At 60.3% G+C, this 922746-nt stretch carries 776 protein-coding genes, 2 tRNA genes and 31 pseudogenes (2 of these 809 only partly in view); 374 read left to right on the top strand and 435 right to left on the bottom strand.

All coding sequences use genetic code 11. The features are described 5' to 3' along the window. The 14 genes from AB4O35_RS24020 to AB4O35_RS23955 all read right to left on the bottom strand — a co-directional run. Positions 1-752, bottom strand: partial view of an AAA family ATPase gene (locus AB4O35_RS24020; protein ID WP_065872294.1) — the 5' end (the start) only. 1081 nt of this gene lie to the left of the window's left edge; only the first 752 of its 1833 coding nucleotides appear in the window; its start codon is at positions 750-752; its stop codon lies beyond the left edge, outside the window. A gap of 401 nt (positions 753-1153) precedes the next feature. Continuing rightward, positions 1154-2101 carry a toll/interleukin-1 receptor domain-containing protein gene (locus AB4O35_RS24015; RefSeq protein WP_065872293.1) on the bottom strand — a complete coding sequence of 316 codons (948 nt, stop codon included), beginning with the start codon at positions 2099-2101 and terminating at the stop codon, positions 1154-1156. Positions 2102-3171: 1070 nt separating this feature from the next. After that, positions 3172-3927 carry an ABC transporter ATP-binding protein gene (locus AB4O35_RS24010; RefSeq protein WP_065872292.1) on the bottom strand — a complete coding sequence of 252 codons (756 nt, stop codon included), beginning with the start codon at positions 3925-3927 and terminating at the stop codon, positions 3172-3174. Beyond that, the gene (locus AB4O35_RS24005; protein WP_065872291.1) at positions 3921-4967 is read right to left on the bottom strand and encodes a FecCD family ABC transporter permease; all 1047 of its coding nucleotides are present in this window, start codon (positions 4965-4967) and stop codon (positions 3921-3923) included. The genes AB4O35_RS24010 and AB4O35_RS24005 overlap by 7 nt, the downstream gene beginning before the upstream one ends. Continuing rightward, positions 4964-6118 (bottom strand): ABC transporter substrate-binding protein, encoded by a 1155-nt coding sequence (locus tag AB4O35_RS24000; protein ID WP_065872290.1) that lies wholly within the window; start codon positions 6116-6118, stop codon positions 4964-4966. The genes AB4O35_RS24005 and AB4O35_RS24000 overlap by 4 nt, the downstream gene beginning before the upstream one ends. A gap of 64 nt (positions 6119-6182) precedes the next feature. Beyond that, positions 6183-8597 carry a TonB-dependent receptor gene (locus tag AB4O35_RS23995; RefSeq protein ID WP_065945940.1) on the bottom strand — a complete coding sequence of 805 codons (2415 nt, stop codon included), beginning with the start codon at positions 8595-8597 and terminating at the stop codon, positions 6183-6185. Positions 8598-8698: 101 nt separating this feature from the next. Next, positions 8699-9676 carry a FecR domain-containing protein gene (locus AB4O35_RS23990; RefSeq protein WP_065872288.1) on the bottom strand — a complete coding sequence of 326 codons (978 nt, stop codon included), beginning with the start codon at positions 9674-9676 and terminating at the stop codon, positions 8699-8701. Then, complete coding sequence (locus AB4O35_RS23985; RefSeq protein WP_065945939.1) at positions 9677-10192, bottom strand: sigma-70 family RNA polymerase sigma factor; 516 nt, start codon at positions 10190-10192, stop codon at positions 9677-9679. A gap of 85 nt (positions 10193-10277) precedes the next feature. After that, positions 10278-11462 (bottom strand): aminotransferase class V-fold PLP-dependent enzyme, encoded by a 1185-nt coding sequence (locus AB4O35_RS23980; protein WP_065872286.1) that lies wholly within the window; start codon positions 11460-11462, stop codon positions 10278-10280. Positions 11463-11477: 15 nt separating this feature from the next. Beyond that, positions 11478-12722: an MFS transporter gene (locus tag AB4O35_RS23975; protein WP_065889286.1), complete on the bottom strand. Its 1245-nt coding sequence runs from the start codon at positions 12720-12722 to the stop codon at positions 11478-11480. 16 nt (positions 12723-12738) lie between these two features. Further along, positions 12739-14589, bottom strand: a complete 1851-nt coding sequence (locus tag AB4O35_RS23970; RefSeq protein WP_065889287.1) for an IucA/IucC family protein — start codon at positions 14587-14589, stop codon at positions 12739-12741. A gap of 37 nt (positions 14590-14626) precedes the next feature. Further along, positions 14627-15775 (bottom strand): NAD/NADP-dependent octopine/nopaline dehydrogenase family protein, encoded by a 1149-nt coding sequence (locus AB4O35_RS23965; RefSeq protein WP_065889289.1) that lies wholly within the window; start codon positions 15773-15775, stop codon positions 14627-14629. Between the two features lie 25 nt (positions 15776-15800). Continuing rightward, positions 15801-16844: a PLP-dependent cysteine synthase family protein gene (locus AB4O35_RS23960; RefSeq protein ID WP_065872282.1), complete on the bottom strand. Its 1044-nt coding sequence runs from the start codon at positions 16842-16844 to the stop codon at positions 15801-15803. A 14-nt stretch (positions 16845-16858) separates the two neighbouring features. After that, entirely contained in the window at positions 16859-18253 is a 1395-nt protein-coding gene (locus AB4O35_RS23955; protein WP_065945938.1) for a Y4yA family PLP-dependent enzyme, read from the bottom strand. Between the two features lie 610 nt (positions 18254-18863). Between AB4O35_RS23955 and AB4O35_RS23950 the strand changes: the two genes are divergently transcribed. The 3 genes from AB4O35_RS23950 (at position 18864) to AB4O35_RS23940 (ending at position 22480) form a co-directional block, all read left to right on the top strand. Next, a complete protein-coding gene (locus AB4O35_RS23950) occupies positions 18864-19754 on the top strand; it encodes an HpcH/HpaI aldolase/citrate lyase family protein (RefSeq protein WP_065879966.1) in 891 nt (296 codons plus the stop codon). 26 nt (positions 19755-19780) lie between these two features. Then, entirely contained in the window at positions 19781-20182 is a 402-nt protein-coding gene (locus AB4O35_RS23945) for a ParB N-terminal domain-containing protein (protein WP_065910684.1), read from the top strand. A gap of 99 nt (positions 20183-20281) precedes the next feature. Beyond that, positions 20282-22480, top strand: coding sequence for a TonB-dependent receptor (locus AB4O35_RS23940; protein WP_065945937.1), 2199 nt, complete (start codon positions 20282-20284; stop codon positions 22478-22480). 292 nt (positions 22481-22772) lie between these two features. On the opposite strand, the gene AB4O35_RS23935 is transcribed toward AB4O35_RS23940, so the two are convergent. Beyond that, positions 22773-23816, bottom strand: a complete 1044-nt coding sequence (locus AB4O35_RS23935) for an LLM class flavin-dependent oxidoreductase (RefSeq protein WP_065872274.1) — start codon at positions 23814-23816, stop codon at positions 22773-22775. Between the two features lie 188 nt (positions 23817-24004). Here AB4O35_RS23935 and AB4O35_RS23930 point away from each other — a divergent pair. Together AB4O35_RS23930 and AB4O35_RS23925 are read left to right on the top strand one after the other, a co-directional pair. After that, positions 24005-25045: pseudogene (locus tag AB4O35_RS23930) on the top strand (cache domain-containing protein); the annotation flags it as partial. A 138-nt stretch (positions 25046-25183) separates the two neighbouring features. Then, on the top strand, positions 25184-25951 hold the full coding sequence (locus AB4O35_RS23925) for a methyl-accepting chemotaxis protein (protein ID WP_371905331.1): 768 nt from the start codon (positions 25184-25186) through the stop codon (positions 25949-25951). Positions 25952-26133: 182 nt separating this feature from the next. On the opposite strand, the gene AB4O35_RS23920 is transcribed toward AB4O35_RS23925, so the two are convergent. Next, on the bottom strand, positions 26134-26619 hold the full coding sequence (locus AB4O35_RS23920) for a flavin reductase family protein (protein WP_065872272.1): 486 nt from the start codon (positions 26617-26619) through the stop codon (positions 26134-26136). Positions 26620-26941: 322 nt separating this feature from the next. Between AB4O35_RS23920 and AB4O35_RS23915 the strand changes: the two genes are divergently transcribed. Beyond that, on the top strand, positions 26942-28348 hold the full coding sequence (locus AB4O35_RS23915) for a purine-cytosine permease family protein (RefSeq protein ID WP_065872271.1): 1407 nt from the start codon (positions 26942-26944) through the stop codon (positions 28346-28348). Here AB4O35_RS23915 and AB4O35_RS23910 read toward each other — a convergent pair. The 7 genes from AB4O35_RS23910 to AB4O35_RS23880 form a co-directional block, all read right to left on the bottom strand. Further along, complete coding sequence (locus AB4O35_RS23910; protein ID WP_065945936.1) at positions 28336-28902, bottom strand: sarcosine oxidase subunit gamma; 567 nt, start codon at positions 28900-28902, stop codon at positions 28336-28338. The genes AB4O35_RS23915 and AB4O35_RS23910 overlap by 13 nt on opposite strands. A gap of 3 nt (positions 28903-28905) precedes the next feature. Then, positions 28906-31803: a 2Fe-2S iron-sulfur cluster-binding protein gene (locus tag AB4O35_RS23905; protein ID WP_065945935.1), complete on the bottom strand. Its 2898-nt coding sequence runs from the start codon at positions 31801-31803 to the stop codon at positions 28906-28908. Further along, positions 31800-32099 (bottom strand): sarcosine oxidase subunit delta, encoded by a 300-nt coding sequence (locus tag AB4O35_RS23900; protein ID WP_065945934.1) that lies wholly within the window; start codon positions 32097-32099, stop codon positions 31800-31802. Before AB4O35_RS23900 ends, AB4O35_RS23905 begins: the two co-directional genes overlap by 4 nt. A gap of 13 nt (positions 32100-32112) precedes the next feature. Then, positions 32113-33354, bottom strand: a complete 1242-nt coding sequence (locus AB4O35_RS23895; protein WP_065881107.1) for an FAD-dependent oxidoreductase — start codon at positions 33352-33354, stop codon at positions 32113-32115. After that, positions 33336-34241 (bottom strand): bifunctional methylenetetrahydrofolate dehydrogenase/methenyltetrahydrofolate cyclohydrolase FolD, encoded by a 906-nt coding sequence (folD, locus tag AB4O35_RS23890; protein WP_065945933.1) that lies wholly within the window; start codon positions 34239-34241, stop codon positions 33336-33338. The genes AB4O35_RS23895 and folD overlap by 19 nt, the downstream gene beginning before the upstream one ends. Further along, the gene (gene purU, locus AB4O35_RS23885) at positions 34238-35104 is read right to left on the bottom strand and encodes a formyltetrahydrofolate deformylase (RefSeq protein WP_065945932.1); all 867 of its coding nucleotides are present in this window, start codon (positions 35102-35104) and stop codon (positions 34238-34240) included. Before purU (AB4O35_RS23885) ends, folD begins: the two co-directional genes overlap by 4 nt. 471 nt (positions 35105-35575) lie before the next feature. Beyond that, complete coding sequence (locus tag AB4O35_RS23880; protein ID WP_027603577.1) at positions 35576-36175, bottom strand: helix-turn-helix domain-containing protein; 600 nt, start codon at positions 36173-36175, stop codon at positions 35576-35578. Between the two features lie 282 nt (positions 36176-36457). On the opposite strand from AB4O35_RS23880, the gene glnT reads away from it, so the two are divergent. The 5 genes from glnT (at position 36458) to AB4O35_RS23855 (ending at position 42207) form a co-directional block, all read left to right on the top strand. Then, entirely contained in the window at positions 36458-37792 is a 1335-nt protein-coding gene (gene glnT / locus AB4O35_RS23875; RefSeq protein ID WP_065945931.1) for a type III glutamate--ammonia ligase, read from the top strand. A gap of 22 nt (positions 37793-37814) precedes the next feature. Then, positions 37815-38723, top strand: coding sequence for a class II glutamine amidotransferase (locus tag AB4O35_RS23870; protein WP_012723550.1), 909 nt, complete (start codon positions 37815-37817; stop codon positions 38721-38723). An 11-nt stretch (positions 38724-38734) separates the two neighbouring features. Next, positions 38735-39409: a GltB/FmdC/FwdC-like GXGXG domain-containing protein gene (locus AB4O35_RS23865; protein ID WP_065872261.1), complete on the top strand. Its 675-nt coding sequence runs from the start codon at positions 38735-38737 to the stop codon at positions 39407-39409. A gap of 14 nt (positions 39410-39423) precedes the next feature. After that, entirely contained in the window at positions 39424-40746 is a 1323-nt protein-coding gene (locus AB4O35_RS23860; protein ID WP_012723552.1) for an FMN-binding glutamate synthase family protein, read from the top strand. Positions 40747-40881: 135 nt separating this feature from the next. Continuing rightward, positions 40882-42207 carry an ammonium transporter gene (locus AB4O35_RS23855; protein ID WP_065945930.1) on the top strand — a complete coding sequence of 442 codons (1326 nt, stop codon included), beginning with the start codon at positions 40882-40884 and terminating at the stop codon, positions 42205-42207. 135 nt (positions 42208-42342) lie between these two features. Here the strand turns inward: AB4O35_RS23855 and AB4O35_RS23850 are convergent, their stop codons facing one another. The 9 genes and pseudogenes from AB4O35_RS23850 to AB4O35_RS23810 form a co-directional block, all read right to left on the bottom strand. Further along, complete coding sequence (locus tag AB4O35_RS23850; protein ID WP_083207134.1) at positions 42343-43305, bottom strand: bifunctional 5,10-methylenetetrahydrofolate dehydrogenase/5,10-methenyltetrahydrofolate cyclohydrolase; 963 nt, start codon at positions 43303-43305, stop codon at positions 42343-42345. Between the two features lie 16 nt (positions 43306-43321). Then, positions 43322-45001 (bottom strand): APC family permease, encoded by a 1680-nt coding sequence (locus AB4O35_RS23845; protein WP_065872257.1) that lies wholly within the window; start codon positions 44999-45001, stop codon positions 43322-43324. Positions 45002-45075: 74 nt separating this feature from the next. Continuing rightward, positions 45076-47385, bottom strand: coding sequence for a DUF1989 domain-containing protein (locus AB4O35_RS23840; RefSeq protein ID WP_065945928.1), 2310 nt, complete (start codon positions 47383-47385; stop codon positions 45076-45078). 2 nt (positions 47386-47387) lie between these two features. Continuing rightward, positions 47388-48755, bottom strand: a complete 1368-nt coding sequence (locus AB4O35_RS23835) for an NAD(P)-binding domain-containing protein (RefSeq protein WP_065945927.1) — start codon at positions 48753-48755, stop codon at positions 47388-47390. Between the two features lie 20 nt (positions 48756-48775). Then, entirely contained in the window at positions 48776-49618 is an 843-nt protein-coding gene (gene purU, locus AB4O35_RS23830; RefSeq protein WP_460149657.1) for a formyltetrahydrofolate deformylase, read from the bottom strand. A gap of 55 nt (positions 49619-49673) precedes the next feature. Then, positions 49674-50805 (bottom strand): annotated as a pseudogene (locus AB4O35_RS23825) (aminomethyltransferase family protein). 30 nt (positions 50806-50835) lie between these two features. Continuing rightward, complete coding sequence (locus tag AB4O35_RS23820; RefSeq protein WP_065872247.1) at positions 50836-51852, bottom strand: heme-dependent oxidative N-demethylase family protein; 1017 nt, start codon at positions 51850-51852, stop codon at positions 50836-50838. An 11-nt stretch (positions 51853-51863) separates the two neighbouring features. Next, entirely contained in the window at positions 51864-52793 is a 930-nt protein-coding gene (locus tag AB4O35_RS23815) for a PDR/VanB family oxidoreductase (protein ID WP_065872243.1), read from the bottom strand. Then, the gene (locus tag AB4O35_RS23810; RefSeq protein ID WP_065910673.1) at positions 52790-53236 is read right to left on the bottom strand and encodes a dimethylamine monooxygenase subunit DmmA family protein; all 447 of its coding nucleotides are present in this window, start codon (positions 53234-53236) and stop codon (positions 52790-52792) included. The genes AB4O35_RS23815 and AB4O35_RS23810 overlap by 4 nt, the downstream gene beginning before the upstream one ends. Before the next feature lie 184 nt (positions 53237-53420). Here AB4O35_RS23810 and AB4O35_RS23805 point away from each other — a divergent pair, with 184 nt between their 5' ends. From AB4O35_RS23805 to AB4O35_RS23790, 4 genes are read left to right on the top strand one after another with little or no spacing between them, the layout of a single operon-like run. Beyond that, positions 53421-53846, top strand: coding sequence for a hypothetical protein (locus AB4O35_RS23805; protein WP_460149321.1), 426 nt, complete (start codon positions 53421-53423; stop codon positions 53844-53846). Continuing rightward, positions 53843-54532, top strand: a complete 690-nt coding sequence (locus AB4O35_RS23800; RefSeq protein WP_460149320.1) for an ATP-binding protein — start codon at positions 53843-53845, stop codon at positions 54530-54532. Before AB4O35_RS23805 ends, AB4O35_RS23800 begins: the two co-directional genes overlap by 4 nt. Further along, complete coding sequence (locus tag AB4O35_RS23795) at positions 54501-55160, top strand: response regulator (protein ID WP_046035758.1); 660 nt, start codon at positions 54501-54503, stop codon at positions 55158-55160. Before AB4O35_RS23800 ends, AB4O35_RS23795 begins: the two co-directional genes overlap by 32 nt. Further along, entirely contained in the window at positions 55161-55901 is a 741-nt protein-coding gene (locus AB4O35_RS23790) for a PAS domain-containing protein (protein ID WP_065881486.1), read from the top strand. 104 nt (positions 55902-56005) lie between these two features. On the opposite strand, the gene AB4O35_RS23785 is transcribed toward AB4O35_RS23790, so the two are convergent. From AB4O35_RS23785 to ribBA, 5 genes are all read right to left on the bottom strand, one after another. Further along, positions 56006-57160: an ABC transporter ATP-binding protein gene (locus AB4O35_RS23785; protein ID WP_065881483.1), complete on the bottom strand. Its 1155-nt coding sequence runs from the start codon at positions 57158-57160 to the stop codon at positions 56006-56008. 17 nt (positions 57161-57177) lie between these two features. Then, complete coding sequence (locus AB4O35_RS23780; RefSeq protein ID WP_065871982.1) at positions 57178-57987, bottom strand: ABC transporter permease; 810 nt, start codon at positions 57985-57987, stop codon at positions 57178-57180. Between the two features lie 6 nt (positions 57988-57993). Then, on the bottom strand, positions 57994-58911 hold the full coding sequence (locus tag AB4O35_RS23775) for an ABC transporter permease (RefSeq protein ID WP_064052598.1): 918 nt from the start codon (positions 58909-58911) through the stop codon (positions 57994-57996). Then, the gene (locus AB4O35_RS23770; RefSeq protein WP_460149319.1) at positions 58908-59933 is read right to left on the bottom strand and encodes an ABC transporter substrate-binding protein; all 1026 of its coding nucleotides are present in this window, start codon (positions 59931-59933) and stop codon (positions 58908-58910) included. The genes AB4O35_RS23775 and AB4O35_RS23770 overlap by 4 nt, the downstream gene beginning before the upstream one ends. Before the next feature lie 228 nt (positions 59934-60161). Then, on the bottom strand, positions 60162-61271 hold the full coding sequence (gene ribBA / locus AB4O35_RS23765) for a bifunctional 3,4-dihydroxy-2-butanone-4-phosphate synthase/GTP cyclohydrolase II (protein WP_065889340.1): 1110 nt from the start codon (positions 61269-61271) through the stop codon (positions 60162-60164). Between the two features lie 69 nt (positions 61272-61340). Here ribBA and AB4O35_RS23760 point away from each other — a divergent pair, with 69 nt between their 5' ends. Beyond that, positions 61341-61634 (top strand): DUF1330 domain-containing protein, encoded by a 294-nt coding sequence (locus AB4O35_RS23760; protein ID WP_065876284.1) that lies wholly within the window; start codon positions 61341-61343, stop codon positions 61632-61634. Between the two features lie 147 nt (positions 61635-61781). Here the strand turns inward: AB4O35_RS23760 and AB4O35_RS23755 are convergent, their stop codons facing one another. Genes AB4O35_RS23755 through AB4O35_RS23725 form a run of 7 tightly spaced genes read right to left on the bottom strand, consistent with a single transcriptional unit; the run spans position 61782 to position 66971 of the window. Next, positions 61782-62345, bottom strand: coding sequence for an NUDIX hydrolase (locus AB4O35_RS23755; protein ID WP_065876283.1), 564 nt, complete (start codon positions 62343-62345; stop codon positions 61782-61784). A 2-nt stretch (positions 62346-62347) separates the two neighbouring features. After that, on the bottom strand, positions 62348-63100 hold the full coding sequence (locus AB4O35_RS23750) for a GntR family transcriptional regulator (RefSeq protein WP_049708916.1): 753 nt from the start codon (positions 63098-63100) through the stop codon (positions 62348-62350). A gap of 23 nt (positions 63101-63123) precedes the next feature. Continuing rightward, positions 63124-63513: a carboxymuconolactone decarboxylase family protein gene (locus AB4O35_RS23745; protein ID WP_065876282.1), complete on the bottom strand. Its 390-nt coding sequence runs from the start codon at positions 63511-63513 to the stop codon at positions 63124-63126. A 13-nt stretch (positions 63514-63526) separates the two neighbouring features. Continuing rightward, positions 63527-64012, bottom strand: a complete 486-nt coding sequence (locus AB4O35_RS23740) for a flavin reductase family protein (protein WP_010567340.1) — start codon at positions 64010-64012, stop codon at positions 63527-63529. A gap of 12 nt (positions 64013-64024) precedes the next feature. Next, the gene (locus AB4O35_RS23735; RefSeq protein ID WP_065876281.1) at positions 64025-65506 is read right to left on the bottom strand and encodes an aldehyde dehydrogenase; all 1482 of its coding nucleotides are present in this window, start codon (positions 65504-65506) and stop codon (positions 64025-64027) included. Beyond that, positions 65503-66336 carry an alpha/beta fold hydrolase gene (locus AB4O35_RS23730; protein WP_065946266.1) on the bottom strand — a complete coding sequence of 278 codons (834 nt, stop codon included), beginning with the start codon at positions 66334-66336 and terminating at the stop codon, positions 65503-65505. The genes AB4O35_RS23735 and AB4O35_RS23730 overlap by 4 nt, the downstream gene beginning before the upstream one ends. 44 nt (positions 66337-66380) lie before the next feature. Next, positions 66381-66971, bottom strand: a complete 591-nt coding sequence (locus AB4O35_RS23725; protein WP_049708911.1) for an amino acid synthesis family protein — start codon at positions 66969-66971, stop codon at positions 66381-66383. A 424-nt stretch (positions 66972-67395) separates the two neighbouring features. Between AB4O35_RS23725 and gabP the strand changes: the two genes are divergently transcribed. Together gabP and gbdR are read left to right on the top strand one after the other, a co-directional pair. Next, the gene (gene gabP / locus AB4O35_RS23720) at positions 67396-68805 is read left to right on the top strand and encodes a GABA permease (protein ID WP_065876280.1); all 1410 of its coding nucleotides are present in this window, start codon (positions 67396-67398) and stop codon (positions 68803-68805) included. Then, a complete protein-coding gene (gene gbdR, locus AB4O35_RS23715; RefSeq protein ID WP_065876279.1) occupies positions 68802-69878 on the top strand; it encodes a choline metabolism transcriptional regulator GbdR in 1077 nt (358 codons plus the stop codon). Before gabP ends, gbdR begins: the two co-directional genes overlap by 4 nt. Positions 69879-69880: 2 nt before the next feature. On the opposite strand, the gene AB4O35_RS23710 is transcribed toward gbdR, so the two are convergent. The 4 genes from AB4O35_RS23710 to AB4O35_RS23695 form a co-directional block, all read right to left on the bottom strand. Then, positions 69881-71224, bottom strand: coding sequence for a c-type cytochrome (locus tag AB4O35_RS23710; RefSeq protein ID WP_065876278.1), 1344 nt, complete (start codon positions 71222-71224; stop codon positions 69881-69883). A gap of 16 nt (positions 71225-71240) precedes the next feature. Continuing rightward, the gene (locus AB4O35_RS23705; protein WP_065946267.1) at positions 71241-73466 is read right to left on the bottom strand and encodes a xanthine dehydrogenase family protein molybdopterin-binding subunit; all 2226 of its coding nucleotides are present in this window, start codon (positions 73464-73466) and stop codon (positions 71241-71243) included. After that, positions 73466-73921 carry a (2Fe-2S)-binding protein gene (locus AB4O35_RS23700; protein ID WP_065876276.1) on the bottom strand — a complete coding sequence of 152 codons (456 nt, stop codon included), beginning with the start codon at positions 73919-73921 and terminating at the stop codon, positions 73466-73468. The genes AB4O35_RS23705 and AB4O35_RS23700 overlap by 1 nt, the downstream gene beginning before the upstream one ends. Positions 73922-74070: 149 nt before the next feature. Continuing rightward, positions 74071-74979 (bottom strand): LysR family transcriptional regulator, encoded by a 909-nt coding sequence (locus AB4O35_RS23695; RefSeq protein ID WP_065876275.1) that lies wholly within the window; start codon positions 74977-74979, stop codon positions 74071-74073. 106 nt (positions 74980-75085) lie between these two features. Between AB4O35_RS23695 and AB4O35_RS23690 the strand changes: the two genes are divergently transcribed. Together AB4O35_RS23690 and AB4O35_RS23685 are read left to right on the top strand one after the other, a co-directional pair. Then, complete coding sequence (locus tag AB4O35_RS23690; RefSeq protein ID WP_065946288.1) at positions 75086-76447, top strand: MFS transporter; 1362 nt, start codon at positions 75086-75088, stop codon at positions 76445-76447. Further along, positions 76444-77718, top strand: a complete 1275-nt coding sequence (locus AB4O35_RS23685) for a glucarate dehydratase family protein (protein ID WP_065876274.1) — start codon at positions 76444-76446, stop codon at positions 77716-77718. The genes AB4O35_RS23690 and AB4O35_RS23685 overlap by 4 nt, the downstream gene beginning before the upstream one ends. Before the next feature lie 55 nt (positions 77719-77773). On the opposite strand, the gene AB4O35_RS23680 is transcribed toward AB4O35_RS23685, so the two are convergent. Continuing rightward, positions 77774-79456 carry an AMP-binding protein gene (locus tag AB4O35_RS23680; protein WP_065876273.1) on the bottom strand — a complete coding sequence of 561 codons (1683 nt, stop codon included), beginning with the start codon at positions 79454-79456 and terminating at the stop codon, positions 77774-77776. Positions 79457-79820: 364 nt separating this feature from the next. Between AB4O35_RS23680 and AB4O35_RS23675 the strand changes: the two are divergent. Continuing rightward, positions 79821-80306 (top strand): annotated as a pseudogene (locus AB4O35_RS23675) (XdhC family protein); the annotation flags it as partial. A gap of 15 nt (positions 80307-80321) precedes the next feature. Here AB4O35_RS23675 and AB4O35_RS23670 read toward each other — a convergent pair. The 4 genes from AB4O35_RS23670 to AB4O35_RS23655 are packed head-to-tail and all read right to left on the bottom strand — an operon-like array spanning position 80322 to position 84980. Next, on the bottom strand, positions 80322-80804 hold the full coding sequence (locus AB4O35_RS23670) for a response regulator (protein ID WP_049708892.1): 483 nt from the start codon (positions 80802-80804) through the stop codon (positions 80322-80324). Beyond that, positions 80801-83134, bottom strand: a complete 2334-nt coding sequence (locus tag AB4O35_RS23665) for an ATP-binding protein (protein ID WP_065876272.1) — start codon at positions 83132-83134, stop codon at positions 80801-80803. The genes AB4O35_RS23670 and AB4O35_RS23665 overlap by 4 nt, the downstream gene beginning before the upstream one ends. Next, on the bottom strand, positions 83131-83784 hold the full coding sequence (locus AB4O35_RS23660) for a response regulator (RefSeq protein ID WP_049708890.1): 654 nt from the start codon (positions 83782-83784) through the stop codon (positions 83131-83133). The genes AB4O35_RS23665 and AB4O35_RS23660 overlap by 4 nt, the downstream gene beginning before the upstream one ends. Next, the gene (locus tag AB4O35_RS23655) at positions 83781-84980 is read right to left on the bottom strand and encodes a sensor histidine kinase (RefSeq protein ID WP_065876271.1); all 1200 of its coding nucleotides are present in this window, start codon (positions 84978-84980) and stop codon (positions 83781-83783) included. The genes AB4O35_RS23660 and AB4O35_RS23655 overlap by 4 nt, the downstream gene beginning before the upstream one ends. Positions 84981-85152: 172 nt before the next feature. Here AB4O35_RS23655 and AB4O35_RS23650 point away from each other — a divergent pair, with 172 nt between their 5' ends. Both AB4O35_RS23650 and AB4O35_RS23645 read left to right on the top strand, forming a co-directional pair. Then, complete coding sequence (locus AB4O35_RS23650) at positions 85153-85671, top strand: SgcJ/EcaC family oxidoreductase (RefSeq protein WP_065876270.1); 519 nt, start codon at positions 85153-85155, stop codon at positions 85669-85671. 202 nt (positions 85672-85873) lie between these two features. Then, positions 85874-86650 carry an ABC transporter substrate-binding protein gene (locus AB4O35_RS23645; RefSeq protein WP_065889343.1) on the top strand — a complete coding sequence of 259 codons (777 nt, stop codon included), beginning with the start codon at positions 85874-85876 and terminating at the stop codon, positions 86648-86650. Between the two features lie 200 nt (positions 86651-86850). Here the strand turns inward: AB4O35_RS23645 and AB4O35_RS23640 are convergent, their stop codons facing one another. From AB4O35_RS23640 to AB4O35_RS23625, 4 genes are all read right to left on the bottom strand, one after another. Then, positions 86851-87477, bottom strand: coding sequence for a helix-turn-helix transcriptional regulator (locus tag AB4O35_RS23640; RefSeq protein ID WP_065876268.1), 627 nt, complete (start codon positions 87475-87477; stop codon positions 86851-86853). Further along, a complete protein-coding gene (locus AB4O35_RS23635) occupies positions 87464-88609 on the bottom strand; it encodes an NAD(P)/FAD-dependent oxidoreductase (RefSeq protein ID WP_065876267.1) in 1146 nt (381 codons plus the stop codon). The genes AB4O35_RS23640 and AB4O35_RS23635 overlap by 14 nt, the downstream gene beginning before the upstream one ends. After that, positions 88606-89550 (bottom strand): ornithine cyclodeaminase family protein, encoded by a 945-nt coding sequence (locus AB4O35_RS23630; protein ID WP_065946268.1) that lies wholly within the window; start codon positions 89548-89550, stop codon positions 88606-88608. The genes AB4O35_RS23635 and AB4O35_RS23630 overlap by 4 nt, the downstream gene beginning before the upstream one ends. 68 nt (positions 89551-89618) lie before the next feature. After that, positions 89619-90557 carry a LysR family transcriptional regulator gene (locus AB4O35_RS23625; protein ID WP_065876265.1) on the bottom strand — a complete coding sequence of 313 codons (939 nt, stop codon included), beginning with the start codon at positions 90555-90557 and terminating at the stop codon, positions 89619-89621. 109 nt (positions 90558-90666) lie between these two features. On the opposite strand from AB4O35_RS23625, the gene AB4O35_RS23620 reads away from it, so the two are divergent. From AB4O35_RS23620 to AB4O35_RS23610, 3 genes are all read left to right on the top strand, one after another. Further along, complete coding sequence (locus tag AB4O35_RS23620; RefSeq protein ID WP_065910669.1) at positions 90667-92166, top strand: CoA-acylating methylmalonate-semialdehyde dehydrogenase; 1500 nt, start codon at positions 90667-90669, stop codon at positions 92164-92166. A gap of 240 nt (positions 92167-92406) precedes the next feature. Further along, positions 92407-93345 (top strand): pectate lyase family protein, encoded by a 939-nt coding sequence (locus AB4O35_RS23615; RefSeq protein WP_065946269.1) that lies wholly within the window; start codon positions 92407-92409, stop codon positions 93343-93345. Between the two features lie 251 nt (positions 93346-93596). Beyond that, complete coding sequence (locus AB4O35_RS23610) at positions 93597-94847, top strand: glycoside hydrolase family 68 protein (protein WP_065946270.1); 1251 nt, start codon at positions 93597-93599, stop codon at positions 94845-94847. Positions 94848-95098: 251 nt separating this feature from the next. On the opposite strand, the gene AB4O35_RS23605 is transcribed toward AB4O35_RS23610, so the two are convergent. The 4 genes from AB4O35_RS23605 to xylA all read right to left on the bottom strand — a co-directional run bounded on the left by AB4O35_RS23605 (position 95099) and on the right by xylA (position 100205). Further along, positions 95099-96235 (bottom strand): sugar ABC transporter permease, encoded by a 1137-nt coding sequence (locus tag AB4O35_RS23605; RefSeq protein ID WP_065881450.1) that lies wholly within the window; start codon positions 96233-96235, stop codon positions 95099-95101. Continuing rightward, a complete protein-coding gene (xylG, locus tag AB4O35_RS23600) occupies positions 96236-97780 on the bottom strand; it encodes a D-xylose ABC transporter ATP-binding protein (protein ID WP_175403056.1) in 1545 nt (514 codons plus the stop codon). 5 nt (positions 97781-97785) lie between these two features. After that, on the bottom strand, positions 97786-98787 hold the full coding sequence (gene xylF / locus AB4O35_RS23595) for a D-xylose ABC transporter substrate-binding protein (protein ID WP_065876259.1): 1002 nt from the start codon (positions 98785-98787) through the stop codon (positions 97786-97788). 101 nt (positions 98788-98888) lie between these two features. Then, on the bottom strand, positions 98889-100205 hold the full coding sequence (gene xylA / locus AB4O35_RS23590; RefSeq protein ID WP_065881449.1) for a xylose isomerase: 1317 nt from the start codon (positions 100203-100205) through the stop codon (positions 98889-98891). Between the two features lie 139 nt (positions 100206-100344). On the opposite strand from xylA, the gene AB4O35_RS23585 reads away from it, so the two are divergent. Beyond that, positions 100345-101517, top strand: coding sequence for a XylR family transcriptional regulator (locus AB4O35_RS23585; protein WP_065876257.1), 1173 nt, complete (start codon positions 100345-100347; stop codon positions 101515-101517). A gap of 88 nt (positions 101518-101605) precedes the next feature. After that, complete coding sequence (locus AB4O35_RS23580; protein ID WP_065876256.1) at positions 101606-102583, top strand: sugar-binding transcriptional regulator; 978 nt, start codon at positions 101606-101608, stop codon at positions 102581-102583. Positions 102584-102768: 185 nt separating this feature from the next. Here the strand turns inward: AB4O35_RS23580 and dhaL are convergent, their stop codons facing one another. The 5 genes from dhaL to AB4O35_RS23555 are packed head-to-tail and all read right to left on the bottom strand — an operon-like array spanning position 102769 to position 107692. Beyond that, positions 102769-103416 (bottom strand): dihydroxyacetone kinase subunit DhaL, encoded by a 648-nt coding sequence (gene dhaL, locus AB4O35_RS23575; RefSeq protein WP_065946271.1) that lies wholly within the window; start codon positions 103414-103416, stop codon positions 102769-102771. Positions 103417-103419: 3 nt separating this feature from the next. Beyond that, positions 103420-104421 (bottom strand): dihydroxyacetone kinase subunit DhaK, encoded by a 1002-nt coding sequence (locus AB4O35_RS23570; RefSeq protein ID WP_065910666.1) that lies wholly within the window; start codon positions 104419-104421, stop codon positions 103420-103422. A gap of 36 nt (positions 104422-104457) precedes the next feature. Beyond that, the gene (locus AB4O35_RS23565; RefSeq protein WP_065946272.1) at positions 104458-105216 is read right to left on the bottom strand and encodes an SDR family oxidoreductase; all 759 of its coding nucleotides are present in this window, start codon (positions 105214-105216) and stop codon (positions 104458-104460) included. A 14-nt stretch (positions 105217-105230) separates the two neighbouring features. Further along, positions 105231-106208 carry an ABC transporter permease gene (locus AB4O35_RS23560; protein ID WP_065881447.1) on the bottom strand — a complete coding sequence of 326 codons (978 nt, stop codon included), beginning with the start codon at positions 106206-106208 and terminating at the stop codon, positions 105231-105233. Next, on the bottom strand, positions 106205-107692 hold the full coding sequence (locus AB4O35_RS23555; RefSeq protein WP_065881446.1) for a sugar ABC transporter ATP-binding protein: 1488 nt from the start codon (positions 107690-107692) through the stop codon (positions 106205-106207). Before AB4O35_RS23555 ends, AB4O35_RS23560 begins: the two co-directional genes overlap by 4 nt. Before the next feature lie 255 nt (positions 107693-107947). Here AB4O35_RS23555 and rpiB point away from each other — a divergent pair, with 255 nt between their 5' ends. Then, on the top strand, positions 107948-108430 hold the full coding sequence (gene rpiB / locus AB4O35_RS23550; RefSeq protein WP_049708865.1) for a ribose 5-phosphate isomerase B: 483 nt from the start codon (positions 107948-107950) through the stop codon (positions 108428-108430). 6 nt (positions 108431-108436) lie between these two features. Here the strand turns inward: rpiB and AB4O35_RS23545 are convergent, their stop codons facing one another. The 5 genes and pseudogenes from AB4O35_RS23545 to AB4O35_RS23525 form a co-directional block, all read right to left on the bottom strand. Continuing rightward, positions 108437-109702: a carbohydrate porin gene (locus AB4O35_RS23545; protein ID WP_065946273.1), complete on the bottom strand. Its 1266-nt coding sequence runs from the start codon at positions 109700-109702 to the stop codon at positions 108437-108439. A gap of 56 nt (positions 109703-109758) precedes the next feature. After that, positions 109759-112167: a glucose/quinate/shikimate family membrane-bound PQQ-dependent dehydrogenase gene (locus AB4O35_RS23540; RefSeq protein WP_065946274.1), complete on the bottom strand. Its 2409-nt coding sequence runs from the start codon at positions 112165-112167 to the stop codon at positions 109759-109761. 346 nt (positions 112168-112513) lie between these two features. Continuing rightward, positions 112514-113050: pseudogene (locus tag AB4O35_RS23535) on the bottom strand (methyl-accepting chemotaxis protein); the annotation flags it as partial. Positions 113051-113374: 324 nt separating this feature from the next. Next, positions 113375-114457, bottom strand: a pseudogene (locus AB4O35_RS23530) (cache domain-containing protein); the annotation flags it as partial. 146 nt (positions 114458-114603) lie between these two features. Continuing rightward, on the bottom strand, positions 114604-115494 hold the full coding sequence (locus AB4O35_RS23525) for a bestrophin family protein (protein ID WP_049708860.1): 891 nt from the start codon (positions 115492-115494) through the stop codon (positions 114604-114606). 261 nt (positions 115495-115755) lie between these two features. On the opposite strand from AB4O35_RS23525, the gene AB4O35_RS23520 reads away from it, so the two are divergent. Genes AB4O35_RS23520 through AB4O35_RS23510 form a run of 3 tightly spaced genes read left to right on the top strand, consistent with a single transcriptional unit; the run spans position 115756 to position 118120 of the window. Beyond that, positions 115756-116634, top strand: coding sequence for a hypothetical protein (locus AB4O35_RS23520; protein ID WP_256532734.1), 879 nt, complete (start codon positions 115756-115758; stop codon positions 116632-116634). Then, positions 116619-117665 carry a GGDEF domain-containing protein gene (locus AB4O35_RS23515; RefSeq protein WP_065876245.1) on the top strand — a complete coding sequence of 349 codons (1047 nt, stop codon included), beginning with the start codon at positions 116619-116621 and terminating at the stop codon, positions 117663-117665. The genes AB4O35_RS23520 and AB4O35_RS23515 overlap by 16 nt, the downstream gene beginning before the upstream one ends. Next, entirely contained in the window at positions 117662-118120 is a 459-nt protein-coding gene (locus AB4O35_RS23510) for a metallophosphoesterase family protein (protein WP_065889366.1), read from the top strand. Before AB4O35_RS23515 ends, AB4O35_RS23510 begins: the two co-directional genes overlap by 4 nt. Positions 118121-118128: 8 nt before the next feature. Here the strand turns inward: AB4O35_RS23510 and AB4O35_RS23505 are convergent, their stop codons facing one another. Further along, complete coding sequence (locus AB4O35_RS23505) at positions 118129-118428, bottom strand: ArsR/SmtB family transcription factor (RefSeq protein ID WP_065876294.1); 300 nt, start codon at positions 118426-118428, stop codon at positions 118129-118131. A 92-nt stretch (positions 118429-118520) separates the two neighbouring features. On the opposite strand from AB4O35_RS23505, the gene AB4O35_RS23500 reads away from it, so the two are divergent. Continuing rightward, positions 118521-119612 (top strand): NADH:flavin oxidoreductase/NADH oxidase, encoded by a 1092-nt coding sequence (locus AB4O35_RS23500; RefSeq protein ID WP_065876243.1) that lies wholly within the window; start codon positions 118521-118523, stop codon positions 119610-119612. A gap of 175 nt (positions 119613-119787) precedes the next feature. Next, the gene (locus AB4O35_RS23495; RefSeq protein ID WP_065946275.1) at positions 119788-121911 is read left to right on the top strand and encodes a TonB-dependent siderophore receptor; all 2124 of its coding nucleotides are present in this window, start codon (positions 119788-119790) and stop codon (positions 121909-121911) included. A 21-nt stretch (positions 121912-121932) separates the two neighbouring features. Here AB4O35_RS23495 and AB4O35_RS23490 read toward each other — a convergent pair whose 3' ends face one another. Continuing rightward, on the bottom strand, positions 121933-122655 hold the full coding sequence (locus AB4O35_RS23490) for a FadR/GntR family transcriptional regulator (protein WP_049708856.1): 723 nt from the start codon (positions 122653-122655) through the stop codon (positions 121933-121935). A gap of 48 nt (positions 122656-122703) precedes the next feature. Beyond that, on the bottom strand, positions 122704-124440 hold the full coding sequence (locus tag AB4O35_RS23485; RefSeq protein ID WP_065946276.1) for an IlvD/Edd family dehydratase: 1737 nt from the start codon (positions 124438-124440) through the stop codon (positions 122704-122706). Between the two features lie 193 nt (positions 124441-124633). Here AB4O35_RS23485 and AB4O35_RS23480 point away from each other — a divergent pair, with 193 nt between their 5' ends. The 7 genes from AB4O35_RS23480 (at position 124634) to araH (ending at position 133056) form a co-directional block, all read left to right on the top strand. Next, positions 124634-125956: an MFS transporter gene (locus AB4O35_RS23480; RefSeq protein ID WP_049708854.1), complete on the top strand. Its 1323-nt coding sequence runs from the start codon at positions 124634-124636 to the stop codon at positions 125954-125956. Between the two features lie 15 nt (positions 125957-125971). Next, the gene (gene araD1, locus AB4O35_RS23475) at positions 125972-126961 is read left to right on the top strand and encodes an AraD1 family protein (protein WP_065946277.1); all 990 of its coding nucleotides are present in this window, start codon (positions 125972-125974) and stop codon (positions 126959-126961) included. A gap of 11 nt (positions 126962-126972) precedes the next feature. Then, positions 126973-128553, top strand: a complete 1581-nt coding sequence (locus tag AB4O35_RS23470) for an aldehyde dehydrogenase (NADP(+)) (protein ID WP_065889372.1) — start codon at positions 126973-126975, stop codon at positions 128551-128553. Between the two features lie 23 nt (positions 128554-128576). After that, complete coding sequence (locus AB4O35_RS23465) at positions 128577-129440, top strand: SMP-30/gluconolactonase/LRE family protein (protein WP_065876237.1); 864 nt, start codon at positions 128577-128579, stop codon at positions 129438-129440. A gap of 37 nt (positions 129441-129477) precedes the next feature. Further along, complete coding sequence (locus AB4O35_RS23460) at positions 129478-130482, top strand: substrate-binding domain-containing protein (protein WP_049708850.1); 1005 nt, start codon at positions 129478-129480, stop codon at positions 130480-130482. Positions 130483-130545: 63 nt separating this feature from the next. Continuing rightward, on the top strand, positions 130546-132078 hold the full coding sequence (gene araG / locus AB4O35_RS23455; RefSeq protein WP_065876236.1) for an L-arabinose ABC transporter ATP-binding protein AraG: 1533 nt from the start codon (positions 130546-130548) through the stop codon (positions 132076-132078). Between the two features lie 9 nt (positions 132079-132087). Continuing rightward, positions 132088-133056, top strand: a complete 969-nt coding sequence (gene araH / locus AB4O35_RS23450) for an L-arabinose ABC transporter permease AraH (RefSeq protein ID WP_065876235.1) — start codon at positions 132088-132090, stop codon at positions 133054-133056. A 72-nt stretch (positions 133057-133128) separates the two neighbouring features. On the opposite strand, the gene AB4O35_RS23445 is transcribed toward araH, so the two are convergent. Beyond that, the gene (locus AB4O35_RS23445; RefSeq protein ID WP_065876234.1) at positions 133129-134277 is read right to left on the bottom strand and encodes an aldose epimerase family protein; all 1149 of its coding nucleotides are present in this window, start codon (positions 134275-134277) and stop codon (positions 133129-133131) included. Positions 134278-134413: 136 nt separating this feature from the next. On the opposite strand from AB4O35_RS23445, the gene AB4O35_RS23440 reads away from it, so the two are divergent. Next, the gene (locus AB4O35_RS23440; protein ID WP_065876233.1) at positions 134414-135181 is read left to right on the top strand and encodes an SDR family NAD(P)-dependent oxidoreductase; all 768 of its coding nucleotides are present in this window, start codon (positions 134414-134416) and stop codon (positions 135179-135181) included. Between the two features lie 134 nt (positions 135182-135315). Here AB4O35_RS23440 and AB4O35_RS23435 read toward each other — a convergent pair whose 3' ends face one another. Further along, a complete protein-coding gene (locus AB4O35_RS23435; protein ID WP_065876232.1) occupies positions 135316-135912 on the bottom strand; it encodes a glutathione S-transferase family protein in 597 nt (198 codons plus the stop codon). A gap of 80 nt (positions 135913-135992) precedes the next feature. Then, positions 135993-136991, bottom strand: coding sequence for an AraC family transcriptional regulator (locus AB4O35_RS23430; protein WP_065910740.1), 999 nt, complete (start codon positions 136989-136991; stop codon positions 135993-135995). A gap of 65 nt (positions 136992-137056) precedes the next feature. Here AB4O35_RS23430 and AB4O35_RS23425 point away from each other — a divergent pair, with 65 nt between their 5' ends. Together AB4O35_RS23425 and yghU are read left to right on the top strand one after the other, a co-directional pair. Then, positions 137057-138280, top strand: a complete 1224-nt coding sequence (locus AB4O35_RS23425; protein ID WP_065876231.1) for an MFS transporter — start codon at positions 137057-137059, stop codon at positions 138278-138280. A gap of 103 nt (positions 138281-138383) precedes the next feature. Beyond that, the gene (gene yghU, locus AB4O35_RS23420) at positions 138384-139217 is read left to right on the top strand and encodes a glutathione-dependent disulfide-bond oxidoreductase (protein WP_065876230.1); all 834 of its coding nucleotides are present in this window, start codon (positions 138384-138386) and stop codon (positions 139215-139217) included. Positions 139218-139331: 114 nt separating this feature from the next. Here yghU and AB4O35_RS23415 read toward each other — a convergent pair whose 3' ends face one another. Genes AB4O35_RS23415 through AB4O35_RS23405 form a run of 3 tightly spaced genes read right to left on the bottom strand, consistent with a single transcriptional unit; the run spans position 139332 to position 142073 of the window. Then, positions 139332-140258, bottom strand: a complete 927-nt coding sequence (locus AB4O35_RS23415) for a sugar ABC transporter substrate-binding protein (protein WP_065876229.1) — start codon at positions 140256-140258, stop codon at positions 139332-139334. Positions 140259-140277: 19 nt separating this feature from the next. After that, the gene (locus tag AB4O35_RS23410; protein ID WP_065876228.1) at positions 140278-141057 is read right to left on the bottom strand and encodes a TIM barrel protein; all 780 of its coding nucleotides are present in this window, start codon (positions 141055-141057) and stop codon (positions 140278-140280) included. After that, the gene (locus AB4O35_RS23405; protein WP_065889382.1) at positions 141054-142073 is read right to left on the bottom strand and encodes a Gfo/Idh/MocA family oxidoreductase; all 1020 of its coding nucleotides are present in this window, start codon (positions 142071-142073) and stop codon (positions 141054-141056) included. The genes AB4O35_RS23410 and AB4O35_RS23405 overlap by 4 nt, the downstream gene beginning before the upstream one ends. Positions 142074-142258: 185 nt before the next feature. Between AB4O35_RS23405 and AB4O35_RS23400 the strand changes: the two genes are divergently transcribed. Continuing rightward, the gene (locus tag AB4O35_RS23400) at positions 142259-144220 is read left to right on the top strand and encodes a sigma-54 interaction domain-containing protein (protein ID WP_065889384.1); all 1962 of its coding nucleotides are present in this window, start codon (positions 142259-142261) and stop codon (positions 144218-144220) included. 13 nt (positions 144221-144233) lie between these two features. On the opposite strand, the gene rtcR is transcribed toward AB4O35_RS23400, so the two are convergent. Then, the gene (rtcR, locus tag AB4O35_RS23395) at positions 144234-145814 is read right to left on the bottom strand and encodes an RNA repair transcriptional activator RtcR (protein ID WP_065881425.1); all 1581 of its coding nucleotides are present in this window, start codon (positions 145812-145814) and stop codon (positions 144234-144236) included. Between the two features lie 213 nt (positions 145815-146027). On the opposite strand from rtcR, the gene AB4O35_RS23390 reads away from it, so the two are divergent. From AB4O35_RS23390 to rtcA, 3 genes are read left to right on the top strand one after another with little or no spacing between them, the layout of a single operon-like run. After that, positions 146028-147254, top strand: a complete 1227-nt coding sequence (locus AB4O35_RS23390) for an RtcB family protein (RefSeq protein ID WP_065876224.1) — start codon at positions 146028-146030, stop codon at positions 147252-147254. A gap of 13 nt (positions 147255-147267) precedes the next feature. Beyond that, complete coding sequence (locus tag AB4O35_RS23385; protein ID WP_065876223.1) at positions 147268-148056, top strand: nucleotidyltransferase domain-containing protein; 789 nt, start codon at positions 147268-147270, stop codon at positions 148054-148056. Between the two features lie 8 nt (positions 148057-148064). After that, a complete protein-coding gene (gene rtcA / locus AB4O35_RS23380; protein ID WP_065881423.1) occupies positions 148065-149090 on the top strand; it encodes an RNA 3'-terminal phosphate cyclase in 1026 nt (341 codons plus the stop codon). Here the strand turns inward: rtcA and AB4O35_RS23375 are convergent. After that, the gene (locus AB4O35_RS23375; RefSeq protein WP_065881422.1) at positions 149087-150130 is read right to left on the bottom strand and encodes a substrate-binding domain-containing protein; all 1044 of its coding nucleotides are present in this window, start codon (positions 150128-150130) and stop codon (positions 149087-149089) included. The genes rtcA and AB4O35_RS23375 overlap by 4 nt on opposite strands. A gap of 162 nt (positions 150131-150292) precedes the next feature. On the opposite strand from AB4O35_RS23375, the gene AB4O35_RS23370 reads away from it, so the two are divergent. The 4 genes from AB4O35_RS23370 to AB4O35_RS23355 are packed head-to-tail and all read left to right on the top strand — an operon-like array spanning position 150293 to position 153755. Continuing rightward, positions 150293-151387, top strand: coding sequence for a fatty acid desaturase family protein (locus AB4O35_RS23370; protein WP_065946279.1), 1095 nt, complete (start codon positions 150293-150295; stop codon positions 151385-151387). A gap of 28 nt (positions 151388-151415) precedes the next feature. Next, positions 151416-151736, top strand: coding sequence for a MocE family 2Fe-2S type ferredoxin (locus AB4O35_RS23365; protein ID WP_032888397.1), 321 nt, complete (start codon positions 151416-151418; stop codon positions 151734-151736). A 2-nt stretch (positions 151737-151738) separates the two neighbouring features. Next, complete coding sequence (locus tag AB4O35_RS23360) at positions 151739-152938, top strand: NAD(P)/FAD-dependent oxidoreductase (protein WP_065881420.1); 1200 nt, start codon at positions 151739-151741, stop codon at positions 152936-152938. Between the two features lies 1 nt (position 152939). Further along, a complete protein-coding gene (locus tag AB4O35_RS23355) occupies positions 152940-153755 on the top strand; it encodes a sugar phosphate isomerase/epimerase family protein (protein WP_065881418.1) in 816 nt (271 codons plus the stop codon). A 73-nt stretch (positions 153756-153828) separates the two neighbouring features. On the opposite strand, the gene AB4O35_RS23350 is transcribed toward AB4O35_RS23355, so the two are convergent. Next, a complete protein-coding gene (locus tag AB4O35_RS23350; RefSeq protein ID WP_065881416.1) occupies positions 153829-154701 on the bottom strand; it encodes an undecaprenyl-diphosphate phosphatase in 873 nt (290 codons plus the stop codon). 179 nt (positions 154702-154880) lie between these two features. On the opposite strand from AB4O35_RS23350, the gene AB4O35_RS23345 reads away from it, so the two are divergent. After that, positions 154881-155387, top strand: coding sequence for a GNAT family N-acetyltransferase (locus AB4O35_RS23345; protein WP_065881414.1), 507 nt, complete (start codon positions 154881-154883; stop codon positions 155385-155387). A gap of 80 nt (positions 155388-155467) precedes the next feature. Further along, positions 155468-155734, top strand: coding sequence for a hypothetical protein (locus tag AB4O35_RS23340; RefSeq protein ID WP_065881412.1), 267 nt, complete (start codon positions 155468-155470; stop codon positions 155732-155734). 5 nt (positions 155735-155739) lie between these two features. Here AB4O35_RS23340 and AB4O35_RS23335 read toward each other — a convergent pair whose 3' ends face one another. Then, entirely contained in the window at positions 155740-156675 is a 936-nt protein-coding gene (locus AB4O35_RS23335; RefSeq protein ID WP_065876214.1) for a GlxA family transcriptional regulator, read from the bottom strand. Between the two features lie 171 nt (positions 156676-156846). On the opposite strand from AB4O35_RS23335, the gene AB4O35_RS23330 reads away from it, so the two are divergent. The 3 genes from AB4O35_RS23330 (at position 156847) to AB4O35_RS23320 (ending at position 159354) form a co-directional block, all read left to right on the top strand. Further along, positions 156847-157476, top strand: coding sequence for a TetR/AcrR family transcriptional regulator (locus AB4O35_RS23330; RefSeq protein ID WP_065881410.1), 630 nt, complete (start codon positions 156847-156849; stop codon positions 157474-157476). Then, on the top strand, positions 157473-158150 hold the full coding sequence (locus AB4O35_RS23325) for a type 1 glutamine amidotransferase domain-containing protein (RefSeq protein WP_065881408.1): 678 nt from the start codon (positions 157473-157475) through the stop codon (positions 158148-158150). The genes AB4O35_RS23330 and AB4O35_RS23325 overlap by 4 nt, the downstream gene beginning before the upstream one ends. 79 nt (positions 158151-158229) lie before the next feature. Beyond that, positions 158230-159354, top strand: coding sequence for an alkene reductase (locus AB4O35_RS23320; RefSeq protein WP_065876211.1), 1125 nt, complete (start codon positions 158230-158232; stop codon positions 159352-159354). A gap of 133 nt (positions 159355-159487) precedes the next feature. Here AB4O35_RS23320 and AB4O35_RS23315 read toward each other — a convergent pair whose 3' ends face one another. After that, positions 159488-160486 (bottom strand): NAD(P)H-quinone oxidoreductase, encoded by a 999-nt coding sequence (locus AB4O35_RS23315; protein WP_065881407.1) that lies wholly within the window; start codon positions 160484-160486, stop codon positions 159488-159490. Next, positions 160483-161715, bottom strand: coding sequence for a YbfB/YjiJ family MFS transporter (locus AB4O35_RS23310; RefSeq protein WP_065946280.1), 1233 nt, complete (start codon positions 161713-161715; stop codon positions 160483-160485). Before AB4O35_RS23310 ends, AB4O35_RS23315 begins: the two co-directional genes overlap by 4 nt. A gap of 112 nt (positions 161716-161827) precedes the next feature. Between AB4O35_RS23310 and AB4O35_RS23305 the strand changes: the two genes are divergently transcribed. Then, positions 161828-162703, top strand: coding sequence for a LysR family transcriptional regulator (locus tag AB4O35_RS23305; protein ID WP_065946281.1), 876 nt, complete (start codon positions 161828-161830; stop codon positions 162701-162703). 77 nt (positions 162704-162780) lie between these two features. Beyond that, positions 162781-163167, top strand: coding sequence for a DoxX family protein (locus tag AB4O35_RS23300; protein WP_065946282.1), 387 nt, complete (start codon positions 162781-162783; stop codon positions 163165-163167). Between the two features lie 55 nt (positions 163168-163222). On the opposite strand, the gene AB4O35_RS23295 is transcribed toward AB4O35_RS23300, so the two are convergent. The 3 genes from AB4O35_RS23295 to AB4O35_RS23285 all read right to left on the bottom strand — a co-directional run bounded on the left by AB4O35_RS23295 (position 163223) and on the right by AB4O35_RS23285 (position 166416). Further along, the gene (locus tag AB4O35_RS23295) at positions 163223-164041 is read right to left on the bottom strand and encodes an alpha/beta fold hydrolase (protein ID WP_049708817.1); all 819 of its coding nucleotides are present in this window, start codon (positions 164039-164041) and stop codon (positions 163223-163225) included. A 90-nt stretch (positions 164042-164131) separates the two neighbouring features. After that, on the bottom strand, positions 164132-165523 hold the full coding sequence (locus AB4O35_RS23290) for an alginate export family protein (protein WP_065876206.1): 1392 nt from the start codon (positions 165521-165523) through the stop codon (positions 164132-164134). Next, on the bottom strand, positions 165520-166416 hold the full coding sequence (locus tag AB4O35_RS23285; protein ID WP_065946283.1) for a glyoxalase: 897 nt from the start codon (positions 166414-166416) through the stop codon (positions 165520-165522). Before AB4O35_RS23285 ends, AB4O35_RS23290 begins: the two co-directional genes overlap by 4 nt. Positions 166417-166556: 140 nt before the next feature. Here AB4O35_RS23285 and AB4O35_RS23280 point away from each other — a divergent pair, with 140 nt between their 5' ends. After that, positions 166557-167624 (top strand): NAD(P)-dependent alcohol dehydrogenase, encoded by a 1068-nt coding sequence (locus tag AB4O35_RS23280; protein ID WP_065946284.1) that lies wholly within the window; start codon positions 166557-166559, stop codon positions 167622-167624. A 159-nt stretch (positions 167625-167783) separates the two neighbouring features. Here the strand turns inward: AB4O35_RS23280 and AB4O35_RS23275 are convergent, their stop codons facing one another. Next, complete coding sequence (locus AB4O35_RS23275; RefSeq protein WP_065881398.1) at positions 167784-168083, bottom strand: hypothetical protein; 300 nt, start codon at positions 168081-168083, stop codon at positions 167784-167786. Between the two features lie 202 nt (positions 168084-168285). On the opposite strand from AB4O35_RS23275, the gene AB4O35_RS23270 reads away from it, so the two are divergent. Genes AB4O35_RS23270 through AB4O35_RS23260 form a run of 3 tightly spaced genes read left to right on the top strand, consistent with a single transcriptional unit; the run spans position 168286 to position 170451 of the window. Then, positions 168286-168945: a TonB family protein gene (locus tag AB4O35_RS23270; protein ID WP_175403057.1), complete on the top strand. Its 660-nt coding sequence runs from the start codon at positions 168286-168288 to the stop codon at positions 168943-168945. Then, complete coding sequence (locus AB4O35_RS23265; RefSeq protein WP_065876202.1) at positions 168942-169487, top strand: RNA polymerase sigma factor; 546 nt, start codon at positions 168942-168944, stop codon at positions 169485-169487. Before AB4O35_RS23270 ends, AB4O35_RS23265 begins: the two co-directional genes overlap by 4 nt. Before the next feature lie 37 nt (positions 169488-169524). Further along, on the top strand, positions 169525-170451 hold the full coding sequence (locus AB4O35_RS23260; RefSeq protein ID WP_065881396.1) for a FecR family protein: 927 nt from the start codon (positions 169525-169527) through the stop codon (positions 170449-170451). On the opposite strand, the pseudogene AB4O35_RS23255 reads toward AB4O35_RS23260, so the two are convergent. Next, a pseudogene (locus AB4O35_RS23255) lies at positions 170448-171069 on the bottom strand (type II secretion system protein GspJ). The gene AB4O35_RS23260 and the pseudogene AB4O35_RS23255 overlap by 4 nt on opposite strands. Continuing rightward, a complete protein-coding gene (gspH, locus tag AB4O35_RS23250) occupies positions 171066-171518 on the bottom strand; it encodes a type II secretion system minor pseudopilin GspH (RefSeq protein WP_460149311.1) in 453 nt (150 codons plus the stop codon). Before gspH ends, AB4O35_RS23255 begins: the two are co-directional and overlap by 4 nt. A gap of 93 nt (positions 171519-171611) precedes the next feature. Here gspH and AB4O35_RS23245 point away from each other — a divergent pair, with 93 nt between their 5' ends. Next, positions 171612-172043 (top strand): type II secretion system protein N, encoded by a 432-nt coding sequence (locus AB4O35_RS23245; protein ID WP_065889397.1) that lies wholly within the window; start codon positions 171612-171614, stop codon positions 172041-172043. Here the strand turns inward: AB4O35_RS23245 and gspI are convergent. Further along, positions 172030-172395 carry a type II secretion system minor pseudopilin GspI gene (gene gspI / locus AB4O35_RS23240; RefSeq protein ID WP_049708806.1) on the bottom strand — a complete coding sequence of 122 codons (366 nt, stop codon included), beginning with the start codon at positions 172393-172395 and terminating at the stop codon, positions 172030-172032. The genes AB4O35_RS23245 and gspI overlap by 14 nt on opposite strands. 148 nt (positions 172396-172543) lie before the next feature. On the opposite strand from gspI, the gene gspG reads away from it, so the two are divergent. The 19 genes from gspG (at position 172544) to AB4O35_RS23145 (ending at position 205372) form a co-directional block, all read left to right on the top strand. Then, positions 172544-172993: a type II secretion system major pseudopilin GspG gene (gene gspG, locus AB4O35_RS23235; RefSeq protein ID WP_049708805.1), complete on the top strand. Its 450-nt coding sequence runs from the start codon at positions 172544-172546 to the stop codon at positions 172991-172993. 8 nt (positions 172994-173001) lie between these two features. Further along, positions 173002-173871 carry a type II secretion system minor pseudopilin GspK gene (gene gspK, locus AB4O35_RS23230; RefSeq protein WP_175403058.1) on the top strand — a complete coding sequence of 290 codons (870 nt, stop codon included), beginning with the start codon at positions 173002-173004 and terminating at the stop codon, positions 173869-173871. After that, the gene (gene gspL / locus AB4O35_RS23225; protein ID WP_065946285.1) at positions 173868-174926 is read left to right on the top strand and encodes a type II secretion system protein GspL; all 1059 of its coding nucleotides are present in this window, start codon (positions 173868-173870) and stop codon (positions 174924-174926) included. The genes gspK and gspL overlap by 4 nt, the downstream gene beginning before the upstream one ends. Beyond that, a complete protein-coding gene (gene gspM, locus AB4O35_RS23220) occupies positions 174919-175431 on the top strand; it encodes a type II secretion system protein GspM (RefSeq protein ID WP_049708802.1) in 513 nt (170 codons plus the stop codon). The genes gspL and gspM overlap by 8 nt, the downstream gene beginning before the upstream one ends. After that, positions 175428-177728, top strand: coding sequence for a type II secretion system secretin GspD (gene gspD, locus AB4O35_RS23215; RefSeq protein WP_065946286.1), 2301 nt, complete (start codon positions 175428-175430; stop codon positions 177726-177728). Before gspM ends, gspD begins: the two co-directional genes overlap by 4 nt. A 727-nt stretch (positions 177729-178455) precedes the next feature. Beyond that, positions 178456-179874, top strand: a complete 1419-nt coding sequence (gene gspE / locus AB4O35_RS23210) for a type II secretion system ATPase GspE (protein WP_065946287.1) — start codon at positions 178456-178458, stop codon at positions 179872-179874. Then, complete coding sequence (gspF, locus tag AB4O35_RS23205; protein ID WP_012723647.1) at positions 179874-181085, top strand: type II secretion system inner membrane protein GspF; 1212 nt, start codon at positions 179874-179876, stop codon at positions 181083-181085. The genes gspE and gspF overlap by 1 nt, the downstream gene beginning before the upstream one ends. A 379-nt stretch (positions 181086-181464) precedes the next feature. Continuing rightward, positions 181465-182649, top strand: a complete 1185-nt coding sequence (locus AB4O35_RS23200; RefSeq protein ID WP_065876194.1) for a substrate-binding domain-containing protein — start codon at positions 181465-181467, stop codon at positions 182647-182649. A 185-nt stretch (positions 182650-182834) separates the two neighbouring features. Continuing rightward, complete coding sequence (locus AB4O35_RS23195) at positions 182835-194885, top strand: filamentous haemagglutinin family protein (protein ID WP_460149308.1); 12051 nt, start codon at positions 182835-182837, stop codon at positions 194883-194885. 443 nt (positions 194886-195328) lie between these two features. Continuing rightward, positions 195329-195922, top strand: a complete 594-nt coding sequence (locus AB4O35_RS23190; protein WP_065876192.1) for a transposase — start codon at positions 195329-195331, stop codon at positions 195920-195922. 59 nt (positions 195923-195981) lie between these two features. After that, positions 195982-197565, top strand: a complete 1584-nt coding sequence (locus tag AB4O35_RS23185) for a ShlB/FhaC/HecB family hemolysin secretion/activation protein (RefSeq protein WP_065876191.1) — start codon at positions 195982-195984, stop codon at positions 197563-197565. A gap of 24 nt (positions 197566-197589) precedes the next feature. Further along, complete coding sequence (locus AB4O35_RS23180) at positions 197590-199389, top strand: DUF2341 domain-containing protein (protein ID WP_065946368.1); 1800 nt, start codon at positions 197590-197592, stop codon at positions 199387-199389. A gap of 11 nt (positions 199390-199400) precedes the next feature. Continuing rightward, on the top strand, positions 199401-199826 hold the full coding sequence (locus AB4O35_RS23175; RefSeq protein ID WP_010211136.1) for an ExbD/TolR family protein: 426 nt from the start codon (positions 199401-199403) through the stop codon (positions 199824-199826). A gap of 3 nt (positions 199827-199829) precedes the next feature. Beyond that, complete coding sequence (locus tag AB4O35_RS23170; protein WP_065910648.1) at positions 199830-200537, top strand: energy transducer TonB family protein; 708 nt, start codon at positions 199830-199832, stop codon at positions 200535-200537. A 43-nt stretch (positions 200538-200580) separates the two neighbouring features. Beyond that, positions 200581-202281 (top strand): putative porin, encoded by a 1701-nt coding sequence (locus AB4O35_RS23165; RefSeq protein ID WP_065910647.1) that lies wholly within the window; start codon positions 200581-200583, stop codon positions 202279-202281. 18 nt (positions 202282-202299) lie between these two features. Further along, a complete protein-coding gene (locus AB4O35_RS23160) occupies positions 202300-202926 on the top strand; it encodes a DNA repair protein (RefSeq protein ID WP_065910646.1) in 627 nt (208 codons plus the stop codon). Between the two features lie 20 nt (positions 202927-202946). After that, positions 202947-203405 carry a YbjN domain-containing protein gene (locus AB4O35_RS23155; RefSeq protein WP_049708791.1) on the top strand — a complete coding sequence of 153 codons (459 nt, stop codon included), beginning with the start codon at positions 202947-202949 and terminating at the stop codon, positions 203403-203405. Then, positions 203402-204343 (top strand): peptidylprolyl isomerase, encoded by a 942-nt coding sequence (locus AB4O35_RS23150; protein ID WP_065946367.1) that lies wholly within the window; start codon positions 203402-203404, stop codon positions 204341-204343. Before AB4O35_RS23155 ends, AB4O35_RS23150 begins: the two co-directional genes overlap by 4 nt. A 51-nt stretch (positions 204344-204394) precedes the next feature. Beyond that, positions 204395-205372, top strand: a complete 978-nt coding sequence (locus AB4O35_RS23145) for a LysR family transcriptional regulator (protein ID WP_065881377.1) — start codon at positions 204395-204397, stop codon at positions 205370-205372. A 245-nt stretch (positions 205373-205617) separates the two neighbouring features. Here AB4O35_RS23145 and AB4O35_RS23140 read toward each other — a convergent pair whose 3' ends face one another. After that, on the bottom strand, positions 205618-206484 hold the full coding sequence (locus tag AB4O35_RS23140) for a LysR family transcriptional regulator (protein ID WP_065946366.1): 867 nt from the start codon (positions 206482-206484) through the stop codon (positions 205618-205620). Positions 206485-206577: 93 nt separating this feature from the next. On the opposite strand from AB4O35_RS23140, the gene AB4O35_RS23135 reads away from it, so the two are divergent. From AB4O35_RS23135 to AB4O35_RS23120, 4 genes are read left to right on the top strand one after another with little or no spacing between them, the layout of a single operon-like run. Next, positions 206578-207120, top strand: a complete 543-nt coding sequence (locus AB4O35_RS23135; protein WP_065946365.1) for a DUF4865 family protein — start codon at positions 206578-206580, stop codon at positions 207118-207120. Between the two features lie 54 nt (positions 207121-207174). Beyond that, complete coding sequence (locus AB4O35_RS23130; protein ID WP_065946369.1) at positions 207175-207729, top strand: histidine phosphatase family protein; 555 nt, start codon at positions 207175-207177, stop codon at positions 207727-207729. Between the two features lie 45 nt (positions 207730-207774). Next, on the top strand, positions 207775-208530 hold the full coding sequence (gene cobF / locus AB4O35_RS23125; protein WP_065876182.1) for a precorrin-6A synthase (deacetylating): 756 nt from the start codon (positions 207775-207777) through the stop codon (positions 208528-208530). 11 nt (positions 208531-208541) lie between these two features. Continuing rightward, on the top strand, positions 208542-209270 hold the full coding sequence (locus AB4O35_RS23120) for an alpha/beta hydrolase (protein ID WP_065946364.1): 729 nt from the start codon (positions 208542-208544) through the stop codon (positions 209268-209270). A gap of 60 nt (positions 209271-209330) precedes the next feature. Here the strand turns inward: AB4O35_RS23120 and AB4O35_RS23115 are convergent, their stop codons facing one another. Together AB4O35_RS23115 and AB4O35_RS23110 are read right to left on the bottom strand one after the other, a co-directional pair. After that, positions 209331-209885 carry a DcrB/PsbP domain-containing protein gene (locus AB4O35_RS23115; RefSeq protein WP_065876180.1) on the bottom strand — a complete coding sequence of 185 codons (555 nt, stop codon included), beginning with the start codon at positions 209883-209885 and terminating at the stop codon, positions 209331-209333. A gap of 72 nt (positions 209886-209957) precedes the next feature. Next, on the bottom strand, positions 209958-211766 hold the full coding sequence (locus AB4O35_RS23110) for a monovalent cation:proton antiporter-2 (CPA2) family protein (RefSeq protein WP_065946363.1): 1809 nt from the start codon (positions 211764-211766) through the stop codon (positions 209958-209960). 246 nt (positions 211767-212012) lie between these two features. On the opposite strand from AB4O35_RS23110, the pseudogene AB4O35_RS23105 reads away from it, so the two are divergent. Further along, positions 212013-212377, top strand: a pseudogene (locus tag AB4O35_RS23105) (type II toxin-antitoxin system RelE/ParE family toxin). Further along, a complete protein-coding gene (locus tag AB4O35_RS23100) occupies positions 212370-212675 on the top strand; it encodes an XRE family transcriptional regulator (RefSeq protein ID WP_049708781.1) in 306 nt (101 codons plus the stop codon). The pseudogene AB4O35_RS23105 and the gene AB4O35_RS23100 overlap by 8 nt, the downstream one beginning before the upstream one ends. A 48-nt stretch (positions 212676-212723) precedes the next feature. Here the strand turns inward: AB4O35_RS23100 and AB4O35_RS23095 are convergent, their stop codons facing one another. After that, positions 212724-213626 (bottom strand): EamA family transporter, encoded by a 903-nt coding sequence (locus AB4O35_RS23095; RefSeq protein WP_065881372.1) that lies wholly within the window; start codon positions 213624-213626, stop codon positions 212724-212726. A 206-nt stretch (positions 213627-213832) separates the two neighbouring features. On the opposite strand from AB4O35_RS23095, the gene AB4O35_RS23090 reads away from it, so the two are divergent. The 3 genes from AB4O35_RS23090 to AB4O35_RS23080 all read left to right on the top strand — a co-directional run bounded on the left by AB4O35_RS23090 (position 213833) and on the right by AB4O35_RS23080 (position 217648). Then, positions 213833-214630 (top strand): AraC family transcriptional regulator, encoded by a 798-nt coding sequence (locus AB4O35_RS23090; RefSeq protein WP_065876177.1) that lies wholly within the window; start codon positions 213833-213835, stop codon positions 214628-214630. A gap of 103 nt (positions 214631-214733) precedes the next feature. Then, positions 214734-216287, top strand: coding sequence for a DUF726 domain-containing protein (locus AB4O35_RS23085; RefSeq protein ID WP_065876176.1), 1554 nt, complete (start codon positions 214734-214736; stop codon positions 216285-216287). Between the two features lie 41 nt (positions 216288-216328). Continuing rightward, positions 216329-217648, top strand: a complete 1320-nt coding sequence (locus AB4O35_RS23080) for an Nramp family divalent metal transporter (RefSeq protein ID WP_065876175.1) — start codon at positions 216329-216331, stop codon at positions 217646-217648. 27 nt (positions 217649-217675) lie between these two features. Here the strand turns inward: AB4O35_RS23080 and AB4O35_RS23075 are convergent, their stop codons facing one another. The 3 genes from AB4O35_RS23075 to AB4O35_RS23065 form a co-directional block, all read right to left on the bottom strand. Then, complete coding sequence (locus tag AB4O35_RS23075) at positions 217676-218053, bottom strand: type II toxin-antitoxin system VapC family toxin (protein ID WP_065876174.1); 378 nt, start codon at positions 218051-218053, stop codon at positions 217676-217678. After that, positions 218050-218409 carry a type II toxin-antitoxin system Phd/YefM family antitoxin gene (locus AB4O35_RS23070; protein WP_175403072.1) on the bottom strand — a complete coding sequence of 120 codons (360 nt, stop codon included), beginning with the start codon at positions 218407-218409 and terminating at the stop codon, positions 218050-218052. The genes AB4O35_RS23075 and AB4O35_RS23070 overlap by 4 nt, the downstream gene beginning before the upstream one ends. Positions 218410-218549: 140 nt before the next feature. Next, the gene (locus AB4O35_RS23065; RefSeq protein ID WP_065876173.1) at positions 218550-219482 is read right to left on the bottom strand and encodes a LysR family transcriptional regulator; all 933 of its coding nucleotides are present in this window, start codon (positions 219480-219482) and stop codon (positions 218550-218552) included. 116 nt (positions 219483-219598) lie between these two features. Here AB4O35_RS23065 and AB4O35_RS23060 point away from each other — a divergent pair. From AB4O35_RS23060 to AB4O35_RS23050, 3 genes and pseudogenes are all read left to right on the top strand, one after another. After that, positions 219599-220086 (top strand): annotated as a pseudogene (locus AB4O35_RS23060) (DMT family transporter). Positions 220087-220090: 4 nt separating this feature from the next. Further along, positions 220091-220543 carry a DMT family transporter gene (locus AB4O35_RS23055; RefSeq protein WP_065876171.1) on the top strand — a complete coding sequence of 151 codons (453 nt, stop codon included), beginning with the start codon at positions 220091-220093 and terminating at the stop codon, positions 220541-220543. A gap of 89 nt (positions 220544-220632) precedes the next feature. After that, positions 220633-220803, top strand: a complete 171-nt coding sequence (locus AB4O35_RS23050; RefSeq protein WP_082224326.1) for a metallothionein — start codon at positions 220633-220635, stop codon at positions 220801-220803. Positions 220804-220923: 120 nt separating this feature from the next. Here the strand turns inward: AB4O35_RS23050 and AB4O35_RS23045 are convergent, their stop codons facing one another. After that, the gene (locus AB4O35_RS23045) at positions 220924-221196 is read right to left on the bottom strand and encodes a hypothetical protein (protein ID WP_065876170.1); all 273 of its coding nucleotides are present in this window, start codon (positions 221194-221196) and stop codon (positions 220924-220926) included. Between the two features lie 16 nt (positions 221197-221212). Then, positions 221213-221455 (bottom strand): DUF6555 family protein, encoded by a 243-nt coding sequence (locus AB4O35_RS23040; RefSeq protein WP_049708769.1) that lies wholly within the window; start codon positions 221453-221455, stop codon positions 221213-221215. 116 nt (positions 221456-221571) lie between these two features. Here AB4O35_RS23040 and AB4O35_RS23035 point away from each other — a divergent pair, with 116 nt between their 5' ends. The 3 genes from AB4O35_RS23035 to AB4O35_RS23025 all read left to right on the top strand — a co-directional run bounded on the left by AB4O35_RS23035 (position 221572) and on the right by AB4O35_RS23025 (position 223590). Next, positions 221572-222336, top strand: a complete 765-nt coding sequence (locus tag AB4O35_RS23035) for an AraC family transcriptional regulator (RefSeq protein WP_065876169.1) — start codon at positions 221572-221574, stop codon at positions 222334-222336. An 89-nt stretch (positions 222337-222425) separates the two neighbouring features. Then, on the top strand, positions 222426-222599 hold the full coding sequence (locus tag AB4O35_RS23030) for a DUF1427 family protein (RefSeq protein ID WP_082224325.1): 174 nt from the start codon (positions 222426-222428) through the stop codon (positions 222597-222599). A 31-nt stretch (positions 222600-222630) separates the two neighbouring features. Continuing rightward, positions 222631-223590: a quinone oxidoreductase family protein gene (locus tag AB4O35_RS23025; RefSeq protein WP_065881369.1), complete on the top strand. Its 960-nt coding sequence runs from the start codon at positions 222631-222633 to the stop codon at positions 223588-223590. 16 nt (positions 223591-223606) lie between these two features. Here the strand turns inward: AB4O35_RS23025 and AB4O35_RS23020 are convergent, their stop codons facing one another. The 3 genes from AB4O35_RS23020 to AB4O35_RS23010 all read right to left on the bottom strand — a co-directional run bounded on the left by AB4O35_RS23020 (position 223607) and on the right by AB4O35_RS23010 (position 226706). After that, positions 223607-224635: a purine-nucleoside phosphorylase gene (locus AB4O35_RS23020; protein WP_065876167.1), complete on the bottom strand. Its 1029-nt coding sequence runs from the start codon at positions 224633-224635 to the stop codon at positions 223607-223609. Between the two features lie 14 nt (positions 224636-224649). Beyond that, entirely contained in the window at positions 224650-225612 is a 963-nt protein-coding gene (locus AB4O35_RS23015) for a nucleoside-specific channel-forming protein Tsx (RefSeq protein WP_065946362.1), read from the bottom strand. A gap of 155 nt (positions 225613-225767) precedes the next feature. Then, positions 225768-226706 carry an AraC family transcriptional regulator gene (locus tag AB4O35_RS23010; protein ID WP_065876165.1) on the bottom strand — a complete coding sequence of 313 codons (939 nt, stop codon included), beginning with the start codon at positions 226704-226706 and terminating at the stop codon, positions 225768-225770. Between the two features lie 210 nt (positions 226707-226916). Between AB4O35_RS23010 and AB4O35_RS23005 the strand changes: the two genes are divergently transcribed. Further along, positions 226917-228227 (top strand): ABC transporter substrate-binding protein, encoded by a 1311-nt coding sequence (locus AB4O35_RS23005; RefSeq protein WP_065876164.1) that lies wholly within the window; start codon positions 226917-226919, stop codon positions 228225-228227. 18 nt (positions 228228-228245) lie between these two features. Continuing rightward, positions 228246-229019: an L-iditol 2-dehydrogenase gene (locus AB4O35_RS23000; RefSeq protein ID WP_065876163.1), complete on the top strand. Its 774-nt coding sequence runs from the start codon at positions 228246-228248 to the stop codon at positions 229017-229019. A 145-nt stretch (positions 229020-229164) separates the two neighbouring features. Here AB4O35_RS23000 and AB4O35_RS22995 read toward each other — a convergent pair whose 3' ends face one another. Beyond that, complete coding sequence (locus tag AB4O35_RS22995) at positions 229165-229857, bottom strand: NUDIX hydrolase (RefSeq protein WP_065876162.1); 693 nt, start codon at positions 229855-229857, stop codon at positions 229165-229167. Positions 229858-230003: 146 nt separating this feature from the next. Here AB4O35_RS22995 and AB4O35_RS22990 point away from each other — a divergent pair, with 146 nt between their 5' ends. The 5 genes from AB4O35_RS22990 (at position 230004) to AB4O35_RS22970 (ending at position 235665) form a co-directional block, all read left to right on the top strand. Beyond that, entirely contained in the window at positions 230004-230651 is a 648-nt protein-coding gene (locus AB4O35_RS22990) for a nicotinamidase (RefSeq protein WP_065876161.1), read from the top strand. An 11-nt stretch (positions 230652-230662) separates the two neighbouring features. Continuing rightward, complete coding sequence (gene pncB / locus AB4O35_RS22985) at positions 230663-231880, top strand: nicotinate phosphoribosyltransferase (RefSeq protein ID WP_065881362.1); 1218 nt, start codon at positions 230663-230665, stop codon at positions 231878-231880. Between the two features lies 1 nt (position 231881). Further along, positions 231882-232691, top strand: coding sequence for an ammonia-dependent NAD(+) synthetase (gene nadE, locus AB4O35_RS22980; RefSeq protein WP_065876159.1), 810 nt, complete (start codon positions 231882-231884; stop codon positions 232689-232691). 209 nt (positions 232692-232900) lie between these two features. Further along, entirely contained in the window at positions 232901-234031 is a 1131-nt protein-coding gene (locus AB4O35_RS22975) for a hypothetical protein (RefSeq protein WP_175403071.1), read from the top strand. A 278-nt stretch (positions 234032-234309) separates the two neighbouring features. After that, positions 234310-235665, top strand: a complete 1356-nt coding sequence (locus tag AB4O35_RS22970) for an MATE family efflux transporter (RefSeq protein WP_065876158.1) — start codon at positions 234310-234312, stop codon at positions 235663-235665. Here AB4O35_RS22970 and AB4O35_RS22965 read toward each other — a convergent pair. Continuing rightward, positions 235649-236236: a TetR/AcrR family transcriptional regulator gene (locus AB4O35_RS22965; RefSeq protein WP_065876157.1), complete on the bottom strand. Its 588-nt coding sequence runs from the start codon at positions 236234-236236 to the stop codon at positions 235649-235651. The two genes, AB4O35_RS22970 and AB4O35_RS22965, sit on opposite strands and share 17 nt — an antisense overlap. A 141-nt stretch (positions 236237-236377) precedes the next feature. Between AB4O35_RS22965 and AB4O35_RS22960 the strand changes: the two genes are divergently transcribed. Further along, the gene (locus AB4O35_RS22960) at positions 236378-237550 is read left to right on the top strand and encodes an MFS transporter (protein ID WP_065876156.1); all 1173 of its coding nucleotides are present in this window, start codon (positions 236378-236380) and stop codon (positions 237548-237550) included. On the opposite strand, the gene AB4O35_RS22955 is transcribed toward AB4O35_RS22960, so the two are convergent. Both AB4O35_RS22955 and AB4O35_RS22950 read right to left on the bottom strand, forming a co-directional pair. Next, positions 237551-237916, bottom strand: coding sequence for a type II toxin-antitoxin system HicB family antitoxin (locus tag AB4O35_RS22955; RefSeq protein ID WP_065876155.1), 366 nt, complete (start codon positions 237914-237916; stop codon positions 237551-237553). Beyond that, entirely contained in the window at positions 237913-238164 is a 252-nt protein-coding gene (locus AB4O35_RS22950; protein ID WP_038846635.1) for a type II toxin-antitoxin system HicA family toxin, read from the bottom strand. Before AB4O35_RS22950 ends, AB4O35_RS22955 begins: the two co-directional genes overlap by 4 nt. 209 nt (positions 238165-238373) lie before the next feature. On the opposite strand from AB4O35_RS22950, the gene AB4O35_RS22945 reads away from it, so the two are divergent. From AB4O35_RS22945 to AB4O35_RS22930, 4 genes are read left to right on the top strand one after another with little or no spacing between them, the layout of a single operon-like run. Further along, positions 238374-243857 carry an amino acid adenylation domain-containing protein gene (locus tag AB4O35_RS22945; RefSeq protein ID WP_460149304.1) on the top strand — a complete coding sequence of 1828 codons (5484 nt, stop codon included), beginning with the start codon at positions 238374-238376 and terminating at the stop codon, positions 243855-243857. Beyond that, positions 243820-249309 carry an amino acid adenylation domain-containing protein gene (locus tag AB4O35_RS22940; RefSeq protein WP_460149303.1) on the top strand — a complete coding sequence of 1830 codons (5490 nt, stop codon included), beginning with the start codon at positions 243820-243822 and terminating at the stop codon, positions 249307-249309. Before AB4O35_RS22945 ends, AB4O35_RS22940 begins: the two co-directional genes overlap by 38 nt. Before the next feature lie 3 nt (positions 249310-249312). Continuing rightward, positions 249313-257094: a non-ribosomal peptide synthetase gene (locus AB4O35_RS22935; protein ID WP_065946360.1), complete on the top strand. Its 7782-nt coding sequence runs from the start codon at positions 249313-249315 to the stop codon at positions 257092-257094. Positions 257095-257104: 10 nt separating this feature from the next. Next, on the top strand, positions 257105-270679 hold the full coding sequence (locus tag AB4O35_RS22930) for a non-ribosomal peptide synthase/polyketide synthase (RefSeq protein WP_460149302.1): 13575 nt from the start codon (positions 257105-257107) through the stop codon (positions 270677-270679). 111 nt (positions 270680-270790) lie between these two features. On the opposite strand, the gene AB4O35_RS22925 is transcribed toward AB4O35_RS22930, so the two are convergent. Both AB4O35_RS22925 and AB4O35_RS22920 read right to left on the bottom strand, forming a co-directional pair. Beyond that, on the bottom strand, positions 270791-273211 hold the full coding sequence (locus AB4O35_RS22925) for a TonB-dependent siderophore receptor (RefSeq protein ID WP_065946392.1): 2421 nt from the start codon (positions 273209-273211) through the stop codon (positions 270791-270793). A gap of 109 nt (positions 273212-273320) precedes the next feature. Next, complete coding sequence (locus AB4O35_RS22920) at positions 273321-274973, bottom strand: cyclic peptide export ABC transporter (RefSeq protein WP_065876022.1); 1653 nt, start codon at positions 274971-274973, stop codon at positions 273321-273323. A 200-nt stretch (positions 274974-275173) separates the two neighbouring features. Here AB4O35_RS22920 and AB4O35_RS22915 point away from each other — a divergent pair, with 200 nt between their 5' ends. After that, positions 275174-276001 (top strand): formyl transferase, encoded by an 828-nt coding sequence (locus tag AB4O35_RS22915; protein ID WP_065876023.1) that lies wholly within the window; start codon positions 275174-275176, stop codon positions 275999-276001. Positions 276002-276136: 135 nt separating this feature from the next. Here the strand turns inward: AB4O35_RS22915 and pvdO are convergent, their stop codons facing one another. From pvdO to pvdM, 3 genes are read right to left on the bottom strand one after another with little or no spacing between them, the layout of a single operon-like run. Continuing rightward, positions 276137-277009: a dihydropyoverdine dehydrogenase gene (pvdO, locus tag AB4O35_RS22910; RefSeq protein WP_065876024.1), complete on the bottom strand. Its 873-nt coding sequence runs from the start codon at positions 277007-277009 to the stop codon at positions 276137-276139. A gap of 34 nt (positions 277010-277043) precedes the next feature. Next, positions 277044-278315, bottom strand: a complete 1272-nt coding sequence (pvdN, locus tag AB4O35_RS22905; RefSeq protein WP_065876025.1) for a pyoverdine-tailoring periplasmic protein PvdN — start codon at positions 278313-278315, stop codon at positions 277044-277046. Between the two features lie 18 nt (positions 278316-278333). Then, complete coding sequence (pvdM, locus tag AB4O35_RS22900; protein WP_065876026.1) at positions 278334-279683, bottom strand: pyoverdine-tailoring dipeptidase-like protein PvdM; 1350 nt, start codon at positions 279681-279683, stop codon at positions 278334-278336. A 142-nt stretch (positions 279684-279825) separates the two neighbouring features. On the opposite strand from pvdM, the gene pvdP reads away from it, so the two are divergent. Then, a complete protein-coding gene (gene pvdP / locus AB4O35_RS22895) occupies positions 279826-281454 on the top strand; it encodes a pyoverdine maturation tyrosinase PvdP (RefSeq protein WP_065876027.1) in 1629 nt (542 codons plus the stop codon). A gap of 47 nt (positions 281455-281501) precedes the next feature. Here pvdP and AB4O35_RS22890 read toward each other — a convergent pair whose 3' ends face one another. Beyond that, positions 281502-282179 (bottom strand): response regulator transcription factor, encoded by a 678-nt coding sequence (locus AB4O35_RS22890; RefSeq protein ID WP_175403074.1) that lies wholly within the window; start codon positions 282177-282179, stop codon positions 281502-281504. A 539-nt stretch (positions 282180-282718) separates the two neighbouring features. Here AB4O35_RS22890 and AB4O35_RS22885 point away from each other — a divergent pair. The 4 genes from AB4O35_RS22885 (at position 282719) to AB4O35_RS22870 (ending at position 286854) form a co-directional block, all read left to right on the top strand. Continuing rightward, the gene (locus AB4O35_RS22885; protein ID WP_065876029.1) at positions 282719-283309 is read left to right on the top strand and encodes an antibiotic biosynthesis monooxygenase; all 591 of its coding nucleotides are present in this window, start codon (positions 282719-282721) and stop codon (positions 283307-283309) included. Continuing rightward, positions 283306-285144 (top strand): amidohydrolase, encoded by a 1839-nt coding sequence (locus AB4O35_RS22880; RefSeq protein ID WP_065876030.1) that lies wholly within the window; start codon positions 283306-283308, stop codon positions 285142-285144. The genes AB4O35_RS22885 and AB4O35_RS22880 overlap by 4 nt, the downstream gene beginning before the upstream one ends. Positions 285145-285172: 28 nt before the next feature. After that, positions 285173-285790 carry an isochorismate family cysteine hydrolase YcaC gene (gene ycaC / locus AB4O35_RS22875; RefSeq protein ID WP_049712843.1) on the top strand — a complete coding sequence of 206 codons (618 nt, stop codon included), beginning with the start codon at positions 285173-285175 and terminating at the stop codon, positions 285788-285790. Positions 285791-285972: 182 nt separating this feature from the next. Beyond that, positions 285973-286854 carry a LysR family transcriptional regulator gene (locus AB4O35_RS22870; RefSeq protein WP_065876031.1) on the top strand — a complete coding sequence of 294 codons (882 nt, stop codon included), beginning with the start codon at positions 285973-285975 and terminating at the stop codon, positions 286852-286854. Between the two features lie 124 nt (positions 286855-286978). Here the strand turns inward: AB4O35_RS22870 and AB4O35_RS22865 are convergent. From AB4O35_RS22865 to AB4O35_RS22840, 6 genes and pseudogenes are all read right to left on the bottom strand, one after another. Further along, a pseudogene (locus tag AB4O35_RS22865) lies at positions 286979-287381 on the bottom strand (NAD(P)-dependent oxidoreductase); the annotation flags it as partial. Beyond that, a complete protein-coding gene (locus AB4O35_RS22860) occupies positions 287378-288547 on the bottom strand; it encodes an acyl-CoA dehydrogenase family protein (RefSeq protein WP_065946391.1) in 1170 nt (389 codons plus the stop codon). The pseudogene AB4O35_RS22865 and the gene AB4O35_RS22860, both read right to left, overlap by 4 nt. A 216-nt stretch (positions 288548-288763) precedes the next feature. After that, positions 288764-290113 (bottom strand): LLM class flavin-dependent oxidoreductase, encoded by a 1350-nt coding sequence (locus AB4O35_RS22855; RefSeq protein ID WP_065881770.1) that lies wholly within the window; start codon positions 290111-290113, stop codon positions 288764-288766. Positions 290114-290125: 12 nt separating this feature from the next. Beyond that, a complete protein-coding gene (locus AB4O35_RS22850) occupies positions 290126-291100 on the bottom strand; it encodes an ABC transporter substrate-binding protein (protein ID WP_065876035.1) in 975 nt (324 codons plus the stop codon). 84 nt (positions 291101-291184) lie between these two features. Then, complete coding sequence (locus tag AB4O35_RS22845; RefSeq protein WP_065876036.1) at positions 291185-292768, bottom strand: rhodanese-related sulfurtransferase; 1584 nt, start codon at positions 292766-292768, stop codon at positions 291185-291187. Continuing rightward, on the bottom strand, positions 292765-293376 hold the full coding sequence (locus tag AB4O35_RS22840) for a cysteine dioxygenase family protein (protein ID WP_065891213.1): 612 nt from the start codon (positions 293374-293376) through the stop codon (positions 292765-292767). The genes AB4O35_RS22845 and AB4O35_RS22840 overlap by 4 nt, the downstream gene beginning before the upstream one ends. 217 nt (positions 293377-293593) lie before the next feature. On the opposite strand from AB4O35_RS22840, the gene AB4O35_RS22835 reads away from it, so the two are divergent. Both AB4O35_RS22835 and AB4O35_RS22830 read left to right on the top strand, forming a co-directional pair. Then, positions 293594-294499 (top strand): LysR family transcriptional regulator, encoded by a 906-nt coding sequence (locus tag AB4O35_RS22835; RefSeq protein ID WP_065876038.1) that lies wholly within the window; start codon positions 293594-293596, stop codon positions 294497-294499. Positions 294500-294869: 370 nt separating this feature from the next. Next, complete coding sequence (locus AB4O35_RS22830; protein WP_065876039.1) at positions 294870-295664, top strand: class II aldolase/adducin family protein; 795 nt, start codon at positions 294870-294872, stop codon at positions 295662-295664. 133 nt (positions 295665-295797) lie between these two features. Here the strand turns inward: AB4O35_RS22830 and AB4O35_RS22825 are convergent, their stop codons facing one another. After that, positions 295798-296880, bottom strand: a complete 1083-nt coding sequence (locus tag AB4O35_RS22825) for an LLM class flavin-dependent oxidoreductase (RefSeq protein WP_065876040.1) — start codon at positions 296878-296880, stop codon at positions 295798-295800. 268 nt (positions 296881-297148) lie between these two features. On the opposite strand from AB4O35_RS22825, the gene AB4O35_RS22820 reads away from it, so the two are divergent. Next, positions 297149-297769: a hypothetical protein gene (locus AB4O35_RS22820; RefSeq protein WP_065881756.1), complete on the top strand. Its 621-nt coding sequence runs from the start codon at positions 297149-297151 to the stop codon at positions 297767-297769. On the opposite strand, the gene AB4O35_RS22815 is transcribed toward AB4O35_RS22820, so the two are convergent. Beyond that, positions 297721-298053 carry a hypothetical protein gene (locus tag AB4O35_RS22815; protein ID WP_065876042.1) on the bottom strand — a complete coding sequence of 111 codons (333 nt, stop codon included), beginning with the start codon at positions 298051-298053 and terminating at the stop codon, positions 297721-297723. The two genes, AB4O35_RS22820 and AB4O35_RS22815, sit on opposite strands and share 49 nt — an antisense overlap. Further along, positions 298050-298289 carry a phosphomannomutase gene (locus AB4O35_RS22810; protein WP_256533248.1) on the bottom strand — a complete coding sequence of 80 codons (240 nt, stop codon included), beginning with the start codon at positions 298287-298289 and terminating at the stop codon, positions 298050-298052. The genes AB4O35_RS22815 and AB4O35_RS22810 overlap by 4 nt, the downstream gene beginning before the upstream one ends. Before the next feature lie 299 nt (positions 298290-298588). Between AB4O35_RS22810 and AB4O35_RS22805 the strand changes: the two genes are divergently transcribed. The 18 genes from AB4O35_RS22805 (at position 298589) to AB4O35_RS22720 (ending at position 317808) form a co-directional block, all read left to right on the top strand. Then, the gene (locus tag AB4O35_RS22805; protein WP_065876044.1) at positions 298589-299029 is read left to right on the top strand and encodes a low molecular weight protein-tyrosine-phosphatase; all 441 of its coding nucleotides are present in this window, start codon (positions 298589-298591) and stop codon (positions 299027-299029) included. 41 nt (positions 299030-299070) lie between these two features. Continuing rightward, complete coding sequence (locus AB4O35_RS22800) at positions 299071-301290, top strand: polysaccharide biosynthesis tyrosine autokinase (protein WP_065876045.1); 2220 nt, start codon at positions 299071-299073, stop codon at positions 301288-301290. 6 nt (positions 301291-301296) lie between these two features. Continuing rightward, a complete protein-coding gene (locus AB4O35_RS22795; RefSeq protein WP_065876046.1) occupies positions 301297-302610 on the top strand; it encodes a lipopolysaccharide biosynthesis protein in 1314 nt (437 codons plus the stop codon). Next, entirely contained in the window at positions 302607-303794 is a 1188-nt protein-coding gene (locus AB4O35_RS22790; protein WP_065876047.1) for an O-antigen ligase family protein, read from the top strand. The genes AB4O35_RS22795 and AB4O35_RS22790 overlap by 4 nt, the downstream gene beginning before the upstream one ends. After that, positions 303791-304954, top strand: coding sequence for a polysaccharide pyruvyl transferase family protein (locus tag AB4O35_RS22785; RefSeq protein WP_065876048.1), 1164 nt, complete (start codon positions 303791-303793; stop codon positions 304952-304954). Before AB4O35_RS22790 ends, AB4O35_RS22785 begins: the two co-directional genes overlap by 4 nt. Beyond that, positions 304951-305502, top strand: a complete 552-nt coding sequence (locus AB4O35_RS22780) for an LbetaH domain-containing protein (RefSeq protein WP_065876049.1) — start codon at positions 304951-304953, stop codon at positions 305500-305502. Before AB4O35_RS22785 ends, AB4O35_RS22780 begins: the two co-directional genes overlap by 4 nt. Continuing rightward, a complete protein-coding gene (locus AB4O35_RS22775) occupies positions 305499-306476 on the top strand; it encodes a nitroreductase family protein (protein ID WP_065876050.1) in 978 nt (325 codons plus the stop codon). The genes AB4O35_RS22780 and AB4O35_RS22775 overlap by 4 nt, the downstream gene beginning before the upstream one ends. 1 nt (position 306477) lies before the next feature. Then, a complete protein-coding gene (locus AB4O35_RS22770; protein WP_065881748.1) occupies positions 306478-307413 on the top strand; it encodes a glycosyltransferase family 2 protein in 936 nt (311 codons plus the stop codon). A gap of 69 nt (positions 307414-307482) precedes the next feature. Then, complete coding sequence (gene gmd / locus AB4O35_RS22765) at positions 307483-308604, top strand: GDP-mannose 4,6-dehydratase (protein ID WP_065891220.1); 1122 nt, start codon at positions 307483-307485, stop codon at positions 308602-308604. A gap of 2 nt (positions 308605-308606) precedes the next feature. Continuing rightward, positions 308607-309584: a GDP-L-fucose synthase gene (fcl, locus tag AB4O35_RS22760; protein ID WP_460149299.1), complete on the top strand. Its 978-nt coding sequence runs from the start codon at positions 308607-308609 to the stop codon at positions 309582-309584. Continuing rightward, positions 309584-310792 carry a glycosyltransferase WbuB gene (locus tag AB4O35_RS22755; protein ID WP_065881743.1) on the top strand — a complete coding sequence of 403 codons (1209 nt, stop codon included), beginning with the start codon at positions 309584-309586 and terminating at the stop codon, positions 310790-310792. Before fcl ends, AB4O35_RS22755 begins: the two co-directional genes overlap by 1 nt. A gap of 4 nt (positions 310793-310796) precedes the next feature. After that, positions 310797-311255 (top strand): GDP-mannose mannosyl hydrolase, encoded by a 459-nt coding sequence (locus AB4O35_RS22750; protein WP_065946390.1) that lies wholly within the window; start codon positions 310797-310799, stop codon positions 311253-311255. 23 nt (positions 311256-311278) lie between these two features. Beyond that, entirely contained in the window at positions 311279-312688 is a 1410-nt protein-coding gene (locus tag AB4O35_RS22745; protein WP_065946389.1) for a mannose-1-phosphate guanylyltransferase/mannose-6-phosphate isomerase, read from the top strand. Positions 312689-312868: 180 nt separating this feature from the next. Next, the gene (locus AB4O35_RS22740) at positions 312869-313108 is read left to right on the top strand and encodes a hypothetical protein (protein WP_065881740.1); all 240 of its coding nucleotides are present in this window, start codon (positions 312869-312871) and stop codon (positions 313106-313108) included. 85 nt (positions 313109-313193) lie between these two features. Further along, complete coding sequence (locus tag AB4O35_RS22735; RefSeq protein ID WP_065876058.1) at positions 313194-314306, top strand: polysaccharide biosynthesis/export family protein; 1113 nt, start codon at positions 313194-313196, stop codon at positions 314304-314306. 12 nt (positions 314307-314318) lie between these two features. Further along, a complete protein-coding gene (locus AB4O35_RS22730; protein ID WP_371905541.1) occupies positions 314319-314972 on the top strand; it encodes a YjbF family lipoprotein in 654 nt (217 codons plus the stop codon). Then, entirely contained in the window at positions 314969-315736 is a 768-nt protein-coding gene (locus AB4O35_RS22725) for a capsule biosynthesis GfcC family protein (RefSeq protein ID WP_065876060.1), read from the top strand. Before AB4O35_RS22730 ends, AB4O35_RS22725 begins: the two co-directional genes overlap by 4 nt. After that, positions 315733-317808 (top strand): YjbH domain-containing protein, encoded by a 2076-nt coding sequence (locus AB4O35_RS22720; RefSeq protein ID WP_065946388.1) that lies wholly within the window; start codon positions 315733-315735, stop codon positions 317806-317808. Before AB4O35_RS22725 ends, AB4O35_RS22720 begins: the two co-directional genes overlap by 4 nt. A 136-nt stretch (positions 317809-317944) precedes the next feature. Here AB4O35_RS22720 and AB4O35_RS22715 read toward each other — a convergent pair whose 3' ends face one another. The 5 genes from AB4O35_RS22715 to AB4O35_RS22695 all read right to left on the bottom strand — a co-directional run bounded on the left by AB4O35_RS22715 (position 317945) and on the right by AB4O35_RS22695 (position 322646). Then, on the bottom strand, positions 317945-319336 hold the full coding sequence (locus tag AB4O35_RS22715; protein WP_065876062.1) for an undecaprenyl-phosphate glucose phosphotransferase: 1392 nt from the start codon (positions 319334-319336) through the stop codon (positions 317945-317947). Between the two features lie 230 nt (positions 319337-319566). Continuing rightward, complete coding sequence (locus AB4O35_RS22710) at positions 319567-320223, bottom strand: winged helix-turn-helix domain-containing protein (RefSeq protein WP_065876063.1); 657 nt, start codon at positions 320221-320223, stop codon at positions 319567-319569. 31 nt (positions 320224-320254) lie between these two features. Continuing rightward, entirely contained in the window at positions 320255-320950 is a 696-nt protein-coding gene (locus AB4O35_RS22705) for a YuxH family protein (RefSeq protein ID WP_065876064.1), read from the bottom strand. Next, the gene (locus AB4O35_RS22700) at positions 320943-321671 is read right to left on the bottom strand and encodes a winged helix-turn-helix domain-containing protein (protein WP_065876065.1); all 729 of its coding nucleotides are present in this window, start codon (positions 321669-321671) and stop codon (positions 320943-320945) included. Before AB4O35_RS22700 ends, AB4O35_RS22705 begins: the two co-directional genes overlap by 8 nt. 432 nt (positions 321672-322103) lie before the next feature. Beyond that, complete coding sequence (locus AB4O35_RS22695) at positions 322104-322646, bottom strand: acyl-CoA thioesterase (RefSeq protein WP_065946387.1); 543 nt, start codon at positions 322644-322646, stop codon at positions 322104-322106. A 108-nt stretch (positions 322647-322754) separates the two neighbouring features. Between AB4O35_RS22695 and AB4O35_RS22690 the strand changes: the two genes are divergently transcribed. Both AB4O35_RS22690 and AB4O35_RS22685 read left to right on the top strand, forming a co-directional pair. Next, positions 322755-323714: a GlxA family transcriptional regulator gene (locus tag AB4O35_RS22690; RefSeq protein ID WP_065891223.1), complete on the top strand. Its 960-nt coding sequence runs from the start codon at positions 322755-322757 to the stop codon at positions 323712-323714. 87 nt (positions 323715-323801) lie between these two features. Beyond that, a pseudogene (locus AB4O35_RS22685) lies at positions 323802-324134 on the top strand (zinc-binding dehydrogenase); the annotation flags it as partial. A gap of 61 nt (positions 324135-324195) precedes the next feature. Here AB4O35_RS22685 and AB4O35_RS22680 read toward each other — a convergent pair. Together AB4O35_RS22680 and AB4O35_RS22675 are read right to left on the bottom strand one after the other, a co-directional pair. After that, a complete protein-coding gene (locus AB4O35_RS22680) occupies positions 324196-324777 on the bottom strand; it encodes a phage infection protein (protein WP_083207209.1) in 582 nt (193 codons plus the stop codon). Between the two features lie 146 nt (positions 324778-324923). Beyond that, the gene (locus AB4O35_RS22675) at positions 324924-325646 is read right to left on the bottom strand and encodes a pirin family protein (protein ID WP_065909592.1); all 723 of its coding nucleotides are present in this window, start codon (positions 325644-325646) and stop codon (positions 324924-324926) included. 181 nt (positions 325647-325827) lie between these two features. Here AB4O35_RS22675 and AB4O35_RS22670 point away from each other — a divergent pair, with 181 nt between their 5' ends. Together AB4O35_RS22670 and AB4O35_RS22665 are read left to right on the top strand one after the other, a co-directional pair. Further along, positions 325828-326778, top strand: a complete 951-nt coding sequence (locus tag AB4O35_RS22670; protein ID WP_065876071.1) for a GlxA family transcriptional regulator — start codon at positions 325828-325830, stop codon at positions 326776-326778. Positions 326779-326873: 95 nt separating this feature from the next. Then, the gene (locus AB4O35_RS22665; RefSeq protein ID WP_065946385.1) at positions 326874-328397 is read left to right on the top strand and encodes a winged helix-turn-helix domain-containing protein; all 1524 of its coding nucleotides are present in this window, start codon (positions 326874-326876) and stop codon (positions 328395-328397) included. Here AB4O35_RS22665 and AB4O35_RS22660 read toward each other — a convergent pair. Continuing rightward, positions 328344-331106: an ATP-binding protein gene (locus AB4O35_RS22660; protein ID WP_065946384.1), complete on the bottom strand. Its 2763-nt coding sequence runs from the start codon at positions 331104-331106 to the stop codon at positions 328344-328346. The genes AB4O35_RS22665 and AB4O35_RS22660 overlap by 54 nt on opposite strands. 56 nt (positions 331107-331162) lie before the next feature. Further along, entirely contained in the window at positions 331163-331561 is a 399-nt protein-coding gene (locus AB4O35_RS22655; protein WP_065876074.1) for a helix-turn-helix domain-containing protein, read from the bottom strand. A 204-nt stretch (positions 331562-331765) separates the two neighbouring features. Here AB4O35_RS22655 and AB4O35_RS22650 point away from each other — a divergent pair, with 204 nt between their 5' ends. Together AB4O35_RS22650 and AB4O35_RS22645 are read left to right on the top strand one after the other, a co-directional pair. Then, positions 331766-332674: a LysR family transcriptional regulator gene (locus tag AB4O35_RS22650; protein ID WP_065876075.1), complete on the top strand. Its 909-nt coding sequence runs from the start codon at positions 331766-331768 to the stop codon at positions 332672-332674. Positions 332675-333143: 469 nt separating this feature from the next. Continuing rightward, on the top strand, positions 333144-333581 hold the full coding sequence (locus tag AB4O35_RS22645; RefSeq protein ID WP_049708741.1) for a carboxymuconolactone decarboxylase family protein: 438 nt from the start codon (positions 333144-333146) through the stop codon (positions 333579-333581). Positions 333582-333585: 4 nt separating this feature from the next. On the opposite strand, the gene AB4O35_RS22640 is transcribed toward AB4O35_RS22645, so the two are convergent. Beyond that, a complete protein-coding gene (locus tag AB4O35_RS22640; protein WP_065946383.1) occupies positions 333586-335730 on the bottom strand; it encodes a TonB-dependent siderophore receptor in 2145 nt (714 codons plus the stop codon). A gap of 193 nt (positions 335731-335923) precedes the next feature. On the opposite strand from AB4O35_RS22640, the gene AB4O35_RS22635 reads away from it, so the two are divergent. Then, positions 335924-336703 carry an acetoin reductase gene (locus tag AB4O35_RS22635; RefSeq protein WP_065946382.1) on the top strand — a complete coding sequence of 260 codons (780 nt, stop codon included), beginning with the start codon at positions 335924-335926 and terminating at the stop codon, positions 336701-336703. A gap of 69 nt (positions 336704-336772) precedes the next feature. On the opposite strand, the gene AB4O35_RS22630 is transcribed toward AB4O35_RS22635, so the two are convergent. Next, positions 336773-338635, bottom strand: coding sequence for a sigma-54-dependent Fis family transcriptional regulator (locus AB4O35_RS22630; protein WP_065876078.1), 1863 nt, complete (start codon positions 338633-338635; stop codon positions 336773-336775). Positions 338636-338945: 310 nt separating this feature from the next. Between AB4O35_RS22630 and AB4O35_RS22625 the strand changes: the two genes are divergently transcribed. Genes AB4O35_RS22625 through AB4O35_RS22615 form a run of 3 tightly spaced genes read left to right on the top strand, consistent with a single transcriptional unit; the run spans position 338946 to position 342070 of the window. Then, positions 338946-339923, top strand: a complete 978-nt coding sequence (locus tag AB4O35_RS22625) for a thiamine pyrophosphate-dependent dehydrogenase E1 component subunit alpha (protein ID WP_065881721.1) — start codon at positions 338946-338948, stop codon at positions 339921-339923. Positions 339924-339950: 27 nt separating this feature from the next. Then, the gene (locus AB4O35_RS22620; RefSeq protein ID WP_049708736.1) at positions 339951-340970 is read left to right on the top strand and encodes an alpha-ketoacid dehydrogenase subunit beta; all 1020 of its coding nucleotides are present in this window, start codon (positions 339951-339953) and stop codon (positions 340968-340970) included. Next, positions 340967-342070 (top strand): acetoin dehydrogenase dihydrolipoyllysine-residue acetyltransferase subunit, encoded by a 1104-nt coding sequence (locus AB4O35_RS22615; protein ID WP_065946381.1) that lies wholly within the window; start codon positions 340967-340969, stop codon positions 342068-342070. The genes AB4O35_RS22620 and AB4O35_RS22615 overlap by 4 nt, the downstream gene beginning before the upstream one ends. Before the next feature lie 58 nt (positions 342071-342128). On the opposite strand, the gene AB4O35_RS22610 is transcribed toward AB4O35_RS22615, so the two are convergent. Continuing rightward, the gene (locus tag AB4O35_RS22610; protein ID WP_065946380.1) at positions 342129-343025 is read right to left on the bottom strand and encodes a helix-turn-helix domain-containing protein; all 897 of its coding nucleotides are present in this window, start codon (positions 343023-343025) and stop codon (positions 342129-342131) included. Positions 343026-343163: 138 nt separating this feature from the next. Between AB4O35_RS22610 and AB4O35_RS22605 the strand changes: the two genes are divergently transcribed. Further along, complete coding sequence (locus AB4O35_RS22605; RefSeq protein ID WP_065881784.1) at positions 343164-344252, top strand: polyamine ABC transporter substrate-binding protein; 1089 nt, start codon at positions 343164-343166, stop codon at positions 344250-344252. Further along, positions 344249-345541, top strand: coding sequence for an NAD(P)/FAD-dependent oxidoreductase (locus AB4O35_RS22600; RefSeq protein ID WP_065946379.1), 1293 nt, complete (start codon positions 344249-344251; stop codon positions 345539-345541). Before AB4O35_RS22605 ends, AB4O35_RS22600 begins: the two co-directional genes overlap by 4 nt. Positions 345542-345569: 28 nt before the next feature. On the opposite strand, the gene AB4O35_RS22595 is transcribed toward AB4O35_RS22600, so the two are convergent. After that, positions 345570-346463: a LysR substrate-binding domain-containing protein gene (locus AB4O35_RS22595; protein ID WP_065946378.1), complete on the bottom strand. Its 894-nt coding sequence runs from the start codon at positions 346461-346463 to the stop codon at positions 345570-345572. A gap of 128 nt (positions 346464-346591) precedes the next feature. Between AB4O35_RS22595 and AB4O35_RS22590 the strand changes: the two genes are divergently transcribed. Genes AB4O35_RS22590 through AB4O35_RS22580 form a run of 3 tightly spaced genes read left to right on the top strand, consistent with a single transcriptional unit; the run spans position 346592 to position 348854 of the window. Continuing rightward, positions 346592-347596, top strand: a complete 1005-nt coding sequence (locus AB4O35_RS22590; protein WP_065876084.1) for an aldo/keto reductase — start codon at positions 346592-346594, stop codon at positions 347594-347596. Positions 347597-347613: 17 nt separating this feature from the next. Next, positions 347614-348411 (top strand): SDR family NAD(P)-dependent oxidoreductase, encoded by a 798-nt coding sequence (locus AB4O35_RS22585; protein ID WP_065876085.1) that lies wholly within the window; start codon positions 347614-347616, stop codon positions 348409-348411. A 26-nt stretch (positions 348412-348437) separates the two neighbouring features. Beyond that, positions 348438-348854, top strand: coding sequence for an SRPBCC family protein (locus tag AB4O35_RS22580; RefSeq protein ID WP_065876086.1), 417 nt, complete (start codon positions 348438-348440; stop codon positions 348852-348854). A 131-nt stretch (positions 348855-348985) separates the two neighbouring features. Here AB4O35_RS22580 and AB4O35_RS22575 read toward each other — a convergent pair whose 3' ends face one another. Next, positions 348986-350377, bottom strand: coding sequence for a sensor histidine kinase (locus AB4O35_RS22575; RefSeq protein ID WP_065891231.1), 1392 nt, complete (start codon positions 350375-350377; stop codon positions 348986-348988). After that, on the bottom strand, positions 350355-351038 hold the full coding sequence (locus AB4O35_RS22570; protein WP_065876088.1) for a response regulator transcription factor: 684 nt from the start codon (positions 351036-351038) through the stop codon (positions 350355-350357). The genes AB4O35_RS22575 and AB4O35_RS22570 overlap by 23 nt, the downstream gene beginning before the upstream one ends. Before the next feature lie 436 nt (positions 351039-351474). Here AB4O35_RS22570 and AB4O35_RS22565 point away from each other — a divergent pair, with 436 nt between their 5' ends. Next, positions 351475-352380 (top strand): hypothetical protein, encoded by a 906-nt coding sequence (locus AB4O35_RS22565; RefSeq protein WP_065876089.1) that lies wholly within the window; start codon positions 351475-351477, stop codon positions 352378-352380. Between the two features lie 158 nt (positions 352381-352538). Here AB4O35_RS22565 and AB4O35_RS22560 read toward each other — a convergent pair whose 3' ends face one another. Beyond that, positions 352539-353783, bottom strand: a complete 1245-nt coding sequence (locus AB4O35_RS22560; RefSeq protein ID WP_065946377.1) for a multidrug effflux MFS transporter — start codon at positions 353781-353783, stop codon at positions 352539-352541. Positions 353784-353875: 92 nt separating this feature from the next. On the opposite strand from AB4O35_RS22560, the gene pdxR (AB4O35_RS22555) reads away from it, so the two are divergent. Continuing rightward, positions 353876-355288 (top strand): MocR-like pyridoxine biosynthesis transcription factor PdxR, encoded by a 1413-nt coding sequence (gene pdxR, locus AB4O35_RS22555; RefSeq protein WP_065946376.1) that lies wholly within the window; start codon positions 353876-353878, stop codon positions 355286-355288. A gap of 6 nt (positions 355289-355294) precedes the next feature. Here the strand turns inward: pdxR (AB4O35_RS22555) and AB4O35_RS22550 are convergent, their stop codons facing one another. After that, the gene (locus AB4O35_RS22550) at positions 355295-356203 is read right to left on the bottom strand and encodes a MurR/RpiR family transcriptional regulator (protein ID WP_065946375.1); all 909 of its coding nucleotides are present in this window, start codon (positions 356201-356203) and stop codon (positions 355295-355297) included. Between the two features lie 283 nt (positions 356204-356486). Here AB4O35_RS22550 and AB4O35_RS22545 point away from each other — a divergent pair, with 283 nt between their 5' ends. The 13 genes from AB4O35_RS22545 (at position 356487) to AB4O35_RS22485 (ending at position 371990) form a co-directional block, all read left to right on the top strand. Further along, positions 356487-358424 (top strand): bifunctional 5-dehydro-2-deoxygluconokinase/5-dehydro-2-deoxyphosphogluconate aldolase, encoded by a 1938-nt coding sequence (locus AB4O35_RS22545; RefSeq protein ID WP_065876093.1) that lies wholly within the window; start codon positions 356487-356489, stop codon positions 358422-358424. 166 nt (positions 358425-358590) lie between these two features. Further along, entirely contained in the window at positions 358591-359499 is a 909-nt protein-coding gene (iolE, locus tag AB4O35_RS22540; protein ID WP_065946374.1) for a myo-inosose-2 dehydratase, read from the top strand. Then, positions 359496-360284 (top strand): 5-deoxy-glucuronate isomerase, encoded by a 789-nt coding sequence (gene iolB, locus AB4O35_RS22535; RefSeq protein WP_065876095.1) that lies wholly within the window; start codon positions 359496-359498, stop codon positions 360282-360284. The genes iolE and iolB overlap by 4 nt, the downstream gene beginning before the upstream one ends. A 23-nt stretch (positions 360285-360307) precedes the next feature. Continuing rightward, a complete protein-coding gene (locus AB4O35_RS22530) occupies positions 360308-361129 on the top strand; it encodes a TIM barrel protein (protein ID WP_065946373.1) in 822 nt (273 codons plus the stop codon). Positions 361130-361278: 149 nt separating this feature from the next. Continuing rightward, complete coding sequence (gene iolD / locus AB4O35_RS22525) at positions 361279-363210, top strand: 3D-(3,5/4)-trihydroxycyclohexane-1,2-dione acylhydrolase (decyclizing) (protein ID WP_065891235.1); 1932 nt, start codon at positions 361279-361281, stop codon at positions 363208-363210. Positions 363211-363229: 19 nt separating this feature from the next. Beyond that, positions 363230-364240 (top strand): bifunctional inositol 2-dehydrogenase/D-chiro-inositol 1-dehydrogenase, encoded by a 1011-nt coding sequence (locus AB4O35_RS22520; protein ID WP_065876098.1) that lies wholly within the window; start codon positions 363230-363232, stop codon positions 364238-364240. A gap of 156 nt (positions 364241-364396) precedes the next feature. After that, positions 364397-365425, top strand: a complete 1029-nt coding sequence (locus AB4O35_RS22515) for a Gfo/Idh/MocA family protein (RefSeq protein ID WP_065876099.1) — start codon at positions 364397-364399, stop codon at positions 365423-365425. Between the two features lie 127 nt (positions 365426-365552). Then, on the top strand, positions 365553-365738 hold the full coding sequence (locus AB4O35_RS22510; protein ID WP_083207208.1) for a hypothetical protein: 186 nt from the start codon (positions 365553-365555) through the stop codon (positions 365736-365738). Between the two features lie 49 nt (positions 365739-365787). Then, a complete protein-coding gene (locus AB4O35_RS22505) occupies positions 365788-366723 on the top strand; it encodes a sugar ABC transporter substrate-binding protein (RefSeq protein ID WP_065876100.1) in 936 nt (311 codons plus the stop codon). Positions 366724-366788: 65 nt separating this feature from the next. Further along, positions 366789-368342 (top strand): sugar ABC transporter ATP-binding protein, encoded by a 1554-nt coding sequence (locus AB4O35_RS22500; RefSeq protein ID WP_065876101.1) that lies wholly within the window; start codon positions 366789-366791, stop codon positions 368340-368342. 26 nt (positions 368343-368368) lie between these two features. Beyond that, positions 368369-369391: an ABC transporter permease gene (locus AB4O35_RS22495; protein ID WP_049708715.1), complete on the top strand. Its 1023-nt coding sequence runs from the start codon at positions 368369-368371 to the stop codon at positions 369389-369391. Between the two features lie 421 nt (positions 369392-369812). Beyond that, on the top strand, positions 369813-370217 hold the full coding sequence (locus AB4O35_RS22490) for a TraR/DksA family transcriptional regulator (RefSeq protein ID WP_003191666.1): 405 nt from the start codon (positions 369813-369815) through the stop codon (positions 370215-370217). A 96-nt stretch (positions 370218-370313) separates the two neighbouring features. Then, positions 370314-371990 carry a methyl-accepting chemotaxis protein gene (locus AB4O35_RS22485; protein WP_371915028.1) on the top strand — a complete coding sequence of 559 codons (1677 nt, stop codon included), beginning with the start codon at positions 370314-370316 and terminating at the stop codon, positions 371988-371990. 221 nt (positions 371991-372211) lie between these two features. Here AB4O35_RS22485 and AB4O35_RS22480 read toward each other — a convergent pair whose 3' ends face one another. From AB4O35_RS22480 to AB4O35_RS22470, 3 genes are all read right to left on the bottom strand, one after another. Then, a complete protein-coding gene (locus AB4O35_RS22480) occupies positions 372212-372448 on the bottom strand; it encodes a DUF2789 domain-containing protein (RefSeq protein WP_049708713.1) in 237 nt (78 codons plus the stop codon). A gap of 68 nt (positions 372449-372516) precedes the next feature. Further along, positions 372517-372747 (bottom strand): hypothetical protein, encoded by a 231-nt coding sequence (locus AB4O35_RS22475; RefSeq protein ID WP_065876103.1) that lies wholly within the window; start codon positions 372745-372747, stop codon positions 372517-372519. Between the two features lie 106 nt (positions 372748-372853). Further along, entirely contained in the window at positions 372854-373135 is a 282-nt protein-coding gene (locus AB4O35_RS22470) for a hypothetical protein (RefSeq protein WP_065876104.1), read from the bottom strand. Between the two features lie 416 nt (positions 373136-373551). Here AB4O35_RS22470 and AB4O35_RS22465 point away from each other — a divergent pair, with 416 nt between their 5' ends. Further along, the gene (locus tag AB4O35_RS22465) at positions 373552-374001 is read left to right on the top strand and encodes a hypothetical protein (protein ID WP_050554011.1); all 450 of its coding nucleotides are present in this window, start codon (positions 373552-373554) and stop codon (positions 373999-374001) included. Between the two features lie 135 nt (positions 374002-374136). After that, on the top strand, positions 374137-375153 hold the full coding sequence (locus AB4O35_RS22460; protein WP_065946372.1) for an ABC transporter substrate-binding protein: 1017 nt from the start codon (positions 374137-374139) through the stop codon (positions 375151-375153). Positions 375154-375291: 138 nt separating this feature from the next. Here the strand turns inward: AB4O35_RS22460 and AB4O35_RS22455 are convergent, their stop codons facing one another. Continuing rightward, on the bottom strand, positions 375292-377418 hold the full coding sequence (locus AB4O35_RS22455) for a TonB-dependent receptor (RefSeq protein ID WP_065946371.1): 2127 nt from the start codon (positions 377416-377418) through the stop codon (positions 375292-375294). A 95-nt stretch (positions 377419-377513) separates the two neighbouring features. Further along, a complete protein-coding gene (locus AB4O35_RS22450) occupies positions 377514-377903 on the bottom strand; it encodes a DUF2946 domain-containing protein (RefSeq protein ID WP_065876107.1) in 390 nt (129 codons plus the stop codon). Positions 377904-377996: 93 nt separating this feature from the next. Between AB4O35_RS22450 and AB4O35_RS22445 the strand changes: the two genes are divergently transcribed. Next, the gene (locus AB4O35_RS22445) at positions 377997-378434 is read left to right on the top strand and encodes a DUF3995 domain-containing protein (RefSeq protein WP_065881684.1); all 438 of its coding nucleotides are present in this window, start codon (positions 377997-377999) and stop codon (positions 378432-378434) included. A gap of 6 nt (positions 378435-378440) precedes the next feature. Here the strand turns inward: AB4O35_RS22445 and AB4O35_RS22440 are convergent, their stop codons facing one another. Both AB4O35_RS22440 and AB4O35_RS22435 read right to left on the bottom strand, forming a co-directional pair. Next, positions 378441-378824 (bottom strand): hypothetical protein, encoded by a 384-nt coding sequence (locus AB4O35_RS22440; protein ID WP_065881683.1) that lies wholly within the window; start codon positions 378822-378824, stop codon positions 378441-378443. A 1-nt stretch (position 378825) separates the two neighbouring features. Beyond that, entirely contained in the window at positions 378826-383535 is a 4710-nt protein-coding gene (locus AB4O35_RS22435) for an RHS repeat-associated core domain-containing protein (protein WP_460149296.1), read from the bottom strand. Between the two features lie 202 nt (positions 383536-383737). Here AB4O35_RS22435 and lexA point away from each other — a divergent pair, with 202 nt between their 5' ends. From lexA to uvrA, 6 genes are all read left to right on the top strand, one after another. Beyond that, positions 383738-384355 carry a transcriptional repressor LexA gene (gene lexA, locus AB4O35_RS22430; protein ID WP_065874700.1) on the top strand — a complete coding sequence of 206 codons (618 nt, stop codon included), beginning with the start codon at positions 383738-383740 and terminating at the stop codon, positions 384353-384355. Continuing rightward, positions 384355-384969 (top strand): translesion DNA synthesis-associated protein ImuA, encoded by a 615-nt coding sequence (gene imuA / locus AB4O35_RS22425; protein ID WP_065880669.1) that lies wholly within the window; start codon positions 384355-384357, stop codon positions 384967-384969. Before lexA ends, imuA begins: the two co-directional genes overlap by 1 nt. A gap of 7 nt (positions 384970-384976) precedes the next feature. Next, a complete protein-coding gene (locus tag AB4O35_RS22420; protein WP_065911047.1) occupies positions 384977-386389 on the top strand; it encodes a Y-family DNA polymerase in 1413 nt (470 codons plus the stop codon). Further along, positions 386365-389457 carry an error-prone DNA polymerase gene (locus tag AB4O35_RS22415; protein WP_218188716.1) on the top strand — a complete coding sequence of 1031 codons (3093 nt, stop codon included), beginning with the start codon at positions 386365-386367 and terminating at the stop codon, positions 389455-389457. The genes AB4O35_RS22420 and AB4O35_RS22415 overlap by 25 nt, the downstream gene beginning before the upstream one ends. Positions 389458-389565: 108 nt before the next feature. Next, on the top strand, positions 389566-391278 hold the full coding sequence (locus tag AB4O35_RS22410) for an ATP-binding protein (RefSeq protein ID WP_065911049.1): 1713 nt from the start codon (positions 389566-389568) through the stop codon (positions 391276-391278). Then, positions 391275-393794 (top strand): excinuclease ABC subunit UvrA, encoded by a 2520-nt coding sequence (gene uvrA, locus AB4O35_RS22405; RefSeq protein ID WP_065874695.1) that lies wholly within the window; start codon positions 391275-391277, stop codon positions 393792-393794. The genes AB4O35_RS22410 and uvrA overlap by 4 nt, the downstream gene beginning before the upstream one ends. Positions 393795-394091: 297 nt before the next feature. On the opposite strand, the gene tkt is transcribed toward uvrA, so the two are convergent. Further along, a complete protein-coding gene (tkt, locus tag AB4O35_RS22400; RefSeq protein WP_065945899.1) occupies positions 394092-396155 on the bottom strand; it encodes a transketolase in 2064 nt (687 codons plus the stop codon). A gap of 175 nt (positions 396156-396330) precedes the next feature. On the opposite strand from tkt, the gene AB4O35_RS22395 reads away from it, so the two are divergent. Further along, on the top strand, positions 396331-396555 hold the full coding sequence (locus AB4O35_RS22395) for a DUF465 domain-containing protein (protein WP_065874693.1): 225 nt from the start codon (positions 396331-396333) through the stop codon (positions 396553-396555). A 156-nt stretch (positions 396556-396711) separates the two neighbouring features. On the opposite strand, the gene hglS is transcribed toward AB4O35_RS22395, so the two are convergent. Further along, positions 396712-398088, bottom strand: coding sequence for a 2-oxoadipate dioxygenase/decarboxylase HglS (hglS, locus tag AB4O35_RS22390; RefSeq protein ID WP_065874692.1), 1377 nt, complete (start codon positions 398086-398088; stop codon positions 396712-396714). A 288-nt stretch (positions 398089-398376) separates the two neighbouring features. Here hglS and AB4O35_RS22385 point away from each other — a divergent pair, with 288 nt between their 5' ends. Then, complete coding sequence (locus tag AB4O35_RS22385; RefSeq protein ID WP_065874691.1) at positions 398377-399786, top strand: OprD family outer membrane porin; 1410 nt, start codon at positions 398377-398379, stop codon at positions 399784-399786. A gap of 69 nt (positions 399787-399855) precedes the next feature. Next, entirely contained in the window at positions 399856-402492 is a 2637-nt protein-coding gene (locus tag AB4O35_RS22380; protein ID WP_065874690.1) for an MGH1-like glycoside hydrolase domain-containing protein, read from the top strand. Positions 402493-402622: 130 nt separating this feature from the next. On the opposite strand, the gene AB4O35_RS22375 is transcribed toward AB4O35_RS22380, so the two are convergent. Continuing rightward, the gene (locus tag AB4O35_RS22375) at positions 402623-402937 is read right to left on the bottom strand and encodes an SCP2 sterol-binding domain-containing protein (RefSeq protein ID WP_049712927.1); all 315 of its coding nucleotides are present in this window, start codon (positions 402935-402937) and stop codon (positions 402623-402625) included. Positions 402938-402993: 56 nt separating this feature from the next. Then, on the bottom strand, positions 402994-403704 hold the full coding sequence (locus tag AB4O35_RS22370; protein ID WP_065945407.1) for a histidine phosphatase family protein: 711 nt from the start codon (positions 403702-403704) through the stop codon (positions 402994-402996). A gap of 193 nt (positions 403705-403897) precedes the next feature. On the opposite strand from AB4O35_RS22370, the gene sohB reads away from it, so the two are divergent. Next, a complete protein-coding gene (gene sohB, locus AB4O35_RS22365; protein ID WP_065945408.1) occupies positions 403898-404923 on the top strand; it encodes a protease SohB in 1026 nt (341 codons plus the stop codon). A gap of 203 nt (positions 404924-405126) precedes the next feature. Here the strand turns inward: sohB and AB4O35_RS22360 are convergent, their stop codons facing one another. Continuing rightward, the gene (locus tag AB4O35_RS22360) at positions 405127-406242 is read right to left on the bottom strand and encodes an MDR/zinc-dependent alcohol dehydrogenase-like family protein (RefSeq protein ID WP_065945409.1); all 1116 of its coding nucleotides are present in this window, start codon (positions 406240-406242) and stop codon (positions 405127-405129) included. Positions 406243-406311: 69 nt separating this feature from the next. Then, positions 406312-407319, bottom strand: coding sequence for a substrate-binding domain-containing protein (locus AB4O35_RS22355; RefSeq protein ID WP_065872036.1), 1008 nt, complete (start codon positions 407317-407319; stop codon positions 406312-406314). A 475-nt stretch (positions 407320-407794) separates the two neighbouring features. Between AB4O35_RS22355 and AB4O35_RS22350 the strand changes: the two genes are divergently transcribed. Next, entirely contained in the window at positions 407795-409363 is a 1569-nt protein-coding gene (locus AB4O35_RS22350; protein WP_065945410.1) for a TerC family protein, read from the top strand. Here the strand turns inward: AB4O35_RS22350 and AB4O35_RS22345 are convergent. Next, the gene (locus AB4O35_RS22345) at positions 409320-409679 is read right to left on the bottom strand and encodes a YbbN family protein (protein WP_065945411.1); all 360 of its coding nucleotides are present in this window, start codon (positions 409677-409679) and stop codon (positions 409320-409322) included. The genes AB4O35_RS22350 and AB4O35_RS22345 overlap by 44 nt on opposite strands. 72 nt (positions 409680-409751) lie before the next feature. Beyond that, positions 409752-410000: a hypothetical protein gene (locus tag AB4O35_RS22340; RefSeq protein ID WP_065872033.1), complete on the bottom strand. Its 249-nt coding sequence runs from the start codon at positions 409998-410000 to the stop codon at positions 409752-409754. Between the two features lie 332 nt (positions 410001-410332). On the opposite strand from AB4O35_RS22340, the gene AB4O35_RS22335 reads away from it, so the two are divergent. The 8 genes from AB4O35_RS22335 (at position 410333) to AB4O35_RS22300 (ending at position 416928) form a co-directional block, all read left to right on the top strand. Continuing rightward, positions 410333-411181: a transporter substrate-binding domain-containing protein gene (locus AB4O35_RS22335; protein WP_049712935.1), complete on the top strand. Its 849-nt coding sequence runs from the start codon at positions 410333-410335 to the stop codon at positions 411179-411181. 52 nt (positions 411182-411233) lie between these two features. Continuing rightward, entirely contained in the window at positions 411234-411896 is a 663-nt protein-coding gene (locus AB4O35_RS22330; protein ID WP_065872032.1) for an amino acid ABC transporter permease, read from the top strand. Positions 411897-411907: 11 nt separating this feature from the next. Beyond that, positions 411908-412570 (top strand): amino acid ABC transporter permease, encoded by a 663-nt coding sequence (locus AB4O35_RS22325; RefSeq protein ID WP_065872031.1) that lies wholly within the window; start codon positions 411908-411910, stop codon positions 412568-412570. Beyond that, positions 412567-413349, top strand: coding sequence for an amino acid ABC transporter ATP-binding protein (locus tag AB4O35_RS22320; protein WP_065945412.1), 783 nt, complete (start codon positions 412567-412569; stop codon positions 413347-413349). Before AB4O35_RS22325 ends, AB4O35_RS22320 begins: the two co-directional genes overlap by 4 nt. A 16-nt stretch (positions 413350-413365) precedes the next feature. Then, a complete protein-coding gene (locus tag AB4O35_RS22315; RefSeq protein WP_010210958.1) occupies positions 413366-413755 on the top strand; it encodes a RidA family protein in 390 nt (129 codons plus the stop codon). A 168-nt stretch (positions 413756-413923) separates the two neighbouring features. Further along, positions 413924-414688, top strand: a complete 765-nt coding sequence (locus AB4O35_RS22310; RefSeq protein ID WP_065872029.1) for an IclR family transcriptional regulator — start codon at positions 413924-413926, stop codon at positions 414686-414688. A 9-nt stretch (positions 414689-414697) separates the two neighbouring features. Next, positions 414698-415906: an amino acid deaminase gene (locus AB4O35_RS22305; RefSeq protein ID WP_460149292.1), complete on the top strand. Its 1209-nt coding sequence runs from the start codon at positions 414698-414700 to the stop codon at positions 415904-415906. A 116-nt stretch (positions 415907-416022) separates the two neighbouring features. Then, a complete protein-coding gene (locus AB4O35_RS22300; RefSeq protein ID WP_065872027.1) occupies positions 416023-416928 on the top strand; it encodes a sugar kinase in 906 nt (301 codons plus the stop codon). 121 nt (positions 416929-417049) lie between these two features. Here the strand turns inward: AB4O35_RS22300 and AB4O35_RS22295 are convergent, their stop codons facing one another. The 12 genes from AB4O35_RS22295 to AB4O35_RS22240 all read right to left on the bottom strand — a co-directional run bounded on the left by AB4O35_RS22295 (position 417050) and on the right by AB4O35_RS22240 (position 432680). Next, positions 417050-417325, bottom strand: a complete 276-nt coding sequence (locus AB4O35_RS22295) for a peptidylprolyl isomerase (RefSeq protein WP_003174397.1) — start codon at positions 417323-417325, stop codon at positions 417050-417052. A 43-nt stretch (positions 417326-417368) separates the two neighbouring features. After that, the gene (locus AB4O35_RS22290) at positions 417369-419864 is read right to left on the bottom strand and encodes a PAS domain-containing protein (RefSeq protein WP_065945414.1); all 2496 of its coding nucleotides are present in this window, start codon (positions 419862-419864) and stop codon (positions 417369-417371) included. Positions 419865-420002: 138 nt separating this feature from the next. Next, positions 420003-421961 (bottom strand): acetoacetate--CoA ligase, encoded by a 1959-nt coding sequence (locus AB4O35_RS22285; RefSeq protein WP_065945415.1) that lies wholly within the window; start codon positions 421959-421961, stop codon positions 420003-420005. A 168-nt stretch (positions 421962-422129) separates the two neighbouring features. Continuing rightward, entirely contained in the window at positions 422130-422903 is a 774-nt protein-coding gene (locus AB4O35_RS22280; RefSeq protein ID WP_065880684.1) for a 3-hydroxybutyrate dehydrogenase, read from the bottom strand. Positions 422904-422910: 7 nt separating this feature from the next. Then, a complete protein-coding gene (locus AB4O35_RS22275; RefSeq protein WP_460149291.1) occupies positions 422911-424302 on the bottom strand; it encodes a GntP family permease in 1392 nt (463 codons plus the stop codon). 286 nt (positions 424303-424588) lie between these two features. Further along, entirely contained in the window at positions 424589-425998 is a 1410-nt protein-coding gene (locus tag AB4O35_RS22270; protein ID WP_065880713.1) for a sigma-54 interaction domain-containing protein, read from the bottom strand. Between the two features lie 101 nt (positions 425999-426099). Next, positions 426100-427671 carry an ABC transporter ATP-binding protein gene (locus AB4O35_RS22265; protein WP_065872022.1) on the bottom strand — a complete coding sequence of 524 codons (1572 nt, stop codon included), beginning with the start codon at positions 427669-427671 and terminating at the stop codon, positions 426100-426102. A 10-nt stretch (positions 427672-427681) separates the two neighbouring features. After that, positions 427682-428704 carry an ABC transporter permease gene (locus AB4O35_RS22260; RefSeq protein ID WP_049712947.1) on the bottom strand — a complete coding sequence of 341 codons (1023 nt, stop codon included), beginning with the start codon at positions 428702-428704 and terminating at the stop codon, positions 427682-427684. Next, positions 428704-429765 carry a microcin C ABC transporter permease YejB gene (locus AB4O35_RS22255; RefSeq protein WP_065880686.1) on the bottom strand — a complete coding sequence of 354 codons (1062 nt, stop codon included), beginning with the start codon at positions 429763-429765 and terminating at the stop codon, positions 428704-428706. The genes AB4O35_RS22260 and AB4O35_RS22255 overlap by 1 nt, the downstream gene beginning before the upstream one ends. After that, complete coding sequence (locus AB4O35_RS22250; protein WP_065908867.1) at positions 429765-431624, bottom strand: extracellular solute-binding protein; 1860 nt, start codon at positions 431622-431624, stop codon at positions 429765-429767. The genes AB4O35_RS22255 and AB4O35_RS22250 overlap by 1 nt, the downstream gene beginning before the upstream one ends. A 130-nt stretch (positions 431625-431754) precedes the next feature. Beyond that, a complete protein-coding gene (locus AB4O35_RS22245) occupies positions 431755-432036 on the bottom strand; it encodes a peptidylprolyl isomerase (protein ID WP_010210937.1) in 282 nt (93 codons plus the stop codon). A gap of 149 nt (positions 432037-432185) precedes the next feature. Next, a complete protein-coding gene (locus AB4O35_RS22240) occupies positions 432186-432680 on the bottom strand; it encodes a DUF1543 domain-containing protein (RefSeq protein WP_049712951.1) in 495 nt (164 codons plus the stop codon). A gap of 106 nt (positions 432681-432786) precedes the next feature. Between AB4O35_RS22240 and AB4O35_RS22235 the strand changes: the two genes are divergently transcribed. Then, positions 432787-433608, top strand: coding sequence for an aldo/keto reductase (locus AB4O35_RS22235; RefSeq protein WP_065872019.1), 822 nt, complete (start codon positions 432787-432789; stop codon positions 433606-433608). 52 nt (positions 433609-433660) lie between these two features. Here AB4O35_RS22235 and AB4O35_RS22230 read toward each other — a convergent pair whose 3' ends face one another. Beyond that, positions 433661-434176: an Hcp family type VI secretion system effector gene (locus tag AB4O35_RS22230; protein WP_012724698.1), complete on the bottom strand. Its 516-nt coding sequence runs from the start codon at positions 434174-434176 to the stop codon at positions 433661-433663. A gap of 477 nt (positions 434177-434653) precedes the next feature. Here AB4O35_RS22230 and tssA point away from each other — a divergent pair, with 477 nt between their 5' ends. The 16 genes and pseudogenes from tssA to AB4O35_RS22150 all read left to right on the top strand — a co-directional run bounded on the left by tssA (position 434654) and on the right by AB4O35_RS22150 (position 454355). Next, a complete protein-coding gene (gene tssA, locus AB4O35_RS22225; protein WP_083213973.1) occupies positions 434654-436207 on the top strand; it encodes a type VI secretion system protein TssA in 1554 nt (517 codons plus the stop codon). Between the two features lie 31 nt (positions 436208-436238). Beyond that, positions 436239-436736 carry a type VI secretion system contractile sheath small subunit gene (gene tssB / locus AB4O35_RS22220; protein WP_065872017.1) on the top strand — a complete coding sequence of 166 codons (498 nt, stop codon included), beginning with the start codon at positions 436239-436241 and terminating at the stop codon, positions 436734-436736. A gap of 28 nt (positions 436737-436764) precedes the next feature. Next, on the top strand, positions 436765-438240 hold the full coding sequence (gene tssC, locus AB4O35_RS22215) for a type VI secretion system contractile sheath large subunit (protein ID WP_065872016.1): 1476 nt from the start codon (positions 436765-436767) through the stop codon (positions 438238-438240). A 14-nt stretch (positions 438241-438254) separates the two neighbouring features. Continuing rightward, positions 438255-438647 carry a type VI secretion system baseplate subunit TssE gene (gene tssE, locus AB4O35_RS22210; RefSeq protein ID WP_065880689.1) on the top strand — a complete coding sequence of 131 codons (393 nt, stop codon included), beginning with the start codon at positions 438255-438257 and terminating at the stop codon, positions 438645-438647. Continuing rightward, the gene (gene tssF / locus AB4O35_RS22205) at positions 438637-440424 is read left to right on the top strand and encodes a type VI secretion system baseplate subunit TssF (RefSeq protein ID WP_065945339.1); all 1788 of its coding nucleotides are present in this window, start codon (positions 438637-438639) and stop codon (positions 440422-440424) included. Before tssE ends, tssF begins: the two co-directional genes overlap by 11 nt. Beyond that, a complete protein-coding gene (gene tssG, locus AB4O35_RS22200) occupies positions 440388-441395 on the top strand; it encodes a type VI secretion system baseplate subunit TssG (protein ID WP_065880691.1) in 1008 nt (335 codons plus the stop codon). The genes tssF and tssG overlap by 37 nt, the downstream gene beginning before the upstream one ends. A 12-nt stretch (positions 441396-441407) precedes the next feature. Beyond that, entirely contained in the window at positions 441408-443840 is a 2433-nt protein-coding gene (locus tag AB4O35_RS22195; protein WP_460149289.1) for an AAA family ATPase, read from the top strand. Then, positions 443837-445369, top strand: coding sequence for a sigma-54 interaction domain-containing protein (locus tag AB4O35_RS22190; RefSeq protein WP_065945341.1), 1533 nt, complete (start codon positions 443837-443839; stop codon positions 445367-445369). Before AB4O35_RS22195 ends, AB4O35_RS22190 begins: the two co-directional genes overlap by 4 nt. 42 nt (positions 445370-445411) lie before the next feature. Further along, positions 445412-445543 carry a type VI secretion protein gene (locus AB4O35_RS22185; RefSeq protein ID WP_065880694.1) on the top strand — a complete coding sequence of 44 codons (132 nt, stop codon included), beginning with the start codon at positions 445412-445414 and terminating at the stop codon, positions 445541-445543. 18 nt (positions 445544-445561) lie between these two features. Then, positions 445562-446734 carry a type VI secretion system-associated FHA domain protein TagH gene (gene tagH, locus AB4O35_RS22180; protein ID WP_065908852.1) on the top strand — a complete coding sequence of 391 codons (1173 nt, stop codon included), beginning with the start codon at positions 445562-445564 and terminating at the stop codon, positions 446732-446734. A 5-nt stretch (positions 446735-446739) separates the two neighbouring features. Continuing rightward, complete coding sequence (gene tssJ / locus AB4O35_RS22175) at positions 446740-447225, top strand: type VI secretion system lipoprotein TssJ (protein WP_065908850.1); 486 nt, start codon at positions 446740-446742, stop codon at positions 447223-447225. 1 nt (position 447226) lies between these two features. After that, a complete protein-coding gene (tssK, locus tag AB4O35_RS22170) occupies positions 447227-448555 on the top strand; it encodes a type VI secretion system baseplate subunit TssK (protein ID WP_065945342.1) in 1329 nt (442 codons plus the stop codon). A 5-nt stretch (positions 448556-448560) separates the two neighbouring features. After that, positions 448561-449424, top strand: coding sequence for a type IVB secretion system protein IcmH/DotU (gene icmH / locus AB4O35_RS22165; RefSeq protein ID WP_175402978.1), 864 nt, complete (start codon positions 448561-448563; stop codon positions 449422-449424). 15 nt (positions 449425-449439) lie between these two features. Beyond that, a complete protein-coding gene (gene tssM, locus AB4O35_RS22160) occupies positions 449440-452802 on the top strand; it encodes a type VI secretion system membrane subunit TssM (protein ID WP_065945343.1) in 3363 nt (1120 codons plus the stop codon). Then, complete coding sequence (locus AB4O35_RS22155; RefSeq protein WP_139113176.1) at positions 452799-453512, top strand: PP2C family protein-serine/threonine phosphatase; 714 nt, start codon at positions 452799-452801, stop codon at positions 453510-453512. Before tssM ends, AB4O35_RS22155 begins: the two co-directional genes overlap by 4 nt. Then, positions 453509-454355: pseudogene (locus AB4O35_RS22150) on the top strand (serine/threonine-protein kinase). Before AB4O35_RS22155 ends, AB4O35_RS22150 begins: the two are co-directional and overlap by 4 nt. A 4-nt stretch (positions 454356-454359) precedes the next feature. Here the strand turns inward: AB4O35_RS22150 and AB4O35_RS22145 are convergent. After that, positions 454360-454689 (bottom strand): DUF6388 family protein, encoded by a 330-nt coding sequence (locus AB4O35_RS22145; protein WP_065872012.1) that lies wholly within the window; start codon positions 454687-454689, stop codon positions 454360-454362. 13 nt (positions 454690-454702) lie between these two features. Continuing rightward, complete coding sequence (locus AB4O35_RS22140; RefSeq protein WP_065880700.1) at positions 454703-454969, bottom strand: hypothetical protein; 267 nt, start codon at positions 454967-454969, stop codon at positions 454703-454705. 308 nt (positions 454970-455277) lie between these two features. Here AB4O35_RS22140 and AB4O35_RS22135 point away from each other — a divergent pair, with 308 nt between their 5' ends. Then, on the top strand, positions 455278-457353 hold the full coding sequence (locus AB4O35_RS22135; protein WP_065872010.1) for an EAL domain-containing protein: 2076 nt from the start codon (positions 455278-455280) through the stop codon (positions 457351-457353). On the opposite strand, the gene AB4O35_RS22130 is transcribed toward AB4O35_RS22135, so the two are convergent. Genes AB4O35_RS22130 through AB4O35_RS22120 form a run of 3 tightly spaced genes read right to left on the bottom strand, consistent with a single transcriptional unit; the run spans position 457350 to position 460624 of the window. Next, positions 457350-458183 (bottom strand): metal-dependent hydrolase, encoded by an 834-nt coding sequence (locus tag AB4O35_RS22130; protein ID WP_065872009.1) that lies wholly within the window; start codon positions 458181-458183, stop codon positions 457350-457352. The genes AB4O35_RS22135 and AB4O35_RS22130 overlap by 4 nt on opposite strands. 15 nt (positions 458184-458198) lie before the next feature. After that, positions 458199-459089, bottom strand: a complete 891-nt coding sequence (locus tag AB4O35_RS22125) for an SDR family NAD(P)-dependent oxidoreductase (RefSeq protein WP_065945344.1) — start codon at positions 459087-459089, stop codon at positions 458199-458201. Further along, positions 459086-460624 (bottom strand): flavin-containing monooxygenase, encoded by a 1539-nt coding sequence (locus AB4O35_RS22120; protein WP_460149288.1) that lies wholly within the window; start codon positions 460622-460624, stop codon positions 459086-459088. The genes AB4O35_RS22125 and AB4O35_RS22120 overlap by 4 nt, the downstream gene beginning before the upstream one ends. A gap of 267 nt (positions 460625-460891) precedes the next feature. On the opposite strand from AB4O35_RS22120, the gene AB4O35_RS22115 reads away from it, so the two are divergent. The 12 genes from AB4O35_RS22115 to AB4O35_RS22060 all read left to right on the top strand — a co-directional run bounded on the left by AB4O35_RS22115 (position 460892) and on the right by AB4O35_RS22060 (position 477141). Beyond that, on the top strand, positions 460892-461890 hold the full coding sequence (locus AB4O35_RS22115) for an alpha/beta fold hydrolase (protein WP_065880703.1): 999 nt from the start codon (positions 460892-460894) through the stop codon (positions 461888-461890). A 294-nt stretch (positions 461891-462184) separates the two neighbouring features. Beyond that, complete coding sequence (locus tag AB4O35_RS22110; RefSeq protein ID WP_065890863.1) at positions 462185-463465, top strand: alkane 1-monooxygenase; 1281 nt, start codon at positions 462185-462187, stop codon at positions 463463-463465. 136 nt (positions 463466-463601) lie between these two features. Further along, positions 463602-464096: an alkane oxidation protein activator PraA gene (gene praA / locus AB4O35_RS22105; protein WP_065872004.1), complete on the top strand. Its 495-nt coding sequence runs from the start codon at positions 463602-463604 to the stop codon at positions 464094-464096. A 131-nt stretch (positions 464097-464227) separates the two neighbouring features. Further along, positions 464228-464722 carry an alkane oxidation protein activator PraB gene (gene praB / locus AB4O35_RS22100; protein ID WP_065872003.1) on the top strand — a complete coding sequence of 165 codons (495 nt, stop codon included), beginning with the start codon at positions 464228-464230 and terminating at the stop codon, positions 464720-464722. Between the two features lie 128 nt (positions 464723-464850). Beyond that, complete coding sequence (locus AB4O35_RS22095; RefSeq protein ID WP_065872002.1) at positions 464851-466305, top strand: outer membrane protein transport protein; 1455 nt, start codon at positions 464851-464853, stop codon at positions 466303-466305. Between the two features lie 641 nt (positions 466306-466946). Continuing rightward, positions 466947-467441, top strand: coding sequence for an alkane oxidation protein activator PraB (gene praB, locus AB4O35_RS22090; protein ID WP_065872001.1), 495 nt, complete (start codon positions 466947-466949; stop codon positions 467439-467441). 101 nt (positions 467442-467542) lie between these two features. Then, the gene (locus AB4O35_RS22085) at positions 467543-468997 is read left to right on the top strand and encodes an outer membrane protein transport protein (protein WP_065872000.1); all 1455 of its coding nucleotides are present in this window, start codon (positions 467543-467545) and stop codon (positions 468995-468997) included. A 198-nt stretch (positions 468998-469195) separates the two neighbouring features. Further along, positions 469196-471721, top strand: coding sequence for an acyl-CoA dehydrogenase (locus AB4O35_RS22080; protein WP_065871999.1), 2526 nt, complete (start codon positions 469196-469198; stop codon positions 471719-471721). Between the two features lie 152 nt (positions 471722-471873). Next, a complete protein-coding gene (locus AB4O35_RS22075; RefSeq protein ID WP_065871998.1) occupies positions 471874-473217 on the top strand; it encodes a 3-oxoacyl-ACP reductase in 1344 nt (447 codons plus the stop codon). Between the two features lie 3 nt (positions 473218-473220). Beyond that, positions 473221-474111: a MaoC/PaaZ C-terminal domain-containing protein gene (locus AB4O35_RS22070; RefSeq protein ID WP_065871997.1), complete on the top strand. Its 891-nt coding sequence runs from the start codon at positions 473221-473223 to the stop codon at positions 474109-474111. After that, positions 474108-475406: an acetyl-CoA C-acetyltransferase gene (locus tag AB4O35_RS22065; RefSeq protein WP_065890866.1), complete on the top strand. Its 1299-nt coding sequence runs from the start codon at positions 474108-474110 to the stop codon at positions 475404-475406. Before AB4O35_RS22070 ends, AB4O35_RS22065 begins: the two co-directional genes overlap by 4 nt. A 31-nt stretch (positions 475407-475437) precedes the next feature. Then, positions 475438-477141 (top strand): AMP-binding protein, encoded by a 1704-nt coding sequence (locus AB4O35_RS22060; RefSeq protein ID WP_065908842.1) that lies wholly within the window; start codon positions 475438-475440, stop codon positions 477139-477141. A gap of 109 nt (positions 477142-477250) precedes the next feature. Here AB4O35_RS22060 and AB4O35_RS22055 read toward each other — a convergent pair whose 3' ends face one another. Next, positions 477251-478366, bottom strand: a complete 1116-nt coding sequence (locus AB4O35_RS22055) for a Gfo/Idh/MocA family protein (protein WP_220074211.1) — start codon at positions 478364-478366, stop codon at positions 477251-477253. A 307-nt stretch (positions 478367-478673) separates the two neighbouring features. Between AB4O35_RS22055 and AB4O35_RS22050 the strand changes: the two genes are divergently transcribed. From AB4O35_RS22050 to AB4O35_RS22025, 6 genes are all read left to right on the top strand, one after another. Continuing rightward, positions 478674-479714, top strand: a complete 1041-nt coding sequence (locus tag AB4O35_RS22050) for a WD40/YVTN/BNR-like repeat-containing protein (protein WP_175402979.1) — start codon at positions 478674-478676, stop codon at positions 479712-479714. Positions 479715-479729: 15 nt separating this feature from the next. Further along, positions 479730-482105 (top strand): efflux RND transporter permease subunit, encoded by a 2376-nt coding sequence (locus AB4O35_RS22045; protein ID WP_065890870.1) that lies wholly within the window; start codon positions 479730-479732, stop codon positions 482103-482105. Between the two features lie 80 nt (positions 482106-482185). Next, entirely contained in the window at positions 482186-482479 is a 294-nt protein-coding gene (locus AB4O35_RS22040; RefSeq protein ID WP_065871991.1) for a DUF5629 family protein, read from the top strand. After that, positions 482469-483641 carry a lactonase family protein gene (locus AB4O35_RS22035; RefSeq protein WP_065880709.1) on the top strand — a complete coding sequence of 391 codons (1173 nt, stop codon included), beginning with the start codon at positions 482469-482471 and terminating at the stop codon, positions 483639-483641. The genes AB4O35_RS22040 and AB4O35_RS22035 overlap by 11 nt, the downstream gene beginning before the upstream one ends. A 157-nt stretch (positions 483642-483798) precedes the next feature. Further along, positions 483799-483978: a hypothetical protein gene (locus AB4O35_RS22030; RefSeq protein ID WP_016980181.1), complete on the top strand. Its 180-nt coding sequence runs from the start codon at positions 483799-483801 to the stop codon at positions 483976-483978. A gap of 159 nt (positions 483979-484137) precedes the next feature. Then, positions 484138-484263, top strand: coding sequence for a hypothetical protein (locus AB4O35_RS22025; protein ID WP_256530428.1), 126 nt, complete (start codon positions 484138-484140; stop codon positions 484261-484263). 162 nt (positions 484264-484425) lie between these two features. On the opposite strand, the gene AB4O35_RS22020 is transcribed toward AB4O35_RS22025, so the two are convergent. The 10 genes from AB4O35_RS22020 to AB4O35_RS21975 form a co-directional block, all read right to left on the bottom strand. After that, complete coding sequence (locus AB4O35_RS22020; protein WP_065880710.1) at positions 484426-485019, bottom strand: glutathione S-transferase; 594 nt, start codon at positions 485017-485019, stop codon at positions 484426-484428. Continuing rightward, positions 485016-488654: an AAA family ATPase gene (locus tag AB4O35_RS22015; protein ID WP_065945348.1), complete on the bottom strand. Its 3639-nt coding sequence runs from the start codon at positions 488652-488654 to the stop codon at positions 485016-485018. The genes AB4O35_RS22020 and AB4O35_RS22015 overlap by 4 nt, the downstream gene beginning before the upstream one ends. Continuing rightward, a complete protein-coding gene (locus tag AB4O35_RS22010; protein ID WP_065945349.1) occupies positions 488651-489892 on the bottom strand; it encodes an exonuclease SbcCD subunit D C-terminal domain-containing protein in 1242 nt (413 codons plus the stop codon). Before AB4O35_RS22010 ends, AB4O35_RS22015 begins: the two co-directional genes overlap by 4 nt. Positions 489893-490305: 413 nt before the next feature. After that, a complete protein-coding gene (locus AB4O35_RS22005; RefSeq protein WP_460149284.1) occupies positions 490306-491946 on the bottom strand; it encodes a BatD family protein in 1641 nt (546 codons plus the stop codon). Then, positions 491943-493682 (bottom strand): tetratricopeptide repeat protein, encoded by a 1740-nt coding sequence (locus tag AB4O35_RS22000; protein WP_065945418.1) that lies wholly within the window; start codon positions 493680-493682, stop codon positions 491943-491945. The genes AB4O35_RS22005 and AB4O35_RS22000 overlap by 4 nt, the downstream gene beginning before the upstream one ends. Further along, positions 493679-494767 carry a vWA domain-containing protein gene (locus tag AB4O35_RS21995; RefSeq protein WP_065872840.1) on the bottom strand — a complete coding sequence of 363 codons (1089 nt, stop codon included), beginning with the start codon at positions 494765-494767 and terminating at the stop codon, positions 493679-493681. The genes AB4O35_RS22000 and AB4O35_RS21995 overlap by 4 nt, the downstream gene beginning before the upstream one ends. Further along, positions 494760-495254 carry a DUF4381 domain-containing protein gene (locus tag AB4O35_RS21990; RefSeq protein ID WP_028616472.1) on the bottom strand — a complete coding sequence of 165 codons (495 nt, stop codon included), beginning with the start codon at positions 495252-495254 and terminating at the stop codon, positions 494760-494762. The genes AB4O35_RS21995 and AB4O35_RS21990 overlap by 8 nt, the downstream gene beginning before the upstream one ends. Continuing rightward, positions 495251-496183, bottom strand: a complete 933-nt coding sequence (locus AB4O35_RS21985; protein WP_065880657.1) for a DUF58 domain-containing protein — start codon at positions 496181-496183, stop codon at positions 495251-495253. The genes AB4O35_RS21990 and AB4O35_RS21985 overlap by 4 nt, the downstream gene beginning before the upstream one ends. A gap of 5 nt (positions 496184-496188) precedes the next feature. Then, positions 496189-497148: an AAA family ATPase gene (locus AB4O35_RS21980; protein ID WP_003174327.1), complete on the bottom strand. Its 960-nt coding sequence runs from the start codon at positions 497146-497148 to the stop codon at positions 496189-496191. A gap of 431 nt (positions 497149-497579) precedes the next feature. Beyond that, a complete protein-coding gene (locus AB4O35_RS21975) occupies positions 497580-497933 on the bottom strand; it encodes a hypothetical protein (RefSeq protein ID WP_065872842.1) in 354 nt (117 codons plus the stop codon). A gap of 491 nt (positions 497934-498424) precedes the next feature. Here AB4O35_RS21975 and AB4O35_RS21970 point away from each other — a divergent pair, with 491 nt between their 5' ends. Further along, positions 498425-503293, top strand: a complete 4869-nt coding sequence (locus AB4O35_RS21970) for an NAD-glutamate dehydrogenase (protein WP_065872843.1) — start codon at positions 498425-498427, stop codon at positions 503291-503293. A gap of 136 nt (positions 503294-503429) precedes the next feature. Here AB4O35_RS21970 and AB4O35_RS21965 read toward each other — a convergent pair whose 3' ends face one another. The 3 genes from AB4O35_RS21965 to AB4O35_RS21955 all read right to left on the bottom strand — a co-directional run bounded on the left by AB4O35_RS21965 (position 503430) and on the right by AB4O35_RS21955 (position 506262). Next, a complete protein-coding gene (locus AB4O35_RS21965; protein ID WP_065872844.1) occupies positions 503430-504116 on the bottom strand; it encodes a GntR family transcriptional regulator in 687 nt (228 codons plus the stop codon). Between the two features lie 17 nt (positions 504117-504133). Continuing rightward, positions 504134-504835: a FadR/GntR family transcriptional regulator gene (locus AB4O35_RS21960; protein WP_065872845.1), complete on the bottom strand. Its 702-nt coding sequence runs from the start codon at positions 504833-504835 to the stop codon at positions 504134-504136. A gap of 101 nt (positions 504836-504936) precedes the next feature. Then, positions 504937-506262: a C4-dicarboxylate transporter DctA gene (locus tag AB4O35_RS21955; RefSeq protein ID WP_175402987.1), complete on the bottom strand. Its 1326-nt coding sequence runs from the start codon at positions 506260-506262 to the stop codon at positions 504937-504939. Positions 506263-506479: 217 nt separating this feature from the next. On the opposite strand from AB4O35_RS21955, the gene AB4O35_RS21950 reads away from it, so the two are divergent. Further along, positions 506480-507109, top strand: coding sequence for a DNA-3-methyladenine glycosylase I (locus AB4O35_RS21950; protein WP_065872847.1), 630 nt, complete (start codon positions 506480-506482; stop codon positions 507107-507109). A 36-nt stretch (positions 507110-507145) separates the two neighbouring features. Here AB4O35_RS21950 and AB4O35_RS21945 read toward each other — a convergent pair whose 3' ends face one another. Beyond that, positions 507146-507547 (bottom strand): cupin domain-containing protein, encoded by a 402-nt coding sequence (locus AB4O35_RS21945; protein ID WP_065872848.1) that lies wholly within the window; start codon positions 507545-507547, stop codon positions 507146-507148. Between the two features lie 84 nt (positions 507548-507631). Beyond that, positions 507632-509065, bottom strand: a complete 1434-nt coding sequence (gene pdxR / locus AB4O35_RS21940) for a MocR-like pyridoxine biosynthesis transcription factor PdxR (protein ID WP_065872849.1) — start codon at positions 509063-509065, stop codon at positions 507632-507634. 154 nt (positions 509066-509219) lie between these two features. On the opposite strand from pdxR (AB4O35_RS21940), the gene AB4O35_RS21935 reads away from it, so the two are divergent. After that, positions 509220-509663, top strand: a complete 444-nt coding sequence (locus AB4O35_RS21935; protein WP_065909530.1) for a carboxymuconolactone decarboxylase family protein — start codon at positions 509220-509222, stop codon at positions 509661-509663. A gap of 30 nt (positions 509664-509693) precedes the next feature. On the opposite strand, the gene AB4O35_RS21930 is transcribed toward AB4O35_RS21935, so the two are convergent. From AB4O35_RS21930 to AB4O35_RS21915, 4 genes are all read right to left on the bottom strand, one after another. Beyond that, the gene (locus tag AB4O35_RS21930) at positions 509694-510461 is read right to left on the bottom strand and encodes an SDR family oxidoreductase (protein WP_049713006.1); all 768 of its coding nucleotides are present in this window, start codon (positions 510459-510461) and stop codon (positions 509694-509696) included. A gap of 9 nt (positions 510462-510470) precedes the next feature. Continuing rightward, positions 510471-511538, bottom strand: a complete 1068-nt coding sequence (locus AB4O35_RS21925) for a phosphotransferase family protein (protein ID WP_065872851.1) — start codon at positions 511536-511538, stop codon at positions 510471-510473. Positions 511539-511667: 129 nt separating this feature from the next. Continuing rightward, a complete protein-coding gene (locus AB4O35_RS21920; RefSeq protein WP_460149279.1) occupies positions 511668-512621 on the bottom strand; it encodes a 2-hydroxyacid dehydrogenase in 954 nt (317 codons plus the stop codon). A gap of 53 nt (positions 512622-512674) precedes the next feature. Further along, the gene (locus tag AB4O35_RS21915) at positions 512675-513199 is read right to left on the bottom strand and encodes a cysteine hydrolase family protein (protein ID WP_065872853.1); all 525 of its coding nucleotides are present in this window, start codon (positions 513197-513199) and stop codon (positions 512675-512677) included. Between the two features lie 384 nt (positions 513200-513583). On the opposite strand from AB4O35_RS21915, the gene AB4O35_RS21910 reads away from it, so the two are divergent. After that, positions 513584-514861: a serine/threonine transporter gene (locus AB4O35_RS21910; protein ID WP_065872854.1), complete on the top strand. Its 1278-nt coding sequence runs from the start codon at positions 513584-513586 to the stop codon at positions 514859-514861. Positions 514862-514912: 51 nt separating this feature from the next. Here the strand turns inward: AB4O35_RS21910 and AB4O35_RS21905 are convergent, their stop codons facing one another. From AB4O35_RS21905 to acnB, 5 genes are all read right to left on the bottom strand, one after another. Then, on the bottom strand, positions 514913-515491 hold the full coding sequence (locus tag AB4O35_RS21905) for an acyl-homoserine-lactone synthase (protein WP_065880651.1): 579 nt from the start codon (positions 515489-515491) through the stop codon (positions 514913-514915). A gap of 28 nt (positions 515492-515519) precedes the next feature. Then, the gene (locus tag AB4O35_RS21900; protein ID WP_460149277.1) at positions 515520-516245 is read right to left on the bottom strand and encodes an autoinducer binding domain-containing protein; all 726 of its coding nucleotides are present in this window, start codon (positions 516243-516245) and stop codon (positions 515520-515522) included. Between the two features lie 118 nt (positions 516246-516363). Next, the gene (locus AB4O35_RS21895; RefSeq protein WP_065872857.1) at positions 516364-517635 is read right to left on the bottom strand and encodes a glycosyltransferase; all 1272 of its coding nucleotides are present in this window, start codon (positions 517633-517635) and stop codon (positions 516364-516366) included. Positions 517636-517660: 25 nt separating this feature from the next. Continuing rightward, positions 517661-518554, bottom strand: coding sequence for an alpha/beta fold hydrolase (locus AB4O35_RS21890; RefSeq protein WP_065945419.1), 894 nt, complete (start codon positions 518552-518554; stop codon positions 517661-517663). 344 nt (positions 518555-518898) lie between these two features. Next, positions 518899-521508, bottom strand: coding sequence for a bifunctional aconitate hydratase 2/2-methylisocitrate dehydratase (gene acnB / locus AB4O35_RS21885; RefSeq protein ID WP_065872859.1), 2610 nt, complete (start codon positions 521506-521508; stop codon positions 518899-518901). Between the two features lie 397 nt (positions 521509-521905). Here acnB and AB4O35_RS21880 point away from each other — a divergent pair, with 397 nt between their 5' ends. Continuing rightward, a complete protein-coding gene (locus tag AB4O35_RS21880) occupies positions 521906-522376 on the top strand; it encodes a DUF1289 domain-containing protein (protein ID WP_065872860.1) in 471 nt (156 codons plus the stop codon). Between the two features lie 68 nt (positions 522377-522444). On the opposite strand, the gene AB4O35_RS21875 is transcribed toward AB4O35_RS21880, so the two are convergent. Beyond that, positions 522445-523308, bottom strand: a complete 864-nt coding sequence (locus AB4O35_RS21875; protein WP_065872861.1) for a universal stress protein — start codon at positions 523306-523308, stop codon at positions 522445-522447. 151 nt (positions 523309-523459) lie between these two features. Between AB4O35_RS21875 and AB4O35_RS21870 the strand changes: the two genes are divergently transcribed. Next, positions 523460-524062: a MiaE family protein gene (locus tag AB4O35_RS21870; RefSeq protein ID WP_065872862.1), complete on the top strand. Its 603-nt coding sequence runs from the start codon at positions 523460-523462 to the stop codon at positions 524060-524062. On the opposite strand, the gene AB4O35_RS21865 is transcribed toward AB4O35_RS21870, so the two are convergent. The 6 genes and pseudogenes from AB4O35_RS21865 to AB4O35_RS21840 form a co-directional block, all read right to left on the bottom strand. Beyond that, positions 524018-525217, bottom strand: coding sequence for an MFS transporter (locus AB4O35_RS21865; protein ID WP_065945420.1), 1200 nt, complete (start codon positions 525215-525217; stop codon positions 524018-524020). The two genes, AB4O35_RS21870 and AB4O35_RS21865, sit on opposite strands and share 45 nt — an antisense overlap. 43 nt (positions 525218-525260) lie before the next feature. Next, entirely contained in the window at positions 525261-525647 is a 387-nt protein-coding gene (locus AB4O35_RS21860) for an ectoine synthase (RefSeq protein ID WP_065872864.1), read from the bottom strand. After that, complete coding sequence (locus AB4O35_RS21855; RefSeq protein WP_460149275.1) at positions 525619-526779, bottom strand: acyl-CoA dehydrogenase family protein; 1161 nt, start codon at positions 526777-526779, stop codon at positions 525619-525621. The genes AB4O35_RS21860 and AB4O35_RS21855 overlap by 29 nt, the downstream gene beginning before the upstream one ends. Then, positions 526772-527764 (bottom strand): hypothetical protein, encoded by a 993-nt coding sequence (locus tag AB4O35_RS21850; RefSeq protein WP_065945422.1) that lies wholly within the window; start codon positions 527762-527764, stop codon positions 526772-526774. The genes AB4O35_RS21855 and AB4O35_RS21850 overlap by 8 nt, the downstream gene beginning before the upstream one ends. A 17-nt stretch (positions 527765-527781) precedes the next feature. After that, on the bottom strand, positions 527782-528198 hold the full coding sequence (locus AB4O35_RS21845) for an AMP-binding enzyme (RefSeq protein ID WP_460149656.1): 417 nt from the start codon (positions 528196-528198) through the stop codon (positions 527782-527784). A 15-nt stretch (positions 528199-528213) separates the two neighbouring features. Then, positions 528214-529317, bottom strand: a pseudogene (locus tag AB4O35_RS21840) (class I adenylate-forming enzyme family protein); the annotation flags it as partial. A 565-nt stretch (positions 529318-529882) separates the two neighbouring features. Between AB4O35_RS21840 and AB4O35_RS21835 the strand changes: the two are divergent. Continuing rightward, positions 529883-530590 (top strand): winged helix-turn-helix domain-containing protein, encoded by a 708-nt coding sequence (locus AB4O35_RS21835; protein WP_049713020.1) that lies wholly within the window; start codon positions 529883-529885, stop codon positions 530588-530590. After that, positions 530591-531868: an ATP-binding protein gene (locus AB4O35_RS21830; RefSeq protein WP_065945423.1), complete on the top strand. Its 1278-nt coding sequence runs from the start codon at positions 530591-530593 to the stop codon at positions 531866-531868. It abuts the gene before it with no gap. 22 nt (positions 531869-531890) lie between these two features. Here the strand turns inward: AB4O35_RS21830 and AB4O35_RS21825 are convergent. Together AB4O35_RS21825 and ampC are read right to left on the bottom strand one after the other, a co-directional pair. Further along, positions 531891-531974 (bottom strand): annotated as a pseudogene (locus AB4O35_RS21825) (MipA/OmpV family protein); the annotation flags it as partial. A 19-nt stretch (positions 531975-531993) separates the two neighbouring features. Next, positions 531994-533136 carry a class C beta-lactamase gene (gene ampC / locus AB4O35_RS21820; protein ID WP_065872869.1) on the bottom strand — a complete coding sequence of 381 codons (1143 nt, stop codon included), beginning with the start codon at positions 533134-533136 and terminating at the stop codon, positions 531994-531996. A gap of 131 nt (positions 533137-533267) precedes the next feature. On the opposite strand from ampC, the gene AB4O35_RS21815 reads away from it, so the two are divergent. Beyond that, positions 533268-534143, top strand: a complete 876-nt coding sequence (locus AB4O35_RS21815; protein ID WP_065872870.1) for a LysR family transcriptional regulator — start codon at positions 533268-533270, stop codon at positions 534141-534143. Here AB4O35_RS21815 and yghX read toward each other — a convergent pair. Further along, complete coding sequence (gene yghX / locus AB4O35_RS21810; RefSeq protein ID WP_065880647.1) at positions 534140-535027, bottom strand: YghX family hydrolase; 888 nt, start codon at positions 535025-535027, stop codon at positions 534140-534142. The two genes, AB4O35_RS21815 and yghX, sit on opposite strands and share 4 nt — an antisense overlap. Before the next feature lie 43 nt (positions 535028-535070). Beyond that, a complete protein-coding gene (locus AB4O35_RS21805; protein ID WP_065872872.1) occupies positions 535071-535565 on the bottom strand; it encodes a PaaI family thioesterase in 495 nt (164 codons plus the stop codon). A gap of 121 nt (positions 535566-535686) precedes the next feature. Here AB4O35_RS21805 and AB4O35_RS21800 point away from each other — a divergent pair, with 121 nt between their 5' ends. Then, positions 535687-536253, top strand: coding sequence for a YceI family protein (locus AB4O35_RS21800; RefSeq protein ID WP_371914448.1), 567 nt, complete (start codon positions 535687-535689; stop codon positions 536251-536253). On the opposite strand, the gene AB4O35_RS21795 is transcribed toward AB4O35_RS21800, so the two are convergent. Continuing rightward, positions 536250-537140, bottom strand: coding sequence for a DMT family transporter (locus AB4O35_RS21795; protein WP_065880646.1), 891 nt, complete (start codon positions 537138-537140; stop codon positions 536250-536252). The two genes, AB4O35_RS21800 and AB4O35_RS21795, sit on opposite strands and share 4 nt — an antisense overlap. A gap of 90 nt (positions 537141-537230) precedes the next feature. On the opposite strand from AB4O35_RS21795, the gene AB4O35_RS21790 reads away from it, so the two are divergent. Next, entirely contained in the window at positions 537231-538556 is a 1326-nt protein-coding gene (locus AB4O35_RS21790; RefSeq protein WP_065945425.1) for an aminotransferase-like domain-containing protein, read from the top strand. 28 nt (positions 538557-538584) lie between these two features. Here AB4O35_RS21790 and AB4O35_RS21785 read toward each other — a convergent pair whose 3' ends face one another. Then, complete coding sequence (locus tag AB4O35_RS21785; protein ID WP_065880644.1) at positions 538585-539016, bottom strand: nuclear transport factor 2 family protein; 432 nt, start codon at positions 539014-539016, stop codon at positions 538585-538587. A gap of 218 nt (positions 539017-539234) precedes the next feature. Between AB4O35_RS21785 and AB4O35_RS21780 the strand changes: the two genes are divergently transcribed. The 4 genes and pseudogenes from AB4O35_RS21780 to AB4O35_RS21765 form a co-directional block, all read left to right on the top strand. Beyond that, complete coding sequence (locus AB4O35_RS21780; protein WP_065872877.1) at positions 539235-540332, top strand: SMP-30/gluconolactonase/LRE family protein; 1098 nt, start codon at positions 539235-539237, stop codon at positions 540330-540332. A gap of 96 nt (positions 540333-540428) precedes the next feature. Beyond that, positions 540429-540647, top strand: coding sequence for a DUF6434 domain-containing protein (locus AB4O35_RS21775; protein WP_065945426.1), 219 nt, complete (start codon positions 540429-540431; stop codon positions 540645-540647). Beyond that, entirely contained in the window at positions 540644-541114 is a 471-nt protein-coding gene (locus tag AB4O35_RS21770; protein ID WP_010210112.1) for a RidA family protein, read from the top strand. Before AB4O35_RS21775 ends, AB4O35_RS21770 begins: the two co-directional genes overlap by 4 nt. 62 nt (positions 541115-541176) lie before the next feature. Continuing rightward, positions 541177-541464 (top strand): annotated as a pseudogene (locus AB4O35_RS21765) (CPBP family intramembrane glutamic endopeptidase); the annotation flags it as partial. Between the two features lie 128 nt (positions 541465-541592). On the opposite strand, the gene AB4O35_RS21760 reads toward AB4O35_RS21765, so the two are convergent. Then, positions 541593-543302, bottom strand: a complete 1710-nt coding sequence (locus AB4O35_RS21760) for an amidase (RefSeq protein WP_083207065.1) — start codon at positions 543300-543302, stop codon at positions 541593-541595. Positions 543303-543356: 54 nt separating this feature from the next. Further along, on the bottom strand, positions 543357-544145 hold the full coding sequence (locus AB4O35_RS21755) for a helix-turn-helix domain-containing protein (RefSeq protein WP_065909511.1): 789 nt from the start codon (positions 544143-544145) through the stop codon (positions 543357-543359). An 83-nt stretch (positions 544146-544228) separates the two neighbouring features. Between AB4O35_RS21755 and AB4O35_RS21750 the strand changes: the two genes are divergently transcribed. Both AB4O35_RS21750 and AB4O35_RS21745 read left to right on the top strand, forming a co-directional pair. Continuing rightward, entirely contained in the window at positions 544229-544534 is a 306-nt protein-coding gene (locus tag AB4O35_RS21750) for a DUF2834 domain-containing protein (protein ID WP_065872881.1), read from the top strand. Next, positions 544527-544967, top strand: coding sequence for an MAPEG family protein (locus AB4O35_RS21745; protein ID WP_065880638.1), 441 nt, complete (start codon positions 544527-544529; stop codon positions 544965-544967). Before AB4O35_RS21750 ends, AB4O35_RS21745 begins: the two co-directional genes overlap by 8 nt. Here AB4O35_RS21745 and AB4O35_RS21740 read toward each other — a convergent pair. The 3 genes from AB4O35_RS21740 to AB4O35_RS21730 all read right to left on the bottom strand — a co-directional run bounded on the left by AB4O35_RS21740 (position 544964) and on the right by AB4O35_RS21730 (position 548680). Beyond that, entirely contained in the window at positions 544964-546124 is a 1161-nt protein-coding gene (locus tag AB4O35_RS21740; protein WP_065945427.1) for a GGDEF domain-containing protein, read from the bottom strand. The genes AB4O35_RS21745 and AB4O35_RS21740 overlap by 4 nt on opposite strands. A 92-nt stretch (positions 546125-546216) precedes the next feature. Beyond that, the gene (locus AB4O35_RS21735) at positions 546217-547347 is read right to left on the bottom strand and encodes a sensor histidine kinase (protein WP_065872884.1); all 1131 of its coding nucleotides are present in this window, start codon (positions 547345-547347) and stop codon (positions 546217-546219) included. 121 nt (positions 547348-547468) lie between these two features. Then, on the bottom strand, positions 547469-548680 hold the full coding sequence (locus AB4O35_RS21730) for an MFS transporter (RefSeq protein ID WP_065880636.1): 1212 nt from the start codon (positions 548678-548680) through the stop codon (positions 547469-547471). A 144-nt stretch (positions 548681-548824) separates the two neighbouring features. On the opposite strand from AB4O35_RS21730, the gene AB4O35_RS21725 reads away from it, so the two are divergent. Next, positions 548825-549598 carry an AraC family transcriptional regulator gene (locus tag AB4O35_RS21725; protein WP_065909505.1) on the top strand — a complete coding sequence of 258 codons (774 nt, stop codon included), beginning with the start codon at positions 548825-548827 and terminating at the stop codon, positions 549596-549598. Between the two features lie 12 nt (positions 549599-549610). Here the strand turns inward: AB4O35_RS21725 and AB4O35_RS21720 are convergent, their stop codons facing one another. From AB4O35_RS21720 to AB4O35_RS21710, 3 genes and pseudogenes are all read right to left on the bottom strand, one after another. Beyond that, positions 549611-552214, bottom strand: a complete 2604-nt coding sequence (locus AB4O35_RS21720; RefSeq protein WP_065872887.1) for a bifunctional diguanylate cyclase/phosphodiesterase — start codon at positions 552212-552214, stop codon at positions 549611-549613. A 33-nt stretch (positions 552215-552247) separates the two neighbouring features. Further along, positions 552248-553454 (bottom strand): annotated as a pseudogene (locus AB4O35_RS21715) (MFS transporter). Continuing rightward, the gene (locus AB4O35_RS21710) at positions 553454-554476 is read right to left on the bottom strand and encodes an alpha/beta hydrolase (RefSeq protein ID WP_065880632.1); all 1023 of its coding nucleotides are present in this window, start codon (positions 554474-554476) and stop codon (positions 553454-553456) included. Before AB4O35_RS21710 ends, AB4O35_RS21715 begins: the two are co-directional and overlap by 1 nt. A gap of 166 nt (positions 554477-554642) precedes the next feature. Here AB4O35_RS21710 and AB4O35_RS21705 point away from each other — a divergent pair, with 166 nt between their 5' ends. Further along, positions 554643-555563 (top strand): AraC family transcriptional regulator, encoded by a 921-nt coding sequence (locus tag AB4O35_RS21705; RefSeq protein WP_065880631.1) that lies wholly within the window; start codon positions 554643-554645, stop codon positions 555561-555563. A 112-nt stretch (positions 555564-555675) separates the two neighbouring features. Here AB4O35_RS21705 and proP read toward each other — a convergent pair whose 3' ends face one another. Then, positions 555676-557148, bottom strand: a complete 1473-nt coding sequence (gene proP, locus AB4O35_RS21700; protein WP_460149655.1) for a glycine betaine/L-proline transporter ProP — start codon at positions 557146-557148, stop codon at positions 555676-555678. Positions 557149-557332: 184 nt separating this feature from the next. Between proP and AB4O35_RS21695 the strand changes: the two genes are divergently transcribed. Together AB4O35_RS21695 and AB4O35_RS21690 are read left to right on the top strand one after the other, a co-directional pair. Continuing rightward, the gene (locus AB4O35_RS21695; RefSeq protein ID WP_460149271.1) at positions 557333-557863 is read left to right on the top strand and encodes a GNAT family N-acetyltransferase; all 531 of its coding nucleotides are present in this window, start codon (positions 557333-557335) and stop codon (positions 557861-557863) included. 143 nt (positions 557864-558006) lie between these two features. Continuing rightward, positions 558007-559410 (top strand): MFS transporter, encoded by a 1404-nt coding sequence (locus AB4O35_RS21690; protein ID WP_065872893.1) that lies wholly within the window; start codon positions 558007-558009, stop codon positions 559408-559410. On the opposite strand, the gene AB4O35_RS21685 is transcribed toward AB4O35_RS21690, so the two are convergent. After that, complete coding sequence (locus tag AB4O35_RS21685) at positions 559397-560374, bottom strand: DMT family transporter (RefSeq protein WP_065909499.1); 978 nt, start codon at positions 560372-560374, stop codon at positions 559397-559399. The two genes, AB4O35_RS21690 and AB4O35_RS21685, sit on opposite strands and share 14 nt — an antisense overlap. Before the next feature lie 93 nt (positions 560375-560467). Here AB4O35_RS21685 and AB4O35_RS21680 point away from each other — a divergent pair, with 93 nt between their 5' ends. After that, positions 560468-561370 carry a LysR substrate-binding domain-containing protein gene (locus tag AB4O35_RS21680; RefSeq protein WP_065909497.1) on the top strand — a complete coding sequence of 301 codons (903 nt, stop codon included), beginning with the start codon at positions 560468-560470 and terminating at the stop codon, positions 561368-561370. A 37-nt stretch (positions 561371-561407) separates the two neighbouring features. Here AB4O35_RS21680 and AB4O35_RS21675 read toward each other — a convergent pair whose 3' ends face one another. From AB4O35_RS21675 to AB4O35_RS21665, 3 genes are all read right to left on the bottom strand, one after another. After that, positions 561408-562700, bottom strand: a complete 1293-nt coding sequence (locus AB4O35_RS21675) for a PQQ-dependent sugar dehydrogenase (RefSeq protein WP_065880629.1) — start codon at positions 562698-562700, stop codon at positions 561408-561410. Beyond that, complete coding sequence (locus AB4O35_RS21670) at positions 562697-563122, bottom strand: DUF2231 domain-containing protein (RefSeq protein ID WP_065872897.1); 426 nt, start codon at positions 563120-563122, stop codon at positions 562697-562699. The genes AB4O35_RS21675 and AB4O35_RS21670 overlap by 4 nt, the downstream gene beginning before the upstream one ends. Positions 563123-563211: 89 nt before the next feature. After that, positions 563212-563535, bottom strand: coding sequence for a hypothetical protein (locus tag AB4O35_RS21665; protein ID WP_065945429.1), 324 nt, complete (start codon positions 563533-563535; stop codon positions 563212-563214). A 239-nt stretch (positions 563536-563774) separates the two neighbouring features. On the opposite strand from AB4O35_RS21665, the gene AB4O35_RS21660 reads away from it, so the two are divergent. From AB4O35_RS21660 to AB4O35_RS21650, 3 genes are read left to right on the top strand one after another with little or no spacing between them, the layout of a single operon-like run. Next, positions 563775-564803, top strand: coding sequence for an apurinic/apyrimidinic endonuclease family protein (locus tag AB4O35_RS21660; protein WP_065872899.1), 1029 nt, complete (start codon positions 563775-563777; stop codon positions 564801-564803). An 18-nt stretch (positions 564804-564821) separates the two neighbouring features. Next, a complete protein-coding gene (locus tag AB4O35_RS21655; protein WP_065872900.1) occupies positions 564822-565301 on the top strand; it encodes a P-loop nucleotide/nucleoside kinase family protein in 480 nt (159 codons plus the stop codon). Further along, entirely contained in the window at positions 565298-566074 is a 777-nt protein-coding gene (locus tag AB4O35_RS21650) for a nucleotidyltransferase domain-containing protein (protein WP_065872901.1), read from the top strand. The genes AB4O35_RS21655 and AB4O35_RS21650 overlap by 4 nt, the downstream gene beginning before the upstream one ends. 293 nt (positions 566075-566367) lie before the next feature. Here AB4O35_RS21650 and AB4O35_RS21645 read toward each other — a convergent pair whose 3' ends face one another. The 3 genes and pseudogenes from AB4O35_RS21645 to AB4O35_RS21635 all read right to left on the bottom strand — a co-directional run bounded on the left by AB4O35_RS21645 (position 566368) and on the right by AB4O35_RS21635 (position 572426). Further along, complete coding sequence (locus AB4O35_RS21645) at positions 566368-567135, bottom strand: methyl-accepting chemotaxis protein (protein ID WP_371905347.1); 768 nt, start codon at positions 567133-567135, stop codon at positions 566368-566370. Positions 567136-567222: 87 nt separating this feature from the next. Next, a pseudogene (locus tag AB4O35_RS21640) lies at positions 567223-568224 on the bottom strand (cache domain-containing protein); the annotation flags it as partial. Positions 568225-568454: 230 nt separating this feature from the next. Next, positions 568455-572426 (bottom strand): annotated as a pseudogene (locus tag AB4O35_RS21635) (molybdopterin-dependent oxidoreductase). A 593-nt stretch (positions 572427-573019) separates the two neighbouring features. Here AB4O35_RS21635 and nirB point away from each other — a divergent pair. Both nirB and nirD read left to right on the top strand, forming a co-directional pair. Next, positions 573020-575560, top strand: a complete 2541-nt coding sequence (nirB, locus tag AB4O35_RS21630; protein WP_065872903.1) for a nitrite reductase large subunit NirB — start codon at positions 573020-573022, stop codon at positions 575558-575560. Then, entirely contained in the window at positions 575560-575901 is a 342-nt protein-coding gene (gene nirD, locus AB4O35_RS21625; protein WP_065945431.1) for a nitrite reductase small subunit NirD, read from the top strand. The genes nirB and nirD overlap by 1 nt, the downstream gene beginning before the upstream one ends. A 175-nt stretch (positions 575902-576076) precedes the next feature. Here the strand turns inward: nirD and AB4O35_RS21620 are convergent, their stop codons facing one another. Beyond that, on the bottom strand, positions 576077-576574 hold the full coding sequence (locus AB4O35_RS21620; RefSeq protein ID WP_225930634.1) for a MarR family winged helix-turn-helix transcriptional regulator: 498 nt from the start codon (positions 576572-576574) through the stop codon (positions 576077-576079). A 49-nt stretch (positions 576575-576623) separates the two neighbouring features. Between AB4O35_RS21620 and AB4O35_RS21615 the strand changes: the two genes are divergently transcribed. Then, positions 576624-578129 carry an FAD-dependent oxidoreductase gene (locus AB4O35_RS21615; protein WP_065945432.1) on the top strand — a complete coding sequence of 502 codons (1506 nt, stop codon included), beginning with the start codon at positions 576624-576626 and terminating at the stop codon, positions 578127-578129. On the opposite strand, the gene AB4O35_RS21610 is transcribed toward AB4O35_RS21615, so the two are convergent. Further along, a complete protein-coding gene (locus AB4O35_RS21610; protein WP_065880623.1) occupies positions 578116-578679 on the bottom strand; it encodes a TetR/AcrR family transcriptional regulator in 564 nt (187 codons plus the stop codon). The two genes, AB4O35_RS21615 and AB4O35_RS21610, sit on opposite strands and share 14 nt — an antisense overlap. A gap of 141 nt (positions 578680-578820) precedes the next feature. Between AB4O35_RS21610 and AB4O35_RS21605 the strand changes: the two genes are divergently transcribed. Beyond that, positions 578821-579513, top strand: coding sequence for a glutathione S-transferase (locus tag AB4O35_RS21605; protein WP_065890903.1), 693 nt, complete (start codon positions 578821-578823; stop codon positions 579511-579513). On the opposite strand, the gene AB4O35_RS21600 is transcribed toward AB4O35_RS21605, so the two are convergent. After that, on the bottom strand, positions 579470-580486 hold the full coding sequence (locus AB4O35_RS21600) for an aspartate/glutamate racemase family protein (protein WP_225930633.1): 1017 nt from the start codon (positions 580484-580486) through the stop codon (positions 579470-579472). The genes AB4O35_RS21605 and AB4O35_RS21600 overlap by 44 nt on opposite strands. Before the next feature lie 405 nt (positions 580487-580891). Between AB4O35_RS21600 and AB4O35_RS21595 the strand changes: the two genes are divergently transcribed. Continuing rightward, positions 580892-581344: an HIT family protein gene (locus AB4O35_RS21595; protein WP_065880621.1), complete on the top strand. Its 453-nt coding sequence runs from the start codon at positions 580892-580894 to the stop codon at positions 581342-581344. Between the two features lie 144 nt (positions 581345-581488). Here the strand turns inward: AB4O35_RS21595 and AB4O35_RS21590 are convergent, their stop codons facing one another. Both AB4O35_RS21590 and AB4O35_RS21585 read right to left on the bottom strand, forming a co-directional pair. Then, the gene (locus AB4O35_RS21590; RefSeq protein WP_065945433.1) at positions 581489-582571 is read right to left on the bottom strand and encodes an NAD(P)/FAD-dependent oxidoreductase; all 1083 of its coding nucleotides are present in this window, start codon (positions 582569-582571) and stop codon (positions 581489-581491) included. After that, the gene (locus AB4O35_RS21585; protein WP_065872908.1) at positions 582568-583128 is read right to left on the bottom strand and encodes a cysteine hydrolase family protein; all 561 of its coding nucleotides are present in this window, start codon (positions 583126-583128) and stop codon (positions 582568-582570) included. The genes AB4O35_RS21590 and AB4O35_RS21585 overlap by 4 nt, the downstream gene beginning before the upstream one ends. A gap of 517 nt (positions 583129-583645) precedes the next feature. Here AB4O35_RS21585 and AB4O35_RS21580 point away from each other — a divergent pair. Next, the gene (locus AB4O35_RS21580; RefSeq protein ID WP_065945434.1) at positions 583646-584515 is read left to right on the top strand and encodes an AraC family transcriptional regulator; all 870 of its coding nucleotides are present in this window, start codon (positions 583646-583648) and stop codon (positions 584513-584515) included. A gap of 197 nt (positions 584516-584712) precedes the next feature. On the opposite strand, the gene AB4O35_RS21575 is transcribed toward AB4O35_RS21580, so the two are convergent. Both AB4O35_RS21575 and AB4O35_RS21570 read right to left on the bottom strand, forming a co-directional pair. Continuing rightward, positions 584713-587247, bottom strand: coding sequence for a GAF domain-containing hybrid sensor histidine kinase/response regulator (locus AB4O35_RS21575; protein WP_371905346.1), 2535 nt, complete (start codon positions 587245-587247; stop codon positions 584713-584715). A 350-nt stretch (positions 587248-587597) separates the two neighbouring features. Then, a complete protein-coding gene (locus AB4O35_RS21570) occupies positions 587598-588278 on the bottom strand; it encodes a GntR family transcriptional regulator (RefSeq protein WP_065872911.1) in 681 nt (226 codons plus the stop codon). 299 nt (positions 588279-588577) lie between these two features. Between AB4O35_RS21570 and AB4O35_RS21565 the strand changes: the two genes are divergently transcribed. The 4 genes from AB4O35_RS21565 to AB4O35_RS21550 all read left to right on the top strand — a co-directional run bounded on the left by AB4O35_RS21565 (position 588578) and on the right by AB4O35_RS21550 (position 593329). Further along, entirely contained in the window at positions 588578-589663 is a 1086-nt protein-coding gene (locus tag AB4O35_RS21565) for a phosphotransferase (protein ID WP_065872912.1), read from the top strand. A 25-nt stretch (positions 589664-589688) separates the two neighbouring features. Then, positions 589689-591044, top strand: a complete 1356-nt coding sequence (locus AB4O35_RS21560) for an aspartate aminotransferase family protein (RefSeq protein WP_065909483.1) — start codon at positions 589689-589691, stop codon at positions 591042-591044. 191 nt (positions 591045-591235) lie between these two features. After that, the gene (locus AB4O35_RS21555) at positions 591236-591904 is read left to right on the top strand and encodes a haloacid dehalogenase type II (protein WP_065909481.1); all 669 of its coding nucleotides are present in this window, start codon (positions 591236-591238) and stop codon (positions 591902-591904) included. Between the two features lie 99 nt (positions 591905-592003). Further along, the gene (locus tag AB4O35_RS21550; protein WP_065945435.1) at positions 592004-593329 is read left to right on the top strand and encodes an NAD(P)/FAD-dependent oxidoreductase; all 1326 of its coding nucleotides are present in this window, start codon (positions 592004-592006) and stop codon (positions 593327-593329) included. A 327-nt stretch (positions 593330-593656) separates the two neighbouring features. Here the strand turns inward: AB4O35_RS21550 and AB4O35_RS21545 are convergent, their stop codons facing one another. Both AB4O35_RS21545 and AB4O35_RS21540 read right to left on the bottom strand, forming a co-directional pair. Continuing rightward, positions 593657-594691, bottom strand: a complete 1035-nt coding sequence (locus AB4O35_RS21545) for a methyl-accepting chemotaxis protein (protein ID WP_437182538.1) — start codon at positions 594689-594691, stop codon at positions 593657-593659. Between the two features lie 255 nt (positions 594692-594946). Beyond that, positions 594947-595222: pseudogene (locus tag AB4O35_RS21540) on the bottom strand (PAS domain-containing protein); the annotation flags it as partial. Positions 595223-595384: 162 nt separating this feature from the next. Between AB4O35_RS21540 and AB4O35_RS21535 the strand changes: the two are divergent. Then, entirely contained in the window at positions 595385-597583 is a 2199-nt protein-coding gene (locus AB4O35_RS21535; protein WP_065945436.1) for an OsmC domain/YcaO domain-containing protein, read from the top strand. 31 nt (positions 597584-597614) lie between these two features. On the opposite strand, the gene AB4O35_RS21530 is transcribed toward AB4O35_RS21535, so the two are convergent. The 5 genes from AB4O35_RS21530 to AB4O35_RS21510 form a co-directional block, all read right to left on the bottom strand. Beyond that, positions 597615-598781 (bottom strand): cystathionine gamma-synthase, encoded by a 1167-nt coding sequence (locus AB4O35_RS21530; RefSeq protein WP_065945437.1) that lies wholly within the window; start codon positions 598779-598781, stop codon positions 597615-597617. Continuing rightward, complete coding sequence (locus tag AB4O35_RS21525; RefSeq protein ID WP_065872918.1) at positions 598778-600154, bottom strand: pyridoxal-phosphate dependent enzyme; 1377 nt, start codon at positions 600152-600154, stop codon at positions 598778-598780. The genes AB4O35_RS21530 and AB4O35_RS21525 overlap by 4 nt, the downstream gene beginning before the upstream one ends. Positions 600155-600281: 127 nt before the next feature. Beyond that, positions 600282-601454 (bottom strand): alpha/beta hydrolase, encoded by a 1173-nt coding sequence (locus AB4O35_RS21520; protein ID WP_083207067.1) that lies wholly within the window; start codon positions 601452-601454, stop codon positions 600282-600284. A 159-nt stretch (positions 601455-601613) separates the two neighbouring features. Then, positions 601614-602462 (bottom strand): 4-hydroxy-tetrahydrodipicolinate synthase, encoded by an 849-nt coding sequence (gene dapA / locus AB4O35_RS21515; protein WP_065880611.1) that lies wholly within the window; start codon positions 602460-602462, stop codon positions 601614-601616. A 292-nt stretch (positions 602463-602754) separates the two neighbouring features. Continuing rightward, a complete protein-coding gene (locus tag AB4O35_RS21510; protein WP_065880609.1) occupies positions 602755-604146 on the bottom strand; it encodes a hypothetical protein in 1392 nt (463 codons plus the stop codon). A 206-nt stretch (positions 604147-604352) separates the two neighbouring features. On the opposite strand from AB4O35_RS21510, the gene AB4O35_RS21505 reads away from it, so the two are divergent. Next, complete coding sequence (locus AB4O35_RS21505; protein WP_065945438.1) at positions 604353-605249, top strand: SGNH/GDSL hydrolase family protein; 897 nt, start codon at positions 604353-604355, stop codon at positions 605247-605249. 114 nt (positions 605250-605363) lie between these two features. On the opposite strand, the gene AB4O35_RS21500 is transcribed toward AB4O35_RS21505, so the two are convergent. The 9 genes from AB4O35_RS21500 to AB4O35_RS21460 form a co-directional block, all read right to left on the bottom strand. Further along, complete coding sequence (locus AB4O35_RS21500; RefSeq protein ID WP_065872923.1) at positions 605364-605756, bottom strand: ester cyclase; 393 nt, start codon at positions 605754-605756, stop codon at positions 605364-605366. A gap of 16 nt (positions 605757-605772) precedes the next feature. Beyond that, a complete protein-coding gene (locus tag AB4O35_RS21495) occupies positions 605773-606492 on the bottom strand; it encodes an SDR family NAD(P)-dependent oxidoreductase (RefSeq protein ID WP_065880608.1) in 720 nt (239 codons plus the stop codon). A gap of 29 nt (positions 606493-606521) precedes the next feature. Beyond that, positions 606522-607142 carry a LysE family translocator gene (locus AB4O35_RS21490; RefSeq protein ID WP_065945439.1) on the bottom strand — a complete coding sequence of 207 codons (621 nt, stop codon included), beginning with the start codon at positions 607140-607142 and terminating at the stop codon, positions 606522-606524. A gap of 199 nt (positions 607143-607341) precedes the next feature. Next, positions 607342-607833 carry a GNAT family N-acetyltransferase gene (locus AB4O35_RS21485; protein ID WP_065890913.1) on the bottom strand — a complete coding sequence of 164 codons (492 nt, stop codon included), beginning with the start codon at positions 607831-607833 and terminating at the stop codon, positions 607342-607344. A 109-nt stretch (positions 607834-607942) separates the two neighbouring features. After that, positions 607943-608485 carry an ATP-binding protein gene (locus AB4O35_RS21480; protein ID WP_065880607.1) on the bottom strand — a complete coding sequence of 181 codons (543 nt, stop codon included), beginning with the start codon at positions 608483-608485 and terminating at the stop codon, positions 607943-607945. An 84-nt stretch (positions 608486-608569) separates the two neighbouring features. Further along, entirely contained in the window at positions 608570-609178 is a 609-nt protein-coding gene (locus AB4O35_RS21475) for a hypothetical protein (RefSeq protein ID WP_225930631.1), read from the bottom strand. A gap of 137 nt (positions 609179-609315) precedes the next feature. Further along, positions 609316-609747: a bleomycin resistance protein gene (locus AB4O35_RS21470; RefSeq protein ID WP_065945440.1), complete on the bottom strand. Its 432-nt coding sequence runs from the start codon at positions 609745-609747 to the stop codon at positions 609316-609318. Between the two features lie 208 nt (positions 609748-609955). Next, positions 609956-610420 (bottom strand): hypothetical protein, encoded by a 465-nt coding sequence (locus tag AB4O35_RS21465; protein WP_065872930.1) that lies wholly within the window; start codon positions 610418-610420, stop codon positions 609956-609958. Between the two features lie 55 nt (positions 610421-610475). Then, positions 610476-610832, bottom strand: coding sequence for a VOC family protein (locus tag AB4O35_RS21460; RefSeq protein WP_065872931.1), 357 nt, complete (start codon positions 610830-610832; stop codon positions 610476-610478). Positions 610833-610995: 163 nt separating this feature from the next. On the opposite strand from AB4O35_RS21460, the gene AB4O35_RS21455 reads away from it, so the two are divergent. Further along, positions 610996-611757 (top strand): pyrroline-5-carboxylate reductase family protein, encoded by a 762-nt coding sequence (locus tag AB4O35_RS21455; RefSeq protein WP_065945441.1) that lies wholly within the window; start codon positions 610996-610998, stop codon positions 611755-611757. Positions 611758-611833: 76 nt separating this feature from the next. Here the strand turns inward: AB4O35_RS21455 and AB4O35_RS21450 are convergent, their stop codons facing one another. Then, a complete protein-coding gene (locus AB4O35_RS21450; protein WP_065872933.1) occupies positions 611834-612112 on the bottom strand; it encodes an isochorismatase family protein in 279 nt (92 codons plus the stop codon). Positions 612113-612155: 43 nt separating this feature from the next. On the opposite strand from AB4O35_RS21450, the pseudogene AB4O35_RS21445 reads away from it, so the two are divergent. Beyond that, positions 612156-612749, top strand: a pseudogene (locus AB4O35_RS21445) (LysR family transcriptional regulator). Positions 612750-612771: 22 nt separating this feature from the next. Here AB4O35_RS21445 and AB4O35_RS21440 read toward each other — a convergent pair. After that, entirely contained in the window at positions 612772-613665 is an 894-nt protein-coding gene (locus AB4O35_RS21440) for a LysR family transcriptional regulator (protein WP_083207068.1), read from the bottom strand. Between the two features lie 94 nt (positions 613666-613759). Between AB4O35_RS21440 and AB4O35_RS21435 the strand changes: the two genes are divergently transcribed. Together AB4O35_RS21435 and AB4O35_RS21430 are read left to right on the top strand one after the other, a co-directional pair. Then, on the top strand, positions 613760-614926 hold the full coding sequence (locus AB4O35_RS21435) for an MFS transporter (protein ID WP_065945442.1): 1167 nt from the start codon (positions 613760-613762) through the stop codon (positions 614924-614926). Positions 614927-615006: 80 nt separating this feature from the next. Beyond that, a complete protein-coding gene (locus tag AB4O35_RS21430) occupies positions 615007-616167 on the top strand; it encodes a saccharopine dehydrogenase family protein (protein WP_460149267.1) in 1161 nt (386 codons plus the stop codon). Here AB4O35_RS21430 and AB4O35_RS21425 read toward each other — a convergent pair. From AB4O35_RS21425 to AB4O35_RS21405, 5 genes are all read right to left on the bottom strand, one after another. Then, positions 616079-616483, bottom strand: coding sequence for a DoxX-like family protein (locus AB4O35_RS21425; protein ID WP_065880600.1), 405 nt, complete (start codon positions 616481-616483; stop codon positions 616079-616081). The genes AB4O35_RS21430 and AB4O35_RS21425 overlap by 89 nt on opposite strands. Next, positions 616480-616932, bottom strand: coding sequence for a thiol-disulfide oxidoreductase DCC family protein (locus AB4O35_RS21420; protein ID WP_065872937.1), 453 nt, complete (start codon positions 616930-616932; stop codon positions 616480-616482). Before AB4O35_RS21420 ends, AB4O35_RS21425 begins: the two co-directional genes overlap by 4 nt. Positions 616933-617153: 221 nt before the next feature. Further along, on the bottom strand, positions 617154-618491 hold the full coding sequence (locus tag AB4O35_RS21415) for an MFS transporter (RefSeq protein WP_065872938.1): 1338 nt from the start codon (positions 618489-618491) through the stop codon (positions 617154-617156). Positions 618492-618633: 142 nt separating this feature from the next. After that, positions 618634-619608, bottom strand: a complete 975-nt coding sequence (locus tag AB4O35_RS21410) for an EamA family transporter (protein WP_065945443.1) — start codon at positions 619606-619608, stop codon at positions 618634-618636. A gap of 263 nt (positions 619609-619871) precedes the next feature. Next, positions 619872-620753: a LysR family transcriptional regulator gene (locus AB4O35_RS21405; RefSeq protein WP_065872940.1), complete on the bottom strand. Its 882-nt coding sequence runs from the start codon at positions 620751-620753 to the stop codon at positions 619872-619874. A gap of 111 nt (positions 620754-620864) precedes the next feature. Between AB4O35_RS21405 and AB4O35_RS21400 the strand changes: the two genes are divergently transcribed. From AB4O35_RS21400 to AB4O35_RS21390, 3 genes are read left to right on the top strand one after another with little or no spacing between them, the layout of a single operon-like run. Next, entirely contained in the window at positions 620865-621353 is a 489-nt protein-coding gene (locus AB4O35_RS21400) for a GlcG/HbpS family heme-binding protein (protein ID WP_065872941.1), read from the top strand. A 57-nt stretch (positions 621354-621410) separates the two neighbouring features. Continuing rightward, on the top strand, positions 621411-622940 hold the full coding sequence (locus AB4O35_RS21395; RefSeq protein WP_065880595.1) for an MFS transporter: 1530 nt from the start codon (positions 621411-621413) through the stop codon (positions 622938-622940). Next, a complete protein-coding gene (locus tag AB4O35_RS21390) occupies positions 622931-623614 on the top strand; it encodes an HAD hydrolase-like protein (RefSeq protein WP_065872943.1) in 684 nt (227 codons plus the stop codon). Before AB4O35_RS21395 ends, AB4O35_RS21390 begins: the two co-directional genes overlap by 10 nt. A 47-nt stretch (positions 623615-623661) precedes the next feature. Here the strand turns inward: AB4O35_RS21390 and AB4O35_RS21385 are convergent, their stop codons facing one another. The 3 genes from AB4O35_RS21385 to AB4O35_RS21375 form a co-directional block, all read right to left on the bottom strand. Further along, a complete protein-coding gene (locus AB4O35_RS21385) occupies positions 623662-625158 on the bottom strand; it encodes a methyl-accepting chemotaxis protein (RefSeq protein WP_065872944.1) in 1497 nt (498 codons plus the stop codon). A 164-nt stretch (positions 625159-625322) separates the two neighbouring features. After that, on the bottom strand, positions 625323-627482 hold the full coding sequence (locus AB4O35_RS21380; protein WP_065872945.1) for a TonB-dependent siderophore receptor: 2160 nt from the start codon (positions 627480-627482) through the stop codon (positions 625323-625325). A gap of 185 nt (positions 627483-627667) precedes the next feature. Then, entirely contained in the window at positions 627668-628162 is a 495-nt protein-coding gene (locus AB4O35_RS21375) for an Lrp/AsnC family transcriptional regulator (protein ID WP_065872946.1), read from the bottom strand. 117 nt (positions 628163-628279) lie between these two features. Here AB4O35_RS21375 and AB4O35_RS21370 point away from each other — a divergent pair, with 117 nt between their 5' ends. Both AB4O35_RS21370 and AB4O35_RS21365 read left to right on the top strand, forming a co-directional pair. After that, on the top strand, positions 628280-629314 hold the full coding sequence (locus AB4O35_RS21370) for a histone deacetylase family protein (protein WP_065945445.1): 1035 nt from the start codon (positions 628280-628282) through the stop codon (positions 629312-629314). Between the two features lie 57 nt (positions 629315-629371). After that, the gene (locus AB4O35_RS21365) at positions 629372-630799 is read left to right on the top strand and encodes an amino acid permease (RefSeq protein WP_049713116.1); all 1428 of its coding nucleotides are present in this window, start codon (positions 629372-629374) and stop codon (positions 630797-630799) included. Here AB4O35_RS21365 and AB4O35_RS21360 read toward each other — a convergent pair. From AB4O35_RS21360 to AB4O35_RS21270, 19 genes and pseudogenes are all read right to left on the bottom strand, one after another. Continuing rightward, a complete protein-coding gene (locus AB4O35_RS21360) occupies positions 630777-631811 on the bottom strand; it encodes an alpha/beta fold hydrolase (RefSeq protein WP_065880592.1) in 1035 nt (344 codons plus the stop codon). The genes AB4O35_RS21365 and AB4O35_RS21360 overlap by 23 nt on opposite strands. A 193-nt stretch (positions 631812-632004) precedes the next feature. Next, the gene (locus tag AB4O35_RS21355) at positions 632005-632766 is read right to left on the bottom strand and encodes a PIG-L deacetylase family protein (RefSeq protein WP_065872949.1); all 762 of its coding nucleotides are present in this window, start codon (positions 632764-632766) and stop codon (positions 632005-632007) included. A gap of 179 nt (positions 632767-632945) precedes the next feature. Further along, a complete protein-coding gene (locus AB4O35_RS21350; RefSeq protein ID WP_065872950.1) occupies positions 632946-633605 on the bottom strand; it encodes a glycosyltransferase family 2 protein in 660 nt (219 codons plus the stop codon). Continuing rightward, positions 633602-634201, bottom strand: a complete 600-nt coding sequence (locus AB4O35_RS21345) for an SAM-dependent methyltransferase (RefSeq protein ID WP_065872951.1) — start codon at positions 634199-634201, stop codon at positions 633602-633604. The genes AB4O35_RS21350 and AB4O35_RS21345 overlap by 4 nt, the downstream gene beginning before the upstream one ends. Next, positions 634198-634955, bottom strand: a pseudogene (locus AB4O35_RS21340) (PIG-L deacetylase family protein). The gene AB4O35_RS21345 and the pseudogene AB4O35_RS21340 overlap by 4 nt, the downstream one beginning before the upstream one ends. Continuing rightward, positions 634952-635950 (bottom strand): acyl-CoA dehydrogenase, encoded by a 999-nt coding sequence (locus AB4O35_RS21335; protein WP_460149265.1) that lies wholly within the window; start codon positions 635948-635950, stop codon positions 634952-634954. Before AB4O35_RS21335 ends, AB4O35_RS21340 begins: the two are co-directional and overlap by 4 nt. A gap of 1 nt (position 635951) precedes the next feature. Beyond that, the gene (gene glgX / locus AB4O35_RS21330; RefSeq protein ID WP_065880589.1) at positions 635952-638111 is read right to left on the bottom strand and encodes a glycogen debranching protein GlgX; all 2160 of its coding nucleotides are present in this window, start codon (positions 638109-638111) and stop codon (positions 635952-635954) included. A 119-nt stretch (positions 638112-638230) separates the two neighbouring features. Next, positions 638231-638503, bottom strand: a complete 273-nt coding sequence (locus AB4O35_RS21325) for a DUF2934 domain-containing protein (protein ID WP_065872955.1) — start codon at positions 638501-638503, stop codon at positions 638231-638233. Between the two features lie 24 nt (positions 638504-638527). Beyond that, positions 638528-641278, bottom strand: coding sequence for a malto-oligosyltrehalose synthase (locus AB4O35_RS21320; protein ID WP_065945447.1), 2751 nt, complete (start codon positions 641276-641278; stop codon positions 638528-638530). Next, entirely contained in the window at positions 641275-643359 is a 2085-nt protein-coding gene (malQ, locus tag AB4O35_RS21315; RefSeq protein ID WP_065909454.1) for a 4-alpha-glucanotransferase, read from the bottom strand. Before malQ ends, AB4O35_RS21320 begins: the two co-directional genes overlap by 4 nt. Beyond that, complete coding sequence (gene treZ, locus AB4O35_RS21310) at positions 643356-645107, bottom strand: malto-oligosyltrehalose trehalohydrolase (protein WP_065872958.1); 1752 nt, start codon at positions 645105-645107, stop codon at positions 643356-643358. Before treZ ends, malQ begins: the two co-directional genes overlap by 4 nt. A gap of 20 nt (positions 645108-645127) precedes the next feature. After that, positions 645128-646682: pseudogene (gene glgA / locus AB4O35_RS21305) on the bottom strand (glycogen synthase GlgA). Between the two features lie 533 nt (positions 646683-647215). After that, the gene (locus tag AB4O35_RS21300; protein WP_065872960.1) at positions 647216-648169 is read right to left on the bottom strand and encodes a D-2-hydroxyacid dehydrogenase family protein; all 954 of its coding nucleotides are present in this window, start codon (positions 648167-648169) and stop codon (positions 647216-647218) included. A gap of 26 nt (positions 648170-648195) precedes the next feature. Then, positions 648196-649197 carry an alpha/beta fold hydrolase gene (locus tag AB4O35_RS21295; RefSeq protein WP_065872961.1) on the bottom strand — a complete coding sequence of 334 codons (1002 nt, stop codon included), beginning with the start codon at positions 649195-649197 and terminating at the stop codon, positions 648196-648198. 45 nt (positions 649198-649242) lie between these two features. Next, entirely contained in the window at positions 649243-649686 is a 444-nt protein-coding gene (locus tag AB4O35_RS21290) for a YqaA family protein (protein WP_065872962.1), read from the bottom strand. Further along, positions 649683-650129, bottom strand: a complete 447-nt coding sequence (locus tag AB4O35_RS21285) for a DUF411 domain-containing protein (RefSeq protein WP_065872963.1) — start codon at positions 650127-650129, stop codon at positions 649683-649685. The genes AB4O35_RS21290 and AB4O35_RS21285 overlap by 4 nt, the downstream gene beginning before the upstream one ends. A gap of 112 nt (positions 650130-650241) precedes the next feature. Next, positions 650242-650700: an SRPBCC family protein gene (locus AB4O35_RS21280; protein ID WP_065872964.1), complete on the bottom strand. Its 459-nt coding sequence runs from the start codon at positions 650698-650700 to the stop codon at positions 650242-650244. An 82-nt stretch (positions 650701-650782) separates the two neighbouring features. Continuing rightward, complete coding sequence (locus AB4O35_RS21275) at positions 650783-652777, bottom strand: methyl-accepting chemotaxis protein (RefSeq protein WP_065872965.1); 1995 nt, start codon at positions 652775-652777, stop codon at positions 650783-650785. Between the two features lie 132 nt (positions 652778-652909). Continuing rightward, complete coding sequence (locus tag AB4O35_RS21270; RefSeq protein WP_065872966.1) at positions 652910-653905, bottom strand: aldo/keto reductase; 996 nt, start codon at positions 653903-653905, stop codon at positions 652910-652912. A 118-nt stretch (positions 653906-654023) separates the two neighbouring features. On the opposite strand from AB4O35_RS21270, the gene AB4O35_RS21265 reads away from it, so the two are divergent. Both AB4O35_RS21265 and AB4O35_RS21260 read left to right on the top strand, forming a co-directional pair. Beyond that, positions 654024-654935: a LysR family transcriptional regulator gene (locus tag AB4O35_RS21265; RefSeq protein WP_065872967.1), complete on the top strand. Its 912-nt coding sequence runs from the start codon at positions 654024-654026 to the stop codon at positions 654933-654935. 103 nt (positions 654936-655038) lie between these two features. After that, positions 655039-655227: a hypothetical protein gene (locus AB4O35_RS21260; protein WP_049713137.1), complete on the top strand. Its 189-nt coding sequence runs from the start codon at positions 655039-655041 to the stop codon at positions 655225-655227. Between the two features lie 15 nt (positions 655228-655242). On the opposite strand, the gene AB4O35_RS21255 is transcribed toward AB4O35_RS21260, so the two are convergent. Further along, positions 655243-655623 carry a fe2+ zn2+ uptake regulation protein gene (locus AB4O35_RS21255; RefSeq protein ID WP_065872968.1) on the bottom strand — a complete coding sequence of 127 codons (381 nt, stop codon included), beginning with the start codon at positions 655621-655623 and terminating at the stop codon, positions 655243-655245. Between the two features lie 238 nt (positions 655624-655861). Between AB4O35_RS21255 and pvdQ the strand changes: the two genes are divergently transcribed. The 3 genes from pvdQ to AB4O35_RS21240 all read left to right on the top strand — a co-directional run bounded on the left by pvdQ (position 655862) and on the right by AB4O35_RS21240 (position 661074). After that, complete coding sequence (gene pvdQ / locus AB4O35_RS21250; protein ID WP_065945269.1) at positions 655862-658147, top strand: bifunctional acylase PvdQ; 2286 nt, start codon at positions 655862-655864, stop codon at positions 658145-658147. Positions 658148-658359: 212 nt separating this feature from the next. Next, positions 658360-658433 (top strand) — tRNA-Cys (locus AB4O35_RS21245). 985 nt (positions 658434-659418) lie between these two features. Beyond that, complete coding sequence (locus AB4O35_RS21240) at positions 659419-661074, top strand: methyl-accepting chemotaxis protein (protein ID WP_065880579.1); 1656 nt, start codon at positions 659419-659421, stop codon at positions 661072-661074. Positions 661075-662288: 1214 nt separating this feature from the next. Here the strand turns inward: AB4O35_RS21240 and AB4O35_RS21235 are convergent. From AB4O35_RS21235 to AB4O35_RS21210, 6 genes are all read right to left on the bottom strand, one after another. After that, a complete protein-coding gene (locus tag AB4O35_RS21235) occupies positions 662289-662552 on the bottom strand; it encodes a hypothetical protein (protein WP_065872973.1) in 264 nt (87 codons plus the stop codon). Between the two features lie 153 nt (positions 662553-662705). Further along, positions 662706-663248 (bottom strand): hypothetical protein, encoded by a 543-nt coding sequence (locus AB4O35_RS21230; RefSeq protein ID WP_139114569.1) that lies wholly within the window; start codon positions 663246-663248, stop codon positions 662706-662708. Positions 663249-663446: 198 nt separating this feature from the next. Continuing rightward, positions 663447-664247, bottom strand: a complete 801-nt coding sequence (locus tag AB4O35_RS21225) for a S1 family peptidase (RefSeq protein WP_083207048.1) — start codon at positions 664245-664247, stop codon at positions 663447-663449. 144 nt (positions 664248-664391) lie between these two features. Then, on the bottom strand, positions 664392-664658 hold the full coding sequence (locus tag AB4O35_RS21220; RefSeq protein ID WP_065872976.1) for a hypothetical protein: 267 nt from the start codon (positions 664656-664658) through the stop codon (positions 664392-664394). 111 nt (positions 664659-664769) lie between these two features. Further along, a complete protein-coding gene (locus AB4O35_RS21215; protein WP_065872977.1) occupies positions 664770-665531 on the bottom strand; it encodes an SDR family oxidoreductase in 762 nt (253 codons plus the stop codon). 29 nt (positions 665532-665560) lie between these two features. After that, a complete protein-coding gene (locus AB4O35_RS21210; RefSeq protein WP_065872978.1) occupies positions 665561-666388 on the bottom strand; it encodes a DMT family transporter in 828 nt (275 codons plus the stop codon). 180 nt (positions 666389-666568) lie between these two features. On the opposite strand from AB4O35_RS21210, the gene AB4O35_RS21205 reads away from it, so the two are divergent. The 4 genes from AB4O35_RS21205 (at position 666569) to AB4O35_RS21190 (ending at position 669885) form a co-directional block, all read left to right on the top strand. Beyond that, positions 666569-666715, top strand: a complete 147-nt coding sequence (locus tag AB4O35_RS21205; protein ID WP_175402973.1) for a hypothetical protein — start codon at positions 666569-666571, stop codon at positions 666713-666715. Between the two features lie 267 nt (positions 666716-666982). After that, positions 666983-667591 carry a LysE family translocator gene (locus AB4O35_RS21200; protein ID WP_065872979.1) on the top strand — a complete coding sequence of 203 codons (609 nt, stop codon included), beginning with the start codon at positions 666983-666985 and terminating at the stop codon, positions 667589-667591. Between the two features lie 339 nt (positions 667592-667930). After that, positions 667931-668911 (top strand): GlxA family transcriptional regulator, encoded by a 981-nt coding sequence (locus AB4O35_RS21195; protein WP_065872980.1) that lies wholly within the window; start codon positions 667931-667933, stop codon positions 668909-668911. A 35-nt stretch (positions 668912-668946) separates the two neighbouring features. Further along, on the top strand, positions 668947-669885 hold the full coding sequence (locus tag AB4O35_RS21190) for an ADP-ribosylglycohydrolase family protein (RefSeq protein ID WP_065945271.1): 939 nt from the start codon (positions 668947-668949) through the stop codon (positions 669883-669885). 141 nt (positions 669886-670026) lie between these two features. Here the strand turns inward: AB4O35_RS21190 and AB4O35_RS21185 are convergent, their stop codons facing one another. The 5 genes from AB4O35_RS21185 to AB4O35_RS21165 all read right to left on the bottom strand — a co-directional run bounded on the left by AB4O35_RS21185 (position 670027) and on the right by AB4O35_RS21165 (position 676466). After that, on the bottom strand, positions 670027-671274 hold the full coding sequence (locus AB4O35_RS21185) for an NAD(P)/FAD-dependent oxidoreductase (RefSeq protein WP_065890934.1): 1248 nt from the start codon (positions 671272-671274) through the stop codon (positions 670027-670029). 3 nt (positions 671275-671277) lie between these two features. Then, positions 671278-672849, bottom strand: a complete 1572-nt coding sequence (locus AB4O35_RS21180; RefSeq protein ID WP_065945272.1) for an aldehyde dehydrogenase (NADP(+)) — start codon at positions 672847-672849, stop codon at positions 671278-671280. 62 nt (positions 672850-672911) lie between these two features. Then, a complete protein-coding gene (locus AB4O35_RS21175) occupies positions 672912-673859 on the bottom strand; it encodes a dihydrodipicolinate synthase family protein (protein ID WP_065945273.1) in 948 nt (315 codons plus the stop codon). A gap of 42 nt (positions 673860-673901) precedes the next feature. Beyond that, positions 673902-674828, bottom strand: a complete 927-nt coding sequence (locus tag AB4O35_RS21170) for a 4-hydroxyproline epimerase (RefSeq protein ID WP_065945274.1) — start codon at positions 674826-674828, stop codon at positions 673902-673904. A 12-nt stretch (positions 674829-674840) separates the two neighbouring features. After that, on the bottom strand, positions 674841-676466 hold the full coding sequence (locus AB4O35_RS21165; RefSeq protein WP_065872986.1) for an APC family permease: 1626 nt from the start codon (positions 676464-676466) through the stop codon (positions 674841-674843). Between the two features lie 190 nt (positions 676467-676656). Here AB4O35_RS21165 and AB4O35_RS21160 point away from each other — a divergent pair, with 190 nt between their 5' ends. From AB4O35_RS21160 to AB4O35_RS21145, 4 genes are all read left to right on the top strand, one after another. Then, complete coding sequence (locus tag AB4O35_RS21160) at positions 676657-677424, top strand: AraC family transcriptional regulator (protein WP_175402974.1); 768 nt, start codon at positions 676657-676659, stop codon at positions 677422-677424. Positions 677425-677723: 299 nt separating this feature from the next. After that, the gene (gene treS, locus AB4O35_RS21155; protein WP_065945275.1) at positions 677724-679787 is read left to right on the top strand and encodes a maltose alpha-D-glucosyltransferase; all 2064 of its coding nucleotides are present in this window, start codon (positions 677724-677726) and stop codon (positions 679785-679787) included. A 273-nt stretch (positions 679788-680060) separates the two neighbouring features. After that, a complete protein-coding gene (locus tag AB4O35_RS21150) occupies positions 680061-680840 on the top strand; it encodes a GNAT family N-acetyltransferase (protein ID WP_065945276.1) in 780 nt (259 codons plus the stop codon). 32 nt (positions 680841-680872) lie between these two features. Next, positions 680873-681991 carry an acyl-CoA dehydrogenase family protein gene (locus AB4O35_RS21145; protein ID WP_139132483.1) on the top strand — a complete coding sequence of 373 codons (1119 nt, stop codon included), beginning with the start codon at positions 680873-680875 and terminating at the stop codon, positions 681989-681991. Here AB4O35_RS21145 and ppk2 read toward each other — a convergent pair. After that, on the bottom strand, positions 681988-682905 hold the full coding sequence (ppk2, locus tag AB4O35_RS21140) for a polyphosphate kinase 2 (RefSeq protein WP_065945278.1): 918 nt from the start codon (positions 682903-682905) through the stop codon (positions 681988-681990). The two genes, AB4O35_RS21145 and ppk2, sit on opposite strands and share 4 nt — an antisense overlap. A gap of 185 nt (positions 682906-683090) precedes the next feature. Between ppk2 and pstS the strand changes: the two genes are divergently transcribed. The 6 genes from pstS (at position 683091) to AB4O35_RS21110 (ending at position 688208) form a co-directional block, all read left to right on the top strand. Beyond that, on the top strand, positions 683091-684119 hold the full coding sequence (gene pstS / locus AB4O35_RS21135; RefSeq protein WP_065909387.1) for a phosphate ABC transporter substrate-binding protein PstS: 1029 nt from the start codon (positions 683091-683093) through the stop codon (positions 684117-684119). 73 nt (positions 684120-684192) lie between these two features. Beyond that, positions 684193-685158 carry a phosphate ABC transporter permease subunit PstC gene (pstC, locus tag AB4O35_RS21130; protein WP_065872992.1) on the top strand — a complete coding sequence of 322 codons (966 nt, stop codon included), beginning with the start codon at positions 684193-684195 and terminating at the stop codon, positions 685156-685158. Next, positions 685158-686054 (top strand): phosphate ABC transporter permease PstA, encoded by an 897-nt coding sequence (gene pstA, locus AB4O35_RS21125; protein ID WP_065872993.1) that lies wholly within the window; start codon positions 685158-685160, stop codon positions 686052-686054. The genes pstC and pstA overlap by 1 nt, the downstream gene beginning before the upstream one ends. A 76-nt stretch (positions 686055-686130) precedes the next feature. Continuing rightward, the gene (gene pstB / locus AB4O35_RS21120; protein WP_010210300.1) at positions 686131-686892 is read left to right on the top strand and encodes a phosphate ABC transporter ATP-binding protein PstB; all 762 of its coding nucleotides are present in this window, start codon (positions 686131-686133) and stop codon (positions 686890-686892) included. A 27-nt stretch (positions 686893-686919) separates the two neighbouring features. After that, entirely contained in the window at positions 686920-687618 is a 699-nt protein-coding gene (locus AB4O35_RS21115) for a hypothetical protein (RefSeq protein WP_065872994.1), read from the top strand. Then, positions 687618-688208, top strand: coding sequence for a hypothetical protein (locus tag AB4O35_RS21110; protein WP_065872995.1), 591 nt, complete (start codon positions 687618-687620; stop codon positions 688206-688208). The genes AB4O35_RS21115 and AB4O35_RS21110 overlap by 1 nt, the downstream gene beginning before the upstream one ends. Positions 688209-688278: 70 nt before the next feature. Here AB4O35_RS21110 and AB4O35_RS21105 read toward each other — a convergent pair whose 3' ends face one another. Beyond that, complete coding sequence (locus tag AB4O35_RS21105; RefSeq protein ID WP_065890940.1) at positions 688279-688884, bottom strand: cysteine hydrolase family protein; 606 nt, start codon at positions 688882-688884, stop codon at positions 688279-688281. 216 nt (positions 688885-689100) lie between these two features. Here AB4O35_RS21105 and AB4O35_RS21100 point away from each other — a divergent pair, with 216 nt between their 5' ends. The 3 genes from AB4O35_RS21100 to AB4O35_RS21090 all read left to right on the top strand — a co-directional run bounded on the left by AB4O35_RS21100 (position 689101) and on the right by AB4O35_RS21090 (position 690778). Next, a complete protein-coding gene (locus tag AB4O35_RS21100; protein ID WP_065872997.1) occupies positions 689101-689700 on the top strand; it encodes an imm11 family protein in 600 nt (199 codons plus the stop codon). A 168-nt stretch (positions 689701-689868) separates the two neighbouring features. Next, positions 689869-690066: a hypothetical protein gene (locus tag AB4O35_RS21095; RefSeq protein ID WP_065872998.1), complete on the top strand. Its 198-nt coding sequence runs from the start codon at positions 689869-689871 to the stop codon at positions 690064-690066. Between the two features lie 625 nt (positions 690067-690691). Next, positions 690692-690778, top strand: a tRNA-Leu gene (locus AB4O35_RS21090). 430 nt (positions 690779-691208) lie between these two features. Here AB4O35_RS21090 and AB4O35_RS21085 read toward each other — a convergent pair. The 3 genes from AB4O35_RS21085 to AB4O35_RS21075 all read right to left on the bottom strand — a co-directional run bounded on the left by AB4O35_RS21085 (position 691209) and on the right by AB4O35_RS21075 (position 693453). Further along, entirely contained in the window at positions 691209-691772 is a 564-nt protein-coding gene (locus AB4O35_RS21085; protein WP_065873000.1) for a hypothetical protein, read from the bottom strand. Between the two features lie 601 nt (positions 691773-692373). After that, positions 692374-693078 carry a tetratricopeptide repeat protein gene (locus tag AB4O35_RS21080; protein WP_065873001.1) on the bottom strand — a complete coding sequence of 235 codons (705 nt, stop codon included), beginning with the start codon at positions 693076-693078 and terminating at the stop codon, positions 692374-692376. Between the two features lie 69 nt (positions 693079-693147). After that, positions 693148-693453, bottom strand: a complete 306-nt coding sequence (locus AB4O35_RS21075; protein ID WP_065873002.1) for an NIPSNAP family protein — start codon at positions 693451-693453, stop codon at positions 693148-693150. A 36-nt stretch (positions 693454-693489) separates the two neighbouring features. Here AB4O35_RS21075 and AB4O35_RS21070 point away from each other — a divergent pair, with 36 nt between their 5' ends. From AB4O35_RS21070 to AB4O35_RS21060, 3 genes are all read left to right on the top strand, one after another. Then, complete coding sequence (locus tag AB4O35_RS21070) at positions 693490-693975, top strand: hypothetical protein (RefSeq protein WP_225930630.1); 486 nt, start codon at positions 693490-693492, stop codon at positions 693973-693975. A 135-nt stretch (positions 693976-694110) separates the two neighbouring features. After that, positions 694111-694350 (top strand): hypothetical protein, encoded by a 240-nt coding sequence (locus AB4O35_RS21065; protein WP_065873003.1) that lies wholly within the window; start codon positions 694111-694113, stop codon positions 694348-694350. A gap of 41 nt (positions 694351-694391) precedes the next feature. Next, entirely contained in the window at positions 694392-694805 is a 414-nt protein-coding gene (locus AB4O35_RS21060; RefSeq protein ID WP_065945279.1) for a hypothetical protein, read from the top strand. A gap of 131 nt (positions 694806-694936) precedes the next feature. Here AB4O35_RS21060 and AB4O35_RS21055 read toward each other — a convergent pair whose 3' ends face one another. Then, on the bottom strand, positions 694937-695719 hold the full coding sequence (locus AB4O35_RS21055) for a hypothetical protein (protein WP_065945280.1): 783 nt from the start codon (positions 695717-695719) through the stop codon (positions 694937-694939). A 252-nt stretch (positions 695720-695971) separates the two neighbouring features. Beyond that, a complete protein-coding gene (locus AB4O35_RS21050) occupies positions 695972-696253 on the bottom strand; it encodes a hypothetical protein (protein WP_065873006.1) in 282 nt (93 codons plus the stop codon). Between the two features lie 216 nt (positions 696254-696469). Here AB4O35_RS21050 and AB4O35_RS21045 point away from each other — a divergent pair. Next, positions 696470-696661 (top strand): annotated as a pseudogene (locus tag AB4O35_RS21045) (GFA family protein); the annotation flags it as partial. On the opposite strand, the gene AB4O35_RS21040 reads toward AB4O35_RS21045, so the two are convergent. Beyond that, positions 696633-697160, bottom strand: coding sequence for a DinB family protein (locus AB4O35_RS21040; protein WP_065873007.1), 528 nt, complete (start codon positions 697158-697160; stop codon positions 696633-696635). The pseudogene AB4O35_RS21045 and the gene AB4O35_RS21040 overlap by 29 nt on opposite strands. Positions 697161-697285: 125 nt before the next feature. Between AB4O35_RS21040 and AB4O35_RS21035 the strand changes: the two genes are divergently transcribed. Next, a complete protein-coding gene (locus tag AB4O35_RS21035; protein WP_065880559.1) occupies positions 697286-697978 on the top strand; it encodes a tellurite resistance TerB family protein in 693 nt (230 codons plus the stop codon). A gap of 151 nt (positions 697979-698129) precedes the next feature. On the opposite strand, the gene AB4O35_RS21030 is transcribed toward AB4O35_RS21035, so the two are convergent. The 8 genes from AB4O35_RS21030 to AB4O35_RS20995 all read right to left on the bottom strand — a co-directional run bounded on the left by AB4O35_RS21030 (position 698130) and on the right by AB4O35_RS20995 (position 706314). Next, positions 698130-698951, bottom strand: coding sequence for a hypothetical protein (locus tag AB4O35_RS21030; protein ID WP_065880558.1), 822 nt, complete (start codon positions 698949-698951; stop codon positions 698130-698132). Between the two features lie 18 nt (positions 698952-698969). After that, positions 698970-699317 (bottom strand): DUF2493 domain-containing protein, encoded by a 348-nt coding sequence (locus AB4O35_RS21025; RefSeq protein ID WP_065873010.1) that lies wholly within the window; start codon positions 699315-699317, stop codon positions 698970-698972. 65 nt (positions 699318-699382) lie between these two features. After that, a complete protein-coding gene (gene mgtA / locus AB4O35_RS21020) occupies positions 699383-702097 on the bottom strand; it encodes a magnesium-translocating P-type ATPase (protein WP_065945281.1) in 2715 nt (904 codons plus the stop codon). A gap of 727 nt (positions 702098-702824) precedes the next feature. After that, complete coding sequence (locus AB4O35_RS21015) at positions 702825-703436, bottom strand: LysE family transporter (protein WP_065880556.1); 612 nt, start codon at positions 703434-703436, stop codon at positions 702825-702827. Positions 703437-703484: 48 nt separating this feature from the next. Then, positions 703485-704171, bottom strand: coding sequence for an arsenical resistance protein ArsH (gene arsH, locus AB4O35_RS21010; RefSeq protein ID WP_065873013.1), 687 nt, complete (start codon positions 704169-704171; stop codon positions 703485-703487). Further along, complete coding sequence (locus AB4O35_RS21005) at positions 704168-704641, bottom strand: arsenate reductase ArsC (protein WP_065873014.1); 474 nt, start codon at positions 704639-704641, stop codon at positions 704168-704170. The genes arsH and AB4O35_RS21005 overlap by 4 nt, the downstream gene beginning before the upstream one ends. Positions 704642-704654: 13 nt before the next feature. Beyond that, positions 704655-705938 carry an arsenic transporter gene (locus AB4O35_RS21000; RefSeq protein ID WP_065873015.1) on the bottom strand — a complete coding sequence of 428 codons (1284 nt, stop codon included), beginning with the start codon at positions 705936-705938 and terminating at the stop codon, positions 704655-704657. Positions 705939-705957: 19 nt separating this feature from the next. Further along, positions 705958-706314 carry a metalloregulator ArsR/SmtB family transcription factor gene (locus AB4O35_RS20995; protein WP_065873016.1) on the bottom strand — a complete coding sequence of 119 codons (357 nt, stop codon included), beginning with the start codon at positions 706312-706314 and terminating at the stop codon, positions 705958-705960. A 176-nt stretch (positions 706315-706490) separates the two neighbouring features. Between AB4O35_RS20995 and AB4O35_RS20990 the strand changes: the two genes are divergently transcribed. The 3 genes from AB4O35_RS20990 to AB4O35_RS20980 all read left to right on the top strand — a co-directional run bounded on the left by AB4O35_RS20990 (position 706491) and on the right by AB4O35_RS20980 (position 707781). Next, entirely contained in the window at positions 706491-706706 is a 216-nt protein-coding gene (locus AB4O35_RS20990) for a hypothetical protein (protein WP_065873017.1), read from the top strand. 71 nt (positions 706707-706777) lie between these two features. Beyond that, on the top strand, positions 706778-707473 hold the full coding sequence (locus AB4O35_RS20985) for an AzlC family ABC transporter permease (RefSeq protein ID WP_065880555.1): 696 nt from the start codon (positions 706778-706780) through the stop codon (positions 707471-707473). Continuing rightward, positions 707470-707781, top strand: a complete 312-nt coding sequence (locus AB4O35_RS20980) for an AzlD domain-containing protein (protein WP_065945282.1) — start codon at positions 707470-707472, stop codon at positions 707779-707781. Before AB4O35_RS20985 ends, AB4O35_RS20980 begins: the two co-directional genes overlap by 4 nt. Positions 707782-707933: 152 nt before the next feature. Here the strand turns inward: AB4O35_RS20980 and AB4O35_RS20975 are convergent, their stop codons facing one another. Then, positions 707934-708149 (bottom strand): hypothetical protein, encoded by a 216-nt coding sequence (locus AB4O35_RS20975; RefSeq protein WP_065873020.1) that lies wholly within the window; start codon positions 708147-708149, stop codon positions 707934-707936. A 243-nt stretch (positions 708150-708392) separates the two neighbouring features. Between AB4O35_RS20975 and AB4O35_RS20970 the strand changes: the two genes are divergently transcribed. Next, positions 708393-708746 (top strand): hypothetical protein, encoded by a 354-nt coding sequence (locus tag AB4O35_RS20970; protein ID WP_065873021.1) that lies wholly within the window; start codon positions 708393-708395, stop codon positions 708744-708746. A 144-nt stretch (positions 708747-708890) separates the two neighbouring features. Here the strand turns inward: AB4O35_RS20970 and AB4O35_RS20965 are convergent, their stop codons facing one another. The 8 genes from AB4O35_RS20965 to AB4O35_RS20930 form a co-directional block, all read right to left on the bottom strand. Next, positions 708891-709595, bottom strand: a complete 705-nt coding sequence (locus AB4O35_RS20965; protein ID WP_065873022.1) for a YoaK family protein — start codon at positions 709593-709595, stop codon at positions 708891-708893. 69 nt (positions 709596-709664) lie between these two features. After that, positions 709665-711287, bottom strand: coding sequence for an ABC-F family ATP-binding cassette domain-containing protein (locus AB4O35_RS20960; protein ID WP_065945283.1), 1623 nt, complete (start codon positions 711285-711287; stop codon positions 709665-709667). Positions 711288-711411: 124 nt separating this feature from the next. Further along, positions 711412-712449 (bottom strand): DNA topoisomerase IB, encoded by a 1038-nt coding sequence (locus AB4O35_RS20955; RefSeq protein ID WP_065880553.1) that lies wholly within the window; start codon positions 712447-712449, stop codon positions 711412-711414. A gap of 78 nt (positions 712450-712527) precedes the next feature. Beyond that, positions 712528-713607: a molybdenum ABC transporter ATP-binding protein gene (gene modC / locus AB4O35_RS20950; RefSeq protein ID WP_065880552.1), complete on the bottom strand. Its 1080-nt coding sequence runs from the start codon at positions 713605-713607 to the stop codon at positions 712528-712530. Positions 713608-713612: 5 nt separating this feature from the next. Further along, positions 713613-714293 (bottom strand): molybdate ABC transporter permease subunit, encoded by a 681-nt coding sequence (gene modB / locus AB4O35_RS20945; protein WP_065873026.1) that lies wholly within the window; start codon positions 714291-714293, stop codon positions 713613-713615. After that, positions 714294-715046 carry a molybdate ABC transporter substrate-binding protein gene (gene modA / locus AB4O35_RS20940; RefSeq protein ID WP_065909376.1) on the bottom strand — a complete coding sequence of 251 codons (753 nt, stop codon included), beginning with the start codon at positions 715044-715046 and terminating at the stop codon, positions 714294-714296. It lies immediately after the preceding gene. Positions 715047-715165: 119 nt separating this feature from the next. Next, positions 715166-716224, bottom strand: a complete 1059-nt coding sequence (locus AB4O35_RS20935; RefSeq protein WP_065880551.1) for an NAD(P)H-dependent flavin oxidoreductase — start codon at positions 716222-716224, stop codon at positions 715166-715168. Positions 716225-716333: 109 nt separating this feature from the next. Next, a complete protein-coding gene (locus AB4O35_RS20930) occupies positions 716334-717212 on the bottom strand; it encodes an alpha/beta fold hydrolase (protein WP_065873029.1) in 879 nt (292 codons plus the stop codon). Positions 717213-717383: 171 nt separating this feature from the next. Here AB4O35_RS20930 and AB4O35_RS20925 point away from each other — a divergent pair, with 171 nt between their 5' ends. Continuing rightward, positions 717384-717962, top strand: coding sequence for a CGNR zinc finger domain-containing protein (locus tag AB4O35_RS20925; RefSeq protein WP_065873030.1), 579 nt, complete (start codon positions 717384-717386; stop codon positions 717960-717962). Here the strand turns inward: AB4O35_RS20925 and ada are convergent. The 4 genes and pseudogenes from ada to AB4O35_RS20905 all read right to left on the bottom strand — a co-directional run bounded on the left by ada (position 717959) and on the right by AB4O35_RS20905 (position 720245). Then, positions 717959-719005, bottom strand: coding sequence for a bifunctional DNA-binding transcriptional regulator/O6-methylguanine-DNA methyltransferase Ada (gene ada / locus AB4O35_RS20920; protein ID WP_065873031.1), 1047 nt, complete (start codon positions 719003-719005; stop codon positions 717959-717961). The two genes, AB4O35_RS20925 and ada, sit on opposite strands and share 4 nt — an antisense overlap. Positions 719006-719094: 89 nt before the next feature. After that, a pseudogene (alkB, locus tag AB4O35_RS20915) lies at positions 719095-719745 on the bottom strand (DNA oxidative demethylase AlkB); the annotation flags it as partial. A 4-nt stretch (positions 719746-719749) separates the two neighbouring features. After that, positions 719750-719917 (bottom strand): hypothetical protein, encoded by a 168-nt coding sequence (locus AB4O35_RS20910; RefSeq protein WP_098467678.1) that lies wholly within the window; start codon positions 719915-719917, stop codon positions 719750-719752. A gap of 25 nt (positions 719918-719942) precedes the next feature. Next, positions 719943-720245 (bottom strand): DUF1883 domain-containing protein, encoded by a 303-nt coding sequence (locus AB4O35_RS20905; RefSeq protein ID WP_027606593.1) that lies wholly within the window; start codon positions 720243-720245, stop codon positions 719943-719945. Positions 720246-720457: 212 nt separating this feature from the next. On the opposite strand from AB4O35_RS20905, the gene AB4O35_RS20900 reads away from it, so the two are divergent. Both AB4O35_RS20900 and AB4O35_RS20895 read left to right on the top strand, forming a co-directional pair. Beyond that, positions 720458-720811, top strand: coding sequence for a hypothetical protein (locus AB4O35_RS20900; protein WP_065873033.1), 354 nt, complete (start codon positions 720458-720460; stop codon positions 720809-720811). Between the two features lie 338 nt (positions 720812-721149). Further along, positions 721150-721380 (top strand): hypothetical protein, encoded by a 231-nt coding sequence (locus AB4O35_RS20895; protein ID WP_065873034.1) that lies wholly within the window; start codon positions 721150-721152, stop codon positions 721378-721380. A 9-nt stretch (positions 721381-721389) separates the two neighbouring features. Here the strand turns inward: AB4O35_RS20895 and AB4O35_RS20890 are convergent, their stop codons facing one another. The 12 genes and pseudogenes from AB4O35_RS20890 to AB4O35_RS20835 all read right to left on the bottom strand — a co-directional run bounded on the left by AB4O35_RS20890 (position 721390) and on the right by AB4O35_RS20835 (position 730228). Continuing rightward, entirely contained in the window at positions 721390-721671 is a 282-nt protein-coding gene (locus AB4O35_RS20890; RefSeq protein WP_065873035.1) for a hypothetical protein, read from the bottom strand. A gap of 168 nt (positions 721672-721839) precedes the next feature. Then, entirely contained in the window at positions 721840-722811 is a 972-nt protein-coding gene (locus tag AB4O35_RS20885) for a fimbrial protein (protein WP_065909374.1), read from the bottom strand. Between the two features lie 100 nt (positions 722812-722911). Further along, complete coding sequence (locus AB4O35_RS20880; protein WP_065873037.1) at positions 722912-723460, bottom strand: fimbrial protein; 549 nt, start codon at positions 723458-723460, stop codon at positions 722912-722914. 11 nt (positions 723461-723471) lie between these two features. Continuing rightward, positions 723472-723951 (bottom strand): fimbrial protein, encoded by a 480-nt coding sequence (locus tag AB4O35_RS20875; protein ID WP_065873038.1) that lies wholly within the window; start codon positions 723949-723951, stop codon positions 723472-723474. Between the two features lie 29 nt (positions 723952-723980). Further along, positions 723981-724475, bottom strand: coding sequence for a fimbrial protein (locus AB4O35_RS20870; protein ID WP_065945284.1), 495 nt, complete (start codon positions 724473-724475; stop codon positions 723981-723983). 10 nt (positions 724476-724485) lie between these two features. Next, positions 724486-725057: pseudogene (locus AB4O35_RS20865) on the bottom strand (fimbrial protein). Positions 725058-725078: 21 nt separating this feature from the next. Continuing rightward, complete coding sequence (locus AB4O35_RS20860) at positions 725079-725822, bottom strand: fimbria/pilus periplasmic chaperone (protein ID WP_139113194.1); 744 nt, start codon at positions 725820-725822, stop codon at positions 725079-725081. Then, positions 725819-728101, bottom strand: coding sequence for a fimbria/pilus outer membrane usher protein (locus AB4O35_RS20855; RefSeq protein ID WP_460149654.1), 2283 nt, complete (start codon positions 728099-728101; stop codon positions 725819-725821). The genes AB4O35_RS20860 and AB4O35_RS20855 overlap by 4 nt, the downstream gene beginning before the upstream one ends. Continuing rightward, entirely contained in the window at positions 728098-728412 is a 315-nt protein-coding gene (locus tag AB4O35_RS20850; protein WP_460149260.1) for a FimD/PapC N-terminal domain-containing protein, read from the bottom strand. The genes AB4O35_RS20855 and AB4O35_RS20850 overlap by 4 nt, the downstream gene beginning before the upstream one ends. A gap of 19 nt (positions 728413-728431) precedes the next feature. Further along, positions 728432-728992 carry a fimbrial protein gene (locus AB4O35_RS20845; protein ID WP_065880547.1) on the bottom strand — a complete coding sequence of 187 codons (561 nt, stop codon included), beginning with the start codon at positions 728990-728992 and terminating at the stop codon, positions 728432-728434. Positions 728993-729041: 49 nt separating this feature from the next. Next, the gene (locus tag AB4O35_RS20840; protein ID WP_065873242.1) at positions 729042-729551 is read right to left on the bottom strand and encodes a fimbrial protein; all 510 of its coding nucleotides are present in this window, start codon (positions 729549-729551) and stop codon (positions 729042-729044) included. A 491-nt stretch (positions 729552-730042) separates the two neighbouring features. After that, entirely contained in the window at positions 730043-730228 is a 186-nt protein-coding gene (locus tag AB4O35_RS20835) for a hypothetical protein (protein WP_049713265.1), read from the bottom strand. A gap of 307 nt (positions 730229-730535) precedes the next feature. Here AB4O35_RS20835 and galU point away from each other — a divergent pair, with 307 nt between their 5' ends. Continuing rightward, positions 730536-731375, top strand: a complete 840-nt coding sequence (gene galU / locus AB4O35_RS20830; RefSeq protein ID WP_046068218.1) for a UTP--glucose-1-phosphate uridylyltransferase GalU — start codon at positions 730536-730538, stop codon at positions 731373-731375. Positions 731376-731480: 105 nt separating this feature from the next. Next, a pseudogene (gene gorA / locus AB4O35_RS20825) lies at positions 731481-732838 on the top strand (glutathione-disulfide reductase). Here the strand turns inward: gorA and AB4O35_RS20820 are convergent. Next, the gene (locus AB4O35_RS20820) at positions 732839-733846 is read right to left on the bottom strand and encodes a DNA-binding protein (protein WP_065945287.1); all 1008 of its coding nucleotides are present in this window, start codon (positions 733844-733846) and stop codon (positions 732839-732841) included. A gap of 170 nt (positions 733847-734016) precedes the next feature. On the opposite strand from AB4O35_RS20820, the gene AB4O35_RS20815 reads away from it, so the two are divergent. The 3 genes from AB4O35_RS20815 to ahpF all read left to right on the top strand — a co-directional run bounded on the left by AB4O35_RS20815 (position 734017) and on the right by ahpF (position 737347). Next, on the top strand, positions 734017-734949 hold the full coding sequence (locus AB4O35_RS20815) for a site-specific integrase (RefSeq protein ID WP_065880545.1): 933 nt from the start codon (positions 734017-734019) through the stop codon (positions 734947-734949). 145 nt (positions 734950-735094) lie between these two features. Then, positions 735095-735658: an alkyl hydroperoxide reductase subunit C gene (ahpC, locus tag AB4O35_RS20810; protein ID WP_003173835.1), complete on the top strand. Its 564-nt coding sequence runs from the start codon at positions 735095-735097 to the stop codon at positions 735656-735658. Between the two features lie 123 nt (positions 735659-735781). Continuing rightward, positions 735782-737347 (top strand): alkyl hydroperoxide reductase subunit F, encoded by a 1566-nt coding sequence (gene ahpF / locus AB4O35_RS20805; RefSeq protein WP_065873046.1) that lies wholly within the window; start codon positions 735782-735784, stop codon positions 737345-737347. Positions 737348-737398: 51 nt separating this feature from the next. On the opposite strand, the gene gloA is transcribed toward ahpF, so the two are convergent. Continuing rightward, a complete protein-coding gene (gene gloA, locus AB4O35_RS20800; RefSeq protein WP_065873047.1) occupies positions 737399-737920 on the bottom strand; it encodes a lactoylglutathione lyase in 522 nt (173 codons plus the stop codon). A 195-nt stretch (positions 737921-738115) separates the two neighbouring features. On the opposite strand from gloA, the gene AB4O35_RS20795 reads away from it, so the two are divergent. Further along, positions 738116-738652, top strand: coding sequence for a DUF4946 domain-containing protein (locus AB4O35_RS20795; protein ID WP_065873243.1), 537 nt, complete (start codon positions 738116-738118; stop codon positions 738650-738652). 112 nt (positions 738653-738764) lie between these two features. Here AB4O35_RS20795 and AB4O35_RS20790 read toward each other — a convergent pair whose 3' ends face one another. From AB4O35_RS20790 to AB4O35_RS20780, 3 genes and pseudogenes are all read right to left on the bottom strand, one after another. Further along, positions 738765-739130, bottom strand: coding sequence for a histone-like nucleoid-structuring protein, MvaT/MvaU family (locus tag AB4O35_RS20790; protein ID WP_065873048.1), 366 nt, complete (start codon positions 739128-739130; stop codon positions 738765-738767). Between the two features lie 198 nt (positions 739131-739328). Continuing rightward, positions 739329-740871, bottom strand: a pseudogene (locus AB4O35_RS20785) (EAL domain-containing protein). 98 nt (positions 740872-740969) lie between these two features. Continuing rightward, entirely contained in the window at positions 740970-741839 is an 870-nt protein-coding gene (locus AB4O35_RS20780) for a LysR family transcriptional regulator (RefSeq protein ID WP_065873050.1), read from the bottom strand. Between the two features lie 77 nt (positions 741840-741916). Here AB4O35_RS20780 and AB4O35_RS20775 point away from each other — a divergent pair, with 77 nt between their 5' ends. Together AB4O35_RS20775 and hppD are read left to right on the top strand one after the other, a co-directional pair. Beyond that, a complete protein-coding gene (locus AB4O35_RS20775; protein WP_065945288.1) occupies positions 741917-742840 on the top strand; it encodes a DMT family transporter in 924 nt (307 codons plus the stop codon). Positions 742841-743085: 245 nt separating this feature from the next. After that, positions 743086-744162, top strand: a complete 1077-nt coding sequence (gene hppD / locus AB4O35_RS20770; RefSeq protein ID WP_065873052.1) for a 4-hydroxyphenylpyruvate dioxygenase — start codon at positions 743086-743088, stop codon at positions 744160-744162. A 55-nt stretch (positions 744163-744217) separates the two neighbouring features. On the opposite strand, the gene rarD is transcribed toward hppD, so the two are convergent. The 3 genes from rarD to AB4O35_RS20755 form a co-directional block, all read right to left on the bottom strand. Then, positions 744218-745099, bottom strand: coding sequence for an EamA family transporter RarD (rarD, locus tag AB4O35_RS20765; RefSeq protein ID WP_065873244.1), 882 nt, complete (start codon positions 745097-745099; stop codon positions 744218-744220). A 291-nt stretch (positions 745100-745390) separates the two neighbouring features. Further along, on the bottom strand, positions 745391-746401 hold the full coding sequence (locus AB4O35_RS20760) for an aldo/keto reductase (protein WP_065945289.1): 1011 nt from the start codon (positions 746399-746401) through the stop codon (positions 745391-745393). An 80-nt stretch (positions 746402-746481) separates the two neighbouring features. After that, positions 746482-747384 carry a LysR family transcriptional regulator gene (locus AB4O35_RS20755; RefSeq protein ID WP_065945290.1) on the bottom strand — a complete coding sequence of 301 codons (903 nt, stop codon included), beginning with the start codon at positions 747382-747384 and terminating at the stop codon, positions 746482-746484. A 101-nt stretch (positions 747385-747485) separates the two neighbouring features. Between AB4O35_RS20755 and AB4O35_RS20750 the strand changes: the two genes are divergently transcribed. Continuing rightward, positions 747486-748190 (top strand): SDR family oxidoreductase, encoded by a 705-nt coding sequence (locus tag AB4O35_RS20750; RefSeq protein ID WP_065945291.1) that lies wholly within the window; start codon positions 747486-747488, stop codon positions 748188-748190. Between the two features lie 27 nt (positions 748191-748217). Here the strand turns inward: AB4O35_RS20750 and AB4O35_RS20745 are convergent, their stop codons facing one another. Continuing rightward, positions 748218-749528: an MFS transporter gene (locus AB4O35_RS20745; RefSeq protein ID WP_065873056.1), complete on the bottom strand. Its 1311-nt coding sequence runs from the start codon at positions 749526-749528 to the stop codon at positions 748218-748220. Between the two features lie 160 nt (positions 749529-749688). Here AB4O35_RS20745 and AB4O35_RS20740 point away from each other — a divergent pair, with 160 nt between their 5' ends. The 4 genes from AB4O35_RS20740 to AB4O35_RS20725 all read left to right on the top strand — a co-directional run bounded on the left by AB4O35_RS20740 (position 749689) and on the right by AB4O35_RS20725 (position 753717). Next, on the top strand, positions 749689-750795 hold the full coding sequence (locus AB4O35_RS20740) for a sugar diacid recognition domain-containing protein (protein ID WP_065873057.1): 1107 nt from the start codon (positions 749689-749691) through the stop codon (positions 750793-750795). Between the two features lie 91 nt (positions 750796-750886). Further along, entirely contained in the window at positions 750887-752026 is a 1140-nt protein-coding gene (locus tag AB4O35_RS20735; RefSeq protein ID WP_065873058.1) for a glycerate kinase, read from the top strand. Between the two features lie 178 nt (positions 752027-752204). Further along, positions 752205-753143 carry a DUF1176 domain-containing protein gene (locus AB4O35_RS20730; RefSeq protein WP_460149258.1) on the top strand — a complete coding sequence of 313 codons (939 nt, stop codon included), beginning with the start codon at positions 752205-752207 and terminating at the stop codon, positions 753141-753143. 61 nt (positions 753144-753204) lie between these two features. Continuing rightward, positions 753205-753717, top strand: coding sequence for a GNAT family N-acetyltransferase (locus tag AB4O35_RS20725; protein WP_065873059.1), 513 nt, complete (start codon positions 753205-753207; stop codon positions 753715-753717). Here the strand turns inward: AB4O35_RS20725 and AB4O35_RS20720 are convergent. The 3 genes from AB4O35_RS20720 to ccoN form a co-directional block, all read right to left on the bottom strand. After that, positions 753714-754406 (bottom strand): aspartate/glutamate racemase family protein, encoded by a 693-nt coding sequence (locus AB4O35_RS20720; RefSeq protein ID WP_065873060.1) that lies wholly within the window; start codon positions 754404-754406, stop codon positions 753714-753716. The two genes, AB4O35_RS20725 and AB4O35_RS20720, sit on opposite strands and share 4 nt — an antisense overlap. A gap of 90 nt (positions 754407-754496) precedes the next feature. After that, on the bottom strand, positions 754497-754706 hold the full coding sequence (locus tag AB4O35_RS20715) for a cbb3-type cytochrome c oxidase subunit 3 (protein ID WP_065873061.1): 210 nt from the start codon (positions 754704-754706) through the stop codon (positions 754497-754499). Between the two features lies 1 nt (position 754707). Next, positions 754708-756135 carry a cytochrome-c oxidase, cbb3-type subunit I gene (gene ccoN / locus AB4O35_RS20710; RefSeq protein ID WP_065880533.1) on the bottom strand — a complete coding sequence of 476 codons (1428 nt, stop codon included), beginning with the start codon at positions 756133-756135 and terminating at the stop codon, positions 754708-754710. A gap of 177 nt (positions 756136-756312) precedes the next feature. Here ccoN and AB4O35_RS20705 point away from each other — a divergent pair, with 177 nt between their 5' ends. Further along, the gene (locus AB4O35_RS20705) at positions 756313-756807 is read left to right on the top strand and encodes a hypothetical protein (RefSeq protein WP_065873063.1); all 495 of its coding nucleotides are present in this window, start codon (positions 756313-756315) and stop codon (positions 756805-756807) included. Positions 756808-756897: 90 nt separating this feature from the next. Beyond that, a complete protein-coding gene (locus tag AB4O35_RS20700; protein ID WP_065873064.1) occupies positions 756898-757569 on the top strand; it encodes a DUF3313 domain-containing protein in 672 nt (223 codons plus the stop codon). A gap of 55 nt (positions 757570-757624) precedes the next feature. On the opposite strand, the gene AB4O35_RS20695 is transcribed toward AB4O35_RS20700, so the two are convergent. Further along, positions 757625-759025 carry a DUF1254 domain-containing protein gene (locus AB4O35_RS20695; RefSeq protein ID WP_065945293.1) on the bottom strand — a complete coding sequence of 467 codons (1401 nt, stop codon included), beginning with the start codon at positions 759023-759025 and terminating at the stop codon, positions 757625-757627. Between the two features lie 156 nt (positions 759026-759181). Then, positions 759182-759547 carry a response regulator gene (locus tag AB4O35_RS20690; RefSeq protein ID WP_065873066.1) on the bottom strand — a complete coding sequence of 122 codons (366 nt, stop codon included), beginning with the start codon at positions 759545-759547 and terminating at the stop codon, positions 759182-759184. 238 nt (positions 759548-759785) lie between these two features. Between AB4O35_RS20690 and AB4O35_RS20685 the strand changes: the two genes are divergently transcribed. From AB4O35_RS20685 to AB4O35_RS20665, 5 genes are all read left to right on the top strand, one after another. Then, positions 759786-763283, top strand: coding sequence for a response regulator (locus tag AB4O35_RS20685; RefSeq protein WP_065873067.1), 3498 nt, complete (start codon positions 759786-759788; stop codon positions 763281-763283). Beyond that, complete coding sequence (locus tag AB4O35_RS20680) at positions 763284-764114, top strand: CheR family methyltransferase (RefSeq protein WP_371914101.1); 831 nt, start codon at positions 763284-763286, stop codon at positions 764112-764114. It begins immediately after the preceding gene. Next, the gene (locus AB4O35_RS20675; protein ID WP_065873068.1) at positions 764111-764716 is read left to right on the top strand and encodes a chemotaxis protein CheB; all 606 of its coding nucleotides are present in this window, start codon (positions 764111-764113) and stop codon (positions 764714-764716) included. Before AB4O35_RS20680 ends, AB4O35_RS20675 begins: the two co-directional genes overlap by 4 nt. Beyond that, entirely contained in the window at positions 764710-765903 is a 1194-nt protein-coding gene (locus AB4O35_RS20670) for a hybrid sensor histidine kinase/response regulator (protein ID WP_065873069.1), read from the top strand. The genes AB4O35_RS20675 and AB4O35_RS20670 overlap by 7 nt, the downstream gene beginning before the upstream one ends. A 78-nt stretch (positions 765904-765981) precedes the next feature. Continuing rightward, positions 765982-766359, top strand: a complete 378-nt coding sequence (locus tag AB4O35_RS20665) for a response regulator (protein ID WP_049713300.1) — start codon at positions 765982-765984, stop codon at positions 766357-766359. Between the two features lie 364 nt (positions 766360-766723). On the opposite strand, the gene AB4O35_RS20660 is transcribed toward AB4O35_RS20665, so the two are convergent. From AB4O35_RS20660 to AB4O35_RS20645, 4 genes are all read right to left on the bottom strand, one after another. Beyond that, the gene (locus AB4O35_RS20660; RefSeq protein WP_139113196.1) at positions 766724-766966 is read right to left on the bottom strand and encodes a hypothetical protein; all 243 of its coding nucleotides are present in this window, start codon (positions 766964-766966) and stop codon (positions 766724-766726) included. A gap of 150 nt (positions 766967-767116) precedes the next feature. Beyond that, positions 767117-768802: an ATP-binding protein gene (locus AB4O35_RS20655; protein WP_065945294.1), complete on the bottom strand. Its 1686-nt coding sequence runs from the start codon at positions 768800-768802 to the stop codon at positions 767117-767119. Positions 768803-768804: 2 nt separating this feature from the next. Continuing rightward, a complete protein-coding gene (locus tag AB4O35_RS20650) occupies positions 768805-770307 on the bottom strand; it encodes an ATPase domain-containing protein (RefSeq protein ID WP_065873072.1) in 1503 nt (500 codons plus the stop codon). Between the two features lie 144 nt (positions 770308-770451). Continuing rightward, positions 770452-771507, bottom strand: coding sequence for a tetratricopeptide repeat protein (locus AB4O35_RS20645; protein WP_065945295.1), 1056 nt, complete (start codon positions 771505-771507; stop codon positions 770452-770454). A gap of 217 nt (positions 771508-771724) precedes the next feature. Between AB4O35_RS20645 and AB4O35_RS20640 the strand changes: the two genes are divergently transcribed. From AB4O35_RS20640 to AB4O35_RS20625, 4 genes are read left to right on the top strand one after another with little or no spacing between them, the layout of a single operon-like run. Then, positions 771725-772492: an SDR family NAD(P)-dependent oxidoreductase gene (locus tag AB4O35_RS20640; protein WP_065945296.1), complete on the top strand. Its 768-nt coding sequence runs from the start codon at positions 771725-771727 to the stop codon at positions 772490-772492. A gap of 12 nt (positions 772493-772504) precedes the next feature. Then, positions 772505-773689 carry an acetyl-CoA C-acyltransferase gene (locus tag AB4O35_RS20635; protein WP_065873075.1) on the top strand — a complete coding sequence of 395 codons (1185 nt, stop codon included), beginning with the start codon at positions 772505-772507 and terminating at the stop codon, positions 773687-773689. Between the two features lie 12 nt (positions 773690-773701). After that, positions 773702-774829, top strand: a complete 1128-nt coding sequence (locus tag AB4O35_RS20630; protein ID WP_065873076.1) for an acyl-CoA dehydrogenase — start codon at positions 773702-773704, stop codon at positions 774827-774829. A gap of 11 nt (positions 774830-774840) precedes the next feature. Continuing rightward, entirely contained in the window at positions 774841-775614 is a 774-nt protein-coding gene (locus AB4O35_RS20625) for an enoyl-CoA hydratase (RefSeq protein WP_065873077.1), read from the top strand. A 138-nt stretch (positions 775615-775752) separates the two neighbouring features. On the opposite strand, the pseudogene AB4O35_RS20620 reads toward AB4O35_RS20625, so the two are convergent. The 12 genes and pseudogenes from AB4O35_RS20620 to arnC form a co-directional block, all read right to left on the bottom strand. Further along, positions 775753-776903, bottom strand: a pseudogene (locus AB4O35_RS20620) (acyl-CoA dehydrogenase family protein). Between the two features lie 3 nt (positions 776904-776906). Then, a complete protein-coding gene (locus AB4O35_RS20615; protein ID WP_065873079.1) occupies positions 776907-778010 on the bottom strand; it encodes an enoyl-CoA hydratase/isomerase family protein in 1104 nt (367 codons plus the stop codon). Between the two features lie 141 nt (positions 778011-778151). After that, positions 778152-778859, bottom strand: coding sequence for an HPP family protein (locus tag AB4O35_RS20610; protein WP_065873080.1), 708 nt, complete (start codon positions 778857-778859; stop codon positions 778152-778154). Between the two features lie 175 nt (positions 778860-779034). Then, positions 779035-779268 carry a hypothetical protein gene (locus AB4O35_RS20605; RefSeq protein WP_065873081.1) on the bottom strand — a complete coding sequence of 78 codons (234 nt, stop codon included), beginning with the start codon at positions 779266-779268 and terminating at the stop codon, positions 779035-779037. Positions 779269-779434: 166 nt separating this feature from the next. After that, complete coding sequence (locus AB4O35_RS20600) at positions 779435-781057, bottom strand: ArnT family glycosyltransferase (protein WP_065945297.1); 1623 nt, start codon at positions 781055-781057, stop codon at positions 779435-779437. A gap of 3 nt (positions 781058-781060) precedes the next feature. Beyond that, a complete protein-coding gene (locus AB4O35_RS20595; RefSeq protein WP_049713316.1) occupies positions 781061-782440 on the bottom strand; it encodes a UDP-glucose dehydrogenase family protein in 1380 nt (459 codons plus the stop codon). After that, positions 782437-782838, bottom strand: coding sequence for a 4-amino-4-deoxy-L-arabinose-phosphoundecaprenol flippase subunit ArnF (arnF, locus tag AB4O35_RS20590; protein WP_065873083.1), 402 nt, complete (start codon positions 782836-782838; stop codon positions 782437-782439). Before arnF ends, AB4O35_RS20595 begins: the two co-directional genes overlap by 4 nt. Next, a complete protein-coding gene (gene arnE, locus AB4O35_RS20585; RefSeq protein WP_065945298.1) occupies positions 782835-783182 on the bottom strand; it encodes a 4-amino-4-deoxy-L-arabinose-phosphoundecaprenol flippase subunit ArnE in 348 nt (115 codons plus the stop codon). Before arnE ends, arnF begins: the two co-directional genes overlap by 4 nt. Then, positions 783179-784834: a lipid IV(A) 4-amino-4-deoxy-L-arabinosyltransferase gene (arnT, locus tag AB4O35_RS20580; RefSeq protein ID WP_065945299.1), complete on the bottom strand. Its 1656-nt coding sequence runs from the start codon at positions 784832-784834 to the stop codon at positions 783179-783181. Before arnT ends, arnE begins: the two co-directional genes overlap by 4 nt. Next, positions 784831-785715: a 4-deoxy-4-formamido-L-arabinose-phosphoundecaprenol deformylase gene (gene arnD / locus AB4O35_RS20575; RefSeq protein WP_065880525.1), complete on the bottom strand. Its 885-nt coding sequence runs from the start codon at positions 785713-785715 to the stop codon at positions 784831-784833. Before arnD ends, arnT begins: the two co-directional genes overlap by 4 nt. Further along, positions 785715-787706 (bottom strand): bifunctional UDP-4-amino-4-deoxy-L-arabinose formyltransferase/UDP-glucuronic acid oxidase ArnA, encoded by a 1992-nt coding sequence (arnA, locus tag AB4O35_RS20570; RefSeq protein ID WP_065945300.1) that lies wholly within the window; start codon positions 787704-787706, stop codon positions 785715-785717. Before arnA ends, arnD begins: the two co-directional genes overlap by 1 nt. Further along, positions 787703-788734 (bottom strand): undecaprenyl-phosphate 4-deoxy-4-formamido-L-arabinose transferase, encoded by a 1032-nt coding sequence (arnC, locus tag AB4O35_RS20565; protein WP_065873088.1) that lies wholly within the window; start codon positions 788732-788734, stop codon positions 787703-787705. The genes arnA and arnC overlap by 4 nt, the downstream gene beginning before the upstream one ends. Positions 788735-789146: 412 nt before the next feature. On the opposite strand from arnC, the gene AB4O35_RS20560 reads away from it, so the two are divergent. Both AB4O35_RS20560 and AB4O35_RS20555 read left to right on the top strand, forming a co-directional pair. Beyond that, positions 789147-789959, top strand: a complete 813-nt coding sequence (locus tag AB4O35_RS20560) for a M949_RS01915 family surface polysaccharide biosynthesis protein (protein WP_065945301.1) — start codon at positions 789147-789149, stop codon at positions 789957-789959. A gap of 108 nt (positions 789960-790067) precedes the next feature. Next, complete coding sequence (locus tag AB4O35_RS20555; RefSeq protein WP_065873090.1) at positions 790068-790982, top strand: site-specific integrase; 915 nt, start codon at positions 790068-790070, stop codon at positions 790980-790982. 125 nt (positions 790983-791107) lie between these two features. Here the strand turns inward: AB4O35_RS20555 and AB4O35_RS20550 are convergent, their stop codons facing one another. Further along, positions 791108-791965, bottom strand: coding sequence for an SDR family oxidoreductase (locus AB4O35_RS20550; protein ID WP_065873091.1), 858 nt, complete (start codon positions 791963-791965; stop codon positions 791108-791110). 114 nt (positions 791966-792079) lie between these two features. Further along, positions 792080-793288: a multidrug effflux MFS transporter gene (locus AB4O35_RS20545; protein WP_460149254.1), complete on the bottom strand. Its 1209-nt coding sequence runs from the start codon at positions 793286-793288 to the stop codon at positions 792080-792082. Positions 793289-793446: 158 nt separating this feature from the next. Here AB4O35_RS20545 and AB4O35_RS20540 point away from each other — a divergent pair. The 4 genes and pseudogenes from AB4O35_RS20540 to AB4O35_RS20525 form a co-directional block, all read left to right on the top strand. After that, positions 793447-794202: pseudogene (locus AB4O35_RS20540) on the top strand (MCP four helix bundle domain-containing protein); the annotation flags it as partial. Then, positions 794197-795060, top strand: coding sequence for a methyl-accepting chemotaxis protein (locus tag AB4O35_RS20535; protein WP_371905344.1), 864 nt, complete (start codon positions 794197-794199; stop codon positions 795058-795060). The pseudogene AB4O35_RS20540 and the gene AB4O35_RS20535, both read left to right, overlap by 6 nt. A 328-nt stretch (positions 795061-795388) precedes the next feature. Further along, positions 795389-795808 carry a hypothetical protein gene (locus tag AB4O35_RS20530; protein WP_065873094.1) on the top strand — a complete coding sequence of 140 codons (420 nt, stop codon included), beginning with the start codon at positions 795389-795391 and terminating at the stop codon, positions 795806-795808. 480 nt (positions 795809-796288) lie between these two features. Then, entirely contained in the window at positions 796289-796759 is a 471-nt protein-coding gene (locus AB4O35_RS20525; RefSeq protein ID WP_460149252.1) for an antitoxin Xre/MbcA/ParS toxin-binding domain-containing protein, read from the top strand. A gap of 181 nt (positions 796760-796940) precedes the next feature. Here AB4O35_RS20525 and AB4O35_RS20520 read toward each other — a convergent pair whose 3' ends face one another. Continuing rightward, positions 796941-797246 (bottom strand): helix-turn-helix domain-containing protein, encoded by a 306-nt coding sequence (locus AB4O35_RS20520; protein ID WP_460149251.1) that lies wholly within the window; start codon positions 797244-797246, stop codon positions 796941-796943. An 83-nt stretch (positions 797247-797329) separates the two neighbouring features. On the opposite strand from AB4O35_RS20520, the gene AB4O35_RS20515 reads away from it, so the two are divergent. The 5 genes from AB4O35_RS20515 to AB4O35_RS20495 all read left to right on the top strand — a co-directional run bounded on the left by AB4O35_RS20515 (position 797330) and on the right by AB4O35_RS20495 (position 801707). Beyond that, positions 797330-797782 carry a hypothetical protein gene (locus AB4O35_RS20515; protein ID WP_460149250.1) on the top strand — a complete coding sequence of 151 codons (453 nt, stop codon included), beginning with the start codon at positions 797330-797332 and terminating at the stop codon, positions 797780-797782. 382 nt (positions 797783-798164) lie between these two features. After that, entirely contained in the window at positions 798165-798356 is a 192-nt protein-coding gene (locus AB4O35_RS20510; RefSeq protein WP_460149249.1) for a hypothetical protein, read from the top strand. 951 nt (positions 798357-799307) lie between these two features. Continuing rightward, the gene (locus AB4O35_RS20505) at positions 799308-799517 is read left to right on the top strand and encodes a hypothetical protein (RefSeq protein WP_170057832.1); all 210 of its coding nucleotides are present in this window, start codon (positions 799308-799310) and stop codon (positions 799515-799517) included. 1397 nt (positions 799518-800914) lie between these two features. Further along, positions 800915-801346: a hypothetical protein gene (locus tag AB4O35_RS20500; protein ID WP_460149247.1), complete on the top strand. Its 432-nt coding sequence runs from the start codon at positions 800915-800917 to the stop codon at positions 801344-801346. A 16-nt stretch (positions 801347-801362) separates the two neighbouring features. Next, positions 801363-801707 carry a hypothetical protein gene (locus AB4O35_RS20495; RefSeq protein ID WP_460149246.1) on the top strand — a complete coding sequence of 115 codons (345 nt, stop codon included), beginning with the start codon at positions 801363-801365 and terminating at the stop codon, positions 801705-801707. A gap of 308 nt (positions 801708-802015) precedes the next feature. Here AB4O35_RS20495 and AB4O35_RS20490 read toward each other — a convergent pair whose 3' ends face one another. The 3 genes from AB4O35_RS20490 to AB4O35_RS20480 form a co-directional block, all read right to left on the bottom strand. Then, positions 802016-802600 carry a hypothetical protein gene (locus AB4O35_RS20490; protein ID WP_460149244.1) on the bottom strand — a complete coding sequence of 195 codons (585 nt, stop codon included), beginning with the start codon at positions 802598-802600 and terminating at the stop codon, positions 802016-802018. 405 nt (positions 802601-803005) lie between these two features. Then, on the bottom strand, positions 803006-805234 hold the full coding sequence (locus AB4O35_RS20485) for a ThiF family adenylyltransferase (protein ID WP_460149243.1): 2229 nt from the start codon (positions 805232-805234) through the stop codon (positions 803006-803008). Continuing rightward, the gene (locus AB4O35_RS20480) at positions 805231-806415 is read right to left on the bottom strand and encodes a ComEC/Rec2 family competence protein (protein WP_020302113.1); all 1185 of its coding nucleotides are present in this window, start codon (positions 806413-806415) and stop codon (positions 805231-805233) included. The genes AB4O35_RS20485 and AB4O35_RS20480 overlap by 4 nt, the downstream gene beginning before the upstream one ends. 135 nt (positions 806416-806550) lie before the next feature. Between AB4O35_RS20480 and AB4O35_RS20475 the strand changes: the two genes are divergently transcribed. Beyond that, positions 806551-807417: a WYL domain-containing protein gene (locus tag AB4O35_RS20475; RefSeq protein ID WP_460149241.1), complete on the top strand. Its 867-nt coding sequence runs from the start codon at positions 806551-806553 to the stop codon at positions 807415-807417. A 455-nt stretch (positions 807418-807872) separates the two neighbouring features. On the opposite strand, the gene AB4O35_RS20470 is transcribed toward AB4O35_RS20475, so the two are convergent. The 3 genes from AB4O35_RS20470 to AB4O35_RS20460 form a co-directional block, all read right to left on the bottom strand. Beyond that, on the bottom strand, positions 807873-808205 hold the full coding sequence (locus AB4O35_RS20470; protein WP_460149239.1) for a hypothetical protein: 333 nt from the start codon (positions 808203-808205) through the stop codon (positions 807873-807875). Positions 808206-808326: 121 nt separating this feature from the next. Then, complete coding sequence (locus tag AB4O35_RS20465; RefSeq protein ID WP_214917768.1) at positions 808327-808809, bottom strand: MFS transporter; 483 nt, start codon at positions 808807-808809, stop codon at positions 808327-808329. A 32-nt stretch (positions 808810-808841) separates the two neighbouring features. Then, positions 808842-809912, bottom strand: coding sequence for a ComEC/Rec2 family competence protein (locus AB4O35_RS20460; protein WP_460149237.1), 1071 nt, complete (start codon positions 809910-809912; stop codon positions 808842-808844). Positions 809913-810286: 374 nt separating this feature from the next. Between AB4O35_RS20460 and AB4O35_RS20455 the strand changes: the two genes are divergently transcribed. Further along, positions 810287-811369, top strand: coding sequence for a ComEC/Rec2 family competence protein (locus AB4O35_RS20455; RefSeq protein WP_460149235.1), 1083 nt, complete (start codon positions 810287-810289; stop codon positions 811367-811369). A 451-nt stretch (positions 811370-811820) separates the two neighbouring features. Further along, positions 811821-812210 carry a hypothetical protein gene (locus tag AB4O35_RS20450; RefSeq protein ID WP_460149234.1) on the top strand — a complete coding sequence of 130 codons (390 nt, stop codon included), beginning with the start codon at positions 811821-811823 and terminating at the stop codon, positions 812208-812210. A 628-nt stretch (positions 812211-812838) separates the two neighbouring features. On the opposite strand, the gene avs1c is transcribed toward AB4O35_RS20450, so the two are convergent. The 4 genes from avs1c to AB4O35_RS20430 all read right to left on the bottom strand — a co-directional run bounded on the left by avs1c (position 812839) and on the right by AB4O35_RS20430 (position 821140). Further along, complete coding sequence (gene avs1c, locus AB4O35_RS20445) at positions 812839-813096, bottom strand: AVAST type 1 anti-phage system protein Avs1c (protein ID WP_052963206.1); 258 nt, start codon at positions 813094-813096, stop codon at positions 812839-812841. Positions 813097-813107: 11 nt separating this feature from the next. Continuing rightward, a complete protein-coding gene (gene avs1b / locus AB4O35_RS20440) occupies positions 813108-818912 on the bottom strand; it encodes an AVAST type 1 anti-phage system protease Avs1b (protein ID WP_460149232.1) in 5805 nt (1934 codons plus the stop codon). Continuing rightward, positions 818912-820096 (bottom strand): AVAST type 1 anti-phage system MBL fold metallo-hydrolase Avs1a, encoded by a 1185-nt coding sequence (avs1a, locus tag AB4O35_RS20435; protein ID WP_460149231.1) that lies wholly within the window; start codon positions 820094-820096, stop codon positions 818912-818914. The genes avs1b and avs1a overlap by 1 nt, the downstream gene beginning before the upstream one ends. A gap of 81 nt (positions 820097-820177) precedes the next feature. Next, a complete protein-coding gene (locus tag AB4O35_RS20430) occupies positions 820178-821140 on the bottom strand; it encodes a DNA-binding protein (RefSeq protein WP_460149230.1) in 963 nt (320 codons plus the stop codon). 78 nt (positions 821141-821218) lie between these two features. Between AB4O35_RS20430 and AB4O35_RS20425 the strand changes: the two genes are divergently transcribed. Then, a complete protein-coding gene (locus tag AB4O35_RS20425; RefSeq protein ID WP_460149229.1) occupies positions 821219-822370 on the top strand; it encodes a site-specific integrase in 1152 nt (383 codons plus the stop codon). A 368-nt stretch (positions 822371-822738) separates the two neighbouring features. Here AB4O35_RS20425 and AB4O35_RS20420 read toward each other — a convergent pair whose 3' ends face one another. Next, entirely contained in the window at positions 822739-823074 is a 336-nt protein-coding gene (locus AB4O35_RS20420; protein WP_460149228.1) for a hypothetical protein, read from the bottom strand. Between the two features lie 91 nt (positions 823075-823165). Here AB4O35_RS20420 and AB4O35_RS20415 point away from each other — a divergent pair, with 91 nt between their 5' ends. After that, positions 823166-823432, top strand: a complete 267-nt coding sequence (locus AB4O35_RS20415; RefSeq protein WP_460149227.1) for a hypothetical protein — start codon at positions 823166-823168, stop codon at positions 823430-823432. Between the two features lie 316 nt (positions 823433-823748). Here AB4O35_RS20415 and AB4O35_RS20410 read toward each other — a convergent pair whose 3' ends face one another. The 4 genes from AB4O35_RS20410 to AB4O35_RS20395 form a co-directional block, all read right to left on the bottom strand. Then, the gene (locus tag AB4O35_RS20410; RefSeq protein WP_460149226.1) at positions 823749-824972 is read right to left on the bottom strand and encodes a phosphorylase family protein; all 1224 of its coding nucleotides are present in this window, start codon (positions 824970-824972) and stop codon (positions 823749-823751) included. Next, positions 824969-825448: a response regulator gene (locus AB4O35_RS20405; protein WP_460149225.1), complete on the bottom strand. Its 480-nt coding sequence runs from the start codon at positions 825446-825448 to the stop codon at positions 824969-824971. The genes AB4O35_RS20410 and AB4O35_RS20405 overlap by 4 nt, the downstream gene beginning before the upstream one ends. Beyond that, positions 825429-829010, bottom strand: coding sequence for a hypothetical protein (locus AB4O35_RS20400; protein ID WP_460149224.1), 3582 nt, complete (start codon positions 829008-829010; stop codon positions 825429-825431). The genes AB4O35_RS20405 and AB4O35_RS20400 overlap by 20 nt, the downstream gene beginning before the upstream one ends. A 244-nt stretch (positions 829011-829254) precedes the next feature. After that, a complete protein-coding gene (locus tag AB4O35_RS20395) occupies positions 829255-829905 on the bottom strand; it encodes a hypothetical protein (RefSeq protein ID WP_460149223.1) in 651 nt (216 codons plus the stop codon). 1284 nt (positions 829906-831189) lie between these two features. Between AB4O35_RS20395 and AB4O35_RS20390 the strand changes: the two genes are divergently transcribed. Further along, a complete protein-coding gene (locus AB4O35_RS20390) occupies positions 831190-832473 on the top strand; it encodes a hypothetical protein (protein WP_460149222.1) in 1284 nt (427 codons plus the stop codon). A gap of 43 nt (positions 832474-832516) precedes the next feature. Here the strand turns inward: AB4O35_RS20390 and AB4O35_RS20385 are convergent, their stop codons facing one another. The 14 genes and pseudogenes from AB4O35_RS20385 to AB4O35_RS20320 all read right to left on the bottom strand — a co-directional run bounded on the left by AB4O35_RS20385 (position 832517) and on the right by AB4O35_RS20320 (position 846654). Next, complete coding sequence (locus AB4O35_RS20385) at positions 832517-833488, bottom strand: hypothetical protein (RefSeq protein ID WP_460149660.1); 972 nt, start codon at positions 833486-833488, stop codon at positions 832517-832519. A gap of 42 nt (positions 833489-833530) precedes the next feature. Next, positions 833531-833941 (bottom strand): annotated as a pseudogene (locus AB4O35_RS20380) (TniQ family protein); the annotation flags it as partial. A gap of 2 nt (positions 833942-833943) precedes the next feature. Beyond that, positions 833944-834930, bottom strand: a complete 987-nt coding sequence (locus AB4O35_RS20375; protein WP_460149221.1) for an ATP-binding protein — start codon at positions 834928-834930, stop codon at positions 833944-833946. A 14-nt stretch (positions 834931-834944) separates the two neighbouring features. Then, entirely contained in the window at positions 834945-836819 is a 1875-nt protein-coding gene (locus AB4O35_RS20370; RefSeq protein WP_460149220.1) for a helix-turn-helix domain-containing protein, read from the bottom strand. Further along, positions 836812-837435 (bottom strand): hypothetical protein, encoded by a 624-nt coding sequence (locus AB4O35_RS20365; protein WP_460149219.1) that lies wholly within the window; start codon positions 837433-837435, stop codon positions 836812-836814. The genes AB4O35_RS20370 and AB4O35_RS20365 overlap by 8 nt, the downstream gene beginning before the upstream one ends. A gap of 888 nt (positions 837436-838323) precedes the next feature. After that, positions 838324-839400, bottom strand: coding sequence for a protein-glutamate methylesterase/protein-glutamine glutaminase (locus AB4O35_RS20360; protein WP_065880512.1), 1077 nt, complete (start codon positions 839398-839400; stop codon positions 838324-838326). Next, positions 839363-839896 (bottom strand): chemoreceptor glutamine deamidase CheD, encoded by a 534-nt coding sequence (cheD, locus tag AB4O35_RS20355; protein WP_065873097.1) that lies wholly within the window; start codon positions 839894-839896, stop codon positions 839363-839365. Before cheD ends, AB4O35_RS20360 begins: the two co-directional genes overlap by 38 nt. Next, positions 839893-840702, bottom strand: coding sequence for a CheR family methyltransferase (locus tag AB4O35_RS20350; protein WP_065873098.1), 810 nt, complete (start codon positions 840700-840702; stop codon positions 839893-839895). The genes cheD and AB4O35_RS20350 overlap by 4 nt, the downstream gene beginning before the upstream one ends. Positions 840703-840711: 9 nt before the next feature. Next, positions 840712-841251: a chemotaxis protein CheW gene (locus AB4O35_RS20345; protein WP_065873099.1), complete on the bottom strand. Its 540-nt coding sequence runs from the start codon at positions 841249-841251 to the stop codon at positions 840712-840714. A gap of 37 nt (positions 841252-841288) precedes the next feature. Further along, positions 841289-842947, bottom strand: a complete 1659-nt coding sequence (locus AB4O35_RS20340; protein WP_065890991.1) for a methyl-accepting chemotaxis protein — start codon at positions 842945-842947, stop codon at positions 841289-841291. 29 nt (positions 842948-842976) lie between these two features. Next, positions 842977-845013: a chemotaxis protein CheA gene (locus AB4O35_RS20335; RefSeq protein WP_065880510.1), complete on the bottom strand. Its 2037-nt coding sequence runs from the start codon at positions 845011-845013 to the stop codon at positions 842977-842979. A 41-nt stretch (positions 845014-845054) separates the two neighbouring features. Next, positions 845055-845342 carry an STAS domain-containing protein gene (locus AB4O35_RS20330; RefSeq protein WP_065873102.1) on the bottom strand — a complete coding sequence of 96 codons (288 nt, stop codon included), beginning with the start codon at positions 845340-845342 and terminating at the stop codon, positions 845055-845057. Positions 845343-845364: 22 nt separating this feature from the next. Then, entirely contained in the window at positions 845365-845733 is a 369-nt protein-coding gene (locus AB4O35_RS20325; RefSeq protein ID WP_065873103.1) for a response regulator, read from the bottom strand. Between the two features lie 9 nt (positions 845734-845742). After that, positions 845743-846654, bottom strand: a complete 912-nt coding sequence (locus tag AB4O35_RS20320; protein ID WP_256534136.1) for a methyl-accepting chemotaxis protein — start codon at positions 846652-846654, stop codon at positions 845743-845745. Between the two features lie 636 nt (positions 846655-847290). Between AB4O35_RS20320 and AB4O35_RS20315 the strand changes: the two genes are divergently transcribed. Then, positions 847291-847917 carry a DUF1349 domain-containing protein gene (locus tag AB4O35_RS20315; RefSeq protein ID WP_065945969.1) on the top strand — a complete coding sequence of 209 codons (627 nt, stop codon included), beginning with the start codon at positions 847291-847293 and terminating at the stop codon, positions 847915-847917. 58 nt (positions 847918-847975) lie between these two features. On the opposite strand, the gene AB4O35_RS20310 is transcribed toward AB4O35_RS20315, so the two are convergent. Together AB4O35_RS20310 and AB4O35_RS20305 are read right to left on the bottom strand one after the other, a co-directional pair. Further along, positions 847976-848488, bottom strand: coding sequence for a GNAT family N-acetyltransferase (locus AB4O35_RS20310; RefSeq protein WP_202895314.1), 513 nt, complete (start codon positions 848486-848488; stop codon positions 847976-847978). A gap of 90 nt (positions 848489-848578) precedes the next feature. Continuing rightward, positions 848579-848827 (bottom strand): CsbD family protein, encoded by a 249-nt coding sequence (locus AB4O35_RS20305; protein WP_065873105.1) that lies wholly within the window; start codon positions 848825-848827, stop codon positions 848579-848581. Positions 848828-849017: 190 nt separating this feature from the next. Here AB4O35_RS20305 and AB4O35_RS20300 point away from each other — a divergent pair, with 190 nt between their 5' ends. From AB4O35_RS20300 to AB4O35_RS20290, 3 genes are all read left to right on the top strand, one after another. After that, a complete protein-coding gene (locus tag AB4O35_RS20300) occupies positions 849018-849830 on the top strand; it encodes a DUF1206 domain-containing protein (protein WP_065873106.1) in 813 nt (270 codons plus the stop codon). A gap of 80 nt (positions 849831-849910) precedes the next feature. Continuing rightward, a complete protein-coding gene (locus AB4O35_RS20295; RefSeq protein WP_065880508.1) occupies positions 849911-851353 on the top strand; it encodes an ATPase domain-containing protein in 1443 nt (480 codons plus the stop codon). Positions 851354-851376: 23 nt separating this feature from the next. Further along, positions 851377-851739, top strand: coding sequence for a response regulator (locus AB4O35_RS20290; protein WP_065873108.1), 363 nt, complete (start codon positions 851377-851379; stop codon positions 851737-851739). Between the two features lie 90 nt (positions 851740-851829). Here AB4O35_RS20290 and AB4O35_RS20285 read toward each other — a convergent pair whose 3' ends face one another. After that, positions 851830-852870 (bottom strand): zinc-dependent alcohol dehydrogenase family protein, encoded by a 1041-nt coding sequence (locus AB4O35_RS20285; protein WP_065880507.1) that lies wholly within the window; start codon positions 852868-852870, stop codon positions 851830-851832. A gap of 135 nt (positions 852871-853005) precedes the next feature. Between AB4O35_RS20285 and AB4O35_RS20280 the strand changes: the two genes are divergently transcribed. The 5 genes from AB4O35_RS20280 to idi all read left to right on the top strand — a co-directional run bounded on the left by AB4O35_RS20280 (position 853006) and on the right by idi (position 858514). After that, a complete protein-coding gene (locus AB4O35_RS20280; RefSeq protein ID WP_065873110.1) occupies positions 853006-853470 on the top strand; it encodes an Lrp/AsnC family transcriptional regulator in 465 nt (154 codons plus the stop codon). 131 nt (positions 853471-853601) lie between these two features. Next, entirely contained in the window at positions 853602-854471 is an 870-nt protein-coding gene (locus AB4O35_RS20275; protein ID WP_065873111.1) for an isocitrate lyase/PEP mutase family protein, read from the top strand. A gap of 432 nt (positions 854472-854903) precedes the next feature. Then, positions 854904-857141, top strand: coding sequence for a cytochrome P450 (locus tag AB4O35_RS20270; RefSeq protein ID WP_065890995.1), 2238 nt, complete (start codon positions 854904-854906; stop codon positions 857139-857141). Continuing rightward, complete coding sequence (locus tag AB4O35_RS20265; protein WP_065873113.1) at positions 857138-857944, top strand: class I SAM-dependent methyltransferase; 807 nt, start codon at positions 857138-857140, stop codon at positions 857942-857944. Before AB4O35_RS20270 ends, AB4O35_RS20265 begins: the two co-directional genes overlap by 4 nt. Before the next feature lie 27 nt (positions 857945-857971). Continuing rightward, on the top strand, positions 857972-858514 hold the full coding sequence (gene idi / locus AB4O35_RS20260; protein WP_065873114.1) for an isopentenyl-diphosphate Delta-isomerase: 543 nt from the start codon (positions 857972-857974) through the stop codon (positions 858512-858514). A gap of 129 nt (positions 858515-858643) precedes the next feature. Here the strand turns inward: idi and AB4O35_RS20255 are convergent. From AB4O35_RS20255 to AB4O35_RS20245, 3 genes and pseudogenes are all read right to left on the bottom strand, one after another. After that, positions 858644-859120: pseudogene (locus AB4O35_RS20255) on the bottom strand (methyl-accepting chemotaxis protein); the annotation flags it as partial. A 111-nt stretch (positions 859121-859231) separates the two neighbouring features. Then, positions 859232-859909: pseudogene (locus tag AB4O35_RS20250) on the bottom strand (PAS domain-containing protein); the annotation flags it as partial. Between the two features lie 213 nt (positions 859910-860122). Then, entirely contained in the window at positions 860123-860611 is a 489-nt protein-coding gene (locus AB4O35_RS20245; RefSeq protein ID WP_065945970.1) for a winged helix-turn-helix transcriptional regulator, read from the bottom strand. 108 nt (positions 860612-860719) lie between these two features. On the opposite strand from AB4O35_RS20245, the gene fabF reads away from it, so the two are divergent. From fabF to AB4O35_RS20230, 3 genes are all read left to right on the top strand, one after another. Further along, entirely contained in the window at positions 860720-861988 is a 1269-nt protein-coding gene (fabF, locus tag AB4O35_RS20240; RefSeq protein ID WP_065945971.1) for a beta-ketoacyl-ACP synthase II, read from the top strand. Between the two features lie 65 nt (positions 861989-862053). After that, a complete protein-coding gene (locus tag AB4O35_RS20235; protein ID WP_065945972.1) occupies positions 862054-862434 on the top strand; it encodes a RidA family protein in 381 nt (126 codons plus the stop codon). A gap of 170 nt (positions 862435-862604) precedes the next feature. After that, on the top strand, positions 862605-864584 hold the full coding sequence (locus AB4O35_RS20230; protein ID WP_065873119.1) for a peptidase U32 family protein: 1980 nt from the start codon (positions 862605-862607) through the stop codon (positions 864582-864584). A gap of 113 nt (positions 864585-864697) precedes the next feature. Here the strand turns inward: AB4O35_RS20230 and AB4O35_RS20225 are convergent, their stop codons facing one another. Continuing rightward, positions 864698-865612, bottom strand: a complete 915-nt coding sequence (locus AB4O35_RS20225) for a DMT family transporter (protein WP_065945973.1) — start codon at positions 865610-865612, stop codon at positions 864698-864700. 109 nt (positions 865613-865721) lie between these two features. Between AB4O35_RS20225 and AB4O35_RS20220 the strand changes: the two genes are divergently transcribed. Further along, positions 865722-866162, top strand: coding sequence for an Lrp/AsnC family transcriptional regulator (locus tag AB4O35_RS20220; protein ID WP_049708345.1), 441 nt, complete (start codon positions 865722-865724; stop codon positions 866160-866162). A 119-nt stretch (positions 866163-866281) separates the two neighbouring features. Here AB4O35_RS20220 and xylB read toward each other — a convergent pair whose 3' ends face one another. From xylB to AB4O35_RS20195, 5 genes are read right to left on the bottom strand one after another with little or no spacing between them, the layout of a single operon-like run. Next, a complete protein-coding gene (gene xylB / locus AB4O35_RS20215) occupies positions 866282-867742 on the bottom strand; it encodes a xylulokinase (RefSeq protein WP_065945974.1) in 1461 nt (486 codons plus the stop codon). 14 nt (positions 867743-867756) lie between these two features. Further along, positions 867757-868749 carry a LacI family DNA-binding transcriptional regulator gene (locus AB4O35_RS20210; protein WP_065873122.1) on the bottom strand — a complete coding sequence of 331 codons (993 nt, stop codon included), beginning with the start codon at positions 868747-868749 and terminating at the stop codon, positions 867757-867759. A gap of 21 nt (positions 868750-868770) precedes the next feature. Further along, positions 868771-869703: an ABC transporter substrate-binding protein gene (locus AB4O35_RS20205; RefSeq protein ID WP_065873123.1), complete on the bottom strand. Its 933-nt coding sequence runs from the start codon at positions 869701-869703 to the stop codon at positions 868771-868773. A 34-nt stretch (positions 869704-869737) separates the two neighbouring features. Then, positions 869738-870715: an ABC transporter permease subunit gene (locus AB4O35_RS20200; RefSeq protein WP_065873124.1), complete on the bottom strand. Its 978-nt coding sequence runs from the start codon at positions 870713-870715 to the stop codon at positions 869738-869740. After that, entirely contained in the window at positions 870708-872240 is a 1533-nt protein-coding gene (locus AB4O35_RS20195; RefSeq protein WP_065873125.1) for a sugar ABC transporter ATP-binding protein, read from the bottom strand. The genes AB4O35_RS20200 and AB4O35_RS20195 overlap by 8 nt, the downstream gene beginning before the upstream one ends. 324 nt (positions 872241-872564) lie before the next feature. On the opposite strand from AB4O35_RS20195, the gene AB4O35_RS20190 reads away from it, so the two are divergent. The 4 genes from AB4O35_RS20190 (at position 872565) to AB4O35_RS20175 (ending at position 877104) form a co-directional block, all read left to right on the top strand. Further along, a complete protein-coding gene (locus AB4O35_RS20190; protein WP_065873126.1) occupies positions 872565-873905 on the top strand; it encodes a sensor histidine kinase in 1341 nt (446 codons plus the stop codon). Next, entirely contained in the window at positions 873890-874273 is a 384-nt protein-coding gene (locus tag AB4O35_RS20185) for a response regulator (protein ID WP_065873127.1), read from the top strand. Before AB4O35_RS20190 ends, AB4O35_RS20185 begins: the two co-directional genes overlap by 16 nt. Positions 874274-874282: 9 nt before the next feature. Beyond that, complete coding sequence (locus AB4O35_RS20180) at positions 874283-875500, top strand: EAL domain-containing response regulator (protein ID WP_065873128.1); 1218 nt, start codon at positions 874283-874285, stop codon at positions 875498-875500. A gap of 251 nt (positions 875501-875751) precedes the next feature. Then, positions 875752-877104: a cation:proton antiporter gene (locus AB4O35_RS20175; RefSeq protein ID WP_065880495.1), complete on the top strand. Its 1353-nt coding sequence runs from the start codon at positions 875752-875754 to the stop codon at positions 877102-877104. On the opposite strand, the gene AB4O35_RS20170 is transcribed toward AB4O35_RS20175, so the two are convergent. The 3 genes from AB4O35_RS20170 to AB4O35_RS20160 all read right to left on the bottom strand — a co-directional run bounded on the left by AB4O35_RS20170 (position 877095) and on the right by AB4O35_RS20160 (position 878079). After that, a complete protein-coding gene (locus tag AB4O35_RS20170) occupies positions 877095-877229 on the bottom strand; it encodes a hypothetical protein (protein WP_256530457.1) in 135 nt (44 codons plus the stop codon). The genes AB4O35_RS20175 and AB4O35_RS20170 overlap by 10 nt on opposite strands. Positions 877230-877240: 11 nt before the next feature. Continuing rightward, a complete protein-coding gene (locus tag AB4O35_RS20165; protein WP_065945975.1) occupies positions 877241-877453 on the bottom strand; it encodes a hypothetical protein in 213 nt (70 codons plus the stop codon). Positions 877454-877533: 80 nt separating this feature from the next. Continuing rightward, complete coding sequence (locus AB4O35_RS20160) at positions 877534-878079, bottom strand: hypothetical protein (protein WP_065873130.1); 546 nt, start codon at positions 878077-878079, stop codon at positions 877534-877536. Positions 878080-878484: 405 nt separating this feature from the next. Here AB4O35_RS20160 and AB4O35_RS20155 point away from each other — a divergent pair, with 405 nt between their 5' ends. Both AB4O35_RS20155 and AB4O35_RS20150 read left to right on the top strand, forming a co-directional pair. Then, positions 878485-879894 carry a circularly permuted type 2 ATP-grasp protein gene (locus AB4O35_RS20155; protein ID WP_065873131.1) on the top strand — a complete coding sequence of 470 codons (1410 nt, stop codon included), beginning with the start codon at positions 878485-878487 and terminating at the stop codon, positions 879892-879894. A gap of 2 nt (positions 879895-879896) precedes the next feature. Then, entirely contained in the window at positions 879897-880847 is a 951-nt protein-coding gene (locus AB4O35_RS20150) for an alpha-E domain-containing protein (protein ID WP_065873132.1), read from the top strand. Positions 880848-880910: 63 nt separating this feature from the next. Here the strand turns inward: AB4O35_RS20150 and AB4O35_RS20145 are convergent, their stop codons facing one another. Continuing rightward, complete coding sequence (locus tag AB4O35_RS20145) at positions 880911-881852, bottom strand: alpha/beta fold hydrolase (RefSeq protein ID WP_065880494.1); 942 nt, start codon at positions 881850-881852, stop codon at positions 880911-880913. Then, positions 881809-882771, bottom strand: a complete 963-nt coding sequence (locus AB4O35_RS20140) for an AraC family transcriptional regulator (RefSeq protein ID WP_065880493.1) — start codon at positions 882769-882771, stop codon at positions 881809-881811. The genes AB4O35_RS20145 and AB4O35_RS20140 overlap by 44 nt, the downstream gene beginning before the upstream one ends. 102 nt (positions 882772-882873) lie before the next feature. Between AB4O35_RS20140 and AB4O35_RS20135 the strand changes: the two genes are divergently transcribed. Next, positions 882874-883833 (top strand): oxidoreductase, encoded by a 960-nt coding sequence (locus tag AB4O35_RS20135; RefSeq protein ID WP_065880492.1) that lies wholly within the window; start codon positions 882874-882876, stop codon positions 883831-883833. Here the strand turns inward: AB4O35_RS20135 and AB4O35_RS20130 are convergent. Both AB4O35_RS20130 and AB4O35_RS20125 read right to left on the bottom strand, forming a co-directional pair. After that, positions 883823-886087 (bottom strand): ATP-dependent DNA helicase, encoded by a 2265-nt coding sequence (locus AB4O35_RS20130; protein WP_460149211.1) that lies wholly within the window; start codon positions 886085-886087, stop codon positions 883823-883825. The genes AB4O35_RS20135 and AB4O35_RS20130 overlap by 11 nt on opposite strands. After that, the gene (locus tag AB4O35_RS20125; protein WP_065945977.1) at positions 886084-887730 is read right to left on the bottom strand and encodes a VRR-NUC domain-containing protein; all 1647 of its coding nucleotides are present in this window, start codon (positions 887728-887730) and stop codon (positions 886084-886086) included. The genes AB4O35_RS20130 and AB4O35_RS20125 overlap by 4 nt, the downstream gene beginning before the upstream one ends. A gap of 186 nt (positions 887731-887916) precedes the next feature. On the opposite strand from AB4O35_RS20125, the gene AB4O35_RS20120 reads away from it, so the two are divergent. Next, positions 887917-888141 (top strand): YgdI/YgdR family lipoprotein, encoded by a 225-nt coding sequence (locus AB4O35_RS20120; protein WP_049708369.1) that lies wholly within the window; start codon positions 887917-887919, stop codon positions 888139-888141. Positions 888142-888292: 151 nt separating this feature from the next. Here AB4O35_RS20120 and AB4O35_RS20115 read toward each other — a convergent pair whose 3' ends face one another. From AB4O35_RS20115 to AB4O35_RS20085, 7 genes are all read right to left on the bottom strand, one after another. Continuing rightward, on the bottom strand, positions 888293-889627 hold the full coding sequence (locus AB4O35_RS20115; RefSeq protein ID WP_065945978.1) for a TolC family outer membrane protein: 1335 nt from the start codon (positions 889625-889627) through the stop codon (positions 888293-888295). Between the two features lie 2 nt (positions 889628-889629). After that, the gene (locus AB4O35_RS20110) at positions 889630-890943 is read right to left on the bottom strand and encodes an HlyD family type I secretion periplasmic adaptor subunit (RefSeq protein ID WP_065945979.1); all 1314 of its coding nucleotides are present in this window, start codon (positions 890941-890943) and stop codon (positions 889630-889632) included. Then, the gene (locus AB4O35_RS20105; protein ID WP_065945980.1) at positions 890940-892691 is read right to left on the bottom strand and encodes a type I secretion system permease/ATPase; all 1752 of its coding nucleotides are present in this window, start codon (positions 892689-892691) and stop codon (positions 890940-890942) included. Before AB4O35_RS20105 ends, AB4O35_RS20110 begins: the two co-directional genes overlap by 4 nt. A gap of 103 nt (positions 892692-892794) precedes the next feature. Next, positions 892795-893163, bottom strand: a complete 369-nt coding sequence (locus tag AB4O35_RS20100) for an AprI/Inh family metalloprotease inhibitor (protein ID WP_065873142.1) — start codon at positions 893161-893163, stop codon at positions 892795-892797. 49 nt (positions 893164-893212) lie between these two features. Further along, positions 893213-894646, bottom strand: coding sequence for a serralysin family metalloprotease (locus AB4O35_RS20095; RefSeq protein ID WP_065873143.1), 1434 nt, complete (start codon positions 894644-894646; stop codon positions 893213-893215). Between the two features lie 366 nt (positions 894647-895012). Continuing rightward, on the bottom strand, positions 895013-896116 hold the full coding sequence (locus AB4O35_RS20090) for a DmpA family aminopeptidase (protein WP_065873144.1): 1104 nt from the start codon (positions 896114-896116) through the stop codon (positions 895013-895015). A 9-nt stretch (positions 896117-896125) separates the two neighbouring features. Then, positions 896126-897490, bottom strand: a complete 1365-nt coding sequence (locus AB4O35_RS20085; protein WP_065873145.1) for an APC family permease — start codon at positions 897488-897490, stop codon at positions 896126-896128. A gap of 199 nt (positions 897491-897689) precedes the next feature. Between AB4O35_RS20085 and AB4O35_RS20080 the strand changes: the two genes are divergently transcribed. Further along, positions 897690-898475, top strand: coding sequence for a helix-turn-helix transcriptional regulator (locus tag AB4O35_RS20080; RefSeq protein ID WP_065873146.1), 786 nt, complete (start codon positions 897690-897692; stop codon positions 898473-898475). A 115-nt stretch (positions 898476-898590) separates the two neighbouring features. Here AB4O35_RS20080 and AB4O35_RS20075 read toward each other — a convergent pair whose 3' ends face one another. From AB4O35_RS20075 to AB4O35_RS20055, 5 genes are all read right to left on the bottom strand, one after another. Further along, positions 898591-899049, bottom strand: a complete 459-nt coding sequence (locus AB4O35_RS20075; protein ID WP_065873147.1) for an REP-associated tyrosine transposase — start codon at positions 899047-899049, stop codon at positions 898591-898593. Between the two features lie 90 nt (positions 899050-899139). Beyond that, positions 899140-900219 (bottom strand): polyamine ABC transporter substrate-binding protein, encoded by a 1080-nt coding sequence (locus AB4O35_RS20070; protein ID WP_065873148.1) that lies wholly within the window; start codon positions 900217-900219, stop codon positions 899140-899142. 60 nt (positions 900220-900279) lie between these two features. Then, positions 900280-900621 (bottom strand): cupin domain-containing protein, encoded by a 342-nt coding sequence (locus AB4O35_RS20065; RefSeq protein WP_065945982.1) that lies wholly within the window; start codon positions 900619-900621, stop codon positions 900280-900282. A 26-nt stretch (positions 900622-900647) separates the two neighbouring features. After that, positions 900648-902054, bottom strand: a complete 1407-nt coding sequence (locus AB4O35_RS20060) for an NAD(P)/FAD-dependent oxidoreductase (protein WP_065880482.1) — start codon at positions 902052-902054, stop codon at positions 900648-900650. A 49-nt stretch (positions 902055-902103) separates the two neighbouring features. Next, on the bottom strand, positions 902104-902913 hold the full coding sequence (locus AB4O35_RS20055; protein WP_065873151.1) for a helix-turn-helix transcriptional regulator: 810 nt from the start codon (positions 902911-902913) through the stop codon (positions 902104-902106). Positions 902914-903170: 257 nt separating this feature from the next. Here AB4O35_RS20055 and AB4O35_RS20050 point away from each other — a divergent pair, with 257 nt between their 5' ends. Then, positions 903171-903443, top strand: a complete 273-nt coding sequence (locus AB4O35_RS20050; RefSeq protein ID WP_049708382.1) for a DUF1652 domain-containing protein — start codon at positions 903171-903173, stop codon at positions 903441-903443. Between the two features lie 73 nt (positions 903444-903516). On the opposite strand, the gene AB4O35_RS20045 is transcribed toward AB4O35_RS20050, so the two are convergent. Then, positions 903517-905964 (bottom strand): UvrD-helicase domain-containing protein, encoded by a 2448-nt coding sequence (locus tag AB4O35_RS20045; protein ID WP_065945983.1) that lies wholly within the window; start codon positions 905962-905964, stop codon positions 903517-903519. Positions 905965-906183: 219 nt separating this feature from the next. Here AB4O35_RS20045 and AB4O35_RS20040 point away from each other — a divergent pair, with 219 nt between their 5' ends. Further along, entirely contained in the window at positions 906184-906879 is a 696-nt protein-coding gene (locus tag AB4O35_RS20040; protein ID WP_065945984.1) for a pirin family protein, read from the top strand. A 109-nt stretch (positions 906880-906988) separates the two neighbouring features. On the opposite strand, the gene pgm is transcribed toward AB4O35_RS20040, so the two are convergent. From pgm to AB4O35_RS20020, 4 genes are all read right to left on the bottom strand, one after another. Continuing rightward, positions 906989-908632: a phosphoglucomutase (alpha-D-glucose-1,6-bisphosphate-dependent) gene (gene pgm, locus AB4O35_RS20035; RefSeq protein WP_065880479.1), complete on the bottom strand. Its 1644-nt coding sequence runs from the start codon at positions 908630-908632 to the stop codon at positions 906989-906991. 105 nt (positions 908633-908737) lie between these two features. Next, positions 908738-910144, bottom strand: a complete 1407-nt coding sequence (locus AB4O35_RS20030) for an aminotransferase-like domain-containing protein (RefSeq protein WP_460149208.1) — start codon at positions 910142-910144, stop codon at positions 908738-908740. Then, entirely contained in the window at positions 910141-911565 is a 1425-nt protein-coding gene (locus tag AB4O35_RS20025; RefSeq protein WP_065873156.1) for a hypothetical protein, read from the bottom strand. The genes AB4O35_RS20030 and AB4O35_RS20025 overlap by 4 nt, the downstream gene beginning before the upstream one ends. Before the next feature lie 705 nt (positions 911566-912270). Then, positions 912271-913293: a zinc-dependent alcohol dehydrogenase family protein gene (locus AB4O35_RS20020; protein ID WP_049708388.1), complete on the bottom strand. Its 1023-nt coding sequence runs from the start codon at positions 913291-913293 to the stop codon at positions 912271-912273. A gap of 247 nt (positions 913294-913540) precedes the next feature. On the opposite strand from AB4O35_RS20020, the gene AB4O35_RS20015 reads away from it, so the two are divergent. From AB4O35_RS20015 to AB4O35_RS20005, 3 genes are all read left to right on the top strand, one after another. After that, positions 913541-914455 carry a LysR family transcriptional regulator gene (locus tag AB4O35_RS20015; protein ID WP_065873157.1) on the top strand — a complete coding sequence of 305 codons (915 nt, stop codon included), beginning with the start codon at positions 913541-913543 and terminating at the stop codon, positions 914453-914455. A gap of 173 nt (positions 914456-914628) precedes the next feature. Next, the gene (locus AB4O35_RS20010; protein WP_371914449.1) at positions 914629-915141 is read left to right on the top strand and encodes a thioesterase II family protein; all 513 of its coding nucleotides are present in this window, start codon (positions 914629-914631) and stop codon (positions 915139-915141) included. Positions 915142-915144: 3 nt separating this feature from the next. Next, positions 915145-915495, top strand: a complete 351-nt coding sequence (locus AB4O35_RS20005) for a hypothetical protein (RefSeq protein WP_083207139.1) — start codon at positions 915145-915147, stop codon at positions 915493-915495. A gap of 32 nt (positions 915496-915527) precedes the next feature. On the opposite strand, the gene AB4O35_RS20000 is transcribed toward AB4O35_RS20005, so the two are convergent. Next, positions 915528-916616 (bottom strand): hypothetical protein, encoded by a 1089-nt coding sequence (locus AB4O35_RS20000; RefSeq protein WP_065873160.1) that lies wholly within the window; start codon positions 916614-916616, stop codon positions 915528-915530. 191 nt (positions 916617-916807) lie between these two features. Here AB4O35_RS20000 and AB4O35_RS19995 point away from each other — a divergent pair, with 191 nt between their 5' ends. After that, on the top strand, positions 916808-917014 hold the full coding sequence (locus AB4O35_RS19995) for an RNA polymerase sigma factor sigma-70 region 4 domain-containing protein (RefSeq protein WP_057010985.1): 207 nt from the start codon (positions 916808-916810) through the stop codon (positions 917012-917014). Positions 917015-917099: 85 nt separating this feature from the next. On the opposite strand, the gene AB4O35_RS19990 is transcribed toward AB4O35_RS19995, so the two are convergent. The 3 genes in view from AB4O35_RS19990 to AB4O35_RS19980 are tightly spaced (each overlapping or abutting the next) and all read right to left on the bottom strand, a layout consistent with a single transcriptional unit that may run on beyond the window. After that, positions 917100-918122, bottom strand: coding sequence for a hypothetical protein (locus AB4O35_RS19990; RefSeq protein ID WP_139114572.1), 1023 nt, complete (start codon positions 918120-918122; stop codon positions 917100-917102). Then, a complete protein-coding gene (locus tag AB4O35_RS19985; protein ID WP_065873162.1) occupies positions 918119-919141 on the bottom strand; it encodes a hypothetical protein in 1023 nt (340 codons plus the stop codon). Before AB4O35_RS19985 ends, AB4O35_RS19990 begins: the two co-directional genes overlap by 4 nt. Further along, positions 919134-922746, bottom strand: the 3' portion of a protein-coding gene (locus AB4O35_RS19980; RefSeq protein WP_083207140.1) for an AAA domain-containing protein. 1544 nt of this gene lie beyond the right edge of the window; the window shows 3613 of its 5157 coding nt (coding positions 1545-5157); the start codon falls outside the window, past its right edge — the gene reads right to left on this strand; its stop codon occupies positions 919134-919136. The genes AB4O35_RS19985 and AB4O35_RS19980 overlap by 8 nt, the downstream gene beginning before the upstream one ends.

Below are 922746 nucleotides of genomic sequence, written 5' to 3'. Positions count from 1 at the left end.
TCGAGCAGCAGCAATCCCTCGGTGTTCTGGACGAAGGCTTCTACAGCCTGATGCATGACCACTTCGCTGGCGCCCTGGCTGCCACTGAGCCCTTTGAGCAACGCCGGTGCCAATGCACGGCGGGACAATTGATCAGGTTTGGACACGGGGATGTGGCGCAGGCGTGGGTTGTCGACCAGCAACCAGTCGGGCAAATCGCCTTCTTTTTCCACCAGCCATAGCAGGGTATTGAAGAACGGTTTGCGCAGCTCCGTGGCCGGACGGCTGCGAGCCTGATGGGATTGCACCAGGGCCTGGGTGAAGAGCTGGTGTTCAGCCGCGCTGAGGGAGTCGTTGCGAACCACCAGGCGCGAGGCGAAGTCGATGATCAGCGCGATAGGTTCGCCAGCACGACCCACCAGTCGTGGCAGGGTGGCGCCCAGCAGATCGATACCTGCGGGTGCTACGCCATTTACCGGAGTCAGGCCAAGTTCCTGAAGCAACGTCTTGCCGGCTTCAGGGGCGGAACCGGGTTTGTCGACTACCCGGAAACCCGACACGGGATCCCAGGCGATGACCTGGGTGTAGCCAGCATCGAGTAGGGCATTACAGAGGGTTTGGTTGAAGCTCTGCGCGGTCACCGTGCCGGGCGTCACTTCACTGGCCTGCAGGTCGCGGATGTTGCCGGACAGGACGAATTGGCTCTTCAGCGGCAAGAAGCGGAGAAGATCTCGTAGCCAACGTGGGCTTTCAAATATGGCAATCCCTGACATGTTTCAGCTCGTAACGTTGGGGCGGTACGGGCAGGGTATTGCTCAATGCGCCCATTTGCCAGTGCGCTGTTACGAAAAGTTGTGTTGAGAGAGCGCGTCTGACGAGGCGCTTGTTTCACTGGGTGCTTTATGCAACTTGATCGAGAGTCCGTCGGCGTACGAGCTGGGCGGGAAGGGTATCGACCCCCGCGATCAGCGTTGACTCGTGCGCAATGCCTGTTGCCCGGAAAAGCATCTTTCGCCTTTGATACTTGGAGGCGCCTACGAACTAAGGGCGAGCTACGCTGTATTATCGCTTCGGGGCTTCTTTTAACGCGTTTAACGTTCGAACTCACGCTGGAGCCCGGCCTACTGAGCGTGAGTGTTTTGATGCAGTGCATACACTCCAATTCGTGTGCAAGTTACCGCTGCAGCGGTCCGATGAGTATTGACCAAAACAGTTCTGCACCGCCTTCCTGAGTCAGTTTTTGTGAGCGTGAGACATGCATAGCCATACCCAGTGACTTAAGAAATAGTGATTGATCATCATGATCCACCGAAAGCATCTCGTTAAAGCCACCACGAGCAGATGCACTGCTGGAGAATTCAATACTTCGTCCGCCCATGCCGCCAAGTGTTACGGAACATTCGCTGGCTTTGTTGCCCTGGCGATAGATCGCGCCGGTGAAGGTATTGCCGTCGATGCGGCGAAACTGACAGCTGATCCCGTCATTGCGAGCTTCCAGCTCCTGCAGCGAACCTTCGAAAAAGCGTGAGATGAAGTCAAACGATTCCTGCAAGTACCTATCAGCATCCAATTCACTGAACGTCTTTTTAAGGGCGAGGTTGCTGGAGCGAGAGGGGGCAACTACCGACGCTGGGAAAGAGGGCGCAGTTGGAACGGCAAGCGGGGTAGGCGAGTTCACTGACGGTGACATGCGTGTCACCACAGCTCGGATCTGCCTCGCGACATCGGTGTAGGCCTCGTCGTAATTCGGCCACGTCGTGATGGCTTTGCCATCCTTGGGTGCAGCGAGCAGATTGCCCAGCGGGGTTGAATGCCAATCGCAGGGTCGGACGATCACCGGGATGATCTGTGCTTCTCCTGCGGCATTTCGCTCCAAGGCTCGTGCCATTTCGATGGAGTAGCAGTAGCGAGAATCGAGAAAGCTTGAGCTGACGAGCAACAGGATGACGTCGGCCGCATTGATTTGTTGGTCTATTTCATTTCCAAGATGCTGTCCAGCCAGAATTCGCCTGTCGTGCCATGATTCGATGAGCCTTTCATGGCGTAACGATGCCAGGTGTTTTTCTAACTGATCACGGTATTGCTCGTCATCGTGAGAATACGAAAAAAAGACCTTTGCCATTGTCACTCCTAACCTGCCCGTTGATGAATATGCGCTTCCGAATTGTCGTGTCGAAATAGATCATGTGACTTGTGACGACTCAAGGCATATTCGCACAAGGCTGCGCCGGGCGCTCATACGCTTAACACATCAAGGTGGTGACTGGAAGGCGAAACAACGGCAGCGTATGCCAGTAGCTGTCTTGACACCCGAAATTTCGGTTATGCCACTTGAGCTGAGCACTCTGCCGGCTTTCGACCCAAGCTGGAGCTGCTGTGCTGTACCCTGTGCGGGAAGCCCTGTCGGGGAGGCGGATGGAAGTAAGCGTCAGGTTAGTTTATATGTTCATGGCTTCTGACAGAGTTTGACGCGCCCAGCCTTGGTCATTGAGTATCCGGCCAGGCAGTTCATCCAAGACCTCAGAGCCTCGCGGGGGCGCCTGCCCCACCAATAAATCATCTGCCCATCGACGTTACCTGGTTCATCTCTGGTGATTGGCAGAAGGCGCGAATCCCTCAGCTTGGAATAAACTCCCTCTTGACCTTTGAAACACTTCAAAAACAAGTCCAGGATTAAGTCCTTTCCTGCATCGGAAAGAAAATAAAACCTTTAGATTTCAATGGGTCGGACGCTAGATACGAGTTTCGTTTCCCGCTCCAAAATTTGATCTGCGGATGTCCATTGGGCACTGGGATCCACGAAATAGACGCTTAGGCGTCTTTTTTCGTTTCTGCGGGAAAACACTGAAATCCAGGGCAATCCAATCCGGTACGTTTAAGTATCGTTTTAAGTACTGTCTAACGGACAGGCTCAAATTTGTATTGTTGCTGGGTCCTCTCAGGTCTTCAGACGAGTGTCCATCGACGACTCCTGCGATATCCTCCCGTGCCAAGACGGCTAAAACGCCTATCGCTGCTGTAGCTCCCCAGAAAAAACAACCGCTGATCACGCCGGCCTCCAGCAGGGGTGCAGGCTTACGACCTTGATGCATTGCCGCGCCCATAATCCGCATGTTGCTGGGGCCGGAGCTCGCCGCTCTAGCGATACTTGCGAGTCGTCTGTCGCGCTTGCTGGCGCGCGTTGGGTTGCTGTCAAGTTATCCCATCGATCAAAATATGTCGTTGCCCACGGCTGCATTGCTCAATCCGCGCCTCAACCTGGTACACCTCGCGAAGCATGTGTTCGGTGATCACCTCATGACTCGCGCCGCTGCCCTGCGCGGTGCCGTCGGCAATCACCAATACCTGGTCGGCAAAGCGCAACGCCTGGTTCAGGTCATGCAGGGCAATAAACACGATCACCTTCTGTTTGCGGGCCAGTGCGCTCATGAAGTTCAACACTTGCACCTGACGATGCATATCGAGGGCGCTGGTGGGCTCGTCCATCAGCAGGATTTCCGGCTCGCGCACCAAGGTCTGGGCGATTGACACCAGTTGCTGCTGGCCGCCGCTGAGTTCGCCGAGGTTGCGAAAGGACAAGTCACTGATGCCAAGGGCCTCGAGCATTTCGTCCACCAGATTCAGTTCGTCATCGTGGACGGTCCATTGCGGCGACAGTTGCTTGCGGGCCAGGAGCACCGATTCATAGACCGTCAACCGTGCACTGGCATTCAAGCCCTGGGGCATGTAGCAGATGCCTTGCTGGCCCTTTTTCGAGTCCTGCAGGATCACCTGTCCAGGCCCATCGATCAGCCCGGCCATGCGTTTAAACAAGGTGGATTTGCCCGCGGCATTGGGGCCCACCACGGCGACCACCTGGCCGCCGTTGAACGCGGCAGTGGTAACGCCGCGGATGATCGTGCGCTGGCCATAGCGGGCACCCAGGTCTTGCAGCTGAATCTTCACCATGAGTTTTTCTTCCCGCTGAGGATCAGAGATATGAAGAACGGCACGCCGATCAGTGAAGTGACCACCCCGATCGGGAAGATGGCGCCGGGGATCAGGGTTTTGCTCACCACTGAACTGGCGGACAGAATCAGTGCGCCGGTCAGCAGCGAGGCCGGCAGGAAGAAGCGCTGGTCCTCGCCGATCAACATCCGCGCAATATGCGGGCCGACCAGCCCGATAAAGCCGATGGTGCCAACAAAGGCCACGGGGAACGAGGCGAGCAGGCTGACCATGATCAGCGTCTGGAAGCGCAGGCTGCGCACGTTGATCCCGAAACTGGCGGCCTTGTCGTCGCCCAGTCGCAGCGCGGTCAGGGCCCAGGCTCGTTTGGCAAAGATCGGCAGGGTGATCACGATCACCAGGCAGATCACCCCCAGTTTGGGCCAGGTGGCTTTGGTCAGGCTGCCCATGGTCCAGAACACCACGGCCGCTACGGCTTGCTCGGTGGCGAAAAACTGCACCAGAGCCAATAACGCGTTAAACGTGAACACCAGGGCGATACCCAGCAGCACGATGGTTTCTGCGGTGACTCCGCGACGCATGCTCAGAAAGTGAATCAGCAGCGCCGAAAGCATGGCCATGATGAACGCGTTGACCGGCACCATGTACTGCGCCGCTAATGGAAACAGCGCCACACCAAACGCCAGCCCCATGGCCGCACCAAAACTGGCGGCGGCGGAAATGCCCAGGGTGAAGGGGCTGGCCAGCGGGTTATTGAGGATGGTCTGCATCTGCGCGCCGGCCAGTGACAACGCCGCACCCACGGCAACCGCCATCAGGGCGATCGGTAGGCGGATGTCCCACATCACCACGCGAACCTGTGCCGGCGCACTGTCCGGCGCAAAGAGTGCACCGAGCACCTCATTGAAGCTGTAGCTCGCCGGCCCCAGAGCCAGGTCAAGCAGCACACTGCACGACAGCAGCAGGGCCAGGCCCGCGAGGATCAGGCGCTTGCGCAGCACCAGGCGCCGGTAGGTGTCGCGTTGAATCACGGCGCTCATGGCTTGAGGCTCACGAAGTACCCAGGCTCATAGGGCACCGGCAGGAATCGCTCGTGCAATTCGCGAAACGAGGCTTCAGGGTCCAGGTCGGTAAACAATGTCGGATGAAACCACTTGGCCAACTGCTGGATGGCCACGAACTGATAAGGGCTGTTGTAGAACTGATGCCAGATCGCATGGAACGCCTGGTCATCCTGCGCCTTGATCCCGGCATAGGCCGGGCGCTGGGTGTACCAGGCCAATTTGCGCCGGGCTTGCGCCATGTCGGCACCGGGGCCCACACCGACCCAATGGCCACCGGGGGCAAAGGCTTCCCAGTTGGCACTGGTGACCACCACCTGCTCCGGGTTGGCGACGATCACTTGCTCGGGGTTCAACTGGCCGAAGGTGGTGGGAATTATGTCTCTGGCGATATTGTTGCCGCCTGCCATATCGACGAAAAGCCCAAAGTTTTCATTGCCGAAACTCAGGCAGCAATCGTCGGTGTAGCCGCCGATGCGCTCGATGAATACGGCGGGGCGCGAAGGGTGCTGCGCTTTGATCACGTCGGTGACACGACGGATCTGCTGGTTACGAAAGTCGATAAAGGCTTCTGCACGTGCTTCTTTGCCGAATAACTGGCCGAACAGGCGCATGGTCGGTTCGGTGTTTTGCATCGGGTGGTTGCGAAAGTCGACGTACACCACCGGAATCCCCAGGGCGTCGAGCTTCTCGATGTATCGCGCATCCTCGGTAGCATGTTGGGCCTCGATATTGAGGATGATCACATCGGGATGCTGGGAGATGGCCTGCTCGATATCGAAGGTGCCATCTTCAAAGCCGCCGAAGGTGGGGATTTTGGCGATGTCGGGAAATTTACGCAGGTAAGCGCCATAGGTGTCCGGGTCGGACTGGATCAGGTCCTTGCGCCAGCCGACGATTCGCTCGATCGGGTTTTGCGTATCCAGCGCGGCAACCAGGTACAACTGACGACCTTCCCCCAGAATGACGCGCCTGACCGGCAGGTGCACCTTGACCTGACGTCCGAGCAAGTCGGTGACGGTGCTGCGTGTTGCCTGCGGCTCGGCCGCCGCTGACGGCAGTGCCCACCCCAACAAACCAGCAAACAGCAACCCGGCGAAGGCGTGGCTGCGTCGAACAATGGTAACCATGGTTAAAGCCTTTGCAGTGGTCGGGCCGGATGGCGGTGCAGCTAGCCGTGCCGGGCCGAAGGTTTCAGAAATCGACCGTGGTCGACAGTAGAAGGGTGCGTGGCGAGCCTTGAGAGAACGCACCATAGGAAGCGACGCCCGACCAATACTCACGGTCGAACACGTTCTGTACCGTGGCGCGGAAGGTCGTCGGCCGCTGGGCGATACGCGTGCTGTAGCGCACGCCCATGTCGAAGCGAGTCCAGGGGTCCAACTGCTGGGTGTTGGCCTGGTTCACATATTGGCTGGCGGTGTACAGCGCCCCGCTGGTCAGCGTCAGCCCCTCGACCCAGGGCACGTCCCACTCGGCCCAGAGATTGGCTTGCACCTTGGGCACCCCCACCGGGGTATTGCCCCGGTTGGCGGCAACCGCGCTTTTGGTCAGTTGTGCATCCAGCAGCGTCACCCCGCCGAGCAGGCGTGTACCTCGGCCGGCCTCGCCGGATACGTTGAGTTCGAGGCCCCGGTTGCGCTGTTCACCCTGTACCGCAAAGGTTGTGCCTGACAGTTCGCCGCTGGGTTTGGTGATCTGGAACAGCGCGAGTGTGGACATAACCGTGCCGTAGTCGAGCTTGACCCCGACCTCATGCTGGCGTGAGACGTAGGGGGCAAAGATCTGGCCCGCATTCGAGGCTGTGGCGGGAGCGATATCGCCTTTGCTCAAGCCTTCCAGGTAGTTGTAGTAGAACGACACATGATCCCAGGGGCGGACGACTGCCCCGAACAGCGGCGTCGTCTTGCCATCGTCGTAAGCCGTGGTCACCGCACCTGCCGCATCATAGTTGTTGGAGCGGATGGTCTGTTTGCGCAGGCCGACAGTCACCTGCAGGCGCTGATCGAGCATCGACAAGGTGTCGGCAACCGCGACGCCGGACAATTCGGTCGCCGAGACTTTCGGCGTGGCAGGCGTTGGAATGTCTACCTCCGGCCGGGAGATAGGGTGGTAAATGTTCGACAGGATCGGCGGGCCGGAAATAATGCCGCGCGACAACTCATCGCGATAGCGCGTGACTTGCAGCGTGGTGCTGTGGCTGATCGGCCCGGTGTCGAAGCGCAGTCTGGCGCCGGTGTCGACCGTGTAGCGCCGGACCTTGAATTTGTAATAGCCGGGAATCGACGAGGTGTCCCCGGCGGTGTTGACGATGGTCGGGGTCTGGTCGGAAAGGCGTGCCACGTTCGACTTCCCACCGCCGGCATGGGCGAACAGGGTCAGTGCGTCGTTCACGTCATACTCGCCACCCAGCAATGCCGACTCGTCGCGGGTTTTGGACCAGCCCCACGCCTGGCTGACGTTGGTACGCCCGTTGGCGGCGTGGGGAATCGGCACACCGGGAGCGATCAGAAATGGCCGTGAAGCCGCGTCAAATTGCTCTTGCTGGGCGATCAGGTCCAGGCTGGTGCGCAGGCGATCACCCTGGTAATCCAGGGAGATGGCACTCACCCCGACGTCTCGCGATTGCTTGTCGATGACGGTGTCACCCTGCTGCGCGCGGCCGTTGACGCGCACGCCGAATCGCCGGTCCTCGCCAAACCGCCGACTCAGGTCGATGTGGGTGCCCAGTTGCAGGTCTTGGCCATAGGTGGCCGTGACGCGGGTCAGGTCCTCGTCCAGGGAGCGCTTGGGGACCACGTTGATCACGCCACCGACGGCGCTGTTCGGGGACATGCCGTAGAGGAGGGCGCCGGGGCCTTTGACCACTTCGATGCGTTCGGCATAGTCGGTGAAGACCCGGTAATTGGAGGCCACGCCGTACACGCCGTCGAACGCCAGTTCCCCAAGGTTGCCTTCGCCCACCGGAAAACCACGAATAAAGAATGAATCGACGATACCCCCCGTCTGGCCGGTGGAGCGGACCGAGGAGTCGCGCTCCAGCACGTCGCCTACGGTTGTCGCCTGCTGGTCTTTGATCAATGACGCGGTATAGGTGCTGATGCTGAAGGGCGCGTCCATCACATCCGTATTGCCCAGTAGGCCGAGACGCCCGCCCTCGGCTACCTGGCCGCCCGGGTACACCGGCGGCAGGCTATCGGTATGTTTTTGCGCCGCCTCCACCGTGGTCGCCGACAACGTTAGCCGGCGCGGTACCAGGGTGTAGCTGCCATCGCTGCGCAACACCATCTCCAGGCCGCTGCCTTCGAGCAAACGCGTGACAGCCTCCTGGGTGGAGTAGGTCCCGCGCAGTTCGGGGCTGATCAGTCCCTCCGTGAGCGACGGCTGGAACGACAGGGCAATGCCGGCGTCCACGGCAAAGCTTGAGAGCGTTGCGCCGAGCGGGCCGGGGGCAATGTGGTAGGCCTGCAAAGCGACCGCGTCCAATTGGGCCGGTTCGCCCGCCAATGCTGCCGGGCAGACGGCACCGGCCAGTAGCAGGCTGAGCACGACGCCGTGCACCATCGGTTTGAACGGACGAGCCGGACGCAGGGGCCGTGCTACAGGCATGAAAGGAGGACCCAATGGACGAGAGGAAAAGGCTGTTCCTGTCTTTGCCAGCCGAGATCGAAAAAAGTATCACCCCGACCGCCGTTTATTTTTGCGTGAAATCAGGCAGGCGACAGGGTGACCCAATAACCGCGCAAATGACTGTTCGCCAGCACGGGGTAGGTGTGCACCAGCATACTCAAAGTGCGATCGGTATCACCGACCGGAAAGGCCCCGGAAATGCGCAGGTCGGCGATGGCCGGATCACAGCGCAGGAAGCCTCGGCGGTAGCGCGTCAGTTCCGCGACGAAATCCGCCAGGCGCATCTTGTCGGCCATCAACATGCCTTGGGTCCATGAGCCGATATAGCGATCGGTCGGCGCCAGCTCACCAAAGGTCTGTGAGGAGAAGTCGGTGCGCTGCCCGGCGTTGACGATCAACGGTGGGGTCTGGCGGTTATCGGCCAATATCACGCTCACCGCGCCGTCGATCACGGCGAGGTGCGTGCGTGGGCTTACTTCTCGTACGGTAAAACGTGTGCCCAGCGCCTGCATGCGCCCCTGGCGGGTGCTGATCAGGAACGGCCGGGGCTGAGGGGCGTTGTCCACGGCGGTCTGCACCAGGATTTCGCCTTCGCGCAGGTGAATAAGGCGTTGGCGGTCGTCGAATACGACGTCGATAGCGGTATCGGTGTTCAGGGTGATACGCGAGCCATCGGCCAGGGTCAGTTCGCGGCGCTGGCCAACGTCGGTGCGGTAGTCTGCTGACCATTGCTGCGATTGCGCCAGCTTCCAGCTTCCCCAACCCACAGGCATCACCGCCAGCAGGATCGCCAGCTTGCCCAGTGCTGCACGACGTTCCGGGCTGTTTGGCCGGTCCAGCGCCGACATCGCCAGGGAGGGTGGCAGGCCGCCGAACTTGCTCTGCAGCAATTGAGCACGCGACCAGGCACGATCACGCTCCGGGCTGCTGACCTTCCAGCGCTCCCATTCGGCACGCTCGTGCTCGCTCAGTTCGCGTTCGTTCAAGCGCATCAGCCACTCGGCGGCTTCTTCGAGTACCTGCGGGTCCAGCGGTGGCTCCCTGCGCAGACCGAGCATTCATTCCACCAGCATCAGGCATTGTACGAAGGCCTGTTTCATGTAGCGCTTGACGGTGATCAGCGATACACCCAGCTGCTCGGCGATGTCGTCGTACTTGAGGCCGTTGATCTGCGACAGCAGGAAGGCCCGCTTGACCAGCGGCGCAAGGCTATCGAGCATGACGTCGATTTCGTACAGGGTTTCCAGCACCATGAAGTGCGCCTCGGGCGACGGCGCTTCGTGGGTGGGCACGTTCGCCAGTGCATCCAGGTAGGCGCGCTCCAGTGCCTTGCGCTGGTACCAGTTGACCAGAATGCCCTTGGCCACGCAGCTCAAGTACGCCCGTGGCTGGTCAATCACCGTGACTTGTGAGGCGAGGATCCGGGTGAAGGTGTCCTGGGCCAGATCCGCCGCATCCATGGCGTTACCCAGTTTTCTCTTCAGCGTGGCGTACAGCCAGCCGTGATGCCCGCTGTATAGGGCCTCGATGGCACGCAGGTGATTGAGATGATTCGCGGAAGAGGTTTCGCTCATGGCGGCAGATTTGTTTGTAATTGAGAAGTATTCCCAATGCTAGTTGACAACCCGACTTGAGCGCAAGCGCGATTGTCTCCCGTGATCAGGCATGTGACAGGCGTATCAAGGCGTCAATCAATGAATCGATTTCGGCTTCGGTGTTGTAGGCATGAACTGACGCACGGCTGACCTCACGCAAGCCCCGATGTTGCATGTCGAGCAGGGTGGAGCCTGCGTTAGAGGTGCTCACGTTGATACGTTTGGGTTGCGTGGCGAGCCACTGCTGCACCTGTGGGGCGCTGCTGTACCGATGACTGAACGTTACGATGCCGGACTTTACAGGTCCCAGGTCCTGGGGAGTGATAGCCGTCACTTCCGTCAGTCGATGGCGTAAGTAGCCTGCCAGGTGCTGGATGCGCTGCCACATCGGTTCGATGCCCTGCGCCAGCGCATACTCCGTCGCTGCCCCCAGGCCCAGCTTGGCCGCGACGTTGCATTCCCAATTTTCAAAACGTCGGGCATCAGTGCGAATTTTAAAGCTATCCGCCGTGAGCAACGAGGCCGCGTGCAGGTCAAGAAAAACCGGCTCCAAGCGCTGGCACAGGGACGGCTCGATGTACAGGAACCCCATGCCCCTGGGCCCGCGCAGATATTTTCGACTGGTGGCGGTGAGCATATGGCAGCCGATCTTTTGCACATCGATCGGTACCTGCCCCACCCCCTGGCAAGCGTCCAGCAGGAACAATACGCCCGCCGCCCGGGCGAGGGCACCGATCTGCTCGACGGGTTGCACAGGCCCGCCATTGGTGGCGATCATCGGCAGCGATACCAGGGCGACGCGCTCGTCTTCAAGCAGGGTCGCCAAGGCCGCGAGGCACACCTGGCCGTGTTCATCGTTGGGGATGATCCGGATCTCGATCCCGCGCTGCTGCCTCAATTGCAGGTATGGGATGTAGTTGCCGGCGTATTCGGTCATTGATGTCAGCACGGTATCGCCGGGCTTGAGCGCCAGTGAATAGAACGCCATGTCCCAGGCCCGGGTGGCGTTTTCGACCACTGCGATTTCATTGGGACGCGCATTGATCAGGCGCCCGATGGCGGCGTAGACATTTTCCAGTTCAGCCGCGCATTGGGCGGCCGCTTCATACCCGCCGAGGCGCGCTTCCTGTTGCAAGTGCCCAGTGATGACCTGGACCACCGGCTCAGGCATCAGCGCCGCACCGGCATTATTGAAATGGATCAAATGCTCGACACCCGGTGTGTCGGCACGCAGTTGTTCAACGTTCACACCCTCACTCCTTGTTCAGTCGCCGTCCGCAACGCGATTGGAAGGCGCGGACACCGACCAGTACCGCAACGCGATCATGGGAATCAGCGCCACTGCATAGGCCAGGCACACGAAAAGATAGGTGTATTGCAGGCCATAGACCTGGCTCAGCAAGCCACCAATGGAGATGCCGGCAATCGAGGCGAACTGCGCCGTACTTTGAGCAATACCCAGTACGTAGCCTTGTCGCGAGCTGTCGGCGGTTTTCGAGACCAATGCCATCAGTACAGGGGTGGTCGCCCCCAGCAGCACCCCCCAAATGAAGTAGGCAACGATAAATACCACGGGGCTGCGCGTTACGCCTGCCACGGCAGTCAAGGCAATGCAGCCCATGACGATATACGTGATGCGTTGCAGGGTTTCTGCCTGGGAACGATGCTCGAAGTAGCGCGACCACGCCGTTGCCGACAGGATAAAGCCCAGGGCCAGCAACCCATAGCACAGGCCGACGACTGAGTTGCTGACCTCGAACGTCGAGCTCACGTACAGCGAAAAGGATGTCTGCGGCAACATGCGCGCCAGCAGCAGGATCCCCATGACACACAGCAGCGACAGCAGGGGAGAGCTGCGCCATACGCTGTCGGTGTCTGCGGCCGGCGTGCGGGTGGCCACCGCCGGTTTTTTCGGTACGGGAGGCACATCCGGCAACGTCACGGCGGCGATGACGGTACAGAGTGCACAGAGCACTGAGGCGACGATATTGATCCAGAAAAACGTCGCGAAATCGAGGATCAGGCCGCCTACGACCGCGCCCAGCAGTGAGCCGACATTGGTCGATATCTGCAGGATCGCAAATAACCGGGCCCGTCGCGACGGGGCTTCGATACTGACCCCGTAAGCCTGCGCCGGGGCTATATAGCCAGCAAAGGCGCCCTGCAGAAAACGCAGGACCAGGATGACCCAGATGTCACTGAAAAACGCCAGCCCGAGCTGGGTCAGGGACAACCCCGCGAGTGCGCGGATCATCATTAATTTGTGGCCGTAGCGATCGCCGATGCGGCCCCAGAATGCACTGGTCAGCATGATGCCCAGCATCGGCCCGACGTACACGGCGATGCTGGCGAAGCTGAATATCGACTCCGAAGAGGCCAGCCCGCGCAGGTGCACGGGCCAGAACGGCCCGCTCATTTCCATCGCGCCCATGGAGACCAGTTGGATCGCGAACAGAAGATAAATAAGGATTCTCACACTTGAACCCTGGATGGCACCTGCTTGGGACATGAGACGGCCTCGATCGTTAAACGGCAGCTAGCGGGTTGGTCAGGGTGTGCTGCAAACGGTAGTTGGAATACTGCATCAGATGCATGCGCAGCAATGAACGGGTAGGCCAAGGATCCTCGACAAAGGCCTGGCGTTCCACTTCCCACACCTGCGGCGAAACCCGATCGCGTACGGCGGCGAAGGCGTTTTCGGTTTCCTCGCGCAATACTGCCCACAAGCGCGTGTTGTCCATGCCGTATTCCTTGGTCAGCCATAGGGCCATTTCATGCAGGTGCGTGAGGAACGCGGCGTCCAGTACAAACATGCGCACCGGTTCGATATCACCGGTAAAGACCGTAGGCAGAATGCCAGGCTGCACGTGTGGCTGTAACGTATAACCGCGTTCCTCCAGCAGCGGGGCGTAGGTCCTGCCATCGCCAAAGTCGCGGATCAGCAGGCTGCGCGGCAAGCCATCGGGTGAGAACAGCACCATGGTGTTCTGCTGGTGCGCTTCGAGCCCGATACCGTACAGCAGGTAGATTGCCACCACGGGGTGGGTGACGACTTTGGCATAGTGGCGAAACCACCGTTCTACGCTGGCGGCGTCGGCGCGCTCCCCGTCGCGTTCGATCAGGTCGGTAAACAGCGGCCGACCGCTGCCCGGCAAACGGGTGAACAACGAAGCTACAGTGATCGGCAGGCGATCATCGTTGCGTTCGAACGCTTGCCGGCTGGCACGAAATACCACGGACAGGTGTTTTCCCGGTACGTCGTCCTGGGTGATCGCGTGTCGGTAGCGCACGCCGATTTCTTCAGGGAAGATTTCCAGTTGCTGGTCGAAACCGTTTTCGGCTTCCAGGATTTGCGTGATCACCGTGCTGATGCGCGGCCCCATATGGATCGACTTGGCTTGCAGGCTGCGCAACTCGCTGGTCATCCACAACGCGATGGGCAATTTGATCAGCGGCGCAGCGTGGTCCAGTACCGGCATCATCGTGCGGTATGACATGGTCGGCAACGTCTGAATATCCGGCCCCTCGGTGATCAGGAGACCTTCTTCGATTTCTGCGGCAAACGTCTTGAGCACATAGGCCTGCAAATGCCAGCCATGAATCGGCAGTGGCAGCCATTGTGTTTCATCCAGTCCCTTAGCGTTCAGCGCCGCCTTCCATTGCTCCCAGTGTGCCGGGAAGTTGCTGGCGAACCAGGCGGGGTAGCTGGTCACGTGGGGCATGCTTTCGCTTTTGGCCATGTCAGCACGCAAGGCGGCAATTCGCAGGGGTACCTGGGCGTTGAACTCCGGAGACAGTTGCTCGACCTCAGAGTCATTCAGTCCGGGGCGGGCTTTCCAGGTCGGGTAGTAGGGGTGACCTTCCAATGAGCCCCACTGGTCCAGCAGGATGGCGGCGTCCTTGGTGCTCGAATGCCGGCGTAAGTAATCGGTAAGGCTGATGAGGCCCTGGCGTTGAGCGGCCTGGGCCAGGCGTGCGTTCCAGTGTTGGCGATACTGGCGTGCATGGGCGTCGTTCAGCAGGCTGTTTTCCATATCCGACTTGAGACCGGCCACGCCTTCGTCGCTGGGCTCAAAGTCGAAACTGTCGCGCAGTACATCCAGCAAGTCTTGATGGCGGGTGATCGCCTGGCGCACGCCTTCGGCCGTCAGCAGCACCACGTCGCCGTCATTGACCAGCGTGTCGGCCGGCCCCAGTGCAATCTCGGAGAAAAACAGCTGCGCGCCGCGCTGCTTGAGCGGGTAGGTGGCCTGGCGGCCGTCAGGGGTAAACGCCAGCGCCGAACGATCCAGGATATTTTCCGCAAACAAGCAACGAATCAGTCGGCGCAGGGCGTTTTTGCGGGAGTAGGCGATCAAGGTGTTGAGGTCATCCATATCAGCTATCTGCTCGTTGAGTCATTCATTAAAAGGGTTATGCCGTGCGAGGCCATTGGCTCGGGAAGTAATCCAGCGCCGAGTCGCGCAGGCCTTGCATGTAGGCAACGCTCCAGTGCAGGACTTCTTCGATATAGGGCACTTTCAGTTCAAACCGCCTGGCCATTTCCACCAGCAACACCAGCCCATAGGCGACGTCTTCGTTGAACGCGCGGCTCTCACGCTCGATCACATACCCGGCGCGGTTATCGCCGGCCGGCACCATGGGGGCGAGGATGTCGTTGTAGGCCTGGTTGGTGCGCAGAATCGACAACATGCTGCTCTGGTCGCGAATCTGATCGCCGTACGCCTCGACGATTTCCTGTTTCAAGGATTTGACGGACGACAGATCGACGCCCATGCGCTCACTGATGACCGCGCACAGTTCCTGGCTTTCCTGATCCATGCGTTCCAGGAAGTAAGCGCCCAGTTCGGGGCACTCCGTCCACCAGCACAGGCGCTGCGGAAAGATCTTGCGGTGCCATTGGCCGTAGGGGCCGATCAACCCGTAGATCACCGAGCTGTGCATGATCGGGTTGCCGGGCGTCAGGGTGATTTCCAGGTAGTGATCGAGCAGCGTGACGCAAGGGCCGTAGAGCCGTTTGAGGATGTCGTGCAGGTGCTGGCGCGACGCCTGGGATTCTCGCGAATGGGTCGCGACATACAACTGGCTTTTGCCGCCGCCCATTTTTATCGACCGGCCGGGTTTGAGTTCGAAGGCGGTATGAGGCACGTCCTTCATGCCCCATATCACCAGGTTCGGGTGATTTGCCAGTGTGGCCTCGGCCAGCCAGTCGAACCCGCAGAAGCCCGGAATCGCCCCGATGTACACCGGTTTACTCGTGCTCAGTTGCGGCGCGATGGCTTGCAGGATTTTGGCGCGGGCATGGGCTGGCACCGTGATGATGACGATATCGGCGTCTTCGACGGCGGGCCTGGCCTCGGCGGTCACCCGGTCCAGCCGGGCGGTCAGCGTGGATCCGTCCGGCAGCACAGCCTGGAGCGGCACCTGCCGGGCGTGGTGGTCGATGACGTCCAGATTGCTGGTCAGCAGCGCAACCTGGACGTCGGGCAGTTGTTTGAACAGGATGGCGTTGAGATGACCGGTCCGGCCACCGCCGCAAATGGCGACTTTCAGCGGTTTCATGAGGCGTTCCTTAGTCGAAAGAGGGTCATGCAACGCTGAGTTGCAGCGGGGCGGAGCTGGACTCCTGCCAATGGTTCTTGCCCAACCAGGCATCCAGCTGCGACGCGACGCCGGGGTCGAGCAGGTCGCGTTCGTCCAGCCACTTATCATCGAAGACCGTGTGCAGGTATTTTTCGCCGCCATCGGCAATCGGCACCACTACGTTGCCGCTCAGTACACCTTTGTGAATCAGTTCCAGGGCCTTGAAAATCGCACCACCGGTTGAGCCGCCTACGAGCAGGGCGAGGTGGCGGGCGATATAGCGGGAGGTCTCGAAGGCTTGTGAGTCGGTAACCTGCACGCCCAGGTCGATGCAGCTGTAATCGAGCACCAGCCCCACTGTGTCCCCGGCAGGCGTGCCGGTACCGGACTGATAATACGGATAGCCGGGGTGCCCGAAGACGATGGAGCCTGCGGGTTCCACTGCCACTGTGACGATGTCGGGGTTGTGCTGTTTAAGGCCTCGGGCAATTCCGGTCATCGACCCGCCGGTACCGACGCAACCGACATACGCGCCGATAACACCTTCGGCCTGAACGATGGTTTCCCGCACAAAGTCGCTGTAGCCGCCGGCGTTGGCCGCGTTATCGGACTGGTTCATGAACACGGCGCCCGGGATCTGCTCGGCGAGTTCGGCCGCCAGGCGCTGGCGCTCTACCACCGCGACTTCATCTTCGCGATAGGTCCCCGCGACAAACCGAATATCCGCGCCCAGTGCCTTCATCACCGCGATCTTGTCCTGCGCCGCGTGATGGTCAACCACCGCGATAAACTGCAGGCCGAATTCAACGGCGGCCATGGCCAGGCCGATGCCGGTATTGCCCGACGACGACTCGACCACCACACCGCCCGGTTTCAGGCGTCCGGATTTGAGCGCGGCGAGTACCATGTTGCGCGCCATGCGGTCTTTGATACTGCCACCGGGGTTATTTTTCTCTATCTTTAATAACAGCCGGGCGTCAGTTCCCGGGATATAAATACCCAACATGGGCGTATTACCAATCAGTTCGGAAACTTTGTTCAGTATCATAGGAAGTACTCCCTCTAGTAGTCAGGTGAAAACGCGTAGTTACCGTGCGTGCAACAGGTCGCCACCATTCGCCGAGGTAAGGGGTGACGATGAAACTCGTTCTCCAGCAAGTCCATTTGGTAGCCGGCGGTATTGGCATAAATCAATAAGTCGCCGGCCTTGGGGGACGTAGTAAAGTTGATCAGGCGCTGGGTGATGACGTCATCATCCAGACAACTATGCCCGGCAATATAGGCTTGCATCGGCGTGGCCGATGTTGGTGCCGCGCTGATTAATATCGGGTCGACCAGGTATTCCGACGCGAACCATGTTTCGCACGCGCTGAAACTACTGCCTTCGACAAACAACACAGTTTTGTTATTTGCCAGTTTTTTGCTGCGTGTAATGCGGAACACTGAAATGGCGGCTTGGTCCACCAGGCTTCGGCCTGGCTCCAATCCCAGTGTGATGTTGTTGGCTTTCAAATACTGGGCAATGTTCTGGTGCGGCGAGTAGGCACTTTCCAGAAATGAATGCAGCCACTGGCTCGCCGTCAAGTTGCTGCCGTAAGGGTAGTAAGAGTTGGGCACGGATTGGTTGTAATAGTGACTGGGTGTATTGTCGTTGTGTATAAAACGATCGTAGGCGTGTGGCTCAATATAGCGAATGGGCAAGCCTCCCCCGATATCGATCATGGTCGGGTTCAATCCCATCTTTCGAGCCTCATCGACGAAATCCGTCACTTCACGAAAGGCCTGTGCTCGGGATTCGAACCCATAGCCACCCAGGTGGAAATGGAAACCCTCGAAGTCAAAAAAAGCCCGAAGCCCGGTCAGTAAGTGCAAACACACCAACACGTCCGAGGCCCCCATTCCGAAGCGGCTGGTCGCACAGTTTTTGGGCCTGTAACGCAATAAAACCCGGGCTTTGATGGCCTTGCTGCGGGCTTCGAGCAGTGTTTTCAAATGGTCGAATTCTTCCAGTGAATCCACGCAGATCAGTGCGCCGGCCTGGACGAGCTGCCGATGAAAATCCTCGGTTTTGGCAGGACCGGTGGCACACAACTGATCGGCTGGCACACCGGCGCGCAGTGCTGCCTGCATCTCGTAAAGGCTGGAAACGTCGACGCCGATACCGGACGCCTTGGCCGCGCCCAGCAAACATTGCGACTTGTTGGCTTTGGCGCCATAGAAGATCGCATGCTGGACTTCATGCTGTTCCAGCACTGATCGCAATGCGCAGGTGTTCAGTGCAAAAGCATGTGGCCATACAAGATTCAGGGGCGAACCGTATTGTGCGACGAGTTCAAGCAGGGTGTCGGGCTGGCTATGTAACAGCTGTGCGATGCTTACATCCAATAATGGATTAAGCATTTTCGAAAGATGAACTTCGGTGCGCACTTTATTTGGGTGCGTTGTTGCAATGGACATAACTATCCCCTGGCGCTTATAGCGTCGTCATTCATATTTTAATCTCTAAAAGAGATCGATGAATGTGGTCTTGTCGCTCGTCGTGTTTTTACGCTTATGTGTTTGGCGGTGGATGCCACACGAATCCTGCAGGCGAAACTGTTGCTTTGACAGTCATAATCGGTTCACAAAACAATTGCATAAGAACCCCATTTCATAAGGTTTATACGAGTGTAGCGATCAGCCACTAACTGCTGATTTTCTTGATCTAATTCACCGGTGAGTGATGGGTAAATGATGTCGCGAGGCCATACTTTCGGTGAACATTAGGATTTGCATGTGCACAAGAAAAGTTTCTCTTGGCGGCGTGAACAATATTGCTACCGAGAATGATTATCAAGTAAGGTTTTCAAATATTTCACATTAATGCCCGCTGAAGATCAGTGCGCGAACCCGTATTTGCACGCTCTTTCGGGCGTTCGTCCCTAGTTTGAAAGCGTTGTTAATTCATTGATCAATAAGGGGTTAAACGTTGATCGGCGAGGGTGGCGCCAGAGGCGCAATTTACCCCCTCGGTGCCCCTGAAAATTTTTTCAAAAACCACGACTGCTGCACGCCAAGGAGAGATGCCATGAACACTGATCGTCAGAGCACGACCACGCTGCTTCCCATCAGCTACCTGTTCGTTCCGGGGAACCGTCCGGAGCGCTTTGCCAAAGCCGTTGAGGCCGGGGCGGATGCAATCATCCTGGACCTCGAGGATGCGGTTCATCCCGAGAGCAAAGCCGCTGCCCGAGCTGCCGTGTGGGCGTGGCAGGAAAGTACGTCGAGCGTTGCGTGCCAGCGGTTTATCCGGCTCAACAGTGTCGGCAGCGCGTTGTTCCGCCAGGACCTGACGTGGTTGGGCGACATGCGTTATCCCGAGCGTTGCACCGGGGTATTCCTGCCCAAGGCCGAGGCTCCCCAGGCGTTGGCGCGGGTGGTCGAGCAGCTGCTGGCATGGCAACCCCAGTTGCACATTGTCGCGATCATCGAGACGGCCAAAGGCTTGCAGCAGGTGGAGGCGATTGCCGCGATTCCCGGCCTGGCGCGCCTGGCCTTTGGCTCGCTGGATTTTTCCCTGGATATCAATTGCGGCCAGGTGCCCGAGGCGTTTCTGTACGCACGCAACCGCATCGTGCTGACCTCTCGCACTGCGGGTTTGCCGGCGCCAATCGACGGGGTAACGCCTGCGATCAACGACCTGGCGGTGGTCGCCCAGGACTCGCTTTACGCGCGCTCCCTCGGGTTCGGGGCCAAGCTGTGCATCCATCCCGCGCAGCTGTCGACGGTGCAGCGCGCGTTCTTGCCCGATGCCCACCAATTGGCCTGGGCGGATCGGGTGATGAGTGCCGTGGCCGGCGGTAGCCACGCGGTGCAAGTTGACGGCGAAATGGTCGATCTGCCGCTGATCGAGCAGGCGCAACGTCTGCTGGATTTGGCCCATCGATACGCAGCGGTCGCCAAGACCGGGACCTGCTGAACATGCTGCCAGGGCAGGGGGGAACCATGGGACAGACCTATCAGATTGCGCTGCGGCCGGTGTGCGAAGTACGGCAATCGGAACAGGTGGACCCGGCCAATGTTCAGTGGCTATGCGACTCGATTATCCGCGCAGGGCATTGGCTGGAACCGATCATCGTCGAGCGCTCGCATGGCATCGTGATGGACGGTAACCACCGCCTGAATGCAGCGTTGCAGTTGGGTCTGTGTCGAGTACCGTGCATCCAGCTCGACTATACGGACCCACGGGTGTGCGTAAGGCACTGGCGCACGGGGCAGGCGTTCGAGGTCGCGCGGATTTTCAACACCATCGCTCGCGGCGAGATCTTTCCGTACAAGACCACGCGGCATGTGTTTGATCCGGCGTTGCCGGTCATCGCGATACCGCTGGATCGCCTGTACGAATGAGCCGTGCAAAAAAAATCATGGGGAGGGTGATACTTTTTCGCACGTCGACTGGCATTAGGAGTGATTCCCATTTTCCCTCGTTGAAAGGATCCTCTCGTCATGCCTGTTGCCAGTCGGCCCTGCGGTGAGCGCGTGTTAACACTCGCCATTCGAACCGCCCTGTTGAATTTTGTCATGGTCGCAGCGGGCGCCAATGCCTGGGCTGAGACACCAACGCCTGCCGCCACGGATGACAGCACGCCCAGCCTGACACTCGACACCACCACCATCGACGGTCGCTACAACGGCCCGACGGCGCTGCCCGACGTTCTCCCCGGTGGGCAGGTAGCGCGCGGCGCGCGGCTGGGCATGATGGGCAACAAAGACGTGATGGATACACCCTTCAGCGTCACCAGCTACACCGCCAAAACCCTCGCCGACCTGCAAACCGTCACCGTTGCCGATGCGCTGGAACGTGACCCCTCGGTGCGCTCCACGGGGCAGACGGGCGGGATCGTCGATTCGTTTTTCATTCGCGGCTTTGCGATTGGCGAAGGCAACCTGGGTGAGCTGGCCTACGACGGCGTGTATGGCGTAGCCCCCAACTACCGGGCCTTTACCGAGTACGCCGAACGTGTCGAAGTGCTCAAGGGGCCGGGCGCCTTGATGTACGGCATCTCGCCCAACAGCGGTGTCGGGGGGGTCATCAACATCGTGCCCAAGCGGCCGCTGGAGCAGGACCTGACCCGTTTTACCGGCAGCTACGCGTCGGACTCCCAAACGGGCGGACACCTGGATATCAGCCGGCGTTTCGGTGAGGAAAACCAGTTCGGCGTGCGCTTCAACGGCAGCCTGCAGGGCGGCGACACGGCCGTGAACGACCAGCATCGCGACGTGGGGATCGGTGCGATCGCCCTGGATTATCGCGGCGAGCGGCTGCGCCTGAACCTCGACTACATCAGCCAGAAAGAAAGCTTCGACGGCGCATCACGCCCGTTTACCATCGCACCGGGCGTTGACGTGCCATCCGCCCCGAATGGCCGCACCAGCCTGCCGCAGAAATGGGGTTGGTCGGATACCAAGGAACAGTCCGCGTTGCTCGGCGGTGAATATGATCTGAGCGACAACCTCACCGTGTTCGCGCATGCAGGGGGCGGCAAGTCGGATGTGAAGCGCATGTCCGACCAGGTGCCGCGCATCCTCAATGATGCCGGTGACACCAGCAACGTCCCGGGTTATTACAAATTCAACGTCGACCGTTCTACCGCCGATGTGGGGATGCGCGGGCTCTTCGCCACCGGCCCGGTCACCCATACCACCACGTTGATGGCGACCCGTTACCAGGATGAGCTGTCGCGGGGCATCAACAACGGCACGACAATCCTCTCCAATATCTACCACCCGGTGGACACGCCCAAGCAATACATCAATACGCCCAAGGTGCTGCGAGTCTCCGAGTCGGAGTTGTCCGGCGTGGCGTTGACCGACACCTTGGGGATGCTGGATGACCGTTTCCAACTGACCCTGGGCGTGCGCCGGCAGTTTATCGAGTCACGTAACTATAATGCTGCCGGCTCCGTCAGCTCTCGTTACAACGCCAACGCCACCACGCCGTTGCTGGGTGTGGTGGTCAAGCCCTGGGAGGACGTCTCCCTCTACTACAACTACGTCGAAGGGCTGAGCAAAGGCGATGCGGCACCGGGCACGGCGAGCAACGCCGGGGAAACCTTTGCGCCGTACGAGTCCAAGCAACACGAACTGGGGGTGAAGTATGAACACGGCACCTTCATGACCACGCTGGCGTTGTTTCAGATCGAGAAACCAGCCGGTGAACTGGGCGCCAATGGCGTGTATTCGGTGCAGGCCGAACAGCGCAACCGTGGCCTGGAACTCAGCGTGTTCGGCGAAGTGGCCACCGGCACCCGTTTGATGGGGGGAGTGACCTTCCTTGATGGCGAGCTGACCAAATCTGCGACTGCCGCTAACCAGGGCAACAAGCCGGTCGGCGTGCCCGACATCCAGGCCAACCTGTGGGCGGAATACGACACCCCCTGGCTGGAAGGTTTGACCCTTACCGGTGGCGCGATCTACACCGACAGCCAATACGTCAACCAGGCCAACACCCAAGCGCTGGACGCCTGGACCCGTATCGATGCAGGCGCGCGCTATGCCACCAAAATTGAAGGGCGGCCGACGACTTTCCGCGCCACGGTGCAGAACGTATTCGACCGTGAGTATTGGTCGGGCGTGGCCTCTTATAGTGCGTTTTCCCCGGGGTATCCGCGCACGTTACAACTATCGGCTACCGTCGATTTTTGACGGGGGCCGTTTGATTTCAATGACTCGGACGCCAGATGCGAGTCTCGTTTCTCGCTCCAAATACAAGAAAAAGCCACTCTGGTGAGTGGCTTTTTTTTGCCTGCGATTTATGAAATGGACGCTTAAATGTCTATTTTGTAAAAACCGTCAGTAGCCTGCTGTGCAGGCGTTTATCCCCAAGCAGATGGATCCTGCCCGAACCCGTAAGAGCGGTGAGGAGCGGGGGACAAGCGTTGCACCCCGGCTTCACCCAGTGTCCGCAGCTTTTCAATCTACGCAGTTCACCGCGTACTCAACGAAACGCCGGCACCACATGCTTGATAAACAATTCCAGGGATTTTTTCTTCTCTGCGTGGGGCAGGCTGTTGTCACACCAGAAGCTGAACTCGTCGACACCCAGTTCCTGGTAGTACTGGATGCGCGGAATGATCTCTTCCGGCGTTCCGATCATCGCGGTCTTATGCAGGCTTTCCAGTTCAAACTCAGGGCGACCGGCGAATTTTTCTTCCGGGCTAGGGTCGAGGAAGCCGTTGACCGGCACGCTCTTGTTACCAAACCAGGCATCGAAGGTGCGGTAGAACTTCGAGATTGCCTTGGCCCCGACTTTCCAGCCTTCCGGGTCGTCAGCCGTATGCACATGGGTGTGGCGCAGCACCATCAGTTGCGGGCGTGGTACGTCAGGGTTGTTGTCCAGGGCGGCCTGGAATTTGTTTTTCAGGTCGAGGACTTCTTCATCACCCTTCATCAGCGGCGTGACCATTACATTGCAGCCGTTGGCGACGGCGAAGTTGTGGGAGTCCGGGTCGCGGGCGGCGATCCACATCGGCGGGTTGGGCTGTTGGATTGGTTTGGGCACGCTGGTGGAGGTGGGGAATTTCCAGATATCGCCGTCGTGGGCGTAGTCGCCTTTCCACAGTGCACGTACCACCGGCACCATCTCGCGCAGGGCCTGACCGCCGCTTGAGGCGGGCATGCCACCAGCCATGCGGTCAAACTCGACCTGATAGGCGCCCCGGGCCAGGCCGACTTCCATACGCCCGTTGCTGATCACGTCGAGCAGGGCGCATTCGCCTGCCACCCGCAATGGATGCCAGAACGGCGCAATGATGGTGCCAGCGCCCAAGTGAATGGTGGTGGTCTTGGCCGCGAGGTAAGCCAGCAGCGGCATCGGGCTTGGCGAGATGGTGTATTCCATGGCGTGGTGCTCGCCAATCCATACGGTGCTGAAACCACCGGCCTCGGCCATCAGGGTCAGTTCGGTCAAGTCTTCGAACAGCTGGCGATGGCTGACACTCTCATCCCAACGTTCCATGTGTACGAACAGGGAAAACTTCATGACGCTTACCTCGGATCTATTGTGATCGGCCTGTCGACTGCGGGCCCTTAAGTGCTCTCGCCACTGTGAAGCGTGCCGGTGATAACGGCTGTTCGGCGGATTAATTGTTGGTATACCATAATACGGAATATCCGCAAAACTTTTCTCTCCAACGGTTGCACCCTCACCTCACAAGGAAGGCGAGCTCGATGAACATAAAACAAAAATTAATCCTGGCCTTTGCGGTGATCGCCAGCCTGCCGGTGATTCTGGTGGCTGTGCTGATCATCCTCAATGTGCGCCATGAGGCCAGGGACGGCTTTGTCGACAGCAGTGGGCGCGAGATCCGCCAGGTGGACAACGCGATGCAGCTGTTTTTTGAAGGCATCAGCCAGAACGTCGCCTATCTGGCCGGACACCCGCAGTTGCAGAGTATCAATGGTGATGTGAAACGCTACTTGGCCAGTGATGCGGCGCAGATCGCTCCCGGCGCGCGTGACGGGCAACTTTTCACGTTGTTCGAGGGCCTGGCCAAGAGTCACTCGGCCTACACCTATCTGTCCCTGGGCACCGAGGACGGCGGTTATGTGTTCTGGCCCGGCGACCCCAAGCTAGCCAACTACGACCCACGCACACGGCCTTGGTATAAAACGGCCATGGCCCAGCCGGGCAAGACCCTGCGCACCGAGGCCTATTACTGGGCCGCCGACGATGTGGTGCTGGTCAGCACCGTGCAAAGCTTCAACGATCGCCAGGGCAAGGCGAGTGGGGTGGTGAACATCGACGTGTCCCTCAAGCAACTGACCGACCTGGTCAAGCAGATCAAGCTGGGCGAGAGCGGCTACCTGATGCTGATGGAAGCCAATAACACCGTGCTGGTGGACCCGAATGACCCGTCCCACAATTTCAAGAAGCTTGGCGAGCTGGGGGAAGGCTATCGGCAGTTGAGCGAAGCCGGCCAGGGGCTTGTGCAAGTCGAATTGGCGGGTGAGCGCTATATGGCCTTGGTATGGCCATCAAAGGCCTTGGGCTGGCGGTTTGTCGGGCTGGTGCGCGAGAGTGAAGTGATGGCCGGCGCAGCACGCCTGACCTGGCTGATTGCGGCCATTGCGCTGGTGTGCGGTGCGTTATTCGCGGTGGCCGGCGCCTGGTTTGCCGGGCTGATCGTCAAGCCGATTCGCGGCGTGGCCAGCGGCCTGGAAGGCATTGCCCAAGGTGAGGGCGACTTGACCGCGCGCCTGGATGTGAAAGGTCGCGATGAAACGGCGCAGCTTGCCGGTTGGTTCAACCAGTTCCTCGAAGCCATCCGCACGCTGATCCAACGTATCGGCCAGGCCGCCGCGCAGATCCACACCAGCTCAGGCAGTGCCACTGAAGTCTCGGTGGAGATGGCCGAAGTCGCCGAGCGACAGCGTGAAGCGGTGGATATGGTTTCGACGGCGTTTCATGAAATGGTCGCCACCTCCAACGAAGTCGCGCGCTCCTGCAGCCAGGCGGCCGACTCGGCCGACAACGGTCAGCGTCAGGCCCATACCGGGCAGCAGCAGATCGACGCGGCGGTGAGCAGTGTCGGGCGCTTGAGCCAGGAAATCGGCCACTCCGCCCAGGCCATGGAGCAGCTGGAAAAAGACAGCAATGACATACAGTCGATCCTCGGCACCATCCGCTCCATCGCCGAGCAGACCAACCTGTTGGCGCTGAACGCCGCTATCGAAGCCGCGCGGGCGGGTGAGCAGGGTCGCGGTTTTGCGGTAGTGGCGGACGAGGTGCGCGCACTGGCCAAGCGCACCTCCGACTCCACCGGTGAAATCGACGGACTGCTCGGCAACCTGGCACGCCGCACTCATCAGATGGGCAAGCAGATGCATGCGAGCTTGGAGGTGTCCCAGGAAACGGTGGTGTCGATCAACGACGCGCGGGCCAGCTTTGGCCTGATCCGCGAGTCGGTCGACGTGATCCGCGACATGAACACGCAAATCGCCACCGCCGCCGAAGAGCAGCACCAGGTGGCCGAGGACATCAATCGGCACATCAGCCAGATTCATGGGGATGCGCAGTTAGTGGCAAGCCTGGCCGACTCCACGCGCCAGGATGCGCAGCAATTGACGGCGTTGTCGCAGACGTTGAATCAATTGGTCAGCCGCTTCCGCACCTGACTGGCACCCTAGCGCAAACATGGACACCGGCAGACACGCTTTGGAATGCAGTCAAAACTGTGGGAGCGGGCTTGCTCGCGAAGGCGGTGCATCAGTCACTGAATCCAACGACTGAAATACCGCCTTCGCGAGCAAGCCCGCTCCCACATTTGATCTTCGGTGTTTTCAGAAAGGGTCGGGGATCAGGCAACCAAGGGCAGGGCGCCCATCTTGCCGTGGCAATACACCAGTGGCCCGGCGTTCTGCTGGGGCACGATCAGGTTTTTCACCGAGCCGACCATGATTGCGTGGTCGCCGCCTTCATATTCGCGCCACAACTCGCACTCGATCACCGCCGTGGCATTGGCCAGGATCGGGTTGCCCAACTCACTGAGCGTCCATTCGATGCCCTGGGCCTTGTCCTTGCCTTTGCGCGCAAAGGCATAGGCTTCGGTTTGCTGCCCCCCGGAAAGCACGTGAATGGCAAAGCGCTTGTTCTTGATCAACACCGGGTACGAGTCGGAGCTGTAGTTGGGGCAGAACAGCACCAGGGCCGGGTCCATGGACAGTGAACTGAAGGCACTGGCGGTCAACCCGACGATTTGCCCCTCGTCATCGAGCGTGGTGATCACGGTGACACCGGACGGAAACGAACCCATCACTTGTTTGTAGATAGCGGCATCAATCATGGGACGGTCCTCTGCGGGTAATGTGGTTTTTATGAGTTTGTAGGTCTGATGGTATACCGTAATACAATCGATGCAACCGCTTTTTCAATCGCCCGATGAACGTCAATTCTGGGGCTTATCATCAATAAATACGGGAGCTATGGCGGGAAATAACAGGGTGCGCTGTGGCACAATTGCGGATCAGATGCGCGCTAAGACTACGGATCAGTCTTGTGAAAATGTTGGAATACCATAATATGGTGTTCATCTGAGGGGCAGCCAGAGAGCTCCCCCGGTTTGGCGTCAAACAACTATAAGATCAGACAAACGCGAGTTCATTTCCATGCCCCAGATGTCCCGGCAAGACCCCCTGATCGAGCATCACACGGTCGATTACGTCCCCCTCGCAGAGCGCCATGGAAAGGCCCGCGACCTGTTCACGTTATGGTTCAGCACCAACATCGCGCCGCTGCCGATCGTCACGGGTGCCATGGTCGCCCAGGTGTTCCATCTCAATCTGGTGTGGGGGCTGCTGGCGATTGCCCTCGGGCACCTGCTCGGCGGCATCGTGATTGCCCTCGCATCGGCCCAAGGCCCGCGCATGGGCATCCCGCAGATGGTGCAGAGCCGTGGCCAGTTCGGCCGTTACGGCGCGCTGCTGATCGTGTTCTTCGCCGCGCTGATCTACATCGGCTTTTTCATCTCCAATATCGTCCTGGCTGGCAAGTCCATCGTCGGCATCGTGCCGTCGGTGCCGGTGCCGGCGAGCATCCTGATCGGCGCCCTCAGCGCCACCGCCATCGGCGTGATCGGCTATCGCTTTATCCATACCCTCAACCGCATCGGCACCTGGGTGATGGGCAGCGCTTTGCTGGCCGGTTTTATCTACATTTTTGCCCATGACCTGCCGGCAGATTTCCTTACCCGTGGCGGCTTCAACGCGGCGGGCTGGTTGGCTACCGTGTCGCTGGGGGTGATCTGGCAGATCAGCTTTTCGCCCTACACCAGCGACTACTCGCGCTACCTGCCGGCGGACATTGGCATCACTCGGCCGTTCCTCGCCACCTACCTGGGCGCGACCCTCGGCACCATCCTGTCCTTCGCCTTTGGCTTGGTAGCTGCACTGGCCACGCCCGAAGGCACCGAAGCCATGGTCGCGGTCAAGCAAGCCACCGGCTGGCTGGGGCCGATCCTGATGGTGCTGTTCCTGCTCAATATCATCAGCCACAACGCCCTGAATCTGTACGGCGCGGTGCTGTCGATCATCACCTCGGTCCAGACCTTCGCCAGCCACTGGACACCGAGCATCAAGGTGCGCGTGGCGCTGTCGGGCGTGGTCCTGGCCGGTTGCTGCGTGGTGGCGTTGGGCGCGTCGGCGGACTTCATCTCGCAATTTATCGGCCTGATCCTCGCGCTGTTGCTGGTGTTGGTGCCGTGGGCGTCAATCAACCTGATCGACTTCTACATCATCAAGCGAGGGGTCTATGACATTGCCTCGATCTTCCAGGCCGATGGCGGGGTGTATGGGCGTTTCAACCTGCATGCGATCGTGGCGTACTTCATCGGCATCATCGTGCAACTGCCGTTTGCCAATACGTCGCTGTATGTGGGGCCGTGGGCCAACCTGGTGGAAGGCGCGGACTTGTCGTGGTTGGTGGGGTTGGTGGTGACGTGCCCGTTGTATTACTGCCTGGCGACACGTCAACACACCCAAAAGGTCAGGGCGGCGCGGTTGGGCTACACCGACTGACCCACGCCGCCGAACTCCTCCAGCGCATCCCGCAACGCGCCCTCGAAGTATGCCTTCGAGGCGCGATCCCAGAGGATATGAAACGCCGGCAGCTCCACACTGCCTGTGTGGATGACAATCGCATTGACCCGCGCCACCGAGGTCTGTGCCACCATCCCCGGCTTGAAGGCCGGGAAACTGAGATCCACCCCGCACAGCTTCGCCATCACCTGCGCAATCACCTCCCCGCTGAGCCGCACACAGGCATGGCTGTCCTGGCGCGGCAGCAGGTAGTTGGCGCGGTGGTCCAGTTCCCAACGCGTTTCTTCATCGGCAATCCGTTGCCCCTGATCCTGCAGGCTGCCCAGCACCAGGTATTCGTTCTGCGACAGGCGCGCCACCCAACTGCCGTCCGCTTGCGCGCAGGCTTGGTTAGGCGCGCCTGGCAACGTGAAGCCGCGCGCCGTGAGGTACTCGGCGCTTTGTGCGCCGCGAAAGCCGACCCGGGGCAGGTCGGTCTGGTCCTGCAGTTGGCAGGGCGGCGTGAACAATTCGTGGGCCTTCAGACTGGTCATGGCTTAACCCTCCTGGCGTTGGTTAGTGGGGTCGAAGAACGGCAGTTGCACCACCTCGGCCTGGACGACGATGCCGCCTTCGACGCGAATCGGAATACGCTGCCCCGGTGTGCTTTGGTCGATCCCGGCGTAGGCCAGCCCGATGATGCGGCCCAGGCTGGTGGAGTATTCGCAGGAGGTGACGTTGCCGCTGATGTCCGCGCCGTTGAGCACCAGGTGGCCTTCCAGCGGTTGCACACTGCCCTTGGGCAGGCTGAAGCCCACCAGTTTGCGTTTCAGCGGCTGGGCTTCGAGGATGTCCACCGAGCGGCGGCCGACGAAGAACGGCTTGTTGCGGCTGACTGCCCAGCCCATGTCGATTTCCGCCGGGTGGGTCATGCCATCGGTGTCCTGGCTGATGATCACGTGGCCTTTTTCCAGGCGTAGCAGGCGCTGGGTCTCGACGCCGAAGGGGCGAATGTCAAAGGCCTTGCCGGCCGCCATCAACGCGTCCCACAACGCCAGGCCGTGGCGTGCCGGTACGTGGATTTCATAGCCCAGTTCGCCGACGAACCCGACCCGCAGCAGGCGTGCCTTGATCCCGGCCACCGTGCCCTGGCGCACGCCCAGATAGGGAAAACCTTCGGCACTGAGGTCGAGATCGCTGCACACCTGCGCCAGCACCTTGCGCGAGTCCGGCCCGGCCACGTTGACCGCACAGATCGCGGCGGTGACGTTGGTCACGTCCACATCCAGGCGCCACTGCGCGTTCCACTTGAGCATCTGCTGGTAAATACGATCGACGCCGCTGGTGGTGGCGGTGACGTAGAAATGGTTGTCGGCCAGCCGCGCGCACACGCCATCATCGATCACCACGCCGTGTTCGTTGGTCATCAGCGCATAACGCGAACGGCCCACCGGCTGCTTGAGGAACGCAAAGGTGTACATACGGTTAAGCAATTCGGCGGCGTCCGGGCCGCGCACGTCGAGGCCGCCGAGTGTGGACACATCGATCAGCCCGACCTTGTTGCGCACGTGCAGCGCTTCGGCCTGCATGCACGCTTCGCGGTCCTGGGCCTTGCCGTAATAGGCCGGGCGCTGCCAGATCCCGGCGGGCATCATCTTCGCCCCGGCTTGCACATGGCGCGCGTGCATCGGTGTTTGGCGGTAGGGGTCGAAGGCGCGTCCGGCGACATGCGCGAGTTTCTCCGCCACGAACGGCGGCCGTGCGGTGGTGACCCCGGTTTCGCTGATAGTGCGCTGGGTCGCCCAGGCCACCAGCCGTGCGGTCGGCAGCGCTGAGTGGCGCCCCTGGGACGGGCCCATGCCGACCGTGGAATAGCGCTTCACCAACTGCACATCGCGGTAGCCAATGCGGGTGGCGTTTACGATGTCCGCCACCTGCAGGTCTTCGTCGAAGTCGACGAAATCCTTGCCCTTGGGGTGCGGGAAGATCGGCCAGGGGAAGTTGACCTGAGCTTCAGGGCGCAGCGCTGCAGGCGGGCTGGAGCTGTTCAATCCGAGGGCGAGCAGGCTGTCGGCGGCGGCGTTGGTCGCATCCGCCAGCACATTGTCCAGTTGATGCCGACCGTGTACGGAACCGGCCACGCCCAGATTGCGCGGCAGGCCACTGAGGCTGAACTCCGCCCGCGAGTCTTCATAGGCCAGCTTGCCACCGGCCTGGCACAGCAACTGATAGACCGGCATATAACCGGCCGACATGCACAGCAGGTCGCAGTCGATCACTTGCCCGCTGGCGCTGACCTGGCCCTGGCCAGTGATCTGGCGCACGTCGACACCCTTCACATGGCGCAGGCCTTTTTCATGCAGGGCCTCGAACACCGTGCTGTTGCTCAGGCACGCGATCTTGCGCTGGGCCAGGGCGCCCGGCAGGGCTTTGTCCGCCGGGGCGTGACGCAGGTCGATCACGGCGGCCACGTCCACGCCCTGGTCATGCAGGTCGAGGGCGGCGAGGTAGCCGTCATCGTTGCCGGTGAGTACCACTGCGCGCTTGCCGGGCTTGACCGCATACAGCTTCATCAGGCGTTGCGCGGCGCTGGTGAGCATCACGCCCGGCAGGTCGTTGTTGCGGAAGACCACCGGTTGGTCGAATGAACCGCTGCACACCAGGCACTGTTTTGCGCGCACTTTGTACAGGCGCTTGCCCTGGATCACCGGCAGGTAGTTGTCGGTGAACCAGGCATTGCAGGTGGCGTCGGTGAGCACCTGGATATTCGCGTGTTGCTGCACCGCGCCCAGCAACTCGCGGCGCAAGGTGTCGGCACGGGTGCCGGCAATATCGAAGCGCGCGTAGGTCAGCGACCCGCCGAGGATCGGTTGCTGCTCGATCAGCAGCACCTTGGCGCCGGCATTCGCGGCGGTCAGCGCGGCCTGCAGGCCAGCGGGGCCGGCGCCGATCACGGCGAGGTCGGTAAACAGGTAGGCCTTGTCGTAGTACTCGGGTTGGAACGTCAGGTCGAGCACGCCCAGGCCGGCCTTTTTGCGGATGATCGGCTCCCAGACTTTCCACATGCCTTTGGGCTTGTAGAACGAACGGTAGTAGAAACCCACCGGCATGAACTTGGAGAACTTGCCCAGGTAGGCGTCCTTGTCGTTGTCCAGCGAGCCGTTGACGTTCTGCGCCGTCACCGCCAAGCCGGCGGACAGCGCGTGGGCGTCGGCTAATACGTTGGGCTCGCGAGGCAGTTGCACCAGGCTGTTGGCGTCCTGGCCGGCCATGGTCAACGGGCCGCGTGGGCGGTGGTATTTGAACGAGCGCGACATCAGGAAACGCCCGTTGGCGAGCAGGGCGCTGGCGATGCTGTCGCCCTGCAAACCTTGGTAGGGCAGGCCGTCGAAGCTGAAGTCGAGTGGCTGGTCACGCTGGATCAGCAGGCCCATGGGGGCGGGGAGGCGGTTCATCCGGCGATCTCCTTGGCGGTGGTGAAGTCGACGCGGGTGATGAACACTTCGCGCGGATCGAAGGTGCGCACGATCTCGTCGGTGACCGTGTGGCGCTCGGCGAGGAACCAGTAGCTGGACGGTGTGTGCATCCACCATTCGCGCACCACGCCGGCAAGGTTGTCGGTGTTGAACACGTAGTCGGCCCATTCGGCATCGCTGCAGGTCAGCGGGTCGGGCATCGGTTTGAATTCACCGCCGTAGGTGAACTCGCTGATATTGCGCGGCCCGTTGAGCGGGCAAATCATGATTTTCATCGTCTGCTCTCCGTCAGTGGCTGGCCGCTGTGGCGCCCATTTCGTTGACTTGCTGGAAGGTTGAAAAGCGCTCGAGGCCGAAGGGTTTGATCAAGTCCGGCACCTTGCCGCCGCTGGCGACCAGCTCGGCCATGGTCTTGCCGCAGATCGGCGTGGCCTTGAAGCCCCAGGTGCCCCAGCCGGCGTCGAGGTAGTAATTCTTCACCGGCGACAGGCCCATGATCGGGCTGTAGTCGGGGGTCATGTCGGTGATCCCGGCCCACTGGCGCATCAACTTGGCGTTAGCCAGGAACGGGAACATCTCGATGGCATGGGCCAACAGGCTTTCCTTGAGGTCCAGGGTCGAGCGCGTGTTGAACAGCGGGTACGGGTCGGAACCGCCACCGAACACCACTTCGCCACGGCTGGTTTGCTGCACGTAGCAGTGCAGCGCCGAGGAACTTACCAGCGGATCGAGGAACGGCTTGAACGGCTGGGTGACCATGGCCTGCAGCGGGAACGTCTGGATCGGCGAGCGGATGCCGGCCTTGGCCATCAGCAGCGAACTGTGCCCGGCAATCGCCTGCACCGCGCAACCACACTTGATGGTGCCGCGATTGGTTTTCACGGCGGTGATAGTGCCGTTTTCGATGACCAGATCCTGCACTTCAGTGAGCTGGTGGATTTCCACGCCGCGCTTGGCCGCCTGCTTGGCGTAGCCCCACGCCACGGCATCGTGGCGCGCGGTGGCGCCGTCGATATGCCAGAGCCCGGCGATCACTGGCAGGTGGCCGGGGTCGAGGTTAAGGCTGGGCACCAGCTCGCGGATCTGCTGGCGATCGATCATCTCGGTACGCCCACCGAAGTGCTTGTTGACCTCGGCGCGCTGGCGGAACGAACGCACGGTGGCGTCGGTGTGGGCCAGGGTCAGTTGGCCGCGCTCGGAGTACATGATGTTGAAATCGAATTCGTTGGACAGCGACTGGAACATCTTCACCGACTCGGCGTAGAACCGGACGCCCTCGCTGGTGAGGTAATTGGAGCGAATCACCGCCGTATTGCGCGCGGTATTGCCGCCACCCAGGTAGGCCTTTTCCAGCACCGCGATATTGGTGATGCCGTGGTACTTGGCCAGGTAGTACGCCGTCGCCAGGCCGTGGCCACCGGCGCCGATGATCACCACGTCGTAACTCGACTTGAGTTCCTTGGGCGGTGGCAGGTCCACCTCCACCGGGTACTCGGAACTCAGCCCGTATTTCAATAGATTGAATGGCATACGGCCTCCGATTGGCTGCGTAGGGCGTGGTGTTGCGCCTGGGCGGCGGCCACGGTGTTTTTCATCAGAAAGGCAATGGTCATCGGCCCGACACCGCCGGGCACCGGGGTGATGGCGGCGACATGGGGCAGGGCGCTGTCGAAGTCGACATCACCCACCAGGCGGCTGCGGCCGTCGTCGTCGATGCGGTTGATGCCGACATCGATCACCACCGCGCCGGGTTTCAACCAGCTCGCGTCAATCAAGCGGGCGCGGCCCACGGCAGCGATCACGATATCGGCCTGGCGGCACAGGGCCTGGGCGTCGTGGCTGCGCGAATGCAGCACGGTCACCGAGCAATCCGCCTTGAGCAGCAGCGCGGCCATGGGCTTGCCAACGATGTTCGAGCGGCCGATCACCACCGCGTGTTTGCCGCGCAGGTCGCCGCAGGTTTGCTCCAACAGGTACAGGCAACCGCTTGGGGTGCACGGCGTGAGCACCGCGCGCCCTTGGCTGAGGCCGCCGACGTTCTGGCTGTGAAAACCGTCGACGTCCTTGTCCGGCGCGATGGCCTCCAGAGCGCGCAGTTCGTCCATCTGCGCCGGCAACGGCAATTGCAGGAGGATGCCGTGGATCGCCGGGTCGGCATTCAATTGGCCGATCAGGATCAACAATTGTTCGGTGCTGGTATCGCTCGGCAGGCGATGCTCCACGGAGCGGATGCCCACCTCTTCGGCGCGCAGGATCTTGTTGCGCACATACACCTGGCTGGCCGGGTCGTTGCCCACTAGGATCACTGCCAGCGCCGGTTGAATAGCCTGCCCATGCAGACGCGCCACGTCCTCGCGCACTTGCAGCAGCACCTGTGCGGCGGCGGCTTTGCCGTCGATCAGTTTATGCGCGCTCACCGGAACACCACCGTTCTGTCCTGATTGAGGAAGACCCGGTGCTCCAGGTGGTACTTGACCGCCTTGGACAGGGCCACGGTTTCGGTGTCGCGACCGATGGCGACCAGGTCGTCGGGCTTGTACACGTGGTCGACACGCTGCACTTCCTGCTCGATGATCGGGCCCTCATCCAGGTCGCTGGTCACGTAGTGCGCGGTGGCACCGATCAACTTCACGCCGCGTTGATAAGCCTGGTGATAGGGCTTGGCACCCTTGAAACCGGGCAGGAACGAATGGTGGATATTGATCGCCCGCCCCGACAGTTGCCGGCACAGGTCGTCGGAGAGGATCTGCATGTAGCGCGCCAACACCACCAGTTCGGTGCGGGTGTCGTCGACGATCTTCATCAACTCGGCTTCCTGCGCGGCCTTGTTGTCCTTGGACACCGGCAGGTAGATAAAGCGAATGCCCTCGCGCTCGGCCATCGGCCGCAGATCGAGGTGGTTGGAGACGATGGCGGTGATGGTCATGTCCATCTCGCCCTTGTGGTATCGGTAGAGCAGGTCGGTGAGGCAGTGGTCGAACTTGCTCACCATCAGCATCACGCGCATCGGCTCGCGGGTGTCGTGCAGCTCCCACTGCATGTCGAAGGCCTGGGCGACATCGGCGAAACCGTCTCTGATCTCTTGCAGGTTGCCTTCGTGGCCATCGTTGAAGCGGAACACCGCACGCATGAAAAAGCGGCCGCTGAAGTCATCGTCGAACTGCGCCATCTCCCCGATGTAGCACGCCTTGTCCGCCAGGTAAGTGGTGACGGCAGCGACAATGCCGGACACCGCGGGACAAGTGACCTTGATGATGAAATGGTTTTTTTCGTGTTGCATGACACGTCCTCGGGATGATGGCGGCAGCTCATCGCATAGCGAAAAAATGTCTGAGGACAGCAGGCTCATTCCTTGAGCGCGTTTTCTTGTGGGGAATAAAATATTCCTGAAGTGGCTTTATAGGGGAATGAAGGCGGGGCGTCCAGGGGTTTTGGGAAAGATTTTTAACTGGGGGGAATTTTTTGCGGGGCGACGGGGAGGTCCAATGCGATCAAAGGTGGGCGCTGGCTTGCCTGCGATGGTCATAGGTCTCTGCAAAAACTGTAGTGAGCGGGCTTGCCCCGCGCTGGGCGGCGAAGCCGCCCCAAACCAGGCGACTTGGTCTTATCTGGAACTCGGCGATGTTTTTACTGGGGCGGCCTCGCCGCCCAGCGCGGGGCAAGCCCGCTCACTACAAGGTGCTCATGTGCCTTTAAAAGATGTGCAGATACCCATCAGGCTCCCACAGCAGAGCCGCTCTCGGTTCGTTCATCACTCTTTGTCGTTACCGTAGTTCATGATCGACAACAACCGAATCGGCACCCGCACCAACTCCTCAGGCCCATGGGGAATCTCGCCCTCAAACGTCAGGCTGTCCCCGGCCTCCATGCGATACAACTGGTTGCCGTGGCGATAAATCAGCTCCCCTTCAAGCAGGTGCAGAAACTCGGTCCCTGGGTGCGCAAACGTAGGAAACTCCTCACTGGCGTCATCCATGCTGACCATGTACGCCTCGAAGCTCTTCTTCGGCCCGCGCGTATGGTTGAGCAGGTGATAGGTATGCCCCTTCTCGGTCCCCCGGCGCACCACTTCCATGCCTTGGTCGGCCTTGACCAGCAAGGCGCTGCCATCCTGCTGGTCGTATTCGCTGAATAATTTCGAGAGCGGCAGACCGAGCACATCGCACAGGCGGCTCAAGGTATCGAGGCTGGTGGAGACCTGGGCGTTCTCGATCTTGCTCAACATGCCCTGGCTGATATCGGCAATTTTTGCCACGTCAGATAGCTTCAGGTCCTGGGCCTGGCGCTGGCGTTTGATCTGCAGCCCCAGGTATTGCTCGAGCTTGAGGCGCGGGGCGGTTTCGGTGGACATGATCATCGGCTCCTGCACGGTTTCCGTTCAGTAATATTATTTTCGCACTGGGAAAGTGCAAAGTCCGGCGCTTAAAGGCCGCCCCGCTGCACGTATTCCTGCGGGGAAAAGAATTTTCCCATATATACAGCACAAAAGCGCTTTCACCGGCACATCAAACAGCCGTCCGCGAATCTGGCAAGGGTATTGCATTCCTGCAAGGAAACTAACTTTCTTTTTAGGAATAAAAAGACAGCCTAGGCCCACCCACACGGTTTTGCCTTTCGCGAGGAGTGACACGCAATGTTGCCAGCAGAAACCCAGCGCATCATCGATAAGCACGGGATCAAGTACGTGCTTGCGCAGTTTGTGGATATACACGGTGCGGCCAAGACCAAGTCGGTGCCCATCTGCGGGCTCAAGACGGTGGCCGAAGAGGGCGCGGGGTTTGCCGGGTTTGCCATCAGCGGCATGGGCATGGAGCCCCACGGTCCGGACTTCATGGCACGCGGCGATCTGTCGACATTGACCCCGGTACCCTGGCAGCCAGGTTATGGGCGTGTGGTGTGTGTCGGCCATGTCGACGGCAAACCCCACCCCTACGACAGCCGCTACGTGTTGCAGCAACAAGTGCAGCGCCTGCAGGACAAGGGCTGGACGCTGAACACCGGCCTCGAACCCGAGTTCAATCTGATGCGCCGTGACGAGCAGGGCACGTTGCAATTGGTCGACCCCAGCGACAACCTCGACAAGCCTTGCTACGACTACAAGGGCCTGTCGCGTTCGCGGGTGTTCCTCGAGCGCCTGACCGAAGCCTTGCAGGCGGTGGATTTCGAGATCTATCAAATCGACCACGAAGACGCCAACGGCCAGTTCGAGATCAACTACACCTACAGCGACGCCCTGACGTCCGCCGACCGTTTCACCTTCTTCCGCATGGCCGCCGGCGAGATCGCCAATGACCTGGGCATGATCTGCTCCTTCATGCCCAAGCCCGACCCGAAACGCGCCGGCAATGGTATGCACTTTCACCTGTCGATCAGCAGCGCCGAGAACAAAAACCTGTTCCATGACGCCAGCGACCCGAGCGGCATGGGCTTGTCGAAACTCGCCTATCACTTCGCCGCCGGCTTGCTCGCCCACGGCCCGGCGCTGTGTGCGTTCGCTGCGCCCACCGTCAACTCGTACAAGCGCCTGGTGGTCGGCAACTCGTTGTCCGGCGCCACCTGGGCCCCGGCCTTTATCGCGTTTGGCGCCAACAATCGCTCGGCCATGGTGCGCGTGCCGTACGGTCGCCTGGAATTTCGCCTGCCGGATGCAGGCTGCAACCCCTATCTGGTCAGCGCCGCGATCATCGCCGCGGGCCTGGACGGTATCGATCGCCAGCTGGAAATCGACCACGCCTGCAACGAAAACCTCTACAGCCTGAGCCTCGAGCAGATCGCCGAGCGCGGCATCAAGACCCTGCCGCAGTCCCTCAAGGAAGCCTGCGACGCGCTGGAAGCCGACGCGCTGTTCGCCGAAGTGCTCGGCCCGCAGATTGTGGGTGAGTTCATCAAGCTCAAGCGTATGGAGTGGGTGGAGTACAGCCGCCATGTGAGCGACTGGGAAATCCAGCGCTACACCGAATTTTTCTGACACCGTGTGACGGAGACTTGTTATGTGTGGAATCGTAGGCCTGTACCTGAAGAATCCGCAGCTGGAACCCCAGCTCGGCAAGCTGTTTGAACCCATGCTGCAAGCCATGACCGACCGTGGCCCGGACAGCGCCGGTTTCGCCATCTACGGCGATGAAGTCGCCGATGGCTGGGTCAAGCTGACCCTGCAAGCCACCACCGAAGCCTTCGACTGGAAAGGCTTGATGGGCGAGCTGGAAGGGCGCCTCGGCTGTTCCCTGGATTGGTTCCAGAACGCCAGCGCCGCTGTACTTAAGATCCACGCCGACGAAGCCCCGGTACGCCTGGCCCTGGCCGAACTGGCGCCGAGCGTGCGCATCATGAGCGCCGGGCAGAGTATCGAGATCCTCAAGGGCATGGGCCTGCCCCAGGAGATTTCCCAGCGCTTCGGCCTGGCCAACATGCAGGGCAGCCACATCATCGGCCATACGCGCATGGCCACGGAAAGCGCGGTGACCATGGAAGGCAGCCACCCGTTTTCCACCGGCGCCGACCTGTGCCTGGTGCACAACGGCTCGCTGTCCAACCACTTCCGCCTGCGCCAGGAACTCAAGCGCGAAGGCATCCATTTTGAAACCGACAACGACACCGAAGTCGCCGCCGGCTACCTGACCTGGCGTCTGCAACAGGGTGATTCGCTCAAAGAGGCGCTGGACCATTCCCTGGAAGACCTCGACGGCTTCTTCACCTTCGCCATCGGCACGCGCAACGGCTTTGCGGTGATCCGCGACCCGATTGCGTGCAAGCCGGCGATCCTCGCCGAGACCGACGATTACGTCGCCATGGCCTCCGAGTACCAGGCGCTGTCGAGCCTGCCGGGCATCGAGAACGCGCGGATCTGGGAGCCGGCACCGGCCACGTTGTACATCTGGGAACGCGAGTCAGCAGCTTAAGGAGCGCACACATGAAAACCATCGATCTTTCCACCGCCACCGTGCGTGACCTCAATCAGGCGTTGCACGCCCAGGCCATCGACAACGAGTGGCGCGTGACCCATTCCAACGGCAAGCACAATCTCGCCGTGGGCGTGAACCAGGCCGTGTCCATCGATATCGAGGGCCACGCCGGTTATTACTGCGCAGGCATGAACCAACAGGCCTCGATCACCGTGCACGGCAATGTCGGCGTGGGCTGCGCCGAGAACATGATGTCCGGCTTTGTGCGCGTCAAAGGCAGCGCGTCCCAGGCTGCCGGGGCCACGGCCCATGGCGGTCTGCTGGTGATCGAGGGCGACGCGGGGGCGCGTTGCGGGATTTCCATGAAGGGCATCGACATCGTCGTCGGCGGCAGCATCGGCCATATGAGCTGCTTCATGGGCCAGGCCGGGCGTCTGGTGGTGTGCGGCGACGCCGGCGATGCGCTGGGCGATTCGCTCTACGAAACCCACATCTACGTGAAAGGCACGGTGGAGTCCCTGGGCTCGGACTGCGTCGAAAAAGAGATGCGCAGCGAACACCTGCACGAGCTGCAGGAACTGCTCGACCGCGCCGGTTTCGCCCACCAGGCGGCAGATTTCAAGCGCTACGGCTCGGCCCGTCAACTCTACAACTTCAAAGTCGATAACGCCTCCGCGTACTGATCAGGAGCTCCACCATGACTGAACAAACCCCTCCGGTCCTGCGCGAGTCGGCCACCTTCGACCGCCTGACCATCCAGGAAATCCAGCGTGCCGCCGAAACTGGCATCTACGATATTCGCGGCGGCGGCACCAAGCGCAAGCTGCCGCACTTCGATGACTTGCTGCTGCTCGGCGCCAGCGTGTCGCGCTACCCGCTGGAAGGTTATCGCGAGAAGTGCGGCACCGATGTGATCCTCGGCAATCGCTTCGCCAAGAAGCCTATCCACCTGAAGATCCCGGTGACCATCGCTGGCATGAGTTTCGGTGCGTTGTCGGCCAACGCCAAGGAAGCCCTGGGCCGTGGCGCGACCATCGCCGGCACCAGCACCACCACCGGTGACGGCGGCATGACCCCGGAAGAGCGCGGCCAGTCCCAGCACTTGGTGTATCAGTACCTGCCGTCGCGCTACGGCATGAACCCGGATGATCTGCGCAAGGCCGACGCCATCGAGATCGTCCTCGGCCAGGGCGCCAAGCCCGGCGGCGGCGGCATGTTGCTCGGCATGAAGGTCACCGAGCGTGTGGCCGGCATGCGCACCTTGCCCATCGGCGTGGACCAGCGCAGCGCCTGCCGCCACCCGGACTGGACCGGCCCGGATGACCTGGCGATCAAGATTGCCGAGCTGCGTGAAATCACCGATTGGGAAAAACCGATCTACGTGAAAATCGGCGCGAGCCGGCCGTATTACGACGTGAAGCTGGCGGTCAAGGCCGGTGCCGATGTGATCGTGCTCGACGGCATGCAAGGCGGCACCGCCGCGACGCAGGAAGTGTTTATCGAGCATGTGGGCATTCCGATTTTGTCGGCCATCCCGCAAGCGGTACAGGCTTTGCAAGAGATGGGCATGCACCGCAAGGTCCAGTTGATCGTGTCGGGCGGGATTCGTAATGGTGCCGATGTGGCCAAGGCCATGGCGATGGGCGCGGACGCGGTGGCCATCGGCACGGCGGCGCTGATTGCCCTGGGCGACAACCACCCACGGCTGGACGCGGAGCTGAAAAAGATCGGCTCGGCCGCCGGCTTCTACGACGACTGGCAGAACGGCCGCGATCCGGCGGGCATCACCACCCAGGACCCGGAGCTGTCCAAGCGCCTTGACCCGGTGGAAGGCGGGCGGCGGTTGGCCAACTACCTGCGGGTGATGGTGTTGGAGGCACAGACCATGGCGCGTGCGTGCGGCAAATCGCACCTGCACAACCTTGACCCCGAGGACCTGGTGGCGCTGACCGTGGAGTCGGCCGCCATGGCCCGGGTACCGCTGGCGGGGACCCGTTGGGTACCCGGTTCCGGCTACTGAGTTTACCCCCTGTAGGAGCGAGCTTGCTCGCGAAGGTCGTCAACGATAACGCAGGCATCCTGGATGCCCACGTTGCCTGCGCGTTTTTCGCGAGCACGCTCGCTCCTACACATTTCTTTTGCAGGAGCTTTGAACATGGTCAATCGTCTTCTCGGCGAATCCCTCTTCGGTTTATTAGTGGCCGGTGCCTTTGCACCCTTGGCGTACGCCGCTGATGCACCCACTTTGAACACCGGCAGCACCGCCTGGATGGTCACCGCCGCCGTGCTGGTGCTGTTCATGTGCTTGCCGGGGCTTGCGCTGTTCTACGGTGGCCTCGTCCGTGCGAAAAACATGCTTTCGCTGTTCACCCAGTGCTTCGGCATCGCTGGGTTGGTGGGCGTGCTGTGGGTGATCTACGGCTATAGCATGGTGGTCGACACCACCGGCATGGTCGAAGGGCAGGTGACCTTCAACAGTTTTGTCGGCGGCCTCAGCCGGGCCTTCCTGGCAGGCATGACCCCGGAGAGCCTGGTGGGGGATATCCCGGAAGGGGTGTTCGTGACCTTCCAGATGACGTTCGCCATCATCACCCCGGCCCTGATCGCCGGCGCCTTTGCCGAACGCATGAAGTTCTCGGCGGCGCTGCTGTTCATGGCCATCTGGTTCACCCTGGTCTATGCCCCGGTGGCGCATATGGTCTGGGGCGGTTCGGGGGCCTTGATGCATAACTGGGGCGTGCTTGATTTTGCCGGCGGTACTGCCGTGCACATCAATGCGGGTGTGGCCGCGCTGGCCGCGTGCCTGATCCTCGGCAAGCGCAAGGGCTACCAGAACACGCCGATGCCTGCGCATAACCTCAGCCTGACCATGGCCGGCGCGGCGATGCTCTGGGTCGGTTGGTTCGGCTTCAATATCGGCTCCGGTGGCGGCCTCAGCGGCACCTCGGGCATCGTCATGCTCAACACTCAGTTGGGCGCCTGCGCCGGGATTCTCGGCTGGATGTTCACTGAGTGGTTCAAGGTCGGCAAGCCCAGCGCCCTTGGCCTGGCCAGCGGTGCATTGGCGGGGTTGGTGGGGATTACCCCGGCGTGCGCTTATGTCGGTGTCGGCGGTGCATTGGCCATCGGCTTGCTGTGCGGGGTGTTCTGCTACCTGAGCGTGACCGTGTTGAAGCGCCGCTTCGGCTACGACGACAGCCTCGATGTGTTCGGCCTGCACGGCATCGGCGGCATGATCGGCGCGGTGTTGACCGGGGTGTTCTGCGTACCGTCCATGGGCGGCCTGGTGGAAGGCGTGACCATGGGCGGCCAGGTAGTCGCCCAGCTCAAGGGCGTGCTGCTGACCACGGTGTACTGCTTTGTGATCAGTTGGATCATCCTCAAGGTGGTCAATGCGCTGGTCGGTCTGCGTGCCCATGAATCGGTGGAAGAGATGGGGCTGGACCTCGCCGAGCATAACGAGCGGGCTTACAACCACTGATCATCCGATTGCATGAATGCAGGTCAATAATGTGGGAGCGGGCTTGCTCGCGAAGGCCGTGGATCAGCCAAATGCATAGGCTGACTGACACGCCTTCGCGAGCAAGCCCGCTCCCACATGGGGTTTGTATCAGGCTCAGACTGCCGCCAGTACCTGGGGCAAGGCGGCGCGCTGCAACTGCGCAGCCACCAGCGTGTTCTTCAGCAAGTAGGCAATCGTCATCGGCCCCACACCGCCGGGCACCGGCGTGATTGCGCTGGCCACGGTGCGTGCGCTGGCGTAATCCACATCCCCCACCAACCGCGTACCGGTCTCGGTCGTGATGCGGTTGATCCCCACGTCGATCACCACCGCGCCGGGCTTGAGCCAACGGGCATTGATCAACTGCGGTCGGCCCACGGCGGCGACGACGATGTCGGCCAAGCGGCACAACGCCGGTGCATCGATGCTGCGCGAGTGCACCACGCTGACCGAGCAGTTGGCTTGCAACAGCAAGGTCGCCATGGGCTTGCCGACAATGTTCGAACGACCGATCACCACCGCGTGCAAGCCGCTCAAGTCGCCGCAGGTTTCGTGCAGCAGGCGCATGCAGCCGCTGGGTGTGCAGGGCGTGAGCACCTCGATGCCTTGCACCAGGCCGCCGACGTTTTCGCGGTGGAAGCCATCCACATCCTTGATCGGGTCGATCGCGTGGATCACCGCCGCTTCGTCGATCTGCGCCGGCAGCGGCAATTGCACCAGGATGCCGTTGACCGATGTGTCGGCATTCAACTGGGCAAGCAGGTCCAGCACCTGCGCCTGGCTGGCATCCTCCGGCAGCCGGTATTCCAGGGAGCGAATCCCGACGTCCTTGGCCCGCAGCAGTTTATTGCGCACGTAGACGTGGCTGGCCGGGTCGTCGCCCACCAGCAATACTGCCAGGGCCGGGTAGATCTGCTGTGAGGCAAGCAGCAGGACCTCTTCGCGAACCTCGTCGAGCACCAGGGCAGAGATGGCCTTGCCGTCAATATCGCGGGCAAGCGTGGGGAGAGAACTGGTCAAAAGCGTCACCGTTGTCTGGGGAATCAAGGCGCTGAGGGATAAGAATCCCTCAGCCATAGGCAGGCCAGAAGGCTCAGGCTACCAGTTGATGGCAGGCATACACCACCAGCACACCGGCGACCAGCGTGGCATAGGGCAGCCAGCCGGCGCGGCGTTGCCCGTCATCGGCCTGGATATACAGGTCCGTGAGCATGGCGGCGGGGAAGCGGCCCTTGTCCTGCACATAGTGGCGGTAGCAGAACACCGGCAGGATCAGCAGCGCCAGCAACAAACCGGTGACCAGCGTGCCCGCGCCCCAGATGTCCGCGCCCAGGCCCATGCAGGCCAGGTTGACGAAACTCAGCACGCCGCCGGCCGCCAGCAGCACGGTGGGGGCCTTGTACGGGCGCACCCAGTCGGGACGGTCCAGGCGGTGGATCCAGCCGGCATTGAGGTTGAGGAAGTTGAAGATGATGTAGCTGACGTTTGAAGCCGCAAGCACGAATACATAGTCCGACATCAGCAACAGCAGCAGGTTGAACGACAGGTCGGTCCACATCGCCGCCGTCGGCGCGCCATGTTCGTTGGTGCGCCCCAGGTACTTGGGCAGCCAACCGTCCACCGACGCCTGGTACAACGTTCGCGACGAGCCGGACATCGAGGTCATGATCGCCAGCAACGTCGCCAGCACCAGCATGATCAATACGATATTGGCCACCACCTTGCCGCCGCCAATGCTGTCGGCCATCACCTGGCCAACGCCCATGCCGCTGTAGATCGCCGGCGAAAGCAGGCCGCTGTACACCGCGGGCGTGACGACTGCGCCGCTGCCATCGAGCACCGCTGGCGTCACCAGTTGCCCCAGCCCGAGGCTGCCTTGAAACGCCAGCGGCACCAGGGTGAACACCAGGATGCACAGCAGGCCGGCGTAGAAGATCGCCTTGAAGGTGTCGCGCTTGGGGTCCTTGAATTCGCGGGTGTAGCACACCGCCGTTTCAAACCCGTAGGTGGACCACGCCGCCATGAACAGCCCGCCGGCCATCAATGACCAGCCGGACATATCCCATGGCCCATCGATGACTTGCCCGGCTGCGTCATGGGCCAAGGGGAACAGCGGCAGGAAGTTGGCCTGGGTCGCATCCCCGGTGAACAACGGCACCACGCCCACCAGCAGCAGCGGAATCAGCGAGGTCACGCCGAGCACCAAGGTCAGGCGCGCCGAGCGCAGGATGCCGCCATGCTGCACGGCAAACACCGTGAGCAGAATCAGCAGGCCAATACCGAACGTCGCGTTGATGCGCAACGACAGACCGCTTTTCACCCAGCCCAGGTCCAGCAGGGTCAGTTGCCAGGTGTTGATCAACGCATCGGCGGGAAACAGCGCCGTGAGGATATACCCCGCCGCCAGCCCCGAACCGATGGACAGCACCGGTGACCAAGCCAGCCAGTTGCACCACACCGACACCGGGGCGATCAGCTTGCTGTAGCGCACCCACGCCACCGCGCCGTACACCGAGGCGCCGCCGGATTTGTGCGGGAACAGCCCCGCGATCTCGGCGTAGGTGAAGGCCTGGATAAACCCGAACAGGATCGACACGATCCACACGATCCACGCCGGTTTGCCCACCGTGGCGGCAATCGCACCGATGGAGAACAGCACCAGCGCGGGTACGCCACTGGCGACCCAGAATGCCCCGCGCCAATCGATCTTGCGGTGCAGGCTGCCCACCGAGCCGGCAGCCTGCGGTACAGCCTCGAACGTCGTCGCTTCCATCTTCGTATTCCCATGTCTGAATAGCGGTTAGGTTGGGGCAGTCAAAATGCGCTGGCACTCCCGTTTCGGGACGATCAGCTGCGCACCCGGCTTTTGTCCGGGTCGTAGAAAATCGCGGCGCTGACCGTGGCGCTGATGCGCTTCTGCAGGCCATCGACTTTGCCGATCTCAAGTTCAGTGCCGGGCTCGGCGCAGCTCACGTCGACCCGGCACAGCGCGATATTGCTGGCCAGCAGCGGTGAGCGGCAGGCACTGGTGATTACCCCGACCTGGGCGCGGCCCTGGTACACCGGGTCGCCGTGGTGGGCGATCTCATTGCCGCTCAGGTGCAGGCCGACCAGTTTGTGGCTGGGGTGGGCGCTGCGCCGTAGCAGGGCGTCGCGACCGATAAAGTCATCCGTCTTGCTCTTGAGCGGCACGCTGAAACCGATACCGGCCTCGAACGGATCGGTCTGGTCGCTGAACTCGTAGCCGGCGAAAATCAGCCCGGCTTCGATGCGCAACAGGTCCAGCGCTTCCAGGCCCAGGGGCACCAGGCCCAAGGGTTGGCCGAGTTGCCAGATGCGGTCCCAGACCTGTACGGCGTCTTCGGGCTGGCACCACACCTCAAAGCCCAGTTCGCCGGTGTAGCCGGTGCGCGAAATCATCAACGGGCAGCCGTCGAAACCGTCCAGCCGACCGACCAGGAAGCGAAACCAGCCGAGGGTCTCCACACTCGGTTGCGTGGGCGGCGTCCAGACCATCTGCTTGAGCAGCTCGCGACTCAGCGGCCCTTGCACCGCCAGGTTGTGAATGTGCTCACTGGCCGACTTGACCCACACCTTCATGCCCAGTTTCTGTGCCTGCTCGCGCAACCACACGCCGGCGTAGTCTTCGCCGCAGATCCAGCGGAAGTTGTCCGGGCCCAGGCGCAGCAGGGTGCCGTCGTCGAGCATGCCGCCGTGGGCGTGACACATCGCCGAATACACCACCTGGCCCACCGCCAGGCGCCGTACGTCGCGGGTCAGGCAGTACTGCAACAGGGCTTCTGCGTCGGGGCCGATGATTTCGAATTTGCGCAGGGCGGTCAGGTCCATCACCGCCACCCGTTCGCGGCAACCGAGGTATTCCTCAGTCACGCCGTAACCGTCGTAGTGCAGCGGCAGCCACCAATTGCGGTAGTCGGTGAAGCTGCCGGTGAGGGCGCGGGTGCGTGAGTGGAACGCGGACTCACGGGTGAGGATCGGGTCGGCATCCGCCGTGGTTCGAGTGCTCATGGCGATGGAAAAACGCTCCTTCTCGCTGTAGATGCGGACATGGATATCGGTCGGGTTCCAGCCGTTGGCCGGGTCAATGTCATCCGGGCACGAGGTACTGCCGCACAGCAGGTCAGTCATTGCCCGCAGCAGCACGTAATCGCCGGGCCGCGACCAGGGTTCATCCAGGGTCATCTGCTGGTGCGCATCGATGCCGGTGTTGAAGAAGAAATTGATCGCCGGCCAGCCGTTGCGCGCCTGCACGCCATGGGGCGCAAGGACGCGGCTGAGGTTGTCGCTGCAGTTGTCGTGCCCGAAATAGCCATGGGTTTCGTAGTAGCGCGCCGCGCAGGCCAGGGCGAATGAATCGTGGCGCCCGACTGTGTCTTGCACCACCTCCAGCATCGGTTGCATATGGCGGTCGAAAAACTTCGAGAACAGCCCCGGTGCCGGGTAGGCGCTGCCGTTGAGCGTACGTGTGACGGTCTGGTCCAGGTCCAGCTCTACGCCGCGATCCAGGGCGCGACGGTCGAGGGCGACGAAGTCCGAACACTGGCGGCCCGCCACGTCCAGCACCTGGATGTACTGCCCCTCGGCGACGGTGTAGCTGCGCGCCGTACCCGCGCGCAGGGTGAATTCGTCCAGCACGTCGCCCAACGGCTCGGGCAGGGCGGGCACCAGCAGCGGCGACGGGTTGGCCCGCGTCACTATCAGGCGCAGCTCGCTGGGCCGGTATTGCCGGTCGACGGCCGTAGCCTCGGCGGGTGCGGCGACAATCACCAGCAGCGCGTCCTCGGCGACAAACTGTCGGCTGTGGCCGGGCGGGCTGTCGGCGTCCCATAGCGAGGCGGCCAGCGGCAATGCCTGTGCGTCGATGCCGCGCCGCTGGAGCGCCTGGCCGATACGCCCAGGCACACGGCAAGCCGTTGACGCGTTCAGCCCCCAGCTTGCCAGGGCGCTGCGACCGCCAGCGTCGAGCGCCAGCAGTGTGCAGGTTTGCCGGCCTTCGACGTCGATCACTTGCAGGCCGTCGCCGGGTTGCAAGTCGACCAGGGTCACACCGCCGGCGGCCACGCGGTAGCGTTCCAGGTTCGGCGCGCGGGCAAACAGCCCGGGCTCTCGGGGATGGGAAACACGCGGTGCATTCATCATCAGCCGACCGACTTGATGGGGGTCGTGGGCGCTCCCAAGTAGGCCGCCATCGAGTCATCCAGGGCCTGCAACCACGGCGTGTGGTGCGGCGGCGACTGGGTGCCGGTCATCAGCGAGCGATAGGACTTGTCGCGATAGCCCATGATGTTTTCCGCCTTGTCGTGCTTCCAGTGCAGAAAGGTTTCGTTGACGGCGGCGATGTCGAAACTCGGGTAGTCGGTGGCGTCCACCAGTTGCTGGATGTAGGCGCCCTGGTACTCGAACATCTGCTGGTTGGTTTCCAGGGCCTGTTCCCGTGCGTGCCACGCTTGGCTGTCGGCGACCATGTCAGCGTGGCCGGGCAGTGGTATGCGCCCGAGGATCACATCGCGGGCATACCAAGCCTGGGCGTCGAACATGTTGAAGGAGTACCACTGGTCCTGCATGCCCAGGTAGATCAGGCGGGGGTTGGGTTCCCAGAACACGCCTTTGTAGAGGTTCATCGGCCACAGGCGGTTGTCGGTCTTGAGGCTCAGTTCGTCCGGCAGGAACGGGAAGTGGTGCTTGTAGCCGGTGCACAGGATCACCGCGTCGATGTGCTTGCTGCTGCCATCCACAAAGTAGGCGCGGTTGTTTTCCAGGCGCTGGAGCAGCGGTTTTTCTTCCCAGTTATCCGGCCAGGCATAGCCCATGGGCGCGCTGCGGTAGCAACTGGTGATGCTGCGCGCGCCGTACTTGTAGCATTGCGAGCCGATGTCCTCGGCCGAATAGCTGCTGCCGATAATCAGCAGGTCCTTGTCCTTGAACTCCAGCGCCTCGCGAAAATCGTGGGCATGCAGGATGCGCCCGGCGAACTGTTCGAAGCCTTCGAAGTACGGCACCTTGGGCGTGGAGAAGTGGCCGCAGGCGTTGATCACGTAGTCGAATGCTTCGCAGGTCAAGGTGTCGCTGGTGTAGTCGTGGGCGTAGACGGTGAAGCGCTGGCTCTGTTCGTCGAAGGTGACTTGGCGCACCACGTTGTTGAAGCGGATGTAGTCGCGCACGCCGGCCTTTTCCACGCGGCCCTTGATGTAGTCCCACAGCACTTCACGCGGCGGGTAGGAACCGATGGGCCGGCCGAAGTGCTCTTCGAAGGTGTAGTCGGCAAACTCCAGGCATTCCTTGGGGCCGTTGGACCACAGGTAGCGGTACATGCTGCCGTGCACCGGCTCGCCGTTCTCGTCGAGGCCGGTGCGCCAGGTGTAGTTCCACATACCGCCCCAGTCCTGCTGTTTCTCGAAGCACACCAGTTCGGGGATGGCGGCGCCTTTGTCGCGGGCCGACTGGAAGGCGCGAAGTTGCGCCAGGCCGCACGGGCCGGCGCCGATGATTGCAACACGTAGGGTCATGAGCGTGCCTCCTGAAGGGTTCAGCGAAAGATCACTGTCTTGTCCTGGTTGATGAACACCCGGTGTTCCAGGTGGTATTTCAGGGCTTTGGAAAGGGCTACGGTTTCAGTGTCACGGCCGATGGCGACCAGCGAGTCGGGCAAGTGGGTATGGTCGACGCGCTGGATTTCCTGCTCGATGATCGGGCCCTCATCCAAGTCGCTGGTGACGTAGTGGGCGGTGGCGCCGATCAGCTTGACGCCTCGGTCATAGGCCTGGTGGTAGGGCTTGGCGCCCTTGAAACCGGGCAGGAACGAGTGGTGGATATTGATCGCCCGGCCCGACAGTTGCTGGCAGAGGCCGTCGGACAGGATCTGCATGTAGCGCGCGAGCACCACCAGGTCGGTCTGGGTGTCTTCGACGATGCGCATCAGCTCGGCTTCCTGGCTGGCCTTGGTGTCCTGGGTGATCGGCAGGTAGATGAAACGAATGCCTTCGCGCTCGGCCATCGCCCGCAGGTCCAGGTGGTTGGAGACCACGGCGGTGATGTGCATGTCCATCTCGCCCTTGCGGTGGCGGTAGAGCAGGTCGGTGAGGCAGTGGTCGAACTTGCTGACCATCAGCAGCACGCGGGTCGGTTGGCGTGAGCTGAACAACTGCCAGTGCATGTCGAAGCCACCGGCGAGGTCGCCGAGGCCGTTGCGCAGGGCACCGATGTCGCCGCTCACGCCGGTGTTGAAACGGAACACCGCGCGCATGAAAAACTGCCCGGTGAACTCGTCGTCGAACTGCGCCAGCTCGCTGATGTAGCACTGCTGTTGGGCCAGGCACGCGCTGATCGCGGCGACAATCCCGGACGCCGCCGGGCAGGTGATCTTGAGGATGTAATGTTCTGCGTGAGGCGTCCATCGAAGGCTCCTGAATTCGGTGAAGGAAGGCTCAGCCCTTGGCCGTGCGCTTGGTTTTTTGCGGGTCGTCGAAGGGCAGGGCGTGGGTGCTGGCGCTGGCCTCAAGGCTGCCGCGAACCTGCAAGGCAATACCGGGTTCGGAACAGGCGACGCTCATGCGCGCGATGGCCATCGAGCGTTTGCTCAGGCGCGAATACATGCCGCAGGTGATCACGCCGACTTGCTGGTTGCCTTGCCACAAGGTGTCGCCAGCCTCGGCGGCGCGGACGCCCTCAAGCAGCACGCCGGTGATCTTGAAACGCTCCTGGCCGCGCAGGCGCAGGTGTTCTTCGGCACCACGGAAGGCGTGCTTGCCAGGGGAAACGGTGAAGTCCAGGCCCATTTCCCAGAGGGTGTCGCCGGCCTTCTGGTCGGCGAAGGGGTACATCTGCGAGTTGTCGTAAGGGAAGAACATCAGCGAGCTTTCCACCCGCAGCCAGTCCAGGGCGGTGAAGGCGCAGGGGATGATCCCCAGGCTCGCCCCTTGTTCAAGAATGCTGTCCCACAGGAACGGCGCATCGGCGGCCTTGCAGAAAATCTCGTAGCCGCGCTCGCCGGTGTAGCCGGTGCGGGAGATCATCACCGGGCGGTCGAACAGGCGGGTTTGCAGGTGATGGAAGTACGCCAGTTGGCGGATGCCGGGCACGTGTTCGGCGAGGAAATCCACCGCCAAAGGACCTTGCAGCGACAGGTCGTGCAGGTCGTCATCGAACAGCACCGCCACTTGCCGGCCCTGGGCCGAGCGCACGAGCATTTCATGCCCGGTGCCAGCGCCATGCACCACCATGAACGCATTCTGGACCGGTGCGATAGACGATGCAGTCATCGACGAACTTGCCGTCCTCGTCGAGCATCGAGGCATACACCGATTTGCCGGGGTAGAGCTTGGCAATGTCGCGGGTGGTGGCCCACTGCAACAGGCTCTCGGCGTGGGGTCCCACGTAGTGGACTTTTTTCAGCCCCGACACGTCCATCAGTCCGGCGCGGGTGCGGATCGCCTGGTGGTGGTCGGCGAGGTCGCTGCTGTAGGTCCAGGCAGTGCCCATGCCGTTCCAGTCTTCGAGATTCGAGCCGAGGGCGCGGTGCCGTTCGGCCAATGCAGAAATACGCCATGAGTGGGTCATGTGAGGTTCCTTGTCGTAGAAGAGGGGGCGTCAGGCCTGTGGGTCGAACTGGCTCAGCCACTCGACCAGCGTGTGGCGGTAGCGGGTCATGCCCTTGTAGTCGGCGATGGGGTCGGGCAGGTCGCGCAGCACACGGTGCAGGCGGCAGCCCCAGCCGGGTTGCGTGACCAACTCGTCCAGGCTGATCAGGTAGGTACGGATGCTGAACATCACCGCGTGGCTGCGCGGCAGGCGCGCCATCACTTGCAGCTCGACCCGCAGGTGTACCTGCTGCCCGACGTTTTGCGCGGTGATCTGGCCGCGATCGGCGCCCCATTCATGGAAGGTTTCCGGCGACGAATCCAGGCGCGGGTTGATGGTCAGGGTCCAGTTCAAGCGCCGTACCGGTTGGCCGACCTGCAAGTTGAGCAGGTACTTCAGTGCCCGCTCGAACACACCCATCTGATGGGCCATGGGCACCGGTGCGTGCCATTGCTTGAAACTCATGCCGGCGTCGAACGCCAACGACCAGTCGGCCGGGCTGGTGACCAGGCCGGCGTCCATGTACAGGTCGCCGTCGCGCTGGTCGAGCAGGGCGAAATCCCCCTGCACCTGGCGGCCGATGTACTCCAGCGGCGCGCAGGGCAGGCTGGTGGTATCGCCGAAGATGAACGGCTGGTCGATGTCCAGCAGGTGGTTGCGCCACTGCCAGCGCTCGCCGTCTTGCACCAGGCTGAACCACTGCGGGTAGTCGGTAGCCAGGTGCTCCATGATCATCTGCAGTGCATCCCAGGCGGCCACTTGCATGTGTGGCATCACCAGGTAGCGGCGCGGGTCCTTGTCCAGCACCAGGGCGCGCTCGGCCATTTCCGAGCGGTAGTGCTCGTCGATGTCGAAGGCGTGCTCATAGATCGAGCCGGGGTCGCGGGAGATGGCCGGTTCGATGTTCACCGAGTACAGGTAGCTGTCCTCGATAAAGGGAAAGGGAAAACGGCGGATCGCTGCCGGGCTGTTGCGAAAACTGAAATCGTCGCGATAGCTCAGCACGGGGCTCGTTTGCAGAGGCATGGCACTCACTCCTATAGGTCCAGCGAAACGCAGGGGCCGCTGCCGCGCGAGACGCAGGGCATCAGAAAGTCGGCCTGCTCGGCCGGGCTGAGGAAGCTGTCACGGTGTTCGATGGCGCCGCCTTGGTGGCGCGTGATGCATTGCCCGCAGACCCCGCCACGGCACAGGTTGGGCACTTGCAGGCCGGCCTGCTCCAAGGCTTCGAGCAGGCTTTGCTCGGCTTCGACCCGCAGTCGTCGGCCGCTGCGCAGCAGCTGCAGGTCGAACGGCTGGCCGGGTTGTGCGCCCTTGAAGGCTTCCGAATGCACACGCTTACTCGGCCAACCGAGGCGTGCGGCGTGTTGCTCAACCGCCTCGAGCAAGGGCTGCGGACCACAGGTGTAGACGTGGCTGCCCAGCGGCCGGTTGTCGAGGATTGGGTTCAGGTCCGGGCGCCGGTCGTAGGTGTGCAGGCGCGGGCCGAGGCGCTGTTGCAGCTCGTCGAGATAGGCGTCGCTGAGGCCCCGGCGGAACAGGTAATGCAGTTCGAAGTCGGCCTGCTGTTGTTCCATTGCGGCGATATAGGCCATGAACGGCGTGATCCCGATCCCGGCGGCGATGAGGATATGCAGGCGCGCGGTGCCATAGGGCGCGAACAGATTGGCCGGCGGCGAAATTTGCAAGGTGTCGCCGACCTGCACCTGCCTGTGCAGGTACTGCGAGCCACCGCGCGAGGCGTCTTGCAGGCGCACTGCGATGCGGTAGTGCTGGGGGTACGCCGGGTCGCTGGTGAGTGAATAGGCGTTGCGCACCGTGCCTTCGGCCAGCGGCAGATGCACCTGCACATGGCTGCCGGGCGAGAAGCCGGGCAGGCTGCCCGTGGCGGGCGTCAGGGTGAATTCGCGAACTACGGGCGTGAGCATGCGTGCTGCGCTGACTTGGACGTTGAGGGCCGCGCTCATGGCTGGAACCCCGCGTAGGGCTGGTCAGGGTTGATGCACACGCCGAGGTACGCCCCCAGGCGCCGGGAAAAATGCGTGCGGACCTCCAGCCCGACGTGGCAGCCAATGCAGTTCAACAGCGGGGCCGGCCCGGCCGCCTGGGTCAGGCCGCAGTGCGCGCAATACACTTGGCGCAGGCCCGGCGTGGTGCAGGTCATGTCGATCTCGTCGTCTTCCAGGCCCGCGGCGCGGGCCTCGCCGTGCACACGCCAGATAAAGGCTTCGTCGCCCAACAGGTAGAGCCGGCACCCCACGGTGGCGCTGGCCAACGCGTGTTGCAGGCGCCGCGCAAAGTCAGGGTGTTCGCCGTTCAACAACACGGGCATGTGCAGTTCACTGATGAACGCTGCGCGGGCGGTGGCGGATTGCATCACCACGATGGGGCGGCTGCGGGTGAACGTCATGCGGGCTCTCCACGGTGCGTTTTTGTTTCCTGTTGGGAGAGATACTTTCCTATGGGGAAAATGTTCTCAATCTGGAAAAAGGGCTATGCCTTTGGAGATAAGCCTTGTGCGCCGGCCATTCGGGGCATGGAAGTTGCTGGGCTTCTTGACCACGCAGAGCAACCGGACGGGGAGTTATCAAAGAGTGCTGACACGACCAAAAGGCTGGCCGCTCTGGTTGGGGCCTGTACGACCCGAACAGGCGCGCAGCGTGCGCAGGTTGTTGGCCGGGTTGCCCCTGCACGCTGACGGTGCCTTGTCGGGTTTCCTGGACCGTTTCGACGCACTGCTGCCGCCTGCCAGGCTTAACCTGATCCTCGGCGGCGAAGACCTGGGCCCGACGCGGCGAGGGGCGGTCGACGGCTGCCAGGCCGTCGCGCGCTGCCCCTGGCGCGACGCCAGCGTGACGGACGCTCCCCAAGCCTGCGGACCTTGCCGGCAAAGGGGCGTGCACCGTCTGGTGTGCGCCTTGCCCGAGGGTGAAAAGGGCGCATTGCTGCTCGACACCCTCGGCGGGCCGGTGCCAGTTGGCGCCGGATACTGGAAGAGGCGGCGCAGGCGGTGGGCGTGACCGTACGCCTGCGCTGCCACAACCGTGAGCAGCAGCGCAAACAGGCGACTTCCCGCCACGGCGCCCTGGCCCGTGAGCTGCACGATTCGGTGGCGCAGCAGTTGGGCTACCTGTCGTTCCAGGCCCATGGCTTGCAGTCGCAACTGGGCGAGCCGGCCCTGCAGGACCTGTGCACCGGCCTGAGCCAACTGCAACGCCAGGTGCGCGAGCTGATCACCAGTGCGCGCCTGACCATGGACGGGCGCTCGCTGCGCCAGGCCCTGGCCGATTCGGTCGCGGAGTTCTCGCGGCGTTGCATCATTGTCTTCGAACTCGACAACCGCCTGGCCGACGACGCCCTGAGCCCGGAAACCGAATTGCAGATCCTGCAGATCATCCGCGAGGCCCTGACCAACGCAGTGCGGCATTCCCACGCGCGCCACGTGCGGATCGAACTGCGCCAGACCCAGGAGGGCGACGCCTCGGTGTCGGTGGAAGACGATGGCATCGGCTTGATCCCGGCCTGCGACGAGCACAACCATTTCGGCCTGGCGATTATCCGCGAGCGCGCCGCCAGCATCGGCGCACGGCTGAGCATAGAGGCGATCCGTCCGCACGGGGTGCGTGTGCACCTTGGCCTGCGTCGCCATCACGATCTGCCACAGGGGAGTCTCGATGGACTGCACGACCTTATTACTGATCGATGATCACCCGTTGTTTCGCAAGGGCCTGGCGCAGTTATTCGATGCCAGCGGCGACTTCGAAGTGGTGGGGCAGGCGGCCAGCGGCCGAGAGGGCATCAACCTGGCCGTGAGCCTGACGCCGCAACAGGTGCTGCTGGATTTGCACATGCCCGGCCTCAGCGGTTTGCAGGTACTGGACGAACTGCGCCAGTTGCGCCTGGATTGCCAGGTGGTGGTGCTCACCGCCTCCATGGACCGCGCCGAGTTGCTCACGGCCTTGCGCCTGGGCGCCAGCGGTTATGTGCTCAAGGAAACCGAGCCGGATGCATTGCTGGCGTATATGCGCAACTGTCACAAGGGCGCGATCGTACTGGACTCGACCCTGATTGCCTTGCTCGCCGACCAGGCTGAGCCGTCGCCGTCGTGCGACCCCATCGACAGCGGCAACCTCACCGAGCGCGAAGGCCAGACCCTGGCGCTGATCGCCGCCGGCATGAGCAATAAACAGATCGGCCGCGAACTGGGAATCAGCGACGGCACGGTGAAGATCTACGTGCGCAGCCTGCTGCAGAAACTCGGCCTGCATTCGCGCCTGGAGCTGGCGGCCTGGGTGCACAGCGGCGCCTTGATGAAACACGAGGAGCGCCACTAGATGAGGGACAGCCCCGAAGCGTTTGCGCCGCCGCCCATGGACGTGATGGATTGCTTTCCCGCCGCCTTAGTGCAACTGCGCGACAACGGCCAGATCGCCCACTCCAACCTGGCCTGGGCCGCGTTGATGGGCCCGCACGGCGCGGAGCGTAACCTGATGGACTACGTGCACCAGGAAGACCGCCCGCTATGGCGCCAGGCCTTGAATGAACTGCGCCGCCGCCCCGACACCTCATTCAACCAGCGCCTGCGTTTTGTGCACCCCAGCGGCGAATTGCGCTGGTTCGAGATCAGCCTCAAGCGCGGCCCCCAAGGCTTCTACCTGGTGGCCGGGGACGTTACGGCCCACAAACGCCGCGAAACCGCCTTGCAGGCCAGCCAGCGCAGCAGCATGAGCTTGCTCGACAGCATGCCGGGCCTGATCTATCGCGGCCGCAACAACCGCGACTGGACTATGGAATTCGTCAGCGCCGGCTGCCTGCAACTCACCGGCTACCCCGCCGAGCGCCTGGTGGACAACCATGAGTTCACCTACAACAGCCTGATTCTCGCGCAGGATGCCGACTACGTCTGGCGTGAGGTGCAAAATGCGTTGTCGCGTCAGGAGCCGTTCGAACTCAGTTACCGGATTCGCTGTGCTGATCAGTCGATCAAGCAGGTGTGGGAGAAAGGCGTGGGGATTTATGCCGATACCCGTGAGGTGCTGGGGATCGAGGGGGCGATTTTCGAACGCACGCTTTAACGGGCAAACGCAGTTCAAAATGTGGGAGCGGGCTTGCTCCCACATTTTGGATCGAGGTGTATCAACCGCCCCGTGCAACTTTAAAAGAGGGACCCAAGGGTGACTCAATGCGCGCCAGCCGCCTTGTTCAGGTCGCTTTCGGCCCACTCCGTATACACACACGCATCCGCCGTCGCCCAGCGCACACGTACCGGGTCGCCGGCCTTGAGCGGCATGCCCGCAGCGGACAACGCCTTGACCGTCATCGACGTGCCACCGAGGGTTTTCACCGTGCAGGTCTGGCTTTCACCGAGGAACAGCACTTCACCCACGATCGCCGATACTTCATTCCAGCCCGCCGCCAACGGCTGCTCGGCGGCCTGTTCGACATTCAGCGCCAGGGCTTTTTCCGGGCGCACCATCAACAGCACATCCTGCTCGGTGTGCAGCCCGATGGTCAGGCGGATCGACAGCGCCTGGCCTTCGAACGACGCCACTGCGTTGCCCTGGGCCTTGAGCTTGAGGAAGTTGGAGTTGCCGAGGAACGAGGCGACAAACGCGTTCGGCGGGTTCTGGTAGAGGTCGAAGCCGCTGCCCAGGCCGACGATCTTGCCGTGGCTGAAAATCGCGATGCGCTGGGACAGGCGCATGGCTTCTTCCTGGTCGTGGGTCACGTAGACGATGGTGATGCCCAGGCGCCGGTGCAGTTGGCGCAGTTCGTCTTGCAGGTCTTCACGCAGCTTCTTGTCGAGGGCGCCGAGGGGTTCGTCCATCAGCAGGATGCGTGGCTCGTACACCAGCGCGCGGGCGATGGCGACCCGTTGCTGCTGGCCGCCGGACAGTTGCGATGGGCGGCGATGGGCGAACTGTTCCAGCTGCACCAGCTTGAGCATGGCGTCGACGCGCTTTTCGCGTTCGGCGCTGGCCAGTTTGCGAATCGCCAGGGGGAAGGCGATGTTGTCGCGCACCGACAAATGCGGGAACAGCGAGTAACGCTGGAACACCATGCCGATGTCGCGCTTGTGCGGCGGCACGTTGACCAGGGATTGACCGCTGACCAGGATCTCGCCGCTGCTCGGCGTTTCGAAGCCGGCCAGCATCGACAGCGTGGTGCTTTTGCCCGAGCCGCTGGAGCCGAGGAAGGTGAGGAATTCGCCGTCCTGGATGTCCAGCGAGATGTTGTCCACGGCAGCGAATTCACCGTAGTGCTTGTTCAGGTTGCGCAGGCTGACCAGGGGGTGGCCGTGGCTCTGTGCGACATCGTTGATCACTGCACTCATGTTCTTCTCCTCGGCGCTCAGGCGCGGGTTTCGGTACGCCGGCGAACGGCGGCGGCAATCACCATGACCAGTACCGACAGGCCGATCAGCAGCGTCGACGCGACGGCGATCACAGGCGTCAGGTCCTGGCGCAGGGTGGTCCACATTTTTACGGGAAGGGTTTGCAGGGTCGGGCTGGCCATCATCACGCTGAGCACCACTTCGTCCCACGAGACCAGAAAGGCGAACAATGCGCCGGCCACCATCCCCGGGCGGATCGCCGGGAAGGTCACCTTGAACACCGCCTGCAAGCGCGAGGCGCCGCAGATCACCGCCGCGTCTTCAATCGACTGGTCGAACAGCTTCAGCGAGTTGATGATCGAGATGATGGTGAACGGCAGCGCAACGATCACATGGCTGACCACAAAGGCGAACATCGTGCCGGTGTAGCCCAGCTTGAGGAACAGCGCGTACACCGCCACGGCGATGATCACCAAGGGCACGATCATCGGCAGGGTGAACAGGCCGTAGAGCAGCTCGCGGCCGGGGAAACGGCCACGCACCAGGGCAAAGGCGGTGGGCAAACCCAGCGCCACCGCGAAGATCGTGGTCAGCACCGCCACCTTGAGACTGGCCATCGCAGCGTTCATCCAATCCGCGTTGGAGAAGAACTGGCCGTACCATTTGAGCGTCCAGCCGGGCGGCGGGAACACCAGCCATTGCGATGAACCGAACGACAGCAGCACGATAAACACAATCGGCAGCAGCAGGAACAGGCCAATCAACCCGGTGGTGGTGTAGAGGCCCAAGCGCATCCTGCGACTCATGGCATTGGGGGTCAGGAGCATGACGGCTTACCTCGCGTTGCTGGCGCCAACCGGGGATTCCGGCTGGAGCTTCAGGTAGAAGTAGAACAGCACCAGCGTGATGAAGATCAGCAACGCGGCGCCGGCACTGGCCAGGCCCCAATTAAGGAACGATTGCACCTGCTGGATGATGAACTCGGGCAACATCATGTTCTGCGCACCGCCGAGCAGCGCCGGGGTGACGTAGTAACCGAGGGACATCACGAACACCATCAGGCCGCCGGAAAACAAGCCCGGCCGGCACAGCGGCAGGAAGACGCGGAAGAAGTTGGTCCACGGGCTGGCGCCGCAGATCGAGCCGGCCTGCAGGATCATCGGGTCGATGGCCTGCATGGTCGCCTGCAACGGCAGCACGATGAACGGGATCATGATGTAGCTCATGCCGATCACTACGCCCGTGAGGTTGTGCACCATCTCCAGGGGCACATCGATGATGCCCATGGCCATCAGCGCCTTGTTGATCACCCCGGAGGCTTGCAGCAAGACCAGCCAGGAGTAGGTGCGGGCGAGCAGGCTGGTCCACATCGACAGCAGCACGATGTTGAGGATCCAGCGTCCCCAGCCGCGTGGCACCAGGGTGATCGCCCAGGCCAGCGGAAAGCCCAGCAGCAGGCTGAACAAGGTCACCAGGCCCGCCACCGAGAACGTGTTGAGCAGCACTCGGGCGTAGGCCGAGTTGGCGAACAGTTGTTCATAGTTGCCCAGGCCCGGCACCGGCTCCAGCACGCCGCGCAGCAACAGGCCGATCAGCGGCGCCAGGAAAAACAGGCCGAGGAACAGCAGGGCCGGGATCAGGTTGCTCGACCCCCGCCAGCGCTGCGCCAGGGACGGCGCCCCGGCCTTGGCCGAAACCGCGCCGGCAGCGCCGAGGGCGCTCCCGGTCGGTGTGGTTGCCGTCATTTTCATTTGACTAGCCATTCATTCCACCGTGTCGCAATGGCCGGGCCGTTCTTGGCCCAGTAGGCGAAATCGAGGGTGATCTGGTCCTTGACGTAGGCGGTCGGCAGGTTCGGCGCGAGTACCGAATCCAGGCGCTGCACACTGTCGATATTCACCGGTGCATAGGCGGTCAGGTTGGAGAAGTCAGCCTGGCCCTTGGCGCTGCTGGCATTGGCCAGGAACTTCATCGCGGCGGCTTTGTTCTTGCTGCCTTTAGGCACGACGAGGATGTCGGCCATCACCAGGTTCTGCTCCCAGCTCACGCCAACCGGCGCGCCGTCTTCCTGCAGGGCGTGAATGCGGCCGTTCCAGAACTGGCCCATGCTGACTTCGCCGGAGGCCAGCAGCTGTTGCGACTGCGCGCCGCCGCCCCACCAGACGATGTCTTTCTTGATGGTGTCGAGTTTCTTGAAGGCGCGGTCCAGGTCCAGCGGGTAGAGCTTGTCGGCGGCTACGCCGTCGGCCAGCAGCGCCAGTTCAAGCACGCCAGGGCTTGGCCATTTGTAGAGGGCGCGTTTGCCAGGGTAGGTCTTGGTGTCAAACAGCGCGGACCAATCCTGAGGCTTGCCAGCGCCGAGCTTGCCTTCGTTGTAGCCGAGCACGAAGGAGAAGAAGAACGAGCCCACACCATGGTCGGAGACAAACCGCGGGTCGATCTTGTCGCGCTGGATCACCGAGAAATCGAGGGGTTCGAGCAGGCCTTCGGCGGCGGCGCGCAGGGCGAAGTCGGCTTCGACATCCACCACGTCCCACTGCACGTTGCCGCTTTCGACCATGGCCTTGAGTTTGCCGTAGTCGGTGGGGCCATCCTGGACCACGGTAATGCCGCTGGCCTTGCTGAACGGGTCGGCCCAGGCCTGCTTCTGCGCATCCTGGGTGCTACCGCCCCAGCTCACGAAATTGACGCTTTCGGCTGCCAGGGCCGCGTGAGTGGCCGTAGCCAATAAACCCGCGAACAGCACCGCGGTTGCACGTTTGTTCAACACCATTTTCACGCCCTCATTTGTTTTGTTATTGAGCGGGCTTGGTAATGCCCGCCTATCGGGAGCAGTAGGTCCATCGGGAGCCTCTAATCGAGACCCCAAAAGGCGACCGTGCCAAGGGCTTTTATTGGTGCTCTCCCTGGCGGGCGCACTTGGCAGAAGCGTTCGGTCTATGGAATATCATATTATGGTATTCCAAACTTTGTGCAAGCATTTTGCCTTACCGGTTATCCGTCATTCGGTGAAGGGAATGCTCTCGATCACCTCCAGGTCGTAGCCGGTCAGCCCGGCGTATTTGAGGGGCGGGCCGAGGTGACGCAGCTTGCCGACGCCGAGGTCCTGCAAGATCTGCGCCCCGGTGCCCACTTCAGAATAGATGCGCGACTGCGAACGGTTGAACTGGCGCGGCGCCTGGGTCAGTTGCGGCACGCGTTCCAGCAGCGCCTGGGACGACTCATGGTTAGCCAGCACCACCACCACGCCGCTGCCTTCAGCGGCGACACGTTGCAAAGCCGCCCACAGCGTCCAGTTGGACGGGCCGCTGTAGTCGGCGCCGACCAGGTCGCGCAGCGGGTCGATCACGTGCACGCGCACCAGCGCAGGTTCATCGCGGCGCAACTGGCCCATCACCATCGCCATGTGCACGCCGCCGTCGATGCGGTCTTCAAAGGTGATCAGGCGGAACGTGCCGTGCACCGTGGGTAGGTCGCGTTCGCCGATGCGCACCACGGTGCGTTCGGTGCTGAGGCGGTAGTGGATCAGGTCGGCGATGGTGCCGATCTTGATCCCGTGTTTGCGCGCGAAAATTTCCAGTTCGGGACGCCGCGCCATGGTGCCGTCGTCATTCATGACTTCTACGATCACTGAGGCGGGCGTGTGCCCGGCCAGGCGCGCCAGGTCGCAACCGGCCTCGGTATGGCCGGCGCGGGTCAGTACACCGCCGTCTTTAGCGCGCAACGGGAAGATATGCCCCGGCTGCACGATATCGGCAGGCCCGGCATTAATATCGACTGCGGCCGCGACGGTGCGCGCGCGATCGGCGGCTGAGATGCCGGTCGTCACACCGGTGGCGGCCTCGATGGACACGGTAAATGCCGTGCTGAACACGCTGCCATTGCTCGGCACCATCTGTTCCAGGCCCAGGCGCTGACAATGTTCATCGGTGAGGGTCAGGCAGATCAGGCCACGGGCTTCGCGGGCCATGAAGCTGATAGTCTCGGCGGTGCAGCACGCTGCGGGCAGCAACAGGTCGCCTTCGTTTTCTCGGTCTTCGTCGTCCACCAGGAGCACCATCTTGCCCTGGCGGTAGTCTTCAATGATGTCTTCGATGCTGTTGAAGGACATGTAGGATGCTCGGTCAGTTGGTTGTATGTATTATGGTATACCACAAAAATACAGCAAGAGGATGTCACGATGAAGGCCTACTGGATTGCCCATGTGGATGTGTCTGATGCAGAGCAGTACACGCAATACACCCAACGCGCGCCGGCGGCGTTTGCCTTGTATGGCGGACGATTCCTGGCCCGGGGCGGGCGCAGCGAGGCGCTGGAAGGCGGGCCGGCACGCCAGCGGAATGTGGTGATCGAGTTCGACAGCTACGAGCAGGCGGTGGCTTGTTATGAGTCGGCGGAGTATCAGGCGGCGAAGGCGCACCGAGAGGGCGTGGGACAGGCGCAGATTATTATTGTGGAAGGCCTGGCACCTTAGATTTTTCGGGTGTAAGCCGATTTAAATGTGGGAGCGGGCTTGCTCGCGAAAGCGGTGTGTCAGATACCGAATGAATCGACTGAAACTCCGCCTTCGCGAGCAAGTCGAACCGCCGCTCCCACATTTGTAACCGGTTCGGCTTGGAGGTCAGCGGATGAAGTGGATTTTTCCGCTGTCGTCATTCCCGATATAAATGCCATACACCCCAGCCTGCCGCTCTTCGATATACCGCTCGAGAATCTGCCTGATCGCCGGGTAGTAGATACTGTCCCAGGGAATATCCTCAGGCGCGAAGAACTTATAGTCCATGGTCTCCGGCCCGAACTCCCCGGTGATCTCCAGCGCAATGGCGCGGAAGATGATGTACACCTCGCTGATCCTGGGCACGCTGAAGATCGAGTAGGGCGAGAGGATCTCCGCGCGTACACCGCTCTCTTCCCAGACTTCGCGCAATGCGGCCTGTTCGGTGGTTTCGCCACCTTCCATGAAGCCGGCGGGCAGGGTCCAGGTGCCGGGGCGCGGTGGAATCGCGCGTTGGCACAGCAGGTATTTGCCGTCCTGCTCAATGATGCAGCCAGCGATGATCTTGGGGTTGATGTAATGGATATAGCCGCAGCCCCGGCACATCAGGCGCTCATGGGTATCGCCCGGTGGCAGCTGGTGACCGAGGTCACTGCCGCCGCATGTCGGGCAAAAGCTGGGGCTGGGCATGGTCAGTGACCTATGCGCGGTTCTTTGAGCGCGATGGGCAGGGTGATCTCGGGGAGTTTGCCGGTCTCTTCCTGTTTACGCTTGAGGTAATCCAGGGCCACGGCGGCGGCGGCGCGCACGTGATCGACACAGGCCTGGTGGGCGGCGAGGGGGTCACCGCTCTTGATCGCCTGGACCATGCGTTCCATTTCCTGGTTGCTGGCGCCACGGCGGTTTTCTTGGGACACCGAGGTCGCGCGCAAGTAGCTGATACGCGCCTGCAACTGGCGCAGCTGGGTGGCGGCCACATGGTTGCCGGAGCCTTCGAGCAGCACGTCGTAGAAACCCTGCACCGAATCGATCACTTGCTGCAATTCGCCTTCCTTGAGGGCCTTGCGGTTTTCCTCGAGGGCTTTTTCCAGGGCCTTGATGTCCTTGGCCTTGGCGCGCAGGGTGAATAACTGCACGATCAAGCCTTCAAGCACGCAACGCAGTTCATAAATATCGACGGCATCGGCGAGGGTAATGATCGCCACCTGCGGACCCTTGGCATCGGCGAACTCCACCAGACCTTCCGACTCCAGATGGCGCAAGGCTTCGCGCACCGAGGTGCGGCTGACGCCGAGGCGGTCGCACAGGTCGCGTTCCACCAGGCGGTCACCGGGCAGCAGTTGGAAGTTCATGATGGCGCTGCGCAGTTTCTCCAGCACGATTTCGCGCAGGGTGACCGGGTTGTGATTGACCTTGAAGCTGTCGTCGAGGGGCGCGCGTTTCATGGGGTCTGCTCTGAATGTAACGGTTAACTGGAGGCCTCGGCATCGGCTTCGGCGAAGGCTTCTCGGGCCAGCCGGAAGCTGTCCACGGCGGCGGGAACCCCGCAATAAATACCGACTTGAAGCAAAATTTCGCGTATTTGTTCACGACTCAGCCCGTTACGCAAGGCGCCGCGTACATGCAGCTTGAGTTCGTGGGGCCGATTGAGGGCCGAAATCATTGCCAAGTTTATCATGCTGCGTTCTTTAAGCGACAAGCCCTCCCGGCCCCACACGTGGCCCCAGCAGTACTCGGTGACCATCTCCTGCAGCGGCCGGGTAAAGTCGTCGGCATTCTCGATCGAGCGCTGCACGTAGGCTTCACCCAGGACCTGAGTACGAATCTTCAGGCCCTGCTCATATTTGTCGTTACGCATGCTTCAGCACTCCTCAGGCCAGGGTGGGCAGCGGGCCCAGCTTGCCTTTGTGATAGATCATCGGTGTGACCGGCTGCTCGGGCAGGATCAGGTTCTTCACCGCGCCGACGATGATCGCGTGATCGCCGCCGTCGTATTCGCGCCACAGTTCGCACTCGATGATCGCGGTGGCCTTGGCCAGCAGCGGGTTGCCCAGTTCGCTCAAGTGCCACTCGATACCTTTGGCTTTTTCCTTGCCCTTGCTGGCAAACGCATAGGCTTCGGCGGTCTGGTCGGCTGACAGTAAGTGAATCGCAAAGCGCTTGCTGTCGCGCAGGATCGGGTAGGTGTCGGAGGCGTAGTTGGGGCAGAACAGCACCAGCGCCGGGTCGATCGACAGCGCGCTGAACGCACTGGCGGTAATGCCGACGATGCCGCCGTCCGGGTCAAGGGTGGTAACCACCGTGACGCCGGAAGGGAAGGAGCTCATGACGTCTTTGTAAATGCCGGGTTCGATCATGGTGGTGGACTCTTAACGCATCACAAAAGGATCAGGCATGGGCGCCTGGGAGAGGTTGATCCACACCGTCTTCAGCTCGGTGTAGGCCAGCACCGAATCGATGCCGCTTTCACGTCCGTAGCCGCTGTTCTTGAAGCCGCCGATGGGCGCCATGGCCGAGACGGCACGGTAGGTGTTGACCCAGATGATGCCCGAACGCACGTCGCGGGCCAGGCGATGGGCGCGGCCCAGGTCACGGGTCCAGATGCCGGCGGCAAGGCCGAACTGCGAGTCGTTGGCGATGGCCAGCGCTTCGGCCTCGTCCTTGAAACGGATGACCGACGCCACCGGACCGAACACTTCTTCCTGCATGATCTTCATCGAGTTGCGGTCGCACTCGAACAACGTCGGTTCGTAGAACCAGCCTTCGCCAAGGTTCTGCGGGCGCTTGCCGCCGGTACGCAGGCGTGCACCTTCAGCGATGGCATCCGCCACCAGGCCTTCGACCACGGCCAGTTGCTGTGCGGTGGCCATGGGGCCCATTTCACTGGCGTCGTCCTGAGGGTTGCCGATGCGGATACGCTGGGCGCGCGCCACCAGGCGCTCGACGAACTCGTCGTAGATTTCATCCTGCACCAGCAGGCGCGAACCGGAGACGCAACTCTGGCCGGACGCAGCATAAATGCCGGCAATCGCACCATTGATGGCGCTGTCCAGGTCCGCGTCGGCAAAGATGATATTCGGTGACTTGCCGCCCAATTCCAGGGACAACTTGGCGAAGTTCTCCGCGCTGCTGCGCACCACATGCCGCGCCGTGGCCGCGCCGCCGGTAAAGGCGATTTTGCGCACCAGCGGGTGGCGGGTCAGGGCGGCGCCGGTACTGGGGCCATACCCTGTGACCACGTTGACCACGCCAGGTGGGATGCCCGCTTCCAGGGCCAGGCGCGCCAGCTCGAGGATGGTCGCCGAGGCATGCTCGGAGGGTTTGATTACGATGGTATTGCCTGCTGCCAGGGCCGGTGCGAGTTTGATCGCGGTCAGGTACAGCGGGCTGTTCCATGGAATGATCGCGGCGACCACGCCCATGGCTTCGTGCACGGTGTAGGCGAAGAGGTCGGGCTTGTCGAGGGGCAGGGTGCCGCCTTCGAGCTTGTCGGCCAGGCCTGCGGTGTAGTGGAAGAACTCCGGCAGGTAGGTGACCTGGCCACGGGTTTCGCGGATCAGCTTGCCGTTGTCGCGGCTTTCCAGCTGGGCCAGTTGCTCTTTGTTCTCGGCGATCAGGTCACCGAGGCGGCGCAGCAGTTTACCCCGCGCGGTGGCGGTGAGGCCACGCCAGGCCGGGCTGTCAAAGGCCGTTTGGGCCGCCTGTACGGCGCGCTCCACATCCGCTTCGTCGGCGTCGGGCAGTTGCGCCCAGGGCTCGGCCAGGGCCGGGTTAAGGCTGTCGAAGGTCTTGCCGGAAAGGGCATCGACCCATTCACCGCCGATGCACATCTGGAAGCGTTCAAGCGTCATGCAACGATCCCCTTTATTGGATTATTTTGGGCGTATACGGTTTCAAGAAACCCCAGCAGCAACTGATTGACCAGGCGCGGCGATTCCACCGGCATCATATGCCGTTGCTCAGCCAGCACCGCAACCGTGGCCCCCGGAATACGATCGGCGAGTTGCCGGGCCATTTCCGGCGTCGAGCCGGGGTCCAGTTCGCCGGTGGCGACCAGGGTGGGGGCGCGCAGACCCTTGAGGTCATCGGCGCGGTACATGTCCTGGGTTGCAAACAGGTCATACGTGGTCAGGTAGCCTTGGGGGTCGTTGCCCGCCAGGGTCTGACGCAGCGCGGCGATCTGCGCCGGGTTGGCCGCCTGGTATTCGCGGCTGAACCAACGCGACAGCGCCGCTTCGGCATTCGCATCCGGCCCGTGTTCGGCGGCCTGGGCGGTGCGTTCGATCACGCCGGCACGCTGCTCGGGGCTGCGGTTGAACACACTGTTGAGCACCACCAGGCTTTTGAGGCGGTCGGGGTAGTGCAGGGCAAACGCTCGCGCCACCAAACCGCCCATGGAAAACCCGATCACAGTGGCCTGGGGCAGTTGCAGGTGGTCGAGCAGCTCCAGCAGTTGGTCGGCATAACCCAGCAGCGGCGTGCCGGCGGCCGGGCGCGGGCTGGCGCCATGGCCGAGCATGTCGTAGGTGATCACGCGGTAGTGTGTGGCCAGGCCAACGACTTGCCCGCCCCACATTTCTTTGTTCAGGCCCACGCCGTGGATCAAAACCACAGGCTGGCCTTGGCCGGTCGCCAGATAACTGGTGCCAGCCGGGGTGCGTTCAGCGGTGAGCCGAATCATGGAGCGCTCCTGCATGCCTTTTTTTATTGGGGGGCTTGCCTGGCTTACTGGGCCTTTTCGGCGGCCAGTTCTTCCAGGTCGATATACCGGTTGCCGATGCGCGGGTGCAGGCGGCCGCCATCGGCGCAACCCAGCACCACGACGATTTCGTCGGCCCGCGGCGCGTCTTCGATCTGCATTTCCAGGGTGATGTAGTGCGAGCGCAGGCCTTCGTCGTCCTTGTGCATCATCGGGATCTGGATCGAGGTGCCCGGGCCGCCGCGCTTGTTGGTGAAGCTCAGGTAGCTTTTGGCTTTGACCGCTTCGCGGTAGTGGTTGCCGAAACGCAGGGTATGGATGATCGCGCTGGCATGTTCGATCTCGCCGTCGGCACCGACCACAGCCGCTTTACCGTAGGCCTCAATGTTCTCGGCACCGCCGATGATGCCCACCAGGCGCTCGACCATCAACGCGCCGAGGTCGGAGCAATTGGCACGGATCTCCGGCTTCAGGTCTTCGACAAAACCACGGCCCAGCCAGGGGTTTTTCAGCACAACGGCCAGGCCGACCATTTTCACGGGGGTGTCGGAGGCTTTGCCGCCTTCGATGAAGGTTTCTTCTACGTAGCTGACGATCTTGCGGATTTCGAAACTCATGGCTGCTCCAACGGGATGCGATTGGTTTGCGTATGATGGTATACCATAATACCAGAAGCGCAAGAGTCAGAAATAAACCGAGGACGCAGTGATGCGATGAAAGGTCCAAGAGATGACTTTTTGTGGCGGGGTGTAAACGTCTGCTCATCAAGGTGAGTGGTGTGGAGCAGGGAGCACCAAGTGGTCATGAACGTTGTCGACAATCAGCAAGGCGAACACGCCGGGGCTCCGCGAGAGTCTGCCCATAACAGAGCGGTATAAACGCAGGCCCCGCACCGATGTCGATATCAGACCAATCCCTGCCGCTTTCAGGCTGTTTTCAGGGAAGTCAGGCCGCGTAAGGTGACCCATCATTAAGAAATGATGATCGCCTGACCCTTCAGTCAGTACGCCCTGACGTCGATCACCGAGAACAACAAAAACAATGAATAGCCTGAATTCCAACGATTCGAACGGCCAGTTGGCGCAGGGCTTCAAGCCGCGTCATGTCACCATGCTTTCCATTGCGGGCATCATCGGCGCGGGGTTGTTCGTCGGTTCCGGACACGCGATCGCCGCGGCTGGGCCGGCAGTGCTGCTGGCCTATCTGTTCTCCGGCACGCTGGTGGTGCTGGTCATGCGCATGTTGGGGGAGATGGCGGTGGCCAACCCCGATACAGGGTCATTCTCGACCTATGCCGACCAGGCCATCGGCCGCTGGGCCGGGTTCACCATCGGTTGGTTGTACTGGTGGTTCTGGGTGCTGGTGATCCCCATCGAAGCCCTGGCCGCCGGGCATATTCTCAACCAGTGGTTCCCACAGATCGACGCTTGGCTGTTTGCCTTGCTGTCGATCTTTTTGTTGGTGGTCACCAATCTGTTCAGCGTGTCCAAGTACGGTGAGTTCGAGTTTTGGTTCGCCATGGCGAAAGTGATTGCGATCATCGGCTTCATCGGTCTGGGCTTCGCGGTGTTGATGGGCTGGATTCCCGAGCGGGAGGCCAGTGGCTTGAGCCGATTGATGGAGGACCATGGCGGTTTTGCGCCTAACGGGCTGTCGGCAGTGGTCGGGGCTTTCATCACGATCATGTTCAGTTTCATCGGCACCGAAGCGGTCACCATCGCAGCGGCCGAATCCAGCAACCCGGCGCAGAACATCGCCCGGGCCACGCGCTCGGTGATGTGGCGCATCGGCGTGTTCTACCTGTTGTCGATTTTCGTGGTGATTTCCGTGGTGCCATGGAATGACCCGCTGTTGGCGTCTGTAGGCTCGTATCAACGGGCGCTGGAGCTGATGAACATTCCCCACGCCAAACTGCTGGTGGATGGGGTGGTGTTGATCGCCGTGGCCAGTTGCATGAATTCCTCGATCTACATCGCCTCGCGCATGCTGTTTTCCCTGGGCAAGCGGGGCGACGCACCCAAGCTGATGAGGAAGACTTCGGCGGCGAGCGTGCCGAGGGCGGCGGTGATTGCCAGCACGATCCTGGGCGCGGGAGTGACTCTGTTCAGCTACTTCGCGCCGGCCGGGCTGTTCCAGTTCCTGCTGGCCAGTTCGGGCGCCATCGCCTTGCTGGTGTACCTGGTGATCGCCATTTCCCAGTTGCGCATGCGCAAGATCCTACGGCAGCGCAACGTCACGCTGACCTTCCAGATGTGGCTGTTTCCGTGGCTGACCTGGTTGGTCATTGCGTTCATCTGTACCGCATTGACGGTGATGCTGGTGACCCCCGAGCACCGTTCTGAAGTGTCCTCGACAATCGGCCTGGCCTTGATAATTTCCCTGATCGGCTTGCTCACCGCGCGGCAGCCTGAACGCGCGCAAAAAACAGTGGCCGCAGCTTCGCAGCCATGAGTGCCCGTCCTGTCAGCAGCATCGTTTTCGTGTTGCTGGACCAGTTCACCTTGATGTCACTGGCGGCTGCAGTCGAGCCGTTGCGCATGGCCAATCAGCTGTCCGGCCAGGAGCTTTACAAGTGGCATACCGCGAGCCCGGACGGCAACCCTGTGTGGGCCAGTGACGGCGTGCCCATCACGCCTGACGGTTCGATACTCGGCGTGCCGCCAGCCGACATTGTGATTGTCTGTGGCGGCATCGGCATCCAGGGCACCGTGACTGGCGAGCTGGTCAAGTGGTTGCGCAGCCAGGCGCGTTACGCCAAGCGACTGGGCGGTATTTGTACCGGTAGCTTTGTGTTGGCGCGGGCCGGCTTGCTGGATGGCTATGAATGCAGCGTGCATTGGGAGTGGTTGGCCGCCATGCAGGAGGCCTTCCCACGGGTGACTGTCAGTTCCAGCCTGTTCAGCCTCGACCGGGACCGTCTCACCAGCTCGGGCGGTACCGCGCCCTTGGACATGATGCTGCACTTGATCGGTCGGGATCACGGGCATGAGCTGTCGGCGGCCATTTCCGACATGTTTGTGTACGAGCGGATCCGCAACGAGCAGGACCATCAGCGCGTGCCCCTCAAGCATATGCTGGGCACCCAGCAACCCAAGTTGCAGGAAATCGTGGCCTTGATGGAGGCGAACTTGGAGGAACCGATCAACTTGGACGAGCTGGCCGCGTATGTCGCGTTGTCGCGTCGCCAACTTGAGCGCATGTTCCAGAAGTACCTGCACTGTTCGCCTTCGCGCTATTACCTCAGGCTGCGGCTGATCCGTGCGCGGCAGTTGCTCAAGCAGACACCCATTTCAATCGTGGAATTGGCCGTGCTTTGTGGCTTTGTGTCCACGCCGCACTTTTCCAAGTGCTACCGCGAATACTTCGGCGTACCGCCCAGCGATGAGCGTTCAGTCACGGACAGCGAGCGATCCGTCGTGCTCAAGCCGGTGCTGCACGCGTTGCCTGCGCCCGCGCCCATGAACGTGTTGGAGCAGGCGCGGGGCGAGGCAACGTTTGCCAGCGTGAAGAACCTGAAGTCCTGAATTCAGCGCATATGCAGGATGATCGGGCTGCTGCTCGCCGGGTCGGTATGCCCGCGCAACTTGCCCACCGCCTTCGCCTCAACCGCACCGCCGTTATTACCCCAGGTGCCGCGCACGTAGCTCAGCACCTCAGCAATTTCCTGGTCGGACAATTGCTCGCGAAACGCCGGCATGCGGTAGGCGTCGGGTACGCCGGCGGCGACCACGCGTTGCGAGCCGTTGAGGGTGATGTTGATCGCGGAGGCGCTTTCCTTGGCCAGTGCCGACGTGGCGCCGGCCAGGGGCGGCATCCACTCGGGCTGGCCCTTGCCGTCCAGGCCATGGCACGAGGCGCAACGGGTCGCGTAAGTGCGGGCGCCGGGGACGTCCTGGTTCGTGCTCACCGCCTGATACTGCCAGGGCGTGCCGTCGCGCTGCGGGTCGCCAGGCAGCGACTTGAGATAGCGCGCGATGGCGGCCAAGTCGTCGTCCTGCATGAACTGCGTGGAATTGTTGAAGGCTTCGGTCATTGAGCCATAGACCACTGCATGCGCGTTACGCCCGGTCTTGAGGAACTGCACGATCTGCGGCTCAGTCCAGCGTCCCAGCCCGGTGTTGGGGTCCTGGCGCAGGCTCGGTGCGTACCAGCCGTCGAGCAGGGCGCCGGCGAGGAACGGCTTGCCGGATTCATCCAGGGCTTTTTCGTTAAAGGCCAGGCCGCGTGGTGTGTGGCAGCTGCCGCAGTGGCCGGGGCCCTGGACGATATAGGCGCCGCGGTTCCACAGCGCGTCCTGGTCTGGCTTGGCTGCATAGGTAGCGGTTGGGGCGAACACGCCGTTCCACAGTGCGATGGGCCAGCGCATATTCAACGGCCAGGGAATATCGCTGGGGATATTCGGTTGGTTGGCCGGCTGTATGCCCTGCATGAAGAACGCGTACAGCGCTTTTATGTCGTCATCGCTGAGTTTTACGTAGGACGGGTAGGGCATGGCCGGGTACAGCCGTCGCCCACCCGGCGCCACGCCATGGCGCACTGCGCGGTCGAAGTCAGCCAGGCTGTAAGTGCCGATCCCGGTGTTTTTGTCCGGCGTGATGTTGGTGGCGTGAATCGCCCCCAACGGCGTGGCCATTTCCAGCCCTCCGGCGAACGGCGCCTTGCCTGCCAAACTGTGGCAGGCCACGCAATCGCTGAGGCGGGCGACATACTCGCCACGGCTGACCAAGGCGGGTTCGAAGCTGGCACCCGCCTGTTCCTGTTCGAACGCAGTAGCAGGTTCACGGGTGACATACCAGGCCAGCAGGCCTGCGGCGACCAGGCAGGGCAGCGCCAGCCAGCCTGCGGTTCTTGCGAATCGACGGTTGTTCATGGGCGTTTCCTGAGGGTCAGCTGAAAGTGTGTCGGCTCAAAGGCAGGCTGCGCACGCGCTGGCCCGTCAACTGCGCCACCGCATTGGCCACGGCCGGTGCCACGGCGGGCAACGGCGGCTCGCCGATACCGCCCATTTTTTCGCCACTCTCGACCACCCGTACATGCACCCGCGCCATCTGTGCGGGCGCCAGGATTGGGTACAGGTCGTAGTTGCGCGCCCGTGGTTTTCCATCCACGTACACCGCTTCTTCCAGCAAGGTCTGGGACAAGCCCAACGCCACGGCACCATTGACCTGCGCCTCGACAATCGCCGGGTTGACGATGCTGCCCGGGTCGATGGCCTGCCAGATATCGTGCACCTTGACCTTCCCATTATCGATGGACACTTCGGCGATCGCTGCCGTGTGGGAGCCGAACGGCGAGGCCATGGCCACGCCGCGAGCGCGTCGGGTGCCGTCCTCGGCGGTGAAGGGGCCACGCTTCCAGCCACCGGACAATTCACCCGCCGCTTGCAGCAACGTGGTCAGCCGTGGGTTGTCGCGCAGCAAATGCAAGCGCAGCTCATAGGGATCATGTCCGCCTTTGTCCGCCAGCTCGTCGAGAAACGACTCATAGAAGAAGTCGTTGAGCGAGTTGCCCACCGAACGCCAATAGCCGAGCATGGGCGCGCCTTTGACGTAGATCTGCGCGATGCGTTTGTTGGGAATGGTGTAGGACTTGCCCGACAACCCTTCGAGGGCCGTGGGGTCGATTTTATCGCCCTGTTTGCCGGCAAGCGCTTCGGTCGGGCCTTCGGTCGCGCTGACCGCTTCGATGGCCACCGGGAAGCCTTTGTCATCCAGTGCGGCACGGAACTTGACCACGGCCACCGGGCGCAGCACGTCGCGCAGGAATTCTTCTTCACGGCTCCAGATCAGCTTGATCGGACGCCCCACTGCCTTGGCCAGCGCAATGGCCTGCGGGTAGGGGTTGGCCGAGTCATACAAGAAGTGCCGCCCAAAAAAGCCCCCCAGCAATGGCGAGTGCAGGGTGATTTTGTCGAGGTCGAGGCCGGTGCGCTTGGCGATGTCGGCGCGGAACATGTCCGGCGCCTGGTTAGGCAGCCAGATCTCCAGGGTGCCATCGGGGTTGAAGCGTGCGAGGGCGGATGGCGGTTCCAACTGGGCGTGGTTGAGGTACTGGTTGTGATACGTCGCTTCGATTTTGGTCTTGGCGCCTGACAGTGCGGCCGCCACGTCACCTTCATTTTCGTCGTCACGGGCCGGGCCTTGCTGAGCGGCGAGGAAGTCGCGGTGCTTGTCGCTGGAGAAGTCCGCCGGCATGACGCGCAGTGTCGAGTCGGCAGCCGCTTCTTGCCAGTCGACCTGGACCGCTTCAACCGCACGCTTGGCGTGCCACCAACGTTCAGCCACCACCGCCACTGCGCCGGGGAGCACGTGCACCGAATGCACGCCTTTCATGGCTTGCACGTGTGACTGGTTACGCAGGCTGCCCACGGTCATGCCCAGGCGTGGCGCATGCTGCACAGCCGCGTGAAGCATGCCGTCGACTTTCAGGTCGATGCTGTATTGCGCCTTGCCGGTGGATTTGTCGTAGGCATCCAGGCGTTTGACCGGCTTGCCGATCCAGCGGAACTGGCTTGGGTCGCGCAGCGTGATGCTGGCCGGGTCGGGCACCGGCATGTCCAGGGCGCGACTGGCCAATTCGCCGTAGCCCAACGAACGGCCGGAAGCCGTATGTACCACCCGGCCAGGCTGGGTGGTCAGTTCGGCAACCGGTACACCCAACTGCGCGGCACCGGCTTGCAGCAGCATCGCGCGGGCGAGGGCGCCCAGGCGGCGCATGGTCGGGTAGCTCATGCGCACCGACATGCTGCCGCCGGTGATGCGCAGGCCGTTGTCCATCACCACATACGCTTCGCCGGGTGGCGCGGCTTCGACGATAAACGTAGCGGGGTCGGCATCCAGCTCTTCGCCGACAATCTGCGCCATGGCGGTGTGGGTGCCTTGTCCGCCTTCCATGAACGGACTGAGCAGGCGCACCGTGCCGTCCGGGCGAATTTCAAGAAACGCCGGCACCTGAGTGCCACGTTCTGCGGCGTTGGCCGTGGCCGCCTGCACCCTCGACGCGCCAAGCGGCAGGCCGAAACCGATCACCAGCGCGCCCACCGCCGTGCTCGCCAGGAAGCGGCGGCGCGACAGGTTTACCGGTGCTTCGAGCAGTTCATTGAGGATGCTCATCAGACGCTCTCCTGCTTGGCCAGTGCGTCGACCGCCGCATGGATGGCGTTATAGGTGCCGCAACGACACAGGTTGATCATCGCCGCGTCGATCTGCGCCTTGCTAGGGGCGGGGGTGTGCTTGAGCAGCGCAGTCGCGGCCATTACCTGCCCGGACTGGCAATACCCGCATTGCGCCACCTGATGCTCGACCCAGGTCGCGACCACACGCTTGCCCACCTCATCGTCTTCAATCGCTTCGATGGTGGTGATTTCACGCCCGACCACGCCGGCCACTGGCGTGACACACGAGCGCACCACATTACCGTCCACCAGCACCGAGCAGGCCCCGCACTGGGCCAGGCCGCAGCCGTATTTGGTGCCGGTCAGGCCCAGGTCGTCGCGGATCACCCACAGCAGTGGCGTGTCGGCGTCGGCTTCGACCTGATAGGTTTTCTGGTTGATTCGTAATTCCATGGCTCACCTGCTGATCATCGGTGTATGCGGCCATTTTTAGTATGAGGTTGCGGCGGCCGCTCACTGTCGAACTCTAGACCACGGTGCAAGGGCTATCTATCCGAAATCCGAGAAGTCGGAGGATCAGGCAAGTATTCAAGAGGATTGAGCTAGCGTGCCTGATCCCATTCTTGACGTACCGCACTGCGAATCCCGTCCAGCAGCATTGCAAACGCCGGGTTGTCGTTGTTCTCGCGCCAGATCAAATGCAGCTCACTTTGCGCCCCTTCGCCCAAGTCGATATCGCGGAAAACCACGTTCTTGAACACCACACTGCTGGCGCAACGCGGCACCAATGCCAGGCCCATACCGGCATTGACCAGCGCCAGGATGGTCAGGGATGACCCCAGCCACTGCACAAACTCCGGAGCAACGCGCGCTGAGCGCAGCAGGCCGGTGAGCAGTTCGTTGAACGGCGGGTAGGCCGAGTGGGCGTACATCAGGAAGGGCTGGGCGTCCAAGTCGTGCACGCTGACCGTCTCGGCATTGGCCAACCGATGGCTGCTGGGAACTGCCAGCACGAAGGGCTCGCGCACCAGGCATTCGGTGGCGTAGCCCGGCTCCAGCAGCGGCGCGCGGACAATCCCCAGGTCGATCCGGCGGGCGCGCAGCGCTTCATATTGCTGGTAGGTGTTCATCTCTGACAGGTCGATCTTCACCTGGGGCTGCCGGAGCCGCGCCTCGGCGATCACGCGTGGCAAAAACTCGTACACCGCGCTGCCGACGAAGCTGATATTGACCGTGCCGATATCGCCCTCAGCGAAGCGACGCGCCGTCACCGCCGCTTGCTGGGCACGTTCCAGCAAGTTCTGCGCCTCGATAAAAAAGGCGCGGCCGGCGGCGGTGAGGGCAACGCTGCGGGTGGTGCGGGCAAACAGTTCGACCCCCAAGTGATGTTCCAGCAATTGGATCTGTCGGCTGAGCGGCGGCTGGGTCATGTTCAGCCGTTCGGCCGCGCGCCGAAAATTCAGCTCGGTGGCCACAGTGGTGAAGCAACGCAGTTGAGTGAGTTCGAACATTGATCTAATCCAGGTATCAATCGGATGCCAAGTTAGATTAGACGGGATCAATGCCCGACGTCCATGATCAACGCGTCCCTAAAAAAACAATGATTGGGAGTTGCCCTTGGACACTGTTCAGAATCCGCCAGACCCGACCGTGCTCGCCCGTGCGGCCACCAAGGTCAAGCGTCATGTACTGCCATTATTTGTGGTGATGTTCATCGTCAACTACATCGACCGGGTCAACATTGGCTTTGTGCGCAGCCATTTGGAGATCGACCTGGGCATTGGCGCGGCCGCCTACGGCCTCGGTGCCGGTTTGTTCTTCATTGGCTACGCGATCTTTGAAGTGCCGTCCAACCTGCTCCTGCAGCGCTACGGCGCAAGGGCCTGGCTGACGCGCATCATGTTCACCTGGGGCGCGGCCGCGATGGCCATGGCCTTTGTCAAAGGTGAAACCAGTTTTTATGTCCTGCGTTTTGTCCTCGGCGCCGCCGAGGCGGGTTTTTTTCCCGGTGTCATCTACTACTTCACGCAGTGGCTGCCAGCCTCCGAGCGCGGCAAGGCCATGGCGATTTTCCTCAGCGGCTCTGCCATTGCCTCGGTGATTTCCGGCCCGGTGTCGGGGGCCTTGCTGCACATCAATGGTTTTAGCCTGCATGGCTGGCAGTGGATGTTTCTGATTGAAGGGTTTGCCTCGATCGTGCTCTGTGGCTTTGTATGGTTCTGGTTGCAGTCCCGTCCCGATCAGGCGACATGGCTCAGCGCAGAGGAAAAACACGCGTTGGTGAGTGCCATCGAGGCGGAACAGCTAGCGCGTGAAGCCGTCCGGATTGTCCGACCCTCGATGTTCAAGCTGCTCGCCGACAGACAAATCGCGCTGTTTTGCTTTATTTACTTTTCCATCGCCCTGACCATCTATGGCGCCACCTTCTGGCTGCCCAGCATGATCAAGAAAATGGGCAACCTGGGCGACTTCCAGGTGGGCTTGTTCAATTCGATTCCCTGGTTGATTTCCATCGTCGCCATGTACGGTTTCGCCGCCCTCGCCAGCAAATGGAAGCACCAGCAGGCATGGGTTGCGCTGATGCTGGTGATCGCCGCGTTCGGTATGTTCATGTCTACCACCGGCGGGCCGGTGTTCGCCTTTGTCGCCATCTGTTTTGCCGCGATTGGCTTCAAGGCCGCCTCTGCCTTGTTCTGGCCAATTCCCCAGGGTTATCTGGATGCCCGGATCGCCGCGGCGGTGATTGCCTTGATCAATTCGGTCGGCAACCTGGGAGGCTTTGTCGCCCCCACCACCTTTGGTTTGCTGGAACAGACCACCGGCTCCATCGAAGGCGGGCTGTACGGCCTGGCCGCTACCTCCCTGGTGGCGGCGGTGGTGGTGTTTTTTGCGCGCACCGCACCACGGGGCACCGTGCCCCCCACACCGACTACACATCAGCACGCTTCGCGTCCAGGCCCACAGGGAGCAGCCTCTTGAAAATCGTCCGCGTTACCGTCACGCCCATTGCCTTTCGCGACCCGCCGCTGCTTAACGCCAGCGGTATCCACGAAGCCTTCGCGCTGCGCTCGATCATCGAGGTCGAGAGCGACACCGGCTACATCGGCCTTGGCGAAAGCTACGGCGATGCCCCGGCGCTGGCGATCCAGCAACAGGTGCAGCCGCAACTGATCGGCCTCGATCCCTTCAACCTGAACGGGCTGCGTGCAATCGTCCAGGCCACGGTGGCCGCGCACAAGCCCGTGAGCCTCAGCGGCGCAGAACTGGCGCCGGGCTCCCACGCCAGCAAGGCCGTGAGCAATGCCTATTCGGCGTTCGAAGTGGCCTTGCTCGACCTCCAGGCCCACGCCTTGAACGTGCCGCTGGTGGACTTGCTCGGTGGGGCGATCCGCGACCGGATCCCGTTCAGTGCCTACTTGTTTTTCAAGTACGCCGAACACATCGACTCGCCCTACAAGCCCGACAGCTGGGGCGAAGCGCTCAACGAAGAGCAGATCGTCGCCCAGGCCCGGCGGATGATCGAAGCCTACGGCTTCAAAAGCATCAAGCTCAAGGCCGGCGCGCTGGAACCGGAACATGAGGTGCGCTGCATCAAGGCGCTGAAAAAAGCTTTCCCCGGCGTGCCGCTGCGCATCGACCCGAATGGCAATTGGTCGCTGGAAACCTCGATTCGCATGGCTGAACTGCTGGGCGATGACCTGCAGTATTACGAAGACCCGACCCCGGGCCTGGACGGCATGGCCGAGCTGCACAAACGCACCGGCCTCCCGCTGGCGACCAATATGGTGGTCACCGATTTCGACGAATTCCGCCGTAGCGTAGCGCTGAACAGCGTGCAGATCGTCCTCGCCGATCACCACTACTGGGGCGGCCTGCGCGACACCCAGGTGTTGGCCAAGATGTGCCAGACCTTCGGCCTGGGCGTGTCGATGCACTCCAATTCACACCTGGGCATCAGCCTGATGGCGATGGCCCATGTGGCTGCGTCGGTGCCCAACCTTGATTACGCTTGCGACACCCATTACCCCTGGCAGGAGCCGGACGAGGAAGTCATCAAGGGCGGCAAGGTGCCGATTGTCGATGGCTGCGTGACGATTACCCGTGCACCGGGCCTGGGCCTGGAACTTGACCATGACCAACTGGGCAAGCTGCATGACCAGTACCTCAGTTGCGGCATTCGCCAGCGCGACGACGTAAAACAGATGCAGCGTTACCAGCCGGATTGGAAGACTGTGAAACCGCGTTTCTGAAGCTTGGTCGCTTCGCTTTGCCCGGTGACACATCCGCGTGTGTCACCGGGCTTTTTTATGCGAAATCTTCCTCGAAGTGTTCCTGCTCGCCGCGTGTATCGCTCTGACGACGCAGTACCTCCATCTGGCGCAGTTCAACGCGGCGGATCTTGCCGGAAATGGTCTTGGGCAGCTCGGTGACGAACTCGATACGTCGCACCCGCTTGTAGGGCGCTAGGTGTTCGCGGGCAAAGGCAAGGATATGCCGGGCCAGCTCGGCGCTGCCGGGGGCATCATGGGCCAGGATCAGGAATGCCTTGGGCACGGCGAGGCGCACGGGATCGGGGCTGGGCACTACGGCCACTTCCATCACTGCCGGGTGTTCGATCAATGCGCTTTCCAGCTCGAATGGGCTGATGCGGTAGTCGGAGGCCTTGAACACATCGTCGGCGCGGCCCACGAAAGTGATGTAGCCGTCGGCGTCGATTTGCGCGGTGTCGCCGGTGCGGTAATAGCCGTCACGCATGACTTCTGCAGTTTTTTCCGGGCTGTCTTCGTAGCCCAGCATCAGGCCGAGCGGGCGCACGTCCAGGGGCAGGGCGACTTCGCCTTCATTGGCGGGGTTGCCATCCGGGTCGAGCAGGGCCACGTGATAGCCCGGCAGCGGGCGGCCCATGGAGCCTGGCTTGAGCAACTGCCCAGGAGTGTTGCCCACCAGCGCCGTGGTTTCCGACTGACCGAAACCATCACGCAGCGGCAACCCCCAGGCCTGCTGGATCTGCTCGATGATTTCCGGGTTCAGTGGCTCACCGGCGCCGACCAGTTCGCGCAGGTTCAGGCGCGATTTGTAGCTGGCCAGATCTTCCTGGATCAGCATGCGCCACACGGTGGGCGGCGCGCACAGGCTGGTTACGCCGTAACGTTCCAATGCACTGAGCAAGGCCGGCGCGCTAAACCGCGCGACGTTATGGATAAAAATGCAGGCGCCGGCGTTCCACGGCGCAAACAGGCAGCTCCAAGCATGCTTGGCCCACCCCGGTGAGGAAATATTTAGGTGCAGGTCGCCCGGCTGCAGGCCGATCCAGTACATCGTCGACAGATGGCCCACCGGGTAGCTCTGGTGGCTGTGCAACACCATCTTCGGTTTTGATGTGGTGCCCGAGGTGAAATACAGCAGCATCGGGTCGGTGGCCAGGGTGCGGCCTTCGGCTTCGAACTGCTCGGGATATTCATAGGCGGCGCTGTGTGCGACCCAGCCGGCAGGCGCCGAACCCACGCAGATGCGGCTGCAGCCTTCAGCCAGCCCGGCGAATTTGCTCACATGTGCCTCGCCGACCACCAAGTGACGAACCTGCCCGCGCTCAATACGGTCACGCAGGTCGTCGGCATTCAGCAGGGCGGTGGCGGGGATGACCACTGCACCGAGCTTGAAGGCGGCGAGCATGGTTTCCCAAAGCGCCACATCATTGCCGAGCATCAGCAGTACGCGATCACCGCGCCCAACCCCGTGGGCGCGAAGGTGGTTGGCCACTTGGTTCGAACGTGCGGCCAGTTGCTCGAAGCTGTAGCGCTGCTCGCTGCCGTCTTCCTCGACGATCCACAGCGCATTGGCCGCATTGCCCTCCGCCATGGCGTCGAAATAGTCCAGGGCCCAGTTGAATTCGCCCAGTTGCGGCCAGCGGAAATCCCGTACGGCGGTGGCGTAGTCGGTGCGGTGAGCGAGTAGAAAATCCCGAGCGGCCAGGAAGGGCTGGGTCATGGTGGCTGTCCTTAATTATTGTTGTGGGACTGGCCCTCGGCTGAACCGAGAGGCTGGGCCGAGTATAGGCACGCATAAATCAGAGCAGAACGCCCAAAAACACCAGAGCGTTGTGCAAAAAAGTCATGCCTGTGGCATTCCTCATATGAGGCCGCGTGTTCACGCTTGTCGTTGGATTGGGCAACAAAATCCCTCGATCAGGCTATTGCCCCAGCGCGTCACCCCACATACTCAAGTCAATACAGTCCGAGTTGAGAGGGCCGGTTCGCAACGCATGAAAAATCTAGACCTTCAGGTAATCCAGCAAGCACTGGCATGGCTCGAGCAAGGCCATAGCGTATGGCGAGGGAGAGCTCGCGCCGTCATTGGCGCTGCCCAGCGCCTGCTGATTGCCGGTCTGTCGCCAGTGGCGGAGTTCTGTGCCAGTTTTGCAGCGGCGTTGGGTTTTGAAGTGATTGTGTGCGACCCGCGACCCGAGTTGACGGACGGTTTCACGATGGCGGGCGTTGAGTTGGTCAAGCTGTTTCCAGCCACCTATATTGCTCAAGGGGGTTGCCACGCCGCCACGGCCATCGTGGCCCTGACGCATGACCCGCGCATGGACGATCTGACGTTGTTGGAGGCGGTCAGGACTCCGGCGTTTTACATCGGCGCCATGGGTTCCAGGCGCACTAGCGAAAAGCGTATGGAGCGTGTCCAGCGTATTGGTGGAATAGGGCAGCAGGACCTTGACCGCATTCATGCACCGATTGGCCTGAAACTTGGCAGCAAGACCCCGGCAGAGATTGCCCTTGCGGTCATGGCGGATATCGTTCGCGTGAGCAACGGTGTCTCGCGTGACCAGTTGTAGACCTGACCTTGTGACCTAGCAGCGGCGGATGTTCGGTGCGGTAGATGTCGAGTCGCGCCGTTGCAGCAATTCAATCTGGTCCGCCGGCACCAAGGTGCGCAGCCGCTTGTAGAGCATGCGGGTTTCCAGCAGGTTCCACACCCGCAGCATGGTTTCCAGCGCGTCCAACGGTTTACTGATGAAGTCCCTGGCGCCCAACGCCAAGGCGCGCAGGCGCGTGTCGCGGGTAGCGTCGGCGGTCAACACTAGGATCGGCAGGTATTCGCCGCTCGGGATGCGCCGGTTGAGCTGTTCCAGCACCGCGAACCCGTCGAACTGCGGCATGTGCAGGTCGAGAATCACCAGGTCCGGCTCGAAGCTGTTGAACAGGTCCAGGGTGCGCAGCGGCTCGGTGCTGCTCAGCACGTTGGTCAAACCCTCGCGCGCGAGCAGTTGCTCGACCAGGTCGAGATTGGGGCGTTGGTCGTCGATGATCAGGATACGCAGGTCGGTGGTCACACGGGCTCCGGGAAGCAGTGGTCAAGGTGGGCGAGAAACGACGGCACGTTGATCGGCTTGCTCAGCACCGCCGTCGCGCCAGCGTCGTGCAAGGCCAGGCGGGTGAGGGTGCTGGCGTCGGCGGTAATCATCAGTACTGGCGTGTTGCGCGTGATCGCGGACTGACGCAGGCGCCTGAGCACGCTCAAACCATCGATGTCCGGTAGCGACACGTCCAGCACGATCAACTGCGGCGCGTGCTGCGCGGCCAGGTCCAGCCCCAGTTGGCCTTGCATGCTGGAGAGCAGCTTTATCCCCGGACGACGTTGCAGCAAGGTTTCGATCAGCGCCAGGCTGGAGAGGTTGTCTTCGATACACAGCACCTTGCCCTGGGTGGCCGGGGAGGCGAGGGCAGGCGCCGGCGTCGGCGTCGGGCTCTCGATGACGGCGACGGTCATGCCTTGAGGCTCTGGCAACCGCGCATACGGTAACGCCAGGGTAAAGCGCGAGCCGCTACCAACCTGGCTTTGCACGTTCAGGCTGCCTTGCATCATCTCCAGCAAGCTTTTACTCAGCGCCAGGCCAAGGCCGCTGCCTTCCACATTGGGGTCGGCCCCCAGGCGTTCGAATGGCTTGAACAACTGGCCCTGGCTATCCAGGGCAATACCGTTGCCCGTGTCGCACACCGATACGCGGAGGTGCGGTGGCTCAACCTCTACCTCAATGCTGACCTGGCCCTGCGGCCGGTTGTACTTGATCGCGTTGGACAGCAGGTTCAGCAGCACCTGGGTCAGGCGCTGCCGATCAGCAACAATCCCGAGGTCGGCGGCAAGGGCGGGCACCGGTTTCAACTGGATTCCCGCGTCAGAGGCCATGGGCGACACCAGTGTCAGCGCCTCGTGCAGCGTGATCGCCAACGGGATCGATTCGATGTTCAACGGCAAGCGCCCGGCTTCGATCTTGGCAATGTCCAACACTTCGTTGATCAGCGTCAGCAGGTGTTGACCAGCACGCAGGATGTGGCCGATCTGTGCCTTCTGGCTGCTCGGTGCGTCCATGTCCAGCAGTTGCGCAAAGCCCAGGATCGCGTTGAGCGGGGTGCGCAGCTCGTGGCTCATACGCGACAGAAACTCGCTTTTGGCCCGGCTCGCACGTTCGGCTTCCTCACGCGCGGTGCCCAGCGCAATCTCGGCCGCACGGCGGTCGGTAATGTCGCGGGTGATCTTCGAGAAGCCGCGTAATGCGCCGGTCGCGTCAAACTGCGCAGTGATCACCACGCTGGCCCAGAAGCGCGTGCCATCCTGGCGGCAGCGCCAGCCTTCTTCCATGTAATCGCCGTTGCGGGTGGCTTCGGCCAACGCCATGGCCGGGTGTTGCGGGCATTCCTGCGGCAGGTAGAACACCGAGAAGTGCTGGCCGAGGATTTCCTCCTCGGTGTAGCCCTTGATCCGCTCGGCACCGGCATTCCAACTGGTGACGTGGCCCGCCGTGTCGAGGGCGAAAATCCCGTAGTCCTTGACCCCGTCGATGATCAGCCGCAGGCGCTCTTCGTTCTCGCGCAACGCGCGTTCGCGCTCGGCCAGCAGCATCCCGGCTTCCACCAGGCGCGTGCCCAGTTGGCCAATTTCATCGTTTTCCGGGGGTTGCGGCAGCAGGGGCTGACCCAATGCCAGGCGTTGCGCATTGCCTTGAACATTCTGCACGCGCGCGACAATGCCCTTGGACAGAAACAGCACCGCAACGATGGCCCCGAACAGCCCACAGATGGCGGCCAGCCAGGTCGACAGCAGTAGCCGCTGGCGCGTTTCGGCCGCGGCTGCGGTGCGCTCGGCGAGCAACGAGTCCTCAAGGGTGAGCATGGTGCCGATGTGCTGACGCAAGGCATCCAGGATGTGCTTGTTGCTGACCAGAATCGTGGTGATCGATGCCTGGTTGGTGGTCGGGTCGCCGAGCATGTCCTCCAGGCCGTCGATTTTGCTGTTGATCAGCGGCGTGATCGCCGCGAGCTGTTCACGCACCCGTTGATCACGAACGTTGCCGTCGAGCCGGCGCAGGGCCGATTCGATCTGCGGCTTGGCGTTGCGGTAACTCGGCAGGAAATCCTCGCGGCGGGTCAGCAGGTAACCTCGCACGCTGGCGGCCGCTTCTGCCAGCAGGGTATGCACGGCGCGGATGTCGCCTTGCACCCGCAGTACACGGCGCACGTCTTCTTCGGCGCGGGCGGTCTGGCGCTCGGTGATGTAGATCAGTACCAGCGACAACAGCAACACCACCAAGGGCAGCGAAATCACCACGAGGGCCTTGCCCCGTAGCGGCAGGTCAGCCCAACGCCTGGCGTAGAAGACCTTCATGCGTGTGTCACCAGGCCCAACGCGATGCCCCGCACGGCCGCCTGGGTGCGATCTGCCGCACCGAGCTTGCCGATGACCCGTTCCACATGGGCTTTGGCGGTGCCGGTGGTAATGCCCAGCTGTTCACCTATCTCGCGGTTGCTCTTGCCGTTCGCCACCAGCCCCAGCACCTGGCGTTCGCGTGGCGTGAGGTTTTCCGTGGGGGTGGCGCCTGCTGCGCTGCGCTCGGTCATGCGCCTCAGCAAGCGTGCGCTGACGGCGCTATTGAGCGCTTCTTCACCCGCTGCGACCTGTTGCAGCGCATGGATCACTTCATCACGGCTGGCGTCTTTGAGCAGGTAGCCCACGGCGCCGGCGTTCATCGCCGCTTCCAAGTGATCAACGCTGTCGTCCATGGTGAACATCACCACCTTCAGCGCCGGCAGCCGTTGTTGCAGCAGGCGCGCGGCACCGAGGCCATTGAGCACCGGCATACGAATATCGAGGATGACGATGTCGGGCAGCAACTGCTCGCACAGGTCTACCGCTTGCTGGCCGTCACGCGCCTGGCCGACCACTTCGAATTGCGGATGACCGGCCAGCAGCGCGACGAACCCCGTGCGCGTGACTTCATGATCGTCCGCCAGTACCAGGCGTAATACGTGGGTCATTGCGGCGCTCCATTCAGTTGAGCCGGCACGCGGGCGTGCAGTTGGGTACCGCAGTCGATTGCACTGGTGCACGTGAGCTGGCCACCCAGCAGGCTCGCGCGTTCCTGCATGGTGGCCAGGCCCAGATGCTGAGCGTCCTGGGTGTCGAGCGGTTGGTCGAAGGCAAAGCCTTTGCCGTTATCGCTCACGCGCAATGAGACAGCGTGCTCGTGCAGTCCCAGGGCCAGTTGCACGTGGCTTGCCTGCGAATGCTTGAGGACGTTGTTAATCGCTTCCTGGCCGATCCTGAACAAGGCGATTTCCACCTGGCTGGGCAAGCGCCCCGTGTAACCTGCGCTCCACTGCACGCTGATGGCGGCGTCGCGCAGGCGGTCGGCCTCTTTGTCGAGCGCTTTGAACAAGCCGAAGTCATCCAGCACGGTGGGGCGCAGGCCGGCGATCAGTTGCCGGCCTTCACCGACCGAGTGCTGGGCCAGGGCCAGGATCGCCTGCAGGTCCGCGTCCAAGGTGCCTGGCAGTGTCGGACAACGGCCGGCAAACCCTTGCAGGCGCTGATGCAAGCCGGCGAGGGTTTGCGCCAGGCCGTCGTGCAGGTCGTAGGCCACGCGCTTGCGCTCGTCTTCCTGGGCACGCAGCAGTTGGTTGACCAGGTCCGACAGGGTCCGGTCGCGGGTCTTGAGGGTGGTCAGCAGCCGGTCGTTTTCCAGGTGCGCGGCCAGCAGCGTGGCGAGCAATTGCAGGGACTCGCTGTCTTCATTATCCGGCGCCCGCAGGCTGACGCTGTTGGCCAGGATCAAGGCGCCGAAGGCATTGCCGTCACCCCCGCGCAACGGCACTTGCAACACACTGGGCAGGGCGCCGTCCGGCAACTCCTGCCAGCAGGGCGTGCGTAAGCGGCGGTCAGCAATGCCGGTCAGGCTGCCCAAGCGCGCCTGGCTGCCGTGGCTGGCGGTGGTGCTGACGTTGCCCTCGGCGTCCCACTCCTGCAGCACGCCATGGTCCATCGCGAGAAATGCGCACGCCCGCGCCAGCACCCTCTCGCGCATGGCGTGTGGGCTCAGTTGGGTTAATTCCTGGCCGGTCTCGACCAACAGTCGCAGGCGCGCAGTGCGGCTCTCGGATTGCCGATAGTGCGCGCGAATAGCCAAGGCGCTGTTGGGATCAGGGGGCGTGGCGTCGTGTGGCGGGTTTTGCATGTTTCGGCTCCGGTACGGGCACACGCTGCGGGCGCAGGCGCGGTTATTAAACCGCGTTAACCGCACGGGGCGCCATCTGCCAAATGGCATAGATAAACGGCCCCGGTTGGCCGATGTCCGGTGGCCGGCGGGTTGGCAAAGTGTGCTCACGGACCACCACTGGAGTATCGCCATGAAGTTCAACACCGCCACGCTTGCCCTGATGTTCGCCTTGAGCGCCCCGTTTGTCCAAGCGGCTCAAACAGTCCCGTACGTGTACCGCGACGTGGCTCAGGCACCGGCCAATGTCAAAGACCGCGAGATTGCCGGTTTGTTTGACCGTTGGAACAGCGCTTTGCAGACCGGTAACGTGCAAACGGTGGTCGACTTGTATGCGCCGGGCGCGGTGTTGCAGCCCACTGTGTCCAACCAAGTGCGCACCACCCCGGATCAGATCAAGGACTACTTTGATCACTTCCTGGCGCTCAAGCCCGTCGGCCAGATCAACTACCGTGAGATCCGCCAACTGGGCAGCAACGTGGCCATGGACAGTGGGGTCTACACCTTCACCCTGACTGAAGCGGGCGGCAAGGTCCGTCATGTGCAAGCGCGCTACACCTTTGTCTACGAGCAGGTCGGTGGCCAGTGGAAGATTCTCAATCATCATTCTTCGGCGATGCCTGAAGCCCAGGCGAAACACGCCAAGCAATAAACGCTTGAGCAAAAATGTCCACGCCCTTTGCAGGGCGTGGACATTTTTTATTTGATTCGGGAGAAGATTTACCTGACAGCCTGGGAGTCGATGTGATTGACGATTAATACATAAAAGTCCAGTATGGAATTATAAGTACAAAAAAGTGACTCATCTTTTTCTTCAATCTTGCCAAACCAACAACAACTTGCGAGAAACCCTCATGAAGAAACTTCCCCTCATCACCGCCCTGGCCCTCGGCCTGATCGCCTCCAGCCATCTACTGGCCGCCGAGAAAACCCTGCGCATTGGCATCGAGGCGGCTTACCCGCCGTTCGCGTCCAAGACCGAGGAAGGCAAGATCGTCGGGTTCGACTACGACATCGGCAATGCGCTGTGCGCGCAGATGAAGGTCAAGTGTGTGTGGGTTGAAGGTGAGTTCGACGGTCTGATTCCTTCCCTCAAGGTGAAGAAAATCGACATGGCCCTGTCGTCCATGACTATCAACGAAGACCGCAAGAAGTCGGTGGATTTCACCCACAAGTACTACTTCACCTCGTCTCGGCTGGTGATGAAGGAGGGGGCGGTGGTGGATGACCAGTACGCCAGCCTTAAAGGCAAGACGGTGGGTGTGCAGCGCGCTACCACCACTGATCGTTATGCCACCGAGGTATTTGAACCCAAGGGCATCAACGTCAAGCGCTACAGCAATAACGAAGAGATCTACATGGACTTGGCGGCAGGGCGGCTGGATGCGATTTTCGCCGACACCATCCCGTTGAACGACTTCCTGCAGATGCCGCGTGGCAAGGGCTACGCGTTTGTCGGACCCGAACTCAAGGACCCGAAATACGTGGGCGAGGGCGCCGGGATTGCGGTGCGCAAGGGTAACAGCGCGTTGGTCAGCGAGTTGAACGCGGCCATCGATGGCATTCGGGCCAGTGGCGAGTACCAGAAGCTTTCGCAGCAGTACTTCAAATCCGACATCTACGGCGATTGATTGTGAGCACGGAATCTTCCGAGGGCACGGGGCAACTGTAGTGAGCGGGCTTGCCCCGCGCTGGGTGGCGAAGCCGCCCCAAATCAGGCGACTTGGTTTTATCTGGAGCTCGGCGTTGTCTTTATTGGGGCGGCTTCGCCACCCAGCGCGGGGCAAGCCCGCTCACTACAGGCAGCAAACCAGCCCCCCAGTTGATTTGTTCAGCCCTTCAATTCCTTCAAATGCTTGTAGACCGTCGCCCGCCCCATGCCCAGCACATTGGCCACATAGTTCGACGCGCTCTTGCCCTTGAACGCCCCTTCGGCATGCAGCGCCAGCACCAGCTCACGCTTGTGGTCACGGTTCAGCAGGTTCAGGCTCAACTGACGCTCGCGCATCCAGGCATGCAGGAAGGTATTGATGCGCTCCTGCCAGTCATCGCGAAACAGCGAGTCCGGTTGCGGGATCAGTTTGCTCGGCGACAGGAACAGGTCCAGCGCCGCCTTGGCGTTTTCAAACAGTGAAATATTCAGATTGATGCACAGTACCGCCAGCCGACGACCTTTATGGTCATGCAGCACCGTGCTCAGGCTGCGGATTTTCTGACCGTCCCAGTTGAGCTTTTCGTACGGGCCGATGTTCACTTCGCTGACGTCATCACTGAGCATGTCCTCCAGCGCCGAGTCATCGCCGATGCTGCGCTTGGACAGGTTGTTGGCAATGTAATCGACTTTTTGCGAGCGCAGGTCATGCAGCACCACTTCCGCATGGGGGAAAAACAGGGTGGCAATGGCGTCGGCCATCGCGCGGAAGTTCTGCATGACGTGGTCTTGTTCAACGGTGTTCATCGAGGGGCTCCAGGCGGGCAGGGGAGAGCATACCAGCGTCGAGGCCGAACCGCGTCAATCCCTCTGGCAGCGGTGCGCCGCGCACCAGTGCCGCACTGGCCTGGCCCATGGCGGGAGAGGTCTGGATGCCATAGCCGCCCTGTGCCGCCACCCAAAACAAGCCCGCTACCCGAGGGTCATAACCCGAAATCAAATCACCGTCGTGCACAAAACTGCGCAGACCGGCCCAAGTGCGCGTCGGGCGGCGAATGGTCAGCGTGGTGGCTTCCTCGATCTGGTAGATGCCCATGGCGATGTCGAGCTCTTCGGGCTGGATATCCTGGGGTTCGACCGGGTCGGCGTTGGCCGGTGAACCGAGGAACATGCCAGCGTCGGGTTTCATATAGAACGACTCGTCCAGCGCCACCAGCATCGGCCAGTGATGGCTGTCGACGCCTTCGGGGCCGGCGAAGATAAACGCCGAGCGGCGCTTGGGTTGCAGCCCGATGGACGCGGCCCCGGCAAGCCCGCCGATGTGATCAGCCCAGGCGCCGGCGGCGTTGATGATGATCGGCGCGGTATAGGTCGTGTCCTGGGTCTGCACCTGCCAAACGCCGGCGGCGTCGCGACTCAAACCGAGCACGTGGCTGTCGGTGCGCACTTCGCCGCCGTTGCGGCGGATACCGCGCAGGTAGCCCTGGTGCAGGGCGTCGGTGTCGATGTCGCTGGCAGTCGGGTCATACAGCGCACCGCGGACTTTTTCGCGGCGCAGGATCGGCAGCTTCGCGCAGGCTTCGTCGGCGCTGAGCAGTTCAACCTGCGACACGGTGGCCTTGGCGCTGAGGTACTGGGCGTTCAACTCGGCTGCATCGCCAATGAAATCCACCGTCATTTCGCCGCGTGGCGTAAGCAATGGATGTTCGCAAAAGCCCGGCGGCGGGTTGTCGAAAAACTCGCGGCTGGCCAGGGTCAACGCGCGCACCTGCGGTGTGCCATAAGCGGCGGTATACAGGGCTGCAGAACGCCCGGTGGAGTGATAGGCCGGGTGGCTTTCGCGTTCCAGCACAATCACCTTGCCGTGCTGCGACAGCCAGAACCCCGTGGAAGCTCCGGCAATGCCGCCGCCGATGATGATGAAGTCTGCGTGGCTCATAGTTGTCTCCAGAGGGCATTGGCCAGTGCGATGTCTTCCAGGCCCAGGCCGATGGAACGGAAAAATACGTGGCGGTCGTAGGACGGGCGCTGGACGTGGTCGCTGAGCAGTTCGGGCAGGTCGCCGACCACAGCGCGCGGGTCCCAACCGTGTTGTTCAGCGGCGATCAGCATTTCACCGGCTGAGCCTGGGGTGGTCTGGCGATAATCGCAGAAAACCTGCATGCCATTGAGGGACTGCGACGGTACTTCATGGGCGCGCGGGGCGTTGGTGCTGATGGAAGTAATCAACGCCGGTTTGCTCAGGCGCGTCGGGTCGAGCACCGGCCCGGCTGACGAGGTGCACAGCAGGATCACGTCGGCGTCTTCTACCGCCTCATCACAGCTCTTGGCGATGACCACACGTGGGTCCAGGCTTTTGAGCTGCTCGATGGTCTCGGCGGGCGCCTTGGCCAGGCTTGGCGAATACACGCTGATGGTCTGCCAATCCCTGAAATCCTTCACATAGTGCAAATGCGCTTGCGCCACCTTGCCACTGCCAATAATCGCCAAACGCCGCGCGGCTAAAGGCGCCAACGCATCCACCGCCAGTGCAGTCGTAGCGGCCGTACGTGCCGTGGTCAGCTCGGCGGCATCGCACAGCAGCAGTGGCTGGCCGGTCTGCATTGACATCAACAAGGTCCATGCGGTCACCAGTGGCCCCTGCTCACGCACGATATACGGCGAGGTCTTGACCCCGTACACCCCATCCTCGGCCAGCACGCCCAGGTAATTGATGAAGTCGCCAGCCGCTTGCGGGAACTCCACCAGTTGCTGCGCCGGCTGTACTGCTTGCCCGGCCGCCAGGTCATGGAACAGCTTGCGCAGGATCTGCGGCACATCGATTTTGGCGAGCAGTTCGCGGGCCTGGGCCTGGTGGATCACGTGAGGTGTGCTGGGCATGAGTGTCTCCGCAGGTAAACTAATTTGTCCATTATGGACTTTTGGTTCTGCTGAGCAAGAGGTAAACCTCACCTCGTAAATCGAAATCCACTCGACAGTTTGTCCTTCAGGTAGCCGACCAACACACTCACCGCCTTCGGCACATGCGGCGAATACGGCCGGATCAGGTAGATCTCATCAGCAAACGCGCCCTTGAGCACCCAGCCTTTGAGCACCTGCACCAATTTGCCGCTGGCCAGCGCGGCGTGAGCGCTGAAATCCGGGAGCAGGGCGATGCCCAGGTGGTTGAGCGCCGAGTCGCGCAAGGCTTCGCTGTTATTGGTGGCGAAGCTGCCGGAGATCGGCACGGTGAGGCGTTCGACGTTTTTAGTGCCGCGCTCGAAGGTCCAGGCGGGCTGGTCGGTGCCGCGCGGGTAGAACAGGCAGTTGTGCGCGGACAGGTCGCCGGGCTCGCGGGGTTCACCGTGGCGTTGCAGGTAATCCTGGGTGGCCACCAGCACCGAGCCGGTATCGCACAATTTCCACGCCACATGGGTTTCCGGCACCTGGAAACCGTGGCGCACGGCCAGGTCGTACCCTTCGGCGGCCAGAGAACTCAGGGCGTCCGACACATCCAGTTGGATGCGCACCTGCGGGTACTGTTGCAAAAACTCCGACAGATGCGGCACCAATTGCTGACGGGCAAACGCCACGGGCGCCGTCAGCCGCACCAGCCCGCGAATCTCTCCGACCGAGTCGCGCACAGACGAGAAGCTGCGGGCGATTTGCTCGTAGGCGCTGCGCACTTCACGGGTCAGCGACAACCCCGCATCGGTCAGCCTGACGCTGCGTGTGGTCCGCGTTACCAGCCGCGTCCCGGTAGCCTTTTCCAGGTCAGAAATGCGCTGGCTCACGGCGGACTTACTGACGCCCAGACGCGCGGCAGCGGCGGTGTAGGTGCCTTGTTCTTCCAGCACCGACAGCCAGTGAATATGGGTCCACAGCCCTTCGATCTCAGCTTTTTCCATAATTGTATTGTTCGCATTAATGGACAATAAGTTCTGGATTCTGCTCTGGTTTGGAACAAATCGAAAGCCTATCGTGTGTCCCAACGCTACCCACCTGGGATTTACTGCCATGACAACCACAATCGAGCACTACATCAACGACCAGCGCGTGAGCCGCGATGATCGCTATCAGGACGTCTACAACCCGGCCACCGGCGAAAAGACTGGCCGCGTCGCCTTGGCCAGCCGCCAAACTGTCTCCGAAGCCGTTGCCGCTGCCCAGGCTGCCTTCGCCGACTGGGCCGACACTCCGCCCATCCGCCGCGCCCGCGTGTTGTTCGAATACCTGCACCTGCTGCGTGCACGCAAGGATGACCTGGCGCGCATCATCGTCGCCGAGCACGGCAAGGTCTTTACCGACGCCCAGGGTGAAGTCGACCGTGGCATCGACATTCTCGAATTTGCCTGCGGCATTCCCAACCTGCTCAAGGGCGAACACTCCGACCAGGTTTCCCGTGGCATGGACAACTGGACGATGCGCCAACCGCTCGGCGTTGTGGCCGGTGTTACACCGTTCAACTTCCCGGTGATGGTGCCAATGTGGATGTACCCGATCGCCATCGCGGCGGGCAATACCTTCATCCTCAAGCCAAGCCCGACCGACCCAAGCGCGTCGCTTTTCATGGCCGAACTGCTGCGCGAAGCCGGCTTGCCCAAAGGCGTGTTCAACGTGGTGCAGGGCGACAAGGAATCGGTTGATGCGCTGATCGAACACCCGGACGTCAAGGCCGTGAGCTTCGTTGGCTCTACCCCGATTGCCCAATACATCTACGAGACCGGCGCGCGTAATGGCAAGCGCGTGCAAGGCCTGGGCGGCGCCAAAAACCACATGGTGGTGATGCCCGACGCGGATATCGAAAAAACCGTCGACGCCCTGATGGGTGCCGCCTACGGCAGTGCCGGCGAACGCTGCATGGCCATCTCCGTCGCCGTGCTGGTGGGTGATGTGGGTGACAAAGTCATCGCCGCCTTGACCGAGCGTGCCAAGCAACTGCGCATCACCGACGGACGCGACCTCAAGGCCGAAATGGGCCCGATCGTATCCCGCGCGGCGCTGGAGCGTATCAGCGGCTACATCGAACAAGGCGTACAGGCCGGCGCGCAACTGCTGCTCGACGGGCGCGACTACGTGCCCACCGAAGCGGGCCTGGAAAATGGCTTCTGGCTCGGCGCGACCTTGTTCGACCACGTGACCAAAGAGATGAGCATCTACCGCGAAGAAATCTTTGGCCCGGTGCTGGCGTGCGTGCGCGTAAATGACTTCGCCGAAGCGATCAAACTGGTCAACGACCACGAGTTCGGCAATGGCGTGAGCTGCTTCACCCGCGACGGCAATATCGCCCGCGAGTTTGCACGACGGATTGAAGTGGGCATGGTCGGCATCAACGTACCGATCCCGGTGCCGATGGCATGGCACGGGTTCGGCGGCTGGAAGAAGAGTCTGTTCGGCGACATGCATGCCTACGGCACTGAGGGCGTGCGCTTCTACACCAAGCAGAAGTCGATCATGCAGCGCTGGTCGGAGAGCATCGAGCAGGGCGCGGAGTTTGCGATGCCTGTGTCCAAGTAACGGCCAAAAGAACACAGCAGGGCAAATGTGGGAGGGGGCTTGCCCCCTCCCACATTTTTTGGCTGCGTAAGGGTTGACGATCCAGTGAATCGAGAATACTGTACATAAACACAGTGTTTAAGCGCTGATCGACCAACACCCGGCAACCTCAGTCCTGCCAAACACTGTGTGCAAGTTAACGGATTAACTTGATGCACAGGCTCGTCTTACCGAGCCATTTTATTGATAGAGAGGGAACTCATGTCCTATCCAGAAAGCAAACTCGCCGGTTTGACCGGTTTCGCCCAAGCGGCAAAAGTGACAGGTGGCTGGTCCGGCCCTGTGGTCAGTATCACCACACTCGATCAACTCAAGGCTAATATCGGCGATACCACCCCACGGGTACTGGTGATCAACAGTAATATCTCGGCGTCGAGCCTGACCAAAGTCAACATGGGCGCCAACAAGACCCTGATTGGCTCGTTCCAGAACCGCACCCTGGAGAATATTCACCTGCGTGCAACGGCGCAGTCGCAGAACATTATTCTGCAGAATCTTATCTTCAAGCATTCGGCAAATATCAAGGCCAATGACGATATTCAGGTCTACTTGAACTACGGCAGCAAGTATTGGATTGACCATTGCTCTTTCGTCGGGCACAGCTGGTCCATCACTGACGGCAGTGAAGATAAACTGCTGTATATCGGTGAAAAGGCCGATTATGCCACCATCAGCAACTGCTTCTTTGGCAGCCACAAGTATGGCCTGATCTTCGGCCACCCGGCCGATGATAATAAAGCAGAGTTCAATGGTTATCCGCGCCTGACGCTGTGCCATAACCGCTTCGACAACATGGAAGTGCGTGCGCCTGGCTTGATGCGTTACGGTTATTTTCATGTGTACAACAACTACATCAATAACTTCCACCTCGGTTTTACCCTGGCACAAAACGCCAATATCCTTTCTGAAAGTAACTACTTTGGCGAAGGCAGCCAAAATAAAGGCATGTTGGACGACAAAGGCACTGGCACGTTCACCGATACCAACAGTGTCCCGCCGATCACCAACCAGAAGTCGCCTAAAGCGCAATGGACGGCCCTTTCCAACTATGGCTATACCTTGAAGACCGCCGCACAAGCCAAGGACTTTACCCAGAAGAATGCCGGCGCCCAGTCGGTAGCCCTGATCTTTGGTAGTTGATTAGCTAGCTTTCTACTTAACGATCATTTAATACGGGTGCCACTGTATTTATATCAAGGATATAAATACAGTGATGGCCTTTGTAATCTAAATAATTCTTCATGTTGCGACAGGTAGGCTTCCATGTTAAACCTTATTTCGCACTTGCAGAGCCAACTATCTCTTGCTCTTTCAGCCACTATTAAGTTGTTGGCTGTCATGTGCTATTTAATCTTCGCTTGTCACTTAAGCGTCAGCAAAAGGACATCATCATGAAACACGCGAATCACACATCCACTCGCTGGACACGGGCCGATGCGCTGAAAGTTAATGAGAATGACCCGACGACGACACAGCCGTTAGTGAGTCCTGACTTTCCTGTCATGAGTGACACGGTCTTTATCTGGGACACCATGCCCTTGCGTGAACTGGATGGCACGGTGGTATCGGTCAATGGCTGGTCGGTGATCTTCACCCTGACCGCCGACCGTCGCCCCCATGATCCACAATTCATCAACGCCGATGGCCGCTACGACATCAAGCGCGATTGGGAAGACCGCCATGGCCATGCGCGTATCTGCTATTGGTACTCGCGCACCGGCAAGGACTGGATCTTCGGCGGCCGGGTCATGGCCGAAGGGGTTTCGCCGACCACGCGTGAATGGGCAGGCACACCGATCCTGCTGAATAACAACGGTGATATCGACCTGTACTACACCTGCGTCACACCGGGCGCCACCATTGCCAAAGTCAGGGGCCAAGTGGTTACGTCGGATACCGGCGTTACCCTGCAGGGCTTTGATCAGGTCAAATCACTGTTTGATGCCGACGGCATCTATTACCAAACCGAAGCGCAAAATTCGACCTGGAACTTTCGCGATCCCAGCCCCTTTATCGATCCCAAAGATGGCAAGTTGTACATGGTGTTTGAAGGCAACGTTGCCGGCGAGCGCGGGACTCACGAAGTGGGCCCGAATGAAATAGGCCTGGTGCCGCCAGGGCATGAAGATGTCGGCGGGGCACGTTATCAGGTTGGCTGCATCGGCATCGCCGTGGCCAGAGACCTTAACGGTGACGAGTGGGAAATTCTGCCGCCCCTGGTCACTGCCGTGGGGGTCAACGACCAGACCGAGCGTCCGCACTATGTGTTCCAGGACGACAAGTATTACCTGTTCACCATCAGCCACAAATTCACTTACGCGGACGGCGTGACCGGCCCGGATGGCGTTTATGGGTTTGTCAGTGATCACCTGTTTGGTCCCTATACGCTGATGAACGCTTCCGGTCTGGTGCTTGGCAATCCGCCTTCGCAGCCATTCCAGACGTATTCCCATTGCGTGATGCCCAATGGCCTGGTGACCTCGTTTATCGACAGCGTGCCCACCAGCGGCGATGACTACCGCATCGGCGGCACCGAAGCACCCACCGTGAGGATTGTATTGAAAGGCGATCGCTCGTTTGTGCAGGAGGCTTACGACTACGGTTACATCCCGGCGATGCGCGATGTTGTGTTGAGCCAGTAACTGACTAAAAAGCCACTCTTCGGAGTGGCTTTTTTACGCCTGTTTTTTATGCCTGCGCTGTTGATGGCTTCAGGCGCGCGAGGGTGGATCGCAGGCTCGCCATTGATTCCTGCAGGCACAAGGCGACAAAGATTGTCTAGGAAACGTCCTGCAATTAAACGCGACACGCCTTGCTGGCGCTTCTCAAACCATGACCAAATGCCGCTAACGCCACCTCTCAAATGTGGGAGCTTCGGTGTTTTTCCGGACCGTTACCGACGACCTGTCCGCGTACTCACATCCACCCACACCGCCAACACCAGAATGCTGCCCTTCACAATCATCTGCCAGTAACTGTCCACATCCAGCATCGACATGCCATTGTCCAGGCTGGTAATCACCAACGCGCCCAACAACGCGCCGTACACCGTGCCCGAGCCGCCACGCATGGACGTGCCGCCGATAAAGCACGCAGCGATGGCATCCAGCTCGCCCATATTCCCCGCCGACGGCGAACCGGCAGCGAGGCGGGCGGTGTTGACCAGGCCGGCGAGGGCGCACATCACGCCCATGATGCCGAAGATCCACAGCTTCACCGCCTGCACGTTGATGCCCGACAGGCGCGTGGCTTCCATGTTGCTGCCCACCGCGTAGACGCGGCGGCCGAACACGGTCTGGCTGGTGACGTAGCTGAATACGCCCAGAAGCACGAGCAGAAGTAAGACGGGGACGGGAATGCCGTCGTAACTGTTGAGCGTGGTGACAAACCCGGCCAGCACGGCGCCGATAAGTACCACGCGCACCAGGTCACGCACGAGGGAATGTGCCGCAAGACCATGCAGCGCGCGATTGCGTCGTTGTTTCCACGTGAGGAACAGCGTCAGTGCAAACAACAAGACGCCGAGCCCAATACCCACCGAATGCGGCAGATACCCCTGGCCCACATACACCAGCGACGGCGAAACCGGCGCAATGGTGGTACCGCCCGTGATCCCCAGCAGAATCCCGCGAAATGCCAGCATCCCACCCAAGCCAACGATAAACGAAGGAATCCGCAGGTACGCGGTCATGTAGCCGTTCGCCAGGCCGATCATCAGCCCACACAACGCCACCAGGCTCAGGTTGGCCAGCAGCGGCACGTGATAAACCACATCGAGGATCGCCGCCAACCCGCCCAGCAACCCGAGCAATGACCCCACTGACAAATCGATCTCGCCGCTGATGATCACCAGCACCATGCCGCACGCCAATATCCCGGTGATCGACATCTGCCGCAGCAGGTTGGACAGGTTACGTGGTGTGAGAAACCCGCCCTCGGTCTGCCAGCTGAAAAACAGCCAGATCACCGCCACGGCGATCACCAGGGCGAGCATTTTGTAGCGGGTAAACAGCTGTTTGAGCTGATTCATCTACGCGGTCTTCCGATCATTATTGTTATGGCTGAGCGCAGCCGCGAGCACCTGTTCCTGGGTGAGGCCGTTGTTGACGAAGTCACCGCGCAGCTGGCCTTCGCCGATCACCAGCACACGGTCGGAGACCCCGAGTACTTCGGCCAGCTCCGAGGACACCATGATGATTGACACCCCTTCGGCCGCCAGGGCGTTCATCAACTTGTAGATCTCATATTTGGCGCCCACGTCCACGCCGCGCGTGGGTTCGTCGAGGATCAACACCTTGGGCTTGGCCATCAGCATTTTCGCCAGCACGGCCTTTTGCTGATTACCCCCGGACAGGCTGGTGATCGGCAAAAACGGGCTGGAGGTCTTCAGGTGCATGCGTGCGATCTGCTGGTCGATGCTGCCCAGTTCGGCTTCGGCATCGATACGCGTCATGTGCGCATAGGTATCGAGCACCGCCAGGGTGATGTTCTGGCCCACGCCCAGGTCGGGAATGATGCCCTGGCGCTTGCGGTCCTCGGGCACCATGCACAGCCCGGCGCGGATGGATTTGAGCGGCGTGCGTGTGTCGATCACCTGGCCGTCCAACCACACCTCGGCGCTGTAGCGCCCTGGGTAGGCGCCGAACAGTGCCGACACCAGTTCCGTACGCCCGGCGCCCACCAACCCGGCAATGCCGAGGATTTCCCCGCGTTTGAGCACGAAGGAAATGTCGTCCACACGCTTGCGCTTGGGGTTGTCGACGTCATAGCAGGTGACGTTGCGCGCCTCGAAAATCACCTCGCCTACGTCATGCGGCTCGGTGGGGTAGAGGTTGCTCATCTCGCGGCCGACCATCTGGGTGATGATCTGCGCGATGTCCATGTCGGCCATGGCCGTGGTCGCGATGTGCTTGCCATCGCGGATCACCGCAATGGTGTCGCACACCGCCGCCACTTCATCGAGCTTGTGGGAGATGTACACGCAGGCCACGCCCTTGGCCTTGAGGCCGCGGATGATGTCCAGCAGTACTTCGATTTCAGAGCGCGTCAGGGCCGAGGAGGGCTCATCGAGAATCAACAGGCGCGCCTGTTTATTCAGGGCCTTGGCGATTTCCACCAGTTGCTGGTAGCCGCCGCCGTACTGCGACACCGGCAGCGCGACGTTCATGTCCGGTACCTTGAGCTCACGCATCAAGGCTTCGGCGCGGTGGATCATTGCCGGGTAGTTCATGCGCCCACCCGGCAAGGTCATTTCGTGGCCCATGAAGATGTTTTCGGCCACCGACAAGTCAGGCACCAGGGTCAGTTCCTGGTGAATGATCACGATCCCCGCCGCCTCGGTCTCGCTGATTGACTGAGCCTCGAGCGGCTGCCCGTCCCAGAGGATTTCACCGTCCCAGGTGCCGTACGGATAAACCGCCGACAGCACCTTCATCAGGGTTGATTTACCGGCGCCGTTCTCGCCGCACAGGCCGACGCATTCCCCCGGCCGTACCTTGATGTCGATGCCGTTGAGGGCGTTGACACCGCCAAAGGTTTTGACGATGCCGTTCATTTGCAGCAGGTAGTCGGACATGGCGGTCACTGCCCGGCAATCTGCTCTTTGGTATAGAACCCGTCTTTCTCCAACAGATCGATATTGGCTTTGGTCAGCGGGGTAGGCGTGAGCAGGATGGTGTCGACCTTCTTGCTGCCGTTGTCGTACTGCGAGCTGTAGGTCGGCTTCTCGTTACGCGCCAGTTGCACCGAGAGCTTGGCGGCTTCGGTGGCGATCAGCTTGAGCGGCTTGTACACAGTCATGGTTTGGGTGCCGTCGATCACACGCTTGATCGCGGCCAGGTCGGCGTCTTGCCCGGAGATCGGCACCTTGCCTGCCAGTTTCTGCGCGGCCAGGGCCTGGATTGCACCGCCGGCGGTGGCGTCGTTGGAAGCCACGATGGCGTCGATCTTGTTGTTGTTCCGGGTCAGGGCGTTTTCGACGATGCTCAGGGCTTCAGTGGGGTTCCATTCTTTCACCCACTGCTGCCCGACAATCTTGATGTCGCCCTTGTCGATGGCCGGTTGCAGCACCTTCATCTGGCCTTCGCGCAGCACTTTGGCGTTGTTGTCGGTGGGCGCTCCGCCGAGCAGGAAGTAGTTGCCCTTGGGCGCCGCTTGCAACACGCCGCTGGCCTGCATTTCGCCGACCTTTTCGTTATCGAAGGAGATGTAGGCGTCGATGTCAGCGTTAAGGATCAGGCGGTCATACGACACCACTTTGATCCCGGCCTTCTTGGCTTCGGCGACGGCGTTGGTGAGGACGGTAGCGTTGAAGGGCACGATGACGATCACGTCGACACCCCGGGAGATCAGGTTTTCGATCTGGGAAATCTGCTTCTGCTCGTTGGCATCGGCGGACTGGACGAAGACCTTGGCATCGAGTTTTTCTGCCGCCGCGACGAAGTAATCACGGTCACGGGACCAGCGCTCCAGGCGCAGGTCATCGATGGAAAAACCGATTTTCGGGTGGGCTGAGTCGGCCATGACCGGCAGGGCGAGCAGGGCCAGGGCAGTGGCGAGCAGGGTACGTTTGAATGACTTCATGGTGGTGCGTCCTTTTATTGTTGTTGGAAAGACACAGCGTGATGCGGGTAAAACTGTAGAGCGTCCTTCGACGCTCTGTGCAGAGATTTGTCGCGCAAATGTCACCGGTAGATAAAGCGATTCACGACACCTTCAAGCATCTCCTGGCGACCACTCACGGCCTGTGGGTTCAGTTCATGGGCAAACGCATGTTCAGCCAGCGACTCCAGGCTGAATTCTCCCGCCAGCACGGCCTGGCCCAACGGTTGCTGCCAACCGGCGTAGCGCTGGTCCTTGAACTGCTGCAATCGATCGTTCTCGACCATAGCCGCCGCGCGTTCCAGGGCCAGGGCCAATACATCCATGGCGGCTACATGCCCATGGAACAGGTCCACATCGTCCAGGCTCTGGCGGCGCACTTTGGAGTCAAAGTTATAGCCGCCGTTCTTGAACCCGCCAGCCTTGAGGATTTCATAGGTGGCGAGGGTCATCTCCTCGACGCTGTTGGGGAACTGGTCGGTGTCCCAGCCGTTCTGCGGGTCGCCGCGGTTGGCGTCGATGCTGCCGAAGATGCCCAGGGACACGGCGGTGGCAATTTCATGGTGAAAGCTGTGCCCGGCCAGGGTCGCGTGGTTGGCCTCGATATTCACCTTGATCTCATGCTCCAGCCCGTATTCATGCAGGAAGCCGAACACGGTGGCGCTGTCGTAATCGTATTGGTGCTTGGTCGGCTCCTGGGGCTTGGGCTCGATCAGCAGGTCGCCTTTGAAGCCGATCTTGTGCTTGTGCTCCACGACCATGCGCATAAAGCGCCCGAGCTGCTCGCGCTCACGTTTCAGGTCGGTATTGAGCAGTGTTTCGTAACCTTCACGGCCGCCCCACAGCACATAGTTGGAACCCTTGAGCCGCAAGGTCGCATTCATCGCGCTGAACACTTGGGCGGCGGCGTAGGCAAACACCTCCGGGTCCGGGTTACTGGCGGCGCCAGCGGCAAAGCGTGGGTTGCTGAAGCAATTGGCAGTGCCCCACAGCAGCTTGATCCCTGTCTGTTCCTGGTGACGCTCCAAGTGATCGACCATCTGCGCAAAGTGGTGGCGGTATTCCTTGAGCGAACTGCCTTCGGGGGCGACGTCCGTGTCGTGAAAGCTGTAGTAGTCGATGCCCAGCTTGGAGAAAAACTCAAACGCTGCGTCCGCCTTGCCGATGGCCAGTTCCATTGGGTCGCCGCTGCGCTGCCATGGCCGTTTGAAGGTGCCGACGCCAAACATGTCCGCCCCTGGCCACACGAAGGTGTGCCAATAGCACGCAGCCATGCGCAGGTGCTCGCGCATGGGTTTGCCGAGGATGATTTTGTTGGCGTCGTAATGGCGAAAGGCGAGGGGGGCATCGCTGCTGGGGCCTTCGAAGCGAACCTTCTCGACACCGGGGAAGTACGGCATGGCGTTTTCCTTATTGTTCTTGGCGGTGTCCCGATACTAGCAACGGCGGTGGGGCTGCCGATTATGAAAATCACCAAGGGAGGGTGCGATTTTGAGTGGCAGGGGCTAGTCTGTGTCCACCGGCCCCAGGATAAAAACAATGAAAACCCTACCGCCCGTGCACCGCATCGCCTTGCTCTTCAACGGCAGCAAAATCTATGACCGCGGCATCATCGCCGGCATTGGCAACTACCTGAGCAGCACCCGCGCGTCCTGGGATTTGTTCCTCGAAGAAGACTTTCTGTGCCGCCTCAAAGGCATTGAGCGCTGGCAGGGCGACGGCATCATTGCCGACTTCGACGACCCGCTGATCGGCGAAGCGCTGGCCGGGAGCAAGGTGCCGGTGGTGGCGGTGGGAGGCTCCTATGAGGATGCGCGCGCCTACCCCAAGGGCATTCCCTACGTGGCCACGGACAACGATGCCTTGATGAAGATGGCGTACGCGCACCTGATCGAGGCTGGCCTGACCCGCTTTGCCTGTTTCAGCCTACCCGAAGCCCAGGCCAATCGCTGGGCCCAGGAACGGGAAAAAGCTTTCAAGCGTTTGATGCAACGGGATGGTTTGCCGGTGCAGATCTATCGCGGCCTGGGCACCAGCGCGCCACTGTGGGACAGCGCGGTTGAGCAGCAAATCGCCTGGCTGCAAAGCCTGCCCAAGCCCATCGGTATCATCGCTGTCACCGACGCCCGCGCCCGGCAACTGCTGCAAGCCTGTCTCACCGCCGGCATCGCGGTGCCGGAAGAAGTGGCACTGATCGGCATCGACAACGACCCGCTGACCCGCACCCTCACACGCGTACCATTGAGTTCGGTGATCCAGGGCACCGAAACCATGGGCCGCACCGCCGCTGCCCTGTTGCATCAGATGCTGCACGGCAAGCCCTGCGAGGGCACGCAGGTGCTGGTGCCGCCGGATGCGATCAACGTGCAGGCATCCAGCCTGCATCAGCCGTTGGGGAATCCCTACGTGATGCAGGCGCTGCTGTTTATCCGCCAATACGCCTGCCAGGGCATCAAGACTGCCCAGGTAGCGGCCTATGTCGGCGTGTCGCGTTCATCGTTGGAGTCGCACTTTCGCAAGGCGCGCGGCTGCAGCGTGCATGACGAGATCCTGCGCTTCAAGCTCGCCAACGCCGCCAAGGGCCTGCAGGGCAACCACCTGGCGATTGCCGATATCGCCCAGCAATGCGGCTTCAAATCCGCGCAGTACCTGCACACCGTGTTCCGTCGCGAGTTCGGCTGTACGCCACGCGAATACCAGCAGAGTCATTAGAAACTTTGCCGGCCAGGCCTATTCGCTGCTGGACTTGCACCGTACAGACTAGGGAGAATGGTTTTTTGTGGCGTAAATGGAAGCTCCCATGACCGACAGTGCCCAGCGTGCCGCCAGCGACATCGACCTGATGACCGAAGTGGCCATGCTTTATTACCTCGACAACATCACTCAGGAAGCCATTGCCAAGCGCTTCGACCTGTCTCGGGTCAAGGTCAGCCGGTTGCTCAAGCGCGCCCGTGATGAAGGGGTGGTGGAGGTGCGGGTGTTGCAACACCCGGCGCTGAACACTGAGCTGGAGCAGGCGCTGGTCGAGCGCTTCCAGCTGGACCGCGCGTTGATCGCGGTCGACCACGGCGACCCCGACACCCAGCGTTCGGCCGTCGCCAGCCTGGTCGCCAACTACCTGAATAAAACCCTCAGTGACGGCATGATCATCGCCGTCGGCATGGGCCGCAATGTCGGCGCGGTGGCCGACAATGTGTTCCTGCCGGTGACGCGCAACTGCACCTTTGTGTGTGCGATTGGCGGCTCGCTCAAGGCCGGCGAATACATGAACCCCGACCATATCTGCCGGCGCCTGGCCCTGCGCTTCGGCGCCGAGAGCGAAACCCTGTACGCACCGGCCCTGGTGGCCAACCCGGAACTGCGCAGTGCGCTGATCAACAACGACACCGTACGCTCGACCCTCGACCGCGCGCGCCGCGCCGATATCGCCTTGATTGGCATCGGTGACATGAGCGAGAACAGCAACATGGTGCGCATGGGCTGGTTCTCGCCCCAGGAAATTGCCCAGGCCCGCGTATCCGGTACGGTCGGCGACATGATGGGCTACGACTTCATCGACATCCACGGCCAGCCGGCGGTCAACGCCATGCAGGGCAGGGTGATTGGCTTGTCGGTGCAGGAACTGGTGCGTATTCCGGATGTAGTGGCGATTGCCAGCGAGAACACCAAGGCGGCGGCGACCCTCGGCGCGTTGCGTTCCGGGGTGATCAACACCCTGGCGACGACCGTGTCGAATGCCTACACGATCCTCGCCCTGGATGATGCGACGCGCCGTTAGGTGCATAGGAGCGCAGCCTTGGCGGGTGCGTCGGATCTTCGCTCCCACAAGGATGGGGGGTGTGCTCAGTTGACCGGCCAGGCGCAGAACCCAATGTGGGATCTGGCTTGCCTGCGATAGCGATGGGGCAGCCAGCATTTATGCCAACTGACACACCGCCTTCGCGAGCAAGCCCGCTCCCACAATTACACCACCAGTCGCGCCTCCACCGAATCGGCGAGGTTGGTGAGGATCAGGCAGCAAGACACCGCGCCTGCGTCCAATACTCCCAGCGAACGTTCGCCCAGACGGCTGGCGCGGCCGATTTTTGCCACCAGGTCGCGGGTAGAATCGCGGCCCTGGGAGGCCGCATTTTTCATCTGGCGCAAGGCTTCGGCAAACGAAGCGCCGCTGGCTTCGGCCCGTTCAAAGGCCTCCACGGCCGGAATCAACGTGTCCATCAAACACTTGTCGCCCACCCCCGCATCGCTGATGTCTTGCAGTGACGTGAGGCCGCCGCGCAGCAGCCTGGCGAAACTCGCCGCGTCAATGCTGTCGCGGCCGCGCACTTCGTCGGCCATGCCGATAAACAGGCTGCCGTAGAGCGGGCCCATGGAGCCGCCGATGCCCTCCATCAGCGCCAGGGTCAGTTCGTCCAGCGCCTCGGCCAGCGACAGTTCGCGCCCTTCCAGGGTCTTGCCGCAGCGCGAGAACCCCTTGGCCATGTTGATGCCGTGGTCGCCGTCGCCGATGGCGCCGTCCACTTCGCTGAGGTATTCGCGGTTGGCAACGATGATCGACACCAGGTTGGTGACGATGGCGCTACCGGTGTTGCTCAGGAAATGCTCGCTCATGCTTCACTCCGACTGTGTCATGCCGATGGAGCGGCAGGGTTGGTCGATCAGGGTGGTCAGCTCGGCATCGAGGCCGAGCAGGGTCAGGGTCACGCCCATCATTTCCAGCGAGGTAAAGTAATTGCCTACGTAGCAGCGGTGAATGCGCAGACCCTTGGCACGCAGTTGCTGCGCGACCTCGGCGTAGAAAATGTACAACTCCATCACTGGCGTGGCGCCCAGGCCCGAGACCAGCACCACGACGCTGTCGTCTGCGCTGAAGTCGCGGTCGGCCAGGATCGGCGCGAGCATGCGTTTAGCCATGGCGGCCGCGGATTCCACCGGCACCACTTCGATGCCGGGTTCGCCGTGGTGGCCTATGCCCAGTTCCATTTTGCCGCTTTCGATCTGGAAGTTGGGTTTGCCGACTGCCGCAATGGTGCAGGGCGTAAGGCCCACGCCGATGGAGCGGCACCGGTCCACGGCTTTCTGGGCCACGCGGATCACGCCGTCGAGGTCGTAGCCCTGGGCAGCGGCGGCTCCGCCGATCTTCCACATGAAAATCTCACCGGCCACGCCGCGCCGCTTGGCGATATCCGCCGCAGGGGCAGAGGCCACGTCATCGTTGGCGACCACGGTGCGGATGTTCATCTCTTTGCTGGCGGCCATTTTCATCGCCAGCTTCACGTTCATATTGTCGCCGGCATAGTTGCCGTACAGGCAGGCCACGCCCGCGCCCTGGTCCGCGGCGCGGAAGGCATCGAAGAAGCTTTTGGCGGTGGGTGAGGAGAAAATCTCGCCGACCGCCACCGCATCCACCAGGCCAGGGCCGACATAGCCGAGAAACGCCGGCTCATGGCCCGAGCCGCCGCCGGTAACAATGCCCACCTGGCCGGCCGGTGACGTTTTACGTTTGCGGATGACCCGTGGATTGCTCTCGTACTGCACCAGCTCCGGGTGCGCCACGAGAATGCCCGCGAGCATGTCCTCGACCACCAGGTCTGGGTCGTTTATCACTCGATTCATGCGCTGTTTCCTTATTCTTATTCGTGAGCAAGCGGATTACTGAATGCTGTAGCCGCCGTCGATCACCACGTTCTCGCCGGTGATCATCTTGGCTGCGTCGCTGACCAGGTAGAGCACCAGGCCGGCGATTTCTTCCGGCTGAGCGAAGCGCCCCACCGGGATCTGCAATTTGGCGCGCTCGCCCAGTTCACCGGCCCAGGCCTTCTTGCCCAAGGCTGTTTCGACGATGGTTGGCGACACGGCGTTGACGTTGATGCCGTGGGGCGCCCATTCCATGGCTAACACCTTGGTCATGCCGACCACGGCGGCCTTGCTGGCGCAGTAGGCCACATGGCGATCCAGCCCGATCACGGCGGCCTGGGAAGCGAGGTTGACGATGCGCCCGCCGCCGCTTTCGATCATGTGCCGGGCACAGGCCTGGGCCACGAAGAAGCTGGCCTTGAGGTTGATGTCGAGGGTGGTGTCCCAGGCGTTTTCGCTGACCTCCAGCGCCTTGTCCAGCAGCGCAACGCCGGCGCTGTTGACCAGGTAATCGATACGCCCGAGCGCGGCGGCAGCCTGGTCGACGGTGGCCTGTACCGAGTCGAGCTGGCGCAGGTCGACCACCAGGCCCAGGTGGCCGGCGCCGAGGCTGGCGGCGACTTCTACGACGGCCGGATCGCGATCCAGCAGGGCCACCCTGGCACCCCGTTCCACCAACAAATTGGCACAGGCCAGGCCGATACCGGCGGCGCCCCCGGTGATCACGGCGCAACGGCCGGTGAGGTTGAACGCCTGGTTCCAGAAATTGGACATTGCACACACTCCACTTAGCGTTTTTTCTTGCGCCAGACATCAATCAACACCGCGAGCACGATGATCAACCCCTTGGCCACTTGTTGGTAATACGACGACACCCCGAGCAGGTTCAAGCCATTGTTGATCACGCCGATCAGCAACGCACCGAACAGCGTGCCGACGATACTGCCGGTGCCGCCGGACAGGCTGGTACCGCCGATCACCACGGCGGCAATCGCGTCCAGCTCATACGACACGCCCGCCTGGGGCAGGGCTGAGGTGGTGCGTGCGGCGAGTACCACACCCGCAAGGCCTGCCAGCAGGCCGGAAATCACATACACCGAGAACGTCACCTTGCGCACGCCGATGCCGGAGGTGCGTGCGCTTTTTTCATTGCCGCCCACGGCGTACACGTAGCGGCCATAGGTGGTGTAGCGCAGCACCATCCAGAAAATCAGCGCGACCACCGCAAAGATAATGATTGGTACGCCAATGGGCCCGAACTTGCCGATACCCAGGGCGAGGAAGCTGTCGGGCAGGTCGGTGACGGGACTGCCGTCGTTCAGAATAAAGGTCATGCCCCGCGCCACGCTGAGCATGCCAAGCGTGGCGACAAACGGCGGGATGCTCAGGTTGGCGACCATAAAGCCATTGACCACACCCAGCATGGCCCCGGCAAACATCCCCGCACTCACCGCTGCCAGCAGGCCATAGCCCTGGGTGGCGACCAGCGCGCTGCACAAGCCGGCAAACGCCAGGATCGAACCCACCGACAGGTCGATGCCCTTGGTCAGGATCACGTAGGTCATGCCCACGGCGAGGATGCCGTTGATTGAGGTCTGGCGCAGGATGTCCATCCAGTTGCGCCACGTCATGAAGTACTCGCTGGAAAACGCCATCACCACGCACAACAGGATAAACACCAGCGGCAGGCCGAAGCGGTCCAGGGATAGGCGCAGGCGATTGCGCGGCGCGGCGGTCACGGGTGCAGCAAGGACTTTGCTATTCATGAGGCAAGACTCAACAAGGCTTCCTGGGAGAGGGCGGTGTCGGTGCTGACGGTCACCAGGCGGCCGCCCTTGAATACCGCGATGCGATCACTCAGATGCAGCAGCTCCGGCGCTTCGGACGAGACCACGATGGCCGCGCCGCCGGCACGCACAAATTCATCGAGCAGGTGATAGATCTCCTGCTTGGCGCCCTCGTCGATGCCGCGCGTGGGTTCATCGCAAAGCAGGCAGATCGGCTGGGTCGACAGGCATTTGGCGAGCACCACCTTTTGCTGGTTGCCGCCGCTCATGGATTCCACCGGCAGGTCCAGGGACGAGACCTTGATCTGCAGGCGCTTGACCATGCTTTGCGCCAGGGCTTGCTCCTTGCGTGCGTTGATCACCGACCAGCTCGACAGCTGCTTGTAGGCCGACAGCGCGATATTCGCGAGGATGCTGGCGCTGAGCACCAGGCCACTGTCTTTGCGGTCTTCGGTGACCAGTGACATGCCGGCGCGAATCGTCGCGGCCGGGGTGCCGGTGGGCAGGGGTTGGCCTTGCAGGGTGGCACTGCCGGCGTCGGGCACGGTGAGGCCATACAGGCAGTTGAGGAACTCACTGCGGCCCGAGCCCATCAGCCCGTAGATACCGAGGATTTCGCCTTGGCGCAGTTGCAGGCTGATGTCCTGGAATTCGCCGTTGCGGCTCAGGCCGTTGACGTCCAGGCAGGTGGCGGCGGCGCATTCGCGGCCGGCTTTGTGGTCGATGCGTTGCAGCTCCTGGCCGACGATACCGCGTACCAGATGAGCGCGGTCGATATCGGCCATGCGCCCGCTTTCGACAAAGGCGCCGTCGCGAAAGATGCTGTAGTCGTCGGCGATCTGCGCCAGTTCGCTGAGGCGGTGAGACACATAAATGATGCCGGCACCGCGCTCGGTGAGGCGGCGGATGGCCTTGAACAGGGTTTGCGCCTCGTGTTCGCCGATGGCCGAAGTGGGCTCGTCCATGATCATCACCTGGCAGTCATGGCTGAAGGCTTTGGCAATTTCCACCAGTTGGATCTGCGCCACGCTCAGGCGGTGCATCGGGCTGGTGGCATCTACGTCGAATTCGAGGCTTTGCAGGAGTTCGCGGGTGCGCCGGTTGAGCGCCTTGCTGTCGACAATGCAGCCGGCGCGCCGCGGCTCGCGACCCAGCCAGATGTTCTCGGCGACGGTCATGTAGGGAATCGGTTCCAGCTCCTGGGTGATCATCGCCACGCCAGCGGCGAGTGCCGCGCTGGGGCGGTCGAACTGCACCGGCTGGCCGTTGAGCAGGATGCTGCCGGCGTCACGCCCGGTGATACCCATCAAGATACTGAGGAAGGTCGATTTGCCGGCGCCATTGCCGCCGCACAGGGCGTGCACGCTTCCGGCACGCAGGGAGAGGCGCCCGTCGCGCAGGGCCGGAACCCCCGCGTAGGCTTTGGAAACGTGTTCAGCGTGGAGCAGTAATGGCGGGGCCATTGGTGTGTCCTCTTGCTGATTTTCTTATTAGGTGTTTTATCCAGTAGCCTGATCATATGATCGGATAGTGATCATATGTTTAAACCGCTTGGGTCGGTTTTGTCAATGGTCTGGCGTAACGTCTTCCGGTGGCATGGCAGTTTTAAACGCTTTGCTCACCAAAATAAGCCTTGACAGCAGCCTGTCAGTCGCCCGCTAATGATTGTGCATAATTTCAGTGAGTGATCATTTGATCGGTCTGGTGGAGAAACAGTAATGGGTGCACAAACGACGTTTTCGGTGGCCGTCGGATGCGACGAGGCGGGCTTCGAGCTCAAGGAATTGCTCAAGCGCTTTATCGAAAGCCTGGGGTACGGGGTTGAGGACTTTGGCTGCCATTCGTCCAGCCCGGTGCTCTATCCGGATATCGCGGCGGCTGTCGCGATGGCGGTTGGTGCCGGTGAGCAGCGCCTGGGTGTGTTGATTTGCGGCACGGGCATCGGCATGGCGATTTCAGCCAACAAGATCAAGGGGGTACGAGCGGCCCAAGCCCATGACACGTATTCCGCCGAGCGGGCGCGCAAAAGCAACGATGCGCAGATCCTGTCGATCGGTGCACGGGTGATCGGGCCCGAGCTGGCCAAGAGCATCGTGAAGGTGTTTCTCGAGTCAGAATTCGAAGCGGAGCGCTCCGGGGCGAAAGTCGAGCGCATCACTGCGCTCGAACGGGCGAACAGGGCGTTGCCGTCAGACGACTGAGCCGGGTCAGAAGACTGCTTTGACCTGCAGGCCCAGCACCAAAGCGTTGTCGATGTTGTCACCGGAAAACGCTCCCGGCTCGATGATGTATTGCACATCCGGGCGCAGGGTCAGCCATGGCGTAGCCTGGTAGCCATAGCTCAGTTCGATCAACTGTTCGGCATTGTTCAGGTTGGGATAATCCGTGCCGGCGTTGACGGCGGCCAGTTCCTGCACGTCACGGCTGCGCGGGTTCGGTACGGCGCGACCATAACCCAAAGCCAGGGTGTCACGCGGCCGGCCTTCGAACGGTTTGTACAGCACCACGCCTGCGCCGTACCACTTGCTGAACGGCGACGCCGCTGCGCTGGCAGCGGAGTATTGGCCGAAGGCGTGTAGCACGCGGCCGGCGGACGAGTCCGACGCCCACACCGCCTGGTCGATCAGCAGGTAGTGACCGCCGCGTCCGCTGACCTCCTTGTTGCTGCCGATGCGTTTCACGTCGGAGCTGTCGTAGTAATAGCCCAGTTTGTATTCGCCCGGCAGGGTGCCCGCGTGTTTGTACACCAGCTCTATCGGCACCACGGTGCCGGTGGTGTGCTTGGGGCTCAAGTGCCAGGCGCGGCTGGAATCGCCATTGCTGTCGGGGTCCACATTGAACGCGGCGACGCGCAGTTGCCAGGACGGCGAGAAGTCGTATTTCACCCGCGCACCCAGGCGCGCGTTCGGGTAGTTGGTCCAGCCGCTGCCGCCGGACATGTTCAGCGGGTGCCCGCAGAAACCGGCGTTCATGAAGTTGCACAGGATGCCGCTGTCCAGGCCGCCGAGGTCATTGCCCATGGCCATGTAGCCGAGCTTGACGTTCAGTGCCGGGGTGAAGAGGGTGCGTTCGTAACTCAGCTCGGTCAGGCGGGTGTAGAGGCCACCGTAGTTTTCCTGGATCGGCAGGCGGTTGCCTACCAGGTCTTCGGAAGCGCTGTTGCCGCGCCGGTCATTGATCGTGACCTGAATGCGGTCGCCATGGTTGAAACCGTAGAGCTTGCCCAGGTCGAACTGCACGCCGAGCTTGAGGTTTTGCGAATAGCGCGCCGAGCGGTGTTGGCCGCCGTGGGCGTTGTAGGCGGTTTCGCCGCTGTAGTCGCCGGTGAAGCGGATGCCTTGCTCGTCGAGTTCGCGGCGCAGGCCGCCCCAGTCGCCGGTCAGGGTGGTGTCACTGGCTTGAGCGGGCAGGGCGGCACCCAGGGTCAGGCCGAGCACCAGGCAGCCGGGTACAAAGTGAGAAGCGGAGGTCATGCGTGGTTTTCCAAAAACAGAAGGCGCGGTGCGGGGAGCACCGCGCTTAAAGGAGGTTATGGCAGGGCGTAAGCGATCACGTAGTCGCCACGGTCAGTGGACTGGCGTGCGCCGCCAGCGGTGACGACCACGTACTGCTTGCCGGTTTTCGGCGACACGTAGGTCATCGGCCCGCCCTGGCTGCCTACCGGCAGACGGGCTTTCCAAATTTCCTCGCCATTGCCGCTGTTGAAAGCGCGCAGGTAGAAGTCCTGGGTGCCGGCGATAAAGATCAAGCCGCCCTGGGTCGACAGGGTGCCGCCGAGGGTCGGCAGGCCGATCTTGATCGGCAGGTGCATGCGGATGCCCAGTGGGCCGGTGTCTTCAACGGTGCCGACCGGCACTTGCCAGGCGACTTTCTGGGTCTTCATGTCGATCGCGGTCAGGGTGCCGAAAGGCGGCGCCTGGCACGGAATGCCGGCCACCGACAGGAAGCGGTTTTTGTTCACCGCGTACGGTGTGCCCTTGAGCGGCACGGCGCCCATGCCGGTGTTCAGCGCTTCGCCACCGGACGCGGCCAGGGCCTTGTTCTGCGACGGTATCATCTGGATCCACAGGCCCAGGCGCATGTCGTTGACGAAGATAAAGCCGTGTACCGGGTCGGTGGAAAGACTGCCCCAGTTCATGCCGCCCAGCGATCCCGGGAAACTCAGCGATTTGTCCGTGCCCGGCGCGGTGTACAGGCCGTCGTAGCGCATGCCTTTGAAGTCAATGCGGCACAGCAATTGGTCAAACGGCGTGGCGCCCCACATGTCCGATTCGGTCAGGGTTTGCGCGCCGATCTGCGGCATGCCGACTGATTTTGGTTGGGTGGGCGAATAGGGTTCGTTGGGGATGTTGGCGGCCTTGACGGGTACTTCTTTAACCTCGGTCAACGGCTTGCCGGTGGCGCGGTCGAGCACGTAGATTTGCCCGGCCTTGGTGCCGATCACCACCGCTGGCACCGCCTTGTCGCTGCCGGGCGGGGTGAAGTCGATCAGGCTTGGCTGCATCGGCAGGTCGAAGTCCCACAGGTCATTGTGGACGGTCTGGTAGACCCATTTTTCCGCGCCGGTGGAGGCGTCCAGCGCCAATACTGAAGCACCGTATTTATGGTTAAGCTCGGTGCGCTCCACACCATAGATGTCGGTGGACGAACTGCCCATCGGCAGGAAAACCGTGTTCATCAGCGGGTCATAGGACATGGGTGCCCAGCTGTTCGGGGTGCTGCGCACATAGGTGCTGCCGTCGGCCGGGGCCTGCTTGTCTTGCGGGTTGCCCGGGTCGAAAGCCCAGCGCATCTGGCCGGTGATCACGTCGAAACCACGGATCACGCCGCCCGGCATGTCGGTCTGTACGTTGTCGGCCACGCGGCCACCCACCACTACAGTGGTACCGGCGATCAACGGAGCGGAGGACAGTTGGTAGTAGCTGTCCGGCACGTTACCCAGGCCGGCTTTCAAGTCGACTTGGCCGTGGGTGCCGAAGTCTTCGCAGAATTTGCCGGTGTCGGCATCTACCGCGATCAGGCGGGCGTCGATGGTGTTGGTCAGCAAGCGACGCTGGCACTGCGCGCCGGCAGGAACGCTGGCGGCGATGATCGGCGAGCTGTTGGGCTGGCTTGGCTGGGCAATCGGCGCAGTGGCGTCGAAATAGGCCATGCCACGGCAGCGCTGCCACACCGCCGATTTGGCGTTGACCTCGTTCTTCCACAGTTCTTTGCCGGTGTCGGCGTCGAGGGCGATCAGGTTGTTGTGCGGCGTGCAGATGAAGACTTTGTTGCCGATCTGCAAGGGCGTCAGTTGGTCTTCGGCGCCGTTGCCGTCGCTGATTGCCACGTCGCCGGTGTGGTAGGTCCACGCCACTTTGAGCTGGTTGACGGTGTCACGGTTGATCTGGTCCAACGCGGCGAAGCGGCTGCCGCCTTCGGTGTTGCCGTAGTGCGCCCAGTCTTTCTGAGCATCGGCGGGGGCTACCGGCGTGATGCCAGGGCCGGTACCGGTCGGAGCCACGCTGGGGTGGGCGACAAACATATTGCCCGCCGCCACGGCCACGCCGACCGCCAATACCGCGGCAACGCCATAGGCACCGCGTGCAGGCTTATTGACGAGCAGCGGGTAGACCAGCGCTACCACCATGCCGATGGCCGCAAACATGAATACACGCGAGAACAGCGGCCAGAACACCAGGCCCACATCCGCCACCGCCCAGATGGCCGTGCCGACCAGGAAAGCCGCAAACAGCCACGCGCCCGCCGGTTTGCGCCGGGCAATCAGCAAGCCGGCAATCGCCATGGCCAGGCCGCCGATCAGGAAGTACCAGGAACCTCCCAGGCTGACCAGTTTGACGCCGCCGATGGCCAGCGCGAGGCCGAGCAGGGCGATGATTACGCCCAGGCCCAGCAGTAAAAATCTAGAGGCGCCAGCGGCGCGCGATGCTCGTTTCATGTCGAAAGGACTCGAATGTGAGAGGGCAAAGACGCGATTTTAGCAACATAAGTAACTAGTTAGTACATTAGAGTCCTGCAATAGACTATTACAGGTGGTGCGATGATGGCGTGTGGCTAAATGTCGCCCAGGATCTGATGTGATACTTATAAGGTGCACGCAACGTGTAGTGAGCGGGCTTGCCCCGCGCTGGGCTGCGAAGCAGCCCCAATCCGGGCACCGAGATCTATCTTGATTAACTCGGTGGATTTATAGGGGGCTGCTTCGCAGCCCAGCGCGGGGCAAGCCCGCTCACCACAGCACGCCCGCTCGCCATAAATTGTTGCTCTGCGCACTCGCCGGCCTGTTAGAACTTGAACCGGCCCACCAACCCCTTGAGCTGACCCGAAATATCCGTCAGTCGCCCTGATCCGGTCTGCGCCGAGTGGGCAAACTCTTCGACCAATTGCGCATCGGCATGGATCTGCGCGATATGCCGGTTGATCTCTTCGGCAACCTGGTGCTGTTCTTCGGCGGCCGTGGCGATCTGGGTATTCTGGTCGCGGATCGAGTCCACCGAGCCCCGGATCTTGTCAAAGCTGTCGCGGGCCTGCTGGATGCGTTCCACGCTGGTGTGGGACACCAGCAGGCTGCCTTGCATCTGCTGCGTCACTTCCTGGGTGCGGCGGGCGAGGTTGCCGAGCAGGCTGTCGATTTCGCCGGTGGAGTCGGCGGTGCGGCGGGCGAGGGCGCGGACTTCGTCGGCAACTACCGCAAAACCTCGGCCCTGGTCACCGGCACGCGCGGCTTCAATGGCCGCGTTGAGCGCCAGCAAGTTGGTCTGTTCGGCAATCGAACGGATGGTGTCGAGGATGGTGTTGATGTTTTTACTGTCCTGCTCCAGCAATTGCATGGTCTGCGTGGACTTTTGCAGGTCTTCGCTCAACTTGAGCACGCTGCCGGTGGCTTCGCCAATGTGCTGCTGGCCGTCGTGCACGTCGCGGTAGCCTTCGTCGGCACTGGTGGCGGCAGCGCTGCAGGAGCGTGCGACTTCGTTGGCGGTGGCCACCATTTCATTGAACGCGGTGCTCACCAGTTCCACGGCTTCACGTTGACGGCCGGCCGCCTGGTTCATGTTGTTGGCGACTTCGCTGGTGTCAGCGGCGGCGGTCTGCAGGTCGGACGAAGCATTGCCGATGCGCTGCACCAACTGGGCGATCATGCCGAGGAACTGGTTGAACCAACCGGCCAAACTGGCGGTTTCGTCCTTGCCTTGTACCTTGAGCTGGCGGGTCAGGTCGCCTTCACCTTCGGCGATTTCTTGCAGGCCCTCGGCCACGCCGCGAATCGGGCGCACGATCACGCTGGCAAAACTGGCGCCGACAATCGCGAACACCAATGCCAATACCGCTGCGATGGCCCCAATTAACCACGTCAGGCGGGTGGCGCCGGCCATCACTTCATCACGCTTGATCAGGCCGATAAAGCGCCAGCCCAGGTCTTTGGAGCTGACCATGTTGGCCATATACGCCACGCCATCAATGTCGATCTGGGTCACGCCGTCGCCGCGCTTGGCCAGTTCGGCATAGTTGGGACCCAGGTCGGCCAGGGGTTTGAAGTTGTGCTTGGCATCGCTGGGGTCGACCAGCACGTTGCCGTTGCCTTCCACCAGCATCAAGTAACCGCTGTCACCCAGCTTGATGTTGCGCACCAGTTCGGTGAGTTGCTTGAGCGATACGTCCAGGCCAACCACGCCGAGGATATTACCGCTGGCATCGGCGACGGTGTGCACGGTGCCGATCAGCGTCACATCATCGGGCGCCCAGTAGTAGGCGCCGGTGCGCACGGTTTTACCCGGCGCGGCGATGGCCGCCTGGTACCAGGGGCGTACGCGCGGGTCGTAGTTATTCAGTTTGGTGTCGTCGGGCCAACTGGCGTAGCCGCCGTCCTTCAAGCCCAGGGACAGGTAGGCCGTGCTCGGATGGCTTTTGGCAAACTGGTCGAAAATCTCCAGCAGCTCTTTGTTGGTCGGGGTCAGCGGGATTTGTGCGGCGTCGGCACCGGCGTAGCTCTTGAGGTCCTTGGCCGCGACAACGCGCGGGTCCTTGGCCACAAAATCGACGTTCTGGCTGATGCCGTCGAAGAACTGCTTCATGCCATTGTCGATCTGGCGGATCTCGCGGCCGCTGCTGTCGAGGAAATTGGCCAGGGCCCCCTCGCGCAGATTCAGTACCACCAACACAGCGACCAAAATGACCGGCACGCACGCGATGGCGGCAAACGCCCAGGTCAGCTTTTGCTTGATATTCATGACTTCACCCGCGGGTATTTATAATTTTGGCAAGGAGAAAACAGTAGCGTCGAGCGTCGCATGTGTTGTTATGACGGAAGGTGTGGACCATGCGTACCCCCTGTATATCGACTGCGGGGGCACGCACTTGAGGCCGAAGGGAGTGTTTAACCGATGCGCTCGCCACCCTGCGCATCACGCTGCATCGACTGCAGGTTTTTCTCGATGGTTTCGCAGATGGTTTCCATCTGGATCTGATGCTCGCTGGAGCTGAACGGGCTTTGCAGGTCGGTGCCGATCCGTTCGATGGCCAGTAGCATAAAACCGACTACCGTCGAGGCCAGCGGAGTGAACCAGCCAAGGGATTCCACCAGGCCCACCGGCACGATCAGGCAGAACAAAGAGATAAACAGGCGCGGGAAATATACGTAGGGGTAGGGCAGTGGCGTGTTGGCGATACGCTCCATGCCGCCCTGGGCGTTGGACAAGTCCACCAGCGTCGACTCCAGCCGCGCGAGGCGGATGCTGTCGAGGTGACCGGCCTTGTATTCCTTGGCCAGCAGCGCGGCCGAGCCGGTGAGGATGTCGTTGGCGAAGTTATTGGTGGCGCCATTGCGGGCGAATTCCTCGGCGGGAATAAACGCGCGCACTTCTTCGGGGCACGGCTCGCCCTTGAGGTGAGCGGCCAGGCAGTTCACGTAGGCCACGTGGCGGCGCAGCAGGGTGGATTTGACCGGGTTCACTTCATGGTCAGGGTCGTCGAGCAGGGTCAGCACCTGACGCGCAAAGCTGCGTGAGTTGTTGACCATCGCGCCCCACAGCGTGCGGGCTTCCCACCAACGGTTGTAGGCGCTGCTGTTACGAAAGCTGATCAGCACCACCAGGGCCGAACCCAACAGAGTGAGGGGCATCAGCGGCAAATTGATCTTGGCGGTGAGAAACAGCATGAAGTCCACGGTGACGGCGACATCCCACAGCAACAGCCAGAACAGGGCCCAGCCCACGTAGCCCATGGTCTTGATGATCAGGCGGTACTTTTTAATGATAGCGGCTTTCAAACGAGGCCCTCGCGGCGAGCAGTAAGCAACAGTGCCTAACTCGGACGTCGGGTTGCGGGGAAGGTTCGCTGCGGCGACTGAAACGGTTAAGCCATCGAGGTCTTTTTGGAACAATTTTGGTAGCGACGGTGTCCTCTGCGCTAATCACGATAGATTGCGCTCAAGGCGAAACGCCATTATCGGTGCTGCAATTGAGATCAGTGAATCCAAGTTGTTTGATCAGGGCTCTTTCTCATGTGCGGTGGTTCGTTGAAGTTGGCGATGGAACAGTCGGCGCGGGCGTTTGAGCGCCATGTGGATTTTGAAGCGTGTATTCGTTCCCATTATTCGATTTTGTTGGAGTCCTATTCAAAAAGACCGTTTTTCTATAAGACCGCACTCAAGTTCAGTCGCTTGATGGTGTCCTATACCTTATTGAGCACGTATTTCTCCAAGCCCGTTCCCTTACTGTCCGAGGTGAAGGCGTTTTGTGTGGCGCGCGGGTTCTGTTCCAGAAACAGCCTGGAGTCGATCTTCCTGCTGTTCAGGGCGCTGGGGTTCATGACGGTATCCAGGCATCCGGATGACAGCCGTTTGCGGGTATTCAGCCCGTCATCCCAAGCCTGCGAGGAGATCCGGCGGATGCTCACCTCCGTGGTCGAGCCGCTGGGTGTGATGTGCTCGGAAACGGCGGTGTGCGGGTCAATGGGCGGGTTGGATGATCGCGCCTATCTGGCACGTTATTTCAAAGGGTTTTCGGTCCTTTTCTCCCATAACGTGACCATCGACCTGTTGATGCCTGATTGTTATTGGCTGGTAAAACGCGATGCCGGGCATATGTTGATGCTGGCGATCTATAACGATGCGTGTGCGCTCGATAATCAAGGGGCAAGTTTCAGGTCTTCATCCTACCTTTCCATCGCTGAGCAACTCTCGGTGTCCAAGACCCACGTTATTCGTCTGGTTCAAGAGGGGGCCGACCGGGGTTATTTCAAGATTCATTCCAAGACATTGCTTGAAGTCCTGCCACCTTTTATGGTGTTGGTCAGGCGGTTTATGGCTTACTCGTTTGCGACCTGCCTCCACAGTCTTCAACTGAGTCATGCCGATAGCACACCGGCCACTCATGCACAGGGAGTGACGGGATGCCGGCTAATGTGAAGCTCAGGCCACGGATGCAAAGACTGTTGTCGCCCGCGATCGCCAAGGCTGAACTGATCGGGATTTTTGCCTGGCTGGCGGTGTTGCTGGTGGACCGCTGGGCGATGTTTGGCTGGCCGGTCGCGCTGGTCACGATGGGGCTGTGCGGGGTGTATGGGGTTCACCGAGTGGTGACTCATTATGTGCTGTGGCGGGCGCTGGGGGTGGCCTACATGGTGCTGCTGTCTGCGGGTTTTGCCTATGTGGTTCACGTCCATCCCGCGCTGCAGGTGTTTGCCTTGCCGCTGGCCGTGACCTTGGTGCTGAGCAGTGCAATCCTGTTTATCGTGGTTCAGGATTTTCTGGTCTGCGCCGCCTTGGTCTGGTTACTGACGTGGCCCAGCATTCAGATGAGCCTTTACGAAGGCGTCGATATCTACGTGTTTATCTTTTGTGCCGCGTCGGTGGCGATCGGTTTTATCTTGAATGTCTACTACCTGAAGAACCTGCGTTCGGTGTTAATGGTGGAGAGTGAGTTTCGAGAGTTGGCCGAGACCGATTACTTGACCTCCATCCTGAACCGGCGGGCCTTCATGGAGAGCTTCGCCAAACTGATTGCGGCCGGCGATACCGGCTACTTCATGATGCTGGATATCGACAGTTTCAAATTAAAGAATGACCAGTTCGGTCATGACGTCGGCGACAGGATTCTCTGCGCCATGGCCGCGTGCCTTAAATCCACCCCAGGCAGCCACAGTTTCGGCAGGATTGGCGGCGAAGAATTCGGGGTGCTGCTGGTGGGCGATGACCCTTGTCTCGCCACCGATTACGCGCTGCGCCTGCTGCAAGCGATCCGCAGCAGTGTGGCGCCGCCCCATGACTACACCTGCAGTGCGGGCATGACGCATTTTGCGCTCGGGGCCGATATGTCGGCGGTCCTCAAGCGTGCCGACCGCAACCTCTACACCGCCAAGGGCAACGGCAAGGACCGCGTGTATCTAGATGGCGCGCTAGTGTCTCACGGTTCGATTTCCACCCCGGAGGCCCTATGAAAGTTGGCGTGATTTCCGATACCCATGGCCTGCTGCGACCTGAAGCGGTCGCAGCTTTGCAGGGATGTGAGCAGATCATTCATGCCGGCGATATCGGCACCTCTGAAATTCTTGAGCAATTGTCACAGATCGCGCCGCTGCACGCGGTGCGTGGCAACAATGACCTACAGGCGCCGTGGGCACGGCAGGTGCCTGATTATCTGATGCTTGATGTGGACGGATGGCAAACGTTGCTGGTGCATGACATCGCCGACGTACCTGCATTAATCGATACGTCTACGCGGCTGGTGATCACCGGCCATTCGCACAAGCCCCTGATCGAATGGCGCGGCGCAACGTTGTACGTGAACCCCGGCAGCGCAGGACGGCGGCGCTTCAAGTTGCCGGTGACGTTGGTGGTGCTGGAGGTGTTGGAGACGTCCATCGAGCCGCGCTTGATTGCGCTGCTGGACTGAGTCGGGTCTTACCGCTGCGCAAGAATGCTTTGCAGCAATCCCGGGAAGCGCTCCTCGAGCAGATCGGCGCGCAACGAGTTCAGATGAGTGGTGCCGGCACTGCGGGTCTGCACCAGCCCGGCATCGCGCAACACGCGAAAGTGATGGGACATGCTCGACTTGGGCCGCCCGCCGTCCAGCTCGCCACACGTGGCTTCGGGCACACCCGCCAGGCAGCGCACGATTTCCAGACGCACCGGATCACTCAGCGCGTACAGCAGGCGCTCGAGAGTCAGGTCTTGAAGAAGGGGATGTTTAAAGGCTCGCATGAAACGAATCATAACAGGGGGGTATCGCTGAATACTATAGTTCGATTACCATCGAACAATCGAATCAGCCATTCACTCCCTGGAGCTCTCTAATGTCCGCTTTGTTCGAACCGTTCAAACTCAAAGACGTCACCCTGCGCAATCGCATCGCCATCCCGCCAATGTGCCAGTACATGGCCGAGGACGGGATCGTCAACGACTGGCACCTCGTGCACCTGGCCAGCATGGCCCGTGGCGGTGCCGGCCTCCTGGTGGTCGAGGCCACTGCGGTCGCGCCGGAAGGCCGTATCACCCCAGGCTGCGCTGGCCTCTGGAGCGACGCCCACGCCGAGGCCTTCGTGCCGATGGTCAAGGCCATCAAGGCCGCCGGTTCAGTGCCAGGCATCCAGATCGGCCACGCCGGCCGCAAAGCCAGCGCCAACCGCCCTTGGGAAGGGGACGACCATATGCCGGCTTCCGACGCGCGCAGTTGGGAAACCATCGCACCTTCGGCCATCGCATTCGGTGCCAACTTGCCCCAGGTCCCGCGCGCCATGACCCTGGACGACATCGCCCGTGTGCGCCAGGACTTTGTCGACGCTGCCCGCCGTGCCCGTGACGCCGGCTTTGAGTGGATCGAACTGCACTTCGCCCACGGCTACCTGGGCCAGAGCTTCTTCTCCGAGCACTCCAACCAGCGCACCGACGCCTACGGCGGCAGCTTCGACAACCGCAGCCGTTTCCTCCTGGAAACCCTGGCGGCCGTGCGTGAAGTCTGGCCGGAAAACCTGCCACTGACCGCGCGTTTCGGCGTGATCGAATACGACGGCCGTGACGAGCAGACCCTCACCGAGTCCATCGAACTGGCGCGTCGCTTCAAGGCTGGCGGCCTGGACCTGCTGAGCGTCAGCGTTGGTTTCACCATTCCCGACACCAATATTCCGTGGGGCCCGGCGTTCATGGGGCCTATCGCCGAGCGCGTGCGTCGCGAAGCCGGCATTCCGGTCACTTCGGCTTGGGGCTTTGGCACGCCACAACTGGCAGAAGGTGCGTTGCAAGCCGGGCATCTGGACGTGGTCTCGGTGGGTCGTGCGCACCTGGCTGATCCACATTGGGCGTACTTTGCAGCCAAGGAACTGGGCGTCGAGAAGTCGTCCTGGACCTTGCCTGCACCGTATGCGCATTGGTTGGAACGCTATCGCTGAGTCGAAATAGCCCAGCGTCAAACATCGAAAGCCACTCCCAGGAGTGGCTTTTTTTCATCTGTCGAAAAGTAACGAATGAGAATACATGTCAATCGTTAATGGGTTGCTATAACATGCGCGCCAAAATAATTGGCAAATATGCCGCTCCATCTGGCTCATTTACTAGGTCATTCCCATGCGTCGTACCCTGCTTTCAATGTGTGTGCTTCAGGCTTTTTCCCCGTTGAGTTGGGCAGCGGTCGAGCCGGTTGAAAAAACCGGCATCGAGCTGCAAACCACCAGCATCACCGGCACTGCCGACTATGAAACCGCCCAGGGGCCGGTGCAGGGCTACCACGCCACCCGCTCGGCGAGCGCGACGCGTACGGATACCTCGATTCATGAAACGCCGCAGTCCATCACCGTGGTGTCCAAAGATGTGGTCGAGGACATCGGCGCCACCCGTTTGCAGGACGCGCTGGACTACGCCGGCGGTGTCGGCCGCGCCAACAACTTCGGCGGGCAGGGCCTGACCACGTTTACCGTGCGCGGCTTTACCACCGGCGAGTTCTACCGCAATGGTTTCCCGATCAACCGTGGCTACCCAAATATGCCAGACGCCAACACCATCGAGCGCCTGGAAGTGCTGCGCGGTCCGGCGACCATGCTCTACGGCCGTGGCGATCCTGGCGGCACCTTCAACGTGGTCTCCAAGCAACCGCTGGCCGAACGCACGGTCACATTAGGCAGCCAGTTGGATGATCAAGGCATGATGCGCGGCACCCTGGATGCCTCCGGCCCGTTGGATGAGGAGGGCCGCCTGGCCTATCGCCTGAACGTGGTGGGTGAGGGCGGTGACACCTTCCGTGACCATGTGGAAACCGAGCGCTACGGCGTGACCCCGGTGATCACCTGGCAAGCCACCGATGACACTAAGCTGATCTTCGAAGGTGACTTCATGCGCAACAACCACCCGCTGGATCGTGGCTTGACCCGCTTCGCCACTCAGAAAGGCACGGCGTCCCGCGATACCTTCTGGGGTGATAAAGACGTTGGTAAATTGCACAACGACAACAGCATGGCACAGCTGCGTTTCGAGCATCTGCTCAATGAAAACTGGACCCTGGGCGGCGGTTTCCAATGGCTCGACGGTACGTTGCAAGGCAACGCGATTGAAGCCAATAGCTTGGCTGCTGACGGGCACACGCTCAACCGCAATTTTAACTACCGCAAGCTGGAGTGGACGGACAAGGACACCCAGCTCAACCTCACCGGGCATTTTTCCACGGGTGGGTTCGATCACACTTTGCTCACGGGCGTCGAGTTTGAAGATTACGACTACAAGTCGATCATCCAGCGTTCGTCCGCTTCCTACACCAGTGATATTTTCAACCCAGTCTATGGAAAGCCGCGTCCTGCGCTCACCAGCACGCCTACCCATGACAAGGAAAACCTCAAGACCTACGCAGCCTTTGTTCAGGATCAAGTCGCCCTGACCGAGCGTCTGAAAGTATTGGCTGGCGCGCGTTTCGAGCGTTTTGAGCACCAGTACGAGAGCTATGTGCCGGGTACAAAAAACTGGGAAGCCAGCGATAACGCCGTAACACCACGGGTTGGAGTGATCTACGATCTGACCGACTCGCTTGCCGTGTACGCCGATGCAGCGCGTTCATTCAAGCCCAATACTGGCGCCGCCCGCACAGGTGAAGGCTTTGAACCGGAGAAAGGCAAGTCGTATGAAATGGGCATTAAGTGGGAAGCGCTGGATCACCAGTTGAGTGTCGACGCTGCGATTTACCAGATCGACAAAAAGAATGTGCTGACCACCGATCCTGCGGACCCCACCGCCACCTTCAAGGTCGCAGCGGGCCAAGTACGCAGCCGTGGTTTCGACTTGAACGTCGCCGGCAACCTTACTCCAGAGTGGCGCGTGATCGGTGGCTATGCCTATGTGGACGCAGCAGTGACCAAGGACAACACCCTCCGTGTTGGCTCGCACCTGGCCAACATCCCGCGCAACAGCTTCAGTCTGCTGAACGTCTACGAATTCCAGGATGGCAGTCTCAAAGGACTTGGGCTGGGCGCGGGAGCGAAATACGTCGATGAGCGTGTCGGCCAGACCTCCAACACCCCGTTTACGATGGACGCCTACACCGTGGTCGATTTGCTCGGTTACTACAAGGTCAACGAAAAAGTCCGGCTCAACCTGGATGTGAAGAACTTGTTCAATCGCGACTTTGAAGAGGGTGCGTTCGGTAACTTCTACGCCTACCCAGGCGCGCCACGCACGGTGCAGGTGGGCATCGCCTACACCTTGTAACTCCTGAGCAACGGCCCCGCTTTAAAGCGGGGTCAATACATTCATCACCGTATCCAACGCCACCCGCGTGTCATCCAACTGCACCAGCGACGCATGCCGCGCCCCAAGGGCGTCGCGGTTCTGGATCGCGGTGAGGATCGCCTTGTGCCGGGGCAGGCTCAAACCCTGGATATCCGGGCGGCGGTTGGTGATGTTGATCGACTCGCGCAGCGGCAACGACAGCATGTTGCACATATACGCGAGCAGGTCGTTGCGGGTGGCGTCGGCAATGGCGCGGTGGAAGTCCAGGTCGGCCTGCAACAGGTCTTCGTGGGTCTTCGCGGTTTCCATGCCTGCGTAGGCTTTTTCGATGGTGGCGATGTCTTCATCGGTGGCGGTAGTCGCGGCCATGGCCGCGATTTCCGGTTCAAGGATGCGCCGCACACCGGCCAACGTGTTGAAGAACTCGCTGTGGGGCGTGGACTGCATCAACCAGGACAACACGTCCGGGTCGAGCAGGTGCCATTTCAACCGTGGTCGCACCACCGCGCCCACCCGTGGCTTGGAATACACCAGGCCCTTGGCGCTGAGTACCCGCGTAGCCTCACGCAACACCGAGCGGCTGACCTTGTACTCCTCGCAGAGCGTGGCCTCCATGGGCAGCCGTTCTTCGGGCTTGAAGCGACCGGAAACGATGTGCATGCCCAAGTCTTGAACGATCTGGGCATGCTGGCTCTTGCGCGGCTTGGGCGGCTGGTGATCCATAACGGGAGAGATGCTCTGACTTAAATTCGCGGCATCATAGCATCCCACTTAGTGGGAATGCCGTGGGACTTCCGCGCCTCGGCAACCTACCAGGAAGTCAAAGTCGCAACCCTGGTCGGCCTGCAGCACATGGTCGATGTACAGCTGGCGATAGCCGCCGACGATGAGCTTTTCAGGTGGCGCAAGGTCTGCCATGCGCGCCGCCAGCTCTGCGTCGGGGATGTCCAGGTGCAAACGGCCATTGGCGCAGTCGAGTTCGATCCAGTCGCCTTCCTTCACGGTGGCTAACGGTCCGCCGGCAGCGGCTTCCGGGGCCACGTGCAACACCACCGTGCCGTAGGCCGTGCCGCTCATGCGCGCGTCGGAAATCCGCACCATATCCGTCACACCCTGGGCCAGCAGCTTGGCCGGCAGGCCCATGTTGCCGACCTCGGCCATGCCTGGGTAACCCTTGGGGCCGCAGTTTTTCATGATCAGGATCGAGTTGGCGTCCACGTCCAGCTCGGGGTCGTTGATGCGTGCCTTGTACATGTCGAAGTTTTCGAACACCACGGCGCGGCCACGGTGCTGCATCAACGCCGGGCTGGCGGCGGACGGCTTGAGGACCGCGCCGAGTGGCGCCAGGTTACCGCGCAATACGCAGATGCCGCCGTCAGCGCGGATCGGGTTGTCGAGGGTGCGGATCACTTCATCCTGGCCGTAGATCGGCGAGTCCTTGGTGTTCTCGCCCAGGGACTTGCCGTTCACGGTCAGGGCGTTCGGGTGCGGGATCAGGTTGGCTTCACCGAGGCGACGCAGCACGGCGGGCAGGCCACCGGCGTAGTAGAACTCTTCCATCAGGAAGCGCCCGGACGGTTGCAGGTCGACGATGGTCGGCATGCCACGGCCCATGCGGGTCCAGTCATCCAGGTCCAATTCAACGCCGATGCGCCCGGCGATGGCTTTCAAGTGAATCACCGCGTTGGTCGAACCGCCGATGGCGGCATTCACGCGGATCGCATTTTCAAACGCTTCTTTGGTGAGGATCTTCGACAGCTTCAAGTCTTCGCGCACCATCTCTACCGCGCGCATGCCCGACATGTGCGCCAATACATAACGCCGCGCATCCACCGCCGGGATTGCCGCGTTGTGGGGCAGGGAAGTACCGAGTGCCTCGGCCATACAGGCCATGGTCGACGCGGTGCCCATGGTGTTACAGGTGCCCGCCGAACGTGACATGCCGCCCTCGGCCGCGAGGAAATCATCCAGCGTAATGGTGCCGGCTTTCACCTGTTCGCTGAGCTGCCACACCACCGTGCCCGAGCCAATGTCCTGGCCCTTGTGCTTGCCATTGAGCATCGGCCCACCGGTGACCACGATGGCCGGCACGTCGCAACTGGCGGCGCCCATCAGCAAGGCTGGGGTGGTTTTGTCGCAGCCGGTCAGCAGCACCACACCGTCAATCGGGTTGCCGCGAATGGCTTCTTCCACGTCCATGCTCGCCAGGTTGCGGGTGAGCATCGCGGTGGGGCGCAGGTTGGATTCGCCGTTGGAGAACACCGGGAATTCCACGGGGAAGCCACCGGCCTCGATCACGCCGCGTTTGACGTGGTCGGCGATCTGGCGGAAATGCGCGTTGCACGGCGTCAGCTCCGACCACGTGTTGCAGATGCCGATGATTGGCTTGCCATGGAACTGATGGTCGGCAATGCCCTGGTTCTTCATCCAGCTGCGGTACATAAAGCCGTTTTTGTCGGCAGTACCAAACCACTGGGCGGAGCGTAGGCCGGGCTTTTTATCAGACATGATCGATTCTCTTATTGTATGACTATATGTTCTATCTGTGCCTAAACATAAGCGCAAAATCGATGCTTTGGAAGAGTTGTTTTGTAAATAGTCCTACTATATAGTCTGGCTTAACTGAGGTATGACCCTGGCGGAATTTCGCGAGAGGCGTCCCCCGAGCTTCTATAAAAACAACAATCGGAGATCGACCCCCATGAGCCAGGAACTGCGGCTTATTCGGCGCATTACGCTGAAACTGATTCCCTTCCTGATCCTGCTGTACCTGATCGCCTACGTAGACCGCTCCGCCGTGGGCTTTGCCAAATTGCACATGGGCGCCGACGTCGGTATTGGCGACGCCGCCTATGGCCTGGGCGCGGGGTTGTTCTTTATTGGCTACTTCCTTTTCGAGATCCCCAGCAACCTGATGCTCGACCGCTTCGGCGCGCGGCGCTGGTTTGCGCGGATCATGATCACCTGGGGCGCCATCACCATCGGCATGGCCTTTGTGCAGGGCCCACACAGCTTCTATGTGATGCGCTTTCTGCTTGGCGCGGCGGAAGCGGGGTTCTTTCCGGGCGTTCTCTACTACATCACCCAATGGTTCCCGGTGCGCCATCGCGGCAAGATCCTCGGGCTGTTCATTCTGTCGCAACCCATCGCAATGATGATCACCGGCCCGGTGTCCGGTGGCCTGCTGGGCATGGACGGCATCCTTGGCCTGCACGGCTGGCAGTGGCTGTTTATCGTGATCGGCAGCCCGGCGATTCTGCTCACCTGGCCGGTGCTGCGCTACTTGCCGGACGGCCCCAAGCACGTCAAATGGATGAGTGACGAGGAAAAAGCCTGGCTCGCCGGCGAGTTGAACAAAGACTTGCAAGCCTACGGCCAGACCCGCCACGGCAACCCGCTGCATGCCTTGAAAGACAAGCGGGTGTTGCTGCTGGCGCTGTTCTATCTGCCGGTGACCCTGAGCATTTATGGCCTGGGCCTGTGGTTGCCGACGTTGATCAAACAATTCGGCGGCAGTGATTTGACCACCGGCTTCATCTCCGCCGTGCCGTATATCTTCGGCATCATCGGCCTGCTGATCATCCCGCGCAGTTCCGACCGTTTGAACGATCGCTATGGCCACCTGGCGGTGCTTTATGTACTCGGTGCCATCGGCCTGTTCTTCAGCGCCTGGCTGAGTGTGCCGGTGCTGCAAATGGCGGCGCTGTGCCTGGCGGCGTTCGCGATGTTTTCTTGCACGGCGGTGTTCTGGACCTTGCCGGGTCGGTTTTTTGCCGGCGCCAGTGCAGCGGCGGGCATTGCGTTGATCAACTCGGTTGGCAACCTCGGCGGCTACATCGGCCCGTTCGTGATTGGCGCGCTCAAGGAATACACCGGCAACCTGGCATCGGGCCTGTACTTTTTGTCCGGGGTGATGCTGTTCGGGCTGGTCTTGACCTTTGTGGTCTACCGCTTGCTGGAGCGCAAGCATGTGCTGCCTGCCGACCAATTCGCCGCCAGTGCCCGTGGCGCGACACGTACTTAATCTGGGAGAAGTTTCATGCGTTTAGTTCAGTTCGAGTTAAGCAATGGCGAGCGTCGGGTCGGCGTTGTAGAGGGCGACAGCCTGCGCGAAGTCCAGACGGCGCGCAGTGTGCGCGAATTGGCCCTGGCCGCCATCGAAGCGGGCGTCGGCCTGGCACAACAGGTGAACAGCCTCGGTCTGGGCGACAGCCACGACTACGTCGCACTGCTGGCCGAGCTGAAAATCCTGCCGCCGCTGGATCACCCGGACCCGGCGCACATGTTGATCAGCGGTACCGGCCTGACCCACTTGGGCAGCGCCTCGGCGCGGGACAAAATGCACCAGGCCGGCGATGACACGGCACTGACCGACACCATGCGCATCTTCAAATGGGGCGTGGAGGGCGGCAAGCCAGCAGCGGGTCAGGCGGGCGTGCAACCGGAGTGGTTCTATAAAGGTGACGGCAGCATCGTCGTGCGCCCAGGCGCCGCCTTCCCGGTGCCACCGTTTGCCGAAGATGCCGGCGAAGAACCGGAGATCGGCGGTCTGTACGTGATCGGTCCGGACAGCAAGCCCTACCGTGTGGGTTTTGCGGTGGGCAACGAATTCTCCGACCACATCATGGAGCGCAAGAATTACCTGTACCTGGCCCACTCCAAGCTGCGCAGTTGCAGCTACGGCCCCGAGTTGCGCGTGGGCGAGTTGCCCCAGCACCTGGCGGGCACCAGTCGCCTCCTGCGTAACGGTGAGGAAATCTGGCGGAACGAATTCCTCAGCGGCGAGGCCAATATGTGCCACAGCCTGGAAAATCTCGAGTATCACCACTTCAAATACCGTCAGTTCCTCAAGCCCGGCGATGTGCATATCCACTTTTTCGGCACCGCCACCTTGTCATTCGCCGACGGTATACGTACTCAACCGGGCGATGTGTTTGAGATCAGCCAAGCCGAGTTCGGCGCGCCATTGATCAACAGCGTCGGCAGCAGCGATGCGGCATTCGAACCCGGCCACGTCATCACCCTTTAATGGAGAACCCCATGACCCAGTTCCTCGGCCACAACTACATCGGCGGCCAGCGCAGCGCCAACGGCAGCGTCAAACTGCAAAGCGTCGATGCTGCCACTGGCGAAGCCTTGCCCCAGGATTTCTACCAGGCGACCCCGGAAGAAGTCGACGCCGCCGCCAAGGCTGCCGCGCAGGCTTACCCTGCGTACCGTGCCTTGAGTGCGGCGCGCCGCGCGCAGTTCCTCGATGCGATTGCCGATGAGCTGGATGCGTTGGGCGATGACTTTGTCGAGCTGGTCTGCCGCGAAACCGCGCTGCCGGCTGCGCGTATCAAGGGCGAGCGTGGGCGCACCAGCGGCCAGATGCGCCTGTTCGCGACCGTGCTGCGTCGCGGTGATTTCTACGGCGCACGCATCGACAAGGCGCTGCCGGATCGCCAGCCGATGCCACGCCCGGATTTGCGCCAATACCGCATCGGCCTCGGGCCGGTTGCTGTGTTCGGCGCTAGCAACTTTCCCCTGGCCTTTTCCACGGCGGGCGGCGACACCGCAGCCGCACTGGCGGCGGGCTGCCCGGTCGTCTTCAAGGCGCATAGTGGGCATATGGCGACCGCCGAGCGGGTGGCCGATGCGATCATTCGGGCGGCCGAAACCACCGAGATGCCGGCCGGCGTGTTCAATATGATCTTCGGCGGTGGCGTCGGTGAAGCGCTGGTCAAGCACCCGGCGATCCAGGCCGTAGGCTTCACGGGTTCGCTCAAGGGCGGGCGCGCCTTGTGCGACATGGCAGCGGCACGTGCGCAGCCGATCCCGGTGTTTGCCGAGATGTCGAGCATCAACCCGGTGATCGTGCTGCCCCAGGCTCTCACAGCACGGGCTGAAAGTGTTGCGCGTGACCTGACCGCCTCGGTGGTGCAAGGCTGCGGCCAGTTCTGCACCAACCCAGGCCTGGTGATCGGTATCGCTTCGCCTGCATTCACGGCGTTTACTCAACAGGTTGCGCAACTAATCGGTGAACAACCGACGCAGACCATGCTCAACGCCGGCACCCTGGGCAGCTACGGCAAAGGCCTGGAAAAACTGCTGGCGCACCCCGGCATCCAGCACCTGGCGGGCAGTGCCCAGGCCGGTAACCAGGCACACCCGCAATTGTTCAAGGCCGATGTGCGCCTGTTGATCGACGGCGATGAAGTGCTGCAAGAAGAAGTGTTCGGTCCCACCACGGTATTTGTCGAGGTCGCCGACCAGGCCCAACTCAGCGCTGCCTTACATGGCCTGCACGGTCAATTGACGGCGACGATCATTGGCGAGCCGGCAGACCTGCAACAGTTCGCCGAACTCACGCCACTGCTCGAACAGAAAGTCGGGCGCATCCTGCTCAACGGCTACCCGACCGGTGTGGAAGTCTGCGATTCGATGGTGCACGGCGGACCGTACCCCGCGACGTCCGATGCGCGTGGCACCTCGGTCGGCACCCTGGCCATCGACCGTTTCCTGCGCCCGGTGTGCTTCCAGAATTACCCTGATAGCCTGCTGCCCGACGCGTTGAAAAACGCTAACCCGTTGCGTATCCAGCGGCTCGTGGATGGCACGCCTTCGCGCGACGCGCTGTAAACAACAATGAACCAGGAGGTTTCATGTCGCTGAGCGCCGTCACCGCGCACCGTGCGCAATTGGGGGAGGGCCCGTTCTGGGACGTGCCCACCCAGGCCCTGTACTGGGTCAACATTGCCGGCAAACAGGCATTGCGCCTGATGGACGGGCAGTTACAGGTCTGGCAATTGCCCGAGCATGTCTCGGCGTTTATCCCGTGTGAAAGCGGCGATGCCGTGGTGACCTTGAGCAGCGGCGTGTACCGCCTGGACCTGGTCACCGAAGCCTTGACCTTGCTGTGTGTGGCCGACCCGCAATCGGGCAACCGTGGCAATGAAGCGCGCTGCGATGCCCAGGGCCGCCTGTGGCTGGGCACTATGCAGAACAACATTGGCGAGCAGGGCGAAGACCTGCCCATCACCCGACGCTCCGGCGGCCTGTTTCGCATTGATGCCGATGCGCAGGTCACGCCGTTGCTGAGTGGCCTGGGCATTCCCAACACCTTGCTGTGGAGTGATGACGGCCGCCATGTGCATTTTGGCGACAGCATGGAGGGCACGCTGTACCGGCATGGGATTCTGCCGAACGGCCAACTCGAGCCCGCACACGTCTGGTTCGGCCCACATGAACGTGGCGGGCCGGACGGCTCGGCCATGGACGTCGAAGGCTGTATCTGGAATGCGCGCTGGGACGGCAGTTGCCTGCTGCGCCTCACGCCCGAAGGTGAAGTGGACCGCATCATCGAGTTGCCCGTGAGCCGCCCCACCAGTTGCGTATTTGGTGGCCCGAACCTCACCACCCTCTATATCACCAGTGCCGCCAGCCCATTGGATCACCCTTTGGACGGCGCGGTATTGGCCATTGAGGTCGACGTGCCAGGCAAACCCTGTCACCGCTTTGCCGGCTAAATCCCGATTTTAAAAACAACAACAAGGAGTCACCCGTATGAATCGTCGTCGAGGTTTGCGTTCCCTGTGCTGCGCCGCTGTGGCGGTCTCGGCCATGAGCCTGAGCGGGCTGCTGCTGGCCGCTGAGGAAGTGAAGATCGGTTTTCTGGTCAAGCAGGCTGAAGAGCCTTGGTTCCAGACCGAATGGGCCTTTGCCGAAAAAGCCGGCAAGGAGCATGGCTTCACCGTGATCAAGATCGCCGTGCCCGACGGCGAAAAAACCCTTTCGGCCATCGACAGCCTGGCGGCCAACGGTGCCAAGGGCTTTGTGATCTGCCCGCCGGACGTGTCCCTGGGCCCGGCCATTGTCGCCAAGGCCAAGGCCAACGGCTTGAAAGTGATTGCCGTGGATGACCGCTTCGTCGACGCCAAAGGCGCCTTTATGGAGGACGTGCCGTACCTGGGCATGGCCGCGTTTGAAGTCGGCCAAAAGCAAGGCGCCGCCATGGCCGCCGAAGCTAAAAAACGCGGCTGGGACTGGAAGGACACCTATGCGGTGATCAACACCTTCAACGAGCTCGACACCGGTAAAAAACGCACCGACGGATCGATCCAGTCCCTGAAAGAGGCCGGCATTCCTGACGACCATATTCTCACCGCTGCGCTTAAAACCCTCGACGTACCCGGCAGCATGGACGCCACCAACTCGGCGCTGGTCAAGCTGCCCAGCGGCGCGAAAAACCTGATCATCGGTGGCATGAACGACAACACCGTACTCGGCGGCGTACGTGCGACCGAAAGCGCGGGCTTCAAAGCCGCCAATGTAATCGGCATCGGCATCAATGGCACCGACGCTATCGGTGAACTGAAGAAAGCCAACAGCGGCTTCTTCGGTTCGATGCTGCCTAGCCCGCACATCGAGGGTTACAACACTGCGCTGATGATGTACGAGTGGGTCACCAAAGGCACCGAGCCGCCGAAGTACACCGCCATGGACGAAGTGACCCTGATCACCCGCGACAACTTCAAGCAGGAACTGGAAAAGATCGGCCTGTGGAAATAAGGCAGTTCGCTTTCCTCGGCAGCCCCGGCAACGGGGCTGCCTGATCGGTGTGATGAGGTGGTTATGCACGCGCAAGTCAATGAACAACAACACACTGCCGGGGCCAGTCTGCGTTTTGACGGCATCGGCAAAACCTTTCCCGGGGTCAAGGCGCTGGATGGCATCAGCTTCACCGCCCACCCTGGGCAGGTGCACGCCTTGATGGGCGAGAACGGCGCGGGCAAGTCGACGCTGCTGAAGATCCTCGGCGGCGCCTACATTCCCAACAGCGGCACGCTGCAGATCGGCGAGCAGACCATGGCGTTCAAGAACGCGGCGGACAGCATTGCCAGCGGCGTGGCGGTGATCCACCAGGAATTGCACCTGGTGCCCGAAATGACGGTGGCCGAGAACTTGTTCCTCGGGCATTTGCCGTCGCGTTTCGGGGTGGTCAATCGGGGACTGTTGCGCAAGCAGGCCTTGGCTTGCCTCAAGGGCCTGGCGGATGAAATCGACCCTGCCGAGAAGCTCGGCCGCCTGTCCCTGGGCCAACGGCAACTGGTGGAAATCGCCAAGGCGCTGTCCCGTGGCGCCCATGTGATCGCGTTTGATGAACCCACCAGCAGCCTGTCGGCGCGCGAGATCGACCGCTTGATGGCGATCATCACGCGGCTGCGCGATGAGGGCAAAGTGGTGCTCTACGTATCGCACCGCATGGAGGAAGTGTTCCGCATCTGCAACGCGGTCACGGTATTCAAGGACGGTCGCTACGTGCGCACCTTCGAGGACATGAGCGCGCTGACCCATGACCAGTTGGTGACCTGCATGGTCGGGCGCGATATCCAGGACATTTACGACTACCGCCCGCGTGAGCACGGCGAGGTCGCGCTCAAGGTCGATAGCCTGCTCGGTCCCGGCCTGCGTGAGCCGATCAGTTTCAACGTGCGCAAGGGCGAGATTCTCGGCCTGTTCGGGTTGGTGGGGGCTGGGCGTACCGAGTTGTTCCGCTTGCTCAGCGGCTTGGAGCGTGCGAGCGCCGGTCAACTGGAGCTCTGCGGTCAAGCACTGCAACTGCGCTCACCGCGCGATGCCATCGCCGCGGGCGTGCTGCTGTGCCCGGAAGACCGCAAGAAGGAAGGCATCATCCCGCTGTCCAGCGTCGCCGAGAACATCAACATCAGCGCGCGCGGCACCCACTCCCGATTCGGCTGGCTGTTGCGCGAGGGGTGGGAGAAGGGCAACGCCGACCAGCAGATCAAGGCGATGAAGGTCAAAACGCCCAACGCGGCGCAGAAGATCATGTACCTGTCCGGCGGCAATCAGCAGAAGGCGATCCTGGGTCGCTGGCTGTCGATGCCGATGAAAGTCCTGCTGCTGGACGAGCCGACCCGTGGCATCGACATCGGCGCCAAGGCCGAGATCTACCAGATCATCCATAACCTCGCCGCCCAAGGCATTGCAGTCATTGTGGTGTCCAGCGACCTGATGGAAGTGATGGGCATCTCCGACCGCATCCTGGTGCTGTGCGAAGGCGCACTGCGGGGTGAACAAACCCGCGAGCACGCGACTGAATCCAACCTGCTGCAACTGGCTTTGCCGCGCAGCCTGGCGAACTGAGAGACGACTATGACAACCCAAGACAACGCGTTGCCCTCGGCACGCAAACCCCTGGACATGCGCGCACTGCTCGACAACTGGGCGATGCTGCTGGCCGCGGTGAGCATCTTCCTGCTGTGCGCCTTGCTCATCGACAACTTCCTCTCGCCGCTGAACATGCGCGGCCTGGGCCTGGCGATTTCCACCGTGGGCATCGCCGCGTGCACCATGCTGTTCTGCCTGGCGTCGGGGCACTTCGACTTGTCGGTGGGCTCGGTGATTGCCTGCGCCGGGGTGGTGGCGGCGATTGTGATGCGCGACACCGACAGCGTCATGCTCGGTATCGGCGCCGCCTTGCTGATGGGCCTGGTGGTGGGGCTGATCAATGGCATCGTGATCGCCAAGCTGCGGGTCAATGCGCTGATTACCACCTTGGCGACCATGCAGATCGTGCGCGGGCTGGCGTATATCTTCGCCAACGGCAAGGCGGTGGGCGTGTCCGAGGAGCAGTTCTTTATCTTCGGTAACGGCCAACTGCTGGGCGTACCGGTGCCGATCCTGATCACCATTTTGTGCTTCGTGTTTTTCGGCTGGCTGCTCAATTACACCACCTATGGGCGTAACACCATGGCCATCGGCGGCAACCCGGAAGCGGCGTTGCTGGCGGGTGTGAACGTTGATCGCACCAAGATCCTGATATTTGCCGTGCACGGTGTGATCGGCGCCCTGGCCGGGGTGATCCTGGCGTCGCGCATGACCTCCGGCCAGCCGATGATCGGCCAAGGTTTTGAGCTGACGGTGATCTCGGCGTGTGTGTTGGGCGGGGTGTCGTTGAGTGGTGGGGTTGGCATGATTCGCCATGTGATTGCCGGCGTGTTGATTTTGGCGATCATTGAGAATGCGATGAACCTGAAGAACATCGACACGTTTTATCAGTACGTGATTCGCGGCTCGATCCTGCTGCTGGCCGTGGTCATCGACCGCATGAAGCAACGCTGAACCCTTGCCATGTGAAGATCCAAATGTGGGAGCTGGCTTGGCTGCGATAGCGGTAAGCCAGCTCCCACAGTTTTAATCGGCGGAGAACTTGAAGACGGTGTTCTGGGTGTAGGTCTGCCCTGGATTCAGGCGGGTTGATGCAAACTTCGGCTGATTAGGCGCATCCGGAAAATGCTGGGTCTCCAACGTGAAACCGCTCCAGTGCAGATACGTCTTCCCAGCCTTGCCCTTCACCGAACCATCGAGGAAGTTGCTGGTATAGAACTGCACACCGGGCTCCGTGGTGTAGAGCTGCAACCGCCGCCCCGACTCAGGATCATGCACCTCGGCCGCCAACTGCTTCACGTCACCCTTGGTATCGAGTGCCCAGTTGAAGTCAAACCCGCCCTGTTTCGGCTCGGCGAATTTGAGCTGTGGATGATCCTCCTTGATGTGCTGACCGATCGGCGTCGGTTTCAGGAAGTCCATCGGCGTGCCTTTCACCGGCGCGACTTCGCCGGTTGGAATCAAGGTGGCGTTCACCGGCGTGTAATGGCTGGCATGCAAGGTCGCCACCTGCTTGAGAATGTCACCATTCCCCGCACCGGCGAGGTTGAAATAGCTGTGGTTGGTAAGGTTGAGCACCGTGGGTTTGTCGGTGGTGGCCTTGTAGTCGATGTGCAGTTCGTTTTTCTCGTTGAGGCTGTAGGTGACCTCGGTTTTCAGGTTGCCGGGAAAGCCCATTTCACCGTCCTTGGACAGGTAGGTGAGGGTCACGCCGACCGAGTCCTTGCCCTTGACCTGTGCGGCCTTCCACACCTGTTTGTCGAAGCCCTGGGCGCCGCCATGCAGTGAGTTGGGACCATCGTTGAGCGGCACCTGGAAGCGCTTGCCGTCGAGCTCAAAGGCACCGCCGGCCAAGCGGTTGCCGAAGCGCCCGATGGTCGCGCCGAAAAACGCCGTGCCGGCCTGGTAGCCTTGCACGTCGTCAAAGCCCAGCACCACGTCGTCGATCTTGCCGGTTTTGTCCGGCACTTTCAGCGACTGCAACACGCCGCCGTAGGTGATCACCGTGGCTTGCATGCCATGGCTGTTGCGCAAGATGTACTGCTCGACGGCGGTGCCGTCGTTGGTTTTACCGAAAGGCTTGTGTTCACTGGAGAGGCCTGCGGCGTGGGCGCCGCCACTGGCGATCAATACGGACATGGCGAGACCTGACAGCAGATAACGAGGGTGCTTCATGGTCGAACTTCCTTTTGTTGTTTTGAGTGGAATAGTTCTACTAATAGCGATATTTTGTCGGTAGGACAGCGAATTTATAGCCTTAAAAGCCGTTTTTGCAAAATAAAATAAGACTAATTGAGCGAGGCAAGATGTTATGAGTACTCAACACGCCGTGTATCCCGACCTTGAAGGCAAAACCGTCCTGATCTCCGGAGGGGCCTCAGGGATCGGCGAATTCATGGTGCGGGCCTTCGCCGCCCAGGGCGCCAAGGTGGGCTTTGTCGACCGCGCGCAAAGCCAGGGCGAACGCCTCGCGGCGCTGCTCAGTTCCCGCGGGCACACGGTGGAGTTCGTGAACTGCGACATCACCGACGAGATTGCCTACAAAGCCGCCATCGCTCGTTTCGAACACTCGCTGGGGCCGATCACCGTGCTGGTAAACAACGCCGCCAATGACGTGCGTCACACCCTGGAAGAAGTCGACTCGGAAATGTTCGACAGGCTGATCTCCGTCAACCTCAAACACGCTTTCTTCGCAGCCAAGGCTGTGGTGCCCATGATGAAAAGCGCCGGTAGCGGCTCGATCATCAACCTCGGCTCGGTCGGCTGGATGATGGCGTCCGCCGGCTACCCGGTGTACGCCGCCAGCAAGGCCGCCGCCCACGGCATGACCCGCGCGTTGGCTCGCGAACTGGGGCCGAGTCGCATCCGCGTGAATACGCTGGTGCCGGGTTGGGTGATGACAGAGAAACAACTGGCGATGTGGGTCGACGATGCCGCCAGGGAACTGATCAGCCGCAGCCAATGCTTGCCGGGCAGTGTGCTGCCTGAACACATCGCCAATATGGCGTTGTTTCTTGCTTCCGATGCGTCGGCGATGTGTTCGGCACAGAACTTTATTGTGGATGGCGGCTGGGTCTAGGCACACGGACCTGGGGACGAAGGAGAGCAATGTGGGAGCTGGCTTGCCTGCGAAGGCGGTGTGTCAGCGACTACAGCGCTGAATGACACACTGCTATCTCAGGCAAGCCAGCTCCCACAGTTGAACGGCGGTGTTTATTCGATCGGGTACTTCTTGAAAACCGGGTGCTGCTCCAGGCGCTCGGCGTGGCGCTTCAAGTTGGGAAACGCATCCGCCTCAACCACCGACGCCACGGTGAACTGGCTGAACGACCAGGCCACCGCCGCTGTAATCGAAGCCTGAGTCAGCGCCTCGCTGTCGGCCAGTTGCTTGTCCAGCAGCGAATAAGCCGCCAGCAATTGCCCGCTGACACGCTCAAGCCAAGGCTCATGCAGCTTCTCGGCCGGGCGCAGGTTGTGCTCATACACGATCTGCACGCTCTTCTCACAGGCCGCCAGCGCCAGCCCAAGTACATGCAAGTCATGGGCGCGCGCGGCGGGCTGCTGGGGCAGCAGCTTCTTGTCAGCCGGGGCGAGGGTTTCCAGATAGTCCAGGATCAGGCTGGAATCCATCAGCACCGTGCCATCGTCCAGCACCAGGGTCGGGGCCTTGACCACCGGGTTGATCTGCGCGAATTCGTTGAAGGTGCGAAACACCGACAGCGGTTCATGCACGAAATCCACGCCGTACAGCTCCAGGGAAATCGCCACGCGGCGTACGTAAGGCGAGTCCAGCATGCCGATCAGTTTCATGAAGCCTCCATTGCTTGCTAGGTGGTGAGCTCAAGAGAGTAAGGGCGCGGGATCAGCCTGCGCAATGGCTTGGCGCTGGTTTATGCCGGGCTTCGGGCGCCCTGGCGGCTGGCGCCAGGCGGCTGGCCGGTGATGCGCTTGAATGCGCGACTGAAAGCTGCCTGGGAGGTATAGCCCAGGCGCAGCGCCACTTCTTCGATGGGCAATCGCTCAAGCGTCAACCATTGGCTGGCCAGGCGCATGCGCAATTGCGTCACGTAGCGCAGCGGCGGAAGACCCAGGGTGGCCTGGAAGCGTTCGGCGAACACCGAGCGGGAGGTATGACTGCGCGCGGCCAACTCGGCCACGCTCCAATCGCGGCCTGGTTGCTGATGCAGGGCAAGCAAGGCACCGGCCAGCCGTGCGTCGCGCAACGCTGCCACCAGCCCCGATGCATTGCCGCAGGCGCATTCCACCCAACCCCGCACGATCATGGCGGCCACCACATCGGCCAGGCGCGCGAGGATGCCCGAATAGCCAACGCGAGCACTGGCGACTTCGCGCTCCATCACCGCCAGGATCGGCATCAGGCCGGGGTAACGCTGGCCCTTGGTGTCGATCAGCATCAAGGCCGGCATGAGGCTGCCGAGCCCCTGGATACTGCCGAGTTCGAATTCCATGCAGGCGCTGAACAGCAACGTGCTGGGGGGCGTGTCGGGCGATGCATCCACGGCGCAGACGGTATCGCCCAGCGGGGTGGCGTCAAATCCATTGATGTCCTGCACAGCGACATCCGCCGTGGACAACAGCGCATGTGCGCCGCCGTGGGAGATGAACACGGCATTGCCCGCCGACAATTCAAACAGGTTGCCGTCGTCGGTGCGCAGGGTGGCCACACCTGCGGCGAGGAAGTGGAAGTAGGCGTGCCCGGGTTTGGCGTTGAAGCCCATGCCGAAGCGGGGTCCGGCTTGGATGCGCTGGTACTGCACCCCGCGCAGGCGCATGCCGCGCAGCAGCTCATCGATAAGGTCGGAGGACAGATTGAACGGGGCCGGTGCAGTCATGTTCGGGGTTTCGGTCAAAAACTCAAGGGTTTGCATCATAGATCATCCGGGTTGGCGAACCTAGACTGGCGGTCGCGCTAATTTCCTGAGGATGTCGTGTAATGAATGATTGTGTAGCTCAAGCCTCTATCTGTTCCAAGGCGGAGCCCGCTGCCCCGGCCTGGATGGCGGTGTTTTCCCTGGCCATGGGGGTATTCGGGTTGTTGACGGCAGAATACCTGCCGGCCAGCCTGTTGACGCCGATGGCGATGGACCTTGGGGTGTCGGAGGCCCTGGCTGGTCAGGCAGTAACCGTGACGGCGGTGGTGGCGTTGTTCGCTGGCTTGCTGGTGCCCGGCCTGACGCGCGGGATCGACCGGCGCGTGGTGCTGCTGGGGTTTTCCATGCTGATGATTGCGTCCAACCTGTTGGTGGCGCTTTCTTCGAGCCTGGCGGTGCTGCTGTTGATGCGCATCCTGCTGGGCGTCGCCCTGGGCGGTTTCTGGAGTATGGCGGCAGCAGTGGCGATGCGCCTGGTGCCGGCGGCGTTGCTGCCCCGTGCGCTGTCGATCATCTTCAGTGGCATTGCGGTGGGCACGGTGGTTGCCGTGCCGCTGGGCAGCTACCTCGGCGATGTGTATGGCTGGCGCAGTGCGTTTGTGGCTGCGGCCGCCGTTGGCGTGGTGACGCTGGCGTTCCAGCTGTTCACGCTGCCACGCCTGGCCCCCACTGGCAGTGCACGCCTGCGCACGGTATTGGATGTGCTGCTGCGCCCTGGCATCGCCATCGGCATGTTTGCCTGCGTATTGGTACACACCGCGCACTTCGCGCTGTTCACTTACATTCGGCCATTCCTGGAAAGCACCACGGGCGTGCAGACTCAAGGGCTGGCCTTGATGCTGCTGGGGTTCGGCGCCGCAAACTTCATCGGCACGCTGCTGGCCGGTTGGCTGCTGGTGCGCTATCCGCTCGGCACATTGGTGCTGATGCCGGTATTGGTCGGCGTCGCGGCGCTCGCCCTGGTGCTGTTGCCTGCCTCTCTGCCAGGCCAGGCGCTGCTGCTGGCGCTGTGGGGCATGGCCTTTGGCGGGGTGCCCGTGGCGTGGTCGAACTGGGTGGCTCGCGCCGTGCCGGATCAAGCTGAAAGTGCGGGTGGCATGGTAGTGGCTTCGGTGCAGTCAGCCATCGCGGCGGGGGCGGCCGGTGGGGGTGCGATGTTCAGTGTCAGCGGCATTGCCGGTGTGTTTCTCGGTGCCGGTGTGCTGATGTTGTTGGCAGCCTTGTTGATTGCGCTGCGGGTACACGTGCCGCGCGATGGCGCCGCTGGCGTACCGTTGCATCTTTAAACCGGCCTTGCAGATTGGCCGGCATTCACGGTGTGACGCGCCATCAACCTTTGGTTTAGTCTGGGGCGCTTCGCTGATCGCAAACGCCTCTGGAGCAGTAAGCATGACCGATTACGTACCCCCGAAAGTCTGGACCTGGGACACCGAAAATGGCGGCACCTTCGCCAGCATCAACCGACCCATCGCCGGCGCGACCCATGATCAGCAACTGCCGGTGGGAGAGCACCCGCTGCAGGTGTACTCCCTGGCCACGCCTAACGGTCAGAAGGTCACCATCCTGCTCGAAGAATTACTGGCCCTGGGGCACAGCGGGGCAGAATACGATGCCTGGCTGATCAAGATCGGCGACGGCGACCAGTTCGGCAGCGGCTTTGTCGGGGTCAATCCCAACTCCAAGATCCCGGCATTGCTGGACCGTAGCGGCGCCACGCCGATTCGTGTGTTTGAATCTGGTGCGATTTTGCAGTACCTGGCGGAAAAGTTCGGCGCATTCTTCCCGACTGAGCCTGCGGCGCGTGCGGAATGCTTGTCGTGGTTGTTCTGGCAGATGGGCAGTGCGCCTTACCTGGGCGGTGGTTTCGGGCATTTCTATGCGTACGCGCCAAGCAAAATGGAGTACGCGATCAATCGGTTTGCCATGGAGACCAAGCGACAGCTGGATGTATTGGATCAGCGCCTGGCGGTGAGTGAATACATTGCCGGGGATGAGTACACCATCGCCGATATCGCGATCTGGCCTTGGTATGGCGGGTTGGTAAAAGGCCGTTTGTATGGCGCGGCGGAGTTTTTGGCGGTGCATGAGTACACGCATGTGTTGCGCTGGGCGGATGCGATTGAAGCGCGGCCGGCGGTGCAGCGGGGGCGTAGGGTGAACCGGGTATCCGGCGAGCCTGCGGAGCAATTGGCCGAGCGCCACTCTGCAAGCGACCTGGACTAAAACTGTGGGAGCGGGCTTGCTCGCGAATGCGGTGTGTCAGTCAACAGATTCATTGGCTGATCCACCGCATTCGCGAGCAAGCCCGCTCCCACATTTGGATTTGTGTACCCAAGTTTATTTGTAGCGCTGCTCAAACACCGCCACCTGTTCCGGCTTGATCAGCTCAAACGGCACCCACACTTCCGATTCAATCGGCTCGCCCTTGATCATCCGGACCGCCGCCTGCACCGCTTGGGTTGCCTGGGCTTTCGGGTCCTGAAACACCGACGCCGTCAGCAAGCCACGCTTGATCGCCGCCAGGCCATCGGGCAAGCCGTCGATGCCGATAATCGCCACTTCGCCCTTGGCTTTCCCGGCTTGCTGCAACGCCATGGCCGCGCCAATCGCCATTTCATCGTTGTTGGCGACGATCGCATCGAACTGTGTACCCGCCAGTAACCAGTTGCTGGTCAAGTCCATGCCCTTGCTGCGTTGCCATTCGGCGCTTTGCTGCTCCACCACCTTGATGCCGGGAAAGTCCTTGAGCACCTGTTTGGCGCCCTCGGTGCGGTCATGGGTGGCGTTTTGCGCAAGGTCACCCATGATAATCGCCACGTTGCCCTTGCCGCCAAGTTTTTCCGCGAGGTAGCGCATCTGCAATTGCCCGGCCTCGATGTCGTTGGAGGCCACGGTGACGACGCCCTTGGGCAGCGTGCGTTCATCCGGGTGGCGGTTGACGTACACCAGTGGCGTCTTCGCGGCGGTGGCTGCGCGGGTGATGTTGGCGGTGGCGGCGGTATCCACCGGCAGCACGATCACCGCGTCGACTTTCTGGTTGAGAAAGCCTTCGACCTGGTTGAGCTGGCGCACCACGTCGCCCTGGGCGTCTTCGAACTGGATCTGCACGTCCTGCTGTTGGGCGGCGGTTTCGAGGCCGGTGCGTACGTAGGTCATGAAGTTGTCGTCGACCCGGGCAATGCTCACGCCGATACGGTAAGCGGCGAACGTCCATTGGCTGAACAGCAGTAACAGCGTGGCAACGAACAACGAATAGCGGTTCATAAGGGTGATCCTTTTATTGTTATAGGGTGAATGCTTGGCGGAAACGCTCCAAGGCCAGTTCGCTGTCGCCGCTGGCCCAGCCTTCCAGTCCGACCACGCCGCTGTAGCCCATGGCGTGCAACGCCCTGGCAATGGCCGGGTAGTGGATTTCTCCCGTGCCGGGTTCCTGGCGGCCCGGCACGTCGGCGACCTGGATTTCACCGATGGCGCTACCGGCGCGCTGGATCAATTCGATCAGGTTTCCTTCGCCGATCTGCGCGTGGTACAGGTCCAGGTTCATCTTCAGGTGTGGGCTGCCCACGGCTTCGATCAGCGCCAGGGTGTCGTCGGCGCGGGCGAATGGGGTGCCGGGGTGATCGACGTCGGTGTTGAGGTTTTCCAGCAGGAACACGCGGCCGGCGTCTTCGCCCAGGCGGGCGATTTTTTCCAGGGTTTTGCAGGCGCTCAGCCACATGCGCGCGGTGGTCCGGGACACCGGCTGCACGGGCAGGCCGCCGTCACCCAGGCCGGTGCCGTGCAGGTTGAGGCTGGGGCAGTTCAATTGCTCGGCTACCCTCAAGGATTCGCGGGCGCTGTCGAGCAATTGGCGGATGCCGTCGGGGTCGGTGAGGGTGCCGGTGATGTAGCCGGTCATCGAGGTGAAATCGGCACCGGTGGCGGCGAGGGCATTGATGTCCTTGTCGGTCCAGTTCCAGATCTCGGCGCTGAACCCCAGCGCGTGAATACGCTGTACGCGCTCGATAAAGGGCAGGTCGAGAAACACCATCTCGGCACTGACCGCCAGTGTGAACGGGATCATCGCTGGGCTCCCTGCACGGCGACGGCCTTGCCCGTTTCGAACGACTCGATGCAGGCGCGCGCAATCGCCAGGGCCGCGCGCGCATCTTCGCCGCTGGCCAGGGGCTTGGCGCCGCTGCGCAGGCAGTCGACGAAGTGGTTGAGCTCGGCAATGTAGGCGTCGCGCAGCAGGTCAGTGTCCAGGCGTAGAGTGTCGGCCTGGATGCCTTGGGCCAGGTAGCGCACCAGGTCGGATTCAGTGACGCTGCCCATGCTCAGCATGCCTGCGCTGCCGAACACTTCGCCGCGCACATCGTAGCCATACACGGCCTGGAAGTTGGCCTCGGCGGTGGCAATCGCGCCATTGTCGAAGCGGATCGTGACCACGGCGGTGTCGAGGAAACCTTTGCTTTTGTATTCCGGAGCGATCAGCGCGTCGGCCATTACGTACACCTGTACCGCTTCGGCGCCGGGGTTGAGGTAGCGCAGGGTGTCGAAGTCGTGGATCAGGGTTTCCAGGAAAATCACCCATTGCGGTGAAGCGGCCGGGTTGTTCAATGCCGGGTCGCGGGTCAGCGAGCGCAACAGTTGCGGCGTGCCGATACGGCCGGCGACGACGTCGAGGTGGGCAGTACGGAAGCTTTTGGCGAAACGCCGGTTGAAGCCGACCTGCAAGGGCACCCGCGCATCGGCTGCGGCGGCGATGGCGCGGTCGGCTTCGTCCAGGGTGATGGCCATCGGTTTTTCGCAGAAGATGCCTTTGCCGGCGCGCGCGGCGCTGATCACCAGTTCGGCGTGGCTGCGCGCGGGGGCGGCGATGAGTACGCCGTCGATATCCGGGTCGTCGAGCAGTTGTTGCGGGTCGGTGTAGACCTTGGCTACCCCCAGTTCAGCGGCAAGGCGGGCGGCTTGGCCCGGAGTCGGGTCGGCAATGGCGGCCAGGCTGGCACCGGGGATGTGTCGCGCAGCCGTGAGTCCGTGGAAGCTGCCCATGCGACCAGCCCCGATCAAGCCCAGGCGGATGTTCTGTGTACTCATGAAATAAACCCCTTTTTATTATTGGCCTCAGGACAGTCCTGATGGGCGAAGAGGTAGGAGCAAGGGCTGTGCCAATTCATAACTTGCTGATATTTATGAATTTATAAATACATATAAACAAAAAGTGTTCATTTTGATGACATGTCTATACTGACATGTCAAAAACATGAACACGGATGCCCCCAATGACCATGACGTTCAGCGTGCAAGACCTCGACTACCTGACGGCCTTGGGGCCTGCCGCGCTGAATGACGGACCTGTGTCCGCGCTGGAGCAGGCGTGGCGGGAGTGCCTGGCCGGCCGGGTCGAGCGCCCTGGCGACGTCCGGCAAGTCATCTGGGATTCCTGGCGGCGCAGCGTCGAGGCCGGTATCGATCCCGATGACAGCGGGTATCGCTTCGTGGCGCCCCGCGACCTTGATGCCACCCTGGCAACTCACCGCGTGCTGATCGCTACCGCCGCGCAAGTCATGCACGGCTTGCTGGCCTACAACCCGCGCGGCCATATCAACCTCACTGATGCCGACGGCACCACCCTGTATTTCTGCGGGCTGGACATCACCCCGGTGGGCAGCCGCCTGCTGGAATCCGTGCAAGGCACCAACTGCACCGGGTTGGCCCTGGCCGAAGATCGCCTGGTGTATGTGCTGGCCGAGGAAAATTTTGGTCGTGGCCTGCGCCAGCGCCGCATGCACTGCGCCGCCGCGCCGATCAAGAATGCCCAGGGTGAAACCCTGGCGATGCTGACACTCACCGCCGAGCCCGGCTGGTTTCACTTTCATACCCTCGGCACCGTGCAGGCGGCGGCCGAAGCCGTATCACGGCAGATGGCCCTGCAAGGCCTGCTGGAAGAACAGCAAACCGTCCTCGAAGTGCTCAACGAAGGCCTGGTGGTGCTGGACGAGCGCGGCTGCATCAAGGCGCTCAACCGCTATGCCCGGCAATTGTTCCGGGTGGGGCTGGAGCTGATCGGTCGCCCGTTCCAGCACCTGGGCCGCAGTGAGTTGGGTGATGCGACGGGGGAGCCTGTGCGCGACCTGGATTGCACCTTTCATCTGCACGACCGCAGCCAGCTCGCTTGCCTGGTTTCAGTCTGCCCGCTGGAGCAGGGCGGGGTGATCGTATCGGTGCGCGAGAACCGCCGTATCCGCGAAATTACCCGGCGCATTATCGGCACCCAGGCCCGCTACACCTTTGAAACCATCCAGGGCCACTCGCGCGCTATCCAGGACGCGCTGCACCTGGGCCGCATCGCCAGTCGCAGTGAGTCCACCACCTTGATCCTCGGCGAAAGCGGTACCGGCAAAGAGCTGTTTGCCCAAGCGATCCATAACGGCAGCGACCGTTGCACTGGGCCCTTTGTGGCGGTCAACTGCGGCGCCATCCCGCGAGACCTGGTGCAAAGCGAGCTATTCGGGCATGTCGAAGGCGCGTTCACCGGCTCAGCCCGTGGCGGCTCAGCGGGCAAGTTCGAACTGGCGGAGGGCGGCACTATCTTCCTGGATGAGATTGGCGACATGTCTTTCGATGCCCAGGTCAGCCTGCTGCGGGTGTTGCAGGAGGGTGAAATCACCCGCGTGGGGGCGAAGAGTTCGCGCCAAGTGAACGTGCGCATCATCGCCGCCACCCATCGCAATTTGAGCCAGGCGGTGGCAGAGGGCGCGTTTCGAGAAGACCTCTACTACCGCCTCAACGTGTTGAACCTGACCGTGCCGCCACTGCGCATGCGCCGCGACGATATACCGCTGCTGGCGCGGCACTTTCTTGCCCGCTGCGCGCGTTCACTGCGTAAATCGGTGCAGGGTTTTTCCCCGGACGCCATGGCGCTGCTCTCGGCCTACGGCTGGCCGGGCAATGTGCGGGAGCTGGAAAACAGCATTGAACGGGCAACCAACCTGGCGACGGGTGAACTGATCCAGCCTGTCGACCTGCCCTTGGAAAGCAAGCCGCGCGCAACGCTGCGCACTGACGAAGCGCAACCGCCCCAGGACCTGAGCAGCCATGAAATGCACGCCATCGTCGCCGCGCTCGAAAGCACCCGCGGCAACATCCGCCTGGCCGCCCGGCAGCTAAACGTGTCGCGGGGCGGGTTGTATAACAAGATGAGCCGGTTCGGCCTGAATGCCACGGATTTTCGTGGCGGCTAACCGCGTCGCAGGGCTAGGGCTTCAACTGCTTCCAGTCAATCGCAAAGCGCGCCAGGTATTTACGCAGGCGATCCGCATCGTTGGGCTGGGCCTTGGCCTGGCGGGATACACCGAACAAGCGGCGGCCGGCGTCGGATAGGCTATCGGATTGCAGGCACACCTCGATGACGGCCTTGAGTTGCAACTGGTCGAACAGGTCCAGGTCGGCGGGCAGCAGGGTGTGTGGCTCGGACAGCCCCCAGGCGTAGCGCAGGCGTTGGATTTCTTCTTCGGCCTGGGCCTCATCGATACGTCCGCTGTCGGCCAGGGTCGCCATGCGCGTGATCGACGCAGACAGCTCGCGAAAGTTACCCAGCCACGCCGCTTCGCTGGAACAGGCGAACGCCAGGTAGCGGCGGCGCGCTTCGAGGTTGAAGCGCACGCGGCGGCCTTGCTCGCGGGCGTGGCGCTCCAGCTCGAAATCGATATTGGGCTCGATGTCTTCGCGCCTCCCCGCCAAGCCCGGCAGATCAAAGGTCCACAGGTTGATGCGCGCGTACAGGTCTTCGCGGAACAGCCCTTCGGCCACGCGCCCGCGCAGGTCGCGATGGGTGCCGGCGATGATCAGGAAGTCACTGGCCACTTCGCGGTCGGCGCCCATGGGGTAGAAGCGCTTTTCTTCGATGGCTTTAAGCAGCATCGCTTGTTCATCAGGGCCCAGTTCGCCGATTTCATCAAGGAACAACATGCCGCCATCCGCCGCGCGCAGCAGGCCGTCGCGCGCGTTTTGTGCGCCGGTGAAGGCGCCCTTGGTATGCCCGAACAACGCCGACATAGCACCATCGCCGCGCAGCGTGGCGCAGTTGACTTCCACGAAGCGCCCTTGCACTTGATGGCGGCTGCGCTTGAGTTCGTAGATGCGGCGGGCGAGGAACGACTTGCCCGCGCCCGTGGGGCCGATCAGCAGCATCGGCGCCGTGGAGCGCACGGCCACGCGTTCGATCTGCTCGATGGAGGCATTGAACGCGCTGTTGCGTGTGGCGATCCCCGACTTGAGAAACGCCAGGCCTTCCAGGCGCTGGTGGGCGAAGCGTGAGGCGATGCGGTCGTAGCGTGACAGGTCGAGATCGATCAGGGTGTGTGTGCCCGTGGCGGGCGCGGTGTCGTCAAGGCGGCGGCTGGGCGCGGTCTGGATCAACCGAGCGGGCAGGTTGCGCGCCTCGGTCAGCAGGAACCAGCAAATCTGCGCCACGTGCGTACCGGTCGTGATGTGGACCAGGTAGTCCTCGTGTTCGGTGTCGAAGCGGTAGTCGGTGGTGAAGTCGTGTAGCGCGCCGTAGACCTCTTCGAAATCCCAGGGGTTGTTCAGCGGCATGGGGTGCAGGCGCACCTCGGTGTGGGGCGAGATCTGCTGGACATCGGCGCGCAGCCGCTCGGCGAGGCTGACGTCACGGGCGTCGATGTCGTGGATCAGCTCCAGGCGATCAATCTGCAGGGTGTCCTGCTGGCACAGGCCGACGCTGGGGCGCCAGTGATTCCAGCGGTTGGCGCCTTTGCCGACGCGATCCAGCTTGGAGCCGATAAACCCGATGGCGACGGTGCGCTTGTGTTTCATGGATAGACCAAAATATAAGTAACGATATGTGAGGATATGAAGTTGGCGATCAGCTTGTCATGGTTTTTTTAGGTGTGAGTTATCCGTTGTTAAAAATAACGATATAAAACAATTAGATATTTATTTTTAGAGCGACTTTTAAAAACCTGGCACGCCCGCTGCTATGTCCCTACCAACGCCGCAGCGCCGGCTTTCAAAAAAAGAATCGAGATCATGCAAGAGAAAACCTACCAACTGCTGGAAGTCGCCGACGGCAAGCCGATCAAACTCTGGACCCAGGGCGTGCCGGTCGAGCCCGAGGCCCGCCAGCAACTGATGAATACCGCCAAGATGCCGTTTATCTTCAAGCACCTTGCGGTGATGCCGGATGTGCACTTGGGCAAGGGTTCGACCATCGGCAGCGTGATCCCTACCGTGGGCGCAATCATCCCGGCAGCGGTGGGCGTGGATATTGGCTGCGGCATGATCGCCGCGCGTACCACGCTGACCGCCAGCGACTTGCCCGACAACCTCCACGGCCTGCGTTGCGCCATCGAGGCCGCCGTACCCCATGGCCGCACTCGCAGCCGTAAGGGCCGCGACAAGGGAGCATGGGAAGACGTGCCGGCCCAGGCCGATCAGGCATGGACGGCGTTGCATCCGCGCTTCAAGGCGATCACTGACAAGTACCCGCAACTGGAACGCAGTAACAACCGCCAGCACCTCGGCACCCTGGGCGGCGGCAACCACTTTGTCGAGGTGTGCCTGGATGAAGCCAACCGTGTCTGGTTCATGTTGCACAGCGGTTCGCGTGGCGTGGGTAACGCCATCGGCAACCTGTTTATCCAGTTGGCCCAGGCGGATATGCAGCAACACCTGGCGAATTTGCCGGACCGCGACCTGGCGTATTTCGAAGAGGGCAGCCAGCACTTCGATGACTACGTGGAAGCGGTGGGCTGGGCTCAGGATTTCGCCCGGCAGAACCGCGAGTTGATGATGCGCGCGGTGGTCCAGGCCACACGCCAAGTGATCAGCAAACCGTTTGAAGTGGCGCTGGAAGCGGTGAACTGTCATCACAACTACGTGCAAAAAGAGCGGCATTTTGGCGAAGACATCCTGGTGACGCGCAAGGGCGCGGTGTCGGCGAAGAAGGGCGAGCTGGGGATTATTCCGGGCTCCATGGGCGCCAAAAGCTTCATCGTGCGTGGATTGGGCAACGAAGAGTCGTTCTGCTCGTGCAGCCACGGCGCCGGCCGCACCATGAGCCGTACCAAGGCGAAGAACACCTTCACCCTGGCCGACCAGATCCGCGCAACAGCCCATGTGGAGTGCCGCAAGGACGCCGATGTGATCGATGAAATTCCGATGGCCTACAAGGACATCGACCAAGTCATGCACGCCCAGCGCGAGCTGGTGGAAGTGCTGCACACCTTGCGTCAAGTGGTGTGCGTCAAAGGATAAGAGGGGAATAGAGATGGAAAGGGAAGAACGCCACCCATTGAGCGACGCCATGCGCGCGCGGGTGCTTCAGGAGTTGGAGCGCATAGAGCGCGAGCGCAATGTGACGGTGCTGTATGCCTGCGAATCCGGCAGCCGGGCCTGGGGTTTTGCCTCCACCGACAGCGACTACGACGTGCGTTTTGTCTACGTGGAAAAACCTGATTGGTTCATGCAGGTGGATACGCCGCGCGACGTGATCGAACGGCCGTTGGATGACGAGTTGGACGTGAGCGGCTGGGAGTTGCGCAAGACCTTGGGCCTGTTGCGCAAATCCAACCCCACGCTGCTGGAATGGCTTGATTCGCCGCTGGTGTATCGCCAGGAGACCGAGGCCACGGCGCAATTGCGTGCCCTGGCCGAGGCGTTCTACAGCCCGCCGGCGGCGCGCAATCATTACCTGTCGATGGCCAAGAAGAACTTTCGCGGCTATCTGCAAGGCGACACGGTGCGGTTCAAGAAGTACTTCTACGTACTGCGACCGTTGTTGGCAGTGCGTTGGATCGACCTGGGGCTGGGGCGGCCGCCGATGACCTTCGCCGATTTGTTGAGCACAGTGGATGACGCACAACTGCTCGATGAGGTCGCAACCCTGCTGGTGTTGAAACGCAATGCCGGGGAAGCGGCCTACGGGCCACGGCGCCCGGCATTGCACGCCTACATACAGCGTGAACTGGAACGCGAAGTGCCGGTATTGCCACGCACCCATGAAGACTCCCAACAACTGGACCACTACCTGCGGGACACGGTCAAACGCTTTGCTTAAGGATAGATATGAAACAGGACCTCATTGAACTCGACGGCGCCATCGGCGGTGGCCAGGTACTGCGCAGCGGGCTCAGCCTGTCGATGGTGACCGGGTTGACCCTGCGCATCAAAAACATCCGCGCCAAGCGCAGTCGGCCAGGCTTGATGCGTCAACACCTGACCGCCGTGCTGGCGGCGGCGCAGGTCTGTGGTGCCAAGGTGCAAGGTGCTGAACTGGGCTCGCAAACACTGGTGTTCGAACCCGGGCCGATTCAAGGGGGCGAATACCGGTTTTCAATTGGCACAGCCGGCAGTTGCACCCTAGTGCTGCAGACCTTGTTGCCGGCATTGCTGCGCGCACCCACGGCCAGCCGCGTGACGATCTGCGGCGGCACCCATAACCCGCTGGCACCGCCGGTGGACTTCCTGCAGCGCGCCTGGCTTCCATTGTTGCAGCGTATGGGCGCGCGCATCGAATTGAGCCTGAACCGCTACGGGTTTGTACCGGCTGGCGGTGGTGAGTTAGAGGCGTTTATCCAACCCAGCGAGCTGATGCCGCTGCAGTTGATGCAGCGCGGAAAACTGCTCGCAGCCCGCGCGGTAACCCTTAACGCAGGGTTGCCCGCCCAAGTGAGCGAGCGCCAGTTCAAGCGCGTGCGCCAGCGTCTATCGTTTGCGGACACGCAACTGTTCCCGGTCGAGATTGACCCGGAACAGGGCCCAGGCAACGTGCTGATGCTGGAGTTCGTCCACGAGCATGTCACCGAACTATTCAGTGCCTTTGGCATGGCCAAGGTGCGCGCCGAAACGGTGGCCGACCAGGCTATCGACCAGGCCAGTGAGTGGCGGGGCACCGACACGGCAGTAGGCGAACACCTGGCCGATCAGTTGCTGTTGCCAATGGCGCTGGCGGGTGGCGGCCATTTCACCACGTCGCACATGAGCGAGCATTTGCACAGCAACATGCTGGTGATCCAGCGCTTCCTGCCCGTGGTGATCGAGAGTCACGTGCTGGAGGCGGGCGGCTTGAAGGTCGAGTGCCGAGCGCGCTAGAGATTCTCCGACGTCACAATCTGCGGCGGTATATGCACCCGATGCCGCACCGGATCGAACCCCTCGGCGCTCTGCAATTCCACCATCAACGCCACCAATGCCACGGCCGTCCGCCCCGGCTGCGAGTCCATCACCACATCAATCAAACCCTGGCTCAGCGCTTGGCGCGACAGCTCGGTCGATTCCTGCAAAATGCAACACAACGTCGGCCGTTTGGGCAGTTGGGCCAGAGCGCTGATGATGCCATCACCGCCGCCGCCCACCACGCACAGCCCGCGCAGGTCACTGTGACGGCTGATCAGGTCGAGTGTGGCTTCTTCGGTGATGTCGCAGTTATCCAGGTTGATCAGCGGCTCCAACGGCTTGAGCCCCGGCGCATGTTCGGCCAGGTAGCTGTGCAGGCCTTCGACCCGCGCCTGGTGGCCGAGAAAACGATGGCCGCCGAGCAAGATCCCCACGCTGCCTTTGCGTGCGCCGCAGGTGCGGGCGAGCAACCAGCCCATGGTGCGGCCGACCACGTGGTTGTCCTGGCCCACATAGGGCTCCTCGGCGTTTTCGTGGATATCCGAAAGCAGGGCGACCACCGGCACGCCGGCTGCGCGGATCTGCGTCAGGCAGGCGTTGATCAGTGGGTGGGCAAAACTGACCACCGCGAGGCCATCGCACTGCACGGCCAACTGTTCGATTTGCGCGACGATGGCGCTGGGCGTGCGATCGATGATGTATTCGAACTGGCATGTGAGGTTGGCACCGGCATGCTGCTCGGCTGCATCGCTGATGGCACGGGCCAGGTTGGCGTAGAACGCCTGGGCGGTGCCCAGCAACAGGATGCCTAGGCGGTAGGTCGGGCGCCGTTCGCGAATGCGCTGGCCAATCAGCCGCGCGGCAAAGTAACCCACGGCTTCGGCGGCCTGGAACACCTGTTCGGCTGTGTCAGGATTGACCGGCGCACGGGCATTCAATACCCGGTCGACGGTGGCCACACTCAGCCCGGCCTGGGCGGCGACGGTGGCAATGGTTGGGCGTTTATTGTTGTTCATGACAAGCCCCTTGAGCGTCTTGATAGAAAACTATCAAGCTCCGCTGGGCCTGGATGATAGCTTGATAGGGAATGGATTCAAGGCCTTGAGGGTGATTTAGGCGTTCTCTATCGTGGGTTTCACAAAGCACCTGAAACCACCCGCTTGCGGAGAACAATAACAATGCCTGAACACACCGCTCATCCCGCCCGCCGCGACTACAGCCTCACCGGCCCCGAAGCCGCCCGCGCTTTTGATAAAGGCCTGGTCTCGGCCAGTTGGTACCAGTCGCCCGTCTCGCGTAAACGCATGAAAGAACTGATGCAGCGCCGCGACGGCCCGGCCTTGCTCGACACCGCCATTTGGGTGACCGCGCTGTTCGCCACCGGTTTTGGCGGATACTGGTTCTGGGGCACCTGGGCCTGCGTGCCGTTTTTCCTGGCCTATGGCGTGCTGTACGGCACCGCGTCTAACCCGCGCTGGCACGAAACCGGCCATGGCACGGCGTTCAAAACCCGTTGGATGAACGACGTGCTGTACCAGGTTGCAAGCTTCATGTGCCTCTTCGAGCCCCATGTGTGGCGCTGGAGCCATGCCCGTCACCACACCGACACCATCGTCGTCGGCCGCGATCCGGAGATTGTCGAGCCGCGCCCACCGCGCTTCTCGATGATGTTCTTGAGCCTGTTCAATTTGCCCCTGGCCTGGAAGACATTCAGCGGCGTGGCGCGCCATGCCATTGGCCGGATGAGTGCCCAGGAGGCAGACTTTATCCCCGAATCCGAATGGCCCAAGGTGTTCCGCGCGGCGCGAATCTGGGTCGGCATCTACGCCGTGGTGATCGGCACCGCCTTGTACCTGCACAGCTGGCTGCCGCTGATGCTGATTGGCCTGCCGAGTATCTACGGCGCCTGGCTGGGCTATGTTTTCGGCCTCACTCAACACGTGGGCCTGGCCGAGGACGTGCTCGACCACCGCAGCAACTGCCGCACCATTTATATGAACCGTGTGCTGCGCTTTATCTACATGGACATGAACTACCACCTCGAACACCACATGTACCCGATGGTGCCGTATCACGCCCTGGCGCAATTGCACGAAGAAATACGCGGCGACTGCCCGCCGCCGTACGCGAATATTTTCGAGGCGTACAAGGAAATCCTGCCGACCATCTGGAAGCAGCGCAGTGATCCAAACTATTTCATCCAGCGCCCGATACACCCGCGAACAGAACCGGCGGCCAATGCCCCGGTGCATGCAGAAGCCGCTGCCGGCTGAACTCCCTCCAAGAACAAGAGAAAACGCCATGAACGATCAATGGATCGACGTCTGCGCCGTGGGCGAAATAGACGAAGAAGACGTGCTGCGCTTCGACCACGGGCCGCACACCTACGCGGTGTACCGCTCGGCCGACAATGAATTTTTCGCCACCGCGGGTCTGTGCACCCACGAAAAAATTCACCTGGCCGACGGCCTGGTGATGGACCACATCATCGAGTGCCCCAAGCACAACGGGCGCTTCGATTACCGCACCGGCAAGGCCATGGGCGCGCCGGTGTGCGTCAACCTCAAGACCTACCCGGTGCGGGTCGAAGCGGGGCGGGTATTGCTCGCCGTCACGGCTTGATGATGCACGAGGCTCTGATTATCGTCGGCGCCGGCCATGCCGGTGGCCGTGCGGCGCTGACCTTGCGCGAAGAAGGTTATACCGGGCGGCTGATACTGATCGGCGATGAGCCGCACGTGCCCTACGAGCGGCCGCCGCTGTCCAAAGGCCTGTTGCAGGGCACAGCGGATTTGGCCGGGTGCAGCCTGTGCGACAGCGCGCGGCTGGCCGAACTGGATATTGAGCATATCGCCGGCAATCCGGTGACTCGCTTGGAGCCGCAACACCATCGCCTGCAACTCGCCGACGGCCAGTGGCTGCCGTATGCCGGTCTGCTGTTGGCCACTGGCGGCAGGGCACGACGATTGCCTCAGGCGCAGGCCAATGTGCTTTACCTGCGCACCCACGATGAGGCGCTGGCCTTGCGCAGTGTCCTGAACCCCGGCACGCGGCTGGTGGTGGTGGGTGGCGGGTTTATCGGGCTGGAAGTGGCGGCGACAGCACGCGGCCTGGGTTGTGAGGTGACGGTGCTGGAAGCCGGACCGCGCCTGGCGGGCCGGGTGTTGCCGGCGGTTATCTCCCAAGCGTTGCTGGATTTGCATCGTCGCCAAGGGGTGGATGTGCGTTTGAACATGGCGCTGGAATCCATCCAGGCCGACGCCGTGCTGTTGGTGGACGGGCAGCGGTTGCCCTGCGACTGGGTGGTGGTCGGGATCGGCATGCAGCCCAATATCGAACTGGCCGTATTGGCAGGGTTGGAAGTAGGGCAGGGCATTCGTGTCGATGCGTACCTGCGCACCAGCGCGCCGAACATTTATGCAGCCGGCGACGTGTGTGAGTTTGAGCGCGACGGCCTTTATCAGCGTCAAGAAACCTGGCGCAACGCCGACGCCCAGGGGCGGCATGCGGCGCTGAACCTGCTGGGCCGCAATGTGCCGTTCGAGACACTCCCCGGTTTCTGGTCCGATCAGTACGATTGGGGTGTGCAGAACGTGGGTGTGATCACGCCGCTTACGGTCAGTCGGCCATTGCCGGGCGGCGGCTTGCTGCTGTTCTACCTGGATGCCGAGCATCATCTGCACGGTGCGTGCGGTTGGGCGCCGGGCAACAGCGTGGCCAAGGACATCAAGCTGTGCGAACGCCTGATCACAGCACGCGTTGCGCTCAATACGACCAGCCTGGCCGACCCCGAACTGTCCCTCAAACACATCCTGCGAGGCTGATATGCGCCAATTCCTGGTGTTCCAATCCCTTTGGGCCATGCAAACCGAGCCCGGCCCCCTCGAAGCCCAGCTCGAGCGCATCAAAGCCGCCGGTTTCGACGGCATCACCGACCATTACTTCAAGCCCGCCGACGTCTCACGCCTGCACGCCGCCGCCACGGCCAGGGGCTTGCAGATCGAAGGCCAGCTGTTTCCGCAATCGGTGGATGATCTGGCGGCGGCACTGGACGTAATCAGCCGCTACGGCTGCCACCACCTCACCCTGCAAGCCGACGTGCGCCCGCGCACCCAAGCCGAGGCCGCGCGGTTGGTCGAAGGCTGGCAGCGCTTGGCCGAGCAGGTGGACTTTCCTGTGCTGCTGGAAACCCATCGTTATCGGCTCACCAATGATCTGTTGTTCACCCTCGACCTGCTGGCACAGATGCCCGATTTGAAGCTGCTGGCCGACCTGTCCCACTACGTGGTTGGGCGTGAGTTGCCGGAGCCAGGGGCCGATGAAGATGATGAACAGATCCGCACGATATTGCGCCACAGCTGGGGTTTCCACGGTCGCGTGGCCAGCAGTGAACAGGTGCAGGTGTCGCTGGACTTTCCCCAGCATCAAGGCTGGGTACAGCGTTTTACCCAGTGGTGGCGCTACGGGATCGAAGACTGGCTGGCCCGGCCCGATACGCCGCAAAGCCTGAGCTTCACCTGCGAATTGGGCCCGCCGCCCTATGCGATCACCGGCGCGGATGGGCGTGAGATCAGTGATCGCTGGGCGGAAGCGCTGAAGCTGCAGGCGCTGATTCGGCAGGTGTGGCAAAGCTGTCAGTGATGACCTTGGACCCGGTGTTCAAGACAAAGCAGCTCCCAGATTAGATTTGTGTTGGTTTTAAGATAGCGTCAGTTCAACTCAACAACCCGGTACTCACCGCCACAATCAGGAACACCCCCAGCAGCGCGCGATAAATCACGAACGGCCAGGTGGAGAATCGCTCCAAAAACTTCATCAGGCCCCAGATCGCAAAAAACGCCGAGACGCTCGCCACCACCAAACCAAAGATCAAATGCGGCCAGGCATGGGCCGGCATATCGGCGTGCAGCAGCACCCACAGTTCTTTCAAACCGGCGAGGGCGATGGCGGGCAGGCCCAACAGGAAAGAAAAGCGCGCCGCTTCCTCACGTTTGAAGTTGAGAAACAGTGCCGCCGTCAGCGTGGAGCCGGAGCGCGACACCCCTGGAATCAACGCGCCAATCTGCGCCACTCCCACGATCAACGCATCCCGCAGGCGCATTTCACTCACCTCCCGGGTGTGGCGTGCACGGACTTCCGCCACCGCCATCAGAATCGCCATGACCACACAGGAAATCCCGATCACCATCAGCCCACGCAACGGCGAGTTGCAGGCATTCAAGGTCGAAGACAGCGCCAGGCCGGCGATGCCGATAGGAAGGGTCGCCAGCACTATTGCCACCGCCAGCTTGAACCACCGGTCGTTGTAGTCACCCCGGCGCACCGCGCTGATGCTGCCGGTGGTCACTTGGCGTACATCGCGCCAGAAATAACTGACCACCGCGGCCAGTGCCGCCAACTGCATGGCTGCGGAAAACGCCGAGCCGGGGTCTTGCCAGCCGAGCAGGGCGGGTACTACGCGCATATGGGCGGTGGACGACACCGGCAGCAGTTCAGTAATGCCCTGGATCACGCCCAGGATGAAGATCTGCAGGTAGTCCAGGGAGGCAAAACCTACATCCAGGCCGGCGGTACAGACGTTTGTCAAAATACGTGTCCTTGAAAAAGAGCGGCAATTTCGCGGAGTTTATTCGAAATGTTTCAAGGTTTCGGAAGGGGTAAGAGCTTTTTGCATTCGGTTCAGCAAGTAGAAAGGTTGGCCACACTATTGGACTGTGCTCAGGTTTTGTGAACAATGGCGCCCTGCGTTTTTTCACTGAGGGTCCCATGCCTGAAACCACCGTCGAATTGATCCAGACCGGCCCTGAAGAAGCCGAGCTGATCCGCAATCTCTACCAGTATTACGCCTATGAGTCCTCGGACTGGGAACAGGAAGATGTCGAGGCGGACGGCCGTTTCTACATTCACGACGAACACCTGGCCCGCTATTGGCAAGACCCGCAATGGAGCGCCAACCTGCTGCTGGTCGATGGCTACATAGCCGGCTTCCTGCTGATCGAAGGCAGCGAACTGCCGGGTATCGACGCTCTGGAACTGGCTGACCTGTTCATCCTCAAGCGCTATCGGCGCAAAGGCATCGGCCGCGCCATCGCCAGCCAGGTGCTGTGCAGCGGCGAGGCGGATTGGCTGGTGCGCTTTTACGACCAGGATGAAGTGTCCCAGGCGTTCTGGCGCACGGTGCTGGACAACCTGCCGCGCCCGGTACAGGCGATTGAGTTGGCGGATGATCCGCAGTTGGTGAGTTACCTGGTGACACGCGCGGTGTTGCACTAAGCGCGAGGTTGAACTTAACGCAGGGGGGCGCCTCAGAGGCTTGTCGGCCGCTGGGGCCCTGAATTTCACAAGGATGCGAAATGAACACGTCTTCTCTGTTCAAACACCTCGTTGGCGCTGCGGTGCTGCTGGCCTTGGGCGGTTGCCTGACGATGTCGGGCGATTACAAGGTCACCGCAGTGGACGCCAACGGCGCCCCGGTCAAAATGGTTTTCACCACCCGTGGCAGCGGCATCTACTCCGTGCGTAACGCGTTCTGCCTGAACTACCCCAAGGGCACGGTGACCATCCGCGACCTGAACACCGGGGAAGAACTCAGCAGCGAAAGCCCTTACCACTGCCGCTAGACGCTCTAGCTCCTGAACAACGCCTGCTGCATCGCCTGCGGCGGCTGCCCGAACGCCCTGAGAAACGCCTGGCGCATGCGTTCGCGGTCACCAAACCCGGTCTCACGGGCCACCACTTCCACGGGATGACGACTGGTTTCCATCATCGCCCGTGCGGCCTCTACCCGCAGGGACTCGATGGCCTTGGCCGGCGTTTGCCCGGTTTCTTCGCGAAACACCCGGCTGAACTGGCGTGGGCTCAGCCGGGCAACATCGGCCAGGGCTTCCACCGAGAGGTCATGGGTCAGGTTCTCACGGGCATAGGCCAGGGCCAGTTGTACGCGGTCTGACTTGGGGTCCAGTTCCAACAGCGCCGACAACTGCGATTGTTCACTGCCCCGACGTTGGGCGATCACCAGCTTGCGTGCAATGCGCCGCGCGAGGTCGCTGCCCAGGTCGTTCTCCACCATTGCCAACGCCAAGTCCACCCCGGCGCTCATGCCAGCGCCGGTCCATACCTGGCCGTCGACGACGAACAACTTGTCCTCTTCCAGGTGGATATCCGGGTAGCGCTTGCGAAAGGCCGGCGCGTGAATCCAATGGGTGGTGGTGCGCTTGCCCTCCAGCAAGCCGGCTTCTGCCAGCACGAAGATGCCCATGCACAACGAGGCGACGCGTCGCGATTGGGCCGAGGCGGCCTTGACCAGTTCCAGCAGGTTCGCTTCCGGCAGGCGAAACTCCAGGTAGCCGCTGACGATCAGCGTGTCGTAGCCCTGCGGCCGTATCGGCATGGTGTTCACCGAGAATCCCTGGGAGGTCATCACCGCGCCGCCACTTTCCGACACCAGGTGAAACTCATAGGCCGGCTCGCCGCGCAGCAGGTTTGCACACTCGAACACCGAGCCCAGGCTGAGGCTCAGGGATTGGAAGTTCGGGTAAACCATCAGCGCAACGCTGTGCATCGCATGTCTCCAGAAGCGTGGGAGGGGGATTGTCGGTGGCTGCCGGAAAAACGGCAACCGACTTTGCCGCATGTCCGGAATCCTTGCGGATCTGACATTGTGCGCGTTTTACCCGGCCCCTAACATTCACTCAACGAACTAGACGACTGGTCTAATCGGACGGGATGAAAAATGAGCCGCGAAACTAAAAGTGCAAGGCAGACGATTCTGGAAAGTGCGCAGCCAATTGTGGGCGCCAAGGGATTTTCTGCCGTGGGGTTGAACGAAATACTTCAAGCCGCCGATGTGCCTAAAGGCTCGTTCTATCACTACTTCAACTCTAAAGATGCGTTCGGGGTGGTATTGCTCGACACCTATTTTGACAACTACTTGAGCGGTATGGAACAGCTGTTCAATCAGCCGGACTTATCCCAGCACGCCAAGTTGATGCGCTATTGGCACCGCTGGATCGACAACCAGACCAGTTGCACCGACGCGGGCAAATGCCTTGCCGTCAAACTGGGTGCAGAGGTGTCAGACCTTTCAGAGCCGATGCGCCTGGCCCTGCAGCGCGGCACCGCACGCACTATCGCGTTGCTCGCAATTGCCTTGCAACGCGGCATCGAAGACGGCTCGCTGAAGGTTGCGCAACACCCTGAAAGCCTGGCCCAGCGCTTGTATGCGTTGTGGCTGGGGACCAGCGTCATGAGCAAGATCACACGTACTTGCGCGCCGTTCGACGAGGCGCTGTGGCTGACCCAACACCTGTTGGGCAGCCCTGGACACACTGACGCTCACACCTATCGAGGCACTGGAAAATGAAAGTATTAATGGTACTGACCTCTCACGACCAGCTTGGCGATACCGGGCGCAAGACCGGCTTCTGGCTCGAAGAATTTGCCGCACCGTATTACGCGTTCAAGGACGCCGGCGCCGAGGTGGTGCTGGCCTCCCCGGCGGGCGGTCCACCGCCGCTGGACCCGGTGAGCGACCAGCCGGACTTCCAGACCGAACAGACCCACCGCTTTGCCGCCGACCCGGCTGCGCAGCAGGCGCTGGCCACCACGCTGAAACTGGACACCGTGAACGCTGACGACTTCGACACCGTGTTCTACCCAGGCGGCCACGGGCCGCTGTGGGACCTGGCGGAGTCACCGGTCTCGATTGCCCTGATCGAGTCCTTCGAACGCGCTGGAAAACCGATCGGTTTTGTCTGCCACGCACCGGGCGCGCTGCGTCACGTCAAGGCGGTCAATGGCGACCCGTTGATCAAGGGCCGTCGCGTCACCGGGTTCTCCAACTCGGAAGAAGCGGCGGTGGAGTTGACCGACGTGGTGCCGTTCCTGATTGAAGATGAGTTCAAGAAACTCGGCGGCCATTACGAGAAGGGCGCCGATTGGCAATCCTTTGTCATCACAGATGGCCTGTTGGTCACTGGGCAAAACCCTGGCAGTTCCAGCGATGTGGCCAACGCCCTGCTGACACTCACCGCTTAATCTAAAAAAACGCTGTATTCATTGGCGACTTTTATAAGTCGCCAATGCTTTAGCACGTCCGCAATTTGGAAAACTTTACATGACTGACAATGTTCTGAGTACGCCGGTAAAACTGGGTCACCACACGTTAAACAACCGTATCGTCCTGCCGCCGTTGACACGCCAGCGCAGCGCTCAGCCTGGCGATATCGCGACCGACCTGATGGCCGAGTATTACCGCCAGCGTGCCACGGCTGGTTTCATGGTCAGCGAAGGTACGCAGATCGAGCCGCGTGGCCAGGGTTATGCGTGGACGCCGGGCATTTACACCCCGGCGCAGATCGACGGCTGGCGCAAAGTCACCGACGCGGTGCACGCCGAAGGCGGGGTGATCTTTGCCCAGTTGTGGCACGTTGGCCGGGTCTCGCATAACGCGTTGCAGCCAGACGGCGCCGCACCCGTCGCGCCGTCGGCGATCCAGGCGCAGCAGGCCAAGGCCTTTATCGAAACCGGTCCTGGCGTGGGCGAGCTCAAGCAGCCGCCGGTACCGCGTGCATTGAGCGCTCTTGAGATCGAAGAGTTGGTCGGGCACTACGCCCAGGCCGCACGCAATGCACTGGATGCCGGGTTTGACGGGGTGGAAATCCATTCGGCGAATGGGTACTTGGTCAACCAGTTCATCTCGGCCCACGCCAATCAGCGTGACGATGAGTACGGCGGGTCACTGCACAATCGCCTGCGCTTTCTGCGTGAAATCGTTGAGGCCGTGAGCGCCGTGGTCGGGCCGGAGCGCCTGGGTGTGCGATTCTCGCCCTTGTTCAGTGGCACTGATCAGGATCGCGTGTACATCGGCCTGGTAGAAGAAGACCCGCATCGCACCTATATCGAAGCGATCAAGGTGTTGGAAGAGTCAGGCATCGCCTATGTGTCCATCGCTGAAGCCGACTGGGACAACGCCCCAGTCTTGCCGGAATCGTTCCGCCGCGCGGTGCGCGAAACCTTCAGTGGCCGCATCATCTACGCCGGTCGCTATACCGCTGAACGCGGCGCTGGTCTGGTACAAGCGGGGTTGGCGGACTTGATTGCGTTCGGGCGGCCATTCATTGCCAACCCGGACCTGCCGCAGCGGATTTTCAACGGATGGCCGTTGAACCCGTTGAAGGCCGAGGGGTTGTATGGCGGGACGGAAGCGGGGTACATCGATTACCCGGTGTACGCCAAATAGCCCTGCGACGCTGATCCATGTGGGCGCTGGCTTGCCTGCGATAGCGTCACCTCGGTTCAACTGAATGACCGAGGTGTCTGCATCGCAGGCAAGCCAGCTCCCACACTGGATCTTCACAAGGCCTGGATCAGCGTCACTCCACCCGCAACACAATCTTCCCAATATGGTCCCCACCCTCCATCCGCGCATGCGCCTGGGCGGCGTCGGTGTAGGCGTACACCTTGTCGATGATCGGCAAGCACCGCCCGGCGGCCAGTACCGGCCAAATGTATTCGCGCAGTTGTTCGGCAATGGCGGCTTTTTCGTCTTTGCTGCGTGCTCGCAGGAGTGAGCCGGTAATCACCGCGCGTTTGCCGAGAATGCTCAGCAGATCGACATCATTGGCCTTGGCGCCGCCGAGGAAGCCCAGCATCACCAAGTGACCGTCCATGGCCAAGGCCTTGAGGTTGTTGTTGAGGTAGGAGGCTCCCATGATGTCGAGGATCACATCGACGCCCTGGTTGTCGGTCTGCTGCGCAATGACTTCGGCAAAATCCTGCTCGCGATAATTGATAGGTTCAGCGCCCAGCTTGGCAATTGCGGCACATTTGTCGGCGCTGCCAGCGGTGGCAAACGCCTGGATGCCAAACTCGCGGCACAGCATCAAGGCGGTGGTGCCGATGCCGCTGGTACCGCCGTGAATCAACACGCGCTGACCGGTGTGTGCATCGCCAAGGCCGAACAGGTTGGCCCACACGGTGAAGAACGTTTCCGGCACGGCGGCGGCTTGAATCCAGTCCATGCCCTCAGGGATCGGCAGGGCCTGGCTGGCCGGCACGCTGCAAAACTGTGCGTAACCGCCGCCATTGGTCAAGGCGCAGACCTTGTCGCCCACTTGGTATTCGCTCACGCCTTCACCCAGCGCCACCACTTCACCGGCCACTTCCAACCCAGGGATCGGGCTGAAGCCGGGTTTCATCGGGTATTTGCCGGCGCGTTGCAGGGCGTCGGGGCGGTTGACCCCGGCGGCGTGCACGCGGATTAGGATTTCGCCGGGGCCTGCGACAGGCAGGTCGGCCTGGCGCGGTTGCAGCACTTCAGGTCCGCCAGGGGTAGTGATTTCGATCAGGGTCATTTCTTGAGGAAGCGTCATTTCAGATTACCTGCAGCGATGAGCGTATGGGTTGGGACCGTACCGAGCGGTCGACGGTTCAGCAGGATCATGCCCAGTTCCAGTGCCAATGCGACCACAATGGCCCCGGCGGCGATCATGAACAACAGCGCATGCTGCCCGCCACTGCTGTTGAACAGTGCCGAATAGGCAAAACCGGACAGCGCCTGGAACGTCGCGAAGGACACCGTGGCGCGGCTCCATGCCACTTGTTGCTGGTGATGGTTGGGCAGCAACTCATGCACCCGCGCCAGTGCCAGCGGCACGATGCCCGGCGGGAAAGAGCCGAGGATCACCGCGAGCGCCGCCAGGGCGGTAAACGAGCCGGCAAACGGCAATAGGCCGACCGCAATCGCCTGCACCACCAGCACCACGCGAATACTCAAGCGGGCACCGAGTTTATCGGCGAGGAACCCGTAAGTCACCGGCCCCACAATCGCGCCCAGGCCGTACATGACCCAGATCATCGCGCCGATATGCGCGCCGTCACCCAGGCCACGGGCCACGTAATCCACCAGGAACACCATCGCCGGCACCAAACCCGCCGCCATAAAAGCGTATTGAGCGAACAACAGGTACACGCCGGAGGGCGTCCGTGCTGAGGTGTCCGAGGGTGCCGGTGCTTCATGCAGCGTGCCGCTGGGCCAGGCGAACCAGCTGGCCGCCGTCAATACCAATGCCAGCAAGCCCAGGCCAAACCAGGTCTGCTGCAAACCCAGGCTCAGCAGCGGCGGCACGATAGTGCCGGAGCCGGCAATGCCCAGGCCGATCCCCAGGAAGATCGCACCGCTGGCCAAGCCACGGCGTGCCGCCGGTACATGGGGCAATACGGTTGCCGCTACCAGCACCATGATTGCGCCACCGGCAATCCCCGACAACAAGCGCCAGGCGAAAAACCACACCACCGACAGCGCAAAGCCACAGGCGAAAAACGCCAGGGTCACCGCCACCATCATGATGCGCAGGGCGGTCTTGTTGGAGGTGCGCTGGGCGAGGGGGCGGCCGATCAGCGCGCCAATCAGGTAACCCACCAGGTTGGCGGCGCCGAGGTAGACCACGTCATTGGCGGAAAACCATTGGGCCTGGATCAGGCTTGGAATCAAAGGCGTATAGGCAAACCGCGCCAAGCCGATGCTGACCAGGCTGGCGCAGAGGCCGGCGAAGATGGGGAGCCAGACTGAGCTGCGGGGTGGGGCGTGAGTGTCGAGCATGATGGCGGTCCTGGGTATTTTTCTCTGGCGCCCAGCATAGCCAGGTTTGTTGATGCAATAATGCTGCGAATACACGGCGCAGCGATGCATATATGCATCAAAAGGGGCAGGCATGAATTGGGATGATGCACGGGTCTTTCTGGCGGTCTGCCGCGAATCAACGCTGCGCGGCGCCGCACGGGTGTTGGGCGTGGATCAGGCCACGGTGGGTCGACGAGTCAACGCCCTGGAAAAGTCCCTGAGCGCCACCTTGTTCCTGCGCACGTCCGAGGGCTATGCGCTGACGGCCGTGGGCGAGGCCGCCTTGCGTTCAGTGGAGAAAATGGAGCGTTCGGCCCTCGACCTGGAACGCCAGATCCAAGGCCTGGACGACCGCCTGACCGGCACTGTGCGGGTCAGCACCACGGACTCCCTGGCCATCGACTTCCTGATTCCGGCCATCGCCTGCCTGCACGACAAACACCCCGACGTGCGCGTGCAGCTGGACGCCTCCACCCAGATCCTCAGCCTGGCCAAGCGCGAAGCCGATATCGCCGTGCGCAACACCCGCCCCGACAATCCGGATCTGATCGCCCGGCGCATTGCTCGTTGGCCGGTGGGGCTGTTTGCCTCGCAGGCCTATATCGACCGCCACGGCGTGCCCGAGCCGGGCAGCCTGTTCGAAAACCATGACTTGGTCGTCTATCAGCCCTACCTGCAAACCCAGAAAGACCTGACCCTGGTTTCCGAACCGCTGGGGCGCGGGCGCATTGTCGCCGCCCTGAGTTCAAGCCTGCTGGTGCGCCGCTCCATTGCTGCGGGCATCGGCATCGGCGAAATTCCGGTGTACACCGGCGAACTGGACGGGCTGGTGCGCCTGTGGCCCGAGCGCACGCGGCCGTTGCCGTACGACGTGTGGCTGGTGACCCACGCCGATCTGCGCCACACCGCGCGAGTGCGGGTGGTGATTGATGAAATCGTCGCAGCATTTGCCGGTACGGGGGAGTGAGGTCAGCACAGGCTTGCAAGCAGGCGGATGGCGCCGTTGACACAATCGACGTTTGTCTCGACCAACAGAGAGCACGTATGAACGAATCAAAACAACAGGACCTGGGGTTGTTGTTTCTACGGGGCAGCGGGGCGCTGTTCCTGCTGTGGGTGCACGGTTTGCCGAAACTGTTGAACTACAGCGAACAGCTGAAGCTGATCGAGGACCCGTTTCACTTGGGCGCTCACATCACGCTGCTGCTGGCGATATTTGCCGAGGTGCTGTGCCCGCTGCTGATCATTGCCGGGGTGCTGGTGCGCCTGGCGTGCCTGCCGATCCTGGCGGTGCTGTTGATCGCCATGCTGGTGGTGCACCCGGAGTGGACGTTGCTGGAAGGGCAATTCGGCTGGCTGCTGTTGATCATTTTCAGCAGCGTGTTGGTCGCCGGGCCGGGGCGTCTGGTCGTGAGCCAACGTTTCTCCTGAGCAAAAAAAGGCCGGGCAAGCCCGGCCGAAATAAGGAGAGGGTGGTTCAGGTGTTTCAGCGGTTCAGGAACGCCAGCAGGTCTTCATTCAAGGCCTGGGCATGGGTCACGGCGAAACCGTGTGGTGCGTCCTTGTAGACCTTCAGCTCGGCGCCTTTGATCGAAGCCGCGGCGGCTTTGCCGGTGGTTTCGAACGGTACGATCTGGTCGCCGTCACCGTGGATGACCAGGGTCGGCACGTCAATCTTGGCCATGTCCGGGCGGAAGTCGGTTTCGGAGAAGGCGGTGACGCAATCCACGGTCGATTTCAGTGACGCCAGCATTGCCACCTGCAGGGTCTGCGTCAGCACGCCTTCGGAGACTGTCTGGCCCTTGTTGATACCAAAGAACGGCGTGTTGAAATCGCTGATGAATTGCGCGCGATCCTTCAACAGCCCGGCCTTGATGCCATCGAACACTTCAGTCGGCACGCCCTGCGGGTAATCCGGTTTCTGGCCGAACAGCGGCGTCACCGCACCCAGCAGTACCAGGCCGGCGACGCGGGCGCTGCCGTGGCGGGCGATGTAGCGCGCCACGTCGCCGCCGCCCATGGAGAAGCCCACCAGGGTCACGTCCTTGAGGTCCAGGTGTTCGATCAACTGCGCGATATCGTCGGCGAAGGTGTTGTAGTCGTTACCCGTCCACGGCTGGTCCGAGCGCCCGAAGCCACGGCGGTCAAACGCGATGGTGCGAAAACCACGGCTGCTCAGGTATTCCATCTGGTATTCCCACATGTCGGCATCCAGCGGCCAGCCGTGGCTGAACAGCACGGGCTTACCGCTGCCCCAATCCTTGAAGTAGATCTGGGTACCGTCTTTGGCAACGAATGTGCTCATGGAAAACTCCTTGGTGAATAGGCTGGAAAACTCAGGATCACTATTGCCCTTAAGCGTTTCGAGGGCTTGTACGGGTGTGCTTGCTTGGTGTTACCAACTGAACTTGAGCTCGACCCCCAGGTAATTGCTGTCATCACCGCCCGCATCGCGCAGGGTCTGGCCGACGTCGTAGTGCACGGCTTCGACGGCGCCGGTGAGGTTGGCGTTGAACACATAGTCAGTGCGCAGTTGTGCGTAGGCGCCGGTCCAGCGATCACCGCTGCCAGCGGTGCCGGCCACCGGCAGGTTGGGCTGGGTGTACACCGCATCGCTGGTGGTTTGCCGCCAGAGCAGGCCGATGGCGGTTTGCACGCTGAGCTTGTCGATCGGCTTGACGGTGATCGACGGCTTGAAGTGGATCAGGTTGCTGTAGCCCGTGTAGCCTGCGAGGGAAAAGTAGTAGCCGTTGGGAAACAGCGGGTTGAATGTGCCGACAGTGCCATCCCCGGTCTTGCGGTCGCCCGAGGCAATGTCCAATTGCAGGCCGAGGCGCGGCTTCCAGGCCAGGCTGTCAAAGGTGTAGCCCGTGCGACTGCCACCGGCCCAGGCGCGGATATCCTTGTTGCCCACCGAGCCACTTTGCAGCATCGCTTCGATGTCCCAGTCAAAGCCCATGGCCGCGCCGCCCAGGCGGGCGTCGAACAGGTGGCGGGTTTCGTCGCCGTCCGCGTCAAGGTAGTGCGCCGCGCTGCGTTCATACACGCCGTAGTAGGCCGACAGTTCGTTTTTACCGCCCACCAGCCGCTCGACCCGCACCATGTGGAAGCGTGCGTCACTATTGGATTTGTCGTCGAAGTGGCGCCCGTCCTGATACTGCACCGGCTGGCTGGCAATTCCGATAAAGCGCCAGTTCGACGTCTCCCAGTCCGCCCACAGCGCATCGAAGGATTGCCGCACGTTCGGGCCATCCCGCGATGAGATGAAGCGCTGCAAGTCGAAAGCGAAATCCTGGCGCCCGACACGTGCTTTCAGCGTGCCGCTGCTGAAGGCATTGACGTATTCGGCAAAGGCCAGGCGCAGGTCGACGCGGTTCTGGTCGGCGCCGCCGATCGTCGTCTTGTCATACGCGCGCACGTCTTCAAGCTGGGTGAACACCCGCCAGTTTTCGTTCAGGTGCAGGTCGGCATGCACCTGGAAGCGTTGGATCAGGTAGCGATCACGCTTCACATCGCGCACGCCAAAACCACTGGCATCGTTCATCTCGAAGCGCTCGCGCAACGTGGCGCCCAGGGACAAGTAGGTGAACGGGTTGGCAGCTGACAATGGGATGTACTTCAAATTGTCCAACGGCTGCGTGCGCAGCGCCGGGTTTTGCAGTACCGACCAGTCTTCCTGCCAGCGGTTGGCCTTGATGGTCGGGCGTGTCGCTTGCTCGTCGGCGTGGACGCCGCCGGCGAGCAGCGGCCACAGCACGGCCAGGCCCCAGCCTGTGCGACGCTTCATTTTGCCGCGTTGAGTTGGTGAATCTCCGCGACATAGCCGCCCGGGAACTCGACCAAAGCGCTGCGACGGCCTTTGCTGTCAAAGGCAGGCACCACTACCTTGGCGCCGGAGCCGGTGGCCTTGCCCAAAGTGGTCGTCAGGTCAGCCACTTGATAGCCGGTGGTTTCGTGGCCGAACGGGTAGGGCAGTTGGCCGTTGGTGACCAGCACCGCCATGCGGCCGAACGGCGACTCGATGTCGACGCGGCGATAAGTGCCGCTGGCTTGACCGATATCCACGCCCGGTGCGTGCCTGTCATCGGCCAGGACTTTGCCGTGGGAGAAGCCCAGGAACGACTTGATAAAGCTGTCGGCACGGTCGGCGCTGAGGTACACGCGGTTTTCCGGCACGGTCTGGAACGCGGCGTAATCCGGGGTCTTGGTGTGCCAATAGAGCTGCATATTCACGCCGCCTGGCCACTGCACCACGGCGTCACGCCCGATCGGGTCGGGGAAGTCACTGACGATCACCGCCGCACCGTTTTCCCGGGCGGCCTTGAGCGCTACGTCCATGTCCTTGACCAGGTAACCGTTGCGCTCCTGGCCGAACGGGTGCGGGATCGGCGTAGTGAAACCAAACAACGACACCGTGCCCGCCGGGGTCTGCAGCAATTGCGAGGTGGTGCTGCTCGGCACCGGCAGCACGTTCACCACCACCTGGGCCGTGCTTTTGCCGCCGAAGGTGGCCAGGAAACTCTGGGCAAAACGGTCGACATCGGCCGGCGCCACATAGACGTGGCTGGTGTCATATTGCGGGGCCACCGCTACCGCGGGTGTTGCCGCAAAGGCACTGCCCATCATGGCCCCGGCCAGCAACGTGACAGCCAGCGATACCGTCCTCACTTTTTTACACATGCCCACTCTCCAGCGTCTTGAGAAAGTCAGGAGCTTAGGGGCCGCGCAGTAACGCGGATTGTATGGACGTGCTCGGTTGAACGATTCAGCGTCTATGCGGGTCATCTGACTTCCAGCATCCGATCACACAGGTGAACGAAATGGCCAAGACTTACAGCTACGCCGCCCAGAACGCCAAGGATTCCCTCAAGCCCTTTACCTTCGAGCGCCGCTCGCCGGGGGCGGATGATGTACAGATCGACATTCTCTATTGCGGGGTCTGCCACTCCGACCTGCACACCGCGCGCAACGAATGGAATAACACCCTGTACCCCTCCGTACCCGGCCATGAAATCGTCGGCCGCGTCACGGCAGTAGGCGCCAATGTCAGCCAGTTCAACGTCGGTGATTTGGCGGGTGTCGGCTGCATGGTCGACAGCTGCCAGCACTGTGCGTCCTGTGCCGAGGGCGAGGAGCAGTACTGCGAGAGCGGCTTTACCGGCACCTACAACGGCCCGGTATTCGGCGGCGAAAACACCTTTGGCGGCTACTCCGACAGCATCGTGGTCAAGGAGAAGTTCGTGCTGCGCATCTCCCACGACGCTTCCAACCTGGCCGCCGTCGCGCCGCTGCTGTGCGCGGGCATCACCACCTATTCGCCGCTGCACCACTGGAAGGTTGGCCCCGGCAAGAAGGTCGGTATAGTCGGTCTCGGTGGCCTGGGCCATATGGCGGTGAAGATCGCCCACGCCATGGGCGCGCACGTCACGCTGTTCACCACCTCACCCAACAAACGCGAAGACGGCCTGCGCCTGGGCGCAGACCAAGTGGTGGTATCGAAAAACCCGGACGAAATGGCCAAGGTCGCCAACAGCCTGGATTTCATCCTCAACACCGTCGCCGCACCGCACGACCTAGACGCCTTCCTCAACCTGCTCAAGCGCGACGGCACCATGACCCTGGTCGGTGCACCCGACAGCCCGCACCCGTCGCCCACCGTGTTCAACCTGATCTTCAAGCGCCGCAGCCTGGCCGGTTCGTTGATCGGTGGTATCCAGGAGACCCAGGACATGCTGGACTTCTGCGCCAAGCACGGGATTGTCTCGGACGTGGAAATGATCGATATCCAAGGCATCAACGAGGCGTATGAGCGGATGCTCAAGGGCGATGTGAAGTACCGGTTTGTGATTGATATGGACAGCTTGAAAAAGGAAAGCCACGCGGCTTGAGATACGCGGCAAGTCCAAACTGTGGGAGCGGCGGTTCAACGCTTCGACTTGCTCGCGAATGCAGAGTGTCAGTCACTGATGATTTGACTGATCCACCACATTCGCGAGCAAGCCCGCTCCCACATTTGTCACATGTGTACTCAGACAATTTCTAACGGCTCAAGGCCGCTGCGGCTTCACCGACGTACCAAACGTGTTGCCCATACGCACACTGGTCGCCGCCGGAGTGGCTAGACCCACTTTATTGGGCTGCCGCTTTTCGACGGAAATGTTCTGTGCCTCCTGGTTCTTCTTCGCCGCCTGTGCCGCATTCGTGTCATTGCCCATCTGCTGGCTCAAACAACCGTAGTCGGGCGCCTTATACCCATCCACCGTGACCTCTGCGCAATTGTCGGCATGGGCACTCAAGGGCAGGGCGACGCACAGCAACAGGCTGACAAGGGACGGTAACACGTTCATTCAGGGCCTCCTGGCAGGCCCGGGAGGTGGGCCGTTATGGCTAGCAAGTCTAGTGCAGCAGGCCTTACGTCACTGTGATGTTTTTTTTGCTATCACCGTAACATCAGGTTCATAAACTGGCCTCAGGATGACGGTTTTCTAGGGCGCGTCGGTCGTGCAGCGATGCAGAGCAGGGGGTGAACAGGGAGTCTGGAGGCGCGTCATGTGCGCCCTGGTCTTGCTGTTGCTGGTGGTCGGTGGTCGTACGGCACTGGCAGCGTCACCCCTGCTGTCGTTGGACCTGCCGGCGCAGGACCTGGAGCACGCACTGCAAGCCTACAGCCGCGCCACCGGGATGGCGGTGCTGGTGGACCGCGAGTTGACGCGGGGCCGGCGCTCGATTGGGGTGCGCGGGCGCTTTACGGCGCAAGAGGCACTGGCGATGTTGCTGACAGGGAGTGGCCTGATGGCACGTTATGCACGCAACGATGCGTTTACCTTGCAGACACCGCAGGTCAGCCAGCCGCCGCCCACCCAGGGTGCGGCTGCACGCAGCGTCGCGCGGATCAACAACAGCTACGCGACGGCGTTGCAACACGCCATCGAAACCAGCCTGTGCCGTTCGCCGCTGACCCGGCCCGGTAGTTTTCGCGCGCTGGTGCAGGTATGGGTCAACCCGGACGGGGTGATTGAACACAGTCGGCTGGTCAGTTCCACCGGCGATGAACAACGCGATGAAGCACTGGTGCGCAGCCTGAGTGCGGCCCGGGTCGAACGCCCGGCGCCGAGCTCACTGCGCCAACCGGTGACTTTACTTTTGATGCCCGACACAACAGGAACGCGCATGGAATGCACAGTAGCGAAAGGAACCTGGGGCGGATGAAAAATACCGGGCACAGTCCGATGGTCAGCTTGTTCCTGGCCTCCTACGAAGACTTCAAGGTGCGTTTGCGCAAGCGCCTGGGCTCGGAGGACCTGGCCAACGACGTGCTGCACGAAACCTACCTGCGGGTCGACCGCATGGACGTGCCGCCGAACCTGCAACAACCCAACGCCTACCTGTACCGCATGGCCTTGAACATCGCCGCCGACCGCCGCCAGGCCGACGCGCGTCTGCTCACCGGCAGCGAAGTGGAGGAACTGTTGCAAAGCGCCGACGAAGCCCAGGACCCGTCGCGGGTGGTGGGTGGCCAGAAAGAAATCCAATCCTTGGTCAAGGCCCTCTACGAACTGCCGGCACGCCGCCGCAAGATCCTCATCGCAGCGCGACTGGAAGAAGCCCCGCACCTGGAAATTTCCCAGCGTTTCGGCATCTCCACGCGCATGGTCGAGAAGGAAATCAAGGCAGCCCTGGGCCACTGTGCCAAGCGCCTGGAAAGAAAAGTGATTCAGCGGTTCGGTCCCGGGGCCGGAAAACCGTCTTAGTGTCGAGTCCCTGATAAATCCGTGAGTACGTGCGCGCTTGAATATTTTTAGCCTCTCCACCGCCCGGCAATCCGCCGCCAGCCCCCTGCACGATGAAGCCCGCGACTGGCTGCTCCTGCTGACCTCGGGCCGCGCCACCGTGGCCGACGCCAAGGCCCTGCAGGCCTGGTGCGCGCAGAGCGCGGAACATGCCCAGGCGTTCGAACAGGCCAAGGCATTATGGCGCGACGTGGTCCCGGCCCTTGAACAGGTGTCGCAACCGCGCAGCTTTGGGCGTCGTGCCTTCCTGGGCGGTGCGATTGCTGCCTCGGCGGCCGTGGTGATGGTCCGTGCCGGCGTACCGGGCGGCTTCGCCGGACTCACGGCGGACTACCGCACCGAAGTCGGCGAGCAGCGCCAGGTGATGTTGAGCGAAGGAATAAGCCTGGAACTCAATACCCAGACGCGCATCAGCCGAGTGGGGCAGGGCATTGAATTGCTTGAGGGTGAAGTCGAGGTGCTCGCCCACATTGCGCAGCCGCTCAAGGTCCAGGCCGGCGAAGGCTGGGTCAGTGCGGCGCAGGCCCGCTTCAATGTGCGCAACACCGACCACAACGTGTGCGTGACCTGTATCGAGGGCTCGCTCATGGTGGACATCGCCGGGCGCAGCGTGCGCCTGGACGGTGGCCGGCAACTGACCTATGGCAACGTCGGGGTCAGCGAAGTGACCACGGTAGACACCCAGGCGGTGGTTGCCTGGCGTGAACAGGTCCTGGTGTTCAACAACGCCACGCTGGCGACGGTGGTGGATGAGATCAACCGCTATCGACCGGGGATGCTGGTGTTGCTGAACAGAGAACTCGGCCAACGCCGGGTGCAGGCGCGGTTCAGCTTGCAGCAGTTGGCAGGGGTGGCGTTGTTGATTCGCGATGCGTATGGGGCCAAATGTACGGAATTGCCGGGTGGAGTGGTGTTGTTGAGTTAGTTCAACGACCTCAACGGCCCCACCACCTGGCGATATTTTTCCACGCCTAGCGGCGTCTGCCGCACCAGGCTGATTTCCAGCCCCAGCGGGTCCTCGCGGCGATTACCACTCAACTGCCGCCATCCCTTATCCGCCTCCCACACCCGCACCTGCAAATCGCTCACGCCGGTCAACACCACCACCGCCATCCTTCGCTGCCGGCAGCGGATAGCGGTCCCGCGCGGGCGCCGCTGCCCGATACAACGAGTCGCCTTTGAGCCACCAGCGAACCCGTTGCAGCCCGTCACCTGCCACCGGGGCGCTGCGGATCACGTCCAGGCGAAAGCCCTTGCTGTCGGAACTGCGCACCGTCACCGCAGCCAGCCCCTCTGTTTTAGCCGCCCCATCTTCCGGCGCGCTGGGGACGGCGAGTTCAACACTGGCCCGCAAGCTGATATCCCGCTGCATCTGATTCAACGCTCTCAGCAGCACCTCTGTTTGCTCGGTGCTCGCCTGCAAATGCTGATCAGCGCGGGTCACGCTGTCGAGGCCGCGCCAGGCGATCACGCTGACCAACGCCATCAGCATGATCGCCACCATCACTTCGATCAGGGTGAAGCCTTGCTGGGCGTTGTTCATGGCTGGTTCACCACGCGCATCAAGCCGGCGGCGTCGCGTTGCAGGCTGAGGCTGTGTTGCCCATCGGACAGCACCACCCGCAGCGGTGGGTTGATCCATTCGGCATTCAGCACCAGGGTTTGCCGGGGTTCGATGTTGATTTGCATTGGCGTGCTTTCCCATAGCCGTGGGCGCAGTTGGTCGTCGTTTTTAAACGTCTCGATACCTGTCCCATCATCCCTTTGACGATTGAAGCGAAAGCCCTTGGCATCGGCCCGCCAGGTGATGGGGCGGCCGTCGGCGTGGGCGTCGGCCTGGGCGACTTGCAGCAGTTGGCTCAGGCGCTCGGCGTCCTTGCGCAGCAGGTGCAGTGGGTCGGGTTTGATCGTGAGGCTGATGGCGGCGCTGGCGATGCCGATGATCACCAGCACGACCATCAGTTCGATCAGGGTGAAGCCTTGCTGTTTCATCGCGCGCTTCCTGGAAAACTGGGGAGTGTGTGAAATAAAAGCGTGCGAATTGACCTGTAGGCTGGTGCGACGGACAAACAGGAGGTCCACCCCATGACATTTGCCCATCGTTTCACCCTGGCCCATGGCGTGCAGGCGCTGGGTGTGTTGGCCGCACTGGCTGGCCTGGCGGTCTGGACGCCGCTGCTGCTCACCAGCGCCGAATCCCATACGCCCCAAGCCACGCCCCAGGCATTGGCGGCGCGCAGCGATAACCCGGCGCTGCAATGGTTTTCCAATGCGCCGACGGCGCTGCAGGTAAAGGTTACCGGCGTGCTGGCGGGCGCCCGTGGTGCGGTGGCGATCCTCAGTCTGAATGACGGCCCGCCGCGCAGTTTTCTGCTGGGTGAGCGCCTCAGCCCCGGCGTGCGGCTGACGGCCATCGAAGGCGATGGTGTGGAGATAGAACGCGGTGGCGAGAAACTGCGCGTCAACCTCGACAAGCTGCCGCAGGGGCCTGCGTTGCCCATGCTCACTCGGCCATGACCTGGGTGTCCAGGCGGGCCAGGGGCGGCGCTTCGCGGCTGGCGTCGAGCACCTGCAGGTTGACCTGAAACAGGCGCCCATCGGCGTTGATGGTTTGCTCGCACCGCAGTTTCAAGCGGCCCTGGTCGCACTCGAAGGTTTTCTTGCCGCTGCGCAGGTGCCCCTCCAGGCGCAACTCCGCCAGGCGACTCTGCGCCGCCAGCAACGCGATCGACTTGTCGCGTAACAGGCCGTTGCTCTGGGCCATCAGCCCGGCCACGCGCACGGCGGCGGCCATGGCCACGGCGATGATCGCCAGCGCCACCAGCACCTCGATCAGGGTAAAACCTTGCTCCTTGCGTCGGCCGTACATGGCGCTCTCAAAGCCGGGAAACAGGCCCGCAGACTAGCGCCGGCAGTTGACCGATTGGCGACCGAAACTCCCGAGGATTTTCAATACGACTGACATGTGTTCTTGCAACACTGCGCCACGAATTGCACTCAAGCCAAGGAATGTCGAGATGGATATCGCGCGCCTAACGTCCCCATTGCCAGGCCCTCGCGGGCAGCGTGGCTTCACGTTGATCGAGATCATGGTGGTGGTGGTCATCCTCGGGATCCTGGCCGCGATGGTGGTGCCCAAGGTCCTCGATCGGCCGGACCAGGCACGGGCCACCGCAGCGAAGCAGGACATCGGCGGGTTGATGCAGGCGTTGAAACTCTATCGCCTGGACCACGGCACTTATCCGAGCATGAACCAGGGTTTGAAAGTACTGGTGGAACGCCCGGCGGATGCGAAGAACAACAACTGGCGCGCCTACCTGGAACGCCTGCCCAACGACCCTTGGGGCCACCCTTATCACTACCTCAACCCGGGCGCCAATGGCGAGGTGGACGTGTTCTCCCTCGGCGCCGACGGCCAGCCGGATGGCGACGGCGTGAATGCCGATATCGGCTCCTGGCAGTTGTAAGGCGCGCCATGAAACGGTATTCGCCCGCAGCGGCGAAGCAGCGCGGCATGGCGATTATCAGCGCGTTGCTGATCGCCGCGGTGGTGGCGGTACTGGCCGGCGCCATGCTCACGCGCCAGACCGTGTTCACCCGCAGCCTGGAAGCCGAGCAGTTGCGCATCCAGGGCCAGTGGTTGTTGCAGGGTGGCCTTGAGCGCAGCCGGCAGATGCTCTGGGACGCCCGCCAAAAAGACGTGCTCACCCGCCTCGATCAACCCTGGGCCCGTGCCCAAGGTGGCGTGTTTGAGGGGCGGATCGTGGACGAGCAGGGCAAGTTCAACCTGCGCAACCTGGTCAATCGCCAGCAGGTGGACACCGAGCAGTTGCAGAGCTTCGAGCGGCTGTGTCGCCTGATCGGTGTCGACCCGGCGGTGAGTCGGCGCATCAGCCAGCGGGTGATCGCCTCTTATGAACCCCCCGCCAAATACCCGATGCTGCGCAGCCTCGATGACTTGAGCGGGATCGAAGGCCTTGACCCTATCGTGTTGCAGCGCATGCAGGCGTACATCAGCGTGTTGCCGGGCCCTACCTGGGTCAACGGCAATACCGCCAGCGCCGAAGTGCTCAGCGCGGTGGTGCCACAGCTCAGCGTGTCCCAGGCCCATGGGCTGGTGGCCGAGCGTGACGGTGGGCACTGGTTTATCAACCGCGGGGATTTCGTCAACCGCTTGCGCTTGCCCCACATCGAGGTGGATTCGGTGCAGGTGGGCATTACCAGTGAGTGGTTCCGCTTGCAGGGCCAGGCTCGCCGTGAACAGCGGCGCGTGACGATTGATGCGTTGTTGCATCGCCCCGAAGACCGCGAGCCACGGGTTATCTGGTCGCGGGTGGGTGTATGAAACGCTTGCGCATTGGCTTGCCGCCGCTGGATCAGCTGACCCTTGAGAGCCAGGTAAAATTTGCCTGGCTGGACCGTGGCGTGGTCATTGAAGAGGGCTACGCAAGCCTGGCGCAGTTGGGCAAGGCCCGCCAGGCCGTGGAGTGTTTCCTGCACCCGCGCGACAGCTTGCTCACCAGCCTGGAGCTGCCACCGTTGCCGGCCGCGAAAACGGCGGCCGCCGTAGCCTGCGTCGCGCAGGCGTTGATCCTGGGCCCGGTGGAACAGATGCAGGTGGCCCACGGCCCGCGTGAAAGCGATGGGCGCGTGCAGGTGGCTTGGGTGCCCAAGGCTGCTCTGGAGCGGCTGGCGCAGGTGCCACTCAAGCTGCGCGGCGTGTACCCGGCGCCCTATGCCTTGCCGGTGGGCACTGCGGCGCTGGACGAAGGTTATCTGTTGACGCGTGACAGCCTGCAACAAGGCGCGGTGCACCCGTTGGGCTTGCAGGCGCTGGGCGTGCAGCGGGTGGATGCGCTGCAACGTTGGAGTGGGCCAGTGCCCACATGGGGGTTGCACGGTCGCCTGCGCCAACCCTCGACTGCCGGATGGGGCAGGGCGCTGGCGTGTGTGGCGCTGGCGACGGCCATCTGGACCGTTGGGCTCAACCTGTACGCCGCGCGCCAAGTGGATGAAGGTCAGCGACTCAAGGCCTTGATGAGCCAGCAGGTGCGCCAGGCGTTTCCCGAATTGCCGGTGGTGCTCAACCCCTTGCAACAGGCCCGTCAGCAATTGGCTGCGCGACAGACCGGCGCGGCCGCAGACCCAGGGCAACGCTTCACCAGCCTCCTGCAACTGGCGGGCAGCAGCCTGCCGTTCATGGTCGGCAGCGTCGACAACCTGACCTTTGAACAAGGCCGCTTGCACGTGGAATTACTCGCCGACAGTCGTAACCCGACGGCTGAGGGTGAATGGCAGGCGGCGTTGGCCCAGGCCGGCTTTACGGCCACCCGCGATGACCATGCCTGGACCATTGGCCCGGCGCCGGCAGCGGAAAAGCCAGGGGCCAGCGATGAATAAAGTACAGCGACTGCGCAGCCAGGCCCAGGTGTTCTGGCGCGGCCTGGCCCTGCGCGAAAAACGCATGCTCGGCGGCGCCGGCCTGGTCCTGGCGAGCCTGCTGACCTGGCTGGTACTGGTGCAGCCCGCGTTGAAGAAGATCGACTACTGGCAGGCCGAAACCCCCAAGTTACGTGCCCAGGCCGCCGCTTTGCAGGTGTTGTTGCAGGACGTCGCTGCGCCTCGCCAGGGCGATGAAACCGCGTTGCGCCAAGCCCTCGATGGCGCCGGCCTGCAAGGTCATTACCAGTTGCAGGCGCTGGAACCCGGCGGCTGGCGCCTGACCTTCGACAACGCCCCGGCCGATGCGGTGGTGGGGTGGCTGCTGGGCAATGCCCGCGCGTTTTCTCTGGAGGTGTCCGAGGCGCGTTTGCAGCGCACCCTCGACACCGTCGATAACTCGGCCGGCACTGTGTCCGGGACCGTTCGCATGGATCAGGCGCTTGGCGCTAAGGAAGCTTCATGAAGTGGTCAGTCCCCCCTTTTCGCATGGTCGCGCCGCTGCTGGTGCTGGCCCTGAGTGCGTGCAGCAGTCAGTCAACCACGCCATTGCTGGTGGACAGTGAACTTGGCCAACCCTTGGCCGACACCCGCCGCAGCGGTGAGACGGTGTTGGATCGCCAACGTGAACCCGCATCCCAACCGCCCGTCCAGCATCGGGTTACCAACAGCGCTCGCAGCCACGCCCCGGCGGTGGTCAAGGCCCGCAACCCACTGGGCGACCAGCCGGTGCAGCTGAACTTTGTCGACGCCGATATCCAGGCGGTAGTGCGCGCGCTGTCCCGTGCGACCGGCCAGCAGTTCCTGGTCGACCCACGTGTAAAGGGCAACCTCACCCTGGTCAGCGAAGGCCAGGTGCCGGCGCATCAGGCCTACGACATGCTATTGGCGGCGCTGCGCATGCAGGGCTTCAGCGTGGTCGATGTGGGCGGCGTCGCCCAAGTGGTGCCCGAGGCCGATGCCAAGTTACTCGGCGGGCCGATCTACACGGCCGGCAGCAGCGGCATGCAAACCCGCACCTTCCGTCTGCAATATGAAAACGCGGTGAACCTGATCCCTGTGCTGCGCCCCATCGTGTCGCCGAACAACCCGATCAATGCCTACCCCGGCAACAACAGCATCGTCATCACCGACTACGCGGAAAACCTCGCGCGTGTCGCGCAGATCATCAACGGCATCGACACCCCCAGCGCCATCGACACCGACGTGGTGAAGGTACAGAACGGCATTGCCGTGGACATCGCCGCCATGGTCGCCGAGCTGCTGGAAACCCAGGGCGCCGACCAGACCCAGAAGATCAACGTGATCGGCGACCCGCGCTCCAACTCGATCATCATCCGCTCCGGCAGCCCGGAGCGTACCGAGCTGGCGCGCAACCTGATCTACAAACTCGACAATGCACAAAGTAACCCCAGCAACATGCACGTGGTGTACCTGCGCAACGCCCAGGCGGGCAAGCTGGCGCAGTCGCTGCGCGGGTTGCTCACCGGTGAAAGCGACTCCGGCGTCAGTGACGATGCCCGTGGCAAGCTCAGCGCCATGGGCGGCAATGGCAAGAACACCGAAGGTGCGAGTAACGCGCAAAACAGCAGCGGCACACCCACTGGCAGTGGTGTGCAGTCGGGCTACGGCCAAACGGCCGGTTCGACCAGCAGCACCGCTAATGGCGGCATCTCCGGCGATGCAGACAGCGCGTTCAGCGCCGGCGGCGTGACCATCCAGGCGGACGCCACCACCAACACCTTGCTGATCTCCGCGCCGGACCCGCTGTACCGCAACCTGCGCGAAGTGATCGACATGCTCGACCAGCGCCGCGCCCAGGTGGTGATCGAAAGCCTGATCGTGGAAGTGAACGAGGACGACGCCACTGAGTTTGGCGTGCAATGGCAGGCCGGTAACCTGGCGGGCAAGGGCGCTTTTGGTGGCGTGAATCTCGGCGGCAGCGGCGTGATTGGCACGCCCACCAGCCCGACCAGTATTGATGTGCTGCCCAAAGGCCTGAATATCGGGTTGGTCAACGGCACCGTGGATATTCCCGGCATTGGCAAGGTGCTCGACCTCAAGGTGTTGGCCCGCGCATTGAAGAGCAAGGGCGGCACCAATGTGCTGTCCACGCCGAACCTGCTGACCCTGGATAACGAAGCCGCGAGCATTTTTGTGGGCCAGACCATTCCGTTTGTCACCGGCAGTTATGTGACCGGGGGTGGGGGCACCAGCAACAACCCGTTCCAAACCGTGCAGCGTGAAGAGGTGGGGCTCAAGTTGAATGTACGGCCGCAGATTTCCGAGGGCGGCACGGTGAAGCTGGATATTTACCAGGAAGTCAGCACCGTGGATGAGCGGGCTTCGGGGACGGCGGGTACGGTGACCAATAAGCGTGCGATCGATACCAGCATTTTGTTGGATGACGGGCAGATCATGGTGCTCGGCGGGTTGCTGCAGGATGGGTATAGCCAGAGTAACGACGCGGTGCCGTGGTTGTCGGATATTCCGGGGTTGGGGGCGTTGTTTCGCAATGAGAAACGCAGTGTGAACAAGACCAACCTGATGGTGTTTTTGCGGCCTTACATTATTCGGGACAGTGGGGCGGGGCGCAGTATTACGTTGAACCGGTATGAGTTTATGCGCCGGGCGCAGGGGGGGTTGCAGCCGGAGCATAGTTGGGCGATGCCGGATGTGCAGGCGCCGCAGTTGCCTTCGGTGGAGAAGGCGATTCCTGGGCAGCAGGGGCCTCGGGCGGTGATTCGGGCGGTGCCTAAGTGAGTGTACATATCCGTTGCTGCGGTCACGGCCGTTTAGGGTTCCGCTCTTACAGCGGGTCACTTTTGGCAAACGCCCCAAAAGTAACCAAAAGGTCTTCGCCCCACCACTCGGCACCTCGCCTAGGCTCGGTGTGCCCTCACTCCGGCTTTGGAGCGTGGGCCGCCGCGATGGGCCATCCTTGGCCCAGCGCGGCTAACCCGGCGTCCTGCCGGGTTACCCACGCTCCAAAGCCTGCGTTCGGCCAGCGTGGTTTTACGGGGCGCCTAAGATCAAAATCAAGAGCAAAAGCAGAGCGCGGCGGCCTTAGAACCGACCGGGTTTTTGAGGCCGATCTCGGTCACCTGTGGGAGCTGGCTTGCCTGCGAAGGCATCAACTGGATATGCCTGATTCACCTGGGCGTCCGCATCGCAGCAATGCGGCGATCCGACAAGCCAGCTCCCACAGAAAAGCAACCTACGGTGCACAAAAAACTGCCTTTGCTCCACACCACTCAAGCCGGCTGTCAGGCCGCTGTGCTTTCGCTTTTGATCTTGATTTTGATCTTAGGCGCCCCCCAAATCCCTGTCGGATTACGGGCACACCGAGCCTAGGCGAGGTGCCGAGTGTTGGGGCAAGAGCCCTTTGCTTACTTTGGGGCTTTTCCAAAGTGAGCCGCCGTAAGGGCGGAACCATAATCAGCCGTTACCGCAGCAACGGATATGTACACCTTCAAAAAGGGCCAACCCCATGAGCCTTCTGCCCTACGCCTGGGCCAAATCCCAACGCATCCTCCTGCGCCCCGGCGAGCAAGGCATGCTACTGACGGTGTGCCCCTCGACCCCAGGCTGGTCCATCAGCGAAGTCCACCGCCAGTTCGGCCAGGCCCACCTCGAACAGGTGCGCGACGACGAACTCGACGGCCTGCTCACCAGCGCCTACGCCGACACCGGCAGCGCCGCCGCTGTAGTGGGCGCCGCCGAAAACGAGGTCGACCTCGACCGTCTGATGCAAGACATGCCCGAAATCACCGACCTGCTCGACACCCAGGACGGCGCGCCGGTGATTCGCATGATCAACGCCTTGCTCACCCAGGCCGCGCGCGACGAGGCCAGTGATATTCATATCGAACCTTATGAGACCCATTCCGTGGTGCGCTACCGCGTCGATGGCACCCTGCGTGACGTCGTGTCGCCGCGCAAGGCGTTGCATGGCGCGCTGGTGTCGCGCATCAAGATCATGGCCCAGCTCGATATCGCCGAGAAACGCCTGCCCCAGGATGGCCGCATCGCGCTGCGTGTGGCGGGGCGGCCGATTGATATTCGGGTGTCCACGGTGCCCACCGGGCATGGCGAGCGGGTGGTGATGCGGCTGTTGGACAAGCAGGCCGGGCGTTTGCAGTTGGAAACCCTGGGCATGGAGCCACAATTGCTCGCCCGCCTGGACACGTTGATCCGTCAGCCCCATGGCATTGTGCTGGTCACCGGGCCCACCGGCAGCGGCAAGACCACCAGCCTGTACGCCGCGCTGGCGCGGCTGGATGCGAGCACCAGCAATATCCTCACCGTGGAGGATCCGGTGGAATATGACCTGCCGGGCATCAGCCAGATCCAGGTCAACGCCAAGATCGACATGACCTTTGGCCTGGCCTTGCGCGCGATTCTGCGTCAGGACCCGGACATCATCATGATCGGCGAAATCCGTGACCTGGAAACCGCACAAATCGCCGTGCAGGCTTCGCTTACCGGCCACTTGGTGCTCGCCACCTTGCACACCAACGACGCGGTGTCGGCGGTCAATCGTTTGATCGATATGGGGGTTGAACCGTTCCTGTTGGCGTCGTCGTTGCTCGGCGTGTTGGCCCAGCGCCTGGTGCGGCGCCTGTGCCCGCATTGCAAGCAGGAAGACTTTGCCGCGCCCGGCATGTGGCGCCCGGTGGGCTGCGCGCAGTGCAACCAGATCGGCTACAGCGGCCGCACCGGTATCCATGAATTGTTTTGCGTCGATGACGACGTGCGCAGCCTGATCCACCAGGGCGCCAACGAACAGGACCTGCGCCTGGCCGCGCGCCGTGCCGGGATGTTCAGCATGCGTGAAGACGGCGAACGCTGGGTGCGCAGCGGCGCCACCGCGCCCGAAGAAATCCTGCGCGTGACACGGGACGCCTGATGAATCGCTATCGCTACGAGGCTGCCGATGCCAGCGGCAAAGTCGAGGCCGGGCATGTGGAGGCCGACAGCCAGAGCGCGGCCTTTGCCAGTTTGCGCAGCCGGGGTTTGACCGCGTTGCTGGTGCAGATCGAAGGCGGCCAGCCCGCGGCGGCGGGCAGCAGCCTGTTCACTGCCAAACTCTCAGACAATGATTTGGCCTGGGCCACGCGGCAACTGGCTAGCCTGCTGGGCGCCAGCCTGCCGTTGGAGGCGGCGTTGAGCGCCACGGTGGAGCAGGCCGAGAAAAAACACATCGCCCAGACCCTCGCCGGCGTGCGCGCCGATGTGCGTGGCGGCATGCGCCTGGCGGAGGCGTTGGCGGCGCGGCCACGGGATTTTCCGTCGATTTACCGCGCGCTGATCGCGGCGGGGGAGGAGTCCGGCGACCTGGCCCAGGTGATGGAGCGCCTGGCTGATTACATCGAGGAGCGCAACAACCTGCGCGGCAAGATCCTCACTGCGTTCATCTACCCTGGCGTGGTGGGGTTGGTGTCCATAGGCATCGTGATTTTTTTGCTGAGCTACGTGGTGCCCCAGGTGGTCAGTGCGTTTTCCCAGGCGCGCCAGGACTTGCCGGGGCTGACCCTGGCGATGCTCAACGCCAGTGACTTTATCCGTGCCTGGGGTTGGCTGTGTTTCGCCGGGATCGTCGGCGGTTTCTGGAGTTGGCGCCTGTATTTGCGCAACCCGGTGGCGCGTTTGAATTGGCATAGCCGCGTCTTGCGCCTGCCGCTGATCGGGCGCTTTGTACTGGGCCTGAACACCGCGCGGTTTGCCTCGACCCTGGCGATTCTTGGCGGTGCCGGCGTGCCGTTGCTAAGGGCCTTGGAGGCGGCGCGGCAGACCCTGTCCAATGACCGCCTGAGCCAGTGCGTCAACGACGCCACCGCCAAAGTGCGCGAAGGCGTCAACCTGGCCCCGGCGCTGGCGGTGGAAAAGGTGTTCCCGCCGGTGCTGATCCACCTGATCGCCAGCGGCGAAAAAACCGGCTCGCTGCCGCCGATGCTCGAGCGCGCGGCGCAGACCCTGTCGCGGGATATCGAACGCCGCGCCATGGGCATGACCGCGTTGCTGGAACCGCTGATGATCGTGGTGATGGGCGCCGTGGTACTGGTGATCGTCATGGCGGTGCTGTTGCCGATCATCGAGATCAACCAGTTGGTCACCTGACTGACGAAACCCACATTTGAACTGCGCCCATTCAGTTGGTTTGCCGACATCCTGGCCGCCACGCCCAACCTCGGGTTCCTCATTCCGTCACATCCCACCCCCCTCGACACACGCCACACCGCCTCCAGCAACCCCGCACTGAAACCTCGCTGTCACCTGCCCCGAAACCGCTCAAAACCATGACCAAAACACCCGAGAATCTTTTTAAAATCAAGGCGTTCCTCCCGAGGTTTTTTCCCATAACCGTCATCGGAAACTGCGACTTTCTCTCCATGGTTTTCACCCCTGGCCACCCCCGCAACATGGCTTGGGACCGAAGCCATGGCGTCATGCAAGAGCCATCTACCCAACGTACAAACACGACGAAAGGAGCTTCTTCATGTTTAAGCGCAACGTTCTCGCGGTATCCATGACCCTCGCTTCACTGTGCTCGGCACAGGCTGCATTCGCTGACGTAAACGGCGGCGGTGCAACCCTGCCACAACCGCTGTACCAGACTGCCGGCGTACTCACTACCGGTTTCGCCCCTTACATCGGCGTGGGCAGCGGCAAAGGTAAACTGGCGTTCCTGAACAACGACTACAGCCAGTTCGGCACTGGCACCAAGAACGTGCACTGGGCTGGCAGCGACTCGAAGCTGAGCTCGTCTGAACTGTCGACCTACGCTTCCGCCAAACAACCTGCCTGGGGCAAGCTGATCCAGGTGCCTTCAGTCGCTACTTCGGTTGCCATTCCGTTCAACAAGGCTGGCGATGCAAACGTTGACCTGAGCGTTCAAGAGCTGTGCGGCGTGTTCTCCGGCCGTATCGTCGATTGGAGCGAAATCTCTGGCGCCGACCGTACCGGCCCGATCACTGTGGTTTACCGCACTGACAGCAGCGGCACTACCGAGCTGTTCACCCGTTTCCTCAACGCCAAGTGCACCGAAAACGGCGAGTTCGCTATCACCACTTCGTTCGGTTCCAGCTTCGCCGGTGGTCTGCCTGCAGGTGCTGTACCGGCCACTGGCAGCCAAGGTGTGATGACTGCCCTGGCAGCTGGCGACGGCCGCATCACTTACATGAGCCCTGACTTCGCTGCTTCCACCCTGGAAGGTCTGGACGACGCTACCAAGGTTGCGCGTGTAGGTAAGAATGAAGAGACCGGTGCTGAAGGTAAGTCGCCAGCTCCGGGCAACGTTTCCGCTGCTATCGGCCAGGTACCGGTTCCTGCAGCCACCCCTGCCAGCATCCGCGCCAACCAGGACAACTGGGTACCTGTATTCGGCAAGAATGGTGTAGCCGGTGTTCAACCTTACCCAACCTCGGGCTACCCAATCCTCGGCTTCACCAACCTGATCTTCAGCCAGTGCTATATCAACGCTGACCAGACCAACCAAGTACGTGGTTTCTTCACCAAGCACTTCGGCGCAACTGCCAACAACGACGCCGCCATTTCGGCCAACCGTTTCGTGCCACTGCCAACTAGCTGGAAAACTGCCATCACCGAAACGTTCGTGACTTCCGGCAGCGATCTGAGCATCGGCAAAACCAACATTTGTAACGGCAAAGGTCGTCCGCTGTAACCCAGGCTTTCAACGACCCGCAACACCTGATCAGCAACGGCCTGTGCCGTTGCTGATTTTTTTGCGTACCAGCCCCATGTGAACTTTCCATGACAGAAGTTCAGTCGCGCCCCTCGCCAACCGCCTAACCCTCATACGTGAGCCTGTCTTGCTCCCTGCGTAATAACAAAGAAGGAAGATTCCCGATGGTCCGCTGCAAATCACCGGTTAACCTGAAAGCCCAAGATACCGTGCTGCGCCTCAAGCCCCTGGCCCACGCCATTGCCTTGTTGATGGTGGCAGGCAATGCGCAGGCGGCTACAGCGTTCAGTTCCAGCTGGTTTGCCGACAAAGGCGCGACCCAGGCGGCGACTGCTGCACGGCTCAGTGCAGGGCAGGTGCCGGGGATTCCGACGCTGAATCAGCAGGCGCGGGTCAATCAGCAACTGGCGCGCTCCATCAGCACGCTGAACACCAGTGTCGCGGCGATTGCAGCGCAGCAGGCGGCGCAGGCGGCGGGGCGGCAAGCGGCGTTTGGCCAGGTTTCGAACATTCCCGACGGACTGGGCAAGGGCGGCCTGCAGGTGGATAACAGCCTCACCCAGGGTTGGCTCAACGCCAACGGGCCTAAGCAAAGCCAGTCGGGCGGCAAGACCACGGTGACCATCGAACAGACCGCCGACAAGGCGATCCTCAACTGGGAGACCTTCAACGTCGGGCGCAACACCACGGTGGATTTCCAGCAGCAGTCCAGCTGGGCCGTGCTCAACCGCGTCAACGACCCCAACGCGCGGCCCAGTGAGATCCAGGGCCAGATCAATGGCGCCGGTACGGTGATGATCGTGAACCGCAACGGTGTGGTCTTCAGTGGCACCAGCCAGGTCAATGTGCGCAACCTGGTCGCAGCGGCAGGGAATATCACCGACGAGCAGTTCACGCAGCGCGGTATCTACGTCGACTCCACCGGCTCCCAACCGACTTTCACTGACGCTGCGGGCAAGGTCGTGGTGCAGCGCGGTGCATTGATCCAGACCCACAACCCCGCCACCTCCACCGACGGCGGCGGCTATGCCTTGCTGCTCGGCTCGGAAGTCGAGAACGCCGGTACAATCATCACCGCCAAGGGCCAGACCACCCTCGCAGCCGGCGACAGCTTCTACATCCGCAAGGGCGTGGGCACCACCGGCAACGATCGTTCCACCACCCGTGGTAACGAAGTGGCAACTAGCCTCAACGCCGGCAGCAGCGCCGGCAAGGTCACCAACAGCGGCCTGATCATGGCCTCTACCGGTGACATCACCCTGACCGGGCATCAGGTGCAGCAAAATGGTGTTGCGCTGGCCAGTACCTCGGTGGACACCCGCGGCACCATCCACTTGCTCAACTCCGCCACCGACGCCACCGGCAGCGTGACCCTGGGCGAAGGCAGCACCACTGCGATCCTGCTGGACAGCAGCGGCAGTACCGCGCTGAACAGCCAAAAGGGCAACGGGCTGGTCAACCTCGACGGCACCCCTGCCAACCTGATCACCGGCCAGTTCAACAACCTCAGTGCCGTGGCTGACCGCACCGACCAGTCGCGTATCGAGATCGTCAGCGGCGGCACCGTGGACTTCCAGAAAGGCTCGATCACCCTGGCCACTGGCGGGCAGGTGGCGGTCAGCGCGGCCGGCCGCAGCCTGGTGCGTGATGGGGCGATGATTGATGTATCCGGGGCTGTCGGCGTCAAGGTGTCGATGGAATCCAACAACATCAAGATCAACGTACAGGGCAACGAGCAGCGCGATGCGCCGGTCAACCGTGACGGCGGCCAGTTGATCAACAATGATGTGTGGGTCGACCTGCGTGAGCTGGTGTTTGTGCCGGCCGGTACCAACGGTTACGCGACGGATCGCTGGTACACCGCCGGCGGCTTGCTGGAGGTGGGCGGTTACCTCGGTACCCAAGGCCACTCGGTAGGCGAATGGATGGCCCAGGGCGGCACCGTGACCTTTACCGGCAAGGATGTGGTGACCCAAAAGGGCGCGCAGATCAACCTGTCGGGCGGCACCGTGGATGTGCAGGCCGGGTATATCCAGCAGACCTGGCTCAAGGGCCCGGATGGGCGTTTGTATGAGGTCTCCAACGCGCCGGGCGACATTCTCTATTCCGGGTTCTACAAAGGTTATGAGGACACCAGCAAGCGCTGGGGCCAGACCGATTATTACTACAACCCGATGATCGCCAAGCAACGCCGTTACGAGAGCGGCTATACCGTGGGCCGTGATGCCGGCAAGCTGGTGATCGGCACCACCAGCGCGGTGCTCGAAGGTCAGGTGATCAGCGACGTGTTCCAGGGCGATCGCCAGACCCAAGCGCCGAACATCAACCTCGACGGTTACCAGCAATCGCAGAAGGCGATGGCCCAGCGCGCGCAGTTGATCATTGGCGGGTACACGCCGGTCTACAACAAGACCACCGGCACCCTGCGCTATGCCCTGACGGGCACCACCGATCAGGTACTGATCGACAGCAATACACAGAAAATCGCCGATGGCCTGGACCTCACCACCGCCTTGCCGGCGGATCGCCAAGGCAAGATGGTGCTCGACAGTGATCAGCTCAATGGCTACCAACTGGGCGCGATCAAGGTCGGTGCCACGCAGCAGATTACCGTCAACGGCGCGCTCAAGGTGGCGGACGGTGGCGATATCACCCTGTTCGGGCCGGGTGTGAATATTAATGCCAACCTCACCGCCCACGGCGGAAGCATTAATGCAGGCAACATTCTTTACCAGGTCGATCCGCTTAAAGGCACAGTCCTTGATGCGATTGTGCCGGGGAATGGCGGTGTCAATGTTGCCTCCGGGGTCAAGCTGGACACCACGGGGCGCTGGAATAACCTGTTGCTGGAACCGACGAACAACAGCGGCGTGGCCTATGTGAACGGCGGCAAGGTATCGCTGCGCAGCACCGGCAACGTGAGCCTGGCGGCCGGCAGTGTGGTGGATGCTTCCTCTGGCGGTATTCTCGGCCTGGATGGCAAACTCACCGGCGGCAAGGGTGGCGATGTGACCTTGGCTTCCCTCAGTAGCCTGGCGCTGGACGGCGAGATTCGCGGCTATGGCGTCAGCGGTGGCGGCACCCTGGCGTTGCAGGCACGCAAGGTGCAGATCGGCGACAGCGCCACCGTGCCTGACGCGGGCACCGTGCAGTTGGCCGCAGATTTCTTCAACAAGGGCTTCTCGGCCTATGACATCACCGGCAACGAAGGGCTGCTGGTCACGGACGGCACCCAGGTAAATGTCACCACGCCGGTCTATCGCTTGGGCGACCAGACCTTCGCTGCGCCCAGTGGCAGCGACCCGGCCACGGCCCTGGAGCGTTGGACGTCAGCGTTGTATCAGGAAGACGCGACCAAAGGCGTGCTGACCCAGCGCCGTGGCGCCAGCCTGACCTTGACCGCCGGCCACCAGGAGTCCACGGCCGCCGAACTGGCCACCACGGCGTTGACCGTAGGCCGGGGCGCGGTGATCAACGTTGACCCTGGCCAGGGCATCAACCTGCGCAGCGTTGGCCAGTTGACCCTGAACGGCACCCTCAATGCCTGGGGCGGGAGTGTCAGCCTGGGTGGTTTGACAGTGACGGTTTCAGAACAGGCTAACGCCGCTGGCCATGGCCGCTCGATCTGGGTGGGCGAGAACGCGCTGATCGATGTTGCTGCGCGTGCGGTCACGGCGGTGAGCAGCCGTGGCGATGTCTACGGCCAGGTGCGTAATGGCGGCAAGATCAGCATCGGTGGCGACATCGACCTGGCCACCGGCATTGCCAAGGCCAGCGACCTGTTTGTGGTCGTACGCGACGGCGCCCGCCTGGATGCTTCCGGCGCCCAGGCGGGCCTGGATATTCCGGGCCAGGGCCGGGTGCAGGTGGCCAGCAATGGCGGCAGCATCAGCTTCGCGTCCAACAACGGTCTGTACCTGGATGGTAGCTTCGTCGCCAGGGCCGGTGGCGTCGGCGCGGCGGGCGGCAGTTTGTCCGTGGCCCTGGAAAGTCCTTACTACGCCAAGAATGCCGTCACTGACCGCGTACTCAACCTTCGCGAACTGGTACTGAGTCAAACCCACCAGGGCAGCACATTGCCGGACACCGCCGACGCGGCGGCCGCCAGCCTGGAATATGGTCATGGTCGCCTTGGGGTGGACCAGGTCAGCGCTGGCGGGTTCGACAACCTCGCTTTGTTGAGCGACGGCGTGCTGGGTTTCGACGGTGACGTATCGCTGAAAATGGGCCAAAGCCTGCGCCTGTACAGCGGCGCCATGGGGCTTACAGAGCAGGCTGCGGACAATTCACGTATCAACCTGTCGGCGCCGTACCTGCTGCTGGCGGGCATCCTTGAACCGTTGGAAGCCAAGGACCAGTACCTGCATCCGGTATTGACCAACGGCACGTCTCAACGCGCCAGCCAGGCGCTGTTTGCAGCCAACGCTAACCTGATTGATGTGCGCGGCAGCGTGCAGTTCGGCAATAACAGCAACCTGCCGCTGAGCGACACCAGCCTGGTAAATGTCGACCGCCGAGGGTTCGATGATGTGCAACTGACCAGCCAGGGCGACCTGCGCTTTCTGGCCGGGGCGGGGGCGGATGCGATCGCCACGGGTATCAGTACGCAACTGATGACCCGGGGGGACATGACCCTGCGTGCGGTGCAGTTGTATCCGGGGACCGAGGTTGGGGCGCGGGTACTGGCTGGCTTTCTGAGCGAACGTGATGGCACCAGCTTCAACTACGATCCAGACCGCACCCTGACTATCGCCCGCACCGGCAACAGCAATGCCCAGATGCCCTACTCGGCGTTCGGCCGCTTTCAACTGGGAGCCGCCACCATCAAGCAGGGCGGCGTGATACGCGCGCCCCTGGGGCTGATTGAGGTTGGCGTTATGGGAGGCAACAGGGTCGAGTTGCTGCCCGGCAGCCTGACCTCGGTGAGCGGCAAGGGCCTGGTGCTGCCATACGGCGGCACGGTTGATGGTCAAGTCTACAAATACAACGGTAAGACCGTGACGTTTATCGGTCTGGGCGGACGAGACAACAACGGCCTGAGTGTCGGGTTGACGTTAGGGGGGCAGTCGGTTGCGGTGCTGCCTGACGCTACGGTGGAACTGTCCGGCGGCGGCGAACTGCTCGGCGCCGGGTTTATTTCCGGGCGCGGTGGTTCTACGGATGCGCGCTACAACCCGTTGGTACAATTCGGGGCGAATGGCGGGTTTGTGCTGCCGGGGCTGGGCACCAACCCGATCTATGCGATCGTGCCGGGTGCGCAACCGGGTTATGCCCCCGTGGCGCCGGAAGGGGGTGCAGTCGATCCGTTGATTGGCCAGCAAATCACGATTGGCGCCGGCGTACCGGGGCTTGCGGCGGGCACCTATACCTTGATGCCGTCCACCTATGCCTTGATGCCGGGCGCTTTCCGGGTGGAAATCAATGGCCTGGCCGGCCTTGGCAGCGACAGCACGACCCAGGCCATGCGCAATGGCTCGTGGTCCACGTCGGGGCGCCTGTCCATCGCCAATACCGAGATTGGCAACAGTATTGCAAGCCAGGTGATTCTGACCTCTGCCGATACCCTGCGCCGCTATTCGCAGTACAACGAAACTGGCTATGCACAGTTCGCCGTAGCCGACGCCGCCAGGCTGGGTGTGCCACGCGCATTGCTGCCGGTGGACGCTAAAACCCTGCAATTGATACTGCGAGCAGGCGCAGGGGAGGACTCCTTTTCGTTCCAGGGTATCGGTCGCTTTGAGGCAGCCGACGGCGGTTACGCCGGCACCGTTTCGCTGAACAGTTCAGGTGGAGGCGCCGGGCGAGACATCGAAATTATTGCGGCGGGCAAGGGCGCCACCAGTGGGTTTGCCGGTATTACCGTAGGGGCACAAAACCTCAATGCACTGGGCGCTGCACGCCTGGTGATTGGCGGGACGATGGTGGTCAATTATGGTCAGGGTGGCAACTACGTCACCCTCAGTGGCGGTAATACGGGGGTCCTCACCCTGCGCGATGGCGCGACCCTGGCCGCGCCGGAAGTATTCCTGGTGGCCTCGACCGGCTCCATCGTGGTTGAACAGGGCGCCTCCATCAATACCATCGGGCGCGGCAAGGCCAGTTATGATGCGCGCGATGGCTTTGTCTACAACTTGGCCAACGTATTGGCAGTGTCTAATGGCTTGCTCAATGTGGTCGCCCAGACGCAACCGCAGGCGGGTAAAGGTATCCAGATAGGGGTCTGCAACAGTGCGCCATGCAGTGGGCAAACTGCTCTGTATTCAGAAGGCAGCATCGTCGCCTTGACTGACAACACCTTGCAGATGAGCGATCAGGTGCGCTACGGCACCCGCCACCTCAACCTGGGGCTGGCCAGCATCAACGTCGGCAGCCCGCAAGCCCTGGCCGATGCGGCGGCGGCCAATCGCCTGCCGGCGGGCCTGACCCTCACCCAGGCAGTGCTCGACCGCCTGCTGCGCGGCGATACCCAGTTCGGCGCACCGGCCCTGGAAACCCTGCAACTGTCGGCACGCGACAGCTTCAACTTCTACGGCACCGCGACCCTGGACACCTACGATGCGGTGACCGGCAAGTCTCTGTTGAACAACCTGATGCTCTCCACCCCGGCCATCTACGGTTCCGGCGGTGCGAATGATGTGGCGACTATCCACACCGCCAACCTGATCTGGCAGGGCGCCGAGGCGGCGCCTGGCACGGTGGTGGCGGGTGGCGCGGGCACCGGCGGCGGGCGCCTGGATATCAATGCCGAGCGCATTGAGTTCGGCTACGGCGAGTTTGCCCAGGCCAGCACCACAGCGACCTTGAACCGCCTGGCCCTGGGCTTTGCCAACGTCAACCTCAAGGCCAGCGACCGCATCACCGCCAACCATAAGGGCAGCCTCTCGGTGTACCAGAACCAGGGCGCCTATGACCCGGTCAAGGGTTTTGCCTACAGTGGCGGCAACCTGAATATCCTGACACCGTTGATGACCGGCGCGGCGGGCTCAGTGAACAAAATCACCGCCGGGGGTGCGATTGATATCAGTGCGTCGGCCGGCCCGGTGGGCAAGATGGATGGCCTGGGCGGCGAGTTGTCGCTGCAGGGCGACAGCATTCGCCTGGCCAGCGCGGTGGTACTGCCCAGCGGCAAGGTGACCCTGGGCGCCCGTGGTGACGTGGTGCTGACCGACAACGCATCGATTGATGTGTCCGGTCGCGCCATCGTGTTCAATGACCTGACCAAATACAGCGCGGGCGGTGAAGTGCTGCTGGAAAGCCGCGCAGGCAATGTACTGCAGGGGGCGGGCTCGACCATCGACCTGTCGGCCAACTACAACCAGGCGGGCAAGCTGCGCGCCGTGGCGGTGGGCGGCGCGGCCGGCACCGTCGACCTGGCGGGCAAGATTCTCGCCGGCAGCAGCGGCTACTACGATGCCGGCGGCACCCTGGTGCCGTACCTGGCAGGTGCGGTGGAGGTCCAGGCGCAGCACTTGGGCGGCAACGGCACCTTGAGCGACCAGTTTGCCGCGCTCAACCAGCGCCTCAACCAGGGCCAGGTGTATGGCACGCGCAGCTTCCAACTGAAACAGGGCGACCTGGTCATCGGCAATGGTGTCAAAGCCAACACCGTGAATGTTTCGGTGGACAACGGCAGCTTGCGCGTGATCGGCCTGGTGGACGCCAGCGGCGAGCGCGTCGGCAGTATCAACCTGGCCGGCAAGAACGGCCTGACCCTGGACGGCAGCGCTGTACTCGACGCCCATGGCACGCAATTGCGCGTGGACAGCTACGGCAAGATCATTGATTCGCCGAACCGCGCCGTGGTAGTGCTCGGCTCCGGCACCGGCCAGTTGACCCTGGCTGGCGGTGCGCGTATCGACCTGCGTCATGGCACCGATACTGCGACTGGCAATGACGGGCGCAACCGTGGCACGTTGGAGCTGAATGCGCCGCGGTTGGGCGCGGATGACATTGCCATCGACGCCAGTGGGCACCTGACCATCGACGGCGCGCGATCGATCGCCCTGAACGGGATGATCACCTACGACGACGCGCCGATCGGGACCAGCCCGACGGCCAGCGGCAGGCCGTATCAGGAAATCACCCAGGATTACCTGAAAGAGAAGCACGACCTGAGCACGACGTTCATCAATGCGGCCTTGAAAAATACCAACCTGGTGCAGAACAAGCTGGCCGGCCTGAACAACGCGACCTACGGTGATACCTTTCACCTGCGCCCTGGCGTGGAAATCATCAGCAAAACCCCGGATGGCGACTTGGTGGTGCAGGGAGACCTGGACCTGTCCGGCTATCGCTACGCGAGCCTGAAATCGCCGACCCAAGCGGTGACCGAGGCCGGCAGCCTGACCCTGCGTGCCGGTGGTGATCTGAATATCTACGGCAGCATCAACGATGGTTTTGCAGAGCCGGCGGCGACCCCGGATGATACCGGCTGGGTGCTGCGCGCTGGCATTGACTACACCGGCGGCACGATAACGGTGCCCGGTGACGGCGTGACCCTGGCGGACGGCACCACGTTCCCTGGCGGCACGATTCTCAATTTCGACCTGCCGATCAAGGCCCGCAGCCTGACTGCCGGTACGCGATTGCCGGTGGCGGTGACCCTCAATTCGACCTTGGCATTGCCGGCCGGTACGGTCCTGGCGGGTGCGGTGCGTAATGCCTCGGGTACCGTGTTGTACCCGGCAGGCACGATATTGACTGCGCGCGTGAGCTTACCGAAAGACAGCATCCTGGATGCCGGTACGGTGTTGGTGAGCCTCACCAGTGTGAAGGCCATGACCTGGCCGGCGGGCGTGCCGTTACCTGGGAAACTGGGCAGCACCGCGATAGTGACCCTCAATGGTCCCAAGCTGCTGCTGCGCGGGGCCTTGTTGCCGGTGGGCACCGACGTCAAGCTGCAGGGTGGCGTGCCGTGGGTGAACCTGCGTACGGGGGGCGAGGGCAAGCTCTGGGCTGTGGCGCCGATGCTGGCCGAGGGCTCGCAGTCCTGGTCGATGCGTCTGGTGGCCGGGGCCGACACACAGGCGGCCGACAGTCGCTTGCTGCAGCCGCATCCAGAGGCGGGTAATCTCCGTTTGGCGGACAGCCACTCCTCGGTCAAGATTATCTCCGCCAATGATATTAGGGCGGGCAGTCCGCGTTTCAGCGTGATCCGCACCGGTGCGGCAGACCTCGAGCTGCTGGCCGGGGGCGACTTGAGCATGGATTCGCTCTATGGCGTCTATACCGCCGGCAGCTCCGCCGCGAGCGCGTCTGGCGAATGGTTCCCGGAAGGCGGCGGTAATTTGCTGGTTAAGGCGGGTGGCAACCTGACTGGGAACATCACCAGTGAAGCCCCGGACATTGATGATCGGCCGGTCGCGGGTGACGTGGGTAATGACTCCGCCAACGTAGGCGCTTGGTTGTGGCGTCAAGGCAATGGCCTGTCTGGTAGCCAGGCCCAGGCGACCAGTTGGTGGATCAACTTTGGCGCCTATACCCCTAACTATTTAATAAAAAATGCACCTGACCAGATGGTTGGCTTTACCGGCTTTGGCACGCTGGGCGGGGGTAACCTGAATGTTGACGTCGGCGGGGATGCCGGGATCCTGAGGCCACTGACATTGAACGGGGCCTTACCTGCGAGCGTTAACGCCCGTAGCCAAGGCCTGGTGTTGGCAGTGGGCAGCACCGGTCGGGTTGGGGCCGATGGCAGCCTGCAACTCACGGGCGGCGGCGATATGAATGTGCGGGTCGGCGGGGCGGTTAACCCTGGCAGTCAAATCACGTCGGGTCACCTTAATGGTGCGGTGGTAGATCTTCGCGGGCATGTTCAATTGACGGGCGGCGCCCTGGGTAGCTTGACCTTGCGTTATGGCAACCGGTCAACGGATCAGAGCCCTGGCGAAGTCCGCGCCTACGATTCGATGCGCTCGACTTCCGCGACGGCGGCCGGGGGCTGGAGCCTGTTACCTGGGGACGCAACCTTCAGTGTGGCCACCCGTGGGGACCTGGTATTGCAAGATGTGGCCGATCCGGGCCGCGCGCCGCAAATGAATGCCTCGGCCTATGTGAAAGGCGCGGATCTTGGTTTTGGTCAGAGCTGGTTCAGTTTGTGGACCGAACGCACTGCGATCGATCTGTTCTCCGCCGGCGGCAACCTCACGCCACTGACAGACACCACAGAGTCGGATATGGCGGCGGTATATCCCGCGACATTACGTGCGGTCGCGGCCAACGGCAGTCTGTATTACGGGCGTGCTTCGGCACTTAACAACAGCCCGCCACCGCCGCTCAAAGCGCTGGTGCTGGCGCCGTCGGCCAACGGTCAGTTGCAATTGCTGGCGGCGGACTCGATCTATGGCGGTGACTTGACCATCAGCCGCTCCAGCGCAGCACCGGATACCCTGGCGACGATCCTGCGCCCAGCGTTCCAAGGGTATGTCAAAGACCCCACGAGCGGAAATTATCAACTGGTTGGCAGTAATACTTCCACGGATTCCGTTCGGGCCGATCTGGGCCGCGTCTCTCCCCTGTTTGCCTTCGGTCCGAATACCGCCAGCACGTCATGGGGCGATGCCTTGGACCCCGCGCGTTTCTATGCTGTAACCGGCGATCTGCTGGGCGTCAACAGCGGGCGTTCGATCACTATTACCACCGCTACCGACCCGCGCTTTGGGCAGACCTATCATGAAGGCGCAGGCGCGGTGTGGATGTTGGCTGGGCGAGATGTCGTCAGCAGCGGCACAACCTTGAGTGGTGCCAGCGGCGGTGACGGTGGGAGTGGGGAATACACCATCGCCGGCAATCTGTTCGTCCACAACAGCCCCACCAATATCTCTATTGTCAGTGCCGGCCGCGACATCCTCTACAGCAGCTTCAACGTCGCCGGCCCCGGCAACCTCGAAGTGACCGCCGGCCGCAATATCCTGATGGATGACAAGGTCGGCATCACCAGCCTGGGCGCCGTGGCCGCAGGCGACAACCGCCCCGGCGCAAGCATCACGATGCAAGCCGGTGTAGGCCCCAACGGCCCGGATTACCTGCGCTTCGTCGAGGCCTACCTGAACCCCGTCAACCTGGCGCAACCGGGCGAATCGATCCAGGGCGGCAAGGTCGCCAAGACCTACGAAAACGAACTGGTCGGCTGGCTCGCCGAGCGCTTCGGTTTTATCGGCAGCCCCGACCAGGCCCGCACCTACTACGCGGCGCTGCCCGCCGAACAACAACGGGTGTTCGCCCGCGACGTGTACTTCGCTGAACTCAAGGCCGCCGGCCGCGAGTACAACCAGGTCGGCAGTGTGCGCCAGGGCAGTTACCTGCGTGGCCGCTCAGCCATCGCCGCACTGTTCCCGGACAAGGACGTGGCCGGCAACCCGATCACCTACAAAGGCGACATCACGATGTTCGGCGGCGCTGGCGTGCACACCAACTTCGGTGGCTCGATTCAGATGTTCACCCCAGGCGGCAGCCAGACCTTCGGCATCGAAGGCGCGGCGCCACCGTCGACGGCGGGTGTGATCACCCAGGGTGCCGGTGATATCCAGCTGTACTCCATGGGCAGCATCCTGCTCGGCCAGAGCCGCATCATGACCACCTTTGGCGGTTCGATCATGGGCTGGACCAGCGAGGGCGACATCAACGCCGGTCGCGGCTCCAAGACCACCGTGGTGTACACGCCGCCCAAGCGTGTCTATGACAACTGGGGCAACGTCGGCCTGTCGCCGTCGGTGCCGAGCACGGGCGCGGGGATCGCGACCTTGAACCCGATTCCGGAAGTGCCGGCGGGGGACATCGACCTGATCGCACCGTTGGGCACCATCGACGCAGGGGAGGCGGGGATTCGCGTATCCGGCAACGTCAACATCGCCGCGTTGCACGTGGTGAACGCGGCGAATATCCAGAGTCAGGGCAAGTCGTCCGGGGTGCCGGTGTCGGCCACGGTCAACACGGGGGCCATGAGCTCGGCCAGCGCGGCGGGGGCAGCGGCATCCCAGGCGGCCGAAGACGCAGCACGCAGCCAGCAGGCGGCGGCCAAGCAGGGCCGGCCTTCGATCATGACGGTGGAAGTGTTGAGCCTGGGCAGCGAGCCGTTGCCGCGTGAACCGGAACCGCAGCAGAAAAATTCCGCCTACAACCCCAACAGCCCGGTGCAAGTGCTGGGCGCGGGGCCGCTGAGCGAACAGGCGCGGGCGCGGTTGACGGATGAGGAGCGCAAGCAGATCAGCTTATAAGGCTTTGGAAAGGACCTCTCGATGTACCGTTCGGGGCGATCAATGATCGCCCCTTTTTTTTGGCGTTTCTCGGTCTGCGGTGGGCGCTGGGTTGCCTGCGAAGGCTATGTGTTAGGCGCTAGAGGGTTTTTGGTTGGGGTACATATCCATTGCTGCGGTAACGGCTGATATTGGTTTCGCCCTTACGGCGGGTCACTTTGGGGCTCTTCCAAAGTGAGCCGCCGTAAGGGCGGAACCATAACCCGCCGTTACTTAAATAACGGATATACACCCCGACCAACCATCAAAAAAATTGCCCCCCTCCCAATCCCAAATGAAGCTTTCATGACAAAAGTTCGGTAGCTCCCGGCCACCCCCGTCTCTCCTATGTAACGCGCTGGAGGCCGCCACAAGCTGCCTCCCCAGCCGTCAGCAAGACGCCAGGAGTGGGGCAAGTGGGAACTATGGAACGTTACTCGAAAGTAGGCATGCAGGAGCTCGACCAGCGCCTGTCGAAGATCGTTGAAGCCGCGCGCAAGAAGCCGGTTTCGGTGTACCGCTACGGTGCGCCGTGGGTGTGGATCGTCTCTCAGGACGACTGGCAGGGCGCGTTGAAGGAAGTGTCCAGCTACATCCCGGCGGGCCATTCCCTGGTGTTGCTGCGCCCGCAGATCGACGAAGTGCTCGACCAGCACCGTGAGTGGCTGGTGGCCGAATCCGCGATGTCGATCGCCCCGCACACTGTGCTGCAAGTCCTCTTGCTGCAACTGCTGTATTCGGTACCCAGCGAGCAGCAACTGCATGAACAGCTGAACTACAACCTGCTGTTCCGCTGGTTCGTCGGCCTGGACCTGAACCAAAAGGTCTGGAGCCTTCATGTCCTCACCCGCGACATCGCCACGCTGCTGAATAACCCGCGTGCGGTGCAACTCATCCAGAAAATCATCGGTGACGTGTTTTGTGGCGCCTTGCTGCACATGCCGGAGTTCTCGCTGAACTTCGCCCTGTTGCACACCTGGCTGGCACGCCACGGCAACACCTCGATCACCAGCAATTGAGCAGGCCGCATGCCGGGCAATCGGTGGCGGCGCAAAAAATCAGAATGTCAGGGGGCGGTGTGGAGCATCTGTTCAAATTAACGCTGGCGCTGTGTTGCGTGACGCTGGGGAGCGTGACGCAAATCGCGTTGGCCGAGGAAGAGCAAGCGGCGCGCAAGGTCGACGTCAACGAGTACTTCGTGCGCGGCAACACGGTGCTCGATGCGGCGACGATCGAGGAGGCTGTGTACCCGTTTCTCGGTCCGCAAAAGACCTTGGGCGATATCGAAGGCGCCCGCGATGCGCTGCAGAAGATCTACCAGTCGCGGGGCTACCAGTCGGTGTTTGTCGAGCTGCCGGAGCAGAAGGTCGACGACGGTATCGTCTACCTGCAAGTCAGCGAAACCAAGGTAGGACGCGTGCGTGTGGTCGGCGCCAAGCACTATTCGCCGGTGGAAATCCGCGAGCAGGTGCCGGCGCTGGAAGAGGGCGCGGTGCCGGACTTTGCCACGGTGCAAACCCAGTTGGCCGGCCTCAACCGCAGTGCCGGGCGTCAGGTCACGCCGCTGGTACGCGAAGGCCAGCGCCCCGGCACCATGGATGTGGATTTGCAGGTGGAAGACCAGAACCCCTGGCACGCCAGCCTCGGCCTGAACAACGACTACAGCGCCGACACCGAGAAGCTGCGCTCGGTGGCAACCCTGGGTTACGACAACCTCTGGCAACTGGGCCACAGCATTTCGCTGACGTACTTCACCGCCCCCCAGGACACTGAGAATGCCAAGGTCTGGTCCGGTTCCTATACCGCCCCGTTGAACGAGCGCTGGACCTTGCAGTTCTCCGGTTACCAGTCCGACAGCAACATCGCCACCATCGGCGGCAGCAACGTGTTGGGCAAGGGGCATTCCTATGGGGTGTCGGCGATCTACAACCTGCCCGCTGCCGGTAACTGGGCCAACTCGTTCTCGTTCGGGGTCGACTTCAAGGACTTCGACGAGGAAATGAAATTTGGCTCCAGCAGCGACCAAGTGCCGCTCAAGTACGCGCCATTCACGTTGGGCTACAACGGCTATCGCTACACCGAGCAATCCCAGCTGGGGCTTGGCTTGAACCTGGTCGTCGGCACCCGTGCGTTCTTCGGTTATGGCAGCGACGCCGAGGAGTTCGACTACAAGCGCTACAAGGCCAGCGCCAGTTTTGCCGTGCTCAAGGGCGACCTGAATTACACCTACACCTTCGCCAACGATTGGCAGTCAGCCACCAAAAGTGGCTTCCAGCTGGCTTCGGGGCCGCTGGTCTCCAACGAGCAGTATTCCGCCGGCGGCGCCACCTCGGTGCGCGGTTACCTGGCGGCGGAGCGCACCGGGGATGAGGGTTACTTGCTCTCCCAGGAACTGCGCACGCCGTCCATGGCCAAGTTTCTCGGCAGTTATGTGCAGGAATGGCGCTTTTATGCGTTCGCCGAAGGCGCGCGCATGCGCCTGCACGACCCGCTGCCCGAGCAAGAAGACGAATACAGCCTGGCCAGTGTCGGCCTGGGCACCCGCGCCAGTTTGAGCAAATGGTTGTCCGGCAGCCTGGATTGGGGCTACCCGCTGCTCGATGGACCGAACACCCAGAAACAGGACTCGCGACTGCACTTCAGTGTGCAGGCGACTTTCTGACTTTTTCTTTCGGAGACTTCACCCATGCAACGCCTATTCCTGAGCCTGTTGATCTGCCTGGGCTTCGCGCTCCCGGCCACCGCCCATGCCTGGTGGCAGGACGATTGGCACTACCGCAAACAGATCTCGGTAGACACCACCGCCCAAGGCGCCGCGATCAACCAGGCCCTGGGCCGCACCGCGCTGCTGGTGCGCCTGCACACGGGCAATTTCACCTTTGACGGGGTGAAGGAAGACGGTGCCGACCTGCGTTTTGTCAGCGCCGATGACAAGACCGTGTTCAACCATCAGATCGAAAGCTTCGACCCGTTGATGGGCATGGCGCTGATCTGGGTCGATGTGCCCAAGGTCGAAGGCGGCCAGCGCCAGGACCTGTGGATGTACTACGGCAATCAGAAAGCCCCGGCCACCGCCAACGGCCAACTGACGTTTGATCCGAACTACACCGCGCTTTACCACTTTGATGGGGCCAATGCGACACCGCCCCGGGACACCACGGCCTACGCCAACACTGCACTGAACGCCACTGGCGCGAGCATTGACGGCGTGATCGGCCGCGCCTTGCAGTTCGGCGGCCAGCCCTTGATGTTGCCGGCCAGCCCATCGTTGCAGCACGCAGCCGGTGGCGCATTCACCTTCAGTGCCTGGCTGCGCCTGGACCAGGCCAGTGGCGAGCAAGTGGTGCTGGCCCGTCGCGACGGCTCTCACAACCTGCTGCTGGGCTTGAACCAAGGTATGCCGTTTGTGGAAATCGACGGCCAGCGCGCCGTGTCGACCCAACCGCTGAACCCCGGCCAATGGCAGCACCTGGCGTTCACCGCCGAGGGTGAAAAGGTCTCGTTGTATGTGAATGGCCGCGAAACCGCGACCCTCGCCGTCGCCTTGCCAGCGTTCAATTCCCAGTTGGCCATTGGTGCCGACCTGCCGGAAGCGGGCAGCACGCACCAGCCATTCGCCGGGGCCATCGATGAGCTGCGCCTGTCCAAGGTGGCGCGCCCGGCCGCGCTGTTGCTGGCCGACGCCAGCGCCCAGGGCGCCGAGTCGAAGCTGGTGGCCTATGGCGTGGATGAAGAACAGTCCGGCATGGGCTTCGGCAGCCTGGGCTTCTTGCTTAATGCCGTACCGGTCGACGCCTGGGTGATCATCCTGGTGCTGGTGGCGATGATGTTCCAGTCGTGGGTCATCATGCTGCGCAAGAACCGTCAGGTCAGCCGCCTCAGCAGTGCCAACGAGGTCTTCCGCGAGCATTTCGCGCAGATCGGCACCCGCCTGGAAATGTACGCCGACGACACGCAATTGGCTGAGCGCCTGACCCATTCTTCGCTGTGGCGCCTGTACCTGGTGGCGGTCAAGGAAATCCGCACCCGTCGCGCCCAGGGCGCCGACACCTCGTCGGTCTCGGCTGCCACCATCGAAGCCATCCGCTGTTCCATGGACGGCGTGCGCACCCGCGAAAACCAGGCCCTCAGCTCCAAGCTCTCGACCCTGTCCAACGCCATCGCCGGCGGCCCGTACATCGGCCTGCTCGGGACGGTGCTGGGGATCATGGTGGTGTTCCTCGGTACCGCCATGGCCGGTGACGTGAACATCAATGCCATCGCGCCGGGTATGGCGGCGGCCTTGCTGGCCACGGCCATGGGCCTGTTTGTCGCGATCCCGGCGCTGTTTGGCTACAACCGCCTGATCACGCGCAACAAGGAAGTGAGTGCGGACATGCGCGTGTTTGTCGATGAGTTCATCACCCGCCTGGCGGAGATGCACGGCGAGAGCCAGCACAGTGAAGCCGCGCACCGCGCACCGCATCACGCACCGGTTCCGGCCTGAGGAGAGTTGCCATGGCTTCTGTAAATGCCTCCCACGACGATGACGATGATGCCGCCGTCGACAGCATCAACATCACGCCCCTGGTGGACGTGCTGATGGTGGTGCTGGTGATGTTTATCCTCACCGCCACTGCCCAGGTCTCGGGTATCCAGATTCACCTGCCCAAGGCCAGCGCTTCGGTGTCGTTGTCGGAGGCCAAGACCAAGGCGATCTCCGTGAACGACGGCGGCCAGGTGTTCCTTGACGCGTACCCGGTGACCCTTGGCGAACTCGAAGAGCGCCTGCGTATCGAGAAAGCGCTGAACCCGGATTTCCCGGTGATCGTGCGCGGCGATGCGATGGTGCAGTACCAGAAGGTGATCGAAGTGCTCGACTTGCTGCGCCGGCTGGAGCTGTCCCAGGTCGGGCTGGTCACCGGCAAGCCGAGCCAGGGCTGAGCCATGACCGCACAGATCCCAATCGCGCCACTGCCCGTGAAAAAGAAGCCGCCATTGCGCCCGTTGAAGTGGGGCGCGGGCCTGTTGCTGGGCGCCGTGGCGGCCTGGTTTTTGTGGCAGTGGGCCAATGACATGAGTGGCGTGCGCCGCGAAGCGCCCAAGGTGCCGACGATTATCCCGTTGCCGCCACCACCGCCACCGCCTCCAGAGAAACCCAAGGAGCCCGAGCCCCAGGTCGAAGAAAAAGTCCCGGAGCCGGTGCCAAGCCCCGAACCCGAAGAGGTCAAGCCGGCCGAGGAAGCGCCGCCTTCGCCCAACGAAGACCTGGCCAACCCGATGCAGATCGATGGCGACGCTCAGTCCGGCAATGACGGTTTCAACATCGGCGCTGGTAAGGGCGGCGGCATGGCCGGCAGCGGTGGCGGCGGCGGGTTGGGTACCGGCACGTACAAGCAGTACCTGGCCGGCACCTATCAACGGCTGATGCGCGAAGACCCGGAATTACGCAAGAAGGCTTTCTCGATACAGATAGACCTGTGGTTGGGCACCGATGGCCAGGTCACTAAAGCGCTGGTGGCCAAGTCCAGCGGGGATGCCGAGACCGATGCCCAGATGCTCGCGCTGATACGTGCACCGCGTTCCACACAGAAGCCGCCGGCCTCGCTGACGCTGCCCATGCGCCTGTCCCTGAAGGGCCGGCGCCCGGATTAATTGAATGCTTTTTTCAACGGTTTTTTACAGGAGTTGCGTACACATGATTTCCCCCGTGAATCGACTGACCCTGGCGGTCGGCATGGTCATCGCGACCCTGGTCGGCCAGGCGACTGCAGCCCCGGTCGCGCCCTCGGAAAACGTCACTATCAACCTGATCCGCCTGTTGGTGCAGCAAGGCGTGCTCAAGCAGGAAACCGCCAATGGGCTGATCGCCCAGGCCGAAAAGGAAGCCCAGCAGGCACGCCAGGCCAATGCCGCGTCGGTGGTTGCCGCAGGCCCGGTCGCCGCGCCCGGCGACGTGCGTGTGCAATATGTGCCGCAGGCGGTCAAGGATCAGATCCGCGATCAGGTCAAGGCCGAGGTCATGGCCACCGCCAAGCAGGAAAACTGGGCGCAGCCCAATACGTTCCCGGACTGGATCTCGCGCATCAGCTTTGATGGCGATATCCGTTTGCGCGACGAGTCGCGCTATTTTTCGGGTAACAACAGCAACAACATCACTGACTTCGCGAAGCTCAATGACACCGGCCCCTACGACGTCAACAAAAACTCCAATACCAAGTTCCCACCCTTGCTCAACACCCGCGAGGACCGTGAGAACCTGTTCCGCCTGCGCGCACGCCTGGGCATGAAGGCGGTGATCTCTCCGGATTGGACAGCCGGCATACGCATCGCCACCGGCTCTGACAATAACCCGGTGTCCACCACCCAAACCCTGGGCGGCGGTTTCGGCAAAAAAGACGTCTGGCTTGACCAGGGTTACCTCACCTGGGCAACCACCGACTACATGAAGTTGACCGCCGGCCGCATCGGCAACCCTTTCTACTCCACCGACATGATGTATTCCAACGACCTCAACTTCGACGGTGTGGCCGCAGTCTTCAACCACGCCCTCAATAGTGAATGGGGCCTGTTCGGCACGCTCGGCGCCTTCCCGGTCGAATACACCTCCGACACTGCCAGCGCCAACGGTATCGACAAGGAAGACAGCGAGACCAAATGGCTGTTCGGTGGGCAGATTGGCGCTGACTGGAAGATCAATCGCAGCAACCGTCTCAAGCTGGCGGCTGCCTACTACCAGTTCCAGGACATCGAAGGCGAGCGCTCCAGCCCTTGCGCGCCATGGGCGGGCGCGGCGGGTTGCGACACCGACGGCACGCGCGTGGCCTTCATGCAAAAAGGCAACACCGTGTTCAACTTGCGTAACAACACCACCAACCCGGCTGATCCTGCCAGAACACCCGACCCGCAGTTCGTAGGCCTGGCGTCCAAGTTCGATGTGCTGGACCTCAACCTGGTCTGGGACAGCGAGCTGCCGAGCGATTTCAAGCTGCGCAGCCAAGCTAACTTCATCCACAACCTGGCTTACGACAAGGGCGAGATGCTCAAGCGCAGCGAGGGCGAGATCGTCAACAACATCAACAGCAAAGGCCAGTTTGAAAGTGGCGGCAATGCGCTGATGGTCTCGTTCACCCTCGGCAGCGCGTTGGAGATGCGCAAGCGCGGCGATTGGAATGTGCTGGCCGGTTACAAATACATCCAGCCCGACGCCTTGCCCGACGGCTTCAACGATTCCTCGTTCCACCTGGGCGGCACCAACGCCAAGGGGTACTTCATCGGCGCCAACTACGGCATCGAAAAGAACATCTACGCCAGTGCGCGTTGGTTGAGCGCGTCCGAAGTGTATGGCCAGCCGTTCGAAGTCGATGTGATGCAACTGGAACTCAACACGCGCTTTTGATGCGCAGGGAGATGCCACATGAACACGCGAATCTGCGGGCTGCTCTTGGTATTCGTTGCCACGGCGGCCTCGGCTGAAGGCATGGAGGAGCGCTTGCGTACGCAATTGCGCAGCACCACCCAGCAATTGCAGGCGCTGCAAAGCGAACAGGCTCAGGCCAGTGCGGCGCGTATCGCCGCTGAAACCCAGGCCAAGCAGGCCCAGGCGCAAATCAAGCAACTGACCGCTGAGCTGGAGAAGACCCGTGGCGTGGCCGAGCAAATGGCCGGCCAGCAACAGAGCCTGCACAGTCAGGCGCAAGCCCAGGTCGCGGCGAGCAATGAGCAGATCGGCAAGTTCAAGAAGGCTTATGACGAACTGCTGGTGCTCGCCAAGGGTAAAGAAGCCGAGCGCGCTCGCTTGCAGGCACAACTGAGCGAACGTGACACACAAGTGCAGCAATGTTCAGTCAAGAATCAACAGATGTACGGCGTGGCCCAGCAACTGCTCGCGGCCTACGAAAAAATCGACGTGGCCGAGGTGATGAGTATTCGCCAGCCGTTCGCCAGCAGCGCGCGGGTCAAGTTCGAGGAACTGGCCCAGGGCTTTGGCGATGATTTGTACAAGAGCCGTTTCGACGCGCCTCAGGCAACTGCCAATCATTGATAGACAGGGAAGAGATCTCCATGAGCGAATTGATCACCAGCGTCACCACCCAGAGCCTCACCGAGCTGTTGCAGGAAGCCGGCTACCGGGTCAATCAGACCGAGCAGAACGGTATCGTGCAATTGCTCAGCGCCAGCCAGGGCATCGGCTTTGCCGTGCGCTTCGGCAACCCGGCGGCGGAGCAGGGCAACTACGTGGATTTCACCTACAGCTGCGCGCTGCGTATCCAGGGCGAGTTGCCTGAAGGCCTGGCCCAGGTGTGGAACGCCTCGCGGCGCTTTGCGCGGTTGTCGGTGCAGGGCGAATTCCTGTTGATGGAAATGGACGTGGTGGTGGCCGGTGTTGGCGCCACGCACCTGCGCAGCCAGCTGGAACTGTGGGATCGCCTGTTGCAGGAGTTTATCGTCTACCTGCGTGAATACAGCCAGCAGGCGGCGCAGTTGCAGGCCCAGGCCGACGTCGAGGCGCCCGTATTGTGAAAAAGCCAACCTTGATGGTCGGCGCGGGTGCGCTGGCGCTGCTGGTGGTGGCGGTGGGTTTGAGCGTGCGACCGGGCAGCGACCCGGTGGCGGCTCAGCAACCGGCACCGGTGCTCAACCTTGCGCCGAGCGGTCCAGCGGTGGCTCGCCTGGGTAATCAGCAGATCGACCTGACGGAACTGAAAAGCGTGCTTGCCAGCCTGCCGGCCGAGTCTCGCGAGCAATTACGCGGCAACCGAGGTGCGTTGGAGACCTGGATCCGTTCACGCCTGGCACAAAAGGCGGTGCTCGAACAGGCCGACGCGCAAGGCTGGCGCCAGCGTCCGGAAGTGGAACAGCAAACACGAGCTGCCACTGAGCAAATCGTGTTTCGCGACTACATGCTCTCGGTCAGCCAGGTGCCGGCCGACTACCCCAGCGCGGCTGAATTGCAACAGGCCTACGACAGCGGCAAGTCGCAATGGATGACGCCGCCGTTGTATCGGGTGAGTCAGATTTTCCTCGCGGTGAATGACCCGCAAACCCTCGACACAGTACGCCGCCAGGCCCAGGAATTGAGCCGCCGCGCCCAGGCGGTACCGGGTGATTTCGCCGCCCTGGCCACGCAGTTTTCCCAGGACACCGACTCTGCCGCGCGAGGTGGGGACTCGGGGATGCAGCCATTGCAGCAACTGGTGCCGGAAGTGCGCACTGCGGTGTCGCGCCTCAAGGTCGGTGCCGTGTCGGACGTGGTGCAGAGTGCGGCAGGGTTCCATGTGCTCAAGCTCACCGGCCAGCAACCGGCGCGCACCGCGACCCTGGACGAGCTGCGCGAACGCCTGACCCAGGCCCTGCGCGCCCAGCGCCAGGAGCAGATCGCCAAGGCTTACCTCGAAGGCATGCTTAACACCGCGACCCTGAGTATCGACGGCGCAGAGCTGAACAAGGTGCTGGAGTAACGCGTTTCAACCCGCATTGGATGCACAGACAGACAAGACAGGGAGTCTCCCATGGCATTTCTAGAACCGTCTGGCCTTCAGGGGCCGTCCGCTTATCGCGCACCGGGCGAGGGGCGTAGTACCTGGCTGGCCCTGGCCAATGAGATTGACCCGGAGGTGGCGCGCTACTTTCTGGTGAGTGCGCGCTGCGGCTGTTTCATGCAGGCGGCGCGCAGTTTGAATATCAAGGCGACGCTGTTGCGCAAGCGCTTGGCGCAGTTGGAAGAGCATCTGCGCCATTCGCTGTTCACCTATCAGGGCAATGGCTTGGTACTTAGCCGCGATGGTCAGCAGTTGCAGGCTCAGTTGATTGCCCTGGCCCATGAGCGGCGCCTGCCGGTCACGGAGCAACCGCTGATTCGGCTGGCGGTGGCTGAGCCGATCCTGCACGACATCCTTGGGCGCGACCTGATTGCCTTGCTGCGACGCAACGCCAGCGTGCGCCTGGAGATCATCTCCATCGACAGCCAGTTGTCGCTGCAAGCAGTGGAGGTAGACGTGGTGCTGTGGTTGTCGGACGCCGACGGCCCGGTGCCGGGCCCGAGCTTTGTCACTGAGCCGCCACGGGCCCTGGCGCGGCTGCAATATTTGCCGCATATCGCCAAGCGTTATTCACGGCTGACAACACGGCCGGACAGCGTGGAAGACCTGAATGACTACATGCTGGTGCAGTGGCAGCCGGATGCGCAGGTTGGCGCGCTGCAGCCGTGGAATCGGGTGGTGGAGCAGCGTTTGGCGGCGGTGGTGCAGGTGCATGCGTATTCGCTGATGCTGGAGATGATTCGTTGTGGCGCCTGTATTGGGTTGCTGCCGCACTACATGAGCAGTTTTGACCGGGGGCTTGTGGCGTTGCCGGGGTTGTTGGCCGAGAGCATGCAGCGCCACGTGTGGCTGGCAGTGAATGCGCAAGTGGGGGATGCGGAGGCGGTGCGGATGATTGTGGCGTTGATCATCAGCACCTTCGAAGGCCGCCGTGAGTGGTTTGATTGACGATGTCATGTCGCCACACATCTTTTGAGAGCACAGAAGCAACCTGTAGTGAGCGGGCTTGCCCCGCGCTGGGTGGCGAAGCCGCCCCAATAAAGACACCGCCGAGTGCCAGATAAAACCAAGTCGCCTGGTTTGGGGCGGCTTCGCCACCCAGCGCGGGGCAAGCCCGCTCACTACAATTGTGAAAATGGCATCACCTGGGCAAGCCAGCTCCCACAAAAAAAGCACACTGGCGGGGGCTGGTTTCAACGTTGCAGCACACCACGAAAGGTCGCGCTCAGGGCGCGCAATGTTTCCCTGGAGCGTGCGTCACTGATCCGGCTGTGAAGCACCACTTCACTCACGGGCAATGCCGGCAACCCATATTGCTCGCTCACCTCAACCGCGCCAGCGGGTGCCACGCGGTGGGCGAGGGCGGCTACGCCGAGGCCGGCGCTGACTGCCGCCCCCACGGCCATCACACCGCCGCCGACGAATACTTCGGTCCAGTCGATGCGCGCCGCGTCCAGTGCGCGTGTGGCCAAGTGGCGAACGCCGCAGGGCGCAGCCATGGTCGCCATGCGCAGTGGCGTGCCGGGGCTGTGTTGCCAGGTGGGCGCAGCGAACCAGCCGAAGCGTTCCACCACCAAGACTTCGCCGTCCTGGCGGTCACCCTCGTTGCGCACGATGACCGCGTCCAGCTCGTTGCGATCGAAGGCGGCGACCAGGTCGCGGGAGGAGGCGATGCGGACTTCGAGGATCACCAAAGGGTCATAGGCGGCCAGGCGGCTGAGCCAGGTCGGCAAGTCCGGGCCGGCGACGTGGTCGCTGATGCCGATCACCAAGCGACGCGGTGCGTGGGTGCCCATGTCGCCCAGCGCGCGTTCATGGGCGTTGAGCAGCGCACGCGCGGCCACGATGAACTGCTCGCCCTTGGGCGACAGCCGCACGTGCCGTGGCGTGCGCTCAAGCAGGCGATAGCCGAGGCGCTCTTCAAGGCGCTTGAGCTTAAGGCTGATCGCGGCCTGGGAGGTGTCGAGGGCCTCGGCGGCACGGGTGAAACTGGCGAAATCCGCCACCAGTACGAAGGCGTGCACGGTGTCGATATCCAGAGGTTTGAGCGCGTCAGTCATATCGGATCCTTATCGCACCTATATCGGCTCATATCTTGTTGAAATCATCACGGGTGCGCAAGCTGGAACCTCATCTTGCCAGGGAGCTTTTTTATGTTCGCCAAACAGTATTCACACCGCTTGCCCGCCGACTACGACATGAACGTGATTCGCCGACGCGCCGCGCAGTTGGGGCCGTTGTGGGATCACGCTGAAGGGTTGCTGTTCAAGGCGTTTATCGCCCAGGAGACTGGCGGCAATGTGTATTCCTCGGTGTACCTGTGGGCCGACCCCTTGCAGGCCGCTGACTTTTTGCTGGGGGAGCGTTTCCAGAAAGTGCTCGACAGCTTCGGTCGTCCGCATATCGAGAGTTGGCTGCCGCTGGATGTACAACGCGGCCCGGCGCAGAACGCGCTGAGTGTGTATCGGGAGGAATGGCCGCTGGCGCCTGGCGCGGACCGCGCGGGCATAGTGGCCGATGAGAAACGACGGAATCAGCACTTGGCGGATAGCAACGACACGTTCGCGGTGTTCCTCGCGCTGGACGTACAAGCGTGGCGCTTGGTGCGGTTTACGCTGTCGGCCAAGACGTTGGACGTCGAGCACCCAGGCACGGGCTACCAGGTGCTCTATCTGGCACAAGGCGTTGCGCCCTAGCGATAACTGCGCCAGTCTTGGTGGCCTTAATCCTTGTCGTTGAAACAATCCGTGATCCAGGCCACCCGTTTGACACTCATCTGCCATGCCGCCACGCCGCTGCAAAAGCGCGGGCGTTTTCCGGACGACGAGGCGGTGGCGATGGATTGGCAGGGGGCGGCGCTGTCCCTGGCCGGGCGCTATAAAAAACCCCGGCGTTTGTTGTGCGGGCCGGAAATGCGCGCACGGCAGACTGCCGGCTTGTTCGGCGGTGACGCAGGAGTCGAAGACGCCCTGCGTGACGCTGATTTCGGCCAGTGGAAAGGCCAGGCCATCAGCCAACTGAATGGCGATCAGTTAAACACCTGGCTCACTGACAGCACGTGCGCACCCCATGGCGGCGAGTCGGTGGATGACGTTTGCACGCGTGTCGCGCAGTGGATGAAATCCCTCGAAACCCAACCCGGCCATGTGGTCGCCATTACGCACCCCTTTGTGATCCGCGCCGCACTGCTGTACGTGATGCGGTTTCCGCTGTCGATGTTCTATCTCATCGACGTCGAAGCGCTGTCAGCCACTGAACTTCGCTTCAACAAGGCTTGGCGCCTGCGCCTGGAAACTCACGCCTAGGCGCCTGAACATGGCAAAATCCACGCCCCGCACTGAGAGCTACCCATGAAACGCATCCTGATCATCGGCATTGGCGCCGGCAACCCTGACTACATCACGATGCAGGCCGTGAAAGCGCTCAACCGCACCGACGTGTTTTTCCTGATGGACAAGGGCCAGAGCAAAGACAAGTTGATCGACCTGCGCCGCGAGATCTGCGAGACCTATATCACCGAGCCTGGCTACCGCTTCGCCGAGGCCGATTGCCCCGAGCGTGTGCGCGGCGATATCGACTACACCACCGCCGTGCAGGACCTCAACCGCGACAAGCAGCAGACTTTCGAGCGCATGATCAATGAGGAAATGGCCGACGGTGAAGTGGGCGCTTTCCTGGCGTGGGGCGATCCTGCGCTGTACGACAGCACCATCCGTATTTTGCAGGCGATTTTGGCCAGTGGCCGCTGCGCCTTCGAGTTCGAAGTCATCCCCGGTATCACCAGCGTGCAGGCGCTGGCCGCACAGCACAAAGTGCCGCTGAACCGCATCGGCAAGTCGGTTGAGATCACCACCGGGCGCCGTCTGGCGGCGGGGCAGGCGAGTGATGCCGACACCCTGGTGGTCATGCTTGACGCCGAAGATTCCTACCGTAGCGTGGCCGATCAGGACCTGGACATCTACTGGGGCGCCTACCTCGGCACGCCGGATGAGATCCTCATCAGCGGCAAGGTGAGTGAGGTGGCCGAAGAAATCCAACGGGTGCGCAAGGCCGCGCGCCTGGAGAATGGCTGGATCATGGACACTTATCTGCTACGCAAACCCTGAGGTAACGTCCCATGCTTAAACTGTTTGCCCTGGCGCTGACCCTGCTAGCCGGTGCCGCTCATGCCGACGATACGCTGCACACCGACTTGCCGCTGTCGTACCTGGAGCAAACCCAGGGCGATGCGCCCAACCAACCGCTGGTGATTTTCCTGCATGGCTTTGGCAGCAACGAGGAAGACCTGTTTGGCATCAAGGACGCGCTGCCGTCCACGTGGACTTATTTGTCGGTTCGGGCGCCCATGCCGGTCGATCCGAATGGATTCCGCTGGTTTACCAAGACGCCGGGTGACGGCGATTACGATGGTGTCACGGCCGATCTTCAGCGCAGTGCGGGGCTGATCAAGGACTTCGTCGGCAAAGCCACCGCCAAGTACCACACCCGGAGCGATCGGGTGTTCCTGATTGGTTTCAGCCAGGGCGCGATCATGTCGTATGAGGTGGCGTTGCGTGACCCGCAGCTGGTGCGGGGGATTGCGGCGTTGAGTGGCAGCGTGTTGCCGGTGCTCAAGGCTGAGCTGAAACCGGATGAATCATTGGGCAAGCTGGCGATCTTTATTGGTCACGGCACCTTGGACCAGGCGCTGCCGTATGCATCGGCGACCCGGGCAAACGAGGTGCTGACGGGGCTGGGGTTGAAGCCGGAGTTTCATGGGTATCCGGGGATGAACCACACCGTCAGTGAGGCGGAAGTGCAGGACTTGAAGATTTGGCTGGAAAAAAGCCTGAGGCAAACGCCGTAAAAAATGTGGGAGCTGGCTTGCCTGCTCCCCCATTGGTTTTGTGTTGCTTGGGAGATCGGGTTACTTACCGCCTGTAATCTGCTTCACCAACGCCGCATGCCCCTTGGCATCATCCGCCCGCGAAATCGCCTGGATCACCAGCAAATGATTGCCCGAACCGCCGAGGAACGTGGATTGCAACGTCTTGCCGCCACCCTGGGTGGCGGTGCTGTCCACTTGGCGCAGGCCCAGGCCCTTTAAGTTCAGCTTCTTCTCGCTCTGCTTCTTGAAGTCAGGCAGCGCTGCGCTCTGGTCCTTGACGAAGCCGGCCACGGCGCCATCGAGGAACTGCGCGTCGTTATCCCCGATGGTTACTCCATCGTTACGCACGGTTTCGGCGACGATCACCACACTTTTCGTGGTTTGGTTGGCGTACATCGTGCCTTGGGTATCGGCGGTGCCATCATCCGCCTTGCCAGCCGGCAAGGTGTCGGCAGCGTAGGCCTTGGGCAGGTTGAAGGTGAACTTGCCGCCCAGGGTAGAGATGGTTTGCGTAGTTGGCTTGGAGGCGGCGAAGACACTGCCGGCAGTAAGCGCGAGGACCAGCAGGGCGGCGGTCTTGGTGAAAGTGGCCATGAAGCGCTCCAGGGATGAACGAAATTGCGGCATATTCTGTCAGAATTTTCGCAAGATCGTTCACCGATAGCCTCACACCTTGTCGGACTCTTCCTCGAGTCGGTCCATCTCAAACAGCCGCGCCAACTCCGTCCGCGCTTCTTGAGCGGTCTGCATCACTTTCGCTGCATCGTCGTACACCGCGTGTTGCGCCGCCAGCACTTGCAGGTCGTGGTTCTTGAAGCGCGTGATGCGCGCATCGGCCTGAGCCTGGCTCAAGCCCAGGCCGACCAGGGTGCGACGGCTCATTTCCAGGCTGGAGTAGAAGGTCTCGCGAATCGGTGAGGCGTCCAAGTCCACCAGGCGGTGCACGTGCTGGCGGTTACGCGCACGGGCGATGATCTTCATGTGCGGGTAGAGGTTGCGCACCAGTTCGGCAGTCTTGATGTTGATCTCCGGGTCATCCATGGCGATCACAAAGAACTCTGCCTGGTCGACCTTGGCCGCGTGCAGGATCTCCGGGCGTTGCGGGTCACCGTAGAACACCGGCATGCCACCGAAGCTGCGGGTCAGTTCGATGGTCTCCACCGAGGTGTCCAGGGCGATAAACGAGATGTTCTGCGCACGCAGGATCCGCGCCACTATCTGGCCCATACGGCCCATGCCGGCAATCACCACGCGCGGTGCATCGCTCTCGATGGCGCGGTATTCCTCCGGCACTTCCACCGGTTTGACCTTTGGCTTGAACAGCTTCGGGCACACCAGCAACAGCAGCGGCGTCACGGCCATGGAGAGGGTGATGGTCAGCACCAGCACATCATAGAGATGAGGTTCGAACAGGCCCTGGTCGCGACCGATCTTGAACACGACAAAAGCAAACTCACCCCCGGCGGCCAGCACCACGCCCAGGCGCAGGGCGCTTTCGCGATTGAGGTCGCCCACCCGTCGGCCCACGGCGTACAGCAGCGGCAGCTTCAAGCCGATCAGCAGCAGCGTCAGCCCGATCACCACCCATGGCGAGCTGAGCAACAGGCTGAGGTTCGCGCCCATGCCCACGCTGATGAAGAACAGGCCCAGCAGCAGGCCCTTGAACGGTTCGATCTGGGATTCCAGTTCGTGACGGTACTCCGAATCCGCCAGCAGCAAGCCAGCGAGAAACGCGCCGAGGGCCATGGACACGCCCACCAGTTCCATCAACCAGGCTGTACCGATCACCACCAGCAACGCCGTGGCGGTGGACACTTCGCGCAGACCGGTCTTGGCGACGATGCGAAACACCGGCCGCAGCAGGTAGCGACCGCCGATGATGACCACGGCGGTGCTGCCGAGGATCTGCAAGACATGCTGCAGGCCCTGGGCTTCGGTAGTGGGGTGATCGCTGCCGGCCAGCAGCGGCACCATGGCGATCAGCGGGATTGCAGCGATGTCCTGGAACAACAGAATCGCAAACGCGAGGCGACCGTGTGGTTGGTTCAGCTCTTTGCGCTCGGCAAGGCTTTGCAGGCCGAACGCGGTGGACGAAAGCGCCAGGCCCAGGCCGAGCACAATGGCACTGTTCCACGACTGGCCAAACAGCCACAGGGCCACCACGCCCATCACCAGGCCGGTGAGCAGCACCTGGGCCAGGCCAACGCCAAACACGGCCTTGCGCATTACCCACAAACGCTTGGGTGACAGCTCCAGGCCGATGATGAACAGCAGCAGTACCACGCCCAGTTCAGAGAATTGCGCGACGCTTTGCGGGTTGCCGATCAGGCCGAGCACCGACGGCCCGATGATCACGCCGGCAAACAGGTAGCCCAGCACCGCGCCCAGTTGCAGGCGTTTGGCCAGGGGCACGGTCAGCACGGCGGCGAGCAGGAATACCACGGCTGCTTGTAACAGGTTGCCTTCATGGGGCATTGCGAACTCCAGAATCTTTAAAGCCAATCAACAGGCGGGTATTAGAGCGCTTTTTACATGTCGAAAATTGTGTTTTTGCAGCGCGTGAGGCTGCATTGGGCGCTTTTCCTGCGGTGGATCGATGGTTTTGCCGGCTGGTCGGAAGGATGTACAAACAATTTCCCGGTGTGGGCGGGTGGCAGCTCATCCAATTCATCTACTAGGTTTTATGCTCTTGAGTTTATATTCCTTGGGTGGCATATTTGCATGGACTGGGACATTGAGTACACGGATGAATTCGGAGCTTGGTGGGAAGCGTTGGGCGCAAAGGAGCAAGTCTCGGTGTCTGCCAGCGTTGATCTATTGGGGCTATTCGGGCCGGGTTTGCGCTTCCCCACAGCAGCGATATCAAGGGCTGCCGGCACGGTAACCTGCGGGAACTGCGCATACAGCACGCGGGTAGGCCTTATCGGGTCTTGTACGCGTTCGATCCGCGACGATGCGCGTTATTGCTGATCGGCGGTGATAAAACCGGGCAACACCGATGGTATGAGGAACACGTCCCAGTGGCAGAAAAGCTGTACGACGTGCATTTGGATACATTGCGTAAAGAGGGCCGTACCCATGGCTAAAAAATTCGCTGAACTTCAAGCCCGCATGACGCCGGAATCCCGTGCCGAAGCGCAGCAGTTGTTCAAGCAGCATCTCAAGGAAATGCCCCTGCATGAGCTGCGCAAGGCTCAGCAGTTGAGCCAGGAAAGCCTGGCCAAAGCATTGAATATCAACCAGGCGGCGGTTTCCAAGATGGAGCGTCGCACCGACATGTACATCAGCACGTTACGCGACTATATCCGCGCGATGGGCGGCGAACTGGAGATTATTGCGACGTTTCCCGATGGCCAGGTCAAGATCGACAATTTCGCGTATTGAGTGCCATGCGGAAGCCTGGCCAGGTGCTGGGCTTGTCTGCTGCCGTTGTTACTTATCAGCCTGCATCACGGCGTGAGGCCCGACCGGCGCCAGGCTCACCGGCCTGCGGTATAACCCCACCGCCAACCCGACGATGATGGTCCCGATCGAGATCAGGTTGGGCGTGGAAATGCGCTCGTCCAGCATCAGCATCGAGCTGGTAATGCCAAACACCGGGATCAGCAACGACAGCGGCGCTACGGTGGACACCGGGTACAACTTGAGTAGGGAGTTCCAGCCCCAGTAGGCGAAGTGCGTGGCCAGGTACACCTGGAAGAGGATGGACAGGATCGCCGTCAGGTCGAGGTTGGCTTGCAAACCCTCGAACGCAGCGCCGCCATGCATCAGCCAGGCGGTGAGGAACAGTGGAATCGGTGGGATCAGGCTGGCCCACACCATGAACGAGAAGATCTCCTTGACCCCGGATTTCTTGATGATCACGTTGCCCACGCTCCAGGCTACTGCGCTGAGTACGATCAGCATGACGCCGAGCACCGCATGGTTGCCGTCCTGGGTGGAAATGATTCCCGCCAAACCGATCAGGGCCAGCACGGCACCGAGCATCTGCGCGCCGCGGATTCTCTCCTTGAACAGCACAACGCCCCAGCCCAGGGTGAAGAACACGCTGAGTTGAATGATCAACGATGCAATACCGGGGCTCACACCCACCTGGATGCCGTAGTTGATCACGCCCCACATGCCCAGCCCGAAAATAATGCCGTAGGCGGTCACATAGCGGAACTTGACGGCAGGGCGCTTGATGAAGAACACCAGCGGCAAGGCGGCAAGGGCAAAGCGGATGCCGGTGAGGACAAACGGATCGATAGCGCGCAGGCCCAGTTTGGTGATGGGGAAGTTGATCCCCCATACCAGGGTGACGAGAACCGCAAGCGACAGATGTTTTTTCAGCATGGACCCTCCTTGGGTCAGGCGGCACAGCGCGATTGCGATGTGTCGCCGGAAATTCAGTTCAAGGCGAACCGTTGCGGGCTGGGAGTTTTTGACACTCATTTTCCGGAAACCCCTTCGATATCAGCCCAACATGGGGAGCAATGATTCTAGGTTGCAGCGTTATGGCCCGCTTGCTATGCCGGGTCATATTTTGACAAAATTGGGCCATGTCGCCGACCTTCACTTACACCCCTTACACACCGGATAGCCCCGAAGCGGTGGTGACGCTGCGCGAGTACCCGTCCGGTACCGTGTTTCCACGCCACACTCACCGGCGCGGGCAGTTCGCCTACGCCTCGGCAGGCGCGTTGAAAATGTTTACTGACCTGGGCAGTTGGGTGGTTCCGCCGCAGCGGGCAATCTGGGTGCCGGGCGGGGTGTCCCACGAGATGCACATGCGCGGCGACGTGGTGATGCTCAATACCTACCTGGACGACGACGCGGTACGGCGCACGGGGTTGTTGGACCATTGCCAGGTATTTGGCGTATCGCCGCTGTTGCGCCACCTTTTGGAAGCGGCGCTGGCGATTGGGCCGTCGGCGTCTCCCGGCGTTCGCGACCGGTGCGTGCTGACCCTGTTGGTCGATGAAATCGGCGCCATGCCCGAGTTGCCCCTTAGCGCGCCGTTGCCTTCCGAAGCCCGGCTGGCCCGCTCCTGTCAGCGCTTCCTCGAAGCGCCCACACAGAGAATCTCCATCTGCGAGATGGCCGATTGGTCGAGCATGAGCCGGCGCACCTTTACCCGAAACTTTCGCGAGTGCACCGGCATGACCTTTGTGTCGTGGCGCCAGCAGGTGTGCTTGCTGGAGGCTACTGCGCGACTCAGTCACGGCTCGTCCATCACCGAGGTGGCGTTCGAGTTGGGTTTCAGCAGTCCCAGCGCATTCACGTCGGTATTTCGTCGTAACTTGGGCGATTCGCCAGCGCGCTACCTGGCCAAGTCCAAGGCCGCTTCCATGTTCTGAAAGGAGGAGGGCGCCAACGTCGTGCCTTTTCCCCCAGCGGTACGGCATTGAGCCTCACCCTTTGTTACTATCGCCGTCCCTTTTCACCAGGAGTCACCGCCCCATGCAGCACCAGTGGGATGAAATGCACCGCACCCGCAAACCCACGTTCGTACTGTGTGGCGAGCCTCAGGGCGATGTGCTCAATCTCTACGTTCACGGTTATTCGGCGTTCTTCAACCGGCAACAATTGGGCAGCTTCAAGGCGCAGTTGGCGGGCATCGAAGGCTCGACCAACCTGATGCTGTTCTGGCCGGCGGGGCATTTTCTGGAAAACTTGTTCGCTCCCTTCAAGGATGTACTGGGCGCGATGCTCAGCGGCGGCAACCTGGGCGCGGCGACTGTGGGGGTGGGCAAGGCGATTGCTTATTTCCTCGATCACTACAAAAGCGTCGAGTCCCGGGTGGACGAAGTCGCCAGGAGCCTGTTACCGGAACTCGCCAGCTACTTGCACGGTGAGTCCCTTGAAGTACGGCGTATCAACCTGATCGGCCATTCCCTGGGTGCGCGCATTCTGGTCAAGAGCCTGTTGGCCAGCCCTGAAACTGCCCGCGAACTGCCATTGGACAACCTGTTGTTGATGGGCGGCGCGATCTGTACGTCGAGCCCGTGGGATGAAGTCTCGGCACCGCTCAAGGGGCGTGTGATCAACTGCCATTCCAGCAAAGACTGGGCCCTGGCGATGAAACCGGATACCGAACGTTGCATCGGCCGCTATGCGATCCCGGTCACGCCAGCGCTCAAGGCCAAGGTTACCAATGTGCACCTGGCGACGTTCGACCACGCCGCCTATTGGCCGCAGTTGCGGACGGTGGTGCAGTACACCGACCTGTTGCACGAGCGACGCGGCATGATCCGTTCCGATCAACGCAGCACTGAGGTACGTTTTGCCGAAGAGGACGCGGAACTGTTCCCGGCGCTGGTGCAGGCACGGCCGGAAGAATTGAAGTTCCTTGCTGAGTTAATGGCGCAAAAGCGCAGCGCTTCAATCGACGCCAGCGTGCGCGAGCCACTCAAATTGGCCATCGAGTTGCAACGCATGGGCGGTGATACTTTTATGAACCTGGCCCGCGGCCATGGCGTGAGTTACCGCCAGATCGCCGAAGATGTGGTGCAACGGTTGGGGATCAAGTTTGACGAACCTCTCGATACCGTCGAATTGGCAGACCTGGAAGCCCAGGTTGCGGAAAAGCTCATCGAACAATACAAAGACAAACTCAGTAACGCTGACCGGCAGGTGTTCGATGCGGAGCTCAAGGCGGCCGCGCAAAAGGAGCAGGGGCTGTTCAGCCGTTTCGATGTTGGCCGATCGGCCACCACTGCGTTGAGTGGTACGGCGTTGGCCGGGCTGACCGGGTTTATCCTGCGCCGTGGTGCCGCCACAGCGATTCCGGTGGTGGGTCAGGCTGTGGCAGCGGCGATGCTGCTGGTGAGCGGTGTACGCGCGTTTTCCGGCCCTGCGTATTCGATCACCACCCTGGCAGTACTGGTGATTGGGTTGATCCGCCAGCGCATGGAGCGCGAAGCGATGAGCCAGGAGATGGACCTGGTGGTGCAAGTTGTCGAAGCGTTCGATCTGCCGCGGGAGACGGTGATGCGCACGGTTGCGTCTGACTGATAAGCTGCGTCTCTATCGAGTGTGTTTGCCTGGGATACCGCGTGAAATTCAGCCTGCCAAAAATCGCTACCGCCCCGTTTTGCCCGCCGGAAGTGGCCGGCTCCGTCGCCGTTGATCCCAAGGCTTCGTTCTTCAAGCGCGTGTTGATGTTCGCCGGGCCAGGCCTGCTGATCTCTATCGGCTACATGGACCCAGGCAACTGGGCCACGGCCATCGAGGCCGGCTCGCGTTACGGTTACAGCCTGCTATTCGTCGTGCTGCTGGCCAGCCTGGCTGGGATGGCGGTGCAATGCCTGTGCTCGCGCTTGGGCATCGCCACCGGCAAGGACCTCGCGCAACTGTGCCGTGAACGCTATAGCAAGCGATCCGCCCGCACCCAGTGGGTGTTGGCAGAAATCTCCATCATCGCCACCGACCTTGCCGAAGTGCTGGGCTGCGCCTTGGCGTTTCACCTGCTGCTTGGCGTGTCGCTGACCACCGGCATTGTGATTACCGCTTTTGACACATTGTTGATCCTGGCGCTGCAAAACCGGGGTTTCCGCCGCCTGGAAGCGATCATGCTGGCGTTGGTGGCGACCATTGGCGTGTGTTTCTTTATTGAACTGGTACTGATCAAGCCTTACTGGCCGGACGTGTTCAGTGGTTTTGCGCCTTCACTGTCGGCCATCAGCGATGCCGCGCCGTTGTACCTGGCGATTGGTATTCTCGGTGCCACGGTGATGCCGCATAACCTTTACCTGCATAGCTCCATCGTGCAAACCCGCATGATCGGCAAGGACCTCGCCAGCAAACAGGACGCGGTCAAGCTGGCGCGCATCGACACCATCGGTTCGTTGGCCCTGGCCCTGCTGGTCAACGCTGCGATCCTGGTACTCGCCGCTGCCGCCTTCCACAAGACCGGCCACACCGACGTAGTCGAGATCCAGGACGCCTACCACCTGCTTGACCCGCTGGTCGGTGGCGCTTTTGCCAGCATCCTGTTTGGTGTGGCCCTGCTGGCTTCCGGTCAAAGCTCTACGTTTACCGGTACCATTGCCGGGCAGGTGATCATGGAGGGCTACCTCAACTTGCGCATTCCTTGCTGGCAGCGGCGCCTTATCACTCGTGGGCTGGCGCTGATCCCGGCGTTTCTCGGGGTATGGCTGATGGGCGACGATGCCATCGGCAAGCTCTTGATCCTCAGCCAGGTGGTACTCAGCCTGCAACTGCCGTTTGCGCTGTATCCGCTGATTCGCATGACCGGCGATAAGCAACTGATGGGGCCGTTCGTGAATCGGCTGCCGACACGGTTGCTGGCGTGGTTCCTGTTTGCGGTGATCAGTGGGGCGAATGCGTGGTTGATTGCGCAGTGGGTGTTTTGATTGGCGCTGTGCAGCCATTGCGAATCTCTACACCAGGATCGCCAACGGCGTGTACTGGGCGATCTGGGGGGCGGCCGTCAATAACTTCATCGGTTCGCTCACGGCCGTCGCAACGATGAGCCGATCAAAGGGGTCCTTGTGATGGTGCTCGAGATCCTTCACCGCAATGGTATGTTCTGAAGTGATGGGCAGTTCGACGAACCCGCTTTCCAGGCAGTACCAACGGATTTCCTCCAGATCGACAGTGAGTTTCCCTAACCCGACCTTGATTGCCATCTCCCAGAATGTTGCAGCGCTGATGTAAATATCTGCAGCATCCTCAATCAGCTTTTTGGCTTTGCTCGATAGCTTGGGATCATCAGTCAGTGTCCAAAGCAGGATATGGGTATCGAGCAGCACTCTCACGCTGGGTTGCCTTCGAAAGCATCCAGTAGATCGTCAGGTAACGGTGCGTCGAAGTCTTCGGGTATGACGAATTTGCCTTTCATGGCCCCAATTCTCCGGCCTTTGGCTTTGCCCACGGGGACAAGCTGGGCCATCGCACGCCCATGCTTGGCAATCGTGATGACTTTGCCAGCAGCGGCCTGATCAACCAGTTTTGACAGATTGTTTTTCGCTTCGCCCAAAGGAACAATAATCATGTGGTTATCCCCATATTTTGGCCACATATAGCCAAAACTAGGTGCGCTATCAGAGACAGCGCGACCGCTGGCTGAAGCGACTCGCTCAGAGCGCGATTTTTTGTTGTAAATGACGTCCATGGCAGGTCTCCAAAAAGATGTCAGCGAAGTCTGCCGCAGCGCGTCTAGCAGAGAAATGCTGGCCCGAAAAATCAGAACGGACCTACTTTTTCCAGTAAGAAAACTTCCTGCGTAGGCACGCTCCTCACGCGCTGTATCGCTCACCGATCCCAATATGGCACGACCCCAAAACACTCCACGAAGTAATCAATCACTGTGCGCACCTTCAGTGACATGCGCCGGCTCCCTGGCCACAGTGCCGCGATCTGCTGCGGTTCCAAGGTGGTAGCCACTTCGTATTCCGTGAGCACCGTCTGCAAGGTGCCGGCACGCAGGCCTTCGCCGATCAACCAGGAAGGAAACACCACCAGCCCGAGGCCTTGCTCGGCAGCGTGGCTCAGGGTGTCGGCGTGGTTGCCAGTGATCGGGCCCTTGACGCTATAAGGCGTCCAGTCGCCTTGGCCTCTGCGGAAGAACCAGCGTTGTTGTCCGGTGATGCCCTTGTAGGCCAGGCACTGGTGGTTGATCAGTTCGTCGGGATGTTGGGGAGTCCCGTGCCTGGCCAGGTAGGCCGGGCTTGCGGCGATGCGAAAGCGTTGGGGCGCGAAGATGCGCGCCTGCATGCTGGAGTCGTTGAGCACACCAATGCGGAACAGCAGGTCAGTGCCGTCTTGCAGCGGGTCGACGAACGTATCGGTTTGCTGGATATCCAGTTGCAGTTTCGGATAGCGCCGGCATAACTCGCCCAGCCACGGTGACAGGTGACGCTGGCCGAATACCATGGGTGCATTGATGCGCACCAGGCCGCTGGGTTCGCTTTCCTGCTCTTGCAGGGCTTGGCTTGCAGCTTCCAACTGCTCCAGCACCAGGCGTGCATGCCGCCCGAGCAGGCGCCCGGCTTCGGTAGGGCTGACCGCCCGGGTGTGGCGGTACAGCAACTGTTGCCCCAACGCCTGTTCCATCAGCTGTATTTGCCGGGAAATAGACGAAGGCGCCAGGCCCTCACGCCGCGCCACTTCGGAAAAGCTGCCGAGGTCCAGTACCGCGACGAAGAGGCGCAGCGCCTTGAAACTCAGTTCATTCAAACCGTGCATCCTGCCTCCAGGCTGTGCGCTGTACGCAAAGGTGTTGTTGGCATACTCCCATTTATCGCACAGGACGGCCACTGGATAATGCGCGCCATGTTTCCCTTTTGAAGCGCAGGTGATGTATGCAGGCAAGTTCTATCGAGGGTGTGGCGCAGGCCACGCCGAAAAAAACGTTCTACGGTTGCTGTTGTTGCCCCTGGTGATCCTGGCGGGCATGGGCCTGTCGGTAGAGGCAGGTTTGCTCGGTCCACTGGGTGTGCAGGTGGGGCATTTGTGGGCAACGTTGAGCATCTTTGGCGTGGGTTCGGCGATTCTGTTTTTGCTGCTGCTGTTCAGTGGCCCGCAAAAGGGGCCGGCGCTGACCGACTTGCCACGCTGGCAGTTGATTGGAGGCTTCCTGGGGCCTATGTACGTCGTCGTACTCACCTTGGCTACGCCGCACATTGGTATCGCCATGACCATGATCGCGATTCTGTCCGGGCAAGTGGGCAAGAGTGTGCTGATCGACCATTTCGGCTGGTTCGGCACCGCGCGCAAACGCGTCAATGGCGAGCGCTGGATAGCGCTGGCGTTGATTGTGGCGGCACTTGTTCTGATTGCGCGAGGGTAAGACGATGAACCTGATTGTGTTATTGGTGCTGGTGATTGCCGCCGGAGCGGTGTTGAGTGTGCAGGCTGCCATCAACGGGCGTCTGGGCCAGGCGGTCGGCGTATTGCGCAGTAGCTTGCTAACCTTCGCGGTGGGTGCCCTGACGACCGCGCTGTTGATTTTCTTCTTCGAACCGGCCCAGGCCGTGAGCTTGCTGGACGTGCCGAAATGGCAATTGACCGGCGCGTTGTTCGGCGTGGTGTACATGATGGTGATGGTCGGCGCGGTGCCCATCGTCGGAACGGCCGTCGCGACGGTGGCGGTGATCGTTGGGCAATTGGGCATGGGTATGCTCATCGATAACTTCGGCTGGCTGGGCAACCCGGCCATCGAGTTATCGGGCAGCCGGATTGTCGCGATGGCGTGTCTGGCTCTGGCCCTGGTGTTCATGTACCGCAGCAATACCCGCACCGACTGATGGTTTGAACCATCGCTGGCGGCTGGCAGTCACTGCTTTAGGTGCTGGCAGTCGCCACACCGCGACGACCATGAAAAAGGAGTCTGACCATGCCAGATAAGACCTGTGCCTGCCCGCACTGCAAGTGCGTATTGGGCGTTGACGCGGTAATGAAAGACGGTAAGGGCTATTGCTGCCAGGGATGTGCCGAGCACCATGCGCATGGTGAACCGTGTGCGGCTGCTACGGGCTGTGAGTGCGCCAAATCAACCCATGGCTGAACTCGGTCGAAACTGTGGGAGCGGGCTTGCTCGCGAAGGTGGTGTGTCAGCCAACAAATTTGCTGACTGACACAGCCTTCGCGAGCAAGCCCGCTCCCACATTGGTCTGCTTTGTTGCGGCTACTGGGTTTCCAGTTCAAGCCTGAGGCTATGATCGGACAGGCGCTGCCTGCCTTTGACTACACCGCTCGTGCGTCGCCCCTCCAACGCAAAAACCACCGTCTGCGCCGAGTGCAAGTCATCCGGCAACGGCTGGAATATCTTCAGCACCATCCGGCCGGGTTGGCGCTGTAGGCTCACTTGGCACTCGACATGCTTGGCCATCGGCCCGAATAGCGTGTCCTGGGTGTAGTCAATGCGTGCTTTGCCACGAACCGGTACAGGTAAAACCATGGTTATCGCTCCTTGATCAAGCCTGGGCGCGCGCGTCCGAGCGGCGCCATTGCACATTAGTGATGCCGTACTTCTCGGCCTGCTCCTGGCTGGTCTTCTTGACGTGCTCGCGCGCGAAACGGCCGATACGCCCAATGCCCGCGTCACAACTCGCCCAGTGCCAGGCCTCCAGGGTATCGAGCTTTTCCAGGCGGATGATGAAGGACTTGGGTTCACCGTGCAGGATGTAGTCGATCACAAACAATTTTGCATTATTCATTGGCCCATTAACCCTCCGTGTATAACCAAGTGATCTCTACTGGCCGCAAAAATTCATTCGGATTGTCGAGCGGTGGTCATTACCATGGTGGCTCACCCTTGATAGATGTGCCCCCCATGGCCCTGGCCGCGCCGCCCGACCTCAGTGATCACGCCGTTCCCGTGCAGCCCCTGGCGCGCACCTATCCGCGTGGGTTGTATGTTGAACCCCATAGCCACGATTGGGGCCAATTGCTTTACGCCATGAGCGGCGTGATGTGGGTCGAGACGCCGCGCGAAGCCTTGGTCGTGCCGCCGCAGCGTGCGGTATGGCTGCCACCGGGGGTGGAGCATGGGATTCGCGTGGTCTCGGATTTGCAGATGCGCAATATCTACCTGCGACCGGCGCTAGCGGCCACGCTGGACAGTCAGGTGCAGGTGATCGAGGTCGGTGGGTTGCTGCGTGAGTTGATCGTCACGCTGGTGGAGGAGGGCGATAGCGGCGATGCGGCGTATTACGACGCCGTGGTCAACCTGGCCTTGCTGGAGCTGCAACGGGCGCGACGCTCGCAGATCCGCATCGCCATGCCGGTGGAGGCAGACCGTCGGCTGATCAACGCCTGCCAGGCGGTTATGGCCGCGCCCTCCCTGGAGATTTCTTTCGAGCAGCATGCGCAAACGGCCGGAGCCAGCGTGCGCACCTTGTCACGCCTATTCCAGAACCACTTGGGTATGGGCTTCGCCGAATGGCGGCGTCAGGTGCAGTTGGCTACGGCGGTGGCGGAATTGATCCAGGGTCAGCCAGTCAGTGCTATCGCACGCTCCCTCGGCTATTCGCCCAGCAGTTTCAGCGATATGTTCCGGCGTGAACTTGGCGTGGCACCCTCGCAGTACGTCGGTTGAAGATTTGGCCGAAAGCCTGAAGCACTTGGCCGATGCTTCAGGAATGTGCTCTCTACACTGAGCGCATCCACTCATAAGGCACCGTCCCCATGAACTACCTGATTTCTCTCGCCATCGGCCTGTTTGTCGGCGTGATCTATGGCGCCCTGGATTTCCGCTCGCCTGCGCCGCCGGCCATTGCCCTGGTCGGCCTGATGGGCATGCTGCTCGGCGAAAAACTCTGGCCCATGGGCCGACAGCTGGTGGGCGCTTGGTTGTCTTGATCTGTTTTTTTCACTTCGATGGATATCGGCTATGAAAGCACTGCAATTTTCCGCCACCGGCGACCTCGCCGCCCTCAGCTTCGTCGACGTCGCCACCCCGGTGCCGGCTGCCAATGAAGTGTTGGTACAGATCAAGGCCGCCGGCCTCAACCCCAGTGACGTCAAAAATGTGCTTGGTCGCTTCCCCTACACCACGCTGCCGCGCATTCCCGGCCGTGATTTCGCCGGTGTTGTGGTGCAAGGCCCGCAGGAACTGCTCGGCCAGGAAGTCTGGGGCACTGGTCGCGACCTCGGTTTTTTTGCTGACGGTTCCCACGCTCAATACCTCACCGTGTCGGCCAAGGGCGTGGCGCAAAAGCCTGGCCATTTGAGCTTCGCCCAGGCTGCCAGCCTTGGCGTGCCGTATACCACCGCCTGGGACGCCCTGGAGCGCAGTGGTGTGACCAAGGGCACACGCTTGCTGGTCATCGGCGCCAATGGCGCCGTGGGCAGCGCGACCCTGGCCCTGGCGAAAGTTCGTGGCGCCCAGGTGCTGGCCGCTGTGCGTCGGCCGGAGCAAGTCCACGTGTTGCAGATGCAGGGCGTTGAGGCGATTGCCTTGGGTCAACCGGAGGCATTGGGTGCGCAGGTCAATGCGGTGTTCAAGGGCGGCGCCGATGTGATCTTCGACACCACCGGTTTCTGGCTACCGCCAGCCGTGGCAGGCCTGGCGCCGTTCGGTCGCATCGCGATCATCGCGGCACCGGTGGATGGCCATGTACAACTGCCGGCCCTGGCCCTGTACCGCAAGGGCGGCTCGGTGGTGGGGATCAATTCGTTGCTCTACAACTGCGAGCAGTGCGCGGTGATGCTGAGGCAGTTCGGGCGCTTTTTTGATGAAGGCTTGCTGCCGCTGCCCACCGGCCTGCGTGAAGTGGCGCTGGCTGATGGGTTGCAGTGCTACGAGGACGTGAACCAAGGCAGTGCGGACAAAATCATCTTCCTGCCCTGACACGGTTTGATCTTTACTAGGCTTCGGGAACACCTTTTTCCCAGGCTGACCAGTTCTTGAGGATTGCCTGTACCAGCGGGTTGCCCGTGCGATACAGGTTCTCCAGCGCTGGCACGAACCCACCCTGATCCGCGTATTTCAGCAGGTTGTCCACTTCGCTGTAGCCAGGATAGGGGCGGTCGAAGTCTGAACCTGCACGCACCACCGCCAAGCGCTGGATATCCACCAACCCCTCACGGCTTGCACGCAACAGCGCTTCATAGGTGGAGTTGTCTTCCTGCTGGGTAGTGCAGTACTCACCTTTGTTGTCCGTCAGCAACTTGGTCCAGACTTCCGCACGTTCGCTCAGGCGCGTGCCGGAAAACCACGTATTACCCGCCAAGGTGTCGCAGCGGGTGACCTGTGGTGGCTGGTTGGCCGGGGCGGCAGGGTAGTGTTTGCGCCAGGCGCTGGACGCTTTGCTTTCAGTCAGTTCAACCGTGTGCGACAAGGCAAACGCCTTGGCCTGCAACTTGGGGTTCAGCTCGAACACTTCGGTCTTGTAGTCCAGCGGTGGTTTCTCGTTGGGCCCCTTGGTGTTGATGCCAATGTAGCCGGTCGGCCAATCCTTGGGTGCGTCCCGCGAATCCAGCTCCCACTGAGTGCCGAACTCCACCAGGTAGTGTGCCCAGGCGGTGGTGCCGATGGTGCCATGCTTGGGGCTGATGCCGGCGATCCCGGCGATCAGGAAATAGCTCTGGCGCAAGTCGAACTTGGGAGACAAGGCCAGGGCCAGCGTGGACGCGGCGGCATTGGTCTGACCCATGCCGGTCACCAGCAGGCACACATCCTGGGTGTTGCAGCGGATCACCGGGTATTCGGCGGACAGCCCCGGTACGCGCACTTCTTGCTTGAGTTCCAGGCGATCGATCCAGGTTTGTGCCTCGGGGGCGAACATGGTGATCAGCATCACTTTGGGTTTGATCGGCGTCGGCGTGTCAGCCATTGCCACGTGAGGCAGTATGGCCAGGCCCGCGGCGATTGAAAATCGAGTCAGCGTATTCATCTAATGCTCCTTTATCAGAATTGGTAGCCGACGCCGGCGTAATAGCCCCAGCCATCGGAACGGGCGCGGAAGTTGCCCTCGCCGAAATTCAACTCACTGCCGTCTTCCCAGTTGCCGCCGTTATGAAAGTAACGGCCAACCAGGGTGAAACGCAGGTGGGTGAACGAGTACTGCAGCACGTTGGTGGCCACCAGGGAATTGGCGGTGCGCGCCGGATTGTCCTTGTGCAGGTCTGAGCCGAAATCGTAGTTGGTGAAGCCGATATAGGTCAGTGAGGCGCCGTTGTCGAACTTGCTGATGGGCACGATGTACTTCATTTGCGCGCGGTAACCGTCCCACGAGTATTCATTGCTGGCGCCGTAGTTCTCCCACTGGTAACGCCCGTAGAAGTTGGCCGACAGGTTCACCCGCGAGTGGGTGTCGATGTCAGTGCCCAGGCCGCTGTACAGCGTGTTGGCGCGGTTTTCCTTACGGCTGCCGTGGTCGTAGATCCAGTCAAACGCCACATACCATTCCTTGAACGGCCCGATGGCCAGGCTGCGGCCTGCCAGGTAGTCGATGGAAATACGCGGCTCGTGCTCCATGAATACCGGCGAGCCGTGGTCCCACACGCCCTTGTCATTGCTGTTACCGATGGTGAGGATCTTCGGCACATCGATGTATCCGTACAGCTCGAATGGCCCTTTGCGGCCGAAATACTCGTATTCCAGGTAGACATCATCCTGTGGCTTGGGGCCGAAGCTGATGTCTTTGCTGCCGATCAATGTCAGGTCCTGGTTGAACCAGTCCGACAGGTACGGGCTATTTTTTGCCGGGCTGGCTTCAGGGCTCTTGGTTTTTGGGCTTAGGGTTTCGCCCTGTGCTGAGTCATCCACGGGTTTTTCCTGCGCCAAAATGGGCACGCTGAGTACTCCCGTAACGGCGGCCAGTAGCAAGGAAACACCAAAGGGAGCAGGACGCCTTGAGGTGGGTTGCATTGAAAATCCCTATTCGTACGCGGTTTGAACCCGATTCCTCGGGTGAGGAAGAACTTGGCTGGCAAGTTCGTTCCGCAAACGTTTGCACAGGCTGTACCAACTTTGCTCAATCAATTGATCAGCCTGAAAAAAACAGGGATTAGTCAACCTTTTGGTCAGAATTGACGGGGTGTCATTTTTTCGATTCGGTTAAACAAATGCATCGCGGTTTCCCTTCGATAGTCACTCGGCGTCTGGTCCATCTCGATACGAAAGTGCCGGTTGAAGTTCGACAGGTTGGCGTAGCCCACTTCAAAGCAGATGTCCGCCACCGACATATCGCTTTGCAGCAACAACCGGCAGGCGCGCTGCACGCGGAATTTACGCATCAAGTCGATAAAACCATGGCCGGTGTTGCGCTTGAAGAAGCGCGAGAAGCCCGGTTCGCTCATTTCCAGCTGCTGCGCGATCACCGAAAGGCGCACATCGCCGGTGAGCTCGCGCATCAAATAGTCGAATGCCTTGTTGATGCGTTCGGCGCTGCGGGCGTCCAGGGTCGGCGCGTAGCAGGGGCTTGCCAGGGCCTTGACCTGCGGTGTCGGGGCGTTTTTCAGGCAGTCCAGCAGTTGCAGGAATAGGATCAACCGTTGCAGGCCATGGGCGCGCCCGATGTCTTCCATTAAACGCGCGGCCTGCAGCGCCGTCTCGCCCGTGAATTCGAGGCCGCGTCGGGCGTGCTCGAACAACGGCTGCAAGTCGCCGAGTTCAGGCAGGGTCTTGCGCAGGGCGAGGAGGGCGGCGCCGTCGAATTGCAAAACCACATCGCGACCGGCCAGGTACTCACCCGGGGCCAGTTCGCCGATCCAGTCGTGGGGCAGGTCGGGGCCGATCAAGGCGACGTGCCCGGCACTGAACGCACCGATGTAGTCGCCGGCGACCAGTTTGCCGCTGCCTTGGCGGATCAGGTGGATTTCAAATTCGGGGTGGTGGTTCCAGCGCGCCAAATCATAGGGGTAGTCGTGTTCGAACCAACGGAAGCAGTGGTCCGGTTCGGGCAGGATCACTTCCAGCTCGGCGGGGCGGTGCTCGAACAGCTTGGCGCGGCTGGCAGGCATGGGAGGCTTCTTGTGATTCTTGGATCGATCCAAAATACGCGCCTCGGTCGTGGGAGCGCTACCCCCGGTTTCGCTTGGCACTGATACTTTTTTAACGTCGAGCCCAAGGTTAAAAAAGTACCAGTCAAGCATTCGTCACGCGTTTGTGGAGGGCTTGGACGAGCTGCTGTAATTGGCCCTCAACAACAAAAACAACAGGTAGAAACCGCTATGTTCAAGCTCCCGCAAGCGTTGTTCCTGCTGTCAGGCCTGGCGCTGGCCATCCCCAGCTATGCCGTCGACACCGTCACCATCGCTACGGTCAACAACAGCGACATGATCCGCATGCAGCGCCTGTCCAAGGTGTTCGAAGCACAGCATCCGGATATCAAGCTCAACTGGGTCGTGCTGGAGGAAAATGTGCTGCGCCAGCGCCTCACCACCGATATCGCCACCCAGGGCGGGCAGTTCGACGTGCTCACCATCGGCACCTACGAAACTCCATTGTGGGGCGCCAAGCACTGGCTGGAACCGCTGACCCAACTGCCGGCCGACTACGACGCCGATGATATCTTCCCCTCGGTGCGCCAGGGCCTGTCGGTCAACAACACCCTCTACGCCTTGCCGTTCTACGGCGAAAGCACGGTGACCTACTACCGCACCGACCTGTTCCAGCAAGCCGGCCTGAGCATGCCCACGCACCCGACCTGGACCCAGCTCGGCGAGTTCGCCGCCAAGCTCACCGCCAAGGACAAAGGCCAGTACGGCATGTGCCTGCGTGGCAAGGCTGGCTGGGGCGAGAACATCGCCTTGCTGAGCACCATGGCCAACGCCTTTGGCGCACGCTGGTTCGACGAGCAATGGAAGCCCGAGCTGACCAGCCCCGAGTGGACAGCGGCCGCCAACTTCTACGTCAACACCCTCAAGCAATACGGCCCGCCGGGCGTCTCCAGCAACGGCTTCAACGAGACCCTGGCGCTGTTCAACAGTGGCAAATGTGCGATCTGGGTCGATGCCAGCGTGGCCGGTTCCTTCACCACCGATAAAACTCAAAGCAAGGTCGCCGACAGCGTAGGTTTCGCTGCCGCACCTACCGAAGTCACGGATAAAGGTTCCTCGTGGCTCTACGCCTGGTCCCTGGCCATCCCGGCTACCTCAACGCACAAGGACGCCGCAAAGGCCTTTATCACGTGGGCCACCTCCAGGGACTACATCCAACTGGTCGCTGACAAAGAAGGCATCACCAACGTACCGCCAGGCACCCGCCAGTCCACCTACAGCGAGGCGTATTTGAAAGCCGCACCGTTTGCCCAAGTAACTTTGGAAATGATGAAACACGCTGACCCCGCGCATCCGTCGGCAAAACCGGTGCCTTATGTGGGCATCCAGTACGTGACTATTCCCGAGTTCCAGGCCATCGGCACATCGGTCGGCAAGTTGTTCTCGGCGGCGCTGACCGGCGGTATGTCGGTTGACCAGGCCTTGCACCAAGCGCAGTCCACTACCGAGCGCGAGATGAAACGCGCCGGCTATCCGAAGTAATTTCTACAGGACATTTTCATGAAACGTCTCGAAGGTAAAAGCGCGCTGATCACCGGATCGGCGCGCGGAATCGGCCGTGCGTTTGCCCAGGCCTACATCGCTGAAGGTGCTAAGGTCGCCATCGCCGACATCAACCTGCAACAAGCCCAGGTCACGGCTGCCGAGTTGGGCCCACAGGCTTACGCGGTAGAGATGGATGTCACCGACCAAGCCTCCATCGATGATGCAATTGCCGCCGTGGTGGCCGAGGCCGGCAAGCTGGATATTCTGGTCAACAACGCCGCGCTGTTCGATTTGGCGCCCATCGTCGACATCACCCGCGAGAGCTTCGAACGGCTGTTCTCGATCAACGTCGCCGGCACACTCTTCACTCTGCAGGCCGCCGCGCGGCAGATGATCAGCCAGGGCCACGGCGGCAAGATCGTCAACATGGCCAGCCAGGCCGGGCGCCGGGGCGAGCCACTGGTGGCGATCTACTGCGCGACCAAGGCCGCGGTGATCAGCCTGACGCAATCGGCAGGGTTGAACCTGATCAAGCAAGGGATCAACGTCAACGCCATTGCACCGGGTGTGGTGGAGGGTGAGCATTGGGACGGGGTGGATGCGCTCTTCGCCAAGCATGAAGGGCTGGCGCCAGGCGAGAAAAAGAAGCGGGTAGGGGATGAGGTGCCGTTTGGGCGGATGGGCACGGCGGAGGATTTGACGGGAATGGCGGTTTTCCTGGCTTCCAAAGACGCTGACTATGTTGTGGCGCAAACGTACAACGTGGATGGCGGCAACTGGATGAACTAAAGCCTGTTCAGACAAAAGGAGATCCAATGTGGGAGCTGGCTTGCCTGCGATAGCGATGGGTCAGGCAATAAGGTTATAGCTGACAGACCGTCATCGCAGGCAAGCCAGCTCCCACCTTGGAATCTCATTGTTCTCGAAAGAGGTGCTACTCGGCAAAACTGCGATCAAAGAAGTAAACCTCCCCAGGCTTCAGATTCTTCAGCGTCGCCTGGGGCCGGCCGCCTTCACCATTCTTCTTGCGGCCCGTCTCGCATAAATACCCTGCCTCAGTCAGCTTCAACAAACGCTGGCGAATACTGGTCTTCAACACCGGCCGTGCGAGCACCAGGGAAAAGATCGTGGTCGCTTCGGGCGCGCTGAATTCATCGCCCAAGAACATCAACGGCAAGCTGCTGTACAGCGACTTGGAGAACAAGCGTTCCTGCACGGCGGCCACGATGTTGTTGTGATCGAACGGCAACTTGATGCTGCCATCGGCCACCGCGCCCAACGAAAACCAGCCCTGGTGCTCACCCAGCGTCACTTCATCCGCGACAATCGCCAGGTAGTACGTGGACGACGACCAGCACCGCGGATCACGAAACGCATCCCCCACCGTGCCCACTTGCTCGCTCCAGGCCAGGTCCAGGCCGACCTTGTCGCTTGCACGCAAACGCTCCACCGCATCCTGGAGGCTCAGATCTTGCACGCCGCCATTCACCACCACGCCGGGTAATGCCCAATGCCCAGCGAACGGTTCGGCTTCGCGCTTGTTCAGCAACAGCTTCAATTGGCCGGAGGTGCGGCAGTAAAACAGCACACACAGGTCGACGGTATGGAGGTAGGCGCTCAGTGTCATGTGACGTCCTTCTAAACAGCGGTGGGGCACAGTCTAACGAATCGAACAGATATGTCATGTACTGGCGTAAAGATAGATAACTAAATGTTTCTTGCAATGAAAGTACATGACGTGTACTTTTGTTTCCAGGCCACAGGAGAGCTGCCATGACCCTCGCGAAAACTGCCATTGCTTCATTCGACGTCGACGCCCAGAAGAGCTTCACGCCGCTGTGCCCCGATGAGTTACCGGTGGCCGGCGGTGACCAGATCGGTGCCGAGCTCAACTTCATGGCGAGCCTCGCCGGCCACCGTGTCGGCAGCAAGGACGCCCACACCCCGCACGCGCCCTGGGTGGTCACCCAGCACAGCGAGATGCTGCGGCCCACCGGCCTGGCCCATGCCGATGTGACGTGGGTGAGCCACTGCGTTCCCGGCACCGAAGGCTTTACCTTGCTCGACGAGCTGCCCACCCCGTATGACTACGATTACTTCATCTGGAAAGGCGTCGAACCCGACCTGCACCCCTACGGCGCCTGCTACCACGACCTGCACGACAAGCTGTCCACCGGCGTGATCGAGTACCTGAACGCCAGAGGCGTCAGGCGTGTGATCGTCGGCGGCCTGGCCTTGGACTACTGCGTCAAGACCACCGCGTTGCAACTGCTCAAGGCCGGCCTGGAAGTGGTCCTGCACCTGCCGGCGTGCCGGGGTATTACCGAGGAGGGCGGCGTACAGGCCGTCAATGCGTTGCTCAAAGCCGGTGCCGTCATCAGCAGCACCCGCGAAGAACTGGCCGCGATGGCCGCGCGTTAAGGAGACACACCATGGAAAGTGCATACGACTACGAATCCCCGGTGATCCAGGGTTTGCTCGACACCGACTACTACACCTTCACCATGATGCAGGCGGTGTTGCACCAGCACCCCAATGTCGATGTGGAATACAACTTCATCGTCCGGTCCAAGGAAAAGCTCGGCCACTTGATCCCGCAACTGCGCGACGAGCTGGAGAAGCTCGCCGGCCTGCAGATGCGTGAGGGCGAGCTGCGCTTCTTGTTCAACCCGCGTTTTCGTGAGTACCTCACGCCGGATTACGAGCGCTTTCTCGGCCTGTTCCGCTTCAACCTGCGTTATATCCACGTCAGTGAGGTCGACGGCCAACTCAACATCCGTGTGGTCGGCCCGATGCTGCATTGCATCATGTTCGAGCAACCGGTACTGGCGCTGGTCAGCGAGCTGCGCAACCGCGATAAATACCCCGACGTGACCCTGGAAGACATCACCCGTAAGCTCTACCAGAAGTTCGACTGGCTGGAGAAAAACCTCAGCCGCGACGAACTGGCCGACTTGCGCGTCTCCGATTTTTCCACCCGCCGGCGCCTGTCGTTCAAGGCTCAGCGCGAAGTGGTCGACATCATGCGCCGCGACTTCCCCGGCCAGTTCGTCGGCACCAGCAACGCGCACCTGGCCTACGAATTCGACCTGCCGCTGATCGGCACCATGGCCCACCAGTGGATGATGGTGCACCAGCAACTGGGCCGGCTGCGCGAAAGCCAGAACGCCGGCCTGGAAAACTGGGTGCGTGAATACCGCGGCCGCTTGGGTATTGCCTTGACCGACACCATCAGCACCGACTTTTTCCTCAAGGATTTTGACCTGTACTTCGCCAAACTGTATGACGGGCTGCGCCAGGACTCCGGCGACCCCATCGTCTGGGCCGACAAAGTCCTGGCCCGCTACAAGCAACTGGGCATCGACCCGATGACCAAGGACCTGATGTTTTCCGATGGCCTGAACTTCGAAAAATGCTTGCCGATATTGCGCCACGTGCGCGGCAAGGCCAAGTTCGGTTTCGGCATGGGCACCAGCCTGGCCTGCGATGTGGAAGGCGTCGAACCGCTGAGCATCGTGATGAAACTGGTGCGGGTGCACGGTGAGCCGGTGGTGAAGTTCTCGGATGACCCGATCAAGAATGTCTGCGAAGACCCCTCGTTTTTGCAGTACGCGGCAAAGGTGTTCAATGTCGGCAGCGTGGAGGTGTGACATGCAAAATCGTATCGCGCAGGAACTGAATATCAATCGGCAACTGGTCAAGGGCGGTGAAGCCAAGGAAATTCAACGGCGCATCGACTTCATCAAGACCACCTTGCGCAGCTCCGGCTGCAAGGCCCTGGTGCTGGGCATCAGTGGCGGCGTCGATTCCCTCACCGCCGGCCGCCTGTGCCAACTGGCAGTCGAGCAGTTGCGGGCCGAGGGCTACGCCTCACGCTTTGTCGCCATGCGCCTGCCCTATAAAACTCAGGCAGACGAAAGCGACGCCCAGGCCTCCCTGGATTTCATCACCCCGGACCACACCGAAACGCTGAACATCGCCGCCAGTGTCGACGGCCTGATGGCCAGCCTGACCGCTACCGAAGCCAACGCCAGCCAAGTTGACTTCATCAAAGGCAACGTCAAGGCGCGCACACGGATGATTGCCCAGTACGCTGTGGCCAATCTGCACAACGGCCTGGTGGTCGGCACCGACCACGGCGCCGAAGCACTGATGGGTTTTTTCACCAAATTCGGCGACGGTGCTTGTGATCTGGCACCGCTGTCGGGCCTGACCAAAACCCAAGTGCGCTTACTGGCCAGCGCCCTCGGCGCGCCGGACAACCTGGTGCATAAACATCCCACCGCCGATCTCGAAGAGCTGGCGCCGGGCAAACTGGATGAACACGCCTACGGCTGCACGTATGCAGAGATCGATGCCTACCTGATGGGCGAACCGGTGAGTGAGCACGTGAGGTCGATTGTCGAGGGGGCGTACAGCAAGACAGCACACAAACGCTCGCTGCCTATCACCCCCGCGTGATCGTTCCCCAAACGACTAAGATCCACCGTGGGCGCTGGCGTGCCTGGGATAGCGGTGGGTCAGCGAACAGTCATGCTTCCTACCGGTGAAAATCGCTCCCAGCCGTCCGCGGGAACTGTTTTTCCGCTCATGACCACAGATGGAATGTTGATCCAGCGCCCAGTCGGTTGGGGTTGGCAGTTATCGATTCCAGTATCTGAGGTCTTGCTATGTCCTATGTAAATCTTCGTCAGGAAACACCTTATTGCGGTGATTTCAGCCCTCGCTGCGAGCAACCCAAGGCTACCTCTGATAATGCTGGTTGGCGTGCACCCAACTCAGTGGTTGCGCGGGACTTCGCTAGAAACTTCGATTACTTCCAGAGTGCTGACAGCGGGTTTGTGACGCAGAAATCCCTTCAGAACGCGGCTAACCGCCCACTGACCGGAAATCCGTTTCATGATCAGATGACGTTTTTGGCAAGGGAGATTCTCCAACGGCCTGAATTGAACGCCATGCTTGACGGAATCAACCATGGCGGTTCATCAGATGGGTTAATCAGCAAGGGCGACGTGGACCGGACCGTTGCTCACATCGATCAGCAAGAAGCACCTCCCATGCGGGAATTTCCAGGGCGGTACAGCGGCGCCATGCAGCGCCAGCGCCTCGAAAACCAATATGCACCTCAGGCTGATTGGCAACAGCCAATCATGTCTGCACCGCACTACGCTAATGAAAACCAATGGGATGGCTCGATGTCAGCGTCGGGGCAGCGTCCTTATGCGAACGACAGCAAGCAAGATCTTCTCAACAAGATACTGGCGCGTTTCAGTTCATTTGAAGATCCAAACTCCCCGGGTTTGATCACCGACAAATCACTCACTGCGGTTGCCAGCGGTTATCACTTGGATGGTCGGCCCGCCACGAGAGCCGAGATGGCGTTGGCCAATGAGCTGCTTGAGCGCGGTGAGGTGTTCAAGGAACTTGATCAAAGCGGCACGGGCGTTCTTGATGGGGCGTTCTCCAGGGATAACCTGGCCTACTCGTCGGACAAGTACCGGAATATGGATAACCACGACCTGATTCAGGGCATAAAGGATAACTTCAGGCAGTTCACCGCTGGCACAAACGACGACTACATTAACGTCAATGAGTTGAAGGAGGCTGCTGGAGTTATTCCGTCGAATCGAATGTTCAGCCCCGAAGCACAGCAACTTGCGGCTGAGCTGCTCAAGCGTCCCGGACTGTTGCGCGAGCTGGATATTGGGACTAACAGCCAGGGCGGGGTGGGCTACGAGGACAATCGTTTCGATATGGCTAACATCGACTACATACTCAATAACGGGCACGCGCCGGCCTGAGCCAGAGTGAGCAACTGCCCCACGGCGGCCACAAAAAAGCACGGGGTTTGAGACGACGGTATTTTTGTAGTGAGCGGGCGTGCCCTAATGCCAGTCAGTCAAGGGCGAAGATGTACCTGTGGCGGGGGAGTTTTGCCGCTCTTCCGACTTCTTAACTGACTGCATTAGGGCACGCCCGGCCACTACAAAGGCCATGTTCAGAATCCCGTCCCTTAACTGATGGGATCCACTTACGGTATAACCTTCGGACGCTTTAGTTATCCGAGGCCCCGTTTTTCATGCAAAGCCCCTTGCAACGCCCGCTCTGGCAGATCTACCTGATCTTTCTGGCACCGATGGTGCTGTCCAACTTCCTGCAAAGCTTTTCCGGCACCCTCAATGGCATCTACGTCGGTCAAATGCTCGGCACCCAGGCGCTGGCAGCGGTGTCGGGGATGTTTCCCATCGTGTTTTTCTTTATCGCCCTGGTGATTGGCCTGGGGGCGGGTGCCTCGGTGTTGATCGGCCAGGCCTGGGGCGCCCAGGAAACAGGGATGGTCAAGGCGATTACCGGCGCCACCCTGACCCTGGGGGCGCTGGTAGGTATGATCGCCGCAGTGCTGGGCAGCCTGTTTGCGCGCTCGGCCTTGCAGGCGTTGGGCACGCCGATTGATGTGCTCGACGATGCGGTCGGTTATGCCCAGAAAATGATGCTGATCATGCCGTTGCTGCTGGTGTTCATTCTCTACACCCAATTGCTGCGTGGCGTCAGCGATACGATCTCGCCGCTGCTGGCACTGATGGTCTCGACCCTGGTCGGCCTGCTGCTGACCCCGGCGCTGATTCGCGGCTGGATCGGCTTGCCGCCCATGGGTATCCAGAGCGCGGTATATGCCGGACTGGTAGGCAACGCCCTGGCAATGCTGTTTTTGATCTTGCGGCTGCGCCATAAAAACCATGTGATGGCGCCGGATCGCGAACTGCTCGCGGCCTTACGCCTGGACCGCGTGATTTTAGGAAAGGTCCTGCGCATAGGCCTGCCTACCGGCTTACAGATGGTGGTGCTGTCGCTGTCAGAATTGGTCATTCTCGCCCTGGTTAACGGTCATGGCTCCCAGGCCACCGCGGCGTATGGCGCGGTGACGCAAATCGTCAACTATGTGCAGTTTCCGGCACTGTCGATTGCCATCACCGCATCAATCCTCGGTGCGCAGGCCATTGGCGCCGGGCGCCTGGAACGCATTGGGCCGATCCTGCGCACGGGCTTGTTGATCAACACCTGCCTCACCGGCGGCCTGATTGTGCTGGGTTATGTGCTGTCCCACTGGTTACTCGGCCTGTTCATCACCGACGACGCGGCACGGATCAACGCCGAACACCTGCTGCACATCATGTTGTGGAGCATCCTAGTATTCGGCTTCCAAGCTGTGATCGGCGGGATCATGCGCGCCAGTGGCGTGGTGCTGATGCCGGTCGCGATCTCGATCTTCTGCGTGCTCTGCGTCGAGTTGCCGATTGCTTACCTGTTCAATGCCCACTTCGGCCTGGAAGGGGTGTGGATGGCGTTTCCGGTGACTTACCTGGCAATGCTGGCATTGCAGGCCGCGTATTACCGGTTGGTCTGGCGGCATAAGCAGATCAAGCGGCTGGTGTGAGGTACAGGCCTCGCAGCAACAGCTCCAGGCCCTGCAAGCCCTGCTCCAGTCGCTCGCCGGGGTGTTCATCGCGGGCGATCCATAGGGCGGTGTTGACCAGGCTGCCATTGATCAATTGCGCCAGCGCGACGCTCGGGGCCTGGTGGATGAGACCGGCCTGCATCAGGGCCTCCAGCAGTTGGCGCAATGATTCAACACACTGTTGCTGAGAGCCGGTATCACCCAATACGGCCGGCGCATCCTGCAACACAATGCGCTGTATTTCATTCTCCTGAGCCATGCGCAAGTAGGCGCGGCAGCGTTCGCAAAAACCACTCCAGGGGTCTGCGGCCTCATCCGAAATGCGCTGCAAGCTGGCGTCCATCTCGCTGTCGAGTTGGGCAACTACCGCAGCCAAGAGCCCTTTTTTGTCACCAAAGTGGTGGTACAACGCACCGCGGGTCAGGCCAGCACGGGCGGTGAAATCATCCATCGAAGTGTTGGCATAACCTTGCAAGGCGAAGGCCTGGCGCGCGCTGGCGATCAGCCGGGCGCGGGTGTCTTCGATCATTTCAGCACGGGCTCGGCTCATGGTAGGACTCACAATGGGCAAGTGAAAGATTGACATACGCTGCGTATGTTACGCATGATTTGACACATACGCACCGTATGTATTTTGCCTTGAGCCTTGCAGATAGCAAGTTCCAGGGCAATCAGGAAGAGGTCAAGCAGGATGGCAAACCCTTACGCCGAGTTGTTCCAGGTCCCTGGCGCCCGAGCTTTTGTGCTGGCGGGTATGCTGGCGCGCATGCCGATATCGATGACAGGCATTGGCTTGATCACCATGCTCTCGCAGGTGCATGGCGGGTATGGTCTGGCGGGCTCGGTGGCGGCGGTATTTGCCTTGGCCACGGCATTTTGCGCGCCGCAGGTGTCCAGGCTGGTGGACCGCCATAGCCAAGGGCGAGTACTGCCGATTGCCGCGCTGATCGGCGGCGGGGCGCTGCTGTTGTTGCTGCTGTGCACCCGCTTGCAGGCGCCGAACTGGATGCTGTTCCTGTTTGCCGCCTTGGCCGGGTGCATGCCAAACATGTCGGCCATGGTGCGGGCGCGGTGGACCGAGTTGTACCGCGGCCAGCCCAAGCTGCAAACCGCCTTTGCCCTGGAGTCGGTGCTGGATGAGGTGTGCTTCATCGTCGGCCCGCCGATTTCGGTGGGCCTGAGCGTGGTGCTGTTCCCGGAAGCGGGTCCGTTGGTGGCGGCGCTGTTGTTGGCGGTGGGCGTCACGACCTTTGTGTTGCAACGCGAGACAGAACCCCCTGTGCATGAGCATCAGGACCATCACGGCCGTTGGCTGATCGCTTCACCCTCCGTGTTGATCCTAATGGTCCTGCTGCTGGCCATGGGCGTGATCGTTGGCGTGGTGGATGTGGTCAGCGTCGCCTTTGCCCAGCATCAGGGCCAGCCGGCGGCGGCGAGCATTGTGCTGTCGGTATACGCCATTGGCTCGTGCCTGGCAGGGCTGGCGTTTGGCACCCTTAAACTCAAGGCGCCGTTGCCCCGGCAGTTCCTGTTCTGTGGCGTGGCTACGGCGTTGACCACCTTGCCATTGCTGCTGGTGACCAACATTCCTGGGCTTGCGGTGGCGATCTTTATTTCCGGGCTGTTCTTCGCTCCGACCCTGATCGTGGCCATGGCCCTGGTAGAGCAGATCGTGCCCGTCAGTCGCCTGACCGAAGGCATGACCTGGCTGATCACCGGCCTCAGCATTGGCGTGGCCATCGGCGCCGCCAGTTCCGGTTGGATGATCGACCACTTTGGCGCCACCAGCGGGTTCTGGGTCGCATTGGTGGCGGGGGCGGTGGTGCTGGGTTCCGCGGTGTTGGGGTCTCGGCGATTGGGGTAATCAGCCAAGCGCCGGGCAAGTATCTGCACTGTGATGCTGTAAAAATTCATTCAGTGCCTGGCGTGTCAGGTCATTGAGCGTCACTTTCTTGCGAGTCGCCGCCAGGGCCGCCGCCAAGTGCAGGTCATGGCCGACCCGGACATTAAAGGAGCCTTTGCAAGGCTTCTCCGGTGTATGCCCAAGGGTCTGGCAGGTGGTGAGATAGTCGTCCACTGCCTCACGAAATGCGGCGTCCAACTCGGCGACGGTTTTGCCTTCGTAGCTCACCAACGCCTTGATGAACAGAATCTTGCCGAACAGGCAGTTGTCTTCGAGGCTGGCTTCAATAGAGCCGATGTAGCCTTTGTGTTTCAGTTGGTTGTTCACTGAATCAGTTCTCCTGATTTCAATTGCTCGATGATCTGGCGCCGAATGTAGTGTTTCAGTTCGTTACCAGGGTGAGGCTTGTGCAAGGTGATCATTGCACTGGGGTCACCGATGTCGAATTTGACGCGGCTTCCAGCCCCTTCAATCTGTGTGTAGCCGAGCCGACGCAGCAGCGTGACGAGTTCGGGCCAGGTAAATGCCATGTGCTCGTTGAGCAGTTTGGCGAGCAGCTTTTCATTTTTGGACACGGCGTTCCCTGCGTGTAACTAAATGTAGTTGCAAAAAGTGGGGTCCGTCAATGCTAGCTCGGGTTCGTGTGGTCTTCCTGAGATTGATGTAACCCCTGATGACACCTCGCGCCACGCCGCCCATCCCCCGCTAATTTTTCCCTCTCCGGTTCGTTTTATAGGGACGACGTGCCTTTGTGCTTCCTGCCTATTGCTCCGGACTCCAAGAAATGAATGCTGAAGACTCCTTGAAACTTGCTCGCCGGTTTATCGGGTTGCCTCTGGAAAAGCGCCAATTGTTCCTGCAGGCCTTGCAGAAAGAAGGCGTGGATTTTTCCCGGTTTCCGATTCCGGCAGGGGTGGCAGTGGAGGATCGCCAGGCGCCGTCCTACGCGCAGCAGCGCATGTGGTTTCTATGGCAATTGGATCCCGCCAGCGGCGCCTACAACCTGCCGGGTGCGGTGCGTCTGACGGGCGCGTTGAACCTGGGCGCACTTGAGCAGGCATTCGCCAGCTTGGTCGCGCGCCACGAAACATTGCGCACGGTGTTCCAGCGCCAGGCTGATGAGCGCCTGTTGCAGGTGGCGGCGCAAACGTCGTTAAGCGTCGAGCAACTCGATCTGAGCAATCTGGCCCACGCTGAGCGCGAACAGGCCGTCAACGAAGCGGCGACCCGTCAATCGCTGCTGCCGTTCGACCTGGAAAACGGCCCGCTGCTGCGCGTGCAATTGCTCAAGCTCGATGCCCAGGAACACGTATTGCTGTTGACCTTGCACCACATCGTTTCTGACGGCTGGTCGATGAACGTGCTGATCGATGAGTTCATCCGCTGCTACGACGCCCATGAGCGTGATGAAACCCCGCAATTGCCGGCCTTGCCGATCCAGTACAGCGACTACGCCCTGTGGCAACGCCGCTGGCTGGAGGCCGGCGAACAGGCTCGCCAACTGGACTACTGGCAGGCGCGCCTGGGCGATGAGCATCCGGTGCTGGAACTGCCCACGGACCGCCCGCGTCCAGCCATGCCGAGCTACCAAGGCACGCGCTATAACTTCGCAATCGGCCCGCAGTTGGCGACACAACTGCGCACTTGCGCACAAAAACACAACGTCACCCTGTTCATGCTGTTGCTCGGTGCTTTCAACGTGCTCCTGCATCGCTACACCGGGCAAGGCGACATCCGCGTTGGCGTGCCCATTGCCAACCGCAACCGGACTGAAGTCGAAGGGTTGATCGGCTTTTTCGTCAACACCCAAGTCTTGCGCACCGAATTGACCGGGCAAACCCGCATCAATGAACTGCTGCAAGGCATCAAAGAGCATGCCTTGGGTGCGCAGGCCCATCAGGATCTGCCGTTCGAGCGTCTGGTAGAAGCCCTCAAGGTCGAGCGCAGCCTGAGCCATACGCCGCTGTTCCAAGTGATGTACAACCACCAGCCGGTGGTCGCCGACATCGCAAGCGTCAGCACCGCCTCCGGCCTGGAGCTGGCGCTGGTGGAATGGCAAGGCCGCACCACCCAGTTCGACCTGACCCTCGATACCTATGAAAAGTCCGGCACACTGCACGCCGCGCTGACCTACGCCAATGACCTGTTCGACGCGTCGTCTATCCAGCGCATGGCCGCGCACTGGATCAGCCTGTTGCAGTCCATGGTGGGCGACGGTGAGCAGCGCATCGGTGAATTGCCGATGCTGGCCGCGCATGAACAGCAGGTGTTGATCCAAACCTGGAACCGGACCGACGAGGCATATCCGACTGAGCGCGGCATTCATCACCTGATCGAAGACCAGGTACGGGCCACGCCCGATGCGCCGGCGCTGGTGTTTGGCGCTGCCACGCTGACTTACGCTCAGTTGGATGCGCGTGCAAACCAACTGGCGCATGCCCTGCGCGCGAAGGGCGTTGGCCCCGACGCCCTGGTGGGGATTTGCGTCGAGCGTTCCATCGAAATGGTGGTCGGTCTGCTGGCGATTCTCAAGGCGGGTGGCGCCTACCTCCCGCTGGACCCCGAATACCCCCCGGAACGCCTGGCCTACATGGTCGAGGACAGCGGCATCCAGTTGTTGCTCAGCCAGCGTAGCCTGTTGCCGTTGCTGCCTGCCGATGGCATTCAGGTGATTGCCCTGGACCAGCCCGCCGGCTGGCTCGATGGCTACCGTACTGAATCGCCAAACGTCAGCCTGCACGCGTTGAACCTAGCCTACGTGATCTACACTTCCGGCTCCACCGGCAAGCCCAAGGGCGCCGGCAACAGCCATCGTGCGCTGGTCAATAGGCTGTGCTGGATGCAGCAGGCCTATGGCTTGGACGCCAGCGATGCGGTCCTGCAGAAAACGCCTTTCAGCTTCGACGTCTCGGTGTGGGAATTCTTCTGGCCGCTGATGACCGGTGCACGCCTGGTAGTCGCAATGCCGGGCGAACACCGCGAGCCGGCTCGTCTGATCGAGACCATCAGGCAACACCGCATCACTACGCTGCACTTCGTGCCGTCGATGCTCCAAGCGTTTATCCATGAGCCAGGTGTGCAGTCTTGCATCAGCCTGCAACGTATCGTCTGCAGCGGCGAAGCCTTGCCACTGGACGCGCAGTTGCACGTGTTCGCCAAATTGCCCCAGGCCGGGTTGTTCAATCTCTACGGCCCGACCGAAGCGGCCATCGACGTTACCCACTGGACCTGCGTCGACGAAGGCGCCGACAGCGTGCCCATTGGTCGGCCCATCGCCAACCTCGGCACCTACGTGCTCGACGCCCAGCTCAACCCTGTTCCCACGGGCGTCAGCGGCGAGCTGTACTTGGGCGGCACTGGCCTGGCGCGCAGTTACCATCGGCGGCCGGCGCTCACCGCCGAGCGTTTTGTGCCGAGCCCCTTCGGTGAAGGCGCACGCCTTTACCGCACCGGCGACCGCGTGCGCCAGCGGGCCGACGGGGTAATCGAATACCTTGGCCGCCTCGATCACCAGGTCAAGTTGCGCGGCCTGCGGATCGAACTGGGTGAAATCGAGGCGCGCCTTATGCAGCACCCATCGGTGCGTGAAGCCGTCGTGCTGGTGCAGGGCGGCAAGCAGTTGGTGGGCTATCTAGTGTTGGAAGGCGCAGCGCCGCGCGACCTCAAGGCCTGGTTGCTCAGCAGCCTGCCGGAATACATGGTGCCCACCCACATGGTGCCCCTGGACAAGTTGCCGGTGACTGCCAACGGCAAGCTTGACCGCAAAGCCTTGCCATTGCCGGACGCCACCCCACAGCAGGCCTATGTCGCGCCGGAAAATGACCTGCAAAAAGCCTTGGCGGCGATCTGGAGTGATGTGCTTGGCACGCCGCAGATCGGCCTGGAAGACAACTTCTTCGAACTGGGCGGTGACTCGATCATCTCCATCCAAGTGGTCAGCCGTGCGCGCCAGGCGGGCATACGCCTCAGCCCGCGGGATTTGTTCCAATACCAGAGCGTGCGCAGCCTGGCGCTGGTGGCCGCCTTTGAGCAGGCAACCGTTATCGAACAAGGGCCAGTCACCGGCGAGGTGATCCTCACTCCTGTGCAGCACAGCTTCTTCGAGCAGGCGATCCCGGCGCGTGAGCATTGGAACCAGTCGTTGCTGCTGACCCCGCGCGAAACCCTGGAGCCCGCGCGCCTTGCAGCGGCCTTGACCCAGTTGATCAACCACCACGACGCCCTGCGCCTGCGCTTTGTGCAACAGGCCGAAGGCTGGCAGCAAACCCATGCCGAGCCGGTGACAACCACCGAGTTGTGGCAAGCCAACGTCGCTGACGACGCCGAGTTGGCCGCACTTTGCGATAGCGCCCAGCGCAGTCTCAATCTTGAACACGGACCACTGGTACGCGCGGTCCTGGTCGCGATGGCCGATGGCACCCAGCGCCTGCTGCTGATGATCCATCACCTAGTGGTGGATGGCGTGTCGTGGCGCATCCTGCTTGAAGATTTGCAACAGGCTTACCGCAACGCCGCACTGCCGCCCAAGACCAGCGCCTACCAGCGGTGGGCGCAGCAATTGCAGGCCCATGCGCAGACGCTGGACGACCAACTGCCGTACTGGCAGGCACAGACTGCGAGCGCCGACTTGCCGTGCGACAACCCTCAGGGTGGCCTGCAGAACCGTCTGGGCAGCAAGCTGGAAATCCGCCTCAGTGCCGAACACACACGCCAACTCCTGCAAGACGCCCCGGCGGCCTATCGCACCCAGGTCAACGACCTGTTGCTGACCGCACTGGCGCGCGTCATCAGCCGTTGGAGCGAGCAACCCGCCGCACTGATCCAACTGGAAGGGCATGGCCGCGAAGACCTGTTCGACACAGTCGACCTGAGCCGCACGGTTGGCTGGTTCACCAGCTTATTTCCCGTACGCCTGCAAGCCGACGGCGAACTGTCGAGTGCGATCAAGTCGGTGAAGGAGCAGCTGCGCGCCGTGCCGCACAAAGGAATCGGCTACGGCCTGTTGCGCTACCTTGGCGCGCCTGACGCCCGCGAGGCCTTGTCAGGCCTGGCCGCGCCGCGCATCACCTTCAACTACCTGGGCCAGTTCGACCGCCAGTTCAACGAATCGGCGCTGTTCGTTCCGGCGACCCAGGGCAGCGGCCAGGCCCAGGACCCTGAAGCGCCGTTGGCCAACTGGCTGACGGTGGAAGGGCAGGTGTACGGCGGTGAATTGGCCCTGCAGTGGGGCTTCAGCCGCGAGATGTTTGAGGTGTCGACCATTCAGCGCCTGGTGGATGACTACCAGCAGGAGCTGCTGGCGCTGATCGAACATTGCGTCGACCCGCAACAGGGCGGCCTGACCCCCGCCGACGTGCCGTTGACCCGCCTGACCCAGCCACAGTTGGACGATTTGGCCTTGCCATGCCGGGGCGTGCAGGACCTGTATCCGCTGTCGCCCATGCAACAAGGCATGCTGTTTCACAGCCTGTACCAGCAGGGGCAGGACGACATTTACGTCAGCCAATTACGCGCTGATATCCAGGGCCTGGATGTGCCACGTTTCCAACGTGCCTGGGCGCAGGTGCTGGCGCGGCATGACATGCTGCGCACCGGGTTTGTCTGGCAGGACGCGCAGACGCAGCCGTTGCAAGCGGTCTACCGCGATGCCGTGTTGCCGTTCGCCGAATACGACTGGCAGGCGCGCCCCGACCAGCAAGCGGCACTCGACGCATTGAGCGAGGCCACACGGGCACAAGGGTTTGTGCTGGAACGGGCGCCGCTGCTGAGCCTGAAACTGGTGCGTACCGGTGCCGAGCGTTTTCATCTGATCTATACCAACCACCACATCCTGCTGGACGGTTGGAGCCGTGCCCAGCTGTTTGGCGAAGTCTTGCAGCATTACGCCGGCCAGCCGTTGCCGGCGATCCAGGGGCATTACCGCGACTATATCGCCTGGTTGCAGGCGCAGGATGTGGCGGCCAGCGAGGTGTTCTGGAAAAGCCAATTGGCGGCGCTGCAAACGCCGACGCGTCTGGCGCGTAGCGTATCGACCCATCCTTCGCCGAGCAAAGGCACGCTGCATCTGGCCCTCGATCAGGCGCAGACCGCGCAACTCAGGGCATTTGCCCTGGCGCACAAGGTCACCCTCAATACCGTGGTTCAAGCCGCCTGGCTACTATTGCTGCAACGTCAGACCGGCCAGGACACGGTCGCCTTCGGCGCCACCGTTTCCGGTCGGCCAGCGGGGGTTGCAGGGCATCGAGCAGCAGGTCGGCTTGTTTATTAACACCTTGCCGATCATCGCCACGCCCAGCCCGCAGCTGTGGGTCGGCGAATGGTTGCAGCAGTTGCAAGAACTGAACCTGAGCCTGCGCGAGCACGAACACACACCGCTGTTCGATATCCAGCGCTGGGCCGACACGGGCGGTACGGCATTATTCGACACCCTCCTGGTCGTTGAAAACTACCCGGTCTCTGCGGCATTGGCACAGGGCGCGCCGGCCGGGCTGGCGTTCAGCAACGTGCAAAATATCGAGCAGACGCACTATCCATTAACCGTGCTGTTGGGTGCAGGTGCAGCGCTGGAATTCGAATTCAGCTTCGATACAGAACTGTTCGGCGAGGGCGAGATTCGCCAACTGGCCGAGTACTACCAGCACCTGCTGCACAGTTTGAGCGGTGCGGCCGAGCAACGCCTGGGCGATCTACCGACCCTGGCGGACGCTGTGCGCCAACACGTGGTCTACGACTGGAATGCCACTGCGCGCGATTACCCGTTGCACCGCAGCGTGCATCAGTTGATCGAAGAGCAGGCCGCGCGCACGCCGGATGCACCTGCGCTGGTCTTCGCGCAGCAGCGTTTGAATTATGCGCAGTTGAACCGCCGCGCCAATCGCCTGGCCCATCGCTTGATCGAAGCGGGGGTGGGCCCGGACGTGTTGGTGGGCCTGGCTGTGGAACGCTCTATCGACATGGTGGTGGGCTTGCTCGCCGTCCTCAAGGCCGGTGGCGCCTATGTGCCGCTGGACCCGGAATACCCGCGTGAGCGCCTGGCCTACATGCTCGACGACAGCGGCGTAAAGTTGCTGTTGACCCAGGCCCATCTGCTTGAGCAATTGCCGCTTCCGCCCGGTGTCGAGAGCCTGGTACTGAGTGACGCGGGGTTCGACGCTTACAGCGAAGCCAATCCAGACGTTGCACTGGATGGCGAAAACCTCGCCTATGTGATCTACACCTCAGGCTCCACCGGGCAACCCAAAGGCGCCGGTAATCGGCACTCGGCATTGGCCAACCGCTTGCAATGGATGCAGGAAGCCTATGCACTGGACGCCAGCGACAGCGTGTTGCAAAAGACCCCGTTCAGCTTTGACGTGTCGGTGTGGGAGTTTTTCTGGCCGTTGATGACCGGCGCGCGCCTGGTGGTCGCGGCGCCTGGCGATCACCGTGATCCGGCCAGGCTGATCCACCTGATCAATCAAGCGCAAGTCACCACGCTGCACTTTGTGCCGTCGATGTTGCAGGCGTTCCTGCAGGATCCGACGGTATCGAGCTGCCAGAGCCTGCAACGCATCGTGTGCAGCGGCGAAGCGCTGCCGATTGATGCCCAGCAGCAAGTCTTCGCCAAGCTGCCCGAAGCCAGGCTCTTCAACCTGTACGGTCCGACCGAAGCGGCCATCGATGTGACCCACTGGACATGTGTCGATGAAGGCTGCGATGCGGTACCGATTGGACGCCCGATTGCCAACCTCGGTTGCTACATCCTTGACAGCAACTTCGCGCCCGTCCCGGTCGGTGTGCTGGGCGAGCTGTACCTGGGCGGTATTGGCCTGGCCCGTGGTTATCACCGTCGGCCGGCACTCACGGCCGAGCGCTTTATCGCGCACCCATTCGTCAAAGGCGAACGCCTGTACCGCACCGGCGACCTGGCACGCTACCGTGAAGACGGCGTGATCGAGTACGCCGGGCGTATCGACCATCAAGTCAAGCTGCGCGGCCAGCGCATCGAGCTGGGTGAAATCGAAGCGCGCCTGCTGGAACACGACTGGGTCCGCGAGACGGCGGTGTTGGCGGTAGGCGGCCAATCCTTGGTGGGCTATCTGGTGCTGCAAAACGCGGGTGATGATTGGCGCGATGTATTGAGCGCCCACCTGGCCCAGCACCTGCCGGACTACATGATACCGGCGCAGTGGATGCTGCTGGCACAGATGCCCCTGAGCCCGAATGGCAAGCTGGACCGCAAGGCGTTGCCTTCGGTCGACGTGCAAACCCGTGAATACGTGGCGCCGCACACCGAACTGGAACGCCGGGTCGCCGCCATTTGGGCCGAGGTATTGGGCGTGGAACAGGTCGGCCTGAATGACCATTTCTTTGAGCTGGGCGGACACTCCCTGTTAGCCACCCAAGCCATATCGCGCACTCGCCATGGTCTTGGCCTGGATGTCGGGTTGAAGGCACTGTTCGACCAGCCGGTCCTCGGTCGCTTCGTGGAGGCGTTGACTGACGCCAGGGTTGAAACCAGCCCGATAGCGCGGGCCGAGCGCAACCAGCCATTGGCGCTGTCCTACGCTCAGGAACGCCAGTGGTTCCTCTGGCAACTGGACCCGCACAGCGCGGCCTATCACGTGCCCAGCGCACTACGCCTCAAGGGGCAACTGGATCACATCGCGTTGCAGCGCGCTTTCGACACCCTGGTCGCACGCCATGAAAGCCTGCGTACTCATTTGCAGCAGGATGCTGACCGTACGGTGCAAGTGGTCAGCCCTGAACTACGCATTGAAATCAGCTTGGCCGAAGCGAATGAGGCGAACCTGAAGGCGTTGGTAGAAGCCCGCATCACCCAGCCGTTCGACTTGCGCCAGGGCCCGCTGATGCGCGTCAGCCTGCTGCGCCTGGCCGCGGATGAGCATGTGCTGGTGCTGGTGCAGCACCACATCATTTCCGATGGCTGGTCGATGCAAGTGATGGTCGATGAATGGGTACAGCTCTACGCCGCCTATAGCCAGGGGCAGCCGCTGCAACTGCCGGCGCTGCCGATCCAGTACGCCGACTACGCCGCGTGGCAACGCCAGTGGATGGAAGCGGGGGAGACCGCGCGTCAACTTGACTATTGGCGTGAACTGCTCGGCGGCGAACAACCGGTGCTTGAGCTGCCATTCGATCACCAGCGGCCCGCGGTGCCGACTCATCGCGGGGCACGGCTGAACATGCCATTGCCTGCGGCGCTGCTCGACAGCCTCAAGGCCCTGGCCCAGCGCGAAGGCGTGACGTTGTTCATGCTGTTGCTGGCGTCCTACCAGGCGTTGTTGCATCGCTACAGCGGCCAGCAGGATATTCGCGTGGGTGTGCCGATCGCCAACCGTAACCGGGTCGAAACCGAGCGGCTGATCGGTTTCTTCGTCAATACCCAGGTGCTCAAGGCCGATATCGACGGGCAGACCACCGTTGCCCAGTTGCTCGCTCAGGTCAAGCAGCGTGCGCTGCAAGCCCAGGCTCATCAGGACTTGCCGTTCGAGCAATTGGTGGAAGCGCTGCAACCGGAGCGCAGCCTGAGCTTGAGCCCGTTGTTCCAGGTCGCGTTCAACCACCATGTCAGCCTGGCGGGCGGGCATCTGCGGCGCCTGGAACAGCTGCAGATCAGTCCGGTCAGCTGGGATGAGGCGGTTGCGCAGTTTGACTTGACCCTCGATATCGAAGAGTCCCAGGACGCATTGCGCGCCTCGCTGAGCTACGCCACTGACCTGTTCGACGCTGCCACCATTGAGCGCATGGCGCGGCATTGGCAGAACCTCTTGCAGGCGATGGTTGCCGATCAGCAACAGAACATTGGTCAGTTGAACCTGCTGGACCGTGACGAGCAACAGCACATTCTCCAACTGTGGGATCGCACCGACTCTGGCTTCCCGGCCACGCGCCTGGTCCATGAACTGTTCGCCGACCGCGCGGCTGAAAACCCCAATGCGGTGGCGGTGAAGTTCGATGCGCAAACCCTGAGCTATGGCCAGCTGGACAGCCAGGCCAACCGCCTCGCACATGCCTTGATCGCTCGAGGCGTCGGCCCGGAAGTGCGCGTGGCGATTGCCATGCCGCGCAGTGCCGAGAGCATGGTGGCGTTTCTTGCGGTGATGAAAGCCGGTGGTGTCTACGTGCCGCTGGATATCGAATACCCGCGTGATCGCCTGCTTTACATGATGCAAGACAGCCGTGCGCAATTGTTGCTGACGCACACCCGTGCCTTGCAGCAACTGCCGATCCCCGACGGCCTGGATAGCCTGGCGATTGATCGCACCGAAGACTGGAGCGATTACAGCGATACCGCACCGCACGTCGAATTGGATGGCGACAACCTGGCCTACGTGATCTACACCTCCGGTTCTACCGGCATGCCGAAGGGCGTGGCCGTCTCCCACGGCCCATTGGTGGCGCACATTATCGCGACCGGCGAGCGCTACGAAACCAGCCCGGCGGACTGCGAACTGCACTTCATGTCATTCGCTTTCGACGGCGCCCACGAAGGCTGGATGCACCCACTGATCAACGGTGCCAGCGTGCTGATCCGTGACGACAGCCTGTGGCTGCCCGAATACACCTACGAACAAATGCACCGCCATAACGTGACCATGGCCGTGTTCCCGCCGGTGTACCTGCAACAGCTGGCCGAACACGCTGAACGCGACGGCAACCCACCGGCTGTTCGTGTGTACTGCTTCGGCGGTGACGCGGTCGCACAGGCAAGCTACGACCTGGCCTGGCGGGCGCTGAAGCCGACCTACCTGTTCAATGGCTATGGCCCCACCGAAACTGTGGTCACGCCGTTGCTGTGGAAAGCGCGAAAAGGTGACCCATGCGGCGCCGTCTACGCGCCAATCGGCACGCTGTTGGGTAACCGCAGCGGCTACGTATTGGACTCGCAACTCAACCTGCAACCTATCGGTGTGGCCGGTGAGTTGTACCTGGGCGGCGAGGGCGTGGCCCGGGGGTACCTGGAGCGTCCGGCACTTACCGCGGAACGTTTTGTGCCGGATCCATTCGGCAAACCTGGCAGTCGCGTGTATCGCAGTGGCGACCTGACCCGTGGCCGTCCGGATGGCGTGGTGGATTACCTCGGCCGTGTCGACCATCAGGTGAAAATCCGTGGCTTCCGCATCGAGCTGGGTGAAATCGAAGCCCGACTGCGCGAGCAGGACAGCGTCGGCGAAACCGTTGTAGTCGCCCAAGACGGCCCGACCGGTAAGCAACTGGTCGCCTATGTGGTTCCGGCAGACGCCACCCTGGCCGACCAGGCCGAGTTCCGCGACAGCCTGCGCCGCGCCCTGAAAACCCGCCTGCCGGACTACATGGTGCCAGCGCACTTCATGTTCCTGGCGCAGATGCCACTGACCCCCAATGGCAAGCTCGATCGCAAGGGCCTGCCCGAACCGGATGCGAGCCTCATGCAGCAGGCTTATGTGGCCCCGGAAACCGAGCTGGAACAGCAGATCGCCGCGATCTGGGCCGACGTGCTGCGCCTGCCGCAGGTGGGCCTGAACGACAACTTCTTCGAGGTGGGCGGCCATTCCCTGCTGGCGATCCAGATCACCTCGCGGGTCCAGGCCGAACTGGGCTTGGAAGTGCCGTTGGTGGAAGTGTTCCAGACTGAAACGCTGCGTGCCTATGTGCAGGCCGCCGCCACCTTCCGCGCCGGCAGTGCGGAAGATTTTGATGATCTTCGTGACTTTTTGAGCGAACTAGAGGCGATTTGAACCATGCTTTCCAACCCTAATATCGATCTGGTTTCGCGCTTTCTTCGCCTGCCTCTGGAACAGCGCCAGCAATTTTACCAACGCCTGCAAAGCCGGGGCATGAGCTTCGCGCAATTGCCGATTGCTTCGATCCGTGAGGATGGCCAGCACCTGCCGCTGTCCTACGCCCAGGAACGCCAGTGGTTTCTCTGGCAGTTGGACCCGGACAGCGCCGCCTATCACGTCCCCGGCGCCCTGCGCCTGAGCGGACGCCTGGACAAGGCCGCCCTGCAACGCAGTTTCGACACGCTCGTGGCACGTCACGAAAGCCTGCGCACTCGCTTGCACTTGGACGGCGAGCAGCGCGCCCAGGAAGTGCTGGCTCATGCACAGGTCAAGATCGCCGAAAGCGCGGTTGATGAAGCCCACCTCAAGGCGCAGGTTGAAGCCGAAATCGCGCGTCCCTTCGATTTGCAGCAAGGTCCTCTGCTGCGGGTCAGCTTGCTCGCGGTGAGTGAAGACGAGCACGTGCTGGTGCTGGTGCAGCACCATATCGTCTCCGATGGTTGGTCGATGGGCGTGATGGTGAAGGAGCTGATGCAGCTCTACGCCGCCTACAGCCAGGGCCAGGATTGTGTGTTGGCGCCGCTGCCGATCCAGTACGCCGACTACGCGCTGTGGCAGCGCAGTTGGATGGAAGCGGGGGAGAAAGCCCGTCAACTCGGATACTGGCGTGAACTGCTCAGCGGCACGCAGCCGGTGTTGGAGTTGCCCTTCGACCAGCCGCGCCCGGCGCAGCAAAGCTTCCGTGGCGCACGCCAGGACATCGCGCTGGAGCCGGCATTGGTCGCAGGGTTGAAGGCCCTGGCCCAGCGCGAAGGCGTGACGATGTTCATGCTGCTGCTGGCCTCGTTCCAGGCGTTTTTGTACCGCTACAGCGGCCAGCAGGATATTCGCGTCGGCGTGCCGATCGCCAACCGCAACCGCGTCGAGACCGAATCGCTGATCGGTTTCTTCGTCAATACCCAGGTACTCAAGGCCGACCTCGATGGCCAGATGAGCTTCGCCCAGTTGCTGCAGCACACCAAGCGCCGCGCGCTGGAAGCCCAGGCCCATCAGGACTTGCCCTTCGAGCAATTGGTCGAGGCGCTGCAACCGGAGCGTAGCCTGAGCCATAACCCGCTGTTCCAGGTGATGTTCAATCACCAGGCCCACTCGCACACTGCCGCGCAGCAATTGCCAGGCCTGCGCGTAGCCAACCTGGAATGGGACAGCCACAGCGCCCAGTTCGATCTGAGCCTGGATACCCAGGAAAGCGGCGAGGGCATCTGGGCTTCGCTGACCTACGCTACCGACCTGTTCAACGCGGCTACCGTTGCGCGCATGGGCGAACACTGGCTGAGCCTGTTGCGTGCCGCTGTAGCGAATAGCGCATTGCCTTTGCAGGACCTGGCGATGCTCAACGCCCATGAGCGCGAGCAAATCCTGCACCAGTGGAACGCCACCGAGCGTGACTACCCGCGAGGGCAGTGGGTGCATCATCTGTTCGAAGCGCGGGCCCTGGCACAACCGGATGCACCGGCGTTGCGCTTCAGCGACGTGTCCCTGAGCTATGCCGAATTGAATCGTCGCGCCAACCGCCTGGCCTATCGCCTGATCGAAGCCGGTGTAGGCCCGGACGTGTTGGTGGGGTTGGCTGTGGAGCGCTCCATCGAAATGGTGGTGAGCTTGTTTGCCATCCTCAAGGCCGGTGGCGCCTATGTGCCGCTGGATCCGGAATACCCGCGTGAGCGTTTGGCCTACATGCTGGAAGACAGTGGCGTGAAACTGCTGCTGACCCAGGCACATTTGCATGAACAGTTGCCCATTCCCCAAGGGCTGGAAACCCTGGTGTTGGGCGAGTCCACCTACGAAGGCTACAGCGATGCCAACCCAGGCATCGCTGTGGACGGCGAAAACCTCGCCTACGTGATCTACACCTCAGGCTCCACCGGCCAACCGAAAGGTGCAGGTAACCGTCATTCGGCGTTGCTGAATCGCCTGCAATGGATGCAGGAAGCCTATGGCCTGGACGCCAGCGACACCGTGCTGCAAAAGACCCCGTTCAGCTTTGACGTGTCGGTGTGGGAGTTCTTCTGGCCGCTGATGACCGGCGCGCGCCTTGTGGTCGCGGCCCCTGGCGATCACCGTGATCCGGCCAGGCTGATCCACCTGATCAATCAAGAGCAGGTCAGCACGCTGCACTTTGTGCCGTCGATGTTGCAGGCGTTCTTACAGGATCCGGCGGTGTCGACCTGCCAAAGCCTGCAACGCATCGTGTGCAGTGGTGAGGCATTGCCGGTGGATGCGCAGCAACACGTCTTCGCAAAGCTGCCGCAGGCCGGGCTTTACAACCTGTACGGCCCGACCGAAGCCGCCATCGATGTGACCCACTGGACCTGCATCGATGAAGGCCGCGACGCCGTACCGATTGGCCGTCCGATTGCCAACCTCGGCTGCTACATCCTCGACAGCCATTTCGAACCGGTCCCGGTCGGCGTGCTGGGCGAACTGTACCTGGGCGGCATCGGCCTGGCCCGTGGTTACCACCGCCGCCCGGGGCTGACTGCCGAACGTTTTGTCGCCCATCCTTTCATCCAGGGCGAGCGCCTGTACCGCACCGGCGACCTGGCGCGCTACCGCGAAGACGGCGTGATCGAATACGCCGGGCGTATCGACCATCAAGTCAAACTGCGTGGCCTGCGCATCGAGTTGGGTGAAATCGAAGCGCGCCTGCTGGAACACGATTGGGTGCGTGAAACTGCCGTGCTGGCAGTCGACGGTAAATATCTGGTGGGCTACCTGGTGCTGCAAAACGCCGGCGATGACTGGCGTGACGTGTTGAGTGCCCATCTGGCCCAACATTTGCCGGACTACATGGTACCTGCGCAATGGCTGCTGCTGGAGCAGATGCCCCTGAGCCCCAACGGCAAGCTGGACCGCAAAGCCCTGCCCAAACCCGAAACCACTCACCACTACGAAGCCCCGCAAAATGGCCTGGAACAGCGGATCGCCGCGATCTGGGCTGAGGTGCTTGGCATGGAACAGGTCGGTTCGAACGACAACTTCTTCGAGCGTGGCGGTGACTCGATCATCTCCATTCAAGTGGTCAGCCGCGCCCGTGCCGCCGGTATCCACTTCTCCGCCAAGGCGCTGTTCCAGCACCAGACGGTGCGCAGCCTGGCCCGCGTGGCGCAGTTGCAGACGGCACAGGTGATTGACCAGGGGCCGGTGCAGGGCGAGACGCCGTTGTTGCCGTTCCAGCAGTTGTTCTTCGAGAGGGAACTGCCGGACCGCCACCACTGGAACCAATCCCTGCTGCTGACCCCCCGCCAGCCCATTCGTGGCGAGCAGTTGGACGCTGCGCTGCAAGCACTCATCCAGCATCATGATGTACTGCGCCTGAGCTTCAGCCAGCAGACCGAAGGCTGGACTGCACGGCATGACGCGCAGCCCGCGACCCTGCTGTGGCAGGCAAGCGTGCAAGATGCCGCCGAACTGCACACCCTGTGCGAGCGTGCCCAGCGCAGCCTCGACCTGCAACAGGGCCACGTGTTACGCGCGGTACTCGTAGATATGGCGGACGGTTCGCAGCGCTTGCTGTTGGTGATGCACCATCTGGTGGTGGACGGCGTGTCCTGGCGGGTGTTCCTCGAAGACCTGCAAAGCCTGTATCGCCACCAACAGTTGCCGGCCAAGACCTCGTCGTTCAAGGCCTGGGCCGAGCGGTTGCAGGCCCATGCGCGCAGTGAAGCGGTGCAACCGGAAAAAGCGTTCTGGCTGCAACAACTCCAGGGCGTGTCTACCGACTTGCCATGCCGTGATCCACACGGCGCGCGCCCTGGTCGACTGGCCCAGACCGTGGTCAGCCGACTGGATGCCGAGCGCACCCGGCAATTGCTGCAACAGGCGCCCACGGCTTATCGCACCCAAATCAACGACCTGCTGCTGACGGCATTGGCGCGTGTCATCTGCCAATGGAGCGGGCAGGCCTCCAGCCTGATCCAGCTGGAAGGTCATGGCCGTGAAGACCTGTTCGACGACATCGACCTGACCCGCACCCTGGGGTGGTTTACCAGCCTGTTCCCGGTGCGCCTGACGCCGGCCGAATCCCTCGCCACTTCGATCAAGCAAATCAAGGAACAGCTGCGCGCCGTACCGGACAAAGGCCTGGGCTTCGGCGCACTGCGCTACCTGGGCGATGACGCCACGCGCCAGGCGTTCAGCCAGTTGCCGGTGCCGCGCATTACCTTCAACTACCTGGGCCAGTTCGACGGCAGTTTCGATCAGCAGGACGGTCTGTTCACTCCCGCTGCGGAAAACCCCGGCGCCGAACAAAGCCCGGAGGCCCCATTGGGTAACTGGTTGACCCTGAACGGCCAGGTGTACGGCGGTGAATTGCAAATGGGTTGGACCTTCAGCCCGCTGATGTTTGATGCGCCGCAGATCGAAGCCCTGAGCCAGGCTTTTATCCGCGAATTGACCGCGTTGGTCGAACATTGCTGCACCCCTGGCAACAGTGGCGTGACGGCCTCCGATTTCCCGCTGTCGCGCCTGAACCAGCAGCAGCTTGAATCCTTGCCGCTGGCCGCAGATGCCATTGAAGACATCTACACCTTGTCGCCCATGCAGCAAGGCATGTTGTTTCACACCCTCTACGAACAGGCGGCCGGCGACTACATCAACCAGATCCGCGTGACGGCAGACGGCCTGGATGTGGCGCGGTTCCAGCGGGCCTGGGACGCTACGGTGCAAGCCCACGACGTGCTGCGCAGTGGGTTCTTCTGGCAGGGCCAACTGGAATGGCCATGCCAGGTGGTGTACCGCGAGGCCCGGTTGCCGATCGAGCACCTCGATTGGCGGGCCATGCCGGAGCGTGAGCTGGAACTGCAAAATCTCCAGCAAGCCGAGCGTCGCCAGGGTTTTGACCTGGCCAAGGCACCCCTTGTACGCCTGGTGCTGGTGCGCACCGACGAGCAACGCCATGAGCTGATCTACACCCATCATCACATCCTCATGGACGGTTGGAGCAATTCGCGGCTGTTCGGTGAAGTGCTGCAACGTTACGCCGGCGTAGAGGTGCCTGAAACGGCCGGACGCTATCGTGATTACATAGGCTGGTTGCAGCAGCGGGATGCAGCGGCGACCGAAACCTTCTGGCGCGAGCAACTGAGTGCGCTGCAAGCACCGACCCGCCTGGGCAGCAGCCAGCCAATGACGGTAGACGGGCAGGGTGAACACCGACTGAGCCTGGATCGCCAACTGACGGCACGCCTTGAATCTTTCGCACGCAGCATCAAGGTCACCCTCAACACGCTGATCCAGGCGGCGTGGTTAATCCTGCTGCAACGCCACAGCGGGCAATCGGTGGTGTCCTTCGGTGCTACCGTGGCCGGGCGCCCGGCAGAACTGGCGGGCGTGGAGCAGCAGATCGGGCTGTTCATCAACACCTTGCCAGTGATTTGCGCGGTGGATAGCCAGCAGCCGGTGGCGGACTGGTTGCAAGCGGTGCAGGCGCAGAACCTGGCCCTGCGTGAGCATGAGCACACCGGCCTCTACGACATCCAGCGCTGGGCCGGGCAGGGCGGTGAAGCCTTGTTCGATAGCATCCTGGTGTTCGAAAACTACCCGGTGTCCAAGGCCCTGGAACAAAGCGGCGGCAGCGGTATCCGTTTTGGCCTGCCGGACTCCCGCGAGCAAACCAGCTTCCCGCTGACGGTACTGGTGGACGTCGGTGACACGCTGTCGGTGCAGTTCAGCTTTGCCCGCGCGCATTTCGGCGCAGGCGCGGTGCACACCTATGGCCGCCATCTGCTCAATCTGCTGCAAAGCATGCTCCAGGGTGGCGAGCAATGTCTGGGCGAGCTGGCGATGCTGGATGTGGCCGAGCGTCAGCAGGTGGTACAGGACTGGAACGCCACTGCACGGGACTACCCGTTGCAGCAATGCGTGCATCAATTGATTGAACAGCAGGTAGCCCGCACGCCGGAAGCAGCGGCCCTGGTGTTTGCCGAGCAGCGCTTGAGCTATGCCGAGTTGAATCGCCGTGCCAACCGCCTGGCGCATCGACTGATTGAAGCGGGCGTAGGCCCCGACGTGCTGGTGGGACTGGCGGTGGAGCGCTCTGTCGAAATGGTGGTGGGCCTGCTGGCGGTGCTCAAGGCGGGTGGTGCTTATGTGCCGCTGGACCCTGAATACCCGCGTGAGCGCCTGGCCTACATGCTTGAGGACAGCGGCGTGAAACTGCTGCTGACCCAGGCGCACTTGCTTGAGCAACTGCCGATTCCGGATGGGCTGGACAGCCTGGTGCTGGGTGCAACCGGGTTCGACGGCTACAGCGACGCTAACCCCGGGGTGGCGCTGGACGGTGAAAACCTCGCCTACGTGATCTACACCTCCGGTTCCACTGGCCAACCCAAAGGTGCCGGCAACCGTCATTGCGCCCTGACCAATCGCCTGCAATGGATGCAGGAGGCCTATGGCCTGGATGTCAGTGACAGCGTGCTGCAAAAGACCCCGTTCAGCTTCGACGTGTCGGTGTGGGAGTTTTTCTGGCCGCTGATGACTGGCTCGCGCCTGGTGGTCGCGGCGCCTGGCGATCACCGTGATCCGGCCAAGCTGATCAACCTGATCAACAAGGAACAGGTCACTACGCTGCACTTTGTACCGTCGATGTTACAGGCGTTCCTGCAGGATCCGATGGTTGCAACCTGTCATACCCTGCACCGTGTTGTGTGCAGCGGCGAAGCCCTGCCGGTGGACGCGCAGCAGCAGGTATTTGCCAAGCTGCCGCAAGCCGGGCTCTACAACCTGTACGGCCCGACCGAAGCCGCCATCGATGTGACCCACTGGACCTGCGTGGATGAAGGCCGCGATGCGGTGCCGATTGGCCGTCCGATTGCCAACCTTGGGTGCTACATCCTCGACAGTAACGTTGAACCGGTCTCGGTCGGCGTGCTGGGCGAGCTGTACCTGGGCGGCATCGGCCTGGCCCGTGGTTACCACCGCCGCCCGGGGCTGACTGCCGAACGTTTTGTCGCCCATCCTTTCATCCAGGGCGAGCGCCTGTACCGTACCGGCGACCTGGCGCGCTATCGCGAGGATGGCGTGATCGAATACGCCGGGCGTGTCGACCATCAAGTCAAGCTGCGCGGCCTGCGCATCGAGTTGGGCGAAATCGAAGCGCGCCTGCTGGAACACGACTGGGTGCGCGAGGCTGCCGTGCTGGCGGTCGATAGCAAATACCTGGTGGGTTATCTGGTGCTCCAAAACACCGACGATGACTGGCGTGACGTGCTCAGCGCTCACCTGGCCCAACACCTGCCGGACTACATGGTCCCGGCCCAGTGGATGCTGCTGGAGCAAATGCCCCTGAGCCCCAACGGCAAGCTCGACCGCAAAGCCCTGCCAGCCGTGGACGCGAGCCTGCAAGCGCGGGAATACGTCGCGCCGCACAGCGAGCTGGAACAGCAGATCGCCGCAATCTGGGCTGAGGTGTTGGAAGTAGAGCGGGTGGGGATGAACGACAACTTCTTCGAACTGGGCGGGCATTCCCTGCTGGCAACCCAGGTGGTGGTGCGCCTGCGCGAGCAATTGCATGCCGAGTTCGACGTCAAATCGATCTTCACCACCCCGACCCTGGCCGATTTCAGCGCGCATGTGGCGGCCCGGCAGACAAATAATTCGCCGGTGCAGGACGCATTGGCTAAATCCTTGGAGGCCCTCAAACGTCTATCAGCAGAAGATTTGGATAAATTGATTTCCTGAGGGGCGTGGCGTGCAAGCATTAATCGAGTCGGTAGGTTCACTTTCTGCGCAACAAAAGAAAGCGTTGGCGGTAATGCTCAAGCAGCAAGGCATCAACCTGTTTGAGATTGCCCCGGTTTTCAAGCGCCAGGAAGGTGAGCCGCTTCGGCTCTCTTATGCTCAGGAAAGGCAGTGGTTTTTGTGGCAATTGGAGCCGCACAGCGCGGCCTACCACCTGCCGCGCGCCCTGCGTTTGAAAGGCCGCCTGGACCGCGCGGCCTTGCAACGCAGCTTCGACAGCCTGATCGGCCGCCACGAAAGCCTGCGGACCTATTTGCATCAGGATGTCGACCACGTGCTGCAAGTGGTCAGGCCCGAGTTGCACCTGGAAATCGCCCTTGAAGCCGGCGACGCCGCGCAGCTGGAAGCGCGGGTGCAAGCGGAAGTCGCCAAGCCTTTCGATCTGCAACAAGGCCCGCTGCTGCGGGTCAAGTTGCTGCAACTGGCGCCCGATGATCACGTGTTGGTGCTCGTACTGCATCACATCGTCTCCGATGGTGGGTCTATGCAAGTGATGGTCGACGAGCTGGTGCAGTTGTACGTCGCGTACAGCCAGGGTCAGGACTTGCACCTGCCGGGCTTGTCGATCCAATACCCGGACTACGCCCTGTGGCAACGCAGCTGGATGGAAGCCGGTGAAAAAGAGCGTCAGCTGGGCTATTGGCGTGAGCAGTTGGGCGGTGAGCAGCCAGTGCTGGAGTTGCCGCTGGATCACCCGCGCCCGGCAGTGCAGAGCTATCGCGGTGCACGGGTCGAGATTGGCCTGGACGCGGCACTGGTGAACGGTCTCAAGGCGCTGGCCCAGCGCGAAGGCGTGACCCTGTTCATGTTGTTGCTGGCGTCGTTCCAGACCCTGTTGTATCGCTACAGCGGGCAGTCGGATATCCGCGTCGGCGTGCCGATTGCCAACCGCAATCGGGCAGAAACCGAGCGCCTGATCGGCTTCTTCGTCAACACCCAGGTACTCAAGGCCGACATCGACGGGCAAATGACCTTCAGCCAGTTGCTGGCCCAGGTCAAGCAGCGTGCACTGGAGGCCCAGAGTCACCAGGACCTGCCGTTCGAACAGTTGGTGGAAGCCTTGCAGCCCGAGCGCAGCCTGAGCCATAACCCGCTGTTCCAGGTGATGTTCAACCATCAGGCCGAAGGCCGCCGGCCGCGTGGCGAGCAGCAGTTGCCGGGCCTGGGCGTGGAGGCGCTGGAGTGGGACAGCCAGAGCGCACAGTTCGACCTGAGCCTGGATACCCAGGAATCGCCCGAAGGCATCTGGGCGTCGCTGACCTACGCCACCGACCTGTTCGACGCTGCGACTGTGCAGCGTATGGCCGAGCATTGGCAGAGGGTGTTGCGGGCAGTGGTGGGGCGTGCCGGCAATCGTATTGCGCAGCTTGGGATGTTGGTTGATGACGAGCAACGCCGGTTGTTGCAAGACTGGAACCGCAGCACGGCGGCGTTCGAAGACGTCGCGGGTGTACACGGTCTGTTCGAAGCCCAGGTGCGGCAACGGCCCGACGCGATTGCCCTGTGTCTGGGCGACCAGTCCATCAGCTACGCCGAACTGAATCGCCAGGCCAACCGCCTCGCGCATCACCTGATCGGCCAGGGCATTGGCCCGGAAGTGCTGGTGGGCGTGGCGGTCGAACGTTCGTTCGACATGGTGGTCAGCCTGCTGGCGGTGCTCAAGGCCGGTGGCGCCTATGTGCCGCTGGACCCGCAATACCCGCGTGAACGCCTGTTGCATATGCTTGAAGACAGCGGCGTGCGCCTGGTGCTGACCCAGTCTCATGTGGCGATGCCATTGCCCGAAGGCATGGCGACGGTCGATCTGGCGGATGCGCACCTGGCGTTGTGCCCTGAAAGCGATCCGCAGATAACGGTTTTTTCGCAGAATCTGGCCTATGTGATCTACACCTCCGGCTCCACCGGCAAACCCAAGGGCGTGGCGATCAACCATGCGGCGCTGACTGAGTTTTCCAGCATTGCTGCTGGCTATTCACGGTTGACCTCGGAAGACCGCGTTCTTCAATTCGCTACCCTGAACTTCGACGGTTTTGTTGAACAGCTGTACCCGGCGTTGACCCATGGCGCCACGGTTGTGCTGCGCGGTCCCGAGCTATGGGACAGTGCGCGGCTGTACGAGGAAATCATCGCCCAGGGCATTACCCTGGCCGACTTGCCGACCGCCTACTGGAACCTGTTCCTGCTCGACTGCCTGGCCGCTGGCCCGCGTGCTTACGGTTCGCTTCGCCAGATCCACATCGGTGGCGAAGCCATGCCGCTGGACGGCCCGGCGCAGTGGCTCAAGGCCGGGCTCGGCCATGTGCGTTTGCTCAATACCTACGGCCCGACGGAGGCCACTGTTGTATCGAGCGTGCTGGACTGCACATCAGGCACCGAACTGATCGGCGCCACCGCCAGCCCGATTGGCCGTTCACTGCCAGGGCGGGCGTTGTATGTGCTGGATCGTGACTTGAACCTGGCGCCGCTGGGCGCCGTGGGCGAGTTGTACATCGGCAGCAGCTGCGGCTTGGCGCGTGCCTATCTGAACCGGGCGTTGCTGACGGCCGAGCGTTTTGTACCGGACCCGTTCGGCGAAACCGGTGAGCGCCTGTACCGCACGGGTGACTTGGCGCGCTACCGCGCTGACGGTGTAATCGAGTACGTCGGCCGGGTCGACCATCAGGTGAAAATCCGTGGTTTCCGTATCGAACTGGGGGAAATCGAAGCGCTGTTGCTGGCCCAGGACGGCGTACGTGAAACCCTGGTGTTGGCTGCCGACAACCAGTTGGTGGCCTATCTGGTCAGCGAGCAAACCGACGCCGAAGCACTGAAGTCGACTCTGCGTGAACAACTGCCGGACTACATGGTGCCGGCGCACCTGGTCTTCCTTGAACGCATGCCGCTGAACCCGAACGGCAAACTGGATCGACAGGCGCTGCCAAAGCCTGACGCCAGCCAATCGCAGCAGCTGTGGGTCGAGCCCGTCACCGAACTGGAGCAACAGGTCGCCGCTGTCTGGGCCGATATCCTGGGCGCCGAGCGGGTAGGGCTGACCGATCACTTTTTTGAAATGGGCGGCCACTCGTTATTGGCCATGCAGGTGGTCTCGCGCCTGCGCCATGTATTGGGCCGTGAAGTCCCGCTGAAGCTGGTCTTCGAGCAACCCAGGCTCGAAGGTTTTGCCAGCGCCCTGCAAGCCTTGGAAGCGCCGGAAGGTGAGCAGGCACCGCCACTTATCGCGGTCGGTCGCGAACAACCGCTGCCGCTGTCTTACGCCCAGGAACGCCAATGGTTCCTCTGGCAACTGGACCCGGACAGCGCGGCGTACCATATCCCCAGCGCCTTGCGCCTCAAAGGTGCGTTGGATGTCTCGGCCCTGCAACGCAGTTTCGACGCCCTGGTGGCCCGTCACGAAAGCCTGCGCACCTGTGTGCAGGTACAGCCGGACGGTGCGCGGCAAGTGATTCAGCCTGACGGCGCCTTGCCGATCAACGTGCGTGGGGTCGACGAAGCTGATCTGCAAGCGCAGGTCGAGGCCGAGATCGCCCGTCCCTTTGATTTGCAGCAAGGGCCCTTGCTGCGTGTGACCTTACTGCGTTTGGCTGAAGACGAGCATGTGCTGGTGCTGGTGCAGCATCACATCGTGTCCGATGGCTGGTCGATGCAAGTGATGGTCGACGAGCTGGTGCAGTTGTATGCCGCGTTCAGCCAGGGCCAGGCGCCGCAACTGCCGGGCATGCCTATCCAGTACGCCGACTATGCCGTGTGGCAGCGCACCTGGATGGAAGCCGGCGAGAAGGCCCGCCAGCTCGACTACTGGCGTGAACTGCTCGGCGGTGAACAACCCGTGCTGGAGCTGCCGTTCGATCATCAGCGCCCGGCGCAGCAGAGCCACCGCGGCGCGCGTCTGGAGGTGCCGCTGCCAACCGCCCTGGCCGCCGATCTCAAGGCCTTGGCCCAGGCGCAGGGCGTGACGCTGTTCATGTTGCTGCTGGCCTCGTTCCAGACGTTGTTACACCGCTACAGCGGCCAGCAGGATATTCGCGTCGGTGTGCCCGTCGCCAACCGCAATCGCGTCGAAACCGAGCGGCTGATCGGCTTTTTCGTCAACACTCAGGTGCTCAAGGCCGATATCGACGGGCACACCACCGTTGCCCAACTGCTCGCTCAGGTCAAACAGCGTGCCCTGGATGCCCAGGCGCACCAGGACCTGCCGTTCGAGCAACTGGTCGAAGCCTTGCAGCCCGAGCGCAGCCTGAGCCTCAACCCGCTGTTCCAGGTGATGTTCAACCACCAGGCCGAAGGGCGCCCGGGCGACGCGCCGCAAGCCTTGGCCCACTTGCGTATTGAAGGCTTGGCGTGGGATCGGCGTACCGCCCATTTCGACCTCGACCTGGATGTGCAGGAGAGTGCGGACGGGCTCTGGGCGTCGCTGGGGTACGCCACCGATCTGTTCGACGCTGCCACCATTGAGCGCATGGCGCGGCATTGGCAGAACCTCTTGCAGGCGATGGTTGCCGATCAGCAACAGAACATTGGTCAGTTGAACCTGCTGGACCGTGACGAGCAACAGCACATTCTCCAACTGTGGGATCGCACCGACTCTGGCTTCCCGGCCACGCGCCTGGTCCATGAACTGTTCGCCGACCGCGCGGCTGAAAACCCCAATGCGGTGGCGGTGAAGTTCGATGCGCAAACCCTGAGCTATGGCCAGCTGGACAGCCAGGCCAACCGCCTCGCACATGCCTTGATCGCTCGAGGCGTCGGCCCGGAAGTGCGCGTGGCGATTGCCATGCCGCGCAGTGCCGAGAGCATGGTGGCGTTTCTTGCGGTGATGAAAGCCGGTGGTGTCTACGTGCCGCTGGATATCGAATACCCGCGTGATCGCCTGCTGTACATGATGCAAGACAGCCGTGCGCAATTGTTGCTGACGCACACCCGTGCCTTGCAGCAACTGCCGATTCCCGAAGGGCTGGACACTCTGGCAATCGATCGCACCGAAACCTGGGCCGATTACAGTGACACTGCGCCCGAGATGAAACTGGACGGCGACAACCTGGCGTACGTCATCTACACCTCCGGCTCCACGGGCATGCCGAAGGGCGTGGCCGTCTCCCACGGCCCATTGGTGGCGCACATTATCGCGACCGGCGAGCGCTACGAAACCAGCCCGGCGGATTGCGAACTGCACTTCATGTCATTCGCTTTCGACGGCTCTCACGAAGGCTGGATGCACCCACTGATCAACGGTGCCAGCGTGCTGATCCGTGACGACAGCCTGTGGCTGCCCGAATACACCTACGAACAAATGCACCGCCATAACGTGACCATGGCCGTGTTCCCGCCGGTGTACCTGCAACAGCTGGCCGAACACGCTGAACGCGACGGCAACCCACCGGCTGTTCGTGTGTACTGCTTCGGCGGTGACGCGGTCGCCCAGGCAAGCTATGACCTGGCCTGGCGCGCACTCAAGCCAACCTACCTGTTCAATGGCTATGGCCCCACCGAAACCGTGGTCACGCCGTTGCTGTGGAAAGCACGAAAAGGTAACCCATGCGGCGCCGTCTACGCGCCAATCGGCACACTATTGGGCAATCGCAGCGGCTATGTTCTGGACTCGCAACTCAACCTGCAACCCATTGGCGTGGCGGGCGAGTTGTACCTGGGCGGCGAGGGCGTAGCCCGGGGGTACCTGGAGCGTCCGGCACTTACCGCGGAACGTTTTGTGCCGGATCCATTCGGCAAACCTGGCAGTCGCGTGTATCGCAGCGGCGACTTGACCCGTGGCCGTCCGGATGGCGTGGTGGATTACCTTGGTCGCGTCGACCATCAGGTGAAAATTCGCGGTTTCCGTATCGAGCTGGGTGAAATCGAAGCGTGCCTGCGTGAACAGGACAGCGTCGGTGAAACCGTCGTAGTCGCTCAGGAAAGCTCAACGGGCAAGCAACTGGTCGCCTATGTGGTTCCGGCAGACCCGCTGCTGGCCGAGAACTCCCCGGCCCAGGTCGAATTCCGCGAAGCGCTGCGTCGCGCCCTGAAAACCCGCCTGCCGGACTACATGGTGCCAGCGCACTTCATGTTCCTGGCGCAGATGCCACTGACCCCCAATGGCAAGCTGGACCGCAAGGGCCTGCCGCAGCCGGAGGAGGCTCAATCCCAAGGGGTGTGGGTTGAACCGGTGACCGCGTTGCAGCAGCAAGTCGCCGCGATCTGGGCCGATGTGCTGGGGGTTGAACGTGTTGGCCTGGCGGATCACTTCTTCGAGCTGGGCGGGCATTCATTGCTGGCCATGCAGGTGATTTCGCGCCTGCGCCAGTTGCTGGAGCGGGAAGTCGCGCTGCGCACCCTGTTTGAACAGCCGCAACTGGAAGGTTTTGTGCTGGCTTTACAGGCCCTGGACGCAACGCCGCTGGCGCCGCCGATGCGCGCGCTGGCACGTGACCGCGCGTTACCGCTGTCGTATGCCCAGGAGCGCCAGTGGTTCCTCTGGCAATTGGAGCCCGACAGCGCGGCCTATCATGTGCCCACTGCATTGCGCCTGAGCGGGCAGTTGGATCGCCCCGCGTTGCAACGCAGTTTCGACGCCTTGCTGGCGCGTCATGAAACCTTGCGCACGGTGTTTGTCAGCGAGGGCGAGCGCACCGTACAGCGTGTCCTGCCGGAGTCTGCGCTGTTGCTGGATTACGCCCGGCTTGAGGACACCTCACCCGAGCAGTTGCAGGCGCGGGTGGAAGCCGAGATCGCCAAACCCTTCGACCTGCGTCAAGGCCCGCTGCTGCGGGTCACGCTGTTGCAGCTGAGCGAGCTGGAGCATGTACTGGTAGTGGTCCAGCACCATATTGTGTCCGATGGCTGGTCGATGCAGGTGATGGTCGATGAGCTGGTGCAGCTGTATGCCGCGTTCAGCCAGGGCCAGTCGGCGTCACTGCCGCTGATGACGCTGCAATACGCCGATTACGCCGTGTGGCAGCGCGACTGGATGGAGGCCGGCGAGAAGCAGCGCCAGATGACGTACTGGCGCGACCTGCTCGGCGGCGAGCAACCGGTACTTGAGCTGCCGCTGGATCATCCACGCCCGGTTGTTCAGAGTTACCGTGGCGCGCGGCTGGATATCGGTCTTGAGGCCGACGTCGTCGCAGCCCTCAAAGCCCTGGCGCAGCGCGAAGGCGTGACCTTGTTCATGCTGTTGCTGGCCTCGTTCCAGACCTTGCTGCATCGCTACAGCGGCCAGTCGGATATCCGCGTGGGTGTGCCGATCGCCAACCGCAATCGTGTAGAAACCGAGCGTCTGATAGGCTTCTTCGTCAACACCCAGGTACTCAAGGCCGACATCGACGGGCAAATGACCTTTGCCCAACTGTTGCAGCAGGCCAAGCGCCGGGCCCTGGATGCCCAGGCCCATCAGGACTTGCCTTTCGAGCAGCTGGTGGAAGCGCTGCAACCTGAACGCAGCTTGAGCCTCAACCCACTGTTCCAAGTGATGTTCAACCATCAATCCGAGGCCCGCGTGCCGCGTGGCGAGCAGTTGCCCGGCTTGCGCGTGGAAGGGTTGGAATGGGACAGCCACACGGCGCATTTCGATCTGAGCCTGGACACCCAGGAGTCCGCTGAAGGCCTGTGGGCCTCGTTGAGCTATGCCACTGACCTGTTCGAAGCCGCGACAGTAGCGCGCTTGGCGCAGCATTGGCAGAACCTGTTGGCCGCCGTGGCCAGCGATGCGCGGCAGCCGATTGCTGCACTCGCGTTGCTTGACAGCGCTGAGCAGCAGCGCCTGTTGCACCAATGGAATGCTGGCGGCGCAGCGGCACCTGTTCAACAGGGCGTACATCGTTTGTTCGAAGCCCAGGTGCGGCAGCGCCCAGACGCGATTGCCCTGTGTCTGGGCGACCAGTCCATCAGCTACGCCGAACTGAACCGCCAGGCCAACCGCCTCGCGCATCACCTGATCGGCCAGGGCATTGGCCCGGAAGTGCTGGTGGGCGTGGCGGTCGAGCGTTCGTTCGACATGGTGGTCAGCCTGCTGGCGGTGCTCAAGGCCGGTGGCGCCTATGTGCCGCTGGACCCGCAATACCCGCGTGAACGCCTGTTGCATATGCTTGAAGACAGCGGCGTGCGCCTGGTGCTGACCCAGTCTCATGTGGCGATGCCATTGCCCGAAGGCATGGCGACGGTCGATCTGGCGGATGCGCACCTGGCGTTGTGCCCTGAAAGCGATCCGCAGATAACGGTTTTTTCGCAGAACCTGGCCTACGTGATCTACACCTCCGGCTCCACCGGCAAACCCAAGGGCGTGGCGATCAACCATGCGGCGCTGACTGAGTTTTCCAGCATTGCTGCTGGCTATTCACGGTTGACCTCGGAAGATCGCGTTCTTCAATTCGCAACCCTGAACTTCGACGGTTTTGTTGAACAGCTGTACCCGGCGTTGACCCATGGCGCCACGGTTGTGCTGCGCGGTCCCGAGCTATGGGACAGTGCGCGGCTGTACGAGGAAATCATCGCCCAGGGCATTACCCTGGCCGACTTGCCGACCGCCTACTGGAACCTGTTCCTGCTCGACTGCCTGGCCGCTGGCCCGCGTGCTTACGGTTCGCTTCGCCAGATCCACATCGGTGGCGAAGCCATGCCGCTGGACGGCCCGGCGCAGTGGCTCAAGGCCGGGCTCGGCCATGTGCGTTTGCTCAATACCTACGGCCCGACGGAGGCCACTGTGGTATCGAGCGTGCTGGACTGCACATCAGGCACCGAACTGATCGGCGCCACCGCCAGCCCGATTGGCCGTTCACTGCCAGGGCGGGCGCTGTATGTGCTGGATCGCGACTTGAACCTGGCGCCGCTGGGCGCCGTGGGCGAGTTGTACATCGGCAGCAGCTGCGGCTTGGCGCGTGCCTATCTGAACCGGGCGCTGCTGACGGCCGAGCGCTTTGTACCGGACCCGTTCGGCGAAACCGGCGAGCGCCTGTACCGCACGGGTGACTTGGCGCGCTACCGCGCTGACGGTGTGATCGAATACGTCGGCCGGGTCGACCATCAGGTGAAGATCCGTGGTTTCCGTATCGAACTGGGGGAAATCGAAGCGCTGTTGCTGGCCCAGGACGGCGTACGTGAAACCCTGGTGTTGGCTGCCGACAACCAGTTGGTGGCCTATCTGGTCAGCGAGCAAACCGACGCCGAAGCACTGAAGTCGACTCTGCGTGAACAACTGCCGGACTACATGGTGCCGGCGCACCTGGTCTTCCTTGAACGCATGCCGCTGAACCCGAACGGCAAACTGGATCGACAGGCGCTGCCAAAGCCCGATGCCAGCCAATCGCAGCAGCTGTGGGTCGAGCCCGTCACCGAACTGGAGCAACAGGTCGCCGCTGTCTGGGCCGATATCCTGGGCGCCGAGCGAGTAGGGCTGACGGACCACTTTTTTGAAATGGGCGGCCACTCGTTATTGGCCATGCAGGTCGTCTCGCGCCTGCGCAACCTGCTGGGCAGGGAAATCGCCCTGCGAAGCCTGTTCGAACAACCGCGCTTGCAGGGGTTTGTTGCTGCCTTGTCGACCGACAGCGGCACACCGCTGGCGCCGCCGCTGTTGGCCGTGGGGCGAGATCAACCCTTGCCCTTGTCCTACGCCCAGGAGCGCCAATGGTTCCTCTGGCAACTGGACCCGGACAGCGCGGCGTATCACGTGCCGGGTGTCTTGCGTTTGAAGGGCCAACTGGACCAAGCCGCATTGCAGCGCAGTTTCGACACACTGGTCGCGCGTCATGAAAGCCTGCGTACCCACCTGCAACAAGACGGTGAGCGTGCGGTGCAGGTTATTGCGGCGAACACATCGGTAGCGATCACCCGTAGCGACGTAGAAGAGGCTGCACTGCGTACTCATGTGGAGGCGTTCATTGCACAACCGTTCGACCTGACCCAGGGGCCGCTCATGCGTGTGGGCCTGCTGCGCGTCGCCGACGATGACCATGTATTGGCGCTGGTGCAGCACCACATCATTTCCGATGGTGGGTCGATGCAGGTGCTGGTTGATGAACTGGTGCACTTGTATGTTGCGTACAGCCAGGGCCAAACGCCGCAGTTGCCGGACCTGCCGGTGCAATACGCTGACTACGCGGTGTGGCAGCGCAATTGGATGGATGCCGGCGAAAAAACACGTCAGCTCGATTACTGGCGCGGCCTGCTTGGCGGTGAGCAACCGGTCCTGGAGCTGCCACTGGATCACCCGCGTCCGACCCAGCAAAGCCATCGCGGTGCGAGCCTGGACATCAACGTTCCCTCGGCGCTGGTCAGCGCATTGCGTACGCAGGCCCAGCGTCAAGGGGTGACGCTGTTCATGCTGTTGCTGGCGTCGTTCCAGACCTTGTTGCACCGCTACAGTGGCCAGCGGGATATCCGCGTCGGCGTCCCCGTCGCTAACCGCAACCGCGTGGAAACCGAGCGCCTGATCGGCTTCTTCGTCAACACCCAGGTGCTCAAGGCCGACATCGATGGGCAGCAGACGGTTGCCCAGTTACTGGCGCAGGTCAAGCAACGTGCGCTGGATGCCCAGGCGCATCAGGACTTGCCTTTCGAGCAACTGGTAGAAGCCTTGCAGCCTGAGCGCAACCTGAGTTTCAACCCGTTGTTCCAGGTGCTCTTCAATCATCAGACGCAGGCCTCTGCCCGCGATGAGCGCCAGCCACTACCTGGCCTGAGTGTCAGTGGGCTGGCGTGGGACAGCCAGACCGCCCAGTTCGATCTGAGCCTCAATACCCACGAATCGATCGAAGGGCTTGCCGCCTCGCTCACCTATGCCACTGACCTGTTCGAACCCGCTACGCTGGCGCGCATGGCGCGTCATTGGCTGAACCTGCTGCAGGGCATGGTGGGTGATGTGCAGCAGCGTATCGGCCAGTTGCCGTTACTTGACCACCGTGAGCAGCAAACGGCGGTGCACGGCTGGAACGCCACGGCCCGCGACTACCCACTGCAACGCTGTGTGCACCAATGGATCGAAGATCAGGCTGCGTTTACACCCGATGCGCCGGCGTTGGCGTTTGCCGGGCAACAGCTGAGCTACACCGAGTTGAATCGCCGCGCCAACCGCTTGGCCCATCGTTTGATCAGCGCCGGTGTAGGCCCGGATGTCCTTGTGGGGCTGGCGCTAGAGCGTTCCATCGAAATGGTGGTGGGGCTGCTGGCGGTGCTCAAGGCCGGTGGCGCCTATGTGCCGCTGGACCCGGAATACCCACGCGAACGCCTGGCCTACATGCTGCAGGACAGCGGCGTGAAGCTGCTGCTGACCCAGGCGCATCTGTTGGAACAGTTGCCGATCCCGCAAGGCTTGGACAGCCTGGTGCTCGGCGAGTCCTGGTTTGAAGGGTATGCCGAACACAACCCAGGCATCGCCCTGGACGGCGAAAACCTCGCCTATGTGATCTACACCTCCGGTTCCACCGGGCAACCCAAAGGGGCGGGCAACCGACATTCGGCGTTGACCAACCGGTTGTGCTGGATGCAGGAGGCCTATGGCCTGACGGCCCGCGACAGCGTGCTGCAAAAGACCCCGTTCAGTTTTGATGTCTCGGTGTGGGAGTTCTTCTGGCCCTTGATGACCGGTGCGCGCCTGGTGGTTGCAGCGCCTGGGGATCATCGTGATCCGGCCAAGTTGGTCAGCCTGATCAACCACGAGCACATCACCACGCTGCACTTTGTGCCCTCGATGCTCCAGGCGTTCCTGCAGGATCCACAGGTCACCACCTGCCGAAGCCTGCAACGTATTGTCTGCAGCGGCGAAGCACTGCCGGTGGATGCCCAGCAACAGGTATTCGCCAAGCTGCCGCAGGCCGGGCTCTACAATCTTTACGGCCCAACGGAAGCTGCCATCGACGTGACCCACTGGACGTGCGTCGATGAAGGCCAGGCCACCGTGCCGATCGGTGAACCGATCGCCAACCTGCGCACCCATGTGCTGGACGCCGGTTTATCGCCGGTGCCTGTCGGGGTGGCGGGCGAGTTGTACCTGGGCGGCCAAGGCCTGGCGCGCAGCTATCATCGCCGTCCCGACCTGACCGCCGAACGTTTTGTACCTTGCCCATTCCATGCCGGTGCCCGCCTGTATCGCACCGGCGACCGCGTACGCCAGCGCGCTGATGGTGTCATCGAGTACCTCGGGCGCCTGGATCATCAGGTCAAGCTGCGCGGCCTGCGGATTGAGCTGGGTGAAATCGAAGCGCGTCTGCTCGAACACCCGGATGTGCGCGAAGCCACCGTGCTGGTGGTGGACGGGCAGCACTTGGTGGGTTATGTGGTGCTGCAACAGGCTGGCGACGACTGGCGTGACCGCCTGGGCGCCTATTTGGGGAATCACCTGCCGGACTATATGGTGCCAGCTCAATGGGTGATGCTGGAACAGATGCCGTTGAGCCCCAACGGCAAGCTGGACCGCAAGGCGCTGCCCAAGCCCGACGCAACGGGCCGCGAATACGTTACGCCGCACACTCGGTTGCAACAGCAGATTGCCGCCATCTGGGCACAGGTGCTGGACGTCGAGCGCGTGGGCTTGCACGACAACTTCTTCGAACTGGGCGGCCACTCGCTGTTGGTGCTGATGCTCAAGGACCGACTCAACAAGGCGTGCGGTGTGTCGCTGGCGGTCAATCAACTGATGCTTCATCCGACGGTAGCCGCGCAGGCGCGCTGCATGGAGGGTAACGGTCCGGCGTCGCTGATCGTGCCGCTCAACGGCCAGACTGAAGGCACGCCGCTGTACTTATTCCACCCAAGTTTTGGCTCGGTACATTGCTATAAAGCCATTGCCCTGGCGTTGCGTGAACAGCGCCCGGTGATGGGTGTGGTGTGCCGCGCCTTGGTGGAAGAGGGCGGCGAAGTGCCGAGCTGGGCGCAAATGGTTGAGGATTACGCCCAGCAGTTGCTGCGTGCCCAGCCGCAGGGTGCCTTTTGCCTGGCGGGCTGGTCACTGGGCGGCAACCTGGCCATGGAAGTGGCCTATCACCTGGAACAGGCCGGCCGTCAGGTTGAATCGGTCGGCTGGATCGATGCGCCGCCACCGGCTCGCTTCACCGCGTTCTGGAATCAGGGCGCGCTGGTGGACGACCGCGCGATCTCTGCTGCTGAGCGGCGTGCCGAGCTGCTGGCGGTGATGTTCCCTCACTATGCCGAACAGATCCAACGTGTCTGGCAAGCGGCTCCCGGCAACGAGGATGAACAATGGCAGTGCCTGTCCGACTGGGCGGAATCGACCCTGGGCGACAGCTTCCGTGTACTCAAGGACGAGCTGCAGGAGGGCGGCGAAACCGAGCGCTCCTGGGCGATCAAGCAACTGCTGGATGAGCGCCTGCAAGACACCGACTACCGTGCGATCAAGGCACCGGTCAACTGCTGGTGGGCGGCGCTGAGTGAGGGCGGTATTCACCAGGCGCTGATCGAAAGCGGCATGCGCGAGGTGATCGGCCAGGCGGGTATCCAGCGCTCGGTGGTGATCGAGACGACTCATCATCGGATCGTGGATAACGCTGAGTTCATCCGCAGCTTTGTGGCTGCCATGGAGTAAGCGGTTGAGGTAAGAAACGCCCCTGATCATCAAGCATGATCAGGGGCGTTTTGTTAGGTCCATGAAAAAGCCCCTGGTCACATGGTGAGCAGGGGCTTTGGGGCTTGCGGATTAGAAGTCGTAGCGGGTGGTGACCATGAAGTTACGTGGGTCGCCAGGGTAGGCGGAGTCATAGAAACCGATGTTGGTGTAGTAGTGCTTGTCGAACAGGTTGTTGACGTTGAGGGTGGCCGACAGGTTCTCGGTCACTTGGTAGCGGGTCATCAGGTCAACGAGCCAGTAGGGTTCCTGGGTGAATTTTTCGGAGCGGCCGCCGCCGGGGTAGCCCCAATTCCGGACAGTCTGCCAGCCTGCGCTCTGCCAGCGTGCGCCGCCGCCGACGGTGAGCTTGTCGAGGCTGCCTTGCAGTTTGTAGGTGGTGTAGAGGCTTACCTGATCCTCTGGTTCCCAAGTCGAGATCTTCTCACCATCGGCATCGCGGGCGACTTTGTGGGTGTAGCCAGCTTGCAACTGCCAGCCTTTAGCGAGCTCGCCGGAGATCTCCGCTTCGTAACCTTTAGTTTTGCTTTTAGTGCCCAAGTACGAGTAATCGACGGCTGGCTGCGAGTTCCAGACAGTATCGGCGATTGGGCGATTAGTCTCGTGTACCTCAAAGTAGGCGAGACTGCTGTTCAGGCGACCATCGAAGAATTCGCCCTTGAGCCCAATCTCGTAGTTTTTGCCCTCGTCAGGTTGAAGCATGGTGTTGGTTCGGTCGCGATACTGAGTTTGCGGCTTGAAGATTTCCGTGTAGCTGGCGTAGGCGGTGAAGTTGTCGTTCAAGTCGTACGTCAGACCGGCGTAAGGCACTACCTTGCCGCTTTCTTCGGTGTCGCTGGTGCCGGTGACCTGATAGTTGGCGACCCGGGTACCGAGCAACAGATGAAGCTCGTCCGTCAGGCTGAAACGACCAGTGACATAGGTGCCGGTCTGGCGGGTGATTTCATCGCTGAACCGGGAAGCTTTGCCCCATGCAGGTTCAATGGCTTCACCGTGCCAGTTGTAAAAATCATAGGAGTTGCTGAAGTAGACCGGATTCCGGTAGTCCTTTCCCTTCCATCGGGAGGTCGATACTGACTGGCCAATCACCAACTCGTGCTCACGCCCGAACAGGTCAAAAGGCCCAGATGCGTAGACATCCAGACTATCGCTGGTCGTTTCTCCGGTGTACTTGGCCGCATAGATCGAACTGGCCGTGGCGGAATCCTGGGAGATATAGCCCAGCGGCGCGTCGTACCCATTGACCTGATGGTTGTACTGGCCTTTGGTGACCCAGCCGTTGTCGAAACTGTGCTCCAGCGTGGCGAATACCGTGTGACTGTATTGTTGCCATGAGCCCCATTTGGGCCCGTTGTTGAATGAGCGAGGCAGGTCCAGTTTGTTGCCGGTGGCGTCGAAGATGGTGCGGGTGCCGGTCCAGCTGGAGCCTTTGGGGTCGCTGTCTTGATAGTCAGCACCCAGTGTGAGTAGGGTGTCCGGGGTCAGGTCCACTTCAAGGATGCCGTAGTAAACGCCGGTCTTGCGGGAGTAGTGGTCGAGGAACGACTTCTTGTCCTGGTACGCCGCCACTGCGCGGCCGCGCACGTTACCGGTTTCGGTTAAGGGGCCGCTGACGTCGACTTGGGAGCGATAGTTGTCCCAGGAGCCTGCGCCCAGTTCGATACTACTTTTGAACTCGGAGGTCGGCTTCTTGCGGATCAAATTGATGGTGCCACCAGGTCCACCGGCACCGGTAAGTAAGCCAGTAGCGCCCTTGAGCACTTCGACGCGATCGTAGATCGCCATGTCAGTCATGGTCTGCCCGGCGGAATACTGAGCATCGCGCAGGGTCGGAATGCCGTCGTACTGGAAGTTCTCGATGGAGAATCCACGGGAATAGTAGTTGGTACGCTCGGTGTCGAAGGTCGACACCGTGATACCCGGTGTATGGCGCATCACATCGTCAATGGATTTGAGCCCAAAATCATCCATCACCTGACGCGTCACCACCGAAATCGATTGCGGCGTTTCCCGTGGCGTCAGCACCAGGCGCGTCGCCGTGGCGATGGTGCCCGGGGTGTACGAACCGGTGCCTTCGGTCACGGTGCCCAATTGGTTGGCCGTCACTTGGGTGGCACCCAGTTCCAGCCCTGAGGTCGCGACCGCACTGATGGTCACAGCGTTGCCTTGCAGCGTGTAATTGATGCCGGTGCCTTTGAGCAGGGTGGCGAGGGCTTGCTTGGGCTCCTGCGTGCCTTTGACGGCGGTGCTGGTTTTGCCCTGCACGTCGGTAGGGCTGTAGAGCACTTGCAGGTTGCTCTGATGGCCAAACGCTTGCAGTGCCGTCCCCAACGGCTGTGCAGGGATGTCGAGCTCGATCTCTTGGGCCTGGACGTACCCGGCAATGGGCATCGATACCGCAAGGGCCAGCGCGCTTGGCAACAGGTTGAAGTTCAGGGCCCGTCGCATCGATAGCGCTTTGCTCAGGGGGCTCAGACCGAGTCGTACTGACATGGATGCTTTCTCTTCTATGTTTTAGTTGGCAGATTCTAAGTGTTTATTGAGTGTGGTTCTCATTCCCACTAGTGAGACGTTCCTACTTGCAGAAACCGGAAAAGAAATTTCACGCAGGCTCCATTTCATGTACCACCTGGCCGGCACGCAGGCGCACGAGCTGGTCGGCGATGTCGAAATAGCGGTCGTCGTGGCTGATCACGATGATGGTCTTGCCCAGTCGCTTGAGGTCCGGCAGCAGTTCGGTATAGAAAATGCGGCGGAAGGCCGGGTCCTGGTCGGCGGCCCATTCATCGAACACCAGCACCGGACGTTCTTCGAGCCAGGCATTGACCAGTGCCAGGCGCTTGCGTTGGCCGGTGGACAGGTCGGTGGTGCTGAACACGCCATCCTTGACGCTGACTTTGTGCGCGATTTCCAGGCGCTCCAGGTAGTTGGCGGCGCTGTCCAGCGACTGTGTGGCACTGCCCTGTACCAAGTCATCGAACAGGTAGTAGTCAGCAAATACCGTGGTGAACAACTGGCGATAGTCGTCGCGGACCGGGTCGGTCACGGTTTCCCCGTTGAGGCGGATTTCACCGGCCTGGGGTTGATACAGGCCCAGCAGCAGCTTGATCAGGGTGGTCTTGCCGCAGCCGTTTTCGCCGACGATAAACACGATATCGCCCTGCTTGATGCTCAGGTTGATCGGGCCCAGGTGGAAGGGCTCGCTGCCTTCCACCGGCGGCGGGCTGTACGTCACGCCGCGCAGTTCCAGGCTGTGCACCAGAGGGTGCGGCGCCTCGGTATCGGCCATCAGCAGGTGCGGTTCCGGTGACGAGAAGCGTTCGGACAGTTCGGTAATGCGCGTAAAGGCAATGCGCGCCTTGCCAATGATCGGCAAGTAACCCACCACATGCTCCAGCGGGCCTTTCATGTACAGCAGCACCAGCACGAAACCGGTGATCACTGCCGGGTCCGGGTTGGGGCTGTAGGCCTGCATCGCCAGGGCGATGCCGATAACCACGAAAAACAGCATCGAACCGAACGTCTTGGCGATGATGTAGATGTTGACCGAGCGCACCTGAATGTCGCTGATCCGGTCGGCGGTTTCCTGGATGCGGTGGGTATTCATCCGATAGCGGCGTGGGCGATGGATGCGCAGCTCCTTGGCGCCCGAGGCAATGGCCGAGTAGTAACGTTGCAGCTCGTCTTCGAGGTCGCGGGCTTCGTCGAAACCGCGAATGCCCTTGGCGCCTGCAATGAACTGCACACTGCTGCCGATGATGATCGCCACGATCATCATCACAAACATCGGCACCGACAGGTACGCCAGGTAGCCCAGGCAACCCAGGGTCACTGTGGCGGCAATGGCCAGCGGGGTGAATGCGAAGGAAAAGTCACTGATGGTGTCGACGTCGTGGGTCAGCACCGGGATCAGGCGGTGGGAGCGGTAGCGCTCGATCTGCTCGATCGGCGCCGACAGCACCTTCTCACCCAGTTCCTTGCGCAACGCCGCGATGATGCGCTGGCCCACGTAATTGGTGCCGATGTCCGACACAATCGAGCTGGTCAGCGCCAGCACGCACAGGGCGGCGAAGGTCAGCACCACGCCTTGAGTCATGCCGGTGGAGGAGTGCAGGGCATTATTGATGGTCGCCAGCAAAAAGGTGATGGCCAGGCCGCCGGCCATGCCCAGGGCGACGGAGACGCTGACGATGGTGCGAAAGGGCCTGAGCAATGCGAGCAAACCGTTGAAGGCGCCGCGCTTGGGGTCGGTCATAAATACTTCCCGGAAAGTGAAAAAGAGGGGGCTGGGCACACAGACCCTTACCCATGACAAACGAAGGATTGGCGCGACTATTTAGCTCGGTGCGCTCGGCGGTGGCGGTGGCGGATAAATTGCGCGGCGGCTGGTTCGTTCTTGTGGTGTAGGCGCACGCGCATTGGCGCGTGCCTGATCTATCCAGCGAGAGCGAAGCAATGACGAAAAAGAATCTGGTGTACGTGTGGTCCCTGCGCAATGCCGCGGCTGACAAGGCCGGGCAGCCAGTGGCCTACAAGGACCACGAGCGCTACATGATGTCGGTGCTGGAATCCCTGGCGGGCGCACTGAACGACACGCCGCTGGGCGAGGCCTACAACCTGGTGGGCGTGGTGTATGACGACGACGAGCAAAACCCACGGGACCAGCAGCTGGTCCGCGATTACGGGTTTGCCTACAAACCGGGTCGCCAATGGCTATACCCGGCCGACCTGCGGGTGCAGGGGCGCCTGGTCAATGATCTGCTGCTGAGCGTGCCGTCTACCTACCGGCGGCTGCCACGCGGTAGCGCGGAACACATCGCCGGCAAGCAGGATTTCGAACGCCGCCTGCACGACACGCTGGTGGAGCTGAAGGCAGATATCGTGGTGCTGGACGGTTTGTTGGTGATCCTCGACGAGCTGGTGCGCCCGGGCGCGCCGTTTGCCCGCCGCATCATGAACATCCACCCGGGGATTACCCGCATCGAATCGCCCTACGAGCGCCGTGGCGCCTACGCCACCTGGAACGCCCTGTACGGAGCGCGTGGGCAAACGGTGGTGGATTGGGCGACCAAGGAGACCCGGCCCTCGGAGCCGCTGTACCTCACCGGCGCTTCGTTCCACTACGTGGACAACGGCATTGACTCGGGCGAAGTGTTCCACGACGTGCTCAAGACTGAGATCGCGCCGGATGACACCATCCTTGAATTGCGCTGGAATAACTTCAACAACAGCCTGTTCCCGGCGTTGCACGAAGGGTTGGCGTTGTTGGCGCAGAAGGGCTGACCGCAATCTTCTTGAGCCTTGCGGTCCAAATGTGGGAGCTGGCTTGCCTGCGATAGCGGTGGGTCAGACACATTGATGTTAGCTGACCTGCCGCCATCGCAGGCAAGCCAGCTCCCACACTGGAGGGTGCCCGTGTTACAGGTCGCGCACTACCCGAAACCCGATCCAGTCCCCGCGCGTCTGCGGGTAGATGTTATTGCGGTTGCCCGAGCGCGAAAACACCGGCGCTTCGCCCCAGTCGTTGCCGCGAATCTGATACAGCTCGCAGGTCGGCTCCACCCAGGCACTGCCATCGGTGGGGGCGCCCTTGTAGTCCGCGTGGTAGCAGTCTGCGACCCGCTCATACACGTTGCCATGCATGTCGTACATGCCAAAGGCATTCGGCGGGTAGCTGCCGACGGGTGACGAGTAGCTGTACCCATCCGCAGGGCCGTAGGTGTTGGCATGCTTGGCGATGCTGTAGCCCTTGCCCTCATCGAACGGGAACGGAAACGGCCCGGTCGAGCCTGCGCGTGCGGCATATTCACGCTGCGATTCGCTGACCATGTGGTACGGCTGCCCAGTCTTTTTCGACAGCCAGGCCACATAGCCTTTGATGTCATCCATGTCCATGCACACCGCCGGCTGGCGTGGGCCCTGGGGGTAGCGCGGCCTGCTGGCGATGCATTCGCGGCCGGGGCGGGTGTCGCCATCGGCGATGGTCACGCCGGTCTGGCGGACATAGCTGTCCCATTCGCCAGCGGTGATGTGAAAACGGCTCATGGCAAACGGCTTGGCGAAGGTCACTTCATGCATCGGGCTTTCATCCGGCTCGCGGCCGACTTCATCGTCCGGCGTGCCCATGGTGAAGGTGCCGGCGGGCAGCACCACCATTTCCGGGCAGTCCTTGCAGTCCTTGAACACTTTGCCGGGTTGCGGCGCGGCGGCTTGGGCCAGGTTGGGCAGGAGTGCGCCGCACAGGGCGGTCAGTGCCAATGCCGTGAGGGGTTTGAGTCGGGATGGATTCATGTGGGCATCTCGTTCAAAGGAAAAAGGGTGGGCGTCACACCTGCTGGCGAAGCAAGGTCATGAAACGCTGGATTTCATCGGAGGAATTGAGCAGGCCAGGGGCAGTGCGAATCACCGGGCCGACATCCCGGTTCACCGCGTCGATCACCACACGGCGTTTCATCATGTTGGCCGCGACGGCATCACAGTCCTTTCCTTTGACGCGGAAGAAGGTGAAGCCGGCCGACAGTTCGGGGCTGCGCGGCGTGACCAGTTCGATCTGCCGCTGCGCCAACAGCTGCTCCTTGAGTTCGGTATTCAGCGCACGAATGCGTGCCTGCACCTGCGCCTTGCCCAGTTGCAAGTGCAGCTTGAACGCCTCATCCGCCGCCCAGCGATGCTCGAAGGCGTGGTAGCCGCCCGGCGTCATGCGGGTGGCGAAGTCTTTGTCTTCGGAGAAGGTTGGCACCATCGGTGTCACGTATCGGTTGTCCGCGTCGCGGGCGCAGACAAGCCCGGTGCCGCGTGGGCCGAACATCCACTTGTGGGTGCCGGCGATAAAGAAGTCGCAATGCATGTCCGGGAAGTCGAGGTTTTCCACGCCGAAACCATGCACGCCATCCACCACATAGAGGATGCGGTCCTGGTCGTCGCGGTTGCGATTGTGTTCGTCCACCAGCGTGCCGATTTCGCCAATGGGCAGTTTCACGCCACTGCCGGACTGCACCCAGGTCATGCCAAGCACGCGGGTGTTGGGGCGGATATGGCGCTGGATGTTGCCCAGCACCTCGTCGGCGGACACGCGGTGGGCGCTCTCGAATAACTTGATCCGGCGCACCTGCGTGCCTTCCTTGAGTGCGCGATAGTCCAGCACATTTTGGGTGGCGTAGTGCTCGTGGACGGTCGTAAGGATTTCCTGGCCTGGCCGTACCTTGATCCCGCCGTAGATCATCGCCAACCCTTCCGAAGTGCTGCCGGTGAGGGCGATCTGTGCAGGCGTGGCCTGCAAATAGCGGCCGGCCCACTCACGTACCTGGCCTTCACGCTTCCAGGTTTCCTGCAGGTCCCAGTCCATCGCCAGCCCTGGGTTGCGGTCGATCTGCGCCCGGTAACGCTCGATGGCCTCGCGTACCGGCTTGGGGTGCGAAGCCACCAGGAAGTTGGAGAAGTGCAGGTAATCCGGGTCTTGGTTGAACAGCTGCTTGAGGCCCGTCCATGGGGCATCTGTGGTGTTGGCGGCGATTGCTTGCGGGAGCAGCGCGGCGCCCAGTGGCAGGCTGGCGGCAAATACACCCGCCTGCTTGAGGAACGTACGGCGGTCGGTCATGGACGTGCTTCTAAGTGATTAGCGGTTGGCCAATGGCTTGGCGGCTTTTTGTACTTGGTCCCACACGCGCAGGAAGTTACCGCCCCACAGTTTGGCGATATCGGCTTCGGAATAGCCGCGCTGGATCAGTTCGGCGGTGACGTTGCGTATCTCGCCGACGTTCTCCCAGCCCTGGATGCCGCCGCCGTCGTTGAAGTCCGAGGAGATGCCGACGTGATCAATCCCGATCTTGCGCACCGTGTAGTCGACGGCGTCGCCCCAATCCTTGAGCGTGGCCTTGGGCTCCTCTTCAAGAATGCCGTACAGGCCTTGGGCATATTGGCCGAACTTCTGCTCGGGCCAGGCGGCAATGATCGCGTCGCCCGGCATCAAGGCCATGGCTAGGTTGGGCAGGGGAGGCAGGTCGAAACGTGCGCGCAGGGCATTGAGCTTGTCCTGGGTCGGCTGGCTCAAGGGGCGTAGATACGCCGGGAACCCCACGACCTGAACCACGCCGCCGCTGTTCTTGATCAGTTGCAGTTCCTTGTCACTGAGGTTGCGCGGGATATCCACCGACGCGCGTGGCGCTGAATGGGAGGCCACCATCGGTGTGCGGCTCAGCTGCGCCACTTGCTCGAGGGCCTTGGTCGACATCTGCGACACATCGATGATCACGCCCAGGTCGTTGAGGCGGTGCACGGCTTGTTGGCCAATCGGCGACAAGCCTTCGAGTGCGTCGGCGGAGTCATTGAAAAACGGCAGTGGGCGCGAAGAATCGGACCAGGCGTTATTGCCGATATAGCTGAACCCGAACATGCGCATGCCGCGTGCGGCCCACAGGTCCAGCTGGTTCAAGTCGTTGCCCAAGGGGTAGGCATTGAGCATGCTGATAAAGATCGCGAACTTGCCCTCGCCATGCAGGCGCCGGAAGTCGTCCGGGGTGTAGGCAATGCCCACCTGGTTGGGAAAGTCGCGGACCATGCCGGAGATGATCTTGAAGCGCACCTCTTGCTCATGGCGCGCCTCTTCGACAAAACCGTCGGTGGGCTTGTGCGGGGCGTTGGGGCCGTTCCAGATTTCCGGCCAGCCAAAAATCGTCAGGGCCGCGCCGGACAAGCGGCCACGAGCCGCCTTGGCCAGGTCGAATTGGCCGTTGCCATCCTTGTCGGCCTCGTTGTCGATGCCGCCGAAATCCAGGGGCACGGTGATATGGCTGTCGAATGACAACAGGCGATCCTGCATTTCATTGGCTTGCTTGATCACTTCCAGCGGGTAGCCGGCATTGCCCCTGAACCAGTGATCCCAGGCCAGGAAGCCGGCTCCGGCGCCAATGGCGAGTGCCAGCGGCAGGCCGATATACAACGCCTTTTTCGAACGTGGTTTTGTCATTGCCATCTCAGTCAGTTGAGGCCTTTGCTATCAGGGAAGAACGAGCGTCGGGCACAGAAATTTAGGCGGCGGGCAGGTCGCGGTAAATTTCCCCGGCCTGCAAACGTTCTAGCTCTGATTAAGCCGTTTCCTAAGGTAGACAATGACGATCTCTCGACGTGGGTTCATCGCAGGCCTGGCGCTGACTGGCGCGGCTGTGCCCGCGGCCTTGTATGCCCATCGCGAGTTGACGCGTGAAGAGTTTCCCATCACCCCTGGCGAAGCCACCGTGGACTTGGCGGATACCGACGGCCAGCACCTGGCGAACACCCTGCGAGGGGTGTGGAACCTGCGCCTGGAAGGTCGCGACGCGGGCCTCAAGGGCTTACCGTTGCAAGGCCTGATGTTGCTGCTCGACATTGCCCCCCGTGGGCGCGGCCTGCGCGGCTACCTGGACACTGCCGCCAACCTGCGCGCCGAGGGTGAGCCTCGTTACCGGGTGCTCGGGGACCTGCTGACGGGCGAGGGTGCCGTGCTGTATTGGCGATTGATCGACCGCGACTCGGCCGACGGCATACCCGCCTACGAATTCAAGATGACCCTTGATGAAGTCTGGGCCAACTTCGCCAATGCCGGCAGCGCTTCCCTCAGCGGGCAGATTCTTGAGCTGGACCGGCCGCTGGCGCTGGTTGAGCGCGACAATCGTTTTATCGCCCACAAGCAAGCGTTTCCTGAAGCGCGCGAACGCATCGGCCTCAACCCAGCCCTGTTGGCCTGGCTGATTGCTCCCGAGCACCGCTTGTTCCACCAACTGTGGCACGCCACCCGCGACCAATGGCACAAACTTTCCGAAGAAAAACGCGAGGCTCTGCGCGGCATCGGCTGGCAACCCGGCCCGCGGGGCCAGGAGCGCGACGCCCGAGGCAAGCGCAAAGACCGCAACGGCTCGGGCATCGACTTCTTCTTCATGCACCGACACATGCTCGGCACCGCGCGCTCCCTGCAGGATTTGCCCTCGTGGCCGCAATTCCCCGAACCGCAGCCGGTGTTGGAACGTGATCGACTGGGCTTCCTGCGTTACTTCGACAACCACGACGGCTTCGCGCTGCCGCCCACGTGGTCGGCGCCGGATGACAGCGCCTACACCCAGTGGGTCAGCGACATCAAGGCCGCCGAGACCTATCACAGCAACTTTCAGGTGTGGGAATCCCAATACCGCGACCCCCGTTATTTGTCCAAACTGACACTCGGGCAGTTGGGTTCAGAGATGGAACTGGGCCTGCACGACTGGCTGCACATGCGCTGGGCCTCGGTGCCGCGTGACCCCTCCAACGGTGCGCCGGTGCCGTTCGCCCGTGACCCGTCGGACTTCGCCCCACGCTGGTACACGGCGGAGAACGACTTTCTCGGCGACCCGTTTTCCTCCCATGTGAGCCCAGTGTTCTGGCACTTTCACGGCTGGATCGACGACCGTATCGAAGACTGGTTTCGCGCCCATGAGCGCTTCAATCCGGGTGAAGTCCGCCGCATGCAAGTCAACGGCGTGGCCTGGTTCGCACCGGGCCGCTGGGTCGAGGTGGGAGACCCGTGGCTGGGCCCGGATACGCATGGCTGCAGTACGACGCCGGGGTTGCAGATGGGGCGGTCGATGGAAATGGACCCGGAGACCATGAAACTGGCGCTGCGGATCACCTTTGGCGAAGACGAAGGCATGTTGCAGGGGCTGTTCAAGCGAGTGCCGAAGCGGCCCTGGTATGCGCGGCACCTGAAGCTGAAGCCGCGCGAGGTTTGAGTGCCCGGCTGCGACCCGACAAGCCAGCGCCACAGGGCGGTGGTGCTTCATGGATGTGCAGCCGTGTCATCCTCCGTCGAATACAGCCACCGCAACAACGAATGCCGCCCACTGATCCCCAGCTTGATCGCTGCGCGTTTCAAGTAACTCTCGATGGTATTGACCTTCAATGCCAACTGCTCTGCCAGCTCCGGCGCCGTGCGCCCGGCCAGCAGCCCCAGGCACACCTCGAGCTCACGGTTGGACAACGTTAGCCCTGACTGTACCAACCGCTCTTCAATGCGCCGGCGCAGGGTTTCAATACCCTGGTTTTGCGGCATCACCGGATCGCTGTCCTGGCGGCACGGGTGGATTGCCGCGATGTGCTTTTCCACCATGGGCAACAGCAGCGTGGAGAAGTCCTGCAGCATGCTGCGTTCCTGCGGCGAGAAGCTGTCTGACGGGTGTGAGCGATACACCGACAGCACGTAGCGTACGTCGTCCTTGTGGCGGGTGAGGTGCAATTGCGCGGCGTGCTGTTCCCCGTCCAGGGTTGCCACCGAGTCGGTATAGACCGGGCTGATCTTGCGGCGGGTGTGCCCGTCGGTACTGACCTGCAATTGGGTGATATGGGTGGCGTCCACTGCCAGTTGGGTGAGGATAAGGTCATGCAGCATGCGTGGGAAATGGCGACTGCCGGTGCTGGCGATGACCTTGCCAATATGAGGAAACAAGTGTGCGTTCATCAATTCGTCCATGAGGCGTGCAGGTGCTCGGCTTTATAGCGGCGGGGATTGAGAGGCTAGCCAATGCGAACAACCTGCCGTGATAGTCCTTCCCGCCGGGACCTATGCTAGTACAGCCTGGCGGCGGGAAGGGGATCCAATCTGAAAAGATCGGCTCAAGCACTCACAAGCTGAGTACGACGCGGCGCGCGCGCACTTAGCCAGCTCCCACAGGAAAGCAGACCTGCGGAGTACCCCAAAACTGCTTTTGATCTGCTCTGCTTTTGATCTGGCTTGTGATCTTGATCTGAGGCGGCCCTGAGGGCACGCCGAGCCTAAGCGAGGTGCCGAGTGGTGGGGCAAGAGCCCTTTGCTTACTTTGGGCTGGGCCGGCATTCCGGCTTTTCCAAAGTGAGCCGCCGTAAGGGCGGAACGCTAAGTTGCCGTTACCCAAATAACGGATATGTACCCCCCCAAACAGCACGTACATCCAATTTTCCCCACCCCAACCCCCTGCAAACTACCCTCATCGCTGAAACATCAAGGCAGAGGGACACCCCATGGACCCAGCACCAAAACCAGGCTCCGACGAAGTCGTCACCCTGGTGGTCAAACACCTGATCAAACAAGGCAGTGAAGCCGATTACGAAGCCTGGCTACGCCGCATCGTGCGCATCGCCGGCGACCGTCCTGGCCATCTGGGCGTCGATGTGGTGCGCGGTAAGCAGGGCAAGCTGGCGTTGTTCACCTGCGTATTGCGCTACCGCTCCACCGATGACCTGAAAACCTGGCTCGACTCCCCAGAGCGCAAAACCCTGATCGCCGAAGCCACACCCATGCTGGCCGACGGCGACAAGACCGAAATCGGCGCCGCCAACGAATTCTGGTTCGCGCCCCTGGCCGACAGCGCCGCCAAGCCGCCGCGCTGGAAGCAGGCGGTGGTCAGCCTGTTCGTGATTCTGCCGCAGACCTTGCTGTTGCCGTTCATCTGGGGACCGATCCTGCGTCTGCACCCGTTCTTGTCCAACTACGTGGTCTCCACCTTTCTGGTCACCCTGACCATCGTCCTGCTGGTGGTCTACCTGCTGATGCCGGCGGCTACCCGCCTGTTCGCTCCCTGGCTTGAAGCCTCTGTAAAGGAAACCCTATGAACGCCGATCTGATTCTGTTCAATGGCCAGTTCCACACCGTGGACCGTGAAAACCCACGTGCAACCGCCGTCGCCATCAGCCAGGGGCGATTTGTTGCCGTAGGCACCGACGGTGAAGCCATGGCGCTACGTGGCAGCGGCACGAAGGTCATCGACCTCAAGGGCCGCACCGTCATCCCCGGCCTCAACGACTCGCACCTGCACCTGATCCGTGGCGGCCTGAACTACAACCTTGAACTGCGCTGGGAAGGCGTGCCGTCCCTGGCCGATGCCTTGCGCATGCTCAAGGACCAGGCTGATCGAACCCCGACGCCGCAATGGGTGCGTGTGGTCGGTGGCTGGAACGAATTCCAGTTCGCGGAAAAGCGCATGCCAACCCTGGAAGAGTTGAACCAGGCCGCGCCGGATACCCCGGTCTTCGTGCTGCACCTTTACGACCGTGCCTTGCTCAACCGTGCCGCGCTGCGTGTGGCCGGCTACACCAAGGACACGCCAAACCCTCCGGGTGGCGAGATCGTGCGTGACAGCAATGGCAACCCCACTGGCATGCTGGTGGCGCGGCCTAACGCGATGATCCTGTATTCGACCCTGGCCAAGGGCCCGAAACTGCCGCTGGAATACCAGGTCAACTCGACCCGTCAGTTCATGCGCGAGCTCAATCGCCTGGGGCTCACCAGCGCCATTGATGCCGGCGGTGGTTTCCAGAACTACCCCGATGACTACGCGGTGATCGAGCAACTGGCCAAAGACGAACAGTTGACGGTGCGCATCGCCTACAACCTGTTCACCCAGAAGCCCAAGGAAGAACTCAGCGACTTCAAGAACTGGACCGGCAGCGTCACCCTGCACCAGGGCGATGACTACCTGCGCCACAACGGCGCGGGCGAGATGCTGGTGTTCTCGGCGGCGGACTTCGAAGACTTCCTTGAGCCGCGCCCCGACTTGCCGCTGACCATGGAGCAGGAGCTGGAGCCGGTGGTGCGCCATCTGGTGGAGCAGCGCTGGCCGTTCCGTCTGCACGCGACTTATGACGAATCCATCTCGCGCATGCTCGACGTGTTCGAGAAGGTCAACCGCGATATCCCGTTCAACGGTTTGCCGTGGTTCTTCGATCACGCCGAAACCATCACCCCGAAAAACATCGAGCGCGTACGTGCCCTCGGCGGCGGGATTGCGATCCAGGACCGCATGGCGTTCCAGGGCGAGTACTTTGTCGAGCGTTATGGGGCCAAAGCTGCCGAAGCCACGCCGCCGATCAAACGCATGTTGGCGGAAGGCGTACCGGTAGGGGCGGGCACTGACGCCACGCGGGTGTCGAGCTACAACCCATGGACCTCGTTGTACTGGATGGTCAGCGGCCGCACCGTTGGCGGCCTGGAGCTGCACGCCGAGGGCCTGCCGCGCCTCACCGCGCTGGAACTGTTCACCCATGGCAGCGCCTGGTTCTCGTCCGAACAGGGCAAGAAGGGCCAGATCAAGGTTGGGCAATTGGCGGATGTGGCCGCACTGTCGGCAGACTTTTTCAGTGTCGATGAAGAAGCCATCAAGTGGATCGAATCGGTACTGACCGTGGTCGGCGGCAACGTGGTCTACGGTGCTGGCGATTTCGAAGATTACGCACCGCCACGGGTTCCGGTGCTGCCGGACTGGTCGCCGGTGGTCAAGGTGCCGGGTCACTGGCGTCCAAGTTCGCCTTTGCAAGCTCAGGTTCACCACTGCAGCGGCCCGTGCGGCGTGCATTCCCACAGCCATGAAAAGGCGCGTCTTTCCAGCGTGCCGGTCAGCGACTTCCAGGGTTTCTGGGGGGCGTTTGGCTGCTCGTGCTTTGCTTTCTGAATCCCATACATCCCACAGGAGTTACCCCATGACTTACAAGCGCTTGAACAAAGATGACGCCGTTGTCCTGTTGGTCGATCACCAGACCGGCCTGATCTCGCTGGTACAGGACTTCTCTCCGAACGAATTCAAGAACAACGTACTGGCCCTGGCCGACGTCGCGAAGTTCTTCAACCTGCCGACCATCCTCACTACAAGCTTTGAAAGCGGCCCTAACGGTCCACTGGTTCCAGAGCTCAAAGCCCTGTTCCCGGACGCGCCGTACATCCCGCGCCCTGGCCAGATCAACGCCTGGGACAACGAAGATTTCGTCAAGGCCGTCAAGGCAACCGGCCGCAAGCAGATCATCATCGCCGGCGTAGTGACTGACGTCTGCGTGGCGTTCCCAACCCTGTGCGCCCTGGATGAAGGCTTCGAAGTGTTCGTGGTCACCGACGCTTCCGGCACCTTCAACGAAACCGTGCAACAGGCTGCCTGGGCGCGCATGACCGCCGCCGGTGCCCAACTGGTGAACTGGTTCTCCGTGGCCTGCGAGCTGCAAGTTGACTGGCGCAACGACATGGAAGGCCTGGCCAACCTGCTGTCGCCACGCATCCCTAACTACCGCAACCTGATGAACAGCTACTCGGCGTTTACGGCCAAGTAACTGTATAAACACCGCACCGCTGAACCCTGTGGGAGCCGGGCTTGCCCGCGAGGGCGGTGTGTCAGCTGACAGCAATGTTGGCTGACACACCGCCATCGCAGGCAAGCCAGCTCCCACATTTTGTTTTGTGGTGTGGCCACTCACAGGCTATAAGTCCGCTAAATGTCCACCGAGAAGCGACAATGAACCCCTTTGAAGACATGCGCCTGTTCTGCCAAGTCATGGAATCCGGCAGTTTTACCGCCGCCGCCGAACAGCTGGGCCTGTCCAAGCAGTTCGTCAGCCGCCGCCTGATCCAACTGGAAGATCGCCTGGGCGTGCGCCTGCTCAACCGCTCCACACGCCGCCTGGATGTCACGCCACTCGGCCAGAGTTATTACGAATCCGCCTTGCGCCTGCTCAGTGAAGTCGAGCAAGTGGAGCAGGGCATTGCCGGGCAGAACAGCGAGCCACGCGGCACCATTCGCCTCAGCGCGCCGTTGTCGTTTGCCATGGCCCATTTGGGCTGCCTGTTGCCGCAGTTTTTGCAGCGCCATCCGCAGGTGTCGGTGGAAGTCGACTTAAGCGATCGCCCCGTGGACCTGATCGGCGAGGGCTACGATCTGGTGCTGCGCATTGGCACCTTGGAAGATTCCACCCTGATCGCCCGCCGTATTGCCAGCATCCCACGGGTGTACTGCGCCAGCCCCGAGTACCTGGCCCTGCGCGGTACGCCGTTGCAGCCCGAGGACCTGGCCCAGCACGATTGCCTGCCTTATGGCCATGGCCGCCAGGTGCAATGGCGCTTCAAGGGCAAGGTGCAGGCGCTGAATGTCAGCGGGCGCATGCGCGTCAATAACGGCGACCTGCTGCGCGATACCGCCATTGCTGGGCTGGGCGTGACGTACCTGCCGACCTTTATCGTCGGCGATGCGTTGAAGGACGGCCGCCTGGTCAGCCTACTGGACGAGTTCGCCCCCGAAGCCCTGACCCTGTCGGCCGTGTACCCGCAACACCGGCAGAGCTCGCGACCGGTGCAGGCGCTGGTGGAGTTCCTGCGTGAGCGCCTGGCGAATGACGGTTAACCAAGTGCAGATGTCCAGGGCTTGTATGGGTTCCTGGATCTTGTTTGTGAAGGCCGCAAGCGAACCCTTTGACGTGGTGACAATGGGGGCTGATGTAACGATTTCCCGCCTGCACGGTTGGCTAAGGCTCGGCCACATCCAGCGACGCCAGCCCTATCTGCCCATTGTCCAGCGCTTCCAGCAGCGCCTCCTGATCCAGCAAACCACCTCGGGCAATGTTGATCAGATGCAGCCCCGGCTTGGCACTGCCCAGCACATCACGGTTCATGATATGCCGCGTGGCCTCGGTCAGCGGCGCTGCCCCGCGAGGTGGTCACCGGGGGCCGTTGAACAGCCATTGCGGATAAAAGTCGATGCCTGACGACACCAGGTGCACCCACTGTGCGCCGTAAGGCCAACCCGGAGGCAGGGTGTCCGGGGCGGTGTAGCCGCGCACGTTGATCGGGCGCAGCAGCAGGATATTCGCGCTCGCGGATCACGTCGTTGTAGTCTTCGTCCAACTGGCTGGCAATCATCACCTGACTCATGAGCGTTCCTTCTGGCGTTGGGCAAAAACGGCTTTGCCGATGCCTTGCAGGGCGGCGTCGTTCTGTGGGGTATGCACGCGACTGCACAGCACGTCACGGTAATGCCGCTGCAACGGGCTATGACGTGACAGGCCAGGGTTGCCCGACGCCTCGATGGCCAGCTCCACGGCGCGGATGGCGTTGTGGGTCACCAGGTACTTCAACTGCGCCGCATTGGCCGCTGGGGTGTGGCCCTCGGCGGCGGCGTCGAGCAGGCTGCGGTTGGCAAACAGCAGGGTGTCGATATGACCGACGGTTTCCTGGAAGCGCGGCAAGGTCGACAGCGCGGCGCCGAGGTTGGACGGTGCGCGCGCTTCCAGCCACGTCACCAACCAGTCCCGCGCGGCCTGGGCCACGGCGTCATACACCGAGGACAGCAACACCGACATCCACAGGAAACCTTCGCCATCCAGCTCCGGCGTCGGCGCGCTCCACGGGCTGACGCTGACGGCGTGGTCCAGTGGCACCAGCACATTGTCGAGCACCACTTCATGGCTGCAAGTAGCACGCATGCCAAGGTGATCCCACGTGTCGATGATGCTGACGCCGGGGCTGTCTTTTCGCACCAGCCAAGCGCCAACCAGCGGGTCGGCGTCATCGCTGCGCGCCCACACGCTGAACCAGCTCAAGCCATGGCTGCCGGTGGAGTAGATCTTTCGCCCGCTGATGCGCCAGCCTTCGGCGGTGCGCACGGCGGTGGTCGCCGGTAGGCCGCCACGCGCCGGGGTGCCGAGGTCGGGTTCGACGCGCAGGGCGTTGATCAAGGCGCCGTTGCGCACCGCGTCTTCGGCCACTTGCGTGCGCAGGTGGGGTGGCCAGGTCTTACTGCCTTGCAGGCGCGTGTGCTGCAGGTACTGCATCACCAGGATCAGCGCGGTGGATGGCTCACCCTTGGCAATCGCACGGATTGCCTTGCGCGCCTGGGGCAGGCTGGCGCCGCCGCCGCCCAAGGATCTGGGCACGGTGAGGGCGACCAGGCCGTGCTCGTGCAGCAACGTGAAGTTGGCGTGGGGGAAGGCGCCGCTCTCGTCATAGACGTGCGCGGTGCCTGCCAGCTCGGCGCTGAGGCGTTCGAGCAGGGCGTCGAAGTTGGCGACTTCCACGGAGCGGAGAGACGGTTGGGTCATAAGCATGTACTCGGTCAACAATGGGGGAGCGGCTTGTGTGCGCTGGTCGTGGGGCATAGGCGTGTAGTGAGCGGGCTCGCCCCGCGCTGGGTTGCGAAGCAGCCCCAAACCAGGCGAATCGGGTCTATCTGGAAATCGCAGTGTCTTTAGTGGGGCTGCTTCGCAGCCCAGCGCGGGGCAAGCCCGCTCACTACTGGTTCTGGCTGCGGGTGGCGGTCATGCCAGCGCCTCTTGTTTTTCTTCAAGCTCGGCGGCGACACTGTAGCGATTGGCCGGCACGTCCAGGCCGAGGTTGTCGCGAAGGGTATGCCCGCTGTAGTCGGTGCGGAACAGCCCGCGCTGTTGCAGCACCGGCACCACTAGTTCTGTGAAGTATTGCAAGCCATCCGGCAGCACCGAGTTGATGATGAAACCATCGCTGGCGCCGCTTTCGAACCAGGTCTGGATGGCATCGGCGACGTGTTCCGGCGTGCCGACAAAATCACGTTTTGGCCGCGAGAAGCGCAGGGCCACTTCGCGCAGGGTCAGGCCTTCGTCCTTGGCCAGTTGCTTGATGCGGTCGGAGCCGCCTTTCTGGCTGTTGGAACCGAGGTCGCCGAGTTCCGGAAAGGGCGCGTCCAGCGGGTATTGACTGAAGTCATGGTCGTTGAATGGGCGGCCGAGGGCGACGATGGCGTCTTCCACGGTGACCAGGTCCACGGCCTGCTGGTAGCGGCTTTCCACTTCTGCTTGATCACGGCCGACAATCGGGCGGATACCCGGCAGGATCGACAGGCTGCCCGCGTCACGGCCAAAGCTTTTAGCGCGGCGTTTGAGGTCTTGGGTATAGGCCCGGCCTTCCTCGATGCTCTCCACATGCACAAAGATCGCATCGGAGTGTTGCGCGGCAAAGTTGCGCCCGTCTTCCGACGTGCCCGCCTGGAAAATCACCGGCTGGCCCTGGCGCGAGCGGGCGATATTCAGCGGGCCTTTGACCGAGAAAAACTCGCCCTTGTGGTTCAGCGCATGCAGTTTGCCGGGGGTGAAAAATTCGCCGGTCTGCTTGTTGTAGGCAAACGCGTCGTCTTCCCAGGAGTCCCACAGGCCCTTGACCGTGTTCAGGTGTTCCTTGGCAATGCGGTAGCGCACGGCATGCGGCGGATGTTCCGCTTTGCCGAAGTTGTCCGCAGTGCCGCTGAGCCACGAGGTGACGACGTTCCACCCGGCGCGGCCGCCGCTGATATGGTCCAGGGACGAAAACTGCCGCGCCACCTGGTAGGGTTCGGTGTAGCTGACGGTCACGGTGGCAACCAGTCCGATATTCGTCGTGATCGCGGCCAGCGCCGAAAGGATGGTCAGCGGCTCAAACCGATTGAGGTAATGCGGGCTGGATTTGGCGTGGATATGCAGGCTGTCGGCGATAAACACGAAGTCGAACTTGGCGGCTTCGGCCAATTCAGTCTGCTGCTTGTAGAAACCAAAGTCGGTGCTGGCATTCGGTTGGGCCTGCGGGTGGCGCCATTCGCCCCAACCGTGACCGACTCCGTGGACCATGGCACCGAGTTTCAATTGACGTGGCTTGCTCATGTTCTGCTCCTTCTAGCGCGATGCTTGGGAAAGTGGGACACGCTTGGCGTTAAAGCTCTTGTCGAAGCCCTGCGACACATCGATGTGCTTGGTCAGCAGGCCTTCTTGTTGATAGGTGTCGGCGGTCGCTTGCAAGCCGCGGATGACCGAGTCGTCGATAGCGACCGGCGTCAGGTGGGTGTCCTTGGCCACTTCTACATGCACTTCCAGCGGCAGGCCGGTGATCTTGGCCTGGGCGGCAGCGTATTCGTCGGGGTGGGTATTGGCCCAGGCGTAGGCACGGTCGACGCGGGCGACAAAGTCGTCGAGTTGCGGGCGCTTGTCGGCGATGGCTTGGCTGGTAGCCGCGAGGTACAGGTGATTGCTCAACAGCTGGCGGCCGCTGACCAGTACGCGGGCCTGGCTTTGCGAGGTGACTACGGTGGTGTACGGGTCCCAGGTGGACCACGCGTCGACGCTGCCGTTATCCAGCACCAGGCGTGATTCGCTGGGCAGCAGGAAAATGAACTGCACGTCCTTGGTGGTAAGGCCGGCGCTGGCGAGCGCCTTGATTGCCAGGTAATGCCCGATGGAACCGCGCCCGGTGACGATTTTTTTGCCCTTGAGATCGGCGACGCTCTTGATCGGCGAGTCCTTGGGCACCAGCAGGGCGGTGGTGTTGCGCCCTTCGGCGTGGATGATGCTGACCACCTTGAGCGACCCACCGGCGCCGAGGGCAAACACGTAAGGCGCATCGCCCAGGGCGCCGATGTCCACCGCATTGGCATTCAAGGCTTCGCCCAGCGGCGAGGCGGACGGGAATTCCGACCACTGGATTGCATAGGGCACGTTTTTGGTTTCGCCGGAGACTTCCAGCAGCGCCTTGATCGTCGATTTCTGATTGGCTACCCGCAGCGGTTGCAGGTCGGCGGCATGGGCGCTGGACATCAGGCCGAGCGCCAGGGCTGTGCCCAGGAACAGGCGCTTGAAGGGTTGGGTGTAAAGCATGGGCAAACTCCAGGCGTTTATTGGACTTGAAGGCATACCTCCGCCTGGAGAAGGGGTCGGTGCCGAGCGTGGTGCAGGGGGTGGTCAGATAACGTGGAAACCGTGGGTGCCGTCGCGAGCCAACTGATCGACCAGGCCGAACTCCCAATCCAGATAGGCCTGCATGGCTTCCTTGGGGTTATCGGTGCCTTCATATGGGCGGCGATAACGGTCGATACGCGGCGAGGCCAGGTGGGTTTCACCTTCTTCCAACGGCAGTTGCGCGTTGATCCAGCCGGTGGTGCCGTCTTGCAGCAGGAACACTTGCTTGCCGGTGATGGCTTCGACTTCGGCCACCGCCAGGCGCGCCAGCTGGCTGCTGCCACAGGTCAGCACATAACGCTGGGCGGCGGGCACCTTGGCCAGGGCTTGGGGCAGTTGTGCACGCAAGGCCCACCAGGCACCGGGGATATGGCGCTTCACGTAGTTGGCGCTGGCGGTGAAATCCAGCACCACGGTGTCGCCATGCTCCAGCCAGTCGGCGAGGGTGTGGGGGCTGATCAGTTCGGCTTGTGGCGGCGTCGGTACGGGGGCGATCCAAGCGCCTTTTTCGCTGAAGTCCGCCGGTTGCAGGTCATCCAGCACATGCACTTCCCAGCCCAGTTGGGCCAGCCAGGACGCCGACATATTCGCGCGCACGCCGTCGTCATCCCCCAGCACCAGGCGGGCGCCGCGCACGCTGGCGACGTGGTCGGTTTCCTGAACCAACTGGCCGCCTGGCGTGGAGCGCGCGCCCGGCAGGTGACCGACTTCGAATTCTTCCGGGGTGCGAACATCGAACAGGTAGGTCGTGCGGGCCGCGTCCTGCCGCCAGGCTTGCAGATCGGCGAGGGTAGCGCGACCCACACGGGCCTTGTCGGCGACGCGGCGCGCATCGACGGCGGCGATTTGCCGATGTTCTTCCGAGGTTGGTGCAAAACGGCGCGATTGGCCGTGGGCGAGTTTCTGCCCGGCGAGGGTCCAGCCGATGGTGCCGTTGCGCAGGGCCGACACCGGGTTGGCCACGCCGGCGTTGATCAGCGACTGCGTGCCGATAATGCTGCGGGTACGCCCGGCGCAATTGACGATGATGCGGGTGGTCGGGTCCGGCGCCAGTTCGCGGGCACGCAACACCAACTCGGCACCGGGCACGCTGATGCCGGTGGGGATGCTCATGGTCTGGTATTCGTCGAAGCGGCGGGCGTCGAGCACCACCACATCGGCCTGGCTGTCGAGCAGCGCTTGCACCTCTTCAGCCGCCAGGGACGGCGTGTGCCGCTCGCTTTCCACCAGCTCGCCAAAGGCTTTGCTTGGCACATTGACGTCGATAAACAGCTCACCACCGGCCTTGCGCCATCCCTGCAGGCCACCTTCAAGCAGGCTGACCTGGCTGTAGCCCAGTGCGATAAGACGCTCGGCGGCGCGGGCGGCGAGGCCTTCGCCATTGTCATACACGGTGACCTGGGTATCGCGCCGTGGAATGCGCGAGTACACCTCCAGTTCCAGCTTGGACAGCGGGATGTTCGCGGCAAACAGCGGGTGGGATTCGGCAAACGGCGCTTCTTCGCGCACGTCGACCAGGGCGACTTCCTGACGGTCCAACAGGGCCTGGCGAATCTGGGCAAAGCTGCGGGTCGATACGGTGGTCATAGGGCAGGGCTCTTTTCTTCGGACAAATCCCAGATATTCGGGAGGAAGGCGTTGGAATAGCCGGAAATGAACAGTTTCTCGCTGCCATCGGGCTGGTACACCGCACGGCGCACCGCACCGATATTGGCGCCGTACACATGAATGCTGATCGACACCTGGTCGCCGTGGGCATTGCTCACTTGATGGATGTCGCCGACTTTGGGCGACACGGCTTCAACCTGGCCCGGCACCAACTTGATCGGCTTGCCTTCGGCGGCCAGGCTGCCATCGGGTGCGCGTTCAAAACCCTGGGAAAACTCTGCCCCGCGCAGCATTCCGATTAACCCCCACACCCGATGATCATGGATCGGCGTGCTTTGCCCCGGCCCCCACACAAAACTGACGATGCTGAAGCGCTGGCGCGAGTCGGCATGCAGCAAGAACTGCTGGTAGCGCTCGGGGTCAGGTTGGGCAAATTCGTCGGGGAGCCAGTCATCATGGCTGACCAGTTGCGCCAGCAGCTTGCCGCCACGATGCAGCAGGTCACCTTCGCGTGGATTGCCGTCAATCAACTCCGCCAGGGCGCCTATAAAGGCTCGAAGTCTCTCGGGGTGTCGGGCCTGGGTCATGGCAGCTCCATCGTGTGGTCGGTTGCGATGGGTTTATATAAGCATAATGTTTATATTTAATATGCTATTTTTTAATGATTAGCTTATAGCTGAAGGTAATTTAGAACCGGCTTGAATAGCGTTAGACGTTATCGATCACAGGGCGGGCTATCCAGATAGCCCGCCTGCAACTATGCTTCGCACACATCTTAATGACTGTTCTCTATGTGCGGCCCAAATGAAAATTGACGATATCGATGCCTTTGTCGAAGTGATTCGTTGCCAGTCCATCAGCCATGCCGCCGAGTCGTTGCAACTGACCCAGCCGGCGATCACCCGCCGCGTGCAGAACTTCGAGCAGGCGTTGGGGGTGGAGCTGTTCGACCGCAATACCAAGCCTCTCAAGCCGACACTGATTGGCACCCGCGTCTACGAGCAGTGTCGGCTGATCCTGCGCGAGATGGATGCCCTGCGCGAATTGGTCGCCACCGACGCACCGCCCACCGGCCTGCTGCGCCTGGGCGTGCCGCAGACCATCGGCGATGTGGTGCTGCTGGACGCGCTCAAGCACCTGCGTACCGAATACCCGGACCTGCGTGCACAGGTCGCCACAGGCTGGGGCAGCCAGTTGGTGGGCAAGATCGAACGCGGCGAGCTGGACGCAGCGGCGGCGTTGTTCCCGGCCGGCAAGATTTTCCCGGACAACATCGTTGGTGAGTCGATCGGCAAGATGGAATTGGTGGTGGTGTGTGCCAAATCCCAGCTGCCGAAGAAGCCCTGCAAATTGGCGGATGTGTATCAGAATGGCTGGATTCTCAACCCGGACGGCTGCGGTTTCCGCGCCGGTTTGCAGCGCACGTTGTCGGATCAGGGCCTGTCACTGCGGGTGAACCTGGAAACGTTCGGTACCGAGTTGCAGTTGGGATTGGTGGCGGACGGTTTGGGGCTTGGTCTGGTGCCGCGCCCGCTGTTGGAACGCAGCGCCCACTTTGAGCAGTTGGCGGTGATGCCGCTCAAGGACTTCAAGCCGGTGATGGATTTGTGGCTGATCTATCCGCACTTCCTCGGCAACCTGCAAGGGCCAGTGGATGCGTTTGGCAAGTTGGTCGCCGCTTCCCTGCACAAAATCCGTAACGCCGCCTGACATTGTGGGAGCTGGCTTGTCGAACCGCTGCGATGGCCATAAGTATCTACACATCTTCAAAGTGAAATTGCGTAGCAGCTGTCGAGCCCTGGCGAGGCTGCGTCAGCGGTGTGTCAGACAGCCCGCAAACGCAGCCTCGCCGGGGCTCGACAGCTGCTACGCAGAAGGCTCCCTCAAGTTGTGTAGATACCTATGGCCATCGCAGCGGTTCGACGATTCGACAAGCCAGCTCCCACATTTGATCTGTGCCGTGACCAATGTAGTTATGAAAAAAAATAATAATTAGCTTAGATTAAAATGTGCTTTTTATTATTTTTTTGCATCCCATAGGCTGCCTGGAAGTCCTTAAGGCCATCCAGGAAGTTTTGCCATGAGCAGCGTCACCTCGATTTCCAGTGTTTCCAACACTGTTCGCAGCCGCGTCACCCCGGAAGAATGGGACGTGCGCGTCAAACTGGCCGCCGCCTATCGCCTGGCGGCCTTGTACAAGTGGACCGACCACATCTACACCCACTTCTCCGCCCGTGTTCCGGGCCCGGAGGAGCATTTCCTGATCAACGCCTTCGGGCTGTTGTTCGATGAGATCAGCGCCTCCAACCTGGTCAAGGTCGACCTCGACGGCACCCTCGTCGACGACCCGACCGGCCTGGGCATCAACTACGCCGGCTATGTGATTCACAGCGCCATCCACGGCGCACGTCACGACCTGCAAGCGGTGCTGCACACCCACACCCGTGACGGCATTGCGGTGTCGGCGCAAAAAAGCGGGTTGTTGCCGATCTCCCAGCATTCGATTGGTTTCTCCGGGCGCGTGGCGTACCACGGCTATGAGGGCATTGCCCTGGATTTGGACGAGCGCGAGCGGTTGGTGGCGGACTTGGGTGACAAGAGCGTGATGATCCTGCGTAACCATGGGTTGTTGACGGCGGGGGGCAGCGTGGAACACGCCTTCCAGCAGCTGCAGCAGTTGGAGCGTGCGTGCAACATCCAGGTCGCGGCGCAGGCGGCGGGGAATGCGGAATTGATCTTTCCGCCAGCGGACGTGGTGGAGAAGGTCGAGCAGCAGGCCAAGGTGTTTGCCAATGGCGAAGGACCGGGGGTGGCGCGGCATTGGAATGCGTTGATTCGGCAGTTGGAGCGCAGCGATACCGACTACAAAAACTGATCTTCAAGCCACTGAAGATCTAACAATGTGGGAGCTGGCTTGCCTGCGATAGCATCAACTCGGTACCGCTGAAACACCGAGGTGTATGCATCGCAGGCAAGCCAGTTCCCACACTGTTTTGTGGTGGTGTTGATTAAGCGACTTGCTGGGCCTGCTCGCGCTCTGCGATCAGTTGGCGGGTGAGGGGGATCAGGCGCTTGCCATAGTCAATCGCATCGTTGAGCGGATCAAACCCGCGAATCAGGAACGTGGTAATCCCCAGGTCGTAGTAATCCAGCAGCGCTTCTGCGACCTGTTCGGCCGTGCCCACCAACGAAGTCGAGTTGCCCTGCGCCCCCAGCAGCCCGGCAATTCCAGTCCACAAGCGCTTGTCCAGGCGCGACCCCTGCGCGGCTGCCGCGAGCAACCGGCGTGAGCCTTCATTCGGCGGTTCACGCCGCACAAAGCCATTTTTTTCTGCCAGCTCGGTCGCCTGCTGCAAGATGCTGTCGGCGCGTGCCCACGCCAGCGCTTCGGTTTCGGCGAGAATCGGCCGCAACGACAAACTGAAACGAATCGTGCGCCCATGCTTGGCCGCTTCAGCGCGAACCTGGGTCACGGTCTCGCGCACCTGCTCGTAGGTTTCGCCCCACAGCGCATACACATCGGCATGCTTGCCCGCGACAGCAATCGCGGCTGCAGAAGAACCGCCGAAATACAGCGGAATATGCGGCTGTTGCGGCGACTTCACTGTGGAGTGCGCGCCTTCGACCTGATAGTAGGTGCCCTCAAAGTCAAAGGGCTGTTCGCTGGTCCATTCCTGGCGCACCACGCTCAGGTATTCGTCGGTACGTGCGTAGCGTTCGTCCTTGCCGATATGACTGCCATCGGCACGCAGTTCGCGGTCGTCGCCACCCGTGATGATGTGCACCGCCGTGCGCCCGCCGTTGAACACATCCAGCGTGGTGAATTGACGTGCCGCCAGGGTCGGCTGGGCAAAGCCCGGGCGGTGAGCGATGAGAAACTGCAGTTTCTTCGTGACGCTGGCGGCATGGGCGGCGATCAGCGTGCTGTCCGGGCTGTTGGAATGGAAGGCTACCAGTGCGCGGTCAAAGCCAGCGTCTTCGTGGGCGCGGGCCACGGTCTCGACATAGTCGGGTTGCAGGGTAGGGCCGCTGCGCGGGTGAATCTCGGAAGCGTGATGGCCGCCAATGTAGCCGATGAATTCGATGCTCATGGTCTGTCCTTGTCGAGTAGGGATCAACACCTCCGCCGAGTAGGGGTCGGTCATGCTCGTCCAAGGTAGGGTCAGCAACAGCCTATGTAAAATGCCGTTTGGTTCTATTCTAATTATTAAAATACAGAATCATGTTTTTGTATTTTTATCAGTAAATCGCATTTTATGCAGGGTGCGCGGTGCAAGGCTGACAATTGATAACGTTGTATTTCGCCTTGGGCTGAGGTCTGATGGGCGCCGAATCAGGCACGTCAACGGTAGGAGATTTATGCGGGCAGAACTTGCGCAATATGGCGGCATCACCGTCATGGTTCCGGCCGCGATAATCATTGCTGTGTGGCTCTGGTATTCCAATCCTCGGGCACTTCGGACCTGGGTGCTGACCGTCGGCGCCACTTACTCACTGGTTGCACTCAGCAAGTTGCTGTTCAAGGGGTGGGGCTTATCGTTTCAACACTTGGACATTGCCGTATTAAGCGGTCATGCGATGAACACGTGCTTGATGGTCACAGTTGGGGCGAGTCTGGTGGCGCGTCAGTTCAACCCGGCTTTACGTTGGCCGGCGGCGCTGGCGGGGTTATTGGCCAGTCTGTGGTTCAGTGCCTATTGCGTCGCGCCTTATATCCATCCGTTGAATGAAGCCTTGGCTGGCGCGGTGCTGGGTGTGGGCGCGGCTCTCGTGTTTCTTTGGCGGATTGAAGCCACCCCTGTCGAGGTATCCCCCTCGTTTATCGGCGGTGGGTTGGTGGTCTTGTTGGCCTGTGCGCTGTTGCCCAAGTACAACGCAGAGTTGCTGCTCAATCGTGTCGCAATCACGCTGTCGGGGGCCGAGCACGCCCATCAAGAACCTTCCTGGCGGTCGGATGCGGCGCACAGGAAGGCCGAGTAAGTCACCAGGTCCAAGGCCCGGTTGCTTTCCACCATAAGCTCCAGCAACACAGTCTGCGCGTTGAAGCGCCGCACATCGCCGCGCCGCCGCGCCTCTTTCATCTGCTTGAACAGCGTATGGGTGACTTCCTGCGGGGAACTGCCGTGCAGTTGTTCAAGCCAGCGCCCGATGGCCTGGGTATTGCGCCGATACTGCGCGCCCATCGCCGGCTCGGCAAAGCCTTCGAACATCCCCGTGAGTTTCCTCAGCGCATAGCTGCGGATCACATCATCCAGCAGGCTCATGGCCGCTCCTCGGTGCCGGAGATGTTCGCCAGCAACTCGGCGGTCTTGACCTGCATGAACTGGCTGTCGCCGCGGCTTTCCACGCACAGGCACACCGACAATGCGTCACTGACCTGCAACTTGAAGCGCCAATCGGCAAAGACCATGGACAGTCCGGAACAGGACTCATCGCTGTCCAGCGAGTTGTCGCCATATAGCAGCTGCATGCGCTCGACGACGCGCGTTGAGTTATTCACGTCAACATGAATATTTCCCGAAGAAGGAAATAGGCCAATACGCTCTACCAATAACTTTGAAGTGTTCATGGCCGTCCCTTCGTTGTTGCAGTCAGGCGGCACTTTATTATGTAGAGGGGGAAAAGTACTGGAATGTTATTTTTCGTCGGTTAATACAACTGTTGTTATTTTTTGTCTTGCGCGATAGATGGTCGCCCTTTATCAGCTGTGGTCATAATTACTCGGAAGTTAGTTGTTGGTTAGTTAATAAGGTCGTCTCTTTTGCCGAAGAATAAGCATGCGGTGCGTGGGAGGTTGCCTTGTTCAAAAAGATATTAATCGTGTGCATCGGCAACATTTGCCGCAGCCCCACGGCGGAACACTTGCTGGGCGTCGCGCTTGCACCTTCCGGCATCCGGGTGAGCTCGGCCGGCCTGGCGGCACTGCGTGATCACCCACTGGAGCCGCTGGCGGGGCAAGTGTTGCAAGAGCATGGGCATGTGCCCCTGGTGCACAAGGCGCGGCAACTCAGCGTTGAAGCGGTGAGCGAAGCCGACCTGATCCTTGTGATGGAGCAACGGCACATTGACGGTGTGCTCAACCTGGCCCCTGAAGCACGGGGCAAGGTGTTCCTGCTGGGCAAATGGCAGCACGACCGCGAGATCACCGACCCCTATCGCCAGGGCAAGCCTGCCTTTGTGCAGGCCTATGCATTGATCGAACAGGCCGCGCAGGCCTGGGCCCAGCGCTTGGCGCGCTGATGCTCCCTCTTTAAATGATTGCAAGGACGAAGACGCGATTTATGTATTCACCCCAGAACGCCTCCCCGGACACCCCCCACCGTGACGAGATCGATGTGCTCGGCATGCTTGGCACCCTGATCGATCATAAGTGGCTGATCGCGGGGATTACTGGCACGTGCATGCTGATCGGCGCGGCCTACGCCATCCTGGCGGCGCCGGTGTACCAGGCGAATGCGTTGATCCAGGTGGAACCGAAAAAAAACGACATGCTCGGTTTCTCCGATGTCAGCAGCCTGCTGGGGAAAGAGTCGCCGGCGGTGACCGAGATCGAGCTGATCAAGTCGCGCACCATCATCGGTAAGACCGTGGACACCCTGGCGCTGGATATCACCATCACCGCGCAGCATTTTCCGTTGATTGGCGGCTTCCTGGCACGACGTTACGCACCGGAGCACAAAGGCGATATTGCTCCGCCGCTGTTTGGGTTCAGCCGCTACTCGGCCGGTGGCGAGCAACTGTTGCTGACCACGTTGAACCTGCCTGCCGGGCTGCTGGGCACCCAGTTGATACTGGTCGCCGGCGCTGACCAGGCCTACACGCTGTTTGATGAGGACGGCAACCAGATCGCCGCAGGCCGCGTCGGTGTGCCATTTGCCGCCGACGGTGTCGAGGTCCTGATCAAGGAGCTACGCGCCAACCCCGGCACGCACTTCAAAATTGTGCGCAAGCCACGGCTGGATACCGTGGCCGACTACCAGGACCTGCTCACAGTGATTGAGCGCGGCAAGGAATCTGGGATCATCAGCCTGTCCCTGGAGAGCACGCGTCCGGCGTTGGCGATTCGCACGTTGAATGAAATCTCTAATCTCTATGTGAAGCAAAACGTCGACCGCACCTCGGCCGAAGCGGCGCAAAGCCTGTCGTTCCTCAACGACCAACTGCCCCAGGTGCGTCGCGACTTGGAAAAGGCCGAAAACGCCTTGAACCGCTTTCAGACTCGCAGCAAATCCATCGATATCAGTCTCGAAGCCAAGGCCGTGCTGGACCAAGTGGTGGCCCTGGACACCGGCATCTCCGAGCTCAAGCTGCAACAGGCCGAGATGGACCGCAAGTTCACTCCGCAACACCCGGCCTATCGCGCGTTGATCGCCAAGCTCGCTGAACTCAACGCCAAGCAAGCGCAGATGACCAAGCGCGTCGAAGGCTTGCCCAGCACCCAGCAGGAACTGCTCAGCCTGACCCGGGATGTGCAGGTGGGTACAGAGATCTACACCCAGTTGCTCAACCGCTCCCAAGAGCTGGACGTGATGCGTGCCGGGACTGTGGGCAACGTGCGTTTGATCGACAGCGCCGACGCCAACCTTGCCAAGCCCGTAGAACCGCGAAAAGTCATCGTGGTGCTGCTCGCCATGGTGTTGGGCGGCATGTTGTCGGTCGGCCTCGTACTGGTGCGCAGCCTGCTCAACCGAGGCCTGGAAAACCCGGATGACATCGAGAAACTCGGGCTACCTGTGTACGCCTCGATTCCTTTCAGCCTGTTGCAGAAGGCCGAGGAAACCAACGCAGCCAAAGGCCGCTCGGCCGCACCGTCGTTGCTGGCGCTCAATCACCCTCACGACTTGGTGATGGAGGCCATGCGCAGCCTTCGCACCAGCCTGCACTTCGCCATGATCGAGGCCAAGAACAACCGATTGATGATCACCGGTCCCAGCCCCGAAGTGGGCAAGACATTTGTCTCGGCCAACCTGGCGGCGATTGTCGCGCAGTCGGGCCAGCGCGTGCTGCTGATCGACGCCGATATGCGCAAGGGCTACTTGCATAAGATGCTTGGCAAGGCAGTGGAAGAGGGTTTGTCCGACCTGCTGGCCAAACGGTGCGATTTGCAGCAGGCGATTCATCCGACGGCTGTGGAGCGTTTTGACTTTATCGGACGTGGGCAGATTCCGCCGAACCCGTCCGAGCTACTGATGCACCCCAATTTTGCCGCTCTGCTGGCTGAGGTCAGCGAACACTATGAGTTGGTGATCATCGATACGCCGCCGCTGCTGGCCGTAACCGACGCCGCGATTGTCGGACGCCAGGCGGGCACCAGCCTGTTGGTGACGCGATTTGGAGTGAACTCGGCGAAGGAAATCGAGCTGACCCTGCGGCGCTTCCACCAGAACGGCATTGAGCTCAAAGGGGCGATCTTCAATGGCGTGGAAAAACGTCGTTCCGCCAGCTACGGCTACGGCGACTACGGCTATTACAGCTATGCCTATCAGTCCGACAAGGCCTGATGAGCTATGAACAAAGTGCTTGAAATGCCCCGTTCGTTGTCGCGTCGTTTTCGCCTCAACGTGCTGAGTTATGGCTACACCCAATTGGTGACGTTGGCGGCGCAACTGGTGCTGGTACCGTTTTTCCTGCATGCCTGGGGCACGGGGCGCTATGCCGACTGGCTGGTGCTCACCGGTATCCCGTCGATGCTCAGCCTGCTCGACTTGGGGGTGGCCCAGGCCTCGGCCACCAGCGCCACCTTGCGCGCCAGCCAAGGCGATGTGCCCGGTGCGCGGCGCAGTGTGCAGACCGCATTGGCGTTTACCCTGGTGGTGGTCGCGTGGGTGCTGGTGTTCGCCCTGACCGTGGGGCAGTGGGTCGACTGGGTGGGGCTGCTCAAGCTTAAGACCCTGGTCCCCGAACAGGCCAGTCTGGTGGTGCTGTTCATGTCCGGCTACCTGTGCACGCGTCTGCTGGGTGGGCCGATTGACGCCTGGTTCCGGACTATCGACAAGACTGTCGGCGGGGTCTTTATCATGGCCAACCGCAGGACCTTGGATATTGTGCTGTCCATCGTTGTGCTGCTGCTCGGCGGCTCGGAGCTGCAACTGGCGCAGGGCATGTTTTTCAGCCAAGTGCTGTTCCTAGTGTTGGTGACCCTGTTTGTCCGGCGTATTTCACCTTGGCCGCTATTGGGCCTGGCGTCGGCATCCTGGGCCGAGTTTCGGGGAATCTGGAAACCGGCGCTGGGCAGCGCGGCGATCCCGCTGGCCCAGGCGATCACTCTGCAAGGCGGTCTGCAAGTGCTCAACCAGATCGCCGGCCCGGCCGTGGTGGTGGGTTACACCATGGCACGCACCCTGATGCGCCTGATCATTCAGCTGGGCATCACCTGCAGCAATGCCCTTACACCGGAAATCTCGCGGCTGGCCGGGCGCGGTCAGTTCGAGCAGGCGCGGCGTTTCACCCAGCGCGCCAGTTCATTGGTGCTGGGCCTGTGCTTGCTGGTGTATGCCGCTGGTATCTGGGCCGGGCCGCAGATCATCCTGTTGTGGAGCCATGGACTGGTGCAGGTCGACCGCGTGTCCCTGGCGCTGATCGGCTCCCACACGATCTTGAATGTGGCGTGGTTCATCCTCGCGGCCATGCTCATTTCGACCAATCGTCACACCCGCACTTCGCTGATCTATGCGGTGAGCAGCGCGGTGGCCTTGCTGCTGTGGCTGGCGTGCAAGGAGCGCATTGAGCCGCTGCTGGGCGCCTCTTTGCTGCTCTCTCTGCCGGAACTGGTGGTGCTGGTTTACCTGCGGGTGCTGCGTGCTGGGGAGGTAGGGCCATGATGCTATCCCAGGCGCGACTGACCCTTTACCTACCGCTGACGTTTTTCGCTTTGCCGCTGGCGCTCAGTAACAACCTGTCGCAGCCCTTGGCGCTGCTGCTGTTACTGCCGTTCGTGGTGTATGCGGCGCGTGGTTTTACCCGTGCGTTGCCGTTACTGGCCCTGGTGATTGGCTCCAGCGTGTTGCAGGTATTGGTCAGCAGCGGCGCGAAAATTTCCCTGTACCAGTTCCTGCGTTCGGGCATTCCGTTTTTCTATTTTGTACTGCTGTTGGCCGGCTACAGCTATGTGTTGGCCAATGTGGAAAAAATTGCCCGAGCTCATCGTTTCAACTACCGCCAGATCATCGAGCGGGTCATCTATATCTTTGCCCTCGGCCAATTGCTGCAGGTCAGCCTGTACGGGGTTGGCATTGACCTGACCAACGCCGCCTCCAAGTCCAGCGACGAGGTGGGCCGCATCATGCTGTTCCCCACCAGCTCGGCGGTGCTGCTGTTTTTCTATGCCTGCTGCCAGCGCAAGATCGGCCTGATGCTGATCCTTGCCGTCACGCTGCTGGCCGCTGGATCCAAGACAATCCTCGCGGCGATGGCGGTGATGATCCTGCTGTCGGCCATTACCCAACGCAAGCTCAAATCCCTCGCGGTGCTGGTGGTCGCCATCGGCGCCCTGGGCACCTTGACGTTCTATGCCAGCCCCCTGGCGGTGTCGCGCTTTGCCACTTACCTGTTTGAAGAGAAAGGTGAGGACGTGACCCGCGCGTTCGAGATCGCCCATGCCAAGGAGTCGTTCCTGGAAAACCCGGCCACGGTGTTTCTCGGCAATGGCCTGGCCAAGCAGCTGACGCCTGGGGTGCCCACCAACGATGAACGCTGGTTCGAGAACTCCAAGTTCGACATCGAGAACGGTTATTGGGGGGTGATCGCCAAGCTCGGGGTGATCGGTGTGGCGTTGTTCTGCCTGCTGTTCAGCACACTGCCGCGCAACCCTGTGTCGCTGGCGGTGGTGGCGATCCTGCTGATTTTTTCGTTCAAGACCAGCTACCAGTTCTTCACCACCTTTGATGGCAGCTATTTGCTGGTGTGGTCGATGTTTATCGGCTTGCTCAACCAAGCCGCGCCTGCGCGCCAGGCCTTTGTCCCGCCACACCCTTCACATTCCTTATTAAGACAGGCTGGATCATGAGCGCATCTGCACGCCCCGTCAGGGCCGGGATACTGACGTACCATTTCAGCGAGAACTTCGGTGCCGTGCTGCAAGCCTATGCCTTGCAGCGCTGGCTGCAGCAACAGGGCTTGCAGGTGAGCCTGATCAACTACCATCCGGCCTACGTCGAGGATGGCAGCGAGATCCGGCAGCTGTTCAACCCGCGCCAGCTCAAAGCCAATCTCAAGGCGGTTTACCTTAAGGCCCTGGCCTTGAAAACCCAGGTGCTGGGGCCGAATGCCCAGTCCCGCCAATTCCAGGCGTTCAAAGCACGTTTCCTGAATATCCAAGAGCCGCGCTACGCCCATGCCGACCAGCTCAACCAGGCCGTCGCCGGTCAGCAGTTGCTGGTGGCGGGCAGTGACCAGATCTGGAACCCCTCGGGCCAGACTGGTCTGGATCCGGCGTACTTCCTGGCGTTCGATTGCGACAAGACGATTCGGCGCATCTCCTACGCCGCCAGTTTCGGCAAGGAGTACTTGGAGCCCGAGTACCACGCCCGGGCCGAAGGCCTGCTCAAACAACTGTCAGCGATCAGCGTGCGCGAAGAGAGCGGGGTGGGCATTGTGCAACAGGTCAGCGGGCTCACCGCCCAATGCGTACCCGACCCGACATTGCTGCACCGTGATTATTCAGCGCTGCTCGCCACGGCCACTCAGACCCGCACTGGCCACGTGTTCTGCTACGCCCTGCGCACGGGCGTGGGCGTGCGCGAAGTGGCCCATGCGCTGTCCCAGCATGTAGCCGGGCCGATCGTTTCGCCGTACAACGCGCACCGCCGTTGGCGGCAGATCGGCGAGACCGTGCAGGTCGGCCCCCAGGATTGGCTCAAGTTGCTCAAGGAGTCGGCCTACGTGGTGACCAATTCCTTTCATGCGACGGTGTTCTCGATCATTTTTGAGAAGCCCTTTATTGCTGTGGGGTTGCCGGGTAACAAAGCCTCGCTGAATGCCCGGGTGCGTAACTTGCTGGAGAAGCTGGAACTGTCGCAACGCTTTCTACCGGCGGACAACGTCGACCAGGTTCAGGCCCTGATCACGGTGCCGATTGATTGGGTGGCGGTGCGTGCACGGCGCCAGGCCTTGCAGCAAGTGGGCGAGCGCTACCTGTTGGAACAACTGGCGGCGCTGCACTCATGAGCGATTTTGCCCAACTCAAGTATGTCGACACCTTGCCCCGTAGCAACAAGGCCCGGCGCCTGTTGTGGGGCGTCGTCTACCAACTGCTGTTCCGCCCCACACCGCGCTGGATGCTGCACGGCTGGCGCAGTTGGTTGCTGCGTCGCTTTGGCGCCAAGGTCGGCGTGGGTTGCCGGATTGCGCCTACGTGCAGCATCTGGGCCCCGTGGAATCTGGAGATCGGCGATTACACCGCCATTGCTGACGGCGTGGATGTGTACGCCATGGCCAGGATCACCCTGGGTTCGAAGGTCGCCATCAGCCAGCGCAGCTTCCTGTGCACAGGCACCCACGATACCCGCAGCCTGCTGCGGCCCTTGGTGACGCGCGAAATCCTGATCAAGGACCACGTGTGGGTGGCTGCCGAATCCTTTATCCATCCCGGCTGCGTGCTGGAGGAGGGCTGCGTGGTGGGCGCGCGATCAGTAGTCATCGCCAACCTGCCGGCCTGGATGATTTGCGTTGGTGCGCCGTGCCGACCCCTCAAACCGAGAGACATCACACTATGAAACAGTTGAAACGCATGATGGATAAGGCGTGGAAGTTGATGTTTTTCGTCAGCGAATTCTTTCGCGACATGCTCATGTTTATTCGCCACAACGGTTACTCGCCGCTGGAGAGCCGCAACAAGAAGCTGTTCTACAAGATCCTGATCGAAACCCACACCGTGGAAAAAGGCTTGTCCCTCAAGGAGCCCAAACCGCTATTCGGTAAGGACAAGATCAACGGCATCATCCATATGCTCAACGAATACGATCGCACCTATTCGGCGTTGCCATTTGAGATGGCCCTTGGCGCTTTCCAGGGCTACCTCGACTTGCACCGCACTCTAGGCGTGAGCGACGAATTCGTGTTTTACCTGGATGCCTATGTAGAGCACCTCAAACGCGACGGTACCCCTGGCACGGGCGGCATCAAGCGTGCCGCGCCGTGGCCGGGCAGTGATGGGCTTGATGCCAAGGCATTCCTGCAATCACGCTCCAGTTGCCGCATGTTCCAGGCCGGCAAGATCGACAGCCACCTGCTGACTTCGCTGGTGGAGCTGGCGCAGTCATCACCCTCACAGTGCAATCGCCAATCATCGCGAGTTCATGTGTACCAGGACCGTGCAGTGATCGCGCAATTGCTTGAGCTGCAAGGTGGATCGCGCGGCTTTGCCCAGTCGGTGGACAACCTGTTTGTGGTCACTTCGGAAGTCACCGCCTGGGGCGGTGCGGGCCAACGCAACCAGCTTTACGTCGACGGCGCCCTGTTTTCTATGGGGCTTTTGTTGGCGTGCCACGCCAACGGTCTGGGTGCGTGTCCGCTGAACCTGGCGATCCTCAATTCGGTGGAAAAGAAAATCCGCAGCATCGGCGCCATTCCTGCCAGCGAGCGGCTGATCATGATGATCGCCGTGGGCCTACCCCTGGAGAGCCATTTCCGCGCCGCGCGTTCACCACGCAGGCTGACCACCGAAGTCCTGCAACTGCACGGAGGTTGATATGAAGCGCGAAACCATCAGCGTGATCATCCTCACCTACAACGAAAGCCTGCACATCGCCCGGGCCATCGATTCGGTGCGGGCCTTCAGTGATGAAGTGCTGGTGGTGGATTCGTTCTCCACCGACGACACCTGCGACATCGCGCGTCGCCACGGCGCGCTGGTGGTGCAGCACCCCTTCGTCAACCAGGCCAAGCAGTTCCAGTGGGCGCTGGACCATTTGCCCATAACCGGTAATTGGACCTTGCGCCTGGACGCCGATGAAATCATTGAGGCTGACCTTGCCGCCGAGATCAACACGCGGCTGCCGACGTTGGCCAGTGATATCACCGGCATCAACTTCAAGCGCAAGCATATTTTCATGGGCCGCTGGGTACGCCATGGCGGGCGCTACCCTCTGAAGATGCTGCGGTTGTGGCGCACCGGCCTCGGTCGCATGGAAGACCGCTGGATGGACGAGCACATTTCGGTGGCTGAGGGCCGCACGATCACCCTGGAGGGTGGGTTTGCCGACCATAACCTGCATGACTTGACGTTCTTCACCCACAAGCACAACGGCTACGCCACCCGTGAAGCGATTGAAGTGCTTAACGCACGGCTCGGGTTGTTCGCGATCCGCGATGAGCTGCATACGGGGCAGAGTTCGTTCCAGGCCAAGGCCAAGCGCCTGGTCAAGAACCGTGTGTATAACCGCGTGCCGTTCACCCTGAGTTCGACGGCGTATTTCTTGTGGCGCTACATCATCCAACTGGGGTTTCTCGATGGCCGCAGCGGCTTGGTCTATCACTTGCTGCAGGGCTATTGGTACCGCTTCCTGGTGGGCGCCAAGGTGCTCGAACTGGAAACCGCGATTGCTCATTTAAACGATAAGGACGCCATTGTCCGGGAACTTTCAAAGTTGACCGGACATAACTTGAACCTGCCCACACCGAAGTAACTGACCGTTTTTAACAAACACCCAAGTTTGGGTGTCGGCCTTCGCTCGCCTATCAATTGGGAGACAGACATGAATAAAGTCGCGCTTATCACCGGAATTACCGGTCAGGATGGCTCGTATCTGGCGGAACTGCTGCTGGAAAAAGGCTATACCGTGCACGGCCTCAAGCGACGTTCTTCGTCGTTCAATACGCAGCGTATCGATCACATTTACCAGGACCCGCAGGCCCTGCATAAAAACCTGATCCTGCACTATGGCGACCTGGCGGATTCGTCGAACCTGACGCGCATCATCCAGCAGATCCAGCCCGATGAGATCTATAACCTCGGTGCGCAATCCCACGTGGCGGTGAGCTTCGATTCGCCGGAATACACCGCCGATGTGGACGCCCTGGGCACCTTGCGCATTCTCGAAGCAATACGCCTGCTTGGCCTGGAAAAGAAGACCCGTTTCTACCAGGCCTCGACCTCCGAATTATACGGGCTGGTGCAGGAGACCCCGCAGAAGGAAACCACGCCGTTCTACCCGCGTTCGCCCTATGCCGTGGCCAAGCTGTACGCCTACTGGATCACTGTGAATTTCCGCGAGGCCTATGGGCTGTATGCGTGCAACGGGATTCTGTTCAATCACGAGTCGCCGCGTCGCGGTGAGACCTTCGTGACACGCAAGATCACCCGCGCCCTGGCCAACATCGCCCTGGGCCTGGAGCCGTGCCTGTACATGGGCAACATGGATGCCCTGCGCGATTGGGGGCATGCCAAGGATTACGTGCGCATGCAGTGGATGATGCTGCAACAGGACAGCCCCGAGGACTTTGTGATCGCCACCGGCGTGCAGTATTCGGTGCGTGATTTTATCCGCTGGTCGGCGGCGGAACTGGGACTGGGCTTGCGCTTTGTCGGTGAGGGCGTGGACGAGGTGGCGGTGGTCGAGCACATCGACGGCGACCTGGCGCCGGGCATCCTGGTGGGCGATGTGATTGTGCGCGTCGACCCGCGTTACTTCCGCCCGGCAGAAGTCGAGACGCTGCTCGGTGACCCGTCCAAGGCCAAACGCTCGCTCGGTTGGGTGCCTGAGATCACGGCGCAGGAAATGTGCGCGGAGATGGTCCGCGAAGACCTGAAGATCGCCCGGCGCCACGCCCTGTTGCGCCTGCACGGGCATGACGCACCGATTGCCGTGGAGAACTGAGCATGGCACGTGATCTTGATGCGCGGATCTTTGTCGCCGGCCATCGTGGCATGGTCGGCTCGGCCATCGTGCGCCGGCTGTGGGCGCTGGGGTATACGCAGATCCTCACCGCCGGCCGCAATGAGCTGGACCTGCTCGACCCGGCGGCGGTGCAGGCGTATTTCGCCAAGCAGCGTGTGGACCAGGTGTACCTGGCGGCTGCCAAGGTGGGCGGGATTCATGCCAACGCGACTTACCCGGCGGATTTCATCTACCAGAACCTGATGATCCAGGCCAACGTGATCCATGCCGCCCACAGCCATGGCGTGCAGCACCTGTTGTTCCTCGGTTCGTCGTGCATTTACCCGGTGCATGCGCCGCAACCGATGATCGAGGCGGTGTTGTTAGATGGCGCGCTGGAACCCACCAACGAGCCTTATGCGGTGGCCAAGATTGCCGGGATCAAGCTGTGCGAGAGCTACAACCGCCAGCATGGCCGCGATTACCGCAGTGTGATGCCGACCAACCTGTACGGGCCGGGCGATAACTATCACCCGGAAAACAGCCATGTCATCGCAGCCTTGTTGCGGCGTTTCCATGAGGCGACCCAGCGCGGTGATGAGGAGGTGGTGATCTGGGGCAGTGGCCGGCCGCGACGTGAGTTTTTACATGTGGATGACATGGCGGCGGCCAGCGTGCATGTCATGGAACTCGACGCCGCGCGTTACCGCGAGCAGACCCAGCCAATGTGCCCGCACCTGAACGTCGGCACCGGAATGGATTGCACCATCGCCGAACTGGCCCAGGCCCTGGTACGCGTGACCGGCTTCCAGGGGCGTTTGCGCTTCGACGCCAGCAAGCCCGATGGCGCGCCACGCAAGTTGCTGGATGTGAGCCGTATCAATGCCCTTGGCTGGGAGGCCTACGTGCCGCTGGAGGAGGGCTTGCGCGACGCCTACAACGCTTATCTCGCGGCCCTCGAACAGCCTCGGGGCCAGTGATGAAAATCCTTCTGTATGGCATCAATTACAGCCCGGAACTCACCGGTATCGGCAAGTACAGCGGTGAACAGGCACGCTGGTTGGCCGAGCAGGGGCATGAGGTGCGAGTGGTGACGGCGCCACCGTATTACCCACAGTGGCAGGTGGGCGAAGGGTATTCGCCGTGGCGCTTTCGCACCGAGCAGGACGCGGGCGTGACGGTGATTCGCTGCCCACTGTATGTGCCGCGCCAGCCCACCGCGTTGACCCGCCTGCTGCACCTGCTGAGCTTTTCCGCCAGCTCGTTTCTGGCGGTGCTGGGGCAACTGCGCTGGAAACCCGACCTGGTGATGCTGGTGGTGCCCACGCTGTTGTGCGCGCCCCAAGCGTTATTGCTGGCCAAGCTCAGCGGTGCACGGTCGGTGTTGCATATCCAGGATTATGAAGTGGATGCGATGTTCGGCCTGGGCATCGGCGGCGGTTCCTTGTTGCGGCGCCTGGCGTTTGGGATCGAGCGCTGGTTGCTGCGACGTTTTGATCGGGTCTCGACGATTTCCAGCGGCATGCTCGACAAGGCCCGTGGCAAAGGTGTGAACAGCAAGCGCCTGCTGTTTTTTCCCAATTGGTCGGAAACCTCGCGTTTTCGCCAAGTAGCGCACAGCCACGCTTTGGTTGAGCGCCTGGGTGTGCCGCCGGGAGCACGGGTGTTGTTGTACTCCGGCAACATCGGTGAGAAGCAGGGCTTGGAGCTGATCCTTGACGCCGCCCAGGCCCATGCCGATCGCCCGGAGCTGGTATTTCTGGTCGTCGGCCAGGGCACCGGCAAGGCGCGCTTGCTCGAACGGGTGCAGCGCGATGGCCTGCGCAATGTGCTGTTCGCGCCGTTGCAGGCCTACGAGGATTTACCGGCGCTGCTGGCCTCGGCCGATGCGCACCTGGTGATCCAGAAGCGCGGAGTGGCGGACGCGGTGTTGCCGTCCAAGCTCACCAACATCCTGGCGGTGGGTGGCAATGCAATTATCACCGCCGACCCAGACACCACACTCGGCCGCCTGTGCCAGGAACACACGGGCATTGCGGTGTTGATCGAGCCGGAATCCGTCGCGGCGCTGAACGCAGGAATCGAGCGGGTGCTGGCCTTGCCCGCGCGCAATGAGGTGGCGTTGAACTACGCCAAGGAGTTCCTCGACAAGGAACGCATTCTGCAACGCTTTCTGGCACAGGTTTGATGGTATGTGGCTTGATTTATCGACCTTCCAAACGGTCGTGGCATCGACGCCATTAGTGGCGATCGACCTGGTGGTGAGAAACCGCCGTGGCGATGTTTTTCTCGGCCTGCGCGTCAACCGGCCGGCCTATGGTTTCTGGTTCGTGCCCGGTGGGCGCATCCAGAAAAACGAAAGCCTGGACAGCGCTTTCCGGCGCATCACCCTGGATGAGTTGGGGCGCACATTCGAGCGCGCCAGTGCACGGCTGCTGGGGGTGTTCGAGCACTTTTACGATGACAGTGTCTTCGCCAACGCCGGGGCCGGGCCGGGCACCCACTACGTGGTGCTCAGCTATTGCCTGGAGCTGGACGACGACCAAACGCTGCAGCCACCTGTCGAGCAACACCAGCATTACCGCTGGTGGCCGCAGGATGAGCTGCGCTTCAGTCCGCGAGTGCATAAACACACCCGTGCCTACTTCTGAATCTCTGTCCCGAGGATGCTCTCATGTTAATACCCGTGATCATGGCAGGCGGTTCGGGGTCGCGCCTGTGGCCGCTCTCGCGGCAACTGAACCCCAAGCAGTTCCTGCGCCTGACCGACGCGCACCTGTCGATGCTGCAGCAGACCATCACGCGACTTGCTGGTGCCAACGTGGCGTTGCCGCAGCTGATCTGCAACGAACAACACCGCTTTCTGGTGGCCGAGCAATTGCGCCAGCTGGGCATGGAACAGGCGAGCATCCTGCTCGAGCCCGTGGGGCGCAACACGGCGCCCGCCATCGCCCTGGCGGCGTGCAAGGCCGTCGCCGAGGCCGAGGACCCGATCCTGCTCGTGCTGGCGGCAGACCATTTGATCGAAGACATCCCGGCGTTTCATGCCAGCCTGGAAGTGGCACTGCCGCTGGCCAGGGACGGCAAGCTGGTGACCTTCGGCATCACGCCCACCAGCGCGCACACCGGCTATGGCTATATCGAACAAGGTGCCGCAGTGGGCGAGGGCGGTTACCGGGTCAAGCGCTTCGTCGAGAAGCCGGACGCGGCCACGGCGGCGCAGTATGTGGCCGGCGGTGAGCATTACTGGAACAGCGGCATGTTCATGTTTCGCGCCAGCCGCTACCTAGAGGAGCTCGAACACTTCCAGCCGGCGATTCTCGAAGCCTGCCGCGTGGCACTGGAGGGCGGTAGCCAGGACCTGCCGTTTACCCGTGTGCATGCCGCGACCTTTGCCACATGCCCGGACGACTCCATCGACTACGCCGTCATGGAAAAAACCAGTGACGCGGTGATGGTGCCGTTGCAGGCTGGCTGGAGCGATATTGGCTCATGGTCGGCGTTGTGGGAGGCCAGTGCAAAAGACGCCTGCGGCAATGTGTTGCGCGGCGATGGGTTGCTGCTGGATAGCCACAACACCTATGTCCACGCCGACAGCCGATTGGTCGCCACGGTTGGCGTGCAAGACCTGATCATCGTCGAGACCAAGGACGCCGTGCTGGTGGCCCACAAGGACCAGGTGCAGCAGGTCAAAGGCATCGTCGACCAGCTCAAGCAGGCCGGGCGGCATGAACACCTTAACCACCGTGAGGTATATCGGCCCTGGGGCATGTATGACTCGGTGGATAACGGCCAGCGTTACCAGGTCAAGCGCATCACCGTGAAGCCGGGGGCCAAGCTGTCGGTGCAGATGCATCACCACCGTGCTGAGCACTGGATCGTGGTCAGCGGCACGGCTCGGGTTACCAATGGCGAGCAGACTTACCTGGTCTCGGAAAACCAGTCGACCTATATCCCCATTGGCCAGGTGCACGCGCTGGAAAATCCGGGGGTGATCCCGTTGGAGTTGATTGAAGTGCAGTCGGGCTCCTACCTGGGTGAAGACGACATTGTGCGTTTTGAAGATAAGTACGGACGGACCTGAAGTTTCCGACAATTAATAACGTTTTATACAACTTCAATAGCACTCAATGCAGGGGCGGCCGGGCACTTCGCCGGGAAAACGTTATTTTCAACTAATCACGTTAAATCTTACCTGTCTGGTGTGCTGTTTAGTTGGGTGGCACTATCGGCCTGACTACTCACTGACGATAAGGAGTCTGTTATGAGGAAATCACTGGCTATTATTATGCTCAGTGTCTTGAGTACGTCCGCGTTGGCTGCCGAGTTGCCGTTGGGGCTCGACACCGCCGTGGTGGGGTCTGTGACAGTAGGGGAAACCCTGCTGGTCGGCAGCGCCCTTGTTGCCGGCGTTGCCGCTGCATCCAGCAGCGGCGGCAGTTCCAACGGCGGCACCACCACGGGTACCACTGGCACGACCGGCACCACAGGTACCGGCAACTAGTTGTAAGCCTTCCGCTTTTGGACCGCTTGGATTCCCCGCCCAAGTGGTCTTTTTTCTTGTCGTTTATCGCGAGTGTCCTAGCACTATGATGCGTATTTTTTCTGTTGCGGCCGTGGCCGCTGCATTGTTGCAAGGCTGCATGTTTGCCCCAGGCCAATATATGGATACCGCGGCGTTGACCGAGGAGGGCGGGGCTGAAAACAGTCGGGTGGATTTAATTCCTATCACGCCAAAGTTGCTCGCCATGGACGCGGCAACCCAAGTGCCTTATTCCATACCAGCGGAACTATTAAGTTATAAGCCTGGCCCCTATTTGATCGGCGCCAATGACGCGCTGTATATCACCGTGTGGGATCACCCTGAACTCACCGCACCTTCCGGTCCACAGCAGCAGATCGACGCCAACGGGCGGCTGGTCAACCCCGACGGCAAACTGTTTTACCCCTATGTGGGTCCGCTGGTCGCCAAGGGGCGTTCGATTGAAGCGCTGCGCAATGAGATCACTGACAAGTTGCGCCAATACATCGACAGCCCACAGGTAGACGTCAGCGTGCTGCGTTTTGCCAGCCAGCGCGTGGTGGTGACTGGCGCTGTCGCCAAGGCGGGGCCGCTGCCGATCACCACCATCCCGATGAGTGTGATGGAGGCTGTCTCCACGTCGGGGATCGACCCGCTGAATGCCGACCTGTCGAACCTGACGCTCACCCGTGGCGGCAAGCGCTACACCCTGGACCTCGACACGCTCAACCTGGAGCAGTCGCGCTTGAACGACATTTACCTCAAGGACGGCGACCAGCTGTACCTGGCCTACAACGACCGCAAACGCATCTATGTGATGGGCGAGGTCATGCAGCCGCGTGCGCTGAGCTTCAAGACCCGCAGCATGAACCTTTCCGACGTGCTCGGCTCGGTGGGTGGGGTCAACCAGAACACCTCCAACGCCGACGCCATCTATGTGATCCGCGGCGCGCAGAATATCGCGGCAGAGCCGGCCAAGGTGTTCCAGCTGGAAGCGGCTTCTCCTTCCGCCATGGCCCTGGCCACGCGCTTTGAGGTGCAGCCTCAGGATGTCGTGTTTGTCGGCCCCGCCAATATCACGCGCTGGAACCGCTTTATCAGCCAGTTGATCCCTTCCGCCACGATCGTCGGCATCGGCGCGTCCACTCAGAACAACCTGAGCGAAGTCAGCAACCGATAGGGTGGAACCTGCGTGAACACTCTTAAAATCGCTACTTACATGGGGTTGGCGTGGCTGCTGGGTGGCTGCAATCCGCTGATGACCGCCTCCCTCGACACGTTCAGGGCGGCCGTGGCCGGGCCCGCGCCGCTGGTGTTGACCCAGGCGCAGGTGGATGCCGTGCCGTTCCCGCAGATCAAGGTCACCACAGTGTCCAGCCAAGGGGTGATGGCGCTGATTCGCCAGCGCGGCGACCTGCAATTCTGGGTGGCGTCGGGCAAGCAGGTGCTGCTGATGCGTGACGGCCTGGTGGTGCGCACGGTTGGCCTCGGTGCCGAGCTGGATGGCACGCACTGGCAGGGGCAATCACCGTTTCAGCTGGGGTTGCACCGTGTGCCGGATGGCTATCGCAGTACGCGGCAAATCGATTGGGTGGGTGGCTATCGCATGGGTATCCCACTGACCAGTCGCATGACGCGCAAGGGCATCGAAACCATCGAGATTCTCGACAAACCCTATGCCTTGTTACGGATCGACGAAGACGTTGAAGGCGCTGGTTTTAAGGCGCGCAACCGTTACTGGGTCGACCCCGCCGACGGTTTTATTGTGCAGAGCGAGCAGCACCTTTCGCCCAGCCTGACCCTGACCATCACCCAGTTGCAACCCACCCGTAAGGACGCCCGATGACCCGTCGAACCCTCACGGCGCTGGTCCTGTTGTGCAGCTGTGCCAGTGTGAGCCAGGCCGCCATGACGGTCAGCGGCCAGGTACGCAACCCAGGCCCCATTGCGCTGCAAACCGGGGCACGCTTGTTGGAGGTGATCACGGCGGCGCAACCGGATGCCGAAGGCTATTGGCTGGGCGCTGCCTGGCTGCATCAACCGTTGCTTGAAGGTCAGGCGCGGCTCAAGGCCGGCGTGTTGTTTGACCTGCAAACCCTGCACCAGGCCGCGTTGGCGGCGGGGCACGTAGGTCGTGCCGCTGTTGCCGCGCAGGTGTATCAACAGGTGCAGGCCTTACCGGTGACCGGCCGCCAGTTGGCGGTGCTGGACCCGGTGGCGGTGGAGGTCGGTTTTGCGCCGAACCTGCCGGTCAGCGAGGGCGACCGCCTGGTGTACCCGCCGAGGCCTGACAGCGTGCGTGTGCTGGGCGCGGTGGCCGCGGCGTGCACCTTGGTATTTCAGCCACAACAGCAGGCGCGCGACTACCTCGCCGCGTGCCCGCCATCCGTGGAAGCGGACGCCGATTACCTGTGGCTGATCCAGCCCGACGGGCAGGTCACGCGCCTGGGCGTTGCCCCCTGGAACCGCGAAGACGGCGCAGCCCCCGCGCCCGGCAGCACCCTGCTGGTGCCGATTCGCAGCGATGACCTGGACCCGCTCACCCCTGAACTGAATCAGCAATTGGCCGAGTTTCTCGCCACCCAACCCCTGGCCGAGGTCACGCCTTGAAATTATGTATTGCGGCCGTGCTGCTGGTGCCCTGTGGCGTCGCGCATGGCGATCCCCGTTACACCCAAAGCGATTTTGGCGGGGTGGGATTGCTGCAAACCCCCACCGCACGCATGGCGCCCGCCGGCGAGCTGAGCATCAACGCCAACCGCACCGAGCCCTATAGCCGCTACAGTTTTTCGGCGCAGCCGCTGGACTGGCTGGAAGGCACCTTTCGCTACACCGCGATCACCAACCGCCTGTATGGCGCCGAGTCGTTCAGCGGCGGCCAGAGCTACAAGGACAAGGCCGTCGACGCCAAAGTGCGCCTGTACCAGGAAAGCCATTGGCTGCCGGAAGTGGCGCTGGGGTTCATGGACCTGGGCGGCACCGGCTTGTTTTCCAGCGAGTACCTGGTGGCCAACAAGCGTTATGGCGATGTGGATTTCAGCGCCGGCATCGCCTGGGGTTACATGGGCAGTCGCGGTGATTTCGGCAACCCGTTGGGCGTGTTGGATGATCGTTATAACAGGCGGCCCACCGCCGAAGGTTCCGGCAGCTTTTCCAACGGCTATTTTCGCGGCCGGCCCGCGTTGTTTGGCGGGATCGCCTACCAAACGCCCTGGGCGCCGCTGAGCCTCAAGCTCGAGGTTGAAGGTAACGACTATAAGAACGAACCCCGGGACAACTCGTTTCGCCAGGACTCGCCGGTCAACCTGGGCCTGGTCTACAAGCTCGCCGACTCCATCGACGTGAGTGCTGCCTGGGAAAGGGGCAACACCGCGATGTTCGGGATCACCCTGCACACCAATTTTGCCAGCCGCAAGGCACCGGTAAAAACCTACGACCCGCCGGCCCCCCCATTGCCGGCCAAGGCACCGAGCACACCGCCCGACCAGGTGGACTGGGCGGCAGTCTCCCAGCGTCTGCATGACAATGCCGGCTACAACGTGCAGCGCATCACTCAACGCGGGCCGGAGCTGGTGGTGTATGGCGAACAGCAGCGCTACTTCCACAGCGCCAAGGCGGTAGGGCGTGCCAGCCGTATCCTGGACAACAGCGTGAACGACCAGATTGATTGGTTCACGTTGGTCAGCGAACGTTATGCCATGCCGATCGAGGAAACCAGCGTACCCCGCGAGACCTTCCGCGAGGTGGTCAACAACCGCGAAGACTTGCAGGACCTGCACCGTCAGGTCGAAGTCAATCGCGCCAGTGAACGCACGCAGACGCTGCTCTATACCCAACCGCCCAAGCCGTTCAGCTATGGCATCGGCCTTGGCTATAAGCAGAACGTCGGCGGGCCGGATGGCTTGCTCTACCAGGTTTCCGCCGATCTCGACGCCGAATACCGCTTTACCCGTAACACGTGGTGGAGCGGCTTGCTGAGCGTCAACCTGCTGAACAATTACGACGGTTTTACCTATGACGCGCCCACGGGTTTGCCCCGGGTACGTACCGACCTGCGCAAGTACATGACCAGCGCTGACGTCACCCTGCCGACCTTCCAGCTCAACCATGCGCAGCGCCTGGACCAGGACCTGTACGGCATGGTCTACGGCGGTTTGCTCGAGTCGATGTACGCCGGTGTCGGCAGCGAAGTGTTGTACCGGCCGATGGGCCAGGGCTGGGCCGTGGGGGCAGACCTGAACTACGTGCGCCAGCGCGGCTTCGAGCAGGATTTCAGCCTGCGCGATTACCGCACGGTGACCGGGCATATCACCGGCTACACGGACTTGCCGTTCAACCTGCAGGGCGCCTTGAGCGTCGGTCGCTACCTGGCCAGGGACTGGGGCGCGACGCTGGACCTTTCGCGGGAGTTCAACAATGGCGTGCGCATCGGTGCGTGGATCACCCGTACCAACGTGTCCAAGGAAGAGTTTGGGGAAGGCAGCTTCGACAAAGGCCTCTATCTGTCCATTCCGTTCGATGAGTTGATGAGCCTATCGACCATGCGCCGCGCCAACCTGGTGTGGGCACCGCTGACGCGTGACGGCGGCGCGCGGCTGAATCGCGCCTATTCGTTGCACTCGATGACGGATGGACGGGACAGTGAATTGTTCTACAAGAACATCGACAAGATGACGGAGTGAGGCGGGAAGGGGGGCTTGAAGGTCTAATCCCAGTCCGCCAAAGGCTAACACCGTACCTGTGGCGAGGGAGCAAGTACCTTTCGCCTTAGCGGCGGTTTAACTGACGGGTATCAGACTTGAACGTCCAGCTTTTCTGTCAGTAGATATCCTTGGACAGCAGCGTAAATGGCGTCTTCACCAGGATCTTGATATCCAGCCACAGCGACCAGGTATTGATGTAGAGCAGGTCGATATCGACGCGTTTTTGCATCTTCTCCAGTGTCTCGGTCTCACCCCGGCAACCATTGATCTGCGCCAGCCCCGTGATACCGGGCTTGATGCGATGACGCGCCATGTACGCGTGAATCTTCCCCGAGTAATAGTCGTTATGCGCAACGGCATGGGGCCGCGGGCCGACCAGGGCCATGTGCCCTTGCAGCACGTTGAACAGCTGTGGCAATTCATCGATGGAGGTACGCCGGATAAACCGGCCGACCGGGGTGATGCGCGAGTCGTTGCGGCTGGCCTGGCGTACCTCTTGGTCGTCATGCATGCGCATCGAGCGGAACTTCCATACCTTGATCACCTCGCCATTCCAGCCATGGCGGTCCTGTTTGAAAATCACCGGGCCGGGAGAGGTGAGCTTGATCAGCAGGGCGAACACCAACAATAACGGGCTCAGCACCAGGATCGCCAGCAAGGCCAGGCTCTTGTCCAGCAATGACTTGCTCAGGGCAGCGGTGGGGCGGCTGGTCAGCGGGCTTTCGTTGAGGAAGATCGCCGGCAACCCATCCACTTCGGCCACGCAATGATTGAGTAGCAGCATGTTGTTGAGGTCGGGCACCCAGATCACATCGACGCTGATTTCCAGCAAGTTGAGGTACAGCGCCTCGATGTGGGTGGCATCCTGCAACGAGTGAGTGATGTAGAGCCGGCGAATGCCGTGCTGCCGGATCAGTTGCGGTAATTGCGGCAGTTCGCCGAGTATCTGCGATTGCGCCTCCGACGCCGCATCGGCGTGGCTACCGACCAGTCCAACCAAAGGTGAACGCTTCTGGCGCGACAGCGTTTTGGCCAAGTCGACCGCCAGTTTGCCGGTGCCCACGATCAATGACTTGTGCCGCTGGTGAAGTTGGCGATGGTAATACCTGGACAGGCTGTGCAACGGGATATAACACAGTGCCAACAGTGGGTAACTGACTGCCGCCCACAACAGTAAAATTTCCAGAGGAAACAATGAACTGGCATTACAGGCAATGCCCACGGCAAACAATATACCTATGGTCAGCAACCAACCCATGAATAGTCGACCTAGGCCCACGCCATAATCGTCTTTCTTACTATACACATCACACAGGCTATACGCAGGCAGCGACGCCAGTATGGTAAAGGCGGCCAAGACACGATAGTTATATTCAAGTTGACCGGTTTTCAAGAAAACCAACATAAACAACAGTGTCACGACCAAACCCGATGCGAGCGTCCACTGGCCCCAGAACGTCAAACCCTTGGGCGTCAGGTTGCGATGCATTCTAGTGTTGTTCAGCATAGTTCTGCTCCCGGTGGTGACCACGTGCGTGGTGGCAGGGTTTAATCACGCGGTGCAATACCGCACTAAAACGACAGGCACGCGCAAGCGCGTACCCGTGGATAGTAATGAACGGCAGGGAGCATTGGCTGACGACTTATAACAAGGCCAGCGAGATCTTATTAGAGGGTGTTATAAAAAGGCAGGTATCAATAGGCAGGGTGAGTGATAAAGTGTCAGTTGTCTTATAGTTATCGGCGTGACTGAGTCAGCTCGAGCGGCTTTTTGATTTTTTGGGTGAGGCAATAACCACGGTTTCTGACTGCACGAAACAAACGTTCGCCGTCGTTGGCCCGCTTGAACTTTTCTTGCAGTCGACTCAGGCACATTTCCAATCCGCGATATAACTCGGGCTCGCGCCCGATATTACGGATCAACTCTTCCTTGCTCACGACGCGCTCTTCATGATGCAACATTTTTTTAATCAATGCGGATTCAATGGTGGTCAAGGAGATGCGCAAGCCGCCCTTGACCAGGGTTCGGTCATGCTGGGTCAGCAGCCAGAAATCCTGAGACAGTTGAGTTCGCTCAGGGGTTATTTCCGCAGGACGAGTATGGTTTTTTGGCGTGCTGTCATGATCCTTTGGCGTGGGCATTCTGGATTCTTGTCGCACGGCGGTAGAAGAATGTAAGGGTAGCGTTATGGTATGGGTAATGACATAGGTGTTCAGCCGTGGGTGTTCACTGGGGCTGGAATGTCGATGGCTAACTCCGCGTTTTTTGTCGGCGACCTGCGTGGTTGCTGGCTCACCAATATCATAATGAAACAGCTCTGCATTGGGCGTGAAGTCCCGCAGTGCGATAGCGGGAACTGTCGGTGTAAAGGCGTATTTCTTGAGAGAACTCATGGTGTTCACCGGTATCAGGAAGATGCAGTTGTTATAAGCGGTCAGCAGGAGAGTAATAACCGCCCTGAAAGTATTCGAAAGGCAGGTTTTTAGCCAGAACGGCGCTGTCGGCAAATTCAACCGTGTCAGCAATGAAACATACCCGGGTCGCACTGATCAGCTCTAGCATGCGGTCGTAGAGCCGATCGAACAGATCGGAGCGTGTGTTGAGACTCAGCCGGAGCGCGGAATCCGGGAAGGGCATTTTTATATAGTCGTAAAGCTTGAGGTCGATCAACAGATCTGCCGGCTTTGTATCGAGTCTGTAATTATTGTAGGCAAGTGTGAGGCTGCATTGGTCTTTTAGTTTATATAGCTGGCGCACCATCGCCCTGCGTTCAACCGGACCGGGCAGGGCATCCAACGGGTTATCGATACTGAGGGTGAAGGGAAGTTTGTGCTTTTCCAGTGACTGGGCAGTCTGAATAATGCACGTATGAAAGTCTTCGTTCATTAATACGGCTTGATTAATCCGCAGGAACGTGTGGCTTACCGTTGGGTTCAAGGCATTGCGCCGTGCGCTGATACGCTGAAGTGCCTCGCTGTAGGCACTTTGAGGTAATGCCTGAGTGTCCTTGGACGTCAGGCTGATTTCATTGCCCCAGAGTGTATGGTTGCGGTCAACAATGGCTTGCCTGACAAGGTTGAAGTCCACACTGTGCGCAGGGGATATTCTCTCGCTATTCACGATTCGACCTCTCTTGGGCGGTTTGCAAATGGCTGGCGCAAATAAGACCGCGGCTTAGTTTGTATCCATAACCGCGGATATTCTGAATGATATTGTCACCGTAGTGTGCCTTGATTTTACTGCGCAATCGGCTGATGGATTTTTCCAGCGCGCGGGAGTCATAGTATTTGGTATTAAGTCCCATGACGGCGGCGATCTCATTGTGACTGAGTAGTCGACGCTGGATAAGCGCTTCCAATACTTTCATTTCAACAAAAGAGATTTCCAGTTTTTTGCCGTCACCGTGAATGCACATGCGGTCCTGATCGAGCACCAGGGCGCAACGATTCAGTCGTGCCGTCTCGCTGAGTAAGTCTTCAAACAGGCTCGATTTTTTTTCAGGGGATGTTTCTATCACTTTGATGCAGTAGTCCGCACCGGCCAGATAGTATTTGGTTTTACTCAAGGTCGAGGCAAAAGTGATAACGACGAATATCGTGCAGCCAGGGTTTTTATCTCGGGTTTTTCTTATTATCTCCAGCGTTTGATTGCTGGCCGAGGGGGTGTCGATTTCTATAATGATGGCACGGTAGTTTCCGTGGCTTTCGTGGGGGTCAACTAGTTGTTCGTAGTAACGTGTATCGACTTTTAAATCATCCGTTACAGTGCGAACTATGAGCGCTCGAAAGTCCTCCGATTTAGATTGAGTCCGTGCAATAGCGAGGACATTGGAAAAATGCATCACCTACTCCCTTTTCCGGCATGCAAGGCCGTCAGTTCAATCGCTGCTAGCGTTTAGATACTAATCGAATTGAATACGGCAAAACGTGACAAATTTTAACATTCGCCACTTTGTTTTTCAGAGAGGGAAGGGGTAATGCGCGGCTATTGCGAGGGTGTTTGTACGAACGTACACATATGCTAGTGCAAATTCTTAATGCTCGATAAGTATTTTAGACCAAACGCTTTTTTGGTGGAATCGGGTAAACCCTTGCATCGCTAGTGGCAAGGGGGGACTGGATTAAGCCTGCGACGCTTCGGCGAACTCATCGATTGCGGGGCTGCGCGGTCATGCCCACACGTTAGCCAGCAACGTCGGCCAGGGCGATCTACGGCTGGCCCAGACCAGGTGCAACCGACGCCGGGGAGGGGCTGTTGTGCAGGTTGCCAACACTCAAACCTGCTCCTCCTCCCGCAACTGCACACTCATGTCATCACAACTTTGCGCCCAGTCGCTGAGCCATTGCGGCATTGGCGGTGACGCTTCATCCAGCCCCAGTTCACGTAAAAAATCCGCTGGGGGCAGGGTGCCCTTGGCCGAGCGGAACAACCCGCGCATCACCACTACGCCGACCACCCGGCCCTTACGGACAAAACGGTGTTCCATCAGGCTCCATTTGTGGTCCCAGCCGAGCATGCGGGTGTGCACCTCAAACACGTCGAACAGCTTCAACTCCCGGCGGAACTTGCCCCAGGTATCGCCCACGATGGGCAGCGCTTTGTTGCGCAGCGCCACGCGAAAGGCGCCGGTGCGCAACACAAAATCCATCCTTGCGACGTCCGCCAGGGAAAAGTAGCGGCCATTGGTGACGTGCCGGTTGATATCCAGGTCCAGCGGCCAGACGCGCATGCGCACCACGGTGGTGGCCAGGCCATGGACAGGTTTGCGCCAGGGGCGCCGGGACAGCATGAAGAGCAAGCGAAACCAGAGATTCATCAAGGCACCAGACAGTTGATCAGTGGCAGCACTGTAAAGATGTGGAATCGGCTAAGGTAGGTGCACAAATGACTTATTACCTGCGAAAAGCGCAACAGGGCTCCTTTCATGCACATTACCTTGCTCCTGGCCGATCGTTGTTCTGCCGCCAGTGCCACCTTGGCGCTGGAGATGCTCAGCGCCGCCAACCTGTTCGCCGACAGCCCACCCTTCGACGTGGTCGTTGCCTCCTTGGACGGCCAGGCCGTGGAGGCTTGGGGCGGGCAGTGCTTGCAGGTGGACCGCGCGGTGGCGCAGATCGCGCAGACCGACCTGGTGCTGATCCCAGGTTTTTTGTTCACATTGAAGGAGGCCCTGCCGAACTTTCCTGCCTACGCAGCCTGGTTGCGCGAACAGCATGCACGCGGCGCGGTGTTGGCTTCGATGTGCACCGCAGCGTTTTTGCTGGCTGAGTGCGGTGTTCTACAAAACCTGCGCGCCACGACTCACTGGGCGTTTGCCGACCTGTTTCGACGACGCTACGCGGACGTGAACCTGGATGACGCGCAGATCCTCTGCGAAGAAAACCGTGTGATCACCAGCGGTGGGGCAAGCGCGGCGATGGACTTGATGTTGCATCTGATCCGTCGTTTCGGCTCTCCGGAACTGGCCCACACCTGTGGTAAATACTTGCTGATCGATAATGTGCGTAGCGAACAGTCGGTATATGCCATGTGGTCGCTGCCCAAAAGCCATGGCGATGGCGAGATCCTGCGCGTGCAGCACTGGCTGGAGCAGCACTTTGCCGAGGCCTTGGTCATTGACGATGTGGCCCGGCGCTTTGGGTTTGGCGTGCGCAATTTCAAGCGGCGTTTTAAGGACGCTACCGAGTACACCCCGATTGCCTACCTGCAAACCCTGCGCCTGGAGCGGGCCAAGCAAATGCTGGAATCGACCCGCATGACCCTGGAAAGCATCACCTACGCGGTGGGTTACGAAGACAGCAATTCTTTCCGCCGCCTTTTCCAGCAACGGGTGGGCCTGTTGCCGGCGGCGTATCGCAAGAAGTTCCTCGCCCATCCAGGTTGATTCAGCGCCGTAACTGCGGTTCGCCCTCGATGCAGGCCACCAGGAACTCCATCACCACCTTTCATTACGACGATGGCCGATTCGCCGACCATGTGTTGCAGTTTTCGCGCCTGCCGCACACGCGGTTTGATCGTTAACTATGGCAATGTTTCGGGCTCGCTGACGGACCTCGACCCGATTGAACTGGGCGAAGCCGGGTCGTTATTTTTGACGCGGCCACGGCTGGCCGACCACATGGCCGATGGGGCCACTGTGCAGCGACGCGCCAATGCGATCTTTGCGGCGATGCTCGAAGGGGCTTTGACGGTGGATATCGAGGGGCATTACACGCTGGAGACCGTGCAGCAGGTGCACGAACGCATCGAAGCGCGGCAACAGGTCGGCAAGGCGGTGCTGTGGGTGGACCGTGAGTTGCATTAATAGCGGGCGAAAAAAAACCGGCTGATCAGGCCGGTTTGGGGTTCCCGCAAGCAGCGGGAGGTTAAGCGTTGTTGCCTTGCAGACGATCAGCACCGCCTTCAGCCAGACCGCGTTCTTGCAGACGATCAGCACCGCCTTCAGCCAGACCGCGTTCTTGCAGGCGATCAGCACCGCCTTCAGCCAGACCGCGTTCTTGCAGACGATCAGCACCGCCTTCAGCCAGACCGCGTTCTTGCAGGCGATCAGCACCGCCTTCAGCCAGACCGCGTTCTTGCAGACGATCAGCACCGCCTTCAGCCAGACCGCGTTCTTGCAGACGATCAGCACCACCTTCAGCCAGACCGCGTTCTTGCAGACGATCAGCACCGCCTTCAGCCAGACCGCGTTCTTGCAGGCGGTCAGCACCGCCTTCAGCCAGACCGCGTTCTTGCAGGCGATCAGCACCGCCTTCAGCCAGACCGCGTTCTTGCAAGCGATCAGCACCGCCTTCGGCGACACGGCGGTCCAGCAGGCGGTCCGAACCACCCTCTGCAACACGACTTTCGATCAGGCGATCCGAACCGCCTTCAGCAACCACTGGGTGAGCAAATGCATTTGCAGCAAGTACCGAGAAAGCGAAGCTAAGCAAGATTTGGCGTTTCATGATGGTGTGCTCCGAGTGTTTTAGTTTGGGTGTTGCCTGGTATGGGTTTGATGGTACGCGTTGCATTTTTTAAGAGAACTTCATTGGGCTGATGGTGACTATCGACGCCAGCGATGGCTCGTGTTGGCGGGCCATCGCGGGGCCGGTCATGGCATCTGCGGCAATTCCTGTGGGCGCAGGTCGAACACCAGCACTTCGGCGTCTTCACCCTGGCTCAAGCGGATCTGCCGCTCATCCCGTACCCGAGCGCCATCGCCTTCCTGCAAGCGCTGGCCGTTCACTTCAACGCTGCCCCGGGCCACATGGATGTACACGTGGCGGTCCGGCGGCAGGTTCAGGGTTGCGGCTTCGTCACCGTTGAACAGCCCGGCATACACCCGTGCGTCCTGACGCACGCTGAGGGCGCCGTCATTGCCCTCTGGCGAGATGATCAACTGCAGGCGCCCACGTTTCTGCGCCTCGCTGAAGTGCTCCTGCTGGTAGCGCGGCTCGGCGCCGGCCACCGCGGGCACGATCCAGATTTGCAGGAAGTGCACGCCACGGCTTTGGCTGTGGTTGAACTCGCTGTGGGCTACACCGCTGCCGGCGCTCATCAGTTGCACGTCGCCAGGGCGGATCACCGAGCCGGTGCCCAGGGTGTCCTTGTGTTCCAGGGCGCCTTCGAGCACATAGGAGAAAATCTCCATGTCGCGGTGTGGGTGCTGGCCGAAGCCTTTGCCAGCGGCGACGCGGTCATCGTTGATCACCAGCAGGTCGGAAAACCCTTGTTCATTCGGGTTCCAGTAGTTGGCGAACGAGAAGGTGTGGAACGACTTCAACCAACCGTGATTGGCGGCGCCGCGTTCGGAAGCTTTGCGAAGGGTCAACATGGTCTTGTCCTCAAGTGGGAGCGGGCTGCGACATGCAGGGCTCCGTCGTTGAGAAAGAGATTAATGGTTACTGGACGGTTGATTAAGAAGGTGGATTCTGAATAACTGTCGCTTATGAGTTGACAGTCTCAGGCATGGCATACTGTCCGCCGTTTTCCTTTTTTGATGGACCTTTCCCTGTATGAAAACCGTGGCCATGGCGCTGTTTCCGGACTTCCTCCTGCTCGACATGGCCGGGCCGCTCGAAGTGTTCTCCATTGCCAACCGCTACCTGCCGGCGGCCGCGCACTACCAGATCCTCACTATCGGCACCGAGCCCGGCCCGTTGCGTGCTTCCAACGGCGTGATGGTGCAGACCGATCTGCTGCTGGACCAGGCCCTGGATGCCTACGACTTGCTGCTGGTGCCCGGCGGGCCCGGTGCCTATAACGAATGCCACCCCGCGCTGTTGCCCTGGCTCAAGGCTGCGGCCCCACGGGCGCGGCGCTTCGGCTCGATCTGCACCGGTGCGTTCGTGCTGGGGCATGCAGGCCTGCTCGACGAGCACCGTGTAACAACCCATTGGCACTACACCGAACGGCTGATCAAGGCGTTTCCCAAGGCGATTGTCGAGACGGATCAAATCTACTTGCAGGACGGGCGCTTGATCACTTCGGGTGGCGTCACGGCCGGTATCGACCTGGCGTTGTCGGTGGTGGCCCAGGACCATGGCAAGCAAGTCGCGGTGGACGTGGCCAAGGTGCTGCTGGTGGTGATGAAGCGCCAGGGCGGCCAAGCTCAGTTCAGCCCGATGACAGCAGCGGTTGCGCCCCAGGAAACCGCGATTACCCGCGTGCAGAACTATGTCCTGGCGCATTTGGAGCAGCCTTTCACCATCGAATCCATGGCCGAGCTGGCCGGCATGAGCGCACGCCATTTTGCGCGGCTGTTTGCCAAGGATGTGCAAATGACGCCCATGGCGTTCCTGCAAGGTGCGCGCATCGACCGCGCCCGGCAGTTGCTGGAATCCACCGACCTGCCGCTCAAGACCGTGGCTTTCCACGCAGGCTTCGGCAGCGTGCGGCATATGCGCTTTTTGTTCAGTGAGAAGCTGGGCCTCAACCCGACCCAATACCGACAGCAGTTCAGTTAACGACAGAATGTCCGTCTCGCGCACCCGATTGTCCGTGTCGCTCCCCGTTCCAGCATTGTCCTGTCATCGCCAACTGGCAAGATAGCGTCAAGCCCATGGAAAAGGATGCGCAAACGCCCAAGGCCGGGTGTTTCAGCGCGATGACCCACATGAATAACCCTCAGGCGATTGACGCTGATGGCACGGTCCGCTTCGGCGCCTATGTCTTTCACCGGCAACAGCGGTTGGTCAGCAAGGCCGGCTGGCCCGTACCCTTGGGCGGACGTGCGCTGGATATCCTCACGGCGCTGCTCGAAGCGCCTGGGCAGTACATCAGCAAGGCCACCTTGATCGAGCGGGTCTGGCCGAACAGCGTGGTGGAAGAAAACAACCTGCGCGTGCACATCGCCGCACTGCGCCGCGCCCTCGATGGGCAACGCTTCATTCTCAACGACCCGCAGCGCGGCTACTGTTTCACAGCACCTGTACAGGACGCGGTACACGTCATGCTGCCCCGGCACAATCTGGCAGCACGGCTCAGCCCTGTGATTGGCTGCGATGAACTGTTGGGTGTGCTGGTGCGGCGCCTGTCGGGGCAGCGCCTGATGACGCTCACCGGGTGCGCCGGCGTAGGCAAGAGCACCTTGGCCCTGGCGCTGGCCGAGCGCGTATTGCCGCGTTATCGGGACGGTGTGTGGTGGGTCGATCTGGCCACCGTGGAAGCGCCGATGAGTATGCTGTGCCACCTGGCCACCGCGCTGAACCTTGAACCGAGCGCCAGCGCTACCGAGTTAAGCCGTCAATTGACCTCCCGCCAGCTGTTACTGGTGCTCGACGGCGCCGACCCTCTGCTCGGCGCCTGCCGTCACCTGGTGCGGGTGCTTGGCAAAACAGCGCCTCAAGTCAGTGTGCTGGTGAGTAGTCGTGAGGCCCTGCAAGTCCACGGCGAATGGGTGCAGCGCGTGCCCCGGCTGGCGGTGCCTGCACCGTCGGCACTGAGCAGTGTTGAACAGGCGATGGCCTATCCGGCCGTGCAATTGTTCGTTGCCCGCGGGCGTGCCAGTCAGCAGGGCTTCGTGTTGCGGCCCCAGGACCTGGCGCCGCTGCGGGATATCTGCCGACGCCTGGATGGCATTCCCCTTGCCCTGGAACTGGCGGCCGCTCAAGTGGATGCCCTGGGTGTGCGCGGGCTGCAGCAGCAACTGTGCAAGGGCTTGCAGGTGCTGACCCGCGGCCGCCGTACGGCAGTGGAACGTCACCAATCCCTGACCGCCGCCCTGGACTGGACCTGCGAGCGCCTGAGCCTGCCGGAGCGCTGGCTGTTCCTGCAATTGGGGTTGTTCAAGATGGCGGTAACCTTGCCCACCTTGAGTGAACTGGTCGCCGGCACCGAGCTGGAACACGCCGATCTGTCCTACCTGCTGAGGCGTCTTGTCGGCGTGTCGTTGCTGACCCTCGAGCCCGGCCCCGGCAACCCGCGTTACCGTCTGCTCAATTGCGTGCGCAGCTATGCCCTGGCACAACTGCGCGATCCGGAGCAGGTGGCGCGTTTGCAGCAGGGTTATGGACATTACCTGGGACCGTTTTCAGGCCGGCCGTTTGTCCTCAAGCTCGTCGAGCAGGCTGCGTACGCGAACTAGGTCCTGGGTGGCGAAGCCTTCGGTGAATCGCGCGTAGATTGAACTCAACAGGTCGCGTGCAGCTTGCTCGCGACCTTGGGACAGCCACAGCCGCGCCAATGATGTCGCGCAACGCAGCTCCCAGGCGAGCGCGCCTTGCTGGTGCGCCAGCGCCAGGGCATCGTGCAGCAGTGCTTCGGCCGCGTGGGTATCCGCCATGCTGTTGGCGCGTACCCGCAGAATTTCCGGCGCGCACCAGCCCGCGTCGCCTGTGCGTGCGCGGTCGAAGGCAGGCTCATCGACCGTGTGTGCACCGAGCGTGATCAGGGTGTCCTCGATCAGCCCCAAGCCTTGCCAGTCTTTATGCCCGAGGATGCCGGCGTAGTGCCCCGCCCACGTCTGGAACAGTTGCACCGAATGCTTGTGCGCGTGTTCCAGCAACAATGCCTGCAGCGTCTGAGCGCTGTCCTCTTCACCGTTGTAGCGGGCGATCACCACGCCTGCCAGGGCCAGGGTGTAGCAGATGGAAGTGCCATGATTGATTTGCAGCGCCAGTTCCAACGCCTGGCTGGCGGTACGCCAGGCTTGCTCGGGGAAACCTTGCAGCCAGAGGATTCGCGCCAATACGGTCAGGGAGGCAACGTTTTGGTCGTATTGCACGCCAATCCCGTGGGCGAACCGGTTGAGGTGGCCGCTGTGCGCCATGCGTTGGATCAATTGTTCGGCGTTATGCCGGGCGAGTGCCTGATTGCCGTTGTAGTGCTGCGCCAATACCCGCAGGCGTTGAGCGCTCAAGTCCAGTAGCGGGTCAGTGCGTGGGTCGAGGCGATCAAATTGCATGCTCTGCGCCAACGCCTGGCGATAGCGGCCTGCGCACAAGTTCACCGCCAGATGACCGGAGATGGCGCGCATTTGGCCAGCGACATCCTGGCGTTCCTCAGCCAGGCGCTGAGCCCCGACAAAGGCTGCGATGGTCTGGGGAGCAGCCCCCATGGCGTGGTAAGACAGGCTGCCCAGCGCCAATTGCAGTTGCATTGTCAGTTGAGTGCAGGGCGTACGGACCTGCTCAATCAACGCCAGCGCCTTGCCCACATACAAGCCGTGTTCCCGGAGCAACGACAACTCTTGCCAGAGCGGCATTGCGCTGACCGTCAAGCGGACAGCCAACAGGTGTTCACCGCCCTGTCCAAGTCCCCAGTCGAGCGCGGCGCGGACGTCTTCGCGCAGCGGTGCGTAGCGGTCGATCCAGGGCTGGGTCGCGATCAGCTCCCAATCGCCGCGCGCCTGCTCCATCAGTGCCAGGCAGCGCGCTGCATGGCGCTCGCGGGTGGCGTCGAGCTCATGGGCAACGCTGAGTTTTTCCAGGGCGTAGGTGCGCGTGATGTCCAGCAGCCGATAGCCCATCTCGTCATCACCGGCCTCCACATTGAGCAAGGATTTGGCCACCAATTGCGTGATCGAACCCAGCACCTCAGCCGGCGCCACCTGTTCCCCGGCAATCACCGCTGCGGCGCTCGCCAGGCTGAACCCACCTCGGAACACCGCCAGGCGCCGCAGGCAGACTTGCTCGCAGGCGGTCAGCAGCTCAAAGCTCCAGTCCAGCGTGGCGCGCAGGGTCTGATGCCGCGGCAGCGCACTGCGTCGGCCACGGGTGAGCAGGCGGAAGTTGTCTTCCATCTGCACCAGTAGCCTGGGCAGGCCGAAGCGTTCGATTTGCGCCGCCACCAACTCGATCGCCAGGGGGATGCCGTCCAGGCGCTGACAGATATCAATCGCCAGCGGCAGTTCGGTTTCACTCAGTTCAAAACTGTCCTGATGGGACATGGCCCGCTCGATCAACAATTGCAGGGCCGGGTAGCCCAATGCCTGGGCGCGGTTACCGGTGGCAGGCGGGCAGGCCAGGGGTTCCAGGCGCTGCACGTACTCGCCCTCGGCGCGCAATGCCTCGCGGCTGGTGGCCAGGATGTTCAGCCTGGGCGCGTGGCGCAGCAAGGTTTCGCTGATCAGGGCGATGTCATCGAGCAGGTGTTCGCAGTTGTCGATCACCAGCAGCAACTGGCGCTCCTGCAAACTGCGGGCGAATGTGGCCAATGGTTCGTGCTCGACGTGGGTCAGGTCGAGCAGGGCGGCGAGATTGGGCAGGATCATCGATGGCGCGCTCAGCGGCGCCAGGTCGAGCAAGCGAATACCGTCGCGGTAATGCCCGATCAGCAATTCCGCCACGCGCAACGCGACGGTGGTCTTGCCGATGCCGCCGGCGCCGGTCAGGGTGATGAAGCGTTGTTCGGCCAGTTGTTGCACCAGGCTGTCGATCAGGGCCTGGCGGCCGATCATCCGGGTGCGGCGCAAGGGCAGGTTGTGGCACGGGCTTTGGGGAGCGCCGTCGGTGGGTAGCGTCATCGGTTCGATGCTCAGTGGCGCAACAAAACTGTAGCCGCGCTGGGCCACGGTGACGATATAGCGCTGCCCGGCCTGGCCGTCGCCCAAGGCCTTGCGCAACGCCGCCATGTGCACGCGCAGGTTGCCGTCCTCGACCACGCTTTTCGGCCAGACCCGGGCGATCAGTTCCTGCTTGCTCACCACATTGCCGGCCTGCTCCAGCAGGATCAGCAGGATATCCACTGCCCGCCGTCCCAGGCGCAACGGGCGACCCGCCTCCAGCACCAGGCGTTGGCGCGGGTGGATGCGGTAAGGGCCGAAATGCACGGCCTGATCGCTGAGGTCACTCATGGGTGGCCATGCTCGGGAGGGGGAGCGGCCAGCATATTCCAGGTCCGTACAGACCACTAGGCAGCAATCACTTGAGGCTTGTGGCGCGAGTGGTGATTTCGCCAGGTCATCGGGTTGACGCCCTCGCTGCGGGTGAACATATGGCAGAAGTGCGCCTGGTCGCAAAACCCGCACTCCAGGCTGATTTGCGTGAGGCTCAAGGAGGAACTGGTGATCAATTCCTTGGCTCTCTGGATGCGCTGTTGGCGGATCCACTCCTGCGGCGACAGCCCGGTGCTGCACTTGAAGGCGCGTGAGAAATGGCTGCGCGACAACGCACAGGCCTGGGCCAGGTCGGCAATGGCCAGGCTTTCGCCGAGATTGGCCAGGATCAATTGCTTGGCGATACGCTCGCGCCGGGGGCATAGGCCACCGGTGGCGGATAAACGAGGGGCATATTGCTCGAGTCGGGCCATGACAAATATCCGCAGTCGATGGGAGCGTTCCCGTTGAATGGATGCAGTGTAGACGCCGCTAATCTTGTTGCCGGACCGCCCGGCTGACGAGTTAATCGTTGTTAATTTCGTCAGGTGCCGGCCTGGAAAAGACAGCACAGCCATGCAATCCCAACTGCGCTTCGTGTGTTTATCTGTAGGCTCTCCAATCGTTTGGATACCACCATGAACCGCAACGACCTGCGCCGCGTCGACATGAACCTGCTGGTGATTTTCGAAGCGCTGATGTTCGAGAAGAACCTGACCCGGGTCGCCGAAAAACTCTTCATGGGCCAACCCGCGGTCAGCGCGGCGCTGGGGCGTCTGCGCGATTTGTTCGACGACCCTTTGCTGCTGCGCAACGGGCGGGGCATGGAGCCCACGCCACGCGCGCTGGCGATACTCAAGGAGTTGCAACCGGCGATGGACACCATTTCCGGCGCGGTCAGCCGTGCCAAGGATTTTGATCCTTCCACCAGCTGTGCGGTGTTCCGCATCGGCCTTTCCGACGACGCCGAGTTCGGCCTGTTCCCGCCACTGCTCAGCCAACTGCGCGAAGAGGCCCCAGGCATCATCGTGGTGGTGCGTCGGGCTAATTACTTGCTGATGTCATCGTTGCTGGCCAGTGGTGAGATATCCGTTGGCGTGAGCTACACCACCGAACTGCCGGCGAATGCCAAGCGCAAGAAGCTGCGGGACATCCCATGCAAGGTCCTGCGTGGGGACGACGGCGCCGAGCCGCTGACCCTGGATGACTACTGTGAGCGGCCCCATGCGATGGTGTCGTTTTCCGGGGACTTGAGCGGCAATATTGACCTTGACTTGGCGCGCATTGGCAGGGCGCGACGGGTGGTGCTGGCGGTGCCGCAGTTCAGCGGCTTGCGCGCGTTGCTGGCGGGCACGCAGATTATCGCGACGGTGCCGGATTACGCGGCGTGTGCGTTGACCGAGGGCACGGCGTTACGGGCGGAGGATCCGCCGTTTGCGATCGAGGCGGCGGAGTTGTCGATGGTGTGGAGCGGGGTGCATGACAATGACCCGGCGGAGCGGTGGTTGAGGGGTAGGATTGGGGAGCATATGGCGCGGGTGGTTTGACCTTCTGGGTACATATCCGTTATTTGCGTAACGGCGGCTTATGGTTCCGCCCTTACGGCGGGTCACTTTCGAAAAGCGCGAAAGTAACCAAAGCGCTCTTGCCCCAACACTCGGCACCTCGCCTAGGCTCGGTGTGCCCTCACTCCGGCTTTGGAGCGTGGGCCGCCGCGCTGGGCCAAGGATGGCCCATCGCGGCGGCCCACGGATTCAAGCCGGAGTGAGGGCATGTCGAGCCTAGGCGAGACACCGAGTGGTGGGGCAAGAGCCCTTTTGGTTACTTTTGGGGCTCTTTTCCAAAAGTGACCCGCCGTAAGGGCGGAACCATAAGCCGCCGTTACCCTAATAACGGATATGTACTCACCCCCACCCCAAGAAAATTGGTCACCCACTCTTCCCCAAAATTGGATATTCCTCCCCAACGCCCCGGTGACTAACCTAGCCGCCAACCCCACCGTTCCGGAGCAATACCATGCAAACCCGTACCGATTTCTACACCGCCTCCCCAGACGCGATGAAAGCCATGCTCGCCTTGGAGGCCGCCGTCGGCAAACTGTCCATCGAGCTGCCATTGCTGGAGCTGATCCGCCTGCGTGTGTCGCAGATCAACGGTTGTGCCTTCTGCCTCGACATGCACACCGCTGATGCGCGCAAAGGGGGCGAGACCGAGCGGCGCCTGTACACCGTGTCGGCCTGGCGTGAAACGCCGTTTTTCACACCGCGTGAGCGCGCCGCGCTGGCCTGGGCCGAGAGCTTGACCCTGCTGAGCCAGACCCACGCCCCGGATGAAGATTTCAACGCGCTGGCCGCCGAATTCAGCGCCCAGGAGCAAGTCGACTTGAGCGTGGCCATCGCCACCATCAACAGCTGGAACCGCCTGGCGGTAGGTTTTCGCAAGATGCCGAAGTAACCCGTCAGAAATTGACCGACGCACTCAGGCGCGCCGTCAATGGCGCGCCTTGGAACAGGTAGTCATCGCCCATGTACTCGCCCGCGTCGCGCCAGTAGCGCTTGTCGAACAGGTTGTCGACGCTCAGGCGGAACACCGTCTCATAGCCGTCCACCTTGGTGGTGTAGCGGCTACCCACATTCACCACCGCGTAATCGCCCACTTCCACCTTGCCGGTGCGGTTGGCGGACTTCTTGGCGCTGTATTGCACGCCACCCAGCACCGCGAGGCCATTCACCCACGGCAAGGCATAGTCGGCATACACGCTGGCACGCAGCTTGGGCACGTTGATCGCCTGGTGACCTTCGTACTCCGGCGTGCCGCTGCCGGTGACCCGCGCACGAATCGCCGCCACGCTGGTTGCAATTTGTAGGCGGTCGGTGGCCCAGCCGTTGGCCGACAACTCCAGCCCGGTGTTTTTCTGCTCGCCTTGTTGCACATAGGTGAAGTTGCCCGCGCCGTCGGGCTGGGCGTACTGGTAGGCCTGGCGGGTCTGGAACACGGCGGCGGCGAAGCTGATGCGGCGCCAGTCGTACTTCACCCCGGCTTCGATTTGCCGTGAGGTGGTCGGGGCCAGGGTTTCATTGGCGTTTCTGGCGTACCAGGGGGCGGTGCCGCCCAGGGACAGGCCCTTGCTGTAGCTGGTGTAAAGCGAGAGGTTGTCCACCGGCTTGTAGATAATCGATGCCTGGGGCAGGAACACATACCGTTGAGTGTGGCGGGCTTCATTGCCGTTATCGTCAAAGGCGCGCTCATCCAGGCGCACTTCACGGCCGCCAAGAAGGGTTTGCCAGTGCTCGTTGAAGCGAATGCGGTCGCTGGCAAACAGGCCGTATTGGCGGCTGTCGAGGTTGCGATGGCTGTCATTCAATGGGACGTCAGTCGGTGTAAAAGTCGGGGCGTCGGCGTTGATATTGCCGCTGCCGATCCACTCGTTGACTGGTTTGCGCTTGTCGATCACGCGGCGAAACGCGCTGGTACCGAAAGTCAGTTCATGGCCCAGGCCGGCGGTGTCGAACAGCCCGGTCATTGCCGCTTGTACTTCATCGTCGCGACGGGTGTCGTCCGGGCTGCGGTAGTCGTAGATGTCGTAGTTGCCTTCGGGCGTGAAGGTGTTGCCAACGCCGCTGGTGGCGCCACCCCAGGCAAACGAACTGTAGTCATCGATCACCACCTTGCTGCGGGCGGCACTGACACTGCCTTTCCACTGGTCGCTGAAACGGTATTCAAACTTGCCGTTGAGGTTCAGTGATTCAATGCCCACCTGCCTGGAGCCGCTTTGGTGCCCCAGCAGTTTTTTCGGCGAGGCGTCGTGTGGAACCTCAGTGCCGCCCAACAACTGGTAACCCGGCACCGAGCGCTGTTGCTTGTCCTGGTATTCGGCATCCAGTTGCAGCACCGCATCGGGGCTGATGTTCCAGTCGAAGGCCAAGGAGACGAAATCGCGCTGGCCATTGGCGTGTTCGACATAGGCATTGAGGTCTTCATGGGCCACGTTGGCGCGCAGGCCGAACTGCTGCTCGCTGCCAAACCAACCGCCGACGTCGGTGGCGATGTAGCCGCTGCCGCGATCGTCGGTGGAGACGGTCACCGAGCGCACATCTTCCGGGCGCTTGGTCACGTAGTTGATCACGCCGCTCGGCTCGGAGATCCCGCTCTGCAAGCCCGCCAGGCCTTTGAGTACTTCCACCTGCTGCTTGTTTTCCAGGGCGACGTTTTGCTCGCCGGTGATGGTGCGCCCGTTGATCTTGTAGCTGCTCGCCGCGTTTAGCGAGAAGCCGCGCACCACGAAGTTTTCGTAATAACCGATGGGCGCATAGCTGTCGCCCACCGAGGCGTCGTTGCGCAGCACTTCACTGAGCAGGCGCGCTTGCTGGTCTTTGATCAGCGCGGCATTGATCACGCTGATCGACGCCGGGGTGTCCAGCAGCGGCGCGTCATCGAAGCCGCCCACTGAGGCGGTTTCACTGCGGTAGCCGGACTCATCCTGGCCCTGGACCTTCACCGCCGGCAGTTCAATTTCAGCCGCCAGGCTGCTACCGATGCCGCCGCTGAGTAGCAAACCGAGGGCGAAACGTGAGGTGACGACGGGACGAAAACGCAAAACCATGGGGGCAAGGCCTTAAAGCGCAGGGCGGGGGGCGCATAAACTAGGCATAACCGCGCACTTTTACAAGTTTTCGAGAATGGTTCGCGGCTTGAGACAATCCGTCTCAACCTTCCCACCGATCCCACTGCGCCTCGACAGGCCAAGGTGCACCTGCGATAGACAAGGCTTCCTTCATCATTCGCAGGAGATAGCCATGAGTATCGCTGGAAAAGTTGCGCTGGTAACCGGCGCCGGGCAGGGCATTGGCCGGGCCATCGCCCTGCGCCTGGCACAGGACGGTGCCGACATCGCCCTGGTGGACATCAATGGCGCCAAGCTCGAAGCGGTGGCTGCCGAAGTCGTGGCGTTGGGACGCCAGGCCTCGGTGTTTGTCGCCGACGTGTCCAAGCGTGAGCAAGTCGTGGCGGCGGTGGAGCACGCGCACCAGACCTTGGGTGGCTTCGACATCATCGTCAACAACGCCGGGGTCGCGCAGATCGACTCACTGCTGGACGTCAGCCCGGAACAGGTCGAGCGCACCCTGGGCATCAACGTGCAAGGCGTGCTCTGGGGCATCCAGGCTGCCGGCAAGAAATTCAAGGCGCTGGGGCAGAAGGGCAAGATCATCAATGCCTGCTCCATCGCGGGCCACGAAGGCTTTGCGCTGCTCGGCGTGTACTCGGCGACCAAATTTGCCGTGCGCGCCTTGACCCAGGCGGCGGCCAAGGAACTGGCCAGCGCCGGGATTACGGTGAATGCCTACTGCCCGGGTGTGGTGGGCACCGATATGTGGGTCGAGATCGACAAGCGCATGGCCGAGATTACCGGGGCTGAAGTGGGGGCGACGTACAAAAAGTATGTGGATGGGATTGCCCTGGGTCGCGCAGAAACGCCGAAGGATGTGGCGGGGTTGGTGTCTTATCTGGCAGGGCCGGACTCCGACTATATGACCGGGCAAGCTCCGCTGATTGACGGCGGCCTGGTCTACCGCTGATCCCCCAAGGCCTACTCGGTTGAATGTGGGAGCAGGCAAGCCAGCTCCCACATTTTTGGTCTCACTGTGTCAGGTGGTTTTGCCGGGCATGTCGATACCTAGCTGGTTAACTCGGCGATACAGCGTTGCCCTTGAGATGCCCAACGCCTGCGCCGTCGGCAACGGCTTCCAACGATGCCGAATCAACGCATCCAGCACCACCTGCCGCTCCGGACTCACGTTATCTTCCACCCGCGCCTCAACCTGATCCCCTCGCACCTCCACCGGCAGATCCGCCACCTGCAGCGTCCCGCCTTCACATACCGCACACGCATACGCCAGCACATGCCGCAATTGCCGCACGTTGCCCGGCCAGGCGTAACCCAGCAGCAGTTCCAGCGCTGCCTGGCCGATGCCCACCGCGACGCCGCTGTTGCGCGCTTCCTGCTCCAGTAGTCGATTGATCAAGGCCAGTTTGTCGGTACGCTCGCGCAACGGCGGCAGGCAGAAACGCGCGCAGCCGAGGCGAAAGTACAGGTCTTCACGAAAACGGCCCTCAGCGACCAACACCGATAAATCTCGGTGGCTGGCGCAGATCACCTGGATATCCACCGCGCGGGTTTTCGCCGCGCCCAGCGGCGCAACTTCCCCTTCGGCCATCACCCGCAGCAGGCGCGTCTGCAAGGCCAGGGGCATGTCGCCGATTTCATCCAGGAACAACGTGCCGCCATCGGCCTGTATCAACAGCCCCGGCATGCCTTTGCTGGAGGCGCCGGTGAACGCGCCGGCGACGTAGCCGAACAGCTCGCTTTCAATCAGGTTCTCTGGAATCGCCGCACAGTTCACCGCCACAAACGGCCCATCGCGACGGGCACTGCGCGCATGCAGTTGGCGGGCGAAGACTTCCTTGCCGGCACCGGTTTCACCCTGCACCAGCACGGGCAGGTTGCGGTCCTTGACCCGCACGGCCAGGCGCAGGTGCTCTTCCACGCGCGCATCGACCAGCGGGATCAACGCCGCACGCGCCGGTTTGCGGCGCGGTGCATTGACGCGTACATGCAGGGCGCCAGGCTCGCCAATCCAGTGCAGTTGCTGGGCCGATTGGTCGGTCACTGCGCGCAATGCATCCAGGTCGAACACTTCACCGATATGCTCCGGCACCTGGCCAAAGCGCAGGCGCAGGGCCTGGCGCGCTTTGCTATTGAGGGCATGCAAGCGACCGTCTCGGTCCCAGGCCAGCAGCAGGTCGGGCTGGCTGTCCACATAGCCGGGCGTGCTGTGGGCTTGCAGCACCCAATGCTCGCGGGCGCTGTGCATGAAAAACGCGTTTTCGATGGCCTGGGCACTCTGCGCCACCATCTGCCGCACCAAATGCTGGCTGCGGCGGTCATCCGGGGATTTGAACGCGGAGGCGTCCATCACCCCGAGCAGGTTGCCCTGAGGGTCGAAGATCGGCGCGGCGGAGCAGGTGAGGCCGATAAATGCCGCACGAAAGTGGTCGCGCTTGTGCACCGTCACCGCCGACTTGCTGGTGAGCACCGTGGCCACGCCGCACGTGCCTTCTTCAGCTTCCGACCAGCAGGTGCCCAGGTACAGGCCGGCCTTGCGGCAGTCGGTGCGTATCGAGGTGTCCACGCGGTGGTCGATGGTCTGGCCCTGGGCGTCGGTGAGCATCACGCAGTAGTCGGCCTGGCGCACGCGGTGGTGCAGTTGCCCGACTTCTTCGCTGGCGATGCGCATGAACAGTTCGGCGCGCTCGCGGCATTCCTTGAGCAAGGGCTCGCTGAGGATGCGCGGGCCCTGCAGGGAGCCGGGGTCCAAATGGTGTTGTTCCATGGACCGCCGCCACGAATCGAAAATCAGCGACGGCACCGGCGCCTGGGGCAGGCGATCGGCATTGCGGACCACGCGACTGACGCAGTCGACGTGCTCCCTGGAGTTCGCGGCGAGCATAAGGCCTCCGGTTCTCGGTCTTTGTTGTTATGCCCGCCATTAAGCGCGCATGCGTCGGGTGGGACAAGCAGGGACTGACCAACTGCCAGGGCTGAGACGCAGCGTCTCAAACAGCTTGAGACACGGCGTGCACTGTGCAATGCGCCGTCTCATTCTGCGCTGGCAAGTCGTACCCGCACAACGCCAAGGCACTGCTCTGGATCAATGCTTTGCAAGGTTTTTCGGAGGCTTGGCACAGCCTGTGCTGAATGCCCTTGTAGCTGGCCGCAGCCAGCCTTTTGTGTGTCGAGACAACCTGGAGAACAACAAGATGTCCACTCACCTGTCCACCGATCAACTGCTGCATGCCTACACCGTGATGCGCACCATCCGTGATTTCGAAGAACGCCTGCACGTGGAATTCGCCACCGGCGAGATTCCCGGGTTCGTGCACCTCTACGCCGGCCAGGAAGCCAGCGCCGCCGGGGTCATGGCCCACCTCAACGATGAAGATTGCATCGCCTCCAACCACCGTGGCCACGGCCATTGCATCGCTAAGGGCGTGGATGTGTTCGGCATGATGGCCGAGATCTATGGCAAGAAAACCGGCGTGTGCGGTGGCAAAGGCGGCTCCATGCACATCGCCGACCAGGAGAAGGGCATGCTCGGCGCCAATGGCATTGTCGGCGCCGGCGCGCCGTTGGCCGCTGGGGCGGCGCTGGCCTCCAAACTCAAGGGCAGCCAGGGCGTGGCCGTGGCGTTTTTTGGCGACGGTGGTTCCAACGAGGGCGCGGTGTTCGAAGCGATGAACCTGGCCTCGATCATGAAACTGCCGTGCCTGTTCGTCGCCGAAAACAATGGCTATGCCGAGGCCACCGGTTCCGGCTGGTCGGTGGCGTGCAAGGACATTGCCGAACGCGCCGTGGGGTTTGGCATGCCGGGCGTGATCGTCGATGGCAATGATTTTTTCGCCGTGCATGAGGCGCTTGGCGTTGCCGTGGCGCGAGCGCGCAAAGGCGATGGGCCGACGCTGGTTGAAGTGAAATTGAGCCGCTTCTACGGCCACTTTGAAGGTGATGCGCAAACCTATCGCGGCCCGGATGAAGTGAAAAAGCTGCGGGAAAGTGCGGATTGCCTGGCGTTCTTCCGCCAACGCTGCAGCGCCGAAGGCTGGCTGGATGCGGCGCAATTCGAACGCATCGACGGCGAGGTTGCACAGTTGATCGAAGACGCCGTCCGCCTGGCCAAATCCGATCCCAAGCCGCAGGCCGCCGACCTGCTCAGCGATGTCTACGTCGCCTACCGCTAATAACAACAACTACGTGGAGAGAACTTTATGGCTCGCAAAATCAGCTATCAGCAGGCGATCAACGAAGCCCTGGCCCAGGAAATGCGCCGTGACCAGAGTGTGTTCATCATCGGCCAGGATGTGTCCGGCGGCACCGGTTCCCCTGGCGAACAGGATGCCTGGGGCGGTGTACTCGGCGTGACCAAAGGCCTGTACCCGGAGTTTCCCGACCGTGTACTCGACGCGCCACTGTCCGAAGTCGGCTACGTCGGCATGGCCGTCGGCGCCGCCACCCGTGGCATGCGCCCAGTGTGCGAATTGATGTTCGTCGACTTTATCGGCTGCTGCCTTGACCAGTTGCTCAACCAGGCCGCCAAGTTCCGCTACATGTTCGGCGGCAAGACCACTACGCCGCTGGTGGTCCGCGCGATGTACGGCGCCGGCCTGCGTGCGGCGGCCCAGCATTCACAGATGCTCACTTCGATGTGGACCCACATTCCCGGCCTCAAGGTGGTGTGCCCGGCCACGCCCTATGACGCCAAGGGCATGTTGATCCAGGCGATCCGCGACAATGACCCGGTGATCTTCCTCGAGCACAAGATGCTTTACAGCCTGCAAGGTGAGGTGCCGGAGGAGCTGTATACGGTGCCTTTCGGCGAAGCCAACTTCGTGCGCGAAGGCAAAGACGTGACCCTGGTGACCTACGGGCGCATGGTGCATATCGCCCTGGAGGCCGCCGCCAACCTGGCCCGCCAGGGCATCGACTGCGAAGTGCTGGACCTGCGCACCACCAGCCCGCTCGATGAAGACAGCATCCTCGAAAGCGTGGAAAAAACCGGGCGGCTGGTGGTGATCGACGAGTCCAACCCACGCTGTTCCATTGCTACCGATATCAGTGCCTTGGTCGCCCAGCGGGCGTTTGCCTCCCTGCGCGCACCGATTGAGATGGTCACCGCGCCGCACACGCCGGTGCCGTTTTCCGATGCGCTGGAAGACTTGTACATCCCCAACGCCGCGAAGATCGAGGCCGCCGTGCTGAAGATCGCTGACAAGAGGAATGCCGCATGATCCATACCCTGACCATGCCCAAGTGGGGGCTGTCGATGACCGAGGGCCGCATCGACGTCTGGCTCAAGCAGCCCGGCGATCGGGTGGAGAAGGGCGAGGAGGTGCTGGACGTGGAGACCGACAAGCTCTCCAGCAGTGTCGAAGCGCCCTTCAGTGGTGTGTTGCGCCGGGTGCTGGCGCTGAGCGACGAGACCTTGCCGGTAGGTGCATTGCTGGGGATTGTGGTGGAAGGCGAGGCCACCGAGGCCCAGATCGATGCGGTGATCGAAAGCTTCAACGCTGGGTTTGTCTCAAGCAGCGCCGAGGCCGAAGCAACTGGGCCGAGTGCGCAGAAGGTCGAAATAGGCGGGCGCTTGCTGCGCTACCTCGACCTGGGCGAAGGCGGCACGCCGTTGGTACTGGTGCATGGGTTTGGCGGTGACTTGAACAACTGGCTGTTCAACCAACCGGCATTGGCCGCCGAGCGCCGCGTGATCGCCCTGGACCTGCCGGGGCACGGCGAGTCGGGCAAGCACCTGCAAAACGGCGATGCGCAGGAGTTGAGCCTGGCGGTGTTGGACTTGCTTGACCACCTCGATCTTGACCGCGTGCACCTGGCCGGGCACTCCATGGGTGGGCTGGTTTCGCTGACGGTCGCTGGCCAGGCACCCGAGCGTGTCGCTTCGCTGACCCTGATCGCCAGCGCCGGCCTGGGCCCGGATATTAACGGTGATTACCTGCAAGGGTTTGCCGAGGCCAATAACCGCAATGCGCTCAAGCCACAGTTGACCCAACTGTTCAGCGACCCGGCGTTGGTGACGCGGCAGATGCTGGAGGACATGCTCAAGTTCAAGCGGCTGGAAGGCGTGGACCAGGCATTGCGGCAGCTCAATCAAAAGCTGTTTGAGGGCGGGCGGCAGATGATTGATGTGCGCAATGTGGTGGGCCGACAGCCGAGCTTGGTGATCTGGGGGAGTGAGGATGCAATCATCCCGGCCAGGCATGCCGAGGGCTTGGACGCCCAGGTGGAAGTTTTGCCAGGGCAGGGGCATATGGTGCAGTTGGAGGCAGCAGAGTACGTCAACCAGCTAATGGGGACCTTCCTCAAATCCCAAGCCTGATAGAGATCCAAATGTGGGAGCTGGCTTGCCTGCCAGCTCCCACAGTTTTGGGCGCATTTCAACCATGGCGCTTCAGGGTTTCGCTGGGCAACTCCTTGAACAACGCCCGATAACTATTGGAAAACCGCCCCAAATGCCAGAACGACCAGTTCATCGCCACTTCGGCCACGGTTGAGTCAGGTGAACCCAGCAACTCCCGCCGCGCCCCGTTCAACCGGCGCAACCGCAACCACTGCGCCGGGCTCATCCCCGTATAGGTCTTGAACCCTTGCTGCAACTGACGCAACGGCACGCCGGCAATCTGTGCCAGTTCCAGCAGGTTGACGGCTTCATCCGGCGCATCCGCCGCCCATTCGCCAATGCGCGCCATCAGCAGGCGCGCTTCGCCGCGTCGTTGCAATGAACTGCGGTCCAGGCACACACAGGCGTTGTCGAGGATGAACAGGCAATCGTCGAGTAATTGCTGGCTGAGTGCGTCACGGCTGGCAGGGTCGATCACGGCGGACAAGCGGGTGAGGGTGCCACTCAGCCAGCGGGTGAACAGTGCGTTCTGCTGGCAGGTCAGCGGCGCCATGAACAAACCTTCCAGCTTTGCCACGTCCAAGCCATGGCGCTGCACGAACTGCGGCCCGAACACCACCGCCACTTCGCGGTAGTTTTCCGGGGTGATCCAGGTGTTGCGGCTTTCGCCATTGAGCAGGTACAGCGCGTTATCGCTGCCGTCGAAACAGAACGCGAGGGCGCCGGTTGGCGCGTTGAAATGTTGTTCCACCCGCGTGTTCATGCACTCTTCGTAGACCTCCACGCCTTGCAGGTCGAGGTAGCGGATCTGCCCCGCAAAATGCCCCGGGGACATCTGCTGGTACTGTTGCACCCAGCCGGGTGTCGCACTGCATTGGGCGGCCACATCACCGGTGGTGAAGGCCTGTACGCGCAAAGCGGTTGCCTGTGTCATGGGTGATCCGTGCGCACTCTATTGGTGCGTTGTGGTGCGTGCAAAGTGGATAGAGGTGGTTCGACATACGGCTCAAGATAGACCTCAATGCGCGGGCAGTTCAACCCGGCGCGGCATCCCCTCTGCGAGGTTTCCGATATGCGTCTTGTGAACAAGCTTATCCCCCTGGCCTTGGTCGCCGCCCTCAGTACCACCAGCGAAGCGGCACAAACCGTGAGCGTCTACAACTGGACCGACTATATCGGCGAGACCACCTTGGCTGACTTCCAGGCCAAGACCGGGATCAATGTGGTCTACGACGTGTTCGATTCCAACGAAACCCTGGAGGGCAAATTGCTCGCCGGGCGCACCGGTTATGACGTGGTGGTGCCGTCCAACCACTTCCTGGCGCGCCAGATAAAGGCCGGCGCATTCCTCAAGCTGGACCGCGCGCAATTGCCCAATTTCAAGAACCTCGACCCCAAATTGCTCGCGCTGCTGGCAAAAAACGACCCGGGCAACGCACACTCGGTGCCGTACCTGTGGGGCACCAATGGCATCGGCTACAACGTCGACAAGGTCAAGCAGGTGCTGGGCGTCGACCATATCGACTCGTGGGCGGTGCTGTTCGAGCCAGAGAACATCAAAAAGCTCAATCAGTGCGGCGTGGCCTTCCTCGATTCGGCAGATGAGCTGTTCCCGGCGATCCTCAACTACATGGGCAAGGACCCACGCAGCGAGAATCCCGAGGACTATAAGCAGGCCGAGGCCAAGCTGCTGACGCTGCGGCCGTACGTCACCTACTTCCATTCCTCCAAGTACATTTCGGACCTGGCCAACGGTGATATCTGTGTGGCCTTCGGTTATTCCGGGGACGTGTTCCAGGCGGCCAACCGTGCCAAGGAAGCCAAGAACGGGGTGAACATCGCCTATTCGATTCCCAAGGAAGGCTCCAACCTGTGGTTCGACCTGCTGGCGATTCCCGCCGACGCGAGCAACCCGAAACAAGCTCACGCGTTCATCAACTACCTGCTCGACCCTGAAGTGATCGCCAAGGTCAGCGCCTCGGTCGGTTACGCCAATGCCAACCCGGCGGCCAAGGCCTTCATGGCCCCGGAGCTGGTGAACAACCCTGAGGTGTACCCGCCGCAGGAAGTGCTCGACAAACTCTACATTTCCACCACGCCAACCCCGGCGACCATGCGCCTGATGACCCGCGCCTGGAGCAAAGTGAAGACCAACAAATGACCCCATCCAGTGACCACGCCCGATCCTATTACCGTGCTTCGGCCAATGCCCTGCCGGAGCGCCCGTCACTCGGCGCAGACTTGAATGCCGATGTGTGCGTGATCGGCGGCGGGTTCACCGGCGTGAATACCGCTATCGAACTGGCGCAGCGCGGGCTCTCGGTGATCCTGCTGGAGGCCCGGCGCATCGGCTGGGGCGCCAGTGGGCGCAATGGCGGGCAGTTGATTCGCGGTATCGGCCACGATGTGTCGGGGTTTGCCAAGTATGTGGGCGAGGAGGGCGTGCGTTACCTGGAGCGCGCCGGTATCGAGTCGGTGGCGCTGGTGGGCGAACGGATTCGTGAGCACAACATCCAGTGCGACCTGCGCTGGGGCTTTTGCGAACTGGCCAATACGCCGGCGCAGTTTTCGGCGTTCAACGCTGAACAGGAGCACCTGGCGAAGCTGGGGTACACCCATGAAACCCGGCTGGTTGGCCCGCAGGACATACAGCAAGTGGTGGGCTCGACGGTGTATGCCGGTGGCCTGGTGGACATGGGCTCGGGGCACTTGCACCCGCTGAATCTGGTGTCGGGTGAAGCGCAGGTCGCCGAATCCCTCGGGGTGCGAATTTTCGAGCATACCGAGGTGTTGGAACTGACCCATGGCGACACGGTTCAGGTGCGCTGCGCAGGGGGCACGGTGCGCGCCGCCCATCTGGTGCTGGCGTGTAATGCGCATCTGGAAGAACTCGAACCGCGCTTGAGCGGCAAAGTGCTCCCGGCCGGCAGCTACATCATTGCCACCGAGCCGCTGTCGGGAGAAATGGCCAACCAACTGATCCCGCAAAACCTGGCGCTGTGCGACCAGAAAGTCGGCCTGGATTACTACCGGCTGTCCGCCGACCGTCGCCTGTTGTTCGGTGGTGCCTGCCATTACTCCGGACGCGATCCGGCGGACATCGCCGGCTATATGCAGCCGAAAATGCTCAAGGTGTTCCCGCAGTTGGCCAATACCGCGATTGAGTTCCAGTGGGGCGGCAAGATCGGCATCACCGCCAACCGCTTCCCCCAGGTCGGGCGCTTGAAGCAATACCCCAATGTGTTCTACGCCCAGGGGTATTCCGGGCATGGGCTGAACGTGACCCACTGGTGCGCGCGGTTGTTGGCTGAAGGGATTCATGCAGGCGCGGGCCAGGGCCTGGATATTTTCAGCCAAGTGCCACACATGACCTTCCCCGGCGGCAAAGCGTTGCGCTCGCCGCTGCTGGCGTTGGGGATGATGTGGTATCGCCTGCGGGAGCTCGTCTAGCAGGCGCCGCAATCCAAACGTGGGAGCGTCAGCCCTTGGGTTCGGTGAGCACTTTGCGGAAGGTTTCCACCAATGGCCGCAGGTTGATCCGATGCCACGCCGCCCATAACGGGGTGGTGTAGGTCAACCACGGCAATTCCCGCAGCACCACGCCGGGCGGTGCATTGCGGCTCAGGCCTTTTTGCACCATCGCCATGCCCAGCCCTGAGGCCACCAAACCCAATGCGGTGAACGGCTCGCTGGCTTCCATGGGTATCTGCGGGGTAAAACCGGCGCGGATGCAGGCGGCGACAAAGTCATCGGCAGGGTTGGCGCTGGGTTTGCGCTGCACGCCGATCCACTGTTCGTCCGCCAAGTGTTCGGGCAGCAAGTGGTTTTCTCGGGCCAGCGGATGATGCTCCGGCAAGGCCAGCAGCATCGGGTCGTCCAGCACTTGCAGCGCGGTCAGATCGGGATCGTCGGCGGCTGGCGGCTCGCCGACCAGGGCGATGTCCAGGCTGCGTTGGCGCAGGCCTTCGAGTTGTTCCAGGGAGGGCAGGTTATACAGCTTGATATGCACGTTGGGCCGGTCGTCGCGTAGCACGCGCAGGGCGTTCGGCAGCACGCCGGCATGCATGGCGTTTTCGATATAGCCGATGCACAGGCCGCCTTCCTCGCCACGACCCAGGCGCTTGCCCAGGGATTCCAGGCGATTGGCATGGGTCAGCAGCGCCTTGGTTTCGGCGAGAAAGGTCTGGCCGTCGCGGGTCAGGCGGATGCGTTGCTGGCTGCGTTCGAACAGGGTCAGGCCCAGGCGTTCTTCGAGCTGGGCGATCTGCCGACTCAGCGGCGACTGGGAAATGTGCAGGCGCTCGGCCGCGCGGCCGACGTGTTCTTCTTCAGCGACCACTTCGAAGTAACGCAGTTGGCGTAGATCAATCATGTCAGACCTCTTCTTTTAAGACCTGAGAGGACTCAAGTTCGTCGCAGTATGTCTTGGACGGTCCGATCTAGGCAATCTAGGATTTGCTCAACGGTCACAGCGACCTCTTACCCAATTGAGGATCCACCATGAGCTTGAAAGACAAACTCCCAGGCCAACTCGGCTTTGGCACCGCACCCCTGGGCAACATGTTCCGCGCCATTCCTGAAGACGAAGCCCAGGCGACCGTCGAGGCCGCCTTGAACGCCGGAGTGCGCTACTTCGACACCGCGCCGTTCTACGGCTCGGGGCTGTCGGAAATTCGCCTGGGCCAAGCCCTGTCGAAGTACAACCGCGATGACTTCGTGCTCAGCACCAAAGTCGGCCGGGTGATTCTCGACGAAGTCGAAGAAAGTGCCCGTGACCTTGGCGAAAAGAGCGGCGTGTTCGAACACGGTCGCCCGAACAAAATGGTCAACGACTACAGCGCCGACGCGACGATGCGTTCGATTGAAGACAGCCTGACTCGCTTGAAAACCGATCGCCTGGACATCGTGTGGGTTCATGACATCGCCCAGGACTTCTACGGCGACCAATGGCTGGAGTACTTCAACGAGGCTCGCACGGGCGCCTTCAAGGTCCTGACCCGCCTGCGCGAAGAGGGCGTGATCAAGGCCTGGGGCCTGGGTGTGAACCGCGTCGAACCGTGCGAACTGACCCTGGACCTGACTGAAGCGCAACCCGACGGCTTTTTGCTGGCCGGCCGCTACACGCTGCTGGACCACGATCGTGCCCTGCAACGCTTGATGGACGCGGCCCTGGCGCAGAACGTCGAGATCGTCGTCGGTGGCCCCTACAGCTCCGGCATCCTCGCCGGTGGTGCGCACTTCGAATACCAGAAAGCCAGCCCGGCGATCATCAGCAAGGTCGAACAGATCAAGGCAATTGCCCAGGCATTCGGCATCAGCGTAAAAGCTGCGGCGCTGCAATTCTCGCTGGCGCATCCGGCAGTGGCCGCGGTGATTCCAGGTGCCAGTCGTCCGGGGCGGATTGCCGAAGACGTCGCAGCGTTGTCAGAGAAGATCCCGGCAGCCTTCTGGCAGGCCCTGCGCGATGCCCGATTGATCTCGGACCGCGCACCACTGCCGCTCTAACTTCAGGAGTAATAACCATGAAAATTGATGTAAGTGGCAAAGTCGCGATCGTCAGCGGCAGCACCGCCGGCATTGGTCTGGGCATCAGCCAGGCGCTGGCGCAGTCCGGCGCTACCGTGGTGGTGATCGGGCGTGAAGCCGGCAAGGTGGATGAGGCTTTGGCGAGCATTCGCCAGGCCGTCCCCGGCGCTGACTTGCGCGGATTGGTGGCGGACCTGGGCACGGCTGAAGGCGCAGAAAAACTGTTTGCCGCCGAACCGCGTGCCGACATCCTGGTCAACAACCTGGGCATCTTCAACGATGTGGATTTCTTCGAAACGCCAGACAGCGAGTGGACGCGTTTCTATGAGGTCAATGTGATTTCCGGCGTACGCCTGGCGCGGCATTATGTGCCGGGCATGGTCGGGCAGGGCTGGGGGCGGGTGATCTTCCTGTCGTCGGAGTCCGGCGTGGCGACGCCCGCGGATATGATCAATTACGGCGTGACCAAAAGCGCCAACCTGGCGGTGTCCCATGGTTTGGCCAAGCGCCTCGCGGGCACCGGTGTGACGGTCAACGCTGTGCTGCCGGGCCCGACCTTCACCGACGGGCTGGAGCAGATGCTCAAGGACGCGACGCAAAAGTCCGGGCGCAGTGCGCGGGACGAGGCGGACGTATTTGTGCGTAACGCGCGGCCGACCTCGATCATCCAGCGTGCGGCGAATGTGGATGAAGTCGCCAACTTGGTGGCGTACATTGCTTCACCCCTGTCGTCTGCCACCACCGGTGCCGCGTTGCGGGTCGACGGTGGTGTGGTCGACAGCATGGCGATCTGATTTTTTTCATTTCTGGAGTATTTATTGTGGCAACAGCCTCTTCTGTGATTGAAATCCCGGTATCGGCCGATCAGGTCTGGCAATTGATCGGCGGCTTCAACAGCCTGCCGGACTGGCTGGCGTTTATCGTCAAGAGCGAACCGAGCGAGGGCGGCCGCGTGCGTCACCTGCAAACCGCTGACGGTGGCGAAATCGTGGAGCGTTTGCAGACGTTTGATAACGTGGGGCGCACGTACAGCTACACCATTGAGCAATCGCCGTTTCCGGTGAGTGCGTACCTGGCGACGTTGCAGGTTGAGGCGTTGAGCGAGTCGTCGGCGAAAGTGACCTGGTCCGGTGTGTTTACGCCGGCGGCAGGCACCACGGATGCGGCGGTGGAAGAACTGTTCGCTGGTGTTTACAGCGGCGGGCTTGAGGCGTTGCGGGCCAACTTTCCGGCCTGACTTTCAGACGTAGAGCAGGCCCATGTGGGAGCTGGCTTGCCTGCGATAGCGGTGTGTCAATCAGAGATTATTTGCCTGACACACTGCTATCGCAGGCAAGCCAGCTCCCACAGGGTTTTGTGGTGTTTGGGCTACTTGGGCATGAGCTGCTGGCGGCATTCCAGCACCAATCTGGCACCGCCTTGCTCGCTTGTACCCACTTCCAACTTGAACCCGTGCAAGTTGATGATCGCCGCCACAATCGACAAACCCAACCCGAACCCGCCTTGTTGGTCACTTTCATCCACGCGATAGAAGCGTTGGAATACCGCTGCACGTTCTGCCAGTGGTATGCCCGGCCCGGAGTCGTGGACTTCGATGCGTGTGCTGCCAGCGTCATTCACCGCGCGCAAGATCACTTCGCCGCCCGGCGGGGAGAACTTGATCGAATTGCTCAGCAAGTTGGACAAGGCTTCGAACAGCAGCGCGCGGTCGCCGGTGATCCAGGGCAGGGACTCTGGGGTGTCGAGCACCAACTGCAATTCGCCTTCCTCGGCCAGGGGCAGGTAGAAGTCGTGCAGTTCACGCAGCAGGGGCAGTGGGTCCATCACCAGAAAGCCGGAGCGGCGCTGGTGGTCTTCCAGCTCGGAGATGCGCAGCAGCCCGCGAAAGCGCGCCATCAGCGTGTCGGTCTCGGCAATCGCGTCGTCGAGTTTCACCGCGTAGCCCGACTCGGCTTCAGCCTCCTGCTTGATGCGATACAGCTGTGCGCGCAGCCGCGTCAGTGGCGTGCGCAGGTCGTGGGCGATGTTGTCGCACACACCCTTGACCTCGTTCATCAGCTTCTCGATGCGGTCGAGCATGGCATTGACGATGGCGGCGAGCATGTCCAGTTCGTCGCGCCGGTTGGACAGCGGCAAACGGTGGGTGAGGTCGCCGGCGACGATGGCTTCGGCGCTGGCCTGGATCCCGCGAATCCGACGCAACGGGCGCCGACGCAGCAAGTGCCAGCCAGCCGCGCCTGGGATAATGGTCAACGACAGGGCCCAGAGCAGGGCATGCCAGATGATCCGGGTCACGCCAAACAGCGAACCGTTGGCGCGCACCAGCACCAGCCAACGGCCGTCTTCGGTGTGGGTGGCCACGGCGTCGCAGCTGTCCTTGGGCAGCTTGGGGTCGTCGGAGTCGACGCAATTGGCCAGGGCGTGGATCTTGCCATCCAGGGGCAGGTCCGGCGGCACTGCGCGGATCGGTCCACTGAGAGGGCGGAAGTGCTCATCGAACAGGCCGTAGGCGTCCACGCCCTTCATGTCGAAGGTCATGCTGGTGGTCAGGGCTTCCACCAGTTCTTCGCCGTCGAAGCGCTGGAATAAGTGTTGGCGCTGCATCAGGGAGTGGCGCGACAGGTCGCTCAGGTAACCCGACACCTCGTAATACAGCACCCCCATCAGGATGCAGCTCCAGGCCACGAACAACGAACTGTACAGCGCCAGCAGGCGGCTGCTGGAAGAGCGCCAGCCTTTAGATGGGTTCAGCAATGACATAACCGGAACCTCGTACCGTGCGGATCAGCGGCGTGAGGCCCGGCGGGTCGATCTTCTTGCGCAGGCGGCCGATGTGCACGTCGATCAGGTTGGTGCCCGGGTCGAAGTGATAGCCCCAGACTTCTTCAAAGATCATCATCCGCGACAGGATCTGCCCGGTGTTGCGCATCAGGAATTCGAGCAGTTTGTATTCGGTGGGCAGCAAGCTCAGCGGTTGGTCGGCGCGGCTGGCTTCGCGGCTGATCAGGTTCAGTTCCAGGTCGGCCACGCGCAGGGCGGTTTCGAATTCCTTGACCGTGCTTTTGCGCCGCAGCAACACCTCGACGCGCGCCGCCATTTCGTCGGACGCGAACGGCTTGGTGAGATAGTCATCACCCCCGGCGCGCAGGCCGCGCACACGCTCGTCGACATCGGACAGAGCGCTGATCATCAGGATCGGCGTCGACACCCCGATAGTGCGCAACGTGGTGACGATGGCCAGGCCATCGAGTTCCGGCAGCATGCGGTCGAGGGTGATCAGGTCGTAATCCCCACTCACGGCACGGACCAGGCCTTCGCGGCCGTTGTCCACCCAATCTACATCCAGTCCATGGCTACTCAGCTCGGCGACGATCTCGCGGGCTGTTACGGCGTCATCCTCGATGGTCAAAATACGGGTCATAGGATTACCTGGTGAGCGATTCACACTAGAAGTGTGGGCATTTTGCCAAGAAATGGCTGAACGCTTCCTAAATAAAACGTCATCTTGGCGAAACTGACACAGATTTCATGGCTGCGAAGGATTGTAGTGAGCGGGCTTGCCCCGCGCTGGGTGGCGAAGCCGCCCTAAAACCTGACATCTCGCTCCAACTGGAGAAACTGGGTGTCTGGGTTGGGGCCGCTTCGCAGCCCAGCGCGGGGCAAGCCCGCTCACTACGTGGAATGCATAACGCCCGCCTCAAACGATCAATTCTTGCAACTTGCATGGTTTTTGTAAGTTCAAATTACTTAACTTATTGATCTGCAACGATATTAAATTTAATAGCGACTGGCACGCTGCCTGCACTGTCCTTTTTGAGACTTGTAACACCATTTTTCCTGCCGGGAGCAAAAAAACAATGATCACATCCTCATCCACGCTACAAGAGTCGAGCACGCTCTCCGGGGTTTCCTGGGGGGCGATTTTTGCTGGGGCTGCGGCGGCGGCTGCACTGTCGCTGATCTTGGTACTGCTGGGTTTCGGCCTGGGCTTTTCGGCGGTGTCGCCGTGGGCTGACAGTGGCATCAGCGCCAAGGGCCTTGGCATTTCCACGATTATCTGGCTGGCCTTTACCCAGATCGTCGCGTCCGGGCTGGGCGGCTATATCGCCGGCCGGTTGCGTGTGAAGTGGGCGAATATGCACGGCGATGAGGTGTACTTTCGCGACACCGCCCATGGCTTCCTGGCCTGGGCTGTTGCCACGCTGATTACCGCAGTACTGGTGGTCGGCTCGGTCAGCAGTGTGGTGAGCGGTGGTGTGAAAGCCGGTGCCAGCGTTGCAGCCGGCGCGGCCAGTGGCATGACGCAGGCCGCCGGCAGTGCAGCCAAAGGCGTCAGCGGCGGTGATTTCGACTACTACGTCGACAGCCTGTTTCGCGATGATCGCCCGGTGGCCGTCGGTGACGACGCTGCACATGGCGTGGTCGCGCGCATCTTCACCCGCACGCTGAGCAATGACGGTCAACTCGCCGCTGAAGACCGTGCTTACCTGGCCCAGTTGATCAGCCAGCGTACCAACCTCAGTCAGGCTGATGCTGAAGCCCGTATCGACAAGGTCTATGGCGATGCCCGTAAAGCCGTTGAAGACGCCAAGCTCAAGGCCAAGCAAGCCGCTGATGCCGCTGCGAAAGTCGCTGCCTATACGTCGCTGTGGACCTTCATTGCCCTGCTGATCGGCGCCTTCTTTGCCAGTTTCGCTGCAACCTATGGCGGTCGTCGTCGCGATGCCGTGGTGTATGTCGAAACCGAACACTTCGTCCGTTAATTAATTCAAGGAGAACATCATGCGCTCATTACTTCTGTGGTTCCTCGGCATTCCAATCCCGATCATTATCCTGATTGCGATCTTCGTGCACTGATACTGAGCCTGGCTCGGTCCCCCTGTGGGAGCGGGCTTGCTCGCGAAGACGGTGTGTCAGCTACTCATGGGGTGACTGATACACCGCCTTCGCGAGCAAGTCGAATCGTCGCACCGCCGCTCCCAAATTTGGTTGTGCGCAGTGTCAGCCAGCTTGCCACCAGCAACACGCTCGCCACCGCTGTCATGATCACCAAAGGTCCTGACGTACCATCTGACAACAAGCCAGTTGCCCAACTGCTTACCGCTGTCAGGAACATCTGGGTAAAAAAGAACAGCCCCGATGCTGTCCCGGCAATCGCGCCATACGGCTGCAAAACCGAGAGCTGACAGGCCGGAATCACCATCCCCACCGACACCATGATCACCACCATCGGCAGCACAATCGCCAGCCATTCCCCTGGCAGTGTGGTTGTAGCGACCGCGAGCACGACACTGCCAAGCACGTTCAGGCCTATCGCTGCGGCGATCAAACGGTCTGGTTCAAAGCGCAGCACCAGCCGCCGAAACAGATTCGCGCCCAGCATGTAGCCGCTGATCGTGGCAGCGAATACCAGTGCATAAGCCGTGGCAGACAACTGGAAGCCCCGTTGCAACAGCGCCGAAGACTCACTGATAAACGGAAAGTACGTGCTGTAGACGCAGCCAATCGCCAGGGAATAACGCAGGAAATGACGGTCGCGCAAAAGCTGCCCGTAGAGGCGCAGCAAACCACTCGGTGGTGCCGCGGCGACTTGCGGCGGACGGGTTTCAGGCAGGCGGCGATACACCACTACGTACAGCAGTGCGCCAATCATCGCCAGCAACACAAATAGCCCGCGCCAGTTGACGACGGGCAACAGCACGCTGCCCAGCACCGGCGCGGCCATCGGCGAAACGGCCATGGCCATGGAGATCAAACCGAGCAAGCGCGCCTGTTCGTCGCGGTCGAAGTAATCGCGCACGATCACCCGGCCGATCACCGTGGTGCAGCAGCCACCCAATGCCTGGAACAGGCGGGCGATGATCAGCAGGGTGATGCTGTCAGCCAGGGCGCAAGCCACTGTGGCCACGACGTACAAAAACAGCCCGGCCAATAGCACCGGACGCCTGCCGAAGCGGTCGGTGAGCGGGCCGCTGACCAGCAGGGAAATCGCCGAGCCCAGCGTGTAGAGCGTCAGGGTCAGTTGTAACTGGCTGTCGCTGGTCTGGAAGTAGTCGGCCATGGCGGGCAAGGCTGGCAGGTGCATGTCCAGCGTGATACGGGGCAGGGCGATGAGGACGGTCAGCAGCACCAGCCAGAACCCGGTAGAGAGGGCGCGTTGAGTCATGGGACGTCTCGATGCAAGAGGTAGAGCCCGGACTCTAGCGGCTTTGTGGTTTAATCCTCAGGGCCACTAATGCCTTGATGGATAGGACCACTATGAGCCGAGGAAAAACCGCATCCGCCCTCGACCTGCCGCGCCCGGATACGCTGGATGCGGGCAAGCAGCAAGGCGCCTACGAGGCCCTGCGCGGGGCGATCCTGAACCGGCAGTTGCCCGCCGGGAGCCGCTTGCCCTCCACGCGCAGCCTGGCCGAGCGCTGGTTGGTATCCCGTGGCACGCTGGAGGCGGCGTTTGACCGCCTGCACAGCGAAGGCTACGTGATGCGGGTGGCCGGGTCCGGTACGCGAGTGTGCGCGGTGATCCCGGAACAATTCATCGCGGCACCTTCAGCCAGGGAAATCCCACGGCGCCCCGTGGAGCCTGACCAGCCGGATGCCGGCGTGCAGAGCCATGTGCCCTTCGTTGCGCGGCGTCCGGATGCCAGCCTGTTTGATCTGAAAACCTGGGCCCGCTGCATCTCCCGTGGGTTGCTGACGGTAGGCCCGGGTGTGCTGGAAGCGGCGCACCCGGCCGGTCTGCCCGAGTTGCGCGCGCAGATTGCCGATTACCTGCGCAGCTATCGCGGCCTGCAATGCGAGGCCGATGAAGTGATCGTCACCACCGGCATCCGCCATGCCCTCGACCTGATTGCGCGCAGCGTGCTCAAGCCGGGTGACACGGCCTGTGTCGAAGACCCCGGTTATCTGCCGGCACGCCGTTTGTTCGCCCTGGCGGGGGCGCACATCCACGCAATTCCCGTCACTGCCGACGGCCTCGACACTGCCCAACTGCCCGAGACGGCGCGTCTGGCCTATGTCACGCCCGCCCACCAGGCGCCATTGGGCATGACGTTGTCGGTGTCCCGTCGCCTGGCGCTGTTGGACTGGGCCGCCCGCGCCGACGCCTGGGTGGTCGAAGACGATTACGACAGTGAATACAACTACAACACCGCGCCGCTGGCCGCGCTTAAATCCCTGGATTCGGGCGACCGTGTGATCTATTGCGGCAGCTTCAACAAGAACCTGTTCCCCGGTTTGCGCGTGGGCTTCATGGTGGTGCCCAACGTGCTGCGCCGCTCGTTGTTGCGTACCTTGCAACTCACCGGGCACTCGGTGGGGGCCAGTGATCAACTGGGGTTGGTGGAGTTTCTGCGCAGCGGCGCGTTTGTGCGTCACCTACGTGCCTCGCGGCAGGCTTATCAGGCACGGCGCGATGCGCTGCTGGAATGCCTGGGTGGGCGCTGCACCGTCAGCGGGCAGCAGGCAGGATTGCACTTTGTGTTGTGGCTGCCGGAAGGGGTCGAAGAGGGGGATTTCTGTCGCCGTGCCGCTGCAGTCGGGTTGACGCTACAGCCGCTGGGCAAGTTCTGTCATGCGCTGACATTGCCGCCGGCGGTGATCATCGGCTACACCGCGTTGACCCTGGCGCAGATCCGCTTTCACGGCCGCGCGTTGGCGCAGTTGTTGTAGGCGCGGTCAGTCGTCGAAGCCGACCTGCTCATGTATCTCGTCCACCTTCAATTCCAAGCGATACGCCACCGCAATAAACAATGCCTGGCACAGGCACAACGTGGCGCTCAACGAACGAAACGCAAACGACGAGCCCTCATTCACCAACAGCACCGCGTTCGCCCGCTTGGCCAGGGGCGACAGGTTGCTGTCGGTGATAATCAACGTCTTGGCCTGATGATGCTGGGCAATCCGCAGGCAATGCTGGGTCTCTTTGCCGTAGGGCGAGAAGCTGATTGCAATCACCAGGTCATTGGCGCGTACGCTGCGCATCTGCTCGCGGTAGCTGCCGCCCAGGCCCGAGATCAGGTGGATGCGCTTGTTGGTGTGCTGCAGGTTGTAGACCAGGTAATCGGCCACCGCAAACGAGCGGCGCACGCCGATCACGTAGATGTTGTCGGCGTTGACCACCAGGTCCACGGCCTTGTCGAATGCCACGTCATCGAGTTCCAGCCCCAGGCGCTCGATGCCGGACAGGGTAGCGTTGACGCACTCACGCGCCAGGTCGCCGCCGCTGGCCTTCTGCGACTTGTTGGCGATCATGCTGCGGATGCGCTGCTGGTAGTTCTGCACCGGGGTGGTCTTGTGGGTGTAGGCCTCGCGAAACAGCGCCTGCATCTCACTGAAACCGCTGAAACCGAAACGCTGGGAAAACCGCACGATCGCCGACGGGTGCACTTCGCACTCGCGGGCGATGTCGCTGATGCGGTCGACCATGATCCGGTCGCTTTGCTGGCTCATGTAGCTGGCGATGCGTTTGAGTTGGCGTGGCAGGCTTTCGTATTCGTCGGTGATCAGCTGCAACAGGCGTTCGGCATTGATCGGAGGGCTGGCGGGCGTTTCTTCCAGGGGGGGCTCATGATCGGTGCGGGACATGGGTAATCCTTCTGACGGTTCTTCTGATGCGCTGATAAGTGGCGCAAGTCTACAGGGTAGGCGCAAAAAAATACCTGCGCATCACGGCCGCCGTGGCCTGCTGAAACGATGCAGTCTCGCTGGGCTGCCCCTGTGCAAGCTTAATGGAAAAAATATTCCAACGAAAAAATATCTAGAATAAATATTGATTGGTGTCGCCGGACGTTCTAGTCTGCTCCCACCAAGAGCGTTTGCCGCCACCACGACGGCACAACGCAGGCTGATAAAAATAACAGGAGCCAGCATGGGCCAGACTCGTTTTGCCAGTGGGCGTCAATTGGATTTGATTTGCCTCGGGCGCCTGGGCGTCGACCTCTATGCACAACAAGTCGGTGCACGGCTTGAGGACGTGTCCAGCTTTGCCAAATACCTCGGCGGTTCTTCTGCCAATATCGCCTTTGGCACCGCACGGTTGGGCCTCAAGTCGGCGATGTTGAGCCGGGTGGGCGATGACCACATGGGCCGTTTCCTGCTGGAATCCCTGGCCCGCGAAGGTTGCGATGTCAGCGCCATCAAGGTCGACCCTGAGCGCCTGACCGCCCTGGTGCTGCTCGGCCTCAAGGACCGCGAAACCTTCCCCCTGGTGTTCTACCGCGAAAACTGCGCCGACATGGCCCTGCGCGCCGAGGACATCAGTGAAGCCTTTATTGCCTCCAGCAAGGCGCTGTTGATCACCGGCACGCATTTCTCCACCGACGGCGTGTACAAGGCCAGCATCCAGGCGCTGGACTACGCGGCCAAGCACAACGTCAAGCGCGTGCTGGATATCGACTACCGCCCAGTGCTGTGGGGCCTGGCGGGCAAGGCGGATGGAGAGACGCGGTTTGTCGCCGACCAGAACGTCAGCCAGCATGTGCAGAAAATCCTGCCGCGCTTTGACTTGATCGTCGGTACCGAAGAAGAATTCCTCATCGCGGGTGGCAGTGAAGATTTGCTCACCGCACTGCGTAAAGTCCGCGAGCTGACACCGGCGACCCTGGTGGTCAAGCTCGGCCCGCAGGGTTGCACGGTGATTCACGGCGCCATCCCCGCGCGACTGGAAGACGGCGCCATCTACCCCGGTGTGCGCGTTGAAGTGCTCAACGTGCTTGGTGCTGGCGATGCATTTATGTCGGGCTTCCTCAGCGGCTGGATCAATGACGCCAGCGATGAGCGCTGCAGTCAGTTGGCCAATGCCTGCGGCGGGCTTGTGGTATCGCGCCACGCCTGCGCACCGGCCATGCCGACGCCTGCCGAGCTTGAGTACCTGTTCAACAGCCCGGTGCCGATCACCCGGCCGGATCAAGACGTCACCTTGCAACGCCTGCACCGCGTCTCGGTGCCGCGCAAGCCCTGGAAGCAACTGTTCGTGTTTGCTTTCGACCACCGCTGGCAGTTGGTGGACCTGGCGCAAAAAGGTGGCCAGGACCCAACGCGCATCAGCGATATCAAGCAGCTGTTTATCCAGGCCATCGAACGCGTCGAGAAAAAGCTCGCCGAGCAAGGCATAGATGCCGATGTGGGCCTGCTGGCCGACCAACGCTTCGGCCAGGACGCCCTTAATGCGGCCAGCGGCCGTGGCTGGTGGATCGCACGCCCGGTGGAGGTGCAGAACTCGCGCCCACTGGCGTTCGAGCACGGCCGCTCGATTGGCAGCAACCTGATCGCCTGGCCCCAGGAGCAGATCATCAAGTGCCTCGTGCAATTCCACCCCGACGACGAGCCGTTGCTGCGCCTGGAACAGGAAGCGCAACTCAAGGCGGTGTACGAGGCATCTATTGTCAGTGGCCATGAATTGTTGCTGGAAGTCATCCCGCCCAAGGACCACCCGTCCACTTACCCGGACGTGCTCTATCGCAGCCTCAAGCGCTTGTACAACCTGGGTATCTACCCGGCGTGGTGGAAGATCGAGGCGCAGTCGGCCGAGGACTGGAAGAAGCTTGACGAACTGATCCAGGACCGCGACCCGTACTGCCGTGGCGTGGTGCTGCTGGGCCTGAATGCCTCGGCCGAGTTTCTCGCCGATGGCTTCCAGCAAGCCCGCCTGAGCACTACCTGCCGAGGTTTTGCCGTGGGCCGCACGATCTTCCAGGAGCCGAGCCGGGCGTGGATGGCGGGGGAGATTGATGATGAGGTTTTGATTCAGCAAGTACAGGCCACGTTTGAACAGCTGATCAATGCCTGGCGAAGTGCCCGAACCTAAACACGCTTCTCGAATGTGGAATGCAGTCAAATGTGGGAGCGGGCTTGCTCGCGAATGCGGTGGTTCAGTTACAGAAGTGTTGCCTGACAGACCGCATTCGCGAGCAAGCCCGCTCCCACATAAAGCAGATCCCGGTGATCTCTAGATAAAAACAAAAGGTGCAGCCATGCCCGCAATCCGAATTGGCATCAACCCGATTTCCTGGAGCAACGACGACCTCCCAGCCCTGGGCGGCGAAACGCCCCTGAGCACCGCCTTGAGCGAAGGCAAGGAAATCGGTTACGAAGGCTTCGAACTCAACGGCAAATTCCCCAAGGACGCCAAAGGCGTCGGCGATGTGCTGCGTCCTTATGACCTGGCACTGGTCTCCGGCTGGTACTCGAGCCGGCTGGCCCGGCGTTCAGTGGCCGAAGAAATCGAGGCCATCGCCGGCCATGTCGAGTTGCTCAAGCAAAACGGTGCCAGTGTATTGGTCTACGGCGAAGTCGCCGATTCGATCCAGGGTTCGCGCATCCGCCTGATCGAGCGCCCGCGCTTTCACAGCGAACAGGCCTGGCAGGATTATGCCGACAAGCTCACCGAACTGGCGCGCTTCACCCTGTCCCAAGGCGTGCGCCTGGCGTACCACCACCATATGGGCGCCTACGTCGAATCCGCGGAAGACATCGACCAGTTGATGAAGCGAACGGGCCCGGAAGTCGGCCTGCTGTTCGATTCGGGCCACTGCTACATGGGCGGCGGCGAGCCAGTGGAGGTGCTGTGTAAACACATCGACCGCATTTGCCACGTGCATTTCAAGGACGTGCGCAAGCCTGTGGTGCAACTGGCGCGTAACCAGATGTGGAGTTTTCCCGACTGCATCGTCAACGGCACCTTCACCGTGCCCGGCGACGGTGACATCGACTTCGCCGAATTGCTCGATGAGTTGCTGGCCGCGAACTATGAAGGCTGGCTGGTTGTGGAGGCCGAGCAGGACCCGGCTGTGGCGCCCAGCTATATCTATGCGAAAAAAGGATACGACACCCTACGTGCTCTGCTGAATGATGCCCTGCTGAATGAGAGGACTGCAAAATGAGCTTGTTGGTCAAGAGCAGCAAACGCGGACAAACCATGGTCGCGCTGGAAGCGGGGCGCCTGGAGTACGTGGGCTTTTCCGCTTACCGCCTGAGCCTGGGCGAAACCCTGCCGGTCAGCGCCGGTGATCAAGAGCTGTGCTTGGTACTGCTCAGCGGTCGCGTGAACATTGAAGGCGAAGGCTTCAACTGGCAGAACCTGGGGGATCGCCAGTCGGTGTTTGAAGACAAATCCCCCTTCGCCGCCTACCTGCCACCGGGTACCGATGCCCAGGTCACTGCGTTGAGCGATGTACAGATTGCCGTCTGCGCCGCGCCGGGGGCGGACGGCTACGAGCCGCGCCTGATCCGCCCGGAAGACTGCAAACGCAGCGTGCGCGGCAAAGGGGCCAACACCCGCTATGTGTGCGACATCCTGCCCGACAGCGAGCCGGCCCATTCACTGCTGGTGGTGGAGGTACGCACGCCGTCCGGGCATTCGTCGAGCTACCCGCCGCACAAGCACGACACCGACGACCTGCCGCACCAGAGCTTTCTTGAAGAGACCTACTACCACCAGATCAACCCGCCCCAGGGCTTTGTGTTCCAGCGCGTCTACACCGACGATCGCAGCATTGACCAGGCCATGGCCGTGGAAAACAGCGACCTGGTGGTGGTGCCCAAGGGTTACCACCCGGTCAGTGTGCCGTATGGCTACGAATCGTATTACCTGAACGTGATGGCCGGCCCCAAGCGCGCCTGGCATTTCCATAACGACCCACAGCACAGCTGGCTGCTGGACCTCTAAGCGGTTTTGGACGGAGAACAACAATGAAGTCGCCTTTACGTTTTGCCCTTAACCGCATGGTCGCCCCCAACCTGTCCCTGCCGGACTTCATCCAGTTGGCCGCAGCGCTCAAGTGCGATGCCATCGAGATCCGCAATGACCTTGCGGACAAGCAAATCGAATTCGGCACCCCGGCCGGCCGCGTGCGCGAGTTGTGCGCAGCGCAGGGCATCCAGGTGCTGTCGATCAACGCGCTGTACCCCTTTGACGTGTGGAACGAGGAGCGTCGCGCCCAAGCGATCCAGCTCGCCACCTATGCCCGTGAGTGCGGCGCCCAGGGCCTGGTGATGTGCCCGTTCAACGAGCGAGGCGATACGCGCAACGAAGCGCAGCGTGCCGCCGGGTTGCGCACGGCCTTGAGCGAGCTGGCGCCGATCCTGCGTGAATACGGGATTCTCGGTTTTATCGAACCCCTAGGCTTTGAGGAATGTGCGCTACGCCGCAAGCGCGTGGCGGTGGATGCGATCCAGTCCATTGGCGGCCTGGATGTGTTCCGCCTGGTGCACGACACCTTCCATCATCACTTGGCCAGCGAACATGAGTTCTTCCCCGAATTGACCGGGCTGGTGCATATCTCCGGCGTGGAAGATGCCGAGGCGCCGCTCAATTCGATTCGTGACGGCCACCGCGTGTTGGTGGGCGAGGGTGACATCCTTGGTAACGCGGCGCAGATCGACACGCTGCTCAGCACGGGATACAGCGGCTATTTGTCGTTTGAGCCGTTTGCCGAGAGCGTGCATGAACTGGCGGATATACAACAGGCGTTGGGCGCGAGCATTGCCCATCTGAACAAATCCCGGAACTGACAGCGGATAACGTGTGGGAGCGGGCTTGCTCGCGAAGGCGGTGGACCAGTAAGTAAATCCGGTGACTGACACACCGCATTCGCGAGCAAGCCCGCTCCCACATGGGATCACTGTTGATCGAAAGATTTGCATTCATTCAAGGTGCGAACATGACCACAACAAGACTGACCATGGCCCAAGCCCTGGTGAAGTTCCTGGATAACCAATACATCGAAGTCGATGGCGTGCAGAGCAAGTTTGTCGCCGGGGTGTTCACGATTTTCGGCCACGGCAACGTGCTGGGCCTGGGCCAGGCCCTGGAGCAAGACAGCGGTGACCTGGTGGTGCACCAGGGCCGCAACGAACAGGGCATGGCCCACGCCGCCATCGGTTTTGCCAAGCAGCACCTGCGCCGCAAGATCTACGCGTGCACCGCTTCTGTGGGCCCCGGCGCTGCCAACATGCTCACCGCCGCCGCGACCGCGACCGCCAACCGTATCCCGCTGCTGCTGTTGCCCGGCGATGTGTATGCCAGTCGCCAGCCCGACCCGGTGTTGCAACAGATCGAACAGTTCCACGACCTGAGCATCAGCACCAACGATGCCTTCCGCTCCGTGAGCAAATACTGGGACCGCATCAACCGCCCCGAGCAGTTGATGACCGCCGCAATCCACGCCATGCGCGTGCTTACCGATCCGGCTGAAACCGGTGCCGTGACCCTGGCGTTGCCCCAGGACGTGCAGGCCGAGGCCTGGGACTATCCCGACTACTTCCTGCAAAAACGCGTGCACCGTATCGAACGTCGCCCGGCCACCGCCGCGATGATCAGTGATGCGCTGGCGGCCTTTCGCGGCAAGCGCAAGCCGCTGATCATCTGCGGCGGCGGTGTGAAGTATTCCGGTGCCAATGCTGCACTGCAGGCGTTTGCCGAACGGTTTGATATCCCCTTCGCCGAAACCCAGGCGGGCAAGAGCGCCGTGGTCTCCAGCCATCCGCTGAACGTCGGCGGGATCGGAGAAACTGGCTGCCTGGCGGCGAACCTGCTGGCGCCCGAAGCCGACCTGATCATCGGTATCGGCACGCGTTATACCGACTTCACCACCTCGTCCAAATCACTGTTCAAGCACGCCGAGGTGAGGTTTCTCAACCTCAACATCAGTCCCTGCGACGCCTTGAAACTGGACGGCGTGCAGGTGTTGGCTGACGCACAAGTCGCCCTTGAAGCACTGGCCGATGCCCTGGGCGATTATCGTTCGGGCTGGGGCGAGCAGATCCGTGAAGCCAAGGCGCAGCTGGACACCGAAGTGGACCGTGTGCATCAGGTGGAATATGACGGTGACGGCTTCGTGCCGGAGGTCGACGACCACCTGGACCGCGCGGTGCTGCGTGAATTCATCGAGCTGACCGGTTCGTGCCTCACCCAAAGCCGTGTGCTTGGCGTGCTCAACCAAACCCTGGCCGATGACGCAATCATCGTCGCAGCCGCCGGCAGCCTGCCCGGTGACCTGCAGCGCGCCTGGCGCAGCAAGGGCGTCAACACCTACCACGTCGAGTACGGCTATTCGTGCATGGGCTATGAGATCAACGCCGCCCTCGGCGTGAAACTCGCCGAGCCGACCAAAGAGGTCTACGCCCTGGTCGGCGATGGTTCCTACATGATGCTGCATTCGGAGCTGGCCACCTCGATCCAGGAGCGCCGCAAGATCAACGTGGTGCTGCTCGACAACATGGCTTTCGGCTGCATCAACAACCTGCAGATCGGCAATGGCATGGACAGCTTCGGCACCGAGTTCCGCTACCGCAACCCCGAGAGCGGCAAGCTCGACGGCGGCCTGGTGCCGGTGGATTTCGCCATGAGCGCGGCGGCCTATGGTTGCAAGACCTACAAGGTCAGCACTGTGGAGCAACTCGAAGCGGCGCTGGCCGATGCACGAACTCAAACGGTTTCGACGCTGATCGATATCAAGGTGCTGCCCAAGACCATGATCCACGGCTACCTGTCGTGGTGGCGGGTGGGTGTGGCGCAGGTGTCCACCAGCGAACGTACGAATGCCGCCGCGAAAAAACTCAACGAACACCTGGCGAAGGCCCGGCAGTACTAATAACAAAAGGAGTGAATGTATGTCTTTGAAGTTGGGTGTTATCGGTACCGGCGCCATCGGCCGTGACCATATTCGTCGTTGCAGCCAGACCTTGCTCAACAGCCAGGTGGTGGCGGTAACCGACATCAATCTTGAGCAAGCCGCCAAGGTTGTCGCAGAGTTGAAGCTGGACGCCGAGGTGTACGCCGACGGCCATGCGCTGATCAATTCGCCACAGGTCGAGGCCATTCTGGTCACTTCATGGGGCCCGAGCCACGAAGAGTTCGTGCTCGCCGCCATCGCCGCCGGCAAACCGGTGTTCTGCGAAAAACCCTTGGCCGTGACGGCTGACGGCTGCCGCAAGATCGTCGACGCCGAAGTGGCCTACGGCAAGCGCCTGGTGCAAGTCGGCTTCATGCGCCCGTACGACGAGGGTTATCGCGCATTGAAAGCGGTGATCGACAGCGGCCAGATCGGCGAACCCCTGATGCTGCACTGCGCGCACCGCAACCCGACGGTGGGCGAGAACTACAAGACCGACATGGCGATCACCGACACCCTGATCCACGAGCTGGATGTGTTGCGTTGGCTGCTCAACGACGACTACGTCTCGGTGCAAGTGGTGTTCCCACGCAAATCCAGCAAGGCCCTGGCCCACTTGCGTGACCCGCAGATCGTGCTGCTGGAAACCGCCAAGGGCACGCGTATCGATGTCGAAGTGTTCGTGAACTGCCAGTACGGCTATGACATCCAGTGCGAAGTGGTGGGGGAGACCGGTATTGCCAAGCTGCCGGAGCCATCCCAGGTGCAAATGCGCAGTGGCGCGAAGTTGTCCAATGCGATTCTGATGGACTGGAAGGATCGGTTTATTGGTGCCTATGACGTCGAGTTGCAGGCGTTTATCGACAGCGTACGCGCCGGGCAGGTTGGCGGGCCGTCGGCGTGGGATGGTTTTGCGGCGGCGGTGGCGGCGGATGCGTGTATTGAAGCGCAGAATAGCGAGCAGATTGTGAAGGTGAGCTTGCCGCAGCGTCCGCACTTCTACGGCTGACCGCGATCCCACAGATGGAATGCAGTCAGTGTGGGAGCGGGCTTGCTCGCGAATGCGGTGTATCAGATACAAGTTCTTTAACTGATACACCGCATTCGCGAGCAAGCCCGCTCCCACATTTGAATTGGGTTTCCACTTCAAGTAAGGAGTGTATGCATGCGAATCGGTCTAGTCGGCTACGGCCACGGAGGGCGCTTCTTTCATGCGCCGCTGATTGCAACCCTGCCAGGTGCGACATTGGTCGGCGTAGTAACTCGGTCCCCCGAGCGCCGCCAGCAACTGGCAATCGACCACCCCGGCGTCAGGGCTTTTGACAACATCGGCCAAATCGTCGAAGCCGGCGTCGATGCCCTGGTTATCTCCACCACCCTCAAGGGCCGCCCGGCCCTGGTGCTGGAAGCCATCGAACATGGCGTTGCCGTGGTCAGCGACAAGCCCTTCGCCGCCAACGCCGAACAGGCCCAGGCGCTGATCACCGCGGCCGAACGCCAAGGCTCGCTGCTCAGCGTCTACCAGAACCGACGCTGGGACTCGGATTACCTGACCCTGCGCAAACTCATCGACGCCGGCGCCTTGGGCACGATCACGCGTTTCGAATCCCGCGTGGAACGCTACAGCCCGCAAGCCGTAGGTAACGCCAGCGGCGGTGGTTGGCTGCGCGACCTGGGCAGCCACTTGGTCGACCAGGCCCTGCAACTGTTCGGCCCGGTAGATCGGGTGTTCGCGCAACTGCAATACACCGCCGAACATCCCACGGTGGACCATGGTTTTTTTGTGTCCCTGACCCACGCCAACGGTGTGATTTCCCATCTGTGGGGCAATGCCCTGCAAAACAGCCAGGCGCCGCGCTTTCGCGTCAGTGGCACCTCTGGCTGCTACACCGTCGAAGGCTTGGACGGCCAGGAAGAAGCGCTGATGGCCGGCAAGTCGCCGAAGACTGAAGGTGAGCATTGGGGCTCTGAAGAACACCGCCGCTGGGGCTGGTTCGAACAAGGCCCGGACCGCGAGCGGGTGCCGTCGGAAAAGGGCTGTTGGACGCAGTTCTATCGACAGTTGCAATTGGCCGTGCAAGGGCAGGGGCCGCTGCCGGTGGATGCCTATGATGCGCTGGAAACCACCCGTATATTGGACGCCGCACGCCTGAGCGCGGAGCGCCAGCAGGTGGTTTCAACAAAAATAGAATAAAATTCTAAAACAGGTTGATATGGAAATTATTTTCCAATAAAGTCTTTTCCAGGTTGCATAAAGTACGTTCGGACTCGATCTGCACGACTCAACAAAAACAAGATCAAAAACAACCAGGTACCGTCAGATGAAAATCTTCAACGCTGTACTGCGAGTTTTACGCCCTGTCCTAGCGCCACGCGGTCTGCCCCGCGCCCGGCCGTTCTACTTCTCCTTCCTTAATGTGCTGTGCGTCGAAAACAAAGGCGCGCTGGTCTGCTGCATTCCAGGCGCGCCGGTGGTTCGACTGTCCAATTCGCAAGTCCCGCTCTGATCAACGTAACGTCCAACAAAACCAACAAGAATGTGGAGACAGACCGTTCATGAAGACCCCGATCCGTTTTACCGCGCTGGCCTTGTCCATGATGCTGGCCAGTGGTTTTGCCAGTGCCGCCGATATCAAGGTGGGCGTGAGCATGTCCGCCTTCGACGATACCTTCCTGACTTACCTGCGCGAGGACATGGACAAGCAAGCCAAGTCCTACCCCAAGGGTGACGGTGTGCAATTGCAGTTCGAAGACGCGCGTGCCGACGTGGTCAAGCAGTTGAGCCAGGTCGAGAACTTTATCAGCCAGAAAGTCGACGCCATCATCGTCAACCCGGTGGATACCGCGTCGACCAAGAACATCATCAGTGCCGCCACCAAGGCAGGCATCCCGCTGGTCTTCGTCAACCGCCGTCCCGACCAGAAAGACTTGCCCAAGGATGTGGTCGCTGTGACCTCCGATGACATCGAGGCTGGTCGCCTGCAAATGCAATACATCGCTGAAAAGCTCGGCGGCAAAGGCAAGATTGTGATCCTGCTGGGTGACCTGGCGAACAACTCCACCACCAATCGCACCAAGGGCGTGAAGGAGGTGCTGGCCAAATACCCGGATATCAAGATCGAACAGGAACAGACCGGCATCTGGCTGCGTGACAAGGGTATGACCCTGGTCAACGACTGGCTGACCCAAGGTCGCGAATTCAACGCGGTGCTGGCCAACAACGATGAGATGGCCATCGGCGCGTCGATGGCCCTGAAGTCGGCGGGTACCAAGCCGGGCAGCGTGCTGATCGCGGGTGTCGACGGCACCCCGGACGGTCTGAACGCGATCACCAAGGGTGACATGGCCGCGTCGGCGTTCCAGGACGCCAAGGGTCAGGCGGTGGGCTCGGTGGAAGCGGCGCGCAAAATGGCCAAGAAGGAGCCGGTCGAGCAGAACGTGATTATTCCGTTCCAACTGATCACTCCGGAAAACGTCGCCAAGTTCAAGTAGCCCTGACATAACAACAATAAACCGGCAGGGCGGTCGTGCCCGCCTTGCCGATGGAGTACCTCCTTATGCTCGCTCAAGCCACTGTCTCGCAGCCTCCCGGTATCCAACCCCAGCTGTTGGAAGAACCCTACCTGCTGGAAATCGTCAATATCAGCAAAGGCTTTCCCGGTGTCGTGGCCCTGGCCGATGTACAGCTGCGCGTGCGCCCCGGTACCGTGCTGGCGCTGATGGGCGAGAACGGTGCAGGCAAGTCGACATTGATGAAAATCATCGCCGGCATCTACCAGCCCGACGCCGGTGAAATTCGCCTGCGCGGCAAGCCGATCGTGTTTGAAACACCCCTGGCGGCCCAAAAGGCCGGGATCGCGATGATCCACCAGGAACTCAACCTGATGCCGCACATGAGCATCGCCGAGAATATCTGGATCGGCCGCGAGCAGCTCAACAGCCTGCACATGGTCAACCACCGTGAAATGCACCGCTGCACCGCCGAGTTGCTGGCGCGCTTGCGCATCAACCTCGACCCCGAGGAACACGTGGGCAACCTGAGCATCGCCGAGCGGCAGATGGTCGAGATTGCCAAGGCCGTGTCCTACGACTCCGACATCCTGATTATGGATGAACCGACATCGGCCATTACCGACAAGGAAGTGGCCCACCTGTTTTCGATCATTGCCGACCTCAAGTCCCAGGGCAAAGGCATCGTCTACATCACCCATAAAATGAATGAAGTATTCGCCATCGCCGATGAAGTGGCGGTGTTCCGCGACGGCCAGTACATCGGCTTGCAACGCGCGGACAGCATGAACAGCGACAGCCTGATTTCGATGATGGTCGGCCGTGAGCTGAGCCAGCTGTTCCCGGTGCGCGAGACGCCCATCGGTGACCTGTTGCTGTCGGTACGCAACCTGACGCTGGACGGCGTATTCAAGGACGTATCGTTTGACCTGCATGCCGGCGAGATCCTCGGTATTGCCGGGTTGATGGGCTCGGGCCGCACCAACGTGGCCGAAACCATTTTTGGCATCACCCCTAGCAGCAGCGGCCAGATCAGTCTGGACGGCAAGGCGGTGCGCATTACCGATCCACACATGGCCATTGAGAAGGGCTTTGCTCTGTTGACCGAAGACCGCAAGCTCAGTGGCCTGTTCCCCTGCCTTTCCGTGTTGGAAAACATGGAAATGGCCGTGCTGCCGCACTACTCGGGCAACGGTTTTATCCAGCAGAAAGCCCTGCGTGCGCTGTGCGAAGACATGTGCAAGAAGCTGCGGGTGAAAACCCCGTCCCTTGAGCAATGCATCGACACCTTGTCCGGCGGCAACCAGCAGAAGGCCTTGCTGGCGCGCTGGCTGATGACCAACCCGCGCCTGCTGATCCTTGATGAACCCACGCGGGGCATTGATGTGGGCGCCAAGGCCGAGATCTACCGGTTGATCGCCTTCCTCGCCAGCGAAGGCATGGCGGTGATCATGATTTCTTCCGAGCTGCCCGAAGTACTGGGCATGAGCGACCGAGTCATGGTGATGCACGAAGGTGAATTGATGGGCACCTTGGACCGCAGCGACGCGACCCAGGAAAAAGTCATGCAGTTGGCCTCCGGGATGACGGCAGTCCACTGACGTACAGAATAAAAAGGTGATGGGCTATGAATGCAATAACGGATAACAAACCCGCGACGGTGCCAACCAAAAGTCGCCGACGCATGCCCACCGAGCTGAGCATCTTCCTGGTGCTGATCGGCATCGGCCTGGTGTTTGAAGTGTTCGGCTGGATCGTGCGTGACCAGAGCTTCCTGATGAACTCCCAGCGATTGGTGCTGATGATCCTGCAAGTGTCGATCATCGGCCTGCTCGCCATCGGTGTGACCCAGGTGATCATTACCACTGGTATCGACCTGTCCTCGGGCTCTGTATTGGCGTTGTCGGCGATGATCGCTGCCAGTTTGGCGCAAACCTCTGATTTTTCCCGAGCCGTGTTTCCCAGCCTGACCGATTTGCCAGTGTGGATTCCGGTGGCGATGGGGCTTGGCGTCGGGCTGCTGGCAGGGGCGATCAACGGCAGCATCATCGCCGTCACCGGTATCCCACCCTTTATTGCCACCCTCGGTATGATGGTCTCGGCCCGTGGCCTGGCGCGTTACTACACCGAAGGCCAACCGGTGAGCATGCTCTCGGATTCGTACACGGCCATCGGCCATGGCGCGATGCCGGTGATCATCTTCCTGGTGGTGGCCGTGATCTTCCATATCGCCCTGCGCTACACCAAGTACGGCAAATACACCTACGCCATCGGCGGCAACATGCAGGCGGCGCGTACGTCGGGGATCAACGTCAAGCGCCACTTGATCATCGTCTACAGCATCGCCGGCTTGCTGGCTGGTCTGGCCGGTGTGGTCGCTTCGGCACGTGCTGCAACCGGGCAGGCCGGCATGGGCATGTCTTATGAGCTGGATGCGATTGCGGCTGCGGTGATCGGCGGCACCAGCCTGGCGGGCGGGGTAGGGCGCATCACGGGGACTGTGATCGGCGCACTGATTCTGGGGGTGATGGCCAGCGGGTTTACGTTTGTCGGGGTGGATGCGTACATTCAGGACATCATCAAGGGCCTGATCATTGTGGTGGCAGTGGTGATCGACCAGTACCGCAACAAGCGCAAACTCAAACGCTGAGATCGTCTTACGACCAACACAAATCAAGTGCGGGAGCTGGCTTGCCTGCGATTGCATCAACTCGGTAGCCCTGACGGACCGAGTCGCCTGGATCGCGGGCAAGCCCGACGCCCACACTTGCATCTTTATCAGGCAGTTCTAACCGTTTGTCTTCTATATAGCTCCACAACACTGAATTTCTTGCTATAAACGCACTCCGATAACCATTCGCCGAGCCCGTCCTGGTGCTTTTGGGGGTTATCTCGGAAAAATTGCCTGTCTTTTCAGTTGCTGTGCCCTCAAGTCGGCCTTAGACTGCCGCCCCTCGTAAATTGAGTGCCGGGTGGCGCTTGAAATGGACGGCGCCCTTCCGAGACCTGCAGAGGTCGGCCGGAACGCTCCCTTATTCGCCTTAATGCACGTATTTTTTATAGAGAAATCAATGACAAAGGAAAAGTTGCTGGCCATGCCGGCGGATGACTACATGAATGCCGAACAGCACGCTTTTTTCGAGAAGTTGCTGCAAGACATGAAAGTGGAGCACCACGAGCGCATCGAACAGAACCGTATCGCCATTGAAAGCCTGGACACTCCGGCCGACCCTGCCGACGCCGCTTCCGTTGAAGAAGAGCGCACCTGGCTGGTGAACGCCATCGACCGCGACCAGCGCATGTTGCCGCAGCTTGAGCGTGCACTGGAACGCATCAAGGAAGATTCCTTTGGCTGGTGCGATGACAGCGGCGAGCCTATCGGCCTCAAGCGCTTGCTGATCAGCCCTACCACCAAGTACTGCATCGAAGCGCAAGAGCGCCACGAGCAGATCGACAAGCACCAGCGCCAAGCCTGATGTGGTGAAGCTGGGGGATCGCTGAGCGGTCCCCCAGGGAAAGACTCGTTACACCCCCGTCTATTGATCTGTTGCAAACCACCCCACTAAAGGCCCATGGATAATGGCCCGATAGTGGCGTTTAATGCAGCGACAATAACGATAAGCAGTGGGGTGACGAAGATGGCTGGAGACGGATCTCTGACGGGCGCAGCAGTGGCACCGCAATCGGTGGTGCGCGGGTTGCCCGCCTGGTTGACGCAGCTTACGCAGAGCATCGCCCTGGTGCTGATACTGTTGGGCCTGGCATTTGCCATCCTGCCGTTGTACCTCTGCCTGCCACTGGCCGTGCTGGTGATCTGGCTGCCTCGCCTGACAAGTCGCACGCCCGTTGTTGCGTCTTGCGACGCCGTCGATGCGATTGGCGAGTTGACTCGCGACCTGTCCTATACCACCAGCCATAACGCACTGTCCGCTGCCGGCGTGGCCTATTCGGTCAAGCAACTGGCGGCTCGCTTGCAGTCTCAGTTGAGTGCAGCCAAGCAGATTGTCAGCAGTGCCGAGGTGATGATTGGCACCGAAAAGGTCACCTCCCAACTCAGCCGCGAGGCCCTGGGGGCAGCCAGCCAGGCCCATCAACGCAGCACCGAAGGCCGCGAAGTGCTGGCCCAATCGATCAGCCGCATGCACCAGCTCAGCCAGCGCGCCGATGCCAGTCGTGAACTGATCGAAGCCTTGAGCCAGCGCAGTGAGGAAATCCAGCGGGTGACCCTGGTGATCCAGTCCATCGCCAGCCAGACCAACCTGTTGGCACTCAATGCAGCGATTGAGGCGGCGCGAGCCGGTGAGCATGGTCGGGGGTTTGCAGTCGTAGCGGATGAGGTGCGCGGGCTGGCGGGCCGTACGGCCACAGCCACTGATGAGGTTGGGGTGATGGTGGCCGATATCCAGCAACGCACCGCTCAGGTGGTGGAGCAGATTCGCCAGCTCTCGGCAGACTTGCACACGGGCGTGGAGCAAGTGGAGCGCGCCGGTGAGCAACTGCATAGCATCGCCAGCCTGGCGGCGGATGTCGAAGGCCAGGTGAATGAAATTGCCCAGGGCACCGACACCAACCGCACCCAGCTCGACAGCCTGTTCCATGCTGTGGAACAAATGCGCAGCGACCTAGCCGTCAGCGATCAGCAAACCCGCCAACTGGCCGACGCCGCCGTGCAGATGGAAGGCCAGGCCGAAACCATCAGTGAGCGCTTGGCGGAAGTTGGCCTGGATGACTATCATCAGCGTATCTACGACTTGGCCCGTGAAGGCGCTAGCCGAATTGCCGCGCAATTCGAGGCCGACGTGCTACAGAACCGCATCAGCCTGGATGACCTGTTCGACCGCAGCTATACGCCGATTGCCAATACCAGCCCAAGCAAGTACCACACCCGGTTTGACGGCTATACCGATCAGGTGTTGCCGGCGATCCAGGAAGATCTGCTGCCGAGGCATGAAGGGTTGGTGTTCGCCATTGCCTGCACGCCCCAGGGTTACGTGCCGACGCACAACAAGGCGTTTTCCCAGGCGTTGACCGGCGATGTGCAGGTGGATGCTGTGCAGAACCGCACCAAGCGCAAGTTTGAAGACCGCACCGGGATCCGCTGTGGCAGCCATCAACAGGCGGTTTTGTTGCAGACCTACACCCGCGATACCGGTGAGCTGATGCACGACCTGTCGGTGCCGATCGTCGTCAAGGGCCGGCATTGGGGTGGTTTGCGCCTGGGCTATAAACCCGAGGCTGTAAGGCGTTGACGTGAATTGGGCTTTTCCGGAATGGGCATAGCTATCGACACATATTGTAGTGAGCGGGCTTGCCCCGCGCTGGGTGGCGAAGCCGCCCCAATAAAGACATCGCCGAGTTCCAGATAGAACTAGGTCGCTTGGTTTGGGGCGGCTTCGCCACCCAGCGCGGGGCAAGCCCGCTCACTACAGGGAGATTTTTCAGCCTTTGAACGTTGTGTAGATATCTACCGTCAGTGCGGTTGATGCAGGCGTTGGTTCAGTTCGTCCACCGCGATCGCCCATTCGGCGTCTTCGCGCAGCTCTTCCTTGAGAAAACTTGCCTGTTGTGCGGACCAGAAAGGCGCATCGATCAACTTCACGTCGTCAGGCAAAGGGTGCGCGGCGATAAAGGCGTCGATAGCGTCCGGGGTTGAATCCAGGCCCAATTGGTCAAATAGGGTTTCAAGGGTAGGGATTGGCGCGTCCATATCGTTCTCCATGCAGGGTGGTCGTTATGCATGGGAGGGTTGTGACGCAGTAGAGTTCTATCGGATTGTCAGGAATTCAGGGCGCCGGAATCTACGGCGGTTTTTAACGCTTTGGCGGCGTCCTTTGCTGCGATGGCGGCGGCGTCGACGGTTTTGAACCAGCGGTCTTTTTCAACCTGGTGGGTGGTGACAGTGGTCAGCGGTGGCTTGGCCCGCATGATGATCACGGCTTGGAACTCACCGTCTACTTCCCTTGCGTCGCCATGGATAAAAAATTCGCCGATATCAAATTCCGTCACGTAGAGCCTTCCCTTGGAGATAACTGCACTGGAGAAACCTGGCCCGGGTGGACACAAACTTCAGTGGACGGGCCAGTATGGCAGTTGTTGCGGGTCGGCGGCGCAGTTAAGTTAGCGGGCTGACGAAACGATTGCTCCGTGGGGCCGCTTGTAACATGGCTTCAAGTTTCTTGGCCAGTTCGCAGGCCTTGACATGGTCGCTGCGAAAGCCTTTGATTCGACCGCTGAGCACTTCGCGGATATGGAAAAAGTTTCGGCCGGCAGGTACGACTTGGTAAAGAATCGAATCCGAGTACCCTTCAAAGCCGTTCAAGCGGTAGTATTGAGCTTCGTCCTGACAGGATGGACGGGTGTGCGAAGACATCGCGTTGTAGGCTGATCGTTGCATGGCCTGCTCCTTTCGATCGATCCGGATGACTTGATTGCAGTGTTGTAGGTGGTTTTGATCGGTGTTGCTGTTTTAGTATTGTCGTCGGCGGCCAGCGCCCGGTTCCATGGCAGTGTGTTTATTTGTGTTTGTGTGTCGGAAAACTGCATTTTTAATTGGGTTATTCTCTGAAGTTGGTCGGGCCGTATTCTCGGGCCGTTGAACCTGTGATCTCCTGTGGTGCCTGATGACCTTGCACAAGGTCCATCACGTACGTCTGTACTAGTCTTGTGACGCGACAGTGGGATCTTCTTCAGTTTTTTTCAAAGATGAGTGATGTGATCGTGCCGTGATGGCCGTTTTTTTGTGCTGCCCGCTCTGGCGGACAGCGCTCTTTTCGATGTGGGGGCGTTTCCTTGGCAGTCAGTAATCTGGATATGCACGCGTTGTTCGTGCTGGGTGATTTGCGCGCAAAGTTGGTCAAGCAGTTTCAATCCCGTTTCGTTTACATCACCGAGCAGACGCCGGAAGGTATCTACATCGCCGAAATCGACACCGAGGCGGCGATGGTGGTGGACGACAAACCTCGCCTGGAACTCAAAGTCGGCGATCACTTCCGCGCGGCGGTATTGCCCAGTCGTGAGGGTGGCAAGTTCGAATTGAAGTTCCGCGACATCAAGTTGACCGTCTATGGCTTGGGCGACTACGCCTTCGTGTCCTCGGCCGAAGGCCAGGGCATCGTGTTCAAGGAAGGCCACAGCGTGATGCTGGTGTTTGCCGCCAATGAGCAACTGCAGGAAGGCCTGACCAAAACCCTCAAGGCCGTGACCGGCAAGGCTGCCAAGTGGCGCAAGGGCGAGCTGGTCACGTTCAAGGCCAGCGAATAATCAGCAAAAAAACGCGAACACCCGTTATCTCCCGGAACCTCTACTACAGTTGAGTTGACTTAATTGTTCAGAGGCTTCGCGCATACGCAGCAAAGCCTTCCGCTATTGGTTGCGATATCGCGAGGTGCCTGAGGCATGAAAGGATTGAGAACGCTGTTGGCGGCGTCCCTGGCGACCCTAGGGCTGTCAATGGCCGCATTGCCGGTGCGCGCCGCTGAGGCGCCGATACATTTTGCCGACCTGAACTGGGAAAGCGGCAGCCTGATCACCGAAGTGCTGCGGGTCATTGTCGAGAAGGGTTACGACTTGCCCACCGACACCTTGCCCGGCACTACCATCACCCTGGAAACCGCCCTGGCCAAGAACGACATCCAGGTGATCGGCGAAGAATGGGCCGGCCGCAGCCCGGTGTGGGTCAAGGCGGAGGCCGAAGGCAAGGTGGTGGGTCTTGGGGACACGGTCAAAGGCGCAACCGAAGGCTGGTGGGTGCCGGAATACGTGGTCAAGGGTGATCCCGCCAAAGGCATCAAGCCACTGGCGCCGGACCTCAAGAGCGTAAAGGACCTGGCGCGCTACAAGGATGTGTTCAAGGACCCGGAATCCCCAGGCAAGGGCCGCTTTCTCAACAGCCCTATCGGCTGGACCTCGGAAGTGGTCAACAAACAGAAGCTCAAGGCCTACGGCCTGGATGACAGCTACGTGAACTTCCGCAGCGGCTCAGGCGCGGCACTGGATGCCGAGATTGCCTCGTCGATCCGCCGGGGCAAGCCGGTGCTGTTCTACTACTGGTCGCCGACGCCGTTGATGGGGCGCTACAAGTTGATCCAACTGGAGGAACCGCCGTTCGATGCCGAGGCCTGGAAGACCCTGACGGATGCGGATAATCCTGATCCGAAGCCCACGCGCTCGTTGGCGTCCAAGTTGAGTATCGGGGTATCTACGCCGTTCCAGAAGGCCCATCCGCAGATTGCGCAGTTCTTTGAGAAAGTTGAGTTTCCGATCGAGCCGCTGAATAAGGCATTGGCGACCATGAGTGAAAATCACACAGCGCCACGGGATGTGGCCCAGGCGTTTCTCAAGGAACATCCGCAAGTGTGGAAGGCTTGGTTGACCGAGGATGTGGCGGAGAAGGTTGAGGCGAGCCTGAAATAAACACCGGTCTCACTGCCAAGTGAGCTCAAAATGTGGGAGCTGGCTTGCCTGCGATAGCGCTGTATCAGTCAAGGATTCATCAACTGACACACCGCTATCGCAGGCAAGCCAGCTCCCACATTGGTGTGTATTCCAAAGTCAGAACCGGGTCTGTACTGCCAGCTCGAAGGTTCTCGGTGCCCCCAGATAATATGCCGGCGACACATGGGCAAACTCGGCATACACCTCGTTCGTCAAGTTGCGCACCCGGCCCGTCACCGAGGTATGCGAGTCCACCTTATAACGCAGGAACGTCCCGAACAGCGTATAGGCCGGCACCGTTTGCGTATTGGCATTATCCGCATACACCTCAGCCACATACCGCGCATCCACACCACCTTGCCAATCCTCGGCAAAATCATAAGTCAGCCACAGATTACCCACGCGCGTGGGTACGTTGGTCGGCGTGTTGCCCTTGCGCGAGACCACCGCGCCACTGGCAATTTTCTCATTGAAATCCTTGTACTCGGCGTTGACCCAGGCGAAGTTGCCCTCCGCCAGCAGACTTGGCGTGATGCGCAATGAGCTGGCCAGCTCGATGCCTCTGGATGACTGCGCGCCGACCGGGATGCTGCTGGTGGGATCCTGCGGATCGGTCACGGCAAAATCCTTGCGCTCGATCTTGTAGGCGGCCACGGTGGCCGAGCCACGGCCGTCCAGGTAGTCGAACTTGCTGCCCACTTCCCACTGTTTACCCGTCGAGACGTCAAACACTTGTGTGGTGGTGCTTGGCTGCTCGGCGGCGGTGCTGTATTGCACGTACACATTGGCTGATGGGATGAATTGATAGGTCAGGCCTACGCGGCCGGTCAGCGGTTCCCAGCTGCGTTTGAAGTGCCGAGGGTTGGTGGCCGTGACCACTCGGTGGTTGGTGACATCCAGGTCGATGGCGTCGTAACGCAGGCCGGTCAACAGCGACAATTTGTCGGTGAGGCCCAGGCGATTCTCCACGAACAGCGCCTTGGTGGTGACTTCGTTGGTCTTGTCGTTGCCGAAGTTCTCCCGGGTTCGCGGAATATCGTAGAAGTGCCCAGGGTTGAAGGTATTCGGATCCACCGCACTGTTACCCGGCACATTCCACGGCGTGCTAGTGGTGCTGTTGACCTTGTACTCGAAGCCGCCGGACCAGGTGGTCGACAGTCCGTAGAGGCTGTCATCGTGGCGCAGCTCGAACTGGTTGCCGTTCTGTTCGCCCTGATGGCGTACCTGGTAAGCCGTCGAGCGGTTCACCGCGCTGTTGTCGGCGCTGTACTGGTAGGTTTCCAGGTTGCGGTAATCACGTTGGCTGTCCAAGTGGTACAGGGTGTTTTTCAGGGTGGTGCTGTCGTTGATGCGGTAGTCGATGATCGAGCGCGCCCAGATCGTGCGCTGCTCGTAGCGGCCGTCGGCGACGTTGTAGTTGTTGAACCGGTTGTGCTTGTCGATCTTCAGCTCGCCGGCCTTGGGATTGAGCACCGGCGTGCCCCAGTAGGGGCTGTCTTCATGCTCATCCTGGTATTCCAGTGCCAGGGTATGAGACAGGTTGGGCGTGAGGTCGCTGAGCAGGGAAAACGCCAGGCTCCAGGCCTCGCGCTGGTCGCGGTCGATGTAGCTGTGATTGGTGTTGCGGCTCACATCCAGGCGCGCGTAGTGCTGCACGTCGGCACCGGGCTCGGTCAGGGCGTGATTGACGCCGAACGCCATACCGGCGGTGTCATAGCTGCCATAGGTGAGCTGGCCCTCTGCCGCCTGTTCCTCACGGGTGGCCAGCTTGGTCACGTAATTGAGCGAACCGCCCACGGAGCCTGCGCCGTTGATCAGGGAGGAGGGGCCGCCGACCAGTTCCACCCGATCATAGATCCAGGCATCCACAGGCCGGGCCAGGCCTGTGGCGACGTTGATCCCGTTGAACATCTGGGTGATCTGGCTGCTGGTAAAACCCCGATAGGAGACAAACCCGCCAAAGCCCGGCGGGGCGCTGGCGTTGACGCCGGGCAGGGTGTTGGCCGCATCGCGGAAAGTCTTGGCGCCGTGGCGCTCGATGTCACTGCGCTTAGCGATGGCCACCGACGCAGGGGTTTCCCGTACGCTCAATCCCAACCGCGACGCCACGCCGCTGGGTTGGTCCAGGGCCAGGCCGGGCTCGGCGGTTTGTTCGCCATCAATGGTCGTCGGGGCCAACTCAAGGGCCCAGGCGCAGACAGGCAGGCAGCCGAACAGGCCCGCCAACAGGGGTAGATGTTTCATGGTTGAATCCTGAAAAACTTGGCTTGAAAACAACGCACAGCCGCCCGTATTTCCTTGCGGAAACGGCGGTCAGTGCAGATCAGAAAGCGAAGGGATCAGGCGAAAGCAGGCGGCGCGCGCGGATGAGCCGTGGGCCAGGTGAAGTGGGTAGGGATGTCAGCAGCCAGGACAATAGCTGGCGGTGGCGCATGGGGCTGGGGCAACACCGCTACATTCAGGCTGGAACTCAGCGCCGGGCCCATACCGCCAGTGGAGCACAGCGGGCAGCCAAACGCCTTTGACAGTGTGGGCAGGTTTTCTTCGGTGGAGTTGGACGGCTTGGGCGCCTGGGTGCGCGGGTCCACTGTACAGAACTGACCGCCGATGCCATTGAGCTGCATCCCGACCATCTGCCCATGACCGATACTGCAGGCGAACACATTGAACAGGACGCAGCAATAGAGCATCCAGGCAATGAGCGAGCGGTCGGCACGGGCAAGTTTCATGGGGCGGCACTTTACCATCAGCCGCCGACGAAATGCCTGCAGAAAATCTCAGGGGGGCTATCCTGATGCGGACCTTTTCAGGGAGAGCCAGTCATGAGCTTTGTAGTCGCACGATGGATTGTCGGCGTTTTTACATTCATCAGCATGGTGCATCTGTACTGGGCTGCCGGCGGCAAACTCGGCTTCTTAGCCGCCATCCCCCAACTGCCCGGAGAATTCGCCAGCGGACCCAAGCCAGCGTTCAAGCCCTCGGCGCTCGCCACGTTTCTGGTCGCATTGGGATTGGTGGGGATTGCGCTGATGGTGTGCCTGCGGGCGGGGTTGTACTTTTCGGCGGTGTCCCATGGGGCGTTGCAGTGGGGGATCAGTGCGATTGCGTTGGTGATGTTTGCCAGGGCGATTGGGGATTCGGAATTGGTGGGGTTTTTCAAGAAAGTCGGCGGGTCAAGGTTTGCGAGGTTGGATACGTATTTTTATTCGCCGTTGTGTTTGGTGTTGGGGGTGGGGTTGTTGGTGGTGGCGTGGGGGTGAGGGGGGTTAAATATTTGTTGGGTATAGGACGATTCTGGTTGCCCGCACGTCAACGTAACCAGATTTTTGAGTGATTGGTCGGTCGAGTTCAACAAGAACTATAGAGTCGCCAAGTTGTAATGCAGCACATTCTTCGTCCGCGACTTGAGTCAATTCGGCTGTTATTTGAGTGATACCCTTTATCTCGATGATCTGCGGGGTCGTATCGGAGGACGGAGTAATGCTTCGCCCCCAAGAAAAGATTTCATCCAGATCGAACTCTACGTCGTGTTCATCGCCGATTTTGGGAGTGATCCCGGCCCATAGAGCGGCGCCACTACCGATAGATGATTGGAACCTGACGAGTAAAGTGTCCGTAGTAGAAAGTATTTCGGTAATTCGTATCTTCATTTCACTTCTTCGGTAGTGGGACTCTAACAACAGTGTTGTCCACATTCATGGTGTTGGTTTTAAGCTCAAGAGTCCATGTCTCCTCATGGTAGTGATGTTTGCTTGGTTTGCTGTTCATTTCGTGCGCGCCATAGCGAATACTTCTTTTTGCGTCACTAGAAACTATCCTGTCGCGATCAGGTTTTCCAGTTCGCGGGTTGGTGTTCGTGTGGGGACGTGGCCCTAGAAATTCATCCCACTTTCGGGTGGTTTCTTCCGGTTTAACTGGTTTGTTGGCATAGGTTTCTTTGTGATATCCCATTTCAGGCGGGATATTTGAGGTGGTGGGGGGGAGTGGCTCCCCATAATTAGCTTTTGCCTCCGTTTCTGGTTCTTCAGCTTCGGTCGTCGGTTTGCACTTTTTGCCACCTGGACAAGAGTTCAAGCCTAGCGGATCTACCCAACCTGTCGGGTTGGGTACGTACTGGTATGCATTGATCCCACCCGCCAGCTTCACCGGGTCAGGTGTCAGGTAGCGACCAAGATCCGGATTGTAGTAGCGATGGCGGTTGTAGTGCAGCCCGCTTTCCGAGTCGAAGTATTGGCCTTGGAAGCGCAGCGGGTTGTCGACTTTTCCTATGTCGAGGCGGGTGATTTCGCCGTAGGCGCGGTAGTGCGCGGACCAGACGATTTTGCCTCCCGGGGCGGTGAGTTCCTGTGGGGTGCCGAGGTGGTCTAGTTGGTAGTGGTAGGGCTTGGTTTCTTTTGGACCGAAGCCTTCTAGTAGGGTCAGCGGACGAAAGCTGTCCGGTTCATAGAGGTAGCTGCGGTGCCGATCCGCGTGGTGTTCGGCGATGAGTTTGTCGCCTTGCCAGAAGAATTCGGTAGTTTTGCCGTCAACGGTTTTGCTGATGCGGCGGCCAAACGGGTCGTAGCGGTAGCTGGCAGTTTGGCCGTTGGGTTGGGTGAGGCCGATGAGGCGGTGCTGGCAGTCGTAGCGGTATTCGGTGACGAGTTGATGGCCCTTTCCGCGACGTTCACGGATCAAATTGCCGAAGGCGTCGTAGTCGTAGTGGCGGTCGCCTTGGATCATCAGGCGGTTGCCGGCGACGATGTCCGGGCCGGGGCGGTCTTGCATGAGCAGGTTGCCGGCCGGGTCGTGGCCGAAGCGTTCCTGCTCGCCTTGGGAGTGATCGGCTCGGGTCAGGCGGGCGAGGGGATCGTAGTGGTAGTGGTGTTCGCCTTTGCGGGTGTCGAGGAGGCGGGTGAGGTTGCCGGATTTGTCGTAGTCGTATTGGCGTTGGTAAAGGTAGTGTTCCTGTTGGGTGACGGCGTGGGCGTGCAGGCGTTGCTGATCGTCATAGTGGTAGTGGCTGATCAGTTGGCCTTGTTGGCGTTGCTGTTCCTGGTCGGCTTTGAACAGGTGCGAGGTGAGGGTTTCACCGTTCAAGTCGACAGTGGCTAGATGGCCGCCTTTATCGTGGTTGAAGGTGAGACGGTTGTTATCCGGCAGGCGCAGGTTTTTCAGCTGACCGCAGGCGTCGTAGCCATAGCGCAACGTGCCCCAGCCTTGGTGTTCAGCGGTAAGGCGGTTTTGTGGGTCGTATTCGTAGGCCAGCGCCCAGTGGCCGTCGTCGACGCTTAGAAGGTTGCCTTGGCGGTCGTAGGCGTAATCGACGATGTTGCCGTCGGGCAGGGTTTTTCTTACGAGTCGACCGGCGTGGTCGCGCTCGTAGCGGGTGACTAACTGACTGCCATCGTCGCCATGTTCGGTCTTTTCTTGCAGGTTGCCGTTGAGGTCGTAAACGTAGGCAGTGCGCTGGCCGTCAAACCCGGTTTCCTGTTGGATCAGGCCGTTGTTGTGGTATTGGAGCCGGTAAGTTTCGCCGACTTCGTTTTCGATTTCGGTCAGCAACAACCGCACGTTGTCGTAACGGTATTTGACCTGGGTTCCGTCGGCGTTGATGCGGCGGCTAATGAGGTGCAAGCCGTCGGCATATTCGTAACGAGTGACGTGCCCCAGTTCATCGCGTTCGGAGGTGATTTTTCCGTAAGCGTTATAGGTATATTTACGCGTGTCACCACTCGGCAAGACTATTTGGACTAGGCGCCCAGCGTTGTTCCATTCGAACTGTGTGAGCGCACCATATTCATCCTCACGCGCAACCTGCCGCCCCAGATCGTCATAGCGATAGCGCTTGATACCGCCATTCGGCAATTGCTCTTCAAGCAGTTGTCCGCGTTCATTCCAGACCAGCCGCTGACAACTGTGATCCGGAAACCAAACCCCAATTAGCTGCCCGTATTTGTTGTAGCTGTAGTCCGTGGAATGCCCGTCTGGATCAGTCCTACGCGTAACGTCGCCCTGGTCATTACGCTCATATTTCCAAACCGCCAGACCCCGCCTTACAACCCGTACGAACCCATTCTCATGCTCGTAGGAAGTGGGCTCATCATCCCCCGGAAACAACGCCACCAAGCGTCCGGCTTCGTCGTACTGGTAGGCCGTGATCGCGCCGAGAGGATCCTGCTCAACCGTCAGCCGGCCTTTGTCATCGTAGGACTTGAAGTGCTCAGCACCATCCGGATCCACCCGCCGCGCCAGCCGCGCCCGCTGGTCATGCACGTAGACTTCCTGGCTGCCATCGGCGTTATGAACCGTGACCTGCCCGTTGTCATCCCACACATACCGCGTGTCCATCTGCGAAAAGCTCGCCCAATGCCGGACACACCGCGCCGCCTTGCCAGACCTTTCCCACGCCCAAAAGAAACTCGCCCCACCGGCCAGTCCGCGCTCAAGAATGACGTGCTGTTCGTCGTACCGATAAACCTCACTTTCGCCTACAGCGTTAGTCGCTGAAACCAACCGACCAGCAGCGTCATAGGCGTAGGAAACAACCTTCTGCTCTGTCACCCAGACAAACGGACCCTCATCCACCGCCCGTTCAACCTGGTAATCCACGGCAACAATGCGGCCCGACGCATAGTGCAAAAACAACGAGCGCCCCACGCCGTTGTCCAGTCGTTCGATCTGCCCCAGGTAGTTACGGAAAATGCGCAATCGGTTGTCATACGCGTCGCTGATCGCTGTCAGCACACCGTCGCGGAAGTGGTAGAAACGCGACGCCTGAGCCAGCACCAACTCATCAGGCAAAGCCCCCAGGTAGATCGCCGCTTCGGCCAGGCTATTGGTGATCGCGGGCCGAGAAACAGATGGCAAGGGCAGGGTAGTCGACCGATTTTCATGATCTGTCCACACCACCGAATCACCGGAAACCGCGAGCCGATGCGCCAGCGAGTGACTCCAGCCAAACCCCAACCCACAATCCACTTCCACCGCACTGGTGCGATATAACCGTGTCCACTCAAACGGCAAAATCCCATCGAGCGCACCATCGGTCAGTGTCAGCAGTTCCTCCCCGGTAACCATCGATACCGGGCAGCCATTGGTCGCGGTCTTATCCGCAGAAGCCGTCGCATCCCCCGCCGGATTTTTCGAACCAACAGGCACATCGTTCACAGGCTCCTGCCGCACCAACACCGTCCGCTGGGCCTTGTCCCGAACCATCGGCACCGGATTGGAAACCACCTGATCCCCAGCCTTCAACGGCACATCCGGAATCACCCTGATCGGCGTCGCCGGGCCCCCCAGCAGAATCGGTTTGGCCAGCGCTGCATGGTCTTCCACGCGTGCCTTCCCGAACTGCCCGGCCATATGCTCCAACCACCTGCGCGCCCGCTGAGACTTGATGCCCTCCAGCACCTTCGCACTCATGCGCACCGCCATGCCCATCCCGGCAGTGGCAAGACCCAGCAACAAATTGATCAATACTTCAGCGCTGATTTCCCCCAGCAACTCGTTCATGTACGCCGGCGGCAACAGCCGCATCCAGCTGACCATCGCCGACAGATAGATAAACAGCAGCGGCTCATCACTAAGCACCAACAAGCCCTTAGCGATGCTTTCGGTGCCGAGTTTCAGCAGCTGTTCAAATTGGTCCTGAGACAGGTAATGCAGGAGTTTTTCGGCATGCCCCAGCGGGTCTGAAAGCCACTGAAACAGCTGCTTGATGGTGTCCCACAGCGAATACAACGCCTCACCAAACCCGCGGGCATAGCCTTGATGCAGTGAGAGGTAGCGCTTGAGGAAGTTGGCTTCGGAATACCCTTTCCACAGCGGCTCGAAGGTGCTGCTCCATTCAGCGCGCAGCCAACTTTCCAGCGGTGCGATAACCGACTGATAAGAGGCGTACAACGCCTTGTAATGCGCTTTGGAAACAGTGGGGTAGAAACTGACCCGGTACTGCTGGTTGCGATCACATTCTGTGATTTCGAGAATGCCGCTGGGGCCAATCGTCTTATGGATCGGCTCACCCAGCGGGCCACCGTTGGGGTCGATGCGTTGCACCATCACGGGCGTATTACCAATGGGTACGAACCGTGAGCTCTGGAACATATGCACCAGGGTCAACGTGCCGTTGGCCTGGCAAGTTGCGGTGGTGGTGCTGGGAAAAAGCGAAGGGCTGATCGGCGCGACCAGCGTCACTTCATCCCCGACCTTGAATACCTGTTCGATATCCAATGCCGAAAAGCTGAAAAAATTCTCGGCCCAGGCGTCGTAGTGGTTAAGACAGCGCTTGAAGTCGTTGATAACGGCTTCGACGTCTCGCGCCTTCGAATCCATGGTGGCCAGCACCAGGTAGCCAATGGCTTGGCTGGTCACGCCTATCATGAAACAACCCCATCAACCGGGGCCCACACAAAAAACGCCATCTGCAATCCCTCGCACTGTGTATTCAGGCGAAGGACTTTGCGGACCTTTTCAGGGGAGGGGAGTAGAGGTAATCCGACCATCACGTGGGACATTTCGACAACGCTCGTCCTTCCTCCACGCGACTGACGGCTATTGTCAGAAATTTCCCACAGGAGTACAAATGTACTCCATGACGACTCTAACCCCCCGCCGTACCGCCATCCTGACCTTTATCCGCGACCGCATCGCGCAGCAAGGCCAGCCCCCCAGCCTCGCCGAGATCGCCGAGGCGTTCGGCTTTGCCTCGCGCAGCGTGGCGCGCAAGCATGTGCTGGCGCTGACCGAAGCCGGGTTTATCGAGGTCAACCCTAACCAGGCCAGGGGCATTCGCTTGCTCAACCAGCCACCGCGTCCGGAATGGCTGGATGTGCCGGTGCTCGGTCGAGTCGCTGCCGGCTTGCCCATCGGCGCCGATGCCGAAGTACACAGCCGCCTGCAACTTGACCCGTCTACCTTCGCAAAAACGCCGGACTATCTGTTGCGGGTGCAGGGTGACTCAATGATTGAGGACGGCATCCTCGATGGTGACCTGGTGGGCGTACGGCGCAGTGCCGAGGCCTTGAATGGGCAGATTGTGGTGGCGCGCCTCGACGGCGAAGTGACCATCAAGCGTTTCGAACGCAGCGGCGACAGCGTGCGCCTGCTGCCGCGCAATCCCGCGTACCAGCCTATTGTGGTCGGGCCCGACCAGGACCTGGCCATCGAAGGCGTGTTCTGCGGTTTGGTGAGGCAAGGCTGATGGGCGCCGTGATTGCCCTGGACACGCTGTTCAATGGCGGGCGTGTCTGGAAAGGCCGACCCGCCGCGCCGCCGACGAGTGTGCATCCCACGGGGTTGGCGGCGCTGGATGCGGTGTTGCCCACGGGCGGCTGGCCGGAGGCGGCCTTGAGTGAAATCCTCATGGCCAAGGAGGGTGTGGGCGAGCTGCAACTGGTGCTGCCGACCCTGGCGCGCCTATCAAAGGCGGGGGAGCGGATTGTGTTGGTGGCGCCGCCTTATACGCCATACCCGCATGCGTGGCAGAACGCCGGGGTTGATCTGCGCCTGCTCTCAGTGATCCAGGCCGAGGAGCGCGACGCCTTATGGGCCGTGGAGCAGTGCCTGCGTTCCGGCAGTTGCGGCGCGGTGTTGTGCTGGCCGCGCAAGGCTGATGACCGGGCGCTGCGTCGTCTGCAAGTCGCGGCGGAAACCGGGCAGACCCTGGCATTTGCCTGGCGCGCCTTGGGCGAGGCGATCAACTCATCGCCCGCCGCCTTGCGCCTGGCGGTCGAGGCCAAGCCCGCGCAGGTGCGAGTGCTCAAGTGCCGGGGCGGTCTGGCTCATCCGGCGCCGATTGCGCTGGCGGGGCACTGAGGTTGCCATGCGCTGGGTGTGTATTGTTTTCCCGCAATTGGCGCTGGACGGGGTGCTGCGTGTGCACCCTGAACCGGACCAACCCCTGGCCCTGCTGGCCGGCACGCCGCAGCGACGCGTGCTGCAAACCGTCAATGACGCCGCCCGTGCCTTGGGCCTGCGGCCTGGCCAATCCCTGACGGCAGCGAATGCCCTGGCCAAGACCTTTGCCAGTGCCGAATACGACCCTGCCGAGATCGAACGCTACCAACAGTTCCTTGCCGCCTGGGCCTACCAGTTCAGCTCCCAAGTCAGCCTGCATTACCCGCGTGCCTTGCTGTTCGAGATCGAATCGAGCCTGGGGCTGTTCGGGCCGTGGCCGCGGTTCGAAGCGCGCTTGCGCAAGGAATTGACCGAACTGGGTTTTCGTCACCGGATCGTCGCTGCGCCCAACCCGGCCGCCGCGCGGGTGCTGGCGAATATCGATGATGGCCTGGCGGTTACCGATGACGTCCTGATGCAGGCCCTGGCGTCGCTGCCCATCGACCGCGCCGGGCTCGAACCACAGGCCGCCACGGCCCTGTCGCGCATGGGCCTGCGCTGCTTGGCCCAGGTGCAGGCGTTGCCCCGGCATACCTTGGCGCGACGTTTTGATGCCAGTTTGCTCAAGCACCTGGACGCACTGACCGGGCAGCGTCCGCTGGCCCTGGCGTTCTATCAGCCGCCGGACCAGTTTGATGTGCGTATCGAGCTGAATTTCGATGTGCAATCCCACCAGGCGCTGCTGTTTCCTTTAAGACGGTTGACCGGCGATCTGTCCGCGTTTCTGTGCGGTCGCGACAGTGGCGTGCAGCGTTTCGACCTGCACCTGGAACACGCCCAGGCGCCGGACACTGTGATCAAGGTCGGCCTGCTCAGCGCCGAGCGTGAACCGGCGATGCTGTTTGAATTGGCCCGTGGCCGCCTGGAGCACGTTCAAGTGACCTCGCCGGTACGCGGCTTTCGCCTGGTGGCCCAGGACCTGCCAGTGTTCGTGCCGCAGCGCCATGACCTGTTCGACGACCGCCCGCAACAGACCCTGCCGTGGGAACAATTGCGCGAGCGCCTGCGCGCGCGCTTGGGGGATGAGGCCGTGCGGGGCCTGCGCTTTCACGCCGACCATCGTCCAGAATGCGCCTGGCAAGCGGCGGCGGATAAAAACCCGTGCCAGGCCTTGAACAAGGTGCAACGGCCCGGCTGGCTGCTGCACGAACCCACACTGCTGGCCGAGCACAGCGTGCACATCCTCATGGGCCCGGAACGCATCGAATCCGGCTGGTGGGACGGCGCCGATATCCGCCGTGATTACTACCTGATCCAGACCCGCGCCGGCCAGCAAGGCTGGGCCTATCGCACCGTGGGGCAAAGCGATGGGCTGTGGCTGCAAGGCTGGTTTGCATGAGCTATGCCGAGCTGCACTGCCTGTCCAACTTCAGCTTCCAGCGCGGTGCGTCCAGTGCGCTGGAGTTGTTCGAACGGGCCAAGCGCCAAGGCTACAGCGCCCTGGCGATCACCGATGAATGCACGCTGTCGGGCATCGTGCGTGCCTGGCAGGCGGCCAAGGCGGTGGAGCTGCCGCTGATTATCGGCAGCGAGATGCGCATCGAGAACGGCCCGAAACTGGTGCTGCTGGTGGAAGACCTCAGCGGCTACCAGCACCTGTGCCGCTTGATCACCCTGGCCAGGCGACGTGCTGAAAAAGGCAGCTATCGCCTGCTGCTGGAGGACTTCGAGCAACCGTTGTCCGGCCTGCTGGCGCTGTGGGTCGCCGAAGACAGCAGCACTCAAGCCGAGATCCAATGGCTGCGCCGCACCTTTGCCGGGCGCTTGTGGCTGGCGGTGCATTTGCATTGCGGCCAGGACGATGCGCGCCACCTTGAGCAGCGCCTGGCACTGGCGGCCAGCCTGAAAATCCCGGCGGTGGCCTGCGGTGATGTGCATATGCATGCGCGCGGCCGCCGTGCCCTGCAAGACACCATGACCGCCATCCGTCATCACGTACCGGTGGCCGAAGCCGGCACGCGGCTGCACCCCAATGGCGAGCGGCACCTGCGTAGCCTGGAGGCGTTAAGCACGCTGTACCCCGCGTCGCTGCTTGATGAAACCCAGGCCATCGCCCGCCGTTGCACCTTCGACCTCAGCCAATTGCGCTATCACTACCCGCGCGAACTGGTCCCCAGCGGCCACAACGCCGAATCCTGGCTGCGCGCGGTGACTGAAGCAGGCATCGCCCAACGTTGGCCGCAGGGTGTCGACGCCAAGACCTTGCAGCAGATCAACAGCGAGCTGGAGTTGATCAGCGAGCTGGGCTACGAAAGCTACTTCCTTACGGTGTACGACATTGTGCAGTTCGCTCGCAGCCGTTCGATCCTGTGCCAGGGCCGGGGCTCGGCGGCCAACTCGGCGGTGTGTTTTGCCTTGGGCATCACCGAGATCGACCCAAGCCTGACCAGCCTGCTGTTCGAGCGCTTTCTCTCCCGGGAGCGCAATGAACCGCCGGACATCGACGTGGACTTCGAACACGAACGCCGTGAAGAAGTGCTGCAGTACGTGTTCCAGCGCTACGGCCGCACACGTGCAGCGCTGACGGCGGTGGTCAGCAGTTACCACGCGACCGGCGCGGTACGCGATGTGGCCAAGGCCTTGGGCTTGCCGCCGGATCAGATCAACGCGCTGGCCGAGTGTTGCGGGCGTTGGAGCGACGACACGCCGCCCCTGGCGCGCCTGCGTGAAGCCGGCTTTGACCCCGAAAGCCCGATCCTGCGTCGTGTGCTCACGCTCACCCAGCAACTGATCGGCTTCCCCCGGCACCTTTCCCAGCATCCTGGTGGCTTTGTGATTTCCGAATACCCGCTGGACACCTTGGTGCCGGTGGAAAACGCGGCCATGGCCGAGCGCACCATCATCCAGTGGGACAAGGACGACCTCGACGCCGTCGGCTTGCTCAAGGTGGATATTCTCGCCTTGGGCATGCTCAGCGCGATCCGCCGCTGTTTCGATTTGCTGCGTCGTCATCGCCACCGGGATTTGAGCCTGGCGTCGGTGCCCAAGGAGGACCCGGCGACCTACGCGATGATCAGCAAGGCCGATACCATCGGCGTGTTCCAGATCGAGTCGCGGGCGCAGATGTCGATGTTGCCCAGGTTGCGCCCGAAGGCGTTCTACGACTTGGTCATTGAGGTCGCCATCGTGCGGCCGGGGCCGATCCAGGGCGGCATGGTGCATCCCTATTTGCGTCGGCGTAATAATGAGGAGGAGACCACCTATCCCTCGCCGGAGCTGGAAGTGGTGCTGAAGCGCACGCTGGGCATCCCGCTGTTCCAGGAACAAGTCATGCAGATCGCCATGGTTGCCGCCGACTACAGCCCCGGCGAGGCCGACCAATTGCGCCGGTCCATGGCCGCTTGGAAACGCCATGGCGGTTTGGAACCGCACCGCGAACGCCTGCGTACCGGCATGCTCAAAAACGGTTACACCGAAGCCTTCGCCGCGCAGCTCTTCGAGCAGATCAAGGGCTTTGGCAGCTATGGCTTCCCTGAATCCCACGCCGCCAGTTTCGCCTTGCTGACCTACGCCAGTTGCTGGCTCAAGTGCCATGAACCGGCGGCGTTTGCCTGTGCGCTGATCAACAGCTGGCCCATGGGCTTCTACAGCCCGGACCAGATCCTGCAGGATGCGCGGCGCCATCGCTTGCAGATTCGCCCGGTGGATGTGCAGGCCAGCGACTGGGATTGCAGCCTGGAACCCATCGACCGTGCGCAGCCGGCGATCCGTATGGGTTTGCGCATGATCTCGGGGTTTCGCGAAGAGGATGGGCGGCGCATCGAAGCGGCGCGCCAACGTCGGGCGTTCAGCGACATCGCTGACTTGGACGAACGCGCCGGACTGGATGCGCGTGCGCAGGCATTGCTGGCGGATGCCGGTGCCTTGCGCGCCCTGGCCGGCAACCGGCACAAGGCGCGTTGGGAAGTGGCGGGCGTGCACAAGCAACTCGGGCTGTTTGCCGGCCTGCCCAGCCCCGACGAAGCCGTGGTCGAGTTGCCGACACCCACGGTGGGCGAGGACCTGCACGCTGACTACGCGACAGTCGGCACCACCCTTGGCCCGCATCCGTTGGCGTTATTGCGCGCGCAATTGCGTAAGCGGCGCTGCCGCAGTTCCCAAGAGCTGATGCTAGTCGAGCATGGGCGCAACGTCAGCGTCGCCGGGTTGGTGACGGGTCGGCAGCGCCCAGGCACTGCCAGTGGGGTGACCTTTGTCACCCTGGAAGATGAATTCGGTAACCTCAATGTAGTGGTCTGGCGTGACCTGGCTGAGCGTCAGCGCCAGGCGCTGGTGGGCTCGCGCCTGTTAAAAGTGGACGGGCGCTGGGAAGCGGTGGGTGAAGTTCGGCACCTGATCGCCGGCCGGCTTACCGACCTGACGCCGCTGTTGGAAGGGATAAATGTGCGCAGCCGGGACTTTCACTGAGGCGGGGGCTTGTGGAGGCGTAACCCCCTAAATTATAAGAGATGAACCATCCGCGTCCGACGCGCTCCAAATTTTTGCGACCGTCCTCTCTTAGCGCAGAGCCAACCGATGCAATTTTTATCCAACTCTCATGGCTGTGAAGGCTGGGCCGGTGAAATGGCCCGGCGGATCCGCGCATTTGATTGGTCGGACACCGACCTGGGGCCCATTGAACAGTGGTCCACCAGCCTGGTCTGCAACGTGCAGATGATGCTGGCATCACCCGTGCCGATGGTGATGTTGTGGGGCCGCGCGGGGTACATGATCTACAACGACAGTTATTCGGTATTTGCGGGTGGCCGCCACCCTTACCTGCTGGGCACGCCGGTAGAACTGGGCTGGCCGGAAGTGGCCGACTTCAACCGTCATGTGGTGGACACCTGCCTGGCAGGCGGGACCTTGTCGTTCAATAACAAAGACCTGGTGTTGTTGCGTAACGGCAAACCGGAAACCGTGTGGCTGGATCTCTATTACAGCCCTGTCGCCGGCGACAGTCAGCAACCCGCCGGGGTGTTGGCGATTGTGGTGGAGACCACCGAGCTGGTGAAATCCGAGCAGGTACGCCAGGAACTCACCCATAACCTCGAGCAGCGTGTGGCCGCCGAAGTGCAGGCGCGCTCTGCCGCCGAGGATAAGTTGCGCCAGTCGCAGAAACTCGAAGCCATCGGCGGCCTGACCGGTGGCGTGGCGCACGACTTCAACAACTTGCTGCAAGTGATCGCCGGCAACCTGCACTTGCTCGCCCGCCACGAGCCGGACAACGCGCAGGTGCAGCGACGTGTCGCGGCGGCCATTGCGGCGGTGGATCGTGGTGCCAAGCTGTCATCGCAATTGCTGGCGTTTGCCCGGCGCCAACCGTTGTCGCCGGCGGTGTACAACCCGCAACGGATTTACGCGGGCCTCGGCGAACTGCTGCAAAGGGCGCTGGGAGAAACCATCCATATCGATGTGCAGTTGCCCCAGGATTCGTGGTGCATCAACGTCGACCGCAACCAGCTGGAAAACGCACTGCTCAACCTGGCGATCAATGCCCGCGACGCCATGCAAGGTGAGGGGGTGATCCGCATCACCGGCGAGAACATTATCCTCAACCCCGGCGATTGCGCGGGTAAAAGCATCAAGCCCGGTGAGTACGTGCGCCTGGCTGTTACCGATATCGGCGTGGGCATGCCGCCGGCGATCCTGGCGCGGGTGTTTGAGCCATTCTTCACCACCAAGCGTAACGGCCATGGGACCGGCCTTGGCCTGAGCATGGTGTTTGGCTTTGTGCGCCAGAGCGGCGGGCATGTCGACGTGTGGAGTGAGGAAGGGCGCGGAACCGTGGTGCAGATGTATTTCCCGCGCAGCCTCGGCGAAGAGTGCGAGGACGCCTGTGACGAGCCTCTGCCGCATGTCCATGGCCATGAAACAATCCTGGTGGTCGAAGACAACGAAGACGTGCGCGAGACGGTCGTGGAACTGCTGGAGCAGGCGGGTTATACCGTGCTCACGGCCGAAGACGGTGACCGCGCAATGAACATGCTACAGACCGGTGTTAAGCCGGAGCTGATTTTCACCGACGTGGTGATGCCCGGTCGCGTCAAGAGTACCGACCTGGCTGACTGGGCTCGCGCACAAACGCCTGCCGTGGCAGTGCTGTTCACTTCCGGCCACACCCGCGACATTCTCTCCAACAATCATTTGCTGAGTCCCGAGATTCATCTGCTGAGCAAACCCTACAGCCCCGAAGCCCTGACGCAACGGGTCCGCAGCGTGCTTGCCGCCCAACAAGGTTGTCCATGACTTCACAGCGCAACATCCCCTCGATCACCGCCCACCACACAGGCTTCGTCCGCGTCCGCGGCGCCCGCGAACACAACTTGCGTAACGTCGATGTGGATATTCCACGGGATGCCTTGGTGGTGTTTACCGGCGTCTCGGGTTCGGGCAAATCGTCCCTGGCGTTTTCCACGGTGTATGCCGAGGCGCAGCGGCGTTATTTTGAGTCGGTGGCGCCGTATGCACGGCGGCTGATCGACCAGGTCGGCGTGCCGGATGTGGACAGCATTGAAGGCCTGCCGCCCGCCGTGGCCCTGCAACAGCAGCGCGGTACGCCGAGTGCGCGCTCGTCAGTGGGCAGCGTCACCACGTTGTCGAGCCTGATCCGCATGCTGTACTCCCGCGCCGGCAGTTACCCGCCGGGCCAGGCGATGCTGTACGCCGAGGACTTCTCGCCGAACCTGCCGCAAGGTGCGTGCCCGCAATGTCATGGTCTTGGGCGCGTGTACGAAGTGACCGAGGCATTAATGGTGCCCGATCCCTCGTTGACCATTCGCCAGCGCGCGGTGGCCTCCTGGCCATTGGCGTGGCAAGGGCAGAACCTGCGCGACATTCTGGTGACCCTGGGCTATGACGTGGATATCCCGTGGCGCGACCTGCCGAAAAAGCAGCGCGACTGGATCCTGTTCACCGAAGAAACCCCCACCGTCCCGGTATACGCTGGCTTCACCCCCGAACAGACCCGCGATGCGCTCAAGCGCAAGCTTGAGCCCAGCTACCAAGGGACCTTCAGCGGCGCGCGACGCTACATCCTGCACACTTTCACCCACACCCAAAGCGCGTTGATGAAAAAGCGCGTCTCGCAGTTCATGCAGGGCAGCGCTTGCCCGTTATGTGAGGGCAAACGCCTGACCAGGGCCGCGCTGTCGGTGAAGTTCGCCGGGGTGGATATCGGTGAGTTGTCGCAGTTGTCATTGGCGCAACTGGCCGAGTTGCTGCGGCCGGTGGCGGCGGGGCAGGACAAGATGAAGCTGTCGGTGGAAAAACGCCTGGCCGCGCAACGTATCGCCCAGGACTTACTCGAGCGGGTCAGTACCTTGACCGAATTGGGCTTGGGCTATTTGTCCCTGGAGCGCAGCACACCGACCTTATCGTCCGGAGAGTTGCAGCGATTGCGCCTGGCCACACAGCTGGGCTCGCAATTATTTGGCGTGATCTATGTGCTGGACGAGCCGTCGGCAGGCCTGCACCCGGCAGACGGCGAGGCGCTGTTCACCGCGCTGGATCGTTTGAAAGCGGCGGGCAACTCGTTGTTTGTGGTGGAGCACGACCTGGAAACCATGCGCCGCGCCGACTGGCTGATCGACGTGGGCCCGGCCGCCGGAGAGCACGGCGGGCAAGTGTTGTACAGCGGGCCACCGGCGGGGCTGGCGCAGGTGGAGGCGTCGCAGACGCGTGAATACCTGTTTGCTGAAAAACGCGTGTCGAATCAGGAACGCCGCGAGCCCTCCGGCTGGCTGAAGCTGGACGGCGTGACGCGTAATAATCTCAAGGCCCTTAACGTCGATTTCCCACTGGGGTGCTTCACGGCAGTCACCGGGATTTCCGGTTCGGGCAAGTCCAGCCTGGTCAGCCAGGCGCTGCTGGAGCTGGTAGGCAGCGGCCTCGGCCGGGTGGTGGAAAACGACGATGAGCCGAGCCTGGAAGACGACACGCCGCAAACCAGCGGTGGACGTATCAGCGCCGGGCTCGAGCTGATCCGCCGCCTGGTGCAGGTGGACCAGAAACCCATCGGCCGCACCCCGCGCTCCAACCTGGCGACCTACACCGGGCTGTTCGACAACGTGCGCAAACTGTTCGCCGCCACGCCGGCAGCCAGGAAGCGTCATTACGACGCCGGCCAGTTCTCCTTCAACGTCGCCAAGGGCCGTTGCCCGAACTGCGAGGGTGAAGGGTTTGTCAGCGTCGAGCTGCTATTCATGCCCAGCGTGTACGCGCCATGCCCGACCTGCCACGGCGCGCGGTATAACCCCGAGACGTTGGCTATCAAATGGCAGGGCTTGAGCATCGCCCAGGTCCTGGGGCTGACGGTGGAGCAGGCGGTCGACGTGTTTGCCGAACAACCCAGTGTGTTGCGTTCATTGCAGGTGCTGCGGGATATCGGCCTGGGTTACCTGCGCCTGGGGCAACCGGCGACCGAGCTGTCGGGCGGCGAAGCGCAACGCATCAAACTGGCGACCGAGTTGCAACGCAATGCGCGGGGCGCCACGTTATACGTGCTGGATGAGCCCACGACGGGGCTGCATCCACGGGATGTGGACCGCTTGCTGATCCAGCTCAATCAGCTGGTAGATTCGGGGCATACGGTGGTTGTGGTGGAGCATGAGATGCGCGTGGTCGCGCAGAGTGATTGGGTGATTGATATCGGGCCGGGGGCCGGGGATTTGGGCGGGAAAGTGGTTGCTTGCGGCACGCCGCAGAAGGTCGCCAAAAGCAAGACCAGCCGCACCGCGCCATTCCTGGCTCGAGAGTTGATCTAACAAACACAGCGGATCAAATGTGGGAGCTGGCTTGCCTGCGATAGCGGTCCATCAGTCAAAGTTGCATTGCCTGACAATCCGCCATCGCAGCATAGGTATCTACACATCTTCAAAGTGAAATTGCGTAGCAGCTGTCGAGCCCTGGCGAGGCTGCGTCAGCGGTGTGTCAGACAGGCCGCAAACGCAGCCTCGCCAGGGCTCGACAGCTGCTACGCAGAGGGCTCCCTCAAGATGTGTAGATACTTATGGCCATCGCAGCGGTTCGACGATTCGACAAGCCAGCTCCCACCGTTTTGATCAGTGTTGAGTCAGTTGGATTTGTGCCTTGGCTTGCTTAACCACATTCTCCAGCGTAAACCCAAACTGCTCCTGCAACTTGGCCAACGGCGCCGACGCGCCAAAGCTGTTCATCACCACTTTGGCCCCGGTCTGCCCCACATACCGATCCCAGCCCAAAGGCCCCGCCTGTTCGACCACCACCCGAGCTTTCACTGCCGGCGGTAATACGCTGTCGCGATAGGCCTGGTCCTGGTCTTCAAACAACTCCCAGCTGGGCATGGAGACTACCTGCGCAGCAATCCCTTCGCTTTTCAGTTGCTCATACGCAGCCACGGCCAGGCTGATTTCACTGCCCGTCGCCAACAACAGGACTTCGGGCTCATCGCCACCCGCCAACACATAAGCCCCCTTGGCCGCGCCGGACGCCGCTGCATACCTCGTACGGTCCAACGTCGGCAATGGCTGGCGCGACAACACCATGCAACTCGGTCGATGGGTTTGCGCCAGGGCCACCTTCCACAGCTCCAGGGTTTCATTCGCATCACCGGGTCGCAGGGTCAACAGTCCCGGTGTCGAGCGTAACTGCGTGAGGTGCTCTATCGGCTGGTGCGTCGGCCCATCTTCACCCACGCCAATCGAGTCATGGGTAAACACAAACACCACCGGCAGTTCCATGATCGCCGCCAAGCGGATCGGCGGCTTCATGTAGTCGCTGAACACCAGGAACGTCGAGGTGTACGGCCGCAGATAGGACAGCGCCATGCCATTGGCAATCGCGCCCATCGCGTGTTCACGAATGCCGAAGTGCAGGTTGCGCCCGCTGTAGTCGTCGGCACTGAAACGGTCGGCGCCCTCAAAGGTCAGGTTGGTCTTGGTCGACGGCGACAAGTCCGCCGAGCCGCCCAGCAACCATGGGATTTGCTCGGCAAACGCATTCAGTACTTCGCCACCGGCGGCACGGCTGGCCACACCCTTGGCGTCGGTATCGAAGCTGGGCAGGTGTTTCTGCCAGTGTTCCGGCATTTCCCCGGCACGCATGCGGCGCAATTCATCGGCCAATTCCGGCTCGTACTGCTCAAGTTGCAACAGGTGCTCGGCCCACTTTTCATACAGCGACTCGCTGCGGTCAAGCAAGGCATCACGCAAGTGCGTGCGGACATCGTCGGGCACCAGAAAGCTGGCGTCTTCCGGCCAGCCATACGCGGCCTTGGTCAAGCGAATCTCATCCTCGCCCAAGGGCTCACCGTGGGCGGCGGCGGTGTTGTGTTTGTGCGGCGAGCCATAACCGATCACGCTGTCGACCACAATCAGGGTCGGCGCGCCGCGGTTGCAATGGAAGGCTTCCAACGCATTGCTCAGGGCTTGCAAGTCGTTGGCGTCGGTCACGTGCAACGTGTGCCAGCCATACGCCTGGAAGCGCTTGATCACGTCTTCGCTGAACGCCAGCTCCGTGTGACCCTCGATGCTGATGGTGTTGTTGTCGTAGATCCAGCACAGCTTGTCCAGCTTCAAATGCCCGGCCATCGACGCGGCTTCGCTGCTGATGCCTTCCATCATGTCGCCGTCACCACACAGGGTGTAGACGTTGTAGTCGAACAAGGCTTTTTCTTCGCGGTTGAACCGCTTGGCCAGCCAACGCTCGGCCATGGCCATGCCCACGCTGTTGGCGCAGCCTTGGCCGAGTGGGCCGGTGGTGGTCTCGACCCCGGTGGTCATGCGGTACTCAGGGTGGCCTGGGGTTTTTGAACCGGCTTGCCGGAACTGCTTGATATCGTCCAGGCTGATCGCCGGCTGGCCGGAACGCTTGCCATGTTCATCAATCTCGACCACGCCGGCCAAGTGCAGCAGCGAATACAGCAGCATCGACGCATGCCCCACTGACAGCACAAAGCGGTCACGGTTGGGCCAGTCGGGATGTTCCGGGTGGTAACGCAGGAAGCGGCTCCACAGCGTGTAGCCCACTGGCGCCAGGCCCATGGGCGTGCCCGGATGGCCGGAATTGGCCTTTTGCACGGCGTCCATCGCCAGGGTGCGGATCGTGTTGATGCATTGCGTGTCGACAGCGGTGGCAGCGTGATTCATGAATCCGGTCTCCCTCGAGTGTCTATCTACAGTGGAGGGCGGGGCGCCACGAAGGTTTGATCGCATCGCCGATGTCGCGACGAACGGGGATGTATTGACCCCGAACATGACAAGACCCCTCGCAATGGTCTAGCTTCTAGGGCGTAAGCCATTGATCAACTTGCGGAGGTACGCCATGCCAGTGAAACACGACCTGTATCAGGACTTGGGGTTGAGCAAGGAAGTCGTTCACGAACGCAGGGCAAATGACAAACGCCTGGACTCGCTGCTCACTCAATACGACGACGCTGACAAGGAGGTGCTGAAGGCAGAATCAGCAAGCGCCGGCGATGAAGAGGTGGAGAAGCTGAAGAAGAAACGGTTGTTGATCAAAGACGACATTGTGGCGAAGTTGGGGTAGGGGATAGTCCGCGTTCCTACAGGGGGCGCACACATTTGTTCAGAATTGTCTGAAGGACAGGCTTCTCTTCACTGCCTATGATGCCCACCGCCTACCCGACTCTGGGGACTGTTGCGGCGTAAGGATTGCGCCGGTGAGCCGGGTGGGTACTTTATTTCATGCCAGCAGCGCCAGGGTGCATTCATCGATAGAGCGCTGCTGAGTCTCGCCATATAGCGTCAATTCATCAACCGTCCGGCGCCCCAGCGCCCTTTCAAACTCGGCCTGGTTCGAGTTCGCCGCGTAGTGGCTCTGCCCTGCATCCCCCAGGTTCGACTGGAAAATCCCCGCCGCGCTCACCGGCAGAAAATCCTCATACACCAACGGCTCCACATTAATGTGGCCTGCCGCGATCAGTGCTTCCAGGGTGCGCGGTTGATCCGCTGTGCCGCGCGCCGCGAGGCCTTGCTCGGTGGCGAAATAGCGGAAATACGCCAGGCCCTGCTCACGCATTTGCCCGTAGTTATCCGGGAAGGCCTGGAAGTGCTGCTCCATCAATTGCATGTAACGCGCGGCGTTGCCCTCATTCGGGAAGGCGCCCAGTGCGTCGCGCGCGGCGTTCAGCAGGTGGTCGTACAGCGCACGGCCTTTGGGCGTGAGCGCCACACCGCGCTGCTCGATTTCGCCGAAGCGCGCGCTGTGGCTGCCTTTGGCGTCGGTGAAGGCGATGGGTTCGTCGAGCGCCTTGAAGCTGGTCTGGCGCAGCAGGATCGGGCAATGACGGCGCGGTGGGCCTTCGATCACGGCCTTGGGGGTGATGCCTTTGCCGGGCATGGCGGCCTGGACCTGGTCGATGTCCAGCGTGCGCGGGGTCAGGTGGTTGATATGCGGGCCTTTGAAAGCGACAACGTCGGCAATCAGACGGTGCTGGTCGCTCAATTGCTGATACTGCGCAGCGGTGACGGTAGCGGTGTGGTGCCAGCGGAAGGTTTCCAACGCCTGGCGGATGAATTCATCCGCATCCACGGGGTTGAGGCCGCCGTCCTTTTCCGACTGTTCAATCAGCGCCAGGGCGCCAGGGGTGAAGATCGAACGTTTGGCCAGGGCGGTCTCGGCGAAGGTGCGCAGGTCGGCATTCTCGATCAGTTCCAGGCGCAGCAATGAGGTAAATACGCGAAACGGGCTGGTCTGCAGCGCCTGTTCATGCACCGCGCGAAAGGCGGTGGAGTGCACGGGCACGCCAGCCGGGGTCAGGTCGTAATAGCCCACTGGCTGCATGCCCATCACCGCAAACAAGCGGCTGATGGTCGCCAGTTCTGCAGGCGTGCCTAGGCGGATCGCTCCGTGGCGCTCCATGTCCAGTCGCTGGATTTCGCCGGTGCGTTGCAACTGCTGCGCCAAGCTCGGTTCGGCGTCGAGCACACGGGTGTTGGTCTCGGCCACCAGCTCCATCAACGCGCCATACAGGGGAACTTCATCTCGGTACATGTCGGACATGGCCTTGGAAAAGCCCTTGCGGATCTCGTCTGGGCTGACATGTGCGGTGGTGGGCATAGAAAAATTCCTGATGGCATGGCGATGGGGGTGGCCGTTTCCCGGAGTTTGTTGAGCGCAAGGCTTGCTTGCAAACGAAGAATCCTCAGGACTTCATTCTGCAAATGAATGAGATGACCTGAATATGACAAAAAACAGCCGGTGCAAAATTTCATTTTCCGGCGGTTTTCCTAACTAATTCTTCACGGAGTGCGCCCCGGTCGGCATGAAAGAATCGCCACGTTTGCAAGGATGAAAACGCCGTCATGCACATCACGCACATAAAAATATGTTTAGGGGCCGTCATTAATGAAAATTTCTACACTGGCGTTGTCGATCACCGCCGCCGTTCTTGCACAACAGGCTTACGCTGATGATTTCGGGCTCGGCGCTCTGGGCACGGGTAACGGTCACAGCGGTTTCCTTGAAGACAGTCATGCGGCGATTAGTTCGCGGACCATGTATTACAGCGCGGATAACCGCTCGGGCACCAACAACGATCTGCGCGAAGCGGCAACCGCGCTGCGTTTTGACTACAAATCCGGCTACACCCAAGGCACCCTTGGCGTCGGCTTCGACGTCATGGCCTTCGGCGCCTTGCGCCTGGACGGTGGCGATGGTCACACCGCGGGCCCAGGCTTGGCGGGGAACGGCAACAGTTTCTTCCCAACCAAGAATAATGGTACCGAACCGGCCGATTCCTTTGGTCGCGCGGCAGGCAATGTAAAGTTCCGCATTTCCCAGACCGAATTGCACGTCGGCGGTGGCTTGGCGCCGGTCTTGCCGATCCTGGTCTCCAACGACAGCCGTGTGGCACCGCAAACCTTTGACGGCGGGGTCCTCACCTCCAACGACATTCCAAATGTCACCTTCACCGGCGGTGAGCTCAACCGTGCCGAAGGCCGTGCCTCCAGCAACTCCACCGGCTTGAGCGTGGCCGGCGGTACCCGCGACAGTGACAGCTTCAAGTTTGGCGGTGTGGACTACAAGCCGTTTGGTTCTTCCGACAACACCATCGCGAAAAACCTGACGTTGCAGTACTACTACGCTCAACTGCAAGACTTCTACAAACAGAACTACGTCGGCCTGGTTCACGTATTGCCACTGGGTAATGACCAGTCGTTCAAGACGGACCTGCGCTACTTCGACAGCAGCAGCGACGGCAAGAACGGCGAGAGCGGCTACCAGTTCAACAACAACGGCGGCTTTGCCAAGCATGCCAACGAAGTGGACAACAAAACCTACAGCGCGGCCTTCACTTACCAACTGGGCGGCAGCAGCTTGATGCTCGGCCATATTGGCGTGGGTGACGACGGCGGCTTTGTGTGGGTCAACCAGGGCAGCCTGGCCGACCCGCATGCGCAAGGCGCCGGCGGCAGCGACTTCTACCTGTTCACCGACGCCGTGGTCGGCCAGTTCTCACGTGCGGGCGAGCAGGTCAACTTTGGCCAGTACTCGTATGACTTCAAGGCCTACGTGCCTGGCCTGAAAGCGTCCGTGGCTTACCTGGACGGTACGGATATCAAGTCGAAAGTCGCCGGCGGTCCTGACCAGAAAGAAAACGAAGCCGACTTCCGCCTGGACTACGTCGTGCAGGCAGGGCCGCTGAAAGGCTTCGGTACCACTTTCCGCACCGGCACCTACCACGGTAAAAACACCGGCACTGCCGATCAGGATCAAACCCGCCTGATCTTCAACTACACGTACGCCATCTTCTAAGTCTTCATGTGCACCCGGGCGTCATTGGGCTCTACACTGCCTCTCACTTGGTAGGCGATGGAGGACCCAATGGCGGCCACACCCGACACCCGAATAGTTGGAACAATCGAAGGCCAACGCCTGGCGACGCCGGGTGCCGAGCGTTGGCGCGAGTGGGGCCCTTATTTAAGCGAACGCCAATGGGGCACTGTGCGTGAAGACTACAGCGCCGACGGCGACGCCTGGACTTACTTCCCCCATGAACATGCCCGCAGTCGTGCCTACCGCTGGGGCGAAGATGGCCTGGCCGGTTTCAGCGACAAAGCGCAACGCTGGTGCCTGGGCCTGGCCCTGTGGAACGAGCGCGACGCGATCATCAAGGAGCGCCTGTTCGGCCTCAACAACGCCGAAGGCAACCACGGCGAAGACGTCAAGGAACTGTACTTTTTCGTCGATGGCGTGCCGAGCCATGCCTACATGCGCATGCTCTACAAATACCCCCATGCAGCCTTTCCCTACGACGACCTGATCAGCGAGAACGCCCGCCGTGACCTGCAGGATGCCGAGTACGAAATCCTCGACACCGGGGTGTTCGCCGACAACCGTTACTGCGACGTCAGCGTCGAATATGCCAAGCACCAGCCCGACGACCTCTTCATGCGCGTCACCGTGCACAACCGTTCGGACCAGCCGACCCGCTTGCAGGTGCTGCCCCAACTGTGGGCGCGCAATGACTGGAGCTGGACCTTTGATGCGCCCAGGCCGCTGTTGAAGATGGACGGAGAGTCGGTGCTGGCGCGCCATCATGAACTGCCTGATCGTCATCTCAGTGCTTGGGGCCAGGATGGGGTGGAGTGGCTGTTTTGCGAGAACGAAAGCAACTATCCCAGGCTAAATGGACAGCCGGCGCCAGGGCCGTTCAAGGATGGGGTCAACGATTACGTGGTTGAGGGTGTGCAAGCGGCGATTCGCCGTGACAGCGGCACCAAGGTCGCGGCGCGTTTTGTCCTCGAATTGGCGGGCCTTGAAAGCAAAACGCTCTATCTGCGTTTTGCGCCCGTCGACGCGCCGCAGGTCAACGCGCGTAAGCTGTTCGAACAACGCCGTCAGGAGGCCGACGAGTTCTACGCCGCCTTGCAACATGGCATGGCCAGCGACGATGCGCGCAATGTGCAGCGCCAGGCGTTGGCCGGGCTGCTGTGGTCCAAGCAGCTGTACTATTTCGACGTAAACCAATGGCTCGACGGCGACCCGGCGCAACCCGCGCCACCGCCCGAGCGCCTGCATATCCGCAACACCCATTGGCGACACCTGTCGAATTTCGACATTCTCTCCATGCCGGACACCTGGGAATACCCGTGGTATGCCTCGTGGGACCAGGGCTTCCAGGCGGTGGCCATGGCGCTGATCGATCCGGGGTACGCCAAGCAACAGCTGTTGCTGCTGGTGAAAGACCGTTTCATGCACCCCAACGGCCAGTTGCCGGCCTATGAATGGCGCTTTGACGACGCCAACCCGCCGGTACATGCCTGGGCCAGTTGGCGGGTTTATCAGCAAGACAAAGCGCTGAACGGTGTAGGCGATATGGATTTCCTTGAGAGGATTTTCCATAAGTTGCTGTTGAATTTTTCCTGGTGGGTGAACCGCAAGGATGCCGAGGGCCGCAACCTGTTCCAGGGCGGTTTCCTGGGCTTGGACAATATCGCCTTGTTCGACCGCTCGGCCGCGTTGCCGCCGGGTTACCAGCTGGATCAGGCCGACGGCACGGCGTGGGTCGCGGCCTATGCCCTGGACTTGATGCGCATCGGCCTGGAGCTGGCCAAGCGCAACGTCGTCTACGTCGACATCGCGGTGAAGTTTTTCGAGCACTTCCTGTACATCGCCGGCGCCATCAACCGCGTCGACGACAGCGCCGAAGGCCTGTGGGATGAGCAGGACCTGTTCTTCTACGATGTGCTGCACCGCCCCGACGGCCAGAACGAGCCGGTGCGCCTGCGCTCCATCGTCGGCCTGATGCCGCTGTTTGCCGTGCTGGTACTGGAACAGCGCGAGCATGAAGGTTTGGAAGGGCTGCGCGAGCGGCTCTTGGGTTTCATGCATCACCGCCCGGACCTGGCAAAGCTGGTCTCGCGCTGGAATGAGCCGGGACAAGGCAATCGCCTGCTGCTGGCGCTGCTGCGCGGTGAGCGCACCAAAGACCTGCTGCGGCGCATGCTCGATGACAGCGAATTCCTGGCGCCCTTTGGCGTGCGCTCCTTGTCCAAGGCTTTCGCCGAGCAACCCATGGCGTTGAAGATGAATGGCACCACGCTGAGTGCCTGCTATCAGCCAGGCGAATCCGACTCGCGTTTGTACGGCGGTAACTCCAACTGGCGCGGGCCGTTGTGGATGCCGGTGAACTATATGTTGATTGAGTCGCTGCGCGAGTTTCACCGTTACTACGCGGATAACTTCTCGGTGGAGTACCCGACGGGCAGTGGTTATCTGTCGTCGCTGGAGGACGTGGCTGACAGCCTCAGTCAGCGGCTAACGCGGTTGTTTCTAAGGGATGAAAATGGCCTGCGGCCGTCGATGGCGGGGTATGCGCAGTTGGAGGCGGACCCGGAGAGTCGCGATTTGGTGCTGTTCCACGAATACTTTCATGGTGAGACCGGGAGGGGGCTGGGCGCGTCGCACCAGACCGGGTGGAGTGCGTTGGTGGCGTTGCTGCTACAGCCAAAAACCTGAGTCACACCGCAGAATAAAATGTGGGAGCGGGCTTGCTCGCGAATGCGGTGGGTCAGTCACATATTCGTTGACTGACCCACCGCATTCGCGAGCAAGCCCGCTCCCACAGGGATCCAGGGTTACCCGTGAATCAGGAAGGGAACAGCTCGCTCAGCTTCATCGCCAGCATCATGTCGCCTTCGGTGCGCAGCTTGCCGCCCATGAAGGCTTGCATGCCGTCAGTAGAGCCGTCGACGATGCCTTCCAGGGTTTCGCTGTCCATGACCAGGGTCACTTGGGCGTCCGGGTTTTCGCCTTCATGAAGTTCGCAGGTCTTGTCTTTGACGACCAGGGAAAAGTTCTTGGTGTCGTCGATACGGAAACCGAACACCAGGTCCAGGCCGTCAGCGGCGGCTGGGTTGAACTTGGCTTTCATTGCTTCTACAGCTTTGGCTACGTCAGTCATGGTTTCGATCCTTTAGGGTGGAGTCCAGTGACCTTGGGGTCACGGTTGGCCGCAGTTCATCGGAAGGTGATGAGCTGCGGCGCCTTCAACAGTTGCAAGTGGGTATGGCTGTTGAAGGAAGCCAGTGCCACCTCGCGACCGCGGAATTTCAGCTGGTTGAGCGAGGTGTTAACAATTTGCCAGTTCAGTTCGAACGCCTGGGCGGCGGGCATTCGGGTAATCAGGTGGAGCAGGGCGGTGATGGTGCCGCCGGAGGTGAACACCGCGATCTTCTGCGTGTTTTCCGCCGCTTCAAGAATACGTTGCAGGCCGCCTTGGACACGCTTGACGAAACCCAACCAGCTTTCCAGCCCTGGCGGGTCATAGGTGCCGGCCAGCCAGCGTTCAATGATCAAGGCGAAGATGCGCTGGAATTCGCTGCGGTGCTGCGCGGCATTACGCAGGATCTCCAGGGCTTCGGGTTCGGTGGTGAGCAGGTCGGGGAGCAGGGCGCGGATGATCGCCTCGGCATCGAATTCGTTGAAAGCGCTGTCGACTTCCAGCACCGGTACCGGCAGGCCCAGGGCGCTGTATTGTTCGAAGGCGGCGGTGGCGGTGTGTTGCTGGCGGCGCAGGTCGCCGGCCACGCAGCGATCGAAGACCAGGCCCATGTCCGCCAGGTGCCGACCGAGCACTTGTGCCTGCTCCACGCCGATGGGCGACAAGACGTCATAGTCGTCTGCACCGAAGGAGGCCTGGCCATGTCGAATCAAATAGATGCTGCCCACGTCCGTTTTCCCGGTACGTTGAAAGTCTGGCGAGGTTATGAGGATGCCTTCAAGCTGTCAATGAAAAAACATACGCTTGTTTTAAAAGTGCGTTGGAGGGCGCCTGGTGGCGGTTTGAGCACTGGCTCACAGCAAGCCCCGTCGGTATGCTGGGGCCATCCGCGCCTGGCGCACTGCACTTGTAAGGAGAACTATGGATTTTCTGGCCGAATACGCGAGCTTTCTGGCGAAGACCGTCACCCTGGTGGTCGCTATTCTGGTGGTACTGATCAGCTTCGCGGCATTGCGCAGCAAAGGTCGTCGCAAATCCGCCGGCCAGTTGCAGGTCAGCAAGCTCAATGATTTCTACAAGGGCCTGCGTGAGCGCCTGGAGTCGAGCCTGCTCGACAAAGACCAGCTCAAGGCGTTGCGAAAATCCGAAGGCAAGGCTGAAAAGAAGAAAGGCAAACAGAAAACCGAGGCCAAGCCACGGGTGTTTGTGTTGGATTTCGACGGCGATATCAAGGCTTCGGCCACTGAGAGCCTGCGCCATGAAATCACCGCACTGCTGAGCCTGGCCACGCCAAAGGACGAAGTGGTACTGCGCCTGGAAAGCGGCGGCGGCATGGTCCACAGCTACGGCTTGGCGTCTTCGCAACTGGCGCGTATCCGTCAGGCGGGCGTGCCGTTGACCGTGTGCATCGACAAGGTCGCAGCCAGCGGCGGTTACATGATGGCGTGCATTGGCGAGAAGATTATCAGCGCACCGTTTGCCATCCTCGGCTCCATTGGTGTGGTGGCGCAGTTGCCTAACGTCAACCGCCTGCTGAAAAAACACGACATCGACTTCGAAGTGCTGACCGCGGGTGAATACAAACGCACCCTCACCGTGTTTGGCGAAAACACCGAGAAGGGCCGCGAGAAGTTCCAGGAAGACTTGGACATCACTCACCAGTTGTTCAAGAATTTCGTCTCGCGTTATCGCCCGCAGCTGGCAATCGATGATGTCGCGACCGGAGAAGTGTGGCTGGGTGTTGCGGCGCTCGACAAGCAATTGGTCGATGAGCTGCAAACCAGCGACGAATACCTGGCCACCAAGGCCAAGACCGCCGAGGTGTTCCACCTGCATTATGCCGAGCGTAAGAGCTTGCAGGAGCGGGTTGGCTTGGCGGCGAGTGGCTCGGTGGACCGGGTGCTGTTGACTTGGTGGAGCCGGTTGACCCAGCAGCGGTTCTGGTGACCCGACGTTGAATGTTGGTAATCCCATGCGGGCATTGTAGTGAGCGGGCTTGTCCCGCGCTGGGTGGCGAAGCCGCCCCAAACCCAGGCACTTCAGTTCTAGCTGAAAAAACTCGGTGCCTGAGTTGGGGCGGCTTCGCCACCCAGCGCGGGACAAGCCCGCTCACTACATACCAATGCCCCACATTGGTTTGGCGTTGATGGTTAAGGCTCGAGTACCACCTTTAAGGATTTGTCGCCGCGCTCCATCACCGCAAACGCTTCCTTGAAGTCTGCCAGGGCGAACTTGTGGGTGACCACGTCGCGCATGTCGATCTTGCGGTTGCCGATAAAGTCGATGGCGCGTGGGTACATGTAGGGCCCCAGGTGCGAGCCGAGCACGTCCAGTTCCTTGCGGTCGCCGATGATCGACCAATCCACCGTCGCCTCGTCATTGAAAACGCTGAACTCAACGAAACGCCCCAGCTTGCGCAGCATTGCCAGGCCCTGGTTGACCGCCTTGTGGTGGCCGGTGGCTTCGATGTAGATGTCGCAGCCGTAGCCGTCGGTGATTTCACGGATCTTCGCCAGCACATCGACTTCGGCCGGGTTCCACACTTCGTCGGCGCCCATGCGCAGGGCGAGCGCGGTGCGTTCGGGTTTCATGTCCAGCACGATGAGTTTTTTCGGGTTGCGCATGCGCACTGCGCCGATGATGCCCAGCCCCAGCGTACCGGCGCCGGCGACCACCACCACGTCATCGAAGTCGACATTGGCTCGCTCGGCGGCATGCAGCGAGCAGGCGAGGGGTTCGATCAGGATGGCTTCGTCCGGGGCAATGGAATCCGGGACTTTGTGGATGATGCCTTCCTTGGTGAAAATCATGTACTGGGCCATGGCGCCCTGCACATTGTTCTGGAAGCCATACAGGTCGTGTTTCTGACACATCCAGTACTGGCCGTGATTGCAGAAGCGGCAGCCCCAGCACGGTACGATCTGCTCGGAAATGACTCGGTCACCGACCTTCACGCCGCGTTTTTCCGCGCCGGGGCCCAGGGCGACCACGCGGCACACGAATTCATGGCCGGGGATCATCGGCGGTTTCACATAGCGCGGTTGCTCGGCATCGCCCCAGAACGAAGGCGCGCCGCGATAGGTCTTGATATCGCCCATGCAGATGCCGCACAGCTCGACCTTGGTGAGGATTTCCTCGGGGCCGGGCACAGGTACATCGACGGTTTCGAGTCGATAATCTTCCGGGCCATAGCAGACCACTGCCTGCATGGTTTTCGGGATGACCGGGAATAGTTGTGCTTGCGAACGTTCGGTAACGGTGGACATGGCGGGCCTCGGGGCAAAGGTGAGCTCATCGCTCCTGTGCGCACACGGGAGCGATCAACCGGCAACGTTTTATTTGGCGCCGCTGACTTGCTTGTACAGCGCGTCGGCGTTGGCGTTGGTCACGGGCACCCAGGGCAGGATGTAGTTCTTCGCGGTGCCATCGGCCCATTTCACGTCTTTGGCGTAGCGCTCCCAGATCACCGATTGCGGTTTGTAGTCCTTGCCGGCGAGTGCGCGCAGGGCTACATCCAGCGCGCCTTGGGATTGGGCTTGGGCGTCTTGCAGGAAGGTGGTGACTTCGTCTTTTTTCGCCGCCTGGATCGCATCCGGCATGCCGTCGATGGAGGTGACCGGTACGTCCTTGGCGGTCAGGCCGTGGGATTTCAGTGCCTGTATGGCGCCTAGGGCCATGTCATCGTTTTGCGCGATCACGCCGTTGATGCCTTTGGGGTGGGCATTCAGCCAGTCTTCAGTGAGTGTCATGGCCTGGGCGCGGTCCCAGTTGGCGGTCTTTTTCTCGATGATCTTGATGTCCGGGTGCTTGCCCAGCACTTCCAGTTCGCCTTTTTCCCGATCGATCTGCGCCGACTGGCCGATCGGGCCCTGGATAATCACCACGTTGCCTTTGCCGTTGAGCTTGTCGACCATGGCTTGGGCCTGCAGGCGGCCGCCTTCCACGTCGTCGTTGCCCACATAGGGTACGGAGGCATCGGCTACTTTCGTATTGGAGGCGATGACTACCACGTCGTTGCTCATGGCTTGCTTCACTGTGCCCACACCGGCCTTGGTGTCGATGGGCACGAACAGGATGGCGTCGTAGTGCTGGGTCACCATGTTTTCGATCTGGTTGTTCTGGGTCAGTGCGTCGTAGTTGCCGTCGAATACGGTCAGTTGCACGGTACCGTCTTTGACGGCGGGATGTTCCTTGAGCTCGCGCACCCAGTTCTGCATGAATTGACCCTTGAGGCCGTAGACCGCGGCGCCGACCTTGTAGGTCTTGCCGTCGGCAGCCAGGGCGATGCTGCTGGCGAGGAGGGAGAAGGCTGCAGCGGCGGCGAAGGTCGTACCAAGTTTCATGATCAGAACCCCAATTATTGTTGTAGTCAGTTGTTCATTCATTGCCTTGTTGTGATCATATGTTTATCAAATGAAAATATGATCAGTCAAACACTTTCGCATAAAACAATAAAATAGCTTTTATTGGGGTGATCAGGATTTTTTTTTGACCATTAGCCCGTTATTTGTGATTTTTGTCGCGATATTAATTTCATGTATTGATCATATGATCGTTTTTTTTGTCCGGGTTTACAGATTTTGTAATAGTTTTGCGTTGTAGGAGATTTCGCTTTCGCCTGTACGATTCAGGTCCTTTTGTCATCGCAGGATTTGCATGAACACCCTCTCGGAGCCTCCCAGTCGTCTTTCCTCAAGACAACCGCTGCCGCTGTTCCCGCTGAAGCACCCCGTATTCCGACTGCTAGTCTTGTCCCGGTCCCCTGACCGTGCGTTGCCGTGTCTGGCATTCTGAAATTCGATTGAAGAGACTCTATAAATGGAATGGTTAGCGGATCCAACGGCCTGGCTCGGCCTGTTGACCTTGATTGTGCTGGAACTGGTTCTGGGCATCGACAACCTGGTGTTTATTGCGATCCTGGCGGACAAGTTGCCGCCGGAGCAGCGTGATCGTGCGCGCTTGATCGGTTTGTCCCTGGCACTGCTGATGCGCCTGGGCCTGTTGGCGAGTATTTCCTGGTTGGTGACCCTTACCCAGCCACTGTTCGAGGTGTTCGACAAAAGCTTTTCCGGCCGTGACCTGATCATGCTGTTTGGTGGTGTGTTCCTGCTGTTCAAGGCCACCATGGAATTGCACGAGCGCCTGGAGGGCCATGTCGCACAGCGAACCGGCAACGTGGCCTACGCGATGTTCTGGCCAATCGTGGCGCAGATCGTGGTGCTCGACGCGGTGTTCTCCCTGGATGCGGTGATTACCGCCGTGGGCATGGTGGACGAGCTGGCGGTGATGATGATCGCGGTGATCGTGTCCATCGGCCTGATGATCGTGGCGAGCAAGCCGTTGACCCGCTTCGTCAATGCACACCCGACCGTGATCATGCTGTGCCTGGGCTTCCTGATGATGATCGGTTTCGCGCTGACCGCCGAAGGCCTGGGCTTCCATATTCCCAAGGGCTACTTGTACGCGGCCATTGGTTTCTCGATCCTGATCGAAGTGTTCAACCAGATTGCCCGCGCCCGCCGCAAAAAATCGGCGCAAGGTGTGTTGCCGGTGCGTGAGCGCACTGCTCACGCGGTGATGCGTTTGCTCGGCGGCCGCAGCCTGGCAGTGGAAGAGGTGGGCGAAGACGTGGCCGATTTGCTTGGCGAGTCGGATGCTGCACAAGGCCCGCTGTTCGACCGACGTGAACGCGTGATGATCAGTGGCGTGCTGCAACTGGCCGAACGGCCGATTCGCACGCTGATGACGCCGCGGGCCAAGGTCGACTGTATCGATCTGGCAGACGATCCCGACACTATTCGCTTGAAATTGATGCATTCGTCCTACTCGCGGCTGCCTTTGATCCGCAACGGTGCCGTCGATGAGCCATTAGGCTTCGTGCACAAGAAGGAGTTGCTCAAGGAATACCTGGCCGGTAACGAGCCGAACCTTGAGCATCTGGCGCGCCGCGCGATCAACCTGCTGGAGAGTTTTTCGATCCTTAACGCCCTGGAGCAGATGCGTCAGGAATCCACGCACATTGCGTTCGTGATCAACGAATTCGGTGACTTCATGGGGGTGTTGAGCATGACCGACATTCTCGAATCCATTGCCGGTGAGTTGCCGGACGCCAGCGAGATCGAGGGGCCGGATATCGTCGAAGAGGGAGCGGGTTTTCGTGCCAATGGCGCGTTGAACCTTAACCATGTGCGCCAGCGCACAGGCTTCAACGCGGTTGCAACTGGGGATTATCAGACCCTGGCGGGCTTGGTAATGAGCCTGCTGGACCGCTTGCCGGTGGTGGGCGACAGCCTTGTGCATGAGGGCTGGCGCCTGACTGTCGCGGTGGTTGAGGAGCGGCGGGTCACGCAGGTTCGCCTGGAGCCCGCTGCCGGGCATAGCGTCTGAAGATTTCTGTGAGTGTTTGCTCCTGGGTTTCCCAGGAGCCGAACCTCGTGATGACTTCCATGACTTTGCCCTCCACGTGCGTGACCAGTGTGGGCGTGCTGTTGATTTCCAGTGGCAGCCTGGGGGTCTTGGCTGTCTCGAGCACCATGCTATTTATAGTGGAGTCATAGGTGTCGGCGATGGGCTCGAAAAGCTTCACGGCCTTTGCGCACGGCGGGCAGTCCGGCATAACAAACAGTAAGAAAACGATCCGATTCGATGCCAGCACCGACTGGTAGTCCTCGATGCTGGTGATGACGTCTTTGGCGATTCCCATGGTGATCTCCCTATCGGCAGCGGTGTTTGGCCAACGCTAAGCCGGAAGGTCACTACCGTCTACTGTCAACCTTTACAGGTCCCCCTCACGTTCCACGCGTTCCCGCGCCTTGCGTGCCTGGCTCGCACATTTCTTGTATTCCAAGTTGTCCCTGGAGGCCTTCGCTTCGCGATAGCCGTGGTGATTCTGGCTCGTGTAGTGGGTGCTCAAGGCTTCGTTGAGCTTGCGCAGTTCTTCCTTGCAGTCACGACGATCGTTGCTGGCAGAGGCGCCGGCGGCCACCAGGAAGGCCAGCAAAAACAGGCTGAGACGTAGCTTCATCAGGGCGGGGTCCTTATCGGCATGAATGTGCCAAGGCTAGCCCAGGGCAGGGATTTTTCCAGGTTGGGCGTGCACTGCACGGGTGCGCGGTAACACTGTTATGGCGCACTCAAGTGGGGCCGATCACCGCTGTGTGGGGCCTTGGGTAGCACGCTCATTCCAAGTGATGGCGCAACGCCTCATCGCCGAAAACATTCATCCAACTGATTCCTAACGAATTTATTCCAAGCATATTTTTCTGTTAGCGCGTGTGGCACACTTTCTGCTGTCTATTCCGTTGTTACATACTAAGTTCCGGTATAGCGGAATACACAACTCCTGGAGTGCTTGTCATGCATCACCGACCTTCCGTGTTTAAAGCGTGTGTTTTTCTCTTCGCCGCATCGGCTTCCCTCGCCAGCCTCGTGCAAGCGGCGGACAGCAAGCTCGATAACGTGCTCAAGCGTGGGCACCTGATCGTGGGTACAGGCAGTACCAATGCGCCGTGGCACTTCCAGGGAGCGGATGGCAAGTTGCAGGGGTTTGATATCGACATCGGCCGCATTGTGGCCAAGGGTTTATTCAACGACCCGAGCAAGGTCGAGTTTGTGGTGCAGTCGTCCGACGCACGCATTCCCAACCTGCTGACCGACAAGGTCGACATGAGTTGCCAGTTCATTACCGTCACTGCCAGCCGCGCGCAGCAAGTCGCGTTTACCCTGCCGTACTACCGCGAAGGTGTGGGCCTGCTGCTGCCGAACAACAGCAAGTACAAAGAGATTGAAGACCTGCAGGCAGGCGGCGATGGCGTGACCGTGGCGGTGCTGCAAAACGTGTACGCCGAAGAGCTGGTGCATCAGGCCCTGCCCAAGGCCAAGGTCGACCAGTACGACAGCGTCGACCTGATGTACCAGGCCGTGAACTCCGGCCGCGCCGACGCCGCCGCCACCGACCAGTCCTCGGTCAAATACCTGATGGTGCAGAACCCCGGCCGCTACCGCAGCCCGGCCTACGCCTGGAGCCCGCAGACCTACGCGTGCGCCGTCAAGCGTGGCGACCAGGATTGGCTGAACTTCGTCAACACCGCGCTGCATGAAGCCATGACCGGTGTGGAATTCCCCACCTACAAGGCCTCGTTCAAGCAGTGGTTCGGCGTTGATCTGCCGGAGCCGGCGATCGGTTTCCCGGTTGAGTTCAAGTAATTCGTGAAAGCCGGGGCGCCGCGAACGGCGCCCCATTCAGGTACTGTCGACCATGAACTATCAGTTGAACTTTGCCGCCGTCTGGCGCGATTTCGACACCTTGCTGTTGGGGCTCGGCCTGGGCCTGGAACTGGCATTGCTGTCGATCGCCATCGGCTGCGTGATCGGCCTGCTGATGGCGTTTGCCATGCTGTCCAGGCACCGTGCGCTGCGAATCTTCGCCTCGGTGTATGTGACGGTGGTGCGCAATACACCGATCCTGGTACTGATCCTGTTGATCTACTTCGCCTTGCCCAGCCTGGGCATCCGCCTGGACAAGATCCCCTCGTTCATCATCACCTTGTCGCTTTACGCCGGTGCCTATCTGACCGAGGTGTTCCGCGCCGGGCTGTTGAATATTCCCAAGGGCTTGCGTGAAGCCGGGTTGGCGATCGGTTTGGGTGAATGGCGTATCCGCGCCTACATCACCGTGCCGGTGATGCTGCGCAACGTGCTGCCTGCGCTGTCGAACAACTTCATTTCGCTGTTCAAGGACACCTCGCTCGCCGCCGCCATCGCGGTGCCGGAGCTGACCTATTACGCCCGCAAGATCAACGTCGAAAGCTATCGGGTGATTGAAACCTGGATGGTCACGACTGCGCTCTACGTGGCTGCCTGTTACCTCATCGCCATGCTGCTCCGCTACCTGGAACAGCGCCTGGCGATCCGTCGTTAAGCGAGGTTTCCATGTACGAATCCCCAAGCTGGCTGCATGAGTTGTGGATCGCCCGGGAGACGCTCTGGGCGGGCTTCCAGGCCAGCGTGTATGTCTCGGCGTTGGCCATTATCTTTGGCACCCTGATCGGCATTGTCGCCGGGTTGATCCTCACCTACGGCAAATTCTGGATGCGTGCGCCGTTTCGTCTGTATGTCGACTTGATCCGTGGCACACCGGTATTTGTACTGGTGCTGGCGTGTTTCTACATGCTGCCGGCGCTCGGCTGGCAAATCAGCGCGTTTCAGGCCGGTGCGGTCGGGCTGACGTTGTTCTGCGGCTCCCACGTCTCGGAAATCGTGCGCGGCGCGCTGCAAGCCATTCCCCGTGGGCAACTGGAAGCGGGCAGGGCGATTGGCCTGACGTTCTACCAGTCCCTGGCCTACGTGCTGTTGCCCCAGGCGTTGCGCCAGATTCTGCCGACCTGGGTCAACTCCTCGACAGAAATCGTCAAGGCCTCGACCTTGCTCTCGGTGATCGGCGTGGCCGAGCTGTTGCTGAGCACCCAGCAAGTGATCGCACGCACTTTCATGACCCTGGAGTTCTACCTGTTCGCCGGGTTTCTGTTCTTTGTCATCAACTACGCCATCGAATTATTCGGTCGCTACATTGAAAAGCGGGTGGCCTTGCCATGAACCAACCTCAAACAACCCACCCGCTGCTGAACATTCGCGGGCTGCGTAAACAATACGGCGAAGTCGAAGTGCTCAAGGGCGTCGACCTGTCCATGCAGCGCGGCAATGTGGTGACCTTGATCGGCTCCAGCGGCTCGGGCAAGACCACGCTGTTGCGCTGCGTCAACCTGCTCGAAGAGTTCCAGGGCGGCCAGATCACCCTGGATGGCGAGTCTATCGGTTACAGCGAGATTGCCGGCAAGCGCGTGCGTCATCCTGAACGGGTGATCGCCCAGCACCGTGCGATGACCGGCATGGCGTTCCAGCAATTCAACCTTTTCCCACATTTGACGGCGTTGCAGAACGTTACCCTCGGCCTGCTCAAGGTCAAGAAAATGGGCAAGGACGAAGCCATCGCGCTGGCGGAAAAATGGCTGGATCGCGTGGGACTTCTAGAGCGTCGCAACCACTTCCCCGGCCAGCTTTCCGGTGGCCAGCAACAGCGTGTGGCGATTGCCCGTGCGATTGCCATGAACCCGAGCCTGATGCTGTTCGACGAAGTCACCTCGGCCCTCGACCCCGAGTTGGTGGGCGAAGTGCTCAGCGTGATCAAGGGCCTGGCGGAAGAGGGCATGACCATGTTGTTGGTTACCCACGAGATGCGTTTTGCCTATGAAGTCTCGGACAAAATCGTTTTCATGAACCAGGGCCGCATTGAAGAGCAGGGTACCTCGAAGGATATTTTCGAACGTCCGCAATCGCCGCGCCTGGCGGAATTTCTCAAGAACATTCGTTTTTAATCAGGAGCCTATTTTTATGAGTATCACTCGTTACGGTGCCGGCAGCACAGCCGGTGGTGGCCAGCCACGTCCTTTCGCCCGCGCGGTGGAAGCGGACGGTTGGCTGTACGTCTCAGGCCAAGTGCCTGCGGTGGACGGCGAAATCATCACGGGCGGGATCATCGAGCAAACCCGCCAGACGATGCGCAACGTGGTGGCGATCCTCGAAGAAGCCGGCTACGAACTCAAAGATGTCGTGCGCGTCGGCGTATGGCTGGAGGACCCCCGGGACTTCTGGAGTTTCAACAAGGTATTCGGCGAATACTTCACCCCGGAACACGCCCCGGCACGTGCCTGTGTGCAGGCGAACATGATGGTCGATTGCAAGGTCGAGATTGATTGCGTGGCCTACAAGAAAAAAGGCTAAATGCCCCCCACTCTTGAGACCACCCGAGATCAAATGTGGGAGCGAGCTTGCTCGCGAAAGCGGTGTGTCAGTAAATGCATCTATAACTGATCCACCGCATTCGCGAGCAAGCCCGCTCCCACAGGGGATATGTGTTGATAGCAACATTTTGACCGGACCGAAACCGCCATGACCGAAGACACCATCAAACGCCGCGCCAAGGGCCTGGACCGTGCATTCGATATCCTCGACTTCCTCAAGGAAATCGGCCAGCCCCTGCGCCCGAATGATATTGCCAGCGGCATTGGCAGCCCCAAATCCACCGTCTACGAATTGGTCGCGTCCCTGCTTGAACGACGCATCTTGGAAACGGTGGGCAAGGACGGTCACGTCTACCTCGGCCGCCAACTGTACTTTCTTGGCCAGGCGCACCTGCGCCATTTCGACCTGACCCGCGAGGCCGACCACGCCTTGCAGGAGATCGTCAGCCAGACCCACGAAACCGCGCAGATGTGCCTGCTCAACGGGCGCAAATACACGGTGGCGCTGATGCGCGAAGGTGAGCGGCATTTTCGGATTTCCTCGGACATCGGCGAAAACGCACCGATCCCCTGGACCGCCTCCGGACGCCTGCTGCTGGGGCATTTGAGCGACCAGCAGATCATCGACCTGATCGATCCCGACGACTTCATCCTGCCGGATGGCCAGCGCTTGCCGCTGGAGACCTTCCTGGCGCAAATCCGTCAGGCCACCCTCGATGGCTTCTTTTCCTTCGACAGTGTGGCCGACACCTTTACCCATTGTTTTGCCGCCCCGGTGCGCGACGCCCAAGGCATCAGCATTGCGACCCTGTGCATCGTCGCCCCGCGCGCCGATGCGGTCAAAAACTACAACGACTATCGCCGGGTGTTGATCGACAGCGCCAACCACCTGGCCCGGCGCATCAACGAATAGGAGTTTTCCATGTCTGCCATCAATGCCGTTGAAAAGGGCGCCGCTGCCGTCGGTGTCCACCTGGTTCGCGACGTCAGCCTGCCCGCCCTGGTGCTGCATCGTGACGCCCTGGAACACAACATCCGCTGGATGCAGGAGTTTGTCAGCAAGAGCGGCGCCGAACTCGCGCCCCATGGCAAGACCAGCATGATGCCGGCACTGTTCCAGCGCCAGATCGCAGCGGGTGCTTGGGGCATCACCCTGGCCAACGCCGTACAGGTCCGTGCTGCCTACGCTGGCGGCGTGCGCCGTGTGTTGATGGCTAACCAACTGGTAGGCGCGCCAAACATGGCGTTGATCGCTAACCTGTTGGCCGACAAGGATTTCGACTTCCACTGCATGGTCGACCACCCGGACAACGTCGCCGACCTCGGCCTGTTTTTCGCCGCTCGTGGTTTGCGCCTCAACGTAATGATCGAATACGGCGTGGTCGGTGGCCGTTGCGGTTGCCGCAGTGAGCAGGAGGTCCGTGATCTGGCCAAGGCGATCAAGGCCCAGCCCGCCCTGGCCCTTACCGGTATCGAAGGCTATGAAGGCGTGATCCATGGCGAGCACGCCATCAGCGGCATCCGTGAGTTCGCCGCCAGCCTGGTGCGCTTGGCGGTGGACCTGCAGAACAACGGCTCTTTCGACCTGCCCAAGCCCATCGTCACCGCGTCGGGGTCGGCCTGGTACGACTTGATCGCCGAGTCGTTCGAGGCGCAAAACGCCGCCGGCCGCTTCCTCAGCGTGTTGCGCCCGGGCAGCTATGTGGCCCACGACCACGGCATCTACAAAGAGGCGCAATGCTGCGTGCTCGACCGTCGCAGCGACCTCAGCGAAGGCCTGCGCCCGGCGCTGGAAGTCTGGGCGCATGTGCAATCGATGCCCGAGCCGGGTTTTGCGGTGATCGCCCTGGGCAAGCGTGACGTCGCCTATGACGCCGGTTTGCCGGTGCCGCTCAAGCGCTACAAGGCCGGTATCCTGCCGGCGGAAGGTGATGACGTGGGGGCGTGCAAGGTCACGGCGGTGATGGACCAGCACGCATTCATGACCGTGGCGCCGGGGGTGGAGTTGCGTATTGGCGACATTATCTCGTTCGGCACTTCGCACCCGTGCCTGACCTTTGACAAGTGGCAAGTGGGTTGTCTGGTGGATGAGCAGTTGCAGGTGATTGAGTCTTTGCGTACTTGCTTTTAGACCGAGTTGCGGCCATCGCAGGCAAGCCAGCTCCCACATTTGAAGGTATTTACAATTCAAAATGTGGGAGCTGGCTTGCCTGCGATGGGGCCCTGAACAACACCCGAGAACCCGCCATGACCCCCGAACCCCACATCGCCCTCATCGGCGAATGCATGATCGAACTGCAACACCGCGCCGACGGCAGCCTGCACCAAAGCTTCGGCGGCGACACCCTGAACGCGGCGGTCTACCTGCGCCGCGAGCTGGGCGACACCGCTCACGTCGACTACGTCACCGCACTGGGCGATGACAGCTTCAGTGACGCCATGTGCCAACAGTGGGCGCAAGAAGGCCTGGGCCTGGGCAGGGTCCAGCGCCTGCCCGGGCGTTTGCCAGGTTTGTATTGCATCCAGACCGATGCCAATGGCGAGCGTAAATTCCTCTATTGGCGTAACGAAGCCGCCGTGCGCGAGTGCTTCACTACGCCTGCGGCCGAGCCGATCCTGGCCGCCTTGCCGGACTACGACGTGGTGTATTTCAGCGGCATCACCCTGGCGGTACTGGGTGAACTCGGCCGTGAGCGTTTGCTGCAAACCCTGATCGAAACCCGTCGACGCGGGGGCAAGGTGGTGTTCGACAACAACTACCGACCGCGCCTGTGGGCCAGTGTCGAGGCGGCACGGGCGGCGTATCACTTGGTGTTGGCCGAGGTGGATATTGCTTTGTTGACCGAGGATGACGAGCGCGCGCTGTTTGGTTATGCCGACAGTGAGCAGGTGTTCGCGGCGTATCCGGGAATTGCTGAGGTGGTGCTCAAGCGCGGGGCGGATGCGTGTTTGATCCGTTGTGCCGGGGAGCGCTTTGCCGTGCCGGCGCTGAAGGTGGAGAAGGTCGTGGATACGACGGCGGCGGGGGATTCGTTCAGTGCGGCGTATTTGGCTGGTCGGCTCAAGGGTGGGTCACCCGAGGAGGCTGCCTTGGCTGGGCATCGGTTGGCGAGCCGGGTTATCCAGGTGTCGGGGGCTTTGATTCCCAGGTGAATGGCCGCCTGCGGCGGTTCGGGAGCAAGCCCCCTCCCACAGTTGACAGCGTTTTAACTGAAAGAATGCAGTCGAATGTGGGGGCGGGCTTGCTCGCGAAAGCGGTCTAAAGCCAACCCCCTCAATCCCGGTAAAACACCTGCACCAAGTGATACCCAAACTTACTCTTGATCGGCCCGTGAACCACCTTCACGGGCTTCTTGAAAATCACCGCATCAATCGCCCCGACCATCTGCCCAGGCCGCACTTCACCCAGATCGCCACCACGCTTGCCAGACGGGCAGGTGGAGTACTTCTTGGCCAGCACGTCAAACGCCTCGCCCTTGGCAATGCGTTGCTTGAGTTGTTCGGCTTCTTCGCTGGTTTTCACCAGGATATGACGGGCTTGGGCTTTCATTGATCTCTACCAAGTGTGCGACGGCGCGCGATTATGCCTGAACTCATTCGTCCACGCTGATCATGCTGCGGATTTTCGTGGCCAGCAGGTCGATGGAAAACGGTTTGGCAACCATGTCCATGCCGTCTTCCAGAAAGCCCTGGCGCTCAGCGGCTTTCTCGGCGTACCCGGTCATGAACAGGACCTTGAGACCGGGCCGCTGCTGACGGGCAATTTCCGCCAACTGCCGGCCGTTCATGCCCGGCAGGCCGACATCGGTGACCAGCAAATCCACGCGCAGGTCCGACTCCAGCAGCGGCAGTGCCGCCCTTGCGTCCGCCGCCTGGTGCGCGGTGTAGCCCAGCTCATCGAGCACATTGACCACCAGCATGCGCACCGCCGGGTCGTCCTCGACCACCACCACCGCCTCACCCTCCAGCGCCAACGGGGCTTCGCTTAGGTGCGGCGGCTGGCTGCTTTCCAGCGACGTACCGTACAGGCGCGGCAGGTACAGGCGCACACACGTGCCGTGGCCCGGTTCGCTTTGAATGGTCACGTGGCCGCCGGACTGCTGGGCGAACCCGTAGATCATCGACAGCCCCAGGCCGGTGCCCTGGCCGATGGGTTTAGTGGTGAAGAATGGGTCGAACGCCTTGGCCAGGATCTTCGGCGCCATGCCCGTGCCGTTGTCGCACACGCCCAGCATCACGTAGTCGCCAGCCTTGACCGGTTCAAGGGTGGTGATGTCGGTGCCGTCCAGGTAACTGTTGGCGGTTTCAATCAGGATTTCACCGCCATCGGGCATGGCATCGCGGGCGTTGATTACCAGGTTGAGCAAGGCGTTTTCCAGCTGGCTGGCATCGGTGTTCACCGGCCAGATGTCGTGGCCGAGTTGCACCTTGAGCGCGATATGCGCGCCCTTGGTACGCCGGAACAAATCTTCCAGAGACGTCACCAATTGGTTTGGGTTCAGCGGGCGTCGATCCAGCGACTGGCGGCGTGAGAACGCCAGCAAGCGGTGGGTGAGGGCGGCCGCACGATGGGCGGACGACACGGCGGCATCGGTAAAACGCCCGATCTCATCACTGCGCCCGGCGGCGATATAGCGCTGCATCAGGTCCAGGCTGCCGATGATGCCGGTGAGCATGTTGTTGAAGTCATGGGCGATACCGCCGGTGAGTTGGCCGACCGCTTCCATTTTCTGCGCATGGCGCAGGGCGTCTTCGGCGCGCTCGCGCTCGTACATTTCGTTTTGCAGGCGCTGGTTGGCCTCGGCCAGCGCCTGGGTGCGCTGGGCCACGCGTTCCTCGAGGTTTTCGTTGAGGTGGCGCAGGGCTTCTTCGGTGAGTTTGCGTTCGGTCTCATCGATCACAAAGATGTAAAAACCATTCACCGAGCCGTCATTGCTGAAGCGCGGCAGGTACTTCATCAAGGCATGCCGCGGCCGGCCGTCGCGGTGCGGCGTGACGGTCATGAAACTGCAGGCCTTGCCCTCGAGCGCGGCGGCAATCTTGTCCGCCCGCCCGGCATACACCTCGTCGCCGAGCACTTCGCGGATGGTCTTGCCGTACAGCTCCTGGGGCGTCCTGCCGTACCACTCCAGGTACGCACTGTTGTTCAGGCGGAAACGCTGTTCGTGGTCGACATAGCCGATCAGCACCGGCATGGCGTTGATGATCAGCTGCAACTCTGTCTGGCTTTGGCGCAGGGCTTGCTCGGTGTGCTTGCGTTCGGTGAGGTCCAATGCGGCGCCGAGGAACCGCGCCGGGCGGCCTTGATGGTCCTTGTAGCAACGGCCCCGGGCAAACACCCAGCGCACGTTGCCGTCGGCCTGCAGCAGGCGGTATTCCTCAGCGTATTCGGTGCCGAAGGTGATGCAATGCTTGATGCTGCGCGTCACCGTGCCGCGGTCTTCAGGGTGCACGCCTTGCAAATAGTCGCTGATCGGCAGCAGGCCTGCATCGCTGGGGGCGACGCCGTGCAGGTAGGCGAAATGCGCGTCGGCAATAAAGCGGTCTTCGCCGATATCCCAGTCCCAGGTGCCTACGGCGTCAGTGGCCGCCAAGGCGAGTTGCAGGCGTTGTTCAGTGTTGTGCTGGGCCCGGCGGCGTTCGTTGGTTTCGATGGCGGTGACCAGGATGCCAGCCACCTTGGCGCTTTCATCGCGGACCGGGCTGTAGGTCAGGTCCAGCCAGATCTCGGTGTCGCGATTATTGCGTTGCAGCACGAAGCGCTGCTCGCTGAACGTGCGCACCTCGCCGCTGAGCACTGCGTCGTAGACCGGCGCGGCAAAGCTTTCCAGCTCCGGCCAGGTCTGGTGCGCGGGCTTGCCCATGGCTTCGGGGTGTTTGTTACCCGCCAGCAGCGCGAAGCCGTCGTTATAGAGTTGCGTGAGTTGGCTGCCCCACAGCAGCAGCATCGGCATCGGCGAGTGCACGACGATATCCACGGCAGTGCGCAGGCTTTGTGGCCAATCATTGGCCTCACCGAGGGGGCTTTGCGCCCAGTCCAGCCGCGCAATTAAAGCGGCGGCTTCGCTACCGGTGGATGTTCCCTTCATGATGTAAAAGCCCTGAGCGTAACGCTTTGAAAGATGACAACACCCATTATCCCGTGACTTGGGAATGAGTGACTACCCCCGAAAAATAGCATGCATTCGGGGTTTGTCTTCAAAACCGTGCGCCAAGGCTGAAACCTTTCATCCTTCAGCCAGTTCAGGGCGATCGCGAAACTGCTCCAGCGCCTGCGGGTTCGCCAGGGCGTCGGTATTCTTCACGGGCTCGCCGTGCACCACATTGCGCACCGCCAATTCGACGATCTTTCCGCTGATGGTGCGGGGGATATCGGTGACAGCGAGGATCTTCGCCGGTACATGGCGGGGTGTGGTGTTGGCGCGGATGACCTGGCGAATGTGTTGCTCCAGGGCTGCGTTCAGTTCGACACCGTCGTTGAGGCGCACGAACAGCACCACACGAACGTCGTCCTGCCAGCGTTGACCAATCGCCAGGCTTTCCAGCACCTGTGGGACTTTTTCCACCTGGCGGTAAATCTCTGCCGTGCCGATGCGTACGCCGCCCGGGTTGAGCACGGCGTCGGAACGCCCGTGAATCAGCAGGCTGCCATTGGGCCGCTGTTCGGCGTAGTCACCCTGGGCCCATACGCCGGGGAACTGGCTGAAATACGAGGCGCGCAGTTTCTGGCGCTCCGGGTCGTTCCACAGGCCGATCGGCATGGCCGGGAAATGCCGGGTGCACACCAGTTCGCCTTTTTCGCCGATCAGTGGCTGGCCCTGGTCATTCCACACCTCAATGGCCATTGCCAGGCTCTTGCACTGCATTTCGCCGCGCCGCACCGGCAACACTGGGTTGCCGATCACAAAGCAGGAGACGATATCGGTGCCGCCGGACATGGAGGACAGGCACAACTCGCCCTTGATCTCGCGATACACGTAGTCGTAGCTCTGCGGCGACAACGGTGAACCCGTTGAAATCAGGCCTTTGAGGCTGCCCAGGTCGTGGGTCAGGCGCGGTTGCAGGCCGGACTTTTCCAGCGTGGCGAGAAACTTGGGGCTGGTGCCGAACACGCTGATCTTTTCCGCGTCGATCAGGTCGATCAGCCGCTCGGGGCCTGGATGAAAAGGCGAACCGTCATACAGCACCGCCGTAGCGCCGATGGCCAGCACCGACACCAGCCAGTTCCACATCATCCAGCCGCAGGTGGTGTAGTAGAACAGGCAGTCCTCGCGCGACAGGTCGGCGTGCAGGCCGTGTTCCTTGAGGTGGGTGAGCAGCACGCCGCCGGTCCCATGGATGATGCATTTAGGGATGCCGGTGGTGCCGCTGGAATAGAGGATGTACAGCGGATGATCGAACGGCACGGCGACGAATTCCGGCTCGCCACCGGCTTGGTAGAAGTCCTGCCACAGGGTGATGCTGGCGTGGGTGCGGTAGTCCTCGACTCGCGCCTGGGGCCGTGCATAAGGCACGATGATCAACTGTTCCAGGGACGGCAGGCGCTCGAGGATTTCATTGAGCTTGGCGGTCTGGTCGATGTCCTTACCGGCATAGCGGTAACCGGCGCAGGTGATCAGCACTTTGGGTTCGATCTGGCCGAAACGGTCGATGACGCCCTGGGTGCCAAAGTCGGGCGATGAGCACGACCAGATCGCGCCCAGGCTGGTGGTCGCGAGCATGCCCACCAGGGTTTGCCAAGTGTTGGGCATGCACGCGGCAACCCGGTCGCCCTGGGTGACGCCGGCAGCGCGCAGGCTTTTTTGCAGGCCGGCCACGTGGGCGGCCAGTTCGGCGTAGGTCAATTGCTCGCGTTGGCCGTCTTCGCCGATGGCGACCACCGCCGGGTGATCGTCGCGGCGGCGCAGCAGGTGCTCGGCAAAATTCAGGGTGGCGCCGGGAAACCAGTGGGCGCTGGGCATCTCGGTGTCTTCGATCAGCACCGCCGTGGGCGGGCTGCGAAATTGCACGTCGAAGAACGCCACGATCGCCCGCCAGAAATCCGGGCGCTGGTCGATGCTCCACTGGTGCAACGCCGGGTAGTCGCTGAGCTCCACGCTGTAGTGTTCGTTGATGTAGCGGCGGAACTGGTCCATGCGCGTGTTGGCGATGCGTGCCGGGGAGGGTTGCCAGAGGATGTCGGACATACGCAAGTCTCTTATTCTTCTACAAATCTATCCAACAAAATCGACCCAATGTGGGAGTGGGCTTGCTCGCGAATGCGGTGTGTCAGCCAGAAATTTGTTACTGACCCACCGCATTCGCGAGCAAGCCCGCTCCCACATTTAGATCTCCTGTGTGTGCACGATGGGGGTCTACTGTGCCAGCCAACCGCCGTCGATATTCCACGCTGCACCGCGCACCTGGCTACCCGCCTCGCTGCACAAAAACAGCACCAACTCACCCAGCTGCGGCGGCGTGACAAACTCCAGTGACGGTTGCTTCTCCGCCAACAAATCATGCTGCGCCTGCTGCGGGTCGATGCCATTGGCGGCGCGATCATCAATCTGCTTCTGCACCAGCGGCGTCAGCACCCAGCCTGGGCAGATGGCGTTGCACGTGACGTTACTGGTCGCGGTCTCCAGGCCGACCACTTTGGTCAGCCCGATCACGCCATGTTTGGCCGCTACATACGCCGCCTTGCCCACCGAACCGACTTGCCCATGCACCGACGCGATATTGACAATGCGCCCCCAGCCCTTGGCTTTCATGCCTGGCAAGCTCAAGCGCGTGCTGTGGAACACCGAGGACAGGTTGATCGCGATGATCGAGTCCCAGCGCTCAGCCGGGAAGTCTTCCACCGCCGCGACGTGCTGGATGCCGGCGTTATTCACTAGGATATCCACGCCGCCGAATTCACGCTCGGCGTAGGCGATCATGTCGGCGATCTGCGCCGGGTCGCTGACGTCCGCCGGGTGATGGCCGACCTTGCCGCCAAACGCTTGCACTTGCGCGATCACCGCGCTGGCGTCGCCAAAGCCGTTGAGGATCAAATTGGCCCCGGCCTTTGCCAGGCTCAACGCGATACCCAGACCGATGCCGCTGGTGGAGCCGGTGACCAGGGCGGTCTTGCCGTTCAATGTCGTCATGAAAACCTCACACAATGCCGGTGGCGTAGAAAGTACCGATCACCACGAACACCGCGAGGGTCTTGATGATCGTGATGCCGAAAATGTCCTTGTAGGCTTCGCGGTGGGTCAGGCCAGTCACCGCCAACAGCGTGATCACCGCGCCGTTGTGGGGCAGGGTGTCCATGCCGCCGCTGGCCATGGCAGCCACCCGGTGCAGCACTTCAAGGGGGATATTGGCCGCATGGGCCGCCGAAATAAAGCTCTCGGACATTGCCGCCAAGGCAATGCTCATGCCGCCCGACGCGGAGCCGGTGATACCGGCCAGCAGGGTCACGGTAATTGCTTCGTTGACCAGCGGGTTGGGAATGCCTTTGAGCCAGTCTGCCAGTACCAAAAAGCCTGGCAACGAGGCAATCACTGCGCCAAAACCGTATTCCGAGGCGGTGTTCATCGCCGCCAGCAGCGCACCGCTGACCGCACTTTTACTGCCTTCGGCGAGCTTGCTTTTGATCGCCTTCCAGCCAAACACTAGCACCATGATGATGCCCACCAGCAACGCCGCCTGCACCGCCCAGATTGCGGTCAGCTTGGCGATGTCGGTGGTCACCGGCGCGCTCATGCCCGGCAGGCTGAGGCTGTGGGTCTTGCCGTACCACTGCGGGATCCAGTGGGTGAACAACAGGTTCATCACCCCCACCAGAATCAGCGGCGACAGCGCGATCCATGGGTTGGGCAGGGTCAGGTTTTCAGCGGTTTCGGGCTCGTTGCGCAGCTCGGTGCCATAGCCTTCGCCCGCGCGCTGGGCTTTGTTGCGCTGACGCGCCAGGTAGAGCATGCCGGCGCAGAACACGAAGATTGTGCCGATCAACCCCAGCCACGGCGCGGCCCAGGCTGTGGTGTTGAAGAAAGTACTGGGGATGATGTTCTGGATCTGCGGCGTGCCGGGCAGGGCGTCCATGGTGAACGAAAACTCACCGAGGGCGATGGTTGCCGGGATCAGCCGCTTGGGAATATTGCTCTGGCGAAACATCTCCGCCGCAAACGGGTACACCGCAAACACCACCACGAACAGCGACACGCCGCCATAGGTGAGCAGGGCGCAGACCAATACGATCACCAGCATCGCCTGGCGCGTGCCGAGCAAACGGATCGCGGCGGTGACAATAGAGCGCGAGAAGCCCGACAACTCGATCAGCTTGCCAAACACCGCACCGAGCAGGAACACCGGGAAATACAGTTTGATAAAGCCGACCATTTTCTCCATGAACACCCCGGTAAAGGCAGGGGCGACGGCGGACGGGTCGGTGAGCAGGACAGCGCCGAGCGCGGCGATGGGGGCGAACAGGATAACGCTATAGCCACGGTAGGCAGCCAGCATCAGCAGCGCCAGGGCTGCCAGGGCAATGATCACACTCATGGTGTGTCTCCATCGGATTGTTATTTTTGTGGGGTGAGGCTTTGGAGGAGGGCTATAGCGAGATGTGTGCCAAGATTTTAACTGATTGAAATATATAGATAATTCATGTTTTTTTGATGGCGATCTTGAACTGAGTCTCTATTTTGAGACAGATGAAGATCCAATGTGGGAGCGGGCTTGCTCGCGAATGCGGTGTGTCAGTCAAAGGATTCTTTACTGGTACACCGCATTCGCGAGCAAGCCCGCTCCCACAGTGTAATGTCTTTATATGTAGATCGGTGTCTCTTTATTGAGACTCGTTGATCCCCAACGCCACCATTTTCTTATACAACGTCGACCGCCCAAGCCCCAGCCGCTTCGCCGCCTCCACCACATTCCCCTCACACGCCTCCAACGCCGCCCCAATCACCTGCCGATCAAACCGCCCCCGCGCCACACTGAAACTCTCCCCCTCGACCGGCACCACCGCACTGCCACGCTGCACCGGGGTGAACGTACCAATCGCCGCACGAATTTCCCGGGCATCCAACACCAAGTCATCACTCAACAACGCCGCGCGCTCCAGCACGTTACGCAGCTCACGGATATTCCCCGGCCACGCATGCTGCGCCAACAACGCTAACGCTTCATGATCCAGTTCATGCTGGCTGCGCAGTTCCTCAAGGATCGCCTCACTCAACGCCGGGATATCCTCCAACCGCTCACGCAACGGCGGCACCTGGATTGGGAGCACATTCAGCCGGTAATACAGGTCCGCACGAAACTCACCGCGCTTGATTGCCGCTTCCAGGTCCATCGACGTGGCGGCTATTACCCGCACATCGCTGTGCAGCATCTCGTTGGAGCCTACTGGCTCAAATTCTTTTTCCTGCAATACCCGCAGCAATTTGCTTTGCAGCGGCAGGGGCATGTCCCCGATCTCGTCGAGGAACAGCGTGCCGCCTTGGGCGATCTGGAATTTACCGGGACGGCCCTTGCGGTCAGCACCGGTAAACGCGCCCGGTGCGGTGCCGAAGAACTCGGCTTCCAACAGGTCTGCGGGAATCGCCGCGCTGTTGACGCTGACAAAGGCCTTGTGCGCCCGCGTGGAGGCGCCGTGAATCGCCTGGGCGAGCAACTCCTTACCCGTGCCGGTTTCCCCCAGTAACAATACCGGCGATTCGGCACTCGCACTGCGCCGCGCCCGGCGTTTCACTTCAAGGCTGGCGGCGCTGGTGCCGATGAAGTGCGCGAAGTTGTATTTGCTCTGGCGCGAACGCAGCAATGAGCGGGTGGAGGCCAGCTCCTGTTGCATGCTCAGGTAACGTTCGATCAATGGCGACAGGTTGCGCAGCTCATCAAACAAGGCAAAACCAATCGCCCCGATCACCGCGCCTGCGTCGTTGTGGATCGGCAGGCGCATCACCACCAGCGGGCCTTTGGGCGTGTCCTGGATATCCAGCAGGATCGGCTGATCATTGCGCACCACCTGGCGCAGCAGGCTGTTGGAAATCACCTGTTCGCAGGGCTGGCCGATGGCTTCATCGGCGCTTTTCAGGCCGAAACGCTTGGCGTAACGCTCGTTCATCCAGACAATATTGGCGTCGCGGTCGACAATCACCGTGCCCTCGCTGGACTGCTCGATAATCTCGAACAGCGACTGGATGGCCAGGCCGCGAACCTGTTGGTAATCCTTGAGGTTATCGGTGATGTTCATGCTCATGCCACCCACACAAAATATAGATAGGATCGCGGTCCTGTGGGAGCTGGCTTGCCTGCGATGGCGCCCTTCAGATCGCTATCGCAGGCAGCCAGCGCCTACAGGGGAATGTGCGCCGCGGCTAAAAGCTCTTTGGTATAGGCATGCTGCGGCGAATCAAACACCTGGTGGCTCGCGCCGGCCTCCACCACCTTGCCGTCCTTGATCACGATCATGTCGTGGGCCATGGCGCGCACCACCGCCAGGTCATGGCTGATAAACAGGTAAGTCAGGCCGTATTTCTCTTGCAGTTCACGCAGCAGTGCCACCACTTGTTTCTGCACCGTACGATCGAGGGCCGAGGTGGGTTCGTCCAGCAGCATCAGCGCCGGCTTGAGCACCAGGGCGCGGGCGATGGCGATACGTTGGCGCTGACCGCCAGAAAACTCATGCGGATAACGGTGCCGGCTGGCAGGGTCAAGGCCCACGTCCTTGAGCACCTGAACCACCTGTGCATCGCGATCGGCCAGGCTGCACGGTGCGTGCACTTCCAGGCCTTCGCTGATGATCTGCTCCACGGTCATGCGCGGGCTGAGGCTGCCGTAAGGGTCCTGGAACACCACCTGCATCTGCTTGCGCCATGGGCGCATTTGCTGGTTATTCAGCGGGTCGAGGGCTGCACCCTGGAAGCGGATGCTGCCGCTGGAGTCGAGCAAACGCAGGATCGCCTGGCCCAAGGTGGATTTACCCGAGCCAGACTCGCCGACGATCCCCAGGGTCTTGCCGCGCTGCACGCTGAGGCTGATGCCATCCACCGCACGCAGATAGGTTTTGCGCCGAAACAGGCCGCTGCTCAGCGGGAATTGCACGCTCAGGTCGTCGACCTGCAACACCGTCTCGCGCTCATCGCTGCACAGCGCATCACCGGCCGGTTCAGCATCCAGCAGCAGGCGGCTGTAAGGGTGCTGAGGCGAATTGAACAGGGTCTGGCAGTCGGCCTGTTCGACAATCTCCCCGGCGCGCATTACGCACACGCGTTGGGCAATGCTGCGCACCAGGTTGAGGTCATGGCTGATCAGCAGCAGCGACATGCCCAGGCGTTGCTGTAAGGACTTGAGCAGCAGCAGGATCTTGCGCTGCACGGTCACGTCCAGGGCGGTGGTGGGTTCGTCGGCGATCAGCAACTCCGGCTCGCAGGCCAGGGCCATGGCGATCATCACCCGCTGGCGTTGGCCACCGGAGAGCTGGTGCGGGTAGGCCTTAAGCCGCTCCTGGGGTTTCTGGATACCCACCAGCTCCAGCAATTCGAGGATGCGCGCCTGCGCCGCCTTGCCGCCCAGGCCCTTGTGCAGCAGCAGGGTTTCGCCGATCTGCTTTTCGATGCTGTGCAGTGGATTGAGGGAGGTCATCGGCTCCTGGAAGATCATCGCAATGCGGTTGCCGCGCAGCTTTTGCAGGGTAGCCGCTGAGGCACCGATCAATTCCTGGCCTCGATACTTCACCGAACCTGTGGTTTGCGTACCGGCTTCGGGCAGCAATTGCAGGATCGAATGGGCCGTCACCGACTTGCCCGAGCCCGACTCGCCGACCAGCGCCAGGCATTCGCCGGGGCGCACATCCAGGCTCAGGTTGCGCACCACGGTCTGGCCAGTGAACGCGACGCTGAGGTCGCGGATTTCGATCAAGTTCATACGGGAGCACTCATGAACGGGGGTCGAAGGCATCACGCAATGCCTCGCCGATAAATACCAGCAGCGACAGGATCAGCGCCAAGGTGAAAAACGCCGTCAGGCCCAGCCACGGCGCTTGCAGGTTCTGTTTACCCTGGGCGATCAGTTCGCCCAGCGAGGCGCTGCCTGCCGGCATGCCAAAGCCCAGGAAGTCCAGGGCGCTCAAGGTCGAAATCGCCCCCGTCAAGATAAACGGCAGGTAGCTCAACGTCGCGGTCATCGCGTTGGGCAGGATATGCCGGCGAATGATCTTGCCGTCACCCAACCCCAACGCTCGGGCGGCCTTGACGTATTCCAGGTTGCGCCCGCGCAGGAACTCGGCGCGCACCACATCCACCAGGGCCAGCCAGGAAAACAGCGCCATGATCCCCAGCAGCCACCAGAAATTCGGCTCGACAAAGCCGGACAGGATGATCAGCAGGTACAGCACCGGCAGCCCCGACCACACCTCCAGAACGCGCTGGCCAATCAAATCCACCCAGCCACCGTAGTAGCCCTGCAAGGCACCCGCGGCAATGCCGATGGCGGCGCTGATCGCCGTGAGCGCCAAGGCAAACAGGATCGACACCCGTGCGCCAAAGATCACCCGCGCCAACACATCCCGCGACTGGTCATCGGTGCCCAGCCAGTTCACCGTTGAAGGTGGGCTGGGGGCAGGGCGGGTCAGTTCGTAGTTGGGCGTGTCATCGCTGAACGGGATCGGCGGGAACAGCATCCAGCCGCCGTCTTGTTTGATCAGCTTTTGCACGTAATCGCTGCGATAGTCGGCCTGGAACGGCAGCTGGCCGCCGAATTGCTGCTCGGTGTAACGCTTGAATACCGGGAAATACAGCTCGTTCTTGAAGCTCAGCACCAAAGGCTTGTCATTGGCGATCAACTCGCCGCCGAGGGTCAGGATAAACAGGCCGATAAACAGCCACAGCGACCACCAGCCGCGACGGTTCTTCTTGAACCGCTCGAAACGCCGACGGGCAACGGGAGACAAATTAAGCATCAGGCGTTCCTCGCGGCGAAGTCGATACGCGGGTCCACCAAGGTGTAGCAGAGGTCACCGATCAGTTTTATCAAGAGGCCGAACAACGTGAAGATAAACAACGAGCCGAATACCACCGGATAGTCCCGCGATACGGCGGCTTCGTAGCTCATGCGGCCCAGGCCGTCGAGGGAGAAGATCACTTCGATCAGCAAGGAACCGGCGAAGAACACACTGATAAACGCCTGGGGAATGCCCGAGATCACCAGCAACATGGCGTTGCGGAATACATGACCGTACAGCACGCGTCTTTCGCTCAAACCTTTGGCGCGTGCGGTAACCACGTACTGACGCGTGATTTCATTGAGGAACGAGTTTTTGGTGAGGATCGTCAGCGTGGCGAAACCGCCAATCACCAACGACGTTACCGGCAATACCAGGTGCCAGAAATAGTCGGCGATCTTGCCCACGGTGCTCAGTGCTTCGAAGTTTTCCGAGACCAGCCCGCGCACCGGGAACCAGTTCAGCGAGGTGCCGCCGGCAAAAACCACGATCAGGAACATCGCAAACAAGAACGCTGGCATGGCATAGCCGATGACGATCGCGGTGCTGCTCCACACATCGAAGCTGCTGCCATGGCGCACGGCCTTGCGAATGCCCAGGGGGATCGACACGAGGTAGGTGATCAGCGTCGCCCATAAACCAAGGGAAATGGTCACGGGCATTTTTTCCAGGATCAGGTCGATCACCGTCTTGCCGCGAAAGAAGCTGTTACCAAAATCCAACTGGGCATAGCTCTTGAGCATCAGCCACAGGCGTTCCGGCGCGGGCTTGTCGAAACCGTATTGTTTTTCGATGTCCTTGATCAACTTAGGGTCCAGGCCACGACTGGCGCGGGAACCGCTGCTGATGCCTTCGCCGGATGACCCGCCGACGCTACCGCCGCCGATGCCTTGCAGGTTGGCGATGGCTTGCTCAACCGGACCGCCGGGGGCGGCCTGTACGATCACGAAATTCACCAGCAGGATGATCACCAGCGTCGGGATGATCAGCAACAAGCGCCGCACGATATAGGCAAACATCAGCGCGCACCTCCGCGTTTTTTCAACTCGGCTGTCATTTGTTCATTCGTCAGTGGCGTGGGGCTGATTTCCCACCAGGTTTCCAGGGCTTCGTCGTTCTTCGCCTCGATGGCCGGGCGACCGAAGCGGTTCCACCACGCGGCCGAAGTGCCCGGTGGGTAGTAGTTGGGGATCCACAGGTAATTCCATTGCAGTACCCGGTCCAGCGCGTGGGCGTAGGTGAGCATCTGCGCCTGGGTGTCGGCCTTGACCAGGCCCTTGATCAAGGTGTCGACGGCCGGGTCCTTGAGCACCATGTAGTTATTGGCGCCGGGGTCATAGGCCGCCGCCGAGCCGAAGTAGTTGTACAGCTCCATGCCTGGCGACGTGGTAACCGGGAAGCCGATTACGATCATGTCGTAATCTCGCGTCATGATTCGGTTTACATACTGCGAGGAGTCGATACGGCGGATATTCAAGGTGATGCCGATCTGGGCCAGGTTGCGTTTGTACGGCAGCAGCAGACGCTCGAGGCCGTTCTGCGTATTGAGGAAGGTGAACTCCAGCGGCTCGCCCTCGGCGTTCACCAGTTTATCGCCTTCAGGTTTCCAGCCGGCTTCTTCCAGCAAGGCCAGGGCTTGCAACTGCTTGTCGCGGATCATGCCGCTGCCATCGGTCACCGGTGCCTTGAAGACCTGGGTGAAGACCTCGTCGGGAATCTGGCCGCGCAAGGGCTCAAGAATCGCCAGCTCTTCTTTGCTGGGTAACTGACTGGCAGCCAGCGGGCTATTAGAGAAGAAGCTCTGCTGGCGGATGTACATGTTGCGCATCATCTGCCGATTGGCCCATTCGAAGTCCCACAGCATCGCGAGCGCCTGGCGCACGCGGCGGTCCTTGAACATCGGCTTTTGCACGTTGAACACATAACCCTGGGCCGCTTGCGGCATCTGCTTGGCCAAATGAGCGCGTTGCAGGCGGCCATCATCGAGGGCCGGGCCGTTGTAGCCGATGGAATAACCGGTGGCGGAAAATTCGCGGTTGAAATCGTAGGCGCCGCCGCGCAAGACCTGGCGGGCCACTTCGGTGTCACCGAAATATTCCAGGCTCAAGTGATCGAAGTTGTACAGGCCGCGGCTGACAGGCAAGTCCTTGCCCCACCAATTCGGGTCGCGGGTAAAGGTGATGGTGCTGCCGGAGTCGATCTTGGTGATCGTGTACGGACCGCTGCCCAGTGGGGCCTCGTAACCGCCACCATTGGCGAAATCACGGGTTTTCCACCAGTGCTCGGGGAAGACGGGCAGGGTGGCAATGTCCAGGGGCAGGGTGCGGTTTTCATTGCTGGAGAAGTCAAAACGCACCTGGCGCTCGCCTTCGACTTCGACGTGCTTGACGTCGGCGAACAGCGTGCGAAAACGCAGGCTGCCCTGGGTCATCAACAGGTCGAAGCTGTAGCGCACGTCTTCGGCGGTGATCGGCTTGCCGTCGGCAAAACGTGCCTTGGGGTTGAGGAAAAAGCGCAGCGACAGGCCGTCCTCGGCGCGTTCCATTTTTTCGGCGACCAGGCCGTAGACCGTATAGGGCTCATCCAGGGAGCGCTGGGCGAGGGGCGCGTATAGCCAGCCGTCGACCTGGGAAACGCCGATGCCCTTGTCGATATACGGCAGCACATGGTCGAAACGCCCGATCTCAATGGCCGAGCGGCGCAGGCTGCCGCCCTTGGGGGCATTCGGGTTGGCGTAGTCGAAATGGCTAAAGCCGGCGGGGTACTTGGCCGGTTCGCCGTATACCGTCAGGTAAGGTTGGGGCGCCGCAATCACGGCGGTGCTGGCCAGCAGCAGGGCCAGGGTCGAGCTAAACAGGTAGGAAAAAGCCAATCGCATTGTCAGCCTTGAACGCCGTGTGAAGTAGAAAAGGGATTTGTACGCTAACGGCATCAGCGTCGCCAGTCATCACATGCACAACGGCCCACCAAAAGGCGGGCCGTTGTTTATAGCATCAGCGCAGACTGGATCAGTCCTGGCGGCTGGTGACTTCCAGCAGGTGGTAGCCGAACTGGGTTTTCACCGGGCCTTGCACGGTGTTGACCGGGGCGCTGAATACGACAGTGTCGAACTCTTTTACCATCTGGCCTGGACCGAACGAACCCAGGTTGCCGCCGTCGCGGCTGGACGGGCAGCTGGAGTTGGCTTTGGCGATTTCTGCGAAATCGGCGCCGCCTTCGATTTGGGCCTTGAGTTCGTTGCACTTGTCTTCAGTGGAAACGAGGATGTGACGGGCGGTGGCTTTGGCCATGGGAAGTAACTCCTTGAGTAAAAAGGGTGAGCCTACCGGATTCAGTCGGTTATTTCCTGGCAAAGTTCCACTGGATTTTGGGTACTGCACTAAACCTGAGCAGGCATCTATCCATCGTTAAGCTGCTTCGGCGTAGCGTTCATACCCGTTCAAAGCAAGACGATATAGTCGTTTTGCTGGAGGATGGGCCGGTGCGGGCCTTGCACTAAATGCACATAACGGCCGTCCACCAGATCGATGGGGAGGCAGTCGTCTATGTCCATCACGGCGTCAGTATGGGCCTGGGACCAGTGGCGCAGCATCTGTTGCTTGCCTTTGCTCATCGCTTCCTGCTTGTTGCGTGCGACCACCAGCAGATAGTGGTGGGCCTCGCCAAAGCTATTGGCTTCATAACCGCCCAGGTTGATGAAATACAGGTGATGCGCGCCGGCAGACGGTGCCAAGTGGCTTATCTCGACTTTCCAGCCGTCGACGCCGTCCACTGCCATCCACGAATCGATATGCACGCCCTTGGGGCTGCCGAACCAGTCAGCGCGTAATTGCGGGTAGGCCGCTTCCAGCGTGTCCGCCACAGCGAATACCACATCGTGCACTTCAATCTTTGCGCGTGGGTGCTTACCCCCGAGCATGACGACAAACAGCATTGCAGGTTCTTCCTGGCGACTTGGCAAAGGCTAACCATACTTCGATTGAACCCTTTTGTCCGGTCAATGCCACACTGTTAATCCGCGAACTTATCAGGAGGTTGTCATGCGTACCATTGATCTGGCGGGCGTTCCCGTCCCTGTCATCGGCCAGGGAACCTGGCGCATGGGCGAAAACCCCGACCAGCACCGCGCCGAAGTCGCGGCGTTGCAACTGGGCATTGATGAGGGCATGACCCTGATCGATACCGCTGAAATGTATGGCGAGGGTGGTGCTGAAACAGTCGTCGGCGAAGCCATTCGCGGTCGGCGTGACCAGGTGTTCCTGGTGAGCAAGGTCTACCCGCACAACGCCAGTCACAAAGGCGTTCCCCGTGCCTGTGAAGCCAGCCTCCAACGCCTGGGCACGCACTACATTGATCTATATCTGTTGCACTGGCGCGGCCAATATCCTCTTGAAGAAACCGTCGACGCCTTTGAGCGCTTGCGCGAAGCCGGCAAGATTGGCCGCTGGGGCGTCTCCAATTTCGACGTGGCCGACCTGCAGGAGCTCGCATCTCCAGCCTGCGCCACCAACCAAGTGCTCTACAACATCGAGGAGCGTGGTATCGAATTCGACCTGCTGCCCTGGTGGCAACAGCATCACTTGCCCTTGATGGCGTACTGCCCGATCGCCCAGGGTGGCGAGCTGTTGGCCAGCCCGACCCTCAAGCAGATAGCGCGGCGCCACGAGGTTACGCCCGCCCAGGTTTCCCTGGCCTGGGTGTTGCGCCAGGACGGTGTTATCGCGATACCCAAGGCCGTCACCCCCGAGCACGTGCGACTCAACGCAGCGGCCGCCAAGCTGGTACTGGATGAGCACGACTTGGACGCTATCGATCGCGTGTTTGGCGCGCCCAAGCGCAAGCACCCGTTGGCGATGGTTTAGCCAACTGGCAGGAACGGCGTCTTCCTTGGCGCCGTTCCTGTATCAATTCTCCCTAGCCCGCAACCGGGCTGCGCCAGTCATCAGACCCCGATGTCCCGGACACTTCATGGGTCCACACGATCTTGCGATACGTGAAGTACACATCTTCCAGGTGCGTGAAATGGGCGTTGTCCGGGTCCTGGCAATTGGGCATGCGTGACTGGATGTCAACGATGGTCGCCCCCTCCAACTCAATGGTGAAGTAGTGTTCCTGGGTGCCGGCCGACGAGGTGCGCAACCATTCCAGCCGACACTTGACCTCTTCGCCGCTGGTCAATGCGCTGAACAGCAATGGCGAAGACTTATCGAAGACCTTGCTGATCATCAAGGGCTTATGGACCCTCTGGCCCGTTGGCTGGCCCGACTGCGGATCGCGGGGAATGATCACCTGATGAGCAAAGGCCTGGACCAGGATCTGGTCCTCATGGCCTTCCTGATAAATGTTACCTACCGAGTCCTGGGTAAACGTGCCTGCCGTAATCAAACCTTGTTTGACACCGGTGATGGAGAGATACGCGGGTGTTGGCATGACGGGTTTCCTTGCCTGATTAATGAGGTAGTCCCAACCGATAAATGTGCCGGCTGGGCAAATACCTATAACAAGAAGCGTGCCTGAAAGTACGTCGCCCAATAAAATTAGGGGGGCAGCGTTATATGTGCATGGAATTTCTATGAGATAGGCGAGTTTTAATTGCTTTGGACGGTATTTGATTGCGCAGCGGTGCGCATTTAGTTGCTCAGATAGATCGCTTGGTAAAACTTACAGTTTTCGAAGAGGTCGAGCATCTACAGTTGTTTAAGTGCGCAAAAAGCTGCGCATTCGTCGATTTAGGATTTTTGTAGGAAAAGGATTAAGTGTAATTCCGTCGCTTGCTGAATGTTATAGGCGTGGCTAAGGTTTGGGAGCTTTGCAGGGGTTTCTGCAAAGTACAGATGGCTTTCTGATGTGCAGTTTTAAATGTGATTAGTTGGCCTTTTTGTCTCGGTTAGTTGCGCGCGGTGCCAAATGTCTTATTCGGACGAGCTTTGTGATTATTGGCTTGAAGTTGCACGTTCGCCGTGTACGCAAACACGTTTTGCGGGCAGCGATATGCGCTTTTCAAGTGAGTATGAAGTCTTGGAATCAGAGCTGGCCAAGGTGCAGTCGATTCATGGCAACGGCCAGCCCGATTGGCATAAGGTCCTGGAAACCAGCGAGATCCTGTTACGCCAGCAGTCCAAGGATCTGAAGGTGGCCGTCTGGCTGACCTGGGCGCTGCACCAGCGTGAATCCTTCCCAGGCTTACTGGCCGGGCTCGGGTTGCTGCGTTATCTCTGCGAGCATCATTGGTCGGCGGTCTACCCTGAAAAACCGCGCACCCGTGGCGCGGCATTCGGATGGTTGGTGTTGCGCCTTGAGCCCCTGTTTATGCAGGGCCCGCCGCTGCAGAACCAGCAGCCTCTATTCCGTGCCGTGCTTGAGCACCTGATATGCCTCGATGAGCTGTGGACCAAGCACTTGGGCGATGACGCGCCGTTGCTGCTGCCGATACGCAGGCAATTGGCCCAGCGATTGGAGCGGGCTGCGCAGGGCGACGCCCCGGCGGTGGGGTTGAATGGCGTCATTGCGCAGGTCAAGCAGGCGACCAGCCAATTGCTCAAACCCGAAGGGGTGGTGGACAACGAAAAAGACGCCAGCAAGTTGCTGCGTACGTTGCAGGAACAAGCCCGTTCCCTGTGTGCCTGGTGGTTGCGCCAGAACGCTACTGACCTGCGCGCGCTGCGCCTGAATCGAACATTGACATGGCTGGCACTCGCCAGCTACCCGGATGCCGATAATGAGCGGGTCACCGCCTTGCGCGGGCCAGCCCCCGACAAGCTCAAGCGTTATCACGAACGTTTTGCCCAAGGCCATCACGCCGACCTGGTGCTTGAACTCGACGCCAGTCTCTGCGGTGCGATGTTCTGGTTCGATGGGTTGCGCATGCTCTGGCAATGCCTGGAGGCCTTGCAGGCCGAACAGGCCATGACCGAGCTGGAAGTGACCTTCGCTCTGTTGTTGCAACGCTTGCCTGAGCTGCCGGCCTTTCGCTTTCACGACGGCGCCCCTTTTGCCGATGCCGTCACGCGCGACTGGATCACGCTGCAGGTTGCGCGTCATCTACAAATGCCCGAATCACCTGCAGCGGTGGTTGATGCTGAAGCCGAGCCCTGGGAGATCGCCTTGCAAGGCGTGGCGCCCCGGCTGCTAAAGGACGGGCTCAAGGCCGCCATCCATGAACTCAAGCAAGGCATGCACGCCGCTCGCAGTGATCGCGCGCGTTTTTATTGGCGGCTGGCCCAGGCGCGCCTGTGTGTACAGGCCGGCAAACATGAGCTGGCGAAGATCCAGCTCGAACACCTCGACCACGAATTGCAACGTACGGGCCTGGAACGCTGGGAGCCGGAGCTGGCCCTTCAAGTCACCCAGCTTTTGTATCGCTGCTGCGATCTGCTGCCACAAAACCACGCCGTGCGCGAACGCAAGGAAGACACCCACCGCAGGCTGTGCCTCTTCGATCTGGAAGCGGTACTTGAATAGGCTTTCGAGCCACTTAAAAAGGAGATACACCATGGCCAAAGAAGGTTCGGTAGCCCCCAAGGAACGTATCAATATCACGTTCAAACCCGCCATCGGCGGCGCGCAGGAAGACGTCGAACTGCCATTGAAATTGTTGGTGCTGGGCGATTTCACCCAGCGTGAGGATGTGCGCAAGCTCGAAGATCGCAAGCCTATCGCGATCGACAAGAACACCTTGGATGACGTGTTGGCCAAACAGGCGTTGAGCTTGACGCTCAACGTGCCCAACCGCCTGCAGGAGGAGGCAGACGTTGAGGAACTGGCCATTCAGGTCCGCATTAATTCCATGAAGGATTTCAATCCCGCGAACCTGGTTGAACAGGTTCCCGAGCTGCACAAGCTGATGGCGTTGCGCGAGGCACTTATGGCGCTGAAAGGACCATTGGGCAACACCCCGAGCTTTCGCAAGGCTATCGAACAGGCCCTGGCCGATGACGAGTCCCGCACCCGGGTATTGGCGGAGCTGGGGCTGGACACCCCCGACACCTGACATTTTTCAGTAAAAGGACACTGACCACATGACTACACAACAGCACCCGCTACCTGCACCAACCGCTGACCAGTACAGCATCCTCGACAACATAGTTGCGCAGACACTACTGAGTGCGGACGACGAGGCGTATGGCATTGCCAAACGTGGCGTCTCAGCGTTTATCGAAGAGTTGATCAAGCCGCAAAACCGTGGCGAGCCCGTCAAGAAACGCTTGGTCGACCGCATGATTGCCGAGATCGACACAAAGCTCAGCCTGCAAATGGACGAAATTTTGCACCACCCGGACTTCCAGGCGCTGGAAGCCTCCTGGAAGGGGCTGCAATTGCTGGTCGACCGCACCAACTTTCGCGAGAACATCAAGATCGAGCTGCTGAACGTCTCCCGTCAAGACCTGCTGGAAGACTTCGAAGACTCACCGGAAGTGACTCAGTCCGGGTTGTACAAACATATCTACAGTGCTGAATACGGTCAGTTTGGTGGCCAGCCTGTGGGTGCGATTATCGCCAACTACTTCCTGTCACCCAGCGCGCCCGATGTGAAGCTGATGCAGTACGCATCCAGTGTGGCTTGCATGGCCCATGCGCCTTTTATCGCTGCCGCCGGGCCGGCGTTCTTCGGATTGGAAAGTTTCACCGGTTTACCGGACCTCAAGGATCTGAAAGACCATTTCGAAGGCCCGCAATTTGCCAAATGGCAAAGCTTCCGCCAAAGCGAAGACGCGCGTTATGTCGGGTTGACGGTACCGCGATTCCTGCTTCGTACGCCCTACGATCCCCTTGAATGTCCAGTCAAGACCTTCGCCTACCATGAAAACGTGGTCAACAGCCATGAGCACTACCTGTGGGGCAATACTGCCTACGCCTTTGCCACGCGCCTGACTGACAGTTTCGCGCGGTTTCGCTGGTGCCCGAACATCATCGGCCCGCAAAGCGGTGGGGCAGTGGAAGACTTGCCTTTGCATCACTTCCACAGCATGGGCGAAATCGAAACCAAGATTCCGACTGAAGTACTGGTGTCCGACCGTCGTGAATACGAACTGGCGCAAGAGGGCTTCATTGCCTTGACAATGCGCAAGGGAAGCGACAATGCCGCGTTTTTCTCCGCCAGCTCGGTACAAAAGCCGAAATATTTTGGCCTCAGTCCCGAAGGCAAGGAAGCCGAGCTGAATTACCGCTTGGGTACCCAGTTGCCTTACATGATGGTGGTCAATCGCCTGGCCCACTACCTCAAGGTCCTTCAGCGCGAGCAACTGGGGGCGTGGAAGGAACGCACCGACCTTGAACTGGAACTCAATAAATGGATTCGCCAGTACGTGGCCGACCAGGAAAACCCCAGCGCCGAGGTGCGTGGGCGGCGCCCCTTGCGCGCAGCGCGCATTGTTGTCAGTGACGTCGACGGCGAGCCCGGCTGGTATCGCGTCAACCTGAGTGTACGGCCGCACTTCAAGTACATGGGGGCAGACTTCACGCTGTCCCTGGTTGGCAAGCTCGACAAAGAATGAGCAGAGGCCAGGGAATGCCCCACCACCAAAATCTTTTCGAGCGCCTCGCGGCTGCCCCCGCATGTGGAGTGACATCCGTCGCCATCCATCTCGGGAAAATGCTCAGTATCCGTGCAGGCAGCGTACAGACGCTGCCGGACTACGGTTTGCCCGACCTCAATGATATGAATCAGAGCCTGCATGAATCATTGAGTCAGTCGCGTCTGTTGATCGAGCGATTTATCCGAGCCTACGAGCCGCGCTTGAAGCATGTGCGGGTCACAACACTGCCACGGGATCATGACCCATTGGCCCTGGCGTTCGCTATCGAAGCCACGCTGATGGTCAAGGGCATCCGCCAGCCCGTGGTGTTCACCGCGCGGCTATGTGACACCGGTCGTGTAGAGGTCATGCCGGATGTCGTTTAACCGTTATTACCAAAGCGAGCTCAGTGCGTTGCGGCAGCTTGGACGGCGGTTCTCCGAACGCAATCCGGCGCTTGCTCCCTTTCTCGCGGAGTCAGGCCAGGACCCGGATGTAGAGCGCTTGCTGGAGGGCTTTGCGTTTCTTACGGGTCGCCTGCGGCAGAAACTGGATGACGAGCTTCCAGAGCTGACGCATTCGCTGATGCATTTGCTTTGGCCGAACTACATGCGACCGATGCCCGCCTTCAGCATCCTGCAGTTCGACCCCTTGAAACATTCCGGCCCTGGTGTGTGGGTCGCGCGGGATACACCGGTCGAAAGCGCCCCAGTCAACAACGAGCGATGCCGTTTTCGTACCTGTTACGCCACGCAGGTTCTACCGCTGCGACTGAGCGCGCTGGAGTACAGCTGCCAAGCAGCGTGTGCGATTTTGAGCCTACGCCTGGACGTCAGCGACGAAGGGAATTTCTGTGAATCGACCTTCGATCATTTGCGCCTGCATCTGACGGGAGATCGCTACATCAGCCAGGAGCTGTACCTGAGCCTGTTGCGTCATCTTGGCGGTATCGAGCTACTGCCTTTGGGCCGCGATGGCCAGCCGCTCGAGGGAGGTGATGGGCAGGCGATATCGCTGCGATTGAGCGCCGACCGGGTACAACCCGTGGGGTTCAGTGAGGAGCAGGCGTTGATTCCGTATCCGTCGAACACTTTTCGCGGGTATCGCCATCTGCAGGAGTACTTTGCCTTTCCCGACAAGTACCTGTTTGTCGATGTGGGTGGCCTGGAGGTACTGCGCAGTTTGCCCGGTGAATTACTGAAGCAAGTGTACGGGGTGGTGTTGCGCTTCGAATTGCGCAATCCATCGCGTGAGTCCCAGGTGCCTACCCTGGATAACGTGAAGCTGTACTGCACGCCCATCGTCAACTTGTTCACGCATGACGCCGTACCGATTCGCCTAGATGGCAAACAAGACGAATACCTGCTGATTCCCGGCGAGTATTCACGAGAGAACGCTGGCGTGTTTTCCGTAGACAGTGTCACCGGTTGGCAGCCTGGGGGGCTCGGATATCAGGCCTACGTACCCTTCGAATCCTTCGAGCATGATGGCGACACTGACCTTTCGCAAGGCGCACCGAGTTACAGCATTCGCCAACGGACGTCGGCGCAGCATGCGGGGCTCGATACCTGGCTTAGCTTTGGTAACGGCCTGGCAGTGGAGCCACAGACGCTGTCGATCGAATTGACCTGCACCAATCAAAACCTGCCTCGGCTGTTGCAGGTAGGCGATATCAATCAGCCTTGCGAGCAGACGCCTGAGGGGTTGTCGTTCCGCAATATCTGCGCACCGACAGCCAGTTTTTCTCCGCCCCTGGACCAGGATTTTCTGTGGCGGCTTATCAGCAACATGTCGCTCAACTACCTGTCATTGAGCGACATCAATGCCTTGAAGATGATCCTTCAAACCTACGACTTTCCTCGCTATCACGACCGGCAGGCACAGAAGGTCAGTGACAGAAGGTTGGGTGCGATGCGATCCGTCAGCCATACAGCTGTCGACCGATTGCAGCGTGGCTTGCCGTTTCGCGGCGTACGAATCGATCTGACCATCGACCCCCAAGGCTTTTTGGGGCAGGGCGAGGTATTCGTGTTCGCTTCGGTGCTCAACGAATTCTTCGCGCTCTACGCCAGCCTCAATGCCTATCACGAATTAAGAGTCATCAGCACACAAGGAGACGTGTACCTATGGTCACCAAGGATGGGGCTGCAGCCCCTGCTTTGACGCAACTGTCCCGGGTCATTCGCGAATATTCGCTGTTCCAGGCGGTTTTGCAGGTGATCGAGCGTCTGCGCGATGCTCATCCGTTATTGGACGACGACGCGCTGTATGACCTGTTGGACTTTCAGGCCAACCCAGGTCTTGGTTTTCCTGGTCACGATATTGACCAAGTGGAGTTTTTTATCGAGCACGAACAGTTACGTGCGCGTCTTCGCCTGAACGTGTTGGGCTTGTGCGGTGCGGGATCGCCATTGCCTGCGTTTTACGGCGAGCAGGCCTGTGCCGACGGAGTAGGGGGCGACACTACGCGAGACTTCCTGGACGTGTTTCACCACCGCTTGCAACGACTGATGCTGCCGATCTGGCGCAAATACCGTTATCGGGCGTGTTTCCAGGCGGGCGCGTGCGATGCCTTTTCCGAGCAGATGTTTGCGTTGATCGGGTTGAGAGGGCAGCAGATTCGCAATGCGGCGCAATTGGACTGCAAGCGACTGCTGCCCTACCTGGGGTTGCTTAGCCTGCGGGCACACTCGGCAGCCATGATCGAGACGGTGCTGCGCTACTACTTCAAGCACCGCCGCTTGTTCATCGAACAATGGGTCTTGCGCACGGTAGTGACGGCTGAGTCGCAGAAAAACCAGCTGGGTGTTGCGAACAGCGTGCTCGGTCATGACCAGGTGCTGGGAAGCCGTGTCGCCGACTGTAGTGGCAAGTTCAGGGTGCATCTGCAGGGCCTGGGCTGGCACCCATTCCATGGGTTTTTACCCACTGGCAAGGACTACCCGCTGCTGTGTGCGTTGGTGCGGCTGACGACGCGGGATCCTTTGGCGTATGACCTGCGCCTCGTACTGGCCAAGGAAGAAATCAGGCCGTTGCACATTGGCGAACACAACGTTTGTCGACTCGGCTGGACCAGTTGGCTGGCACATGAGTGCGCCGACGGTGTGGTTCTGGTGCCGAGCAACGCTCATTAGGGACGAATCATTATGATGAATGTGGATCTGCAACAACTTATCCAGACGTTGACTACCCGGACCCGCCGAGATTTGGAGCGCGCTGCTGAACGCTGCGTAATGCGCGGCGGCAGGGAAGTGCTGGTGGAAGACCTGCTGTTGACGCTGCTGGAGCATCACGACGGCCTTCTTGTACGGGCATTGGCGGATGCGGGCATCGAAGTTGGCGAGCTGCAAGCCACACTGCAGCCCAAGGGTGAGTCGAGTGCCTCGCGCAATCCAGTGTTTGCCCAGGCGCTTGTGCAGTGGCTCCAACAGGCCCTGATGGTTGCCCATCTCGAGCTGAGACAGAATGAGGTCGATCACGCCGCCCTGTTGCTGGCACTGTTGCGTCACCCGCTAAACCACGCAGGAAGTGGCTATCAGCGCTTACTAGGCCGGTTGGATGCGCAGCGTGTACATGGCTTCGTGTCGAGTCAGGCGCCTGAAATTCATCCTGCGCGGCAGGATGAATCATTGCTGGAACGCTTCACCCACGACCTGACACGCCAGGCCCATGAAGGGCGTATCGATCCGGTGTTGTGTCGCGATGCCGAGATCGGCCAGTTGATCGACATACTGATGCGCCGGCGCAAGAACAATCCAATACTTGTCGGCGAAGCCGGGGTAGGCAAGACGGCCGTTGTCGAAGGCCTCGCGCTGCGCGTTGCGAGCGCCCAGGTGCCGGAGCCTCTGCAGGATGTGAGGGTGTTGACTCTGGACATGGGCCTGCTGCAGGCCGGTGCAAGTATCAAGGGGGAGTTCGAACGGCGTCTCAAGGGCGTGATCGACGAGGTCAATTCCTCGGCAAAGCCCGTGATTCTGTTTATCGATGAGGCGCATACGTTGGTAGGCGCTGGTGCCCAGGCGGGTGCGTCGGATGCCGCCAATCTGCTCAAGCCGGCCCTTGCGCGTGGCGAGCTGCGTACCATCGCCGCCACTACTTGGTCGGAATACAAGAAATACTTCGAAAAAGATCCAGCATTGGCGCGGCGTTTCCAGCCTGTACGGGTTGGCGAACCCAGTGTCGAGCAGGCGATTTCGATCCTGCGCGGGCTGGTGTCGGTATATGAGCGCAGCCATGGTGTTTATGTGCGGGACGACGCGGTTGTGGCGGCGGCGAAAATGAGTGCCCGTTACCTGGCCGGGCGCCAGTTACCCGACAAAGCGGTAGATGTGCTGGACACCGCCTGCGCCCGCTTGAGGATCAGCCGGGAAACAGCGCCGCTCGCGTTGCAACGCCTGTACGCGGAGCAAGCAGAGGACGCGCGGCAGCTCCAGGCTTTGAGCCGAGACAGGGACGAAGGGCTTCCCGTCGATGAGCAAGTCTTGCGCGCGCTCAGCCTGCGCACGGAAGCCGTGGAGTGCGAGCGGCAGCATCTGGAACAACGTTGGCAGGAACAGCAAACACTGGCGCAGCAGGTGTGCCCGCGCCTGGTGGCTGAGGTCATCAGCGCCTGGACCGGTATCCCGGTTGAGCAACTGGCACTTGAGCACAGTGCGCGGGTCCTGGGCTTTGCCGATGCGCTGCGTTCGCGCATCCTCGGTCAGGAACACGCGGTGCAGGCCTTGGATCGCAATTTGCGCGCCGTTGCCACAGGGCTCAATAAAGCCGACGCGCCGGTCGGTGTATTCCTGCTGGTCGGCCCAAGTGGCGTGGGCAAGACCGAGACTGCGCTCGCCCTCGGCGATCTGCTGTATGGCGGTGAGCGTTTTGTCACCACCCTCAACATGTCGGAATTCCAGGAAAGACACTCGCTGTCTCGGTTGATTGGCGCGCCACCCGGTTATGTTGGTTTTGGCGAGGGCGGAGTGCTGACCGAAGCCGTGCGCCAACGCCCGTATTCGGTGGTGCTGCTCGATGAGGTCGAGAAGGCCGATCCGGAAGTGTTGAACCTGTTCTATCAGATTTTTGACAAGGGCCTGGCCAATGACGGGGAAGGCCGGGAAATCGACTTCCGCAACACATTGATCCTAATGACTTCCAACCTGGGCAGCGAGCGCATCGGTGAACTGTGCGCAGGTGGTCAACGACCTGGCGTGCAAGTGCTGCAAGAGGCGATCCATCCGCTGCTGCGCGACCATTTCAAGCCTGCGTTGCTGGCCCGGATGCGCGTGGTGCCGTATTACCCAGTCACGGGTGAAATTCTGTATGACTTGGCAAGGCTCAAGCTGGAACGACTGGGGCAACGGTTGCAACTGCGCAAGCTGGCATTCAGCTATACGCCAGAGTTGGTTGCGCACATGGCCGAGCAGTGTATCCACGGCGACAGCGGCGCTCGTTACATTGACCAATGGATCGAACTCCATTTATTGCCGCAGGTGGTGGATCGGCTGCTGGCGGCCATGGCTCAGGGCGAATCCCTGGACCATGTGCATGCATACCTTGCGGGTAGCGGCTATCCAGTCTGTGAGTTCAGCCAATGAGGGACAACCGGTCCACCCAGATACCCCATCCCCTGGCCCACGCCGATGTGCTGCTTGGCTGGTTCATTCGCCTCGGAATTGATGGCGACGAAGCCACTTTGCCCGGCCTGTGCGTGACGGCGGTGGCGCAACTGAGCCAGTGTGAACTCAGTCAATTGTATTGGCGAGATGAATCCACTGGCCGACTTGAACTGATCGCCCAGCATTTACCCGGCGTGCTTGGCCACGGCGATCTGGTCTGCACGAAGGACTTCCAGCATGAGCAGGTGTTGCACTATGTGCTTAGCCATCAAACCGCCTTGAGCCTGGAAGACCTCGAAGGCAGCGTTTACGAATGCGGGTTCCTGCCTGCGATGGCGAGACCTTGGCGGGCCCTGTCATGCGTGCCGTTGTTCAACCGAGGCAAGGCCATCAACGGCGTACTGCTGTGTGCCAGCCCGTACCGGAAAAATTTGCACGACTGCATCACCGCCCTGGGCCAACTGGGCAGTTTTGCCTTGATGCAACTGGCTTTGTTGCGGCGTAGGCGCTCCTCAGAGAGCCTCATCCGGTCAAGTGGCTGCACGCTTCCCTCACGTACGGCATTTGGTTTGATCGGCAGCAGCACGGCCATGGATGAGACGTATCGCCTGATCGGTAAGGTTCTGGATACCCCCTACACCGTATTGCTGCGCGGCGAGACGGGCACCGGTAAGGAGGTGGTGGCGCGAGCGATCCACTCTGCGGGGCCGCGCAGCGGCAAAGCTTTCGTGGTGCAGAATTGCGCAGCGTTTCCCGAAGGGCTGCTGGAAAGTGAACTGTTCGGCTATCGCAAAGGCGCGTTCACAGGGGCTGAGCGCAACCATGCCGGGCTGTTTGACACGGCGCACGGTGGCACGCTGCTACTGGACGAAATCGGCGATATGCCGCTGTCGCTGCAGGCCAAATTGTTGCGGGTGTTGCAGGAAGGTGAAGTCCGCCCCTTGGGCGCGAGTGCGGCACACAAGGTTGATGTGCGCATTATCGCCGCGACTCACCGTGACCTTGGCGCGATGGTGGCCCAAGGCAGTTTCCGGGAAGACCTTTATTACCGGCTGGCACAGTTTCCCATCGAGCTGCCGCCCCTGCGCGAGCGCGACGGCGATGTGTTGCTGCTGGCGCGGGAATTCGCGCTAAAGGCCTCTGCTGCGCTTGGACGCGAACCGGTGGCGTGGTCCAACGCAGCCCTGGATCAACTGTCGAGTCACACCTTCCCCGGCAATGTCCGTGAACTCAAATGCCTGGTGGAGCGTGCGGTACTGCTCTGTGATGACGGTGTGATCCTGCCGGCGCACCTGTCCTTGTCTGTGTCACCCACCAATGAGCCCATTGACGCAACGTTGCGCCAACGCCTGGAGCGGGTAGAGCGGGTATTCCTGATCGATTGCTTGCACAAGAACCGTGGCAATCGCACCCGTACTGCGCGTGAGTTGGGCGTCGCACGGCGCACGCTGCTCTACCGGCTGGCGCGCCTGAAGATCCCCGTTGGCGATGTTCGTGAGGAGTGCTGATTTGGGAGCGTGTAGGCACCTTACTTTCATGGGAGATACCTGATGCCTTTTCATCCGTGGCAAGCCCTGGTGCTTGTGCTGTGTTTGCTGAGCGGCTGCAACGCCAATTATGTATTTGATGATGCCGACTACCGTCCGCTGGGTGATCCCCAGTCGGTCCGTCGTGGGCAGTGAGCAGAAAGGAGCGCTGCTATGCAATTAGTGTTTGAAGTCTGCAGTACCGCAAGCGGCGCGCCGCCTGCTCGCAAGACGTTTGATGGTGTCGGCGGTGTGATCGGCCGTGGGACAGGTTGTGACTGGGTCATCCCTGATGCCAGTCGCTTGATTTCCAGCCACCACGGCTTGGTCAGTTATCGAGAAGGTTGCTATTTCCTGACCGATATCAGCAGCAACGGTATCGGTGTGTCAGGAGGCGTGGAGCGTTTTTGCAAGGGCCAGGCCCGGCTGATCAGTGATGGAGATGTGTACCAGTTGGGCAGGCTGGATATTCGCGCCCGCCTGATGGCACGTGACCGGCAGGCTTTGGCTCGTGATGACGCGATTCCAGACGATGCGTACCTGGGGCTTGACCCTCTCGAAACACTGGACCGCGATCAACTTCACGACGATTCATCCGCACAGCAGGACGCTTTGCGCACGTCAACGCCGACAGCCGCCCAATCGCTATGTCAGGGGACTGTGGACCGCGATCACTTGGTCATACCGACGTGGGCTGAGCCGACCAGGGAGGTGATATCTCCCGAACCCATCACAGCCGCACCTGCCGCGCTGGAAACTTTCTGGTCGCAGTTCGCGCAAGCGTTGGGCCTGCAGGTGGACACGCTTGATACGCAGGGTCGCGAAGCCCTGGCGATCAGGGCGGCGGGCCTGCTCAGGCAAACCATCGAAGGCTTGCAGCAAAGCCTACGAACCCGTGACGAACTTAACAGTGAGATCAATGCGGCGTTGGCCGGCCCGCTGCTCAATACCCATAACCCACTGAAAACGTGTGCCGACAGCCACGCAGCCATGACGTTGTTGCTGGGCGCTGATGAGTCGAATCGCCTCTCCGCCGAGCAGGCAGTCGCTCAGGTGTACCGCGACTTGCAAGTTCACCAACTGGCCTTGGTCGTGGCTTGCCAGGCCGCCGTACGGGGTGCATTGACAGCCTTTGCACCTGGGCACCTGCTGCTGTGCTTCGAACGTGAGGGTAAGCCTCCCAGGTTCCTTACTGATGGTGCCCATTGGCGAGCGTACCAGCGCCACTATCGACGGCTGACTGTCGAGGAACCTTTGGGCGAGCAGTTGCTGCGTAATGACTTTTCCAAGGCCTACGAGGAGCAGGTGCGCCTGGTCTCTACCTTGCACGCCGGTTACCCAGGATGATGTCCATGTATCGAGTCGCTGTTACATCAATGCTGTTAGCGCTTGCCCTGGTGGCCGGCTGTAGCAGCCTCTCACCGTTTTCAACCCTGACCAAACTGGACCTGACATTGACGGCCAGCGACGAGGTCAATCCTGACCTTCACGGGCGTCCGTCACCGGTGGTGGTGCAACTGCTTGAGCTGCGGCACCCCGTGGCCTTTGAAAACGCCGATTTTTTCAGCCTCTACAGCCGGGCCGAGCAGACACTGCCCAAAGATTGGGTGAGCAGCGAGGAGTTGGAATTGCGGCCCGGCGAACAGATGACGCTCAAGCTCAGCGTTGAGCCGCACAGCCGTTATGTCGGCGTGCTGGCAGCCTATCGCGACTTGCCTCACGTGCAATGGCGGTTGGTGTTGCCCGTGGGCCCGGGGCAACTGACCCGTGCCGAAATCGTGCTGGACCAGAAGGGTATCCAAATGGCAGCGCCTCACATTGACAGGGCGGAGGATTGAGATGCAGATCCATAACGTTATCTGGCAGGAAGGCATGCTGCTAAGGCCCCAGCACTTGCAGCACAACGACCGCTACTACCATCGACAACTCAACCGTACTCGCCTGCTGAGCGGTGATGCCTGGGGTTTCCTGAGCTTGGACGTCGATGTGCAGTACCTCAACCTGGGCAAGGTGGTTGTCAACCAGGCCAGCGGTGTATTGCCGGATGGCAGTCTGTTCGAGCTGAGCGGCGCGGTGGAACCTTTGGTGTTGCAGGTTCCTGCCAATGCGGGCAGGCAAGCCGTGTACTTGGCATTGCCACTGGCGACGGAGAATCAGGTGGAAGTGCGCACTAGCGAGCAAGGCGATGTCCTGGCGCGCTACGTTGCCTGTGAAACGGAGATCGGAGACTCGAATGCCGGCGTCGATTCACGTTGCCAGATCAACTGTGCACGCCCGGATTTGCGCCTGATGCTGGGGGAGGGACCCAGCGATCCGTTCTACGTGAAACTCCAGGTCGCCCAAGTGCAGGATTCCACCCACGAAGGCGGCGTGAGACTGGATGCGGATTTTGTACCGACGTTCATCTATCTCCAGGGCTCGGGGTATGTGTCGTCATGCATCAAGGAGGTGATCAGCCTGCTGGCGACCCGTGGCGATGCGATTGCCGCGCGCATCCAGGCCAGTGGCGCCTCTGCAGGGGCGCAGGTCGGTGACTTTCTTATGCTGCAACTGATCAATCGTGCTGAGTTGATATTGCGTCACTACCTGAGTCAGCCCCAGGTGCGCCCGGAGGCGTTATATCGGGAGCTTCTGTCGATTCTCGGCGAATTGTCGACGTTCGCCAGCGACAACAAACGCGCGCAGTTGGCGGTGCAGTACCGACATGGCGACCAGGGGGCGAGCTTTCGCGGGCTGATGGAAGGCCTTCGCAGCGTGTTGTCGTTGGTGCTGGAACAACAGGCCATCGAGCTGCCGCTGCAACAACGTCAATACGGGGTGCTGGTCTGCCCGGTAAGCGATCTCAAATTGTTGGGCACCGCGACGTTCATTCTGGCGGCCACCGCCCAGTGCGATACGGAGGAGCTGCGTCATCGTCTACCGGCGCATCTCAAGATCGGTCCCGTGGAGCGTATCCGCGAGCTGGTGAACCTGCACCTTGCCGGCATCAAGGTCACACCGCTGCCGGTGGCGCCGAGGCAGATCCCGTTTCATGCCGGCAAGACCTATTTCATGCTCGAACTCAGTCCCCGTGACATCGCGCAGTTGGAGCAATCGGGTGGTTTTGCCTTCCACGCCAGCGGCGAATTCGCCGAGCTGGAACTCAACTTCTGGGCTATCAGGAACTGAACACCATGACTATGGACAGTGAATACCCGCAGGACGAAAAAACCGTGCTGCTTGACCGCGACGGGCTCGGCCCGGCGCAGGGGCCAGTTACGGACTTCCCATCGCCGCCCCGCTTCGAGCAACTGGAAGACCGAATGATTTATGCCGCCCACCTGCAGGGGGCACAGAACTTCAAAATGGGTTCCAACATCCTGATGGCAGCGGCCTGGGACCTTCTGTCGCAGGTTGTCCAGCTCAAGGTCAGTTCCGGTCGGGACAGCCTGCAGGGGCTCAATGACCAGCTTTCAGCGGGCGTCAACGCGTTTGAGACCCATGCCTTGCACCTGGGGGCAGAGCACAGTCAGGTGATGTCGGCGCGTTATGTGCTGTGCAGCGTCATTGATGAGGCTGTCGTCACCACGCCGTGGGGCAGTCGCAGCGACTGGTCAAAGAGGAGCCTGTTGAGCCGTTTTCACAACGAAACCTTCGGGGGCGAAAAGTTTTTCCAGTTGTTGGAGCGTTTGTCCCGCGACCCCGTCAAGCATGTGGCCATGCTGGAGCTTATGTACCTGTGCATGGCGTTGGGGTTTGAAGGCAAATACCGCGTCATGGCGCGTGGAAGGGCGCAACTGGAAACGTTACACGATGCTGTTTACCGCCAGATCAGGCATGTGCGAGGTGACCGGCTGCCGGTTTCCCTGTCGCCAGCGGCGGGTAGGGCATCCCGGGCACCGATACGCATCGTCTCCGCCACGTGGGTCGCGATATGCGTACTGGCCGCTTTGCTCGTGATGTATTCAGGGTTTGCCTGGGTGCTGGGCCAGGCGCGCATCACGACGCTGCAAGCTTCTCAATCTTCGGTGTCAGGCCTGTTTCAGACGTCCTCTTAACGCAGGGAGCAATGAATGAACGCATTCTTCAAGGGCGTGGGTACGGTACTGCGCAAGAGTTGGGTATGGAGCTTGTTGCTGGTGTTTTCCAGTGCGCTGCTGGTGTGGTTTTTCGGGCCTCTGCTGGCGGTGGATGACTACCGATTCTGGCAAGGCTCGACGTCCCGTCTACTGACCATCAGCGTGTTGCTGCTGTTATGGGGGCTGGCAATGGTCGTGGTGGGCGCGCGCCGTACCACGCAACTGAATCAGCCTGAGCACCATGAGCGTCATCAACGGCAGGAATTGATCAACAACGAAACAAGACACGTGCGCGAGCGCTTCAAGGAGGCGTTGCAGACGTTGAAAATCTCCCGTCGCTACGGTGAACGCAGCGAGCGTTGGCGTCATGCGTTGCCCTGGTACCTGTTGATTGGCGAGCAAGGCAGTGGCAAGACCTGCCTGTTGGCTGCCAGTGGCTTGCAATCTCCGCTCGACCGAGCTGAAGCGGCGACGCCAGGCATGACCCCATACTGTGACTGGTATTTTGCCGAAGAAGCCGTAATGGTCGAGACGGCTGGCCGGTACTTGGGCCAGCCAGACCATTCAGTCGATGCGGCGGGATGGTCGACACTGCTGGGTCTGCTCAAGTCCTGGCGCAGGGCGCGGCCGCTCAATGGCGTAATAGTGACGTTATCAGTCAATACACTTTTAAGTAGCAATGAGCACGACTTGGAGCGCCACGCACGTCATGTGCGTACCCGCCTGCATGACATCCAGCAGACACTGCATGTGGACGTGCCGGTGTACCTGGTGTTGACCCAGGCCGATCGATTGGCGGGGTTTGTCGAGTTCTTTGATGCGCAGCAGGGCGACGCTGCAGAAGATGTCTTGGGTGGGGGCCTGGTTGCAGGTGCGGACGGCATCGACATCGCCCAGGTGAAAGAATCGTTCGAAAACCTGTTGCAACGCCTGGGTGCGGAGCTGATCCCGCGCTTGCATCAGGAGCGAAACATGGAGCGTCGAGGCCGGATGCTCGACTTTCCCCGGCAGGTCGCACGCATCGGTGATCACCTGTGCCTGTTTATCGAGACTGCGTTTTCCGCCCATCGCTTCCAGCGCATCAACGGCCTGCGCGGGTTCTACCTGACCTGTGCGAAGACCGGCGATGTGCGCCCTCACTTCGTCCAGGGCCTGTTCAATCGCGTGATCTTTGCCGAGGCCAATCTCGCCGGTTTGCATACCTCTGAGCGGCAGCGTCTACGTCGGCGTCATGGGCTGCTGGCGCTGGCCGCCTCTCTGGTCATCGGGACGGCAGCGGCGTTATGGGCGCACAGTTACGCGTTCAACCATCAGCGGCTGACGCAACTGACGGAGTTGAGCAAAACCCAGCCCTCCAGCCAATACCGTTCGGACGAGGGCCTTGCGTTGCTGGCGTTGCTGGACAGTCGCCTGGCTGCAACAAAAGTATTTGCACCGCTGGCGCAGGTCCGATGGGTTGATCGGGCAGGGTTGTATCAGGGAGAAATAACTCGTCCGATGGTGGTCGGCGCCTACGAAGAAGCCTTGCGCCAGCAACTGCTGACCCATGTGACCATGTTGCTCGAAGGGCAGGTGCGAGGCAGCCTGCATGACCGCGAGCGGTTGCTGGACAACCTGCGCGCCTACCTGATGCTCAATCTGCGGGAGCGGCGTGATGCCGAGTGGCTGGCAGAGCATATGGCAGGCCAGTGGTCGGGGGATGCTTCGACGCATAAGCGTTTGAGTGAACACTTCACGCGGCTCCTTGAACAACCGTTTTTGGCGCCTTTGAATGATGAGTTGATCGCTCAGGCTCGCTTGGTATTGCGCGGTGAGTCGCTGGCTGAAGTGGTCTATCGGGCGCTGCGGGAACAAGCGCGGAACCTGGAACCGTACCGCCTGGCCGAAGGTCCGGCGTTCTCCAGGGGCGAGCCCCCCATACCGGGTTTCTATACCAAAAAATACCTGCAGTTCTTCGAGAAACAGGGCCATCAGTTGGTTAATTCCATTGCTCAGGATAACTGGGTGCTTGGCGAAGGCAGTGACCTCAGTGCGATGGATCTACGCAGGTTGATGCAGGCGTTGGAGCAACGCTATTTCAGTGAATACGCCGATGCCTGGAGTGACGCCCTGGGGCGGGTCAGGCTGTTGGAAAGTTCTAGTCTGAGACAAGGTGCGGAGCAGCTTGCAAGCCTGACCTCCGCTCAGTCGGCATTGGCGCAAATGTTGCAGCAGGTTCGCGAAAACACACGCTTATCGCCGAGCCTGGACCGACTTGATGCAGCAAGCCAGCAGGTCGGTGAGTTGGGCGCGGCAGCCACCAGCGTGCTGACCAGAACGTTATCGCGCCAGGCGCAGCCTGATCCTGCCCGGCGTGCGTTGCAGCGCCGCTTCGAGCCTTTGCATCAGTTGCTTGATGAAGAGCAGAACCCTGGGGCCGAGTTGACGCAGACCTTACGCTTGATCGATGAGCTGCAGCTGCAATTGTCGACACTGAACCGGGAGAGTTCGCCGGAGCAGGCTGCTTTCAGAATGGCCAGGCAACGCATGGACGGGCAGCAGCCGCTGTTGGGCAATCTGCGTGACGCGGCTGTCCGCTTGCCGCAACCGCTCAGGGGCTGGTTCGAAGGGGTGGCCGACCAGAGCTGGGGCCAGTTGCTTGATGGCGCGTATGGGTATGTGAATCAGCGTTATCAAAGTGAGGTCTATGGTTTCTATGCGAAGGCTATCCAGCGCCGATACCCCTTCGATGCTCACGCCGGCAGCGACGTTGCCCTTAGCGATTTCCAGGAGTTCTTCAAACCACGGGGCGCCATGGCGCGCTTTTATGAGGGTTACCTGCGGCCATTTGTCAGTGTCGAGGGCTCCCGTTATCGCATGCGGGCCCTGGAAGGCCGCAGCCTGCCGATGGCGCGCTCGCTCCTCGACCAACTGACCAAGGCACAGACCATTCGCCAGGGGTTTTTCACTGAGGACCAGGGTGATTGGGCCGTGCGTTTTACGCTGGCGCCCTACAGCCTGGACCAGGCCGTCAGCCGGGCGACGCTGCGAGTGGGCGACCAGCAGCTGGAGTACCGTCACGGCCCAATCGTGCCGATGGCGTTTCATTGGCCGAACGAGGCAGAAAGCGGTCGCAGCAGCCTGGTGCTGGAGCGCGGTGCGGAGCGGCCCCTTGGGATTGAAAAAGACAGTGGCGCCTGGTCGTTGTTCCGGTTTTTCGACCTGATGCAAAGCGAGCCTGCCAGTGGAAGGAATGCGCAGATACTCAAAGCCGACCTGGCCGGCCTGCGTGCTAATTACCTGCTCACCAGTCAACGCAACCCAAGCCCGTTCCAGATGGCGACATGGCGCACCTTCCGCCTGCCGGAGCAACTGTGAGCAGGGCGCACCCTTGGCGAAGTGCCGGGCGCACGGCGCAAGGCAAGCGCCGTGCGCGCAATGAGGACGCGTTCCTGGATTGCCCGCAAGGTGGTTGTTGGGCGGTCGCCGATGGAATGGGTGGCCATCAAGCAGGCAATGTCGCCAGCCAATGGGTGGTCAGCAGCCTTGCTGCGCTGCCGGGCCAAGGCGGCTTCGATCAACGGATCGGGGCTGTGCAACGCTGCCTGAGAGGCCTCGACAGTCAGTTGCAACCTGCCGATGGCGTGGCGGGCATCATGGGCAGTACGGTGGTGGTGCTGTTACTCGAACACGACCGTGCGGCCTGTATCTGGGCAGGAGACAGTCGATGCTACCTTTGGCGTGGGCAGCGCCTGTACCAGCTCTCGCGTGACCACTCCCTGCAGCAACACCTCATGGATAAGCAGCAACTGAGTCCAGAAATGGCCCAGGCTCATCCAGGCGCAAGGGCGTTGACCCGTGCAGTTGGAGCCCGGCAGCCACTGAGCCTCGAGATACTGGAGCTGCGTACCCATCCCGGAGATGTGTTTTTGTTGTGCAGCGATGGTCTGTACCAAGGGCTCAGCTGCAGGGAACTGGGGAGGGCCATGAGTGCAGGTACGCCACGGCAGGTGGTGGAGCAGCTATTCAGCGACGTATTGCGGGGGCCGGCGCGGGATGACCTCACCGCCGTGGTGGTCCAGTCATGAGCGCGGCGGCAGGTCCGCCTAACCTGCTGGCGGGGCGCTATCAGCTTGAACGAATCCTGGGTACCGGGGGCATGGGCGTGGTCTATCGGGCCCGGGACCTGATGCATGAGGCGTTCGGCGAGCCCGACTGCCGTGTGGCGCTGAAGCTGTTGGGCGAGACCCTTTCTGCCTCCGACGACGCTCATGTGTTGCTGTACAGCGAATTCGCCCTGACCCGAAGTCTGCGCCATGACCATGTGGTACGCGCATTTTCATTCGAGGTAGACACCACGCACCAACTGGCATTTTTCACTATGGAAGTGATGCCGGGCCTGACCCTGGATCGCATGCTCCCGGAGTGTCCGCAGGGGCTGGCATGGCAGGAGCTGCAACCCATGGCCCTGCAATTGCTGGATGCACTGGCCTATACCCATCGGCAAGGCGTCCTGCATGGGGATGTGAAACCGGCGAATATCATGGTGGGGGAGCAAGGGATACGCTTGTTCGATTTTGGCCTGGGCCATGCCGAGGCGCAGGCAAAAGCTGGGTTGCCGAGCTTGAGCCGCAGTCGCCTGAATGCCTGGACGCCGGCGTATGCGGCGCCTGAGCTGATAGCGGGAGGGGGGGCCGTCGGCCAGTGCCGATTTGTACGGGGCTGCCTGCGTGCTCTATGAACTGGCCGAAGGCCGCCGCCCCGGCGAACGCCAGCAGAATCAGCGACTGCGTCGGCCCAGGCAACTGCCCAGGCACTGTTGGCCTTCGTTGTGTTCAGCATTGGCGATGGACCCCGAGCAGCGAACGGTAGGCGTCGCCGAGTTGCGCGATGCGTTGGCGGGCCGGCGTCGTTGCTGGTTCCTGAGCTAGTGCGTCAACCGGGGAGGTCATGCAGCTGGCAGTACTCGCTCCAGCCCAGGCCCGCCATCTGCGCCACTTCCCTGTGCACCTCGAGGCGCTGGGCTTCGAAGGCTTCGGCGGACTCGGAGGTCAGTTTGAGGGTCAATTCCCAGGCAAACAGGCCTTGGCGTTCGGCTTCCGCTTCGAAGGCTTCATGCAGCCGCTCGGCGCGGTACTGCGCCAGGGTTTCGCCCTTGGCCTGGGCGGCCAGCGGGTTCAGGGTATTGAGTTCGGTGGCCACATCGGGGTGTTCGTTGAGGAACCTGTCCAGTGCTAACTGGTGGTTATCGCCAGGTGGTGACAAAGGCTTGCTCCAATCAAGGGCCGGATTCCGGTCGGTGGGATGCACAGAGGCGACGCGCGCGTTTGCGCAGCCGGCGGTGGGTCCAGGCGCGTATGGGGTTGAGTAAAAACAATAACAGATACGCGCTCAGCACGAGGGCCAAGTCCACAGAGCTATTGTTGGGGGACCCCGTCGCCCGTTCAATAACGCCCCTGCTGATCAACAGCAGCGCGACGCCGAACACCCACAGCAGCACGTTGAAAAACAGCGGGTGCCCCTTCATTGGCAGCTTACTTTGCATAGCCAGCTTATCTCCCTGGTGCCTGCTTCCTTTGCAACAACCTTCCTTGATCAGTTGCGCCCCCGGCGCCGCGAGCCTGCACCCATAAACACACAGGCAGTAAGTATTGAAGCAGATTCCGCGATTGGCCCAGCTTAGAAAAGTCAATTATTTGGAAATATTCAGCGAATTTCCTGTCATCCATTGTTGAAAAAACACCCGGAGGAATGGCAAAAAGCTTTCGCTCACTGTGCCTGGACGTGTAGCGTTAGCCCGTGTTTACGGCGCTGCCTTCCAGGGACAGTGGGCGATGGGCAGAGGGATGGGTCATGGCGCAAACGCTGTTCAAGCTTTTCTTCACCCAACGTCTGGCCGCCTTGGCCAGCACGGAGTCGCTGCGAGCGATCCGCGAAGGGTTGTTGTGGATCCTGCCGTGCCTGCTGGTGTCAGCGAGCTTTCTGATCCTGTCTGAATGTGCTCGCGTGCTTGGCTTCGACCCGCAGGTGGTGGCGTTCCTCGCCGGCCTCCACAATCAGATCAGCTCCGTCATCCCACTGCTGGTGGCCGCTTCCATTGGCTACATGCTGGCGATCCAACATCGCCTGCCGCAACTGCCGGTGGCATTCCTGTGCCTGGCTCATGTGGTAGTGGCGACGTTTGTCCTGCGGGAGTACCCGCGCGCCTCGGCCACCTTCGTACTGTTTATCGCGATTGCCTCGCCGCTGTTGAATGTGCCGGCGATTGCCTGGCTGCACCGTTACCGCTGGACCCGAGTGGTCAACGAAGACCTGGTGGGGCACAACCTGCGAGGTACGATCAACATGGTGGTGCCGGGGGCGATCACTGCCTTGGCGTTGGTGGCAGTGCTGTCCTTGTTGTTGCAGGTGCCCTATGTGGCCCAACTCCAAGGGCCGCAGGTACTCAATGCGTTGGAATCGCCCTACGGCAGCGGCCTGTTTGTGACATTGATGAATTCGCTGCTGTGGTTTTTCGGGATCCACGGTGTGTACGCCATGCAACCGTTGTTCGATGTGCTGGACCAGGCCGTAGTGCTGAATAGCACGGCGTCGGCAGCGGGCGAGCCCATCAAGTATGTGTTGAACAGCGGCCTGTTGGGCAGCTTTGCGTTTATCGGTGGTTCGGGCGGTGCATTGTGCCTGTTGCTGGCGATCCTGCTGTTCTCCAAGAGCCAGTCCATGCGCCTGTTGGCGGTGGCGAGTGTGCCGCTCTCACTGTTCAACGTCAGTGAAGTGCTGCTGTTCGGTTTACCGATCATTCTCAACCCGCGCTTGTTCATACCGTTTCTGATCGTACCGGCGTTGAACGCCACGGTGGCGTTAACCGTGGTGCAGATGGGCTGGGTGTCGCCGGCAGTGGTCAGCGTACCGTTCACGGCGCCTGTGCTGCTCAACGCCTATCTCAGCACCCACGGCGACCTGGCGGCGGTGGCGCTGCAACTGGCACTGCTGGCCCTGGGCACGCTGGTGTATGCGCCGTATGTGCACGCGATTCATCGCCAGGCCACTGAGGGCGGCACGGTCTACCTCAAGTCCCTGGACATGACCTTCCGTGGCCTTGAGGAAAAGGGCCGGTTGCGCGAGTTGGACCCGGTGCTCGCTTCGCACAAGACTTTGGCGCGCCAGGCCACTGAGCTGAGCCGCATCCAGCAGATCAGCGACTACGAGTTCTACCTCGAATTCCAGCCGCAGGTCTCGACTCGCACCGGCCTGTGCACCGGCTGTGAGGCGCTGATGCGAGCTCGTGATGCCCAGGGCACGGTGCATTCGCCGTGGGAGTTCCTGCAATGGCTGGCCCAGGCACAGTTGATGCCGGACGTGGATGTGTGGGTGGCATCCCAGGCGGTTCGCCAATACCAGAAGTGGCAAAAACTTGGCTTTGCCTTGCCGATGACCATCAATATTTCCAGCGCGACCCTGACCGACGCTGCCTATGGCGAGCGCCTTGTGGAGATTCTGGCCCAGGCCCACGGGCAGGTATCGGTGGAAATCACCGAGGACGCGCTGGTCAGTGATATCCAGGCCACGCGCCAGACCATCCAGAAGCTGCAAGCCATGGGTGCCAAGGTTTACATCGATGACTTCGGCACCGGGTTTTCGGCCTTGAGTTACCTGCACCAGTTTCCGGTGGACTTCATCAAGATCGACCGCAGTTTCGTGGTGGCCCAGCATGATCCCAAGGGCGCTCAGGTCATGACCGGCATGTTGCGTTTTTGTGAGGCCCTGAACTTGGGTGTGGTGGTGGAAGGGGTAGAGACTGCCGAGCAGTTGGCCTTCCTGAACACCGGCGCCGAATTGATTATCCAAGGCTGGTATTTCAGCAAGGCGCTGCCGGGCGATCAGTTGGAAGGCTTTGTGCGAGCGCGTGCCGCGTTAGCCGAGGGCTAATAACCGCGCTGGGTCTGCTCGATTTCCTCGACCAGGCTGTCTATTCCAGCCAGACGAGCCCGGTTGTCATGGTCCCAGGGGTGAAAACCGGGTTTGAAGTAATGCAACCACGGCACCAGCATCCGTGGGAAAACCCCCTTGGGCCCATACAGAAACTTCAGCATGCGCCAGAAGCCTTTCAGGTGCCCCCCCGATTTGCGGTCGGCAATCAGCAGGCGCAGGTGGAAATCGAATACCACCAGCCAGAAGAGCAACGTGGTGGTCAGCATGGTCCCGGTGCGTAGCAAGTAACGCTTGGGGCCGGGCTTGATCACGCGGTTCCACACGTCGAAGGCTACGGCCTTGTGTTCGGTTTCCTCCAGGGCGTGCCAGTACCACATCTGCTGGTAGCCTTTGAGTGAATGGCCGAAACGTGTCGGGTCGCTCAGGAGTATTTCCGCCAGCATTGCGGTGTAGTGTTCAAGCGCAATGGTCACCGCGAGGTTGAAGGACGGCGGCAGGTGTTTTTTCTGCAGGTCGAGGATGAATTTAAGCCGTCGGTCCAGGGTGTGTGCCGGCAATCCTGCCTCTTGCAGCAGGTTGTTGTAGGCCACGTGCTCACGGCTGTGCATGGCCTCCTGGCCGATAAAACCCTGGACCTCTTTCTTCAGTTCAGGGTCATCGATGTGCTGGCGGTAGTGGCGCACGCTGTCCATGAAAAACAGCTCGCCCTGGGGGAACAACAGCGACAAGGCGTTGAAAAAATGCGTGATGAACGGACCCTGTTCATGCCAGTCCTTGATGCGCTCGGCGGGCAGGTCAAAATGGATGTCACGGCGGATCGGTAACATAGTGCATGCTCCTGTTCAGAGACGGGGCTCGTCGTTGGTTTCAAACACCGGCGTGCGGGCTTTTGGGGCTATGCGCTGGCTGGCGAATACCACTAAGGCTTGATAGGCCGCCGGCAAGCACCGGGCGAGCAGGTCGAGGAAATACGCGTCACGGCCGATCAGCACACGACGCTTGTTTTTGCGCACGCCTTGCAGGATCACTTTGGCGGCCTGGTCGGCGTCGGTGATGAACAGCTTCTCGAAGTCGGCGCGGGCCTGCTGTTCGCTGTGGATCAGGAAACCGGTCATGTTCGCGTCGATACGGCTGCTGCGACAGATATCGGTACGAATGCCTCCCGGGTGTACGCAGGTGGCAGAGACGCCGCAGCGCTGCATATCCAGCTCTTGGCGCAGGGATTCGGTAAAGCCGCGCACGGCAAACTTGGTAGCGTTGTAGCCACTCATGCCGGGTTGGGCAAACAGGCCGAATACGCTGGAGGTGTTGACGATATGGCCGTCACCCGAGGCTTTCAGATACGGCAGGAACGCCTTGGTGCCGTGGACCACACCCCAGAAGTTGATGCCGACAATCCATTCCAGGTCGGCGTAGTCCACACCTTCCACCGTGCTCGACAGCGCCACCCCGGCATTGTTGAACACCAGGTTGACCTGGCCGTGTTCGGCAACGCAGCGCGCGGCCCAATCCAGCATGGCCTGGCGGTCGGAAACATCCAGCACCTGGGTGGTGATCAACACGGGGGCCAGGGTCGAGGTCTTGATCAACGCCTCGGTCTGTTCCAAGCCCTGGCTGTTTTTGTCCGCCAGCGCCAGGTGGCAGCCTTCCCGAGCCAGGGCCAGGGCGAGGGCGCGACCCATGCCGGATGCCGCGCCGGTAATGGCCGCTACGCGACCGTTGAATGATTTCATGACAGGCTGCCTTCTGCGGTGGAGTGGGGCGCCGGCACTGGACGGCTGGGCGTGTTGACCGGTAGCAGGTCGGCCACATAGTCCTTGAGCGCAAACTGCCGGGTGACCTGCTTGAAGCGCCAGGTGGAGCCGGGCCATAGGGTGGTGTTCTTGCCCGTGCGCGGGTCGAGGTACCAGCTTTGGCAACCGCCGGTGTTCCAGATAGTGCGCTTGAGCTTGTCTTGCAGCTGTTGGTTGTAGGCGCTTTCGACACTGGGTTTGACGTCGACAGTGGCGATGCGATGCCGCTGCATGTGCTGGAGTGCGTCGAGGATGTAGGTGACCTGGGCTTCGATCATCAGGATCATCGAGTTATGCCCCAGGCCGGTGTTGGGCCCGACGATCAGGAACAGGTTGGGATAGCCCGGCACGGTGGTGCCCTTGTAGGCGTGGGCGCCGTCTTGCCAGGTGTCCATCAGGTCCACGCCACCGCGCCCGATGATGCAATCGCGGGGCAGGGGATCGGTGGCCTGGAAGCCGGTGCCGAAAATCAGGCAGTCGGCCGGGTGCTTGATGCCGTCGGCGGTGATCACACCGTCAGCTTCAATGCGCAGCACGTTGTCGGTGACCACCTCCACATTGCTGCGCGACAACGCTGGGTAGTAGTCATTGGAAATCAGCACGCGCTTGCAGCCGATGGTGTAGTCCGGGGTCAGCGTTTTGCGCAGCGAAGGGCGAGCCACTTGTTTATGCAGGTGGCGCAGGGCGATTTTCTGCACCATCTTCATCAGCCGTGGGTGCAGGGCAAAGCCGACCACGCGGCCTTCCAGCGCCCAGTAGAAGGCGCCGCGCACCAGGCGCTGAGTGAAGGGCAGGTGCTTGAACAGCCAGCGTTCGAAGGGCGAAACCGCGCGGTCGGGCTTGGGCATGATCCACGGCGGGGTGCGCTGGAACAGGTCCAGGTGAGCCACCTGCGGCGCGATCTGCGGCACGAACTGAATGGCACTGGCGCCGGTGCCGATCACTGCCACGCGCTTACCCTTCAAGGCGTAGTCGTGATCCCATTGTTGGGAGTGAAAGCGCTTGCCCTTGAAGCTGTCGAGCCCGGGAATTTCCGGCAGCGCCGGGCGCGACAAGCCGCCCATGCCCGATACCAGTACCCGCGCACTGACCTGACGGCCATCGCTGAAGCTCAACTGCCAGCGTTGCTGTTGGTCGTCGAACACCGCGCGTTTGAGGCCCATGCCGAAGCGCAGGTAGGGCGCCAACCCAAAGCGCGTGGCGCATTGTTCCAGGTAAGCGCGGATCTCTGCCTGCGGCGCGAACTGTCGCGTCCAGTCCGGGTTGGGCGCAAAGGAAAACGAATACACATGGGACTGCACATCGCAGGCGCAACCTGGGTAGTGGTTGTCCCGCCACGTGCCGCCGAGGGTGTCGGCCTGTTCGGCAATAAAGAAGTCGGTGAACCCGGCCTCCTTGAGCTTGATCGCCATGCACAGGCCGGCAAAGCCTGAGCCGATGATGGCAATGTCGATTGAATCACTCTGGGCATTCATAAGCAGTCCTTCGTGGGCATCGGGTGTGCTCGCTTTCTTGTTTTGTCTTTTAGATAGAACACCATTGCAAAGAAAAATTGAATTACTTATTTTAAAAAAGATTTTAAATAATCTACCTGAAAATATCGCCTACGCTAGTCCCAGGTTCCTCATGTGCGAGTTGTCCGACGGACAGGCACGAAGTTTAGGTCCAGGGTGTGGACGATGGCTGAGGCCTTGATCAATTCCGGTCGGGTCGCCAGCAGTAGGGATGCAGAGGACCGAGCTATGGCTGTTGAATGGGTTATCGCTGCGGCTGTGTTTATAGGCGTGAGCGCTGCTTTGTGGGGGTTCAGTGCCTGGATGACGCGGCGTATCGAAGCTGCCGTTCCGAGCAACGGGCGCTATATGGAAGTGAATGGCGAGCGCTTTCACTATTACGAGGAGGGCAAGGGCCCACCGCTGTTGATGATTCACGGGCTGATGGGCAGCAGTCGCAACCTCACCTATGCCTTGTCCGGCCAGTTGCGCGAGCACTTTCGAGTGATCACGCTTGACCGTCCGGGGTCGGGCTATTCCACGCGCCATAAAGGCACCGCCGCAGACTTGCCGGCCCAGGCGCGGCAAGTGGCAGCCTTTATCGACACGCTGGGCCTGGAAAAACCGCTGGTGCTGGGGCATTCCCTCGGTGGCGCGATTTCACTGGCGCTGGCCCTGGACCATCCCCATGCCGTGTCTGGCCTGGTGTTGGTGGCACCCCTGACCCATCCCCAACCCACATTGCCCCTGGTGTTCTGGTCACTGGCGGTACGACCGGCCCTGCTGCGGCGTTGGGTTTCGCACACCCTGACCGTGCCAATGGGCCTGCTCACACGCCGCTCGGTGGTCAAGGGCGTGTTCGCTCCGGACACTGCCCCAGAGGATTTTGCTACCCGGGGCGGCGGGCTGCTGGGCATGCGGCCCGACAACTTCTATGCGGCGTCCAGCGAGATCGCGCTGGTCAACGATTACCTACCGGACATGGTCAAGCGCTACCCGCAACTGACGCTGCCGATCAGCCTGATTTATGGCGCGCGTGACAAGGTCCTGGACTTTCGCAAACACGGGCAGGCCCTGGCTGACAGGGTCCCCGGCCTGAAGCTGCAGGTGGTGGAAGGGCGCGGCCATATGTTGCCGATCACCGCCACGGCGCGGGTGGTCGAGGCGGTAATGCAATTGGCCAAGCGTGCCCGGCCGCCGGAAACCGCCGCGATCCTGCATCCGCCATTTGCCTTGGCAAACAAATAATCGTGGCCTCCACTGCGCGGTGGACGGTCCGAAATGCTTGCCCTAGAGACCTGACCAAACGGCAGAAAAACAGACTGCCCAGTCACGCGGAAAAGGCCTCGAAAAAGTAGTTGACGACCTATCGATTCCGCGCTATTTCTTTAAAAAAATATTTCAATGTTTATTTTGAAATGATTTTTGAAATGCCTAAGAGCGAATAAAAATGAAAAAAACGCCTTTTATCGCATGGTTGATTTCTCGGAGCATTCAGCGCTCCCCGAACCTTTTTTCTGCCTCCCTGCCACGGAGGTTGCCATGAATCAGACTCTGGCAGCCCCAAGCGTATGGACCGACGGCAAGCGTCACCTGTGGTGGCTGGGCATCATGCCCCTGGCCACGCCATTGCTCTCCGGTGCCCTGGCCATTTCCACCGGTATCCAGCAACTCTGGTGGGTTGGCGTGCTGGTGATCTTCGGCCTGATCCCGCTGATCGACGGCTTGCTTGGTGAGGATGTGAGCAACCCGCCCGAATCCGCCGTCAGCCACCTCGAATCCCAAAGCTATTACCGCTGGATCGTCTACACGGGCGTGCTGTTCGTCATTTCATCGGTGGTGATCACCGGTTGGCTGGCCGCCGGCGGTATCGACTGGATCATCCGGGGTGGTTTGTTGCAAGCTGCCGCGAACCTGGAACCGTCCAACTGGTTGTCCCACGCCGCCAGCTACATCACTGCGCGCACTCAGCTGCATGGCGAAGCGAGCTGGTTCACCTACCTGGGCATGGCCATGTCGACAGGTGCCGCTACCGGCATCGCGATCAACACGGCCCACGAACTGGGACACAAGCCCAACGCGTTGGAAGTGTTCCTGGCCAAGGTCACCCTGGCCCCGACCTTCTACGGCCACTTCTACACCGAACACAACCGTGGCCATCACGTACGTGTGGCTACACCGGAAGATCCAGCCAGTTCGCGCCTGGGGGAGAGCTTCTGGGCCTTCCTGCCCCGCTCGGTATGGCTCAGTGCCCGTTCGGCGTGGAACCTGGAGCGCGAACGCCTGCGCAAGCTCGGCTTGCCCGCCTGGCATTGGCAGAACGGCGTACTCAGCGCATGGATGTACAGCGTGGTGCTGTGGGGTGCGATGATCGCGTGGTTGGGCGTGTCAGTGATCCCGTTCCTGATCATCCAAGGCATCTACGGCTTCTCGCTGCTGGAAGTGGTGAACTACGTCGAGCATTACGGGCTTAAACGCCAGAAGTTGCCCAATGGTCGTTATGAGCGTTGCTCACCACGGCATTCATGGAACAGCAACCGTATTGTCACCAATATCTTTCTGTTCCAATTGCAGCGGCACTCCGATCACCATGCCAACCCAACCCGTAGTTATCAGTCGTTGCGCCACTTTGATGAGTCGCCGCAACTTCCCTACGGCTATGCGAGCATGATTGTCTGGGCCTATGTGCCTTACTTGTGGCGCCGTCGCATGGACCATCGAGTGCTGAACCATTATGCCGGGGATATCACCCTGACCAATCTTCAACCTTCACAACGCTTGAAGTATCTGGAGAAATACAGCGGCAGTGCCAAGCCGTTCTGAGGTGAATTAAAACATGTGTTGTGCGCTCGGGATCTGTGCATCGCGCAGGTCTCTATCGCCCAGGATTCTCCAAATGAGTTGCAAAAAAACAGTGTTTGACCCGAACAAAAATAATTTAAAGGGAAGGACGTACACTATGCAATCACCTGCCAAGTTCACCACCCATATCGTATTGGCCGCGCTGGGCCTGATCGTCTATCACCAGGCTCAAGCTGCGCGCATTGAGCCTGCCGGCAGTGCGTTTACCGCCCAGGGCCCCATCAGTTTTTCCAAAGGTGCGCTGATCAGCGCCGACTGCACCATCAAGGTCGCCGGCAAAGTGGCGGCCGACGGCTCATCGGTGAATGTCGACAAAGTTGAATTCGATGGCGGCCTCAAATGCAGCCGAGTCGAAGCCATTAACCTGCCCTGGGTATTAGTTGCCAAAGACACCAAGAGTGGTTCTATGTCGAAAATCAGCGTGGATGTTCATGCCTTTGGTTTAGGCGGCAAGTGCGGGCCTTCTACCGCCGAGGGAACATGGGATAACGCCACCGGTAAGTTGGAAGCCGCGAATGTACCGATTGGCGAAGACTGCACAATCAAGACGGTGTCGATCAAGATGCCACCGAACTTCAAAGTGGTTGAATAAACATTAAATGTTGTTGCGGTAATTGAATTGAGATTTGGCTGGAAAGGGAAGTTCTGCAGTTTCACCGTGACCTCTCGATCATGGCCATTACCCCCTGGCGAATGACTCGCCATAACATGTGAGGAAAAACAATGAAAAGCTTGAAAACCCTCGTATCGTTGTCTGCTTTGGCTGTTTGCATGGGTGCTGCTTCCATGGCGAACGCTTATAGCATCGCTCCGGTTAACACCAGCTTCACCGCGCCAGGCACCATCTCGGTGAAATCGCCATCCTCCTTCCAAGCCACCGTTAATTGCGGTGCGACGTTCACCGGCAATGTTGATGCGACGGGCGTTGCAAAAATCACGGGCGTGGCGGTGACCGGTGGCGGGCTGTGCGCCCTGCCCAAGATCACTGGTTTGCCCTGGACTTTGACCGCCACTGGCCCGGCTGCCGGTTCTGTGACCAACGTCGGTTACACCATCGCCAGCTCGATTCTGTACCCGGCCTCCAATTGCGGCCCGTCCACCATTACCGTGGGCTACAGCGGCGGCGTGCTGTCGGCAGCCAACCAGACGCTGAGCGGCAGCTGCACCGTGGTGAGCCTGAGCGTGACACCAAGCCCTGCGCTGACCATCGTGCCTTGAGAGCCGCTTGAGCACACAGGGTTGATCACCCATTGAAAACTGGCGCCTGAACCAGGCGCCAGTTCATGAATAGCCAGGCAGCAAGACGAACCGGCGGGACCGGCTCAGATAACAATAAGGAGTGCCGCATGAATAATAAGAAACAACATGTGCAGGTTTTGCTGGGGCTGGCGCTGATAGGAGGGGCGATTGTGATCGCACCCGTGCAAGCCGGCGGTTTTTCAACGCCGACCTACGGCGCGCCAGGTTGGGGTCGGGCTTTTGCGGGCGGCTCGCTGTTCAAGAATGACCCGAGCTCGGCGTACAACAACCCAGCTGCCATGGCTTTTGTAGAGCATAACGTTGCGCAATTTACCGTCGACTATGCGCGTATCAAGATCAAGTACAAGGGCGATGCCTCTGATTATGCAGGTAACCCGATTTCCAGTACTCCGTTGGACGCAGGAGGGTTTCCCGACCTCGCGGCGACCACTGCTAACAACAACGACGGCGGGCAAGGCGGGTTTACGGCCTGGTTGCCAACCGGTTTCATGGTGATGCCCCTGGGGGATCGGTTCGCTTTCGGCCTGAGCCAGGTCGTTCCCCAAGGCATGCGCTCCACCTGGGATCAGGATTCGAAACTGCGCGACTTTGCCGTGGACACCAAGATCGAAACGGTGGGTTTGACGGGGTCCCTGTCGTTCAAGGTCAATGATCAATTCTCCATCGGTGGTGGCGTGATCGTGCAGCACAGCAAGGGCTTCGTAAGCCAGAACGTCGACTTGCTATCTGCCGCTGCCGTGTCGGATTCCGTCCTGGGCGGGGTCACGTTTCCATCGGATGTCGGTAGCGCATTGATGCGTGTCAAGGTCGACAATATCTCGGCTGGCTGGTTTACCGGCGTCGTGTGGAAACCCACGGACCGAGATACGTTGGGCTTGAACTACCACGCCAAGATCAAAAACAAAATGACCGGTAAATACAATATTTACGCCGATCAGTTTTCCTACAACCTCATGACCCAGCCGAGCCCTTTCGGCGGTAGCGGCACACTGGTTAATACGGCTTATCCCGGCCTTGAACTGGCGCCGGACGGTGCCCATGCCAGTGTCCAACTGGACATTCCTGCCACTGCGGGCCTGGATTGGGTGCACCAGTTCAACGACCGATTCACCCTGGGCGCCAGCGTGACCTGGACGCAGTGGTCGTCGTTTAAAGACCTTACGCTCAAGTCGGGAGGCGCGACGATCGTCTCCATCCCCTACAACTATAAAGACACCTGGATGTACTCGGTCGGCGGCGATTTCCGCGCCACCGATGAATTGACCCTGCGTGCCGGTGTGGCCATCGACCAGACACCCACCCGCAACTCCACCCGTGACCCACGGATCCCGGATGGGGACCGCACCTTTCTGTCGTTGGGCGCTGGGTACGATGTCAAAGCGGTCAAGGGTTTGAGTCTCGATGTTGCGTACTCCCACCAGTTCGTTCAGGAGGTCAAGCTGAAGACCCAGAACGTCGATCGCCTGGGTGGCGCCAGCCTCAACGGCAAAGCCGAGTCGTCGGGCGATGTCGTCAGCTTATCGGCAACCTACGCGTTCTGACGTTTGCGGAGGCCGATGGAAGAAGGCATCAAGCGCATCTTGCTGCCTTCAACCAGCGGTTCGTCCTCAATTCAGCGACAGCGAACTCTTCTCATATCAACATTCCTGCTGCCCCATGCCTCTCGCATCTTATCGCTAGCAACTTGTTGCAGTGTTGCTCCGAGCCCATCCTAATCCGACACGCAATTACCCTTCGTAGCGCTGCTCTGAGGAGCCGCCACAACTTCCCTACCGTGACGCAAGCCAAAGTATCTGGAGTGGGTTACGCAATCACGCTCTGAATAAAACGCTGATTTCCATCGCTCAGATTTTTCCTATTTCGGCGCATGCTTAGTTGTATGAAAGTTGCTATGTCCGAATAAAAATAATTTTGAGGGAAGAGTGCTAGCGATGCAATTACCTAAAGTATTCGTCCCTCTCTGCCTAGGTTCCCATGGGGCTGTTCACTTATTGCAAGGCCGTGCCCGCTTGGCAGCGCCTACTGCACTCTCACACACCATTACCGAATGAATTGATTCTAGCTATGTATAGATCATTGATTTGAAGTTTGGCCGGATCAAGGGGTTTCGCTATGTTGCTTTAACTTCTCGATCCTGGTCATTACCCCGGCGAATAACTCGCCTTTATATGTGAGGAATATAATGATGAACTTTAAAACCCTCGTGTCGTTGTCTGCCCTGGCTATTTGCATGGGGACCGCTTCCATGGCCAATGCGTACAGCATTACCCCGGTAAACACCAACTTCACTGCACCCGGCACGATCTCGGTGAAATCCCCGTCTTCCTACCAAGCTGCTGTTAACTGCGGGGCCACCTTTACCGGCAATGTCGACGCCGCCGGCGTTGCAAAAATTACCGCTGTAGCCATCACCGGTGGTGGTCTGTGCAGCCTGCCCAAGATTACCGGCTTGCCTTGGACATTGACGGCGACGGGGGCCACGGCGGGTTCTGTGACAAATGTCGGGTACACCATCGCGGGTTCTATTCTGTACCCGGTCTCCAATTGCGGTGCTTCCACTATCACAGGCAACTACAGCGGCGGTGTGTTGACGGCGACCAATCAACCGCTGGCCGGCAACTGCACGGTAGTGAGCCTGAGTGTCAAGCCAACGCCAGCGTTCACCGTTGTGCCTTGAGGGTGGCTTGAGCACACAGGGCTGATTGCCCGTTAAAAGACAGGCGCCTTTCACCAGGCGTCTGTTGGTTTAGCTATATGAGATGGCATTAGGAATACCGTATGAATGACAAGACACGACCGGTACAGGTTCTCCTGGGGTTGGCGTTTATGGGCGGGCTGATGATTGCCGCACCTGTGCACGCCGGTGGTTTCTCCACCCCGACTTATGGTGCGCCTGGCTGGGGCAGGGCATTTGCCGGTGGTTCGCTGTTCAAGAACGATCCGAGCGCTGCGTACAACAACCCAGCTGCCATGGCGTTCATAGACCGTAACGTTGCGCAGTTCACGGTCGACTACGCACGCATCAAGATCAAATACACAGGCGCGGCCTCTGATTACGCAGGCAACCCAATTTCCAGTACCCCGCTGGATGACAGCGGTTTCCCTGATCCCACAGCGACTACCGTGAACAACAACGACGGTGGCCAAGGAGGTTTTTCCGCTTGGCTACCGACGGGTTTCATGGTGATGCCGCTTGGTGACCAATTTGCCTTCGGGCTGAGCCAGGTTGTACCCCAAGGCATGCGATCCACCTGGGATGAAGACTCGAAACTGCGCGGTTTTGCAGTGGATACCAAAATCGAAACCGTGGGTTTGACGGGGTCATTATCGTTCAAGGTCAACGACGAGTTTTCCATCGGTGGCGGCGTGATCGTTCAGCACAGCAAGGGCTTCGTCAGCCAGAACATCGACTTGCTGTCGGCAGCGGCGGTGTCCGATTCCATACTCGGCGGCACTCCTTTCCCATCGGACGTGGGCGGCGCGTTGATACGGGTCAAAGTCGACAATATTTCAGCAGGCTGGTTTACCGGCGTCGTCTGGAAACCTACGGAGAAAGACACCCTGGGTCTGAATTACCACGCCAGGATCAAGAACAAGATGACCGGCAAATACAACATTCATGCCGATCAGTTTTCCTACAACCTTATGACCCAACCGAGCCCATTTGGCGGCAGCGGTACGCTGGTGGGCACGGCTTATCCGGGACTTGAGCTGTTTCCGAACGGTGCGCATGCCAGTACCCAGCTGGATATCCCTGCCACCGCGGGCCTGGACTGGGTGCACAGGTTCAATGATCGATTCACCCTGGGGGCAAGCGTGGTTTGGACGCAGTGGTCGGCGTTCAAGGACCTGACGCTCAAGTCCGGTGACCTCACGATCGTCTCTATTCCCTACAACTACCAGAACACCTGGATGTACTCCCTGGGTGGAGACTTCCGTGCCACCGATGAACTGACCTTGCGTGCGGGCGTGGCCGTCGACCAGACGCCTACCCGTAACTCGACCCGTGACCCGCGGATCCCGGATGGTGATCGCACCTTTCTGTCCGTTGGCGCCGGGTACGACGTAAAGGCAATCGAGGGCCTGACGCTTGATATTGCCTATTCCCATCAGTTCGCTGAGCAGGTGAAGTTGAGGACCCAAAACGTAGACCGGCTGGGCGGCGCGAGTCTCAATGGCAAGGTCAAGGCGTCCGGCGATGTCATCAGCCTGTCGGCGACCTACACGTTCTGATGTTTCGCTGGGTGATCCGCTCAGCGTGTTGATGGACCAGGCGGCCCGCTCGGCCGTCATTTTTTTGCCCTAGCGTTAAATAATTATTTCAAAACAAAATTTGAATATAGTTTTCGAATTTTGTAGTGTGGCGTTACGCCGCATGTCATCCGACCCGGCGCACGTAGGCCGTACCCTGAATCAAGTAGAGGTATCTCCATGGTTATCTGGTTACTGGTGGGTTTCGCAGCAGCGATTGCCCTGGCATATCGACAAGCTGCCGCCACCCTGTGGTTGGGTGCCGGCCTGGTCTGGCTGGCGGCGGGTTACCTGTTCAACGTGGTTGCCGGATTCGGTACCACCGTCGCGGCCGTGCTGGTGGTGTTGCCCGCGTTGCTGATGACGATCAAGCCCCTGCGCCGCACCTTGCTTACCAGCAAGGCCCTAGGCCTGTTTCGTACGATCATGCCGGCGATGTCCGACACCGAGCGCGCCGCCATCGAGTCTGGCACTGTGTGGTGGGACGCCGAGTTGTTCAGCGGCAAGCCCAACTGGCAGCGCCTGTTGCAAGCTGCTCCAGCCAGTCTGAGCGCCGAAGAACAAGCCTTTCTCGACAACGAAGTGGAAACCCTGTGCGACATCGCCAATGACTGGGAAACCACCCAGGTGTGGCAGGACATGTCACCCGAAGGCTGGCAGTACACCAAGGATGCCGGGTTTCTCGGCATGATCATTCCCAAGCAATACGGCGGCAAAGGGTTCTCCCACTACGCGCACTCGCAAGTGGTGATGAAGCTGTCGACGCGCTGCTCGGCGGCGGCGATTTCGGTGATGGTGCCCAATTCCCTCGGTCCGGCGGAGCTGCTGTTGCATTACGGCACCGATGCCCAACGCAATTACTACCTGCCGCGTCTGGCGCGGGGTGAGGACATCCCGTGCTTCGCGCTGACCAGCCCCTATGCCGGCTCTGATGCGGGGGCGATTCCCGACCTGGGCATCGTCTGCAAAGGCACCCATGAAGGCGAGGAAGTGCTCGGTTTTCGTGTGACCTGGGACAAGCGCTACATCACCCTCGGCCCGATTGCCACGGTGTTGGGCCTGGCATTCCGCGCTGAAGACCCGGACGGCTTGCTCGGTGCTCCCGGCTCACTCGGCATCACCTGTGCACTGATTCCAACGTCCCATCCCGGCGTGAACAGCGGTCGCCGTCATTGGCCATTGAATGCTGTGTTCCAGAACGGTCCTACCACCGGTAAGGATGTCTTCATCCCACTGGAATGGGTGATCGGTGGCCGCGAGCAAGTCGGCAATGGCTGGCGCATGTTGATGGAATGCCTGGCAGCGGGGCGGGCGATTTCCTTGCCGTCGGCCAACGTCGGCCTGGGCAAGGTCGCGGTGCGCGGCACCACGGCCTACGCTGCCATGCGTAAACAGTTCGGCTTGCCGATCGGAAAATTCGAAGGCGTGCAGGCGCCACTGGCACGCATGGCCGGGCACCTGTATGCCTGCGATGCGGTGCGTAAAGTCTCGGTAGCGTCCCTGGATGCGGGTGAGAAACCTTCGGTGATCTCGGCCATCGCCAAGTACCACGTTACCGAGCGCGCGCGCATCATCGTCAATGACGGCATGGACATCGTTGCTGGCAAGGGCATCTGCATGGGGCCGAATAACTTCCTGGCGCGTGCCTATCAGCAAAGCCCCATCGCCATTACCGTGGAAGGCGCGAACATCATGACGCGCTGCCTGATCATCTATGGCCAGGGGCTGATTCGTTGCCATCCCTATGTGTTCCGCGAGATGGAAGCAGCGAGCAACCCGGACCGGCGCAAGGCGCTGGAAGACTTCGACAGCGCGATGTTCGGCCATGTGAGCTTTGTGCTGGCTAACACCGTACGCGCGGCAGTGCATTCTCTGACAGCGGGGCGGCTGATATCCGTACCGGCCAAGACCGACCCCGCGTTGGCGTCCTACTATCGCCAGGCCAATCGTCTGTCGGTGGTGCTGGCGTTGATTTCGGACGTTTCCATGGGCGTACTGGGCGGTGCCCTCAAGCGTAAGGAAAGTATCACCGGGCGCCTGGGGGATATTCTGTCGCAGCTGTACATTTTGTCCTGCGTGCTCAAGCGCTTCGAGGATGACGGCCGGCCCCAGGCGGACCTGCCGTTGGTGCACTGGTCGGCCCAGGATGCATTGCTGCGGGCTCATGAAGCGCTGGCCGAGGTACTCGATAACTACCCGTCAAAAGCGGCGGCGGCCGTGGTGCGGGCGTTGACGTTCCCGTTCGGTATCCCGTTGCGCAAACCTTCGGACCGTCTGCTGGCCCAGGTGGCGGATGTGGTGCAGACACCAGGCGAAACCCGCGACCGCTTGCTGGCCAATTCCTACATCCCACGTCCGGAAATCGACAAATTGGCCTACGGCGAACTGGGCTTCCGCCTGTTGCCGCAGGTGGAGCTGATCGACGCCCGACTCAAGCCCGCCGTCAAGCAGGGCTTGATCGAACCGATGCCGATCTCAGCCACGGCCTTCACCGTCTGGCGCGTCAAGGCGCGGGCGCTGGACCTGATCAGCGACGACGAAGACACCTTGCTCGGTCGCTATGTGGAATACGCCGACCACGGCATCCAAGTGGATGACTTCCCGCAGGACTTCGGGTTGCTGGAGGCGTTGCAGCGGCGCAAGCAAGCGCTGGAGCCTATGCCAAAGCGCCGAACCGCCCAAGGTGAAAGTACCTCGGTGAATTAGGAGAAACACGATCCAAATGTGGGAGCGGGCTTGCTCGCGAATGCGGTGGATCAGTCGCTGCATCGGGTGACTGAAACGGCGCATTCGCGAGCAAGCCCGCTCCCACACTGATCGGGTTTACAGCCAAGACAGCGTTGTGAGTAGAACTACCTATGAGTGACAGCTACCTTTCTTTCGTCAATTCCCCTTGGGGCCGTCGCCTGGCCCAGGCCGTTGGTCTGCCGCAACCCTTGGCGCTGCAACGTCATCGCAGCGGCCAGCAAGGCCTGGCCAACCCGGTGATCCTCGCCGGGGCAGGGCGCCTGGCCTTTGAGGTGCAGCGGATTTTCGCGGCCACCGACACCGTCACCGCCACCCCGGCCTCGCTCAAGGCGCCGTCCACGGTGAACGTGCAGGGCGCGGTGTTTGACGCCAGCGCCGTGGCCGACCTGCAGCAACTGGATGAGCTGTATGTGTTCTTCCATGCCAACGCCAAGCGCCTCGGTCAGCACGGCCGCGTGGTGGTACTCGGTACCGCGCCGGAACACTGCCAGGACTTGCCCCAAGCCATCGCCCAACGCGCCCTTGAAGGGTTGGTGCGTTCGCTGGCCAAGGAGTTGCGCCGGGCGATCACCGTGCAACTGATCTACGTGGCGCCGGGCGCCGAAGACGCACTGGACAGCAGCCTGCGGTTCTTCCTGTCGCGCCGGTCGGCGTATGTATCGGGGCAGGTGGTGCGCCTGGAAAAACCGGTGGACGGCCAGGTTCCCGTCAACTGGGACAAACCCTTCGCCGGCCGCCGCGCGCTGGTCACCGGCGCTTCCCGTGGCATCGGTTTGGCGATTGCCCAAGTGTTGGCGCGCGACGGTGCCCATGTGGTGTGCGTGGATGTACCGCAGGCCCAGGCGTCGCTGCAACACGCGGCGGAGAGTGTCGGCGGTTCGGCGCTGCCCCTGGATATCACTGCAGCGGATGCCGGCGCACTGCTGCAGGCCCATGTCAGTCAATACGGCGCTTTTGACGTGGTGGTGCACAACGCCGGGATCACCCGCGACAAAACCATCGCCAAAATGACCGAGACGGCGTGGCGCAGCGTGCTGGCGGTCAACCTTGAGGCGCCCCTGCAACTCAGCGACGCGTTATTGCAAAACCAAGGGTTGAACCCCGGTGGGCGCATCGTGTGCGTGTCGTCGATTTCCGGCATCGCTGGCAACCTCGGGCAAAGCAATTACGCCACTTCCAAGGCCGGTGTGATCGGCCTGGTCCAGGGCCTGGCACCGCGTGCGGCGGCGCAGCACGTCACCGTGAATGCGGTGGCGCCGGGGTTTATCGAAACCCAAATGACCGCGAAGATCCCGCTGATGATTCGTGAAGCGGGGCGGCGCATGAATTCGCTGTCCCAAGGCGGGCAGCCGATCGATGTGGCGGAGACCATTGCCTGGCTGGCGCACCCTGCGTCTGGCGGGGTCAACGGCCAAGTCGTACGCGTGTGCGGCCAAAGCCTGCTGGGAGCCTGAGCCATGGACTACGTGACACAGATTATCGACCCACCGCCATCACGCACCCGCTTGCTGCTGGACGGCGTGCGGGCCTTGCGCAAGCCAGCGCTCGACGGTGCGCCTGTATTGCCCAAGGAACGCCTGGTGCGCTCGGCAGTGGAGTTATCCGCCGCTGGCATTGCCGCGTATGGCCGTGCCTGTGGTTTTCGCCGCGAGCAAGGCGTGCCGCTGTCTTATCCCCATGTGTTGGCGTTCCCGCTGCACCTGATGCTGTTGACCCGCCCGAGTTTCCCGTACCCGGCCAGCGGCATGGTGCACCTGGCGAATCGTATTCGTCAGCACCAACGCCTGCACGAAGGCCAGGCCTTGCGCCTGGAAGTGTATTGCGAGCGCTGGGTCGCGCATCCCAAGGGGCAGGCGTTGAGCATCGCGACCCGTGCCTACAGTGCTGGCACCCTGGTATGGGAGAGCGACAGCCTGTACCTGCGCCGGGATGTCAACGACCCGGTCGGCGAGCCCTGGGACGACGCGTTGCCGTTGCAGGAAGAAGGGTTGTTGCGCACTCAACGTTGGGTGCTGCCCGCCGACCTGGGCCGGCGCTTTGCCAAGGTCTCGGGGGATTTCAACCCGATCCACACGTCGGTGATCGGCGCGAAAATCTTCGGCTTTCGCCGTGCCATCGCCCACGGCATGTGGACCTTGGGCCGCGCCCTTGCCGCGCAGCAACCGCCCGGTGGGCTGGACCAGGCCGAGGCGCATTGCGATTTCAAGCTGCCGATCTTCCTGCCCGGCCAGGTCGCGCTGTGGAACCGTCCGGCAGCGGGCCCTTGCCGTGAGTTTGAAGTCCGCAATTTCGCAGGTGACAAGCCTCACATGCGTGGACTGTTCGTCTGGAAAGAGAGCCTTAAATGACTGATTACAGCTTCAACCGAGCTCCGGTTCGCCGCGTCGCGATTATCGGCGGTAACCGCCTCCCTTTTGCGCGCTCCAACACGGTGTACGCCCACGACAGCAACCAGGATCTGCTGGTCGCCGCCTTGCAGGGGCTGGTCGACCGCTACAACCTGCACGGCCAACGCCTGGGTGAGTTTGCCGCCGGGGCGGTGATCAAGCATTCGCGGGATTTCAACCTGGCGCGTGAGTCGCTGCTGTCCACCACCTTGTCCCCGGACACCCCAGCCTACGACGTGCAGCAAGCCTGTGGCACCGGCCTGGAAGCCGCATTGCTGGTGGCGAACAAGATCGCACTGGGCCAGATCGAGGTGGGCATTGCCGGGGGTTCCGACACCACCTCCGACGCCCCCATCGGCATCAACGAATCCCTGCGCCACACCTTGCTCGCGGCCAACCGCGCCAAGGGCATGGGTGACAAGCTGAAAGCGCTGCTCAAGGTTCGGCCGTCGATGTTTTTCAAGCCCTTGCTGCCCCGCAATGGTGAGCCGCGCACCGGCCTGTCCATGGGCGAACACTGCGAGGAAATGGCCAAGCGCTGGCAGATCAAGCGCCTGGCCCAGGATGAGCTGACACTCACCAGCCATCAGCGCCTGGATGCCGCTTACAAACGTGGCTTCTTCGACGACCTGATCAGCCCCCATCGCGGCCTGGCCCGGGACAATAACCTACGCGCTGACGCCAGCCTTGAGAAACTCGCCGGGCTGTCACCCGCTTACGACCGCCAGAACGGCACGCTCACCGCAGGCAACTCCACGCCGCTGACCGATGGCGCTTCGGTGGTGTTGCTGGCCAGCGAAGAATGGGCAGCCGAGCACGGCTGGCCAGTGCTGGCTTACCTGCGGACCGGCGAAACGGCAGCCGTGAACTTTGTCGACGGCACCGAAGGCCTGCTGATGGCCCCGGCCTACGCGGTGCCACGCATGCTCAAACGTGAAGGCCTGAGCTTTAATGACTTCGACTTTTTCGAGATCCACGAGGCCTTTGCCGCCCAGGTGTTGTGCACACTCAAGGCCTGGGAAGACGCCGATTATTGCCGCGAGCGTCTGGGCTTGGATGCGCCGCTGGGCCCCATTGACCGGGCGAAAATGAACGTCAACGGTGGCTCGCTGGGCTGCGGTCACCCGTTCGCCGCCACCGGAGGCCGGCAATTGGCAGCGCTAGCCAAGATCATCCATGAGAACGGCGGCGGGCGCGGCCTGATTTCCATCTGTGCGGCAGGCGGACTGGGCATTACCGCCATCGTCGAAAAGTAGCTCTATCAAAAACAACAACAAGGAGACTGCCATGAACGCTGTAAGCCTGGAACAAACCGAACGGATCTGGCTTGACGCTTACCTGCCTGGCGTCCCGGCGGATATCGATGCCGCGATTGAAGATTACCCATCGTTGCGCGAGGTGTTCCTCGAACACTTGGAGAAATTCCACGAGCGTGTGGCGTATGTGAGCATCGGCACCGAAATGACTTACGCCGACTGGCAGGTGCAAGGCATTGCGTTCGCCGCCTGGTTGCAGGGCCAGGGTGTGCAAAAGGGCGACCGCGTGGCGTTGATGATGCCCAACTGCTTGCAGTACCCGATCTGCCTGCTGGGTACGATCCTGGCCGGCGCGGTGGTGGTCAACGTCAACCCGCTGTACACCTCCCATGAACTCAAGCATTTGCTCAAGGACAGCGGCGCGCAGACCGTGGTGATCTTCGAAAACTTCGCGCATACCCTGGAAAAAGTCATTGCCGGCAGCAGCGTCAAGCGCGTGGTCATCGCGGCCATCGGCGACTTGCTCGGCACCTTCAAGGGCGCGGCGATGAACTTTATCCTGCGTAGCGTGCAAAAGCAGGTGCCGGCGTTCAATCTGCGCGGCTCGGTGCGGTTCAATCAGGCCTTGAAACAGGGGCGCGGGCTCAATCATTTTCCGGTGGAAATGCACCTCGACGACCTGGCTTTCCTGCAATACACCGGCGGCACCACCGGCGACGCTAAAGGCGTGATGCTCAGCCATCGCAACATCATCGCCAATCTGCTGCAGGCCAAGGCCTGGGTCGGTGACCAACTGGACCAGCAAAAGCAGGAAACCAACGTCACCTTGCTGCCGCTTTACCACATTTTTTCGCTGACGGTGAACTGCCTGATGTTCATGTGCCTGGGCGGGCGCAATATCTTGATTGCCAACCCGCGGGACGTGAAGCGGGTGCAGATGATCCTGCGCAAGGAGCGCTTCAACGGCATTGCCGGGGTCAACACGTTGTTTAATGGCTTGCTGGAAAACAAGGCGTTTTGCGCGCGGGACTTTTCCGACCTGCGCATGGTGATCGCGGGCGGCATGGCCACCCACACCGCCGTGGCCAAGCGTTGGAAGGAAGTCACCGGGCTGCCGATCATCGAAGGCTATGGCCTCACCGAGTGTTCGCCGGTGGTGAGCATCAGCCCGATCAATATTGCGCGCATGCGCGAGATGGAATTCACCGGCAGCATCGGCGTGCCATTGCCGTCGACCTGGGTGCGGTTTATCCGTGAAGACGGCGAGCTGGCCGAGATTGGCGAGCAGGGCGAACTACAGGTGCGCGGGCCGCAGGTGATGCAGGGCTACTGGAAACGCCCGGAAGCCACCGCCGAGGTGCTGGATGCCGAGGGGTGGCTGTCGACCGGCGATATCGGTGTGATGGACGAGCGTGGCTATATCCGTCTGGTGGATCGCAAGAAAGACATGATCCTGGTCTCGGGCTTCAACGTGTACCCCAATGAAATCGAAGACGTGGTGGCGTTGCACCCAGGGGTGGCGGAAGTGGCGGCGATTGGGGTGGAAGATGGCGTGACGGGGGAAAAGGTCAAGATCATCGTAGTGCGCAAGGACCCGAACCTGACGCAGGAGCAGATCCTGGTGCATTGCCGGGAGTATCTGACGGGGTACAAGGTGCCCAGGTATGTGGAGTTTCGGACCACCGAGTTGCCCAAGACCACCGTGGGAAAAGTCCTGCGCCGCGCCTTGCGCTGATTCGAAGGTTTAGGTGATCCAAATGTGAGCTGGCTTGCCTGCGATAGCGGTGTACCCGTTACACCGCCATCGCAGGCAAGCCAGCTCCCACAAAGTTCTGTGGTGGATTTTAGAGTGAGTTCACGGCTACCCAGCGTTCTTCCTTGGCCGCCAGGCGAATCGCCGTCGCCAAGCGCTCGACCTCCCATGCCGCCTCAAAGTCAGTGCCCTGCGCACCCTGGCCAGCCACAGCCAGAATCAACTCCTGCACCTCCAGCGTCTTCAACTCGTTGTACCCCAACTGGTGCCCCGCAGCCGGGCTGAACGCCGCATAGCCGGGCAGGGCGGGACCGGCCAACAGACGCTGGAAACCCTCCTGGCCGACACGGCATACGCGCAGTTCATTCAAGCGCTCCTGATCGAACGCCAGCGTGCCTTTCGTCCCGCTGATCTCGAAGCTCAGGTGATTCTTGTACCCATGCTTGAGCCAACTGCTGCTGACCGTGCCGCGCGCGCCGTTGGCGAACCGCAGCAGGGCATGCACCTGGTCATCCACGGCGATGGATTTCAAGTCGGTGCTGTCTTTGACGGCAGGGCGCCGGGCGTGGACGGTCTGGGTATCGGCGCACACGCTGACGACATCCCCCACCAGATAGCGCGCCATCGACAGCAGATGGCTGCCCAAATCCGCCAGCGCGCCGCCGGCATGTTCCACTTCGCAGCGCCACGACCAAGGGGACGTCGGGTCGGCCATAAAGTCTTCGCTGAATTCACCCTGGAAGCTGATGATTTCGCCCAGCTCGCCATTGGCAATCATCTGCCGGGCCAAGGTGATCATCGGGTTGTGCTGATAGTTGTAGCCGACCCGCGTGACCACGCCAGCCGCACGGGCGGCGCGGCGCATGGCGTCGGCCTGCTCCAGGCTGACCGCCAGGGGTTTTTCGCAGTAAACCGCCTTGCCTGCCGCGATGGCGGCCATGGCCATGGGGTAGTGCAAATGGTTGGGGGTGGTGATGGCCACTACATCGACCCTGGAATCATTGATCAGCGTCTGCCAGTCGCCGTGGGCCTCGGCAAATCCCCACGCCGTGGCGCAGCGCTGTGCGCGTTCGGTATCGGCGTCGGCCAGTGCAGCCAGTTTGAGGGTAACTGGCAATTCGAATACCGCGCGGGCGTTATTGAATGCCAGGGCATGGGCGCGGCCCATGAAGCCTGTGCCGATCAAGCCGATTCCGAGTTCGCGCATTGCCGTGGTCCTTTGCATTATTGTTTTGAGAGGGGGTATTAATGGAATAAAAATTCTCTAAATTCAATAGATGGAATAAAAATTCATTAGGCTGCCGAAGATCACCCCAGCGAATGCAGCTATATTCAGGCCATGGGGAAACGGCGTCAGTTAACAAAAGATAACGTAGCGCCGATTGTCAGACGATTCGAAAGCCCGATAGGATGGCCCCTGCTTCCTCCAGGCGCTCTAGATTGCAGGTTTCAAGGCCCCGGAAGGCAGGCGATAACAATAATAAATGGGAGAAAGGTCTATGAGTGAGCCTGTCATGGGTTGGGTTGTTTGCCGCCCACGCGCCGCACGCAAGGTTGCGTTGTTGGCCACAGCGCTCTCGTTGCTGGTCGGTGGTGTGTTGTCCACGTCCGCACTGGCAGCCAGCGATACCACCGCAACACCTGCGTTTGCGATTGAATCCCCCAAGGCCGCCAAAGGCCTGATGATCGACGTGGTCCATGCCGGCAAGCGCCTGGTGGCCGTCGGTGATCGCGGGCATATCCTCTATTCCGACGACCAGGGCAGCACCTGGACCCAAGCCAAAGTCCCCACCCGGCAACTGCTCACGGCGGTGTTTTTTGTCGATGAAAAGCAGGGCTGGGCGGTGGGCCATGATGCGCAAATTCTCGCCAGTTCCGATGGCGGTGCCACCTGGACTCAGCAATACCAAGACCTCAAGCGCGAAGCCCCGTTGCTCGACGTGTGGTTCAACGACGCCAGCCACGGCCTGGCCGTCGGCGCCTACGGTGCGTTGATCGAAACCACTGACGGCGGCAAAACCTGGAACGACGTCAGTGACCGCCTGGACAACGAAGACCAGTTCCACCTCAACGCCATCGCCCATATCAAGGACGCCGGCCTATTCATCGTTGGTGAGCAAGGCAGCATGTTCCGCTCCAGCGACGACGGCCAGACCTGGGAAAAACTCGAAGGCCCTTATGAGGGCTCGCTGTTTGGCGTAATCAGCACCGCCCAGCCGCAGACCCTGCTGGCTTATGGCTTGCGCGGCAACCTTTACCGCTCCACGGATTTCGGCAGCACCTGGGAACAAGTTGAGCTGAACGCGGCGCGGGGAGCGCTGGAGTTTGGTTTGTCGGGCGCGACTTTGCTGGATGACGGTTCCATCGTTGTCGTCGGCAACGGTGGCAGCGTGGTGGTCAGTCATGACGATGGGGCGACCTTCAGCGTGTTCAATCGTCCGGACCGTATTTCGCTGTCGGCCGTCACGGCGGCAGGCAACGGCAACTTGATTCTGGCCGGGCAGGGTGGCGTTCGTGTTGCCATGCCCACCGGCGCTGAACCGACAAAACAATAAGAAGGCGGGCAAAGAATGAGCAGTCATCACAACGATAAAGCGACCTTTCTTGAGCGCCTGATCTTCAACAACCGCCCGGCAGTGATCGTCATCTGCCTGCTGGTGAGTATTTTCCTGTTCTGGCAGGCGACGTTGATTCGCCCGTCCACCAGCTTTGAAAAGATGATCCCCCTCAAGCATCCCTTCATCGAGAAGATGATGGAGCACCGCAACGACCTGGCCAACCTGGGCAACACGGTGCGCATTTCGGTGGAGGCCAAGGACGGGGACATCTTTACAAAGGAGTACATGGAGACCCTGCGCCAGATCAACGACGAAGTGTTCTACATCTCCGGCGTCGACCGTTCGGGCCTCAAGTCGCTGTGGAGCCCCAGCGTACGCTGGACCGAAGTGACCGAAGAAGGCTTTGCCGGTGGTGAAGTGATTCCGCAGAGCTACAACGGCTCGCCGCAAAGCCTTGATCAACTGCGCAACAACGTGCTCAAGTCCGGCCAGGTCGGGCGCCTGGTAGCCAACGATTTCAAATCAAGCATTGTCGATATCCCGCTGCTGGAGTCTTACCCGGATCCGCAGGACCAAGGCAAGTTGCTGGCCCTTGACTACCGCAAGTTCTCCCATGAACTCGAAGACAAGATTCGCGACAAGTTCGAAGCGCAGAACCCTAACGTCAAGATCCACATCGTCGGTTTCGCCAAGAAGGTCGGTGACCTGATCGATGGCCTGGTGATGGTGGTGCTGTTCTTTGGCATCGCGTTCGTTATCACGCTGATTCTGCTGCTGTGGTTCACCAACTGCCTGCGCAGCACCGTTGCGGTGTTGAGCACGACATTGGTGGCGGTGGTCTGGCAGCTCGGGTTGATGCACTTTTTCGGTTTCGGCCTTGATCCGTATTCGATGCTGGTGCCGTTCCTGATCTTCGCCATTGGTATTTCCCACGGTGTGCAGAAGATCAACGGTATCGCCCTGCAATCCAGTGAAGCGGACAACGCGCTGACCGCCGCCCGCCGTACCTTCCGGCAACTGTTTCTGCCAGGGATGATCGCGATCCTCGCCGACGCGGTGGGCTTCATCACGCTGCTGATCATCGACATTGGCGTGATCCGTGAACTGGCCATCGGCGCGTCCATCGGCGTGGCGGTGATCGTGTTCACCAACCTGATCCTGCTGCCGGTGGCGATTTCCTATGCTGGCATCAGCCAGCGCGCCATCGCCAGGAGCAAAAAGGACGCGCACCGCGACCACCCGTTCTGGCGCCTGCTGTCGAAATTCGCCAGCGCCAAAGTGGCGCCGGTCTCGATCCTGCTCGCGCTGGTCGCCTTCGGCGGCGGCCTCTGGTACAGCCAGAACCTGAAGATCGGTGACCTGGACCAAGGCGCGCCGGAACTGCGCCCGGACTCGCGCTACAACAAAGACAACAATTTCATCATCAGCAACTACTCCACCAGTTCCGACGTATTGGTGGTGATGGTCAAGACCAAGGCCGAAGGCTGCTCGCGCTATGAAGCCATGGCGCCCATCGACCAGTTGATGTGGAAGATGCAGAACACCGAGGGCGTGCAGTCGGCGATCTCGCTGGTGACCGTGTCCAAGCAGATGATCAAGGGCATGAACGAGGGCAACCTGAAATGGGAAACCCTGTCGCGCAACCCGGATGTGCTGAACAACTCCATCGCCCGTGCCGATGGCCTGTACAACAACAACTGCTCCCTGGCGCCCGTGCTGGTGTTCCTCAACGACCACAAGGCCGAAACCCTCGACCGCGCGGTGCATGCGGTGCAGGACTTCGCCAAGGAAAACAACAAGGATGGCCTGGAATTCATTCTCGCGGCGGGTAATGCCGGGATCGAGGCAGCGACTAACGAGGTGATCAAGGAATCGGAGCTGACCATCTTGATCCTGGTGTACCTGTGCGTGGCGACCATGTGCATGATCACCTTCCGCTCCTGGGCGGCGACCCTGTGCATCGTGCTGCCGCTGGTGCTGACCTCGGTGCTCGGCAACGCGCTGATGGCGTTCATGGGTATCGGCGTCAAGGTCGCGACCTTGCCGGTAGTGGCCTTGGGCGTAGGGATTGGCGTGGACTACGGCATCTACATCTACAGCCGCCTGGAAAGCTTCCTGCGTGCCGGCCTGCCGCTGCAAGAGGCGTACTACCAGACGCTCAAATCCACCGGTAAAGCCGTACTGTTCACCGGTTTGTGCCTGGCGATTGGCGTGTGCACCTGGATCTTCTCGGCCATCAAGTTCCAGGCCGACATGGGCTTGATGCTGACCTTCATGCTCCTGTGGAACATGTTTGGTGCGCTGTGGCTGCTGCCGGCGCTGGCGCGGTTCCTGATCAAACCGGAGAAGTTGGCGGGGCAGAAGGGCAATTCTTTGTTCGCTCACTGACCGATATAGACCATTGCCGCAAGGCACTGCGGGGGAATTGACCTATCATGTGTCTTTTCCCCCCGCAGTGACTTCACATCATGACCGACGCAGCACCCAACCTGAGCACCGACCTGAAAGACAGCGACATGCTGATCATCAACGGGCTGCACGCCTTCGACTTCACGTTCGATCATCACTTGCAGATCGAAAGCATGGACGGCCGGGAACTCAAGCGTTGGACGTTCAGTCCAGATCAACTGAACGCCGCCACCTTTGATAGCAGCTTGCAAAGCTGGCTCTTGAGCAACGAAGACGGTGAACACCGTCTGGTCTGCCTGAGTGCGATCAAGGGCGACAACAACAACGACGAGGATGAAGCGGATGATGCGTAAATTCTGGCCCCTGCTGATGGCCGGCAGTGTAGGCGCGATGTCGGTGCAGGCCGCGCCGGCCGACACCTATGAACTGTTGGTGGGCAGCTACACCGCTGGCACCAGCGAAGGCATCTACCGCCTGCAATTCGACAGCCGTACCGGCACGTTCCAGGGCGCGCCGGTGTTGGCGGCCAAGGCCGCGAACCCGTCGTGGCTGACGGTTTCCAAGGACCAGAAGCACCTGTTTGTGGTCAACGAAAACGGGCCGGGCCAACAGGATGCGGTAGGCCGCGTGAGCAGCTACAGCATTGATCCGCAGAATCATCAGCTGACCTTGATCAACCAGGTCCAGAGCCTGGGCAACGAGCCCACCCATTCCAGCGTGGCCGCCGATGGGCGCTACCTGTTTGTGGCCAACTACTCGGTAGTGGAAGACCCGGGCGGAAGCCTGGCGGTGCTGCCGGTGGATGCCGAGGGTAAGCTGTCAGCCCCGGTGCAACTGAGCGGCCACCCGGCCAGCCGCGTTAACCCGGAGCGCCAGGCGTCCAACCATGTGCATTCGGTGGTGTCGTCGCCGGATGGCAAATACGTGTTCGTGCAGGACCTGGGCGCGGACAAGGTGTTTGCCTATCACTACGATCCCAAGGCCAATCATGAACTGCCATTGACCCCGGCCACTCCGGCCTCGGTGCAACTGCCGCCGGGCAGCGGTCCGCGTCACTTGTTGTTCAGCGCTGATGGCAAACATGCCTGGCTGACCACCGAGATGAGCGCGCAGGTCGCGGTGTTTGACTACAAAGATGGCCAGCTGACCCAGACGCAACTGGTGGACTTCGCCGCCGGGAAACCGGTACCGGACAAGGCTGGCGCTGCGTTGCACGCGTCCAGTGATGGCAAATTCCTCTACGTGAGCAACCGTGGCACGGCCAATCAGTTGCTGGTGTTCAGCATCGACCCGGCTACCGCGCACCTCAAGGAACTGCAACGCCGTTCCGTGGAAGGCGACCACCCGCGCGAGTTCAGCCTGGACCCGAGCGGCAAGTTTTTGCTGATCGCCAACCAGAAAAGTAACGAAATCGTGGTGGTTGAACGCGACCCCAACACCGGTCTGCTGGGTAAAACCGTGCAGAAACTGGCGATCGACGCCCCCAGTGACCTCAAATTCCTGGTGCGTCAATAAGCCAGCAGGCCCCGCACTGCGGGGCCTGACCCGGTGTATTAATTCTATTAATAGCGGCTACTGTTTCAAAGCATTTCTAAGGTTCAACCCTCGGGCGTAAGTTGGGTTCCAAGGCCTTCCCAGGCCACCCAACCAAACGAACACAAGGGTTACCGACATGAACTTGAATCTCTTCTCCATCATTGCCGCTTCCGCTGTTTCCGCCACTGTCGCCCTGCCAGCGGCGGCCAGCGTGGAAGTTTCCGGCAAAAAATCCAGCACCAGCGCCTACACCCAGAAATACCTGCAACAAAGTGCCAACTTCTACGCCGCACTGGATCACAAGACTCAGCAATAACCTGCACAAAAGCAGACGCCAAACCACTGGAACGAAGCCTGGCTCGTTCGAGTGGTTTGGCGTTTGTGCATCTGCAGAATAAAAATGATTGATATCACATTGCCATGTGTTTAAATTTGACGCTCAAATATTGACGCATTTATTCCTGGAATCGACAGCATGGCACTCCGACTCGCCGCACTCATCCTGGTTCTCTACTCCGCCCCCATCCTGTCCTCCGTACAAGGGGTGGACGGTGAGCCGGAGATTGCCCGTGAGCGGTTGCTTAACCTGGTTGAAGGCTAAGCCGAATGGGCGCTTTGTAGTGAGCGGGCTTGTCCCGCGCTGGGCTGCGAAGCGGCCCCAAAACCAGGCGCCGAGGAATACCTGACACCGTGCGGCGTTTTCGATGGGGCCGCTTCGCAGCCCAGCGCGGGGCAAGCCCGCTCACTACAGAGCCCTGTCGGGTCAGGTCTTTGCCATCACGGCAATGAACAGCGGCGATTGCAGGAAGCGCTCCAGCCACTGCTGTAACCGGGGATACGGTGCACCGGCAAACCATTCCCGATCCACATGGGCGAACTGACGCACAAACGGCGCCAGGGCCATGTCTGCCAGGCTTGGGTGATCGGCGAATAAGTACTCGCGATTCGCCAATAATCCCTCAAGTGTGCGCAAGAACACCTCGCCCTCGGCCCGATAATGTTCCATCGGTTGTTCCGGGTAGCGTTCGGCATACTTGTATCGATTCAAGTGATACTTGAAGCCCACATCGTTCTCGGCAATCAACGCCAATACCGCCGGGTCACCCTGCAGCAGCCAATCATCCGGGTCGTGCTGCGCCAGCGCCCACTGCATGATCGCCAGGCTTTCATCGATCACCACGCCATTCACACTCAACACCGGCACCGTGCCTTTGGGTGACAGCGCCAGCATTTCGGCCGGCTTGGCCTTGAGGCTCACTTCGATAATGCGCACGGGCACGCCGCAATAGCGCAACGCCAGGCGCGCACGCATCGCATACGGGCAGCGTCGAAACGAATACAGCAGCGCCTCACTCACTTGACCTCCAGGGTGCTCAAGCCATTGCCCTGGCGCTTGACCTGGATCTGCACCGGAATGCGCTCGTGCATTTCCTGCACGTGGGAGATCACCGCCACTTTGCGGCCCTGGGCCTGCAAACCGTCCAGGGCGTCCATCGCCAATTGCAGCGACTCGGGGTCGAGGCTGCCGAAACCTTCGTCGATAAACAGCGACTCGATCTTCAACGTGCTGGAGGCCATCGACGCCAGGCCCAAGGCCAACGCCAGCGACACCAGGAAGGTTTCACCACCCGACAACGAATGCACCGAGCGCAGTTCATCGCCCATTTCCGTGTCCATGACCAACAGGCCCAGCATGCTGCCGCCGCGCTTGAGACGGTAGCGGCGTACCAATTGGCGCAGTTGCACGTTGGCGTGGTGCACCAGCAGGTCGAGGTTGTAGGCCTGGGCGATCTTGCGGAAGGTGTCGCCGGTGGCTGAGCCGATCAGCGCATTCAGGCGTGCCCAGCGTTGCCATTCGTCATAGGCCTTGGCGATCTGTTCGGCGAAGGCCTGATTGGCATCCTGGCGGCGCTGGTCTTCGGACTGGCGCGCGCGCAATTCGGCGCAGGTTTTTTCTCCCTCAGCCAACTGTTGGTTGAGCGTAGCCAACGCGCTGTCCAGTGCTTCGGCTTCAAGGTTGCCGTTGTGCAGGGCTTGGTGCTCGGCCAGGCGTTGCTCGCGTTCTTGCAGCAGGACCTTGGCTTGTTCAACGGCTTTTTCGCTGTGCTGCAACTGCTGGCGCAATTGGCTGACCTGGGCGTCATCGTAGGCCAGCAAGCGGTTGAGGCCATCGTTATCGAGCTCCGGGTGCCGGGCTCGCCACTCGCCGAGGCGTGTGTCCAGCGATTGCTGTTCGGCCTGTAAGGCTTGCTGGCGCTCCTGCTGGGCCTTGAGATCGGCGGCCAACTGGATCAATGCGTTGTGGATCTCTTGCAACTGCTTGTTGGCGTCGGTTTCACTCTGGCGTGATTGGGTCACGGCCTGATCCAACTGCTGTTGCCAGTGTTCGGCACTGCCGTGCTCGCCAAGCAACGCGCCGAGTTTTTCCTGAGCTGCTTGTTGCTGGGCGGCCAACTCGTTGACCTGCTGATTCAGCGCATCGAGTTGCTGCTGGCGGTGCTGCTGATGCGTCTGTTCTTTCTCGATCGCTTGTTGGCGTTCTTGTTGCTCGGCCAGCTCATCACGTTGATGGCCGAGCTGTTCAAGGCGCTGGCTGACCTGTTGGTCCAGCTGCATGAAGGTTGCGGCCGGCTCGGCACGCAAACCGTCCAGGGTGTCGGCGGGCAACAGGCTGGCGAAGGCATTCAGTTCCTGCTCAAGACGTTCGCGGTCGCTGGCCAGCTCGCGTTGCTGATCCACCAGCAATTGACGGGCCTGCTGGCTCGCTTCCTGGGCGGCTTGCAGTTGTTGCTGCAGACGCCCGGCGTTTTGTTGCAGGTTGAGCAGGGCACCTTGGCGTTGTTCGTCCTGGGCGATGCTCTGGGTCAGTTGACTCAACTGTTGATCAAGCCAGGCGCTGCGTTTGGCCTCATCCTGGTTGAACAGCGCGGCCGACAGTGGGTGCGCATCCAGGCTGGGCTTGAGTGCTTGTTGTTGCGTCGCCAGTTGCTCCTGCTGTTGCAGGTATTCCTTTTGCTGGGCGATCAAACCGCCGACTTCGCCGCGCAGCTCGGTGAGCTTTTCCTTGAGGGTGTCGACGGCTTTCTGCGCCGTGGCTTCCTCGTTTTCGTCATGGCGACCTAGGCTCTGCAGCAGCGCTTCGGGCTGGTGGTACGGGTGTTCGTGGCTGCCGCACACCGGGCAGGGCTGGTCGTCCTGCAACTGCTCGCGCAATTCTTCGACACTGGCACTGCGGGCCAGGCGCTGGCGCTCAAGCAGTTGCTTGGTCACCGTCAGGGTTTGTTCGGCAACGGTCAGCTCCGCCTTGGTTTGCAGGCCGGTCTGGTTCAGTTGCTCGCGTTGCTGTTGGGCGTCGGCAAGCTTCTGCGTCAGTACGTTGGCCTGCTGGTCCAGCTGCTGCTGGCTGTCCCACAGGCGCGTCAGGTCTTCAAAGGCGCGTTGCTGTTTGCGATTGTCTTGCAGCAGGCTGGCCAGCAACTGGATTTGCTCGGCCACGGCATGCGGCTCGGCACCGGCCTCCTGATACAGCAGGTCCAGAGCCTCGCGTTGTCCGGTGAACTGTTCGGCTGCGCGGGCCGCGCGTTGTTCCAATTGCGGCAGTTCGGCCTGGCCTTTGTTCAGGCGATTGCCTATCAACATCAGCTGTTGCAAGCGATCGCGGTAGGCGGTCCAGGCGTCGCTCAAGGGGGCGAGGGCGGCGCTGCGATCAAGTTCGGTGGCCAGGCGTTGGAGGCGTTCGGCGACTTGGCTTTGCTTTTCCAGCAGACCGTTAAGCCGGGCCTGGCCTTCGGTGCAGGCGTGTTCGTGCTGCTGTTTGTCCTCGGCGCGCTTGGCCAGCGCTTTGGTCAAGTGGGCGAGGGTGCTCTGCTCTTCAAACGCTTGGCGCAGCAAAGGCACGGCATCGGCCTGGTTTTTCAGCGCCTCGGCCAACGCGGTTTGCGCGGTGGCTTGCTGTTGCTCGGCCTGCGTCTGGCGACTATGCAGTTGGCCCTGTTGTTCGATATGCAACTGAATCTGCACGGCCAACGGGGCAAGCACGCTGTTGAGTTCGGCTTGGCGGGCGAACTGATGACGTTGCGGCGCCAATTGCTCCAGGCGACTCAGGTCCTGGCGTTGCGGGCCCTGAGCATCCCAATCAGCCTGTGCCCGTTGCAGCTGTTCGGTGGCGGCGAGCTGGCGCTCCTGCCATTCGCGCAGTTCCTTGAGCCAGGTGTGTTGCAGCTCCAACTGCTTGAGTTGGGCCTGTTGGTTCTTGAGCTGGGCGTTTGCGGCGTCGAATTGCTGATCCAGTTCGGCACGTGCTTCAGGGGCCAGGGGCACCACGCCGGTGGCTTGGTCCTGCAACTGCTTGTGCGCGTCCCTGGCGTCTTTGGCCTTGTCGAAGGCGCGTCGGCCAAGCTGGGTGTAGAGGGCCGTGTCGGTGAGCTTTTCGAGCAGTTCGCTGCGCTCGTTATCGTTGGCCTTGAGGAAGGCACTGAACTCGCTTTGCGCCAGCAATACGGCGCGGGTGAACTGCTCGAAGTTCAGGCCCAGGGCCAGTTCCAACTGGGTCTTGTATTCGGTTTTCTGGCTGGCCAGCAGTTGGTCGCTGTCCAGGTCGATCAGGCTCTGGCGGCTGTTCTGCAACTTGCCGCTGGCCTTGTCGCGGGCGCGGTTGGCTTCCCAGCGCGCACGGTAGCGACGGCCGCTGACGCCGACAAAATCCACTTCGGCATAACCACCCCCGGTGCCGCGACGAATCAAGGTGCGCGGGTCGCCAATGGAAATATCGCTGTCGGCATCCGGCATCTTCGCCTGGCCGGTATCGCCCAGGCGCGGCACAGCGCCGAACAGCGCCAGGCACAACGCATCCAGCAGGGTGCTTTTACCGGCGCCGGTCGGCCCGGTAATCGCGAACAAACCCGCGCTGGCCAGCGGCTCTGCGGTGAAGTCGATCTCGAACGGGCCCGCCAGGGAGGCGAGGTTTTTCAGGCGGATGGCGAGGATCTTCATGGCTGTTGCTCCTCCTGTTGCACTTCCTGGAGCAGCACAGCGAAATCCTTCAAGGTCTGTTCATCCACTTCACTGCCGTAACTGTCCTGCCAGGCGCGGCTGAACAATTCCTGGGGCGTGAGCTGGTCGAGTTCGATCAGGCGGTCTTCGTCCGTGTTGTCGCTGCCGCGCTTACCGGCGTACTCGGCGGCGATGCGCACCAGGCGCACGGCTTTGCCTTGCAGGGCGGTTTCGATTTGCTGGCGCAGGTCGGGTTGCGGCTCGTCCAGGCGCACGCGCACTTCCAGCCAGGGATGGCGCTGGGTTTCAGCGAGCAGGTCGACGTCCGGCAACTCGGCCAGGGCCTTGAGGATATCCGCCAGCGGCGCAGCCTCCAGGCGTTGCAGGTCAACCGAACGCGGGATCAGCAGTGGTTCGACACTCACCAGGCATTGGCCCTGGAACGTCACGTCGAGGATCTGGTGTTTGTAGCCGATTTCGGAAAATGACAACGGAATCGGCGAGCCGCTATAGCGAATCCGCTCTTCGCCATTGACCTTTTGCGGCTTGTGCAAATGGCCGAGGGCGACATAGCCGACACTTTTATCGAACAGGCTGGCCGGCAGCGCCTCGGCATTGCCGATGATCAGGCTGCGCTCGGAGTCTTCCGACACCGAGCCTCCGGCCATGTGCGCATGGCTGATGGCAATCAGCGCCTGGCCTTTTTTACGCTTGGCGTTGGCGGCGGCGATCAGCCATTCATGCACTTGGCCGATACCGCGCAGGTAGTCGTCACCCAGGTGTGCACCGGTGACTTCCGCCGGGCGCAGGAATGGCAAGGCCAGGCACCAGCCGGCAATCTTGCCCTTGGCATCCGGCAGAGGGATCAGCAGGCGTTCGGCATCCAGTTGGCCGTCATCCAGCCACAGCACGCGACCGAGCGCATGGGTGCGCAGGCGACGCATCAGTGGTGCGGGCAGTTCGATGCGCGAGCCGGAGTCGTGGTTGCCGGCGATCATCACGATGGTCAGCTTGGGGGTTTGCTCGTGGGCGCTGATGATGAAGTCATACAGCCGTTCCTGTGCCTTGAGCGGCGGGTTGACCGTGTCGAATATATCGCCGGCGATGAGCAGCACATCCGGGCGCTGGGCGTTGAGTTGGCCCAGCAGCCACTCGAGGAAACAGGCGTGTTCGAAGTCGCGTTCCTGGCCGTGGAGGTTTTGGCCAAGGTGCCAGTCGGAAGTGTGGAACAGACGCAAGGCGAACTCCGTGAATAAACAGAAAAGTGAATAGCCGCCATGAACAGAGAAGGGCGGTGAAAAGGAAGGGAGTTTACCTGTAATGCGAACCCGGTGCCTGCGGGCGAAGGAGATCAACTGTGGGAGCTGAGCTTGCCTGCGATGGCGGTGTGTCAGTCAAAAATGAGCTGACTGATCCACCGCCATCGCAGCATAAGTATCTACATATCTTTATTCCCCCCCCCCCCAGGCGTAGCAGCTGTCGAGCCCCTGCGAGGCTGCGTCAGCGGTGTGTCAGACAGGCCGCAAACGCAGCCTCGCTGGGGCTCGACAGCTGCTACGCACTATCACAGTGAAAATGTGTAGATACCTTTGGCCATCGCAGGCAAGCCCGCTCCCACATTTTGATTTGTGTGGCGTCAGGGATGTTGCCGTTACTTGGGATACAACGGCGGCAGGCTGGTGGTGTCGGCGGCCGGATCCAGCTCACGCTCAGCCACCGGGATGGCCTTCACCGCACGCCACAGGTCTTCACCCAGCCAATAATGGCCGCCCTCGCTGTAGAGCGCGCCGTTCAACCCATCCAACGCGTCCGACAGCGGTACAAACCGCGCGGCCATGTCCGCCAGGGTTTCCGGCTGTTGCCGGGCCCAGGCGTCGAGGGCTTGGCGGGTGGCCTGGGGGTCGTTGGCCTGGGTGGCGCGCTTGAGGTCGTCGAGCAGGGTTCGCGGGCTCGGGCCGGTTTGCGCGGCGCGCAGTACGGCGGGCTGCCGGCGCGCGCGCCACCACAGGCCAAAACCGAGCAAGGTGGTGCACGCGAGGAGCAGGGTGCTGAGTTGCCACAGCCATAGGTGGTTGTCGTCGGGGGCGGTGATGACGGTAGGCGTGGCGGGCGCGTCAACCACCAGGCTCGGGTTGATCGCCACTTGCAGGGTGCGGGCCGGCAGGCTGGTGCGCTCAAGGTGATCTTCGTGGGTGTTCCACCACACCACTTCAACGGCGGGCAGTTCCAGTGCACCTGCGCGGGTGGGCACCAGGGCTTCGCGGTCTTCGCGGCTGCCGATCAGGCCGCGGTCGCTGGTCTGGTTGCCGAGCACCGGTTGGTCCGGGTAGCGGCGCAGGCCGTTGATCTCGGTGCTGGGCAGCGCCGGCAGTTGCGCGCTGGACAGGCCTTCGGCCTTGACCGTGAGGCTGCGGGTCAGGGAGTCGCCGACCTGCACATGCTCAGGCTCCGGGTTCCAGCTTTCGCTCAGGGTCAGGCTGCGCGCCGGTAGCCAGGGCGTATCGGCGGGGTACAGCGCCGGCTTGGGCTTGACCACCAGCGGCAGCTCCGCCGAGCTGACGTGGATCAGCTTGCCGGGCTTGGTACCTTGCAGCGTGTTCTCCTGCGGCGGGCGCGACTCCACCAGCGTCGCGCTGAACGTCTGCGCCGGAATCGCCAATGTGCCGCTGTGCTGCGGGTAAATCGCGTAGCGGGTTTCGATCACGCCGTGGCGAATGCTGTTGATCACCTTCTCGTAGGTGCGTGACTCGCCCAATTGCTCGACGCGTGCGTCGGCAATCTGCAACGGCGTGAGGCTGCTGTCGTCATACAGCGACACCGAGTGGTACACGCGCACGGTCAACAGCGCCTGGGCCTGGACGTAGACACTGGTCTGGTCAAGATTGGCCTCGACAAACACCGGCGCCAGTTCGGCGGCTGTGTTCTGGCTGGCGGTTTCTACCACTTGCAGGCTGATCGGCTGGGTCTTGTACTCGCCTACTTGCAGGGGCGGGATGAGCACCGTGCCGTTTTCCTTGGGCAGCAGCGTGATGATCCAGCGTGTGGTGGCGTGGTTATCGCCGCCCAGCGTGGTGAGTTGGTTGATCTGCCGCGTACCGCTGACTTCGAACTGCGCATCCAGCGGCGACAGGTCGGGTTTGCCGAACTGCGTTACATCGCTGGACTCTACCGTGAGCTCCACCGTTTCCCCGGAATTGAGGCGGCTGCGGTCGACGCTGGCGGTCAGGCTCGCCGCCTGGGCGTGGCCTGCCGAGAGTGCGAGCAGGAACAGTAGGGTGGTGCGGCGGCTCATCGAGTCTTGTCCTGATGTTGTTGCTGTTCGTACCAGAATTTGCGGCGCAGCAGTTCGCCGGGGTTGTCCGGGATCTCCCGCAGCCATTGCTCCAGGGCCTGGCGACGTTCACCGTCGAGGCTGGCGTCGGCAGGAAGCAGCGGCGGGGTAGTGGTTTGTTCGTCGCCCAGTTCGCTGCCCGGCACTTCATTGCCTGGGGCGCGCGGCGTATTACCGGCCTGGGTGTCGCCGGTGCCGGCTTCCCCCTGGCCTTGGGATGACTGCTCGCCACCCGTGGTGCTTTGCCCATTCGCGCCCGGTTGCGCAGTTTGGCCGGGTTGGGTGGTTTCGTCATCCTCGTTATCGGCTGGCTTATCGGGTTCGGACGGCTCTTTTTCCTGCATCAGGGTTTCCACCAGCGCTTTGTTTTTCAGGGCCGGTTGCAAGTCGGGTTGTGCTTCAAGGGCCTGTTCGTAGGCGTCGATGGCGGCCTCCAGCTCACCGGACTTGGCCAGGGCGTTACCCCGATTGTAGTGGGCGTAGGCGTCATTGCCCTCGGCGAAACGCTTGATGGCCTCGGCATAGTTGCCGGCTTCGTAGAGCGCTACGCCCTGCCACTGCGGGTCTTCGAAGTGTTCGGCGGCTTCGGCGGGGCGTTTCTTCTTCAGCAGGTATTGGCCTTGTTGGTCGGGACGCAGCCACAGGTCCTGCAAACCGAAGGCATAGCTGGGTTGCGGCGCGCTCAACAGCAGCAGGGGCAGGCAGAACAACCAGCCACGCCGACCGGCGCAGGCAGCGAGCAGCAACAGCGGCAGGAGCAGCCAGTAACCCTGGTCTGCCCAGGTGTCGAGGTGCAGCAGTTGACCGTCGTTGCGCAAGGTGTGTGGCGGGTCCAGTACACCGAGTTGGCGCAGGTCCTTGTCGTCCAGGCGGGCGGCGCGGTAGCGACCGCCCATTTCGCTGGCGAAGGCCTTGAGCGTCGGGCTGTCCAGGCGTGGCACCAGGATCGCGCCTTGTTCGTCCTTGAGAAACTCGCCACTTTCCTGAGTCACCGGGGTGCCTTCCCGGCTGCCGATACCGAGGATCGACAGGGTCGGCGCCTGGCTACTTTGCAGCAGCAGCCGAATGCCCTGGCGTTCCTGTTTGGACAGCGAAGAGCCAATCAGCACCAGACGACCCTGGCCGAGGCCGCCTTGTTTGAGCAGGCCCAGGGCTTTCTCGACTGCCAGGTCGGCGCGGTGTCCGGGCTCCGGCATGATTGACGGGCGCAGGGCTTCGAGCAGGTTGCGGCTGGTGCCCAGGTCGTCTGACAGCGGCACCAGGGTGTGGGCGCTGCCGGCGTAAACGACGATGGCCGTCTGCGCATCGGTGCGTGCCTGCAATAGGTCATACAGCTTGCGCCGCGCCTGTTCCAGGCGGTTGGGCGGGCTGTCGGTGGCAAGCATTTCCGGGGTCAGCTCCAGCAGCACCACCAAAGGATCGGAGGGTTTCTGGCTGGACTGCTCAACCCTTTGCCAACTGGGCCCAAGCAGCGCGAGCACGGCCAAGAGCCAGGCAATGCCGAGCACCACCCATGGCGATTTGCTTTCGCGCCCGTTGCCACCACTGAGCAACACGGCGTGGAAGGCCGGCGGCAGGATCATCTGCCAACGCCCGGCGCGCTTTTGCCGATGCCACAGGTGCCAGAGCAACCAGCCGAGCAATGGCAGGAGCAACAGCGACCAAGGGCGGAACCAGTGCGGCCACAGGTCGATCATCGACGCCTCCGCAATCGCAGGCGTTTGAGGCGCTGGCGCCATTCCGGGTGCTGTTGCAGGAAAATCCCCTTGCTCGACAATTTGGTGAACCACCGATGCAAGGCGTTGTTCGGCCAGCGTTCCTGGATCACCAGCAACATGCTCAGCACCAACGCCAAGGCCAGCGGCGCGCTGTACAGGGCCAGGGCCGGGCGCGCCTGGGTGGGTTGCTGTTCAACGGGTTCGAGCTTGTCGAGCGTTGCCTTGATCGCTTGCAGCTCTTCGCCATCACGGGCGCGGAAGTACTGGCCGCCCGTAGCCTCGGCGATGGCCTTGAGTGCCGGTTCGTCGAGGTCCAGGCTCGGGTTGACGCCGAGGATACCCAAGGAACCGGTTTGTTCCGGGTCTGCGCCGATGCCGATCGGGTAGATCTTCACACCTTCTTCAGCAGCGAGGCGCGCGGCGGTCAGTGGGTCGATCTGCCCGGCGTTGTTGGCGCCGTCGGTGACCAGGATCAGTACACGGCTCTGCGCCGGGCGCTGACGCAGGCGTTTCAAGGCCAGGCCAATGGCATCGCCAATTGCGGTGTTCTTGCCGGCAATGCCGATGCGCGCTTCATCCAGCCAGGTGCGCACGGTGCGGCGGTCAAAGGTCAGCGGTGCTTGCAGGTAGGCCTGGCTGCCGAACAGGATCAGGCCGACGCGGTCACCTTCACGGCCTTCAAGAAAGTCGCCGAGCAAGTGTTTGACCAGGCTCAAGCGGCTGACGTCCTCGTCTTGCCAGTTCATATCGGGGAAGTCCATGGAGCCGGACACGTCCACCGCCACCAGAAGGTCGCGGCCACTGGCGGCAATCGGCAGCGGCTCGCCAAGCCATTCCGGGCGGGCAGCGGCGGTTAACAACAGCAGCCACAGCACCACAAAGGGCGCTTGCTGGCGCCAGCCGGGCAGGTTGACGCGGGCGCGGCGGCGAGCCAGGCCCTCAAGGTCGCTGAGGTAGCTGACTTTTAACGCCGGCTCGCCGCTGTCGGCTGCCGGCAACACAAGCCGCATCAGCCAGGGCAAGGGCAGCAGGGCGAAGATCCACGGCCAGGCGAACTCAAACATGTTTGCGAATCCAGGTGTCGACGGCTTGGGTCAGGCCGGCGATGGCCTTGTCGTCGAGTTTGCATTCGGGTTTGTAGGCGCCTTCTACCAACACCATCCAGCGTGTGAGGCCCGCGGCGGGGCAGCGGTTGTCGAGGAACGCCAGCCATTTTCGGCCGTTGAGGGTATGGCTCTGGCTGTAGGGATAGTCGTTGCGGCACAGGCGTTTGAGCAGGCCGTTGAGTTGCTGCAACCACGCGCCGGCCGGGGCCCCGTCGTAAGGTTTGGGCATCAGCGCCAGTTCCGCGAGGGCGGCGATGCGCAATGGGTCCAGCGGTTGCTCGGCGCGGGCGATGGGGCGACGGGTTGGCAGAAAGCGTCGCAGTGACCAAAGCCCCCAGCCGAGCAGTGGAATCACCAGCAGCAACAACCACCAGCCCGGCGCAGGCGGCCAAAAGCCGATGGCTGGCGGGGCGATCAGCGGTTGCAGTTGGTCAAGGCTGCTCATTGTTTTTTAACCGGACGTTGCGGGTTGAGGTACTCGCGCAGTTGCTCGACCATTTCGCTCTGGGTGCTCAAGGGCATCAATAAGATGCGCAGCTTCTGGGCGAGCAGCTCCCAGCGGGCGATGCGTGCTTCGGCTTGGGCCTTGTAGGCCTGGCGCAAATCGACGTTCAGCGTATCCAGTTCCAGCTGGGCACCGCGTTCGGCGAAACGCAGCAGCCCGGCGGCGGGCAGAGCGTGGTCCAGCGGATCGGAGATGGGCAACAGCAGCAGGTCGCAGTGCCGCGACAACAGGCTCAATTGCTGCTCGGCACCTTCGGTGAGCGCGCGTTCATCGCAGATCACAATCACCAGGCTGCCGGGGCGCAGCACTTCGCGGCCACGGCGCAGGGCCATGCCCAGGGCATCAGCCTCGGGGCGGCTTTCGGTGTTCAGGCTCTGGTTGACGCGCACCAACCGGTTGAGCAGTTGCAGCAGACTTTGTTTGCTGCGGCGCGGCTTGATTTCGTAGTGCTCGCTATCGCCGAACACCAGCCCACCCACGCGGTCGTTATGCCCCAGCGCCGCCCAGCCGATCAGGCTGGCCGCCTGGGCCGCCAGCACCGATTTGAACATTTGCCCTGAGCCGAAAAACAGCCGGCAGCTTTGCTCGACCATGATGAAGATCGGCCGCTCGCGTTCTTCGTGGAACAGCTTGGTGTGCGGTTCCTGGGTGCGCGCGGTCACGCGCCAGTCGATGGTGCGCACATCGTCGCCGGCCTGGTACACGCGCACCTGGTCGAAGTCGACACCGCGCCCCCGCAGCTTGGAGTGGTGCAGGCCGATCAGCGGGCTGCGCTGGCTCGGCGTGGAAAACAGCTGCACTTCGCGCACACGGTGGCGCATCTCGATCAATTCGCTGAGCGTGACGCGGATTCCATCGCTGGCGTTCATGGGTTTCAAGCGACGGCAACGACGTCAAGAATGCGTTGCACCACGCGGTCCTGGTCAATGCCGGCGGCTTCGGCCTCGAACGACAGAATGATGCGATGGCGCAGCACGTCGAACAGCACCGCCTGGATATCTTCCGGGCTGACGAAGTCGCGACCGGCCAGCCAGGCATGGGCGCGGGCGCAGCGGTCGAGGGCGATGGAGCCGCGTGGGCTGGCGCCATAGGCGATCCACTCGGCCATCTCCGGGTCGAACTTGGCTGGAGTGCGCGTGGCCATCACCAGTTGCACCAGGTATTCCTCCACTGCATCGGCCATGTACAAACCGAGGATTTCCTTGCGCGCGGCGAAGATCGCCTGTTGGCTGACGCGGCGCTCAGGCTTGGTTTCGCCGTTCAGCGCTTCGCCACGCGCTTGTTGCAGGATGCGTCGTTCGACTGCGGCGTCGGGGAAGCCGATCTTGACGTGCATCAGGAAGCGGTCGAGCTGGGCTTCGGGCAGCGGGTAGGTGCCTTCCTGCTCAATGGGGTTTTGCGTGGCCATCACCAGGAACAGCGGCGACAGGTCATAGGTGCTGCGTCCGACGCTGACCTGGCGCTCGGCCATGGCTTCCAGCAACGCCGATTGCACCTTGGCCGGTGCGCGGTTGATTTCGTCGGCCAGCACCAGGTTGTGGAAGATCGGCCCCTGTTGGAACACGAAACTACCGGTTTCCGGGCGATAGATCTCGGTGCCAGTGATGTCGGCTGGCAATAGGTCGGGGGTGAACTGGATTCGATGGAACTGCGCTTCTATGCCTTCGGCCAGCTCTTTGATGGCCTTGGTCTTGGCCAAGCCCGGCGCGCCTTCTACCAGCATATGGCCGTCGGCGAGCAAGGCGATCAGCAGGCGATCGATGAGTTTTTCCTGGCCGAGAATCTGCGTAGAAAGAAAGGTTCGCAGCGCAAGCAGCGCTTCACGATGTTCCATCGATGACGGTTCCTGGAGAGATGAGCCTGAGTGCCGTGAAAAAAGCGTCGGGCTTGGGGGGCTTACTTTAATGCATGGCAGGGGGTGGCGACTAACGGCGTGACGGGTATTTTTCGGAAAACTTGTAGGAATTTTGTGTGTGGCGCACCAATTCTGTTGAGCACACCGTTCATGTGGGAGCTGGCTTGCCTGCGATGCAGGCGACTCGGTGTGTCAGCCAGACCGGGTTGATGCCATCGCACCATTGGTATCTACCTATCAGGAGCGAGCCCTCTGCGTAGCAGCTGTCGAGCCCCGGCGAGGCTGCGTTTGCGGCTTGTCTGACACACCGCTGACGCAGCCTCGCCGGGGCTCGACAGCTGCTACGCACGTTCACTTTGAAGATGTGTAGAGGGTTACGACCAGCTCCCACAGTTGATCGTTGGTGCAGTTTAAATTCGGGTGAAAGTGCCGGTGCCTTTGAGGATGTTCTGCAGGGTTTCTTCAACTTCGGCCATGTCCGACGCGGCCGTGGCATGGGTGATCTGCAGCTGATCCTTACCACCCAGCGCGTCGGCATCGCCGGCGGCGACTTCTACCAGCACGGTCGTCTCACTCAGCGTGACCTTCAACCCATCCAGGGTCGACGGCTCGTAATCCCAGGTCAGTTCGACTTCGTCTTCATCGGGGTAACGGGTGAGCATGAACATCTCGCCGTTCTTGCCGTGGCAGCAGAGCATGGCCATGTTGTCTTCTTCGTCGTCGCACGGGGTGACCATCAGGGCGTCGGTTTTCAGCTGCAGCATGGGGAATCCTGTCTGGGGTAGGGCGTGATGGGGGCAATTGTGCCATTGCGACGAATTTTGTGCTGCATCCTGTGTCAGACCCCGTGCATGACCTGGCGGGCTGAATCAGTCATTTCTGGTACTCGGGGGATTGAAAAACGCCGGTTTTTCTACCTGGAAATCCGGGTTGCCCAAGTCGCAACCCCGAGCCTGCTTACCGATGACCGAATATGTCGCAGCGTCGCAAGCAGCTGTCTTCCTACACTCGTTAAGCTGCGCAACGGATGTGCACGTGCCAGGCGCTTGACCTGCCCGTCGTACCGTCACCCGGCAAGGTGCGCATCTTATGGAAGTTGTATGTGACCTCATTGTCTTGTCCAGCTTCACCCACCTGTCACTCTGATTCGTTTATGGTGTTTCCAGAATTACCAGCGAACAGAGCTGACGGTCTCCCCGCAAGGGGATAACACGCGACGCTTCCATCAATAACAAGCCCAAGCGGAGTACCACAGATGGCGTTCTTCACCGCAGCCAGCAAGGCCGACTTCCAGCATCAACTGCAAGCGGCACTGGCCCAGCACATCAGTGAACAGGCACTGCCACAAGTGGCGCTGTTTGCTGAACAATTCTTCGGCATCATTTCCCTGGACGAACTGACCCAGCGTCGCCTTTCCGACCTGGCCGGCTGCACCCTCTCTGCGTGGCGCCTGCTTGAGCGCTTTGACCACACCCAACCGCAGGTGCGGGTCTACAACCCCGATTATGAACGTCATGGCTGGCAGTCGACCCACACCGCGGTCGAAGTGCTGCACCATGACTTGCCTTTCCTGGTGGACTCGGTCCGTACTGAACTGAACCGCCGTGGCTACAGCATCCACACCTTGCAAACCACCGTGCTCAGCGTACGTCGTGGTGCCAAGGGTGAGCTGCTGGAAATCCTGCCGAAAGGCACCCAGGGCGAAGGCATCCAGCAAGAATCGCTGATGTACCTGGAAATCGACCGCTGCGCCAACGCCGCCGAACTGAACGTGCTGAGCAAAGAGCTTGAGCAGGTGCTGGGCGAAGTGCGCGTGGCCGTGGCTGATTTCGAACCGATGAAAGCCAAGGTCCAGGACCTGCTGGCCGGTATCGACGCCAGCCAGTTCAGCATCGACGGCGAAGAAAAAGCCGAGATCAAGAACTTCCTGGAATGGCTGGTGGGCAACCACTTCACCTTCCTCGGCTATGAAGAGTTTGTGGTACGTGACGAGGCGGATGGCGGTCATATCGAATATGACGCCGATTCGTTCCTCGGTCTGACCAAACTGCTGCGCGCCGGTCTCACCGCCGACGACCTGCGCATCGAAGACTATGCCGTGGCCTACCTGCGTGAACCGACCGTGCTGTCGTTCGCCAAGGCTGCGCACCCGAGCCGCGTGCACCGCCCGGCGTATCCGGACTACGTGTCGATCCGTGAGATCAGCGCCGACGGCAAGGTCATCAAGGAACACCGTTTCATGGGCCTGTACACGTCCTCGGTGTATGGCGAAAGCGTGCGGGTCATTCCTTATATCCGTCGCAAGGTCGCGGAAATCGAACGCCGTTCCGGCTTCCAGCCCAAGGCTCACCTGGGCAAGGAGCTTGCTCAAGTCGTTGAGGTGCTGCCGCGTGATGACCTGTTCCAGACGCCGGTCGACGAGCTGTTCAGCACCGTGATGTCGATCGTGCAGATCCAGGAACGCAACAAGATCCGCGTGTTCCTGCGCAAAGACCCGTACGGTCGTTTCTGCTACTGCCTGGCTTATGTGCCGCGCGACATCTATTCCACCGAAGTGCGTCAGAAAATCCAGCAGGTACTGATGGATCGGCTGAAAGCCTCGGATTGCGAATTCTGGACCTTCTTCTCCGAGTCCGTGCTGGCGCGCGTGCAACTGATTCTGCGGGTTGACCCGAAGAACCGCCTGGACATCGACCCGCTGCAACTGGAAAAAGAAGTGGTGCAAGCCTGCCGCAGCTGGCAGGACGACTACGCCAGCCTGGTGGTGGAGAGCTTCGGTGAAGCCCACGGCACCAACGTGCTGGCCGACTTCCCCAAAGGCTTCCCGGCCGGCTACCGTGAGCGTTTTGCCGCACATTCGGCCGTGGTCGACATGCAGCACCTGCTCAGCCTCACCGAAGCCAACCCACTGGTAATGAGCTTCTACCAGCCGCTGGGCCAGGTTTCCGGCCAACGCGAGCTGCATTGCAAGCTCTACCATGCCGACACCCCGCTGGCGCTGTCCGACGTGCTGCCGATCCTGGAAAACCTCGGCCTGCGCGTGCTGGGTGAGTTCCCGTATCGCCTGCGCCACGCCAATGGTCGTGAGTTCTGGATCCATGACTTCGCGTTCATCGCCGCAGAAGGCGTGAACCTGGACATCCAGCAGCTCAACGACACCCTGCAGGACGCGTTCGTGCATATCGTGCATGGCGACGCCGAGAACGATGCGTTCAACCGCCTGGTACTGACTGCCGGCCTGCCTTGGCGTGACGTGGCCTTGCTGCGTGCCTACGCCCGTTACCTGAAGCAGATCCGCCTGGGCTTTGACCTGGGTTACATCGCCAGCACCCTGAACAACCACACCGACATCGCTCGCGAGTTGACCCGGTTGTTCAAGACCCGTTTCTACCTGGCGCGCAAACTCACCGCCGAAGACCTGGAAGACAAGCAGCAACGCCTGGAACAAGCGATCCTCACCGCACTGGACGATGTTCAGGTGCTCAACGAAGACCGCATCCTGCGTCGCTACCTGGACCTGATCAAGGCCACCCTGCGTACCAACTTCTACCAAACCGACGCCAACGGTCAGAACAAGTCGTACTTCAGCTTCAAGTTCAACCCGCACGCGATTCCTGAGCTGCCTAAGCCAGTGCCGAAGTTTGAGATCTTCGTGTACTCGCCACGGGTTGAAGGTGTGCACCTGCGCTTCGGCAACGTCGCGCGTGGCGGTTTGCGCTGGTCCGACCGTGAAGAAGACTTCCGTACCGAAGTGCTTGGCCTGGTAAAAGCCCAGCAAGTGAAGAACTCGGTCATCGTGCCAGTGGGTGCGAAGGGCGGCTTCCTGCCGCGTCGCCTGCCACTGGGCGGCAGCCGGGACGAGATCGCGGCCGAAGGCATCGCCTGCTACCGCATCTTCATTTCCGGCCTGTTGGACATCACCGACAACCTGAAAGACGGCGCCCTGGTACCGCCGGCCAACGTTGTGCGCCATGACGACGATGACCCGTACCTGGTGGTGGCTGCGGACAAGGGCACTGCGACCTTCTCCGACATCGCCAACGGCATCGCCATCGACTACGGCTTCTGGCTGGGCGATGCGTTTGCTTCCGGTGGTTCCGCCGGTTACGACCACAAGAAAATGGGCATCACCGCCAAGGGCGCGTGGGTCGGTGTGCAGCGTCACTTCCGTGAGCGCGGCATCAATGTGCAGGAAGACAGCATCACGGTTGTGGGCGTCGGCGACATGGCCGGTGACGTGTTTGGTAACGGCCTGTTGATGTCCGACAAGCTGCAACTGGTCGCGGCCTTCAACCACCTGCATATCTTCATCGATCCAAACCCGAACCCGGCCACCAGCTTCGTCGAGCGCCAGCGCATGTTCGAGCTGCCGCGTTCGGCCTGGACCGACTACGACACCAGCATCATGTCCGAAGGCGGCGGTATCTTCTCGCGCAGCGCGAAGAGCATTGCCATCTCGCCACAGATGAAAGAGCGCTTCGACATCGCGGCCGACAAGCTGACCCCGACCGAACTGCTGAACGCCTTGCTCAAAGCGCCGGTAGACCTGTTGTGGAACGGCGGTATCGGCACCTACGTCAAGGCCAGCACCGAAAGCCACGCCGATGTGGGCGACAAGGCCAACGACGCACTGCGCGTCAATGGCAACGAGCTGCGCTGCAAAGTGGTAGGCGAGGGCGGTAACCTCGGCATGACCCAGCTGGGTCGTGTGGAATTCGGCCTCAATGGCGGCGGTTCCAACACCGACTTCATCGACAACGCCGGTGGCGTGGACTGCTCCGACCACGAAGTGAACATCAAGATCCTGCTCAACGAAGTGGTGCAGGCCGGTGACATGACCGACAAGCAGCGCAACCAGTTGCTGGCGAGCATGACCGACGAAGTCGGCAACCTGGTGTTGGGCAACAACTACAAGCAGACCCAGGCCCTGTCCCTGGCGGCGCGCCGTGCCTACGAGCGTGCCGCCGAGTACAAACGCCTGATGAGCGACCTGGAAGGCCGTGGCAAGTTGGACCGCGCCATCGAGTACCTGCCGACCGAGGAGCAGCTTGTCGAGCGCGCCGCGAATGGCAAGGGCCTGACCCGTCCGGAGCTGTCGGTGCTGATCTCGTACAGCAAGATCGACCTCAAGGAAGCGCTGCTCAAGTCGCTGGTGCCGGATGACGAGTACCTCACCCGTGACATGGAGACCGCGTTCCCACCGAGCCTGGTGGCCAAGTTCGGAGAGGCCATGCGTCGCCACCGTCTAAAGCGCGAGATTGTCAGCACCCAGATCGCCAACGACCTGGTCAACCACATGGGCATCACCTTCGTGCAACGACTCAAGGAGTCGACGGGCATGAGCCCGGCGAATGTGGCGGGTGCTTATGTGATCGTGCGTGACATCTTCCACCTCCCGCATTGGTTCCGCCAGATCGAAGCCCTGGACCACCAGGTGTCGGCTGACGTGCAACTGGAATTGATGGATGAGCTGATGCGCCTGGGTCGGCGCGCCACGCGCTGGTTCCTGCGCAGCCGTCGCAACGAGCAGGACGCTGGTCGTGACACCGCGCACTTTGGTCCGCACCTGGCGGCGTTGGGCCTCAAGCTCGACGAACTGCTGGAAGGCCCGACTCGCGAAGGCTGGCAGAACCGTTACCAGGCCTACACCGAAGCCGGTGTTCCTGAGCTGTTGGCACGCATGGTTGCAGGTACTACCCACCTGTACACCTTGCTGCCGATCATCGAAGCCGCCGATGTAACGGGGCACGACGCCGCTGAAGTGGCCAAGGCCTACTTCGCCGTCGGCAGCGCCCTGGACTTGCCATGGTACCTGCAGCAGATCAGCGATTTGCCAGTGGCCAACAACTGGCAGGCCCAGGCCCGCGAAGCCTTCCGTGATGACGTGGACTGGCAGCAACGCGCGATCACCATCTCCGTCCTGCAAATGGCCGACGCGCCACAAGACATGGAAGCCCGCGTGGCCCTGTGGCTTGAGCAGCACAAGGACATGGCCGAGCGTTGGGTGGCGATGATGGTTGAGATTCGTGCCGCTGTGGGCACGGACTACGCCATGTATGCAGTGGCCAACCGTGAGTTGCTGGACCTGGCGTTGAGTGGTCAGTCGGTGCTGCAACCGGCTTGATCAAGCGGTAAAACAAAAGCCCCCGTATCGTGAGATTCGGGGGCTTTTTGTTGGAACACCTTCTGACAAACGATGCAGGGCAACTGTGGGAGCAGGCAAGCCAGCTCCCACATTTTGATCTCCATCTACCTTGGGGTCAGTGGTGCTTCAGTAATTTAGTTTCCAGGTGGTCCAGATGCTGGGTCATCAGCGCCACCGCGGTAGTTGAGTCACGCTGCTCCACTGCATCCACAATCGCCGCATGTTCCTGCCACGCGCAATACGTGCAGGCTTTTGCTTCGTATTGGGCAATGATCAACGACGTCAGCGGCACCAAACTGTTAAGGAACTGCGCCAGCGGTGCATTGCGCGCCATCGCTGCCAATTGCAGATGAAACTCTCCCGACAGCCGAATCGCCGGCCCACGCTGGTCGCGCTCGATGCACTCGCGCTCGCGGGTAATCAGCTCGCGTAACTGGCGTACCTGGGTCGGTGTGGCGTGCGCGCAGGCCAGTTGCACCACGGTTATTTCAGTCAGGCGCCGTGCTTCGAGAATTTGCCGGGTTTGCTGCGGGTCCGGCGCGGCGACCTGGGCCCGTTGGTTGGGGCGCAGGATGATCACTTGTTGATGGGACAGTTTTGCCAGGACCCGGCGAATCACACTGCGGCTCACGCCAAAGATTTCGCCCAGGCCTTCTTCGGTAAAACGACTGGCCGGGGCAATGCGTTGTTCGAGGATGGCGTCGAACAGCTGCGGGTAGATGTCGTCCACCGAAGGCTTTTTACCGGCGACCAGGCGCAGGGCAGGGAGGATGGGATCGCGTTGCAGCGCGTGAGCGGTCATGGCCTGTCTCCAGAAAGTCAGCTGCCCAGATGGTCGTCCGGGATGTTCAAACGAATGCCCATGCGCAGGCCTTCCTGAAGGATGTGCCGACGCATTTCCGCACTGGCCAGGGCGCTGTTTTTGTTGCGGATGGCGCGCACCACGGCCTCGTTCTCTCGCAGGCGCTCCGCCAGGTGCTCGGGCGAGTTGCGCAGCACTTGGGCGCTTTGCTTGAGGGCATTGCTGGTTTGCTGCACCACGTTCTGGAAGATCGGGTTGGAGGTCAGGGCGAACAGTTCTTCATGGAAGTCGATGTAGGCGTTCATGCCGGCTTCGGCGTCGCCGGCGTCGAGGGCTTCGCGCATGTCCATCAAGGTCAGGCGCAATTGGCCGACCTCTTTGCTGCTGATGGATTGGGCCACCAGGCCGACGATGAAGGGTTCAAGGGTGTAGCGCAGTTGCAGGATATCTTCCAGGCTGGCGTCGGCCACGGCGTCGCTGGATTGCGGCTCGCTGACGCTGGTCTCCAGCACCACCACGCCTTTGCCGGGCATGGAGCGCACCAGGCCAAGGGTTTCCAGGACGATCACGGCTTCGCGCAGGCTGGGGCGGCTGATGCCCATTTGTTCGGCCAGTTCGCGCTGGCCGGGGAGCATTTCGCCGCGTCGCCACTGGCCCCGCTTGAGTGCGGCGCGCAGTTTTTCTACGACTGAATTGACGACGGTTGAGGTGCTGATCACGTCGTACACTCCTTTAAGTTGCAAATACAATAATTAAACTGGCGTTGAGCCAATGTGGGAGGCTGGCAAGCCAGCTCCCACATTTGAACCGTGTCGCTTGCTCAGAACTCCTGATGCGCCGGCAGCACCGGTTTCTTCGCCTGGAAGGCGTAGCCTTGGTGACCATCGAGGACCTTGTTGGCACGCTGGATATCGATGTCTTTCTCCCAGCGGGCAATGGCCACGGTGGCGACGCAGTTGCCGATCAGGTTGGTCAATGCACGGCCGATGCCCATGAACCAATCCACCGCCAGCACCAGCACCAGGCCCACCACCGGAATCGCCGGGATCGCCGTAAGCGTGGCCGCCAGAATCACCAGGGCCGACCCTGGAATGCCGTGGGCACCCTTGGAGGTAATCAGCGACACCAGCAAGATGGTCATCAGGTCGGTCATCGACAGCGGTGTACCGGTGGCATTGGCGATAAACACGATGGCCAGGGTCAGGTAGATCGAAAAGCCATCGAGGTTGAACGAATACCCGGTTGGAATCACCAGGCCGACGGTGGAACTGCCAATACCCAGGTGCTCAAGTTTACGCATGACCTGCGGCAGCACGGCGTCGGAAGAGGCGGTGCCCATGACAATCAGCAGTTCTTCACGCAGGTACTTGAGCAGCGGCCACATGCGCAGCCCCGACACGCGCATCACCAAGCCGAGAATCAGCGCGACGAAAGCGAAGCAGGTCAGGTAGAACAGGCCCACCAGGCTGCCCAGATGTTGCAGCGAGTCCAGGCCGTAGGTGCTGGTGGTGAAGGCGATCGCGCCGAATACGCCGATGGGCGCCAGGCGCACGATCATGCCCATGATGCGGAAAATCACGTGGCTCAGTTCATTGATCAGCCGCGTGATGCCGGAGGCCGCTTCGCCCACCAGGTTCAGCGCACTGCCGAACAGCACCGAGAACAGCAGCACCTGCAACACGTTGTTCTCGGCGAAAGCGCCGATCACCGAGTTGGGGATCAGGTCCATCAGGAATTGGCTGGTGCCCTTGATGTGCTGGCCCTTGTCGGCCAGTTCATTGAGGCCGGCGGAGGAGAGCTGTTCCAGGTGGATATTGGCGCCAGTGCCGATACCGGTGCTGAAGGCCATGATCAGGCCGATCACCAGGGCGATGGTGGTCAGCACTTCAAAGTAGATCACCGACTTGAGGCCAATGCGCCCGACTTTCTTCAGGTCGCCGGCGCCGGAGATGCCGCTGACCACCACGCAGAACACGATCAGGCCGATCAGCATCTTGATCAGCTTGATAAAGCCGTCGCCCAAGGGTTTGAGTTGCGAGGAGAATTCGGGAAGGGCCAGGCCGCAGATTATGCCTAACATCAGGCCGATCACGACTTGCAGGAAAATCGAACGCGAGCACCATCTGAGCATGGGAGGGATCTCTATTCGGTGCCCTGGTGGTTCCAGGGCTTAATTGTTGTGGTCATACCGGTAAGTCCAGTGCGGGGCCAGTCTAGGCCAGGTATTTTTGAAATAACAAGTCATTATTTGCCGGTTGACGGGTCCCGGTCTGACCAGTTGGTCGGTGAGGGCGATGCTTGAGCGGTTGGCGGGGTGGGATTTTTTTCGCTTATCATCCGCCGCTCGGCCTATGAGGTGATAGATGGACCAGCCAGGACTGACCACCGACGAAACCGGGCGCACCCATTGCACCTGGCGCACCGCAGCGCCGGAATACCCGCATTACCACGACTGTGAGTGGGGCGTGCCGGTAGCGGATGACATCCAGCTGTACGAGAAGATCTGCCTGGAAGGTTTTCAGGCAGGCATGGCCTGGATCACCATCCTGCGCAAACGCGAGCAGTTTCGCGCGGCGTTCGAAGGTTTTGATTTTCGCCGGGTGGCGCAGTACGGCGAGTCGGATATCGAGCGGCTGATGCAGGACCCGGGCATCGTGCGTAATCGCGCGAAGATCGTGTCCACCCTCAACAATGCGCGCAGGGCATGTGAGTTGGTGGAGGAGGCCGGCTCGCTGGCACGGTGGTTGTGGGCGTTTGAGCCCGCTGACGATGAACGCCCGGCCTTGGTAGACATGGCTTACTGGACGGGTAACCCCACCTCACCGGCTTCCGAACGTTTGTCGAAAGCCCTGAAGAAGCGGGGTTGGACGTTTGTCGGCCCGACCACGATGTATGCGCTGATGCAGGCGATGGGGATGGTTAATGATCATCTGGAAGGCTGCTACTGCCGGCCGCGAATTGAAACGCTGCGGCGGCAGTTCAAGCGGCCCTGAATCCCTGCTCCCACAGGGGGGTGGTGGTGTGGCTGATTAGTGTGGAAGGGGTGTCAGCACCTCAGCCTTGTCATCCAACACCATCACCACCAGCAACTTGGCCGGTTTTGTCTGGCTGGCATTGCTCGATTCAAAGTGCCGCGAACCCGCCGGTTCGTAGAACGACTCACCCACTGTGTAGGTCTTCGCCTTCTCCTCATTCACCCGCGAAGTCACCGCGCCCTCCAGCACGTAAGCCACGGCGGTGCCGGTGTGGCTATGGGGCACAGTGGCCTGGCCGGGGGCATAATCGACGGTGAGCAGGATGGTTTTCTTGCCGGGCACATTGGTCAGCGCGTGCTCTTGCAGAACCTTGATCGATTCCTGGTTGTAAACCGGTTCGTGTGCAAAGGCGGTGAGCGAGGTGAACATCAGCGCGCTGGCGAGCAGTCGTTTCATGGCGAGGTTTCCAAGTCATTCGAGACCTCTTCACCCTACGCCGCAGCGCCTGGGTGACCAATGACCAATCCAGCGGAAAACCGCCTAGCCAATCTGCTGGAGAATATCGCGGACCTTGTCCAGCGCCGGGTCGATGTCCAGGGTTTCGATGGCGCCGAAGCCGATGATCAGGCCAGGACGTACCGGAGCGTCGTGGAAGAACACATCCAGGGGGTACAGACCCACTTCGACCTGCCGCGCCAGCTCCATCAGCAGCGGGATGTTGACCGGCACCTTGCACAATGCAGCCATGTGGAACCCGGCCACGGTCGGCACGGCGTCGAACCACGGCGACAAATCCCCCGCCAAGCGCTGCAGGATGCGCTCGCGGCGCCCGGCATAGACCGTGTGGCAGCGGCGGATATGCTTGAGCAGGTAGCCTTCGCTGATGAATTTGGCCAATGCCCATTGCGGCAGCGTCGAGCTGTGCTGGTCGGTCAATTGCTTGGCTTTGAGCACCGCGCCATGAATCGCCGGTGGCAGCACCGCGTAGCCCAGGCGTAGCTCGGGCAGCAAAGTTTTCGAGAAGGTGCCGACGTAGGTCACCAGGCCGCGGGTGTCCATGCTTTGCAGGGAGTCGGTAGGGCGCCCCTCGTAGCGGAACTCGCTGTCGTAGTCGTCCTCGATAATGATCGCGCCCAGCTCTAGCGCCCGCGCCAGCAAGGCTTCACGGCGTGGCGGGCTCATGGGCATGCCAAGGGGGAACTGGTGTGAGGGCGTCACGTAGATCAGCCGCGTGCCGTCGGGAATCTGGTCGACGCGAATGCCCTGTGCATCCACCGGCACACTGGCAACGTTGGCGCCCATTGCCATGAACAACTGGCGTGCGGGGCTGTAGCCGGGGTCTTCCATGGCGACAATGCTGCCCGGTTCCAGCACCACGCGTGCGATCAAATCCAGCGCCTGCTGTGCGCCGTTGGTGACGATGATGTCGCTGTCGCGGCATTTCACGCCGCGCGAGAACGCGATATGCCCGGCGATTGCACTGCGCAACGCAGGCAAGCCTTCGGGTTGGCTGTAGAACCCACTGTTCTGGGCAATCCGGCGCAGCGCGTCCTGGGTGCAGCGCCGCCATTCATCCTGGGGGAACTGGTTGCGGCTGGTGGCACCGCCGATAAATTCGTAACGCAGCGTGCTGTCGCGCGTGGGGTGGCGCATGGGCGAGGGCAGCGACTGCCACTTCGCCAGGTTGGCGGCGCAGGCCAGGTCGGTGGCGGTTTGCAGGCGTTCGGACTGCGGTGCGCGGGCGTTGACGAAGGTGCCACGGCCCGTCTTGCCGACCAGCAGGCCTTCGTAGGTGAGGGTGGCGTAGGTGTCGGACACGGTCTTGCGCGATATGCCCAGTTGCTCGGCAAGCAAGCGGCTGGGCGGCAATTGCGCGCCAGCGGCCAGGCGTCCGGAGCCGATGGCTTCGTGCAGCTGTTGGTACAACTGTTCGGCCAGATCCTTGCGGCCGTTGATCACAACGTGCAGTTCCATGTCTTATCCCGGGCATTCACTCTTTGCCAAGATTACGCGCCTGCGTGACAGGCTCAAAATGGTCTGCGCATAAACCGGCTGATTGGCTATAGGGCTTATGCCTTGCGGACTCTAGGCTGGTTTGTCATTGCGCCCTACGCCAGAGAACCGTTCCATGGAACCTCGCCTCGATTACTACACCGCCTCGCCGCAAGCGCTCAAGGGCATGCTGATGCTGGAGGCGACAACCTTTGGTTTGTCCATCGAAAAGCCCTTGCTGGAGCTGATCAAGATTCGTGTCTCGCAGCTCAACGGCTGTGGGTTTTGCACAGACATGCACTCAATGGCGGCGCGCCAGCGCGGCGAAACCGAGCGACGCTTGTTCGCGTTGTGCGTATGGCGTGACTCGCCGTTTTTCACGGCACGGGAAAAGGCGGCACTCGCCTGGAGTGAATCGGTGGCGACGCTGCCGACCTCGACGGTATCGGATGAGTTGTACGCGGCTGTACGCTTGGAATTCAGTGAGCAGGAGCTGGTGGACCTGACCATGGCGGTGTCCAGCATCAGTGGCTGGAACCGCCTGGCGGTGAGCTTTCGGCAGCAGCCGCCGAATGCTTGAATGTGCCAGCTCCCACATAGAGTGCGGCTTTCAGGACAGGAAACCGCCATCCACATTCAGCGACACACCCGTGGTGTAGCTGGATGCATCGCTGGCCAGGAACAGCACCGCGCCGGCCATCTCGCTTGGATCCGCCACACGCTTGAGGGGGATCTGCGCCAGGGCCATTTTCAGGATTGCGTCATTCTTCACCAGGGCCGAGGCGAACTTGGTGTCGGTGAGGCCCGGCAACAGGGCGTTGCAACGAATGCCGAACTCGGCGCATTCCTTGGCGAACACCTTGGTCATGTTGATCACAGCGGCCTTGGTCACCGAATAGATGCCCTGGAACACACCCGGCGAAATCCCGTTGATCGACGCCACGTTGATGATGCTGCCGCCGCCGTTTTCGCGCATCAGCTTGCCGGCTTCCACCGACATGAAGAAATAGCCACGGATGTTCACGTCAACGGTCTTCTGGAACGCACCGAGATCGGTGTCCAGCACGTTGCAGAATTGCGGGTTGGTCGCAGCGTTGTTCACCAGGATATCCAGGCGACCAAACTGTTCGCGAATGCCGGCGAACACTTGGGTGATCTGCTCCATCTCGCCGATGTGGCAGGCCACGGCGGTGGCCTTGCCGCCGTCGGCGATGATTGCATCAGCCACGTGCTGGCAGCCTTCCAGCTTGCGGCTGGAAACGATCACGTGAGCGCCTTGTTGGGCCAGCAACTTGGCGATCGCTTCACCGATGCCACGGCTGGCGCCGGAAACGAATGCGATCTTGCCATCGAGGTCGAACAGGTTGGTCTTGGACATGAGGGTTCCTTAGAGGGCTGATTTACCGATGACATTCAGGCTCATTTGCTCCAGCAGCTTGTTCATTTGAATGAACTGCGCAAAGCGTTTGTCCTGGGTCTGGCCATGGAAGAAGCGGTAGTAGATCTGCTGCACGATACCGGCCAGGCGGAACAGGCCGTAGGTGTAGTAGAAGTCGAAATTGTCGATCTGCAGGCCCGCGCGTTCAGCGTAGTAATCGACGAACTGGCGGCGGGTGAGCATGCCGGGGGCGTTGCTTGGCTGACGGCGCATCAGTTGCACCGGCGCAGGGTCAGCGGCTTCGATCCAGTAGGCGAGGGTGTTGCCCAGGTCCATCAGCGGGTCGCCGAGGGTGGTCAGTTCCCAGTCCAGCACGCCGATGATCTGCATCGGATTATGCGGGTCAAGAATCACGTTGTCGAAGCGGTAGTCGTTATGCACGATGCTTGACGTCGGGTGGTCGGCGGGCATTTTTTCATTCAGCCAGGCGCGTACCGCATCCCAGCGTGGCGCGTCGGGGGTCAGAGCCTTTTCGTAGCGATCGCTCCAGCCACGGATCTGGCGTTCAACGTAGCCTTCGGGTTTGCCCAAATCCGCCAGGCCGCAGGCGCTGTAGTCCACCTGATGCAGTTCAACGAATTTGTCGATAAAGCTCTTGCACAGCGCCTCGGTCTTGGCGGCATCCAGGCCCAGCTCGGCCGGCAGGTCGGAGCGCAGGATGATGCCGTTGACGCGCTCCATCACGTAGAACTCGGCACCGATCACCGATTCGTCGGTGCAATGCACGTAGGCCTTGGGGCAGTAGGGAAAGCCGTCTTTGAGCTGGTTGAGAATGCGGTATTCGCGGCCCATGTCATGGGCGGACTTGGCTTTGTGCCCAAACGGTGGGCGACGTAGCACGAACTCCTGACCGGGGTATTCCAACAGGTAGGTCAGGTTGGACGCGCCACCTGGGAACTGGCTGATCGTAGGTGTGCCGCTCAAGCCCGGGATGTGAGCCTTGAGGTAGGGATCGATCAGGCTGGCATCAAGTTCTTCACCTGGGCGAATCTGGGTCGATTGGTCGTTCAGCGCCATGCTTATCCCTTCTGCTTATTCTAAAGGCCTTGGACTATTTCCTAATCTAATGCGCACCACCGCCCAGCGACAAGGTCGGGGCGGCTTAATAGGTTAGCGTGTTGGACGATGATCAGCGTGCCTGATCGGTCATTTATTGGGCGGGGGCAGGGCGACCGGCGTGAGCACCGGACGCCCGGCGAAGTATTCCACCAGGTTGTCGGCCACGCGTTGCACGGTGTCATGGGCGGCTTCCGGCGAGAGGCCCGCGACATGGGAGGTGAGCACGGTGTTGCCGAGTTTTTTGAGCGCGTCGGGCACCTTGGGCTCGTCGTCGAACACATCCAGCGCGGCGCCGCCGATGCGGCGTTGCTCCAGGGCGGCGACCAGGTCGGCGGTGACCACCACGCTGCCACGGCCGATGTTGACCAGATAGCCATTCGGCCCCAGCGCGTCCAGGGCATGGCGATCGATCAGGTGGCGGGTGCCGGCGCCGCCGGGGGTGGCCAGGATCAGGAAGTCCGAGGTGCGCGCCAGTTCCACGGCGGTTGCGCAGTAGGTGTAGTCCACGTCGTCGCGCGGCTGGCGGTTGTGATAACTCACCTCCATGCCGAATCCCAGGGCGGCACGCTTGGCGATCTCCAGGCCCACCGCACCGAGTCCAAGAATGCCCAGCTGCTTGCCGCCCAGCGACGGGCGCATCACTTTCGGCCATTCATGACGGCGCACGGCTGCGTCGGTCTGAGGGATGCCGCGCACCAGCGACAGCAGCAACGCCATGGCGTGATCGGCCACCGACGGCGCATTCACTCCGGCGCCATTGGTGACGACGATTCCGCGATTGCTGGCGGCCTGCAGGTCAACATGCTCATAGCCGGCGCCGATTACGCAGATTATTTCCAGCAGCGGCAGGGCGGCGATTTCCTCGGCGTACAAACCCAGCGGGCCACGGGTCAGTACGGCGTTGATCTGGCTGCCATGGGCTTTGATGGCTTCGGCGCGTTCGGTGGGCGTCGGCGCCAGGATCACGTGAAAGTCATTGCTCTCGATGATGGGCAGGTATTCGTTGATGGTTTCTACCAGGACCAGAACGGTGGCGGTCATCGGAAGGCTCTTCCTGAAGGGTTTGAGGGCATGAGTATGCAGTATTTGCGTGGTCAGAAGCGGATCTCAGCCGCTCTCGTGCGCTTCACAAACGCCCCAGCCAACGTCGCGTTGTGATGCTCGATAATCGCCTCGGCTTTCAATGCCGCAGTGTCCATGCAGGTATGGCCGTCTTCCGGCAGCACCACCTGGAAGCCCAGTTCCACCGCTACCCGGCAGGTGGCGTCGATACAGAACTGGGTTTTCATGCCCACGATCACCAATTGGCTGACCTGTGCCGCCCTCAGTTGCTGCTGCAAGTCTGTGCCCAGGAAGCAACTGGGGCGGGTTTTGTTGAACAACAGATCGCGCGACTCGTCGACATCCAGGCCATGCCATAGCTGCCAGGGCGCGCTGCCGGCTTCAATCGGCGAGCCTGCCGGGCCAGTGTGGCGGGCGACGAAGATCGGGGCGCCTGCATGGCGTGCACGCTGAATCAGTTGGTTGATGGTGGCGAGTACACGTTCGCGCTCGAAGGGCTTTTCCGGACCGTCGTATAAGCCAGTTTGCATATCAATGATCAGCAGGGCGTCAGTCATGGTGTTGCTCCTTGCAATGGCCAGATGGCGGAGCAATAAAAAGGCCCCGTCCATTGCTGGCGGGGCCTTGGGTTGAATCTGTGAGGTGTCTAGCGTGAACACCCACCGCAACCGCACGACCCGCCTGAGGCGGTCGTGGTGGTGGTGGGGGTGAGGTTCAGCTGAATACGGTTCATGGCTGGATCATGCTGAAAGCGGCGCCAAGTTGTCAACGAATGTGTTTGATTTGTGCGCGGCGCGTCGATGTACCACGCCACCGTTCCTCAGCTAAGTCTTTGCTTATTCAACAGAATCCCGGACAATCCGGCCCCTTCTATGGTCGGGGCGCTGCCTGTCAGGTTTTTCTGACTCGTCCCGACCGTGTAAAAGCGGAGATCCGATCGGATGAATGATCAGGCCAATAGCGTCGACCAACGCTATGAGACGACACCTGCAACCCTCACACGCTGGAGCCGCCAGGACACCACCTGGATGCTTGGCCTGTTCGGCACCGCCATTGGCGCCGGCACGCTGTTCTTGCCGATCAACGCGGGCCTGGGAGGCTTCTGGCCACTGGTGATCCTCGCGGTACTGGCCTTCCCGATGACGTTCTTCGCCCACCGTGGCCTGACCCGCTTCGTACTGTCCGGTCGAGAAGGCTCCGACATCACCGACGTCGTCGAAGAGCACTTTGGCATCAAGGCCGGTGCGCTGATCACCTTGCTGTACTTCTTTGCGATCTTCCCGATCCTGCTGATCTACAGCGTGGCGCTGACCAACACCGTTGGTAGCTTCATGGAACACCAACTGCACATCATGCCGCCACCACGAGCGATTCTGTCGTTGGTGCTGATCCTCGGCCTGCTGGCCGTGGTGCGTTGCGGCGAGCAAGTGATCGTCAAGGCCATGAGCCTGATGGTGTATCCGTTCATCGTCGCCTTGCTGTTCCTGGCGGTGTACCTGGTTCCGCATTGGAATGGCGGCATCCTCAGCACCGCCAGCGTAGTCCCGGCACCGTCTGCACTGCTCAATACGCTGTGGCTGGCGATCCCGGTGATGGTGTTCTCGTTCAACCATTCGCCGATCATCTCGGCCTTTGCGGTTGACCAGAAGCGCCAGTACGGCGCCCACGCCGATGAGCGCAGCTCGCAGATCCTGTCCCGCGCACACGTATTGATGGTGGTGATGGTGCTGTTCTTCGTATTCAGCTGCGTACTGACCCTATCGCCGGCGCAGTTGGCCGAAGCGAAGGCGCAGAACCTGTCGATCCTGTCGTACCTGGCCAACCACTTCGATAACCCGACCATCGAGTTTGCCGCTCCGTTGATCGCGTTTGTGGCGATTGCCAAATCGTTCCTGGGCCACTACATCGGCGCCAGCGAAGGCCTCAAGGGGTTGGTGCTGAAAACGGGTCGTCGCCCGGGTGCCAAGCGCCTGGACCGCATGACTGCCGCTTTCATGCTGGTGGCGTGCTGGATGGTTGCGACGTTAAACCCAAGCATTCTCCACATGATTGAGGCTCTGGGTGGTCCGATCATTGCTTCAATCCTGTTCCTGATGCCGATGTATGCCATCCGCAAAGTGCCGGCCATGGCCAAGTACCGTGGGCAGGCGTCCAATGTGTTTGTCACGGCGGTTGGCCTGGTGGCGATCACTGCGGTGGTGTACTCGCTGATTCCTTGATGTGAGCAAAACCTTCGACCCGGGCTTTCCTCACACCTGGATCACGCAGCGCTATGCAACGGCCGAATCAGCGTGCAACGCGATTTGGCCGTTTTTCTGCCAGGCCGGAAAACTCAGCGCTACCAGGTGGTCTTTGTTCACGCGTTGCGCAGCGCCGAGGCGACTCAACTGCACACCATTTTTCAGGAAATAACGCTCCAGTGCCGGGGTGGTGACCGCCACCACTCGATTGGCGCCCTGGCGCCAGGCATGGTGCAGGCTGTTCCACCAGATCCGCATCGGTAAGGTGCCTTCCTCAAGAGCTCGGGCGGCAAAGCGCGACACTTCCCAAGTATCACTGCTTTGCGGGCTGGGCTGGTCGCACAGAAATCCAAAGACTTCCGACAGCAGATAAGGCTGTGTGGTCGGCAACAGTCGTGCGCAACCGCAGACCTGGCCTTTGGTGTCCAGGGCGAGGATGTGACGGGTGTCGGCCTGGTCGAACTGGTCGAATTCGCGTTGGGGCAGGGCGCAGGTGGAGTCTAGTTTCCAGCCCAGTTGCTGGATGAATACTTCGTGTCGATAGCGGCCCAGGTCGTCCTCAAGGGCTGCAGACAGTTCATGGTGATGGCGGGTGATGATATTGATCATTGGATGTCCTTATCGTGATCGTCGGGCCCTAGATCAAGCCCAGTGCGGCGGCATAGGCAGCCGCCAGTGTCTTGTTGGCGGCCCCGAATTTTTTCTGGATGGCCTTGAGGTGAAAGTTCACGGTGTTGATGGAGATGGTGAGGATCAGCGCGATCTCGCCGGAACCTTTGCCGTCGGCGGTCCACTGCAGTATCTCCCGCTCACGCAGACTGAGGCACACCGATGGGTGGGTGCGTTCGCTATGGCCAAGGTCCGTCAGGCGCAGCGTCACCTGTTCGAGGATGCAGCGCAGGCGCAATTGTATTTCGTCGCTTTCTGCCTGTGAGATCCGGTCTTCGCGCCGGGCCACGGACAGTAACCGCAGCGAGTGATCGTGGCTGCGAATCGGCAGCGTGGCGCCGATGCGCAGACCCCAGTCCCGAGCTTCCAGCCATAACTTTCGACTGTTATCAAACAGTGCGTCGTTCCACAGCACCATCTCGGTGGAACGCAAGCCACTGAGAATCGACGGATCGACTGCCGCGTAGTTTTGCTCCTCGTAATGTTCCAGCCATCTTTCGGGGTAGGAGCCGTAAATCTCGGTTTTTGGACGGGTAAAAGGGGTCAGGTGGCGTACGCCATAGGCGTAATACTCGAACCCCAGTTGCAACACCTCCCGCTCCAGCAGCGCGAACACTTGTGGCCCACCCTGTTGCTTGAGCATCTCTATCCGCAAGCGATTCCACCAGCGAATGAGGTCGTTTTCCTTCTCCATGGACAGTCGCCTCGATTCCCCAAACCTTTGGCAATCTAGCCCACGAGATATTTCTGTCAAACTTTTCCTAGGCTTTCCCGATGGCTCTGGCACGGTGCTTTCACCCAAGACGCTGGTGTTATGACGCTTGGCGCAGACGAGGAATTGAATGGCGCGCGTGGCACTGCTCAATGGCCTTGACCGCTGTTTCACAGGACGCCGCGTCGGCGGGCATCAGGCTACTCGCCCGCAGGCTGGCCTTTTGCAAGTGGGTATCGTGTAACAGTGCTGCGATCGCCCCTTGCAGGTCTTGGCTGTCCAGGGGCAGGTCGAGGCGAATCCCGCACCCCATGCGCACCAGTCGCTCGGCGTTATCGAACTGGTCGTGAGCGATCGGCAGGACGATCTGTGGAATGCCGGCCGCAAGCCCCAGGCTCATGGCACCAATGCCGCCGGGGTGGACCAGGCCCGCCGCGCGGGGCAACAGTGAACTCATCGGCAAGAACGGACGCTGCATCACCGTGGGCGGCAAGTCGCTGATGACCGGCCGATCACCGGTCAGAAAAATGCCGCGTGCGCCCGACTTGTGCAGCGCTGCGAGGGCGAACCGATAAAACTGATGGTCAAAGTGCTCAGTGGAGCCTTGGGTGAAGACAATGGGGGCAGATCCTGCGTCCAGAAAAGTTCGGCTTTGCTCATCGAGCCCGAGGGTGCCGCCGTCGAACAGTGGGAAGCCGGCCATGTGCAAGGGCTGCGGCCAGTCTTGCTGTACGGGGGCGAACCATTCGGGGAACAGGCATATTACCCCTTGAGGCGAATGCATCCATTGGCTGAAGATAGTCTTCACCGTGCCTGGCAGCCCGTGTTTGCGGCGCAGGGCATTGATTTGGGGCGCACAGGTACGGTCCAGGCTTAGGTATTCGATCCCGCGCCAGAGGAGTTTACGCAGGGTCAATGGCAAGCGCGGCGATACATTGAAGGTGGGGTGCACGGGCGGCAAATGTGCAGACAGCAACGTTGATGGTGATACTTGGACGGACAGGTAGGGGAAGCCGTATTTTTCATGGGCGATACGAGCACCCAAGGCCCACAGCGAGCCGACGACCACGGTGTCGTCGTTGTCCTGGGCGGTCACATAGTCGTAGACCGGCTCTAAAAGGCCGGCGATGGCTTGCCACAACACGCCGAAGGATGTCTTCGGGTCCCACAGCCGGGGATCACCCATGGCGGCGGTGTAGGTAGCCTCATCACATAACGGTACGAAGTCTAGGCCTCGCGCCTCAATGGTGCGTTGAAAAGCCGGCATGCTGCACAAGGTCACCTGATGACCGCGCAGAATCAGGGCAGAGCCCAGGCCGATAAAGGGAAAAACGTCACCGGCCGAGCCGATGGCAATCATGATTACTCGCATCATCCACATCCTTGTCGAAAAGTGCTCAGGCGAAGCTCAACTGCGCTCGGTGCGGGGGCGACGCGTGAAGCGCCTCTGGCTGGGTATCGCGAGGCGCCAGCAAATGACCGAGCAATGCACGGTGCACGCCGTTGGCCGCCGCCCTGGATTCCAGATCCAGAAAATGCCCGCTGCTCTCGGCCGTGGAGAAGCTGCAGTCACGGATGTACTGTTTGAAGCACTGCACGTCCATGGCGCTGGTGTATTCGTCCCAGGCGCCGTTCAAAAAGTGCACATGGCTGTTGATGCTCGAAAGTTGCGGCAGGTAAGCCCCCTCGTTGAGCTTGAGCGCCTGGTCGATATGGAATCGCGCTTGATGCTGCTCGGCGTCGATCAACTGCGCCATGTGTTGTTGATTAGCGGTCTTGAGTCGGGCCGGAAGGTGCTTGCCCAGTGTCTGGTTGAGCAAATGGCCGATACCTGCGTTGTCATCCCGGGCCATGAGTGCCTGGGCCCCGCTGACGTAGTCGAGCATCGGTGCGTTGAGGCCGGGAGCGAATGACATCACGACCGAGCTTTTGACGGTGCCCGGGTTTCTGGCGAGCGCCAACAGGGTCGACAAGCCACCCCAGGAGGCGGAAACCAGGTGGTGAATATTGAAGCGCTCGATCAATGCCAGCAATATCTGCACTTCGTCGTCCTTGGTCACCAGGCACCGGTCCGGGTTATGAACGCGGGAGTTTCCAGCGAACGGTAAGTCAAACAGCACCACGTTAAAGTGTTCGGCCAGGCATTTGCTTGTACGGGCAAAGGCCGACGTCGTGGCCATGGCGCCGTTGACCAGCAAAACGTTATTTTTATTGGGAGCATCGCCGATTTGTTCCACTGACACCGAACAATCCTTGAAGACCTTCTTGATCACATAGTGTTTACGCGACATAACACACCTCCAGTCAGCACTTGAAAAACAGGCGAGAGCGCCCCTGCCACTGAGCTCAGGTGCCGGGGGCAAGGCTTGATTGTTTTTTTATTAGAAGTAGTACGGCTTACAGCGCGAAGTAGATCCAGAGCAGGCGGATCCCATGACGCAGGTTTCAGGCTGTAGAGAGTTTTAGTCTTCAAGGTGTTGGGGGACAACTACCTGATCTGGTAGGTCGGTATACAAAGGCGGTCGGCAATCAGTGTGTTTCATCTGGCGCGGCGGTTCTTCAAGCACAAAAAAACGCCGCGTATCTTGCGATACGCGGCGTTTTTTTTACCGGGTGTAGCTACATCAACACACCCTTAGGCTTGAATCACCGGGATGTTGGCGCTTGCTGCGATCTTACGGAACTCAGCGATCTGGTCGAAGTTCAGGTAGCGGTAGACGTCACTGGCCATGGTGTCCAGTTTCGCCGCGTAGCCCATGTACTCTTCAACGGTCGGCAGGCGACCCAGGGTAGAAGCCACTGCTGCCAGCTCAGCCGAAGCCAGGTAGACGTTAGCGCCGTCACCCAGACGGTTCGGGAAGTTACGGGTCGACGTCGACACAACGGTCGAGTTCGGTTCTACGCGTGCCTGGTTACCCATGCACAGCGAGCAGCCCGGCATTTCCATGCGCGCGCCAGCTTTACCGTAGATGCCGTAGTAGCCTTCTTCGGTCAGTTGGTGAGCGTCCATCTTGGTCGGCGGCGACAGCCACAGACGGGTTGGCAGCTGACCCTTGACCTGCTCCAGCAACTTACCGGCAGCGCGGAAGTGACCGATGTTGGTCATGCACGAACCGATGAACACTTCGTCGATCTTCTCACCGGCAACGCTCGACAGCAGACGGGCATCGTCCGGGTCGTTTGGTGCGCAGAGGATCGGCTCGTTGATCTCGGCCAGGTCGATCTCGATGATTTCGGCGTATTCCGCGTCGGCATCGGCTTCCATCAGCTCAGGGTTGGCAACCCAGGCTTCCATCGCTTGGGCACGACGTTCCAGGGTGCGCGGGTCGCCGTAGCCTTCACCGATCATCCAGCGCAGCAGGGTGATGTTGGAGTTCAGGTACTCGGTGATCGACTCTTTCGACAGCTTGATGGTGCAACCGGCAGCCGAACGTTCGGCCGAGGCGTCGGACAGCTCGAAAGCCTGTTCCAGCGTCAGGTCGTTCAGGCCTTCGATTTCCAGGATGCGGCCGGAGAACGCGTTCTTCTTGCCTTTCTTCTCTACCGTCAGCAGACCCGATTGGATCGCGTAGTAAGGAATGGCATGAACCAGGTCACGCAGGGTGATGCCAGGTTTCATTTTGCCTTTGAAGCGCACCAGGATCGATTCCGGCATGTCCAGTGGCATTACGCCAGTGGCTGCGGCAAACGCGACCAGGCCAGAACCGGCCGGGAACGAGATGCCCATCGGGAAGCGGGTGTGGGAGTCACCACCGGTACCGACGGTGTCCGGCAGCAGCATGCGGTTCAGCCAGCTGTGGATGATGCCGTCGCCTGGACGCAGCGATACACCGCCACGGGTCATGATGAAGTCAGGCAGGGTGTGGTGGGTGGTCACGTCGATCGGCTTTGGATAGGCCGCGGTATGGCAGAACGACTGCATTACCAGATCGGTCGAGAAGCCCAGGCACGCCAGGTCTTTCAGTTCGTCACGGGTCATCGGACCGGTGGTGTCCTGGGAACCCACGGTGGTCATCTTCGGTTCGCAGTAGGTGCCAGGGCGAACGCCTTTGCCTTCTGGCAGACCGCACGCCTTGCCGACCATTTTCTGTGCCAGGGTGAAACCTTTGCCGGTGTCGACAGGCGCTTCAGGCAGCTTGAACAGGTCGGTAGGGCCCAGGCCCAGTTCAGCACGCGCCTTGTCGGTCAAGCCACGACCGATGATCAGCGGGATACGGCCGCCGGCGCGGACTTCGTCCAACAGCACCGGGGTCTTCATTTCGAAGGTGGTGATGACTTCGTCGGTGCCGTGTTTGCAGACTTTGCCAGCATGCGGGTACAGGTCGATCACGTCGCCCATGTTCATGTTGGTAACGTCGAATTCGATTGGCAGTGCGCCAGCATCTTCCATGGTGTTGTAGAAGATAGGAGCGATCTTGCTGCCGAAGCAGAAGCCGCCAGCGCGCTTGTTCGGCACGTAAGGAACGTCGTCACCGAAGAACCACAGTACGGAGTTGGTCGCGGATTTACGCGAAGAACCGGTACCGACCACGTCACCGACGTAGGCGATCGGGAAGCCTTGGCCGCGCATCTCTTCGATCTGCTTCATCGGGCCGGTCTTGCCTTGCTCGTCCGGCACGATGCCTTCGCGAGCCATTTTCAGCATGGCCAGGGCGTGCAGCGGGATGTCAGGGCGGGACCAGGCGTCCGGGGCAGGGGACAGGTCGTCGGTGTTGGTTTCGCCGGTGACCTTGAACACGCGCAGGCTGATCTTGTCGGCCAGGGTCGGGCGGTTGCGGAACCACTCGCCGTCTGCCCAGGACTGGATCACGGCTTTGGCGTGATCGTTGCCATTGCGGGCTTTTTCGGCCACGTCGTGGAACGCATCGAACATCAGCAGGGTGTGCTTGAGTTGGGCGGCGGCGACAGGTGCCAGCTCGGCGTCGTCCAGCAGCTCAACCAGTGTCACGATGTTGTAGCCGCCTTGCATGGTGCCAAGCAGTTCAACGGCGCGTTTCTTGTCGATCAGGGGGGAAGTGGCTTCGCCCTTGGCCAGGGCAGACAGGAAACCGGCCTTGACGTAGGCAGCTTCGTCAACGCCTGGTGGAATGCGGTTGGTGATCAGGTCAACGAGGAATTCTTCTTCGCCAGCCGGAGGATTTTTCAGCAGCTCAACCAGGCCTGCGGTTTGTTCGGCGTTAAGCGGCTGGGGAACAATACCCAGGGCTGCACGCTCTTCGATATGTTTGCGGTAGGCTTCAAGCACAGTTATTACCCTCATCAGTGGTCCCACGGGACGCTCATCCAGCAATGAACGGCACGCATGCGCTCGGGGGCTTTTTGAGCCACAAAGCCAGCGCTGCCGGCATTTCTCACAGAAGCTGCTTTCAAAGTTTTACGCCTGCAGAACGGAGCTGATGAGGGTTGGCGAGGGCGTTGACCTACCGAGTCATTCACCATCGCCAACACCGTTCTGAAGGAACGACTGTGCTCGTGACGCTTTGAAAACAGCTTCCAGCGGATTATTGGCGCCTTACAAGGCCGGATGATTCTACGGCAAAAAAAAACTAAAGGTAAGTTGCCTCGCCAAGTTTGCAGGGTGATAGCCGTTAGACAAAGGGCTAACATGGCGCATTGTTTCGCTGATCTGCGTGTCGTTGCCCATGTCCAACCAAACCATCAAGACTCCCTGCGTCGGCCTGTGCTCCACGGTTTACGGCGATCTCGTGTGCCGTGGTTGCAAGCGTTTCCACCACGAAGTGATCCAGTGGAACGGCTATAACGAAGAAGAAAAACGCGCGGTCTGGCTGCGGTTGGAGCAGCTGTTGGTGCAGGTAATGGCCGGCAAAGTCGAGGTATTCGACCCCAAGACCCTGCGTGGGCAGTTGGAGCAGCGCAAGATTCGCTTTGTGCCGCATCAATCCGAGTATTGCTGGGCGTACCAGTTGATCGCCCGTGGTGCGCGGGTTATTTCCAACTTGGAGGCTTACGGCATGGTGCTGTTGCCGGAGTTTCGCGATTGGCCCTTGCCGGACCTGCGCGATGCCATTGATCGGGAGTTTTTTATCCTGTCGGAGGCGCACTACCAGCGCTATATCGCGCCAAACTTTTTGAAGGATGCACTGGGGCACTGACTGGAGCGGTCAAGGCGGGAGCAGGCAAGCCAGCGCCCACAGTTGATTTTTGTTGCCTGAAGACCCCGTCAGGGCTTGCTGGCCAGTTCCTCCAGCTGATCCATCAGCGTGTCAGGCTTGAGCACCAACACATCACTTTCCACTGCATCCAGTATCACCTCCGCCGTATTGCCGATCAGCGCTCCGGTAATCCCGGTGCGCGCCACGGTGCCGATAATCGTCACCGCCGCCTGCCACTTATGGGCGGCGAACGGGATCAGCACATCCGCCGGGCCTTCCTCAATGTGCAAGTGTGAGTCGTCCACATCGAACTCTGTCTGAAACGCCTTACATTGCTCGCGATAACGCGCCTCGATGGTTTCCTTGAGTTGGAAGGTCGGGTCTGCCGCCGACAACATCGGCGACGGGTGGGCGCTGATGACATGCAACTGCGCCTTGGCCAGGCTGGCGATATCAAAACCATGGTCGATGATTGAATTGTGCAGCGCCCGATGGTCTGCATCGGTGTTGCCCACATCGATCGCCGCCAGGATCACACCGCTCATCCACGGCTTAGCCGTCTTGACCAGCAGCACTGCCGACGGGCAATAGCGCAGCAGCTTCCAGTCAGCGGGCGTCAGCAGGGCTTTTTTCAGCGGGCTGTCGGGGAAATGCTGCTTGATCACCAAGCCACAACCCTCGGCTTGCTGCACATCGATAATGGTTTCATGCAGGCTGTCATTCCAGGCCTGCTCGGTGCTGACGCTGTAGCCGTCTTCCTGCAAGCCCGACTTCAGCAGCGCCAGAAGCGCCGAGTGCTCATGCTTCTTGTCGCAGACCAGCAAATGCAAGTGCGCGCCAGTGACCCCGGCGATCAGCTTGGCGCGCTTGAGGGCCAGGCTTTCCGAATGCTCGGGTTCGATGACCACCAGGATGCTGCGGATGGCTTGCATGATTGGATCTCCAAAAGAGGCGGGGGCTGGAACAACTATAGTTGCTGCCCGCCAGACGTCATGTTGATGCACATCAAGGCCCGTGACTGGTGGTCTGCGGCGGGGTCGGTATAATCGCCGGCCTTTTGTGATCCTTTTGCCCGTGAGCCCGATGAACCTGCCAGAAATCCACGAATTCCTCGGTTGCCGCACCCCTGACGCTTGGGTCCAGGCCGCGCTGGCCGATCAGGAAACCCTGCTGATCGACCACAAGAACTGCGAATTCAAAGCCGCCAGCACCGCCCTGAGCCTGATGGCCAAGTACCACGGCCATGTTGACCTGATCAACATGATGTCGCGCCTGGCCCGCGAAGAGCTGGTACACCATGAGCAAGTCATGCGTTTGATCAAAAAGCGCAAGGTCGAGCTACGGCAGCTGCACGCCGGGCGCTATGCCTCGGGTTTGCGCAAAGTCGTGCGCAGCCATGAGCCGGTCAAACTGGTTGACACGCTGGTGGTGGGTGCCTTTATCGAAGCGCGCAGTTGCGAGCGTTTCGAAGCATTGGTGCCGCATTTGGACGAAGAACTCGGCAAGTTCTACTTTGGCTTGCTGAAAAGCGAGGCGCGGCACTTCCAGGGTTACCTGAAGCTGGCGTACCAGTATGGCGACGCCAAGGACATCGCTCAGGTGATCGAGCGGGTGAGGGCGGCCGAGCAAGAGCTGATCGAGTCACCCGACATCGAATTTCGCTTTCACAGTGGCGTGCCAGCCTGACGCGACGGCCACGCCGATCAGCGCGGTGATCCCGGTCAGCAGCAGGATCACCGTCTGGGTACTCAAGGGCGCGGCGAGTACGGCAATCGCAAGACCGGCCAATGGCTGTGCCAGGTTGTTGAGCAACGTGATCACGCCCACCGTTTTACCGAAGTCTTGCACCGGAATGACCCGTTGACGTGTGCTGCGCATATACACGTTGAACATTTTGTCGAAACCGGTGACCAGCAGGAATCCCACGGTGTAAGCCCAAAGCGTGGGGCTGACCGCCATGACCAGGGCCCCGGCCCCGATCATTGAATACGACAGCCCGCCCAGCACTTTCAACGACAGCGTGGCGCGCGCCAGGTAAAACAGGATAGCGATGGTGACCACTGCGCCGGCCGCCTGTAGCAACGCATAGGCATCCTTGCCGGCGGCGAATTGACCCGTGACCATCGCCGCCGACGTGGCCAGCGTCACGCCGATGATCAGGTTCACGCCGACCGCGAGGGCAATGATGCGCTTCAGCTCTGGCAGGTTGCGGATATGCCCGAATGCGATGCGCAGCGGTTGCAGCCAGATGTCCTGATGCTGTTCAAAACTCTCAAGATTCACCGTGGTGTTGCGCTGCCATGCCCGCATCGCCAGATCTGCCAGCACAAACAACCCGGCAACCCCCAGCACTACCCAATGCCAGGCCCACACCTCCAACATCAACGCCGCTACCAGCGGCCCCAGCACCAGGCCGCTCTGGTCGGCTATTTGTGAGTAGGACAAGGTCTTGGCGTAGGTGTAATGCTTGAAGATGTGTGGCATCACGACTTCGCGGGCCATGATGCCTTGCGTCGTCAGTACGCCGCACAGCGCAGACAGGGCCACCAGCCAATAGATACCGTCAAACACCCCGTAAAGCGCTACGGCCACCACGCACGCCAGTGCGCGGTAAACCTGGCTGATATGCAGGATGCGCACCGGCGAGAATTTATCGCACAACGCTCCACAGACGGGAAAGGCCAGGTAGCGCGGCAGCGATTCGACGAAAAACGCCAACCCGGCCCACGCGACGCTGTTGGTGGTCTGGAACACAATCAGCGGCACGATAAACAGCAGGATCTGGTCCGCCAGCCGTGACAGGAACAGTGAGATAAAAAAAGCCAGGTAATCCTTGCGCATGGTGCTCCCGTTTCAATGAATCATAGAGTCAACTGACAGCCGATCAATAGCTTGAGCCAGAGGTGTCGCTGAGGTTGTGGCGCTCATCGCCCCTGAGCGGCGGGTTGAACACACTTACCAGTACCAGGTCCTCGTCCTGACCACCGCGCAGGTAATGGCGGTCATGCTGGTCCAGCACATACATGTCCCCTGGGCGGATCTGATAGACGTTGCCGTTCATATCTTCAACCTCACCGTTACCTGCAATGCAATAACAGGCTTCCAAGTGATTACGGTAATGCAGCAGAGACTCGGTGCCTGCGCGCACGACGGTATGGCAGACGGTATAGCCCATCTGGTCTTTTTCCGTCAGCAGGCGGTGGCTGGTTCCAGCACCCCACTCAACAAAGTGGGCGGTGTTTTCAATATCGGCTTTGCTGCGAACAAACATCGTCGTCTCCCGTTAATGATTTGAGGCTAAAAGGGGGGTGGAGCGCTGAAGCAGCACTGGCGAGCATGGCTGAATCCCAATGCACGTCACGGTGCGCGGCCATTGTTTGCAGGTCGCGCCAGTGGCGATGCAACGGATTACCGGTGGTCATCAACGAGGCGCCACTGTGTTCTACCAGTCGGTGTACGGCTTCAACGCATTGGCGGGCGAGGTAGCTGCGATCACGCTTGAGGGCTGACAACTGGCTCTCGCTGAGTGAGCGCAGTGCCTGACCTGATTCGTCCAAACGATTGACCAGTGAATCAAACAGCGCACTGGCCGCCGTCAACTGCGCGCCACTGTGGGCTACCCGCTCAAGGGCCACCGCCGAAGGTGGAGTAGTTTGCTGCGCGAGCGCCTGGAGGTGGAGGTCGTACGCCCCCTCCGCGCAGCCCAATAGCGGGCCTATGATCGAGGTCGTGATGAACGGCACGATGGGCACGCTGTAAAGGTAATCCGACCCGGCGCCTGCCGGTCGTGCGCCGAACACCTCTTGAAGTGGAAAAACTTCGTGATGGGGCACCAACAGCTCTGACGTTACGACATCATGAGAGCCCGTGGCGCGCATGCCGATGCTGTCCCAGGAGTCGAGAACAGTGACATCTTGCTTCGCTACGACAACCAGGAAGCGCTCGCTGGCGTCGGCCGTAGGAGGGTTCGCGCAGGGTGCATTCAGAATCAACCACGTCGCGTGTTCAATGCCAGAACTGAATCGCCAGCGCCCGCTGACACGCATGCCCCCAGGCTCAATGGATAATCGACTGTCCGGGCCTGCCGATGCAGAGGCAAACAACTGTGTCGTGCCGCCGTCGTAGAGTTTCGCCTCAAACGACGGATTCAAGCGCGCTGCGATGGCGGCGTGTCCTCCCACCAAGCTGATTAACCAGCCTGTCGATGCACATGCCCTGGCCGCTATCCTTGATGAACGAACCAATGCTGGCCAGCCGGGTTTCAGCGGTTTGGCTCTGCGGGGGCAAACCAGGTTCAGCAAACCGCTTGAGCGCAACTCACCCAGTGTTTCGTCGCTCAATCTACGGCTTTTATCCGCAAGGGCAGCCCGCTCGCGCCACTGGGATAGATAAACGTCAGGCATCGAGAGCGTCCCCTTGCGGCTGTTTGCCAAGGGACGCATTTTCGAAGCAGAAGCCGCCGGGCTGATTGACCGGGCCTAGCAGTTCGAGGAAGTGCTCGATGTGGTTCTGATCGTCTGATGCGACGAATTCGCAGAAATTGGTGCTATTCCATAGCAGGAAGACGTGCTTGAAGTGCCGCTGAAGGGCTGCAACCAGAGCCTCCTTGCGGACTTGTCCGTTTTCCATCTGATCGAGCATTTGTCTGCGCTTCCACTCGATTTCTTCGGCGGTGAAATAGCGCGTCTTGAAGCGTTTATCCTTGAGCGCTTCCCGGCGCAGATATTCCTCAGGGTCGGCGTGATTGAGTTTTTCCAAGAAGAACGCCAGGCCGCCCGGCTTGAGCAGCGGTTTGATATGACTGAGCTGCAGGTCGCGGTCCTGAGTGTAGAACTGGAATGCAGCGGTTTCGTAGAGGTAGTCGAAACCCTCGGCAAACCGTTGATAAGGCGCCGAGCTGAGCAACGACGGGGTGACCTTGAAGAACGATTGTGGGTAGAACAGTGAATGCTCAGGAGAGGCATACCGATCAAAGGCGATCTGATTGGCGCGGTTGGGCGAGCACGTCAGTGTCTGAACCAAGCCGCGAGAGTGGGCCGCCAGCGCGCGGCCATTGCTGCCGTCGAAGGCATCGACTTCAAAAAAACTGAAGTGTTGCGCCTGTCCGGTGCGGCGGGCGTTGGAAAGTCGGGTCAGCGCCACACCAATTCGCGCCATCTCCTCGAGAATGTACGGGACGCTGGCCAGGAAGTGCGAAAACAACGGGCCGGCATCAGCCACCAATTGATCGTGGTAGGCAATGACATCGACGTCCGCGATGGTATCGCGAAGATGGCTGGTGAGTGGCTGGGAAGGAACCTGGGTCGAGCCGGTGGCCAGGCTGTGAAAGTGCTCGGCCAACTTGAACATTGAACTGTTTTCTAATGCTGCGTCGTACGGCGGGTTCATCGTATCGCTCCTTGATTTCAAGCCAAGCCTTTACCGGTGGTCTTTCCGGAATCGGTTTGAGGCAACGCATCCATGAATGCCCATTGCGCCGGGACCATGTGCCAGTCCATCAGCCGTTTGCAATGCTCCTTTAATGCGGCTTCGCAAGTTGAATCGTGGTCTCGTTCCAGTACTACAAATGCCTTGGGCAAAAAACCCGCAGACTCGTCGGCTACCGGCATTACAACCACTTGGGCGACGGCGGGGTGGGAGGCCAGGCACTGCTCTATCTCGCGTGGGTTCACATTCCATATGTTGCGAGCAAATACATCATCCTTGCGCGCTATATAATAGAGAAAGCCTCGGTCGTCTTTCTTGAAAAGGTCGCCTGTGCGATAAAGTCTCGCTTCACCGAATACGTGTGTTTTTATGGCTGAGTGAGTGGCTTCAGGCATTTGCCAATATTCAAGCATCAAGTAATCACTGGTCACCCAAAGTTCACCGATAGTGTTCGGCTGTGTTATTTGTTCGCCGTCATCATTGACAATGAATACGCGAACACCGGGCAAAGCCTTGCCGACAGAAGTAGGGCGTCTATCAATTTATTCAGGTGGCAAATAACTGACGCGTTTGCATTCAGTCAGACCATAATTGGAGAAGATTTGAACGTCGGGAAGTGCAGCGCGAATACGTTCTATATGACGGGAATACAACGGCTGACCGCTGCTGGAAATATAGCGCAGCGTGGGCAGTTGCTGTCGCCAGTGCTCTTTGGTCGCGGCAAGCAGGAAAAATATGGGCGGGAAGACGTGCATGCCGGTTACGCCTTCACGTTTCACCACTTCAAGAACATCGTCCGCATCCGTCGGTGGCAAGCTCTCAATGACCGATGTGCCGCCGAAGTACAAGGGCATCAAGATGTTGTACACGCCGTAGTCAGAGGCCAATGTGGAATAGCTGAGGATCACATCGTCCGGCGTGTTGTTCAGATAAGCGGTAACGGCGCTTGTCGCCGCGGCCATGATGCGATGGTTGACCACCACGCCCTTCGGGTTGAAGGTGGAGCCGGACGTATAGAAAATCGACGTGATGCGAGTATCGTCCTGCAGGTCGGGAAGTGCGGCCGCCTGAGTGTCCGGTGTCGATACTGCACGGTCCAGAGAGACTATTTCCGGGTGCAGTGTTTCATCGTTGCCGATCAGAATGATGCGATCGACATCGGTTTCCAGGTGCAGCGTTTCCAGGGCATTGCAGCCTTGGGTGATCAGAACTTTCGCGCCAGTATGCTTGAGCTGATACACCAGTTTTTCGCGGCTGTAAGTCGGGTGTGTGGCGGCGGTAATAGCGCCGGTACGCAGGACGGCGAGATAGGCCGCGATCAGGTCGAAGCAAATCGGGGAATACAGGGCGACGCGATCTCCCGGATGAACGCCGTTGGCGACTAATACATGGGCTATTTGTAGCGTCCGTGTGCGAAGCATTTCATAGGTGTAACGGATTCCATCAACAACGACAGCGCACTTTTCGGGGTGTTTTGCCGCGATCTTCTCGATGACGTCGTGATACAAGAACATGAAAGGCTACCTGCATTCAATAATACAAATAATATAAAGAAGGTCAGCGCCGTTAGCGCGAATCTTTGAGCTAGATTATTGGTCTGTTGAATAAAGGGTGGTCGACAAAGTTATTGCGATAGATAAAATCGAGAAGTGGCACGATATCAGTTCCTTTGATATTTATTTTAATTGTCATCCATGAACTTTCGCGAAGAGGACTTGCTGAAAGTACACGGATAGTTTCATTTGAGTTGTAAGGCTGTCAACGGTAGCACGGTTGGTTTTTTGTCACGGCGTGGTGACAATATAGGGGGCGAGCCTGATAAATGTTAGAGGTGAAATTTCCTGATTAGACGTGAGCAACGGCTGTCAGAAAAAACCACGGTCACTCGTAAAAACGACGACGGTGGCCGGTGATTGACGCGTTAAAAAATACACGCGAAATGTTAAAAACTCTTAAAAACATGAAGTTTCTCTGAAAACTTCGGTGAAAGCCGGTTTCTGTCAGGCTCGGTGGCCTCTTCGGCCCAGCTTGCCACCTATAATGCTCGATCTTCAATCCGCTTCCGCACACTGAGAACTTATGGAAAACCTGGGGTTGGGCAAGGTCTTGCTCGTTGAGGACGACGAAAAGCTGGCAGGGCTGATCGCGCACTTTCTGTCACAGCATGGTTTCGAGGTGCGCGTGGTGCATCGAGGCGATGAGGCTCTGGCGGCGTTCCTGGACTTCAAACCGAAGATTGTCGTGCTTGACCTGATGCTGCCCGGCCAGAGCGGCCTGCATGTGTGTCGCGGGATCCGCACGGTGTCCGACACGCCTATCGTGATCCTGACCGCCAAGGAAGATGACCTGGACCACATCCTCGGCCTGGAGTCTGGTGCCGACGACTACGTGATCAAGCCGATCAAGCCCCCGGTGCTGCTCGCACGCCTGCGCGCCCTGCAGCGGCGGCAGGCGCCAGAGCCGACGGTGCGCGGGGCCCTCGCTTTCGGGCGGTTGGCCATCGACCGCAGTTGCCGGGTGGTCAGCCTGGGGGATGACAAGATCGACCTCACCACCATGGAGTTCGAGCTGTTGTGGCTGCTGGCGAGCAACTCGGGGACGATCCTGTCCCGTGATGACATCCTCAACCGCATGCGCGGTATCGCGTTCGACGGCCTCAACCGCAGTGTCGATGTGTACATCAGCAAACTGCGCGGCAAACTCAACGACAACCCGCGCGAACCGGTGTGCATCAAGACCATCTGGGGCAAGGGCTACCTGTTCAATCCGTTTGCGTGGGAGGTCTAGATGCTGCGGCTCTATATCCGCCTGTACATCATCCTGGCGCTGGGCCTGGCGGGGGCAATCTGGCTGGTTAACTACACCTTCGATGAGTTGCTCCCCGAGGCCAACGAAACCTATAACCGCGAAGCCCTGCGCGGCCCCGCCTATGGCCTGGTCGAGCAATTGCGTCCTGTGCCGGCCGAGGCGCGCGAGGTGCGCCTGAGCGAATTGCAGCAGCATTACGGTCTGCGTCTGGACTTGGTGCAGCGCGATGAGTTGGCGCTGAGCCAACGCGAGCAGCAATTGCTCGCGGCCGGGCAATTAGTGGTACGTGGCGACTTCATGGAGTTCATCGCCAATATCGATGGCGGCCCCCAACTGCTCAATATCAAGCTGCCTGAAGAGCCTAAATGGTTGTACCTGTGGGCCTACGGCCTACTGGGATTGAGCTTGGCAATCGTGCTGTATTTCTGGGTTCGTCCGCACTGGCGCGACCTGGAGCATATTCGCCTGGCTGCACAGCGTTTCGGTGACAACGACCTCAGTTCCCGCATCCTGCTGCCACGCCGCTCCACCGTGCGCGAGCTGGCGGGGCACTTCAACCAGATGGCCGAGCGCATTGAAAGCTTGATCGCTAACCAGCGCGAGCTGACCAACGCCGTGTCCCACGAGTTGCGCACGCCGATTGCGCGCCTGTCGTTCGAACTCGACCAGCTCAAGCAACAGACCGACCCGCGCCAGCGCGGCGAATTGATCGCGGACATGTACGCTGACCTCGGCGAGCTGGAAGACATGGTCTCCGAGCTGCTCACCTACGCTAGCCTGGAACGCGGTGCCACCCAGGTCACCCGCGAGCGCATCGAAGCCCACAGCTGGCTCGACAGTGTGATCGGCAGCGTGACCCTCGAAGCCGAAGCGGCCGGCATTCAACTGTCGCTGCGTACGTGCGAAGTGGACTTTATCCAGATCGAGCCGCGCTTTATGGCGCGAGCGGTGATCAACCTGCTGCGCAACGCGATCCGATACGCCGAGCGCCGTGTGGAGATGTCGCTGGTCAAGTTCGGCAGCGGCTATGAAGTGCGGGTGTGTGATGACGGCCCCGGTGTGCCGGAGGAGGGCCGCTCGAAGATCTTCCAACCCTTCATGCGCCTCGACGCCAGCCGCGACCGTCGCACCGGCGGCTTCGGCCTTGGACTGGCGCTGGTACAACGGGTGTCGCAGTGGCACGGCGGCCAGGTGCAAGTGCTGGATTCGGAATGGGGCGGGGCGTCGTTCCGGATGACGTGGGCGTACGCCGATTAACAACACTACAGTTGCTCCTGCCCTGGCCGGTGGTGACGTCGTACCCGGTCTGCAGGTCGTTACGGTCGCCAAAATGGCTGTTGAGGCTGGCATCGACGGAACCGTAAGCGCGGTGGAAGCAAACTTCAGTTATCCATAGCGCTCAGAATCGCATGCGCCACCTTCACGCGTTCGGCGTTCGGGTAGTTCTTGTTCGCCAGGATCACCACGCCTATATCCTTGGCTGGCACATACGCCACGTAGGCACCGAACCCGGCGGTAGAGCCAGTCTTGTTGAACAGGACCTGAGCACGATGCGTCTGAGCAGGTTTCAGCCAGTTGACCTTGTGCGGGTTCATCGCCATTGGGGTGGAGTTGCCGTCAAGCAACGCTTGCAGCGTGATCGGGTAAGGGTAGGACTCCCAGCCCAGGCCCTGGGTCATGCCCTTCACGGTGTAGTAGCCGGTATGAGTGGTGGCGATGGCTTGCTGCAGCGCTTTTTCCAGGGTGTCCGGGTGCATGTTCGCGATGACGTAACGCGCGAGGTCCTGGGTGCTGGTCTTGACGCCATAGGCTTCGCTGTCCAGCGCGCCGGGGCTTACGCGAACCGGTTTTTGATCCTTGTCGTAGCCCTGGGCATAGAGGCCTGCCTTGTCGGCAGGCACACTCACGTAAGTGTTCTTCAAGCCCAGCTTGGGCAGCAGGGTTTTTTCCATCGCGTCGTTGAAGGGCTGACCGAGGCTTTGCGCGGCGATGTAGCCAAACAAGCCAATGCTTGGGTTGGAGTAGAGGCGCTGTTCGCCGGGCGCGTATTTGGGTTTCCAGCGCTGGAAGTAATCGAGCATGGTCTCGGCGCTGTCGGCCGCGTCGGGAAACTGCAGCGGCAGCCCACCGGGTGTGTAGGTGGCCAATTGCAGCAGACTGATGCTGTCAAAAGCGCTGCCGCGCAGGCTGGCCACGTGTGCGCTGGCCTTGTCCGAAAGCTTGAGCGTGCCGATGGCCTGGGCGTAGCCGCCCAGAGTGGCGTTGAAGGTTTTGCTCAATGAGCCGATTTCAAACAGGGTGTCTTCGGTAACCGGCTGCTGAGTGTCTTTGGCGGCAACGCCATAGTTAAAGTATTGCACCTGGCCTTTATCCACCACGGCAACCGACAGGCCAGGAATGTTCTGTTGCTGCATCAGCGGTGCAACACGGCTGTCCACGAGCGTGCGCAGGTCGGTGGCGGCCATACAGGTGCCGGAGCCCAACAGCAAGGTTGATATCACAATTTTTTGTACGTGATGGTTCATGGCAATTTGCTTCCATTTCGATGATGCACTGATGATCAAGGCCTGCGCAGGCGCCGCAAATCTAGGTGGATTTTGTTCCCTCGGCAAACGATGATATCTCAGGCCAGTCATTAGAAATTTTAGGGTCAAGCATGTTGCGCTCCCATCTGCCCCTCAACGCACTGCGTGCCTTCGAAGCGTCGGCTCGCCACTTGAGCTTCACCCGCGCGGCCATTGAGTTATGCGTGACTCAGGCAGCGGTCAGCCATCAGGTCAAGAGCCTGGAAGCACAACTTAATGTCACATTATTCAAGCGTCTACCTCGAGGCCTGATGCTCACCCGTGAAGGCGAAACCTTGCTGCCGGTGGTGCGTGAGTCGTTCGACCGCATCGCCCAGACGCTCAGCCAGTTCGAAAGCGGGCACTACCGCGAAGTGCTCACCGTGGGCGCAGTCGGCACCTTTGCGGTGGGCTGGTTGCTGCCACGCCTGGCGGATTTTCACGCGCGTTACCCCTTTATCGACCTGCGGTTGTCCACCCACAACAACCGTGTCGACGTGGCCGCCGAAGGCCTCGACTACGCGATCCGCTTTGGCGCGGGAGCCTGGCACGGCACCGATGCCTGCGAACTGCTGGAAGCGCCCCTCACCGTGCTTTGCGTGCCGCAACTGGCCGAGCAACTGCACACCCCCACTGACCTGTTGAACCACACGTTACTGCGCTCCTACCGCGCTGATGAGTGGAGCCTGTGGTTCCAGGCCGTCGGTCTGCCCGCCGACACCCTGGTGCCGCGCAGTATCGTGTTTGATTCCTCGTTGGCAATGATGGAAGCGGCCTTGCAAGGAACGGGGGTGGCATTGGCGCCAGCGATGATGTTTTCGCGGCAGCTGGAGCGTGATGTGATTCGCCAGCCGTTCGACGTCGGCATCACCACCGGCAGCTATTGGCTCACGCGATTGCAGTCGCGGGCCGAGACGTCGGCGATGCTCGTCTTCAAGGGGTGGTTGCAAGAGCGGGTCCGTGGTTAAGCCAAGTACTTGCGAAACCATCCCAACGTTCGTTCCCATGCCAGATTCGCCGCCGCCTCGTCATATCGCGGCGTCGAGTCGTTGTGAAAACCATGGTTGGCGCCCTTGTAGATGTACGCCTCATAGTTCGTGCCTGCAGCCTTGAGTGCCGTTTCATACGCCGGCCACCCCTCATTGATCCGTGTATCCAGCTCACCGAAATGCAGCATGATCGGCGCCTTGATCCGTGGCACGTCGTTGGCCTCCGGCTGGCGCCCATAGAACGACACCGCCGCGCCCAATTCCGGATAGGCCACGGCTGCCGCATTGGTCACGCCGCCGCCGTAGCAGAACCCGGTGATGCCGACTTTGCCGGTGCTGCTGTCGTGGTGCATCAGCCATTCGATAGCGGCGAAAAAATCGTTCATCAGCTTGGTTGGGTCAACCGTCTGTTGCAGCGCCACGCCTTTTTCGTCGTTACCGGGGTAGCCGCCCACCGAGGTCAGGCCATCCGGCGCCAGGGCGATGAAGCCAGCTTTGGCCAGGCGCCGGGCGACGTCTTCGATATAGGGGTTGAGGCCACGGTTTTCATGCACGACCACCACGGCGGGCAACTTGCCCGCGGCCTTGGCCGGGCGCACCAGGTAGCCGCGCACGGTGCCGTTGCCTTTGGGCGAGGGGTAGGTGATGTAGTCGGCAACGATGTCCGGGTCGGTGAATTTCACCTGTTCGGCCAGCGCGTAGTTGGGGCTGAGGGCTGCGAGCAGAGCCGAGGCGGTGAGGCCACCCAAGGTGAACAGCGCGGCGCGGTCGAGAAATTCGCGGCGGTTGATCTTGCCGTGGGCGTAGCCGTCGTAGAGTTCCAGCAGTTCGGGGGCAAAGTCTTTCGCGGTGAGACGAGTCATCGGTGCATCCTCGATTAGCGGTGGCAGTCAATGTAGATCAGGATCAGCCCTCACGCCCATGGGCGGCGGCTGCCAATTGGCCGGTATCGACGCGCACGAAAACCGAGTCGCCCATGGCGGTGAGCACGTCACCCGCGTACACCTCGCAGATCACGCGGGTCTTGCGCCCCACGTCGCCCTCGACCCGTGCGCGCAGGGTGAGGGTGACGCCCATGGGCGTTGGCTTGATGAATTTGATGCCCAGGTTGCCGGTCACGCAGTCAATGCGGGGCAGGCTGCCGGGTTCGCGCCCCTCGGCGCGGTAGTGGTAGGCCATGGCGGTCCAGTTGGAATGGCAGTCGACCAACATGGCGATCAGGCCGCCGTAGACCAGGTCGGGCCAGCCGCTGTATTTTGCTTCGGGCATATGCTCGGCGATCAGGTGGATGCCGTCCGCGTCCCAACGGCTCTTGATATGCAGGCCGTGGGGGTTGCTGCCGCCGCAGCCGTAGCAGATGCCGTCCGGCGCGGTGAGGTCCTGAAGCGAAGGGGTGTGCATGGAGCGTCCTTATTATTCTGGGGCGACTACTCTGTTTAGCAGGACAAACGCCTGATGGGAACAAATCCCTGTTACAGCGTGTTAGCTCGGTACCTGTGTCTTTTCCTCTGCGGAGCGCTGCATGAAACGTCGAATGCCCCCGGTCGCCATACTGGTCCTGACCCTTGCTTTCTGTTCCAGCGCCCAGGCGGTGGAGTACAACGACGTCAACCGCACCGCCAGCCAGATCAGTTTTACCTATAAACAGTTGGGGCAGCGGGTGTACGGCACCTTCAGTGAGTTCGAAGGCACCTTGACGTTCGATACGCAAAAGCCGGAAGCCGGGCATGCATTGCTCAAGATCCAGCTTGCCAGCATCGACGCCGGTAGCCCGGACGCGAATGACGAGCTGCAGCGTGCGTCGTGGTTTGACACCGCGACCTATCCAGTGGGCGTTTACGAATCCACCGGCGTCGCGGTCCTGGGAGATAACCGCTTCAAGATCAGCGGCAACTTGACCATCAAAGGCACCACACGCCCGGTGGACGTCGACGTGGTGCTCAAGGAGCAAAGCGGTATCGGCGTGTTCGACGGCGAATTCATCCTCAAGCGCGGCGATTTCAAGATCGGCGAGGGCGAGTGGGCCGGCAACAGCGTGGTGTCGAATGACATCAACATCAAGTTCAAGATGGTCGCGCCGCAGCGTTAACGGGCGAACTTCTTCGCGCCCGCCACGCAGCCGATCACCGCGACCGTCACCAGCACCATGCCCAGGCTGACCTGCTCATGCAGCAAGCCCGCCGCCAATGCCAGGCCGAAAAACGGTTGCAGCAACTGCAACTGGCCGACGGCGGCAATGCCCCCCTGAGCCAGGCCGCGGTACCAAAACACAAAGCCGATCAACATACTGAACAACGCCACATAACCCAGGCTCAGCCAGGCCGACAGGCTAATGCCGCGCAAGCTTGGCGGTGCCAGGAGCAGGCTCAAGGGCACCACCACCGGCATCGCCACCACCAACGCCCAGCAGATCACCTGCCAGCCGCCCAGGCTGCGCGACAAGGTGGCGCCCTCGGCGTAACCCAGGCCGCAGACCAACACTGCCAGCAACATCAGCAAATCGCCGGCGGGTGCGGCGGTCAAACCCTGGGCGACGGCATAACCCATCACCAATACGCTGCCCAGGATCGAGAACAACCAGAACACTGGACGCGGGCGCTCACCACCGCGCAGTACGCCAAACACCGCGGTCGCGAGGGGGAGCAGGCCGATAAACACGATGGAGTGGGCCGAGGTCACGTACTGCAGCGCCAGTGCGGTCAGCAGGGGAAAGCCGATCACCACGCCAAGGGCAACGATCGCCAGGGGGACCCATTGGTGGCGCGCGGGGCGTTTCGCCTTGAACCACCACAGCAGGCACAACCCCAGGCTGGCGGCGATGGCGGCACGGATCATGGTGAGGAACACCGGGTCGAACTCCATCACGGCAAGCCGTGTGGCGGGTAAGGAACCGCTGAAAATCACCACGCCAATAAAGCCATTGATCCAGCCTTGGGTGCGGGTATCCAGGGTGCTGATGGGGGATGTGCGTTCCATGAGGAGGCGCCCGAATAATGAGGGGTTGCGTTCAGGTCATCCTAGGGGCGAGCATTAAGACAATCAAAAAATTGTCATGGATACATCCCTATGCCGCGCGCCCGCTACAAGTCGCTGGTCGACACCTTTGCCGAGAGCATCCGTTCGGGGAAAATGCCGCCGGGTACGCGCCTGCCGACGCACCGGCAACTGGCCGCCGATCATGGCCTGGCGCTGGTGACCGCGAGCCGGGTTTATACCGAGCTGGAAGCCATGGGGCTGGTCAGCGGCGAAACCGGACGCGGCACGTTTGTACGCGAGATCTCGCTGCCGCCAGGGCAGGGCAGTGGGCAGATGACGGTTGCGGCGGGCATGCTCGACCTCAATTTCAACTACCCCTCATTGCCGGGCCAGGCTGACCTGTTGCGCACGGCGTTGCGTCAGTTGGCGCTGTCCGGCGACCTTGAGGCCCTGTTGCGTTACCAGCCTCACGCAGGGCGTTTGCATGAGCGAGCTGCCGTCGCACGGCATTTACTGAACCGAGGGCTGACGGTAGAGGCCGACCAGGTGCTGCTGGTCAGCGGCGCCCAGCACGGCTTGGCGGTGACGATGATGGCGTTGCTCAAGCCGGGGGACGTGGTCGCGGTGGATGCGTTGACCTATTCGGGGTTCAAGGTGCTGGCCGAGACCCTGCACCTGGAAGTTGTCGCGATCCCGGTCACGCCCGCCGGCACAGACCTCAGCGCCTTGCAAAACCTGTGTCGCAAACGTCCGGTGCGGGCCGTGTACAGCATGCCGACCCTGCACAATCCCCTTGGCTGGGTCATGGACAGGGACCAGCGTGAGCAGTTGGTTTCCATCGCCCGGCAGCACAATCTAATGATCATTGAGGACGCGGCCTACGCGTTCCTGGTCGAAAACGCACCGCCACCCGTGGCGACCCTGGCGCCGGAGCGCACGGTGTATGTGGGCGGGCTCTCAAAAAGTGTCGCGACCGGTTTGCGCGTGGGGTATGTTGCGGCGCCAAATGACTGGGTTAAAGCACTCGAGCGCACCATCATGGCCACCACCTGGAACGTGCCCGGCGTCATGAGCGCCATTGCCGTGGCGTGGATCGAAGATGGCACGGTGGCGCAACTGGAAGCGCAAAAGCGCCGGGATGCCCAGGCGCGGCAAGCCCTGGCGGCGCAGGTGTTGAAAGGGCTGGCCTACACCAGCCATCCCTCATCGTATTTCTTGTGGTTACCCCTGCCGGAGGACGCGCGCGCCGACCAGATCGCCATGGCCTTGCAGTGCGAGAATATCTCGGTGTCCACCGCCGAGCCGTTTGCCGTCACGGCTTATGTGCCGCACGCGCTGCGCCTGGCGCTGGGTTCGGTGGACATGGCGGCGCTGCGCGAGGCATTGCTGACAGTGCGCAAGGTGGTGGAGTGGTGAGCCGGCGCACTCGGCTCACCGCTGGCCATCAGTACTTGTAAGCCTGGCGCCCGATTAGCAGCCACTTGCCTTTCTGCTTCTGCCAAACCTGGAAATTGTCGATGTCGGTGGGCACTTCAACGCCACTGTTCACGGCCAGCGCGTGGAAGTGGTTGCGCACCAGGGCGGTGTCGCCTTGCAGGGTGACGGTCTGGTTCTGCATTTCCAGGGTCTTGAAGGCGCTGGTGTGGGTTTCCAGGTCGGCGATGAATTGCGCTTTGTTCTGCACCTTGCCGCTGGAATGGCCGTAGGTGAGTTTGTCGGACGTCAGCGCATCAAGCTGCTTGAGGTCCAGGTGCAGCATGGCTTGGGTCAGTTGGTCGACCGCTTGGGCCACCTCCTTTTCCGCAGGGGCAGGCGCTGCGGCGACATAGCCGGTAAACAGGCAGAGAAAACCGATCAGTACTTTGATTTTTTGCATGTGGGGTTCCTTATTGTTGTTGGGGTAGCGGACAACACGTTACTGTTTGTGTTGTCGTACAACATTGCTCTATCCACGCTTATTTTGAAAACTAAATTTTTGATTATTTACAGAGTTCCTGCATTGCATGGGGCTTGAGGTTTCATTGTTCTTGTACGATGTCCCATCACTGATTAAGAATGGTGTCCCGTCTAACAATAAAATAACGGAGACACACGATGAATCTTCCCCCTCTGCCTGCGCGGACTGACCACAGTCGCCGCGTCTTCCTCAAGCGTTCCTTGGCGGTTTCCGCATCGGTCGCGGTGCTGGGCAACCTGCCTCACCTGGCAGAAGCCGCCGAGCCGTTGAGCCAGCGTTATCCAGACCCACTGATCAAAGTGCTCGATGACAGTTTCCTGGAGTTGCGTCTGTTCAACGCCAGTGTCGAACGGCTGGCGACAGGTTTGCGCTGGGCCGAGGGGCCGGTGTGGGTCGGCGATGGCCGCTACTTGCTGGTCAGCGATATTCCCAATAACCGTATCGTGCGCTGGGACGAAGTGACCGACAGCCTGTCGGTCTACCGCGAAAACGCTAATTTCTCCAACGGCATGTGCCGCGATCGCCAGGGCCGCTTGTTGGTGTGCGAAGGTTCGACGACCACCCGCGAGGGCCGGCGAATTACCCGCACCGAACACAACGGCAGCATCACCGTGCTGGCCGACAGCTTTGACGGCAAACCTTTCAATTCGCCCAACGATATCGTGTGCAAGCGAGATGGCTCAGTGTGGTTCAGTGACCCGCCGTTCCAAACCGGCAACAACTACGAAGGGCACAAGATCACGCCCACCCAACCCCATGGCGTCTATCGCATCGATGGCGAAAGCGGCACGGTCACGCGAGTGATCGACGACCTCAACGGGCCCAATGGCCTGTGTTTTTCACCTGATGAACAAGTCTTGTACGTAGTGGAAGGTCGGGCCAAACCCAACCGGTTGATCTGGGCCATCGATGTCAAGGACGACGGCACGCTCGGCGCCCGTCGCAAGCACATCGAAGGTTTCGACTACGCAGCGCTGGACGGCATCAAGTGTGACGAGAGCGGCAACCTGTGGTGCGGTTGGGGCGGCAATGGTGACCCCAAGGCCGACCTGGAAAAACTCGATGGCGTGCGTGTGTTCAATCCACAAGGCAAGGCCATCGGGCATATCTCGTTGCCCGAGCGCTGCCCCAACCTGTGTTTTGGCGGCCGCGAAGGCAACCGCCTGTTCATGGCCGGCAGCCATTCGATCTACGCGTTGTTCGTCAATACGCGGGACGCCGGCTTCGGCAGCTAACGTGTAAAAAAAACACGATGGGCGTCGGTTGGCAGGCGTTCATCGTGGCATTTGGCGCTATGCTGCTGGCTCCTGAGGCATCAGAGCGTCAAGCAAATGGACTTCAATTGGCACAGCGACTCCATCACCCGCAGCACCCCCGTGACGCCACACTACAAAAATACTCAAAACGTACGCCGCTTCATGCTTGAGCACTGCGGTCCGGGGTTCAAATTCGATCGTTCCTTTATGGCCTGGATTCGCAACGACCAGCCCAAGACCCTGGGCGACGTGGTGGATGAGTGGCTGCGCCGAAACGAGGATTCACGCCCATGACACCCGATGAGAAATACCAGGCCGCCCAGCAACGCCTTGGCTATCAGCTGGACGAATTCAAAATCGGCGGCAACTACACGCCGTTGGTTCGCGACGGCAACCACCTCTACATCAGTGGCCAGATCCCCCGCGTCGGCGATGCTATCGTGCTGCCGGGCAAGGTTGGGGCAAGCCTGACCGTGGCCCAGGCGCAAATCGCCGCCGGTATCAGTGCCTTGCGTTGCTTGGGGTTGCTCAAGCAGGCGTTGGGTTCGCTGGACCAGGTCAGGGCGATCCCGCGCATCACCGTGTACGTGCGCAGTGCCGAGGATTTTGATCAGCAGAGTGAAGTGGCCAACGGCGCGTCGGATTTGTTGCACGAAATTCTGGGTGCCGCCGGGGCGCACACGCGTACGTCGGTGGGGGTGATGCAGTTGCCGAAGTCGGCGGCGGTGGAGGTCGATATGATTGCGGTGGCACACGGTTGAGCGACCGATGATTACCCAGGGAATGGCGGTACTGATTAACTACGGCACGTATCTGGCGCCGGGCCTACGGCGCCAATGCATTGGAAGAAGTGTTGTTTCGCGGTTATTTGCAGGGTTATCTGGAACAGCATGTCGCGCCCTTACGCGCCGCACTGGCCAGCGGCGTGGCGTTTGCGGCTTGCCATGCGTTCCTGGCACTGAGCGTCACCCAGTTGGGCTGGCCGGTGTTGTTGTTCACGCTGGTCGAAGGGTTGGCCTGTGCGCTGGTGCGCATGCGCTACGGGGTGTTGGCGGCGACGCTGACCCATGGCACGGCAATCCTGCTGGTTGCCGTGCCTCAGATGGCTTGATGTGAAATGCAGGCGAAAATGTGGGAGCTGGCTTGCCTGCGAAAGCGCTGGATCAGTCGGCATATCTGTCACTGAAAGACCGCATTCGCGGGCAAGCCCGCTCCCACATTTTGATTGCGTTGAGTCAGTTACATCGGCGCCAACGGCGGTGTGCGCGGTGGAATCTGGCGCTTGCTGCCCGTCGCTTCATACGCCGAGGCAAACCGCAGCAGCGCCGAATCATCATAGGCGCGCCCGGCGAATGTCAGCCCTATCGGCATGCCAATATCCGCCATTACGCCCATCGGCACGGTAACGGTCGGTACGCCCAGGTGGCGGATGGCGAGGTTGCCGTTAGCCACCCAGACGCCGTTGCTCCAGGCGATATCGGCTGAGGCTTCGTTCACGTCGGCATCCGCCGGGCCCACGTCGGCCACGGTGGGGAACAGCACGGCGTCGAGGCCGAGCTTGTCCATCCAGGCTTCCAAGTCGATCCTCCGGGTTTGCTCCAATCCGCGCAGGCCGTCGGGGACGGTACTAATCTGGTCCCACGGGGTGATGCCGCGCTCGGCCATGCGCACGTATTCGTCCATGCCGGCGGCCAAGTCGTCCTCACGGTTGGGCAGGGTGCCCGGGTCGTGGGGGAAGATCTTTGGCCCGTCCACATCCGCCAAGCGGTTGAGCGCCGGGTCGTTGTTGGCGCGCAGGAAGTCGTCAAACGCCCAGGCTGACAGTTCCCACAGTTCATCGTGGAGGAATTCCTTGGACACCAGCCCCCGGGTGAACACGGTGGGTGCGCCAGGGCGGTCGCCTTCGCAGTTGGACACGAGCGGGAAATCCACATCAATCACTTCCGCGCCGGCCGCTGTCAGCGCCTGGCGCGCGTCTTGCCACAGGTCGATCACGCTGGCGCGGGTGTTGATTTTCTGCCCGGTCGGGCCACCGATCCCGGGTTTTTCGCTGGTGCCGGCGTCGGGGTCGGCGTTGATGTACATGCGCGGCACGCCAAAGCGTTTGCCCGCCAGGGATTCGGCAGGCGCCGCCAATTCAGCGTAGGAAGCAGGGCGTACCGAGGTGACGCTCGGGATCGGCACCCACGGCTGCAGGCGCCACAGGTCGCCACGGGTGTCCGGGTCTTCGGCGACCACCACGTCGAGCACTTCCAGCAGGTCGGCCATGGTGCGGGCGTAGGGCACCACCACGTCCATGGTCGGCGTGAGCGGCCAGTTGCCGCGCACCGAAATCACCCCGCGGGACGGGGTGTAGGCGCACAGGCCATTGTTGGACGCCGGGCCGCGCCCGCTCGACCAGGTTTCTTCTGCCAGGCCAAAGGCCGCAAAGCTCGCCGCCGTCGCGGTGCCAGCGCCGTTGGACGAGCCGGAGGCGAACGGCGCGGTCAGGTAATCGGCGTTATACGGGCTTTCTGCGCGGCCATACACGCCACGTTGCATCCCGCCATTGGCCATCGGCGGCATATTGGTCTTGCCCAGGCAGATGGCACCGCCGGCGCGCAGACGCTCGATGGTGAACGCATCACGTTGCGCGACCAGCTTGGCAAACGCCGGGCTGCCGGATGCCGCAGTCAGGCCCTTGACCAGGTAGCTGTCTTTGGCGGTGTAAGGAATGCCGTCCAAGGGCCCCAAGGTTTCGCCTTTGGCCCGGCGTGCATCGGACGCCTCGGCTTCTTTCAGCGCTTCGGGGTTGCGCACCACCACGGCGTTCAAGGCGGTGGCGGTCTGCGGACCGTCATAGGCATCGATTCGCGCCAGGTATGCCTGGACCAGTTCAACGGCCGTGGTCTGGCCGGACTCAAGCGCCGCGCGCAATTGGGCAATGGAGACTTCAGTAACTTGCATCACGTTTTTTTCGCCGCCTTCAAATGGGGGTATGGCGGCAGTCTACGTACAGATATTTCACAAAACCAGCGCCGCATAATCCGCATAGGCGCCGCGCATCACCTGCCACGTCGCCTCGTCAGCGGGAATCAGGTGTTCGATGCGCAGGGAGGTGAGGGTGATGTCCTGGGGCATGCCGAAGGTGGTGAAGGTGGACAAAAAGCTCAGCTCGCCCTGGGTTGAGCGCAGGCGGGTCAGCACCAGCGGTGGCAGGTGCGCGGGCAGTTCAGCGTTGGTCGGGGTTGGCAGGCTCGCCAGTAGCGCGGCCAGTTCCGGATTGCCCAGCGCCTCGCGAGTGGCACGCTGCCAGGCCAGGGTGCGGATCTCATCGGCATTGAGCATATGATCGCCGAGGCCGCCGGCTTGGAGCAGGGTGGTCAGCAGGTTCAAACCTTCAGCCGCATCGGGCGGGATACCCACCAATGCCAACAACACGCCGGTACTGGCATTCGCTGCGAGTACTTGCCACTGGCTGTCCAACAGGATCGCAGGCGCTGGGTTGTTGGCGTGCAGTACATGGCTGACCGCTTCGCGAATCGCGGCCATGGCGGGCGAGGCGAGCGGAGTGGCGGTATAGCGCGGGGCGAATCCGGCCGCAAGGAAGACGCGGTTGCACTGGTCCAACGGTGCCTCCAGCGCCGTCAGCAGGTTATGCAAGGTGACGGGGCTCGGCTTGGCGCGGCCGGTTTCGAGGCAACTGAGGTGGCGCTGGGAAACGCCGGTGATGAGCGCCAGGTCGAGTTGGCTCAGCTTGGCCTGTCGGCGTAATTGGCGCAGTTGTTCGCCGGCAGTTGAAGGGGCGTCCATGGCGTGGTCATGACCTCCGAGGTCATTGCGAAGGGCTGAACCTTATCACTAACTTAGGCCTTCATCATTCCAAGGATGCGACCATGAGACGACCCTCTATTGCCCTGGCGAGCTTGCTGGGATTTTCGTTGTACACCCTGGCGACGATGCTGACGGCGGAGCAGTCGCTGCTGGCATTTGGGCTGGAACTGATGTCGCGGCCGGACACGGCGCAGGTGGTGATAGACCTGTACTTGATGGCGGTGCTGGCGTGCGTATGGATGTACCGGGATGCGCGGCGGCGAGGACGGTCGATGGCTTCGGTGGTGCCGTACTGGGTGCTCACGGCGGTGTTTGTGTCGGTGGGGCCGTTGCTGTATCTCGTGGTGAACGGGTACCGAGATGAATGAGCTTTTGCAGGTCTACGCGCTGTGTGTGCTGGTGCTGTGCCTGAAGATGTTTGCGATTTCCTGCTATCAGGGCTTTTTTCGGATACGGGGTTTCGCATTTACCAATCGTGAGGATGCGGCGTTCTTCAATCGGGCCGTGCATTCAGAGGAGGTGCCGCAAGTCGCCAGGGCGGCCAAGGCCTGGGCGAATGACTTGGAGAACATTCCAATATTTTTCGTGTTGGGGGGACTTTGCATCGGGCTGGGAGCTACCGGCACTCTGACTGCAGGGCTGTTTGTGTGTTTTACCCTTGCCCGGGTCGCACACACGCTGATGTATCTGGCTGGCTGCCAGCCTTGGCGCACACTCGCGTATGGACTGGGCTGCATTTGCTTGTTCGGGCTGGGCGTCACGCTGAGCGCCAGATTGATGGACTTTCCCATTCACGTTTAGGATGCAGCTCCCGTTCTATCCACCAACCGGATGCTATCCCGCCCGCCACGCTTGGATTCATACAAGGTGCTGTCACCTTGCTCAATCAGCGCCGCGAGGCTGGGGGGTGGCTGGTCGAACAGGCTGGCGCCGATGCTCAGGGTCACGGGTGCAGGCGTCATGAAGGTCTGCGAGGCCAGGTGATGAAACTGTTCGCGCAGGCTGCTGCCCAGTTCGACAATCTGCTCAGTCGAGGCCGGATTCAACAGGATCACGAACTCATCCCCACCCAAACGCGCAGCCAGCGCGCCCTGAGGCATCGCGCCACGAATCAATTCGCTCAAGGCGATCAACAAGCGGTCGCCGGCGGTGTGGCCATGAAGGTCGTTGACCAATTTGAAATTGTCGATATCGATCAGCAGTAAGGCGCCGGGTTGTGCGGGCGATACCTGGGCCAGCAAGCGCGGCGCGCGCAGGTCGAGGGCGCGGCGGTTGTACAGGGCGGTCAGTGGGTCACGGGCGGCGAGGCGGGCGATCTGTTGTTCGCGGCGGTATCGCTCGGAGCCGGTCATCGACAATGCAATCAACATGATCGCCATGGCGCCTTCCACCAGGGAAATCTGGATGATCTCGCCCTTGAATGCGGCGAGGTCGATCAAGGTGCCCGGGATCAGCACCGATAACGCCTTGGCCACATAGAACGCGCCATGGATCAGCAGCACGTAGCGCAATTGCACCGCGCCGATGCTCAAGGATTTGCCATGGGGCCGCAGCAAAAAGCTGGCGCGCAGCGTCGGCAACGCCACCAACAGTGACTGCACCGCCAGCATGGCTTTGGACCATGACGGGTCCACCGGCAGCATCAGCATGCCCAGCCAGGTCAACAACATCAGCAGCCACAGCGGCGACAGGCGGGTTTGAGTAAATCGCGCCACCCCAAGTAAAAACAGGAAGTGTGCGGTCACCAGCAAGCCATTGGCGAACCAGATGCCGATTATCATAAAGCCATTGATGCGCAGCAGGGCGAGCGTGGAGCCAAGGCCGATAGTGGCGAAACCGGCGCTCCAGCACAGCAGCGACGGTTCGCGCACGCTGCGCCATTCAACGGCCAGGTACAGGGCGGCAGCGGCTGCCAGGGCAACGGAAAGTGCCAAAATCGTAGGAGGGTCGAGCGTCATGTTGCCGGGCCGCCTGGGGTGCGTTTGAAAGCGCGATTGTAAGCGTTTCCGACGCGTTTTCGGAGCCTTGCTGGCGAGTAGCTATCAGTGTGTCAAGCTGCAACCAGCGGCACCGTCACCCGAAACTCCGTACCCCACTGCGACGTTGACGTGACCTCGATCGAACCGTCATGGGCCGCCACGATCTCGGACGCGATGAAAAGCCCCAGCCCGAGGCCTTCTGCAGGGCCATGCTCAATCACCGAGCGCTGCGAAAAACGCCCCATGGGATTGAAAATGAACGGCAACACATCCTCTGGAATCGGCGCGCCTTGATTGTGAACGGTGAACACCAGGCTGCCCTCTGAAACCGCGAGCCGTACCGTGATCGGCAGGCGAGCATCGCCGTGCTGCACCGCATTACTGATGATATTGGAGAACACCTGCTCCATGCGCGCGCCGTCGAACGCCCCAAGCGCGGGCGCTGTGGTTTCATATTTGAGTTGCGCGTGGGGGTGAAACGAGCGCATTTCTTCGACGATGCGTTCGCAAATGGGGGCCAAGTCAACGTCCACCCGTTTCACGGGGATGCCGGGGCCCATCTGGCACCGGGTCAAATCCAGCAGGTCGCCGACAATCTGGCTCGCCCGTTGAACACTGGTGTAAATCTGCCCGGCGACTTTGTTGCCGCGTTCCCCGAGCTCTTCCGAACGCCGAAGTATGTCGGCGCCTAGCAGAATGGCGCCCAAGGGCGTGCGCAAATCATGGCCGAGGATACCCAGGAACACATTGCGCGAGGCTTCTACCGCCCGTGAGTAACTGGCAATGGACTCCGTGAGGGCTTGATCGATGGCTTCATGAAAGCGGTTCATGTCATCGATATCCAGCGGCGTGCCGTGTTTGACCTGCTGGAGCCACTGGCTGAGCACGCTGGTGCGCAGCGCGCGGTATTCAGACACCATCTGATCAATCGAGAAACCCGCCATCAAGCGTGTCACGGCATGGGTTTCGGCGGGGGTTTCGTCTTCGTCCTGCGGTGCGAGGCCCTGGGCCTTGTCGATTTGCTCCTGCGCGGTCTGCGTGTTGCGCAGGTCCATGGCAATGGCTCGCAGCATCTGCTCGGCATGATCACGCAGGTCTACACGGTCGAGATCAGCCCCAGGCGTCTGGATAGTGCGGGCAAAGTCCTCCCAGGCCTGAAGGATCGGCTCGAGGTTCTCAATAATGAAATCTGCCAGACGCATACGGGTGTTTCCTTGGTAGGGAGGCAAGCGTGAACGCACAGGAAGCCGCCAAACAAGGATTTAAACATGGATTGGCCTGTTCAGCTTGCGCAGGCGTTCGTGCCTGCGCATGCCGTAGACGTCAAACGCCTTTGGTTGACGGTAACAATATCGTCAGGATGCCGACTAACGGCAGGAACGAGCAGATTTTGTAGACGTATTCGATGCCGTGGCTATCGGCAAGCAACCCCAGCAACGCTGCACCAATCCCGCTGAAGCCGAACATCAGGCCGAAGAATATCCCGGCGATCATGCCCACATTGCCCGGCACCAGTTCCTGGGCAAACACCACGATGGCCGAGAACGCCGAGGCGAGCACAAAACCGATCACCACGCTCAGCACCGCCGTCCAGTACAGGTCGACGTAGGGCAGCGCGAGGGTGAACGGCGCGGCGCCGAGGATGGAGAACCAGATGACCTTCTTGCGGCCGATCTTGTCGCCAATCGGGCCGCCCGCGAAGGTACCGACGGCAACCGCACCGAGGAACAGGAACAGGTACATCTGCGAGCTGGCGACGGACAGCTGGAATTTTTCAATCAGGTAAAAGGTGAAGTAGCTGGTCAGGCTGGTCATGTAGAAGTACTTGGAAAACACCAGCGCAGCCAGCACCACCAAGGCAAAGGTCACGCGGCCTTTGGACAAGCCATGGGTGGCTTGGCCGCCTTGCTTGAGCTTGAACAGGTTGAGGTGGTTACGGTACCAGCGGCTTAAACCGTAGAGCACCAGGATCGCGAACACCGCAAACAGCCCGAACCAGGCGATATGGCCCTGGCCGTAGGGAATGATGATTGCCGCCGCGAGCAACGGGCCCAAGGCGCTGCCGGTGTTGCCGCCGACCTGGAACGTCGACTGCGCCAGGCCGTAGCGCCCGCCGGAGGCCAGGCGTGCGACGCGCGAGGTTTCCGGGTGGAAGGTCGACGAGCCGACACCGACCAAACCGGCTGCGAGCAGGATGGCCGGGAAGCTGCCGACAAACGCCAGCATCAGGATGCCGATCAGGGTGCACACCATGCCCGCTGGCAGCAGCCACGGTTTAGGGTGACGGTCGGTGTGGTAGCCGATCCACGGCTGCAGCAACGAGGCAGTCAGCTGGAAGGTCAGGGTGATCAGGCCCACTTGGGTAAACGACAGGCCGTAGTTGGCCTTGAGCATCGGGTAGATCGACGGCAGCACGGCCTGGATCAGGTCATTGATCAAATGCGCCAGGGCGCAGGCGCCAAGGACGCGCATGACCAAGGGGCTGGCCTGGGGCGCAGTGGTTGCAGCGGCGGGTGACGCAGTGAGGGTCGACATGCAGGCATTCCATTCAAGGCGGCGAACACAGGTGGCAACTTCTTAGGTGGCCATCCATTACAAAATGATTCGGGAGTTATGCTAGATTCGCTGCAAATGCCTGTCTCGCGAAATTCGGGAGGCAACTAGCGCAAAAAGGGCGAAATGATCAAATCACTGGATCTATTTTTACAGGAGATCGACGAGGGCGATTGGGCTGTCATCAGTTCGGCCACCGATTATCCGGAAAACTGGGTGATCCCCGACCACAGCCATGAGAAGCATCAACTGCTGTACGCCACCGAAGGCGTGATGGTGGTGCACTCGGCGCAGAACCAGTGGACGGTGCCGCCCAATCGCGGCTTCTGGATGCCCAGTGGGCACGTCCACTCCTTGCGTTGTGTAGGCCCGTTGAAGATGCGCAGCGTCTTTGTCCGTCCCGACAGCTTTACCAATTTGCCCACCGAAACCAAGGCCGTGAGCATTTCGCCCCTGCTGAGTGAGCTGATCAAGGCGTCGGTGAGCTTGAAACCACCGTATGCCGAGGACTCACGGGACGCGCGCATCATGCACCTGATTCTGGACGAGCTGGCACTGCTGCCGGCTTTGCCACTCTCGCTGCCGCAACCCGCCGACCCGCGCGTCCACCGGATCTGCCAGGCGTTGCAGGATGAACCGGGCGATGCCTCGACGGTGGCGGACTGGAGCGAGCGCTTGAACCTTGACCAGAAAACCATCCAGCGCCTGTTCCGCAAGGAAACCGGCATGACGTTCGGCCAGTGGCGCCAACAAGCAAGGCTGCTGCTGGCGCTGGAGCGCATTGCGGTGGGCGAAAAGGTGATCGATATCGCCCTGGAGCTGGGGTATGAAAGCCCGAGCGCGTTCACCAGCATGTTCAAGAAGCAGTTCGGCAAGACGCCCAGCCATTTTTTCAGGTAGCGCCCGGCGTTATCACTGCACGATGCCGGCTTGCACGTCCAACAGGCGAGTGAAGGTTTCGATGTCCAGGGGGCGACTGAGGAAATAGCCTTGGCCCTCTTCACAGGCCACGGCCTTGAGCAGTGCCACGTGTTCAGCCGTTTCGACGCCTTCGGCCGTTACCGTCAGTGCCAGGGCGCGGCCCAGGCCGACAATGGCCTGGATAATCGCCTTGTCATCGTCGCTTTCTTCCAGCCGGGTCAGGAAGCTGCGGTCTATCTTCAAACCGTCGAACGGGAACGTGCGCAGGTAGCTCAGGGATGAGTAACCGGTGCCGAAGTCATCCATGGCGATGCGTATGCCCAATTGTTTGAGCGTGCGCATGACCTCCAGCGCCCCGGTGGCATCTTCGAGCATGACGCTTTCGGTGATTTCCAGTTCCACGCGTGCGGGTTCGATACCCGAGGTTTTCAGGGCCTGGCGTACGCGCTCTACCAGGTTGCCACGCTTGAATTCCATAGGGGACAGGTTCACCGACACAAAAAGATGCTCTGGCCACTGGGCTGCGCTTTTACAAGCGGTTTCAAGTACCCAGTCGCTCAGGGCCAGGATCAGCCCGGACTCTTCGGCAATCGGAATAAAGGTGTCCGGCGTGATCAGGCCGCGCACCGGATGTTGCCAGCGCACCAGGGCTTCAGCGCCGACCATCTGGCCGTCGGCGATGCGATAGCGCGGCTGGAAGTGCAGGCGCAGCTCGGCATGTTTGATTGCAAAGCGCAGGTCGCTCTCCAGGCGTCGGCGTTCGATGATCCGCGCGTTCATATCGCCGGAGTAGAACCGCCAGGTATTACGGCCCGCAGCCTTTGCCTCGTACAGCGCAATATCGGCGTAACGCAGCAGTTCCGTGGCTTCGCGCGCATCGTTGGGGGCGATGGCAATGCCAATACTGGCGCTGATGAACACCTCTTGCTCGTCGATTCTGATCGTGCGCTCGATCGATTCGATCAAGCGCTTGCACAGGGCTTCGACCTCGTCTTGAGTGCCTGCATCGCTCAGGATCAGCACAAATTCATCACCGCCGACACGGGCGACCAGATCACCATGGCGCACGCAGGCGGCCAGGCGGGCCGACACTTCGTTGAGCACCCGGTCGCCGGCAGCGTGCCCGAGCAGATCGTTGACCGGTTTGAACCGATCAAGGTCCAGGCTGAGCATTACCAGGGGCTGCGTTGAGGTGGACACCTCAGCTGTTGACAGCTCCGCGCTCGACAGCGCCTTGAACTTGCCCTCCAGGAACGCTTGCAGCCGCGTGCGATTGGGCAGCCCGGTGAGGGCGTCGTGCTGAGACAAGAACTCGATGCGTCGACGGGACTCGACTTCTTCCGTCACGTCGGTGGCTGTCCCGCGAAAGCCGCCACACGGCATCTGCCGCGCTGACAGCCGTGTGCTGCGTTCCAGCCCCAGTGCATCGACGTAGCGGCACTGCACACTGATATCCGGGCGGCGTCCGGGGGTGCTGAGCCATTGCGAGAGCAGGCCGGTCTCGGTCTCGAGCAAGTCGTTCATCGTGGCACCGATCCACGCATGCCGCGCCAACCCGGTGACGCCTTCGAAGCGCTCCGACAGGTAGGTAAAGCGCCAACCGGCGTCGATTTCCCACACCCAATCTGAACTCGCCTCCACCACATCGCGAAAGCGTGCTTCGCTGGTCGCCAAGGCGTTCTGGCTGTTCTGCAGCGACGAATGGCTAGCGTCCAGGGCGAGCGCGGCCGCCGTGGTGCGGCGTGAAATGACCCAGCTCATTACGCATACCAATAACGCGGCCAGGCCAAGCAGGGGCAGGCCTACGCCCATCAAGCGCAAACCGGGTCGGGCCGGCTCCCAATGCAGGCTGCCGGCAGCGCCGTTGTCGCCGAGGGGGAACAGCAACGTCTTGCCGATTTCATCAGGGGTAGCGATGTGCAGCTTGCTCACGCCGAATTCATCGCCGATCACGGCCAGCTTGGCACTGTTGAGGATGTCGACGAAGATCAGTACCGAGGCAGGCCGGCCATCCGGTTTCACCGTAGGGTCTGTGCCGGGGGTGATGGCGGCTGCGGCCACCAGCGCGGGGCTGCCCTTAACGTTGATGAAGGCTGTGGCGGGTGTTTCGCTGTCGGCGCCTGCACGTGCTTGCTCCACAATCCCGGCAAAGGGCTGGTCGAGCCATTGCGCGAGTTCGACATCTTGCAGCTTGCCATCGACGACCGCGTAGACCGTGCGGTTGGCATCATTGACTACAAACAGGCCTTGAAAACCGAAATCTTCGAACAGCGTGGCGCCGATATTGCCGCGGACATACGCCCAATCACTGTCCACTTTAACGTGCAGGTGTTTGTAGGCATCGCTCCAGAACGCGTAGTCCTTGACCGTCACCCGCAGGGTTTTTTCCAGGGATTGCACGGCTTTACGGGTATAGAAGGCGCTTTCTGCCTGTTCGGCACGGTCCAACTCATAGGCGAGGTAAACCAGCGAATAGGCTGCCGCCGCAAAGACGACAGCCAGCAACGCCATGAACTTGAACAGTGAGGTACGTGCCAGCGAAAGGCTGGTGCGATCGGAAAGCGAGCGGACAATAGGGGCGAGGGTATTCGGCATTGTTTCCGGCAGGGCGTCACTGCAAGTCAGAAGTTATCCCTTGTTATCGGCGAGCCCGGCGAAATATTTAGACCGCCACAGGTGATTACCGCTGGCGCGTGCTGCCAGCCAAGCCAGTAAGGCCGCGGCGCCCAGCACTGCCGCGCTCAACTCGAATGTCGCCTGATACCCGCTCAGGTCAAACACCAGGCCTCCCACGATAGCGCCTGAGGCGATCGCCAGTTGAATGATCGCAACCATCAAGCCGCCCCCTTGCTTCGGCATCGTCGGGCAGGGTTCTCGACAGCCAGGTCCACCAGCCCACCGGCGCGGCAGTCGCGACCAGGCCCCAGAGCCCGAGTAACACGGTGGTCAGTACGGTGGAACTGCCCACCATGACCAGTGCCAGCGCGATTCCTGCCATCAACAACGGGATGATCGCCAGTGTCAGGAACAGGCCTTTTTTCAGGAAGCGCTCAATCAGGAACGTCCCTGTAAACCCGGCCAGCCCCAACACCAGCAGCATCAACGACAGCCTGGAAACGCTGACCTGGGTAACGGTCTCCAGAAACGGTCGCAGGTAAGTGAACAGCATGAATTGGCCCATGAAAAATACACTCACCGCCAACATGCCCAGCGCCACCGGCGGGCGTTTCAACAGGTGCAGCAGGCCGCTGCTCTTCGCGCTGACTTCTGATTTGATCGACGGCATGCTCACCATCAGCCAGGCCGCCGCCAACACCGCCACCGGGACGACGCAAAAAAACGCCCCGCGCCAGCCGATCAAACCGCCGACAAAGCTGCCCAGCGGCGCGGCGATGACCGTGGCCAGCGCGTTGCCGCCATTGACGATGGCCAATGCGCGCGGCACCTGGGGCTCCGGCACCAGGCGCATGGCGGTGGCGGCCGACAGCGACCAGAAGCCGCCGATGGCCACGCCGATCAACGCACGGCCCAGCATGAACACCAGGTAATTTGGCGCGAACGCCACCACCGTGCCGGAGACGATCATCAGCAGGGTCAGGGACAGCAGCAGGCGCTTGCGATCAACCCGCGCGGCCACGGCCGCGATCATCAGGCTCGTGAGCAAGGCAAACAACCCGGACACCGAAATGCCCTGGCCGGCCTGGCCTTCGGTGATGTGCAGGTCGGCCGCCAGCGGCGTCAGCAGGCTCACGGGCATGAATTCGGACGCGACCAGGGCAAATGCCGCCAGCGACATAGCGAGTACGGCGCCCCAGTTTTTTGTGGTGTGGGTCATCACTTCAAATGGCTCTTGAAGAAGGTGGTGAGCTTGGCGAACGGGATCAGGTCGACCCGGTCGTACAAATCCACATGGCCCGCGTTAGGGATGATGACCAGCTCTTTGGGTTCGGCGGCACGCTGATAGGCGTCCTCGCTGAATTCACGGGAATGGGCGTTGGCGCCGGCGATCAGCAGCAGCGGGCGTGGGGAAATCGTCTCAATGTCGTTGAACGGGTAGAAGTTCATGAACTTCACGTTGCTGCTCAGCGTCGGCCGCGTAGTGGTTTGCGGCGAGGCACCGGTCGGGGTGAACTCACCACGCGGTGTGCGGTAGAAATCGTAGAACTCATCGCCAATCGCATCGCCGGTCAGGGTAAGGGGCGTGCCGCCGGTGTAGACGGTCTCGCCACCCTGGAACTCCACGTAGCGCTGGTTGGCGGCTTGCAGCATGACCTGTTGGCGCTGCGCCAGGGTCACGCCATGTTTGAGGCCATTGCGGTTGGCGGCGCCCATGTCGTACATGCTCACGGTAGCAATCGCCTTGAGGCGTGGGTCGATCTTCGCCGCAGCGATAGCGAAACTGCCACTGCCGCAGACGCCGATCACGCCAATGCGCTCGCGGTCGACGATTGGGCGGGTGCCGAGGTAATCCACGGCGGCGCTGAAGGCTTCGCTGTAGAGTTCGGGCAACACGGCGTTGCGCGGCTCGCCTGCACTGGCGCCCCAGAACGACAGGTCCAGGGACAGGGTGACAAAACCCTGTTCAGCCATTTTGGTGGCGTAGAGGTTTGCGCTTTGTTCTTTGACGGCACCCATCGGGTGGCCGACGATGATGGCGGCATTTTTGGAGGCCGGAGCAAGGTGCTTGGGCACGAACAGATTGCCTGCGATCGCCATGCCGTATTGATTGTTGAAGGTGACTTTTTCGACGGTCACCTGTTCGCTTTGGTAGAAGTTGTTGGCTCCGTTGGACATATCGGCTCCCAGTGAAGAAAAAGAAGTCACCAGCAAACCCAGGGCGAGCAAGAGGCTTTTCATCGGATGATCCTTGAGAAGGTCGGTCCGCACATTTTCCCTAGGCAGGGCGGGGTTCTGTAGTGCGTTTCACTGGATTACTTGCCTGATCCTCTGAGTCTTGCGGTTTGCCGGGGACGCCCACGGGCTGGCCGGGGTAAAGTCCAGTCAAGAGAGGAACGAGCGTGTTATGACGATCAATCAAACAGCGTTGGATGTACTGATCCAGGCCATCGGTTCGCGGGTGCACGCGCCCGGCGACTACTCCATGCCGATTCCCGGCCTGGGCTTTTATCGACGGGAGCAGCCCGCGCAACCGGTGGTGTGCATGGTCGAGCCGTGCATCGTGCTGGTGGCCCAGGGTGAAAAGCAGTTGTGGGTCGGCGGGGAGGGGTATCCGTATGACACCTCGCGGTTTCTGGTGACCTCATTGGACATCCCGGCCAACTCCGAAGTGATCGCCGCCAGCCCCGAGCAACCGTGCCTGGGGCTGACGTTCAAGCTGGACCTGCGCATCCTGGCTGAGCTGATTGCCCAGAGCGAGCTGCCACCGACCCGTGAACGGGCAGTGCTGAAAGGGGTGGGGATTGGCACCGTCACTGACGGCATGCTCGCGTCGTTCGCACGACTCGTCGCGTTGCTGGATGAGCCCGAAGCCATTCCGGTGCTGGCGCCGTTGATCCAGCGCGAGATCCATTACCGGCTCTTGAAAAGCGACCAGGCTGGCCGCCTGCGGCAGATATGTTCAGTCGACGGGCAGGGCTATCGCATCGCCCGGGCGATCGACTGGCTCAAGCTCAACTACGACGCGGCGCTGCGCGTGGAAGAGCTGGCCGCGCGCGTGCAAATGAGCGCAGCGACCTTTCATCATCACTTTCGCCAGTTGACGGCGATGAGCCCGCTGCAGTACCAGAAGTGGTTGCGCCTGAACGAGGCGCGGCGCTTGATGTTGAACGAGCACCATGACGTGTCCAGCGCGGCGTTCAAGGTGGGCTATGAAAGCCCGTCGCAGTTCAGCCGCGAATACGGCCGCTTGTTCGGCGTGCCGCCCAAGCGCGATATTGCAGCGCTGCGTGGCAAGGTCGGGGTGGCTGATCGGGCGTCAAATTAGCGGAACCCATTCCAGGTCGGCGATCACGGTGCGCTCATCGGCGCTGAGCAAGAATTTGAGGCGGTGACCCTCGATTGGCGTGGTGGCCGGGGCCACCTCGCACGTTCAGGCTTTAATTGATCCGCGGATGCTGCTGCACCAGGTTCTGGCGCTTGGCTTCCAGAGCGGCAATTTCTGCATCGATGTCTTCGATTTTCTGCTCGATATTGTCGTGATGTTCCTGCAGCAACTCCTTGGCTTCTTCCATGTCCGAAGCGGCCGGCGCTGCGCCGCGCAATGGCTTGTTGGCGGTTTCCTTCATGGTCAGGCCGGTGATCAGGCCGACTACGGCAAACACCATCAGGTAGTAGGCGGGCATGAACAGGTCGTTGGTGCTTTCTACCAGCCAGGCCACGGCGGTTGGCGTGAGGCCGGCGATCAGTACTGAAACGTTGAACGCAGCGGCCAAGGCGCTGTAGCGCAGGTGGGTGGGGAACATCGCGGGCAGTGTCGAGGCCATCACGCCGATGAAGAAGTTGAGGATCACGGCCAGGATCAGCAAGCCGGCGAAGATCAACCCGATCTTGCCGCTGGTGATCAGCATAAACGCCGGGATGGACAGGAACAGCAAACCGATGCTGCCAGCGATGATGAAAGGCTTGCGGCCGATCTTGTCGCTGATAAAGCCAATGAACGGCTGCACGAACAGCATGCCGACCATGATCGCGATGATGATCAGCACGCCGCTGTTTTCTTTGTAATGCAGGTTATGTGACAGGTAGCTCGGCATGTAGGTGAGCAACATGTAGTACGTCACGTTGGTCGCTGCGACGATACCGATGCAGGTCAGCAGGCTGCGCCAGTGCTTGGTCGCGACTTCCTTGAACGAGACTTTGGGGCCGTGGGTCAGGCCTTCGCGGTCGCCTTGCTCGAGTTTGTCCATGTGCTGTTGGAATGCTGGTGTTTCTTCCAGTGCATGGCGCAGATACAGGCCGATGATGCCCAGGGGCAAGGCGAGGAAGAACGGCAGGCGCCAGCCCCATGCTTCGAATTCGGCTTCGCCCAGGACGCTGGAAATCAGTACCACTACGCCTGCGCCCAGGACGAAACCAGCGATGGAACCAAAGTCCAGCCAACTGCCCAGGAAGCCGCGCTTGCGGTCCGGGGCGTACTCGGCGACGAAGATCGACGCGCCGGTGTATTCACCGCCCACCGAGAAGCCCTGGGCCATTTTGCACAGCAACAGCAGGATCGGCGCCCAGATGCCAATCGAGGCATAACCGGGGATGAGGCCAATGGCAAAGGTGCTCAGGGACATGATCACGATGGTCGCGGCGAGCACTTTTTGCCGTCCGTACTTATCGCCCAGTGCACCAAAGAACAGGCCGCCCAGGGGACGGATCAGGAAGGGCACGGAGAAGGTGCCGAGTGCAGCGATCATTTGTACGCTGGGCGAGGCGTCGGGGAAGAACACCTTGCCGAGCACATAGGCGACAAATCCGTAGACGCCAAAGTCGAACCATTCCATGGCGTTACCCAGTGCGGCGGCGGTGATTGCCTTGCGCACCTTGGTGTCGTCGACAATGGTGATGTCTTTCAATCCGATCGGTTTGACGCTTTTTCTTACGTAATTTCATGCGGGGCACTCTAAAGCAGAACAGGGGAGGTGCCATCGCAGCGATGGCACCGCTCTGTCAGTTCAGATACAAGCGGACATGAAATAATTCACCGTTATTTGCTTTTTTTTGCAGATGCATTGAACTTCGTCGATTCACAACGGAGCGATCTGAATGCCCGCGACTTTTTCCCGCCTCATCTACCGTCCACCGCAGCCCGCAGACGTGCAGCGATTGTTCGCGATCTTCGGCGACCCGCAGACCAACCTGTTTAATCCAGCCGGCCCCATGGTCACCCTCGGCGAGGCGCAACGCCTGCTGGATCGTTGGCTGGGGCAGTGGGCCGCTCAGGGGTATGGCTGGTGGGCGATTGCGCGAAATGAGGCGCCGGAACACATCATCGGCTTCGGTGGGATCGCGCCACTCCACTACTTGGCCGAACAGCGCATCAACCTGGGTTACCGGTTTGCAGTGGAAGCCTGGGGGCAGGGCTACGCGACCGAACTTGGCCGCGATGCGCTGGCGCTGGCATTTGAAACCCTGGGCGTGCCCGAAGTGTTCGGCCTGGTACGACCGGACCACGCAGCCTCGATCCGCGTGCTGGAAAAGATCGGTATGCAGCTCTTCGGCGTTCTTGACGATGTGCCGGGCAAGTCGCCAAGCCGGGTGTTTCGCATTTGTCATCCTACAACTGCTTTTGCCTGACCTTTCACATCGCCGCGCAATACCTCGATAAAGGGCAATCTTTCAGATTGACACCGTGTAGGTGTCCCGATATAAAAGTCGCAGTTGTACGACGACATATGACGTTACATATGTCCTACCTAACAAAAATAAAAAGTGATGCCATGAACTTGAACGAGCCCATCAACGCCCATCGCGTTGGCCAAGCTGTAGGCAACTATCGCTGGACCATCTGCGCGATGCTGTTCTTCGCGACCACCGTCAACTACCTCGACCGCCAGGTGCTCAGTCTCTTGGCGCCGCAGTTGTCGACGCAATTTGGCTGGAGCAACACCGACTACGCCAACATTGCTGCAGTTTTCCAGTTTGTCTACGCCATCTCCATGCTGTTCGCCGGGCGCTTTGTCGACAAGATCGGCACCAAGGCAGCCTACGTGGTGGCGATTGGCATCTGGTCCACGGGTGCCATCATGCATGCGTTCTCGGTGCCGATGGGCGAGGGCATCGCAGCGATCAGCGGCGCGATTGGGCTGGCAGTGATTCCTGTGTCGATTGCAGGGTTCATGCTGTCCCGTGCAGTGTTGGCGATTGGCGAGGCGGGCAACTTCCCAATTGCGATCAAGGCGACTGCCGAATACTTCCCCAAGAAAGAACGCTCGCTGGCCACCGGTATCTTCAATTCCGGGGCCAACGTCGGTGCCATCCTGGCGCCTATCTGCGTGCCGTTGATTGCCGGTTTATGGGGCTGGGAAGCGGCGTTTATTGTGATCGGTGGGTTGGGTTTCGTGTGGGTGGCGGTGTGGATCGCACTCTATAAGAAGCCGGACGAGCAAAAGCGTCTGTCGCCCGAAGAGCTGGCCTACATCCGCAGCGACCAGACCGTGCAGCCCTTCACGCCTGAACCCGCTGGCGCAGTGGCGAAAAAAGTCTCGTGGTTCAAGTTGCTCACTTACCGCCAGACCTGGGCCTTTGCTTTCGGCAAGTTCATGACTGACGGCGTGTGGTGGTTCTTCCTGTTCTGGCTGCCCACCTACCTGTCGGCGCAATACGGTATGAAAGGCCCCGACATCGTGCTGCCGCTGGCGGTGCTGTACAGCATGACCATGGTTGGCAGTATCGGCGGCGGCTGGTTCCCCAGCTACTTCATGGCGCGCGGCGATGCGCCGTATGACGGCCGCATGAAAGCCATGCTGGTGATTGCGCTGTTCCCGCTCGTGGTACTGCTGGCGCAGCCGTTGGGTTACATCAGCTTCTGGGTCCCGGTATTACTGATCGGCGTGGGCGCGTCGGCGCACCAGGCGTGGTCGTGCAACATCTTCACCACCGTGTCTGATATGTTCCCGCAGAAGACCGTAGCCTCGGTGGTCGGCATCGGCGGCATGGCCGGCGGCCTGGGCGGCGTGGTGATGACCAAGATCGGCGGCTGGGTGTTCGATTACTACAAGTCCATCAACGACATCCACACCGGCTACATGATCATGTTCGCCATTTGCGCACTGGCCTACCTGGTGGCCTGGAGCGTGATGAAGACACTGGTGCCGCGTCACAAGGAAATCACTGACCTGTAATTGGCACGGGCAAGGCGGTGTCTCGCTTGGCTATCAGGATGATGCGCACCGCCATCACCACGCCGATCAGCACCGCCGCCAGGCCTGCCGCTTCCATGAGCGTCGGGCCCCGGCCTGCGAACGCCAGGCCGAGCAGGGTGGCGAACAGTGATTCAAGGGCGATCAACTGGCCGCTCAGGACCATGGGTAAGCGACGTGTTGCGGCGTTCCAGGCCCAGGCGCCGACCACGGTGGACATCACGGCAATCACCAAGCCCCAGGCATACAACGGCGCCGCCTGTTCAAGCCCAGCGCCGAGGACTGGCAGCCTCAGCAACCCCAGGGCCTGCATGAACGGCCACAGGCACAGCGCAGCGATGCCGGCCCCGGCCAGCATCAGCGCGGTCCAAAGCCCGGTCGCCTGAGCCGGTAACTGCATCAGGTGCTGTTGGTTGAGCACGCTGAACAGTAGCCATAAGGCCACGGCACCCAGCGACCAAAACAACCCCGACAACCACGAACCGGCACTCAACGACGGTTGATGAAGGCTGCCGACGTTCGACAGTGCCAGCCCTGTCATCAGGCACGACAAGGGGGTGATCAGTCGACGCCATTCGACGGTCTTGTGCCGCGCATTGCCCAGCAACGCGAGCAGCACCGGCACCGTCCCGACGACCGCCGGCGTGAGCACCGGCCCGGCAAAGTGCACGCCGGCGGCGATGCACACGCCATAACCCAGGCAACCCAACGCGCCCAGCCCGCCTGCCAGCAATCGCTGGCCAGGCGTGATCAGGTGCAAATGAGCGCGACTCAGGAGTATCCAACCGACGCCCAGCCCGCCGACGAACAGGAATCGCACGAGCATCAGGTCGTAGAGGCTGTAGGCGCCGGTCACGTAGGGGGTGATGAAGTTCAGCGCCCAGCCGAGGGTTGCAATCACAGCAAGGAACAGTCCGACAAGTATTGACGCGGGTGCAGGATTCATCCGGTTATCCATCAAGTAATGGATGCCCATGGTGCCCAGCCGCGCGGCCGTGCTACAAACGAGTTCTCGGCCCTGGATACATAACCAAAGATTATGAATACGCTCGGCAAAACCCTACCGCCCCTCGCCAGCTTGCTGCCCTTCGAAGCGGCGGCACGCCTGGAGAGTTTTTCCAAGGCAGCCGATGAGCTGCACCTCACCCAGGCCGCGATCAGCCGACAGATCCGCGGGCTCGAGGATAATCTTGGGATCAAGCTGTTTCAGCGCCGCAATCGTGCCGTGTTCCTCACGCCGGAGGGGCGCGAGCTGGGGCGGGTGATCAGCGAGGCGCTGCGCAGCATCGGTGATGGCGCCGCCCGCCTGCGCGCGGTGCACCACAGCAACCGTGTGGTGCTGCTCTGCCAGTTGTGTGAAGCGTTTTATTGGCTGATGCCGCGCTTATCGACGTTTCACCAGCAATACCCGCATATCGAAATCCAGGTCGTGACCACCACTCGACCCTTGACTGAATTCAACGACCCCTTTGACGTTGCGCTGCAAAGCACGCGGCGCGCCAGCGGGGCTCATCCGCTGATATTTACAGCCTCGGACGAAGTCTTTCCGGTGTGCAGTCCGCTCTACCTGGCCGTAGAGCAACCGCTGTCACTAAATGCATTGCAGCGTCATACGTTCTTGCACCACAGCGCACCGCCGCCGCATCTGATGGAGTGGGAGGAGTGGCTGCAGGTGTTTGGCCATAGGCTGGCCGGGGACGCGCGAAGTGCCACGTTCGACAGCTACCCACTGATGTTGCAGGCCGCTGTTGAGGGGTACGGGATTGCCATGGGCTGGCGTCGCACCGCGAGCCGCTTGATTGAAAGTGGCGCGCTGGTGAGGCCGTGCGCCGAGAGCGTGCACTTGCCCGACGCTATTTCGGTTTATCGGCATCAAGCGGCTGGGAGGCGGGATGGAGTGGCGGCGCTGCTCGCCTGGCTCGAGGCGCAGTTGCAGGATTAAGGATGACAGGGGCGCTGTCCGCCCCTGTCGTGTACGGCTAGGGGTTGCGTGTTACTCGCCACACGGTATTGGCCAAATCATCGGCAATGATCAGCGCGCCTTTCGGGTCCACCGTCACACCCACCGGCCGGCCGCGGGTTTTGCCGTCGTCACCGCGGAAACCGGTGGCAAAGTCGATGGGTTCGCCAGAGGGCTTGCCGTTGCTGAAGGGCACGAAGATCACCTTGTAGCCCACCGGGTTGTCACGGTTCCAACTGCCGTGTTCGCCAACAAATACGCCGTCGGCAAACTTCTCACCCATTTGCGCGATGGAAAAGTCCACGCCCAGTGCCGCCACATGGGAGCCGAGGCTGTAATCCGGCTTGATCGCGGCGGCCACTTTGGCCGGGTTCTGTGGCTGTGCGCGTGGGTCGACGTTCTGGCCCCAGTAGCTGTAGGGCCAGCCGTAGAACGCGCCTTCACGCACTGAGGTGAGGTAGTCCGGGACCAGGTCCGGGCCGAGTTCGTCGCGTTCGTTAACCACCGTCCACAGTTGGCCGGTGTCCGGCTGAATAGTCAGCGCCGTCGGGTTGCGCAGGCCTGTCGCGTAAGGTTTGTGCGCGCCGGTTGCGGCATCGATCTGCCAGACCATCGCGCGGTCGATCTCCACTTCCATGCCGCGTTCGGTAACGTTGCTGTTGGAGCCGATACCCACGTAGAGCTGGCGACCGTCAGCACTCACGGCCAGGGATTTGGTCCAGTGGTGGTTGATCTGCGCCGGCAGGTCGGTGACTTTGATGGGCGCGCCGCTGGCTTTGGTCTGGCCGTCGGTGTAGTCGAAGCGCACCAGCGCATCCTGGTTGGCCACATACAGCTTGCCGTCGGCGAAGGCCAAGCCGTAGGGCGCGTTCAGGTTATCGGCGAACACGGTTTTGAGTTCGTAGGTGCCGTCACCGTCGGCGTCGCGCAGCAGGGTCAGGCGGTTGCCGCCCTTTACCTTGGTGTTGCCTTCGGCCTTGATCAGGCTGGCGATCACATCCTTGGGCTTGAGCTTGGCCGCGCTGCCGCCACGGCCTTCGGCGACCAGGATGTCGCCGTTGGGCAGCACCAGGGTCTGGCGTGGAATGGCCAGGTCAGTGGCGATAGCGGAGATGCTGTAGCCGTCCGGCACCTTGGGTTTCTGCTCGCCCCACGGCACGGGCTCGGCAATCTTCATGCTGGGTAGCAGGCTGCTTTGCTGTTCCGGCAACTTGGGGTCCGGGCCGCGGGCCTGGGTCTTGTCGCCTTCGCCACCGCATGCGGTCAGCAACAGCGCAGCGCTTAATAGGGTCAGCGTGCTGGACGTTTTCATTGGGCAGCTCCCGAGCGCAGGTTAGTCAGGCCGATCCACGTTGCGACGAATGCCAGCAGCGTGACAATCGCCGACAGCACCAAGCCCGTGGGCATCATGGCGTATGCATCCTTGGCATGCTGAAAGGCATTGACCAGGCCCAATACCCAGGCGGCTAACAACACCAGGAAATACACTGCGGGTCGCCCGGATTTACGCTCGGCGCGCAATAGATTGACCAGCGAAAACAACAGCGCAAATCCACTGAACACCAACGCGCTGGCAATCAGCCAGGACGCGAAGTTGGCCCACTGAATCTGGTAGGTCTGGCCGTAGGCAATATCGCTGAGCAGTGCACCCAGAAACAGCGGCACGCTGCCGGCGAGCATTATTGAGTGCAGCGGGCCAGGTCTTGTCGCGTAGTAGGCGGGGAGGGTAGTCATGGGGGTAGCGGCTCCTTATCGTTCAGCGCTCCTGGAGTCAGGGCGCGGTGACTTCGCATAGGAGAGGAGCTTTTCGTTTATCAGAAAGTTCACTGGGGATTGGTGTCGAGATGTTTTTCGTACCACTCGGCATAGGGTGTGTTGACGACCTGATGGCGATTGAAGTCCGGACTGCCGTCGCTCCACCACACCGGACCGCGTTCGCCCAGTGCGACTTTGGCGCGCTGCACGTGCTGACGGGCCAGCTTCAGCGCTTGCGGGTCGTCGTGCGCCTTGGCCGCTTTGACCGCACGGCGAGCGTCCATCAGCTCGTGCACCAGGCGCTGACGGGTGTCTTCGTCCAACGTCGGGTCAGTGCAGCGCCACAGTTGGCCATTGACTATGAAGTAGCGTTTGTCCGGCGTGCTAAGCATGGTGCCAGCGCAGTACCCGCAACACGCCCCACATCATCGAAATCACAATCGCGATCCAGCCGGCAAACAGGCTGAAGAGGGTCATTGCAAGGTTCATAAGCACCTCCAGTGTGTGGTCGTCTTTATAAATGACCCCGGTCAAAAACCAGGATTCAACTTAATTTCCTGACTGAACCCCTGGCAGGGTTACCCACCTAAGCACCTATAATCCCCACACTTGCTTACCATCAGGCCTTTCCATGCCCCATCCTCGCATCGGCTTCGCATGCCAGTACAAGCATCCCGAACGCCTGCTGTCGGCCAGCGCCCTCAAGCTGATCGAAGGCCCGTTCAACCCGCGTACCACCACCCTGCGCTGGATGGACGGGGTAGCGCCTAACGTGGCCCGCGACAAGCTGGTTGAAGTGGTGACCCACAACCTGGCCGCCCAATTGCGCTTGCTGGCCTATGTCGCCGAACTGCCGCCGACCTTGCGCATGCTGCGCTTGAGCAGCGATCTGCTGCCGTTCTACAGCCACCCGAAGGTCGCTGCGGTTTACAAGGATCCGGCCATCGAGCGTCAATGCGTGGAAGGCTTCGCCACCATCGGCGAACTGGCGCGTGCTTCGGATATCCGCTTGTCGTTCCACCCAGGCCAGTACTGTGTACTCGGTTCGGAAAACCCCGGCGTGGTGGAAAACAGCCTGGCCGAATTTGAATACCACGCCGACATGATCCGCATGATGGGCTACGGCCGGCGCTTCCAGGACCTCAAGTGCAACGTGCATATCGCCGGTCGCCTGGGCGTGGAAGGCACCCGTGCGGTGTGGGCGCGGCTGTCGGAAGTGGCGCGCAACTGCATCACCTTCGAGAACGACGAAAAAACCTACGGCCTCGATCATTGCCTGCAAGTCGCCGACCTGGCGCCGGTGGTGCTGGATATCCACCATTGCTGGATCAATGAAAACGAGTACATCGACCCCCACTCAGAGAGGGTCACCCGCGTGATTGAAAGCTGGCGTGGCGTGCGGCCTACCCTGCATTACTCCCAGCCCCAGGAAGTCTTGCAGGAGCTCGGTTTCGACGCCGAGCACAAGCTGGAAATGGACGCGCTGTTGAAGGTGGTTTCCAAGCGCGACCTGTATGCGCACAGCGCACAAATGTGGAACCGCTGGACCAACGACTATGCGCTGCAGTTTTTCGATCGCTTCGACATCATGTTGGAGTCCAAGGACAAGAATGTGGCAGCTTGGGCGTTTTATGAGCATTTCAAGCGACGTTCAGTTTAAAAAAGGAAACCTTTACTCATGCCAACCCTGCATCTGCTATGCGGCAAGATAGCGTCGGGCAAGTCAACGCTCGCCAGCACCCTCAGCGCTGAACACGCGGCGATGCGGTTAAGCGAGGATCAGTGGCTCGCTCAGTTGTACCCCGGTGAAATTTTGTCGGTGGCGGATTACCTGCGCTGCGCCCAACGCATCCGCGGGGTGTTGGGGCCGCTGGTGGTAGGTTTGCTGGAGTCGGGCGTCAACGTGGTGCTGGATTTTCCGGCCAACACCTTGGCTAACCGCCAGTGGCTGCTGGGACTGGCGCAGGCCGCCGGGGTGCCACACTGCTTGCACTATCTGGAACTGGACGACGACACCTGCCGCGCCCGACTGCATGCGCGTAATGCGCACGGTGAGCACGATTTTGCGGCGACGGATGCCGAGTTTGACCTGATCACACGCCACTTCTGTGTGCCAAGTGAGGAGGAGGGGTTGGTGATTGAGGTGCATCGCTCGTGAGTGCAGCGCATTTTAAAGGGGTCGACGCCGAAGGTTTCATCCTCACAGTCCCCGAAACGTCCGTGCAGAGTGAGTTTCAGCCATTGCTGGAGGAGGCCTGCACCGCTCTGTCGCAGGAAGCGCTGGGAGTGGAGGGTATCTACCTCTATGGCAGTGTGGCGCGCGGTGATGCCATCCCGGGTGTTTCCGATCTTGATCTCACGCTGGTGCTGCGCGAGTCGCCGACTTCACAGGTTCTGGCGGGGTTGGAAGTGATCCGGTGCGACCTGGAGCGGCGGCATTCTCAAGTCACCAAGGTGGATTTCGATATTGGCAGCCGTGGGGAAGTAGTGGCGGCGGAAAACCGGAACAGCTGGGGCTTCTGGCTCAAGCACCATTGCCGATGCGTGTGGGGTGAGGACCTTGCGCTGCACATTGAGCGGTTTCGGCCTTCGGTGGACATTGCCTTGGCCATGAACGGTGACTTCGAAACGGCATTGACCGCCTACCTCACGCGCATCGCAGGCGCCGACTCCGAGCTGGAACGGCTTCGCTGGCAGCGTGAGGCGTCACGCAAGCTGATCAGGGCGACCCATGTATTCCGTTCGCGGGATGCGGCTACGTGGCCGCAGACACTCGAAGAGCACGTTGCGCTGTTCGTCCAGGGGCATCCGACAATGATGATTCAGGTGGCGTTCTTCCTGTTTGAAGCCCGAAACCCGAGTGCCGCCGGCGAAAAATTCTCAGCCCGACTCCAGGCCTTTCTGAGCTGGATGGTTTCACAGCAAGCGTAGTTCTACTGGCGTTCGCCGGTATAGGCGAAATCCAACCACCACAGCAGATCCCCTGTGGGAGCTGTCGAGCTTTAGCGAGGCTGCGAAAGCGGTGGGTAAGGTGATGAAAATGCTGGCAGTGCCGCCGCCTTCGCAGCCTCGCCAGGGCTCGACAGCTCCCACATTTGAGCTTTATCGCCGCTGAAATCAAGCCCGTAGCCAAGACCGAAATCCAACTAAAACAGCAGCTCCCACCGGTTATCTTGGTCACCGCTTAAAGCTGCGTTCGCAGGTACAACCGAGGCCCACGGATCCTACGACTTGAACCGTCCCACCAACCCATTCAACTCATCCGAAAGGTTGGACAACCGCCCCGAATCGTCCTGCGCCGAGTTGGCCAGGCTTTCTACCAGTCGGGCCTCGTCGTAGATCTGCTGGATATGCCGGTTGATCTCTTCGGCCACGCTGTGTTGTTCCTCGGCGGCGGCGGAGATCTGCAGGTTCTGGTCGCGGATTTCGTTCACTGACAGTTGAATGCCTTCGAAGCTGTCCCGTGCGCTTTCGATGGACGACACGCTGGCCCGCGACAGGTCCAGGCAACTGCCCATCTTTTGCGTGACCTCCTGGGTCTTGTTTTCCAGGGTGCCGAGCAGTTGCTCGATTTCGCCGGTGGAGTCTGACGTGCGCTTGGCCAGTGCGCGCACTTCATCGGCCACCACGGCAAAACCACGGCCTTGATCACCGGCGCGGGCGGCTTCGATGGCAGCGTTGAGCGCCAAGAGGTTGGTTTGTTCGGCAATCGCGCGAATGGTGCCGAGGATCTGGTTGATGCTGCGGCTGCCGGCCTCCAGTTCAACCATGGCTTGGGACGACTCGGTGAGACGGCGGCCCAAGCGGTTGACGTTATCGGTCGTGACCTCGATCTGCTGCTTGCCCTCTGCCACGCGACGGTGCCCGTTTTCGGCGGACTCCGCGGCGCCGCTGCATGAGCGCGCGACTTCGTTGGCGGTGGCGACCATTTCGTTGAACGCGGTGGACACCAATTCAACCGCCTCACGTTGCCGGCCCGCAGCTTCGTTCATGTTGTGCGCGACTTCGCTGTTGACCTTGGAGGCGTTCTGCAGATTGGCGGAAGCGGCGCCGATATGCTGGATCAGTTGGCGAATCGCCGCGAGAAACTTGTTGAACCAACCGGCCAGTTCGGCGGTTTCATCCTTGCCCTGCACCTGCAGTTCGTGGCGCAAGTCACCTTCACCCTCGGCGATGGACTGCAAGCCCGTGCTGACCTGGCCGATGGGCTTGACGATGACCTTGGAAAACGCTGCGGCAATCAATCCGAAGATCAGTACCAGCACGCCGACGATGATCGCGGTGAGGTAGGTCATGCGCGTGGCTTCAGCCATGACTTCACGCTGCTCGATCAACCCGATGTAGCGCCAGCCAAGGCTGGGGGAGGTCCACACGTTGGCCATGTAGCGCACGCCGTCGATGACCACTTCGGTGGAGCCTTGCGGTGTGTTGGCGAGTTGCGCATAGGCGGCGCCCAGGTCTTTGAGCGGTTTGAAGCTGTGGGCGGCGTCGCGCGGGTCAACCAGCACCACGCCGTCTTCGATCAGCATCACGTAGCCGCTTTCACCCAGCTTGATGCTCTTGACCAGCTCGGTGAGGTTTTTCAATGAGACGCTGACTACAAACACGCCCTTGGCTTTGCCGTTATCCAACAGCGCCCGCGCGGTGCCGACCAATGCCACATCGTCTTTGTCGTAATAGTAGGCGGGCGTACGGACGGTCTTGCCGGGGCTGGCCATGGCCGCTTTGTACCAGGGGCGCGTGCGCGGGTCGTACTTGGACAGTTGCGGGTCATCCGGCCATTTGGCATAGGTGCCATCTTCCAGGCCGATGGACAGGATCGCCGCCGCTGGGTGCGTGGCGCCAAAGCGCGCGAATCGGTCGATGACGGCTTGCGCCTCGGCCGGCATGGGCTGGCTGGCCGCGTCGGCGGGCTGGTAGTTTTTCAGCGTGTTAACTGATGTGTATACAGGATCGGTGGCCATTTGATCGACGTTCTGCAGGGTGCCGTCGAAGAACTGGCGGATATTGCCATCAATCTGACGGATCTCCCGGGTGCTGCCATCGATAAACTGATCCACCGCCTGGGTCCGCGTGTTCATGACCGAGATCACAGCCACCAGGCTTACCGGTATAAACGCAACAGAGACGAATGCCAGTACCAGCTTATTTTTTATTTTCATCGAGACGACCATCAGCGTAGAGGGCGGCCAAATCGTCGTCTCCATCAAAAAAGCGCGGCGATTTGCTATCACTGATGTTTCGGCCCGGCTGCGATAAAACTTTAGGGTTTTTTGTACACAATACAAATTGCTTATTGTTCTGTATCCAATCAATACACATCACGCAGATAACGCTTCTGTTCACTCAACTGCCGCCAGTAATCCACGGCGGCTTCCACGCCAAGTCCTCCGTGGGTTTGCGCGACCTGACGCAGCGCCTGGTCGACGTCTTTGGCCATATGGCTGGCGTCGCCGCAGATGTACAGCTTGGCGCCGTCCTGCAGCCATCGCCAGAGCTCGGCGCCCTGTTCGCGGATGCGGTCCTGCACGTAGACCTTCTGCGGCTGGTCGCGGGAGAACGCCAGGCTCAAGTGAGTGAGCAAGCCGTCGCGTTGCATGCCTTGCAGTTCGTCCTGGTAGTAGAAATCGCTGGCCGCGTGCTGTTCGCCAAAAAACAGCCAATTACGGCCCTGATGCCCCAAGGCGCGGCGTTCCTGCAAAAACGCGCGGAACGGCGCGACGCCGGTGCCTGGCCCGATCATGATCATCGGCACGTCGCCATCGCTGGGTGTGCGGAAGTGTTTGGACGGCTGCACGAACAACGGCACTTCAGCGTCGCCCGCGCGGTCGGCGAGGAAGGTCGAGGACACGCCTTTGCGCTTGCCATAGCGCACGGCGGCCACCGTGAGGTGCACTTCCTGCGGGTAAGCCTTGGCACTCGAGGCAATCGAATACAAGCGTGGCTGCAGGCGCTTGAGGGTGCCCAGCAGTTCGTCCGCGGAGCAATCGATCGGGTATGCCTGCAGCACGTCCGCCAGTTGCCGGCCCCACAGCCAGTCATTCAGTTCGGCCTTGTGCTCGGGGTTGAGCAAGTGTTTGAGGCCTGGGTTGGCGCTGCGCTCGGCGATGAAGGCCAAGGTGTCGCTGCTCGGCCGGGCGATTTCGAAGTGCTGGGTGAGCGCCTGTTGCAGCGGCACATCACCGAAGGTATCGATGTTCACGCAAGTGCTCGCACTCAGGCGGGTGAGGTCGAGCAGTTCGCTGACCAGTTCAGGGCAGTTACGCGGCCGTACCCCGAGGGCATCACCGGCTTCATAGGTGAGCCCGGAGTCAGCCAGGTCCAAGGCAAACTGGCGGGTTTCCTTGTGGGCACTGTGAGGGTTCAGGTGCCGGTTGAGCAGCAGCCGTGACCCATACAGCTTGGTTTTACCGGCTGGCGTGGCCGGCGCTACGGGCTTTGCCGGATTGAGGGTGTGTTGGAACCGCACCAGCCAGGCATCGGCGCGTTCCTCGAATTCGGTGTCGCAGTCGACACGCTCCAGCAGGCGGGTGGCGCCCAATTCCAGCAAGCGCTGGTCGAGTCGCTTGCCGTGGTTGCAGAACTGGTCGTAATTGGGATCGCCCAGGGCCAGCACCGCAAAGCGCAGGGATTCCAGGCGCATTTCAGCGGTGCTGAGGCTGTGCCAGAAACCTTCGCCGTTGTCCGGTGGGTCGCCGTCGCCAAAGGTGCTGCTGATCAGCGCGAGGGTGTGAGTGCTCGCCAGTTTGCTCGCGGGGAAGTCCGCCATCGCGCTCAGTTCCACCGTGATTCCAGCGTCCCGCAGGCGTTTGGCAAAACGCTCGGCCAAGGCTTCGGCGTTGCCGGTTTGCGACGCCCACAGCAGGGTGACTGCCGGGGAGGGCGCTGCGATGGCGTCTGTACGACTGAACAAACCGCCAAGCAGGCCGTCCAGCCACAGCCTGGATTCCCTTGCCAATGGCGCATTCGCCGGCATCGTCGGTACACCGCCAGCCTGGCGCGCGGCGGATTGCAGGCCACTGAGGAAACCGGCGAGATAGGTGCGCTCACTGTCGCTCAATGGCGGCGGCGATAGATGACGGATGCCGACGATGTCGGCGAAGGCGTTAAGGCGCGACAAGGTGCTGTCCTCTGGTTCGGGAGCGTGGAGGTCCAGAAACTGGTGATCGATCAGTTCGACCCGGGCCAGGGCGACGGCGCAGAACTTGAACGCCGGCTGAAGCGAAATCGGGTCCACGGCGTCATGGGTCACGGCGTTGATCGCCAAGTTTTCACCAAACACATCGTTCCAATGAAACGGCGCAAAGCAGTTGCCCGGCCGCACACGGTCGGTGACCACGGCAGGCAGTACGGCGCGGCCACGTTGTGAGCGTATTTCAACCCGGTCCTTGTCCTTGATACCCAGGCGGGCGGCGTCTTCGGGATGTAGTTCCACGAAGGGCCCGGGGTTGAGTTTGTTCAACGTGACGACCTTGCCGGTCTTGGTCAGCGTGTGCCATTGGTGCTGCACGCGGCCGGTGTTCAGCACGAAGGGAAACGCCTCATCTGGCATTTCCGCTGGCGGCATATGGGGACGGGCGAGGAACTGGGCTTTGTCGTTTTCAGTGGCGAAAGTGAGTGTGCCGCCCTTCACGTAGCGGATCGGGTTACGGTCTGCCGCATCGTCTGATGCGCAGGGCCATTGCAGCGGCTTGTCACGCAGGCGCGGGTAGCTCGCGCCACGAATGTCATAGCCGGTCTTGGGGTTCCAGGCGCGTTTGATCTCTTCAAAGACGTCGGCGGCGGACGCATAGGTGAAGGCCTCGGCGAAGCCCATCTCACACGCGACCCTGGCGATGATCTGCCAGTCGGGCAGGGCCTCGCCGGGGGGGCGACGGCTTTTTGCATCAGGGTCAGGTTGCGCTCGGAGTTGATCATCACCCCTTCGGCCTCGGCCCACAGCGCGCCAGGCAAAAGGATGTCGGCGTAGCGGTTGGTCTCGGTGTCGAGGAAAGCGTCCTGGGTGATCACCAGCTCGGCGGTTTGCAGGCCTTTGATGACGGTTTGCCGGTTAGGCACGCTGGCCACCGGGTTGGTGCAGATAATCCAGCAGGCTTTGATCTGTCCAGCCGCCATCTGCTCGAACATCGCCACGGTGCCGCCGCCGGCCTGGCGTGGCAGGCTGTCGTGGGGGATTTGCCACAGGTCCTCGATAAAGGCGCGGTCGGCCTCGACCAGCACCGAACGTTGCCCTGGCAGGCCGGGGCCCATGTAGCCCATTTCGCGCCCGCCCATGGCGTTGGGTTGCCCGGTCAGGGAAAACGGTCCGCTGCCCGGGCGGCAGATGGCACCCGTGGCCAGGTGCAGGTTGCACAGGGCATTGGTGTTCCAGGTGCCGTGGGTGCTCTGGTTGAGGCCCATGGTCCAGCAACTCATCCACTCGGCAGCCTGGCCGATCCAGTCGGCGGCTTGGCGGATATCGGCTTCGGCAAGGCCGGTTATGGCTGCGACCCGGTCTGGCGAGTAATCCTCCAGAAACGCGGGCATCGCCTCCCAGCCCTCGGTGAAGGCCGCGATAAAGGCAGGGTCGGTGTGGCCGTTCTTGACCAGCAGGTGCAACAGGCCATTGAGCAAGGCGAGGTCGGTGCCGGGCGCTATCGGCAGGAACAGGTGGGCCTTGTCCGCCGTGGCACTGCGTCGGGGGTCGACCACGATCAGCTCTCGCGCCGGCCTTGACCCGGTCCATCATGCGCAGGAACAGAATCGGGTGGCAGTCGGCCATGTTCGCGCCGATCACGAAGAACAGCTCGGCACGGTCGAAGTCCTCATAGGAACCCGGTGGCCCGTCGGAGCCAAGCGACAGTTTGTAGCCGCTGCCCGCGCTGGCCATGCACAGGCGCGAGTTGGATTCGATGTTGGGGGTACGCACGAAGCCCTTGGCCAATTTGTTGATCAGGTATTGGGATTCCAGCGACATCTGGCCCGACACGTAGAAGGCCAGCGCATCCGGCCCGTGGGTATCGAGGGTGTGGCGCAAGCGGGCAGCGGTTTCGCTGATGGCCTTATCCATGGCAATGCGCACCGGGTCGTGATCGCGTGCCTGGCGCACGTAGGCATTTTCCATGCGGCCGGAGTCGGCGATGGCTTGGCCGCAGGTGGTGCCCTTGGTGCACAGGCGGCCGAAGTTGGTGGGGTGGGCCTTGTCGCCGATCACCTTGACCACTTTGTTGTGCTCGACCTGCATGACGATGCCGCAGCCCACGCCACAATAAGGGCACACGCTGCGCACGTTTTGGTTTGCCATCCGTAACCCCGTAAACAAAAAAGGCGCCTTGTAACCCTCCGTTGAAAACGGGGATTACACGGCGCCTTTGTCGTGAGAGAGCAATCAGCGTTGATTGCCTGGTTGAAGTATTCCTAGCAAGTCACGCGCCAGGTTTTTCATCTGGCTGTAGTGAGCGGGCTTGCCCCGCGCTGGGTGGCGCAGCCGCCCCAAACCAGGCGACCTAGTTCTAGCTGGATATCGGCGGTGTCTCTACTGGGGGCGGCTTTGCAACCCAGCGCGGGGCAAGCCCGCTCACTACAAAAGCGGTCGGAGTGCACATTTATGAAGCGTGGCGCACCAGTGAGAGGCGCTGAGCGAGGTGTTCGGCGCAGTTAGCTGATGCCAGGGGCCAGTGCATTAGGCTGTCCGACTATTTGGCACAGACCCTGCAAGCTCCCCCCTCAACCCACCTCGGTCAACGACGATCGACACCCTTGGGCAATAGCGGTAAATCCGGCGCAGTCGCCCGATCCGAACCCGCATAAGAACAGGCAAAGACGCCTGGAACCGCAAGGTTTCAGGCGTTTTTTTTTGCTTTTTTAAACCGTGATGAGCTTTGTCGGGTGATTTATATGAACAGTCTCAAAACCCTGATCGTCGTCGGCAATGGCATGGTCGGTCACCATTGTGTGGCGCAACTGATCGAACGCGGCGCGCTGGATCACTACCGTTTGCATGTGTTCAGCGAGGAGCCGATGCGCGCCTATGACCGGGTGCATCTGTCCGAATATTTCACCGGCCGCGATGCCGAGTCGCTGGCACTGTCCGAAGCCTCGCTGTACCAGACCCCGGGCGTGACCTTGCACCTGGGCGTGCCTGTATTGGAGATCGACCGCGCCCGCTGCGAGGTGATCACCGCCGACGGCTGCGTGGCCTATGACAAGCTGGTGTTGGCCACCGGTTCCTATCCATTTGTGCCGCCCATCGAAGGCGCTGAAGGCGATTCGCGGCTGGTGTATCGCACGCTTGAGGACCTGGATGCGATTCGCAAGGCGGCCGCCAATGCGCGGCGCGGCGTGGTAGTGGGCGGCGGCCTGCTCGGTCTGGAAGCCGCCAACGCGCTGAAAAGCCTGGGGCTTGAAGCGCACGTAGTGGAGTTCGCGCCGCGCTTGATGCCGGTGCAACTCGACGATTTTGGCGGCCTCGCGCTCAAGGCGCAGATCGAGCGGCTGGGCGTCGGTGTGCACCTGTCCCGTGCTACCCAGTCGATCAGCGCGGGCGCGGAGTATCGCTACCGCATGAACTTTGCCAACGACGAATTCCTGGAAACCGACCTGATCGTGTTCTCCGCTGGTATCCGCGCCCAGGACGCGCTGGCGCGCCAGGCCGGCCTGGAAATCGGCCCGCGCGGCGGTGTGGTGATCAACGATGAATGCCTGAGCATCGACCCGAATATCTACGCGATTGGCGAGTGCGCGTCCTGGAACGGCAGTCTGTTCGGCCTCGTCGCGCCGGGCTATCAGATGGCCCGAGGCGTTGCTGCGCTGCTCTGCGAGCAAACCGCCGAGCCGTTTGTGGGCGCCGACATGTCGACCAAACTCAAGTTGCTCGGTGTGGACGTGGGTTCCATCGGCGATGCCCATGCCCACACGCCCGGCGCACGCAGCTACCAGTTTATCGACGAAGCCAGCGCCAGTTACCGGCGCCTGGTGGTGGATGCTTCGGGCAAGCATGTGATTGGTGCTGTACTGGTGGGCGATAACAGCTACTACGACACCTTGCTGCAATACATGCAGAACAGCATCACGTTGCCGTCCGAGCCTGCCAGCCTGATCCTGCCATCGTCCAGCGGTGCACCCACCCTGGGCCCCGGTGCGTTGCCAGAGTCGGCGACCGTGTGCTCCTGCCATAACGTGACCAAAGGGTCGATCTGCTCAGCCATCGACGGCGGCTGCAGCGACCTCGGCCTGCTCAAAGCCCAGACCAAGGCCTGCACCGGTTGCGGTGGCTGCGCCGGGTTGCTCAAGCAGGTGTTCGAGCATGAGCTGATCGCCCGTGGCGTCAGCGTCGACAAAAGCCTGTGCGAACACTTCGCCTACACCCGCCAGGAGCTGTACGCCTTGGTGCGTGTGGAAGGCATCATCACGTTTGACGAACTGCTCGCCAAACACGGCCGTGGCCACACCGGTTGCGATGTGTGCAAGCCGGCAGTCGGCTCGATCCTGGCGTCGTGCTGGAACCAGCCAATCATGGACGCGTCCCTGGTGCCGTTGCAGGACACCAACGATACATTCATGGCCAACATGCAGAAGAACGGCACCTACTCGGTGGTACCACGCATCCCGGGGGGTGAGATCACTGCAGAAAAACTCATTGTGATCGGCGAAGTGGCGAAGAAATACGACCTCTACACCAAGATCACCGGCGGCCAGCGCATCGACCTGTTTGGCGCGCAGCTGCACGAACTGCCGGACATTTGGGGTGAACTGATTGCCGCCGGCTTTGAAACCGGGCATGCCTATGGCAAGTCCACGCGTACGGTGAAGTCCTGCGTGGGCAGCACCTGGTGCCGCTACGGCGTGCAGGACAGCGTGAAAATGGCGCTGCTGATCGAGGATCGCTACAAAGGCCTGCGCTCGCCTCACAAGCTTAAGTTCGCGGTATCCGGCTGCACGCGAGAATGCGCCGAAGCCCAGAGCAAGGACGTCGGCGTGATCGCCACCGAGAAGGGCTGGAACCTCTACATCGCTGGCAACGGTGGTATGCGTCCACGCCATGCAGAGCTGTTCGCCACTGACCTGGACGATGCCACGCTGATCCGCTACATCGACCGTTTCCTGATGTTCTACATCCGCACCGCCGACAAATTGCAGCGCACTTCGGTATGGCGCGAAAGCCTCGAAGGCGGCCTGGATTTCCTCAAGGATGTGATCCTTGAAGACAGCCTGGGCCTGGGCGCTGAGCTCGAAGCGCAGATGCAACTGGTGGTCGACCGCTACGAATGCGAGTGGGCCAACGCCCTCGCGGACCCGGAAAAACTCAAGCGCTTCCGCACCTTCGTCAACGACAAACGCCCGGACCCGGACATTCACTTTGTTCAGGAACGCGGCCAGCGCCGGCCGATTATGGCCGCTGAACTCAACCTGATTCCGGTCATCGAGGAGATTGCGTGATGAGCCAACCCGTCTGGAAAACCGTGTGCAACGAGCAAGACCTGGTGACCAACTCCGGCGTGGTGGTGTGGTTGGACGGCGCGCAAGTGGCGCTGTTCTACCTGCCGGATGCGCAAGACCAGACGCTGTATGCCATTGACAACCACGACCCGGAATCGGGCGCGAATGTGATCGGTCGTGGTTTGATCGGCAGTATCAAGGGCGACTTGGTGGTGGCCGCGCCGATCTACAAGCAGCATTACCGCCTGCAGGATGGGCAATGCCTGGAAGAGCCAAACCAGCGCCTGCGCGTGTGGCCGGTGCGGCTCAACGGTGGGGTGGTGGAGGTGGGGGTAGGTTGAGCAACGGTGGGAGCTGTCGAGCTCCCGCGAGGCTGCGATGGGGTCACCTCGGTGTACCTGCTGAACCGCAGCGTCTGCATCGCAGCCTCGCCAGGGCTCGACAACTCCCACATCGTCCTGCTCTGTTTTGAAGACAGCATTCCTTGACTGAACCCGATCAAAGCAATGTGTGGCCTCAGGAGATATCCTTCGTTGCACGCACCGAATCATCCTTGATGTCCTCGGCAAACTTGCGCATCAGCCGCACCAAGTTGTCGAAGTCGCCTTCGTCCCACGTGGAGAAGATCGACACGCCGATCTTCTCGCGCGCTTCGTCCACGCGGTCGGTCATGACCTTGCCTTTCTCAGTGATCACCGACTCGCGCACGCGTCGATCAAGCGTGCTCTCTTGGCGCAGGATCAGGCCGAGGCTTTCCAGTTTCGCCACCTGCCGGCTCACGGTGGTGTAGTCACGGCCTACGCGGTCGGCCAGTTCGACCACGCCAATCGGGCCCAGCCGCTCCACCAGCACCAGCAGCGGAAACAGTGCGCGGTCCAGGGAAATCCCGGCCTCGCGCACCATGGCTTCGTCGCGTTGCGGGCGGTTCATCACGCCCATGATTTCCACGAGTGAACCATGCAGGTCGCGCAGTTGGGCGGATATATGTGCGTTTTGCACATTTTTAATTGACACGGTGTTGGCCTCTCTTAATATGTGCGTATTGCACATATAGGTGTTCCATATGAAAGCGCAATTCGCTGTCGATGTACTGATTTGCGGTGCCGGTGCCGCCGGCCTGACCCTGGCAATTGACCTGGCAAGAAGGGGTATCACCTTCCGCCTGATCGAAAAAAGCACCCAGCCGTTCCATGGCTCTCGCGGCAAGGGTATCCAGCCAAGGTCCCTGGAAGTCTTCGAAGACCTGGGGATTCTCAACCGCCTAGTGGCCGTGGGGGGAGTCTATCCGACTGACCGGCGCTACCGCGACGATGGCAGCTACAGCGAAGCCGATTTAGTGGCGCATAAAGCCCCGACACCGGCCGAGCCCTATCAACAACCGTTGATGGTGCCGCAGTTTTTGACCGAGCGTGTGATGCGCGAGCGCCTGCTCGAACTGGGCCACCAGCCTGAGTTTGGGTGTGAGTTGGTCGGGTTCGAGCAGGATGCCGAGGGCGTTACCGCACAGCTTGTGAGCAAGTCGGGCGACGACAGCGTTCGTGCGCGTTGGCTGGTGGGGGCGGATGGCGGTCGCAGTTTTGTGCGGCATGCGCTGGAGATTGGCTTCCCCGGCAAGACCCTTGGCGTACGCGCCCTGGTAGCGGATGTGGTGCTGACCGGCCTTACGCGTGATGCATGGCACCGCTTTGGCGACGGTGATCAGCAGCGCCAAATTGCCGTATGCCCATTGGCCGGCACCGACCTGTTCCAGATCCAGGGGCCGATCCCCGTCGATGTCGACATCGACTTCAGCGCCGAAGGGCTTACGGCCATCATTGCCGAACGCACCGGGCGCGACGATATCCACGTGCATTCCGTGTCCTGGGCATCGGCCTACACCATGAATGCGCGATTGGCCGACCGATACCGCGCAGGTCGGGTGTTGCTGGTGGGTGACGCCGCCCACATCCATCCGCCTACCGGTGGCCAGGGCCTCAATACCAGTGTGCAGGACGCCTACAACCTCGGCTGGAAGCTGGCGGCGGTGGTGCAGGGCGCGCCTGAAGGGTTGCTCGACACCTACGAGGAGGAGCGCCGGCCGATTGCTGCATCCGTACTTGGGCTGTCGACCCAATTGCTCGCAGAGTTGAAGAATGGCGACCTGCGGCGGGGTAGGGAAGTGCACCAGTTGGATATCGGCTACCCGCAGTCCTCGCTGGCGTTGGAACATTCCGAACGCCGCGGCGTTTCAGCGGGTGACCGGGCGCTGGATGCGCCGATACGTGGCGCGGCTGGCCAGCCCTTGCGGCTGTTCGATCTTTTCCGGGGCGTGCAGTGGACGTTGCTGGGCTATGGCGTAAGACGTGGGCTGGTACAGGCGCGGCCCGGTGTGCATGTCCATGTATTCGGATCAGAGGGCGACGTGATCGACGACCAAGGGCATTTCCAGCGTGCCTACGACTTGGCGATCGGTGATTGGCTGCTGGTACGCCCTGATGGGTACATTGGTGCGATCGTTGCGTCAGAGCATCTGGAGAAACTGGTGGCCTACCTGTCGCAGGTGAGCCCCCAGCCCATCATGCCGGAATAAGCCCTGCGTCCTGATAGCTCTGGACGAGTTCGTCGTACAGGCCGATATCGATGCGCGTACGAGCAATCAACTGCGCGCCCGCGATGGCGGTGTAGATGGCGCGGGCGCGCCGCTCGTTGTCAGCGGCACTGCCGTTGCCGATGTCCGTGAGAACTGCTGCGAGCCACGCCACGTTGGTATCGGCAAACGCGAGCACCTCTTTCTTCACGTCTTCGGGCAAGTCCTGGTACTCGGCCGCCATGAAGCTGGACAAGCACAACCGGTTGCCGTCTTCGAGCGATTTTCGAAAGATGCTCGGGTAGATCCGCATGCATTGCAGCGGATCGGGGTTTTCCGCTCGAATGGCCTCAAGGGCGCTGGCAGTGTCTTGCCAGTAACGCTTGGCAACGGCTGCGCCGAGGTCGGCCTTACTGGGGAAGTGGTAATAGATACTTGCGTTCTTGATCCCCACCGTTTCGCCGATGCTGCGGAAATTGATGCCGCTGTAGCCGAAATGCTGGGCGGCGATTTTGGCAGCTTCCAGGATGGCTTCTCGGGCGTTTTCGCTCACGTTTAGGTCCTCGGGCTGTAGGGGGGAGTGGACGCATTCTACGCTTAAACATTTTTACCTGCCAACTGGCAGGTAGCTATTGACAGCTCGAATTGTGGCGTTCAATCTTTACCTACCACTTGACAGGTAGGCGACCGACTCATGACCACGCAACAGCAACATTCCGCTGTGTCCCACCCTCCAATGATGAAAATTTATGACTGGTACAACGGTCCCTATCCGGCGCGCGTGCGAATTGCATTAGCCGAGAAAGGCCTGCTGCCCAGGGTAGAGTTCGTGTCGGTCAACCTTTGGAAAGGGGAACACAAGCAGCCCGCGTTTCTTGCCCTCAACTACTCCGGGACGTTACCGGTGTTGCAGCTTGACGATGGCACGCTCATCGCTGAATGCACTGCAATTACTCAGTACCTGGATGTACTGGATGGCACGCCGACATTGTCCGGCAGGACGCCGGTCGAGCAAGGCCTGATCCACATGATGACCAAACGCGCAGAAATCGAGCTGATGGATGCGGTCAGCGTGTACTTCCATCATGCGACGCCAGGGCTTGGGCCGGAGGTTGAACTTTATCAAAATGCAGAGTGGGGCCTGCGCATGCGCGACAAGGCTGTACGAGGGATGCGCTACTTCGATGGCATTCTCAAATCCCAGCCCTATGTCGCGGGCGATGAGTTTTCCATGGCGGACATTGCCGTACTGGGCGGCATGATCTTTGCCGCGCTGGTTGACCTGCCAGTGCCGGCCGAATGTGAAGCGTTGCTCGCTTGGCACGCCAAGGTGAATGAGCGGGCTAGCGTTCAGGCGTGGCGAGCAATGGTCGCGCAGCCTCGCTAGACGCGATGGCTTGCACGGCTGCTGTCAGCCCGGCTGTTGCACTGGTGAGAGGCTGCGGGCCGGACCTGACAATGTCGGCCGCTGCGCTCATGGACGCCTGGGCCAACGCAACCACCGACGCACCAGCTTCGTAGGCGCGTTCGGCGGCGTTGGCGACGGTCTTGAGGTAAGCGTCAATGTCCCCCGCCTTGAATAGAAGCCATGCACCCGGAACCAGCTGTACATCAACCACTGCGTTTGATTGCTGAGCGGCCTTGTGAAATAGCCGCGTGGTGGGTTCGAGGGTTGTCTCGATAGCGCAAAGCACGACGATCTTGCCGCCGTGGCGAAGCGCCGTACCGGCCAAGGCTTCATCTGCTCTCAAAATCGGCACCTGAATATCGGGTGCGGTTCTGTCAATGGATGGACCCAAGGTCGAGCAGGTGAGCACCACAGCATCAGCATGCCGGGCGAGGGCAATCAGTGCGAGTGCAGTTGACTCGGCAATGTCCTCGGTCAGGCGACCCGCGAGTTCCGCGTCAGCCAGCAGATCTGCACGCACCTCATGGTGGATCACGCCAGGCTCGATACCCAACGCCTTCGCGGCCGTGTCAAACACGTCGATATTGCTGGCGGCGGTGTGAAGGCAGGCTATTCGAAAAAGGTTTGCCTTGGCGATCGTTGCCCTACCGAGGTGAGTCACAAAGCCTCCAGAAACAGACAGGATGAAATCGGCGGCGCGCTGACAGAGGTCTGCGTTGGAGGAGCGGATATCCAGCGTCAGAGGGGCAGTCGAGACCGGGTCAATATCAATCCGCTCGTTTGGGTAACTGCGCAGTATTAGCGTCAACTCTGTCCAGTGTCGATCCTCGGGGGTACTGCAATCACCGTCAGAGTCGATGTTACAGCCGGCTCCCCACAGATGTTCGGCGATGCTATGGAAATCGGGTAGCAGGCATGCCGGTGTGATCTTGATTGAATAGTGCGAGGGCATGGGGCGGTGCATCCTGTTCATAACTGGGCTTACGGTTTTATCCGGCGGTAATGGTCGCACAAGCCAGACGGTCTGACCTGTGACGGCCAAGGGTACCTACACAACTTTCAAAGGCCGAAAAATCTCCTTGTAGTGAGCGGGCTTGCCCCGCGCTGGGCCGCGAAGCGACCCTAAGTCCTGGCATCGCGCTTTACTTGAAGAAACTAGGCGGCCTTTTTGGGGCGGCTTCGCAGCCCAGCGCGGGGCAAGCCCGCTCACTACAGGTTTCTTCTGCGCGCTCAAAGCTCCCACCTTCGACTTGCATCGCTCTGAAGGTGGCGTTTCCAGGCTGAACCCCATGACGGTCATCGCGCTACGTTTCACGGTTAATATGCCGCCTGCTTTCACCCTCATAAAGGACTCGGTATGCCGCTCATCACGGAACGCGTAGCACAGGCCCGCAACGGCGCCAACGACAAGGTCATCTGCCGTATGGCCTCGGGCTGGGCGGTGATGGGCGACGTGCAGTTTCTACCCGGTTACTGCCTTTTATTGCCTGATCCGGTGGTTGCCAGCCTGAACGAGCTGGATATCGAGGCCCGCACCACCTACCTGCTGGACATGGCCCGCCTCGGCGACGCAGTGCTGAAAGCTACCGGGGCATTGCGCATGAATTACGAGATTCTGGGTAACTCGGAGCCTGAGCTGCACTGCCATATTTTCCCGCGCTACGCCACGGAGCCGGATGACAAGCGCAGGATGCCGGCTTGGTTTTATGACTGGAAAAACGCGGTGCCCTATGCCGAGGACCAGCATGGAGCGCTGCGTAAAGCGATTGCGCGATTATTGGATGGCTCAGCGCCAAACGAGGCACTGTAAAAGCCGAATCGACTGCACATAAGGCTCAGGTAATGGCAGACCACCACTGGTGGTCTGCCGATGAGTTGCGCTCAACACAAGAAACGCTATGCCCGGAGTCGCGGCTTGAAATGCTTCAGGACGCGTGAGTCCCCAGACCTGCGCCTACTGGGTGTGAAAAAAACGTTCGGGACGGCAAGGATCAAGTGCAGTGCAAGGCCTGCCGTCGATGATCTCCTCACTGGCCAGCCGACCCACTACGGCCGCCAGCACCACACCGGGGTGCATGGCACACACGTAGACACCGCCGACGCTTGGCAGGTAGCCGATGATCGGGATGCCATCCAATGGGACAGGACGAAGCCCCACGCAGGCTAGTTGTGGCGCCAGCGAACCGAGCCCGCTGAGTTGGTTTTCGATGACTCTGGCCGTTTGCCGTGCGATCACTGACGGGTGGTTCTGCGCCGCGTCGTCCCGATAGTCTTCCGCCGCCAATAGCGTGCCATCGGCAGTTTGCCGCACCTCCATGTCGGCGTTGGCAATCAGGGTACGTACGGCGCCAGGTTGCGCCGCATAGCGAATAAAAATAGACGGCGAGGCTTCCACCGGAAGGGGCGTGCCCAACATGCCAGTCAGTGCCTTTATGCCGGTTCCCGCGGCAAGCACGACCACATCGGCGTCCAGGGTTCGCAATGGGGTTTCAACACCGGTCATTTGGTCGCTGACGGCTCTGAAGGCGACCACCCGAGTCTGCGTCAGCACCGTCGCGCCACGGTCCTTGGCTGCTGCCACCAGCGCGTGGGTTGCTTGTACTGCGTCCAACGCGCCTTCCTCGGCTTTGAACAAAGCCTGGGCAGGGGGATTTTTCAACTGCGGCTCGAGTTCGAGTATCTGCGAACCTGTCACCTGCGTTGCCGTGGACGCATGACTCGAACTATGCAGCGCTTCATCGGTGCCTGCGCCGTAACACAGCGCACCTGTCCATTGGATCTTCAGCTCGGGCAGTTCCTTTTCCAAACGGTGGTAATCGCCGATGGCTGCGCCGCGCAGGAGGGCGATCGGGTCAGGTGCCGCGCGTGAAGTGTTGAGCCAGGCGAATGAAGTCGCCGTCACGCCCGACGCAATGTCTTGCGCTTCAACGAGGGTGACATTGGCGCCTTTGCTCGCCAAATGATAAGCCAACGAGGCGCCAACGATACCCGCGCCTATCACCACCACTCGCTTGCCGGTAGCGTTATCCCTATTCATAGCCCGCCCAGGATTACGGAGGCGTCCACAACCTTGGCATAGTCCATCGCCAGGTTACTCAGCGACAACGCATGCACATCCTCCGCCGGCCACAGCCGTCCGGATAAATCAGTCTGATCAAACGTATAACAAGCATCCGCCACCACGCTCACAGCAAAACCCAGGTTGCCGCCGGAGCGCGCCGTGGCTTCGACGGAATTGTTGGTGATCACGCCGACGATCACCAACTGCCGGATCGAGCGTGCATGCAGCCAGCGCTCCAGCCCCGTAGCCGTGAAGGCATCCGGAACGTTCTTCTCCACCACATGCTCATGCGCCAGCGGTTGCAGCGCGGGCTGGAACTCACAGCCCGGCTGGCCCGGCCAGAATACCGAGTCGGGTGAGCGGGAAATGTGCCGGATGTGGACGACGGGACGGTTGGATTGCCGCCACGCGCTCAACAAACGCTGTATCTGCACTTCGGCGTCGAGGTTATTGCGACGCCCCAGCTTCGGCTGGTTCATGCCTTGCTGCATATCGATGATCAGCAGTGCAGCGTTGGTTGCTGGCGGTTCCATGACACGTCCCTTTACTCGTGAGGTTCGAAACATAACAGCCAATGTGGGCATCCAGACAGCGATTTGTTCGTAGTATTCTCTACAGCGTCAGGGGCAGGAAGTAGTCGTGTCTGCTACCTCAATTGTGCATGGCCGACACGTTTCAAATAGACCCTCGCGGTGAGGCGCGCTATCAACAGGCAGTCTCGTATCTACAACAGGCGAACAGCACAATCCAACCTGGCGGCTGGCGGAGGAACTTGAGTTCTACATGGACTCGGATTTCGTAGAACTCTTGCCGCAGAACACGGCAAGCATGACCTATCTGGGCAGCTTTAACTGAGCCTCGGCGTACGGCACCACTGCGTCGGTACGCCCGCTTGATCCTTTTCATTATTGAACCGCTCCGCCCTTTAAAACGCCTTGGAAGAGGATCGCACCGGCAAAGCCAAAGCGTGTCTTTAGCAAACGCGGCTAGGCGCGTTCACGCCGCTATAGTCGACTCTATTGACGGCCGTACTTCCAGGAGCTTTTTCCAGTGTCTGACATGCCGACCCATTTTGCTTACACAAAACGTTTCAACGCCGTACTCGCCTACATTGATGCCAATCTCGAAGGCGACCTGTCGGTAAGGACGTTAAGCCAGGTGGCGAACTTTTCGACGTTTCACTTCCATCGACAATTCAGTGCGTTCGTAGGCGTGCCGGTTTCACGTTATGTGCAACTGATGCGACTACGGCGGGCAGCACATCGCTTGGTCGCCCTCGCTGATCACTCGGTGCTGGGCGCCGCCTTCGATGCCGGTTTTGAAAGCCCCGAGGCATTTTGCAGGGCGTTCAGGCGGGCGTTCGGTACCACGCCGAGTGCGTTCAGGAAGGAACCTAACTGGCAAGTCTGGAATGCGGTATTTGCAATCCCTCACTTTTCCAGGACGATCACCATGCAAGTACGAATTGTAGATTTCCCTGAAGTCAAGGTAGCAGCGCTCGAGCACCGTGGACCACCGGGGCTCGTCAATGAGAGCGTGCGCAGGTTCATTGAGTGGCGTGTACAGAGCGGACAGTCGCCAGTGGCGTCGAGTCGCACCTTTGGCATTCCCTATAACAACCCCGATACGACACCCCCACACGCATTCCGCTTCGCAATCTGCGGCGAAATCCACGAGGCGGTGGCGGCTAATGAGTTCGGCGTGCACGAACTCCTCATTCCTGCCGGTCGCTGCGTCGTGGTGCGACACGCGGGGTCACCGGACCACATCGGCGAAACGATCTATCCCATTTACCGCGATTGGCTTCCTGCCAGTGGGGAGGAGCTTCGTGACCAGCCGCTGTTTTTCCAGTACCTGAGCGCCTACCCCGAGACGCCGCAGGATCAATGGCAAACAGATGTGTATATTCCGCTGCAATAGCGGAGCAACTAGCTTTGGACCCTAGCATGTGATCTCCCAATTGCTAAGGCGATACCCTAAACACGGTCGCGACTCAGCAATAGGCGCTGTGAAGGCGTAGCGTCAATCATCATCCCGTCGCCAGGTGTAAGACTGTAGCCTGGGATGAATGGCGCATCGTTCACCCCATACTCTGGCGAAGGTCAGGGTATTAAGCCCTAAGATTCTGGCGCAGGGTCCTCGCACTTGCCTCGGAGCACGGCAAGGCTTGTTGCAAGTTCGCTTTTGCGAAACGGCTTGTTGAGCCGCGGAAGATCCGGGTCCAGCCCTTCACGTTCGGCATACCCGGAGACCAGCAGGATCGCGGTTTCAGGCCTTGCGGAGCGGACCATCCTGGCCAAATCGGTCCCATTGATACCCGGCATCAGATGGTCCGTGATCAGCAGATCAAATGCCTGCCCGTTGGCCATCAGCTGCATGGCCTCTTCGCCGGAGCCGGCCTCGATCACTCCGTAACCCAGTTCGCAAAGCATGTAAGAGGTACTCGCCCGTACCAGCTCCTCATCGTCGACCAGCAGCGCGATCCCGCGTGTCAATTGCGGCTCTGATGCCTCGACAATGCGCAATGCCCCTGCTGCCACGGTCATGCTGCGCGGCAACCAAAGCTCCACGTTCGTTCCGGAACCTGGCGAACTCTGAATCGTGAGGGCTCCGTTCAATTGTGATGCCAGCCCATGCACCATCGAAAGACCCAAGCCAGTCCCTTTGCCGACACCCTTAGTGGAGAAGAACGGCTCCACCGCTCGACCAAGCGTGGCAGCGTCCATGCCAACGCCCGTGTCTGCGACAGTCAAACAGAGATATTCACCTTGCGGCAGCTTTGAACGATGCCCATCGCCGACCAGCGCCGTGCTGGCAGAAATGCGCAGGGTACCGCCCCCCATCATCGCGTCACGCGCATTGACGGAGAGATTGAGAAGAGCCATCTCCAACTGATTCTGATCGGCAATGGCCGCCGGCAGATTCTCCGGAACATCAACGACCACCTTGATTTTCGGCCCGGTCGTGCTGGCCACCAGATCGCCCATATCGTTCAGCAACCTCGCCACATCGACCGGAACCGTTTGCAACGGCTGACGGCGCGCGAAGGCAAGCAGTCTCTGTACTAGCGTCTTGGCACGCTCCGCCGATTGCATCGCGCCCGAGATGAGACGTTGCTCCCGTTCGCCACCCACGCCACGGCGAAGGAGCAGATCGAGTGTGCCTACGATGGGCGTGAGCAAGTTATTGAAGTCATGAGCGACGCCGCCGGTGAGCTGCCCCATGGCTTCCATCTTCTGGCTCTGACGCAGCGTCTTCTGGACCTCCTCGCGCTCGACGATGGCCTGGACAATTCGCCCTTCAAGGGTTTCATTAAGCTCCCTCAGTTCCTCCTCGGCAGCCTTGCGAGCGGTGATTTCGACTGCCGTGCCGGTGACGCGTACACAGATACCGGCCTCATCGAACACCCCGCGCCCCTTGGCCGCGATCCAGCGGACGATGCCGTCCTCTCGGCCAATCGTGCGGTAGTCGACCTCGTAGAGCGCGCGGCGCTTTGGGTCAGCGGCCGCTAAGAAGGCATCGATCGTCGCGTCACGATCGTCGGGATGCAAACCATCATAGAAGTCTTGCAGCGTGACCGTCACGTTAGCCGAGATGCCGAACATCGCCTTGGTTTGTGAGGGCCAAACCAGCGTGTTATGAACCAAATCTACGTCCCAGAAACCCACATCGGCGTGGTCAACAGCAAGGCGCAACCTGGATTCGTTGATACGGATCACCGAATCCGCTCGTGCACGGTGAACGGTCATCCCGACCGTATGGGCCACGAAATCGATGATCTCGATATCCGCCGGCAACGGCTCACGCAGCTCACGGTGGTAGAGGACGAACGCACCGAGTAATGCGCCCTGCGCCGATCGGATAGGACTTGACCAGCAGACGAGCAACCCATGTCCGAGGGCCAGGTCGCGAAACGGGCTCCAGCGTGGGTCGATCATGATGTCGTCCGCTTCCACTAAAGCACTCTGGTAGCCCAAGAACGAGACGCCGGCAATGGCTTTGACTGCGTCAATGTAAGCGTCAGGCAGGCTCGGGCCGGCGCAATGCTCCACATGATCGCTGTCCTCATTGAAGAGCACGATGCTCCCCACGAATCCCGACGTTGACAGCGCTTCCACCTCGCGGACGATGGCATCCAGAGTAACGTTCAGGTTTGTTACTTCTACAGCCAGCTTCAGGACTCGATTCTGAGTGGCGCCTAGTGCTGCCCCGCGATTGCGTGCCTGGGTCAGGCGCGCATTCTCGATAGCGATCGTTGCCAGTCGCGCCAGGCTTTCCAACCGCTTGATCGTATCGGGATCATGATCGCGAACCTCCGACCAGTAAGCGCCAAGCGCCGACATCGGAACAGGTCTACCAATGGGGACCATCACAAGGCTTCGGACAAAAGTGGGCGTGTAAGCGTCCTGCGGGATACGTGGGTCGAGCCAAACGTCACGGATCGCAACTGTCTCACCGTGGCGCATCGCCCAACCAGAAATACAGTGGTCGATTAAGAAGCTCTGGCCTTGCCAAAGGGGGGAAACTGCGTCTTCGGCTACATAAGAACAGCGGCCTTCATTTTCGATGACGACCGCAATGCCCTCCGCGCCTACCGCGGCGCGCGCCGTGTCCCTCAAGACAGCGACGACCTCGTCCACCGAGGCCGCCATGGCCAGTCGCTCACTGGCGTTCAGCACATGAGACAGACGGTCATCACCGACCAGATCCTTGGGATCATTAAGCAAACGTATCTCCCAACGGCCGCAGAATCCTGTTCTGCGGCATGGTTCAAATTGAAGGAGGGAAAGAGAGGCTGAAGCGCGACTCTCTTTTCGCCATTGTCGAATTTCAGTCTCTCAGAAAATCGCTTATCAGGCATCACCATAGCGGTGGTTTACGACCGGCAGCACTTGCCCGAAGGCGGGCGGGGACTGCCTTGTTTCGGCTGCGTCATGAGGCCGGTCCTCATGGAAAGAGCCCCTCAGGGCGCTCCAGTCCGAGGTCGAGGTAGCTGCGAACCTCAGGACTTGCGGCGCTCGAAGCGCGCACGTAGCAGCTTTGTACTCAGGTCTTCCCAATGCTCGACGAACGCGACGCGCGCGGTCTCGAAATCCCTGCTGCGCAGGCACTCGATCAGGTGTTCATGATCAGAAACAATCTCCTTCGGGTCCTCATAGCAGGGCTGTTGCAGCACCAGTAGCAGCTCAATCTCGCTTTCCAGCATCGCATAGCTTCGCCGCAGTCGCGGGCTGCCGCTCGCATGGATAATTGCCCGGTGAAAATCGCCATCTGCGGTGACGATTTCCGAACGCGGTGCATCGGCCGGCGCGCGACGCAGTGTTTCCACGGCGCTCAGCGCGGCGGGCGGAATCTCCCCGCTGAGGATAATCATGCGTACCGCCTCGGTTTCAAGAACCCCGCGCAACCTGGCGATATCGACGATGTCGTTTGGCCCGAATTCGGGTATGCAAAAGCCACGATTAGGCACCTTCAGCAACAAGCCGAATGAGACCAGTAATTGAGCCGCGCTGCGGAACGTGTTGCGTGCCACCTCGTACTCATCCGCCATTCTGACGTCCCTCAGGAATTCGCCTGGCTCGAAGTCACCGTTCAGGATCCTGCCCTTGAGCTTTGCAGCCAGCACCTCGACCGCCGAGGGCTTGGCTGAGTGGGTGTCAATGTTCGCGCTGGGAAAAATCATTTTATACAACACCAGGGTGGGGGCTCGGCTGAGGGTTGATTCTAATATGTTTGGGCGGCTGGGCACCAGCAATCAACCTTGAGTGCTCAGTGTTTGTTCTACAAAAATAAAAGTAGGCAAAAATAATTCACTAATTTTTTATTATTTAAAATCAAATATTTGAGTATATTTCTTGAAATTTAACCCGTGTATCTCGAAAAAAATTGGGCTTAATCTCTTTCAATATAAAAAATTGTAGCACAATATTCGGGCATCAAAGACGTGCGCGGCATCGCATGTCCAGGGCCAGGAGTTCAGCGATGCAAGTGATTCAGAACGATCTGCACAGTGAGGACCTCGCAAGCTTGCAGGGTGATTTGGCGGCGCCTTTTACCCCGGTCTCCCTGGAGGAAGGCACACGGATCCTGCGCGAGCAGTTTGGCTTAAGTGCGGACCTCACCCGGTTCGCGACGGAAAAGGACGATACGTTTCGGTGCGACTGCCAGGGCGGCACGTCTTATGTGCTGAAAATCGCCAACCCGCGGGAGGTTCCGCTGGAACTCTCGCTGCAGGTCGAAGTGATGCGGCACATTGAGCGCAAGGCGCCGCAGCTTCCGACCCCCAGGGTTTATCAATCGCTGGAGGGTGAGTACCTGACACGCATTACCACGCGCAATGGCGATTCAAGGCAGGTGCGGCTCATGAGTTTCCTGGCAGGCACGCCGCTCGACAAAACCTCGGTGAAACCGCTAGGGCGCGAGCATATCGGCCAATTGCTTGCCCGTCTCAGGCTGGCCACTGCCGATTTCTCCCACCCGGCAGAGTCGCGCAAGGTGTGCTGGGATGTTCAGCACCTGAGCACACTCGAGCCCCTGATCAACTGTGTGGCTGAGCCGCTGCGCCGCCAGCAATTGGAAACGGCGCTTGAACGGTTTTCTGCGGTTGAGGGCTTGATCGCCGGATGTCGGCAGCAAGTGCTGCACAACGACTTCAACACTTCAAACATTGTGATTGATACGCGCAGCAAGCAGTTTGTCAGCGGCGTCATTGATTTTGGCGACACGGTCAAGACCGCCATCGCCATTGATGTCGCCACGGCCATGATGAACCAGTTAGGCACGGTAGGCGCCGATGACTCGGTGGATATTTTTGCCCCGGCAAAAGATCTCCTGCGGGGCTACCTTCGCATCGCCGACCTCACCGGCGCAGAGCTGGCCCTTATCCCGCACCTCGCAATGGCGCGCTTGACCGCCCGAGCCTTGATTACTACCTGGCGCTCGCAATTGTTCCCGCACAACAGCGCGTACATCTTGAGGAATGCTGCGCCCGGCTGGGGCCAGCTCGACTGGATGCTTAACCGATCACCCGCGCAAATGTCAGAACTCCTGATGTCCTTCGCCGATTAATGCTTCCTTGCTAAAGGGGATTCAAATGAGCAATTCAAAAATCGAGGCTACCCGTGGTGATATGCCAAACGGGTTCAATCCGGCCAATATCGAGAGGCTGGACGTCACGACGCGCGAGCATATCGAGCGGCGCGCCAATCTGTTAGGCCCGGCCTATCGGTTGTTCTATAACGAACCCGTGGGCGTGGCCCGTGCGAAAGGCGCTTACCTGTATGACAAGGACGGCAATGAGTATCTGGATGCCTACAACAATGTCGTGTCGGTGGGGCACTGCCATCCTCGCGTCATCGCGGCGATCACCGAGCAATTGAGTACCCTGTGCAGCCACACCCGCTATATGCAGGACGGCATTCTCGATTATGCCGAACAGCTGCGTGCGACTGCGGATGGCGAGATGGGCGCTGACGGGCAGTTGATGTTCACGTGCAGTGGCTCGGAAGCCAACGACCTGGCAATCCGCATTGCGCGCCATCACACCGGTAACACCGGCGTCATCGTGACCGCCGAGGCGTATCACGGAAACTCTGCCACCGTGGCGGCGTTTTCACCCTCGCTGGGGGCCAACGCCAAACTTGATCCGTTTGTTCGGCAGGTCCCTGCGCCAGACTCCTACCGTATTCCGCGTGAAGCGCTGGGGCGCTATATGGCGGACCAGGTCAGTGCGCAGATTCAGGATATCCAGCGCCATGGCGGTGGTGTCGCGGCCTTTATCGCCGACTGCCTGTTCTCCTCCGATGGCGTGTTTTGTGACCCGGTCGACGTGTTCGGCCCGATTGCCGAGGTCGTGCGTAAAGCCGGAGGCTTGTTCATTGCCGATGAAGTTCAGTCCGGCTTTGGGCGCAGCGGTACGCACTTCTGGGGCCATCAGCGGCATGGCGTCGTGCCGGACATCATCACCATGGGCAAACCCATGGGCAACGGTTACCCCGTGGCGGGCTTGATGGTACGCCCGGAAGTCGTTGCGAGTTTCGGGCGCGACATGCGTTATTTCAACACCTTCGGCGGTAATAGCGTGGCGATTGCCGCAGCGCAGGCAACGCTCGACGTCATTCGCGAAGAGCAGCTCATGGCCAACGCCAACCGTGTGGGAGGGCTGGTCATGGCCGGTCTGAAAGACCTGGCCCAGCGCTATGAGCCGATCGGCGATGTGCGCGGCACCGGCCTGTACTTCGCTGTTGAATTGGTCACGGACCGGAGCTCGAAAGCGCCTGACATGAAAACGGCGCTGCGCCTGGTTAACCATTTACGTGAGCAGCGGGTGCTGATTTCCGCCACGGGACCGGATGCGAGCATCCTGAAAATTCGCCCGCCACTCATCTGGACGCCAAAGGAAGCGGGTCGACTGCTGGATGCGCTGGAAAAGGCGTTTGCTGCGTTGTGAAACCCTGGCCTGTCGCGCTGGCAAAGTCTGCCGGGCCAGGCCAAGTAAACGGTAGTTTGTTGCAGGTAGCCCATGCTTTTAACCGTTTATGCATGGCCTCGTGGTGATGTAATAACCCCATGACGAGCGATGCCCCAAGCGTCGAACTGCCTGCCCCGCTATGACTTCATCCCTCATTAAGGACCGCATTCATGAGCTTTCTTCGCCCCAAATACATCACCTTCGACTGCTACGGCACCTTGACCAATTTCAAGACGGCAGCCTTGACGCGCGAGCTGTTCGCCGACCGTGTTCCCGCTGAGCGCATGGATCAATTCGTCAAGGATTACGCCGCTTACCGCCTGGACCAAGTGATGGGCGACTGGCTGCCGTATGACGTGATTCTCAAGACCGCCCTGGCGCGCACGTGCAAGCGATGGGGGATCGAATACCGCGACGAAGGGCAGCTGTACTACGATGCCGTACCGACCTGGGGCCCGCACGCGGATGTGCCCGCGGGCCTGGCAAAAATCGCCAGCAAGATTCCACTGGTGATCTTCTCCAATGCGATGGACGAGCAAATCATGTCCAACGTCGACAAGCTCGGCGCACCCTTCCACAAGGTCTTCACCGCGCAGCAGGCCCAGGCTTATAAACCGCGTTTGGCGGCGTTTGAGTTCATGCTCGACAACCTCAACTGCGGGCCGGAGGATGTGCTGCACGTGTCGTCAAGCTTCCGTTATGACCTGATGTCGGCCCACGACATGAAGATCAAGCACAAAGCGTTTGTCGCCCGTGGTCATGAGCAGCCCGCGCATGCCACCTTTGGTTACCATCAGATTTCGGACATTGGTGGGTTGCCTGGGCTGGTAGGGCTTTAGCGCGCCTGGAGAAAAAATCCACCCGCCGGGTTGAGGCTAACCCGATTTGAACAATGTATGCAGCGTAAACGGCTACCGACGCCAACGGGTACTTCAAACATGCCAGCTCCCTTAGTTTCCATAAAAACCACACCCGAACTGCCGACGGAGGCTGATGTGGTTGTGATTGGCGGCGGCATCATCGGCGCGTTTACCGCCTATTACCTGGCCAAGCGCGGCTTCAAGGTGGCCCTGGTCGAGAAGGGCATGATAGGTGCCGAGCAATCGAGTCGTAACTGGGGTTGGTGTCGTCAGCAAAATCGCGATGCGCGCGAGTTGCCGATGGCGACTAAAAGCCTGGAGTTGTGGGGGCAGTTCAGCGCGCAAACGGATGAAGACACGGGGTTTACCCGCTGCGGCCTGCTCTACCTCAGCAACAACGAAAAGGAGCTCGAGGGCTGGGCACGCTGGGGTGAATTTGCCCGCACCGTCAACGTCGAGACTCATATGCTCTCTGCGCAACAGGCTGCTGAGCGCGGCAAGGCAACCTGCAAACAGTGGAAAGGCGGGGTGTTTGCGCCCACTGACGGCATTGCTGATCCTTCCCGCGCTGCGCCGGCGGTTGCTCGCGCGATCATGAGCCTGGGCAGCACGGTGCATCAGGGCTGCGCCGTCCGTGGAGTCGAGACCGAGGCGGGTCGATTGTCTGCGGTGGTTACCGAAAAAGGCACCATCCGTACCAAGCTCGCGGTGCTCGCCGCGGGTGCCTGGGCGTCCTCCTTCTGTCGCCAATATGGCATTCGTTTTCCCCAGGCCACCATTCGGCAGACTGTGCTATCGGTAAGCGCGCCTTCTCAGGAAATACCCAGTGCGCTTCACACGGCCGGCGCCTCCATGACGCGCCGCGCCGATGGCAGCTACACGCTGGCGATCAGTGGTAGAGGGCGTGTCGACGTCACACCGCAACTGTTTGGTTTCGCTGCGCAGTTTCTGCCGATGTTTCAGCGCAGATGGCGCAACCTTGCACCTGGCGGACTGGAGGGCATTCGCTCGGGCCATGAAAGCTGGAAACGCTGGCGCCTGGACCAGCCGACGCCGATGGAGAAGATGCGAATTCTCGATCCGAAAGCGGATGCCTCTGCGGTTGCACTGACCTACAAGCGAGCGGTGGAGCTGGTTCCTGCTTTGAAGGGCACAAAGGTCAATGCCGCCTGGGCCGGTTATGTGGACAGCACCCCTGACGGCGTTCCCTGCATTGGCGAAATGCCTAGCCTTCCGGGGCTGGTGCTGGCAGCCGGGTTCAGTGGGCATGGATTTGGTATTGGTCCAGGCGCAGGCCACTTGATAGCCGATATCGTCAGCGGCGCAGCGCCCATTGTTGATCCGCGACCGTATCACCCGGACCGCTTCCAGTCCTCGTCCTGGGGTAAGGTTGCGGACTTCTGAGCCCGCCGCCGGTGATTGGCGTGCTGCCGCAAACCAGGGACTGCCCGGCCGACAGCCTCGGCAGATCCTTGTGGGGCGCTGTGCATCGCTGAGTCTGTCTCCTGGCCGGCGACACCAGTGCGGTGTCGAGGCCGGGCGTGAGTGTGAGCAGCGTGGCAGCGAAGGTGAAGGCGAGGGGGTTATCCGTGATGGACATGGGAGGGCTTCATGACGGGGGGAGGCAGGCGTTAACCCAAACAGGGTTACCCCATAAAGGCACCGGTTTTTGGTTTTGCTGTGGCAAGCCCGCTCGCCACAGCAAGCGGGCTTGCCACCGTTAACAGAGGATCAGCGATTAAACCGCTCAACCAACGCATATTGGGTGGATGCGGTACTTGTCAGCTCCTTGCTCAGGTCAGTGGATTGATGGGCTTGTATCGAGGTCTGGTCAGCCAGTTCGGCGATGGTGGTGATGTTGCGGCTGATCTCCTCGGCGACCGCGCTCTGTTCTTCGGTGGCGGCGGCGATCTGGGTGGTCATGTCGGTGATATGGGACACCGCTTCGCTGATGCCTACCAGGGCCTGGTCAGCTTCGAGCACCCAGGCGACGCCTTCCTGCGCTTGGCGTTGACCGTTTGCCATGCTGTTCACGGCGTTGTTGGAGGACGCCTGCAACTGGGTAATCAGCCCGTGGATCTGGGTGGTGGATTGGGAGGTGCGTTGCGCCAGTTGGCGCACTTCGTCGGCGACGACGGCAAAGCCGCGGCCCATTTCACCCGCACGGGCCGCTTCGATAGCCGCGTTGAGCGCCAGCAGGTTGGTCTGGTCGGCAATGCCTTTGATCACATCCACCACACTGCCGATTTCGTCGCTGTCCCGAGCCAATTGCGCCACGGTGACGCCAGTCTCGGCGACGACAGCGGACAGGCGTTCGATGGCTTCACGGGTATCCCGCGCCACCTCACGACCGCGTCCGGTCAGCACGTTGGCTTGCTGGGTGGCATCCGCGGTGCGCTGTACGTGGCTGGCGACTTCCTGAGTGGTCGCGGCCATCTGGTTGACGGCGGCGGAGACTTGTTCGGTTTCGACACGCTGGCGGTCCAGGCCCTTGGAGCTGGCAGAGGCCAACTGATCGGATTGCCCGGCCAGGGCACTCAATTGTTCAGCGCTGTCCTGCAGACGGGTGAGGCAGGTTTTCAGGCGCGCGCTCTGGCTGAGGAACGCTGTTTCCAAGCGTGCCTGTGGCCCCCGGGCGTCGCTGTACATCTGCGCGATCAACGCATCCGACGTCGAGGGTTCGACACCTTGCAACAGGCGCAAGGTGCTGCCTTGGCGCCAGCGTGAGCAAAGCATACCGACCGGCACAGCGACGGCGACGGCCACTGCAATAGCCAGCGGTGCACTGAGGAATAATCCAGCGAGGCTGCCAGCCAGTCCGGTTGCCACGTAAGGCACGCAGCTGACGGCGGCCGGCAGCCAGGCATCCTGGCGTGGCACGCCCGGTTTGCCCCGGCTGATACGCTGATACAGGGCCTGGGCCCGGCGGATTTCGTCGGCGCTGGGCTTGACCCGCACTGACTCGAAACCGACAACCTTATTGCCTTCAAAAATCGCCGTGACATAAGCGTTGACCCAATAGTGGTCACCATTTTTCGAGCGATTCTTGACGATGCCCATCCACGGCTGGCCTTGTTTGAGCGCGCTCCACATGTGCGCAAAAACGGCGGGGGGCACATCAGGGTGACGTACGATGTTCTGCGGCGCGCCGATCAGGTCGGCGCGTTCAAAGCCGCTGATCTCGACAAAGGCGTCGTTGCAGTAAGTGATGACACCGCGGACATCCGTGGCGGAGATGAGTTTTTGTTGCGGCGCGAGGGAAATCTCGCGTTGTGTTACAGGCTGGTTATTGCGCATTCAGACTACTCCCTGGTTGCCCTCAGTCCATCGGCGCCAACTGCTAAAAGGTTAATGCACATTGGCTAATTCGCCAGCCACTGGTCAAAAGCCTGAAATTTGCGGATGAAACCCCTCATAATGGCGGCCATTTTTGTTTAGCCGTTATTCTGGTGTGCCCCCATGGAAATCAAGGTCAACTTTCTCGACAACCTCCGGCTTGAAGCCAAGTTCGATGACTTCACGGTGATTGCCGACCAGCCCATTCGCTACAAAGGCGATGGCTCGGCACCGGGGCCGTTCGATTACTTCCTGGCGTCGTCGGCGTTGTGCGCGGCGTACTTCGTGAAGCTGTACTGCGAAACACGCAATATCCCCACGGACAATATTCGCCTGTCGCAGAACAACATTGTCGACCCGGAAAACCGCTACAACCAGATCTTCAAGATCCAGGTTGAGTTGCCGGCGGATATCTCCGACAAGGACCGCCAGGGCATCCTGCGCTCCATCGACCGCTGCACGGTTAAAAAAGTGGTGCAGGCCGGGCCTGAGTTCGTCATCGAAGAAGTCGAAAACCTGGACGCTGATGCCCAGGCGTTGTTGATGCCAGGTTCTACGGCCGAGGGCGGTACCTACATTGCCGGCAAAGACCTGCCACTGGAACAGACCATCGCCAACATGTCCGGCATTCTCGCCGGCTTGCGCATGAAGATCGAAATCGCTTCGTGGCGCAATATCGTGCCCAACGTCTGGTCGCTGCATATCCGCGATGCACACTCGCCGATGTGCTTCACCAACGGCAAGGGCGCGACCAAAGAGGGCGCCTTGGCGTCGGCACTGGGCGAGTTCATCGAACGGCTCAACTGCAACTTCTTCTACAACGACCAGTTCTGGGGCGAAGAACTGGCGAATGCAGCCTTCGTGCATTACCCGGATGAGCGTTGGTTCCAGCCAGGTCCCAAGGACGCACTGCCAAGCGAAATCCTCGACGCTTACTGCCTCAAGGTTTACAACCGCGATGGCGAACTGCGTGGTTCTCACCTGTTCGACACCAACTCCGGCAACGAAGCGCGCGGGATTGTTTCGCTGCCATTCGTGCGCCAGTCCGACGGGGAGGTGGTGTACTTCCCGTCCAACCTGATCGAAAACCTTTACCTCAGCAACGGTATGAGTGCGGGCAACACCCTGGCCGAAGCCCAGGTGCAATGCCTGTCGGAGATTTTCGAGCGTGCAGTGAAGCGTGAAATCATCGAAGGTGAGTTCGCCTTGCCGGACGTACCGGCCGAGGTCCTGGCCAAATACCCTGGCATCCTGGCCGGTATTCAAGGCCTGGAAGCCCAGGGCTTTCCGGTATTGGTAAAAGACGCCTCGTTGGGCGGTGAATTCCCGGTGATGTGCGTGACCCTGATGAACCCACGCACCGGCGGCGTCTTCGCCTCCTTCGGCGCGCACCCGAGCCTGGAAGTGGCGCTGGAGCGCAGCCTCACCGAGCTGCTGCAAGGCCGCAGTTTCGAGGGTTTGAATGATCTGCCGCAGCCGACCTTTGAAGGCCAGGCGGTGACCGAGCCGAACAACTTCGTCGAGCACTTCATCGACTCCAGCGGGGTGGTGTCGTGGCGTTTCTTCAGTGCCCAGTCGGACTACGAGTTCGTTGAGTGGGATTTCTCCGGCGAAGGCGAAGACTCGAATGCCCAGGAAGCCGCGACGCTGTTCGGCATCCTTGAAGGCATGGGCAAAGAATCCTACATGGCGGTGTACGAACACCTCGGCGCCACCGCGTGCCGCATCCTGGTGCCGGACTACTCGGAAATCTACCCGGTGGATGACCTGATCTGGGACAACACCAATAAGGCGCTGTTTTTCCGCGCGGATATCCTCAACCTGCACAGCCTCAATGAGGAAGAGCTGCAAGCGTTGGTCGAGCGTCTGATCGAAAGCGAGCTGGACGACTACACCGATATCACCACCCTTATCGGCATTGAGTTCGACGACAACACCGCCTGGGGTCAGTTGACCATTCTGGAGTTGAAATTGCTGATCTTCCTCGCCTTGCGGCAACACGAGGAAGCCAAAGAGTGCGTGGAGATGTTCCTGCAGTACAACGACAATACCGCTGAGCGTGGCCTGTTCTATCAAGCGATGAATGCGGTGCTGGAGATGGAACTGGACGACGACCTGGAACTGGCGGATTACGAAGCCAACTTCCGCCGCATGTTTGGCAATGAGCGGATGGACGCGGTGATTGGTTCGGTGAAGGGCGATGTGCGGTTCTATGGCCTGACGCCGACCAGTATGAAGCTGGAAGGGTTGGAGCGGCATCAGCGCTTGATTGAGAGTTACAAGAAGCTGCATTCGGCGCGCGCCAACATCACCTCAGCCTGACGCTGATCCCACAGGGGATCGATGTCGGATGTTAGATGTGTGCCAGGGCCTGCGCCAAATCCGCGCGCAGGTCCTCTACATCCTCAACGCCCACCGACAACCGCACCAACCCATCGCCAATTCCCAACTGCGCCCGCGTGGCGGCCGGAATGCTCGCATGGGTCATGATCGCCGGGTGTTCAATCAAGCTTTCCACGCCGCCGAGGCTTTCAGCCAGGGCGAAGATCTTGACGTTTTCCAGGAAACGCGTAGCGCCGGCCAGGTCGCTGTTCAGGTCAATCGAAATCATCCCGCCAAACCCACGCATCTGTTTTCGTGCCAGCTCATGCTGCGGATGGGACGCCAGGCCTGGGTAGTACACCCGCGAAACGTGCGGTTGCTGCTCTAGCCAAGTGGCCAGGTCCAAGGCGTTGCTGCAATGGCGCTCCATGCGCAGTGCCAGGGTTTTCACGCCGCGCAGCGTCAGGAAGGCATCGAAGGGGCCAGCGATGGCGCCAACCGAGTTCTGCAGGAAGCCCAGGCGTTCAGCCAGCTCGGGGTTGTCGCCGACAATGGCAATGCCGCCGATGACATCGGAGTGGCCGTTGAGGTATTTGGTGGTGGAATGCACCACCACATCAAAGCCCAGCTCCAGCGGGCGCTGGATCCATGGGCTGGCGAAGGTGTTGTCGGCCACGCAGATGATGCCGCGATCGCGGCAGATGCGCGCGATGGCGCTGAGGTCGGTGAGGCTCAGCAGGGGGTTGCTGGGGGTCTCGACCCAGACCATGCGCGTGTCGTCCTGCAAGCTGGCCTCAAACGCCGACAAATCACTCAGGTCGACAAAGCTGAAGCGGTGCCCGGCGCTGCGTTGGCGCACCTTGTCGAACAGACGGAAAGTGCCGCCGTACAGGTCATTGCCGGACACGATATGGGCGCCGGCATCCAATAATTCCAGCACCGTCGAGATCGCCGCCAGCCCGGACGCAAAAGCGAATGCCTGGCTGCCACCTTCCAGGTCCGCCACGCAGCGCTCCAGGGCAAACCGTGTCGGGTTGTGCGAGCGGCCGTAGTCGAAGCCCTTGTGCAAGCCGGGGCTGTCTTGCAGGTAGGTGGAGTTGGCGTAGATTGGCGGCATCAACGCGCCGGTGGTCGGGTCGGGGAATTGCCCGGCGTGGATCACTCGGGTGGCAAATGCGCTTTTATCAGACTGACTCATGCCAGGGACCTCCGTAAGTGGTTGAGCAGGTCGACGCGGGTGATCAGGCCGTGGAAGCCCGAGGCGTCGGCAATAATGGCGACCAGGCCGCGATCCAGTTCCGCCTGCAATTGCGCCAGGCTGGCGCTGGGGGCCAGGGTTTGCAGGGTGTCTGTCATGGCGCTGGAGACGATCATGGAGAAGTGCGTGGCGTCCTGATGCAGGCCCAGCAGGATGTCGGATTCATCGATCACGCCCACCAATTGCTTGCCGTCCACCAGCACCGGCAGTTGGGACACGTCAGCCAGGCGCATGCGCTGGAAGGCGGTGAGCAGGGTGTCGTCGGGGCTCACGCTGATCACGCGGCCGTCTTCGAAGCGCCGCGCGATCAGGTCACGCAGGTCGCCGTAGTGTTTGTAGTGCAGCAGGCCTGCGTCGGTCATCCATTGGTCGTTGTAGACCTTCGACAGGTAGCGTGTGCCCGTGTCGCACACAAAGGTCACCACACGCTTGGGCTCGGTCTGTTCGCGGCAGTAACGCAGGGCGGCGGCGAGCAGGGTGCCGGTGGATGAACCGCCAAGGATGCCCTCGGCCTTGAGCAACTGCCGGGCGTGGTCGAAGCTTTCTTCATCGCTGATGGAATAGGCGTGGCGCACGCTGGACAGGTCGGCAATCGAGGGGATGAAGTCCTCGCCAATGCCTTCCACCGCCCAGGAGCCCGGTGTGTCCAACCTGCCGCTGCGGCTGTATTCGGCCATCACCGAACCGACAGGGTCGGCGAGCACCATGGCCAGTTCGGGCTGCACGCGTTTGAAGAACCGCGTCAGGCCGGTGAGCGTGCCGGCCGAGCCGACGCCCACCACAATCGCGTCCAGATCATGCTGGGTCTGGGCCCAGATCTCCGGCGCGGTGCTGGTCTCGTGGGCCAGGGGATTGGCCGGGTTGTTGAACTGGTCGGCGAAGAACGAATCGGGAATGTCCTCTGCCAGGCGCGCGGCCATGTCCTGGTAATACTCGGGATGGCCCTTGCCCACGTCGGAACGGGTGATATGCACCTCGGCGCCCATGGCCTTGAGGTGCAGCACTTTTTCCGTGGACATCTTGTCAGGCACCACCAGCACCACCCGGTAGCCCTTGGCCCGGCCGACCAGTGCCAGGCCCAGCCCGGTGTTGCCGGCGGTGGCTTCGATGATCGTGCCGCCAGGGCGCAGACGGCCGTCGCGTTCGGCGGCATCGATCATGGCCAGGCCGATACGGTCCTTGATGGAACCCCCGGGGTTTTGCGATTCAAGTTTGAGAAACAGCGTGCAGGGACCGGTGTCGAACCGGCTGATCCGAACCAGCGGCGTGTTGCCGATAAGCTCGAGGACGGCGGGGCGGGAAGGGCTGGGCATGGCGTCACCGGTGCGAGTGGGCGTAGGTGGGACAGCAAAGTGCAAAGCATGCCTTGGACCATAGGCCTGGATCGCAGCGCTCGCAACCGGGTGGTCCGCTGTTTATCTTTTTTTGGCGCATTGGCCGTCAGGGCGGGTTTTGTCGATGCGATAACGACGTTGAAGACGCTTGCATCACTTGATCCATAACCTTGGCCTGCCAACCGAAGTACGGATTGAATGTCAGCCGCGCATGCACTTTGCCCGGCTCGCGATAACCCCAATCCGAATACCAAACGGGGTCGCCTGCGCGACAACGCGCAAAGTCCTCATCGGTCTGGCCGTTCAAGCAAACAGGCTGGCTGCCGCTGGGCCCGTAGAGGGGATTGGTGGGGGCGAACAACACCCCCATATGGGAGAACTGGCTGATCCGCTCTGCGGGCAAGTGGTCATTGCGTACCAGGACCCGCGGCATTGGTTGTGCGCTGTTGGGGTCGCCGTACCAGATCATTCGCGAAGCCGGGTGGGTGAAACGCTCGGCGAAGGTTTGCTTTACAAAACCGACGTCTATCACCGAGTCATGGGCCGCGCTGACGATCAGTACGGGCCGATCAAACGGCCGGTCTTTCAGTTTGTCGCGTACTGACTTGCTGGTCTGGTAGAACTGGGCAAAGCCATTGGTGGGGATGTTCTGGTAGCGCAGCGGTGTTTGTTGCTGGCGAGGGCCGGCAGGGTCGCGCAGCCAGGGTTTGATGTGGGCCAACCAGGACGACAGCCAAATGTAACGATTGCGTGCCTTGAACGCGGGCGAAAACATCAGCAGCCCGGCAATGCTCGGATCTTCAATAGCGTACTCCAACACCAGATTGGCGCCCGTGGAGAAACCGCCGAGATAGACTTGATCCACCTCCTGACGCAGCAGCGCCACGTGTTGTGCCACCGTCCTGCGCCAATCCTCGATGTTAACGTCGAGCATGTCCGACGGTTGCGTGCCATGTCCTGGCAGCAGCAGCGTGCGCACGCGGTAGCCCCGCGACGCCAGTTGCGCGCCAATGTCGCTGAAGGACCCCGGTGAGTCGCCCAAACCGTGCACCAGTAGCACGCCGTGGCCATTGGGCGTTTGCGAGACCCATTCGCGCGGCGCATTCCAGTCCAGTTCCAGCGTGTGGTCTGGGTTTTGGAAACGTCGGTCACGCTCAAGGTCCACCAGCGTTTGTTGGCGGTATTGTTCGAAACTCGACGGCGCAGGTGAGGGCAGTACGGCTGAGTGGGCGGTGCAACCGACCAGGCTGAGCAGCATCAGTAAATGCAGTGATTTCATCGAGTCCCCCCCCAAGCGGCGCAAAGTGCAGCCGACCTTACGCGCCGATCAGGTCTGTCGCCAGTCTGATAGCGAGCAATCACCCTGGAAAAATATAACGATTAGTAACTGCTGTCTAAAGCGATCGGATAGCCGCTGAGCGCCTCTGTCAGAGCATTCCTACAATTGCTTCAGCCGGGTAACAACCGAGTCGCTGGCTCGCTGCATAGGTGCCCGCAGCTCGCGGCCGATCAACCCCTCCAGCGCCAGTGCGGCCTTCACTGGCGCCGGATTGGGCTCCATGAACATCGAGTTGATCAATGGCAGCAACTGGAAAAACGTCGTCCGCGCCTCGGCCAGTTGGTTGTCTCGCACCTGCTGCCACAACGCTACAAACTCTGCCGTCCTTATATGTGCCGAGGCCGCAATCGCCCCGGTCGCGCCGAGGCACAGCGCGTTGAACATCTGCACATCTTCCCCACACAACACATCCACCTCAGCGCTGGCCAGCAGCGCCAGGGTATTGCCCAGGTTGCCGCCGCAGTCCTTGATCGCCAAGATCCGCGGGTGGGTGACGATAGTCAGCAAGGTGGCCTGCTCGAAGGTTGCGCCGGTGCGATAGGGAATGTCATACAGAATGATCGGCACGCTGGACGCATCGGCCACTGAGTGGAAGAAGGCCACTAGGCCGGCCTGGGACGGGCGGATGTAACTCGGCGCCGGCACCAGCAAACCGGCGACCGGGCGTTGCAGGATTTCACGCTGGAAGTGCAGCAATTCAATCTGGTTGTTGCCCGCGAGGCCCATCACCACGCGGTGCGCCGGGACCAACTGCAACACCGCATCCAGCACCGCGAGTTGTTCCTGGCGGCTCAGCGATGCGGCTTCCCCGGTGGTGGTGCATACCATGATCCCGGCCACGTGCTTTTCCAGCAGGTGGCTGACCAGCCGGCGCAGGCCGATAAAGTCGATGGCACCGTCATGGAACGGCGTGACCACGGGGACCCAGATACCTTGAAACGATGACATGCACTTTCTCCTGATGATTGACCGCTTGAGTCACCGTCAGAAGGGCAGAGGGAATTGTGCAAGGGAGGAAGACCGTCGCGCTCAATGTCCTGTCAGCTCATCTGACGGGACAGCGCGCCCCGGTCACATGAGCGACTGTTTCTTCGATTTGAGGACGTGCGCCACGCAACCTTGCGCCTTGGCAATTGGGCCAATGGCGGAAAGGTTAACGGAGGACACTGCGGACATTGGCTGACACACCCTGAATAAGGCCTCCATCTTTATGGAATATTGCAGAGTGTGTCAACGGCGTTTATTCGAATTTATCGATACGCGTGTCGGAGTAGTAGAACGCGTTCTTGTCCGTGCTCGACTCGTAGAAGTAAGCGTAGTCGGTCAGGTAGTACAGGTGGTTCACCCGGTTGTATTCATCATTGTCGAAGCTGCACTTAAGGGCCTTGGCCGTCCCGAGCAGGCCAGGGTTGAGCTCGCTGGCTTGCAGTTCGCGTTCAACTACGCAGCGGGTAATCTGGACTTTGGTGCGGCTGCCAATGAGGCTGTTGAGGCTGGAGCGCGTTGTTTGATAAATCACGGTGTCGCCCACCGGCAGGGATTTCCAGTTGCCGGTGAAGCTCAGCTGCGTCAGCGTCTCGCTTTCTGCCATGCCTGAGGAACTGAAGGTGCTTTTCGCCACCAGGGGGATGAGGTTGCGCCAGCTCACTGTGTGGCTTTCATAGCCTTGCCCGCGAGTGGCGATGGCCAGTTGCCCGCTTGCCGCATCTTGGCTGATGAAGTCCGCACTCTGGCTGTTGGTGGTCTCGCCCTTGAGTGTCGACGTGCCGGTCATGTGCACGTATTTGAAGGCACGGGCGGGCTTGTCCAGGTTCAACTGCGTGATTGCGGCCAGCACCTGAGGTTGTACCGAGGTCAGTGCAATGGTCACCGGCGCCTTCAGCCGTGGTTTGAACGCCGGCAGCGCGGCAATCTTCTGCGGGGTGACGCACACCTTATTGAATAACAGCACATAGTCGGCATCGCTACCGGCGATTTTCTGTGGCGTGGGGAAACTGTCGACGCGGCCATCACTGACGCGGTTGTCGGCGTCCATGTCGTAGCCAGCCAGCGCCTTGTAGGTACCGTCCGTGCAAGACACCGCAAAGTGCTCGCGTTTCTGCGCATAGGGGGCGTTGTAGGGCATATCGTTGAGCACCGCCGGTTCGTCGAAGGCGGCCCAGAAGCGTGTTTCGCCATTCACGGTCTTGATGCTGTTGGCGTCGATCAATACCTGGTTGTCATGCTCGTTGGCCTGCACCAGGCGCCAGTCTGGCTTCGGCGTTTCGGCACAGGCGCGCACGAATGTCTGGTTGGCGGCCAAGGTCGAGCGCAATTGCGGCGATAATTTGCGCGCCGCGCTGTAGCGGCCGGCACTGGCGGGGTAGACACGTTGCGAGCCGTCCAGGTACAGCAAATGCAGTTGCGGCGATGAACAGGCTGCCTCGAATTGCATGGTGCGCCGCAGACCACTCGGGCCGTCCGGCATCAGCAGCTCGAAGCTGAGCAGGTCGCCTTCGCGCACGATGCTGTTTTCAACCAGGGGCTGGGCGAGGGTGTCGGCGAACATGCGGTCGACTTGGGTTTTCTGGTTGGCACAACCGGCCAGGGTGGCGATGCCACCGATCAGCAAAAGAGGAGTGATAAAGCGCACGAGAGCCTCGTTGAGTCCATTCGGGTTTAAGGGTGACGGCGGGGAGAGCTGAATCTGTAGCCGGATGTTACAAGGTGAAAGCCTAACGAGCCAAACGGCATCTGTACAGCGCTTGCATGGCCGCCGCCGGATATGTGCGGGTCGCAATCGTTTTACTGCGTTTGCAGCGGGGCGCTAGTCTATCCAGACATTCTGGGAGAACTTCGATGATTCGACGCGCGTGCCTGGCTGCTCTGCTGACCCTGTCTGCCTCGACCGCCTTAGGCGCCTCGAGCTACGATCATCTGTATGCCTTCGGCGACAGCTATTCCGACAATGGCGCGGGCGAAGCGCTCACCACGCGACTCGCGACGCAACAGGTCAAGGATGCCCAAGCGCTGCCAGGCCCGCTGTATTGGAAGGGACGCTGGAGCAATGGCCCGACCGCCGTCGAAGGCTTGGCCGACGCACTGAAAATACCCCTGACCGACTACGCGGTAGGGGGGGCCAAAAGTGGCCACGGCAACTACTACACGTGGATGATGCCGTCCCAGGATACGGGCGTTCTGGGCCAAGTCGCCGAGCACTTGCAGGCCGCCAATTCGCACAAAGCCGACCCCAAGGCGCTGTATTTCATCTTCATCTCTGCCAATGACTTTTTCGAATGGGCCGATTTCTCCCATCCTGTAACCATTGAAGCACTGAGCGAATCCAGCCTGGCCAACATTCGCAGCGCTACCGAGCAATTGGTAGCGGCGGGCGCCAGGCACGTAATGGTGGTGGGCACCACAGACCTCAGCCATGTGCCCGCCGTGGTGCAGGGCAACCAGGTCGATAATGCGAAGAAATACCAGCAGTTGCTGGCGCAAAAACTCCCGGCTGCGCTGGCGCAGGTCGGCGTGGCAAAGGTCAGCTATTTCGACCACTTGGCCTTCAGCGACAAACTGCGCGCCAATCCCGCCGCCAATGGCTTCAAGGACCTGGACACACCGTGCCAAGCCACTTACCCGGAAGTGAAACCGGTGTGCACCAACCCCGATGCCCATTATTACTGGGACGAGTGGCACCCCACCCGCACAGTCCACGCGCTGGCGGCCAAGGCGATGCTTGAGGTGCTGCCTTAACCTGCGGCCACCGCCGCTTCAATCGCGGCGATGAAGGGCGGTGCCGTCGTACCAGAGGCAAAGGGTATTTTTGCGGTTCATGGTCGGTCTCCACAGAAAATCTGTGTGTGGAGTCTAGACGGCCAGTTGCTGTTCGATGGCTCCCTTGTCGATTACCGACCACACGTGGGCAAATTTACCGTCCACCACCTCATAGAACACATTCTCGTCGAAGCTCACCTTACGCCCATTGATCGGCAGCCCGAAAAACTCGCCTCGGGGGGTAACATTGAAATTCAGGCGGCTGGCAACAGTAGGCGGGTCGGCGACCAGCAATTGGATACGAAACACCAGGTCAGGTATCTCGCGAAAGTCCCGCTCCAGCATGGCGCGGTAGCCGGCGAGGCCGACTACCTTGGCGTTGTAGGTCACGTCCGGGTGCACGAAGTGATCCAGGCGGTCCCAGTCCTGGCGGTTCAAACAGTCGATATAGCCCTGGTAAAAGGCGGCGAGTTCATCTCGGCGCATACGGCGTTCTCCTCTGTTAAAAGCGCTCGTCCAGAATTGCCGGCAAGGTGATTTCCTTGACGAAGCTGGCCGACGACAGGCTTAACGCCATGCGCACCACCTGCACCACGTCGTGCACGGGGATCGAGTGGCCTTCATCACGCTGCTCGGCCTGCGCACGCGGCGTACTCAAAGGGTCTTGCGTATTCAGGTACCCCAGGTTCAGACACGTAACCGCCAAGCGCTGCTGGCGATAGCCTTCACGCAGTGCATCGGCAATCCCGCGCAAGGCAAACTTGGAGGCCCCAAAAGCCACTTCCGGACGGCCACTTTGCGGCAGGCCGGAAGTGGAGCCGGTCAGGATGATCCTGGGGTTGGGGCTTTTGAGTAGCACTGGCAACAGTCGCTTGATCAGCAGCAGGGTAGACGTGATGTTGCAGGTGACGATGGCTTCGATCTGGTCATCGTCGTCGGCCAGGAAGTTGTAGGTCGGGTCGAAGGCAAATTCTTCCCAGATGCCCAGGTTGTAGATCAGCGTGTCCAAACCACTTTCTAAGATCGTTTCTGCAATGACTTGCGCTGCCTGAGCGGGTTTGGCGAGGTTAGCCTCGATCCACTTCACCTCAACGCCAGCCTTGTGGTCCAGGTGCTCGGGACGGCTGCGGGACACGCCCAGCAATGTATCCCCAGCCTCGCCGAGTCCCTCGATCAGGGCTTTTCCCAACCCTTTGCTTGCGCCAACCACCATGGTTTTCATTACGTGTCTCCTTGACTGTATAACGTTAGTTAAGCCCTGCGCGCCATCAACAACACCGTCGCCGCCGCTGACAGCAACCCCGCGCAGCATCGATTAAACATACGCTTGCCCCGAGGCTCCGCAAACCAGCGCCGCATATGCAGGCCCATATAGGCGTAGGCACTGATGGCGATCCATTCCAGCACCAGGAACATCACGCCCAGTAGAGCGAATTGTGGAGTGATCGGCTCGCCGGGCACGACGAATTGCGGCAGGAACGCGGTGAAGATCAAGATGGCTTTCGGATTGCCCGCCGCCACTAAAAACTCCTGACGCGCCAACGCCCACAATCCCACACTAGCAGTAGTCAACTCAGCCTCTGCTTCGGGATTCGCCCGCCACAACTGATACGCCAGATAAAACAGATACGCCGCCCCCAGAATCTTGATCCCATAAAACAACAACTCCGACGTTTGCAGCACCACTGCCAAACCGGCCGATGCGAGGGCGATCATGCCGGCGAAGGCCAGCAGCCGGCCAATACCTGCCAGGCACGAGGTGCGGTAGCCATAGCGAGTGGCGTTGCTCACGGACAGCAAGTTGTTCGGGCCGGGCGCCATGTTCAAGGCGAAGCAGGCGGGGAGGAAAAGGGCGAGGGTGGCGAGGTCCATGGCAGCTCCGGGATCGCGTGGGCGGGGAGGTGTGAGGATAAGGGGACAGGGGGCAGTTGGACAATGCGCGCGTTGAGTCTGCGATGACGCCAACGCGCGCGGATCAACCTAGCTCTGGCTTGCCGGTGTCTCTTCGGTAGTTGAAACCTCGGCACGCAAACGTTGACCGACGCCATCCATCAGGTCAGCTGGGCCTGGATCAGGTCTCGGCTGCCGAGTTGCCTTGGGCAGGGTGACGAACATAATAGTTGTCGAACTCGGTACTTTCGACAAACTGGAAGCCATGACGCGTGTAAAAGCGATTTGACTCGCTTTCTCTGAGAGCCCCTACCCGCACTGCCATTCCTGCGGCCTCCGCTTCCACGAAGATTTGACTAAGGACAACCGAACCTATGCCCGCGCCTTGTGCGCTCGGCTTGATGTACAAATGATCAAGCAGTAATCCGTCGATAAGCGGCTTGACGACGACGAAACCTACTCGCTCGCCGGAAACTTCGATGTAGCGAGTGGACTCGGAGGAAAAGCCTTCGCGAAAACGCTCTCGGGCCCGCACGGGATCGAAGCGACCAATGCGTACAAGGCTTTCACGCATGGCTTCAATCCGAATAGCCACAAGTGTTTCGAAATCACTGGGTTGAGTTCCAACAAGAGTAACTAAAGGGATATCCGTAGTTGCGGGCTGAAATTGCATCCCGAGTGCTCCCGTTTCTATTCAGTAGAATCAGCTCTCACAGAAAGCTTGTTTGAAAAGTCCCAACGGTGGATGGGGCAATGTGGGTTAACGGATTCCGAGTGTTCAGCTACGGCGACATGCGCGACACCGCCTGCACGACATCCTCTGCCATCTGTTCAGCACTGCTCATCCCGTCAACCCGTAAGACCGGGGCCGTCTGCCGGGATAACCACGCCTCGTGCCACGCTCGGTTGCGTCCTGAAAAGTTCGGGTCATCATACTGCGAAGCCCATTCCCGAAAGGCCTCATGTATCTGATGCATGTCACCACCTGGCGCTATCCGGCCGCCAAAGTGCTCTTTCTCACGTGCCGCCAGCCGTTCAAGGCGAACGGGTGTTGGTGTGACAACGAAGACAATCAGCTCCGCATCAGCGATCAGCGCATCGCCCCAGCCCATGCATGAACCGCTCAACACCCAATCGCCGTCACCGAGTGCTTGCTGCATCAATGACACGCGATCAGCGGGAGGCCGCTTGGTTGTGTAAGGAGGGTCTGTGGGCATCCAGTAATAATCATCGACATCGACCTGCCTTACATCAAGCCGCGTGGCGAGGTTCTGACCCAAAGTCGTCACGCCCGCACACGACGCACCTGTGATGTAAATCCGCATTTTTTCCTCCATGAATACACGCTGGTTTCTAGGTCAGTGAGCTACCCGATAAGCAGGCCGACTATTCCGTCCTGCTCTGGCATTTCAAGGCAAAGGCGCTGGATTGACGGTGTACCAACCCGACGGTGTCTTGGCACACACCTGCGGTCTCAGCGGTGTTTCAACGGTGGTATTGCCCTGCGCCGAGAGTTGGCGCACGGCAATCACGCAACCGGCCTTGAACGTGCTGATTTTCAGCATCTGAAGTTCCATTTCATAGTCCTTACCAGGCTCGGGGATGAGCGTGACGGGCGCGGGAAAGCAGGACATTTGTGAGCCGCCCATGGCGAACCCGGCAATGAAGGGTTTACCCGCCGGGATGACATGCTCGTCAAATACCTTGGGCGATTGGTTGATGGCTTTGCTCGCCTTGCTGGCGGGCATGCCAATCACGCTGTTCTGGCTGTCGGTCGCTCTGAAAGGGTAAAGGCCCGCCGAGTCGACATGCGCTTTTTGCCATCCGGCTTCTTCAGGCGTTTTGGTCAGCAGGGACTCGTTGTAAAACTTCTCGCAGGTCTGGCCACTGAGGAAGCCCGCGTTGGTGGTGTCACCCGTGATCAGGCGGACGCGGGCTGAGTTGGCCGGGTCATATTGGCTGATTTGTGCTTCGTTGCGGACGTCGGTTTTGGTGGTGGCGCAGCCGATCAGGGTCAAGCTGACGGCCAGAGGAAAGAGTAAACGCATGGGTAACCTTCATTCCTGTGATGGTTGGTGGCCGCAACCATACTATGAAGGGTGCTTATTCGCCCACCTGACATGTGCTGCTGAGCGGACGTTCGCCTTTGCCTGCTTCAAGCTGAACCCGCCGGCCGTTCACCCAAACGCTCGACCAACCTTACAAGATAGCCATCGGGATCCTGGACGATGAATTCGCGCTGGCCGACTTCTACGTTGTTCGCCCGATACCAGGTGTCTTTGCATGCTCGAAAGAGTGGCAGTCTAGCCTGACCCAGTTTCTGGATGATGGGGGCCACAGCCACAACGTCAATCTGCAGGTTGATGCCTCTTCCAAACGGCTTACTCAACGGAGCAGTCAGCCATTGGCCTGCATCCGGGGCGGCCTGCTCAAGCATGACTTGCGCACCGTTCAGGTCGAGGTAAGCGAACCCGTCTTCTGGGCGTTGGTAAACCACTTCAAATCCCAGGCAGGACACCCAAAAGGCCAGGCTGCTTTCCAGGTCCGTGACCATTAACTCTGGAACCAGCTTGCTACGTTCGAACATCAGGTGACTTCCCTTTCATTAGGCTTATTCAGCGGTGACGCTTGTAAATCACAAGCGCGTTGGAGGGTGCGATTACCAACGTCCGGCCCGTGTACGAAAACCCATACGCTCTCAACTCGGACTCAATGGCCAGCTCGTGGAATATAGAGGGCTTATTGTATTGGGCACCCTACAGCCCCAGGCATAAGCGAAGGCTAGCGGGTGCCCCCTAATAGCGCACACCCTTACTGACGACTTCCCCCGTCGCCGCATCCTCCAGCCATATCTTCAGGCGATTGAGCCCAATGTACTGGGAGCGGGCGATTATCTTTTGGCCGGGCTTCCCCTCAAACGCCAACTCCGTAAACATGAAGTGGCGGGGCAGGTGGTACTCCAACTGGATCTTGTACGCGCCGGGAGTCAGTACGGCGCGCTGAGGGGAGTCATTCCGGTAGTAGTAAGTGGAGAACGGAATGTCCCCCACTTTTTTGTCGTTAATCCGGATGATGTTCAGGTCCGCTTGGCCGTCAAGGAGGCTACGTTGAGGCCTGCCCGCATAGGTGTCGGTTTCGACGACGGTGTAGAGAGACTCGTCGTTGATATCGCCGGACTCGACGTTCGAGTACGCGGGCATTTCGGCACAACCGTGCAGGCCCAGAAGCAGGAGCAAAAACGGTAGGGTAAGTTTGCGCATTGACAACACCTGGGCTAATCAAGAAATGGGGCATCTGCGAGGGGACTGCGCAGGTTTACGGTTGAACACTCCACACTGCCAGTTCGTAACCATCAGGGTCGGTGAAATGGAACCTGCTTCCACCGGGGAACGAAAATGTCGCGCGGGTAATTACAGCGCCCAGGGCTTTGAGCCGCTGCTGCGCGGCATCGAGGTCGTCGGTGTACAAAATGATTAAAGGACCACCTGGTCGAACCGGCTCACCCGTGGTGAAGCCACCGGTAAGGCGGCCATCGCTGAACTCAGTGTAGGTAGGGCCGTAGTCGACGAATGTCCAGCCAAACGCGCTGGCGTAGAACGCTTTGCTGCGGGCAATGTCGCCCACATTGAACTCGATGTTGTCGATTTGCCGATCTTGACCGCGAACACTCATGCTTGCCTCCATGGCTGATGTTTAAGGCAGCGAGTGTAACGTACTCGTACACCTTCATGAATCTTGCTTGAGTAGTTACTCAGGGCGAAACCGGGGTCGCCAAATGTGCCTATGATGCTTCGAAACCGCGCCATTATCGGCTTGAGATAAGGGAGGAAACACAGTGCTGAAGATTGGAATCCTGGGTGTGGGTGAGCTGACGGAGAAGCTTGTGATCGGGCTGCGCCGTGGCGGGTTTGCCGGGCGGGTGCTGCTTTCTCCGCGAAACCACGAACGTGCACAGCAACTCAGCCGTCAGTGCGCGTGTGAGGTGATGGCCGACAATCAACAGGTCGTTGATGAGTCAGACCTGTTATTCCTCGGTGTGCGCCCGGAGGTGGTCGAGCAACTGTCCAATGAAATACAGCTCAAACCCCAGCAAACGCTGGTGTCGTTGGTGGCCGGTTTGAAGCACAGCGAGTTGCAACGCTGCTTCCCACAGGCGCGCCCCGTGCGCGCAATGCTGTCCTATGCGGCCCAGATCAACCAGTCCATGGTGGTGATCACGCCAGGCGGTGAGCCTTATGAGACGCTACTGGGCACGCTGGGTTCGTTGATAGTGCTCGACGAAGCGGCGTTCGAACTGGCCACCGTGGCGGCTTGCATGAATGGTTGGTTCTACTTCTTCCTGAGCGATTTGCAGCAATGGTTTACCGATAAGGGCTTGTCGAAAGAGCAGGCTGCGCAGCTTGTGATGGGCAACATGCAAGACTGCCTGGCCAGCGCCCGGCACCAGCCGCAGGCCAGCCTGCAAGCGTTGGGTAGCGCCATTGCGACGCCAGGGACGTTTACGGCGGCGGGGTTGGAGGTACTCAGGGATAACGGCGCAATACAGGCGTGGCGCGAGACGTTTGATCAGGTGCTTAAGCGGCTACAGAAAGGCTGACGACATTATTACGAGGGGGGGATGAAGCAGCCTTTTGACACGGTATCGTGCCCGCGTCTCTTCATCCCCGCTCAAATTACCCTTCGATGGCTGGCACTGGTGTGTTGAGCAACTGCTGTTCCCACAGATACGCAATGCCGCTGCCGGCGGCATGCTGCTGGAGCACCTCTGTCAGTGCGACGCATATTTCCGTCCACAGGCCAGCGATGACTAGTTGCTTGCGGCCGGTGGCTTTTACCGCATCCACGACTACCGGGTCTTCCCAAGTGTTGATGAACGTCCGGTCAATGACCTCTTGGCCGGGAAACACATCGGTGATTTGCGGGAAGATGAAACCTCCACGTTCAGCGATCATAGCGTGCGGTGGTTAGCGGTGTCGCAAAATGGGGAACACTGATTTGGATATTGAAGAGCTTCAGACCTTCGTAGAGGTTGCCGATGCGGGGGGCGTTTAGGCTTGGCGTGTCCAAGTCAATCGTCAGCCGCAGGTTGGCTCGGCTGGAAGCAGAACTTGGCGTGCAGTTGCTGGCTCGGTCTACTCGCGGTGCGGCGCTCACAGAGGCCGGCGCCACATTTCGCACCCGTGCTGGCGGAAATGGCCCGACGACACCCGCAGCTGCATATCCAGACCGGCTACAGCGATCGCTTTGTTGATCTCATCACAGAGGGTTACGACTGTGCGATACGGGTCGGCTACCTTCAGGATTCCAACCTGATCGCAAGATGCATCGGTCCGATCAACGACAAGCTGGTTGCGAGTCCGGGTTATATCAAGGCTCACGGTTCACCTAAGAAGCCGCAGGAGCTCATCGCCCATCAAGCCCTGATGCGTGGCCAGCGGTGCACTTGTGCCGATCATGACGGGGTATCCACCACCCCCGGCGGTCCGCCCGGCAGGCCAGCATCCCGCACAGAAGATTCGGGGCCTCACCGAACTGTTGATCGAGTATTTCGGCACGTCACCGCATTTTGCGGGGGGCGCGGCGGTATGAAAACGATTGAGCCAGGGGTTGTTTATATCCGGTGGTATTCCAGCAAAAAATCCACGAACACACGTATCCGCGCTGGCATGGTTGTACCGCCAACAAACACCGCGTGAATCGGCTCCCTATCGCCAGGGTTCCAGGACTGCAGCAGGGGGACCAGATCACCGCGTTGCACGTCCTCTGCAACAGTGAACTCGCCGATGCGCGCGATACCGGCACCTAATCGAGCCAGTTGAGCAAGCGCTTCGCCACTACTGCATTCGATATTGCCGCTTATCTTCAGTGAAAACTCGCTGCCGTTACGGGCGAAGGGCCAGTCGGGCTGCGCACGGTGGAAGTTGAAGCGCAGGCAATTGTGCCGCAGCAGGTCGCCTGGTTCTTGAGGGGTGCCGTGGTGCCGCAGGTACTCAGGTGACGCTACCAGTACCTGGCCGGTGTCTCCGATTCGGCGCGCGGTAAGAGGGCTGTCTGGCAGGTGGCCAAAGCGTATCGCTACGTCGGCTTGGCCGCCGAGGATGTCAACAACTTCGTCGCCCAAGGTCAGGTCAACGACAATGTTCGGGTAGCGGGCGCTGAATGCGGCCACTAAGGGCACGATGGCCATGCGACCGTGGCCAAGAGCAGCACTGACGCGCAGTCTGCCTTTGGGTACGCCTTGATCGGCGATGGCTTCCTCGACTTCGGCCATGTCGGCCAGGATGCGTCGGGCGCCACGAAGATACACCTCGCCCTCGGCAGTGAAGGTTATCGCTCGGGTCGTGCGAATCAGCAGGCGGGTGGCGAGGCGATGCTCCGTGCGGGCGATAACCCTGCTGACTGCCGAGGGAGTCAGGCGTAGCGCCCGGGCCGCAGCCGACAGGCTTCCTTCCTGCGCCACCATCACGAATACAGCCATCTCACCTGACCTGCCGTTGAAGTCCATTTTTGCCTCGCACGCAAAGGTGATTGCCAATTTAGCGGTCTAGTGCCCTAAAAGCGTAGATCGTAACATTTGGCGCATGAATGAGGAGACTTCCATGCGTATCAATCCCCCCCTTGTAGCACTCGCCGTAGGTGCGTTCGGTATCGGCGTCACCGAATTCGCACCCATGGGCATGTTGCCCAACATCGCTCAGGACCTTGGTGTTTCGATTCCCGCCGCTGGCCTTTTGGTCAGTGCCTATGCCCTGGGGGTGCTGCTCGGCGCGCCACTGATGACCTTGACCACGGGCAAGATTCCCCGGCGCTCTCTGTTGATCGGACTCATGGCTATTTTCACGCTGGGTAACGTGATGTCGGCCCTGGCAACCGGCTATTACGACCTGCTGTTCGCCCGTGTCGTAACCTCACTCAACCACGGCGCGTTCTTTGGCGTCGGTTCCATTGTGGCCGCCAGTGTGGTGGCGCCGGACAAGCGCGGCGGGGCGGTCGCCGCCATGTTCACGGGCTTGACCCTGGCGACCATCGGCGGTGTACCGCTGGCGACCTGGTTTGGCGAACTGCTCGGCTGGCGCACGGCGTTTTGGGGTATCTCCGGACTGGGCGTGGTGACGATGGCGGCGTTGTGGTTCGCCCTGCCTAACCTGCCGCTTGCGAAAAGCGAGGGTGTGCTGGCCGAAATCAAGGTGTTGGGGCGTGGGCCGGTACTGGCAGCGCTGGCGCTGACTGTCGTCGGTTCGTCCGCGATGTTCACCGTGTTTACTTACATCGTGCCGATCTTAAGCAGCGAAACCCATGCGTCCACTGCCTTTATTACCGGCATGCTTGTGTTGTTCGGCGTCGGTTTGACCCTCGGCAATATGTGGGGCGGTAAGTCGGCAGACCGTTCGATCGACCGCACTCTGATCGTGTCACTGAGCGTACTGATTCTTGTACTGCTGGCATTCACAATACTGATGCGTTGGCCGGTACCGGCTGCCATGAGCATCCTCATATGGGGTATCGCCAGCTTCGCCGTCGTACCGCCGTTGCAAATGCGCGTGATGGAAGCTGCCAAAGGCGCGCCGAATCTGGCGTCGGCAGTCAACATCGGCGCGTTCAACCTCGGCAACGCGATTGGGGCAGCAGTCGGTGGGGCGGTGATCAACGCAGGGTTAGGGTATCCAGCGATATCCCTGGCTGGAGCAGCGATGGCAGGTCTCGGGCTGCTGATGGTGCTGACTTTCGCCTGGGGCTCCAGAGCCCGCGTCGCTGCGGTGGTCTAGGAAATCGGGTATCGTTAGCCGCCTCAGCTGCCAGCCTGCTCTAGACGCTGCGCACGATTAATTGTTCAGGGAAGACTGGAATGACGCTCAGGGTGATGGTGATCGGTGGCTACGGTAACTTCGGCAGCATTGTCTGCCGGCATTTGGCCGTAGCCCCGGGCATTGAGCTGGTGCTCTCGGGGCGTGATCCCCATAAGTTGCAGCGCAAACTTGATGAGTTGAACGCACAGTCGGGCAATGTGTGCGAAGGCTGGTGCGGCGATGCCATGGGGGCCGGATTCGCTGGCGTCCTGCAGTCTCGGGACATCGGGTTGGTGGTTCACACCGGTGGCCCGTTTCAGGGGCAGTCCTATGCCGTCGCCCTGAGTTGCATCGAGGCGGGCGTGAACTACTGCGACCTGTCTGACTGCCGCACGTTCGTCAATGGCGTGGGCGTGCTGGATGCACAGGCCAAGCAGGCGGGCGTCGCCATTCTCACGGGGTGCAGTTCGGTGCCGACGCTCTCGTCGGCGATCATCGATCAGTACCGGTATCGCTTCACGCGCATCGACTCGATCGAGCATGGCATTTCCTCTTCGGCCAAGATGCCGGGCTTGTCGACGGTCGAAGGTGTGCTCGCCTATGCGGGCAAACCGATCAAACAGCTCAGGAACGGCCAGGTGCATGAAGTGTTGGGCTGGCAAGACCTGACGCTGCGCAAGCTGCCACAGCTAGGCACACGGGTGCTGGCTAATGTGGACGTGCCCGACATGGATATTTTCGCCGGCCGCTATGGCGCCCATACCTTGAGCTTCAAGGCGGGCGCGGGACTCAAACTGGGAGGCGTCGCCAACTACTTGCTGGCCCAGGCGCTGCGGGTGGGAATTGTGCGTGATCATGTCACCTGGGCCGCACGGCTGCATCGGCTGGGGACCTGGTTCGAACGCTTGGGTGATGGCAAAAGTGCAATGTACATCGATGTGCGGGGCCTGGGTGCCGACGGCCAACCGTTGTCACTGGCTGTGCAACTGACGGCCTTGAACGACAAAGGCCCGGAAATCCCCAGCTGCGCCGCCGTTGCGCTGGCTATCAAGCTCGCCCAGGGCTACGTACCCGAACCCGGCGCGCGGCCGTGCGTCGGTGAGATAAGCGTCGACGAATACATGGCGGCCATCAACGATCCGGCGAACCTGAGCCTGGCCGTGCTTTTTTCTGACGGATATTCCAAGCCACTGCACACAGCGCCAACCCGGCCACGTTAAGTGACACAGGGTTAAACGCCTCCCTTAGCAGCGCCGGGCTGACTACCGCCACATCCACCAGCAACCCAATCAGTGCCGTCGCCGCCACCGCGATCGGCCAGGGATTGCGTGGTGAAAGCACGATCCATAACGCCAGCGCAATCTCGCCAACCCCCGCCAGCGTGGCGAATAACTGCACCTGCTCGATCCCGTGCGCCTGAATCATCGTCCGCTCGCCGTCGCTTAGCCACAACAGCTTCGGCACCAGCCCATGATAGGCGAACATAAACGCCAGGCCGCCTCTGGCGATCCAGTTGATGCGCACCAGGGCGTTCATAACGGGCCCTTCAAAAAACGCTGCTCATGATCGGGATCCGGTAACAGGCAGGTGGTGTACTTGCCGAAGAGCCGATAGCGATTGCGTGCGATGCGATCGTAAGCCCAATCCCGAAGCCCCCGCGGGATGCCGCGCAACAGCAGAAAGGGACGCCACGCGGCAGGCAGTTGCGCGATGATTTCGAACACCGCGTCCGAACGCACCCAATAGTGGTGGTCGCGAATCACCGCCAGGGTGTCGAACTGATCGAGTGGCAGCCCCGCCCAAGCCAGCAACGCCTGCCCCTCGGGGGATTGCACTGCCGCCAATCGAATACGGCGTGGGTGGTCATGGCGAATCAGGAACCTGGCCCAACCGTTGCACAGCTTGCACACGCCGTCGAACAACACGACGGTTTCGCCAGGGTTGAGCAAAGGTGCTGGAGAAGGGCGGGTTTGGGATGCGGGCATGAGTGAGGGTCCAATCGGGCGGGCTTAGGCTGGATCTTACCCGTGTTCAGCGCGAATCGTGGTGGTTGGGCTTCGGTTGTCGCTATGGGCGCAATTTTAGCCCCGATTAAGATCAAATGTGGGAGCTGTCGAGCCCCGGCGAGGCTGCGAAGGCGGCGGTATTGCCGACCTCTTTATCGCCTGATACTCCACTTCGCAGCCCCGCACCGGTGTTAGGGAACCTAACGCGAAAGCAAAGGCGCTGCTTCCTTCTCCTCCGAACCCACATCATGCAACGAAACCCTCGACGTCTCCGGCAACGCCAACCCGCCCGCCAACGCCAACAACGCCACCGCAATCAGATAAAACGCTGGTGACAGATTGCTCCCCGTAGTGCTGATCAACCACGTCGCCATCAGCGGTGCGGTTCCGCCGAAGATCGTATAAGCCATGTTGTAAGTGATCGCCGAGGCGGTGTACCGCGTGCGCGTCGGAAAAGTCTCCGACAGTAACGCCGCCGTGACCACGCCACACAATACTGCACCCACCGCGAGCATCATCACCCCGACAATAGACGCCGCAAACGAACCCGAACTGGCCATCAGGAACGACGGAAACACCACCACGATCAGCAATGCACACGCCGTCATCACCGTGATCCGACGCCCCACTCGATCTGAATACAACCCCGCCAGCGGGCAGATTGCCGCCGCGAAGATCAACGCAATCAGCGACACCAGCAACGCCGCCGCCCGACTCAGCCCACCCGCCACTTGCAGGTACGTCGCGAAGTAGGTGGTGAACATATAAAACGACAGCGCCGTCAGCGACACAAAAGCGCCCAGGCAGCAGATCGCCGCACCATGGTTGCGCAAGGTTTCCTTGAGCGGGGAGTGAGCGACTGCGTGCTCCTGCTTAACGGCCTGGAAGGCAGGCGTCTCATCCAGTTTCCAACGCAGGTAAAGCCCCACCAGGCCCAGCGGTGCGGCGATCAGGAACGGCAGGCGCCAGCCCCAACTGCCCATCGCCTCGGCGGATAACGAGGCCTCAAGGGCGTAAGCCACGACGGCTGCGGCGGCGAAGGCGGAAAACGTCGACACCGGCACGAAGCTGCCGTACCAGGCGCGCTTGTCACTGGGCGCGTGCTCCATCAGGTAGGCACAGGCTCCGGCGTATTCGCCCCCGGCTGAGAAACCTTGGGCGCAGCGGATCAGCGACAAAAGAATCGGCGCCGCGACGCCGATGGCCGCGTACGTGGGGAGCAGGCCGATCAAGGTGGTGGCGCCGGCCATCAGCAGGATCGTCATGGCCAGCGTGCGTTTGCGGCCGATCCGGTCACCGAGCATGCCGAAGAAAATCCCGCCCAAGGGTCGGAAGGCGAAGGCAACGGCGAATACGGCGAAGGTTTTCAGCAGCGCGGCGCTGGCGTCGCCGCTGGGGAAAAATTGTTGGGCGATGGTGGTGGCGAGGAAGCCGTAGACGGCGAAGTCAAACCACTCGACGAAGTTACCGATGCCGGCGGCGATGATGACCTTTCGCAGGGTTTGGGGGCTGACCTGTTCGGTGGACGGGCTCGTCATGGGGGAGGGCCTCGGAATGATCGGGGATGATCGATTATCGGGGGAGGTGGTTGGGCCGCGGGGCCCAAAAGAGTCGTCCGCGTAGTCAGTAGCGACTCTATGGGCTTGTTAAGGCAGGAATTGGGCCAGGTGAAGCGAGGGGCTATCGATGGGCGGGGCTAGATGATTGTGGCTCGGGCGCAGGCCGAGGCGACTTGCGATAAGTCAGCAGCACAATCCCGGTCACCACGATGACACCGCCGGCCAACTGCCCGGCGCTGAGCATTTGATCGAGCACGATCCAGCCCATCAGCAGCGTCGCCAGCGGCTCGATGTTCATCACCGGTGCATTGCGCGGCATATCCAGGCGGGGGACGGAAATGAACAGCACGATAAAACCGGTGCCGTAGAGCACGACCAACGTCGCGAGCGCCAGCCAACCAGTACCCGTTGCCGGTAAGTTCAGGCCGCCTGGAAGGGCACCACTCAGGCCGGCGAGGTTGACGCTGCTGAACACGATAAAGATCGTCAGCAGGCTGCGCACGGAACCACGTACCTGGGACAACTTGTGATCGGTGATCCACAGCGCGCAGGCGAATACAAACGCGGCGCAGAAGGCGAGGGTTATGCCGAGTAGCCAGTGCGGGCCGATGTCTGTATTGCTGGAGAGGCGGCCTGGTACGTCGAGCACAAACACCAGCCCCACCAGAATCAAGCCCATCAGCAAGGCGGTGCGCGCAGTGGGGCGTGGGCCGCCAAATGCCCAGGTGAGCAGCGCCAGCAAAATAGGGAAAACATTGCCCACCAACAGCGCCACCGCTACCGGTACACGGGCTACGGCGGAATACAGGCACAGGCTTTGGGCGGCAATGAGTAAGCCCAGCACTACTTGCCAGCGCCACGCACCGGGCGGCAGACGCAGGCTTTGACGTTGCCACAGCACTAATGCGGCCAGCACCAATAAAGTGCCGCCTGAGCGCAGCAGAATGGCCAGCAGCACCCCGGCACCATCATCGAAGGCTACGCGAGCGGCGATGTGGTTGCCGGCGAACGCGCAGCCCATGCAGAGCAGAATCAACACGGCGATGGGACGGGAGAATAGGGCGGATGTCGTTTGAGCGGGGGCAGGGGCAGTCATGGGGGAACTCGTGCAGTGGACGCCATCGTCGGGGATGGCTATTTATTTTTAGGTTGTCGTACAACTACGTGTTGGGATTTGTAGCCTGTTTGAGGCGAAGGGGCAAGGTCGTTCAGGCAGTTCACGCGCCGGGTGGGCGTAAACGCACCTTTGTACGTGGAGTGGTTTAGGACCGACTGGCAGGTGTTGCAGGAGGAGCATCCCAGATGCTGGGCACAGACGGAGGTCTGACGCTCTATAACTGCGGTCGATCCCAGACGGTCCTATAAGCGCTCATCGGTCTCAAGGATCTGGCTAATCAGGTTACACACAATCGGCAGCTTCTCATGGCGGCGAAACAAAGCCCCCACCTCTGAAAAAATGGGAGGCCCAGCGATCCCCCTAAAAACCACGTTTGGCAGTTGGATAGTTTGAATCAGAACACTGGGAATTACCGCTATACCCACGCCCAGTGCCACTTGTGTCAGCACTTCGACCAGGCTTCCGGGAACCGAACCAATGTATGGATCGAATCTTCCGCGCTTGGCCACTTCACGCAACCCTAACGCTTGTTCAGGGAGCACAAACAACTCGCTCGCAAGCGCGCTCGGACGAATGTCATCCTCTGTCGTTGCCAAGATATGGTCAGCTGGCAACGCAAGGCAGAAGCGGTCTCGCGCCAAAATACGGCTGGAGATTGCATCAGGTAGATGCACGGGCATTCGTACAAAGGCTACATCAATCCGCCCATCCTCAAGACGTGCCGTGAGCTGCTCGGTAGGGAGTTCCTTGGTGTTCACCATGACGTCTGGCCACTGATTGCGAAAGCGCTGGACTTGGTCTTGGAGTACCCCGAAAAAGGCGGCTGAACCAACGTAGCCGATTTCCACTCGGCCCACCTGGCCTCGGCCTGCACGTTGGCCCACGTTAATAGCTCTTTCAAATTGTTCAAGGGTAGAGCGGGCTTCTGTCAGAAACGCTTCCCCAGCCGGCGTCAAAGCGACAGACCGCTTTGTTCTGTTAAAAAGCCTGGCTTCTAACGAGCTCTCTACTTCCTGGATTTGCGCAGTGAGCGTTGGGGCAGAAACGCCCAGTTGCTCAGCTGATCGTGAAAAATGCAGATTTTCCGCAACTGTGACGAAGGAGCGAAGATGGCGAATATCCACGTGACTTGACCCCTGTATTCAATTTTTCTGAATTATATGGCTAATAGGCTTTATTGTTCTGAATTGTCTCCCTTGTTTCAATCATTGGACTCACTTTCCTAGGAGTTCATCATGTTTCGTCTCCCCCACATCGCAATCGCTGCTGGCCTCGCTGGATCCCTCGCACTTGTTTCCTTGCCAGCAGCAGCATTGGAGTTGCCCAGCCAGCCAGTTCTGACGCTTGCCGCCGCTCAACAGATCCTCTCAGCGGCGCAAACGAAGGCACAAACGGCTGGGTGGCCGTGCGTGATCTCCGTTGTCGATAGTGCTGGCCTGCCCATTCTCCTCGCTCGCATGGACAACGCCGCTGTCCCAGCGGGTGTTGAACTGGCTCCCGGCAAAGCGCGCACAGCTGCTCTGTTCCGACGTCCCAGCGGCGCGCTGGAAGACGCCATCAACGGCACCAGGCCTGCCGCTATCACCGCACAAGGCTTTGTGCTGATGCGGGGTGGTTTCCCGATCATCGTCAACGGACACACCGTTGGGGCGGTAGGGGTATCTGCGGACACACCCCAGCACGATGAAGAGATCGCTCAAGCCGGGCTCGGGGCATTTAAATAAACGCCCTTTTCAAAAAGTGCAGTGACTGCTGCCGTTATTAAAAGAGACTGTCATTCCATGAGAAAAGAAGCCGCCATACTGGCTGTCGCGTCGGCGGGCTGTGCCATGACCGTTCTAGATACGAACGTCGTGGGCATCGTTTTGCCAACCATTGCCAGGGATCTTCAGGCATCGTTTGCAGAGGTCGAGTGGGTCATAAGCACCTATGTGCTCTGCTTCGCTGCCCTCTTGCTTCCAGCAGGCTCCATCGCTGACCGTTACGGCCGACGACGCGTCTTTTTGTTCGGAATAGCGCTCTTTGCAGCCTCTTCTCTGGCCTGTGGTTTGGCGCCTTCAGCGCCAGGCCTTTATCTGGCGCGAGCGGTACAGGGCGTCGGATCTGCTTTCCTACTTGCTCCTGCCCTAGCCATCATCGGACACACTTTTCACGATGAAAAAGCGCGCAGCCACGCATGGGCGATATGGGGCGGCATCATGGGACTCACAATGGTTGTCTCGCCGCTCATTGGTGGGGTGATCAGCAGTTCACTGGGATGGCGCTGGGCTTTCTATATCAACATTCCAGTCTGCCTATTGCTGGCGGCAGCGGTCGTGACGCTGGTGGATGAATCTCGTGACCCCGTTCCGAGAACGCTGGACATCCCGGGAATTGCGCTGTTCGCGCTAGGGATGTTCAGTGCCACATGGGCGCTCATCGCCGGTCCCAGTCATGGATGGTCGAGTATCCCTGTCCTCGTGAGCATGATCGGGGGCCTGCTGTTTTTCGCAGTCTTTGTCTGGGTCGAAAAGCGTCGTACTCACCCAATGCTTGATCTCGAATTGTTTACAGCCAGACCCTTCGTTGGCGCCGTACTCGCGATGCTGGCCTATGCCTCGTCTGCTCAAGTCATGGCATCGCTGTTACCGCTCTTTCTACAAAATGGCCGTGGCAACGGCGTACTCCAAGCGGGTATCGCCATGCTTCCATTTGCCATTGCGATGCTGATTTTTCCACAAGTAGGCAGGCGGCTTTCACCTTACCTTGAAAGCGCGGGCATCCTGGCACTGGGCCTCTTAATCGTTGCACTTGGTAACCTGATTCTGATGTTTGCCGCCGTTCAGCAGGGAGAACTGTTGCTGATTTGCGGCATGGCAATTCTGGGAACAGGCGGTGGATTGCTGAATGGCGAAACCCAGAAGGCCATCATGGGCACAGTGTCTCGGAGTCGCGCCGGAATGGCATCCGGCATCAGCACTACCTCCAGATTCACCGGCATATTGCTGGGTTTCGCCGGACTGGGAGCGGTACTCGCCAGTGGCGTGAAATCGGCGGTAGAAAGCAGGCTGATAGACGCGGGAGTGTCTGCTAAACCCGGATTTTCCGAGTACGTCATGGCAGGCGACTTCGAGCGTGCTATCGCACTGTATCCCCACGACTTAACCGAAACGCTGAAGGGGCTCGCTCAGCAGAGTTACAGCCAGGGATTCGCGGGCGCCTTTGTGATTGCCGCTCTGTTCTCGCTGCTCGCATCCGCTGGGGTGTATGTGCTGATGCGTAGCAAAAAAGCCATAGCCCTGCAAAACGTGAGTAAAAATACATGTCGATAAATGACCTGGAAGTTGCACACCCGATTGAGACCGGCGCAATCATTTTTGACCTTGACGGTACTCTTGTCGACTCTGCGGGCGACATGACCGCGCAACTGAACACCATTCTGATCGAGCGGAATCTTGAGCCAATTCTGGTCGCAACCACTTCATTATTCCTCGGTGACGGAATGCGTTCTTTTGCCAAGCGGGCGTTCTGCTTGCGGGGAGTGGATGATTTGGAAGAAGCGATCGATACCTTCACCTCGCGCTACGAACATACTGACCACCGGATGACAAAACCCTATGAAGGGGTAATTGAAACCCTCAGCGCGTTGCGAGACGCGGGATGGAAACTATCGGTTTGTACGAATAAAAACGAAATGATCGCCATCGATATTCTCAAGCAAACCGACCTGTTGAGATTTATGGATGTGGTTTGTGGTGGGGATACCGTGGCCTTCAAGAAGCCTGACCCTAGACACCTAAGTGCAGTGGTAGCGCGGGCCGATTATGAAAAGCTTCCCAAGATCATGATCGGAGACAACTGGAACGATTTTGAAGCCGCCCGTGCGTACGGAATTCCGTTTGCTTTTGCCAGTTGGGGCTACGGAACTCTGCCCGACGATTGCAACGCCGCTAACCTCACAAAATTCAGTGACATTCTCGACATCGTTGGCTTGCCTGTGCATTGAACATCGTATGCTAAAAGCAGTGTCCTTTGCAGGCAGCGCAGGCCTCATCACTGATGAAACCGCCTCCCCAACGCATCCAACCTCACCGCAATCGGCGGTAACCGTTCACTGCTCCTCGCCAACATCTCCACATCATCCGCTGTGCTCTGCGCAATGCTTTGCACCGACTGCAACCGCCCGACAATCTCCAGGTTCGCCGACGTCTGTTCGCGGGTGGTGGTCACGATCCGCCCATTCAGGTCGTCGATGTGCGCGATGTCATTGCCTACCGCGCGCAGCATATCGACCGCCACCTGGCTGTCTTCCACGCAACGTTCGACGCCCTGGCGGCTGTCGTGCATGGCTTCTACGGCTTGGCGGCTGCCGTGTTGCAGGCTTTCGATGATGGTTTTGATTTCTTGGGTGGACACCGCCGTGCGCTGCGCCAGGCTGCGGACTTCGTCGGCGACCACCGCGAAGCCACGGCCTTGCTCGCCGGCGCGGGCGGCTTCGATGGCGGCGTTGAGGGCGAGAAGGTTGGTTTGGTTGGCGATGCTGCTGATGACTTCCAGTACGGTGCCGATGTGTTCGGCTTGTGTGGCCAGGCCTTGCACGGTCTCGTGCGTGCCGTTGAGGCGTGAGGCCAATTGGGTGATTTCCTGCTGGGCGCGGCTCACGCTTTCCTGGCCGCGCAGGACTTGTTGGCTGGCTTTGCCTGCGTGATCCACAGCGTGTTCGACGTGTACGGCGATGTGGCCCATGGCGTCTTCCATCCGCTGCATCGAGCCGGTCATCTGGGTGATTTCTGCCAACTGATGCCGCGCGCCTTTTTCCAGGGTGCCGCTGGCGTCTGCCAGTTCCTGGCCGAGTTGGCCGAGGCCGTGGGAGTCACGGGCGACGCCGTCGATCAGGTGGGTGATCTGTTGCAGGAAGTGGTCGAAACGCTTGGCCAGGGAAACGCGCATTGTGCCTTTGTCAGCGCTGTCGGCCTCAACGGTGAGCTGAGAAGTGACCGCGAGCATTTTCTCGAGCATTTCCTGACTCTCGACTGCTTCGGCCTGGCTGTGCACGGCCAGGTAGAGCAGGGCAACGGTTTCCATCACCACGTAGAAGGCGTGAACGAACACCATGGTCCAGCCGCCGTGGTGTTCCATCACGAATACCGGGAAACCTTGATGTTGCAGCGCATGGAACACCACGTGGTGCACGGCAATTGTCGCCGCTGCGATCAGGATCGGCAGCCAGTCGCGATAAAACGTCAGGACCGCCAGCAGCGCGAAGATCCCGAAGTGCGCTTCGATCACCCCCTGCGCCTGGTTGATGTGCAATGCCGCCATCACCATCAGGCCCGCGCCTAATGCGCAGCGCATCACGCGGGTTCCGCCAAGGGCTCGATAAAGCGCAGTGAGCACCACGCCGGTGCCGCCGCCCACGATCACGGCCTGCATCAATGTGTCGTGCCAGAACGCCAGGCCCAGCGAAAACAAAAACATCAGCCAGATCAACGCCAGCATGATGCGGTCGGCTTTACGGTAGTGCTCGAAAAAACGCGCGGGGGTGGGCATTCACACTGACTCCATGGGGTCTGGTCGAAACAAAGCGGGGGCAGGGTGGAGCAAGTTGGGTGTTTTATTTTTATTGGATTGAGTGTTGCCAAAGGTATATCGGCATCAAGAGAAGGGACTTGAGGAACGGCTACCCGGTCGGCTAGCCGTTTATCAAGGTGCGGTCAGAAGCTGTATTTGGCCGTGACGCCAAAGCTGCGTGGGTTGCCGTAGGTGTCGGTGGAACCCCAGATCGGGCTGGTGGCGATTGCCGAGTAGTAGGTGCGGTCAAAGATGTTGTTCACGTTCAACTGCAGGTCCAGATGCTTGTTTACCTGGTACCCGGCCATAACGTCTGCAACTGCATAGCTGCCTTGTTCCAGGCGATAGGTATTGCTGTTGGCGAGCACCACATCGTTGTACATGCGGCTTTGCCAGTAAACGTTGCCACCGATGCGCAGTTTTTCCAGCGGGCCCTGGAAGCGATAGGAGGTGGTGAGTTTGAACAGGCGCTCTGGGGTGTCGGTGTCGAAACGCTGGTTGTTATTGGCAGGCTTGGTGTCCTTGACGTAATGCGCACGGGTGTAGGTAAAGCCACCGCCGACTTGCCAGTTCTCAGTGAGGGAACCTTGCAGCTCCAGATCTATACCCTGGCTGCGAACCAGTCCGGACGCTTCGTAGCAAGCGGTGATCGGGCATCCCACCTGGCTGTCAGGCAATGTCGCGCGGTTTTTCTGGTCGATCTGGAATACTGCCAGGCTGGCGTTGAGCGCACCGTTGAAGTACTCGCCCTTGATGCCGACTTCGTAGTTTTCACCGACGATAGGTTCCAAGGGTTTGTCCGAAAAATCCCGACTTGTCTGCGGCGTGAAGATATCGGTATAGCTGGCGTAGACCGAATGGTGCTCGTCAAGGTCGTAGATCACCCCGGCGTAGCGTGTGAGGTTGCGGGTGACTTTGTAGTCGCCATCGCCCTGGCGGTCATCGTAGTCATACCAGTCCACACGGGCGCCCAGGATGACCTTGAGCGGGTCTGCCAGGTTCAGGCGGGTTGTCAAGTAAACCCCATCCTGGGTGGTGATGCTGTGGCCTTTGCCGTCGCGTACGAAGTTCGGCTTTGCGCCATTGAGTGGGTAGTTGGTGTCGTAGGGGCTGAACTCCTTGGAGGTGGCGTCATAGATGCGTTTGCTGGTGCCCACCACCACTTCATGGGTACGACCGAAGGCTTCGACCGGGCCGCTGAAGAAGGTGTCCAGCCCGTATTGCTTGTCATCCTGGTTCGATTGGTAGGCGGTGCGCGCCAGGGTGGTTTGATAGCGCGACTGGTAGGTACCGGTGAATACACCGTCCAACTGTGATGACGAGCCGGCGATGTGGAGTTTCCAATCGTTGGCGAAGCGATGCTCGATATCACCAAATACCGTGTCGATGGTCAGTTTCTTGTTTTCCCAGTCCGAGCCGGGGTTGGTGGAGCGAGGCAGGTTCAGGTGGTGGCCGTCAGTGCCGATCGGCAAGCCGCCCCAGAAGTGGTTGGTCTGATCTTCCTGGCGCGAGAAGCCCAGGGTCGCCGTGGTGTTTTCGCTGAGGTCGGCTTCGCCGATGGCATAGAACAGTCCGTGATCGCTTTCTTCACCCTTGCGGAAACTGTTGGCGTCCCGGTATGAACCCACCACGCGACCGCGCAGGGTGCCGCTGTCATTCAAGGCGCTGGAAGCGTCGAATTCGCCGCGATAATCATCCCAACTGCCGGCAGCACCGGTGATCGAAACCTGCGGCGTGGCAGTGGGACGCTTGCGCACAAAGTTGATCGCAGCCGAAGGGTTGCCCGCGCCGGTGACCAGGCCGGTAGCGCCACGAATCACTTCCACCCGGTCGAACATCGCTAAGTTGGGCTGCACGCTGTTGGCGTAGCCAGAATACGAACTGGGGATGCCGTCGAACATCATGTTGTCGATGTCGAACCCGCGTGATTTATAGGTATGCCGACCGGGGCCGCTGGATTGGCTGAGGAACAGGCCGGGCGTGTTCTTGACCACGTCATTGACGCTGGTCATGGCCTGGTCGTCCATGCGTTGGCGGGTGATCACCGTGACGGCCTGCGGGGTCTCACGCATGGTCAATGGCAGCTTGGTCGCCGTTTTCATCGCGCCGGTGGTGTAGGACTGCGTGCCTTCGGTGGTTTCGCCAAGCTGCTGCTCCCCGGAGATTTGCGTGGCACCCAGCTCAAGCGTGGTTGCTGGCGTTTCAGTGTCCGCGGCAAAGGCCGCTTGGGCGCTTGCAAGACAGACAGCCAACGCCATTAAACTGGGTGAAAAACCTTTGCCGCCGTGTTGTTGCACAGGCATGGAACTGAACCTCCCCGAATGCCGTCCGTGGCGAATAATAAAGATGTTGATAATTATTCGCATCAGTTTGGCAGATTGAGTCGGGAGGAAAAAGCCTTCAGGGAGAATTAGTTAACGAATTTTTCACATGTGGCGGATGGGGCGTTTAGCCATCAATCTCCAAACGCACCCCCAGGTAGGGCCGCTCAGTCGCGCTTGGGAATGGCCACCCGGCTTGTCGCCTTCACCTCTCGCAACGCCAGGCTGGACTGGATCGAAGCAATCCCCAGTTGGCGCCTTAGCACGCTCTCGACAAACTCGCTGTAGCTGTCCAGATCTTCCGCCAGCACTTGCAACAGGTAATCCGCATCCCCCGTGATTTTGTGGCACGACAATACCTGCGGCAGCTCTTTCACCACCGCCTCGAAAGCGTCAGGCGCATGGTCGGTATGGATGGCGAAACGCACATGCACAAAGGCCATGATGTCCAGCCCGAGCATCTTGCGATCGAGGTTGGCCTGGTAGTCCTTGATCACGCCTTCTTCTTCCAGGCGTTTGCGTCGGCGCCAGCAGGGCGTGAGGCTCAGGGATAAACGCTCGCTGAGTTGAGCGTTGGAAATACTGGCGTCTTCCTGCAGCAGGGCGAGGATGGCGAGATCAGTGTCATCAAGAGCGACCTGTTTGGTTTTATTTTTCACAATTGTGAGCTCATAGGGTAAATATTCCCGATAAAGCTAACAGTGTCGTAAGTAAAAGCAAAGAAAGCCCGGCGTTGCCAGAACAAAATAGACCCTGTCTTTTACTGGCGGATGACCCACATGCTGACTGTTTTTAGCGAAGCCCACCGTTTGCACCATGGCACCGAACTGAAGGACGGCGTGCTCAAACCCTCGTTCGAACAACCGAGCCGCGCCGACACCGTGCGTGACCGCGTCAGGCAGGTTGGCTTGGGCGATATCATCGTACCGCGGCGCTTTGACCGGGCCTGTTATGTCAACGCCCACAGCGAGCGCTACGTGGCATTCCTCGAAACCGCTTGGGCCGAATGGACCGCCATCGGCCGCAGCCATGACGCGCTGCCCCTGGTGTGGCCGGTCCGGGACTTGGCCAACCAACAGGTGCCGGATTTCATCGACGGCAAGTTGGGTTTCTTCGCCATGGACGCCGGCTCGCCGATTACCCGCACTACGTGGGAGGCGGTAAAAACCAGCGCCGATATCGCCTTGACCGGCCTGGCACTGTTGGATGAAGGCCATTACAGCGCCTTCGCCCTGTGCCGCCCACCGGGCCATCACGCGGCGCGTGAATACATGGGCGGCTATTGCTACCTCAACAACGCCGCGATTGCCGCGCAGCAAGCCATCACTAAAGGCGCCAAGCGCGTGGCGGTGCTGGATGTGGATTTTCACCACGGCAATGGCACGCAGAATATTTTCTACGACCGTCCGGACGTGATGTTCATTTCCCTGCATGGCGACCCGGCGGTGTCCTATCCGTATTTCTCCGGTGCCAGCAGTGAGCGCGGCGCAGGTGCGGGGGAGGGCTTCAACCTGAATTACCCGTTGCCCAAAAACACCACGTGGGACCACTACCGAACCGCCCTTGTCGACGCCTGCCAACAACTGCGCCGTTTTGCACCCGAGGTGCTGGTTATCTCCCTCGGTGTCGACACCTTCAAGGACGACCCCATCAGCCACTTCCTCCTCGACAGCCAGGACTTCCTCGGCATGGGCGAAATCATCGCCAGCGTTGGCGTGCCCACGCTGTTCGTGATGGAAGGCGGCTACATGGTCGATGAAATCGGCATCAATGCCGTCAACGTGCTGCACGGTTTCGAAAGCAAAACCCAATAACAACAACCGTCGACTTTTCTTCTGCCAAAACTCAAAAACATAACAAGAGGTTTTGTGATGAAAACAACCACGCCCGGGCTTTATGAAAAGCCTGCGTTGCAACGTACCCTGAGCAACCGCCATATCCAGTTGATGGCCATGGGCGGTGCGATCGGCACTGGCCTGTTCATGGGCTCCGGCAAGATCATTGCGCTGTCCGGCACCTCGATCATCCTGATCTACATGATCATTGGGCTGTTCGTGTATTTCGTGATGCGCGCCATGGGCGAGCTGCTGCTGTCCAACCTCAACTTCAAGAGCTTCGCCGACTTTGCCGGGGCGTACCTGGGGCCGCGCGCGGCGTTCTTTCTCGGCTGGTCGTACTGGTTGAGCTGGAGCGTAGCGGTGGTGGGGGATGCTGTGGTGGTCGGCGGCTTCTTCCAGTACTGGTTTCCGGATGTGCCGGCGTGGATGCCAGCGGTGGGTATGTTGCTCACGCTGTTCGCGCTGAACGTGCTGACGGTCAAGCTGTTTGGCGAAGTGGAGTTCTGGTTCGCGATCATCAAAATCATCGCCGTGGTGACCTTGATTGGCGTGAGTGTGGTGCTGATCGCCAGCTCGTTTGTCTCGCCGACCGGCGTCACTGCTTCGCTGACCCATTTGCTGGACAAACAGGCAGCGTTTCCCAATGGCCTGTTCGGCTTTTTTGCCGGCTTCCAGATGGCGATTTTTTCTTTCGCCGGCACCGAACTGATTGGCACGGCCGCCGCCGAAACCCGCTCGCCAGAGCGCACGTTGCCCAAGGCGATCAACTCGATCCCGCTGCGCATCATCCTGTTCTACGTGCTGGCCCTGGCGTGCATCATCGCCGTGACCTCGTGGCAGCAAGTCTCGCCGAGCAAAAGCCCGTTTGTTGAGTTGTTCCTGGTCGCAGGTTTTCCGGCCGCTGCGGGCATTGTGAATTTCGTGGTACTCACCTCGGCGGCGTCATCGGCCAACAGTGGCGTATTTTCGGCCAGCCGCATGCTGTTCGGGTTGGCCGACCTGGGGGATGCCCCGGGCATTTTTGGGCGGTTGTCGAACAGCAGCGTGCCGTTTATCAGCCTGGCGTTTACCACCCTGCTGATGCTATTGGGGCTGGTATTGCTGTTTGTGGTACCCGAGGTGATGACCGCCTTCACCATTGTGTCCACGGTGTCAGCGATCCTGGTGATTTTTACCTGGTCGACCATCCTCGCGTCCTACATCGCCTACCGTAAAAAACGCCCGGACCTGCACGCGAAATCCATCTACAAGATGCCTGGTGGTGTGCCGATGGCCTGGTTTTCCCTGGCGTTTCTCGCGTTTGTACTCGGCCTGTTGGCGCTGCGGCCGGATACACGCTTGGCGCTGTACGTGATGCCGGCCTGGTTTATCTGGCTGGGGATCGCTTACCAGTTTTCGCGCTTCAAGGGTGCCCATTGGATGAAGGCGACACACTCGGTCACAGGTGATCCGCATCAATGACGGCCTTGGCAAACGCCTCGGGCGCTTCCTGCGGCAGGTTGTGGCCCACGCCGCCATTGATCAGGCGAAACGCATACTTGCCGGTAAAGCGCTTGGCGTAGTCGCCGGGGGCCGGGTGCGGCGCGCCGTTGGCGTCACCTTCGAGGGTGATGGTCGGCACGCCAATCGATGGCGCCTGGGCGAGTTTCTGCTCCAGCGGTTCGTATTGGGGTTCGCCCTGGACCAGGCCCAGGCGCCAGCGGTAGTTGAACACGGTGATCGCCACGTGATCCGGGTTCTCCAGGCCTTTGGCGCTGCGCTCGAACGTGGCGTCATCGAACGTCCAGTGCGGTGAGGCCAGCTGCCAGATCAGTTTGGCGAAGTCGTGTGTGTTTTTCTGGTAGCCATCCGCGCCGCGTTCGGTGGCAAAGTAAAACTGGTACCACCATTGCAGCTCGGCTTTAGGCGGCAAAGGGGTTTTGCCCGCCGCCTGGTTGCCGATCAGGTAACCGCTGACCGACACCAGCGCTTTGACCCGCTCAGGCCACAGCGCGGAAACGATGTCTGCCGAGCGGGCGCCCCAGTCATAACCGCCGAGCACGGCTTGCTTGATCTTCAGCGCGTCCATGAAGTCGATCACATCACTGGCCAGTGCGGCCGGTTGGCCGTTACGCAGGGTTTTATCCGAGAGAAAACGCGTGTCGCCATAACCGCGGGCGTAAGGGATCAGCACGCGATAACCCTTGGCCGCCAGCAACGGCGCCACCTGGGCGTAGCTGTCAATGTCGTAGGGCCAGCCGTGTAGCAGGATCACCACTGGGCCGGTCGCCGGGCCGACTTCGGCATAGGCCACGTCCAGCAGGCCGGCGTTGACGTGCTTGAGGGCCCCTAAGGCCGTCTGAGTGCTGGCGACGGCCCGAATAGGCGCCTCGGGCATTTCCGCGTGAGCCATGCCCAGGACGCCGAACGGCAACAGGGCAAAGGTCAGGAAAAGAGGGTGGCGTTTGGAGCGGCGATTCAACTGAGCGTGCATGGCGAGCCTCCTGCGGCTTGATGTGTGCCGGGTGCTCAGTGAAACGCCGGGCTGTATCTGGCCTGTTTCAGGAAACCCGCCGGGTTAAAGCCGGTGTATCGCCATGGGCTCTGTACACACTGCGATACAAGCCTGCAATCCGACCCTCACACTCAACAAGCATCAAACACAACAGGAATGGCCAGGTGAGGTTTTACGACAGCACGATCTCATAAGGCTCGCGCATACGCTCCAGCAGCACCTGGGCCAGCATGGGCGCCAGGCCGATTTCCGGGTCGCCGGCCAACTGGCTGGCATAGGCGTGGACGGCATGGAGTTTGCGCGCCACGCTCCAGCTGTCCAGACGCACTTTGCGCGCCCGTTGCCAGGGGATGATCGCCCCCTCTCGGGCGGGCCAGTGCCAGGCCCAGATCGGCAATTCATGCAGCTGCGCTCCGACCAGGCTGCACGCCTTGGCGCTGGCACGGCCGACTGCGTCATGGTCGGCATTGCCGTCATTGCGCCAGGTGCTGAACACCGCGTCGCCAGGCTGCAGGTAACGCGCGATGAACTGGCTCAGTTGTACTTCCCGGGCGGCGAGGGCGGTATCGCAGAACCCGCCACGTATCCACTTCAGGCTGTGCAACGGCATGCCCAGGCGGCGCAGCGCTTCGACGCTTTCCTGCGGGCGCACCACGCTCAAGCGGCTCGCCGGCCATATATTGGACCCCGGGTGGCTGGCACTGCCGTCGGTGATGGAGATCAGTTGCAGCGGGTGTTCCAGGGTGCTGAGCAACTGCAGCAAGCCGCCACAGGCCAGCACTTCGTCGCCGGGATGCGGGGCGATGATGACCACGCGCGCGCCAGCGGGTACCAGTGAGGACGCGGTGATCGGAAGGATTTGCGCCAGCTGCGGGGCGCTGTTCCAGATTTGCGCCGTACCGCAACGGCCGTCGCTTAAGGAAGCAAGCTTCATGGGGTGTTACATCCTTGTCGATTGATGCTGTGGGTCGTGCCCCGTGGGAGGGACGACTCTCTTATACCCACCACAGGCTCCGCCGCAGTGGCTGCATGGCACTCCAACCGTGGAATACCAGCAAGGCGTCCTCAGCATAGACAAGGATTGGTCGTTTTTACATTCAGCAACGTCGTTTTTTAAGTGGCGTGCATCAAACTCTTCAAATAATCGCCAAACCCGCCTTGTGCGCGGGCGTCCAGGCGCGCACTGGTGATCACTTGCGGCGTATGGCTCCAGGCGATGGAGGCGCCGCACCGCTCAAGGTTGCGCACCAACTGGACATCTTCATGGCACGCCAGCGGTTCGAAACCGCCGGCGCGGACATAAGCGCCAGCGCTCACGCCCAGGTTGGCACCGTGGATGTGCCGATGACCGTCACGGGCCTCATAACCTTGCAGATAACGAATTTGTGCAGCGGGGTCGAAATCTTCGCTCCAGGCGTCCACCGTGACAGTGCCGCACACCGCATCCACCCCCAGCGCCAGCTGCGCCACCAGCCAGTCCGGGGCAACCCGGCTGTCGGCGTCCGTGCAGGAGATCCAGCGCGCGCCCTGATTGAGCAGGTGGCGCGCGCCAACGCCGCGCACATGCCCCACATTGCGCGCCTGGACTTCGAGGTACTGCACCGGGTAGGCCTGGGCAATGGCGGCACTGCCATCGCTGCAACTGTCGAGCACGACCAGGATAGTGACTGCTTCGCCCATCAATCCGGGGTGGCCAGCCGCGATCAACGCCGCTTCAAGGCAGTCGCCCAGCAACGCCTCTTCGTTATGTACCGGGATCAGAATGCCGATCATCGCAAGCCCTCAAGGGTGGCGACCGAGGTGCCATCGCGGCTCCATAGATCAAGAAGAAAGTCGTGTTCGTGATGGCTTGCGATCCGCGGCATGTCCAGGCGCTGCTGGAGCAGCGCGTGCACCTGCTCGGCAGTCTGCGGGCAACCTTCGATAGGCGGGCGCCAGTGGCAGGCCAGCACCTGGCCGTCGTCGGTAAGCGAGGCGCGGGCGCGATCGATCAACTCACTCAGGTCATCTGCGTCAAGGTAGTAGCACAGCTCGCTCAATACGATCAGCTCGAACTGGCCGGTGGGCCACTGTTCGGGCAAGCGACTCTGTCGCACTTGTGCATGCGGGAAACCCAACAGGCGGCTACTCGCCAGCGCCACGGCGGCGGCGGCGGTGTCGCAACACAGCAGGCGGTCACAACGTGGCGCCAGCTCGAAGCTCAGCTCGCCATTTGCGCAACCGGGCTCGAACACCGAGGCGTAGCGCGGCCGCGTGAGTATCGCCAGGGTCAGTGCGCGTTTGCGTCGCTCGTACCAGCGTTGGCGAAACGCCCAGGGGTCGTCGTTCTCGGCGAACAACTGGTCGAAGTAAGGCGTGGCCACACTCATACGAACACCACTTCAAAAGGCTGCAACAAGCGCTCCACCACATAGGGCGCGAGCACCGGCGCGAGGCCGACCTGCGGGTCGCCTTCCAACTGGCTGGCGAAGGCATGGATGGCGTGGCGCTTGCGGGCGATGGCTTCGCAGCTCAGCGGGATCTTGCGCGCGCGATGCCAGGGCACCAGGCTGTTTTCGGGGTTGCCCAGTGCCAGGTCCACACAGGCACCTCATACAGGGTTGCGCCCACGGCCTCGGATGCCTTGGCGCTGGCACGGCCAACGGCCTCATGGTCGCAATGGCCGTCTTCGCGCCAAGTGGTGAACACGACGTCGTTGGGTTTGAGGTAGCGCTGGATAAACGCAGCGAGTTCGTCCTCGCGGGCCGCGACCTTGCTGTCGCTAAAACCCGCGCGCAGCCATTTCAAGCTGTGGGCAGGCAGGCCCAGACGATGCAGGGCCTGTGCTGACTCCTGGGGGCGCACCACGCTCAAGCGCTCAACTGGCCAACGTTGCGAACCGGGATGACTGGCGCTGCCATCGGTGACTGAAATCAACTGGATCGGCCGGCCCAGCGCCGCCAAACCCTGCATCAGCCCGCCGCAACCCAGCACTTCGTCATCCGGATGCGGCGCAATGATCACCGCACGATGGCCTTCCGGCACCAACTGCTCGACGCTGATCTGTGGCAACTCGGCCATTTTCGGCGACGCCTGCCAGTGCTGCAGCGGCGTACCCTGTCCAACAATCGGATTGGCTTTCATAGCTGCCACCTGCCTGTGGGGGCGCCGGCGGCCAGTTCGCCAAGACCGGCCAAGTCGCGCTCGGCATGGCTTTGGCGCACATACACCGGCAGGTCCGCCATCAACTGGGCGAAGTGCGGGTCCTTGCAATAGGGGCCCGCACCGACCGCGCGACCAACGTGGCGAATCACTTGCTCAACCGTGTCTTCGATGCAGGCGCGCGTCTGTTGGGCCAACGCCCTGGCGTCAGCCTGCGGTTCGCGGTCGACGTGTTCGGCACTGGCGCGCAGCACGCAGGCGGCACTGTTCAATGCACTGTCGACGGCGCCTAGGTGGGCGAGGGCATGCGATTCCGGGCGTTTATTGCATTGTTCACGCAGGACTTCCGCCAGGCGTTGCACCGCGCCGTACCAGCAGGCCGCAATGCCAATCCCGCCTTGCCAGAAACCAGGACGGGCGAGGTAATCACCGGGGCCGCCCACGGCAAGCCCCCAGGCCCCATCAAACACGACTTCCACGCTGCCGGTGGCCGCCATGCCCACGGCATTCCAGCCCTCGTCAGTCACAGTGATGCCGGGTTGGTCCATGTGCACCGCCACCAACTGCTGGCGATCCTCTTCGTCCCAGGCCGTCAACAACCCGTGGCTGACCACCGCGGCGCCGGAGCACCAGGCCTTACGCCCTTGCACGATCAGGCGATGGCCCTCTTTGCGCACATGCACCTTGGCGGTGGGTGGTTCGGCCGCCCACATACCCCACGTACTGCCCAAGGGCGGCAAGGGGCTGTCGAGCTCGGCGATAATTGCCAGGGCATCGGTATGGCCTTCAAACAGCTTGCACAGGCGCAGGTCGTGACCTGCCACCTGCGCCAAGCGGCTGAACCGTTCCAACGTCTGGCCGCTGCCGGGCAACGGCAGTTGGTCCAGGCCTTCTTCCTGAAGCGCCTTCAGGGCGGCGCCCAGGGCTTGCGTGTTCGCATAGCCCCGGTTGCCTTGAAGGAATCCATGCAACGCCATCTCACACCTCGTCTTCGTGCTGCAGCTCAAACAGTAGCAGCGAGCGGCCGGTCACCGCGTATTCATGTTCAAAGTCGAAACGTTCCTGGCCACGCACCGCAGGCTCGTTGGTGTCGAGCATGCAGGTCCAGAACTCACCCTCGGGCACTGGCGGCAGGCGGAAATTGACCATGTCGTGGTGGGCGTTCACCACCAGCAGCAAGGTCGCATCGGCGCCGGCACGGCGAATCCCGGTTTCCTGGGCGCGGCCATCCATCAACATGCCCAGGCAGCGACCGTGGCTGTCTTCCCACTGCTCGGTGCTCATCTCGGTGCCATCTGGCGATAGCCACGTCACGTCCTTCACGCCGATATCTTCGTTGTAATCGCCGACCAGGAAGCGCCCGCGACGCAGGATCGGGTAGGCCAAGCGTAGCTTGATCAGGCGTTTTACAAACTTGAGCAGCGCCTTTCCGTCGTCGTCCAAATCCCAGTTGACCCAGCCGATCTCGCTGTCCTGGCAGTAGGCATTATTGTTGCCGTGCTGAGTGCGGGCAAATTCGTCCCCGGCCACGAGCATCGGCGTGCCTTGTGACAACAGCAGCGTTGCGAAGAAGTTACGCATCTGGCGCAGGCGCAGTGCGTTGATCTCGGGATCTTCGGTCGGGCCTTCGACGCCATGGTTCCACGACAGGTTGTTGTTGCTGCCGTCCTGGTTGTTCTCGTCGTTGGCTTCGTTGTGTTTGTCGTTGTACGACACCAGGTCGTGCAAGGTGAAACCATCGTGCGCGGTGATGAAATTCACCGAGCTGTAAGGGCGACGGCCGCGATGATTGAACATCTCGCCCGACGCGGTCATGCGTGCGGCGAAATCCGCCAACTGGCCGTCATCACCTTTCCAGAACGCGCGCACGGTGTCGCGGAAGCGGTCATTCCATTCCACCCAGCCCGGCGGGAAATTGCCCACTTGGTAGCCACCAGGGCCGCAGTCCCAAGGCTCGGCGATCATTTTCAGCTGGCGCAGCACCGGGTCCTGGCGGCAGGCCACGAGGAAGCTGTGGCGCTCGTCGAAACCGTCGCGATAGCGCCCGAGGATGGTCGCCAGGTCGAAGCGGAAACCGTCGACGTGCATCTCTGTCGCCCAGTAACGCAGCGAGTCAGTGACCATCTGCAGCACGCACGGGTGGCTCAGGTCCAGGGTATTACCGGTGCCGGAATCGTTGATGTAGAAACGTTTGTCATCCGGCATCAGGCGGTAGTACGAGGCGTTGTCGATGCCACGCATGGACAGGGTCGGGCCGCGTTCGTTGCCTTCGGCGGTGTGGTTGTAGACCACATCGAGGATCACCTCGAGCTTCTGTTCATGCAGGTGCGCGACCATCTCCTTGAACTCGGCGATCTTGCCGCTGGCCAGGTAGCGCGGGTCCGGGGCGAAAAACGCGATGCTGTTGTAGCCCCAGTAGTTGGTCATGCCCTTTTCCAGCAGATGCTGGTCGTTGACAAATGCGTGTACCGGCAGCAATTCGACGGAGGAAATGCCTAACTGGCGGATGTGCTTGAGTACATCATCTTCCATAAGACCGGCGCAGGTGCCGCGCACGGATTCGCCCACGGAAGGGTGGCGCATGCTGATGCCGCGCAAGTGGGTTTCATAAATGATCGTACGGTCCCACGGCACACGCACCGGCTGGTCGTTGCCCCAGGTGTGTGCCGGGTCGATGACCTTGCACTTGGGCACGAAGGGCGCGCTGTCGCGTTCGTCGAAGCTGAGGTCGTCGTCGGGGTGGCCGATGGTGTAGCCGAACAGCGCCTCCGACCATTTGAGTTCGCCCACCAGCTGTTTGGCATAGGGGTCGATCAGCAATTTGTTGTGGTTGAAGCGGTGGCCGTTGGCCGGGTCGTATGCACCGTAGACACGGTAGCCGTAAATCAGCCCGGGGTGGGCGTCGGGCAGGTAACCGTGGAAGATTTCGTCGGTGTATTCCGGCAGTTCAATACGCTCAAGCTCCACCTCACCGGTGTCATCGAACAGGCACAGCTCAACCTTGGTAGCATTTGCCGAGAACAGTGCAAAGTTGACGCCCAGACCGTCCCAGGTCGCGCCAAGTGGGAAGGGCAAACCTTCACGAATCCGCGACGGTTCGCTGTCCGGCGTCGGTGAGGTTTTATCGGGTTTGCTCATTGTGTTGCTCCTGCAAGGGTCTTTTTTCAGGCCGAACGCGGCCCTGCTGACGAGATTTCAGCTGACAATTTGGAATAAGAAATCACCTCTTGCCGACGGCGCCGGCAAGAGGTGTGAGGTCAAGGCTTGGGCTTCTTCGGCGCCGGCGGCTTTTTAGCGGCCGCTGGTGCTGGCTTGCTGGCCGCTGGTGCTGGCGGCTTGGCTTTTGGCGACGGTTTAGGCGCGCTTGCCTTGGGCTTGGCCCCCGCCTTTGGCTTGCTTGGCGTCAACGCTTCGGCTTCCGCCAGCTTGCGCGCCATTTCCCAGTGCCGCGCATCTTCACCGTGGGGTTTGCCTTCGGACTCCCAGATCTGATGCGCCAGCTCGCGTATGCGTTTGTCTTCAGTACTCATCACAATGCTCCTCGCAGAAAATTTTCAGCTTTCTTGATCATCAGGATTGATAAAGACATTGACCGGGAAATCCCCCAGGGCAGTGCTAACCAACAGCTCCTTGTCTGGTGTGACTGCGCCTGTATGAAAAAGTCCCTTCCAGTTTTGGGTTGTCGCGGCGAACGGTAATTTCACCCGCGTATCGCCCCAAACCTGCGCATTGATCTGGGGATGCACACCGTTTTCAAGCAAGCGATGGGGCCAGCGTGGCACCACCACCAGCAGGCGTTTGCCCTGGTGTTCACGACAGAACGCGACCACGCGTTCAGCGTGCTTGCCAACCACGTCCAGCGGTGTGTAGGTGCCGCTGCGGAACAGCTCGGGATGGGCCTTGCGCACGGCCAGCACCTGAGCAATCAGCGCCTGTTTGATACGCCCGTCGCGCCAGTTGAACAGCAGTTCGCCAATGTCCGGTGGTGTATCCAATGCGTGTTGTCGTGCATTGAAATCCACCGGGCGGCGGTTGTCCGGGTCCACCAGGCTGAAGTCCCAGAACTCATCGCCCTGATACAGGTCCGGCACACCCGGCACAGTGATGCGAAGCAAGGATTGCGCCAGGCCATTCAACGCGCCGGCTGGGGCAATCGCCTGGGCGGCGTTACCGATAGCGGTGCGCAATGGGTGGCCTTCGTCGCTGAGCAACAGCCGCGACAGGAATGCCTCGACGCCTTGTTCATAGGCCTCGTTGGGCGCGCTCCAGCTGCTCTGCAACTTGGCTTCGCGCAGGGCTTTTTGTTGCCACTGCCACAGGCGCTGCTGGTAACCCTCGAAGTCGGCGGCCAGGTCCAGCGGCCAACTGCCCAGCAGTGCCTGGTAGAGGATCAATTCATCGCCGGCTGACGGCGTGTTTGCATCGGTACGCAACGGGGCGGCGAGGGTGCGCCAGTGCTCCACTTGCTCGACGTACCACGGCGCGCACTCGCTGATCACCGCCAGGCGCGCGCGCGTGTCTTCGCCGCGCTTGTGGTCGTGGGTGGCGGTGGCCAGCAGGTTGTCGGGGAAGCTCTGCAAGCGTTGCCCGTTGACCGCATGAAAATCGGCCAACGGCGCGCTGAACTGCTCAGTGCTGAAGCCCACGTCATTGCGCGATAGCAATACCGCCGAACGATAGAACGCCGTGTCTTCCACGGCCTTGGCGGCCGCGGGCGACGTCAGTTGCTGGAAGCGCACGCAGGCATGCTTGAGGATCTTGCGTTCACGGCCCACAGGCCGATTGCGCCATGGCTGGCCGCCCAGCCATTTCTCCAGGTGCTCGAGTACTGGCCAGTCGCCTTCACCCAGGGTCGTGCGAGCGCCCTCCATGGCTTGCTGGAATACCTTATCGTCGGCGGCGCTACGCCCACGGGCACTGATGTAGGTGCGGTACACCGGGAAGTGCACGATCAGTTCCTGCAAGGCACGGCGGATCGCACCCAGGGTCAGGTCGCGGGTCATCACATCGTCGCGGGCCACTTGCAGCAGCGCGCGCGCCACGCTTTCAAAGTCGCCGCCGAGTGAACCGTTGAGGATTTGCTGGCGCGCCAGTCGGGCTTCCTCAATGAAGGCCGAAGGCCGTTCGCTGTGGCGCGTCCACAAGTCGGCCAACGGCTCAAAGCCGTCCGGGTGATGTTGCAGCAGCGAGAGCTGGTTCATGAATTCGTAGCCGGTGGTGCCGTCCACTTGCCAGTCTTCACGCAGGGTTTCGCCATCTCCGAGGATTTTTTCCACAAAGATCGGCAGATGCCGCTCTGGCGACAGCGAATCGACGCGGCGGCGCAGCTTGCGGCAGTAACCGCGCGGGTCGGCCAGGCCGTCGATATGGTCGATGCGCAGGCCATCTACCAGGCCTTCGCTGATCAGTTCGAAGATTTTGCCGTGGGTGGCTTCGAACACCGCAGTGCGTTCTACGCGCAGGCCGCCGAGTTCGTTGACATCGAAGAAACGACGCCAGTTGATATCGTCCGCAGCGGTGCGCCAGCTGGCCAGGCGGTAGGCCTGTTGTTCGAGCAACTGATGCAGGCGGTTGAAGCCCTCGGGTTGGCGCCCGTCGAACTCGGCCAGCCGTTGTTCAATGGCCGGCAACACCTCGGTGGCACGTTCGGCCAAGGCCTGCTTCAGCCACTGCGCCTCATGGTAGGCGTCGTCTTGGTAGGCAAGGGCGGAAAAGCGCTCCGCCAAGGGCTTGAGCAGTTCACCGGTGCCCAGGATCGCTGCGTATTCCTTTGGGCAGATCGGGAAGCGGTGTTCGTAATGCTCGACGTAGAACGCGCCGTGGGGGGCGTCGAACTTCAAGGTCAGGGCGCCGGTCTGCAGGGCTTCGCCATAATCGCTGCCTAGGAATGGCATCAACAATTGGCCCTTGAGCAACGGGTCGGGCGAATGCCACTGAATATCGAAGAACTCGCTGTAGGGGCTCAGGCGACCCCACTCCAGCAGGTCCAGCCACCAAGGGTTATCCGCGCCGCCCACCGCCATGTGGTTGGAGACGATATCGAGGATCAGCCCCATATTGTGCTCACGCAGCGCCGCGACCAAGCGGCGCAAGGCCGCTTCGCCGCCCAGTTCCGGGTTGACGCTGGTGGGGTCGACCACGTCGTAGCCATGCATGGACCCGGCGCGGGCGCTGAGCAGTGGCGAGGCATACAGATGACTGATGCCCAATTGGGCGAAATACGGCACCAGGGGCACCGCATCATCGAGGGTAAAACCTTTATGGAATTGCAGGCGCTGGGTGGCGCGCAGGGGCAGTGCTTTCATCGGTCACGCTCATAGGCTTGGTTGCGCGCGACGGCCAATAGTTCGAGGCGGCGGGCGGCTCCGGCATTGTCGAGCAGGCTGGAGGCTTCACCCGGCAGGCGGCGGCGCCAGTTGGGGTGGGTGTCGGTGGTGCCGGGCAGGTTGGGCTGTTCTTCGACGCCCAGCGCGTCCTCCAGCGGCAGCAAAACCAGCGGCGCGCGGGTGTGGCCGAGGTAGCGCACGCTGGCGTCGATCATATGGTCGGTTTCATTGCGAATTTCTTCGACGAAATTCTGCGGGTCCTGGCTCAAGGCCTGGCGCAGTGCCTGGCGTTCGCGCAGGCGGTGTTCGCTCCATTGCTCCACAGTCGGCGCATCGATCAGGCCGAGCTGGATGTTCCAGTCGATATCACGGCTGTGCCACCAACCGTTGAGCGTAGGCAAGTCGTGGGTGCTGGTGGTGGCCAGCGCGTTGTCGGGCCAGTCGAGGATCGGCCTGAACTGGCCTTCGTGGTTTTGCTCGAACAGCAACACACGCATGCCCAGAATAGAGCGGGCGATGAGTTTTTCGCGCAGGCCATCCGGCACCGTGCCGAGGTCTTCACCGAGCACAATCGCCTGGTGGCGGTGGGATTCCAACGCCAGCAGGCGCAACAGGTCGTCCACCGGGTAATACAGGTAGGCGCCGTCCCTGGGCGAGGCGTCCATGGGGATCACCCACAGGCGTTGCAGGCCCATCACATGGTCGATACGCAAGCCGCCAGCGTGGGCGAAGTTGGCACGCAGCATTTCGATGAAGGCGCGAAAACCATGGCGCTTGAGGCCTTCAGGCGAGAACGCGGATATGCCCCAGCCCTGGCCGGCACGGTTGAGGATGTCGGGCGGCGCGCCGACGGTCAGGTTGGCGAGCAACTCATCCTGGCGGCTCCAGGCCTGGCTGCCGCCGCCGTCGGCGCCCACGGCCAGGTCGGCGATCAAACCGACGCCCATGCCGCTGCCTCGGGCGGCCTGCTGTGCGCGCTCAAGGCAACGGGCGATCAGCCATTGGCTGAAGGCGAAGTAGCCGATTTCATCGCGGTTTTCTTCGGCGAACTGCGCCAGGGCCGGACTCTGGGGCGTGCGCCAATCCTGCGGCCAGTGGCGCCAGTCAAGGTCTTCACCCTTCGCGGCACGTGCGGCTTGCACGGCTTCGAAGCGGCAGTGATTTTCCAGCGCCTCGCCACCGGCCTGGCGGAAACTCAGGAAATCGGCGTGTTGTGGGTGGTGGCCGTGACGGAAGTCTTCATACAGTGCACGCAATAGTCGCTGCTTGGCCTTGGCGGCCGTGGGCCAGTCGATCAGGGTGTGCTGCTCCAGATCGTGCAATTCATCTGTCAGGCCGATGGCCTCGATGGCGTTGCGCACTTCGCGTTCACCCAGGATGCAGCCAGGCGAAGCGTACAAACCGTTGAGGAACAAGCGACTCGATGGCGAGTAGGGGCTGTAGCGCCCGGTGTCGGCGCTGAACATCGCGTGCATCGGGCTGATCGCCAGAGCGTCGGCGCCGCGTTCGGCGGCCGAGCGGGCCAGGTGCTCCAGGGCCAGGGTGTCGCCAAAGCCGCCATCACCCAGGCGGCGCAAGGAATACAGTTGCGCGCTGACGCCCCAGGCGCGGGCGGGTTGTGTGTCGACGGCTTCGGCCACGCTGTAGCAATGGGTGGGGGCGACGGCCAGGGTGAACGTCTGGCCGGCGATCTGCACGTGGTGGTAGCCGAGGGCAATGATGCCCGGCAGCACTGCGTTGCCATCAAGCCGCAGTTCCAGGGTTTCGCCGTCTTCAAGGCTGACCCGGCACGCGGTGTCCGGTTCAAAGTAGCGCGCCAGGTCCAGCCCTTCGCCGCTGTCGATGGTCATCAAGGGTGGCAGGTGTTTGTCTTGTTGCACCTGCTCCAGTTCGTACAGGCTGGCGTCGATCTCGGCATCGCTGTCGGCCGGGTGGCCCAGGCCTTTGAGAACGGCGCGCAGGGCGTCGGCTTTCACTCGTTGCGGGCGACCGTTTGCGTCGATCCAATCGACGGCCAGGCCCGCTCGGCTGGCGAGGATTTCCAGGTTCGCTTCGCTCAAGGGTGCTCTCCAACAGGGGATAAGGTGACGCGTGCGCTGTACGGCGGCAAGTGTGTGCCGGCGTTGGCAGGCGTTTCGAACAGGACGGGGGCCGTCGCCGGATGATCCAGAGCCGTGGCGCTCAGGTTGAGGTCGATCTGCAGCCGGCTGCCGTTACCCAGGCGCCAACGGGCAGTGACGGCGCCCTCGGCCAACACCTCGGCGCCCAGTGCCACGCTGCCCGGTAAGTGCGGCACGATGTGACGCTGGCGCAGGCTCAGCAGTTGGCGGTAGAGATGGGCGTGTGAGTTATCGGTAAACGACGGTGCCGATTGTAGAAAGGTAGACGCGGCGTTGGGATCGGGAATGCGTTCACGTCGTTCCGGGTCCTTGAACGCGGCGAAGTCAGCAAACTCACTGCGCCGTCCTTCACGCACCGCTTCGGCCAACTCGCCGTGATGGTCGGTGAAGAACAGGAATGGCTCGCTGGCATTCACCTCGTCACCCATGAACATCAGCGGAATCATCGGCGACAGCAACAGCAGGGCGGTCGCGGCCTCCAACGCCTGGGGCGAGCAGAGTTGGTGCAAGCGTTCGCCCAGAGCGCGGTTGCCGATCTGGTCGTGGTTCTGCAAAAACGCTACAAACGCGGTCGGTGGCAGATGCCCACTGGGTTCACCGCGCTCATGGCCATGCCGAGTGGTGTGGCCCTGGTAGATAAAACCTTCGCTCAGGCAACGGGCCAATTTAGCCGTAGGGTCGTGGGCAAAGTCGCTGTAATAGGCATCCGTCTCGCCCGTCAGCAAGACGTGCATGACGTTGTGGAAGTCATCGTTCCATTGCGCGTCGAAATCGCGCTCGTACTCGAGAAGGCCGGCCTGATTCAGTTCGTTTTCCAGGGTCAGCCAGACGTGCCGACCCGTGTCCACTTGTTCGCGAACCCGGTGGGCCAACTCTTTGAGAAACTCCGGATTGTCGATGGCATGCACCGCGTCCAGGCGCAGCCCGTCGAAGCGGTATTCGAGCAGCCACATCAAGGCGTTATCCAGGAAGAAGTCGCGCACTTCACGGCGATCGAAGTCGATACCCGCGCCCCATGGGGTGTGCACGTCTTCCTGGAAGAAACCCTTGGCGTATTGCCCCAGGTAGTTGCCGTCGGGCCCGAAGTGGTTGTAGACCACGTCAAGGATCACCGCCAGGCCATGCTCGTGGGCGCTGTCGATCAGGTGCTTGAGCTGTTCGGGGGTGCCATAGGAAGCTTGGGGCGCGTAGGGCAGGACCCCGTCGTAGCCCCAGTTGCGTTCGCCGGGAAATTGCGCCAAAGGCATTAATTCAATCGCGGTGATACCCAGCTCAGCCAGGCGTGGCAGGTGTTTCTCGACGTCTGCGTAACCGCCCAGTGCACCGACATGCAGTTCGTAGATCACTGCTTCGTGCCAGGGGCGGCCTTGCCAATTGCTGTGTCGCCACTGATAGGCGAGCGGGTCGACTACCAGGCTCCACCCATGTACGTCCGAGGCTTGAGCCCTGGACGCCGGGTCGGGTACATCCATTTCTCCGTCAATGTTGTAGCGGTAGCGCGTGCCCGCAGGGCACTTGATTTCTGTTTCGAACCAGCCATCTGCCTGAGGCAGCATGGCGACGGACTTGCCATCTTCCAATTCAACGCTGACATAAAACGCGTCTGGCGCCCACAAGGCAAAACGCGTGTGTTGCGCGTCCAGCATGATTGCGCCGTGGGGCCAGGTTTCCAGAGTCCGTAACGGCATCTATAGAGACCTTCCTTCGATTATTTAGCGGATTTCCCCAGTGCCTTCGCCACCAGTTGTTCGTAGAGCTCGGCGTAGGGTTCCACCGCCTGGCTCCAGTTGAACGGCTGCGTCATCGCCCGGCTGCGCATGGCGTTGAGCAGGCCTGGGAAGGCAAACACCTTGAACGCGCGGTTCAAGGCTTCTTTGTAGCTGTCGACGGTGGATTCATTGAACAGGAATCCGGTCACGCCATTTTCGATGGTGTCGGCCAAGCCACCGGTGTTACGGGCGACGGGCAGCGAACCGAAGCGCTGGGCATACATTTGGCTGAGACCGCAGGGCTCGTAGCGCGACGGCATCAACAGGAAATCGCTGCCGGCGAACATGCGTCGGGCATCAGTCTCGTTAAAACCGATGCGCACGCCGATTTGGCCTGGGAAGCGCAGTGCCAGTTCACGCATGGCGTTCTCTTCTTCCGGCTCGCCGCGACCGATGATGGCGATCTGCCCACCTTGCTCGACGATAAAGCTGGCAACGGCTTCGGTGAGGTCGAGGCCTTTCTGGAACACCAGGCGCGACACAACGGCGAACAGCGGGCCGGTCGATTCATTCAAACCGAACAGGTTGCGCACTTGAGCGGCGTTGACCGCCTTGCCTTCCCAGTCGCCGATGTTGAAGTTGTGCGTCAGGTGCGGGTCAGTGGAGGTTTCCCAGCTGTCTTCGATCCCGTTGGGAATGCCGCTGAGCAGACCTTGCTGGGTCTTGCTGGCCAAAAAGCCATCAAGGCCGCAGCCGAATTCCGGGGTGGTGATTTCCCGGGCGTAGGTGGCGCTCACGGTGGTGATATGGCTGGAATACGCCATGCCGGCCTTGAGGAACGACATCTTGCCGTAGAACTCCATGCCTTCCTGTTGCAAGGCGTGAGGGGGAATCCCCAGCTCAGGCGTGGAGGCCAGGCTGATCACGCCCTGGTAGGCCAGGTTATGGATGGTGAACAGCGTCGGGGTGCGTGACCCACGCCAGTGCATATAGGCCGGCGCCAGGCCAGCGGGCCAGTCGTGGGCGTGCACCAGGTCCGGGCACCAGTGGATCTGCGCCAGGTTGGCGGCCATGTCAGCGGCGGCCAGGCCCAGGCGGGCGAAGCGAATATGGTTGTCCGGCCAGTCGCGGCCGTTGTTGGCGCCGTAGGGCGTGCCTTCCCGTTCGTAAAGCTCGGGGCAGATCAATACATAGATGACCAGGCCATCCTTGAGGTCCATGCGCCCGATCTTGCACGGCGGCAACGCGGCGTGGCCACCCAGCTCACCAATGATATGGATCGGATTATCGCTTTCCATCACCTGCGGGTAACCGGGGATCAGCACCCGCACATCGTGCAGATGGGCCATGGCTCGCGGCAGCGCCGCGAGACACATCGCCCAGGCCGCCGGTCTTGACCAAGTCGGCAAATTCGGAAGTGACGAACAGCACCTTTTTACGATTTGGATTGTGGCTCGGGACGGGCCGCACCGTGTTGAGGTCGACCAAAGAGGTCGACCCGCCAACTGGCTGACTAACACGCTCTCCCTGAATACTTGCAGCGGCACTGATCATAGTTATCTCCACGTGTTGGTCGGCTAATGGCCCGCTGCCATTAGCTCCGATGACCGCATCCTGCGGCCAGGCGCACAAGCGCATGACAAAACTGGCAAGGCGTATGCCAGTTGCACGGTTAGCTTAAAAAGATTGGATAGACGGCATCTGGTATGAACCGCTTGTGCGCGCCTTACCCTAAACCTGACCTATGGCAGAGTTGGAAAGTTTCGATTATTTTCGCGGGGTTTTTGTTTTGAAACGGACCCATCGGTCATCAGTCTAGGACAGATCCCAGAGCCTGTAGGGTTTATACGAGAATTTTGTAGGACAAAATACTTGTAACCATATGCTTTGCGCGAAGGGAGGGGTTTGTAGCGAGCAGGCTTGCCCCGCATGTAGTGAGCAGGCTTGCCCTGCGCTGGAGTGCGAAGCGCTCCCAATTTTGGCGGGCCCGGCTCAACAGTGTGACCGAGGTGGCTATTTGGGGCCGCTTCGCGCCCCAGCGCGGGGCAAGCCCGCTCACTACGAGAGGGTTGCCCTTGAATGGTGCGTTAGCCCAGCACGCGAATGGGCAGGCCGTTTGTCCAAGCGTGGATGTTTTCGATCATCTGAGAATAGAACTGCCGATAATTCTGCTGGCTTACATACCCCACGTGTGGCGTGGCCAGCACCTTTGGCAAACGGCGGAACGGGTGGTCCACCGGCAACGGTTCCTCGGCGTATACATCCAGCGCCGCCCCCGCCAGGCGTCCAGTTTCCAGCGCATGCACCAGCGCCTGCTCATCCACAATCGGTCCGCGTGCGGTATTGACCAAGTGGGCCGTGGGCTTCATCCAGCCCAGTGCCTCGGCATCCACCAGCCCACGACTGCGGTCGCTGAGCACCAGGTGCACGGTGAGGATGTCGGCTTGCTCAAACAGCTCTCTCTTGCTGACCCAAGTAACGCCGGACTGTGCAGCACGTTCAGGCGTAAGGTTTTCGCTCCAGGCAATCACGCGCATGCCAAACACCTGGGCGAACTGCGCGACTTTCTGGCCAATGCTGCCAAGCCCGAGAATGCCCAGGGTCTTGCCATACAGGTCGCCGCCGAGGCCAACCTGCCAGTCGCCAGCGCGCAACGAATTGGCTTCGGCCACCAAGTTACGGGTGGAGGCCATGATCAACGCCCAGGTCAGTTCCGGCGCCGCGTGTTTATAGCTGTCGGTGCCGCATACGGTGATGCCCTGGGCCTTGGCAGCAGGAATGTCGATCGCCGCGTTGCGCATGCCGCCGGTGACCAGCAATTTGAGCGCTGGCAGGCCTTGCAGCAGGGCTTTGTCGAAGGTGGAGCGTTCGCGCATCACGCAAATCACCTCGAAGCCCTTTAAACGCTCGATCATGGTGGCGGTATCTGCCGGGTAATCGTGCAGAAAGTGCACATCGCCCACGGCCTCCAGGACCGACCAATCCACCACGCCACTGGCCACATGCTGCCAATCATCAATGACTGCGATCTGTACCGACATTCACGAGCACCTCGAAAAAGGTTGGATTAAAGCGCGTTCAGCCCCTGCAACAGCGCTTTGTGAAACTGGGCCGGTTCCTCCATCTGCGGTGCATGCCCCAAGCCTGGGAATTCCACCAGGGTTGCATGGGGAATCAACTTGGCCACTTGCTTGCCCAGCACGGCATAGTTGCCGAGCTTCGCCTTGACCGCTGGCGGTGCGACGTCTTTGCCAAGGGCGGTGTTGTCGGACGTGCCGATCAGCAGCAGCGTGGGCATTTGCAGGTTTTTGAACTCGTAGTACACCGGCTGGGTGAAGATCATGTCGTAAATCAGCGCCGAGTTCCACGCGACCAGCGTATGCCCCGGGCCGTTGCTCAGGCCTGCGTACATGTCCACCCAGCGCTCGTACTCCGGCTTCCAGCGCCCGACGTAATAGGTGGCCAGTTGATATTTGCGAATGCCTTCGGCGCTGACTTTCAGCTCGCGCTCATACCATTGGTCGACGGTGAGGGCGGGCACGCCCAAGGCCTTCCAGTCTTCCAGGCCAATCGGATTGACTAGCCCGAGCTGTTCGGTTTGCGCGGGGTACATCAGTGCATAACGCGTGGCAAGCATGCCGCCGGTGGAGTGGCCAATGAGCGTGGCTTTTTGAATGCCGAGCTTCTCCAGCAACTGGTGGGTGTTGGTTGCCAGTTGCTGGAAGCTGTATTGATAGTGATCGGGCTTGCTGGAGCTACAGAAGCCGATCTGGTCCGGCGCGATCACCCGGTAACCGGCGTCGCTCAGGGCTTTGATCGAGCCTTCCCATGTGGCGCCGCAGAAGTTCTTGCCGTGCATCAGCACCACGCTGCGGCCGTTGGCCTGCCCTTTGGCGGGCACGTCCATATAGCCCATTTGCAAGGCCTTGCCCTGGGATTCAAATTCGAAATGCTGAAGCGGGTAGGGGTATTCGAAGCCTTGCAGCTCGGGGCCGTAGGTCGCGGCGAACGCTGGGGCGGTAGTGGCCGCGAGCAGGCCGGCGATGCAAAAAGCGCGGGTCAGGGGCATTGGCAGGGCTCCGAAAAAGGGTGCTCGGATGCTGTTGCGAGGGGATTAAGTGGGGATTAACACCCACTGCAAGGTAATTGCCGCGAGCACGCCATAACGTACGCTTTTGGCCAGGGTCACCAGCAGCAGGAATCGCCACAGAGGCTCACGCATTACCCCGGCGACCAACGTCAGCGGGTCGCCAATGATCGGCACCCAGCTGAGCAACAGGGTCCAATGCCCCCATCGCGCGTAATGTTTGCGGGCTTTGTCCAACTGCCTGTCGCTGACCGGAAACCAGCGCCGTTCCTTAAAGTGCTCAACCCAGCGGCCGAGCCACCAGTTCACCACTGAACCCAGCACGTTGCCCAACGTGGCAACCCCCAGCAACAGCCATAGGCTGTAATGCCCGCTGAGCAGCAGGCCAACCAGAACGGCTTCCGATTGCAGTGGCAGTAAGGTCGCGGCGCCAAACGCCGCGAAGAATAATCCCAGGTAGCCCGCGATCATTGCGCCGGGTATTCAGCCACCACGACATCTTTACCCTCACGGGTCAGGCCGATGACTTGATAAGCCTCGCTGCGGCCTTCCACTTCCATACCCGGCGAGCCCATGGGCATGCCCGGTGCAGCAATGCCCAGCAGGTCATCACGTTTGCGCAAGGCCAGCACCTGTTCAGCGGGCACGTGGCCTTCGACGAATTTGCCGTCGATCACCGCGGTATGGCACGAGCCCAGGCGCGGTGCCACGCCCAAGCGTTGTTTGACGGCGCTCATATCGGCTTCCACGTGGTCGTTGACCTTGAATCCGTTGCTTTCCAGATGGCTGATCCACTTTTTGCAGCAGCCGCAGTTGGCGTCACGGTGCACGTCGATGGGGATCAGGTCGGCGGCCTGGACGAGGGTGGTGGTGAACAGGGCAGAGAGCAGGGCCAGGCGTAATGTGCTTTTCATAGGGGAGGCTCGCGTGCAGGCGTTAGCAATTGGGATGGCGGCGATCATGACGACGTCATCGCAGGCAAGCCAGCGCCCAAAGGTCAGCAGGCAGGGTGGGAATGTTTCAAAATTATACGAAGGGTGGATTTTCCATCCGACGCTTGAGCTGGCCGAGGGCTACCGCCGAGAGTTCGATCATGCGTTCATGCAACGTGGTCAGTTGCAATTCGGTTTCATACGTCAATACACGCTTGAACAGCGTCCCGCCTTGGTGGGGCAGCAGGAAATAGTGGATGGAGCCATCGACGGCCACGGAGGTGAAGACCGTCTTGAATTCGCCGGGGCGCCGGGCGATCTGTACGCGGTAACTCATCGGCACACGCACACCCAGCAAGTCGATGAATTCAGTGAAACGTGCGCCGGCAGGAAGGGAACCGGTAGTGCCGGTGTCGGCGCTGAGGGATGTGGGGTGCCATTCGTGCCAGCGATCCGGTTGGGTCACATAGTCGTAAACGGCTTCGATGGGAGCCTGGATAAAGCGTTCCTGACTGATCCGCTCCAAGCGGACCGACTGCTCGGCTGAGCGCATGGCACACCTCCTGTGTGGCGTCTTCGAGCTGTCAGAATAGTCCCACTCCCGCGCTTTGGCACGGGAGTGTTTCAACCATTTATCACCGCACTTTGAAGCGACCCATCAAGGCAATCACTCGGCCATTCGCATCCAGCAGGCTCTGGGTATTGGTTTCAGTGGCGTGGCCGCTCTGTACCAGCTCTTCGACCATTTGTCGGATCTGCACCATGCTGCGGTTGATCTCCTCGGTCACTGCGCTTTGCTGCTCGGCGGCCGTGGCGATCTGGGTGCTGAGGTTGTTGATATGGCTCACGGAACCTGCCATTTCGTCCAGGCCGGTGTTCACCCGCGCCGTGGCATCCGCCGCCGACTGACAGCTGGCCTGGGTGTTTTCCATGGCCGCTACCGAGGAACTGACGCCCGCGGTCAGGCGGGTGAGCATTTCGTTGATCTGCGAGGTGCTGGCCTGGGTGCGGGCGGCGAGGGCGCGGACTTCATCGGCGACCACCGCAAAACCACGGCCCTGCTCCCCGGCACGCGCCGCTTCAATCGCGGCGTTGAGGGCGAGCAGGTTGGTCTGGCCGGCAATTGCACCGATCACGCCGAGGGTTTCGGTGATGCGTGCGGCGTCCTGGCGCATGTTTTCCACGCTGTGGGTGGCGCTGGAGACTTCGCCGATCAAGGCGCTGACGCTGTTGGAGGCCTCACCCACCACCACGCGGGAACGGTCGGCGTGCTCATTGGCGCGCTGGGTGAACGCAGCGGTTTCGGCGGCGTTTTGCGCGACGGTGTCGGCGGTGGAGCTCATTTCGGTGATGGCGGTTACCGTCTGGTCGGTTTCCGAGGCGTGCCGCACCAGAATCTGATTGGTGTGCGCCGAGGTCCGCTGCAGTTGCTCAAGGCTCGACGACATGGCACCGGTGGCTTGGGTGACCTCGCCGATCATGTTCTGCAGGTAGACGATAAAGCGGTTCACCGAGTGACCAATGGCACCCAGTTCGTCTTCGGCGCGGATGGTGATGCGTCGTGTCAAGTCGGCATCGCCGGCGGACAGCGCGTCGATATTGGTTTTCAGCGACTTCATGCGCTGCACCAGTTGGCGGATCGCATACACCGCGAGCAGCACCAGCAGCAATACCATGGGGATTTGCAGCAGGGCCAGGGTGCCGAGCACGTCGTCGCGCTGGGCGGTAATCAGCGAAGTAGGCAGGGCGGTGGCAAGGAACCACGGCGTGCCGGCGATCGGGCGCATATAAAAGGTGCTGGCCACGCCCTGGTTGTCGAACTCGCTGCGTTGCAACGCCTGGTCGCGATGGGCCAGGGCCTTGCTGACCTGGGCGGCAAACGCCGAGGAGCCGCTGAGTTCGCTGATGTTTTTCAACACCACCGGGCTGCTGATGCGCGTGCTGTTGCTGATGATCTTGCCGTCGCCTTCGACGATCAGCATTTGCCCGCCGATGTCTTTTTCTTTGCTGGCCACCAAGTCATTGAAGAAACCCAGGGTCACGTCGATGGTGGCGACGCCATAAGGCACGCCGTCGCGCTGGATCGCCATGGCGCAGTTGGTGCGCGGCTCCTGGCTGGCGTCGTCCTTGTAGGCGGCGGCCCAGGCGCATTGGCCGCGCGGCGAGGCCAGGCCACCTTTGTACCAGCTCTGGTCGTAGTAGTTGGGCGCTGGGTCGCTGTTCCAGAACGTATTCACGGCCAGCTTGCCCGAGGCATCACGGTGCCAGAACGTGCTGTGCTTGTTGCGTCCAGGCGTGCGTTGATTGGGCAGCGGCCAGATCCCGCCGCCGAAGACTTTCAGCTCGCCATATTGGTCGACCAGGCCTGGGAGGACTTTGTCGATGGCATCGCTGTCGAGCAAAGGGATGGTCTGGGTGATGCTGCGTTGCTGGGACTGAACCTTGTTCAGCTCGCCCTGGATTTGCTCGGCGACCTCAGCGATGCGGTTGAGCACCACCTGTTCTTCGGTATGACGCAGCGTAGGCGCGACCAACTGGCCGATTCCCACCACGGTCAATACAAATAACACCAGGACGAACAGCACCAGGAACAGGGTATAGCGGGCTTGGATGGAGCGCAGTGGGGGCATGGGGTCGTCCTTACGAAGCGTTTATTGTCGACGCGGCTTTGTTAGAGCTTCGTAGGGCTATCGGCTTGGATAGGAGGAGCTTTAGGTACCATCGTGCAAGAAAAAGAGCGCCTTGTGAGGGCGCTCCTTTGATCAGATATCCAGCATGGCCATTACCGCCTCGGGGTAGCGCGAGCCGGCGGGTGCCTCGGCGGGGAAGATCGCTTCCAGGGCCGCCAATTCTGCCTGGCTGAGGTTGATTGAAACGGCCGCCGCATTTTCTTCCAGGTACTTGCGCTGCTTGGTGCCGGGAATCGGAATGATGTAATCGCCCTGCGCCAACACCCAGGCCAGCGCAAGTTGCCCGGCGCTGACACCTTTATCGGCTGCCAGCGCCTGCACTTGCTGCACCAGTTGCAGGTTTTTGCCGAAGTTTTCGCCTTGGAAACGCGGGTTGAAGCGACGGTAATCATCGGTGCCGAAATCATCCGGGCTTTTCAGCGCGCCCGTCAGGAAGCCACGGCCGAGCGGGCTGTAGGGGACAAATGCAATACCCAGACGCTGGCAGGTGGCGAGGCAACCGTTATGTTCCTGGTCGCGGCTCCACAACGAGTACTCGCTTTGCAGGGCACTGATCGGATGCACGTTATGAGCGCGTTCCAGGGTGGCGGCGGAGGCTTCGCTCAGGCCCAAGTAACGCACCTTGCCTTGTTGCACGAGCTCGGCCATCGCGCCGATGGTTTCTTCGATGGCGACATCCGGGTCGATACGGTGCTGGTAGTACAGGTCCAGGGTTTCTACACCCAGGCGCCGCAGGGTGCCGTTGATGGCTTCGCGGATGTACTCGGGGCGGCCATTGACGCCGCGCGACGTGGGGTTGGCCGGGTCGCGCAGGATGCCGAACTTGCTGGCCAGGAACACCTGCTCGCGTTTGCCGGCGATGGCTTGGCCGATCAGTTGTTCATTGGTGTGCGGGCCATAGATGTCAGCAGTGTCCAGGAAATTGATGCCCAGCTCCAACGCGCGGTGCAGGGTGGCGGTGGCTTCCCGGGTGTCGTTGCCAGGCGTGTAGAAATCGCTCATGCCCATACAGCCGAGGCCGATGGCGGAGACGAGTGGGCCGTTTGTACCGAGTGGACGGGTGTGCATGGGGTCAGCTCCTTAATGGGGAAGGGCTCCATTGTCACGCTCGACAAAATCGGGATAAACCGGCTAAAACTGCTATCACTGTTCGTATTATCTAAATAATCCACTGGGGAGCCGTCACTTGGACCGTTTCAACGCAATGCGTGTGTTCACACGGATCGTCGAGCTGCGCGGCTTTGCCAAGGCGGCCGACAGCCTGCAATTGCCACGCGCTTCGGTGACCATCCTGATCAAGCAATTGGAAGCACACCTGGGCGTGCAACTGTTGCAACGCACCACGCGGCAAGTCAGCCCTACGTTGGATGGCGCCGCGTACTACCAGCGCTGCGTACAACTGCTGACAGACCTGGAAGAAACCGAAGCGGTGTTTTCCACCCAGCGCCAGAACCCGCGCGGCACCCTGAGCGTGGATATGCCGTCGGGCATTGGCCGCTTGATCGTGATCCCCGCATTGCCGTCATTCACTGCGCGCTACCCGCAGATTGAACTGGAGATAGGCCTTAACGACCGCCCCGTGGACCTGATCCGCGAGGGCGTCGATTGCGTGCTGCGCGGCGGCCTGGCCCTGGACGAATCGCTGGTGGCGCGGCCTTTGGCGATGATGGATCAACTCACCCTGGCAAGTCCGGAGTACCTGGCGCGCAGGGGGGTTCCCACCTCATTCGAAGACCTGGTCGATCACCAGATGGTCGAGTACGTCTCCAGTGCCAGCGGCAAACGGTTCGGCCTGGAATTTGAGGTGGGCGGCGAATTGCAGACGGTCAACCTGCCAAAAGGCTTGGCGGTGAACAGTTCTGACGGCTACTTCGCTGCCTGCGAAGCCGGGTTCGGCTTGATCCAGGCGCCGCATTATCATGCGATGCGCCAGTTGGCCGAGGGCACGTTGCTGGAAGTATTGCCGCAGTTGGCTGTGCCGAAGATGGCCCTGACCGCGTTGTACCCACCACACCGCCAACTGTCCCAGCGCGTGCGGGTGTTTGTCGATTGGCTGGTTGAGCGCTGCGCGCAATCGGGCACCGGTTTGCAGCGCTAGGCATCGCCTGTAACATGTGCGCCTGTCGGACCCGCTCGCCATTATGTGCCTGGCAGATTCGGCTATTCACCGTAGCTACACTCTTCAGGTTCAGGAACCCGTCATGACACAAAAGCAACGTTTGAAATATTCGATTCTGATTGCCCTGGCCGTACTGGCGACGATGTTTGGCCTGTCCTACTTGCAGAACACTGGGGTTATCAGTGAGAAAACATTCCAGACCATCGCCATTGCCGTCGCAGTGGTCGTGGTGGTGATCAACGGTGTCATGCGCCGCAAGGTCAAGCTCTAAGCGCTAGGTCGTGCCTCAGGTGCGACCTTCGATCACCTTGGCAGCCTCTTCGTGGAGGCTGTAGCTTTTATCTGCATTGAGGGTGATCACGCCCTCGCTGCACAGGCGCTTGAGCACCTCGCGCACGCTGAGAAATGACAGCGGAATGCCCAGTTCCAGCAAATGGCTGTGCACACCGCGCACGCCGAGGCTGCGTCGGTTGTCGGCGGCGGTGAGCAGGGCGTCAATGACCTTCAGCCGGATCAGGCTGGTGCGCAACCCAAAACACTTGAGCAGGTGGCGAATACGCTGGTTGCCTTGCTGTTCCGGCGTTTTGCCGAACACTTGTGTACCGCTGCCAAAAGTGGTCTCGGCAGCCGGTGAATGTCCATCCGTGGGCACTTGCGAGTTGTACATGCAAAAACTCCTTATCAGAGCCTGATCAGGAAAAAAATGAGCGCTCTTGATTAATAAGACGAACGAGCGAGCGAAATCATGAAGTGCCGGATGTAGAAAATTCGTCGGTATCGGTTTTGTCACATTCGCACCGCCGTCAATAAACCTCGCCCCTTGCTAAATTATTCCCAGTGGTTTGCGTTCTTACGGTGGGGTTATTACCCCGCGTGAGGCGATTAAATCTGACTGTGGAGTCTGCGTGATTATTTCCAATGGGTTGTCCAGGGTATGTGTGGCCGGGGTGTTGCTGGGGTTGAGCCTGGCTGCGCTGGCGCGGGAGCAGGTGACGCAAGCGTCGGCGGATATCCGTCGTACCAGCTATGGCGTGCCGCACATACGCGCCAATGACGAGCGTGGCCTGGGCTTCGGCATTGGCTACGCCTACGCCCAGGACAACCTGTGCCTGCTGGCCAATGAAGTGGTCACGGTGAATGGCCAGCGCGCCAGTTTCTTTGGCCCCGAGCAGACGACCCTGGAAGAGCGCAACAACCTGGCCAGCGATGTGTTCTTTACCTGGCTGAATACGCCGGACGCCGTCGCCGCGTTCTGGAAAGCGCAGAGCCCACAGATCCAGCAGCGTATTGAAGGTTATGTGGCCGGCTACAACCGCTACCTGAAAGAGCAGGGCGCGCCGGCGCAGTGCCAGGCGGCGTGGGTACGGCCACTGGTGGCTGAAGACTTGGTCAAACTGACCCGTAGGCTATTGGTGGAAGGTGGTGTAGGCCAATTCGCCGAAGCCCTGGTCGGTGCTACACCTCCACAAGCAACGGCCAGTGCGCCGACCCGCGCCAAGGCGTTTGAACTGGCCGCCGTCAATCAACAGCGCTTCGCCTTCGATCGCGGCAGTAACGCGGTGGCGGTGGGGCGTGATCGCTCATTCAATAGGCGCGGCATGCTGCTGGCCAACCCGCACTTCCCGTGGGTGGGCGGCATGCGTTTTTATGAGATGCACCTGACCATCCCCGGCCAGCTGGATGTGATGGGCGCCGCGCTGCCGGGCTTGCCGGTGATCAATATCGGCTTCAATCAGCATGTGGCGTGGACCCATACGGTGGATACGTCCAAGCACTTCACCCTGTACCGCCTGACCCTGGACCCCAAGGATTCCACGCGCTACATGCTCGATGGCAAATCTGTTGCCCTGGATAAAACCACGGTGAACGTGCAGGTCAAACAAGCTGATGGCAGCCTCAAGAACCAGTCGCACACGGTCTATAGCTCGCAGTTCGGCCCAGTGGTGCAGTGGCCGGGCAAGCTCGATTGGGATAGGCAGTACGCGTTCAGTCTGCGCGACGCCAACCTGGGCAACGACCGCGTGCTGCAACAGTGGTATGCGATGAACCGCGCCAGCAGCCTTAATGAACTGAAAACCTCAGTGCGCACCCTGCAAGGTATCCCGTGGGTCAACACGGTGGCCGCCGATGACCAGGGCCAGAGCCTGTACATGAACCAGTCAGTGGTGCCCAACGTCAGCGCGGCCAAACTGGCGCAATGCAGTGACCCTCACGCCGCCCTGCAACTGATCATGCTCGACGGCGCCCGCAGCGCCTGCGCCTGGGACATCGACCCACGCGCGGCCCAGGCCGGCATCTTCCCGGCTGAACAGCTGCCGCAACTCGAGCGCAGCGACTACGTGCAGCATTCCAACGACTCGGCGTGGCTGGTCAACCCCAAGGCGCCACTCACCGGGTTCTCCCCGGTGATCAGCCAGGACCACATCGGCCTCGGCCCGCGCGCGCGCTTCGCGCTACAACGCCTGCAGTCCCTGAATAAACCGATCACTGTCACCGACCTGCAAAACATGGTGATGGACAACGAAGTGTACCTGGCGGGCCAAGTCATGCCCGACCTGCTCGCGTTCTGCGCCAAATACCTCGGCGCCGACGCCGCCGCGCTGCAACCGCTGTGCACCAGCCTGAAAAACTGGGACCAGCGCGCGAACCTCGACAGCGGCGTTGGCCTGGTGCACTTCATCAACCTGGTGCAACAGCTGCAGGAAATCCCCGACGCCTGGCGCGTCGCCTTCGACCCGGCCCAGCCTCTCACCACCCCACGTGGCCTGGCCATCGACCGCGCCCCCGTCGCCAAAGCCCTGCGCGAAGCGATGCTGACGTCCACCGCCGAGGTCGCCAAACTCGGCCTGAGCGCCAACAGCACATGGGGCGACATCCAAGTCTCCGGCCAAACCCCGGTCCATGGCGGCCCGCAAGAACTGGGGGTCTACAACGCCATGCAAACCGTACCCCGCGCCGACGGCAAACGCGAAGTCGTCAGCGGCACCAGCTACCTGCAAATCGTCACCTTCGACGACCAGGGGCCGCATGTCAGGGGCGTACTTGCGTTCTCCGAGTCCAGCAACCCAGCCTCCAAACACAGCAAGGACCAGACCCAAGCGTTCTCCCAGAAAAAACTCAGCCCGCTGCCCTTCACCGAAGCCCAAATCAAGGCCGACCCGCAGTACCAACAACTGCACATCAAGGAGTAGGGCAGGCACGCAACTCCTTGATGGCAATACGAAATATTTTTGAAATCAAGGGGTTGCACGCATTGGCAAATACGTACATAATGGCGCCCATCGAACGCAATGAGGCATTAAAAACCTCAATGTATTCAATGAGTTAGAGTAGAGGCAGGGTTCTTCAGCCCACTCAAGTTTTTATGCGGTGAGTGTTAGTCGTTGAGACACTGATCGTTTGAGGCCGAGTAGCAAAATGGTTATGCAGCGGATTGCAAATCCGCCTACGCCGGTTCGATTCCGACCTCGGCCTCCACTCTTAGAAACCCCGTAGATTAACGTCTACGGGGTTTTTTATTGCCTGCGATTTTGTCATCGCTTCCGCAATTTTTCGGATCACTTCCGCAACACTGCCATTTTTCGGGAAATTCAAGACGCTGTTATCGGTATGCCTTTCCTCGATTGGACGTGGGATTGTGCTCAAGACTAAGGAGCCTAAGCGTCCACTAAAGGCCAGAAGCGATCATCCGGCAATGCCTACTACATGCAATCGGCCATCGATTCCGGCAATCTCGGCGGTGTCGAATCCACCTAGGGGCCCAGGTGCGAACCGATGCCGCTAGGCAGGGAAACAGCACAGCTTCCCGATAGGTTAACTCGGCCGCGCAGAGTGCAAGGTGTCGCACCGGAGCACACGGCCGCCGCGCATCGCGTGCCATACGTTCTCCATCGTCTTGGCGCCGTTTTGGTACCGGCAATATCTACATGGCCATACAACCGGGGCGATAGGTCTATGGCATGCATTGTCGTTTAGCCATGACCTCGGCTTTCCGGAGAAGCCTGTTGTAGTAGGAATTTTCCTATCCAGTTCCCTATATCCCTACCACCTAGTAGGGATCTTCTGATGGTAGCGGCAGTGTCATTAGGCCATCCTTTCAATCCAGTCGTCGAGCTGCAGATTCATCGGTGATGACTGTCCGTATTAAGACGGGCAACGCCAACCCCAGCTTGGATGCAGCCAAGTGCTTGCTGGCGGTTACCTCTATTTCTGGCGCCTGCCAGAAACCGGATGTCACTGACCGTTCATCGGGATTAAATAATGTCATTACGACATCTCGCCCATATAGTTGTACAAGACTTGTACAAGATTCAGTACTTGTACAAGTTTCGGCTAGCCAGGAAATAACACCGCTACCCGTTGCTGTTGAACAAAAGAATACCTGCGCAGGATGCGGACCAAGGGCGAATAGATGCCCTTGCAGGTGCCTCTAATTGCTCCTCCCATGACGCAGGTACATCATATGCCATCGCACACTCCCCGGCTCTCGACACGGACCAGTCTCTATGCCGGCTATGCCAGCCTGCTCGCGTTTATGTTGCTGATCGCCGCTATCTCGCTTTACGCCCTGGCTAACAGCAATAAGGACTTTTTCCTCTACGTTAATGGCGTTGATGCACGCACCCGCCTAGCCAACACACTGAACGACGCCGCCGCCCAGCGCGCGATTGCCCTGCGTAACATCGCCTTGAACAGCAATGTCACCGCGAGAGAACAGCAGCGGGGCGCTATTGCCGTCAACGAACAAATGGTGGCCAGCAGCCTCGTCGCGCTACGCCAGGCAATTGATAACCATGATGATGTGTCGCCCAAAGAGCGTGAACTGCTTTCAACCTTCGAGCAGGTCGAGAGCCGCTACAAACCGGTAGCGCACAGCATTGCCGAACACCTGTTCAAGGGTGAAAACGATGAGGCTCTGCGCATGGTCAGCGAGCAGTGCACACCATTACTGGCCGAGCTGACACAGGCAATTGGCGAATACCTGCGCTACACCAACCAGAGGGCAGACCTGCAGGTCAGCGAAAATGACGAACGCTATCTGTCACAACGCAACCTTCTACTGGCCATTACTGCGCTGGCCGTCTTACTAGCAGCGGTACTGGGTTACGTCATCAGCCGCAACCTGCTGCGCGCGCTGGGTGCCGAACCGAGTGAACTCAACCAGCTCGCCCAACGGGTTGCCAACGGCGATTTGCGCGCTAGCGAGCGCACGATTGAGCCACCACAAGCCAGCATAATGGCCGCCCTGCTGAGCATGCAGGAGAACCTGCGGGACATGACCAAAGGCATAAACCTGTCCTCACAGACCGTGGCCGAATCCAGCCAGGAGCTTAGCCAATCGAGCCTGAGAAACGCCGAAAGCGTGGCCATGGCACAGTGCGAGGTCGAGCAGATCGTCACCGCCGTTCACCAAATGGCCGCCACCGTGCAGGATGTCGCGCGCAACGCCGAATCCGCCGCCAGTGCCGCCAGCGAGGCCGATAGCGCGGCCCTGTACAGCCAGCAGAAGGCCAAAGATGCCGTCAACATGATCGACGAACTGGCCGAGACAATCGAACAGTCCAACATGGCCATGGGCCGGCTGAAGAATGAAACCGGCAATATCGGTGGCGTGCTTGAAGTGATCAAGTCGGTCGCCGACCAGACCAACCTGCTGGCCCTCAATGCAGCCATCGAAGCTGCCCGTGCTGGCGAGGCCGGACGCGGCTTCGCGGTGGTAGCCGACGAGGTGCGCAGCCTGGCACAGCGTACCCAGAAGGCCACCTCAGAGATTGAGGGGCTGATTGCCAGTCTGCAGAAAATTGCCGACGAGACCTCGCAGCATATGCAACGCTGCAAGCGCTCCAGTGCGCAGTCGGTGGCCGGCGTTTCCGAGGCCGGTGACGCGGTAAGCACGATCGTAACCATGATCGAGCGGATCAATGGAATGAACCACCAAATCGCCGCTGCCGCAGAGCAGCAGAGTACCGTTGCCGAGCAGATCAGCCGGGGCATCGTGACCGTCAGCGAAAGCGCCGAGCAATCCGCTGCAGCCTTCCGCAGTGCTCAGAAGGAAAGCGAAGGACTGGCACGCACCAGCGTGACATTGCGAGAGAACATCTCGCGCTTTCAGCTCTAGGGTCTGTTGCCGTTTCATCGCGAGTCGCGTTGCTGCGAGAAGTGGCCCCCGGTTAGGCGCAGGACACAGGTAACGGTCCGAGTCCTGCAATAACATCGGGGGGCATTTTCCTCGCAGCGTTATGGGCTGAACCCAACTTCGCAATACCTGTAATTTTTGAACGTCTGCTTTTGGCCGTTTTCTACCTATCGTAAATTTCGTAGCACCGAATCATTTCGTAGGCTTAACAATTTCACCGACTCGCCGATAGACCTTCTTGGTCATTTCTTCTGTGGAGTGAGCTAGTAGGCGGCTCGCGTGAGTCAACGTTATCTCGCTAGCAGCGTTAGGCCGGATATCCTTGAATTGGAATTGCCGAATGCTAGCAGCCAGCGCGGGGTCACCCTCAGCCGCGGCTTTGATCGCCGCCTTCTCCCGTGCGTCGTCCCACCGGTTGCGCAACATCTGCTGTCTCATTCGAGTCCAGACGTATTGGTGATCAAGGTCGATATCCGAATACCTTTGATGACTTTGAAGGGGGAGGGTTTTCTGACAGGTAGCGATTTAGAAACGCTATGCTTCGGTTTTCAAGGAAGTGAGGAACATGGATGTCCAGCTCGTTTCACGCCTTCGGGTTTATCTTTCTTGCTAGTGGTGCAAGTCTTCTTCACCTATGGCTTATCTGCAGGGTGATGGTTAGCAGCCTCGGCGGATTTAAGAGAGCCTTGTTACTGGTGGCACTGTTACTTGCTCCGATATCTGCTCTTACAGCCGGGCACGGTTGGTGTGGAAAGCTCATCTTTCCAGAGGACATTGAGATCAGTTCAGACTAGGGTTTGCACGGGCGCAGGTCGGCGGGCATCGCGGACGTCGGCGAAGTTTAGGCTGGGCAGCCGGTCGTGAGTCACTCAGGTAAATCCGTTTCGCGGGAGTCCGGGGCATTTCCGGGCGGTGGGCGGATTGAGTTGAACTGCTGCTTCCTCCAGGTGCCGAAATAGCACCATCCAGAGGACATAGCAATGACTGAAGAAAAGAAGAAAGAACCTGAGCAACAAACTCCAGCGCACTCCACTGAGGAAGAACGGGAGCGCCTGAAGGACTTCAACAAAAACGGCATTCCGCCTGGCACTTGCTGAGTATTACGCGATCCGTGCCGGAAGCTCATCGGTGCGCCGGTGGAGCGGCACGACTGTCAGCGCTTAGGTCTACGCTGAAGACCGGGCGTAGGACAACCCTTATGGCGCTTCAGCTTCCACCTGTTTTGGCTGAGCTCGTACGTATGTGCCAAGCATCCAAAGGACACAGGTAATCAGGGCTGTAACCAAACCTACAGCCAGGCTGCCTATTGCCACGCCGATGTCATAGGCCGTCATGAGCCCCGTAAAAAATACCAGTACGGCACTTAAGCTTATTTTAGCCGTCACGATTCCAGATAAAATTGACGCGGCGAAAATCGGTATCGAGAGTGCAATGCGTATCCATTTACTTGCTTTGTTCACCGAGAACCTCCTTGTTGGGCTGAGTCGTTCGCTGCATGCTAAAGCCTACCCGCGACACATCCAATTTTGCAGCTTTTCCTGAATATGGTTTCACCAAAACCGCCCATGAGGCGGTTTTTTATTGCCTGTGATCGGGGGGCGCAATGTGCTCCTTTACGGAACAAGGCTATCGTCGAAGTCTTCCCGTTCGATGGTTGTGTAGGCCTGCTCGCGAATGCCGCCTTCGGAATAGGTGCAGAGTCGACTTGTTGCTTTCTTTCCCGGTAGACGCACGACGATGCCCTCGCTGAATTCGGGGTCGTTGGGTTCTCCTGGGGTAAAGTTTGTGCGCACCGTACGGTCGAAAACGGCGTAGGTTACGCCATGATTGGTGAAGCGCAGGTGTGCCTCGGCGCCACCTGAGTAGCCCGTAGAGCTGAGCCAGAAATGACCATTCGGTGGACTCAGCTTCTCGGGGTAGCTCAATTCAATTTTGCCGGGCGTACCAAATCGGTACTGCACATAGCCTGTTGTCGCTGAGAAGCCGGGCGATGCACACACCGAGATCATCTTCGGGCCGGAATCGCATCCGAATAATAGCGTTTCTTCCGTCGAACATAGAAAACGCTGCTCCGACGTCCCCGCGAGCGCGTCGAGCGCTATGGCACCCATCGTCAGGAAGCAAAGGCCTTTTAGCATCGTGACTTTAATTCCCATGAGGGTGTCCGTTTTATTCGATGGAAATTTATCAGCATTTGTTCTGTGCTGTCGCAAACGCAGGATTTGGGCGTACGCCTTCATGAGCCAACAGAGCTATTCACCCGGCGCCCGCCATCCCAAGGAAGTGTGTCGCAGTCAACAGGCCTGTGTAAACGTAATATCCCCACGCCTACACAGCCGCCGTAAATCATGCAATCAAGGCGATTCGCTCATTGTTTCACGAATAAAGTCAGCGATCTTCGGGTTGGACAAGCGTGCAATCAAGACGCCTTGACTGACGACGCCCAGTTGCACAAACCCTCTTTTGGGATGTTTGACGAATACAGGGCCACCGGAGTCGCCGCTGTCCGGTATCAAGCCGTCAGCCCCCACACAGAAGGTGTTTTGCAGGTTCACGTTTGGCGCGAGTGATGTGCACAGTGCGTCCGTCATTCTGGGCAAGCGTGCGCGCTGCAGATGGTCCGGATATACGTCGGGGGCTGGGCTGCGCGCCGTGTTTCCCCAGCCGAGGACGGTGGGGCGCTTGATGCGATCCTCAAGCCCTGCTTCGCGTGTCACCGGCGTGATGGACGGGATGTCGGTGATGTCGTGATCAAGTTTGAGCAGCGCGACATCAAGGGTCAGCGAGCGCAGGAATTCAGGGTGAACAGCGATTTGTTGTACGCCGACGGTATGGCCCTGCCGTGTATTGCTCAACAGGGTGCGCCCGAGGATCACCTCGACGTCACCCGGTTGCGTGTTAACCAGGCAATGGGCCGCGGTCAGTACCCATCGAGGTGCGACCAAGGCCGCGCCACAACCGTGACGCTCCAGCGACGTCGTGCCTGACGCTTTGAATTGGAGCGAAGCCATAAACGGGTAGCGCCCATCCTGCGCATCCGCGCCGCCCACGATGGCGAAAGCGGCTATTGGAACTGTCAGCAGGGCGACGACACAGGCTTTTCGCAGGAAGCGGGTTATCGGTTGTAATGCGGAGTAACAGCTACTGTCGAGCATGGCGACCTCTTCAAGGGCTATTGGGAAGAGGTCAAGTAGTCCACGGGCGATGACACCTGCAAAATGAGAAGAGGGCTAAAAAGTTGAGCGATGTTTCTGTGGTTGGATAGCGAAACGTGGACAGAGTCCCCGCACTGCTTATGATCACAGCTGAATCGGGCGATCGTCAGTCCTGACGATCCTCTTGTCTTTGGCCTCATTCGCATAGGCGCCAATTTTTTCCTGTTGCGCCGCCAGCAGCGTGCATATTTTCATCAGCGTCATGGCCTCATCCGGCGTCCTGCCGCTGGCCGCGATAGCGGTCAATTCGACCACCGACCAGCCAATAACCGCCGCCGCATCTTCCAGGTCGTAAAACAATTCCTGCTGGGCAGTCCTGGGCCCATCGAGCCCTTGTATCAGGTCGTCCATTCAGCCCTCCAACCGCTTCAGTTCAAAACCCAAGGCGTTCATCCCGATTTCGGTCAAGTCCGTGTGCTCGACGAGGTAGTGCGTCTTCCACGCCAAGCGTGTGTAAATGCGTCACTTGCCCCCAGTCACATCCAGAAACGTCCCAGTAATAAACGACGCCTCTGCACCGGCCAACCACAGCACGGCCCGCGCCACCTCTTCGGGTTCTCCTCCGCGGCCCATCGGGATACTGTCCTTGACGCGATCAACGCGCCCAGGTTCTCCGCCGCTGGCGTGCATTTCTGTGTAGATGTGCCCCGGACGTACGCAGTTGACGCGTATGCCTTCGCGCGCGACTTCCTTGGACAGCCCGATAGTGAACGTCTCCAGGGCGCCTTTTGACGCGGCGTAGTCCACATACTCATTCGGGCTGCCGAGCCGGGCGGCTCCCGAGGATACGTTGATCACGCTGCCGCCTTTGCCGTTGTGACGAAACGACATGCGTTTGACGGCTTGCTGCGCACACAGCATCGGGCCGATGGCATTGATCGCAAAGATGCGCTGAATGCGGGCGACGTCGAGGTCTTCGAAGCGCGATTGCAGCCCAATGATTGCGGCATTGTTGACCAGTACGTCGATGCGGCCAAACGTCTCGTCGATGGTGGCGAACAGTTGAGCGACTTGCTCCGGGTCTGCACTGTCGGCGCGTATGGCCAGGGCGCGTCGTCCTACTGCTTGTACGTCCGCCACTACGCCGAGTGCGGCGGCCTCGTTGTTGATGAAGCTGATGGCGACGTCGTAGCCCTGCGCCGCCGCGAGCCGCGCTGTTGCGGCGCCGACACCTCGGCTTCCGCCGGTGATCAGGATCAGGGGTGCTGAAGAGACGGTATCCATTTCTTGAACCTTTTATGAGTGGGGGAAGGTCAGCCAATAAGGATCGTGCCGGTGGCAATGACAACGCACGCCAGCACTTTACGGACAGTCAGTGACTCGCCCAGGAAGAAATAACCGATCAAGGCCGCAAACACCACACTGGTTTCGCGCAGGGCCGAGACGGCTCCCATGGGCGCTTCAGACATGGCAAAGATGACGATGCCGTAAGCCAGGAGCGAGACGAGCCCACCCATCAAGGCGGTGACGAAGCCCTGGCGTGGGGTGAACAGGCTGCGTGCGTCGCGCAGGCCGATGTAAACGAGCGGCATCAGTACGCCCCAAAGTGCACACATCCATGCGGTGTAGGCCAGGGGGCCGCCGGACAGCCTTGCGCCGATGCCATCTGTCACGCTGTAGGCCGCTATGAAAAATCCCGTGCCCAAGGCGTAGGGCAAACTGGGGACGGCCAGCTTGCGTTGCTTGAAGGCCAGCGAAATGATGCCGCCCGATACCAATGCGATGCCCAGCAGGGCACTCGTGCCTACGGCTTCACCCGCAAATGCCAAGGCGAACAGCGTAATCAGAATGGGTGAGGAACCACGGGCAATCGGGTAGGTTTGCCCGAGGTCGCCCATCTTGTAGCTGCGCACGAGGAACAGGTTATAACCCACGTGCAGGACGCCCGACAGGACCGCGTAAGGCCAACTCGCCGCGGCGGGTGATGGGAGACTCAGGGCAATGCCAGTACTGACGATGGCAACCGCCAGGCACATCACGGTCATTGACCACAGCCTGTCGTTGCCGGCGCGCAACAACGCGTTCCAGCTTGCGTGCAAGAGGGCGGCGAAGAGAACGAGTAACACAATCGGAAAAGGCATGCGCCATGTTAAGCAACACAGTGACCTGACGGAAGTCAGTTGTTACTCATGGCGTGACGGCACGTTGTACCGTCACGCATACAAACCTTACCATCAGGTTACACGATAGCCGTGACGCACTTCTCCTTGCACTGTCATATCAAACGAGAAGTTAATCTCGTCAAGTAAGAGAGTGATGTCATGAAGTTGAAGTATCTAACCAAGGCGGCTGTTGTCGTCGCGCTGTTGTCGAGCTTGTCGGGCTGCTGGATATTCATGCCGCCGGGTGGTGGCGGCGGTGGGCACGGTGGCGGGCATGGTCAGGGCGGTGGCCCAGGCCCGCGTTAAATCATCAGCGCCGCAGGCAAGTCATGAACAATGGCTTGCCTGTTTTTTTGCCTGCGATAAACCCCAGGCAAAGAAAAGCCCGCGTGGGGAGCGCGGGCTAAAAGGATGTTCATTAGGAGCTGGGTCCACCATAGAGCGTCATCTGTGAAAGGTTTGTGAAAGCGTTGGCAAAAAAGTGTATGCCTCAATCGTGCCGTGGCTGTACGGGGCAGGGGGCTCAATAACCCTCTACTGTCGCAGGCATACCCCCCGTTTGGATGCCGCATCATGTACATGTCTAGCAGTCTGTTGTCAGCGTTCGTGCTGTTCGCCTTTGTGTCTTCGATCACGCCAGGGCCCAATAACACCATGCTGCTCGCCTCGGGGGTGAATTTCGGGTTCCGCCGGTCGATGCCCCATGCGCTTGGGATCAGCATCGGTTTCATGGTGCTGGTGATCGCGGTGGGCCTTGGCTTGGGCGAGGTGTTCAAGGTGTTTCCATGGGCCTACACGCTGTTGCGCTACGTGGGCGCGGCGTACCTGCTGTACCTGGCGTGGAAAATCGCGACGGCGGGCGGCCTGTCCGACAGCAACGATGAGCAGGGCAAGCCCATGACCTTCCTCGGCGCGGCGGCGTTCCAGTGGGTGAACCCCAAGGCCTGGATCATGGCGCTCGGGGCCATCACCACCTATACGCCGGCTGAAGGCTATGTCACCAATGTGCTGGTGATTGCGCTGGTGTTCGCCGTGGTCAACTTGCCCAGCGTGTGCGTGTGGGTCGGGTGTGGCAGTGGCTTGCGCAGTGTATTGCGTGAGCCGCGCTGGCTAAGACTGTTCAACGGGTCGATGGCCGGTTTGCTGGTGCTGTCGCTGTACCCGATGCTGTTTGCCGGCTGAGTGTCAGACCGGCGAGATGGTCGCCAGCAAGCCAATGCCGATGGTCAACACCAAAAAGCCGAACAGGAAAAGTGCCATCTTGGCCATAAGGCCTCCGCAGAGTGGGTAGGGAATGGGGCCATTGTCCGCCTCACCCGCATTTCAATACAGGCGCAGATAGCAAAGAAAAAACCGTATCAGATGGCCCGACCCCTGTTCTGCCACGGGCTTTGAGCGTTTGCGGTTTTCTCAAGATCAGTGCCTGAGACAGCCAACGCGTTTCCCCCTAAGATGGCGCCCACTGCATCAACAATAAAAGTGGGCCAACCCTCGATGGAAAGACGTCAATTCAGCGGTGGCATGAAAGGCAAGAACCTGCGCTACCTCAATGAAACCCAGCAGCCAGCATCGGTGACTCGTGTCGGCTTCTTGCTGCTTGAGCACTTTTCCCTGCCTGCATTCACCCAGACCCTGGACACCCTCGTCACCGCCAACCTGCTACGTCCGGAACTATTCGCTTCGCGCACCTTCGGCTGGGACGATGGCGAAGTCAACAGCGACCTGGGCCTGGTGATCCGCCCCGACGCACGCCTCGACGTGGCGGCCCTGCAAGACCTGGAGTTGCTGGTGATCTGCGGCGGTTTTCGCACTGAACTCAAGGCGAGCGAAGACTTCATTCACCTGCTGCGCAACGCTGCCGAACACGGCGTCGGCCTCGCCGGCCTATGGAACGGCGCCTGGTTCCTCGGTCGCGCCGGCCTGCTGCAAGGCTATCGCTGCGCCATTCACCCCGAACATCGCCCGGCCTTGGCGGAAGTGTCCAAGGCTGCCCACGTCACCAGCGAACCTTACGTGATCGACCGCGACCGCCTCACCGCGTCAAGCCCCTCCGGCGCCTTCCATATGGCGCTGGACTGGATCAAGGGCTTGCACGACAAAGCCCTGGTCGAAGGTATCGAAGACATCCTGGCCTTCGAAGAATCCCGCTACCGGCGTATCAAACCCACCGAAAACGTCAGCGTCAGCGCGCCCCTGCGTGAAGTCGTAAAACTCATGGACGCCAACCTCGAAGAGCCCTTGGAACTCGACCAGTTGGCTGTCTACGCCGGCCGCTCCCGCCGCCAGCTTGAGCGGTTGTTCAAGGAACAACTGGGCACCACGCCGCAGCGTTACTACATGGAACTGCGTGTCACCGAAGCACGCCGGTTGCTGCAACACACCGAGCTGTCTCAGGTGGAGGTGCTGGTGGCGTGCGGGTTCGTCTCACCGAGCCATTTCAGCAAGTGCTATAGCTCGTATTTCGGATATCGCCCCTCCAAGGAGAAGCGGTTGGTCAAGTAGAGTTATGCCTGACTCATTTTTTTCAAGGAAGACCTATGCCTCTTACACGTTTGGATCGTTATCGCGGCAGCTTATTGGGCCTGGCGTGCGGTGATGCAGTGGGCACTACCGTTGAATTCATGCCACGCGGCACATTCACGCCGCTCACCGATATGGTGGGGGGCGGGCCGTTCACCCTGAAGCCGGGGCAATGGACTGACGACACCTCAATGGCGTTGTGTTTGGCGGAAAGCTTGGTGCGTAAAGGTGGGTTTGATCCCGCCGACCAGATGGGCCGGTATTTGAACTGGTGGAAGTGGGGCTACTTGAGCTCCACGGGTGATTGTTTTGATATCGGCATGACCGTGCGTTCGGCACTGGCGGCTTTTGAGGCGCACGGTGATCCGTTTGCAGGATCTACTGACCCTTTTTCCGCGGGAAACGGTTCAATGATGCGTCTCGCGCCGATCGTGCTGTTTTACTTTCCAGACCTTCGGCGCGTCGACGATTTTTCCCGTCAAAGTTCCCGTACGACCCATGGCGCCCAAGAGGCAATCGAGTGCTGCGTGGTACTCGCGCGGGCAACCAGTAACGCCTTGAATGGGGTGCCAAAGGAACAGCTAGCGACCGTCTCAAGCGCCGGTCTTTCTGCGCCAAAGGTTGTGGCAATTGCCCAAGGCGAGTATCGCAACAAAACTCGGGAGCAGGTCACCGGTTCCGGTTACGCCGTGGCGTCGCTGGAGGCTGCGCTTTGGTGCGTACTGAACACAGACAATTTCGCAGACGCTGTGTTGGCAGCCGCGAACCTGGGCGATGACGCCGACACCACCGCTGCCATCGTCGGCCAATTGGCCGGCGCGCATTATGGGGTGCAAGGTATTCCGGCGGGATGGCTGGAAAAGCTCTGGATGCGGGAGGATATTCAGGAAATGGCTGATGCCTTGTTCAAGGTTTCTACTGAACAACGCGCCAATCAAACGGACACGTATCTATAGATACACACGTTTAAATGTCTGCGGGCTTGCTCGCGAATGCGGTGTATCAGTCACAGCGTCAATCACTGACCCACCGCATTCGCGAGCAAGCCCACATTTGCACTGCTTACACTCCATGAATTGTTGTCGGCAATTGATTTTTTAGAATCGGTCCAGGCGATAAGCCTCCAGTGCCGGTGCTGCCGCTCCTCGATTCGCGCTCGCCAACTCCCCAACCAACTCCGCCGTCACCGCCGCCTGCGTCAACCCCAAATGCTGATGCCCAAACGCAAGCAGCACTTTCCCGTCGCACACCCGGTCAATCACCGGCAGCGAATCCGGCAACGACGGCCGGAACCCCATCCACGGCGTTGCACCTTCCGCACTCAGGTCCTGCCTGAACAACCCTTTGCTCAACCGATGCAACTGCCAGGCGCGCGCCATATTCGCCGGGCGGTCGAGGCCGGCAAATTCCACGGTGCCGGCCAGTCGCAGGCCGTCGGCCATAGGCGTCATGATGAATTTGCGTTCCAAGGAGGTGACGGCAAACGGCAGGCGCTGCTGTTCGTGGGGCAGCATGAGGTGATAGCCGCGCTCCGTGTCCAGCGGGACTTTTTTACCGGTCAGTGCAGCGGTGAGTTTGGCTGAGTGGGCACCGCAGGCGACCAGCACCTGCCGTGCGGCGAGCGGGCCTTGGTCGGTGGTGAGTGAGACGCCGTGTTCTTCCAAACGTCCATCCAGCACCTGGCACTTCAGGAATTGCACGCCACTGGCCTTGGCTGCCTGGACCAGCTCGCACACCACTTGGTAGGGGTCCAGGAAGTGCCCGGTGCTGGGGAAAAACAGCCCGCCTCGGATGTTGTCGCTCAATTGCGGTGCAGCCTGGCGTATCGCGTCGCCGGACCAGAACGCGACGGGCACCTGTTGCGCGTGCATACGCTGTTGCAAGGCATCCAGGGCGTCCCGTGAGTCCGCCCGTTCAAACACCAGCAGCGAGCCCTCTTCACGCAACAACTCCGGGCGCCCGATGCTATGCAGCAGGCGCTGCCAGGCGCCCAGGCTGCCCTCGTTGAGCACGCGGATACCCGCGACCGTGCGCTGATAGCTGGCCGGGCGCAGGTTCAATAACAGGCGCAGGAACCAGGGCAGGGCGCGCGGCAGGTATTTCCAATCCAGGCGCAGCGGGCCCATGGGGTCGAGCAGCATGCCGGGCAAGCGTTTGAGGATCGACAGGTCGGCAATCGGAAACACCTGTTCGGTCGCCAGGTGCCCGGCGTTGCCATAGGAAGCACCCATGCCGGGTTCCTGCTGGTCGACCACCACCACGTGCCGGCCCTGACGCGCCAGTTGCAGTGCACAGGCGACGCCGATAATGCCGGCGCCGACCACTACGATATCGGGATCGGACATGGCCTACGCCTCTCTCTGGCCGTCGAGCAAGCGCCGCAGCAATAACGGGTTGCCGTGCTGGAGCGCGCCGGGCAACAACGCATCGGGGAAATCCTGATAGCACACCGGCCGTAAGAAACGCTGGATGGCTGCCGTGCCCACCGACGTGCTGCGCGAATCCGAGGTGGCCGGGAAGGGCCCGCCGTGGACCATGGCCTCACACACTTCGACCCCGGTCGGCCAGCCGTTGACCAACAGGCGCCCGGCCTTGCGCTCAAGCACAGGCAGCAGGGCCTTGGCGCTTGGCAGGTCGTTTTCGTCCAAATGCAGGGTGGCGGTGAGTTGGCCTTCCAGGTGTTCAGAAACCTGTCGCATATCTTCGGGGTTGGCGCATGCAACGATCAAGGATGCCGCGCCGAAGACTTCGGCTTGCAGCGGTTCATTGGCCAAGAAATCGCTCGCCTGCGTCACGAACAAATGCGCCTGTCCTTGGTTGGGACCGGTGGCCGCCGGACCTTTCGCAACAACCTTGGCGCGTTCAGTCAAGGCGCCCACACCTGAAGCGTAGGCACTGGAAATACCGGGCGTAAGCATGGTCTGCGCTGCACAGTTCGGCAGTAGATCAGCCGCCCTGCGGATGAAACGATCCAGATCCGGCCCTTGTACCCCAATCACCAGTCCTGGGTTGGTACAAAATTGCCCGGCACCCTGGGTCAAGGAACTCACAAAACCCTGGGCCAATACCTCAGTCCGAGCCGCCAACGCCGCCGGGAACAGGTACACCGGGTTGATCGAGCTCATTTCCGCATACACCGGAATCGGCTCGGGCCGTGCCTGCGCTGCTTGCGTCAGCGCAAGCCCACCGCTGCGAGAGCCAGTAAAGCCGACGGCCTTGATGCGCGGGTCGGTAACCAGCGCAATACCGACCTCACGGCCCGAGCCGTACAGCAGCGAAAACACGCCCTCGGGTAAGCCACACGCTTTCACCGCTTGCGCCACTGCCCGGCCCACCAGCTCACTGGTGCCCGGGTGAGCACCGTGGGCCTTGACGACTACCGGGCAACCGGCGGCCAGTGCAGAGGCGGTGTCGCCACCGGCCACGGAAAACGCCAGCGGAAAGTTACTCGCGCCAAACACGGCCACCGGGCCCAACGCGATGTGGCGCTGACGCAGGTCTGGCCGTGGCAGTGGCTGACGCTGCGGCTGCGCCGTATCTACCCGCACATCCAGCCATTCCCCGGCACGCACGGTGCGGGCAAAGATGCGCAGTTGCCCGCAGGTGCGGCCGCGTTCGCCTTCAATGCGCGCGCGGGGCAGGCCGGTTTCGGCAACGGCGCGTTCGATCAACTCATCGCCCAAGGCTTCGATGTGTGTGGCGATGGACTCAAGGAAGGTCGCGCGGGCCTCCAGTGAGGTTTCGCGGTAGAGATCAAAGGCCGTCCACGCCAATGCGCACGACTGCGCGACATGTTCGCCGTCGCCGCCCAGGTAGGCGGGCTCCAAGGCTGCGTTGGTGGCGGGATTGATCGCCCGGATCGCATCGCGATTGCCGCAAATGAGTTGCTGACCGATCAGCATCTTGCCCGTCAGAGTCATGGAATCGTCCTGGAAAAAAGGTGGGGTTGGCCGCTGCGAGAACCACAGCGGCGCGTAAGGGGTCAGGCGACGTTCTGTTCTGCCGACCAGTTGGCGTACCACTGGCGGAACAGCGCGTACTGATGCTCGGCGTAACGGCGCTGGGCGTCGCTGAGGGCGTCGGTCTCGTTGAAGTGCAGGGCGTAGCCCTTGTCGCCGTTGAGCACCATCAAGTGCTTGTAATACAGCACCAGGTCGCAGCCTTCATCGAACGATGACAACACTGCCAGCGCGGCTTCCAGTTCACGGGCCTGGCGGCGGGCCTTGGCATCGCCCTTGGCGGCTTTTTTGCTCAGTGCCACCAGTTGCAGGACTTCCCGAGGCAGTGCATTGCCGATACCGGTGATGGCGCCGGTGGCGTTGCAGTTGACGAAGCCGTGCACCACCTGGGTGTCGACGCCAACCATCAGCGTGACGTTATCGTCCTGGGAGGTGATGTGTTCGGCTGCGTAGCGCAGGTCGGCACCGCCACCGAATTCCTTGAAGCCGATCAGGTTCGGGTGTTCGCGGCGCAGTTCGAAGAACAGGTCGGCGCGGGTGGCAAAGCCGTAGTACGGGCTGTTGTAGATCACCGCCGGCAGGTCTGGCGCAGCCTTGAGGATTGCCGAGAAGTGCGCCTTTTGCGCGGTGGCGGAGGCGCCTCGGGACAGGACGCGCGGGATCACCATCAGGCCATGGGCGCCGACTTTGGCGGCGTGGGCCGCGTGCGCTACTGCCTCACGGCTGTTCACTGCGCCGGTGCCAACGATAGTCGGCACGCCCGCCGCCACCAGGCGTGCCACACCTTCCTGGCGCTCGGCCTCGGTGAGCAGCGGCCAGTCGCCCATGGAGCCGCAATACACCACGGCACTCATGCCGATATCGATCAACTCGCGGCCCTTGGCGACCAGGGCGTCGAAGTCCGGTTTGCGCTCAGCGGTGCACGGGGTCATCAGGGCGGGGATGCAGCCGGTGAAGATGTTGTCGCTCATTGTTCTAACTCCTGGAGTCGTTCAGTTGAATACGGCCGGGGCTCAGATGCCCCAGGCAAAAGGGTCGCGCTCGTCGATCAGCAAGGTGCTGTCGGCGGTCATGTAGGCGCTGCCGGTGATGAAGGGGCGGATACGCTCGCCGTCCCATTCGTAGCGCGCTTCGAATTGGCTGCCGGTGATGCTGGCTTGTGTCCAGGTTTCACCGGGCGCGAGTTTTCCATCGGCGGCCAGGCAGGCCAGCTTGGCGCTGGTGCCGGTGCCGCAGGGTGAGCGGTCGTAGGCTTTGCCGGGGCACATCACGAAGTTGCGGCTGTCGGCCAGGTCGTCGTCGGCGAACAGTTCGATATGGTCGATCAGCGCGCCGTCTTCACCGTGGATGCCCTGGTCTTCAAGGGCCTTGAGCATTGTCCAGGTGTAATCGGTCAGCGCGTCGACGTTGTCCATCTGCAACGTCTGGCCGTGCTGCGACACCAGGAAAAACCAGTTGCCGCCCCAGGCGATATCGCCGTAGACCACGCCATGGCCCGGCACGTCCACCGGCACCCGTTGGCGAAAACGGTAGGCGGGCACGTTGCGCAGGGTCACGCTGGCGTCCTCGTGCAAGGTTGCCGCAACCGGGCCGACCGGCGTGTCGATGGTATGTACGCCGGGCTGGATGCGCCCCAAGTGGTGCAGGGACGCGACCAGGCCGATGGTGCCGTGGCCGCACATGCCGAGGTAACCGGCGTTATTGAAGAAGATCACCCCACACACCGCGCCAGGGGTGACGGGCTCGCAGTACAGCGCACCGACCAGTACGTCATTGCCACGCGGCTCCAGCAGGCAGGCGCGGCGCCATTGATCGTGCTCGGTGCGCAGGTGCACTCGTTGTTCGGCAATGGTGTCGCCGTTCAGCGCAGGGAAGCCGCTCATGACCAGGCGCGTCGGTTCGCCGCCGGTGTGGGAGTCGATCACATGCAATCGTTTCATAAAACGCTCCAATCAATGGGTGGCCGGGGTGAGCGGGGCGTGGGTGTGGGGCTCGTCCACCGTCTCGCTTTCATCGTCTTCGGTCTCCAGGCGTACCAGGTGCGCTGGTACTCCGGTGGCAGCCCCCCAGTAGTAAATGCCCAGTGCGCAGACCGCGACTACCGCAGTGTCAAACGGATGGCTGATGACACCGATTCCGCCAAAACTGCCGAGCTTGGACAGCAGGATGGTCACCGCGTAAAAGCCGATCAGCCAGGCTGAAGAGCGCACTTGCTGTTTGAGATTGAGGTGCGCGGTCGGCACCCAGCGGGCACACAGCAGGTACACCACGAACATCAGGATTTGCAGGCCGAGCAGCCAGGAAACGGTGCTCCAACCGGACCAGTACACGATCAACGCGGCGATGATGAACGACAGCGGGCCGAGCACCGCCATGCCTTTGACGCGGAACGGGCGCGCCATCTCTGGTGCATTGCGACGCAGCGCGGCGACGGTGACAGGGGCGACCGCGTAGCTGAGAATCAGCGCCGCGGACACCACATTGATCAGCGCTTCCCAGGACGGAAACGGCAGGGTCCAGAACACCGACAAGCCAAAGGTCAGCCACAGTGCCGGGCGCGGAATGCCGGACTTCTCATCGATACGCGTGAAAACCTTGAAGAACGTACCGGTCTGCGCCCAGCCATACACCACCCGTGGGGTAGCGTTCATGTAGATGTTGCCGCAGCCGCTGGGGGAGATCACCGCATCGGCTACCACCAGGTACGCCAACCAACCCACACCCAGCGCCAGGGCGATATCCCGATAAGGCAGCGCCAGCTCCTTGCTGATCCCGGCCCAGCCGTTGGCGAGCATTTCCGTGGGTACGCCACCGAGGAATGCGGTTTGCAGCAGCACGTAGATAGCGGTCGAGAGCAACACCGAGAGGATCAACGCAATGGGGATCGTACGTTGCGGGTTCTTCACTTCACTGGCCACCGAGATGATCGGCGTAAGCCCCAGATAGGCAAAAATCACCCCGCCGGCCGACACCGCCATCTCGATGCCCGACAGGCCAAACGGTGCGAAACCCTGGACCTGGAAGTTCGCCGGCTTGAAGAAGGTGAACAGCACGCCAATCACCAGCAACGGCACGATGAACTTGAACACGCTCACCAGGTTATTGGCGATGGCAAAGGTTTTTACGCTGCGGTAATTGAGCACGAAGAACAGGCAGAGCAGGGCGAATTGCACCAGCCAGCCCAGGGTGGTCGGGTCGCTTGAGCCGACCTTGGTCAGCTCGGGAAACCACGCCGCGGCGTATTGACGCGAGGCAACCACTTCGATGGCTACCAGGCTCGAGAACGCGATCAACGTGATAAAGCCCATCAAATAGCCCAGCAGCGGGCCGTGGGAGTAAACCGGGTAGCGCACCACGCCGCCGGCGCGGGGCAATGCAGCGCCCAGTTCGCAGTACACAATGCCCAGCAGCAGCACGGCGAAACCACCGATAAGCCAGGAAATGATCCCCGCAGGCCCTGCGATTGCAGACACATGACTGGCCGCGAATAACCAGCCCGAACCAAAGATGGCCCCCAGCCCGATAAAGGTGAGGTCCATCAATGAAAGTTGTTTCTTGAACTTGCCTTGACCTGACATAGCGTCGCCTTCTTGTGAGTTATTGGATAGGCATGCAGTGGCCCTACAGTGAACTCATGAACGGCGGCGCGATTGATGTTTTTTACCGGCATCGATGACGAAATCAGCACAGTTTGCACCGCTCGACAGCGCCCTGGGCATCGGGCAATCTGCTACGCATCGAGGCAATTTTCGGGGGAGGGGGACAGTCATGATGCAGAGCGCGTTTGCGACCCTTTGCCAAGGGAGCGAGGCGAATCGCCCCCACACCATCGAGCACTTATTGGCCGGTGTGATGCAACTATTGCCGATGCTGGATGTGATTCCCAATGCGGCGATTTTCATCAAGGACACCCAGGCCCGTTACGTCCTCGCCAACCGCACCCTGGTGCAACGCTGCGGCCTCAAACACCTGCAACCGCTGCTGGGCAAGACCAGCGCTGAAGTCTTCCCCGCGCAATTGGGACCGGGTTACACCGAACAGGACCGGCGTGTGCTCGAGCAAGGCTTTGTGCTGGAAGACCAGCTTGAATTGCACCTGTACGGCACCCGCGAACCCGGCTGGTGCTTGACGCACAAGTGGCCGTTGTACAACCACGCCGGCGCGATCATCGGCCTGGCCGGCATCTCGGTCGACCTGCAAACCGCCAGCGAAAGCCACCCGGCGTACCAACGCCTGGCCGCCGTGGACGCGCACATCCGCGCGCACTTCAACCGCCGCGTCACCCTGGGTGAGCTGACGCGCATCGCCGGGATTTCAGTGGCGCAGCTGGAGCGTTACTGCAAACGCGTGTTCCATCTGACGCCCCGGCAGATGATCCAGAAAGTGCGCCTGGAGCACGCGCATCGGTTGCTGCATACCGACATGCCGATTACCGAGGTTGCGTTGCAGTGCGGCTATACCGACCACAGCGCGTTCACCCGCCAGTTCAAGGCCTCGACGGGGTTTACGCCGAGGCAGTATCGGGAAACCCGCTAAGTCTGCGGACGGTACTTATCTGCGCCATCGCAGTGTCAATATCTCCCCCCCTTTTGAGCATGCAGGCGCAACTTGTAGTGAGCGGGCTTGCCCCGCGCTGGGGGGCGAAGCCGCCCCGGTAAAGACACCGCCGTATTCCAGATACAACCGGGTCGCCTGGTTTGGGGCCGCTTCGCCACCCAGCGCGGGGCAAGCCCGCTCACTACAGTCCATCGCCAGCACCATCCCGATGCAACGAATGGCCCACACAACCCTCATATGTTCACGAGTAATGCTTCACGACGACAGGTATCAGGCTTATGACGGCGGCTGAAAACAACCATGTGAACTGGCTGGTGGAACAATCGATGCTGCATGCAGCACGCCAGCGGGCCAAGCTCTATTCGGGGCAGGGCCGGTTGTGGCAACAGCCTTACGCACAGACCCGGCCCCGTGATGCGACGGCCTTGTCGTCGGTGTGGTTCACCGCCTACCCGGCGTCGATCGTGACCCGTGAAGGTGGCACGGTATTGGAAGCGCTGGGGGATGAGGCGCTGTGGCACGCCCTGTCGAAAATCGGCATTCAAGGCATCCACAACGGCCCACTGAAAAAGTCCGGCGGCCTGAGCGGAACCGAGCACACGCCGACCATCGACGGCAATTTCGACCGCATCAGCTTCGAGATCGACCCTGAATTGGGCACCGAAGCGCAGTTACAGGCGTTGACGCGCATGGCGGCGGCGCACAATGCGGTGATTATCGACGACGTGATCCCGTCCCACACCGGCAAGGGCGCGGACTTTCGCCTGGCCGAGATGGCGTACGAGGACTATCCCGGCCTTTACCACATGGTGGAAATTCGCGAAGAAGACTGGTCGTTGCTGCCCGACGTGGTCGCGGGGCGCGATGCGCAGAACCTCAGCCCCGTGCAGGTCGATGCGTTGCGTGACAAAAACTACATCGTCGGCCAGTTGCAGCGGGTGATTTTCTTCGAACCCGGCGTCAAGGAAACCGACTGGAGCGCAACCAACGTCGTGCTGGGCGTGGATGGCAAGCCGCGTCGCTGGGTGTACCTGCATTACTTCAAGGAAGGCCAGCCGTCGCTGAATTGGCTGGACCCAACCTTTGCCGCGCAGCAGATGATCATTGGCGATGCGCTGCATGCCATCGACGTAATGGGCGCAAAGATCTTGCGCCTGGATGCCAACGGGTTCCTCGGTGTGGAGCGCAAGCTGGATGGCACGGCCTGGTCCGAGAGCCATCCGCTGTCGATCACCGGCAACCAGTTGTTGGGCGGCGCGATCCGCAAGGCGGGCGGTTTCAGCTTCCAGGAGCTGAACCTCACCGTGGACGACATTGCGTCCATGTCCCATGGCGGTGCCGACCTGTCCTATGACTTCATTACCCGCCCGGCGTACCAGCATGCGCTGTTGATGGGCGACGCCGAGTTCCTGCGCCTGATGCTGCGCGAAATGCACCGCCAGGGCATCGACCCCGGCTCGCTGATCCACGCGTTGCAGAACCACGATGAACTGACCCTGGAACTGGTGCATTTCTGGACGTTGCATGCCCATGACACCTTCCTTTATCAGGGCCAGACCTTCCCCGGTAACATCCTGCGCGAGCACATTCGCGAGCAGATGTACGAACGTTTGGCCGGCGAGCATGCGCCGTATAACCTCAAGTTCGTGACCAATGGCGTGTCGTGCACCACCGCCAGCATCATTACGGCGGCGCTGGGGATTCGTGACCTCGACGCGATTACCCAGGCGGACATCCAGCAAATCCGCCAGATCCATCTGCTGCTGGTGATGTACAACGCGATGCAGCCTGGGGTGTTTGCCTTGTCCGGCTGGGACCTGGTCGGCGCGCTGCCGTTGGCGGCCGAAGAAGTCGAGCATCTGATGCGCGATGGCGATACGCGCTGGATTCATCGCGGCGCGTATGACCTGGTGGATTTGAACCCTGAGGCAGAACTGTCTGCCGGCCATATGCCACGTTCGAAGAGCCTTTACGGCAGCTTGAACAGCCAGTTGCAGGACCCCGAATCCTTCGCTTCGCAACTGCAGAAAATCCTCGCGGTACGCCGTGCCTACGATATCGCGGCCAGTCGCCAGATCCAGGTGCCGGAAGTCGAAAACCCGGGGCTGCTGGTGATGGTCCACGAATTGCCGGCCGGCAAGGGCATACAAATTACTGCGCTGAACTTCGGCGCCATGCCGATCACCGAAACCCTGCATTTGCCTGATATTGCTGCCGGGATGGTGGTGGATATCATCAATGAGCGCGTGGAGGGAGACCTGACGGCGGAGGGGGCGTTCACCATTACCCTGGACGCATATGAGGGGTTGGCGCTGCGGGTGGTCAGTAGTTCACCCCTCTAGCGTTACCGCATCGTGTAGTGAGCGGGCTTGCCCCGCGCTGCCACCCCGCCTATTCAGATAATTCGCGGCGTCTGGTTTTAGGGCTGCTACGCAGCCCAACGCGGGCAAGCCCGCTCGCCACAACCGTGTGAACAAGTGATTTTAATTATTAGGGAAGGGCGTTAAAAGTTCGCGAACGCTTTCAGAGTTTCCTTACGCTGCCTATATAAAACTGCATGTAGTGTCTCGCTCACTACGTGCTGATTAATAGCGCGGTGACTCAAAGGAACAGAAATGCGATCTCAGCCGGTACCCCGTGATGAACATTCAACTGCGCCCGTGCAACGTGCACAGTTAGTGGTCAGTCTCGCCACGACACAAGATGAAGTACGTGAAGTGCAACGCCTGCGTCATCGTGTGTTCACCGACACGTTTAAACTGTCCATACTGGCTGACCCCGAGGCATTAAACACTGATGAGTTCGATGACTATTGCGACCACCTGCTGGTTCGCGACACCCGGACTTCGGCTGTGGTGGGCGCCTATCGCCTGATGGGCCCGGCAGCGGCACAACGCATGGGGCACTATTACTCGGAGAGAGAATTCGATCTCACTGGATTAGAGTCTTTACGCCCCAGAACCGTTGAAGCCATGCATGCGTGTGTCCACCCCGAGTACCGCAGTGGCAGCGTGATCATGATGCTGTGGTCAGGCCTGGCGAGGTATATGGAGCGCGAGGGCTGTGACCATTTGATGGGGTGCGCGAGTGTGAGCCTGTCTGGTGGAGGCCACAATGCGGCGGCGTTGTACCGCAGCTTCACCTCGGAAAATCTGGCGCCTGCCGACTATCGGGTACTCCCCCACATACCCTTTCCTATTGAGGCATTCGAGCCTGGGTATATACCGCGCATGCCACCGTTGCTCAAAGGTTATTTACGCAGCGGTGGCTGGGTATGTGGTGTGCCTGCGTGGGATAAGGAATTTAACGTTGCGGACTTTTTTATCTTATTGCCGCTGTCGAAGTTGGACAGTCGTTATGCACGACATTACTTGAAGTCTCAACAGTCGTTTTGAGGTTCGGTTGATAGTTTAAGGGTTTAATGAATATGGTGTTGAAAGAAGAAAGAGCTGTCGCGTTAATCTGTATTCCCGAGTTATTGACTGTTCTTGAGGCTGCCTCACTTATTGAACTTGAACGGGGAGGGTCCAAACAACTGGCGACGTTGTTTCGAACGTTGGGTGCTCCCGGGCTATCCATTGCCCACGCATTGGGCGGCGGAGGTGTCAGCGCGGTGAACCTGGCGCAGGTGCATACGTGGGTCGGCGCGCATTGCCCTTCGTTGGCGGTGATGATGACCATGCATCACCATACCGCTGCCGGCATGATGGCGGCGAGTCAGTTTTTCCCCGACATTCAAGGGCTGTTAAGCGTGGTTGCACGCGACAACCTGCTGGTCGCCTCGGGATTTGCCGAGGGGCGGGCGCACGCCAATATCCTGGAATCCACCTTGTCCGTTGAAAAGACAGCGGCGGGCTACGTGGTAAGCGGCAGCAAAAAGCCGTGCACGATGACGCACCATTTCGACGCGATCACGTTTGGCGTCAACTACGTCGACCCTCAAGGCAAGACCCATATCGGTATCGGCCTGGGGCTAGCGGGCGACCCGAACATCCAGCGGAAACAATTCTGGTCGGTGCCGCATTTGCAGGCGGCGGACAGCCACGAAGTGATCTTCAATAATCTGCTGGTGCCTGAGTCGATGATGTACTTCAGCAACGCCGTCGATAACCAGTTGGACGATGTTCAACAGGGGACTGGTGAGCACCTGTTTGCCATCTGGTTCCAGTTGCTGGCCTCGGCGTCCTACCTGGGCATGGCGTCTGCGCTGGCATCACGTGCATTGTCGTCCAACAAAGGCTCGCAGGATGATCGCGCGATGCTGCTGATTGATCTGCAGGGCGCCACCATGGCGGTAAGCGGCCTGGCGGTGTCGATCGATCAGAATCGCTTTCTGCGCGCTGACCTGGCGCGTGCGCAGGCCACCCGGTTTGCCGTGCAGGAGGCGATCAATCGCATCAGCACGCGTGCGTTCGAAATCCTCGGAGGCATGGCGTTCATGTCGTCCGAGGAAATCGCTTACCTGATGGTTGCAACGCGGGTGCTGGCATTTCACCCCACCTCCAGGCTTGCCAGTGTGCCGTTCTTGTGTGAGCAGCTAAGCTAGTAAAGTTGCGGCACGATGAGTTCCGGTGGCGTCGGGCTGCGCGAATAATCTTCCTGCCGCACGCGCTGCGGCAGTTCGATCACCGGTAGCTCGACTTCTTCATACGGCATCTGGCCAAGCAGGTGGTTGATGCAGTTGAGCCGCGCTTTCTTCTTGTCATCGGCCTGCACCACCCACCACGGGGCTTCGGCGATGTGAGTGCGCTCAAGCATGACTTCCTTGGCCTTGGTATAGGCCTCCCAGCGCCGACGCGACTCCAAGTCCATCGGGCTGAGTTTCCACTGCTTGAGCGGGTCGTGAATGCGGCTGAGAAAGCGCAGGTGCTGTTCCTGGTCGGAGATCGAAAACCAGTACTTGATCAGTTGGATACCGGAGCGGGCGAGCATGCGCTCGAACTCCGGCACGCTGCGGAAGAACTCTTCGTATTGGTCGTCGTTGCAAAACCCCATGACTTGCTCCACGCCCGCGCGGTTGTACCAGCTGCGGTCGAACAGCACGATTTCGCCGGCCGCCGGCAGGTGCGAGACGTAACGCTGGAAGTACCACTGGGTCTGTTCGCGGTCATTCGGCGCAGGCAAGGCGGCAACCCGGCAGACCCTGGGGTTCAGGCGCTGGGTGATGCGCTTGATCACGCCACCTTTGCCGGCGGCATCACGCCCTTCGAACAGAATCACCACTTTGTGGCCGGTCTTCACCACCCAGCTTTGCAATTTCACCAGTTCGCCCTGCAGGCGGAACAGTTCGCTGAAATAAATCCTGCGCGCTGCTTTTTCGCTGCTTTCACCGACGTGCTCGTCGAACAGCGCGTTCAGGTCATGCCCGTCTTCGGACAATTCCAGTTCCAGCTCTTCATCACTGTGATCAAGCAGTTCACGGCGGATGCGCTGTATCAAGGCGTCTTCTACTGAGGACATGGGCGGAACTCGCGTGGTGGGGGATGGCAAAGTCTTAGACGCAATTTGTTACGAACCAATTACAGCAAAATGCGTAATTGCGGCGGGAGAGGGGGACAACAAGGCGTTTTGCCATTCCACATTCATAAAACCGTAACAAGATTGTTGCAGAGTGCCTCAGCCCGTAATCACAAGGATTTTCCTGAATGAAACGTCTGATGAAGTCTGCTGCACTCGCCGTCGCGGTTTCTCTTAGTGCCACCTCGGTATTTGCGGCGGAAAGCGTCCGCCTGACAGGTTCTGGTGCAAGTTTCCCGGCCCCTATCTACCTCACCTGGTTCAAGGACTTCAGCAAGAAGACCGAAGGTGTCACGGTTGACTACCAGTCCAAGGGCAGCGGTGCGGGCGTACAGGACTTCCTGAACAAGACCGTCGATTTCGCCGCCAGTGACTCGGCAATGAAAGACGAAGACATCGCCAAGGTGGCTGAAGGCGCGCAACTGTTGCCGATGACCGCGGGCGAGATCGTGCTGGCGTTCAACCTGCCGGGCAATCCTAAAGAGCTCAAGTTGCCGCGCGATGTTTACTCCAACATCTTCCTGGGCAAGATCACCAAGTGGAACGATCCTAAGATCGCCGCTGCCAACCCAGGCCTGAAACTGCCTGACATGCCGATCACCGTGGTTGTGCGTGCAGACTCCAGCGGCACCACCGCTGTGTTCACCAAGCACTTGGCTGCGATCAACCCTGAGTTCCAGAAGGACTTGGGCGAAGGCAACACGGTTAACTGGCCCGCCAGCGACAAGTTCATCAAATCGCCGAAAAACGATGGCGTAACCGCTACCGTTCGCCAGACCCCGGGCGCCATCGGCTACATCGAGTACGGCTTCGCCAAACTGGCCAAGGTTGACTTCGCCCAGCTGCAGAACAAGGCCGGCAAATACGTTGTGCCTAACGCCGAAAGCGGTGCAGAAGCCCTGGCTGCAGTGAAAATGCCGGAAAGCCTGGTGGCCTGGTTGCCGGATCCGGATGGCGCCAAGTCTTACCCGATCACTTCCTACACCTGGATGATCTTCCGCAAGAAAAACGAGAACCCGGCCAAAGCCAAGGCCATGCGTGAAATGGTCGAGTACAGCCTGACCGAAGGCCAGAAAATCGCTGATTCGATGGGCTACATCCCGCTGCCGCCATCGGTTGTCGATCAAGTTCGCAAAGCTTCCGCCAACATTCAGTAAGGCTTGCCAGGCCACCCCGGCATGGGCTGTCAGCCAGGCCGGGCGTGTTCCCCCCTTGTTCCGGAATTAGCCAATGAACTCACCTTTTGTCGTACCGGTTAACCCGGACTCTGCGTGCCAGCCACCTTCTACGAAGGACTTCCTGGTTGACCGCACCTTCCGTGCACTTGCACGCATAGGCGTAGTGCTGGTGCTGGCGCTGGTTTTCGCGCTGGTCTTCGAAGTAGGGCGCAAGGCACTTCCCGGCATGGAAAAGCACGGCTTTGATGTGCTGTTCGGCAGTGTCTGGGACGTAAACCAAGGTAAATACGGCATTCTGCCAGCTATTTGGGGCACGCTTTACAGTGCCTTCATCGCGTTGCTGATCGCAGGTTTTTTCGGCGTCAGCATGGCGATTTTCCTGACCCAGGATTTTTTACCGGCCAAGCTGGCGGCGGTGTTTCGCACCATCGTTGAACTGCTCGCCGCGATCCCCAGCGTCGTTTACGGCCTCTGGGGCATTTATGTGGTGATCCCGGCCATCCGCCCGCTGACGGCGTGGCTGAATACCGAGCTCGGCTGGATTCCTTTTTTCGGCACCTCCTTGAGCGGGCCGGGCCTGTTACCGGCAGCACTGGTACTGGCGATTATGATTCTGCCGACCATCGCCGCCGTTTCCCAGGACGCCCTCACGGGTGTGCCGATGAAAACCAAGCAAGCCGCCTACGGCATGGGCACCACCCACTGGGAAGCGATTCTCAAGGTAATGGTGCCATCCGCCGCCACCGGTATCTTTGGTTCCCTGGTGCTGGGCCTCGGCCGCGCATTGGGTGAAACCATGGCCCTGGCCATGCTGGTGGGTAACGCGAACAACATCTCCCTTTCGCTGTTTGCCCCGGCCAATACGCTGGCGGCCTTGTTGGCGCTGAACTTCCCCGAAGCCGGCCCGAACGAGATCGAAGTGTTGATGTACGCCGCACTGGTGCTGATGTTTATCACGCTGCTGGTAAACATTATCGGTTCGATGATCATGGTCTACGCCCAGCGGGGGACTAAATAATGACTGACCTCTCGTCTCCACTCACCACCGCGATGCCGAGCCTGCAACGTCGGTTCGAAGGCCGTGCCCTGCGCAGCCTGATCTTGACCAGCCTGGTGTGGTTTGGTGCGCTGCTGGCCGCCGTGCCGCTGATTTCGGTGCTCTACATGCTGATCACCCGTGGTGGTGCTCGCCTGAGCCTGGAAGTGTTCACCGAGCTGCCACCGACTGGGTTCGAGACCGGCGGTGGCTTCGGCAACGCGATGGCAGGTACGTTCGTCATGGTCGGTATCGCTGCCGCCATCGCGGTGCCCGTCGGCATCATGGCGGCGATTTTCCTGGCGGAACTGGGCCCCGACAGCAAGCTGGCGAACGCCTCGCGCTTTGCCGCAAAAATGCTCACCGGCTTGCCGTCGATCCTGGCGGGTGTGTTTGCCTACGCGCTGGTGGTGATGACCACCGGGACTTATTCGGCACCGGCAGGTGGCGTTGCGCTGGCCGTGCTGATGCTGCCTATCGTGGTACTGACGGCTGAAGAGTCGATGAGGATGGTGCCCAAGATCATGAAGGATGCCGCCTACGGTATGGGCTGCACCCGTTCGCAGGTGATCTGGAAAATCGTCTTGCCCACCGGCATGCCAGCGATCCTCACCGGCGTCATGCTCGCCGTGGCCCGCGCCGCCGGCGAAACCGCGCCGCTGTTGTTCACTGCGCTGTTCAGCAACTACTGGATCTACCACGACGGCAACCTGGCGGTGATGAACCCTACGGCCTCCCTTGCCGTGCTGATCTACAACTTCTCCGGCATGCCCTTCGACAACCAGCTCGAGCTCGCATGGGCGGCCTCGTTGGTGCTGGTGATGATCGTGCTGGTCGTGAATATCGTGAGCCGTATTTTCGGCAAGCCCAAGTATTAAGAACGGGAGCACCTGAATTTTGAACGTATCATCTGCGCAAATAGCCGCTCCGTTTATCACCCAGGCGCCTGTGGTCATGGACTGCAAGCTGGACAAGATTTTCTACGGCAACTTCATGGCGGTGCGTGATAGCCATGTGCCGATCGAGAAAAACAAGATCACCGGCTTTATCGGCCCGTCCGGGTGTGGCAAATCAACCGTGCTGCGTAGCCTCAACCGCATGAACGACCTGGTTAAGGGCTTCCGCTTCGAAGGCCACGTGCATTTCCTGGGCCAGGACGTGTATGGCAAGGGCGTTGACCCGGTGGTGGTGCGCCGCTACATCGGCATGGTGTTCCAACAGCCGAACCCGTTCTCGATGAGCATTTTCGACAATGTGGCCTTTGGCCTGCGCCTCAACCGCTACAAAGGCGACCTCGGCGACCGCGTCAAGCACGCGCTGCAAGGCGCTGCCTTGTGGGACGAGGTCAAGGACAAGCTCAAGGTCAGCGGCCTGTCGCTTTCGGGCGGCCAGCAGCAGCGCCTGTGTATCGCCCGCGCCATCGCCACCGAGCCAGAAGTATTGTTGCTGGATGAGCCGTGCTCGGCGCTTGACCCGATTGCCACTCGCCGGGTAGAGGAACTGATGGTCGAGTTGAAGAAGGATTACACCATCGCGCTGGTGACGCATAACATGCAGCAGGCGATTCGTGTGGCAGATACCACCGCGTTTTTCTCGGTGGATATTTCCCAAGGCACTCGCACCGGCTATCTGGTGGAAATGGGCCCGACCGCGCAGATTTTCGAAAACCCGCGCGAACAAATGACCGGGGACTACATCAGCGGCAAGTTCAGCTGACCCATGCACCGTTTTTCAGGATTGCCAATGACTGCAACACGTCGTCTTGATTTGCTCGCGATCGAACGCGCACTGCGTAAGGTACAGAGCCGTTTTGCCCAGCTCAGCCAGGACTTTACCGAGCCACGCGACCCGCTGACAGACGAAGTGCTGCAGAATGTGCTTGATGGCTATGCCCTGATTGACGACTATGTGGCGCGGGGCGTCGACCTGTTCGACCTTCAGCAACTGAACCTGATGCTGGAGATCAATGCCACTGTGCTTTGTGGCAAAGACCCGCTACGCCGGCAGGAATACGCGCAGCACCTGCTGGCGACCGAAGTGCATTTTTTCAACAATGTCGAGGGCGGCATCAAGGACTTGTATAACTGGTACTGCAAGCACCACAGTGAATCGGTGTGGAAGCGCGCAGCCGGTGTCTACGTGCGAGTCCTCAGCAAGCCGCAATTGTTCATTGAAGGCAATCACCGCAGTGGGTCGCTGATCGTCAGCTACCTGCTGATGCGCGAGGGGTTGGCGCCGTTCGTATTGACGCTGGACAACGCCGAGGGCTACTTCAACCCGTCCTCGGTCATACGCAACTCCGCCAAGCATGGCGTCATGGCGCTGTATGAGTTGCCCAAGATCAAGAAAAAGTATGCAGCGTTCCTGGAAGATAATGCCCCTGATCCAATGGAGTTTTTCCTGAGCGACACACCAGCGCCCGTCTATCAGGGGGGCCAATGATGGGAAGGTATCCAGTGGTCGACACAATCAAGCGTGTGTTCAAGCGCCAGCGCATCCGTATCTCGTTCGATATCGATGACACGCTGGCTTGCCAGCTTCACCACAGCGCAACCGAACACAGCCGTTTGCCGGCGTGTGTGCACCGTTGGCTGGGCGAGCCGCTGCGCAGCGGAACCCGTGCACTGACCCGCGAACTGCGTCGCCAAGGCTGCAGCGTCTGGGTCTACACCTCCTCCGGGCGGACCCCGTCCTACATACGTCGCTGGTTGTTGCTGTATGGCATCCACGTCGACGGTGTGGTCAACAGCGTGCGGCACAACCAGGCCCTCACCGAACGCGGACTGTTGAATACCCCGTCAAAATTGCCGTCGGCGTTCGACATCGACTTGCATGTCGATGATTCCGAGGGCGTTCAGCTTGAAGGCTTCGATCACGGTTTCCGCGTCGTGGTCGTGGACCCGGAAGACGAGCAATGGGCGCAACGCGTGCTGGATGCCGTCGCACACCTGCAGGCACAGCTCGCCCGGCAACAACCGCAGCGGCACAAGCTGCCGGTGCCGGCTTATCGGGGGCTGACGTTAAACGGGTAAGGTGGAACGGCTGTGCATGACGAGCGTTAAGCAAAGGGGGCGACTGATCAATCAGTCGCCCCCTTTTGGCTTATTTGGCGCTCAACGCCCCGAGAAACGCGGTATGCCGCAATGCCTTCGAAAACATCGGCAACGTGAAGTTTTCAGCGGCCTTTTGTTGCTCATCGGTGAACGTCGCCGTGCAGTCGGTCAAGGTCACTACGTTGTAACCCTTCTCATAGCCTGACCGAACCGTGCCTTCGACGCAGCAATTGGTTAGAAACCCCGCCACCACCAGGTTCTGGATGCCATTGTTGCGCAACACAAGGTCCAGGCCAGTGGTGGCAAAGCCATCCAGCCCGCGCTTGCCTTCCACGAGAATATCGCCGGGCTCACGCGTCACGGCGTCGGTGATCTCGGCACCCCAACTGCCGGTGCGAAAGGCGCTGCCGTCGGCTACCCCCTTGAGAATCCCGTAATCGCGTGTTGTCAGCTCTGGATAGCCCTCGGCGAATTGAATCGGCAGGTGGATGATCTTCACGCCCAGCTTGCGCGCTTGCTGCACGGTGGTTGCGGTGTTGGCCAGCATGTCTGACTGGTGCATCACATCTTTGACTGCGTCATGGAACACGCCACCGGGGGTGGTGAAATCGTTCTGGAATTCGATCAAGACAAGGGCGGTGGCGTGTGGATTCATGGTGAGTCTCCGAATAGGGGAGCAGTTGGTGTTCAGCGCCAATGACTCACCACACGGTGAGTGGGCGACGTCGACGCATAAGATGATGCGTTGGGAGCGTAGAGCCATCTGAGCATACCTGCACCCGTCGGAACAGATTTTTGAGTCACGCTGTCTTAGCGACGTTATCCTTTTAAGCTGCGCTCGGTTAATAAAAAGGGCTGTTGGAGAATACGTGTGAAGTATTACTGGCTCAGGCAGGACATGATGATGGCGGACAAATGGACGCTTGGCGACGTACGGCACGTCAATAACTGGCACTTCAGAGAGCCACCCGTCAATTTCATGGAGCCAGGGACTTACACGTTGGATGTGCGTTTTGAAGGCGCTGAGGCGGACTATTCACTGGCGGGTTATGCCAGTGTGCCGGTGTTGAGTTCAAAGGCCTGTCAGGCGCTGTCTGGGTTGCCGGAAGTGGACGAGCCTTATTGCAATGTCGTATTCGAGCCTGTGCTGATTGCTAATAAAGAAGTCCGGGGTACCTACTTTCTTATGATCATTGAGACACAAATAGACTGTGTCGATGAGCAAAGATCTAACTTCAAGAAGTTCGAACCCAATGACCCTGTCAGACCCGATCTGGCGGGTGAGTATCGAGCATTCACCCGGCTTGTGATTGACCCTGGAAAAATCGGCGATCAGCACATTTTCAGAGTGAAAAAATATTCGGGCGCGATAGTCGTCAGTGAAGAGGTCAAGCACCGGCTGGAGACGGTCGGTGCCGTGGGGATGCTCTTTGAATCCGTGTCGGGTGACGACATAGGTGGGAATGCCTGAAGCACTTGGCCGCACAAGTGATGGTCTAAAACAGTGCGTGTAGGTAGCAGGAGCAATTCATTATCGAGGTACCCGACGTCACCGTTCGTCCAAACCTTGGCACTCGCCGTGACCGGCCCACTCTTATATTTACGCGCGGATGTTCCGAGCCTAGAACGGAGAGCCAGCATGGAAATCGACAGAAATGCCCCCGGGAACATTTCACAGCAGGACGTAACCCGCGGCACAGATAATGAAGCCGGGCATGATCCGAAGCGCGATGAGGACAACATCCCGCTGCCGCCGGACGACGAGGCACCTCTTGAAGAAGATATGTCTGACGTGGATGCTGCCGATTCGGTAGCGAGCGAGCATCCCGACAACTGATCGGCCTCTCAGAACAACAATCCCGACGTTCGCGTCGGGATTGTTGTTTGTACGTTGAGCGCTATGAAACCTCAGTGGCGGAAGGCTTCGGCGGCGGCCTTAAATTCGAAGTGCGGATGTACCTGCCAAGTATCCACAAGCCACTAGCCACAGCGGCCAATACGCCAGATAAGAGCACATCAACCAGGCCTTCTCCGGTCTTCTCGGGTGTTACAAATCTGGAGAGTATTTTCACCCAGGCAGGAACACTCATGTAGACGGTCAGTATCCAGAACACCACGGACGTCGCATAAACCGGTATCGAAAGGGTCATGCGTAGCCGGGCAGGGGCCTTATTCATCAGCAATTACGTCCTTGTTGGTCTGGGAGGGCAGAAGGCTGTGGCGATTACGACCCCCTTGGTGAGTCCATTGCGCGTTGCTTGCATTTTGTTGCGAGGGCGTGAAGATAGCAGAGTGGGCGACGCATCGAGGCACGGGAATCTCAGTTTTTCCTTCGTTATCTTCATCTACATCACTGATCTAACGAGCTTTTTCGCCCGAGTCGTGGTGCAAGAAAGCTGCCTTGCGACCTTGCGCCAACGCGACTGGATCTATATATTCCCAACCCTGCAACACGCGCTGCCGCCCGAATGGCGAAACTGGTAGACGCATGGGACTTAAAATCCCCCGCTCGTAAGGGCGTCCCGGTTCGATTCCGGGTTCGGGCACCATCTAAAATCAAGGGTCTGCGAGCGAAAGCTAATGCAGGCCCTTGTTTGTTTTCGGTCCGCAATTTCAAATGTCGCTCCGCAACTCACTTAGTTGGCGTGACCTTTGAGGGCTTTCACTTCGAGAACTTAGACATTCGCTACACCACGGCCAACCAGCGACATCCAGCATTGCGGTTTCTGTATGTAGAACTCGGCCGCGTCATTGGGGGTGAGGCTGTCCTTGGTTACCAGGCCGCATACTGGTCGCTCGCTGAGAAGCAAAGCAATCAGGTGACCGACATCCGCAAAGCCTATGACGCCGCTATGGGTGAGCGGGACAAGCGCCTGGAAGAGTTGCCCCGTAAGACGGGCACCGCCGCCGCCCAGGCTGCCGACAAGGCTGACGAAGCTCAGCTGAGCAACTCAGTAATCCGAGTCGACAGCCATCAAGCTAACGTTTTGTGCCGTGGGAAAGGCAAGACCGAAGCGATTGTTGGTGCTTTTCAAGTTGGATCATGGCCTCTTCCCGGCGCTCACCCTGTAATGCATGTGACCATGGCGGATTGACCGCCAGTTTTACCTCAATGTCCGCAATAACACGCTGTATTGCCAAACAAGGGTCATTGGCTTTTACGCGGTTCCCTAATTGGGAGTTGAGATTTTTGTACTCCCCAAGCAGATTTGTTAGCTGAGTCAGTTGTTGGTTCGTGGCATGTAGATCTGAGTCGGATCTGTTTAGCTTCAGCTCTAGGTCATGCGCTTTCGCCTGTAGCTGATCAGCTTTCTCAGAAAGGGTCTTCTTTTCAATTTGGAGTTCGGCAATCAGTTTGGCTTGCACCTCGACGGTTGATTGAATTTTTCCGATGTCTACCAATTTTTCTGCGCCATAGCCCACAAGATGAATAAGTGGGACGGCGGCTATCAGGCCGGCCCCGAAGGTGGCGATAGCCCTTAGGAGTATTCGAGGTTTTTTTTCAGAATGATTGAGTTGTTGTGTTCGGGCTGTTTTCTTCATTGGGGAATAAGAATCTTGCTAGGCCAGCCCTTCATTTAGCGACTAAATCACACAGAAGGGCAGATCGTTAGTTAGGAGATGCGCCGCAGGTGAGTGCGGCAGGGGCGGATCACCGAGCTTCAAGTGCTTCTTGAATCTTATCCGCCTAGGAGGAGAGCTTGGAAAACTCTTTTTCCAGATCTACTGATGCATTACCACTTGCCGCGAATGCTGCGATCGTCTCGGGCCAGCTTCGGCTTACTGGTTGTCTTAGCGCTTTGCGAGCTGGTTACCGCGTCGGCTATAGCTGATGTCATGTTCTGCTCCCTGCCATTGAATTGATACCCATCAATACCGGCAACGCGCCGCTATTTCAAGCATCAGAGAGGCGACATGACAACCAAGTAGCCAGACTGGGAGGCGATCGAATGTGTCTACTGGTGCGTGGTTGAAAATGTCAGGGCATATTTTCTAGGTCGTAGAGCCCGATCAGACCGTCATCGCACTTGGTGTGACCCATTCACTTGAAGGTGAGAGTGGACATGGTGTACCCCGGTTGATTGCGCTGTCGCGTTTCCATGTGGTTTAGGCAAATCCTAGGCGTTGTACAGCGCTTAAAGAGTTACTGATGATTTTTTGATACAGTTTTCGCTGTATCTAGCTCGCTTTGTAAGGACCGAAGACGAGCATCATTTGGATATTTTAGTTTTAGCTCGTCCAAGTTTATCTTTGCCTTTGAGTATTGTTCGAGCTTTATTAGGTTTCGCACCAAAACTATTTGAGTTACTCGCCCCGGGGCAATATCAAAAGCCGCTTGATTAAATTCTAGGGCTTTTTTGAAGTCGGTGTACTGTTTACCGTTGTCGCCCATATACAAAAGGCCAAGTACGTTGTTTGCCGAAAGCTGGTGCGGGTCGATTTTGACCGCCTGTTCGAGGCGATCTCGGGCCGAGGGGACTCTGCCTTGCATCAGATCTGCATCCGCCATGTTGACGAGATAGAAATAAGAGTTAACTGGGTAATAAGCCGCTGCTTTTGCCGCATATTCTCCCGAACTCTGGTAGTCACCGGCCTCATAGTAGCTAAGGGATATATACCGTAGGGCTGAAGCCTTTTGTTGATTGGTGGCTGCTGGGTCTGCCTCAATTTTCTTAAAGTTTGCAATGGCTGCAGTGTTATTTCCTAGATCTTGAAGTTCTTGGCTTTGCGCAAACTTGTTTTTTATTTCGTTTTTATGTTCGTTGGTTTTTAGTGCGTCTTGGATTTTATCGCAGCCCAATACAGCTAAGCACAAACAAATAATGAGCGCTATTTTCAATTTTTGCATTTTCTTTCTCGACGTTGCTGGGCGTGCCTGCCTTAGTATAAAAAGCCCTGCGGACCGGGTTTGTTTCTTTCAGTCAAGTACTGGCCGCATGAAGCTTCTCTCCGTACTGACGATAAATCTCTTATCCGCTGCCAGCGCGAAAGTACTAACGCATTCGGGGTCAGTTTTGGACTCCTCGCGATAGCGCTCGTAATCCGCAAGGCTCGGAAAGCTGAAAAGGCAGTAAGCGACGTTGTTTGCGCCTTCAGCGGGGAGGAAATAACCATGATGTGTGCCCCCCATGCGATTGACTATGCGAATCCACAGTCTTGAGTAGTTTTCAAAGGCCGGGATTTGATAGGGGTCAATCTGATACTTCAGATGGCAGGTGATCACGCGAGTCGTCCTTGTCCAGTTTGAATGAGTAGCTTAATGGACATCCATGTGATTGGTAAAACTCGACTAGGTACTGGGTTTTTTGTATCAGCTTTTACGCCTTCCAATCGAAACCCACCGGCGAAAGCGGAAAGATCACAGTTGTTCGTGATTCGGACGCCGTTGGCTCGGGTTGCGACATTGTCGTATACGTCGATGGTCGAAAAGCTGCAAAAATCGGCACCGGGTAGCGCGTCACCTTTTACCTGCCGCCTGGATCGCCGAAATCTAGGCGCTGGCCTGGCGGGCTTAGGTTTGTGCGCAGGAGCTGCAATACGAACCATTGCAGCAACGGTGCAGCCTGGCAAGGAAAGCCTGTACCGCATCAGCGGCGGCATGGCCGGCTTTTACATTGACCCCTATGTCGATTACAACTGGACCAAGAAAACCATGAAGCCGCCCCCGGGCGGTTTTTTATTGCCTGGAGCAAACATGGGCGCAGCACAGAAGCCCGATATCTACGGCACCGAGGGCGGCTCGTAAAAGCCAAAAACTCCAACCGAAGCGCCGGACAATCTTCGCTCTGTAGCGATGGCTAGGCTCCAGTGAAGGGTGGTTGCTGTTGAATGCGTTGACTGCTACAAAACCGGCCCAATGTGCCGCCAAGGACTGTAATCAATGATTCTGCTACTGATGGCTCTTCTGATGCGCGCGGAGGATCCCGTTTATGTCGTCAATGAAGAAAACTGCAAATTTGCACATTTTATTGAGCTACCGAACGACTACAGGAGTCGTCGACTGATGAAGGCGTGCTTTGAAAGCATCAAAGATGAACCCATGCCCACTGGTGGAAATTTGCAGGAAAAGACTGTGCGCCCACTGAAGGAATTCATGGGTATTTCGGTTGATTTACGGTAGCGCACACCCCATGGGGTTTGAATGGGTGAGGATTTATTGCTATGCACCAGATTGTTGAAAGGGCGTTAAACGTGATCGCAGCAGAGAGCAGCGAGCCCGAATACACTGAAGCGTTCAGCGCAGCTCATGCAGTAGCGGTTGAGTTTGGAGAGCAAAATCTGGCCGACCGACTTTTTGCCGATATCCCTGATTCAATCTCTTTCATGGAGGTGGCCCGGCTATTCGACTTTCTTGCATGGCAGGCGGATGACAACGGATCTGCAATGACTCGTACTGCTGAGCGCTGGCTCGTGGAAGGCACAGATCTGCGCAAAATTAAGATCGCGCTAAACCTTGAGGTGTACCCGTTTCCGGATGGGCAAGAGATGTACCGCGTGCTGTCCGATGTGGCTGCATCTCACCCGCAGGCGGCTGATAGATGCCAGCAGCTTATCAATGCTCGGCACAATCGGTAGCACTTGCTCACACAGTCTCATTCGCCTTCCGGCGCCCGGCTATCCCAGCGTAGACAGTCATCACTGATCATCGAGTGGCGATAGCCAGAACCTTCCATGAGTCCATTCGAGATGCATTTTCACACGTTGCGTCAACGAAGGAATCCAATGCAGCTATTGATTGCCGTGCATAAGGTCCCCGCGACAATGCCGATAAAAACGAACACCAATGCACCGTGGCTGAAGTTCATCGGCCACACAAATGGGCTCGCGGATGATGTTGTGATGGCATCCACCAGATTGGGTAGAGCGCTGAATACCCAAATCAACAAACCGGTGATCATGCCTCCGGCGATGTAACGCAGTGGTGACTGCAGGTAACGCTCGGTAAACCACAGAACCGGCCATCCAACCAGCATGCTCAACAGCCCCCCGACCATGAACATCAGGATGAATGCCGGTATGCTCTCGTCCGAACCAGGAAGGTACAACGCCGCGGCCGTTCCTAGTGTTATCGCCCCTGAAAGGGGAACGGCATATACCCAGCCACGCGCTGCATACCGGGTTTCGTCGCTGCCCTCGTACAACCTTTCTATTCCGTAGATTGTGGCGGAAAAAAACAGCCAAAGAGCGATGCCAGAGCCAATCGCCAGCGGAAGGTATTTAAGTGACGCGCCTCCCAGTAGCCAGGCCACCAGCGATTGTATAAGGGCGTTAAGAAGATTGCGGCCATTGGAGCTTGCACCGTTCGCGTCACTACGCAGTAGTAAGGGAATGCCAAATACAACCCCAACGACGGTTCCAAACAGAAACCCAGAGAACAACATCGACTCATTCCAACCTTGGGTCATGCATCGAGCGGTAGCGCAGATAATCCCTGCACACAACGGTACTGAAACCAGCCGGAGCTCTTGTTCCTTTTTCTTGAGCTTCACGAGACCTCCTAAAGGTCGCTTAGTGGATAGGCCGGATCAGACCAGGCGCGCACTCCACGCCAGCCTCAGCCTCGCACTTCGTAGAAGTGGCTCAGTGCTATCCGCTCCGGCAGTTTGGCTAACTGAGGGGGCCTCCATGAATCACACCGGTAATGGGAGGGGCTACACCGAATACTACGAAACAGTGTGGCACAGTGATGATCGACTAACACCCAAGAGCCCCGGTTTTGCCGGGGCTCTTGTTTGTGTGGCTTATACGAAGGGCTGACCGCTGAAGCCCCGTGGCAAACGCTGCAAACCGGGCAGGTCGGTGAGGCGTTGCGTCCACGCGCTTCGCCAGTCGATCACGGTGCGGGTCTTGGCGTTACGATTGGCGCGGCGGGCAGCGTTGCGCTGGGTGCGGCGCGCTTCTTTGTAGGCTTCGGTGTTGCGGCAGGTACGGCACTTGACTCGGTTCAGCTCGACGCTGGAAGGGAGGTTGGTGCCGTGGTGGCCACAGGCTAAATGACCTGCGACCTTGAAGTGAATGACCATGTAAGCGTCTCCTTCTTGGGGTACGCGCATCGGTAGACTCACAATGCGCGCGGGGAGGGCGGGGGCAGCAAAAGTCCCGACACCTAAGGTTACGACCCCAGTTACGCAGCAGCGTTCGGTTGTGGGGCTGGCCTGTTCAACTCTGCGTCCGGACGCTAACCTGCCACGCTACCCATCAATAAATGGAAGCAATGATGAGCGTCGATACCCTGCCATAACGTACGCGCGGCCTTGTTGGATAATGCCAGCGCTTATGTACCCTTCATGGAGACCTGGACCCGCGAGAAATTGCCTTGGGCATCCACCCCGGCCGTTGAAAGCTTTGCGCAGTTGCCGGAGCCCTCGGCGTTCCCGCGCTTGATGCAGGCGTACGCCGAATTCAGTCGATCAACGCCAGCAAATCCGTAGTGCCCACATCCAGCCCCGCCTGGCTCAGCAAGGTGGTTGCCTGGCCCCGGTGGTGGGTCTGGTGATTGAAAAAGTGCACCAGCAAGCTGAAGCAGTTTTTATCGGCGGCCACACCGCGCATGTTGCGGTAATGCAGGCGCTGATCCAGGTCGGGCGCCTGTACGGTGTGCGCCCAGTCGAGGATGAGTTGATCCAGCCAGGCTCGATGGGCGGCGAGTTCACGGACGTTGGCAAAGGCCAGCTGCGTCAAATCAACAGGTGTGGCAACCGCGTTCAGCGGAGCCAGTGCCGCATAGCCAGCAGGATGCAAGGCAAAGCGCTTGAGCCAAACGGTGTCGCCTAATACCAGGTGGTTCAACGTACCGAGAATCGAGCCGAAAAACGCCTTGCGGTCCATAAGCAACTCCGCGTCCGACAGCGTGCCGGCCGCTTCGTAGAGTTTGCGGTTCATCCACTGGTTGTAGCGGGCCATCAGCACGACATGCTCAATCCGGTTCACTTGGGTTTTCTCTCAGAGGCACGGTGACGCCATGATAGGCCGTGCCCGCCCGGCGGTCATGGTGTTACGGCAGGGGCGGGCTATGGTTGTTAGACGCCAACACTGCGCCCTGGGAGGGTGAGATCATGAACACCAGCGACTTACTGGAACAACTGCTGCGCGCCGGGCAAGGGGGCAGTACCTCCTCGGGCGGCGGTTTGGGCGGACTGCTCGGCGGCTTATTGAAAGGCACCCGCACCGGCAATGCCTCGGCCGGTGGTGGCTTGGGTGGGTTGTTGGGTGGGCTTGGCGGCATGTTGGGCGGTGCCGCTGGCGCTCGTCCTGCCCAGGGACGTGCTGGCGGGATGAACTACGCGGCGCTGGCTTCCTTGGGCATGGCGGCGTTCCAGGCCTACCAAGCCTGGCAACGCCAGCAAGGCAGTGCTCCGCAGCAAGCCTTCCAGACGGTCGACCAGCTTGACGGCCCCGCAGCCGAAGCCCACAGCCATGCTGTTTTGCGTGCGTTGATCGCCGCCGCAAAAGCTGATGGCCATATCGATGAAAAAGAGCAGCAACTGATTTCCAGTGAACTGGGCCGGCATACCGACGATCCGCAACTGCAAGCGTGGCTCGATGCTGAAGTCGCCAAGCCCCTGGATGCTGCGGATTTCGCCGAGTTCGCCAGCGACCCGGCAGTGGCGGCGGAGGTTTACCTGGCCAGTGTGATGCTGGTGGACGATCAGCAGGACGCCGAACGCAATTACCTGGACGACTTGGCAGGTCAACTGCAAATCGACCCTCAATTGCAGCTGCACTTGGAGCAACAGGCCAAGGCCTGATTGATCTGCGAACCTCCGGTCGAAGTAGGATGAATGTGGGAGCTGGCTTGCCTGCGATAGCGGTACGCCAGTCAACATTTGCAGTGACGGACACACTGCTATCACAGGCAAGCCAGCTCCCACATTTGATCTCTGAGGGTCTTAAAAGGTGCTAGAAGCGCAGCGTGGCTCCAGTGGTCAGCCATTGGTCTCGTTCGCCGACCAGGCTGCGCCCGACCACCAGGTCTACATCGACCAGCTCGCCGAGGTGAAACCGGGGCCCGGCCTGCCATGCCTGATCGCCACCCTCCTGGCCGTAGCGTTCGGCGATCACCGTCATTAACGGCGCGACCTGGTACTCCAGACCAGTGCCCCAAGTCAGGCGGTGTTTCTGATCGCCTTCGTTGTAGGCATGCGACCAACCGGCATTCAGGTTCACCCGCAGGGGCGCCAGCGGTTGCCACGTCAACGGGATGTTGAAGTCTGCACCCTCAAAAGCGTGTCGGCGATCCAGTGCAACGTGCGCACCGGCAGACACGGCCATTTCCAGCCCCAGGTCTTCCCGCGACAGTACCTGCGCCTTGAGCTGCGGGCCCACCTGCGTTTCGCTTTTGCCTGCGCTGGTCGCGCGTGACAGCGCCGCGCCCCATTGCACCGAAGGCATGGCGGCAAAGGTGCAGGCCGGCGACAGTGTTTCATTATGCGTACTGCCATCGTGTCGATTGGCGGTGTACCAGGCGTCGACGTTGCAGGTGCCTGGCGCATTGATCGCGCCGTCGTCGACCCCATACGCGCCGCCGGCTGCGTTGGCCTTGGACAGCAAGGCAATCATTAACAGAACGCCCAGGGTCAGCCCTATAAACATCAGGTTGCGCTGCAATGCGCGCCGCTTGGCCGGCGGCAATAGCAACAAGGTCTGGCGTGCGCCTCGGTAGTGACGCGCACGGTATTTGGCGAACCCATCCTGGCGCGCCGGGGTGTGTTTCTTGTGCATGATGCACCTCGCTTGAATTCAGCTTTCTACGGTCAGCACCGAAATGCCACTGGCTTTGGCCTGGCAGACCAGCTCGGACGTGTCGTCACCACCCGGCAGGGCGATGACCACGTCAGGGCGGCTGTCGGTAAGCATGAAATGGTTGCGCTGGCGTTCCGCCTGCTTGCCGTGGCGTTGCCAGTTGGGCGGGTAGCGCACCACGTCAATGCCCAGTTCCCGCGCCCACTCCTCAATCTCGCTGCCGAGGAATTGGTTGCCGCCGTGGATCAGTACCTGCACCGGGCGCAGGCGGTGGTAGGCGTCCAGCACTTGGCGGGACAGTCGGGTGTCGGCGTAATGACGACCTGCACAGATCAAGACGCGCATAAGGTCTTTCCTTTTAGTGCACGGTGGCGGCCGGGCGGCCGCCACCGTTTAAACGGCGGGGGCGATCAGTACCACTGCTTGAAGCGGCGGATGTAGATCGTCTTCATCAGTTGGGCTACGCAGCAGTAGCTGAGCAGGGTGCCGACCAGCCATGGGAAGTACGCCAGCGGCAGCGGTTGCAGGCCTACCAGCGTGCCCAGCGGCGAGAACGGTACGTAGATCCCCAGCGCGATCACCACACCGGTCATCATCAACACCGGCCAGGCGGCGGTGCTCTGGAAAAACGGGATCTTGCGAGTGCGCAGCATGTGCACCACCAGGGTTTGCGAAAGCAGACCCTCGATAAACCAGCCGGACTGGAACAGGGTCTGCATTTCCACGCTGTTGGCGGCGAACACGTACCACATCAGCGCAAAGGTGGTGATGTCAAAGATCGACGAGGTCGGCCCGATCCAGAGCATGAAGCGACCGATGTTTTTCGCATCCCACTTGCGCGGCTTGGCCAGGTATTCCTTGTCCATCTTGTCCCACGGCAGGGCCAGCTGGGAGATGTCGTACATCAGGTTTTGCAGCAGCAGGTGGATCGACAGCATCGGCAGGAAGGGGATGAACGCACTGGCCACCAACACCGAGAACACGTTGCCGAAGTTGGAGCTGGCGGTCATGTTCAGGTACTTCATGATGTTGCCGAACGTTTCGCGTCCCTTGAGCACACCTTCCTCCAGTACCATCAGGCTCTTTTCCAGCAGGATGATGTCGGCCGACTCTTTGGCAATGTCCGTCCCGCTGTCCACCGAGATCCCCACGTCGGCATCGCGCAGTGCCGGTGCGTCATTGATCCCGTCACCGAGGAAGCCCACGGTGTGGCCGTTGGCTTGCAGCGCCTTGAGTACCCGGGATTTTTGTAGCGGTGTCAGTTTCGCGAACACCGTGCGTTCTTCCACGCGACGTTGCAGGGTGGCATCGTCCATCGCTTCGATGTCGGTACCGAGCAGCGGCTGGCCTGGATCGAGGCCGACCTGACGGCAGATCTTGCTGGTGACCACGGCGTTGTCGCCGGTCAGCACTTTGACCGCCACGCCAATCTGTTGCAGCGCCGCAATCGCCGGGCCGGCAGTTTCCTTAGGTGGATCGAGAAAGGTCAGGAAGCCCTGGATCACCAGGTTGCGCTCATCGGCGGTGGTGTACTGCTGGCGCGCCAACGATTTCGGGATGTGACGGGTGGCCACCACCAGCACACGGAATCCGTCTTCGTTATAGTCATTGGCAAGCGCCAGCAATTCTTCACGGCGGCGCTCATCCAGCGGTACGGCTTTGCCTGCCTCCATCACGTGAGTGGAAATACCCAGCATCTCTTCCACGGCGCCCTTGCACACCAGCAGTTGATCGTCGGCCGCATCCTTGACCACGATCGACAGGCGACGGCGGACAAAGTCGAACGGCAATTCATCGACCTTGCTGTAGGCAAATGGCGCCTGGAACTTCGGATTCTGCTCCGAGAATTGCACCACGGCCTGGTCCATCAGGTTCTTCATGCCGCTTTGGTGGTAGCTGTTCAGCCAGGCCAGGGACAGCACCGCGTCATCACGCTGGCCAGAGGCGTTGACGTGATGCTCGAGGATGATCTTGTCCTGGGTCAGCGTGCCGGTCTTGTCGGTGCACAGCACGTCCATGGAGCCAAAGTTCTGGATCGCGTTGAGGCGCTTGACCACCACTTTGCGCTTGGCCATGGCGGTGGCGCCCTTGGCCAGGTTGGCGCTGACGATCATCGGCAGCATTTCCGGCGTAAGGCCTACGGCAACTGCGAGGGCAAACAGGAAGGCATCGCCCCAGTCACCCTTGGAGAAGCCATTGAGGAAGAACACGATCGGCACCATCACCAGCATGAAGCGGATCAGCAACCAACTGACGCTGTTCACCCCACGGTCGAAGGCGGTTTGCACCCGCGACCCCACAATTGCCTTGGCCAGGGAGCCAAAGTAGGTGCGTGGTCCGGTGGCGACCACCACGGCCGTGGCACGGCCGCTGACCACGTTGGTGCCCATGAAGCAGATGTTGGGCAGGTCCAGCAGGTTGGCCTGGTCGGCAGCCACTGGCGCGGCGGATTTGTGCGTGACATCACCCAGTGTGTCGTACTTCTCTACCGGCAAGGCTTCGCCGGTCAGCACTGCCTGGCTGATAAACAGGTCGCGGGATTCGATCAGGCGGATATCGGCCGGGATCATGTCGCCGGCTGAGAGTTGTACGATATCGCCGGCCACCAGCTCGCGCATCGGCACTTCGCGCAGGGTGGGTTGGGTGCCTACTTGCTCACGGCGCAGCACGGTGGCGGTGGTGCGAACCATGGCTTTCAAGGCTTCGGCGGATTTCGCCGAGCGGTGTTCCTGCCAGAACCGCAGCAGGCTGCTGAGCAACACCATGGTCATGATGATGATGACTTTGGTCGGGTCGGCCTCTTCGCCGTCCTGCATCGGCAGCCAGCAATCAGTGAAGAAGCTGATGCCGGCCAGGGTCAGCAGTACGTAGATAAACGGGTTGTTCAGTGCCTGCAGGAACTGCACGATGGCGTGAGGCGGCTTGTCATGGGCGACTTCGTTGTGGCCTTCCCGTTGCAGCCGGGCAGAGGCGTCCAATTCGGTCAGGCCGTCCCGGGTGGCACGCACGTTCGCCAGGGTGGCCGACAGGCCGTTGTGCGCTTCGCGGGCGGCTCGCATTGACAATTTAGTGTCGGCGTCAGTGCGATTTTTCTTGTGCAGAGGCGTGTTTTTTACGGCGCTCATTGTCTGTACTCCTGTCGCCAATTCTCGACAAAACATACCCGGTACTTACCTGAAGACAGGCGAGCGAAAGCATGCCGAGTCGCTAACTTCGCGATCGGGTAAAATAAAGTGCTTATATATGTTTTGCTGGTGCGTTAATTAACTTGCGCGCAGCGAACTACAACTGGAAGTGTTCATGGCGAACCCCAGGGTATTCATCAGGAAGTTGCTGTTTTCAGCCGGTTTAAGCGGCGCGAGCGCTCACGTTAAGACCGGGGCTGAAAACCTTCGGTCTCTGTGGGTCTTGAGGGGAGGGTGTGACAATCGCCGCGCGGGAGGGCGGGAAATCGACGCGCACACGGCGTGGCGTGGCCCGCAGGGCGGCGGCCGGCGTGCGCAGATCAGGCAAAACAAAGCATTGGAAGGTCATAAAACACCTCGGGACCGGACGGGCGACCGGCGAGGCAGTTACGGTGGAGCATCGAGCTCTAGCGCAGCTTACCGGACCGTGAGGCGAGTCCTGTCATGTTCTGGGTTTGGCGCCCGATGCCCGCTAACACGGTGCACGGACAGCGACTAGATACTGTGTCCATTGGCTTCTTTAGTGAGGTTTAAAAAAAGGCCCCAGTTGCGGGCACGGGCAATCTACTCAGGCGGTTACAAAATGTCAATGCATGATTAATTAAATGAACCGATGTTCAGAGTTTATTCAGGCAGACAGCCCGTGTAAGTTGTCGGCTCTATAACTTCATATTCCTTGCGCGGCCAGAACTGCCAGATAGATCAATACCACGCCGCAAGTGCCGTAACTGATGCGCTGCCACAACGGTGATGCGTTCTTGCGCAGCACGTTGACCAGCGCAGCAATCAGAAAGCACGACAACACCGACGCCAGCATGAACCCGGCGAAAAACATCAAGGTTTGCCCATGACTGGGCGTGGCGCCGACGATGCCCGACAACGCGCTGCCCAGCGCGCCCCAGTAAACAATATTCTTCGGGTTGGCCAGTGAGATCGCTGCGCCGACCGCCAGCGCATTTTGCCGAGTGCTGGCGGGTGCGTCGTCTGATTCAGGCAGCTTCCAGGCATCGATCAGGCTGCGCACGCCCAGCCAGGCGAGGTACACCGCACAGACTACCGTCAGCGGCACGCGCACGGCGTCATGCTGGATCAGCAGGGCGATCCCGGTCAGGCCGATCACCGCCCACACCGCGTCGCCGACCAGCGACCCAACCTGCACCAGAAGGGCCGGCGTGAAGCCATGGAGCAAACCACGGCGCAGGGTCTCCGCCAGCACGGCGCCGGGAGAGAGGCAAAACACAAAACCGAATATCAGTGCGTAGAAAAAGATCGTCAGCATGCCCGCGTCCTTTCAGGAAAGTGCCAGAGCATACGCGGGAAGGGGGGATCAGATCGACCGTTGGTTGAGACGCTGCGACAGTTCGTCAGCACTTTCCTTGCGCTCCGAATAACGGTCTACCAGGTCCGGGCGATCGCGCAGCAGTAGCGTGAACTTGACCAGTTCTTCCATCACATCGACCACGCGGTCGTACAGGGCGGAAGGTTTCATACGGTCTTGATCGTCAAACTCCATGAACGCCTTGGGTACCGAGGATTGATTGGGGATAGTGAACATACGCATCCAACGGCCCAATACGCGCAGTTGGTTCACGGTATTGAAGGATTGCGAACCGCCGGACACTTGCATCACCGCCAGGGTTTTACCCTGGGTCGGGCGCACTGCGCCAAGGGCCAGCGGCACCCAGTCGAGCTGCGCCTTGAACACGGCCGACATCGAGCCGTGACGTTCCGGTGAACACCACACTTGGCCTTCGGACCACTTCATCAGCTCCAGCAGTTCCCGCACTTTGGGGTGATCACTCGGTGCATCATCGGGCAGAGGCAAGCCGCTGGGGTTGAAGATGCGCGTTTGTGCGCCGAAGTGCTGCAACAGGCGTGCTGCTTCTTCCACCAGCAGGCGGCTGAACGAGCGTTCGCGGGTCGAGCCGTAGAGCAGCAGGATGCGCGGCGGATGCGTCGAACCGCTACGCAGTGGCGCTGAAAGGGTGATATCGAGATTGGGCAGTGTGGTCATGAAAGCACCGCAATACGGTCGAGTTCCACCTTCAAGTCGGCAGGGCTGAGGCGGTCAAAAGGCACGGCGAAAAATGCCCGGCAGCGTGTGGCAATGATCGCCAGCGTGGCGTCAAATGCAGCTTGGACATTTGTGTCGTCGCCTTGAACATCGGAGGGGTCCTCCAACCCCCAATGCGCCTTCACCGCCGGCCCGAAGTACACCGGGCACGCTTCGCCCGCAGCTTTGTCGCACACGGTAATCACCAAGTCCGGTGGGCTGCCCGCAAAGGCGTCATTGCCTTTGCTGTACAAGCCTTCAGTGCTGATACCCGCTGCCTGCAGCGTACTGAGGCTGCGTGGCAGGACCTGGCCCTTCGGAAAGCTGCCGGAACTGATCGCCTCAAAACCGTGCGGTGCCAGATGGTTGAACACAGCCTCGGACAAAATGCTGCGGCAGCTGTTGGCGGTACACATGAACAGGACTTTCATTGCGGTATCTCCTTCAAAGACTCAGGCGCAAGGCGAGGGCGGCAAGGGTGATCAGCAGCACCGGCAGGGTCAGCACGATCCCGACTTTGAAGTAGTAACCCCAGGTAATCGTGATGCCTTTGCGTGCCAGAATGTGCAGCCACAGCAAGGTAGCCAGGCTGCCGATGGGAGTGATCTTCGGGCCCAGGTCGCTGCCGATCACGTTGGCGTAGATCATCGCGTCCTTGACCACGCCCACGGCATGGCTGGACTCGATGGACAGCGCGCCGATCAACACCGTCGGCAAGTTGTTCATCGCCGAGGACAGCAGCGCCGTCAGCACACCCGTGCCCATCGCCGCGCCCCACACGCCGTAAGTGGCGAAGGTATCGAGCCAGGTTGCGAGGTAGGTGGTGAGGCCGGCGTTTCGCAGTCCGTAGACCACCAGGTACATGCCTAAGGAAAAGATCACGATTTGCCACGGTGCTTCTTTCAGCACTTTGCGCGTGGAGATCGTGTGGCCCTTGGCGGCGATGACCAGCAGGAGCACGGCGCATACGGCGGAAATCGCGCTGATGGGAATGCCCAGCGGCTCCAGGGCAAAGCAACCGACCAACAGAATGCCCAACACCCACCAGCCGGCGCGGAAGGTGGCGCGGTCGTGGACGGCACTGGCGGGATCTTCTAGGTCGGCCGGGTCGTAGGTTTGCGGGATATCGCGGCGGAAGAACCACATCAGCACCGCCAGCGTGGCCGCGACGCTGACGAAGTTGACCGGCACCATCACGGCGGCGTATTCGTTGAAACCGATCTTGAAGTAATCCGCCGAGACGATATTCACCAGGTTCGAGACCACCAGCGGCAGGCTCGCCGTGTCGGCGATAAAGCCTGCGCCCATGACGAATGCCAGGGTCGCCGCCGGGGAGAAGCGCAGGGCCAACAGCATCGACATCACGATCGGCGTGAGAATGAGCGCCGCGCCGTCATTGGCGAACAGCGCCGAGACCAATGCGCCGAGCAACACCATATAGGCAAACAAACGCCGGCCGCGCCCACGCCCCCAGCGTGCTACATGCAGGGCGGTCCAGGCAAAGAACCCGGCCTCGTCGAGCAACAGGCTGATGATGATCAGTGCGACAAAGGTCCCTGTGGCATTCCAGATGATGTGCCACACCACCGGAATATCCGCCAGGCTGACCACGCCAGAGGCCAGGGCCAGGATGGCGCCCAGGGTTGCGCTCCAGCCAACGCCCAGGCCCTTGGGTTGCCAGATGACCAATACGATGGTGAAGATAAAAATCGCGAGTGCGACAAGCATGAATAAACGCTCCGAGGATTCAGCAGCAGGTGCTGGCCCGTTGTGGTCTGTCGCCCATTGCATCCAGACGCTGTGCGTCGCTGTGCAACCAGGGCCGGTTGGCTTGCAGGGTGGTGTGCAGCACGGTGGTCACCCAGTCGGGTAATGCCGGGTTGATGCGGTAGTAAATCCATTGGCCTTGGCGACGGTCCAGCAGCAACCCGGCACTGCGCAGTTGCGCCAGGTGGCGGGAGATTTTTGGCTGGCTGTCGTCCAAGGCATGGATCAGTTCGCACACGCAAAGTTCGCCTTCACGCAGGATTAATAACGTCAGGCGTGCCCGGGTGGTATCGGCCAGGCATTTGAACAGGGTGGGTGGGGAGATGGAGTCCAGCATGGCCAAGGCCCTGTATATATGGTTATCCGAATATACGTATTTTCATATGTAACGGTCAAATCCTGTTTCAATTGATATGGATCAAATGCCTTGAAATCCGCCACAAGTGTTTGAAATTAAAATGAAACATGAATGTCCTAAAGTGCCTCCCCATTGCTGATGAAGGAAGAACCTGCGTGACCCGTGCCACTCGCAACCTGCGCAAGACCCTGGATTCCGTCGCGGAAAATAACGAAACCGCGGCCTTCGACTTGATGCGTGCCGTCGAAAAACTCGGCGATGAAGTGCTGCGCCAACGCTTGCTCAACACCATTCACCGGCTTAACCAGGACGCCCATGAACTGCGCGAAGCGCGCGATTCGGTGGGGCCGGTGTCGGTAAGGCTGGCCTGAGCAAGATCGTTCAAGACAAGCTCCTGGTTGCGCTGGCATGCTTGTCGACTGTCTGTCGATGAGCCGTTTCCATGCCCACTGCCTTGCCTCATTACGCCTTCGCTCGCGGCGCCATCGCCGTCATTCCCTTGTCCCTGGCCTGCGCGCCGTGGGGACTGCTTGCCGGTTCGATGGCCATCGATGCACAGTTCACCCCGTTGCAAGCCCAGGGTTTGTCCGCCATCGTGTTTGCCGGCGCTGCGCAACTGGTCGCCATCGGTATGGTCAAGAGTGGCGCCAGCCTGATTTCCATCGTGCTGACCACCTTGCTGCTGACGTCCCAGCATTTGCTGTACGGCATGCATTTGCGCCCAATCCTGTCGCCCCTCAAGACCCGCTGGCGCATGAGCCTGGGCTTTCTGTTGACCGACGAATTCTTCGCACTGGTCAGCCATTTTGACCGCGAGACCTTCAACCGCTGGTACGCCCTGGGCGTCGGCCTGACGTTCTATATCATCTGGAACCTGTTCACACTGGCCGGTATCGTGCTCGGCAAAAGCATTCCCGGCCTTGATCAACTGGGGCTGGAGTTTTCCATCGCCGCCACGTTTATCGCGTTGATTACGCCGGTGGTGCGTGACATCCCCACGGTGGTCTGCGTGGCCGTGTCGTTGCTGTTTTCGGTGTGCTTGAGCTTTCTGCATTGGGAGTCGGCGGTGGTGGTGTCCGGCGTGTTGGGCATGAGCGCGGGGTACGCCTGCAAGCGACTGGGAGTAGGGCAGCAATGATCTACATCATGGTTGTGGCCATGGGCCTGGTGGTATTTCTCAACCGTTACCTGTTTATCGAGCCGCGCCTGCCGGTGCGCCTCAACCGTGGCGCGCGGGAGTTTCTCGGGTTCGCCGTGCCTGGCATGCTCACGGCGATTTGCGGGCCGATCATTTTCCTGGCCGACCATCAACTCAACCTCAGTCCGGCCAACCCTTACCTGCTGGCGGGGCTCAGCGCGGTGGCGTTGATGTTCTGGACACGCAATGTGTTGATCACTGTGCTGTTGAGCATGGCGTTGTTCTACCTGTTCCGCTGGTTGCTTTAATCCCCGGACGAAAAAAAGCCCGCGGGAGGGCGGGCAGAAGGGAGACTTCTAACAATGAGCATGGCCAATATAGGCAGCACAGGCTCCCTTCACAGTGAAACTAAATTCATGCTGCACACAGCAAGGCAGCCCGATTGGGCTGCCCGGGCGCATCAGCTTTTTGCGTTGAGCTTGCGCAGTTCTTCATAGGTGGCCGACTGGACGAACCAGAAGCCGGAAATGATGCACCACGTCAAAGTACCGCCCACCAATACCGCCAGGCCCGACAAAAAGCTTGCACTGAACATCGTCACCAAACCCATCAGCCAGACGAAGGCCAGTGCGATGTAGAGAACGGAGTTGTTGACGCTGATGACGAAATCTTTCATGACGCTTCCTTGTAGAGGGTATCCCGTTGATCTCCTCAGTGAGATCAACCGCGGCATCATAATGCCATGTGTCGGGAGGCGCCACCTTCAAGCACCCCGCCAGGTGGGCGTGCTCCCACCCTTGACCGTACGCTCGCCCTCGAGGATGCAGCGAATTCGCTTTTAGGCGCGTGCGTGACGTAATAGTCCTCGGGTGTAGCAGGCTAATGGTAGAGTCGCGTTTTTTTCCAACGGAGCAATGGCATGCACAAGGTGGTAATTGGCGCACTGGTACTGGCGGCCCTGGCCGGTTGTGCAGGTTCGAAGATGAAAGAGGCGCGCGCCGGCACGCCCTACAAAACCCTGGCTTCAGACAAGGCCACACTGGTGGTTGCTGAATGCGTGCAGTTCGGCTGGCAGGATGAAAGCGTGTTCGGCGTTGACGCCGGCGGCTTCAAGGAACCCATCGGCGCCGGCGGTTTTACCGTGTACACGACTGCAGGCGACTACTTTGTCGATGTGCAAAGCGCGGGTGCCGGTTCCACCATCAAGTACTACGCAGCAGAAGACAATATGCCAGCCAAGCGGCGCTTGGCCGCACTCGCGACTTGCCTGTAATCCATTGCTTTAGTCGTTTTAGGAAATGCCTGGCACGACAGTTGCGCGGCATTTGGATTATGATTCACCCGCTCGCCCGACATGATGGCTCTTTACCAGTACACGGACGTCGAGGCTTAAACGTCGGGCGAGCACCTTTTTTCCTCAGCGCGGCATGTAGCCAAGGTGCCAGCGCCGGGGAATCTTCAGCGACACCAGCCCCAGCACGCCTGCGAAGACGCCGCTGACCAGCAGCGCCCTCAAGCCCATCTGCTGCTCGAGCACCGCGCCAATCACCGCCCCCACGAACATCCCGGCCCATGGGATCAGTTGCACGCGCCAGCCGCTGCGACGCTCCCCAAGCAGCCAGCGCCCCAGCCCGCGTCCAAACCGTGAAAGTGCGCCGGTGACGTAAGTCAGGCCTACGGGCAATCCGTTGACCTCTTCCACAGCGGCATTCAGCATGCCCATCGCGACGATCGCCGCCAGCAGAGCGGGCAATGTATCGGCGAAGGGCAGCACGGCAGCGCCGCACAACAAGCCGGCAATACACAACAGCAATGGCAGTGCATGGCGGCGGCTCAGCCGGCTGACCACGACGCCCAAGGCGTTACCGACAACAAAGGTCGCGACCAGCAACAGCAGCCGCCCGGTCAGGCCAAGATCCCCGGCGCTGATTGCTACCGCCAGGCGAGTCGTGTTGCCGCTCATGAACGACACAAAATCACCGCTGGCCATGAAGCCGATGGCGTCAGTCATTCCCGCCAGCACCGACAGGCTGGCCACCAGCATCAGCCCGACCCGGCCACGCCAGCGCTGTCGATGGGCCAGTGCAGCATTGGCGTTGGGTTTGCGCGGCGAAGGCAACATAGGACCGGGTTCCTCGGTGAGATTATCCGGCCACTACCGTAGGGCGCTTTTAGGGCGCACGCAATGACCTCAGACACACTCTAGGTACCAGCCCGTACGCTGCCAGGTGAAAAAGTGGGTCGGCCTGATCGCTTGCACGAAATCCACGTCATGGGACACCACCATCATCGCCCCTGTAAAACCTTGCAGCGCCTGTTCAAAGGCCATCACCGATTCCAAGTCCAAGTGGTTGGTCGGCTCGTCCAGCAACAACAGTTGCGCCGGCACTTCGCGCCACAAGGCAATCGCCATCGCGGCCTTCAAGCGTTCGCCGCCACTGAGTTGCCCGGCGGGTTGGGTCACGCGCAAGGCGTTCAGTTGCAGCAACGCCAGGCGCGTGCGCAATTCGGCTTCGGCCAGTGGCGTGTCGAGCAGGTTGAGTTGCTCGACGATGGAACGCTGGTCGTCCAGCAGCGCGAGATGCTGGTCGATATAGGCACTCGGCACCTGCACGCTGCAGGCGCCATTGACCGCTTGCCATTCACCTGCCAACACCTTGAGCAACGTGGATTTGCCGCACCCGTTCGGCCCACGTACAGCGATGCGTACCGGCCCGGCAAGGTGCAGGTTGAGGCAGGTCGAGGGCAGCCATGGCAATTGCGCGTCGACCAACGCCAGCACCTGTCGGCCATTGGGCACCGCTGACGCGGGCAATGCCAACAGCGTTGGCGTTTCATCCAGTACCTTTTCGTAGGCTTGGCGCACCTGGGCATCCAACGCCTGTTTGTGTTGCCCATGCGCGCTGCGCACGCTGCTGAGGATTTCCGTGGCGGCGCCTTTCCAGCGCGCTTTGGTGAAACGGTCAACATTGGCTGTTTCCGCCTGTTTGCGTGAGTGGGCGGCATTGCGTTGCAGGTTGTCATGGTCCTTTTGCAGGCGCCGCCGTTCGCGGCTACGCGCTAGGCGTGCGTGTTCCAGGGCAGCGACGGCAGCGTGTTGTTGGGCATCGCGCTGAAGGCGGTAAGCATCGTAGTTGCCGCCATACACGTGGACGCCGAGGGATGACAGCTCGATGATGCGCCCCATGGCGTTGAGCAATTGTCGATCATGGCTGACCACTACCAGGCCGCCACGCCAATCCGCGAGCACTCGCAGCAGCCAGGCACGGCCGTCGCTGTCGAGGTGGTTGGTGGGTTCGTCGAGCACCAGCAGGTGTGGCGCGGCCAACAGCGCTCCGATGACCGCGACGCGGGCCAACTGGCCGCCGCTGAGTTGGTCGACAGGGGTCTCAACATTAAGCTGCGAAAGACCCGCCGCATCCAAGGCGCTGCGCAAACGCTCGGCCAGGTTCCAGCGGTCGTCGATCAACGCCAGGTCGTCGTCCTGCGCGGCGCCTTGGGCCATGCGTTCGAGCGCTGCCAATGGCGCAGCCGTACCCGTGAGATGAGCGACTGTGTCGCCCGGCACCACCACGACGTTCTGCGCGACGTAAGCCACATGGGGCGGTCGATTCAGCGTGCCAGAGGAGGGCGACAGCTGCCCGGCGAGCAACTTCGCCAGGACACTTTTGCCGCAGCCGTTACGCCCCACAATGCCGGTGGGGGTGTGATCGATGGACAGGTTCAGGTCGTCCAGCAAGGTCTCGCCATTGGCGAACTGGAAACACAGGTGTTGCAGGGAAACGAGGGCGGGCAGCCGGTTGACGTCAGTCATCAGCACCTCCAAAAAAATGTCGGACAGGCCAACAAGCGCGCCAGGCGGCCTGTTGCAGGTACATTTTGGAAGGCTTAGTTGTTCACGTCGGCGCTCGTCCCGTGAGTCAGAAGGGAGGCAGAGCCTAACCCACCTTGGCCTTTTTCGGCAAATCCGCCGCCAGTTGCTCAAGGAACATTGCCAATGCCGCTTCTTCGGCCTTGAGCCCTTTGCGCAGGCGCGGCTTGGGCAGCTTGGAGAGTTCGCCGAGGCTGAAATGCTCCAGCACCGCAGGGTGGATGTAACACTTGCGGCATACCGCCGGGGTGTTGCCCAACTGCTTGGCGACGTCCTTGACCATTGCCACCACGTGCCGTTTGGCATCGGACTCGGGCTGCCACTCCAACTCCCGCAACACCGCCAGCGCCATGGCGGTGCCGGCCCAGGTGCGGTAATCCTTGGCGGTGAAGTCCGCACCGGTGAGGCTGTGCAAGTATTCATTCACGTCCTGTGAGCTCACGGTGTGCCGCTCGCCGCTTTCGTCCAGGTACTGGAACAAGTCCTGCCCCGGCAATTCCAGGCAGCGCTTGACCACCGTCGCCAATCGCCGATCTTTAACGCTGATCTGGTGTTCGACGCCGCTCTTGCCGCGAAACTGGAACTTGATCTCACTGCCTTTCACATCCACATGGCGGGTACGCAGCGTGGTCAGCCCGTAGGATTTATTGTCCCGCGCATATTGGGTATTGCCGACGCGGATCAGCGTAGCGTCCAGCAGCATCACCACGGTGGCCAATACTTTTTCGCGGGTGAAGCCAGGTTCGGCGATTTTCGCTTCCAGCTGTTTGCGCAATTTTGGCAGGGCGATGCCGAACTGCTGCAGCCGAGAGTACTTGTCGCTGTCACGCACCTCACGCCAGCGCGGGTGGTAGCGGTACTGCTTGCGCCCACGCGCGTCGCGGCCGGTGGCTTGCAGATGGCCGCGCGGGTCGGCGCAGATCCACACATCGGTGTAGGCCGGCGGTACGGCCAGGGCGTTCAGGCGCTTGATCTCGTCGGGATCGCGGATGCGCTCACCCTTAGGGTCGAAGTACTGGAACTTGCCCCGCAGCGTCTTGCGGCGGATGCCGGGCTGGGTGTCGTCAACATAATGCAGGTCGCGGGGTAGCGCAGAGTCGGACATGGTGCGGGTTCCTTGGCAACAAATCAGGCCGGTATGTCTGATTGACCGCAGCCGTTTGCGGTCGTGCCAAAAGGTTGCCTACGCCAACACAGCCACCGCCTTGATCTGCGCCCACAGTGTCTGGCCGGGGTGCAATTGCAACTGGTCGCGGGAGAACCGCGTGATACGTGCCAGCAACGGCGTGCCACCTGCGTTCAGGCGTACCAGCACGTGTGCGCTGTTGTCCGCCGGAACTTCCTGGGTCACCGTCACCGGCAGGCGATTGAGGATGCTGCTGTGTTCTTCTGCCTGCAGGCTGAGGCTCACATCACGTGCCTGGACTTTGATGCGCAACGCTTTGCCCACGGCCAACGGTGCATGGGCCACGCGCATGTGCAGGGCGCTGTCGGGCAGTTGCAGCGTGAGCAGCTGATAATGTTCGTCGTAGGCACTGACCGTGCCGTTGATCACCACGCCAGCGTCATCGCCCCGTGCCAGGGGCAGGTCGAGGCGCGCCAGGGTTTCGCCAATGGGGCCGCTGGCCAGGGCCTTTCCGTCGCTGAGCAAGACGATGTGATCGGCCAGGCGTGCGACCTCATCCTGAGCATGGCTGACATACAGCACCGGGATATCCAGTTCATCGTGCAGACGTTCGAGGTACGGCAGGATTTCACCTTTGCGCTGGCTGTCGAGGGCGGCCAGGGGTTCGTCCATCAACAGCAACTTCGGGCTGGTGAGCAAGGCGCGGGCGATACCGATGCGTTGGCGTTCACCGCCGGAAAGATGCTGGGGGTTACGGTCGAGCAGGTGGCCGATCGCCAATAACTGCGTGGCCTGGGCCATGTCCACACGGCGTTGCTGACGGGGGATGCGCTTGAGGCCAAATTCCAGGTTCGCCCGCACCGACAAATGCGCAAACAGGCTGGCCTCCTGAAACACGTAACCCACGGCACGCTTATGCGGTGGCACAAACACCCCGTTGCGGCTGTCTTGCCACACCTCATCATTGATCTGGATGAAACCGTCTTCGGCGCGCTCCAGCCCGGCGATACAACGCAGGCAGGTGGTCTTGCCGGAACCGGAATGCCCGTAGAGCGCGGTCACGCCGCGACCGGGCAGGTGAAGGTCAACCTCGAGGGCAAAGCCCGAATACGTGAGTTGCAGGCGCACATCAATCATTGGCATCAGCTCCAGCTCACCTTTGTTTTACGGCTGGAGTAGAGCGCCAGCAACACCAGGAACGCGAACACCACCATGGAGCCGGCCAGCCAATGGGCCTGGGCATATTCCATGGCTTCGACATGGTCGTAGATTTGTACGGAGACCACCCGGGTCTTGTCCGGGATATTGCCGCCGATCATCAGCACCACGCCGAATTCGCCGACGGTGTGCGCAAAACCCAGGATGGAGGCGGTGATAAACCCCGGCCGTGCCAAAGGCAAAATCACCGTAAAAAACGTATCCCAAGGATTGGCGCGCAGGGTCGCGGCCACTTCGAGCGGGCGCGTGCCAATGGCGGAGAAGGCGTTCTGCAAGGGCTGCACTACAAACGGCATGGAATAGATCACCGAACCGATGACCAGCCCGGCGAAGCTGAAGGTGAGGGTGCCCAGGCCCAGCCATTGAGTGAACTGGCCGAAGTAGCCATTGGGGCCCATGGCCAACAGCAGGTAAAAACCAATCACCGTGGGTGGCAACACCAACGGCAAGGCGACGATGGCACCGATGGGGCCGCGCCACCAGGAGCGGGTGCGCGACAGCCACAGGGCGATGGGAGTGCCGATGACCAGCAAGATCACCGTGGTCAGTGAGGCGAGCTGGAGGGTCAACCAGATAGCGGAAAAATCGGCACTCGATAGCGGCATTTAGAGCTCGTAACCGTAGGACTTGATGACGGCAGCGGCTTTAGGCCCCTTGAGGTATTCAACCAGTGCCTTGGCAGCGGCGCTGTCTTTGCCCTTGTTGAGGATGACCGCGTCCTGTTTGATCGGGTCGTGCAGGGAGGCTGGAACGATCCACGCCGAACCGCTGGTGACTTTGCCGTCTTTATAGATCTGCGACAAGGCCACAAAGCCCAGCTCGGCGTTGCCGGTGGACACAAACTGATAGGCCTGGGTGATGTTCTGACCCTCAACGAGCTTGTCCTTGACCTGCTCGGTCAGCCCTTGTTTGGCCAATACTTGGGTCGCGGCCAGGCCGTAAGGTGCCGTTTTCGGGTTGGCAATCGACAGATGTGTGAACTGGTTTTTCTTCAGCACTTCACCTTTGGCATCGACATAACCTTCTTTCGCCGACCACAGGGCCAGGGTGCCAACGGCGTAGGTGAAGCGTGACCCCTTGACGGTATCGCCTTCGGTTTCGAGTTTTTGCGGGGTGGCGTCGTCGGCGCTCAGGAACACTTCGAACGGCGCGCCATTCTTGATCTGGGTGTAGAACTGGCCGGTGGCGCCGTAGGCGGCGACCAGTTTGTGGCCGGTCTCTTTTTCGAAGTCGGCGGCAATCGCCTGGATCGGTGCGGTGAAATTGGCGGCCACGGCCACTTGGACTTCATCGGCCTGCGCCGAGCCAAAGGCCAGCGCCGCGACCAGAACGGCCAGGCGTGAGGCGTGAATCTTCATGAAGCAGCTCCTTTGAGGGTGTACGGCTTGTTATAGATAGAAGGCTTAACCGCTATGTACGAGAATATATAGCGGTTGGCCGGTGCCGGTACAGTGCAAAGTTGCCACGGATGACGGATCTACTTGAGCTTGGCCAGGGCCTGTTCTGCCAGTTCGCGCGTCAGCTCATACGTGGTCGTGTCTTTGCCCAGGCGCAGTGCCTGACCGGACCACAGGTTGCTGAAGCCCGCTTCATCCTTGGCCTTGAGCGGCATCAGCGCGCCGCCTGAGGTCGGGAACGCTGGAGCGGCCGGGTTGATCGCACCCAACTCACGCATCACGCGGTTGACGATGCCGCGTGCCGGGCGGCCGGTAAACAGGTTGGTCAGTGCCGTTTCGCTGGCCTGGGCATGACGCAGCGCATGGTGGTGCGAAGCCGTGACGTTGGCTTCAGGGGTAAACAGGTACGCCGTACCGATCTGCACCGCCGAGGCGCCAAGGGCAAACGCTGCGACAATCCCACGCGCATCGCCGATACCCCCGGCCGCGATCACCGGCACGCGGACGGCGTCGACGACTTGCGGCAACAAGGCGAACAGGCCGATCTGGGTGTTGAGGTCATCGCTGAGAAACAAGCCGCGATGCCCGCCTGCTTCAATGCCCATGGCGATGATTGCATCGCAGCCATGGTGTTCCAGCCAGAGGGCTTCCTCTACGGTGGTGGCCGAGGACAACACCTTGGCGCCGGTGGCTTTTACCCGATCCAGCAGGGACTTTTCCGGCAGGCCAAAGTGAAAACTGACGACCTCGGGGCGGAATGCTTCGACCACCTGGCAGGCGGCGTCATTGAAGGGGGCACGGTTGGACACCGGTGTTGGCGCATCAAAGTCGGCACCCAATTCGCGGTAGTAGGGTTCCAGCAATTCTTTCCAGCGTCGATCGCCTGCGGCGTCAGGTTGCGGGGGTTGATGGCAGAAGAAATTGACGTTGACCGGGCGCGTGCTGGCCTGGCGGATGGCGGTCAGCGCTTCGCGCAGTTGCTCGATACTCAGTGCGGCGGCCGGCAATGAACCCAGCGCGCCCGCATTATTGGCAGCGATCACCATGGCAGTGGTGGTGCCTACCGCCATTGGGGCCTGGATGATCGGCACTTCGATGCCCAACAGGTCGAGAAGGCGGGTGTCTGGCCAAGTGCTCATGGGGTGCGTCTCCAGCGTTAGTGAGGCTTCACGCTGTTTTAACAGGGCCCCTGGCACCCGGCCAGTCTGTTTTATTCACTGGACGAACGTGCCGTTTCGTGGTGCGCCATCAGTCAATGGCATGGCCCACGACGGCGTGAATTCGCTCGGCGATATGTGCCGCATGGGTTTCCAGGGCGAAGTGGCCAGTGTCGAGCAGTTCCACCACGGCGTTGGGGTTGTCGGTCTTGTAGGCGTGTGCGCCTGGCGGAATGAAGAAGGGATCGTTCTGGCCCCAGATCACCAGCGTTGGCACGTGCGTCGTCTTGAAAAAGGCCTGGAACGCCGGGTACAGCGTCAGGTTGTTACGGTAGTCGAGGAACAGGTCCAGCTGGATCTCGTCATTGCCGGGACGCTGCATGAGCAGGACATCCAGCATGTAGGATTCCGGCGCCACGCGCTCGGGGTGGTTTACACCGTGCAGGTACTGGTAGCGCGTGCCTTCCAGGCTGATCACCGCGCTGCGGATGACTTCGCGGTTGGCTTGGCTCGGTTCGGCCCAGTAGGTGCGGATCGGTGCCCAAGCATCGCCCAGGCCCTCCAAGTACGCATTCCCGTTTTGCGAAACCAGCGCGCTGACCCGTTCCGGGTGAGCCACCGCGAGGCGCAGACCAACCGGTGCGCCGTAATCGAAGACATACAGCGCGTAACGGCTCAGCGCCAGCGCATCGACAAAATGCTCAACCGTGACTGCCAGGTTATCGAAGCTGTAGTGATAATTGCGCTCGGCCGGTACCTCGGTGAAGCCGAAGCCCGGTAAATCTGGCGCGATGACCCGAAAACGCGTGGCGAGCAGGGGGATCAGGTCGCGGTACATGTGCGACGAGCTGGGGAAACCATGCAGCAGCAACATGACGGGGGCCGCCGGGTCACCGGCTTCTCGATAGAACATGCGTACGCCATCGACATCGATGTGGCGGTAGTGAACAACGGGGGCTGGAGTGGTCATGATGAGGCACCTATGTAACTTGATTGGATTGATATACGGGTTACTTTTTCAAAAGCTGCGCTCAAAAATGTAACCTGTCAAATTGTTTATATTGGTTAGCTAAGTGTTCTTTGTAACTACCCGGATGAATTAATAGCGGTTACGATAGAAGCGCGCCCAAGAGGATTGAACATGACCACCCACGCAGCCCTGGAACCCTATGTCCTTGCCGATCACCCGGTACTGGACATGCTCAACACCCGCGCCAACGTCGACGGCGAGCCCTTCGAGTTCTGGCAGGCTGACGCCGATGTTGCGCGCTGGTTGGTCCGCTTGGGCTGGGTCGAGGAGGGTGCGACGCCTGCGTTCGAGGACGGGGCGTTACTGGCAACGGCGAAGACGCTGCGGGAAGTGATCCGGGCCTTGCTGGAGGCACGCAAGGCGGGCGAGCAAGCTGATCCGGCGGCGCTCAATGGCTTTTTGCGCAAGGCCGTCAGCCATCCACAGCTGTCCTGGCCGGCACCGGGTGAATTGCAGTTGGTGCGTGAGCGCAAACTGCAAACGCCGGAACAGTTTCTTTCGCCGATCGCCGAAGCCGCCGCTACCTTGCTCGTGGATGCAGATTTCAACCTGATCCGCACCTGCGAACACCCTGAATGCGTGCTGTGGTTCTACGACCGTACCAAAGCGCATAAGCGTCGCTGGTGCAGCATGGCGCTGTGTGGCAACCGTCATAAAGTCGCCGAGTTCCGCAAGCGCAAGCAGGGTTAGATTTTGCTCTCACGCTCCAGCAGCTGCTGCTTGCGCTCCACGCCCCAGCGATAGCCCGAGAGGTCGCCATTGCTGCGCACTACGCGGTGGCAAGGGATTGCCACCGCGAGGCTGTTAGCGCCACAGGCCTGGGCCACTGCGCGGAACGACTTAGGCGCACCGATCCGCGCTGCAATCTGCGCGTAGCTGGCCGTGCTCCCCGGAGGGATATCGCGCAAGGCTTGCCATACGCGCTCCTGAAACGCGGTACCACGCAGATCCAGCGGCAAGTCCAGGCCAAGCGCGGGCGCTTCGATAAACCCCACGACCTGGGCGACCAGCTGTTCGAAGTGCGGGTCGGCGCCCACCAGCTCGGCTTTGGGAAATTGATCCTGCAGATCACGCGCCAACCGGTCCGGGTCATCTCCGAGCAAAATCGCGCACACACCACGGGCACTTTGCGCCACCAGGATTGCACCCAGCGAGCATTGCCCGATGGCAAACAGGATCGCAGTGTTAGTGCCGCCGGCTTTGTAGTCGCTGGGCTTCATGCCAAGCAATTGATCTGCGGATTCATAAAAGCGGCTGTTGGAGTTGAAGCCTGCGTCATACAGCGCATCGGTCACCGAGTGCGGGCCCCTGAGGCCATCGCGCACTTTGCGTGAACGATGGGCGCTGGCGTAGCCCTTGGGGGTCAGGCCGGTGACGGCTTTGAACACGCGGTGAAAATGGAAGGGGCTCAGCTTGGCTTGCGTGGCCAGCGTGTTCAGGCTGGGCGGGGTGTCGGCCTGTTCGATATGCCGGCAGGCGTCGGCCACCCGTTGTGCATGGTGTGCTGCCAGTTGCGTCTGGTCGCCGGCAGCGCGTTTGCTGGCGCGATAACCCGCCGCTTCGGCCTGTGCAGCCGTGTCGAAGAACTCGATATTTTCCGGGCGCGGCAAGCGCGAAGCGCTGCTCGGGCGACAGTACACGCCGGTGGTCTTCACACCATAGACGAACAGCGCATCGGCTTTGGGATCACGGGCCAGAATGGCGGCCCAGCGGGGGTCTTGTTCGGTGGTCATGGTCGGCACTCTTGACGGGTCCTGGCCAGATTAGTCGTGCCGTGAACACCTGGCACTCTGAAGCTTGCGGTCAAATCAGCCGGCAGTGCGAAGGTGAGATTGATGCGTTGCGCGCCCATGACCGGGTGCACGCCTTCCTTGATCGGCATCACCCCATGAAAACGCAAGCGGTCCACGCCGCCCCACACCACCACGTCGCCATGGAACAGCGAGACTTTCTGGGGCTTGTCACTGCGCTCGTGCCCGCCAAACAGAAAAATCGCCGGCAACCCAAAAGAGACCGACACCACCGGTTCGCTGTAGCGGCGCTCATCTTTGTCCTGGTGCAGGGCCATTTTCGCGCCGGGTACATAACGGTTGATCAGGCAGGCGTCGGGCGCAAAGTTGAGAAAGCCGGCTTCTGCCGCTGCCAACACGGCCAATTGGCGCAAGGCGTCCGGCATCTGCGGCCATGGCTGAAGGTTGCGCGGGTCCAATGGCGAGTAGCGATAGCCCGAGGCATCAGTGGTCCAGCCCAGATCGCCGCAACTGCTCAATGCAGCCGACATGGTAAAGCCACCAGGTGTCACCATGTGCCGAAACGGTGATTGAGCCAGCACCCGTCGCAGTTCCGGCAGAAGACGCTCAACCCAGGGCAGGGCGTAGCCTCTTAGCACGTAGGACTGTTCGCCAATTTGCTCGCGCCCTGCGGGTTGCTGCAAGGCGTCATCGGCGAACAGATCAGTCGTGAGGCCAGGCATTGACTTACAGTGCCTTGCTCACGTTGATGTCGGTGATTTCATCACTGGCATCGTGAATTTTCGCCAGGGCTTGCTTGGCTTCTTCTACGCTGTTGGTGTGCAGTTGAGCGAACTCAAAGCGGCGTTCGCCGTTGAGCTTGTATTTGATTACGTACTTGGTGGTAGCGGTCACGGCTATTTCCTATTGACTGTTCGGATCAGCTCAGTTTGGTGCTGGTGCGACGCACAATGCGAATCTTGTGGGACAGCGCGGGTTTGCGGGTCACGCTGATTGCGCGGCGCGTGACCACGTCCAGGGTGATGTTCCAGAACCCGGTGCTCGGTGCGGTGATTTTGGCAGGGAACGTGTCGAAGGCGCCGCCGTGGTAGGTGTGGCGACCGCCGTTCTTGAAGCTGCGAAAATTCGCGTCGCTCATCAGACGGATATTACAAGTCTGCGAGCATTCGATGACGACAATGTCTCCCTCGTTGAGGTGCTCGCGCTGGTGGATGAATTTCATGGGGGTGTCTCCAGAAGGGCTTTTTCTGAAAAATCAGAACGATACGTAGGTTAAGATGGAGTTTATCAGCCCCAGCACGTTTATTATCGGGTCGTCTTCAACGACATCGACAATTTAAAACAGTTATTTACCGAGTTATCAGGGATAAATCCTACTTGGGCGGGAGAAATTTACCATCCCCGCTGTCGTAGGCTCTTTATCGGAGGTTTTATATGAAGTGGAGTGTGTTGGTTCTGGCCCTGGCGATTGGTGGGTGTGCTTCGGTTGCAGATATCAAGCAGACGCCGCCGACCTTGGCGGTCATTTCCGGGAAAAAACCACAGGAATACGCCGCGTGCGTGGTACAGAAATTGTCGGCGACTCGCCGGCCGCCGCAGATTGAACCGCGTAAGGAAGGGGGTATGCAGGTGATTGTGCCGCAGAAGTTTTCCGCCGACCCTTCGGCAATTTTCGAAATTGATGAACGTTCCAGTGGTAGCAGCATCAAGCTCTACGAGAGCATGTCCAATGTGCCGATCCGTCCGGGTGACGTGAAAAAAGCTGGCGAAGAGTGCATCTCCGGCTGATATAGCCCGTTTCACCCTGTTACTTCTAATCCGATAAAAAGCCTGGTCCCACCATCGTGGTGCCAGGCTTTTTGTTGGGCCCGATTTGGGAATTGTCGCGACGGGATAATCCCCCTTAGCCTTTTTAGGTTTATGCCATAAGCGCCTAAGCTTATAACTATAAAAATGGAGTCGTGATGATGTCGCTGAATCGGGTACTGATGGGGCCAATCTCAACGGCCAAACCGTAGAAGGCGTGCTGAACGGGCAAGGCATCCGTTAAACTGTTGTCCGATCAATGCAAAAATGTCGCGCAAACCCTCGGTTTGTGCGGCATTTGTCTATTCGGGAAGTCATTCATGAAGCGTGAACACGTCAGCGCTCGCCAGGCCGAAGGCCAGATATCGGCGACTCACATTATCCAGAATCCGGCCGACCTGGGGGAGTGGATCGTATTCTTCAAGAAAAGCGGCGGCCGCAGTTTTTTCCTGGTGGATGATCAGGATGAAATCGAGTCGTTCGCGCGCCTGGATGACCTGGTAGAGACCATCCGCAGCCTGGGCATCAAGTTCGCCGATATTCAGTTGTAGGCGAAACGCTTACTTGCAGACCACCACCACACTGCGACTTTTGAAGTTGCCCACATCCTGCCCCAGGGTCTTGTCACTTTCCTTGAGCGAAGGCGTGCCCTCGGTGCCGACGATACGGTAGCCGGTGCCCGCACACGAGGCATCCGCCTTTTCGTAGCAACTGGCCCAGGAGTTGGCCTCGCCCGAACAGTCAATGGTCAGGCCTTGTTCGCCGTTTTTCAGGTAGACGTCAGAAGTGGTGGTGCAGCCGGCGAGCGCCAGTACCGCAGTCAGTGCCAGAATCTTGTTCATGAGTTGGGTCGTCGTCGAGGGTGTAGGAGGAGGGCGCTGACACTGTCGTGGGGCGTTGGTGCAGGATTATAGCGAACTGCCACCTGGTGCGCAGTCAAAGAATGTACTCCGCGACTGCGCACCCTTGGGTTGGGCATAAATGCCTTGGACTTCAGTGTCTGGCGCAGGTCATGGCACCCCCATCACGAGTACGCCGCTCCCGCTTATGGTTCCAGCGGCAGGCAACGAACCCGCTCGCCGTACCAAAGCAAACGTCACATCGTCGCCGCCGACACTGTTGGTGATCTGGGTCAGGAACTTACCGTTCACTTGCACGGCGGATCCCGCTCGCACAAGCGCCGTACCGACGTTCGGGTTGGTCATTACCAGCAGGCGTGTGTCAAACGACGACGGGTTGCCTTTGTACGTGATGGTGATCGGTGTGGTGATGCCGGCGTTCGGGCAGGAGTAGGTGAGCCTGCGGTTGCTGCGGATGGGCGTTGTGAGCGGGTCGGTGCCAATTGCCCGCTGGTTTACGGTGCCGAAGTCTATATTGATCGGGTTGTTATTGTTGATCGTGCACGTTGACGGAGAGATGGAGAAATTGTTGGCCGCGGTATATGTCAGCGCAAGCGTTGAACTGCCGGAATTGTAGTTATTTGTCTGGTCGAGATTGAGCCGCCCCAGCACATCTCCGACTCGGATATCGATAGGGTTACTCGGATTGTTACGGACCAAAATGTAGGGGGTGACATTGACCGGTACGCCGACGGAGTTGTTCAGCATGGTCGTCGTCCGGATACCATTTGGAATGGGGGTGTTGTAGAAACTGCCGTTGATCCGCAGCCCCGTGCCTTGGTTAGTGAATTTGGGTCCAGGCACCCAGGCGGGCCCGACTCTTGCCGACGTTGCCCAGTAGTCGGTATACCAGGGCTGGCTACCGCCGTAGTGGGAAAATCGACATTCCAGCCTGACCCCTTCGAGCATTATTCGGGTTTTGTCCGCACCCAGTTGGACGGTCACGGGGACCTGCAAGTTGAGTGTCCCGCCGGAGCCGACGAATATCCAAGGCCCACCATTCACGCGGCAATCGGTTGCATTCGCGGTTGAGGTCACGCCAATCAAGACGAGAAGCACCATGGCTGCATAAAGTCGTTTCATCTTTCTCTCTCGTTGCGCATCTCTCCAGGCAGTGCCCGGTGAACATTCAGTTCGGGGTGGCACTGGCGTCGGTTAGAGATGTGAGGTTTGTCCAGGGCTGTTATGGATAGTCCAGCGTAAAGGTCGAGGTCACCGTGTAGGCGCCAGGCCCGATCGTCTGATCCCTGATCGCATTTGGCTCGCCTTTTACATAAGCCTTGAGTTCAATCACATTGCTGCCATTGCTCAGTACCTGTTCATCACTGGGGGTATTGAGGGGCAAAGGCTTGTCGTCCGGCGTCTCTATGCCAACGCCGATACCGGCAGCAATACTTCCGCCATCCAGGGCGAACAACCCAGGCAGCGCCATGTTTTCTCTACCGCCCAGGGTGATGGTCACTGTCTTGCCAATTGCGGTGTCGCACGCCTCCAGGTGCAATCTGAACCCCTTACCCTGCGTGCGGGTGTTGATGTAGAGGTGCTTACTGGTCACGTCCCAAAGTTCGAGCGCGATGGCCTCGTCGCCAGGGCGGATCGTGCAGGCCTGTTCAACCAGATTGCCCTTGAACCTCAGGTTATCCACGGCATGCCCCGTGGGAATGAGGCCGAAGCAAAGCAGGAGTGCCAACCCAGCGTGGGGCCGGCGCTCATGAACCCTTTGATATGGCATACGCCCGACTCCTATTGGTATTCGGCCAGCAATGTGGCCACTGCCGTAAACCGTGCGGGGGCAAGGACTGCGCCCGGCCGTTGCACAGGGACCACTTCCAGTACCGGCGGCGACGAGAGGGTGATATCCAGTGGCGTGTTGAGTTGAAACGGCACATTGTTCTGGAACAAGCGGATACCCAGTTCAGGCACACTGCTCTGCACCGCCGATGCGTCAAACGTCGTTGCTGTACCGTTAACGCTCAACTTCAGGAGCCAGGGCATCGTGGTCGCACCGCAACTGATGGTGTAGCCAACGCCTTTGCGGTATCTCACACCATCGATCAGCTTGGTGCCGATATCCCCGAAATCGACTTCAATCGTGCTGCCCGCGTCAATCGTGCAGGGGGGCGGCTCGTTGAGCGTTCCGCTGAACGTCAAGTTCGCCGACGCAGCACTGCAAAGGCTGATGCAACACAAGGCGAGCAACGCGTGGCGTGGCCTGAATGTCATTGATCGTTTCTCTTTATTGATAAGCGGCTTCATTGGTAATCGATCACCAGGGTGGCGGCTGCATCAAATGCCCCCCCGGTCAGTTGGCTGCCCGCGCGTTTGACAGGTACCGCCTGCACAGCCGGAAAATTCGGGTAGGTAAAATTCACCACAGTATTCAATGGCCAGTCACTGCCATTGACGAGCAGCTTGACGCCGAGGTCAGTTTTGCGGGTTACCAGCACACGGCTGTCAAACGCAGCACCCGTGCCCCTGAGCTGAAGGGTCAGCGCATTGCTGAAGGGGGAGTCGCAGGTGACGGTATAAGGCACATTTTTACGATAGTTAACGCCGTCAATCCGGGACGTCAGCAGGTCATTGCCAAAAGGCACATCCAGCGTGTTGCCCCCATTAATCACACAGGGTGGCGGCGCGATGATCACCGCGCGGATGGTCAGGTTGGTGTTGGCCTGCACACTGAGGCCGACGGCCCAAAGCAGGCCGCCCATGATAAGAATGGCCCGCGAGCCGGTTGTCCTAGCCATCGTTATGCCCTTACTCATAATTGAGCCTGAAATCCACCACGGCCCGAAAGGCGCCACTGCTCAGCGAGGCGGAGGTGCGCGTCGGCCTGACAGTCCAGACCTGGGTGTTACTGCCCAAGGGCAGGAACAAGGGTTCCCCCTGAAACCCAGTTGCACATCTCGTCCCAGTGCATCGCTCAAGTGCAGGCCCATGCCGGAAACCCCTTGAACCTTGACCAGGCGTGGATCATCGGCATCAGCCGGCGCCAGAAACGCCACCGACAACACCGGTTGGAAAGCACTCCAGGCCAGGTTTCCCGTACGTTCGCTGCGGACGCTGCCGGCCGTGCGATGGCAATCGGTAAACCGCACCTCGAAGGCCACCGGCTTTGCCTGGTCTCCTGGCCGTTGCAGTTGACTGGCTGACACTGCACCCAGGTCGATCGTTTGATGAAGCGATGTCATTTCCAGGTTGCAGGGCGTTTCATGCATCGTCCCGGAAATATTCAACATTCCATTCATCCCTTCGACGTCTGCCGCCTGGGCGCTTTGCAACAAGGCCAGTAGCAGGCCGCCCAAGACCTTCATTTGCTGCGACTTCATGACGTTCTCCGGCAGCGGGCGCTACTCATTAGGCGCGTTGACTTTGCACGTGTTGCCACTGCAGGTGAAGGCGAGCAGCGGACGTCCACCGTAGTCGTTGACGTAGGACAAATAAGGCGTGGTGCCGAGCGCGGCGGCGGTGGGGCCCAAGGTCAGTGCGCCTTTGGGTGGCACCATCTGTGGCTCGAAGCCCGCCACGGTTTTGCCGTCCTTGGTGCTGCGCGCATCCACCAGGGTCACGTAGTACGGCGTGGGGTTATTCACCGTGTATCGCTCGCCTTCGAGGGTCAGGGTGAGCTTTTCCTGCCAGGGGTTGGACAAGTCTTGTTGGCTTGGGGTAATGGCTTGGGGCCGGTAGAACAACTTGATGCGGGTCTGCAGCGCAATTTGCAGGGTATTGGCCTTGTCGGTGCGTGGCGGAATTTCCCTCAAATTGAAGTAGAAAACCGTTTCGCGATCCTGTGGCAGCGAATTTGCAGCGGGCAACGCCTGTACCTTGACCTGGCTTTGCTTGCCCGGCTCAAGACGTTGAACCGGCGGCAACACGATCAGGGGCGAGGTGATCTTTTTTCCCTCTTCATCTTCCAGCCAGCCCTGGGCCAGATACGGCAGTTGGGTATTGTTGTTGGTGATGTTGACGCTGGTGGCATTTTTTCCTCCATCAAAAATCACGCGGGTACGGTCCAGGCCGACAGCGGCGTTGGCACACGGGCTCAAGCCTACGGCCAGCAATGTGAGGGCGGGGAGTGAGAGACGAATGTTCATGAGGATGTGTTCTCCGTTTCGATGCTGTTGTCGGTCAGCGCTGCTGGATCGGGCGAGGTCTGTTCACTGGCGACCGTCCGGCAGCCCAGTTGCAGGGTGTCGGTCAAGCCATCGGCGGGTAAGGTGTCGGGGAGGGTGAGCACGCATTGTTCGGCGCCGCCCCAGCTCACGGTCATTTGCGCGCCGGCCTGGATACCGCTGAGGTAGACCGCGCCGCCATCATTCACAATGCCGGTGTCCTGCTGCCGCGCATTCTTCACCGTCGCGCCGAACGGCGGCGTGCTGCCATCCGCCAGACGCACAACCGCCATGGCTTTTTCGCCGGCAATCACGTCCAGGCTGCGGTATCCGATGGCGCCCTCGGTGAGGGTCAACTGGGCAACGGACTGCGTGGCTTCGACGTTCACCGGCAGGCTTTCCAGGTCGACACTGGCCGCTGTGCGCTGATAGCTGCTGATATCGGAAATAACGGCTTTGCCGAAGGCATTGCTGCGTGTTGGGGTGCCGTAGCCTCGCACCGGCACATCGGGTACGCCTGCGGTGTCGACCATCAGGCGGGTGCCGCCAGTGCTGTTGGTGCGATGCAGTGCCCCTCCGTGAGGCGTCAGCGTGCCACCACCCCGTGCGGAAACGCTGAGGCTGGCGTACCTGCCTTCTTGTTGGCTGGCTGCCAGATCGATATCTGCCTGATCTCCAACATGGCTCAGGTACCCACTGGCCGCTTTATCGCCGACGCTGAGCTGGTAGCTGTTACGTTCATCGAGGCGATCACTGTAGCGCGTGGATAACGCGTTCTTACCTGCGGTTCGACTGGCGTCCAGGGCCAGTGTGCCGGTGCGGCCCAGGGGCAGACTGACCGACAACGTCACGCCGTTATCCTTATAGTTGTAGTCAAGCGTACGGTATACATTCAGGGACGCACTCATATTCTTGATACTGCCCACATTGAAATAACGTGCTACTGATAAGTTCCAGCGCTGCGTCGCGGGCCGTGCCCAATAAGTTTGTTTGTTGTAGCTTGCATACACGGTGGCGCCCAAGTCACGGAACTGCTTATTAACGGTCGCCGTGTACAGTGCCTTGCTGTCGCCAATGGGTTTCCAACTACTGTCGCGCTCGTTACGCCCGGAAAGTTCGCCGTTCAATCCATAATGGCGAGCATCCAGGTACTCGCTCATGCTTAAGTAATTCCTTTCGGAAAAGCGATAACCTGCAAAAGTAATCTGGCTGTCGTACTGTTCAAAGTGCTTGGAGTATTGAAGGCGGTAGGATTTACCCGCCAATGTTTGATTCCATAGCGTGGCGTGGGACTGAGTGGCATCCAGCGAGACCGCACCGAACATCAACAAGTCACGCCCAACGCCCACAGACAATGCGTGGTAGTTGTTATCCGTTATTGCGCCGCCATACAGCGACCAGCCATTACTGACACCCCACGAGAACTCGCCGCTGCCAAAAAAATCGCCATCGGCGTTGTAATGAAGATTCGATGGGCGGCCAGCCGCCAGTTTGTAGCGCACCTGGCCAGGGCGGGTCAGGTAAGGAACACCGGCGGTATCCATCTGGAAGCTATGCACTGAGCCATCCTGTTCCTCCACCCGCACATCCAGCCTGCCACTGACGGCGTCATTGAGGTCCTGGATCCGAAAGGGGCCTGCCGCCACTAGCGTTTCATAGAGCACACGCCCTTGCTGGCTGATGATGACCCTGGCGTTGGTTTTAGCCACTCCGACAACTTCCGGTGCGTAACCACGCAGGTTGGGAGGTAACTGGCTTTCGTCCGAGTTGAGCGCGGCGCCGGTATACCGGAAGCTGTCAAACAGGTCCGAATACAGGTAGTCCTCGCCAACGATAAGGCGCGCCTTCAGTGCCGGGATGGCGCGATAAGCGTAATAACGACTCCACTCCAGCTTCGGCTGGTTGGATGCATTTTCGCGGTCTCTGTCGACGCGCCCCTGCCAATCCGCCCGCAGCCGCCAAGCGCCGGCGTTAGCCCCCAGCGTGCCGTTGCCGGAGAAATTGTTTCTCGCCTGCTCATGCTTTTGGTAGGTGGACTGGGCCGTTACGTTGTAGTCCATCAGCAGCCCGGGCACCCCATCATCCCAGCGCGAGGGGGGATCCCAATTGATGGTGCTGTATTCAAGGTAGGCTTGGGGGAGGTTGATGTTCAGCGTAGAGGTCGCCAGATCTCCGCTGACCTCCATGCCTGGCAAGCTTTGAATATCCAGGCATTCGCCGCCTCTCCACCACAAGCGCTCTGCGTCTCCAGACGCTTTCAGGCCCAGTTGCTCGACAATATCGGACGATAAGCAGGCCTGGCTGCCTTTGGGGTCGTTATCGGGGGGTAAAATGCCACCGACTGCTCAGCGATCGGCTGGCTGTTGAGCTGCACGACCATGGCGTAGGTGCCCGGCAGGATAAATCCGCTGCGCGCAAACTGGGACAAGTCAATATTGGTGCGATCACTGAGATCAAGCACGTCGGTATTAAACTCGATATCCCCGGCGCCCAATGCAGTCCCGGCGAGCGACATAACCCCGCCGAAGAAACCTGGACGCAACGCATGTTTGATTTTCGACGCATTCAACATGAAGGCAATCCATCACTGTTCAAAAGTATTCCAACTCAAACCGCACAGCGGCAAGATGAGCGCCCGGCACCAAAGGCAGTCCGTTGCCGACTAGACGAAGCGTGTAGTCGAGTGTCATGTCGCCTTCCTTTAATGGGTGTAAGCCCATTGGCACACCTGGGACACTTTCCTGACCTGCTGAATCCCAGATATGAAACGCGACGCCTTGCGAATCACCGAAAGCCGTGAAAGAGCGACCTTCTCTATCGCGAGCGCCGTCAAACGTGACGCGCAGGTGCTGCCAGTCGGGCAGGGTTTCACCGGGGCGCGACGGGTCAGGGCGAGTTAATGAGCAATTGACCAGGCGCAACTGGAAGGGGTGAGGTGCGCCTACGGTATTGCGCAACAGGCGACCGATGGGTTCGGGAGGCATCTCGATGGATTGATCGGCGCTGGCCAATTCCAGCCCGCACGCAGAGTCAATGACCTCTCCATTTAACGTGACGATGCCATCGCCTTGGGTGGGTACCTGCCCGGCAACGCCTGGACTGATGAACATCGTCAGAGAAGAGGCGAGTGCGACGCTTATGAATGTTTTCACCGTTATCTCCCATCAGATTCCCCCGCCACTGAGGTGGCGGGGGAAGCGCTTACTGATAAGCCAGGGTGAAATTGGTGACGGCGCTGAAATCACCTGGGACGATGTCACCCGTGGCGCCACCTTTTACATAAGCGCCGAACTCCAGCGTGTTGTCCCCGGCCACAATCCCTTGAGGCGTGGTGGGAACACCCAGTTCAACGGGGGTGTTGCCGTGGGTCATCATGATGCCGATGTTGCCGGCGCCGCCGACGGTGCCGATTCCGCCTGGAACGGCAGAAGACGGCGCGGCGGTGAAGGTCGTGGTCACGGTGTTATCCGTAAGACCCGTCAGGTCACAGCCTTCCAGTTTAATCAGCACGCTTCGAGGGTTGGATGAACCGCCCGCTTGCAGTTGATGCTTGGCAATCGCCCCTAGGGGAATGGTCTGGTCGACTGATTCAGGTTTGATGGAGCAGGCACCCGAGTGGACTGATCCAGTAAACGTAATTGTTCCATCTGCCGCCTGGGCACCGGACATCGAGCCGACCAACAGCCCAATAGACAACAGCGCAGTTTTCATTTCATTTTTCATCAGCAAAGACCCATCTATAAGTAACCGTCACAAAGAAACCCTGCAGGCAGGCGTGGACCCACCGTCGCGTCTTAATCTAAAACGTGCGGGGCACTCAGTTCGGCGCTGATCGCATTGCAGATAAAGTATCGGATCTTCCAATTACTTGTATTGCAAATGGCGGCTACGCTCGAACTTGGGCCATTGTCAGGCTTGCGTTAAAAGAATTAAATCGCCTAATTCGCTTAGTTTTGTAGCCTTATCATATGATCGCTTGTAAGAGGGGTATGGCATTTTGCCAAAAATCAATAATTGCCTGTAAGACATTAACTACAAACAGTTTTGGATGGGTTTTTAGTTGTTATCAGGGCTGTAAGAATAGGATTACAGGATCATTGGTGCAACACTGTCCAGTGTCGCTTTGTTACTGCGCAACAACCCTTATAGGTGCCCACAAAAAAGCCCCGTACAACGGGGCTTCATGCGCAGCGCAGCGGAACTTACTTGCCTTTCGGCCGTTTGCTCGACGCGTGACCCGCTTCATCCACAAATACTTCGGCTACCGCAATCGCTTGGCTTTCGGTGGCGAAGGCCCCGGCGACACTGTCGCCGTGGAAATTGATCAGGTGCCAACCGTCCGCTCGCTGCGTGATCAGGTAGCCGTTTACGCCTTTGGGTTCTGACATCTATCAATCTCGTCGTGTGGTTCAAGGGCGTAATGATAGCGCCAAATGTTGCAGGGCCGGGCAAGTTATTCTAGGTCAGTGTCCTGATCGCAAAAGCATGCTAAAAAGGATGCAGCGCATAGAAACACTGAGGTGCAGGCGTTTTTTGCCGTGTCGGTGGAGACCCTCTTCACAAGACCAGCGGAACTTACGCTGACATTTTTTCTCTATGATGACATCGCAACGCCAGCAGGACCCATTGTAAGGTGCCTGCGGCCTCATTAGACTGCGCCGAATTCCGTACGCACAGCCCTTTGTAAGGACCCATATGATCAAGAAATGCTTGTTCCCAGCAGCCGGTTACGGCACTCGCTTCTTGCCAGCGACCAAGGCCATGCCCAAAGAGATGCTGCCGGTGGTGAACAAGCCACTGATTCAGTACGGCGTCGAAGAGGCACTGGATGCCGGTCTGAACGAAATCTCCATTGTGACCGGCCGTGGTAAGCGCGCGCTGGAAGATCACTTCGACATCAGCTACGAGCTGGAAAACCAGATCAAAGGCACCGACAAAGAGAAATACCTGGTCGGCATCCGCAAGCTGCTGGACGAGTGCTCGTTCTCCTACACCCGTCAGACTCAGATGAAAGGCCTCGGCCACGCCATCCTGACCGGTCGCCCGCTGATCGGTGACGAACCGTTCGCTGTGGTACTGGCGGATGACCTGTGTGTGAACCTCGATGGCGACGGCGTGCTGACCCAAATGGTCAAGCTGTACCAGAAATACCGTTGCACCATTGTTGCGGTCATGGAAGTCGATCCATCGCAAACCAACAAATACGGCGTGATTGCCGGTGACGACATTGGCGACGGCCTGATCCGCGTTCGTGACATGGTCGAGAAGCCAGCCCCTGAAGATGCGCCGTCGAACCTGGCGATCATCGGTCGTTACATCCTGACGCCGGACATCTTCAAACTGATCGAAGAAACGGAGCCAGGTAAAGGCGGCGAGATCCAGATCACTGACGCCCTGATGAAGCAAGCCAAAGATGGTTGCGTGATCGCCTACAAATTCAAAGGCCAGCGTTTTGACTGCGGCGGCGCTGAAGGCTACATCGAAGCGACCAACTTCTGCTTTGAGCACTTCTACAAGACCGGCAAGGCTTACTGATCCACGTTAGCCCGTCTGTTGTAAGAGAAAGCCACCTTCGGGTGGCTTTTTCGTTTTTCAGCCCCATCTAAGTCGGTATGCTGATGTCCTGCCGAGGAGAGTGAAATGGCCTACGATTTTGACCTGTATGTAATTGGCGCCGGTTCCGGCGGTGTTCGCGCAGCGCGTTTTGCCGCTGGCTTTGGTGCCAAGGTGGCCGTGGCGGAAAGCCGCTACCTGGGTGGTACTTGCGTCAACGTCGGCTGCGTGCCGAAAAACTGTTGGTGTACGGCGCACATTTTTCCGAAGATTTCGAGCAGGCCAGCGGGTTTGGCTGGTCTCTGGGGGAAGCGAACTTTGATTGGGCGACCCTGATCGCCAATAAAGACCGTGAAATCAACCGCCTGAACGGCATCTACCGCAACCTGCTGGTCAACAGCGGCGTGACCCTGCATGAGGGGCATGCGCGCCTGGTTGATCCGCATCAGGTGGAAATCAACGGTGAGCGCTTTACCGCCAAACATATTTTGATTGCCACTGGTGGCTGGCCGCAGATTCCTGAAATTCCAGGGCGTGAACACGCGATTGGCTCCAATGAGGCGTTCTTCCTCAAGGCGTTGCCCAAGCGCGTGCTGGTGGTTGGCGGCGGTTACATTGCGGTTGAATTCGCCGGGATTTTCCATGGCCTGGGCGCTCAGACCTCATTGCTGTACCGCGGTGACCTGTTCCTGCGCGGCTTCGACGGTTCGGTGCGCACGCACCTGAAGGAAGAGTTGACCAAGCGCGGCCTGGACCTGCAATTCAATGCCGACATCGAGCGCATCGACAAACAAGCCGATGGCAGCCTCAAAGCCACGCTGAAAGACGGTCGCGTGCTGGAGGCTGACTGCGTGTTCTACGCCACGGGTCGCCGTCCAATGCTGGACAATCTGGGGCTGGAAAACACAGGGGTCAAACTCGACAAGCGCGGTTTCGTTGAAGTGGATGACCTGTACCAGACCGCCGAATCGTCGATCCTGGCCATCGGCGACGTGATCGGGCGCGTGCAGCTGACACCGGTTGCCCTGGCCGAAGGCATGGCCGTGGCGCGCCGTCTGTTCAAGCCTGAGCAATATCGCCCGGTTGATTACGCGATGATCCCGACCGCCGTATTCAGCCTGCCAAACATCGGCACGGTCGGCCTGAGCGAAGAAGAAGCGAAAGAGAAGGGCCATAAGGTGCAGGTCTTCGAAAGCCGTTTCCGGCCGATGAAGTTGACCCTGACCGAATGTCAGGAAAAGACCCTGATGAAGTTAGTGGTCGACGCCGACACCGACAAGGTACTGGGTTGTCACATGGTCGGCCCGGATGCCGGCGAAATCGTCCAGGGTCTGGCGATTGCGCTCAAGGCTGGCGCGACCAAGCAACATTTCGATGAGACCATCGGCGTGCATCCCACGGCGGCGGAAGAGTTCGTCACCATGCGCACGCCTGTGGCGAACTGATCAAGCCTCGGGTGTTGCCTCTGGCGCCGTTGCAATGGCGGCGGCCAGGCGCAATGCCTCGATGCTCGCCTGGGCCTTGATCAGGTCCAGTTCCAAGGTTTTGTTGGTGTGCTGGTGTTCGGTCAACGCTTCCTGGCGTGATTGGCTCTCCAGCACGGCAACCCGCAGACGCTCCTGAAGCAGGGTGCGTTCGCTTTCAATCAGGCTTACCTGCTCGCTCAGTTGGAGCTGCTGAGCCTGGTCTTTGCGCGATTGTTCTTGCAGCGCAGCCAGCTCCTTCGCGGTCACGCGATGTTCGATCAACAGTCGCTCATTGTCGCGATGCAGTTGGGTGATCTCATCCTGGCGCACCATCGCGCTCTGCTGGGCCTGGCGCAATTCGGCCTGTACCTGTTGCAGCTGCCCTTCGTGGCGGCGCTGTTCCTGTTCGCGCTGTTCCTTGATCGCATTGCGGTAATGCTCCAGAGCATCGCGGGCGTGCAGGTGCTTTTCTTCCAGCGAACGAATCTGTTCGTCCTTGTCGTTGATCCGTAGCTCGTAATCGCTGCACGCCTGGCTCAGCCCGGCGTTACGGGTTTGCTCGGTCTGCAGGCTGGTGCTGGCCGTTTGCAGCGCTGCGCTTTCTTCTGCCAGGGCCGCGGATTGGATATCGAATTGTTGCTTGAGTTGGCTTTGAGCCTCCTCAAGGTCTTCGATCTGGGCGAGCAGGGCGGCTTTCTGCTGCTCGAATTGCGCCAGGGCCAGATCGATTGGCTCCTGGGCTTTCTCCTTCAGGCGTTGAGCCAGCCGCGCCACCAGCTCGCCAAGCTCGTCGTCGATCGGCGCTTCGGTGATGGTGAGGCGGGTTTCGCTCTCGTCCAGCTCCTTTAAATACCGATGAATCGTGGTTTTAGAGCCCGTGTTGCCCATTTCGATACGTACGGCGTCGATGCTGGGGTTTTCGCCGCGGGCGAGGATTGCCAGGCGTGCCGTTTGAACTACTGCTTTATTGATGCCGCCGCGAGCCATGGGGTCTCCGTCGATTTAGTACTGTGATACGTAGTATGTATTTACATACTATATCATCAATTAAAAATTGTTTGAAATCATGAATTAACAGATGGGATATTGGCGTATTATCCCGTGTCATCAGCGTTTTATCCGCGAAAACACCTGCCAGCAGTACGAATAGGCCTTCTATGAGCGATCTCGATCGTTATCTCAACGCCGCCACCCGCGACAACACGCGACGCAGTTATCGCGCCGCTATCGAGCACTTTGAAGTGAGTTGGGGCGGGTTCCTGCCTGCGACCAGCGACAGCGTGGCGCGCTACTTGGTCGCTCACGCAGGCGTGTTGGCCGTGAACACCTTGAAGCTGCGCCTGTCAGCATTGGCGCAATGGCATACGAGCCAGGGGTTTCCCGACCCGACCAAAGCGCCGGTGGTGCGCAAGGTGCTCAAGGGCATTCGTGCCGTGCACCCAGCGCAGGAGAAGCAAGCCGAGCCGTTGCAGCTCAAGCATTTGGAACAGGTGGTTGCTTCGCTTGAGGTCGACGCGAAAGAGGCAGCCCAGGCACAGGATCAGCCCCGGTTGCTGCGTGCCAAGCGGGATACTGCGCTGATTCTGTTGGGTTTCTGGCGTGGCTTTCGCAGCGATGAGCTGTGTCGCCTCGATATTGAGCATGTGCAGGCCACACCGGGTACCGGCATTAGCCTTTATCTACCGCGCAGCAAAAGCGACCGCGACAACCTCGGCAAGATTTATCACACCCCGGCGCTGCTGCGTTTGTGCCCGGTGCAAGCCTACAGTGAATGGCTCAGCGCCTCGGCCCTGGTGCGTGGCCCGGTGTTTCGCGGCATTGATCGCTGGGGCAACCTCGGGGCGGAGGGGTTGCACCCCAACAGCGTGATTCCATTGTTGCGCCAGGCGCTGGAACGCGCCGGCATCCCCGCCGAGCAATACACCAGCCACTCATTGCGCCGAGGCTTTGCCACGTGGGCGCATCGCAGTGGCTGGGATTTGAAGTCGTTGATGAGTTACGTCGGCTGGAGCGACATGAAATCTGCCATGCGCTATGTTGAAGCGACGCCCTTTCCAGGCATGACTTTGGCGACGCAACCGCTGCTTTGAGATTTCTTCTATTAATACAGTCACCTGATAGGGAAAACCAATCGTCAGCATGAGGTTTGCCAATGAGCCATCGTCAGAGAGAGTCGGTAGGATTCACTTCATCAACTTACTAAGCCCTTCTACAAACCCTAACGGAGAGTCAACGATGCCTATCATCAACAGCCAAGTAAAACCGTTCAAAGCGACCGCCTACAAAAACGGCAACTTCGTCGATGTGACCGACGCTGACCTGAAAGGCAAATGGTCCGTTGTGTTCTTCTACCCAGCCGACTTCACCTTCGTTTGCCCAACCGAACTGGAAGACCTGGCTGACAACTACGCCGAATTCCAGAAGCTGGGCGTCGAGATCTACAGCGTTTCCACCGACACCCACTTTGCCCACGCTGCCTGGCACAACACTTCGCCAGCCATCGGCAAAATCCAGTACACCATGATCGGCGACCCAACCCTGACCATCTCCCGCAACTTCGACGTACTGATCGAAGAAGCTGGCCTGGCAGACCGCGGTACGTTCGTGATCAACCCAGAAGGTCAGATCAAGATCGTTGAACTGAACGACGGCGGTGTTGGCCGTGACGCTTCCGAGCTGCTGCGCAAAATCAAAGCCGCCCAGTACGTAGCTGCCCACCCAGGCGAAGTGTGCCCAGCCAAGTGGAAAGAAGGCGAGGCCACTTTGGCTCCGTCCCTGGACCTGGTCGGCAAGATCTAAGTCTGTGAAGCCTCAAGGGCGGTATTCCGCACCTACCCAGTAAGCTGCAACCGCCCTCAAAAACGCCCGGGCGAGATTCGCTCGGGCGTTTTTTTATACCCAGAATTCAAGGAAATCGCCCGTATGTTGGACGCCAATCTTAAAGCTCAGTTGAAGTCATACCTGGAGCGGGTCACCCAGCCGATCGAGATCGTTGCCTCTCTCGACGACGGTGCGAAATCCCAGGAAATGCTTGCCCTTCTTCAGGACGTCGTCAGCCTCACTACGCTGATTACCCTGAAAACCGATGGCGATGATGCGCGTAAGCCTTCGTTCTCCATCAACCGCCCGGGTGCCGAGATCAGCCTGCGTTTCGCCGGTATCCCCATGGGCCATGAATTCACTTCGTTGGTGTTGGCCCTGCTGCAAGTCGGTGGCCACCCGTCGAAGGCCAGTGTCGAAGTGATTGAACAGATTCGCGCCCTTAAAGGCGAGTTCAGCTTCGAGACTTACTTCTCGCTGTCGTGCCAGAACTGCCCGGACGTGGTCCAGGCGCTGAACCTGATGGCTGTGCTGAACCCGAACATCCGCCACGTCGCTATCGACGGCGCGTTGTTCCAGGCTGAAGTCGACGAACGCCAGGTCATGGCAGTGCCGAGCGTGTACCTCAATGGTGTGAACTTCGGCCAGGGCCGCATGGGCCTGGAAGAGATCCTCGCCAAGCTCGACACCAGCGGTATCGAAAAGGCCGCCGAGAAAATCAGCGCCAAAGACGCCTTTGACGTCCTTGTCGTCGGCGGTGGCCCGGCCGGTTCTGCGGCTGCGATCTACGCCGCACGTAAAGGCATTCGTACCGGCGTGGCGGCTGAGCGTTTTGGTGGGCAGGTGCTGGACACCATGTCCATCGAGAACTTTATCTCGGTACAGGAAACCGAAGGCCCGAAACTGGCCAGCGCCCTGGAAGCCCACGTGCGTCAGTACGACGTGGACATCATGAACCTGCAGCGTGCCAGCAGCCTGATCCCTGCGAAAAACGCCGGTGAGTTGCACGAGATTCGCTTCGAAAGTGGTGCGACGCTCAAGTCCAAAACCGTGATCCTGGCCACCGGTGCTCGCTGGCGGGAAATGGGTGTGCCGGGCGAGCAGGAATACAAGGCTAAAGGCGTGTGTTTCTGCCCACACTGCGATGGCCCGTTGTTCAAGGGCAAGCGTGTGGCAGTGATCGGCGGCGGTAACTCCGGCGTTGAAGCGGCCATCGACTTGGCCGGGATCGTCAGCCACGTCACCTTGCTTGAGTTCGACAGCAAGTTGCGCGCCGATGCTGTGTTGCAGCGCAAGCTTTACAGCCTGCCGAACGTTGACGTGATCACCAGTGCACTGACCAGTGAAGTGAAAGGCGATGGCCAGAAAGTCACCGGCTTGGCGTACAAGGATCGCGACAGCGGCGAGTTCAAGACTATCGACCTCGAAGGTATCTTCGTGCAGATCGGTTTGCTGCCCAACACCGATTGGCTCAAAGGCACTGTCGAGCTGACGCCTCGCGGCGAGATCATCGTCGATGCGCGTGGCGAGACTTCATTGCCAGGTGTGTTTGCTGCCGGCGACGTCACGACTGTGCCCTACAAGCAGATTGTGATCGCAGTGGGCGAGGGCGCCAAAGCTTCACTGAGTGCTTTCGATCACTTGATCCGTACTTCCGCGCCGGCGTAAATCCCGGGCCGGAAATGAAAAACCCCATGAGCGATCATGGGGTTTTTTTGTTTACATCGGCGCTGGCTGAATGATCTCAACCCAGTACGCATCCGGGTCCTTGATGAATGCCAGGCTTTTCATGCGGCCATCGCTCAGGCGCTTCTGGAAGTCACAGCCCAGGGCTTCGAAACGCTCACAGGCCGCGACGATATCCGGTACCGAGATGCAGATGTGGCCAAAGCCACGCGGGTCGGTGTTGCCGTTGTGGTAGGCGAAGTCGGCGTCGTTTTCGGTGCCGTGGTTGTGAGTCAGCTCCAGGATACCTGGGATCGACTTCATCCACTGGGTACGTTCGGCAGCGTCGGCCGGGATCTGGGATTTGTCCACCAGAGCCAGGAAGTACAGGCTGAATTCGGCTTCCGGGAAGTCGCGTTTCTCAACCAGCGAAAAGCCCAGGACGCGCGTGTAGAAGTCCAGCGACTGGGTGATGTCCTTGACCCGCAGCATGGTGTGGTTGAACACGAAGTTCGTGGTGGCGGTGTCAGGTTGGGCAGTGACGCCCGGGAAAGTGTTCAGTTCGTGCAGGCTCATGGGCCCTCCAGAAAAAATGGGGCAAACGCGGCTCTAAGATGTGAGCAGGTCCTTGGCTTGCGGCTGGCATCCTTGCAGCCAGGGCATGATACGCAAGGCCTGCGCCGCGCGCCAAATGAAAAAGGCCACGCAGGCCTTGCGACGAGTGGGGCTGGGGCTCAAACTTTGGTGCTTGAACCTTGGGTGTTTTTCGCAATGATCGAACTTCGTAAACCGTTGTTGAGCGCTGTGTGTTTGCTGTTGGGCAGTCCTTTCGTATTGGCGGCCGACCCTGAGATTCATTGGCCCAGCGGCTGGCAAATCGAAGAGGTGACGCCCGATGGCGACGCGCCCGGTAAACCTCAGCCTGTCTCTCGGCAACGGGCGATCAAGAACGATGAAAACGGCGCGACCTTGATGGTCATGGAGTTGACCGGCACGCCGATTGAGGCGGGGCACAAGGTTAATCTTCAAGGTGTACTGCTGGAGATGCGCAAGTCGATTCAGAAAGATTTTGCCCAGGGCGGTTATCAAAGTGTGTGCAGCAAGATGCGCCCTACAACATTGAGCCGTCTTGATGCGCTGGAAACTACCTGTGTGATAACCGAAAACGGGCGTCACGTGCTTTCGCAAACATTGGTCGGGGCGGTTGATGCCGATAAGGCGTATGTTTTTTCATACGCGGGGCAGGCGAATGCATACGAGGCAAGCAAGGACGAAGTCAGTTCGGTGCGCGATAGCCTGAAACTTTAAGTATGTAATGCCCATCGATTATGAACATGATGAAACGTTATTTAAGTTCGATTTCGAACCGTTGAAATAAAAAAGCCCCGCATAAGCGGGGCTCTTTGTTAGTGCGGTGTGATCAGCCGCGCAGCCAGGAATCTACAGTGGTGGCGCCGTACTGTTCTTTCCAGGCCTTGAGGCCACGGTGGTTCCCGCCTTTAGTTTCGATCAGCTCACCGGTGTGTGGGTTCTGGTAAACCTTGACCACGCGTGCACGGCGCTGTTTTGGTGCGGTAGCGGCAGCAGCGCTGGACTTGCCAGGGTTTGGATCAAGGATGGAAATGATGTCGCGCAGGCCTTTGCCATAGGTCTTCATCAGGGCTTGAAGCTTTTCTTCGAATTCGATTTCTTTCTTCAGGCCGGCGTCGTTCTTCAGGGATTCCAGCTGGGCAAGCTGCTCTTGAAGGGCCTTTTCTGCTGCGCGAAATTCGGCGAGTCTGGACAAAATCTGTACTCCAATAATGGTGTTGGCTGATATCAACTGCAGACAAAGCTATAAACCAAGCGCTTTAAGGCGACCCAAGAAAGAAGTCGTCCTGCGAATTCTGCACAGGCAGGAAAAATTGTAGTAGTTAATCCGCTGCGAGTAAATCATGTCTTTTGTCTAAATAACATTATTTCAGGGCATAGAGTGTGTGGCTATTCAATGGCTGGCCAGGGATTTAATAAATTCATCGCAGGGCAAAGGCCTTCCGAACAGATAGCCCTGCAGGAAATCCACACCTTGACTGGCTAGATAATCACACTGTTGAGCGGTTTCCACACCCTCTGCAACGATGCCCAGGTCGAGCTTGCCAGACAGTTCTATAATGCTGTCCAGAATATGCCGTGATAGTGCATCGGCGCCGATCATGGCGACAAAACTCTGGTCGATCTTCAAGTAGTCGACATTGAAGTTGCGCAAGTAACCCAGGCTGGAATGACCGGTGCCAAAGTCGTCGATGGCAATCATCACGCCCAGTTCATGCAGCGCGTCGAACAAGCGCCGGGTGATATCGCTGGGCTCGATCAACTCACGTTCGGTCAGTTCCAGCACCAGCGTCACTTGGCCCACGGGGAAGGCGGCGAGAAACTCCCGACAGTCATTCACCAGCGCCAGGTCCTGGCAATGGCGTGCGGTGATATTTACGCCGATATGAAAGCCAGGGCTGAAGCGCGCGGCGTGCGGCGACAGTTGCGCGGCGGTCTGGCGCAACAGGGCGCGGGTCATCGGCACAATCAGGCCCGAATGCTCGGCCAGGGGGATGAACAGGTCAGGACGCACCAGACCTTCCTTCGGGTGTTGCCAGCGCATCAAAACTTCGCAGCCGGCTCCACTCGCGCGTATCGCCGCGCACCACTGGCTGGAAATACGGAATGAATTCATTGGCGCCCAGCGCCCGTTGCAGTTCCTGGGTCGGCGCTGAAGAGCGCTTTTGCAGCCAATGCGCCAATACGCCCGCCAGCACGCCAAAGAACACCACCAGGCTGAACAACGCCGCATACCGGGCCTGCATGTACCGCCACACTTCACCTGCCGGCATGCCAGCGGTGACGCTGTAGTGATAGCGATCGGATACCAGCTGATGATGCGCCACCGCAAAAACGGGTGTGGCGGTGTTAAGCACCTTGCCATCAGCCCCTAGCCAATTTGGGCCAACTTGCAGGACCAGGTAGGCGTAACGGCTGATCAAGCGCAGCGCGTTGGTCAGGTGATAGCCATCAATCGACGCAAAAGCGGCCTTGTCGCCGTCGACCAACCGGTAAACCAGTAGAGCGGTATCCGGCGTCACCGGGTTGCCATTCATCAACCATAAGCGGCCGTCGACGTAGTCATCCGGGTTGACCGGTGACGCGTAGTTATCGCCAAACAGCGAGCTGCAATAGATATTTTTCTGCCAGGACAAGGTGGTCGCGCGCACAAACGGCCGACGCGTGACCTGTTCGCGCAGGGCCAACTGTGCACTGTTGTCACAAGGTTGCCCCGCCAAAGGCAGCAAGGCCTGGGCGGCGAGTGCGGTGTTATCGAGCATCAAGTCGAATTGGCGCACGGCTTCCTGGGCTGTCTGGGCGGTGCTTTGCTGCAGGGTGCGTTCGGCTTGCCAGTGCAGGATGACCAGCCCGAGTGCAATCGGCAGCAAGGCACTCAAGGATGTGATCAAGTAACGCGTGGCGCGTTTTCGCGGGCCGTTGATGGTCAGGGGCATGAAGTAAACGGCCTGTTGCCTGTGTCAGATTCAATCGATGATAGTTGGCTTGGCCCAAATACGCTCGCCGTACCTAGCCGTTTGGCCAGTAGCCAGCGCTACAGTTCCAGGCCTTGGGCAATGCGGATAAAGGCGAGGGTTGCGGGGGAAGACTGGCGCCGGTCCAGTACCGCCAGGCCCACTTGGCGTGGCACACGCGGTGACAGCGCGCGCTGCACATAACGCGGGTCGCACCCAGCCGGCAAGGAGGCTTGTGCCACCACGCTCACGGCCTCACCCCGGCTGACGGTTTCCAGCGTGCTCAGCAACTGTGAGCAGCGATAGCGCACGTTTGGCGTCAGCCGCGCCTCGTTGAACAGCCGCACCACCAGCTCAGTGGAGCCGGCCTCAGTCAGGGCGAAGGGTTCGCTGCACAAGTCCTTGAGGCTGACCTGTTCGCACGCGGCCAGATGATGGTCTGCGGGCAGCAGCGCAACCATCTGGTCCTCGAACAGGGCGAAGGTGTCGAAGCGTTCCTGTTCCAGCACCACAAAGCCAATATCGATACGACGCTCGTCGAGCCATTGGATAACCTGCCTGTCCGGCCCTTCGTCCACATGCACTTCAATGCCTGGGTAATCCAGGTGGAACTGGCTGAGGATCTTCGGCAGCAGGTGATTCGAGGCCGTCGGGCCAAAGGAACCGATGCGCAGCGTCCCGCGTTTCATGCCCCGCGCATCCGCCGCTTCCTGTTGCAAGGTGTTCGCCAGGCCAAGCATTGCCCGGGCGCGCCCGAGCAATTGCGCGCCAATATCACTGAGTTCCACCTGAGCCTGGTGACGCCTGAACAATGCCACGCCCAGTTCCTGTTCCAGACCCTTGATTGCATGGGACACCGCCGACTGGCTGATACCCAGGCGGTGGGCCGCGCTGGTAAAACCGTGCAGCTCGGCCACTTGGGAGAATATTTCGAGTTGGGTCAGGGTCATGAGTAATCACTCATTTTACGATGACGATGTATTACCAGAAGAATGGGCCAACCCTCAAGTCATTAGAGCCTCAGCCTATGTATTTGCCCTCGGATCGCATCACGTATATGAAGTTGGCTGCCGTCACCATGATTTGGGGCGGTACCTTCGTGGCCGGTCGCTACCTCAGTGCGGCGATCGACCCTTTGCTCGCGGCCAGCCTGCGGTTTCTGCTAGCCAGCCTGGCATTGCTGGCGTTCATGGGGCTGGCGCGCATCCCACTGGCCCGTCCAAGCCCCAGGCAGATGGCACAACTGGTGATGCTGGGTTTTTTCGGCATCTTTTTCTACAACCTGTGTTTCTTCTACGGGTTGCAGTACATCAATGCGTCGCGGGCTTCATTGATCGTGGCGTTGAACCCGGCAGTGATCGGCCTGGCGTCCTGGTGGTTATTCAAGGATCGCCTGAACACCAGCAAAATCCTGGGTATCGCGTTATGCCTGACGGGCGCCGCCCTGGTCATCGTCAGTCGCAACCCCCAGGTGCTGAGCGAAGCAACCAACACTTGGCGTGGGGATTTACTGATCGTCGGGTGCGTAGTGGGATGGAGCGTCTACTCGCTGTTTTCCCGTGGATTGAACCAGCGCCTCGGGCCGCTGCAGACGGTGACTTGGTCGATATTGATGGGCACCGTGATGCTCACCGCAACCACGCTGATCATGGGCCGCTTCTCGGTCGAGGCGATTGGCAGCCTGCATGCCCCGCAAGTACTGAGCCTGGTGTACCTGGGCGTTTTGGGGTCGGCGCTGGCCTATATCGGCTATTACGATGGCATCCGCCAAATCGGCGCGACACGTTCCGGCGTATTTATCGCGCTCAACCCGCTAACCGCCGTGATCTCTGGCGCTTTGCTGTTGGGCGAGCCGTTGACTGCGCCGATGCTGGCCGGTGGCGCGGTGATCCTGCTCGGCATCTACCTGTGCAATAAACCCCTTGCACGTGCCAGGGCATTGGGGATTTGATAAGAGTACGGACAAATACGGTTACGCTGTGTAGAATCGATTTACGCATACAAGAATATGACTTGCGCTCACGCAAGCCTCGGCCGTCAGAGACTGATGACACCATGAAGCTACTCGGCTCCCCCCTCATCTTTGGTGATTTCCTCGCCCGCAGCGTGCGAGGCCTCTCCTGTGCGCCGCCCGTGCCTCTCATCCTTGCTGGCAATTGAAACCGTCACTACACAAGAATGATGAGGCGCCAAATCATGGCAGATCTATACGAAAACCCAATGGGCCTGATGGGCTTTGAATTCATTGAATTCGCGTCGCCGACGCCGGGCACCCTGGAGCCGATCTTCGAGATCATGGGCTTCAGCAAAATCGCGACCCACCGCTCGAAAAACGTCCACCTGTACCGTCAGGGCGAGATCAACCTGATCCTCAACAACGAACCCAACAGCATTGCCTCGTACTTTGCGGCCGAGCACGGCCCGTCGGTGTGCGGCATGGCGTTCCGCGTCAAGGACTCGCAACAGGCCTACAACCGCGCGCTTGAGCTGGGTGCGCAGCCGATTCATATCGAAACCGGCCCGATGGAATTGAACCTGCCGGCGATCAAAGGCATTGGCGGTGCGCCGCTGTACCTCATCGACCGTTTCGGCGAAGGCAGCTCGATCTATGACATCGACTTTGTGTTTCTCGAAGGAGTTGATCGCAACCCGCAAGGCGCCGGTCTCAAGGTTATCGACCACCTGACCCACAACGTCTATCGCGGGCGCATGGCCTACTGGGCCAACTTCTACGAGAAACTGTTCAACTTCCGTGAAGCGCGCTACTTCGATATCAAGGGCGAATACACCGGCCTGACCTCCAAGGCCATGAGCGCGCCGGACGGCATGATCCGCATCCCGCTGAACGAAGAGTCGTCCAAGGGCGCCGGGCAGATCGAAGAGTTCCTGATGCAGTTCAATGGTGAAGGCATCCAGCACGTGGCGTTCCTCTCTGACGATCTGGTCAAGACCTGGGACGCATTGAAGAAGATCGGCATGCGCTTCATGACCGCGCCGCCGGACACTTACTACGAAATGCTCGAAGGCCGCTTGCCAAACCACGGCGAGCCGGTGGATCAACTGCAGGCGCGCGGCATCCTGCTCGATGGTTCTTCGGTTGAGGGCGATAAGCGCCTGCTGCTGCAGATTTTCTCGGAAACCCTGATGGGCCCGGTGTTCTTCGAATTCATCCAGCGCAAGGGCGACGATGGGTTTGGCGAGGGCAACTTCAAGGCGTTGTTTGAGTCGATTGAGCGCGACCAAGTCCGCCGTGGTGTGTTGACCGCCGACTAAGCGTAAAAAAGCCCGGCCGAGGATAACCTCGGCCGGGCTTTTTATTGCCTGCCAATCAGGCGCTGCGATGACGTACCAAGTGCTTGAACCCTTCAAACACCAGCACCATCACCGCCAGCCAGATCGGAATGTAGGTCAGCCATTCGCCGCCCTTGATCCCTTCGCCCAAGATCAGCGCCACACCGAGCAACAGGACCGGCTCTACGTAGCTGAGCAGCCCGAACAGGCTGAACGCCAGCAAACGACTGGCGATGATGTAGCTCACCAGCGCCGACGCACTGATCAGCCCCAGCAGTGGAATCAATGCGTAGAGCTTCGGGTAGGCATCCATCGCCGCAAAACCTTGCTCGCCACTCTGCACAAACCACCAGGCCACTGGCAGCATCAGCGCCATATCCAGCCAGAGTCCACCCAGATGATCGGTCTTAAGGTATTTGCGCACGATGAAGTACATCGGGTAGCCGATGATTACCACCAACGTTGCCCAAGAGAAACCACCGGCCTGGTACAACTCGTTGAGCACCCCAAGGCCTGCAAAAAATACCGCGACCCGCTGCAAGTACGAAAGCTGTTCGCCCCACACTAGGCGGCCGGTCAGCACCATGGTGAGTGGCAACAGGAAGTAACCCACCGACACATCCAGGCTGCGCCCGTTCAACGGCGCCCACATGAACAGCCACAACTGCACGCCCAGCAAGGCCGAAGACACCAGCACACCGGCAATCAAGCGCGGCCGGTCCGCCAACATCCGCACCAACTCCCACACCCGTCGCCATTCGCCGCTGACGATCATGAATACCGTCATGCAGGGCACGGTGAGCAACATGCGCCAGCCGAAAATTTCCAGGCCGCTCAAGGGGGTCAGCAATGATGTGAAGTAATACATCACGGCAAACAACACCGAGGCCAAGACCGATAACACAACACCTTTAGACACACTGTCCTCGCGAAAACCATTGATACACAAGAGGGGAGATTTCAAGAGGGTGATTATGGTGCTTTTGGCGGGAGAGGGGTGCTCTGTTTTGGGGCATTTTTCGGGAAAATTTCTCGTGGGGCCAACGAATTGAGCGCGGTGTTCCAGGCGAAGCAGGTTGAATGTGGGCGCTGTCGAGCCTCAGCGAGGCTGCGATAGCGCAGTGTCATGCGATGAAGATGTTGGCAATACCGCCGCCTTCGCAGCCTCGCTGGGGCTCGACAGCTCCCACATTGTGTTCACCAAAAAAGCCTAGGCGCGTGCCACGCGGCCCGAAACAAAATGCCCCACATCATTGAACCCCGGTGTGGACGCATGCCCCGGCGTCACCAGCGAATCAATGAACGCTTCATCTTCCGCCGTGATCTTCACATCCAGTGCGCCGATGTAGGCATCCCACTGCGCCTCGGTGCGTGGCCCGACAATCGCCGAACTCACCGCCGAGTTATTCAACACCCAGGCAATTGCAAACTCGACCATCCCGACGCCGCGCCCTTGGGTGTATTGCTGGATCTGCTGGGCGATGCGCAGGGACTCCACGCGCCATTCTGTTTCCAGGATGCGTTTGTCCTGGCGCGCCGCACGGCTGCCGACCTCGGGAGTCACGTCCGGGGCATATTTGCCGCTGAGCACGCCCCGCGCCAGTGGGCTGTAAGGCACCACGCCCAAACCGTAGGCAGACGCGGCGGTGATCTGCTCGACTTCGGCCTGGCGGTTGACGATGTTGTACAGCGGCTGGCTGATCACGGGTTTGTCCACGCCCAGGCGTTCGGCCACGCGAATCACTTCGGCAATGCGCCATCCCCGATAGTTGGACAAGCCCCAGTAACGGACCTTGCCCTGGCGGATCAGGTCGCCCATCGCCGACACCGTCACGTCCAGCGGCGTGTTGTGGTCCTCGCGGTGCAGGTAATAGATGTCGAGGTAATCCGTATCCAGGCGCGTTAGGCTGGCTTCCAGTGCGTTGAAAATGCGCTTGCGACTCAGGCCGCTGCGGTTGGGAAGGCCGTCCGGCGGGCCGAACCCGACTTTGGACGCCACGATCCAGTCTTGGCGCTGCCGGGTGATAGCTTCGCCGACAATTTCCTCGGAGCGTCCGCCCGTGTAGACGTCCGCCGTGTCAATAAAATTGATGCCCTGGTCCCAGGCCTTGTCGATGATGCGCAGCGAGTCTTCGGTGTTGGTCTGTTCGCCAAACATCATGGTGCCCAGGGTCAAGGCGCTGACCTTCAAACCGGACTGGCCCAATGTGCGGTAAATCATGGATAACTCCTCAAAGCGGGAAACGTGCCCCATGCAATACCAGACTCAAAGGCTCTGGGACAAGCCCTCTAAGCGTTTCTTCAGGTGCTCAGCAAGGCCTGACAACGCACATGTAAAAAGCGATGCAGTACCTTCACCCGTTCCGATACTTGCAGGCGGTGGGGGCACATCAGGTTGAACGGCGTCGGCTCGCCTTGCCAATCAGGCAGCAAGGGCACCAGCCGACCGGCTTTGATGTCGCGGGCAATATCCAGATTGGCTTTGTAGGCGATGCCGTGACCGGCCAATGCCCAGCGCCGCACGATTTCGCCGTCATCGCTCAAGTAGTCGCCCGTGACCTCGACCTCCTGAAGCAGCGCACCCTGGCGAAAGTACCAGGTACTGTTGGCCCGCCCCTGACGCATGTAGCGCAGCGTGTTGTGTTGCGCCAGATCGGCCGGTGTTCGGGGCGTGCCATGGCGCGCCAGGTAATCCGGGCTGGCACAGGGGATGCGGTGGTGATCGGGCACCACCGGCAGTACCACGAGGCTGGAGTCCCGGGGTACGCCAAAACGCAAGGCAATGTCCACGGTGTCGCGGAACAGGTCGGCATTGCTGTCGTTGAGCAGCAACTGCAGGCGGATGTTGGGGTGTTCGCGCTTGAACTCATCCAGCCAGCCCAGCAGCACATTGCGCCCGAAATCCGACGGCGCCGCCAGTTGCAGCAAGCCGCTGAGGCTGTGGCCCTGCTGCCTGATCGCCTGTTCGCCCTCAGCCAGTGCTTCCAGCGCCACGCGCACGCTCTCGAGGTAGCGCCGGCCTTCCTCGGTCAGCCGCATGCTCCGCGTGGAGCGCGCCAGTAACCGGATGCCCAACCGGGTTTCCAGGCGCTTGAGGGCGATGCTCGCTGCCGCTGGAGTCAAGCCCAAGCCTCGTGCAGCGGCAGACAGGCTGCCGGTGTCAGCGGTGCGCACAAAGACTTCAAGGTCGAGGGTCGAGCTCATTTGTAAAAATCCTTTAAAGATCTTGTCGTTTTACCGGGATTTTTCGCTGATTGCCAAGCTGGGAAGATGAACACTCACTTTTTCAATCAGGAATCTTCCCCATGGCTTCTTCCTTAAACGGCAAAACCGTCATCGTGATCGGCGGCAGCAGCGGTATTGGCGCGGCAGTCGCCAAGGCCGCCGCCGCGCGTGGTGCACAGGTGGTAGTTGCCGGGCGCCGCTTGGCGCGTGGCGTCGAAAACGGCCTGCGCAGCGAACCGGTGGACGTCACCGATACCGCGTCGCTGCAACGCCTGTTTGAAAGCGTGGGGCGCTTTGATCACCTGGTCTATACCTCCGGGCCGAGCGTACGCGCCAAGAGCTTGCTCGAAACCGACTTGCTCGAGGCTCAGGACAACTTCAACGTGAAGCTGTGGGGCTCGCTGCGGGCTGTCCAGCAGGCACTGCCATTTCTCGACGAACACGGCAGCATCTGCCTGACCTCCGGGCAATTGGGTCGAAAACTGGTGCCTGGGCAGTTCATCAAGGTCGGCATCAATGCCGCGACCGAAGCGCTGGGCAAGCAATTGGCCAAGGAGTTGGCACCGCGTCGGGTCAATGTGATCTGCCCGGGGGTGATTGATACGCCAGCGTATGCAGGGTTGGCTGAAGACCAGCGTCTGGCCATGTTTGCCAAGGCGGGCGGTGCGTTGCCGGTCGGCCGGGTAGGGCAGGCGGAAGAAGTGGCGGCGGGGTATGTATTGGCCATGGAAAACGGCTTTCTGACCGGCGCCGTCATCGACATCGACGGCGGCGGCCAGCTGTAAACACCGGACAACAATGTGGGAGCTGCATTAAGCCTTCAAGGTACGCGTCATCCGCAACGCCAACACACTACCCCCGACAATCACCGCCGCGAGCAGGTACAGCGCCATATCGGTAGACCCGGTGGCATCCTTCACAAACCCAACGATATACGGGCTGAGAAAGCCAGCCATCTGGCCCATGGAGTTGATCAACGCCAACCCGCCCGCCGCCGCGCCTGCACTGAGCATGGCGGTCGGCACCGGCCAGAACATCGGCAGGCCGGTGAGGGCGCCCATGGTGGCGATGGTCAGGCCGAGAATTGCAATCGCCGGGGTGGTGGCGAAATTCACCGCAATCACCAGGCCGATCGCGCCCATCAACATGGGCACCACCAAGTGCCAGCGCCGCTCTTTGCGCAGGTCCGCAGAGCGCCCCACCAGCAACATGAACACCGCCGCCAGTAGGTACGGAATGGCGCTGAGCCAGCCGATCACCAGGTTATCGCTGAAACCCAGGCTCTTGATGATCGACGGCAGCCAGAAGTTAATGGCGTACACGCCGCTCTGGATGCAGAAGTAGATCAGGCCGAACGCCCAGATCGCCGGGTTCTTGAACACCTCAGCCAGGGAGTCGGTGGTGGTTTTGGGTTTGTTCGCCAGGTCGGTGGCCTGGTCGGCTTCCAGCACCGCACGCTCGTGGGGCTTGAGCCACTTGGCATTGGCAAAGCTGTCGCTGAGCAGAAAGTAGGCGAGGGCGCCCAGGATTACGGTCGGAATGCCCTGCAGCAGGAACATCCACTGCCAGCCCGCGAGGCCACCTTGGCCGGCGGCGAAGTGGTTGAGGATCCAGCCGGAAAACGGGCTGCCGAGCAAACCGGAGACCGGGATCGCCGACATGAACAGCGCCATGATCCGCCCACGGCGGAACGTCGGGAACCACTGCGAGAGGTACAGCACCACACCGGGGAAGAAGCCGGCTTCAGCCGCACCGGTAAACAGGCGCAGGGTGTAGAAATGCGTCGGCGTGGTGACGAACAGCAGGCAAGTGGACAGCGTGCCCCAGACGATCATCATCAATGCAATCCAGCGGCGCGGACCGAACCGGGTCAACGCCAGGTTGCTCGGTACGCCACACAGCACGTAGCCGATAAAGAAGATCCCGGCGCCGAGGCCATACACGGTTTCGCTGAATTTCAAGGCATCGAGCATCTGCAGTTTGGCAAAGCCAACGTTTACCCGGTCGAGGTAATTGAACAGGTAGCAGATGAATATGAAGGGGATCAGGCGCAGGGTGATGCGCTTGTAGATGGCGTTTTTATCGTCATCGGTGGCCAGTGCGGTAGCGGCGCTCTGTGACATGGCGTTCTCTCTTTATTATGATTTTTCGCGATGCGAGGGTAACGTTGATCGCCCAAAGAGTCTCGGCCACCTGGCAGGCTGCTGTCTTTGTGCTCGCGCACAGCGAACCCTGCTTTGCGCTGTGCCTATGAACAACCCGCTTTCCAAGGAATTTAGCCCCATGTTCGAGCTGGATCATGACCTGGCGCAGAATATCGTCGATCGCACCATGGCGATTCTGCCCTACAACGTCAACGTCATGGACAGCCAGGGCCTGATTCTTGGCAGCGGTGAGCCTGAGCGTATCAACACCCGTCATGAAGGCGCGCAACTGGTGCTCGCCAATGGCCGCGTGGTGGAAATCGATAGTCAGACCGCCAAGCACCTCAAGGGCGTGCAACCGGGCATCAACCTGCCGCTGATGCACGACCAGCGCCTGATTGGCGTGCTGGGCATTACCGGCGAACCGGAAGGCCTGCGCACCTACGCCGAACTGGTGCGCATGACCGCCGAAATGCTGGTGAGCCACCGCCACCAGCAGGCGGAGCAGCAATGGCGGCGTCAGCGTTGTGATGACCTGCTCGCCTTGCTGCTGGCCGAAACCGGCGACTCGCCGCGCCTGGTGGATGAAGCCCAACAGTTGGGCCTCAAACCGCAGCTGGCGCGCACGCCCTACCTGTTTGAGCTGGGCGCGGGGCAATCGGCAGAGGCCTTGAGTGCCTGGCTGACCTCACGTTATCCGGACAGCTGGTGTGTCAGCTCGGCGCAATATTCACTGCTGTGGTGCCGGCCGGCGGCGGTACAGGTCGATAATCCTCGCCTGCTGGAAAAACTCGAAGGGCTGGGCTGGAATATCCTCCGCGTGGCCGTTGGCGGGCAAGCGGACGGGCTGGCTGGGTTGCGCCGCTGCTATCGACGCGTGGGTGACCTGCTCGCCTATGGTCGCGATGTATTGCCGCAGTCGCGCTTGCTGACGCTCAACCGTTATCGCCTGCCGGTGATGCTCTGGCGCCATCGCAACGACGATGCCCTCGACGAGTTGCTCAACCCGCTGCGCAAAGTCCTCGCCAAGGACAGCAACGGCCAACTGCTGGCAACGCTGCGCAGTTGGTGCGAACACGATGGGCAAAGCCAGGCCTGTGCCGATGCGCTGGGCATTCACCGCAACAGCCTGCGTTACCGCATGGAACGCATCGCCGAACTCAGTGGTGTCGACCCGCTGACCCTCGACGGCATGCTCGCGCTCTATCTGGGCGTGCAGTTGCTGCCCCAGGCTTTGTCGGAATGAACAACAAAGCGCAGCCGTACTTGTGCATTGGACCGGCGTCAGCGGCGGTGCCAACTGGCAGCATGGGCGTTATAAAAACTGGAGAAAGCCCATGAAAATCATCATCGCCCCCGACTCGTTCAAGGACAGCCTGAGTGCCGAGGGCGTGGCCCAGGCCATTGCGGCAGGCCTGGCCCAGGTGTGGCCGGATGCCGAATTGGTCCAGTGTCCGATGGCGGACGGTGGTGAAGGCACAGTTGAAGCGGTACTCGCCGCGTGCAATGGCCAACTGCGTCGCCAGACCGTCCGGGGTCCGCTGGGCGCCACGGTCGAGGCGAACTGGGGCTGGCTGGCCGACAGCCACACCGCCATCATCGAAATGGCCGAAGCCAGTGGCCTGCAACTGGTCCCGTCGGGCCAGCGCGATGCATGCACAACCACCACATATGGCACCGGCGAACTGATCCGCGCAGCCCTGGATGCCGGTGCCCAGCGCATCATCCTGGCGATTGGCGGCAGTGCCACCAACGATGGCGGCGCGGGTGCGATGCAGGCGCTCGGCGTGCAACTGTTCGACGCCGCAGGCCAAGCGCTGCCACCCGGTGGTCTCGCCTTGGCTCGCCTGGCACAGATCCGCCTTGAACAACTCGACCCGCGCCTGGCGCAGGTGAGCTTCGACATCGCTGCCGACGTCAACAACCCGCTGTGTGGCCCCCACGGTGCCTCGGCGATATTCGGCCCGCAAAAGGGCGCGACTCCCGAGCAAGTCCAACTACTGGACGGCGCCCTCGGCCACTTCGCCGACCACTGCGCCCAGGTGCTGCCCAAGGATGTGCGCGACGAACCCGGCAGCGGCGCCGCTGGCGGCCTGGGCTTTGCCGCCAAAGCGTTCCTGGGTGCACAGTTCCGTGCCGGTGTGGAGGTGGTTGCCGAACTGGTTGGCCTGGATGCAGCCATACGTGGCGCCGACCTGGTGATCACCGGCGAAGGCCGCTTCGACGCCCAGACCTTGCGGGGCAAAACGCCGTTCGGTGTGGCGCGTATTGCCCAACAACACAACGTGCCGGTGATTGTGGTTGCGGGCACATTGGGCGAAGGCTACGAACAGATGTACGCCCACGGCGTGGACGCCGCATTCGCCTTGCCTTCCGGGCCGATGAGCCTGGAGCAGGCGTGCAGTGAGGCGCCGCGTCTGTTGAGTGAGCGCGCGGCGGACATCGCGCGGGTATGGCGCACCGCTTCCAGGCACTGACGTAACGCCCCATACATGGGACAATCCGCGTCTTTTCGACACGGAGAGTCCCCATGCTGCGCCCCGCACTCCTGGCCCTGATACTGACCGGCACCCCCGCGCCAGCCTTCGCACAACCCCCTCGGAAACCGTACCACTGCTGCGGGAAATCAAGGAATGGGTGGTCGGTTGCGACAACTTGCGCAACTGCCATGCCCTCAGCGCACCCAGCGGCGTTGATGAAGAAGACTACAGCTCGCTGACGTTGCACCTCTGGCACCAGGCCGGTCCAAAGGGGTATCTGCGTCTGCGCTTCGATCACCGTGGTGAAGCCGTGGACCTTTCCACCTTGCTGCTGGACGGTCAGCCGCTGGGCCTGGCGTTGACCCGCGATTTGCACGTTGAGTTGGACGATCAGGGCGGGGATCCCGAGGTGCAGTCCTATGGGGTGATTGAGGACGCTTCGGCGCGGCGCTGGTTACAGCGTTTGCGCAACGGTCAGCGACTGCAGTTGCCAGGCGATGAGCACGCGCATGTGTCATTGAGCGGGCTGAGTGCTTCGCTGCTGTTAATGGATGCGGTGCAGGGGCGCGTGGATAACGTGACGGCGCTGGCCCGACCCGGTAAGGGCGCTGCCAATGAGGTACCGCCACGCCTGCCGACGCCGGTGCTGCGCAAATTTGTTTCACCGCCGCCGTTAAACGCGCAGGAGCAGGCGGGCCTGGTAGCGGTCGCGTTGAAGGCGGCCACGCCCGAGGAGGGTGACGCCGAAGCACAAGCAGGTGCCTTGACGGCGCAGCAAGCGATGACCGTGGTGAGGTACGACTGTGCGGCCTACAACTGTGAGTACGACGTCAACAGCCGCCAGCGACAAGCGCCCTACACAGAAACGCCTCTCAATGTGCAGCCGTTGCCCCTGGATGGCGCCGCGCTGCAAGGCTCGGTGTGGTATGACGAAGCCTCCGGCACCCTGAGTTATTTCTACAAGCAGCGTGGAGTCGGTGATTGTGGTGGCGCAGGTTCCTGGGTGTTTGACGGCGAGCGTTTCCAGCTCAGCGAGTTTTACATCATGCCGCGCTGCACCGGGGTCGCTTCGGGGGATTGGCCAGCCTTGTGGTCGACCATGCCGGCGCCCTAGCCATCGGGCAGGCTTGGCCCCTACACTGGCCGGCCACGTGTCTTTCAACGGATGAAACACCATGCACACACCTGAACCCCACATCGTGATCCAGCGCTTCACCGAGGCCCACCTGGAGGGCGTCGCAGCGCTCTATAACGAACCGGCGGTGTGTCGTCAGGTGCTGCAAATGCCTTTTCAGTCGGTCGAGGCGTGGCGCAACAAGCTGGTCCAGGACAACGAGCGCCGTCTACAGCTGGTGGCCGTGCACGGCGGTGAAGTGATCGGCCAGCTGGGTCTTGAACAGTACCCGCGTGTACGCCGGGCCCACGTCGGTTCCTTCGGCATGGGCGTAGCGACGGCGTGGCAGGGCAAGGGGGTTGGCTCCCGGTTGTTGACGGCCGCGCTGGACGTGGCCGACAACTGGATGAACCTGCGCCGAGTAGAACTTACCGTGTACGCCGACAACGAAGCGGCGCAAGGGCTGTACCGTAAGTTCGGCTTCGAGGTCGAAGGCGTATTGCGCGATTACGCCCTGCGCGACGGCCAGTTTGTCGATACCGTGAGCATGGCGCGCCTGCGCACCTCGGCTTAGTCCTGCAAGGCAAACGCCACCGCAGCCTGCGCATGCAGCTCGGTGGTGTCCAGCAATGGCAGGTCGCTGTGCTCCGGCTTGATCAGTAGGCTGATTTCCGTGCAACCGAGGATGATCGCCTGGGCGCCACGTGCGGCCAGGGACTCGATCACACCTTGGTAAACCTTGCGTGACGCGTCACTGATCACGCCAACACACAACTCCTCATAGATGATCCGGTGCACGGCCTGGCGCTCGTCCACCTCAGGCACCAGCACGGTCAACCCCTGGGCGGCCAGGCGCGACTTGAGAAAGTCCTGCTCCATGGTGAACGCGGTGCCCAGCAAACCGACCGTCAGCGTGCCGGCGTCCACCGCAGCCGCACCCGCCGCATCGGCAATATGCAGGAACGGAATCGACACCGCGGCTTCAATACGGGGCGCCACCAAATGCATCGTGTTGGTACACAGCACGACACAGTCAGCACCGCCCGCCTGCAAGCGGCGTGCGGCCTCTTCCAGAATCAGCGCGGCGTCATCCCAGCGGCCGGCGTGTTGGGCCTGTTCCACCGGGCCGAAATCCACGCTGTACATCAACAGTTGCGCCGAGCGCAGCGGGCCGAGCGTGTCGCGCACGCGTTGGTTAATGATGCGGTAGTACTCGGCGCTGGACTCCCAGCTCATGCCGCCGATAAGGCCGATGGTGCGCATGCGATGCTCCTGACACGGAAAGTCGCTTCACCTTACGCATTGACGCCTGGATAGTCATACGCAGTTGGCCGCGAAATGACCGGTGCAGTTTCACATGTCCAGATTGGCCCAGCCCGGCTTGGCCTCTTCCGGCGCCACCGCGTTGATCTGCTTGCCAGTCGCCTGCTCCACGCGCCGCGCCGCCTCCGGGTCATCGGCGAAAGGCATCAAGCTGGCGTCGTCCAGGCTCTTGTCCGTCTGGCCGCGCAAGCAGTACTCCACCGCGCCATACAGGCACGCCACCATCAGCAAACCCCACATATCAGGCGATCCGCGCATCAAGCTGGGCCAGTTTCAAGTCCGCGACGCGTACCGTGCGCCAGGTGTTGTAGGCCATCAACACCATCCCGGTGAGAAAGAACACGCCACCGGCAAACCGCACCACAAAACCCGGATGACTGGCCTGCAAGGCTTCGACAAATGAGTAGGTGAGGGTGCCGTCATCGTTGATGGCCCGCCACATCAGGCCCTGGGTAATGCCATTGACCCACATCGAGGCGATGTACAGCACGGTGCCAATGGTTGCCAGCCAGAAATGCAGGTTGATCAGCGCCACGCTGTGCATCTGCTCGCGGCCGAACACCTTCGGGATCATGTGATACAGCGAGCCGAAGGTGATCATCGCCACCCAGCCCAGTGCCCCGGCGTGCACGTGGCCGATGGTCCAGTCGGTGTAGTGGGAGAGGGCGTTGACGGTCTTGATCGCCATCATCGGCCCTTCGAAGGTCGACATCCCGTAGAACGCCAGGGACAACACCAGGAAACGCAGGATCGGGTCGGTGCGCAACTTATGCCAGGCACCCGACAAGGTCATCATGCCGTTGATCATCCCGCCCCAGCTCGGTGCCAGCAGAATCAACGACATTGCCATGCCCAGGGACTGCGCCCAATCAGGCAGGGCGGTGTAGTGCAGGTGGTGCGGGCCGGCCCAGATATACAGGGTGATCAGCGCCCAGAAGTGCACGATCGACAAGCGATAGGAGTACACCGGGCGTCCGACTTGTTTCGGTACGAAGTAGTACATCATCCCCAGAAAGCCAGTGGTCAGGAAAAACCCTACGGCGTTATGCCCATACCACCACTGCACCATGGCATCCGTCGCCCCGGAATACACCGGGTATGACTTGAACCAGTCCACCGGGATCGCCAGGTGGTTGACCACATGCAGCATGGCGATCACCAAAATGAATGCGCCGAAAAACCAGTTGCCCACATAGATGTGTTTGGTTTTGCGCCGCACCACGGTGGTGAAAAACACAAGGGCATAGGCCACCCACACCACGGTCATCCACACCGCGCCGGAGAACTCGATCTCGGCGTACTCCTTGGTGGTGGTGTAGCCCAGCGGCAGGCTGAACAACATGATCACGATCACCGACTGCCAACCCCAAAAGGTAAACGCGGCGAGGCGGTCGGAAAACAACCGTACCTGGCAGGTGCGCTGTACCGCGTAATAGCTGGCGGCAAACTGCGCACTGCCGGCAAAGCCAAAGATCACCAGGCTGGTGTGCAAGGGGCGCAAGCGGCCAAAGGTGGTCCAGGGTAAATCCAGGTTCATTTCCGGCCAGACCAGTTGCGAGGCGATCCACACACCCATGGCCATGCCGACCACGCCCCAGACGATGGTGGCGATAACGAATTGGCGGACGACTTTATAGTTATAGGCCTGCCCGATTGTTGCTGTGCTCATGCTCAGTCCTCCCACGGTTCCAAGTGGCGGCACTGTAGGAAGCGTGGGTAAAACAAAACAGACTCAGAGGAACCTCATTGCAGCGGATCAGTTGCTTTGCCAGCGTTAGTCGCACGGCCGGCCACCGCATCTGCCATGATTGAGCTTCGCAACCTGGCTCACCGGAGGAGATCCGCAATGGACGATGTACAGCAACTGGGCGAGATGCTTCGTCATTACGCCGATAGCGAAGCGCATAAAAAACAGCAATTCGACGTGCAGTCGGCCCGCTGGGCGCAAAAACTCGACGCGTTGTTCGGGCAGATCGAGCAATGGCTGGAACCGGTGAAAACGGTGGGGTTGCTTGAAGTGCACCGAGAGCCTTACGTGGCCAGCGGCCCAAGCATCCCGGTGGAGACGTCGACCTTCAAGACCGAGAAACTGACCGTGCAGATCACCGGCAAACCGGTGGAGTTCGTGCCGGATGTGATGGGGGTGGGTGGGTTGATCTCCGTCTCGGTCATGGGTTTGACCGCCGCGCGGCATGGCAGCGTTTCCCTGGTGCTGCCTGCGGATAAAAACGATTGGCTGTGGAAGAAGACCAATGGCCTTAAAGACCCGGACACGTTCGGCTTTGACGCGAACTTCCTGGCGTCGCAGTTGCAGAGCCTGATTCCTCGCGAACGCGCCTGAACGGCAGGTGGTTGGAGCAGGGCTATTTGCCCAGGATTAGCTATACCTACAGCTCAATGTTCCAACGCCGACCGCCAGGGAGTTCAAAAGATGAAATTAAGGCAAGTCGTTACCGTGCTGTGCGTCGCTTCGCTTGGGCTGGCGGGCTGTGCCAGCAAGATTACGCAACCCGATGAATACTCGGGTTTTCTCTCGGATTACAGCCAACTGAAGCAAGGCAAGTCGCCTTCGGGCGCCGAAGTGATGCGCTGGGTCGACCCAACACTGGATTTGAGCCGCTACAGCGCGGTGTACATCGAACCGACGCAGTTCTACCCCAAGCCCCAGGCCACCGCCAAGATTCCGGACAGCACCCTGCGTGGCATCAACGATTATTTCAACCAGGCGCTCAAGCGTGAACTGGCCAAGTCGTTGCCCCTGGCCAATGGCCCAGGTCCAGGCGTCATTGTGGTGCGCGCGGCGATTACGGCGGTCGGCAGCAAGACCGAAGGCCTCAAGCCCTATGAGTTTATTCCGGTCGCTCTGGTGGCTGCGGCGGTCAGTACCGGTACCGGCATCCGTGACCAGGAAACCACCCTGGGCACCGAAGCGCAGTTTCTCGACGGCGCCAATGGCAAGGTACTCGCCCAAGTGGTACGCAAAGGCACCGGCAAGCCGTTGGCCAATGATTCCCAAGTGATGCAGTCCAGCGATGTGAAAGGCGTTATCGACGGCTGGGCGTCGGACCTGCACCAGTCCTATGTGAAGCTGAAAAAGCACTGAACCTCAACCCCATCCTGGCCGGCTCGTTGGTGTCACAACTGCCGGCCAGTCGCTGCTACTTCTGGGGTGTCAGGGGTGGCAGCTTCCATTGGCCATTAACTGCTTCCGGCTTGGGCAGGTACATGCGCAGTACCGCGTAGAAGGGCGCGGGCGGCGCGGGCAGCCAATTGCTCTGTTCTGCCTTCGGCGGCTCGTGGTGTTGCAGCGCCAGGGTCACGCCGCCGTCGGCGTCGCGCTTGAGGTTGGGCAGCATCCGTGAATTGATCAGGTAGCGTTTCTTGTGGTTGGGCACCAGTTGCCCGGTCTTGGCTTCATACATGGTCAGCGACCAGAATGCATCGGCCGGTGGCAGTTGGTCTTTGGCAAAGTGAACGGTGTAGCTATGACGCGCACCATTGGCCGGTTTGCCTTCGCTGTCGACGGCGTAAGTCATGTAGCTGACTTCTTCGGCCGAATTGCCGAACAAACGCTGGATAGCGCCGGCGTAGCGGTACAGGTAGTTGTTTTTCAGGCGATCACGGCTGCCATGCAGTTCGCCACTGGTGACCTGAAGGGTGTCGAGCTTGTCTTTCTTGAAGGCTGCAAACTCGGCTTTGCCATCTGCTATGCCTTGTTCCAGGGCTTTGCGCTGTTCCGCGCTGAGCTGGCTGACCTTGAAGGGCGCGCCAGGCGCGATGCCGATGGTGGCAAAGCGGGCCAGCAGGTCTTTCTCGCTGTCCTGAGGCTTGGCGTAGGCCAGCATAAAGTTCAGGTAGCGAAACAGTTGCGGGCTGTCTGTCATCGCCGCCGTGGGCTTGGGCCACTCGATCTTTGCCACCTTGGCCGGTGCGGCTTGCTTCACATAGCCGCTCAGCGGCTGCACCTTGTAGCCGTTCTGGATCTGCTTGACCTTGTTCAGGTCTTTTTCATCAAACAACTGCGTGCGGTAGAGCGCGTAGACCAAGTTGCTTTCGCTGTAGATCACCCGGTCCACATCCATAGGCTGCTGGCCCTTCCAATCAGGACCCGCGACCATGTAGTGGCCGCCATGGTTGCCGGTACTGCGAGTGCCCAGGTACGCAATGTTCTGGCTATAAAGGTCGATCAACTGCACCGAGTAATAGCGATCGTCCTCAATCCCGGGCAACGTCAGCACCATCGGCTCCCTGCGCAGGTCCATCCAGACGAAGGAATAGGGCGTGTCAGGGTTCGCCTTGGCCTGCGTGGTGTCTTTCGGGCTGAGCACTTGGGCGGAATGCCCCAGCCGATTGATCGGCGCCTTGAAGTTGGCGCCGCCTTGATCAACGGCCTGCGTATAGAGCGTCTTGTACATCTCCACCACCGGGTAGCCATACAGGTAGGCTTCCTTGGCAATCGCCCGGGCCTCACTCGGTGTTGCCGTGAAGTCAGCCCAGGCGCCGGTGCTCATGAGTATCGAGAGGCTCGCCAACAGCAGGCGCGTCGGTTTTCCAATCATGTTGTTGCGTCCTTCGTGAGTGCGTTTTGAAGAATGAGTAGGGGTGGCGCGGGGAAGCGCTGAGTTTCCGGTTTTATTGGTCGAAGGTCACGTTAATCTCTGAACATCTGACGCAAAAATGCCGCCCATGCAGGCGGCACTGAAGACAAGCCGGGATTACAGCGCAGGCAACATCGATTTGACTTTGTCGCGCAGTTGATCGATGGAAAACGGCTTGGCGATGACCTGCATGCCGGCAGACACGTCGATATTCTCGGCATAGCCGCTGGCGAACAGGATTGGCAGGGCAGGGCGTAGTTCGCGGACCTTGATCGCCAGTTGCTTGCCGTCCATGTCTGGCAGGCCGACGTCGGTCATCAGGAGGTCGATCACCTGGTCGGTGTTTTGCACCAGAGCCAGCGCCTCCTCGGCATCGGCCGCCTCTACCACACTGAATTCCAGCTCCTCCAAGACATCGACGATGAGCATGCGCACGATGGCATCGTCTTCGACGACAAGGATGGTGGAGGTGACTGCAGACATAATCGAATTCCCAAAAAAGGCAAGGGTTTACACGCGGCCGTTCTGACAGGCCTCTTCCTTGAGTAAGCGGGCACTCATGACAAGTTCCCGCTGGCCGTAAAAACAATGCGATAGAAAAGACGAGAGAGAATAGCGGGTTCCTTCGCAGGAATCTGTACAAAACCGTTCTAGAAAAATAGTCTTGCCCGCCACTTTGCGGCAAACTCCCGGTTTTTCCACCTTTGGCCAAGGCATTTCCATGACTCCCGCGTCGTCCGTCGATGAAAAGAGCTTTCGTAACCTCCTGAGCCGAAACGTTGCACTGCCCCTGAGTGTGGGTGTGCTCAGTGCAGTGTTTTTCGTCGTGCTGATCACCTACCTGTTGTCGGTAATCCAGTGGGTGGAACACACCGATCGGGTTATCAATAACCTGAATGAATCGTCCAAGCTGACGGTGGACCTGGAAACCGGCATGCGCGGCTTCCTGATCACCGGTGACGAGCATTTCCTCGACCCCTACGAAGTGGCCAAGCCGCGAATCATCGCCGACCTGCGCAATTTGCAGGAGTTGGTGGCGGACAATCCGCAGCAGGTGGACCGCCTCAAACGCCTGGAAGCATTGCAGGCCGAGTGGAACAACTATGCCCAGTCGATGATTGATCTGCAGCGCACGAGCGGCGACTACCGCGATGCGGTCAAGGCCGGCCGCGGCAAGCGCCTGACTGACGAAATCCGCAAGGAATATGACGACGCGGTGGCGATGGAGCAGCAGTTCCGCATCGCCCGCAATGAAGAGGTCACCCGCACAACGGTGATCAGTGTCACCTTGTACTTGGCATTTGTGTTGGGGTTAAGCGGTTTCCTGGCTTATATCGGCCGTAAGAATCTTGTTTCATTATCAGACAGTTACAGCGAAAACCTCGCGTCACAACAGAAGATCGCGCGACGCTTGGAACGGCAAGCCTGGCTGCGCAATGGCCAGACCGAACTGGCTGAACAGGTCCTCGGCCAACTCACCTTGAACATGCTCGGCCGCAATATCCTGCAATTCTTTGCCCAGTACATGGGCTCGGTCGTTGGCGCGCTGTACGTGCGCGAAGAACACGGCGGCCTCAAGCGCGTGGCCACCTACGGTTTCTCCCGCGAGCAAGAGCAACGGGAGCAGGCCATCTACAGCGACGAAGGCATCGTTGGGCAGGCAGCCCATCTGGATCGGCTGATTCGCCTGGACGACGTGCCAGTGGATTATTTCAAAGTCAGTTCTGGCCTGGGTGAAGGCGCTGCCCGTAGCGTACTGGTGGTGCCGACCAACAATGACGAGCGGGTCAATGGGGTGATTGAGCTGGGTTTCCTGCGCCCACTGGAAGAGCGTGACGTCGAGCTGCTGGAGCTGATCTCCAGCAATATCGGCACCTCCATCGAGGCCGCTCGGTATCGTCAACGCCTGCAGGAAGTGCTGGCCGAGACCCAGCAGCTCAACGAAGAGCTGCAAGTGCAACAGGAAGAGCTCAAGACCGCCAACGAAGAGCTGGAAGAACAGTCACGCATCCTCAAAGAGTCCCAGGCCCACCTGGAAACCCAGCAGGCTGAGCTGGAGCAGACCAACGAGCAACTGGCCGAGCAAACCGAGACCCTCGCCGAGCAGCGCGACGCCATGGACCGCAAGAATATCGAGCTCAACCAGGCCCAGCTCGCACTGGAAGATCGCGCCGAAGAGCTGCAGCGCTCCAGCAAGTACAAGTCTGAATTCCTCGCCAACATGTCCCACGAGCTGCGCACACCGCTGAACAGCTCGCTGATCCTGGCCAAGTTGCTGGCCGAGAACCCCCAGGAAAACCTCAGCGCTGAGCAGGTCAAGTTTGCCGAGTCGATCTATTCCGCCGGCAATGACTTGCTCAACCTGATCAACGACATCCTCGACATCTCCAAGGTCGAAGCCGGCAAGCTGGAAGTGCGCCCGGAAACCTCCAGCGTGGCGCGCCTTGTAGACGGCCTGCGCGGGATGTTCGAGCCGCTGGCGGCCGATCGTAAACTGGGTTTCCAGGTGGACGTGCAGGAAGGTACGCCGACCCTGCTGTTTACCGACCGCCAGCGCCTGGAGCAGATCCTGAAAAACCTGCTGTCCAACGCGCTCAAGTTTACCGAGCAAGGCGAGGTCAGCCTGTCGGTGTCCCGTGCACCTGGGGAAGGCATTGCCTTCACGGTGCGCGATTCCGGCATCGGTATCGCCCCGGACCACCAGGAAAGCATCTTCGAAGCCTTCCGGCAGGCCGACGGCACCACCAACCGCCGTTATGGCGGCACCGGCCTCGGGCTGTCTATTTCCCGCGACCTGGCCACCCTGCTGGGCGGTTACATCAGTGTGACCAGCGAGCCAGGCAAGGGCAGTGTCTTTACCCTGGTATTGCCGGAGCAGTATGTAGAGCGCGAAGCAGACGCGGCACCGGTCGAACAACCACGCCAAGCAGTCGTGGTGCCTGCGCCAATGCCGGTCAAGGTAACACCGCTGCCGGTAGCCGATGCCAAGCAGATCCCGCGTTTCGCCGACGACCGCGACAAGGCCCCCTTCACCACGCGCTGCATCCTGGTGGTGGAAGACGAGCCGAATTTCGCCCGCATCCTGTTCGACCTGGCCCACGAGCTCGGCTATAACTGCCTGGTGGCCCATGGCGCAGACGAAGGCTACAGCCTGGCCGAAGAGTACATCCCTGACGCGATCCTGCTGGATATGCGCCTGCCGGACCACTCCGGGCTGACCGTGCTGCAACGCCTGAAAGAACACGCCAACACCCGCCATATCCCGGTGCATGTGATTTCCGTGGAAGACCGTGTCGAGGCGGCCATGCACATGGGCGCCATTGGTTATGCGGTCAAGCCCACCACCCGCGAAGAGCTCAAGGACGTCTTTGCACGCCTGGAAGCCAAGCTGACCCAGAAGGTCAAGCGCGTACTGCTGGTGGAAGACGATGACCTGCAGCGCGACAGCATTGCCCGCCTGATCGGCGACGATGACATCGAGATCACCGCCGTTGGCTTCGCCCAGGAAGCCCTCGACCTGCTGCGCAACCATGTCTACGACTGTATGATTATCGACCTCAAGCTGCCCGACATGCTCGGTAACGAGCTGCTCAAGCGCATGGCCACTGAGGACATCTGCTCGTTCCCGCCGGTGATCGTCTACACCGGGCGCAACCTGACCCGCGACGAAGAGGCCGAACTGCGCAAGTATTCGCGCTCGATCATCATCAAGGGCGCGCGTTCACCGGAACGCCTGCTGGATGAGGTCACACTCTTTCTGCACAAAGTCGAGTCCCAGCTGTCCCATGATCGTCAAAAGATGCTCAAGACTGCGCGCAGCCGCGACAAGGTCTTCGAGGGGCGCAAGATCCTGTTGGTGGACGACGATGTGCGCAACATCTTCGCCCTGACCAGCGCTCTGGAGCACAAAGGCGCCGTGGTGGTCATTGGGCGCAATGGCCGTGAAGCCATCGACAAACTCAACGAGGTCGAGGATATCGATCTGGTCTTGATGGACGTGATGATGCCGGAAATGGACGGTTACGAGGCTACCGCCTTGATCCGCCAGGACCCGCGCTGGAAGAAGTTGCCGATCATCGCAGTCACGGCCAAAGCGATGAAGGACGATCAGGAACGCTGCCTGGCCGCCGGCTCCAATGATTACCTGGCCAAGCCGATTGACCTGGACCGCCTGTTTTCTTTGATTCGCGTGTGGCTACCGAAGATAGAACGCATTTAAGTGGAGCGACGTTTTTTGGAAACAAGCAGTGACATTGAGTTGCGCCTGTTGATTGAGGCGATTTACCTCAAGTACAGCTACGACTTTCGCGACTACTCCGGTGCGTCCGTCAAGCGCCGCGTGGCCCATGCGTTGCGCCAGTTCGACTGTGCGACCATTTCCGCCTTGCAGGAGCGTGTGCTGCACGACCCGGCGGCGTTCATGCAGTTGCTGCAATTTCTGACGATCCCGGTGAGCGAGATGTTTCGTGACCCGTCGCACTTCCTGGCGATCCGCCAGGAAGTGGTGCCGTTGCTCAAGACCTACCCGTCGATCAAGATCTGGATCGCCGGCTGCAGCACGGGCGAGGAGGTGTACTCCATGGCCATCCTGCTGCGTGAAGAGGGCTTGCTGGAGCGTACGATCATCTACGCCACGGATATCAACCCGGCGTCGTTGGAGAAGGCCAAGCAAGGCATCTTTTCCCTGGAAAACGTACGGGCCTACACGGCCAACTATCAGCAGGCGGGCGGGCAACGCTCATTTGCCGACTACTACACGGCAGCCTACGATTACGCGATCTTCGATAAGACGCTGCGCGAGAATGTCACGTTCGCCGACCACAGCCTGGCGACTGACAGTGTGTTTTCAGAAACTCAATTAATTTCGTGTCGTAACGTGTTGATTTATTTCAATAAAAAATTGCAAGATCGCGCGTTTGGGTTGTTCCATGAGTCGCTGTGCCATCGCGGCTTTTTGGTGCTGGGCAGCAAGGAAACCTTGGATTTCTCTGCGTACGGCAAACAGTTTGAACCCTTGGTCAAACAGGAACGGATCTACCGAAAACTATGAATCAAGCGGCTGCCAGCCCGGCATCGGTCCGGGGCATAGAGGCTATCGTCATCGGTGCGTCTGCCGGTGGCGTGGAAGCCTTGCTGACGGTGTTCAGCGAATTGCCAGCGGATTTCGGCTTGCCGATCATCACCGTGCTGCACTTGCCGGATGAACGCCGCAGCCAATTGGCCGAGGTGTTCGACCGGCGTGTTGCCATGCGAGTGGTGGAGGCCCGTGACAAGGAAATGCTCAAGCCCGGCACCCTGTACTTCGCCGGGCCCGGCTACCACCTGTCGGTGGAGCAGGATCGCAGCCTGTCCCTGAGCCAGGAAGACCGTGTGCACCACTCGCGGCCGGCAATTGATTTCCTGTTTGAATCGGCCGCCGATGCGTACGGCAAAGGCTTGATGGCTATCCTGTTGACCGGCGCCAACCATGACGGCGCCCGGGGCCTGGCCCACGTCAAGCAGCAAGGTGGAACTACTGTGGTGCAAGAACCCACTGAAGCACGCATTGCTGTCATGCCCCGTGCAGCGCTGGCGCTGCATACACCCGACCACATTCTAACGTTGAGCCGGATTGGCTCACTGCTGGCTTCCCTGGAATATTCCCCATGTTAAGTACTGTGCAGGCCAAACTGCTGATCGTCGACGATCTGCCGGAAAACCTGCTGGCCCTCGAAGCGCTGATCAAGCGCGAGGACCGGCAGGTGTTCAAGGCATTGAGCGCTGACGAGGCCTTGTCCCTGTTGCTGGAGCACGAGTTCGCCCTGGCGATTCTCGATGTACAGATGCCCGGCATGAATGGTTTTGAGTTGGCCGAATTGATGCGCGGCACCGAAAAGACCAAGAACATCCCGATTGTGTTTGTCAGTGCTGCCGGCCGTGAGCTCAATTACGCCTTCAAGGGCTATGAAAGCGGCGCCGTCGACTTCTTGCACAAGCCGCTGGATATCCATGCGGTAAAGAGCAAGGTCAATGTGTTCGTTGACCTGTACCGCCAAAGCAAAGCCATGAAGCTTCAGGTAGAAGCGCTTGAGCGCAGCCGTCGCGAGCAAGAACTGTTGCTGTCGCGCCTGCAGGCCGCGCAGGCCGAGCTGGAGCAGGCGGTCCGTATGCGTGACGACTTCATGTCAATCGTCGCCCACGAAGTGCGCACGCCTCTCAATGGCCTGATCCTCGAGACCCAACTGCGCAAGATGCACCTGGCCCGGGATAACGCCGCCGCATTCACCCTGGACAAGATGCACGCCATGGTCGACCGCGACGAGCGCCAGATCCAGAGCCTGATTCGCCTGATCGAAGACATGCTCGATGTGTCGCGCATCCGCACCGGCAAGTTGTCGATCCGCCCGGCTCGTTTCGATCTGGCGCAGCTTGTGAGCAACCTGGTAGAGAACTTCGGCCCCCAAGTCGCGGCGGCGGGCTCTTCCATGGAACTGATCGTCGACGGCCCCGTGGAAGGCAACTGGGACGAGTTCCGCATCGAACAGGTGGTGACCAACCTGTTGACCAACGCACTGCGCTACGGCGCCAAAAGCCCGGTGCAGGTGCGCGTGTACAGCGAACACGGCGAAGCTCGCGTGGAAGTGCGTGATCACGGGATCGGTATCAGTGAAGAAAACCAGAAGCGGATTTTCCAGCAGTTCGAGCGTGTGTCTGCCAGCCAAGTGGCTGCGGGCCTCGGCCTGGGGTTGTTTATTTCCGAGCAGATCGTTGCAGCCCATGGCGGCACTATCGAGGTCGAGAGCCAGATAGGCGAGGGCGCATTGTTTCGGGTGTGTTTGCCCCTCGAGGCATTGGCATGAAATCAATCGTCACCTCGACGCAACCTCTGCGTGACCCCATGGTCGTAATTGCAGCAATTGACCGGACAAAGGCTTCCCATGAGTGAAGATGCGCAAGATGTCGTTCTGATCGTCGAGGACGACGAATCCATTATGTTTGTGCTGGGCGAGTACCTGGCCGGCCTCGGCTATCGGGTATTGAAGGCCATCGATGGGGAGCAGGCCTTCGAAATCCTCGCAACCAAGCCGCACCTGGACCTTATGGTGACCGACTACCGCCTGCCCGGCGGGATTTCCGGGGTGCAGATCGCCGAGCCGGCGATGAAGTTGCGCCCGGAACTGAAAGTGATCTTCATCAGCGGTTACCCGCAGGAAATCCTTGACTGCAACAGCCCCATCACGCGCAACGCGCCGATCCTGGCCAAGCCGTTTGACCTGGATACGCTGCAAGAGCATATCCAGCGGTTGTTGGCCTGAAGGATACGGCGCCTGCCGGCAGGCGCCGCTCATTTCCCCCTCTCAGGGCGTAAGCTTCTGTACGTTTGCGTTGAGCACACTTGAAGGTGTAAACGCGAACCTGATCGCGATGGTAGGACGAGTGTGGATCGATAGGCAGGGTGATGACACCCAGGACCGTTTCCAGATCATTTTTGACCCTGGCCGCGAGTTGATCTGGCGTCATGTAACCCACAGAACCGGGTGGTAATTGGGCCTTCTTGAGCGTCCAGATGTATTGGGGCAAATGCAGCCAACACTCGATTAATGATCTGGTCGTTAAATGTGTGTCGGTTATTGATATCCCCCATCTCTCGCTTTTGGTGTTCGAACGCATCTTCATGGTTCAAGTGCGCGCCGCCTGCGAAAACCTTCTGCTGCTCCAACTGCGCAGCACGGTCGTTTGCAGCGTCAACGGTTGTTGGGCATATCGCTGAGCCAGTTGACTGTCACCATCAACGCTTGGCGGCTGTACAGAAGCGTCGGTTTGCAGAGCCGCCAGCGACAGGCGCGATGTCTGGATAAACGGGGGTTCAAATGGGACAAAATGGGCAAGCGACGGAGTGGAGAGGTGTGCAGACAGGGTCATCAGTGCATGCTCAGTCGGGACTGTCGAATAGGTTCGCAGCGTCCTTACGCGAGGGTTTCCTACCTGTTCGTGTACCGAAGGCACTAAATGATTCCACGATTACCCTGCCTGCTAATTACCAGGTAATGCAGGATGAGTGACGGTTGCTCGTCAGCGGTCCGTCATGTCGACTGACTGTTTGATCATCTCCCGGACCTTTACGGTCAACAAATCAAAGGTGAACGGCTTGGTGATCAACTGCATCCCAGGATCAAGGAAACCGCCACGCACCGCTGCATGCTCGGCGTAACCGGTGATGAACAGCACCTTGAGATCCGGACGGATCTGCCGGCCGATTTCCGCCAGTTGGCGGCCATTCATGCCGGGCAGGCCAACGTCGCTGATCATCAAGTCAATACGTTGCTCCGACTCGATGATCGGCACCGCCGTGTTGGCGTCACCCGCTTCGACATAGCCATAACCCAACTCTTTGAGTACCGCGCTGACCAGCACGCGCACGGCGGGGTCGTCCTCGACAATCAGTACCGTTTCCCCCGCATTAGCGGAAGGCAAAAGCGCTGGGTCAGCCACTACCTCGGCGGCGATTTCGCCGATGAACCGTGGCAGAAACAGACTGACCGTCGTGCCTTTGCCCACTTCGCTGTGGATGGTCACATGGCCACGCGACTGGCGGGCAAACCCGTAGATCATCGATAAACCCAGTCCCGTGCCCTGGCCGATGGGCTTGGTCGTAAAGAATGGGTCGAACACGCGGCCGATCACATTTTCCGGAATGCCACAGCCCGTGTCGCTGACGCGCAGTTCAACGTAGTCACCCGGCAGCAGGGTGCCGTAGGCGGCGGTGAACACACTGTCGAGGTGGCGGTTATTGGTTTCCACGGTCAGGCGGCCACCGTTGGGCATCGCGTCACGGGCATTGATCACTAGGTTGAGCAGGGCGTTTTCCAACTGATTGGGGTCGGCCTCGGCGGTCCACGGTTCGTGGGCGAGTTGCATGTCCAGGGCGATGCTTTCGTTGATACTGCGTTGCAGCAACTCACCCATCGAAGTCACCAGTTGGTTGATCTCCACGGGCTTGGAGTCAAGTGATTGCCGGCGCGAAAACGCCAGCAGCCGATGGGTAAGGCTCGCCGCACGGTTAGCGGAGGTGACGCCCAGATCGATGAGGCTGTCCAGGTCGTCCAATTTGCCTCGGGCAATACGCCTTCGCAGCATTTCCAGGCTGCCGATGATCCCCGTCAACATGTTGTTGAAGTCGTGCGCGATACCGCCAGTGAGCTGGCCGACGGCTTCCATTTTCTGAGATTGGCGCAGGGCTTCCTCGTTGCTGCGCAGCTGCATGGTGCGTTCTTCGACCTGCTGCTCCAAGGTTGCCAACGTACGTTGCAGGCGCAGTTCGCTCTCACTTAAGTCAACCAGGCGGTCGCGCGCCTCATACTGCCGGCGCCGGCTGCGCACGGCAGTAGTAACCAGGCTGATCAGCGTGGAGGGGTGAAACGGTCGTTCCAGAAAGGTCACGTTGCCAAGCAAATTGCTCAGGTGAGACGAGCCGCTTTGCTCCTTGCCGCCATGGTGAGTCATCAGCACGATGGGCAAATCGGACCAGGGCGGCTGGCGACGCAGGCAATCAAGCAACGTATTGAGGTCAACACCGCGCAACGCTTCGACCGCCACGATCAGCAGGCCGGCGCCTTGCTCCAGCGCCTCGCACAGTCGTGGCAAGTCGCTGGCAATCAGGCTGCCATACCCCGCTTCTTTGAGCATCATTGACGCGAGTACGCTATCGCGTCCCATCGGCGCAAGAATGATTGCTCGCTCGGATACAGGTAACGACATACTCACTCTAACGGGTCCACGAGCAGCGGGGCTTCACTCCCGATGTACGTCGGCACCCCGCGCAATACGCCCTGGAACGACTCGAGTGGGTCACCAACGGCCATGCCGCCGGCGCCGATGCGGTACTCGCGGATGGTCGACTCGTGGGTACCGGTACGTTTCTTGATCACGGAAATAGCCCGTCGGACTTTGCCGAGTGCCTCGAAGTAACGCAACAGGATCACCGTGTCTGCCAGGTAAGTAAGGTCGACGGGCGCCTGCATGTCACCGACCAGACCGTGCTGGGCAACGGTCATGAAGGTCGCGGCACCACGTCGGTTGAGGTAAAGCAACAGTTCGTGCATGTGCAGGATCAGCGAGTTCTCTTCCGGCATGGCGGCCTGGAAACCGTTGACGCTGTCGATCACCACCGTCTTGATGCCGCGTTCGTCCACGCAACGCCGCACGCGGTGAGAAAACTCACCCGGTGACAGCTCGGCGGCATCCACTTGCTCAATGAAAAGATTGCCGGTTGCCTGCAGTGCTGGAAGATCGATGTTCAACTGCCGCATGCGTTCGAACAACAGGCCGAGTTCTTCATCGAAAATAAACAGCGCGGCTTTCTCTCCACGCGACACGGCGGCAGCAGCGAACAGAATCGAAATCAGCGACTTGCCGGTGCCGGCTGGGCCTAGGATTAACGTGCTGGAGCCGGTCTCGATGCCGCCACCCAGCAATGCATCCAATTCGCCAATGCCGCTGGTGAGCGTTTGACGGACATAGCCGGCGCGATGTTCGGCGGCCACCAGTCGCGGGAATACGTGGATGCCATCGCCGGCAATGGTGAAGTCATGAAAGCCGCCGCGGTATTTTTGCCCACGGTATTTGACGACGCGCACCCGGCGCCGCTCGGCACCGTAGACCGGCGTCAGCTCTTCCAGGCGGATAACGCCATGGGCAACGCTGTGTACGGTTTTATCCAGCGCTTCGGTGGTCAAGTCATCCAGCAACAGGACCGTGGCGTCATAGCGCACAAAGTAGTGCTTGATCGCCAGGATTTGGCGGCGATAGCGCAGCGAACTCTGCGCCAGCAAGCGGATTTCCGACAAACTGTCGATCACCACGCGGGTCGGCTTGACCTTTTCCACCACTTCGAATATCTGCCGGGTCGCTTCGCCCAATTCCAGATCGGACGAATACAACAGACTTTGCTGGTGATCAGTGTCCAGAATGCTTTCGGGCGGCGTCAGCTCGAATATGTGAATGTTTTCATCGAGGTCCCAGCCATGGGACTTGGCACCCTGGCGCAACTCGCGCTCGGTTTCCGAGAGTGTGATGTACAGGGATCGCTCGCCGCATTTGGCGCCGTCCTGAAGAAAGTGCAGGGCGACGGTGGTTTTGCCGGTCCCAGGCTCACCTTCGAGCAGGAACAAATGGCTGCGAGACAAACCGCCGGCAAGAATGTCGTCGAGACCGACGATACCGGTGGCTGCTTTGTCACTTGATAGCGCATTGGATGTAGACAAGAAGTGCCCTCAGGTCACATACGAGTAGAGGTGCGCGTTCGTTCGAACGCGCCATATTCTCTTGACCGTTGTGTATTCCGGGGGTTCAACCGTTTCAGGAGGTTTGTGCGGCGCGTCGGCTTTTCAGAACATTTTGCTGAAGCGCTATAGACCTTGTTGCAGCGCCGGATCGTCGGGATTCTGCTGTTCCAGTTGCGCGAGCAGCACTTGCACGTTCTGGAGCTGGCCGCTTTCCTTCCAATAGTTGACCAGCAAAACCCGGGCTTTGCGATTGGCGGGGTGGCGCTGGATGATCTCTTCAAGTTGTCGCTGGGCGGCTTCCAGTTCCTGCTGGGCGTGCAGGGTGGTGGCGAGGTCGTAGCGGTAATCCTGATTGCCCGGTTCCAACTCCACCGCTTTGGATAGACCCAGCAGGGCATAGGGGCGCTCGCCATGGTGCAGCAGCCACATCCCCAACGCGTGTTGCAGATACGCTGATTCCGGGTGCGCCGCCAATTGGCGCGCCAGGAGCTGGCGGGACTCGTCGGTCTTGCCCTGTTTATCCAGCAGCTCGATCTGCGCCACCACGGCTTGCAGGTTGTCCGGCTGCAGCCGCATGGCCTGTTCCAGGGCATCTTGTGCTTGCGGCAACAGTGCGCTGTGAATGTACAGGCGCGCCAGTTGAATCCAGCCTTCAGCCGTTTCGGGTTGGGCCTTGAGCTCTTTCACAAACTCATCCAGCACCTGCTGCAAAGGCCCGAAGTACAGGCCCAGGGTGTCGGGGGACAGACCCAGCAGGGCGTTGGCGGCGGTGAATCGGACAGCTTGTTCGGGATCGTCCAGTACCGGGCCGAGCAACAGCGTGCGCTGGCCGGTGGGCACCAGGCCGACAATGCTGTGGATGGCCGCCTCGCGGACCAGCGCCGATTCGCTGCTCAGGTCTTTATCTGCAAGCTTCAAGGCTTGAGGGCTAGGGTAATTGGGCAGTTCGGCGTGCAACGCCGCGCGGCGCTCGGGCGACAGGTCCGGCCGACCGAGTTGCTGGTACAACACGCGGGCGGCGCCTGGCTCACCGTTGCGCGCCTGTTTCAGGGCTTTGGAGTAACCCTGGGCAATCGCAGGAGGTACGGCCACCGGGGTGGAACGGGTGAAATACCAGATCAGCACAATAGACAACAGGGCGCACAGGCCGATGATGGAGTAACGGCGTGACTTTGACATGCAGGCGTCCGAAAGCGTGGGCAGGAGAGCAAAGCCGTCAGCTTCGGTCAGAGCATGGCAGGTGTCAAACCCGTGAGCAGCATGCGTCCCATCGCTTGTTGAGCGGCGGGGTCGATGACTGGCCAAAACAGTCAGCTAGATTGAAGGTTTTGACCATTGCCGCCCTGGCGCTCCAGAGCGACTATTCCGACCATTCGGACCGTTCAAGGGAACAATAATGCAGATTGAAAACAAGATCTTCCTGGTCAGCGGCGGCGCTTCCGGTCTCGGTGCGGCTACCGCTGAAATGCTCATTGCCGCTGGTGCCAAAGTGATGCTGGTGGACCTCAACGCCGACGCGGTAGCGGCGAAGGCCCAGCAGCTCGGCGAGAACGCCCGCAGTGCAGTGGCAGATATCAGCCAGGAAGCGGCTGCCGAATCCGCCGTGCAGGCCACGGTTGCAGCGTTTGGCGGTTTGCATGGGCTGGTGAACTGTGCCGGCGTGGTGCGTGGCGAAAAAATCCTCGGCAAAAACGGCCCCCACGGGCTGGCGAGTTTTGCCCAGGTGATCAACGTCAACTTGATCGGCAGCTTCAACCTGCTGCGCCTGGCGGCCGCCGCCATTGCTGAAACCGAGGCGAATGACGATGGCGAGCGCGGTGTGATCATCAATACCGCTTCCGTGGCCGCATTCGACGGGCAAATCGGCCAGGCCGCCTACGCCGCCTCCAAAGGCGCTATTGCCAGCCTGACGTTGCCCGCCGCACGTGAGCTGGCGCGCTTTGGCATTCGCGTGATGACCATCGCCCCCGGCATTTTCGAAACACCGATGATGGCCGGCATGACGCCCGAAGTGCGCGACTCCCTGGCCGCCGGCGTGCCATTTCCGCCACGCCTGGGCAAACCCGCCGAATACGCCGCGCTGGTGCGGCACGTTATTGAAAACAGCATGCTCAATGGCGAGGTGATCCGTCTCGACGGCGCCTTGCGCATGGCTGCCAAGTAAGGAGTATTTCCCATGACTGATCCCATCGTTATTGTCAGCGCCGTGCGCACGCCCATGGGCGCGTTCCAAGGCGACCTCAAGGGCCTGACGGCGCCGCAGCTGGGTTCCGCCGCGATTCGTGCCGCCGTTGAGCGTGCCGGTATCGCCAGCGACGCCGTGGATGAAGTGTTGTTTGGCTGCGTGCTACCCGCAGGCCTCGGCCAGGCGCCCGCTCGCCAGGCCGCATTGGGTGCCGGGCTGGACAAGGGCACCCGTTGCACCACCCTCAACAAGATGTGCGGCTCGGGCATGGAAGCGGCGATCCTGGCGCATGATGCGTTGCTGGCCGGCAGCGTCGACGTGGTGATTGCCGGCGGCATGGAAAGCATGTCCAACGCGCCGTACCTGCTGGACCGCGCGCGCAGCGGCTACCGCATGGGCCACGGCCGCGTACTTGACCATATGTTCATCGACGGCCTCGAGGACGCCTACGACAAGGGCCGCCTGATGGGCACCTTTGCCGAAGATTGCGCCTTGCATAACGGTTTCAGCCGTGAGGCCCAGGACGCGTTCGCCATTGCCTCGCTGACACGTGCACAGGAGGCGATCACCCATGGCAGCTTTGCTGCGGAGATCGTCCCGGTGCAAGTCACCGTGGGCAAAGAGCAGAAAACCATCCTGCATGACGAACAGCCGCCCAAGGCCAAACTGGACAAGATCGGTGGCCTCAAACCGGCGTTCCGCGAAGGCGGTACCGTCACGGCGGCCAACTCCAGCTCGATTTCCGATGGTGCGGCGGCGCTGCTACTGATGCGCCAGTCCGAAGCTGAGAAGCGCGGCCTGAAACCTCTGGCAGTGATCCATGGGCATGCGGCATTTGCCGATGAGCCGGGGCTGTTTCCGGTGGCACCGGTGGGGGCGATTCGCAAGCTGATGACCAAGACCGGCTGGAGCCTGGGTGAAGTCGATCTGTTCGAGATCAACGAAGCCTTTGCCGTGGTCAGCCTGGTGACCATGAGTAAGCTGGAAATCCCCCACGCCAAGGTCAACATCCACGGTGGCGCGTGCGCCCTGGGCCATCCAATCGGCGCCTCAGGGGCGCGGATTTTGGTGACGTTGCTCTCGGCCTTGCGCCAGAACGGCCTCAAGCGCGGCGTCGCCGCCATTTGCATCGGCGGTGGTGAAGCCACAGCCATGGCCGTCGAATGCCTGTACTAAGGACTTATCATCATGCTGGCGAATGAAGAACAACTGCAGATCAGCGACGCCGCCCGGCAATTTGCCCAGGAGCGCCTGAAACCCTTTGCTGCCGAATGGGACCGCGAGCACCGTTTTCCCAAGGAGGCCATCAGTGAAATGGCCGAGCTGGGCTTTTTCGGCATGCTGGTGCCGGAGCAGTGGGGCGGGTGCGACACCGGTTACCTGGCCTACGCCATGGCGCTGGAAGAAATCGCCGCAGGCGACGGTGCCTGCTCGACCATCATGAGCGTGCACAACTCGGTCGGTTGCGTGCCGATCCTGAAATTCGGCAACGACCAGCAGAAAGAGCAATTCCTCAAACCCCTGGCCAGCGGCGCGATGCTCGGTGCCTTTGCGCTGACCGAACCTCAGGCCGGCTCCGATGCCAGCAGCCTGAAAACCCGCGCGCGCCTGGACGGCGACCATTACGTACTGAACGGCTGCAAACAATTCATCACGTCCGGGCAGAACGCCGGTGTGGTGATTGTGTTTGCCGTCACCGACCCGGCTGCCGGCAAACGCGGGATCAGCGCGTTTATCGTGCCGACCGACTCGCCGGGCTACAGCGTGGCGCGGGTCGAAGACAAGCTCGGCCAGCATGCGTCTGACACCTGCCAGATTCTCTTTGAAGACCTGAAGGTGCCGGTCGCCAATCGGCTGGGTGAGGAGGGCGAAGGCTACAAGATTGCCCTCGCCAACCTCGAGGGTGGCCGCGTGGGCATCGCCTCGCAAGCAGTGGGCATGGCGCGCGCAGCCTTCGAAGCGGCCCGCGACTATGCCCGCGAGCGCGAAAGCTTCGGCAAACCGATCATCGAGCATCAGGCCGTGGCCTTTCGACTGGCCGACATGGCCACGCAAATCGCGGTTGCCCGGCAGATGGTGCATTACGCCGCCGCCCTGCGTGACAGCGGCAAGCCAGCGCTGGTGGAAGCCTCGATGGCCAAGCTGTTTGCCTCGGAAATGGCCGAGAAAGTCTGCTCGGCTGCCTTGCAAACCCTCGGCGGTTACGGTTACCTGAGCGACTTCCCCCTGGAGCGGATCTACCGCGATGTGCGGGTCTGCCAGATTTACGAAGGCACCAGCGATATCCAGCGCATGGTCATCTCACGCAATCTTTAAGGAGCCGATACATGAGTTACGAAACCATCTTGCTCGAAGTCCAGGGCCGCGTCGGGCTGATTACCCTCAATCGTCCGCAAGCCCTGAACGCCCTGAATGCGCAACTGGTCAGCGAATTGAACCAGGCGCTGGATGGCCTGGAAGCCAACCCCGAAATCGGCTGCATCGTGCTGACGGGCTCGAAAAAGGCCTTTGCCGCCGGTGCCGATATCAAGGAAATGGCCGAGCTGACCTACCCACAGATTTATCTGGACGACCTGTTCAGCGACAGCGATCGCGTAGCCAACCGTCGCAAACCGATCATTGCCGCGGTCAACGGCTTCGCTTTGGGTGGCGGTTGCGAACTGGCGTTGATGTGCGACTTCATCCTGGCCGGTGACAACGCCAAGTTCGGTCAGCCGGAAATCAACCTCGGCGTACTGCCAGGCATGGGCGGCACGCAGCGCCTGACCCGCGCGGTGGGCAAGGCCAAGGCCATGGAAATGTGCCTGACCGGACGCTTCATCGACGCCGTGGAAGCGGAGCGCTGCGGAATTGTCGCGCGTATCGTGCCGGCCGATGAATTGCTGGAAGAAGCGCTGAAAGTCGCCACCCTGATTGCCGGCAAATCAGTGCCGATCAGCATGATGGTCAAGGAAAGCGTGAACCGTGCGTTTGAAGTGAGCCTGTCGGAAGGCGTGCGCTTTGAGCGCCGGGTGTTCCACGCAGCGTTTGCAACGCAGGATCAGAAGGAAGGCATGGCGGCGTTTGTGGCCAAGCGTGCGCCGGAGTTTAAAGATAAGTAACACAATTGTATAAACACTGAAGATCAATATGTGGGAGCGGGCTTGCTCGCGAAAGCGGTGTGTCAGTCGCCATCTTAGTGGCTGATCCACCGCTTTCGCGAGCAAGCCCGCTCCCACATTGGTTTTGTGGTGCGTCAGTCAGATCTGATAATTCTTCAGTTCCCTGGCGATCACCATCCGCTGAATCTCGCTGGTCCCTTCGTAAATCTGCGTGATCCGCGCATCCCGGTAGTAACGCTCCACCGGGTAATCCTCCAAGTACCCATACCCGCCGTGAATCTGCATGGCTGACGAGCAGACTTTCTCCGCCATTTCCGAGGCAAACAGCTTGGCCTGGGAGGCTTCCGACAGGCATGGCTTGCCGGCGCTGCGCAGTCGCGCGGCGTGCAGGATCAGCAGGCGCGCGGCATTCAGCTGGGTTTGCATGTCTGCCAGCAGATTGGCCACGCTCTGGTGTTCGATGATCGCCTTGTTGAACTGCACGCGATCACGGGCATACGCCAGCGCCGCCTCAAACGCCGCACGAGCGATTCCCAATGCCTGGGCAGCAATGCCGATGCGCCCGCCTTCCAGGTTGGACAGGGCAATCGCCAGGCCCTTGCCACGCTCGCCGAGCAGGTTGGCCTCGGGCACCGTGCATTGGTTGAGGGTGACGGCGCAGGTGTCCGAAGCGCGGATACCCATCTTGTGCTCGGTGCGATCCACTACGAACCCGGAGTTGCCGTAGGCACCAGGAACGCCGAAATGCCTTTCTTGCCCAGCTCCGGGTCCGTCACGGCGAACACAATGGCCAGCTTGGCGCGCTTGCCGTTGCTGACGAACTGCTTGGCGCCATTGAGGACCCACTGGCCGTCACGCAGTTCGGCACGGGTGCGCAGGTTGTGGGCTTCAGAACCGGCCTGGGGTTCGGTCAGGCAGAAGCAGCCAATCGCTTGGCCGCTGGCCAGGTCCGCCAGCCAGGTTTGCTTCTGTGCATCTGTGCCGTAGTTGAGGATTGGTCCGCAACCCACTGAATTATGGATACTCATCAATGCGCCAGTGGCACCGTCCCCGGCGGAAATTTCTTCCACGGCGAGGGCGTAGGCGACGTAATCGACATACGTACCGCCCCATTCTTCCGGCACCACCATGCCCAGCAGGCCCAGTTCGCCCATCTTCGCCACCAGGGTGTCGTCGATCCAGCCGGCTTTCTCCCAGGCTTGCGCGTAGGGGGCGATTTCGCCACGGGCAAAGTCGCGCGCCATGTCGCGGATCATCACTTGTTCTTCTGTGTATTCAATGTCTTGCATGGCTTAGTTCGCAACCTGCTTGAAGTGATGAAAGAAGCTTTCTACATGGCTGGGCGCCAGCCCATGCAGGGTTGGCGGGTTCCAGCGGGGGCTCTTGTCTTTGTCGATGATCAGGGCGCGAACACCTTCGATCAGGTCGCCGCGCTCGAACCATTGCCGGTCAAGGTGCAACTCCAGGGCAAAACATTGCTCCAGGGGCAGGCGGCGGCCGCGACGTAACATTTCCAAGGTGACGGCCATGGCCAGCGGCGAGCGGGTTTTCATCAGGTTGGCGGTGGTCAGCGCCCATTCGTGGCTATCGGCGACGGTGACTTCCTGAAGCTGCTCAACGATGCTCGGTACATCCGGCAGCGCGAAGAAGTGGTCGATGGCCGTGCGCAAAGCGGCCAGCGGTGGGTCGGGCAGTTGCTGCACAGCCAGTTTGGCGAGCACGCCTTGCAGGTCTTTAAGTGGTGAGTCATGCCATTGCAGGCGATCAAGCTTCTGGTCCAGCTCGGCGAGCTTCGCGCTGTCGAGATACCAGTCTGCCAACCCGCAATACAACGCATCGGCTGCGCGGATCTGCACCCCGGTGACGCCCAGGTAGGTGCCCAGCTCGCCGGGGATACGCGACAGGAAATAACTGCCGCCCACGTCAGGGAAGTAACCGATCGCCACTTCCGGCATCGCCAGGCGACTGCGTTCGGTGACGACGCGCAAATCGGCGCCCTGCACCAGGCCCATGCCGCCGCCCAGGACAAACCCGTCCATCAGTGCCAGCACCGGTTTGCGGTAATGGTGAACGGCCAGGTCCAGCGCGTATTCCTCGACAAAAAAGTCTTGGTGCAGGCTGTCGCCGTTCTTGAAGCTGTCGTATAGGGAACGTATATCGCCGCCGGCACAAAAGGCCTTCTCGCCCGCACCGCGCAAGACCACGGCGTGCACCTGGGGGTCATCGGCCCACGCCTGCAGTTGGGACGCTAGGCGGCGCACCATGTCCAGGGTGATGGCATTCAAGCCGGCGGGGCGATTGAGGGTGAGGTGGCCGATATGGTTGCGAATCTCGGCGAGCACTACGTCCTGATGCGTATCTGCGTGGCTTGCCTCGGTTGAAACCTGAGCAGTCATCGATAACTCCCTGCTTTTATTGTTCTTTATCAAGATGTTCGCGAACGAAACATCCCTTGATCGTACCAGTGCAAATTTGCCCAGTACAACCTTCAATCATGCAGGTCGTTTTTGCATTTATGCAGCGAGTGGGTGACGGCCTCAAGGCACCCGACTGGCCAGCACTTCACCAATACTGCGGCGCCTGGCGTGGGTTTCCGCTGCGTGGATCAGTTGTTCCAGCGCTGTGGGCTCCACGTCATAGAATTGCTCCATTTCGGCCAGCGCGAGTTTTAAATCGGCGGCGGTAATGGCGGGGTCTCGATCAGCGTTGGGGTAGGGCAAAAGGGGGGCCGGTGATTCGGCGGCTTTCGGATAGCGCGTGCGCGTAGCGTTGTTATAGGCCAGTGCGCAGGTCAACAAGGCGCCGGCTCCGAGTAGCACCGCGCCTAACTCATACCAACCCAGTGCGGCGGACGCCGGGTCAGCCAATACCAGCGTCATGGCTAGGCCACCGGCCGGCGGGTGCAGGCAGCGCAGCCAGCACATCAGCACCACCGTCATGCCCGCCGCCAAGCAGGCGCCACCCAGGGACGGGCCGAGAACTCGGGTCACCAGCAGGGCGACGACACCCGCGCAAAGGTAGCTGCCGATGATCGACCAGGGCTGCGCCAATGCACCCGATGACACGGCGAACAGCAACACGGCCGAAGCGCCAAGCGGGCCGAGCAGGTGCAATGCGACCTCCATGCCAAACACTTGGGCACATAGCCAGACACTGAAGAGTGTGCCCACGGCCATGCCAATGGCAGCACGGCTCCATTCGGTGGGGCGGGTGTTGATTGCAGCGGGGAGCCAGCGAGCGAGCATTGAAAGGGAGTCCATAAACAGCGGGCAAAAAAAAGGCTTGTCTGGTCGCCCGGAAAAGCCCTTTGAGCGTTCCAACCGTTGGGGGAAAGAACCTCTGCAGTGTGCCGACCCTGGAGAAAGGGTGCCAATGCATATTAATGAAGCTTGAGTGCAAGAATAATGAATTGTAACGGCGTTAATTGGGCAGAGAGCAACAGACCTTACCGAGCACGCGATTACGGGTTTCTTCGTCCAAAAAACGTCTGTGAAGGTTTTCCTGTAACCCCGGTTCACTGGCCAACGGTCCTTTCAATGCCACCAAGGCATCGCGCAACCCCATCAGCCGGTCCAAAGGCAGCTTGGACACGTAGCCGGCCTGCACTTCGGCACGGGTCAGGGCAGGCTTATCAAGCGAAACATGATCTGGCACGGTGTTGTCCTCTCGTCCTTGTTATGACCCATGACCTGTGGCGGTAAATAAATACCGCACCCAGGCGAGTTTACAGTCGGGTTTTGGGCGCAGGAAAGGGAAAAGGCACCAGCCATTACGTAAAGCTACGTAGGAGTTTTCTGCGCCGGGAGCGCCGGCGCAGGGGTCAAGGTTGCGCGGTTTTCGCCAGGTGCAGGAGCACGTAAGGGTTGCGGTTGAATTCGCCGGTCAGGGTTGGGGTAATGGAACGAAAGCGCGGGTCCGTCAAACCTTCGTAGTCCGCAGCGCTCATCACCAGCCAAGCGGGCCCTTGGATCGGCTTCAAGTCGGCCGCTTGCTGGGTGAACAACGGCACTTGGTCGCAGTCGACGTTGACCATGTATTTGATGGCCTTGGCGTCCTTGCCCAAACCGTGCAAAACCACCGGCGCCCGTTGTTGCATCACCTGCTCATGGACCTCAAGGGTAAAGGTGCGGGTGTCGTAGACACTGCGTTCCAGCGGTTCGACCACCAGAATATAGGTGGCCCAGACCGCCAATACGGCTGTAAACGCTGGCCCGACCGGGCGCAGCCGCGTCTTGAACAACGCCAGCAGCGCCAGGACCTGCAGCCCCCCAAGCACGCCGTACACCCAGTCAAGATGGCTCATTTGTTCCGGATAGCGCGGTCTCGCGAACAGCAACCCGGCAATCAACAGCGTCGGTAACACCGTCCAGATACCCAGCATCAACCCGCGCAGCCAGGCGAAGAGGCGCCCGTGCGCCACGTGGAAGGGATACGCCGCAATAATTGCCGCCATGGGCAACATCGGCAGTACATAGCGCGCCTTTTTTGCCTGGGGAATCGACAGGCCAAGCATCACCAGAAGCCCCGCGGCCGCGCAGTACCACACCAACTGCAACGCCGGCCCTGGGGCACGCCGCCCGCTGATCAGCATCGCCAGCAGCACCAACACTGCCATCGGGTACGCCATGGCATAGTTGCCCAGGGAACTGGTGAAGTAATACAACACGCCACTGGAGCCTTCGCTGCCATCCATGCGTCCGAGGAACTGCATGCGGATCACGTCCTGCATGAAGCCTTCGCCACCACTCAGCTTGGCCATCAGCAACAACAGGCCAACACACGCCCCCAGTAACGCCAGCGCGAGTAAGCCGAAGCTGAACAGCTGGCGCCATTGCCGGTTGATCAGGTAGTAGCTGCACAACACGCCAGTGGGGATGACCAGGCCAATCGGCCCACGCACCGCAAAGCCGACAATCAGCAGCAGGTACAGCCAGTGCAGGCGTTTTCCCGCACCGAAGTGGTCATGGGCATAACCCAGGTAGAACACCGCCAGGGAGATCGCGGCCAGCATCTGGTCGAGGGACACCGAGCGGGTTTCGCTGATAAACGTGCTGCTTAGCAAGAGTAGTGCAATGCTCAGCAGGCCCCAGCGTTGGGAGTGGGGCGCGGTCAGGCGATACACCAGGGTAACGATAAACGCCGAGGCAATCGCCGTGGGCAGCCACGCGGTGAGGCTGGTGACCTGGCCCAATGGCAAGGACAGCAACCACGTCAGCAGCGTCGACGTAGCCAGGTAATCCGCATAGGGCTGCCCGTACGTGGTGGGGAAAAAGCTAGGCCCATGGCGCAACATCTCCTGGGCGAACACCACGAAGCGTGAGTCGAAGCCAATAATCGCCTGGTGCCAGCTGCCGGCAATAAACAGCAACAACGCCAGCAACCCCACACCAAGGGATTGGCGACGGATCGTTGGGTTTAACAAGGGCGGTCGAGCTTTGTTCACGTCTCAGGCTTCCACGACCTGTGGCAGCCACTGCTGCTGGGGGATCGGCAAGTTGCACGAGTCGCCGCGGCCAATCGGGTAGTACTGGAAGCCTTTGCGCGCCAGGCGTTCGCCGTCGTAGAGGTTACGACCGTCAAAGATCACCGGGGTTTTCAGGCGTTGGTGGATCAGGTCGAAGTCCGGCGCCTTGAACTGTTGCCATTCGGTGCAGACGATCAGCGCATCGGCCCCACCCAGGGTCGACTCCGGGGTGCCCATCAGCATCAGTCGTGGGTCATCGCCGTAGAGGCGCTGGGTTTCTTGCATGGCTTCCGGGTCGAACGCACGCACACTGGCGCCGGCGGCCCACAACGCTTCCATCAGCACCCGGCTTGGCGCATCACGCATGTCGTCGGTGTTGGGCTTGAACGCCAGGCCCCACAGGGCAAAGGTCTTGCCGCGCAGGTTGCCCTTGAAGTACGCATTGACCCGTTCGAACAGCTTGCTCTTCTGGCGCTGGTTGATGGCTTCCACCGCCTCAAGCAGGTCGCTGGAGCAGTTGGCTTGCTTGGCGCTGTGGATCAGGGCGCGCATGTCTTTGGGGAAGCATGAGCCGCCGTAGCCACAACCGGGGTAGATGAAGTGGTAACCAATGCGCGAGTCGGCGCCGATGCCAAGACGCACGGCTTCGATGTCCGCGCCCAAGTGTTCAGCCAGCTCGGCGATCTGGTTGATAAAGCTGATCTTGGTCGCGAGCATGCAGTTGGCGGCGTATTTGGTCAGTTCGGCGCTGCGCAGGTCCATGAAGATGATGCGGTCGTGGTTGCGATTGAACGGCGCGTACAGGTCACGCATCACATCGCGTACTTCTTCGCGCTCGCAGCCGATGATGATGCGGTCCGGGCGGCGGCAGTCGGCAACGGCCGAGCCTTCCTTGAGAAATTCCGGATTGGAGACGATGTCGAACTCCAGGTGCCGGCCAGCCAGGTGCAGGGCTTTCTCGATATGCGCACGCAGGGTGTCGCCGGTGCCGACGGGCACGGTGGACTTTTCCACCAGGATTACCGGTTCCTTGCGGTGACGGGCCACTGCATCGCCGACTGACAGCACGTACTTAAGGTCAGCCGAGCCGTCTTCATCCGAAGGCGTGCCCACGGCGATAAACAGCACTTCACCATGCTCGACGGCCAGCTTTTCATCAAAGGTGAAATGCAGGCGCCCGCTCTCCAGGTTTTCCTTCACCATCGCCGCCAGCCCCGGCTCGAAGATGCTCACATGGCCTTGCTGCAGCAGCTTGACCTTGTTCTGATCGACGTCCATGCAGATGACATCGTGACCGACTTCGGCCAATACGGTGGCCTGCACCAGGCCGACGTAACCACTACCAAATACACTGATTTTCATGGGGCATTCCTGGGACTTGTAGCGCTAGCACGACGAGAGTTGATAACCAGCACACCGAGGATGACAAGCGCCACCCCCAGGGTTTTTGAAACGGAAAAATCTTCGTTGAACATCGGTAGGCTCGCCGCCAGCAGGTACACCAGGGCGTAGCTGATGCTCAACAGCGAATAGGCGCGGCCCAGCGGCAGGTGCTTGAGCGCGCCGAGCCAGCAGAGCATCGACAGCGCGTAGGCCAGGATCGCCAGGACGACGACGCCGAGGGCACCGAGGTCGATGCTTGCCGTGAACCATTCATTGGGCTGCGGCAGGCGCGTCATGCTCCAGCGCATGCCCAACTGGGCAGCACTGACCAGGCCGACGCTGCCCAAGGCCAAGGCAAAACCTTGTACCCGGCTCATACGTGGCGCCCCAGCAGCACGACACCACCGATCACCAGCGCCACGCCCAGCCAGTGACGGCCGTCGATGGGCTCATGAAACACAAACCGCGCCACCAGTGTGACCAGTACGAAATTCAGGCTGAGCATGGGGTAGGCAATGCCCACTTCAAGGCGCTGCAGCACCAGCAGCCACACCAGCAGGCCCAGGCCCAGGCACACCAGCGCCGACCACAACCACGGCGAGCGCAGCTTTAACGCCCAGCCATGCGGCAGGTCGCGCCAGCTTTCCACGGCGAACTTCTGTGAGACCTGGCCCATGCACGTCAGCAGGCAGGCGGCCAATAACAGCAGCAGGGTGATCATGGATTCACCTGCGGGAAGATCAGAATCACGATGTTGCCTTGCTCATAGCGCTTGCCGTCAGTCGGCAGCAAGGCGACTTCGGCGATTTCATCGTCACCTTTAACGCGTATCACCACGCCGACCGGACCTTTCTGGCGCGCATCGCTCATCCATTGCTGGACTTGGGTGGTGTCTATTTTGTGGTGGCCGGCATCCGGGTAGGCGAGGCCGTATTTGACTTCGCCGACGGTGTTATAGAGCGTCACGTCCGGGCGTGCCAGGCGCCACGACAGCGCCGACGCCGCGCCCAGGTCATTGCTGAGCAACGCGGTGGCGGGTTGCAGTTCCTGCAGGTGGTCGATGATGAATTGATCCGGGGTCTTGTTGTACACCACCGAGTGCGGCAACGCGGCCGGCAACAACGCGACCATCAACCAGCTGCCGAGTATGGGGGCAGCCCACAAACGCAATGGCTGCGCGGCCTGCAGTAAGTTGACCAGGATCCAGCCGAACAGGAAGGTGAACACCAGCACCAGGCTGAGGGTTTCCTGGCCGTGCGCGTACACCGGTTTTTTCAGTTGAAACCAGCTCAGCGCCAGCAGCACCACTACACCAATGACGAGGTTCAGCCAGCCGTTGATCCGCAATGCCCGGTAGCGGCCCTGGGCCAGCTTGTCGGCCAGGGTATTGCCCATCAGCAAGGCCAGCGGCAGCAGGCACGGCATGATGTAGGAGGGCAGCTTGCCCTTGGCCAGGCTGAAAAATGCCAGGGGCATCAGCAGCCACAGCAACACAAAGCCGATTTTCGCGCTGCGCTTGTCCAGCCACGCCTGTTTCAAGGTGGACGGCAACAGGGCGACCCACGGCAGGCTGAACGCAACCAGCAACGGCAGGTAGTACCAGAACGGCTCGGCGTGCTGCGCATCGTCGCCGGCGAAGCGTTGGATATGCTCGTGCCAGAAGAAGAAGTTCCAGTAGTCCGGCTCTTGCAGGTGCACCGCCAACGCCCACGGCACGCTCACGACGATCGCCACGATCACGGCGACCACGCCGTAACCCAGCAGCTCACGCAAACGCTTTTGCCAGATCGCGTAGGGCAGGGCGATCAACACCGGCAGCAGCCAGGCCAGGAAACCCTTGGTCATAAAGCCCATGCCACAGGCCAGGCCGAGTAGCGCCCAGGACCCGAGACGACCATTGCGAGTGGTGCTGTCGAAGCAGAACCACAAGGCCACGCCGGCCAGGTTCACCCAGAAGGTGAATTGCGGATCGAGGTTGGCGTAACCACCCAGGGCTGCAACGCTGATAAAGCTCATGTAGAGCACGGTGCTGACCAGGCTTTTTTGCGGGTCGTTCCACAAGCGGCGGCTGACCAGATAAACCAGCACAATGCTCAGGCCGGTGCTCAAGGCCGACGCAAACCGCACGCCAAACAGGTTCTGCCCGAAAATCGCCTGGCCCAGCGCGATCATCCAGTAGCCCGCTGCAGGCTTCTCGAAGTAGCGAATGCCCATGAAGTGCGGCGAGGCCCATTTGCCGGTCAGCAGCATTTCCTGGCTGATCTGCGCGTAACGGGTTTCATCCGGAATCCACAGCCCGTGAGTGGCCAGCGGCAGCAGGTAAAACACGCCAAACGCCAACAAGAGCAAAGGCAGGGCCATGCGACGGATCATGCCTGCTGCACTCCGAGCCAACCTTCACGGCCACTCAAGGTGCCGCGCACCAGTTGTTGCTGGGGCAGGGTGGTCAGGTCGCTGGGCAGCAAATCGCCCAGCGGCTTGAAGTCGATGCCGCGCTGCGCTGCCTGGGCGAGCAAGTGGCGAAAATCATTGGCCATCAGAATCCCTTCTACTTCTGCGTGGATCGTGTAGACGTTGAGCTTCGACGCGGCAAAGCGGTCGAGAATGAACGCATTAAAGTCTTGGGTAGACACCACCGGCCCGACGACTTCGTCGAAGGTCGGCAGGTCTACCGGAATTTGTGGGGTACCCGCGCTGCCATCGGCCAAGGTAGGACGAAACAGGCTGGTGCCCCGGCAATCGCTGTTGTAGCGAAAGTTGAAGCCTTGCTTGGCTTGCACCACGCGCTCGTCCGCACGCCAACCGGCGGCGGCCGAACAGTCGACGCGTTCGCCGAGGATATCGCTGAGGGTGTCGACGCCACGACGGATCTGTTCGACCAGCTGTGCTTCACTCCAGCGCCCGGTGTTGGCCTGCCAGCCGTGGTGATCCCAGGCGTGCAGGCCGACTTCATGCCCCGCCGCCTTGGCCTGGCGCATCAAATGCCCCAGGTCACGGCCGATCGGCTTGCCCGGCCAGGCGGTGCCGGCCAGCAGGATATCCAGGCCATACAGCCCGACGGCGTTGGAACGCAGCATCTTCCACAGGAATTGCGGGCGGATCAGGCGCCACAGGTGGCGCCCCATATTGTCCGGCCCGACACTGAAGAAGAACGTCGCTTTCACCCCCGCTTCATCCAGGGTTTCGAGCAACCGCGGCACACCTTCACGGGTGCCACGGTAGGTGTCGACGTCGATGCGCAAGCCTGCCTGCATTAGTGCTTATCCGCGATTTCAAGCATGGCTTCGCGCAGGAAGAAGTCCAGCGTGTTGCCGATGGTTTCGCTCATCTCTACGGTTGGCTCCCAGTTCAGCAGGCGCTTGGCGTTTTCGATGCTTGGCTTGCGGTGCGCCACGTCCTGGTAACCGGTGCCGTAGAACGCCTTGCTCTCAACGTCGCGGAAACCGGCGAACGGCGGGAAGTTGCCACGCAACGGGTGCGCTTCGAACTGACGCAGCAGCTCTTCGCCCAACTGCCGGATGCTGGCTTCGTTTTCCGGGTTGCCGATGTTGATGATCTGGCCGTTGCACGCGTCGTTGTCGTTATCAATGATGCGTGCCAGGGCTTCGATGCCGTCGGCGATGTCGGTAAAGCAGCGCTTCTGCTCGCCACCGTCGAACAGGCGGATCGGCGTGCCTTCCACCAGGTTGAGGATCAGCTGGGTGATGGCGCGGGAGCTGCCGATACGTGCCGAATCCAGGCGGTCCAGGCGTGGGCCCATCCAGTTGAAGGGACGGAACAGGGTGAAGTTCAGGCCCTTGGCGCCGTAGGCCCAGATCACGCGGTCCAGCAGTTGCTTGGAGACCGAGTAGATCCAGCGCTGCTTGTTGACCGGGCCGACCACCAGGTTCGAGGTGTCTTCGTCGAAGTACTGGTCCTGGCACATGCCATAGACTTCGGAGGTCGACGGGAAGATCACGCGTTTGTTGTACTTGACGCAGTAGCGCACCAGCTTGAGGTTTTCTTCGAAGTCCAGTTCGAACACGCGCAACGGGTTGCGGGTGTATTCGATTGGGGTGGCGATGGCCACCAGCGGCAGGACCACGTCGCACTTCTTGATGTGGTACTCGATCCACTCGGTGTGGATGCTGATGTCGCCTTCCACGTAATGGAAGTTCGGGTGGCTGCGCAGGCGCTCGATGGCGTCGGAGCCGATGTCCAGGCCGTAGACTTCGTAACGGTCGTCACGCAGCAGGCGCTCGGACAGGTGATTCCCGATAAAGCCGTTCACACCCAGGATCAGCACGCGGGTACGGCGTGGCTTGCGGCCGGACTCGGCGCCGCGCAGCACGGAACCGTCGACCAGGCCCAGTTCGTTGGCCAGGGACGGGCCGGCCAGGTACAGGCCGTTGTCGTTGCGCTGGCCGAACTTGATCACCAGTGAGTCTTCGCCGCAGGCAATGCGCAGCGGGTTGACGCTGATCACTCGGCCCGGCGCCAGGCCTTCGTTGCCCTTGAGCACTTCGGCTTGCCACACGATCAGCTTGTGCTCGCCCACGGCGCAGAAGGCGCCAGGGTACGGTTGGGTGACAGCGCGAACCAGGTTGAACAATTCGTCAGCCGGTTTTTTCCATTCCAGTTTGCCATCGGCGGCGGTGCGGCGGCCGAAGTAGGTGGCCTGGCTTTCGTCCTGGGCAGTTTCAGCGAGTTTGCCGGCGGCCAATTGCGGCAAGGCATCGCGCAGCAGGTTGCTGGCAGCGTCGCGCAGTTTGGCGTGCAGGGTCAGGCCGGTGTCGCTGCGCTCGATGAGGACTTTTTGCTGGGCCAGGATCGCGCCGGCATCGGCACGCTTGACCATGCGGTGCAGGGTCACGCCGGTTTCGGTCTCGCCATTGACCAGCACCCAGTTGGCCGGGGCACGGCCACGGTACTTGGGCAGCAAGGAGCCATGCAGGTTGAACGCACCTTTGCGCGCGGTGGCCAACAGTGGCTCGCTCAGCAGGTTGCGGTAGTAGAACGAGAAGATGTAGTCCGGGTTCAGCTTGGCGATACGCTCGATCCACAGCGGGTGGTTGGCGTCTTCCGGGGCGTGCACAGGAATACCGTTGCGCGCACACAGTTGGGCGACGGAACCGTAGAAGTTGTTTTCCTTCGGGTCATCGGCATGGGTGAACACGGCAGCAATTTCGTAACCGGTATTGAGCAGCGCTTCAATCCCTGCACAACCAATGTCGTGGTACGCGAATACAACAGCTTTTGAACTCATGATTGGACCTGATCAGCAGAAGTAGAGGTATGGGAGGACACCAGGCCGTCAACGACGACCACCGGAGCCGGTGCTGCCGGCGTGTTGCGCAGCACTTTTTCGATAAAGAAGCGTGGGCGGGCACGCACGTCGCTGTACATACGGCCCAGGTATTCACCCAAGAGCCCCATGCCGATGAACTGGCCGCCGGTGAACACGAACAGCACCGCAAACAGCACGAACAAGCCATCGCCGGCCCAGTCGGCACCGAACACCAGGCGCAAGATGATCAGGGCGAAGGCGAACAGCATGCCCAGCGCCGCCAGGCTGAAGCCGACGATGGACAGCAGGCGCAGTGGGGTCGTGGTCATGCAGGTCAGCAGGTCGAACATCAGGCTGATCAGGCGCATGGCGCTGTATTTGGATTCGCCGTGTTCGCGCTCGGCGTGGTGTACCAGGATTTCCGTGGTGTGGCGGGCAAAGCCGTTGGCCAGGATCGGGATAAAGGTACTGCGTTCGCGGCAGGCGAGCATTGCATCGACGATGGTGCGGCGGTAGGCACGCAGCATGCAGCCGTAGTCGGTCATGGCCACGCCGGTGGAACGTTGTACGGCCAGGTTGATCAGGCGCGAAGGCCAGCGGCGGAAGGCCGAGTCCTGGCGGTTGTTGCGCACCGTGGCGACCACGTCGTAACCCAGGGCGGCTTGTTCTACCAAGCGCGGGATTTCTTCGGGCGGGTTCTGCAGGTCGGCGTCGAGGGTAATCACCACTTCGCCCCGGCACTGCTCGAAACCGGCCATGATCGCCGCATGCTGGCCGTAGTTACGGTTGAGGATCACCGCCACCACGTTGCTGCCGTCTTCAGCGGCGGCGTCTTCCAGCAATTGGGCCGAATTGTCGCGGCTACCGTCATCCACCAGGATGATTTCGTATTCGTAGGCCAGTTGCTTGCAGGCTGCCGTCGTGCGACGCAGCAATTCAGGCAGGCTCTCTTGTTCGTTGTAGACCGGGATAACGATCGACACGCAATGAATAGGGTAGGGTTTCAAAGATTCATGACCTCGGGGTTAGAGCAACTTGGAGCGTGGAAACAGCAGCTGTCATTGGGCAAAAGCCCGGTCCGCAGATTTAGAAGCGGCGCCAAAGGTGAAGCATAATCAATAGGTTAGACGATATAGCGCGGTTTGCTATGAAGTGCTGTGTTTAAGATTAAGCGTAAAAATGTGGAACAGATATGAAAGGCTGATGAAAAACTCGTTTATTTGACAGGTAGACAGCTAGGGTTCAGCTAAACAACTAAGGGGCTTAGGGCTTTAGTTGGTTGGCGAAATAGGAACTGTTTCTGGTGCATTTGGTTCAACGTGGGCGCGCACGCTCAGCCGCGGAATTTTAGTGAAGAATCTTCTCTGCAATGCACCCCAAGTGCCGGTAAAGTAAGCCGTCTCTTGCCAGGGTGATCGGATGAATAGCGTGCAGCTTTTACGCGGCCAGTTGCGGCCAGTGTTGATGGGGTTGTTGATGAGCGTGGCGTGTGTCACGACCGTGCAGGCCGATGACGGGGTGGCGCTTACCAGCATCGACCAGGTGCCGGAGGGTGTGGAAGTGCGTGGCAAGCAGATCGCCGCCTATACCTGGGACGATAAACAAGGCAAGAACTTGCTGGTGCTCGCCGAGCAAGTCAGCGAGCGTGACGACGACGGCACCCAGTCCGCCTTTGTGTACGCGGCCCAGTACCTGATCGACGGCAACCGCCCTAAACGCGTGTGGATGCTGTACGACGATGTGCAGCATTGCGAGTTCGACGCGTCCCTGCGCTTCGACCGGGCCGCCACCAAGGTCACCGACTTGACCGGCGACGGCATCACGCAGGCTACCGTGGGGTATTCGCGCACCTGCACCAGCGACGTCAGCCCTAACGAATTCAAGCTGATCATGCATGTCGGTAAGTCGCAGAAGTACCGTCTGCGCGGTGTCGACCGCGTCGGTGCGGCCTGGTGGGACGAAGAGGCCGGCGCACTGCGTGGCATGCCATTGCCCAAGGATTGCAGCGTGGCCGGGCAGCAGGAGCTGGTCAGCCAATACAAGGAGCAGGGCACCGAATTGCCATTGCCGGGGTGTTATGGCGACGAGAAGGACTTTGCCAAGGCGCCGGAAGCGTACCTGACGTTCATGCGCCAGCACTGGTTCGCGCTGATGCAGAAGCAGGACAGCGACTGGAGCCAGACCCTGGTCCAGCCGCAGGAGCCCACCGAGGATGACGACACCGCCCCGTGACTTTGTGCCAGGGCCCGTCCTGGGTTAGACTCGGCCTTCGCCAATTCACTAAATACCTCGATTAAACAAAGGCTTGCTCGAGGTATTTAATCCAAAGGCTGATTTACTTTGACTGAGTCTATCCGCAACCCGCTGACCCTCTACCTCACCCGCCTGGCCCCCTCCAGCCAACTGACCATGCGCTACGTGCTGCAAGATGCAGCCGACCGCCTGGGCTTCGAGGACATCAACCTCGAAGACATCGACTGGCATCTGCTGCAACCCGAACACGTCATCGCCCTGGTCGCCGCTTTGCGCGAAGATGGCTATGCGCCAAACACCTCGTCGCTGTACGTGAATGCCGTGCGTGGAGTGATGAACGAAGCCTGGCGTATGAGCCTGATCAGCCAGGACCACCTGCTGCGCATGCGCACCGTCAAGGCCACACCCGGCACGCGCCTGAGCCAGGGCCGCAACCTGCGGCGCAGCCTGATCCGCGAAATGATGGAAGTCTGCGCCGCCGACCCACGCCCGCAAGGCCTGCGGGACGCGGCGGTGATCGGCATTCTGTATGGCTCCGGCATGCGCAAGTCGGAGTCGGTCAACCTCGATTTGGCGCAGATCAACTTCGAAGAGCGCAGCCTGCGGGTGATCGGCAAGGGCAACAAAGCGTTGATCAAGTACGCGCCGGACTGGGCGTTCGCTAAGTTGCAGGCGTGGCTGGCGTTTCGACGTGAGCAGCTCAAGGAGGGTGAGCAGGACGACAGCTTCCTGTTCAACCGCATTCGCCGCGGCAGCCATATCACCCGCGAGCGCATCACGAAGCATGCGATTTACTACATTGCGCGCCAGCGCGGCGAGCAGGTGGGGGTGAAGATCATGCCCCATGACTTCCGTCGCTCGTTTATTACGCGGGTGATCGAGGAGCATGACCTGTCGATCGCGCAAAAACTGGCGCATCACACCAATATCCAGACCACTGCCAGCTATGACGTGCGCGATGACAATGAGCGACGGCGGGCGGTGGATCGGTTTGATCTGTAGAACCGGCGAAGGGGATCCCCTGTGGGAGCCGGGCGTGCCCGCGATGCAGTCACCTCGGTATTTCTGGTGTACCGAGGTGATGCAATCGCAGGCAAGCCGGCTCCCACAAGGGTATTGGGCAGGGTTTAGAGGATGGGTTTGCCGCCGGTCACCGCGTAGCGCGAGCCGGAGATATAGCTGGCCTCATCCGAGGCCAGCAACACGTAAATCGGCGCCACTTCCACTGGCTGCCCAGGCCGGCCCAGCGGCGTTTCACTGCCGAAGCTCTTCACGTCTTCATCGGTCATGGTCGCCACAATCAACGGCGTCCAGATCGGGCCCGGCGCGACGCTATTGACCCGAATGCCTTTACTGCCGAGCAATTGCGCCAGACCACCGGTGAAGTTGGCAATCGCGCCTTTGGTGGCGGCGTAAGGCATCAGCGTTGGCTTGGGCATGTCGGAGTTGACGGACGACGTGTTGATGATCGAGCTGCCGGCCTTCATATGCGGCACCGCCGCCTTGCACAGGCGAAACATCGCGGTGATGTTGATATCGAAGGTCTTGACCCATTCCTCGTCCGAGATTTCATCCAGCGTTTCATGGCTCATCTGGAACGCAGCATTGTTGACCAACACATCGATATGGCCGAATTGCTCGACCGTCTTGTCGACCAGCGCCTGGCAGACGCTGCGCTGCGCGATGTCGCCGGGCAGCAACAGGCACTGGCGACCGGCTTCTTCGACCCAGCGTGCTGTTTCCTTGGCGTCTTCGTGTTCGTCCAGGTAAGCGATGGCCACATCGGCGCCTTCGCGGGCAAACGCGATGGCGACCGCGCGGCCGATACCGCTGTCGGCGCCGGTAATCAGGGCGATCTTGTTGGCCAACCGACCAGACCCTTTGTAACTCTGCTCGCCGCAATCGGGGTACGGGTCCATTTTTTTCTGGGAGCCGGGCACGGATTGAGCCTGCGGGGTGAAGGGCGGGCGAGGGTAGTCAGTCATTTCAATCTCCATAGGTTTCCAAAGGTGCTATGGGATTAGTAATGAGCAGGCCGGCGATAGTTGTAATGGATGCCGGTTGGGCCCGACGAATGGTTTACGTCGGGCCTGAGCCTATCAGGCGGAGGGCGGGGCGCTTGCCAGGTGCGCGGGCAAGCGTCGCAACGTCCACCACGTGGTGAGCATCGCCGCGATGGCACACAGTGCGATGCCGACCAACATCGGCGCGGGCGTGTGATCGGCAAACACGCCGACCAGGGTCATGGACAGCGCGGCGGTAATCATCTGGATCGCTCCGAGCAAGGCCGACGCCGAACCCGCTATCGCACCATGATCCTCCAGGGACAACACGCCGGCCGCCGGCAGCAACAGGCCGAGAAAGCCGAAGCCGATAAACAGCAGCGTCATCATCAATGCCAGGCTGTCGACCCACAACGTGGTGATTGCCAGCAGCACCATGACCGCCGCCACGGCCACTACCGACCAACGAATCAGCGGCGCCAGGCCAAAACGCGCGCTGAGGCGGGCGGTCAGTTGGCTCATCGCAAAGAACGACGCGGCGTTCAGGGCAAAGCACAGGCTGAATTGCGTAGGTGTCAGGCCGAAGTACTCGATGTACACGAACGGCGCACTGCCGATAAACACGAAGAATGTGGCCAGGCCGAAGCCGCAGACCACCGATAAACCAATGAACACCGGATCGCGCAGCAACGCCCCATAACTGCTGAATGCGTTGCCCAGGGTTTTGCCCAGCCGGCGCTCGGCGGGATGGGTTTCCGGCAGTTGCACGATGGTCATTATCAGGCACGCCACGGCGACCACCGCCAGTACGGCAAACACTTCACGCCAGCTCCACAGCGAGATCACCAGGCTGCCGGCCAGCGGCGCGAGGATGGGCGAGACACTCATCACCAGCATCAGCAGCACCATGAGTCGCGCGGCTTCATGCCCGGTGTACAGGTCACGCACGATAGCCCGGGGAATCACCATGCCCGCGCACGCGCCGAACGCCTGCACGGCGCGAAAGGCGATCAGGCTTTCGATGGTGGGCGCCAGCGCGCAACCCACACTGCCCACGGCAAAAATCACCAGGCCGGCATAGATCGGTGGCTTGCGCCCGAACACATCACTGATCGGCCCGTAGAACAACTGGCAAACCCCAATGATGACAAAGAATACCGTGAGGCTCATTTGTACCAGCGCCGGCGAGGCGTGCAGGCTGGCGCCCAGGGTTGGCAGGGCCGGCAAGTAGATGTCGATGGCAAAGGGGCCGACGGCAGTGATCAAGCCAAGGAGCAAGGCAAGGTGGGCGATACGTTGAGGCATGGGGCAGTTCCGGGCGAAGCAAAGGTCGATCAGCTTAAGGGATCCGTACAAAACCGCAAACGTGGGCTTCAATAACTCGTGGTGGCGGCCGATAACGTGACCAGTGGCGCTTCTGCGGTTGACTTTCCAACCGGCTCACCAGATACGGGGATATCTGCATGACGATCAAATTACGCTTGATTCTGTTGATTGTGACAGGACTGCTTACCGCCTTGATCATGAGCTTTGTCAGTTACCTGGGAAATACCCGGATGGGTGACGCCGTGCAGGAAAATGAAGTCAGCATGACGGTGCTGCGCAACCACATGGAAGCCGACATGATGCACGACGCCCTGCGCGCCGATGTGTTATCGGCCATGCTGGTGGGCTTGGGTAAAAGCACCAGCACCAAGGCCGAGGTCAACAGTTCGCTGCAGGAACACGCCGAGCATTTTCGCCAAGTGTTGGCGGACAACCTGAAACTGCCACTGGACGATACGCTCAAGGCAAACCTGGAAAAAATCCGCCCGAGCCTCGATAGCTATATAGGTGCAGGCGAGCGCATCGTCGCCCTGGCGCTGGACAATCCGGAAGCCGCTCGCGGCGAACTGGATACGTTCAACACCGCTTTCACCCGGCTTGAAGAACAAATGGCAACCCTGAGTGAGCTGATTGAATCCAACACCCAACAGACCAGCGTTGGCACTCACCATACCATCAGCAACGCCAACTTCACCCTGGGCACCGTGCTGATCGCCAGCCTTTTATTGCTATTGGCTCAGGGCCGCTGGGTCATCCTCAGCATCATGGGGCCGCTGCAGACGGCCAGCCGCATTGCTGCCAGCATTGCCAGTGGCAACCTGAGCGAACCGATTGTCGAGCCCAAACGCAAGGACGAAGCCAGTTCATTGATTCGCAGCCTCGCCACCATGCAGCGGGATTTGCGCGGCATGATCGAAGTGGTGCGCAGCAACGCTCATGGTGTGAATGACATGAGCGAGCAATTGAGCCACGGTTGTCATGAAGTGGCTGGCAGCAGCCAGCAACAAAGCGCAGCGGCCAGTACCATGGCTGCTGCCGCGAGTGAAATGACCGCCAGCATTGAAGAAATCACTCGGCACGCCGGCCGCGCATTGGACATGGCCAACCAGGCTGAAACCTTGGCCAAGGACGGCGGCCGGGTGATTCATCAGGTGGTCAGTGACATGGACGGCATTGCCCGTTCCGCGCAGCAATCCGCCCAGGTTATCCGCACGCTGGACAAGGAGTCCGAGGCGATTTTCAGCATTATCCAGGTGATCAAAGGGATCGCCGATCAAACCAACCTGCTCGCCCTGAATGCCGCAATCGAGGCCGCACGCGCCGGTGAGCAAGGGCGTGGTTTTGCTGTCGTCGCCGATGAAGTACGCAGCCTTGCCGGACGCACCAGTGCTTCGACCCAGGAGATTGCCAGCATGGTCGGGCGTATCCAGCAAAGCACGCGGGAAGCGGTGACCAGCATGGAGGAGGGCGTAGCCCAAGTGGATAAAGGCATGGCGGTGACCGCCGAGGTGGAGCGGGCGATTCGCGAAATTCTCCAGGCCACCTTGAACACCACGGAAATGGTCAACGATATCTCCCGTACGATCGGGGAACAAAGCCTGGCCAGCAATGAAATTGCGCATCAGGTCGAGATGATTGCGGGTATGTCGGAGGGTAATAGCCGGGTCATCGCAACGACGGCGTCGACCACGGACGAGTTGTCGTCGTTGGCGGGCAAGCTGTCGCAGTCAGTTGATCGCTTCACGCTTTAGGCGCTTAACTATTTAATTTTAATGGTTATTTTTGTGCTTGCTATCAGGGCAGGGGACTTAAGGTTCCGTGCCCCTTTGGCACACTGCACACCGGGCTGCCTCCGACTTTCCACGAATCTCCTTAGCTCAGGCGGCGGTCTACAACCGCCTTTGTCTCGCTGACCTTTTCTCACCCATTTGTTGGTCAATATATATAACTAAACTAAATGACTATTTAGTTGAGTTATACCTTAATTGCATTAATAAAGAGCAGGGTACAAGCGTTGGGGTAACCAGTTCATTGCCCTATAATTCCCGACCATGCCCAACACTTAGGAGCAACATCGCTATGGAAACAAGCACCTCCCAACCTTGGTACAACACACGTCCCGCGCCGGTCTTCATGACGGTTTTCTACTGCACTATTGTCTTGCTGCAAGCCGGTCTCTGGGTGGGATACGTAGGATTTCCAATGGTCCGGATGGGCGACATGTCGATCTTGCTCTTTATCAATGTCTGTGCCGTCACGCTGCTGACCTTCGCAGGCGGCTTGATGCTGCTGTGCAGGAAAAAGAGCAACTCGTTGTGTTTTATTCTGGCGTTGGCGTTGGGTGCGGTTTCTACACTGAGCCTGTTGAGCAGTAATTCCTTCGGAGAGGTGTTGTCGCTTCCAGTATTCAAGGAGTACGCCTTGGTGTTCGGCATTTGGATTTACAGCCTGCAACTGCGTACTTGCGGCTATTACGATTCCAAGCACGTTGCCAGTTAGTCAGCGTCGCTGAGCTGGGCCGTATCGAGTTAACCGTCGCAGGGCTTTTTTGGCGTCGCCAGATTTAGAGTGAGGCGTCGCTGGATATTTGTGGGTGGCGTTTGCTCTGATGCGAGAAGTTCGGCTTGGTCAGCCTGGTCAGCTGGTAAAAGCAGCCTTCAGGGCTGCCCAGCTCTATAGATAACACTTCGCATAATGTATATTATGTTAAATTGTGTATTATGCTGTGGGTGGTTAATCCCTGTATCTCAGCCACTCTCATTTGCTCGCGACTGCGGTAATTCGAGACTTTCCTTGCGAAACTCGCACGTACCCACGCTTAATTCGTAGAAATTTAGAACAGCCTCGCCCTAAAATTATCAACTTTGAAATTTCCTCGCCCTAGGGGCAGCCTTCAGCCCTTATGTCTTGCGCGTTGAATCCATCTAGAATTGACTAGACCTAGTCCTCATCCGTCACCCCACGTCACAAGTGAACCCTATGGATTCTCATGATGCGCAAATGCCCGCGTCAGGCCAACAAGTCCGAAGACCAACCGAGTATCTGACTCCAGTCAGGATCGATGAGCTAAGCCAGTTCAGCATTTTCTTGCTGGCGAAAGAAGGTTTCACGCTCCAAGACGTGCGTGCCATGGTCTCGACTTCCAAGATCTATGCATCGTCGAAGGTCATCGAACGAATCGTTGGCAAGCCGAGGCATAAAAAAATCGGCAAGAATTATGATGGAGCCTTACGGCTCAATGCTTTCCAAAGTGCTGTAGCTTTTCAGTTCGCCAGGGTTCTCGAGCACGCAACGACGGTTTTTGGCAGTCTGCAGCTTGCCGAAGAATGGCTTCAAAAACCCTGTAAGCACTTGGCGGATCTGATTCCTCTCACTCTGGTAGATAACCCAGTTGGATTTAGAGTAATTGAAGACTACTTGGGACGAGTCGAGTTTGGGGTCTACCAGTAGGCCTTTCTATGCTTTTGTTGGTACTAGCGATAGTGTTGTGGAAGCATCGTGTCGACGGTGCCTCCCTCTACCCTTCCCCACTTATTCACTCTGAGGCTGCGATCGCAGTCCAGCCAAAATCTTCACGGCCAGCGAAATCAAGCACTCACTGAGCACAGACAAATCTTCAGCTAGCGGCGCTTTAGTTTCGTTGGGATAGGTTTTCAAGAGAGGTTACCTCGGCCAGTTCATCCCTGATCGTCTGAAAAAGCCGTTCAACGTCTTGATGGTCGTCCCTACCGATGTAGGTAGCGACGAGGATCGTGAGGGGATGCACCTCAAGGGCTCCAGCGAGTTGATTGATTTTCTCCAGCGTAGGGTTTTTCAGGCCTCGTTCCAGCGAGCTGAGATACGTACGGCTGCTCACTGTAGAAAAATCCTCTTGCGTGAGGTTTTTACTGGCTCGAACCTTTTTGAGCGCCTGGCCGAAGGCGATGTTGAGTTCCAATTTTCCGTTCCCACAAAAGGAACGATGAAGCGCTATCGAATCCTATGGGACTACAATCTATAGTGTTCATTTTAGGGGGTGCCATGTTTACTACCTATCCGCGTGCCGAAATAGCGTTTGACCCGCCCGATGAGCCAGCGTCTCCAGCCGGGCAAAGGGTGTGGAGCTTCGTTGAGCAGGAACTGATGTTGCCGTGGTTTTATATACAAGTGGCGCATAGGTCTGGGCGTGAAAATTTCGCCAGCATGCTCATGATGTACCACGCTCATGAACTCAAACAGCTCGTCGATGCCCAGTCGAACCATGTGTGGGTTGAACAGGTTCAGTTGGTGACACCTCCTCATGTCAACAGACAATCCACCTGGCTGATGGAGCCACTGACGATGGCAGGGATTGCAGCAGATCCTCAAGACGGGTCGTACGTTCTCCTCTACCAAGTGGCCAGCGGGACCGTCTATTCATTGAGAGACAATCTTGATAAGAGTTTGGCACCCTTTAGAATCTTGTTTTCGGATGTACGTGACCTACGGCGATAGGTAGCCTCCCAAGAGCGTCGGATATGCGTACTAAGGCCGGTGGAGAGGAGCGTGCGCGGATAGCAACCCGTCTCTTCAGAGGAGCTCGCCTTAAACGACATGTGCTGGGCACCGCCCAAGGACACTCGCGAGAATATTTCTGTTCTCTATATCCAGCGCAGCCCACACGACACGCTTTTTACCCGAGTATGTGGCGGCGTTGGGTCCCGGTGCAGTTCAAAACATGGCATGCTGCTGGAGCTGAACGACGTTGTAATTCACGATCCTATACCTGAAGTCAGAGAGACGTCTTTGCGGGAAGGCTCCACATATCACCAAGGCGTCGGTCTTGCTTACTATCTCACCCAGGACTATGATTTGGTGGGCGACGAGGGATCTTGAAATGGCAACTGAAGTCAACTGCAAAGTTAAAGCACAAGCAAAGTCGAGATTGACGCGCCTGCACAAGTCGCCCAAATACCGCTGCTTTTTTGGCGCAGCTGCCATTGACGCATTTAGTCAGGTTGAAGGTTCCGCCTTCGCCGGAAAGTCGGTCAAGCGTGTAACAGATGACGAGCTGTCGCCCCGCTGCTGATCAATTTAGATACGAAGAACTGGGCCTAGTCCGGTTTTTTTATTGGCACGGACATCTTGAACAGCCTCCTCAGCACCGCTCAGGATGTAGCACCTCTTCCGCGGGAATAGGTAGTATATGAGGTCACAAAAAGCGTCTGACTTTCCGCTGATGCAGAGTTGACTCAAGGGTAAATCGCTGCATCAGCGATAACAGAACGAAAATTAGCTGTTATTGTATAGTCAAAAATTGCACAAACTCAAAGGCAGTAGCTACTGCGAGATTAACAAACGTGTTCCCCTGGGATAATCTCCTGACATAGCTGAGCCCATGAATTATGCCCCGTATAAAGCTTGAACTGACTTATGATATTGACCCAAATAGACCACTGCCCTTTTACTTTACTAGAGCTCAGCTACTGAAGCTTCACTCATTGCTTTGCGGCTCAGAGCCAAAGACCGTGAAGATAGGAAACTACTACTTTGCTTACTTTGGTAGTTACTTGGGGCATAACACTGACAAAGCACATGCGTCTAAATATGGTTTCCATGAAGACCCCAGCGTAATTAGGAACATGATAGAAGAGCTGCTCCTCCAATAAAAATGGGACTTTCCAGCCAATCCCCATCGATTGTCGATATGACGCACCATCTCGACGAGGCGTCGTCGCGCTGGCAGTTGAACACCTGCAGCGGCTCATCCTAAAGCGCCAACGCAGTGGCTTCAAAAATTACGCGAGTGATGAGGTCTTGCCCTCATCGCCGACTGACCGTGATTCGCTGTAACGAAGAGAAATTCCTGATGGCCAATGTACGCCCCAAAGTCGACGCAGTGATCGTCGGCCTCAGCTGGTGCGGCTCGCTGGAAAACTGACTCGCGCCGGGCTGAATGTGGTCGCCGTCGAACGCGTTTACACAACTGGTTGTCGAAAATTTCCCCACTGCTACGCTGTCGGCACAAGGAGAATAACCAATGACGAATTCAGACTTGCTCCCTTCCCTGCTTTTCAAGATCAATCAAAACCAACTCGCCCTCGAAGCTGCCATCATGGAGCTAACACTTTGGGTCGAGCACCGCGGATCCGCTGACGTCGCCGAAAATGTTCGCGGTGCGCTAGATACAATCAGCAAAAACGAAGAGTTCATCAAAATGACACTCGCGGTGCTGATGACGCCGAAGTGACGTAATCGGGAGAGCGCATATGAGGCGTCGCTTAATGCCTTCGCGGGTAAAATTATCCATACAATTCCGTGGGATGACTGGACTGCCCATGCACCGTAGATATCTCCAACCTACGCTTTGACTGCACCGTCGAGCAGCAGATCGAATCTACTTTACACGTCCTTAACTCAAATCATTCAGCGCCGCGATCAGCTCACTCTTACGCATAGTTGAACGCCCGGCTATTCGGTTTTTACGAGCTCGCGTAGTCATACGCCAGCAAAAATGGCTGGTGGGTGGAATTAACCTTGTAAATTAATCTTCAGCTGGCACCAGCTTTTTTGCACAGACCATGCTGACATCGATAGGAGATAGCGCCAGCACTGATATACCTGCAGGCGCCTCAAGCGCGGCAACTGTATGGCTTAGCGAGGTCGGCGGTTCCGCAGCACTAGGGTTCTGGAGTGCGGAAGTGATTGTATTTAGAAATGGAGCGGGCTCGGCGCCGGAAAGATTCCTTGCACTGCACAGAATCCGTGGCGAACTTGCCAAAAATGGCAATGCCAGTGAGAAGAAAAAGCTCGCGAATGGGAAGCAGACGGGAGCGAAGGCGAAACCCTAACTCAATGCGACCGGCCAATTGCCGCAAGCGTTTCCTCGCCGCCAGCTTCCAAGGCTCAACGGCTCAACGGCCCAGCGCTCAGCAGCTGGGCGCTGACGTCAATGACATCAACTTCAGAGCCGCTCGGATGCAGCCCTGAAGTTGCGCAAGCACTTGCCGTCGCGCGTTATCCCGCTCCCCTTCGTCAACTATGGGAACTCCCTGCCCCTAGCCAAAATTTTGACAATAGTCGCAGACTGCTATAACTCTTTAGCTCCGCGATCTTGGCGAAATCGGGCTCATAAGATAAGATCGCTCTTTCGCCAAGGGTTTTAAATATGAGCAGTGGGATGCCGGAATATAAGAAGAGCTTAGATGACGAGCTAGACTGGTCCTCGGTTGAGCAATACCATGAGTCAACAATGCAAATTAGCAATCAATGCTTTGAATACAAGAAATTATGCGTGGGTGCCTTGGGCATTATTATCGCGGCCATGCTGAAGCTCGGAACGGATACAACTCCATTATTGCTTTCGCTAACCTGCCTATTCATTAGCATCGGGTTCTGGATGTGCGATACCATAGCCTATTACTATCAAAGAGTGAATCGACAGAAAATTTTGAATCTTCAAACTAAAATCTCAAACCGAAACACTGGAGAATCTATCGCCCCACCTATACTGTCTAATTCATGGAGTGCAGCGATTTTTAACAAATCCATGCTGCTATACATTTACTGCTCAACCATTTTCGTACTCATCATGCTCGCAACCATCATCATGCATATTGTCAAGCATTTCGCCTCTGGCCAGTAAAAATGAAGATATTTATCAGCTACACCACCAGAGACAAAATAATAACGAGAGATTTCCTTAGTATCTTGGAGTTCGAATTATCTGACTTAGGGGATATCTATATCGATCTTCTTCACAATCACTCAAAAAATAAGCAAGCAAGAGTGGCAAATGAGTTGCAGCAGGCAGATATTTTTATGCTGCTGAGCACTGACTCCATAAAAAACTCGCCGTGGGTAAAATGGGAAATAGATACTGCGAAGGCAATTGATCTTCATGGCGTCACCATACATGCGGACGCTTCCACAAACGAATTTTCCATAGATGAAATTCGCCTGACCATCTCTGGTGCTATCGATAAGTTAGTTGCAACCCGAAAAAATTCCCGCATTAAGTCTCTGAAAAATCAGAGACAAAAAATTATCACCCCGATGGTTATATCTGCCACCCCCTAAAGGTAATAGGATAGTTATGAATCAGATCTCGAAGTGGAAACGATTGCTGATTTTTATGGAACAGCTTGGGTCCGCTGGATGTGTGGGAACGAAAAGCGAGGCCTTCAAGCTTGTAGAAACGATTTTGGATAAAGTAGAAGATGATCACAGCGGACAGCCTAAAAATTATAAAGATACAGGGCAACGTATGTATTTATGGGATTTTACCAAGTGGGTTTACGATGACTCAGGGCTCTCATCTATAGTGCTAAAAAACCATATGCTATCTTTGTACGAAGACGGCAGCATCAAAATAGAAATTCTCTTGGGGAGTGGTCCGATCACTATATTCTCCAAGTCGGGCATGACGGCGACCATTTAATACCCCTCGCACGACTTGAAGCTACCCCTTCAGGGCCTCTAGATCGGCCAGGTATCTTTTGAGTTGACGGAACTATGCAAACTTTGACATAAGTAATTCTTGAGTAGTAATTTCCCAACGAGACTATAAATGGAAATTCACATCTAGGGATTACCAACGTCCCATCGCCATTGTCTGCGACGCCCCCGCCAAGGCTGTTCAGAAAAAATACAGTCGGAAGTATCATTAAAAATATGACACCCCAGTGCCGCTTGACTTTGCGTGACATGGCCTCCATGAGCAACAGCATTCCCACCATACACCTGCAACTACGATACCGATGTCACTCCCGCCCAGAAAAATCCGAACATCACAATGAGCGAGGAAACAGCTATAATCCCATAAGTGGCCCAACCATATCTAGCAAAGAGAACAACAAATCTAAGAAGCGAGAAAGATGTAATTGTGATCGCAAGGACTATTAGAGCAAAGCAATAAATTCCTGCGATCGCAGCCCCAAAATTGGAAAAAACCCCGTGCGTCGTCAGCATGAGCACGCTGCCTAAAAAGCCGCCCAACGCTTGTTCACCCAGAAAAGCCGATACCACCGGAAACGTAATAGGTACCTCATTGTCCGGTAAGGCCAGGAAATTTGAGAATCGGGTTTCTCCGGCCGCTTCGATCCTTCTCCTTGCGAACGGAAGCCACAATATAAAGCCCCCCAAGGCGCTGATCATAACCGCCGAGAATACATATACCGGTTCGCGACCAGAAAGATAGAGTTGAAGATAGGCGACATCCAGCAGAGCCACAACAACCAAGACCACACCCGCAATAAGGAGCTCCCACCCTCCATAGACACCATTCAGATGTTGCTCGCCTCCACTATTCAACTCCGACTTAGTTTCGTTCATTTTTTCTACCCACTATTCACGTTGACGGTTACTAGCATTAAAGATGTACGGATGAGGTAAAGTTCAAAACTCAAATTTTAACTATGCGCGGCGCAATGGATTACCTGAGATCACTGCCATATTAGAAGCCAATCTCCCCTTGTGCTCTTGATGCCTGGTATCCAATTGAACGACTTGTACTCGGCAGCGCTCCATGCCAAGCAGGCATTTAAGGTGGACGATCATGTCAACAACGCTTGCGGCCTAAAGCAACGCAGCTAAAGAGCTAAATCGTATTTCCATCGCAGCCTAATATTGGCCAAGCCCACACCTATATAGATGCCCAACCGGTCAAGTCGTCTACCCACTAGCGTCCTGCCGCAGGGTGGACGTGAGTGAACTTGCAGCACGTTCTAATGTTTAACGTTATTGCTTAACAACTATGTTTATCTCATGCTCCGAAACGATGACCATAACCGCAGGCAAGCCATCAGCACTCATTCTTTGATGCAAGGTCGCTATCAACTTTTCGTCGTCAACACTCGCCCTTGCCGAAGAGCCAGGCGGATGGGAATGCCAATCGCCTACGTAATCAACCACCCGCGCAGTCAATTGCTGCACCCTTTCTAATGCCTCCCGTTGTCCTTCCTTGCCGCGGATGAAATGAGTAGGGCTGGATTCGCTGTCGGATGGCGCAGGTAGCACATCAACAAGAGTGATGGTCCTGTTCTTGAAATCGGTGACACCGAGAATGGCACCACCGGTTTCATTTGGCAGCGCGCCCCTTCTGATGTCCTTAAGCTTCAGCCGAAGACCGTGGTCATACGTGACGGTCCAGCCCGCGGTAATTTCGCGCGTCACCGCAAACAATTCCACCTCGTGCGCATGAACGGCCCCTGAAGCCTCATCGGATGACCAAATACAGAGCCGGGCCTCCTCTTTAAGCACTGCCTGGCGAAGTTGGCGCGACAAGATCCCGGCATGTGCATGAATGCACTCATTGGACATGCGCACCGATATGTCCCGGCAACCGCCTCCCACCCAGCGGTCGCCGAAATGATGCTCGAGATGAGATTGCCCCCACTCACTGTTCAGGATCGCGCGGTAATACTGCCCCTCCAGGGCGTCGATTCGCTGCGTCCTGCTGGCGTCCTCCATGAGCATGACACTGGAGAGCCCCGAGGGAGTGAGGAACAAACTGATGGTTCGAGGTGCATCAGCGCGAACTGCCAAGCTACGAGGCGCTTCAAAGGTGGTGGTGACATCCACCACTAGCTGCGCGTCTCGAAGCGCCTGAACCACATCCCCATCTTCCTCGACAACGCTCTTGGCGATGGCAGTCGGGGCGGGCTCATGCGGATAGATGTACGTCGCCAGCTCCTGCACAACCGCGGTCTTCGACAAACCCAGGTGGCCATCGAACCCCCATTGCCGGACCAGATTGTGCGGCATCAACTGATCAGGATCGATAAATGTCCATTGCCCCCAGCCCGAGCGCACCCAGATATCAGCCAAAGTGCTTCCCAAGGCCCCGACACCGGCCAATACGCCTTTAAAAACGGCGGTATCATGGTCAATTGCAGACAGATCTCGCGCATTCTTGGCGTCCATCCCGGGACGAATTTCCACAGGTAACAGCGGAAGCTTCTGCCAGCCCGCACCGACCTGGCCATCCAGTGGCTGGAAGCGGAACTGCAGCCCCTCCCCGTCCTTTGGCCCTAAGATATCGAATGCACAGGCGAGCTCGTAGAGTGAAGTGCCTACTACATACCCCATAACATTAGGGCGCTCGTCGCGCCCATTGCGTAAGCGCGGTACCCACACCAGAATCAGCAGTGCCTCCCCTTTCCCGCTCGGCGGTTTGATGCCATTTGGTATGGCGTCGAAGGTGGTCTTTAGCAGCCGATCGGCCAACTCACTGCCCCACGACACCAGGTGTTCGTGCAGTGCGCCCAAGGTCTCGGGAAACATCACCACTGACTTGGCCTCGACTGGAGGGACCTCGATCGTCAGCATGCGGATGGCCTTCACCGACGATCCATCACTCTCAGGTACCGCCCTCCAAGTGATAGGCGGCCCTTTCTGGACCTCTTGAATCATCAACTTGCGGTCGACCGAGTTCGCATATTCGTAGTGATTGGCGGGAAGAATCAGCTGGTACGGGCTGAGATAAAAGAGCTGTTCCAGCGGTTGATCCTCCCGGTGAAGGCGCAGCTCGGATGACTCCTTAAGCCACCAGAATATCCGACGGAGGAATCGCTCTGCGGTCCAGCTGCGCTCTTCGGCACTCCACGCCGTTTCGTACAGGCAAAGTGTCCTTGGTGTGCCGGGCACCCAGGCATGTTGGTGTGACAGACTCGGAAAGTCTTTGCGCAATGTGCGAGCGACAATGGGGACCCTCCGCTCGGGATTGATTTCTATCGCCAACCGCTCTTTGCGCCGAATTCGCCCTGGGTTGCCCGCGTTGACTTCACCGTCACCCGCATCAATGACGATGTATTCCGAACGATCGTCGCCCTGCTCCGCAATACGCAATTCACGGATCGCAATGTGAGGATGTTTCTCACAGGCTTTTATCAGAGCCACGGTCGCTGGGTAGAGCGGCGCACTGGTCAGAGTGTCGGGTAACTCCCCCAGTTCGAAATATTCGATCATCGTTCAGGTGCACCCGCGCGCGGTGCCGCAGCTGCGGCGGTGCTTGCGGCAGCAGAAGCGATACCTACCGCGGCGATCCGGCTCACACTCCCATTGCTCGCGACCTCCAATTCGAGGACTGCGGCATCCTTCAAGTCCCCGGTACAGCCGAACCAGCCGTCCACCTCGTCGGTGATTTCGTCATACTCACGCTTGGCGCGGATGCTCGGTGGATCAACGGCATCGTCGAGAATTTTGTTGCTACTGGAAATGATGGTCGCACCGCCGCGTGCCTGACCGAGTGCCTTGCGCGCAGCATCGCAGAGTTGGGCGTTCTCCCGAAGGTCCGACCAGCTGTCGTACGAGAGCGATCTCCAAGAGCAGTGATGCGGCGCCAGCAGGAGATCGTACTCCAACACTTCCGGTGTATCTTGGAAGCGCTCCCACATACGCTCCCAAATCAGCACGCGCGCATCACCGCCTGTCAAAAAGCGCGTCTTGCGGCTCGAAAAAATGGAAGGCGAAATTTCCATGTTCATGACGATGCTGGAGTCATTTTTAGACAGCAGAGTCTCCAGCTCCTGATCATCTTCATGCGGCGCTGGCGCTAATAGGCGAGCGGAAAACAGCGATGAATACTCACCGTCAATTTTGTTGAAAGTATCGCCCGACCTTATCAGGATGGCGCCTAAATCATCGGTTTTGTCGTCATTGTCTTCACCCATGATGAGAATGCGATTGCCGCTGGTGGCATAACCATTTGCACGCCAGTGCGCCACGCGCCGGCGAGCTTCCGAATTGAAGGCGCGCGCATCGTCACACAAGGTGTGGTTCACCGAACGACGGCGGAAAATCAGCGGAGACGACCACAGTTCACGGATGATAATGCGCCGTTCTGAGCGCTCAAGATGGTCATCCGGATAGTCCTCCGGACGCCCCAGCCAGAAATGCTTGCGCAGGCCGCGGCAATGGTCCTGATCCGGATGGCTAAGCATAAAGGCGTCAACAAACGGACGCTGATCTTTGTCATACATCAACCGCTGACGCAGTGCGCCTGCAACGTCAGGCATATCATCGTCGGGGTCATCCGCTGAACTACGAATGTTGATGTCGGTCAGGATAGTTGTCACGCGTGTGTCCGCGAGCCGAACCAGAGTCATGTCGCCATTACCGACTTGAAAGAACGTAATTTTTGCTGCCATTGACGCCTCCTGGGCGGTTTCGCACGATTGAGTTCTGGCACCGCGAAGGCTAAGATACGTATAGAAAAACTACCCGTCTAGTAGTTATGCGGATAATTTTTATACGCATATAAAAAATCATGGAAAATCAATAACATGACCGAGCAGATCACCCGTACTGGCCGATGGGGTCAAGACCGAAGACTAGAGTTCATCGATTTCCGTCTGCTGTGGGAGGGACGATTGAATCGCTCCGACCTAACGACCTTTTTCAGAATCTCTGTTCCCCAAGCATCCTTGGACTTGTCCAGGTACCAGGAGCTTGCACCGGACAACCTGATCTACGATCGCACCCTCAAGACCTACGTCGCCTCACCCTTCTTTAAGCCGATTCTGGCCAGTTTTGACAGCAGTCAATATTTGAACGAACTGTTGTTGCGTGAGCACGGCACCGTTGCCCCGGGCGATAGCTTCATCGGTTGGGCGCCGCCCGTTGCTAGCCTCCCCTCGCCTACTCGCAAGGTCGAGCCTCACATACTTGTGAGTATGATTAGAGCGCTGCAAAGACAGCAGGCAGTAGTCTGCGATTACCGGTCCCTGACAAGTTTTGACGAAGCCGCGACCCGCACAATTTACCCCACTTCATTTGCCCATGATGGGTTTCGATGGCACATACGTGCTTATTGTTTTAAATCGTCAAAATACAAGGATTACGTGCTCGGTCGCATCATGCAGATCACAGAATCAATCGCTCCACCTGGCGAAGTTCCTCAGGATGTTGAATGGGAAACTTTCATTGATATCGTGATCGGCCCAAATCCTAATTATTCCAACCCCAAAAGATTAGCCATTGAACACGATTACCAAATGATCAACGGCGAGACAAAGATCCGCGCTCGTAAGGCCCAGTTGTATTATTTAACCCGGCGCCTAAATTTGGATATAACGCCTGATGAACCCCTTAAGGATTCGCAGCAAATCGTAATGTTACGAATTGAAGAATGCGCCGCATCCGGACAGTAGGCCAATAATGATGAGCCCTGCTCGCTGGCGAGACCGCACCACGCCGAGACTGAATACTCCCTGAAGAGGTGGATAACGCAATCCCCGCGGTGTTGAAGGCAGAAATGCCCTTCGATGCGCCGGTGACCAATGCCACCCTTCCTGACAGTTCAAGACCCATCGGGTGTCTCCATTTTTAAGAATTGATCCAAGCCCGAAGTGCTCCGGTGGCTCAATTTATCAATTCTCCGGCGCGAGCCTTAGACCGGAAAAATGGATACCATCCATTCCGAGTTGGAACAGGCCTGTCCTCCTGATCCCCCCTGTCATGCCCAGCCGCAGCGGGGGGTGGGACCTGGGCGTCAGCTGGTGCGCGTTGACTGTCGACGGCGTGAACACCCTGCAGATCATTGAGGATCCTGTGACGTTGCAGGGGGGGCGCAGCGTACCTTGCCCCTCCTGTGCCTTACTTGGTCTCACCTGGTCGCGTGGTGTTTCGCGATGGCTTGGATGGCCTTCTTCGCCGAGAACTCTTTATCGGTTTTCGCGTCGGAATTGAATCGAACGACAAAAGCTTGTGTTGTTCCCCCCTTACCACCCACACCCCTTCCGACATTGCGCACGTAAAAAACTATGGGTGAGGCTGGTACTGGCCAATCCGTGTACTCACAATATTTGAGGTAAAGCTCACGCAGCAATTCGAACTCCTGCGGCTGGGTGATATCGGCCGCAGAGGCGCTGTATTTGTCGCGCAGGGCATAAAAGTAAGCTTCCGCTTCCTTCTGTGACTCAAATGTGTGATCAAGCAAGACAAGTTAGTTGGCCACCTTAACTCCTTAGAAACATTGAAGGATTCCTGGGAAACACCTCAAACGGGCCGGTCGGCCCAGAAGGCCACGGGCCCTATGCGGTCAGGGCCCGGCGTGTGCCTTACTGCCGGTCGCCTGCAGAAGTATCGTCCTTGCGCACCTCGGAAGCTCTCGACTTATCGATGCCCCAGACGGCTTTGGCCACCTCTTCGATTTTGGCGACAAACTTGTCGACATTCAGTCCCGCAATGAATGCCAGGGCAAAAAAACCGATTTCACTGGCATCACTTTTAGCGCTGGATTCAAGGACCAACAATCCAGCCTTTAAAAACAGGTAGCTGACTGCGCCGGCAACAATGCTGGTGATCGGTCGAATGAAATACCAAACATGCCAATCGGGATCCCAACGTTTGTGCACACATTTGTTGAGATACACCGCTCTTAAGCAGTACAGGCATCCCCCAACGCATGCAATGGCCCCACACATCAGCGGCACCCTCAGCACCTCGTAGGGTTGGCTCAGCCAACCCAATGCCATCGCGCCAATGGAATACGTCGCCAAAAACAACAGCAGTACCAGATAAAGCGGGATAATGAACAGCATGAGATTGGTCGTGACTCTCGAAGTAGGATCGGTCAATTTTCTTGCTCTTCTGGATAAGCCGTCTGGGGCACCGCCGACCACCCTACTCGCTGATTGCCGTTGAACCACAGAATGTCGGTGCCCTCCGTGGCTGCGAAATGCGCGCCCCGGTGCATCATCGCACGCACTACCGACTTTCGCGGATGGTCTTCATCCGCCTTTGCGGAACTGCAGATCGCCGACCACACCGGCTCATCCGGCAGCGACGGTAGTCGTTCCCCCAGCCACCGATCTAACACCTCGGTGGACACATTATGCCGGCCACCGTGATGCGGCACCTGAAACAACTCGAGCCCGGGCAACGCCAAACCGACATGGGGGGCGAAGTCCGCTGCTTCGGTCAGCCCTTCGCGGCCGGTGTCGCCGGTCAACAGGATTTTCGATTCATTGATTTTTGCGTATTGAACGACGCTCATTTCATTTTCACTGCTCGTACCGGCAGCTGGAAAATACTCATTGCCCCAAACCGATTTCACCAGGTTTGTCAATGCTCGAAACGCTTTGGCAATGCCCTCGAAAGACTCGCCGATCACCGAGGCCTCCTCGGCTTCCGGCGTTTTTTCGGACTCCACGATCAAGTCCAAATATCGGCGGCGAGAAGGCGCCAGCACGTGGAAGGCACCGATACGCTGGCCCTGTAGTGGGCTGTAGATTGGGATATTTCGCGCTAGGGCAATCGCTTCGAGCGTTGCGCTGGCGGAATACACCGACCTCAACTTTCGCTCCAGTGCGTCGGCAGAGGTATAAGTCGCGAAACGGGGCAGCAGCTCTGCGGCGTACTGCCAGGGTCGATTGAGCCATAGTGCTCCCACACTGCAATTTTCAAGCACCGCTCTCAGGCCATTGGCGTGGTCACGATCGGGGTGGGTTAGCACGACATGGTCGATCCGCGTTGTTCCATAATGCTGTTGAAGGTGTTCGATAATCTGGGGGCCAGTGTCAATATAGCCCCCGTCCACCACGTGTACTTGGGTGGTGCCGTTGATGGTGTAACGCACCGTAATGGCATCGCCGCTTTTCGAGGTTTCGACGCCGATAAAGTCAATCTCAACACTGTCCGCCACGTCCTTGCGCTCCCTTCGTGCTTAATTGAGGTCGAGCCACATGCCAAGCATACTGGCCCTTTGACACGCTGCATCAGATTGGCCCAGCCCGTCAAGCCAATCGTCGTGCTGTACCCCACCAGCCTTGCCAGCCATGGGCTGGCTCATCCTGTTGTCTCCGCGTGCAGCGGACCACCCCATCGCCAATTTATCGCTGCGCCCGCCGGACAAAATAATTTCCGTGACCGCCCTTGAATAAGTTGGATCCAACCCTATGTTGTGCATGAGATAGTGGCCAGTGGCCGCCACCCAGTCAATGCCGCGCACTTAGACGGCCATTCCTCGTGAGCGCTGGTCGGCAGCAGAGACAACAACAAAAATTTGGAGCGCTTAAAATGGTGAACGGTATCGAAATTGACTTCTTGCCCGTGGGGGAAGGTAAACACAGTGGCGACGCGATCGCAGTTCGTTGGCGCGAGGATGATCAATACAAAATCCTGATTTATGACGGTGGCACCAAGGCCTACGGCGCTGACCTGGTCGAGCATGTCAAAAAACACTTCAACTCGCATTACGTCGATTACTTGGTCAATTCGCATCCGGACAATGACCATGCGGGGGGATTGCTGCACGTCCTGGAGAACCTGACGGTAGGCCAACTGTGGATGCACCGCCCTTGGGCGTACAGCAACGAGATTCGCCATTATTTCCACGATGGTCGGATCACCAACGACAGCCTTGCCGAGCGCCTGAAGCAAAAAATGTCGGCCGCGAATGCCCTGGAAAAAGCCGCGCTGGAGCGAGACATTCCGATCCACGAACCGTTCGCCGGCAGCCAGATCGGGATTTTTACGGTGTTGTCACCCACCCGAGACCATTATGTCCACGGACTAGTCCCCCAGTTTGAAAAATCCCCTGAGCTCAAGAAAGAAGAGAGTACCGCGGCCTCTTTCTTCGACATGATCAAGGAAGCGGCCGGGTATGTTGCCGACATGTGGGACAGGGAATATCTGCCCGATACGGTAACGACCTCGGCTGAAAATGAAAGCAGCGCAATCCTGTTTGCCACCGTCGGGAAAGGCGGTTACCTGCTGACCGGGGATGCGGGCATCGAGGCCCTGCGCGCCTGCGCGGACTTTGCCAGCAGCATTGGTATTGATTTGCCCCAGCGTGTCAGCTTTGTGCAGATTCCCCACCATGGCGGTCGGCACAACGTGTCCACCGAGACCTTGAATATGATCGTGGGCGAGCCGCTGCAGAACACTCCGGATCAACCCTCACGGACGGCCTATGTGTCAGCGGCCGCTAACGCCCCGCGGCACCCGAAGAAGGTTGTTACCAATGCATTCCTTCGTCGCGGCTTTCGCGTTGGCCAGACCAAGGGGCGGGCAATTTCTCATTTCACCCAGGGCACACCGAAGCGTGAAGGCTGGGGGCCGATCACCTATCTGCCGTTTTATGAGGAAGTCGAAGAATGACGGTCAGTACGGGGGCATCCATTGCCAAGGCCATCGGTCAGTTCTCCGATCCCTACGAACGACAGGCACGTCTGTACCCTGCGCTCCTGACCCTGTCGCCGGTGATCGTGCTGGTGTTCTCGCTGTACAGCGAGAAGCTCGGGGTGCTCAGCACATTGGTTTCCGCGTTGATCGTCTGCGGTCTGCTGTATCTACTGGCTGATTTTGCCCGACGTGGCGGAAAAGCCAAGGAGCCCGCGCTGTGGAAGAACTGGGGGGGCATGCCCAGTACCCAGGTATTGCGCCATCGGGAAAACACCACCTTCGACGTGGCCTCTCTCCAGCGTTATCACGCCATTCTTGCGAAGAAGATGGGCGCTCGCTTCCCCCCCCCCCCCCCCCCCCCCCCAACGCAGGTGAGGAAGCCGCCGATCCGCAAGCGGCGGACGCCCTCTATACTTCCGCGGGAAATATGCTGCGCAATGCCACACGTGATACCAAGCAATTCGGCCTGTTGTACAAGGACAACATCTCCTACGGCTTCCGCCGCAATGCTTTCGGATTGCGGTGTGTCGCGATCAGCCTGTGTTTGGGCAGTCTGGTCTGGGTGGGGGTTCGACACGGCCTGAATAGTTGGGTAATCCGCTTCCAGGCGGCGGCGACACCGGAATCGTTGCTCAATGGTGGGGAGCTGACATCGGTTGCAGTGTCGCTGGCCATGCTGTTTTTGTGGCTGAGGTATTTCACCGAACAGTCCGTACGTGAGGCTGCTTTCTCCTACGCACGCACTCTCGTCCTGACCTGCGAAGCCTGGGCGCCGAAGCCACGAGCGGCACGCGCCACGGCAGAAAAATCCGCATAGACCCGGGCACTCCCTTTAGCAGGGGGCGAAAGCCGCTTGCTAAAGCTGAGCAATGCCACAGACGTGTTGTCCCGACACAGGGCGCCGGCCCGGCAGCCTTCCCCCTTCCGGTTACAATTCGCGAACACCTGTCCCCTGCCCCAAGCGGAAAAAGCCGCCCCCCCGCATCGGCCGTGCGGGTTGGCGACCCGGAGTAGAGTGGGGGCTGGAGCCGTGGATCCTTTTTAACATTGGCCTGCTCGAGGAGCTGCTGCAAACCTGCGATCCGGGCGTTCCCAGGCGCGAAACGGCGATCCAGCTCCACTCAGCCATGTTGAGTTCAAGCATTGAGCATTAACACCGAGGTGATGCTGAAGCGAAACTACGCGGCTACAACCCCACACCACGCAGGGGGCGGCGTAGATCAAATGAATCGCTGCCGTGCCCAAAGGTGTGCAGACAGCAGGCCGACAACGGTCAGATGTCCGAACGACAAAATATCAAAAGCCGCACAAATATGTTGCAGCGGCCAAAGCCGTTGAGCGAGCATCCGGGCGTTCGTTCTGGCTTGGCCGAGACGGCCGCGAGCACATTCGATCCTGCATAAAATGGACGAAATGGCCTGGCTCGAGGTCGGGCCGGCAACGCGTTATTCGATGCCTTCCTCGGCAACCGAGGGTGTGAAATTCCGCATCTGGTACATCATGTTCGCGTGCAAGCGGGCTGCTTCGTCGATGCTCAGCAAATCGATTCTGCCGTTGGGCAAACACCGCACTTGGGTAAGGCTTTCAGTGCCTCGTAGCCCTTTGGCAAAGTGTATAAGTCCCATGCGGCACTGTTCCGCCGAGTAGCCCAAACGCGCTTCAAAATCCGCCCGCGTCAGCGGTGTCGCATAAGATGTCAGCATGTCATCGCCCTCTAAACATCTTGCAGAATTGCCCGCACATTCCCGTTGACTCGCAGCGCCCAGACGATGTTCCAGCCTGGAGGAAGCGTGAGTGCTCCCCTCTGTACGGCGAGCAGTGCGGCCTCGTATCGACGACTGCAGCCGGTACTCGTAACACTGCTGCCATCGCGCCAATGGTACCTGATTGTTGCAGAGGGGCTGGCCCCGATCAGTTGGGTGAAACTGTGAGTAGGCACCGCCGGACTGAGCGAGGCAAAGTACGCGACAACTGGCTGAGCCCTGACACTGATCGCCATTTGCTGATCAGGGGTATCGGGTGGCAGCTCCGTTGATTTAAATCCATAGCCTGAGCGATACGGCGTTTGTCTGGGATCAGGAGAAACCAGATGCGGGACAAGTTCAATGAACGCGGTTTCCCCTTCCAACTCCACGAAGCACTGGAGATCCAGAAACACCAAATCGTCGCAAGCGGGTCGATAGTCCTGCTCGTCACCATTTTCCAGTGCGGTCACGAGGCCAGAGAGCAATCGGTTACCGTCCTTGGGCGCGGCAATGGTGCTCGGATTGTAGGTGCGCAGCGCCGCTTCGATGGAGAGCAGCCTGTCCACAGGCATGGGGCGAAACAATGCCGCGTTCAAGGCGTAGCGCAGTTTACCAGCCCAACGATCCGTGGAGAGATGGTCCGGCTCTCGAAAACTCTGCGCAGTTTTCATTTCCAGCTGCTGTGCCATATCAATAGAGAGCGGTCGACAGGTATCGGCTAGCACAGTGCCAAGCTGCGTCAGCGACGCTTCCGTGAGGGCACCGAGCTCTGCCAGTGTATGCCAGAGTTCGTGGAGCTCCTGTGGAAAGAACTCAGGTACTGCAGGCGACTGGGCAGACGCTGGAACAGGGCCGTCAGCGCAAATTGCGCGCATCGCCAACGCCACGCTAGCTGCAGTCGCGCAGCCTTGCTCACTCGCCCGCTGGGCGATACGCAGAAGCGTGGCAAACCGTGCTACGTGACGACATTCTGCTACAACCTCAGCGATGATGAGGTGTGGTGCTAAGCGTTGCCACAACACCGCCGGATTGCGGCAGGACAGCACGTCGAGAACGGCAGCAGCGATGTCCGACCGGTTGCGCGGATCCATTGAAAAGGCAAGTTTCACCACTTGGGCAAACCAGGTGTCATCCCTTGAGGACAGCCAGAGCAGCATGGCCGCGCCGCTGTCGCGGCGTTCCCAGGCCGGATGATCAAGGGTCCAGAGCAACAGTTCAAAAAGCGCTTCGTTGGCCTCGATCTCGCAGCGGTCAAGGTAGTCGAACGCTGCAGTCGACGCCTCTCCCACCATTTGTCCGACATGCTCAATGGCGATGTCAAGCAAGGCAACCTGTTGTGGCGCCGCTACCTTGTTGGCCACGACGTCAATGAGGTGCGATGCGATGCGCCATCGCTGCACGTGGCGCTCCTCGAGCAACAGCGGGCCATAAAGACGGGCCAACTCGTTGCCGTCTTGTACCTCGGCGATGATCAGCCGCTCCGCCGCGGTGCCGGTATGGTTGTTCGACCAGATGGACCATCCTCCCGCTTGGAGGTTGCGCAGGACTTCGATACAGGCGTTGACTGCCGCGTTCGAATTACCTCGGCGCAGGAGCGAGCGCGCCGCCGCTAGATCTTTGCGGGCCTGCTCTTCAACCGACACTTTGCCGAACAGACCTGGGCGGTAGAGCTCGTCCGCAAGGGAATCAACCTGATCTGGCTGTATCTCAGGGCTACCCGTCGCCTTTTCTGCCGCCCGAGGTTGCGCAGACTCAAAACCAAACATGGAGGCGAGTTGCGCAAGGCGCTCCTGTCCTACGCGCGCCTCGGTCTCTTCCAGCAAGCGGGCAAGGTCAGCGTTGATAGCGGCGGACAAGGGGAGGACCGACTCCCTCAACAGCATCCACGCACGTTCAGCGCGCATGCCTTGAACCAGGACCCGGATTCGCCGTGTCGCCCAGGCCACATCGTCTGGCTCAACTTCCAGTGCAGTGATCATGAGCGCGTACTCTCGTCCCCAGTCGCCCAGGTGTCGCTCATCACCATGCAGGTACACCTCAAGCAGCGCCCAGCGCAGCCGCCAGTCCGCCTTGCTCGGCACCTGGCGAAGCAAGGCGAGCATGGCCGCCTGCTCCTCCAGCGCGCCGCCCGGGAATCGCATGCCAACCAGCGGTGATACCCTGTCCAGATCACCGGCCGCCGCTTGTGCCAATAGTTGCGCCAGCGACCCGCAAGACTGATGCTTGAAATACTGAACGGCACCAGCGTACAACGAACGCCGGCAGAGTTGAGAGATGAAGCTGCCCTTGTCTGCCCGAACATACCGCTGAAACGTCATCTCCCCGCTGGCTCGTTCCAGGTAAGCCGCAATTTGTGCCTGCGCTGTCGGGGGCACCTTCAGCTCGATCGGGAGGGATTCAAGCGTACTGGACATCAGGGACAACTGATCCTCCTTGTACCAGCTTGGGCCCATCGAAAAACGCAGTGCCAACTGATACGTTTGGAAAGCCTGTTCGGTCGCGTCCAATCGCGTCAGCAGGGGGACAATGCGCAATAGCTCGGGTATCAGCTCGTATCGGTTCTCGACATTTGCCGCGACGTAGTCTCGCCAGCGGATGATCAGGTTGAAGAGCGCGTCCGCCGTGTCCACCGTTAACTCGGCGCTGACGAACTGCCCCGCGACACCCGCGAGCGCCTGGCGGAAACCTTCGTTGTAGAGGCCGAACTGGTGATCAAACGCCGCTTCAAGCACCTGAATGAACACACCTGACCGCAGGGGAAAGCAGTCCAGTATCAGTTTTGCTAAACGCTCGTACAGAACAGGGATGATGGTCTCCGGAATGCTGTAGGCGCCTTGCCACAGGATCCGAGAGGCGAGGGGAATGGCCCAAGCCGGTAAAATCACATCAGTTACGCAGGACCATACCTGATCGACAGTGGCGTGATCCGCCTCGGCCGTGGCCCTGCGCGCGGTACCATCAGCCCAGGCGATGGCCGCAGCAATCGAGCGCAATGGGCCTTCCCAGTCATGCGGCTGGATCGGGTGGACCACCGGCTGTAGCTGGGTGTCATCGAGGAAATACCGGGCACGCAGCTGCCGATACGACTCGTGGAAACCCTTCCGATCGGGGTCGGCACAGTTGGTTTTATACAAGGCCAGCGGTTGCGGGGTGTCGGCAATGCCCACTGTGCACCTTCGTACCAGCGGCCGAGTGGCCCCCGTCTCAATCAGCGTATCGACAACGACGAAGCGCAGATCCTGGGGTTGCTGTAGTGTCTGGCTGACCGCTTCCAAATCCTCCAACAGCAAGTTGATACTCTCCCGGGCCAGGCGAACACCATACAGGCGGGAGTTCATTTCGGCGAAGACCAGCGTGTGGAGCAGCGAGTGCAGGATCTGCTCGGGATCGGTGTTAGGGAGTCTGAGCTGCAGGAGCGACGTAAACTGTCCGCGCAGACAAAGCAGCGCGCCGCTCAGGTTACCTGTGAGCTGTAACAGAACTTCATTTTGCTCTTCGACGGAAAACGGACTATGCGGGGCGCGCACGAATTGATGCACGATCGCGTTAAGGAAGCGCTTCACTGGCGGCTGTCCACCCGCTGCTACGGCTAAAGCAAAGCCGTGCAAGCGCAGTTGGATCGTCTCGATGAGCCGATCAGTCTCGATGCTACCCTTGGATTGCCACTGTTCAAATACCGCATTCAGCGACAGCTGAACCTTATCCAGCAGGGTTTGCGCTTCGCGCTGGCGGCCCTTGCGCGTCAGCGCATGGACGACTGTAAACGCTTCGTGCGCGCTCACAATCAGGCGACCATTGCGAATGACATGGCGCAGTGCTTCATCGGTTTTGTCGAGCGCCAGCAGAGCCAGCGCCACCCGCTCGGCTGACTGGGTAAACAGGGTGTCGTAGCGAAAGGTCAATCGTTGTGACAGCAGCAGCAAACGGACCATGTCGGTGGCCATACCGATACGCGTCGCGGCGGCGAGCGCATGATCGATGTCGCCAAGGAGTACATCGGGCTCTGAGCCCAGCACAACGGCGGCGTCCACCCATGTTTGCTGACATTCTCCGATGGCCAGCAGTTGTGCCTGCTTTCCACCCAGCAGGCCGTGATAGACCCTGTTCAGCTGTCCGTAGTCGCCACTCTCCGCAGTCACGCAGAAAGTCGCCAGCCGCTCCTGCAGGCGCTGGTTTATGGCTGAGGTCTTGTGCGCTACAAACTCCGAAAAGGATGGATGATAGATCTCGGTGTTACCCGTTCGAGAAAGCAAGTGCTGGATCCGGGCCAGTGTGGCGATGTAGACGGCGCTCTCGGCGGGCAGCAGCATGACGCTCAGGTCTGCTGTGGAAATCCCCCAACGGAGCCGGGCAATGATCCCCAGCAGATTGATCGCGTCGGGGTCCGGCAGGAGTTGTCCCCAGAGCGTCTCGTAATAATCCTGAATGGCGCCACTGAAGGCGGGCAATCGAGCAATATCGGCTTCGCTAGCGCCACCGTTCACCAGATCCGCCAGGTAATGGAGGTACAGCGGGTGGCCCACGGCCCGCTCACACAGCAGGGCCACCAGCGTCGACGTCGCTACACCCGGGTCGAGCAACTCGATGCACAACGCGTGCTGACTGTCGTGATCAAGGGCCGGCAGGGTCAAGCGCCCCGCGCTCTGCAGCAGGGGGCCGATGCTGCTGGCATGCGCTTCCAAGCCAACCCCGGTAATGACGATCACGAGCCCGCGAGGCAAAACCGAGGGTAGTAAGCCGACAAAACGCTGCAGACTATCCGTGCTCACCCCGACAGCTTCGTTCAGGCCGTCGATAAACAGCACCCCGACCTTGTCGGCAGCGGCGTGCCGATGGGCCAGCGCGTTGAGCACTTCATGGGTCTGCTGGATCAGATCAGGGTAGGACAGCTCCCGCAACCTGGCCGGCTTCCCGCTCACTTGCAGCGACAATAACGAGTTGATCCAGTCAAAGAATACTTCCGGCTGAGCCTGGTGCGCGGGCGTTATTCCTCGACCTCGCTCCGAAAGCGCGTACACCCCGAGCACTTCGAGTGGCTGGGTGCGCGGTGCAAACTGCCTGCAGTAGGTCGACTTGCCAATACCGTGCGCGCCCTCCACCCAGAGGTAACCGCCGTTCAGGCTCGCCAGGCGGCTTTCAAAAAGCTCGTCAAACTCCGGGCGAGCGCCATGCGGCGCGCTCTGCTCGGCATCGACAAGGAGTTCAGGCAGCACGCCGTGGGCCTCAAGGAATGGACGCAACTGGTCGATGCTCAGCGCAGCGAGCGCCGTGTCGACATTCAGCCGCAGCATGCCGCGACAAACGCGGCCGGTCATGAGCGCCGCGCCTGACAGGCCTTGATAATCGGAGAGGTGGGATCCTGGAGCGACCGACAGGTCGAGGTCCACTCCGTGCACCCGTTCGCTCAATATCTGCTGGACTTCACCGTTGAGGGCATGACCAATATCAACCTTGGTCGTCGGATAGCCGAACGCGTACCACTTTGCACCCACCCGGGGCAGGCTGCCGTCCAGTGGAATCGGCTCAATGTCCAAGGGCGCAGGCAGGCGCAGCAGGCATACATCGAGATCGTCGTCCAGCGCTTCAACCACCACAGCATACTGATTCGCAGCAGTACCAGTCCCGAAGCGGGCTGTGAGGGGGCCGCCTGCCGCCGCAGTGGCTTTGACGCAATGCAGCGCCGTCAGCACGAGCGAGGGTGTAATCAGCCAACCGGTCCCTACATCCTCGCTACCGATAATCATGCAGGTGGCTTGTTTGACAGCTTCATCCATCACAGCTGGGCTTCTCCAAGGTCAATCCATTCGCCTTCAACCACGTGAACGCTAAAACGCGCTCCGGATTTCGATGAGTAGTTGCGCAACCGTCGTGAGGCTGCGGTTTCATAGTTGAAATACAGCATGCGTTCGAAAGACGCTGGCCGGTCGACGATTTCTTTCAGTACTTCGAAATGCGGATGACCATGCCTTCCCTTGCCATTGGTGGAAATCAGAAAGCATGGGGCGTCCACCAAAGCCAACAGCTCCACACTGGTGTTGTGATAACTCCCATGGTGAGCGATCTTGATGGCGTCAAACAACAAGGGCCCCGACTCTGGCTGCCGGCACTTCAGTTCTTCGACCATGTCTTCGGCCCAGGCATCACCTAACAACAGCACGGTTGACCGCCCCGCCGTCAACAACAGTGCAATGGAACTGCCATTGGCAATCCACGTGTCGGCCTTGTACACCTGCGCCAACGACAGCTCCTGATTTGCAGCAATCGGTTGAATGCCCGCAGAAACTGGTTGTTGAGCAGCATGGGCACACCACATCTCATAGGCATCGTCCACCAGATCGCTGCTTTGCGCTGCACCTCGATAGCCGAACTTCTGCATGTCTTTGAGCCAGAAGGTGCGAAGACTTTCCAGCCGCGCGACGCTAGGGCCCAGCACGGCAAGCTGTACTGTATGCGGCAGGTCGAGTGTCGCGCAGCGGCGGTCTATGCAGCGAGATCCGTCACCGAAATTCCAGTGATAACCCTGGCTTCTGAGGAGCTTGGCTAGCGAACTGCCCTGGCGCGCACTGATCGGATCGGCCGCCTGCTCGGGAGGTACGGGGAAACCTCGTCGCTTTATGGCTTCAAGCACCGTGGTATCTTCAGTCAGGCTTGGCCCGGTGGCAGGGCACGATAAGGAGCGCAGACTGTTATGCCAGACCTCGTCGACGTCGATGCCTCGGTTGCCAGGACCGCCATTGGTCGAAAAGAAGGTCAGCAGCCCACCGATGTGATCGGCGTCGATATGGGTGCATACCACCAGGCTGAGACGCCCGCCCTGTCGTGACAATTCCGCCAGATCCTGAGCAATGTAGTCGGTGTAGGTACTGGCATACCCGCCATCAATCAGCAAGTGATTGCCATTGGCATTGACGAGAAACGCATCACCTTTATTTGCCGGATACATCTTCAGTTTCAGCATACTGCCCAACAGACGTCCGATTAGGGCTGCACAGTCTAAGGGACGGCGGCTGGCAAGGCGAAGAATTCGCGCCCCAACACTTCACCCTTTCTTGATTCTGGGCTTGCGCGGGTTCGACGCCTGCTGCTGGGCCAGTTGCTGCTCCAGCGTGTCAGCACGCGCCTGTTGGGCCACGGCCGTATGCCGCACTGCGTCAAGCGCTTGCTGCGTGGCATGCAGGCGGCCTTCAAGCGCTTGCAGCTGTTGCTCGCCCTGCTCCGCTGCCACTTCGGCCCGCGCTTGCTGAGCGGCTGCCTGTCGCTGCGTCTCGCTCAAGGCGTGACGGTCTTGCTCCAATCGTTGCTGCAGTTGGTCGAGCTGGCGCTGTAGCTCTCGGCGTTCAACCTGATGTGTCTTGCTCTCCTCGCGTGCCCGATCAATTTCGCGGTAGGCACGGTCCTCGACGCCCCGCACGTAGGCATCCTGCTCCAGCCGTGCGTGCTCGGCCTGGTGCTGGGTGTCGTGCAGCTCGGCTTGCAGAGCCTGCAACTGCTGTTGCAAGGCGTCGCGCTCCAGTTGCAAGGCGCCACGTTGTTGCTGCAGGTCCTCGATCTGCGCCGCGCGCTGGGCCAGCAGTTGGTCCAAATCAGCCAACCGAGTTTCTGCTGTCTGCCGCCCAGCCAGAGCCTCTGCCGTCTGCTGCCGAAACTGCGCCGCATCCTGGCGCGCCTGGCCTTCAATCACGGCCACGCGCTCGCGCTCGGCGGCCAGCACCTGGCGATGCTGGTCCAGGGACTGCTCGGCGACGCCTTGCGCCAGATGAGTCGCCTGCTGCCAGATGGCAACAAAGGCCTGCGCCACTTCGGCTGGCAACGCTGGCAGACGTGTCTCACCGTTCAGCCGTTCGGCCAGGCGCGCCCACCATTGATCGAGCAGGCCGCCAACCCGCGCCGGGCTGCCGCGCCCGAGTTCCAGGCGCACGCGTTCGACCGTTGGCCGTTCGCCGCGCGCCAACACCGCATCGGCGGCGGCAAACACCTCGTGTTCCGGCACCCCTACTGCCATGGCTTATCTCCACGTATATTGGGTCTGATAATTAAATGTTATCCGACCCTATTTTTCTAGATATGGATTAATAATACGTTGAACGTATTAAATATTACAGATCAGTTAGCTCTGGTCGACGAAATGCTGCTCGACCCACAATCCTTGGCGCTCCACGCCCAGGAAGCCGCAGCGGCGTTTATCGCCTCCGGCACTGCGGCCAACACGGTGCGCAGTTATCGGAGCGCCCTCGCCTACTGGTCAGCCTGGTTGCAGCTGCGTTATGGCAAAGCGCTGGGCGATGCACCCCTCCCCCTAGCAGTAGCCGTGCAGTTTATCCTCGATCACCTGGCACGGCCGCTGGCCGATGGCGGCTGGGCACACCTGTTGCCGCCCGGCATTGACGCCGCCTTGGTCACCGCCCGGGTCAAAAGCAAGCTGGGACCGCTGGCGTTCAACACCGTCACTCACCGGCTTGCGGTAATCGGTAAATGGCACCGAATCAATGAGTGGGATAGCCCGACTGAAGCGCCGGCTTTAAGGACGCTGATGCGCGAAGCGCGCAAGGCGCAATCACGTCACGGCGTTAACGTGCGCAAGAAAACCGCGATCGTTCTCGAACCCCTGCAGGCACTGCTCGCCACGTGCGACGACGGCATGCGCGGCATTCGCGATCGCGCCCTGCTCTTGCTGGCCTGGAGCGGCGGCGGACGCCGCCGCTCGGAAGTAATTGGCCTGCAGATCGAGGACCTGCGCCGTTTAGACGCCGACACCTGGCTGTATGCCTTAGGCACCACCAAGACCGACACCCGCGGCACTCGTCGTGAAAAGCCGTTGCGCGGCCCCGCCGCTCAAGCGCTGACCGAATGGCTTAAGGCTGCGCCTGCAGAGTCGGGACCGCTGTTTCGGCGCCTGTATAAGGGTGACAACGTGGGAACGGCAGGCCTATCAGCTGACCAGGTGGCCCGCATCGTTCAGCGTCGTGCAAAACTCGCGGGCCTGGACGGCGACTGGGCAGCACACAGTTTGCGCTCAGGGTTCGTGACCGAGGCTGGCCGTCAGGGGGTGCCATTGGGTGAAGTGATGGCGATGACCGAGCACCGCAGTGTGAGTACGGTCATGGGCTACTTTCAAGCCGGTGCACTCCTGGAAAGTCGAGTCACGACCCTACTTAAGTCATTGACCGTTGATGACCAAGAGCCCCCGAAGGGCGAACACATTGGGGCAACCGAAGCTACCGAGCAACCTTAGTTGCTGGGTACGCGTACGGACGCGCGCGTACTGCGCGCAGGTCTGTTTGAGTTTGATTTTGTGTCGAATGCTGGCGCAGCACCACGGTTCATCGCCTGGCGGTCCACCAGCAGCAGCTCGCCTTTTACCTTCACCAGACACGCTTCAAGCAGGATGAAACCGATCAAAAAAAGACGGCCGCCGCTGCAATGGCGGTGGTTAACCCTTCGCCTGAGCCCCGTCATCTATCAGCGCTAAGACGCCGGCAGCGGCCACAATCTTAGAGCGTTTCAGCGGATCCCCACCCTCCAGCGGCATGAAGTAACAATCGCAACTCTAAAGCCCTCCTCGATAACACCGGGCAGCTTTAACGATACGGCGATACGCAGTTACATCGACTTGACCGATACTACTTCCACGTACTTGAATTTTTTCCGCGCAGCCTTGGTTGCCTCTTGCTCTGCAACGAGGGAACTCAGCGTATCAGCCTCATGCACCAGCTCGTGCATTTGACCCTCAAAATCGTTCCCCACACGCAGCGTGACCCTCAGCCTGGGTGTAAAACCTTTTGAGATTGAGGCCTTCTTCTTCGCACGCATAACAGGCACCACTGGCACGCCATCTGGGGCGATATTTTGCTGATGCACCATGGCGACTGTCGCTGGCGGCTCGACGTCGCCGAATAACGCTCGACGTATCTCTTCTTCTGTAAGTTCGGTACTCATTATTTTTCTCATTGAGCTTGATACATCACGTGGCCGATTCTAACCCGGTCGGCTGCTATGCTTGAATTTTCTTGGCAGGAATTCGAATGAGATGACGGTGGAATACTCACTATCAGACCTGTTGGAAAGGCTGTATGAAAATCAATTGGCCCTAGAGGCCTCGCTGATGGAATTGGCAATCCACGCCGAGAGACAAGGGTCAGACGACTTCGGCGAAAATGTCCGCGGTGCGATGTATGTTATGGGTGAAAATGCCGGCCATATCAAGCAAGGGTTAGCTAAACTCAGATCCAAAAGCCTTGAGCTTCGGTCAGGAACCGATGGTCTTTCGTGCAAACAATTCTCCCAAAGGACTTAAATTACGCCCTTTTTTGGACTCTTAGCAGATTTATGGTGCGTGCTTACTTTTAGAGAGGGAACCGTGCCTGCAAAGTCTTTGCGCCTTCCCGACGGATACTTGTCAGTTTTAAGCATGCCGTAAACTGTCTCAACGCCAGCATGAACAATACACTCCTCAACGCTGTTCGCCAGTACCTGAATAGCGAGCAGCTATTCAGGCAGGCTTCACACAAGCGATTGTGTAGTGTTTGCAGCTAATACTTCATCACCCACTAGCGCTAACATTTAAAAAACCACGCTTAAAACTCAATGCAACATCGCATTATCTGATCATCTCAGAACTCTGACATGTACCGCTCAAAGAACTCTTGCACAATTCGCGCACTGGTAAAGGCTGAATACTTCTGATAAGTATCGTTTTTTTGATTGTTTGCATGATCGCATACCGACTTAACTGCGAAAAAAATGGGTTTAGGATCAGGAGCGCTATTAGCAGCGCTATAGACACCATAAATTTCCATCTCAATACCGAGCAACGTGCGCTGCTGGGTTTCAATTATATCCTCGACAATAGCATAGTCAGCAAGTACCGCCGAACCACAACCAACTGGTCCGGAATGGAGACGAAGCTCCGCGTCCGGTTTTTCACCGGGCCATCCGTCTTTAATTTTCCTCAACAAGCCAGGTGTTCGTGATATTTGCAAAATACGAGTTTCTATAGCTTCGCTCACATGAATTTGATGGGGTGCTATATAAAACTGAGAGCCTTCATCATTCGATAAACGCTTGCCGCATTGATAATCCCAACTCGGATTGGCTAACAATATGTCACCATAGTTTGTTTTTCCAGGCACGCCTGCGCATATCCCTGGCATAACTAAGAATTTAGGCCTACAGAGTGCTATCAACTTAGTTGCTAAGATAGTTGCAGCAACCATACCCATCCGTATACTGTGAGCAATCACGACAGAATAAGACTTGCCGCCTGACATCAAGCGCCCTCGCCTTATCGGTGTGGTTTGATCAAGCAACTCCAAATCACCCCACTCCCAAGGTAAATCTAATATCGCCGTGTATTCCGGATTATAAAGAGCTGCAATTATGCAAAGGTCAACCGACTCAGGAGCTGAACTTTTACCAGCTTCTAGGTTCAGCATATATTGCACGCAGTTTAAAATACCCTTAAGCCAGTCATCGGTTTTTTCATCGTAGCGATGAAAAACCATAGAAGAACATGTTTGCAGACTTTGTATTTCTACGATAAAAGATTCGTATGCGGAAAAACCGACAACGAGCTTAGGCTTGCGTAAATCCTGCTCAGGATCATGTAAGTCCTCGAGCAAAAGCTTAACGGCCTCTAAGGACGGATCTTCCTCCATGACTTCAGGCAAGCAGAGGTCCAAAACCACTAGATCGTATAATTCCGATCGCAGTTTTAAACGCGCGTCCGAAGCAGACTCCGCAGTATGAATCTTATCTCTAGAAATATTTAACGCTAACATGCCTCTGATAAGTGGAACAATTTTCGCGCGATTATCATCAATTATTAAAATATTCACAACTTGCCCTCGACGGCTTCGATGCTTTCTACCAACTGAGCCTTCCACTCATCCGTGAAGGTGTCGTATTTTATAAGCTCTATAAAAATCTCTGGAAACTCTTCGCTAAGCTCATCTTTGAGCTCCATCAGTGTGGACTCTTTTCCATGAAAAAGTTCTTCGTCATTATCAGCTGAAAAGTACTCATAGGCAGTCACTACAATGACGGGAGTAATTATTTCGTAATTTATCATGTCGCGCATTACTTCGACGCCGCCAAAGCCTTGCGGACGCCCCCCGTGTTCATCTTCGCTTATATCAAACGTCGGAAGGGACATATCTAAGACGACCAAATCATACGGAATCTGATCCAGTTTTTTGAGCGCTGAACGAACCGACCTAGCTAAATTTAAATCAGCATCAGGAAATTTATCTTTAAGGCAAGAGGCAATTTTTTCGCCTTTAGGTCCCTCATCCTCAACAAGTAACAATCTCATCACTCAACTCCGAAGAATAAGGGCTAAAGTTAATGCTTTCTACAGCCAGAGTTAAATCTACATCCAGAAAGAAAATTTCTTCCGTTTGAAATCCAAACTCAATACGCCCTCCGACCTCAGGCTTCACTATAGATGCTACTTTAAATAGGCCACTACGCCGGTCGAAAGCCATCTTCTCTATGTATGCGCCCGACCGTATGTCCGCCCTAGTAGCCTCAATCAGCTCTAAACTCTTATCGTTATAAGCGCCTATCCCGACCGAACTCTCGAACCTAAAATTAATGATGTTCCGCTGCTGATCCATTCGAGCCATCACTTTAAGATCTGCGTTCTCTCGGCATCCAGAATGGTCGGATATGTTGCCAATCACCACTAGGAATATATCAGCGACTAATACTAAAGCGTCGGCTCTTAACTCGATTGTCTGTATGACCTCCTTGTCAATATTTATCTTGCAGCTTCTGTGCCTAGTCAATGCTGATTGAAGGGATATATCAACGATCTCAGTAAGTGAGTATGCATACTTACTGAGTTCCCCTTGGCGCTTATTGAACCAATCAGCGGCCCTGTCTATTAGATTTTGTAGTTCGATGGACGCATCAGTTATCGCGCTGTTCAGATCGTGGCACTGATTATCACGACCAAGCCCTTTAACCAAATCGGCTCGGAGATTATCAAACAGAGCAACAGCTCTATTTTTATATTCTTTTGAAAGCACTTCTCTAACGCGAAAAAGCGAAGGTTCGAGTCTTAGCCAGAACATGGCAATACAGACCTCAAACCAAGAACCCAAATCATACTTTGACGATTGGAGAGCGGAGCGAGCCATATAAACTAGCGCTGGAGCTAAAGGCAGATCGATTAATCCGTTAGGATACTCGGGCCGCTTGATATGCAGGACGGAATCTTTCAGGTTGGACGTTAGCGCATCATACTTGATACCAAAATCCTTGAGCAACTCCAAGACTATTTTTACTTCTGACACGGGGTACCCCCGCTCCTTCAGAATATTTTCCCAGTGCACATTTTTCCGGTACTCACCACCATTGATTTGCGTGATTAAAGAGTCTTTATCGAGTGCCCCCCTTAGATACCCGGCGATTGAATTGTGTCGTACACGCTTACTAAGATAACTATTCAATCCATGTGGCTTATCGAACAAGAAGCGCTCCCGAAGCGCCCAGAGCATAGAGACAACGATATCGTCCGCTTCACTTTTAGGCGAATCAAGATAAGCTTTGGGATTAGACTGCACCATAAAATCTTTAATTACGTCGTCCAAGTCTTCAGCAATCCCGACACCCGCTTCAACCAGACTTTTGTATCGGGATAGACTTTCCTGAAGTTCAGCATGGGCCCATCTCGAAATCCCCTCTAAATCTACGTGTATTCTACTTCCATCAACGACCTTTAATCCTTCTCTAATTCGGAGGCTGCTTGAAAGCGTAAGTATCTCATCCTGATACAACTCGCTATTCTCAGGATCTAAATCCAGTAGTGCACCAAATACTCGCAAACGCTCCTCATCTACGGCCTTGGTACCCTCTAGGCACTTGCACATATCTAAAATAGATGACGAGCACAAGTTCCTCATAAAGTAAATAACGTTCTTCTTCCCAAATCGCTCAATATGATCAGAAAGATTTGACGGCTTCTCAAGATCATTACTTCGGATGAACGAATCAACCGCAGTCCTACGAAGAGTAGCCAGTCCATTACTAGGGTTGGACTTATAAATTTGATGCAAAATTATGGGAACAGAAATTTCATCTGAATACTGACGCAGGTCAGCCCACTTGGTATCTTTATTTACCAACGCATTAAATGGCAATAGGCCGACGTAGCTCCTGCCGGTTGAAACAACATGTCCAAATATCTTAATTGCTTTTCGAGTTTCACCAAGCGATATGAGGGCGTCCACCTGAATAGAAATGAACCTAGGTTCTACAACCTCAAACCCATCCTGCCCCCTTTGTTCGTCCAGTGCTTCAATCATTAGTTTGTACTGCCCCTTCTGAAAGGCTCCCGAAACTCTAGCTATCGTAATCGCGGTCAGTGGTAATTCACGATCGTTATAGTTTTCTAACCTTCGAATGCTTACGAAACTCTTCACTGCTGACGCCATCGCAGAGCCGTCTTTGTAAAGAAGCTTTTCGAGCTCTGAGCCAGGAGGAGTATCCAACGGTGAAAATTTAGGATTGTTCAGGAAAAAGTACAGCTTCGCCTTCTCATTTTTGTAGGAAATAGGATCGTGCTCTCGCTGTACAACATCTAAAAATGCCTTGCATGATGGGAACACGTGAAAGTTACGGAGAGTTTTTTCTAAAAAATCATACGACCGCGCAGAGTCCGAGTTTTTTGAAATCACATTTGAAAGTTGTCGTGTGTAATCGTATTCCGGCCTTCTCTCTTTTTCCTTCTTGGCATTTGTACGTTCACCACCGAAAGAAAAAGCTTCTGCAGCAATGTATAACTGAAAAACATCCTTAGAAGTATTGGATTGAAAAGATCGCAGAGCCGCACGGCTTGCTTCCACATTCTTTCCACTTAGCAACAATCCCGCTGGCCTTATGTCACACACACTTTGTGGGTCGGCATCACGTCTTCCGTACACCATCTCGAGCTTAGATACGCGTTCGTCGTCTATATTCAATCTAACCAGAGCACTAAAGAGCACACTAAGAATATCCTGCCCCCCTTCCACACCCACAAGTTCTTGGACAATATTGACTAGTCCCTCATAGCAATCAATTATTGAATGGTTTTGCTGAAACCTGATAATCGAGCAGATTTCAGACTCGGTGGTGGGAATATTGTGGCACAGCTTAAATTTTAGATACTCCGCTGTCTCCATCTTCATATTTGGTCTGGAAGCTATATATGCGTTAAGATTAGAAGAAAACCGTTGCGTTGTGACGGCCATTTCGTTGCGCATGCTAATTCGGTGAGACAAAAACCGAATAAACCCACGCCCCGCTTCCTGTCGAATTACTTCGAGAATTTTTTTCTGGCTTTCCAGACCTTTAAAAGCCTGCTCTATAGATAGTCGAGCCTCCACCAACCAAACTGACTGACCTAGCCTTTCGGAAATCTCCGCAAAATCCTTATAAATCGCTTGTAAATTACCCGACCAAAAATTGAATTCAATTCTCCGTCTCAATTCTAGAAACTCTGCAATAGTTTCTCGCTCTCTATACAACCTGTGCGACAACCAAAATGCTTCAGAAACAAGAGAAATCTCTTTTGTATCACGCACAAAGCTCAGACTGGACAACGTCGGCTTTACTTCTTTGAATGATTTCGGCAGCAGATAATCCTGCTGACTATCAGACCACTCTAGAAATTCGTTGTAATCATTAAATGGAAGTTCCTGTCTAGCTATTAAAAGATTTACATTCAAAGATTGCGAACAGTAACTTTTCCGTTGCGCAAAATCGTAGCTATAAGAACCCTTAATATTATAGGTCGTTGCGTTTCGAGCAGCGCCTATTACGCCTCGAAGCTTCGCTTTCGCTTGATTGACCGGTTTTGACTTATTCTTTTTGGGATCCCGTTTTGCCATGATTCCATTCCGAGCAGGTTAAGGTACTAGGGATTATTTTATACGCCCCTAAGGGCAACCATTTTTGTTATGCAAAAATTTGTCGCGCCCAATCATTAAAAATTTTTCATTTTTCAGTGTATACCTATAAAGATCGCATGAGAAGGCCTTTTGATATCATTCCGGTATTGGGTCTTTCACCCGGACTGCAAGGCTTGACCGCGACCGACCACAATTATTAAACCTTCATGACGCTTCTGACGCTTCATATGGGTGCCTTCAATCCAGACTCTTCATCAGCGAAAATTTCTGGATGATCGTTCGCATAGTCTTTGAACTGCCGAGCTACCTTATAGGTGTTGTAATTGGACATAACCAGTGCCGCAACAACAGTAAACGCAATCTCAAGTCCTATCCCAGCGTAGAAAGAACCAAACGTTGCTCCCTTCACCATTACAGCAAACCCGAGGACGGCACCTATGACCATAATCAAGAGCCCTAAAGACAGCGATAAGCGCGCACCAGCGATATCCCATCTGCTGATCCGAAGCGTCAGCGTAGGCATTTCGGGGGAAACAACCAGAAATCGAGCGATTTGCCGAATTTGCCAACGGTTCCAATGACCTATCAAGGCCAATCGAAGCAGAAAATCAGCCTTCAATTTATTCGCACGGATTCCGCTGGCGATACGATAGCTCTCAAGGTAAATAGCTTCATCTAGGTAGTGAGTGAAGGGACTTTGAGAGACTTCGAGTGCACGTAGCTCTTTCAAAATCTTATGATGCCTCCGTGACCAGTGGCGGTCATACAGAGAGAAGATTTTAAAGAAACTGGTAAGAGTTAGGACAATCACTCCAACCACGGCAGTGAGCGCAGCGACTGTGCCATTAATCTGCGCTAGAAAATCTTGAATCATCCATTATTCCTTCAAAGCAAAATGAGGCTACGGGAGTCAGATCACGTTTATAGGGTTGGAGGCGTAAACCGAAGCAAGAGGTGATGGTTCAACGACCATGGTCTATCGGCTGGGATGCATTTGGGCTACTCAACGCAGATCTCTATCGCTAGCGAACTTTTCGGAATCGAATGTCATTCGATCTCAACATTTGAGACCAAGTCATCCTCGGGATTAAAGCTAATACTAGCGGTCAAGTCAGCACGGGACAGTATAGCCTGTAAGCCTAGCCAGCTCTCATCACTCGATATCATACCCCAGAGTGTCTGCTCGCCCCCCCCCTCGCCGCGCTACGTGTCGGCAACTCCAGGGCGATAACCTCAACATTAGTCTTCCTTGCCGTCAGTCAATAGCAGTACGCAATCCCACATCCCACTTGCCACGAATAAAATTACGATCCGTGTCAAAGCTCCATCTATACTCAAAATGACTGAGATTGCCTAGGAGCATATGATGGCTTTAGCTTCAACCGCTCAAGTCAGAGCAGCCTATAACGATATCGTGGCGCGCGTCGAAATGGCTACGACGGGAACTGTTGCTAAAAAGCTGGGCATACGACAGCCCCCGCCAGCAACGGCCCGCTGTTTCGCGAGTAGTACAAGTGAGGACGGGGCGGCGCGAGCGGCCTGAGCGGCGACCAAATTAAGCGGATTGTCAGACGCCGCGCCGCATTGGCCGGGCTCGAAGGGGATTCAGCAGCGCACAGCCTGGGCTCAAGCTTAGTCACCGAGCCGGGACGCAAGGGCGTGCTGCTCGATGAGGTGGTGACGATGACCGAGCACCGCAGTGTGAGCACGGTGATAGCCTACTTTCAGGTCGGTTCGCTGCTGGGCAGTCAGGCAAGCCAATTACTATCCGGCCCATCGGTAGCGGCTGCGGAGCCTGATGAGGGGGGCGTCGATGGTTGCACATAGCCACCAGACGTCCTAGCCCGCCGACGGGCAAATTGCCGAGACGCTTGCAGGTAACGCAACCTCTTGCAGCGAATGCTCGCCAGGATGTTTGCTTGGCTGCAAGTAGAGCAGTGTCGGCCATGGCGCAGCGAACCCTACAGAGCGTCAGTGTACTCAATCAAATTATCAGGGGCGAAACGGCATGGCCGTCTTGGGATGCTTCCCTTAGGAGTTGTTTATAGGAACTTTGGGGATCTTGCCAAGCGGCGGCTGCGCGCCTATTTGGAGCGCACCACCGAGCTTGCAAGCAGACGTGGTGATTGACCCTCTCCTCTAGATCAAGGCGCTGCGCTTGATCAGCGCAGTGAGAAGGCGTGGTACTGGAAGTACCCGTGTAGGATTTATCCATGATGATTTCCTGTCGGAGCAGCCCGTGGCAATACTGCAAAAAATCTATTTCATTCCCAGTCTGGGTCAGGAAATCACCGATTTCCTGCTGAGCACCATCCCCTCGCGCAGGCAGCGCAAAGTGGTGCGCTATCTTCAGCATGTTGACTTATGGTTGCGCCACACACAGTACAAATCACTCAGTGAAAGCCTGCTACCGCTAGAGGCCTACGTGTATTTTTATCTTTCACATATCAGTGTCTACCCCGGACCGGGTGAGCCCAAAGAGCCTAGGAACTACTACCTGCCAGTTCACATCGACAACTTGCTCATCCAGCGTCAACTGAAGGGCTTGGGTCGACTGAGCAATCGCCAGGCCGCTTCCAGAATCGCCGCCGTCATGCGTTGGCAGGAACATCGCTTCGCCATAAATCTGGACCCCCTGCGCTCCCAGATGAAGAAAATCTACCGTAAAGCCGCCCACTTTGGCCGTACCACTGAACTCACAGCGCATGCAAAGCTTTACTCAGGCGAAGGCCTGGAACTGATAAGCGACACCTGCCGGGGGCTGGACCATTGGGTGAGAGATCTAGCAATGCTTCGCGTATTGCAGGAAACGGGATGCACCACCTCAGACCTCGCCAAAACTCGCTGTGCTGATTTGTTTTCCGAAGGCGCTGATTTCTGGTACCTCCAATTCGGTACTGGAAAAGAAGCCCACTTGACTGACGGTACGGCCATACTCCTGCAGCTGCTGCTAGGTCGGCATCATCACCTAGCCGAGTTCCGCGGCAATCATGACCATTTGTTCAGCATGGGGGATGCGCAGGTTGAGTTCACAATGGACGCTCATGACATAGAGACCGTCCTGGAGCGCCGCTATCGCTTCGCGCTCATGGTGACGAGTGTGAACTGCGCTAAGGCAGTCGACCTTTACTGTCACGACGCAGAACCCTTTTTGAAAGGGTTTGTCAGTGAAGGAACGGAAGTAAACTCCCTCGATAAAGCACTCACAAAAGTCGTCAATTGCCAGTTTTCGCCTGAGGTTGACAATAGGCTGGCACATAGTGCATCTACAGCGCTGGATGACCAATATTGCTACGTAGATTGGGATGATGCGATCCGTAACTCCAGAATAGCTTCGGACGCTGCGAAAGATACAAGCTCTTCCGGCATATCCGCTTCGATGTCGCGTGCCAATTTCAGTAACGTTCGGGTCTTTATTAGCGAAGACGATAACGACAACTGAGCCGCTGGTGAAGGGGGCACTACTTTCCTTAAACTGCGGGGGACTAACGCGACAGCGCTGCGATCGCCGCACCCTGCTCTACAGCGGTCATACACGGCCGTCCCATTTCAATGAGCGCGCAACCAGCGCAAAAATGAAATGTACAAGTTGCGTCAGTGGCAAGTAATACCACTGCCCATGCAGAGGGGCCGACGGTACGGTGATAGACGAGCCCGTTTGATTCGGTCTCGCCGGCATCGGGCTCAAGTGCTGATAACGATTGCAGTTGCCTGGCCATGAAGTAAACGACCTCATGCGCGAATATTTTCATTATCAGCCAGTGCTTTTCGGGCTTTCCTTTTAATAGCGTAAACACTTCGTGAGTCCACTTCGAGTCAAGCCAGGCTCTAAGCTTCCTGATGAGAGCAGGCCGCGCTTTTGAACGCAAATCCGCGGGTGCCTGTACGTCATACCAAAAGCAGAGCCAGTCAAGATAGCCGGCCAGCCGATACCCTGACCGAGGTATTTCACTCCCCTCAATGTTTCTCCACATTCCGGCCAAGCGCCGGTTGCTCAGCCGGATGCCAGGTAACACGCGCTTTCTTATCTGCCGAAAGATACTTTTGAGCGCAGGAACAAGAGCGGCGACCGCCTCATCGCTGAGCGCCTCCTCAAGGATTACACAACGGCCGATGTTGGTTGTCCGGTAAAAGCCAGCCCCAGGCTTGCCCCCACCTGCGGTAACCCAGCTTTGAACTTCTTTAAACAGTGCACGTTGGCGCACGACAAAATCGTGCGTGGCGGCGGAAAATTGCACTGTATTGTCGAAATACAAATTCGTAGGCTGACTGATATCAAAAAAAATCCGTCGCCCCCTGCCACGCTCAAAGATTCGATGCGCCAACGTTAAGCGATTGAGCCCAGATCTATTTAGGTACGACCATCCACTCCTGCTTTCTTTGTACCACAGTAGTCGACCACAATGATGGCAAGCGTATGCCTCTTGGAACAACCTGCTGTTCAGCGAATAATCCATGGACCCGCCACAAGTTCGGCAGGTTTGGGTCAACTCGACTTGATGGATTGGACACTGCTGGATGAGCAGGTACTGGAAGATGGAATAATGCACACCACGAGCCAGGCACAATGGACATACTCTTAGCGTGGTGGCGACGTGTTCACTTAATGGCAGTGCTGATGGGACTAAAAAAAGTGCATTTCGTTGTGCGCCATCCAGGCTAAAGCATTCTTGGAGCGCCACAGGATTAACGGACGCGCTATGGGCAAGGTTTAACCATAGGCTACGCCTACCCCCTCCCGGGCGCTTCGTCGGGGCGAAGATCTTGACCACAGTATCGCCACGGATGACGTTGTAGAGCGCAAACCGGCTTAGAATAGAATAGGCAGACTCGTAGACCATGTACCGAGGAACTACAGGGCAGTACCTAGGTACAACGCTGAGCGTTTTCACATCAGGGACAATGATCATCGTCAGGCATTCTGGTTCGCAGTCTTCGTGTTGAGCGTTGCGGCTAAAAACCACGATTCACGGATTGACCGCAAGCTGAACTCCCTGGTGATGGTGTACTCCGGCTGATCCAGGTCCACACTGTCACGCAGAATAATCTCTATGGTCTTGCTGAAGTACTGCATCGGTATCTCCATCTTGCTTTTCAGCTTTAACTCCTGATAGCTATCACAGAAAGCATCCCACAAGATGTCCTTGACATGCGCTAGCCGAAAACCATTGGCATAGGCCTGCGGTAAAAAGAATTTGGTAAAGGTCCAGGAAGTGGTTGCCGGATAGGGGGTGCTGTCAAAAAAGCCGAGGCAGGTCGCGAAGTCTTCTTTCTCGCGTATGCCGCGAAAAGGATGCTCATAAAGCATGAATCTATTGACGATGGCTTCACCTTCCACACCGGACTTGAGGAGTGCTTTTTTCTGGTCCAACAACTGCTGTTGACCGACCAGAATTGGCAATAGAGTCACCCCTTTCAGCCTCAGGTCATTGTAGATGTCTTTGATCCAGTCATAATGCGGCTGCTGGAGTCGCTGCGCTTCATCCACGAAGAGAATGAAGACTTGCCGTGGATCCTTGAGTGCTGCTTGCTCCATAAAATTCACGAGTCGCAGATGTTTTTTTGAAATGCTGACGTTGTCACTCGATTGCTTGTGGCCAACGACCGCCAGCAACGAGTTGTAAAAATTACCTTTAGTGGCGAACACCTCTCGCTTTGCGTTGTAAATGACCACAGGGAAATCCGGAAAATCCTGGACCAAGCATTGCTGGCAGTACATCATCGCCCACGTCTTCCCGTAGCGAGTATGCCCCCAAATTACTAAACCCGAGTCTCTGCGCCGGATAACCTTGAGCACCAATGCGTAGGTCTCTCCAATTGAGAAGGTCGGTATTAAATAACGCTGATTACAAACCGGGTGGAGCTCAACCTCGATGGGCCGGGCATCCTGAATGTCCATTTGCAGCCTCCTTATTAGAAAGTGAACACTTTGGAGAGCTTTACGCGGTCATGTTGTGGTTCAGGCTCCACAGGCAGCGTGGTTTCTTCAACGGGCGGCCTTGAAGAAACGCCCCCCACATGCTTATAGAAATTTGTGGCACTCGCCCGGCTTATCGTGTTGCCTTTCAGCTGAAACCTTCGGACTGCTTCGATGAATGATTCATTGTTCGAAAATCGAAACTGACCATCTTTAACGGCTTTTGAGATATCCGTTTGCAATTTGTAGCTGTGCGCCGTGGTGGAGTAAGGCGGCGGCGGTGTCAGCACGCCAACGAACTTCCCAAACTCATCCAACAAGTTGATCGAAGATACATCCTTACGCGAATATTCGATGATCATCTTCTGCCCGGCGGAATTACTGCGCAGCACGTCTGGATTTCGATATTTTTGGTAGGCAAAATTGATGAAAGCCCCCCCATATTTCGCATTGGTCTTCACTGTCTTTATCTCACGAACTTTCGTAAATGCCGCCTCATGCTGGAAGCGGACAGGCAGCGTGTTCGGTGGTAGCGCTCTAGCGGACAAGCGCAACAGGTAGAGATCCAAGGGGGCATGGTTCTGAATGGCCGAATGGGGCCGGCCATTATAATCAGAGATGACTATATCTAATGCACTTTCCAAATCATCGAGCGACAACAGCATCTTTAGCGGATTTTTTGATTTTGGTGATAAGCGCGCTTTTATTTCATCTTTAGACTCACTGCCCGTAGTGCCGATTACGCGATGAGAGAAGTTTTGCACCAAATAGAGGAAAAAGCGTTCTACGATAGGGCGGTCATTTGGGGTATGCGGCCTGCCAAACTCCACCACACAACCTAACCTATCCGTCAACACATCAATTACATGCCTTGCCTTATGGGCCCACGCGTTGTCCAGTTTTAATGTAGACCAGGTCTGCCAAGCCCCTGCCGCTTCTGAGGGGAACCCCCCTTGATCGTGATAACAGGTGTCGGGTATACGGACAGGTGGACGCGTGTGCGGACTCAAGGCGCGGTAGATTGCCGTAAGCAGATCCACCTGATCATAGTTATGCCCTAACGCCAATGAGTAACCCAGTACACACCGTGAAAACTTCTCAATTAGGGCAATCAGCCAGACCCTGAGAATTTCATACTCTACCGGCTCTCCGTAAGCGTCCACATCACGAATAACCAGCCGTATGTCCAACTTGTGCCCATCTGCTTCAACTTGTTCTAAGATATCAGAGGGGTCGATATCCCGGACATTTTCATTGGACGCGTAGGATCGTAATTCCTGCTCCGCCTGTAACTCCTGATGCTTATCCTGCAGCCACTTTCTGAGGCCGCTAATGCCTTGAGTTTTCTGATTTAGTGGATACTCATCCTCTTTCACGCCACACTCAATACACTCTCGCATGAACGCTTTATGGATTGCTATGAAGTAGTCGCCGCCCGATTTTCTGGGTTTATATTTACTTGCTTGCGCGGTCAACCAATCCGCCAAACGTTGGTATTGATCGACGAGCTGAGTGAATACTCCCGAGTACCCCTGCTGAGATGACGAGCCAGCAGGAGCTATCCGATGGTACTTTTTTTCACCGCTGCGCATGTAGGGAATAGCAGCCGCCCAGCCGACCGGACTTCCGTTCTTATCAGGCGCTTCGCATCGTTCTATCGCACGGTAGAGTGTCGAACGGGGTATGCCGTACTTTATTTGGATTTCATTAAGCGAGGCGCCCTCCTTTAAGAAGGCTCGGATCGCCTTTATCCGGTTCTCTGTCTGGCCTCGAATGCTGTCCGGCAAAACCATTAAATCAATTGAGGCCCAGTGATCACAGTCATAGCCTTCACGTACGCGCTCTGATCTCGAAAAGCGCTGTTCACTCATGCAACGCGTCTCCATGGCTCAACAGGGAGGTGCCACTTAACTTAGTCGAGACTAGATTTTTGACGGTCAAACGTCCTCTTCTGATCAATTCAAACACTAACGCTGCACCTGACTCTGAAAATTCCGGTTCGACTGCCTGCATGGCATCGCTCAGCGATAGGTCTTGGCGAGGAAGGCACTTCAGCGTGTCGCGTAGATTTCGCTCTGTAAGTGACTCCCTATGTTTGTTTATGTATGAAAGCATCAGCAGATAATTTTCGTAACGCGTGTGATCGTGTTTTAAATACTGGGAATCTAAAACTTCACACAAGAAGCCATTATCGTCGGCATATTGTTGAATCTGACTCGACGAGCAAGTACCCAGGCTTAGCTTGGAGAATACGAGGACGGAAGCGTGCCTGCTTTCGAACGCGAGGGCCACTGGAACGCTTCCCTCGTCGAGATAGATCACGCGCTGGTTCACGCTCACCTCTTTCACCCAAGGGTCAAACTCTACCTCGGCAAAGCGCCACAACGTAGGCCTACAGAACAAGCTAACTTTCTCATTCTGCTTATGACTGAATACGACAAACTCTGGAGCGCCGGCTGGTCTTGAAGGATGAGAAAGTGGATCCATGCTCTAATCCTTAGATTTCCTGATAAAATTCATCATGATACAAAGTTTTAAATTTGCACACGAACTACAGAGTTTCAAAATTACAGTAGCAGTATGGGCCGGAAGCCACTTTTCGCTATATTATTTCGATATAAAAATCCGACACTGCATCACTTTAAATAATAACCGACTGGAAGATATGCACTATTGGGAGCTTTTTATAGCTAGGCGTTATTAAAATAAAATGCACTGGAAGTATTTTTAAATAAGTAGATCTGCAAATAGAAAGTTTCAAATTTTAAAAGTTTCTATTTTCCAATGTCGCAAGATTTGGTGTGCTGGCCCGATGGGGTTTGTGGCAGTTTTTTCCAGTACACAATCGACGAAGGCCTGACCGCTGACGCCAATCCTATTCGGTCCGTCAAACAAGAACCCAACTTTAAGCAGCGCAACACGGTGATCAGCCCTGGTAAGGCGCTGACTCCGCTCCAGTGGAATTATGTAATCGAGACCGCAGAAGTCATGGCTGCAGAGGATCCTAGGCACGAGCCTACGCTATTCATTGTGGCCACCCTCTCTCTACCTCCGAATCTCTGATCTCGTCGGTTGGGACAACTGGAAGCCTACGATGGGTTCGTTCAAGTACGACGGTGAAAACGGGTGGTTCAACGTTGTCGGTAAGGGCAACAAGGCCGCGAAAATTAGCGTGCGAGACGAATATATTGAAGCCTACTTGAAGCGTTATCGGACCACACTCTCCCTTCCCCCCTTCCCCCTTTGCCGTCTTACAAGGAGAGTACTCCACTAGTCACAACGGTCAGAGGTCGAGCTGGCCTGTCAGATCGTTACATTCGTGCCCTCATTCAGAGGGTGTTCGATAAATCACAGGAGGTGTCATGCGCCTCAAGTTCACTTATACAAAATCGCTTGATGAATATCCTCCAGTGCCATGATGCGCTGGGCGGCGTTGAGTTTGATGGCTTCCTTGGGCATGCCGAACACCACGCAACTGGCTTCGTCCTGGGCGACTGTCGCGGCCCCGGCCTCAAGCATTTCTTTGAGTCCGCGCGCGCCGTCGTCGCCCATGCCGGTCATGATGATGCCGGTGGCGTTCTTGCCGGCGAACTTGGCCACCGAGCGAAACAGCACATCCACTGATGGCCGGTGCCGGTTGACCAACGGTCCATCAATGACCTGGGCGTGATAATAGGCGCCGCTGCGAGTGACCATCAGGTGCTTGCCGCCAGGGGCGATCAGGGCCAGGCCAGGCAGGATGCGGTCGTTGTTGCGCGCTTCGCGCACCTCGACCTCGCATAAGCTGTTGAGGCGCTCGGCAAACGAGGCGGTGAATTTTTCTGGCATGTGCTGCACGATCACCATGCCTGGGCACACCCTCGGCAATGCCGTCAGTACCGCCTCCAACGCTTGGGTACCGCCGGTGGACGTGCCGATGGCGACGATACGCTCGGTGGTCTGTGCCATGGCATGGCCATTGGCGGCAGGCAGGATCGCATCCGCACTGAGCTTGCTGGCCGGGACCCGTGCCGGGCTGGCGCTTCGCTTGCCCAGGTTCCTGACGTTGGAATTCGCTGCGGCGCGGATCGCGGTAACCAACTCGGCCGCCGACTCGATCAGGAAACTCTTCAACCCGGTGCTGGGCTTGGTGATGATTTCCACAGCACCCGCCGACAGCGCCTGCAGGGAAGTTTCCGCGCCTTTCTGGGTCAGCGAGGAACAGATCACCACCGGTGTCGGCCGCTCGCTCATGATTTTCTTGAGAAAGGTGATGCCGTCCATACGTGGCATTTCCACGTCCAGCACGATCACATCCGGCCATTCCCGGGCGAGTTTGTCCATGGCGAAAATCGGGTCGGAGGCGGCGCCCATGACGTGAATATCCGGCGTATCGCTGAGGATCGCCAGCAGTACCTGGCGCACCACGGCCGAGTCATCGACCAGCAGCACACTGATTTTTTTGGTAGGCATCTTGTTGAATTATTCCCATTGGTTGGTGCCGGACCCAGACGTTGCCGTTCCACAGGTCGAACATGATCGTGCGGTAACCGGTACTGCCCATGTCCTGGGCTGTCAGGTGCAGGTGATAGTGCTCGGCAAGGGCCAGCGCTGCGCGAATATTCAGGCTGGCCACGTCCTGCGTTGGCAGGCGGCGCTGCTGCTCGGGAAACATCTTGCCGCCGCCGAACAACTTGACCTGGTAATCCCGTGCATGCGTGCCATTGACCTCGGCGTGGCGCAGCAGCAGTTCCAGGGCTTCGTCGGCATATCGGCCATCCAGGGGCTGGTGGTCGCGCAGGCGCCCCGGCAGCATGAAGTGACACATGCCGCCGATCAGCCGTTGCGGGTGCCAAAAGGTGATCGCCACGCAGGAACCGAGCAAGGTTCGTAGGCGCGTCGACTGCGTCGCAAAGCTGACCTGCCCAGGGGCTAATACCACTTCGGCCGTACCGACAGGCTTTTTCATGGCTTGCGGTAAATCGACGGTGCCACCAGCTTCAGGGTGTCATTGACGCCGTGGAGGCTTTCCGAGTGACTGATGATCAAGTAGCCGCCGGGTCTGAGCAGCGGCAGCAGGCGCGCGATTACCTGGCTCTTGGTCTGCTGGTCGAAATAAATCATCACGTTGCGCAGGAAGATCACCTCGAACTCTCCCAGGGCGGGCAGCGCTTCGTTAAGGTTGACCTGGACAAAATTGACGCGGCTACGCAAGGCCTTGTCGATCAGCAAGGTGCCCTCCTGGCGACCAATGCCCTTGAGGCAGTACTTGGCCAGCAGCGGCTGGGGCAATGTCTCGGTGCGTTCCATGGAGTAATGGCCGGTGCGCGCCTTGGCCAGCACTTGGGAGCTGATGTCCGAGCCGACCACTTCCCAGGGCGTGCTGCCGAGGCTTTCGGCCAGGGTCATCGCCAGGCTGTAGGGCTCTTCGCCCGAGGAACTGGCCGCGCTCCACACGCGAAACACCTTGCCCGGCACGGCCTGGGGCAGCACCTGCTGACGCAGGAAGTCGAAGTGCTTGGGCTCGCGAAAAAAATAGGTTTCGTTGGTGGTCAGCAAATCCAGCGCAACCTGCAATTCGCCCTTGCGCTGGTCATTCATGATCAGCTTGAAATACTCACCATAGCTCTGCAGCTCATAGTGCTTGAGGCGCTTGAACAGGCGCCCGGCCACCAGGGCTTTCTTGGCCGGCGACAGGTTGATGCCGGCCGCGCGGTACAGCCAGGTCTGGAACTGACCGAATTCACGGTCGTCGATGGAGACAGTGTCTTGCATGGTCGGGTCTCAACGCGGGTCGAGGTCGAGGGCCGGCGCCTGGCCGGCCTCGGCGAGGCTGGACATCTCATCGATAGACAGCACCCTGTCCACCTCCAGCACGATCACGAACTTGCCGTCGACCTTGGCCATGCCGCTGATGAAATCGGCGCGAATTCGCGCGCCGAAGTTGGGTGGCGGTTCAATCTGCGTGGCCGGGATCTCCCGCACGGCAGACACCGTATCGACCAGCAGCCCGATGTCCTGGGGCTGACCATCTTCGGTACTCGCTTCGATGATGATCACGCAGGAGCGCCGCGTGATCGCCGAGTTGGCCCGCCCAAAGCGCGCCGACAGGTCGACCACCGGCACCACCGCGCCGCGCAGGTTGATCACCCCGCGCACAAAAGCAGGCATCATCGGCACCACGGTCAGGCTGCCGTATTCAATAATTTCCTTGATCCCCAGAATGCCGATGGCGAACATTTCGCCGCCGAGCATAAAGGTCAGGTACTGCGCATCCTCATCTACCGCCACCGCGGTCTGCCGGTTCGTCATTACTGCGCCCATGTCACTCTCCCTAGTAAGGCCCGTATTGATCGTGCGATCAGAAGCGGGTGAAATCTGCTTCGTCCGGGGCACTGGCCATGGTGTAGGCGAACGCCTTGCGCTGCGCCGGTGGTTTCGGGCGTGGTGCCTGACGGTTGGGCTTGCTGCCCGGGCTGTCCACGCTGCTGCTTTGAACCGCAGCCTTGGGCGCCGAATCCAGCACGAAGAAGCTCATGGCCTGCTGCAGTTGCTCGGCCTGGCTGCTCATTTCCTCGGCCGTGGCCGCCAGTTCCTCGCTGCTCGAGGCATTTTGCTGGGTCACCTGGTTGAGCTGGGTCATCGCGGTGTTGATCTGCGCGACACCGGCGGCCTGTTCCTCGGACGCGGCGCTGATTTCCTGCACAAGGTCGGACGTCTTGTTGATGGAAGGCACCATTTCGTCGAGCAACTTGCCGGCTTTCTCGGCCATGTCCACGCTGCTGGAGGACAGTTCACCGATCTCTTGGGCGGCTACTTGGCTGCGTTCAGCCAGCTTGCGCACTTCGGCGGCTACCACGGCGAAACCCTTGCCGTGCTCGCCGGCCCGAGCAGCCTCGATGGCGGCATTGAGCGCGAGCAGATTGGTCTGGTAGGCAATGTCATCGATGATGCTGATGCGCTGGGCGATTTTTTTCATCGCCACCACCGTCTGCTGGACCGATTCGCCACCCTCGGTGGCTTCCTTGGCGGCCTTGCTGGCCATGCCATCGGTGACCTTGGCGTTTTCGGTGTTCTGGTTGATGCTGGCGCTCATCTGCTCGACCGACGCACTGGTTTCCTCGACGCTGGCGGCCTGCTCACTGGTGGCCTGGCTCATCGACTGCGCGGTGGCGCTGACCTCCTCGGAGGCACTGGCCAGGTTATCGGCGGCGTTACGCACTTCGCCGATGATATGCGCCAGCTTGCCGACCATATTGCGCATGGCGTTGAGCACCATGCCGGTTTCATCTTTCCCACCCGGCTCGATGTGCGCATTGAGGTTGCCTTCGGCCAATTGCTCGGCGGCGCTCGCGGCTTGGCGCAACGGGCGGGAAATGATCCGTGCGATGAATACCGCCAGGCCCAGGCCGATCAACAGGGCCGCGACCAGTACCGCGATAATCGACACGCGTGCGCTTTCATACAGCGCCGAGCCCTTGTCACCGGCGGCAGTCGCGCCGGCGTCATTGAGCTCGACCATTTTCTGCAGGCGAGTGGTCACCTCATCAAAATGGCTCTTGGACTCTCCCCTGAGCAAACCGCGCGCCTGGGCTTCCTGGTTCTGCCGGGAAAACTCGAGCAACTGCTTGCTGGATGCCAGGTAGGCGTCCCAAGCGCTTTTCACGCTGGCCAGGAGCTGTCGATCTTCATCGTTCGACAGCAATTGCTCGTAGGTGCCCATGCGGGTTTCGAACTGTTGGCGCGCGTCGATGGCTTCGCGTTCGGCCTGGGCCTTCTCCTCTGCAATCTCGGTACCGATGTGGCGGTTTTCTTTCAAGCGGTAGTTGGCGGCAAAAAAACGCATGCCTGCCGCTGCGCGCATGGAGGGCATCCAGTTGCCCTTGATGTCCTGGGCGGCCTGGTTGACGGCACCGAGCTGAAGGACGGCGAAGCCGCCCATGGCCCCGGTGAGCGCCAGGACCACCAGGAATGAGCAGATCAATTTGGTGGAAATTTTAAGATCGTAGAACCATTTCATCGGGGAACCTCCATGGAATTGCAAATACGTCAGCGGGCGACGACCGGTAGCGACTGAGGCGCCTGGGTCGTGCGGGCTTCCAGGTGTACGATTTGGTTGAGCAGTGCCGGTACATCCAGGATCAGGGCCACCGCGCCGCTGCCCAATATGGTCGAGCCGCTGATGCCGCGCAGTGCGCCGAACAACTTGCCCAAGGGTTTGATCACGGTCTGGAACTCACCGAGCAGGTCATCCACCACCAGCCCGGCCTTATGCTCGGCGTAGCGCACCACCACCACATTCTGGCGTCGGCCAACAGGGCCTTCATGGCTGAAGTGATCACGCAGGTGCACCAGCGGCAACACCTCGCCACGCAGATCCAGATAGCCCGTGTCGCGGCTGGACTGGCGCTGGTGTTCATCCAGCTCGATACATTCCTGGACCATGTCCAGGGGAATCACGTAGGTGGACTGGTCGATGCCGACCAGGAACCCATTGATGATCGCCAGGGTCAGCGGCAAGCGAATGCGCACCACGGTGCCCTGCCCTGCGCGGCTGTCGAGGTCGACAGTGCCGCGCAACAAGGTGATATTGCGCTTGACCACGTCCATGCCGACGCCGCGCCCGGACAGGTTGGTCACGGCCTCTGCGGTGGAGAACCCCGCTTCGAAGATCAGGTTGTAGATCTCCTGGTCGGTGAGCACCGCACCGCCGGCCACTAGCCCGCGTTCCTGGGCCTTTTGCAGGATGCGTTCGCGGTTGAGCCCGGCGCCGTCGTCGGCGATCTCGATGACGATGCTCCCCGAGTCATGGTAGGCATTGAGGCTCAAGTGGCCCTTGGCCGACTTGCCGGCCGCACGCCGCGCATCGGCGCTTTCGATACCGTGGTCCATGGCGTTGCGCAACAGGTGCATCAGCGGGTCGCCGATCTTCTCGACCACGGTCTTGTCCAGTTCGGTCTCCGCGCCGCTGATGCTCAGTTCGATGTCCTTGCCCAGCTCCTGGCTGATATCGCGCACCACGCGGCGGAAGCGGTTGAACGTGTCGCCGATCGGGATCATGCGCAAATGCAGGGCGCCATCGAGGATCTCTTCCACCAGCCCCGATACCGTCGAGGTGGCCTCTTGCAAGGGGTCGTTGTTACAGGAACGGGCCAGCAGGCTCGCGCCGGCGCTGGCGATGACCAGCTCGCCGACCAAATTGATCAACTCGTCGAGCTTGTCGGCGTTGACGCGTACGTAATTGCCGTCGCGGGGTTTCGCCTCGCTGGCTGCCGGACGCTGCGGTGCGGCCGTCACCAGGCCTGGCTCGGCCTGCGTCACCGGGGCGTCAGCGATGGCCGCCGTGCTGGCGGGCGCTTCGTCGACGGCACTGATGTGCACTTCACAGTCGTCACGCACAAAGTCGAACACTTCGTTGAGGGTGGCGTGGCCGGCGGTCGAGCGCAGGTCGATCTCGAAACCCAGGTAGCAGCTTTCCGGGTCCCAGCTGTCCATGGGCGGGATGCTGTCGGTCAGTGTGGTGACCTGCATCATCTGCCCCAAGGTCTCGAGGTAGCGCAGAAATGACAGCGGGTCCATGCCATTACGGAACACATCCACGCCGAAGCGCAGGGAGATGTGCCAGAGCACTTCGACCGCCGCGTCGTCGGCCACCTCAGCGGTTTCGACGATGGCAGTGGCGGTTCGCATCGGCTGATAGGCACTCAGCGCCTCGCGCAATGCCTCACCGCGCTCCAGAGCCGCAGGCGTCGGCGCTTCACCGCGGTTGGCGACCACTTCGACCAGTTCGAGCATGTGGTCGCCGCACTTGAGCAGCAGCGCGATCAATGCGGCGTCCACCGCCACATTGCCTTCGCGCAGGCGGTCAAGCACGTCTTCGACGATATGCGTGAACCCCACGATCGACGCCAGGCCGAAAAGGCCCGCCGAACCCTTGATGGTGTGTGCGGCGCGGAAAATCGCGCCAATGGCATCCTGGTCGCCGGGCTCGCTTTCCAATTGCAGCAGGGATTGCTCCATGGCCTGCAACAGCTCGCGCGCCTCTACGATGAATGTCTGCTGTGCCTGATCGAGATTGATGCTCACCGGGACTTTCCTTGTCGATCAAAAAACGTGGGAAGCGCTGACTACGAGGCCGCGCTGCGACACAGTTGGAGCGTCTGCATGACCACCTGGCTCTGGCCGGTCACGCTCAAGGCGGTACCGGCGATGCCGGCTTCACGCCGGATGACCGCGAGCAACTGCAAGCCGGCGCCATCCATTTCCGTGACCTCAGACAGGTCCAGTTCCAGGCGGGGTGCCGCGCCCATCTGCGGCAGCAGCGCCCCCGCCAGTTCCGCTACGGTGTAGATCGTAAGCTCGCCGTCAATGCGCACGTGGGCAGTGTCGTCGACTGTTTCAGTGGTTATCGGCATGGGAGCCTCCCCGGCGCCGGGATCAAGGCAGGATCAGTTTAGACACGGCTGCCAACATCTGCGCAGGCTGGAACGGCTTGACCACCCAGGCCTTGGCGCCAGCGGCCTGGCCCTCGGCCTTCTTCGACTCCTGGGACTCTGTGGTCAGCATGATGATCGGGGTGAACTTGTAGTTGGCCAGCTTCTTGACCTCCTTGACGAAGGTGATGCCGTCCATGTTGGGCATGTTCACGTCGCTGATGATCAAGTGCACTTTCTGCCCGGTCAGCTTGCCCAGGGCATCCTTGCCGTCGCTGGCCTCGATGACGTCGTAACCGGCGCTTTTCAAGGCGATGCCGACCACTTGCCGCACGCTGCTGGAGTCGTCGACCACTAATACATTCTTCGCCATGATGTGCTCCTAAAAGAAGGTGATGTCTTGAGAATTCTGCTGCACGGCCGCCTCTCCATGATGGAGGCGCCGTTGCTCGTCGGTGGCGTAGGTGGCTTCCATGCGCGCCAGCCATTGGCGGGCGTCGACGGCCAAGGCCTGGTCCGGGGCCCGGCTGGCCTGCAGGAGGTGCTCATGCAGGGCGTGCATGTTGTCTCGTACGTGGCTGAGGATCTGGCTGACCCGGTCCTGGAATTGCAGGTTCACCAACACTTCGGTCATCTCATCCCGGATGCCGTAGCTTTCCTGCTTGAGCAGGTCGGCGGATTCGGCCAGGCGCCCGGTGATGTTCTGGAAGCGTTCGAGCACCACTTGAATACTGTTTTCGGACTCGGCCACCGAATGGCTGTCCTGGTCGGCACTGCTGGACGCGGCCTGGACCAATTGCGTAATGGCGCTATTGATGATGTCAACCTTGGCCGACATCTGCTGGCCGGTTTCACTGGATTTGCTCGACAGGCTGCGCACCGCGTCGGCCACCACCGCAAAGCCGCGACCGGCCTCACCGGCACGTGCCGCTTCGATGGCTGCGTTGAGGGCCAGCAGGTTGGTTTGTGCGGCAATCGCCGCCACATCAGCGGCCATGGTGCGCAGTTCGCCAGTGTAGGCGGTCAGGCTGCGGACCTGGGCCAGGGTTTGGTCACGGCTGCTTTGAGTGGCCTTGAGCGAATTGATCACCTGGCTCAGTTCACTGTCACTGCGGGCCAGCGCCTCAAGCGCCCCGTCGGCGGCGTCGCCATCCAGTTCACCAGCAGCGTGCTGCGAGGCTTGTACCGTTTCCTGCAAGCGCGCGGCGATCCCGGTAAACCGGTTAGCCAGGCTCACAATCGCTTCTTCGGTCTGATGGCGCGAGCTTTCCACCTGCTTGGCCCAGATCGGCATGGCGCCCAGCAACACCTCATCGAGCTGTGTCCGGGAGGCCATGCCGGTGCGCGCCGCGTCGGCGTCGGCCAGATCCGCCTGCGCCCGCGCAACGCCCAGCTGTACTGCGTCACGCTGCGAACTCGCGCTCCAGGCGCAGGCACCGAGGCCGATCAGCACCAGTACCGCGCAGGCCGCCAGATTGGCCGCAGAGGTTGATTGCACGAGTGTCCAAATCACGGCCGGTACGACTGGAATGAAAGCGAACCAGCGAAAACGCGGATGACCGGGAGGGGTGATGCGGATAGATTGGCGCGGGGTCATGGGTTCGATCCTTGAACTTTGTTGCGGATATAAACGACATAGGAGTTATCTGCCCTGTGCGTAACAACTTTAGATATCCAATGTGCCTTCCGTCTGGTTTCTGCCAGATTTCAACCAGGTCCCAAAGCATGTTTTTTTGAACGAGCATCCATTAGCCTCTGGACTGGGATCGTGGGAGGTCGAGGCGGCGAGACTAGGGATGTCGAGGAGACCAGGTCTATAAACATCAATCGATGAACAGTCGCGTTAACTTTTAGAGCATTGAGCCAGTAATCTCAGGCTCGTCAGTAGTTTGCAACGCAGACCCACCCAATAAATTGTGGAGGTGACAGGATGGATAGGAAGCAGACTGTAGAGGTCAGTCAGGACATTGATGCGTCAGTTTGGCGAACGGCCAATTGGCTGAACAAGCCGAGCTTTTGCCAAGCCTTTACTGACGGCACCTTGGAGGTGGTTACCGGTTCACAAACCGACTTCTGGCGTGAAACGCACTACGGATTCATACGCGACAGCGGACATTTCTTAGGGTTTGCAACATCAGGAGGCTTTACGGCTCAGGTCAGAGTTAACGCCGATTTTCGCGAGCTCTATGATCAGGCGGGCATTATGGTCAGGCTCAATGAGGAGACTTGGCTCAAGGCAGGGATAGAATATAACGATGGAATGCCAATGATCAGTAGCGTCCTGACCAAAGGCCGGTCGGACTGGGCGCCTAGCTGCTTCACCGGTAACCCAAATGATTTTTGGCTTCGCTTAACCATTTCCGATGGAGCGCTACGCTTGCAGTATTCAACGGATGGCGTGACTTGGCCATTGCTCAGGCTTGCACCATTTCCAGAAGCGCAAAGCTATACAGTTGGCCCCATGTGCTGCACACCGGAACGGCAAGGGTTGCGGGTAAAGTTTTCTGAATGGTCTTTGAGTCAGCCTATCGGGAAAGACCTGCATGATTTGAGCTAGCCAATATGCCGAGCATACAAGTCAAGCAAGGAAGTCCCGCAACGGAAACCCCGCACGATTAGCGCTCATCGGCCAGAAGTGCCCAGCGCTCGTGATCGCACCAGACCCCGGCGATCTGAAGGTATTTCGGAGAAAACCCCTCTTTCTGAAATCCGAGACGTTTGACCAGAGCTATTGATCGCACATTTTCAGGTTGAATATTGGCTTCGATACGGTGAAGCCCTAACTCCTCAAAGGCATACATCGTTGTCAACTCGACCGCCTGGGACATTCTTCCAGTCCCAGCAAACGAGACCATGCCCCAGTAGCTGAGATAGGCGTTTTGAAATCCTTTATAGAAGATCTGGCTTAGATGGGTGACTCCGACAATGTGGCCAGATTCTCTATCGCGGGCCACTAGCCCAACGCTTGCGCCTATGATTTGAGCCGAATACCACTCCTCGAACCCCGCAGCGGTTGTGAACGGCTGTACCCAGCAGCCATGATATTCCCGGCTTTCCCGATTTGCGTGTAGAAGCTCGTCAACATCTTTGCGCGTTACCCGGGCAAGCTTAACGTCTGACATTTCCATACTATCTTTTTTCCAGAGATTTCATTGCGGTGGAAACCGTCAATACGGGGCCACCGCAACCAAAAGACGTTATACGCCTGCTGGTCTGAATCAGCGGCGCAAGAGACGGTCTAGAACCAAGAGCGCAACTGCACCAATTGCAAGTGCGGCAACCGGTTTCTCTTTAACAAACGTAGATACGCTGTCCAGTGCATCTCCATAAGTTTGGGTCAGTTGACCGGCAGCTTGGCGTCCAGCGCCTTCAGCTTCAAGCTTCGAATCACCAAACAGTTTCCCGACGACACTCTGTGCCTTCCCAGCAACTTTTTCTGCAACACCTTCTACTTGTTCACGCTTCATAAATCACCAAATCTTTGCGAGTAAGTGGGTATATCCAGGTCAACCTGAACGAGAGGTCATCTGCACTGCTTTAGGGGGATGAGCACCTTGATAAGTTCAACGTTGATGAGCATCGAAAGAGGCATCGCCTCAATCGAACCCCTCCCGGCAAGATGGGTCTGCTCTTGTATCACTCTTGGGAATAGATCCAATGTCCACGCAACACAGCCTTGTAGTACTCGCTCGCGGCGGATACGCCGCTCGGGGCGTGCTTTATTTGATCATCGGTATCTTCGCGCTGCTGGCAGCACACGATTCGACAAAACCGAAGGACAGCCATAAGAGCCTGGAAGCCTTGCTAGGCCAGCCGTTCGGCTATTTTTTGGTTGGGCTTGTGGTGGCAGGTCTGCTCGCTTTTGCAGGTTGGCGTGTCCTGCAAGCGACGCGTGATGTCGATCATCACGGCACAGAACTCAAGGGTTTGGTTATTCGAGCGGGCCTGTTTTCCGGAGGTGTCGTCAACGGTGCTTTAGCGTTTTTTGCACTCGGCCTCCTCATGAGCGGCATTCGAAGCTCGGGCAATTCCGGAGGGCAAACCAAAGATTGGCTGGCGCATCTGTTGTCTTGGGAGTACTCGAACGTGTTGGTGTACCTGATCGCCCTCCTTCCACTTGGCGTTGGAGTGGCTCACATCATTAAGGGATGGAAGGCGTCGTTCGAGAAATACTTTAATGCCGATGAAGATGTCATGCGCTACGTCCGGCCAGTGTCTCGGTTCGGTCTCATGGCACGTGGCGTCGTGTTTATAGAAATTGCGCTACTACTGGCAGTCAGCGGTTCTACCTATCAAGCCATGGACCCACCTGGTATGAAGGAAGCGCTCGACGCGCTCCAGAACCTTCCGGGTGGATGGTTGATTTTGATGGTGATGGCCTTGGGGCTGATTGCTTTCTCGGTTTACAGTTTTTCTGAAGCGTTTTGGCGCAGGATAAATATGGATGTGCCAGGAGTACCGAAAGCGTAGGTTATGCAAATCCTGAATGGCCCCAACGCTCGAATGGCGTTAGCATCCTGCCCATTGGGTTTAACGATCAGGGTCGTACTGTGGAAAAGCTAAATCGCCTTCAAAGCGGAATCGAAGGGTTGGATGTCCTCCTCAAGGGCGGACTGGTCGCTGGGGCCTCCTATATCATTCAGGGTCGCCCTGGGTCCGGCAAAACCATTCTGGCCAACCAGCTTGGGTTCCACCATGCGCGCAACGGCGGGCGTGTCTTGGTTGCCACGCTGTTGGCCGAGTCCCATGACCGGCTGTTCCAGTTCCTGTCGACCTTGAGCTTCTTTGACGCAGCCCGGGTGGGCGCGGAAATTCAGTTCGTCAGCGCGTTTGACACACTGGAAAACGAAGGTCTTGATGAAGTGGTCAAGCTGCTACGGCGCGAAATCAGCCGGCAGAAGGCCACGGTCTTGGTCGTAGACGGTTTACTCAACGCCCGCTCCAAAGCCGACTCCCCGATCGATACCAAGAAATTCATTTCTGAACTGCAAGGTCACGCCGCCTTTGCCGGTTGCACCGTCCTGTTCCTGACCAGCTCGCGATTGGATGACGGTAGCCCCGAGCACACGATGGTCGACGGTGTAATCGAAATGGGTGAGGAGTTGTTCGGTACGCGTTCGGTCCGGCGTATTCAATTGCGCAAGACCCGAGGCAGCGGCGCCCTGACCGGCCTGCATGAGTGTGAAATCACTGACGACGGCCTGATGGTCTATCCGCGCCTGGAAAGCCTCTATAGCTACCCGTCTTCACACGACAACGCCGACCTCACGCGTATCCCCAGTGGCATCGGGTCGTTGGATGACATCCTGAATGGCGGCCTGCACCGCTCCAGCGTCACGCTGGTGATGGGGCCATCAGGGATCGGCAAGACCACCTTGGGCCTCAAGTTTCTGGCTGAATCAACGGTAGAGTCGCCGGGCCTGCACTTTGGTTTCTATGAAAGCCCGCAGCGCTTGCGCCTGAAAGGCGAATCGTTGGGCATCGATATAAAGCAGCTGGAAGACAGTGGCGCGCTGACGATCGCCTGGCAACCGACTACCGAAGGTTTGCTCGACGGGCTGGGTGCACGCTTGTTGCGCGTGGTCGAGGAGAAAGGCATCAAGCGTCTGTTCATCGACAGCTTGAGCGGGATGACCCGCGTGTCGAATAACCCCGCGCGCATCACCGACTTCTACAGCGCTCTGATGAACGAGCTGCGTGCCAGGGGCGTCACGGTATTTGCATCCATCGAGATCCACGACCTTGTCGGCTCCGAGGTCAGCGCGCCCGCCTCTGAACTGTCCAGCATCGCCGACAACCTGATGCTGATGCGCTTCCAGGAAATTCAACTTGAACTAAAGAGGACGCTTTCCATTCTTAAAGTGAGAGACAGCTTCTATGACACCTCATTGCTGGAGGTGGTCGTCCGTGACCAAACCGTTGAACTGAGAAAGGTTTCCCGACATGCATCCTCAGTTCCCGCACACTCTGCGCTACCAGGCTCAGCATCATAAGTACTTGGTTAGGTTGAATTGACATGTCCACCATCCTTGTCGTCGACGACGAATACTTGATCGCCGATATTCTCGGCTATGCGCTGGAGGATGAAGGATTCATGGTCGTGAAGGCCGGTAATGGTCGCAAAGGCCTTGAAGTGCTGGAGCGGGAACGGCCAGCGTTGATCATTACCGACTTCATGATGCCCGTTATGGACGGACTCGAGTTCGCAACGGCCGTACGTGCGCTGCCGTCGCTCAATCACTTGCCTATTATTCTGGTGAGTGGTGCGCAAGCCCATGTCGGCATGGAAAGATCAGACTTGTTTGATGCTGTGCTGGATAAGCCCTTCAAGATTGATTTGATCATCGCCGAAGTACGGCGCCTGTTGACCCCAGCTTGAATGCCGAACCTTTGGCAGGTGTCGGCGATGCGGCGACAGCGCCCTCCTCCTGCCTGCGCGCTTATCAGGCTGGATGGGCGCTCTAGTTGATCAAAACTGCGTAATCACAGTGACACCGGCAACTTCGAACCTGTCCATATTCATTAACGCGTCTATGGACTGTTCCAAGCTGATGGTGCGCCCTATCAGTCGCTGCGGAGACAGTTTTCCGGACTTGATCATCGCAAACATCGCATCGTACCGGTGAGCCTGCATACCGTGGCTGCCCAGGATCTCAAGTTCCTTGGCGATCACAGTGCTCATGGGCACGATGGGCGTGTTATTACCGCCCAGCATCAAGCCAACCTGGACGTGCTTGCCGCGTTTGCGCAGGTTGCTAATGGAGTTGAAGCACGTCGTCGGGTGTCCCAGGGCATCCAGGGACACATGCACCCCGCCGCCGCTGATTTCCATCACGGCGCCCACTACATCATCGACTTGACTGGCATTCACAGTCACCGCCGCACCCAGCGACTGAGCCAGATCAAGCTTGTCCTGGGCAATGTCGATCGCGATCACATTGGCGCCCAATGCATTGGCGATCATCACGGCGGATAAACCCACGCCACCACAGCCGTGCACCGCCACCCATTGGCCTGCGGTGGTTTTGCCTTGATCCACGACCGCTCGGAACGACGTGACAAAACGGCAACCCAGACTGGCGGCGGTGGCATATTCCATAGCGTCAGGCAGGGCAACCAGATTGAGGTCTGCCTGATGAATCGATACGTATTCGGCGAACGACCCCCAGTGCGTGAAGCCGGGTTGAAATTGGCTGTCACAGACTTGCTGGTGACCCGCATTGCACTGTGGGCAGGCGCCGCAGCCACCCACGAACGGAACGGTGACGCGATCGCCGATTTTCCACCTCACAACGTCCTTGCCCACCGCCTCGACAATGCCCGCCAATTCATGCCCGGGCACATGCGGCAGCTCGATGTCCGCATCGTGCCCGACCCACCCATGCCAATCGCTCCGGCACACGCCGGTGGCCATTACTTTTACGACGACGCCATGTGCTTCCGGTGCCGGGTCGGCAACCACCTGCAGCGTGGGCGGTGCTGAAAATGCTTCGTAGACCACGGCCTTCATAGAACCCCCTTAATTTGAAGTGTTCATTCATTATGCGTTGATCTTATGAATTTACCTTTCTTATAAAGGCGCCATTACAGTAAGTTCTGCAAGAAACTGATTTGGCCTGCGGGTCTGCTGAAAGGATCTTTCACTGTGGAAAAACTCGATAAAGTCGACCTTGAAATTGCCGACCGTCTACAACGGGATGGAAAGCTGTCCAATGCGAAATTGGCCGAGCAATTGGCGATGAGCGAGGCCTCCTGCTGGAGGCGGCAAAAACGGCTTGAAGAGTCTGGGGTCATCGAGGGTTTTCAGGCGGTACTCAATCGTCGCAAACTCGGTATCGGCGTCATGGCGTTCGTACAGATCGCGTGTACCCAGCATGGCGAAGATGTAACCGCGCAGTTCGAAGCGATCATTCTGGACAGCCCGAATGTGCTCGCCTGTTACAACACCACAGGAGAAGCCGACTTCCTGTTGCAGGTCGTCGCTAAAGACCTTGATGACTACAGCCGATTCGTCGAGAAAGTGCTGCGCAAGCTACCAGGCGTGTTCAACATCCGCTCAAATATCTCGCTGCGCGAGATGAAGGTGATCAACCGTTTGCCGCTGCTTTGAAGAGGCCGTATGCGTTAAACGCATACGCCTGCCTTAAACGTCATAATCCCCTGTTTCCTGGCGTGTTAATCTCGCACCACCACGAATAGACATTGATCGTCACTCGACGATGACCAGAACCAGGAAAGAACATGCCGAAACTCTCTCACTCAGCCTTGCGCCGCAAATTCCGTGAATTGCTAGCCACCCCAACGTGCGTTGAAACCGCCTCCGTATTCGACCCAATGTCGGCGCGTATCGCCGCCGACCTGGGTTTCGAAGTCGGCATCCTTGGTGGCTCAGTCGCTTCGTTGCAGGTACTGGCCGCACCCGATTTCGCGCTGATCACCCTGAGTGAGTTTGTTGAACAGGCCACCCGCATCGGTCGCGTCGCCCAGTTGCCGTACATTGCCGACGCTGACCACGGCTACGGTAACGCGCTGAACGTAATGCGTACTGTCGAAGAACTTGAGCGCGCCGGTGTGGCCGCGTTGACGATTGAAGACACATTGCTGCCGGCGCAATTTGGGCGTAAGTCCACCGACCTGATCTCCATTGAAGAAGGCATCGGCAAGGTGCGGGCTGCACTGGAGGCGCGGGTTGATCCAGAGTTGTCGATCATTGCGCGGACCAACGCAGGTGTGTTGCCGACCGAAGCGGTCATCGAGCGGACCCTGGCTTATCAGAAAGCCGGTGCCGATGGGATTTGCATGGTGGGTGTGGCTGATTTCGAGCACCTGGAGAAGATCGCGGAGAACCTGACGGTGCCGCTGATGCTGGTGACGTATGGCAATCCTAAGTTGAATGACGCCCAGCGGCTGGCCAGCCTCGGTGTGCGCGTAGTCGTTGCCGGCCACGGCGCTTACTTTGCCGCGATCAAGGCTACCTACGACAGCTTGCGTGCCCAGCGCCAGTTGACCCATAGCACCGACAACCTCAGCGCCACCGAGCTGACGCACACGTACACGTTGCCGGAAAGCTACGTGGCGTGGGCTGAAGAGTTCATGGACGTAAAAGAGTAAGACTCAAGCCCGAACGAGGGGACATCGGTCCCTTTTCGTTCAGGTTAAGAACCGATTACCCGCCTGCGGTAACCCCAGGTTCTCCTGTTTAATTGCCCTCCTCCTACCGCCCTTGTTGCATCTGGTCAGCATTGCTTCGCGCTGTCCCCACAAAAGACAAGTCGACATAACTACTCAGGCGCTGGGCCTTTGCGCGCCGTATCCAGCGGCTTTTTCCGTATCAATCTCAACCTTTTCCGACATCGAACGCTGTTCGCTTTCGAGTAAGGTCACGCCGGCTGGAAAGCTGACCGATAAGGCGCTAGCGCCGGAACGGCTGGGGCAACGATCTCGACGCGTTCCGCAGGGCGTTTCGGACATCCATGGCCAGTGGTCGCAAAACAGGCGGCTTCCTGGAATAGCCGTCAATTATCTATAAAAAAGGAGAGTTTCATGCCCCCGGAACACCGCGAAAGCGATCCCGGCACCGGCCACGGCCACGGCCATAGCGATCATTTACCGCGATCAACGCTGATTATTCCTCAGATAGACCTTCCTTTCTCCTGTCCGCCACCCCGCACCGACAGCGCTCATTTGCGCGCGCATGCTCTCGCCTGGGCCCAGCGCTACGGTTTGATCGGCCGCCGCGGTGCACATCGTCTGAGCACCACTCCACTGCTCGAACTGGGGATAGCGCTGTGCGGGGAAGCGCCCACGCATCGGGCCGAGATCCTGGTGTGCTGGTATCTGTGGGCACTCATTCTCGATGACCGCATCGACGACGGGCCATGGGCGGAAAACGGTACGTTGGCGTGTTTCGTCAGTGCGGTGCGGGCCGTCACCGAGCAGAACAGTGCTGACCTGTCGGGTGACAAGAACCGATTTGACGACCCCATGCTCGTTGCCCTGGTCGATGATCTGTGGCCACAGACCCGGTACTTGGGTGACGAGCGTTGGCGACAAAGGCTCGTGCGGCATTTGATCCGGCATCTGCATGCGCAGGCGACGCTGGTACGAATGCGCGAAACCGACACGACGCTCACATTGGCCGAGTATCTGCCGCTGCGTCGGGACTCGTTTGGCGCGCTGTTCTTCTTTGATCTGATCGATGGGGCCGAAACGCTCGACCCCTACCAGCCTTCAGCCGACATCGAAGGGTGGAACAGGTTACGCGAACACAGTGCCGACATTATTGCCTGGACGAACGATATCCATTCGATTGCCAAAGATGTGGTGTGTGGTGAGCGCTTCAATCTAGTCTCGATACTGGCGGGCAGCGCTGGCCTCGATTGGCCAGCCGCAATCGAATCCGCCCATCAGATGGTAAATACGGCGGTCGCGCAGTTCACCACTGTCGCCACTCGGCAGGCAGATCAACCGCCGTTCGCCGCGAACCACCCGGATCGGCTGCGACACATTGTGCGGGCGGCGGGCGATTGGCACCGTAGCGTTTCCCGGTATCACCTGCATGCCAACGATTCCGCGGCGCAGGCCGGCCGGCAAGTGGACCTGAATCTCACCCCGCCGACCCTCAAGTCCCGACAGTTCGAAATCGACCCCTACCCCTTGTATGAGCGTTTGCGTACCACACTACCGATTGTCTACGACGAGCCCACCGATGTGTGGCTGGTCAGTCGCCATGTGGATGTCAAAGCCGCACTCACCCATCCAGCGGTGAGCAGTAATAACTACGCTTGGCAGATCGGACCGCTGCTGGGACACACGCTAGTCGCCATGGACGGCTGCGAACACACTCAGCACCGGGCGTTGCTCACCCCAGCATTTCGCAGCAAAACACTCGCCGTGCTCGAAACCTCCATCATCTCGGTCACCACCGATCTGCTCGAACGCATGCGCGGCCGCTCCCAGGTGGAACTTATTGAAGATTTCACCACCGCACTGCCGGTGCGGGTGATGGCCAAGGTGCTGGGTCTTCCGGCTGAAACCTGCGAGGAGGTGACGCAGCTAAAGAACTGGTGTGCCATCGGCTTCGCTTATATGGGTAACTATCGACAGGATCCTTCACTGTTGACCGGTGGGTTATCCAACCGAGACAGTTTCTACGACTTCATCCAGCCACACATCGACGCCCGCCGTGCGGAGCCGAAAGACGATTTGATCTCGCAACTCCTGGCAGCCTGCATTGACGGTCAGCCGTTGTCCGAGACGTTCGTGAGGGCCTACTGTGCGATCCTCATGACAGCGGGCAGCGAGACCAGTCACGGCGCGCTGGCCAATCTCATCGTCAACCTGTTGAGCGAGCCAGGCCTCAAGGATGCGGTGATGGCCAATCCAGAGTTGATGGACGATGCGCTCGCCGAAACCCTGCGACGTAACCCTCCGCTGCAGCTCATATTGCGAGAGGCCCGTGAAGCGTTGGAACTGCCGTCCGGAACGATTCCTGCTGGCGCGACCCTGGCTTGCCTGATCGGTTCGGCCAACCGTGATCCGGACCAATTCACCGACCCGGACACCTTCAATATGGCTCGCGGCAATCAGTCGACCAGTCACTTCGCTTTTGGCGCGGGGCGTCACTTCTGCCTGGGATCGCTGCTGGCACGGATGGAAATCACGATCGGCGCTCGCCTGCTGCTGCAGACCTATCCAAACGTACGCTGGTCGCCGGGCTTTCAGCCCATCGAGCGTGGGTTCCTCAACCGCGGGCCCGATCGACTGGAGGTCTCACTATGACCGCTATCGACGCCGCCGAGGCGCCCGACTACACCAGCAGCTATCTCGGTGATCGGCACGACGGCCAATTGGAACGGCTGCGCACCCTGGAATATGTCTTTGACCCGTTGAGCTACACGGTTTTTGATCAGCTTGAGCTGCCGGCCAAGCCCGCTATCCTCGATCTGGGCGCTGGCGCTGGATCGTTCGCGGGTTGGCTGACCCAGCAATATCCTGATGCGACGGTCACGGCCACCGACATCGATACCCGATTCCTGACTGGTTTACCCGGCATTCGGGTGCTCTCCCATAATGCGGCAACCGAGGATTTCCCTGCTGCCTCCTTTGATGTCGTGCACGCACGGGCGCTGCTGTGTCACCTCAATGAGCGCGAAGATGTATTGACGCGAGCGATCACTTGGCTGCGCCCTGGTGGCTGGTTGGTAATCGAAGACATGAGCCTGCAACCGAGCTTGAACACTGCGCACCCGCTGTTCCGCAAAGTGGCCCAGGCCGGCATCGCGCTGCTGGAGCAGTCCATCGGTTCCGACATGCTTTGGGCCGATACCCTCCCCGACCAATTACGTGCCCTTGGACTCGCGAAAGTTACGCACCGCACCGTCGAAGGCCGAATCGGCGACAGCAGCCCAGCCGATACCTTCTGGGCGTCAACCACTGCACAGGCAGGGCCAGCGCTGCTGAAACTCGGGCTACTCACCCAGGAAGACCTGAATGCCATGGCCAACCTGCGTGCGGATCCAGCGTTTACCGACGCAGCGATGACATTAGTCAGCGCCTGGGGACAAGTCCCCACTCTTGAGTAAAAGGCATAGCACTGAAGGACATACAAAATGACCCATAATGTGGTGTTAGTTGACGCACAGGACGTAGAAATCGGTGTTTGTGACAAACGCGTCGCCCACTTGGGGGCGGGACAGCGCCATCGCGCATTTTCGGTACATTTGATCGACAGCGCGGGGCGTCATCTGCTCCAACGGCGTGCCGCAGGCAAAATGCTGTGGCCAGGCTTCTGGTCGAATGCCTGCTGCAGCCATCCAGCCCCTGGCGAGAGCATTACGGATGCCGCGTCTCGTCGCCTGCGCGAGGAACTGGGCATTTCTGCCTCCTGCCGCGTTCTCTATAGTTTTGAATACCATGCGCACTTTGGTGAAATCGGTGCGGAACACGAATTGTGCCATGTGCTGGTTGCCCAATCTGACGCTAAGGTGTTGCCGGCTACCGAAGAAGTCAGCGAGATCAAGTGGCAGACCCGCGCTGAAATATCAGCCCAACTTTCATCGGCACAGGCCCCATTCACGCCGTGGTTCCGGATGGAATGGCAGCGCCTTATATCGGAGCACCCTTCGTTTGATACGCCCGCCTTGCAGGCGTGAAAAATCCGCCGCAGATTCTGCGGCGGCAACCTCTACCGCCCCCTCGACACCGGCAGCGCCAAGGCTGGCGCGATCAATAAGGGGTGCCCTGACCAAAGCCCCCCTCACCACAACCCCCCCTTCTCCACATCAGCCCATCCAACCCACGGCGGTCTTGGGAATCACTTCCGACTCGTCCAGCTTCGACGCAAACATGCTCACGGCCTGCACCGCATCACTGGTGCTGGTGCGAATCTGCAGGATGACCGAGCCCGCCTGATCCGCCAGGTTGACACCGCGTTGGGCGCCTTCCTGGGTGGCGTTCATGCTGGTGACGGCGTCACGGGTTTCCGAGAGGATCATGCCGATCATCTCAGCGATTTCCGCCGTGGAACGGCTGGTGCGCCCGGCCAGTTGCCGCACTTCATCGGCCACTACCGCAAAGCCGCGCCCTTGATCGCCCGCACGTGCCGCTTCGATGGCCGCGTTGAGCGCCAACAGGTTGGTCTGGTCGGCGATACCGCGAATGGTATTGACGATGGCGGTGATCTGCTCCGAACGATCGCCCAGTTGCCCGACCAGTCGCGCAGAAGCGCCAATGTTGTCGGCGATGCGGCGCATCTCGCTGGCGGTCTCCTGGATCACCTGGGTGCCATGCTCGGCAAAACGCTCGGTTTCGGACGAAATATGGTAGGCCCGTGAAGCACCACGGGAGTCTTCCTCGAACTTCTCCACACGCTCGGTGATATCGCTGGCGAACTTGACGATCTTGACCAACTTGCCGTCGCCGTCGTAGACCGGGTTGTAACTGGCTTCCAGCCATACCACCCGGCCATGTTTGCCCAGGCGCTTGAATTGCCCGGTGAAAAATTCGCCGTTGTTCAGGCGACGCCAGAAGTCGGCATATTCACTGCTGTTGACCAGGGTCGGTTCGCAAAACAGGCGGTGGTGTTTGCCTTTGAGTTCCGCCAGCGAATAACCCATCACGTTCAAGAAGTTGGCGTTCGCGTCCAATACGTTGCCGCCGAGGTCAAACTCGATCACGGCCATTGCCCGGTCCAGCGCGACCAGTTTGCTGGAAGTGGCCGCTTCCTGCTCCACTTTGGCGGTGACGTCCAAGGCGTACTTGACCACTTTCAGCACCTGGCCGCGTTCATCCAGGACCGGGTTGTAGCTCGCTTCCAGCCAGACCGTCTTGCCATTGGCATCGACGCGCTTGAAGGTGCCTGATACAAACTTGCCGGCTTTCAAATCACTCCAGAATTGGCTGTACGCTGCACTGCTGGTCAGCGCCGGCAAGCAAAAGTCGCGGTGGGATTTGCCGCTCAATTGACCCGCGCTGTAGCCCAGGGTCTTGAGAAAGTTATCGTTGGCCCGCAGCACCTTGCCATTGAGGTCGAATTCGACCACGGCCATGGAGCGTTCCAGTGCGACGATCAGTCCTTTGTACTCAGTGGATTCGGCCGTCCTGGCCGCCAGTTCGGTTTTGAGTGTTTTGTTGAACATGACGTACCCTCAGCCGCGCGGAAAAACTAATCTCTTGATTGGCTATCGGCTGGGAAATACGCGACTTGACGCGGCAAAAATGTTTATTTTCTGGCGCCAGATAATTGCTGCAGCCCCCGTCATTCAAGGCTTTGCGTCGAGCAGTGCCAACCGCTCGCGCATGCCGGCGCTGGCTGCAGGGCCAGCCTGCAACACGCACTGGTCCAACGGCACCACACGCCCTTCGGCATTTGCAAACATCGGCTGCACCGGCCTGCCCGTTTCGCGCTCCACCAACTCGACACTGGCGCCCTCCTCGGCGTAATGCCGATTGCCCCAGGCCACCAGTGACATCAGCACCATACGGAAATCCTCACCCTTGGCCGTCGGCACATATTCATGGCGCGGCGGGCGTTCGCTGTAGGCCCGGCGTTCGAGCATGCCCGCCGCCACCAACGCGTTGAGACGGCGTGTGAGCATATTGGGCGCGATGCCCAGGCTGCGCGAGAACTCATCGAACCGGCGCAGGCCCTGCAATGCGTCACGCATGATCAGGATGCTCCACCACTCCCCTACCCGTTCAAGGCTGCGGGCGATGGGGCATTCGTCGCGGGTGAGGGACTTGCGTTGCATGGCGGTAACCTGTGGATGAGTACAAATGTGCGTGACGCCATGTTACTTTCATGATGATAGTGACGTCCATAGGGTCTGTTCCCTCAACGCAACTGGAGTCGATTGATCATGAATAAACGCATCGTTGTGACAGGCATGGGCGCACTGACGCCGCTGGGCGCTGACGTGGAATCCACTTGGCAACGCCTGTTGGCCGGGCAGTCGGGCATTCGTCGCCTGCCGGAGGCGTTGATTGGAGACTTGGCCGTCAGCATTGGCGGCCAGGTGCAAAGCGTGCAGCAGGACCCGGAAGCCGGGTTTGATCCTGATCGGCTGCTGGCGGCCAAGGAGCAACGCAAGATGGACCGCTTTATTTTGTTCGCACTGGCAGCGGCGGATGAAGCACTGAAGCAAGCCGGCTGGGCACCGAAAACACCTGAAGAGCAAGAGCGCACTGCCACCATCATTGCCTCAGGCGTGGGCGGCTTCCCGGCGATTGCCGATGCTGTGCGCACCACCGACAGCAAAGGCCCGCGGCGGTTGTCGCCGTTCACTATTCCCTCCTTTCTGAGCAACATGGCGGCCGGGCATGTGTCGATCAACTGCGGGTTGAAAGGCCCACTGGGTGCCCCGGTGACCGCTTGTGCGGCGGGTGTGCAGGCCATTGGGGATGCAGCGCGGATGATTCGCGCCGGTGAAGTCGACGTGGCGGTGTGCGGCGGTGCCGAAGCAGCGATCCATCGGGTCAGCCTGGCGGGTTTTGCGGCAGCGCGGGCGTTGTCCAGCGACTTCAATGACACACCTGAACGGGCCTCGCGGCCATTCGACCAGGCGCGTGACGGTTTCGTCATGGGCGAAGGCGCCGGCATCCTCGTCATCGAGGCGCTGGAACATGCCCTGGCGCGGGGTGCACAGCCGATTGCGGAGTTGGTCGGCTACGGCACCAGCGCCGACGCCTATCACATGACGGCCGGCCCTGAAGACGGCGATGGCGCACGGCGGGCGATGGTGCAGGCACTGCGCCAGGCCGGAATCCAGGCGGCTGAGGTGCAGTACTTGAATGCCCACGCCACGTCGACGCCAGTGGGTGACAAAGGTGAATTGGCCGCGATTAAAACGGTGTTCGGCGCCAACGGCAGCCTCGCAATAAGCTCGACCAAATCCGCTACCGGCCACCTGCTGGGGGCTGCGGGTGGCATCGAAGCCATTTTCACCGTACTGGCCCTGCGCGATCAGATCGCCCCGGTCACCCTCAACCTGCAAAACCCCGACGCCCTCGCCGATGGCCTGGACCTGCTGCGCGGTGAAGCCCGGCCAATGGCGATTGAATACGCACTGTCCAACGGCTTCGGTTTTGGCGGCGTCAATGCCAGTGTGCTGTTCCGCCGCTGGGCGTAGTTTGCCCCTGCTGTCGTTTTCGAGGACCATGGGCGCCTTTCTGAACCTGCCAACGCGAGGCGCCCATGGCCAACCACGACCTGCACTACACCCCTGACCCAGATGCCGACTCGATTTCATCGGATGTGATCGGCTTCAACGGCATCCTGGTGTCCACCCAGATCCCGACCCGCGCCGATGGCAGCCTGGAACTGGGCGACATCACCCTGCAAAGCGAATGCACCCTGCAAGCCTTGAAAGTCGCGCTGCAAAAGGCCGGCAGTTCCATGGATCGGGTGATGCACTTGACCATCTACCTCACCGACATGGCCGATCGCGCCGCCTTTAATGAGGTCTACAAACGCTTCTTCGCCAAGCCCTGGCCCGTGCGCGCGGCGGTGGGTGTGGCTGCGTTGGCGGTAGAAGGCATGCGCGTTGAAGTCACCGCAATGGCCGCCAAGGCCTAAGCCGAACTCGGTCAAAAATGTGGGAGCGGGCTTGCTCGCTCCCACATTCGATTGGGTTTGCACCCTCTAAACATGGGACGCATAGGCCGCCAGCCCTGCGGTAGGTGCCCGCCCAGCGTTTCACAGCTACAATGCGCGCCTCAACCGTGACAAGCCTGACTAAAAAAACTATGTCCTTGCCCAAGCATCACCTCGAATTGCTCAGCCCTGCCCGTGATGTCGCCATTGCGCGCGAGGCCATCCTGCATGGCGCCGACGCCATCTACATCGGCGGCCCGAGCTTCGGCGCGCGCCATAACGCCTGTAACGAAGTGAGTGAGATCGCTTCCCTGGTGGAGTTCGCACGCCGCTACCACGCGCGCGTGTTCACCACCATCAACACCATCCTGCATGACAACGAACTGGAACACGCGCGCAAGCTGATCCATCAGCTCTACGACGCCGGCGTCGATGCGTTGATCGTGCAAGACCTGGGCGTGATGGAACTGGATATTCCGCCCATCGAGCTGCACGCCAGCACCCAGACCGACATTCGTACCCTCGGCCGCGCCAAGTTCCTCGACCAGGCCGGTTTCTCGCAGCTGGTATTGGCCCGTGAGCTGAACCTGCAGGAAATCCGCGCCATCGCTGATGAAACCGATGCGGCCATTGAGTTTTTTATCCACGGCGCCTTGTGCGTAGCGTTCTCCGGGCAGTGCAACATCTCCCACGCGCAAAATGGCCGCAGCGCCAACCGTGGCGACTGCTCCCAGGCCTGCCGCCTGCCGTACACCTTGAAGGATGACCAGGGCCGCGTCGTGGCGTTTGAAAAGCACCTGCTGTCGATGAAAGACAACAACCAGAGCGCCAACCTGCGCGCCCTGGTCGAGGCCGGCGTGCGCTCGTTCAAGATCGAAGGCCGCTACAAAGACATGGGCTATGTGAAGAACATCACCGCCTATTACCGCCAGCGCCTCGACGAGATTCTTGAAGACCGCCCGGACCTGGCTCGCGCGTCCAGCGGCCGTACGGCGCATTTCTTCCTGCCCGACCCGGAAAAAACCTTCCACCGTGGCAGCACCGACTATTTCGTCAGCGACCGCAAGATCGACATCGGCGCCTTCGACACCCCGACGTTTACCGGCTTGCCGGTGGGTGTGGTGGAAAAAGCCGGCAAGCGCGACTTGCAGGTTGTCACCCATGAGCCGTTGTCCAACGGCGACGGCCTCAATGTGCTGGTCAAGCGTGAAGTCGTGGGTTTCCGCGCCAACATCGCCGAGCCTAAAGGCGAGTTCGAGGAAGACGGCGAGAAACGCTACCGCTACCGCGTCGAGCCGAACGAAATGCCGGCCGGCCTGCATCAACTGCGCCCGAATCATCCGCTGAACCGCAACCTGGACCATAACTGGCAGCAGGCCTTGCAAAAGACCTCCGCCGAGCGCCGTATCGGGCTGGCGTGGGCCGCGCGCCTGCGTGAAGAGCAGTTGGAAGTCACCGCCACCAGCGAAGAAGGCATCAGCGCCAGCGTCACCCTGCCCGGCCCGTTCGGCGTGGCCAACAAGCCGGAACAGGCGCTGGACACTCTGCGCGACCTGCTCGGCCAGTTGGGCACCACCGAATACCACGCGACGGACATCCAGCTGGATGCACCGCAAGCGTTCTTCATCCCCAACTCACAGCTCAAGGCACTGCGCCGCGAAGTGATTGAAGCGCTGACCGCCGCACGCATCGCCGCTCACCCGCGCGGTGGCCGCAAAGCCGAGACCTCGCCGCCGCCGGTGTACCCGGAAGCACACCTGTCGTTCCTGGCCAATGTGTACAACCAGAAAGCCCGCAACTTCTACCACCGTCACGGTGTGAAACTGATCGACGCCGCCTTCGAAGCCCACGAAGAAACCGGCGAAGTGCCGGTGATGATCACCAAGCACTGCCTGCGTTTCTCGTTCAACCTGTGCCCTAAACAGGCCAAAGGTGTCACCGGCGTGAAGACCAAGGTAGCGCCGATGCAGTTGATCCATGGCGATGAAGTGCTGACCTTGAAGTTCGACTGCAAGCCGTGCGAGATGCACGTGGTGGGCAAGATAAAGGGGCACATCCTCGGTCTGCCGCAGCCGGGCAGTGCGGTGGAGCATTTCAACCCGGAAAACATCATCTTTCAGGGCACGCACTGATCCATCGCCAATATTGGAAACAGCTTGTAGTGAGCGGGCTTGTCCCGCGCTGGGCTGCGAAGCGGCCCCAATAAAAAAACCGCGTTCTTCCAGGTAGAACACGGTGTCTGATTTTAGGGCCGCTTCGCAGCCCAGCGCGGGACAAGCCCGCTCACTACAGGCCAGCGCCAGCCGCGCTGCAGGCCGGCAGCCGCCAGCAGAATCGCCACGACCCCCAGCCATTGCAGCCAGCCCAGGCGATGCCCGAAAGCCATCCAATCGACGAAGATCGCTGCAATCGGATAGATAAACGACAGTGCTCCGGTGATGGCCGTCGGCAATTTCTGGATCGCGCCATACAGCAACACATACATCAAGCCGGTGTGCACCACGCCAAGCGTTACCAGTGCGGCCCAGGCGTCTGGCGCCGTTGGCAGGCTGTTCCAGGGCACTAAAGGCGCCAGCAGCACCGCCCCGGTTGCGACTTGGATCAACGCCATCAAATGCGGCGGTACCTCTTTCAAGCGCTTGATGATCAACGCCGCAATCGCATACAAAAACGCTGCGCCCAACGCCAGCGCGATACCCACCAGGTAATCTGCGCCGCTGCTCTGTTGATCGCCATGGGCGGTAACAATCGCCAACATCCCGAGAAACGCCACGCTCAGCCACGCAAGCTTCTGCACGGTGATCTTTTCACCCAGGAACACCGCCGCCAACATCACCAACATGAACGGCTGCACGTTGTACACCGCCGTACTGATGGCAATTGACGCGTGGGAATAGGACTCAAACAGCAACAACCAATTACCGACAATCGCCACGCCACTGAGCATGGCCAGCCCGACCTTGGCCCAGCTGAGCAGGTCCAGGCGCAAGTACCCGAGCAGCGCGCACACCAGCAACAGTGTCAGCCCGCCGATCACGCAGCGCCAGAACACCACTTCGATCACCGACACGCCAGAGACCAATACAAACCAGCCAATGGTGCCCGAGATCAGCATGGCGGCGACCATTTCCCACGACCCGCGACGGATGGATGTGTCCATGATTAAGGCTCCTCAAGTGAGGCTCAATTATGGCAATCTGCTTGAGAGCGGCTCCAGTGACTAAAAAAGGTCAAACACCTGGATAGCCTTTACTTATTAGGCGGACCCCATGATTGACACCATCGACCAGCAACTGATCGCCGCTTTGATGGACGACTCACGCCTGTCGCTCAAGGCCTTGGCCGGCATTACCGGGCTGTCTTCGCCCAGTGTTGGCGAGCGTTTGCGGCGTCTTGAAGAGCGCGGCGTGTTGACCCACTACACCGTGGATATCGACCCCAAGCATTTTGGCTATCTGTTGCAGGCCATCGTGCGCATTCGCCCGTTACCCGGCAAGTTGCAGGAGGTGGAGCGCCAGATCCAAGCGATCCCCGAGTTCACGGAGTGCGACAAGGTCACGGGCGAGGATTGTTTTATTGCGCGGCTGCATGTGCGCACCATGGATCATCTGGACAGTTTGCTTGACCGGCTTAACGCCTATGCGGAAACCAACACGGCCATCGTCAAGAAAACCCCGGTGAAACGGCGTTTGCCACCGCTGGGGGATTAACACGGCAGTTCTAATGTGGGAGCTGGCTTGCCTGCGATTGCGATCTGCCAGTTGATACTTGCATTGCTGACCCACCGCTATCGCAGGCAAGCCAGCGCCCACAATTCGAACGGCTTCGTTTATTCGTGCAGCGTTTTGGCCGCTACCAGCAAGCCTCGGAACTTGCGGTACCGCGCTTCCAGCACCGGCCGCTGCGTGGCATCAGGCAAATACCTCGCCTTCACCGGCATCCCCGCCTGCAACAACGCCTCCCCCTGCCCGATCGCCAGGAACCCCAGCTTTGCCGCACCGATGCACGCACCCAACTCACTGCCGTGCAAGGTGAAGATTTCCCGCTGCAGGATATTCGCCAGCAACTGCGCCCAGTATTCGCTGCGCGCCCCGCCCCCCACCAGGGCGCAGGCACCGACATTCGCACCCGCCGATTGCACGGCGTGCAAGGCATCGAGCAACCCGAAGCCCACACCTTCCATCACCGCGTAGCCGAGCATGGCGGGCGTGCAGTCATGGCCCAGGCTCATGAATCCACCGCGCAGCAACGGATCGTTATGGGGGGTACGTTCACCGGCGAGGTACGGTAGAAACAGCGGTGTGTTCAAAGGCACAGGCTGCCCTATGGGCAACTGCAGTTGCACGTGGTCCAACAACGTTTGCTCATCCGCCATGCCGGTCAGCCGCGTCACCCAGCGCAAGCAACTGGCACCGGCCAGCATCGCGCCCATGGTGTACCAACGGTTGGGCAACGCATGGCAGAAGCTGTGCACGGCACTGGCTGGGTTGCCGGCAGCGTGGTCAGTGATGGCGACAATCGCCGCGCTGGTGCCGAGGGTGATGAAGCCATCGCCTGCGTTGATCGCACCGATACCCACGGCGGCCACCGGATTATCGCCACCGCCGCCAGCAATCACTACGTCAGTCGACAGCCCCAGCTCGGTTGCCGTCAAACCCGCACTCGCGGCGCCGCCTTCGACCAACCTGGGCATCTGTTCCGGCACAAGGCCCGTCGCGCGCAGCATCGGGGCGAACCACTCACGCTGTGCCACATCCAGCCACAACGTCCCGGCAGCGTCGGACATCTCGCTGATATGCTCGCCACTCAGGCGCAAACGCAGGTAGTCCTTGGGCGACAACACGCAGTCGATGGCCTTGAATACCTCAGGCTCATGCTGTTGCAACCACAGCAATTTCGGCGCCGTGAGCCCGGCCATGGGCAGGCTGCCCGTGACGTCGGCAAACCCCGCCCCCAACTGTTCAGCCTCAGCGATCGCGCGCGAATCGTCCCACAGGATTGCGGGATACAACACGCGGTTGTCCTCCCCCAACAACACAGCACCGTGCATTTGCCCGGACAGGCCGATACACGCCACACGCGCAAACGCCTCGTGCGCACGCAGTTGCCCCAACGCCTGCACACACGCCTGCCACCAATCTTCCGGCGCCTGCTCGGACCAGCCGCTGTGGCGCCGCGACACACTCAGACGCACGCCGGCGTGGGCCAGCACCCTACCGTCGAGGTCCATCAGGATGGCCTTGAGTTCTGAGGTGCCGAGGTCTATTCCGAGGGAAACAGGAAGGTTCATACGTGGTTTTCCAATCAACTACAGCCACATGAGTCACGCCATTGCAGGGTTGGCGCCAGGCGCACGCTCTGGGGCGGTGCCGTGGGCGAAGCCATGCGTTGCAATAACAGGCCGACAGCGCGAGCGCCGAGTGCCTTGACCGGCTGAGCGATCAAGGTCAGGCGCGGCACGAAAAAGTCCGCCCAGTCAAAATCATCAAAGCCGACCAAGGCCATCTGCCCCGGCACGGCGATGTGTGCGTCACGCAGCGCGTGCATGGCGCCGAGGGTCATCAGGTTGTTGCCGGCCATGATTGCCGTGGGCGGCGCGGCCAGGCCCAGCAACTGCGCCGTGGCCTGGCGTGCCGGCTCTGTGTTGGAGCCGCCATTGACCAACAGCTGTGGATCAAACGCCAGCCCCGCCACGTGCAACGCCGCGCGGTAACCGGCCACTCGCTCATCGGTGGTGCTGAACCCCTCGCGTCCGGCGATAAAGCCAATGCGGCGGTGACCATGGGCGATCAGATGTTCAATAAGGGCCTGGGTGGGCTCGGCGTTGTCCACCCCGACCTGGTCAAACTGCTCGCTCATCATGCGGTCCACCAGCACCGCTGGAATCTCGTTGGCGCGCAGGTACTCCAGCGCCTTGGAGCCGTTCGAGGGTGCCAGCACAATCCCGTCGACCCGCCGATGATGCAGCGCCGTGACCACCCGCAGCTCCTGCTCCGGGTCGTCGTGGGTGTCGACAAACAGCATCATGTAGCCGTGTTTGGCGCATTCGGTTTCAATCGCGTGCACCGTTTCACTGAAGTAGTGGTTGGACAGCGCCGAGATCGCCACGCCAATCGTGCTTGTACTTGACCGGGCCAGCGAGCGCGCCAGGGTGTTGGGGATGTACCCCAGCGCCTGGATTGCCTGCTGCACCGCTTGCACCGTGGCCGGGCTGACCTTGCGGGTACCGTTCAACACATGGGACACCGTCGATGTCGACACCCCCGCCCTGCTTGCGACGTCATCCATGGTGACCACGGCGCTGTTCCTCTCACTGATTCAACGTTTACTCGACCAACCGCTGTACGTACCGACGTTGTCACGGGTGATTAGTTTTGGCGTGAGCAGGGTCACCGCTTCGGCTGGGGCTTTGTCGTTGAGAATGTCATTGCCCACGTTCACCGCGGTCTGCGCCATGGCCCAAGGGTCCTGGCTGGCGGACGCCTGGATTTGCGTGTCGGTCTTCAGCGCATTCTCGATATCCGGCGCGCCGTCCACCGACGTGATAACGATGCCGCTGCGCTTGAGCTGCTTGGCCGCCAGGTCGCTGCCGATGGCTTGCGGGTCGTTGATCGCGAACAGGCCGTCGATTTTCGGGAAGCGCGTCAGGTAACCCTGCATGGCGTTCAAGCCACCTTCGCGCGAGCCCTTGGCGTCCTGGTCATCGGACAGCACCTTGATCTGCGGCGCACTGGCGAGTGCCGCCTTGCACCCTTTGACGCGGTCGGTCACGGCAGTGACTTGCGGGCCGTTCTGGATGATCACATTGCCCTTGCCGGCGAGCTTATCCACCAGGTACTGGCAGGCCAGCTTGCCGGCCTCGACGTTGTCGGTCTGCACGGTGGCGTTCACACCTTTGGCGTCGACATCCACGGCGACCACGACAATGCCGGCGTCGCGGGCTTTCTTGATGGCCGAGGCCATGGCGGACGGGTCTACCGCGTTGATCAGGATCAGGTCGACCTTGGACGAGATAAAGTTGTCGATCTGCGAAAACTGCTTGCTCAAGTCATAGTCGGCCGACACCGAGGTCACCTTGACGTTGGGATTGAGCTCCTTGGCCCGCGCCGTGGCGCCATCGGCCAGGGTCACGAAATACGGGTTACCCAACGAGCCCATGCTGATGCCGAGGGCTTTGAGTTCGCGCGCTTCGACGGCTTGGGACATCAAGGCAGCCAAGGCAATAACGGGAAAGATACGTTTGACGTTCATGCGGGTCTCTCTTGTGATTGTTGTATGAGTGAAATCAGGTCCGCGCACCGGACTGGCGATAACGATCCAGCGCCACTGCGCCAATGATCACGATGCCCTTGATGATGTATTGCCAGATATCCGAGACGCCCAGCAGCACCAGGCCGTTGGTGAGTACCGCGATGATCAGCGCGCCGATCAGCGTGCCGCCGATGGTGCCGACGCCGCCGGTAAAGCTGGTGCCGCCAAGGATCACCGCGGCAATCGCGTCCAGCTCATAGGATTGCCCCAGTTGCAGGCCGTTGGCCGCGAACAGGCGCGAAGCGCTCATCACCGCGCCCAGCCCGGCCAACGCACCGGACATGGCGTAGACGAACAGCAACACCTTCCACACCTTGATCCCCGACAATCGCGCCGCTTCCGGGTTACCGCCCACCGAGTAGATCTGCACGCCCATCACCGTGCGCCGCAGGATAAACCACGACAGCGCCACCACCGCGACGGCAATGATCACCAGCCAGGGCACACCGAGCACCGAGTCATTGCCGATAAACGCAAACGGCAGGTCGGGGTTGAACACGGTCTTGTCATCGGCCAATAGGCGCGCCAAACCGCGCATGGCGGTCAGTGCGCCGAGGGTGACGATAAACGGCGGCAGGCGCATAAAGGCGATCAATCCGCCGTTGACCAGGCCCAGCAACAGCCCGAAGCCAATACCGGCGGCAATCCCGAACATGCCGAACTGCGGCGACATCGACGCTTGCAACGCCACCACCGCCGACGCGGCCAGGATTGCGCCCACCGACAGGTCGATACCCGCCGTGAGAATCACAAAGGTCATGCCCGCCGCCAGCACCACGTTCACCGAGGCCTGCTGGGTGATGATCGACAGGTTCTGCACCGTCAGGAAGTTCTCGCTGGCCAGGGCAAAGCCCACCAGCAACAGGATCAGCACCGGCAACATGCCGACGGTGCGCATCAACTCGCGTGCGCGTTCAGCTTTACCTATTGTTGCAACGTTCAATTCAGCCATTGGCAACCACCTGATCGCCACCGGTGGCGAGGTCAATAATGCGTTCCTGGGAGATGACGTGGCCGGAAGCCCCGCCGACTTCGGCCACCAACTGGCCTTCGCGCATGATCAGCACGCGGTCGCAGGTGCCGATGATTTCCGGCAGCTCGCTGGAAATCACCACAATGCCGACACCGGCCTGCGCCAGTTGATTGATGATGCGGTAGATCTCGGACTTGGAACCGATGTCCACGCCGCGTGTAGGCTCGTCGAGGATCAGCACATGCGGCTTGACCTCTAACAGTCGCGCCAGCAGCACCTTTTGCTGATTGCCGCCGGACAGCGCGCCGACATTGACCTTGCCCGACGCCACGCGAATCGACAGTGACTGGATCGCGTCCCTCGCGCGTTGCGCCGCGTGGCCACGATCGAGCACACCACCGGCATGCGCATCCGGTACACACGCGCAGACATTGATGTTGTCGGCCACGCTCATGTCGAGGAACAGGCCCTGGGCCTTGCGGTCTTCGGTGAGGTAAACGACGCCGGCGCGAATCGCATCCGCCGGGGTGCGCAGTTGGGTGATGGTCTTGCCGACCACTTCCAGGGTGCCGGAGGTGCGTGGGTCGGCGGCAAAGATCAGCCGTGCCAGTTCGGTGCGCCCTGCCCCGACCAGGCCGGCAATACCGAGCACTTCGCCGGCATGCAGGTCGAAACTACAGTTGCGCACGCGCTTGCCATCGGCCATGTCGCGCACGCGCATCACCACGTTGCCGGGGTTATACGCAGCGTGTTCCTTCTTGTAGAACCCCGACAGGTCGCGGCCCACCATCATTTTCACGAGCACTTCGGCCGACAGCGCCTCGCGGGTCAGCTCGCCGATGTATTGGCCGTCACGCAGCACCGAAACGCGGTCCGACAGCTCGTAGATCTCGGCCATGCGGTGGCTGATATAGATGATCGCCAACCCTTGGCTGCGCAGCTGTTTGATCAGCGCGAACAAACGGTCGGTCTCGCGGGATGACAAGGGTGTGGTGGGTTCGTCCATCACCAGGATCTTGGCGTGGGCATGCAAGGCGCGGGCGATTTCCACCAGTTGGCGCTCGGCAATCGACAGGTTGCTGACCCGCGTTGACGGGGTGAACTCCGCGCCAAGGCGTTGCAGCACCTCGATGCACCCGGCCTCCATGCCTTTGCGGTCGATGGTCCAGCCACGCCGCAGTTCGCGGCCCAGGTAGATGTTCTCGGCCACGCTCAGGTTCGGGCACAGGCTCAGTTCCTGATAGATCACGGCAATGCCGAGGGCTTTGGCGGTGGCGGGGTCGAAGGTGGGTATGGGCTGGCCGGCAATGCGGATTTCACCGCCGGGGTCGGCTTGATAGGCGCCGGAAAGGATTTTCATCAAGGTCGATTTGCCGGCACCGTTCTCCCCCATCAAGGCGTGGATTTCGCCGGGGTAGACCTTCAGGCCGACATTCTTGAGCACGCGCAAACCATTGAAGGTTTTGCTGATGCCCTGCATCTCAAGCAAGGGTTCAAGGCTCATGAATGAGCTCCTGGAATTATTATTTTTGTAATCGAGTGAGCCGACTCTAATTCAGATACATTTTCTTACGCAAGCGCTTGCGTTGACCATTTGTCGATTGATGAAACGTTTCATCACCCTCAAATTCGAAAACCACTGTTTTCGGATCGAATATATCCATTCGAAGGTATTTCTCCCTTAGCCAGCCATCAAAACGCCATAATTTCTGCTATTGTCCAAGGACCTCATCTCCTCCTCGTCGCCTCCAAGCGATCTTCTGTGAGCATGCTCTGCGCCATCGCCGATTGACGATGACGGGCCTGAATACCACGGAACGCCACAGCGATGGACACACCGTTACCCGAACAGCCGCAATCGCGCGCCGAAAAAATCGTCGAGTTCAAACGCCAGAAAACCCTGCTCAAGACCGGCGCCCTGCAAGACGCCATCTTCAACAGCGCCTATTTCTCGAGCATCGCCACCGATGAAAAAGGCGTAATCCAAATCTTCAACGTCGGCGCAGAACGCATGCTCGGCTATGCCGCCGCCGATGTGGTCAACCGCATCACCCCCGCCGATATCTCCGACCCCATCGAACTGGTCACCCGCGCAGCCGCGCTCAGCCAGGAACTGGACACGCCGATCACGCCGGGCTTCGAAGCGCTGGTGTTCAAGGCCTCCCGGGGTATCGAAGACATCTACGAGCTGACCTATATCCGCAAGGATGGCAGTCGCCTGTCGGCCATGGTGTCGGTGACCGCCTTGCGCAACCGGCATGACACGATCATCGGTTACCTGCTGATCGGCACCGACAACACCGCGCGCAAGCAGGAAGAAGCCGAACGCAAAGGCTTCGAGCGCGCCCTGGAAGAGAAGAACCTGGAGCTGGAGCACGCCAGCCACATGAAGTCCGAGTTCCTCGCCACCATGTCCCACGAACTGCGCACGCCGCTGAATGCGGTGATCGGTTTTTCCGAGGCGCTCAAGGACGGGCTGGTCGGCGAAATGAGCGAGACCCAGCGCGAGTACATCGGTGACATCTTCACCAGCGGCCAGCACTTGCTGTCATTGATCAACGACATTCTCGACCTGTCCAAGGTCGAGGCCGGCATGATGGAGCTGGAACTGGAGAGCGCGGAGCTTTCCGGCTTGTTGGCCAACAGTCTGTTGATCGTGCGGGAAAAGGCCGCGCTGCAACGTATTCAACTGAAGCTGGAAAGCCCTGAAGACCTCGGCTGCCTGGAACTGGACCTGCGCAAGACCAAGCAGATCGTCTACAACCTGCTGGCCAATGCGGTGAAGTTCAGCGAGCACGGCAGCTCAGTGACGCTGACGGTGCGCCAGGTGGCCCGCGAGCAGGTCGGGCAGATTCCCGGCGAATGGCCGGTGTACCGCTTCGACTTGCCCGACAGTGCGCATCAACAGTTCCTCGAGTTGAGCGTCAGCGACACCGGGATTGGTATCGCTGAGGACGACATGGGCAAGCTGTTCAAGGCGTTCAGCCAGATCGACAGCGGCCTGGCGCGCAAATTCGAAGGCACCGGCCTGGGGCTGGCGATGGTCAAGCAACTGACGGATTTGCACGGCGGCAGTGTTGCCGTGGCCAGCCGTGAAGGCTGTGGCGCGCGGTTTGTCGCGTGGTTGCCGCTGCATCGCACGCCGGAGGCAGCATGGCCGAGATCCTGATCATTGAAGACAATGAAGCCAATATGCGCCTGGCGCGCTTGTTGTTGGTGAATGCCGGCCACACGGTGCTGTGGGCACCCGATGCCGAAACCGGCCTGACCCTGGCCCGCGCACAACAGCCGGCGTTGATCCTGATGGACATTCAACTGCCCGGCATGGACGGCCTGGCGGCCACGGCACTGCTCAAGCAAGACCCGCTGACCGCACACATCCCGGTGATCGCCCTGACGGCCATGGCGATGAAAGAAGACCGCGAAAAGACCCGGCTCGCCGGGTGTGACGCCTACATCACCAAGCCGTTGCGTTACAAAGAGCTGTACCAAGTGATCGACACCTTGCTGCAAACGCCCAACAGACCCCTCACATGAGTCCGCTCCATGGCCAGCCAACCCGCGACGTTGTTGATCGTTGATGATGAACCCCAGGTGCGCAAACTCCTGGAAACCCTGCTGCAACACGAGGGCTACCAGACCCTGAGTGCAAGCAGCGGTGAAGAAGCCTTGCAGTTGGTGGCGCAGCAGCCCCCGGACCTGATCCTGCTGGACGTGATGATGCCGGGCATGGACGGCTATGAAGTCGCCAGCCAATTAAAGGGTGATGACACCACCGCGGGTATTCCGATCATCATGTTATCCGCCCTCAGTGAGCAAAGCGCCCGTGTCAGTGGGCTGGAGGCCGGTGCCGAGGAATTCATCAGCAAGCCGGTCGAGCGTGTCGAGTTGTGGTTACGAGTGCGCAACCTGCTGCGGCTCAAAGAACGTGGTGACCTGGCAAGCCATTCGCGCGAGCTGGGGCAACTGCAAACGGGAATGAATGTGCATGACTTGGCCCTTCAGGACCTCGAAAATGCCTTGCGCCACGCCGTCGAGCGCGAAGACTTCACCGTGCATTACCAGCCCAAGGTCGATATCGCCAGCGGCCGCCTCTGCGCCCTCGAAGCGCTGCTGCGCTGGGAGAGGCCCGACTACGGCCCCGTATCCCCGGCCGTGTTTGTGCCGATATTGGAACGCCTTGGGCTGATTGTGCCTGTGGGACGCTGGGTGATAGAGCAGGTGTGCCAACAGATTGCCGAGTGGCAACGTGGCGCCATTGGTGCGGTGGAGGTGTCGGTGAACGTCTCCGGCCATCAACTGATCGAAGGCGACCTGATTGCCGATATCGCGCGCACCCTGGCGCAAACCGGGGTCGAGCCGCATTGGCTCGAAGTGGAGCTGACCGAAGGCTCCTTGATGGAAAACACCCAGCACACCATCGCCAGCCTGCAGCGCCTGCACGCCATGGGCGTGAAGATTTCCATCGATGACTTCGGCACCGGCTATTCGAGCCTGGCGTACCTGCGGCGTTTTCCTATCGATACGTTGAAGATCGACATTGCGTTTATCCGCGAAGTCACCACCAACCCGCAGGACGCGGCGATCACCCGCACCATCATTGAACTGGCCCACAGCCTCAACCTTCGGGTGGTGGCTGAAGGCGTGGAAACCCAGGCGCAGTTGGCGTTCTTGAAAGAGGCCGGTTGTGATCAGATCCAAGGTTACCTGTTCAGCCGGCCGTTGCCGGTGGAAACCCTGGAGCGCTTGTTGCTGGAGCGTTGAGAGGTCCCGCTCACTACACAGTTGCGTCGAGTTGGGGGGGAGCGCTACGGATCCAGCACACGCTGGCCTTCTTCCACGTAGTCGCCCAGGCGTTTCTCGAACACCAGCACGCCGGCGCAGGTTGGTTTTAGCGGGCTGTCGTTTATGGGTCAAATAGGTCGCGAATGAATGTTCGAGGCCGCAATCACATTGAACCTGCTTGCGGCGCGTGCTCTCAAACCTGAACAGACCACGGCCCTGGTGCATGCTCGATGACTTTTATTCTATGGATGGCCGTACTGGGCGCTGTATTGCTTACCCTTGCCCTCACCTCATCCTATCTGCGCTGGATGCCTGTCACGACCTCGGCGGTGTGCTTGCTGTTGGGCGTGGGGATCGGCCCACTGGGCGTGGATTTGCTGCACCTGGATATCCAGCACTCCGCGCGCTGGATGGAACACCTGACCGAAGTTGCCGTGCTGTTTTCGCTGTTCGTCAGCGGCTTGAAGCTGCGCCTGCCGCTCAAACATCGCACCTGGCGCATCGCGTTTGGCATGGCCGGGCCGGTGATGTTGCTGACCATCCTTGGCATCTGCCTGGCGCTGCATTACGTGTTTGCGTTGCCGTGGGGCGCGTCGTTACTGGTGGGTGCGATCCTGGCGCCCACGGATCCCGTGCTGGCGGGCCTGGTGCAGGTCAATAACGCTCAGGATTACGACGCGCTGCGCTTCGGCCTGTCCGGCGAAGCAGGCTTGAACGACGGCACGGCCTTCCCCTTTGTGATCTTTGCCCTGCTATTTATGCAGCACGGTGGGTTTGACGGGGATTGGCTGGGCGGCTGGGCGTTGAAAAACCTGCTCTGGGCAGTGCCCGCCGGGCTGTTGATCGGCTATTGGATGGGGCGCGGCATTGGCCGCGTGACGCTGTGGTTGCGCATCACCCACAGTGACAGCACGCTCTCGCCTAACGATTACCTGACGCTCGCCCTGATTGCGCTGGCCTACGTGGTCGCCGAGGCGGTGGGCGGTTATGGCTTCCTGTCGGTGTTTGCCGCCGGGCTCGGCTTGCGCCAGGCGGAGTTCCGCTCTACCGGTCATTCGCAGACACCGTCGGAGCACTTGGCGCTGCCGGTGGTGGGTCACTTGGAAGTCGAGCCTGAGCGCGCATTGCAGGGGGATGTGAGCGATCTGCAGGATACGCAGATCGCCGCCGGCGTGATGATGGGCGACATGCTGTCATTTGGTAGCCTGGTCGAGCGCTCGATGGAGGTGTTCCTGGTGACGGTGCTGGGGATCGTGCTGGTGAGCCATTGGGATTGGCGGGCGCTGCCGATGGCGGCGCTGCTGTTTTGCGTGATTCGCCCCGTCAGTGTGCTGGCGATGCCCTGGGGCAGCCTGGTCGATCACCGGCAGCGCGGCCTGATGGGCTGGTTCGGTATACGGGGGATTGGCAGTATTTATTACCTGTTCTACGCACTCAATCATGGGCTGATCGGTACCAGCAGTGCGGTGGCGGTGAACCTGACCTTGTCAGTGATCGCCTTGAGCATCGTCGTTCATGGCCTGAGTACCCAGCCAATGCTGGCGTGGTATGAACGACGAGCCAAGGTCAACACTCAGTCCTGATGCTCGGTATTGCCCACATCCGCCGCTTCATCCAGATCGTTGAGCGGCACTTCTGCGTCATCCATCAACGAGCCAGGGTCTTCATTGCCTGGGTCGTTGAGTTCCTCATCAAGTTCTTTTGACATGACCGTCTCCTCTAACCGCCTTGGGTATCGATATCGGCATCGGTTTCAGCCTTGGGCTCTGGCTCAGGCTCGAAGTCTGGACTGTAGTCGTTTTCTTCAGCCTTGGGGTCTTTGGCGGGTGCCGGGTCTTTGGGCGCGTCGGCGGCAGTACCTGGTGCTGGTTCGCCGCCGTCGATGGCCGGGTCGTTGCGACCGCTGACTTGGGGATCGTCGCGTGTGCTCATGGGTCACCTCTTCGCAGTGTTGGGAAAATGAAGCCTGCGTAAAGGTAAGGTCACGCCCTGGGCAATGAAGTTCAACTTGCTTATGAGCCTGGGTTATCGACCTGAATGTAGAACGCATAGGCGGCGAGCATTATCCAAAACACCATGAAGATCCACGGTGTACGCACCGAGAACAGCAAGGATTTGCGATAGCCCTTGTGCGAGGACTCGACTTCGGAAAACAGCGGCGACTCGTCATAAGCCAAGCCCATCACCGGCTCGCTGCGCAGCAGTTCGCTCTGTTTGAAGTGCCAGTGATCGATGATGTCATACGCTGCGCGGATGCCGGGCCAGGCGTTGAGGGAGCTGAGAATGCCCAGGAGCGCTAGGAACAGCGGGACCACCAGGGTGAACAATTTGCCCCATTCCGGGTTGAGGTTGCCCATGCCAGACACAAAGGCGATGACCAAGAACGACTGCGCCGTCAGGTAGGCGTCGGTGCGGTTGGCCAGGATCGAGGTTTCGTACTGTATCTCGCGCCGGTAGAAGTCGAGGCGGTCTTTGGGTGAGCCGAAGATCTTGGCGTTGTGCTCACTGTGATCGGTCAGGGTCGATTCTGGGCTGTCAGGGGATATGATTCTGGGCACATGCGTGCTCCGTTTTGGATCGAGTCTGTTTAGAAGGAAGGGGCGGCGGCGAAGTTCAAGTTAGTTCGCGCACCAATCTGGCGCATTTTGTAGTGAGCGGGCTTGCCCCGCGCCGGATTGCGTAGCGCTCCCGCCCTTTTGGGGGCCGCTGCGCAGCCCAGCGCGGGGCAAGCCCGCTCACTACAATAGGGTTATTGGCGGTTTCGGCACAGGCATTGCTTAACCCTTTCATCACCCACCTGCCTTGCCCGGTTACAGGAGCATTCGTTACCCACCGACCCAGAGCCGACCCCATAAGAAAGTAAGGACCAGGCCGGTTGGCACCTTCAGCCACGGCCTTATAAAAATGCGTTTTTTGAAGCGGCAGTGCCACTTGGCTATCCTCGGCACTGACAAGGTACTGGAATGGCTCGATCTTTCTTCGATGAAATGAATGACGCAAACGGCGCGTGCCGTGCGCATTATCAAGACTTCTCCCGCTGGCTGGCGAATACGCCGCCGGAGCTGCTGGCCCAGCGTCGCCGTGAAGCCGACTTGCTGTTCCACCGCGCCGGGATTACGTTCACGCTGTATGGTGACGAGCAAGACACCGAGCGCTTGATCCCCTTCGACATCATCCCCCGCAGCATCCCCGCCAGCGAATGGAGCGTGATCGAACGCGGTTGTATCCAGCGCGTCAACGCGTTGAACATGTTCCTTGCCGACATCTACCACGACCAGCGCATTATCAAGGCCGGGATCATTCCAGCGGAACAGGTGCTGGGCAACGAGGGTTATCAGAAGGCCATGGTCGGCCTGGACCTGCACCGCGACATCTACTCGCATATTTCCGGTGTCGACCTGGTGCGCGATGGCGACGGCACCTACTACGTGCTCGAAGACAACCTGCGCACCCCCAGCGGCGTGAGCTACATGCTCGAAGACCGCAAAATGATGATGCGCCTGTTCCCCGAGGTCTTCGCCAAGCAGCGCATCGCGCCGGTGGACCATTACCCCAACCTGCTCCTTAAGACCCTGAAAAGCGCCAGCCGCCTGGATAACCCCAACGTGGTGGTGCTGACGCCTGGGCGCTTTAACAGTGCGTTCTTCGAGCATGCGTTCCTGGCCCGGGAAATGGGCGTGGAACTGGTGGAAGGCGCCGACTTGTTCGTACAGGACCTCAAGGTGTTCATGCGCACCACCGACGGCCCCAAGCCGGTGGACGTGATTTACCGGCGTATCGACGACGCCTTCCTCGACCCCAAGGCCTTCAACCCCGACTCGATGCTTGGCGTGCCCGGTCTGGTGGCCGCTTATTGCGCCGGCAACGTGGTGCTGGCCAATGCCATCGGCACCGGCGTGGCTGATGACAAGTCGATCTACCCCTATGTGCCGGAGATGATCCGCTTCTACCTGGATGAAGAACCGGTGCTGCAAAACGTGCCGACCTTCCAGTGCCGCAAACCCGATGAGCTGTCCCACGTCCTGGCCAACCTGCCGCAACTGGTGGTCAAGGAAACCCAGGGCTCCGGCGGCTACGGCATGCTGGTCGGCCCGGCCTCCAGCGCCGCCGAGATCGAGGACTTCCGCCAACGCATCAAGGCCCGACCCCACGCGTATATCGCCCAACCCACACTGAGCCTGTCCACCTGCCCCACCTTTGTCGAGAACGGCATTGCTCCGCGGCATATCGACCTGCGGCCCTTTGTGCTGTCGGGCAAGGAAACCCGCCTGGTACCTGGTGGCCTTACCCGTGTTGCGCTGAAGGAAGGCTCACTGATCGTCAACTCGTCGCAAGGCGGCGGAACCAAGGACACCTGGGTGGTGGAGGACTGAGTATGTTGAGTAGAACCGCCGCAGATCTGTACTGGATGTCCCGTTACCTAGAGCGCGCCGAGAACCTGGCGCGCATGCTCGAGGTCAGTTACTCCCTGTCGTTGATGCCCCAGGCCGGGCGCAGTGATGGCCTGGATGAACTGGCCATGTCGCTGCTCAGCAGCGGCACCCTGGACAATTACCTTGAGCGGCATACGCAGCTGGATGCCGAGCGCATGTTGCACTTCTTTGCCCTCGACGAAGAGAACCCCGCCAGCATCTATAACTGCCTGCGCGCGGCCCGCGGCAATGCCCATGCGGTGCGCGGGCGTATCACCGCCGACATGTGGGAAAACCTCAACGCCACCTGGCTGGAGATGCGCAGCATCGCCGCCGGCGGCCTGGCGCGGCATGGCATCAGCCACTTTTGTGATTGGGTCAAGCAGCGTTCACACCTGTTCCGGGGGGCTACCTCCGGGACGATCATGCGCAATGACGCCTATCGGTTTATCCGCCTGGGCACCTTCGTGGAGCGTGCGGACAACACCTTGCGCCTGCTGGATGCGCGCTATGAGATGTTTGGCGAGGAGTCGGAAGAAGTCAGTGACTTGTCGGCACGCGGTTATTACCAATGGAGCGCCCTGCTCCGCGCGTTGTCGTCGTTCGAGGCGTACACCGAGTTGTATCCGAATGCGTTGAATGCTCGCTCGGTCTCAGAGTTGCTGTTGTTGCGCAGTGATGTGCCGCGTTCGTTGCATGCGTGTATCGAGGAGTTGAGTCATATCCTGGCGGACTTGCCCGGCAGTTACGGGCGCACGGCGCAGCGGTTGGCGGCGGAGTTTGAGGCGCGGCTCAGGTATACGGGGATTGATGAGATTCTTGAGGATGGGTTGCATAGCCGGTTGACGGAATTCATTGACACGGTTCGGGAGTTGGCGCAGGCGATTCATAGTTCATATCTGGAAGTGGTTTAGCACACGACGCTGATCAAAATGTGGAAGCGGGCAAGCCCGCTCCTACATTTGGTTGGGGTGGGTTTACGGTTTTTGTAGGAACGCGAGGATTAGCGTGTTGACCTGCTGGCTTTGTTCGTTCTGGATCCAGTGGCCGCAGTTGGGCAGCACGTGTTGTTCAAGGTGAGGCACTGAATCGGGCATGCGCTTGAGCGTGTGGGCCTCGAATATCCCGACCGGGTCTCGGTCACCGATGAGGAATAGCGTGGGTTGCAACACCTGCTGGCCAGCCAGGCATTCAGTGCGTTGCCAGTTGCGTTCAAAGTTGCGGTACCAGTTCAGCGGGCCACGAAAACCGTGGTCGGCGAAGGTTTTTACGTAGACGTCCAGATCTGCCTGGGAACACCATTGCGGCAATGCGCCGGGCGCGGGAACGCCCTCAAGTAACCGGGCGCTCGGCGGTTTCTTTTGCAAAAACACATCCTGATCCTGCATGAACAGGCGCAACGTGCGCTCGATGTCAGCGTTCAGCTCCTGCTCGGCAACGCCCGGCTCCTGGAAATACAGGATGTAGTTGAAGCGGTCGGCGTACAGCTCACGCATGATTTCGATCACCGGCCGCCGCGCGCGTCCGGCGAAAGGCACGGACATCGTGACCAAGCGCGTGACACGCTGGGGTTCGAGCAACGCCAGGTGCCAGGCCACCACTGCGCCCCAGTCATGGCCGACCATCACCACCTGCGCATGGCCAAAATGGTCCATGGCCTGCTGGATATCCCCGCACAGGGTCAGCAGATCATAATCGGCGATCGCGGCGGGCGAACTGGTTTGGCCGTAGCCGCGCATTTCCGGGGCGAACACTCGGTAACCCGCAGCCGCCAATGCGCGAATCTGCTCGCGCCAGGAGTGCCAGCATTCCGGGAAACCGTGGAGAAGCCAGATCGGCGGACCTTCGTCGGCTCCCGTGACCTGCACACTTAATTCAATGCCGTTGACCTGGATCCTGTGCTGCCGGGTAGCGTTCATCAGTGGCGTCCTTGTGTAGTTTGCGCTCGCGGTACTCTCGCGGTGAGCAATTCATCAAACGTTTGAAAGCACTGCTGAATGCGCTGTCCGACTGATAACCCAATGCCTGGCCGATGCTGGACACACTGCTGCTGGAGGTGTTCAACGCCTGCACCGCCAAATGCATACGCCAGCGGGTCAGATATGCCTGAGGTGCCATGCCAACACGTTGCTTGAAATGCTGGGCGAAGGTCGAGCGAGACTGATTGGCCGTGCCTGCCATTTCGCTCAATGTCCAACGCCGTGCCGGTTCTGCGTGCACTTGCGCCAGTACCGGCGCCAACCTCGGATCGGTCAATGCCGCCAGCCAACCGGTGGTACTGGCGCCCAGGGAAGCTTGATAGAGGCGCAGGATTTGCACCAGCATCATTTGCGCCAAATGCTCGGTCATCAACGCCGCACCCAGCTTCGGGCTGGCGTATTCAAGAGACAGGCGCTCCAGGCACCAACGCAACACACTGGCCTGGTCGGAGCGAGCACTGATACGCACCACCGGTGGCAATCCCTCCAGCAAGAGGCGGGCTTCATCACCGTAGTAAAACAGTCCGCCAATCAGAAACAGATCAGCCGTATCACCCAGGCTGGCGATACCGCCCACGGCCTTGCTGTAGACCTGCCGAGCATCGACCCCCTCCAGTGCCAGGTGGCTGGATAATTTCCACGGTCGATTTTGCGTCAATAGAAAGCAATCACCTTCATACAGCCGGACGGGCACGATCATCCCTTCTACTTCCAGCCAACACTCGCCCTCTACTACCGCGTTGAACTTGATGCCACCCGGTGGTGGAAAATCCAGCGCCCAGTCGCCGCCCGCCTTCAAACCCGCAAAATACGAGCGGTGACTGCGTAACAACGCCACCACATCAGACAGGGTATCCATAAATAAAAAAGCTCCGGACGATCGCGACAGAAATACAGACTTTAGGCTATTCCGAGTCCGGCCCCAAAAAAACACTATAGGTCCTCCTGAGTGGAGAGCCTTATGACCAGCAAGCAAACCCCTATCAACAGCGGATTCGACGGTGCGACGACAGCCACACAAGCTTTGGCGGGTAAAGATTTACACGGTATGACCGCTATCGTTACCGGCGGCTATTCCGGCATTGGCCTGGAGGCCGTGCGGGTATTGGCGGGTGCAGGCGCGCAAGTGATCGTTCCTGCACGCGATGCGCTTAAAGCCGAGCGCAACCTACGCGGGATCCGCGGCGTTGAACTGGCCAGCCTGGATTTGTTCGACGCGGCCTCTATTGACCGCTTCGCCCAGGACTTCCTGGCGTCCGGGAGGGCGTTGCATCTTTTGATCAACAGCGCGGGGATCATGGCTACCCCACTGCAAAGGAACGCCAACGGCCTGGAAGCGCAGTTCGCCACCAACCACCTGGGTCACTTTCAGCTGACCGCCCGCCTGTGGCCGGCCTTGTGTAAAACAAGCGGTGCGCGCGTGGTGACGGTGTCGTCCCTCGGGCATCGTTTGAGCCCCCTGCACTTCGAAGATCCCCAATTTGAACGCCGTGCCTATGACAAGTGGCTGGCCTACGGTCAGTCAAAAACCGCCAACGCGCTGTTCGCCGTGGCGCTAGACCAGCGTGGCCGGGCATGCGATGTGCGCGCGTTTTCGGTACACCCCGGTGAAATCCTCACTGACCTGCTCCGTTACCTGGACAAAGACGACCTGGCGTTCGTCGGCGCGCTGGATGAACACGGGAATATTCGCCCGGCCAGTCATTACAAGAACCCTGAACAAGGCGCCGCGACGATGGTGTGGTGTGGCGTCAGTCCCCAACTTGAGGGGCTGGGCGGCCTGTACTGCGAAGATTGCGATGTGGCCGCCCCCGCTCACGATGAACGCGGGCGCAACGGCGTCTATCCGTGGGCCGTCGACCTGGAGCACGCCGAGCGGTTGTGGGCCTTGAGCGAACGACTGTGTGGCGTCACGCTCTGATCGTCGGTGCCCACCAACGCGGCAACAACTGGCGCACCCGCGCCTCGCCGAACCGGTCATCGATCAACATCACCACGCCCCGATCCTGCTGGCTACGGATCACCCTGCCCGCCGCCTGAACCACTTTCTGAATGCCGGGGTACAGGTAGGTGTAGTCGTAACCTGCGCCGAAGATCGTGCCCATGCGCAGTTTCATCTGTTCGTTGACCGGGTTCAGCTGGGGCAGCCCGAGGGTGGCAATAAAGGCACCGATCAAGCGAGCGCCGGGCAAATCAATGCCCTCGCCGAATGCGCCACCCAGTACGGCAAAACCGATGCCCTGGCTGTGCTCGGTGAACTGGTCAAGAAAGGCCTGGCGCTCGGCCTCCGTCATGCCGCGTGACTGATGCCAGAGCACGATCCGCGGATGTCGTTCGCCGAGCAACTGCGCCACCTGCTGCAGGTAATCAAAGCTTGAGAAAAACGCCAGGTAGTTGCCAGGCTGTTGGGTGTACTGGTGGGCGATCAGCTCAACGATGGGTTCCAACGAGGCGTTGCGATGCACGAAGCGTGTGGAGATTGCATCGACGATGCGCACCTGCAGTTGCTCGGCCTTGAACGGTGACTCCACGTCGATCCACGCAGTATCCGCCGGCAGGCCCAGCAAGTCGGCGTAGTAATGACGGGGGCTGAGGGTGGCGGAAAACAGCACACTGCTGCGGGCCGCGGTCAATCGCGGGCGGATGAACTCGGCGGGCACCACGTTGCGCAGGCACAAGGTAGAGCTGCTGCGTTTGCCACTGAACTGGCGCTTGCTGATATCGAAAATAAAGTGCTCGTTGAACAGCTCGGCAACCTTGGCAAATTGCAGCACCTCGAAATAAAACGCTTGCAGGTCGCCAATGAGGGACTCGGGGTGCGCGTTGAAATAGTCGCCCATGGCGCTGGCGCACAGGGTCAGGGCCTGCAACAGTTTTTCGGGTCGGGCGGCGTAGGCCTGGTAGGGCGCGAGCTGGTCCTTGTGCAGCGCGTTCCACTCACGGTTAACGCGCTGCAACGGTTTCTTCAAGGCTTCGGGCGCGGTGTCCCGCAGGGTCTTGAGGCTGTACTGGTCAAGGCTGGCGCTGTACATCGAACGGGCACGTTCGACCAGGTTGTGCGCCTCGTCCACCAACACGGCGGCGCGCCACTGATTGAGCTGTGCGAGGCCAAACAGCATGGCGCCAAAGTCGAAGTAGTAGTTGTAGTCGGCGACCACCAGGTCGGCCCAGCGCGCCATTTCCTGGCTCAGGTAGTAAGGGCAAACGTCATGGGCCAGGGCGACGTCGCGCAGGTTTCGCTGATCGAGCAGGCGCACCTTGGACGCGGCAATGCGCGCGGCGGGCAAGCGGTCATAGAAGCCTTGGGCCAGGGGGCAGGAATCGCCGTGGCAGGCTTTGTCCAAGTGTTCACAGGCTTTGTCCCGTGCCACCAGCTCCAGCACGCGCAATGGCAGGCCGGGGCTGCTGACGTATAGCACTTGGGCGGCATCCAGGGCGAGCTTGCGGCCGGGGGTCTTGGCGGTGAGGAAGAACAGCTTGTCCAGTTGCTGGGGCGCCAGGGCCTTGAGCAAAGGGAAAATCGTGCCGATGGTCTTACCGATACCCGTCGGCGCCTGGGCCATCAGGCAACGCCCGGTGCTGACGGCCTTGTACACCGACTCGGCCAGCGAACGCTGGCCAGGACGAAACCCGGCATGGGGGAAAACCAGGGTGTGCGCGGCGTCGTTGCGCGCTTCGCGATGCTGCATTTCCTGCTGGGCCCAACCGAGGAACAGCGCGCATTGCTGATTGAAGAACGCCTCCAGCTCAGTCGCTTGAAAGCGTTGGTTCAGCACTGTCTCGCCTTCGCCGACGATATCGAAGTACACCAGTGCCAGGTCGATGTCCGAAAGGCCGAGTTTCTGGCACATCAGCCAACCGTAGATTTTGACCTGGGCCCAATGTAGTTGGCGATGGTTGGCGGGCTGGGCGTCGAGGTCGCCGCGATAGGTTTTGACTTCTTCCAGACGGTTGGCGTCCGGGTCATAGCCGTCCGCCCTGCCCCGCACCTTGAGCTGCTGGTAGTCGCCTTCAAGCGCAACTTCATTCTGGTAGTGCTTGCTGCGCCGTGACGCGACGGTGCGGTGGCCGAGAATGCCTTCCTGGGCGCTGGGAGATGGCGTAAAGCGCAGGTCCAGGTCACCGACCTTGGCCGTGAACTCGCACAGTGCACGCACGGCAACGCTGTAACTCAAGCGGACTCTGCCCAGCGCACATAGCAGACCGTCACCGGCATCTGGTATTCACCGCAGAACTCCAGCCAGCGCAACTGGTTGTCTTGCAGGCGATCGCCAGGGCCCTTGACCTCGATCATGCGGTAGGTCTTTTGCTCGGGCCAGAACTGGATCAGGTCGGGCATGCCAGTGCGGTTGGCGCGGATGTCCAGCAGCAGCCGTTCAAACCAGTAATGCAGGTGCTCGGCGGGCAGGCACGCCAAAGCCTGTTCCAGCAGCTCTTCGCTAAGCAGGTTCCAGAACACAAAGGGCGACTGGATTCCCCACTTTTCGCTATAGCGCTGGCGGATGGTGGTTTTATAGCGCTCGTCCTGCAACTGCTCGAAACAACCGGCGAACAGCGGCGCGCGGCGCTGGTGGAAGTCCTCACTGTGCAAATCTGCGGGGCCGCGCTGGAATGGGTGGAAAAACGAACCTGGCAGCGGCGCAAAGATCACGTCCCAGCACAGCAGGCCGAACAGCGAGTTAATCAGTCCGTTTTCAACGTAATGCACCGGCCCATCGGGCTCGCTGAGGTGAGCCTGCACGCAGTACTCCACCGACATCAACGGCTCGGGCAGCGTCAGGGCCAGATCCAGTCGCGTGACCGGTCGGGGCTTGGTTTTGGGCAAAGCCGGTTCGCCCAATTTGCGGCGCAGGCGTGGCAACACACGCAACACGTGTTGCTGCTCGGCGGCGCTTTCCGGCATGTGTTGAGCGGCGTAAGCCAGGGCAATGGCCTGGGTGTAATGCTCCTGGCGCTCCAGCACGCGGATCAGTCGCGCGCGGGCACCTGGGTAGGCGCACGCGCGATAAATCTGCTCCGCCAAACCCAGTTCCGCATTGCGTTCACAGTACTGGCCCACTTGGAACAACAGCTTGGCCCGGCGTTTTTCCAGCCAGGGGTTGTCGGTGTTCAGGGTGGCGATGCGCACGAGTATCTCTTGCAACGCCTGGCCCGTTTCAAAGGCTTGCTGGCACTGGTGCAAGAACAAAAATCCGTGCACGTCGTCACGGCTGCGCAAACCCCGGGACTCGGCACAGAATTCGACTTTTTCATAGGTATAGATGCCAAGGTCGGCCAGCACGAATTCTGACCAGTCCTGATGCAGGTTGCCAAAGAACATCAGGCGCAGGCGGTCGCACAAATCCATCACGGTGAGGCTGTACAGCGTGTCAGCCAGGGCGGGGCACCAGGTGGCGAAACTGCGGCTGTCGGCAAACTGCGCCGCCAGCCCCTCCATCCAGTCGGTTTTCCTCGCTTTGGGTTGGTCGATCCAAGGCTTGAACGTCGCGAGAAGTTCGCCTTTCTGCAACAAGGCGAACAACTCTTGAAAACCCAGCAGGCATTGATCATCCACCCAGCCCAGTGCCAACAACGGCTCGGCGGCGGCGTGCGGGCAACCGATCTCGAGGTAACTGAGCTTGCCCGCACGAAAATGCACACCCTTGCGCATCACCATGCGCACCAACAACGCTTGGGAAGCCTGCGGCAACCTGTCAAATTGCTGAATGAAATGCTGTTCGTCCGGATCAAGCAAATCCGCATAGCGCTGCCCCAGCCAATGCAGGACCTGGCGGAAGTTATGCAGGTAATAGAGCGGGTCTTCGAGGGGATTGGCCATGGCGCACAGCGATCAAATACTGGTTATGCATACAGAGTGCCGTCGCGGATGCCAGGTTGCAATCGGTAATAGATAAATGGCGCCTGCAACTTTTTACATAAAAGTGATCAGATGGGTGAGTCGATGGCGTAACATTTGTCGCCCGCGGCCTCTGGCGTGGGACTTTTCAGGGTTAAGGTAAGGGTTATGAACATGAAGAATTTGGGTCTGCCACTGGTTGCACTCACTTTTCTGGTATTGGCCGGTTGCGCGACGCAAACCGTGGTGACGCTGCAAAATGGCACACAGTATTTGACCAAGGACACCCCAAAAACCAAGACTGCCGACGGCTTCTACGAATTCACCGACATCGCCGGCAAACGCATCCGAGTCAAAGCCGACGACGTAGCCACCGTGCGAAAAGAAGACTAATTCCCAAGCCAACACCCATCAAATGTGGGAGCGGGCTTGCTCGCGAATGCGGTGTATCAGCCAGCAAATCTGGTACTGATAAACCGCATTCGCGAGCAAGCCCGCTCCCACAGTGGACTGCATTCCAGACCACCGCCCCTCAACCCCCCATTTACATCCGCGGCCCAAACGCCTCATCCACCTTCGCCAAATCCGTATCCCGCAGATTCCCCGCGTAATAATGCAACTTGGTCCAAGCCATCAAATAGTCATACCGCGCCTGCGCCAGGTCACGCCGAGTGCTGTAAAGCTGCTGCTCAGCGTTCAGCGCATCCAGGTTGACTCGCTCCCCCCCAAGGATGCTCTGCTTGGTCGACACCACCAGCGCTTCGGCTGACACCAGCGCCTTCTGATACGCCCGCAACTTGCTCACCCCCGACAGGCACGCACTGAACTGGCGACGCAGCTCGATCAGGGTTTCGCGCGTCTTGCCCTCCAGCTCGTACTCGGCCTGCTCCATCGCGCGGCTGGCCTGGCGGGTGGACGCCGAGATACCGCCACCGGCATACAGCGGCAGGCTGACTTCGACGCCGATGGTGTTGGTGTCATAGCGCTGGTTGTAGGTGTTGCCGCTGTCGGACTCCTGCTGGCGCGAACTGGCATACGCCGTGACCTTGGGCAAATGCCCGGCGCGGTTGCGCTCCACCTCATAACGCGCCACTTCCAGGGCCTGGCGCTGGGACGCCAGTGTGGGGTTGTTGCTGATCGCCAGTTCATGCCAGGTGTCGTAGTTGGCCGGGGTCAAGGTGAACGCGGCAAAGCCCTGGTTCAAAGGGGCCAGGTCATTGATGTTGACGCTTTGCACGCCGATCAATGCACCCAACTCCCGCAAGGACGCGTCCTGTTCATCCAGCGCCTGGATTTCTTCGGCGGTGGCCAGTTCGTAGCGCGACTCGGCTTCCAGAATATCCGTGCGGGTACCCTCGCCCTGCTGGAACAGGTGCTGGTTTTGCTGGAACTGCTGCTCGAAGGCCTTCTTCTTGGCGCGGGCGATGTCGATCTGGTCCTGGGCAAACAACGCCTCGGTGTAATACGTCAGCACCCGCACCAGCAGCGCCTGGCTCTTGTCGCGAAAGCTTTCATTGGCGAACAGCGCCTGGGCCACGCCTTTGCGGTAGTTGGCGTAGGCCTCGTAGTCGAACAGCGGCTGTTGCAGGCTGAAGGTAGAACCGTAGCTGTTGTAGTTGCGGTCGTCGTGATAATTGCCGCCGCGCCCATCCGGCAAGGTGGCCTGGGAGTTATTGCGCCCCTTGTTGTAGTTGTACGACAGCTTGGGCAGCAGCCCGGCGCGGCCGATGGCGCGATTTTCCAGGCCGGCGTCACGCTCCTTGATTGCGCCGAGGAACACCGGATCGTTACGCAAGGCCTGCTCGTACACATCGAACGGGCCCATCGCGGCCTGGGCATTCGCGCAGGTCAACAGCAAGGCGATAAACACAGCTTTCATGTCTATTCCTCGGTCAACGCGGAGCCGGCGCGGTCGAGCAGCGGCTTGAACAGGTAATTGAGCAACGAGCGCTCGCCGGTACGCACGAACATCTCGGCGGGCATGCCTGGCTTGATCACCAACCCGTGGAGTTTTTCCAGTGCCGCGTCGCTGACCGTGGTGCGCAGCACGTAATACGGCGCGCCGGTTTTTTCATCGAGCATCTGGTCGGCGGAAATCAGGCTGACCTCGCCCGGCACACGCGGTGTGCGGCTCTGGTTGAAAGCGGTGAACAGGATATCGACCGGCAGGTGCGTCCCCACTTTGTCCACCAGGTGCACCGGCAAGTGCCCTTCCACTTCCAGGCGGGTGTCCTGAGGCACGATCTCCAACAGGGTCTCGCCGGCGCGCACCACGGCACCGATGGTGTGCACGCTGAGGTTGATCGCGATGCCATCCGCCGGGGCGTTGATTTCGCTGTGTTGCAGGTCGAACCCGGCTGAGGTGAGTTGCTGTTCCAGGGTCAGGCTGCGCAGTTGTGCGTCGGCCAATTGGCTGCGCACTTCCTTCTGGTATTCCTCGCTGTGCTGCTGCAATTTCAGGCGCGATTCGAGGATGCCCTGCTCCACGCGGCCACTTTCGCCGGTGTTCTGCGCCAAGTCCTGTTGCACCTGGGACAACTGGCGCTGGTACTCCATCAGGCGGTTGCGCGGGATGTAACCGTTGTCGGCCAACGGTTGCAGGTTGCCGAGTTGGTCGCGCAGGGATTGGGCCTGCGCCGTCAGGTCGCTGCGGGCACGGCGCATGCCGTTCAGTTGCGCAGTGGCGCCTTCAATATTGGCACGGATGCCGGCCTGTTCGCGGGCAAACGCTTCGCGACGGCTGCTGAACAATTGACGCTGGCCTTCCAGTACCAGCGCCAGGGCGGGGTCGGGATTGGCGCCCAGCTCGGCAGGAAAAGTAATGCGGGTTTGGTTGTCACGCTCGCTCTGCCAACGCGCCACGCTGGCCCAGGCCATGCGGTATTGGGCTTGCAGTGACTGCACGTCGGCCTGGTGCTGGGTCTGGTCGAGACGAAACAGTGGCTGGCCTTGTTTAACCGTTTCACCCTCCTTCACCAGAATCCGGCTGACTACACCAGGGCTGAGGGTTTGCACCGCTTTGCGCTTGCCGGATACCACCACCGTGCCCTGTACCGGAATGCCCTGGTCCAACGGGGCCAGGCTGGCCCACAGAAAAAATCCGCCCGCGCCGACTACCGTCAGCAACCAGCCCATCCGGGCGAAGAACCCGGCGTCGCGCTCTTTGAAACGCGGTTCAAAAGTGATGCTGCTCATGCGCCTGGATTCCTTCCGGTCTGGTACTGACGACTGAAACTGACGCCGGTTTTTTCCTTCGGTGCTTCCTGCTGACCCGACAACGCCCGCAGCACCTCCTGGCTCGGCCCGAACGCCTGCAAATGCCCTTCACTGAGCACCAGCAGCTTATCGGCCTGGGCCAGCGCCGAAGAGCGATGGGTCACCAGCACCACGCTGCTGCCCTGGGCTTTCATCTGCACGATGGCGCTGGCCAGGGCGGCTTCGCCGACGGTGTCGAGGTTGGAGTTGGGCTCATCCAGCACGATCAGACGCGGCCCGCCATATAGCGCGCGGGCCAGCGCCACCCGTTGTTTCTGGCCGCCGGACAGGCCGCCGCCGTTGTCGCCCAAAAGGGTGTCGTAGCCCTGGGGCAACCGCAGGATCAGTTCATGCACGCCCGCCTGCTGCGCGGCGCGCACCACTGATTCGGGATCAGCTTCGCGAAAGCGCGCGATGTTGTCGGCGATGCTGCCGCTGAACAGTTCGATGTCCTGGGGCAAGTAGCCGATGTGCGGCCCCAGGTCGTCGCGGTCCCAGCGATGAATATCCGCGCCGTCCAGGCGCACGGTGCCGGCCAGCGTCGGCCATACCCCCACCAACACACGCGCCAGGGTGGATTTGCCAGAGCCCGACGCGCCGAGCACACCGAGCACTTCACCGGCGCCCAGGTTGAAACTGACCTGCTGCAAGGTCGCCACACGCTTTCCGGGCGGGCCCGCACTGACCTGTTCGAAACTGATTTGGCCGAGCGGCACCGGCAATTTCATCTGCTCGACTTCCGGAGGAAACTCGCGCAGCAACTCATCCAGCCGCTGGTAGGCCAGCTTGGCCGAACTCCATTGCTTCCACACCGCAATCAACTGGTCGATGGGGCTGAGTACCCGGCCCATCAGGATCGAACCGGCAATCATCATCCCGGCGGTCATATCCCCCCTGATCACCAGCAACGCGCCGAGCCCCAGCACCAGCGATTGCAGGCACAGGCGCAGGGATTTGCTCAACGACGTGACCACCGAACCGGTATCACTGGCCTTGTTCTGCAGGCCAAGGAACTGCGAATGCACCGCAAACCAGCGTTTGCGCAGCGCGCCGAGCATGCCCATGGCCTGAATGGTCTCGGCATTGTGCAAGTGGCTGGTGGCCAGTTGCGTGGATTGCTGGGAGTAACCGCTGGCCTCCCCCAACGGTTTTTTGGTGAGGTATTCATTCAGGCACGCCAAGCCTATCAGCAGCACGGCACCGGCGGTGGCCAACACGCCAAGCCACACATTGAACAGGAAGATCACGAACAGGTAGATGGGAAACCACGGCGCATCGAAAAATGCGAACAACGCAGGCCCCGTGATGAACTGACGAATATGGGTCAAATCGCCCAAGGATTGCCCGGCATGCCCCTGGCCGCGTTGCAGGTTGCGTTCAAACGCGGCCTTGTAGACGCGCAAGTTGAAACGCCGCTCCAGCTGGCTGCCGATGCGGATCACGATAAAACTGCGGATCACTTCAAGCAGGCCAATAAACGCAAAGAAACCCACGACCATCAGCGTCAACATCACCAGGGTGGTTTCATTCTGGGAGGACAGCACGCGGTCATACACTTGCAGCATGTAAATCGACGGCACCAGCATCAACAGGTTAATCAATGCAGTGAAACAGCCAACACTGATCAAAATGCTCTTGTATTCACCCAGCGCCTTGAATAACGGCGCGACGGCATGGGACTTAGCCATGATTTCTGATCTTCCCTGAACCCAATTGCGCGCAAAAGTTGCCCTTGCCCCGACGCACAGGGTGGCCAACTAATAAAATCAAGTTATAAACTTATAACAACAACTAAGGTGTGCGTTGCAATACAACTTCCAGCCCGGTGGGCGTGCGACCTTTATATTCACCTTCTTTCTGGCGGTTCAGGTGGGTAATCCCGCTGCCCTCGGCGTTCATCAGCCAAATTCCGTCCGGTGTCGGCGACCAGCTCAGGGGCTTGTCGCCCAGCCATTGCTCGACACACGCCACGTCGCCACCCAAGGCATTGGCCTGCTCCAGCAGGTCCAGCGCGCACACCCGATCCTGCTGGTGCAACTGCCAATGGCCGGCCAACTGGGCGGTGGTAGGTAATACAAGACTGCTCGCCATTGCGTGGGCTCCTGCCGACACGAACATCACCTGCAACACGCAGGCGATCAATTTGAAAAAACGCTGCATCGCTGTGCTCCATCCGTAAAGCGCGACGCCGAGGCGCCGCGCCCGTGCATCACGCTACGATGTCGCTGACCGCTGCCTGGCCGACGGTGGTGACGAGGAAGTCCGCCACGCCGTGCCCGGAGAAGTCCACGGCCAAGGTGCCCAGGTTGGTACCTGCGGCGTAGGTCAGCACAGCATCGCCGGCATGCCCGGTGAAGGCATTGACGAAGGTCAGGCCTGCACCCTTGGTGATGCCGGAGAGGTCGATCTTGTCCGAACCCGAGGCAAAGTCAAAGATCTTGTCCGCAGCCCCTGGCTTGGAGTCGGAACTGGCACCGAACACAAAGGTGTCGTTGCCGGCGCCGCCCCACAGCTGGTCCGCACCACCGCCACCGTAGATAAGGTCGTTGCCGGCCCCGCCCTTGATCACGTTGGCGGCGTTGTTACCGATGATCAGGTCGTTGCCCGCGCCACCGAAGGCGTTCTCGAGGGTCACGCCCTTGGCGATGGACACGTTGCCCACCAAACCACCCACGTCCGAGAACGAAGCCTCATTGAGGTTGATCTTCTGGTTCTGAGTGAAACCGGAGAAGTCCAGGGTGTCGTTGCCACCACCGTCCCACACCGAGAACACCAGCTTGTCGGCATTGGACGAAGCGCTGAGGAAATCACGCCCGGTGTTGGAGTTGAAGCCGTAGGTGGTGTCGCCGGCACGGGTGTTGTAGTTGGCGCCGTAGAGCTTCTGGATCGCGGCAATGTCGTCGATCAGCGGCCCGGACGCGTAAGCCTCGACGCCGCCTTTGCTGAAGTTCTGGTTAGTGTTGCTTTCGCTCCAGTAGCTCATCAGGCTGTAGCCGCGCGTGTCCTGTCCATAGGTCGCGTCGTTGTAGGTCGGGTTGCCATTCCCGGCGTTGTAGTCGCCAGGGTGAGCCAGGCCCAGGGTGTGGCCGATTTCGTGGGTCAGGGTTTGCCGGCCGTAGTTGTTCAGGTCCGGGGTCTTGTTGGGCGTGTAGCTGTTGTTGGTCAGGTACCACGAGGTGCCGTCGTAGCCTGCGCCGGTGCCGGGCAGGTAGGCGAAGGCCGCCGCGCCGTCCTGGCCGCTGCTGTAGTTGCCGAAGGTCATGTGGCCGTCACCGCCGGTGGCTTTCTCGGTGAAGGTGACATTGGCCACGTCCGCCCAGGACTGCATGGCCAGTGCGGCCTGTGCTTTCTGCTGGGTGTTGAACTGACTGAAGCCCGAGATGCCATGTTTGTTCATGGTGCTCGAAGAGGCCGAGGTCAGGAAGGTGTAGGTCAGGTCGATCTTGCCGTTGCCGTCAAAGTCCCGGTACGCGGCGCCGTCGCGCAGCAGCTGGGTGGCTGCCTGGTCAACGGTGTAGGAGGGTTTGCCATTGACCGTGAGGTTGCCGCCACGGTCGTACAAATGGCTGAAGCTATCGATTTGCGAGTAAGCGGTGCTGGCTTGCGCCGCCGACACGATAGCCTTGTCTTTTACTTTTGACATAAACGTACTTCCTTGTTTGCAAGTGCATCAGTCTTTGATCGATAGGAACCCCGCGGGCGAGATCGTCCTATCACTCGCCTCTTTTGAAGGCGTCACGAAACTGACACAACTTGAAATCTTTCGTCTACATCTTTTCCAGCGTTAGAAATCAGCCTGCCTTCAACTCAACTAAGTTCAGTGCCGTGTTTATTGGACAGCCTTGGTTTTGTCCGACAAAAAACAGCGCGCAGTTATTTAAATATTAAATAGCGCTAACGCCGCGCAAGTTGAGCGGCGCTGTTAATTAATGGATCCACTATATTGCCAGGGTGTCATTGGCAACATTAAACAGCCATTACTTGCATTAATAACTGCGCTTGCCCCCTATTACCGGGACATACTCCACCCTGTCTCGCGTAGTACTGCCAGCAATGTATCGCCACTCAGGCCAGGCACCCGGACACCGTCATCAGTGACCATGTCCTCGCCGGCCAGGATCGCATTGACAATCGCCTCTTCCACCGCCTCTGCCGCCGCGCTGAACAGCGGCGAAATGTGGTCGTTGTTGACCATCTGCAGCGTGCTGCTGAACGGCAGGCCTTTGCGCCCGTAATCCGCCGCTGGCAAATCCCGGTTACCCGTGGAAAACGCCAGGAACAGGTCACCGCTGGAATCCTCGGTGCCGCCGCCGGTACGCGCAATGCCGATGGATGCGCGCTGCGCCAGTCGCTGGCATTGGTGCGGCAACAGCGGCGCGTCGGTGGCCAGGATCACCACGATCGAGCCCATGCCCGGTGTGCCTTGCTGGGCAAACGGCGAGGAAATCTCCATTAGCTGGCGCCCCACCGGGTAGCCATCTACCCGCAGTTCCTGGCGTTTGCCATGGTTGGCCTGCACCAGCACGCCGACGGTCCAACCGCCCTGCTCCGCCGACAAACGTCGCGAGGCCGTGCCGATGCCGCCCTTGAATTCATGGCAGATCATTCCGGTGCCGCCGCCAACTGCACCTTCCTGCACTGGGCCGGTTTCGGCGTTGTCCACGGCTTCACGCACGTGCTCAGGGCCGACGTGCTGGCCCCAGATATCGTTGAGCAAGCCGTCATAGGTTTCCATTACTACCGGCATGCACCAGTACACCGCCGGGTCTGCCAGGCGCTCGCGCTCCAGGGCAATCAGGCTGTCGCGCACAATGCCAATGCTGTGGGTGTTGGTGATGGCCAGCGGCGTGGTCAACAGCCCCGCTTCGCTGATCCACTCAAGGCCAGTGGCATCACCATTGCCATTGAGCACGTGGTACCCGGCAAAGCACGGTTGCTGCCGTGCCTCCCCGGCGCGCGGCTGAATCACGCTGACGCCGGTACGCACGTGCTTGCCGTCGATACGCGTGTTGAGCGTGCTGTGGCCGACCCGAACCCCGGGCACATCGGTGATCGCGTTCCACTCACCGGGCGTGCCCAGCCCCAACGTGATGCCCAATTGACGTGCGCGCATAACCACTCCTTACAATTTCTGGAAGACCGGACTCGACCGGCCACTGATGCAATACAGAATCACCGACAGCGCCAGCAAGCCGATGATGATCATGATGTCGCGGATCGAGGCTGCCGCCACCAGGGTGACCAACAGATAGCCCGCACCCAGCACCGCGAGCAACGCCGGCAGCGGCCACAGCGGCATGCGATAGGGATGCTCGCGATCACGCAGCAGCACGCGGCTCGTCAACGCACTCAACGCCACCACCAGGTACACCAGCATGATCAGCAACACGCTGAAGGAGGTCAGGTCGGCCAGGTTGGAGCTGAAACTCAGCAGCGCCGACGGGATCGCCAGGAACAGCGTAGCCAACCAGGGCGAATCCCAGCGTGGGTGAATGCGCGTAAAGAGCTTGTTGATGCCTGGCGTCCACAGCGCATCGCGCCCGCTGCTAAACACCACGCGGCCGATCTGGATCACGATGGCGACAATCGCGTTGAACACCGACAGGAAGATCCCGGCGCTGACCAGGCGCGACAAGGTTTCATTGCCATGGCTGGTCAACAGGTAGCCGATGGGGTCTGGGCTGCTGATCATCTCACTGAGCGACGGCGCACCGATCAACAGTGCAGTGATTGGCACCAACTCGATGATCACCACCAGCCCCAGGGACCACAGCACCGCCTTGTGCACGCCCTTGCCGCCGCACTTCATGTCCTCGGCCAACAACACCGCCGGGCCGTAACCGTTGTAGGAAAACAGGCCGATGCCCACCGCGCCAATCACCAGGGCCCAGGGCGCCATGTGCAACACGCCGTTTTCGACGATTTGCGGCTGGAACAGCACGCTGGCCGGCTGTACGGGGTTACCGAAGCCAATCACCACGATCACCAGCAACGCCGCGATTTCCAACAGCAGGCAGGTGCCGGTGATCCAGGCATTCAGCTTGATATTGAGGATGCCCAGCGCGTAACTGCACACCACGATCACCAGGGCGACGGTTTGGGAATCGAACGTCGTACCCAGAGCGTTATTCAGGTAAGTCGCCGCGCCCGTGGCGAGCACCGGCGGGATAAACAGCAACATCACCAGCACGGTCAAGAACGTCGCATAGCCCGCCATGCCACCGAACACACGCTTGGCGTACACATATTCACCTCCAGCACTGTTGTGGGCGCGGCCCAGTTCGGCGTAGCAAAAGGCGAACATCAGCGCGAGCAACCCGGCCATCACAAACGCCAGGAACACGCCACTGCCGGCTTGCTGGATGGCAAAGGGCGCGATCACAAACACGGAACTGGCCGGGGTCACCGCAGATACGGTGATGGCGACCACATCGAAGACACTCAAGGTGGGTTTCAACACGCCGTCGGGCGCGGGGGAAGTGCTCATATCGTTATCCTCTGTCGTTGTTCTTGGTGTGAGGCAGAAACGAAAAATGATGTTTTTTCGGGATATCTTTCCCGTTGAATGATCACGAACATAAACATTGCGCTTATGTCAGCCAATTCCCCTATTGGCGTACTCCCCTTGACGACACCCGGCAAAAGCCGAACCCTTGGCCGATCTTTTGCTGGTGGGAGCCATTGATATGAGCCTGTTCCGGGAAGTCGGCATGCACGCAGGCCTGGGCCGCACTGTCGCGCACATCGGCACCGAACGCTTTTGGAAACAACTGGTGCTGTTGTTGCACCAGTGCCTGCCCTTCGATAACGCCCTGGCGATCTTCTATCCGCTGGATGGCGCACCCCAGGCCCTGGAGGAATACGACGCCCAGCCCAGCAGCAAACCGGCGTCGATGCTGGTGTACCTCAATGGTTTGTATCTGCTCGACCCGTTTTTCCAGGCCTGTCGCGAGGGGTATGCCAGCGGCGTGTACCGCCTGGAGGAAGTGGCGCCGGATCATTTTCGCCAGAGCGAATACTTCCTCAATTACTTCCACGACAACGTGCTGGAAGACGAGGTGCAGTTCATCCTGCAATTGCCGGGCGCGGGGACGTTATCGCTGTCGCTGGGCATGCAGCGGCCCTTCAGTTTTGAGGAAACCGGGCTGATGACGACAGTAGCGGCGTGGGTATTGCCGTTGATGCAACAGCACTGGCAACAAAGCAACCGGCGGGCGCCGGCGATGGACAGCCAGATCAAGGATGCATTGAGCCAATTTGGCTGCGGCGTGCTGTCAGACCGCGAACTGGAAATCGCCCGCCTGGTGCTGCGCGGGTTTTCCTCCAAGGCCATGGCCGAACGCCTGAAGATATCGCCGGACACGGTGAAGGTGCACCGTCGGCATTTGTACGCCAAGCTGGATATCTCGTCACAACCGGAGCTGTTTTCGTTGTTTATCCAGTCGTTGGGGCATGATTTGGAAAACCCTTAGCTGTCAGTGAGATCGGCGGTGCGGCCGACGCAGCCTCGCTTGCGCTCGACAGCTGCTACGACTACGGCCGAGCCCCGTAGCAGCTGTCGAGCGCAAGCGAGGCTGCGTGAGGCCATCACAGCCACCAAACATCCCAAAGCGGATAATCATGAACGCGTTTCACCAATCCCGCGCGAATCGGATTACACACCACGTAACGCGCAAAGTCTTTCAAGTCTTCCTCACGCCGAACGCCACGATCATGATAGCCCTTCTGCCATAGCCGACCTTTGCGGCCTAAGGCACGGTTAACCGTCAAACTGCTGCGCGATTTAATTCGGCACATGAGTTCCGACAACGTCTTGTCCTGAAGCTGAACAAGCCAATGAATATGGTCTGGCATCACTACAAATGCCAACGAATCCACCCACTCATCTTCATGTGCCTCGCGCAGTTGCCGTACCACTAGGCGCCCCAACCACCAATCATCGAAGATGGGCTCTCGCCGGTCCACCACGGCTGTCAGCAGGTACACGCCACCCTCCGCTGAAGCTCTGCCTAGGCGCAAACGTCCAGACCTGTTTGATATGAGCATTCCTTGCTCCCTGTTCAATCAAAGGAGTCAAGGAAGCTACAGGCAAAAACGACTTAACAGCGAACCCAAGGCGCGACCAAATATTACCAATCAGCGCCCGGTACGAATGGTGTTCCACACCCGCGTACGCACCCGGTCGATATTCAACGGCATCGCCTCCAGCGCAAACAACTTGCCCATCATGTCCGGGCTCGGGTACACCTTGGTATCCGCCTTGATCGCCGGGTCTACCAGGCTGTCTGCCGCGCTGTTGCCATTGGCGTAATGCACATAGTTGGTGATGCTGGCCATCACTTCCGGGCGCAGCAGGTAGTTCATGAACGCGTAACCGGCTTTTTCGTTCGGGGCATCGGCGGGCATGGCGACCATGTCGAACCAGATCGCGGCGCCTTCCTTTGGAATGTTGTAGCCGATATTCACGCCGTTCTTGGCTTCCTTGGCACGGCTTTCCGCCTGCAGGATGTCGCCGGAGAAGCCGACCGCCACGCAGATATCGCCGTTGGCCAGGTCGGCGGTGTATTTCGAGGAGTGGAAGTACGCCACATAAGGTCGCACTTTCATCAGCAGCGCTTCAGCCTTCTTGTAGTCTTCGGCTTTCTTGCTGTGGTGCGGCAAGCCCAAGTAATTGAGCGCGGCCGGCAACAGCTCCGGGCCGTTATCCAGAATCGCCACCCCGCATTTCTGCAGCTTGGCCATGTTTTCCGGCTTGAAGATCAAGTCCCAGGAATCGACCGGCGCGTTGTCGCCCAGCACGGCCTTGACCTTGTCGATGTTGTAGCCAATACCGGTGCTGCCCCATAGGTAAGGAAAGCCATGGGCGTTGCCCGGGTCGTTGTTTTCCACAGCCTTGAGCAACACCGGGTTAAGGTTTTTCCAGTTGGGCAACTGACTCTTGTCGAGCTTCTTCAACGCGCCGCCCTGGATCTGCCGGGCCATGAAGTGGTTGGACGGGAACACCACGTCGTAGCCGGATTTACCGGTCATCAACTTGCCGTCGAGGGTTTCGTTGCTGTCGTACACGTCGTAAGTGAAACCGATGCCGGTTTCTTTCTGGAAGTTCTTGGTGGTGTCCGGCGCGATGTAGTCCGACCAGTTGTAGATTTTCACCGTCTCGGCGGCCTGGCTGATAGAGGCCACCAACATCAAGGGCAACAGGGCAATGGCTTTCATGGTTCGATTTCCTGGCGGTTTTAGGGCTGTTGTTATGGCAGGCGATCAAGGATCAAAGCGTTACAGGATCAATACATAGGTCTTGCGCACGGTTTTCTGGATATCCCAGATGCCCGTGCTGTTGGCCGGCAACATCAGTGCATCACCAGCTTGTATGTGGACGATTTCACCGTTATCAGGGGTGAAGGTGCAGCGGCCCTGGATGAAGTGGTAAAACTCCTGGGATTTGATCTGTCGACGCCACACGCCTGGGGTGCATTCCCAGATGCCGGTTTCGACGCCATCGCTGCGCTCAACGCTCAGGGTCGAGGCCACGGCGATGGGCTCGCCCAAGGGCACGGCCACCGGTGACGAGTCCGGCAAGTGGGCGTTCAGCGTGTCTTTGAATTGAGTGATGCTCATGGGTTTTCCCGTGTGAGTGAAACGACTTAGTGCATGAAACCTTCCATGAACCCGGCCACGCCGGTGGCCAGCTTGCGGCGCCAAGGGGCGGTATTGGGGTTGGCCAGCACCTGGTCTTCATGGACGAAACTGCGAATGATCGCGTTATAACCCAACCAGCGGCAGGGCTCGGGCTCCCAGGGCTTGAGCGCATCCAGGCCGCGTTCGCGGATCACCCAGGGTTGGTGGACTAACGGAGTGTCCCGGCCCAGGATCAGGTCGGCCAACGTGCGGCCACCCAGGTTGGTAGCGCCGACGCCCTCCCCGCCATAACCGCCAGACAGCGCGATGCCGGTCTTGGGGTCACAGAGCATGTGCGGACGGAAGTTGCGCGACATACCCAGGTTGCCGCCCCAGGAATGGGTAATCCTTACGTTCTTGAGCTGTGGGAAAAGCTCACCGAACAGATAGCGACGCAGCTCCACTTCGCTGTCGGTCAAATCAAAGTCATGCCGCAGTTTGCCGGCGAATTGATAACCGCCCCGCGCGCCGAACACCAAGCGGTTATCCGCCGTGCGCTGTCCGTAGGTGACTTGGCGGCTGCTTTCGCCAAAGGCTTGGCCATGGCGCAGGCCGATTTCGTCCCAGGTACTGGCCGGCAACGGTTCAGTGGCGACGATCAGGCTTTGCACCGGCAATTGGTAACGGCCCAGTGGCGGCAAGGTCGTGGCATAACCTTCTACCGCTGGCACCACCCAGGCCGCCCGAACAGCCGCCTTGGCGGTGCGCAGGCTGCCGGACTGCCAGTGAGTGACCGGGCTGTTTTCGTAGATCGTCACGCCCATGCTTTCAACCACCCGCGCCAGGCCGCGCACCAGCTTCGCGGGGTTGATGGTCGCGACGTGAGGTGCATAGATACCGCCATAGGGCTTGGCGATGCGGATTTGCTCGGCCAGTTGTTGCGGGCTGAGCCAGCGGTAGTCGGCTTCGGTCAGGCCCTGGGCGTGAAGTTTGTCCAGGTAACGGCGCAGGCTGCCTTCCTGCTCGGGGTAACGCGCAGCGCAGTACAGGGCGCCGCCCTTGCGGTAGTCGCAGTCGATACCTTCACGCGCCAGCACCTGGGCCACTTCATCCGGGATGGCGTGTAACAGGTCAAAGGAGGCACGGCGCTGTTCGGGATCGAGGCCGGCCAACAAACGGTCTTCACCCAGCAGGTTGCCCATCAGCCAACCGCCATTGCGACCGGAGGCGCCGAACCCAGCGGTTTGCGCCTCGATGATAGCGATGTTCAGCTCGGGCGCCTGGCGTTTCAGGTAATACGCGGTCCACAGCCCGGTGTAACCGGCGCCGATAATGGCCACGTTGACGTCCAGGTCATGCGCCAGCGCCGGCCGCGCTTGCAGCGGGTCGTCCAACTGGTCCATCCATAAGCTGATAGTGCGCCATGCCGGCATGCCAGGTTCCCCTACCTCGTTTCGATAGGGTGGATCCTAGAGCGCGCTGTCAGGGGCTGTCTTGCGCGCGTGCACGCAGGGAAATTTGTTTGACGTAGGCTTTGGGCGACTGGCCCGTGTGCTGGCGGAACGCGCTGTAGAACGCCGACAGTGAGTTGAAACCGGCGGCAAATGCCAGGTCGTCGACCTTGATCGGCGGTACGGCCTTATCCAGCGCGGCCAGCAAATGCTGGAGCCTGGCCTGGTTGACGTAGCGGTAGAAGCTCTGCCCCAGCACTTGGTTCAGCAGGTAGGAAATCTGATTGCGGCTGTAGCCACACTCCTTGGCAACCCGTTGCAGGTCCAGCTCCGGGTCCAGGTAGGGTTGCTTGCGCTCAAAATAGTGCTGCAGGTCATTGGCCATGTGCCCCAATTGCTGCGGCGACAGGCCCAGACGGCTGACCGACGGCCGCGCGGCTTGGGCCGGCTGCTCATGCACCAGGGACGCGTACTCGTTAACCCGCCAGATCAATCCATCCCGTACGGTGATGGCCTCGCTGGTGCGAAACGACACCAGCCCCTGGCCGCCACGCAGGGTGATGCGGTACTGGATGAACGCGGTGTCACCCTCGGCGCGAATGCGGTCGGTATGCTCAATCGCCTCGTCAGCCTCGCGGGGCATGCTGGCTTGCAGGTATTCGCGTAATTCAGCGAAACCGACGACACGGTTCTGGAAAAAATCGTGGTACTGGATGTCCGGGTGGTAGTAGGACATCACGCCCTCCAGATCCCGATGGCGCCAACACAGGTGGTGGCGCGTCACCAGTTCACGTGTGACCTGGGATTGCTGGGTGTCATCGTCAGCAGCGATGTCAGGCATGGCAGGCTCGGCGGCGGGTAAACCGTGGAGAGTGCCGAATTTCGCTGGGGCCTTCAATGGTCAATTGGAACTTCTGACTAGTGGCCTTTCGCCTACTTTCAAGCAGGACATGACCCACATCAACCGAATGGAAAACAACTGCCGAACGGGACCAAAAAAGTCACCTTGCGATTGCGAACGAATGCTATTTTTAGTGCTTCGACGCCATGACCAGTGAAGGTCCTGGCCCCCCTGCCACGAGCTAAAGGAAGCGCTCAATGAACAAGGTGGGCAATATGAACAAAGTGACGTTCCCCAACGCCTGCCAGCTGATGCGCTGGCATTTTCATCCGATGGGCTTTGAGGGCAGCATGGACGCGCCCGGCAGCATGATCGTCCGCCTGTTCGACCGCGCCAGCGGCGAGACGCTGATTGCCATCGCCGGAATCCCTTGTGCAACGGTGATGAATGCGGCGGATGTGGAGCGGATTATTGAAGCGGTGGAGGATGAGCTGGAGTCGTTTGTGCCGCCGCAGTCATTGCGGGCCTGACCCACCTCTATCGGACATTGAATTACCCATGTGGGAGCGAGCAAGCCCGCTCCCACATTTAGTCCGGTGTGTCTCAGCTGCGTTGATCGTCAAAAAACGCTTTCTTGCCATCCACCCGCTCCGATGCCTTCGGCATATTCACCGCCTGTGCTTCGGGCTTTTCCACATACCAATAGCAGTGGCTCACCGCCCGGGTAATGCCCACGTAGGCCAAGCGCAGCACCTCGTCTTTTTGCGCATTGTCATAGGGCTCGCTATCACCGTCCTTACCCAGACCCGCCATGCGGTACACCTGGTTCTTGTAAGGCGAGCTCGTGACATGCTGGCAATCCCCAAGCAGAAATACCGCATCAGCCTGCAAGCCTTTGGCGCTGTGATAGGTCAGTTGCTTTAACCTGCGCATCGGCGGCGGCAAGCTAGAATCCACATTAATTACAGACTGAATATGCTCTTGAATCAACAGCTTATCGCTACTTTTTCGATACAGCATCAACACTGACTCACCCTTCTGGTAGTGCTCCAGCAACAGCCGCCCCAATGCCGCGTCGTCCCGTTCCAGCACCTTGACCGGCACCAACGCCTTGGGCGCGCCACTGGCCTTGGCCTTCTTGCCGGGGATCGCCGGCGCGGCGCGCACAATATGCTCGGCCGCGTCGATGATGTGTTGATGACTGCGGTAGTTCTCGCCCAGCATCACGCAGGTGGTGGCCGGTGAAGGGAATTCGTTGTTGAACGCCATAAAGTATTTTGGCGAACTCCCGCGCCAACCGTAGATTGACTGCCAATCGTCCCCCACGCACAGCAGCGATGAACGCTGGGCGCCACGCCCGACGTGCATGGCCGGGCCACGGCTGCGGATCTCGCGCAGGCTGGCGCGGATCCACGAGACAATTTGCGGCGAAACGTCCTGGAACTCATCGATCATCAAATGCGACAAGGGCCGCAACAGCGTGTCGCTGAGCAGCTTGAGGTTTTCCGGCGTATTTTCGCCAAACAGCGAGAACATGCGGTTGTAGGTCATGATCGGTGGCGACTGGTCCAGCAGGTGATCTTCCAGGGCTTTCCAGAAGATGCTCAGGGCTTCGAAGAAAAAGCGGTCCGGGTCATCCTTGGCGAAGCTCATCTTCCCAACCGCTGTCGGTACGTCCAGGCCAAGGTTCTCGATAAACCCGGCAGCCATCACGAAACAGTCCAGCAACGGCGCCGAAGCCAATTCACCTTTAACCTTGTAATCAAAACCTGGCCCGGCCGTGGCATCACCGGCCAAGCTGCTTAAAAGACGCCTTGATGATTCATAACTATCAATCCATATCAAAGGCTTACGGCAGAAAGCTTGAAAAAGGGTGCGCTTTACGGCCCATTCTGCGCGTAGCGACAGCTTTGCGTTGGGCCGGCTGATCTGGGCGTTTTCCCGTGAATCAAAGCCCAGCACCACCCAGGCGTCCAGCGCGCGGATATAGCCATGGCAGTGAAATTGCGCACCGTTGATTTCCACGGTCTGGCGATTGGGCTCAATGCCTTTGATCGGCCAGGCGCCCGCACGGAACCACAGGTCCTCGATCGCATCGCAGAGTTCTTCATCGCGCTTGGCCGCCAACTCGGTCACGGCCATGCGTTTTTGCACATCCGGATGGTCCCGCTCCAACGCTTTGAGTTGCAGCCCGTGGCGCGCGAGCGGCGCAATCAGCTCACGAAAACGCGCGTGCTGCCCGTGCAGGCGGTGATAGCAGGCATTCATCTGCTGGCGCTGGGCTTCGTTGATACGCAGGTCGAATGGGTTGCTGTCAGCGTCTTCGACGCCCGAGTTCAGGTTCTCGAACGCCTGCAGGCGCTCGAAGCCCGGCAGGCTGCGCACCATTGGCAGGATGCGCGAGTGAAAAGTGCGCACCACGGCCTGAGCTTCTTTCATACCAAGGGGTTGGCCCCACAGGCTAAGAATTTCCATGAGCTTGTTGATGAAGTCTTTGCGTGACTCGCGGGTGAAGGTCACCACCGTCATTGAGCTCAGCTCAAAGCCCAGGTAATGGGTGAGCAGCAAAATACGCAGTACCAAGGAGGTGGATTTGCCGGCACCGGCACCGGCAATCACCGAGGTAGACGGTGTATCGCTGAAAATCATCTTCCATTGCGCGGCGCTGGGCTGGGCGTGAGCAGGCAGCAATCGTGCAACATCCGCTTTGATGCGCTTTTTCAACTCGGCGGTGAGCGGCAGGCGCCAGTCATCAAACAGACTGTCATCAACTCCCGGCGCACGGTGCTCGTCCGGGCGGAAGTCGCGAATCAGCAGCACTTGCCGACCTTCCTCAAGGCCGTCAGCCTTGCCCTCGCGATAGCCATATTCCACACCCGCTTCATGCCCGCTGCGAAAACCGTCGGCCTGACCGTGCAGCCATGAAAACCGGTGCTGGGCGCGCAGGCGAGTCAGACCATGGCCAAACAGGCGCGCGGCCAGGCGCTTCAACCAAGGCATTTCAGCCAGAGGGCGCAGTTCGGGGGGCAAATCAGGCGGTTGTTGCGACACGCGGACTCCTGCGGTGAACAAGGTGTTTACATAGGGCCCCATGGTCGCCGGAATCGACGTTCAGTTCCAGCCAATTGCTTTGCAGTCATGCAGTTAGGCGATGAACTGAAAGTCAAAACGCCACTAACCAATCAAGTAAATAGATAGGAATCAGGCATTTTTTACGCTTTTTATCGATCATGGGCTGCAGGATCATAAGCGCATCCACAGGAGACGATCATGCTTGAACTTCGACCTTTTACTTCCTTGGGCGGCGCCCACCACGGCTGGCTTGACGCTCATCACCACTTTTCATTTGCCGAGTACCACGACCCCAACCGCATGCACTGGGGCAACCTGCGCGTTTGGAACGACGACATCATCGCGCCGGGGACCGGGTTCCCGCAGCACCCGCACCGCGATATGGAAATCATCACCTATGTGCGTGAAGGTGCGATCAGCCATGCCGACAACCTCGGCAACAAAGGCCGCACCGAAGCGGGAGATGTACAGGTCATGAGTGCAGGCACCGGGATCGCTCACAGCGAGTACAACCTGGAAGATACGCCGACCCAGATTTTCCAGATCTGGATTATCCCGAATGAAGCCGGATTGCCGCCTTCCTGGGGAGCCAAGCCGTTTCCGAAAGATGATCGCGAAGGATTTGTAACACTGGCCAGTGGCAAGGCAGGCGATAGCGAAAGCCTGCGGATCCGGGCGGATGCGCGGCTGGTTGCGGCAAATCTGAAGGCTGGGGAAAGTGCTGAGTACCGGCTGGACAGCGGTCGACGGGCTTATCTGGTGCCTGCGACCGGCGTGATTGAAGTCAATGGCTTGCGTGCGCAAGCTCGAGACGGCATTGCGGTAGAGGATGAGCAGGTGTTGCGGGTGACTGCGATTGAAGACAGCGAAATTGTCTTGGTCGACCTGGCCTGACGCTGTCCCAATAGCGGGCTTGCTCGCGAATGCGGAGTGTCAGTCGCCAATGTGCTGACTGATCTACCGCATTCGCGAGCAAGCCCGCTCCCACACTGGTTTTGGGGTGTTACTGAGAAATGGCGCCGTCTACCAACACCTGCGCTTCTTCCACCAATTGCTTGAGGTGATCTTCGCCAATAAAGCTCTCGGCGTAGATCTTGTAAATGTCCTCAGTACCCGATGGCCGTGCAGCAAACCAGCCGTTTTCGGTCATCACCTTCAAGCCGCCGATCGCCTGGTTGTTACCCGGTGCGTGGCTAAGGATCTGCTGGATGCTTTCCCCGGCCAATTCAGTGGACGTCACTTGGTCCGGTGACAGCTTGCCGAGCAAGGCTTTCTGCGCCGGCGTGGCCTTGGCATCCACGCGAATCGCAAATGGCTCGCCCAGGGCGTCGGTCAGGCCGCGGTAGATCTGGCTTGGGTCCTGGCCTTTGCGCGAGGTCATCTCCGCTGCCAGCAGCGCCGGGATCAAACCGTCTTTGTCAGTGCTCCATACGCTGCCATCCTTGCGCAGGAACGAGGCGCCGGCGCTTTCTTCGCCGCCAAAGCCCAACGAACCGTCGAACAGTCCATCGGCAAACCACTTGAAGCCGACCGGCACTTCGTACAGGCGACGGCCAATACGTCCAGCCACGCGATCAATCAGGCCGCTGCTGACTACGGTCTTGCCCACGGCGGCGTCAGCGCGCCAGTCAGGACGGTTCTGGAACAGGTAATCGATGGACACTGCCAGGTAATTGTTCGGTGCCAACAGGCCACCGGACGGCGTGACGATGCCGTGGCGGTCGTGGTCCGGGTCGCAGGCGAAGGCCACGTCAAAGCGATCCTTGAGACCGATCAGGCCCTGCATCGCGTAGCTGGAGGACGGGTCCATGCGGATCTGACCGTCCCAGTCAACGCTCATGAAGCGGAACGTCGAGTCGACTTCCGTGTTCACCACGTCCAGGTTCAGGCGGTAGTGCTCGGCAATCGCCGACCAGTAGCGCACCCCTGCTCCGCCCAGCGGGTCCACACCCAGGCGCAGATCGACGCTGCGGATGGCGTCCATGTCGATCACATTGACCAGGTCAGCCACATAGCTGTTGAGGTAATCATGGCGATGGGTGGTGTCGGCCTTGAGCGCCTGTGCATGGGTGATGCGCTTGACCCCGGCCAGTTTGTTGGCCAACAGTTCATTGGCCTTGGCTTCGATCCACTTGGTGACGTGCGTATCTGCCGGGCCGCCGTTGGGTGGGTTGTACTTATAGCCGCCACTCTGCGGCGGGTTGTGCGACGGCGTGATGACAATGCCGTCGGCCAGGCCGCTGGTGCGGCCACGGTTGTAGCAGATGATCGCGTGGGAAATTGCCGGGGTCGGCGTGTACTCATCGCCTTCGGCCAGCATCACGTGCACGCCATTGGCAGCCAGCACTTCCAGCGCGCTGGCACCGGCGGGCGTGGACAGCGCGTGGGTGTCGAGGCCGACAAACAGTGGACCGTTGATGCCCTGGGCTTCACGATACAGGCAGATGGCTTGGCTGATGGCGAGCACATGCCATTCGTTGAAGCTCAATTCGAATGAGCTGCCCCGGTGCCCGGAGGTACCAAAAGCCACACGTTGGGTGGAGATTGCTGCATCAGGCTGGCCGGTGTAATAGGCCGTGACCAGTCGCGGGATATCCACCAGCAACTGGGCTGGCGCCGGCTTGCCCGCAAAAGGACTGATTGTCATGCATAAACCTCGGAAAGAAGAATTTGGAAAAAATGGCAGTTTACTGAGAGTTGGACTGCTGCGCGACGTTATCGATCCTACAACAGTAAGAGAAACTTCACGCGATCATCCGGTCTGCGCCTGATGCAGTGCTTCGCTTATAGCAGCCAGGGCGATATCCAGGTCGGGTTGCCCGTGAAAGGCGTAGCTCAGGCGCAGGTTCTGTTGATGCAGGCCACTGACACTAAACAGCTCGCCGGGTGCAATCACTATCTGCTGGGCGAGCAGGCGCTGGAACACCTGGCGCATATCCACGGGCTTTGTGGCGCCCAACCAAAACGTCGCCCCGGCAGTCGGCGCGCGGTAGGCCACTTGGTCCCCCAGATGCTGATCCAGGCGGTGACGCATTTCCTCTGCCTGCTGGCGTAACTGCAGGTGCAGTGTGCGCAGGTGCTGGTCGATGCGCCCGCTTTGATAAAGGCGGGCAATCGCTCGCTGGCGAATCGACGACAACCGAAAGGAACGCAGCAGGAACTGGCGCTGCAATTCACTGCTCATGCGCCGAGACAGCAGATAACCATAAGGGGCTTCCGACCCAAGGACTTTCTCGAAAGAGGAAAACACCATCAGTCGCTCGGTGTTCACCAGTTCGCGCAAGGCTGCCTGCGGTTCTGTGAACCCCAATTCGCCATAGGTGTCGTTTTCCAATAGCCAGCAACCGTACTGATCGAGCATTTGCGCAACGGCCAGGCGGTCCTGGGTCGGCATAGCCACACCTGCCGGCAGGCTGACGGCCGACGACAGCAACACCAGGTGCACCGGCTCATCGCACAACAATTGGTCAAGAGTCACCAGGTCCAGGCGCCCCTGCAGCGTCCAGGGCAACTCGATAATACGTACCCCGGCATCTTGGAGCAGGCGCAAGACCAGCCAGTCGCAGGGTGATTCCACAATTACCGTCGTCCCCCTCAGGCCCAAGACTTCGACAAGGATGTCCAGCACACCGCGCAGGTCGGCGCCGATGTAGACGTCATCGGCATGCCAACAGCGAGTGGGCGAAGAGGTATAACGCGCGGCCAGCGCTGCGCGCAGTTCCCAGACACCGCAGGGCTGGGCCCAGGGTTGCAGATGTTGCGGGTATTGGCGCACCAACTCCCGCTCCAGGCGCAACAGGTTGCTATCCAGTGACACCAGCAACGCAGGTTCATCGCCACTGAGCACCACCATGCCCGGGCGGCGCGCCGCTGCGTAAAGCCGATCGAGCAGGTCGCCAGCCGCCCACGCCAGTGGGTTTGCCGACATAGGCCAGGCGTAATAGCCCGACTTGGCCACCGAATAGACCCTGCCCTCCTTCTCAAGCAGCGAGTACGCGTACTGGACCGTCGAGATCGACACGTTCAGCCGCCCCGCCAATTGCCGCAGGGACGGCAGCTTTACCCGCGCGTCAGTACTGACGTCGTTGATCAGGTTGATCATGTAGCGGTAAACCGCCTGATACGCGAAATCCGCCCGCCGTTCGCCGCGCAGTATCATTGCCCGGACAATTGACAGGCCTGCGCGCTGTCATGGGCCGTGGCACCCGCACTGCGCAATTTGCCGCCCGCATTGACCAACGGACGTTTGCGATAGAGCTGCTGCAGCAAGGGCATTGGCAAGCCGCTGGTGTCAGTGATCCATTGTTGCAACATCTCAGCGGACGGCTTGCCCTGCAGGACCTTGTGCAGCTCGGGCAAAGCAACCAGCATGCCCGGATGGCACTGGCGCAAATAGCCTTCCAGGCGTTCACCATGATGGATAAACGGCGAGAACAGCAGGCAAATCAATTGAGTCTCGTCCAGACCGAAGAACTGCTGGGCGTGGGTGCTCGCCTGGCTGCGCCCTTCACGGGTCCCCGCCTGCGTGAGTAACTCTTCGGGCATGTGCATGCGCCTCAAAAAGTGTCCTGCCTGTTGGATAAAGCCTTGCACCCCTTCTTCATAGTCCATATCTCGCAGGCATTGAGCCTGCAACCCGCGCAGATGGGCCATCAGCAGCGGGATGGAATAGCTTGGATGGCTGAAATGAAACCCCAGCGGATCAGGGGCAAAGGCCATGAACTCGGTGAGCATGGGCGAGGATGAGAGGTCTACGTTGTCCAGCAAATCGGCAACGCCGATGTAGGACAGGTTACGGTGGCCGGTCTTGCTGGGGTTGTCACTGGCGACATAATGCTCCCCGTATGCATCACGGTAATAACCGGTACTCCATTCATCCATACGTGCGAACAGCGCGGTAAGCGACGACGGCCAGGCCTCAGGCATCGCCATCCCAGCGCCCACAGCCGTGTTCTTGAGCCAGGCAATAAACTGACTCTGCTTGCGCGGGGAGTCCCCGCTGACCAGTGCGTGTACCCCGCCATTCCAAGAGGTAACGCGCTGGTAAAAATCCCCCAACGCCAGGTAGGTGTCACTGCACACCGTGGCGCGGCAGTCACCGGAACTCAGGTGGCCGACAATCAACCTGTTGCGCTGGCTGCTTTCTCGCCCAACGACAGAGGCGGGTCGCAGGTGGTTGAAGGGCAATACTTCCTCACGATCCACCATCAGTAGATCAACCCGTGGATCATCGTGCAGAAACAGGCGGCCATAGCCTTGATTGAGGCTGTCGAGCCTGCCCTCGGTCATGCCAGCATGCCGCAGCGTCGCAACCCGCAAGTGAAAGGTATGCGGGGCGCGGCCAGCGATCGTCAACTGCGCGGCACGCAACAACGCCAAGGTGTAGCTGCTCACTTCGCCACCACCATGCGCCACCAGCACCTTGTAACCTCCCACTTGCTCCATGCCGCCGGCTGCCACGACGATTCGCTGGACCAGCAATTGGAGTGCCGTGCGTTCTGCGCGAGTAAAGTGCCCGATCAAACGCTGCAGAACTTGCTGGTAAACATAGTTCATAGCCTGTTCGTGGATAGTGCTCATCGTTTTACTACCTGAGTTGAAATATTAGTTTCAAGCAACTGCTGACAGTGTTTGCTCGACCGATTGCGCATGTAAGAAATTCGCGCAGAGCCTTGTGCGCCGATGACTAGACACTATCACCGCGCAACACAACGACACGAATGCCCGAGGGCAAAGCCAAAAGCCCTGCAAGCGCGCAAACATCTGGATCTATTGGGCCAAAACAAATCCGATCACAGTCCTAGGAACTTTCCGACAAACTCTTACACACCGTTAACCGACTATTAAAAGAAGTGTCCGACACGCGCACCCACCAACTTTCCCACTCATGGGCACGGAACTTTTCATGAGCGCACCTATTTCCTTCAGGCCACGCGAACGCCACGACATTAGTTTCAGACGCTCGCAACAGTAGTGTCAGATATTCAATCATTGCTCAGTCCTTGAGATGAAAGTGAAGACGCAATTATCAATGCTGGAATAATGATTAATAGATACAGAACCCTGGCGAAAACCAGTGCAGATGAGCAACGGCCAGCGCATAAATCACGCGCACACAAAGACGCCGCACTGGAATTCAGGGCGGCGTCAGCGAAAAAGTCAGGATTCAGGGGTTAAAGTGCCAGCCAGGCACCTGAAGCGGGGTACAGTTTAAGCCCTGTCAAATGGCGCATTTGCCCCATGCGCCAGGTGCCAGGAAGACTCGTTTGAGAACCTTCCTACGTACTAAACAGCTTCAACCTGCAACGCAACACGCTCGCGGCACGGGCATTCGTCCATATATCGGTGCGCTTCCACGAACTGATTGAACGGAAACACGGTGGTTTTCAACGGCACCAGCACGCGGTCAGCTGTCAGTTGGTTGATATCGCGCAACGCCCGTTGCAAGGCTACGTGGTCCTGAATGATGCCCAGCTCCGGTTTGCCAGTGAAGTTACCGATGCAGTGCACAAAAAACTGAATGTTCTTCTGGAACGCCGCACACGCCGGGAAGGGCGTCTGGTTACCGCCCTGCAAGCCATACAGCACCAGGCTGCCACGCGGTGCCAGTACGTCACCGAGCAAGGACATCTGCGGGCCACCCAAACCGTCGAACACCACGTCGACACCGCGGTTGTCGGTGAACTTGTTGATTTGCATCAGCAGGTCTTGCTCTTCGGTGACGATGACCTTTTCCGCACCGAGCGACAGCAGATACTCACGCTCCGCGCTGTCCTTGGTGGCGGCAATCACCCGCACACCCAGGGCCTTGCCCAGCTGTACAAAGGACGGACCGGCGCAGTGGCTGGCGTCAGTCACCAGGGCAAATTGCCCGGGCTTGACCCGTGCCAAGTCCACGTAGGCGAAGTAGGCGATCAACAGCGGCGTGTAATGCACGCTCGCTTCAATAGGGCTCAAGACATCCGGGTACCGGGTCAGGGCAGAACGGGGCAGGACGATCTGCTCGCCATACACCGGGTAGTCATTGGGGCTCTCGGCCGGAAAACTGGCCACTTTATCGCCCACTGCCAAGTCATCCACGCCATCGCCTACGGCGACGACCACCCCGGCCATTTCATGGCCAAGACCGGACGGTAATCTTGCATGGGAAGACGCCAGGTTCTGGCGCCACAAAATGTCATACCAGCTGATGCCAATCGCTTCGACACGCACCTGCACTTCGCCCGGTGCGGGCTGCGCGGCTGCATGCTCTTCGCATTTGAGCACCTCGGCCGGACCAAACTTGTGAAAACGGATCGTGCGGGACATCGCAAACCTCGTCAAAGTAACCTCTAATGCCATGAACTTTATCTGGGCTTTACGGGTAAGACCACCGGTCGCCATTAATAGTCGACATGTCTGTCATTGATTCCGCGTCTGAGGAATAGACCTCAGCTCTTGTAAGAAAACTCAATTTTCCTGTGCAGAGTAACAGCCTTTCCCCGTAAGATTCGTGCTGGCCATTGTTGTTATATGCCCGCTCTCGTCAAGTCAGCTGACTCTTCCAGGACACAAGATGAACCGTAACGACCTGCGTCGTGTCGACCTTAACCTCTTGATCGTATTCGAAACCTTGATGCATGAGCGCAGTGTGACCCGCGCCGCCGAGAAACTGTTCCTCGGCCAGCCAGCCATCAGCGCGGCGTTGTCACGCCTGCGCGGGCTGTTTGATGACCCGTTGTTCGTGCGCACCGGCCGCAGCATGGAACCGTCGGCCCGGGCGGTAGAAATCTTCGCCCTGCTCTCCCCGGCGCTGGACTCGATTTCCACCGCGGTCAGCCGCGCCGCTGAATTCGACCCGGCCACCAGCACCGCGGTATTCCGCATCGGCCTGTCCGACGACGTCGAGTTCGCCCTGCTGCCCCAACTGCTCAAACGCCTGCGCGCCGAGTCACCCGGTATCGTGCTGGTCGTGCGTCGCGTCAATTACATCCTGATGCCCGGCTTGCTGGCCTCCGGCGAAATCTCCATCGGTGTCAGCTACACCGCGGACTTGCCGGCCAACGCCAAGCGCAAAGTGCTGCGCCGCAGCCTGCCAAAACTGCTGCGCGCCGACAGCGTGCCGGGCTCGCTGAGCCTGGACGACTTCTGCGCCCGCCCCCACGCGCTGGTGTCATTTGCCGGCGACTTGAGCGGGTTCATTGATGAAGAACTGGAAAAACTCGACCGCAAACGCCACGTGGTATTGGCCGTACCGCAATTCAACGGCCTGGGCACCTTGCTCGCGGGCACGGACATCCTCGCGACCGTGCCGGACTACGCGGCCGAGGCGTTGACCTCGGCGGGTGGGTTGCGTGCGGAAGACCCGCCATTGCCCGTGCGCAGCTTTGAGTTGCATATGGCGTGGCGTGGATCACAGGATAATGACCCGGGCGAGCGCTGGTTGCGGTCGCGGATTCAGATGTTTTTTGGCGATCCTGAGAGTCTTTAGAGGCTTCGCGCATGCTTGTTAGCTGATCATTTCTACGTTTTTCTAGTCTCGAATAGCCATTTACTTCCAGCGAATTGCTACATTTGGGGCAAATTTGAGGACATGCTTTGGATGGTTTGAAAAGGATGCCCCCAGCCTTAGGCCAAGTGGGCTATTGATTCAGCGAAAGCCGCATCGCCGAACCGAGCATTCAGGACATGACGGAACTGATGCGCCAGCTCATGGACGCGATCCGGCCCTACACCGACAAACCCTGGGCATTGCTGGGTTGCAGCCTGGGGTGCAAGATCGCCCTCGAAGTGGCGCGGACCTTGGCCAGCGAGGGTCGCCACCCGCAGTTGCTGTTCCTGATGGCGTGCCCGGCGCCGAGTTTTCCGATCCAGCGCAAAGTGTCGGACTACAGCGAGGAGGATTCGCCCTCGAAGTCCGACACCTGGGCGGCACGCGACAGTGCCTTGTCGGAAGGCTACTGCGTAGCAACCGATACGACCCTGGCGGTGCCGATGGTGATGATTGCCGCCAGCGATGATCACCTGGTCACGGTGGAAGCCGCGCGCCGCTGGAAACGGCACGCAGCAGCCGGTTTCGACTGGCGCCTGGTGGACGGCGGGCACTTTTTCCTGCGTCAGCAACGCACGCAGCTATTGGGCTGGCTGTCTGAAGCCCTGCAACACCCGCCGCGCTGAATAGTGCGCAACGACGTGGTCGTACCGGGCTACGGTGCACAGTGGCAAGCCGAAATCGAGGCCGTCATGGCCCATGGCGTACCCTTTGTGTTGATCTACCTGGAACCTGGGGACGACGAAGCCCACGCCGACCGCAAGCTGCGCAGCCTGTGGTTGAAGACGCACAAGGAGGCCTTTGGCCATTTGTGTATCAGCTTGATCAGCGTGCTTGCCGATGAGGCGCGTCGTGCGCATTTCGATGCCATGGGCAAGATTGGCGAACAAGCCTCTGGCATCCGTTATGAAACCGCGGCGACGCAGGCCGAGGGCGAGGCGCTGGCACAACGGCGTATCGCCCAATACGGCGCTGCCTAGCTCAACGCGACCGGGTTCCGGCGACGGAACCCTCAATCGCTAAAGCGTTGAAAAATCCAAGGCAATTGCTCGGGTTGGTAGCCGTTGATCTTTTTTCCCACTGATATAAGCGCATTGTTGACGCTGCGTGGGGTAGTGCCCATTCCAGGTAGTTTTTCCGCCGTAACTCGGCAAGCCTGCGCTTTGCTGAGTCCCTGGTCATGGTGAAGATCCCAAGCGAATAGCCCTCGAATCAACGGCGCAACGCTGGTGAGTGTCTTGAACAATTTATGCGCCTGTACAGGCTCGAATAAGTCGACAAAATCCGTGGTCGGCGACGGTTCGTCGAGCAAGCGTTGCAGTCTGGCGTAATCGCCTTTTGCACGGGCATCCGCTAAACGCCGTGCCCGAATCATTCCTCTGCCGGAATAAGCGGCGTTCACGATTTCCCTTCTGGATGGCGCTGGAGTTTCGGAGTCAAACACCACAATTACACTATCGGTGACCCGTTTGCCGTTGATGATCACTTCATCCATGTCAGTGGTGAAGCTCCTGACACTGCGATTGGAAACAGGGATGGGAGACTGCCCGGGGCGGTTATAGAACGTATGGACCTCAATCATCCGTGGCGGCTCATGGTCCTCGTCCATTCGGCTCTGCTTGCCATGGTATGAGAACTTTCCGGTGGTGATACCCATTTCCTCACGCCCGGCTGAAGAGTTGATGAATACCCACCAACCCCACATCAGCTCAAGTTCGTTTTCTACGGCTAGGTCGGCAAGTCGGAAGCCCCGCGTGAACTGCAACCTTGACCAAACTTCATCAATCTGGCTTCCGAAGCGATTCATCGTGTCCCGCAACAACTGAGCCTGGTGTTCGTCATCAGCCTCATCAGCCGGGTCGTACTGCCACTGAAACGCGTCCAAAAGGACCGCAGCCCCCCTTATGCCTTCGATGGGCTCATCCATCACTTGGCCGGGTGTATCGATGGCCTGGGCTATTTGATCATGCAATTGAACAAGCATCAGGTGTGCATCCCCGGTTACCAAACGCTCTTTGCGCTTAGCGAGCTCAATCCAGAACAGTTTGTCCCACTTGTCCTTTGTCTCGACTTCGTCATCCGTGTATTCGTCTGTTCGCATAAATCACACCATGCTGGGTGCTACCCAGGTTGGGATGGCCGATAAGCAGCAGAGTGAATAACCTGCAACCGGCTAGCTCACTCAGACTCCAAATCCGGGGTTTACAAGGGGCTTGCATACAGAAGGAGCGGCCCAAGCCACGCCTTCTCCTCCCACCATCAACATGACGCGAGTCGAATACAGAGGTCCCTATGTTTGGTTTTTTCTCAGGCATCCAGAAAGAAATAAATCGCGGCTTTTACGGCCAGCTTGCCCGGCGTGACCAAGACGCTTTCTTGCAACATCTCTATGACAAAGGCTACTCAGTCCCGGAGATCAGCAAAGAAATGGCGGTCACGGCACCCAACATTTACAACCGCATCACCGCGCATCGCGGGCGCGGCCCACAAACCAATTGAGCCTGCCTGGCCGACCAGGTGAAACCACGGGCTTGGGCCTCGAAAGCAAGCCCGTATCCCGCGCGCTTGCGCCTTAACGCCTCAATCAGGCCCGGCAAATGATTGGGCGCAGCCAAGCATCGCGGTTTCTGGTGCGCAACCACAGGTGGACCTGCGCGTGATCGGCGTGTTGTGGCTCGGCATCGACGGCAATCAGGCAGTTCCCGGCATCAATCGATTTACCCATCAAAATATCGCGTTTGATCAGGACCGTGTCACCATCCCCCGGTAGTTCGTAGCAACCGTCGAGGGTCGACACGAACCACTGGCGCTGGAACCGGGTGATGCCCAGAGGCTCACCGGGTACTTGTGCAATGGTGCGGGTCACATCACCCGCAACGCTGACGACCGAACCGCCCGCCGCAATGGCCCACAATTCCCCTCTCGGACCTTCGACACCGGCAATCATATTGATGAACGCGCCGGCCTCAGTCGGCCATGGTCCATCAATTCGCTGCCAGGTCCCGCCCACCGGCCGACGCAGGATCAGGCCCGCATACCCCAGCGCGTATATTGCGTCTTGCGTCTGGACAATGTTGTTGACACCACCCAGCGTTCCGACAATGTGATCGTCGTGTTCAAGGCGAGCAACATCGCCCGATGTCCAACGATACAACCGGCGGCTGAACGTACCGATCAACAAGCCATCGCTCGCCCAACACAGGCATTCAGCAAGCTCGACGTTCTGGCCATCCGTGGCCACATAACCCAGTGTGCGGGAGTACCACTCATCGCGCGCGTTGAGCTGTGGATGGGGCGTAACCTGCCGCCATCCAGCCACCTGTCCAAGGACGGTGTTGGTGATCAGTTCATCTTCGCTAGTGATCGCCCAGACTTGGCCGTCGCTATCATTGACGATGGCCTGGATGGCATCTGGCACCCAAACCTGTGGTTGCAGGCGTAAATGCTCACCGTCCAGTTCCCCCCTGATAATCCAGGACGATGTATGACCGCTTTCGTCCGACACGTGCACGGCAAACCAGGGCACACCGGCGGCCATTGTCAGGTCGGCAAGCTGGTAGCGCCGGACGCCATGGGCGGGTGTTGATGGGTTTATGTTGTCGCTCATGTCACAGGCACCGGTTGTTGGGTCACTGTAGAAGGTACGTCGTAGAACAAAGGCAACTCCCTGTCCATGGGCCAGCCGACCGCCGTGTAGAACTCTCGCGCCTCAATCAGGAGCACCATGGCGACAGCGCGGCCGACACTTTTGCGTTCATTCCACGTCATGAACCCTGCCTGCGCCAAGGCAAAACCTTTGACGTTGAAACGTTTGAATTCATCCGAGTTGGCAAGGCCACTGTTCCTGACGGCCACATCCACACCCAGATCCGCGGTGGTATAGACATGGGTCATCCACTCAAGCACATGCTCCAGGTACTCGCCAGTCGTTGGGTTTTTCGCGAGCAGTGTCGGATTGCCGCGCAGCCGTTTGCGTGTGTGTTTCTGGGCGTCCGTCACAAATTTATGCTGCGATCCTCTGTTCTGTGAATCCTGCATAAACGTCGCGTAGCTCTGGTCAAGGCTGAAAGACTGCCCCCTGTGCAGTGACCCTCGCAGTGCCTTGTCGGGGATCAAGTGATCGGCATCGTAGCCACGGTAGATATTCAACACCTGGGCGTTGGCCGCGGACTTGACCTGGGAAATGATTTTGTAGCCGCCCGCCAAGGTGGGCATGCGTAGCAGTTCACGCATCGCTTGCTTGGTGCTGGCATCGAGCGCGTCGGTTCGCCAGTCGAGCCCATTGATTTTATTGGCCCGCGCGACCGTGGCTTCGATTTCCACACGCAGCACGTCTGCCTGTAGCGGGTAGGCCGCTTCAATGACGCTGGGCCGCAGGTCCGATACGCTGTACGCCGGGTTGGACAGGATTCTGGAAATCACCTCGCGCGCTTCACGCTCACTCAGTGTGTGCCCATCAGTACGCGGGTAGGTAATGCCCGCGACGTCGAATGAATCAACGAACGTGTGCTGTTGCGCTTGGTGCGCAGCGACGAACGCTGCCTGGGCAACTGCGTCCGAGGGGTCGCGCAATGCGGCCTCATAGGCGTTTCGCATCAGGGTCATGGCGGCAAAACTGCTATTCATCGGCAGTGCCCTCCGCGCGCGCGTTCGACGTATTGCCACGTACGAGATCATCGATGTGCTTGCCGAATGTCGAGGGCCTACCGTGTCCACGCGCTTGCATCCACGCCAATAAATGATCGACTGTCGGCTCAAGCAGCGAGCGGGTGCGTATGCCGTGGTCTTGCACTATCACTTGCAAGCGAGGGCTTTGCTCATCGAGCACTGCCTCCATCTCTGCCGACGCCCAATTGCGCGTGTGCTGGTGCAGGCCATCGGGGTCCAGCGTAAACCAGCCTGGGTAGCTGCCCGGCTTGCCTGTTATCACCTCGACACCAATTTCAACCTGCCGGACAGCCGGTTTACCCGGCCACGTCAGGGTGTAAATCCGGCGTACAGTCTGAAACTGTCCATCTCGCAGGGAAGAGGCCAACATCAGTTTGGAGATCAGGTCGTAAAGTTGCCGCTGCCTCGGGGTAAGCGCGGCCATCTTGGGGTTGTCGGCCTCCAGGCTGATGTCCAGAGGCACCAGTGCTCCGTGGGCACCGCTGCGGCCGCCGTCCGAAACCGGGTGGGTTTGCGCACCAGGCGCGGGATCATCGTCGTGCTGCTCGGCCTCAGCGGGTGAAGGCGAACCGGCAGGCGCGCCCCACGTATTCAGCTCGACGGCGGGCTGCAGGGAAAACAGCGCGACCTCAGCGCCTTGCGCATCGACCGTTGGTGCATGGGGGCCCGCAACCGGCTGCGCGCCGCACTGATCATCAAACTGCGCCGCCCAGGTGTGCACGAACGCAAGGTAGTCCGCCTCCCCTGCATCCGGCAATTGGGACAGGTGAGTCAGCGCATCGTCGAAGGCCATCAACAACGCATTGGCGCTGATTGTGTTCAGCCAAGGGTTGTTCAGCACCTTATCTGCCTGGCGCCGTCCGGACTCGGTCAGGAACAGGCGCCCCTGCGCATCCAATGCAGCCCAACCATTGTCGTTCGGTGCTGACTCGGGCTCGTCCTGCCCCTCGCGCATCTCATACAGTTTTTGCAACGTGCTCATGGTGCTCGACGGCATCCAGCCAAATCGCCTGAACGCCTCTTGCAGGACCAGGTTAGTGCCCAGGCTTTGAGCAGGTGCCAGCAGCAAGTCCTCATGCTCGAGCAGGCAAGGTGTCGGTGAAACCACCGCGTCGCTCAGTTGGTCGATCAAGGTGTGAACGCTCTCTGTGCGGTCACTGCCCCACGCGCGCCAGGCTTCGCTGCCGCGCCGCACCATCAAGCGAGCCGGCACGAGGGTATCGTTCACTTTCAGGCTTATCGCGACACCCAACCGTTTACCGGGTAACCCCGGGGAGTCACCATGGCCCGCCAGTACCCTGAGCAAGGGCCCCTTGACCCGTCCGCCCCCGACAATACCGTGACGCATGTAGACCGAGCCGATGAGGTTGTCCAGCACCCGCTGGGCAATGGCTCCATATGCCAAGCCCATATTCAAGGCCCGGCAAGCGCTGCCAGCTCGCTCGTCGGCGGTAGCGCCCTCGACCTGTACACACCGACCCTCCTCAAATGATCGGGCCATTTCGAGGGTGGTCAATGCATGAAACCTTACCCGACGCACCCTCTGGATATGCATGAACCACGGTGCTTCCTTGAGTACCTGGATCATGTGCCAGGCGATAGCTTCGCCTTGGGCATCATCGTCCGTCCCCAACACCAGCTCAGTGCATTGCAGTAAACGGCTGCCGGTATTGCGTAGGGACGCCGCCAGGTCACTGCCTTCGCGCTCGCTCAATTGCCAGTGCGGTTTGAACCCATCACGCCAACTGATCGCACCGGGGCCTGGGAGGTCACGAATATGACCGCCACAGCCGAACACCTGAGTACCGCCAGGTACCAGTTCTTGAATGATTTTCGCCTTGTGCAAGGATTCGACAACCATCAGCGTGGCGGGACCGAGCTTGCACGCTGGCACCCGCGGGGCGCAGGTGAGCCGCTCATGCTCTGGCTCACGCACACCGGCCAAGCATCGTCCTACCACAGCCGAAGGCAAATCGTTGTTCGGGTCCATCGCCTGCTGGGAAAAAAACAGATCGGAATGGCCAAACATAATGAAGCTTTTCTGCGCACGACTGATCGCTACGTTGAGCAGGCGCCCATCGTCACGATCGATAAACACCCGCTCACGATGATTGGTATCGGTTCGACGGCTGGCGCGGCTTTCCCGATTCACGGCACTGAACAACACCACAGGTTTCTCCGCCCCTTGAAGGGTATGAACCGTGCCGATGGTCAAACGCTCACTCAGGTCAGCGTCATCAGGGTCGAGTTCTTCGCGCACCCGACGCTTTATCGCTTCGACCTGGCCTCGAAATGGCGTGACGACCGCGACAAGTTTTTCCAACCCTATCGGCTGCTCCGGGTGGCCTTCGACCCTGGCGACCCACTTCGCCAGACGCGGTCCGTGCTCTTTAAGCCAGTCCACGATGGCCTTGGCTTCTCCAGGGTTGGACCATGAGTCGCCTTTGCAGGGCTCATCGTTCGGGCCTCCGGTCTGATAGAACCCGAGCGGCGGTAGCGGGAACGTTGCCTTCATGCGTTTGCGCAACTGCATTTCAGCTTCGCCCTCGAGCAAGGGCAACTCGGCATCCGCGAACAGCCCTGCCAGCGGGTTGGGCACTTTGGGTTCCAACTCTTTGCTGAGCAACCCGCCCTCGGCATCACGGTCGTGATCGTGGTACAGCAAATCGATACACACATTGATGATCGACTCTGCACAACGGTAGTGCTCCCGCAGGAGCAGTCCGTCCCGTAGCCGTCCGTCCGGCATGGCCTCGGCAAACGATGCCCCGGTTCCGGCAAGCTTCATGATTGAACCCGTGGCGGAGTCCGCGCCACGCACGAGCAAGGCGCCCAAAGACGACGGATCGGCCCAACGGTCCTGCACCTGGCGCGCGTCGACCTCGGGTGTTACCGAAGACACGGGGGAGAGCTGCTTCATATCGCCGACCACCACGGCTTTTTTAGCCAGGCTAAGCACCGGCACACCCAGCTCCGGCGCAGCTTGCCCCGCCTCATCGATAATCAGCAAATCCAGGAACGCGAACAGCGGCCTACGGCCCTCTCCCAGTAACCGTGGGGCGCTATGCAAGGTGGCGACAATGCACGGAAACAGCATGGCTGCGTGCCTGAGTGCGTTCTTTCGGCTGCCAGGCTCGGGGGTTGCGATCACACTGGCCAGCCAACGCGTCTCCCAGTAACGCGCGGCCAACTGGAAAATAATCGGCCGCCACACCACGTCCAGCAATTTCTGCTGCTGCGCCTGGCGCGCCTCGGGGGTTGCGGCCACACGCAAATCCGCGAGGATGTCGATGGCCCAGGAAGATGCCCATGCCTCACTGGGAAAGCGCGCAGCCAGTTCACCGGGCTCGATCAACGCGTCGATGTCAGCCTGGCGCTCGATTGCTGAGGCCAACCCACTGCGCAATACCTGGCTCAGCGTATTCAAGTGCTCGCAGAGGGTCGACGCCGTAGGCGTTGTCGAAGCACTCTTCTGCATGAGATAGATAAAACGCGTGGCATCACTGACCTGATGTTTCTGCTCAACGCTAAACAAAGCATTGAACAACTCTGGCAGCTCGCGG

This window comes from Pseudomonas sp. H1_A03 (assembly GCF_054685145.1).
The sequence above is the reverse complement of the archived record's forward strand: the minus strand, read 5'-3'. Positions and strand labels throughout refer to the sequence as shown.

Excerpts from the sequence above, each read along its gene's own strand:
- AB4O35_RS24015 (WP_065872293.1), bottom strand. The coding sequence starts at position 2,101 with ATGGCAAAGGTCTTTTTTTCGTATTCTCACGATGACGAGCAATACCGT.
- AB4O35_RS24010 (WP_065872292.1), bottom strand. The coding sequence starts at position 3,927 with ATGGTGAAGATTCAGCTGCAAGACCTGGGTGCCCGCTATGGCCAGCGC.
- AB4O35_RS24005 (WP_065872291.1), bottom strand. The coding sequence starts at position 4,967 with ATGAGCGCCGTGATTCAACGCGACACCTACCGGCGCCTGGTGCTGCGC.
- AB4O35_RS24000 (WP_065872290.1), bottom strand. The coding sequence starts at position 6,118 with ATGGTTACCATTGTTCGACGCAGCCACGCCTTCGCCGGGTTGCTGTTT.
- AB4O35_RS23995 (WP_065945940.1), bottom strand. The coding sequence starts at position 8,597 with ATGCCTGTAGCACGGCCCCTGCGTCCGGCTCGTCCGTTCAAACCGATG.
- AB4O35_RS23990 (WP_065872288.1), bottom strand. The coding sequence starts at position 9,676 with ATGCTCGGTCTGCGCAGGGAGCCACCGCTGGACCCGCAGGTACTCGAA.
- AB4O35_RS23985 (WP_065945939.1), bottom strand. The coding sequence starts at position 10,192 with ATGAGCGAAACCTCTTCCGCGAATCATCTCAATCACCTGCGTGCCATC.
- AB4O35_RS23975 (WP_065889286.1), bottom strand. The coding sequence starts at position 12,722 with ATGTCCCAAGCAGGTGCCATCCAGGGTTCAAGTGTGAGAATCCTTATT.
- AB4O35_RS23970 (WP_065889287.1), bottom strand. The coding sequence starts at position 14,589 with ATGGATGACCTCAACACCTTGATCGCCTACTCCCGCAAAAACGCCCTG.
- AB4O35_RS23965 (WP_065889289.1), bottom strand. The coding sequence starts at position 15,775 with ATGAAACCGCTGAAAGTCGCCATTTGCGGCGGTGGCCGGACCGGTCAT.
- AB4O35_RS23960 (WP_065872282.1), bottom strand. The coding sequence starts at position 16,844 with ATGATACTGAACAAAGTTTCCGAACTGATTGGTAATACGCCCATGTTG.
- AB4O35_RS23955 (WP_065945938.1), bottom strand. The coding sequence starts at position 18,253 with ATGTCCATTGCAACAACGCACCCAAATAAAGTGCGCACCGAAGTTCAT.
- AB4O35_RS23950 (WP_065879966.1), top strand. The coding sequence starts at position 18,864 with ATGAACACTGATCGTCAGAGCACGACCACGCTGCTTCCCATCAGCTAC.
- AB4O35_RS23945 (WP_065910684.1), top strand. The coding sequence starts at position 19,781 with ATGGGACAGACCTATCAGATTGCGCTGCGGCCGGTGTGCGAAGTACGG.
- AB4O35_RS23940 (WP_065945937.1), top strand. The coding sequence starts at position 20,282 with ATGCCTGTTGCCAGTCGGCCCTGCGGTGAGCGCGTGTTAACACTCGCC.
- AB4O35_RS23935 (WP_065872274.1), bottom strand. The coding sequence starts at position 23,816 with ATGAAGTTTTCCCTGTTCGTACACATGGAACGTTGGGATGAGAGTGTC.
- AB4O35_RS23925 (WP_371905331.1), top strand. The coding sequence starts at position 25,184 with ATGGCCGAAGTCGCCGAGCGACAGCGTGAAGCGGTGGATATGGTTTCG.
- AB4O35_RS23920 (WP_065872272.1), bottom strand. The coding sequence starts at position 26,619 with ATGATTGATGCCGCTATCTACAAACAAGTGATGGGTTCGTTTCCGTCC.
- AB4O35_RS23915 (WP_065872271.1), top strand. The coding sequence starts at position 26,942 with ATGCCCCAGATGTCCCGGCAAGACCCCCTGATCGAGCATCACACGGTC.
- AB4O35_RS23910 (WP_065945936.1), bottom strand. The coding sequence starts at position 28,902 with ATGACCAGTCTGAAGGCCCACGAATTGTTCACGCCGCCCTGCCAACTG.
- AB4O35_RS23905 (WP_065945935.1), bottom strand. The coding sequence starts at position 31,803 with ATGAACCGCCTCCCCGCCCCCATGGGCCTGCTGATCCAGCGTGACCAG.
- AB4O35_RS23900 (WP_065945934.1), bottom strand. The coding sequence starts at position 32,099 with ATGAAAATCATGATTTGCCCGCTCAACGGGCCGCGCAATATCAGCGAG.
- AB4O35_RS23895 (WP_065881107.1), bottom strand. The coding sequence starts at position 33,354 with ATGCCATTCAATCTATTGAAATACGGGCTGAGTTCCGAGTACCCGGTG.
- purU (WP_065945932.1), bottom strand. The coding sequence starts at position 35,104 with ATGCAACACGAAAAAAACCATTTCATCATCAAGGTCACTTGTCCCGCG.
- AB4O35_RS23880 (WP_027603577.1), bottom strand. The coding sequence starts at position 36,175 with ATGTCCACCGAAACCGCCCCGCGCCTCAAGCTCGAGCAATACCTGGGG.
- glnT (WP_065945931.1), top strand. The coding sequence starts at position 36,458 with ATGTTGCCAGCAGAAACCCAGCGCATCATCGATAAGCACGGGATCAAG.
- AB4O35_RS23870 (WP_012723550.1), top strand. The coding sequence starts at position 37,815 with ATGTGTGGAATCGTAGGCCTGTACCTGAAGAATCCGCAGCTGGAACCC.
- AB4O35_RS23865 (WP_065872261.1), top strand. The coding sequence starts at position 38,735 with ATGAAAACCATCGATCTTTCCACCGCCACCGTGCGTGACCTCAATCAG.
- AB4O35_RS23860 (WP_012723552.1), top strand. The coding sequence starts at position 39,424 with ATGACTGAACAAACCCCTCCGGTCCTGCGCGAGTCGGCCACCTTCGAC.
- AB4O35_RS23855 (WP_065945930.1), top strand. The coding sequence starts at position 40,882 with ATGGTCAATCGTCTTCTCGGCGAATCCCTCTTCGGTTTATTAGTGGCC.
- AB4O35_RS23850 (WP_083207134.1), bottom strand. The coding sequence starts at position 43,305 with ATGGCTGAGGGATTCTTATCCCTCAGCGCCTTGATTCCCCAGACAACG.
- AB4O35_RS23845 (WP_065872257.1), bottom strand. The coding sequence starts at position 45,001 with ATGGAAGCGACGACGTTCGAGGCTGTACCGCAGGCTGCCGGCTCGGTG.
- AB4O35_RS23840 (WP_065945928.1), bottom strand. The coding sequence starts at position 47,385 with ATGAATGCACCGCGTGTTTCCCATCCCCGAGAGCCCGGGCTGTTTGCC.
- AB4O35_RS23835 (WP_065945927.1), bottom strand. The coding sequence starts at position 48,755 with ATGACCCTACGTGTTGCAATCATCGGCGCCGGCCCGTGCGGCCTGGCG.
- AB4O35_RS23820 (WP_065872247.1), bottom strand. The coding sequence starts at position 51,852 with ATGCCTCTGCAAACGAGCCCCGTGCTGAGCTATCGCGACGATTTCAGT.
- AB4O35_RS23815 (WP_065872243.1), bottom strand. The coding sequence starts at position 52,793 with ATGAGCGCGGCCCTCAACGTCCAAGTCAGCGCAGCACGCATGCTCACG.
- AB4O35_RS23810 (WP_065910673.1), bottom strand. The coding sequence starts at position 53,236 with ATGACGTTCACCCGCAGCCGCCCCATCGTGGTGATGCAATCCGCCACC.
- AB4O35_RS23795 (WP_046035758.1), top strand. The coding sequence starts at position 54,501 with ATGGACTGCACGACCTTATTACTGATCGATGATCACCCGTTGTTTCGC.
- AB4O35_RS23790 (WP_065881486.1), top strand. The coding sequence starts at position 55,161 with ATGAGGGACAGCCCCGAAGCGTTTGCGCCGCCGCCCATGGACGTGATG.
- AB4O35_RS23785 (WP_065881483.1), bottom strand. The coding sequence starts at position 57,160 with ATGAGTGCAGTGATCAACGATGTCGCACAGAGCCACGGCCACCCCCTG.
- AB4O35_RS23780 (WP_065871982.1), bottom strand. The coding sequence starts at position 57,987 with ATGCTCCTGACCCCCAATGCCATGAGTCGCAGGATGCGCTTGGGCCTC.
- AB4O35_RS23775 (WP_064052598.1), bottom strand. The coding sequence starts at position 58,911 with ATGAAAATGACGGCAACCACACCGACCGGGAGCGCCCTCGGCGCTGCC.
- AB4O35_RS23770 (WP_460149319.1), bottom strand. The coding sequence starts at position 59,933 with ATGGTGTTGAACAAACGTGCAACCGCGGTGCTGTTCGCGGGTTTATTG.
- ribBA (WP_065889340.1), bottom strand. The coding sequence starts at position 61,271 with ATGTCCTTCAACAGCATCGAAGACATCATTGAAGACTACCGCCAGGGC.
- AB4O35_RS23760 (WP_065876284.1), top strand. The coding sequence starts at position 61,341 with ATGAAGGCCTACTGGATTGCCCATGTGGATGTGTCTGATGCAGAGCAG.
- AB4O35_RS23755 (WP_065876283.1), bottom strand. The coding sequence starts at position 62,345 with ATGCCCAGCCCCAGCTTTTGCCCGACATGCGGCGGCAGTGACCTCGGT.
- AB4O35_RS23750 (WP_049708916.1), bottom strand. The coding sequence starts at position 63,100 with ATGAAACGCGCGCCCCTCGACGACAGCTTCAAGGTCAATCACAACCCG.
- AB4O35_RS23745 (WP_065876282.1), bottom strand. The coding sequence starts at position 63,513 with ATGCGTAACGACAAATATGAGCAGGGCCTGAAGATTCGTACTCAGGTC.
- AB4O35_RS23740 (WP_010567340.1), bottom strand. The coding sequence starts at position 64,012 with ATGATCGAACCCGGCATTTACAAAGACGTCATGAGCTCCTTCCCTTCC.
- AB4O35_RS23735 (WP_065876281.1), bottom strand. The coding sequence starts at position 65,506 with ATGACGCTTGAACGCTTCCAGATGTGCATCGGCGGTGAATGGGTCGAT.
- AB4O35_RS23730 (WP_065946266.1), bottom strand. The coding sequence starts at position 66,336 with ATGATTCGGCTCACCGCTGAACGCACCCCGGCTGGCACCAGTTATCTG.
- AB4O35_RS23725 (WP_049708911.1), bottom strand. The coding sequence starts at position 66,971 with ATGAGTTTCGAAATCCGCAAGATCGTCAGCTACGTAGAAGAAACCTTC.
- gabP (WP_065876280.1), top strand. The coding sequence starts at position 67,396 with ATGAATAGCCTGAATTCCAACGATTCGAACGGCCAGTTGGCGCAGGGC.
- gbdR (WP_065876279.1), top strand. The coding sequence starts at position 68,802 with ATGAGTGCCCGTCCTGTCAGCAGCATCGTTTTCGTGTTGCTGGACCAG.
- AB4O35_RS23710 (WP_065876278.1), bottom strand. The coding sequence starts at position 71,224 with ATGAACAACCGTCGATTCGCAAGAACCGCAGGCTGGCTGGCGCTGCCC.
- AB4O35_RS23705 (WP_065946267.1), bottom strand. The coding sequence starts at position 73,466 with ATGAGCATCCTCAATGAACTGCTCGAAGCACCGGTAAACCTGTCGCGC.
- AB4O35_RS23700 (WP_065876276.1), bottom strand. The coding sequence starts at position 73,921 with ATGGAATTACGAATCAACCAGAAAACCTATCAGGTCGAAGCCGACGCC.
- AB4O35_RS23695 (WP_065876275.1), bottom strand. The coding sequence starts at position 74,979 with ATGTTCGAACTCACTCAACTGCGTTGCTTCACCACTGTGGCCACCGAG.
- AB4O35_RS23680 (WP_065876273.1), bottom strand. The coding sequence starts at position 79,456 with ATGACCCAGCCCTTCCTGGCCGCTCGGGATTTTCTACTCGCTCACCGC.
- AB4O35_RS23665 (WP_065876272.1), bottom strand. The coding sequence starts at position 83,134 with ATGAAGGTCTTCTACGCCAGGCGTTGGGCTGACCTGCCGCTACGGGGC.
- AB4O35_RS23660 (WP_049708890.1), bottom strand. The coding sequence starts at position 83,784 with ATGACCCACGTATTACGCCTGGTACTGGCGGACGATCATGAAGTCACG.
- AB4O35_RS23655 (WP_065876271.1), bottom strand. The coding sequence starts at position 84,980 with ATGCAAAACCCGCCACACGACGCCACGCCCCCTGATCCCAACAGCGCC.
- AB4O35_RS23650 (WP_065876270.1), top strand. The coding sequence starts at position 85,153 with ATGAAGTTCAACACCGCCACGCTTGCCCTGATGTTCGCCTTGAGCGCC.
- AB4O35_RS23645 (WP_065889343.1), top strand. The coding sequence starts at position 85,874 with ATGAAGAAACTTCCCCTCATCACCGCCCTGGCCCTCGGCCTGATCGCC.
- AB4O35_RS23640 (WP_065876268.1), bottom strand. The coding sequence starts at position 87,477 with ATGAACACCGTTGAACAAGACCACGTCATGCAGAACTTCCGCGCGATG.
- AB4O35_RS23635 (WP_065876267.1), bottom strand. The coding sequence starts at position 88,609 with ATGAGCCACGCAGACTTCATCATCATCGGCGGCGGCATTGCCGGAGCT.
- AB4O35_RS23630 (WP_065946268.1), bottom strand. The coding sequence starts at position 89,550 with ATGCCCAGCACACCTCACGTGATCCACCAGGCCCAGGCCCGCGAACTG.
- AB4O35_RS23625 (WP_065876265.1), bottom strand. The coding sequence starts at position 90,557 with ATGGAAAAAGCTGAGATCGAAGGGCTGTGGACCCATATTCACTGGCTG.
- AB4O35_RS23620 (WP_065910669.1), top strand. The coding sequence starts at position 90,667 with ATGACAACCACAATCGAGCACTACATCAACGACCAGCGCGTGAGCCGC.
- AB4O35_RS23615 (WP_065946269.1), top strand. The coding sequence starts at position 92,407 with ATGTCCTATCCAGAAAGCAAACTCGCCGGTTTGACCGGTTTCGCCCAA.
- AB4O35_RS23610 (WP_065946270.1), top strand. The coding sequence starts at position 93,597 with ATGAAACACGCGAATCACACATCCACTCGCTGGACACGGGCCGATGCG.
- AB4O35_RS23605 (WP_065881450.1), bottom strand. The coding sequence starts at position 96,235 with ATGAATCAGCTCAAACAGCTGTTTACCCGCTACAAAATGCTCGCCCTG.
- xylG (WP_175403056.1), bottom strand. The coding sequence starts at position 97,780 with ATGTCCGACTACCTGCTGCAAATGAACGGCATCGTCAAAACCTTTGGC.
- xylF (WP_065876259.1), bottom strand. The coding sequence starts at position 98,787 with ATGAAGTCATTCAAACGTACCCTGCTCGCCACTGCCCTGGCCCTGCTC.
- xylA (WP_065881449.1), bottom strand. The coding sequence starts at position 100,205 with ATGCCGTACTTCCCCGGTGTCGAGAAGGTTCGCTTCGAAGGCCCCAGC.
- AB4O35_RS23585 (WP_065876257.1), top strand. The coding sequence starts at position 100,345 with ATGAAAACCCTACCGCCCGTGCACCGCATCGCCTTGCTCTTCAACGGC.
- AB4O35_RS23580 (WP_065876256.1), top strand. The coding sequence starts at position 101,606 with ATGACCGACAGTGCCCAGCGTGCCGCCAGCGACATCGACCTGATGACC.
- dhaL (WP_065946271.1), bottom strand. The coding sequence starts at position 103,416 with ATGAGCGAGCATTTCCTGAGCAACACCGGTAGCGCCATCGTCACCAAC.
- AB4O35_RS23570 (WP_065910666.1), bottom strand. The coding sequence starts at position 104,421 with ATGAATCGAGTGATAAACGACCCAGACCTGGTGGTCGAGGACATGCTC.
- AB4O35_RS23565 (WP_065946272.1), bottom strand. The coding sequence starts at position 105,216 with ATGTCCAATTTCTGGAACCAGGCGTTCAACCTCACCGGCCGTTGCGCC.
- AB4O35_RS23560 (WP_065881447.1), bottom strand. The coding sequence starts at position 106,208 with ATGAATAGCAAAGTCCTTGCTGCACCCGTGACCGCCGCGCCGCGCAAT.
- AB4O35_RS23555 (WP_065881446.1), bottom strand. The coding sequence starts at position 107,692 with ATGGCCCCGCCATTACTGCTCCACGCTGAACACGTTTCCAAAGCCTAC.
- rpiB (WP_049708865.1), top strand. The coding sequence starts at position 107,948 with ATGGGTGCACAAACGACGTTTTCGGTGGCCGTCGGATGCGACGAGGCG.
- AB4O35_RS23545 (WP_065946273.1), bottom strand. The coding sequence starts at position 109,702 with ATGACCTCCGCTTCTCACTTTGTACCCGGCTGCCTGGTGCTCGGCCTG.
- AB4O35_RS23540 (WP_065946274.1), bottom strand. The coding sequence starts at position 112,167 with ATGAAACGAGCATCGCGCGCCGCTGGCGCCTCTAGATTTTTACTGCTG.
- AB4O35_RS23520 (WP_256532734.1), top strand. The coding sequence starts at position 115,756 with ATGGAACAGTCGGCGCGGGCGTTTGAGCGCCATGTGGATTTTGAAGCG.
- AB4O35_RS23515 (WP_065876245.1), top strand. The coding sequence starts at position 116,619 with ATGCCGGCTAATGTGAAGCTCAGGCCACGGATGCAAAGACTGTTGTCG.
- AB4O35_RS23510 (WP_065889366.1), top strand. The coding sequence starts at position 117,662 with ATGAAAGTTGGCGTGATTTCCGATACCCATGGCCTGCTGCGACCTGAA.
- AB4O35_RS23505 (WP_065876294.1), bottom strand. The coding sequence starts at position 118,428 with ATGCGAGCCTTTAAACATCCCCTTCTTCAAGACCTGACTCTCGAGCGC.
- AB4O35_RS23500 (WP_065876243.1), top strand. The coding sequence starts at position 118,521 with ATGTCCGCTTTGTTCGAACCGTTCAAACTCAAAGACGTCACCCTGCGC.
- AB4O35_RS23495 (WP_065946275.1), top strand. The coding sequence starts at position 119,788 with ATGCGTCGTACCCTGCTTTCAATGTGTGTGCTTCAGGCTTTTTCCCCG.
- AB4O35_RS23490 (WP_049708856.1), bottom strand. The coding sequence starts at position 122,655 with ATGGATCACCAGCCGCCCAAGCCGCGCAAGAGCCAGCATGCCCAGATC.
- AB4O35_RS23485 (WP_065946276.1), bottom strand. The coding sequence starts at position 124,440 with ATGTCTGATAAAAAGCCCGGCCTACGCTCCGCCCAGTGGTTTGGTACT.
- AB4O35_RS23480 (WP_049708854.1), top strand. The coding sequence starts at position 124,634 with ATGAGCCAGGAACTGCGGCTTATTCGGCGCATTACGCTGAAACTGATT.
- araD1 (WP_065946277.1), top strand. The coding sequence starts at position 125,972 with ATGCGTTTAGTTCAGTTCGAGTTAAGCAATGGCGAGCGTCGGGTCGGC.
- AB4O35_RS23470 (WP_065889372.1), top strand. The coding sequence starts at position 126,973 with ATGACCCAGTTCCTCGGCCACAACTACATCGGCGGCCAGCGCAGCGCC.
- AB4O35_RS23465 (WP_065876237.1), top strand. The coding sequence starts at position 128,577 with ATGTCGCTGAGCGCCGTCACCGCGCACCGTGCGCAATTGGGGGAGGGC.
- AB4O35_RS23460 (WP_049708850.1), top strand. The coding sequence starts at position 129,478 with ATGAATCGTCGTCGAGGTTTGCGTTCCCTGTGCTGCGCCGCTGTGGCG.
- araG (WP_065876236.1), top strand. The coding sequence starts at position 130,546 with ATGCACGCGCAAGTCAATGAACAACAACACACTGCCGGGGCCAGTCTG.
- araH (WP_065876235.1), top strand. The coding sequence starts at position 132,088 with ATGACAACCCAAGACAACGCGTTGCCCTCGGCACGCAAACCCCTGGAC.
- AB4O35_RS23445 (WP_065876234.1), bottom strand. The coding sequence starts at position 134,277 with ATGAAGCACCCTCGTTATCTGCTGTCAGGTCTCGCCATGTCCGTATTG.
- AB4O35_RS23440 (WP_065876233.1), top strand. The coding sequence starts at position 134,414 with ATGAGTACTCAACACGCCGTGTATCCCGACCTTGAAGGCAAAACCGTC.
- AB4O35_RS23435 (WP_065876232.1), bottom strand. The coding sequence starts at position 135,912 with ATGAAACTGATCGGCATGCTGGACTCGCCTTACGTACGCCGCGTGGCG.
- AB4O35_RS23430 (WP_065910740.1), bottom strand. The coding sequence starts at position 136,991 with ATGCAAACCCTTGAGTTTTTGACCGAAACCCCGAACATGACTGCACCG.
- AB4O35_RS23425 (WP_065876231.1), top strand. The coding sequence starts at position 137,057 with ATGAATGATTGTGTAGCTCAAGCCTCTATCTGTTCCAAGGCGGAGCCC.
- yghU (WP_065876230.1), top strand. The coding sequence starts at position 138,384 with ATGACCGATTACGTACCCCCGAAAGTCTGGACCTGGGACACCGAAAAT.
- AB4O35_RS23415 (WP_065876229.1), bottom strand. The coding sequence starts at position 140,258 with ATGAACCGCTATTCGTTGTTCGTTGCCACGCTGTTACTGCTGTTCAGC.
- AB4O35_RS23410 (WP_065876228.1), bottom strand. The coding sequence starts at position 141,057 with ATGATCCCGTTCACACTGGCGGTCAGTGCCGAGATGGTGTTTCTCGAC.
- AB4O35_RS23405 (WP_065889382.1), bottom strand. The coding sequence starts at position 142,073 with ATGAGTACACAGAACATCCGCCTGGGCTTGATCGGGGCTGGTCGCATG.
- AB4O35_RS23400 (WP_065889384.1), top strand. The coding sequence starts at position 142,259 with ATGACCATGACGTTCAGCGTGCAAGACCTCGACTACCTGACGGCCTTG.
- rtcR (WP_065881425.1), bottom strand. The coding sequence starts at position 145,814 with ATGAAACACAAGCGCACCGTCGCCATCGGGTTTATCGGCTCCAAGCTG.
- AB4O35_RS23390 (WP_065876224.1), top strand. The coding sequence starts at position 146,028 with ATGCAAGAGAAAACCTACCAACTGCTGGAAGTCGCCGACGGCAAGCCG.
- AB4O35_RS23385 (WP_065876223.1), top strand. The coding sequence starts at position 147,268 with ATGGAAAGGGAAGAACGCCACCCATTGAGCGACGCCATGCGCGCGCGG.
- rtcA (WP_065881423.1), top strand. The coding sequence starts at position 148,065 with ATGAAACAGGACCTCATTGAACTCGACGGCGCCATCGGCGGTGGCCAG.
- AB4O35_RS23375 (WP_065881422.1), bottom strand. The coding sequence starts at position 150,130 with ATGAACAACAATAAACGCCCAACCATTGCCACCGTCGCCGCCCAGGCC.
- AB4O35_RS23370 (WP_065946279.1), top strand. The coding sequence starts at position 150,293 with ATGCCTGAACACACCGCTCATCCCGCCCGCCGCGACTACAGCCTCACC.
- AB4O35_RS23365 (WP_032888397.1), top strand. The coding sequence starts at position 151,416 with ATGAACGATCAATGGATCGACGTCTGCGCCGTGGGCGAAATAGACGAA.
- AB4O35_RS23360 (WP_065881420.1), top strand. The coding sequence starts at position 151,739 with ATGCACGAGGCTCTGATTATCGTCGGCGCCGGCCATGCCGGTGGCCGT.
- AB4O35_RS23355 (WP_065881418.1), top strand. The coding sequence starts at position 152,940 with ATGCGCCAATTCCTGGTGTTCCAATCCCTTTGGGCCATGCAAACCGAG.
- AB4O35_RS23345 (WP_065881414.1), top strand. The coding sequence starts at position 154,881 with ATGCCTGAAACCACCGTCGAATTGATCCAGACCGGCCCTGAAGAAGCC.
- AB4O35_RS23340 (WP_065881412.1), top strand. The coding sequence starts at position 155,468 with ATGAACACGTCTTCTCTGTTCAAACACCTCGTTGGCGCTGCGGTGCTG.
- AB4O35_RS23335 (WP_065876214.1), bottom strand. The coding sequence starts at position 156,675 with ATGCACAGCGTTGCGCTGATGGTTTACCCGAACTTCCAATCCCTGAGC.
- AB4O35_RS23330 (WP_065881410.1), top strand. The coding sequence starts at position 156,847 with ATGAGCCGCGAAACTAAAAGTGCAAGGCAGACGATTCTGGAAAGTGCG.
- AB4O35_RS23325 (WP_065881408.1), top strand. The coding sequence starts at position 157,473 with ATGAAAGTATTAATGGTACTGACCTCTCACGACCAGCTTGGCGATACC.
- AB4O35_RS23320 (WP_065876211.1), top strand. The coding sequence starts at position 158,230 with ATGACTGACAATGTTCTGAGTACGCCGGTAAAACTGGGTCACCACACG.
- AB4O35_RS23315 (WP_065881407.1), bottom strand. The coding sequence starts at position 160,486 with ATGACGCTTCCTCAAGAAATGACCCTGATCGAAATCACTACCCCTGGC.
- AB4O35_RS23310 (WP_065946280.1), bottom strand. The coding sequence starts at position 161,715 with ATGCTCGACACTCACGCCCCACCCCGCAGCTCAGTCTGGCTCCCCATC.
- AB4O35_RS23305 (WP_065946281.1), top strand. The coding sequence starts at position 161,828 with ATGAATTGGGATGATGCACGGGTCTTTCTGGCGGTCTGCCGCGAATCA.
- AB4O35_RS23300 (WP_065946282.1), top strand. The coding sequence starts at position 162,781 with ATGAACGAATCAAAACAACAGGACCTGGGGTTGTTGTTTCTACGGGGC.
- AB4O35_RS23295 (WP_049708817.1), bottom strand. The coding sequence starts at position 164,041 with ATGAGCACATTCGTTGCCAAAGACGGTACCCAGATCTACTTCAAGGAT.
- AB4O35_RS23290 (WP_065876206.1), bottom strand. The coding sequence starts at position 165,523 with ATGAAGCGTCGCACAGGCTGGGGCCTGGCCGTGCTGTGGCCGCTGCTC.
- AB4O35_RS23285 (WP_065946283.1), bottom strand. The coding sequence starts at position 166,416 with ATGTGTAAAAAAGTGAGGACGGTATCGCTGGCTGTCACGTTGCTGGCC.
- AB4O35_RS23280 (WP_065946284.1), top strand. The coding sequence starts at position 166,557 with ATGGCCAAGACTTACAGCTACGCCGCCCAGAACGCCAAGGATTCCCTC.
- AB4O35_RS23275 (WP_065881398.1), bottom strand. The coding sequence starts at position 168,083 with ATGAACGTGTTACCGTCCCTTGTCAGCCTGTTGCTGTGCGTCGCCCTG.
- AB4O35_RS23270 (WP_175403057.1), top strand. The coding sequence starts at position 168,286 with ATGTGCGCCCTGGTCTTGCTGTTGCTGGTGGTCGGTGGTCGTACGGCA.
- AB4O35_RS23265 (WP_065876202.1), top strand. The coding sequence starts at position 168,942 with ATGAAAAATACCGGGCACAGTCCGATGGTCAGCTTGTTCCTGGCCTCC.
- gspH (WP_460149311.1), bottom strand. The coding sequence starts at position 171,518 with ATGAAACAGCAAGGCTTCACCCTGATCGAACTGATGGTCGTGCTGGTG.
- AB4O35_RS23245 (WP_065889397.1), top strand. The coding sequence starts at position 171,612 with ATGACATTTGCCCATCGTTTCACCCTGGCCCATGGCGTGCAGGCGCTG.
- gspI (WP_049708806.1), bottom strand. The coding sequence starts at position 172,395 with ATGTACGGCCGACGCAAGGAGCAAGGTTTTACCCTGATCGAGGTGCTG.
- gspG (WP_049708805.1), top strand. The coding sequence starts at position 172,544 with ATGGATATCGCGCGCCTAACGTCCCCATTGCCAGGCCCTCGCGGGCAG.
- gspK (WP_175403058.1), top strand. The coding sequence starts at position 173,002 with ATGAAACGGTATTCGCCCGCAGCGGCGAAGCAGCGCGGCATGGCGATT.
- gspL (WP_065946285.1), top strand. The coding sequence starts at position 173,868 with ATGAAACGCTTGCGCATTGGCTTGCCGCCGCTGGATCAGCTGACCCTT.
- gspM (WP_049708802.1), top strand. The coding sequence starts at position 174,919 with ATGAATAAAGTACAGCGACTGCGCAGCCAGGCCCAGGTGTTCTGGCGC.
- gspD (WP_065946286.1), top strand. The coding sequence starts at position 175,428 with ATGAAGTGGTCAGTCCCCCCTTTTCGCATGGTCGCGCCGCTGCTGGTG.
- gspE (WP_065946287.1), top strand. The coding sequence starts at position 178,456 with ATGAGCCTTCTGCCCTACGCCTGGGCCAAATCCCAACGCATCCTCCTG.
- gspF (WP_012723647.1), top strand. The coding sequence starts at position 179,874 with ATGAATCGCTATCGCTACGAGGCTGCCGATGCCAGCGGCAAAGTCGAG.
- AB4O35_RS23200 (WP_065876194.1), top strand. The coding sequence starts at position 181,465 with ATGTTTAAGCGCAACGTTCTCGCGGTATCCATGACCCTCGCTTCACTG.
- AB4O35_RS23195 (WP_460149308.1), top strand. The coding sequence starts at position 182,835 with ATGGTCCGCTGCAAATCACCGGTTAACCTGAAAGCCCAAGATACCGTG.
- AB4O35_RS23190 (WP_065876192.1), top strand. The coding sequence starts at position 195,329 with ATGGAACGTTACTCGAAAGTAGGCATGCAGGAGCTCGACCAGCGCCTG.
- AB4O35_RS23180 (WP_065946368.1), top strand. The coding sequence starts at position 197,590 with ATGCAACGCCTATTCCTGAGCCTGTTGATCTGCCTGGGCTTCGCGCTC.
- AB4O35_RS23175 (WP_010211136.1), top strand. The coding sequence starts at position 199,401 with ATGGCTTCTGTAAATGCCTCCCACGACGATGACGATGATGCCGCCGTC.
- AB4O35_RS23170 (WP_065910648.1), top strand. The coding sequence starts at position 199,830 with ATGACCGCACAGATCCCAATCGCGCCACTGCCCGTGAAAAAGAAGCCG.
- AB4O35_RS23165 (WP_065910647.1), top strand. The coding sequence starts at position 200,581 with ATGATTTCCCCCGTGAATCGACTGACCCTGGCGGTCGGCATGGTCATC.
- AB4O35_RS23160 (WP_065910646.1), top strand. The coding sequence starts at position 202,300 with ATGAACACGCGAATCTGCGGGCTGCTCTTGGTATTCGTTGCCACGGCG.
- AB4O35_RS23155 (WP_049708791.1), top strand. The coding sequence starts at position 202,947 with ATGAGCGAATTGATCACCAGCGTCACCACCCAGAGCCTCACCGAGCTG.
- AB4O35_RS23145 (WP_065881377.1), top strand. The coding sequence starts at position 204,395 with ATGGCATTTCTAGAACCGTCTGGCCTTCAGGGGCCGTCCGCTTATCGC.
- AB4O35_RS23140 (WP_065946366.1), bottom strand. The coding sequence starts at position 206,484 with ATGACTGACGCGCTCAAACCTCTGGATATCGACACCGTGCACGCCTTC.
- AB4O35_RS23135 (WP_065946365.1), top strand. The coding sequence starts at position 206,578 with ATGTTCGCCAAACAGTATTCACACCGCTTGCCCGCCGACTACGACATG.
- cobF (WP_065876182.1), top strand. The coding sequence starts at position 207,775 with ATGAAACGCATCCTGATCATCGGCATTGGCGCCGGCAACCCTGACTAC.
- AB4O35_RS23120 (WP_065946364.1), top strand. The coding sequence starts at position 208,542 with ATGCTTAAACTGTTTGCCCTGGCGCTGACCCTGCTAGCCGGTGCCGCT.
- AB4O35_RS23115 (WP_065876180.1), bottom strand. The coding sequence starts at position 209,885 with ATGGCCACTTTCACCAAGACCGCCGCCCTGCTGGTCCTCGCGCTTACT.
- AB4O35_RS23110 (WP_065946363.1), bottom strand. The coding sequence starts at position 211,766 with ATGCCCCATGAAGGCAACCTGTTACAAGCAGCCGTGGTATTCCTGCTC.
- AB4O35_RS23100 (WP_049708781.1), top strand. The coding sequence starts at position 212,370 with ATGGCTAAAAAATTCGCTGAACTTCAAGCCCGCATGACGCCGGAATCC.
- AB4O35_RS23095 (WP_065881372.1), bottom strand. The coding sequence starts at position 213,626 with ATGCTGAAAAAACATCTGTCGCTTGCGGTTCTCGTCACCCTGGTATGG.
- AB4O35_RS23090 (WP_065876177.1), top strand. The coding sequence starts at position 213,833 with ATGTCGCCGACCTTCACTTACACCCCTTACACACCGGATAGCCCCGAA.
- AB4O35_RS23085 (WP_065876176.1), top strand. The coding sequence starts at position 214,734 with ATGCAGCACCAGTGGGATGAAATGCACCGCACCCGCAAACCCACGTTC.
- AB4O35_RS23070 (WP_175403072.1), bottom strand. The coding sequence starts at position 218,409 with ATGGACGTCATTTACAACAAAAAATCGCGCTCTGAGCGAGTCGCTTCA.
- AB4O35_RS23065 (WP_065876173.1), bottom strand. The coding sequence starts at position 219,482 with ATGCACGGTTTGAATGAACTGAGTTTCAAGGCGCTGCGCCTCTTCGTC.
- AB4O35_RS23055 (WP_065876171.1), top strand. The coding sequence starts at position 220,091 with ATGAACCTGATTGTGTTATTGGTGCTGGTGATTGCCGCCGGAGCGGTG.
- AB4O35_RS23050 (WP_082224326.1), top strand. The coding sequence starts at position 220,633 with ATGCCAGATAAGACCTGTGCCTGCCCGCACTGCAAGTGCGTATTGGGC.
- AB4O35_RS23045 (WP_065876170.1), bottom strand. The coding sequence starts at position 221,196 with ATGGTTTTACCTGTACCGGTTCGTGGCAAAGCACGCATTGACTACACC.
- AB4O35_RS23040 (WP_049708769.1), bottom strand. The coding sequence starts at position 221,455 with ATGAATAATGCAAAATTGTTTGTGATCGACTACATCCTGCACGGTGAA.
- AB4O35_RS23035 (WP_065876169.1), top strand. The coding sequence starts at position 221,572 with ATGGCCCTGGCCGCGCCGCCCGACCTCAGTGATCACGCCGTTCCCGTG.
- AB4O35_RS23030 (WP_082224325.1), top strand. The coding sequence starts at position 222,426 with ATGAACTACCTGATTTCTCTCGCCATCGGCCTGTTTGTCGGCGTGATC.
- AB4O35_RS23025 (WP_065881369.1), top strand. The coding sequence starts at position 222,631 with ATGAAAGCACTGCAATTTTCCGCCACCGGCGACCTCGCCGCCCTCAGC.
- AB4O35_RS23020 (WP_065876167.1), bottom strand. The coding sequence starts at position 224,635 with ATGAATACGCTGACTCGATTTTCAATCGCCGCGGGCCTGGCCATACTG.
- AB4O35_RS23015 (WP_065946362.1), bottom strand. The coding sequence starts at position 225,612 with ATGCAACCCACCTCAAGGCGTCCTGCTCCCTTTGGTGTTTCCTTGCTA.
- AB4O35_RS23010 (WP_065876165.1), bottom strand. The coding sequence starts at position 226,706 with ATGCCTGCCAGCCGCGCCAAGCTGTTCGAGCACCGCCCCGCCGAGCTG.
- AB4O35_RS23005 (WP_065876164.1), top strand. The coding sequence starts at position 226,917 with ATGTTCAAGCTCCCGCAAGCGTTGTTCCTGCTGTCAGGCCTGGCGCTG.
- AB4O35_RS23000 (WP_065876163.1), top strand. The coding sequence starts at position 228,246 with ATGAAACGTCTCGAAGGTAAAAGCGCGCTGATCACCGGATCGGCGCGC.
- AB4O35_RS22995 (WP_065876162.1), bottom strand. The coding sequence starts at position 229,857 with ATGACACTGAGCGCCTACCTCCATACCGTCGACCTGTGTGTGCTGTTT.
- AB4O35_RS22990 (WP_065876161.1), top strand. The coding sequence starts at position 230,004 with ATGACCCTCGCGAAAACTGCCATTGCTTCATTCGACGTCGACGCCCAG.
- pncB (WP_065881362.1), top strand. The coding sequence starts at position 230,663 with ATGGAAAGTGCATACGACTACGAATCCCCGGTGATCCAGGGTTTGCTC.
- nadE (WP_065876159.1), top strand. The coding sequence starts at position 231,882 with ATGCAAAATCGTATCGCGCAGGAACTGAATATCAATCGGCAACTGGTC.
- AB4O35_RS22975 (WP_175403071.1), top strand. The coding sequence starts at position 232,901 with ATGTCCTATGTAAATCTTCGTCAGGAAACACCTTATTGCGGTGATTTC.
- AB4O35_RS22970 (WP_065876158.1), top strand. The coding sequence starts at position 234,310 with ATGCAAAGCCCCTTGCAACGCCCGCTCTGGCAGATCTACCTGATCTTT.
- AB4O35_RS22965 (WP_065876157.1), bottom strand. The coding sequence starts at position 236,236 with ATGAGCCGAGCCCGTGCTGAAATGATCGAAGACACCCGCGCCCGGCTG.
- AB4O35_RS22960 (WP_065876156.1), top strand. The coding sequence starts at position 236,378 with ATGGCAAACCCTTACGCCGAGTTGTTCCAGGTCCCTGGCGCCCGAGCT.
- AB4O35_RS22945 (WP_460149304.1), top strand. The coding sequence starts at position 238,374 with ATGAATGCTGAAGACTCCTTGAAACTTGCTCGCCGGTTTATCGGGTTG.
- AB4O35_RS22935 (WP_065946360.1), top strand. The coding sequence starts at position 249,313 with ATGCTTTCCAACCCTAATATCGATCTGGTTTCGCGCTTTCTTCGCCTG.
- AB4O35_RS22925 (WP_065946392.1), bottom strand. The coding sequence starts at position 273,211 with ATGTCAGTACGACTCGGTCTGAGCCCCCTGAGCAAAGCGCTATCGATG.
- AB4O35_RS22920 (WP_065876022.1), bottom strand. The coding sequence starts at position 274,973 with ATGACCGACCCCAAGCGCGGCGCCTTCAACGGTTTGCTCGCATTGCTC.
- AB4O35_RS22915 (WP_065876023.1), top strand. The coding sequence starts at position 275,174 with ATGACGAAAAAGAATCTGGTGTACGTGTGGTCCCTGCGCAATGCCGCG.
- pvdO (WP_065876024.1), bottom strand. The coding sequence starts at position 277,009 with ATGAATCCATCCCGACTCAAACCCCTCACGGCATTGGCACTGACCGCC.
- pvdN (WP_065876025.1), bottom strand. The coding sequence starts at position 278,315 with ATGACCGACCGCCGTACGTTCCTCAAGCAGGCGGGTGTATTTGCCGCC.
- pvdM (WP_065876026.1), bottom strand. The coding sequence starts at position 279,683 with ATGACAAAACCACGTTCGAAAAAGGCGTTGTATATCGGCCTGCCGCTG.
- pvdP (WP_065876027.1), top strand. The coding sequence starts at position 279,826 with ATGACGATCTCTCGACGTGGGTTCATCGCAGGCCTGGCGCTGACTGGC.
- AB4O35_RS22890 (WP_175403074.1), bottom strand. The coding sequence starts at position 282,179 with ATGAACGCACACTTGTTTCCTCATATTGGCAAGGTCATCGCCAGCACC.
- AB4O35_RS22885 (WP_065876029.1), top strand. The coding sequence starts at position 282,719 with ATGGACCCAGCACCAAAACCAGGCTCCGACGAAGTCGTCACCCTGGTG.
- AB4O35_RS22880 (WP_065876030.1), top strand. The coding sequence starts at position 283,306 with ATGAACGCCGATCTGATTCTGTTCAATGGCCAGTTCCACACCGTGGAC.
- ycaC (WP_049712843.1), top strand. The coding sequence starts at position 285,173 with ATGACTTACAAGCGCTTGAACAAAGATGACGCCGTTGTCCTGTTGGTC.
- AB4O35_RS22870 (WP_065876031.1), top strand. The coding sequence starts at position 285,973 with ATGAACCCCTTTGAAGACATGCGCCTGTTCTGCCAAGTCATGGAATCC.
- AB4O35_RS22860 (WP_065946391.1), bottom strand. The coding sequence starts at position 288,547 with ATGACCCAACCGTCTCTCCGCTCCGTGGAAGTCGCCAACTTCGACGCC.
- AB4O35_RS22855 (WP_065881770.1), bottom strand. The coding sequence starts at position 290,113 with ATGAGCAAGCCACGTCAATTGAAACTCGGTGCCATGGTCCACGGAGTC.
- AB4O35_RS22850 (WP_065876035.1), bottom strand. The coding sequence starts at position 291,100 with ATGCTTTACACCCAACCCTTCAAGCGCCTGTTCCTGGGCACAGCCCTG.
- AB4O35_RS22845 (WP_065876036.1), bottom strand. The coding sequence starts at position 292,768 with ATGACCACCGTATCGACCCGCAGCTTTGCCCAGATTCGCCAGGCCCTG.
- AB4O35_RS22840 (WP_065891213.1), bottom strand. The coding sequence starts at position 293,376 with ATGACCCAGGCCCGACACCCCGAGAGACTTCGAGCCTTTATAGGCGCC.
- AB4O35_RS22835 (WP_065876038.1), top strand. The coding sequence starts at position 293,594 with ATGAAAATTGACGATATCGATGCCTTTGTCGAAGTGATTCGTTGCCAG.
- AB4O35_RS22830 (WP_065876039.1), top strand. The coding sequence starts at position 294,870 with ATGAGCAGCGTCACCTCGATTTCCAGTGTTTCCAACACTGTTCGCAGC.
- AB4O35_RS22825 (WP_065876040.1), bottom strand. The coding sequence starts at position 296,880 with ATGAGCATCGAATTCATCGGCTACATTGGCGGCCATCACGCTTCCGAG.
- AB4O35_RS22820 (WP_065881756.1), top strand. The coding sequence starts at position 297,149 with ATGCGGGCAGAACTTGCGCAATATGGCGGCATCACCGTCATGGTTCCG.
- AB4O35_RS22815 (WP_065876042.1), bottom strand. The coding sequence starts at position 298,053 with ATGAGCCTGCTGGATGATGTGATCCGCAGCTATGCGCTGAGGAAACTC.
- AB4O35_RS22800 (WP_065876045.1), top strand. The coding sequence starts at position 299,071 with ATGTATTCACCCCAGAACGCCTCCCCGGACACCCCCCACCGTGACGAG.
- AB4O35_RS22795 (WP_065876046.1), top strand. The coding sequence starts at position 301,297 with ATGAACAAAGTGCTTGAAATGCCCCGTTCGTTGTCGCGTCGTTTTCGC.
- AB4O35_RS22790 (WP_065876047.1), top strand. The coding sequence starts at position 302,607 with ATGATGCTATCCCAGGCGCGACTGACCCTTTACCTACCGCTGACGTTT.
- AB4O35_RS22785 (WP_065876048.1), top strand. The coding sequence starts at position 303,791 with ATGAGCGCATCTGCACGCCCCGTCAGGGCCGGGATACTGACGTACCAT.
- AB4O35_RS22780 (WP_065876049.1), top strand. The coding sequence starts at position 304,951 with ATGAGCGATTTTGCCCAACTCAAGTATGTCGACACCTTGCCCCGTAGC.
- AB4O35_RS22775 (WP_065876050.1), top strand. The coding sequence starts at position 305,499 with ATGAAACAGTTGAAACGCATGATGGATAAGGCGTGGAAGTTGATGTTT.
- AB4O35_RS22770 (WP_065881748.1), top strand. The coding sequence starts at position 306,478 with ATGAAGCGCGAAACCATCAGCGTGATCATCCTCACCTACAACGAAAGC.
- gmd (WP_065891220.1), top strand. The coding sequence starts at position 307,483 with ATGAATAAAGTCGCGCTTATCACCGGAATTACCGGTCAGGATGGCTCG.
- fcl (WP_460149299.1), top strand. The coding sequence starts at position 308,607 with ATGGCACGTGATCTTGATGCGCGGATCTTTGTCGCCGGCCATCGTGGC.
- AB4O35_RS22755 (WP_065881743.1), top strand. The coding sequence starts at position 309,584 with ATGAAAATCCTTCTGTATGGCATCAATTACAGCCCGGAACTCACCGGT.
- AB4O35_RS22750 (WP_065946390.1), top strand. The coding sequence starts at position 310,797 with ATGTGGCTTGATTTATCGACCTTCCAAACGGTCGTGGCATCGACGCCA.
- AB4O35_RS22745 (WP_065946389.1), top strand. The coding sequence starts at position 311,279 with ATGTTAATACCCGTGATCATGGCAGGCGGTTCGGGGTCGCGCCTGTGG.
- AB4O35_RS22740 (WP_065881740.1), top strand. The coding sequence starts at position 312,869 with ATGAGGAAATCACTGGCTATTATTATGCTCAGTGTCTTGAGTACGTCC.
- AB4O35_RS22735 (WP_065876058.1), top strand. The coding sequence starts at position 313,194 with ATGATGCGTATTTTTTCTGTTGCGGCCGTGGCCGCTGCATTGTTGCAA.
- AB4O35_RS22725 (WP_065876060.1), top strand. The coding sequence starts at position 314,969 with ATGACCCGTCGAACCCTCACGGCGCTGGTCCTGTTGTGCAGCTGTGCC.
- AB4O35_RS22715 (WP_065876062.1), bottom strand. The coding sequence starts at position 319,336 with ATGCTGAACAACACTAGAATGCATCGCAACCTGACGCCCAAGGGTTTG.
- AB4O35_RS22710 (WP_065876063.1), bottom strand. The coding sequence starts at position 320,223 with ATGAGTTCTCTCAAGAAATACGCCTTTACACCGACAGTTCCCGCTATC.
- AB4O35_RS22700 (WP_065876065.1), bottom strand. The coding sequence starts at position 321,671 with ATGCATTTTTCCAATGTCCTCGCTATTGCACGGACTCAATCTAAATCG.
- AB4O35_RS22695 (WP_065946387.1), bottom strand. The coding sequence starts at position 322,646 with ATGAATCTCTGGTTTCGCTTGCTCTTCATGCTGTCCCGGCGCCCCTGG.
- AB4O35_RS22690 (WP_065891223.1), top strand. The coding sequence starts at position 322,755 with ATGCACATTACCTTGCTCCTGGCCGATCGTTGTTCTGCCGCCAGTGCC.
- AB4O35_RS22680 (WP_083207209.1), bottom strand. The coding sequence starts at position 324,777 with ATGAAACGCCAAATCTTGCTTAGCTTCGCTTTCTCGGTACTTGCTGCA.
- AB4O35_RS22675 (WP_065909592.1), bottom strand. The coding sequence starts at position 325,646 with ATGTTGACCCTTCGCAAAGCTTCCGAACGCGGCGCCGCCAATCACGGT.
- AB4O35_RS22670 (WP_065876071.1), top strand. The coding sequence starts at position 325,828 with ATGAAAACCGTGGCCATGGCGCTGTTTCCGGACTTCCTCCTGCTCGAC.
- AB4O35_RS22665 (WP_065946385.1), top strand. The coding sequence starts at position 326,874 with ATGGAAAAGGATGCGCAAACGCCCAAGGCCGGGTGTTTCAGCGCGATG.
- AB4O35_RS22660 (WP_065946384.1), bottom strand. The coding sequence starts at position 331,106 with ATGAGTGACCTCAGCGATCAGGCCGTGCATTTCGGCCCTTACCGCATC.
- AB4O35_RS22655 (WP_065876074.1), bottom strand. The coding sequence starts at position 331,561 with ATGGCCCGACTCGAGCAATATGCCCCTCGTTTATCCGCCACCGGTGGC.
- AB4O35_RS22650 (WP_065876075.1), top strand. The coding sequence starts at position 331,766 with ATGAACCGCAACGACCTGCGCCGCGTCGACATGAACCTGCTGGTGATT.
- AB4O35_RS22645 (WP_049708741.1), top strand. The coding sequence starts at position 333,144 with ATGCAAACCCGTACCGATTTCTACACCGCCTCCCCAGACGCGATGAAA.
- AB4O35_RS22640 (WP_065946383.1), bottom strand. The coding sequence starts at position 335,730 with ATGGTTTTGCGTTTTCGTCCCGTCGTCACCTCACGTTTCGCCCTCGGT.
- AB4O35_RS22635 (WP_065946382.1), top strand. The coding sequence starts at position 335,924 with ATGAGTATCGCTGGAAAAGTTGCGCTGGTAACCGGCGCCGGGCAGGGC.
- AB4O35_RS22630 (WP_065876078.1), bottom strand. The coding sequence starts at position 338,635 with ATGCTCGCCGCGAACTCCAGGGAGCACGTCGACTGCGTCAGTCGCGTG.
- AB4O35_RS22625 (WP_065881721.1), top strand. The coding sequence starts at position 338,946 with ATGTCCACTCACCTGTCCACCGATCAACTGCTGCATGCCTACACCGTG.
- AB4O35_RS22620 (WP_049708736.1), top strand. The coding sequence starts at position 339,951 with ATGGCTCGCAAAATCAGCTATCAGCAGGCGATCAACGAAGCCCTGGCC.
- AB4O35_RS22615 (WP_065946381.1), top strand. The coding sequence starts at position 340,967 with ATGATCCATACCCTGACCATGCCCAAGTGGGGGCTGTCGATGACCGAG.
- AB4O35_RS22610 (WP_065946380.1), bottom strand. The coding sequence starts at position 343,025 with ATGACACAGGCAACCGCTTTGCGCGTACAGGCCTTCACCACCGGTGAT.
- AB4O35_RS22605 (WP_065881784.1), top strand. The coding sequence starts at position 343,164 with ATGCGTCTTGTGAACAAGCTTATCCCCCTGGCCTTGGTCGCCGCCCTC.
- AB4O35_RS22600 (WP_065946379.1), top strand. The coding sequence starts at position 344,249 with ATGACCCCATCCAGTGACCACGCCCGATCCTATTACCGTGCTTCGGCC.
- AB4O35_RS22595 (WP_065946378.1), bottom strand. The coding sequence starts at position 346,463 with ATGATTGATCTACGCCAACTGCGTTACTTCGAAGTGGTCGCTGAAGAA.
- AB4O35_RS22590 (WP_065876084.1), top strand. The coding sequence starts at position 346,592 with ATGAGCTTGAAAGACAAACTCCCAGGCCAACTCGGCTTTGGCACCGCA.
- AB4O35_RS22585 (WP_065876085.1), top strand. The coding sequence starts at position 347,614 with ATGAAAATTGATGTAAGTGGCAAAGTCGCGATCGTCAGCGGCAGCACC.
- AB4O35_RS22575 (WP_065891231.1), bottom strand. The coding sequence starts at position 350,377 with ATGTCATTGCTGAACCCATCTAAAGGCTGGCGCTCTTCCAGCAGCCGC.
- AB4O35_RS22570 (WP_065876088.1), bottom strand. The coding sequence starts at position 351,038 with ATGACCCGTATTTTGACCATCGAGGATGACGCCGTAACAGCCCGCGAG.
- AB4O35_RS22565 (WP_065876089.1), top strand. The coding sequence starts at position 351,475 with ATGATCACATCCTCATCCACGCTACAAGAGTCGAGCACGCTCTCCGGG.
- AB4O35_RS22560 (WP_065946377.1), bottom strand. The coding sequence starts at position 353,783 with ATGACTCAACGCGCCCTCTCTACCGGGTTCTGGCTGGTGCTGCTGACC.
- pdxR (WP_065946376.1), top strand. The coding sequence starts at position 353,876 with ATGAGCCGAGGAAAAACCGCATCCGCCCTCGACCTGCCGCGCCCGGAT.
- AB4O35_RS22550 (WP_065946375.1), bottom strand. The coding sequence starts at position 356,203 with ATGTCCCGCACCGATCATGAGCCCCCCCTGGAAGAAACGCCCGCCAGC.
- AB4O35_RS22545 (WP_065876093.1), top strand. The coding sequence starts at position 356,487 with ATGGGCCAGACTCGTTTTGCCAGTGGGCGTCAATTGGATTTGATTTGC.
- iolE (WP_065946374.1), top strand. The coding sequence starts at position 358,591 with ATGCCCGCAATCCGAATTGGCATCAACCCGATTTCCTGGAGCAACGAC.
- iolB (WP_065876095.1), top strand. The coding sequence starts at position 359,496 with ATGAGCTTGTTGGTCAAGAGCAGCAAACGCGGACAAACCATGGTCGCG.
- AB4O35_RS22530 (WP_065946373.1), top strand. The coding sequence starts at position 360,308 with ATGAAGTCGCCTTTACGTTTTGCCCTTAACCGCATGGTCGCCCCCAAC.
- iolD (WP_065891235.1), top strand. The coding sequence starts at position 361,279 with ATGACCACAACAAGACTGACCATGGCCCAAGCCCTGGTGAAGTTCCTG.
- AB4O35_RS22520 (WP_065876098.1), top strand. The coding sequence starts at position 363,230 with ATGTCTTTGAAGTTGGGTGTTATCGGTACCGGCGCCATCGGCCGTGAC.
- AB4O35_RS22515 (WP_065876099.1), top strand. The coding sequence starts at position 364,397 with ATGCGAATCGGTCTAGTCGGCTACGGCCACGGAGGGCGCTTCTTTCAT.
- AB4O35_RS22510 (WP_083207208.1), top strand. The coding sequence starts at position 365,553 with ATGAAAATCTTCAACGCTGTACTGCGAGTTTTACGCCCTGTCCTAGCG.
- AB4O35_RS22505 (WP_065876100.1), top strand. The coding sequence starts at position 365,788 with ATGAAGACCCCGATCCGTTTTACCGCGCTGGCCTTGTCCATGATGCTG.
- AB4O35_RS22500 (WP_065876101.1), top strand. The coding sequence starts at position 366,789 with ATGCTCGCTCAAGCCACTGTCTCGCAGCCTCCCGGTATCCAACCCCAG.
- AB4O35_RS22495 (WP_049708715.1), top strand. The coding sequence starts at position 368,369 with ATGAATGCAATAACGGATAACAAACCCGCGACGGTGCCAACCAAAAGT.
- AB4O35_RS22490 (WP_003191666.1), top strand. The coding sequence starts at position 369,813 with ATGACAAAGGAAAAGTTGCTGGCCATGCCGGCGGATGACTACATGAAT.
- AB4O35_RS22485 (WP_371915028.1), top strand. The coding sequence starts at position 370,314 with ATGGATAATGGCCCGATAGTGGCGTTTAATGCAGCGACAATAACGATA.
- AB4O35_RS22480 (WP_049708713.1), bottom strand. The coding sequence starts at position 372,448 with ATGGACGCGCCAATCCCTACCCTTGAAACCCTATTTGACCAATTGGGC.
- AB4O35_RS22470 (WP_065876104.1), bottom strand. The coding sequence starts at position 373,135 with ATGCAACGATCAGCCTACAACGCGATGTCTTCGCACACCCGTCCATCC.
- AB4O35_RS22465 (WP_050554011.1), top strand. The coding sequence starts at position 373,552 with ATGCACGCGTTGTTCGTGCTGGGTGATTTGCGCGCAAAGTTGGTCAAG.
- AB4O35_RS22460 (WP_065946372.1), top strand. The coding sequence starts at position 374,137 with ATGAAAGGATTGAGAACGCTGTTGGCGGCGTCCCTGGCGACCCTAGGG.
- AB4O35_RS22455 (WP_065946371.1), bottom strand. The coding sequence starts at position 377,418 with ATGAAACATCTACCCCTGTTGGCGGGCCTGTTCGGCTGCCTGCCTGTC.
- AB4O35_RS22450 (WP_065876107.1), bottom strand. The coding sequence starts at position 377,903 with ATGAAACTTGCCCGTGCCGACCGCTCGCTCATTGCCTGGATGCTCTAT.
- AB4O35_RS22445 (WP_065881684.1), top strand. The coding sequence starts at position 377,997 with ATGAGCTTTGTAGTCGCACGATGGATTGTCGGCGTTTTTACATTCATC.
- AB4O35_RS22440 (WP_065881683.1), bottom strand. The coding sequence starts at position 378,824 with ATGAAGATACGAATTACCGAAATACTTTCTACTACGGACACTTTACTC.
- AB4O35_RS22435 (WP_460149296.1), bottom strand. The coding sequence starts at position 383,535 with ATGATAGGCGTGACCAGCCAAGCCATTGGCTACCTGGTGCTGGCCACC.
- lexA (WP_065874700.1), top strand. The coding sequence starts at position 383,738 with ATGTACTCCATGACGACTCTAACCCCCCGCCGTACCGCCATCCTGACC.
- imuA (WP_065880669.1), top strand. The coding sequence starts at position 384,355 with ATGGGCGCCGTGATTGCCCTGGACACGCTGTTCAATGGCGGGCGTGTC.
- AB4O35_RS22420 (WP_065911047.1), top strand. The coding sequence starts at position 384,977 with ATGCGCTGGGTGTGTATTGTTTTCCCGCAATTGGCGCTGGACGGGGTG.
- AB4O35_RS22410 (WP_065911049.1), top strand. The coding sequence starts at position 389,566 with ATGCAATTTTTATCCAACTCTCATGGCTGTGAAGGCTGGGCCGGTGAA.
- uvrA (WP_065874695.1), top strand. The coding sequence starts at position 391,275 with ATGACTTCACAGCGCAACATCCCCTCGATCACCGCCCACCACACAGGC.
- tkt (WP_065945899.1), bottom strand. The coding sequence starts at position 396,155 with ATGAATCACGCTGCCACCGCTGTCGACACGCAATGCATCAACACGATC.
- AB4O35_RS22395 (WP_065874693.1), top strand. The coding sequence starts at position 396,331 with ATGCCAGTGAAACACGACCTGTATCAGGACTTGGGGTTGAGCAAGGAA.
- hglS (WP_065874692.1), bottom strand. The coding sequence starts at position 398,088 with ATGCCCACCACCGCACATGTCAGCCCAGACGAGATCCGCAAGGGCTTT.
- AB4O35_RS22385 (WP_065874691.1), top strand. The coding sequence starts at position 398,377 with ATGAAAATTTCTACACTGGCGTTGTCGATCACCGCCGCCGTTCTTGCA.
- AB4O35_RS22380 (WP_065874690.1), top strand. The coding sequence starts at position 399,856 with ATGGCGGCCACACCCGACACCCGAATAGTTGGAACAATCGAAGGCCAA.
- AB4O35_RS22375 (WP_049712927.1), bottom strand. The coding sequence starts at position 402,937 with ATGACTGACGTAGCCAAAGCTGTAGAAGCAATGAAAGCCAAGTTCAAC.
- sohB (WP_065945408.1), top strand. The coding sequence starts at position 403,898 with ATGGATTTTCTGGCCGAATACGCGAGCTTTCTGGCGAAGACCGTCACC.
- AB4O35_RS22360 (WP_065945409.1), bottom strand. The coding sequence starts at position 406,242 with ATGTCCACCGTTACCGAACGTTCGCAAGCACAACTATTCCCGGTCATC.
- AB4O35_RS22355 (WP_065872036.1), bottom strand. The coding sequence starts at position 407,319 with ATGAAACTTGGTACGACCTTCGCCGCCGCTGCAGCCTTCTCCCTCCTC.
- AB4O35_RS22350 (WP_065945410.1), top strand. The coding sequence starts at position 407,795 with ATGGAATGGTTAGCGGATCCAACGGCCTGGCTCGGCCTGTTGACCTTG.
- AB4O35_RS22345 (WP_065945411.1), bottom strand. The coding sequence starts at position 409,679 with ATGGGAATCGCCAAAGACGTCATCACCAGCATCGAGGACTACCAGTCG.
- AB4O35_RS22340 (WP_065872033.1), bottom strand. The coding sequence starts at position 410,000 with ATGAAGCTACGTCTCAGCCTGTTTTTGCTGGCCTTCCTGGTGGCCGCC.
- AB4O35_RS22335 (WP_049712935.1), top strand. The coding sequence starts at position 410,333 with ATGCATCACCGACCTTCCGTGTTTAAAGCGTGTGTTTTTCTCTTCGCC.
- AB4O35_RS22330 (WP_065872032.1), top strand. The coding sequence starts at position 411,234 with ATGAACTATCAGTTGAACTTTGCCGCCGTCTGGCGCGATTTCGACACC.
- AB4O35_RS22325 (WP_065872031.1), top strand. The coding sequence starts at position 411,908 with ATGTACGAATCCCCAAGCTGGCTGCATGAGTTGTGGATCGCCCGGGAG.
- AB4O35_RS22320 (WP_065945412.1), top strand. The coding sequence starts at position 412,567 with ATGAACCAACCTCAAACAACCCACCCGCTGCTGAACATTCGCGGGCTG.
- AB4O35_RS22315 (WP_010210958.1), top strand. The coding sequence starts at position 413,366 with ATGAGTATCACTCGTTACGGTGCCGGCAGCACAGCCGGTGGTGGCCAG.
- AB4O35_RS22310 (WP_065872029.1), top strand. The coding sequence starts at position 413,924 with ATGACCGAAGACACCATCAAACGCCGCGCCAAGGGCCTGGACCGTGCA.
- AB4O35_RS22305 (WP_460149292.1), top strand. The coding sequence starts at position 414,698 with ATGTCTGCCATCAATGCCGTTGAAAAGGGCGCCGCTGCCGTCGGTGTC.
- AB4O35_RS22300 (WP_065872027.1), top strand. The coding sequence starts at position 416,023 with ATGACCCCCGAACCCCACATCGCCCTCATCGGCGAATGCATGATCGAA.
- AB4O35_RS22295 (WP_003174397.1), bottom strand. The coding sequence starts at position 417,325 with ATGAAAGCCCAAGCCCGTCATATCCTGGTGAAAACCAGCGAAGAAGCC.
- AB4O35_RS22290 (WP_065945414.1), bottom strand. The coding sequence starts at position 419,864 with ATGAAGGGAACATCCACCGGTAGCGAAGCCGCCGCTTTAATTGCGCGG.
- AB4O35_RS22285 (WP_065945415.1), bottom strand. The coding sequence starts at position 421,961 with ATGTCCGACATCCTCTGGCAACCCTCCCCGGCACGCATCGCCAACACG.
- AB4O35_RS22280 (WP_065880684.1), bottom strand. The coding sequence starts at position 422,903 with ATGACGACATTGAACGGCAAGACCGCCCTGGTCACCGGCTCCACCAGC.
- AB4O35_RS22275 (WP_460149291.1), bottom strand. The coding sequence starts at position 424,302 with ATGAGTGTGATCATTGCCCTGGCAGCCCTGGCGCTGCTGATGCTGGCT.
- AB4O35_RS22270 (WP_065880713.1), bottom strand. The coding sequence starts at position 425,998 with ATGAACATCACCGATAACCTCAAGGATTACCAACAGGTTCGCGGCCTG.
- AB4O35_RS22265 (WP_065872022.1), bottom strand. The coding sequence starts at position 427,671 with ATGAACTTGATCGAAATCCGCGACCTCAGCGTCGCGTTCACTGGCCAG.
- AB4O35_RS22260 (WP_049712947.1), bottom strand. The coding sequence starts at position 428,704 with ATGCTTAATTTGTCTCCCGTTGCCCGTCGGCGTTTCGAGCGGTTCAAG.
- AB4O35_RS22255 (WP_065880686.1), bottom strand. The coding sequence starts at position 429,765 with ATGTTTGCCTATATCGTGCGGCGCTTGTTGCTGATCATCCCGACGCTG.
- AB4O35_RS22250 (WP_065908867.1), bottom strand. The coding sequence starts at position 431,624 with ATGCGATTGGCTTTTTCCTACCTGTTTAGCTCGACCCTGGCCCTGCTG.
- AB4O35_RS22245 (WP_010210937.1), bottom strand. The coding sequence starts at position 432,036 with ATGGCCAAAGCCACCGCCCGTCACATCCTCGTTTCCACTGAAGACAAG.
- AB4O35_RS22240 (WP_049712951.1), bottom strand. The coding sequence starts at position 432,680 with ATGCTGTTTGTCGTCATGCTCGGGGGTAAGCACCCACGCGCAAAGATT.
- AB4O35_RS22235 (WP_065872019.1), top strand. The coding sequence starts at position 432,787 with ATGCGTACCATTGATCTGGCGGGCGTTCCCGTCCCTGTCATCGGCCAG.
- AB4O35_RS22230 (WP_012724698.1), bottom strand. The coding sequence starts at position 434,176 with ATGCCAACACCCGCGTATCTCTCCATCACCGGTGTCAAACAAGGTTTG.
- tssA (WP_083213973.1), top strand. The coding sequence starts at position 434,654 with ATGTCTTATTCGGACGAGCTTTGTGATTATTGGCTTGAAGTTGCACGT.
- tssB (WP_065872017.1), top strand. The coding sequence starts at position 436,239 with ATGGCCAAAGAAGGTTCGGTAGCCCCCAAGGAACGTATCAATATCACG.
- tssC (WP_065872016.1), top strand. The coding sequence starts at position 436,765 with ATGACTACACAACAGCACCCGCTACCTGCACCAACCGCTGACCAGTAC.
- tssE (WP_065880689.1), top strand. The coding sequence starts at position 438,255 with ATGCCCCACCACCAAAATCTTTTCGAGCGCCTCGCGGCTGCCCCCGCA.
- tssF (WP_065945339.1), top strand. The coding sequence starts at position 438,637 with ATGTCGTTTAACCGTTATTACCAAAGCGAGCTCAGTGCGTTGCGGCAG.
- tssG (WP_065880691.1), top strand. The coding sequence starts at position 440,388 with ATGGTCACCAAGGATGGGGCTGCAGCCCCTGCTTTGACGCAACTGTCC.
- AB4O35_RS22195 (WP_460149289.1), top strand. The coding sequence starts at position 441,408 with ATGATGAATGTGGATCTGCAACAACTTATCCAGACGTTGACTACCCGG.
- AB4O35_RS22190 (WP_065945341.1), top strand. The coding sequence starts at position 443,837 with ATGAGGGACAACCGGTCCACCCAGATACCCCATCCCCTGGCCCACGCC.
- AB4O35_RS22185 (WP_065880694.1), top strand. The coding sequence starts at position 445,412 with ATGCCTTTTCATCCGTGGCAAGCCCTGGTGCTTGTGCTGTGTTTGCTG.
- tagH (WP_065908852.1), top strand. The coding sequence starts at position 445,562 with ATGCAATTAGTGTTTGAAGTCTGCAGTACCGCAAGCGGCGCGCCGCCT.
- tssJ (WP_065908850.1), top strand. The coding sequence starts at position 446,740 with ATGTATCGAGTCGCTGTTACATCAATGCTGTTAGCGCTTGCCCTGGTG.
- tssK (WP_065945342.1), top strand. The coding sequence starts at position 447,227 with ATGCAGATCCATAACGTTATCTGGCAGGAAGGCATGCTGCTAAGGCCC.
- icmH (WP_175402978.1), top strand. The coding sequence starts at position 448,561 with ATGACTATGGACAGTGAATACCCGCAGGACGAAAAAACCGTGCTGCTT.
- tssM (WP_065945343.1), top strand. The coding sequence starts at position 449,440 with ATGAACGCATTCTTCAAGGGCGTGGGTACGGTACTGCGCAAGAGTTGG.
- AB4O35_RS22140 (WP_065880700.1), bottom strand. The coding sequence starts at position 454,969 with ATGCAAAGTAAGCTGCCAATGAAGGGGCACCCGCTGTTTTTCAACGTG.
- AB4O35_RS22135 (WP_065872010.1), top strand. The coding sequence starts at position 455,278 with ATGGCGCAAACGCTGTTCAAGCTTTTCTTCACCCAACGTCTGGCCGCC.
- AB4O35_RS22130 (WP_065872009.1), bottom strand. The coding sequence starts at position 458,183 with ATGTTACCGATCCGCCGTGACATCCATTTTGACCTGCCCGCCGAGCGC.
- AB4O35_RS22125 (WP_065945344.1), bottom strand. The coding sequence starts at position 459,089 with ATGAAATCATTCAACGGTCGCGTAGCGGCCATTACCGGCGCGGCATCC.
- AB4O35_RS22120 (WP_460149288.1), bottom strand. The coding sequence starts at position 460,624 with ATGAATGCCCAGAGTGATTCAATCGACATTGCCATCATCGGCTCAGGC.
- AB4O35_RS22115 (WP_065880703.1), top strand. The coding sequence starts at position 460,892 with ATGGCTGTTGAATGGGTTATCGCTGCGGCTGTGTTTATAGGCGTGAGC.
- AB4O35_RS22110 (WP_065890863.1), top strand. The coding sequence starts at position 462,185 with ATGAATCAGACTCTGGCAGCCCCAAGCGTATGGACCGACGGCAAGCGT.
- praA (WP_065872004.1), top strand. The coding sequence starts at position 463,602 with ATGCAATCACCTGCCAAGTTCACCACCCATATCGTATTGGCCGCGCTG.
- praB (WP_065872003.1), top strand. The coding sequence starts at position 464,228 with ATGAAAAGCTTGAAAACCCTCGTATCGTTGTCTGCTTTGGCTGTTTGC.
- AB4O35_RS22095 (WP_065872002.1), top strand. The coding sequence starts at position 464,851 with ATGAATAATAAGAAACAACATGTGCAGGTTTTGCTGGGGCTGGCGCTG.
- praB (WP_065872001.1), top strand. The coding sequence starts at position 466,947 with ATGATGAACTTTAAAACCCTCGTGTCGTTGTCTGCCCTGGCTATTTGC.
- AB4O35_RS22085 (WP_065872000.1), top strand. The coding sequence starts at position 467,543 with ATGAATGACAAGACACGACCGGTACAGGTTCTCCTGGGGTTGGCGTTT.
- AB4O35_RS22080 (WP_065871999.1), top strand. The coding sequence starts at position 469,196 with ATGGTTATCTGGTTACTGGTGGGTTTCGCAGCAGCGATTGCCCTGGCA.
- AB4O35_RS22075 (WP_065871998.1), top strand. The coding sequence starts at position 471,874 with ATGAGTGACAGCTACCTTTCTTTCGTCAATTCCCCTTGGGGCCGTCGC.
- AB4O35_RS22070 (WP_065871997.1), top strand. The coding sequence starts at position 473,221 with ATGGACTACGTGACACAGATTATCGACCCACCGCCATCACGCACCCGC.
- AB4O35_RS22065 (WP_065890866.1), top strand. The coding sequence starts at position 474,108 with ATGACTGATTACAGCTTCAACCGAGCTCCGGTTCGCCGCGTCGCGATT.
- AB4O35_RS22060 (WP_065908842.1), top strand. The coding sequence starts at position 475,438 with ATGAACGCTGTAAGCCTGGAACAAACCGAACGGATCTGGCTTGACGCT.
- AB4O35_RS22055 (WP_220074211.1), bottom strand. The coding sequence starts at position 478,366 with ATGCGCGAACTCGGAATCGGCTTGATCGGCACAGGCTTCATGGGCCGC.
- AB4O35_RS22050 (WP_175402979.1), top strand. The coding sequence starts at position 478,674 with ATGGGTTGGGTTGTTTGCCGCCCACGCGCCGCACGCAAGGTTGCGTTG.
- AB4O35_RS22045 (WP_065890870.1), top strand. The coding sequence starts at position 479,730 with ATGAGCAGTCATCACAACGATAAAGCGACCTTTCTTGAGCGCCTGATC.
- AB4O35_RS22040 (WP_065871991.1), top strand. The coding sequence starts at position 482,186 with ATGACCGACGCAGCACCCAACCTGAGCACCGACCTGAAAGACAGCGAC.
- AB4O35_RS22035 (WP_065880709.1), top strand. The coding sequence starts at position 482,469 with ATGATGCGTAAATTCTGGCCCCTGCTGATGGCCGGCAGTGTAGGCGCG.
- AB4O35_RS22030 (WP_016980181.1), top strand. The coding sequence starts at position 483,799 with ATGAACTTGAATCTCTTCTCCATCATTGCCGCTTCCGCTGTTTCCGCC.
- AB4O35_RS22025 (WP_256530428.1), top strand. The coding sequence starts at position 484,138 with ATGGCACTCCGACTCGCCGCACTCATCCTGGTTCTCTACTCCGCCCCC.
- AB4O35_RS22015 (WP_065945348.1), bottom strand. The coding sequence starts at position 488,654 with ATGAAGATCCTCGCCATCCGCCTGAAAAACCTCGCCTCCCTGGCGGGC.
- AB4O35_RS22005 (WP_460149284.1), bottom strand. The coding sequence starts at position 491,946 with ATGAGCCGCCGCACCACCCTACTGTTCCTGCTCGCACTCTCGGCAGGC.
- AB4O35_RS22000 (WP_065945418.1), bottom strand. The coding sequence starts at position 493,682 with ATGATCGACCTGTGGCCGCACTGGTTCCGCCCTTGGTCGCTGTTGCTC.
- AB4O35_RS21995 (WP_065872840.1), bottom strand. The coding sequence starts at position 494,767 with ATGTTTGAGTTCGCCTGGCCGTGGATCTTCGCCCTGCTGCCCTTGCCC.
- AB4O35_RS21990 (WP_028616472.1), bottom strand. The coding sequence starts at position 495,254 with ATGAGCAGCCTTGACCAACTGCAACCGCTGATCGCCCCGCCAGCCATC.
- AB4O35_RS21985 (WP_065880657.1), bottom strand. The coding sequence starts at position 496,183 with ATGAACGCCAGCGATGGAATCCGCGTCACGCTCAGCGAATTGATCGAG.
- AB4O35_RS21980 (WP_003174327.1), bottom strand. The coding sequence starts at position 497,148 with ATGGAACATCGTGAAGCGCTGCTTGCGCTGCGAACCTTTCTTTCTACG.
- AB4O35_RS21975 (WP_065872842.1), bottom strand. The coding sequence starts at position 497,933 with ATGCTGCAGCTGAAAACCGACGCCCTGATGGTCACCCCGTGCGACGAC.
- AB4O35_RS21970 (WP_065872843.1), top strand. The coding sequence starts at position 498,425 with ATGGCGTTCTTCACCGCAGCCAGCAAGGCCGACTTCCAGCATCAACTG.
- AB4O35_RS21965 (WP_065872844.1), bottom strand. The coding sequence starts at position 504,116 with ATGACCGCTCACGCGCTGCAACGCGATCCCATCCTCCCTGCCCTGCGC.
- AB4O35_RS21950 (WP_065872847.1), top strand. The coding sequence starts at position 506,480 with ATGGACCAGCCAGGACTGACCACCGACGAAACCGGGCGCACCCATTGC.
- AB4O35_RS21945 (WP_065872848.1), bottom strand. The coding sequence starts at position 507,547 with ATGAAACGACTGCTCGCCAGCGCGCTGATGTTCACCTCGCTCACCGCC.
- pdxR (WP_065872849.1), bottom strand. The coding sequence starts at position 509,065 with ATGGAACTGCACGTTGTGATCAACGGCCGCAAGGATCTGGCCGAACAG.
- AB4O35_RS21935 (WP_065909530.1), top strand. The coding sequence starts at position 509,220 with ATGGAACCTCGCCTCGATTACTACACCGCCTCGCCGCAAGCGCTCAAG.
- AB4O35_RS21930 (WP_049713006.1), bottom strand. The coding sequence starts at position 510,461 with ATGTCCAAGACCAACCTGTTCGACCTCGATGGCAAGATCGCATTCGTT.
- AB4O35_RS21925 (WP_065872851.1), bottom strand. The coding sequence starts at position 511,538 with ATGGCGCTGAACGACCAATCGACCCAGATTCGCCCAGGTGAAGAACTT.
- AB4O35_RS21920 (WP_460149279.1), bottom strand. The coding sequence starts at position 512,621 with ATGACCGCCACCGTTCTGGTCCTGGTAGAAACCATCAACGAATACCTG.
- AB4O35_RS21915 (WP_065872853.1), bottom strand. The coding sequence starts at position 513,199 with ATGACTGACGCCCTGCTGATCATTGATATGCAAACTGGCTTATACGAC.
- AB4O35_RS21910 (WP_065872854.1), top strand. The coding sequence starts at position 513,584 with ATGAATGATCAGGCCAATAGCGTCGACCAACGCTATGAGACGACACCT.
- AB4O35_RS21905 (WP_065880651.1), bottom strand. The coding sequence starts at position 515,491 with ATGATCAATATCATCACCCGCCATCACCATGAACTGTCTGCAGCCCTT.
- AB4O35_RS21900 (WP_460149277.1), bottom strand. The coding sequence starts at position 516,245 with ATGGAGAAGGAAAACGACCTCATTCGCTGGTGGAATCGCTTGCGGATA.
- AB4O35_RS21895 (WP_065872857.1), bottom strand. The coding sequence starts at position 517,635 with ATGCGAGTAATCATGATTGCCATCGGCTCGGCCGGTGACGTTTTTCCC.
- AB4O35_RS21890 (WP_065945419.1), bottom strand. The coding sequence starts at position 518,554 with ATGTCGCGTAAACACTATGTGATCAAGAAGGTCTTCAAGGATTGTTCG.
- AB4O35_RS21880 (WP_065872860.1), top strand. The coding sequence starts at position 521,906 with ATGTCCAACCAAACCATCAAGACTCCCTGCGTCGGCCTGTGCTCCACG.
- AB4O35_RS21875 (WP_065872861.1), bottom strand. The coding sequence starts at position 523,308 with ATGCAAGCCATCCGCAGCATCCTGGTGGTCATCGAACCCGAGCATTCG.
- AB4O35_RS21870 (WP_065872862.1), top strand. The coding sequence starts at position 523,460 with ATGAACCTGCCAGAAATCCACGAATTCCTCGGTTGCCGCACCCCTGAC.
- AB4O35_RS21865 (WP_065945420.1), bottom strand. The coding sequence starts at position 525,217 with ATGCGCAAGGATTACCTGGCTTTTTTTATCTCACTGTTCCTGTCACGG.
- AB4O35_RS21860 (WP_065872864.1), bottom strand. The coding sequence starts at position 525,647 with ATGTTTGTTCGCAGCAAAGCCGATATTGAAAACACCGCCCACTTTGTT.
- AB4O35_RS21855 (WP_460149275.1), bottom strand. The coding sequence starts at position 526,779 with ATGCCTGACGTTTATCTATCCCAGTGGCGCGAGCGGGCTGCCCTTGCG.
- AB4O35_RS21850 (WP_065945422.1), bottom strand. The coding sequence starts at position 527,764 with ATGAACCCGCCGTACGACGCAGCATTAGAAAACAGTTCAATGTTCAAG.
- AB4O35_RS21845 (WP_460149656.1), bottom strand. The coding sequence starts at position 528,198 with ATGCCTGAAGCCACTCACTCAGCCATAAAAACACACGTATTCGGTGAA.
- AB4O35_RS21835 (WP_049713020.1), top strand. The coding sequence starts at position 529,883 with ATGGAAAACCTGGGGTTGGGCAAGGTCTTGCTCGTTGAGGACGACGAA.
- AB4O35_RS21830 (WP_065945423.1), top strand. The coding sequence starts at position 530,591 with ATGCTGCGGCTCTATATCCGCCTGTACATCATCCTGGCGCTGGGCCTG.
- ampC (WP_065872869.1), bottom strand. The coding sequence starts at position 533,136 with ATGAACCATCACGTACAAAAAATTGTGATATCAACCTTGCTGTTGGGC.
- AB4O35_RS21815 (WP_065872870.1), top strand. The coding sequence starts at position 533,268 with ATGTTGCGCTCCCATCTGCCCCTCAACGCACTGCGTGCCTTCGAAGCG.
- yghX (WP_065880647.1), bottom strand. The coding sequence starts at position 535,027 with ATGACTCGTCTCACCGCGAAAGACTTTGCCCCCGAACTGCTGGAACTC.
- AB4O35_RS21805 (WP_065872872.1), bottom strand. The coding sequence starts at position 535,565 with ATGCACACCCCTTCGCTTCAGGACCTCACCGCGCCGGACGGCATCTGC.
- AB4O35_RS21800 (WP_371914448.1), top strand. The coding sequence starts at position 535,687 with ATGAAACGTCGAATGCCCCCGGTCGCCATACTGGTCCTGACCCTTGCT.
- AB4O35_RS21795 (WP_065880646.1), bottom strand. The coding sequence starts at position 537,140 with ATGGAACGCACATCCCCCATCAGCACCCTGGATACCCGCACCCAAGGC.
- AB4O35_RS21790 (WP_065945425.1), top strand. The coding sequence starts at position 537,231 with ATGCCGCGCGCCCGCTACAAGTCGCTGGTCGACACCTTTGCCGAGAGC.
- AB4O35_RS21785 (WP_065880644.1), bottom strand. The coding sequence starts at position 539,016 with ATGCAAAAAATCAAAGTACTGATCGGTTTTCTCTGCCTGTTTACCGGC.
- AB4O35_RS21780 (WP_065872877.1), top strand. The coding sequence starts at position 539,235 with ATGAATCTTCCCCCTCTGCCTGCGCGGACTGACCACAGTCGCCGCGTC.
- AB4O35_RS21775 (WP_065945426.1), top strand. The coding sequence starts at position 540,429 with ATGGACTTCAATTGGCACAGCGACTCCATCACCCGCAGCACCCCCGTG.
- AB4O35_RS21770 (WP_010210112.1), top strand. The coding sequence starts at position 540,644 with ATGACACCCGATGAGAAATACCAGGCCGCCCAGCAACGCCTTGGCTAT.
- AB4O35_RS21755 (WP_065909511.1), bottom strand. The coding sequence starts at position 544,145 with ATGGACGCCCCTTCAACTGCCGGCGAACAACTGCGCCAATTACGCCGA.
- AB4O35_RS21750 (WP_065872881.1), top strand. The coding sequence starts at position 544,229 with ATGAGACGACCCTCTATTGCCCTGGCGAGCTTGCTGGGATTTTCGTTG.
- AB4O35_RS21745 (WP_065880638.1), top strand. The coding sequence starts at position 544,527 with ATGAATGAGCTTTTGCAGGTCTACGCGCTGTGTGTGCTGGTGCTGTGC.
- AB4O35_RS21740 (WP_065945427.1), bottom strand. The coding sequence starts at position 546,124 with ATGACGCTCGACCCTCCTACGATTTTGGCACTTTCCGTTGCCCTGGCA.
- AB4O35_RS21735 (WP_065872884.1), bottom strand. The coding sequence starts at position 547,347 with ATGCGTCTGGCAGATTTCATTATTGAGAACCTCGAGCCGATCCTTCAG.
- AB4O35_RS21730 (WP_065880636.1), bottom strand. The coding sequence starts at position 548,680 with ATGTCGACCCTCACTGCGTCACCCGCCGCTGCAACCACTGCGCCCCAG.
- AB4O35_RS21725 (WP_065909505.1), top strand. The coding sequence starts at position 548,825 with ATGATCAAATCACTGGATCTATTTTTACAGGAGATCGACGAGGGCGAT.
- AB4O35_RS21720 (WP_065872887.1), bottom strand. The coding sequence starts at position 552,214 with ATGCCGAATACCCTCGCCCCTATTGTCCGCTCGCTTTCCGATCGCACC.
- AB4O35_RS21710 (WP_065880632.1), bottom strand. The coding sequence starts at position 554,476 with ATGAAAAGCCTCTTGCTCGCCCTGGGTTTGCTGGTGACTTCTTTTTCT.
- AB4O35_RS21705 (WP_065880631.1), top strand. The coding sequence starts at position 554,643 with ATGACGATCAATCAAACAGCGTTGGATGTACTGATCCAGGCCATCGGT.
- AB4O35_RS21695 (WP_460149271.1), top strand. The coding sequence starts at position 557,333 with ATGCCCGCGACTTTTTCCCGCCTCATCTACCGTCCACCGCAGCCCGCA.
- AB4O35_RS21690 (WP_065872893.1), top strand. The coding sequence starts at position 558,007 with ATGAACTTGAACGAGCCCATCAACGCCCATCGCGTTGGCCAAGCTGTA.
- AB4O35_RS21685 (WP_065909499.1), bottom strand. The coding sequence starts at position 560,374 with ATGAATCCTGCACCCGCGTCAATACTTGTCGGACTGTTCCTTGCTGTG.
- AB4O35_RS21680 (WP_065909497.1), top strand. The coding sequence starts at position 560,468 with ATGAATACGCTCGGCAAAACCCTACCGCCCCTCGCCAGCTTGCTGCCC.
- AB4O35_RS21675 (WP_065880629.1), bottom strand. The coding sequence starts at position 562,700 with ATGAAAACGTCCAGCACGCTGACCCTATTAAGCGCTGCGCTGTTGCTG.
- AB4O35_RS21670 (WP_065872897.1), bottom strand. The coding sequence starts at position 563,122 with ATGACTACCCTCCCCGCCTACTACGCGACAAGACCTGGCCCGCTGCAC.
- AB4O35_RS21665 (WP_065945429.1), bottom strand. The coding sequence starts at position 563,535 with ATGCTTAGCACGCCGGACAAACGCTACTTCATAGTCAATGGCCAACTG.
- AB4O35_RS21660 (WP_065872899.1), top strand. The coding sequence starts at position 563,775 with ATGCCCCATCCTCGCATCGGCTTCGCATGCCAGTACAAGCATCCCGAA.
- AB4O35_RS21655 (WP_065872900.1), top strand. The coding sequence starts at position 564,822 with ATGCCAACCCTGCATCTGCTATGCGGCAAGATAGCGTCGGGCAAGTCA.
- AB4O35_RS21645 (WP_371905347.1), bottom strand. The coding sequence starts at position 567,135 with ATGAACGAAGCTGCGGGCCGGCAACGTGAGGCGGTTGAATTGGTGTCC.
- nirB (WP_065872903.1), top strand. The coding sequence starts at position 573,020 with ATGAACAGTCTCAAAACCCTGATCGTCGTCGGCAATGGCATGGTCGGT.
- nirD (WP_065945431.1), top strand. The coding sequence starts at position 575,560 with ATGAGCCAACCCGTCTGGAAAACCGTGTGCAACGAGCAAGACCTGGTG.
- AB4O35_RS21615 (WP_065945432.1), top strand. The coding sequence starts at position 576,624 with ATGAAAGCGCAATTCGCTGTCGATGTACTGATTTGCGGTGCCGGTGCC.
- AB4O35_RS21605 (WP_065890903.1), top strand. The coding sequence starts at position 578,821 with ATGACCACGCAACAGCAACATTCCGCTGTGTCCCACCCTCCAATGATG.
- AB4O35_RS21600 (WP_225930633.1), bottom strand. The coding sequence starts at position 580,486 with ATGCCCTCGCACTATTCAATCAAGATCACACCGGCATGCCTGCTACCC.
- AB4O35_RS21595 (WP_065880621.1), top strand. The coding sequence starts at position 580,892 with ATGCCGCTCATCACGGAACGCGTAGCACAGGCCCGCAACGGCGCCAAC.
- AB4O35_RS21590 (WP_065945433.1), bottom strand. The coding sequence starts at position 582,571 with ATGAATAGGGATAACGCTACCGGCAAGCGAGTGGTGGTGATAGGCGCG.
- AB4O35_RS21585 (WP_065872908.1), bottom strand. The coding sequence starts at position 583,128 with ATGGAACCGCCAGCAACCAACGCTGCACTGCTGATCATCGATATGCAG.
- AB4O35_RS21575 (WP_371905346.1), bottom strand. The coding sequence starts at position 587,247 with ATGGCGGCCTCGGTGGACGAGGTCGTCGCTGTCTTGAGGGACACGGCG.
- AB4O35_RS21570 (WP_065872911.1), bottom strand. The coding sequence starts at position 588,278 with ATGATTTTTCCCAGCGCGAACATTGACACCCACTCAGCCAAGCCCTCG.
- AB4O35_RS21565 (WP_065872912.1), top strand. The coding sequence starts at position 588,578 with ATGCAAGTGATTCAGAACGATCTGCACAGTGAGGACCTCGCAAGCTTG.
- AB4O35_RS21560 (WP_065909483.1), top strand. The coding sequence starts at position 589,689 with ATGAGCAATTCAAAAATCGAGGCTACCCGTGGTGATATGCCAAACGGG.
- AB4O35_RS21555 (WP_065909481.1), top strand. The coding sequence starts at position 591,236 with ATGAGCTTTCTTCGCCCCAAATACATCACCTTCGACTGCTACGGCACC.
- AB4O35_RS21550 (WP_065945435.1), top strand. The coding sequence starts at position 592,004 with ATGCCAGCTCCCTTAGTTTCCATAAAAACCACACCCGAACTGCCGACG.
- AB4O35_RS21535 (WP_065945436.1), top strand. The coding sequence starts at position 595,385 with ATGGAAATCAAGGTCAACTTTCTCGACAACCTCCGGCTTGAAGCCAAG.
- AB4O35_RS21530 (WP_065945437.1), bottom strand. The coding sequence starts at position 598,781 with ATGAGTCAGTCTGATAAAAGCGCATTTGCCACCCGAGTGATCCACGCC.
- AB4O35_RS21525 (WP_065872918.1), bottom strand. The coding sequence starts at position 600,154 with ATGCCCAGCCCTTCCCGCCCCGCCGTCCTCGAGCTTATCGGCAACACG.
- AB4O35_RS21520 (WP_083207067.1), bottom strand. The coding sequence starts at position 601,454 with ATGAAATCACTGCATTTACTGATGCTGCTCAGCCTGGTCGGTTGCACC.
- dapA (WP_065880611.1), bottom strand. The coding sequence starts at position 602,462 with ATGTCATCGTTTCAAGGTATCTGGGTCCCCGTGGTCACGCCGTTCCAT.
- AB4O35_RS21505 (WP_065945438.1), top strand. The coding sequence starts at position 604,353 with ATGATTCGACGCGCGTGCCTGGCTGCTCTGCTGACCCTGTCTGCCTCG.
- AB4O35_RS21500 (WP_065872923.1), bottom strand. The coding sequence starts at position 605,756 with ATGCGCCGAGATGAACTCGCCGCCTTTTACCAGGGCTATATCGACTGT.
- AB4O35_RS21495 (WP_065880608.1), bottom strand. The coding sequence starts at position 606,492 with ATGAAAACCATGGTGGTTGGCGCAAGCAAAGGGTTGGGAAAAGCCCTG.
- AB4O35_RS21490 (WP_065945439.1), bottom strand. The coding sequence starts at position 607,142 with ATGGACCTCGCCACCCTCGCCCTTTTCCTCCCCGCCTGCTTCGCCTTG.
- AB4O35_RS21485 (WP_065890913.1), bottom strand. The coding sequence starts at position 607,833 with ATGCAATTTCAGCCCGCAACTACGGATATCCCTTTAGTTACTCTTGTT.
- AB4O35_RS21480 (WP_065880607.1), bottom strand. The coding sequence starts at position 608,485 with ATGCGGATTTACATCACAGGTGCGTCGTGTGCGGGCGTGACGACTTTG.
- AB4O35_RS21470 (WP_065945440.1), bottom strand. The coding sequence starts at position 609,747 with ATGTTCGAACGTAGCAAGCTGGTTCCAGAGTTAATGGTCACGGACCTG.
- AB4O35_RS21465 (WP_065872930.1), bottom strand. The coding sequence starts at position 610,420 with ATGCGCAAACTTACCCTACCGTTTTTGCTCCTGCTTCTGGGCCTGCAC.
- AB4O35_RS21460 (WP_065872931.1), bottom strand. The coding sequence starts at position 610,832 with ATGAGTGTTCGCGGTCAAGATCGGCAAATCGACAACATCGAGTTCAAT.
- AB4O35_RS21450 (WP_065872933.1), bottom strand. The coding sequence starts at position 612,112 with ATGATCGCTGAACGTGGAGGTTTCATCTTCCCGCAAATCACCGATGTG.
- AB4O35_RS21440 (WP_083207068.1), bottom strand. The coding sequence starts at position 613,665 with ATGGACTTCAACGGCAGGTCAGGTGAGATGGCTGTATTCGTGATGGTG.
- AB4O35_RS21435 (WP_065945442.1), top strand. The coding sequence starts at position 613,760 with ATGCGTATCAATCCCCCCCTTGTAGCACTCGCCGTAGGTGCGTTCGGT.
- AB4O35_RS21430 (WP_460149267.1), top strand. The coding sequence starts at position 615,007 with ATGACGCTCAGGGTGATGGTGATCGGTGGCTACGGTAACTTCGGCAGC.
- AB4O35_RS21425 (WP_065880600.1), bottom strand. The coding sequence starts at position 616,483 with ATGAACGCCCTGGTGCGCATCAACTGGATCGCCAGAGGCGGCCTGGCG.
- AB4O35_RS21420 (WP_065872937.1), bottom strand. The coding sequence starts at position 616,932 with ATGCCCGCATCCCAAACCCGCCCTTCTCCAGCACCTTTGCTCAACCCT.
- AB4O35_RS21415 (WP_065872938.1), bottom strand. The coding sequence starts at position 618,491 with ATGACGAGCCCGTCCACCGAACAGGTCAGCCCCCAAACCCTGCGAAAG.
- AB4O35_RS21410 (WP_065945443.1), bottom strand. The coding sequence starts at position 619,608 with ATGACTGCCCCTGCCCCCGCTCAAACGACATCCGCCCTATTCTCCCGT.
- AB4O35_RS21400 (WP_065872941.1), top strand. The coding sequence starts at position 620,865 with ATGTTTCGTCTCCCCCACATCGCAATCGCTGCTGGCCTCGCTGGATCC.
- AB4O35_RS21395 (WP_065880595.1), top strand. The coding sequence starts at position 621,411 with ATGAGAAAAGAAGCCGCCATACTGGCTGTCGCGTCGGCGGGCTGTGCC.
- AB4O35_RS21390 (WP_065872943.1), top strand. The coding sequence starts at position 622,931 with ATGTCGATAAATGACCTGGAAGTTGCACACCCGATTGAGACCGGCGCA.
- AB4O35_RS21385 (WP_065872944.1), bottom strand. The coding sequence starts at position 625,158 with ATGCCCACCCCCGCGCGTTTTTTCGAGCACTACCGTAAAGCCGACCGC.
- AB4O35_RS21380 (WP_065872945.1), bottom strand. The coding sequence starts at position 627,482 with ATGCCTGTGCAACAACACGGCGGCAAAGGTTTTTCACCCAGTTTAATG.
- AB4O35_RS21370 (WP_065945445.1), top strand. The coding sequence starts at position 628,280 with ATGCTGACTGTTTTTAGCGAAGCCCACCGTTTGCACCATGGCACCGAA.
- AB4O35_RS21365 (WP_049713116.1), top strand. The coding sequence starts at position 629,372 with ATGAAAACAACCACGCCCGGGCTTTATGAAAAGCCTGCGTTGCAACGT.
- AB4O35_RS21360 (WP_065880592.1), bottom strand. The coding sequence starts at position 631,811 with ATGCACGCTCAGTTGAATCGCCGCTCCAAACGCCACCCTCTTTTCCTG.
- AB4O35_RS21355 (WP_065872949.1), bottom strand. The coding sequence starts at position 632,766 with ATGAAGCTTGCTTCCTTAAGCGACGGCCGTTGCGGTACGGCGCAAATC.
- AB4O35_RS21350 (WP_065872950.1), bottom strand. The coding sequence starts at position 633,605 with ATGATCGGCATTCTGATCCCGGTACATAACGAAGAGGCGTTGCTGGGC.
- AB4O35_RS21345 (WP_065872951.1), bottom strand. The coding sequence starts at position 634,201 with ATGAGTGTGGCCACGCCTTACTTCGACCAGTTGTTCGCCGAGAACGAC.
- AB4O35_RS21335 (WP_460149265.1), bottom strand. The coding sequence starts at position 635,950 with ATGGCGTTGCATGGATTCCTTCAAGGCAACCGGGGCTATGCGAACACG.
- glgX (WP_065880589.1), bottom strand. The coding sequence starts at position 638,111 with ATGAGCAAACCCGATAAAACCTCACCGACGCCGGACAGCGAACCGTCG.
- AB4O35_RS21325 (WP_065872955.1), bottom strand. The coding sequence starts at position 638,503 with ATGAGTACTGAAGACAAACGCATACGCGAGCTGGCGCATCAGATCTGG.
- AB4O35_RS21320 (WP_065945447.1), bottom strand. The coding sequence starts at position 641,278 with ATGAAAGCACTGCCCCTGCGCGCCACCCAGCGCCTGCAATTCCATAAA.
- treZ (WP_065872958.1), bottom strand. The coding sequence starts at position 645,107 with ATGCCGTTACGGACTCTGGAAACCTGGCCCCACGGCGCAATCATGCTG.
- AB4O35_RS21300 (WP_065872960.1), bottom strand. The coding sequence starts at position 648,169 with ATGTCGGTACAGATCGCAGTCATTGATGATTGGCAGCATGTGGCCAGT.
- AB4O35_RS21295 (WP_065872961.1), bottom strand. The coding sequence starts at position 649,197 with ATGCCCCTGACCCGCGCTTTTTGCATCGCCGGCCTGCTCGCGGCCACT.
- AB4O35_RS21290 (WP_065872962.1), bottom strand. The coding sequence starts at position 649,686 with ATGATCGCGGGCTACCTGGGATTATTCTTCGCGGCGTTTGGCGCCGCG.
- AB4O35_RS21285 (WP_065872963.1), bottom strand. The coding sequence starts at position 650,129 with ATGAAAAGCACATTACGCCTGGCCCTGCTCTCTGCCCTGTTCACCACC.
- AB4O35_RS21280 (WP_065872964.1), bottom strand. The coding sequence starts at position 650,700 with ATGCGCTCAGCCGAGCAGTCGGTCCGCTTGGAGCGGATCAGTCAGGAA.
- AB4O35_RS21275 (WP_065872965.1), bottom strand. The coding sequence starts at position 652,777 with ATGCCCCCACTGCGCTCCATCCAAGCCCGCTATACCCTGTTCCTGGTG.
- AB4O35_RS21270 (WP_065872966.1), bottom strand. The coding sequence starts at position 653,905 with ATGCACACCCGTCCACTCGGTACAAACGGCCCACTCGTCTCCGCCATC.
- AB4O35_RS21260 (WP_049713137.1), top strand. The coding sequence starts at position 655,039 with ATGACACAAAAGCAACGTTTGAAATATTCGATTCTGATTGCCCTGGCC.
- AB4O35_RS21255 (WP_065872968.1), bottom strand. The coding sequence starts at position 655,623 with ATGTACAACTCGCAAGTGCCCACGGATGGACATTCACCGGCTGCCGAG.
- AB4O35_RS21240 (WP_065880579.1), top strand. The coding sequence starts at position 659,419 with ATGCCATCGCACACTCCCCGGCTCTCGACACGGACCAGTCTCTATGCC.
- AB4O35_RS21230 (WP_139114569.1), bottom strand. The coding sequence starts at position 663,248 with ATGGGAATTAAAGTCACGATGCTAAAAGGCCTTTGCTTCCTGACGATG.
- AB4O35_RS21225 (WP_083207048.1), bottom strand. The coding sequence starts at position 664,247 with ATGCTCGACAGTAGCTGTTACTCCGCATTACAACCGATAACCCGCTTC.
- AB4O35_RS21220 (WP_065872976.1), bottom strand. The coding sequence starts at position 664,658 with ATGGACGACCTGATACAAGGGCTCGATGGGCCCAGGACTGCCCAGCAG.
- AB4O35_RS21215 (WP_065872977.1), bottom strand. The coding sequence starts at position 665,531 with ATGGATACCGTCTCTTCAGCACCCCTGATCCTGATCACCGGCGGAAGC.
- AB4O35_RS21210 (WP_065872978.1), bottom strand. The coding sequence starts at position 666,388 with ATGCCTTTTCCGATTGTGTTACTCGTTCTCTTCGCCGCCCTCTTGCAC.
- AB4O35_RS21205 (WP_175402973.1), top strand. The coding sequence starts at position 666,569 with ATGAAGTTGAAGTATCTAACCAAGGCGGCTGTTGTCGTCGCGCTGTTG.
- AB4O35_RS21200 (WP_065872979.1), top strand. The coding sequence starts at position 666,983 with ATGTACATGTCTAGCAGTCTGTTGTCAGCGTTCGTGCTGTTCGCCTTT.
- AB4O35_RS21195 (WP_065872980.1), top strand. The coding sequence starts at position 667,931 with ATGAAAGGCAAGAACCTGCGCTACCTCAATGAAACCCAGCAGCCAGCA.
- AB4O35_RS21190 (WP_065945271.1), top strand. The coding sequence starts at position 668,947 with ATGCCTCTTACACGTTTGGATCGTTATCGCGGCAGCTTATTGGGCCTG.
- AB4O35_RS21185 (WP_065890934.1), bottom strand. The coding sequence starts at position 671,274 with ATGTCCGATCCCGATATCGTAGTGGTCGGCGCCGGCATTATCGGCGTC.
- AB4O35_RS21180 (WP_065945272.1), bottom strand. The coding sequence starts at position 672,849 with ATGACTCTGACGGGCAAGATGCTGATCGGTCAGCAACTCATTTGCGGC.
- AB4O35_RS21175 (WP_065945273.1), bottom strand. The coding sequence starts at position 673,859 with ATGAGCGACAACATCTTCACCGGCTGCATCCCCGCCCTGATGACCCCG.
- AB4O35_RS21170 (WP_065945274.1), bottom strand. The coding sequence starts at position 674,828 with ATGAAACGATTGCATGTGATCGACTCCCACACCGGCGGCGAACCGACG.
- AB4O35_RS21165 (WP_065872986.1), bottom strand. The coding sequence starts at position 676,466 with ATGTCAGGTCAAGGCAAGTTCAAGAAACAACTTTCATTGATGGACCTC.
- AB4O35_RS21160 (WP_175402974.1), top strand. The coding sequence starts at position 676,657 with ATGATGCAGAGCGCGTTTGCGACCCTTTGCCAAGGGAGCGAGGCGAAT.
- treS (WP_065945275.1), top strand. The coding sequence starts at position 677,724 with ATGACGGCGGCTGAAAACAACCATGTGAACTGGCTGGTGGAACAATCG.
- AB4O35_RS21150 (WP_065945276.1), top strand. The coding sequence starts at position 680,061 with ATGCGATCTCAGCCGGTACCCCGTGATGAACATTCAACTGCGCCCGTG.
- AB4O35_RS21145 (WP_139132483.1), top strand. The coding sequence starts at position 680,873 with ATGGTGTTGAAAGAAGAAAGAGCTGTCGCGTTAATCTGTATTCCCGAG.
- ppk2 (WP_065945278.1), bottom strand. The coding sequence starts at position 682,905 with ATGTCCTCAGTAGAAGACGCCTTGATACAGCGCATCCGCCGTGAACTG.
- pstS (WP_065909387.1), top strand. The coding sequence starts at position 683,091 with ATGAAACGTCTGATGAAGTCTGCTGCACTCGCCGTCGCGGTTTCTCTT.
- pstC (WP_065872992.1), top strand. The coding sequence starts at position 684,193 with ATGAACTCACCTTTTGTCGTACCGGTTAACCCGGACTCTGCGTGCCAG.
- pstA (WP_065872993.1), top strand. The coding sequence starts at position 685,158 with ATGACTGACCTCTCGTCTCCACTCACCACCGCGATGCCGAGCCTGCAA.
- pstB (WP_010210300.1), top strand. The coding sequence starts at position 686,131 with ATGGACTGCAAGCTGGACAAGATTTTCTACGGCAACTTCATGGCGGTG.
- AB4O35_RS21115 (WP_065872994.1), top strand. The coding sequence starts at position 686,920 with ATGACTGCAACACGTCGTCTTGATTTGCTCGCGATCGAACGCGCACTG.
- AB4O35_RS21110 (WP_065872995.1), top strand. The coding sequence starts at position 687,618 with ATGGGAAGGTATCCAGTGGTCGACACAATCAAGCGTGTGTTCAAGCGC.
- AB4O35_RS21105 (WP_065890940.1), bottom strand. The coding sequence starts at position 688,884 with ATGAATCCACACGCCACCGCCCTTGTCTTGATCGAATTCCAGAACGAT.
- AB4O35_RS21095 (WP_065872998.1), top strand. The coding sequence starts at position 689,869 with ATGGAAATCGACAGAAATGCCCCCGGGAACATTTCACAGCAGGACGTA.
- AB4O35_RS21085 (WP_065873000.1), bottom strand. The coding sequence starts at position 691,772 with ATGAAGAAAACAGCCCGAACACAACAACTCAATCATTCTGAAAAAAAA.
- AB4O35_RS21080 (WP_065873001.1), bottom strand. The coding sequence starts at position 693,078 with ATGCAAAAATTGAAAATAGCGCTCATTATTTGTTTGTGCTTAGCTGTA.
- AB4O35_RS21070 (WP_225930630.1), top strand. The coding sequence starts at position 693,490 with ATGGACATCCATGTGATTGGTAAAACTCGACTAGGTACTGGGTTTTTT.
- AB4O35_RS21065 (WP_065873003.1), top strand. The coding sequence starts at position 694,111 with ATGATTCTGCTACTGATGGCTCTTCTGATGCGCGCGGAGGATCCCGTT.
- AB4O35_RS21060 (WP_065945279.1), top strand. The coding sequence starts at position 694,392 with ATGCACCAGATTGTTGAAAGGGCGTTAAACGTGATCGCAGCAGAGAGC.
- AB4O35_RS21050 (WP_065873006.1), bottom strand. The coding sequence starts at position 696,253 with ATGGTCATTCACTTCAAGGTCGCAGGTCATTTAGCCTGTGGCCACCAC.
- AB4O35_RS21035 (WP_065880559.1), top strand. The coding sequence starts at position 697,286 with ATGAACACCAGCGACTTACTGGAACAACTGCTGCGCGCCGGGCAAGGG.
- AB4O35_RS21030 (WP_065880558.1), bottom strand. The coding sequence starts at position 698,951 with ATGCACAAGAAACACACCCCGGCGCGCCAGGATGGGTTCGCCAAATAC.
- AB4O35_RS21025 (WP_065873010.1), bottom strand. The coding sequence starts at position 699,317 with ATGCGCGTCTTGATCTGTGCAGGTCGTCATTACGCCGACACCCGACTG.
- mgtA (WP_065945281.1), bottom strand. The coding sequence starts at position 702,097 with ATGAGCGCCGTAAAAAACACGCCTCTGCACAAGAAAAATCGCACTGAC.
- AB4O35_RS21015 (WP_065880556.1), bottom strand. The coding sequence starts at position 703,436 with ATGCTGACGATCTTTTTCTACGCACTGATATTCGGTTTTGTGTTTTGC.
- arsH (WP_065873013.1), bottom strand. The coding sequence starts at position 704,171 with ATGACCACACTGCCCAATCTCGATATCACCCTTTCAGCGCCACTGCGT.
- AB4O35_RS21005 (WP_065873014.1), bottom strand. The coding sequence starts at position 704,641 with ATGAAAGTCCTGTTCATGTGTACCGCCAACAGCTGCCGCAGCATTTTG.
- AB4O35_RS21000 (WP_065873015.1), bottom strand. The coding sequence starts at position 705,938 with ATGCTTGTCGCACTCGCGATTTTTATCTTCACCATCGTATTGGTCATC.
- AB4O35_RS20995 (WP_065873016.1), bottom strand. The coding sequence starts at position 706,314 with ATGCTGGACTCCATCTCCCCACCCACCCTGTTCAAATGCCTGGCCGAT.
- AB4O35_RS20985 (WP_065880555.1), top strand. The coding sequence starts at position 706,778 with ATGCCCACTGCCTTGCCTCATTACGCCTTCGCTCGCGGCGCCATCGCC.
- AB4O35_RS20980 (WP_065945282.1), top strand. The coding sequence starts at position 707,470 with ATGATCTACATCATGGTTGTGGCCATGGGCCTGGTGGTATTTCTCAAC.
- AB4O35_RS20975 (WP_065873020.1), bottom strand. The coding sequence starts at position 708,149 with ATGAAAGATTTCGTCATCAGCGTCAACAACTCCGTTCTCTACATCGCA.
- AB4O35_RS20970 (WP_065873021.1), top strand. The coding sequence starts at position 708,393 with ATGCACAAGGTGGTAATTGGCGCACTGGTACTGGCGGCCCTGGCCGGT.
- AB4O35_RS20965 (WP_065873022.1), bottom strand. The coding sequence starts at position 709,595 with ATGTTGCCTTCGCCGCGCAAACCCAACGCCAATGCTGCACTGGCCCAT.
- AB4O35_RS20960 (WP_065945283.1), bottom strand. The coding sequence starts at position 711,287 with ATGACTGACGTCAACCGGCTGCCCGCCCTCGTTTCCCTGCAACACCTG.
- AB4O35_RS20955 (WP_065880553.1), bottom strand. The coding sequence starts at position 712,449 with ATGTCCGACTCTGCGCTACCCCGCGACCTGCATTATGTTGACGACACC.
- modC (WP_065880552.1), bottom strand. The coding sequence starts at position 713,607 with ATGATTGATGTGCGCCTGCAACTCACGTATTCGGGCTTTGCCCTCGAG.
- modB (WP_065873026.1), bottom strand. The coding sequence starts at position 714,293 with ATGCCGCTATCGAGTGCCGATTTTTCCGCTATCTGGTTGACCCTCCAG.
- modA (WP_065909376.1), bottom strand. The coding sequence starts at position 715,046 with ATGAAGATTCACGCCTCACGCCTGGCCGTTCTGGTCGCGGCGCTGGCC.
- AB4O35_RS20935 (WP_065880551.1), bottom strand. The coding sequence starts at position 716,224 with ATGAGCACTTGGCCAGACACCCGCCTTCTCGACCTGTTGGGCATCGAA.
- AB4O35_RS20930 (WP_065873029.1), bottom strand. The coding sequence starts at position 717,212 with ATGACCACTCCAGCCCCCGTTGTTCACTACCGCCACATCGATGTCGAT.
- AB4O35_RS20925 (WP_065873030.1), top strand. The coding sequence starts at position 717,384 with ATGACCACCCACGCAGCCCTGGAACCCTATGTCCTTGCCGATCACCCG.
- ada (WP_065873031.1), bottom strand. The coding sequence starts at position 719,005 with ATGACCACCGAACAAGACCCCCGCTGGGCCGCCATTCTGGCCCGTGAT.
- AB4O35_RS20905 (WP_027606593.1), bottom strand. The coding sequence starts at position 720,245 with ATGAAATTCATCCACCAGCGCGAGCACCTCAACGAGGGAGACATTGTC.
- AB4O35_RS20900 (WP_065873033.1), top strand. The coding sequence starts at position 720,458 with ATGAAGTGGAGTGTGTTGGTTCTGGCCCTGGCGATTGGTGGGTGTGCT.
- AB4O35_RS20895 (WP_065873034.1), top strand. The coding sequence starts at position 721,150 with ATGAAGCGTGAACACGTCAGCGCTCGCCAGGCCGAAGGCCAGATATCG.
- AB4O35_RS20890 (WP_065873035.1), bottom strand. The coding sequence starts at position 721,671 with ATGAACAAGATTCTGGCACTGACTGCGGTACTGGCGCTCGCCGGCTGC.
- AB4O35_RS20885 (WP_065909374.1), bottom strand. The coding sequence starts at position 722,811 with ATGAAACGACTTTATGCAGCCATGGTGCTTCTCGTCTTGATTGGCGTG.
- AB4O35_RS20880 (WP_065873037.1), bottom strand. The coding sequence starts at position 723,460 with ATGCCATATCAAAGGGTTCATGAGCGCCGGCCCCACGCTGGGTTGGCA.
- AB4O35_RS20875 (WP_065873038.1), bottom strand. The coding sequence starts at position 723,951 with ATGACATTCAGGCCACGCCACGCGTTGCTCGCCTTGTGTTGCATCAGC.
- AB4O35_RS20870 (WP_065945284.1), bottom strand. The coding sequence starts at position 724,475 with ATGGCTAGGACAACCGGCTCGCGGGCCATTCTTATCATGGGCGGCCTG.
- AB4O35_RS20860 (WP_139113194.1), bottom strand. The coding sequence starts at position 725,822 with ATGAACATTCGTCTCTCACTCCCCGCCCTCACATTGCTGGCCGTAGGC.
- AB4O35_RS20850 (WP_460149260.1), bottom strand. The coding sequence starts at position 728,412 with ATGTTGAATGCGTCGAAAATCAAACATGCGTTGCGTCCAGGTTTCTTC.
- AB4O35_RS20840 (WP_065873242.1), bottom strand. The coding sequence starts at position 729,551 with ATGAAAACTGCGCTGTTGTCTATTGGGCTGTTGGTCGGCTCGATGTCC.
- AB4O35_RS20835 (WP_049713265.1), bottom strand. The coding sequence starts at position 730,228 with ATGTCAGAACCCAAAGGCGTAAACGGCTACCTGATCACGCAGCGAGCG.
- galU (WP_046068218.1), top strand. The coding sequence starts at position 730,536 with ATGATCAAGAAATGCTTGTTCCCAGCAGCCGGTTACGGCACTCGCTTC.
- AB4O35_RS20820 (WP_065945287.1), bottom strand. The coding sequence starts at position 733,846 with ATGGCTCGCGGCGGCATCAATAAAGCAGTAGTTCAAACGGCACGCCTG.
- AB4O35_RS20815 (WP_065880545.1), top strand. The coding sequence starts at position 734,017 with ATGAGCGATCTCGATCGTTATCTCAACGCCGCCACCCGCGACAACACG.
- ahpC (WP_003173835.1), top strand. The coding sequence starts at position 735,095 with ATGCCTATCATCAACAGCCAAGTAAAACCGTTCAAAGCGACCGCCTAC.
- ahpF (WP_065873046.1), top strand. The coding sequence starts at position 735,782 with ATGTTGGACGCCAATCTTAAAGCTCAGTTGAAGTCATACCTGGAGCGG.
- gloA (WP_065873047.1), bottom strand. The coding sequence starts at position 737,920 with ATGAGCCTGCACGAACTGAACACTTTCCCGGGCGTCACTGCCCAACCT.
- AB4O35_RS20795 (WP_065873243.1), top strand. The coding sequence starts at position 738,116 with ATGATCGAACTTCGTAAACCGTTGTTGAGCGCTGTGTGTTTGCTGTTG.
- AB4O35_RS20780 (WP_065873050.1), bottom strand. The coding sequence starts at position 741,839 with ATGACCCTGACCCAACTCGAAATATTCTCCCAAGTGGCCGAGCTGCAC.
- AB4O35_RS20775 (WP_065945288.1), top strand. The coding sequence starts at position 741,917 with ATGTATTTGCCCTCGGATCGCATCACGTATATGAAGTTGGCTGCCGTC.
- hppD (WP_065873052.1), top strand. The coding sequence starts at position 743,086 with ATGGCAGATCTATACGAAAACCCAATGGGCCTGATGGGCTTTGAATTC.
- AB4O35_RS20760 (WP_065945289.1), bottom strand. The coding sequence starts at position 746,401 with ATGATTTACCGCACATTGGGCCAGTCCGGTTTGAAGGTCAGCGCCTTG.
- AB4O35_RS20755 (WP_065945290.1), bottom strand. The coding sequence starts at position 747,384 with ATGAGCTCGACCCTCGACCTTGAAGTCTTTGTGCGCACCGCTGACACC.
- AB4O35_RS20750 (WP_065945291.1), top strand. The coding sequence starts at position 747,486 with ATGGCTTCTTCCTTAAACGGCAAAACCGTCATCGTGATCGGCGGCAGC.
- AB4O35_RS20745 (WP_065873056.1), bottom strand. The coding sequence starts at position 749,528 with ATGTCACAGAGCGCCGCTACCGCACTGGCCACCGATGACGATAAAAAC.
- AB4O35_RS20740 (WP_065873057.1), top strand. The coding sequence starts at position 749,689 with ATGTTCGAGCTGGATCATGACCTGGCGCAGAATATCGTCGATCGCACC.
- AB4O35_RS20735 (WP_065873058.1), top strand. The coding sequence starts at position 750,887 with ATGAAAATCATCATCGCCCCCGACTCGTTCAAGGACAGCCTGAGTGCC.
- AB4O35_RS20725 (WP_065873059.1), top strand. The coding sequence starts at position 753,205 with ATGCACACACCTGAACCCCACATCGTGATCCAGCGCTTCACCGAGGCC.
- AB4O35_RS20720 (WP_065873060.1), bottom strand. The coding sequence starts at position 754,406 with ATGCGCACCATCGGCCTTATCGGCGGCATGAGCTGGGAGTCCAGCGCC.
- AB4O35_RS20715 (WP_065873061.1), bottom strand. The coding sequence starts at position 754,706 with ATGTGGGGTTTGCTGATGGTGGCGTGCCTGTATGGCGCGGTGGAGTAC.
- ccoN (WP_065880533.1), bottom strand. The coding sequence starts at position 756,135 with ATGAGCACAGCAACAATCGGGCAGGCCTATAACTATAAAGTCGTCCGC.
- AB4O35_RS20705 (WP_065873063.1), top strand. The coding sequence starts at position 756,313 with ATGGACGATGTACAGCAACTGGGCGAGATGCTTCGTCATTACGCCGAT.
- AB4O35_RS20700 (WP_065873064.1), top strand. The coding sequence starts at position 756,898 with ATGAAATTAAGGCAAGTCGTTACCGTGCTGTGCGTCGCTTCGCTTGGG.
- AB4O35_RS20695 (WP_065945293.1), bottom strand. The coding sequence starts at position 759,025 with ATGATTGGAAAACCGACGCGCCTGCTGTTGGCGAGCCTCTCGATACTC.
- AB4O35_RS20690 (WP_065873066.1), bottom strand. The coding sequence starts at position 759,547 with ATGTCTGCAGTCACCTCCACCATCCTTGTCGTCGAAGACGATGCCATC.
- AB4O35_RS20685 (WP_065873067.1), top strand. The coding sequence starts at position 759,786 with ATGACTCCCGCGTCGTCCGTCGATGAAAAGAGCTTTCGTAACCTCCTG.
- AB4O35_RS20675 (WP_065873068.1), top strand. The coding sequence starts at position 764,111 with ATGAATCAAGCGGCTGCCAGCCCGGCATCGGTCCGGGGCATAGAGGCT.
- AB4O35_RS20670 (WP_065873069.1), top strand. The coding sequence starts at position 764,710 with ATGTTAAGTACTGTGCAGGCCAAACTGCTGATCGTCGACGATCTGCCG.
- AB4O35_RS20665 (WP_049713300.1), top strand. The coding sequence starts at position 765,982 with ATGAGTGAAGATGCGCAAGATGTCGTTCTGATCGTCGAGGACGACGAA.
- AB4O35_RS20660 (WP_139113196.1), bottom strand. The coding sequence starts at position 766,966 with ATGACCCTGTCTGCACACCTCTCCACTCCGTCGCTTGCCCATTTTGTC.
- AB4O35_RS20655 (WP_065945294.1), bottom strand. The coding sequence starts at position 768,802 with ATGTCGTTACCTGTATCCGAGCGAGCAATCATTCTTGCGCCGATGGGA.
- AB4O35_RS20645 (WP_065945295.1), bottom strand. The coding sequence starts at position 771,507 with ATGTCAAAGTCACGCCGTTACTCCATCATCGGCCTGTGCGCCCTGTTG.
- AB4O35_RS20640 (WP_065945296.1), top strand. The coding sequence starts at position 771,725 with ATGCAGATTGAAAACAAGATCTTCCTGGTCAGCGGCGGCGCTTCCGGT.
- AB4O35_RS20635 (WP_065873075.1), top strand. The coding sequence starts at position 772,505 with ATGACTGATCCCATCGTTATTGTCAGCGCCGTGCGCACGCCCATGGGC.
- AB4O35_RS20630 (WP_065873076.1), top strand. The coding sequence starts at position 773,702 with ATGCTGGCGAATGAAGAACAACTGCAGATCAGCGACGCCGCCCGGCAA.
- AB4O35_RS20625 (WP_065873077.1), top strand. The coding sequence starts at position 774,841 with ATGAGTTACGAAACCATCTTGCTCGAAGTCCAGGGCCGCGTCGGGCTG.
- AB4O35_RS20615 (WP_065873079.1), bottom strand. The coding sequence starts at position 778,010 with ATGACTGCTCAGGTTTCAACCGAGGCAAGCCACGCAGATACGCATCAG.
- AB4O35_RS20610 (WP_065873080.1), bottom strand. The coding sequence starts at position 778,859 with ATGCTCGCTCGCTGGCTCCCCGCTGCAATCAACACCCGCCCCACCGAA.
- AB4O35_RS20595 (WP_049713316.1), bottom strand. The coding sequence starts at position 782,440 with ATGAAAATCAGTGTATTTGGTAGTGGTTACGTCGGCCTGGTGCAGGCC.
- arnF (WP_065873083.1), bottom strand. The coding sequence starts at position 782,838 with ATGAGCCGGGTACAAGGTTTTGCCTTGGCCTTGGGCAGCGTCGGCCTG.
- arnE (WP_065945298.1), bottom strand. The coding sequence starts at position 783,182 with ATGATCACCCTGCTGCTGTTATTGGCCGCCTGCCTGCTGACGTGCATG.
- arnT (WP_065945299.1), bottom strand. The coding sequence starts at position 784,834 with ATGATCCGTCGCATGGCCCTGCCTTTGCTCTTGTTGGCGTTTGGCGTG.
- arnD (WP_065880525.1), bottom strand. The coding sequence starts at position 785,715 with ATGCAGGCAGGCTTGCGCATCGACGTCGACACCTACCGTGGCACCCGT.
- arnA (WP_065945300.1), bottom strand. The coding sequence starts at position 787,706 with ATGAGTTCAAAAGCTGTTGTATTCGCGTACCACGACATTGGTTGTGCA.
- AB4O35_RS20560 (WP_065945301.1), top strand. The coding sequence starts at position 789,147 with ATGAATAGCGTGCAGCTTTTACGCGGCCAGTTGCGGCCAGTGTTGATG.
- AB4O35_RS20550 (WP_065873091.1), bottom strand. The coding sequence starts at position 791,965 with ATGACTGACTACCCTCGCCCGCCCTTCACCCCGCAGGCTCAATCCGTG.
- AB4O35_RS20545 (WP_460149254.1), bottom strand. The coding sequence starts at position 793,288 with ATGCCTCAACGTATCGCCCACCTTGCCTTGCTCCTTGGCTTGATCACT.
- AB4O35_RS20535 (WP_371905344.1), top strand. The coding sequence starts at position 794,197 with ATGCAGCGGGATTTGCGCGGCATGATCGAAGTGGTGCGCAGCAACGCT.
- AB4O35_RS20530 (WP_065873094.1), top strand. The coding sequence starts at position 795,389 with ATGGAAACAAGCACCTCCCAACCTTGGTACAACACACGTCCCGCGCCG.
- AB4O35_RS20525 (WP_460149252.1), top strand. The coding sequence starts at position 796,289 with ATGGATTCTCATGATGCGCAAATGCCCGCGTCAGGCCAACAAGTCCGA.
- AB4O35_RS20515 (WP_460149250.1), top strand. The coding sequence starts at position 797,330 with ATGTTTACTACCTATCCGCGTGCCGAAATAGCGTTTGACCCGCCCGAT.
- AB4O35_RS20510 (WP_460149249.1), top strand. The coding sequence starts at position 798,165 with ATGGCAACTGAAGTCAACTGCAAAGTTAAAGCACAAGCAAAGTCGAGA.
- AB4O35_RS20505 (WP_170057832.1), top strand. The coding sequence starts at position 799,308 with ATGACGAATTCAGACTTGCTCCCTTCCCTGCTTTTCAAGATCAATCAA.
- AB4O35_RS20500 (WP_460149247.1), top strand. The coding sequence starts at position 800,915 with ATGAAGATATTTATCAGCTACACCACCAGAGACAAAATAATAACGAGA.
- AB4O35_RS20495 (WP_460149246.1), top strand. The coding sequence starts at position 801,363 with ATGAATCAGATCTCGAAGTGGAAACGATTGCTGATTTTTATGGAACAG.
- AB4O35_RS20490 (WP_460149244.1), bottom strand. The coding sequence starts at position 802,600 with ATGAACGAAACTAAGTCGGAGTTGAATAGTGGAGGCGAGCAACATCTG.
- AB4O35_RS20485 (WP_460149243.1), bottom strand. The coding sequence starts at position 805,234 with ATGATCGAATATTTCGAACTGGGGGAGTTACCCGACACTCTGACCAGT.
- AB4O35_RS20480 (WP_020302113.1), bottom strand. The coding sequence starts at position 806,415 with ATGGCAGCAAAAATTACGTTCTTTCAAGTCGGTAATGGCGACATGACT.
- AB4O35_RS20475 (WP_460149241.1), top strand. The coding sequence starts at position 806,551 with ATGACCGAGCAGATCACCCGTACTGGCCGATGGGGTCAAGACCGAAGA.
- AB4O35_RS20465 (WP_214917768.1), bottom strand. The coding sequence starts at position 808,809 with ATGCTGTTCATTATCCCGCTTTATCTGGTACTGCTGTTGTTTTTGGCG.
- AB4O35_RS20455 (WP_460149235.1), top strand. The coding sequence starts at position 810,287 with ATGGTGAACGGTATCGAAATTGACTTCTTGCCCGTGGGGGAAGGTAAA.
- AB4O35_RS20450 (WP_460149234.1), top strand. The coding sequence starts at position 811,821 with ATGCTGCGCAATGCCACACGTGATACCAAGCAATTCGGCCTGTTGTAC.
- avs1c (WP_052963206.1), bottom strand. The coding sequence starts at position 813,096 with ATGCTGACATCTTATGCGACACCGCTGACGCGGGCGGATTTTGAAGCG.
- avs1b (WP_460149232.1), bottom strand. The coding sequence starts at position 818,912 with ATGGATGAAGCTGTCAAACAAGCCACCTGCATGATTATCGGTAGCGAG.
- avs1a (WP_460149231.1), bottom strand. The coding sequence starts at position 820,096 with ATGCTGAAACTGAAGATGTATCCGGCAAATAAAGGTGATGCGTTTCTC.
- AB4O35_RS20430 (WP_460149230.1), bottom strand. The coding sequence starts at position 821,140 with ATGGCAGTAGGGGTGCCGGAACACGAGGTGTTTGCCGCCGCCGATGCG.
- AB4O35_RS20420 (WP_460149228.1), bottom strand. The coding sequence starts at position 823,074 with ATGAGTACCGAACTTACAGAAGAAGAGATACGTCGAGCGTTATTCGGC.
- AB4O35_RS20415 (WP_460149227.1), top strand. The coding sequence starts at position 823,166 with ATGACGGTGGAATACTCACTATCAGACCTGTTGGAAAGGCTGTATGAA.
- AB4O35_RS20405 (WP_460149225.1), bottom strand. The coding sequence starts at position 825,448 with ATGAGATTGTTACTTGTTGAGGATGAGGGACCTAAAGGCGAAAAAATT.
- AB4O35_RS20400 (WP_460149224.1), bottom strand. The coding sequence starts at position 829,010 with ATGGCAAAACGGGATCCCAAAAAGAATAAGTCAAAACCGGTCAATCAA.
- AB4O35_RS20395 (WP_460149223.1), bottom strand. The coding sequence starts at position 829,905 with ATGATTCAAGATTTTCTAGCGCAGATTAATGGCACAGTCGCTGCGCTC.
- AB4O35_RS20385 (WP_460149660.1), bottom strand. The coding sequence starts at position 833,488 with ATGGATTATTCGCTGAACAGCAGGTTGTTCCAAGAGGCATACGCTTGC.
- AB4O35_RS20375 (WP_460149221.1), bottom strand. The coding sequence starts at position 834,930 with ATGGACATTCAGGATGCCCGGCCCATCGAGGTTGAGCTCCACCCGGTT.
- AB4O35_RS20370 (WP_460149220.1), bottom strand. The coding sequence starts at position 836,819 with ATGAGTGAACAGCGCTTTTCGAGATCAGAGCGCGTACGTGAAGGCTAT.
- AB4O35_RS20365 (WP_460149219.1), bottom strand. The coding sequence starts at position 837,435 with ATGGATCCACTTTCTCATCCTTCAAGACCAGCCGGCGCTCCAGAGTTT.
- AB4O35_RS20360 (WP_065880512.1), bottom strand. The coding sequence starts at position 839,400 with ATGCCTACCAAAAAAATCAGTGTGCTGCTGGTCGATGACTCGGCCGTG.
- cheD (WP_065873097.1), bottom strand. The coding sequence starts at position 839,896 with ATGAAAAAGCCTGTCGGTACGGCCGAAGTGGTATTAGCCCCTGGGCAG.
- AB4O35_RS20350 (WP_065873098.1), bottom strand. The coding sequence starts at position 840,702 with ATGCAAGACACTGTCTCCATCGACGACCGTGAATTCGGTCAGTTCCAG.
- AB4O35_RS20345 (WP_065873099.1), bottom strand. The coding sequence starts at position 841,251 with ATGGGCGCAGTAATGACGAACCGGCAGACCGCGGTGGCGGTAGATGAG.
- AB4O35_RS20340 (WP_065890991.1), bottom strand. The coding sequence starts at position 842,947 with ATGAAATGGTTCTACGATCTTAAAATTTCCACCAAATTGATCTGCTCA.
- AB4O35_RS20330 (WP_065873102.1), bottom strand. The coding sequence starts at position 845,342 with ATGCCGATAACCACTGAAACAGTCGACGACACTGCCCACGTGCGCATT.
- AB4O35_RS20325 (WP_065873103.1), bottom strand. The coding sequence starts at position 845,733 with ATGGCGAAGAATGTATTAGTGGTCGACGACTCCAGCAGCGTGCGGCAA.
- AB4O35_RS20320 (WP_256534136.1), bottom strand. The coding sequence starts at position 846,654 with ATGCCGATCTGGGCCAAGCAGGTGGAAAGCTCGCGCCATCAGACCGAA.
- AB4O35_RS20315 (WP_065945969.1), top strand. The coding sequence starts at position 847,291 with ATGGATAGGAAGCAGACTGTAGAGGTCAGTCAGGACATTGATGCGTCA.
- AB4O35_RS20310 (WP_202895314.1), bottom strand. The coding sequence starts at position 848,488 with ATGGAAATGTCAGACGTTAAGCTTGCCCGGGTAACGCGCAAAGATGTT.
- AB4O35_RS20305 (WP_065873105.1), bottom strand. The coding sequence starts at position 848,827 with ATGAAGCGTGAACAAGTAGAAGGTGTTGCAGAAAAAGTTGCTGGGAAG.
- AB4O35_RS20300 (WP_065873106.1), top strand. The coding sequence starts at position 849,018 with ATGTCCACGCAACACAGCCTTGTAGTACTCGCTCGCGGCGGATACGCC.
- AB4O35_RS20290 (WP_065873108.1), top strand. The coding sequence starts at position 851,377 with ATGTCCACCATCCTTGTCGTCGACGACGAATACTTGATCGCCGATATT.
- AB4O35_RS20285 (WP_065880507.1), bottom strand. The coding sequence starts at position 852,870 with ATGAAGGCCGTGGTCTACGAAGCATTTTCAGCACCGCCCACGCTGCAG.
- AB4O35_RS20275 (WP_065873111.1), top strand. The coding sequence starts at position 853,602 with ATGCCGAAACTCTCTCACTCAGCCTTGCGCCGCAAATTCCGTGAATTG.
- AB4O35_RS20270 (WP_065890995.1), top strand. The coding sequence starts at position 854,904 with ATGCCCCCGGAACACCGCGAAAGCGATCCCGGCACCGGCCACGGCCAC.
- AB4O35_RS20265 (WP_065873113.1), top strand. The coding sequence starts at position 857,138 with ATGACCGCTATCGACGCCGCCGAGGCGCCCGACTACACCAGCAGCTAT.
- idi (WP_065873114.1), top strand. The coding sequence starts at position 857,972 with ATGACCCATAATGTGGTGTTAGTTGACGCACAGGACGTAGAAATCGGT.
- AB4O35_RS20245 (WP_065945970.1), bottom strand. The coding sequence starts at position 860,611 with ATGCAACGCAAGTCCCTCACCCGCGACGAATGCCCCATCGCCCGCAGC.
- fabF (WP_065945971.1), top strand. The coding sequence starts at position 860,720 with ATGAATAAACGCATCGTTGTGACAGGCATGGGCGCACTGACGCCGCTG.
- AB4O35_RS20235 (WP_065945972.1), top strand. The coding sequence starts at position 862,054 with ATGGCCAACCACGACCTGCACTACACCCCTGACCCAGATGCCGACTCG.
- AB4O35_RS20230 (WP_065873119.1), top strand. The coding sequence starts at position 862,605 with ATGTCCTTGCCCAAGCATCACCTCGAATTGCTCAGCCCTGCCCGTGAT.
- AB4O35_RS20225 (WP_065945973.1), bottom strand. The coding sequence starts at position 865,612 with ATGGACACATCCATCCGTCGCGGGTCGTGGGAAATGGTCGCCGCCATG.
- AB4O35_RS20220 (WP_049708345.1), top strand. The coding sequence starts at position 865,722 with ATGATTGACACCATCGACCAGCAACTGATCGCCGCTTTGATGGACGAC.
- xylB (WP_065945974.1), bottom strand. The coding sequence starts at position 867,742 with ATGAACCTTCCTGTTTCCCTCGGAATAGACCTCGGCACCTCAGAACTC.
- AB4O35_RS20205 (WP_065873123.1), bottom strand. The coding sequence starts at position 869,703 with ATGAACGTCAAACGTATCTTTCCCGTTATTGCCTTGGCTGCCTTGATG.
- AB4O35_RS20200 (WP_065873124.1), bottom strand. The coding sequence starts at position 870,715 with ATGGCTGAATTGAACGTTGCAACAATAGGTAAAGCTGAACGCGCACGC.
- AB4O35_RS20195 (WP_065873125.1), bottom strand. The coding sequence starts at position 872,240 with ATGAGCCTTGAACCCTTGCTTGAGATGCAGGGCATCAGCAAAACCTTC.
- AB4O35_RS20190 (WP_065873126.1), top strand. The coding sequence starts at position 872,565 with ATGGACACACCGTTACCCGAACAGCCGCAATCGCGCGCCGAAAAAATC.
- AB4O35_RS20185 (WP_065873127.1), top strand. The coding sequence starts at position 873,890 with ATGGCCGAGATCCTGATCATTGAAGACAATGAAGCCAATATGCGCCTG.
- AB4O35_RS20180 (WP_065873128.1), top strand. The coding sequence starts at position 874,283 with ATGGCCAGCCAACCCGCGACGTTGTTGATCGTTGATGATGAACCCCAG.
- AB4O35_RS20175 (WP_065880495.1), top strand. The coding sequence starts at position 875,752 with ATGACTTTTATTCTATGGATGGCCGTACTGGGCGCTGTATTGCTTACC.
- AB4O35_RS20170 (WP_256530457.1), bottom strand. The coding sequence starts at position 877,229 with ATGTCAAAAGAACTTGATGAGGAACTCAACGACCCAGGCAATGAAGAC.
- AB4O35_RS20165 (WP_065945975.1), bottom strand. The coding sequence starts at position 877,453 with ATGAGCACACGCGACGATCCCCAAGTCAGCGGTCGCAACGACCCGGCC.
- AB4O35_RS20155 (WP_065873131.1), top strand. The coding sequence starts at position 878,485 with ATGGCTCGATCTTTCTTCGATGAAATGAATGACGCAAACGGCGCGTGC.
- AB4O35_RS20150 (WP_065873132.1), top strand. The coding sequence starts at position 879,897 with ATGTTGAGTAGAACCGCCGCAGATCTGTACTGGATGTCCCGTTACCTA.
- AB4O35_RS20145 (WP_065880494.1), bottom strand. The coding sequence starts at position 881,852 with ATGAACGCTACCCGGCAGCACAGGATCCAGGTCAACGGCATTGAATTA.
- AB4O35_RS20140 (WP_065880493.1), bottom strand. The coding sequence starts at position 882,771 with ATGGATACCCTGTCTGATGTGGTGGCGTTGTTACGCAGTCACCGCTCG.
- AB4O35_RS20135 (WP_065880492.1), top strand. The coding sequence starts at position 882,874 with ATGACCAGCAAGCAAACCCCTATCAACAGCGGATTCGACGGTGCGACG.
- AB4O35_RS20125 (WP_065945977.1), bottom strand. The coding sequence starts at position 887,730 with ATGGCCAATCCCCTCGAAGACCCGCTCTATTACCTGCATAACTTCCGC.
- AB4O35_RS20120 (WP_049708369.1), top strand. The coding sequence starts at position 887,917 with ATGAACATGAAGAATTTGGGTCTGCCACTGGTTGCACTCACTTTTCTG.
- AB4O35_RS20115 (WP_065945978.1), bottom strand. The coding sequence starts at position 889,627 with ATGAAAGCTGTGTTTATCGCCTTGCTGTTGACCTGCGCGAATGCCCAG.
- AB4O35_RS20110 (WP_065945979.1), bottom strand. The coding sequence starts at position 890,943 with ATGAGCAGCATCACTTTTGAACCGCGTTTCAAAGAGCGCGACGCCGGG.
- AB4O35_RS20105 (WP_065945980.1), bottom strand. The coding sequence starts at position 892,691 with ATGGCTAAGTCCCATGCCGTCGCGCCGTTATTCAAGGCGCTGGGTGAA.
- AB4O35_RS20100 (WP_065873142.1), bottom strand. The coding sequence starts at position 893,163 with ATGCAGCGTTTTTTCAAATTGATCGCCTGCGTGTTGCAGGTGATGTTC.
- AB4O35_RS20095 (WP_065873143.1), bottom strand. The coding sequence starts at position 894,646 with ATGTCAAAAGTAAAAGACAAGGCTATCGTGTCGGCGGCGCAAGCCAGC.
- AB4O35_RS20090 (WP_065873144.1), bottom strand. The coding sequence starts at position 896,116 with ATGCGCGCACGTCAATTGGGCATCACGTTGGGGCTGGGCACGCCCGGT.
- AB4O35_RS20085 (WP_065873145.1), bottom strand. The coding sequence starts at position 897,490 with ATGAGCACTTCCCCCGCGCCCGACGGCGTGTTGAAACCCACCTTGAGT.
- AB4O35_RS20080 (WP_065873146.1), top strand. The coding sequence starts at position 897,690 with ATGAGCCTGTTCCGGGAAGTCGGCATGCACGCAGGCCTGGGCCGCACT.
- AB4O35_RS20075 (WP_065873147.1), bottom strand. The coding sequence starts at position 899,049 with ATGCTCATATCAAACAGGTCTGGACGTTTGCGCCTAGGCAGAGCTTCA.
- AB4O35_RS20070 (WP_065873148.1), bottom strand. The coding sequence starts at position 900,219 with ATGAAAGCCATTGCCCTGTTGCCCTTGATGTTGGTGGCCTCTATCAGC.
- AB4O35_RS20065 (WP_065945982.1), bottom strand. The coding sequence starts at position 900,621 with ATGAGCATCACTCAATTCAAAGACACGCTGAACGCCCACTTGCCGGAC.
- AB4O35_RS20060 (WP_065880482.1), bottom strand. The coding sequence starts at position 902,054 with ATGCCGGCATGGCGCACTATCAGCTTATGGATGGACCAGTTGGACGAC.
- AB4O35_RS20055 (WP_065873151.1), bottom strand. The coding sequence starts at position 902,913 with ATGCCTGACATCGCTGCTGACGATGACACCCAGCAATCCCAGGTCACA.
- AB4O35_RS20050 (WP_049708382.1), top strand. The coding sequence starts at position 903,171 with ATGAACAAGGTGGGCAATATGAACAAAGTGACGTTCCCCAACGCCTGC.
- AB4O35_RS20040 (WP_065945984.1), top strand. The coding sequence starts at position 906,184 with ATGCTTGAACTTCGACCTTTTACTTCCTTGGGCGGCGCCCACCACGGC.
- pgm (WP_065880479.1), bottom strand. The coding sequence starts at position 908,632 with ATGACAATCAGTCCTTTTGCGGGCAAGCCGGCGCCAGCCCAGTTGCTG.
- AB4O35_RS20030 (WP_460149208.1), bottom strand. The coding sequence starts at position 910,144 with ATGATACTGCGCGGCGAACGGCGGGCGGATTTCGCGTATCAGGCGGTT.
- AB4O35_RS20025 (WP_065873156.1), bottom strand. The coding sequence starts at position 911,565 with ATGAGCACTATCCACGAACAGGCTATGAACTATGTTTACCAGCAAGTT.
- AB4O35_RS20020 (WP_049708388.1), bottom strand. The coding sequence starts at position 913,293 with ATGTCCCGCACGATCCGTTTTCACAAGTTTGGTCCGGCCGAGGTGCTC.
- AB4O35_RS20015 (WP_065873157.1), top strand. The coding sequence starts at position 913,541 with ATGAACCGTAACGACCTGCGTCGTGTCGACCTTAACCTCTTGATCGTA.
- AB4O35_RS20000 (WP_065873160.1), bottom strand. The coding sequence starts at position 916,616 with ATGCGAACAGACGAATACACGGATGACGAAGTCGAGACAAAGGACAAG.
- AB4O35_RS19995 (WP_057010985.1), top strand. The coding sequence starts at position 916,808 with ATGTTTGGTTTTTTCTCAGGCATCCAGAAAGAAATAAATCGCGGCTTT.
- AB4O35_RS19990 (WP_139114572.1), bottom strand. The coding sequence starts at position 918,122 with ATGAGCGACAACATAAACCCATCAACACCCGCCCATGGCGTCCGGCGC.
- AB4O35_RS19985 (WP_065873162.1), bottom strand. The coding sequence starts at position 919,141 with ATGAATAGCAGTTTTGCCGCCATGACCCTGATGCGAAACGCCTATGAG.